Origin of the sequence: Thermaurantiacus tibetensis, assembly GCF_015354055.1 — a bacterium.
Classification (GTDB): domain Bacteria; phylum Pseudomonadota; class Alphaproteobacteria; order Sphingomonadales; family Sphingomonadaceae; genus Thermaurantiacus; species Thermaurantiacus tibetensis.
In genome coordinates this window covers 1-885,436 of sequence record NZ_JACHTM010000001.1, presented here as the reverse complement: position 1 = coordinate 885,436, position 885,436 = coordinate 1, and the positions used below count along the sequence as shown (strand labels likewise).

850 protein-coding genes, 10 tRNA genes, 1 other RNA gene, 23 pseudogenes and 3 riboswitches (1 of these 887 cut by a window edge) are annotated in these 885,436 nt (G+C 71.7%); of the genes and pseudogenes, 417 read left to right on the top strand and 467 right to left on the bottom strand.

What is annotated here, in order from left to right:
• The 7 genes from urtA to H3H34_RS04355 all read left to right on the top strand — a co-directional run.
• Positions 1-775: the 3' portion of an urea ABC transporter substrate-binding protein gene (gene urtA / locus H3H34_RS04385; protein ID WP_194743983.1), read on the top strand. 494 nt of this gene lie to the left of the window's left edge; 775 of the gene's 1,269 nt are visible here — the last part of the coding sequence; the start codon falls outside the window, past its left edge; it ends in the stop codon at positions 773-775.
• 9 nt (positions 776-784) lie between these two features.
• On the top strand, positions 785-1,690 hold the full coding sequence (gene urtB, locus H3H34_RS04380) for an urea ABC transporter permease subunit UrtB (protein WP_194743982.1): 906 nt from the start codon (positions 785-787) through the stop codon (positions 1,688-1,690).
• A 34-nt stretch (positions 1,691-1,724) separates the two neighbouring features.
• Positions 1,725-2,732: an urea ABC transporter permease subunit UrtC gene (urtC, locus tag H3H34_RS04375; RefSeq protein ID WP_194744124.1), complete on the top strand. Its 1,008-nt coding sequence runs from the start codon at positions 1,725-1,727 to the stop codon at positions 2,730-2,732.
• Positions 2,729-3,478: an ABC transporter ATP-binding protein gene (locus H3H34_RS04370; RefSeq protein WP_328831203.1), complete on the top strand. Its 750-nt coding sequence runs from the start codon at positions 2,729-2,731 to the stop codon at positions 3,476-3,478. Before urtC ends, H3H34_RS04370 begins: the two co-directional genes overlap by 4 nt.
• Positions 3,475-4,176 carry an ABC transporter ATP-binding protein gene (locus H3H34_RS04365; RefSeq protein WP_194743981.1) on the top strand — a complete coding sequence of 234 codons (702 nt, stop codon included), beginning with the start codon at positions 3,475-3,477 and terminating at the stop codon, positions 4,174-4,176. The genes H3H34_RS04370 and H3H34_RS04365 overlap by 4 nt, the downstream gene beginning before the upstream one ends.
• A gap of 228 nt (positions 4,177-4,404) precedes the next feature.
• Positions 4,405-6,951, top strand: a complete 2,547-nt coding sequence (locus tag H3H34_RS04360) for a TonB-dependent receptor (RefSeq protein ID WP_194743980.1) — start codon at positions 4,405-4,407, stop codon at positions 6,949-6,951.
• Complete coding sequence (locus H3H34_RS04355) at positions 6,948-8,741, top strand: phosphodiester glycosidase family protein (RefSeq protein ID WP_194743979.1); 1,794 nt, start codon at positions 6,948-6,950, stop codon at positions 8,739-8,741. The genes H3H34_RS04360 and H3H34_RS04355 overlap by 4 nt, the downstream gene beginning before the upstream one ends.
• A gap of 22 nt (positions 8,742-8,763) precedes the next feature.
• Here H3H34_RS04355 and ftsH read toward each other — a convergent pair whose 3' ends face one another.
• The gene (ftsH, locus tag H3H34_RS04350; protein WP_194743978.1) at positions 8,764-10,596 is read right to left on the bottom strand and encodes an ATP-dependent zinc metalloprotease FtsH; all 1,833 of its coding nucleotides are present in this window, start codon (positions 10,594-10,596) and stop codon (positions 8,764-8,766) included.
• Between the two features lie 145 nt (positions 10,597-10,741).
• Between ftsH and H3H34_RS04345 the strand changes: the two genes are divergently transcribed.
• Positions 10,742-11,734, top strand: a complete 993-nt coding sequence (locus tag H3H34_RS04345) for a phosphate acetyltransferase (RefSeq protein ID WP_194743977.1) — start codon at positions 10,742-10,744, stop codon at positions 11,732-11,734.
• A gap of 107 nt (positions 11,735-11,841) precedes the next feature.
• On the opposite strand, the gene H3H34_RS04340 is transcribed toward H3H34_RS04345, so the two are convergent.
• Both H3H34_RS04340 and H3H34_RS04335 read right to left on the bottom strand, forming a co-directional pair.
• Positions 11,842-13,530, bottom strand: coding sequence for an MFS transporter (locus tag H3H34_RS04340; protein ID WP_194743976.1), 1,689 nt, complete (start codon positions 13,528-13,530; stop codon positions 11,842-11,844).
• 22 nt (positions 13,531-13,552) lie between these two features.
• Positions 13,553-14,956 (bottom strand): porin, encoded by a 1,404-nt coding sequence (locus H3H34_RS04335; RefSeq protein ID WP_194743975.1) that lies wholly within the window; start codon positions 14,954-14,956, stop codon positions 13,553-13,555.
• Positions 14,957-15,198: 242 nt separating this feature from the next.
• Here H3H34_RS04335 and acs point away from each other — a divergent pair, with 242 nt between their 5' ends.
• Together acs and H3H34_RS04325 are read left to right on the top strand one after the other, a co-directional pair.
• Positions 15,199-17,157 carry an acetate--CoA ligase gene (acs, locus tag H3H34_RS04330; protein WP_194743974.1) on the top strand — a complete coding sequence of 653 codons (1,959 nt, stop codon included), beginning with the start codon at positions 15,199-15,201 and terminating at the stop codon, positions 17,155-17,157.
• Between the two features lie 35 nt (positions 17,158-17,192).
• Positions 17,193-17,813 carry a response regulator transcription factor gene (locus H3H34_RS04325; RefSeq protein WP_194743973.1) on the top strand — a complete coding sequence of 207 codons (621 nt, stop codon included), beginning with the start codon at positions 17,193-17,195 and terminating at the stop codon, positions 17,811-17,813.
• Between the two features lie 28 nt (positions 17,814-17,841).
• Here H3H34_RS04325 and H3H34_RS04320 read toward each other — a convergent pair whose 3' ends face one another.
• Positions 17,842-21,222 (bottom strand): hybrid sensor histidine kinase/response regulator, encoded by a 3,381-nt coding sequence (locus H3H34_RS04320; protein WP_235945267.1) that lies wholly within the window; start codon positions 21,220-21,222, stop codon positions 17,842-17,844.
• A gap of 213 nt (positions 21,223-21,435) precedes the next feature.
• On the opposite strand from H3H34_RS04320, the gene H3H34_RS04315 reads away from it, so the two are divergent.
• The 12 genes and pseudogenes from H3H34_RS04315 to H3H34_RS04265 all read left to right on the top strand — a co-directional run.
• Complete coding sequence (locus H3H34_RS04315; protein WP_194743972.1) at positions 21,436-22,194, top strand: MotA/TolQ/ExbB proton channel family protein; 759 nt, start codon at positions 21,436-21,438, stop codon at positions 22,192-22,194.
• 31 nt (positions 22,195-22,225) lie between these two features.
• Positions 22,226-22,636 (top strand): ExbD/TolR family protein, encoded by a 411-nt coding sequence (locus H3H34_RS04310; protein WP_194743971.1) that lies wholly within the window; start codon positions 22,226-22,228, stop codon positions 22,634-22,636.
• Positions 22,633-23,049: an ExbD/TolR family protein gene (locus tag H3H34_RS04305; protein WP_194743970.1), complete on the top strand. Its 417-nt coding sequence runs from the start codon at positions 22,633-22,635 to the stop codon at positions 23,047-23,049. The genes H3H34_RS04310 and H3H34_RS04305 overlap by 4 nt, the downstream gene beginning before the upstream one ends.
• Positions 23,046-23,798, top strand: a complete 753-nt coding sequence (locus tag H3H34_RS04300; protein ID WP_194743969.1) for a TonB family protein — start codon at positions 23,046-23,048, stop codon at positions 23,796-23,798. Before H3H34_RS04305 ends, H3H34_RS04300 begins: the two co-directional genes overlap by 4 nt.
• Before the next feature lie 20 nt (positions 23,799-23,818).
• Positions 23,819-25,231 carry a V-type ATP synthase subunit B gene (locus H3H34_RS04295; RefSeq protein WP_194744121.1) on the top strand — a complete coding sequence of 471 codons (1,413 nt, stop codon included), beginning with the start codon at positions 23,819-23,821 and terminating at the stop codon, positions 25,229-25,231.
• On the top strand, positions 25,231-25,857 hold the full coding sequence (locus H3H34_RS04290; RefSeq protein WP_194743968.1) for a V-type ATP synthase subunit D: 627 nt from the start codon (positions 25,231-25,233) through the stop codon (positions 25,855-25,857). Before H3H34_RS04295 ends, H3H34_RS04290 begins: the two co-directional genes overlap by 1 nt.
• Positions 25,854-27,632 (top strand): V-type ATP synthase subunit I, encoded by a 1,779-nt coding sequence (locus tag H3H34_RS04285; RefSeq protein WP_194743967.1) that lies wholly within the window; start codon positions 25,854-25,856, stop codon positions 27,630-27,632. The genes H3H34_RS04290 and H3H34_RS04285 overlap by 4 nt, the downstream gene beginning before the upstream one ends.
• Entirely contained in the window at positions 27,629-28,069 is a 441-nt protein-coding gene (locus H3H34_RS04280) for an ATP synthase subunit C (RefSeq protein WP_194743966.1), read from the top strand. The genes H3H34_RS04285 and H3H34_RS04280 overlap by 4 nt, the downstream gene beginning before the upstream one ends.
• A gap of 10 nt (positions 28,070-28,079) precedes the next feature.
• A complete protein-coding gene (locus tag H3H34_RS04275) occupies positions 28,080-28,850 on the top strand; it encodes an ATPase (RefSeq protein WP_194743965.1) in 771 nt (256 codons plus the stop codon).
• 29 nt (positions 28,851-28,879) lie between these two features.
• Positions 28,880-29,548, top strand: a complete 669-nt coding sequence (locus H3H34_RS04270; protein WP_194751851.1) for a hypothetical protein — start codon at positions 28,880-28,882, stop codon at positions 29,546-29,548.
• Positions 29,549-29,554: 6 nt separating this feature from the next.
• The gene (locus H3H34_RS14225) at positions 29,555-29,941 is read left to right on the top strand and encodes a hypothetical protein (RefSeq protein ID WP_207790732.1); all 387 of its coding nucleotides are present in this window, start codon (positions 29,555-29,557) and stop codon (positions 29,939-29,941) included.
• A gap of 15 nt (positions 29,942-29,956) precedes the next feature.
• Positions 29,957-31,387: pseudogene (locus tag H3H34_RS04265) on the top strand (V-type ATP synthase subunit A); the annotation flags it as partial.
• Here the strand turns inward: H3H34_RS04265 and H3H34_RS04260 are convergent.
• Complete coding sequence (locus H3H34_RS04260) at positions 31,276-32,361, bottom strand: 2-hydroxyacid dehydrogenase (protein WP_194743963.1); 1,086 nt, start codon at positions 32,359-32,361, stop codon at positions 31,276-31,278. The pseudogene H3H34_RS04265 and the gene H3H34_RS04260 overlap by 112 nt on opposite strands.
• A 434-nt stretch (positions 32,362-32,795) precedes the next feature.
• Here H3H34_RS04260 and H3H34_RS04255 point away from each other — a divergent pair, with 434 nt between their 5' ends.
• Positions 32,796-33,815 carry a universal stress protein gene (locus H3H34_RS04255; protein WP_194743962.1) on the top strand — a complete coding sequence of 340 codons (1,020 nt, stop codon included), beginning with the start codon at positions 32,796-32,798 and terminating at the stop codon, positions 33,813-33,815.
• On the top strand, positions 33,812-42,298 hold the full coding sequence (locus H3H34_RS13960) for a GH36-type glycosyl hydrolase domain-containing protein (RefSeq protein ID WP_194743961.1): 8,487 nt from the start codon (positions 33,812-33,814) through the stop codon (positions 42,296-42,298). Before H3H34_RS04255 ends, H3H34_RS13960 begins: the two co-directional genes overlap by 4 nt.
• A gap of 22 nt (positions 42,299-42,320) precedes the next feature.
• On the opposite strand, the gene sppA is transcribed toward H3H34_RS13960, so the two are convergent.
• From sppA to H3H34_RS04220, 6 genes are all read right to left on the bottom strand, one after another.
• Entirely contained in the window at positions 42,321-44,192 is a 1,872-nt protein-coding gene (gene sppA / locus H3H34_RS04245) for a signal peptide peptidase SppA (RefSeq protein WP_194743960.1), read from the bottom strand.
• Between the two features lie 56 nt (positions 44,193-44,248).
• Positions 44,249-45,391, bottom strand: a complete 1,143-nt coding sequence (locus H3H34_RS04240) for an acyl-CoA dehydrogenase family protein (RefSeq protein WP_194743959.1) — start codon at positions 45,389-45,391, stop codon at positions 44,249-44,251.
• A gap of 77 nt (positions 45,392-45,468) precedes the next feature.
• Entirely contained in the window at positions 45,469-46,542 is a 1,074-nt protein-coding gene (locus H3H34_RS04235) for a CaiB/BaiF CoA transferase family protein (RefSeq protein ID WP_194743958.1), read from the bottom strand.
• Positions 46,539-47,726, bottom strand: a complete 1,188-nt coding sequence (locus H3H34_RS04230) for a CaiB/BaiF CoA transferase family protein (RefSeq protein WP_194743957.1) — start codon at positions 47,724-47,726, stop codon at positions 46,539-46,541. Before H3H34_RS04230 ends, H3H34_RS04235 begins: the two co-directional genes overlap by 4 nt.
• A 40-nt stretch (positions 47,727-47,766) precedes the next feature.
• Positions 47,767-48,942, bottom strand: a complete 1,176-nt coding sequence (locus H3H34_RS04225) for an acyl-CoA dehydrogenase family protein (protein WP_194743956.1) — start codon at positions 48,940-48,942, stop codon at positions 47,767-47,769.
• A 12-nt stretch (positions 48,943-48,954) separates the two neighbouring features.
• On the bottom strand, positions 48,955-49,452 hold the full coding sequence (locus H3H34_RS04220) for a MaoC family dehydratase (RefSeq protein ID WP_328831189.1): 498 nt from the start codon (positions 49,450-49,452) through the stop codon (positions 48,955-48,957).
• 89 nt (positions 49,453-49,541) lie between these two features.
• Here H3H34_RS04220 and H3H34_RS04215 point away from each other — a divergent pair, with 89 nt between their 5' ends.
• A complete protein-coding gene (locus H3H34_RS04215; protein WP_194743954.1) occupies positions 49,542-50,426 on the top strand; it encodes a DUF1838 family protein in 885 nt (294 codons plus the stop codon).
• The gene (locus tag H3H34_RS04210) at positions 50,423-50,980 is read left to right on the top strand and encodes a pseudouridine synthase family protein (RefSeq protein ID WP_194743953.1); all 558 of its coding nucleotides are present in this window, start codon (positions 50,423-50,425) and stop codon (positions 50,978-50,980) included. The genes H3H34_RS04215 and H3H34_RS04210 overlap by 4 nt, the downstream gene beginning before the upstream one ends.
• Before the next feature lie 4 nt (positions 50,981-50,984).
• Here the strand turns inward: H3H34_RS04210 and H3H34_RS04205 are convergent, their stop codons facing one another.
• The 10 genes from H3H34_RS04205 to H3H34_RS04160 all read right to left on the bottom strand — a co-directional run bounded on the left by H3H34_RS04205 (position 50,985) and on the right by H3H34_RS04160 (position 60,665).
• Positions 50,985-52,298, bottom strand: coding sequence for an alginate export family protein (locus H3H34_RS04205; protein ID WP_194743952.1), 1,314 nt, complete (start codon positions 52,296-52,298; stop codon positions 50,985-50,987).
• Complete coding sequence (gene arsB, locus H3H34_RS04200; protein ID WP_194743951.1) at positions 52,291-53,352, bottom strand: ACR3 family arsenite efflux transporter; 1,062 nt, start codon at positions 53,350-53,352, stop codon at positions 52,291-52,293. The genes H3H34_RS04205 and arsB overlap by 8 nt, the downstream gene beginning before the upstream one ends.
• Before the next feature lie 53 nt (positions 53,353-53,405).
• Positions 53,406-53,672, bottom strand: a complete 267-nt coding sequence (locus H3H34_RS04195) for an ATP synthase F1 subunit epsilon (protein WP_194743950.1) — start codon at positions 53,670-53,672, stop codon at positions 53,406-53,408.
• Positions 53,672-55,117: a F0F1 ATP synthase subunit beta gene (gene atpD / locus H3H34_RS04190; RefSeq protein WP_194743949.1), complete on the bottom strand. Its 1,446-nt coding sequence runs from the start codon at positions 55,115-55,117 to the stop codon at positions 53,672-53,674. The genes H3H34_RS04195 and atpD overlap by 1 nt, the downstream gene beginning before the upstream one ends.
• Before the next feature lie 23 nt (positions 55,118-55,140).
• Positions 55,141-56,016: a F0F1 ATP synthase subunit gamma gene (locus tag H3H34_RS04185; RefSeq protein ID WP_194743948.1), complete on the bottom strand. Its 876-nt coding sequence runs from the start codon at positions 56,014-56,016 to the stop codon at positions 55,141-55,143.
• Positions 56,017-56,034: 18 nt separating this feature from the next.
• The gene (gene atpA / locus H3H34_RS04180) at positions 56,035-57,567 is read right to left on the bottom strand and encodes a F0F1 ATP synthase subunit alpha (protein WP_194743947.1); all 1,533 of its coding nucleotides are present in this window, start codon (positions 57,565-57,567) and stop codon (positions 56,035-56,037) included.
• The gene (locus H3H34_RS04175) at positions 57,567-58,121 is read right to left on the bottom strand and encodes a F0F1 ATP synthase subunit delta (protein WP_328831185.1); all 555 of its coding nucleotides are present in this window, start codon (positions 58,119-58,121) and stop codon (positions 57,567-57,569) included. The genes atpA and H3H34_RS04175 overlap by 1 nt, the downstream gene beginning before the upstream one ends.
• A 269-nt stretch (positions 58,122-58,390) precedes the next feature.
• Positions 58,391-58,975, bottom strand: coding sequence for a Smr/MutS family protein (locus H3H34_RS04170; protein ID WP_194743945.1), 585 nt, complete (start codon positions 58,973-58,975; stop codon positions 58,391-58,393).
• Positions 58,972-59,919 (bottom strand): MltA domain-containing protein, encoded by a 948-nt coding sequence (locus H3H34_RS04165; RefSeq protein ID WP_194751848.1) that lies wholly within the window; start codon positions 59,917-59,919, stop codon positions 58,972-58,974. The genes H3H34_RS04170 and H3H34_RS04165 overlap by 4 nt, the downstream gene beginning before the upstream one ends.
• 74 nt (positions 59,920-59,993) lie before the next feature.
• Positions 59,994-60,665, bottom strand: coding sequence for a Tim44/TimA family putative adaptor protein (locus H3H34_RS04160; RefSeq protein ID WP_194743943.1), 672 nt, complete (start codon positions 60,663-60,665; stop codon positions 59,994-59,996).
• Between the two features lie 204 nt (positions 60,666-60,869).
• Between H3H34_RS04160 and secB the strand changes: the two genes are divergently transcribed.
• The 15 genes from secB to H3H34_RS04085 all read left to right on the top strand — a co-directional run bounded on the left by secB (position 60,870) and on the right by H3H34_RS04085 (position 73,022).
• A complete protein-coding gene (secB, locus tag H3H34_RS04155) occupies positions 60,870-61,376 on the top strand; it encodes a protein-export chaperone SecB (protein ID WP_194743942.1) in 507 nt (168 codons plus the stop codon).
• Between the two features lie 28 nt (positions 61,377-61,404).
• Positions 61,405-62,973, top strand: a complete 1,569-nt coding sequence (gene murJ, locus H3H34_RS04150; RefSeq protein ID WP_194743941.1) for a murein biosynthesis integral membrane protein MurJ — start codon at positions 61,405-61,407, stop codon at positions 62,971-62,973.
• 34 nt (positions 62,974-63,007) lie between these two features.
• Positions 63,008-64,015, top strand: coding sequence for a tryptophan--tRNA ligase (gene trpS / locus H3H34_RS04145; protein ID WP_194743940.1), 1,008 nt, complete (start codon positions 63,008-63,010; stop codon positions 64,013-64,015).
• On the top strand, positions 64,012-64,926 hold the full coding sequence (locus H3H34_RS04140; protein ID WP_194743939.1) for a P1 family peptidase: 915 nt from the start codon (positions 64,012-64,014) through the stop codon (positions 64,924-64,926). Before trpS ends, H3H34_RS04140 begins: the two co-directional genes overlap by 4 nt.
• A gap of 51 nt (positions 64,927-64,977) precedes the next feature.
• Positions 64,978-65,532: a NifU family protein gene (locus H3H34_RS04135; protein ID WP_194743938.1), complete on the top strand. Its 555-nt coding sequence runs from the start codon at positions 64,978-64,980 to the stop codon at positions 65,530-65,532.
• Between the two features lie 2 nt (positions 65,533-65,534).
• On the top strand, positions 65,535-66,125 hold the full coding sequence (locus H3H34_RS04130; RefSeq protein WP_194743937.1) for a malonic semialdehyde reductase: 591 nt from the start codon (positions 65,535-65,537) through the stop codon (positions 66,123-66,125).
• Positions 66,110-66,745, top strand: a complete 636-nt coding sequence (gene tsaB / locus H3H34_RS04125; protein WP_194743936.1) for a tRNA (adenosine(37)-N6)-threonylcarbamoyltransferase complex dimerization subunit type 1 TsaB — start codon at positions 66,110-66,112, stop codon at positions 66,743-66,745. Before H3H34_RS04130 ends, tsaB begins: the two co-directional genes overlap by 16 nt.
• The gene (locus tag H3H34_RS04120; RefSeq protein WP_194743935.1) at positions 66,745-67,230 is read left to right on the top strand and encodes a GNAT family N-acetyltransferase; all 486 of its coding nucleotides are present in this window, start codon (positions 66,745-66,747) and stop codon (positions 67,228-67,230) included. The genes tsaB and H3H34_RS04120 overlap by 1 nt, the downstream gene beginning before the upstream one ends.
• Positions 67,231-67,405: 175 nt before the next feature.
• A complete protein-coding gene (locus H3H34_RS04115; protein ID WP_194743934.1) occupies positions 67,406-67,825 on the top strand; it encodes a MucR family transcriptional regulator in 420 nt (139 codons plus the stop codon).
• A 139-nt stretch (positions 67,826-67,964) separates the two neighbouring features.
• Positions 67,965-68,387 carry a Fur family transcriptional regulator gene (locus H3H34_RS04110; protein ID WP_194744120.1) on the top strand — a complete coding sequence of 141 codons (423 nt, stop codon included), beginning with the start codon at positions 67,965-67,967 and terminating at the stop codon, positions 68,385-68,387.
• A gap of 160 nt (positions 68,388-68,547) precedes the next feature.
• A complete protein-coding gene (locus tag H3H34_RS04105; protein ID WP_207790731.1) occupies positions 68,548-69,267 on the top strand; it encodes a lysophospholipid acyltransferase family protein in 720 nt (239 codons plus the stop codon).
• Positions 69,264-70,595 (top strand): tRNA (N6-isopentenyl adenosine(37)-C2)-methylthiotransferase MiaB, encoded by a 1,332-nt coding sequence (miaB, locus tag H3H34_RS04100; protein ID WP_328831179.1) that lies wholly within the window; start codon positions 69,264-69,266, stop codon positions 70,593-70,595. The genes H3H34_RS04105 and miaB overlap by 4 nt, the downstream gene beginning before the upstream one ends.
• The gene (locus H3H34_RS04095; RefSeq protein WP_194743932.1) at positions 70,592-71,602 is read left to right on the top strand and encodes a PhoH family protein; all 1,011 of its coding nucleotides are present in this window, start codon (positions 70,592-70,594) and stop codon (positions 71,600-71,602) included. Before miaB ends, H3H34_RS04095 begins: the two co-directional genes overlap by 4 nt.
• A gap of 8 nt (positions 71,603-71,610) precedes the next feature.
• Positions 71,611-72,132: an rRNA maturation RNase YbeY gene (gene ybeY / locus H3H34_RS04090; protein WP_194743931.1), complete on the top strand. Its 522-nt coding sequence runs from the start codon at positions 71,611-71,613 to the stop codon at positions 72,130-72,132.
• A complete protein-coding gene (locus H3H34_RS04085; protein ID WP_194743930.1) occupies positions 72,132-73,022 on the top strand; it encodes a hemolysin family protein in 891 nt (296 codons plus the stop codon). The genes ybeY and H3H34_RS04085 overlap by 1 nt, the downstream gene beginning before the upstream one ends.
• Positions 73,023-73,071: 49 nt before the next feature.
• On the opposite strand, the gene pspF is transcribed toward H3H34_RS04085, so the two are convergent.
• Entirely contained in the window at positions 73,072-74,091 is a 1,020-nt protein-coding gene (pspF, locus tag H3H34_RS04080; RefSeq protein WP_194743929.1) for a phage shock protein operon transcriptional activator, read from the bottom strand.
• Between the two features lie 292 nt (positions 74,092-74,383).
• On the opposite strand from pspF, the gene pspA reads away from it, so the two are divergent.
• The 8 genes from pspA (at position 74,384) to H3H34_RS04040 (ending at position 78,942) form a co-directional block, all read left to right on the top strand.
• Entirely contained in the window at positions 74,384-75,058 is a 675-nt protein-coding gene (gene pspA, locus H3H34_RS04075; protein ID WP_194744118.1) for a phage shock protein PspA, read from the top strand.
• Between the two features lie 3 nt (positions 75,059-75,061).
• Entirely contained in the window at positions 75,062-75,343 is a 282-nt protein-coding gene (gene pspB, locus H3H34_RS04070; protein ID WP_194743928.1) for an envelope stress response membrane protein PspB, read from the top strand.
• A 1-nt stretch (position 75,344) separates the two neighbouring features.
• Positions 75,345-75,734 (top strand): envelope stress response membrane protein PspC, encoded by a 390-nt coding sequence (gene pspC / locus H3H34_RS04065; RefSeq protein ID WP_194743927.1) that lies wholly within the window; start codon positions 75,345-75,347, stop codon positions 75,732-75,734.
• Positions 75,735-75,772: 38 nt separating this feature from the next.
• Entirely contained in the window at positions 75,773-76,054 is a 282-nt protein-coding gene (locus H3H34_RS04060; protein ID WP_194743926.1) for a hypothetical protein, read from the top strand.
• 65 nt (positions 76,055-76,119) lie between these two features.
• Positions 76,120-76,524 (top strand): SufE family protein, encoded by a 405-nt coding sequence (locus H3H34_RS04055; protein ID WP_194743925.1) that lies wholly within the window; start codon positions 76,120-76,122, stop codon positions 76,522-76,524.
• Positions 76,521-76,964 carry a PaaI family thioesterase gene (locus H3H34_RS04050; protein WP_194743924.1) on the top strand — a complete coding sequence of 148 codons (444 nt, stop codon included), beginning with the start codon at positions 76,521-76,523 and terminating at the stop codon, positions 76,962-76,964. Before H3H34_RS04055 ends, H3H34_RS04050 begins: the two co-directional genes overlap by 4 nt.
• Positions 76,961-77,353: a PaaI family thioesterase gene (locus tag H3H34_RS04045; RefSeq protein WP_328831173.1), complete on the top strand. Its 393-nt coding sequence runs from the start codon at positions 76,961-76,963 to the stop codon at positions 77,351-77,353. The genes H3H34_RS04050 and H3H34_RS04045 overlap by 4 nt, the downstream gene beginning before the upstream one ends.
• 44 nt (positions 77,354-77,397) lie before the next feature.
• Entirely contained in the window at positions 77,398-78,942 is a 1,545-nt protein-coding gene (locus H3H34_RS04040) for a CYTH and CHAD domain-containing protein (protein WP_194743923.1), read from the top strand.
• Here the strand turns inward: H3H34_RS04040 and H3H34_RS04035 are convergent.
• The 19 genes from H3H34_RS04035 to flgB form a co-directional block, all read right to left on the bottom strand.
• On the bottom strand, positions 78,875-79,972 hold the full coding sequence (locus tag H3H34_RS04035) for a glycerophosphodiester phosphodiesterase (RefSeq protein WP_194743922.1): 1,098 nt from the start codon (positions 79,970-79,972) through the stop codon (positions 78,875-78,877). The genes H3H34_RS04040 and H3H34_RS04035 overlap by 68 nt on opposite strands.
• Complete coding sequence (locus tag H3H34_RS04030; protein WP_235945266.1) at positions 79,972-82,284, bottom strand: TonB-dependent receptor; 2,313 nt, start codon at positions 82,282-82,284, stop codon at positions 79,972-79,974. Before H3H34_RS04030 ends, H3H34_RS04035 begins: the two co-directional genes overlap by 1 nt.
• Before the next feature lie 114 nt (positions 82,285-82,398).
• Positions 82,399-83,091 carry a glutathione S-transferase family protein gene (locus H3H34_RS04025; protein WP_194743921.1) on the bottom strand — a complete coding sequence of 231 codons (693 nt, stop codon included), beginning with the start codon at positions 83,089-83,091 and terminating at the stop codon, positions 82,399-82,401.
• 99 nt (positions 83,092-83,190) lie between these two features.
• Positions 83,191-83,793, bottom strand: a complete 603-nt coding sequence (locus tag H3H34_RS04020) for a PEPxxWA-CTERM sorting domain-containing protein (RefSeq protein WP_194743920.1) — start codon at positions 83,791-83,793, stop codon at positions 83,191-83,193.
• A gap of 59 nt (positions 83,794-83,852) precedes the next feature.
• Positions 83,853-85,439, bottom strand: coding sequence for an alkaline phosphatase PhoX (locus tag H3H34_RS04015; RefSeq protein WP_194743919.1), 1,587 nt, complete (start codon positions 85,437-85,439; stop codon positions 83,853-83,855).
• A 186-nt stretch (positions 85,440-85,625) separates the two neighbouring features.
• Positions 85,626-87,572, bottom strand: a complete 1,947-nt coding sequence (uvrC, locus tag H3H34_RS04010; protein ID WP_328831169.1) for an excinuclease ABC subunit UvrC — start codon at positions 87,570-87,572, stop codon at positions 85,626-85,628.
• 91 nt (positions 87,573-87,663) lie between these two features.
• The gene (locus H3H34_RS04005; protein WP_207790792.1) at positions 87,664-88,512 is read right to left on the bottom strand and encodes a flagellar motor protein MotB; all 849 of its coding nucleotides are present in this window, start codon (positions 88,510-88,512) and stop codon (positions 87,664-87,666) included.
• A 5-nt stretch (positions 88,513-88,517) separates the two neighbouring features.
• Positions 88,518-89,381 (bottom strand): flagellar motor stator protein MotA, encoded by an 864-nt coding sequence (gene motA / locus H3H34_RS04000; RefSeq protein ID WP_194743916.1) that lies wholly within the window; start codon positions 89,379-89,381, stop codon positions 88,518-88,520.
• A 90-nt stretch (positions 89,382-89,471) separates the two neighbouring features.
• A complete protein-coding gene (locus H3H34_RS03995; protein WP_194743915.1) occupies positions 89,472-90,380 on the bottom strand; it encodes a flagellin N-terminal helical domain-containing protein in 909 nt (302 codons plus the stop codon).
• 30 nt (positions 90,381-90,410) lie between these two features.
• Entirely contained in the window at positions 90,411-92,288 is a 1,878-nt protein-coding gene (locus H3H34_RS13270) for a flagellar hook-associated protein FlgK (RefSeq protein WP_194743914.1), read from the bottom strand.
• Complete coding sequence (locus tag H3H34_RS03985) at positions 92,281-92,586, bottom strand: hypothetical protein (protein WP_194743913.1); 306 nt, start codon at positions 92,584-92,586, stop codon at positions 92,281-92,283. Before H3H34_RS03985 ends, H3H34_RS13270 begins: the two co-directional genes overlap by 8 nt.
• Complete coding sequence (locus H3H34_RS03980; protein WP_194743912.1) at positions 92,586-93,695, bottom strand: flagellar basal body P-ring protein FlgI; 1,110 nt, start codon at positions 93,693-93,695, stop codon at positions 92,586-92,588. The genes H3H34_RS03985 and H3H34_RS03980 overlap by 1 nt, the downstream gene beginning before the upstream one ends.
• Positions 93,695-94,336, bottom strand: a complete 642-nt coding sequence (locus tag H3H34_RS03975) for a flagellar basal body L-ring protein FlgH (RefSeq protein ID WP_194743911.1) — start codon at positions 94,334-94,336, stop codon at positions 93,695-93,697. Before H3H34_RS03975 ends, H3H34_RS03980 begins: the two co-directional genes overlap by 1 nt.
• Positions 94,337-94,343: 7 nt before the next feature.
• Positions 94,344-95,129, bottom strand: coding sequence for a flagellar basal-body rod protein FlgG (gene flgG, locus H3H34_RS03970; RefSeq protein WP_194743910.1), 786 nt, complete (start codon positions 95,127-95,129; stop codon positions 94,344-94,346).
• 10 nt (positions 95,130-95,139) lie between these two features.
• On the bottom strand, positions 95,140-95,889 hold the full coding sequence (locus H3H34_RS03965; RefSeq protein ID WP_194743909.1) for a flagellar basal body rod protein FlgF: 750 nt from the start codon (positions 95,887-95,889) through the stop codon (positions 95,140-95,142).
• Positions 95,889-97,124, bottom strand: a complete 1,236-nt coding sequence (locus H3H34_RS03960) for a flagellar hook protein FlgE (protein ID WP_194743908.1) — start codon at positions 97,122-97,124, stop codon at positions 95,889-95,891. The genes H3H34_RS03965 and H3H34_RS03960 overlap by 1 nt, the downstream gene beginning before the upstream one ends.
• A gap of 16 nt (positions 97,125-97,140) precedes the next feature.
• A complete protein-coding gene (locus H3H34_RS03955; protein ID WP_194743907.1) occupies positions 97,141-97,548 on the bottom strand; it encodes a flagellar hook assembly protein FlgD in 408 nt (135 codons plus the stop codon).
• On the bottom strand, positions 97,545-97,952 hold the full coding sequence (gene flgC, locus H3H34_RS03950; RefSeq protein ID WP_194743906.1) for a flagellar basal body rod protein FlgC: 408 nt from the start codon (positions 97,950-97,952) through the stop codon (positions 97,545-97,547). Before flgC ends, H3H34_RS03955 begins: the two co-directional genes overlap by 4 nt.
• A 16-nt stretch (positions 97,953-97,968) precedes the next feature.
• Complete coding sequence (gene flgB / locus H3H34_RS03945) at positions 97,969-98,361, bottom strand: flagellar basal body rod protein FlgB (RefSeq protein ID WP_194743905.1); 393 nt, start codon at positions 98,359-98,361, stop codon at positions 97,969-97,971.
• 335 nt (positions 98,362-98,696) lie between these two features.
• Between flgB and H3H34_RS03940 the strand changes: the two genes are divergently transcribed.
• Both H3H34_RS03940 and H3H34_RS03935 read left to right on the top strand, forming a co-directional pair.
• Positions 98,697-99,227: a flagella basal body P-ring formation protein FlgA gene (locus H3H34_RS03940; RefSeq protein ID WP_194743904.1), complete on the top strand. Its 531-nt coding sequence runs from the start codon at positions 98,697-98,699 to the stop codon at positions 99,225-99,227.
• Positions 99,228-99,304: 77 nt separating this feature from the next.
• On the top strand, positions 99,305-99,640 hold the full coding sequence (locus H3H34_RS03935; RefSeq protein ID WP_194743903.1) for a flagellar biosynthesis anti-sigma factor FlgM: 336 nt from the start codon (positions 99,305-99,307) through the stop codon (positions 99,638-99,640).
• A gap of 115 nt (positions 99,641-99,755) precedes the next feature.
• Here the strand turns inward: H3H34_RS03935 and H3H34_RS03930 are convergent, their stop codons facing one another.
• Positions 99,756-100,415, bottom strand: coding sequence for an RluA family pseudouridine synthase (locus H3H34_RS03930; protein ID WP_194743902.1), 660 nt, complete (start codon positions 100,413-100,415; stop codon positions 99,756-99,758).
• 95 nt (positions 100,416-100,510) lie between these two features.
• Between H3H34_RS03930 and H3H34_RS13500 the strand changes: the two genes are divergently transcribed.
• The 5 genes from H3H34_RS13500 (at position 100,511) to H3H34_RS03905 (ending at position 106,442) form a co-directional block, all read left to right on the top strand.
• The gene (locus H3H34_RS13500; protein WP_194743901.1) at positions 100,511-102,682 is read left to right on the top strand and encodes a flagellin N-terminal helical domain-containing protein; all 2,172 of its coding nucleotides are present in this window, start codon (positions 100,511-100,513) and stop codon (positions 102,680-102,682) included.
• Positions 102,683-102,832: 150 nt separating this feature from the next.
• Positions 102,833-104,083, top strand: coding sequence for an ATP-dependent Clp protease ATP-binding subunit ClpX (gene clpX, locus H3H34_RS03920; RefSeq protein WP_194743900.1), 1,251 nt, complete (start codon positions 102,833-102,835; stop codon positions 104,081-104,083).
• A 196-nt stretch (positions 104,084-104,279) separates the two neighbouring features.
• Positions 104,280-105,620 carry an aromatic ring-hydroxylating oxygenase subunit alpha gene (locus H3H34_RS03915; protein WP_194743899.1) on the top strand — a complete coding sequence of 447 codons (1,341 nt, stop codon included), beginning with the start codon at positions 104,280-104,282 and terminating at the stop codon, positions 105,618-105,620.
• A 64-nt stretch (positions 105,621-105,684) separates the two neighbouring features.
• Entirely contained in the window at positions 105,685-106,035 is a 351-nt protein-coding gene (locus tag H3H34_RS03910; protein ID WP_194743898.1) for a putative quinol monooxygenase, read from the top strand.
• Positions 106,032-106,442: a nuclear transport factor 2 family protein gene (locus tag H3H34_RS03905; RefSeq protein ID WP_194743897.1), complete on the top strand. Its 411-nt coding sequence runs from the start codon at positions 106,032-106,034 to the stop codon at positions 106,440-106,442. The genes H3H34_RS03910 and H3H34_RS03905 overlap by 4 nt, the downstream gene beginning before the upstream one ends.
• Positions 106,443-106,476: 34 nt before the next feature.
• On the opposite strand, the gene H3H34_RS03900 is transcribed toward H3H34_RS03905, so the two are convergent.
• The 7 genes from H3H34_RS03900 to H3H34_RS03870 form a co-directional block, all read right to left on the bottom strand.
• A complete protein-coding gene (locus tag H3H34_RS03900; RefSeq protein WP_194743896.1) occupies positions 106,477-107,001 on the bottom strand; it encodes a nuclear transport factor 2 family protein in 525 nt (174 codons plus the stop codon).
• Between the two features lies 1 nt (position 107,002).
• Positions 107,003-107,506 (bottom strand): nuclear transport factor 2 family protein, encoded by a 504-nt coding sequence (locus H3H34_RS03895; protein WP_194743895.1) that lies wholly within the window; start codon positions 107,504-107,506, stop codon positions 107,003-107,005.
• A complete protein-coding gene (locus H3H34_RS03890) occupies positions 107,503-108,033 on the bottom strand; it encodes a nuclear transport factor 2 family protein (RefSeq protein WP_194743894.1) in 531 nt (176 codons plus the stop codon). The genes H3H34_RS03895 and H3H34_RS03890 overlap by 4 nt, the downstream gene beginning before the upstream one ends.
• Complete coding sequence (locus H3H34_RS03885) at positions 108,026-109,405, bottom strand: aromatic ring-hydroxylating oxygenase subunit alpha (RefSeq protein ID WP_194743893.1); 1,380 nt, start codon at positions 109,403-109,405, stop codon at positions 108,026-108,028. The genes H3H34_RS03890 and H3H34_RS03885 overlap by 8 nt, the downstream gene beginning before the upstream one ends.
• A gap of 24 nt (positions 109,406-109,429) precedes the next feature.
• Positions 109,430-111,883, bottom strand: coding sequence for a TonB-dependent receptor (locus H3H34_RS03880; protein WP_235945265.1), 2,454 nt, complete (start codon positions 111,881-111,883; stop codon positions 109,430-109,432).
• Between the two features lie 137 nt (positions 111,884-112,020).
• Entirely contained in the window at positions 112,021-113,601 is a 1,581-nt protein-coding gene (locus H3H34_RS03875) for a TIGR00341 family protein (RefSeq protein ID WP_194743892.1), read from the bottom strand.
• 24 nt (positions 113,602-113,625) lie between these two features.
• Positions 113,626-114,909 (bottom strand): hypothetical protein, encoded by a 1,284-nt coding sequence (locus H3H34_RS03870; RefSeq protein WP_194743891.1) that lies wholly within the window; start codon positions 114,907-114,909, stop codon positions 113,626-113,628.
• Positions 114,910-114,997: 88 nt separating this feature from the next.
• Here H3H34_RS03870 and H3H34_RS13955 point away from each other — a divergent pair, with 88 nt between their 5' ends.
• Entirely contained in the window at positions 114,998-115,432 is a 435-nt protein-coding gene (locus H3H34_RS13955) for a two pore domain potassium channel family protein (protein ID WP_194743890.1), read from the top strand.
• Positions 115,429-115,860 (top strand): cupin domain-containing protein, encoded by a 432-nt coding sequence (locus H3H34_RS03860; RefSeq protein ID WP_194743889.1) that lies wholly within the window; start codon positions 115,429-115,431, stop codon positions 115,858-115,860. The genes H3H34_RS13955 and H3H34_RS03860 overlap by 4 nt, the downstream gene beginning before the upstream one ends.
• On the opposite strand, the gene thiC is transcribed toward H3H34_RS03860, so the two are convergent.
• Complete coding sequence (thiC, locus tag H3H34_RS03855) at positions 115,861-117,714, bottom strand: phosphomethylpyrimidine synthase ThiC (protein WP_194751846.1); 1,854 nt, start codon at positions 117,712-117,714, stop codon at positions 115,861-115,863.
• A 34-nt stretch (positions 117,715-117,748) separates the two neighbouring features.
• Positions 117,749-117,860: riboswitch (TPP riboswitch) on the bottom strand.
• 70 nt (positions 117,861-117,930) lie between these two features.
• On the opposite strand from thiC, the gene H3H34_RS03850 reads away from it, so the two are divergent.
• Positions 117,931-118,806 (top strand): DNA polymerase III subunit delta', encoded by an 876-nt coding sequence (locus H3H34_RS03850; protein ID WP_194743887.1) that lies wholly within the window; start codon positions 117,931-117,933, stop codon positions 118,804-118,806.
• On the top strand, positions 118,803-120,350 hold the full coding sequence (metG, locus tag H3H34_RS03845) for a methionine--tRNA ligase (RefSeq protein ID WP_194743886.1): 1,548 nt from the start codon (positions 118,803-118,805) through the stop codon (positions 120,348-120,350). Before H3H34_RS03850 ends, metG begins: the two co-directional genes overlap by 4 nt.
• Here the strand turns inward: metG and H3H34_RS03840 are convergent.
• Positions 120,317-121,324, bottom strand: a complete 1,008-nt coding sequence (locus H3H34_RS03840) for a calcium/sodium antiporter (RefSeq protein WP_194743885.1) — start codon at positions 121,322-121,324, stop codon at positions 120,317-120,319. The genes metG and H3H34_RS03840 overlap by 34 nt on opposite strands.
• Positions 121,325-121,438: 114 nt before the next feature.
• On the opposite strand from H3H34_RS03840, the gene H3H34_RS03835 reads away from it, so the two are divergent.
• The 5 genes from H3H34_RS03835 (at position 121,439) to mazG (ending at position 125,265) form a co-directional block, all read left to right on the top strand.
• Positions 121,439-122,215 carry a TatD family hydrolase gene (locus tag H3H34_RS03835; protein ID WP_194743884.1) on the top strand — a complete coding sequence of 259 codons (777 nt, stop codon included), beginning with the start codon at positions 121,439-121,441 and terminating at the stop codon, positions 122,213-122,215.
• The gene (locus H3H34_RS03830; protein WP_194743883.1) at positions 122,215-122,982 is read left to right on the top strand and encodes an MBL fold metallo-hydrolase; all 768 of its coding nucleotides are present in this window, start codon (positions 122,215-122,217) and stop codon (positions 122,980-122,982) included. The genes H3H34_RS03835 and H3H34_RS03830 overlap by 1 nt, the downstream gene beginning before the upstream one ends.
• On the top strand, positions 122,982-123,149 hold the full coding sequence (locus H3H34_RS03825) for a hypothetical protein (RefSeq protein ID WP_194743882.1): 168 nt from the start codon (positions 122,982-122,984) through the stop codon (positions 123,147-123,149). Before H3H34_RS03830 ends, H3H34_RS03825 begins: the two co-directional genes overlap by 1 nt.
• Positions 123,150-123,283: 134 nt before the next feature.
• Positions 123,284-124,486: a cation:proton antiporter domain-containing protein gene (locus H3H34_RS03820; RefSeq protein WP_207790730.1), complete on the top strand. Its 1,203-nt coding sequence runs from the start codon at positions 123,284-123,286 to the stop codon at positions 124,484-124,486.
• Entirely contained in the window at positions 124,483-125,265 is a 783-nt protein-coding gene (mazG, locus tag H3H34_RS03815) for a nucleoside triphosphate pyrophosphohydrolase (RefSeq protein WP_194743881.1), read from the top strand. Before H3H34_RS03820 ends, mazG begins: the two co-directional genes overlap by 4 nt.
• Here mazG and hflX read toward each other — a convergent pair.
• The 7 genes and pseudogenes from hflX to dusB form a co-directional block, all read right to left on the bottom strand.
• Positions 125,250-126,587 (bottom strand): GTPase HflX, encoded by a 1,338-nt coding sequence (gene hflX, locus H3H34_RS03810; protein ID WP_194743880.1) that lies wholly within the window; start codon positions 126,585-126,587, stop codon positions 125,250-125,252. The two genes, mazG and hflX, sit on opposite strands and share 16 nt — an antisense overlap.
• A gap of 25 nt (positions 126,588-126,612) precedes the next feature.
• Positions 126,613-126,852: pseudogene (gene hfq, locus H3H34_RS03805) on the bottom strand (RNA chaperone Hfq); the annotation flags it as partial.
• 105 nt (positions 126,853-126,957) lie between these two features.
• Entirely contained in the window at positions 126,958-128,382 is a 1,425-nt protein-coding gene (ntrX, locus tag H3H34_RS03800) for a nitrogen assimilation response regulator NtrX (protein ID WP_194743879.1), read from the bottom strand.
• A complete protein-coding gene (locus H3H34_RS03795) occupies positions 128,382-130,661 on the bottom strand; it encodes a sensor histidine kinase NtrY-like (protein WP_194743878.1) in 2,280 nt (759 codons plus the stop codon). Before H3H34_RS03795 ends, ntrX begins: the two co-directional genes overlap by 1 nt.
• A 78-nt stretch (positions 130,662-130,739) precedes the next feature.
• Positions 130,740-132,233: a nitrogen regulation protein NR(I) gene (gene ntrC, locus H3H34_RS03790; protein WP_194743877.1), complete on the bottom strand. Its 1,494-nt coding sequence runs from the start codon at positions 132,231-132,233 to the stop codon at positions 130,740-130,742.
• Entirely contained in the window at positions 132,233-133,348 is a 1,116-nt protein-coding gene (locus tag H3H34_RS03785) for a two-component system sensor histidine kinase NtrB (RefSeq protein WP_194743876.1), read from the bottom strand. Before H3H34_RS03785 ends, ntrC begins: the two co-directional genes overlap by 1 nt.
• 3 nt (positions 133,349-133,351) lie before the next feature.
• A complete protein-coding gene (gene dusB / locus H3H34_RS03780; RefSeq protein WP_194743875.1) occupies positions 133,352-134,383 on the bottom strand; it encodes a tRNA dihydrouridine synthase DusB in 1,032 nt (343 codons plus the stop codon).
• 86 nt (positions 134,384-134,469) lie between these two features.
• On the opposite strand from dusB, the gene H3H34_RS03775 reads away from it, so the two are divergent.
• Both H3H34_RS03775 and H3H34_RS03770 read left to right on the top strand, forming a co-directional pair.
• Positions 134,470-135,672 carry a bifunctional 2-C-methyl-D-erythritol 4-phosphate cytidylyltransferase/2-C-methyl-D-erythritol 2,4-cyclodiphosphate synthase gene (locus tag H3H34_RS03775; RefSeq protein ID WP_194744112.1) on the top strand — a complete coding sequence of 401 codons (1,203 nt, stop codon included), beginning with the start codon at positions 134,470-134,472 and terminating at the stop codon, positions 135,670-135,672.
• A complete protein-coding gene (locus H3H34_RS03770) occupies positions 135,669-136,172 on the top strand; it encodes a CinA family protein (RefSeq protein WP_194743874.1) in 504 nt (167 codons plus the stop codon). The genes H3H34_RS03775 and H3H34_RS03770 overlap by 4 nt, the downstream gene beginning before the upstream one ends.
• Here H3H34_RS03770 and H3H34_RS03765 read toward each other — a convergent pair.
• The 3 genes from H3H34_RS03765 to H3H34_RS03755 all read right to left on the bottom strand — a co-directional run bounded on the left by H3H34_RS03765 (position 136,144) and on the right by H3H34_RS03755 (position 138,280).
• Entirely contained in the window at positions 136,144-136,605 is a 462-nt protein-coding gene (locus H3H34_RS03765) for a type II toxin-antitoxin system RatA family toxin (RefSeq protein ID WP_194743873.1), read from the bottom strand. The genes H3H34_RS03770 and H3H34_RS03765 overlap by 29 nt on opposite strands.
• On the bottom strand, positions 136,598-137,521 hold the full coding sequence (lipA, locus tag H3H34_RS03760; RefSeq protein ID WP_194743872.1) for a lipoyl synthase: 924 nt from the start codon (positions 137,519-137,521) through the stop codon (positions 136,598-136,600). The genes H3H34_RS03765 and lipA overlap by 8 nt, the downstream gene beginning before the upstream one ends.
• Positions 137,522-137,608: 87 nt before the next feature.
• Positions 137,609-138,280 carry a nitroreductase gene (locus H3H34_RS03755; RefSeq protein WP_194743871.1) on the bottom strand — a complete coding sequence of 224 codons (672 nt, stop codon included), beginning with the start codon at positions 138,278-138,280 and terminating at the stop codon, positions 137,609-137,611.
• A 54-nt stretch (positions 138,281-138,334) separates the two neighbouring features.
• Between H3H34_RS03755 and pgsA the strand changes: the two genes are divergently transcribed.
• The 4 genes from pgsA to H3H34_RS03735 are packed head-to-tail and all read left to right on the top strand — an operon-like array spanning position 138,335 to position 140,300.
• Complete coding sequence (gene pgsA, locus H3H34_RS03750; RefSeq protein WP_194744111.1) at positions 138,335-138,892, top strand: CDP-diacylglycerol--glycerol-3-phosphate 3-phosphatidyltransferase; 558 nt, start codon at positions 138,335-138,337, stop codon at positions 138,890-138,892.
• Between the two features lie 3 nt (positions 138,893-138,895).
• Positions 138,896-139,150 carry a molybdopterin converting factor subunit 1 gene (gene moaD, locus H3H34_RS03745; protein WP_194743870.1) on the top strand — a complete coding sequence of 85 codons (255 nt, stop codon included), beginning with the start codon at positions 138,896-138,898 and terminating at the stop codon, positions 139,148-139,150.
• Positions 139,150-139,587 carry a molybdenum cofactor biosynthesis protein MoaE gene (locus tag H3H34_RS03740; RefSeq protein WP_194743869.1) on the top strand — a complete coding sequence of 146 codons (438 nt, stop codon included), beginning with the start codon at positions 139,150-139,152 and terminating at the stop codon, positions 139,585-139,587. Before moaD ends, H3H34_RS03740 begins: the two co-directional genes overlap by 1 nt.
• A complete protein-coding gene (locus tag H3H34_RS03735; RefSeq protein WP_194743868.1) occupies positions 139,587-140,300 on the top strand; it encodes a glutathione S-transferase family protein in 714 nt (237 codons plus the stop codon). The genes H3H34_RS03740 and H3H34_RS03735 overlap by 1 nt, the downstream gene beginning before the upstream one ends.
• Here H3H34_RS03735 and H3H34_RS03730 read toward each other — a convergent pair.
• Positions 140,284-141,258, bottom strand: coding sequence for an NADPH:quinone oxidoreductase family protein (locus H3H34_RS03730; RefSeq protein ID WP_194743867.1), 975 nt, complete (start codon positions 141,256-141,258; stop codon positions 140,284-140,286). The genes H3H34_RS03735 and H3H34_RS03730 overlap by 17 nt on opposite strands.
• A 60-nt stretch (positions 141,259-141,318) precedes the next feature.
• Here H3H34_RS03730 and H3H34_RS03725 point away from each other — a divergent pair, with 60 nt between their 5' ends.
• Entirely contained in the window at positions 141,319-142,344 is a 1,026-nt protein-coding gene (locus tag H3H34_RS03725) for a 2-dehydropantoate 2-reductase (RefSeq protein ID WP_194743866.1), read from the top strand.
• A 9-nt stretch (positions 142,345-142,353) separates the two neighbouring features.
• Here H3H34_RS03725 and H3H34_RS03720 read toward each other — a convergent pair whose 3' ends face one another.
• The 11 genes from H3H34_RS03720 to H3H34_RS03670 form a co-directional block, all read right to left on the bottom strand.
• Entirely contained in the window at positions 142,354-144,432 is a 2,079-nt protein-coding gene (locus H3H34_RS03720; RefSeq protein ID WP_328831143.1) for an NADPH-dependent 2,4-dienoyl-CoA reductase, read from the bottom strand.
• Between the two features lie 136 nt (positions 144,433-144,568).
• A complete protein-coding gene (gene lpdA, locus H3H34_RS03715; protein ID WP_408033945.1) occupies positions 144,569-145,984 on the bottom strand; it encodes a dihydrolipoyl dehydrogenase in 1,416 nt (471 codons plus the stop codon).
• Positions 145,971-147,236 (bottom strand): 2-oxoglutarate dehydrogenase complex dihydrolipoyllysine-residue succinyltransferase, encoded by a 1,266-nt coding sequence (odhB, locus tag H3H34_RS03710; protein WP_194743865.1) that lies wholly within the window; start codon positions 147,234-147,236, stop codon positions 145,971-145,973. The genes lpdA (H3H34_RS03715) and odhB overlap by 14 nt, the downstream gene beginning before the upstream one ends.
• A 13-nt stretch (positions 147,237-147,249) precedes the next feature.
• Positions 147,250-150,105: a 2-oxoglutarate dehydrogenase E1 component gene (locus H3H34_RS03705; protein ID WP_194743864.1), complete on the bottom strand. Its 2,856-nt coding sequence runs from the start codon at positions 150,103-150,105 to the stop codon at positions 147,250-147,252.
• 89 nt (positions 150,106-150,194) lie between these two features.
• Positions 150,195-151,079: a succinate--CoA ligase subunit alpha gene (sucD, locus tag H3H34_RS03700; protein WP_194743863.1), complete on the bottom strand. Its 885-nt coding sequence runs from the start codon at positions 151,077-151,079 to the stop codon at positions 150,195-150,197.
• A gap of 3 nt (positions 151,080-151,082) precedes the next feature.
• The gene (gene sucC, locus H3H34_RS03695; protein WP_194743862.1) at positions 151,083-152,276 is read right to left on the bottom strand and encodes an ADP-forming succinate--CoA ligase subunit beta; all 1,194 of its coding nucleotides are present in this window, start codon (positions 152,274-152,276) and stop codon (positions 151,083-151,085) included.
• Between the two features lie 10 nt (positions 152,277-152,286).
• Entirely contained in the window at positions 152,287-153,249 is a 963-nt protein-coding gene (mdh, locus tag H3H34_RS03690) for a malate dehydrogenase (protein WP_194743861.1), read from the bottom strand.
• Between the two features lie 38 nt (positions 153,250-153,287).
• A complete protein-coding gene (locus H3H34_RS03685) occupies positions 153,288-154,847 on the bottom strand; it encodes a DHA2 family efflux MFS transporter permease subunit (protein ID WP_194743860.1) in 1,560 nt (519 codons plus the stop codon).
• The gene (locus H3H34_RS03680) at positions 154,844-155,881 is read right to left on the bottom strand and encodes an HlyD family secretion protein (protein ID WP_194743859.1); all 1,038 of its coding nucleotides are present in this window, start codon (positions 155,879-155,881) and stop codon (positions 154,844-154,846) included. The genes H3H34_RS03685 and H3H34_RS03680 overlap by 4 nt, the downstream gene beginning before the upstream one ends.
• A 57-nt stretch (positions 155,882-155,938) precedes the next feature.
• Positions 155,939-157,054 carry a cell division protein ZapE gene (gene zapE / locus H3H34_RS03675; protein ID WP_194743858.1) on the bottom strand — a complete coding sequence of 372 codons (1,116 nt, stop codon included), beginning with the start codon at positions 157,052-157,054 and terminating at the stop codon, positions 155,939-155,941.
• The gene (locus tag H3H34_RS03670; protein ID WP_194743857.1) at positions 157,051-157,494 is read right to left on the bottom strand and encodes a PaaI family thioesterase; all 444 of its coding nucleotides are present in this window, start codon (positions 157,492-157,494) and stop codon (positions 157,051-157,053) included. Before H3H34_RS03670 ends, zapE begins: the two co-directional genes overlap by 4 nt.
• Before the next feature lie 48 nt (positions 157,495-157,542).
• On the opposite strand from H3H34_RS03670, the gene H3H34_RS03665 reads away from it, so the two are divergent.
• Positions 157,543-158,298 (top strand): crotonase/enoyl-CoA hydratase family protein, encoded by a 756-nt coding sequence (locus tag H3H34_RS03665; RefSeq protein WP_194743856.1) that lies wholly within the window; start codon positions 157,543-157,545, stop codon positions 158,296-158,298.
• A gap of 190 nt (positions 158,299-158,488) precedes the next feature.
• Here H3H34_RS03665 and H3H34_RS03660 read toward each other — a convergent pair whose 3' ends face one another.
• The 7 genes from H3H34_RS03660 to H3H34_RS03630 form a co-directional block, all read right to left on the bottom strand.
• Positions 158,489-159,271, bottom strand: a complete 783-nt coding sequence (locus tag H3H34_RS03660; RefSeq protein WP_194743855.1) for a succinate dehydrogenase iron-sulfur subunit — start codon at positions 159,269-159,271, stop codon at positions 158,489-158,491.
• 11 nt (positions 159,272-159,282) lie between these two features.
• The gene (sdhA, locus tag H3H34_RS03655) at positions 159,283-161,070 is read right to left on the bottom strand and encodes a succinate dehydrogenase flavoprotein subunit (protein ID WP_194743854.1); all 1,788 of its coding nucleotides are present in this window, start codon (positions 161,068-161,070) and stop codon (positions 159,283-159,285) included.
• Entirely contained in the window at positions 161,063-161,464 is a 402-nt protein-coding gene (gene sdhD / locus H3H34_RS03650) for a succinate dehydrogenase, hydrophobic membrane anchor protein (protein WP_194743853.1), read from the bottom strand. Before sdhD ends, sdhA begins: the two co-directional genes overlap by 8 nt.
• Positions 161,464-161,856, bottom strand: a complete 393-nt coding sequence (gene sdhC, locus H3H34_RS03645) for a succinate dehydrogenase, cytochrome b556 subunit (RefSeq protein ID WP_194743852.1) — start codon at positions 161,854-161,856, stop codon at positions 161,464-161,466. Before sdhC ends, sdhD begins: the two co-directional genes overlap by 1 nt.
• Before the next feature lie 93 nt (positions 161,857-161,949).
• Positions 161,950-162,381, bottom strand: a complete 432-nt coding sequence (locus H3H34_RS03640) for a DUF1330 domain-containing protein (RefSeq protein WP_207790728.1) — start codon at positions 162,379-162,381, stop codon at positions 161,950-161,952.
• Positions 162,378-162,725: a DUF6285 domain-containing protein gene (locus H3H34_RS03635; RefSeq protein WP_194743851.1), complete on the bottom strand. Its 348-nt coding sequence runs from the start codon at positions 162,723-162,725 to the stop codon at positions 162,378-162,380. The genes H3H34_RS03640 and H3H34_RS03635 overlap by 4 nt, the downstream gene beginning before the upstream one ends.
• Positions 162,722-163,780, bottom strand: a complete 1,059-nt coding sequence (locus H3H34_RS03630) for a phosphotransferase family protein (RefSeq protein ID WP_207790727.1) — start codon at positions 163,778-163,780, stop codon at positions 162,722-162,724. Before H3H34_RS03630 ends, H3H34_RS03635 begins: the two co-directional genes overlap by 4 nt.
• Before the next feature lie 55 nt (positions 163,781-163,835).
• Between H3H34_RS03630 and H3H34_RS03625 the strand changes: the two genes are divergently transcribed.
• Both H3H34_RS03625 and H3H34_RS03620 read left to right on the top strand, forming a co-directional pair.
• Entirely contained in the window at positions 163,836-164,366 is a 531-nt protein-coding gene (locus H3H34_RS03625; protein WP_194743849.1) for an AAA family ATPase, read from the top strand.
• Positions 164,363-165,301 carry a 50S ribosomal protein L11 methyltransferase gene (locus H3H34_RS03620; RefSeq protein ID WP_194743848.1) on the top strand — a complete coding sequence of 313 codons (939 nt, stop codon included), beginning with the start codon at positions 164,363-164,365 and terminating at the stop codon, positions 165,299-165,301. The genes H3H34_RS03625 and H3H34_RS03620 overlap by 4 nt, the downstream gene beginning before the upstream one ends.
• Here H3H34_RS03620 and H3H34_RS03615 read toward each other — a convergent pair.
• The 3 genes from H3H34_RS03615 to H3H34_RS13490 form a co-directional block, all read right to left on the bottom strand.
• Complete coding sequence (locus tag H3H34_RS03615) at positions 165,246-165,392, bottom strand: hypothetical protein (protein WP_194743847.1); 147 nt, start codon at positions 165,390-165,392, stop codon at positions 165,246-165,248. The two genes, H3H34_RS03620 and H3H34_RS03615, sit on opposite strands and share 56 nt — an antisense overlap.
• Before the next feature lie 92 nt (positions 165,393-165,484).
• Positions 165,485-167,626, bottom strand: coding sequence for an NAD-dependent DNA ligase LigA (ligA, locus tag H3H34_RS03610; protein WP_194743846.1), 2,142 nt, complete (start codon positions 167,624-167,626; stop codon positions 165,485-165,487).
• The gene (locus H3H34_RS13490) at positions 167,602-169,782 is read right to left on the bottom strand and encodes a ComEC/Rec2 family competence protein (RefSeq protein ID WP_194743845.1); all 2,181 of its coding nucleotides are present in this window, start codon (positions 169,780-169,782) and stop codon (positions 167,602-167,604) included. Before H3H34_RS13490 ends, ligA begins: the two co-directional genes overlap by 25 nt.
• A 53-nt stretch (positions 169,783-169,835) precedes the next feature.
• Here H3H34_RS13490 and gltX point away from each other — a divergent pair, with 53 nt between their 5' ends.
• The 4 genes from gltX to H3H34_RS03585 are packed head-to-tail and all read left to right on the top strand — an operon-like array spanning position 169,836 to position 173,730.
• Positions 169,836-171,281, top strand: a complete 1,446-nt coding sequence (gene gltX / locus H3H34_RS03600) for a glutamate--tRNA ligase (protein WP_194743844.1) — start codon at positions 169,836-169,838, stop codon at positions 171,279-171,281.
• 28 nt (positions 171,282-171,309) lie between these two features.
• Entirely contained in the window at positions 171,310-172,593 is a 1,284-nt protein-coding gene (locus H3H34_RS03595) for a citrate synthase (RefSeq protein ID WP_194744107.1), read from the top strand.
• Positions 172,594-172,633: 40 nt separating this feature from the next.
• The gene (locus H3H34_RS03590; protein WP_194743843.1) at positions 172,634-172,963 is read left to right on the top strand and encodes a HesB/IscA family protein; all 330 of its coding nucleotides are present in this window, start codon (positions 172,634-172,636) and stop codon (positions 172,961-172,963) included.
• Entirely contained in the window at positions 172,960-173,730 is a 771-nt protein-coding gene (locus H3H34_RS03585) for an exodeoxyribonuclease III (RefSeq protein WP_194744106.1), read from the top strand. Before H3H34_RS03590 ends, H3H34_RS03585 begins: the two co-directional genes overlap by 4 nt.
• Positions 173,731-173,738: 8 nt before the next feature.
• On the opposite strand, the gene H3H34_RS03580 is transcribed toward H3H34_RS03585, so the two are convergent.
• The 15 genes from H3H34_RS03580 to H3H34_RS03510 all read right to left on the bottom strand — a co-directional run bounded on the left by H3H34_RS03580 (position 173,739) and on the right by H3H34_RS03510 (position 190,610).
• Complete coding sequence (locus tag H3H34_RS03580; protein ID WP_207790787.1) at positions 173,739-174,887, bottom strand: N-acetyltransferase; 1,149 nt, start codon at positions 174,885-174,887, stop codon at positions 173,739-173,741.
• A complete protein-coding gene (locus H3H34_RS03575; protein ID WP_194744105.1) occupies positions 174,884-175,633 on the bottom strand; it encodes a sterol desaturase family protein in 750 nt (249 codons plus the stop codon). The genes H3H34_RS03580 and H3H34_RS03575 overlap by 4 nt, the downstream gene beginning before the upstream one ends.
• Before the next feature lie 163 nt (positions 175,634-175,796).
• Complete coding sequence (lptG, locus tag H3H34_RS03570) at positions 175,797-176,915, bottom strand: LPS export ABC transporter permease LptG (RefSeq protein WP_194743841.1); 1,119 nt, start codon at positions 176,913-176,915, stop codon at positions 175,797-175,799.
• A complete protein-coding gene (locus tag H3H34_RS03565) occupies positions 176,915-178,135 on the bottom strand; it encodes an LptF/LptG family permease (RefSeq protein ID WP_194743840.1) in 1,221 nt (406 codons plus the stop codon). The genes lptG and H3H34_RS03565 overlap by 1 nt, the downstream gene beginning before the upstream one ends.
• Before the next feature lie 10 nt (positions 178,136-178,145).
• The gene (gene rsmA / locus H3H34_RS03560) at positions 178,146-179,030 is read right to left on the bottom strand and encodes a 16S rRNA (adenine(1518)-N(6)/adenine(1519)-N(6))-dimethyltransferase RsmA (protein ID WP_235945262.1); all 885 of its coding nucleotides are present in this window, start codon (positions 179,028-179,030) and stop codon (positions 178,146-178,148) included.
• Positions 179,027-180,091, bottom strand: a complete 1,065-nt coding sequence (gene pdxA / locus H3H34_RS03555) for a 4-hydroxythreonine-4-phosphate dehydrogenase PdxA (RefSeq protein WP_235945260.1) — start codon at positions 180,089-180,091, stop codon at positions 179,027-179,029. The genes rsmA and pdxA overlap by 4 nt, the downstream gene beginning before the upstream one ends.
• Positions 180,088-181,437: a peptidylprolyl isomerase gene (locus tag H3H34_RS03550; protein ID WP_194744102.1), complete on the bottom strand. Its 1,350-nt coding sequence runs from the start codon at positions 181,435-181,437 to the stop codon at positions 180,088-180,090. The genes pdxA and H3H34_RS03550 overlap by 4 nt, the downstream gene beginning before the upstream one ends.
• 177 nt (positions 181,438-181,614) lie before the next feature.
• Positions 181,615-183,849, bottom strand: coding sequence for an LPS-assembly protein LptD (locus tag H3H34_RS03545; RefSeq protein ID WP_194743839.1), 2,235 nt, complete (start codon positions 183,847-183,849; stop codon positions 181,615-181,617).
• Positions 183,850-183,902: 53 nt separating this feature from the next.
• On the bottom strand, positions 183,903-184,484 hold the full coding sequence (locus H3H34_RS03540) for a DUF1134 domain-containing protein (protein ID WP_194743838.1): 582 nt from the start codon (positions 184,482-184,484) through the stop codon (positions 183,903-183,905).
• Positions 184,485-184,542: 58 nt separating this feature from the next.
• Positions 184,543-185,202, bottom strand: coding sequence for a fumarylacetoacetate hydrolase family protein (locus H3H34_RS03535; RefSeq protein WP_194743837.1), 660 nt, complete (start codon positions 185,200-185,202; stop codon positions 184,543-184,545).
• Complete coding sequence (pdeM, locus tag H3H34_RS03530; protein ID WP_194743836.1) at positions 185,199-185,861, bottom strand: ligase-associated DNA damage response endonuclease PdeM; 663 nt, start codon at positions 185,859-185,861, stop codon at positions 185,199-185,201. Before pdeM ends, H3H34_RS03535 begins: the two co-directional genes overlap by 4 nt.
• A 39-nt stretch (positions 185,862-185,900) precedes the next feature.
• Positions 185,901-187,373 (bottom strand): capsule assembly Wzi family protein, encoded by a 1,473-nt coding sequence (locus H3H34_RS03525; RefSeq protein WP_194743835.1) that lies wholly within the window; start codon positions 187,371-187,373, stop codon positions 185,901-185,903.
• Positions 187,373-188,074 (bottom strand): phosphocholine cytidylyltransferase family protein, encoded by a 702-nt coding sequence (locus H3H34_RS03520; RefSeq protein ID WP_328831126.1) that lies wholly within the window; start codon positions 188,072-188,074, stop codon positions 187,373-187,375. Before H3H34_RS03520 ends, H3H34_RS03525 begins: the two co-directional genes overlap by 1 nt.
• A 7-nt stretch (positions 188,075-188,081) precedes the next feature.
• The gene (locus tag H3H34_RS03515) at positions 188,082-189,191 is read right to left on the bottom strand and encodes an inositol-3-phosphate synthase (RefSeq protein ID WP_408033944.1); all 1,110 of its coding nucleotides are present in this window, start codon (positions 189,189-189,191) and stop codon (positions 188,082-188,084) included.
• A gap of 63 nt (positions 189,192-189,254) precedes the next feature.
• Complete coding sequence (locus tag H3H34_RS03510) at positions 189,255-190,610, bottom strand: CDP-alcohol phosphatidyltransferase family protein (protein ID WP_194743834.1); 1,356 nt, start codon at positions 190,608-190,610, stop codon at positions 189,255-189,257.
• Positions 190,611-190,675: 65 nt separating this feature from the next.
• Between H3H34_RS03510 and H3H34_RS03505 the strand changes: the two genes are divergently transcribed.
• Both H3H34_RS03505 and H3H34_RS03500 read left to right on the top strand, forming a co-directional pair.
• Positions 190,676-191,557, top strand: coding sequence for a CDP-alcohol phosphatidyltransferase family protein (locus H3H34_RS03505; protein ID WP_194743833.1), 882 nt, complete (start codon positions 190,676-190,678; stop codon positions 191,555-191,557).
• A gap of 31 nt (positions 191,558-191,588) precedes the next feature.
• Positions 191,589-193,655 (top strand): coiled-coil domain-containing protein, encoded by a 2,067-nt coding sequence (locus H3H34_RS03500; protein WP_194743832.1) that lies wholly within the window; start codon positions 191,589-191,591, stop codon positions 193,653-193,655.
• Here the strand turns inward: H3H34_RS03500 and H3H34_RS03495 are convergent.
• The 20 genes from H3H34_RS03495 to efp all read right to left on the bottom strand — a co-directional run bounded on the left by H3H34_RS03495 (position 193,652) and on the right by efp (position 212,806).
• Complete coding sequence (locus H3H34_RS03495; protein ID WP_194743831.1) at positions 193,652-193,936, bottom strand: DUF1467 family protein; 285 nt, start codon at positions 193,934-193,936, stop codon at positions 193,652-193,654. The genes H3H34_RS03500 and H3H34_RS03495 overlap by 4 nt on opposite strands.
• Positions 193,933-195,525, bottom strand: a complete 1,593-nt coding sequence (locus H3H34_RS03490) for a ribonuclease J (protein ID WP_194744099.1) — start codon at positions 195,523-195,525, stop codon at positions 193,933-193,935. Before H3H34_RS03490 ends, H3H34_RS03495 begins: the two co-directional genes overlap by 4 nt.
• 56 nt (positions 195,526-195,581) lie before the next feature.
• Positions 195,582-196,367 (bottom strand): type III pantothenate kinase, encoded by a 786-nt coding sequence (locus H3H34_RS03485; RefSeq protein ID WP_194743830.1) that lies wholly within the window; start codon positions 196,365-196,367, stop codon positions 195,582-195,584.
• On the bottom strand, positions 196,367-197,062 hold the full coding sequence (locus H3H34_RS03480) for a biotin--[acetyl-CoA-carboxylase] ligase (protein ID WP_194743829.1): 696 nt from the start codon (positions 197,060-197,062) through the stop codon (positions 196,367-196,369). Before H3H34_RS03480 ends, H3H34_RS03485 begins: the two co-directional genes overlap by 1 nt.
• Positions 197,059-198,507, bottom strand: coding sequence for an NADH-quinone oxidoreductase subunit NuoN (gene nuoN, locus H3H34_RS03475; protein ID WP_194743828.1), 1,449 nt, complete (start codon positions 198,505-198,507; stop codon positions 197,059-197,061). The genes H3H34_RS03480 and nuoN overlap by 4 nt, the downstream gene beginning before the upstream one ends.
• Complete coding sequence (locus tag H3H34_RS03470; RefSeq protein WP_194743827.1) at positions 198,504-200,012, bottom strand: NADH-quinone oxidoreductase subunit M; 1,509 nt, start codon at positions 200,010-200,012, stop codon at positions 198,504-198,506. The genes nuoN and H3H34_RS03470 overlap by 4 nt, the downstream gene beginning before the upstream one ends.
• 1 nt (position 200,013) lies before the next feature.
• Positions 200,014-202,011 (bottom strand): NADH-quinone oxidoreductase subunit L, encoded by a 1,998-nt coding sequence (nuoL, locus tag H3H34_RS03465; protein WP_194743826.1) that lies wholly within the window; start codon positions 202,009-202,011, stop codon positions 200,014-200,016.
• Positions 202,011-202,316: an NADH-quinone oxidoreductase subunit NuoK gene (nuoK, locus tag H3H34_RS03460; RefSeq protein ID WP_194743825.1), complete on the bottom strand. Its 306-nt coding sequence runs from the start codon at positions 202,314-202,316 to the stop codon at positions 202,011-202,013. The genes nuoL and nuoK overlap by 1 nt, the downstream gene beginning before the upstream one ends.
• Positions 202,313-202,930, bottom strand: a complete 618-nt coding sequence (locus H3H34_RS03455) for an NADH-quinone oxidoreductase subunit J (RefSeq protein ID WP_194743824.1) — start codon at positions 202,928-202,930, stop codon at positions 202,313-202,315. The genes nuoK and H3H34_RS03455 overlap by 4 nt, the downstream gene beginning before the upstream one ends.
• A gap of 144 nt (positions 202,931-203,074) precedes the next feature.
• A complete protein-coding gene (gene nuoI, locus H3H34_RS03450) occupies positions 203,075-203,560 on the bottom strand; it encodes an NADH-quinone oxidoreductase subunit NuoI (RefSeq protein WP_194743823.1) in 486 nt (161 codons plus the stop codon).
• Positions 203,557-204,612 (bottom strand): NADH-quinone oxidoreductase subunit NuoH, encoded by a 1,056-nt coding sequence (gene nuoH / locus H3H34_RS03445; RefSeq protein ID WP_194743822.1) that lies wholly within the window; start codon positions 204,610-204,612, stop codon positions 203,557-203,559. Before nuoH ends, nuoI begins: the two co-directional genes overlap by 4 nt.
• Positions 204,612-206,621 (bottom strand): NADH-quinone oxidoreductase subunit NuoG, encoded by a 2,010-nt coding sequence (gene nuoG, locus H3H34_RS03440; RefSeq protein ID WP_194743821.1) that lies wholly within the window; start codon positions 206,619-206,621, stop codon positions 204,612-204,614. Before nuoG ends, nuoH begins: the two co-directional genes overlap by 1 nt.
• Positions 206,622-206,625: 4 nt before the next feature.
• On the bottom strand, positions 206,626-207,936 hold the full coding sequence (gene nuoF, locus H3H34_RS03435) for an NADH-quinone oxidoreductase subunit NuoF (RefSeq protein WP_194743820.1): 1,311 nt from the start codon (positions 207,934-207,936) through the stop codon (positions 206,626-206,628).
• Positions 207,936-208,529 (bottom strand): complex I 24 kDa subunit family protein, encoded by a 594-nt coding sequence (locus H3H34_RS03430; RefSeq protein ID WP_194743819.1) that lies wholly within the window; start codon positions 208,527-208,529, stop codon positions 207,936-207,938. Before H3H34_RS03430 ends, nuoF begins: the two co-directional genes overlap by 1 nt.
• Positions 208,526-209,686, bottom strand: a complete 1,161-nt coding sequence (locus H3H34_RS03425) for an NADH-quinone oxidoreductase subunit D (protein WP_194744098.1) — start codon at positions 209,684-209,686, stop codon at positions 208,526-208,528. The genes H3H34_RS03430 and H3H34_RS03425 overlap by 4 nt, the downstream gene beginning before the upstream one ends.
• Positions 209,687-209,766: 80 nt before the next feature.
• Positions 209,767-210,378 (bottom strand): NADH-quinone oxidoreductase subunit C, encoded by a 612-nt coding sequence (locus tag H3H34_RS03420; RefSeq protein ID WP_194743818.1) that lies wholly within the window; start codon positions 210,376-210,378, stop codon positions 209,767-209,769.
• A 3-nt stretch (positions 210,379-210,381) separates the two neighbouring features.
• A complete protein-coding gene (locus tag H3H34_RS03415) occupies positions 210,382-210,933 on the bottom strand; it encodes a NuoB/complex I 20 kDa subunit family protein (protein ID WP_408033947.1) in 552 nt (183 codons plus the stop codon).
• Complete coding sequence (gene ndhC / locus H3H34_RS03410; protein ID WP_207790725.1) at positions 210,924-211,319, bottom strand: NADH-quinone oxidoreductase subunit A; 396 nt, start codon at positions 211,317-211,319, stop codon at positions 210,924-210,926. Before ndhC ends, H3H34_RS03415 begins: the two co-directional genes overlap by 10 nt.
• Positions 211,320-211,411: 92 nt before the next feature.
• Positions 211,412-212,209: an inositol monophosphatase family protein gene (locus H3H34_RS03405; protein WP_194743816.1), complete on the bottom strand. Its 798-nt coding sequence runs from the start codon at positions 212,207-212,209 to the stop codon at positions 211,412-211,414.
• Positions 212,210-212,242: 33 nt separating this feature from the next.
• Positions 212,243-212,806 (bottom strand): elongation factor P, encoded by a 564-nt coding sequence (efp, locus tag H3H34_RS03400; RefSeq protein WP_194743815.1) that lies wholly within the window; start codon positions 212,804-212,806, stop codon positions 212,243-212,245.
• A 640-nt stretch (positions 212,807-213,446) separates the two neighbouring features.
• On the opposite strand from efp, the pseudogene H3H34_RS14110 reads away from it, so the two are divergent.
• Positions 213,447-213,539 (top strand): annotated as a pseudogene (locus H3H34_RS14110) (PEPxxWA-CTERM sorting domain-containing protein); the annotation flags it as partial.
• Between the two features lie 10 nt (positions 213,540-213,549).
• On the opposite strand, the gene thiE reads toward H3H34_RS14110, so the two are convergent.
• Genes thiE through tkt form a run of 5 tightly spaced genes read right to left on the bottom strand, consistent with a single transcriptional unit; the run spans position 213,550 to position 219,316 of the window.
• On the bottom strand, positions 213,550-214,209 hold the full coding sequence (thiE, locus tag H3H34_RS03390) for a thiamine phosphate synthase (RefSeq protein WP_194743814.1): 660 nt from the start codon (positions 214,207-214,209) through the stop codon (positions 213,550-213,552).
• Complete coding sequence (locus H3H34_RS03385) at positions 214,206-215,120, bottom strand: class I fructose-bisphosphate aldolase (protein WP_194743813.1); 915 nt, start codon at positions 215,118-215,120, stop codon at positions 214,206-214,208. Before H3H34_RS03385 ends, thiE begins: the two co-directional genes overlap by 4 nt.
• Positions 215,117-216,331 carry a phosphoglycerate kinase gene (locus H3H34_RS03380; protein ID WP_328831113.1) on the bottom strand — a complete coding sequence of 405 codons (1,215 nt, stop codon included), beginning with the start codon at positions 216,329-216,331 and terminating at the stop codon, positions 215,117-215,119. Before H3H34_RS03380 ends, H3H34_RS03385 begins: the two co-directional genes overlap by 4 nt.
• Positions 216,328-217,332: a type I glyceraldehyde-3-phosphate dehydrogenase gene (gene gap, locus H3H34_RS03375; RefSeq protein WP_194743811.1), complete on the bottom strand. Its 1,005-nt coding sequence runs from the start codon at positions 217,330-217,332 to the stop codon at positions 216,328-216,330. The genes H3H34_RS03380 and gap overlap by 4 nt, the downstream gene beginning before the upstream one ends.
• Before the next feature lie 25 nt (positions 217,333-217,357).
• Positions 217,358-219,316 carry a transketolase gene (tkt, locus tag H3H34_RS03370; RefSeq protein WP_328831111.1) on the bottom strand — a complete coding sequence of 653 codons (1,959 nt, stop codon included), beginning with the start codon at positions 219,314-219,316 and terminating at the stop codon, positions 217,358-217,360.
• A 348-nt stretch (positions 219,317-219,664) separates the two neighbouring features.
• On the opposite strand from tkt, the gene H3H34_RS03365 reads away from it, so the two are divergent.
• The 5 genes and pseudogenes from H3H34_RS03365 to H3H34_RS03345 all read left to right on the top strand — a co-directional run.
• Positions 219,665-219,838 carry a hypothetical protein gene (locus H3H34_RS03365; protein WP_194743809.1) on the top strand — a complete coding sequence of 58 codons (174 nt, stop codon included), beginning with the start codon at positions 219,665-219,667 and terminating at the stop codon, positions 219,836-219,838.
• Entirely contained in the window at positions 219,831-220,157 is a 327-nt protein-coding gene (locus H3H34_RS03360; protein ID WP_194743808.1) for a cell division protein ZapA, read from the top strand. The genes H3H34_RS03365 and H3H34_RS03360 overlap by 8 nt, the downstream gene beginning before the upstream one ends.
• Positions 220,158-220,358: 201 nt before the next feature.
• On the top strand, positions 220,359-220,961 hold the full coding sequence (locus H3H34_RS03355; protein ID WP_194743807.1) for a 5-formyltetrahydrofolate cyclo-ligase: 603 nt from the start codon (positions 220,359-220,361) through the stop codon (positions 220,959-220,961).
• A gap of 24 nt (positions 220,962-220,985) precedes the next feature.
• Positions 220,986-221,198, top strand: coding sequence for a DUF2842 domain-containing protein (locus H3H34_RS03350; protein ID WP_194743806.1), 213 nt, complete (start codon positions 220,986-220,988; stop codon positions 221,196-221,198).
• Positions 221,180-221,458: pseudogene (locus H3H34_RS03345) on the top strand (chorismate mutase); the annotation flags it as partial. The gene H3H34_RS03350 and the pseudogene H3H34_RS03345, both read left to right, overlap by 19 nt.
• A gap of 74 nt (positions 221,459-221,532) precedes the next feature.
• On the opposite strand, the gene H3H34_RS03340 reads toward H3H34_RS03345, so the two are convergent.
• Positions 221,533-221,609: transfer RNA gene (locus H3H34_RS03340), tRNA-Asp, on the bottom strand.
• Between the two features lie 68 nt (positions 221,610-221,677).
• Positions 221,678-222,598, bottom strand: coding sequence for a haloalkane dehalogenase (locus H3H34_RS03335; protein WP_194743805.1), 921 nt, complete (start codon positions 222,596-222,598; stop codon positions 221,678-221,680).
• Positions 222,599-222,733: 135 nt separating this feature from the next.
• On the opposite strand from H3H34_RS03335, the gene hemF reads away from it, so the two are divergent.
• Positions 222,734-223,615, top strand: coding sequence for an oxygen-dependent coproporphyrinogen oxidase (hemF, locus tag H3H34_RS03330; RefSeq protein ID WP_194743804.1), 882 nt, complete (start codon positions 222,734-222,736; stop codon positions 223,613-223,615).
• 31 nt (positions 223,616-223,646) lie between these two features.
• Here hemF and H3H34_RS13950 read toward each other — a convergent pair whose 3' ends face one another.
• Genes H3H34_RS13950 through H3H34_RS03315 form a run of 3 tightly spaced genes read right to left on the bottom strand, consistent with a single transcriptional unit; the run spans position 223,647 to position 225,022 of the window.
• Complete coding sequence (locus H3H34_RS13950; RefSeq protein ID WP_194743803.1) at positions 223,647-224,420, bottom strand: glycerophosphoryl diester phosphodiesterase membrane domain-containing protein; 774 nt, start codon at positions 224,418-224,420, stop codon at positions 223,647-223,649.
• Positions 224,421-224,428: 8 nt separating this feature from the next.
• Positions 224,429-224,758: a Grx4 family monothiol glutaredoxin gene (gene grxD / locus H3H34_RS03320; protein ID WP_194743802.1), complete on the bottom strand. Its 330-nt coding sequence runs from the start codon at positions 224,756-224,758 to the stop codon at positions 224,429-224,431.
• 33 nt (positions 224,759-224,791) lie between these two features.
• On the bottom strand, positions 224,792-225,022 hold the full coding sequence (locus tag H3H34_RS03315) for a BolA/IbaG family iron-sulfur metabolism protein (protein ID WP_408033943.1): 231 nt from the start codon (positions 225,020-225,022) through the stop codon (positions 224,792-224,794).
• Between the two features lie 186 nt (positions 225,023-225,208).
• Here H3H34_RS03315 and H3H34_RS03310 point away from each other — a divergent pair, with 186 nt between their 5' ends.
• Entirely contained in the window at positions 225,209-225,379 is a 171-nt protein-coding gene (locus H3H34_RS03310) for a YegP family protein (RefSeq protein WP_194743800.1), read from the top strand.
• Between the two features lie 27 nt (positions 225,380-225,406).
• Here the strand turns inward: H3H34_RS03310 and H3H34_RS03305 are convergent, their stop codons facing one another.
• Positions 225,407-225,940: a DUF721 domain-containing protein gene (locus tag H3H34_RS03305; protein WP_194743799.1), complete on the bottom strand. Its 534-nt coding sequence runs from the start codon at positions 225,938-225,940 to the stop codon at positions 225,407-225,409.
• Between the two features lie 27 nt (positions 225,941-225,967).
• Between H3H34_RS03305 and H3H34_RS03300 the strand changes: the two genes are divergently transcribed.
• Positions 225,968-227,026 (top strand): A/G-specific adenine glycosylase, encoded by a 1,059-nt coding sequence (locus H3H34_RS03300; protein WP_194743798.1) that lies wholly within the window; start codon positions 225,968-225,970, stop codon positions 227,024-227,026.
• Between the two features lie 11 nt (positions 227,027-227,037).
• Positions 227,038-227,910, top strand: a complete 873-nt coding sequence (nudC, locus tag H3H34_RS03295; RefSeq protein ID WP_194743797.1) for an NAD(+) diphosphatase — start codon at positions 227,038-227,040, stop codon at positions 227,908-227,910.
• Here the strand turns inward: nudC and H3H34_RS03290 are convergent.
• Complete coding sequence (locus H3H34_RS03290; RefSeq protein ID WP_194751844.1) at positions 227,831-230,296, bottom strand: putative bifunctional diguanylate cyclase/phosphodiesterase; 2,466 nt, start codon at positions 230,294-230,296, stop codon at positions 227,831-227,833. The genes nudC and H3H34_RS03290 overlap by 80 nt on opposite strands.
• A 144-nt stretch (positions 230,297-230,440) precedes the next feature.
• Positions 230,441-231,334, bottom strand: a complete 894-nt coding sequence (locus tag H3H34_RS03285) for a prephenate dehydratase (protein ID WP_194743795.1) — start codon at positions 231,332-231,334, stop codon at positions 230,441-230,443.
• Between the two features lie 223 nt (positions 231,335-231,557).
• On the opposite strand from H3H34_RS03285, the gene H3H34_RS03280 reads away from it, so the two are divergent.
• Positions 231,558-232,184 (top strand): c-type cytochrome, encoded by a 627-nt coding sequence (locus H3H34_RS03280; protein ID WP_194743794.1) that lies wholly within the window; start codon positions 231,558-231,560, stop codon positions 232,182-232,184.
• A 3-nt stretch (positions 232,185-232,187) separates the two neighbouring features.
• On the opposite strand, the gene H3H34_RS03275 is transcribed toward H3H34_RS03280, so the two are convergent.
• Positions 232,188-233,057, bottom strand: coding sequence for an LOG family protein (locus H3H34_RS03275; RefSeq protein WP_194743793.1), 870 nt, complete (start codon positions 233,055-233,057; stop codon positions 232,188-232,190).
• Between the two features lie 130 nt (positions 233,058-233,187).
• On the opposite strand from H3H34_RS03275, the gene H3H34_RS03270 reads away from it, so the two are divergent.
• The 4 genes from H3H34_RS03270 to H3H34_RS03255 are packed head-to-tail and all read left to right on the top strand — an operon-like array spanning position 233,188 to position 238,344.
• Positions 233,188-234,348 carry a phosphoserine transaminase gene (locus H3H34_RS03270; RefSeq protein WP_194743792.1) on the top strand — a complete coding sequence of 387 codons (1,161 nt, stop codon included), beginning with the start codon at positions 233,188-233,190 and terminating at the stop codon, positions 234,346-234,348.
• Between the two features lie 6 nt (positions 234,349-234,354).
• Entirely contained in the window at positions 234,355-235,932 is a 1,578-nt protein-coding gene (gene serA / locus H3H34_RS03265; protein WP_194743791.1) for a phosphoglycerate dehydrogenase, read from the top strand.
• 10 nt (positions 235,933-235,942) lie between these two features.
• On the top strand, positions 235,943-237,055 hold the full coding sequence (locus H3H34_RS03260; protein WP_194743790.1) for an ATP phosphoribosyltransferase regulatory subunit: 1,113 nt from the start codon (positions 235,943-235,945) through the stop codon (positions 237,053-237,055).
• The gene (locus H3H34_RS03255; RefSeq protein WP_194743789.1) at positions 237,055-238,344 is read left to right on the top strand and encodes an adenylosuccinate synthase; all 1,290 of its coding nucleotides are present in this window, start codon (positions 237,055-237,057) and stop codon (positions 238,342-238,344) included. Before H3H34_RS03260 ends, H3H34_RS03255 begins: the two co-directional genes overlap by 1 nt.
• Before the next feature lie 35 nt (positions 238,345-238,379).
• On the opposite strand, the gene H3H34_RS03250 is transcribed toward H3H34_RS03255, so the two are convergent.
• A complete protein-coding gene (locus tag H3H34_RS03250) occupies positions 238,380-239,456 on the bottom strand; it encodes an anhydro-N-acetylmuramic acid kinase (protein WP_194743788.1) in 1,077 nt (358 codons plus the stop codon).
• 30 nt (positions 239,457-239,486) lie between these two features.
• On the opposite strand from H3H34_RS03250, the gene tyrS reads away from it, so the two are divergent.
• Entirely contained in the window at positions 239,487-240,698 is a 1,212-nt protein-coding gene (gene tyrS / locus H3H34_RS03245; protein WP_194743787.1) for a tyrosine--tRNA ligase, read from the top strand.
• 3 nt (positions 240,699-240,701) lie between these two features.
• Here tyrS and H3H34_RS03240 read toward each other — a convergent pair whose 3' ends face one another.
• Positions 240,702-241,085, bottom strand: a complete 384-nt coding sequence (locus tag H3H34_RS03240) for a tetratricopeptide repeat protein (RefSeq protein ID WP_194743786.1) — start codon at positions 241,083-241,085, stop codon at positions 240,702-240,704.
• 22 nt (positions 241,086-241,107) lie between these two features.
• Positions 241,108-243,210, bottom strand: coding sequence for an ATP-dependent DNA helicase RecG (gene recG, locus H3H34_RS03235; RefSeq protein WP_194743785.1), 2,103 nt, complete (start codon positions 243,208-243,210; stop codon positions 241,108-241,110).
• A 70-nt stretch (positions 243,211-243,280) separates the two neighbouring features.
• On the opposite strand from recG, the gene H3H34_RS03230 reads away from it, so the two are divergent.
• From H3H34_RS03230 to H3H34_RS03200, 7 genes are read left to right on the top strand one after another with little or no spacing between them, the layout of a single operon-like run.
• On the top strand, positions 243,281-243,556 hold the full coding sequence (locus tag H3H34_RS03230; RefSeq protein WP_194743784.1) for an FAD assembly factor SdhE: 276 nt from the start codon (positions 243,281-243,283) through the stop codon (positions 243,554-243,556).
• Positions 243,553-247,179, top strand: a complete 3,627-nt coding sequence (gene mfd, locus H3H34_RS03225; RefSeq protein ID WP_194743783.1) for a transcription-repair coupling factor — start codon at positions 243,553-243,555, stop codon at positions 247,177-247,179. The genes H3H34_RS03230 and mfd overlap by 4 nt, the downstream gene beginning before the upstream one ends.
• Positions 247,176-247,751, top strand: coding sequence for a cation transporter (locus H3H34_RS03220; protein WP_194743782.1), 576 nt, complete (start codon positions 247,176-247,178; stop codon positions 247,749-247,751). The genes mfd and H3H34_RS03220 overlap by 4 nt, the downstream gene beginning before the upstream one ends.
• Before the next feature lie 54 nt (positions 247,752-247,805).
• Positions 247,806-248,813: a GTP 3',8-cyclase MoaA gene (moaA, locus tag H3H34_RS03215; protein WP_194743781.1), complete on the top strand. Its 1,008-nt coding sequence runs from the start codon at positions 247,806-247,808 to the stop codon at positions 248,811-248,813.
• Positions 248,814-248,822: 9 nt separating this feature from the next.
• Positions 248,823-249,587 carry an NAD kinase gene (locus tag H3H34_RS03210; RefSeq protein WP_194743780.1) on the top strand — a complete coding sequence of 255 codons (765 nt, stop codon included), beginning with the start codon at positions 248,823-248,825 and terminating at the stop codon, positions 249,585-249,587.
• A gap of 12 nt (positions 249,588-249,599) precedes the next feature.
• Positions 249,600-250,523 carry an alpha/beta hydrolase gene (locus H3H34_RS03205; protein ID WP_328831095.1) on the top strand — a complete coding sequence of 308 codons (924 nt, stop codon included), beginning with the start codon at positions 249,600-249,602 and terminating at the stop codon, positions 250,521-250,523.
• Positions 250,520-251,008 carry an RNA pyrophosphohydrolase gene (locus H3H34_RS03200; RefSeq protein ID WP_194743778.1) on the top strand — a complete coding sequence of 163 codons (489 nt, stop codon included), beginning with the start codon at positions 250,520-250,522 and terminating at the stop codon, positions 251,006-251,008. Before H3H34_RS03205 ends, H3H34_RS03200 begins: the two co-directional genes overlap by 4 nt.
• Here H3H34_RS03200 and thiS read toward each other — a convergent pair.
• Entirely contained in the window at positions 251,005-251,997 is a 993-nt protein-coding gene (thiS, locus tag H3H34_RS03195; RefSeq protein ID WP_194743777.1) for a sulfur carrier protein ThiS, read from the bottom strand. The two genes, H3H34_RS03200 and thiS, sit on opposite strands and share 4 nt — an antisense overlap.
• Positions 251,998-252,054: 57 nt before the next feature.
• Here thiS and aroQ point away from each other — a divergent pair, with 57 nt between their 5' ends.
• Genes aroQ through accC form a run of 3 tightly spaced genes read left to right on the top strand, consistent with a single transcriptional unit; the run spans position 252,055 to position 254,350 of the window.
• Positions 252,055-252,501, top strand: a complete 447-nt coding sequence (gene aroQ, locus H3H34_RS03190) for a type II 3-dehydroquinate dehydratase (protein ID WP_194743776.1) — start codon at positions 252,055-252,057, stop codon at positions 252,499-252,501.
• Entirely contained in the window at positions 252,501-252,983 is a 483-nt protein-coding gene (accB, locus tag H3H34_RS03185) for an acetyl-CoA carboxylase biotin carboxyl carrier protein (protein ID WP_235945255.1), read from the top strand. The genes aroQ and accB overlap by 1 nt, the downstream gene beginning before the upstream one ends.
• 14 nt (positions 252,984-252,997) lie before the next feature.
• Complete coding sequence (gene accC / locus H3H34_RS03180) at positions 252,998-254,350, top strand: acetyl-CoA carboxylase biotin carboxylase subunit (protein WP_194743775.1); 1,353 nt, start codon at positions 252,998-253,000, stop codon at positions 254,348-254,350.
• Here accC and mnmA read toward each other — a convergent pair.
• Positions 254,304-255,437 (bottom strand): tRNA 2-thiouridine(34) synthase MnmA, encoded by a 1,134-nt coding sequence (gene mnmA / locus H3H34_RS03175; protein WP_194744095.1) that lies wholly within the window; start codon positions 255,435-255,437, stop codon positions 254,304-254,306. The two genes, accC and mnmA, sit on opposite strands and share 47 nt — an antisense overlap.
• A gap of 403 nt (positions 255,438-255,840) precedes the next feature.
• On the opposite strand from mnmA, the pseudogene sciP reads away from it, so the two are divergent.
• Positions 255,841-256,152: pseudogene (gene sciP / locus H3H34_RS03170) on the top strand (CtrA inhibitor SciP); the annotation flags it as partial.
• Positions 256,153-256,399: 247 nt separating this feature from the next.
• A complete protein-coding gene (locus H3H34_RS03165) occupies positions 256,400-257,074 on the top strand; it encodes a response regulator transcription factor (RefSeq protein ID WP_268978279.1) in 675 nt (224 codons plus the stop codon).
• A 192-nt stretch (positions 257,075-257,266) separates the two neighbouring features.
• On the opposite strand, the gene H3H34_RS03160 is transcribed toward H3H34_RS03165, so the two are convergent.
• On the bottom strand, positions 257,267-257,974 hold the full coding sequence (locus H3H34_RS03160; RefSeq protein WP_194743773.1) for an RNA methyltransferase: 708 nt from the start codon (positions 257,972-257,974) through the stop codon (positions 257,267-257,269).
• 80 nt (positions 257,975-258,054) lie between these two features.
• Between H3H34_RS03160 and lnt the strand changes: the two genes are divergently transcribed.
• A complete protein-coding gene (gene lnt, locus H3H34_RS03155) occupies positions 258,055-259,614 on the top strand; it encodes an apolipoprotein N-acyltransferase (RefSeq protein WP_328831091.1) in 1,560 nt (519 codons plus the stop codon).
• A 54-nt stretch (positions 259,615-259,668) separates the two neighbouring features.
• Positions 259,669-260,856 (top strand): methionine adenosyltransferase, encoded by a 1,188-nt coding sequence (gene metK / locus H3H34_RS03150; RefSeq protein WP_194743772.1) that lies wholly within the window; start codon positions 259,669-259,671, stop codon positions 260,854-260,856.
• A gap of 3 nt (positions 260,857-260,859) precedes the next feature.
• Here metK and H3H34_RS03145 read toward each other — a convergent pair whose 3' ends face one another.
• Both H3H34_RS03145 and argB read right to left on the bottom strand, forming a co-directional pair.
• Positions 260,860-261,288, bottom strand: a complete 429-nt coding sequence (locus H3H34_RS03145) for a hypothetical protein (RefSeq protein WP_194743771.1) — start codon at positions 261,286-261,288, stop codon at positions 260,860-260,862.
• On the bottom strand, positions 261,285-262,205 hold the full coding sequence (gene argB, locus H3H34_RS03140) for an acetylglutamate kinase (RefSeq protein ID WP_235945254.1): 921 nt from the start codon (positions 262,203-262,205) through the stop codon (positions 261,285-261,287). The genes H3H34_RS03145 and argB overlap by 4 nt, the downstream gene beginning before the upstream one ends.
• Positions 262,206-262,321: 116 nt before the next feature.
• On the opposite strand from argB, the gene H3H34_RS03135 reads away from it, so the two are divergent.
• The 3 genes from H3H34_RS03135 to H3H34_RS03125 all read left to right on the top strand — a co-directional run bounded on the left by H3H34_RS03135 (position 262,322) and on the right by H3H34_RS03125 (position 265,315).
• Positions 262,322-262,891, top strand: coding sequence for a DUF937 domain-containing protein (locus tag H3H34_RS03135; protein ID WP_194743770.1), 570 nt, complete (start codon positions 262,322-262,324; stop codon positions 262,889-262,891).
• A 4-nt stretch (positions 262,892-262,895) separates the two neighbouring features.
• Entirely contained in the window at positions 262,896-264,278 is a 1,383-nt protein-coding gene (locus H3H34_RS03130; RefSeq protein WP_194743769.1) for a GH1 family beta-glucosidase, read from the top strand.
• Between the two features lie 146 nt (positions 264,279-264,424).
• A complete protein-coding gene (locus H3H34_RS03125; protein ID WP_194743768.1) occupies positions 264,425-265,315 on the top strand; it encodes a DUF481 domain-containing protein in 891 nt (296 codons plus the stop codon).
• A 98-nt stretch (positions 265,316-265,413) separates the two neighbouring features.
• Here H3H34_RS03125 and H3H34_RS03120 read toward each other — a convergent pair whose 3' ends face one another.
• From H3H34_RS03120 to H3H34_RS03110, 3 genes are all read right to left on the bottom strand, one after another.
• On the bottom strand, positions 265,414-267,060 hold the full coding sequence (locus H3H34_RS03120) for a long-chain fatty acid--CoA ligase (RefSeq protein ID WP_235945253.1): 1,647 nt from the start codon (positions 267,058-267,060) through the stop codon (positions 265,414-265,416).
• Positions 267,061-267,337: 277 nt separating this feature from the next.
• A complete protein-coding gene (locus H3H34_RS03115; RefSeq protein WP_235945252.1) occupies positions 267,338-268,168 on the bottom strand; it encodes a CDP-alcohol phosphatidyltransferase family protein in 831 nt (276 codons plus the stop codon).
• Positions 268,169-268,220: 52 nt separating this feature from the next.
• Complete coding sequence (locus tag H3H34_RS03110; RefSeq protein ID WP_194743767.1) at positions 268,221-269,042, bottom strand: phosphatidylserine decarboxylase; 822 nt, start codon at positions 269,040-269,042, stop codon at positions 268,221-268,223.
• A gap of 117 nt (positions 269,043-269,159) precedes the next feature.
• Between H3H34_RS03110 and H3H34_RS03105 the strand changes: the two genes are divergently transcribed.
• The 8 genes from H3H34_RS03105 (at position 269,160) to H3H34_RS03070 (ending at position 275,205) form a co-directional block, all read left to right on the top strand.
• Positions 269,160-270,209 (top strand): COX15/CtaA family protein, encoded by a 1,050-nt coding sequence (locus H3H34_RS03105; protein WP_194743766.1) that lies wholly within the window; start codon positions 269,160-269,162, stop codon positions 270,207-270,209.
• A 10-nt stretch (positions 270,210-270,219) separates the two neighbouring features.
• On the top strand, positions 270,220-270,549 hold the full coding sequence (cutA, locus tag H3H34_RS03100) for a divalent-cation tolerance protein CutA (RefSeq protein WP_194743765.1): 330 nt from the start codon (positions 270,220-270,222) through the stop codon (positions 270,547-270,549).
• Entirely contained in the window at positions 270,546-270,917 is a 372-nt protein-coding gene (locus H3H34_RS03095) for a DUF2237 family protein (RefSeq protein ID WP_194743764.1), read from the top strand. Before cutA ends, H3H34_RS03095 begins: the two co-directional genes overlap by 4 nt.
• Positions 270,918-271,008: 91 nt before the next feature.
• Complete coding sequence (gene rplM / locus H3H34_RS03090) at positions 271,009-271,482, top strand: 50S ribosomal protein L13 (RefSeq protein WP_194743763.1); 474 nt, start codon at positions 271,009-271,011, stop codon at positions 271,480-271,482.
• Positions 271,479-271,964, top strand: coding sequence for a 30S ribosomal protein S9 (gene rpsI, locus H3H34_RS03085; protein ID WP_194743762.1), 486 nt, complete (start codon positions 271,479-271,481; stop codon positions 271,962-271,964). The genes rplM and rpsI overlap by 4 nt, the downstream gene beginning before the upstream one ends.
• A gap of 101 nt (positions 271,965-272,065) precedes the next feature.
• Entirely contained in the window at positions 272,066-274,165 is a 2,100-nt protein-coding gene (locus tag H3H34_RS03080) for a protein-disulfide reductase DsbD family protein (RefSeq protein WP_194743761.1), read from the top strand.
• 4 nt (positions 274,166-274,169) lie between these two features.
• Positions 274,170-274,781 (top strand): thioredoxin family protein, encoded by a 612-nt coding sequence (locus tag H3H34_RS03075; RefSeq protein WP_235983257.1) that lies wholly within the window; start codon positions 274,170-274,172, stop codon positions 274,779-274,781.
• Positions 274,759-275,205 carry a nuclear transport factor 2 family protein gene (locus tag H3H34_RS03070; RefSeq protein WP_235945251.1) on the top strand — a complete coding sequence of 149 codons (447 nt, stop codon included), beginning with the start codon at positions 274,759-274,761 and terminating at the stop codon, positions 275,203-275,205. Before H3H34_RS03075 ends, H3H34_RS03070 begins: the two co-directional genes overlap by 23 nt.
• Before the next feature lie 160 nt (positions 275,206-275,365).
• On the opposite strand, the gene aspS is transcribed toward H3H34_RS03070, so the two are convergent.
• Complete coding sequence (aspS, locus tag H3H34_RS03065) at positions 275,366-277,180, bottom strand: aspartate--tRNA ligase (RefSeq protein ID WP_194743759.1); 1,815 nt, start codon at positions 277,178-277,180, stop codon at positions 275,366-275,368.
• 66 nt (positions 277,181-277,246) lie between these two features.
• Here aspS and rnd point away from each other — a divergent pair, with 66 nt between their 5' ends.
• Positions 277,247-278,512, top strand: a complete 1,266-nt coding sequence (gene rnd, locus H3H34_RS03060; protein WP_194743758.1) for a ribonuclease D — start codon at positions 277,247-277,249, stop codon at positions 278,510-278,512.
• On the opposite strand, the gene H3H34_RS03055 is transcribed toward rnd, so the two are convergent.
• Together H3H34_RS03055 and alaS are read right to left on the bottom strand one after the other, a co-directional pair.
• Complete coding sequence (locus H3H34_RS03055) at positions 278,406-279,950, bottom strand: Ppx/GppA family phosphatase (RefSeq protein WP_194743757.1); 1,545 nt, start codon at positions 279,948-279,950, stop codon at positions 278,406-278,408. The two genes, rnd and H3H34_RS03055, sit on opposite strands and share 107 nt — an antisense overlap.
• 4 nt (positions 279,951-279,954) lie before the next feature.
• Entirely contained in the window at positions 279,955-282,624 is a 2,670-nt protein-coding gene (gene alaS / locus H3H34_RS03050; protein WP_194743756.1) for an alanine--tRNA ligase, read from the bottom strand.
• A gap of 196 nt (positions 282,625-282,820) precedes the next feature.
• On the opposite strand from alaS, the gene H3H34_RS03045 reads away from it, so the two are divergent.
• Positions 282,821-283,288 carry an Hsp20 family protein gene (locus tag H3H34_RS03045; RefSeq protein WP_194743755.1) on the top strand — a complete coding sequence of 156 codons (468 nt, stop codon included), beginning with the start codon at positions 282,821-282,823 and terminating at the stop codon, positions 283,286-283,288.
• 103 nt (positions 283,289-283,391) lie between these two features.
• Positions 283,392-284,456: a DUF2855 family protein gene (locus tag H3H34_RS03040; protein WP_194743754.1), complete on the top strand. Its 1,065-nt coding sequence runs from the start codon at positions 283,392-283,394 to the stop codon at positions 284,454-284,456.
• Positions 284,457-284,521: 65 nt separating this feature from the next.
• Here the strand turns inward: H3H34_RS03040 and H3H34_RS03035 are convergent, their stop codons facing one another.
• From H3H34_RS03035 to H3H34_RS03005, 7 genes are all read right to left on the bottom strand, one after another.
• On the bottom strand, positions 284,522-284,866 hold the full coding sequence (locus H3H34_RS03035; RefSeq protein WP_194743753.1) for a SnoaL-like domain-containing protein: 345 nt from the start codon (positions 284,864-284,866) through the stop codon (positions 284,522-284,524).
• Between the two features lie 67 nt (positions 284,867-284,933).
• On the bottom strand, positions 284,934-285,500 hold the full coding sequence (locus H3H34_RS03030; RefSeq protein ID WP_194743752.1) for a tetratricopeptide repeat protein: 567 nt from the start codon (positions 285,498-285,500) through the stop codon (positions 284,934-284,936).
• A gap of 56 nt (positions 285,501-285,556) precedes the next feature.
• Positions 285,557-286,621: a 5-(carboxyamino)imidazole ribonucleotide synthase gene (locus H3H34_RS03025; RefSeq protein WP_194743751.1), complete on the bottom strand. Its 1,065-nt coding sequence runs from the start codon at positions 286,619-286,621 to the stop codon at positions 285,557-285,559.
• Positions 286,618-287,091 (bottom strand): 5-(carboxyamino)imidazole ribonucleotide mutase, encoded by a 474-nt coding sequence (gene purE / locus H3H34_RS03020; RefSeq protein ID WP_194743750.1) that lies wholly within the window; start codon positions 287,089-287,091, stop codon positions 286,618-286,620. Before purE ends, H3H34_RS03025 begins: the two co-directional genes overlap by 4 nt.
• 62 nt (positions 287,092-287,153) lie before the next feature.
• Positions 287,154-287,840, bottom strand: coding sequence for a 2,3-diphosphoglycerate-dependent phosphoglycerate mutase (gene gpmA / locus H3H34_RS03015; protein ID WP_194743749.1), 687 nt, complete (start codon positions 287,838-287,840; stop codon positions 287,154-287,156).
• A 26-nt stretch (positions 287,841-287,866) separates the two neighbouring features.
• Complete coding sequence (locus H3H34_RS03010; RefSeq protein ID WP_194743748.1) at positions 287,867-289,000, bottom strand: M14 family metallopeptidase; 1,134 nt, start codon at positions 288,998-289,000, stop codon at positions 287,867-287,869.
• A gap of 24 nt (positions 289,001-289,024) precedes the next feature.
• The gene (locus tag H3H34_RS03005) at positions 289,025-289,591 is read right to left on the bottom strand and encodes a DUF4136 domain-containing protein (protein ID WP_194743747.1); all 567 of its coding nucleotides are present in this window, start codon (positions 289,589-289,591) and stop codon (positions 289,025-289,027) included.
• A gap of 115 nt (positions 289,592-289,706) precedes the next feature.
• On the opposite strand from H3H34_RS03005, the gene ykgO reads away from it, so the two are divergent.
• A complete protein-coding gene (ykgO, locus tag H3H34_RS03000) occupies positions 289,707-289,832 on the top strand; it encodes a type B 50S ribosomal protein L36 (protein ID WP_194743746.1) in 126 nt (41 codons plus the stop codon).
• Positions 289,833-289,868: 36 nt separating this feature from the next.
• The gene (locus H3H34_RS02995; protein ID WP_194743745.1) at positions 289,869-290,513 is read left to right on the top strand and encodes an HAD family hydrolase; all 645 of its coding nucleotides are present in this window, start codon (positions 289,869-289,871) and stop codon (positions 290,511-290,513) included.
• Here H3H34_RS02995 and H3H34_RS02990 read toward each other — a convergent pair.
• Positions 290,461-290,763 (bottom strand): YciI family protein, encoded by a 303-nt coding sequence (locus tag H3H34_RS02990; RefSeq protein WP_194743744.1) that lies wholly within the window; start codon positions 290,761-290,763, stop codon positions 290,461-290,463. The two genes, H3H34_RS02995 and H3H34_RS02990, sit on opposite strands and share 53 nt — an antisense overlap.
• 157 nt (positions 290,764-290,920) lie before the next feature.
• Here H3H34_RS02990 and rpmB point away from each other — a divergent pair, with 157 nt between their 5' ends.
• Complete coding sequence (gene rpmB, locus H3H34_RS02985; RefSeq protein WP_194744088.1) at positions 290,921-291,217, top strand: 50S ribosomal protein L28; 297 nt, start codon at positions 290,921-290,923, stop codon at positions 291,215-291,217.
• Here rpmB and H3H34_RS02980 read toward each other — a convergent pair.
• The 4 genes from H3H34_RS02980 to H3H34_RS02965 form a co-directional block, all read right to left on the bottom strand.
• Positions 291,214-292,260, bottom strand: coding sequence for an esterase-like activity of phytase family protein (locus H3H34_RS02980; RefSeq protein WP_194743743.1), 1,047 nt, complete (start codon positions 292,258-292,260; stop codon positions 291,214-291,216). The two genes, rpmB and H3H34_RS02980, sit on opposite strands and share 4 nt — an antisense overlap.
• Complete coding sequence (locus H3H34_RS02975; RefSeq protein ID WP_235945250.1) at positions 292,257-293,441, bottom strand: RsmB/NOP family class I SAM-dependent RNA methyltransferase; 1,185 nt, start codon at positions 293,439-293,441, stop codon at positions 292,257-292,259. Before H3H34_RS02975 ends, H3H34_RS02980 begins: the two co-directional genes overlap by 4 nt.
• Positions 293,442-293,513: 72 nt before the next feature.
• Complete coding sequence (locus H3H34_RS02970) at positions 293,514-294,422, bottom strand: M48 family metalloprotease (protein ID WP_194743741.1); 909 nt, start codon at positions 294,420-294,422, stop codon at positions 293,514-293,516.
• 31 nt (positions 294,423-294,453) lie between these two features.
• Positions 294,454-295,281 carry an SDR family NAD(P)-dependent oxidoreductase gene (locus H3H34_RS02965; RefSeq protein WP_194743740.1) on the bottom strand — a complete coding sequence of 276 codons (828 nt, stop codon included), beginning with the start codon at positions 295,279-295,281 and terminating at the stop codon, positions 294,454-294,456.
• A 63-nt stretch (positions 295,282-295,344) separates the two neighbouring features.
• Between H3H34_RS02965 and H3H34_RS02960 the strand changes: the two genes are divergently transcribed.
• A complete protein-coding gene (locus H3H34_RS02960) occupies positions 295,345-295,509 on the top strand; it encodes a succinate dehydrogenase assembly factor 4 (RefSeq protein WP_194743739.1) in 165 nt (54 codons plus the stop codon).
• Positions 295,510-295,555: 46 nt separating this feature from the next.
• Here the strand turns inward: H3H34_RS02960 and H3H34_RS02955 are convergent, their stop codons facing one another.
• Genes H3H34_RS02955 through H3H34_RS02945 form a run of 3 tightly spaced genes read right to left on the bottom strand, consistent with a single transcriptional unit; the run spans position 295,556 to position 297,776 of the window.
• Complete coding sequence (locus H3H34_RS02955; protein WP_328831069.1) at positions 295,556-296,746, bottom strand: aminotransferase; 1,191 nt, start codon at positions 296,744-296,746, stop codon at positions 295,556-295,558.
• Entirely contained in the window at positions 296,743-297,270 is a 528-nt protein-coding gene (locus H3H34_RS13945) for a YceD family protein (protein WP_194743738.1), read from the bottom strand. Before H3H34_RS13945 ends, H3H34_RS02955 begins: the two co-directional genes overlap by 4 nt.
• Positions 297,267-297,776, bottom strand: coding sequence for a ubiquinol-cytochrome C chaperone family protein (locus H3H34_RS02945; protein ID WP_194743737.1), 510 nt, complete (start codon positions 297,774-297,776; stop codon positions 297,267-297,269). Before H3H34_RS02945 ends, H3H34_RS13945 begins: the two co-directional genes overlap by 4 nt.
• Before the next feature lie 80 nt (positions 297,777-297,856).
• Here H3H34_RS02945 and H3H34_RS02940 point away from each other — a divergent pair, with 80 nt between their 5' ends.
• Positions 297,857-298,306 (top strand): outer membrane protein assembly factor BamE, encoded by a 450-nt coding sequence (locus H3H34_RS02940; protein WP_194743736.1) that lies wholly within the window; start codon positions 297,857-297,859, stop codon positions 298,304-298,306.
• Positions 298,307-298,351: 45 nt separating this feature from the next.
• Here H3H34_RS02940 and H3H34_RS02935 read toward each other — a convergent pair whose 3' ends face one another.
• The 3 genes from H3H34_RS02935 to nusB form a co-directional block, all read right to left on the bottom strand.
• Positions 298,352-300,448 (bottom strand): sodium-translocating pyrophosphatase, encoded by a 2,097-nt coding sequence (locus H3H34_RS02935; protein WP_194743735.1) that lies wholly within the window; start codon positions 300,446-300,448, stop codon positions 298,352-298,354.
• A gap of 167 nt (positions 300,449-300,615) precedes the next feature.
• Entirely contained in the window at positions 300,616-301,569 is a 954-nt protein-coding gene (gene thiL, locus H3H34_RS02930; protein WP_328831066.1) for a thiamine-phosphate kinase, read from the bottom strand.
• Positions 301,570-301,575: 6 nt separating this feature from the next.
• Positions 301,576-302,109: a transcription antitermination factor NusB gene (gene nusB, locus H3H34_RS02925; RefSeq protein WP_194743734.1), complete on the bottom strand. Its 534-nt coding sequence runs from the start codon at positions 302,107-302,109 to the stop codon at positions 301,576-301,578.
• A gap of 175 nt (positions 302,110-302,284) precedes the next feature.
• On the opposite strand from nusB, the gene H3H34_RS02920 reads away from it, so the two are divergent.
• The 10 genes from H3H34_RS02920 (at position 302,285) to H3H34_RS02875 (ending at position 312,840) form a co-directional block, all read left to right on the top strand.
• The gene (locus H3H34_RS02920; RefSeq protein ID WP_194743733.1) at positions 302,285-303,379 is read left to right on the top strand and encodes a hypothetical protein; all 1,095 of its coding nucleotides are present in this window, start codon (positions 302,285-302,287) and stop codon (positions 303,377-303,379) included.
• Positions 303,372-304,394, top strand: coding sequence for a phosphotransferase family protein (locus H3H34_RS02915; RefSeq protein ID WP_194743732.1), 1,023 nt, complete (start codon positions 303,372-303,374; stop codon positions 304,392-304,394). The genes H3H34_RS02920 and H3H34_RS02915 overlap by 8 nt, the downstream gene beginning before the upstream one ends.
• A complete protein-coding gene (locus H3H34_RS02910) occupies positions 304,391-304,813 on the top strand; it encodes a hypothetical protein (RefSeq protein ID WP_194743731.1) in 423 nt (140 codons plus the stop codon). Before H3H34_RS02915 ends, H3H34_RS02910 begins: the two co-directional genes overlap by 4 nt.
• A 109-nt stretch (positions 304,814-304,922) precedes the next feature.
• Entirely contained in the window at positions 304,923-306,173 is a 1,251-nt protein-coding gene (locus H3H34_RS02905) for a tetratricopeptide repeat protein (RefSeq protein WP_194743730.1), read from the top strand.
• A 2-nt stretch (positions 306,174-306,175) separates the two neighbouring features.
• On the top strand, positions 306,176-307,669 hold the full coding sequence (guaB, locus tag H3H34_RS02900; RefSeq protein ID WP_207790724.1) for an IMP dehydrogenase: 1,494 nt from the start codon (positions 306,176-306,178) through the stop codon (positions 307,667-307,669).
• A 32-nt stretch (positions 307,670-307,701) separates the two neighbouring features.
• Entirely contained in the window at positions 307,702-308,883 is a 1,182-nt protein-coding gene (locus H3H34_RS02895) for an RsmB/NOP family class I SAM-dependent RNA methyltransferase (protein WP_194743729.1), read from the top strand.
• A 25-nt stretch (positions 308,884-308,908) separates the two neighbouring features.
• Positions 308,909-309,445: a tetratricopeptide repeat protein gene (locus H3H34_RS02890; RefSeq protein WP_194743728.1), complete on the top strand. Its 537-nt coding sequence runs from the start codon at positions 308,909-308,911 to the stop codon at positions 309,443-309,445.
• A 13-nt stretch (positions 309,446-309,458) separates the two neighbouring features.
• Positions 309,459-309,929 carry a Fur family transcriptional regulator gene (locus tag H3H34_RS02885; RefSeq protein WP_194744084.1) on the top strand — a complete coding sequence of 157 codons (471 nt, stop codon included), beginning with the start codon at positions 309,459-309,461 and terminating at the stop codon, positions 309,927-309,929.
• A gap of 65 nt (positions 309,930-309,994) precedes the next feature.
• A complete protein-coding gene (gene dxs, locus H3H34_RS02880) occupies positions 309,995-311,965 on the top strand; it encodes a 1-deoxy-D-xylulose-5-phosphate synthase (protein WP_194743727.1) in 1,971 nt (656 codons plus the stop codon).
• Positions 311,966-312,063: 98 nt separating this feature from the next.
• Positions 312,064-312,840: a TlyA family RNA methyltransferase gene (locus H3H34_RS02875; RefSeq protein ID WP_194743726.1), complete on the top strand. Its 777-nt coding sequence runs from the start codon at positions 312,064-312,066 to the stop codon at positions 312,838-312,840.
• Between the two features lie 33 nt (positions 312,841-312,873).
• Here H3H34_RS02875 and H3H34_RS02870 read toward each other — a convergent pair whose 3' ends face one another.
• The 4 genes from H3H34_RS02870 to H3H34_RS02855 all read right to left on the bottom strand — a co-directional run bounded on the left by H3H34_RS02870 (position 312,874) and on the right by H3H34_RS02855 (position 316,088).
• The gene (locus H3H34_RS02870) at positions 312,874-313,368 is read right to left on the bottom strand and encodes a phasin family protein (protein WP_194743725.1); all 495 of its coding nucleotides are present in this window, start codon (positions 313,366-313,368) and stop codon (positions 312,874-312,876) included.
• A gap of 286 nt (positions 313,369-313,654) precedes the next feature.
• Entirely contained in the window at positions 313,655-315,037 is a 1,383-nt protein-coding gene (gene pgmG / locus H3H34_RS02865) for a phosphoglucomutase/phosphomannomutase PgmG (protein ID WP_194744083.1), read from the bottom strand.
• Positions 315,037-315,324, bottom strand: coding sequence for a J domain-containing protein (locus tag H3H34_RS02860; protein WP_194743724.1), 288 nt, complete (start codon positions 315,322-315,324; stop codon positions 315,037-315,039). Before H3H34_RS02860 ends, pgmG begins: the two co-directional genes overlap by 1 nt.
• Entirely contained in the window at positions 315,318-316,088 is a 771-nt protein-coding gene (locus tag H3H34_RS02855) for a division plane positioning ATPase MipZ (RefSeq protein ID WP_194743723.1), read from the bottom strand. The genes H3H34_RS02860 and H3H34_RS02855 overlap by 7 nt, the downstream gene beginning before the upstream one ends.
• Before the next feature lie 135 nt (positions 316,089-316,223).
• Here H3H34_RS02855 and panC point away from each other — a divergent pair, with 135 nt between their 5' ends.
• The 5 genes from panC to H3H34_RS02830 all read left to right on the top strand — a co-directional run bounded on the left by panC (position 316,224) and on the right by H3H34_RS02830 (position 322,417).
• A complete protein-coding gene (gene panC, locus H3H34_RS02850) occupies positions 316,224-317,090 on the top strand; it encodes a pantoate--beta-alanine ligase (protein ID WP_194743722.1) in 867 nt (288 codons plus the stop codon).
• Positions 317,087-319,825: a bifunctional [glutamate--ammonia ligase]-adenylyl-L-tyrosine phosphorylase/[glutamate--ammonia-ligase] adenylyltransferase gene (gene glnE, locus H3H34_RS02845; RefSeq protein WP_194743721.1), complete on the top strand. Its 2,739-nt coding sequence runs from the start codon at positions 317,087-317,089 to the stop codon at positions 319,823-319,825. The genes panC and glnE overlap by 4 nt, the downstream gene beginning before the upstream one ends.
• Positions 319,826-319,864: 39 nt before the next feature.
• Positions 319,865-320,326, top strand: coding sequence for a peroxiredoxin (locus H3H34_RS02840; protein WP_194743720.1), 462 nt, complete (start codon positions 319,865-319,867; stop codon positions 320,324-320,326).
• Positions 320,327-320,352: 26 nt separating this feature from the next.
• The gene (locus H3H34_RS02835) at positions 320,353-321,165 is read left to right on the top strand and encodes a ferritin-like domain-containing protein (protein ID WP_194743719.1); all 813 of its coding nucleotides are present in this window, start codon (positions 320,353-320,355) and stop codon (positions 321,163-321,165) included.
• A 100-nt stretch (positions 321,166-321,265) separates the two neighbouring features.
• Entirely contained in the window at positions 321,266-322,417 is a 1,152-nt protein-coding gene (locus H3H34_RS02830; RefSeq protein WP_194743718.1) for a M23 family metallopeptidase, read from the top strand.
• A 141-nt stretch (positions 322,418-322,558) separates the two neighbouring features.
• Here the strand turns inward: H3H34_RS02830 and H3H34_RS02825 are convergent, their stop codons facing one another.
• Positions 322,559-323,644: a sigma 54-interacting transcriptional regulator gene (locus tag H3H34_RS02825; RefSeq protein WP_194743717.1), complete on the bottom strand. Its 1,086-nt coding sequence runs from the start codon at positions 323,642-323,644 to the stop codon at positions 322,559-322,561.
• A 401-nt stretch (positions 323,645-324,045) separates the two neighbouring features.
• Here H3H34_RS02825 and H3H34_RS02820 point away from each other — a divergent pair, with 401 nt between their 5' ends.
• The 5 genes from H3H34_RS02820 (at position 324,046) to H3H34_RS02800 (ending at position 327,534) form a co-directional block, all read left to right on the top strand.
• Positions 324,046-324,879, top strand: a complete 834-nt coding sequence (locus tag H3H34_RS02820) for a helix-turn-helix domain-containing protein (protein ID WP_194743716.1) — start codon at positions 324,046-324,048, stop codon at positions 324,877-324,879.
• Positions 324,880-324,940: 61 nt separating this feature from the next.
• Positions 324,941-326,251 carry an FAD-dependent oxidoreductase gene (locus H3H34_RS02815; RefSeq protein ID WP_194743715.1) on the top strand — a complete coding sequence of 437 codons (1,311 nt, stop codon included), beginning with the start codon at positions 324,941-324,943 and terminating at the stop codon, positions 326,249-326,251.
• Between the two features lie 66 nt (positions 326,252-326,317).
• Positions 326,318-326,394, top strand: a tRNA-Pro gene (locus H3H34_RS02810).
• 520 nt (positions 326,395-326,914) lie between these two features.
• The gene (locus H3H34_RS13940) at positions 326,915-327,286 is read left to right on the top strand and encodes a VIT1/CCC1 transporter family protein (RefSeq protein ID WP_328831053.1); all 372 of its coding nucleotides are present in this window, start codon (positions 326,915-326,917) and stop codon (positions 327,284-327,286) included.
• Positions 327,286-327,534: a hypothetical protein gene (locus tag H3H34_RS02800; RefSeq protein ID WP_194743713.1), complete on the top strand. Its 249-nt coding sequence runs from the start codon at positions 327,286-327,288 to the stop codon at positions 327,532-327,534. The genes H3H34_RS13940 and H3H34_RS02800 overlap by 1 nt, the downstream gene beginning before the upstream one ends.
• 89 nt (positions 327,535-327,623) lie before the next feature.
• Here H3H34_RS02800 and H3H34_RS02795 read toward each other — a convergent pair.
• From H3H34_RS02795 to H3H34_RS02785, 3 genes and pseudogenes are all read right to left on the bottom strand, one after another.
• Positions 327,624-328,385 (bottom strand): annotated as a pseudogene (locus H3H34_RS02795) (IS5 family transposase).
• Positions 328,386-329,167: 782 nt separating this feature from the next.
• Entirely contained in the window at positions 329,168-330,214 is a 1,047-nt protein-coding gene (locus H3H34_RS02790; protein WP_194743712.1) for a ribonucleotide-diphosphate reductase subunit beta, read from the bottom strand.
• A gap of 152 nt (positions 330,215-330,366) precedes the next feature.
• A complete protein-coding gene (locus tag H3H34_RS02785; RefSeq protein WP_235945356.1) occupies positions 330,367-332,214 on the bottom strand; it encodes a ribonucleoside-diphosphate reductase subunit alpha in 1,848 nt (615 codons plus the stop codon).
• 572 nt (positions 332,215-332,786) lie between these two features.
• On the opposite strand from H3H34_RS02785, the gene H3H34_RS02780 reads away from it, so the two are divergent.
• The 3 genes from H3H34_RS02780 to H3H34_RS02770 all read left to right on the top strand — a co-directional run bounded on the left by H3H34_RS02780 (position 332,787) and on the right by H3H34_RS02770 (position 336,196).
• Positions 332,787-334,301: a fumarate hydratase gene (locus H3H34_RS02780; RefSeq protein ID WP_194743710.1), complete on the top strand. Its 1,515-nt coding sequence runs from the start codon at positions 332,787-332,789 to the stop codon at positions 334,299-334,301.
• A gap of 272 nt (positions 334,302-334,573) precedes the next feature.
• Positions 334,574-335,206 carry a glutathione S-transferase family protein gene (locus tag H3H34_RS02775; RefSeq protein ID WP_194743709.1) on the top strand — a complete coding sequence of 211 codons (633 nt, stop codon included), beginning with the start codon at positions 334,574-334,576 and terminating at the stop codon, positions 335,204-335,206.
• A 90-nt stretch (positions 335,207-335,296) separates the two neighbouring features.
• Complete coding sequence (locus H3H34_RS02770; RefSeq protein ID WP_194743708.1) at positions 335,297-336,196, top strand: aspartyl protease family protein; 900 nt, start codon at positions 335,297-335,299, stop codon at positions 336,194-336,196.
• Between the two features lie 998 nt (positions 336,197-337,194).
• Here the strand turns inward: H3H34_RS02770 and H3H34_RS02765 are convergent.
• The 8 genes and pseudogenes from H3H34_RS02765 to H3H34_RS02730 form a co-directional block, all read right to left on the bottom strand.
• Positions 337,195-337,463: pseudogene (locus H3H34_RS02765) on the bottom strand (elongation factor 4); the annotation flags it as partial.
• A 4-nt stretch (positions 337,464-337,467) separates the two neighbouring features.
• On the bottom strand, positions 337,468-337,674 hold the full coding sequence (locus H3H34_RS02760; RefSeq protein ID WP_194743707.1) for a DUF2283 domain-containing protein: 207 nt from the start codon (positions 337,672-337,674) through the stop codon (positions 337,468-337,470).
• Positions 337,671-337,922, bottom strand: a complete 252-nt coding sequence (locus H3H34_RS02755; RefSeq protein ID WP_194743706.1) for a hypothetical protein — start codon at positions 337,920-337,922, stop codon at positions 337,671-337,673. The genes H3H34_RS02760 and H3H34_RS02755 overlap by 4 nt, the downstream gene beginning before the upstream one ends.
• A gap of 6 nt (positions 337,923-337,928) precedes the next feature.
• Positions 337,929-339,749 (bottom strand): translation elongation factor 4, encoded by a 1,821-nt coding sequence (gene lepA / locus H3H34_RS02750; RefSeq protein WP_194743705.1) that lies wholly within the window; start codon positions 339,747-339,749, stop codon positions 337,929-337,931.
• Between the two features lie 99 nt (positions 339,750-339,848).
• Entirely contained in the window at positions 339,849-340,190 is a 342-nt protein-coding gene (locus H3H34_RS02745; RefSeq protein WP_235945249.1) for a carboxymuconolactone decarboxylase family protein, read from the bottom strand.
• On the bottom strand, positions 340,187-340,624 hold the full coding sequence (trxC, locus tag H3H34_RS02740; protein ID WP_194743704.1) for a thioredoxin TrxC: 438 nt from the start codon (positions 340,622-340,624) through the stop codon (positions 340,187-340,189). Before trxC ends, H3H34_RS02745 begins: the two co-directional genes overlap by 4 nt.
• A gap of 116 nt (positions 340,625-340,740) precedes the next feature.
• Positions 340,741-341,847: a phytase gene (locus H3H34_RS02735; RefSeq protein WP_194743703.1), complete on the bottom strand. Its 1,107-nt coding sequence runs from the start codon at positions 341,845-341,847 to the stop codon at positions 340,741-340,743.
• Positions 341,844-343,268, bottom strand: a complete 1,425-nt coding sequence (locus H3H34_RS02730) for a metallophosphoesterase family protein (RefSeq protein WP_328831048.1) — start codon at positions 343,266-343,268, stop codon at positions 341,844-341,846. Before H3H34_RS02730 ends, H3H34_RS02735 begins: the two co-directional genes overlap by 4 nt.
• 170 nt (positions 343,269-343,438) lie before the next feature.
• On the opposite strand from H3H34_RS02730, the gene H3H34_RS02725 reads away from it, so the two are divergent.
• Positions 343,439-346,207, top strand: a complete 2,769-nt coding sequence (locus H3H34_RS02725) for a TonB-dependent receptor (RefSeq protein ID WP_194743702.1) — start codon at positions 343,439-343,441, stop codon at positions 346,205-346,207.
• 29 nt (positions 346,208-346,236) lie between these two features.
• Here H3H34_RS02725 and H3H34_RS02720 read toward each other — a convergent pair whose 3' ends face one another.
• A complete protein-coding gene (locus H3H34_RS02720) occupies positions 346,237-347,478 on the bottom strand; it encodes an acyl-CoA reductase (protein WP_194743701.1) in 1,242 nt (413 codons plus the stop codon).
• A pseudogene (locus H3H34_RS02715) lies at positions 347,471-348,667 on the bottom strand (LuxE/PaaK family acyltransferase). Before H3H34_RS02715 ends, H3H34_RS02720 begins: the two are co-directional and overlap by 8 nt.
• Before the next feature lie 116 nt (positions 348,668-348,783).
• On the opposite strand from H3H34_RS02715, the pseudogene H3H34_RS02710 reads away from it, so the two are divergent.
• The 7 genes and pseudogenes from H3H34_RS02710 to H3H34_RS13820 form a co-directional block, all read left to right on the top strand.
• A pseudogene (locus H3H34_RS02710) lies at positions 348,784-349,827 on the top strand (IS256 family transposase); the annotation flags it as partial.
• Between the two features lie 240 nt (positions 349,828-350,067).
• Positions 350,068-350,445 (top strand): acyltransferase, encoded by a 378-nt coding sequence (locus H3H34_RS13825; RefSeq protein WP_328831045.1) that lies wholly within the window; start codon positions 350,068-350,070, stop codon positions 350,443-350,445.
• Positions 350,446-350,606: 161 nt separating this feature from the next.
• A complete protein-coding gene (locus H3H34_RS02700) occupies positions 350,607-351,209 on the top strand; it encodes an SGNH/GDSL hydrolase family protein (protein ID WP_194743699.1) in 603 nt (200 codons plus the stop codon).
• A gap of 10 nt (positions 351,210-351,219) precedes the next feature.
• Positions 351,220-352,236, top strand: a complete 1,017-nt coding sequence (gene bchI / locus H3H34_RS02695) for a magnesium chelatase ATPase subunit I (RefSeq protein WP_194743698.1) — start codon at positions 351,220-351,222, stop codon at positions 352,234-352,236.
• Between the two features lie 14 nt (positions 352,237-352,250).
• On the top strand, positions 352,251-353,984 hold the full coding sequence (locus H3H34_RS02690) for a magnesium chelatase subunit D (RefSeq protein WP_194743697.1): 1,734 nt from the start codon (positions 352,251-352,253) through the stop codon (positions 353,982-353,984).
• Entirely contained in the window at positions 353,981-354,877 is an 897-nt protein-coding gene (gene bchO / locus H3H34_RS02685; RefSeq protein ID WP_194743696.1) for an alpha/beta fold hydrolase BchO, read from the top strand. The genes H3H34_RS02690 and bchO overlap by 4 nt, the downstream gene beginning before the upstream one ends.
• The gene (locus tag H3H34_RS13820; RefSeq protein WP_268978269.1) at positions 354,874-354,999 is read left to right on the top strand and encodes a hypothetical protein; all 126 of its coding nucleotides are present in this window, start codon (positions 354,874-354,876) and stop codon (positions 354,997-354,999) included. Before bchO ends, H3H34_RS13820 begins: the two co-directional genes overlap by 4 nt.
• 20 nt (positions 355,000-355,019) lie before the next feature.
• Here the strand turns inward: H3H34_RS13820 and H3H34_RS02680 are convergent, their stop codons facing one another.
• Together H3H34_RS02680 and crtD are read right to left on the bottom strand one after the other, a co-directional pair.
• Positions 355,020-355,739, bottom strand: coding sequence for a hydratase (locus tag H3H34_RS02680; protein ID WP_207790769.1), 720 nt, complete (start codon positions 355,737-355,739; stop codon positions 355,020-355,022).
• Entirely contained in the window at positions 355,736-357,451 is a 1,716-nt protein-coding gene (gene crtD / locus H3H34_RS02675) for a 1-hydroxycarotenoid 3,4-desaturase CrtD (RefSeq protein ID WP_194743695.1), read from the bottom strand. The genes H3H34_RS02680 and crtD overlap by 4 nt, the downstream gene beginning before the upstream one ends.
• 70 nt (positions 357,452-357,521) lie before the next feature.
• On the opposite strand from crtD, the gene H3H34_RS02670 reads away from it, so the two are divergent.
• The 10 genes from H3H34_RS02670 (at position 357,522) to pufC (ending at position 367,183) form a co-directional block, all read left to right on the top strand.
• Positions 357,522-358,592: a methyltransferase gene (locus H3H34_RS02670; RefSeq protein WP_194743694.1), complete on the top strand. Its 1,071-nt coding sequence runs from the start codon at positions 357,522-357,524 to the stop codon at positions 358,590-358,592.
• Positions 358,593-358,735: 143 nt separating this feature from the next.
• Positions 358,736-359,665 carry a chlorophyll synthesis pathway protein BchC gene (gene bchC / locus H3H34_RS02665; protein WP_194744079.1) on the top strand — a complete coding sequence of 310 codons (930 nt, stop codon included), beginning with the start codon at positions 358,736-358,738 and terminating at the stop codon, positions 359,663-359,665.
• Positions 359,666-359,667: 2 nt separating this feature from the next.
• Positions 359,668-360,657 (top strand): chlorophyllide a reductase iron protein subunit X, encoded by a 990-nt coding sequence (locus H3H34_RS02660; protein WP_194751842.1) that lies wholly within the window; start codon positions 359,668-359,670, stop codon positions 360,655-360,657.
• Positions 360,654-362,171, top strand: coding sequence for a chlorophyllide a reductase subunit Y (gene bchY / locus H3H34_RS02655; protein ID WP_194743692.1), 1,518 nt, complete (start codon positions 360,654-360,656; stop codon positions 362,169-362,171). The genes H3H34_RS02660 and bchY overlap by 4 nt, the downstream gene beginning before the upstream one ends.
• Positions 362,168-363,619, top strand: a complete 1,452-nt coding sequence (gene bchZ, locus H3H34_RS02650; RefSeq protein ID WP_194743691.1) for a chlorophyllide a reductase subunit Z — start codon at positions 362,168-362,170, stop codon at positions 363,617-363,619. Before bchY ends, bchZ begins: the two co-directional genes overlap by 4 nt.
• Positions 363,620-363,755: 136 nt before the next feature.
• Positions 363,756-363,992, top strand: coding sequence for a light-harvesting antenna LH1, beta subunit (pufB, locus tag H3H34_RS02645; protein ID WP_194743690.1), 237 nt, complete (start codon positions 363,756-363,758; stop codon positions 363,990-363,992).
• A 12-nt stretch (positions 363,993-364,004) separates the two neighbouring features.
• A complete protein-coding gene (gene pufA, locus H3H34_RS02640) occupies positions 364,005-364,190 on the top strand; it encodes a light-harvesting antenna LH1, alpha subunit (RefSeq protein ID WP_194743689.1) in 186 nt (61 codons plus the stop codon).
• Positions 364,191-364,292: 102 nt separating this feature from the next.
• Positions 364,293-365,117, top strand: coding sequence for a photosynthetic reaction center subunit L (pufL, locus tag H3H34_RS02635; RefSeq protein ID WP_194743688.1), 825 nt, complete (start codon positions 364,293-364,295; stop codon positions 365,115-365,117).
• Between the two features lie 12 nt (positions 365,118-365,129).
• Positions 365,130-366,098, top strand: a complete 969-nt coding sequence (pufM, locus tag H3H34_RS02630; protein ID WP_194743687.1) for a photosynthetic reaction center subunit M — start codon at positions 365,130-365,132, stop codon at positions 366,096-366,098.
• A complete protein-coding gene (gene pufC / locus H3H34_RS02625) occupies positions 366,095-367,183 on the top strand; it encodes a photosynthetic reaction center cytochrome PufC (protein ID WP_194743686.1) in 1,089 nt (362 codons plus the stop codon). The genes pufM and pufC overlap by 4 nt, the downstream gene beginning before the upstream one ends.
• A 62-nt stretch (positions 367,184-367,245) precedes the next feature.
• Here the strand turns inward: pufC and H3H34_RS02620 are convergent, their stop codons facing one another.
• The 15 genes from H3H34_RS02620 to bchF form a co-directional block, all read right to left on the bottom strand.
• Entirely contained in the window at positions 367,246-369,060 is a 1,815-nt protein-coding gene (locus tag H3H34_RS02620; RefSeq protein ID WP_328831035.1) for an SLC13 family permease, read from the bottom strand.
• Positions 369,061-369,125: 65 nt separating this feature from the next.
• Positions 369,126-370,346: a 5-aminolevulinate synthase gene (gene hemA / locus H3H34_RS02615; protein ID WP_194743685.1), complete on the bottom strand. Its 1,221-nt coding sequence runs from the start codon at positions 370,344-370,346 to the stop codon at positions 369,126-369,128.
• 2 nt (positions 370,347-370,348) lie between these two features.
• Positions 370,349-371,107 (bottom strand): putative photosynthetic complex assembly protein PuhE, encoded by a 759-nt coding sequence (puhE, locus tag H3H34_RS02610; protein ID WP_194743684.1) that lies wholly within the window; start codon positions 371,105-371,107, stop codon positions 370,349-370,351.
• Between the two features lie 4 nt (positions 371,108-371,111).
• The gene (gene acsF, locus H3H34_RS02605) at positions 371,112-372,176 is read right to left on the bottom strand and encodes a magnesium-protoporphyrin IX monomethyl ester (oxidative) cyclase (RefSeq protein WP_194743683.1); all 1,065 of its coding nucleotides are present in this window, start codon (positions 372,174-372,176) and stop codon (positions 371,112-371,114) included.
• The gene (locus H3H34_RS02600; RefSeq protein WP_194743682.1) at positions 372,173-372,469 is read right to left on the bottom strand and encodes a hypothetical protein; all 297 of its coding nucleotides are present in this window, start codon (positions 372,467-372,469) and stop codon (positions 372,173-372,175) included. Before H3H34_RS02600 ends, acsF begins: the two co-directional genes overlap by 4 nt.
• Entirely contained in the window at positions 372,466-372,957 is a 492-nt protein-coding gene (gene puhC, locus H3H34_RS02595; protein ID WP_194743681.1) for a photosynthetic complex assembly protein PuhC, read from the bottom strand. The genes H3H34_RS02600 and puhC overlap by 4 nt, the downstream gene beginning before the upstream one ends.
• Positions 372,954-373,583 (bottom strand): photosynthetic complex putative assembly protein PuhB, encoded by a 630-nt coding sequence (gene puhB, locus H3H34_RS02590; RefSeq protein WP_194743680.1) that lies wholly within the window; start codon positions 373,581-373,583, stop codon positions 372,954-372,956. Before puhB ends, puhC begins: the two co-directional genes overlap by 4 nt.
• Positions 373,574-374,362 carry a photosynthetic reaction center subunit H gene (gene puhA / locus H3H34_RS02585; protein ID WP_194743679.1) on the bottom strand — a complete coding sequence of 263 codons (789 nt, stop codon included), beginning with the start codon at positions 374,360-374,362 and terminating at the stop codon, positions 373,574-373,576. The genes puhB and puhA overlap by 10 nt, the downstream gene beginning before the upstream one ends.
• A gap of 38 nt (positions 374,363-374,400) precedes the next feature.
• A complete protein-coding gene (locus H3H34_RS02580) occupies positions 374,401-375,828 on the bottom strand; it encodes a BCD family MFS transporter (protein ID WP_207790722.1) in 1,428 nt (475 codons plus the stop codon).
• Positions 375,828-376,532 (bottom strand): magnesium protoporphyrin IX methyltransferase, encoded by a 705-nt coding sequence (bchM, locus tag H3H34_RS02575; RefSeq protein ID WP_194743677.1) that lies wholly within the window; start codon positions 376,530-376,532, stop codon positions 375,828-375,830. Before bchM ends, H3H34_RS02580 begins: the two co-directional genes overlap by 1 nt.
• Positions 376,532-377,425 (bottom strand): ferredoxin:protochlorophyllide reductase (ATP-dependent) iron-sulfur ATP-binding protein, encoded by an 894-nt coding sequence (gene bchL / locus H3H34_RS02570; RefSeq protein ID WP_194743676.1) that lies wholly within the window; start codon positions 377,423-377,425, stop codon positions 376,532-376,534. Before bchL ends, bchM begins: the two co-directional genes overlap by 1 nt.
• A 16-nt stretch (positions 377,426-377,441) precedes the next feature.
• A complete protein-coding gene (locus H3H34_RS02565; RefSeq protein ID WP_194743675.1) occupies positions 377,442-380,963 on the bottom strand; it encodes a magnesium chelatase subunit H in 3,522 nt (1,173 codons plus the stop codon).
• Complete coding sequence (gene bchB, locus H3H34_RS02560) at positions 380,935-382,500, bottom strand: ferredoxin:protochlorophyllide reductase (ATP-dependent) subunit B (protein ID WP_194743674.1); 1,566 nt, start codon at positions 382,498-382,500, stop codon at positions 380,935-380,937. Before bchB ends, H3H34_RS02565 begins: the two co-directional genes overlap by 29 nt.
• On the bottom strand, positions 382,497-383,795 hold the full coding sequence (locus H3H34_RS02555; RefSeq protein ID WP_194743673.1) for a ferredoxin:protochlorophyllide reductase (ATP-dependent) subunit N: 1,299 nt from the start codon (positions 383,793-383,795) through the stop codon (positions 382,497-382,499). Before H3H34_RS02555 ends, bchB begins: the two co-directional genes overlap by 4 nt.
• A complete protein-coding gene (gene bchF / locus H3H34_RS02550; RefSeq protein WP_194743672.1) occupies positions 383,792-384,385 on the bottom strand; it encodes a 2-vinyl bacteriochlorophyllide hydratase in 594 nt (197 codons plus the stop codon). Before bchF ends, H3H34_RS02555 begins: the two co-directional genes overlap by 4 nt.
• 300 nt (positions 384,386-384,685) lie before the next feature.
• On the opposite strand from bchF, the gene H3H34_RS02545 reads away from it, so the two are divergent.
• From H3H34_RS02545 to H3H34_RS02515, 7 genes are all read left to right on the top strand, one after another.
• Positions 384,686-385,651 (top strand): cobalamin B12-binding domain-containing protein, encoded by a 966-nt coding sequence (locus H3H34_RS02545; protein ID WP_194743671.1) that lies wholly within the window; start codon positions 384,686-384,688, stop codon positions 385,649-385,651.
• Between the two features lie 101 nt (positions 385,652-385,752).
• On the top strand, positions 385,753-387,099 hold the full coding sequence (ppsR, locus tag H3H34_RS02540; RefSeq protein WP_235945248.1) for a transcriptional regulator PpsR: 1,347 nt from the start codon (positions 385,753-385,755) through the stop codon (positions 387,097-387,099).
• A 107-nt stretch (positions 387,100-387,206) separates the two neighbouring features.
• On the top strand, positions 387,207-388,121 hold the full coding sequence (gene chlG, locus H3H34_RS02535) for a chlorophyll synthase ChlG (RefSeq protein ID WP_194743669.1): 915 nt from the start codon (positions 387,207-387,209) through the stop codon (positions 388,119-388,121).
• Positions 388,118-389,440, top strand: coding sequence for a BCD family MFS transporter (locus tag H3H34_RS02530; RefSeq protein WP_194743668.1), 1,323 nt, complete (start codon positions 388,118-388,120; stop codon positions 389,438-389,440). The genes chlG and H3H34_RS02530 overlap by 4 nt, the downstream gene beginning before the upstream one ends.
• A complete protein-coding gene (locus tag H3H34_RS02525; protein ID WP_194743667.1) occupies positions 389,437-390,642 on the top strand; it encodes a geranylgeranyl diphosphate reductase in 1,206 nt (401 codons plus the stop codon). The genes H3H34_RS02530 and H3H34_RS02525 overlap by 4 nt, the downstream gene beginning before the upstream one ends.
• A complete protein-coding gene (locus tag H3H34_RS02520) occupies positions 390,639-391,163 on the top strand; it encodes a TspO/MBR family protein (RefSeq protein WP_328831024.1) in 525 nt (174 codons plus the stop codon). Before H3H34_RS02525 ends, H3H34_RS02520 begins: the two co-directional genes overlap by 4 nt.
• Positions 391,160-391,456: a hypothetical protein gene (locus H3H34_RS02515; RefSeq protein WP_235945247.1), complete on the top strand. Its 297-nt coding sequence runs from the start codon at positions 391,160-391,162 to the stop codon at positions 391,454-391,456. The genes H3H34_RS02520 and H3H34_RS02515 overlap by 4 nt, the downstream gene beginning before the upstream one ends.
• 13 nt (positions 391,457-391,469) lie before the next feature.
• Here the strand turns inward: H3H34_RS02515 and H3H34_RS02510 are convergent, their stop codons facing one another.
• Both H3H34_RS02510 and H3H34_RS02505 read right to left on the bottom strand, forming a co-directional pair.
• Positions 391,470-391,883, bottom strand: coding sequence for a c-type cytochrome (locus H3H34_RS02510; RefSeq protein WP_207790721.1), 414 nt, complete (start codon positions 391,881-391,883; stop codon positions 391,470-391,472).
• A gap of 250 nt (positions 391,884-392,133) precedes the next feature.
• A tRNA-Gly gene (locus H3H34_RS02505) sits at positions 392,134-392,208 on the bottom strand.
• Between the two features lie 105 nt (positions 392,209-392,313).
• On the opposite strand from H3H34_RS02505, the gene H3H34_RS02500 reads away from it, so the two are divergent.
• The 3 genes from H3H34_RS02500 to H3H34_RS02490 are packed head-to-tail and all read left to right on the top strand — an operon-like array spanning position 392,314 to position 394,128.
• Positions 392,314-393,210 carry a tetratricopeptide repeat protein gene (locus H3H34_RS02500; RefSeq protein ID WP_194743665.1) on the top strand — a complete coding sequence of 299 codons (897 nt, stop codon included), beginning with the start codon at positions 392,314-392,316 and terminating at the stop codon, positions 393,208-393,210.
• 19 nt (positions 393,211-393,229) lie between these two features.
• On the top strand, positions 393,230-393,883 hold the full coding sequence (locus tag H3H34_RS02495; RefSeq protein WP_194743664.1) for an LON peptidase substrate-binding domain-containing protein: 654 nt from the start codon (positions 393,230-393,232) through the stop codon (positions 393,881-393,883).
• On the top strand, positions 393,880-394,128 hold the full coding sequence (locus H3H34_RS02490; protein ID WP_328831019.1) for a Trm112 family protein: 249 nt from the start codon (positions 393,880-393,882) through the stop codon (positions 394,126-394,128). Before H3H34_RS02495 ends, H3H34_RS02490 begins: the two co-directional genes overlap by 4 nt.
• Here H3H34_RS02490 and H3H34_RS02485 read toward each other — a convergent pair.
• The gene (locus H3H34_RS02485) at positions 394,109-395,353 is read right to left on the bottom strand and encodes a UbiH/UbiF/VisC/COQ6 family ubiquinone biosynthesis hydroxylase (protein WP_194743663.1); all 1,245 of its coding nucleotides are present in this window, start codon (positions 395,351-395,353) and stop codon (positions 394,109-394,111) included. The genes H3H34_RS02490 and H3H34_RS02485 overlap by 20 nt on opposite strands.
• A 334-nt stretch (positions 395,354-395,687) precedes the next feature.
• Here H3H34_RS02485 and H3H34_RS02480 point away from each other — a divergent pair, with 334 nt between their 5' ends.
• Together H3H34_RS02480 and H3H34_RS02475 are read left to right on the top strand one after the other, a co-directional pair.
• Positions 395,688-398,057, top strand: coding sequence for an FtsK/SpoIIIE family DNA translocase (locus H3H34_RS02480; RefSeq protein ID WP_194743662.1), 2,370 nt, complete (start codon positions 395,688-395,690; stop codon positions 398,055-398,057).
• Between the two features lie 40 nt (positions 398,058-398,097).
• Positions 398,098-398,994 (top strand): oxygenase MpaB family protein, encoded by an 897-nt coding sequence (locus tag H3H34_RS02475; protein WP_328831016.1) that lies wholly within the window; start codon positions 398,098-398,100, stop codon positions 398,992-398,994.
• A 14-nt stretch (positions 398,995-399,008) separates the two neighbouring features.
• On the opposite strand, the gene H3H34_RS02470 is transcribed toward H3H34_RS02475, so the two are convergent.
• On the bottom strand, positions 399,009-400,640 hold the full coding sequence (locus H3H34_RS02470) for an electron transfer flavoprotein-ubiquinone oxidoreductase (protein ID WP_194744073.1): 1,632 nt from the start codon (positions 400,638-400,640) through the stop codon (positions 399,009-399,011).
• Between the two features lie 143 nt (positions 400,641-400,783).
• On the opposite strand from H3H34_RS02470, the gene H3H34_RS02465 reads away from it, so the two are divergent.
• The 7 genes from H3H34_RS02465 (at position 400,784) to H3H34_RS02435 (ending at position 407,316) form a co-directional block, all read left to right on the top strand.
• Positions 400,784-401,599 carry a uracil-DNA glycosylase gene (locus H3H34_RS02465; protein ID WP_194743661.1) on the top strand — a complete coding sequence of 272 codons (816 nt, stop codon included), beginning with the start codon at positions 400,784-400,786 and terminating at the stop codon, positions 401,597-401,599.
• Positions 401,599-403,410: a lytic transglycosylase domain-containing protein gene (locus tag H3H34_RS02460; RefSeq protein ID WP_194743660.1), complete on the top strand. Its 1,812-nt coding sequence runs from the start codon at positions 401,599-401,601 to the stop codon at positions 403,408-403,410. Before H3H34_RS02465 ends, H3H34_RS02460 begins: the two co-directional genes overlap by 1 nt.
• Before the next feature lie 9 nt (positions 403,411-403,419).
• Positions 403,420-403,950: a molybdenum cofactor biosynthesis protein B gene (gene moaB / locus H3H34_RS02455; protein ID WP_194743659.1), complete on the top strand. Its 531-nt coding sequence runs from the start codon at positions 403,420-403,422 to the stop codon at positions 403,948-403,950.
• On the top strand, positions 403,947-404,333 hold the full coding sequence (locus tag H3H34_RS02450) for a hypothetical protein (RefSeq protein WP_194743658.1): 387 nt from the start codon (positions 403,947-403,949) through the stop codon (positions 404,331-404,333). Before moaB ends, H3H34_RS02450 begins: the two co-directional genes overlap by 4 nt.
• Before the next feature lie 41 nt (positions 404,334-404,374).
• Entirely contained in the window at positions 404,375-405,361 is a 987-nt protein-coding gene (locus H3H34_RS02445; RefSeq protein ID WP_194743657.1) for a magnesium transporter CorA family protein, read from the top strand.
• Positions 405,362-405,401: 40 nt separating this feature from the next.
• Positions 405,402-406,460, top strand: coding sequence for a PA0069 family radical SAM protein (locus tag H3H34_RS02440; RefSeq protein WP_194743656.1), 1,059 nt, complete (start codon positions 405,402-405,404; stop codon positions 406,458-406,460).
• A 97-nt stretch (positions 406,461-406,557) separates the two neighbouring features.
• Positions 406,558-407,316: a PEPxxWA-CTERM sorting domain-containing protein gene (locus tag H3H34_RS02435; protein ID WP_235945245.1), complete on the top strand. Its 759-nt coding sequence runs from the start codon at positions 406,558-406,560 to the stop codon at positions 407,314-407,316.
• Here H3H34_RS02435 and H3H34_RS02430 read toward each other — a convergent pair.
• Complete coding sequence (locus H3H34_RS02430; protein ID WP_194743655.1) at positions 407,313-407,969, bottom strand: MBL fold metallo-hydrolase; 657 nt, start codon at positions 407,967-407,969, stop codon at positions 407,313-407,315. The two genes, H3H34_RS02435 and H3H34_RS02430, sit on opposite strands and share 4 nt — an antisense overlap.
• Before the next feature lie 77 nt (positions 407,970-408,046).
• Between H3H34_RS02430 and H3H34_RS02425 the strand changes: the two genes are divergently transcribed.
• Positions 408,047-409,870 carry an ABCB family ABC transporter ATP-binding protein/permease gene (locus tag H3H34_RS02425; RefSeq protein ID WP_194751840.1) on the top strand — a complete coding sequence of 608 codons (1,824 nt, stop codon included), beginning with the start codon at positions 408,047-408,049 and terminating at the stop codon, positions 409,868-409,870.
• Between the two features lie 385 nt (positions 409,871-410,255).
• Here the strand turns inward: H3H34_RS02425 and H3H34_RS02420 are convergent, their stop codons facing one another.
• From H3H34_RS02420 to H3H34_RS02395, 6 genes are read right to left on the bottom strand one after another with little or no spacing between them, the layout of a single operon-like run.
• On the bottom strand, positions 410,256-411,029 hold the full coding sequence (locus H3H34_RS02420) for an ABC transporter ATP-binding protein (protein ID WP_194743653.1): 774 nt from the start codon (positions 411,027-411,029) through the stop codon (positions 410,256-410,258).
• The gene (locus tag H3H34_RS02415) at positions 411,026-411,811 is read right to left on the bottom strand and encodes an MlaE family ABC transporter permease (RefSeq protein WP_194743652.1); all 786 of its coding nucleotides are present in this window, start codon (positions 411,809-411,811) and stop codon (positions 411,026-411,028) included. Before H3H34_RS02415 ends, H3H34_RS02420 begins: the two co-directional genes overlap by 4 nt.
• Positions 411,808-412,833, bottom strand: coding sequence for an alanine racemase (alr, locus tag H3H34_RS02410; protein ID WP_194743651.1), 1,026 nt, complete (start codon positions 412,831-412,833; stop codon positions 411,808-411,810). The genes H3H34_RS02415 and alr overlap by 4 nt, the downstream gene beginning before the upstream one ends.
• Positions 412,834-412,874: 41 nt before the next feature.
• The gene (locus H3H34_RS02405; RefSeq protein ID WP_194743650.1) at positions 412,875-413,492 is read right to left on the bottom strand and encodes a VOC family protein; all 618 of its coding nucleotides are present in this window, start codon (positions 413,490-413,492) and stop codon (positions 412,875-412,877) included.
• Positions 413,489-414,037 carry a SixA phosphatase family protein gene (locus H3H34_RS02400; protein ID WP_194743649.1) on the bottom strand — a complete coding sequence of 183 codons (549 nt, stop codon included), beginning with the start codon at positions 414,035-414,037 and terminating at the stop codon, positions 413,489-413,491. The genes H3H34_RS02405 and H3H34_RS02400 overlap by 4 nt, the downstream gene beginning before the upstream one ends.
• A gap of 6 nt (positions 414,038-414,043) precedes the next feature.
• Complete coding sequence (locus H3H34_RS02395; protein ID WP_194743648.1) at positions 414,044-416,782, bottom strand: ATP-dependent DNA helicase; 2,739 nt, start codon at positions 416,780-416,782, stop codon at positions 414,044-414,046.
• Between H3H34_RS02395 and H3H34_RS02390 the strand changes: the two genes are divergently transcribed.
• The gene (locus H3H34_RS02390; RefSeq protein ID WP_194743647.1) at positions 416,781-418,391 is read left to right on the top strand and encodes a lysine--tRNA ligase; all 1,611 of its coding nucleotides are present in this window, start codon (positions 416,781-416,783) and stop codon (positions 418,389-418,391) included. The genes H3H34_RS02395 and H3H34_RS02390 overlap by 2 nt on opposite strands.
• Positions 418,388-419,152: a hypothetical protein gene (locus tag H3H34_RS02385; RefSeq protein ID WP_194743646.1), complete on the top strand. Its 765-nt coding sequence runs from the start codon at positions 418,388-418,390 to the stop codon at positions 419,150-419,152. The genes H3H34_RS02390 and H3H34_RS02385 overlap by 4 nt, the downstream gene beginning before the upstream one ends.
• 73 nt (positions 419,153-419,225) lie before the next feature.
• Here H3H34_RS02385 and H3H34_RS02380 read toward each other — a convergent pair whose 3' ends face one another.
• Positions 419,226-420,494 (bottom strand): metal-dependent hydrolase family protein, encoded by a 1,269-nt coding sequence (locus H3H34_RS02380; protein WP_194743645.1) that lies wholly within the window; start codon positions 420,492-420,494, stop codon positions 419,226-419,228.
• Between the two features lie 196 nt (positions 420,495-420,690).
• Between H3H34_RS02380 and rplU the strand changes: the two genes are divergently transcribed.
• The 12 genes from rplU (at position 420,691) to H3H34_RS02320 (ending at position 429,001) form a co-directional block, all read left to right on the top strand.
• The gene (gene rplU, locus H3H34_RS02375) at positions 420,691-420,984 is read left to right on the top strand and encodes a 50S ribosomal protein L21 (protein ID WP_194743644.1); all 294 of its coding nucleotides are present in this window, start codon (positions 420,691-420,693) and stop codon (positions 420,982-420,984) included.
• 154 nt (positions 420,985-421,138) lie between these two features.
• Positions 421,139-421,411 carry a 50S ribosomal protein L27 gene (gene rpmA, locus H3H34_RS02370; protein WP_194743643.1) on the top strand — a complete coding sequence of 91 codons (273 nt, stop codon included), beginning with the start codon at positions 421,139-421,141 and terminating at the stop codon, positions 421,409-421,411.
• Positions 421,412-421,480: 69 nt separating this feature from the next.
• On the top strand, positions 421,481-422,536 hold the full coding sequence (gene obgE / locus H3H34_RS02365; RefSeq protein ID WP_194743642.1) for a GTPase ObgE: 1,056 nt from the start codon (positions 421,481-421,483) through the stop codon (positions 422,534-422,536).
• Positions 422,521-423,675 carry a glutamate 5-kinase gene (proB, locus tag H3H34_RS02360; RefSeq protein ID WP_408033942.1) on the top strand — a complete coding sequence of 385 codons (1,155 nt, stop codon included), beginning with the start codon at positions 422,521-422,523 and terminating at the stop codon, positions 423,673-423,675. Before obgE ends, proB begins: the two co-directional genes overlap by 16 nt.
• A complete protein-coding gene (locus tag H3H34_RS02355) occupies positions 423,672-424,940 on the top strand; it encodes a glutamate-5-semialdehyde dehydrogenase (protein ID WP_194743641.1) in 1,269 nt (422 codons plus the stop codon). Before proB ends, H3H34_RS02355 begins: the two co-directional genes overlap by 4 nt.
• Complete coding sequence (locus H3H34_RS02350; protein WP_194743640.1) at positions 424,937-425,551, top strand: nicotinate-nucleotide adenylyltransferase; 615 nt, start codon at positions 424,937-424,939, stop codon at positions 425,549-425,551. Before H3H34_RS02355 ends, H3H34_RS02350 begins: the two co-directional genes overlap by 4 nt.
• Positions 425,548-425,919 (top strand): ribosome silencing factor, encoded by a 372-nt coding sequence (gene rsfS, locus H3H34_RS02345; RefSeq protein ID WP_194751838.1) that lies wholly within the window; start codon positions 425,548-425,550, stop codon positions 425,917-425,919. The genes H3H34_RS02350 and rsfS overlap by 4 nt, the downstream gene beginning before the upstream one ends.
• Before the next feature lie 3 nt (positions 425,920-425,922).
• Entirely contained in the window at positions 425,923-426,333 is a 411-nt protein-coding gene (locus H3H34_RS02340) for a 23S rRNA (pseudouridine(1915)-N(3))-methyltransferase RlmH (RefSeq protein WP_235945244.1), read from the top strand.
• Between the two features lie 64 nt (positions 426,334-426,397).
• The gene (locus H3H34_RS02335) at positions 426,398-427,735 is read left to right on the top strand and encodes a S41 family peptidase (RefSeq protein WP_194743638.1); all 1,338 of its coding nucleotides are present in this window, start codon (positions 426,398-426,400) and stop codon (positions 427,733-427,735) included.
• 5 nt (positions 427,736-427,740) lie between these two features.
• Complete coding sequence (locus H3H34_RS02330) at positions 427,741-428,202, top strand: disulfide bond formation protein B (RefSeq protein ID WP_194743637.1); 462 nt, start codon at positions 427,741-427,743, stop codon at positions 428,200-428,202.
• Positions 428,184-428,690 (top strand): demethoxyubiquinone hydroxylase family protein, encoded by a 507-nt coding sequence (locus H3H34_RS02325; RefSeq protein ID WP_207790720.1) that lies wholly within the window; start codon positions 428,184-428,186, stop codon positions 428,688-428,690. Before H3H34_RS02330 ends, H3H34_RS02325 begins: the two co-directional genes overlap by 19 nt.
• On the top strand, positions 428,690-429,001 hold the full coding sequence (locus H3H34_RS02320; protein ID WP_194743635.1) for a hypothetical protein: 312 nt from the start codon (positions 428,690-428,692) through the stop codon (positions 428,999-429,001). The genes H3H34_RS02325 and H3H34_RS02320 overlap by 1 nt, the downstream gene beginning before the upstream one ends.
• Here the strand turns inward: H3H34_RS02320 and H3H34_RS02315 are convergent.
• The 6 genes from H3H34_RS02315 to miaA all read right to left on the bottom strand — a co-directional run bounded on the left by H3H34_RS02315 (position 428,967) and on the right by miaA (position 434,955).
• On the bottom strand, positions 428,967-430,064 hold the full coding sequence (locus tag H3H34_RS02315) for a glycosyltransferase (RefSeq protein ID WP_194743634.1): 1,098 nt from the start codon (positions 430,062-430,064) through the stop codon (positions 428,967-428,969). The genes H3H34_RS02320 and H3H34_RS02315 overlap by 35 nt on opposite strands.
• Before the next feature lie 52 nt (positions 430,065-430,116).
• A complete protein-coding gene (gene ilvC, locus H3H34_RS02310; protein ID WP_194743633.1) occupies positions 430,117-431,136 on the bottom strand; it encodes a ketol-acid reductoisomerase in 1,020 nt (339 codons plus the stop codon).
• A 43-nt stretch (positions 431,137-431,179) separates the two neighbouring features.
• Positions 431,180-431,491, bottom strand: coding sequence for a DUF6804 family protein (locus tag H3H34_RS02305; protein ID WP_328831244.1), 312 nt, complete (start codon positions 431,489-431,491; stop codon positions 431,180-431,182).
• Positions 431,492-431,555: 64 nt separating this feature from the next.
• A complete protein-coding gene (gene ilvN / locus H3H34_RS02300) occupies positions 431,556-432,113 on the bottom strand; it encodes an acetolactate synthase small subunit (RefSeq protein ID WP_194743631.1) in 558 nt (185 codons plus the stop codon).
• Entirely contained in the window at positions 432,113-433,864 is a 1,752-nt protein-coding gene (locus H3H34_RS02295) for an acetolactate synthase 3 large subunit (protein WP_194743630.1), read from the bottom strand. The genes ilvN and H3H34_RS02295 overlap by 1 nt, the downstream gene beginning before the upstream one ends.
• Before the next feature lie 200 nt (positions 433,865-434,064).
• Positions 434,065-434,955, bottom strand: coding sequence for a tRNA (adenosine(37)-N6)-dimethylallyltransferase MiaA (gene miaA, locus H3H34_RS02290; protein ID WP_235945243.1), 891 nt, complete (start codon positions 434,953-434,955; stop codon positions 434,065-434,067).
• Between miaA and serB the strand changes: the two genes are divergently transcribed.
• Positions 434,954-435,844, top strand: a complete 891-nt coding sequence (gene serB / locus H3H34_RS02285) for a phosphoserine phosphatase SerB (protein ID WP_194743628.1) — start codon at positions 434,954-434,956, stop codon at positions 435,842-435,844. The two genes, miaA and serB, sit on opposite strands and share 2 nt — an antisense overlap.
• A gap of 28 nt (positions 435,845-435,872) precedes the next feature.
• Here the strand turns inward: serB and gatB are convergent, their stop codons facing one another.
• The gene (gene gatB / locus H3H34_RS02280; protein ID WP_194743627.1) at positions 435,873-437,360 is read right to left on the bottom strand and encodes an Asp-tRNA(Asn)/Glu-tRNA(Gln) amidotransferase subunit GatB; all 1,488 of its coding nucleotides are present in this window, start codon (positions 437,358-437,360) and stop codon (positions 435,873-435,875) included.
• A gap of 84 nt (positions 437,361-437,444) precedes the next feature.
• Between gatB and H3H34_RS02275 the strand changes: the two genes are divergently transcribed.
• Complete coding sequence (locus H3H34_RS02275) at positions 437,445-438,725, top strand: lipopolysaccharide biosynthesis protein (RefSeq protein WP_194743626.1); 1,281 nt, start codon at positions 437,445-437,447, stop codon at positions 438,723-438,725.
• A gap of 18 nt (positions 438,726-438,743) precedes the next feature.
• On the opposite strand, the gene gatA is transcribed toward H3H34_RS02275, so the two are convergent.
• From gatA to H3H34_RS02245, 6 genes are all read right to left on the bottom strand, one after another.
• Positions 438,744-440,225: an Asp-tRNA(Asn)/Glu-tRNA(Gln) amidotransferase subunit GatA gene (gatA, locus tag H3H34_RS02270; RefSeq protein WP_194743625.1), complete on the bottom strand. Its 1,482-nt coding sequence runs from the start codon at positions 440,223-440,225 to the stop codon at positions 438,744-438,746.
• Positions 440,222-440,509, bottom strand: a complete 288-nt coding sequence (gatC, locus tag H3H34_RS02265) for an Asp-tRNA(Asn)/Glu-tRNA(Gln) amidotransferase subunit GatC (protein WP_194743624.1) — start codon at positions 440,507-440,509, stop codon at positions 440,222-440,224. Before gatC ends, gatA begins: the two co-directional genes overlap by 4 nt.
• Before the next feature lie 62 nt (positions 440,510-440,571).
• Positions 440,572-441,681 carry a glycosyltransferase family 2 protein gene (locus H3H34_RS02260; RefSeq protein WP_194743623.1) on the bottom strand — a complete coding sequence of 370 codons (1,110 nt, stop codon included), beginning with the start codon at positions 441,679-441,681 and terminating at the stop codon, positions 440,572-440,574.
• A gap of 70 nt (positions 441,682-441,751) precedes the next feature.
• Entirely contained in the window at positions 441,752-442,900 is a 1,149-nt protein-coding gene (locus tag H3H34_RS02255; protein WP_194743622.1) for an acyl-CoA dehydrogenase family protein, read from the bottom strand.
• Positions 442,897-444,099, bottom strand: coding sequence for an acyl-CoA dehydrogenase family protein (locus H3H34_RS02250; RefSeq protein WP_194743621.1), 1,203 nt, complete (start codon positions 444,097-444,099; stop codon positions 442,897-442,899). Before H3H34_RS02250 ends, H3H34_RS02255 begins: the two co-directional genes overlap by 4 nt.
• Complete coding sequence (locus tag H3H34_RS02245) at positions 444,096-444,890, bottom strand: enoyl-CoA hydratase/isomerase family protein (RefSeq protein WP_194743620.1); 795 nt, start codon at positions 444,888-444,890, stop codon at positions 444,096-444,098. The genes H3H34_RS02250 and H3H34_RS02245 overlap by 4 nt, the downstream gene beginning before the upstream one ends.
• Positions 444,891-444,982: 92 nt before the next feature.
• Between H3H34_RS02245 and H3H34_RS02240 the strand changes: the two genes are divergently transcribed.
• From H3H34_RS02240 to H3H34_RS02225, 4 genes are all read left to right on the top strand, one after another.
• Entirely contained in the window at positions 444,983-446,134 is a 1,152-nt protein-coding gene (locus H3H34_RS02240) for an acyl-CoA dehydrogenase family protein (protein WP_194743619.1), read from the top strand.
• Entirely contained in the window at positions 446,134-447,078 is a 945-nt protein-coding gene (locus tag H3H34_RS02235) for an acyl-CoA dehydrogenase family protein (RefSeq protein WP_194743618.1), read from the top strand. Before H3H34_RS02240 ends, H3H34_RS02235 begins: the two co-directional genes overlap by 1 nt.
• On the top strand, positions 447,075-447,608 hold the full coding sequence (locus tag H3H34_RS02230; RefSeq protein WP_194743617.1) for a MaoC family dehydratase: 534 nt from the start codon (positions 447,075-447,077) through the stop codon (positions 447,606-447,608). The genes H3H34_RS02235 and H3H34_RS02230 overlap by 4 nt, the downstream gene beginning before the upstream one ends.
• 65 nt (positions 447,609-447,673) lie before the next feature.
• Positions 447,674-448,483, top strand: coding sequence for an SDR family NAD(P)-dependent oxidoreductase (locus tag H3H34_RS02225; RefSeq protein WP_194743616.1), 810 nt, complete (start codon positions 447,674-447,676; stop codon positions 448,481-448,483).
• 12 nt (positions 448,484-448,495) lie between these two features.
• On the opposite strand, the gene mtgA is transcribed toward H3H34_RS02225, so the two are convergent.
• From mtgA to H3H34_RS02185, 8 genes are all read right to left on the bottom strand, one after another.
• On the bottom strand, positions 448,496-449,185 hold the full coding sequence (gene mtgA, locus H3H34_RS02220; RefSeq protein ID WP_194743615.1) for a monofunctional biosynthetic peptidoglycan transglycosylase: 690 nt from the start codon (positions 449,183-449,185) through the stop codon (positions 448,496-448,498).
• Positions 449,186-449,905, bottom strand: a complete 720-nt coding sequence (locus H3H34_RS02215) for an N-formylglutamate amidohydrolase (protein WP_194743614.1) — start codon at positions 449,903-449,905, stop codon at positions 449,186-449,188.
• Positions 449,905-450,675, bottom strand: a complete 771-nt coding sequence (locus tag H3H34_RS02210; protein ID WP_194743613.1) for an enoyl-CoA hydratase/isomerase family protein — start codon at positions 450,673-450,675, stop codon at positions 449,905-449,907. Before H3H34_RS02210 ends, H3H34_RS02215 begins: the two co-directional genes overlap by 1 nt.
• Before the next feature lie 121 nt (positions 450,676-450,796).
• A complete protein-coding gene (locus H3H34_RS02205) occupies positions 450,797-451,090 on the bottom strand; it encodes a hypothetical protein (protein WP_194743612.1) in 294 nt (97 codons plus the stop codon).
• 342 nt (positions 451,091-451,432) lie between these two features.
• On the bottom strand, positions 451,433-451,948 hold the full coding sequence (locus H3H34_RS02200; RefSeq protein WP_194743611.1) for a type III secretion system chaperone family protein: 516 nt from the start codon (positions 451,946-451,948) through the stop codon (positions 451,433-451,435).
• Positions 451,949-452,078: 130 nt separating this feature from the next.
• Positions 452,079-452,348, bottom strand: a complete 270-nt coding sequence (locus H3H34_RS02195; protein WP_194743610.1) for an accessory factor UbiK family protein — start codon at positions 452,346-452,348, stop codon at positions 452,079-452,081.
• 104 nt (positions 452,349-452,452) lie between these two features.
• Positions 452,453-455,572 carry an efflux RND transporter permease subunit gene (locus H3H34_RS02190; RefSeq protein ID WP_194743609.1) on the bottom strand — a complete coding sequence of 1,040 codons (3,120 nt, stop codon included), beginning with the start codon at positions 455,570-455,572 and terminating at the stop codon, positions 452,453-452,455.
• A complete protein-coding gene (locus H3H34_RS02185; protein ID WP_194743608.1) occupies positions 455,569-456,705 on the bottom strand; it encodes an efflux RND transporter periplasmic adaptor subunit in 1,137 nt (378 codons plus the stop codon). The genes H3H34_RS02190 and H3H34_RS02185 overlap by 4 nt, the downstream gene beginning before the upstream one ends.
• A 268-nt stretch (positions 456,706-456,973) precedes the next feature.
• Here H3H34_RS02185 and clpS point away from each other — a divergent pair, with 268 nt between their 5' ends.
• The 3 genes from clpS (at position 456,974) to H3H34_RS13250 (ending at position 460,399) form a co-directional block, all read left to right on the top strand.
• Entirely contained in the window at positions 456,974-457,306 is a 333-nt protein-coding gene (gene clpS / locus H3H34_RS02180) for an ATP-dependent Clp protease adapter ClpS (protein WP_194743607.1), read from the top strand.
• A 249-nt stretch (positions 457,307-457,555) separates the two neighbouring features.
• The gene (locus tag H3H34_RS02175) at positions 457,556-459,571 is read left to right on the top strand and encodes an acetyl/propionyl/methylcrotonyl-CoA carboxylase subunit alpha (RefSeq protein ID WP_328830994.1); all 2,016 of its coding nucleotides are present in this window, start codon (positions 457,556-457,558) and stop codon (positions 459,569-459,571) included.
• Between the two features lie 183 nt (positions 459,572-459,754).
• Positions 459,755-460,399: a PEPxxWA-CTERM sorting domain-containing protein gene (locus tag H3H34_RS13250; protein WP_207790719.1), complete on the top strand. Its 645-nt coding sequence runs from the start codon at positions 459,755-459,757 to the stop codon at positions 460,397-460,399.
• 31 nt (positions 460,400-460,430) lie between these two features.
• On the opposite strand, the gene H3H34_RS02165 is transcribed toward H3H34_RS13250, so the two are convergent.
• The gene (locus H3H34_RS02165; RefSeq protein ID WP_235945242.1) at positions 460,431-461,969 is read right to left on the bottom strand and encodes a Do family serine endopeptidase; all 1,539 of its coding nucleotides are present in this window, start codon (positions 461,967-461,969) and stop codon (positions 460,431-460,433) included.
• A 297-nt stretch (positions 461,970-462,266) separates the two neighbouring features.
• Between H3H34_RS02165 and aat the strand changes: the two genes are divergently transcribed.
• Positions 462,267-462,938: a leucyl/phenylalanyl-tRNA--protein transferase gene (gene aat / locus H3H34_RS02160; RefSeq protein ID WP_194744067.1), complete on the top strand. Its 672-nt coding sequence runs from the start codon at positions 462,267-462,269 to the stop codon at positions 462,936-462,938.
• 35 nt (positions 462,939-462,973) lie between these two features.
• Here the strand turns inward: aat and H3H34_RS13465 are convergent.
• The 4 genes and pseudogenes from H3H34_RS13465 to H3H34_RS02145 form a co-directional block, all read right to left on the bottom strand.
• Positions 462,974-463,162 (bottom strand): annotated as a pseudogene (locus H3H34_RS13465) (DUF2155 domain-containing protein); the annotation flags it as partial.
• Between the two features lie 218 nt (positions 463,163-463,380).
• Positions 463,381-463,875, bottom strand: coding sequence for an outer membrane lipid asymmetry maintenance protein MlaD (gene mlaD, locus H3H34_RS02155; RefSeq protein WP_268978277.1), 495 nt, complete (start codon positions 463,873-463,875; stop codon positions 463,381-463,383).
• A 22-nt stretch (positions 463,876-463,897) separates the two neighbouring features.
• Positions 463,898-464,281, bottom strand: coding sequence for an NADH:ubiquinone oxidoreductase subunit NDUFA12 (locus tag H3H34_RS02150; RefSeq protein ID WP_194743606.1), 384 nt, complete (start codon positions 464,279-464,281; stop codon positions 463,898-463,900).
• A gap of 9 nt (positions 464,282-464,290) precedes the next feature.
• Positions 464,291-464,818, bottom strand: coding sequence for a DUF192 domain-containing protein (locus tag H3H34_RS02145; RefSeq protein ID WP_235945241.1), 528 nt, complete (start codon positions 464,816-464,818; stop codon positions 464,291-464,293).
• Between the two features lie 64 nt (positions 464,819-464,882).
• Between H3H34_RS02145 and H3H34_RS02140 the strand changes: the two genes are divergently transcribed.
• Genes H3H34_RS02140 through H3H34_RS02125 form a run of 4 tightly spaced genes read left to right on the top strand, consistent with a single transcriptional unit; the run spans position 464,883 to position 468,001 of the window.
• On the top strand, positions 464,883-465,488 hold the full coding sequence (locus H3H34_RS02140) for a CoxG family protein (protein ID WP_194743604.1): 606 nt from the start codon (positions 464,883-464,885) through the stop codon (positions 465,486-465,488).
• Positions 465,488-466,408 (top strand): XdhC family protein, encoded by a 921-nt coding sequence (locus tag H3H34_RS02135; RefSeq protein WP_194743603.1) that lies wholly within the window; start codon positions 465,488-465,490, stop codon positions 466,406-466,408. The genes H3H34_RS02140 and H3H34_RS02135 overlap by 1 nt, the downstream gene beginning before the upstream one ends.
• Positions 466,409-466,412: 4 nt before the next feature.
• Entirely contained in the window at positions 466,413-467,411 is a 999-nt protein-coding gene (locus H3H34_RS02130; protein ID WP_194743602.1) for a molybdopterin-binding protein, read from the top strand.
• Complete coding sequence (locus H3H34_RS02125) at positions 467,408-468,001, top strand: nucleotidyltransferase family protein (RefSeq protein ID WP_194743601.1); 594 nt, start codon at positions 467,408-467,410, stop codon at positions 467,999-468,001. The genes H3H34_RS02130 and H3H34_RS02125 overlap by 4 nt, the downstream gene beginning before the upstream one ends.
• A gap of 13 nt (positions 468,002-468,014) precedes the next feature.
• Here the strand turns inward: H3H34_RS02125 and H3H34_RS02120 are convergent, their stop codons facing one another.
• From H3H34_RS02120 to H3H34_RS02110, 3 genes are read right to left on the bottom strand one after another with little or no spacing between them, the layout of a single operon-like run.
• Complete coding sequence (locus H3H34_RS02120) at positions 468,015-468,350, bottom strand: 2Fe-2S iron-sulfur cluster-binding protein (protein WP_194743600.1); 336 nt, start codon at positions 468,348-468,350, stop codon at positions 468,015-468,017.
• Positions 468,347-469,519 carry a cysteine desulfurase family protein gene (locus H3H34_RS02115; RefSeq protein WP_235945240.1) on the bottom strand — a complete coding sequence of 391 codons (1,173 nt, stop codon included), beginning with the start codon at positions 469,517-469,519 and terminating at the stop codon, positions 468,347-468,349. The genes H3H34_RS02120 and H3H34_RS02115 overlap by 4 nt, the downstream gene beginning before the upstream one ends.
• Entirely contained in the window at positions 469,516-470,628 is a 1,113-nt protein-coding gene (locus tag H3H34_RS02110) for a cysteine desulfurase family protein (protein ID WP_194743599.1), read from the bottom strand. Before H3H34_RS02110 ends, H3H34_RS02115 begins: the two co-directional genes overlap by 4 nt.
• Before the next feature lie 91 nt (positions 470,629-470,719).
• Here H3H34_RS02110 and H3H34_RS02105 point away from each other — a divergent pair, with 91 nt between their 5' ends.
• Together H3H34_RS02105 and H3H34_RS02100 are read left to right on the top strand one after the other, a co-directional pair.
• A complete protein-coding gene (locus tag H3H34_RS02105) occupies positions 470,720-471,373 on the top strand; it encodes an alpha/beta hydrolase (protein ID WP_194743598.1) in 654 nt (217 codons plus the stop codon).
• Between the two features lie 117 nt (positions 471,374-471,490).
• Positions 471,491-471,862, top strand: coding sequence for a UrcA family protein (locus H3H34_RS02100; RefSeq protein WP_194743597.1), 372 nt, complete (start codon positions 471,491-471,493; stop codon positions 471,860-471,862).
• Between the two features lie 80 nt (positions 471,863-471,942).
• Here the strand turns inward: H3H34_RS02100 and H3H34_RS02095 are convergent, their stop codons facing one another.
• Positions 471,943-472,860: a hydrogen peroxide-inducible genes activator gene (locus H3H34_RS02095; protein WP_328831241.1), complete on the bottom strand. Its 918-nt coding sequence runs from the start codon at positions 472,858-472,860 to the stop codon at positions 471,943-471,945.
• 151 nt (positions 472,861-473,011) lie between these two features.
• Here H3H34_RS02095 and H3H34_RS02090 point away from each other — a divergent pair, with 151 nt between their 5' ends.
• The 3 genes from H3H34_RS02090 (at position 473,012) to H3H34_RS02080 (ending at position 475,080) form a co-directional block, all read left to right on the top strand.
• The gene (locus tag H3H34_RS02090) at positions 473,012-473,554 is read left to right on the top strand and encodes a peroxiredoxin (RefSeq protein WP_194743595.1); all 543 of its coding nucleotides are present in this window, start codon (positions 473,012-473,014) and stop codon (positions 473,552-473,554) included.
• A gap of 105 nt (positions 473,555-473,659) precedes the next feature.
• The gene (locus H3H34_RS02085; RefSeq protein WP_194743594.1) at positions 473,660-474,178 is read left to right on the top strand and encodes a carboxymuconolactone decarboxylase family protein; all 519 of its coding nucleotides are present in this window, start codon (positions 473,660-473,662) and stop codon (positions 474,176-474,178) included.
• 32 nt (positions 474,179-474,210) lie between these two features.
• Positions 474,211-475,080, top strand: a complete 870-nt coding sequence (locus tag H3H34_RS02080; RefSeq protein ID WP_194743593.1) for a peptidylprolyl isomerase — start codon at positions 474,211-474,213, stop codon at positions 475,078-475,080.
• Here the strand turns inward: H3H34_RS02080 and H3H34_RS02075 are convergent.
• On the bottom strand, positions 475,070-475,819 hold the full coding sequence (locus H3H34_RS02075) for a sulfite exporter TauE/SafE family protein (protein ID WP_194743592.1): 750 nt from the start codon (positions 475,817-475,819) through the stop codon (positions 475,070-475,072). The genes H3H34_RS02080 and H3H34_RS02075 overlap by 11 nt on opposite strands.
• A gap of 150 nt (positions 475,820-475,969) precedes the next feature.
• Here H3H34_RS02075 and epsC point away from each other — a divergent pair, with 150 nt between their 5' ends.
• A complete protein-coding gene (epsC, locus tag H3H34_RS02070; protein ID WP_194743591.1) occupies positions 475,970-476,641 on the top strand; it encodes a serine O-acetyltransferase EpsC in 672 nt (223 codons plus the stop codon).
• Positions 476,638-476,973 (top strand): DUF2794 domain-containing protein, encoded by a 336-nt coding sequence (locus H3H34_RS02065; protein WP_194743590.1) that lies wholly within the window; start codon positions 476,638-476,640, stop codon positions 476,971-476,973. Before epsC ends, H3H34_RS02065 begins: the two co-directional genes overlap by 4 nt.
• On the opposite strand, the gene H3H34_RS02060 is transcribed toward H3H34_RS02065, so the two are convergent.
• The 8 genes from H3H34_RS02060 to hisI form a co-directional block, all read right to left on the bottom strand.
• Entirely contained in the window at positions 476,970-477,749 is a 780-nt protein-coding gene (locus H3H34_RS02060) for an SDR family NAD(P)-dependent oxidoreductase (protein ID WP_194743589.1), read from the bottom strand. The genes H3H34_RS02065 and H3H34_RS02060 overlap by 4 nt on opposite strands.
• Entirely contained in the window at positions 477,746-478,705 is a 960-nt protein-coding gene (locus tag H3H34_RS02055; RefSeq protein ID WP_194743588.1) for an NAD(P)H-dependent flavin oxidoreductase, read from the bottom strand. Before H3H34_RS02055 ends, H3H34_RS02060 begins: the two co-directional genes overlap by 4 nt.
• A gap of 116 nt (positions 478,706-478,821) precedes the next feature.
• The gene (locus H3H34_RS13460; protein WP_194743587.1) at positions 478,822-479,583 is read right to left on the bottom strand and encodes a PEPxxWA-CTERM sorting domain-containing protein; all 762 of its coding nucleotides are present in this window, start codon (positions 479,581-479,583) and stop codon (positions 478,822-478,824) included.
• A gap of 131 nt (positions 479,584-479,714) precedes the next feature.
• Positions 479,715-481,907, bottom strand: a complete 2,193-nt coding sequence (locus tag H3H34_RS02045; RefSeq protein ID WP_194743586.1) for a 3-hydroxyacyl-CoA dehydrogenase NAD-binding domain-containing protein — start codon at positions 481,905-481,907, stop codon at positions 479,715-479,717.
• Between the two features lie 53 nt (positions 481,908-481,960).
• Entirely contained in the window at positions 481,961-483,172 is a 1,212-nt protein-coding gene (locus H3H34_RS02040) for an acetyl-CoA C-acetyltransferase (protein WP_194743585.1), read from the bottom strand.
• A gap of 61 nt (positions 483,173-483,233) precedes the next feature.
• Complete coding sequence (locus H3H34_RS02035) at positions 483,234-485,024, bottom strand: acyl-CoA dehydrogenase C-terminal domain-containing protein (RefSeq protein ID WP_194743584.1); 1,791 nt, start codon at positions 485,022-485,024, stop codon at positions 483,234-483,236.
• Positions 485,024-485,410, bottom strand: a complete 387-nt coding sequence (locus H3H34_RS02030; protein ID WP_194743583.1) for a MerR family transcriptional regulator — start codon at positions 485,408-485,410, stop codon at positions 485,024-485,026. Before H3H34_RS02030 ends, H3H34_RS02035 begins: the two co-directional genes overlap by 1 nt.
• A 332-nt stretch (positions 485,411-485,742) precedes the next feature.
• Positions 485,743-486,090, bottom strand: a complete 348-nt coding sequence (gene hisI / locus H3H34_RS02025; RefSeq protein ID WP_194743582.1) for a phosphoribosyl-AMP cyclohydrolase — start codon at positions 486,088-486,090, stop codon at positions 485,743-485,745.
• 92 nt (positions 486,091-486,182) lie between these two features.
• Here hisI and purF point away from each other — a divergent pair, with 92 nt between their 5' ends.
• Both purF and H3H34_RS02015 read left to right on the top strand, forming a co-directional pair.
• Entirely contained in the window at positions 486,183-487,667 is a 1,485-nt protein-coding gene (gene purF, locus H3H34_RS02020) for an amidophosphoribosyltransferase (protein WP_194743581.1), read from the top strand.
• A 10-nt stretch (positions 487,668-487,677) separates the two neighbouring features.
• Positions 487,678-488,445: an SDR family NAD(P)-dependent oxidoreductase gene (locus tag H3H34_RS02015; RefSeq protein ID WP_328830982.1), complete on the top strand. Its 768-nt coding sequence runs from the start codon at positions 487,678-487,680 to the stop codon at positions 488,443-488,445.
• A gap of 246 nt (positions 488,446-488,691) precedes the next feature.
• Here the strand turns inward: H3H34_RS02015 and H3H34_RS02010 are convergent, their stop codons facing one another.
• Positions 488,692-490,365, bottom strand: coding sequence for an amidohydrolase (locus H3H34_RS02010; RefSeq protein ID WP_194744064.1), 1,674 nt, complete (start codon positions 490,363-490,365; stop codon positions 488,692-488,694).
• On the opposite strand from H3H34_RS02010, the gene H3H34_RS02005 reads away from it, so the two are divergent.
• From H3H34_RS02005 to H3H34_RS01985, 5 genes are all read left to right on the top strand, one after another.
• Positions 490,364-491,608 carry a threonine ammonia-lyase gene (locus tag H3H34_RS02005; RefSeq protein WP_194743579.1) on the top strand — a complete coding sequence of 415 codons (1,245 nt, stop codon included), beginning with the start codon at positions 490,364-490,366 and terminating at the stop codon, positions 491,606-491,608. The two genes, H3H34_RS02010 and H3H34_RS02005, sit on opposite strands and share 2 nt — an antisense overlap.
• Before the next feature lie 456 nt (positions 491,609-492,064).
• Positions 492,065-492,865 carry an arginyltransferase gene (locus H3H34_RS02000; RefSeq protein WP_194743578.1) on the top strand — a complete coding sequence of 267 codons (801 nt, stop codon included), beginning with the start codon at positions 492,065-492,067 and terminating at the stop codon, positions 492,863-492,865.
• Complete coding sequence (ubiG, locus tag H3H34_RS01995) at positions 492,862-493,647, top strand: bifunctional 2-polyprenyl-6-hydroxyphenol methylase/3-demethylubiquinol 3-O-methyltransferase UbiG (protein ID WP_194743577.1); 786 nt, start codon at positions 492,862-492,864, stop codon at positions 493,645-493,647. Before H3H34_RS02000 ends, ubiG begins: the two co-directional genes overlap by 4 nt.
• Before the next feature lie 51 nt (positions 493,648-493,698).
• Complete coding sequence (locus H3H34_RS01990) at positions 493,699-494,292, top strand: VOC family protein (RefSeq protein ID WP_235945239.1); 594 nt, start codon at positions 493,699-493,701, stop codon at positions 494,290-494,292.
• A complete protein-coding gene (locus H3H34_RS01985; RefSeq protein ID WP_194743576.1) occupies positions 494,289-495,434 on the top strand; it encodes an alpha/beta hydrolase in 1,146 nt (381 codons plus the stop codon). The genes H3H34_RS01990 and H3H34_RS01985 overlap by 4 nt, the downstream gene beginning before the upstream one ends.
• A 33-nt stretch (positions 495,435-495,467) precedes the next feature.
• Here the strand turns inward: H3H34_RS01985 and H3H34_RS01980 are convergent, their stop codons facing one another.
• Genes H3H34_RS01980 through H3H34_RS01970 form a run of 3 tightly spaced genes read right to left on the bottom strand, consistent with a single transcriptional unit; the run spans position 495,468 to position 497,294 of the window.
• Positions 495,468-495,998: an LptA/OstA family protein gene (locus H3H34_RS01980; RefSeq protein WP_194743575.1), complete on the bottom strand. Its 531-nt coding sequence runs from the start codon at positions 495,996-495,998 to the stop codon at positions 495,468-495,470.
• Positions 495,995-496,690 carry an LPS export ABC transporter periplasmic protein LptC gene (gene lptC / locus H3H34_RS01975; protein ID WP_194743574.1) on the bottom strand — a complete coding sequence of 232 codons (696 nt, stop codon included), beginning with the start codon at positions 496,688-496,690 and terminating at the stop codon, positions 495,995-495,997. Before lptC ends, H3H34_RS01980 begins: the two co-directional genes overlap by 4 nt.
• A complete protein-coding gene (locus H3H34_RS01970; RefSeq protein WP_194743573.1) occupies positions 496,683-497,294 on the bottom strand; it encodes a ribonuclease D in 612 nt (203 codons plus the stop codon). Before H3H34_RS01970 ends, lptC begins: the two co-directional genes overlap by 8 nt.
• Positions 497,295-497,390: 96 nt before the next feature.
• Here H3H34_RS01970 and H3H34_RS01965 point away from each other — a divergent pair, with 96 nt between their 5' ends.
• Together H3H34_RS01965 and H3H34_RS01960 are read left to right on the top strand one after the other, a co-directional pair.
• Positions 497,391-498,053: an NUDIX hydrolase gene (locus H3H34_RS01965; protein ID WP_194743572.1), complete on the top strand. Its 663-nt coding sequence runs from the start codon at positions 497,391-497,393 to the stop codon at positions 498,051-498,053.
• Between the two features lie 161 nt (positions 498,054-498,214).
• The gene (locus tag H3H34_RS01960) at positions 498,215-498,475 is read left to right on the top strand and encodes a hypothetical protein (protein ID WP_194743571.1); all 261 of its coding nucleotides are present in this window, start codon (positions 498,215-498,217) and stop codon (positions 498,473-498,475) included.
• A 73-nt stretch (positions 498,476-498,548) separates the two neighbouring features.
• Here H3H34_RS01960 and metH read toward each other — a convergent pair whose 3' ends face one another.
• From metH to H3H34_RS01940, 4 genes are all read right to left on the bottom strand, one after another.
• A complete protein-coding gene (gene metH / locus H3H34_RS01955) occupies positions 498,549-501,215 on the bottom strand; it encodes a methionine synthase (protein WP_194743570.1) in 2,667 nt (888 codons plus the stop codon).
• Complete coding sequence (locus H3H34_RS01950; protein ID WP_194744062.1) at positions 501,212-502,210, bottom strand: homocysteine S-methyltransferase family protein; 999 nt, start codon at positions 502,208-502,210, stop codon at positions 501,212-501,214. The genes metH and H3H34_RS01950 overlap by 4 nt, the downstream gene beginning before the upstream one ends.
• 101 nt (positions 502,211-502,311) lie before the next feature.
• Positions 502,312-503,223: a methylenetetrahydrofolate reductase [NAD(P)H] gene (gene metF, locus H3H34_RS01945; RefSeq protein ID WP_194743569.1), complete on the bottom strand. Its 912-nt coding sequence runs from the start codon at positions 503,221-503,223 to the stop codon at positions 502,312-502,314.
• The gene (locus H3H34_RS01940; RefSeq protein WP_194743568.1) at positions 503,220-504,143 is read right to left on the bottom strand and encodes an ArsR/SmtB family transcription factor; all 924 of its coding nucleotides are present in this window, start codon (positions 504,141-504,143) and stop codon (positions 503,220-503,222) included. Before H3H34_RS01940 ends, metF begins: the two co-directional genes overlap by 4 nt.
• A gap of 122 nt (positions 504,144-504,265) precedes the next feature.
• Between H3H34_RS01940 and H3H34_RS01935 the strand changes: the two genes are divergently transcribed.
• Positions 504,266-505,066, top strand: coding sequence for an MlaA family lipoprotein (locus H3H34_RS01935; RefSeq protein ID WP_194743567.1), 801 nt, complete (start codon positions 504,266-504,268; stop codon positions 505,064-505,066).
• The gene (locus tag H3H34_RS01930; RefSeq protein WP_194743566.1) at positions 505,063-505,248 is read left to right on the top strand and encodes a hypothetical protein; all 186 of its coding nucleotides are present in this window, start codon (positions 505,063-505,065) and stop codon (positions 505,246-505,248) included. The genes H3H34_RS01935 and H3H34_RS01930 overlap by 4 nt, the downstream gene beginning before the upstream one ends.
• On the opposite strand, the gene H3H34_RS01925 is transcribed toward H3H34_RS01930, so the two are convergent.
• A complete protein-coding gene (locus H3H34_RS01925; protein WP_194743565.1) occupies positions 505,245-505,970 on the bottom strand; it encodes an SDR family NAD(P)-dependent oxidoreductase in 726 nt (241 codons plus the stop codon). The two genes, H3H34_RS01930 and H3H34_RS01925, sit on opposite strands and share 4 nt — an antisense overlap.
• A gap of 106 nt (positions 505,971-506,076) precedes the next feature.
• Here H3H34_RS01925 and H3H34_RS01920 point away from each other — a divergent pair, with 106 nt between their 5' ends.
• The 3 genes from H3H34_RS01920 to H3H34_RS01910 all read left to right on the top strand — a co-directional run bounded on the left by H3H34_RS01920 (position 506,077) and on the right by H3H34_RS01910 (position 508,465).
• Entirely contained in the window at positions 506,077-506,706 is a 630-nt protein-coding gene (locus tag H3H34_RS01920) for a hypothetical protein (RefSeq protein ID WP_194743564.1), read from the top strand.
• Entirely contained in the window at positions 506,706-507,887 is a 1,182-nt protein-coding gene (locus H3H34_RS01915) for a vWA domain-containing protein (RefSeq protein WP_194743563.1), read from the top strand. The genes H3H34_RS01920 and H3H34_RS01915 overlap by 1 nt, the downstream gene beginning before the upstream one ends.
• 77 nt (positions 507,888-507,964) lie before the next feature.
• Positions 507,965-508,465 (top strand): DUF2306 domain-containing protein, encoded by a 501-nt coding sequence (locus tag H3H34_RS01910; protein ID WP_194743562.1) that lies wholly within the window; start codon positions 507,965-507,967, stop codon positions 508,463-508,465.
• Positions 508,466-508,489: 24 nt separating this feature from the next.
• Here the strand turns inward: H3H34_RS01910 and H3H34_RS01905 are convergent, their stop codons facing one another.
• A complete protein-coding gene (locus tag H3H34_RS01905) occupies positions 508,490-509,650 on the bottom strand; it encodes a CaiB/BaiF CoA transferase family protein (protein ID WP_194743561.1) in 1,161 nt (386 codons plus the stop codon).
• A gap of 64 nt (positions 509,651-509,714) precedes the next feature.
• Here H3H34_RS01905 and H3H34_RS01900 point away from each other — a divergent pair, with 64 nt between their 5' ends.
• Both H3H34_RS01900 and H3H34_RS01895 read left to right on the top strand, forming a co-directional pair.
• Entirely contained in the window at positions 509,715-510,659 is a 945-nt protein-coding gene (locus tag H3H34_RS01900; RefSeq protein WP_235945238.1) for a hydroxymethylglutaryl-CoA lyase, read from the top strand.
• 62 nt (positions 510,660-510,721) lie between these two features.
• Positions 510,722-511,099 carry a DUF3597 domain-containing protein gene (locus tag H3H34_RS01895; RefSeq protein WP_194743560.1) on the top strand — a complete coding sequence of 126 codons (378 nt, stop codon included), beginning with the start codon at positions 510,722-510,724 and terminating at the stop codon, positions 511,097-511,099.
• A 4-nt stretch (positions 511,100-511,103) separates the two neighbouring features.
• On the opposite strand, the gene metW is transcribed toward H3H34_RS01895, so the two are convergent.
• Positions 511,104-511,706 (bottom strand): methionine biosynthesis protein MetW, encoded by a 603-nt coding sequence (gene metW / locus H3H34_RS01890; RefSeq protein WP_194743559.1) that lies wholly within the window; start codon positions 511,704-511,706, stop codon positions 511,104-511,106.
• Entirely contained in the window at positions 511,703-512,818 is a 1,116-nt protein-coding gene (metX, locus tag H3H34_RS01885) for a homoserine O-acetyltransferase MetX (RefSeq protein ID WP_194743558.1), read from the bottom strand. Before metX ends, metW begins: the two co-directional genes overlap by 4 nt.
• 79 nt (positions 512,819-512,897) lie before the next feature.
• Between metX and hisC the strand changes: the two genes are divergently transcribed.
• Complete coding sequence (hisC, locus tag H3H34_RS01880) at positions 512,898-514,004, top strand: histidinol-phosphate transaminase (RefSeq protein WP_194743557.1); 1,107 nt, start codon at positions 512,898-512,900, stop codon at positions 514,002-514,004.
• A complete protein-coding gene (locus H3H34_RS01875; protein ID WP_194743556.1) occupies positions 514,004-514,912 on the top strand; it encodes a prephenate/arogenate dehydrogenase family protein in 909 nt (302 codons plus the stop codon). Before hisC ends, H3H34_RS01875 begins: the two co-directional genes overlap by 1 nt.
• Before the next feature lie 20 nt (positions 514,913-514,932).
• Here H3H34_RS01875 and H3H34_RS01870 read toward each other — a convergent pair whose 3' ends face one another.
• Positions 514,933-515,484, bottom strand: a complete 552-nt coding sequence (locus H3H34_RS01870) for a RecX family transcriptional regulator (protein ID WP_194743555.1) — start codon at positions 515,482-515,484, stop codon at positions 514,933-514,935.
• 138 nt (positions 515,485-515,622) lie between these two features.
• Here H3H34_RS01870 and H3H34_RS01865 point away from each other — a divergent pair, with 138 nt between their 5' ends.
• From H3H34_RS01865 to H3H34_RS01845, 5 genes are all read left to right on the top strand, one after another.
• Positions 515,623-517,389: a fatty acyl-AMP ligase gene (locus H3H34_RS01865; protein WP_408033946.1), complete on the top strand. Its 1,767-nt coding sequence runs from the start codon at positions 515,623-515,625 to the stop codon at positions 517,387-517,389.
• 72 nt (positions 517,390-517,461) lie between these two features.
• Positions 517,462-517,692 (top strand): hypothetical protein, encoded by a 231-nt coding sequence (locus H3H34_RS01860; RefSeq protein ID WP_194743554.1) that lies wholly within the window; start codon positions 517,462-517,464, stop codon positions 517,690-517,692.
• Positions 517,693-518,035: 343 nt separating this feature from the next.
• Positions 518,036-518,941: a 4-hydroxybenzoate octaprenyltransferase gene (gene ubiA / locus H3H34_RS01855; RefSeq protein WP_194743553.1), complete on the top strand. Its 906-nt coding sequence runs from the start codon at positions 518,036-518,038 to the stop codon at positions 518,939-518,941.
• Between the two features lie 19 nt (positions 518,942-518,960).
• The gene (locus tag H3H34_RS01850; protein WP_194743552.1) at positions 518,961-520,313 is read left to right on the top strand and encodes a TldD/PmbA family protein; all 1,353 of its coding nucleotides are present in this window, start codon (positions 518,961-518,963) and stop codon (positions 520,311-520,313) included.
• Positions 520,306-521,166 carry an inositol monophosphatase family protein gene (locus tag H3H34_RS01845; protein WP_328830967.1) on the top strand — a complete coding sequence of 287 codons (861 nt, stop codon included), beginning with the start codon at positions 520,306-520,308 and terminating at the stop codon, positions 521,164-521,166. The genes H3H34_RS01850 and H3H34_RS01845 overlap by 8 nt, the downstream gene beginning before the upstream one ends.
• Here H3H34_RS01845 and H3H34_RS01840 read toward each other — a convergent pair.
• The 4 genes from H3H34_RS01840 to hflK form a co-directional block, all read right to left on the bottom strand.
• Positions 521,163-522,686: a helicase HerA-like domain-containing protein gene (locus H3H34_RS01840; RefSeq protein ID WP_194743551.1), complete on the bottom strand. Its 1,524-nt coding sequence runs from the start codon at positions 522,684-522,686 to the stop codon at positions 521,163-521,165. The two genes, H3H34_RS01845 and H3H34_RS01840, sit on opposite strands and share 4 nt — an antisense overlap.
• Positions 522,687-522,728: 42 nt before the next feature.
• Positions 522,729-524,252: a Do family serine endopeptidase gene (locus H3H34_RS01835; protein ID WP_194744058.1), complete on the bottom strand. Its 1,524-nt coding sequence runs from the start codon at positions 524,250-524,252 to the stop codon at positions 522,729-522,731.
• A gap of 65 nt (positions 524,253-524,317) precedes the next feature.
• Positions 524,318-525,166: a protease modulator HflC gene (hflC, locus tag H3H34_RS01830; protein ID WP_194743550.1), complete on the bottom strand. Its 849-nt coding sequence runs from the start codon at positions 525,164-525,166 to the stop codon at positions 524,318-524,320.
• On the bottom strand, positions 525,163-526,284 hold the full coding sequence (hflK, locus tag H3H34_RS01825) for an FtsH protease activity modulator HflK (protein ID WP_194744057.1): 1,122 nt from the start codon (positions 526,282-526,284) through the stop codon (positions 525,163-525,165). Before hflK ends, hflC begins: the two co-directional genes overlap by 4 nt.
• A 104-nt stretch (positions 526,285-526,388) precedes the next feature.
• Here hflK and H3H34_RS01820 point away from each other — a divergent pair, with 104 nt between their 5' ends.
• On the top strand, positions 526,389-527,429 hold the full coding sequence (locus H3H34_RS01820) for a P-loop NTPase (protein WP_194743549.1): 1,041 nt from the start codon (positions 526,389-526,391) through the stop codon (positions 527,427-527,429).
• Here H3H34_RS01820 and H3H34_RS01815 read toward each other — a convergent pair.
• The 3 genes from H3H34_RS01815 to ileS are packed head-to-tail and all read right to left on the bottom strand — an operon-like array spanning position 527,426 to position 531,116.
• Positions 527,426-527,860, bottom strand: a complete 435-nt coding sequence (locus tag H3H34_RS01815; RefSeq protein WP_194743548.1) for a DUF3035 domain-containing protein — start codon at positions 527,858-527,860, stop codon at positions 527,426-527,428. The genes H3H34_RS01820 and H3H34_RS01815 overlap by 4 nt on opposite strands.
• Positions 527,860-528,342 carry a signal peptidase II gene (gene lspA / locus H3H34_RS01810; RefSeq protein WP_194743547.1) on the bottom strand — a complete coding sequence of 161 codons (483 nt, stop codon included), beginning with the start codon at positions 528,340-528,342 and terminating at the stop codon, positions 527,860-527,862. Before lspA ends, H3H34_RS01815 begins: the two co-directional genes overlap by 1 nt.
• The gene (ileS, locus tag H3H34_RS01805) at positions 528,339-531,116 is read right to left on the bottom strand and encodes an isoleucine--tRNA ligase (RefSeq protein WP_194743546.1); all 2,778 of its coding nucleotides are present in this window, start codon (positions 531,114-531,116) and stop codon (positions 528,339-528,341) included. The genes lspA and ileS overlap by 4 nt, the downstream gene beginning before the upstream one ends.
• A gap of 160 nt (positions 531,117-531,276) precedes the next feature.
• Between ileS and bfr the strand changes: the two genes are divergently transcribed.
• The gene (gene bfr, locus H3H34_RS01800; RefSeq protein WP_194743545.1) at positions 531,277-531,756 is read left to right on the top strand and encodes a bacterioferritin; all 480 of its coding nucleotides are present in this window, start codon (positions 531,277-531,279) and stop codon (positions 531,754-531,756) included.
• On the opposite strand, the gene H3H34_RS01795 is transcribed toward bfr, so the two are convergent.
• The 6 genes from H3H34_RS01795 to H3H34_RS01770 are packed head-to-tail and all read right to left on the bottom strand — an operon-like array spanning position 531,753 to position 536,212.
• A complete protein-coding gene (locus tag H3H34_RS01795; protein WP_194743544.1) occupies positions 531,753-532,028 on the bottom strand; it encodes an HPr family phosphocarrier protein in 276 nt (91 codons plus the stop codon). The two genes, bfr and H3H34_RS01795, sit on opposite strands and share 4 nt — an antisense overlap.
• 2 nt (positions 532,029-532,030) lie before the next feature.
• Complete coding sequence (locus H3H34_RS01790) at positions 532,031-532,435, bottom strand: PTS sugar transporter subunit IIA (RefSeq protein WP_194743543.1); 405 nt, start codon at positions 532,433-532,435, stop codon at positions 532,031-532,033.
• Positions 532,432-533,394, bottom strand: a complete 963-nt coding sequence (gene rapZ, locus H3H34_RS01785) for an RNase adapter RapZ (protein WP_235945237.1) — start codon at positions 533,392-533,394, stop codon at positions 532,432-532,434. Before rapZ ends, H3H34_RS01790 begins: the two co-directional genes overlap by 4 nt.
• Positions 533,369-533,833 carry an HPr kinase/phosphorylase gene (locus H3H34_RS01780; protein ID WP_194743542.1) on the bottom strand — a complete coding sequence of 155 codons (465 nt, stop codon included), beginning with the start codon at positions 533,831-533,833 and terminating at the stop codon, positions 533,369-533,371. Before H3H34_RS01780 ends, rapZ begins: the two co-directional genes overlap by 26 nt.
• The gene (locus H3H34_RS01775) at positions 533,830-535,491 is read right to left on the bottom strand and encodes a sensor histidine kinase (protein ID WP_194743541.1); all 1,662 of its coding nucleotides are present in this window, start codon (positions 535,489-535,491) and stop codon (positions 533,830-533,832) included. Before H3H34_RS01775 ends, H3H34_RS01780 begins: the two co-directional genes overlap by 4 nt.
• A complete protein-coding gene (locus H3H34_RS01770; RefSeq protein WP_194743540.1) occupies positions 535,484-536,212 on the bottom strand; it encodes a response regulator transcription factor in 729 nt (242 codons plus the stop codon). Before H3H34_RS01770 ends, H3H34_RS01775 begins: the two co-directional genes overlap by 8 nt.
• 189 nt (positions 536,213-536,401) lie before the next feature.
• Between H3H34_RS01770 and H3H34_RS01765 the strand changes: the two genes are divergently transcribed.
• From H3H34_RS01765 to H3H34_RS01735, 9 genes and pseudogenes are all read left to right on the top strand, one after another.
• Positions 536,402-538,003 carry a phosphoenolpyruvate carboxykinase gene (locus tag H3H34_RS01765; RefSeq protein ID WP_194744055.1) on the top strand — a complete coding sequence of 534 codons (1,602 nt, stop codon included), beginning with the start codon at positions 536,402-536,404 and terminating at the stop codon, positions 538,001-538,003.
• A gap of 178 nt (positions 538,004-538,181) precedes the next feature.
• Entirely contained in the window at positions 538,182-539,216 is a 1,035-nt protein-coding gene (locus tag H3H34_RS01760; RefSeq protein ID WP_194743539.1) for an IS110 family RNA-guided transposase, read from the top strand.
• A gap of 422 nt (positions 539,217-539,638) precedes the next feature.
• The gene (locus H3H34_RS13240) at positions 539,639-540,037 is read left to right on the top strand and encodes a nidogen-like domain-containing protein (RefSeq protein ID WP_207790716.1); all 399 of its coding nucleotides are present in this window, start codon (positions 539,639-539,641) and stop codon (positions 540,035-540,037) included.
• A gap of 85 nt (positions 540,038-540,122) precedes the next feature.
• Positions 540,123-540,329 (top strand): annotated as a pseudogene (locus H3H34_RS14105) (hypothetical protein); the annotation flags it as partial.
• Positions 540,330-540,365: 36 nt separating this feature from the next.
• Positions 540,366-540,464: pseudogene (locus H3H34_RS14100) on the top strand (PEPxxWA-CTERM sorting domain-containing protein); the annotation flags it as partial.
• A gap of 148 nt (positions 540,465-540,612) precedes the next feature.
• On the top strand, positions 540,613-541,143 hold the full coding sequence (locus tag H3H34_RS01750; protein WP_194743538.1) for a J domain-containing protein: 531 nt from the start codon (positions 540,613-540,615) through the stop codon (positions 541,141-541,143).
• 130 nt (positions 541,144-541,273) lie between these two features.
• Positions 541,274-541,978, top strand: coding sequence for a PEPxxWA-CTERM sorting domain-containing protein (locus H3H34_RS13450; RefSeq protein ID WP_235945236.1), 705 nt, complete (start codon positions 541,274-541,276; stop codon positions 541,976-541,978).
• Between the two features lie 45 nt (positions 541,979-542,023).
• Positions 542,024-543,004, top strand: a complete 981-nt coding sequence (locus tag H3H34_RS01740) for a sodium-dependent bicarbonate transport family permease (protein ID WP_328830956.1) — start codon at positions 542,024-542,026, stop codon at positions 543,002-543,004.
• Entirely contained in the window at positions 543,004-543,648 is a 645-nt protein-coding gene (locus tag H3H34_RS01735; RefSeq protein WP_194743537.1) for a carbonic anhydrase, read from the top strand. Before H3H34_RS01740 ends, H3H34_RS01735 begins: the two co-directional genes overlap by 1 nt.
• A 41-nt stretch (positions 543,649-543,689) precedes the next feature.
• Here the strand turns inward: H3H34_RS01735 and H3H34_RS01730 are convergent, their stop codons facing one another.
• The 7 genes from H3H34_RS01730 to H3H34_RS01700 are packed head-to-tail and all read right to left on the bottom strand — an operon-like array spanning position 543,690 to position 550,329.
• Positions 543,690-544,196 (bottom strand): GNAT family N-acetyltransferase, encoded by a 507-nt coding sequence (locus H3H34_RS01730; protein WP_194743536.1) that lies wholly within the window; start codon positions 544,194-544,196, stop codon positions 543,690-543,692.
• Positions 544,180-545,550 carry a dihydrolipoyl dehydrogenase gene (gene lpdA, locus H3H34_RS01725; protein ID WP_194743535.1) on the bottom strand — a complete coding sequence of 457 codons (1,371 nt, stop codon included), beginning with the start codon at positions 545,548-545,550 and terminating at the stop codon, positions 544,180-544,182. The genes H3H34_RS01730 and lpdA (H3H34_RS01725) overlap by 17 nt, the downstream gene beginning before the upstream one ends.
• The gene (locus tag H3H34_RS01720) at positions 545,547-546,824 is read right to left on the bottom strand and encodes a pyruvate dehydrogenase complex dihydrolipoamide acetyltransferase (RefSeq protein ID WP_194743534.1); all 1,278 of its coding nucleotides are present in this window, start codon (positions 546,822-546,824) and stop codon (positions 545,547-545,549) included. Before H3H34_RS01720 ends, lpdA (H3H34_RS01725) begins: the two co-directional genes overlap by 4 nt.
• Before the next feature lie 10 nt (positions 546,825-546,834).
• Positions 546,835-547,488: an NYN domain-containing protein gene (locus H3H34_RS01715; RefSeq protein WP_194743533.1), complete on the bottom strand. Its 654-nt coding sequence runs from the start codon at positions 547,486-547,488 to the stop codon at positions 546,835-546,837.
• Positions 547,485-548,834, bottom strand: a complete 1,350-nt coding sequence (locus H3H34_RS01710; RefSeq protein WP_194743532.1) for a pyruvate dehydrogenase complex E1 component subunit beta — start codon at positions 548,832-548,834, stop codon at positions 547,485-547,487. The genes H3H34_RS01715 and H3H34_RS01710 overlap by 4 nt, the downstream gene beginning before the upstream one ends.
• Positions 548,834-549,916, bottom strand: a complete 1,083-nt coding sequence (gene pdhA, locus H3H34_RS01705; protein ID WP_408033941.1) for a pyruvate dehydrogenase (acetyl-transferring) E1 component subunit alpha — start codon at positions 549,914-549,916, stop codon at positions 548,834-548,836. The genes H3H34_RS01710 and pdhA overlap by 1 nt, the downstream gene beginning before the upstream one ends.
• 50 nt (positions 549,917-549,966) lie before the next feature.
• Positions 549,967-550,329, bottom strand: coding sequence for an FtsB family cell division protein (locus H3H34_RS01700; protein WP_194743531.1), 363 nt, complete (start codon positions 550,327-550,329; stop codon positions 549,967-549,969).
• Between the two features lie 205 nt (positions 550,330-550,534).
• Between H3H34_RS01700 and H3H34_RS13445 the strand changes: the two genes are divergently transcribed.
• On the top strand, positions 550,535-551,206 hold the full coding sequence (locus H3H34_RS13445) for a PEPxxWA-CTERM sorting domain-containing protein (protein ID WP_235945235.1): 672 nt from the start codon (positions 550,535-550,537) through the stop codon (positions 551,204-551,206).
• 26 nt (positions 551,207-551,232) lie between these two features.
• Here the strand turns inward: H3H34_RS13445 and eno are convergent, their stop codons facing one another.
• Positions 551,233-552,507, bottom strand: a complete 1,275-nt coding sequence (gene eno / locus H3H34_RS01690; RefSeq protein ID WP_194743530.1) for a phosphopyruvate hydratase — start codon at positions 552,505-552,507, stop codon at positions 551,233-551,235.
• A gap of 20 nt (positions 552,508-552,527) precedes the next feature.
• Positions 552,528-553,508: an N-acetyl-D-Glu racemase DgcA gene (gene dgcA / locus H3H34_RS01685; protein ID WP_194743529.1), complete on the bottom strand. Its 981-nt coding sequence runs from the start codon at positions 553,506-553,508 to the stop codon at positions 552,528-552,530.
• A gap of 46 nt (positions 553,509-553,554) precedes the next feature.
• On the opposite strand from dgcA, the gene H3H34_RS01680 reads away from it, so the two are divergent.
• From H3H34_RS01680 to H3H34_RS01670, 3 genes are all read left to right on the top strand, one after another.
• Complete coding sequence (locus tag H3H34_RS01680) at positions 553,555-553,935, top strand: YkvA family protein (RefSeq protein WP_194743528.1); 381 nt, start codon at positions 553,555-553,557, stop codon at positions 553,933-553,935.
• A gap of 9 nt (positions 553,936-553,944) precedes the next feature.
• On the top strand, positions 553,945-554,244 hold the full coding sequence (locus tag H3H34_RS01675) for a hypothetical protein (protein WP_194743527.1): 300 nt from the start codon (positions 553,945-553,947) through the stop codon (positions 554,242-554,244).
• 57 nt (positions 554,245-554,301) lie between these two features.
• Positions 554,302-554,375 (top strand) — tRNA-Cys (locus tag H3H34_RS01670).
• Between the two features lie 76 nt (positions 554,376-554,451).
• On the opposite strand, the gene H3H34_RS01665 is transcribed toward H3H34_RS01670, so the two are convergent.
• Positions 554,452-555,054 (bottom strand): sugar phosphate isomerase family, encoded by a 603-nt coding sequence (locus H3H34_RS01665; protein ID WP_194743526.1) that lies wholly within the window; start codon positions 555,052-555,054, stop codon positions 554,452-554,454.
• A 120-nt stretch (positions 555,055-555,174) separates the two neighbouring features.
• Here H3H34_RS01665 and H3H34_RS01660 point away from each other — a divergent pair, with 120 nt between their 5' ends.
• From H3H34_RS01660 to H3H34_RS01640, 5 genes are read left to right on the top strand one after another with little or no spacing between them, the layout of a single operon-like run.
• Complete coding sequence (locus tag H3H34_RS01660; protein ID WP_194743525.1) at positions 555,175-555,870, top strand: protein-L-isoaspartate O-methyltransferase family protein; 696 nt, start codon at positions 555,175-555,177, stop codon at positions 555,868-555,870.
• Between the two features lie 9 nt (positions 555,871-555,879).
• The gene (locus tag H3H34_RS01655; RefSeq protein ID WP_194743524.1) at positions 555,880-557,316 is read left to right on the top strand and encodes a TolC family outer membrane protein; all 1,437 of its coding nucleotides are present in this window, start codon (positions 555,880-555,882) and stop codon (positions 557,314-557,316) included.
• Complete coding sequence (locus H3H34_RS01650) at positions 557,313-557,648, top strand: DUF2497 domain-containing protein (protein ID WP_194743523.1); 336 nt, start codon at positions 557,313-557,315, stop codon at positions 557,646-557,648. Before H3H34_RS01655 ends, H3H34_RS01650 begins: the two co-directional genes overlap by 4 nt.
• Positions 557,645-558,007 carry a DMT family protein gene (locus H3H34_RS01645; RefSeq protein WP_328830946.1) on the top strand — a complete coding sequence of 121 codons (363 nt, stop codon included), beginning with the start codon at positions 557,645-557,647 and terminating at the stop codon, positions 558,005-558,007. Before H3H34_RS01650 ends, H3H34_RS01645 begins: the two co-directional genes overlap by 4 nt.
• A 43-nt stretch (positions 558,008-558,050) precedes the next feature.
• Positions 558,051-560,654: a valine--tRNA ligase gene (locus tag H3H34_RS01640; RefSeq protein WP_194743522.1), complete on the top strand. Its 2,604-nt coding sequence runs from the start codon at positions 558,051-558,053 to the stop codon at positions 560,652-560,654.
• A 1-nt stretch (position 560,655) separates the two neighbouring features.
• On the opposite strand, the gene H3H34_RS01635 is transcribed toward H3H34_RS01640, so the two are convergent.
• The 3 genes from H3H34_RS01635 to H3H34_RS01625 form a co-directional block, all read right to left on the bottom strand.
• Positions 560,656-563,748 carry an efflux RND transporter permease subunit gene (locus H3H34_RS01635; RefSeq protein WP_194743521.1) on the bottom strand — a complete coding sequence of 1,031 codons (3,093 nt, stop codon included), beginning with the start codon at positions 563,746-563,748 and terminating at the stop codon, positions 560,656-560,658.
• Positions 563,745-564,863 (bottom strand): efflux RND transporter periplasmic adaptor subunit, encoded by a 1,119-nt coding sequence (locus H3H34_RS01630; protein ID WP_194743520.1) that lies wholly within the window; start codon positions 564,861-564,863, stop codon positions 563,745-563,747. The genes H3H34_RS01635 and H3H34_RS01630 overlap by 4 nt, the downstream gene beginning before the upstream one ends.
• Positions 564,864-565,004: 141 nt before the next feature.
• Positions 565,005-565,385, bottom strand: a complete 381-nt coding sequence (locus tag H3H34_RS01625; RefSeq protein ID WP_194743519.1) for a hypothetical protein — start codon at positions 565,383-565,385, stop codon at positions 565,005-565,007.
• A gap of 437 nt (positions 565,386-565,822) precedes the next feature.
• On the opposite strand from H3H34_RS01625, the gene H3H34_RS01620 reads away from it, so the two are divergent.
• On the top strand, positions 565,823-566,542 hold the full coding sequence (locus H3H34_RS01620; RefSeq protein ID WP_194743518.1) for a S24 family peptidase: 720 nt from the start codon (positions 565,823-565,825) through the stop codon (positions 566,540-566,542).
• A 42-nt stretch (positions 566,543-566,584) separates the two neighbouring features.
• Here the strand turns inward: H3H34_RS01620 and H3H34_RS01615 are convergent, their stop codons facing one another.
• The 7 genes from H3H34_RS01615 to ispH all read right to left on the bottom strand — a co-directional run bounded on the left by H3H34_RS01615 (position 566,585) and on the right by ispH (position 571,370).
• Positions 566,585-566,731: a hypothetical protein gene (locus H3H34_RS01615; protein WP_194743517.1), complete on the bottom strand. Its 147-nt coding sequence runs from the start codon at positions 566,729-566,731 to the stop codon at positions 566,585-566,587.
• Between the two features lie 85 nt (positions 566,732-566,816).
• Positions 566,817-566,893, bottom strand: a tRNA-His gene (locus tag H3H34_RS01610).
• Between the two features lie 95 nt (positions 566,894-566,988).
• Entirely contained in the window at positions 566,989-567,987 is a 999-nt protein-coding gene (locus H3H34_RS01605; protein WP_194743516.1) for an NADP-dependent oxidoreductase, read from the bottom strand.
• Between the two features lie 56 nt (positions 567,988-568,043).
• Positions 568,044-569,000 (bottom strand): DUF808 family protein, encoded by a 957-nt coding sequence (locus H3H34_RS01600; RefSeq protein ID WP_194743515.1) that lies wholly within the window; start codon positions 568,998-569,000, stop codon positions 568,044-568,046.
• Positions 569,000-569,476: a ribonuclease HI gene (gene rnhA, locus H3H34_RS01595; protein ID WP_194743514.1), complete on the bottom strand. Its 477-nt coding sequence runs from the start codon at positions 569,474-569,476 to the stop codon at positions 569,000-569,002. Before rnhA ends, H3H34_RS01600 begins: the two co-directional genes overlap by 1 nt.
• Positions 569,469-570,410 carry a homoserine kinase gene (gene thrB, locus H3H34_RS01590; RefSeq protein ID WP_194743513.1) on the bottom strand — a complete coding sequence of 314 codons (942 nt, stop codon included), beginning with the start codon at positions 570,408-570,410 and terminating at the stop codon, positions 569,469-569,471. Before thrB ends, rnhA begins: the two co-directional genes overlap by 8 nt.
• Before the next feature lie 24 nt (positions 570,411-570,434).
• Positions 570,435-571,370 carry a 4-hydroxy-3-methylbut-2-enyl diphosphate reductase gene (gene ispH / locus H3H34_RS01585; RefSeq protein WP_235945233.1) on the bottom strand — a complete coding sequence of 312 codons (936 nt, stop codon included), beginning with the start codon at positions 571,368-571,370 and terminating at the stop codon, positions 570,435-570,437.
• Positions 571,371-571,484: 114 nt separating this feature from the next.
• On the opposite strand from ispH, the gene H3H34_RS01580 reads away from it, so the two are divergent.
• The 3 genes from H3H34_RS01580 to H3H34_RS01570 all read left to right on the top strand — a co-directional run bounded on the left by H3H34_RS01580 (position 571,485) and on the right by H3H34_RS01570 (position 573,910).
• On the top strand, positions 571,485-572,111 hold the full coding sequence (locus tag H3H34_RS01580; RefSeq protein WP_194743511.1) for a hypothetical protein: 627 nt from the start codon (positions 571,485-571,487) through the stop codon (positions 572,109-572,111).
• Positions 572,112-572,204: 93 nt separating this feature from the next.
• Positions 572,205-572,987, top strand: a complete 783-nt coding sequence (purC, locus tag H3H34_RS01575) for a phosphoribosylaminoimidazolesuccinocarboxamide synthase (RefSeq protein WP_194744050.1) — start codon at positions 572,205-572,207, stop codon at positions 572,985-572,987.
• 2 nt (positions 572,988-572,989) lie between these two features.
• Positions 572,990-573,910, top strand: coding sequence for an alpha/beta hydrolase (locus tag H3H34_RS01570; protein ID WP_194743510.1), 921 nt, complete (start codon positions 572,990-572,992; stop codon positions 573,908-573,910).
• A 5-nt stretch (positions 573,911-573,915) separates the two neighbouring features.
• Here the strand turns inward: H3H34_RS01570 and H3H34_RS01565 are convergent, their stop codons facing one another.
• Positions 573,916-574,218 (bottom strand): VOC family protein, encoded by a 303-nt coding sequence (locus H3H34_RS01565; RefSeq protein WP_235945330.1) that lies wholly within the window; start codon positions 574,216-574,218, stop codon positions 573,916-573,918.
• Positions 574,219-574,520: 302 nt separating this feature from the next.
• Here H3H34_RS01565 and purS point away from each other — a divergent pair, with 302 nt between their 5' ends.
• On the top strand, positions 574,521-574,772 hold the full coding sequence (gene purS, locus H3H34_RS01560; RefSeq protein WP_194743509.1) for a phosphoribosylformylglycinamidine synthase subunit PurS: 252 nt from the start codon (positions 574,521-574,523) through the stop codon (positions 574,770-574,772).
• On the top strand, positions 574,769-575,434 hold the full coding sequence (purQ, locus tag H3H34_RS01555) for a phosphoribosylformylglycinamidine synthase subunit PurQ (protein ID WP_194743508.1): 666 nt from the start codon (positions 574,769-574,771) through the stop codon (positions 575,432-575,434). The genes purS and purQ overlap by 4 nt, the downstream gene beginning before the upstream one ends.
• On the opposite strand, the gene H3H34_RS01550 is transcribed toward purQ, so the two are convergent.
• A complete protein-coding gene (locus tag H3H34_RS01550; RefSeq protein ID WP_328830936.1) occupies positions 575,431-576,192 on the bottom strand; it encodes a queuosine precursor transporter in 762 nt (253 codons plus the stop codon). The two genes, purQ and H3H34_RS01550, sit on opposite strands and share 4 nt — an antisense overlap.
• Entirely contained in the window at positions 576,189-578,555 is a 2,367-nt protein-coding gene (locus H3H34_RS01545; RefSeq protein ID WP_194743507.1) for a penicillin acylase family protein, read from the bottom strand. Before H3H34_RS01545 ends, H3H34_RS01550 begins: the two co-directional genes overlap by 4 nt.
• Before the next feature lie 143 nt (positions 578,556-578,698).
• On the opposite strand from H3H34_RS01545, the gene cobT reads away from it, so the two are divergent.
• Both cobT and H3H34_RS13440 read left to right on the top strand, forming a co-directional pair.
• On the top strand, positions 578,699-580,546 hold the full coding sequence (cobT, locus tag H3H34_RS01540; protein ID WP_194743506.1) for a cobaltochelatase subunit CobT: 1,848 nt from the start codon (positions 578,699-578,701) through the stop codon (positions 580,544-580,546).
• Positions 580,547-580,736: 190 nt separating this feature from the next.
• Positions 580,737-581,729, top strand: coding sequence for a PEPxxWA-CTERM sorting domain-containing protein (locus H3H34_RS13440; RefSeq protein WP_235945232.1), 993 nt, complete (start codon positions 580,737-580,739; stop codon positions 581,727-581,729).
• Positions 581,730-581,884: 155 nt separating this feature from the next.
• Here H3H34_RS13440 and recQ read toward each other — a convergent pair.
• The 5 genes and pseudogenes from recQ to H3H34_RS01510 form a co-directional block, all read right to left on the bottom strand.
• A pseudogene (gene recQ, locus H3H34_RS01530) lies at positions 581,885-583,582 on the bottom strand (DNA helicase RecQ); the annotation flags it as partial.
• Positions 583,583-583,591: 9 nt separating this feature from the next.
• Positions 583,592-583,981: a hypothetical protein gene (locus H3H34_RS01525; protein WP_194743505.1), complete on the bottom strand. Its 390-nt coding sequence runs from the start codon at positions 583,979-583,981 to the stop codon at positions 583,592-583,594.
• Positions 583,978-584,274 carry a heavy-metal-associated domain-containing protein gene (locus H3H34_RS01520; RefSeq protein ID WP_194743504.1) on the bottom strand — a complete coding sequence of 99 codons (297 nt, stop codon included), beginning with the start codon at positions 584,272-584,274 and terminating at the stop codon, positions 583,978-583,980. The genes H3H34_RS01525 and H3H34_RS01520 overlap by 4 nt, the downstream gene beginning before the upstream one ends.
• 11 nt (positions 584,275-584,285) lie before the next feature.
• Positions 584,286-584,918 (bottom strand): hypothetical protein, encoded by a 633-nt coding sequence (locus H3H34_RS01515; RefSeq protein ID WP_194743503.1) that lies wholly within the window; start codon positions 584,916-584,918, stop codon positions 584,286-584,288.
• 54 nt (positions 584,919-584,972) lie between these two features.
• Entirely contained in the window at positions 584,973-585,311 is a 339-nt protein-coding gene (locus H3H34_RS01510; protein ID WP_194743502.1) for a hypothetical protein, read from the bottom strand.
• A gap of 82 nt (positions 585,312-585,393) precedes the next feature.
• Here H3H34_RS01510 and H3H34_RS01505 point away from each other — a divergent pair, with 82 nt between their 5' ends.
• Positions 585,394-586,128 (top strand): alpha/beta fold hydrolase, encoded by a 735-nt coding sequence (locus H3H34_RS01505; protein WP_194743501.1) that lies wholly within the window; start codon positions 585,394-585,396, stop codon positions 586,126-586,128.
• Positions 586,125-586,889, top strand: coding sequence for a tetratricopeptide repeat protein (locus H3H34_RS01500; protein ID WP_194743500.1), 765 nt, complete (start codon positions 586,125-586,127; stop codon positions 586,887-586,889). Before H3H34_RS01505 ends, H3H34_RS01500 begins: the two co-directional genes overlap by 4 nt.
• A gap of 10 nt (positions 586,890-586,899) precedes the next feature.
• On the opposite strand, the gene H3H34_RS01495 is transcribed toward H3H34_RS01500, so the two are convergent.
• Entirely contained in the window at positions 586,900-588,960 is a 2,061-nt protein-coding gene (locus H3H34_RS01495) for a S9 family peptidase (protein ID WP_194744047.1), read from the bottom strand.
• Between the two features lie 200 nt (positions 588,961-589,160).
• Between H3H34_RS01495 and H3H34_RS01490 the strand changes: the two genes are divergently transcribed.
• Positions 589,161-589,994, top strand: coding sequence for a 2OG-Fe(II) oxygenase (locus H3H34_RS01490; RefSeq protein ID WP_194743499.1), 834 nt, complete (start codon positions 589,161-589,163; stop codon positions 589,992-589,994).
• A gap of 11 nt (positions 589,995-590,005) precedes the next feature.
• Here the strand turns inward: H3H34_RS01490 and H3H34_RS14095 are convergent.
• The 3 genes and pseudogenes from H3H34_RS14095 to H3H34_RS01475 all read right to left on the bottom strand — a co-directional run.
• Positions 590,006-590,812 (bottom strand): annotated as a pseudogene (locus H3H34_RS14095) (DMT family transporter); the annotation flags it as partial.
• Positions 590,813-590,866: 54 nt separating this feature from the next.
• Positions 590,867-591,997, bottom strand: a complete 1,131-nt coding sequence (locus H3H34_RS01480) for an epoxide hydrolase family protein (RefSeq protein ID WP_194743498.1) — start codon at positions 591,995-591,997, stop codon at positions 590,867-590,869.
• On the bottom strand, positions 591,994-593,610 hold the full coding sequence (locus H3H34_RS01475) for a GMC family oxidoreductase (RefSeq protein WP_194743497.1): 1,617 nt from the start codon (positions 593,608-593,610) through the stop codon (positions 591,994-591,996). The genes H3H34_RS01480 and H3H34_RS01475 overlap by 4 nt, the downstream gene beginning before the upstream one ends.
• 89 nt (positions 593,611-593,699) lie before the next feature.
• On the opposite strand from H3H34_RS01475, the gene H3H34_RS01470 reads away from it, so the two are divergent.
• The gene (locus H3H34_RS01470; protein ID WP_194743496.1) at positions 593,700-594,665 is read left to right on the top strand and encodes a quinone oxidoreductase family protein; all 966 of its coding nucleotides are present in this window, start codon (positions 593,700-593,702) and stop codon (positions 594,663-594,665) included.
• Between the two features lie 13 nt (positions 594,666-594,678).
• Here the strand turns inward: H3H34_RS01470 and H3H34_RS01465 are convergent, their stop codons facing one another.
• The 9 genes from H3H34_RS01465 to H3H34_RS01425 all read right to left on the bottom strand — a co-directional run bounded on the left by H3H34_RS01465 (position 594,679) and on the right by H3H34_RS01425 (position 603,218).
• On the bottom strand, positions 594,679-595,317 hold the full coding sequence (locus H3H34_RS01465; RefSeq protein WP_194743495.1) for a YjbE family putative metal transport protein: 639 nt from the start codon (positions 595,315-595,317) through the stop codon (positions 594,679-594,681).
• Between the two features lie 76 nt (positions 595,318-595,393).
• A tRNA-Leu gene (locus tag H3H34_RS01460) sits at positions 595,394-595,484 on the bottom strand.
• 96 nt (positions 595,485-595,580) lie between these two features.
• Positions 595,581-595,865, bottom strand: coding sequence for an integration host factor subunit beta (locus tag H3H34_RS01455; RefSeq protein ID WP_194743494.1), 285 nt, complete (start codon positions 595,863-595,865; stop codon positions 595,581-595,583).
• Positions 595,866-595,984: 119 nt separating this feature from the next.
• Positions 595,985-597,670 carry a 30S ribosomal protein S1 gene (rpsA, locus tag H3H34_RS01450; RefSeq protein WP_194743493.1) on the bottom strand — a complete coding sequence of 562 codons (1,686 nt, stop codon included), beginning with the start codon at positions 597,668-597,670 and terminating at the stop codon, positions 595,985-595,987.
• Between the two features lie 162 nt (positions 597,671-597,832).
• The gene (cmk, locus tag H3H34_RS01445; RefSeq protein ID WP_194744045.1) at positions 597,833-598,465 is read right to left on the bottom strand and encodes a (d)CMP kinase; all 633 of its coding nucleotides are present in this window, start codon (positions 598,463-598,465) and stop codon (positions 597,833-597,835) included.
• A gap of 10 nt (positions 598,466-598,475) precedes the next feature.
• Complete coding sequence (locus H3H34_RS01440; RefSeq protein ID WP_194743492.1) at positions 598,476-598,955, bottom strand: glutathione peroxidase; 480 nt, start codon at positions 598,953-598,955, stop codon at positions 598,476-598,478.
• 106 nt (positions 598,956-599,061) lie between these two features.
• Positions 599,062-599,805, bottom strand: coding sequence for a Bax inhibitor-1/YccA family protein (locus tag H3H34_RS01435; protein ID WP_194743491.1), 744 nt, complete (start codon positions 599,803-599,805; stop codon positions 599,062-599,064).
• A gap of 111 nt (positions 599,806-599,916) precedes the next feature.
• Positions 599,917-602,493, bottom strand: coding sequence for an ABC transporter permease (locus H3H34_RS01430; protein ID WP_194743490.1), 2,577 nt, complete (start codon positions 602,491-602,493; stop codon positions 599,917-599,919).
• Complete coding sequence (locus tag H3H34_RS01425; RefSeq protein WP_194751835.1) at positions 602,490-603,218, bottom strand: ABC transporter ATP-binding protein; 729 nt, start codon at positions 603,216-603,218, stop codon at positions 602,490-602,492. Before H3H34_RS01425 ends, H3H34_RS01430 begins: the two co-directional genes overlap by 4 nt.
• Positions 603,219-603,337: 119 nt before the next feature.
• On the opposite strand from H3H34_RS01425, the gene H3H34_RS01420 reads away from it, so the two are divergent.
• Together H3H34_RS01420 and thpR are read left to right on the top strand one after the other, a co-directional pair.
• Positions 603,338-603,922, top strand: a complete 585-nt coding sequence (locus H3H34_RS01420; protein WP_194743488.1) for an arylesterase — start codon at positions 603,338-603,340, stop codon at positions 603,920-603,922.
• Positions 603,919-604,476: an RNA 2',3'-cyclic phosphodiesterase gene (gene thpR, locus H3H34_RS01415; protein WP_194743487.1), complete on the top strand. Its 558-nt coding sequence runs from the start codon at positions 603,919-603,921 to the stop codon at positions 604,474-604,476. The genes H3H34_RS01420 and thpR overlap by 4 nt, the downstream gene beginning before the upstream one ends.
• A 7-nt stretch (positions 604,477-604,483) precedes the next feature.
• Here thpR and H3H34_RS01410 read toward each other — a convergent pair whose 3' ends face one another.
• On the bottom strand, positions 604,484-606,655 hold the full coding sequence (locus H3H34_RS01410; RefSeq protein WP_194743486.1) for a primosomal protein N': 2,172 nt from the start codon (positions 606,653-606,655) through the stop codon (positions 604,484-604,486).
• A 61-nt stretch (positions 606,656-606,716) separates the two neighbouring features.
• Here H3H34_RS01410 and fsa point away from each other — a divergent pair, with 61 nt between their 5' ends.
• Positions 606,717-607,370, top strand: a complete 654-nt coding sequence (gene fsa, locus H3H34_RS01405) for a fructose-6-phosphate aldolase (protein WP_194743485.1) — start codon at positions 606,717-606,719, stop codon at positions 607,368-607,370.
• 43 nt (positions 607,371-607,413) lie between these two features.
• On the top strand, positions 607,414-608,334 hold the full coding sequence (locus H3H34_RS01400) for a tyrosine recombinase XerC (protein ID WP_194743484.1): 921 nt from the start codon (positions 607,414-607,416) through the stop codon (positions 608,332-608,334).
• Between the two features lie 168 nt (positions 608,335-608,502).
• On the opposite strand, the gene rpmE is transcribed toward H3H34_RS01400, so the two are convergent.
• Positions 608,503-608,742, bottom strand: coding sequence for a 50S ribosomal protein L31 (rpmE, locus tag H3H34_RS01395; protein ID WP_194743483.1), 240 nt, complete (start codon positions 608,740-608,742; stop codon positions 608,503-608,505).
• 128 nt (positions 608,743-608,870) lie between these two features.
• Here rpmE and H3H34_RS01390 point away from each other — a divergent pair, with 128 nt between their 5' ends.
• Genes H3H34_RS01390 through H3H34_RS01365 form a run of 6 tightly spaced genes read left to right on the top strand, consistent with a single transcriptional unit; the run spans position 608,871 to position 615,131 of the window.
• Positions 608,871-610,451: a carboxyl transferase domain-containing protein gene (locus tag H3H34_RS01390; RefSeq protein ID WP_194743482.1), complete on the top strand. Its 1,581-nt coding sequence runs from the start codon at positions 608,871-608,873 to the stop codon at positions 610,449-610,451.
• Positions 610,451-611,227 carry an enoyl-CoA hydratase-related protein gene (locus H3H34_RS01385; RefSeq protein WP_194743481.1) on the top strand — a complete coding sequence of 259 codons (777 nt, stop codon included), beginning with the start codon at positions 610,451-610,453 and terminating at the stop codon, positions 611,225-611,227. The genes H3H34_RS01390 and H3H34_RS01385 overlap by 1 nt, the downstream gene beginning before the upstream one ends.
• Positions 611,224-613,140, top strand: a complete 1,917-nt coding sequence (locus H3H34_RS01380; RefSeq protein ID WP_194743480.1) for an acetyl/propionyl/methylcrotonyl-CoA carboxylase subunit alpha — start codon at positions 611,224-611,226, stop codon at positions 613,138-613,140. Before H3H34_RS01385 ends, H3H34_RS01380 begins: the two co-directional genes overlap by 4 nt.
• A 60-nt stretch (positions 613,141-613,200) precedes the next feature.
• Complete coding sequence (locus H3H34_RS01375; protein WP_194743479.1) at positions 613,201-614,358, top strand: isovaleryl-CoA dehydrogenase; 1,158 nt, start codon at positions 613,201-613,203, stop codon at positions 614,356-614,358.
• Positions 614,355-614,945 carry a molybdenum cofactor guanylyltransferase gene (gene mobA, locus H3H34_RS01370; protein ID WP_194743478.1) on the top strand — a complete coding sequence of 197 codons (591 nt, stop codon included), beginning with the start codon at positions 614,355-614,357 and terminating at the stop codon, positions 614,943-614,945. Before H3H34_RS01375 ends, mobA begins: the two co-directional genes overlap by 4 nt.
• 42 nt (positions 614,946-614,987) lie before the next feature.
• Positions 614,988-615,131: a hypothetical protein gene (locus H3H34_RS01365; RefSeq protein ID WP_194743477.1), complete on the top strand. Its 144-nt coding sequence runs from the start codon at positions 614,988-614,990 to the stop codon at positions 615,129-615,131.
• A 52-nt stretch (positions 615,132-615,183) separates the two neighbouring features.
• Here the strand turns inward: H3H34_RS01365 and fabZ are convergent, their stop codons facing one another.
• The 15 genes from fabZ to proS all read right to left on the bottom strand — a co-directional run bounded on the left by fabZ (position 615,184) and on the right by proS (position 632,899).
• Entirely contained in the window at positions 615,184-615,636 is a 453-nt protein-coding gene (gene fabZ / locus H3H34_RS01360) for a 3-hydroxyacyl-ACP dehydratase FabZ (protein ID WP_194743476.1), read from the bottom strand.
• 5 nt (positions 615,637-615,641) lie between these two features.
• Positions 615,642-616,226, bottom strand: a complete 585-nt coding sequence (locus tag H3H34_RS01355) for an OmpH family outer membrane protein (protein ID WP_194743475.1) — start codon at positions 616,224-616,226, stop codon at positions 615,642-615,644.
• Positions 616,226-618,760 carry an outer membrane protein assembly factor BamA gene (gene bamA, locus H3H34_RS01350; RefSeq protein WP_194743474.1) on the bottom strand — a complete coding sequence of 845 codons (2,535 nt, stop codon included), beginning with the start codon at positions 618,758-618,760 and terminating at the stop codon, positions 616,226-616,228. The genes H3H34_RS01355 and bamA overlap by 1 nt, the downstream gene beginning before the upstream one ends.
• A complete protein-coding gene (rseP, locus tag H3H34_RS01345; RefSeq protein ID WP_194743473.1) occupies positions 618,760-619,899 on the bottom strand; it encodes an RIP metalloprotease RseP in 1,140 nt (379 codons plus the stop codon). The genes bamA and rseP overlap by 1 nt, the downstream gene beginning before the upstream one ends.
• A gap of 9 nt (positions 619,900-619,908) precedes the next feature.
• Entirely contained in the window at positions 619,909-621,063 is a 1,155-nt protein-coding gene (dxr, locus tag H3H34_RS01340; RefSeq protein ID WP_194743472.1) for a 1-deoxy-D-xylulose-5-phosphate reductoisomerase, read from the bottom strand.
• A complete protein-coding gene (locus H3H34_RS01335; protein WP_194743471.1) occupies positions 621,063-621,869 on the bottom strand; it encodes a phosphatidate cytidylyltransferase in 807 nt (268 codons plus the stop codon). Before H3H34_RS01335 ends, dxr begins: the two co-directional genes overlap by 1 nt.
• Before the next feature lie 4 nt (positions 621,870-621,873).
• The gene (locus tag H3H34_RS01330; protein WP_194743470.1) at positions 621,874-622,653 is read right to left on the bottom strand and encodes an isoprenyl transferase; all 780 of its coding nucleotides are present in this window, start codon (positions 622,651-622,653) and stop codon (positions 621,874-621,876) included.
• Positions 622,654-622,726: 73 nt separating this feature from the next.
• A complete protein-coding gene (frr, locus tag H3H34_RS01325) occupies positions 622,727-623,296 on the bottom strand; it encodes a ribosome recycling factor (RefSeq protein WP_194743469.1) in 570 nt (189 codons plus the stop codon).
• Between the two features lie 82 nt (positions 623,297-623,378).
• Positions 623,379-624,104 carry a UMP kinase gene (pyrH, locus tag H3H34_RS01320; RefSeq protein WP_194743468.1) on the bottom strand — a complete coding sequence of 242 codons (726 nt, stop codon included), beginning with the start codon at positions 624,102-624,104 and terminating at the stop codon, positions 623,379-623,381.
• A 123-nt stretch (positions 624,105-624,227) separates the two neighbouring features.
• On the bottom strand, positions 624,228-625,157 hold the full coding sequence (tsf, locus tag H3H34_RS01315; protein ID WP_194743467.1) for a translation elongation factor Ts: 930 nt from the start codon (positions 625,155-625,157) through the stop codon (positions 624,228-624,230).
• Between the two features lie 49 nt (positions 625,158-625,206).
• The gene (gene rpsB, locus H3H34_RS01310) at positions 625,207-625,962 is read right to left on the bottom strand and encodes a 30S ribosomal protein S2 (RefSeq protein ID WP_194744044.1); all 756 of its coding nucleotides are present in this window, start codon (positions 625,960-625,962) and stop codon (positions 625,207-625,209) included.
• Positions 625,963-626,092: 130 nt separating this feature from the next.
• On the bottom strand, positions 626,093-629,572 hold the full coding sequence (gene dnaE, locus H3H34_RS01305) for a DNA polymerase III subunit alpha (protein ID WP_194743466.1): 3,480 nt from the start codon (positions 629,570-629,572) through the stop codon (positions 626,093-626,095).
• Positions 629,573-629,637: 65 nt separating this feature from the next.
• Positions 629,638-630,330, bottom strand: coding sequence for an ABC transporter ATP-binding protein (locus H3H34_RS01300; RefSeq protein WP_194743465.1), 693 nt, complete (start codon positions 630,328-630,330; stop codon positions 629,638-629,640).
• Complete coding sequence (locus tag H3H34_RS01295; protein ID WP_194743464.1) at positions 630,323-631,570, bottom strand: lipoprotein-releasing ABC transporter permease subunit; 1,248 nt, start codon at positions 631,568-631,570, stop codon at positions 630,323-630,325. The genes H3H34_RS01300 and H3H34_RS01295 overlap by 8 nt, the downstream gene beginning before the upstream one ends.
• A 24-nt stretch (positions 631,571-631,594) precedes the next feature.
• Positions 631,595-632,899 (bottom strand): proline--tRNA ligase, encoded by a 1,305-nt coding sequence (gene proS, locus H3H34_RS01290; protein ID WP_194743463.1) that lies wholly within the window; start codon positions 632,897-632,899, stop codon positions 631,595-631,597.
• Positions 632,900-633,358: 459 nt separating this feature from the next.
• Here proS and H3H34_RS01285 point away from each other — a divergent pair, with 459 nt between their 5' ends.
• On the top strand, positions 633,359-633,763 hold the full coding sequence (locus tag H3H34_RS01285) for a hypothetical protein (protein ID WP_207790713.1): 405 nt from the start codon (positions 633,359-633,361) through the stop codon (positions 633,761-633,763).
• Positions 633,764-633,770: 7 nt separating this feature from the next.
• Here the strand turns inward: H3H34_RS01285 and H3H34_RS01280 are convergent, their stop codons facing one another.
• From H3H34_RS01280 to H3H34_RS01265, 4 genes are all read right to left on the bottom strand, one after another.
• Positions 633,771-635,405 carry a CTP synthase gene (locus H3H34_RS01280; protein ID WP_194743461.1) on the bottom strand — a complete coding sequence of 545 codons (1,635 nt, stop codon included), beginning with the start codon at positions 635,403-635,405 and terminating at the stop codon, positions 633,771-633,773.
• Between the two features lie 73 nt (positions 635,406-635,478).
• Positions 635,479-635,838 (bottom strand): preprotein translocase subunit SecG, encoded by a 360-nt coding sequence (gene secG / locus H3H34_RS01275; RefSeq protein WP_194743460.1) that lies wholly within the window; start codon positions 635,836-635,838, stop codon positions 635,479-635,481.
• Between the two features lie 80 nt (positions 635,839-635,918).
• On the bottom strand, positions 635,919-637,403 hold the full coding sequence (locus H3H34_RS01270) for an anthranilate synthase component I family protein (RefSeq protein ID WP_194743459.1): 1,485 nt from the start codon (positions 637,401-637,403) through the stop codon (positions 635,919-635,921).
• Positions 637,400-639,337, bottom strand: a complete 1,938-nt coding sequence (locus tag H3H34_RS01265) for a peptidylprolyl isomerase (RefSeq protein ID WP_194743458.1) — start codon at positions 639,335-639,337, stop codon at positions 637,400-637,402. Before H3H34_RS01265 ends, H3H34_RS01270 begins: the two co-directional genes overlap by 4 nt.
• 76 nt (positions 639,338-639,413) lie before the next feature.
• Between H3H34_RS01265 and H3H34_RS01260 the strand changes: the two genes are divergently transcribed.
• Genes H3H34_RS01260 through recN form a run of 3 tightly spaced genes read left to right on the top strand, consistent with a single transcriptional unit; the run spans position 639,414 to position 642,430 of the window.
• On the top strand, positions 639,414-639,962 hold the full coding sequence (locus H3H34_RS01260; RefSeq protein ID WP_194743457.1) for a 2'-5' RNA ligase family protein: 549 nt from the start codon (positions 639,414-639,416) through the stop codon (positions 639,960-639,962).
• Positions 639,963-639,971: 9 nt separating this feature from the next.
• Complete coding sequence (locus H3H34_RS01255) at positions 639,972-640,757, top strand: outer membrane protein assembly factor BamD (RefSeq protein WP_194743456.1); 786 nt, start codon at positions 639,972-639,974, stop codon at positions 640,755-640,757.
• Positions 640,758-640,759: 2 nt separating this feature from the next.
• Positions 640,760-642,430, top strand: a complete 1,671-nt coding sequence (recN, locus tag H3H34_RS01250) for a DNA repair protein RecN (RefSeq protein ID WP_194743455.1) — start codon at positions 640,760-640,762, stop codon at positions 642,428-642,430.
• 63 nt (positions 642,431-642,493) lie between these two features.
• Here recN and H3H34_RS01245 read toward each other — a convergent pair whose 3' ends face one another.
• On the bottom strand, positions 642,494-645,571 hold the full coding sequence (locus tag H3H34_RS01245; RefSeq protein ID WP_194743454.1) for a DUF748 domain-containing protein: 3,078 nt from the start codon (positions 645,569-645,571) through the stop codon (positions 642,494-642,496).
• Positions 645,572-645,680: 109 nt separating this feature from the next.
• Between H3H34_RS01245 and H3H34_RS01240 the strand changes: the two genes are divergently transcribed.
• Entirely contained in the window at positions 645,681-646,241 is a 561-nt protein-coding gene (locus H3H34_RS01240; protein ID WP_194743453.1) for a beta/gamma crystallin-related protein, read from the top strand.
• A gap of 9 nt (positions 646,242-646,250) precedes the next feature.
• Here the strand turns inward: H3H34_RS01240 and H3H34_RS01235 are convergent, their stop codons facing one another.
• Complete coding sequence (locus tag H3H34_RS01235; RefSeq protein WP_194743452.1) at positions 646,251-647,117, bottom strand: polysaccharide deacetylase family protein; 867 nt, start codon at positions 647,115-647,117, stop codon at positions 646,251-646,253.
• Between the two features lie 66 nt (positions 647,118-647,183).
• Here H3H34_RS01235 and H3H34_RS01230 point away from each other — a divergent pair, with 66 nt between their 5' ends.
• From H3H34_RS01230 to queE, 3 genes are read left to right on the top strand one after another with little or no spacing between them, the layout of a single operon-like run.
• Positions 647,184-647,639 carry a DUF3429 domain-containing protein gene (locus H3H34_RS01230; RefSeq protein WP_194743451.1) on the top strand — a complete coding sequence of 152 codons (456 nt, stop codon included), beginning with the start codon at positions 647,184-647,186 and terminating at the stop codon, positions 647,637-647,639.
• Positions 647,636-648,343, top strand: coding sequence for a 7-cyano-7-deazaguanine synthase QueC (gene queC, locus H3H34_RS01225; RefSeq protein ID WP_194743450.1), 708 nt, complete (start codon positions 647,636-647,638; stop codon positions 648,341-648,343). The genes H3H34_RS01230 and queC overlap by 4 nt, the downstream gene beginning before the upstream one ends.
• Positions 648,331-648,960: a 7-carboxy-7-deazaguanine synthase gene (gene queE, locus H3H34_RS01220; protein ID WP_194743449.1), complete on the top strand. Its 630-nt coding sequence runs from the start codon at positions 648,331-648,333 to the stop codon at positions 648,958-648,960. The genes queC and queE overlap by 13 nt, the downstream gene beginning before the upstream one ends.
• A gap of 166 nt (positions 648,961-649,126) precedes the next feature.
• Here the strand turns inward: queE and rpoH are convergent, their stop codons facing one another.
• On the bottom strand, positions 649,127-650,023 hold the full coding sequence (gene rpoH, locus H3H34_RS01215) for an RNA polymerase sigma factor RpoH (protein WP_194743448.1): 897 nt from the start codon (positions 650,021-650,023) through the stop codon (positions 649,127-649,129).
• Entirely contained in the window at positions 650,020-650,985 is a 966-nt protein-coding gene (locus tag H3H34_RS01210; protein WP_194743447.1) for an RluA family pseudouridine synthase, read from the bottom strand. Before H3H34_RS01210 ends, rpoH begins: the two co-directional genes overlap by 4 nt.
• 21 nt (positions 650,986-651,006) lie before the next feature.
• On the opposite strand from H3H34_RS01210, the gene H3H34_RS01205 reads away from it, so the two are divergent.
• Genes H3H34_RS01205 through H3H34_RS01185 form a run of 5 tightly spaced genes read left to right on the top strand, consistent with a single transcriptional unit; the run spans position 651,007 to position 653,850 of the window.
• A complete protein-coding gene (locus H3H34_RS01205) occupies positions 651,007-651,423 on the top strand; it encodes a Mov34/MPN/PAD-1 family protein (RefSeq protein WP_235945229.1) in 417 nt (138 codons plus the stop codon).
• 10 nt (positions 651,424-651,433) lie between these two features.
• Complete coding sequence (locus tag H3H34_RS01200) at positions 651,434-651,682, top strand: cold-shock protein (protein WP_194743446.1); 249 nt, start codon at positions 651,434-651,436, stop codon at positions 651,680-651,682.
• Between the two features lie 4 nt (positions 651,683-651,686).
• A complete protein-coding gene (locus tag H3H34_RS01195) occupies positions 651,687-652,259 on the top strand; it encodes a hypothetical protein (protein WP_194743445.1) in 573 nt (190 codons plus the stop codon).
• Positions 652,260-652,282: 23 nt separating this feature from the next.
• Entirely contained in the window at positions 652,283-653,155 is an 873-nt protein-coding gene (locus H3H34_RS01190; protein WP_235945228.1) for a DMT family transporter, read from the top strand.
• Complete coding sequence (locus H3H34_RS01185) at positions 653,152-653,850, top strand: N-acetylmuramoyl-L-alanine amidase (protein ID WP_194743443.1); 699 nt, start codon at positions 653,152-653,154, stop codon at positions 653,848-653,850. Before H3H34_RS01190 ends, H3H34_RS01185 begins: the two co-directional genes overlap by 4 nt.
• Here H3H34_RS01185 and H3H34_RS01180 read toward each other — a convergent pair.
• The 6 genes from H3H34_RS01180 to H3H34_RS01155 all read right to left on the bottom strand — a co-directional run bounded on the left by H3H34_RS01180 (position 653,840) and on the right by H3H34_RS01155 (position 658,291).
• The gene (locus H3H34_RS01180) at positions 653,840-654,157 is read right to left on the bottom strand and encodes a YbaB/EbfC family nucleoid-associated protein (RefSeq protein ID WP_194743442.1); all 318 of its coding nucleotides are present in this window, start codon (positions 654,155-654,157) and stop codon (positions 653,840-653,842) included. The two genes, H3H34_RS01185 and H3H34_RS01180, sit on opposite strands and share 11 nt — an antisense overlap.
• The gene (locus H3H34_RS01175; protein ID WP_194743441.1) at positions 654,154-655,875 is read right to left on the bottom strand and encodes a DNA polymerase III subunit gamma/tau; all 1,722 of its coding nucleotides are present in this window, start codon (positions 655,873-655,875) and stop codon (positions 654,154-654,156) included. Before H3H34_RS01175 ends, H3H34_RS01180 begins: the two co-directional genes overlap by 4 nt.
• 36 nt (positions 655,876-655,911) lie before the next feature.
• Positions 655,912-656,007: signal recognition particle sRNA small type (ffs, locus tag H3H34_RS01170), an RNA gene on the bottom strand.
• A 42-nt stretch (positions 656,008-656,049) separates the two neighbouring features.
• Entirely contained in the window at positions 656,050-657,030 is a 981-nt protein-coding gene (locus H3H34_RS01165) for a hypothetical protein (protein ID WP_194743440.1), read from the bottom strand.
• Complete coding sequence (locus tag H3H34_RS01160; RefSeq protein ID WP_194743439.1) at positions 657,027-657,731, bottom strand: lysophospholipid acyltransferase family protein; 705 nt, start codon at positions 657,729-657,731, stop codon at positions 657,027-657,029. Before H3H34_RS01160 ends, H3H34_RS01165 begins: the two co-directional genes overlap by 4 nt.
• Positions 657,728-658,291, bottom strand: coding sequence for a YdcF family protein (locus H3H34_RS01155; protein WP_328830906.1), 564 nt, complete (start codon positions 658,289-658,291; stop codon positions 657,728-657,730). Before H3H34_RS01155 ends, H3H34_RS01160 begins: the two co-directional genes overlap by 4 nt.
• Here H3H34_RS01155 and H3H34_RS14090 point away from each other — a divergent pair.
• From H3H34_RS14090 to H3H34_RS01145, 3 genes and pseudogenes are all read left to right on the top strand, one after another.
• Positions 658,224-658,523: pseudogene (locus tag H3H34_RS14090) on the top strand (MJ0042-type zinc finger domain-containing protein); the annotation flags it as partial. The gene H3H34_RS01155 and the pseudogene H3H34_RS14090 overlap by 68 nt on opposite strands.
• A 126-nt stretch (positions 658,524-658,649) precedes the next feature.
• Positions 658,650-659,057: a DUF3426 domain-containing protein gene (locus H3H34_RS13435; protein ID WP_235945227.1), complete on the top strand. Its 408-nt coding sequence runs from the start codon at positions 658,650-658,652 to the stop codon at positions 659,055-659,057.
• A gap of 90 nt (positions 659,058-659,147) precedes the next feature.
• Positions 659,148-660,383, top strand: coding sequence for an acyl-CoA dehydrogenase family protein (locus H3H34_RS01145; RefSeq protein WP_194743436.1), 1,236 nt, complete (start codon positions 659,148-659,150; stop codon positions 660,381-660,383).
• Positions 660,384-660,446: 63 nt separating this feature from the next.
• On the opposite strand, the pseudogene H3H34_RS13430 reads toward H3H34_RS01145, so the two are convergent.
• Positions 660,447-660,548, bottom strand: a pseudogene (locus tag H3H34_RS13430) (PEPxxWA-CTERM sorting domain-containing protein); the annotation flags it as partial.
• A 378-nt stretch (positions 660,549-660,926) separates the two neighbouring features.
• Here H3H34_RS13430 and H3H34_RS01135 point away from each other — a divergent pair.
• Positions 660,927-661,577, top strand: coding sequence for an MOSC domain-containing protein (locus H3H34_RS01135; RefSeq protein ID WP_194743434.1), 651 nt, complete (start codon positions 660,927-660,929; stop codon positions 661,575-661,577).
• A 34-nt stretch (positions 661,578-661,611) separates the two neighbouring features.
• On the opposite strand, the gene H3H34_RS01130 is transcribed toward H3H34_RS01135, so the two are convergent.
• From H3H34_RS01130 to trxB, 3 genes are all read right to left on the bottom strand, one after another.
• Positions 661,612-661,684: transfer RNA gene (locus H3H34_RS01130), tRNA-Ile, on the bottom strand.
• A gap of 257 nt (positions 661,685-661,941) precedes the next feature.
• Complete coding sequence (locus tag H3H34_RS01125) at positions 661,942-662,844, bottom strand: LysR family transcriptional regulator (RefSeq protein WP_194743433.1); 903 nt, start codon at positions 662,842-662,844, stop codon at positions 661,942-661,944.
• Entirely contained in the window at positions 662,844-663,818 is a 975-nt protein-coding gene (trxB, locus tag H3H34_RS01120) for a thioredoxin-disulfide reductase (protein WP_194743432.1), read from the bottom strand. Before trxB ends, H3H34_RS01125 begins: the two co-directional genes overlap by 1 nt.
• A gap of 100 nt (positions 663,819-663,918) precedes the next feature.
• On the opposite strand from trxB, the gene H3H34_RS01115 reads away from it, so the two are divergent.
• The 4 genes from H3H34_RS01115 to H3H34_RS01100 are packed head-to-tail and all read left to right on the top strand — an operon-like array spanning position 663,919 to position 668,184.
• A complete protein-coding gene (locus H3H34_RS01115; RefSeq protein WP_194743431.1) occupies positions 663,919-664,404 on the top strand; it encodes an Lrp/AsnC family transcriptional regulator in 486 nt (161 codons plus the stop codon).
• Positions 664,404-665,330: a pseudouridine synthase gene (locus tag H3H34_RS01110; RefSeq protein WP_194743430.1), complete on the top strand. Its 927-nt coding sequence runs from the start codon at positions 664,404-664,406 to the stop codon at positions 665,328-665,330. Before H3H34_RS01115 ends, H3H34_RS01110 begins: the two co-directional genes overlap by 1 nt.
• A complete protein-coding gene (gene rsmD, locus H3H34_RS01105; protein WP_207790712.1) occupies positions 665,327-665,878 on the top strand; it encodes a 16S rRNA (guanine(966)-N(2))-methyltransferase RsmD in 552 nt (183 codons plus the stop codon). Before H3H34_RS01110 ends, rsmD begins: the two co-directional genes overlap by 4 nt.
• A 23-nt stretch (positions 665,879-665,901) precedes the next feature.
• Positions 665,902-668,184: an ATP-dependent helicase gene (locus tag H3H34_RS01100; RefSeq protein ID WP_194743429.1), complete on the top strand. Its 2,283-nt coding sequence runs from the start codon at positions 665,902-665,904 to the stop codon at positions 668,182-668,184.
• On the opposite strand, the gene H3H34_RS01095 is transcribed toward H3H34_RS01100, so the two are convergent.
• The gene (locus tag H3H34_RS01095) at positions 668,181-668,936 is read right to left on the bottom strand and encodes a hypothetical protein (protein WP_194743428.1); all 756 of its coding nucleotides are present in this window, start codon (positions 668,934-668,936) and stop codon (positions 668,181-668,183) included. The two genes, H3H34_RS01100 and H3H34_RS01095, sit on opposite strands and share 4 nt — an antisense overlap.
• Before the next feature lie 118 nt (positions 668,937-669,054).
• Here H3H34_RS01095 and H3H34_RS01090 point away from each other — a divergent pair, with 118 nt between their 5' ends.
• Positions 669,055-669,813, top strand: coding sequence for an SDR family NAD(P)-dependent oxidoreductase (locus H3H34_RS01090; protein WP_194743427.1), 759 nt, complete (start codon positions 669,055-669,057; stop codon positions 669,811-669,813).
• Positions 669,814-669,963: 150 nt separating this feature from the next.
• Here H3H34_RS01090 and cobS read toward each other — a convergent pair whose 3' ends face one another.
• Entirely contained in the window at positions 669,964-670,980 is a 1,017-nt protein-coding gene (gene cobS, locus H3H34_RS01085; RefSeq protein ID WP_194743426.1) for a cobaltochelatase subunit CobS, read from the bottom strand.
• 110 nt (positions 670,981-671,090) lie between these two features.
• Between cobS and H3H34_RS01080 the strand changes: the two genes are divergently transcribed.
• On the top strand, positions 671,091-671,780 hold the full coding sequence (locus tag H3H34_RS01080; RefSeq protein ID WP_194743425.1) for a hypothetical protein: 690 nt from the start codon (positions 671,091-671,093) through the stop codon (positions 671,778-671,780).
• A gap of 25 nt (positions 671,781-671,805) precedes the next feature.
• Positions 671,806-673,083, top strand: coding sequence for a metal-dependent hydrolase family protein (locus H3H34_RS01075; protein WP_194743424.1), 1,278 nt, complete (start codon positions 671,806-671,808; stop codon positions 673,081-673,083).
• Here H3H34_RS01075 and H3H34_RS01070 read toward each other — a convergent pair.
• Genes H3H34_RS01070 through H3H34_RS01060 form a run of 3 tightly spaced genes read right to left on the bottom strand, consistent with a single transcriptional unit; the run spans position 673,080 to position 678,619 of the window.
• Positions 673,080-674,369, bottom strand: coding sequence for an MFS transporter (locus H3H34_RS01070; protein WP_194743423.1), 1,290 nt, complete (start codon positions 674,367-674,369; stop codon positions 673,080-673,082). The genes H3H34_RS01075 and H3H34_RS01070 overlap by 4 nt on opposite strands.
• The gene (locus H3H34_RS01065) at positions 674,366-675,976 is read right to left on the bottom strand and encodes a ferrochelatase (protein ID WP_194743422.1); all 1,611 of its coding nucleotides are present in this window, start codon (positions 675,974-675,976) and stop codon (positions 674,366-674,368) included. The genes H3H34_RS01070 and H3H34_RS01065 overlap by 4 nt, the downstream gene beginning before the upstream one ends.
• Before the next feature lie 12 nt (positions 675,977-675,988).
• Positions 675,989-678,619 (bottom strand): TonB-dependent receptor, encoded by a 2,631-nt coding sequence (locus tag H3H34_RS01060; RefSeq protein WP_194743421.1) that lies wholly within the window; start codon positions 678,617-678,619, stop codon positions 675,989-675,991.
• Positions 678,620-678,845: 226 nt separating this feature from the next.
• Between H3H34_RS01060 and H3H34_RS01055 the strand changes: the two genes are divergently transcribed.
• The 5 genes from H3H34_RS01055 to H3H34_RS01035 are packed head-to-tail and all read left to right on the top strand — an operon-like array spanning position 678,846 to position 684,045.
• Positions 678,846-679,532, top strand: a complete 687-nt coding sequence (locus H3H34_RS01055) for a TetR/AcrR family transcriptional regulator (protein WP_194743420.1) — start codon at positions 678,846-678,848, stop codon at positions 679,530-679,532.
• Positions 679,525-680,418, top strand: coding sequence for an SMP-30/gluconolactonase/LRE family protein (locus tag H3H34_RS01050; RefSeq protein WP_194743419.1), 894 nt, complete (start codon positions 679,525-679,527; stop codon positions 680,416-680,418). Before H3H34_RS01055 ends, H3H34_RS01050 begins: the two co-directional genes overlap by 8 nt.
• Positions 680,415-681,563: an aromatic ring-hydroxylating dioxygenase subunit alpha gene (locus H3H34_RS01045; protein WP_194743418.1), complete on the top strand. Its 1,149-nt coding sequence runs from the start codon at positions 680,415-680,417 to the stop codon at positions 681,561-681,563. The genes H3H34_RS01050 and H3H34_RS01045 overlap by 4 nt, the downstream gene beginning before the upstream one ends.
• A gap of 14 nt (positions 681,564-681,577) precedes the next feature.
• Entirely contained in the window at positions 681,578-682,792 is a 1,215-nt protein-coding gene (locus H3H34_RS01040) for an MFS transporter (RefSeq protein ID WP_194743417.1), read from the top strand.
• Positions 682,789-684,045 (top strand): serine hydrolase domain-containing protein, encoded by a 1,257-nt coding sequence (locus H3H34_RS01035; RefSeq protein WP_194743416.1) that lies wholly within the window; start codon positions 682,789-682,791, stop codon positions 684,043-684,045. Before H3H34_RS01040 ends, H3H34_RS01035 begins: the two co-directional genes overlap by 4 nt.
• Here H3H34_RS01035 and H3H34_RS01030 read toward each other — a convergent pair.
• The 6 genes from H3H34_RS01030 to H3H34_RS01005 form a co-directional block, all read right to left on the bottom strand.
• The gene (locus H3H34_RS01030) at positions 684,042-685,235 is read right to left on the bottom strand and encodes a serine hydrolase domain-containing protein (RefSeq protein ID WP_194743415.1); all 1,194 of its coding nucleotides are present in this window, start codon (positions 685,233-685,235) and stop codon (positions 684,042-684,044) included. The genes H3H34_RS01035 and H3H34_RS01030 overlap by 4 nt on opposite strands.
• The gene (locus tag H3H34_RS01025) at positions 685,232-685,519 is read right to left on the bottom strand and encodes a hypothetical protein (RefSeq protein WP_194743414.1); all 288 of its coding nucleotides are present in this window, start codon (positions 685,517-685,519) and stop codon (positions 685,232-685,234) included. Before H3H34_RS01025 ends, H3H34_RS01030 begins: the two co-directional genes overlap by 4 nt.
• Positions 685,516-686,565, bottom strand: a complete 1,050-nt coding sequence (locus H3H34_RS01020) for a class I SAM-dependent methyltransferase (RefSeq protein ID WP_194743413.1) — start codon at positions 686,563-686,565, stop codon at positions 685,516-685,518. The genes H3H34_RS01025 and H3H34_RS01020 overlap by 4 nt, the downstream gene beginning before the upstream one ends.
• Positions 686,565-687,956, bottom strand: coding sequence for an MFS transporter (locus H3H34_RS01015; RefSeq protein WP_194743412.1), 1,392 nt, complete (start codon positions 687,954-687,956; stop codon positions 686,565-686,567). The genes H3H34_RS01020 and H3H34_RS01015 overlap by 1 nt, the downstream gene beginning before the upstream one ends.
• A 106-nt stretch (positions 687,957-688,062) precedes the next feature.
• Entirely contained in the window at positions 688,063-688,551 is a 489-nt protein-coding gene (locus tag H3H34_RS01010; RefSeq protein WP_194743411.1) for a DUF3598 domain-containing protein, read from the bottom strand.
• A 57-nt stretch (positions 688,552-688,608) separates the two neighbouring features.
• Positions 688,609-689,844: an FAD-dependent oxidoreductase gene (locus H3H34_RS01005; RefSeq protein WP_194743410.1), complete on the bottom strand. Its 1,236-nt coding sequence runs from the start codon at positions 689,842-689,844 to the stop codon at positions 688,609-688,611.
• 121 nt (positions 689,845-689,965) lie between these two features.
• Between H3H34_RS01005 and H3H34_RS01000 the strand changes: the two genes are divergently transcribed.
• The 5 genes from H3H34_RS01000 to H3H34_RS00980 are packed head-to-tail and all read left to right on the top strand — an operon-like array spanning position 689,966 to position 694,792.
• Positions 689,966-690,736: a maleate cis-trans isomerase family protein gene (locus H3H34_RS01000; RefSeq protein ID WP_194743409.1), complete on the top strand. Its 771-nt coding sequence runs from the start codon at positions 689,966-689,968 to the stop codon at positions 690,734-690,736.
• Positions 690,736-691,653, top strand: a complete 918-nt coding sequence (locus H3H34_RS00995) for a polysaccharide deacetylase family protein (protein ID WP_194743408.1) — start codon at positions 690,736-690,738, stop codon at positions 691,651-691,653. The genes H3H34_RS01000 and H3H34_RS00995 overlap by 1 nt, the downstream gene beginning before the upstream one ends.
• The gene (locus H3H34_RS00990; protein ID WP_235945226.1) at positions 691,650-692,861 is read left to right on the top strand and encodes a class I SAM-dependent methyltransferase; all 1,212 of its coding nucleotides are present in this window, start codon (positions 691,650-691,652) and stop codon (positions 692,859-692,861) included. Before H3H34_RS00995 ends, H3H34_RS00990 begins: the two co-directional genes overlap by 4 nt.
• A complete protein-coding gene (locus H3H34_RS00985) occupies positions 692,858-693,229 on the top strand; it encodes a hypothetical protein (protein WP_194743407.1) in 372 nt (123 codons plus the stop codon). The genes H3H34_RS00990 and H3H34_RS00985 overlap by 4 nt, the downstream gene beginning before the upstream one ends.
• A gap of 3 nt (positions 693,230-693,232) precedes the next feature.
• Positions 693,233-694,792, top strand: coding sequence for an FAD-binding oxidoreductase (locus H3H34_RS00980; protein WP_194743406.1), 1,560 nt, complete (start codon positions 693,233-693,235; stop codon positions 694,790-694,792).
• Here H3H34_RS00980 and H3H34_RS00975 read toward each other — a convergent pair.
• Positions 694,789-695,547, bottom strand: coding sequence for an alpha/beta fold hydrolase (locus tag H3H34_RS00975; RefSeq protein ID WP_194743405.1), 759 nt, complete (start codon positions 695,545-695,547; stop codon positions 694,789-694,791). The genes H3H34_RS00980 and H3H34_RS00975 overlap by 4 nt on opposite strands.
• 118 nt (positions 695,548-695,665) lie before the next feature.
• Here H3H34_RS00975 and H3H34_RS00970 point away from each other — a divergent pair, with 118 nt between their 5' ends.
• The gene (locus tag H3H34_RS00970; protein WP_194743404.1) at positions 695,666-696,214 is read left to right on the top strand and encodes a hypothetical protein; all 549 of its coding nucleotides are present in this window, start codon (positions 695,666-695,668) and stop codon (positions 696,212-696,214) included.
• Positions 696,214-697,065, top strand: coding sequence for a phytanoyl-CoA dioxygenase family protein (locus H3H34_RS00965; RefSeq protein WP_194743403.1), 852 nt, complete (start codon positions 696,214-696,216; stop codon positions 697,063-697,065). Before H3H34_RS00970 ends, H3H34_RS00965 begins: the two co-directional genes overlap by 1 nt.
• On the opposite strand, the gene H3H34_RS00960 is transcribed toward H3H34_RS00965, so the two are convergent.
• The 4 genes from H3H34_RS00960 to H3H34_RS00945 form a co-directional block, all read right to left on the bottom strand.
• Complete coding sequence (locus tag H3H34_RS00960; protein WP_194743402.1) at positions 697,062-697,946, bottom strand: alpha/beta hydrolase family protein; 885 nt, start codon at positions 697,944-697,946, stop codon at positions 697,062-697,064. The two genes, H3H34_RS00965 and H3H34_RS00960, sit on opposite strands and share 4 nt — an antisense overlap.
• Positions 697,943-698,533 carry a PAP/fibrillin family protein gene (locus tag H3H34_RS00955; protein ID WP_194743401.1) on the bottom strand — a complete coding sequence of 197 codons (591 nt, stop codon included), beginning with the start codon at positions 698,531-698,533 and terminating at the stop codon, positions 697,943-697,945. The genes H3H34_RS00960 and H3H34_RS00955 overlap by 4 nt, the downstream gene beginning before the upstream one ends.
• On the bottom strand, positions 698,533-700,989 hold the full coding sequence (locus tag H3H34_RS00950; RefSeq protein WP_194743400.1) for a TonB-dependent receptor: 2,457 nt from the start codon (positions 700,987-700,989) through the stop codon (positions 698,533-698,535). The genes H3H34_RS00955 and H3H34_RS00950 overlap by 1 nt, the downstream gene beginning before the upstream one ends.
• Positions 700,990-701,098: 109 nt before the next feature.
• The gene (locus H3H34_RS00945) at positions 701,099-701,959 is read right to left on the bottom strand and encodes an IclR family transcriptional regulator domain-containing protein (RefSeq protein ID WP_194743399.1); all 861 of its coding nucleotides are present in this window, start codon (positions 701,957-701,959) and stop codon (positions 701,099-701,101) included.
• 89 nt (positions 701,960-702,048) lie between these two features.
• On the opposite strand from H3H34_RS00945, the gene H3H34_RS00940 reads away from it, so the two are divergent.
• Positions 702,049-703,095, top strand: a complete 1,047-nt coding sequence (locus tag H3H34_RS00940) for a DUF1838 family protein (RefSeq protein ID WP_194743398.1) — start codon at positions 702,049-702,051, stop codon at positions 703,093-703,095.
• A 4-nt stretch (positions 703,096-703,099) separates the two neighbouring features.
• Here H3H34_RS00940 and H3H34_RS00935 read toward each other — a convergent pair whose 3' ends face one another.
• Both H3H34_RS00935 and H3H34_RS00930 read right to left on the bottom strand, forming a co-directional pair.
• On the bottom strand, positions 703,100-704,248 hold the full coding sequence (locus H3H34_RS00935) for an FAD-dependent monooxygenase (protein ID WP_194743397.1): 1,149 nt from the start codon (positions 704,246-704,248) through the stop codon (positions 703,100-703,102).
• A 10-nt stretch (positions 704,249-704,258) separates the two neighbouring features.
• Positions 704,259-705,488: an MFS transporter gene (locus H3H34_RS00930; RefSeq protein ID WP_194743396.1), complete on the bottom strand. Its 1,230-nt coding sequence runs from the start codon at positions 705,486-705,488 to the stop codon at positions 704,259-704,261.
• Positions 705,489-705,606: 118 nt separating this feature from the next.
• On the opposite strand from H3H34_RS00930, the gene H3H34_RS00925 reads away from it, so the two are divergent.
• Genes H3H34_RS00925 through H3H34_RS00915 form a run of 3 tightly spaced genes read left to right on the top strand, consistent with a single transcriptional unit; the run spans position 705,607 to position 708,478 of the window.
• Entirely contained in the window at positions 705,607-706,986 is a 1,380-nt protein-coding gene (locus H3H34_RS00925; protein ID WP_194743395.1) for an FAD-dependent oxidoreductase, read from the top strand.
• Positions 706,983-708,122, top strand: a complete 1,140-nt coding sequence (locus H3H34_RS00920) for a class I SAM-dependent methyltransferase (RefSeq protein ID WP_194743394.1) — start codon at positions 706,983-706,985, stop codon at positions 708,120-708,122. Before H3H34_RS00925 ends, H3H34_RS00920 begins: the two co-directional genes overlap by 4 nt.
• Entirely contained in the window at positions 708,119-708,478 is a 360-nt protein-coding gene (locus tag H3H34_RS00915) for a hypothetical protein (protein ID WP_194743393.1), read from the top strand. The genes H3H34_RS00920 and H3H34_RS00915 overlap by 4 nt, the downstream gene beginning before the upstream one ends.
• Here the strand turns inward: H3H34_RS00915 and H3H34_RS00910 are convergent.
• Positions 708,475-709,773, bottom strand: coding sequence for a c-type cytochrome (locus H3H34_RS00910; RefSeq protein ID WP_194743392.1), 1,299 nt, complete (start codon positions 709,771-709,773; stop codon positions 708,475-708,477). The two genes, H3H34_RS00915 and H3H34_RS00910, sit on opposite strands and share 4 nt — an antisense overlap.
• 102 nt (positions 709,774-709,875) lie before the next feature.
• On the opposite strand from H3H34_RS00910, the gene H3H34_RS00905 reads away from it, so the two are divergent.
• The gene (locus H3H34_RS00905) at positions 709,876-711,162 is read left to right on the top strand and encodes a serine hydrolase domain-containing protein (protein WP_194743391.1); all 1,287 of its coding nucleotides are present in this window, start codon (positions 709,876-709,878) and stop codon (positions 711,160-711,162) included.
• Between the two features lie 25 nt (positions 711,163-711,187).
• The gene (gene purL, locus H3H34_RS00900; RefSeq protein ID WP_194743390.1) at positions 711,188-713,383 is read left to right on the top strand and encodes a phosphoribosylformylglycinamidine synthase subunit PurL; all 2,196 of its coding nucleotides are present in this window, start codon (positions 711,188-711,190) and stop codon (positions 713,381-713,383) included.
• Positions 713,384-713,428: 45 nt separating this feature from the next.
• Here purL and H3H34_RS00895 read toward each other — a convergent pair whose 3' ends face one another.
• The 8 genes from H3H34_RS00895 to tpiA form a co-directional block, all read right to left on the bottom strand.
• Positions 713,429-714,742: a serine hydrolase gene (locus tag H3H34_RS00895; RefSeq protein WP_194743389.1), complete on the bottom strand. Its 1,314-nt coding sequence runs from the start codon at positions 714,740-714,742 to the stop codon at positions 713,429-713,431.
• 142 nt (positions 714,743-714,884) lie between these two features.
• Positions 714,885-715,568 carry a transcriptional repressor LexA gene (gene lexA, locus H3H34_RS00890; protein WP_194743388.1) on the bottom strand — a complete coding sequence of 228 codons (684 nt, stop codon included), beginning with the start codon at positions 715,566-715,568 and terminating at the stop codon, positions 714,885-714,887.
• A gap of 86 nt (positions 715,569-715,654) precedes the next feature.
• Positions 715,655-716,857, bottom strand: a complete 1,203-nt coding sequence (locus H3H34_RS00885) for a molybdopterin molybdotransferase MoeA (RefSeq protein ID WP_194743387.1) — start codon at positions 716,855-716,857, stop codon at positions 715,655-715,657.
• Positions 716,847-717,335 carry a cyclic pyranopterin monophosphate synthase MoaC gene (moaC, locus tag H3H34_RS00880; protein ID WP_194743386.1) on the bottom strand — a complete coding sequence of 163 codons (489 nt, stop codon included), beginning with the start codon at positions 717,333-717,335 and terminating at the stop codon, positions 716,847-716,849. Before moaC ends, H3H34_RS00885 begins: the two co-directional genes overlap by 11 nt.
• Positions 717,332-718,123, bottom strand: a complete 792-nt coding sequence (gene trpC, locus H3H34_RS00875; RefSeq protein WP_194743385.1) for an indole-3-glycerol phosphate synthase TrpC — start codon at positions 718,121-718,123, stop codon at positions 717,332-717,334. Before trpC ends, moaC begins: the two co-directional genes overlap by 4 nt.
• Positions 718,124-718,132: 9 nt before the next feature.
• The gene (gene trpD / locus H3H34_RS00870) at positions 718,133-719,134 is read right to left on the bottom strand and encodes an anthranilate phosphoribosyltransferase (protein ID WP_194743384.1); all 1,002 of its coding nucleotides are present in this window, start codon (positions 719,132-719,134) and stop codon (positions 718,133-718,135) included.
• Complete coding sequence (locus tag H3H34_RS00865) at positions 719,131-719,760, bottom strand: anthranilate synthase component II (protein ID WP_194743383.1); 630 nt, start codon at positions 719,758-719,760, stop codon at positions 719,131-719,133. The genes trpD and H3H34_RS00865 overlap by 4 nt, the downstream gene beginning before the upstream one ends.
• Positions 719,757-720,473, bottom strand: a complete 717-nt coding sequence (gene tpiA, locus H3H34_RS00860) for a triose-phosphate isomerase (RefSeq protein ID WP_194743382.1) — start codon at positions 720,471-720,473, stop codon at positions 719,757-719,759. Before tpiA ends, H3H34_RS00865 begins: the two co-directional genes overlap by 4 nt.
• Before the next feature lie 128 nt (positions 720,474-720,601).
• Between tpiA and H3H34_RS00855 the strand changes: the two genes are divergently transcribed.
• The 4 genes from H3H34_RS00855 to H3H34_RS00840 are packed head-to-tail and all read left to right on the top strand — an operon-like array spanning position 720,602 to position 723,622.
• The gene (locus tag H3H34_RS00855) at positions 720,602-722,023 is read left to right on the top strand and encodes a M48 family metalloprotease (protein WP_194743381.1); all 1,422 of its coding nucleotides are present in this window, start codon (positions 720,602-720,604) and stop codon (positions 722,021-722,023) included.
• A complete protein-coding gene (locus tag H3H34_RS00850) occupies positions 722,020-722,853 on the top strand; it encodes a DsbA family protein (protein WP_194743380.1) in 834 nt (277 codons plus the stop codon). The genes H3H34_RS00855 and H3H34_RS00850 overlap by 4 nt, the downstream gene beginning before the upstream one ends.
• Positions 722,854-722,895: 42 nt before the next feature.
• Positions 722,896-723,297: a hypothetical protein gene (locus H3H34_RS00845; protein WP_194743379.1), complete on the top strand. Its 402-nt coding sequence runs from the start codon at positions 722,896-722,898 to the stop codon at positions 723,295-723,297.
• Positions 723,284-723,622 (top strand): hypothetical protein, encoded by a 339-nt coding sequence (locus H3H34_RS00840; RefSeq protein WP_194743378.1) that lies wholly within the window; start codon positions 723,284-723,286, stop codon positions 723,620-723,622. The genes H3H34_RS00845 and H3H34_RS00840 overlap by 14 nt, the downstream gene beginning before the upstream one ends.
• Here the strand turns inward: H3H34_RS00840 and rpsD are convergent.
• Positions 723,610-724,221, bottom strand: coding sequence for a 30S ribosomal protein S4 (rpsD, locus tag H3H34_RS00835; RefSeq protein ID WP_194743377.1), 612 nt, complete (start codon positions 724,219-724,221; stop codon positions 723,610-723,612). The two genes, H3H34_RS00840 and rpsD, sit on opposite strands and share 13 nt — an antisense overlap.
• A 233-nt stretch (positions 724,222-724,454) precedes the next feature.
• Here rpsD and rpoZ point away from each other — a divergent pair, with 233 nt between their 5' ends.
• From rpoZ to lepB, 6 genes are all read left to right on the top strand, one after another.
• Complete coding sequence (gene rpoZ / locus H3H34_RS00830; RefSeq protein WP_194743376.1) at positions 724,455-724,793, top strand: DNA-directed RNA polymerase subunit omega; 339 nt, start codon at positions 724,455-724,457, stop codon at positions 724,791-724,793.
• A 166-nt stretch (positions 724,794-724,959) separates the two neighbouring features.
• Complete coding sequence (locus H3H34_RS00825; RefSeq protein ID WP_194743375.1) at positions 724,960-727,065, top strand: RelA/SpoT family protein; 2,106 nt, start codon at positions 724,960-724,962, stop codon at positions 727,063-727,065.
• Between the two features lie 54 nt (positions 727,066-727,119).
• Entirely contained in the window at positions 727,120-727,701 is a 582-nt protein-coding gene (gene pyrE, locus H3H34_RS00820; RefSeq protein ID WP_194743374.1) for an orotate phosphoribosyltransferase, read from the top strand.
• Positions 727,698-728,447, top strand: a complete 750-nt coding sequence (locus H3H34_RS00815; protein WP_194743373.1) for a pyridoxine 5'-phosphate synthase — start codon at positions 727,698-727,700, stop codon at positions 728,445-728,447. Before pyrE ends, H3H34_RS00815 begins: the two co-directional genes overlap by 4 nt.
• On the top strand, positions 728,447-728,848 hold the full coding sequence (gene acpS / locus H3H34_RS00810; protein ID WP_194744040.1) for a holo-ACP synthase: 402 nt from the start codon (positions 728,447-728,449) through the stop codon (positions 728,846-728,848). The genes H3H34_RS00815 and acpS overlap by 1 nt, the downstream gene beginning before the upstream one ends.
• A complete protein-coding gene (lepB, locus tag H3H34_RS00805) occupies positions 728,845-729,675 on the top strand; it encodes a signal peptidase I (RefSeq protein ID WP_194743372.1) in 831 nt (276 codons plus the stop codon). The genes acpS and lepB overlap by 4 nt, the downstream gene beginning before the upstream one ends.
• Before the next feature lie 132 nt (positions 729,676-729,807).
• Here lepB and H3H34_RS00800 read toward each other — a convergent pair whose 3' ends face one another.
• The 4 genes from H3H34_RS00800 to rpsU are packed head-to-tail and all read right to left on the bottom strand — an operon-like array spanning position 729,808 to position 731,884.
• Positions 729,808-730,719, bottom strand: a complete 912-nt coding sequence (locus H3H34_RS00800) for a hypothetical protein (protein WP_194743371.1) — start codon at positions 730,717-730,719, stop codon at positions 729,808-729,810.
• Between the two features lie 41 nt (positions 730,720-730,760).
• Positions 730,761-731,117 (bottom strand): DUF805 domain-containing protein, encoded by a 357-nt coding sequence (locus H3H34_RS00795; protein ID WP_194743370.1) that lies wholly within the window; start codon positions 731,115-731,117, stop codon positions 730,761-730,763.
• Between the two features lie 37 nt (positions 731,118-731,154).
• Positions 731,155-731,673, bottom strand: a complete 519-nt coding sequence (locus H3H34_RS00790; RefSeq protein ID WP_328830870.1) for an FKBP-type peptidyl-prolyl cis-trans isomerase — start codon at positions 731,671-731,673, stop codon at positions 731,155-731,157.
• A gap of 4 nt (positions 731,674-731,677) precedes the next feature.
• The gene (rpsU, locus tag H3H34_RS00785; RefSeq protein ID WP_194743369.1) at positions 731,678-731,884 is read right to left on the bottom strand and encodes a 30S ribosomal protein S21; all 207 of its coding nucleotides are present in this window, start codon (positions 731,882-731,884) and stop codon (positions 731,678-731,680) included.
• Between the two features lie 174 nt (positions 731,885-732,058).
• Between rpsU and H3H34_RS00780 the strand changes: the two genes are divergently transcribed.
• The 3 genes from H3H34_RS00780 (at position 732,059) to feoB (ending at position 734,904) form a co-directional block, all read left to right on the top strand.
• On the top strand, positions 732,059-732,715 hold the full coding sequence (locus H3H34_RS00780; RefSeq protein WP_194743368.1) for a COQ9 family protein: 657 nt from the start codon (positions 732,059-732,061) through the stop codon (positions 732,713-732,715).
• A gap of 105 nt (positions 732,716-732,820) precedes the next feature.
• On the top strand, positions 732,821-733,045 hold the full coding sequence (locus H3H34_RS00775) for a FeoA family protein (RefSeq protein ID WP_194743367.1): 225 nt from the start codon (positions 732,821-732,823) through the stop codon (positions 733,043-733,045).
• Positions 733,042-734,904 carry a ferrous iron transporter B gene (gene feoB / locus H3H34_RS00770; RefSeq protein ID WP_194743366.1) on the top strand — a complete coding sequence of 621 codons (1,863 nt, stop codon included), beginning with the start codon at positions 733,042-733,044 and terminating at the stop codon, positions 734,902-734,904. The genes H3H34_RS00775 and feoB overlap by 4 nt, the downstream gene beginning before the upstream one ends.
• A 26-nt stretch (positions 734,905-734,930) precedes the next feature.
• Here feoB and H3H34_RS00765 read toward each other — a convergent pair whose 3' ends face one another.
• Positions 734,931-735,527, bottom strand: a complete 597-nt coding sequence (locus tag H3H34_RS00765; RefSeq protein ID WP_194743365.1) for a protein-tyrosine phosphatase family protein — start codon at positions 735,525-735,527, stop codon at positions 734,931-734,933.
• Between the two features lie 56 nt (positions 735,528-735,583).
• Positions 735,584-736,726 carry a DUF3667 domain-containing protein gene (locus tag H3H34_RS00760; protein ID WP_194743364.1) on the bottom strand — a complete coding sequence of 381 codons (1,143 nt, stop codon included), beginning with the start codon at positions 736,724-736,726 and terminating at the stop codon, positions 735,584-735,586.
• 70 nt (positions 736,727-736,796) lie between these two features.
• Here H3H34_RS00760 and ssb point away from each other — a divergent pair, with 70 nt between their 5' ends.
• On the top strand, positions 736,797-737,264 hold the full coding sequence (ssb, locus tag H3H34_RS00755; protein ID WP_194743363.1) for a single-stranded DNA-binding protein: 468 nt from the start codon (positions 736,797-736,799) through the stop codon (positions 737,262-737,264).
• A gap of 168 nt (positions 737,265-737,432) precedes the next feature.
• On the opposite strand, the gene H3H34_RS13230 is transcribed toward ssb, so the two are convergent.
• Positions 737,433-738,545, bottom strand: a complete 1,113-nt coding sequence (locus H3H34_RS13230; protein ID WP_207790709.1) for a DUF2853 family protein — start codon at positions 738,543-738,545, stop codon at positions 737,433-737,435.
• Positions 738,546-738,668: 123 nt separating this feature from the next.
• Between H3H34_RS13230 and mce the strand changes: the two genes are divergently transcribed.
• From mce to H3H34_RS00735, 3 genes are all read left to right on the top strand, one after another.
• A complete protein-coding gene (mce, locus tag H3H34_RS00745; RefSeq protein WP_194743362.1) occupies positions 738,669-739,097 on the top strand; it encodes a methylmalonyl-CoA epimerase in 429 nt (142 codons plus the stop codon).
• Positions 739,098-739,286: 189 nt separating this feature from the next.
• Positions 739,287-740,711 carry an AMP nucleosidase gene (locus H3H34_RS00740; RefSeq protein ID WP_194743361.1) on the top strand — a complete coding sequence of 475 codons (1,425 nt, stop codon included), beginning with the start codon at positions 739,287-739,289 and terminating at the stop codon, positions 740,709-740,711.
• Between the two features lie 8 nt (positions 740,712-740,719).
• The gene (locus H3H34_RS00735) at positions 740,720-741,202 is read left to right on the top strand and encodes a YpsA SLOG family protein (RefSeq protein ID WP_194743360.1); all 483 of its coding nucleotides are present in this window, start codon (positions 740,720-740,722) and stop codon (positions 741,200-741,202) included.
• Positions 741,203-741,302: 100 nt separating this feature from the next.
• Here H3H34_RS00735 and H3H34_RS00730 read toward each other — a convergent pair whose 3' ends face one another.
• On the bottom strand, positions 741,303-741,713 hold the full coding sequence (locus H3H34_RS00730; RefSeq protein WP_194743359.1) for a pentapeptide repeat-containing protein: 411 nt from the start codon (positions 741,711-741,713) through the stop codon (positions 741,303-741,305).
• Between the two features lie 239 nt (positions 741,714-741,952).
• The gene (locus tag H3H34_RS00725; protein ID WP_194743358.1) at positions 741,953-742,153 is read right to left on the bottom strand and encodes a hypothetical protein; all 201 of its coding nucleotides are present in this window, start codon (positions 742,151-742,153) and stop codon (positions 741,953-741,955) included.
• 138 nt (positions 742,154-742,291) lie between these two features.
• Between H3H34_RS00725 and H3H34_RS00720 the strand changes: the two genes are divergently transcribed.
• Positions 742,292-742,849 carry a RidA family protein gene (locus H3H34_RS00720; protein ID WP_194743357.1) on the top strand — a complete coding sequence of 186 codons (558 nt, stop codon included), beginning with the start codon at positions 742,292-742,294 and terminating at the stop codon, positions 742,847-742,849.
• Here H3H34_RS00720 and H3H34_RS00715 read toward each other — a convergent pair.
• The 3 genes from H3H34_RS00715 to H3H34_RS00705 form a co-directional block, all read right to left on the bottom strand.
• A complete protein-coding gene (locus H3H34_RS00715) occupies positions 742,839-743,609 on the bottom strand; it encodes a THxN family PEP-CTERM protein (protein ID WP_194743356.1) in 771 nt (256 codons plus the stop codon). The two genes, H3H34_RS00720 and H3H34_RS00715, sit on opposite strands and share 11 nt — an antisense overlap.
• A gap of 113 nt (positions 743,610-743,722) precedes the next feature.
• Complete coding sequence (locus H3H34_RS00710) at positions 743,723-744,979, bottom strand: serine hydrolase domain-containing protein (RefSeq protein WP_194743355.1); 1,257 nt, start codon at positions 744,977-744,979, stop codon at positions 743,723-743,725.
• Positions 744,980-744,989: 10 nt separating this feature from the next.
• Positions 744,990-746,255, bottom strand: a complete 1,266-nt coding sequence (locus H3H34_RS00705) for a sulfotransferase family protein (protein ID WP_194743354.1) — start codon at positions 746,253-746,255, stop codon at positions 744,990-744,992.
• 88 nt (positions 746,256-746,343) lie between these two features.
• On the opposite strand from H3H34_RS00705, the gene H3H34_RS00700 reads away from it, so the two are divergent.
• Positions 746,344-746,604 carry a hypothetical protein gene (locus H3H34_RS00700; RefSeq protein WP_194743353.1) on the top strand — a complete coding sequence of 87 codons (261 nt, stop codon included), beginning with the start codon at positions 746,344-746,346 and terminating at the stop codon, positions 746,602-746,604.
• 132 nt (positions 746,605-746,736) lie between these two features.
• Here the strand turns inward: H3H34_RS00700 and H3H34_RS00695 are convergent, their stop codons facing one another.
• The 9 genes from H3H34_RS00695 to folP form a co-directional block, all read right to left on the bottom strand.
• Positions 746,737-748,239 (bottom strand): flavin-containing monooxygenase, encoded by a 1,503-nt coding sequence (locus H3H34_RS00695; RefSeq protein WP_235945222.1) that lies wholly within the window; start codon positions 748,237-748,239, stop codon positions 746,737-746,739.
• An 83-nt stretch (positions 748,240-748,322) separates the two neighbouring features.
• The gene (locus H3H34_RS00690) at positions 748,323-750,401 is read right to left on the bottom strand and encodes a twin-arginine translocation signal domain-containing protein (protein ID WP_194743352.1); all 2,079 of its coding nucleotides are present in this window, start codon (positions 750,399-750,401) and stop codon (positions 748,323-748,325) included.
• 289 nt (positions 750,402-750,690) lie between these two features.
• Positions 750,691-752,094, bottom strand: coding sequence for an NAD(P)(+) transhydrogenase (Re/Si-specific) subunit beta (locus H3H34_RS00685; RefSeq protein WP_194743351.1), 1,404 nt, complete (start codon positions 752,092-752,094; stop codon positions 750,691-750,693).
• Between the two features lie 29 nt (positions 752,095-752,123).
• Positions 752,124-752,405 carry a proton-translocating transhydrogenase family protein gene (locus H3H34_RS00680; protein ID WP_194743350.1) on the bottom strand — a complete coding sequence of 94 codons (282 nt, stop codon included), beginning with the start codon at positions 752,403-752,405 and terminating at the stop codon, positions 752,124-752,126.
• A 12-nt stretch (positions 752,406-752,417) separates the two neighbouring features.
• Positions 752,418-753,539 (bottom strand): Re/Si-specific NAD(P)(+) transhydrogenase subunit alpha, encoded by a 1,122-nt coding sequence (locus H3H34_RS00675; RefSeq protein ID WP_194743349.1) that lies wholly within the window; start codon positions 753,537-753,539, stop codon positions 752,418-752,420.
• Positions 753,540-753,546: 7 nt separating this feature from the next.
• Entirely contained in the window at positions 753,547-753,672 is a 126-nt protein-coding gene (locus H3H34_RS00670; RefSeq protein WP_194743348.1) for an aa3-type cytochrome c oxidase subunit IV, read from the bottom strand.
• 57 nt (positions 753,673-753,729) lie between these two features.
• Complete coding sequence (locus H3H34_RS00665) at positions 753,730-755,097, bottom strand: ABC1 kinase family protein (protein ID WP_207790708.1); 1,368 nt, start codon at positions 755,095-755,097, stop codon at positions 753,730-753,732.
• Positions 755,098-755,234: 137 nt separating this feature from the next.
• Complete coding sequence (locus H3H34_RS00660) at positions 755,235-755,750, bottom strand: hypothetical protein (RefSeq protein ID WP_194743346.1); 516 nt, start codon at positions 755,748-755,750, stop codon at positions 755,235-755,237.
• Between the two features lie 41 nt (positions 755,751-755,791).
• Complete coding sequence (folP, locus tag H3H34_RS00655; RefSeq protein WP_194743345.1) at positions 755,792-756,574, bottom strand: dihydropteroate synthase; 783 nt, start codon at positions 756,572-756,574, stop codon at positions 755,792-755,794.
• 65 nt (positions 756,575-756,639) lie between these two features.
• Between folP and H3H34_RS00650 the strand changes: the two genes are divergently transcribed.
• Both H3H34_RS00650 and H3H34_RS00645 read left to right on the top strand, forming a co-directional pair.
• Positions 756,640-757,110 carry a MaoC/PaaZ C-terminal domain-containing protein gene (locus tag H3H34_RS00650; RefSeq protein ID WP_194743344.1) on the top strand — a complete coding sequence of 157 codons (471 nt, stop codon included), beginning with the start codon at positions 756,640-756,642 and terminating at the stop codon, positions 757,108-757,110.
• A gap of 75 nt (positions 757,111-757,185) precedes the next feature.
• Entirely contained in the window at positions 757,186-757,665 is a 480-nt protein-coding gene (locus H3H34_RS00645) for a MaoC/PaaZ C-terminal domain-containing protein (RefSeq protein WP_194743343.1), read from the top strand.
• Positions 757,666-757,768: 103 nt separating this feature from the next.
• Here H3H34_RS00645 and H3H34_RS00640 read toward each other — a convergent pair whose 3' ends face one another.
• The 5 genes from H3H34_RS00640 to petA form a co-directional block, all read right to left on the bottom strand.
• Positions 757,769-758,278, bottom strand: a complete 510-nt coding sequence (locus H3H34_RS00640; protein WP_328830852.1) for an adenine phosphoribosyltransferase — start codon at positions 758,276-758,278, stop codon at positions 757,769-757,771.
• Positions 758,275-759,135 (bottom strand): S-methyl-5'-thioadenosine phosphorylase, encoded by an 861-nt coding sequence (gene mtnP / locus H3H34_RS00635; RefSeq protein WP_328830847.1) that lies wholly within the window; start codon positions 759,133-759,135, stop codon positions 758,275-758,277. The genes H3H34_RS00640 and mtnP overlap by 4 nt, the downstream gene beginning before the upstream one ends.
• 75 nt (positions 759,136-759,210) lie before the next feature.
• Positions 759,211-760,011, bottom strand: coding sequence for a cytochrome c1 (locus tag H3H34_RS00630; protein WP_194743341.1), 801 nt, complete (start codon positions 760,009-760,011; stop codon positions 759,211-759,213).
• Between the two features lie 9 nt (positions 760,012-760,020).
• Positions 760,021-761,334, bottom strand: coding sequence for a cytochrome b (locus H3H34_RS00625; protein ID WP_194743340.1), 1,314 nt, complete (start codon positions 761,332-761,334; stop codon positions 760,021-760,023).
• A 4-nt stretch (positions 761,335-761,338) separates the two neighbouring features.
• Entirely contained in the window at positions 761,339-761,890 is a 552-nt protein-coding gene (gene petA, locus H3H34_RS00620; RefSeq protein ID WP_194743339.1) for a ubiquinol-cytochrome c reductase iron-sulfur subunit, read from the bottom strand.
• 114 nt (positions 761,891-762,004) lie between these two features.
• Between petA and H3H34_RS00615 the strand changes: the two genes are divergently transcribed.
• The 3 genes from H3H34_RS00615 (at position 762,005) to H3H34_RS00605 (ending at position 765,114) form a co-directional block, all read left to right on the top strand.
• Positions 762,005-762,640, top strand: a complete 636-nt coding sequence (locus tag H3H34_RS00615; protein WP_235945221.1) for an LOG family protein — start codon at positions 762,005-762,007, stop codon at positions 762,638-762,640.
• Positions 762,641-762,670: 30 nt separating this feature from the next.
• The gene (locus H3H34_RS00610) at positions 762,671-763,900 is read left to right on the top strand and encodes an NADP-dependent isocitrate dehydrogenase (RefSeq protein ID WP_194743338.1); all 1,230 of its coding nucleotides are present in this window, start codon (positions 762,671-762,673) and stop codon (positions 763,898-763,900) included.
• 122 nt (positions 763,901-764,022) lie between these two features.
• The gene (locus H3H34_RS00605) at positions 764,023-765,114 is read left to right on the top strand and encodes a 6-phosphofructokinase (RefSeq protein ID WP_194743337.1); all 1,092 of its coding nucleotides are present in this window, start codon (positions 764,023-764,025) and stop codon (positions 765,112-765,114) included.
• On the opposite strand, the gene leuD is transcribed toward H3H34_RS00605, so the two are convergent.
• Together leuD and H3H34_RS00595 are read right to left on the bottom strand one after the other, a co-directional pair.
• Positions 765,077-765,724, bottom strand: coding sequence for a 3-isopropylmalate dehydratase small subunit (leuD, locus tag H3H34_RS00600; protein ID WP_194743336.1), 648 nt, complete (start codon positions 765,722-765,724; stop codon positions 765,077-765,079). The genes H3H34_RS00605 and leuD overlap by 38 nt on opposite strands.
• Positions 765,724-767,106 carry a 3-isopropylmalate dehydratase large subunit gene (locus H3H34_RS00595; RefSeq protein WP_194743335.1) on the bottom strand — a complete coding sequence of 461 codons (1,383 nt, stop codon included), beginning with the start codon at positions 767,104-767,106 and terminating at the stop codon, positions 765,724-765,726. Before H3H34_RS00595 ends, leuD begins: the two co-directional genes overlap by 1 nt.
• Positions 767,107-767,174: 68 nt before the next feature.
• On the opposite strand from H3H34_RS00595, the gene H3H34_RS00590 reads away from it, so the two are divergent.
• Complete coding sequence (locus tag H3H34_RS00590) at positions 767,175-768,962, top strand: ABC transporter transmembrane domain-containing protein (RefSeq protein ID WP_194743334.1); 1,788 nt, start codon at positions 767,175-767,177, stop codon at positions 768,960-768,962.
• A 66-nt stretch (positions 768,963-769,028) separates the two neighbouring features.
• Here the strand turns inward: H3H34_RS00590 and H3H34_RS00585 are convergent, their stop codons facing one another.
• The 6 genes from H3H34_RS00585 to H3H34_RS00560 all read right to left on the bottom strand — a co-directional run bounded on the left by H3H34_RS00585 (position 769,029) and on the right by H3H34_RS00560 (position 773,095).
• A complete protein-coding gene (locus H3H34_RS00585) occupies positions 769,029-769,535 on the bottom strand; it encodes a PEPxxWA-CTERM sorting domain-containing protein (protein ID WP_194743333.1) in 507 nt (168 codons plus the stop codon).
• A gap of 703 nt (positions 769,536-770,238) precedes the next feature.
• Complete coding sequence (locus tag H3H34_RS00580) at positions 770,239-770,415, bottom strand: hypothetical protein (RefSeq protein WP_194743332.1); 177 nt, start codon at positions 770,413-770,415, stop codon at positions 770,239-770,241.
• 128 nt (positions 770,416-770,543) lie between these two features.
• The gene (locus H3H34_RS00575; protein ID WP_194743331.1) at positions 770,544-770,969 is read right to left on the bottom strand and encodes an ExbD/TolR family protein; all 426 of its coding nucleotides are present in this window, start codon (positions 770,967-770,969) and stop codon (positions 770,544-770,546) included.
• Between the two features lie 54 nt (positions 770,970-771,023).
• Complete coding sequence (locus H3H34_RS00570) at positions 771,024-771,491, bottom strand: ExbD/TolR family protein (RefSeq protein WP_194743330.1); 468 nt, start codon at positions 771,489-771,491, stop codon at positions 771,024-771,026.
• A gap of 33 nt (positions 771,492-771,524) precedes the next feature.
• On the bottom strand, positions 771,525-772,358 hold the full coding sequence (locus H3H34_RS00565; protein ID WP_328830840.1) for a MotA/TolQ/ExbB proton channel family protein: 834 nt from the start codon (positions 772,356-772,358) through the stop codon (positions 771,525-771,527).
• A 65-nt stretch (positions 772,359-772,423) separates the two neighbouring features.
• On the bottom strand, positions 772,424-773,095 hold the full coding sequence (locus H3H34_RS00560) for an energy transducer TonB (protein ID WP_194743329.1): 672 nt from the start codon (positions 773,093-773,095) through the stop codon (positions 772,424-772,426).
• Positions 773,096-773,378: 283 nt separating this feature from the next.
• On the opposite strand from H3H34_RS00560, the gene H3H34_RS00555 reads away from it, so the two are divergent.
• Positions 773,379-774,185, top strand: coding sequence for a hypothetical protein (locus H3H34_RS00555; RefSeq protein WP_194743328.1), 807 nt, complete (start codon positions 773,379-773,381; stop codon positions 774,183-774,185).
• A gap of 19 nt (positions 774,186-774,204) precedes the next feature.
• Here H3H34_RS00555 and H3H34_RS00550 read toward each other — a convergent pair whose 3' ends face one another.
• On the bottom strand, positions 774,205-774,567 hold the full coding sequence (locus H3H34_RS00550; protein WP_194743327.1) for a dihydroneopterin aldolase: 363 nt from the start codon (positions 774,565-774,567) through the stop codon (positions 774,205-774,207).
• Complete coding sequence (locus H3H34_RS00545) at positions 774,564-775,355, bottom strand: SDR family oxidoreductase (RefSeq protein WP_194743326.1); 792 nt, start codon at positions 775,353-775,355, stop codon at positions 774,564-774,566. The genes H3H34_RS00550 and H3H34_RS00545 overlap by 4 nt, the downstream gene beginning before the upstream one ends.
• Before the next feature lie 115 nt (positions 775,356-775,470).
• On the opposite strand from H3H34_RS00545, the gene H3H34_RS00540 reads away from it, so the two are divergent.
• From H3H34_RS00540 to H3H34_RS00495, 10 genes are all read left to right on the top strand, one after another.
• Positions 775,471-776,637: a mechanosensitive ion channel family protein gene (locus H3H34_RS00540; protein ID WP_194743325.1), complete on the top strand. Its 1,167-nt coding sequence runs from the start codon at positions 775,471-775,473 to the stop codon at positions 776,635-776,637.
• Positions 776,638-776,725: 88 nt separating this feature from the next.
• Positions 776,726-777,184 carry a MaoC family dehydratase gene (locus H3H34_RS00535; protein ID WP_194743324.1) on the top strand — a complete coding sequence of 153 codons (459 nt, stop codon included), beginning with the start codon at positions 776,726-776,728 and terminating at the stop codon, positions 777,182-777,184.
• Between the two features lie 61 nt (positions 777,185-777,245).
• Positions 777,246-778,424 (top strand): acetyl-CoA C-acyltransferase, encoded by a 1,179-nt coding sequence (locus H3H34_RS00530; RefSeq protein ID WP_194743323.1) that lies wholly within the window; start codon positions 777,246-777,248, stop codon positions 778,422-778,424.
• Between the two features lie 98 nt (positions 778,425-778,522).
• Positions 778,523-779,017, top strand: coding sequence for a hypothetical protein (locus H3H34_RS00525; RefSeq protein WP_194743322.1), 495 nt, complete (start codon positions 778,523-778,525; stop codon positions 779,015-779,017).
• Entirely contained in the window at positions 779,001-779,474 is a 474-nt protein-coding gene (locus H3H34_RS00520) for a phage holin family protein (protein WP_194743321.1), read from the top strand. Before H3H34_RS00525 ends, H3H34_RS00520 begins: the two co-directional genes overlap by 17 nt.
• A complete protein-coding gene (locus H3H34_RS00515; protein ID WP_194743320.1) occupies positions 779,471-780,088 on the top strand; it encodes a DUF883 family protein in 618 nt (205 codons plus the stop codon). The genes H3H34_RS00520 and H3H34_RS00515 overlap by 4 nt, the downstream gene beginning before the upstream one ends.
• Positions 780,089-780,117: 29 nt before the next feature.
• Positions 780,118-780,732 carry an MlaC/ttg2D family ABC transporter substrate-binding protein gene (locus H3H34_RS00510; protein WP_194743319.1) on the top strand — a complete coding sequence of 205 codons (615 nt, stop codon included), beginning with the start codon at positions 780,118-780,120 and terminating at the stop codon, positions 780,730-780,732.
• A gap of 10 nt (positions 780,733-780,742) precedes the next feature.
• Positions 780,743-781,321 carry a gamma carbonic anhydrase family protein gene (locus H3H34_RS00505; protein WP_194743318.1) on the top strand — a complete coding sequence of 193 codons (579 nt, stop codon included), beginning with the start codon at positions 780,743-780,745 and terminating at the stop codon, positions 781,319-781,321.
• Positions 781,318-781,575: a DUF4170 domain-containing protein gene (locus H3H34_RS00500; protein WP_328830831.1), complete on the top strand. Its 258-nt coding sequence runs from the start codon at positions 781,318-781,320 to the stop codon at positions 781,573-781,575. The genes H3H34_RS00505 and H3H34_RS00500 overlap by 4 nt, the downstream gene beginning before the upstream one ends.
• A gap of 81 nt (positions 781,576-781,656) precedes the next feature.
• Complete coding sequence (locus tag H3H34_RS00495) at positions 781,657-782,919, top strand: SulP family inorganic anion transporter (protein ID WP_194743317.1); 1,263 nt, start codon at positions 781,657-781,659, stop codon at positions 782,917-782,919.
• 7 nt (positions 782,920-782,926) lie between these two features.
• Here H3H34_RS00495 and H3H34_RS13425 read toward each other — a convergent pair whose 3' ends face one another.
• The 4 genes from H3H34_RS13425 to carA all read right to left on the bottom strand — a co-directional run bounded on the left by H3H34_RS13425 (position 782,927) and on the right by carA (position 788,667).
• On the bottom strand, positions 782,927-783,595 hold the full coding sequence (locus tag H3H34_RS13425; RefSeq protein ID WP_194743316.1) for a rhomboid family intramembrane serine protease: 669 nt from the start codon (positions 783,593-783,595) through the stop codon (positions 782,927-782,929).
• 20 nt (positions 783,596-783,615) lie between these two features.
• Complete coding sequence (greA, locus tag H3H34_RS00485; protein ID WP_194743315.1) at positions 783,616-784,095, bottom strand: transcription elongation factor GreA; 480 nt, start codon at positions 784,093-784,095, stop codon at positions 783,616-783,618.
• 157 nt (positions 784,096-784,252) lie between these two features.
• Complete coding sequence (carB, locus tag H3H34_RS00480; RefSeq protein ID WP_194743314.1) at positions 784,253-787,498, bottom strand: carbamoyl-phosphate synthase large subunit; 3,246 nt, start codon at positions 787,496-787,498, stop codon at positions 784,253-784,255.
• 5 nt (positions 787,499-787,503) lie between these two features.
• Positions 787,504-788,667: a glutamine-hydrolyzing carbamoyl-phosphate synthase small subunit gene (gene carA, locus H3H34_RS00475; RefSeq protein ID WP_194743313.1), complete on the bottom strand. Its 1,164-nt coding sequence runs from the start codon at positions 788,665-788,667 to the stop codon at positions 787,504-787,506.
• 93 nt (positions 788,668-788,760) lie between these two features.
• On the opposite strand from carA, the gene H3H34_RS00470 reads away from it, so the two are divergent.
• From H3H34_RS00470 to H3H34_RS00450, 5 genes are read left to right on the top strand one after another with little or no spacing between them, the layout of a single operon-like run.
• Entirely contained in the window at positions 788,761-789,228 is a 468-nt protein-coding gene (locus tag H3H34_RS00470) for a GatB/YqeY domain-containing protein (protein ID WP_194743312.1), read from the top strand.
• Positions 789,229-789,245: 17 nt separating this feature from the next.
• Positions 789,246-789,962: a class I SAM-dependent methyltransferase gene (locus H3H34_RS00465; protein WP_194743311.1), complete on the top strand. Its 717-nt coding sequence runs from the start codon at positions 789,246-789,248 to the stop codon at positions 789,960-789,962.
• Between the two features lie 42 nt (positions 789,963-790,004).
• Positions 790,005-791,816 carry a DNA primase gene (gene dnaG, locus H3H34_RS00460; protein ID WP_194743310.1) on the top strand — a complete coding sequence of 604 codons (1,812 nt, stop codon included), beginning with the start codon at positions 790,005-790,007 and terminating at the stop codon, positions 791,814-791,816.
• 9 nt (positions 791,817-791,825) lie between these two features.
• A complete protein-coding gene (gene rpoD / locus H3H34_RS00455; RefSeq protein ID WP_194743309.1) occupies positions 791,826-793,850 on the top strand; it encodes an RNA polymerase sigma factor RpoD in 2,025 nt (674 codons plus the stop codon).
• A gap of 5 nt (positions 793,851-793,855) precedes the next feature.
• Entirely contained in the window at positions 793,856-794,536 is a 681-nt protein-coding gene (locus tag H3H34_RS00450; RefSeq protein WP_194743308.1) for a hypothetical protein, read from the top strand.
• On the opposite strand, the gene H3H34_RS00445 is transcribed toward H3H34_RS00450, so the two are convergent.
• On the bottom strand, positions 794,464-796,527 hold the full coding sequence (locus tag H3H34_RS00445) for a TonB-dependent receptor (RefSeq protein WP_194743307.1): 2,064 nt from the start codon (positions 796,525-796,527) through the stop codon (positions 794,464-794,466). The genes H3H34_RS00450 and H3H34_RS00445 overlap by 73 nt on opposite strands.
• Positions 796,528-796,986: 459 nt before the next feature.
• On the opposite strand from H3H34_RS00445, the gene H3H34_RS00440 reads away from it, so the two are divergent.
• A complete protein-coding gene (locus tag H3H34_RS00440; RefSeq protein ID WP_194743306.1) occupies positions 796,987-797,769 on the top strand; it encodes a hypothetical protein in 783 nt (260 codons plus the stop codon).
• An 82-nt stretch (positions 797,770-797,851) separates the two neighbouring features.
• The gene (locus tag H3H34_RS00435) at positions 797,852-798,415 is read left to right on the top strand and encodes a nitroreductase family protein (protein WP_194751833.1); all 564 of its coding nucleotides are present in this window, start codon (positions 797,852-797,854) and stop codon (positions 798,413-798,415) included.
• Here H3H34_RS00435 and H3H34_RS00430 read toward each other — a convergent pair.
• Positions 798,412-798,978: a hypothetical protein gene (locus H3H34_RS00430; RefSeq protein ID WP_194743304.1), complete on the bottom strand. Its 567-nt coding sequence runs from the start codon at positions 798,976-798,978 to the stop codon at positions 798,412-798,414. The two genes, H3H34_RS00435 and H3H34_RS00430, sit on opposite strands and share 4 nt — an antisense overlap.
• Before the next feature lie 36 nt (positions 798,979-799,014).
• Between H3H34_RS00430 and H3H34_RS00425 the strand changes: the two genes are divergently transcribed.
• Positions 799,015-799,818 carry a 3'(2'),5'-bisphosphate nucleotidase CysQ family protein gene (locus H3H34_RS00425; RefSeq protein ID WP_194743303.1) on the top strand — a complete coding sequence of 268 codons (804 nt, stop codon included), beginning with the start codon at positions 799,015-799,017 and terminating at the stop codon, positions 799,816-799,818.
• Between the two features lie 164 nt (positions 799,819-799,982).
• Positions 799,983-800,678 (top strand): PEPxxWA-CTERM sorting domain-containing protein, encoded by a 696-nt coding sequence (locus H3H34_RS13420; protein WP_194743302.1) that lies wholly within the window; start codon positions 799,983-799,985, stop codon positions 800,676-800,678.
• 69 nt (positions 800,679-800,747) lie between these two features.
• Here H3H34_RS13420 and H3H34_RS00415 read toward each other — a convergent pair whose 3' ends face one another.
• Complete coding sequence (locus tag H3H34_RS00415; RefSeq protein WP_194743301.1) at positions 800,748-802,541, bottom strand: acyl-CoA dehydrogenase C-terminal domain-containing protein; 1,794 nt, start codon at positions 802,539-802,541, stop codon at positions 800,748-800,750.
• Between the two features lie 49 nt (positions 802,542-802,590).
• Here H3H34_RS00415 and H3H34_RS00410 point away from each other — a divergent pair, with 49 nt between their 5' ends.
• Positions 802,591-803,553, top strand: coding sequence for an L-threonylcarbamoyladenylate synthase (locus tag H3H34_RS00410; protein WP_194743300.1), 963 nt, complete (start codon positions 802,591-802,593; stop codon positions 803,551-803,553).
• A gap of 44 nt (positions 803,554-803,597) precedes the next feature.
• Positions 803,598-804,185, top strand: a complete 588-nt coding sequence (locus H3H34_RS00405) for a YqaA family protein (protein WP_194743299.1) — start codon at positions 803,598-803,600, stop codon at positions 804,183-804,185.
• Positions 804,186-804,188: 3 nt separating this feature from the next.
• Here H3H34_RS00405 and H3H34_RS00400 read toward each other — a convergent pair whose 3' ends face one another.
• Positions 804,189-805,364: an acyl-CoA dehydrogenase family protein gene (locus H3H34_RS00400; RefSeq protein ID WP_194743298.1), complete on the bottom strand. Its 1,176-nt coding sequence runs from the start codon at positions 805,362-805,364 to the stop codon at positions 804,189-804,191.
• A 53-nt stretch (positions 805,365-805,417) separates the two neighbouring features.
• Between H3H34_RS00400 and H3H34_RS00395 the strand changes: the two genes are divergently transcribed.
• A complete protein-coding gene (locus tag H3H34_RS00395; RefSeq protein WP_194743297.1) occupies positions 805,418-807,463 on the top strand; it encodes a S9 family peptidase in 2,046 nt (681 codons plus the stop codon).
• On the opposite strand, the gene msrA is transcribed toward H3H34_RS00395, so the two are convergent.
• Positions 807,441-808,034, bottom strand: a complete 594-nt coding sequence (msrA, locus tag H3H34_RS00390; RefSeq protein ID WP_194743296.1) for a peptide-methionine (S)-S-oxide reductase MsrA — start codon at positions 808,032-808,034, stop codon at positions 807,441-807,443. The genes H3H34_RS00395 and msrA overlap by 23 nt on opposite strands.
• A gap of 244 nt (positions 808,035-808,278) precedes the next feature.
• Here msrA and H3H34_RS00385 point away from each other — a divergent pair, with 244 nt between their 5' ends.
• Complete coding sequence (locus tag H3H34_RS00385; RefSeq protein ID WP_194751831.1) at positions 808,279-809,034, top strand: LuxR family transcriptional regulator; 756 nt, start codon at positions 808,279-808,281, stop codon at positions 809,032-809,034.
• A gap of 1,198 nt (positions 809,035-810,232) precedes the next feature.
• Positions 810,233-810,325 (top strand): annotated as a pseudogene (locus tag H3H34_RS14085) (PEPxxWA-CTERM sorting domain-containing protein); the annotation flags it as partial.
• A 135-nt stretch (positions 810,326-810,460) separates the two neighbouring features.
• Here H3H34_RS14085 and H3H34_RS14080 read toward each other — a convergent pair.
• The 8 genes and pseudogenes from H3H34_RS14080 to H3H34_RS00345 form a co-directional block, all read right to left on the bottom strand.
• Positions 810,461-810,568, bottom strand: a pseudogene (locus tag H3H34_RS14080) (PEPxxWA-CTERM sorting domain-containing protein); the annotation flags it as partial.
• A gap of 492 nt (positions 810,569-811,060) precedes the next feature.
• Positions 811,061-811,426 (bottom strand): annotated as a pseudogene (locus tag H3H34_RS14075) (trypsin-like serine peptidase); the annotation flags it as partial.
• 365 nt (positions 811,427-811,791) lie between these two features.
• Entirely contained in the window at positions 811,792-813,378 is a 1,587-nt protein-coding gene (gcvPB, locus tag H3H34_RS00370) for an aminomethyl-transferring glycine dehydrogenase subunit GcvPB (protein ID WP_194743293.1), read from the bottom strand.
• Entirely contained in the window at positions 813,375-814,760 is a 1,386-nt protein-coding gene (gene gcvPA / locus H3H34_RS00365; protein ID WP_194743292.1) for an aminomethyl-transferring glycine dehydrogenase subunit GcvPA, read from the bottom strand. The genes gcvPB and gcvPA overlap by 4 nt, the downstream gene beginning before the upstream one ends.
• Positions 814,760-815,515, bottom strand: a complete 756-nt coding sequence (locus tag H3H34_RS00360; RefSeq protein WP_194743291.1) for a class I SAM-dependent methyltransferase — start codon at positions 815,513-815,515, stop codon at positions 814,760-814,762. The genes gcvPA and H3H34_RS00360 overlap by 1 nt, the downstream gene beginning before the upstream one ends.
• Positions 815,515-815,883 (bottom strand): glycine cleavage system protein GcvH, encoded by a 369-nt coding sequence (gene gcvH, locus H3H34_RS00355; RefSeq protein WP_194743290.1) that lies wholly within the window; start codon positions 815,881-815,883, stop codon positions 815,515-815,517. The genes H3H34_RS00360 and gcvH overlap by 1 nt, the downstream gene beginning before the upstream one ends.
• A gap of 11 nt (positions 815,884-815,894) precedes the next feature.
• Positions 815,895-817,115, bottom strand: a complete 1,221-nt coding sequence (gene gcvT, locus H3H34_RS00350) for a glycine cleavage system aminomethyltransferase GcvT (protein WP_194743289.1) — start codon at positions 817,113-817,115, stop codon at positions 815,895-815,897.
• 45 nt (positions 817,116-817,160) lie between these two features.
• Positions 817,161-817,277, bottom strand: a riboswitch (glycine riboswitch).
• 8 nt (positions 817,278-817,285) lie between these two features.
• Positions 817,286-817,381, bottom strand: a riboswitch (glycine riboswitch).
• 93 nt (positions 817,382-817,474) lie between these two features.
• Entirely contained in the window at positions 817,475-818,446 is a 972-nt protein-coding gene (locus H3H34_RS00345) for a zinc-binding dehydrogenase (RefSeq protein ID WP_194743288.1), read from the bottom strand.
• Between the two features lie 105 nt (positions 818,447-818,551).
• Between H3H34_RS00345 and H3H34_RS00340 the strand changes: the two genes are divergently transcribed.
• Complete coding sequence (locus H3H34_RS00340; RefSeq protein WP_194743287.1) at positions 818,552-820,144, top strand: AMP-binding protein; 1,593 nt, start codon at positions 818,552-818,554, stop codon at positions 820,142-820,144.
• A gap of 54 nt (positions 820,145-820,198) precedes the next feature.
• Here the strand turns inward: H3H34_RS00340 and H3H34_RS00335 are convergent, their stop codons facing one another.
• The 4 genes and pseudogenes from H3H34_RS00335 to H3H34_RS00325 form a co-directional block, all read right to left on the bottom strand.
• On the bottom strand, positions 820,199-822,490 hold the full coding sequence (locus tag H3H34_RS00335; protein ID WP_194743286.1) for a CHASE2 domain-containing protein: 2,292 nt from the start codon (positions 822,488-822,490) through the stop codon (positions 820,199-820,201).
• Between the two features lie 91 nt (positions 822,491-822,581).
• A pseudogene (locus H3H34_RS14070) lies at positions 822,582-822,701 on the bottom strand (PEPxxWA-CTERM sorting domain-containing protein); the annotation flags it as partial.
• A gap of 951 nt (positions 822,702-823,652) precedes the next feature.
• Positions 823,653-824,342 (bottom strand): annotated as a pseudogene (locus H3H34_RS14065) (FecR family protein); the annotation flags it as partial.
• A 10-nt stretch (positions 824,343-824,352) separates the two neighbouring features.
• A complete protein-coding gene (locus tag H3H34_RS00325) occupies positions 824,353-825,114 on the bottom strand; it encodes a response regulator transcription factor (RefSeq protein WP_194743285.1) in 762 nt (253 codons plus the stop codon).
• A 249-nt stretch (positions 825,115-825,363) separates the two neighbouring features.
• On the opposite strand from H3H34_RS00325, the gene H3H34_RS00320 reads away from it, so the two are divergent.
• Complete coding sequence (locus tag H3H34_RS00320) at positions 825,364-825,618, top strand: SWIB/MDM2 domain-containing protein (protein ID WP_194743284.1); 255 nt, start codon at positions 825,364-825,366, stop codon at positions 825,616-825,618.
• 7 nt (positions 825,619-825,625) lie between these two features.
• On the opposite strand, the gene H3H34_RS00315 is transcribed toward H3H34_RS00320, so the two are convergent.
• Genes H3H34_RS00315 through H3H34_RS00295 form a run of 5 tightly spaced genes read right to left on the bottom strand, consistent with a single transcriptional unit; the run spans position 825,626 to position 830,578 of the window.
• Positions 825,626-826,795: an NAD(P)/FAD-dependent oxidoreductase gene (locus H3H34_RS00315; protein WP_194743283.1), complete on the bottom strand. Its 1,170-nt coding sequence runs from the start codon at positions 826,793-826,795 to the stop codon at positions 825,626-825,628.
• Positions 826,796-826,808: 13 nt separating this feature from the next.
• Positions 826,809-827,591: a methyltransferase domain-containing protein gene (locus H3H34_RS00310; protein WP_328830810.1), complete on the bottom strand. Its 783-nt coding sequence runs from the start codon at positions 827,589-827,591 to the stop codon at positions 826,809-826,811.
• Entirely contained in the window at positions 827,563-828,693 is a 1,131-nt protein-coding gene (locus H3H34_RS00305) for a type III polyketide synthase (protein WP_194743282.1), read from the bottom strand. Before H3H34_RS00305 ends, H3H34_RS00310 begins: the two co-directional genes overlap by 29 nt.
• Before the next feature lie 54 nt (positions 828,694-828,747).
• Positions 828,748-829,671 (bottom strand): tyrosine-type recombinase/integrase, encoded by a 924-nt coding sequence (locus H3H34_RS00300; RefSeq protein WP_328830807.1) that lies wholly within the window; start codon positions 829,669-829,671, stop codon positions 828,748-828,750.
• Complete coding sequence (locus tag H3H34_RS00295) at positions 829,664-830,578, bottom strand: SMP-30/gluconolactonase/LRE family protein (RefSeq protein ID WP_194743280.1); 915 nt, start codon at positions 830,576-830,578, stop codon at positions 829,664-829,666. Before H3H34_RS00295 ends, H3H34_RS00300 begins: the two co-directional genes overlap by 8 nt.
• Positions 830,579-830,661: 83 nt before the next feature.
• On the opposite strand from H3H34_RS00295, the gene H3H34_RS00290 reads away from it, so the two are divergent.
• The 9 genes from H3H34_RS00290 to H3H34_RS00250 all read left to right on the top strand — a co-directional run bounded on the left by H3H34_RS00290 (position 830,662) and on the right by H3H34_RS00250 (position 838,541).
• A complete protein-coding gene (locus H3H34_RS00290; RefSeq protein WP_194743279.1) occupies positions 830,662-832,026 on the top strand; it encodes a DNA recombination protein RmuC in 1,365 nt (454 codons plus the stop codon).
• A 73-nt stretch (positions 832,027-832,099) separates the two neighbouring features.
• The gene (hisB, locus tag H3H34_RS00285) at positions 832,100-832,741 is read left to right on the top strand and encodes an imidazoleglycerol-phosphate dehydratase HisB (RefSeq protein WP_194743278.1); all 642 of its coding nucleotides are present in this window, start codon (positions 832,100-832,102) and stop codon (positions 832,739-832,741) included.
• An 8-nt stretch (positions 832,742-832,749) separates the two neighbouring features.
• Positions 832,750-833,361 carry an imidazole glycerol phosphate synthase subunit HisH gene (gene hisH, locus H3H34_RS00280; RefSeq protein WP_194743277.1) on the top strand — a complete coding sequence of 204 codons (612 nt, stop codon included), beginning with the start codon at positions 832,750-832,752 and terminating at the stop codon, positions 833,359-833,361.
• The gene (gene hisA, locus H3H34_RS00275) at positions 833,361-834,077 is read left to right on the top strand and encodes a 1-(5-phosphoribosyl)-5-[(5-phosphoribosylamino)methylideneamino]imidazole-4-carboxamide isomerase (RefSeq protein WP_235945219.1); all 717 of its coding nucleotides are present in this window, start codon (positions 833,361-833,363) and stop codon (positions 834,075-834,077) included. Before hisH ends, hisA begins: the two co-directional genes overlap by 1 nt.
• A gap of 7 nt (positions 834,078-834,084) precedes the next feature.
• Positions 834,085-834,846, top strand: a complete 762-nt coding sequence (gene hisF / locus H3H34_RS00270; RefSeq protein ID WP_194743275.1) for an imidazole glycerol phosphate synthase subunit HisF — start codon at positions 834,085-834,087, stop codon at positions 834,844-834,846.
• A gap of 10 nt (positions 834,847-834,856) precedes the next feature.
• Positions 834,857-835,192, top strand: coding sequence for a phosphoribosyl-ATP diphosphatase (gene hisE, locus H3H34_RS00265; protein WP_194743274.1), 336 nt, complete (start codon positions 834,857-834,859; stop codon positions 835,190-835,192).
• Complete coding sequence (locus H3H34_RS00260) at positions 835,189-835,593, top strand: histidine triad nucleotide-binding protein (RefSeq protein ID WP_194743273.1); 405 nt, start codon at positions 835,189-835,191, stop codon at positions 835,591-835,593. The genes hisE and H3H34_RS00260 overlap by 4 nt, the downstream gene beginning before the upstream one ends.
• Positions 835,594-835,657: 64 nt before the next feature.
• Positions 835,658-837,118: an amino acid permease gene (locus H3H34_RS00255; protein WP_194743272.1), complete on the top strand. Its 1,461-nt coding sequence runs from the start codon at positions 835,658-835,660 to the stop codon at positions 837,116-837,118.
• Positions 837,119-837,266: 148 nt separating this feature from the next.
• Positions 837,267-838,541, top strand: coding sequence for a DEAD/DEAH box helicase (locus tag H3H34_RS00250; protein ID WP_194743271.1), 1,275 nt, complete (start codon positions 837,267-837,269; stop codon positions 838,539-838,541).
• 4 nt (positions 838,542-838,545) lie between these two features.
• Here H3H34_RS00250 and H3H34_RS00245 read toward each other — a convergent pair whose 3' ends face one another.
• Positions 838,546-839,556, bottom strand: a complete 1,011-nt coding sequence (locus H3H34_RS00245; protein WP_194743270.1) for an adenosine kinase — start codon at positions 839,554-839,556, stop codon at positions 838,546-838,548.
• Positions 839,557-839,624: 68 nt separating this feature from the next.
• Between H3H34_RS00245 and H3H34_RS00240 the strand changes: the two genes are divergently transcribed.
• The gene (locus H3H34_RS00240) at positions 839,625-840,014 is read left to right on the top strand and encodes a hypothetical protein (protein ID WP_194743269.1); all 390 of its coding nucleotides are present in this window, start codon (positions 839,625-839,627) and stop codon (positions 840,012-840,014) included.
• Here the strand turns inward: H3H34_RS00240 and queG are convergent.
• Positions 839,983-841,053 carry a tRNA epoxyqueuosine(34) reductase QueG gene (gene queG, locus H3H34_RS00235; RefSeq protein WP_194743268.1) on the bottom strand — a complete coding sequence of 357 codons (1,071 nt, stop codon included), beginning with the start codon at positions 841,051-841,053 and terminating at the stop codon, positions 839,983-839,985. The two genes, H3H34_RS00240 and queG, sit on opposite strands and share 32 nt — an antisense overlap.
• Complete coding sequence (locus H3H34_RS00230; RefSeq protein ID WP_194743267.1) at positions 841,034-841,699, bottom strand: glutathione S-transferase family protein; 666 nt, start codon at positions 841,697-841,699, stop codon at positions 841,034-841,036. The genes queG and H3H34_RS00230 overlap by 20 nt, the downstream gene beginning before the upstream one ends.
• A 98-nt stretch (positions 841,700-841,797) precedes the next feature.
• On the opposite strand from H3H34_RS00230, the gene H3H34_RS00225 reads away from it, so the two are divergent.
• The 3 genes from H3H34_RS00225 to H3H34_RS00215 all read left to right on the top strand — a co-directional run bounded on the left by H3H34_RS00225 (position 841,798) and on the right by H3H34_RS00215 (position 846,269).
• On the top strand, positions 841,798-842,994 hold the full coding sequence (locus tag H3H34_RS00225) for an acyl-CoA dehydrogenase family protein (protein ID WP_194743266.1): 1,197 nt from the start codon (positions 841,798-841,800) through the stop codon (positions 842,992-842,994).
• A 116-nt stretch (positions 842,995-843,110) separates the two neighbouring features.
• Positions 843,111-844,256 (top strand): acyl-CoA dehydrogenase family protein, encoded by a 1,146-nt coding sequence (locus H3H34_RS00220; protein WP_194743265.1) that lies wholly within the window; start codon positions 843,111-843,113, stop codon positions 844,254-844,256.
• Between the two features lie 390 nt (positions 844,257-844,646).
• The gene (locus tag H3H34_RS00215; protein WP_328830798.1) at positions 844,647-846,269 is read left to right on the top strand and encodes a DUF2075 domain-containing protein; all 1,623 of its coding nucleotides are present in this window, start codon (positions 844,647-844,649) and stop codon (positions 846,267-846,269) included.
• Here H3H34_RS00215 and H3H34_RS00210 read toward each other — a convergent pair.
• From H3H34_RS00210 to H3H34_RS00195, 4 genes are read right to left on the bottom strand one after another with little or no spacing between them, the layout of a single operon-like run.
• Positions 846,206-847,741 carry an NAD(P)H-hydrate dehydratase gene (locus H3H34_RS00210; RefSeq protein ID WP_328830796.1) on the bottom strand — a complete coding sequence of 512 codons (1,536 nt, stop codon included), beginning with the start codon at positions 847,739-847,741 and terminating at the stop codon, positions 846,206-846,208. The genes H3H34_RS00215 and H3H34_RS00210 overlap by 64 nt on opposite strands.
• The gene (locus H3H34_RS00205) at positions 847,738-848,235 is read right to left on the bottom strand and encodes a DUF3598 domain-containing protein (RefSeq protein WP_194743264.1); all 498 of its coding nucleotides are present in this window, start codon (positions 848,233-848,235) and stop codon (positions 847,738-847,740) included. The genes H3H34_RS00210 and H3H34_RS00205 overlap by 4 nt, the downstream gene beginning before the upstream one ends.
• Positions 848,236-848,264: 29 nt before the next feature.
• Positions 848,265-849,719 (bottom strand): alpha/beta fold hydrolase, encoded by a 1,455-nt coding sequence (locus H3H34_RS00200; protein ID WP_194743263.1) that lies wholly within the window; start codon positions 849,717-849,719, stop codon positions 848,265-848,267.
• Entirely contained in the window at positions 849,710-850,618 is a 909-nt protein-coding gene (locus H3H34_RS00195; protein WP_194743262.1) for a hypothetical protein, read from the bottom strand. Before H3H34_RS00195 ends, H3H34_RS00200 begins: the two co-directional genes overlap by 10 nt.
• A gap of 49 nt (positions 850,619-850,667) precedes the next feature.
• Here H3H34_RS00195 and H3H34_RS00190 point away from each other — a divergent pair, with 49 nt between their 5' ends.
• The 5 genes from H3H34_RS00190 to H3H34_RS00170 all read left to right on the top strand — a co-directional run bounded on the left by H3H34_RS00190 (position 850,668) and on the right by H3H34_RS00170 (position 856,104).
• Positions 850,668-851,360, top strand: coding sequence for an isochorismatase family protein (locus H3H34_RS00190; RefSeq protein WP_194743261.1), 693 nt, complete (start codon positions 850,668-850,670; stop codon positions 851,358-851,360).
• 50 nt (positions 851,361-851,410) lie between these two features.
• Complete coding sequence (locus H3H34_RS00185; protein ID WP_194743260.1) at positions 851,411-852,634, top strand: aminotransferase class V-fold PLP-dependent enzyme; 1,224 nt, start codon at positions 851,411-851,413, stop codon at positions 852,632-852,634.
• Positions 852,635-852,646: 12 nt separating this feature from the next.
• Positions 852,647-854,194 carry an acyl-CoA carboxylase subunit beta gene (locus H3H34_RS00180; RefSeq protein WP_194743259.1) on the top strand — a complete coding sequence of 516 codons (1,548 nt, stop codon included), beginning with the start codon at positions 852,647-852,649 and terminating at the stop codon, positions 854,192-854,194.
• A 68-nt stretch (positions 854,195-854,262) separates the two neighbouring features.
• Entirely contained in the window at positions 854,263-854,925 is a 663-nt protein-coding gene (locus H3H34_RS00175) for an O-methyltransferase (protein ID WP_194743258.1), read from the top strand.
• 81 nt (positions 854,926-855,006) lie between these two features.
• Entirely contained in the window at positions 855,007-856,104 is a 1,098-nt protein-coding gene (locus H3H34_RS00170; RefSeq protein ID WP_194743257.1) for a PEPxxWA-CTERM sorting domain-containing protein, read from the top strand.
• A 24-nt stretch (positions 856,105-856,128) separates the two neighbouring features.
• Here H3H34_RS00170 and H3H34_RS00165 read toward each other — a convergent pair whose 3' ends face one another.
• Entirely contained in the window at positions 856,129-856,893 is a 765-nt protein-coding gene (locus H3H34_RS00165; RefSeq protein ID WP_194743256.1) for an NUDIX hydrolase, read from the bottom strand.
• 50 nt (positions 856,894-856,943) lie between these two features.
• Here H3H34_RS00165 and H3H34_RS00160 point away from each other — a divergent pair, with 50 nt between their 5' ends.
• The 7 genes from H3H34_RS00160 (at position 856,944) to H3H34_RS13920 (ending at position 862,961) form a co-directional block, all read left to right on the top strand.
• Positions 856,944-857,831: an acyl-CoA thioesterase gene (locus H3H34_RS00160; protein ID WP_194743255.1), complete on the top strand. Its 888-nt coding sequence runs from the start codon at positions 856,944-856,946 to the stop codon at positions 857,829-857,831.
• A 178-nt stretch (positions 857,832-858,009) separates the two neighbouring features.
• Positions 858,010-858,085 (top strand) — tRNA-Ala (locus tag H3H34_RS00155).
• Positions 858,086-858,221: 136 nt separating this feature from the next.
• Positions 858,222-859,319, top strand: coding sequence for a Ppx/GppA phosphatase family protein (locus H3H34_RS00150; protein ID WP_328830788.1), 1,098 nt, complete (start codon positions 858,222-858,224; stop codon positions 859,317-859,319).
• Complete coding sequence (locus tag H3H34_RS00145; RefSeq protein ID WP_194743254.1) at positions 859,319-859,984, top strand: RlmE family RNA methyltransferase; 666 nt, start codon at positions 859,319-859,321, stop codon at positions 859,982-859,984. Before H3H34_RS00150 ends, H3H34_RS00145 begins: the two co-directional genes overlap by 1 nt.
• A gap of 78 nt (positions 859,985-860,062) precedes the next feature.
• Complete coding sequence (locus tag H3H34_RS00140; protein ID WP_194743253.1) at positions 860,063-861,049, top strand: agmatine deiminase family protein; 987 nt, start codon at positions 860,063-860,065, stop codon at positions 861,047-861,049.
• Positions 861,046-861,897, top strand: coding sequence for an N-carbamoylputrescine amidase (gene aguB / locus H3H34_RS00135; protein WP_194743252.1), 852 nt, complete (start codon positions 861,046-861,048; stop codon positions 861,895-861,897). The genes H3H34_RS00140 and aguB overlap by 4 nt, the downstream gene beginning before the upstream one ends.
• Entirely contained in the window at positions 861,894-862,961 is a 1,068-nt protein-coding gene (locus H3H34_RS13920; protein ID WP_194743251.1) for a Kelch repeat-containing protein, read from the top strand. The genes aguB and H3H34_RS13920 overlap by 4 nt, the downstream gene beginning before the upstream one ends.
• A 62-nt stretch (positions 862,962-863,023) precedes the next feature.
• Here H3H34_RS13920 and H3H34_RS00125 read toward each other — a convergent pair whose 3' ends face one another.
• Positions 863,024-863,812, bottom strand: a complete 789-nt coding sequence (locus H3H34_RS00125; protein WP_194743250.1) for an enoyl-CoA hydratase/isomerase family protein — start codon at positions 863,810-863,812, stop codon at positions 863,024-863,026.
• On the bottom strand, positions 863,809-864,444 hold the full coding sequence (locus H3H34_RS00120; RefSeq protein WP_194743249.1) for a uracil-DNA glycosylase: 636 nt from the start codon (positions 864,442-864,444) through the stop codon (positions 863,809-863,811). Before H3H34_RS00120 ends, H3H34_RS00125 begins: the two co-directional genes overlap by 4 nt.
• A gap of 49 nt (positions 864,445-864,493) precedes the next feature.
• On the opposite strand from H3H34_RS00120, the gene folK reads away from it, so the two are divergent.
• Both folK and H3H34_RS00110 read left to right on the top strand, forming a co-directional pair.
• Complete coding sequence (gene folK / locus H3H34_RS00115; protein ID WP_328830784.1) at positions 864,494-864,988, top strand: 2-amino-4-hydroxy-6-hydroxymethyldihydropteridine diphosphokinase; 495 nt, start codon at positions 864,494-864,496, stop codon at positions 864,986-864,988.
• 14 nt (positions 864,989-865,002) lie between these two features.
• Positions 865,003-865,078 (top strand) — tRNA-Lys (locus tag H3H34_RS00110).
• 382 nt (positions 865,079-865,460) lie between these two features.
• On the opposite strand, the pseudogene H3H34_RS00105 reads toward H3H34_RS00110, so the two are convergent.
• Positions 865,461-866,588: pseudogene (locus H3H34_RS00105) on the bottom strand (transposase).
• A gap of 105 nt (positions 866,589-866,693) precedes the next feature.
• Between H3H34_RS00105 and H3H34_RS00100 the strand changes: the two are divergent.
• Both H3H34_RS00100 and H3H34_RS00095 read left to right on the top strand, forming a co-directional pair.
• Positions 866,694-866,933 carry an integrase core domain-containing protein gene (locus H3H34_RS00100; protein WP_194743247.1) on the top strand — a complete coding sequence of 80 codons (240 nt, stop codon included), beginning with the start codon at positions 866,694-866,696 and terminating at the stop codon, positions 866,931-866,933.
• Between the two features lie 380 nt (positions 866,934-867,313).
• Positions 867,314-867,765: pseudogene (locus H3H34_RS00095) on the top strand (transposase); the annotation flags it as partial.
• Positions 867,766-868,502: 737 nt separating this feature from the next.
• Here the strand turns inward: H3H34_RS00095 and H3H34_RS00090 are convergent.
• From H3H34_RS00090 to crtY, 3 genes are read right to left on the bottom strand one after another with little or no spacing between them, the layout of a single operon-like run.
• A complete protein-coding gene (locus H3H34_RS00090) occupies positions 868,503-869,441 on the bottom strand; it encodes a phytoene/squalene synthase family protein (protein WP_194743246.1) in 939 nt (312 codons plus the stop codon).
• A gap of 10 nt (positions 869,442-869,451) precedes the next feature.
• Positions 869,452-871,011, bottom strand: coding sequence for a phytoene desaturase (locus H3H34_RS00085; RefSeq protein ID WP_194743245.1), 1,560 nt, complete (start codon positions 871,009-871,011; stop codon positions 869,452-869,454).
• A gap of 2 nt (positions 871,012-871,013) precedes the next feature.
• Complete coding sequence (gene crtY, locus H3H34_RS00080) at positions 871,014-872,171, bottom strand: lycopene beta-cyclase CrtY (RefSeq protein ID WP_194743244.1); 1,158 nt, start codon at positions 872,169-872,171, stop codon at positions 871,014-871,016.
• 46 nt (positions 872,172-872,217) lie between these two features.
• Here crtY and H3H34_RS00075 point away from each other — a divergent pair, with 46 nt between their 5' ends.
• A complete protein-coding gene (locus tag H3H34_RS00075) occupies positions 872,218-873,012 on the top strand; it encodes a sterol desaturase family protein (RefSeq protein WP_194743243.1) in 795 nt (264 codons plus the stop codon).
• A gap of 178 nt (positions 873,013-873,190) precedes the next feature.
• On the opposite strand, the gene ccoS is transcribed toward H3H34_RS00075, so the two are convergent.
• From ccoS to H3H34_RS00020, 11 genes are all read right to left on the bottom strand, one after another.
• Positions 873,191-873,385 (bottom strand): cbb3-type cytochrome oxidase assembly protein CcoS, encoded by a 195-nt coding sequence (ccoS, locus tag H3H34_RS00070; RefSeq protein ID WP_194743242.1) that lies wholly within the window; start codon positions 873,383-873,385, stop codon positions 873,191-873,193.
• Complete coding sequence (locus tag H3H34_RS00065; RefSeq protein ID WP_194743241.1) at positions 873,382-875,577, bottom strand: heavy metal translocating P-type ATPase; 2,196 nt, start codon at positions 875,575-875,577, stop codon at positions 873,382-873,384. Before H3H34_RS00065 ends, ccoS begins: the two co-directional genes overlap by 4 nt.
• A complete protein-coding gene (locus tag H3H34_RS00060) occupies positions 875,577-876,056 on the bottom strand; it encodes a FixH family protein (protein WP_194743240.1) in 480 nt (159 codons plus the stop codon). The genes H3H34_RS00065 and H3H34_RS00060 overlap by 1 nt, the downstream gene beginning before the upstream one ends.
• Positions 876,053-877,528: a cytochrome c oxidase accessory protein CcoG gene (gene ccoG, locus H3H34_RS00055; protein WP_328830777.1), complete on the bottom strand. Its 1,476-nt coding sequence runs from the start codon at positions 877,526-877,528 to the stop codon at positions 876,053-876,055. The genes H3H34_RS00060 and ccoG overlap by 4 nt, the downstream gene beginning before the upstream one ends.
• 2 nt (positions 877,529-877,530) lie before the next feature.
• On the bottom strand, positions 877,531-878,403 hold the full coding sequence (gene ccoP, locus H3H34_RS00050) for a cytochrome-c oxidase, cbb3-type subunit III (protein ID WP_194744127.1): 873 nt from the start codon (positions 878,401-878,403) through the stop codon (positions 877,531-877,533).
• Positions 878,400-878,591 (bottom strand): cbb3-type cytochrome c oxidase subunit 3, encoded by a 192-nt coding sequence (locus H3H34_RS00045; RefSeq protein WP_194743239.1) that lies wholly within the window; start codon positions 878,589-878,591, stop codon positions 878,400-878,402. Before H3H34_RS00045 ends, ccoP begins: the two co-directional genes overlap by 4 nt.
• Positions 878,588-879,328 carry a cytochrome-c oxidase, cbb3-type subunit II gene (gene ccoO, locus H3H34_RS00040; RefSeq protein ID WP_194743238.1) on the bottom strand — a complete coding sequence of 247 codons (741 nt, stop codon included), beginning with the start codon at positions 879,326-879,328 and terminating at the stop codon, positions 878,588-878,590. Before ccoO ends, H3H34_RS00045 begins: the two co-directional genes overlap by 4 nt.
• 27 nt (positions 879,329-879,355) lie before the next feature.
• Positions 879,356-880,993 carry a cytochrome-c oxidase, cbb3-type subunit I gene (gene ccoN / locus H3H34_RS00035; protein ID WP_194744027.1) on the bottom strand — a complete coding sequence of 546 codons (1,638 nt, stop codon included), beginning with the start codon at positions 880,991-880,993 and terminating at the stop codon, positions 879,356-879,358.
• Positions 880,994-881,240: 247 nt separating this feature from the next.
• Positions 881,241-881,858, bottom strand: a complete 618-nt coding sequence (gene tmk, locus H3H34_RS00030) for a dTMP kinase (RefSeq protein ID WP_194743237.1) — start codon at positions 881,856-881,858, stop codon at positions 881,241-881,243.
• The gene (locus tag H3H34_RS00025; RefSeq protein ID WP_194743236.1) at positions 881,858-882,652 is read right to left on the bottom strand and encodes a septal ring lytic transglycosylase RlpA family protein; all 795 of its coding nucleotides are present in this window, start codon (positions 882,650-882,652) and stop codon (positions 881,858-881,860) included. Before H3H34_RS00025 ends, tmk begins: the two co-directional genes overlap by 1 nt.
• On the bottom strand, positions 882,636-883,652 hold the full coding sequence (locus H3H34_RS00020; RefSeq protein WP_194743235.1) for a lytic murein transglycosylase: 1,017 nt from the start codon (positions 883,650-883,652) through the stop codon (positions 882,636-882,638). Before H3H34_RS00020 ends, H3H34_RS00025 begins: the two co-directional genes overlap by 17 nt.
• A 76-nt stretch (positions 883,653-883,728) precedes the next feature.
• On the opposite strand from H3H34_RS00020, the gene H3H34_RS00015 reads away from it, so the two are divergent.
• Both H3H34_RS00015 and H3H34_RS00010 read left to right on the top strand, forming a co-directional pair.
• A tRNA-Ser gene (locus tag H3H34_RS00015) sits at positions 883,729-883,818 on the top strand.
• A 153-nt stretch (positions 883,819-883,971) separates the two neighbouring features.
• On the top strand, positions 883,972-885,144 hold the full coding sequence (locus H3H34_RS00010; RefSeq protein ID WP_194743234.1) for a tyrosine-type recombinase/integrase: 1,173 nt from the start codon (positions 883,972-883,974) through the stop codon (positions 885,142-885,144).
• The last annotated feature ends 292 nt before the right edge of the window (positions 885,145-885,436 follow it).

Below are 885,436 nucleotides of genomic sequence, written 5' to 3'. Positions count from 1 at the left end.
GGGCGCGCAGCCCAACCAGCAGATCCTGCCCGCGCTGGCCTGGGCAAGGGAACAGGGCCACCGGCGCTTCTTTCTCGTCGGCTCCGACTATGTGTTTCCGCGCACGGCGAACCTCATCCTGCGGCGCCACATCGAGGCAGCCGGGCTCGAGGTGGTGGGCGAGGCCTATGTTCCGCTCGGCGGCACGGACTTTTCGGGAGTCGTGAGCCGGATCCGGGCGTCGGGGGCGGACATCGTCTTCAATACGGTGAACGGCGACAGCAACGTGGCGCTGTTCAAGCAGCTGTCAGGCGCCGGTCTGCCGCCGACGAAGCTGCCCGTCATGTCCTTCTCCATTGCCGAGCAGGAAGCCCAGGCCATGGGACCGGCCGTCGCTGCGGGGAGCTACGCGGCGTGGAACTACTTCCAGAGCCTTGACACCCCTGAGAATGCCGCCTTCATCAAGGCCTATCGCGCGCGTCACGGCGAGAAGGCGACCCTTTCCGACCCCATGGCCCACGGCTACCTGAACGTGTGGGCGTGGAAGGCGGCGGTCGAGGCCGCAGGCAGCTTCGAGCCCGATGTCGTGCGCAAGGCCGCCGTCGGAATCGAGAGCATCAGCAGCCCTCTGGGCACGGTCCGCTTCGCTGCCAACCAGAGCCTCGTCCAGCCCGCGCATGTCGGCAGGCTCCGGCAGGATGGCCAGTTCGAGATCCTCTGGTCGTCGCCCGGCCCCATCATGCCCGAGCCGTTCGACCCGCTCGCCTTTCCCGGGCAGAGCTGCAACCCGGGCTGAGCGCCGCACGTGGACGCCCTCATCGGAGCGCAGCTGTTCAACGGCCTTTCGGTCGCGTCCATCAACCTGATGGCCGCGCTCGGGCTCGCGCTTGTCTTCGGCCTCATGCGCGTCATCAACATGGCCCATGGCGAGTTCCTGATGCTCGGCGGCTACCTCGCCTTCCTTTCGACCTCGCTCCTCGGGCCAGCCGCCGGGGTTCTCGTGTCCCTGCTCGTTGCCTCCGTCGGCGCAGCCGTAGCCGGGGCGATCGTGCATCTGCTCGTGGTTCGCCATCTCCTGGCGCGCCCGCTTGACACGCTGCTTGCGACATGGGGGCTGGCCCTCATCCTCCAGCAGCTCGCCCGCGACCTGTTCGGGCCGATCGGCGTGGAGGTGGCCCTGCCGGCCTGGCTTTCGGGAACGGCAGGCGAGAGCCTCGCCGCCGACGGGGATGGGCTGGCGCTGCCGGCAAGCCGACTGTTCATCCTGGCAGCCGCCGCAGCCGTGCTCGGAGTCCTCCACCTTGCCCTGCGGCACACGCGGCTCGGGCTTGCCATTCGCGCCGTCAGCCAGGACCGCATGATGGCGGCAGCGCTCGGGATCGACGTCCGACGCGTGGAGCTTGCCGTCTTCGCGCTCGGGGCGGGGCTTGCCGGCCTCGGCGGCGTGCTTCTCGCCCTGCTCGGTCCGGTCACGCCGACCGTCGGACAGGCCTATGTGGTGCCTGCCTTTCTCGTCGTCATCCTGGGCGGCATCGGCAGCCTCGGTGGCACGGCGGCAGCGGCGCTCCTACTCGGCCTCGTCTCGGCGCTTGCCCAGGTCGTCGTGGATGTCGCCATCGCCCAGCTCGTGATGCTCCTCTTCGTCATCCTGTTCCTGCAGCTGCGGCCGGAGGGTCTGGTCGTCACGCGGAGCCGGGCACTCGATGCGTGAGCCGGCGCGGCTTTTCGTGCCCGAACACGGGGGGATGCCGCGCGCGGCCATCCTCGTCGGGGCCGGTGCGCTTGCCCTCATGCCCGCCGTCCTCGGCCCCTATGACCTCGCACTCCTGGGGCGTTTCCTGTCGCTCGCGATCGCCGCGCTCGGCCTGGTGCTCCTCTGGGGCCATGGCGGCCTTCTCAGCCTGGGGCAGGGGCTGTTCTTCGGCCTCGGGGGCTATGCGCTCGCCATGCACCTGAAGCTCGCGGGAACCGACGGCGCGGCCTTGCCGGACTTCATGGTCTGGAGCGGTCTTGAACGTCTCCCATGGTGGTGGCGGCCGTTCGAAAGCCCGGTCTTTGCGCTTGCGGCCGTGGTGGTGCTTCCGGCGCTCGTCGCGCTCCTGCTCGGCTGGTCGCTTCTGCGCCGCCGAGTGACCGGACCCTATTTCGCCATCCTCACGCAGGCGCTCGCGCTCGCCTTCGTGACGCTGATCATCGGCCGGCAGGCCGTAACCGGCGGGTTCAACGGCCTCACCGACTTCCGCACCTTCCTCGGCGTCGACCTCCCCACGCGCGAGGCGCGTACGGCCCTGCACTTCGTCACAGTCCTCCTCCTGCTGGCGGCTTGGCTGGCCGTCCGCCACGCACTTCAGTCCCGCTACGGCCTTGCGCTGCGCGCGCTGCGGGACGGCGAGAACCGCATGCGCTTCCTCGGCTACGACCCCCTGCCGTGGCGTCTCGCCGCCTTCGTCGCGGCGGCCGTGCTGGCCGGCGTGGGCGGCGCGCTCCACACGCTCCATGCCGGCGTCATCTCGCCGGCGCAGGCGGGGATCATCTTCTCGATCGAACTCGTGGTGCTGGTGGCCGTCGGCGGGCGGCTGTCGCCCACCGGGGCCATCGCCGGCGCCCTTCTCGTCAACTTCGCCCGCGACCGGATCTCGAGCGCCTTTCCCGACCTCTGGCTCTACGTCCTTGGCGGCCTCTTCATCCTGAGCGTCCTCGTCCTGCCCGAGGGGCTGGCCGGCCTCGGCCAGCGGCTGCGGCGCCGGCCGTGAGTCCGCTCGAGCCTCTCCTCGCGGTCGACGGCCTCGTCGTCTCCTACGCAGGCTTCCGTGCCATCGACGGCTTCAGCATGACGCTCGGCCCCGGCGAGACCCGAGTCCTCATCGGCCCCAATGGTGCCGGCAAGTCGACGCTCTGCGACGCCATCATCGGCCGTGTGCGGCCGACCGAAGGCCGGATCCTCTGGAAGGGCAGGGATATCGTCCGCCTTGATGAGGCCGGGCGCGTGGCGCTCGGCATCTGCCGCAAGTTCCAGGCGCCTGGCGTGCTTGCCGGGCTCACGGTTGCGGAGAACATCGGGCTTGCCGCCTGCCGCACCCGGAGCTGGTGGAAGGCGCTGCGTTCCCGCCGGCCGACCGACCGGCCCCAGATTGTGGACGAGGTGCTCGAGATGATCGGGCTCGAGCTCCAGCGCGACGTGCCGGCAGGCGCCCTCTCGCACGGCGAGAAGCAGTGGCTCGAGATCGGGATGGTGGTGGCAACCGGCGGCGAGCTTCTCCTCCTTGACGAACCGACTGCGGGCATGGGCCCTCAGGAAACGCGTCGCACTGCCGAGCTCCTGCGCTTCCTTGGCCGGGAGCGCGCCATCCTCGTCATCGACCACGACATGGCGTTCGTCGAGCAGCTCGACTGCCCCGTCACGGTCATGCACCAGGGCCGCTTCCTCGCCCAGGGCACGCTCGCCCAGATGCGGGCGGATCCGGCTGTGGCCGAGGTCTATCTCGGGCAGGCCGCATGAGCGGCGCGGGCCTCGAGGTCGTCGATCTGCGCGCAGCGCGTGGCGAGACGGACGTGCTGCACGGCGTCTCTTTTGCCGTGCCGCCGGGCGGTGCCGTGGCCATCGTCGGCCGCAACGGGGCGGGCAAGTCCACGCTCATCGGCGCGATTGCCGGCAGCTGCCCCATCGTGGCAGGCCGAGTGTGGCTGGGGGACACCGACATCACGGCACTCGGCTCCCATCGCCGGGCCCGCCTTGGCATTGGTCTCGTTCCCCAGGGGCGGCATGTCTTCCCGCATCTGACCGTCAGGGAGAATCTCGAGACCGGGCGCTTCGCGGGCCGGGCGGGGCTCGGGCCGAAGGATGTGTTCGGCCTGTTCCCTCGCCTCGAAGCGATCGCCGGCCGCAAGGCGGGCCTTCTCTCCGGCGGCGAGCAGCAGCAGCTGGCGATCGGCCGGGCGCTCATGGGCAACCCCTCCGTCCTCCTCCTCGACGAGCCGACCGAGGGCATCCAGCCGAGCATCGTGGCCGAGATCGGGGCTGCCCTCGGCAGGATCAGGGCCGAACTCGGAGTCACGCTGGTGGTGGTGGAGCAGGTGATCGCGTTCGCCTGGCGCCTCTGCGAGGAGTTCGTTGCGCTCGAGAGCGGCCGTCAGGCGATGGCTGGCCGGACGGACCCGGAAACCAGCGAACAGGCGCTTTCCGTGCTCCGCATCTGACGGCGCGCGCGGTCTGCCCGGTGCGTCTGCGGTGGCGGCCTGCCCGGCAGCGGCAGCGCAGCTTCTGCCGCTGCTCTCTGGCTACGGCGTTTCAGGCCGAGGCGATGGCCCGGCGGTTCCGGCCGGCGGGCTGAAGCGGCCGCCTGTCACGGAATAGTCAGCGCGTGGAAAGCAAAGCGTCACGCCCGCGTCCTATCGGCCCCCCGCAACGCTCGAACGGGGGCCCGCATGTCCGCACGTCTTCCCATCCTGTCCGCTGCCTCGCTTGTCGCCACGGCGCTTCCGGCGGGGGCGCAGCCAGCCGCCCGCCCGGCCGATGCTGCGGTCGAGGCCGCCGAGATCGTCGTCACCGGCTTCCGCGCCCAGAACGAGCGCGCGATCGACGCCAAGCGCCGCTCCGAAATCGTCGCCGAGTTCCTGAAGTCCGACGACATCGGCCAGCAGCCGGACTACAACATCGCCGACAGCTTCCGGCGGCTTCCGGGGGTGCAGACCGTCTTCGACGAGGACGAGGGCCGCTATGTCTCGATCCGGGGCCTCAACCCGAGCTTCACCATCGGCAGCTTCGATGGCGCGACCATGGCGACCGCCGAGCGCGGCAACCGCCAGCTCAACATGGAGGCGATTCCCTCGACGGCGGTCGCGGGCCTCGAGGTGCTGAAGTCCCGCACGCCGGACATGGAAGGCAATGCCATCGGCGGCAGCGTGAATCTCGTCAGCCGCTCCGCCTTCGACCGGCCGGGCCTTTTCGTCATCGGTAACGTCTTCATCGGCGTTTCCGACAGCCAGGCGGTGCCCGGCAAGGGCTTCGGCCGGCGGAGCGACGATGGCCCCAACGTCCGCTTCGACGGGACGCTCACCACCCGCTTCGGCCGCGACGACTTGTTCGGCCTGGCGCTCTCGGGCAGCTTCAGCCGCAAGCGGCGCGACCAGGAGCGGCTGCTGCCGCAGGCCGTGCCGCCCGCGACCGGCCCGACGCCCGCGCCGCCGCTCGGCACCACCAACCTGCTCTGGTCCACCTACCCCAATTCGGTGGACCGCTACGGCGGAACCGCGAAGCTCGAGGCCCGTCCTTCGCCCGAGCTCGCGCTCGAGGCGAGCTACACCTACTTCAGCCAGGATGACAACGAGCTCCGGCATTCGCAGCAGCTTCTCAACACCTCGGGCGGAAGCTTCGTCCGGTTCAACGACTTCCCCATCCGCAAGCCGCTCCACGTCGCCCAGGCCCGGATGTCCTGGGAGAGCGAGAGCCGGCACCGCGTTGCCGGGCGCCTCTCCTATTCGCGGGCATCGTTCCTCGAGCCCTCGAACGAGGTGGCCTTCAACCTCCTCGCACCGGCCGCCACCTTCGACCTTGCGCTCGTGGGCGGCGTGCCCATCGCGTCGAACATCACGCCGCGCTTCGACGACCCGGCCCAGTACCGCTTCACCCAGTATCGCCCCTACAAGGACGACTCGACCGACGAGGTCCTGGAAGGGCAGCTCGACTGGAGCTGGAACACCGGCGGCAGCGACGAGGGCTTCGGGCTCGGGGCCGGGCTCAAGTATCGCGACACGACGCGCGACAACGCACGCACCCAGGAGTTCTACAACCCGGCGACGGGAACCAACCTCCTCCTCTCGCAGTTCCTCCTGACCGACCGCTACCGGCCCATCTTCGGCAACTTCCGCCAGCTCTTCGTGGACTTCGACGGCTTCCTTGCCTTCTTCCGCGCCAACCCGGGTCTGTTCCGCTTCGACCCGGTCGCGAGCGACCGCCAGAGCATCGGCGGCGACTGGGTCTTCAAGGAAGAGGTGACGGCGGCCTACGGGCTCGTGCGGCACCGGGGCCCGCGGCACGCGATCATCGCCGGGCTTCGCTTCGAGGACACGGCGACCCGCTCCTCAGGCTTCACCCGCCGCACCGTCGCCGGGCGGGACGAATTCACGCCCTTCACCCGCCGCTCGGGCTATGACGATCTCCTGCCCTCGGTGACCGGCTTCTTCGACGTGACCGACCGGTTCCGGGTGCGCGCGGCCTTCTTCCAGGCCGTGGGCCGGCCCAACCCGAACCAGGTTGCCGGGCCAGAACTCCTCAATGCCGACGGTTCCATCAGCCGTTCCAACCCCGACCTCAGGCGCCGCCGGGGAGGCAGCTACGAGGCGAGCCTCGAATATTACCTCCCCGAGAGCCGCGGCCTTCTTGCCGCCGCCGTCTTCCACAAGAAGATCCGGGACGAGATCTTCACCTTCACTGCCCCCGAGGTGATCGATGGCGCCACCGTCAGCGTCAACCAGCCGCGCAACGCCGAGGACGCGAAGGTCACCGGCGTCGAGCTCAACGCCATCGTGAACCGGCTCTGGTTCCTCCCCGGTTTCCTTGCCGACTTCGGCGCGCAGGGGAACCTGACGGTGCTCGACGGCAGCATCACCATCCGCGACACGGTCAACCGCCGCCGGCTCGACCAGCTGCCCGGCCAGGCGGACTTTCTTGCGAATGCCGCGATCTTCTACGAGTCCGGCCCGGTCCAGGCCCGGGTGAGCTACGCCCACATCGGCGCCTACAAGACCGCGGTGAACGCCTCGAACCCGGCGGCCGACCGGACCGAGGCGCCGTTCGACCAGGTGGATGCGCAGGCGCGCATCCGCGTCTCGCCGCGGATCGAGGTGATCGGCGAGATCCGCAACCTCACCAACGCAGAGCGGCTGAACCTGACCGGCCCCAACCAGGACATCGCCCGCGACATCAACCGGTTCGGACGCCAGTTCTGGATCGGCGCCGCGTTCGGGCTGTGAGCGTCACCCGGCTCTGCCTCGGCGCGGTCGCGCTTGGCCTTGGCGCCGCGCCGCTCGCGGCGAGCGGCGGCGGCACCGTCTCGGGGCCGGTCGGCGCCGAGGCCTGCGTCGGTGCGACCATGCCCTGCGCCATCGCGCCCGGCGTCACCTACCGCCTGTTTCGCCGGGCGCAGCCCCGGCCGATGGCCATCCACGTGGCCGAGGTCGACCTCGGGGCTCCGGGACTTGCCGTGCGCGTCACGCCCGCCGACCGCTCGGGCGGGATGGAGTATCGGGCGAAGACGGTCAGCCGCTACCTCCTCGAGAGCGGGTCGGTGCTGGCCGTCAACGCAAGCTACTTCCTGCCCTTCGTCGGCGGATCGCCCGGCGGCTCGGATTTCGTGCCCCAGCCGGGCCAGGCGGCGGATGCGTCGGGCGCGGTGCGTGCGGGAGGCGCCGAGGTCTCGCCTCCGGACGAGGTTGATGCGCGGGTCGACTCGATGGCGTGCTTCGCGCCCGGCCGCGCGGCGATCGTGGCGGGCCAGGCCTGCCCGCCCGACTTCCCCGAGGGAGTGGCCGCCGGCCCCCGCCTGCTCGCCGGCGGGCAGGCGGTGCCCCGGCCGGTGCTGGGGCGCGACGGCAGGTTCCACGGCGCCACCCGCCTCGCCGAGCCGCCGCGGGAGCCGCCGGCGCCCGGCGCCGGGCCGCGCACCGCGCTCGGGCTCTCGGCCGATGGCCGGCGGCTGTGGCTGGTGGTGGTCGATGGCCGCCAGCCCGGCTGGAGCGAGGGCGCGAGCCACGACGATCTCGTGGCGCTCTTCCGGGAGCTCGGCGCGGCCGAGGCCATGAGCCTCGACGGCGGCGGCTCGGCGGCCATGGTGGCGCGCGGGCCGGGCGGGCCGGTGGCACTGGGGCGGCCCATCCACACCGGCGTGCCGGGGCGCGAGCGGCCGGTCGCCAACCACATCGGGGTCTTCGTGAGCCCGCCTCCGGCATCCTCCGACCCGGCGCCTCCTGCAGCGGAGCGCGCCGTGCCGCGCCTTTCCGCCACGCTCGAACGGGTCTATGCCGCAGCCGAGGCCCGCCAGGGCGTCGCCGTCGACCGCGACCACTTCTACGCTGTCGTCAATAGCGCCATCGGCAAGTATCGCCGCAGCGACGGCGGGCTCGTCGCCCGCTGGGCCGGCCCGCGCGGGGGCCTCGTCCGGCATCTCAACAGCTGCACCGTCACCGGCGCGGAGCTGGTGTGCGCCAACTCCAACCACCCCGAGGTGCCCATGGGAAGCTCGGTCGAGTGGTTCTCGGCGGCGACGCTTGCCCACCTGCGGAGCCATTCGCTGGGGCTCATGGAGGAGGGCTCGCTCACCTTCGCCGAGCCGTTCGGCGCGGGCTGGCTTCTCGGCTTCGCCCACTACTCGGATGCGACCGGCGTGCCCCTCAGGTCCTCGGACTACGGCGCGATCGTCACGACCGATGCCGCCTTCCGCCGGACCGGCGGCTGGCTCATTCCGCGCGCCGTGCGGGCGCGGATGGCGCCGCAGGCGGCCTCGGGAGGTGCCATCGGGCCCGACGGGCTCCTCTACCTCTTCGGCCACTCCAGGCCCGAGCTCTACGTGCTGGCCCGCCCCGTCGCCGGGCCCGAGCTTGTCCACGTGGCGACGATCGACATCGATGCCGCGGGCCAGGCCTTCGCCTTCGCGCCCGGGGAGGGCCGGCGGATCTTCGCCATCGACCGGCCGACCGCCACCGTCCGAGTGTTCGCGCTGCCCGAGGTGGGGCCGCTGCCGGAGGGGGTGGCGCGCTTCCGCTAGCGTTGCCGACGCCGGGGCCCCTTCACGCCGCCTGCGGCTCCGCGGCAGGTGCCTGCTCGGCGCGGCGGAGCGGCGGGAAGTCCTCGGGCGTGATGGTCTCCCGTTCGAGGAGCAGCCGGGCCCCGGCCTCGAGGTCGGCGCGGCGCGCGGCGAGGAGGGTCTTGGCGCGCTCGTAGGCCGTCGCGATGAGGTCGCGGACCGCCAGGTCCACCTCGCGCGCGGTCGCTTCCGAATGGTCGCGCGGCAGAAGCCCCGGCGGGCCTTCGCCGAGGAAGCTCTGCCGCTCGTGCTCGAGCACCGCCTGGCCAAGCGCCGGGTGCATGCCGAAGCGGGTGACGATCTGGCGGGCGATGTCGGTCACGCGGGCGAGGTCGTCGGCGGCGCCGGTCGAGATCTCGCCGAAGACGAGTTCTTCCGCGGCGCGGCCGGCGAGCAGCACCACCATGCGGTCCTCGAGGTCGGCGCGGGTGATGAGGAAGCGGTCCTCGGTGGGGCGCTGCATCGTGTAGCCGAGCGCGCCGATCGAGCGGGGGATGATCGAGACCTTGTGCACCGGGTCGGCACCGGGGAGCGACGCGGCCGCGAGCGCGTGGCCCATCTCGTGGTAGGCCACCGTCTCGCGCTCGCGGCGGTTGAGAAGCCGACCCGGCCGCTCGAGGCCGGCGACAATCCGCTCAAGCGCTGCGGTCACGTCCTCCATGGTGACGGCCTCCGCACCGCGGCGGGTGGCGCGGATGGCGGCCTCGTTCACGAGGTTGGCGAGCTCCGCGCCGGAAAAGCCGGGGGTAAGCCCGGCGATCGCGTCGACGTCGAGCCCGGCGTGGCGCACCTTCTTCAGGTGCACCTCGAGGATGGCCGCGCGGCCGCGGCGGTCGGGCCGGTCGATGACCACCTGCCGGTCGAACCGGCCGGCGCGCAGCAGCGCCGGGTCGAGGATCTCGGGGCGGTTGGTTGCGGCAAGGAGCACGATGCCCTCGCGCGGGTCGAAGCCGTCGAGCTCGGTCAGGAGCTGGTTGAGCGTCTGCTCCTTCTCGTCGTGGCCGCCGCCGGCGATCCCGATTCCGCGGCGCTTGCCGAGCGCGTCGAGCTCGTCGATGAAGATGATGCAGGGCGCGGCCTTGCGGGCCTGCTCGAAGAGGTCGCGCACGCGGGCCGCCCCCACGCCCACGAACATCTCGACGAACTCCGAGCCCGAGATGGAGAAGAAGGGCACGCCCGCCTCGCCGGCGATGGCGCGGGCGACCAGCGTCTTGCCCGTGCCGGGTGGCCCGACGAGGAGGATGCCCTTCGGGATGCGCGCGCCGAGCCGGCCGTAGCGCTGGGGCTCCTTCAGGAAGGAGACGATTTCCTGAAGCTCGGCCTTGGCCTCGTCGATCCCGGCGACGTCGGCGAAGGTGACGCCCGTGTCCTTCTCCACATAGACGCGCGCCTTCGACTTGCCGACCGACATGAGGCCGCCCAGCCCCTGCCGCTCGGCGAAGCCCCGGAACACCCAGCTCCAGAGCGCGAAGAACAGGATGACCGGCAGCACCCAGGAGAGGATGTTGGTGAGGAAGCCGCTCTGGATGGTGCCGTCGAACTCGGCCGAGCTTTTTTCGAGCCGCTGCGCGAGCGGCTCTGGCACGATGGTCGTCACGAAGACCTGCTTGCCGTCGGTCGGCTCCTTGTAGCGGCCGATGATGCGGTCCGGCTCGATCTGGACAGCTGCCACCCGGTCCTTCTCGAGGAGCTCGAGGAAGCGGGAGTAGGGAATGCGCTCGGTGGTGGTCGCCGCCTGCCACCAGCCCTGGAAGAGGAGGAGGAGAAGCCCCGCCCCGATCCAGTACCAGATGTGGAACTGCTGCCGCCTGTCCATCCGCACCCCCGTGCTCGCCTACACGCCGGCTCCGCAAGGCCTTCCGCTGCCACCTGAGCCACCCATGCACCTAGGCGCCGGAGGCCGGGAGGCAAGACCCCGCGGGCAGCGGGACGTACGGCGTGCGACGGCCTAGGGTCGCGTCATGGGCGCAGATGATTCGGAAGGCCTCGAGGGCCAGCAGGCGCAGGGTCAGGAGGCGCGAAGCCAGCACCAGCGGCTTCTGGAGGCCGCGCGCCGCCTTCCCCCCGTCGAGACGGCAGTCGTCCACCCGTGTGACACGGTCTCGATGGCCGCCGCCATGGCGGCGGCGCATCTCGGGCTCATCCGCCCCATCCTTGTCGGGCCGCCGGCGCGGCTCCGCGCCGCGGCAGAGGCGGCTGGCGTCGACATCTCCGCCGTGCCGCAGGTGGCCTCCGCGCACAGCCACGACAGCGCCGACCGGGCGGTCGCGCTCGTGCGCGAGGGCAGGGCGGAGGCGCTCATGAAGGGCAGCCTCCACACCGACGAGCTCATGGGCGCGGTCGTCGCCCGCGACTCCGGCCTGCGCACCGAACGGCGGGTCAGCCACTGCTTCGTGATGGACGTGCGGGGCCATGCCGAGCCGCTGGTCATCACCGATGCCGCGGTCAACATCGCCCCCGATCTGCGCGCCAAGCGCGACATCGTCCAGAACGCGATCGACCTTGCCCGCGCGCTCCGCTTCCCCGAGGTGCGCGTGGCCATCCTCTCGGCGATGGAGACGGTGAACCCCGACGTGCCTTCCACCATCGAGGCGGCGGCGCTCTGCAAGATGGCCGACCGCGGACAGATCGGCGGTGGCCTTCTCGACGGCCCGCTTGCGCTCGACAACGCGATCGACCCGGAGGCGGCGCGGATCAAGGGCATCGCCTCGCCCGTTGCGGGCCGGGCCAACGTGCTCGTGGTTCCCGACCTCGAGGCAGGCAACATGCTGGCCAAGAGCCTGTCCTTCCTTGCCGGCGCGGATGCTGCCGGCATCGTGCTCGGCGCGCGCGTGCCCGTCATCCTGACCAGCCGGGCCGACAGTGAGCAGACCCGGCTGGCGAGCTGCGCGGTGGCCGTGCTCCTCGTCGACTGGCGCCGGCGGGAGCAGGCGCGGGCCGTGAAGCCGGCCTGACGGCTCAACGGCAGGGGCCCTGAACGGGATGGGGGCAGTGGCCGTCCACCGCCCCCCCCCCGCCCCTCGCCCCCCGCCCCCCTTGGGATTGGGCGTCTCCGCCGGCGCTACTGGTCGATGTTGCGGCGGAAGGTCTCCGGCAGGAACAGGAGGCCAACGACCACGGTCAGGCCGGCGACGATGATCGGGTACCAGAGGCCGGAGGTGATGTCACCGCTCGCCGCCACGATCGCGAAGGCGATGGTCGGGAGGAAGCCGCCGAACCAGCCGTTGCCGATGTGGTAGGGGAGCGACATGGCCGTGTAGCGGATCTTCGTCGGGAACAGCTCGACGAGGAGCGCCGCGATTGGGCCATACACCATCGTCACGTAGAGGACGAGGATGAACAGGATGGCGATGACCGTCGGTTTCTGGATCGCCGACGGGTCCGCCTTGTCGGGATAGCCGGCTGCCGCAAGCGCGGCCTTCGCCTCCTCCTGGAAGCCGGAGACGAGGGCCTTGCGCGCATCCCCGCTGAGCGGCGCCGGGTCCGCCACCGCGATTGTCCTGTCGCCGATGGTGACCGTGGCGGTGGAGCCAGTCGCGGCGACGTTGCGGTAGTTGATGCCGGACCTGGCGAGGAACGCCTTGGCGATGTCGCAGGCACTGCCGTCGAACCGGTTCTTGCCGATGGGGTCGAACTGGGTCGAGCAGGTCGCAGGGTCGGCCGCGACGGTGACCGGCGCTGCCGCCTGTGCCGCGTAGAGGGCGGGGTTGGCGGCCTTCTGGAGCGCATCGAACAGCGGGAAGTAGGTGGCCGCCGCCAGCAGGCACCCGGCAAGGATGATCGGCTTGCGTCCCACCCGGTCGGAGAGCCAGCCGAAGACGATGAAGAAGGGCGTGGCAAGAAGGAGGGCGATGGCGATCAGCGTGTTGGTGGTCGCGCCGTCCACCTTCATCATCTTCTCGAGGAAGAACAGGGCGTAGAACTGGCCCGTGTACCAGACGACCGCCTGGCCCGCGACTGCCCCGAGCAGGGCAACGAGGACGAGGCGCAGGTTCCTCCAGTGGCCAAAGGCCTCGGTGAGCGGCGCCTTCGACTGCCTGCCCTCCGCCTTCATCCGCTGGAAGACCGGGCTTTCCTCGAGCTGCATGCGGATCCACAGCGAGACCCCGAGAAGCAGCACCGAGACGAGGAAGGGAATGCGCCAGCCCCATTCCTTGAAGGCGTCCTCACCGACCAGCGTGCGCACGCCGAGCACCACGAGGAGCGCCGCGAACAGGCCGAGCGTGGCCGTCGTCTGGATGAAGCTGGTGAAGAAGCCGCGCTTGCTGTCGGGCGCGTGCTCGGCGACGTAGGTGGCGGCCCCGCCATATTCCCCGCCCAGCGCAAGGCCCTGGAGCATGCGCAGGATGACGAGGATGACGGGGGCTGCGACGCCGATGGTGGCATAGCCTGGAAGCACGCCGACCATGAAGGTGGCAAAGCCCATGAGGCCCATGGTGATGAGGAAGGTGTACTTCCGGCCGACGAGGTCGCCCAGCCGGCCGAAGACGAGGGCGCCGAAGGGCCTGACGGCGAAGCCGGCGGCGAATGCGCCGAGGGCCAGGATGAACCCCGTCGTCTCGTTGACGCCGGAGAAGAACTGGCTCGAGATGATGATGGCGAGCAACCCGTAGAGGTAGAAGTCATACCACTCGAAGATGGTCCCGAGCGACGAGGCCAGGATGACCTTCTTCTCGCTCTGGGTCGGTGCGTGATGCTTGGGAAGGGCGCCGACGTCGTCGACGGTGGCGCCAAGGCTCGGGGGTGTCATGGCATCTCTCCTCTCGCGTCCCTCAGAAGTTGAACCTGGTCATGAACTCGAAGCGGTCGAGCGCCCCGCTTGCCCCGGAGGCGACTTGCCTGCTGCCGTGGCGAACCTCGACACCGACATCGAGACGGTCGAGCGGGGTGGCGAAGACGTTGCCGGCGATGCTCCAGGCGCTCGTGCTGGCGCCGGCCGGGATGGCGACGTCAGGGAAGTCTACCTTCTGCACTCCGCCCATGATCGTGGTTCGTACCCGCGACGAGAGCGCGAAACGGAGTGCGCCGAACCCGGCAACCACCCCCACCGGGTGGACCCGTCCGCCGCTGAACACGCCGTCGGGGGCGAAGTTGAGGCCGATATAGTGGCCGATTCCCTCGCCGCCGGTGAGCATGAAGCGGAGATCGTGCCGGTTGCCGGGGCCGAACGGCACCCTGCCGCCAAGCGAGAGCCCCCAGCCGAAGGCGCTGTCCTTGGTGATGCCGTCGTTGACGGTGACGTCGTGGGCAAGGGCGGCGAGCGAGAGCTCGGCGGCACCTTCCTTTCGCGTAACCCTCGCGACAAAGTCCGGCACCACTGCCTCGTCTGTCTCCTTGAGCTGGAGGGAGTCGGACGTGATGGTGGCCGTGATCGGGTTCTCGACGGCAAGCGCGAGGCCCGTGCGGCTCCCGAGCGGCAACGTCCATCGCACCAGCGGCTGGCGGACGAAGACCGTGCCTTCGGTCGGGCCGATGAAGTCGGTCGTCTCGGGCAGGGCGGCGACGTTCTGGAAGGTGGACCAGTCCTGCCCGGCCGTCAGCCCCTTCCAGCTGATCGTCGCGCGGCGGACGGCGAGGTTGTAGCCGTTGGTGGTGCGCGCCGTGCCCTGGGTTCCGGGCGCGGTCTGAAAGTCCACCTCGACATAGCCGGTAAGAGGCGAGCCGCCGGCCGTGGTCGTGCCCGACATCCACAGCCGGGTCTGCTTCAGGTGCGCGCCGAAGTGCGTGCTGCGCTCGCCGCCGACCGGCACCTGCTGCGGCAGCCAGAAGTCCCGGATGAGGGCGCCGGAAGGCACGGTGCCGTCCCGGTAGAGCGAGTAGGCGGCCCACAGCTTCACATAGCCGCCGACCCGGAAGGTCGTGCCGCCGACCCGGAAGCCCTCCCGGGATTCCACCGTCTCCAGCCGCCGTTCGAGCGCTGCCAGCTGCTCGGCCCCCGCTGTCGTGCTGCCCTCGCGCCCGGCAGCGGGGCCTGAAGGCACAAGTGTGCTCGCACTTGCCCCCGAACTGACGGTTGCAGGGGCGGAGGCCGCGCGGGCGGCTGCAAGTTCGGCGCGCAGGCTCGCCAGTTCCGCTTCCAGCGCGGAAAGCCGTCGCTCGATTGCGGCCGGGTCCTGCGCGGGCGCCGGCGTGGCAACGCCCGCAAGCAGCAGGGCAAGGCCAGAGCGGATTGGCATGCGTCTCTCTCCCTCGCCGGTCCCGGGCTGTTGCCGCCGGGTTCCGGACACCGCTCACCCTGCGTGGGAAGGTCGGGTGGGGAACAGCCCGACCTTGGTCGGGTGCGACCAAAGTCGGGGGTTCGCCTTTCCCGCTGCCGCTCCTAATATCGCCGCGTGGAGCCCGGCGGTGACCGGGGCCGAGGGAGTTTCCGGCGCGCCCGGGCTGGCGCTGTCGGGGAGAATGAGGCGGAGGACGAGCGATGACCGAGACCGTGCACCCCGTACCGCCCGCGTGGGCCGCAACCGCAAGGGTTGGCCCCGGAGACTATGCCCGTCTCTACCGGGAGTCGCTCGAGGACCCGGACAGGTTCTGGCGGCGCGAGGCGCAGCGCATCGACTGGATCAGGCCCTTCACCCGGGTTTCCCAGTGGAGCTTCGCCGAGGCCGACTTCGGCATCCGCTGGTTCGAGGATGGCACGCTCAATGTCGCCGCCAACTGCCTCGACCGCCACGTGGCCGCCGGGCACGGCGAGCGGGTCGCCATCATCTGGGAGCCTGATGATCCGGCAACGCCGGGGCGAACCCTCACCTATGCCGAGCTCCTGGAAGCCGTGTGCCGGCTGGCCAACGGGCTCGAGTCGCTTGGCGTGCGCCGCGGCGACCGCGTCACCATCTACCTGCCCATGATCCCCGAGGCGGCGGTCGCCATGCTCGCCTGCGCGCGGATCGGCGCCATCCATTCGGTCGTCTTCGCCGGCTTCTCGCCCGAGGCGCTCGCCGGCCGGATCCAGGACTGCGATTCCACCCTTGTCATCACGGCCGACGAGGGCCTGCGCGGCGGGCGCACCATTCCGCTCAAGGCCAACGTGGACCAGGCGCTCGCGAACTGCCCGAGCGTGCGGCAGGTCGTGGTCGTCGGCCGCACGGGAGCACCGGTCCAGTGGGTGGAGGGGCGTGACGTCGCATATGAAGCGCTGGTCGCCGCCCAGTCGCCCGCGCATGCTCCTGCCGAGATGGGGGCGGAGGACCCGCTCTTCATCCTCTACACCTCGGGCTCGACGGGCAAGCCCAAGGGCGTGCTCCACACCAGCGGCGGCTACCTCGTCTGGGCCTCGCTCACCCACGAGCTCGTCTTCGACTACCGCCCGGGGCAGGTCTACTGGTGCGCGGCCGACGTCGGCTGGGTCACCGGCCATTCCTACGTGGTCTACGGCCCGCTCGCCAATGGCGCGACGCAGGTCATGTTCGAGGGTGTCCCCAACTGGCCCGATCATGGCCGGTTCTGGGAGGTGGTGGACAAGCACCGGGTCGAGATCTTCTACACGGCGCCAACCGCCATCCGTGCGCTGATGCGCGAAGGCGACGACTGGGTGCGCCGCCACAGCCGCGCCTCGCTCCGGCTGCTCGGCACGGTGGGCGAGCCGATCAACCCCGAGGCGTGGGACTGGTATCACCGGGTGGTGGGCGAGCGGCGCTGCCCCATCGTCGACACCTGGTGGCAGACCGAGACGGGCGGCGCCATGATCGCGCCGCTCCCCGGCGCCACGCCGCTCAAGCCCGGCTCGGCGACGCGGCCGCTGTTCGGCGTGGAACCCGCGATCGTCGATGCCGAGGGCCGCGTGCTCGAGGGCTCCTGCGAGGGGAACCTCTGCCTCGTCCGCTCCTGGCCGGGCCAGATGCGCACCGTCTGGGGAGACCACCGGCGCTTCTTCGAGACCTACTTCACCACCTACCCGGGCAAGTATTTCACCGGCGACGGCTGCCGCCGCGATGCCGACGGCTATTACTGGATCACCGGCCGGGTGGATGACGTCATCAACGTCTCGGGCCACCGGCTGGGCACGGCCGAGATCGAGAGCGCCCTTGTTGCCCACCCCAGGGTGGCAGAGGCCGCAGTGGTCGGCATGCCCCACGATCTCAAGGGCCAGGGCATCCATGCCTACGTGACCCTGAATGCCAACGAGGAGCCTTCGGAAGCGCTGCGGGCCGAGCTCGTGCAGTGGGTCAGGCGCGAGATCGGGCCCATCGCCACGCCGGACGTGATCCAGTTCGCCCCCGCGCTGCCGAAGACGCGCTCGGGCAAGATCATGCGGCGGATCCTGCGCAAGATCGCCGAAAACGAGCTCGGGAACCTCGGCGATACCTCGACGCTTGCCGACCCGACGGTCGTCGACACGCTGATTGCCGGCCGGGCCGAGGCGACCGCGCGGGCGGCCTGAAGGGCGGAGCCGGGGCAGCCCGCGGACGCTCCCGGATGGCCGCCACCATCCTCGTCGCCGATGACCACCCGGCATTCCGCGCGGCGCTCGTGCTTGCCGTGCGCGGGGCTGCGCCCGATGCCGCTGTCGTGGAGGCGGGCACGCTTGCCGAGGCGGTGGCGGCGGCCCGGGGGGCACCCGGGCTCGTCCTCGTGCTCCTCGACCTCGGGCTTCCGGGGGCCCAGGGGGTGTCGGGGGTCGCTGCCCTTCGCGCCGAATGCCCGGACGTGCCGATCCTCGTCGTCTCCGCCGCCGACCCGGGGGCGGCAGGCCCCGCACGGGCCCTCGGAGCCGTGGGCTTCGTGTCGAAGAGCGCCGAGCTCGCCGATATCGAAAGCGCGATCGCCCGGGCGCTGGCTGGCGATCCCGAGCCCGTGGCCTGGCCTGCCACCGAGCTTTCCATGGCCGAGACCATCGGCACACTCACGCCCACCGAGCGGAGGGTGCTCTCAGGCGTGCTGAGAGGACAGCTCAACAAGCAGATCGCGCACGAGCTCGGGATCAGCGAGGCAACGGTGAAGGGGCACATGACGGCGCTGATGCGCAAGCTTGGAGTTCACAACCGCACCCAGGCCGTGCTGGCCGCCCGCGCCCTGGGCCTCGCGCTTCCCGGCTGAGCGCGGCGCGCCGCTGCCGCAGCAGCGCCTATTCCGCAGCAGCGCGGACGTCTGCCGGGGCGAGGGCTGCCAGAAGCGTGGCAGGGTCCGCCGGCTTCGAGACCAGCGCCACCCCGAGTGCTCGAAGGCGGGCGCCGTTGGCCTTGTCGGGGCTGGCGGTCACGAGGGCGATCGGCATGGCGGGCGACCGCTGCCGGAGTCGCTGCGCCACGTCGAGCCCTGTCGGCCCGGGGCCAAGGTCGAGATCGAGGATGGCGGCGTCAGGCGGGGTTGCGGCCGCGGTCTCGAGAGCCTGCGCTGCGGTCGTTGCCGGCCATGCGACGAGGCCTTCGCGGGCGAGAAGGGCTACGAGCGCGTCGAGCGCGGCGGCGTCATCGTCGAGGCAGAGGATGTGCGCACCGCCGGGCGGACGCCGCCCGGGCTCTGGGGCGGTTCCTGCGTCCTGCCACTCGGCTTCCTGCCGTGCCTTCGCCAGCGGCACGGTGATGGCGAAGGTCGAGCCGCGCCCCGGGGCCGAGCGCAGACGCACCGGAGCCGAGAGAAGGCGGGCGATGCGGTCCACGATGGCGAGGCCGAGCCCCGCCCCCGCCGTGCCGCCGGTGGTCGGAAGGCGCTCGAACTCCTCGAAAATCCGTTTCTGGTCCGCCTCAGCGATGCCTGGCCCCGAGTCGCGGACTTCGATTCGTACCCCCCTGCCTTCGGGCCGGGCGCACAGCAGGACCCGCCCCGAAGGCGTGTAGCGGATGGCGTTCGAGAGGAGGTTGCGGAGCACCGAGGCCAGGAGCCCCCGGTCGGTCTCGACCATCGCCGGCCGCACCCGAACGACGAGCGAAAGGCCCTTTTCCGTGGCGAGCGGCAGGAACTCCCGCTCGAGGTCGGCCATGAGGTCGCCGAGTGGAACAGCCGAAATCTGGGGGCGGATGCCGCCGGCATCCAGTCGCGAGACGTCGAGCAGGGCCCGGAGCAGCTGCTGGGCCGAGGCCAGTGCGCCGGCGATGCCGGAGACGAGAGCCTGCATGCCCTCGGCCGGCCTCCCGGCGGCAAGATCGCGCTCGAGGGCTGCCGCGAACAGGCGGGCGGCGTGGAGCGGCTGCTGGAGATCGTGGCTTGCGGCGGCAAGGAACCGGGTCTTGTCGCGGGTGGCGGCCTCGGCGGCAGCCTTGGCTGCGGCGAGCGCCCGGTTGGCGGCGGCCAGGTCTGAGGTGCGGTCGGCGACCTGCCGTTCGAGCTCGGCCTGCGCCTGCTTCTCGACCGTGATGTCGGTGAAGCTCATGACATAGCCGCCGCCCGGGATCGGGGCCCCGGCCGTGCGGATCCAGCGTCCGGATGGCCGCTGCCGCTCGAAGGCGTGGGGAAGGCCGCGCGAGAGATGCCAGAGCCGGCGCGCGACATGCGCCTCCACTTCTCCCGGGCCGCATTCCCCACGCTCGGCGTTGAAACGGATGAGATCGGCAACCGGCCGGCCGATGACCACCATGCCGGGAGGGTAATCGAACAGCTCCAGGTAGCGACGGTTCCAGGCGACGAGCCGGAGGCTGGAGTCGATGACCGAGACCCCCTGGTCGATTGCCTCGAGGGTTGCCGCAAGCAGCGTCCGCGACAGCGTGACCGACTGGCCGCTTCGGTCGAGGAGCCGCACGACCTCGGTCATGTCGAGGCTGCCGCCGGCAAGCGCGGAGCCGATGAGGAGCCGCGCCGACGGAGTGCCGATCACCCTGGCGAGCAGCTGCTCCGCTCGGCGGGCCGCAGCCGGCACGATGGCACCGCTGGCCGGCCCGAACTCGGGCCCGAGCGCCGCGTTCGCTTCGGCCTCGCCCACGAACCGGGCAGCGAGCGCGCGGAGGTCACCAAGTGTCCGGATGCCGGCTGGGCCGGTCCCGCCGGCGAGCGCGCGCCGAACCCGCCAGCGGTCCCGGGCGAACACTGCTCCCATTGCGAGGAGGTTGAGCCCGAGGCTCCAGAAGAGCCCATGGGCCAGCGGGTCCCCGAACGACAGGCCGAACAGGGCATGGGGATGGAGCAGTCCTGCCGTGGCATTGCCGAGCCGGTCGGCGACGGCCGGGCCCGCGAAGGAGGGAAGGAAAAGGGTGAAGAGCCAGGCAAGACCGCCCGCGCCCAGCCCGGCCGCGGTCGCAGGCCCGTTCGAGACCCGGAAGGCGGAGGCGAGCACGAGCCCTGGCGCGAACTGGGCGACACCGGCAAAGGCCACGAGGCCGATCGTGGCCAGCGAGCGGCTGCCCTCGAGCGTTTCGGCGTAGAGGAATGCGGCCGCGATGATGGCGACGATCACGGCACGCCGGGCGCGGCGCATCCGCCGCCCGAGGTCGGCACCGCGTCGGTCGAGATCCCTTTGCAGGAGCAGCGGGGCGAGAAGGTCGTTCGTCGCCATGGTGGCAAGCGCGAGCGTCTCGGCGATGATCATCGCGGTTGCCGCCGAAAAGCCGCCGAGGAAGGCGATGTGGGCAAGTGCAGTGGCGCCGGTCTCGAGCGGCAGCGCCAGCACGTAGAGATCGGGCGGGACAGCGGGGCCGAGGATCGCGAGGCCGGCAGCGGCCAGCGGAAGGGCGAGGAGCGAGACGGCGCCGAGGTAGAGCAGGAAGGGGACGCGTGCGTCTCTGACGGCCTCCGGCGAGGGCGCCTCGACGAAGCCGAGATAGAACTGCCGCGGCAGGCAAAGGATGGCGAGGCCCGCGGCAAGGGTGGCGGCGAAGAAGCCGGCGCCCGGTCCTTCGGCAAATTGCTCGGCAAGCATGGCTTGGGCGGCCAAGGCCTGCGGGGTGCTGCCGGAAACGAGCACGAGAGCGTAGAGCCCCAGCGCGAGGAGCGCGGCCAGCTTCACGAGGGACTCGAGCGCGAGCGCAGCCACGAGGCCGCGGTTGTGCCGAGCGACCTCTACCGTGCGCGCACCGAACAGGATGGCGAAGGCCGCAAGCGCCAGGGCCGTGATCAGGCCCGCCACACCGGATCGCTCGAGCCCGGCAAGGACGGCAAAGGTCGAGGCGACGGCGCGCAGCTGCAGTGCGATGTAGGGGACGGAGGCAACGAGAGCGATGAGTGCCACCAGCACGGCCACCTTCCGGCTGCGGTCGTGCTGCTGGGCGAGGAAGTCGCCGATCGAGAGTGCCCGGCGCTCGCGGACCTGGCCGGCAAGTCGTACGAAGAAGCCCGGGGCAAACAGCAGCGCGAGCGCCGGCCCGAGATAGATGGCAAGATAGGGCCAGCCGTCGGCGGCGGCGGTGCCCACCGCCCCGAAGAACGACCAGGAGGTGAAGTAGACCGCGATCGAAAGCGGATAGACAAGCGACAGGGCCGGCCGGGGCAGGCCGGAGCGGTCGACCCGGCGGGCCACGGCCACGAGCATCAGCCCGTAGGCAAGAACGACGATGGCGGACACCAGCCCCGCCGGCATCGGGCCCCGCTCCTCCCCGTTTCCTCGCGTCTTCCCTCAACGCCACGCTGGCCGAAGACCCCGCCTCCGGTCAATGCCGGAGCAAGGCGACACGCGGGGCCGCGGACGGCCTGGCCGAAGACCCGCGCCACCGGTCAAGGCGTCACCACAGTGTCACATGGCTTTTCCATAACTGTTGCCGAGGCGAACGGCATGAACGGTCGGGGGTGTGGCATGGAAAAGCTGGCCGGGGCAGCGCTTGTTGCTGGCTGGGCAACTGCTGCCACGGCGGCAGAGGATGGCGCTTCGGGCCCGCTCGGCGGCATTGCCCGCCTTATCGAGCTCGGCGGCCCGGTGGTGCCCGTGCAGCTGGCCCTCTCGGTCATCGCGCTCGCCATCATCGTGGCGAAGCTCGTCCAGTTCGTGCGGGCCCGGGCGTGGTCTCACGGCTTCGTCGACCCGGTCGCGCGGATGATGCACGGCGGCGACTTTGCCGGGGCGGATGCGGCGCTCGCCAGGGAGACGGGCCCGGTCGCGGCCGTCATGAAGGCCGCTGCTGCCGGCCGCGCAACGGGTGCGGCCGATGCGACGGTGCGCGAGGAAGTGGAACGGATCGCCCAGGCGCAGCTCGACTCGCTCGAGCGGGGGCTGCCGCAGCTCGGCCTGATCGCGACCATCAGCCCGCTCCTCGGGCTGCTTGGCACTGTCACCGGGCTCGTCGGTGCGTTCCAGCAGCTGGCCAGGGCCGGCGACCGCGTCGACCCCGCCATCCTCTCGAGCGGCATCTGGGAGGCGCTGCTCACCACCGTCATCGGGCTCGTCATCGCCATTCCGGCGGCCACCTGCTACGGCCTGTTCCAGCGCACCGTCGACCAGGTGGGGCGGCGCGCGGAAGATGCAGCAACCCGGGTCTTCACGGTCGACCTCTACCGCAGGTTCGGCCTGCGGGAGGACCCGGAACGGCCGCTGGCCGAACTCCAGGCCGCCGAGTGAGGGGCGGAAGCCGGACGCAGGGGTCGCGCCGATGCGCCTGAGGGTACGGCACAGGCTTGGCGGAGGTGCCCTCAACATCACCCCGCTCATCGACATGGTCTTCATTCTCCTCGTCTTCTTCATGCTGGCGACCAACCTGGCGCGGTTCCGGCTGATCGGGGTGGACTCGCCGGAGGACCGGGAGGTGGCGCGCACGGCCGAAGGGGCCGTCGTCATCGAGCTGCTGGAGCCCGGGTCGATCCGCGTCGACGGCCGGCCCTATCCGCGCGCGGCGCTTGCGGAGGCGGTTGCTGCCATCACCCGGATCGACCCCAACCGCGTCTTCCTCATCCGCCCGGCGCCCGGTACCACGCTGCAGGAGACGGTGAGCGCCCATGACGATGCGCGCGCAGGCGGCGCCCGGCAGCTCTCCTTCTCGCGCCACCGGGAGGCCGGGCGATGAGGTTCCGCCCCGAGCGGCCCAAGGAAGCGCTCATCGACCTCACGCCGCTCATCGACATGGTCTTCATCCTGCTCGTTTTCTTCATGCTGGCGGGCACCTTCCGGGCGACCGACGCCTTCCCGGTGACCCCGCCGGCCTCGGCAAGCCGGATCTTCGGCGACGAACGCGAGGCGGTGATCCTCGTCCGCGCCGATGGGCTCGTGGGCCTCAATGGCCGGGTGCTGAGCCACCCCGAGATGATCCGCACCATCCGCGCCCTCCTGCAGGAGAACCCGGCGGCGCTCGTTCAGGTGAAGGCGGACGGCGCGACCGAGGCCAATGTCGTCATCGAAGTGCTGGAGAAGCTTCGCGAGGCGGGCGCCGGCTACGTGGTGCTGCTGACTAAGGGCGCGGGGCTGGTGGAGACCCCATGAGCCGGACGGTCGAAAGCGCCCTTGGCGACGTCGAGCTCGAGACGCTGACGAGTCGCGCGTGGGGGGCGGCGCTCGCCGTCGCGCTTGGCGCGCACCTCGGACTTGCCGAAACCTATGCTGCCTGGGAGCGGGCGCGGGCGCTGGCCGAGGCTGCCGAGACCGAGACGCGAATCGACGTGCGGCTCGGCCCGCCCGGCGGGCGGATCGAGACGGCTCCGCCGCCTCCGCTGCCCCCCGGCCTGCCGCCCGACCAGGTGGCCCAGCCCTCGCGCACCGAGCGGGCGGCCGATGCGCCGCCCATCACGCCGACCGCTCCGCCGCCCCCCGCGCCAGAGGGCGCTCCGCTGTCCAGCGCTATCGGCGAGGGTGGCGGGGGGCTGCCGGCCCCGCCCGTCGTGGAACCGGAGGTGCCCCCGGCGCCGCCGACTCCGCCCGCGGCTCCGCCGATCGCCCCCGCCGAGCTCAAGGCCTATGCCAACCGGGCCGTCGGGCTCATCCACGAACGCATCGTCTACCCGCCGTCGGCGCTCCGGAACCAGCTTGAAGGACGGGCGGTGCTGGTGCTCACGGTCGATCGCCGCGGCCGGCTCGTCCGCGTGCGGGTGGCCGAGGGCACTGGCCACGAGCCACTCGACGAGGCGATCCTGAAGGCGACCAACGGCGTGCCGAACTTCGGGCGGCTGCCCGACGGCTACACGGAGCCGACGCTGAGCTTCAGCGCCGCCATCCGCTTCATGCTGGTCGAGTGACGGCCGCTCCCGTGACCAAGATGGGCGCGCGCTCCCACCTGGCAGCGGAGGCAGCAGCCGGTTCGGTGGCCGGTCTGCTCCGGTTCCGGAAGATCGCCGCGATCGTCGGCGACACGCTCGTCGTCGAGGGGCCGGGTGCGGAGGCGGGGGCTCATGCGCCCCGACTCCACGACCTCGCCCTCGTGCTCGACGGGCACTCCTCCGGAAGCCGGGAGCGCCGCGCGCTCGCCCGCATCGTCCGCATCGACGGCCCCCTCGTCCATCTCCAGCTCTTCGACAGCGCCGCGGGCCTCTCGACGGCAGCGGCCGTCAGCTTCCTCGCCACCCCGCCCGAGGTGCTCTACACCCCGCATGCGCTGGGCCGCGTCTTCGACGGGCTGGGGCGGCTCATCGATGGCGGCCCGCCGCTCGACCTCGAGCCCTCGATTCCGGTACTTGGGGCGCCGGCCAACCCGGTGAGGAGGGAACTCGGGCACCGGCTGATCCGCACCGCCATTCCCATGATCGACCTCTTCAACTGCCTGGTCGAAAGCCAGAAGATCCCGATCTTCTCGGTCGCTGGCGAGCCTTACGAGGCCCTGCTGCTTCGCATCGGCGCGCAGGCCGATGCGGACATCGTGGTCTTCGCTGGCATCGCGATGATGTTCGACGACTTCCTTGCCGCCCGCGAGAGCTTCGAGCAGTCCGGCCAGGCGGGCCGTACCATCATGTTCGTCAACCTCGCCTCCGACCCGGTGGTCGAGCGGCTGCTCCTGCCCGACCTCGCGCTGGCCGTCGCCGAGCGCTTCGCCGTCGAGCAGAAGAAGCGGGTGCTGGTGCTCATGACCGACATGACCGCGTTTGCCGATGCCCTGACCGAAGTGGGGCTGGCGCAGGACCGGGTGCCGGCCAACCGCGGCTACCTCGGCGACCTCTACTCCGAGCTTGCCCGCCGCTACGAGCGCGCCTGCCTGTTCCGGGACGGCGGCTCGGTCACCATCGTGACCGTGTGCACCATGCCGGGCAACGACGTGACCCACCCGAGCCCCGACAACACGGGCTACATCACCGAGGGGCAGATCTCCCTCCACGATGGCATGATCGATCCGTTCGGTTCGCTTTCGCGGCTGAAGCAGCACGTCATCGGCCGGGAGACGAGGGAGGATCACGGGCCCGTCACCAACCTGATGATCGGGCTTTACGCCGCCGCCCAGGATGCCCGCCAGAAGCAGGCGATGGCCTTCGAGCTCTCCGACCATGACTTACGGCTTCTCGCGTTCGACCGGCTGTTCCGCGCGCGGTTCATGGACATCCGCGTGGCGTGCCCGCTCGAGCGCGCGCTCGACCTCTGCTGGCAGACGCTCGCCGAGTGCTTTGCGCCCGAGGAACTGGCCATCAGACGAAGCCTGGTCGAGACCTACTGGCCGCGCGCCGTGGCGGAAAGGCAGTGCTGATGCGTCTTCCGGCCAACCGCGCAGCCCTCGCCGTGGCTCGGCGCGCACTCGAGGCCTATCGAAAGGTCCTGCCGGCGCTCGACCTCAAGCACCGCACGCTCCTTGCCGCCCGCGCCTTCGCTGCGCGGCGGGTCGCGGCGCTCGCCGCCGGCCACGAGGCGACGCTGCGCCGACTCGGCACGGCCTTTCCGATGCTCGAGGGACAGGAGGGGGATCTTGCCGGCCGACTTTCTGCAACGCTTGCCGGAACCGCGGGGCCGCCGGTCGCCGGGGTGGCCACGGTGGCGGCCGAGGGGCTTCGCGTCACCCCGGTGCAGGCCGGGCGCCTCTCCGACCCGCCGGTGATCGCGGCGTTGGACCGCGCGCTGGCCGACGCGCTCGCCGAGCGGGTCACCCTTGCTGCGGCGCGGGTCACGCACGACCGTCTCGAGGCTGCCACGAAACAGGCGGCCCGCCGCCTCAACGTCGTCGAGAAGGTGCTGATCCCGGAGCACGTGGCCGAGATCCGGCGCGTCGCGCTCGCGCTGGCCGACAGACGGCGGGCCGCCGTGGTGACGGCACGCCTCGCCAAGGCGCGGCGGGCCGCGCTGCGTCGGCCTGGTGCGCCTGACGGGGGCCGCGCGTGAGCATCGCGCCGATGCGCCGGGTGGTCCTGGCCGGGCCGGCGGATGCGCTTGCCGACACGCTCGCAGCCCTCCAGGCGCTTGGCACCGTCGAGCTCGACCCGCTGGCGCCGGCACCGGCGGAGCCCGCGCCCGCCGCTCCCGCAGGCGATGCCGCGCGTCGGGCGCTCCGGCACCTCTTGCGCACGCCCGGCAGGCGCCGGCAGCGGACCAGCGACCCGGGCTTCGATGTGTCCGCCTTCGTGGCCGACGTGGTGGCCAACGCGCGCGCCATTCGCCGGCTCGAGGAGCGGCGCGAGGCGCTTGCCGCGCGGATTGCCGATGTCGCGCACTGGGGCGACTTCGCCTTCCCAGATAGCCCGGAGGTGCTCGGCGGCAACCGGCTCTGGTTCTACATCGTCCCCAACCGGCGGATGGCCGAAATGCCGCGCGAGGGGTTTGCGTGGCGCTGCGTGAGCCGGACGGCGACCATGAGCTACGTCGTGGTCGTGAGCCCCGAGGAGCCCGATCCGTCGCTCGTTCCCGCGCCACGGGTCCATGTGGGTTCGCGGCGGCTGGCCGACCTCGTCCGCGAGCTCGAGACGGTGGAAGCGGATCTCGACGAGGCGCGGCTCGCCCGCCAGGCGTTCACCGCGCGGATCGGGCTTCTTGCCCGTTCGCTCGCCGAGGCGGCCGACGCCGACGCCCGCGCCGACGCCGCGCGCCGTGCCCTTGCCGATGCGCATGTCTTCGTGCTGGTCGGCTGGACCGCAGCCGCGGACCTGCCCGCGCTCGAGGCGCTCGCCGACGCGCGCGGTCTTGCGCTTCTTGCCCGGCCGCCGCTTGAGGATGAGGTGCCGCCCACCCGGCTCGACCCGCCGCCGCCGTTTGCCGCCGGGGCCGACCTCGTCACCTTCTACCAGGCACCGCCCAGCCGCGGCTGGGACCCGTCGGTTCCGGTGTTCCTAAGCTTTGCCCTCTTCTTCGCGATCATCGTCTCGGATGCAGGCTATGCCCTCGTGCTCGGGGCGGTCCTGGCCTTCGCATGGCGGCGGCTGGGTCGCGGCCGTGCGCGCCGGTTCCGGCCCCTCCTGCTTGCCGTCGTTGGTCTTTCCCTGGCCTGGGGGGTCGCGGCCGGCTCCTGGTTCGGCTTGCCGCCCCCGGCCCCGTGGCTCGCGCGGCTCCAGCTTCTCGAGCTCACCGACTTCCGGGCCATGCTCGGGTTGAGCCTCTGGATCGGCATCGGCCACCTGGGCCTTGCGATCGCTGGCCGCTTCTGGTCGCTGCGCGGCCGGCCGGAGGCGCTTGCCCAGGTCGGCTGGCTCCTGCTGCTCGCCGGCGCAGTCGCCCTGTGGCAGGAGGCGCCGGCCGCCGTCTCGCTCGTGTCGCTCGCCGCTGCTACCCTCCTGCTGCTTCTCCATTCCGACCCAAGGCGGGTCCGGTCGGTTGCGGATCTGCTGCGCCGGCTGGGGGCGGGGCTTGCCGCCCTCTCCGGGGTCTCGCGGCTGTTCGCGGATGTCCTCTCCTACCTCCGGCTGTTCGCGCTCGGGCTTGCCAGCGCGTCGCTGGCGCTGGCCTTCAACGGGCTGGCCGCGGACCTCCGCGCGGCCATCCCGGGCTTCGGGCTGCTTGCGGCCAGCCTCGTTCTTCTGGCCGGCCATGGGCTCAACCTCGCGCTCGCCATCGTCGGCGGCACGGTCCACGGCCTGCGGCTCAACTACATCGAGTTCGGTAGCTGGGCGGAAGCAGGCGAGGGGCGCCCGTTCCGGCCCTTTGCCCGCCACGGGGTGCCCTCATGACCGAAGTGCTGCTCGTGCTCGGCTGGATCGGCCTGTTCGCGCCGCTGGCGCTGGCCGGGATCGGCTCCGTCATCGGCTGCGCAACCGCCGGCCAGGCCGCCATCGGCGCGATGCTGGAGAGCGACGGCGGCTACGGCCGGTTCGTCGGCGTCTCCGCACTGCCGTCGTCGCAGTCCATCTACGGCATCGTCGCGATGCTCACCCTTGCGCGCCCCGTGACGGCCGCGAATGCGCCGGCCCTGTTCGCGATCGGCACGCTCACGGGGCTTGCGCTGTTCCTCTCCGCCGTCCGCCAGGGCGAGGCCTGCGCCTCCGCCATCACCGTCATCCGCGACAAGCCCGAGGTGCTGGGCCTTGCGCTCGCGCCGGCTGCCATCATCGAGGGCTTTGCGGTCTTCGTGTTCGTCTTCGCCCTCTATCTCGCCGGAACGCTCTGAGGGGGGCGCCGTGGCGGAGGCAGATCCCGGCACCGACGACCCGCTCGACGACAGGGTGCGCGTGGCACGACCGGCCCGCACGGCGCCGGGGTCGCCGCCGCCCGAGGTTCCCGAGATCGCGCGCGGGGTGGAGCGGCTGATTGCCGACCTGCGCGAACGAGGAGTCGAGGCCGGCCGCCGCGAGGCGGAGGCCCGCGTGGCGGAAGCCCGTGCCGAGGCCGAGCGGATCCGCGCAGACGCGGAGGCCGAGGCGGCCGGGCTCGTGGCGCGCGCGCGGGACGAGGCGAGCCGTCTGCGCGCGAGCGGCGAGGAGGCCCTGCGGACCGCCGCACGGGATGCCATGCTCGCGCTCCGCGCCGACTTCCTCGAGCGCTTTTCCGACAGCGTGCGGCGCATGGTGCACGAGGCGCTCGACAGCCGGGAGCTTCTCGCGGCCATGATCCTCGCGCTCGTCAGGCGCACGGGGGAGGCTGCCGGCACCGCGCACGCGGACCGGCTGGAGATCGATCTTCCCGACCGGCCGCAGACCCTCGAGGACCTGCGCGCTGACCTCGAGGAGGCCCGCCGGAGCCCGCTCACGCGCCTGGTGCTGGCCGGGGTTGCCGAGACCCTGCGCGAGGGCTTGGAGCTGCGTGCGGGCGCGCACGACCGGGCCGGCATTCGGGTCCGGCTCGCCGACGGCGGCATCGAGATCGACCTCTCGGACGAGGCGATCGCCGCAGCGCTGCTCGCCCATCTGCGCCCGCGCTTCCGCGCGCTGTTCGAGGGGATCATCACCTGATCCGGGCCTTGCCACCAGAGGGGCGCCTCGTGCGGGTGGTGGCGGGCCTGCCGCGCCTGCCGGGGCCGTTCGACCCGCGGGTGGAGCCGGTGGGAAGCGTCCGCCTCCAGCGCCGGCTGGAAGCGCTCACACCCGCCGAGCGCGGAACCCTCGAGACGGTCGTCGCCGGGTTCGACCGTGGCCGGCTGGCCGGGCTCGACGATGCGGCGGTCATCGCCCGCGTGCGCGCGGCCGCGGCGGTCGCCCCGCCGCGTGTGCGGAGCGCGCTCGAGGCCGTGTGGCAGCAGCGCGGTGCTGCGGCGCTTGCGCTTCGGCGCGCAGCCGGCGCGCCAGCGCCTGACCCTGCGCTCTTCGCGCTTCCGGGCCTTGTCCCGCTGGCGGTGCGGATCGTGCGCGCGTGGCACCGCCCGGGCTTTGCCCTGGGAGGGCCAGCGGGAGAGGCCGCGCGGGAGGCGGTGGCCGAAGCCCCCCCGCCGTTCGAGCGCTGGCGCGCCGCCATCCTGCGCGAAGCCCAAGCGCTCCGCGCGGCCGCATTCCCGCCAGCGTTCGATCTCGCTGCCGTCATCCTCTACGTCCTCCAGTGGAGTCTCGTGCGCGAGGCACGCGCGGTCTCCGCGGACGCAGCCGAACGGCGCATCCGCGCGGCGCTCGAGGCGGCCGCAGCGCCGCTCGAGGCCCGGCTCTCGGCGGCGGGCTGACGGGCGATGAGCGGTCGCGCCAGGATCGTCGCGGTGCAGGATGGAGTCGTGACCGTCGCGGCCGAGGCGGGCGCCCGGCTGGTGCGGAACCAGGCCGCGCGCATCCTGCCCGCCCGGCCCGGTCCCGATGGGCGGCAGGAACGGCTGATGGCCGAGGTGCTGCGCATCCGCGGCCGCGAGGCCGACCTCCAGGTCTTCGAAAGCACCGCCGGCGTCGCCGTCGGCGATGTCGTGGAGCTTGGCGATCGGCCACTGTCGGCCCGGCTCGGCCCGGGGCTGCTCGGCGGCCTGTTCGACGGCCTCCAGCGCCCGCTCGAGGCGCTCGCGGCTTGCCACGGCACCTTCCTTCCGCGCGGCGCCGAGGTGCCCCCGCTCGACCCGGCCGCGCGCTAGGCCTTTGCGCCGGCGCGCCGCAGCGGCGAGCCCGTGCGGGCTGGAGACGTGCTGGGGGTCGTGGAAGAGCGGCGCATCCGCCACCGGATCATGGCCCCGTTCGACCTTCAGGGTACCTGGAGGCTGCTCTGGATCGAGGCGGGGCCGGCAACCGTCGAGGACGTCTTGGCCGAGCTTGCAGGCCCCGGCGGCGAGCGCCTGGCCATCAGGCTCGCGCAGGACTGGCCGGTCCGCCGCCGCCTGCCCGAGGCCCTGCTGGCACAGGGGCTTGCCACGCGCCTTGCACCTTCCGGGCCGATCGTGACGACCATCCGCATCATCGACACGCTCTTTCCCGTGGCGCGCGGCGGAACGGCCGCCATTCCCGGGCCCTTCGGTGCGGGCAAGACCGTGCTGCAGGGGCTGCTCGCCCGCTACAGCGACGTCGACGTGGTGGTCTATGTCGCCTGCGGCGAACGTGCGGGCGAAGTGGTGGAGACCATCCGCGACTTCCAGCGGATGGAGGATCCGCGCCGGGGCGGAGCGCTCCTCGACCGGACCGTCATCGTCTGCAACACGTCCTCGATGCCCGTCGCGGCCCGCGAGGCGTCGATCTACACCGGCGTGACCATCGGCGAATATTACCGGCAGATGGGGCTCGACGTGCTGCTCATTGCCGACTCCACCTCGCGCTGGGCCCAGGCGCTCAGGGAAACCTCGGGGCGGCTCGAGGAGATCCCAGGCGAGGAGGGCTACCCGGCCTATCTCGACTCGACCATCCGCGCCTTCTACGACCGCAGCGGCCGCATCCGCGCTGCGGACGGCGCCGTCGGCTCGCTCACCATCATTGGCGCGGTGAGCCCTGCCGGCGGCGACTTCGACGAGCCCGTCACGCGCTCCACGCTGGCGGCGGTCAAGACCTTCCTCGGCCTCTCCGCCGAGCGGGCCTACCGGCGGGCCTATCCCGCGATCGACCCGCTCATCTCCTGGTCGCGCTCCGCCGGGGCCCTTGCCGCCCGCGCCGAAGACCCGGCCGACCGGGCGCGCGCGGACCAGGCCGCCGCCATCCGGGCGCTGCTGCGCCGCGGGGAGGAGGTTGCCCAGACCCTGCGCGTGACGGGCGAAGACGGGATCGCGCTTCAGGACCTCGTGCTTCTCGAGAAGGCGCGGTTCGTCGACTCGGTGTTCCTCCAGCAGGATGCCTTCGACCCCGTGGACGTCTCCGCGCCGCCTGCGCGCCAGCAGGCGCTCCTTGCACTCGTGATGCAGGTGGTCGAGCGGCCGCTTGCGCTTGCCAGCCGCGACGCCGTGCGGCGGCTGTTCCAGGAGCTGACCCGGCTCGGGCGGAACCTCAACTATGCGGCAGATGGCTCGCCCGAACGGGCGCGGCTCGCGTCCGAACTCCTCGCCGCGCTCGATGCGGCGTCGTCCCCCGCTCCGGCCAGCCGTTCCACCGAGACCTCGTGAACCGGCGCGCCCGTGGCCTCGTAACGGTCGAGGTTGGCGATGGTCGTTTCGGCAATCACGGAAAGCGCTTCGCGCGTGAAGAAGCCCTGGTGGCCGGTGATGAGGACGTTGGGAAAGGTGAGGAGGCGCGCGAAGACGTCGTCGGTGATCACCTGGTCGGAAAGGTCCCGGAAGAAGAGGTGGCTCTCCTCCTCGTAGACGTCGAGGCCGAGGCTGCCGATCCGCCCGCTCTTGAGGGCGGCAATCACGGCGCGCGTGTCGATGACCGCGCCGCGGCTGGTGTTGATGAGCATGACCCCAGGCTTCATGCGGGCAAGTGCCGCGGCGTCCACGAGGTGGTGCGTCTCGGGTGTCAGCGGGCAGTGGAGCGTGACGATGTCTGCCTGCGCGGCGAGGTCCTCGAACGGGAGGTAGGTCACCCCCGCGGCAACGAGCTCGGCATTGGGCAAGGGGTCCGTCGCAAGGACGCGGCAGCCGAAGCCGAGGAGGATGCGTGCCACGGCCCGGCCAATGGCGCCGGTGCCGACGACGCCCACGGTCTTGCCCGCCATGTCGAAGCCGAGCAGGCCATCGAGCGCGAAATTGCCTTCCCGCACTCGACCATAGGCCCGGCAGAGGTGCCGGTTGAGCGCGAGCATGAGCGCGATGGCGTGCTCGGCAACGGCCGCGGGGCTGTAGGCCGGCACCCGGCCGACGCGGATGCCCGTCTCCCGCGCGGCGGCAAGATCCACCTGGTTGAAGCCGGTGCAGCGCAGCGCGACGAGGCCCACGCCGAGCCCAGCCAACTGGCGCAGCACCTCGGCATCGAGCCGGTCGTTCACGAACGCCACGACCGCGCGCGAACCGGCGGCGAGTCGCGCCGTGTCGCAATCGAGCCGGGCCTCAAGATAGCGGAGCCGGTGGCGCCCGCCCACATTCGCGGCGTCGAGGAACTGGCGGTCGTAGGTGCGGCTGCTGAAGACCGTGGCGTCCATCCGTTCCGCCCCCTCTCTTCGTCCTGGCGGCAATCTGTCACAGGCCTGTCACGGTTGCATGACATGCGGATTTCAGGGTGGGAAGCAAGCCGGGGAAGGATGGGCCAGGGTGCGCAAGGCGTGCAAGGCGCCGGGAGCCGGACACCGGGTCGGTCCGGCCGGGCCGCGGCAGTGACTTGCGATGCTTGACGCTTCCTGTCACCTTCTGGAATTGTTACACCACCCCCGGTCTGATACCGGTTTGCTGCGGGTTCGCACCATGCCCGACGTTGCGATGACCGTGCTTCCGTCAGCGACCCTCGCGCCAGAGGTGACCTCTTGGCGCGGGCTCTCGGGCTGAGCAGGTGATGGCGGGCGCCCCCTTCCGCTCGGCCGTTCGCCCGGGGCCAGGCGCGCGGGAGGCGGCCGCGCCGCGTCCGCGGCCGGCTGGGCGCATGGCCGGCCCGGGACCACACGAGGTGGAGGCCTCCGAGCGCGACGTTCCGGAAGGTGCCGTGCTGGCCTGCATCGAGCGCCCGTCGGAAGGCCTGGTGCTCCTGCAGCATGGGCAGGCGCTGGCGCGGGCGCTGGACGCACCCCTCGTCCTCCTCCAGGTGCTCGACCCGGGTGTCGCCCTCTCCCGCCCCGCCGATCCGCTGGCGTCGGCGGTGCGGCGCAGGGAGGCGCGGCTCGCGCTCGACCGGCTTGCGGCAAGCGGCCGGGGGGCAGGAGACGCCGAGGCTCCGCCGCTTGCCCTCGTTGTCGAGGGCAATCCGGCACGCGAGATCTGCCGCATCGCCCATGACCGCCGCAGCCGGGTGATCGTCCTCGCCCGGCACCGAGGTCCTGCCGCCGCCGGCCTCCTGGGCTCGACGGCGCGCGAAGTGCTCGACCATCCCGAGACGAGCCTCCTGCTGCTCCCCCCCGAGCCGGTGCAGCCCTTCTCCCGGGGGCGCTCGCCCCTGATTGCCGTGCCGCTCGACGGCTCCGAGTGGGCGGAGAGCGCGCTGCCGACGGCCGCCGCGATTGCGCGCCGGGAGGGTGCCGAGATCCGGCTTCTCCATGTTCTCGAGCCGCTGCGGTTCAACGGCAAGTTCCCGCCCGAGCTGTGCGACCTCGCCCTGCGCCGCCAGCTTGCCGAGCGCGCCACGGCCCTTGCCGAGCGCCACCTCGAGCATGTGCGCCGCATGCTCGCGGCGCAGGGTGTGGCAGTTTCCACCCGCATTCTCGACGGCGATGACCCGCGGACCGCGCTTCTCTCCTGCTTCGACCGCGACCCGGTCGATCTGATGGTGCTGTCGGCCCGCGGCCACAGCCGCAGCCAGCTGGCCGACCTGCCGCTCGGCGGTGTCGCGAGCTATCTTGCCGCGCGCGCGGCCGTGCCGCTTCTGATCGTCGTTGCGGAAGGCGCCGGCTGCGTCGCCTCGCGTGCGCCTCCGGAAAGTCCGCCAGGGTCCCAGCGGCTTCCTGCGTGAACGCGGCGGACGTTCCCGAACACGGTCCGGCGCTCGATGCGGCTGCGGCAGCGACGGCAGCGGCGCATCGCGGCCGACTCCTTGCCGCGCGGGCTCCGCGCCCGGCGTGGCTTGCGCCCGGTGCCGGGGAGACCTTTCTCGACGCCGCCGCCCGTGCCGCCCGAAGCCCTGGCGGAGACGCGACAGCAGCGGCCGCCTGGCTTCTTGACAACCTCTATGTCGCGCGTCGCGTCGTCGCGGGCCTCCGAACCGACCTTTCGCGCGCCTTCCGCAGCCAGCTTCCCTGCCTTCCGGCGGGCCTTGCGGCACCTGAGGGCGCCGGACCGCCCGTGCTCGGAGACGCGCCGGTTCCGCGCATCGTCGCAGTTGCCGAGGCTTTTCTGGCCGCCAGCGGGCTCCAGCTCTCGGCACCGCTGCTTGCGGGCTTTCTCGAGCGCTACCAGGCCGACGTCCCGCTCCGGACGGCCGAGCTCTGGGCGCTGCCGATTGCCCTGCGCCTCCGCCTCCTCGACCATCTGGCGCACGCGCTGCGGGCGCTGTTTCCCGGGCTGCCGTCCTCGCCCGCCCCCCTCTTTCCGGTGCCGGAGCAGCTCGGCGACCCGAACGAGGTGGTGGCGCGGAGCCTGACGGCGCTCGCGGTTGCCGCCCGGCTCTCGTGGCAGGATCTGTTCGAGGCGCTGAGCCCCGTGGAGCGGGTGCTCGCCGAGGACCCGGCGGGGGTTCATGCGCGCATGACGTTCGACAGCCGCGACCGCTACCGGCGTGCCGTCGAGGAGATCGCGGTCTGGTCGGGACGCGAGGAGCCGGACGTGGCCCGCGCAGCGATCGTCCATGCCCGCGCTGCACCCGCCGGCGCTGTCGAGGGCCATGTCGGGCACTGGCTGACCGGCGCAGGCCGGCGCGCGCTCGAGGCCGAGCTCGGGGCGCGGCCGCCGCTTCGCATCCGGGTGGCGCGGTGGTTCGCTGACCGGGCCCTCCCTGCGTATCTCGCCGCGCTCGCGGCTGCGATGCTCCTGGCGCTGTCCCCGCCGGCGCTCCTGCTCGCCATGCACGGGGCCACCCCGTGGCAATGGGTGGTTGGGCTTCTCCTTGCGCTGCTTCCGGCGACCATGGTGGCAACCGCGCTCGTCAACTGGGCGGTGACCCAGGTCGTCCCTCCGCGCACCCTGCCGCGGCTCGCCCTGCGCGACGGGCTGCCTGAGGGCTCCGAGACGGCCATCCTCGTGCCCGCCCTGGTGCGCGACCCCCGGGATGCCGTGCGCCTCGCCGAGCGGCTCGAGCAGCACTTCCTGGCCTCGCGGGACCCGCGTTTCGCCTTCGTACTGCTTTCCGACCTGCCGGATGCGCCGACACCCGAAATGCCCGACGACGCGGCGATCGAGGCAGCCCTCGTAGCCGCTGTCGAGGAGCTGAACCGCCGCCATGCCGGGCGCGACGGCGTTGGCCCCTTCCACCTCCTCCACCGCCGGCGGAGCTGGTGCGAGACGCAGCAGGCATGGCTGGGGTGGGAGCGCAAGCGCGGCAAGATCGAGGCATTCAACCGGCTGGTCCTTGACGGCGCGGTCGAACCGTTCCCGTTGCGGGTCGGTGCGACCGACCGGCTCCGGCGCTGCCGGATGGCGCTCACCCTCGATGCCGACACGCGCCTTGCGCCCGGTGCGGCCCTGCGCCTCGTCGGCACCATGATGCACCCGGTCAACCGGCCGCTGGTCGACCCCGGCACGGGCCGCGTCGTCCGCGGTCACGCGATCCTGCAGCCACGGGTGGAACCCCTGCCGGGGGTCGAGGGCCAGTCGCTCTACGGCCGGCTGCAGGCCGGTGATGCCACCATCGACGTCTATTCCCGCGCGGTGTCCGACGTCTACCAGGACCTGTTCGGAGCCGGCATCTTCGCCGGCAAGGGGCTCTACGACATCGCGGCCTTCGACGCCTGTCTTGCCGGCCGCGTGCCGCCAGGGCGGATCCTCTCTCACGATCTCTTCGAGGGCCTCCACGCACGGGCCGCGCTCGTGAGCGACGTTGTCGTCTTCGAGCAGTGGCCGGAGAGCCATGCCGAACAGGCCGCCCGCGTCCACCGCTGGATCCGCGGGGACTGGCAGCTCCTGCCCTGGCTGGCGCCTCGGGTGCCGCGCGCCGACGGCAGCCGGGTGCCCACCTCCTTCTCCCTGCTCGACCGGCTGAAGATCGCCGACAACCTGCGCCGCAGTCTCGTGCCGCCCTCGCTCGTCGCACTTGGGGTGGCAGGCTGGCTGTGGCTTCCGGGACCGCCGCTGGCGTGGACGGCGCTGGTCCTCCTCGCGCCCGGCCTTGCCATGCTGACGGACTTCCTGACCGGCCTTGCCCGCGGCCGGCTGCTTCTCAGCCTGCGGAGCCCGTGGCGGCCATTCGGGGAGAGCTTCGGCCGCTACCTCCTTGGCGTCACCTTCCTGCTCGACGAGGCGCGGATCGCCCTCGACGCCATCCTGCGCACCCTCGCCCGGCTGAAGAGTGGCCGGCGCCTTCTGGAATGGCGCACCGCCGACGAGGTCCGCAGCCGCACGGCCGCAGAGCCTCCGGCGCGCGCACAGCTTTCAGCCCTTCGCGCGAGCCTCGTGGCTGCGGTCGCGCTCGGGGGGCTTCTGGCGCTGCTGCGCCCCTCCGCGCTCGCCTCAGCCCTCCCTCTCCTCCTGCCGTGGCTTGCGGCCCCTGCCGTGGCTGCCCTCACCGCACGCCCCCGTGTCGTCGCGCGGCCGCGCCTCGAGGAGGGGGACGTCCGCTTTCTCCGCGAGGTCGCCCGGCGGACCTGGTATTTCTTCGAGGCGTTCGTCCGGCCCGAGCACAACTGGCTTCCGCCCGACAATTTCCACGAGGTTGGCCTCGAGGAGGAGGTGACGCGCACGTCGCCGACCAACATCGGCATGATGTTCCTCGCCTCGCTCGCAGCGGTTCGCTTCGGCCACCTCTCGCTGCCGGCGCTCGTCGAGCGGACGCGCCTCGCCCTCGAGGCCCTCGAGCGTCTCGAGCGGCATCGCGGCCATGTCCTCAACTGGATCGACATTCGCACGCTGAAGCCGCTCGAGCCGCGTTACGTCTCGACCGTCGACAGCGGCAATCTCGCCGTGAGCCTGGTCGCGCTTGCTGCCGGGCTTCGGGCGCTACGCGAGGAGCCCGTGGTGACCGCCGCGCGCTTCGACGGTCTCGTGGACCTGCTCTCGATCCTCGCCGGCAGCTGCGGGAAGATCGCAGACGCACGCGATGGCAGCGCGGCGCGCGCCGAGGCGGCTGCGGCGCGCGAGGCGCTTTTCAACCTCGCCGAAACGGTCGCCGAGGTGCGGAACGAGCCGCGGCGCTGGGCGGGCTTCGCCGAGCAGGTGCACGCGCAGCTCCTGCCCCGGATCGGCGAGTCGCTCGCCGAGGCAGTTGCCGGCTGGGCCGATGCCTCGCCCGAGGTGCTGGCCGACGTGGAGGCCTGGTACGAGCGCGCGACCGCCCACGTCGAGGAGCTCGCGCGGGATCTTGCGCTCTGGCCCGAGCCGGAGGCGCTTGCGGCAGGCCTCCCGCCGGAGCTTGGCGTGCCCGTGGCCGAGATCTTCGCCCGGGCCGGCGCGAGGACGCTCGCGGGGCGGGCCGCCTGCTTCGATGCGGCGGCGGCGCTGCTCGAGGACGCGGAAGGGCAGGGCGGTGCCGCCAAGGCCGGGCCGCTTGCCGCGCGGCTGCGCGCCGCTGCCGAGGCCGGGCGCGATCTCGATGTCCGGCTTGAAGCCCTTGCAGGGCGCGCGCGGGCGCTTGCGGCGGAAATGGACTTCGCCTTCCTCTACGACGAGTCCGCCCGCCTGTTCCGGATCGGCTACAATCTTTCCGTCGGCCAGCCCGACCGCAACGTCTACGATCTCCTCGCCTCCGAGGCCCGGCTCGCCAGCTACTTTGCGATCGCCAAGGGCGACGTGCCCGAGGAACACTGGGCGCAGCTTGGCCGCCCGGTGATCCGGTCCCGGGAGGGGCTCGTGCTCGCCTCCTGGCAGGGCTCGATGTTTGAGTATCTGATGCCGCGGCTCCTCCTGCGCCCCCCGCCCGAGTCACTTCTTGCCGGGGCGGAGCGGACCGCGGTCCGCGTCCAGATCGCGCACGGCCGGCGGCACGGCCTGCCCTGGGGGGTCTCGGAGTCCGGCTTTGCCGCCCGCGACGTCTCAGGCCACCATCACTACCAGGGGTTCGGCGTTCCGGGCCTCGGCATCCGCCGCGGCCTCGATGACGACCGGGTCGTCGCGCCCTATGCCACCCTCCTCGCCTTTCCGGTCCTGCCCGGCCCGGCCCTTGCCAACCTCCGCGCCCTCGCCGGCATGGGGCTCCTGCGCCGCTACGGATTTCTCGAAGCAGCCGACTTCACGCCAGGCCGCGTGCCGGTCGGCCAGCGGTTCCTGCCGGTCCGGGAGTACATGGCCCATCACCAGGGCATGGGGCTGGCAGCGCTCGCGAACGGCCTGTTCGACGACTGGCTGGTGACGCTCTTCACGAGCGATCCGGAGATGGCGGTGTTCGACCTTCTGCTTGCCGAGCGCACGCCCTGGAGCGCGCCCGCGGACCCGGGCGCAGTCGCCGAAGTCGCGGCTGCCGTCGAGGCGCCAGCGGAGCCGGGTTTTCCCTCCTGGGTGCCGGTCCCCGAGCCGGAGGTTTCACCGCTTCACATCTTCGGCAACGGCCGCATGCGCGTGCAGCTCGCCTCACGCGGGGGGCTCGCGCTGTTCCACGAGGGCGTGCTCATGGCCCGCACGCCCGGCATCGGGACCGGCGCGGAGCAGTTCCTGCCCTTCCTCCTCGTCGACCGGGTGCAGGGCGAAGCGTGGCGGCCCGGGGTCGGCAGCGCGCGGGCGGAGGAGTCGGACGCGTGGTCCCTCACGTGCACGCCTCACGGCGCCGTCATCCGCGATCGCGGCCTCGGCCTCGGCTTCGCGCTTGAGACGACCGTTGCTGCGAACGACGATCTCGAGTGCCTCCGAGTCGGGCTCACCAACGAGGAGCTGGTGCCGCGCGAGATCGATCTCGTGATGTTCCGCGAGCTCGTGATCGACGCGCCCGCCGACCATGCCCGGCATCCGGCCTTCAGCCGGATGTTCGTCGAGACGGACTGGCTCGCCGACCGCGAGGCACTGGTCGCAAGGCGCCGCGCCCGCCGCAGCGAGGAGAGCGAGCCGCTCCTCCTCATGCGGGTGATCGCCGACGATCCGGCGGTCCGCACCATCGGTCACGAAACCGACCGCGCGCGACTCTTCGGGCAAGGCGCGGACCCGTTCCTGCCGGCGTTCGGCCCGTTCTCGGGAACCACCGGCTTCACGCTCGATCCCGTTGCTGCGATCGCCGTGAAACTGCGCCTGCCGCCGAACGGCCATGTGGATCTCGCCGTGCTGACGGCTGTCGCCTCCACAAGGGCGGCGGCCGAGGCCGTTCTCGACCGCTACCAGACGCTCGCTGCCATCGACTGGGCGATCGACTCCGCCCGCAAGACGACCGCGCGCGAGCTCGCCCGGCTCGGTTTCCGGTCAGGCGACCCGGAGGCAATGCAGCAGCTCCTCTCCCGTGTGCTGCAGCCGCTGCGCCTCGCGGCCCCGCCGATGCTTCTCCCGAAGCCAGGACCCGGCCAGCCAGACCTCTGGGCCGGCGGGATTTCGGGGGATCACCCGCTGGTGGTGCTCCGCTGCGGCGACGGCAGGGGCCTGCCGCTGCTTCCCGTCATGCTCCGGCTATACCGGCGCTGGAGCGCGCTCGGCGTCACCGTGGACATTGTGCTCCTCCATGGCGGCGAACAGGGCTACAGCGAACCCGTGCGCGACCGGCTCCTCCAGCAGCTGCGCGCCGGTGGCGTGCTCGATCGCCTGGGCCATCGCGGAGGCATCCACATCGTCTCGAGCGAATTTGCCACACTGGCCGAGGCCGTGCTGGCCGCCGCAGTCCTCGTGCTGGACGCCGCCGAAGAGCGCCTCTCCGAGGCGCTGCCGCCGGTCCCGCGGGCGCCCGAGCTGCCGCCCTTCACCCCCCTGGGCGAGCCCGCCCCGGAGATGCCGCGGCCGCCGGAGGAGGAGCCGCCGCTCGTGCTTGCGAACGGCCACGGCGGCTTCCTCGCGCCATCGGGCGATTATATTATCAAGGGCATACCGCCGCCGGCCCCCTGGTCGAACGTGATCGCCAACGCCCGGTTCGGCACCCTCGTCGACCACCGCGGGCTGGGCTTCTCCTGGGCCGGCAACAGCGGCGAGTTCCGCCTGACCGCCTGGGTCCAGGACCCGGTGCTCGCGCCGGCGGGCGAGGCCCTCTACCTCCGCGACGAAGTGACGGCCGAGGTCTGGTCCCCCATTCCGGCGCCCGGCACCGGCTCGGTCTGCCACCGCCCTGGCGAGACGATCTTCGCCCGCGAGGACCACGGGCTTTCGCAGCAGCTCACGGTGGCGGTTGCACCCGAGGAGCCGGTCAAGATCCTGCGCCTGCGGCTTGCGAACCGGACCGAGAGCCCCCGCCGCCTCACGGCCACCTTCTTCGCCGACTGGCTTCTCGGGCCTGCCACGGCCGATGCCTCTCCCTGGCTCGAGGCGGCGTGGGATCCGGACTGTTCGGCCATCCTCGCCCGCAACCGGCGGATGCCCGACTTCGCCGAGGCCGTCGCGTTCGTGACCAGCGACCGCCCGCCGCATGGGCTCACGACCTCGCGCAGCGCCTTCCTCGGGCCGCGGGGAGACCGCGCCATGCCCGACGCGCTCCGGCGCTGGGGGCTGGCCACCGTGCTTGGCAACCGCGGCGGTGACTGCGCGGCGGCCTACCAGATCCACCTGGACCTCGGCCCCGGCGAGGAAGGGGAAGCGATCTTCCTGCTCGGCTGCGGGGACACGGTCGCAGAGGCGCAGGCGCTCGCCCGGGCCTGGAGAGCTTCGGACCATGCGCCCCGCGCGCTCGCGCGCGCCCGGGACGCCTGGGACCGGCTGCTTGCCGCGGTCGAGGTCCGCACGCCCGACCCGGCCTTCGACCTCATGGTCAATCGCTGGCTGCCGACCCAGGCGCTCGCGGCGCGCGTTCACGCCCGTGCAGGCCCCTCCCAGGCAAGCGGCGCCTTCGGCTTCCGTGACCAGCTCCAGGATGTCCTCGCACTCGCCTGGCACGACCCCAGCCTTGCCCGCCGCCACATTCTGGAGGCTGCGGCGCATCAGTTCACCGAGGGCGACGTGCTGCACTGGTGGCACCCGCCAGGAGGGCAGGGCGTGCGGACGCGCTGCTCGGATGACCTGCTCTGGCTGCCCTACGCGGCGGCAAGCTACGTCGAGATGACGGGAGATACGGGCATCCTTTCGGAGCCGGTGCCGTTTCTCGTGGGGTCCCCGCTCGCGGCGGGCGAGCGCGAACGCTACGGCACCTGGGCTGCCGGGCCATCGGCACCCCTTCTCGAGCATCTGGTGCGTGCGCTCGCGCGCGGCTGGCAGATCGGCCCCGACGGACTTCCGCTCATCGGCACCGGGGACTGGAATGACGGTCTCGACCGGGTGGGCGCGCGCGGCCGCGGCACGAGCGTCTGGCTCGGCTGGTTCCTCATCGCGACCGCCGACGCCTTCTGCCGGCTGGCGGAGCGGATCGATCGGCCCGACTTGGCCGCGCCCTGGCCGGCGCGGCGCGCGGCGCTCCGCCAGGCCCTCGAGAGCGCAGGCTGGGACGGGGCGTGGTATCTCCGCGCGATCGACGACGACGGCATCGCCTGGGGCTCGAGCCGGAGCGAGGCCTGCCGGATCGACCTCATCGCCCAGGCCTGGGCGGTTCTCTCCGGCGCGGCGGAGCCCGAGCGCGCCGCCCGGGCGATGGCAGCCGCCCGTGCCCAGCTCGCGCGCGACGACGACGATCTCGTGCTGCTGCTCACCCCGCCGTTCGGGCGTGGCCGGCGGGACCCGGGCTATATCGCCGCCTACCCGCCCGGAATCCGCGAGAACGGCGGGCAGTATTCCCACGCGGCTGCCTGGTTCGGCATGGCGCTTGCCCGCATGGGGGACGGGGCCGGCGCCAAGGCCGTGTTCGACCGGATCAACCCCATCGTTCGCAGCCGCAACCGCGAGGCAGCCGCGCGCTACCGGACCGAGCCCTACGCCTGCGCCGCGGACATCGGCGGGGTTGCCCCCCACCATGGCCGGGGCGGCTGGACCTGGTACACGGGCGCGGCCGGCTGGACCTTTCGCCTTGGGGTCGAATCGATCCTCGGCCTTCGCCTCGTCGAGGAGCGGCTTGCGATCGCCCCCTGCCTCCCCCCGGAATGGCCGGGCGCCGAGGCCGTGGTCCGCCGCGGGAGCGGAGCCATCCGCGTCGAGATCACGGGCGGCGGTTCAGGCCCGTGGGTGATCGAGGCGGAGGGCCGCCGGGTGGAGGGACCGGTCGCTTTTCCGGCGGAAGGAGAGCGGCGAGTCCACGTTCGTCGCGCCCGCGCGGAACCGGCGATCCCCCGGCCGGCGGCGCAGGCCGAGGAGGGGCTCGCGCGCTAAGCGGGGGCGGGGGCGCTGCCCGTCAGCCTGAAAGGCCGAGCGCTGCGAGCGCCCGGTCAAGACGCCGCTGCTCGGCTGCGGCCAGCGGGCGAAACCCGGCGCAGGCGAGGCAGGCGGCCTGCACCGTGGGGCCGCGAACGGCCTCGAGGCTGGCGGCAAGCGCGCCTGCCGCCTTCAGCCGCTGGGCGAGGACGAGCCGCCCGAGCGCATCGCCGCCGGCCTTGGCGCGAACGAACTGCCGCTGCTCCAGCAGGGTCTCGAACCAGGGGCGGGGCTGGCGGAAGGGCTTCACCGCCACCTCGCCCTTGATGCCGGCCAGGCGACCGGCTTCGGCGACGGCAGCATCGAGCCCGCCGAGCGCGTCCACGAGCCTGAGTTCGACCGCGCGGCTCCCCGACCAGACCCGGCCTTCGGCGATGGGCGCAACTTCGGACACGTCCATCTTGCGGGCCTCGGCCACCACGCCGAGGAAGCGGCGATACACGTCCTCGACGCTGGTCTGCACCAGGTCGCGCGCGGGCTCGTTCAGCCCATCGATGAGGTTGGGCTGGCGCGAATAGGGGGTGGTGCCGACACCGTCGGACGTGATGCCAAGGTCCTTCAGCGTCCGGCCGAAGGTGGGGATAAGCCCGAACACGCCGATCGAGCCGGTGATGGTCGAGGGCTCGGCGTAGATCCGCTCGGCGCCGGTCGCGATCCAGTAGCCGCCCGAGGCCGCCACGGGCCCCATGCTGGCCACCACCGGCTTGCCCCTGGCCCGGGCTGCCATGAGCGCGTCGCGGATGACGTCGGAGGCGGTTGCCGAACCGCCGGGCGAGTCGATCCGGAGCACCAGCGCCTTGACCCGCTCGTCGGCCACCGCCTGCTCGATGAGGTCGGCCACGCTCTCGCTTCCCGCCTGGCCTTCGGGCGCCTCGCCGTCGGTGATCGGGCCCGCTGCCTGGACGAGCGCGACGACATCGCCCTTCGCCCCTTCCGGCCCTGCGGTGGCGAGATAGGCGGCCTGGCCGATCCCGTTCAGCGTGTCGGCCCGGTCCGGCTCGTCGCCGGCGCCGACCGTCTCGCGCACCCGCGCCACGAAGGCGAGCTTCGTGCCGACCCGGTCCACGAACCCCATGTCCTTCGCAAGCGTTGCAAGATCACCATTCAACCCCTTGATCCGGGCCGGCATCGACTCGACGGCGGCCTTCACGTCGAAGGCCGGCCGGGCGCGGCGGATGCCGGCCTGGTAGGCCGCCCAGAGGTCGTCTGCCAGCATCTGGTCGGCGGCGCGCGCCTCGGGCGAGGCGTTCTCCCGCGTGAACGGCTCGATCGCGCTCTTGAAGGTGCCGACGCGGAACACCTCCACATCCACCTTGAGCTTATCGAGCGCGCCCTTGAGATAGAGGCCGGTGCCGCCGGGGCCAGTCAGCAGCACGGCGCCGTTGGGGTTGAGCCAGGCCTCGTCGGCGTGCGCGGCGAGGAACCAGCCGTCGTCACCATAGGCCGTGGCATAGGCATAGACCGGCTTCTTCTCGGCCTTGAAGCGCAGGATCGCCTTCCCCACGCCCTCGAGGTTCGCGAGGCCGCCACCCAGGAAAGTGTCGAGATCGAGCACCAGCGCCTTGATGCGCCGGTCCTTCGCCGCGAGGTCGATGGCGCGGATGACGTCGCGGGCCTCGGTTTCCGAGAGCCGCCCGCCGTCAAGCGCAGCGAGCGCCGAGACGGGTGTTGCCTGGTCGACCAGCGTGCCATCGAGGGTGATGACGAGCGCGGCGCCATCCGGCACCTTCACCGCCGGCCCGCGGAACGCGACCGCCGCCCAGAGGAGGCCGAAGAAGAGCAGCAGGAAGAGGAGGGCGAGCGCGTCCTTCACGCCCATGAGGAACCGCCAGACGCCGCGAAGACCCGCCATCGCCTCAACCCTTCCGGCCAGACGTCCGCGTTCCTACCGGGAGGCCGACCTCCCGGCTAGAGGCTGCGGCCGATCAGCTCCTTCATGATCTCGCTGGTGCCGCCGTAGATGCGCTGCACGCGCGCATCCCGCCACAGCCGGGCGATGGGATACTCGTTCATGTAGCCGGCGCCGCCGTGGAGCTGGAGGCAGGCGTCAACCACCTCCCACTGCAGCTCGGTCGAATAGAGCTTGGCGGCTGCCCCCTCGTAGGGGTCAAGCTTGCCGGCCATGTGGCGCTTCAGCGCCCAGTCGAGGTGCGCCCAGCCCGCCTGCAGCTTGGCCTTGAGGTCGGCCAGCACGAAGCGGGTGTTCTGGAAGTCGAACACGGTCTTGCCGAAGGCCTTGCGTTCCTTGGTGAAGCGTACCGCCTCGTCGAAGGCGCGCTGGGCACCGCCCATCGCCGAGCAGGCGATCGACAGCCGCTCCTGGGGCAGCTGGCTCATGAGGTAGATGAACCCCTTGTTCTCCTCGCCGAGGCAGTTGGTGATCGGCACGCGGCAGTCCTCGAAGAAGAGCTCCGAGGTGTCGGCCGAATTCTGGCCGATCTTGTCGAGGTTGCGCCCGCGCGAAAAACCCGGCGTGTCGGCGTCAACCAGGATCAGGCTCGTGCCCTTGGCCCCCTTGTCGGGATCGGTCTTGGCCACCACGATCACCACGTCGGCGTTCTGGCCGTTGGTGATGTAGGTCTTCGAGCCGTTGATCACATAGTGGTTGCCGTCGCGCCGTGCCGTGGTGCGGATGCCCTGCAGGTCGGAGCCGGCGCCAGGCTCGGTCATGGCGATCGCGGTGATGCACTCGCCGGAGATCATCTTCGGCAGATACTTTGCCTTCTGCTCGTCCGAGCCGTAGGCGACGAAATATTCCGCCGTGATGTCGTTCTGGAGCGTGATGCCCGCCGAGGACCCGAGATAGGCCAGCTCCTCGTCGATCACGCTGTTGTAGCCGAAGTCGAGGCCGAGGCCGCCATAGGCTTCGGGCACGTTCGGGCAGAGGATGCCGGCCTCGCCGCACTTCCGCCAGAAGGCGCGGTCGACGATGCCCTCCGCCTCGAAGCGGTCGAGCTGGGGCACGAGCTCCTTCTGGAAGAACTTCCGCACCTGTTCGCGGAAGGCCTCGTGGCTTTCGTCGAACGCGGTCCGGCGGCTGGTGTCGAGCATGGGTGAACCTCCTTGCTCGCCCGTTGCCCTTGGCCGCGCGGCTTAGCAAGCCTGCCGGATGTGGGCGGTTTGCCGCGTCAGGCGGCGGCCTCGCCCCTTGCGAACCGGATGGGGGAGGCGAACAGGTGGGCCCCGTCTGCCTCGACGAGCAGCCCGGCTTCCCGCACGGCCGGCTGGCGCATCGCCTCGGCGAAGTCGAGCACGGGCGCGAAGGCGACGTCCCGGCCGTGGAACCATGCGACCCATTCGTCCCGTGTGCGCGTGGCGAACGTCTCGGCGAGGAAGGCCCGGAGCGGCGCGTGGGCCGGGCCGGCCTCCTGTTCCGCAACGGCGAGGAGGTCTGGCCGGCCCAGCGCCTCGAGAAGGGTCCTCGCGAACTTGGGCTCCCGCCCGCACAGCGCGATGTGCCGGCCATCGGCGCAGCGATAGACGCTGTAGAAGGCGTGCCCGCCGAGCGAGCGCTGGCAATCCGCCCTGACCGGCCGGCCCTCGACCACCGCCTCGCCGGCGATGTGCGCCGTCCACGGCAGCAGGCAGCCGAACATGGAGAGATCGATGAAGTCGCCGCGGCCGGTGTGTGCCCGGCCGAGGAGCGCCATCAGCACCGCCGCGCAGCCGGTAAGCCCGGCAGCCATGTCGGAGGCCGGCAGTCCCGGGACGACGGGCGTGCCGTCGGCCGCGACGTTGACGGAAAGCGCGCCAGAGAGCGCCCAGGCGCCGAGGTCATGCGCCGGGTGGTCGGCGAGCGGCCCCTCCTGCCCGAACGCCGAGATGGAGCAGTAGACGATGCCGGGATTGCGCTGAGCGACGGCCGCGTAGCCGAACCCGAGCCGCGCCATGACCCCCGGGCGGAAGCCTTCGACGAGCACGTCGGCCTCCTCGAGCAGGCGCCACAGTTCGGCCTTTCCGGCCTCGGTCTTGAGGTCGAGCCGGACGCAGCGCTTGCCGTGGTTGAGGTTCCGGAACCAGAAGCTCTCGCCGGCTTCGAAGGGGCCCATGGCACGCGCCGGGTCCCCGCCCGGGGGCTCCACCTTCACGACCTCCGCGCCATGGTCCGCGAGGAGCCGGGTCAGCATCGGGCCCGGAAGAAAGAGGGACAGGTCGACCACCCGGATGCCGGCGAGCTTGGCGCTCGCGCCTGGTCCGCTCACACGACGCCCCGCGCGCGCAGGTCGGCGACGTCGGCTGCTGTGTAGCCGAGCTCCACGAGAAGGGCCTCCGTGTCGGCGCCCAGCTTCGGCGCATGGCGGGCGGGGAGCCGCTCGCCGTTGACCATGATGGGGCTTGCAAGCGCCTTCATGTCGGGCCGGTCGGGGTGCGGCACGGCCTGCACCATGCCGCGGGCGCGGATGAAGGCGCTGTCGAGCGCCTGGGCAAGATCATGGACCGGGGCGACGGGGCAGAGGCCGCCGAGGCGCTCCACCCAGGCGGCGGTCGGCTTCGTCATGAAAACGCCGTCGAGGATGTCCGTCAGCTGCGGGCGGTGCTTCAGGCGCGCTTCCATGGTGGCAAAGCGCGGGTCCGTCTTCAGCTCGGGGACACCGAGCGCGTCGGTCAGCCGCTCCCAGAACTTGGGCAGCTGCGCCATCACGAAGATCCAGCCGTCGGCGGTGCGGAAGAGCTGGGAGGGGGTGACGGAGGGGTGAGCCGAGCGCGGCGCCCGGCCGGTCTCGTAGCCCTCGTTCAGGTACCAGGTGGCGGGGTAGCTGGTCTGGTGGAGCGCAGCCTCGAGCAGGGCCACGTCATAGTCCCCGCCGCGGCCGGTCGCGCGTGCGCCGAGGATTCCGGCAAGCGTGGCGGTGGCCAGCATCTGGCCGGTCATGAAGTCCACCATCGAGAGGCCGAAGCGGGTGGGCGGCGCATCCGGCTCGCCGGTCATGGCAAGGAAGCCCGCTTCCGCCTGCATGAGATAGTCATAGCCGGGCCAGCTCTCGCGCGCGTTGCCGCGTCCGTAGGCAGACGCGTGGACGCACACGATCTCCGGCTTCACCTTGCCGAGCGCGGCATAGTCGAGGCCCAGCTTCGCCGGCTGGTCGCCGCGCGCATTGTTGGTGACGGCATCGGCAGTTGCGACCAGCCGGTGCAGGATCTCCTGGCCCTCGGCCGTCTTGAGGTCGAGCGTGAGCGAGCGCTTGGAGAGGTTGAAGGTCTGGTAGAAGAGGCTGTCGTCGGGCCCGAGGAAGAAGGGGCCGGTCGCGCGGCTCGAGTCCCCGCCCTTGGGCGGCTCGAGCTTGATGACCTCCGCGCCCATCTGGGCAAGGCACATGGTGCCATAGGGCCCGGCCCCATACTGCTCGAGGGAGAGGATGCGCAGGCCCGCAAGAGGCAGGGTCACGCGTGCCCCTCCGCCAGACCTTGTGCCAGCGGCCCACCCGTCACGCCGGGTTCCGCTTCAGCCACTGGCGGGCCACGATCATCCGCTGCATCTCGTTGGTGCCCTCGCCGATGCACATGAGAAGCGCATCGCGGTAGTAGCGCTCGATCTCATATTCCTTGGAATAGGAGTAGCCGCCGAAGATCCGCATCGCCTCCTCGGCGTTGCGGACTGCCGCTTCGCTTGCGAAATACTTGGCCATGCCGGCCTCCATGTCGCAGCGCTCGCCGCGGTCGTAGGCCTCGGCCGCGTCGAAGGTGAGGAGGCGGGCGGCCCTGGCGCGCGTGACCATCTCGCCGAGTTTCAGCTGGATCGCCTGGTGCTCGGCGATGGGCTTGCCGAAGGTCCGCCGCACCTGGGCATATTCGGTCGCGAGGCGCAGCGCGCCCTCGGCGAGCCCCACGCCGCGCGCGGCCACGTTGATTCGCCCGAGCTCGAGGCCCCCGGTCGCCTGGTAGAAGCCCTGGCCTTCCACCTCGCCGATGAGCTGGTCGGCCGGGATGCGGCAGTCCTCGAAGATGAGCTCGGCCGAGTCGATCGCCTTGTAGCCAAGCTTCTCGATCTTCTTGCCCACCCGGAAGCCGGGGAGCGACTTGTCGGCGATGAACAGGCTCATGCCCCGGTGGCGCGGCTCCGCCTCCGGGTCGGTCTTGACGAGGAGGGCGAACACCGAGCCGTGGATCCCGTTCGAGATCCAGGTCTTGGTGCCATTGACCACATAGTGGTCGCCGTCGCGGCGGGCGGTCATGCGGATGCCCTGGAGATCGGTGCCGGCGTCGGGCTCGGTGAGCGCAAGGCCCCCGCGCAGCTCGCCGGAGGCCATCTTCGGCAACCACTTCGCCTTCTGCGCGGGCGTTCCGAACTTCTCGATCGCCATCGCGCAGATGAGGTGGGAGTTGAAGATGCCGGTGGGCGCCATCCAGAAGGAGGCGATGCGCGCGACGATCTTCGCGTAGGTGGTGGCCGGGAGGCCGAGCCCGCCCCATTCCTGGCCGATGGTCGCGCCAAAGAGACCAAGCTCGGTCATCTGGCGGACCGTCTCCTCCGGCCAGATGTCGCCGTGGTCATGGTGCATCACCACCGGCTTCAGGTCGCGCGCGATCCACTTGTCGATCGAGTCCATGAGCTGGGTCTCGAACGCGGGGTCGACGGTGCGCAGGTCGTGGGCGGTTGCCATGGGCCGTCCTCCTCAGCTGTCGGCGGGGCCATGACCCCGCTTCCAGACCAGCATGGTGCGCAGGAAGTCGCAGACCACGACGCCGTTCTGGTTCCGGCCGGTCGTCCTGATGGTCACGATACCCTGCTCGGGCCGCTTCGCGCTCTCCCGCTTCTCGATGACCTCGCTCTCGGCGTAGAGCGTGTCGCCCGCGAACACGGGGGCGGTGAGCCTGATCTCCTTCCAGCCGAGGTTGGCAACGGCCTTCTGGCTGACATCCGAGACGCTCATGCCGACGAGAATCGCAACCGTCAGCGGAGAGGCGACGAGCGGCTTTCCGAACTCGGTCTTCTTCGCATACTCGGCGTCGAAGTGCGCCGGGTGGGTGTTCATGGTCAGCAGGGTGAACCAGATGTTGTCCGTCTCGGTGATGGTCCGCCCCGGCCGGTGCTCGTACACGTCCCCCACCACGAAGTCCTCGTAGTAGCGCCCGAACACCTCCCGGTAGCGCTGCGGTCCTACCTCGATCACGCCTGGGCGCATCGTCCTTCCTTTCCCGCTTGACCTCCCGGCTATTTGTCCGGACATTTTGGCTGTCAAGCCAGAGCGGGAGCGCGCGCATGCGGATGTGGGTGGTGGCAGCCATGCTGGGCCTCTGGGCGGGGGGTGCTGCGGCACAACGCCTCGCCTTCGACAGGCCCGACGACCAGATCGCGATGTTCCGCAAGATCCAGTGCTCCACGCGCGACCTTGAGCCGGTGGTCTACCACTGGTCCGGCCGGGTCTGGTCGCGCGTGCCGGGCGAGCCCGACCGGCACCTCTGGAACGTGGAAGGCATGAATATCCGCCAGTGCGTGACGGTGGAGGATCCGGCGCGGGGCCGCGGCGTCCGCATGGTCAGCCGCGAGCTCATGTTCTACCTCGATCCGAAGACCGGCGCCGTCCTTGACGAGTGGCAGAACCCCTGGACGGGCAAGGTGAACCGCATCTTCCACGTGGCGAACGATCCGGTGAACCAGCGCCCCATCTTCCCGCGCGGGGCCGATGGCACGCCCTACCGCCTGCCGCTCCGGGTCGAGGATGGCCGCGCCTTCTGGAACATCGAGGTGCCGCTCTTCTACGAGAACCCGCTCGGCGGCGATTTCCAGGCCTATGCCGGCAACCAGTATCACGCGATGGAGATCTTCAACTTCGTCATCGACGAGAAGGCGCTGACCGATCCCCGGACCCGCAACGCCAGGGCTGCCGTCTCCTGGGTGCGGCTGTCGGGCTGGATGCCCTTCATGGAGATGGGCTCGCGCCCTGGCTCCCTCGTCTTCAACGCGACCGGCCAGGTGGTCGGCGGGATCGAGGCCCTGCCGAAGGTCATCCAGGACCAGATCGCCCGCCGCTATCCCGAGTATCGCGTGCCGCCCCCGGCCGATGACGCGCGCCCCAACGCCACGACCTGGACCGAGTTCCGCAAGTTCATCGAGGCCGAGCGGGCGGCGAAGCGGCCGCAATGAGCGCCGCCCTGGCTGCCCTTGCGGCAGGCGCAGTGCTCGCCGGAGTGTGGACCAACGAGGAGCAGGTACGGTTCGCCGAGGAGGAGGGCCGGCCCGCCCCGGCCTGGGTGGGCCTGCGCGTGGAGGCGGGCCGGGTCACGCCGGTCGACGCCTTCGGCGCTCCGCTCGGAGAGGGCAGGGCGCTGACGCCGCAGGAGACCGAGGCCGGCGCACCGCTGGTCCCTGGCACCGAGCTTCGCCGGGGCCGTCCCTTCGCCTGCTGGGCCGCCATTCCGAAGGCCGCAGGCGGCTGGTGGGGCCGGCGCGACATCCCCCTCCACGACCAGGGCGGCATGGCGCGCCTCGAGACCGACGAGCCCGCACCGCAGCGCTTCGACCTGAGGCTCAGGAACGTGGTCTGGCCCTCGGGGCCGAACCGCCCCAGCCTCGTGCTCTACGTCCACGCGCCCGGAAATCCGCGCGCGCTGGCCTATGCCTGGGCCAATCCGGAGGCGACGCGGGTGGGCCTCAACCTGCGCAGCGTGCAGGCGAGCTGCACGCTCGCCGAACCCTGAGGCATCAGAAGAAGGCCTCGAGCGCGCTTGCGACATAGACGCTCGACCGGCCGGGTGCTGCCGCTTCGAGCACGCCGCGCCGGGCGAGGCCAGTCACGTTCAAGTCGGCACGCAGCGTCCGCGGCACCAGCCACAGCCGGGCGCGGGCATCCACCTGCACGCCAGCGAACCGGCCCGCCGCGCCGCTCGGGTCGCGCACTCCGGTCGTCGAAAAAAAGTCGGTGGCGCTGGCTGCCCACAGCCCCCGGGCGATGATCCAGCCATCGGCCCCGCTCCGCTCCTCGATGGTGAAGCGCAGGCCTGGAGAGGTCAGGTTGGCGCGGCCGAGCACGCCGTAGACGGACGATGGGCCATATTCGAACCGCCGCGCACCGAACAGCTGGTCGAACCGGCCGTAGCGCCCCCCGGGCACGTCGCCCGAGACATGGTCGAACTCGAGCGCCAGCCGGGGCGCCAGCGCGCCCTGCCAGCTGTAGCCGACGAGGGCCCTCACCATGCCGGCCCTGACCGGGACGGCGGCGTCGCGGGGCCGGTCCACGGGTGCCGCCCTGCCACCCTGCAGATAGGCCTCGACGTCGAAATCGAGCGCGCCCGGCGCCGGCAGCCTCACGAGGCGGGGCCCGAGCGTCCAGAGCTGCCGGTCGCGCGTCTCGAAACCCGGGCGGTCCCGCTCGCGCAGGCCGATCGCGGTGAAGCCGAGCTCGATGCCGCGGCTGCCGACGGGCGCCAGCACGGAGGCGCCGAAGACCTGCTGCGCCAATCGCTCCCGGTCCAGCGCCGGGCGGTTCGCCAGCACCGCCTCGCGGGCGTCAGGCTTGCGCGTCTGCGGCATCGCCCAGAAGAGTTCGAGATCGGCGCCACCACGCGTCTCGAGCGTCGCGTCGACGCCGGTGAAGAAGTCGGCCGCATTGCGGTAGTCACCGAGGGCCACGAGCCGGCGCGCCCCGAGATCGATCCCGGTCCGACCGAGCGTCAGCCGGAGCTTGGTGCCCGGCCCGGCAAGATCGCCGAAGTCGAGCATGGCCTTGAGCTGCACGGGCTCGAGGGCGTTCACGTCGGCTGCCGAAAGGCGCGTGTCGTCCGGCTTGCCATGGGCCCGGGAGTCCCTGAGTTCGGCGAACCAGGTGACGGCGCCGGTCGAGAGGGCGGCGTTGACGATGGTGCGCAGCTCGACGAGGCTTTCCGATGTCGCTGCCCCGGGCCTCACCTGCCCGTCGACGAGGGCTGGCCTGACCCGGATGGCGCCGCTCACGTCCACGCCGGCGGAGGCGGGCGCGGCCAGCGCAAGGAGCAGCGTGCCGGCAGCCGCCCTAGCCATGCGCGCGCGCGTCGAAGGCCGGGCGCGCCCGGTTGGCGAGCGCCACCAGGCTCAGCATGACCGGCACTTCGACGAGCACGCCGACGACCGTTGCAAGCGCCGCCGCCGAGCCCAGCCCGAAGAGCGAGATGGCCACCGCCACGGCGAGCTCGAAGAAGTTGGACGTGCCGATGAGGGCGCAGGGCGCTGCCACCCGGTGCGGCACGCGCAGCGCAAAGGCCGCGCCCCAGGCAAGGCCGAAGATGCCGTAGCTCTGGATCAGGATGGGAACCGCGACGAGGGCGATGAGCAACGGCTGGGCAAGGATGGTCTCCGCCTGGAAGCCGAACAGCAGAAGCACTGTCAGCAGCAGACCCATGATCGAGAGCGGGCGGACCGCAGCCTGGAACCGCTCCACTGCAGCAGGTCCGCCAGTGGCCAGCAGTCGCCGGCGGGTCCAGATTCCGGCGAGCAGGGGTGCCACCACGTAGAGCAGCACGGACAGAAGGAGGGTCTCCCACGGCACCTCGATGTCGGTCACGCCGAGAAGGAAGGCGACGATGGGCGCAAACGCGAAGACCATCACCAGATCGTTCACGCCCACCTGCGCGAGCGTGTAGTTGGGGTCGCCGCGCACCAGCTGGGACCAGACGAAGACCATCGCCGTGCAGGGGGCGGCACCCAGCAGGATGAGGCCGGCAATGATCTGGTCGTGCTGGGCCGCCGGGATGAGGGTGCCGAACAGGTGGCGGATGAACAGGATGCCGAGTGCGGCCATCGTGAAGGGCTTCACCAGCCAGTTGACGACGAGCGTGATGACGAGCCCCGTCGGCTGGGCGAAGGCCCGGCGGATGCCGTCGAACGCGACCCCCACCATCATCGGGTAGATCATCGCCCAGATGAGAAGCGCGACGGGCAGGTTGACCCTGGCGACCTCGAGCCCGGCGAGCGTCCGGAACGGGCCTGGAAGGGCGGTGCCGAGCCCGATGCCAAGGCCGAGGGCAAGCAGGACCCAGAGCGAGAGAAACCGCTCGAAGCGGGGGAGGGCGGAAACCCGTTCGGCTGCCTCTGCCATGCCTGCCCTCCCTGCTCGCGCTGCCGCGGCATGCCGGGCCGCGGACCGCCGGGTCAATCGGTCAGAGACAGGTCTCCGGTGAGGATGGTGAGCCCCGCCTCGTTCACCTCGGCAAGGCCGCCATCCACTTCGATCCGCTGCGGCTCGGCGCCGGGCTCGCGGTAGACCTCGATGACGCCGGGACGAATGGTCGAGAGCACCGGTGCATGGCCCGCGAGCACGCCGAAGTCCCCCTCGGTGCCAGGCACCACCACCATGTGGACCTGGCCCGAGTCGATCCGCTTCACTGGCGTCACGATGTCGAGGTGGAACTTCGCCATCAGGCCGTTTCCATCAGCTTGCGGCCCTTCTCGACCGCGTCCTCGATGGTGCCGACCATGTAGAAGGCGGCCTCGGGCAGGTGATCGTACTCGCCCTCCACGATCGCCTTGAAGCCCTTGATGGTGTCGGCCAGCTGGACGAACACGCCCGGCGTGCCGGTGAACACCTCGGCGACATGGAAGGGCTGGGAGAGGAAGCGCTGGATCTTGCGCGCGCGGGCCACCACCAGCTTGTCGTCTTCCGAAAGCTCGTCCATGCCGAGGATGGCAATGATGTCCTGCAGCGACTTGTAGCGCTGCAGCGTCTTCTGGACTGCGCGCGCCGTCTCGTAGTGCTCCTTGCCGACCACGCCGGGCTCGAGCACGCGCGAGGTCGAGTCGAGCGGGTCGACCGCCGGGTAGATGCCGAGCTCGGCGATCTGCCGGCTGAGCACGGTGGTGGCATCAAGGTGGGCGAAGGAAGTGGCCGGCGCCGGGTCGGTCAGGTCGTCGGCCGGCACGTAGATGGCCTGCACCGAAGTGATCGAGCCCTTCTTGGTGGAGGTGATGCGCTCCTGGAGCGCGCCCATGTCGGTGGCGAGCGTCGGCTGGTAGCCGACGGCGGAGGGGATGCGGCCGAGGAGCGCCGAGACCTCGGAGCCTGCCTGGGTGAAGCGGAAGATGTTGTCGATGAAGAAGAGCACGTCCTGCCCTTCGACATCGCGGAAATATTCGGCGATGGTGAGGCCGGAAAGCGCGACGCGCGCGCGCGCGCCGGGTGGCTCGTTCATCTGCCCGAAGACGAGCGCGACCTTCGAGCCTTCGGAGATGGCGTTGCCGTCCGCATCCGAGGCGATGACGCCGGCTTCGAGGAACTCGTGGTAGAGGTCATTGCCTTCGCGCGTCCGCTCGCCGACGCCGGCGAACACCGAGTAGCCGCCGTGGCCCTTGGCGATGTTGTTGATGAGCTCCTGGATGAGGACGGTCTTGCCGACGCCTGCGCCCCCGAACAGGCCGATCTTGCCGCCGCGCGCGTAAGGGGCGAGGAGATCGATCACCTTGATGCCGGTGACGAGGATCGAGGTCTCGGTCGACTGGTCGACGAAGGCGGGCGCCGGCGCGTGGATGGGGGCGGTCGTCGTCGCGTTGATGGGCCCGCGCTCGTCGATGGGCTCGCCCACCACGTTCATGATGCGGCCCAGCGTCTCGCGCCCGACCGGCATGCGGATCTGGCCGCCGGTGTCCACCACCTCCTGCCCGCGGACGAGGCCGTCGGTCGAGTCCATGGCGATGGTGCGGACGACGTTCTCGCCGATGTGCTGGGCGACTTCGAGGACGAGCCGGCGGTCCTCCACCCGCGTCTCGAGCGCCGAGAGGATCTCGGGAAGCTCGGTCTCGAAGGCGACGTCGACGACGGCGCCGATCACCTGCGTCACGCGGCCGATGTTGTTGGTGGTGGTTGCCATGACCTGTCCTTCCTGGGGAGCGCCTAAAGGGCTTCCGCGCCCGAGATGATCTCGATGAGTTCCTTGGTGATCGCCGCCTGGCGGGTGCGGTTGTAGGTGAGGGTCAGCCGGCCGATCATCTCCCCGGCGTTGCGGCTGGCGGCATCCATCGCCGTCATCCGCGCGCCTTCCTCGGAGGCCCGGCTCTCGAGAAGCGACTGGTAGACATGAACCGCAACCGAGCGCGGCAGGAGCTCGGTCAGGATCGCCTCGGGCGAGGGCTCGAACTCGATGGAGGCCGGAAGCCGGGCCGTGTCGGTCACCTCCGGCCGGCGGACCGGGATCAGCCGCTCGTCGGTCGGGATCTGGGTCAGCGCCGACTGGTAGCGGGCGAAGAGGATGTGGGCGACATCGAACTCGCCGGCGTGGAAGCGGGCCACCACGTCATCCGAGAGCGTCCTCGCTTCCTCGAAGGTGAGCATCTTCCGCCCCTCGAGCGAGCGCGTGGCGACGATGTGGCGCCCGTGGGTGCGCACGAGCTGGGCGCGGCCCTTGCGCCCCACCACGTAGAGCTTGACCGTCTTCCCCTCGGCGAGGAGGGCGTCGGCCTTGCGGCGGGCGAGACGGACGATGTTCGAGTTGTAGGCCCCGCAGAGGCCGCGCTCGGAGGTGATGACGAGGAGGAGGTGGGTCTGCTCGCGGCCCGTGCCGGCGAGCAGCTTCGGCGCCTCGGGCCCCACCATGTTGAGCGCGAGGTTGCCGATGACGCGCGCTGCCCCTTCGGCAAACGGCCGGCCCGCGAGCGCGGCCGCCTGCGCGCCGCGCAGCTTCGCGGTTGCCACCAGGTTCATGGCCTTGGTGATCTTCTGGGTCGACCTGACCGAGGCGATCCGCGTCTTCAGCGACTTGAGCGAGGGCATGGCGCAGCCGTCCGGGTGTCAGGCAACGAACGTGCGGGCGTAGCCCTCGATCGCGGCCTTCACCTTCTCGCGCGTGGCGTCGCCAAGGTCGCGGGTCTCGCGGATCTCGGCGAGAATGTCGGCGTGCTTCGAGCGGAAGGTCTCGAGGAGACCCGCCTCGAACCGGGTCACCTCGGAGACGGGGATGGGGTCGAGGAAGCCATTGACCCCTGCGAAGATGGCGACGACCTGCTCCTCGAACGGCAGCGGCTGGTACTGCGGCTGCTTCAGGAGCTCGGTCAACCGCTGGCCGCGGGCGAGCAGCTTCTGGGTGGCAGGATCAAGGTCGGAGCCGAACTGGGCGAAGGCCGCCATCTCCCGGTACTGGGCAAGCTCGAGCTTGATGGAGCCCGCCACCTTCTTCATCGCCTTGGTCTGCGCCGCCGAGCCGACCCGGCTGACCGAGAGGCCCACGTTGATGGCCGGGCGGATGCCCTGGTAGAAGAGGTCGCTCTCGAGGAAGATCTGGCCGTCGGTGATGGAGATCACGTTGGTCGGGATGTAGGCCGAGACGTCGCCGGCCTGCGTCTCGATGACGGGAAGCGCGGTCAGCGAGCCCCCGCCGTTCGCGTCGTTCATCTTGGCGGCCCGCTCGAGCAGGCGCGAATGGAGGTAGAAGACGTCGCCCGGATAGGCCTCGCGGCCCGGCGGGCGGCGCAGCAGGAGCGACATCTGCCGGTAGGCCACCGCCTGCTTCGAGAGGTCGTCGTAGGCGATGACGGCGTGCATGCCGTTGTCGCGGAAATACTCGCCCATGGTGCAGCCGGTGTAGGGGGCGAGATACTGGAGAGGCGCCGGGTCCGACGCGGTGGCCGCCACCACGATCGAATATTCCATGGCGCCGGTTTCCTCGAGCTTGCGCACGAGCTGCGCGACCGTCGAGCGCTTCTGGCCGATCGCGACATAGATGCAGTAGAGCTTCCGCGTCTCGTCGCCGGTCGCGTTCACCGCCTTCTGGTTGATGAAGGTGTCGAGGATGACCGCGGTCTTCCCCGTCTGGCGGTCGCCGATGATGAGCTCGCGCTGGCCCCGGCCGATGGGAACGAGCGCGTCCAAGGCCTTGAGGCCCGTCTGCATCGGCTCGCTCACGGACTTCCTCGGAATGATGCCCGGCGCCTTGACATCGACCCGGCGCCGCTCGGTTGCCGGAATCGGCCCCTTGCCGTCGAGCGGGTTGCCGAGCGCGTCGACCACCCGGCCGAGGAGGCCCTTGCCCACCGGCACGTCGACGATGGCGTTGGTGCGCCGCACCGTGTCGCCTTCGCGCACCGCGGTATCGTCGCCGAAGATGACGATGCCGACGTTGTCCACCTCGAGGTTCAAGGCCATCCCCTTGAGGCCGCCGGCAAACTCCACCATTTCGCCGGCCTGGACACGGTCAAGGCCATGGACGCGGGCGATGCCGTCGCCGACCGAGAGCACCTGGCCCACTTCCGAGACTTCCGCCTCGGTGCCGAAGCCCGCGATCTGCTCGCGGATGACGCGGGAGATCTCGGCTGCGCGAATGTCCATCAGTTGAGGCCTTTCATCCTGGTGCCCAGCCGTTCCAGCCGGGTCCTGACCGAAGCGTCGATCTGCTCGGAGCCGATGCGCACGACGAGCCCGCCGAGGATCGCGGGATCGACCGTTACCTCGAGCGCCATGTCCTTGCCAGTGCGCGCCTTGAGCTTGGCGGCGAGCGCCTTCTTCTGCGCTGCCGTGAGCGCATGGGCAGCGATCACCTGCGCCGTCTCCTCGCCCCGGTGCGCGGCAAGGCGCGCCCGGTAGGCGCGGATGACCTCGGGAAGGAGGGCGGCGCGGCCGTTGGCCGCCAGCACGCCGAGGAACTTCCTGACGAGCTCCGGGAGCTTGAGCCGCTCCGCCACGGCGGCAAGACCCGCGCCCACCTCGGCCCGGCTCAGCAGCCGGTCGCGGACCAGTGCGGCAAGCTCGGGCGCCTCCGCCAGGGCCTGTTCCAGCGTGCCAAGGGCGCCGGCCACCTCGTCGAGCGCCCGGGCGCTCTCGGCAAGGTCGAACAGCGCCGCCGCGTAACGCCCGGCCAGGCTGTTGGCTGTACCCACGCGCACCTCGACTGCCCTGCCGGCGGCACTTCCGGGCGACGGCCCGTGCGCAGCATGCCGGCACATTGCGGAAACGCACGGCGGGGAGCCCGCCGGCATCTACGGCGCGCTAGCACGCGACCGAGGGTGTCGCAAGCGCTGGCGCAGGCCTTGACGACCGTCGCATGGCGTAGGCGCCCGCCACCCCTGCCATGCGCTGCCGGAATATGCGGACCGGCCGGCTGGCCGAAGCGTGAACGCCCCACCTCTGCGATGCTTGCGGCAGCTCCGTTCCGTCACCGCCCGCCGGCGTCGCTTCGCGCCCGCGCGCGCCTGAGCACCAGCCAGACAGCCCCCGGGCCGCCCTGCCGGCCCGGGGCCTGCCTGACCGCCGCAATCCGCGCGGAAAGTTCGGGCGCGCCGAGCCAGCGCGGCAGTTCCGCACGAATGGCCCCGCGCCCGGGGCGGTCTCCCATCAGGTCCGCCGGCGCCGGGCCGGGCGTGCCGCCCTTGCCGGTGATGACAAGGAGGAGCCGTTCGCCCCGATCGGCGGCGGCGCGCACGGTCCGCTCAAGGCGCAGCCTGGCCTCCTCCCGCGTATGACCATGAAGGTCGATCACCCGGTCGGGCCGGGCCTTCCCGGAGGCGAGCTTCCGGTCCCAGCTTGCGTCCAGAGTCTCGGTGGGTCGCTGCGGCCTTGCCGGCGCCAGCCCGGCCGGGCCGGCCCGCGCCTTTCTTGCCCCCACGCCGGCGCGGTCGGGCCGGGCAGGCGGGCGCGGTTCCGGTGGGTCGAGCACCTCCGGCAGCGGCTTCCATGCCCTGACCGTCGCTGCCACCTGCCGCCACAGCGCGAGCTCCTCTGCCGTCAGCCGCCGGCTCATGGCACGCTTCTCGGCAGCAGGAGCGTTGCCGTCGCCTCCGCCTGCTGGGCCCCGGCCCGCCGCCCGGCGGCCTCGCCCTCGCCGAAGTAGATGTCGAACCGGTTTGCGCCCCGGATGGCAGCACCCGTGTCGGCGGCGACCAGCAGCCGCCGGAACGGCGTGCCATCGGCAAGCCGCGTCTCGAGCCGGACGAGCGCGCCGAGGGGCACCTGCGCCGGGTCGACGGCGACGCTCGCTTCGGCCACCAGCTGGCTCCCCAGCGTGCCCACGGGGAAGGGCGCGTCCTCCGGCAGGCGGCGGAAGAAGACGTAGCGCGGGTTCATGGCCAGCAGCGCGTCGCGCGCGGCCGGGTTGGCGGCGAGCCAGGCGCGGATCCCGGCCATGCCGCTTCCCGGCGGGATGGCGCCGCGCTCTCTCAGCACCTGCCCGATGGCGACATAGGGGTGGCCGTTGTGGCCCGCAAAGCCGAGCTTTACCTGGCGCCCGTCCGGCAGCCGGGCGAGGCCCGAGCCCTGGACCTGCAGAAAAAAGAGGTCGACCGGGTCCATCCACAGCAGCGGCTCGGCCCGGCCGGCGAGCGCGCCGGCCATGATCCCGGCCCGGGTGGGGCAGGGGCTTTTCGTGCAGTCGAGGCCCGCAGGGGGTGCCAGCACCGGAGCGAGACCCGGTCGCGGCCGTTCACGGGCGGGGAAGACCGGGGCGTAGTAGCCGGTTGCAAGGCCGCGCCCTTCGCCGAGCCGCACTTCGCGGAAACGCTCCGCGAGAAACCGGTCGAAGCTGGCAGGCGTGACGGTTGCGGCCTCGCGGCAGGGGTCAAGCCAGTCGGCCGGCCGGGTCAGGCCCGAGGGGTCTCGCCAGGAGGGCAGGCGGGCACAGGCGGCGCGGAAGGCCTCGAGTGCCCCGGCCGCGCCCGCGTCCGCGAAGGAAGTCGCGGGCGCCGGCATCTTCCGGCTGGCACAGGCTGCAAGCACAAGCGCGCAGCCGAGCGCCACTGCCAGCCCGCGCCGCATGGGCGCGTCTATTCGGCGATGTCGGTGCCGACGACGAGCCAGACAGGGTCGGGCGACGCCACATGCCGGCTGAAGGTCCAGACATCGTGCGTCTCGACGCTTGCATCCGGGTTGCCGTCGACGATGGCGCCCGTGGCGTCTCGCGTGACCGCCACGATCTCCGCGTCGAACTGGACGGTGACCTCCGCCATGGAGCCGTTCATCCGGGCATCGACGATCCGCACCTGGTCCACCTCGAGCAGGCGGTTCTCGAGGGTGAGCCCTGCCGCACGCCGCTCGGCGAGCGCATGGCGGAAGTTCTCCAAGACGTCGTCGGAGACGAGTTCGGCGAGCTCCGCTTCGTCGCCGCGCCAGAAGGCCTCGAGGATCATCTGGTAGGCCCCGCGAGCGCCGGCGATGAACTGCTCCACGTCGAAGCTGCGATCCGCACGCCGAATCGCATCGAGACCGGCGCGCACCTTCGGGTCGAGGTCGGCTGGCAGCTCGGGGAGCTGCAGCGGCTCGGGCTCACGCGCCGAGCCGGCGGCCGACGGGTGCGCGACTTCGGCCGTGCCGGCGCGGAACGGGTCGGCCACCGGGCGCTCGTGACCGGTGCGACGGCCGAGCACCTGGTAGAGCCGGAGGCCGATGAAGCCCGCCAGCATGGCCAGGAAGATGATCTCGATGAGCCCGCTTTGCATCTCGCCCTGTGCCCTGCCATCCGTCTCCACGCTTCGCGCGCCGCGTGCGCGACCCGCCCGCGCTCGGTGGCCCGACGGGTTGCAACACCTTGGCACAAGATAGGGCGGGGGGACAGGGAGAAAAGGGCGAGGGGGCCGCTTGCCGCAGCGGGACCCTGCTGCTAGCGCCGCCAGCGATCGAGGAACGCGAGGACGGGAGGCCGCATGGCCAGCATCACGCCAGAAGACGCCGAGGCGCTTGCGAACGGCGCGGACCTGACGCCGCAGGCCGGGATTCTCGCGCAATATGTGAAGGACCTCTCGTTCGAGAACCCCAATGCGCCGGCCTCGCTCCAGGGGCAGGGCCAGCCCAAGCTCGAGGTCTCGGTGAACGTCAATGCCCGGGCGGGCGAGAACGACATGTACGAGGTGGAGCTCCGGATCTCGGCCAGTGCCAGGGGTCAGGGCGACCAGGCCCTGTTCGCGGTCGAGCTGCTCTACGCCGGCCTGTTCCGGCTTGCCGGCGCGCCGCGCGAGGCGATCGAGCCCTTCCTTCTCGTCGAGGCGCCGCGGATCCTCTTTCCCTTCGCCCGCCGGGTGATCGCGGATGCCGTGCGCGACGGTGGCTTCCCCCCGCTCATGCTCGACCCGATCGACTTCGGCGGCCTCTACATCCAGCAGCTCGAGGCCCGGCGCAGCGCCGGCGAAGGCGGCGTCGTCGGCAACGCCTGACCTGCGCGGGCCACGGGAGCGGCCGGCGATGGCGCTGATCCGCGCGGCCTCGATGGTCGGCGCGCTCACCCTCGTCTCGCGGATCCTGGGCTTCACCCGCGACCTTCTCATGGCGCGTTTCCTCGGCGCCGGGCTTGCGGCCGACGCCTTCCTCGTCGCCTTCCGGCTGCCCAACCTGTTCCGTTCGCTCTTTGCCGAGGGCGCCTTTTCCGCCGCCTTCGTGCCCATGGCGGCCGAGCGGCTCGGACGGGAGGATGGCGGCCGCGCGGCCCGCGCCTTCGCCGAGCAGGCGCTTGCCTTCCTGCTGCCGATCCTCCTCGGATTCACCGCCCTCATGCTGGCGGCCGCCGGCCCGGTCGTCTGGGCCATGACCGGCGGCTTCCGCGATGCCGGGCCGGAAAAGCTTGCGCTGACCGTCGAGTTCACCCGCCTCACCTTCCCCTACCTGATGCTCGTGTCCCTCGTGGCGCTGCTCGGCGGCATCCTGAACGCGGTCGGCCGGTTCGCGGCCATGGCGGCGGCGCCCATCCTTCTCAACCTCACCCTGATTGCCACGCTCGCCCTGTTCCGCGGGGAAACGAGCGTCGCAACCGCCCGCGCGCTTGCCGCAGGCGTGACGGTTGCCGGGGTGCTCCAGTTCCTCTGGCTTCTCCACTTCGCCCGCCGCGCCGGCATGGCGCCACGGCTCGTCCTGCCCCGGCTCTCGCCGGAGGTGCGCACCCTCCTGCGCCGGATCGGGCCTGCCGCCCTCGGGGCTGGCGCCACCCAGCTCAACCTCCTCGTCTCGACCATGCTGGCCGCCCGGCTGCTCGCGGAAGGCTCGGTCAGCTACCTCTACTATGCCGACCGGCTGAACCAGCTGCCGCTCGGTCTCATCGGGGTTGGCATGGGGGTGGCGCTGCTACCCACGCTCGCCCGCCTCATCGGCGCCGGCCGCGAGGAGGCCGCGCTCCACCAGCAGAACCGGGCGCTCGAGTTCGCGCTGTTTCTCGCGCTCCCGGCGGCAACCGCCCTCGTGGTGGCCGCCCACCCGATCATCACTGCGCTCTTCCAGCACGGCCGCTTCACGGCCGAGAACGCGCAGATGGCGGCACGCGCGCTTGCCGCCTTCTCGCTCGGCCTTCCGGCCTACATCCTGGTCAAGGTGCTCACCCCCGGCTACCACGCCCGCGGCGACACGCGCACGCCGATGCGCTTCGCTCTCGTCGCCATCGCCGCCAACCTGGTCGGCAACCTCGTCCTCATCTGGCCGTTCCAGCACGTCGGCATCGCGCTTGCGACCGCGCTTTCGGCATGGCTGAACGTGGCGCTCCTTGCCCGCGGGCTTGCCCGGAAGGGTCGCCTCGTGCCCGACGCCGCGTTTCGCCGGGCGTTGCCGCGCATGCTCGTCGCCGCCGCCGCAGTCGCAGCCCTGCTTCTGCTCGCCGCGCCTGCGCTCATGCCGCTTGCCGCCGGCACGGCGCCCGAGCGCGCGGCAGCGATGCTCGCCCTCGTCGGTGGCGGCGCCATCGTCTACCTCGGTCTCGGCAGCGCGATCGGCGCCTGGCAGCCGCGCGCGCTTCTCGCCGCGCTCCGCCGCCCGGCCGCCACCGGCTGAGGCCGCCACCAGGGAAGGTCACCAAGGAAGGTCCATGCGCATCGTCTCGGGTATCCAGCCCACCGGCCGGCTCCATCTCGGCAACTGGCTGGGCGCCATCCGCAACTGGGTGCGGATGCAGAATGCACTGGAGCCCGGCGGCCAGGCCTTCTTCTTCATCGCCGACCTCCACGCCATCACCGTGCCGCACGACCCGGCCGAGCTCCGCCGCGCCACCCGCGAGATCGCCGCCGCCCTCATCGCCGCCGGGATCGACCCCCAGCGTTCCGTCCTCTTCAACCAGGCGCAGGTGGCCGAGCATGCCGAGCTGGCCTGGGTTCTCTCCTGCACGGCGCGCATGGGCTGGCTGAACCGCATGACCCAGTTCAAGGAGAAGTCGGGGAAGGACCGCGAGGGGGCATCCGTCGGCCTCTTCACCTACCCGGTGCTCCAGGCCGCCGACGTGCTCGTCTACAAGGCAACGCACGTCCCCGTCGGCGAGGACCAGAAGCAGCATCTGGAGCTTGCCCGCGACATCGCCATCAAGTTCAATACCGACATGGGGGTGGAGCTTTTCGTTCCGCCCGAGCCGATCATCCCGCCCGAGACGCCGCGGATCCGCTCGCTCCGCGATGGCACGGCCAAGATGTCGAAGTCCGACCCGTCGGACCAGTCGCGGATCAATCTCACTGACACGCCGGACGCGATCCGCCAGAAGATCCGCCGGGCGAAGACGGACCCGGAGCCACTGCCCGCCGCCGCCGCCGGGCTCGAGGGCCGGCCCGAGGCGCAGAACCTCGTCGGCATTCTTGCTGCGCTGACCGGCCGTTCGGCCGACTCGGTGTGCGCCGAGTTCGCCGGCCAGGGTTTTGCGGCCCTGAAGCCGGTGCTGGCCGACGCCCTGGTCGCGGAGCTCGCGCCGGTCTCGGAGCGCCTGCGCATGCTTCTTGCGGAGCCCGAGCGGATCGATGCCGTGCTGGCCGAAGGTGCCGCACGCGCGCGGGCGGTGGCTGCGCGGACGCTGGCCGAGGTGCATGCCGCCGTCGGCTTCCTGAAGCCGTGACCGACGCCTGGCTCGAGGGGCTCGCCGTCGGGCACGCCCACTGCCCGGAGGCGCGCACCGGTGTCACCGTGATCCTGCCCGACCGGCCCGCGGTGATGGCCGTCGACGTGCGCGGCGGCGGCCCGGGAACCCGCGAGACCGACGCGCTTAGCCCTGAAAACCTTGTCGAGCGCGCCCACGCGCTGGTGCTCGCGGGCGGAAGCGTGTTTGGCCTTGCCGCTGCCGACGAGGTGGCGCTTGCGCTGGCGCGGCAGGGCAGGGGGCTTGCGCTGGGGGAGGGCGCAGCCGCGCTTCACGTGCCCGTGGTGCCGGCCGCCATCCTGTTCGATCTCCTGAACGGCGGCGACAAGGCCTTCGCCCGGGCCGAGGGGCCGGAGCCCCCCTACCGCCGGCTTGCCCGCGCGGCGCTTGTTGCCGCCGGTCCGGAGCCCGCGATCGGCCGGGTGGGCGCCGGCTTCGGCGCCACCGCCGGAAGCCGCCCGGGCGGTTTCGGCTGGGCCTCCGCCCCCCTCGATGCGGGGGGGCAGGTGGTGGCGCTGGTCGCGGTCAACAGCTTCGGCGAGGTCTGCGCCGGGGCGCCGCCCGATGCCGGGCCGGTGCCCATGCCAAAGGGCCGGCCCATGGCGGCGCTCGAGGCCGGCGCTGCCCCTGCCAACACGACGCTTGCCGTGGTGGCGACCGACCGGCCCCTCACGCGGGCAGCAGCGCGGCGCCTGGCGCTCATGGCGCATGACGGGCTTGCCCGGGCGATCCGGCCCATCCACACGCCCTTCGACGGCGACACGGTCTTCGCCCTCTCGACGGCGGCCGAGACGCCGGCTGCCGTTCCGCCCGTCCTCGTGGCCGAGCTCGGGACGCGGGCCGCTGACTGTCTTGCCCGCGCCATCAGACGCGCAGTCGGCGAGGCTTGAAGCGCGCGTCGCGCTCCGCCACATGACACGCTCACGCAGAGGACGCCGCCCATGCTGATCCAGACCGAGACCACGCCCAACCCGGCAACGCTCAAGTTCCTGCCCGGCCGACTGGTGGCCGGCAGCCGCACGCTGGACTTTGCCTCGCCCGAGGCCGCCGAGGTCTCGCCCCTTGCCCGCGCGCTCTTCGCGCTTGGTGATATCGAGCGCGTGTTCTTCGGCGAGGACTTCGTGACGGTGACGAAGGCGCCCGGCGGCGCCGACTGGGCGGCCCTCAAGCCCGAGGTGCTGGGCATTCTCGCCGATCACTTCGCCAGCGGCGCGCCGCTCGTGGTGGGCGAGACGGCGGAGGCCGAGACCTTCGACAACCCCGAGGATGCGGAGATCGTGGCCCAGATCCGCGAGCTCCTCGACACGCGCATCCGGCCCGTGGTCGCCGGCGACGGCGGCGACATCATCTACCGCGGCTTCGACCGGGGTGTCGTCTACCTCCACATGCAGGGCAGCTGCGCCGGCTGCCCCTCGTCGACCGCCACGCTCAAGGGCGGAATCGAGAACCTGCTCCGGCACTATGTGCCGGAAGTGGTCGAAGTGAGGGCGGTCTGAGCGTGGCGGCGCCGCTTGCAGACGAGGCGCTCGACCAGCTGTTCCGGGAGGCGCGGACCCAGTATGTCTGGCGGCCGGAGCCGCTGCCCGAGGGCACGCTCGAGGCGCTCTACGATCTCCTGAAGCTCGGCCCCACGTCTGCGAACTGCTCGCCGGCCCGCTTCCTCTTCTGCCAGAGTCCGGAGGCGAAGGCGCGCCTTGCCGCCTGCGCGCTGGACGCCAACCGGCCGAAGATCCTCGGTGCGCCGGTCACCGTCATCATCGGCATGGACCTCGCGTTCCACGAACGGCTTCCCGAGCTGTTTCCGCATACCGATGCGCGCAGCTGGTTCGCAGGCAACCCCGAGCTCATCCGCGAGACCGCGTTCCGGAACGCCTCCCTCCAGGGCGCCTACCTCATCATGGCGGCACGCGCGCTCGGGCTCGACTGCGGGCCGATGTCGGGCTTCGACAAGGCAGCGGTCGATGCCGCCTTCTGGGCCGGCACCACGGTCGAGACCAACTTCCTCTGCGCGATCGGCCACGGCACCGGCGAGAACGTCTTCCCGCGCGCACCGCGCCTCCCCTTCGCCGAGGCATGCCGGATCCTCTGACGGCATCGGCACCAGGAGGTGCGGGGCCGGTTCTCGTCATCGCCACCGGCCACGCCCTCTCGTTGGCGCTGGTCGATGGCGCGGACGTGCTTGGCGAGCACCATGAGCCGCTGGCGCGCGGCCACGCCGAGGCGCTGGTCCCGGCCCTGCAGGACCTTCTCGCAGGCGAGCGCCGGCCAGCGGAGGTGCGGGTCGAGACAGGGCCGGGCAGCTTCACTGGCCTCCGGGTGGGGATTGCGGCAGCGCGCGCGCTCGGGCTTGCCTGGGGTGTGCCGGTGCGGGGGGTCTCCTCGAGCCAGCTCGTGGCCGCCGAGGCCGAGGCAAGCGGGATGACGGAGCCCCTCCTCGTGGTCCTTGCTGCCCCCCGCGGGCAGATCTGGCTCGAGCCGCTTCGTGACTTCGTGCCGCTTGCTCCTGCCGAGGCGCTGCCGGCCGAGGCGGCGCGGGCGCGGGTTGTCGCCTGGCCGCATGCGATGACCGGCTCCGGTCTCGAAGTGCTGGGGGTGCCGGCGCTGCAGCGGGAGCCGCGGGCCCGCTTCGGCGGCCTTGTACCGGAGGGCCGGCTCGGCCCGCCACTGCCGCGCTACGTCCGCGCGCACGAGGCACGGGAGGTTGCATGATGGCAACCGCCCGTGACCAGCAGGCGGCCGTGGAGCCTGGCACGGCAGCGGACGCCGCGGCCGTCGAGCGGCTGTCCCGGGCATCGTTCGACCCGCGCTTCCGCGAGGCGTGGAGTGCTGGCCAGATCGCCCGCGCGCTTGCCGACCCCGGCGTGTTCCTGCTGGTGGTTCGCGGCGGGCCAGGAGAGCTGCTGGGCTTTGCCCTGACCCGCGCGCTCGCCGGGGAGGCCGAGCTGCTGCTCTGTGCCGTGCTTCCGGCACACCGCCGCTCCGGGCTTGCCTCGGCGCTGGTGGCCGCAGCGATGGCCGAGGCCCGGAGGATGGGCGCGCGGCGGATGTTCCTCGAGGTGCGGGAGTCGAACGGCGCCGCGCGCAGCCTCTACCGGTCGCTCGGCTTCGAACCTGTCGGGACAAGGCCATTCTATTACAGGTCGGTAGCAGGAGAGGTTGCCAACGCCATCACCCTCAGTCGATCGCTTGCATGACCGCAGAATAGGCTCTGACTTCTCTGCATGGCTACAGTCAGCGATTGCGAAAGGACTTGCAATCCGGCGTCAATGATGCGCAGGAGCAAGGACGGGGCGGGTCTGCGGTGCGAGTCTGCCCCGTGGAACGCTCCGTTCCCAGCGCATGACGCGCGGTCTCGATGGAAAGCAGCAAATGTCCGAAGCGATCGGTGAAAACGACCTCCTCGCCCTGACGTCCGACATCGTGTCGAGTCACGTGGCCAACAACAGCGTGTCCGTCGGCGACGTGCCGCAGCTCATTCAGAGCGTTTACAACACGCTGGCAGCACTTGCCCGGCCGCAGGCCGCGCCGGAGCCGAAGGCCGAACCCGCCGTTCCGATCCGCCAGTCCGTCAAGCCGGACTACATCGTCTGTCTGGAAGACGGGAAGAAGCTCAAGATGCTGAAGCGGCATCTCAAGACCGCCTACGGCATGACGCCTGAGCAGTACCGGGCGAAGTGGGGCCTGCCGCCCGACTACCCCATGGTGGCTCCCAACTACGCCGAGGCGCGGCGCGCGCTCGCCAAGCAGATCGGTCTCGGGACCAGCCGCACGTCGGGCCGCCGGAAGTAGGGGGCGGCTGAAAGCATGGGCGGCCGGCCCTGGCGGTCGGTCGCGCCTTGCCGCCGCCGTGTCGCGAGGCTATCAAGACGCCTGCCGCGAACGGCGCGGCAGGGGCGTTGCCCCTTCTCTGGAACGGGTGCGGCTCGTCTTGCCGGGAACGATCGACATCGAGGCCCTGTGCCAAGCCAAGGGGCTCCGGATCACCGAACAGCGCCGGGTGATCGCGCGGGTTCTGTCGGAGTCGCAGGACCATCCGGACGTGGAGGAGCTCCACCGCCGGGCCTCGGCCATCGACAAGGGCATCTCGATCGCCACCGTCTATCGCACCGTTCGGCTGTTCGAAGATGCCGGGATCCTTGAGCGCCACGACTTCCGCGACGGCCGATCGCGCTACGAGCCAACTCCCGAAGAGCACCACGACCACCTGATCGACATCGAATCGGGAGAGGTGATCGAGTTCACCGACCAGCGGATCGAGGCGCTGCAGGCCGAGATTGCCGAGCGGCTCGGCTATCGCCTGGTGGACCATCGGCTCGAGCTCTACGGCGTGAAGCGGAAGGAGCAGGGCTGAGCTGCGCATGCCGCCCGCCATGCTGTCGGCGCGCCTCAGGCAACGGCCGGCTGTGATGCCCGGAGCGTCGCCGCCCCGTAGGCCTCGGCGGGCACCCCCCTTTCGCCCCTCCGGGCCGGTCAAGACGCTCGCAGGTGCGATTGCAGCAACCGGCACGCTCGTGCCCGCCTATGTCGCGCTGCGGAACTTCGTGCCGGGCGCTCGTTCGCGGATCCCGAGCCTCTACTGCGGCGTGCTCGCCCGTGCGCTCGGGGTCGAGGTTCTGATGCGCGGCGAGCCTGCCTCCGGCGGTGTCCTCTACGTGGCCAACCACCTCTCCTGGCTCGACATCCTCGTGCTCGGCTCGCGTCTCGACGGCGCCTTCGTGGCCAAGCACGAGGTGGGGCGGATGGCGCTCGTCAATCTGCTCGCCGGCCTGCGCGAGACCATCTACGTCGAGCGCGAGCGCCGCTCGCGCGCAGCCGTTCAGGCCGGGGTCGTCGCGGAACGCTTGCGCGCCGGCGGCAACGTCATCCTTTTTCCCGAAGGCACGTCGAACGACGGGGTGCGCATCTATCCCTTCAAGTCGACCCTGTTCGCGGGCCTCGAACTCGCGGGCGAGGCGAGGGTCCAGCCCGTCACCATCGCCTACACGGCCTTGAACGGCCTGCCGCTCACCCGCAACCGCCTCCTCGAGCTCGCCTGGATCGGCGACATGGAGCTTGCCCCGCATGCGCTCGACGTGAGCCGGCTCGGCCGGGTCCGCGCCGAGATCCTGTGCCATCCCCCCGTCCGGCCGGCCGACTTCCCCGACCGCAAGGCCCTCGCCCGCCACTGCGAGGCCGTGATCGGTGCGAGCTACCGCCGCCTCGTTCGCGGCGACGCGGAGGGGCGCGCGTGAGCCCCCGCACCTTCGCCATTCGCAGCTACGGCTGCCAGATGAACGTCTACGACTCCGAGCGCATGGCCGAGCTGCTTGCCGCCTCCGGCCTTGCTCCGGCCAGCGAAGGAGCGCCTGCCGACGTCGAGATCCTGAACACGTGCCACATCCGCGAAAAGGCAACCGAGAAGCTCTACTCGGACATCGGGAGGATCCGCGCCGCAGCCGAAGCCGAAGGACGGGCGCGCCCAACGGTCGTCGTTGCAGGCTGCGTTGCCCAGGCGGAAGGCGAGGAGGTGCGCGCCCGGGCGCCCGCGGTCGACGTGGTCGTCGGCCCGCAGGCCTATCACCGCCTGCCCGAGCTGCTGGCCCGCGCCCGATCGGGCCCTGCTATCGACACCGACATGCCGGAGGTGGCGAAGTTCGCGCACCTGCCGGCCCGCACGCCGCGCCGCCGCGCCTCCGCCTTCCTCACCATCCAGGAAGGCTGCGACAAGTTCTGCACCTTCTGCGTGGTGCCCTACACCCGGGGGGCGGAGGCCTCGCGGCCGGCCGCCGACATCCTCACCGAGGCGCGCGCCCTTATCGCCAGCGGAGCGGTCGAGCTCACTCTGCTCGGACAGAATGTGAACGCGTGGGCAGAACCCTTTGACCAAGGCCGGGACTTTGCCTGGCTCCTGGCGGAGGTTGCGGCGCTTCCCGGGCTCCGGCGGCTGCGCTACACGACGAGCCACCCGCGCGACGTGACCCCCGCTCTCGTTGCCGCCCATGGGCGCGTTCCCGCGCTCATGCCCTTCCTGCACCTGCCGGTGCAGTCCGGCTCCGACCGCATCCTCGCGGCCATGAACCGGAAGCACGGCCGGCAATTCTACCTCGACCTCGTCGCAGCCTTCCGCCGCGCCCGGCCCGATCTCGCGCTCTCCTCCGATTTCATCACCGGCTTTCCGGGCGAGACCGAGGAGGACTTCGCGGAGACCCTCGCGCTCGTGGAGGAGGTGGGGTTCGCCCAGGCCTACAGCTTCCGCTACTCGCCCCGACCGGGCACGCCGGCCGCCGAGCGCCCGGGCCAGGTGCCCGCCGGCGTTGCCGCCGAACGGCTCGAGCGGCTCCAGAAGCTGCTTGCCAGCCAGCAGCTTGCCTTCAACCGTTCGCATGTCGGCTCGGAGACGGAGATCCTCGTCGAGAAACCCGGCCGCCACCCCGGGCAGTGGATCGGCAAATCGCCGTGGATGCAGTCGGTGGTGGTGGAGGACTCCTCCCTTGCGCCCGGGGCCCTCGTGCCGGTGGCCATCACTGCGGCCGGCCCGAACAGCCTTTCGGGGCGCACGCTGGCCCGCCGGGCGGCATGAAGCGCCCGCCCGGCAGGCCGGCTCTTCCGCAGCGGAGCGAAGAGGTCGCCCCCCGCGCACGGGTCGAGCTCGAGTTCGAGCGGGCGAACCTGCTCGGGGCGCTCTTCGGCCAGTTCGACCAGAACCTCATCACGCTCGAGAACCGGCTCGGAGTCTACATCGCTGCCCGCGGGAGCCGGGTGGCAGTCGAGGGCGAGCCCGCCGCGATTGCCCGCGCGCGCGACGTGCTGCTCGCGCTGTACGGCCGGCTCGAGCGGGGCCAGCAGGTCGAGCCCGCCGACGTGGAGGCTGCGATCGCCGCCACGGATTCCCCCTCCCTCGAGGGCCTGCTTCCCGGCTCGACGGGCGAGACACCTGCGATCCGCACGCGGCGCAAGACCATCTTCGCGCGGAACGCCGCCCAGGCCCGCTACGTCGAGGCGCTCGCCAGCACCGACATCATCTTCGCGCTCGGGCCCGCGGGTACCGGCAAGACCTACCTTGCCGTCGCCCAGGCCGTCTCCCAGCTCGTCTCCGGCTCGGTCGACCGGCTCATCCTCTCGCGGCCGGCCGTCGAGGCCGGCGAGCGGCTGGGCTTCCTCCCCGGCGACATGCGCGAGAAGGTCGATCCCTATCTCCGCCCGCTCTACGATGCCCTCTACGACATGCTGCCGTCCGAGCAGGTGGAGCGGCGGATTGCCTCGGGCGAGATCGAGATTGCGCCGCTTGCCTTCATGCGCGGGCGCACGCTCTCGCATGCCTTCATCATCCTCGACGAGGCGCAGAACACCACGCCGCTCCAGATGAAGATGTTCCTGACCCGGTTCGGCGAAGGCAGCCGCATGGTCATCTGCGGGGACCCGAACCAGGTCGACCTGCCCGATCCTTCGGGCAGCGGCCTTGCCGATGCCGTGCGCCGGCTCGAGGCAGTGAAGGGAATCGGCACGGTCAGGTTCGGCGCGAAGGACGTGGTCCGCCACCCGCTCGTCGGGCGGATCGTCGAGGCCTACGAGGGCCCCGGTGCCTGAGGCCCCCTGTGCTTGACGTCGCCGTCGAGGTGCTCGGGGGCAACTGGGACGCCGAGGTCGCGCCCGAGGCGATTGCCCGGCGCGCGGTTGCGGCCGCGCTCGAGGGCGCGGGCCTCGGCGATCTGCTTTCGGCACCTGCGCTCGATCTCGAGGTCTCGGTGCTCTTCACCGACGATTCCGAGGTGCGCGCCCTCAACCGGGACTGGCGGGGGAAGGACCGGCCCACGAACGTGCTCTCCTTCCCGATGCTCTCCGCACAGATGCTCCGCGCCCTCGTCAAGGCGCCCGAGGGAACCCATCTGCTTGGCGACCTTGCGCTCGCCTTCGAGACCTGCGCGGCTGAGGCGACCGCGGCCGGCATCCCTCTTGCCGACCACGTCACCCACCTCCTCGTTCATGGCACGCTCCATCTTCTCGGCCATGATCACGAGGCCGAGGACCGGGCGGAGACGATGGAGGCGATCGAGCGGCGGGTGCTTGCCGGCCTGGGCATCGCCGACCCCTACGCTCGCGCGGAGGCGCGCGGCTGATGGGAGACCCTTCGAGTCCGCCCGCGCCGCCGCGCCTGTGGCAGGCGCTGAAGGCCCTGCTGCCGTCGCGCGGGCGCGAGGCGAGTCTGCGCGAGAGTCTCGAGGAAGCAATCGAGGAGCATGTCGAGGAGACGGCGGCCGCCGACGACCTCGATGCCGGCGAGCGCGAGATGCTCCGCAACATGCTCGACGCCGGGGACCGCACCGCCGCCGACATCGCCACTCCCCGCTCCGACATTGACGCGCTGGCCGAAGGGACCGGCTTTGCCGAGGCGGTCGCCTTCTTCCGCGAGACGGGCCACACCCGGGTGCCGCTCTACCGCGGCTCGCTCGACGACGTGACCGGCATGGTCCACCTGAAGGATCTCTTCGCCATCCTCGCCGGCGCCGGCCCGCCGCCGGCAACCGTCGACCCGCTCAGGCGGCCGGTGCTGTTCGTGCCGCCCGGCAAGCCCGCGCTCGACCTCCTCTCCGACATGCGACGCACGCGGACTCACATGGCAATCGTCGTCGATGAGTTCGGCGGCACCGACGGGCTCGTCACCATCGAGGACATCGTCGAGGAGATCGTCGGCGACATCGAGGACGAGCACGACGAGGCCGAGCCCGAGCCGCTCCGGGAGGTGGCGGGCGGGTTCGAGGCCGACGCGCGCCTTCCGCTGGACGAGCTCGAGGAGCGGCTCGGCGTGACCTTCACTGCCGAAGAGCTGGCCGACGAGGTGGACACGCTTGGCGGGCTTGCGGTGCTGGTTGCCGGCCGCGTGCCGGCGGTCGGGGAGCGGATCGCGCTTCCCAACGGCTGGGTCCTCGAGATCCTCGCGGGCGACGACCGCAGGCTCGAGCGGCTTCGGCTCCACCCACCCGCTGCGGAGGAGGACGCGGAGGCCTGAGCGCTGGCGCCGGGCCCCGTTCGGGCGGAGGCCGGGTGCGGCCGTTCCGTCAGGCCGGCGGCGCCGCCCCGCCGCTCAGAAGCTCATGCCGCCGGAGCGCGTGCCGGAGCTGATCGTAGGAAAGCCCAAGGAGCGCGGCGGCCTTGCGCTGGTTGTGCCGCGCCTCGGTCATCGCCGCCTCGAGGAGGCGCCGCTCGTGCGCGGCGACCGAGGCGCGGAAGTCGGCGGGAAGCCGCACCGCCCCGTCCTCGTTTCCGGCGGCTGGCGCTTCCCGGAGGCTCGACTGCGGGCGCCAGGGGCTGGCGAAGGGGTCGAGCGCGATCGCGCCCACGGGGCGGTCGGGTTCGGCCCAGCGGTAGACGGCGCGTTCCACCACGTTGCGCAGCTCGCGCACATTGCCCGGCCAGTCGTGGGCAAGCAGCGCATCCATCGCCGCCCGGGTGAAGCCGGGAAAGCCGCTCCAGCCGATCTCGCTTGCCATGCGCCGCCCGAAGGCGTCGGCGAGCAGCGGAATGTCCTCGCGCCGGTGGCGCAGGGGGGGGAGGGTGATGACCTCGAAGCTGAGCCGGTCGAGAAGGTCGGCCCGGAACCGGCCGCGCGCGGCAAGCGCGGGCAGGTCCTCGTTGGTGGCGGCCACCACCCGAACGTCGACCGAAAGCGGCCGGCTGCTGCCAAGGCGCATGAGCTCGCCATATTCGATGACGCGCAGCAGCCGCTCCTGGCCGGCCGGAGTCAGCGTGCCGATCTCGTCGAGGAACAGGGTGCCGCCGTCGGCCTCCTCGAACTTGCCGCCGCGCGCCCGGGTGGCCCCCGTGAAGGCGCCTGCCTCATAGCCGAACAGCTCGGCGTCGATGAGGCTTTCGGGCAGCGCCGCGCAGTTGAGGGCGACGAGCGGCTCCTCCCAGCGCGGCGAGAGGCGGTGGAGACGCTCGGCGATCATCTCCTTGCCGGTCCCGCGCTCGCCGACGACGAGCACCGGGCGATCGAGCTGGGCGACGGCGCTCGCGCGCTCGAGGGCGTCCAGGAAGGCCGAGGACTGGCCGACGAGCTGGGTGGGCTTGGCAGGCACGGACGACCTTTACCCGGGTTGGCGAAAATTCCCAAGCCTTGGCGCGTTCCACGGGTCTGTGTCGCGAGCCCGATGACCAACTGCGTGATTCCGAACGCTATTCCCGCTTGGCACGGTGCTTGCATTCCGCGGACTGCCACAGGAGCGAACGACCATGACCCACGCCGCCGACGCGCCTCTTGCCTTGCCCCCGCCCACGATCGCGCCGCGGATTGCCTCCCCGGCGCCGCCCTGCCCCTTTTCATCGCCCGCGCGGCAGTCCACGCTCGCCGCCATCCAGGAGACCTTGCCCATGGGAATCTTCTCCCGCGCCCGCGACATCATCCAGGCCAATGTGTCGGACCTGCTCGACCGCGCCGAGGATCCGGCCAAGACCATCCGCCTTGCCATCATGGAGATGGAGGAGACCCTGGTCGAGGTGAGGGCGTCGGCCGCGCGCACCATCGCCGACCAGAAGGAGATGCGCCGTACCATCGTGAAGCTCGAGCAGGCGGCCGCCGGCTGGGCCGAGAAGGCCGAGCTTGCCCTTTCCAAGGGCCGGGAGGATCTGGCCGCGGCCGCGCTCACCGAGAAGCAGAAGGTGACGGCGATGGCCGGGCAGCTTGCCCAGGAGCTGGAGGTGCTGGCCGAGCAGCTCGCCGCCTACGAGGACGATATCCAGAAGCTCGAGGCCAAGCTCCGCGAGGCCCGCGCGCGCCAGACCTCGCTCATGGCGCGGCTGGAGACGGCGCAGAACCGGGCGCGGGTGCGAGCCATGACCCGCGGCCAGCGCGTGGAGGAAGCCTTCTCGCGCTTCGAGATCCTCGAGCGCCGCGTGGATCTCGCCGAGGGCCGGGCCGAGAGCTACGACCTCGGCGCACCGCGCAAGTCGCTCGACGACGAGATTGCCGAACTTCGGGCGGCAGATGCGGTAAAGGCCGAGCTCGAGGCGATGAAACGCCGGCTTGCCGCCGGAAGGGAGAGCTGAGCCATGACGGAGCTCGAGCTTCTCATCCCGCTTGCGGCCGTCCTCGCGCTGTTCGTCGGCCTGCCGTGGCTTGTCCTCCACTATGTCACCAAATGGAAGCAGGCGAAGAGCCTCACCCTCGAGGACGAGAAGCTCCTCGACGAGCTGCATGAGCTCGCCCGCCGGCTCGATGAGCGTCTGACGACCATCGAGCGCATCCACGCTGCCGACCGGGCGCTCGCCGCGCCCGTGGACACCCCGCGCGTTACCCCGCTCCGGCCGCGCGCCCCGTCACGGGAGATCTGACATGCTGCGTCGTACCGGCTTCTACCTCGACACCCGCAACCGCAAGCTCATGGGCGTGTGCGCGGGCATTGCCGACTACACCGGAATCGACGTGCTCTGGGTGCGCGTGGCCATGGTGATGGGCACGCTGCTTGGCGCAGGGTTCCTCGTTCTCCTCTACATCGTCATCGGGCTGATGGCGGATGCCAAGCCCGACGCGCTCTACGCCGGCGAGGTGGACCCCGAGGATCGCGCCTTCTGGCAGAAGACGCGCGCGGCCCCCTCGCGGACCATCCGCGAGGTGCGCTCCACCTTCCGCGACATCGACCGGCGCCTGCGCGACATCGAGGCGAGCATCACGTCGGGCAACAGCCGGCTCGCCCGCGAGATCGACGAGCTCCGCCACTCCTGAGCCCAGACCATCCGGCAACCCTGGAAGAGGGGAAACACATGCTCCGTGAACTCGGCGTGCTCATCCCGATCATCGCGCTTCTCATCCCGATCGTGGCCATCGTCATGCGCCACTGGCGGAGCGTGAAGATGCGCGAGCTCGATCTCCTCGAGAAGTCCCGCGACACGCTCGACGGCGAGGCGCGCCAGCGGCTCGAGCGACTCGAGGAGCGCGTGCGCGTGCTGGAACGCATCGCGACCGACCGGCCGCTCGAACTCGCCCGCGAGATCGACCGGCTCCAGGAAGGCGAGAAGCCGGGGCGGCGCATCGCCGAAGGCTGAGCCCTCCTTCACATGACACCGGCGGCCCCTTGGCCGGAGCCGTCCGGAGACGCTAGGGCAGGCCCATGACCTTCGAGGACTTCGAAGCCGAATGGGACGCCGCCCTCGACACCGAGGACCGCTACCGCGCCCTCATCGCCTTCGGCGAGACGCTTCCGCCGATGGACCCGGCGCTCAAGACACCGGCCACGAAGGTGCCGGGCTGCTCGGCGAACGTCTGGGTCTATCCGCTTGCCGAGGGCGGCCGGCTCGTCTTCCAGGCTGACAGCGACGCCGCCATCACCAAGGGGATCGTCGCGGTGGTCGTCGCGCTCGCGCAGGGCAAGCGGGCCGAAGAGGTGCTGGCCACCGACTTCGAGGGCGTGATCGGCCGCCTCGGCCTCCGCCAGCACCTCTCCTCCAACCGCACCCAGGGGCTTCCCAACATGATCGCCCGGGTGCGCGAGGCGGCCACGCGACTCGCGGCATGAGCGGGGCCGACGCTGCCGATCAGCGGCAGAAGGCGTTCATCGGCCGCTTTCTCGCCCATGTGCCGCATCTGGCGGCGCTCGGCATCCGTTACCGGGCGCACGGGCCCGACTGGGCGGAACTCGAGATGCCCTATGCCCCGCACCTCGTCGCCTACCCCGAGACGGGGGTGATCGCCTCGGGTGCCATCTTCTCCCTCATGGACACGGCCTCGGGTCTTGCCGTCGTGATGCGCATGGCCGAGCTGCAGCCGCACGCCACGCTTGATCTGCGCTGCGACTATCTGCGGCCAGCCGAACCCGGCCGGACGGTGGTGGGCCGCGCGGAGTGCCTGAAGCTCACCCGCCGAATCGCCTTCGTCCGTGGCATCGCCCACGATGGCGACCCGGACCATCCGGTCGCCCATGTCGCGGGCACATTCATGCTGACGGCCGCGGCGTGACCGTGCTTTCCGACCTGCCGCCCTATGCCGCGACGTTAGGGATCGTCCCGAACCCGGACGGCAGCCTCACCATGCCGTTCGCACCCTCGCTCATCGGCGCGCCGGGGCGAATCCATGGCGGCGCTCTCGCTGGCCTGCTCGAGCTTGCCGCGCTCCGGGCGGTGCTCGAGGCGCTCGAGCCCGGCGCCACCGCCAAGCCCATCAACGTCACCGTCGACTATCTGCGCGAGGGCCGGATGGAAGATACCCACGCCCGGGCCACCATCACGCGGCTCGGCCGGCGCGTCGCCAACGTCCGCGCCGAGGCCTGGCAGGACAGCCCGGACCGCCTCGTCGTCGCTGCCCGGCTCAATATCCTCGTTGACCGGCCGGCCCCTGCCGTCCCCTGAGGCCGGGTTGTGACACTTCTGTTTCAACCCTACTTCTGCGGCCGATGGACGGGGTGGAACTCGAGCTGAAGGCCGGGCTCGCGGCGGCCGATCTGCGCCGCCTGCGGCGTCTGCTTGCCGCGCGCGGGGCCGCGCCGGAGCGCGGCCACCTTGTCGTCACCCGCTACCTCGACACGGCAGACGGGCGGCTGGCCAGCGCCGGCCTTGCCGTGAGGCTCCGCAGCCTCGGCGGGCGGCATCTTCTTTCGGTCAAGTCGGCCCGCACCACCGTGGGTGGATTCCAGCAGGCCCGCGAGACCGAGCTGCCGCTCCGGCACCCGCGCTTCGACCTCGCCTCGCTCCCGCCAGGGCTTGCAACCGCCATCGCCGGCCATGCCGGCGATGCGCCGCTCGAGACGCGGTTCGAGACCCGGGTGCGGCGGGCCGAGGTCGCGCTCGAGGCGCTCCACGGCCGCGTGCGCCTCGCGCTTGACGAGGGCGAGATCCGCGCGGGCGCGCTCTCCGAGCCGATCTCGGAAGCGGAGTTCGAGCTGGCCGAAGGCTCTCCCGAAGCCGTCTTCGCAAGCGCCGAAGCGCTTCTCGCGTCCCTCCCCGCGCGCCTCGATCTCCCGAGCAAGGCCGCCCGCGGCGAGGCGCTGGCCCGCGGCGCGCCGCTGGCGGTGGGGCCCCTGGCGCGCAGGCCCGAGCCGCCCGCGCCCGGCACGTCCGCCCGCGACGCCTTCGAGCGGCTCCTTGCCGCGCTCGCTTCGACCATCGCCCGGAACCTCCACGCGACGCTCGTAAGCGAGGAGCCCGAGGGGCCCCACCAGCTGCGGGTGGCGCTGCGGCGCCTGCGGGTGGCGCTGCGGCTGTTCCGCCCGATCCTCGACCCTGCGGAGGCCCGCGCGCTCGCCGAGACCGCGCGCGACCTCGGCCGCCTCGTCTCCCCGCTGCGCGATGCCGACGTGCTGGTGCCGCAGATCCTCGCGCTGGCCGAGGAGGAGGGGCAGGCAAGCCTCGCGGAGGCGCTCCGGGCATCGCACGCAGCAACGCGCGCGGCCGTCCGCCGCCGCCTGCTCGCGGCCCGCGCCACCGGGTTCGCCATCCGGCTGCTGCGGCTTGCCGCGCTCGGCGGGTGGCAGCGGCCGGGCGCCCGCGAGCGGCTTTCGCTTCCCTTCGAGGCGGTGGTCGCCCCCGGCCTCGACCGGCTGTGGAAGGACGTCCGCCACCGCGGCAACCGCCTTGCCGTGCTCGACCCGGAGGAGCGGCACGAGCTCCGGAAGGATCTGAAGAAGCTGCGCTACGGCACGGAACTTGCAGGCGATAGGGCGAGCGCGCGGCCCTTCCTTGCGGCCCTCAAGCGGCTCCAGGAGGATCTCGGGGAGATCAACGACCTCGCCGTGCTGGAAGCCTTCGCGCCGGACCTTCCGCCCGACCAGCAGGCCGCCTTCCGGGCGCTCAAGGCCCGTCTCGGCAAGGCAGGCAAGGGGAGGGCGGACACGCTGCTCGGCCGCGCCTGCCGGCACTGGCGGGCGCTTGCCGCTACCGACCCCTGGTGGCGGGCGGACGCGCTGCAACCGCTTCCCGCGCTGGCGGAACCGAGTCCGTGAAGAGGCCGTCGATGCCGGCCGCGAGGAAGGCCCGAATCTCGCCGGCCGCATCGCCGCGCCCGGCAGGCCCGCCCGGCCCCTTCAGCCCCTCGGGCAGGAAGACGTTTTCCGGCCGGAAGGTCCAGGCATGGACCGCAAGCCCGGCCGCATGGGCACGGGCCACGAGGTCGGTCGGCGGGCCGAGTCGGCCGTCGGCCCCGCGCGGCACCACGAGCGGCTTCTCGACCCCGATCGCATCGGCATAGGCGTTCATGGCCTTGAGCCCGGCATCGGTCAGCATCGCGGCGTAGGTCTGACCCGGCCGGTCGGCCGGCCCGCCGCGCGCGGCGACGAGCTGCACGAGCGGCAGCCGCGTCAGCGTCCGCAGGCGCTCGAGGTTCCCCACCTCGAAGCTCTGGATGAAGACGCGGTCGCGGGCGTCGGCCCAGCCGGCCTCGGCCAGCACCCGGAGCAGCGCCTCCTCCATCGGAAGCCCGAGGTTCCGGAAGTAGCTCGGATGCTTGGTCTCGGGATAGACGCCCACGGGCCGGGGCGCAGCCTTCGCCAGCGCCACCACCTCGGCGAAGGTCGGGATGGTCTCCTGGCCGTCGAAGCGGGTGTTGGCGGGCCGCAGCTGCGGCAGGCGTTCGCGGGCCCGAAGGCTCTTCAGTTCCGCCAGCGTGAAGTCCTCGGTGAACCAGCCGGTGACCGTCTCGCCGTCGATGGTCTTCGTCGTCCGCCGGGCCGCGAACTCGGGCCGGCGCGCGACATCGGTGGTTTCCGAGATCTCGTTCTCGTGCCGGGCCACCAGCACCCCGTCCTTCGTCATCACGAGGTCAGGCTCGATGAAGTCGGCACCCTGCTCGATCGCGAGCGCATAGGCGGCGAGCGTGTGCTCCGGCCGCTCGGCAGAGGCGCCACGATGGGCGATGACGAGCGGCCGCGTTTCGACCGGGCGATGGCGGGCGGGGGCGGCGGCCATGGCCCCCGATGCCAGCGGCAGGAGCCCGAGGCCAGCGGCAAGCGTCCGGCGGTCGAGCCCCTTGCCCATCACCGCGCGAACCGCTTGCGGACCGAGAGGAACCACTGCCGCGGCGCGCCGGCCAGCAGCGTCTGGTTGTCGCCGCGGTTGCCGAAGCCGTTCGAGCCGATCGTCGCCACATAGTCCTTGTCGAAAAGGTTGGTGACGGCGATCATCGCCTCGAAGCCCTCGAGGGCGCCGGCCTCCGGCCCGAAGCGCCAGCCGGCAGACGCGTCGACCAGCGCGCGGCCCGGCACCGACTGGTCGTTGGTGAAGGTGAAGAAGCGCCGGGACGTGTAGTTGAGCCCGATCAGGCCGAACGGCCCCTGGGGCGCATCCCACGCCACGTCCAGCCGGAACAGGTGCTTGGGCGTGTCGACGGTCTGCCTGCCGGCGATCTCCGCCAGCACCGTTCCGGCCGCGTTCACCACGTCGTCGCGGTAGGTCGAGCGGTTGAAGGCGTAGCTGCCGTAGACCTGGAGGTCGCCGAGCGGGTTCCACGCCGCCCCGGTCTCGAAGCCGGTCGAGCGCACCCGGCCGACGTTCTGGAGCACCACCGGGTTGCCGACGATGCCGGCGCCCGTCGTGATTCCAAGCAGCCGGTCGCGGAAGTTGACCAGATAGGCCGCCATCACGCCCTCAACATCACCGAAGCCGAAGCGCCAGCCGCCCTCGAGCGTCTTCGACGTCTCGGGCTTCAGCGTGTTGCGGATCGCGTCGAACCCGGCCTGGGTGGTGGCGAAAGGGGAGACGCCGGTTGCCGCCGAAGTGAAGGCGCGGCGGTTCTCGGTGTAGCTCAGGAACAGCTCCTGCCGTTCCGCCGGCTTCCAGAGCAGGCCCGCCTGCGGCAGGAACCAGTCGGCGCTCTCGATCTCGCCTGCCGCCGGAGACGTGCCGGGCACCAGCCGCTCCGAGCGGTTCCTGACGCGGTTGCCCTTGAAGCCGGCCGTCAGCGACAGCTGCTCGTCAAGCTCCCACCGGTCCTGCAGATAGACCTGCACCGTCTTGGTGTTGAAGTCGAAGCGCCACTGGGTGAAGAAGGGATCGCGCTTGAACTTGAGGCTCTGCCGCGACGGCCGGCCGGTGGTGTTGGCAAGGCCGTAGAAGCGCCGCCCCTGCGTGAAGTCATTGTCCTCGACCCATAGGCCGGCCGAGACTTGGTGGTCGCCGAGATCGAGGCCGAGGTCGGTGAGAAGCCCGAAGCGCTGGATGTCGTATTCGGTCGTGCGCACCGAGATGGGTGCGCCGCCCGGCGTGCGGACATAGGGGGTGTACCAGATGCCCTGGCCGTCGTTCTGGTGCCAGTAGGGCCGAAGCGTCAGCGTCGCCGGCGCGAGGTCGAAGGCAAGTGCGACGCTCGCGAGCCAGTCGCGCCGCAGGCCGGCCGCGTCATAATAGCTGTCGTCGACCGAAGTGATGGGCGCCGGATAGACGGTGCCGGCCGCCGGGTTCGACGGCCCGCCGCCGACATCGCCGCGGTTCTGGGCGATCTGGGCAACCCGGACGGCGAGATCCCAGTTGGGCGCGAAATTGTCCCAGCGGTAGCCGAGCCGGCGGATCATCTCGAGCGAGAGGTCCTGATAGTCATTCTCCCGCCGGTCGGAGAAGTGGAGGAAACCCGAGGCGGTCAGCCGCTCCCCAAGGTCGGCCACCAGCTTGAGGTTCGCCTGGTGGTGGCGCTGGGCGCCATCGCCCTTCCACTTGCCGGCGTCGAGCACTGCGTAGGAGAGCGCGGCGCGGAACGGGCCGACCGCACCGGTGTCCAGCCGGGCGAACAGGCGCAGCGTGTTCGACGCGCCGTAGGCAGCGTTGGCATCGAGCGCGAGAGTCTCGCCGGGGTCGCGGGAGACGAACTCGATGGTGCCGCCGAGGTTGGAGGTGCTGGCCGTCGCCAGCGCTCCGGCCCCCTGCGAGACGCGGGTGACCGCAATGTTGTCGGCGATGATCGCCCGGCTGATGTGGAGCCCGTTGGTGTTTCCGTAGCTCATGTCGCCGAGCGGCACGCCGTCGAGCGTGAAGCCGAGCTGGTTCTGGCTGAAGCCCCTGAGCGTGATGCGGGTGGACCATTCGTAGGTTCCGAAGGGGTCGGCGGAGTGGAAGTTGACTCCCGGGAGCCGCTCGATGGCCTTGAAGGGCGAAGCGCCGGGCACCTCGAGCCGCATCACCTCCTGCCCCACTTCCGTCACCTGCCGGACTTCGCCGGCGCCGAAGACGATGATCTCGCCCGGTGCCGCGGCGGGCGCTGCGGCCGACTCGGCAGCGCGGGCGGGCACTGCGGCAAGCTGGAGGAGCGGCAGAAGCCCGGCAGCCGCGAACATCGCGGAACGGCAGAAGTTTGTCATTGAGATCCCCTTGGCCACCTGTTCGTTGTGGCCAGCGCGCTGCCACCGCAAGATGACTGCGGAATGACGGCAGCGTGAACCTGTCGTGACGAAAGGGGGGCGCTGGCGGGCGCCTCAGGCAGACCCCTCGGCCCGGCCGGTCTCGACGAGGCGGCGCGCCGCCCGGCTGAAGGCTTCCGCCTCCTCCTCGCTCATGGTCTCGCGCACCGGCTCGGGCACGGCCAGGCCGCGCTGCACCGCCGGCCGCGCCTTGATGGCCTCGTGCCAGCGGGTCATGTGGACGAAGGGCTCGGGGTCCACGCCCGACCAGCGCGCCGTCCGCGTCCAGCACCAGGTCGCGATGTCGGCAATCGAATAGTCCCCGGCCAGATATTCATGGTCTGCCAGCTGGCGGTCAAGGACGCCGAACAGCCGCCGGACTTCGCCCTGGTAGCGGTCAATCGCCGGCTTGATCTTCTCGGGGAAGTAGCGGAAGAAGACGTTGGCTTGGCCCATCATGGGGCCGATGCCGCTCATCTGGAACATGAGCCACTGGAGGACGCGCGAGCGGCCCTTGACATCCGTGGGCAGGAGCATGCCCGTCTTCTCGGCGAGGTAGACGAGGATGGCGCCGCTCTCAAACACCGGGAAGCCGTCATCCTCGATGGCGGGGATCCGCCCGTTGGGGCAGATCTTCAGGAACCATTCCTGCTTCTGCTCGCCCTTCATGAGGTCGAGCGCGCGCACCTCGTAAGAGAGGCCCATCTCCTCGAGCGCGACCGAGACCTTGTGACCGTTGGGTGTGGCGGCGGTGTAGAGCGTGATCATCGCGACTCCGGCTTTGGCGCCTGCGTCTAGCGCAAGCCAGGGGGCCCGCCACCCCTCGGGGAGGGGAGGGCGGGCCCGGAGGAGCCGCTGGCGGGGCCGTCAGGCGCGGGCGAGACCCGGACGACGGCGCAGGGCGAAGCCGACGAGCCCGAAGCCGGTCACGAGCAGCGCCCAGGTGCCCGGCTCGGGAACGGCGCCCGGCGTCAGCACGAGCTGGAAGCTGCTGCCCGGGCCGAGCTGCCCCGGTGCGATCACGAAGTCGCTCGTGGTGCCAAGGAGCCCACCCAGCAGCACGCCGACCGCTTCGCCCGACGGACGGAACAGCGCGCGAAACCCGGTGCGGTCCGGCGCCACGCCGACGGCGGCATTCGAGAAGAAGCCCTGGACGTTGCCAATGGTGGAGAAGGTCGGCCCGCCGAGAAGGGTCACCTCGAGCGCGTTCAGGTTCTGCCCGAGGGTGACCCCAGTGAAGACGTCGACGATCGAGTCGAAGAAGATGCCGCCTTCGTCCCCGGCCTCGAGCAGGAGGTCGACCGCGATGGGCTGGAAGGCGTTGAGCGCGAAGTCGATCGAGAGCGTGCCGGGGGTTGCTTCGAATACCGTGCCACCATTGCCGCCGGGCGCCGTGATGCCAGCGACCTGCACGGCCGAAGCCGGCGCGGCAAGCGCCGCGGCGGCGAGAAGGACGGAGAGTCTGGTCATGATCATGTCCCCTTGTTGGAAGGGGCGGAGCAGCGTGTCGCCGCCCCGCCCGGAAGGCGTCAGAGGTTGCCGAGACCCCAGGGCCCGGTGATCGCGAAGGTGATGCCCGGCGTGTAGTTGTTGACGTAGAGCACCCGGCCCGTCGGGTCGAAGGTCGCACCCGCGAACTCGGCCCCGCGATAGTCGCCGGCGGCGAACTGGCCAGTGCGGCCGATCGCGGCGATGTCCGCGTTCGAGAAGACGACGTTCGACTTCGCGAAGATGTAGGCCAGGCCCTGGGCGGTATAGCCCATGAGCCGCTGGCCAGGGCCGAAGGCGTCCACCACGGCGGAGCCGTCGTCGCAGGTGAGGAGACCGCCGCGCGGGCTGATGCAGATGTTGTCGACGTTGTTGCCGGCCACGCGCGCGGCTGCCGCATAGACCAGGGTGAGGGTGCCGCGGTCAGGGTTGCTGCGGCTCGGCGTGTAGCGCCAGATGCAGCCGAGGCCCCGGCCGGCACGACGGGCACCGCCGCTCTCGTAGCCGAAGCTCGTGTCGGTGATGAAGAAGGACTGGGTGCGATTGTCCCACCAGATGCCCTCGCCACGGCTCATGCGGAGCGCTCCGGCCTCCCGCGCCTGGCGGAACGGGCCGGAGACGTTGCGGGTGCCGGTGTCGGGGTTGTCGGGCCCGACCTCGGTGTAGTCGGCCGGGCTTGCGTCGGGGTCGGCGATGTCCACCCATTCGATCTGGAGCGTCTGGCCCACCCGCTCGACCTGGCTCGGGCGGATGCCGGCAAGCGCGAGCAGGTTGGCCCGCTCGACGCCGACCACCTTGGCCGCCTGCAGCCGGCCGCCGGCGAAGAGCGCACCATAGCGGCGCGACCGGTCGTTCGGGATGAAGCGGTAGAAGCCCGCCTCGTTCCGGGCATCCTCGGTCTGGTAGATGTAGCCCGTCACGGGGTCGAAGGCGACGGCCTCGTGGGCGAAGCGGCCCATGTCGCGGATCGGTTCGGCCACCGTCTGGAGCGGATCGGCATGGACGTCGAACACATAGCCGTGGCGCCGCCCGCCCGAGCCGGTGAGGTTGGTCTCGGTCTCCTCGCAGGTGAGCCAGCTCCCCCAGGGGCTCGCGCCGCCAGCGCAGTTGACAAGCGTGCCGCCGATGTTGGCCTTGTGCTCGACGAGCTGGCCGTTGCGCACGCGCAGCACGGTGCAGCCGCCCGCGGGCCGACCCGCCGGGATCGTCACGTCGTCATAGACACCGCCCGGGTTGCCCGGAACCGTGAGCAGCGAGCCCGCACCCAGCTCGTGGTTGCGGATGAGGACATGCTCGACCGTGCGGCCCGTCGCCACGGTGGACACGACCGCCATGCCGTCGTGGCTCGTGGGCACCCGCTGGCCGTCGTCCATGCGGTCGCCGCGGAACGAGAAGCTGTGGTAGCTGAAGCCCCGAGGAAGCTGGAGCAGGAAGAGACCGGTCGAAAGACAGCGGACCGGGGCGATCGGTCCATAGGGGCTGGCCGCAGGCGCCGTCTGCTCGCCAAGGCCGTTGGTCGTTGCATGCGCCTCGTTGGCGATGAAGGCCGCGAACGGCCCGGCCATGGCGGCGGTCACGGCGCTGCCCTTCAGCAGCCCGCGGCGATTGAGCGACACCATCTCGTTCATCCGTGCATCTCCGAGCAAGGCGGGAGCGGCCCATACCGCTCGCCGGCCGCGGCCGGTTAATCGCCATTGGTGACGGCACGGCGAATGACAGGTGACGGACAGGTGAAGGAACCGTGACAGCCTGGGGATAAACGAAGGTGCGGACTGTCACACACGCGGAAATTCAAGTATTGAGAGTGACTCGCATTACTGGGAGAGGTCGGCAGCAGATGCAGCGGGGTGGAAATGCTGCCACACCGCCTCGGCGGTCGCCCGGTTGATCCCCGGCACCTTCAGGAGATCCTCGAGGCTGGCCCCCTTCACCGCCCGGGCGGTGCCGAAGTGCATGAGGAGCGCCTTCTTCCTTGCCGGGCCCACGCCAGGGACCTCGTCGAGCGTCGAGACCGTCATCGCCTTCGTCCGCCGCGCCCGGTGGGCACCGATCGCGAACCGGTGGGCCTCGTCGCGCAGCCGCTCGAGGAAGAAGAGGAGAGGGTCGCCGGGCGGCAGCGTCAGCTCGCGCCCGTCGGCAAGGTGGAAGACCTCGCGGCCCGCGTTCCGGTCAGGCCCCTTGGCGATGCCGACCACCGGCACGTCCTCCAGCCCCAGATCGGCAAGCGCCGCCAGCGCCGCCGAGACCTGCCCCCGGCCTCCGTCGATCAGGAGAAGGTCGGGCCACGCATCGCCGGAGCGGGCCGGGTCCTCCTCCAGCGCCCGCCGGAAGCGCCGAGTGAGAAGGCTGCGCATCATCCCGAAGTCGTCGCCGGGAGTCACCTCGCCGGGCTTCATGTTGAACTTGCGGTAGCCGGACTTCACGAACCCTTCGGGCCCGGCCACGATCATGGCCCCCAAGGCATGGGTGCCCATGACGTGGCTGTTGTCGTAGACCTCGATCCGCCGCGGCGGCTCAGGCAGGCCGAAGGCCTCGGCAAGACGTGCAAGGTTCGCCTCGGCAGTGCCGCGTTCGGCAAGGCGTCGCGCGACCGCCTCGGCAGCGTTCCGGCGCGCCTGCTCGACGAGCGCGCGGAGCCGGCCGCGCTGCGGCGCGACGAGCGTGACCCGGTGGCCCGCCCGGGCGGACAGAGCCTCGGCCAGAAGCTCGGCATCGGGGAGCGGGCGGTCGAGGAGGATGCGGGGCGGCGGTGGAAGTTCCTCGTAGAACTGGCCGAGGAAGGCCGAGAGGACCTCCTCCTCGCCGACGTCGCCGGCGTGCGCCGGGAAGAGGGCCCGGTGCCCCCAGTTCTGCCCGGACCGGATGAAGAAGACCTGGACGCTGGTGACGCCCCGGTCCCGCGCCAGCGCGACCACATCGGCATCGAGCCGGGTATCGCCGGCATGGATGGCCTGGCTTCCCTGAATGGTGGCGAGCGCCTTCAGCCGGTCGCGGTAGACCGCCGCGCGCTCGTAATCGCGGACTGCGGCCGCGTCCTGCATGGCTGTCTTGAGCCGCTCCTGGACTCCGTTCGCACGGCCGGCAAGGAAGGCCTTCGCGTCGGCCACAAGCGCCGCATAGGCGTCCGTGTCGATCCGCCCGACGCAGGGGGCAGCGCAGCGCCGGATCTGGTAGAGGAGGCAGGGCCGGCTGCGGTTGGCCATGAAGCTGTCGGTGCAGGAGCGCAGAAGGAAGAGCTTCTGGAGCGCGTTGAGCGTGGCGTTCACGGCGCCCGCGCTGGCGAACGGCCCGTAGTAGACCACGCCCTCCTTCCGCGCGCCGCGGTGCTTGGCGAGCCGGGGGAAGGCGTGGCGCTCGTCGAGCGCGATGAATGGGAAGCTCTTGTCGTCGCGCAGCACCACGTTGAAGGGCGGACGGTGGCGCTTGATGAGCTGGCTCTCGAGAAGGAGAGCCTCGGCCTCGGAACCGGTGGTCACCACCACCATGCCCCGGGTGAGCGCCACCATGCGCTTCAGGCGCTGCGGCAGCCGCTCGACCTGGGTGTAGGTGGCCACCCGGTTCCGCAGCGCCCGCGCCTTGCCGATGTAGAGGATGTCACCGGCCGCATCGACCATGCGGTAGACGCCGGGCTGGCGGCCGAGCGTGCGGCAGGTCTCGCGGATGGCGGCAAGACCTGCCTCGAGGTCGGGCTGACCGCGGGCGACGACGGCCGTCTGCGCGGCCTCGAGGAAGCGGTCGGAGCTATCGGGCGTCTCGGGCACGCGCCTCATCTGGCGCGCGGCAAACCACCCCTCAAGCCCCGGCCGCGCTCCGCGGTCCGCTTCGTCGCCCTCCCCCCCCCGCGCGCGTCCGCTATTTCCCCGGGCCGGAGGGGGCAGCGGACGCCTCGCGAAGCACGGTGACCGACATGCGCCGGTTGCGGGGATCGGCCGGGTTCTCCGGGATCAGCGGCTCGGTATCGGCAAGCCCTTCGAGCCGGCTGAACCGCTCCTCGCCGAGGCCGTTCCTGGCCAGCACGGCCCGCGTCGCCTCGGCCCGGTAGGTGGAAAGCGTCCAGTTGTTCATGCCGTTCGCGCCCGAAAAGGGCACGCTGTCGGTATGGCCGCGGACGGCAAGCCGGTTCGGCACGTCGCGCACGGCCTCCGCCACCACCCCAAGGAGTGCCCGGGCGCGCGGGTCCATCTCGGCCGTGCCCGAGCGGAACATGGAATAGTCCTCCTTGTCGATGAGCTCGATCCGCAGGCCCTCGTCGGTGACCGTCATCCGCAGCTGGTCGCCGAGATCCCTGAGGCCCGGGTCAGACTCGACCCGGCGGCGGATCGCTTCCGCCACCTCGCGCATGCGGTCGAGCTCCGACGGTGTGCTCTGCGTGTTCCTCGACTGGAAGGGGGTGGCCGGACGCAGGCCTGACAGCTGCGGGTGGGGGGCATTTCCTTCCGGCTCCTCGAGCGAGCGCCCCCCCATCACGCCGTTCGACCCGCCGGAGCGCTCCATGGGAAGGATGGTGGGGGCGAAATAGTCGGCGATGCCCTTGCGCTTCTCCTCGTCGGTGGCGCCGAGAAGCCACATCAGGAGGAAGAAGGCCATCATCGCCGTCACGAAGTCGGCATAGGCAACCTTCCACGCACCGCCGTGGTGGTGCGCGTGCTTGCGGCCCCGGACCTTCTTGACGAGGATCTCCGGCTCGGGCGCCGGGCCCATGGCGTTCACTTGCCCCGTGCCCCTTCGAACACCTCGGTGAAGCTCGGCTGATACTCGGGCGCGATGGCGGTGCGCGCCTGCTCGAGCACGATGGGCTGCGGCTGGTTACGGAGCGAGGCGAGGATGACGCGGCGGACAACCTGGTAAATCTGGGAGTCGGTTTCCTCGATCTGCCGAAGCCGGTTCGAGAGCGGGCCGACAAGGCCATAGGCCAGGAACACGCCGAGAAAGGTGCCAACGAGGGCCGAGCCAATCATCGCGCCCAGCACCGGAGGCGGCTGGTCGATTGCGCCCATCGTCTTGATGACGCCGAGGACGGCGGCAACGATCCCGAGGGCGGGCAGGGCGTCGGCGAGCGTCTGCAGCGCCTCGGCGGGCTTGGAGGCGTGGTGGTGGTGCGTCTCGATCGCGGTGTCGAGCACGTCCTCGATGGCAACGCTCGAGACCGTACCCGTCGAGACCACGAGGAGCCGCAGCGTGTCGGTGACCAGGTGAACGAAGAAGTGGTCTGCCCTGAGCTTCGGATACTCGCCCCAGATCGACGAGGACTCGGGCGTCTCGACGTGCGGCTCGACCGCAACCGCCCCTTCCGTCTTCAAGAGCCGCATGAGCTTGACCGTGAGCGCGATCGCGCCGAGATAGTCGGCCTTCGTGAAGCGCGGCCCTTTGAGCACCCGCGCCACCCCCTTGCCCACCTCCTTGATGAGCGACATCGAGTTGCCGATGATGAGTGCGCCCGTCGCGGCTCCGCCGATGATCATCATCTCTGCCGGAAGCGCGGCGAGCACGGGCACGATGTTGCCGCCGGCGAGCAGGAACCCGCCGAACACCATCACCAGCAGCACGACCAGTCCGACGATGGCCATCATGCGGCCGGCACTCCCGATGTCGCGAAGGGGCTGCCGACATTTACGCGCCGCCCGGTTCGCCGTTTAGCCGGGCAGCGGCCGAGGGACGCCTCAGCCGAGGCGGTCGAACAGGCTGGTGCCGTGCACGCGCTGGAAGATCTCCTGGGCGGCGCCGAGCGTCAGCCGCAGGGCCTCGAGCTCGGAGAAGGCGGCGGCAAGGTCCAGCCCCTTCACGCTGGCGAGCCCCCGTGCCACCTCGAGCCGCCCAGCCGCGACACGCTCGGTCTCGCTCTCGAGCCGCGCCATGGCGGTGCCGATGAGGGCCTGCGCCGTCGCCAGCCGGTCCTGGTCTTCGACGAGGGCGGCGAGCGCTGCCTCGAGGCCCTGCTGGCGGAGGACGTCGTCCGGCTCGGTGAGGGCCTCGAGAAGGTCATCGAGCGTGGCGAACGCGCCTGTCTCGTCGGTGCCGAAGAGTTCGGGGCCCGTAGGCGGGGCGAGGCCCTCGATCCCGGCCGCTTCCGCGCCGTGGGCGGTGCCGAACCCCTCGTAGCGGACCACCCCTTCCTCGTCCTCGGCATAGGCGGGCAGACCGTCCCGCGCGCCGGCGAAGAGGAAGCGGCCGGCCTCATCGCGCGCATTGGCGAGCGCCAGCAGCTGGTCCCGGAGCCCGCGCACCTCGGCGGCGATCACCGGCCGATCGGCTGGCCCGGTTGTGCCGTTCGCGGCAAGGAGCGCGAGCTCGCGGGCGCGGACGAGCAGCCGGCCGGCGTCGGCGACTGCGGTCTCTGCCAGCGCGAGCCGGCTGCTCGCGCGGTCGATGCCGCGCTGCTCGGCGACCAGCCGCGCATCCAGCCGGGCGAGGGCGGCGGCACGCAGCTGGCCGGCCGGGTCCTCCGCAGGCTCGGTGAAGCGTTCCCCGCGGGCAATCCTGCCCTCCAGCCGCTCGATCCGGTTGTCGATCGCCACCATCCGCTCGGCTGCCGTCGAGGCCACCTGCCGTCCGCTGACCAGCACGAACATCGCCCGTCTCCCTTCCTCGCGCCGGCGGTCTCAGGTGCCCACCGACTGGAGCAGCGCGGCGAAGGTCTCGCGCGCCGTCTGGATGATCCGCGCGTTGGCCTGGTAGGCCTGCTGGAAGAGCAGCATCTCGGCCGCCTCGCGGTTGAGGTCAACGCCGCTCGCCTGCGCCAGCGCTTCTGCGGCGGCGTCGCGGTTGGCACGTGCCGCCTCCTCCCGGACCCGGGTCTCGGACAGCGGCACGGCGATGCCCGAGACGAGCCGGTCATGGCTGTCCTCGAGCGTGCCTAGCGGCCCGCGGGCTTCCCGCAGTGCGAGGAGCGCCACGGCGTTGGCGTTGCCGCCCTGGCCCGGCTCGGTCATCCGGATGCGAAAGGAGTCGCCTTCGGCGGGGCGGCCGGAAATGCGGATCTCGAAACCGTCGCCGGCGAGCCAGTCGCCGACCGCGCCGCTTGTCACCACCACGCCGTCGGCGTCGCGCAGTTCGAGAAGACCGCCGGGGAGCACCTCGACCGCGAGCGGCAGAACGAGCGGCGGCGCTGGCGGCGGGTCGAGCGGAGGACCGCGACGAATCTCGGCGCGCGCGACGCCGGCATTGCCCGGGGCGGCATCCGCAAGCCAGCGCGGCGCTGCCGCCACCTGGGCGGGCGCAAGCGGGCGAAGCGCGATCCCGGCTGCACCCGTGCGCGGCGAGAGCAGGAACAGGTCACCGCCGCGCGGGGTCCCTGCCGCCTCGACCGTCACGCCGTCGAGGGAAAGCGGCATGGTGCCGGTGACGGAGGCGCTGAGGTCGGCCCGGGCGAGCGTCCATTCGCCCGACGTGGCATTGAAGGCGAGCCGCATCGGCCCGGGCGCCGCGCCATCGGCCAGCGACACGGCGATGCGGGCATCACCGCCGTTGCCGGCCGCTGCGTCGACCACCATGCGCGTGGTTGCGAACAGCGGCTCCCCGTCCGCGCCCGTCGCATCGGCGCCTGCCATGTGGGCGGCGTTCATGTCCGCAGCCACCCGGTCTGCCAGTGCGTCGAGCCGGTTCCCGGCCTCGACGAGCAGGGTCCGGGCGAGGGAGAGGCCGGCGAGTGCCCCGCTAAGCAGCGGCGCCGGCTCGTCGCTGCCAGCGGCGCCGATGCGCAGCACGAAGCCGCCGTCGGGCGCCCGCACCACGCGCGCAGCTTCGCTCCTGGGACCATCGACCAGGAGCGGGCCGCCAGCATCGCCCAGTCTGACCTGCGCCATGCCGCGGGCATCGAGCCGCACGTCGATGGTCGCCACCTGCGCAATCTCGCCAAGGAGCTTGTCCCGCCGGTCGGCAAGCCCTGCCGCGGCGCCGCTTCCCGGCGTGGTCCGCCGGAGCTGGAGGTTCACTTCCGCGAGCGCCCGGCCGAGCGAGACGAGCCGCGCTGCTTCGCCGTCGGCATCGGCCTTGAGGTCGCGCTCGAGGCGGCCGAGGTCGGCGGCGCTGGCGTTGAAGCGGTCGGCGAGCGCATCCGCCCGGGAGAGGAAGGTGGCCCGGACGGCGATGGACGACGGGTCCGCCGCCAGGTCGGAAAGGCTTGCGAACAGCTCGGAGAGCGGCTGGGCGAGCGAGGCCGGGCCAGTCAGACTCGCCTGGACGAGCGAGAGCCAGCGCTCTGCCGCCTCCAGCATGGCGACGTCCCCCTCGGTGCGGCGAAGACTGTCCTGGCGGATGAGGTCCGCCGCGCGCACGATGCCCCGCACCTCGACGCCGCCGGCGCCGACGGGGTCGCGCTCGAACGGCGAGAGGGCGGCCGGAGGCAGGAGCGAACCCACCTGGACGCTGCGGCGCACGTGCCCGGGCGTGGCCGCGTTCGCGACGTTGTCGGCGATCTGCTCGAGCGCCATCCGCGTGGCGCGCACGCCGGAGAGCGAGAGGCCGAGGAGGTCACTCACGGCCGGCCTCCGGGGCGTTGGCGGCCAGGGTCGCGCCGAGCTCGCGGGCAAGCCCGAAGGGCTGGCCCGCGGCGATCAGCCGGGCGAGGTGCCGGTCGACGAGGTCCTGCCAGTCTCCGGCTCCGCCTGCGAGCGCGCCGGCGAGCCCATCCGCCCGCAGCGCCTCGGGCCGCGCGGCCCTGAGCATGTGCTGCACCACCAGCGCCTCGAAGCCGAGCATGGCCTCGCGCGCGCTGCGCGGCAACGGCTCGGCGGCTGCGGCCGCTCCGGGCGGGGGCAGGGAGACGGGCCCGGGCATCAGATGACCACCAGCTCGGCGCGCAGCGCGCCGGCCTCGCGCAGCGCCTCGAGGATGGCGACGAGATCTCCCGGAGCAGCGCCCAGCGCGTTGATGGCGTCCACGAGGTCCTGCAGGCGCGGGCCGGGCGCCAGCACCGCCATGCGCACCTGCTCCTCCTCGGCCGCGACGTCGGACTGGGGGGTCACCACCGTGCGGCCGCCGCGCGCAAATGGTGCCGGCTGGGAGACGTTGAGGGTCTCCGTCACGCGGACGGTCAGGTTGCCGTGGGCAACCGCGGCCGGGAGCAGCCGGACGTTGCCACCGATGACGACGGTGCCGGTGCGGGCATTCACCACCACCCGCGCCGGCGGCGCGCTGCCCGAGACCTCGAGCGCCTCGATCCGGGCGGCAAGCCGCACGCGCGCCGCCGGGTCAGCCGGAGCCCGCACCGCGACCGAGACGGCATCGAGCGCCTCGGCCACGGGCGCACCTTCGGCAGCGTTGATGGCCTCGGCAATCGCCTGGGCGAGCGAGAAGCTCGGCGACAGAAGGTCGAGCACGAGCGGCGCCGGCCCGCCGGCCGGCCCCGGGCCGGCAAAGGGCAGGGGGACCGCCCGCTCGACGATCGCGCCGCCCGGGATCCGCCCGGAGGTCGGCGTGTTGACGACGATCCGGGAGCCATCGGCCCCCTCGGCGCCGAAGCCGCCGACGGTCAGCGGCCCCTGCGCCAGCGCGTAGGTCTCCCCATCCGGCCCCTTGAGCTCGGCCAGCAGCAGCGTGCCACCGCGCAGCGACTTCGCCCGCCCCAGCGCCGCGACCGAAACGTCGATCCGCTGGCCCGGCTTGGCGAAGGGCGGCAGCTCGGCCGTCAGCATCACGGCGGCGCTGTTCTTCAGCTGGGCGTTGGCGTTGGGCGGCACCCGCACGCCAAGCGCGGCGGCGGCCGAGCGCATCGACTGGAGGGTGAAGACGAGGTTGTCGTCGCCCGTGCCCGGGAGCCCGACGACAAGCCCGTAGCCCACGAGCGCGTTGCCGCGCACGCCCTGGAAACGGGCGACATCCTTCACTCGCTCGGCCAGCGCCGGAAGCGCAAGGATGAGCGCGGCAAGAAAGACGAGCGCGCGCATCAGTAGGGGGTGATCCGGTCGAAGAAGCGGGCAAACCAGCCCTGCCGGGCCTGGGCGGCCACTTCGCCCGTGCCGGAGTAGCGGATGCGCGCGTCGGCCACGCGGGTGGAGGGCACGCGGTTGTCGGGCCCGATATCCTCGGGCCGCACGAGGCCGGTCAGCTGCACCTGCTCCTCGCCGCGGGTGAGGAGGAGGCGCCGGTCACCCGCAACCCGGAGCGTGCCGTTGGGGAGCACGTCGGTCACCGTCACGGTGAACTCGCCCGACAGGCGGTTCGACTGCTGGGTCGCGCCGCGGCCATTGAAGCTCGTGTCGCTGCCGCCCGAGAGCGCCCGCTCCGCCGCATCGGTCACGGGCAAGCCCGAGATGTCGATGGCCCGCTGCGACTGGCGCTGCGCCGTCTGCGCGGCCGCCTTCTCGGCCACAGTGCGCTCGACGAGAAGGATGGTGAGGAGATCGCCCACGCGCGCGGCCTTGCGGTCCGTGCCGAGACCAGCGCGGTGGACGGCGCCCGCCCAGATGCTGCCCGTCGCCGCCCGCGCCTCGGGCGGCGGCTGCGGTGCCGGCGGGGCAGGGGGGATGTAGGCCACCTGCTCGCGAAAGCGGTCCGCCTTGCACGCCCCGAGCAGGACAAGCAGCACGAGGGCCCTAGACCGACTGGTTGACATAGCGCATCATCTCGTCGGCGGCCTGGATGACCTTGGCGTTGATCTCGTAGGCCCGCTGCGTCTCGATCATGTCGACGAGTTCCTGCACGGTCGAAACGTTCGAGGCCTCGAGCGCGCCCTGGCGGATCCGCCCAACACCGGCCTCGCCGGGGTTGCCGACGGTCGGAGCGCCGGAGGCGACCGTCTCGCGGAACAGATTCTCCCCCACCGGCTCGAGCCCGGCCGGGTTGATGAAGGTGGCAAGCGTGATCCGCCCGAGCTCGGCCGGCTCGGTCTCGCCCGGGTTCAGGGCCGACACCGTGCCGTCGGGCGCGATGGTGATGCCGGTTGCGCCTTCGGGGATCTGGATCTCGGGGACGATCCGGTAGCCCTGCGGAGTCACGATCCGGCCCTCGCCGTCGCGGGTGAAGGCGCCGGCACGCGTGTAGGCCGAGGTGCCGTCCGGAAGCTGCACCTCGAACAGCCCCTCGCCGTCGATCGCGAGGTCGAGCGCGTTCCCGGTGAGGGTGAAGCCGCCCTGGGCGTGGACGCGCTCGGAGCCGGCCACGCGCACGCCGGCCCCCGTCGCGAGGCCCATGCCGAAGCGGTTGTCGGCGCCCGCCGGTGCGCCGGCCGGCCGCTCGGTCTGGTAGAGCAGGGTCTCGAAGGCCGCGCGGTCGCGCTTGAAGCCGACCGTGTTGGCGTTCGCGAGGTTGTTCGAGATGGTCCGGAGGCGGGCGTCGAGCGCCTCGAGCCCCGACCGCGCGATGTGCAGTGCCCCTGGCATGTTGTGCCTCCTATCCTTCCACCCGCATCAGGCGGGCGGCGCTCTCGTCCATCTCCTTCGCGGCCGCGAGGAGTTTGGTCTGGATCTCGAAGCCGCGCGACTGCTCGACGAGTTCCACGAGCACGCTCGCGGCCTCGACGTTGCTCATCTCGAGCGCGCCGGTCCGGAGCCGGGCGAGCGGGTCCGCCTCGAGCGGGGGGTCGGTGCGGAACAGCCCATCCTTCCCGCGGGCGAGCGCGCCCGGCTCGGGCGACACCAGCTTCAGGCGCGCCACCTCCACCCAGGGCTGGTCATCGGCCAGCCGCGTCTCGACGGCGCCATCGGCCGCGATGCGCACCGCGCCGGCGCCTGCCGCCACCACCACCGGCGCGCCATCGGCGCCGAGCACCTGCTCTCCGCTGCCGGTGAGCAGGCGACCCTCGGCATCGAAGCGCAGGTCACCGCGCCGCGTGTAGGCTTCCGCACCGCGGGCGTCGGCCACGGCGAGCCAGGCCCCGCCTTCCATGACGAGGTCGAGCGGCTGGTCGGTCACCACCACACGGCCGGTGCGCATGAGATCGTGGAGCATCTCGCCGCCGGCCTGCACCCGGGTCGAGAGCGCGGCGCCGTCGGCGGGCGAGACGAGGTAGCCCTGCTGCATCGCCGTCATCTCGCGGCGGAAGCCCGGAGTCTCGATGTTGGCGAGGTTGTGCGCGGTCACCGCCTGCCGCTCGCTCGCGCGCTGCATGGCGGTGAGCGCGGTGTAGATCAGCCGGTCCATCAGCTGTTCCGCAGGTTGACGATGGTCTGGAGGAGGGACGAGGCCGTGTCGATCGCCTTGGCGTTGGCCTGGAAGGTGCGCTGGGCGTTGATGAGGCCGACGAGCTCTTCGGTCAGGTCGACGTTCGAGCGCTCGAGCGACCCGGCGGCAATGGTGCCGAAGCCGTCCTGACCGCCCTGGCCCACTTCGAGCGGGCCGGAGGACTGCGAGAGCGTCCAGCTCGAGTTGCCGTTCTGCTTCAGTCCCTGCGGGTTGGGTACGTTGCCGAGCGCCAGCTTGCCGATGGCGATGACCTCGCCGTTCGAGAAGCTCGCGCGCACCACGCCACGAAGGTCGACGCCCACGCCCTCGAGCCGCCCGGGCGCGTAGCCGTTCTGCTCGGTGAAGCTCACGTTGAACGGCTCGGCGAGCTGGGTGGAGCCCGCATGGTCGATGGTGAAGCCCCCCGACATCGCGATCGGCCCGGCCGGCGAGACCAGCACGCCGTCGGCGTCGAACACGAGCTGGAAGGGCGGCGTGTCGGGCACCAGCTCCGCATCGCCGCGGAAGGCGCGCACCTCCCAGATCTTGTCGGTCGAGTCCGGGTCGGGATTCTCGATGCGCCGGTAGTAGAGGGTGACCGGGCTCGCCCGGCCGGCCGCATCGTAGACGGTGGTCGAGGTGGCGGCGTTGAAGCTCGCGGGATTGTCGCGGTTGAAACTGGGCACCGGCACGGTCGCAGCTGCCGGCAGGTTGGCGATGAAGCGGACGGCCGTGGTCGCGACCGGCAGGCCCGAGGTGGTGGGGATGCGGAGCGGCTGGAGGGCGGAGAGGCCGATCGCCGTCGGCGACCCGTCGGGCGTGACGGGCAGCACCTGGAGCCGCCGCCCCTCGTTGTCGACGACGTAGCGTTCGGCGTCCACCTGGAAGGCGCCGTTGCGCGAGAGCGCGAGCGAGTCCGCCTGGTCCCCGCCGCCTTTCACGAGGAAGAAGCCGGGGCCGCCGATCGCGAGGTCGAGCGCGGAGCTGGTGGTCTGGATGCCCCCTTGGGCGAACTGCTGGGTGACGGCGCCGATGGCGACGCCCGCGCCATTCACCCGGTTCGCCGCCTGGGTGGGCGAGCGATTCACGATGTCGGCGAACTCCACGCGCGAGCGCTTGAAGCCCGTCGTGTTCACGTTGGCGATGTTGTTCGAGAGCGCCGCGAGCTCGGTCTGGGCCGCGTTGAGGCCGGTGAGCGAGATGAAGAAGGACATGGAGTCTCCCTTCCGGTCAGGCGATGAGGCGCGCGTCGCGCATGGGAAGCTGGCGTCCGTCCGCCATCACGAGCACATGGTTTCCGGCCGGATCGAGATTGACCTGGGCGACGACGCCCTCGGCGCCGTCGACGCCTGCGACGACGCGCCCGAGCCACAGCGGCGCCGAGCTCCGGGTGTCTCCGGCGAGCGTGGCTGCCAGCCGGTTGAGCCCGACCGACATCTCTGTCACCCCCGAGACGGTCGCGAACTGGGCGAGCTGGGCCACGAACTGGCTGTTGTCCATGGGCGAGAGCGGGTCCTGGTTCTTGAGCTGGGTCGTGAGCAGAAGGAGGAAGTCCTCCTGGCCGAGCTGGCGCGGACCGGTACGCCCGGCCGGCTCCGGCGCAGGCGCGGTCAGGCCCGGGATGGCGAGCGCGGTCATCGGCCGAGCCGCAGCGTCTCGAGGGTGAGCGCCTTGCCGGTCTCGAGCACCTCGATGTTGTTCTGGTACTGCCGGGCCGTCTCGACCAGCTCGACGAGCTCGGCGTTCGTGTCGACCGCAGCGACGTGGACATAGCCTTCGGCGTCCGCAAGCGGATGGCCGGGCTCGTGGCGGCGCCCCGGTTCGAGCGCGGCCGTCACCACGCCGGCGATCCCCACCGTCGCCCGGCCGGTCGCGCCGTCGTAGAGCGTCTGGAACACCGGCTTCAGCGCCCGGAACGCGCCCTCGCGGGTGGCGGAGACGGACCCTGCGTTGGCGAGGTTGGAGGCGGTCGTATTCATCCGCACGAGAAGCGCGCTCATCGAGCGCCCGGCGATGTCGAACAGGCTGAGGGGCTGGCTCATGTCCGTCTCCTCCGGCTCATTCGATCCGCATGGCGGCCTTGAGCGCGCCGATGCGGGAGTCGAGGAAAGCAAGGCTGGTGCGGTAGCGCAGCGCCGTCTCCGCGAACTGCACCTGCTCGACCGCAAGCTCGACGCTGTTGCCGTCCATGGCGCCCTGCACGGGCCTGCGGTAGCGGAGCGCCGGCTCGGCCGGCCGCGCGCCGGGGTCGATGTGAGCTGCTGCGGTGCGCACCAGCGGCAGCCGGCCATCTGCCTCACGGTCGGCGAGCACGGCGGCAAAGTCGAGGTCACGCGCGCGGTAGCCGGGGGTTGCCGCGTTCGCGATGTTCGAGGCGAGCACGGCGAGGCGCTGGCTGCGCACCTCGAGCGCCTGGCCCGAAACACCGAAGAAGCGGTCGAGGCGATCCATGGTCGGCCCCTCGCGTCGTTCCCCTGCGGCGACAAGCCGTGCCCGGCTGCCGTCTCGCGGTTTCGGCGACAGGCCCCGGCCCGGATGACCGGCGGCCCCGCCGCTCCGCTTACCGGCAAGAAGCGTGCCAACCGCGGCGGCAGGACGCGCAGCAAGGCATGGCGGCCCGTTTCCGGCGCAGAGGCGGCACGAACATGCCGGTGCCGGCGGCACGCCCGTGCCGAACTCCGTCCCGGTGCGCAGCGTCGGCCGCGGCCCCCCGCCAGTGACGGCCGCATGGCACGAAGCTTGCTGGGTTGATGGCATCCGCAACCCGAGCCTTGCCGAGGACCTGCATGCCCGCTTCGCCTCTCGCCGTCCCGCCGCACCGCCGCGCCGCCGAGGCCGGCCTGCTGCCTGCTGCCGCGCTCCTCCTGCTTCTCCCCGCGCTTCCGGGCCTGGCCGCCGCTGGCAACGGCGCCGCCGCGCTGCGGGCCGAGGCCGAGGCCGCGGCGGGAGCGCCGGTCGCCATCGATCCCCGCCTGCGCGTCCCCGACTGCCCCGGCGGCTTCCGCTTTGCCCCCGGCGCCGAGGGCCGCACGCTCCGCATCGCCTGCCCGGCCAACGGCTGGCAGGCGGTTGCGCCCGTGGCGAGCAGCTCGGCATCTGCGGCATCCCCGGCCGGAGCGCGACCGGCGCCGTCCGTGCGCCGGGGCGACGTCGTCACCGTCGGCTTCGACGGCCCGGGCTTCCGCGTGACCGTGGAGGCCGTGGCTGAAGCCAGCGCCGGCCCGGGCGAGCGCGTGATGCTTCGGAACCGGCTCACGGGCCAGCGCTTCCCGGCGACCGTGGGCACCGATGGCGAAATGGTGGCGCTTCGTCGCTAAACGCCAAGCCTCGCCTGCCGTTCAATGGGCTGCCGGAGTCCGCGGTCGGCCTCCGGCTTCTGGCACAGAGACGGACGATGGTCGAAGGTATCAAGGGTTCCAAGGGCTTCAGCCAGCTTGGCGGCACCGACACCGCGCGGGCCGCCACCGGCGGCGGGCCGGCACCGGTTGCGAAGCCTGGCGCGGTCGGGCGGCCGCAGGTCTCCGGCCCACGCGAACCGTTCGACCTTTCCGCCGTCTCCGGCGCCAGGGGCATTGCCCGCGATCTCGCCATCCGCCCGCCCGTCGACGCCCCGCGGGTGGCGGCCCTCCGGCTTGCCATCGAGGCGGGCAGCTACCGGCCCGACGCCGACGCCATCGCCGGCGCCATGATCGCCCAGGAACTCCAGGCCCTCGCCGCGCGCCGCGGCTGACAGCGAGGGCGGCCAGCGAGGAGGGGGAGGCGAGGAGGGGGAGGCGAGGAGGGGGAGCCGAGGCCGGGCACCTTGGGGCGCGCCGGGAAGAGGGGTGGACCGGGGCCGGGCCCCTTCAGGAAAGCGCGAAGCCTCGCGCGCGAAAGCGCTCCGGTAGCGGCGCGACCACCTCGCGCCACTGTCCATCCGCACCGGCGAACCCGAGCGCGTGGGCGTGCAGCATCAGCCCGCCCGGCTCGCCCCGGCCATAGCGGGCGTCCCCCACGATCGCGCACCCCGCGCCAAGCCGCGTCGCGTGCACGCGGAGCTGGTGCGTCCGCCCCGTCTCGGGCCGGAACCGCACGAGGGCCACGCCGTCGCGCCTTGCCAGCACTTCCCAGCGCGTGACTGCCGGCAGGCCGCCTTCCGCCACGTCCATGCGCCAGCCGGTACCGGGCCGCGAGCGCTTGACGAGCGGTGCCTTCACCACCCCGCTCGCCGCCTCCGGTGCGGGCGCCACCAGCGCGAGATAGACCTTCTCCACCTGGCGCGCGGCAAAGGCCCCCATCAGCCGCCGGAGCGAGGCCGGCCGCTTCGCAAGGAGGAGGCAGCCGCTCGTGTCCGTATCGAGCCGGTGCACCGGCTTCCAGACAAGGCCTGCGCCCGCGAGCCGGGTCTCGAGCGAGTCGCACGTGCGCGGCCCCGGGTGGACGGCAAGGCCGGCCGGCTTGTCCACAACGAGGCACTCCCGGTCCTCGTGGAGAATCGCAGGCAGCGACAGGCGCGCACGGGGCATGTCAAGACCCGAACTTAAGCGAATCCCCGTCAAGCCGTGAAGGGCGCCGAGGCTTCGCGTCCAGCGGGCCCGACCACGGACAAGGGAACGGGAACATGAGCGTCATCAACACCAATCTCGGTGCGCTGAAGGCCCAGAACGGTGGCCGGATGGCCCAGCTGGATCTGAGCCGGGCCATGGAAAGGCTTTCGACGGGCCTCCGGATCAACAGCGCGAAGGACGATGCGGCCGGCCTCGCCATCGCCCAGCGGATGACCGCCGACGTACGCGGTCTTGCGATGGCGATGCGCAACGCCGGTGACGGCATCAGCCTTGCCCAGACGGCGGAAACGGCGATGGGCGAGATCACCAACATGCTCCAGCGGATGCGCGAGCTGGCGGTGCAGTCGTCGAACGCGACCTTCTCGAACCAGGACCGCGCTGCGCTCCAGGCTGAGGTTCGACAGCTCGTCGGCGAGATCGAGAATGTCGCCACGCGGACCAGCTTCAACGGCATCCGCCTGCTCGACGGCTCGTCGCGTTCGCTCACCCTGCAGACCGGCGCGCGCGCCGGCGAGACGGTGCGCCTTGGCATCAACTCGACCCGCACGTCCGACCTCGGCACCGGCGAGGCCCCGGGCCTGACGGCCACGGGGCGCTTCGAGGTCTTCGCGACGGACGTCGCCACCACCCGCGACAATGCTGTCACCAATGGCCGGCTCCGAGCTGGCGACCTCATCATCAACGGGGTGGTGATCGGCCAGTCGCTGGCTTCCGACGACACCGTGTCGGCCGGGGCGAAGGAGGCTTCGGCCGTTGCGAAGGCGGCCGCCATCAACCGGCTGAGCGGACAGACCGGCGTGCGCGCGGTGGTGAACAGCACCGTGATGGAAGGCTCGGCCATGACCGCTGCGACCGGCGAGGGCACCATCACGGTGAACGGCGTCACGACTGGGACGGTGGCCGTCACCGCCGACGCTGCCGAATCCCGGGCACGGGTCATCGCTGCGATCAACGCCATCTCCGGCCAGACCGGGGTGACCGCCGTCGAGACGGGCGCCGACAACCTCGGCGTCCGCTTGGTTGCGGCCGACGGCCGGAACATCGAGGTGTCACTGACCCAGACCAGCGGCAGCTTCACTGCTGCCACCACCGGCCTCAGGCCCGGGCTGCAGACCGGCACCTACAGTCTTCTTTCGGAAAATGGCCGTCCGATCGTGATCTCCGGCCCGCCCAACCCGCAGGCGGCCTCTCCGGGTCAGCTGTCCCGCGCCGGGCTGCAGGCGGGCACCTTCGTCGCCGGTGTCTCGCAGGCCTCCAGCGACACCCGGGCGGTCAATGCCGGCGCAGCGCTTGCGCTTGGCGACCTCGTCATCAACGGCGTGACCATCCGTGCCAGCCGCGCTGAGGATGACACGGTTTCGAACACGGTGGCGACCAACAGCGCCAAGAACCGCAGCGCGATCGCGATTGCTGCTGCCATCAATGCCTCCTCGGCCGAAACCGGGGTGACTGCGCGGGCGAACGCCGTCGCAATCGACGGCGCTGCCTACACGGCGAACACGTCGGCCTGGACGCTCACGATCAACGGTATCGACATCAACATCCTCGCGGACGCAACCCGCGACGTCTTCATCCAGACCGTGAACCAGTACACGGGTCTCACGGGGGTGCGCGTGGAGGACAATGGACAGGGCCTGTCGTACGTCGCCCAGGACGGCCGGAACGTTGCGATCTCGGTCGGGACCGGCGTCGCTGCAGCCGCAGCTGGCCTTGGCACGTCTGCCCTGATCCGGGGGTCGAGCGAGACCTACACCGTGACGGCGGGTGCTCACACGGGCGCAGCGGTCGCCTATGGCACCGTGACGCTGGAGAGCACCAAGTCCTTCACCGTGAACGCCGGGAGCCAAGGCTACACCAACTTCCGTAACCTTGGGTTTGAGGCCGGAACCTTCGGTGCAGAGTCCGGTGGGCTGCGGATCAAGGACGTGGACATCTCCACCCAGTCTGGCGCGCAGGAGGCTCTGAACTCGATCGACGCCGCGCTCCAGGCGGTGGCCATCAACCGCGCCGAGCTCGGCGCCGTCCAGAACCGGCTCGAGGCGACCATCAGCAACCTCACTTCCACCAGCACCAACACGGTGGCGAGCCGCAGCCGGATCCAGGATGCCGACTTCGCGGTCGAGACCACCAACCTCGCCCGCAGCCAGATCCTCCAGCAGGCGGCGCAGGCGATGCTGGCCCAGGCCAACCAGCAGCAGCAGTCGGTGCTCCAGCTGCTCCGCTAGGCCGCGCGCGCCAGCGGCGGCAAGGGAAGGGCGAGGGGACCACCCCTCGCCCTTCTTCCGTTGCGGGTAGCGCAACCGCACGCGTCCGCGCTCCGCGCCCCCTTGCGGCAGGGGCTCACGGCGCTAACATGGGACGGTGAAAGGATGTCCATGAGCAAGCCCGGCGGCGGCGACGCCAAGAGCACCCTCTACTGTTCCTTCTGCGGCAAGAGCCAGCACGAGGTGAAGAAGCTGATCGCAGGACCGACGGTCTTCATCTGCGACGAATGCGTCGAGCTGTGCAACGACATCATCCGCGAGGAATCGAAGTCCGCGCTTGTCAAGACGCGCGACGGCGTGCCGACGCCGAAGGAAATCTGCAGCGTTCTTGACGACTATGTCATCGGCCAGTCGGTCGCCAAGCGCGTCCTCTCGGTCGCCGTCCACAACCACTACAAGCGCCTTGCCCATGGGGCGAAGGGCGCCGACGTCGAGCTGGCCAAGTCGAACATCCTTCTCGTCGGCCCAACGGGCTGCGGCAAGACGCTGCTCGCCCAGACGCTGGCCCGCATCCTCGACGTCCCCTTCACCATGGCAGATGCGACCACGCTGACCGAGGCCGGCTACGTGGGTGAGGATGTCGAGAACATCATCCTGAAGCTGCTCCAGGCCTCGGACTACAACGTCGAGCGCGCTCAACGCGGCATCGTCTACATCGACGAGATCGACAAGATCAGCCGCAAGTCCGACAACCCGTCGATCACCCGCGACGTTTCGGGGGAGGGGGTGCAGCAGGCGCTCCTCAAGATCATGGAGGGAACGACGGCGAGCGTGCCGCCGCAGGGCGGGCGCAAGCACCCGCAGCAGGAGTTCCTCCAGGTCGACACCACCAACATCCTCTTCATCTGCGGCGGGGCCTTCGCCGGGCTCGACCGGATCATCTCCGATCGGCTCCAGGGCAAGTCGATCGGCTTCGGCGCCCATGTCGCCGCCCCCGAGGAACGGCGGGTGGGCGAGGTGCTGCGCGCCTGCGAACCGGAGGACCTGCTCCGCTTCGGGCTCATCCCCGAGTTCGTGGGCCGGCTTCCGGTCATCGCCACGCTCGAGGATCTCGACGAGGAGGCGCTCGTGCGCATCCTCACCGAGCCGAAGAACGCGCTCTGCAAGCAGTATGCGAAGCTCTTCGACATGGAGGGCGTGCGCCTGCGCTTCACCGATGACGCCCTTGGCGCGATCGCCCGCAAGGCGATCGACCGAAAGACCGGCGCCAGGGGCCTCCGCTCGATCATGGAGGGCATCCTCCTCGACACCATGTTCGAGCTGCCAAGCCTCGAGAACGTCGAGGAAATCGTGGTGGATGCCGAGGTGGTGGCCGGGCGCAAGGCCCCCGTGCAGGTGCTGCGGACCGACAAGGCCGCCTGAGCGCCGGCTGGCGGCGTCCGTCAGGCCCGGGCGTGCGGGCCGGAAGGACAGGGGCGGGGCGGGAGGGCCGCTTGCAGGGAGCAGACGGCACGCCGGGGGGGATGCAAGGCGGCCTTCTTGCGAACTATCACCGGTGTCAGATGACGGAGCGTTGCCCAGGACCTAGTCTCCGCAAGAGGGAAGACGGGAGCAGCGCATGGCAACCATCGCATGGCAGCCTGACGTCGCGCGGCCGCTGGCCGACATGTCCAAGTTGCGGGAGCCCGAGTTCCGCAACACGCCGATCACGCCCGAACGCTACTTCTCGAAGGAGTGGGCAGACCGGGAGTGGGAGAAGCTGTGGACCCGCACCTGGCAGATCGCCGGCATGGTCGCCCAGCTGCCGAACCGGGGCGACTGGCTGACAGCCGACTTCGGCCCGGAGACCATCCTCTGCGTCCGCGGTGACGATGGCGAGGTGCGCGCCTTCTACAACGTCTGCCAGCACCGCGGCATGCCCGTGGTCTCGGGCGAGCAGGGCAACGCCCGCCGCCTCGTGTGCCCCTATCACGGCTGGGCCTATGACCTGGCCGGCAAGCTCCGGACCGTGCCCGACGAGGCGGACTTCCTCCAGGGCTCGCCCTGCGGCAGGCTCAACCTCGTCGAGATTCCCTGCGAACTCTGGGCCGGGTTCGTCTGGATCAACATGGACCCGAACGCCGTGCCGCTTCGCACCTATCTTGGGCCGATCGTGCCGCAGATCGAGACCTACCCCATGGAGAAGATGGTGCGTACCCACTGGGTCACCATCGAGGGCAACTTCAACTGGAAGCTCGTCCAGGACAATTTCAACGAGAGCTACCACGTTCCCTTCGTCCATCCGCAAACCAAGTTCGTGATGGAATATTCCCATCACTACTGCCAGTTCGACCTCTACCCCGAGGGCCATGCGCGGATGTTCATGCCCGGCGCCGGGCCCACCCGCCAGCTCCAGGGCGGCGAGAACGAGACGCTCGCCTATCTCGCCGAGGAACTCGCCTTCTGGGGGCTCGACCCCGAGCAGTTCCGGGGCGGGAAGACGCGCGAGATCCGCGCTGCGCTCCAGAAGGCCAAGCGCGAGAAGGGTGCCGAGAAGGGCTTCGACTTCTCGACCTACCGCGACGAGCAGCTGACCGACCACTGGCACTACACCATCTTCCCCAACCTTTCCTTCAGCCTGAAGCCCGACGGGAACATCTGGCTTCGCGCCCGGCCGCACGAGCGCGACCCGGAGAAATGCTACTTCGACATGTGGTACCTGACGCTCTTCCCCGAGGGGACCGAGCGCTACTACTCGCAGAGCATGGCGGAGTGGGTCGATCTTTCGGTGCCCGCGCCCCACGTGCAGGGCAAGGCCGGCGAGGTCTCGTGCGGCCCCGGGATCGACCAGGACGTGGCGATCTGGGAAGCACAGCAGCGCGGCCTGAAGTCCCGCGGCTACCGGCGCGACTATCTCGCCTGGCAGGAGCGGCGGGTCCGCTACTTCCACGAGAACCTCGAGAAGTGGCTGGCGGACTGAGGCGCGGGAGCGACGGACCGAAGGACCGAGAGGGCGGCAAGGGGCCGCAAGGGGAGGGGAGGGCATGCCGGTTCTCATCACGGCCGTGATCGATCTCGATCCGGCAGGCGCGGAGCAGGCGCTCCTCGACGCCCAGCCCTTGATCGCCGCCTCGCGGGCCGAGGCCGGGTGCCGCGCCTACGACTGGGCGCTGGACCCGGCGACGCCGGGGCGCATCCACGTCTTCGAGGAGTGGGAGAGCGAGGAGGCGCTTGCCGCCCATTTCCGCGACCCGAGCTATGCCGCCATGCGCGACCACATCGGGCGGTCCGGCCTCCGGGCAGCGCAGTCGCGGAAGTATCGCTGCGATCTGGTCGAGCCGGTCTATGATGCCGCCGGCGTGCCGCAGGCGCACTTCGGGAGGATGGGCGGGTGATCAGCGGGTTCACGGGCGAGCTTGCCGATCGCCTCGCCATCCGCGAGCGGATCGAGGCCTACAACGATGCCGTGTTCCGCCGCGATGCGGAGGACTGGGCGGCCTGCTGGGCCGAGGATGCCGTCTGGGAAGTGGCAGGCCAGCGGGCCGAGGGCAGGGCGGCCATCAAGGCGCTGTGGCTCCAGCTCATGGCCGGCTTCGAGGCCGTCGGCATGTACGTGAACCATGGCGCCGTCGCGGTTGAGGGCGATGCCGCCACCTCCCGCTCCTACATGCTCGAGGTGATGAAGGAGGTGGGTGGCACCGAGCGGCTCGTGGTGGGCCGCTACGACGATCACCTCCGCCGCGACCCGGACGGCGCCTGGCGGTTCACCTCCCGCGCCTATTCGGTGCTGCAGGTCCGCTGAGTCTCCGCGCCGCCACCGGGCAGGGCCGGCGCCTTCAGCCGGCCCCGAAGTGGGCGTAAGAGGGGTCGGCCGGGCCGCGGGCGCCGAAGGCGTGGTCGGCAAGGCGCGCGCGGTCCCAGATGTCGGTGGAGGGGGCGCTGCTGCTCCAGTCGTAGACGGCGTGGCGGTGCGCGATCTTCCACGTGCCGTTGCGGCGCGTGAATCGATCGAGGTAGCGGCCCGCCGCGACCATGAAGGTCTCGCCCGCCTCGCCGGGGAGGACATGGTGAGCGACGAAGTAGCTCTCGCCGCGCGCCACGTCGCCGTCCAGCTCGATGAGGATGTTGCCGATGACGTGCTGGGTGCGGACCATTCCGGCAAGCACCTCCATCACCCACGGCACGAAGGCGGCGGCCGTTCCCCGGAAGAGCCCGTGATCGTCGGTCGCATCCGGGTGGAACACGCTTCGCACCAGCTCCGCGTCGCACCGGTCGATGCCGCGCGCGAGGCGGTGAACGAGGTCGCGGCAGGCCTCCCGGTCGAGAAGCGCCTGCACGCGGGGGTCGAGCGGCTCGGCCATGTCAGGCTCCGGTGTGGAGGGGGTCGTCGGGCGCGCGCGCGCCGCGCCGGGTGAGCGTGCCGTAGAGCGGCCCATCCCACCGGCAGGTGGACGGGCCGTTCCGGTTCCAGTCCATGACGTAGCGGCGGTGGAGGATCCGCCACGCGCCCTCGCGCTTCTCGAGGCGGTCAAGGTAGCGCCCGCCCACTTCCATCTCCTGGGCACCCTCCGGCCCGGGCACCTCGTGGTAGGCGCGGCAGTAGGTCTCGGCCGTGGCGCCGTCGCCCTCGATCTCGACCAGCATGTTGCCGAGGAAGTGCTGGGTGCGCAGCATCTGCCGGAGCGCGGCGATGGTCGCCTCGGACCAGTCGCCGGCCGGCATCGGCCCGCTGCCATAATCGCAGAGGGCCTCGGGCCACCAGACGCTCTGGAGGAGCGGGAGGTCGCAGCGGTCGATCGCCCGGGCGTAGCGGGCGAGCACGTCGGCGATCGCGAGCCGGTCGGCAAGCAGCTCGCGCGCGCTCATCGCGTCCTGAGCTCCGCGCGGCGGCAGCTGAGATCCTGAGGCGCGCGCGTGCCCATCGGAAAGCCGGGCTGGCGGGAGAGGATCTCGTCTGCCGCCGGCTCGGTGCGCACCCAGTCCACGAGCTCGCTGCGGTGGGCAATCTTCCAGACGCCCGAGCGCCGCTCGTAGCGGTCGACGTAGCGGCCGGCGACGAAGAAATCCTTGGGCTCGCCCTCTTCCTCGACCCGGTGGAAGGCCTGGAAATAGACTTCGCCGAAGGCGAGGTCATCGCCTTCGAACTCGATCCGAACCTGGCCGATCATGTGGTGGTTGGCGGCGTGGCGCGAGAGCACCTCGTGGGCAAAGGCGATGAAGCCGTCGACGTCGCCGCGCCAGCCCTCGCCATAGTCGGTGGTCGCGTCGTCATGGAACACCGAGCGGGTGAGCGAGAGATCGAGCCGGTCGAGCCCGCGCATGTAGGTGCTGGCCAAGTCATGGATGGCGTTTCGGCTTTCCAGCCGGTCGAGGCGGGCGGCAAGGTCAGTCACCGGAAAGGATCCTGTCGAGGGTCATGTGGAACTGGCGGATGCGGGCCTCCTGGTAGTTGCCCAGCGTCTGCCCGCGCTTGCGCGAGGCCTGGAAGCCCCGCCACTGGGCGGCGAGGTTGTCGGTGTCCTGGTCGTAGACCGCGCCGAGTCCGGGATCCATGCCGGGCGCGCTGGCGTAGGACTCGCCGGCGGGCACGAAATGCGGTTCGGGCGGGTAGGAAAGGCCGGTGCCCTCGGGCACGAGCTTCAGGAAGACGAGGTCGAAGAGGGTGCGTGCCGGGTCCATGCCGATCGGCCGGAACCGGTAGATCATGGGGAGCGACACGCCGGGGAACAGGCACATGTTCGGGAAGAGGTGATACTCGATCGAGTCGATCATCTCGCTGTCGGACCATTCGGAGAGATCGACTCCCCAGGCCGCGCCGAGCTCGGCCCTGAGCTTCTCGGCCGCAACCGCGCGCGCGGTGCGCCCTTCCGGCACGACGGCGCCATCAAGGCGCATGCGGTCGAGGATCTCCTGCTCGGTGAGCTGCCCCTCGAAGTGCGGGCTCGGCGTGCCGATGGTGTGGACGAAGCGCGTCACGTAGTCGGAGAAGATGTCGTAGCAGGCGTTGGCATCGCCCGCAGTCGCGAGCGCCTGCGCGTGCGTCTCGACCACGTGGTAGGCCTCGAGGAAGGCTTCCTGCGCGGCCTTCCAGTTGGTGGGAAGCTCCTTCTGGATGTGGAGCGCGATGCGGCGCTTCGAGAGATCCCAGCGGCCCGAGAAATGGTCCAGAAGGGGCCCGAGCTGCTCGGCGAGCGGGCGCGCGTTCGGGTCCATGTTGATGAAGACGAAGCCGCCCCAGAGCTCCACCTTCACCTGCGGGAGCGCGAAGGCCTCGTCCGTCACGTGCGGGAAGTCCCAGCGGCAGGGCACGTGCGCAAGCGCACCCTCAAGCGTCCAGCGCCAGCCATGGAAGGGGCAGCGCAGCTCCTGCGCGCAGCCGCTCGCGCCCGGCGGCTTCAGCTGCGTGCCCCGGTGGAGGCAGGCGTTGACGAAGCCCCGGATCACGCCGTCCGCCCCACGCACGAGGAGGACCGAGTGGCGGCCGACGTCGTAGACCAGCCAGTCCCCTGCCTCGGGGAGATGCTCCTCGCGGCAGGCCCATTGCCACACCCGCGGCCAGAGGTGCGTCATTTCCCGCTCGAAGACGGCCGGCGAGGTGTAGCGGTCGTAAGAGATGTCGGAGTCGCCGAGGAAGACGTAGCGCTCGGCGACGAGCGCGTCGGGCACCTCGCAGCCGTCGGCCCGGATGATGTCGCGGGCGGAGGGGCCAGGGCAGCGCGCCTCGCCCGGCGCTGCGGCAGGGAGGGCTGGGTCATCAAGGGCCATCGGGCTGCTCCCCACAGCGCGGCATCAGAAGCGGACCCCGGCGCGCAGCTGAACCGTCCGCGGCGCCGAACCATAGCCGAGGATATCACCCGGAATGGCGGTGGGAAGGCCGGTGTTGGCACCCGTGAGCGGTGCCGGGCCGCCGCCCAGCGCGTAGAACTGGTTGCCGAGGTTCTTGCCGATGAGCGCCAGCTCCCACCGGTCATCGATGGTGGCCACGCGGACGCCGGCGTCGATGACCATGTAGGCCGGCTGGCGCGTGCGCTCGTCGCCGAAGGTCGACGTGATGTAGGAGTCGCTGAAGCGCCAGTCGAAGTTGGCGCCGAGCTTGAGCGTGCGGGAAACCTCGGTGTCATAGGCAATGCCGAGGTTGGCGGTGACCCGCGGCGCCATGGCGGTCGGCCGGCCGCTGAGATCCTGGAACGGCACCCCTCCGACGAAGCGCGTGCAGCCTTCCGCCGGGCTCTGGCCAGCAAAGCAGGGGGCCTCGAAGTTCTCGTAGCGCGCGACATTGTAGTTGACCGAGCCGCTGAAGAGGAGGCCGGGCGCCGAGGCGGGGGCGAAACTCACTTCCGTCTCCACCCCCTTCGAGCGCGCCTGGCCGGCGTTGTAGGTCACGAAGGCGAACACCTCGGGGTTGAAATAGTCCACCTGAAGGTCGGTGAAGCGGAAATTGTAGCCGGTGATGTTCACGCGCAGGGTGCGGTCAAGGAACTCTGTGCGCACGCCGAGCTCCCAGCCCTTGCCCTTCTCGGGGTCGAACAGCATGTCACCGGCTGGGTCGTTCGACAGCGCGGAGTTGATCGCGCTGTTCGAGAACCCGCCCGACTTGTAGGCCGAGCGGTAGGCGCCATAGACGAGGAAGCCCTCCTTCGGCTTCCAGCTTGCCGTGAACTCGGGCGACCAGTCGTTGAAGGTCTGGTCCCCGAAGACGGTTCCGTTGACGGCTGCCGACTGGGGCCGGAAGATGCCAGTCAAGAAGGCGTTGACGTAGGGCTGGGTGAAGAAGCTTACCTTCGTCTCGTGGATGTAACGCACTCCTGCGGTGAGCTCGACGGCGGGGATGACGTTCCAGATGAGCTGTCCGTAGGCCGAGACCGTCTCGCCGTCGGTCTCGGACAGCTTCGAGTAGGAGATGAAGCGGTTCTCGGGGGCAGCGCGCGAGTCCTCAGAGCCGGCGAAGACCACGGCCTGATAGAAGTCCCGGCCGGACTTCTGGTAGAGCCCGCCCAGCATCAGGTTGAGAGGGCCCTCGAATGTCGTCAGCCCCCGCACCTCCTGGCTGAAGGACCAGAAGCTCGAGTCCTCCGTCGCCCAGACGCCGGCGCCGAGAAAGTCGCAGTCGCAGCCGAACCGGTTGTTGTTCCAGTTGTAGTTGGTGATGGAGGTGAGGGTGAGGCGCTCGGCTGCCCAGGTCACGCCGCCGGTTACCTGCCATGACTTGTAGCGGTTGTAGAGCTGCCCGTCGGGCCGGGCGAACGGCAGGCTGTTCGCCAGCGCCTGCGGAAAGTCGTTCTGGAAGATCACGAAGTCCCTTTGGCAGGGGTAGGCGGGGTTGTTGGTCTGGAAGCCACCAACGCAGTTGACGGCGGCATAGTTCCAGCCGTTGCCGATGGTGAAGTTGTTGGCGCCAGACCCCTTGACCGTGATCGCGAGCTGCTCCGTGGGCTCCCACTTCAGCGTCGCGCGGCCGATCAGCTCCTCCTCCTGGGGCTGTTCGCGCGCGGCGGCCGGCGCGACGTGGGTCGTCGCCTGGAAGGTTGCAGCGTCAATGGTGGTGTAGACCGAGTCCTCGGCGCGGTTCTCGTAGTAGCCGCCCCACATCTTCGAGCCGCGGAAGGCGAGGCGGATACCGAACCGGTCGGTCACGGGCAGGGAGACGATGGTCTCGCCGACGACCTGCCGCGCCGCGAACTCGTAGCCCATGCGGGCAATGATCTCCCGCTCCGGGCCCGGATCGGCCGTGGTGAGGGACACGACGCCGGCGGTCGCGTTCTTGCCGTAAAAGAGCGACTGTGGGCCTTTCAGCACCTCGACTCGCGCCAGGTCGAAGAAGCCTTCGTTGATGATGCGCCCCTGGCCGTAATAGACGTTGTCGACGACGATCGCGACCGACTGCTCGATCCCGATCGAGGTGGCCGACGACCCCACCCCGCGCATGGTGAGCTGCGCGCCGGCGCCGTTCGATGCCCGGCCCACGGTAAACTGCGGCGTGGCGGCGGCAATCCGCTCGAGCGAGGTGAGGTTGCGGCGGTCGATGAGGTCGCTCCCGAAGGCCTGGATTGCGACCGGAATGTCCTGGAGGGTCTCCTCGCGCCGGCGGGCCGTCACCACGATGTCGGCAAGGCCGGCCGTCTCGGCAGCAGCCGTCTGCGGCCCCGGTGCGGCGCCGCCCCCCTGCGCTGCAACCGGCGCGGCCGTTGCAAGCGTCGCCGCGCAACCGAGCAGGCGCGCCACCTCCATGGCACGTGGAGCCATTCCATCCTCCCTCGCTTGTCGCCCGGGTTGGTTCCCGGCCGTCATCGGGTTCCCGCCACCGCAGCCGGCGGGACCCCTCCCTCATGCGGAATGTACCGACGGGAGGGGCGCAGGGCGCCTGACCTTTTGGGCGGGGGTCAGGCGCCGGCGATGACGGTTGCGGTGCGCAGGGCAGCTCGGCCCCGCTCGCGCTCGAGCGCACCTGAGGCGGCATCGCGCAGCGCGGCGTCGCCCGTTGCGGAGACGCCGCTGCGGGCCAGCCCTTCCGCAACCGCCTCCGCCCGTGCACGGGCGAGATCGGCGGGCTCGTCGGAAGCCGCGCGCCCCTCGACACGGACTTCGGGGATGCGCCAGCGCGCAAGCGTCCAGCCGATCGTGTCGACCGCCTCCGCATCCGGCTCTGCGCTGCCTGCGGCAAAGCCAAGGGGGGGAAGCGGGCCGAAGGGTGGCACGAGCCGCACCTCCCAGTCGGGGTAGCGGGCGGCGAGCCGGCGTTCGAGGTTGCGGACTTCGGCGAGCGGGAGCGTCTGACCGACCGGCAGGCGGACGAGCGCCCTGCGGCTGTCGCGGTCGATGGTGATGTCGGTTGCGCCCGTGGCCAGCGCGAGCTGGTCCCTGAGGGCCGCAGCGGCCAGCTCGACCGGCCCGGGCCGGCCGGCCTCGGCCAGTGCTGGCCGAAGCGTGCGCGGATCCTGGTCGAGGACCACCTGGTGCAGGCTGAGCGCGAACGGCATGCCGACCCGGCCCTCCAGCTGCTGCGTGATCTTCTGCACCGCGTCGGCCCGGAAGGCGGGGGTGAGAACGACGGCGCGGACCTCGACGGGCGTCGTGCCGAACTCCGGGTCGAGCGACTCGATGCGGACCTCCCTGCCGAACTCGGACAGGATGGCGTCGCGCACGGTGCGCGTGAACAGGGTCTCCTCGGCGATCTGCCGGAGCGAGACGCCGAGCGGGATCGCGAGCAGGAGGAAGACGGCCAGGATGCCCCAGCCCTGACGGCGGCTCTGCTCGGGCGACAGCCGCGAGCCGAAGCCGTAGAACTTGGCCATGATGGTGGCCGAGAGCGCGATGGCGACGAAGTTGGTCACGAACAGGGCGAGCGCTCCTGTGAAGACCGGCCAGTCGGCCGTGGCGAGGCCGAAGCCCACCACCGCGAGCGGGGGCATGAGGGCGGTCGCGATGGCAACGCCCACGATGGTCTCGCCGCGGCCGCGGATGGTGGCGTAGCCGCCGGCCAGCGCCGAGAAGATGGCGACCAGGAGGTCGAACAGGCTCGGCCGCGTGCGGGCCATGATCTCGCTGGTGCGATCGGTCAGCGGCGAGAGGAACACGATGAGGGAAGCGAAGGCCACGGCCAGCAGCGCACCGGCCGCCAGCGCGAGGAGACTTTTCCGCACCTGCGCCCAGTCGAAGACGGCAATCGCGAAGCCGAGGCCGATGATGGGGCCCATGAGCGGCGAGACCAGCATGGCCCCGATGATGACGGCCGGCGAGGAGAGGAGCAGCCCGAGGATGGCGATCCCGGCCGACATGAGCACCATGAAGGCGTAGCGCGGGGTCCAGCCGGCATCTGCCTCGACGCGGGCGAGGATGGAGGGGTGGTCGATCTCGTCGAGGAGATGCGGCGGGCGGAGCGCAAGGAACGCGCGCTCGAGGCCGCGCTGGGCGCGTGCGGCCAGCGAGTTGGGCGGCTGGCGCGGCGCCGTCTCGACGTTCACGGGCGCGTGATCATGCCAGCCAGGTCACGGCTCGCAGTCCTCCCGCGGCTTCGACCTGCCGAGTGCCCGGCCGAGACCGCGGCCAAGGCTGCCGGCAATCGCGCCACCCACGCCGGCCGCCACGTCCTGCGCGGCGTCGGGCTTGCACTTCGGCTTGCCTGACGACGACGCGCTGCCAGCGACGGCGCCCCCCGGCGTGTCCATGCCGGAAATGGCGCCGGTGCGGGCGACGAACCGCGCCTTGACCGCCCATTCCTGCACCCAGGGGATCTTGGGATCCTCAGGGCGGGGCGGGTGGATGATGTTGACCTCAGGGCCGTGGGACACGAGGGTCAGAAGCGCGCCTTCGGCGGCCGCCATCACCTCCCGGGGCACGGTGCAGGTGGTCGTGGCCGGGGCGAGGAGCTGGCGGCGCTGGACGAGGCGCGCGGCCTCGGCAGGCGCCACGAAGTCGGCAAGGCCGGAAAGGAAGGTCTGCACCTCCGAGGAGGACCAGAAGACGACGGTGCCCTCGTCCCGCTCGCTGCCGCCGAACAGCTGGGCGAAGTGACCGGTGGCCCCGGCCTGCGTGTTCCAGTCGAGCCGGAGCGCCCCGTTCGGAAGCGGGGTCTGGCGAAGGACCAGCGGCGCCATCCAGTCCTGCTGCAGGCTGAACGCGATCTCGGGCGTGGACGGGCCGACCACCCGGTGGTCCCCGACCAGGGAGGCGTTCGCGGGGATGCCCTTCCGGCTCGGCGGGTCGTCGTTGGGCCAGCCGCCGTAGGTGGGGTAACGCGAGGCCGAGGGCGGGTTGGCGATCCGCACCGTCTCGGCGGTGAAGAGGTTGGGGGGCATCTGCCCTTCCGCGATCTTCGCGAAGTCGAAGACGACGGGCTGGCCCGGACGCGCCGTCTCGCCGCAGCCCCAGAAGAGGAGGAGGCGGCCCTTCGGCCGCTCGAACGGCGGAATGTCCTCAGGGACGCCGGGCTGCGGCGGCGGCGCCTTCGGCGGGGCCTTCAGAAGAAGCGAGGGGCCCATCTGCATGCCCGACGGGATCATGTGCGTGCCCGTCGGCGCCCCCTTCGGCGGCAGCCGCGAGCCGAGATCGAGCGACAGGATCTTGACGGCGCCGCCGCCGCCCAAGGCCATGCGCATCATCTGGCCCATGTCGGCTGCGGCACCCGGAGACATGGAGAAGCCCGACTGGGTGGCGGCCGAGAGCCAGTAGTGGGTGGGCGGAGGCACCACCTTCTGCGGCGGCGGCTTCTGCTGCGCCACCACCGGCGCGGCCAAGAGGGAAGCGACGAGCACAAGGGGGACGTTTCGCATGGGCCTCTCCTCCGCACTCGTCCCTATGGCGCTCGCCTGCCGCGGGCAAGCTCTTGACCGGGCCCGTGGCGCAGCGGAGAGGCCGACAGTGACCGAAAACCTGCCGCTCCAGCTCCTCGTCTCGGGCGTGCTGGTGCTGGCGACGGTCGCCATCCATGCCGTGGGTCTCATCCTCCTTTCCCGCCTGCTCCGCCGCGAGGCCCGCGAGGAAGTGGAGCGGCACATCCGGCCGCTCTCGCTCGAGGGGGTGACGATGGTGGTCGCGCTCGTCGCGGGCCTGTTCCTCGTGCACGGGCTCGAGATCCTGCTCTACGCGCTTCTGTTCCTGGGCGCGGGCGCCGTGCCGACCCTGGCGGACGCGATCTTCTTCTCGGCGATGACCTACGGCACCGTCGGCTATTCGGACGCGCTGCTCGACCCCGCCTTGCGACTGGTCGCCGCGGTCGAAGGCATCAACGGCCTGCTCCTCATCGGCTGGTCGACGGCCTTCTTCGTGACGCTCATGGGGCGTCTCATCCGATGACGGGAAGGGCGAAGGAGCTCATTGCCGCGCTCGGCCTTGCGCCGCACCCGGAGGGCGGCTGGTACCGCGAGACGCTGCGCGTGCCGGCAGCAGACGGCGGGCGGGACGTGGTGACCGCCATCCACTTCCTCCTCGAGGAGGGCCAGCGCTCGCACTGGCACCGGGTGGATGCGACCGAAATCTGGTGCTGGCACGGCGGCAGCCCGCTCGAACTGCGCATGGCCGAAGGGGAGGGGGGCCCAGTGCGCGCCATCCGCCTCGGTGGCGACGTGCTGGCCGGCGAGGCGGTGCAAGCGGTGGTGCCCGCCGGCTGGTGGCAGGCAGGCCGTCCGCTCGGGGGCTGGGCGCTCGTTTCCTGCATCGTGGCCCCAGGCTTCCGCTTCGAGGGCTTCGCGCTGGCGCCGCCAGGCTTCGAACCGGGCAGCTGATCAGGCCGTCGCTGCCGGAGGTTCGCCCGGGACGTAAAGCTCGCCGCCCATCTCGCGGAACTCGCGCGACTTCTCGGCCATGCCTTCCATCGCCAGCATCTCCTCGGCGTTGAGGCGGGCGGCGTGGTCGCGCACGTCCTGCGTGATCTTCATGGAGCAGAACTTCGGCCCGCACATGGAGCAGAAGTGCGCCGTCTTGGCACCCTCGGCGGGCAGCGTCTCGTCGTGGAAGGCCTCGGCCGTTTCGGGGTCGAGCGAAAGGTTGAACTGGTCGCGCCAGCGGAACTCGAAGCGGGCCTTCGACAGCGCATCGTCCCGGAGCTGGGCGGCGGGGTGCCCCTTCGCGAGGTCGGCCGCGTGGGCGGCCAGCTTGTAGGTGATGACACCCACCTTCACGTCGTCGCGGTCGGGAAGGCCGAGATGCTCCTTGGGCGTCACGTAGCAGAGCATGGCGGTGCCGAACCAGCCGATCATCGCCGCGCCAATCCCGCTCGTGATGTGGTCATAGCCCGGCGCGATGTCGGTGGTGAGCGGCCCCAGCGTGTAGAAGGGTGCCTCGCCGCACGCTTCGAGCTGCTTTTCCATGTTCACCCTGATCTTGTGCATCGGCACGTGGCCCGGGCCCTCGATCATCACCTGGCAGTCCATCTCCCAGGCCACCCTCGTCAGCTCGCCCAGCGTCTCGAGCTCGGCGAACTGCGCGCGGTCATTGGCATCGGCGATCGAGCCGGGGCGCAGGCCGTCGCCCAGCGAGAAGGAGACGTCGTAGGCCCGCATGATCTCGCAGATCTCGCGGAAGTGGGTGTAGAGGAAATTCTCCTTGTGGTGGGCGAGGCACCACTTCGCCATGATCGAGCCGCCACGGCTGACGATGCCCGTCACCCGGTTGGCAGTCAGGTGGATGTAGGGGAGCCTGACGCCTGCGTGGATCGTGAAATAGTCCACGCCCTGCTCGGCCTGCTCGATGAGCGTGTCGCGGAAGATCTCCCAGGTGAGCTCCTCGGCAACGCCGCCCACCTTCTCGAGTGCCTGGTAGATGGGCACGGTGCCGATGGGGACGGGCGAGTTCCTGAGGATCCATTCGCGCGTGTCGTGGATGTTCCGGCCCGTCGAGAGATCCATGACCGTGTCGGCCCCCCAGCGGATGGCCCAGACCATCTTGTCCACTTCCTCGGCAACCGAGGAGGCAACCGCCGAGTTGCCGATATTGGCGTTGATCTTGACGAGGAAGTTGCGGCCGATTGCCATCGGCTCCAGCTCGGGGTGGTTGATGTTGGCCGGGATGATGGCGCGGCCGCGCGCCACTTCGTCGCGCACGAACTCGGGCGTGACATGGGCCGGGATGGAGGCCCCGAAGCTCTCGCCGTCCGCCACCCGTTCGAGTGCTGCCTCGCGGCCGAGGTTCTCGCGGATGGCGACGAACTCCATCTCGGGCGTGATGATGCCGCGGCGGGCGTAGGCCATCTGCGTCACCGCGCCCGCCTTCGCGCGGCGCGGCCGGCGGTTGGGGTGGGCGAACGGGCGGCTCTCGCCGCGGGCCGCCGCGCCGGGGCGCAGGCCATTGTCCTCGGGGCGGACCTGCCGGCCCTCGTAGCGCTCGGTGTCCCCGCGGGCGTCGATCCACGCATCGCGGATGCGCGGGAGGCCGGCGTGGATGTCGATCATCGCGGCGGGGTCGGTGTAGGGGCCCGACGTGTCATAGACACGGAACGGCGGTTCGCCGCCCGAGAGCGCGATCTCGCGCAGCGGCACGCGGATGTCGGGGAACAGGCGCCCGGGCACATGGACCTTGGTCGACGCCGGCAGCGGGCCGGTCGTCACGCCGATTTCGGACAGGGCAGGGCGGTCAGCCATTCGTTCCTCCAGCTGGCTGGCCCGGATTCGCGCTGACAGCTGGTGGAGCCCTCCCTCCGCCGGCGCGACCCGGATCAGGTTCGACGGGTCGCAGGCCTGCCGCCTGCCTCTCAGCCGCGCCTGCGGCGGCTCCCCGGGGGCGATCAGGCTAGGGCAGCAGCCGACCGGGCGCAAGCGGGATTGCGGAGACGAGGCAAGGCAGGCACCAGCCCCGCCATGGAGCTTCTCGGGCACGAGGCGGCGTGGGCGGCGTTCTCGCAGGCAGAGGCCGGCGGGCGCCTCCACCACGCCTGGCTGCTCGCCGGCCCGCGCGGCATGGGCAAGCGCGCCTTCGCCGACCGCGTGGCGCAACGCCTTCTCGGCGAGGGCAGTGGCGCGGCGCTGGTCGCGGCCGGGTCGCACCCCGATCTCCGCGTGCTCGCGCCCGACCCCGAGAAGCCCGCAAGCGGCATCCTTGTCGACCAGGTGCGGGCGCTCGGCCCCTTCCTGCGCAGCCACCCGGCGCTCGGCCGGCACCGGGTGGTCATCTTGGATGCCGCCGACGACCTCAACCTCAGCGCTGCCAATGCGCTGTTGAAGAGCCTCGAGGAGCCGGGCGAGGGTCTCGTCTTCCTGCTGGTCGCGCATGCTCCCGGGCGCCTGCCGGCGACCATCCGCTCCCGCTGCCGCCTGCTCCGCTTCCCTCCGCTGCCGGAACCCGCCGTGCGGTCGCTCCTGGCGATGCGCGCGCCCGAGCTGGCCGAGGCGGACCGGGCACGGCTTGCTGCCCTGAGCGGGGGGGCTCCCGGCGAGGCGCTGCGGCTTGCCGAGGCCGGCGCCGGTGCACTCCTCTCCGCGCTCGAGACCGAACCGCCCGAGCGCTTCGCCGAACGCTTCGCCGGCAAGGGCGGCGCGGAGGCCTTCGCGCTTCTCTGCGCGCTGGCACCGCGGGTTGCCGCCCTTGCGGCCCGGAGGCAGCCGGACCCGGAGCGGATCGCGCGCCATGCCGAGGTGGTCGCCCTCGCGCGGGACGCCATGCGCCCGGGCGAGGACCGGGTGATGATGGCCTGGGCGCTTGCGCTGGCCCTCGGTTCGGGCAAGGCGGCCGCATGAGCCGCTACTACGTCACCACCGCCATCAACTATCCCAACGGTGCGCCGCACATCGGCCACGCCTACGAGGCGGTCGCGACCGACTGGCTCGCCCGTTTCGCGCGGCTGGACGGCCGCGACGTCCGCTTCCTCACCGGGACCGACGAGCACGGGCTCAAGATCGCCCAGGCCGCCCGCGCCGCCGGCATCGACCCCCGCCGCTACGTGGACGGCATGGTGGAGCGCTTCGTCGCCATGGCCGACCGCCTCGCCATCTCGCGTGACCGCTTCATCCGCACGACCGACCCCGACCATGTGCGCGCGGCACAGGCGCTGTGGCAGCGCATGGCCGACGCCGGCGACCTCTACCTCGACCGCTACGCCGGCTGGTACTCGGTGCGCGACGAGGCCTTCTACGCCGAGGAGGAGACGATCGTTCAGCCAGACGGCACGCGCGTCGGCCCGACGGGCACGCCGGTTGCCTGGATGGAAGAGGAGAGCTGGTTCTTCCGCCTCTCGCGCTTCACGGAGCCCTTGCTCGATCTCTACGCGCGCCAGCCGGAATTCGTGCAGCCGGCAAGCCGCCTCAACGAGATGCGGGCGTTCGTCGAGAGGGGTCTCAAGGATCTCTCGGTCAGCCGGACGAGCTTCGACTGGGGGGTGCCAGTGCCGGGCGCGCCGGGGCATGTGATGTACGTGTGGGTGGATGCGCTCTCGAACTACCTCACCGGCGCTGGCTTTCCGGAGAGCGGCTACGAGCGCTGGTGGCCGGCCGACCTTCATGTCATCGGCAAGGACATCGTGCGGTTCCACGCCGTCTACTGGCCGGCCTTCCTCATGTCGGCGGGGCTGCCGCTCCCGGCGCGCATCTTCGGCCATGGCTTCGTGCTCTACCGGGGCGAGAAGATGTCGAAGTCGGCGGGCAACGTCGTCGAGCCGCTGGCGCTTGCCGAGCACTATGGGGTGGATCCGTTCCGCTTCTTCCTCCTGCGCGCCATCGCCTTCGGCCAGGACGGGGAGTGGAGCCACGAGGCCATTGTCGCGCGCGTGAACGCCGAGCTCGCCAACGATCTCGGCAACCTCGCCCAGCGCACGCTGTCGATGATCGCGAAGGCCGGAGGGCGCGTGCCGGCGCACGGAGAGGCCGGTCCGCAGGAGAAGGCGCTCGCCGAGAGGGCAGGGGCCCTGCTTTCCACCTGCCGCGCCGCGCACGCAGCCGTGCGCCCCGACCTCGCGCTCGAGGCGATCATGGACATGGTCGGCCATCTGAACCTCTACCTCTCCGAGCGGGCACCGTGGAGCCTGCGAAAGACCGACCCGGCCGCCGCCGACGGCGTGCTGCGGCACGCGGCGGAAGGGATCCGCCGCTGCGCCATCCTGCTCCAGCCGGCCATGCCCGAGCGCATGGCGCGCCTCCTCGACCTTCTCGGCGTGCCGGAAGACAGGCGCGAGTTCAAGGACCTGGACACGGACCTTCAGACAGGTGCGGAGCTTCCGGCACCGGTCGGGCTGTTCCCGCGGGTCGAGCCGCCTCAGCCCGAACGCGAGACGAGCCAGGCCGTGTAGCCGATGTAGGCGCCAAGCATCAGCGCACCTTCCCAGCGGACCACCTTGCGGTCGAGCGCGAGGAGGAACAGGAGCACGGCCGCGCCCACCATGACCGCGAGGTCGACTCCGAGCATCTCGGGCGGGAAGGGCGTGGGCGCGATAAGCCCGGTCAGCCCGCCGATCCCGAGGATGTTGTAGATGTTCGAGCCGAGCACGTTGCCGACGGCAATGTCGGTCTGGCGGCGGACGGCAGCGACGACCGAGGTGACGAGCTCCGGAAGCGAGGTGCCGACGGCCACCACGGTAAGGCCGATGACCGACTCCGACATCCCGAGCAGCCGCGCAAGGTCGACGGCAGCGGCCACCAGCACCCGCCCGCCGAGGATGATGATGGCGAGCCCGCCGACCGCCACGGCAGCTGCGAGAAGCGAGGCGAGAAGCCCCGCCGTGCGCGCCTGCCTGGGGGCGAGCCCCGGGTCGAGGCGGGCGACCGCTTCCTCCTTGTCGTAGGCGGCGGTGTGGCCTGAGGCCTCCACGCGCGCGACGTTGCGCTCCTGCGCATAGGCCCAGGCCATGTAGCCGACGAGGCCGATCACGAAGACAAGGCCGACCGGGCGGCTGAGGCCGAAGGTGTAGCCGGCTGCCGCGAACAGGAGCGACAGCGCGATCACCATGGAGCCGTCGCGCCGGAGCGCGGCCGACGAGACGGCAAGCGGCGCAAGCAGAGCGGAGAGACCCAGGATGAGCAGCACGTTCGCGATGTTGGAGCCGACGATGTTGCCAAGCGCGATGCCGGGCGCGCCCACCCGGGCGGCCTCGACCGAGGTCACGAGCTCGGGCGTCGAGGTGCCGAAGCCGACGAGGGTGAGGCCGATGAGGAGCGGCGAGACCCCAAGCCGCTCGGCGATGCGAACACTGCCCCGCACGAGAAGTTCCCCGCCAACGACGAGGAGGACGAGGCCTCCGGCAAGCGAGAGCAGGGCGGGAAGCATGCGAGGGTCCTTTCGCGGCCGCCTCCCTTGCCACGGGGCGCCCGCAGTGCAAGCGAAACCGGACAGGCGAGGTCGGCGATTGCAACCCGCGCGCCTTCCGCCCAGATGGGGGCCATGCTGATCGACAGCCACTGCCACCTGAACTACCCTGGCCTCGCCGAAGACGAGGCGGGCGTGGTCGCCCGCGCGCGGGCGGCGGGCGTGACGGCCATGATTTCCATCTCCACCCGCGAGGCCGAGTGGGCGGATGTCATCGCCGGCGCGGAACGCCACGCCGACGTGTTTGCAACCGTCGGCATCCACCCGCACGAGGCGGATGCGCACCCCGACACCGACACCGCCCGGCTGATCGCGGCGGCTGCCCACCCCCGCGTGATCGGGATCGGCGAGACGGGCCTCGACTACCACTACGACCGCTCGGACCGGGCGCGGCAGCGGGCGAGCTTCCGCGCCCATATCGCCGCCGCGCGCGAGACGGGCCTTCCGCTCGTCATCCACAGCCGCGAGGCCGAGGCCGACACGGTCGAAATGCTCGAAGAGGAAGCGGGGAAGGGGGCCTTTCCCTTCCTCCTCCATTGCTTCACAGGTTCGGCCTGGCTCGCGGGCCGAGCGCTCGCGCTCGGCGGCTTCATCTCCCTGTCCGGCATCGTCACCTTCCGCTCGGCCGGAAAGCTGCAGGACATCGCCCGCGAACTCCCGGCCGGGCGGCTGCTTGTCGAGACCGATGCGCCCTTCCTCGCGCCCGTTCCCTTCCGGGGGAAGGTCTGCGAGCCGGCGCATGTCGCGACCACCGCCCGGTTCGTGGCCGGCCTGCGCGACGAGACCAGCGACGAGCTGATGGCAAGAACCGCAGAGAACACACTCAAACTCTTCCGGAAGATGGCGGTCTGATGCGGGTGATCATGCTCGGCTGCGGCACGTCCTCGGGCGTGCCGCGCATCGGCGGCAACTGGGGTGCCTGCGATCCGACCAATCCTCGGAACCGGCGGCGGCGCGTCTCCATTCTCGTCGAGCACGGCGAGGAGCGCGTGCTCGTCGACACAAGCCCGGACCTGCGCGAGCAGCTTCTCGACGCCGGGGTCTCGCGACTGTCGGCCGTGTTCTACAGCCACGACCACGCCGACCACAGCCACGGCATCGACGATCTTCGGGGGGTGTTCCACGTCCAGCGCGCCCGCGTGGACTGCTACATGGACGAGGCGACCGCCGCCACGCTGACCCGCCGGTTCGACTATGTCTTCCACGGCCACGACGGCTACCCGGCAGTCGCAAGAGCCTGCGCGATGGGAGAGGCGCACCGCTTCGGCGCGCTCGTGGTGCGGCCGTTCCGGCAGCTGCACGGGCCGATCGAGAGCAACGGCTTCCGCTTCGAGGCCAGTGGCCATGCGATCGCCTATTCCACGGACATCTCGGGGATTCCCGAGGAAAGCTGGCCGCTCCTCAAGGGCCTTGACCTCTGGATCGTCGATGCGCTGCGGCGCGAGCCGCACCCCACCCACAGCCACCTGGCGCAGACGCTCTCCTGGATCGCGCGGGCCCGGCCGAAGGCCGCCTGGCTCACCCACATGGACCAGTCGATGGACCATGACGCGCTGCTTGCCGAGCTTCCCGAAGGCGTGACGCCGGGGTACGACGGGCGCGTGTGGGAGCCCGCGTGATGGCCTTCGCGCTTGTCTACCTCGTCCTCGTGCTGCTGCTCGTGGTGGGGCTCAACCGGGGATTCTTCGCCCGGCTCGGGTTCACGCGGACGCTCCAGCTGCTGCTCGTCTGGGGGGTGGTGTTCGCGGGCGGAGTGCTGGTGGTGCGGCTGCTGGGGCTGGCCTGACCCATAGGAGTACTTGACATAATGTAGATTATCAGACTTGCCGTGGCGCCAAGGGCAGGCCGCCTCGCCATGTCCCTTCGCCCCACCCCGCGCCCCCGCGTGACAAGCCCGCGCCCGACCCCCATAAGCAGCATGTGGACGCCCACGCCCTCATCGACATGCTGGTCGCGGCAACCGTGCTCGCCTTCCTGCTCGGCTTCGCCGCCCAGCGCCTGAGGCTTCCTCCCCTCGTCGGCTACATGCTCGCAGGCGTCGCCGTCGGCCCCCACACCCCCGGCTATGTGGGAGACATCGCGCTCGCCCAGCAGATGGCCGAGATCGGGGTCATCCTCCTCATGTTCGGGGTCGGCCTCAAGATCTCGCTTGCCGATCTCTGGGAGACGCGGCGCGTCGCGCTGCCCGGCGCCATCGTCCAGATGGCGACCGCCACCCTTCTGGGCCTTGCGGCCGGGCGGCTTCTCCTCGGCTTCGGCCTCAGGGAAAGCCTCGTCCTCGGAGTCTCGCTCTCGGTGGCGAGCACCGTCGTGCTGCTGCGCGCGCTCGAGGCCCGGCGGATGGTCGACTCATCTGCCGGCCGCCTCGTGATCGGCTGGCTCGTCGTCGAGGACATCGCCATCGTGCTCGCCATCGTCGCGCTGCCGGCGCTCGTCGCCTCCTTCGATGCCGAAGGCGCGATCCAGGGCCAGCTCGGGCTGACGCTTGCGCTCACCTTCCTCAAGATCGGCGCCTTCGTCGGCCTGATGGCGCTGGTCGGCTCGCGCGTCTTTCCCTGGCTCATCGTCCGCGTCGCCCATTCGCGCAGCCGCGAGCTGCTCTCGCTCGGCACGCTTGCGCTCTCGCTCGGGGTGGCCTGGGTTGCCTACACGGTGTTCGATGCCTCGTTCGCGCTCGGCGCCTTCCTCGCCGGTGTCGCGCTCAACGGCACCCGCCTTTCGGCAAGCGTGGCCGAGAACTCACTGCCGCTGCGGGACACCTTCGCCGTCCTCTTCTTCGTTGCCGTCGGCATGCTCTTCGACTGGCGGATCCTCCTCGACCGGCCCGGCGGCGTGCTCCTCGTGGTGGGCATCATCGTCATCGGCAAGGGGCTTGCCGCCTTCCTCATCGCCCGCGCGCTCGGCACCTCGCGCTCCGACTCCTTCTACGCCGCCGCCGCGCTGGCCCAGATCGGCGAATTCTCTTTCGTTCTCGCCGGCATGGGGCTTGCGCTCGGCGTGTTGTCCGCCGAGGCGCACGGCCTCGTGCTGGCGGCGGCCCTTCTCTCGATCCTCCTCAACCCCCTGCTCTTCCACCTCGCGGGCCGCGCCGCCCGGCGGGAAGAGGCCGCGGTGCCGGCATGAGCGCGCGCAAGGCAGGCGACATCGGGCGGCTGCTTGCCATCATTGCGCGGCTGCGCGCGCCCGGCGGCTGCCCGTGGGACAGGGCGCAGACCTTCGCCACCATCGCCCCCTACACCATCGAGGAGGCCTACGAGGTGGCCGACGCGATCGCCCGGGAGGACATGGCCGACCTCCGCGACGAGCTCGGCGACCTGCTCCTCCAGGTCGTCTTTCATGCGCGCATGGCCGAGGAGGCCGGGGCCTTCGCCTTCGCCGACGTGGTCGAGGCGATCTGCGCCAAGATGGAGCGCCGCCACCCGCACGTCTTCGGCAATGCCGCCGCCGCCACGCCCGAGGCCGTCGTGACTGCCTGGGAGGCCATCAAGGCGGCGGAACGGCCCCGCGCCTCGGCGCTCGATGGCGTGGCGAAAGCGCTTCCCGCGCTGCTCCGCGCCGACAAGCTCTCGCGCCGCGCCGCGCGGACCGGCTTCGACTGGCCCGATGCCGAAGGCGCAAAGGCCAAGCTCCTCGAGGAAATGGCCGAGCTCGAGGCCGCGGCCGACCCGGCCGCGCGCGCCGAGGAAGCCGGCGATCTCCTGTTCGCGGCGGTCAACTGGCTCCGGAAGCTCGGCGTGGAGCCCGAGGCAGCGCTGCGCGCGGCCTGCGACAAGTTCGAGGCGCGCTTCCGGGCAATCGAGACGGCGTCGGGCTTTGCCAGGCTTCCGCTTGCCGAGAAGGAACGGCTCTGGCAGGCAGCGAAGGGCGCCGGGGCGGCCGACGAGGATCAGAGCGCGCGGTAGCGGGCGCGCGCGCCCTCCCCCATCCGGACCGAGAGCTCGAGCATGCCGTCGGCCTCCGCCTCGGCCAGAACCTCGGCATGCGCGTGCAGCCAGGCGCGCCGCCGGCCATCGGAGGGGTGGAGCCTGATGGTCTCGGTGCGGGCGCCAGACGCAAGCGCGGCAGCGACGGCAGCGACGAGCCGGTCCACGCCCTCCCCCGTCGTGGCCGAGACGAGCAGCCGGTCCGGCCGCCCGGCAAGCGCGGATCGGGCCGCCTCGTCGAGGAGATCGGCCTTGTTGAGCACCTCGAGAAGGGGCGTGCCACCGTCGAGAACCCCGAGCGAGCGGAGCACGGCGCGCACGTCGTCGGCCTGCGCCTCGCTCTCGGGGTGGGCGACATCCCGCACATGAACCACGAGGTCCGCCTCGGTCACTTCCTCGAGCGTCGCCCGGAAGGCCGCGACCAGCTCGGTCGGGAGATCGGACACGAAGCCGACGGTGTCGGAGAGCACGGCCTCGCCCAACCCCGGCAGGCGAAGGCGCCGCATGGTGGGGTCGAGGGTGGCGAAGAGCAGATCCTCGGCAAGCACCGATGCGCCTGTCAGCCGGTTGAACAGGGTGGACTTGCCGGCGTTGGTGTAGCCGACGAGGGCGACGACCGGCACGGGCGCCTTCTTCCGCCGCGCCCGGTGCAGCCCGCGCGTGCGGCGCACTTCCTCCAGTTCCCGGCGGATCCGGGCGATCCGGTCCCGGAGGAGGCGGCGGTCCGCCTCGATCTGGGTCTCGCCCGGGCCGCCGAGGAAGCCGAAGCCGCCGCGCTGCCGCTCGAGGTGGGTCCAGGTGCGGACCAGCCGGCCCGCCTGGTACTCGAGGTGGGCAAGCTCCACCTGGAGCCGCCCCTCGGCGGTTGCCGCGCGCTCGCCGAAGATCTCGAGGATGAGTGTCGTCCGGTCGATGACCTTGGCACCCAGCGCTTCCTCGAGGTTCTTCTGCTGGACCGGAGTCACGCGCGCGTCGATGACCACGACTTCGGCGCCGTGCAGGCCAACGAGGGTGGCCAGCCGCTCGACCTGCCCCTTGCCGAGCAGGAGACCGGGACTTGCCGCGCGAAGCGGAACGACAAGGGCCTCGCGGATGTCGAGGCGGATGGCAGCGGCAAGGCCCGCGATCTCGGCCAGCCGCGCCTCCGGCGATCGGCCGGCAGGAGAAGCCTGGCGCCCCCTGAAGGCAGGGTGCACGACGATCGCGGGCGCACCGAAGCTGGTGCCGCGATCGGAGTCGAAGCCGCGCAGGATCCGGTTGCGGCGCCCCTCGAGCGCGCGGGCACCCTCCACGTCGGTCATGGCTGCGGCGGGAGGCTCAGTCCTCGTCGTCGGACTTCTCCGGCTCGAAGAGCTGCACCGGGACAGCGGGCATCACGGTCGAGATGGCGTGCTTGTAGACCAGCTGGGAATGGCCGTCGCGCCTGAGCAGCACCGAGAAGTTGTCGAACCAGGTGACCACGCCCTGCAGCTTCACGCCGTTGATCAGGAACATGGTGACGGGCGCCTTCTGCTTGCGGATGGCGTTCAGGAACACGTCCTGGAGGTTGTTGGCGCGGTCGGCCATGGGCACGTCCTCGTTCTTGGCGCCGGGCTGAATGGCCCGCCGCGGCTGCAACTTAGGGTGTGGTCGCCGCGGAGACAAGAAAGCCGGCGGGCTGCCGCCAGCAGGTCAGTCGCGAGCTGCGGACCCGCGCGCGCCCGAGACGGGCTCTTCCGTGGCCTCGCCCGGATCGGTCAGCCCGAGGGCCTTCAGCTTGCGGTGCAGCGCCGAGCGCTCCATGCCGATGAAGGCGGCCGTGCGCGAGATGTTGCCCGAGAATCGGCGGATCTGGACCCGCAGATACTCGCGCTCGAAGGCCTCGCGCGCCTCCCGGAGCGGCGTGCCCATGATCGACCGCGCCGCCTCGCCCGGCACGAGGCGCGCCGGCTCGGCGGTAATCTCGGGCGGCAGCATCGACAGGTCGAGCCGTTCCGCCGCCTGGACCGGGGCCATGATGAGCGTGCGCTCAATGACGTTGCGAAGCTGGCGCACGTTGCCCGGCCAGTCGTAGGCTTGGAGTGCAGCCACCGCGTCCTCGGCCAGCACCGGGGGCCGGATCCGCCGCTCGGCCGCGAGCCGGGCGAGGAAATACTCGGCAAGCACCGGGATGTCGGCGCGCCGCTCGGCGAGCGGCGGCATCCTGACCGGGACGACGTTGAGGCGGTAGTAGAGATCCTCGCGGAATCGCCCGGCGGCGATCTCCTTCGAGAGGTCGCGCGCGGTGGCCGAGACCACGCGGACATCGACGCGAATGTGCCGGGAGCCACCGACGCGCTGGAAGCTCTGGTCGGTCAGCACGCGCAGGATCTTGGCCTGGGTGGTCGCCGGCATGTCGGCCACCTCGTCGATGAAGAGAGTGCCGCCGTCGGCCTGCTCGAGGAGACCGGTCCGCACCAGTGCCCCGCCCTCCTCCCGGCCGAACAGCTCCTCCTCCACCCGCTCGGGGGCCATGCTGGCGGCGGCCACCACCACGAACGGCCGCGACGCGCGCGGCGACCACTGGTGGAGGAGGCGCGCGGCCGTCTCCTTGCCGCTGCCCGAGGGCCCGGTCACAAGCACGCGGCTTCCGGTCGCGGCGACGCGGCGGATGGTTGCGCGCACGGCGTTGATCGCCTGGCTGACCCCGGTGAGCTCGGTGTCGATCGGCGCGATCTGCCGGAGCTCGGCAAGCTCGCGCCGCAGCCGCTCGGTCTCGGTCGCCCGGGCGACGGCCTGGAGCAGCGTGTCGGCCTGGAACGGCTTCTCGAGAAAGTCCCAGGCGCCGCGCTTGATGGCTGCCACCGCCGTGTCGAGGTTCCCGTGGCCCGAGATGATGAGGACCGGGAGCGACGGGTCGAGCCGCTTCACCTCGTCGAGAAGCTCGAGGCCATCGAGCCGCGAGCCCTGCAGCCAGATGTCGAGCACGATAAGCGCCGGTCGCCGCTCGGCGATGAGGGCGAGCGCCTCGTCGCTGTTGCCGGCCACGCGCGGGCGGTAACCCTCGTCCTCCAGGATCCCGGAGACGAGGGCGCGGATGTCGGCCTCGTCATCGACCACCAGAACATCAAGCGACATCAGACGACTGGCTCCCTGGAAGCGGAAGAGGCCGTGGCTGGGGCCGGGGCCTCCCCGCCCGGACCGCGCCGCGCGGCCAGGGCGGCAAGATCGAACTCCATGCGCGCGACCGCACCCGGGCGGCCCGGCCGGGTTCCCGTACCCGAGACGAGTTCGAGCCGCCCGTGATGATCCTCGACGATGCGCTTGACGATCGCGAGACCGAGCCCCGTGCCCCTCCTGCGGGTGGTGACATAGGGCTCGAACAGGCGGTCGCGCAGCGCTTCCGGCACGCCGCAGCCGGTATCGGCGATCGTGACGGTCAGCCACCCGTCCCGCGCGGAGATGCTGACCCGGATCTCCTCCTCGCTCTCGCCTGCCCCGCCCGCGCCGGTGCCGATCGCCTCGATTGCGTTCTTGAGCAGGTTGGTGAAGGCCTGGCCGAGCTGGCGTCGGTCGCACACCACCGGCGGAAGGTCGGGCGCGACGTCGAGCCGGAAGCGGATCGCGGGTGCCGCCACCTCGGCAAGGAAGATCGCCTGCCGCGCGATCTCGGCGAGGTTCTCCTCGCGGAAGGTGGGGCCCGGCATGCGGGCGAACGCCGAGAACTCGTCGACCATCCGCCGGAGATCCTCGACCTGGCGGATGATCGTCGCCGTCAGTGCATCGAAGGTCTCGCGGCCGTCGTTCACCTGCGGGGCGAACCGGCGCTGGAGCCGCTCGGCCGACAGCACGATGGGGGTGAGCGGGTTCTTGATCTCGTGGGCGATCCGGCGCGCGACATCCGCCCAGGCGGCGCGGCGCTGGTCGGCGAGCTGCTGGGTGATGTCGTCGAAGGTGAGGATGTAGCCGCTTTCCTCCCCCGGGTCGGCGGTAAGCCTCACGGCCAGCGTCTGCGTCTGCTGGCCGGCGGTCTCGCGCGTCACCTCGCCGTCGACAGTGCCGTCGCTGCGCGCCCGCTCAAGGAGATGGGCGAAGGCCGGAACCGCCTCGGCCAGCGGCCGGCCGACGAGCGCGTCGCTGTCGAGCAAGAGCTGCGCCGAGCGGTTCGCAAGCCGGATCAGGCTGTCGGCATCGATCGCCAGCACGCCGGCCGAGACGCCGGACAGGATGGCCTCGAGCACCCGCCGTCGGCTCTCCGCATCTTCCGAGGCCGCGCGCAGCGCCGTCTGCTGCGCCTTGATCTGGGCCGTCATCCGGTTGAACGCGCGCGCGAGCATCCGCATCTCCTCGCCGCCGCCCGCGGGTTCCACCCTGGCGTCGAAGTCGCCTTTGCCGATCCGCTCGGCGGCCTCGGCCATCCTGACAAGGGGGGCGACCAGCCGGGTCGCAAGCCACAGCGCCAGCCAGATGGCGATGGCGACGATGAGGAGCGAGACGAAGACGAGGATGAGGTTGAAGCGCCACTGGAGGATTCGGCTGCGCTCGGTCAGCTCGGTGTAGTCGCTGAGCGCGCTTTGGGTGCGCGCCACCTGCTCCAGCACCCGGGCCTCCACCTTCCGGCTCACGTAGACGAACCGCGGCGCCGGCCCCGGGATCCGGACCACGGCCTCCACCCGGTCGCGCGGGGCCCCGATCACCTGCGCACGGCCTGGCCCCAGCCCGGCCAGATCGAGGCCCTTCAGCCGCTCGGCAAGCGGCGGGCCGGCGAGCGCGGTCTCGGCGAGGATGCGCGGGCTGCCATTGGCCAGTTCGAAGACGACCGCCTCCGAAAGGTCGCGGGCCGCAACCTGGAAGGCGAGCCCCTCGGCAAAGCGCGCGGACGGGAGGCCGAACTCCGCCGCATAGCCGCCGACGTCGTTCGCCATGGCGAGGATGTCGTCGAGGATGCGGGCCTTGTTCTCCTGGACATAGGCCTGGGCGACCTGGTCGGCGTTGTCGAGGACGGTGCGCGCCCGCTCGGAGAACCAGAACTGGACGCCATACTGGAAGAGGAGCGAGGCGAAGACCACGACCAGCACGGTGGGTACCGCCGCCAGCGCCGCGAACAGGGCCACGAGGCGGACATGGAGGTTGGCGCCCGCAATGCCGGCCCGCCGGTTCGCGAGCAGCAGCGCCACCCGGCGGGCAATGAGCACCAGAAGCCCGATGAGCGGTACGAGGTTGATGACGAGAAGCGCCGTCACGGCCGGCGGCGAGAGCCCGGTTGCTGGCACCTGCCCGCCTGTGAGCAGCGCGTAGGACCCCACCCCGATCGCCAGCACCAGGGCAGCCAGCAGCAGCTCGAGCAGCGCCACGCGCCGCGGGTTCGCGAACAGCCGCGCAAGCGGCCCCCGCCGGTCTGGCTCGACGATGGTCACGCGCACCGCCTAGCAGAGCGACGTGGCGGATGGAACACAGGAACCTTCCACAGCGTTGCAGGAGAGCGACAAGGGGCGTCAGGGCCGCAGCGGCTTGGGGTCAACGCCCCGGTCGGTCAGCATCCTGCGCAGCGTGTTGCGGTTGACCCCGAGAAGGCGCGCGGCGCGGAGCTGGTTCCCGCCGGTCAGCAGCAGGGCCGCCTCGAGAAGCGGCCGTTCGAACTCCGCGAGCAGCCGGTCATAGAGGCCATCCGGCGGCAGCTCGCCCCGCCCGACGACGTGCGCCTCGAGCCAGCGCGCCACCACGCTCTCGAACGACGCGCCGGCCAGACGCGCCGAGTCGGGCACAATCTCGGCGGAAGCGGCGGGTTCCGCGCCCGAAGCCCGGTCCCACGCGCTATCGAGGTAGAGCGTGCAGGCCGCCGCCGTCACCACGTCCTCGCGGACCAGCGCGGCAAGGCGGCGCATCGCGTTCTCGAGTTCGCGGACGTTGCCGGGCCACGGCCGCTCCTTGAGCCAGGCGATGGCGGAGGGGTCGAGGGTCTTCGCCGGCAGCCCCTCGCGTGCCGCCCGGTCGAGGAAGTGGGCGGCAAGCTCCGGAATGTCCTCCACGCGGGCGCGAAGCGGCGGCAGGCGGATGGGCACGACGTTCAGCCGGTAGAAGAGGTCCTCGCGGAAGAGGCCCGCCTCGATCAGCCGCCGCAGGTCCTTGTGGGTGGCGGCCACGATCCGGACGTCGGTCCGGATGGGGCGCGTGCCGCCAACGGTCGTGAACTCGCCCGACTGGAGCACGCGCAGGAGCCGGGTCTGGGCGTCGGCAGGCATGTCGCCGATTTCGTCAAGAAAGAGGGTACCGCCCTGGGCCTGCTCGAACCGCCCGGACATCCGGGTCTGGGCGCCGGTGAAGGCGCCGCGCTCGTGGCCGAACAGCTCGGTCTCGATAAGCTCGCGCGGGATCGCCGCCATGTTGATGGCGACGAACGGCCCGGCCCGGCGCGGCCCCAGCTCGTGGAGCGCGCGCGCGACCAGCTCCTTGCCGGTGCCCGACTCGCCCAGCACCATCACCGTAAGGTCGGTCGGGACCACCCGGGCAATGGTGCGATAGACCTCCTGCATTGCCGGCGACCGCCCGATCATCGGCAGGGTCTCGGCGGGAAGCACGGGCCGGACAGCTGCGCCGCTGCGCTTGCGCCCCTCGAGCGCGCTCTTCACCGCCCGCGCCAGCTCATTGAGATCGAAGGGCTTCGGGAGATACTCGAACGCCCCCTTCTCGGTTGCCTTCACGGCGGTCGAGAGGGTGTTCTGCGCGCTCATCACGATGACGGGAAGGTCCGGCCGCCGCTCGGCCACCAGCGGCAGGAGGTCGAGCCCGTCGGCGTCGGGCAGGAGGACGTCGGTCACCATCACGTCACCCACCCCTGCCTCCACGAGCTTCCAGAGCCCCGCCGCCGAATCGGCGGTGCGGACGGAGAGCCCGGCGCGAACCAGGGCCTGGCGCACCACGGTGCGGATGCCGGCATCGTCATCGACGACGATGACCGTGCCGGCGGGGGCGGACTCGGGCGGTGTCATCACGCGGTCTCGGCTGCGAGCGGAGGAACCGCCGCCGGCTCCTGCACCACGGGCAGCCGCACCCGGAAGATGGTGCGCCCGTCGCGGCGCTCGAACTCGACGACCCCGCCATGGTCACCGACCACCTTGGCAACCAGCGCAAGCCCGAGCCCCGTGCCGCCGCGCTTGCCGGTGACGAACGGCTCGAAGAGATGGTCCGCGACGTGCGGCGGCGGGCCGTCGCCCTCGTCGATGACGGCGATTTCGAGCGGCAGCGAGACCCGGCCGCTGCTGCCGGCCGGCCGCACGCGGATTCCCGTGCGGTAGGCGGTGCGCAGCGTGATGGTGCCGCCCGGCGGCGAGGCCTCGACCGCATTCTTGACGAGGTTCAGCATGGCCTGGACCAGCCGGTCCCGGTCTCCGAGCACCGGGGGAAGCGACGGGTCGTAGGTCTCGGCGAAGACATGGTCGCGGCCGAAGCCTGTCTCGGCCAGGCGGCGCACATGCGAGAGGATGGCGTGGATGTTCTCCGGCGCGAACCGGCGGGGGCGCTCGTCGGTGAAGCCCTCCATGCGGTCGATGAGCGCGCGCACCCGGTCCGCCTCGGTCACGATGAGGTCGGCAAGCTCGCGGGCCTCGGGGTCATCGGTCTCCTGGAGCAGCTGGGCCGCCCCGCGGATGCCCGAGAGCGGGTTCTTGATCTCGTGCGCGAGCATTGCCGCGGCGCCGACCGCCGTGCGGGCCGCTGCCGACTGGCCCATCTGCCGCTCGACGAGCGCGGTGACCGCCCGCGGCTGGAAGCTGACCGTCAGCCACCGGCCGGGGAGCTGTGCCTGGCCGACGAGGAGGTCGCACGAGACCTCCCGCCCGATCGCGAACGCGACCGGCACGTCATAGGCCTGCACGCCCTGGCCGGTGCGGCGTGCCTCGTCGATGAGCGTGACGACCGGGCTTCCTTCCGCGAACAGCCCGCGCCAGCCCCGCTCCACGAGATGGGCCTGGGAGAGGTTGAGGAAGGCCTCGGCGGCTGCGTTGGCGAGAAGGACGCCGCCCTCGCCGTCGAGGAGCAGGGTCGGCGACGGGAGCGCGTTCAGAAGCTCGACCGCGGACGGCACCGGTGGTCCGGCATCGCCCATGGCTCAGGCCGCGAGCGGAAGCGACGCGCCTTCGCCGCGCGCGAGCTGCGCGTCGAAGAAGCGGCGCACTTCCGAGACGACCTCCGCGGGCTCGCCGATCTGGTTCACCCGGTTGCGGAAGTCCGCAGAGCCGGGCAGGCCCTTCGTATACCAGCCGAGGTGCTTCCTCGCGATTCCCACACCGGCCGCAGCGCCATAGTGGCAGAGCATGGCATCATAATGCGCGAGCACGAGGTCGCGAAGACCGGCGAGGTCGGGTGCGAATGTCTGCGGGGACCCGGCGAGGTCGGCCATCACCTCGGCAAGCAGCCAGGGCCGGCCGTATGCGCCGCGGCCGATCATCACCCCGTCCGCGCCGGAGGCGGCAAGCGCCGCGCGCGCCGCCGCCGGCGAGGTGATGTCGCCGTTCACGATGACCGGCACCGAGACGGCGGCCTTGACGCGGGCCACGAACGCCCAGTCGGCCGCGCCCGCGTACATCTGGTTGCGCGTGCGGCCGTGGACGGTGATCATCCGCACTCCGAGATCCTCGGCAATCCGGGCAAGCTCGGGCGCGTTCAGGCTGTCGTGGCACCAGCCCATGCGCATCTTGAGCGTGACGGGCACCGAAACGGCACGGACCGTTGCTTCGATGATCCGCGCGGCAAGCCGCAGGTCGCGCATGAGGTGCGAGCCGGCGTGGCCGTTCACCACCTTCTTCACCGGGCAGCCCATGTTGATGTCGATGATGGCGGCGCCCCGCGCCTCGTTGAGCTTCGCGGCCTCGGCCATCACCCGCGGTTCGCAGCCGGCGAGCTGCATGGAGACCGGCTCTTCCGAGGGGTCCCAGTCCGCCTTGGCAAGCGACTGGCGCGTCGCGCGCACCATCGCTTCCGAGGCGATCATCTCGGTGACGGTGAGGCCGGCACCGAAGCGCTTCACCAGCGTGCGGAAGGGCCGGTCGGTCACGCCGGTCATCGGCGCGAGGATGACCGGCGAGGCGAGCGTCACCGGGCCGACGCGGAGCGGGCCACGGAGGGGAGAGGGTGCGTGCATCGACCTGCCCAAAAAACGGGCACTCCGCTTACGGTGTTTCGGGCTTTGCGGCAAGCGCTGGCGCTCCTATGGGCGGGCCCATGGAGATGGGTCGGACGCCCGAGCGAGGCGGGAGCGGAGCGCACGGGCCCGCTCTGCGCGCGGCGGCGGTGATCGTGGCCGCCGGCCAGGGGCTCCGCGCCGGTGGCGGCGTGCCCAAGCAGTACCGGCCGCTTCTCGGCCGGCCGATGCTCGCCCATGCGGTCTCCGCCTTCCGCCAGCACCCGGCCGTGGACCGGGTGCTCGTGGCGATCGCGCCCGGCGAGGAGGAACGGGCGCGGGCAGCGATCGGCGCGACAGATGTCGAGACGGCGGTGGGCGGAGCCACGCGGCAGGAGTCGGTCAGGGCCGGGCTGGAGCGGCTCGCCGAGGCCCAGGCGCCGGACCATGTGCTCATCCACGATGCCGCTCGCCCCTTCGCGCCGCCTGCCGTGATCGACCGCGTGCTCGCAGCACTCGCCGACTGGCCGGGCGCCTGCCCCGCCCTGCCCGTCGTCGACAGCCTCCGCACCGGCGACCGGCTGGTCGACGGCGAGGTGGACCGCGCGCGGCTCCACCGGGTCCAGACGCCGCAGGGCTTCCGCTTCCGCGAGATCCTTGCCGCTCACCGCGCCGCCGCCGCCCAAGGGCTTGCGGCAACCGACGACGTGGCCATCGCCCGGGCGGCAGGGCTTGACGTGGCGCTGGTCGAAGGGGACGAGCGGGCCATGAAGGTGACGGACGCCGCCGATTTCGCCCGCGCCGAGGCGCTCGTCGCCCGCATCCCGGCCACGGGCACGGGGTTCGACGTGCACCGCTTCGGCCCCGGCGACCACGTCTGGCTCTGCGGGGTGAAGGTGCCGCACGCGGCCGGCCTCGTCGGCCATTCGGATGCCGACGTCGGGCTCCATGCCTTGACCGACGCGGTGCTGGGGGCAATCGGCGCGGGCGACATCGGCCAGCACTTCCCGCCGTCGGACCCGCAGTGGAAGGGCGCCTCCTCCGACCGGTTCCTCGCCCACGCCGCCGCGCTGGTTGCGGCGCGCGGCGGGCGCATCGCCCATGTGGACGTGACCCTCATTGCCGAGGCGCCGAAGGTCGGGCCGCACCGGGCGGCGATGGTCGCGCGCATCGGCGAGATCCTGGCCGCGCACGCGCCGCTGGTCTCGGTCAAGGCCACCACCACCGAAGGCCTCGGCTTTGCCGGCCGCCGGGAAGGCATCGCGGCGCAGGCTTCGGCGACCGTCCTTTTGCCGCAGGAGCCCGCATGATCGACTCCGAGGTCCGGGCGCTCGCCGAGCGCGTGGTGGCCGAGAACCGGGCGGCCGGCAGGCGGATCGCGCTTGCCGAAAGCTGCACGGGCGGCCTTGCCGCCGGCGCAATCACTGCGGTGCCCGGTGCCTCCGACGTGTTCGACCGCGCCTTCGTCACCTATTCGAACGAGGCCAAGGTCGAGATGCTCGGCGTCTCGGAGGAGATCCTCGCAACGCTCGGCGCCGTCTCGGAAGCGACCGCCTGGGCGATGGCAGCCGGCGCCATCGAGCGCAGCCGGGCCGATATCGCCGTCTCCATCTCCGGCATTGCCGGGCCGGGCGGGGGGAGCGAGAAGAAGCCGGTGGGGACGGTCGTCTTCGCCCGCGCCCGGCGGGGGCCGGGGGGAGGCGTGGCCGAAGGCGAGCATCTCGCCGACGTCCACGAGATGGGTGACCTCGGCCGCGACGAGATCCGCCGCCAGGCGGTGCTCATTGCGCTGCGGCTGCTGCTCCCGTGAGGGGCGCGCCGTAGAGCTTGCGCGCGCGGGCCTCGAAGGCGGCCACCATGTGGCGGAAGGCCTCGTGGAACACGGCGCCCGCCAGCCGCTCGAACAGCCGCGAGCGGAAGCTGAAGTCGACCGCGAACCGGACCCGCGTGCCCTCCCCTTCCGGCTCGAAGATCCAGTCGTTCGAGAGGTGCCGGAGAGGTCCGCTCACATAGTCCACGTGGATGGCGCGGGGGCGGTCGAGCGTGACCCGGCTCGTGAACGTCTCGCGGATGGCGCGGAAGCCGACCGACATGTCGGCCACCATCAGCGTCTCGCTCCGCTCGCGGATGCGGGTCGCCGCCACCCATGGCAGGAACTGCGGGTAGGCACCGACGTCGGCGACGAGGTCGAACAGCTGCGCGGGCGTGTAGGGGAGGAAGCGCTCCTCCCGGTGGCTAGGCAAGGGCTTTGGCCCGGGCCAGCCGGGCCTCCCGGGCGGCCTTCAGGCGCGCGAAGTCCTCCCCGGCATGGTGGCTCGAGCGCGTGAGCGGGCTTGCCGCGACCAGCAGGAAGCCCTTGGCCTCGGCGACCGTGCGGTAGGCCGCAAAGGTGGCCGGAGGCACGAACTCCACGACCGGCGCATGGCGCGGGGTGGGCTGGAGATACTGGCCGATGGTCAGGAAATCCACTCCGGCCGAACGCATGTCGTCCATCACCTGGTGCATCTCGAGGCGCTGCTCGCCGAGCCCCACCATCAGCCCCGACTTGGTGAAGAGCGACGGGTCGAGCGTCTTCACCCGCTCGAGAAGCCGCAGCGAGTGGTAGTAGCGCGCGCCGGGGCGTATGGTGGGATAGAGCCGCGGCACCGTCTCGAGGTTGTGGTTGTAGACGTCGGGCCGGGCGGCGACGATCGCCTCGACGGCGGCGTCCGCCTTGTTGCGGAAGTCGGGAGTCAAAATCTCGATGGTGGTCGAAGGGCTCCGCGCGCGGATGGCCTCGATCACCTTCACGAACTGCGAGGCGCCGCCGTCGGGCAGGTCGTCCCGGTCGACCGAAGTCACGACGATGTGGGACAGGCCGAGCTCGGCAGCCGCTTCCGCCACGTGCACCGGCTCCAGCGGGTCGACTGGACCGGGCATCCCCGTCTTCACGTTGCAGAAGGCGCAGGCCCGGGTGCAGGTGTCCCCGAGGATCATGACGGTTGCGTGCCGCTGCTGCCAGCACTCCCCGATGTTGGGGCAGGCGGCTTCCTCGCACACGGTGTGGAGCCCGAGCCGGCGCATGAGGGCCTTCGTCTCCCGGAAGGCGGAGGACGTGGGCGCCCGGACCCGCAGCCACTCGGGCTTGCGGGCAATGCGGAGCGGCGTGGACTCGTTCATGCCCCGCACTTAGGCCCGGCCGCGCTTACGCACAATTGCGACTCCGTGGCACGCGCGGGAGGGCACCGGCCGAGCGCCCCCCTGCCCTCAGAGGCCGTGGAAGGTCGCGAACGCCTCGAGCGGCGCGCGCTCCGAGCGGAAGCCGTTCGCCGGGTCGTCCGGGTCCCGGTGGCCGATGGCCATGCCGCAGAAGAGCATCCGCTCCTCCGGCAGCTTCAGGAAGGCGCGGATGGTCTCGGGGTAGAGCGCCCAGCATTCCTGCGGGCAGGAGTCGAGCCCTTCCTCGCGCAGGAGCAGCATCACCGTCTGAAGATACATGCCAAGGTCCGACCACTGCGGAGGGCCCATGGTCTTCGCAACCGAGCAGAAGAGCGCGACGGGCGCGCCGAAGAACTGGAAGTTCCGCGCGAACCACATGAGGCGCTTGGCCTTCTCCTCGCGTGGAATGCCGAGCGCGCCGTAGAGCGCTTCGCCCACCTGGAAGCGGTAGTCGCGGTACGGGCTCGGCAGCACCTTCGGGTAGATGTCATACTCGGTCGGCTCGCCCGCCGGGGCCTCCATCACCCGCTTCGCCATGATCGCCTTGAGCTCGGCGAGCGGCTCGCCCGCCACCACGTCGATGTGCCAGGGCTGGAGGTTGCCGCCCGAGGGCGCCCGCGCGGCGGCTTCGACCACCCGGCGGATGACCGCCGGGTCGACCGGCGTGGGCAGGAACCCGCGCACCGACTGGCGCGTTGCGACCGCTTCGCTCACCTTCATCGAATTCTCCCGCAGGTTGTGAGGCGGGGGGCGATTGCCTAGAAGGCCCCCGTGCTGTCCAGCCTCCCCAATCTGCTGACGCTCTCGCGAATCCTTGCCGTCCCGCTCTTCGTGCTGCTCATGTGGGAAGGCAACTGGATCACCTATCTCCTTGCTTTCCTTCTCTTCTGCGTGGCCGGAGTGACCGACTACATCGACGGCTACCTGGCCCGGGCCCGCGGCACGGTCTCGAAGCTCGGCATCTTCCTCGACCCCATTGCCGACAAGATCATGGTGGCAAGCGTCATCGTGATGCTCATCCACAACGACGCCATCAAGGGCTGGACCATGCTGCCCGCGCTCGTCATCATCCTGCGCGAGATCGCCGTCTCGGGCCTGCGCGAGTTCCTGGCCGGGCTCTCGGTCTCGCTCCCTGTCTCGAAGCTCGCCAAGTGGAAGACAGCCATCCAGATGGTGGCGCTCGGTGCGCTGCTCCTCGGCCAGTTCAGCCCGCGCTTCCTCCCCTGGCTTCCGGTCCACGAGGTGGGCGTTGCCGCCCTGTTCCTGGCCGCCGGCCTCACCCTCGTCACCGGCTGGGACTATCTCCGCGCCGGCCTCCGGCACATGGACTAGGGCATGACCGTCCGCCTGCTCTACTTCGCCTGGGTCCGGGAGATGGTGGGGGCCGAGGCCGAGCAGCTGCCGCTTGCCGAACCCTTGCCTCTGGGCGAGCTCGTCGCGCGGTTGCGGGCGCGAAGCGAAGGCCACGCGCGCGCGCTTGCCGAGCCGGCGCGGCTGCGCGCCGCCGTCAACCAGGACTTCGCCGGCTGGGACGCGCTGGTCCGCCCCGGGGACGAGGTGGCGCTCTTCCCGCCAGTCACGGGGGGCTGATGTTCGAGGCCGAGGTCCGCCGCGCGCCCTTCGACGTGGCCGCCGCCCATGCCCGCCTCTCGGCGCTCGGGCCGGGCGTGGGCGCGGTCGTGCTCTTCACCGGCCAGGTGCGCGACGAGCCGCTGTTCCTCGAGCACTATCCGGGCATGGCCGAGCGGCAGATGGCCGCCCGCATCGCCGAGGCCCGCGCCCGCTGGCCGCTTCTGGGGGCGCTTGCCATCCACCGCTTCGGCGCGCTTGACGTCGGCGAGCTCATCGTCCTCGTCGGTACCGCGAGCGCGCACCGCGCTGCCGCCTTCGAGTCGGCAGCCTTCCTCATGGACTGGCTCAAGACGTCCGCCCCCTTCTGGAAGCGCGGGCGGGCCGGCTGGGTGGAGGCCAGGGCGAGCGACGACGCGGCCGCCCGGCGCTGGCTTCCGAGCAAAGGCGAAGGCTGATGGCCATCACCCTCTACCAGTTCGAGATCTCGCCCTTTGCCGACAAGGTCCGCCGGGCGCTCCGGTGGAAGGGGCTGGCCTTCGAGGTCGTCGAGGTCCTCGTCTCGAAGCGCAACGCCCACCGCCGCGTCTCGCCCACCGGCAAGTTCCCGGCGCTGGTGCACGACGGGCGCACCATCGTCGATTCGACCGACATCCTCCGCTACCTCGACGAAGCCTTCCCCCAGCCGCGGCTCCAGCCCGACGCGCCGCGGGACCGGGCGCTCGCCACGCTCCTCGAGGACTGGGCCGACGAAAGCCTCTACTTCTACGACCTCACCATGCGCCCCTGGCCGCAGAACCGGCAGTGGTTCGTGGACGACCTGCTTGCCCACGAGACGGGCCTCGCGCGCGGCCTTCTTGCCCGTGCGATTCCCGGCGCGATCGCCAGGGTCGCCCGCGCCCAGGGGCTCGGGCGGAAGGCCGAGGCGACCGTGGTGGCCGACCTCGCCGCGCTCTACGATGCGCTCGAGGCATGGCTCGAGGGTGCGGACTGGCTCGCCGGCCCGCGGCTGTCGAACGCTGACCTCGCTGTCCGCGTGATGGTGAACGTGCTTGACCGCACCCGCGAGGGCCGGGCGCTGCGCGCCGCGCGCCCGCGGCTCGACGCCTGGTGCCGGCGCGTCGATGCTGCGGCACCTCCGGAGGGCGTCTCCGTCACGCCAGAAGGATGACCTTCCCCATCGCCTTGCGGTCCATCAGCATCCGGATCGCCCTGCCGCCCTCGGCCAGCGGCAGCCGGGCGCAGATGTGGGGCCGGAGCTTCCCTTCCGCGAACCAGCGCACCAGCTCCGCCATGTTGGCGGCGTGCACGTCGGGCTCGTGCATGGTGAACGCGCCCCAGAAGACCCCCACGATCGCCGCGCCCTTGATGAGGGGCAGGTTGAGCGGAAGCTTCGGGATCTCCCCCGCCGCGAACCCGACCACGAGGTAGCGCCCGTTCCAGGGAATGGAGCGGAAGGCCGGCTCGGCGTAGCGGTCGCCCACCGGGTCGTAGATGACGTCCGCGCCCCGGCCGCCGGTCAGCGCCTTCACCCGCTCCTTCAGATCCTCGGTGTCGTAGTTGATGCCCTCATCAGCGCCGTGGGCGCGGGCAAGCTCCAGCTTCTCGGCAGTCGAGGCGGCGGCGATGACGCGCGCGCCCATCAGCTTGCCGAGCTCGACCGCAGCAAGCCCCACGCCCCCCGCCGCTCCCAGCACGAGGAGGGTCTCCCCGGCCTTCAGCTGCGCCCGCTGCTTCAGCGCGTGGTGCGAGGTGCCGTAGGTCATGGTGACGCCGGCCGCGAGATCCATCGGCATCCCCTCGGGCACGGGCACGCACTGGTGCTCGGCGGCCAGGAGCTTCTCGGCGAAGGCGCCCGTGCCCGTCATCGCGATCACGCGGTCGCCGGGGCGGACGCGCGACACCCCCTCCCCCACCGCCTCGACCACTCCGGCCGCCTCCCCGCCCGGCACGAACGGCAGCGCCGGCTTGAACTGGTAAAGGTTGCGGATGATGAGGGTCTCCGGAAAGTTGACCCCCGCCGCCTCGACCCTGAGCAGAACCTGCCCCTTGCCGGGCACGGGGTCGGGCAGCTCCTGCCATTCGAGGAGCTCGGGCTCACCGTGACGCGTGCAGACCAGGGCTTTCATGCGTGCCTCCCTTCGCTATGGGGATAGGCAAGCGGGAGAGTGTGGGCAATGGGCAGCGGATTGCCGGGGATCGCGGTGTTCGGGGCGGGGCTCGTCGGAGCCTATGTCGGCGCTCGGCTTGCGCCCCACGCCCGGGTCACGCTCGTCGGCCGGCCGGCGCTGGTCGGGAAGGCGGCCGAGGGCCTGCGCGTCTCCGACGTGGACGGCTTCGATCTCATCGTGACGCCCGGCGACATCGAGGCGACGACCGACCCGGCGGGCCTCGCCGAGGCCGACCTCGTGCTCGTCACCGTCAAGTCCGCGGCAACCGAGGAGGCCGCCGCGGCGATCGCCGCCCATGCCCCGGCGCGCGCGGTCGTCGTCTCGCTCCAGAACGGGGTCTCCAACGCCGAGGTGCTCCGCGCGGCCCTGCCCGGGCGCACCGTCCTTGCCGGCATGGTGCCGTTCAACGTCGCCGAGCCGGAGCCGGGACGCTTCCACCGCGGCACCGGCGTCGGCGGGCTCACGGTCGAGGCCCACCCCGACCTCGAGCCCTTCCTCGAGCGGTTCGCGGCCGCGGGCGTGCCCATCGGCGAGACCGACAACATCCTCGGCGTGCTGTGGGGCAAGCTCCTCGTCAACCTCAACAACGCGGTCAACGCGCTCTCGGGCGCGAGCCTCATGGAGGAGCTGCGCCAGCGCGGCTACCGGCAGGCCTGGGCCATGGCCATGCGCGAGGCGATGGCGCTTGCGAAGCGTGCCGGGATCCGGCTGGTTGATCCGCTACCCATGCCGCTCGAGCTCATGCCGGCCATCATGAGCCTGCCCGACCGGCTCTATTTCTACGTCGCCGCCCAGGCCGGCGGCGGCAGGACGCGCGTCGACCCGCACGCCCGCTCGTCGATGGCCGACGATCTCGCGAAGGGCCGGCGGACGGAAGTGGACTATCTGAACGGCGAGGTGGTCCGGCTGGCTGCAAGGCTCGGCCGGCGGGCGCCGGTCAATGCCCGCATGGTGGAGCTGGTGCGGGCAGCCGAGGCGGGCGCTGCGCCGCTGTCTGCCGCCGCGCTCCTCGCCACGCTCAAGGAAGCGGCGCGGGCGCGCTGAGTCGCCCGCTCAGGCGGCAAGCGCGAGTTCGGTCGCCTCGAGGATGGCGCGCTTGGCGTCGAGCTCGGCCGCCTCGTGGGCGCCGCCGATCACGCGCGAGGGGATGCCGCGGGCGAGCAGCGCCTCGTGCAGGCTGCGCTCGGGCAACTGGCCGGCGCAGACGATGACCGTGTCCACGTCGAACAGCACCGGCTCGCCGTTGACGAGGGTGTGGAGCCCCGCGTCGTCGATGCGGACGTAGGTGACGCCCCCCAGCATCTTCACGCCACGACGGGCAAGGGTCAGCCGGTGGGTCCAGCCGGTCGTCCGGCCGAGCGAGCGGCCGAGCGGCCCCTCCTTGCGCTGGAGCATCACGACCTCGCGGTCGGCCTTCGCCACCTGCGGCTGGAGGCCGGTGACGCCGCCCGGCGGGTGGTTGGCGAAGTCGAGCCCCCATTCCTTCTGGAAGGTGGCGACGTCGAGCGCAGCCGAAGGCCCGGCGTGGGTGATGAACTCGGCAACGTCGAAGCCGATGCCGCCAGCCCCCATGATGGCGATCTTCCGGCCCACCGGCTTCCGGCCGAGGAGGACGTCGATGTAGCCGACCACCTTGGGGTGATCGATGCCGGGAACGTCCGGCACGCGCGGGGTGATGCCGGTGGCCACCACCACCTCGTCGAAGCCCTCTTCCGCCAGCATGTCGGCCGTGGCGCGCGTGCGGAGGCGGAGGTCGATGCCGAGAAGGTCGATCCGGCGGCGGAAGTAGCGCAGGGTCTCCTCGAACTCCTCCTTGCCGGGGATGCGCTTGGCCAGGTTGAACTGGCCGCCGATCTCGCCCGCGGCCTCGAAGAGGGTCACCCTGTGGCCGCGCGCGGCAAGCTCGGTCGCGCAGGCGAGGCCCGCCGGACCGGCGCCCACGACGGCAAGACGGCGTGGCCGCTCGGCCGGCCTGGGCACCAGGAGGGTCTCGTGGCAGGCGCGCGGGTTGACGAGGCAGCTCGTCAGCTTGCCCATGAAGGTGTGGTCGAGGCAGGCCTGGTTGCAGGCGATGCAGGTGTTGATCTCGTCCTCGCGGCCGTCGCGCGCCTTAAGGACGAGCTCGGGGTCGGCGAGCATGGGCCGCGCCATCGAGACGAGGTCGGCGTGGCCGGCCGCGAGCACCGCTTCGGCGACCTCGGGCATGTTGATGCGGTTCGAGGTGATCATCGGCACGCCGACATGGCGGCGGATGCGCCCCGTGACCTCGGCGAAGGCCGCGCGCGGCACCATGGTGGCGATGGTGGGCACCTGCGCCTCGTGCCAGGTGAAGTGGGTGCTGATGATGTTGGCGCCCGCCTTCTCCACCTCCTGCGCCAGGCGGATCACCTCGTCGCCCGAGAGCCCGCCTTCCAGCATGTCCATGGCCGGGATGCGGAAGATGAGGAGGAAGCGTTCGCCGACTGCCGCGCGCACCCGGCGCACCACCTCGAGGGGAAAGCGCATCCGGTTCTCGAAGCTGCCGCCCCAGCGGTCGGTACGAAGGTTGGTCTTCTCGACAAGGAAGGTCGAGAGGAGATAGCCGGCCGAGCCGATGATCTCGACTCCGTCATAGCCGGCGAGCTTCGCCATGGCCGCGCAATTGGCGAAGTCGGCCAGCTGTTTCTCGATTCCCGCCTCGTCGAGTTCGTTCGGCACGTAGCGCCCGATCCGCGATCTGACGGGCGAGGGGGCAACGCAGGCCGGCGTGCCGGCGAGCGGCCCGGCGTGGAGGATCTGGAGGCAGATCTTCACCTCCGGGTCGGCGGCGTGGACGGCCTCCGTCACGATCCGGTGGTTCGCGGCCTCCTCGGGCGTCGAGAGCTTGGCGCCCCCGCCGGTCGCCTCTTCATTGGGGCCGATCCCTCCGGTGATGATCATGCCGACGCCACCTTTCGCGCGCTCGGCGAAATAGGCCGCCATGCGGGGGAAGCCGTTGGGGATGTCCTCGAGGCCGGTGTGCATGGAGCCCATGAGGATCCGGTTCCTGAGGCGCATGAAGCCAAGATCGAGCGGCGTGAAGATGTGCGGGTAGCGGGGGTGAGCCATGGCGCGCGCGGTGGCAGCCGGCCGGCTGCCTGTCATCCTCCCCATTTCCGGCGGCTGCGGCAGCGCGCCGCGGATCCCGCAAGCCCGCCTCCGCCCTCCGCCTGCGCGGGCTGCCTCCCGGAGTCCCGACCGGCGGCCCCCTGCCCTGCCTGCTGCCCCCTTGCGCGCGCGGCCGCCCGGTTCAGATGTGGAGCGCCGGGCCCCGGACCGCGATCGCTGCTTCCTTCATCGCCTCGCTGTGCGTGGGGTGGGCATGGCAGGTGAGCGCGATATCCTCGGACGAGGCGCCGAACTCCATGGCCTGGGCCGCCTGGGCGATCATGGTGCCGGCCATCGAGCCCAGGATGTGGACCCCGAGCACCCGGTCGGTCGCGGCATCGGCGATGATCTTCACGAAGCCCGCCGTGTCGCGGTTGGTCTTGGCCCGGCTGTTGGCGAGGAAGGGGAAGGTGCCGATGCGGAGCTCATGACCAGCGGCGCGGGCCTCGGCCTCGGTCAGCCCGACGCTCGCTGCCTCGGGCATGGTGTAGACGACGGCCGGGATCACGGCGGGGTTCACATGGCCGACCCGGCCGGCGATCCACTCCGCCACTGCATGGCCCTCGTCCATCGCCTTGTGGGCGAGCATCGGCCCGGGGATGACGTCGCCGATGGCGCGGATGTGCGGCACGGCCGTGCGGAACTGGCCGTCGACCTCGATCTGGCCGCGCGCGTTGGTGACAAGGCCCGCCTTCTCGAGCGCGAGTCCGTCGGTGTTGGGGCGTCGGCCCACGGCCAGGAGCACCCGGTCCACTTCGACCGTGTCGGCCGGGCCGCCCGCGGCCGGCTCGAGGGTGACGCGCGCCCTGCCGCCCTCGCGCGCGATCTCCGCAACCTTGGTTCCGGTGCGAAGATCGAGCCCCTGCTTCTTCAGGATCTTCGCGAATTCCGTCGCAATGTCCGCATCCATCGCCGGCACGATCGAGGGCATATACTCGACGACCGTGACGTCTGCGCCGAGCCGCTTCCACACCGATCCCATCTCAAGCCCGATGTAGCCTCCCCCCACCACGAGGAGGCGGCGCGGCACCTCGGGAAAGTCGAGCGCCTCGGTCGAGGTGACGACGACCTCGCCGTCGGGCGCAAGACCCGGCGGGAAGGTGGGCTCCGAGCCAGTCGCGATGACGATGTGGTCGGCAGTGACCGTCTCGTCCCCGATCCGCACCGCGTTCGGCCCCTCGAAGGCGGCCGCACCCTTGAGCCACGTCACCCTGTTCTTGCGGAACAGGAACGCGATCCCGTCGGTCAGTTCGCGGACGGCCTTGGCCTTCTCCTTCATCATCGTGCCAAGATCGAGCTCCACCCCCTTGAAGGAGATACCGAACTTGGAGAGCGCACCACCTGCTGCCTCGGCGTAGAGCTCGGAGGCATGGAGAAGGGCCTTGGAGGGAATGCAGCCGACGTTGAGGCAGGTGCCTCCCAGCGTCGTGCGCTTCTCGGCGCAGGCCACCTTAAGGCCGAGCTGGGCGGCGCGGATGGCGGCAACATAGCCGCCAGGCCCGCCGCCGATCACGAGCACGTCATAGTCGGCCACGGGCAGCTCCTCAGAGATCGACAAGAAGGCGGGTCGGGTCCTCGAGCGCCTCCTTCACGCGGACCAGGAAGGTCACGGCCTCGCGCCCGTCGATGAGCCGGTGGTCGTAGCTGAGCGCGAGATACATCATCGGCCGGATGACGACCTGTCCGTTGCGCGCGACCGGCCGCTCCTCGATCCGGTGCATGCCAAGCACCCCCGATTGCGGCGGGTTGAGGATGGGCGTGGACAGGAGCGAGCCGAACACGCCCCCATTCGAGATGGTGAAGGTGCCGCCCTGCAGCTCCTCGAGGCGGAGCGTGCCGTCGCGGGCGCGCGCCCCGAAGTCGGCGATGGCCTTCTCGATCTCGGCGAAGCCCAGCCGGTCGGCATCGCGGAGCACCGGGACGACGAGCCCGTTGGGCCCCGAGACGGCGACGCCGACATCCATGTAGTTGTGGAAGACGATCTCGTCGCCGTCGATCCGCGCGTTGACGGCGGGCACGTCGCGCGCGGCGAGCACGCACGCCTTCACGAAGAAGGACATGAAGCCGAGGCGCACCCCGTGCTTCTTCTCGAACAGGTCCCGGTAGCGGGCGCGCGCCTCCATCACCGCCGTCATGTCGACGTCGTTGAAGGTGGTGAGCATCGCCGCCGTGTTCTGCGCTTCCTTCAGCCGCTTGGCGATCGTCTGGCGCAGGCGCGACATGCGCACCCGCTCCTCGGTGCGGGCCCCGGCGGCGGGCGCGGCCACAGCGGGCGCCGCGGGCGTTGCTCCCGCCGGGCGCACCCCGTCGGCACGCCGGCGCGCGGTGCCGGCCTCGATCGCGGCGAGCACGTCCGCCTTCGTGACCTGCCCGCCCTTGCCCGAGCCCGAAATCGAGGCCGGGTCGAGCGCATACTGGGCAATGAGCCGCTCGGCCGCCGGCGCGAGGCGCGGTTCAGCAGGCGCTGCGGGCGCGTCCGCCTCGGCAGGCGCGGGCGCGGCAGCCGGAGCGGCGTCCGGGCCGGGGGCAGGCGGCGCGGCCTCCGCGGCGTCGGCGGCCTTCGCCGCGCCCTCCGCTTCGGCAATGCGGGCGATGAGGGCGCCGACCTCGACCGTCTCGCCCACCTTGGCCAGCTGCTCGACGAGCACGCCGGCAACGGGCGCCGGCACTTCCACTGCCACCTTGTCGGTCTCGAGGCTGACGATCGGCTCGTCGGCCGCCACGCGGTCGCCCACCTGCTTCAGCCACTGGCCGACGCTCGCCTCGGTCACGCTCTCCCCGAGCGCCGGGATCCGCACATCGGTTGCCATCGCTCGTCCCCCTTCAGGCGGCCTTCACGCCGTCGCTGCCCTTCGCCCCGCCGCGGAGCGCCGAGCGGATGGCCGAGCGCACCTCGGCGCGGCTATGGCCGAGCGCTTCCGCGATGAGCTTGGTCTGCTCGGCGGCGTGGCGGCGGGCAAGCCCGGTCGCGGTGGCGGCGGATGCGGCCCGGCCCGCATAGACCGGCCGGCGGCCGAGCGCGACCTCGACGAGCGGGGCAACGAAGCTCCAGGCGCCGGCGTTCTGCGGCTCCTCCTGGGCCCAGACCACCGTCTCGAGCTTCGGGAAGCGGCGGGCGTAGTCGGCCACGATGTCGCCAGGGAAGGGGTAGAGCTGCTCGATCCGCAGGATGTAGAGGTCGTCGCGGCCCTCGGCGTCGCGCGCCTCGGCGAGGTCGTAGAAGACCTTGCCCGAGCAGAGGATGAGCCGGCGGACGCGGTCCGGATCGGGCGTGGCGAGGTCGTCGAGCACGCGGTGGAAGCTGGTGCCCTCCCCCAGCTCGTCGAGCCGCGAGACGGCGCGCTTGTGCCGCAGCAGCGACTTCGGCGTCATGAGGACGAGGGGTTTCCGGAAGTCGCGCAGCATCTGCCGCCGGAGGATGTGGAAGTAGTTGGCAGGGGTCGTGCAGTTGGCCACCTGCAGGTTGTCCTCGGCGCAGAGCTGGAGGAAGCGCTCGAGCCGAGCCGAGCTGTGCTCCGGCCCCTGGCCCTCGAACCCGTGCGGCAGCAGGAGCACGAGGCCGTTGGCGCGCAGCCACTTCGCCTCGCCGCTGGCGATGAACTGGTCGATCATCACCTGCGCGCCGTTGGCGAAGTCCCCGAACTGCGCTTCCCACATCACGAGGCAGCGCGGGTCGGCCAGCGCATAGCCATATTCGAAGCCGAGGACACCGAACTCGGAGAGCGGGCTGTCGAGGATCTCGCAGAAGCCGCCCAGCGTCTTCAGCGGCACGTGCTTCGCGCCGGTGCGCTGGTCCACCCACACGGCGTGGCGCTGGCTGAAGGTGCCACGGCCCGAATCCTGGCCCGAAAGCCGCACCCGGTGGACCGGGGGCACGGCAAGCAGGCTTGCGAAGGCCAGCTCCTCGGCGGTGGCCCAGTCGAGCCCCTCGCCCGCCTCGATCGCCCTGTCGCGCGCCTGGATGATGCGTGCGAGCGTCGGGTGGATGGCAAAGCCCTCGGGGACGACGTGGAGCCGGCGGGCGAGATCGCGCAGCGTCTCGACGGGCACGCCCGTCTCGGCGCCGCGCCGCGCCGTCACCGGGTCTCCGGGCTGGTGAATGCCTGCCCAGCGGCCGCCGAACCACTCTGCCTTGCCAGGCACGAAGGTCTTCGCCGCCTCGAACTCGCGCTCGAGCACCGCGACGTAGCGGTCGATCATGTCCTTCACGTCCTCCGGCGTCACCAGCCCTTCCGCGATCAGCCGCTCGGCATAAAGTTCCGAGACGGGGCGGTGGTTGCGGATGCGCGCGTACATGAGCGGCTGGGTGAAGGCCGGTTCGTCGGTCTCGTTGTGGCCGAAGCGCCGGTAGCACCACATGTCGATGACGACGTCGCGGTTGAACCGCTGGCGGAACTCGGTGGCCACCTTGGTGCAGAAGGTGACTGCCTCCGGGTCGTCGCCGTTCACATGGAAAATGGGGGCCTGCACGATCTTGGCCACGTCCGACGGATAGGGCGAGGAGCGGGCGAAGGCCGGCGAGGTGGTGAAGCCCACCTGGTTGTTGATGATGAAGTGGATCGCCCCGCCCGAGGAATAGCCCGGCACGCCCGAGAAGGAGAGGCACTCGGCAACGATCCCCTGCCCGGCGAAGGCGGCATCGCCGTGGAGCAGCACGGGAAGCACCGAGTCCTGCGCGGCATCGTCCCGGTCGGTGCCGGCCGCGCTGGCGACGAGGTCCTGCACGGCACGGGCCTTGCCGAGCACCACCGGGTTGACGGCCTCGAGGTGCGAGGGGTTGGGGGTGAGGGACAGGTGCACCCGGTTGCCGTCGAACGCGCGGTCGGTCGAGGTGCCGAGGTGGTACTTGACGTCGCCCGAGCCACCCACCTCGTCCTCGTGGGCAGAGCCGCCTGAGAACTCGTGGAAGATCGTCTGGAACGGCTTCTTCATCACGTTGGCAAGCACATTGAGGCGGCCACGGTGCGGCATGCCGATGACCATTTCGGTCACACCGTGGGCACCACCCACCTTGATGATCGATTCGAGCGCAGGGATCGCCGCCTCGCCGCCCTCCAGACCGAAGCGCTTGGTGCCCACGTACTTGCGGGCCAGGAACTTCTCGAACTGCTCGGCCTCGATGAGCTTGTTGAGGATCGCCTTCTTGCCCTCCGGCGTGAAATGGATCTCCTTGTCGCGGCCTTCGAACTTCTCCTGGAGGAAGCGGCGCTCCTCGACATCGTTGATGTGCATGTACTCGAGGCCGATGTTGCCGCAGTAGTTGCGCCGCAGCACCTCGACCAGCTCGCGGACCGTGATGGTCTCGATCCCGCCGAACATGCCACCGAGGTAGACGACGCGGTCGGGGTCGGTCAGCCCATGGAACTCGGGCGTGAGGTCGGCCGGCAGGGGCCGCTCGGCAAGCCCCAGCGGGTCAAGATGGGCGGCAAGGTGGCCCCGCACCCGGTAGGTGCGGATGAGCATCACCGCCCTGATGGAGTCGGCTGCCGCCTCGTGCGCCGAGAGCGGAGGCGCTGAAGGCGCAGCGCGGGCGACGGCAGCCGCCGCCTTCGCACCGTCGACGAGGGCGCCGAGCCCGGCATCGAGCGCAAGGGTCAGCTCGTCGGCGGGAAGCGGCGGCCAGTCGTGCCGCGCCCAGCTCGGCCGCGGCGGGGACTCGAACATCGCGTCGTCAGACATCGGAGGGACCTCGGCAGGGGCCTAGAAGCCTAGCCGCTCGCCCCGACGGGCTCAACCGAACCTCGGCGCGAATGCCTCCATCATGGCAGTCATGCCGCAAGCAGGTCCTTGAGCGTCCGGCCGAGGTCGGACGGGCTCGGCGAGATGCGGATGCCGGCCGCTTCCATGGCGGCCACCTTGTCTTCGGCCCTGCCCTGCCCGCCCGAGACGATGGCCCCCGCGTGGCCCATGCGCCGGCCCGGCGGGGCCGTCATCCCGGCGATGAAGCCCACCATCGGCTTGCTGCGGCCGCGCCGGCGCTCGTCGGCGATGAAGGCGGCCGCTTCCTCCTCGGCCGAGCCGCCGATCTCGCCGATCATGATGATGCTCTCGGTCTCGGGGTCGGCGAGGAACATCTCCAGCACGTCGATGAAGTTGGTGCCGTTGACCGGGTCGCCGCCGATGCCGACGGCGGTCGTCTGGCCGAGGCCGACCGCGCTCGTCTGGAACACCGCCTCGTAGGTGAGCGTGCCCGAGCGGGAGACGATGCCGACCGAGCCCTTACGGAAGATGGAGCCCGGCATGATCCCGATCTTGCAGGCCTCGGGCGTCAGCACGCCAGGGCAGTTGGGGCCGATGAGGCGCGACTTCGAGCCCTGGAGCGCGCGCTTGACCGGCACCATATCGAGCACCGGGATCCCCTCGGTGATGCAGACGATGAGCGGGATCTCGGCAGCGATCGCCTCGAGGATGGCATCGGCCGCGCCCATGGGCGGCACGTAGATGGCGGTTGCCGTTGCACCGGTTGCCGCCTTGGCTTCGGCCACGGTCTCGAAGACGGGAAGGCCGAGGTGCGTGGTGCCTCCCTTCCCCGGCGCGACGCCGCCGACGAGCTTCGTGCCGTAGGCGAGCGCCTGCTCGGAGTGGAAGGTGCCCTGCCGGCCGGTGAAGCCCTGGGTGATGACGCGGGTTTCGGAATCGACGAGGATCGCCATCGCTCAGGCTCCCTTCACGGCCGCGACAATCTTGCGCGCGGCATCGCCGAGATCGTCGGCCGGGATGATGTCGAGCTCCGAGGCGGCGAGGATCTCCTTGCCGAGCTCGACGTTGGTGCCCTCGAGCCGGACCACCAGCGGCACCTTGAGGTCGACCTCGCGGGCCGCCGCGATGATCCCTTCCGCAATGGTGTCGCAGCGCATGATCCCGCCGAAGATGTTGACGAGGATGCCGCGCACGGCCGGGTCGGCGAGGATGAGCTTGAAGGCCGCCGTCACCTTCTCCTTCGACGCCCCGCCGCCGACGTCGAGGAAGTTCGCCGGCTCGCCCCCTGAGAGCTTGATGATGTCCATGGTCGCCATCGCCAGGCCCGCGCCGTTCACGAGGCAGCCGATGTTGCCGTCGAGCTTGATGAAGGCGAGGTCGTGCTTCGAGGCCTCGATCTCGGCCGGCTCCTCCTCGTTGAGGTCGCGCAGCGCCACGATCTCGGGGTGGCGCGGCAGCGCGTTCGAATCGAAGTTCATCTTGGCGTCGAGCACGAGCAGGCGGTCGCCCGAGATGGCGAGCGGGTTGACCTCGATCTGGCTCGCGTCGAGCGCGACGAAGGCCTCGTAGAGCTTGGCCGCGAGGTCGGCCGCCTGCGCGGCGAGGTCTCCGCCAAGCCCAAGGGCCGCGGCGACCCGCCGGCCGTGGTGCGGCCGCCAGCCGGTCGCCGGGTCGACCGTCAGCGTCACGATCTTCTCCGGCGTCTCGTGGGCCACCTTCTCGATGTCCATGCCGCCCTCGGTCGAGACGACGGCGGCGATCCGGCCCGATGCCCGGTCGACGAGGAAGGCAAGGTAGAACTCGCGGTCGATGTCGACGCCGTCGGTCACGTAGAGCCGCTGGACGCGGCGCCCTGCGGGCCCGGTCTGGACGGTGATGAGCGTGTTGCCCAGCATCTCGGCGGCATGGGCGCGCACCTCGTCCTTCGACCGCGCGAGCCTCACCCCGCCCTTCGCGCCCTCGGGCAACTCGAGGAAGCGCCCCTTGCCGCGCCCGCCGGCGTGGATCTGCGCCTTGACGACGTAGAGCGGGCCGGGGAGCGAATCGACCGCCGCGACCGCTTCCTCGACCGAGAAGGCCGCCACGCCCTTCGGCACCGGCACGCCGAAGCGCGCGAGCAGATCCTTTGCCTGATGCTCATGGATGTTCATGCGTGCCCCCTCAGGCCAGCGCCGGCTCGAGCGCCCGGCAGGCGGCCACCAGTTCCTTCACGGCTTTGACCGAGACGTCGAAGTTGGCCCGGGCCTCGGCGTCGAGGTCGATCTCGACCACGCGCTCCACGCCGCCCGCGCCGATGATGACCGGCACCCCGACGTAGAGATCGTCCACGCCATATTGGCCGGTGAGGTGGGCCGCGCAGGGAAGCAGCCGCTTCTGGTCCTTGAGGTAGCTCTCGGCCATGGCGATCGCGCTGGCGGCGGGCGCATAATAGGCCGAGCCGGTCTTCAGGAGCCCCACGATCTCGCCACCGCCGCCCCGCGTGCGCTCAACGATGGCAGCGATCCGCTCCTCGGTCGACCAGCCCATCCGCACGAGATCGGGGACGGGGATTCCGGCTACGGTCGAGTATTTCACGACCGGCACCATGGTGTCACCGTGGCCGCCGAGCACGAAGGCGGTCACGTCCTTCACCGAAACCCCGAACTCCTCGGCGAGGAAGTGGCGGAAGCGGGCCGAATCGAGCACGCCGGCCATGCCGACCACCTTCGCGTGGGGGAAGCCCGTGAACTCGCGGAGCGCCCACACCATGGCGTCGAGCGGGTTGGTAACGACAATCACGAAGGCGTCGGGCGCGTGCGTCCTCAGGCCCTCGCCGACCGCCTTCATCACCTTCAGGTTGATTCCGAGCAGGTCGTCGCGGCTCATGCCGGGCTTTCTCGGCACGCCCGCCGTCACGATGGCGACGTCGGCGCCGGCGATGTCGGCATAGTCCTGGGTGCCGCGCAGCGTTGCGTCGAAGCCGTCGACGGGGGCGGACTGGGCGATGTCGAGCGCCTTGCCCTGCGGGGTGCCCTCGGCGATGTCGAAGAGGATCGCGTCCCCCAGTTCCTTCAGGCCCACGAGGTGGGCGAGCGTGCCGCCGATCATGCCGGCGCCGATGAGCGCGATCTTCGCTCGTGCCATGATGTCCCCTTCTTGCTGTCGGGCGGGCGACTAGCCCCTCACGCCGGCTCCGGCAACGGGTCGGCGAAGGTGCCGGGCCGGGCCAGGAACAGGGGCACGAAGGCGGCTGCGAGAAACATGAGGGCGAGCAGGTGGAAGGCATCGGCATAGGCCATGGTGAGCGCCTGCCGGCGCACCTCGCGGGCGAGCGCGCGCACGGCGAAGTTCTCCGGGTCGGCAAGCCCGCGGCTGGCGGCAAAGCCGGCCATCTGCTCGAGCCTCGCCAGGATCTCGGGCCGGGCAGCGTTCGTGGCCGATTCGGCAAGCCAGGCCTGGTGGTCGTTGAAGCGGGCCGCCGTCACCGAGTTGATGAGAGCGATCCCGACGGCCCCGCCGACGTTGCGGAACAGGGTGAAGAAGCCGGTCGAGTCCTTGATCTGCGCCTGCGGCAGGGTGGCGAAGGCGATGATGGAAATGGGGAGGATGCAGAACATGATCCCCATGCCGCGGAGCAGCTGCGGCCAGAACAGCTCGGCAAAGCGCCACTCGACGGTCACGAAGCTCGTCATCCAGGTGGACGCGGCAAGCAGGAGGAAGCCGCAGGAGGCGACCACCCGCGGATCGAGCCGGTTGGCGAGGACGGCGGAGACGGGCGCGGTCAGCGCCATGGCGAGCCCCGAGACCCAGACGGTGGTGCCGATCTGCCCCGACGTCATGCCGGCGATCCGGCCGAGGAACATGGGGTAGAGATAGACGAGGCCGTAGAGGCCGATCCCGAAGATGGCGCCAAGCGTGACGCCAGCGGTGAAGTTGAGGTTCGCAAACGCCTCGACCCGGATGATGGGCTCCTCCGCCGTCATCACCCGGTGCCAGAGCAGCAGGGCCGCAGCGATGACGACCCCGGTCATGGTGCGGATCCAGAAATCCTCGAACCACTGTGCCCGCGTGCCTTCTTCCAGCACATAGACGAGGCCGCCGCACACGAGGCTGAGCGCCAGGAGCCCCGGCAGGTCGATCCGGCGCAGGAGCGCGAAGGCCGGCCGGTCGATGTCGACGAGAAGGACAACCGCCAGCGTGATGACGAGGCCAGGAACGATGTTGACGAGGAAGAGCCAGTGCCAGGAGAAGAGGCTCGTGATCCAGCCGCCGAGCACCGGCCCCACGATCGGCGCGAGGGTGACGATGAACGAGGTCATGGCGGTCACCGCCGTCTGGCGGGAGCGGCCGAACATCATGAACGAGGCGGCGTAGACGGTCGGGATCATGGCGCCGCCGAGGAAACCCTGCGCCGCGCGGGCAACCACCATGGCCTCGATGGTGGTGGCGAGCGCGCAGGCGAGGCTCGCCAGCGTGAAGCCGGCGCAGGAAAGGGCGAAGAGCCAGCGGATGGAGAGCGCGCGGGCGAGGAAGCCCGAGAGCGGGATCATGATGACCTCGGCGACGAGGTAGCTCGTCTGCACCCAGGCGATCTCGTCGGCCGAGGCCGCAAGCCCGGCCTGGATCTCGCCGAGCGAGGCCGCGACGATCTGGATGTCGAGGATGGCGAGGAACATGCCGAACGCCATGAGCATGAAGGCGAACAGGAGCCGCGGCGGCGGCAGGCCCTCGCCCGCGGTCATGGCCGGCGTGCGGCCCGGCGCATGTCCACCCTGACCCGCGCGGAAAGCCCTGGGATCAGGCGCACCCCCTCTGGCAGGGGCCGGGCGATCGCGATCTTGACGGGCACGCGCTGGACCACCCGCGTGAAGTTGCCCGTCGCGTTCTCAGGGGGAATGATCGAGAAGCGCGAGCCGGCGGCCGGCGCGAAGGAGAGGATCCGCCCTTCGAGCGGCACGCCGGGCCAGGCGTCGAGCCGCACCTCGACCGGCTGGCCGGGCACCATGCCCGCCACCTGCGTCTCCTTGAAGTTGGCCACCAGATAGGCCTCCTCCACCGGCACCAGCACCAGGAGCTGCTGGCCGGTGCGGGCGTAGGCGCCGACGCGCGCCGAGAGGTTCCCGACCACGCCGTCGCGCGGCGCCCGCAGAACCGTGTTGGCAAGATCGACCCGCGCCGCCTCGAGCGCGGCAACCGCCGCGGCAAGCCCGGCCGCCTCGCCGCCGGCGGTGCCGGTTGCGGCCGTGCGGCTGGCCCTGGCGGCGGCAAGCGCGGCCCGCCGCTCGGCGACCCGCGCTTCGGCAGCCCCCAGCTCCGCACGCCTGGCATCCACCTGGGCGCGGGTGGCAAAGCCGCGCTTCAGCAGCTCCTCGGCGCGCGCCATGTCGGCCCGGGCGCGCACGACTTCGGCTTCGGCCGCGCGCAGCTCCGCCTCCGCCTCGCCGATGCGCGACCGGACGGCGCTGGCGCTTGCGCGCGCTGCGCCCGTCAGCCGCTCCATCCGCGCGACCTCCGCCTCCGCCCGGGCCACCGCCGCCCGCCAGTCCGCATCCTCAAGGCGAACAAGCACGTCCCCTTTGCGCACCGGCTGGTTGTCGGTGACGGCCACCTCGGCGATGTAGCCCGGCACCCTTGGCGCAATGACGGCGATGTCTGCCTCGACATAGGCGTTGTCGGTGGTGCGGACGTGGCGGCCCTCGAGCCACCACCAGAGCCCTCCGGCCGCTGCCAGCAGGAGAACGAGGCCGACGACCGCCGGGAACAGGAGACGCTGCATCGCGCTTCCGCCTGCGCCGAGGCGAAGGCCCGGGCAAGCCTCGCAAAACCGGAAGGCTCAGGCGAAGGCGCGGAGGCCGTGGCCTTCGGCGAGATAGGCGGCGGACTGCATCTCGTGGAGCCGCGAGACGGTGCGGGCGAACTCGAAGGCGCCGTCTCCGGCCGGGTAGAGCCCCTCGGGCGGTGCATCGGCCCCGATCACCAGCTTCACGCGCCAGTCGTAGAGCGCGTCCACGAAGGCGACGAAGCGCGCGGCGGCGTTGCGCATCTCGGGGCCCATCACCGGCACGCCGACCAGGAACACCGTGTGATAGGCCTGCGCGATCGCGAGATACTCCTCAGGTCCATGCGGCCCCTCGATCAGCTTCCGGAACGAGAAGACCGCCACGCCCTTGAGCGACTTCGGCACGTGGAGCGTCCGCCCCGAGGGCAACGCAAGCGTGGCCGAGGGCACCCGGGCGCGATCCTCGACCGGAAAGTCGGTCAGGCGGAAGAAGAGCTCGGCCATGGCGGCCGTGGTCTCCGGCCCGTTCGGCACGTGGTAGACGGGAAGCCCGCCCATCCGCTCCAGCCGGTAGTCGACGGGGCCGTCGAGGCGCAGGACGTCGAGCCGGGTCTCGAGAAGCGCGATGAAGGGGAGGAAGAGCTCGCGGTTGAGCCCGTCGCGGTAGAGATCCGCCGGCGCGCGGTTGGAGGTTGTCACCACGGTGACGCCGGCGGCGAGCAGCCCCTCGAACAGGCGCGAGAGGATCATGGCGTCGGCCACGTTCGTCACCTGCATCTCGTCGAGGCAGAGGAGCCGCGCCTCGCGGCCGAGGACACGGGCAAGCGGCGGGATGGGGTCGCCGGGGTCATCCCGGCGCTGCGCGGCGATCCGGGCATGGACCTCCAGCATGAAGGCGTGGAAGTGGACCCGGCGCTTCGTGACCCCTTCGACGTTGCGGAAGAAGAGGTCCATCAGCATCGACTTGCCGCGCCCCACCCCGCCCCAGATGTAGGCGCCGCGCACGGCCTCGGCCTTCGCGCCGAACAGGCGGGCGAGCCGGCCCGGAGGCGGCGCGGCAAGCGCGGAGGCAAGCCGGTCGAGGTGGTTGGCAACTGCCTCCTGATCCGCATCCGGCCGAAGCTCGCCGCTCTCGCGCAGCGCCCGGTAGGCGGCGAGCAGGCCCGTCACCGGTCGGCCCGGGGCACCTTTCTCAGGATGCCGTGCCACTGCGCCACCAGGTGCGCGCCCTCGTCCTGGGTGAGGGTGCCGGCCACCCAGACGAGCTTCCCCGTTTCCTTGACGATGTGGCCGCGGCCCTCGAGCACCCGGCCCACATGGCCTGCACCCAGAAAGTCGGTCGAGGACTGGAGGGTGACGGCCGCCTGGGTCTCGAGCATGTGGCGGATGGTCGCGAACATGGCGACGTCGACGAAGGCCATGAGGAAGCCGCCGTGGAGAAAGCCGAGGCCGTTGGCGTGGCGCCGCGCGGTCTCGATGGCTGAGATCACCTCGCCATCCGCCTCGCGGTAGTAGACGTCTCCGAGGTGGTCGACGAAGCGACCCTCGGGCCGGGCGTGCCAGCACTTCCAGCCCGCCCAGGGCCCTTCTTCCACCAGTTTCGCGGGCATGGCGCCTGCGCTAGCCGTGGCCGCCGGCAAGCGCAAGGAACTGGGACCATGACGATCAGGACGGAACGCGACGGGCCCGTGCTCACGGTCATGATCGACCGGCCCGAGGTGCGCAACGCCGTGGACCCTTCAACGGCTGACGCCCTGCGAGACGCCTTCTCGGCCTTCGAGGCCGACGGCGAGCTCGCAGTCGCGGTGCTCGCCGGCGCCGGCGGCACCTTCTGTGCAGGGTTCGATCTGCGTGCGGTGGCCGCCACGGTGCCGGACCCGGCCGGCCCCGGCCCGATGGGGCCGACGCGGATGCTGCTGTCGAAGCCCGTCATCGCGGCCGTCGAGGGCCATGCGGTGGCCGGCGGCCTCGAGCTCGCCCTCTGGTGCGATCTCAGGATCGTCTCGGAAACCGCTGTCTTCGGGGTGTTCTGCCGGCGCTGGGGGGTGCCGCTCATCGACGGCGGCACGGTACGTCTGCCGCGCATCGTCGGCCAGGGCCGCGCGCTCGACATGATTCTCACCGGCCGGGCGGTCGAGGCGCGGGAAGCGCTCTCCTGGGGCCTTGCCGACCGGCTGGTGCCGGCGGGCGCGGCGCTTGCCGAAGCGCAGGAGCTGGCAGCGGCGATCGCCCGCTTCCCGCAGGCCTGCCTGCGCGCGGACCGGCTATCGGCCCACCGGCAGTGGGAGCTTTCGCTCGATGCAGCGCTCCTCGCCGAGGCCGAAGGGGGCATGGCGCCGCTTGCTGATGAGGCCGTGGCGGGGGCTGCGCGGTTCGTGGCCGGCGCGGGGCGCGGCGGCGCGTTCGACGGCTGAGCCGTCCCCTCTTGCCCGGCCTTGACCCGGGAGGCCGCTTGCCAAGGGGCCTGCGCCCCGCACCCCTCCCCGCCCGCGTCCTCCAGCCGCCGGGGGCCGCCGCGCCCGCTCGCCTTCGCCCCCTGCCGCTCGCGCCCTGCCCTGCCCTTCGGCATCCCCGCCCGCGGCCAGCCCCGCGCGGGCTGCGCGCTCAGGCGCGCTCCAGCATCATCTTCTTGATCTCGGCGATCGCCTTCGCGGGGTTGAGGCCCTTGGGGCACACCGTCGCGCAGTTCATGATGGTGTGGCAGCGGTAGAGCCGGAACGGGTCTTCCAGCGCGTCGAGCCGTTCGCCGGTTGCCTCGTCGCGGCTGTCGGCAAGCCAGCGGTAGGCCTGGAGAAGGATGGCCGGGCCGAGGAACCGGTCGCCGTTCCACCAGTAGCTGGGGCAGGAGGTGGAGCAGCAGGCGCACAGGATGCACTCGTAGAGGCCGTCGAGCTTCGCCCGGTCTTCAGGGGCCTGCAGCCGTTCCTTCATGTTGGGGGTCGGCGTCGAGGTCTGCAGCCACGGCTTGATGGACGCATACTGCGCGTAGAAGTGGGTCATGTCGGGCACGAGATCCTTCACCACTTCCATGTGCGGGAGCGGCGTGATGGTGACCTCGCCCTTCACGTCCTCGATGGCCTTGGTGCAGGCGAGCGTGTTCGACCCGTCGATGTTCATGGCGCAGGAGCCGCAGATGCCTTCCCGGCACGAGCGGCGGAAGGTGAGCGTCGAGTCCACCTCGCCCTTGATCTTGATGAGGGCGTCGAGGACCATCGGCCCGCAGTCGTCGAGGTCGATGGTGTAGCGGTCGAACCGCGGGTTCTCGCCCGAATCCGGCGACCAGCGGTAGATGCGGAACGTCTTGGTGCGCTTGGCACCCGCAGGCGCCGGGTAGGTCCTGCCTTGGCCGGAGATGCGGCTGTTCGCGGGAAGGGTCAGCTTTGCCATTCTCGTGCCCCTCAGTAGACCCGCGCCTTGGGCTTGATGTAGGCCACCTCGTCGGTGAGCGTCCGCGTGTGGACGGGGCGGTAGTCGAGCGTGACCCGCCCGTCGCGGAACCAGGCGACGGTGTGCTTCATCCAGTTCTCGTCGTCGCGGTGCGGATGGTCCTCGTGCATGTGGGCGCCGCGGCTCTCCTTGCGATTGGCTGCCGAGTGCATGGTGACGACCGCCTGGCCGATCATGTTGTCGAGCTCGAGCGCCTCGATGAGGTCGGTGTTGAAGACCAGGCTGCGGTCGGAGATGCCGATGTCGGCCATCTGCTGGTAGACGGCATCGATCTTGCGGCAGCCCTCGTCGAGCACCTCCGTCGTGCGGAACACGCCGCAGTTGGCCTGCATGGTCTTCTGCATGGCAAGGCGCACCTGCGCGGTCGGGCTTCCCCCCTTGGCGTGGCGGAGCGCGTCCAGCCGGGCGATCGCGAAGTCCGCGGCGTCCTTGGGCAGCGGCGGCAGCGGCGTCATGGGGGCAACCGTGGCGCCGATCCGCTTGGCGGCTGCCCGGCCGAACACGACGAGGTCGATGAGCGAGTTGGAGCCAAGCCGATTCGCCCCGTGGACGGAGACGCAGGCCGCCTCGCCGACGGCGTAGAGGCCCGGCACCACCGTATCAGGGTCGCCGTCCTTCAGCGTCACCACCTCGCCCCAGTAGTTGGTGGGGATGCCGCCCATGTTGTAGTGGACCGTCGGCACGACCGGGATGGGCTGGCGGGTGACGTCGACGCCCGCGAAGATCCTGGCGGTCTCCGAGATGCCGGGCAGGCGCTCGGCCAGGATCTTCGGGTCGATGTGGTCGAGGTGGAGGTAGATGTGGTCGCCCTCCTTCCCCACGCCGCGGCCCTCGCGGATTTCCTGGGCCATGGAGCGGGAGACGACGTCGCGGCTGGCGAGATCCTTGGCGGATGGCGCATAGCGCTCCATGAACCGCTCGCCGGCGGAGTTGGTGAGGTAGCCCCCCTCGCCGCGCGCGCCCTCGGTGATGAGCACGCCGGCGCCATAGATGCCCGTGGGGTGGAACTGGACGAACTCCATGTCCTGAAGCGGCAGGCCTGCGCGCAGCACCATTCCGCCGCCGTCGCCCGTCGAGGTGTGGGCCGAGGTGGCGGAGAAATAGGCCCGGCCGTAGCCGCCGGTCGCCAGCACCACGGCGTGGGCGCGGAAGCGGTGGATCGAACCATCTTCCATGCAGAGCGCGACCACGCCGCGGCACTCGCCGTTCACCATGATGAGGTCGATGGCGAAATACTCGATGAAGAAGTCGGCGTCGTGCTTCAGGCTCTGCTGGTAGAGCGCGTGAAGCATCGCATGGCCGGTGCGGTCGGCAGCCGCGCAGGTCCGCTGGGCGGGGGGGCCTTCACCCATGTTCTGCGTCATCCCGCCGAAGGCACGCTGGTAGATCCGCCCGTCAGGCGTGCGGCTGAACGGCACGCCGTAGTGCTCCAGCTCGTAGACGGCGGCCGGCGCCTCGCGGCAGAGATATTCGATCGCGTCCTGGTCCCCCAGCCAGTCCGAGCCCTTGACGGTGTCGTACATGTGCCAGGTCCAATGGTCCGGGCCCATGTTGCCGAGCGCGGCCGCGATGCCGCCCTGGGCCGCCACCGTGTGGCTGCGGGTCGGGAACACCTTGGTGATGCAGGCGGTCTTCAGCCCCTGCTCGGCAAGCCCCATGGTGGCGCGCAGGCCCGAGCCGCCGGCCCCCACGACGACGGCATCATAGGCATGGTCGATGACCTTGTAGGCGTCAGCCATTCGCTGCTCCGAAGGCGATCTTCAGGATCGCGAAGAGGGAGGTGGCGGCAATCGCCACCGCGTAGAGATCAAGCAGGAGGAGGAGGAGCCGCCGGCGCCCGGGAACGGACACATAGTCCTCCACCATCACCTGCACGCCGAGCCGCATGTGCCAAACGGTCGAGAGCACGAGGAGCAGCATCGGGATGGCATTGACCGGCTCCGCGAGCCAGCCGGTGACCGTGGCGCGCGAGAGGTCCGGGAGGAAGACCAGGCTCGCGACGAACCAGAGGCCAAGCAGAAGGTTGCCGGCCGCGGTTGCGCGCTGGAGCCACCAGTGATGGACACCCGCATGCGCCGCACCCAGCCCGCGCACGCGCTTGAGCCCCGTGGCCGAGACGAAGCGCGTCGCCATCAGCGGTAGCTCGGCCCGAAGAAGAAGATCGCCCAGAAGCCCCCGGCGAGCAGGAGGGCGCCCACGAACACGGCGATCGCCGTCGCCCGCGCGGTGCCGAGATCATAGCCCCAGCCGGCGTCGAGCAGGAGGTGCCGGAGGCCCGAGAGCAGGTGCTGCGCTGCCATCCACGAAAGCCCGATCCAGACCAGCCAGCCGACGGGCGAGGAGGCGACGCGGACGAAGACCTCGTAAGCGGCATCGGACGAGGCCGCGGCAATCAGCCACCAGGCCAGCCCGAGAAGCCCGGCAAGTGCCAGCGCGTGGCCAGAGATGCGGTGGAAGATCGAAACGGCCATGGTGGGCCGCCATTTCCAGATCGAGAGATGCGGCGAGAGCGGTCGGTTCGTCATGCCCTGTCCCGAAAGCGGAATCCCTGCCGGCTATGGCCCCGGCTGGCAGCTAGCGCAAGGAAGTGCCCGGCAGGAGCGTCCGCTTCGTCGCAGCTAGCTCCCATGCATCTGGAGAAGAAGTGTCCGCTCGAGCGCCGCGTAGCGGTGGACGAGGGCATCGCGGTAGGCGGGGTCTGCCATCATCGCGAGGAAGTGGTGGCGCGAGGGGTAGCGCACGATGAGGCACTTGTCCCACCGGTCGGCCTCGGGGTCGCCAATGAACACCTGATCGACCGGCCCCTCGAACAGCACCTCGGCCTGGCTCGTGGCCCCGACGGTCACGGTGAAGGCGTGCTGGTAGCGGGCATAGGCCTCGGCTCCCGACGAGCCGGCGTCGGGATGGCCTTCCGGATAGGCGGCCTGCGCGCGGAACTTCAGGAGGTTCAGCATCACGATCGGGCCGTCCGGACCGCGGTCGCGCAGCATGCGGACCTGCGCAGCGGTCGGGTCGATCGAGGGGTCGTGGTTGGCGGGCGGAAAGCTCATGAGGAGTCCTCCGGCGCCCTGAGGCGCGCGAGCGTCGGGTAGCGGGGGTTGTCCACCGCCAGCCGGGCAATGACGGCCTCGGCGAGCGCGGCAAGGAGCGCGGGATCGTCAGGCGCAAGCTCCCCCGACCTGAGCCCGGCCGACACCGCCGCCGGGCCGCCAAAGGCTGCCAGCGCCCGCGCTTCCGCCGAGTCAGGGTCCTGGGCAAGCTCGCGGCAGACGATGGCCACCACATTGCGGGCCACCTTGGCGTGGAAGCCGAGCCGGCCGGGAAGCGCGGCTTCCGCTTCCCTCAGGAACAGGCCCACCGCCTCGAGGAGCTGGACTGCCGTCGGGTGGCTCACAGGTCCCCCTTCGCAATCGCGTGGACGAGGTCGGCTGCCACTTCCGAGACCCGCCGGCCGATCGCGGCCCGCTCCACGCTCGGCACCCGGCCCGAGACATGGTCGTCGGCAAGCTGAAGGCAGCTCATCCCCCACTTGAGGTTGCCGAACACCTCCCAGGTCCAGAGCCGGTCGGCCTCCACCGTGCCGCCGGCCGCGCGATAGGCAGCCAGCAGCGCGTCGCGCGTCGCGAACCCGCCCACCGGCTTCTGCCAGTGGCCGAAGCGCCAGGCCTGAACACAGAGCCAGCCGAGATCCTCCTCCGGCACCGAGAGGTGCGGAAGCTCCCAGTCGAGGACGGCGGCAAGGCCGCCCTCGTCGACGAGGAAGTTCCCGGCGCGGAAATCGCCGTGGACGAGGCAGGTGGGCGGCGTCTCCGGCATGCGTGGCCGAAGCCAGGCGAAGGCGAGGTCGAAGGCGGGCACGTCCACCCCGATTCGCCGGTAGGTCGCGAACATGCCCTCGAGCAGCTCGGCGCCGCTGCCGCCGCCGAGCGGCAGATCGGCCCAGGCCGAAAGCGGCACGGCGTGGAGCTTCGCAAGCGCTGCCCCGCACTGGGCGGCAAGCGCGCCCCGGGCCTCTGCAAACCGCTCGTCCCGCAGCCAGCGCGGCGCCAGCGCCTCGCCCGCGACGAAGCCGGTCACGACCGAATCGCCAAGGCCCGACGCATCATCCGGAATGGCAAGCACCGGCGGCACGGGCACGCCCGCCCGCCCGGCCCGCTGCATCACCTCCGCCTGTACCCGCCGGGGGAGCCCCTGCGCGCCCCGGCCCGCGGAGCGCTGGAAGATGACGCAGCGCACCTCGGGCGCCGCGCCTCCCCTCGTGACCTCCGCCTCCACCCGCCAGGTCGCGCTGTTGGCGCCGCCCGAAAGCGCGACGACCTCGCGCACCGTCACGGCGCCGCCGAGGGCCGGGGCCAGAAGCCTGGCAAGCGCCGCGCGCCCCTCGGGCCCGGCCGGGTCAAGGATTGACAGGGGCTCGCTTCCCTCCCGAGAGGCCGGCCGTGTCGCCATGCACCTCCCCTAGCCCCGCCAGGCGCCGCCGCAACCTCCGCAAGGCGCGGGGGGCGTGCCAGGGGCAGCGCGCGTGCTGAGAGTGGTGCTCTCGGGCGTGGAGTCGGTGGGCAAGTCGACGCTCGCGGCCCGGCTGGCAGACCGCTTCGGCGGCGCGCTCGTGCCGGAGTTCGGCCGCACCTATACCGAAGGCCTCGACCGGCCGCTGACGCTCGCTGACCACCACGCCATCGCCGAGGGGCACCGCCGGGCTGCCGCCGCAGCCGCCTCGCAGCGCCCTCCCCTCCTTGTCGAGGATACCGACATCGTCATGACGACGGCCTGGGCCACCATGCTGTTCGGCACGCGCGACCCCCCGCTTGCCGCCGTCCCGTCGCAGGCCGACCTCCACCTCCTCCTGCTTCCCGACGTGCCGTTCGTGGCCGATCCGGTGCGGATGTTCGGTACCCTGGACGCACGAGCCCGCTTTCACGCCGTCATCGAGGCCGAGTTCGCGGCACGCGGGCTCGCGCCCCTCCGAATCGGCGGCGACTTCGCCGCGCGGGAGCGCGCCGCCGTGGCCGCCGTCGCGGAGCGCCTGGCATGACCGGGCATCGCGCCCGCGTCTCCTGCTCCCGGGCTGCAGCCGAGGCGGCGATCGCCATCGACGAGCCCTTCGCCGGCATCGAGCCCGCCCCCGTGCTCGTGGCGGCCGAGACGGAGGCCGGCTGGGAACTCCAGCTCTACACCGACGCTCCGCCGGATGCGGCGCTGCTTGCACGGCTGGAAGCGCTTGCCGGGGCAGCGCCGGAGGTGGAGGCGGTGCCGGAGGCGGACTGGGTCACCCTCTCCCAGGCCGGGCTCCGGCCGGTCGAGGCCGGGAGGTTCCACGTCAGCCCCGACGCTGCCTCCTCGGCGAAGCCGGGGCGCCTGGTGCTGAAGATCGGCGCCGGCCTCGCCTTCGGCACCGGCCAGCACGACACGACGCGCGGCTGCCTTCTTCTCCTCGATAGGCTCCGCCGCCGCAGGCCCCTGGGGACCGTGCTCGATCTTGGCACCGGCACCGGAATCCTTGCGATCGCCGCCGCGCGCGCCGACCGGCGCGCGCGCGTCTTTGCAAGCGACATCGACCCGGTCGCAGTGCGCGTGGCCAGGGCCAACGCGCGCGCCAACCGGGGGCAGGGGGTGAGGTTCAAGGTTGCGGCGGGCGTCTCGCCCGCGCAGCTTCGCGCCGGCGCGCCCTTCGATCTCGTGCTGGCCAACATCCTCGCGCCGACGCTCGCGGCACTCGCCCCCACCCTCTCTGCAGCCGTGCGCCCCGGCGGGCGCGTGGTGCTCGCCGGATTGCTCGGCCCGCAGCGCCAGGCGGTGGAGGCCGCCTACCGCATGCAGGGCTTCAGGGTGGAGCGCCGCCTGGCCGGCGAATGGCCGGTGCTGTGCCTCGCCCGCCGGGGCAGCGCCCGGCGGGCAGGGCCGGCGGCCGCCGTCAGGGCCGCCAGGCGTGGAAGGGCGGCAGCACGCCGCTCGGCAGCGTCAGTCTGACGCGGCGCTGGCGGCGCAGCCGCCGTTCGAGGCCGTTCGGGTCCCACACCCGAAGATCGGGCTGGGCGATGGCTTGGGTCTGTGGCGTCATGGTCTCGCTCCTTTCGTTGACCGCAATATGGGAGCGAGAAAGTCAGGTTTTAGTGCATCGGCTTTGATAGGTTTGATGCATTGAGAGAATAGCTAGGCTTGCGCGAGGATCGCCCGCCATTCGGCCTCGTCGATGACCCTGACGCCAAGCTCGGCCGCCTTGCGCAGCTTCGAGCCGGCGTCGCGGCCCGCCACCACCAGATCGGTCTTCGCCGAGACGCTCCCGGCCACGCGGGCGCCGAGCCGCTCGGCGGCCGCCTTCGCTTCGTCGCGCGTCATCGTCTCGAGCGTGCCGGTGAAGACCAGCGTCTTCCCGGCAACGGGCGACTCCCGGGTCTCGAGCCGCACGGGCAGCGGGGTCACGAAGCCGAGCAGGTCGGAGACCGTGTCCCGGTTGTGCGGCTCGGCCCAGAAGTCCCTGAGGGCGCTTGCCACTTCCGGCCCCACGCCGGCCACGCCGACAAGTGCTGCGCGCTCGGCGGCCACGCGGCGCGCGTGGCGCTCGGCGCTCTCGCCGTCTGCCGGGGGCGGATCGTGGGCGACGAGCGCGTCAAGAAGCGCTGCCACCCGGGGCCAGTCGCCGAGCGCGCGGGCGAGATCGCGCGCCGTCACCTCGCCGACATGGCGGATCCCGAGCGCGAACAGGAACCTGTCGAGCGGCACTTCCCGGCGCGCGGCGATGGCCGCAACAAGGTTTGCGGCCGACTGCGCGCCCCAGCCCTCGAGCTTTGCAATCTCGGCTTCGCGCGCGGGCAGGCGGTAGATGTCGGCCGGGCTCAGAAGCCAGCCGAGCGCCGCGAAGCGGGCGATGCGCTCGCCGCCGAGGCCCTCGATATCCATCGCCCGGCGCGAGACGAAGTGGCGCAGCCGCTCCAGCCGCTGCGCCGGGCAGGTGAGCCCCCCCGTGCAGCGCCGGACGGCCTCGCCCGGCTCGCGGGTCGCAAGGCTGCCACACTCGGGGCAGCGATCGGGGAAGGCGAAGGGCGGCAGCGCCGCATGTTCAGCCTCCGGCGTGGCATGGCCGAGGATCTGGGGGATGACGTCGCCCGCGCGCTGCACCCGCACGAGGTCACCGACGCGAAGGTCCTTCCGGGCGATCTCGTCCTCGTTGTGGAGGGTGGCGTTGGTCACCACCACGCCGCCGACCGAGACCGGGGCGAGGCGGGCCACGGGGGTCAGCGCGCCCGTGCGGCCCACCTGGATGTCGATGGCAAGAAGGCGGGTCAGCGCCTGCTCGGGCGGGAACTTGTGGGCGATCGCCCAGCGCGGGCTGCGGGAGACGGCACCGAGCCGCTCCTGCCAGTCGAGCCTGTCCACCTTGTGGACCACGCCGTCGATGTCGAAGCCGAGCGAGGCGCGCCGCTCGAGGAGCAGCTGCCAGTGGGCGATCGCCCCCTCTTCGCCGTCCACCCGGACGAGGGTGTCGGAGACGGGAAAGCCGAGCGCGGCCAGGGCCTGCATCGTCTCGAACTGGGTGGCGGCAAGCGGTGCGGAGAGCTCGCCCCAGCCGTGCGCGAAGAAGCGAAGCGGGCGGACGGCGGTGACGGCCGGGTCGAGCTGGCGGAGCGAGCCCGCGGCCGCGTTGCGCGGGTTGGCGAAGGGCTTCTGCCCCGCCTGCTCCTGCGCGGCGTTGAGCGCGGCGAAGTCGTCCCAGCGCATGTAGACCTCACCGCGGACCTCGAGGATGGCAGGTGCCCGGGGGGGAAGCTCGCGAGGAATGTCGGCGATGGTCCGGGCGTTTGCCGTCACGTCCTCGCCGCGCGTGCCGTCGCCGCGGGTCGCGGCCGAGACGAGCGTCCCTTCCTCGTAGCGCAACGAGAGCGACAGGCCGTCGATCTTCGCCTCGCTGGTGAGCGCCAGCGACGCATCGGGCGCGAGCCCGAGGAAGCGGCGGACGCGCGCGGCAAACTCGCGGACCTCGGCCTCTGACATGGCGTTGTCGAGGCTGAGCATCGGCCGGGCGTGGACGATCTCGCGGAAGCCCGCGGCGGGCGCGGCGCCCACCCGACGGGTCGGGCTGTCGGGGGAGGCAAGCTCCGGAAAGCGCGCCTCGATGGCGGCGAGCCGCGCCATCATCGCATCATAGGCGGCGTCCGAAATCTCGGGCGCATCTTCCTGATAATAGGCGCGGTTCGCGCGCTCGATCGCCTCGGCAAGGCGGCGCACCTCGCGCGCTGCGGCCTCCGCATCGAGCGACTCGACCGGGAGGTCTACTCGGCCAGCGGCTCCGTCCATCGGCTGCCCCCTATCAGCCTTTCCTGCCGGCCGGGAAGGGCGGCGGGGCTCCACGGGTGGTCCCCGGCGATGTCCGCCTGCGCGCGGATGCGGCGCGTGGCAAGCGTGATGGCGAGCGGGCCCTTCCGGACGAGCCAGTCGCGGTCGAGCGCCTGCCAGCGCGGCCGGCAGGAACGCGGGAGGGAGGGGCCGATGACGAGGTCGGCGCGGGCGCAGAGCGCGGCGAGCGCGGGTTCGTCGGTCACCTCTTCGGCGCGGACGAAGAGCAGCACGGTGCCGGGCCGCGCCTCGACAAGGCAGCCGAGCGCACCGCAGCGGGCGCCGGGCCATTCGCGCAAGGGGCGGACTGCGGGCGCCGCGGCGGCCTCGGCCCAGCTGCGCGCCGTGAAGCTGCGCCCGGTGCCGCGGCCGAGGAAGAGGGTGCCATCAGGCGAAACGAGGCCGATCTGCCGGGCGTCAGCCGCGACAAAGAGGTCGGGCCGGGGGGCGACAAGGTGCACGACTGGCGCCGCCAGCAGAAGCGGAAGCCCGAGCCATCGGAGCGGCCCGGCGAGGAGGCCAAGGAGGATCGCGCCGGAGATCCCGAGCGCGAACGGCAGGAGGCCCACTCTCGCCACCTCGACGCTGCTTGCGGGAAGCGCCGCCACGCGCGTGGCGATGCCGGCAAGCGCGTCGATCGCCGCGCCGGCAAGCGGGGCCGTCAGGGCCTCGAGGCCGAGGAGCCCGGCCAAGAGATGGAGGGCGACGAGCGGCATGACGAGAAGGCTGGTGAGCGGGATGGCCGCCATGTTCGCTGCCACGCCGTAGACCCCGGCGCGGCCGAAGTGCGCGGCGGCGATCGGCGAGAGCACCAGCTCGGCCACGAGGGAGGAGACGAAGAGCGCGCCCACGCGCTTTGCCCAGCGGACCGGCCAGTCGTCATCGGCAGGCGCGAGCCAGCGCCGGAACCAGGCCGAGCTGGCGAGAAGCACGAGGGCGGTCACGGCCGCGAAGCTCAGCTGGAAGCTGGCCGAGACGAGCGACTCGGGCCGGATCAGGAGCACGAGCGTCGCGGCAAGGGCCACGAGCCGAAGCGAGAAGGGGTCCCGCCCGAGGGCCAGGGCGAGAAGGACGAAGCTCGCGGTGATCCCGGCCCGGACCGCCGGGACCTGCGCACCCGACAGGAGCACATAGGCCCAGGCCGCGACGATGCCGGCAAGCGCGGCCTCGGCGCGGAGCGAGCGCCGCCGGGCGGCCGGCGTGAGCGCGAGAAGCCTGCGCGCAAGAAGGAAAGCCGCGCCGGCCGCCACCCCGATGTGGAAGCCGGAGACGGTGAGGAGGTGCGCCAGCCCTGCCAGCTGCATGGCCGACCGCAGCGCTTCCGGAATGCCGCCCTGGCCTCCCGTGACGAGGGCCGAGGCCACGCCGCCCCGCTCCGGCCCGAGCGTCGAGAGCAGGTAGCGGTCGATGGCCGTGCGCAAGCCCCCGAGCCACAGGGCGGGGGCCGGCGCTTCCGGCGGTTCGAGAACCCGAACGGGCCCGCGGGCACGGCCGGTGGCGCTCACCCCCTCGAACCAGGCGCGGCGCCCCGAATCGAACCCGCCCGGGAGAATCGGCAGGCGCCGAGGCTCAAGGGTCGCGACAAGGGCCACCCGCGCGCCGGGGGCCACGTCTGCCGCAGACGCCGCGGGTGCCGAGATGTCGAACCGGGCGCCATCGCCGTCGCGGCGAAGCCGAATCCTCACCTCCGCGCTGCCGCGCCGCGGCGCGACGGCCTCGACGAGGCCGGTGAGCTCGGCCGAGACGACCCGGTGGTGGAGGACGGGGGCTGCGACCGACAGGCTGCGCCATTCGGCAACGGCAAGCCCCGTGGCGAAGAGCAGGCCGGCGCCGACGAGCCATGCCCGGGCCTGCCCCCCCGCCGCGAGCCCGAGGAGCGCCATGCCGAGCCCAGCCGCGAGCGCCGCCTGGCGCTGGGCGACGAAGGGCAGGAGGAACCAGGCAGCGACCCCGGCGCCAAGGGCCACGGGCACGAGAAGCGGCCACTGGTCCCGCTCCGCGGCCAGCAGCCGGCCGAGCCCGGCCAGCACCCCCTGCCCGGCTTTCCCCTCCTCGCGCGTCGCGGCGCTTGGCGCTCCGGCGCTTTTCTGCAACAGGCGGTCGGCGACGGTCGCCACGAGCCCTCACCCGCGGTTGGCCGACCCTTCGGACGTCATCGGACGGATTGGCCATGGTTGCAAGCGAGGCGCCGCTCTACACGGATCTTCGCCCCCCCGTCGTGCGGTTCGCGCCCTCCCCCACGGGCTACCTCCACATCGGCGGCGCGCGCACGGCGCTCTTCAACTACCTCTTCGCCCGCCACCACGGCGGCACCTTCCTGCTCCGCATCGAGGACACCGACCGCGCCCGCTCGACCCAGGCGGCGATCGACGCCATCCTCGACAGCCTCGCCTGGCTCCGCCTCGAGCCCGACCGGCCGGTCGTGTTCCAGTCGGCCCGCGCGGCCCGCCATGTCGAGGTGGCAGAGGCGCTGCTCGCCGCCGGCCGGGCCTACCGCTGCTACGCGACACCCGAGGAGCTCGAGGCGATGCGCGAGAAGGCGCGCGCCGAGGGCCGCCCGCCGCACTATGACCGGCGCTGGCGGGACCGGACCGACTGGCCCGAGGGCAAGCCCTTCGCCGTGCGGCTCAAGGCCCCGCTCCACGGCCACATCACCGTCGACGACCGGGTGCAGGGGCCGGTCACGGTCGCGGCCTCCGAGCTCGACGACTTCATCCTGCTCCGCTCGGATGGCACGCCCACCTACATGCTCTCCGTCGTCGTCGACGATCACGACATGGGCGTCACCCACGTGATCCGCGGCGACGACCATCTCTCGAACACCCACCGCCAGCTCGCCCTCATCCGCGCGCTCGGCTGGCCCGAGCCGGTCTATGCCCATGTGCCGATGATCCACGGGCCCGATGGTGCCAAGCTCTCCAAGCGCCACGGCGCGGTCGGGGTCGAGACCTGGCGGGACGAGAAGGGCATCCTGCCCGAGGCGCTGGAGAATTACCTGCTCCGCCTCGGCTGGGGCCATGGGGATGCCGAGCTCCTCACCCGCGAGGAGGCGATCCGGCTGTTCGATCTCGAGGGCATCGGCCGCTCGCCGGCGCGCTTCGATCTCGCCAAGCTCGAGAGCGTCAACGCCCACTACATGAGGCAGGCCGACGACGCCCGCCTGGTCGCGCTGGTCCTGCCCCGGATTGCCGCCCGACTCGGCCGCGAGCCCGATGCCCGGGAGCGGGAACTGCTGCTTCGCAGCATGCCCGAGCTCAAGACCCGGGCCAAGGACCTCAACGGCTTGGCCGAGTCGTCGCTCTATCTCTTCGCCCGCCGGCCCATTTCCATGGACGCAGCCGCAGCAGCCTTGCTAGACGACGAGGCGCGCTCGCTCCTCGGGCGCGTGCGGGAGTCGCTTGCCGGCCTCGCCGCGTGGGACCGCGCCGGGCTAGAGGCTGCCGTCAAGGCGGTTGCCACGAAGGCCGGAGTCGGTCTCGGCAAGGTCGCAGCGCCGATCCGCGCGGCGCTCACCGGCACCACGGTCTCGCCGTCGGTGTTCGGCATCCTCGAGGTTCTGGGGCGCGACGAAAGCCTGGCGCGCATCGACGATGCGTGCGCGACGCGGAAAGGATGAAGCGATGCACAAGGTGGCGGAGGGCGGCATGACGAGGATGGCACGTCTGGAACTTCCGAACGGCACGCACGAGCTGCCGATCCTCTCCGGCTCGATCGGCCCCGACGTGATCGACATCCGCAGGCTCTACGGCGAGGCGGACGTCTTCACCTACGATCCGGGCTTCACCTCGACAGCGTCCTGCGCGAGCGCCATCACCTACATCGACGGCGACGCCGGCACTCTCCTCTACCGCGGCTACCCCATCGAGCAGCTCGCCGAGCATTCGAGCTTCATGGAAGTGGCCTATCTCCTGACCGAGGGCGAACTGCCGACGCAGGAGGAGCTCGACCGCTTCGTCTACACCATCACCCGCCACACGATGGTGCACGAACAGCTCATGAATTTCTACCGCGGGTTCCGGCGCGATGCCCACCCCATGGCGATCATGTGCGGCGTCGTTGGCGCACTCTCGGCCTTCTACCACGACTCGACCGACATCGAGGACCCGAAGCAGCGCATGATTGCGAGCCACAGGCTCATCGCCAAGATGCCGACGATTGCGGCCATGGCCTACAAATATTCGGTTGGCCAGCCCTTCGTCTACCCGGACAATTCGCTCTCCTACACGGGGAACTTCCTCCGCATGACCTTCGCGGTCCCGGCCGAACCCTATGTCGTGGACCCGGTGATCGAGCGCGCCCTCGACCGCATCTTCACGCTGCACGCCGACCACGAGCAGAACGCGTCCACCTCGACCGTCCGGCTCGCCTCCTCGTCCGGGGCGAATCCCTTCGCGTGCATCGCGGCCGGCATCGCCTGCCTCTGGGGGCCCGCCCATGGTGGGGCCAACGAGGCCGCGCTCAACATGCTGCGCGAGATCGGCCGGCCCGAACGCATCCCCCACTATATCGCCCGCGCCAAAGACAAGAACGATCCCTTCCGGCTGATGGGCTTCGGCCACAGGGTCTACAAGAACTATGACCCGCGGGCGAAGGTGATGATGGCAACGGCCAAGGAGGTCCTCGACAAGCTCAACGTCCAGGACCCCATCTTCGACGTCGCGCGCGAGCTGGAGCGGATTGCGCTTTCGGATGAGTATTTCATCGAGAAGAAGCTCTACCCGAACGTCGACTTCTACTCCGGCATCATCCTTTCGGCCATCGGGTTCCCGACCTCGATGTTCACTGCGCTCTTCGCGCTTGCGCGCACCGTCGGCTGGGTCGCGCAGTGGAACGAGATGATCGGCGACCCGGAGCAGAAGATCGGCCGGCCCCGCCAGCTCTACGTCGGCTCGCCCCGGCGCGACTATGTGCCGATCGACCAGCGCTGAGGCGCGGGCGGGCCTTCCGCCCCGGCGCGCCTGCGCCTAGATGGAAGTCATGATCACGCTCTCCTCATCTGCAGCGGCGCGCGTCCGGGCGATTGCCGAGCGCCAGGGCAAGCCCCCTGCCCTTCGCCTCTCGGTCGAGGGCGGCGGCTGCGCGGGCTTCCAGTATCGCTTCGGCCTCGCCGAGACCCGGGCGGAGGATGACTTCGTCGCCGAGACCGACGGCGTTGCCCTCGTCATCGACCAGACCTCGCTCCCCTTCGTCGAGGGAAGCGTCGTCGACTATGTCGAGTCGCTCGGCAGCGCCGCCTTCGCCGTCCGCAACCCGAACGCCGCCTCGTCTTGCGGGTGCGGCACCAGCTTCTCGGTGTGAGGCTCGCCACCTTCAACGTCAACGGCATCGCTGCACGGCTTGCCGGCCTCCTCCAGTGGCTCGAGGAGGCGAAACCGGACGTCGTGGCGCTGCAGGAAATCAAGTGCGAGGACGCCCGCTTCCCGCGGGACGCGTTCGAGGCGCGCGGCTGGCACGTCGAGACCCACGGCCAGAAGGGCTTCAACGGCGTGGCGCTCCTGTCGCGCCTGCCGCTCGGTGAGCTGAGCCGCGGCCTGCCCGGAGACCCCGAGGACGAACAGGCGCGGTTCATCGAGGCCAGCATCGGCGGGCTGCGCATCGCCAACCTCTATCTCCCCAACGGCAACCCCCAGCCCGGCCCCAAGTTCGCCTACAAGCTGGCGTGGATGCAACGGCTCGAACGCCACGCCCGCGACCTCCTTGCCACCGAGCAGGCGGTGGTGCTGCTCGGGGACTGGAACGTCTGCCCGACCGACGCCGACGTCGCGCGACCGGCCGAGATGGCGGACGACGCGCTCTGCCGCCCCGAGTCGCGGGCGGCGTTCCGCCGCATCCTCGTCCAGGGCTGGACGGATGCCATCCGCGCCCGCTTCCTCAACGAGACGGTCTACACCTACTGGGACTATCAGGCCGGCGCCTGGGCGAAGAACTGGGGCCTGCGGATCGATCACCTGCTCCTCTCGCCGGCGGCAGCCGACCGGATGCTGGACGCCGGGATCGACCGCGACGTCCGCGCCCGGGACAAGGCGTCGGACCACGTGCCCGTCTGGGTCGACCTCGCCGACTGAGCCCGGCCCTAGAGGTCCTTCTCGTAGATCCGGTAGGTGCGGGTGATCTCGGCGTCGATGGCCCTGGCGATGGCGCGCATGGGCTCATTGTCCTCGAGGATCCAGCCGATCTCGCCGCGCGTTGCGCCATAGTTCGCGACCGAAGCCCGGCGCGTGTACTCGATCATCATGAAGGCCAGAAGCGAGGCCATGCGCGTGCCCTGGAGACGCTTCCGCACCCCCATGAGCGGCACCCGCATCCGCCTTACCTTCGGCTTCCTCAGCCGCCAGAGCAGCTTCGCCCAGCCGAAGGGAAAGAGCCTGCCGTCAAGATCGCGGGTGAGCTCGTTCACGTCCGGAAGCGTGAACATGAAGGCGACCGGCTCGCCTTCCACCTCGGCGATCCGGATGAGGTCGGGGAACATGACCGGCCGCAGCTTCCGGGCGGCAAAGGCGATCTCGGCGTCGGTCAGCGGCACGAAGCCCCAGTTCTCCGACCAGGCCTCGTTCAGGATCCCGAGCACGAGCTTCGCCTCGGCGTCGATGCGGCGCGGATCGGCCTCGCGCACCCGGATCTTCGGGTTGCGCTCGCCGGCCGCGATGATCCGCTGCACGAGCTCGGGGAACGGCTTGGCGATGTCGAGCTCCCAGGCGTGGAGGTCCTTCACCCCCGCGTAGCCGGCGGCCGTGACCATCTGCGCGTAGGACGGGCGGTGATGGCCCATCATCACCGCGGGCGCAGAGTCGAAACCGTCGACAAGGAGGCCGGGCTCGTCCCAGATGGACAGGCTCATCGGCCCCTGGGCGCGCGTCATGCCCTTGGCGCGCAGCCACTCCTCCGCCGTGGCGATGAGCGCGGCACCCACATCGGCATCGTCGCCTGCGACCTCGAAAAGGCCCCAGAGGCCAAGACCGGGCCGGCGCTCGAGCACGAGCCGATCCACGTGCGCGGCAATCCGGCCCACCACTTCCCCGCCGCGGCGGGCGAGGAAGCACTGCACCTCGGCATGGGCGAAATAGGGGTTGCGGGCCGGGCCCGAGACCAGGGCGAGCGCATCCCCGCGGAGGGGCGGAACCCAGTGCGGGTCATCGGCATAGACCCGCCAGAGAAGCTCGACGAAGGCCCGGAGGTCGGCCCGGCTGGTCGCCGGCGCGATGGACAAAGACACGTCGGTCAGGCGGCGTCCGCGCGTGCCCGGTCATCGTTCGCGGCAGCGGCGACCGGGTTGCGCCGACGCGGATGGCCCTTCGCAACCCCTCCGGAGAGCTGCGCGACCCACGGGTAGCGGGCGGCCACTTCCTCGGTGTAGCCGAGGTTGAACACCGTCGGCGACTTCGCTGGCCGGTCCTCGCGTTCGTAGAAGGTGCCGAACAGCCGGTCGGGCCAGAAGCTCACGATTCCGAAGTTGCCGGTCTCGTCATGGAAGTGGTGGGCCATGTGCCGCCGCTTCATCGCCGCAAGCCACGGGTGGCGCGGCTTGTAGGAGAGGTGCTGGATGCAGTGCGCGAACTCGTAGGCGCAGGTCATGAGGAGCCCGGCTGCGAACGCGACGAGCGCGCCGCCCGCCCCGCCGATGAGATAGCCGACCGGCGCGGTCGCAAGCGCGATGGTCGGCAGCGTGGTGTGGAGCGCGCCGAACAGCACCTCGAGGTGGTTGGGGTCCTGGTGGTGGTCGTAGTGGATGCGCTTCCACGTGCGCGCAAGCATCGGCACCCGGAACATCCAGGTGCCGTGCAGGATGAAGCGGTGGATGAGATACCAGGCGAGCGGGTAGATGAGCACGGCCGCCAGCGCTGCGGCCAAGGCCGCGCCAGCGGAGGGGCGCAAGACCCACGCCACCCCGAGAGCTGCCACGGCCAGGACGAGATAGGCCTGGATCGCGTAGTACTGGAAGTAGGCGACCACGAGCTCGCGCAGGCTCATCCGGTCAAGGTAGTGGGCACGGCTCCAGATCCCGGGGCGCCCAAGGCTTGGAATCTTCACGACTTCGGTTCCTCGTTCCACGGGTTGCGCTCATGGCGCTGCAATGCGGCGGATTTGGGGACGCGCGGCGGCATTTCCAGCAGGGCATGGCGCCCCGCGACGATCATTCCTCGGTGCGGAACAGCACGCTCTCGCCGACAAGGAAGAAGAGGAGGAACGGCGCCCAGGCCGCCGCGACCGGCGGCAGGTTGCCGAAGTCGGCCATGGCCATGGCGAAATTGTCGGCAACGAAGTAGGCGAACCCCAGCGCCAGGCCGATGACCGCGCGCAGGAAGAGCCGGCCCGAGCGGGCAAGACCGAAGGCGGCGACGGCTCCGAGCAGCGGCATGAGCGCGGCCGACAGCGGGCCTGCCACCTTGTGATGGAGCTCCGCGCGCAGCCGGTCGGTCGGCTTGCCCGCTGCCTCCAGCGCACCGATGGCCGGAAGGAGGTCCCAGAAGGCGGTGTGCTTCGGGTTGACGTCGCGGGTGGTGAACTGGTCGGGGCTTGCCGCAAGCGGCAGGACGAGCGTGTCATGCCGGGCCTCGCCAGCCGTCCGCACGTCGAACACGCGAACTTCGTCGAGACGCCAGCCGCCCTGGACCGGCACCGCGCGCGCGGCCTCGATCCGCGCGACGAGCCGGTCCTCCTCGCGGTCGAACACGACAAGATCCTCGAGGCGGGTCGCCGCGCCCGCGCCCGACACCCGGCCGGCGCGGACGAGGTCGGGGCCGCTTCGCACCCAGACCTCGCCGGAGCCGGTTCCGCGCGCATCGACCGGGCGATACTCAGCCGCCTTCCAGCGGTCGAAGCTTGCCTGCGCGCGGGTGAGGATGCGCTCGTTGAAGAGGAAGCTGACCCCGGCGACGGCGAGCCCTGCGAGCATGAGCGGGGCGAGAATCTGGTGGGCCGAGAGGCCGGCCGCCTTGAAGATCACGATCTCGCTGTTCTGGTTGAGGGTGATGAAGGTGAGGAGAGTGGCGAGCAGCACCGAAAACGGCAGGAACAGCGCGACGAGCTGCGGCAGGCGGAGCGAGACGTAGCGCCAGAGCTCGGCCTCGCCATTGCCCTCGACGGCGAGGATCCGGCTCGATTCGCCGAGGAGGTCAAGGGTCTGGAGGATGATGACCAGGCCTGCGAGGAAGGCGAGCGTGCGCAGGAGGAACATGCGCGCGGTATAGCGGGCAAGAGTCGGCGCCGGGAAAAGCCGGTCGGGCGCGGCACGGTGCAGGCGCGTGGCCATCAGCCGGCAGGAACCGCGACATCGGCGAACAGGCGGCGGCGCCGGCCGAACAGGTTCGCGACGCGCCGCTGGAGGGCTGCGAAGCCGCGCTCGAGCGCGCCGATGGGCTGGCCTCCGGGCCGGTGGGCAAGCACGTGATAGACCCACAGACAGAAGGCGGCGAAGGCCGCGAACGGGACCCACTGGGCCAGCACGGGATCGATCCGGCCGATGCCCGCCATCCGCTCGCCATATTCGGTGAGCTTGTGGTAGCTGACCAGGATCACGACGGAGAGGAACACGCCAAGCGCCGAGGTGCTGCGCTTGGGCGGCACGGCAAGCGCGACCGCCAGGAGCGGCAGCACGAACATGACGACGCACTGGATGATGCGCCGGTGCAGGGTGGCGGCCGCCTGCCGGCGTGCCTCGGGCGTGGCGGACGCGTCGGCCGCGGTTGCCGCAAGCTCGGGGATGGAGAGCTCGATGCTGCCGTCGCCCCGGGCGCGGAACCGCTCGATGGCCGGGAGGCTGATGGGAATGTCGTGCTGGGCGAAGGAAAGGGCGCGCGGCGTTGACCCGTCGGGGTCGTGCACCAGGGTGCCATTCTGCAGGCGCAGGAGGATGACGTCGGGGTCGTCGGAGCGCAGGAAGCGCCCGGTCGCAGCCGTTGCCGCCAGTTCGCCGCCCTTTGAGTCCACCGTGCGCAGGAAAATGCCACGCAGGTTCCGGCCACCCTCGAGGCTCTCTTCCACGCGCAGCGTGAAGCGCTTGCCGAAGGTCGCGAACTCGCCGACGCGGATGCTCGCGCCGAGCGCGCCGCTCCTCAGCTCGTAGCGCAGGCCCTCGTAGTTGTAGCGCGCGAAGGGCTGGAGAAAGCCGACGATGCCGAAGTTGATGACGGCGAAGAGGCTGGCAATGGCGAACGGTACCCGGAGCATCCGGCCGTAGGAAAGGCCGACTGCGCGCATGGCGTCGAGCTCGGAGGAGAGCGCAAGCCGCCGGAAGGCGAGCAGGATGCCGAGCATCACCCCGATCGGGATGCCGAGCCCGAGATACTCGGGGACCAGGTTGCCGAGCATCCGCCAAACGACCGAGACGGGCCCGCCCTCGTTGATGACGAAGTTGAAGAGGTTCAGCATCTTCTCGAGAAGGAGCAGCATCGCGGCGAGCACGAGCGTGCCGAACAGCGGCGCGAGGATGAGCCGCAGCAGGTAGCGGTCGAGCACGAGAAGCCGAGGCACCCTCGCGCCCCTAGCAGCCGCCTTCGGATGCCGGAAGGCCGGCCCCCGCAGGCTCCAGATGCGCCGCGATGGCCGCGAACTCGGCAACGCCGAGCGTCTCCGCCCTTCGGGTGGGATCGATCCCCGCTGCCGCAACCGCTGGCAGGTAGCCCCGGAGCGACTGCCGGAGCATCTTGCGGCGCTGGCCGAAGGCGCGGGCGGTGAGGTCGGCCACGCGTGCCACGGCCACGTCGGCGACCGGCGCCTGCGGCAGCAGCTGCACCACGGCGCTCTCGACCTTCGGAGCGGGCACGAAGGCCCGTGCCGGAAGCCGCACCAGGATGCGCGCCCGGGTGCGGAAGGCCGCCAGCACCGAGAGGCGGCCATAGGCCGGGTCGCCCGGGCGCGCCACGATCCGCTCGGCCACCTCGCGCTGGAACATGAGCGTGGCCGAGCGCCACCAGGGCGGCCAGGGTTCAGAAAGGAGCCAGCCGACCAGAAGGGGCGTGGCGATGTTGTAGGGAAGGTTGGCGGCGATATGGGCGCCCTCCCCCGCCAGCGCCCGCGCGTCGACCGCCAGCGCATCGCCCTCGACGAGGTGGAGCTGCCCTCCGGCCGCCTCGACGAGCGGGGCAAGCGCGGCGACGGCGCGCCGGTCGCGCTCGACGGCGACGACGCGGGCCCCGCGCTTCAGGAGCGCCCGGGTGAGCCCGCCCGGCCCCGGGCCCACCTCGTAGACCGTGTCGCCGGCAGCAAGCGGCACGAGTGCGGCAATGCGGTCGAGGAGATTGGTGTCGAGCAGGAAGTTCTGCCCGAGCGCCCGGTCGGCCCGGAGCCCGGCGGCGGCGATGACGTCACGCAGAGGCGGCAGCCCGTCGAGCCGGGAGGCAGGCCCGGAGGCCTCGGCCAGCGTCAAGACGCGGAGGCCAGGCGTGCCCGGGCGCACGCGCCGGCGAGACGGATGGCCGCAATCATCGCGCGCGGCGAGGCGAGGTTGCGGCCGGCAAGGTCAAAGGCGGTGCCGTGGTCCGGCGCCGTCCGCAGGATCGGCAGCCCGAGCGTCATGTTCACGCCCTCGTCGAAGTGGAGCGTCTTGAGCGGGATGAGCGCCTGGTCGTGATACATGCAGATGGCAGCGTCGTAGCGGCTGCGCGCTGCCGCATGGAACAGCGAGTCCGCGGCGAACGGGCCGGAGACGTCAAGGCCTTCCTCCCGCAGAAGGGCAATGGCAGGGGCGATCACGGCCTCCTCCTCGCCGCCCATGGCCCCTCCCTCGCCGGCATGAGGGTTGAGCCCGGCAATTGCGAGCCGCGGCCGCGCGATGCCGAAGTCCCGGGCAAGGCCGCGCGCAGCCGTCCGCGCGCGGGCGGCGATGAGGTCCGTGGACAGCAGGCCCGGCACCTCGGCCAGCGGCACGTGGATGGTGACCGGCACCGTCCGCAGGTCGGGCCCCACCATCATCATGGCGACATTGGTGGCCGCGACCCCGCAGCGTTCGGCGATGAACTCGGTCTGGCCCGGATGCCGGAAACCGATGGCGTAAAGCTGGCTCTTGGCGACCGGTGCGGTCACGACCCCCGCGACCGTCCCGGCGCGGGCGAGCCCGACCGCGAGCTCGACCGAATCGAGGGCGCAGCGCGCACCGGCGAGGCTGGGCTCGCCCGGCACGACGGGCCCCGGGTCGTCCACCTGGAGGAGCGGCAGGCCCTGGTCGAAGACGGCCGGGGCCTCCCGAGGGTGGCCGATGCCGATGACCGGCCCTGGCCACACGGCCTCAAGCGCCCGCCGGTCGCCGATCGCAAGGAACGGAGAGAGGCCATGGGCATGACGCATGGCCCAGGCCTTGGCGGTCACCTCCGGCCCGATTCCGGCCGGGTCGCCGAGCGCCACTGCAAGGGGAGCGAGAGGCTCGCCGGGCGCCACGCTTCCCGCCCGCGTGGCGCCTCGTGCAGCCCCGGCGAGAAGCTCGTCCATCATCGGTAGTCCACGACCGCGTCGCGCCGCAGATCCCGGAGATAGCGGCGAGCGGCACTGTTGACCCGCTCGTCCGTGATCTGCGCGTAGATGGCATCGAACGAGGGCATGCCGGCGTTCGCGGGAGGATCATCCCGGCCGCACAGCACCAGCACTCGCAGACCATCGCGCTGGGAGCCGAAGGCGGGCGTTGCGCCGCCGACGGGCAGGCGGGCGACGATGTCCTGGAGCGGTCCGGGGAGGTCCCCCAGGCGGATGCTGTCGTTGGCGACGACGGTGCCGCCGAGCTCCGCGGCAACCGCCTCGGCGCGGCCGCAGCCGCCCATGGTGCGGGTGCGCGCCTGGATCTGCTCGGCAATCTGCCGCGCCTTCGCCTCGGTGGTGCCCTCCGGCAAGGCCACCGTGATCTGCTTCATCGAGAGGATGGCGTCAGCGGGATTGGCGGCAAGCACCTGGCGCTGGTCGATCAGGGCGACGATGGCGACCCCGCCCGGCACCACGACCGGGTCCGAGACCGTGCCGCGCGGCATCTTCACGATGACCTCGGCAAGCTGCGGCGAGAGCTGCTCGGCGCGCACCCACCCAAGATCGCCGCCGACTGCCGCAGTCGAGGCCTCGGAGAACTGGCGCGCATAGGCAACGAAGCTCGCACCCGAGCGGATCGCCTGGACCATGCGCGCGGCATCAGCGAGCACCCGCGGCAGCTGGTCGGGCGTGGCAGACAGGAAGATCTCGCCCACCCGATACTCGTCCTTGCCCTTGGACTCCTCGAGCTTGCGGATGATCGCGGCAACCTCCTCCTCGCCGACGTTGACGAAGGGCTCGATCCGCTTGCGCAGCAGCCGCGACCAGGCGAGCTCGGCACGGATCTGCTGCTTGATCGAGGCCGGCGACGAGCCTGCCTGGCGGAGGAAGCGGGCGAACTCCTCGGGGCTCTGGCGGAAGTTGGCCGCGACCCTCGCATAGGCCTGCTCGACCTCGGCTTCGGGCACGCTCACCTCGTTCTCGCTTGCCGCCTGGATCTGGAGCTTCTCGTCGATAAGGTTGCGCAGCACCTGCACGCGCAGGATGTCCCTTTCCTGCTCGGAGACGCGGCCCTCACTGGCGGCAAGCACGAGGGCGAGACGCTGGTCGACGTCGGTGTCGGTGATGATGTCGCCGTTGACGATGGCCGTCGCCTTGCGGACGTTGGGCTCGAGCGAGCCGAGCACCGTGAGTTCGGGAAGGTCGGCGAACAGGCCCTGGCCGGGCGCACGCAGGCCGACGGTCTGCTGGGCCTGGGCGACCGGAACGGCGGCAACGGCGAGGGCGAGAAGTGCGGAAGCGATGACAGCTGTTCGGAACGGCATCGGCAGGAACGGACTCACCTTGGGCGCGGGGCGTTGGCGCCCGGCTCTGCGGGTATCACCTAACCTTAGATCGCCACCGATGCCATAGCCGGGCGGCGGTGAACGCCGGCTGACCCCGGCGTCACCGGGCGGGCGTCACCGGGCGGGCGTCACCGGGCGGGCGTCACCGGGCGGGCGTCACCGGCCGAGGTTCGTGAGCCGGAACGACACGGAGAAGCTGTTGCCCCGGGGCGCGTTGAGGTTGTCGACATAGTTGCGCCGCCACGTGAACCGGAAGTCGAAACACTCGTCCTGATACATCACCCCCACCCGGTGGCGGATCGGCTGGAAGCCGTCGTTGACGGTTGCCGGGTCCTCGCCCGTCGAGGTGAGGTCGATGATCATGGATGCGAAGGCCGACCAGTAGCGGAACAGGGCAACCTGCGCTCCGAAGCGGAGCTCCTCCTGGTCGACGAGATCCTCGAGGGCGCTGTCGCGGTTGAAGCGAAGATAGCCGACGGTCGCGAAGGTCGAATCGGTGCCGAAGCTGAGATCCAGCTCGCTACGGCGGACGGTCAAGTCGTCCTTGTCGAGCCGCACCCGCTGCGTGAGCGAGCCGAACCTGCCGGCCCTCAGCGTCACCCGGCCGACGATGTCGGAGAGCCTGTCCTCGAGGCCTGATCCTTCCGGAAACAGCCCCGGATGGTCGGTGAAGCGATAGCTCTGGCCGATGTCGGCAGACAGCGCGATCCCCGGCCGCGCCCAGTCCCACGACAGGCCATAGGCCATCCGCACCCCGCCTTCCCAGCGGTCGAAGCCGGGGAAGCGGTTGAAGGCGAACAGGCCAAGGTCGTCGAGCTCGACGGCGCGGCTGTCCTCGTTCGGGATTCCCCGGTTGGCGCCGCGCGTGGAGGCCACGAACTGCAGCCGCGGGGTCAGGTTCTGGGTGCCGCGGCCGAGAGGGCCCACGAGCGGCCACTGGAGATCGACCGCGACGAGCGGCACGATGCGGCCCCGGAAGCCGTCCTCGCCGGCGTAGGCCGGGTCATCGGCGAAGGCTGCGTCGGCGACATGGTAGCCGTCGGCGCGCACCAGGCCCGAGACGGTGATTCGCTGCCCCATGGGCGTGGTGAACAGCCGGTCCCACTGGAGCTGCGCGAGAAGGCGGTTCATGTCCTGCCCATCCTCCCGGAACAGGCTGAGGGCATTGGTGTCGAAGCGGAGCCGGCCGCCGAGCGGGCGCATGGCTGGCCGCCAGGTCACGTCGAAGAGGGGGAGCGCGATGGGCGTGCGCGCCGGCGCGGCACCGGGCGCAAGATCCTGAAAGTACCAGCCGCGCCCGCCGAGGTAGAGGCTCTCCGTCTGCCGCTCGATGGCGTAGACCGTCCGCAGGCGGACATCGTAGGTCAGTTCGTAACGGCCCGGAAAGGTGCGGTCGTTGGTGAGCCGGGCGGAGAAGGTCGAGGTCCAGCCGCCCGCATGGCGCACACGGCCGTTGGCCTCGAAAAGGCCCCTGGCGGCCTCGCGCCCGGTCGTGACGATCCCGCCGCCGGTGTCGAACCGCCGGCCTTCCGACCAGGTGGCGGCCAGACGCGCCCGCACCGGGCCTCCTGCCAGCAGGTGGCGATATTCCACGTCCAGGAGCGGGTTCTCGCGCGTGTAGAGGCGGGCCGTGGCAGTCAGGTCCCGGTCGGGGCCAATCGCCCAGTACCACGGGATGGCCAGCTCGAAGCCGAGCACGTTCGAGACCGTGACATCCGGCGAGAGCAGGCCGGACTGGTTGCGGAGCGCGCTGTCCGGGTGCGAGAAGGACGGAAGCCCGAGGACGGGGCGCCCCAGCACCTCGAAGCGGACACGGCGGTAGAAGACGCGGCCCTCCGCCGGGTCGTGGCGGACCCGGACCGCCCTGACGGCCCACAGCGGCGCCTGCGGGCAGCCCGCGTCGTCGAGCACGTTGCAGGGCGAGTAGATCGCCCGGTCGAGCTGCGACACGCGGTCCTGCCGCCGGGCGGCCCGCGCGGCCAGCCTTCCGCCATCCTCGAGCACGAGGAGGAGATTCTCGATGGCGCCGTCACGAAGGTCGTCGGAGAGCAGGATCAGGTCGGCCACGAGCACGTTCCCGCGCGCATCGCCGATGCGGACCGCGCCCGCGGCCTCGACGGTGCCGGCCCGCCGGTCCCAGGTGACGCGATCGGCCGTCAGCACCTGGTCGGCCCGGCGCAGGATCACGTTGCCGGTTGCGATGACCTGGTCCTCGCGCTCGAGGTAGACGAGCTCGTCGGCGGCGAGGGCCACGAGCTCCTCGGCCTCCGGGTCCTCCTGCGGCGACGCGTCGGTCGCCGACGCACCCTCCGCCGGCACCCCTGCCTCAGCCGACGCGGCGAGGACGGCCGCAGCGCAGCAGACCGGCAGCAGGTGGCGCGCCATCGGCATGCGGCGGCGCTTAGGGGGAGGCGGCCAGCGCTCGCAAGCCGCGAGGTCTGCCGTCAGATCGGAATCACGCGGCGACGCTTGGAGAAGTGGAGGTAGCCGACGTTGGCACCGATCCGCCAGCCGGCGCCGAGGCGCACCGGCACAAGGCGGACCCGGTCGAGCTGGTGATACCCCACCGAGACGCCGCCGACGAGATAGGCCCGTCCTTCGATGGCCGGGTAGCGGCGGAAGATCTCCTCGCTGTCGTGAAGGTCGTAGACGAGGATGAACACGGTGGACGCATCGCCGCCGACGTCGGGGCCGAAGGAGGGGCCCTGCCAGTAGACCCGCCGGTTGCCCTCGACCTTGGAATGGAGCGTGCCCTTGCCGTAGCGGAGGCCGACGCCGAAGGCGCCGCCGCCTTCCCGGCCGACGATGTAGGCGTTGGGCCGGCCGTTTTCGGCGAAGGCGCGCTCGATCGCCTTGGCGAGACCCTGCGTCCCCTTGCCGAAGGCGCCATCGGCCGCGGCCAGGATCTCCTCGAAGCTGTAGCCCGAGGACTCGGTCTTTTCAGCTGACGCTTGGGGTCCGCGGGTCTGGGCAAGGGCTGGAACCGCAGCGAGCGTCGCGGCAATCAGGACAGCGCGGATCCACATGCCCACCCCCTTGCCGCCCGGGCGTGAATCGCCGGTGAATCGGAACGAAGGCACGCCGTCAGCCCTCGGCCACCACCCGGTTCCTCAGCACCGGAATGCCGCTCACCTCCACTTCCACCAGGTCCCCCGGAAACAGGAAGAGCGGCGGCGTGCGCTTCTCGCCCACCCCGGCGCAGGTGCCCGTCGCGATCACGTCCCCCGGCTTCAGCTCCGTAAAGCCGCTGATGTAGCCGATGAGCGTCTCGATGTCGAAGAGCATGAGCGCCGTCTCGGTCTCCTGCACCACCCGCCCGTTGACGCGGGTGGTCAGCCGGTGCGCGCGCCAGTCACCGAAGTCCTCGGGCGGCACCAGCTCCGGGCCGATGCTGCCCGAGCGGTCGAAGTTCTTGCCGGGCGTGAACTGGGCGGTGTGGCGCTGCCAGTCCCTCACCGAGCCATCCATGAAGCAGGTGTAGCCGGCCACGTGGGAGAGCGCATCCGCGCGGCCGATCCGCCGGCCCGGCCGCCCGATGACGACCGCGAGCTCGCCCTCGAAGTCGAGGCAGTCGGAAGTGGCCGGCTTCACGATGCCCTCCCCCGCCGGCACCAGCGAGGCCGGCGTGCGCAGGAAGAGCATCGGGTGCGCGTCGCGTTCGCCGCGGCCCATCTCCTCGCGATGGGCCGCGTAGTTGACGGCCGCGCAGAAGATCCGCGCCTCGGGTGCCGGAAACCAGCTCATGCGGCGCACCGTTCGGGGACGATCCGGACGATCCCGCGTGCGCTTGGCAGCAGCGCGACCGGCGGTTCCCCGAGGGCCTCGGCAAGCTCGGGGCTCGCGATGTCGAGGCCGCCGGCGTAGCTGCCATAGGCGGGAAGGACGAGCCGCTCCCCGGCGAGCGCGAAGCAGCGGCGCGCCGGGCCGCGCACACCGGGGAGGCGGACTTTGGGGTGGAAGTGGCCCGAGACCTCCGGACCGGCTCCGCCGGCCTCGTGGCGGAAGCGGAGGCCCTCCACCTCCCATTCCCGGACCACCCGCCCGCCCAGGGTTCCTGGGGCGTGGCCGTCATGGTTGCCGACGATCCAGGTCCAGTCCACCCGGGCAATCAGGGCGGCGAGGCGTTGGCGCTCGGCATCCGGCAGGCGGCACGGCCCGGCGGCGTCATGGAAGCTGTCGCCGAGCGCCAGCACCGCGGTGGCCCCCGTCGTGGCGATGGCGCGCTCGAGCCGGGCGAGCGTATCGCGACTGTCGTACGGAGGCACCAGCCACCCCTGGCGTGCGAGCGCACTTCCCTTCTCAAGATGGAGGTCGGCGACGATCAGCAACCGCCGCGCTGGCCAGAAGAGCGCCCCGCAGGGCAGGGGTGCGAGCGCGTGCCCGCCAAGCCGCAAGGTTTCCATGGCGGAACGGATAGCGAACATCGCGGTCGCCGAAAAGGGTCAGAAGCGGGTCATCCAGCCGGCCTCGACCTGCACCTCGGGGTCCTTCCGGCCTGGTGTGTCGGGCCGGTCCCCCTGGGCCCGGAGCTCGAGCCGGAGGTCGCCGAACCGGCTCGGCACGTCGGCGCCGACGGTGCCGATGAGGAAGCGCTCGTTCGTCCGCGAGATGCGATGGAGCGGGGTGGACGAAACGTTGATGTTCGCATCCCGCAGCGAGGCGTGGAAGCGGCGGTTGCGCGTGTCGATGACGGCCACGTCAAACGAGAGCATGCGGGTATCGCCGTCGAGCGAGAAGCCGATCGGCCGGCGGTCGTAGGTGAAGCCGTCGGTGTAGATGAAGTGGTTGTAGAGCGAGCCTGGGAACTTGGTGCCGCCGAAGAAGTGGGAGGCCAGCGTGTCGACATATTCGATGCCGGCCGACCAGCTGGCGCCTGAGCGCCCGAGCGGGCCGGCGATGCGGCCGCCGCCGCGGCGAGCGAACTGCTCGATGATGATGTTGTCCGCGTCTTCCGCCACCGTCTCGAAGAACAGGCGGCCGGCATGCCCGCCGCTGCCGATCGGGAAGTTCCAGGCAAGGTCGAAACCGGCGATCTGGTTCCCGGGCTCGTCGAAGGAGCCCGTGTTGTCGAAGTCGCCGAGGCCAAGGAGCGCCCGGGCGAACGTGTCGAGGTCGCAGGGGCGGCCCTTGCCGCACTGCTGCATGGCCCGCTGGAAGCTGACGGTCAGGCCGGGCACGGGCTCAGCCTCGAAGCGCATCGCGACCACGACCGCGTTGCGGTAGTCGCGCTCCTCGTCGAGCACGCCGCCGAACATCTCGAACCGCACGGGCCCAAGCCAGCGGAGCACCGGCAGCTTGATCTGCTTCGGCTCGAGCATCCTGAAACCGACCTTCGGGAAGGGCCGGGCGGAGGTGGAGAAGAGGAGGCCACCCTCCTCGCTCGGCCCCCAGTCGGTCTCGACATGGCCGCCATAGAGCGCGAGGTTGCCAAGCCGCACTGCGGCCGTGATCGGCCGGAGCTGGGCGCCGCCAGTCACTTCGGTGGCCGGCCGGTCGCCGCGGCGGATGAAGCTGGCACCCCAGCCGAACGTGAAGCGGCCCACGTCGTGCGAGGCGCCGACCATCAAGTCGACGTCCCCGCGCGCAGTGCGCTGAAAGCCCCTGACCAGCGCCGGCTCGTTCGTGACCCGCGCCTCGGCCCGGAACCGGGTCGGGCGGCGGTTCCAGTCCGCAAGCAGGCGCACGCGCCGAAGGGCGGCCTCGACATTGGGCGGCAGCGCCATGCCCTCCGCGCGGAGAAGGCCGCGCTCGATCTGCGCCCAGGGCAGCGGCCAGCTCTCGGCCGGGCCGGTGATGATCCGGTGGGCGCGAAGCAGCTCGATGTCGGCCCTGAGGCGTGCGTCGCCCGGCTCGGCCCAGGGCCCGGCCAGCGCCGGAGATGCCACCAGCGCCATCAGCACAAGCGCCGGCCGCATCAGGCCCGCGCCAGGTGCCGCTCGGCGAGCGCGAGCGCCCGCGGGTCGTCGACGTCGAGCCAGAAGGCGTCCCCGATGTCGCGCGCCAGCGCCCGCCCCGCACGGGCGAGCCGCCGGACGCCGTCGGAAAGGGAGGGCGAGTCGAGCTGCTCCAGCGCCGCGACCAGCGCCGGGCTCACGACGAAGGCCCCGGTGTCGTGGGCGTCGTAGATTCGGAGGTCCTTGCCGAGATCCACGATCCGCTCCTCCCGCGTCCGCACCCGAGTCACGTCCGCCTCGTCGACGGCCGGATGCCCGAGCCTCCGGTCGACCGCAAGCACAACCCCGTCACGAACCGGACCCTGGGCGACCAGCCGCTGGAGAAGCTGCGGCGAGACGAGATGATCCCCCATCACGAGGAGCGTCCCCTCGCGGATATGGACACGTGCCGCCAGCACCGAGACGCCGTTGGGTGCCCTGCCCCACGCCGGGTTCTCGACCGTCAGGGTGTCGGGGACCTGCGCGACAACCGCCGCGACCTCGGCAGCCGCATGCCCCACGACGACCGTGACCCGGCCCACACCCGCCGCGCGCAGCGCATCGATCACGCGGAGGAGGAGCGGCCGGCCAGCGACCGGCACCAGCGGCTTGACCGGGGCCACGGAGCGCAACCGCGAGCCGGCGCCCGCTGCGAGCACCACGGCGCCCGGCCTGCCGGTCACGTCCGGCCTAGTGACGGCAGGAGCCGGTATCGCCGCGCAGGAAGGCCTCGACGGCGGCCTCGGCTTCCTCGTCGCGCATCTGCCGCGGCGGATGCTTGCACCAGGCAGCCGAAGGGCCCTCGAGCACACCGCCGACGCCGCGGTCGAGCGCGATGCGCGCGGCGCGGATCATGTCGATGGCAACCCCTGCGCTGTTGGGGCTGTCCTCGACCGAAAGCCGAAGCTCGAGGTTCATCGGCACCCCGCCGAAGAGGCGGCCCTCGAGCCGGAGAAAGGCGACCTTGTTGTCCTTCTGCCAGGCCACATAGTCCGAGGGCCCGACGTGGATGTTCTCGGGGTCGAGCCGCCGCTCGGTCGCCGCCTGCACCGCCTCGGTCTTGGAGCGCTTCTTGCTGGACAGCCGGTCGCGGTTCAGCATGTTGAGGAAGTCGGTGTTGCCGCCGGTGTTGAGCTGGTAGGTGCGGTCGAGGCGGACACCGCGGCGGGCGAAGAGGTCGGCGAGCGTGCGGTGGACGATCGTCGCTCCCAGCTGGGCCTTGATGTCGTCGCCGATGAGCGGAAGCCCGGCCTCGGCGAAGCGCCGCGCCCAGGCGGGGTCGCTGGCGATGAAGACCGGCATGGCATTCACGAACGCGGCTCCCGCGCGCAGCGCGGCCTCGGCGTAGAAGGCCGTCGCCCGCTCGCTGCCGACCGGCAGGTAGTTCACGAGCACCTCGGTTCCGGCGCGCTTCAGATGCTCCGCAGCCTCGTCGACGCTGGGCTGCGGCAGGTCGGCGATGCGGAAGCTGCGCTCGGCGGGGGCCTCCAGCATGTGCGGCGAGACGCCGTCGAGCACGGCCCCCATGGCGACGATCGCACCCGTCGGCGGCACATGGTCACAGAAGGTGGCGGTGCAGTTGGGCGGCGCGAAGATGGCCTCGGCCACATCCCGGCCCACCTTCCGCGGATCGACGTCGAACGCCGCCACGATGCGCAGGTCCTTCGGCCGGTAACCGCCCATGTCCCAGTGCGAGAGGCCGATCGCCTCGTTGGCGCCGCCATTGCTGTAATGGGCGATCCCCTGCACCAGCGAGCTGGCGCAATTCCCGACCCCGGCAAGCGCGACGTTGATGGACAAGAGCAGATCCCCATGCTGATGTCAGCGGCAGACGGCTGACATGGAACTGACATGTTTGGCCGCTCAGCTACCCTGCTCGCCCCGGCCGGGCAAGAAAGCATAGCGGGTGGCGGCGAGATTTCGGCGGATGGCGGGCGCCTCCTGGCAGGCGTAGGCTTCGAGGTGCACGAGGAAGCGCGCGTGGGAGACGGCGAAGGTGAGCCCGGCGTAGGCAAGCAGCACCAGGAAGCCCTCCCACCAGAGCCCGGCCAGTCCGAAGGGCAGCAGGGTCCAGAAGAAGGTGTTGCGGCGGCCGGCCACCAGGCGGAAGCCGCGCTCGAACGGCCCCCAGTCGTCGAGCTGGCGCCCCGTCAGCCGGCGGAAATATTCCCCGTGGATGGCCTCGAGCAGCGCGAAAAGGATGATCCCGCCCGCGGCCAGCCAGGCGGCAAGACCATGGCCCTGCCCTGCGAACCAGCCGCCGAGCGCTGCAAACCAGCCATATTCGAGGATCTTGTCGAGGACATGCTCGAGATCGCCCCAGCGGGAATATTCGACTCGCGTGCGGGCGAGCTTGCCGTCCACCCCGTCGAGCGGCCCGACGGCGAGCACCAGGAGGAGGCCGGGAAGCAGCAGGCCGTTCGCGAAGCAGAGGAGGGCCACGAGGCCGAGCACCGCGGTGGCGAGCGTCACCATGTTGGGCGTGACCGCGGTCGGCCACAGCCAGCGGACCAGCGCATTCTCGACCGGCGGGTGAAGAAACCGGGCAGGCCAGTCGAGACAGCCCTTCTGCGCGGCATCGAGCAGCGCCCGCTCGGCTTCCGCCCGCCCCGAGTCCCCGCGGGGGCGGACCCAGACGAAGGGCACCTCCCGGCGCCGGCCCTCGGCATAGCGGGGCAACGCCGAGACGGGCAGCAGCCGCGCGCCTTCGGCCAGCGCGACTCGCAGCAGGGTCGACGCCGGCTCCCACTCGGCGTGGGCCTCCAGCGCCTCGCGGGCAACACTTGCGGGAAGGCGCGCAACGGAGGCCCAGTGCACGTCACCCGCCACCCGTTCCGCCCCGGCCGGCGGCTCCCGGTCGAACACGAGCACGCTCGGTCCCGGCTCGGCGCGCGCAACCGCCTCGACCAGCCGCTCGTCGAGCACCACCCCCGGCTCGAGCACGAGCATCTCGCCCGCCTCCCCGGCGAGCCGTTGCGCCAGACACGCCGCGTCCGGAACGGTCTCCACTGGCCCCAGGGCGAGGAGCCGCCGCGCGACATCGGCGGGAAGGCGCGGCGCCAGCACCCACAGGCGCCGCGCGCCGGCGCGCAGCGCCTGGCGCACCTGGCGCTCGAGGACCGTACGCCCGGCGACTTCGACGAGGCCCGCCCGCAGGTCTCCAGCCGCTGCGTCCCCTGCCGAGACGAGCGCCGTCAGCGTCGAGCCGGTCCCGGTCATGGCACACGGCTTAGGGGGGCAGCGCTGCCCTTGCCAAGGGCGCAGGGCTCGGGGAAGGCCCTCGCGTGACCGTGTCGCCTGCCGACCCTGCACCTGCCGCCCCGCCGCTCCCCGACCCTCGCGCGATCGACGTCCCCTCCAACCGCTTCCTCCTCCATCCCATCGCCGAGCGGTTGCTCCCCCTCGCGCTCCGCCTCGGCATCCCGGCCAATGCCGTGAGCCTCGCCGGCCTCGGTCTCGGCCTGCTCGCCGCCGTCTGCTACCACCACTGGCAGGACTGGCGGCTGGTGCTCGCCGGCTGGGGGCTGATGCTCGGCTGGCACGTGCTCGACGGGCTCGACGGCCGGATCGCCCGGGCGACCGGCACGGCCACCGCGCTCGGCCGGTTCATCGACGGCTTTGCCGACTATGGCGTGTTCGTCCTCGTACATGTGGCGCTTGCCCTCTCGCTCCCCGACCCGGTGGCCGCGCTGGCGCTGGCGCTCGCGGCAGGGGCCGCGCATGCGCTCCAGTCCGCCTTCTACGAGGCCCGGCGCGCGACCTTCCTGCGCCGGCTTGCCGGCTCGTTCGCCGTCGCCCCCCGCGTGGCCGCGGGCGGGCGGGTCGAACGGCTCTACAATGCACTGGAGTCGCGCCTCGGCCACCGCGCGACGGCGCTCGACGCCGCCCTCGCCGCCGCAGGCCCGGCCGAGCGGCAGGCGCGCCTCGCCCGCTGGGCAGCGGCAGCGCTGCCGCCCCTGCGCCTTGCCTGGCTGCTCAGCGCCAACGCCCGGACCCACGCGATCGCGCTGGCCTGCCTGCTCGGCGACCCGCGGCTTGCCTGGTGGTGGGAGCTCCTTGTCCTGACCGCCCTCGCGCTTCTCATAGCGGCACTCCTCGGACGCGCCGAAGCACGGGCAGCAGTCACCTCGCGCCGCGCGGTTGCAGCGATGCCGCCCGCGCCCTAAGCCCGTTGCCGCAGGGCGAAGGGCAGGACTCATGGGGAACGAGACGCGGCACCCTCCGGTCGCGGCGCTGGCGGCAGCGGTGCTCAGCATCGGCTGGCTGGCCTTCGCGCTGACCATCCCCGAAACCGCTGAAGGGCTGCGGAGCGGAGAGCCGGGGCGGCTGCTCGAGCTTGCCGCCAAGGTGCTGGTGGTCCCGGCGCTCCTGTTCGCGATCGCCGCGGCCTGGCGGCGCCCGCAGGTGACGGTCCGGCAGGATCTCCTCGCCGCCTCGGAGGCGACCGAGAGCGGAGCGGTCGCGGCGGCCGGGTCGCTCGCGGGCCGCCTTGCCGCCACCCGGGAGATGCTCGAGCTCGACGTTGCAGCCGTGGAGGCGCTGACGGAGCGCCTCGGTCAGGCGGCCGGCGCCGCCGCTGCCACCCTGCGCGAGGCGACCGCCACGGCCGGCGGGGTCGCCAACGCCGGTTCGGCCCTCGAGGCGGCCGCCGCGCGCGGCCTTGCTGAAGGCGAACGGCTGCGGGCCATGCTGGAAGGCCTTGCCGGCGAGCTCGAGGCCCGCCGCGCCGGGCTTGCCGCCGAGGCCGACCGCCTCGCCGAGGAACGCGCCCGCCTCGAGGCAGCGCACGAGGCGCTGGCTGAGGCCGCCGCGCGAAGCAGCGCCGCCATTTCCCAGCAGACCGGCCTGGCCGGCGGCGAGGCCCGCGAGGCGCTTTCGCTCGTCGAGTCGGCGGCGGCGACGCTGGCCGAGACGGTCGCCGCCCAGAAGGCCGCGCTCGAGGCCGCGACCGCCGAGGCGCGAGCCACGCTTGCCGCCATCGGTTCGGAAGCTGCCCGCGCGCTCGGGCGCCACCTCGAGGCGCTCGTCGCCCAGGCGCGAGAGCTCGAGAGCCGCATTTCGGCCCAGACCGGCGTGACCGAGGAGCTGGTCCGAACGGCCGACCAGGGCTTCCAGATCCTCGACAAGCGCCTCGAGCACGCCGCGCGGACCACCGGCCAGACGCTCGACGGTCTCCAGGCCCGGCTCGCGGCTACCGCACAGGCGATCGACGGCCTCGCCGAGCCCATTCGTGGCGGGCGGGCGGCCGTCGCCGAGGTCGAGCAGGCGGTGGCCGCGCTCGACGGCGCCGTCCGGGCGCTTGCCGAGCTGCTCTCCGCCACCTTGCCGGAGAGGGCGGCCGCGGCAACGGGCACGGCCGAGTCGCTCGCAACCGAAGTCACGCGGCTCGCCGGCGCGCTCGCCGACGCGCAGGCGCGCGCCACGGCGCTCGCCGAGCCGGTCGCGGCGAGCCGCGCCACCCTCGACGAGGCGACGGCCCGGTTCGAGGCCCAGCGGGAGGCGGTGCGGATCGCTGGCGAGGCTCTCGTCGTCGAGCTGGAGCAGGCGCGCCAGCTCATCGCCGAGGTGGAGCGCGCAACCGAGGCCACTTCGCTTGCCGCCGCGACCCGCCTCGTCGATGCCCTGACCCGGGTGCGCGACGTCTCGCAGCAGGCCACCGGCACGATGCGCGAGATGCTGGAAGGCCTGGTTGCCGAGGCCCGGCAGGCGCTGGGCGAGGCCGCGCAGTCCGCGCTTCGTGCCGGCTTCGTTGAAGCCGTTGCCGAGCAGACCGCGGCGGCCGAGGCGCGCGCGAAGGCTGCGGCCGAGCGCTCGGCACAGTCGCTCGCCGCGCTCGCCGAGGCGCTTCGCCTCGTCGACTCGCGGGCCGAGGAGCGGCTGCGCGAGCTTTCCGACCTCGGCGCGCGGGAGCTGGCGAGCGCGGCCCAGCTGCTGACCGATCGCCTCGCCGCGGAGTCCGTCACCATCGCCTCGGCACTCGGCCGGGAGATGGACGCGGAGGACTGGGCGAAGTGGCGCGCGGGCGAGCGCGGCCTCTTCAAGCGGCGGGCGCTCGCGCTGCTCGAGAAGCAGGAGGCGAAGGCGCTGAAGGCGCTCCTCGAGCGCGATTCGGAGTTCGCCGGCGCCGCCCGGCGCTTCACTGCGGGCTTCGAGGCGCTGGTGGCGCGGCTCGAGAGCGGCTTGGGCGCAGGCCTTGCCGCAATCATCCGCAATTCCGAGACGGGCCGGCTGGCCGCCGCACTCGTCGAGGTGCTCGAGGACTAGGGCCGGGGCTTCGCCGGGTCGAAGAAGAGCGCGAAGAACTGCTCCCGGGTGATCCACCCGAGCTCCCAGTTAGCCCAGAAGAGCAGGAAGAAGACGGCCGAAAGCAGCGTGGTCACGACGACCTTGCGCTTCAGCATGGGCGCGTGCGGCGCGCTCGGTGCCTGGCCCGGCACGAGCGGCTCGCCGGCCTCCGCGCTCGTCTTCACCCCCCATGGCAGCACGAGGAAGAAGGTGAAGGTCCAGAACAGGAGGTAGAGGGCGAGGAGCGAATACCACTTCATGCCAGGTCGAGGATCTGGACTTCGGTTAAGGGCTTCTTGCCCGTCCACTTGCGCGCGACCCGGCGGACGGCGAGCTTCACCTCGTCCTCGAGCCGGCGCCGGTCGGCAAGCGGCACCTTGCGCGCGGCTTCTTCCGCAGCCTCGGCGCAGTCGGCGAGGAAGGCCTCCTCCTCGTCCTCGACCGGCACGCCGCGGGCAAGTACGCCGACGTCACCTGCAAGCCTGCCGCGCCGGTCGTAGACGAGGGTGACGACGATGAGCCCGCCCCAGGCGAGCTTCCGGCGCATTGCCATGGTGGTGCTGTCGGCGGGCAGGATCACCTCGCCGTCGAGCACCAGCCGCCCCGCCGGCACGTGGCCGACGATGGCAGCCTCGCCGGGCGCCAGGCGGATGACGGCGCCGTTCACCGGCACCACCGCCTGCGGCACCCCGCAGGCCCGCGCCAGCCGCGCATGCTCCTCCATGTGGCGCCGCTCGCCGTGCACGGGCACCGCCACCTGCGGGCGGATCCACGCATACATGGCCTCGAGCTCAGGACGCCCGGGGTGCCCCGAGACATGGACATGGGCCTGCCGGTCGGTCACGATCTCGACGCCAAGCGCCGCAAGCGCGTTCTGCACCCGGCCGATGGCCAGCTCGTTGCCGGGGATCTGGCGCGAGGAATAGACGACGAGATCGCCCGGCTCGAGCCGGATCTGCGGGTGGGTGCCCTCCGCCATGCGGGCCAGCGCCGCCTGGGGCTCGCCCTGGGTTCCGGTCGAGGCGATGAGGAGGGTTTCGGGCCGCGCCGTCGCCGCGGCATCGAGCGGCATGAGGCCAGGAAGGTCGCGCAGGTAGCCCGCCTCGCGGGCAACCTCGACGATCCGCTCGAGCGACCGGCCCGCCAGCACCAGCCGCCGGCCCGTGGCGCGGGCCACCTCGCCCAGCGTCTGGATGCGCATCGCGTTGGAGGCGAAGGTGGTGACGACGACTCGGCCCGCCCGCCGGCCGGCGATGAGCCGCATCAGCCCTTCGCGCACGTCGCTCTCCGAACCGCTCGCCTCCGGGTTGAAGACGTTGGTCGAGTCGCCGACCATGGCCAGCACGCCCGCCTCGCCGATCGCGCGCAGCTCCGCCTCGTTCACCGGGTCGCCGATGAGCGGGCGGTCATCGAGCTTCCAGTCCCCGGTGTGGAAGATGCGCCCGTGGGGCGTCTCGATGACGAGGGCGTTGCCTTCGGGGATGGAGTGGGTGAGCGCCACGTAGCGGCAGGCGAAGGGGCCGAGCGCGAGCTTGCCTCCAAGCGGCACCACGTGGAGCGGCACGTCGCGGTGAAGCCCCTCCTCCTCGAGCTTCCGCCGCACGAGCCCGGCCGTGAACGGCGTGGCATAAAGCGGCACGCCGAGGTCGGCGGCGAGGTAGGGCACGGCCCCGATGTGGTCTTCGTGCCCGTGGGTGAGGACGACACCCAGGAGGTCGGCGCGCCGCTCCTCGATGAACGCGAGGTCCGGCAGCACCAGATCGACGCCGGGCATGTCCGGGCCGGCAAAGGTCATGCCGAGATCCACCATGATCCACTTGCCGCGGCAGCCATAGAGATTGACGTTCATGCCGATCTCGCCCGAGCCGCCGAGCGGCAGGAACAGGAGCTCGTCGCCCGGGGTCGTCACGCGGCGACCCTGTTCGCGGCGTCGAGGCGGATGAGCCCCTTGATGGTGAGGTCAGGGTCGACCGCGTGGATCGCGCCTGTGTGCCGGCCGAACAGCGGCGCAAGGCCGCCGGTTGCGATCACCGTTGCCGGCGCGCCGATCTCGCGCGTGATCCGCTCGACGAGCCCCTCGATGAGGCCCACATAGCCCCAGAACACGCCCGACTGCATGGCGTGCACCGTGCCCTTGCCGATGGCGCCCTGCCCTTCCGGAGGCGGCTCGACGGCGATCCGCGGCAGGCGGGCGGCGGCGCGGTAGAGCGCATCCATCGAGAGGTTGATGCCGGGCGCGATCACCCCGCCCTCGTAGCCGCCGTCGGCCGCCACCACGTCGAAGGTGGTCGCGGTGCCGAAGTCGATGACGACGAGCGGCCCGTCGTGCTCGGCGTGGGCGGCCACCGCGTTGACCAGCCGGTCCGCCCCCACTTCCGCCGGGTTGGGCAGACGGATCGGCAGGCCCCAGGCGAAGCCCGGCGCGCCTGCCACCAGCGGCTCCACCCCGAAATACTTCCGCGCCAGCCCGCGGAGGTTGAACAGCGTCTGCGGCACCACGGAGGCGATGATCGCGTGCGTGACCGTGGCCCGGGGCACGTCGTTCATGGCCATCAGCTGGTGGAGCCAGACCCCATATTCGTCGGCCGTGCGGGCCGCGTCGGTCGAGATCCGCCAGCGGTGACGGATCTCCGCGCCCTCGCACAGCGCGAAGACGATGTTGGTGTTGCCGACGTCGATCGCGAGCAGCATCAGGCGGCACTCGGCTCCGGCGCGCCGAGGAAGATGTCGCCTGCGCGCAGGGACTCGACGCCCTCGGCCGTCCGCACGCGGAGCGCCCCGTCGTCGGCGAGATCCTCGAGGGTCGCCCGCCGGCCGTCGCCGAGACGGATCGGCGTGCCCGGCGGCAGGCTGCGTGCGCGCCACGCGGCGGCAATCGGCGCAAAGCCTTCCACCCGCCAGAGCCCGAGCGAATCGGCGAAGGCCTCCGCCAGCTCGGCGAGGAAGCGGTCCGGATCGGGCGGGGGCGGCGGGAACGCGGCAGTGGCGCGGCCGGACACGTCGGGCGCCTGCGCGAGGTTGACGCCAATGCCCACGACCACGTGGTCGCCCGCGCGGTCGAGCAGGATGCCGGCGAGCTTCGCGCCACGAAGCAGCAGATCATTGGGCCACTTGAGGAGGATGCCGGCCTCGGGCGCGTGGGCGGACGCGACCCGGTGAAGGGCAACGCCGGCCACGAAGCCGAGCTGCTCGGCCGGCGGGTCGCCGGGGCGGAGCCTGACCAGCCCGGAGGCCGCCAGGTTGCCTTCCGCCATCTGCCAGGGCCGGCCCTGCCGCCCGCGGCCTGCCGTCTGCCGGCGGGCGCGCACCCAGGTGCCGTCGGGCAGCTCCGCCACGCGGGCGAGAAGCCAGTCGCTCGTGCTCGGCGTCTCGTCGAGGACGATCACGCGAGCGCCCGCGCGGCCTCGGCGCCCCAGGCCGCAAGCGGGCCGAGCAGCAGGTAGCCGAGCGGCGAGGAGAAGGCCGCAGCCGCCCCCACGACGGCCGGGTTGACCCCCTGCTCGCCCGGAAGCACGACCACCCCGGCCGGCGGGTCGATGAACATGATCTTGACCACGCGGAGGTAGTAGTAGGCCGCCACCACGCTTGCGAGCACGCCGAGCACGGCAAGCGGCCAGAGACCAGCTTCCACGGCCGCCGAGAAGACGGCGAGCTTCGGCATGAAGCCGAACATGGGCGGGATTCCGGCAAGCGAAAACATGAAGATGGCAAGCGCAGACGCGATGCCCGGCCGGGTGCGGGCAAGCCCGGCCAGGTCGGCCAGGTCCTCGAGCTGGCGGCCGTCGGCATCGACGAGCATGAGAAGCGCGACGAAGGCGCCGAGCGTCATCACCAGATAGACGAGAAGGTAGAGGAGCACGGCCTCCACCCCGGCTGCGGTGCCGGCGGCGAGCCCGATGAGGGCGAAGCCGATGTTGGCGATGGCCGAGTAGGCGAGCAGGCGCTTCATGCTGGTCTGGGCGATGGCCGCAACCGAGCCGAGCAGCATGGAGGCGATGCTCATCACGAGCACGATCTGCTGCCAGTCGGCCTTCATGCCGCCGAACGCCTCGTAGAGCAGCCGGAGCATGAGCCCCATCGCCGCGACCTTGGGCGCGGTGGCGAAGAAGGCGACGACCGGGGTCGGCGCGCCCTCGTAGACGTCCGGCGTCCACATGTGGAACGGCACGGCCGAGACCTTGAAGGCGAGCGCCGCGAGCAGGAAGACGAGGCCGAAGAGGGCGCCGAGGTTCCGGACCTCGCCGGCCACGAAGGCCTTGGCGATATCGGCAAAGCTCGTGGAACCCGCGAAGCCGTAGACGAGGCTCGCGCCGTAGAGCATGAGGCCGGACGCCAGCGCGCCGAGCGCAAAATACTTGAGGCCCGCTTCCGAGGAGCGCGACTCGTCACGGTGGAAGGCCGCGAGGACATAGGCCGACAGCGACATGAGCTCGAGCCCGACGTAGAGGCTGAGCAGGTTCTGCGCCGAGACCATGATCGCCATCCCGAGCGTCGCGAGAAGCACGAGGAGCGGGTACTCGAACCGGGCGGTCGCAAGCCGCCGCAGGTAGGGCACGGCAACGAGGATCGCTGCGGCGCTTCCGAGGAAGACCAGAAGCTTGAGGTGGCGGGAGAAGGCGTCGGCCACGTAGAGACCGTTCCAGGCGGCAAGCCGCCCCGGCGCCTGATCGAAGAGGGGGACGGCGGCAAGGGCCAGCAGCAGCACCGACGCCCAGGAAAGCCCCTCGAGCGCCCGGTCCCCGCGGAAGGCGCCGACGAGAAGGAGCACGCAGATGCCGGCGGCCAGCACCACTTCAGGAGCGCCGACGGAAAGCGACTGGAGGAGCGTCACGAGGCCGGTCCTTCGGCGGCAACGGCCGCGACCTGCGGCCGAATGACGGGCGTCTTCGGCGCCTCCGCACGCTCGAGCCTGGCGACCAGCCCGGCCACAGGAGCCTTGAGCGGCGCCATGACGGGCGCCGGGTGGACGCCGATCGCGAGCACGCCGGCAGCGAGCGGCAGCATGACGGCCCACTCGCGGGGCCTGAGATCGGGCATGGCCGCGACGTCGGGCTTGTCGAGCTCGCCGAAGGCGACCCGGGCGTAGAGCCAGAGCATGTAGGCAGCGCCCAGGATGATGCCCGTCGTCATCACGACGCCAAGCCAGCTCGAGGCACTGTACATTCCGAGGAGTGCCAGGAACTCGCCCACGAAGCCGGAGGTGCCGGGCAGCGCGATCGAGGCCATGGTGAACAGCATGAAGAAGACAGCATAGCGCGGCATGTTCGTGGTGAGACCGCCGTAGCGGTCGATCTCGCGCGTGTGCAGCCGGTCGTAGATCACGCCCACGCAGAAGAAGAGCGCCGCCGAGACGAGCCCATGCGAGAGCATCACCACCATCGCGCCCTCGATCCCCTGCGGGTTGAAGGCGAACAGGCCGCCCGTCACGAAGGCCATGTGGGCGACCGAGGAATAGGCAATGAGCTTCTTCATGTCGGCCTGCGCGAGCGCGACGAGCGAGGTATAGACCACCGCCACCATCGAGAGCGCAAAGACGAGCCACATGAGCTCGACCGACGCCTCGGGGAACATGGGCAGCGAGAAGCGGACGAAGCCGTAGCCGCCCATCTTGAGAAGGACGCCGGCGAGGATCATCGAGCCCGCGGTCGGGGCCTCGACGTGGGCGTCGGGAAGCCAGGTGTGGACCGGCCACATCGGCATCTTGACTGCGAAGCTCGCGAAGAAGGCGAGCCACAGCCAGGTCTGCGCGCTCTTCGGGAAGTCGAAGGCCATGAGCGCCGGAATGTCGGTGGTGCCCGCCTCGCGGATCATCCAGAGGATGGCAAGCAGCATCAGCACCGAGCCGAGGAGCGTGTAAAGGAAGAACTTGTAGCTGGCGTAGATGCGCCGCTTGCCGCCCCAGATGCCGATGATGAGATACATCGGGATGAGGCCCGCCTCGAAGAACAGATAGAAAAGAAGGATGTCCATTGCCGCGAAGACGCCGATCATCAGCGCCTCCATGACGAGGAAGGCCGCGAGATATTCCTGCACCCGCTCCTTCACCGACTCCCAGCCGGCAAGGATACAGAGCGGCATCAGGAAGACGGAGAGGAGGAGGAGGACGAGGCTGATCCCGTCGATGCCGAGGTGCCAGCTGAACAGCCCGCCGAAGATCTCGTGGCGCTCGGTGAACTGGAAGGCTGCCGTCGACGAGTCGAAACCGGCCCACAGCCACAGGCCCATCACGAGGAGCAGGAGCGTGGTGCCGAGCGTGACAAGGCGGGCCTCTGCGGCCTCGAGCCGGAGGACGAGAAGCGCCGCCGCCAGCGGCAGGAGGATCATCGCCGAGAGCATCTCAGCCCTTGAGCGCCAGCCACGTCATCGCCGCCGCAAGGCCGACGAGCATCATCATGGCATAGAAGTAGAGGTAGCCGGACTGGAAGCGGCGCGCGACCGCGGCGCCCGCCCCGACGAGCCCGGCAAGGCCATCGGGCCCCAACCGGTCGATGAGCCCCTGGTCGCCACCGGTCCAAAGCAGGCGGCCGATCCGCTTCGCCGGGCGCACGAAGAGCCAGTCGTAGAGCTCGTCGAAATACCACTTGCGGTAGAGAAAGCGGTGGAGCGTGGGCAGGGTGCGCACGAAATCCTCGGCCGCGCCCGGCTTCAGCACATACTGCCGCAGCGCCAGCAGAAGCCCGAGACCCATGGCGATGGCAGGCGCCCAGTGGACAAGTGCAGGCACCTCGTGGAGCTTCGCGTAGAAGGCGGGATCATGGACGAGCGACCCCGCCCAGAAGGCCTCCCCGGCCCCGATGAAGGCCTGATGGAAGAGCAGGCCGGCGAACAGCGCGCCCGCCGAGAGCAGGACGAGGGGCACCAGCATCGAGGGCGGGCTCTCGTGCGGGTGGTAGCCGGCCGTCGGGTCGGCGCCGTGGCCGTGGGCGCCATGGCCCGCCTCGGCATGGGCGTCGTGCGCGTGCGCGTGGGCGATGTGGGGTGAGCCCGCCCAGCGGGGCTCGCCGAAGAAGGTAAGGAAGACGAGCCGCCAGGAGTAGAAGCTCGTCAGGAAGGCCGCGAAGAGACCGACTGAGAAGGCGACGAGCGCGGGTTCGGTGCTGCGGGCGTAGGCCGCGAACAGCACGCCGTCCTTGGAATAGTAGCCCGCGGTGTAGAACACGCCGGTGATGGCGAGCGTGCCGATCGTCATGGCGGCGAAGGTGAGCGGGATGTGCCGGCGCAGCCCGCCGTAGAAGCGCATGTCCTGCTCATGGTGCATCGCGTGGATGACCGAGCCCGCGCCGAGGAACAGCAGCGCCTTGAAGAAGGCGTGGGTGAAGAGGTGGAACATCGCCGCGCCATAGGCCCCGACGCCAGCGGCGAAGAACATGTAGCCAAGCTGCGAGCAGGTGGAATAGGCGATGACCCGCTTGATGTCGTGCTGGGTGGTGGCGACGGTGGCGGCGAAGAGCGCGGTCGCAGCACCCACGAAGGTGACGAGGGCGAGCGCGGCAGGCGCGGCCTCGAACAGCGGCGACATGCGGCAGACGAGGAAGACGCCGGCCGTCACCATCGTGGCGGCGTGGATGAGGGCGGAGACCGGGGTGGGGCCCTCCATCGCGTCGGGCAGCCAGGTGTGAAGCCCGAGCTGCGCCGACTTCCCCATGGCGCCGATGAAGAGGAGGATGGCGATCGTCGTCAGCGCATCGACCTCCGACCCGAGGAAGTCGAAGGTCGTGCCCTTGTGCGCCGGCACGGCCGCGAGGATCGCGCCGATGTCGAGCGTGCCGAAGACCAGGAAGAGACCGAAGATGCCGAGCGAGAAGCCGAAGTCGCCTACACGGTTGACGACGAACGCCTTGATGGCCGCGTTCCAGGCCGACGGCTTCCGGTACCAGAAGCCGATGAGGAGATAGGAGGCGAGCCCCACGCCCTCCCAGCCGAAGAACATCTGGACGATGGAATCGGCCGTCACCAGCATCAGCATCGCGAAGGTGAAGAGCGAGAGGTAGGCGAAGAAGCGCGGCTGCGACGGGTCGTCGGCCATGTAGGCCCAGGAATAGAGGTGGACGAGTGCCGAGACCGTGGTGATGACGACCAGCATCACCGCCACCAGCATGTCGACGTGGAGCGCCCAGGAGACGGAGAGCGTGCCGCTCGTGAACCACTCGGCGAGCGTGACCGTGTAGGCGCCCTCCCCGCCCCACTGGCGGAAGAAGATGACCCAGGCGAGCAGTGCCGACACGAACAGGAAGCCGGTGGTGACGAGCTTCGCGGCGAAGTCGCCGATGGCGCGGTTGCCGATGCCGGCAGCCAGGAAGCCGAGAAGCGGCAGGAAGACGAGAGCCTCGAGCATCAGCCGCGCATCTGCCTTGCGTCATCGACCGCGATGGTGCCGCGGTTGCGGAAGTAGGTGACGAGGATGGCAAGGCCGATCGCGGCCTCGGCGGCCGCAACCGTCAGCACGAACATGGCGAAGATCTGGCCCACCATGTCCTCGAGGAACACCGAGAAGGCGACGAAGTTGATGTTGACGGCGAGCAGCATCAGCTCGATCGACATGAGGATCACGATGATGTTGCGCCGGTTGAGGGCGATGCCGAGCACGCCGAGCGTGAACAGGATCGCGCTCACGCCGAGATAGTGGCCGATGCCGATCACCGGACGCCGCCCTCCGTCTCGACACCGGCACCCACGGCCGGCCGCGCAAGCGCGATGGTCTCGGCCGGAGTCCGCGAGGCCTGGCGGAACGGGTCCTGACGCTTCACGCCCGCGCGCTCGCGGTGGGTGAGCACGATGGCCCCGACCATGGCGGTCAGCAGGATGAGGCCGGCTGCCTGGAACACGAAGACATAGTCCGTGTAGAGGAGCGTGCCGAGCGCCTGGGTGTTGGAGAGGCCCGAACGCGGCGGCGCAGAAGGGGCGATTGCGCCAGCCTCCCAGGCGGAGGCGACGAGCAAGAGCTCGACGCTGAGCGCAGCGCCGAGGAGCAGGCCGAGCGGCAGGTAGCGCATGGCGCCCGCGCGCAGCGTCGCGAAATCGATGTCGAGCATCATCACGACGAACAGGAACAGGACGGCGACGGCGCCCACGTAGACGATGACGAGCAGCATCGCGAGGAACTCGGCGCCGATCACGAGGAACAGCCCCGCGGCGTTCACGAAGGCGAAGATGAGCCACAGCACGGAGTGCACCGGGTTGCGCGCCGAGATGACCATGATGCCGGCAAGCACGGTCGCGCCGGCAAGAAGGTAGAAGATGGCGGCCTGGATCACCGGGTCTCGACGGGGTCGGTCTCGTGACGAACGCGCGGTGCAGGATGCACCCTGACGGGGCGCATACCCGCCGCTGCCCGAGGCGGCAAGCGCAGGAAGGAGGCTCGCCCGTGCATGGCGCCGATGCGCGCAGTCATGCGCCTGCTAGCGGTAGCGCGCGTCGGCCTGGATGTTGGCCGCGATCGCCCGCTCCCAGCGCTCGCCGTTCGCCAGCAGCTTTTCCTTGTCGTACATGAGCTCCTCGCGGGTCTCGGCGGCGAACTCGAAGTTGGGGCCCTCGACGATGGCATCGACCGGGCAGGCCTCCTGGCACAGCCCGCAGTAGATGCACTTCGTCATGTCGATGTCGTAACGGGTGGTGCGCCGCGAGCCATCGGCCCGCACCTCGGCCTCGATGGTGATGGCCTGCGCCGGGCAGACCGCCTCGCACAGCTTGCAGGCGATGCAGCGCTCCTCGCCGTTGGGGTAGCGCCTGAGCGCATGCTCGCCGCGGAACCGGGGCGACAGCGGCCCCTTCTCGAACGGGTAGTTGACCGTTTCCTTCGGCTTGAAGGCGTAGCGGAGCGTGAGCGCCATGCCCTTCAGGAACTCAAGGAGGAGAAGCGCCTTCGCGCGGTCGACGAGTCTCATGCGCCACCTCCGGAGAAATGGCCGGTGAAGACGAGCCAGCCCGAGACGAGCGCGACCCAGACGAGCGAGATGGGCAGGAACACCTTCCAGCCCAGCCGCATCAGCTGGTCGTAGCGGTAGCGCGGCACCAGCGCCTTCACCCAGGCGAAGAGGAAGAAGACAAGGACGATCTTGAGGAAGAGCCAGACGATGCCCGGCACGGCATAGAGCGGCGCCCAGTCGACCGGCGGGAGATAGCCGCCGAGGAACAGGATCGAGGCGAGCGCGCACATGAGGAGGATGTTCATGTACTCGCCGAGCATGAGAAGCGCGAAGGCCATCGACGAATATTCGGTCTGATAGCCGGCGACGAGCTCGGCTTCCGCCTCCGGCAGGTCGAAGGGCGGACGGTTGGTCTCGGCAAGCGCGGAGATGAAGAACATGACCGCCATCGGCAGCAGCAGGGGGTTCAGGATGTTCATGCTGAAGACGCCGAGGATCGCGCCCTTCTGCGCCTCGACGATCTCGGTCAGGTTGAACGAGGAGGCGTAGAGCACCACGCAGATGAGGATGAAGCCGATCGAGACCTCGTAGGAGACCATCTGCGCCGCCGAGCGAAGGCCGCCCAGGAAGGGGTAGCGCGAGTTGGACGCCCAGCCCGCCATGATGATGCCGTAGACGCCGAGCGAGGAGACGGCGAAGAGGTAGAGGAGGCCGACATTGATGTCGGCAAGGACGAGGCCGGCATCGAAGGGGATGACGGCCCAGGCGACGAGCGCGAGCACGAAGCTGATCATGGGGGCAAGCAGGAACACCCCCCGCGACGCACCGGTCGGGATGATCGTTTCCTTCAGGAACAGCTTGATGCCGTCGGCAAAGGGCTGGGCGAGGCCGAAGGCGCCGACCACGTTGGGGCCTTTGCGCAGCTGCATCAGGGCCCAGACCTTGCGGTCGACCCAGGTCGACATGGCCATGACCGCCATCACGGGGAGCGCGATCGCCAGTGCGAAGAGAAGATGGGCCACGAACCAGCCGAGGCCGGTGCCGAGCTCAGACTGGAACCAGGCGACCATCAGGCGGCGGCCTCGAGAAGCTGGGGCTTCCGGCCCTCCACGATCTCGGCAACGCAGGCGGCCATGGTGGGGCTGGCACGGAGGATCGGGGTGGCCGTGTAGAAGCCGGCCGAGCGCCTGACCGTCGGGCCAGACGGCGCGCCGAAGCCGGCCACGTCGGGCGCGACCCACGGGGCGGGCGCGAGGCCTTCTGCCCCGAGCTGCGGCCATTCGTGGGCGATGCGGCGGCGCAGCGTCGCGAGGTCGTCGTAGGGCAGGCGCACGCCGAGCCGGTCGGCCAGCGCGCGCAGGATCGTCCAGTCCTCGCGGGCATCGCCTGGGGGGAAGACGGCGCGCAGCGACCGCTGCACCCGGCCTTCCATGTTGACGAAGGTGCCCGGCTTCTCGAGCCACGCCGCCGCCGGCAGGATGACGTCCGCTGCTGCCGCGCCGCGGTCGCCGTGGGAGCCGAGGTAGACCTTGAATGCCCCGGCGAAGGGCGCAAGGTCGATCTCGTCCACGCCGAGCAGGAACAGAAGCTCGGGCGGGTCGGCGGCAAGCGCGGAGAGCCCGCCCGGCACCACCAGCCCGAGCTCGAGCGCACCCACCCGGCTGGCGTCGGTGTGAAGAAGGTTGAACCCGTTCCAGCCCTCGCGGACGAGCGGCAGGGCGGCGACGGCTGCCAGCACCTCGGCGCGCGCGTTGCGGCTCTCGACGAGCGCCGCCGGGCGCTCGGCCCTGAGGAAGGCCTCCGGCAGCGCGGCAAGCGCCGAAAGATCGTCGCCGAGGAAGGTGGCGGGCGCGCCGAGCTCGCGCTCCTCGCCGATGACGAAGAGCTCGGCGCCCGCACGGACCGCCTTCCTGATCCGCGTCATCACGAGCGGGGCATCGTGACGGATGGCGCTGCCCACAAGGAGGATCGAATCGGCCTGCTCGAGGCCGGCAAGCGTCGTGTTGAACCGCCAGTGCGAGCGGTCGGCAAACGGTGCCTCGCCGACCGCTGACCCATCGAGCCGGCACTCGATCCGGCTCGCCCCGAGGCCGGTGAGGAGGTCGCGGAGCGCCACCATCTCCTCGAGCGCCGCCATCGGCCCGACGAGTGCCGCGACCCGCTCGCCGGGCACGCCCTCTGCCCTCGCGGCGATCGAGGCGAACGCCGCGGCCCAGCTTGCCTCGCGCAGGCGCCCGTCCACCCGCACCCACGGCCGGTCGAGCCGCCGCTCCCTGAGGCCGTCCACGCCGAAGCGGGCAATGTCGGAAATCCACTCCTCGTTCACGTCGTCATTGACGCGCGGGGTGATGCGGATGACGGTTCCCGACCGGCTGTGCGCGACGGTGTTGGAGCCGACAGCGTCCATTGCGTCGATCGTGTCGGTGCGGGTGAGCTCCCAGGGCCGGGCGGTGAAGGCGGTCGGTTTGGCGGTGAGCGCGCCCACCGGGCAGAGGTCGATGATGTTGCCCGAGACCTCCGAGGTGACGGCCTGCTCGAGGTAGCTCGTGATCTGCATGTTCTCGCCGCGGAAGAGGGCACCGATCTCCTCAACCCCGGCCACTTCCTCGGCGAAGCGGACGCAGCGCGTGCAGTGGATGCAGCGCGTCATCACCGTCTTGACGAGCGGCCCCATGTACTTCTCGGTGACTGCCCGCTTGTTCTCGGCGAAGCGCGAGTAGCCGCGGCCATAGGCCATGGCCTGGTCCTGGAGGTCGCACTCCCCGCCCTGGTCGCAGATGGGGCAGTCGAGCGGGTGATTGATGAGAAGGAATTCCATCACCCCTTCCCGCGCCTTCCGCACCTTCTCGCTCGTCGTGGTAATCACCTGGCCCTCGGCCGCCGGCAGCGCACAGCTTGCCTGCGGCTTGGGCGGCCCGGGCGAGACCTCGACGAGGCACATGCGGCAGTTGCCGGCGATCGACAGCCGCTCGTGGTAGCAGAAGCGCGGGATCTCCTTCCCCGCCATCTCGCAGGCCTGCATGACGGTGGCGCCGGCCGGCACCTCCACCTCGATCCCGTCAACGGTCACCTTCGGCATCGGTTCACTCCGCCGCCTGCGGCAGGGCCTCGGGCATGGCCACGAAACCCTTCCGTCGCGCGATCCGCCGCTCGATCTCGGGCCGGAAGTGGCGGATGAGGCCCTGGATCGGCCAGGCCGCGGCATCGCCCAGCGCGCAGATGGTGTGGCCCTCCACCTGAGTCGTGACGTCGAGGAGAAGGTCGATCTCGTGCGGCTCGGCATCGCCCGTGACCAGCCGCTCCATCACCCGCCACATCCACCCCGTCCCTTCGCGGCAGGGCGTGCACTGGCCGCAGCTCTCGTGCTTGTAGAAGTAGGAGAGCCGCGCGATCGCCTTCACGATGTCGGTCGACTTGTCCATGACGATGACGGCGGCGGTGCCCAGCCCCGATTTCAGCTCCTTCAGCGCATCGAAGTCCATGGGACAATCGATGATCTGCTCGGCGGGCACCAGAGGCACCGAGGAGCCGCCGGGAATGACGGCCAGCAGATTGTCCCACCCGCCGCGGATCCCGCCGCAATGCTCCTCGATGAGGGTGCGGAAGGGGATGCTCATCGCCTCCTCCACCACGCACGGGCGGTTCACGTGGCCGGAGATCTGGAAGAGCTTGGTGCCGCTGTTGTTGGGCCGGCCGATGCCGGCAAACCAGTCCGCGCCCCGCCGGAGGATGGTGGGGACGACCGCGATCGACTCGACGTTGTTGACCGTGGTGGGGCAGCCGTAGAGGCCCGCGCCCGCCGGGAAGGGCGGCTTGAGGCGAGGCTGGCCCTTCTTGCCCTCCAGGCTCTCGATCATCGCGGTTTCCTCGCCGCAGATGTAGGCCCCGGCGCCGCGGTGGACGAAGACGTCGAACTCGTAGCCCGAGCCGCAGGCGTTCCGGCCGAGAAAGCCCTTCGCATAGGCTTCCTCGACGGCGGCGAACAGCACCTCCGCCTCGCGGATGTACTCGCCGCGGATGTAGATGTAGGCCGCGCGCGCCCGCATGGCGTAGCCGGCAAGCAGCGCACCCTCGATGAGCTTGTGCGGCTCGTGGCGGATGATCTCCCGGTCCTTGCAGCTCCCCGGCTCGCTCTCGTCGGCATTGACCACGAGGAAGGACGGCCGGTCGGGCTTGGGTTCCTTCGGCATGAAGCTCCACTTCATGCCCGTCGGGAAGCCTGCCCCGCCGCGGCCGCGCAGGCCCGACTCCTTGACGGCCGCGATGATCGCGTCCTGCCCCATCGCCATCAGCGCGCGCGTATCCACCCAGTCGCCCCGCTGCATGGCATGGGTGATGCCCCACGGCTGGAAGCCGTAGAGGTTGGTGAAGATGCGGTCGCGGTCGGCGAGCATCAGGCCAGCTCCTTGAGCGTCGTCGGCCCGCCCTCCGGGCAGGAGGCCGTGCGGCCGATCTGGCTGCCCGGCTTCGGCGTGCGGCCGGCAGCCAGCGCGTCGAGCACGGCGAGCGTCGTCTCGTAGCTCAGATCCTCATAGTTGTCGTCGTTCACCTGCATCACCGGCGCGTTGGCGCAGGCGCCGAGGCACTCCACCTCGGAGAGGGTGAAGAGCCCGTCGGGCGTCGTCTCGCCTTTCTTCAGGCCCCGGTCGAAGCAGGCGCGGAACACCTCGTCGGAGCCCCGGAGCCAGCAGGGGGTGGTGCCGCAGACCTGCACGTGGAACCGGCCGATCGGCTTCAGGTTGTACATGGTGTAGAAGGTGGCGACTTCGAGTGCGCGGATCTTGGGCATGCCGATTTGCGCTGCGACATACTCGATGACCGGCAGTGGCAGCCAGGCAATCCCGGTCTCGTCGCGCATCTGGTTCTGCGCGAGCCACAGGAGCGGCATGATGGCAGACGCCTCGCGGCCCTTCGGATAGCGGGCGATGATCCGCTCCGCCTCGCGGGCATTTTCGGGCGTCCAGCGGAAGTCGCGGAAGTCGCTCACCTGTCCACCTCGCCAAAGACGATGTCGAGGCTGCCGAGAATGGCTGGGGCATCGGCCAGCATGTGGCCGCGGCAGAGGAAGTCCATCGCCTGAAGATGCGCCATGCCGGTTGCCCGGATGTGACAGCGGTAGGGCCGGTTGGTGCCGTCGGCGACAAGGTGGATCCCGAACTCGCCCTTCGGGCTCTCGGTCGCCACATAGACCTCGCCGGCCGGCACGTGGAAGCCTTCGGTGTAGAGCTTGAAGTGCTGGATGAGCGCTTCCATCGACCGCTTCATCTCGCCCCGCCGCGGCGGCACCACCTTCGGGTCGAAGGCCGCCACGGGCTCCCCTTTCAGCCGCTCCAGCCGGTCGAGCGCCTGGTGGATGATCTTCACCGACTGGCGCATCTCCTCGACGCGGACGAGGAAGCGGTCGTAGCAGTCCCCGTTCCTGCCCACTGGAACCTCGAAGTCGACGTCCGCGTAGGTCTCGTAGGGCTGGGCCTTGCGCAGGTCCCACGGCACGCCGGAGGCGCGCAGACACGGCCCCGAGAAGCCCCAGGCAATGGCATCGGCTGCCGAGATCACGCCGATGTCGACGTTGCGCTGGCGGAAGATGCGGTTGCCGCCGACAAGGTCCATCATGTCGTCGAGCGCCTTCGGCAGGCGCTCGGCGAATGCCCGGATGTCGTCGGCAAGCCCTTCCGGCATGTCCTGGTGGACTCCGCCGGGGCGGAACCAGGCGGCGTGCATCCGCGCGCCCGACACGCGTTCGGAGAAGTCGTAGATGCGCTCGCGCTCGGCGAACAGCCAGAGGATGGGGGTGAGCGCGCCCACGTCCATCGCGTGGGTCGTCGTGTTGAGGATGTGGTTCGAGATCCGCATGATCTCGGCCCAGAGCAGGCGCAGCCACTGCGCGCGGGGCGGCACCTCGAGCCCGAGCAGCTTCTCGATGGCGAGCACGTAGGAGTGCTCCATCGACATCGGCGAGCAGTAGTCGAGGCGGTCCATGTAGGGGAGCGCCTGCAGGTAGGTCTTGTACTCGCAGAGCTTCTCGGTCCCCCGGTGGAGGAGGCCGATGTGGGGGTCGACCCGCTCGATCACCTCGCCGTCGAGCTCGAGCACCAGCCGCAGCACCCCGTGCGCGGCAGGGTGCTGCGGCCCGAAGTTGATCATGTAGTTCTGGTGCACGCTCCCGGGCGCATCGCCGAGCGCCTGCGGGTCCGGGGTGCCGAGGGTGACGGTGCGCCGCTCGCTCACGTGCCTGCCTTCTCGTCGCCGGGCAGCATGCCCTCCCAGGGAGAGAGGAAGTCGAAGCTGCGGAAATCCTGCCGGAGCTGCACCGGTTCCTGGACGATCCGCTGCTCCGTCTCGGAGTAGCGGATCTCGACATGGCCGGTGAGCGGGAAGTCCTTGCGGAAGGGGTGGCCCTCGAACCCGTAGTCGGTGAGGATCCGCCGCAGGTCGGGGTGCCCCTCGAACAGCACGCCGAACATGTCGAACACCTCGCGCTCGTACCAGCCCGCGTTCGGGAACAGGGGAACGACCGAGGGCACAGGCGTCGTCTCGTCCGTCGAAACCTTCACCCTGAGCCTCAGATTATGCCGCAGCGAAAGCAGGTGGTAGTTCACCTCGAAGCGTTCAGGGCGCTCCGGCCAGTCCACGCCCGAGATGTCGACGAGCTGGGCAAACGCGAGGTCGGGCGCATCGCGCAGCCGCTCCAGCACCTCGCGCACGCCCTCGCGGGCCACCACGAGGGAAAGCTCGCCGGCGCGCTCGCGCGTCTCGAGGAGGTGGGGCGCGAGCAGCGCCGTCGCCCGGTCGGCAAGCCCGTCAAGAGGGCGAAGGGCAGGAACCTGCGATGCCACGGCCTAGCGCTCGAACGTGCCGGTGCGGCGGATCTTCCGCTGCAGCGCCATGATGCCGTAGAGGAGCGCCTCGGCCGTCGGCGGGCAGCCGGGCACGTAGATGTCGACGGGCACGATCCGGTCGCAGCCGCGGACCACCGAATAGCTGTAGTGGTAGTAGCCGCCGCCGTTGGCGCAGCTTCCCATGGAGATCACGTAGCGCGGCTCCGGCATCTGGTCGTAGACCCGCCGGAGCGCGGGCGCCATCTTGTTGCACAGCGTGCCGGCCACGATCATGAGGTCCGACTGGCGCGGGGAAGCCCGCGGCGCCACGCCGAACCGCTCCATGTCGAAGCGCGGCATGTTGGTGTGCATCATCTCGACCGCACAGCAGGCCAGCCCGAAGGTCATCCACCAGAGCGAGCCGGTGCGCGCCCACTTCGCGACATCCTCGAGGCTCGAGAGCACGAAGCCCTGGTTCGAGAACTCGTGGGCCATCGGCCGGAAGACCTGCGCTTCCAACGCCTCGTCCCGGCGCGCGGCGGGGGGAGAAACCAGATCGCCGCTCATTCCCAGTCGAGCGCTCCCTTCTTCCACTCGTAGATGAAGCCGACGGTCAGCAGGGCCAGGAACACCATCATCGAGCCCCAGGCAAACACGAGGTCCTCTCCCATGTGGGCAAGGCTGACCGCCCACGGAAAGAGGAAGGCGACCTCGAGGTCGAAGATGATGAAGAGGATGGAGACGAGGTAGAAGCGGACGTCGAAGCGGCCGCGTGCAGAGGCGAAGGCCGGAAAGCCGCTCTCGTATTCGGCCAGCTTGTCGGCATAGGGCTTTGCCGTGCCTGTAAGGCGGGCGACGAGGATCGGCGCGCCGACGAAGAGAAGCGCAAACGCCACCGCCAGCCCGAAGAAGATCATGATGGGCAGGTATTCGAGCGCGATCGCGTTCACGTCAGCCATCGGCAGTCTCCACCGGGGTTCCTACGCCCCGCCGCCGGCGCCAGCAAGCGCGGGCGTGTCGCGGCAGCCATGCGCCCCGCGCCAAGGCCGCCTCAGCCGCGCAGCGCCGCCGCGACCAGCCGGTGCAGCCGCGAGTGCGTCATGTCGGTGCCGGCGACGATCTCGCGCCGCTCGACCATGCGGTCCCCGCCGCGAAAGTCGGAGACGAAGCCGCCGGCCTCGCGCACCAGAAGGATGCCCGCCGCGACATCCCATTCGGAAAGCCCCTGCTCCCAGAAGCCGTCGAATCGCCCGGCCGCCACCCAGGCAAGGTCGAGGCTGGCGGCGCCGAACCGGCGGATTCCCGCCACCTCGGGCATGACGCGGGCGAGGATGGCCTCGAACTGCGCCTGGTCGCCGTGGCCGCGGTAGGGAATGCCGGTCGCGATCAGGCAGTCGGCAAGCTCGCGCCGGCCCGAGACGCGCAGCCGCGCATTGTGCAGCCACGCCCCCCTCCCCTGCTCGGCCCAGAAGCTCTCGTCGGTCAGGGGCTGGTAGACGAGCGCGGCCTTCACCACGCCCTCGTGCTCGGCGGCGATCGAGATCGCGAAGTGGGGAATGCCGTGGAGGAAGTTGGAGGTGCCGTCCAGCGGGTCGATGATGAATCGCGGCGCGCCCGGTTCGCCGGGGATCTCGCCCTCTTCCTCGAGAAGGAAGCCCCAGCCCGGGCGCGCCCTGCGCAGCTCCTCGAGAAGCGTCTGCTCGGCGGCCCGGTCGGCGTTCGAGACGAAGTCCGCCGGCCCCTTCCGGGAGACCTGGAGCTGGCTCACCTCACCGAAGTCGCGGCGCAGGCGGGGGGCGGCCTTGCGGGCCGCGCGCTCCATGACGGTGATGATCGCGGACTGGGACAAGAGGGGCCTTTCCCCGGGGCCTCGAGCCGGCGCTCAGTCCGCGCGGCGGACGTAGGCCTGCTCGTAGACGTCGACGACGATGCGGGTGCCCGCCTCGATGTGCGGCGGCACCATGATGCGGACCCCGTTCTCGAGCAGCGCCGGCTTGTAGCTGGAGCTTGCCGTCTGCCCCTTCACCACCGCATCCGCCTCGACGACGGTTGCCTCCACCTGCTCGGGCAGCTGCACGGAGATGGGCTTGTCCTCGTGGAGCTCCATCACCACGTCCATGCCGTCGGTCAGGAAGGCGGCGGCATCGCCGAGGAGGTCGCGTGGCAGCTGCACCTGTTCGTAGGTCTCCTTGTCCATGAAGACGAGGCTGTCGCCTTCCGGGTAGAGGAAGGTGAAGTCCTTGGTGTCGAGCCGGACGCGCTCCACCGTCTCGGCGGAGCGGAAGCGGACGTTCGTCTTGCGGCCGTCCACCAGGTTCTTCATCTCGACCTGCATGTACGCGCCGCCCTTGCCCGGCTGGGTGTGCTGGGTCTTCACCACCCGCCAGATTCCGCCTTCATATTCGATGATGTTTCCCGGACGGATGTCCACGCCGCTGATCTTCATGGGGGTCGAGCCAACGCTTTGAGGATGATGGAGGCGACGCCCTAGCCCGGCGCGCCGGCCGGGTCAAAGCCGGCCACCCGAAGATGCGCGCTCCATCCCCGAGGATTGTCTGTCCTTCGCCCTGTCGTTGCAGTGCCGTCGTCAACAGGGGAAATCTGTCATGCGCGCGTTGCTGTCTTTCACCGTCGCAGGGCTGGTGGCGACCGGCGCCCAGGCTGCTGTCGTCACCGTCAACGGATCCTTCTCCGCCTCCGGCTGGAGCGTCTCCTCCGATCCGCCGGAATGGCCCGACGCGGCCAGGGAGGATCCGATCGATCCCCTGTTCCTCGAGTTGTCGCTTACCCTCGGTGACTCGCTTCCCTGTGAGGCCGATGGCTCGGTGCTGCAGATCCGGCGCCCCAACATTCCCGACCCCATCTTCTTCTCCTTCGCGCCGGACATCGGGTACCTCGTGCTGGCGACAGTCAGTTTTCCCAACCGCTGCAGGCATCCCTTCCCGAGCTTCTGCGCCTTCATCCCCTACGGCGTTGAAGTGGTCTCCGCCTCGCTTGCCGGCCCCATGTCGGCCAGCCTTCCCGTGTTCGTGAACCAGACCACGCCGAACGGCACCGGCTGGGTCGCGAACCGGGTCGTGCCCGGCGGCGTGATCCCCGAGCCGGGCACTTGGGCGCTGATGATCGCGGGCTTCGGCCTCGTCGGAGTGGCGGCCCGCCGGCGGCCGGCGTTCGCCTGAGCCGCAGCTCTCAGGCGAGGACGGGCGCGAAGGCCCGCACCGCCTCGGCCGGGTCGGGTGCGTTCCAGATGGCGCCCGAGACGGCGAGGAAGTCTGCGCCCGCCTCGACGAGCGGCCGGCAGTTGGCCGGCGTGATGCCGCCGATCGCCACGCAGGGAATGGGCGAGAGCGCCGTCCACCAGCGCAGGATCGCGGGCTCGGCCCGGTGGCGGACCTCCTTGGTGCCGGTCTCGAAGAAGGCCCCGAACGCCACGTAGTTTGCGCCCGCCTCGCCCGCTTCCATGGCGAGGTGGCGCGAGCCGTGGCAGGTGACGCCGATCTGCGCCTCGTGGCCAATGAGCACCCGCGCCGCGGCGACGCTCCCGTCCTCCTGGCCAAGGTGCACGCCATCGGCACCCGCGGCCTTCGCGAGATCCGCCCGGTCGTTCACGATGAAGGCCACGTCGTGCGCCCGGCAGAGGGGCGCGAGCCGGGCGGCGGCAGCCAGCACTTCGGCGTCGGCCACGCCCTTCAGCCGCAGCTGGTAGGCGGCCACCGGGCCCCCGGCGGCAAGCGCCCGCTCCAGCGCCCGCGCATGTGCCTCGAGGTCGAACGTCGGCGGGGAAACGAGATAGAGCTGGCAGGCGGGGCGCGCCTCGCGGCCGAAGTCCCCTTCGAAGGGGTCGCTCATTCCCTGCCGAGGTAGATGCGGATGATGCGGTCGAGGAGCGCGAGCGCTTCGTCCCGCGGGCGCTGGAAGCTGTTGCGGCCGATGATCGAGCCGTTGCCGCCGCCGTCGCGGATGGCGCGCGCGTCCTCGAACACGGCATCCGCGCCCTTGGTCGCTCCCCCTGAGAAGACCACGAGCCGCCGCCCCTCGAAGCAGCTTTGCACGACATGGGCGACCCGTTTCGCCTGGGTCGACCAGTCCCCGCCCTCGTAGGCCTTCCTCGCGTCCGCCTGCTCGATGTGGTCGGTCGGCAGCTTCACCTTCACGATGTGGGCGCCGATGAGACAGGCGAGGTGCGCAGCATAGGCGCCAACGTCGAGCGCCAGTTCGCCCTCCTTCGAGAGCTTGCCGCCGCGCGGATAGCTCCAGACGACGGCGGCAAGCCCCACCGCCTTCGCCTCGGCGATGAGCTCGCGGGCTTCCTCGACCATCTCGTCGAACTGCTCCGAGCCGGGGTAGATGGTGAGCCCGATCGCTGCGCAGCCGAGCCTCAGCGCATCGTCCACGCTGGCCGTCACCGCCTGGTCCTTGGCGGTTGCCCAGCTGTTGGAGCTGTTGACCTTGAGGATGGTCGGGATCTGGCCGGCGAAGGTGTCGGCGCCCGCCTCCAGCATGCCGAGCGGGGCCGCGTAGGCGTTGAGGCCCGCATCGATCGCGAGGCGGAAGTGGTAGTGCGGGTCATAGGCCGGCGGATTGACCGCGAAGCTGCGCGCCGGGCCATGTTCGAACCCCTGGTCCACGGGGAGGATCACCATCTTCCCCGTGCCACCCAGCCGGCCTGCCATCAGCATGCGGGCAAGGTTCGCCTTGGTGCCGGGGTTGTCGCTCTCGTAGCCGTCGAGGATCCGCCGGACGGTCCTGGTCATCTTCATGAGACGGTCTCCCGCATGAGGGCCGCAACACCGGGCAGCGTGCGGCCTTCCATCCACTCGAGGAAGGCGCCGCCCGCCGTCGAGACGAAGGTGAAGCGCTCGGCAACGCCGGCCGCGTGCAGCGCTGCCACCGTATCCCCGCCGCCCGCGACCGAGACGAGGTGCCCTTCCTCCGTGAGCGCGGCCGCGATGCGGGCAAGGGCGAGCGTGCCGGTATCGAAGGGGGGAAGCTCGAAGGCGCCGAGCGGCCCGTTCCAGACGAGCGTCGCACAGGTCTTGAGAAGGTCGGCCAGGGCCTCGATCGCGTGAGGGCCCACGTCGACGATCATCTCGTCGGGCTCGACATGGTGGACGTTCACGATCCGGTGGTCGGCGTGCGCCCGGAACTCGCGGGCGACCACCACGTCGAAGGGCAGGTGCACGGTACAGCCGGCCGAGTCTGCTGCCGCGAGGACCGCCCGCGCGGTCTCCAGCTGGTCGGGCTCGTGGAGCGAACGGCCCACGGGGAGGCCCTTCGCAGCGAGGAAGGTGTTCGCCATGCCGCCGCCGATGACGAGATGCTCGACCTGGCGGACCAGATGTTCGAGCACGGCGATCTTGGTCGAGACCTTGGCGCCGCCCACCACGGCGCAGACCGGGTGGCGCGGCGCGCCGAGCGCCTGCTCGAGCGCCTTGAGCTCCGCTTCCATCTGCCGGCCGGCGTAGGCGGGCAGCAGGCGGGCCAGCCCCTCGGTCGAGGCGTGCGCGCGGTGGGCGGCGGAGAAGGCGTCGTTCACGTAGATGTCGCCGAGCTTCGCCATCTCGGCCGCGAACGCCGGATCATTGGCTTCCTCGCCGGGGTGGAAGCGGGTGTTCTCGAGCACCGTCACGCTGCCGTCGGCAAGCTTCCGGGTCTCGGCGACCATGTCGTCGCCGGCGCAGTCGGCGAGGAAGCCGACCGGGCGCCCCAGAACCTCGGCAAGCGCCGGGACGACGTGCGCCAGCGTGCACTCCGGGTCAGGCCCCTTCGGCCGGCCGAAGTGGGAGAGGAGCAGCACCCGCGCCCCGCGCCCGGCGAGCTCGGCGATGGTGGGCCGGGCAGCCTCGAGCCGCGTGCGGTCGGTCACCGTGCCATCGGCCATCGGCACGTTCAGATCGACGCGGACAAGAACCCGCCTGCCGGAGAGGTCCTGCGGCAGGTCGTCGAGGGTTGCGAACCTGCCTGCGCTCACAGCAGCCGCCCCATGGCCGCCGCGGTGTCGAGCATCCGGCAGGAGAAGCCCCATTCGTTGTCATACCAGGAGACCACCCGCACCAGCTCGCCCTCGATGACCGCGGTCTCGAGCGCATCGACGGTCGACGAGGCCGGGTCGTGGTTGAAGTCGACCGACACCAGCGGCTCCTCGGTGTAGGCCAGAATGCCCTTGAGCGGGCCTTCGGCCGCGGCCCTGAGCAGCGCGTTCACTTCCTCGCGCGAGGTAGGCCGCGCCGGCACGAAGCTGAGGTCGACGAGGCTCACGTTGGCGGTCGGCACCCGGACGGCCGAGCCGTCGAGCTTGCCCTTGAGCTCGGGCAGCACCTCGCCGACCGCACGCGCCGCCCCCGTGGTGGTCGGGATCATCGACATCGCCGCCGCCCGCGCCCGTCGCGGGTCCTTGTGGACCTGGTCGAGGATCTTCTGGTCGTTGGTGTAGGCGTGGATGGTGGTCATGAGGCCACGGACGATGCCGATGCCCTCGTGGCAGACCTTCGCGACCGGCGCGAGGCAGTTGGTGGTGCAGGAGGCGTTGGAGACGATCACGTGGTCGGCGGTCAGCCGCTCGTGGTTGACCCCGTAGACCACGGTGAGGTCCGCGCCCTTGGCGGGGGCGGAGACGAGCACCCGCCGGGCGCCGGCCTCGAGGTGGGCGCGGGCCTTCTCCGCATCGGTGAAGAGGCCGGTGCACTCGAGCGCGATGTCAACTCCGAGCGCGCGGTGCGGGAGCTTCGCCGGGTCCCGCTCGGCCGTCACCCGGATGCGCCGGCCCTCGACGACGATCGCGTCGCCATCGGCCGCAACGGCGCCTGGAAAGGGGCCGTGGACCGAATCGCGGGCAAGCAGCCGGGCGTTCGTGGCCGGATCGGCAAGGTCGTTGATGGCCACCACCTCGATGTCCGAGCGCCCGGTCTCGACAAGGGCGCGCAGCACCAGCCGCCCGATCCGCCCGAACCCGTTGATGGCCACCTTCACCATGACATGCGCTCCCTTTGTCCTGTCGTCAGCCTGCCAGCCGCGCGCGCACGCGCGCCGCAACCGCCTCTGCCGTGAAGCCGAAGTGCCGGAAGAGAATTTCGCCAGGCGCCGAGGCGCCGAACCGGTCGAGCCCGATCATGAGCCCGTCCGTCCCCACGATCCGCTCCCAGCCGAGGGTGACGCCCGCCTCGACCGACACCTTGAGCACGCCCTCGGGCAGGAGCGCCGCGCGCTCGGGGGCCGGCCGCGCGAGGAAGAGCGCCCAGGCGGGAAGCGAGATCACGTCGCAGCCGATGCCATCGGCCTCGAGGAGCGCTGCCGCGTCGCGGGCGAGCGCCACCTCCGAGCCGGTGGCCACGAACACCACGCGCCGGGGCGCGCGCGCGGCCACCAGCCGGTAGCCGCCCTCGGCCGAACGGTTGGGGCCGCCCGCCTCGCGCAACGCCGGCAGCGTCTGGCGCGAGAGCGCAAGCACCGACGGCCGCTTCCGGTCGGCAAGCGCGAGTGCCCAGCACTCGGCCGTTTCGACGGCATCGGCCGGCCGGTAGACGACGAGGTCGGGGATCGCGCGGAGCGCCATCAGGTGCTCGACGGGCTGGTGGGTGGGGCCGTCCTCGCCGAGGCCGATCGAGTCGTGCGTCATCACGTGGATGACGCCGAGCCGCTGCAGCGCGGCGAGCCTCAAGGCCGGCCGGCAGTAGTCGGAGAAGACGAGGAACGTGCCGCCGTAGGGAATGATGCCGCCGTGGAGGGCCATGCCGTTCATGGCGGCGGCCATGCCGAACTCGCGCACGCCATAGTGGATGTAGCGCCCGCCGTAGCTGGTGCGGTCGAGCACGGGGAGCCCGGCGCTGCGCGTGTTGTTGGAGCCGGTGAGGTCCGCCGAGCCGCCGATCGTCTCGGGGAGCGCAGCGTTCACCCGCTCGAGCACCAGCTCCGAGGCCTTGCGGCTCGCCACCGGCGCGGGCGCGATGGAAAGGTCGAGCGGCGGCAGCCGGCCGTCCATGCGGCGCAGGAACTCCTCGCGCTCGGGGTGCGCGGCAAGCCGTGCCTCCCACGCGGAGCGCACGGCCCGGCCACGGCTGCCCGCCGCGCGCCAGTCAGCGAGGATGGCGGGCGGAATCTCGAAGGGCGGCGCGGTCCAGCCGAGCGCGGCCTTGGCCCCGGCAACCTCGGCAGCGCCCAGCGGGCTGCCGTGGGTCTTCTCGCTGCCCGCCTTGGTGGGCGCGCCGAAGCCGATGACGGTGCGGCAGCGCACCAGGCTGGGACGCGGGTCGGCGAGCGCGGCGTCGAGCGCCCGGCCGATGTCGGCGACGTCATGGCCGTCGCACGCTTCGACGTGCCAGCCGGCAGCCAGGAACCGGCCCGTGACGTCCTCGGAGGTCGCAAGGCTCGTCGGCCCGTCGATCGAGATCCCGTTGTCGTCGAACAGGACCACGAGGCGGCCCAGGCCGAGGTGGCCGGCGAGCGTGATGGCCTCCTGGCTCACCCCCTCCATGAGGCAGCCGTCGCCGGCAATCACGAAGGTGCGGTGGTCGACGAGCGCGTCGCCGAACACGGCGTTCAGGTGCCGCTCGGCGATCGCCATGCCGACGGCCGTCGCCAGCCCCTGGCCGAGCGGGCCAGTCGTGGTCTCCACGCCCTCGAGCTCGGTCGCCTCGGGGTGGCCGGCGCACGGGCTCCCGAGCTGCCGGAACCGGCGGATATCGTCCATCGTCGGCCGCGCGTAGCCGCTCAGGTGGAGCGCCGCGTAAAGCAGCATCGACCCGTGGCCGGCGGACAGCACGAACCGGTCCCGGTCAGGCCAGCGAGGCGCTTCCGGGTCGAACTTCAGATAGCGTGAGAACAGGACCGTGGCGACGTCTGCCATGCCCATCGGCATACCGGGGTGGCCCGAGTTCGCGGCCTCGATGGCATCCATGGCAAGCGCGCGCACGGCGTTTGCCATCGAAGCCAAACGCCCGGCATCGCTCGCTGCAGTCACCCCAATCCCCTTGATGCGGCGCCGGCGCGCGAACGGCAGGCGGCGCCGGGCGGCCGATTCGGCCGCGGCGGCTCCCCCTTGCAAAGGCCACCCCCGAAATCAACCGGCGCCCTCGACCCGCCCTGCGGCATCTGCACCGATCCCGGTTGACCGGCTGCGAGAAGGCGTCTTATCCGGAGCGCTCAACCTCTTGGCGCAAAAGGATTGCCTCAGGCACCGGCGTCGACGCATGCGGGGAGTGGGCTGCACGCGGGCCGAAGAGAGCGCCCGAAAGGCAAGCCGGGGGTCCAGGCGGAGGGAACGGGGGCTCGCATGGAAGATTCGCGAGATGGAAGGGTGACAGCGGCCATGGCTGGCGAGGGCGTCGAGGGCCTGATGCAGCGCATCGAGGCCGCGCTCGACCGGTGCCAGCGCGCGACGGCGCGGATCGAACCGATGATGCGCCGCCGGGCGCACCTCGTCTCGGAAGTGCGTGCAGCGCTTGCCGAACTGGATGCCCTGCTCGGAGCGTCGCGTGGCTGACGTGCTCGTCGAGGTGGGCGGGCGCAGCTACCGGCTCGCCTGCCGGGACGGCGAGGAGCGGTCGCTGCTAGCAGCGGCGCGCGAGCTCGACCGCCGCGCCAAGGGCCTCGAGCAGGCACTGGGCGCGCTCACCGAAGCCCGGCTCCTGCTCATGGCGGGGCTGCAGGCAACGGGCGACCTGCTCGAGTCAGGCGCGGCAGGCCCGGAAGGAGCGCCGCACGCCGAGGCGCGCCTCGCACGGCTCGCCGACGGCCTCGAGGCGCTTGCCGAACGCCTCGAGACGCTTGCCAGGCTTGAGCACGGGCCGTCGAGGCCCTAGGTTGACGAATGGCGGGGTCTGGTCGATGCGCGCCGTCGAACATCCCTGAGGCGATATGATCCGAAACGGGGGCTGTCCCTCGCCGGATCCTGGTCCGGCGATCACGGTTCCCACCTGGCGTTCCTGGCGTCAGCGGATTTCCAGGCAAACGGTCGCACCGGTCCCGCCACGGAACGGCCGTCGCCGCGCACGGGCTGACGCGTGAACGACCCGCCCGGCCTCTCCGAACGGGAGCGGCTGCGCCGGGCCGCCCGCCGCGCCCGGCGCGCGTTCGTCGCCGCGCTTGCTGCCCCGGTGCGCCGCGCGCTCGAAGACGCGCTTGCCGCGCGCGCCGCGCCACTCCTCTCGTCCGGCGCGACGGTCGCCAGCTATTGGCCTGTCGGCGCGGAAGTCGATCCCTCGGGCCTCGATGCGCGCATCGGCCGGCTCTGCTTCCCGCGGATCACCCACGACGGGACCCTCGCCTTCCACGCCTGCCCGCGCGCGAGGCTGGCAGCCGGCAGCAGCGGCATCCCCGAGCCGCCGCCCGAGGCGCCCGAGGTCACACCGGACGTCCTCCTCGTGCCGCTTCTCCTGTTCGACGCAGCGGGCGGCCGGCTCGGGCAGGGCGGCGGCCATTACGACCGGGCGCTCGCCCGCCTCCGGGCCGCAGGCACGCCGCTTGCCATCGGCCTTGCGTGGGACATGCAGGAGGCCCCCGCGCTGCCGCTGGAGCCCTGGGATGCGCCGCTCGACCTCGTCGTCACGCCGACCCGGCTGCTCGACTTCCGCCGCGCGCGACCCCGTGCCGGCTGGCCCCGGTGACGGCCAGAGGCTATTCGGCGGGCCATGCCCAGCCTCCGCCGGCCGCTCGGGATCATCGGCCTCGTCCTGTTCCTGTTCGTCTATGCGCTCGGGGTCGTGCGGCTGGCGGAGCCGGTGGCGACGCTTCACCCGCTCGTCCAGCTTCCCATCTGGCTGGTGCTGGGGCTCGCCTGGGTCATCCCGTTCCGCCCCGTTCTCGTCTGGATGGAGACCGGCCGATGGCGTACCCCACGGTGACTCGGATCGCGCCTGACGCGGCGCGGACCATGGCCGAGGTGCGCGCCGCAGTCGACGCGATCGACTCGGCCCTCGTTGGCCTGCTGGCCGAGCGGATGCGCTTCATGGATGCGGCTGCACGGATCAAGCAGGCGCGAAGCGAGGTGCGCGATGAGGTGCGCAAGGCCGCCGTCATCGCCCATGTCCGGCAGTGCGCCCGCGCCCATGGTCTCGACCCGGATCTCGTCGCCCGCCTGTGGGAGGAGCTGGTCGAGGCCTCGATCGCCCACGAGTTCGCCGCATGGGACCGGCTGCACGGCGGCGCCGACCAGGGGGCCGCGGGCGAAGGAGATCCTGGCGCGAGTGACGGGGCTCGAACCCGCGACCTCCGGCGTGACAGGCCGGCGCTCTAACCGACTGAGCTACACCCGCGCGAGGATGGCGGGGCTTATGGCCGGTCCCCCCCGGTGTCAAGCGGGGTGGCGGCGTGCGCGGCCCGGTCAGGCGGGCGAGCCGACCGCAAGCCCCATGAAGGCGAGCGTGCGCCGGGCCAGTTCCGGCCCGGCGTCTTCCTGCACGAAGTGCCCGGCGTTGGCGATGACTGCGTGCGGCTGGCCCTCCGCGCCCGGGACCCGCAGCTGGAACTCGCGCGCGTAGGGCGCGGTCACCGGGTCCCGGTCGGAGAAGAGCGTGAGGAACGGCCGGTCGAACCGTTCGAGCACCTCCCAGGCAAGCTGGTTCATCTCCGCGGAAGGATCGCTCGGGGCAATCGGCACCAGCAGGGGCAGCCGGCGCGGGGCAGCCTTCAGCCGCTCGTCCGGGAAGGGGGCGTTGTAGGCGACGGCCGCTTCCGGCGAGATGCCGTGGATGGTGCCCTGGTGGACGACCGCGCCGCAGTCGAAGGGCTCGAGCCGCTGGCTGTAGGCGCGCCAGCGCAGGAAGGCTTCGGTCGGCGGCATCCGGCCGTCGGGCAGCATGGTGTTGGCGACGACCACCCGGGCGAACCGCTCCGGCCGGGCCGCCACCAGCCTGAGGCCCAGAAGCCCACCCCAGTCCTGGCAGAACAGGGTCACGTCGTTCAGATTCTGCCGGTCGAACCAGAGCAGGAGCCAGGTGACGAGAAGCTCGTAGCTGATCTGGTCACCACTGGCGATCTTGTCCGACTGGCCGAAGCCGAGAAGGTCGGGTGCGACGACTCGGGCGCCGGCCGCGGCGAGGACGGGCATCATGTGGCGGTAGAGATAGGCCCAGGTCGGCTCGCCGTGCAGACAGAGGACAACGGGCCCATCGGCCGGGCCGTCGACATAGTGCGCCGTGCGCACGGAGCCGAAGGGATGGAAGGTGAACTCCGTGAAGAGGGGGCGGTAGGACCACCCGTTGAGCCGCAGGAACTGTGTGTCAGGCGTGCGCAGGATGTTCATGATGGCCCGACCCCGGCGAGGATTCGGGCGCGGCATGCCGCGCCCGCAGCCGTTCGGCAAGTGGCTGACGCCGCTGCGGGCCGCACGCGCGGCAAGGCCATTGCAACCGGCGCGGCGCCCCCGCAAGGCGGGCGCATGACGATGGACGAACGCAAGACCGCCGCCGAAGCCTGGTTCCGGAACCTGCGGGACCGCATCTTCGCCGCCTTCGAGGCGCTCGAGGACGAGGGACGGGACCTTCCCGCGCTGCCGAACGCGCCGGCCGAACCCGGGCGGTTCGCGACCCGTACCTGGACCCGGACCGACCCGACCGGCGCGCCCGGCGGCGGCGGCACCATGGGCCTCATGAAGGGGCGGGTGTTCGAGAAGGTCGGAGTGAACATCTCGACCGTCCATGGCACCTTCCCGCCGGACTTTGCCGCGACCATTCCCGGTGCGGCCGAGGATCCACGCTTCTTCGCAACCGGCATCAGCCTTGTCGCCCACATGGCGAACCCCAACGTGCCGGCGGTCCACATGAACACGCGCTTCCTCGTGACGACGAAGTGCTGGTTCGGCGGCGGCGCGGACCTCAACCCGGCGCTGCCCCGCCAGGAGGACACCCGTGACTTCCACGCAGCCCTCAAGGCCGCGTGCGATGCGCACCACCCGGAGCACTGGGACCGCTTCTCGCGCTGGTGCGAGAGCTACTTCTTCATCCCCCACCGCAACCGGCAGCGAGGCGTGGGCGGCATCTTCTACGATTATCTCGAATGCCCGGATGACGCGGCGTTCGAAGCCAACTTCGCCTTCACGCGCGCGGTCGGCGAGGCGTTCCTCGGCATCTTCCCCACGATCGTCCGCCGCCGCATGGCCGAGCCCTGGGACGATGCCGCGCGGCTCACCCTCCTACGCTATCGCGGCCTCTACGCCGAGTTCAACCTCGTCTACGACCGCGGCACCGTCTTCGGCCTGAAGACCGGAGGCAATGCAGACGCAATCCTGATGAGCCTGCCCCCCGAGGCCCGCTGGGACTGACGGACGCCGTCCCCGCGCCTCGCCAGCGCGTCTAGCCCGCGAGCGCGCGGTAGACGCGGCCGGCAACCAGCGCGACGAGCACGCTCAGCATTGCCTGGAGGGCGGCGAGTGCCAGCACGTTGATCCATTGCCCGGGGCCCCAGCCTCGGCCGGCGTCACCGAGGAGCAGCGTGGCGATCGCGGCAACCGGCGCGGCCAGCGCAAGCAGCACGACCGCGAGAAGGAAGAAGCCGACGAGAAGGGCGCCGAGGAGGGCAAGCAGGGCAAGGGTGCGGCCGCGCGTCAGCTCCCAGCTGCGGGCGACGGCCGCGCGGACCCCGAGGGTCTCGCGCACGAGCGCGGGAACCGCGAGGATGAGCCGGACGAAGAGGTAGATCCCCACGCCGAGCGCAAAGGCGCCGAGGAAGGCGACGGCCGGGTCGGGCGCGACCATCAGGCTGAGCCCGGGTGACATGACGAGGGCCTGGAGCAGGCCGATCGCAAGGGCCCTCGGCAGCAGCCGGAGCCCCCGGAGGAGAAGCGCGCCGACCGTCGCGCCGCCCGAGCCGACGGCAAGCGCCGTTACGAACAGCTGGGCAAGCTGGTTGAGCCCGACCACGACCAGCAGCAGGAGATTGGCGGCAAGGCCGGGCTCCTTGGGCGTGCGCGACGGATCGAGCACGTCGATGCCGAGCACGCGGAACAGGAGGAGGAGCGGCAGGATGACGAGCGCGCCCGCAACGGGCGCGATGGCCCAACCGTCACGGCGGAGACAGTCGCGGACTTCGGGAAGGATCTCGAAGAGCTGCCCGCCTGCCGACCGCACTGCCCCGCTCAGTCGGCGGAGCCGATGCGCGCCTCTTCGAGCAGCGCCTGAAGCTCGCCGCCCTCGAACATCTCCATCATGATGTCGGAGCCGCCGACGAACTCCCCCTTGACATAGAGCTGCGGGATGGTCGGCCAGTTGCTGTAGGCCTTGATACCCTGCCGGATCTCGGGGTCCTGGAGCACGTCCACCTCGCGGAAGGGAACGCCGAGATGCTCGAGGATGGCAACCGCCCGGCTCGAGAAGCCGCACTGGGGAAAGAAGCGGGTGCCCTTCATGAAGAGCACGACGTCATCTCCGGCGATGATGTCCGCGATCCGCTTCGCAACCTCGTCCATGGCGTCTGCCTTTCCCTGCCTTGCCGGCGCGCGTCAACCCTCCCGCGGCCGGGTGATGAGCCTCAGCGCGTGGAGCGTCCCGCCCATATCGGCGCCGATCGCCTCGTAGACCAGCCGGTGCTGCCGCACCCGGGGAAGCCCCGCGAAGGCTGCCGAGGTGACGGTCGCCTCCCAGTGGTCGTCATCGTCGGCCAGCGCCACCAGCGTCACCTCCGCATCGGGCAGCGCCGTCCGGATCCGGCGCGTGATTTCCTCGGCGCTCATCGGCATCGGCCCGGCTCCCCGAACCGCACCGGCCACTCCGCCACGTTGAATGACGCCCGGTGCGCGAAACTCTGATGAAATCCATCACCTTTCTAGCGGTGCCCGGCCTGCAGCGCAAGACGGCTGGCGCCGCTTGCCACGCACCCGCCCAACATGCAGATTGCCGTGGCTGGGAAGGGAGATGCGATGACGTTCGAACTCTACCGGGATCGCCGCGGCGAATGGCGCTGGCGGCTGAAGCACGCCAACGGGAACATCCTTGCCACGTCTTCGGAAGGGTACAGGGCGAAGGCGGATGCCGCGAAATCGATCGAGAACGTGAAGGCGAGCGCGTCTGCACCCGTCAGGGAAGTGTGAGAGCGGACCGCCGGAGCGGGCCAGGGTTCAGCGGACCCGCGGCGGGCCGCTCGTGGTGGCAACCGCGCGTGCCAGCGCATCGAGCGCCGCGCGCAGATCCGGGTCGGCGATCGACCGGAGCGACGGCGGCGCAGGGCCGGCGGAGTCCGGGCTCTCCTCCTGGCCGTGTTCCTCCGCCTCGCCCGCCGGTGCCGCGCGCGCGATGCGGCCCTGCACGAGCCTGAGCCGGCCCACCACGCTGCCGCCAAGCAGGCGGTTGCAGCGCTCGAGGATCACCGGCGCGGCGTGCTGGAGCTGAAGCGCGAACGGCCCCTCGACGCGCACCACCAGCGTCGCGCCCTCCCCGCTCCCCTTTCCCCGCTGGGCTCGGAGCGACTCGGGCGCCGACCAGCGCGCGTAGACCGGCCCCACGATCTCGCGCCAGCGCGCAACCAGCTGCCCCTCGGCGAAGCCGAAGCGGCGAAAGGCGCGGGCACCGGCGCCGCTGATGAGCTCGCCGATCGCCTTCGGCCGCCCGCGACGCGGCGCAGGCTCCGGCTCGGCAGGCGGGCGTCTTGCCATGGCCGGACGATCTGCCAGAGGGAGGTCGTGCCCGTCGAGAGCGAAGCGCCTGCCCCCCTCGGCCTCGCGGCACCGCTCCTCGCCTGGTACGACCGGAATGCGAGGGACCTTCCCTGGCGTCTGCCGCCCGGAACGCCCGCCGTTCCAGACCCCTACCGCGTCTGGCTGGCCGAGGTCATGCTCCAGCAGACCACGGTGGAGGCAGCCCGAGAGCCCTATGCCCGCTTCCTCGCGCGGTGGCCGACCGTCGCGGCACTGGCCGCCGCGGACGATGCGGAGGTGATGGCCGCCTGGGCCGGGCTCGGCTACTACGCCCGCGCCCGCAACCTCCTCCGCTGCGCGCGCACCGTTGCCGCAGCCGGAGGGGCGTTTCCCCGGAGCGAGGGGGAGCTGCGCCGGCTGCCGGGTTTGGGCCCCTACACGGCTGCGGCCGTTGCCGCGCTGGCGTTCGGCGCGCGCACCCTGCCGGTCGACGCGAACGTGGCGCGGGTAGGCGCGCGGCTGTTTGCGCTCCAGCCCGAGGGCCCGGCGCTGCTCCGCGCCGTTGGCGAGCGGCTGCGGCCGGAGGTGCCGGCGGACCGGGCGGGAGACTTTGCCCAGGCGCTGATGGATCTCGGGGCCGTCGTCTGCCGGCCGCGCGCGCCCGACTGCCCACGCTGCCCGCTGGCCGCCCGCTGCCACGCCCGCGCGCTGGGACTCGCCGAGGCGTTCCCAAGGCGGACGCCGCGCCGTGCGCGGCCCACCCGGCGCGGCTCCGTCTGGTGGGTCGAGGCCGACGGCCGGGTGGCGCTCGTCCGCCGGCCGCCACGCGGCCTCCTCGCCGGAATGCTGGCCCTGCCGGGGACGGGCTGGAGCGCGGAGCAGCCGCGCGCCCTTCCCTTCCCAGGGGACTGGCGCTGGGCGGCCGAGCCCGTCCGCCACGGCTTCACCCACTTCGACCTGGTGCTCGAGGTGGCCGGCATCCGGCTGGCGGTGCCGCCTGCCTTCGCCGAAGGGCTCATCTGGACCAGCCGCGATTCGCTTGCCGGGCTGCCGACGGTCTTCCGCAAGGCCGCGGCCGTCGGCAGGGAGCTTGCGCGCGCGTGACGGAGGGAAGGATGGGGGACTGGATCCGGACGGGCTTCACCGGCGGCCGGCTCGACCGGGCCGACCATCTCCGCCGGGACGAGGCCGCCATGCGCGTGGCCCGGATGCACCCGACGGCGCGTTTCCTCGTGCTCGACCGGCTGAAGCCGGTTCTGGTCCCTGAAGGCGACCGGCTGCTCTGGGTGCGACGGAGCGAAGCGCCGGAGGGTGCCAGCGTCTTCCTCGGCCTCGATGAGGAGGGGCGCCCGCACTTCGCGCTCGACGGCCCGGCCGACGGGCTCCCGGGGATAGCGACCGACGCACGGACGGCAGGTGCCAGGCTTCCCGCCGCCGAGGCGGCGATCGTTGCCCAGGCGCGCTCGCTTCTCGACTGGCACCGGCGGCATGGCTTCTGCGCCAACTGTGGCGCGCCGACGGCAATGGCCAAGGCCGGGTACGCACGGGCCTGCGGGGCATGCGGCGCGGAGCATTTTCCGCGCGTCGACCCGGTCGTCATCATGCTGGCCGAGCGGCAGGGGATGGTGCTGGTCGGGCGCCAGCCCATGTTCCCGGCTGGCTTCTATTCGGCGCTCGCGGGCTTCGTGGAGGCAGGGGAGAGCCTGGAGGAAGCGGTGGCCCGCGAACTCAGGGAGGAGGCGGGCATCACCGTCCGCGGGGTGCGCTATGTCGCGAGCCAGCCCTGGCCCTTCCCGTCGAGCCTGATGATCGGGGCCATCGCCGAGGCCGAGAGCTTCGAACTGAGGCTGGACGAGACCGAGCTCGAGGCGGCGCGCTGGGCCGACCGCGAGGAGGTGGCGGCCGTGCTCAGGGGAGAGGGACCGTGGGCGGCACCCCCGCCGCTGGCGATCGCCCATACGCTTCTGCGCCACTTCGTGGAGGGCTGACGGCGTCAGTCGGCTCCAGGTCTGCGAGGTCGAAGTCGAGTTCGCCGATCTCCTGCGGGTCGATGGCGATGAGCGGTTCCGAGCGGGCAAGGTGGCGCATGGCATCCTCCGCCGACATCGGCCGGCCGAAGTAGAAGCCCTGAACCTGGGCGCAGCCGAGCCTGCGCATCGCCTCGAACTCGGCGCGGGTCTCGGTGCCTTCGGCCGTCGTTTCCATGCCGAGCCGGTCGGCGAGGGCGATGATCGCCTGGATGATCGCTGTCGACTCGTTGCCGTCCTGGACGGAGGCGCGGACGAAGCTCTGGTCGATCTTGATCCGGTTGAACTCGACCTTCTGCAGGTAGCCGAGCGAAGAGTAGCCGGTGCCGAAGTCGTCGAGCGCGAAGCCGACGCCCAGCTCGCGCAACCGTGCGAGCGTCCGCACCGTGCTGTCGCGCTGGTCGAGGAAGACGCTCTCGGTCAGCTCGAGCTCGAGACGGCGGGGCTCGACCCCGTGGCGCCGGAGCGCGGCGGCGATGTCCTCGACAAGGCCGGGCTGGTCGAACTGGAGCGACGAGAGGTTCACCGAGATCTTGATGTGCCGCGGCCAGCGCGCCGCCGTGCGCAGCGCCTCGTCGATGGCGAAGAGGCCGAGCTGGCCGATGATGCCGATGTCCTCGGCGATCGGGATGAAGACGCTCGGCGAGATTTCGCCGTGGACGGGGTGGCGCCAGCGCATGAGCGCCTCGAAGCCGACGACCCGCTCATCCAGCGCATCCACGATGGGCTGGTAGACGAGCGCGATCTGCCCCTGCTCGAGCGCCGAGCGCAGGTCGAGCTCGAGGGCCCGACGCGCCTCGGCCCGCGCGTGCATCTCGCGGTCGTAGCGGCGGACGGTGCCGCGGCCCTTGCCCTTGACGTCGTAGAGGGCGAGATCGGCGGCGCGCATCAGGGCCTCGACGCTCGTTCCGTCCTCGGGGCCGAGCGCAAGGCCGACGCTGGCGCCGATCCGGGCGTCGGTGCCGCCGAGCGCGAAGGGGCGGCTGAGCTCGGCGATCACCTGTTCGCCCAGTTCCGTCGCTGCCGCCGCGTCGGCCGCGCGCAGCACAATTGCGAACTCGTCGCCGCCAAGGCGTCCCACCTGCCCGGCTGCCCCGACGACCGCGCGCAGGCGCCCCGCAACCTCGACGAGAAGCTGGTCTCCGGCCGAGTGGCCGAGGCTGTCGTTGATCGCCTTGAACCGGTCGAGATCGACGAAGAGCAGCGCCACGCCCGTGGGGCCGTGCAGCCCGTCGGCGATCGCGGTGTGGATGACGCGGCGGTTGACGAGCCCCGTCAGCGAATCGAAGGTCGCGAGCTCGGCAATGCGCTCGGCGCTCTTCTGCCGGTCGGTGATGTCGGAGCCCACGCCGCGGTAGCCGGCAAGGCGTCCGTCGGCATCATACTTGGGCGTGCCAGAGACCGACCACCAGCGCAGCTCGCCGTTGACGGTGCTGCGGATCAACAGGTCGCGGAACGGCTGGCCGTTGCGGGCGATCTCGCGGAGTTCGCCGAGCGACTCGGGGTCCGCGACGAACCGGGTCCACGGCTGGCCAATGATCTCCTCGATCGGCCGGCCAACGGCGTCGGCGAACTTCGAGGTGGCAAAGGTGATGCAGCCGTCGCGGCCCAGCTCGAACAGCCACTCGTTGCCGTTCGCGTCGAACTCCTTGAGAAGAAGGCGCACCACCTCCTCCTGCTCGAGCAGCCGGTCCTGGGTCTTGAGGCGCGCGAGGAACGCGAAGGTGGTGAGCACGTTGCCTCGCACGATGACCATGAGGAAGGCACCGAGGATGATGAGCACATAGGTGCCGTGCGGCCAGTCCGCCTCGAGGATGCCCGCGATGGTGCCAAGCGCGATGGGGCCAGAAAGCGCGAGCGCGCCGACGGGAAAGACGGCCGTCGAATAGGCGGTCGTGCCGATACCGACGAGGGTCATGCCCACGACAAGGGCCAGCTGCGAGGGCTCGAGCGCAGGAATCATGAAGGCGAACATCAGCCCCCAGCAGGCCCCGACGAGCCCCATCTCGAGGACGACCTGGCGGGTGTAGCGCCGGGTTGCCGGCGTCGGCTTGCCTGAGCGCGCCTCGCGGATCAGGCGGCGGACGAAGTGGACGGCCATGGCGGTCTGGATGACCATCCAGGCAACGAGGATGCCCGGCGGCGCCTTGTGGGCGAGCGCGGCCAGCACCACGCTCGCGTTGCCGACGGCGACCGCCAGCGTGAAGGGGAAGTAGCGGGCGAGGAAGTCGAGCTGGGTGGCGCGCACGCGGTACCAGAAGGGGTCGGCCTCGGGCCCGAGGCGGAAGAGATCGCGCCACGTGATCTCGCTCTCGGCGGCAACGGACGGCTTGAACTGGAAGCTCATGCGCCGCCCTCCCGTCGCGTGCGCCCGCCGGCGCGGCGCGCCGCCGGAGCGTTCGGCGCGCCTGCCAGGAGGCGCCAGGAGTTCGGAAACTGCGTGCGCACGCCCGGCTGAACGGCCGGAAAACTGCCCGGTTAAGTCCGGGGCTCAGGCCGGCGAGGCCATGGGGTAGCTGCCGAGCACGCGCACGGAGCGCGAATGGAACTGGAGCTCCTCGAGCGCCCGTGCCACCTGCGGAAGATCGGGCGTGCCCTCGATGTCGATGAGGAATTGTGCCGCGGTGAAGGAACCGCCGGAGAGATGGCTCTCCAGCCGGGTGAGGTTCACCCCGTTTGTCGCGAACCCGCCCAGCGCCTTGTAGAGCGCGGCCGGGATATTCTTCACCTCGAAGGCGAGGGTCGTCTTCGCCGGGCCCATGATGGGAAGGGGCAGCGGGCTCCGCGCCAGCAGGAGAAACCGGGTCCGGTTATGGTCGGCGTCCTCGAGGCCGGAGGCGAGGATGGCGCACCCGTAGAGCTCCGCCGCGAGCGCCGAGGCGATGGCGGCAAGCGCGGGTTCGCCGCGCGCGCGCACCTCGGCCGCGGCGGCAGCCGTGTCCGCAAAGGCAACCGGCCGCAGCCCCAGCGTCTTCAGCCGCCGCCGGCACTGGCCGAGCGCCTGCGGGTGGGAGATGACCTCACGAACCTCCGCAAGGGTCGCACCCGGAAGCCCGACGAGGCAGTGCTCGACCTTGACATAGGTCTCGCCCACGATGGCCAGTCCACTTTCCGGCAGCAGGAAGTGGACGTCGGCCACCCGGCCGTGCAGGCTGTTCTCGACGGGGATGGCAGCGTAGAGGGCCTCGCCGTCCGTCACTGCCTGCAGCGCTTCCTCGAAGCTGAAGCAGGGAAGCGGCAGCGCCTCGGCATCGAACTGCCGCACCGCCTGATGGGAGTAGGCGCCCGGCGCGCCCTGGAAGGCGATGGCCCGGGCTGCATCGCGGGCAGCCGCCGCACGCATGGCAGCCACGAGATCGCGGGCCGGGGGCGGGTAGCTCTCCATTGCCGCGCGCGCATGGCGACCGCCCGACGTCCGGTCAATCGCCTGCCCAACGGAAAGGACCACGGCCGGTGCCACGCTGCGGCAACCAGCGCTTCGGCCGCGGTCCTGTTTCGGTTGCCAACCGCGGGCGCGAACTCTAGGGACGCGCCCGCGGCCGATCGCGCGGCCGTTTTCTTGTGCGCGCGCATGCCCGGTTCGGGCGCGCATGTCATGGGAGCAGGTCTTGGACAGCTACGAGTGGACCCGGATTGCCGGCGCGGTGCTGACCGCCCTCATCGCCGTGCTGGGGCTCAGCATCATCACCGGCTACATCTACCGCCCGGCGCCCGTGGAGAAGCCCGGGTTCATCGTCGAGGGGGTGGTTGCCGAGGCCGAGAGCGCGGCCCCGGCCGCAGCTTCGGACGAGCCGCCGCTCGCGCTGCTGCTCGCCTCGGCCGACGCGAGCCGCGGCGAGGCCGCCTTCAAGAAGTGCGCCGCGTGCCACTCGATCGAGAAGGGCGGGCCCAACGGCGTCGGGCCCAATCTCTACGGCGTCGTGGGGGCGAGGCACGCCCACATCTCCGGGTTCGCCTACTCTGCCGCCCTTCAGGCCCTTGCCGACAAGCCGTGGGACTGGGAGGCGCTCGACGCCTGGATCAAGAACCCCAAGGCCGCGATTCCGGGCAATAAGATGGCCTTTGCGGGGGTTAGCCGCCCGCAGGAGCGGGCCGATCTTCTCGTCTATCTCAACAGCAAGAGCGACCGGCCGCTGCCGCTGCCCGAACCGCCGGCAGCCGCCGCTGCGACCGAGGCTCCCGCAGGCGAACCGCCCGCCGCGGAGGCGCCCGCCGCAGAGCCCGCCGCGACCTGAGCCTCAGGCCGCCGGCGGCGGATCGGCCGTTGCGCAGATGTGGGCCCAGGCCTCGTCGGCAGTCTCGACCATGCGGAAGAGATCGAGGTCGGCCGGATCGATGACGCCTTCCTCGGCGAGCGCCTCGAAGCAGATGACCCGCCGCCAGTAGTCGCGCCCGAACAGCACCAGCGGCACCCGCTGCATCTTGCCGGTCTGCATGAGGGTGAGGAGCTCGAACAGCTCATCGAGCGTGCCATAGCCGCCCGGAAACACCGCAACCGCCCGCGCCCGCATGAGAAAGTGCATCTTGCGGATCGCGAAATAGTGGAACTGGAAGCTGAGCGACGGCGTGACATAGGGGTTGGGCCGCTGCTCGTGGGGCAGCACCACGTTGAGCCCGATCGAGGGCGCGCCAGCGTCGGCTGCGCCCCGGTTGGCGGCCTCCATGATGGACGGGCCGCCGCCGGAACAGACCACGAAGTCGCGCACGCCATCCGGCCTGCAGCCGCAGGAGGAGGCAAGGAAGGCGAGCCGGCGGGCCTCCTCATAGTAGCGCGCCTTGGCCGCCAGCCGCTCGGCCACCGCCCGGCGTTCGGGCGGAGCGCCCGCAACCAGTGCCTCGGCCGCCTCGGGCGAGGGAATCCGCGCCGACCCGTAGACCACCAGCGTCGAGGCAATGCGCGCCTCGCCCAGCAGCAGCTCCGGCTTCAAGAGCTCGAGCTGCAGCCGGACGGGGCGAAGATCCTCGCGCAGCAGGAAGTCGAGGTCCTGGAAGGCGAGGCGATAGGCCGGGTGCTCGGTCTGCGGGCTGCGGCCCACCTCGGTTGAGCGCAGGGCATCGACGGCGGCAGGTCGGAGGGTGTGGACCTCCCGGTGAGGCTGTTCGGTCATCGCATCTCCCTTGGACGAGTTCCGGGGCCTTCGCAAAGCCGCATGGCTTGACACGGCCACGCCCGCCCGGCCATGCGGCGCCCGGGCCACGCCGCCCCAACGCGGCGCGCGCTCTCTGGAAGGAGAGACCATGACGACTGGAACCGCCGCGCCGCTCGCGCGGACCCTCCCCCGCCCCGCTGTCCGCCCCGCCCGGCCGCACTTCTCCTCCGGCCCCTGCGCCAAGCGCCCGGGCTATGCGCTCTCGGCGCTTCCCACCGACAGCCTGGGCCGCTCGCACCGGGCGAAGATCGGCAGGAGCCGGCTCGCCGAGGCGATCGACCGCACGCGGCAGCTCCTCGAGGTGCCGGCCGACTACCGGATCGGCATCGTCCCCGCCTCCGACACGGGGGCCTTCGAGATGGCGATGTGGAGCCTGCTCGGCGCGCGCGGCGTGACGGCGCTCGCCTGGGAGAGCTTCGGCGAAGGGTGGGTCACCGACGTGGCGAAGCAGCTGAAGCTCGCGCCCACCATCCTCCGCGCCGACTACGGCCATCTGCCCGACCTCGCGGCGGTCGACTTCGCAACCGACGTGATCTTCACCTGGAACGGAACCACCTCGGGCGTCCGCGTGCCCGACGGAGACTGGATCCCCGACGACCGCGAGGGGCTCACCCTCTGCGACGCCACGTCCGCCGCCTTCGCCCAGGACCTGCCCTTCGCCAAGCTCGATGTCACCACCTTCTCCTGGCAGAAGGTGCTTGGCGGCGAGGGCGCCCATGGCGTCCTCATCCTGTCGCCGCGCGCGGTCGCGCGCCTCGAGAGCTACCAGCCCGCCTGGCCGCTGCCGAAGATCTTCCGCCTGACGAAGGGCGGCAAGCTCATCGAGGGCATCTTCGCCGGCGAGACCATCAACACCCCCTCGATGCTCTGCGTGGAGGACTATCTCGATGCGCTGCGCTGGGGCGAAGCGGTCGGCGGCCTTGCGGCGCTCCGCGCCCGGGCGGATGCGAATGCCGCTGCTCTCCAGGCCTGGATCGACCGCACGCCCTGGGCCTCGAACCTCGCGGCCGATCCGCGCACGCGCTCCAACACCTCGGTCTGCATCGCCGTCGACGGGCCTGCCGAGCTCCCCAGGGCGATCGCTGCGCTGCTCGAGAAGGAGGGCGTGGCCTTCGACATCAACGGCTACCGCGACGCGCCGCCATCACTGCGGATCTGGTGCGGCGCGACCGTCGAGACGGCAGACATCGAGGCGCTTGGCCCCTGGCTCGACTGGGCGCGCGCGACGATCACTTCGGGCGAGGGCTGAGGAACGATGGTCAAGGTTCTGATTTCGGACAGGATGTCGCCGAAAGCGGCCGAGATCTTCCGCTCCCGCGGGATCGAGGTGGACGAGAAGCCCGGCCTTACGAAGGACGAGCTCAAGGCCATCATCGGCGACTATGACGGGCTCGCCATTCGCTCCTCCACCAAGGTGACAGCCGACCTGCTCGCCGCGGCGACCCGGCTCAAGGTGGTGGGGCGCGCCGGCATCGGCGTGGACAATGTCGACGTGCCGGCCGCCTCGGCGCGCGGCGTCGTCGTCATGAACACGCCGTTCGGCAACTCGATCACGACCGCCGAGCACGCGATCGCGCTCATGTTCGCGCTCGCCCGCCAGCTGCCCGAGGCCGACGCCTCGACCCAGGCCGGCAAGTGGGAGAAGAACCGCTTCATGGGCGTCGAGCTGACCGGCAAGACGCTCGGGCTCATCGGCTGCGGCAACATCGGCTCGATCGTCGCCGACCGCGCCCATGGCCTGAAGATGAAGGTGATTGCCTACGACCCGTTCCTCACGCCCGACCGGGCGCAGGACCTCGGCGTCGAGAAGGTCACGCTCGACGAGCTTCTGGCGCGCGCCGACTTCATCTCCCTTCACACCCCGCTCACCGAGAGCACCCGCAACATCCTCAGCCGCGAGAATCTGCAGAAGACCAGGAAGGGCGTGCGGATCATCAACTGTGCCCGCGGCGGGCTCATCGACGAGGCCGCGCTGAAGGAGCTTCTCGACTCGGGCCACATCGCCGGGGCGGCGCTCGACGTGTTCGCCGAGGAGCCGGCGACTGCCTCGCCGCTCTTCGGCACCCCGAACTTCATCTCGACCCCTCACCTCGGCGCCTCGACCGAGGAGGCGCAGGTCAACGTGGCCATCCAGGTTGCCGAGCAGATGGCCGACTTCCTGCTGACCGGCGCCGTCCAGAACGCGCTCAACATGCCTTCGGTGTCGGCCGAGGACGCGCCGCGTCTCAGGCCCTACATGACGCTTGCCGAGAAGCTCGGCGCGCTTGCCGGCCAGCTCGAGCCAGGCGAGATCCGCTCGATCACCATCGAGGCGGAAGGGGCCGCCGCCGAACTCAACATCAAGCCCATTACGGCCGCGGCGGTTGCGGGCGTGATGCGCCAGTTCTCCGACACGGTGAACATGGTGAACGCGCCGTTCATCGCCCGCGACCGGAACATCGAGATCGCCGAAGTCCGCCACGAGCGGGACACCGACTACCAGACGCTGCTTCGCGTCACCCTGCGGACGCCGGAGGGCGAGCGGCAGGTGGCCGGCACCCTCTTCGCCGGGTCCACCCCGCGCCTCGTCGAGATCGACGGGATCAAGGTCGAGGCCGACTTCGCGCCCCGGATGCTCTTCATCGTCAACGAGGACAAGCCGGGCTTCATCGGCCGCCTCGGCTCCCTCCTCGGCGACGCAGGCGTCAACATCGGCACCTTCCATCTCGGCCGCCGCGCCGCCGGCGGCGAGGCAGTGCTCCTGCTCTCGGTCGACCAGCCCATCCCCGAACCGCTCATGTGGGAAGTCTGCCGTCTGCCCGGCGTGCGCACGGCGAAGGCACTCGGCTTCTGAGACGCGGGTGATGCCTCGCCCTGCCCTGCTCCCGGAGGGGTTCCGCGACCGGCTCCCTCCGGAGGCCGAGGCCGTCGCCAGCCTCCTGCGCACCGTGCTCGACACGGTGCGGATGCACGGGTACCTCCGGGTCCAGCCGCCGATCGCCGAGTTCGAGGCGGAGCTCGGCCGCTGGCTCGGCAAGCCCGGCGGCGCGAGGCTCTTCCGCTCGACCGACCCGGCGACCGGCGAGGGCCTGGCGCTCCGGCCGGACATGACGGGCCAGGTGGCCCGCATTGCCGCCACCCGGCTTGGCAGCGAGCCCCGCCCGCTGCGCCTCGCCTATGGCGGGACGACCGTCCGCGCCCGCGGCACCGAGATCGACCCCGCGCGCGAGCGGACCCAGGCCGGTGCCGAACTCATCGGCAGCGACGGGGTGGCCGCCTGCGTGGAGGTGATCGGGGTGGCCGTCGAGGCGCTCACGGCCTGCGGCGTCGAGGCCATCACCGTCGAACTCGTGCTGCCCGGCCTCGTCGAGGCGCTCGCGCGCGAGACCTGGCCGGTGGCGGATGCCGAGGCGGTTGCCGCCGCTCTCGACGGCAAGGACCGCGCGGCGCTCGCATCTCTCGGTGCCGATCGCTACGCGGCGCTGCTCGACGCCGCCGGGCCGGCCGCCCGCGCGCTCGACGCGCTCGAGGCCCTGGGGCTCGGCGGCGAGCCGGCGGACCAGATCGCACGCGCGCGCGAGGTCTGCCGCGGCCTTGAGGACGTGGCGCTCCGCCTCGACCCGACCGAGCGGCACGGCTTCGCCTTCCAGTCCTGGCTCGGCTTCGCCCTGTTCGGGAAGGCCGGGGAGACCACGCTCGGGCAGGAGGTGGGGCGGGGCGGCACCTATGCCGTGGTGCGGAACGACGGCTCGGCCGAGCCCGCCGTCGGCTTCTCGCTCTACGTCGACCCGCTCGCCGAGGCCGGCCTCGCCGGCGCGGCGCCCCGGCGGGTGTTCCTGCCGCTCGGCACGCCGCCGGAGGTGGGACGGCGGCTTCGCGCCGAGGGCCTCGCGACGGTCGCCGCGCTTTCGCCCGAGGACCGGGCCGACCGGCTTGACTGCCCCCTGGTCTGGGACGGCGCACAGGTGGTCGGCTGATGGCGAACGTGGTGGTGATCGGCGCCCAGTGGGGCGACGAGGGCAAGGGCAAGATCGTCGACTGGCTGGCGGCGCGCGCCGACGTGGTGGTCCGCTTCCAGGGCGGCCACAATGCCGGCCACACCCTTGTCGTGGGCAACGAGACCTACAGGCTCTCGCTGCTTCCCTCCGGCGTCGTTCGCGGCACGCTCTCCGTCATCGGCAACGGCGTCGTGCTCGACCCCTGGGCGCTTGCCGAGGAGATCGGCCGGCTCGCCGGGCAGGGCATCGCCATCACGCCCGAGAAGCTCCAGATTTCCGAGACCTGCCCGCTCATCCTGCCGTTCCATCGCGATCTTGATGCGCTGCGCGAGGACGCGAGCGGCGCCGGCCGGATCGGGACGACCCGGCGGGGCATCGGCCCGGCCTACGAGGACAAGGTGGGGCGCCGGGCGCTCCGGGTGTGCGACCTTGCCGACCTTGCTGCTGCCGGGCCGCAGATCGACCGGCTGCTTGCGCACCACAATGCGCTGCGCGCCGGGTTCGGCGTTGCCCCGATCGACCGCGACGCCCTCGTCGCCGAGCTCGCGGCAATCGCCCCCGCCATCCTGCCGTTTGCCGCGCCGGTCTGGCAGACGCTCGCCACCAAGCGGCGGCAGCGCGCGCGCATCCTCTTCGAGGGCGCTCAGGGCGTGCTGCTTGACGTGGACCACGGCACCTACCCGTTCGTGACCTCGTCGAACACGGTCGCCGGCGCTGCTGCATCGGGCGCGGGGCTGGGCCCGGGCGCGCTCTCCTACACGCTCGGGATCGTGAAGGCCTACACGACGCGCGTGGGCTCGGGCCCCTTCCCGACCGAACTCCTCGATGCGACGGGCGAGCGGCTCGGCGCGCGCGGCCGCGAGTTCGGCACCGTCACGGGCCGCAAGCGCCGCTGCGGCTGGTTCGATGCCGCGCTCGTCCGCCAGACGGTGCAGGTGGCAGGCATCGACGGCATCGCGCTCACCAAGCTCGACGTGCTTGACGGCTTCGACGAGCTCCTCGTGTGCACCGGCTACCGGGTGAAGGGCCGCGAGATGGCCCATCTTCCAGCGCGGCTCGACGAGGCGATGGCCGCCGAGCCCGTCTACGAGCGGTTCGAGGGCTGGCCCGAGTCGACCGCCGGCGCCCGCAGCTGGGCCGACCTGCCGGCCGCCGCCATCAAGTACATCCGCCGGATCGAGGAGCTGATCGACTGCCCCGTCGCCCTCGTCTCGACGAGCCCCGAGCGCGACGACACCATTCTGGTGCGCGACCCGTTCCGGGACTAGGCCGCACCAGGGCGGGCCGGCCCCGTCCGGTTCCGTCAGGGACGCGCCAGCCGCCCGCCGGAGACCGGGTTCGCGACGCCGGTCGTCTCCGGCCAGCTCGTCGGCCGCCCGTCGACGACGCGCGCGGCAAGCCAGGCGAAGGCCTGGGCCTCGAGCGAATCGCCGTCGAGCCCCTCGGCCTCGACCGGCGCCACCGGAACGCCCGTTCGGGCGGCCAGCGCCTGCATGAGCGCGGGGTTCCGCCGGCCGCCGCCGCACACGAGGAGCCGCGCCGGCGGCTCGGCCAGCCCCCGAAGCGCAATCGCCACCGCCTCGGCCGTGAAGGCGGCAAGCGTCGCGGCGCCGTCGGCAAGCCCGAGGCCGTGGAGGGGGCGGATCGAGAAATCGTCGCGGTCGAGCGACTTGGGGCCCGGCAGGTCGAACCAGGGGTTGTCCAGAAGCGCGGTCAGCACCGACTCCTGCACCCGGCCCGCGGCTGCGAGCGCGCCGCCGGCGTCGTGGGTTCCGGCGCCATGTGCTGCCACCCAGTCGTCGAGGAGGGCATTGCCGGGGCCGGTGTCGAACGCGCCCCAGGCGCCGTCCCCGAACCAGGTGAGGTTGGCGACCCCGCCAATGTTGAGGACGCCAAGCGGGCGCGGGAGGTGGGCGGTCACCGCGCGGTGGAAGCCGGGGGCGAGCGGCGCGCCCTGCCCGCCGGCCGCCACGTCGGCGCTGCGGAAATCGTGGACAACGGGCCGCCCGAGCGCGCGGGCGAGGCGCTCCGCGTCACCGATCTGCCAGGTCCAGCCCCGGTCGGGCCGGTGGGCGACGGTTGCGCCGTGGAAGCCCACGAGCTCCGCGCGCTCCCAGCCGTCGAGCATCCGCACCGCCTCGGCATGTGCGTCGGTCAGCACCCGTTCGGCCTCCGCGATCGCCGGGTCGGGCCCGGGCCCCGGGAGCGCGAGCGCCCGGCGCGCCGCATTGCGGACGAGCGCCCGCTCCTCCGGCGCGTAGGGCCGCTCCGCGGCGGCCAGCAGCCGCACATGGCCCTCGCCATCGGTCTCGACGAGCGCGGCATCCACGCCATCGGCCGAGGTGCCGGACATGAGGCCCACCACCAGCCGCTTTCCCATGGCCCGTTTCCCTCCTAAGGCGCCCGCGCCATGTACCGGTCCGAGTTCCTTCAGACGCTCGCCGCGCGCGGGCATATCCACCAGCTGACGGATGCGGAAGCCCTCGACGCGGCAGCGGCTGCGCCCGGCCTCGTCGCCTATGTCGGGTACGACTGCACGGCGCCCTCGCTCCATGTCGGCAATCTCGCAACCATCATGCTCCTGCGCCGCCTCCAGCAGTGCGGCGGCCGGCCGATCGTGCTCTTGGGCGGCGGGACCACGAAGATCGGCGACCCCTCGGGCAAGGACAGCGCGCGCCGGCTGCTCGACGATACCGAGATCGCGGCCAACAAGGCCTCGATCCGCACCGTCTTCGAGCGCTTTCTCGCCTTCGGCGACGGGCCGTCGGGGGCCTTGATGGTGGACAACGCCGAGTGGCTCGACGGGCTCGCCTACATTCCCTTCCTGCGCGACTATGGCCGCCACCTCTCGGTCAACCGGATGCTGGCGCAGGATTCGGTGCGCCTGCGGCTCGAGCGCGAGCAGCCGCTCTCCTTCCTCGAGTTCAACTACATGGTGCTCCAGGCCTACGACTTCGTCGAGCTCGCCCGGCGCCACGGCTGCCGGCTGCAGATGGGCGGCTCGGACCAGTGGGGGAACATCGTCCAGGGGATCGACCTCGGCCGCCGCGTCGGCTGCCCCGACCTCCTCGGCCTCACCACCCCGCTCATCACCACGGCCGATGGCGCGAAGATGGGCAAGACGGCCGCAGGCGCCGTGTGGCTCAACCCCGACCAGCTCTCCGACTGGGACTACTGGCAGTTCTGGCGCAACACCGATGACCGCGACGTCGGCCGCTTCCTGCGCCTGTTCACCGACCTTCCGCTCGACGAGATCGCCCGGCTGGAGGCGCTCGAGGGCGCCGAGCGCAACGTCGCCAAGGTGGCGCTGGCCAATGCCGCCACCGCGCTCTGCCGGGGGCCGGAGGCCGCCGCCCGCGCCGAAGCGACAGCGCGTGCCACCTTCGGCGAGGGCGGTGCCGGGGAGGGTCTCCCCGAGGCGCGAGTCGTCTTTCCCGTTGGCGTCATCGACGCGCTGACGGCGACGGGGCTTGCCGCCTCGCGCGGCGAGGCCCGGCGCAAGCTTGCCGAAGGGGCGGTCCGGTTCGAGGGGCAGGTGGTGACCGATGCCGAGGCGCGCCTCCCCCACCCCGGCCGCCTCAGCCTCGGCCGCAAGCGGCACGCGCGCCTGGTTCCGGCCTGAGCCTCAGCGGCGGCCGGGCGCCAGCGCCTTCTCGATGGCGGCAGCCCGCGCCGGGTCCCTCGGCACCCCCTCGCCGCGCCTGTAGGCATCGGCAAGCGCAAGCCGGGCTGGGGCGTGCCCGCGCCGGGCTGCGCGGAGATACCAGGCGGCGGCCACCGCCGGGTCGGGCGGCACGCCGAGGCCGCGGGCGGCCATCACCCCGAGGAGCGTCTCGGCATCCGGGTCTTGTCTCAGGGCCAGCGGCCGAAGCAGCGCCTGCGCCCGCGGCCAGTCCTTCGCTTCCCACGCCGCAACCACTGCGGCCTTCGCCGCCGGGTCGGGCTGCGCCATGCCGGCACCGGCCGGGCCGGCGAGAAGGAGCAGCGCGAGCGGCACCAGAGATCGCATCGTCGCGCGCCTAGTCGCCCCCTCAGCCGCTGTGCAAGGTGCGTACGGCCGAATCCCGGTCGAAGAGATAGAGGAGGAGGCGCGCCGCTTCGCCCCGCGGGCTCCTGAGCGCGGGATCCTCGGCCAGCAGCAGCCGCGCATCGGCATCGGCGGCGGCAATCAGCCGCGCCGCCTGCTCGTCGGTTGCGATGCGGAAGCCGGGCTCGCCGGCCTGCCGGGTTCCGAGCAGCTCGCCGGGCCCGCGGAGCTTCAGATCCGCCTCGGCAATCGCGAAGCCGTCGTCGGTCGCGCGCAGCATCCGCAGCCGTTCCTTCGCGGTCTCGGAGAGATTGGCGCCTGCCAGCAGGAGGCAGACCGACTTCTCGCCCCCGCGGCCCACGCGGCCGCGCAGCTGGTGAAGCTGGGCAAGGCCGAAGCGCTCCGCGGCCTCGATGACGATGAGGGTCGCTTCCGGCACGTCCACCCCCACCTCGATGACCGTCGTGGCAACCAGGAGCTGCGCCTCGCCTGCCACGAACCGGGCGAGCGCGGCCTCGCGCGCCGGGCCCGGCATCCGCCCGTGGACCAGCTCCACCGCCTCGCCGAAGCGGGCGCGCAGCATCGCTGCCCGGCTGACGGCCGCTGCCTGCTCGCCGTCCGGCTCGGCGCCCTCCCCGCCGTCATCCACCAGCGGGCACACCCAGTAGGCGCGGCGGCCGGCTGCCAGGTGCCGGCCGAGGCCGGCCAGCACCTCCTCCAGCCGCGCCATGGCGATGACCCGCGTGTCGATGGGCTGGCGGCCGGGCGGGCGCTCGTCGAGCACCGAGACATCCATCGCCCCGTGGCGGGCGAGCGCCAGGGTCCGCGGGATGGGGGTGGCTGTCATCACGAGGAGGTGCGGCGGCTGCGCGGCCTTCCGCTGGAGGAGGAGCCGCTGCGCCACGCCGAAGCGGTGCTGCTCGTCGATGACGGCCAGCCCGAGGTCGCGATAGGCGACGCCCTCCTGGAAGAGGGCATGGGTGCCGACGAGCACGTCGATGGCGCCGGCGGCGAGATCGGCGCGCAGCGCCTCGCGGGCGCGCCCCTTCTCCCGGCCCGAGAGGAAGCCGATCCGGACGGGCAGGCCCGCGAACAGCCGCTCAAGGGTGGCGAGATGCTGGCGGGCGAGGAGCTCGGTCGGCGCAAGAAAGGCGCCCTGCACCCCGGCCTCGACCGCCTCGGCAAGCGCAAGCGCCGCAACCAGCGTCTTGCCCGAGCCGACGTCGCCCTGGAGGAGGCGGAGCATGGCCTCGGGTCTTGCCATGTCGGCGAGGATCTCGGCGACCGCGCGCTCCTGGGCGGCAGTCGGCGCGAAGCCGAGGCGGGCGAGCACTTCCCGGCGGAGCCGGCCTGCGCTCCGGAGCGCCCGGCTCGGCCGCCGCCGCATGCGGGCGCGCACCAGGCCCCAGGCGAGCTGGCCAGCGAAAAGCTCGTCGTGCGCCAGCCGGTCGCGGGCAAGGACGGCCCCGGGGTTCGCATGGGCGGCCCGCAGGGCCGCGGCAAAGCCGGGCCAGCCGCGGTCGGCGAGAAGGCCCGGGGCAATCCACTCGGGGATCGGCGGCAGTGCGGCAAGCGCCGCCCGTGCGGCTTCCGCGCGCATCCGGCGGGTCAGGCCCTCGGTCAGCGGATAGACGGGCTCCACGCCATCGGCGTCTCCCAGAGGGGCGTCGAGCGGGGCGCCGGGCGGAAGGGGTGCCACCTGGTCGGGGTGGGCCATCTGGAGCATGCCGTTCCAGCTCTCGAGCTGGCCGTCGATGCGATACCTGCCGCCCACCCGCAGCCGCGCGAGCAGGCGGTTCGCCTGGCCGCCGAAGAAGAGGATGGCGAGCGGCTGGCCGGCGGCATCGAGCGCGGCCGCGCGCGCCGGCGCCCGCCCGTGGGCCTCGCGGCGCTGGACCACCTCGACGGCAACCGCAATCCGCTCGCCAGGCGCAGCCTCGGCAAGCGTTGCGACGCATCGCGTCCGCCGGAAGCCGGTCGGCAGCGCAAGGAGAACATCGACGACCCGCTCGAGGCCGAGCTTCGCAAGCCGCTGGGCCACGCGCGGGCCCACCCCGGGCAATCTCGTCACATCAGCGAACAGGGGATTGAGGAGCTCCGGGCGCACGCCTATGGCCTAGCCGGGTTGGCGGCGGCCGGGCAAACGGCTGGCCGCCGTTTCGTCTTGGACCTGGCCGATGGATGCAGCCCTTCGCGAGTTCCGCCTCAAGCGCGCGCGCTGGCGCGCCACCCACCGCGGCACCAAGGAGGCCGACCTTCTCGTCGGCGGATTTGCCGAGCGCTACCTCGAGGGCATGAGCGAGGCCGAGCTCGGCTGGTTCGAGACGCTGCTCGAGGAGCAGGACGTGGACATCCTCGCCTGGGCCTTCGGCACGGCCGCCCCGCCGCCCGACCTCGACGGGCCGATGATGGCGCGGCTGCGCGCCCGCGACTACATCGCCCTTCCCGGATGAGCTCCCCCGACCCGCTGCAGGGCCTTGCACGGGCCCGGGCGCCGCTGACCGTCTCGGGCCTGCCGCGCGGCCTTCTTCCCTGGGCCCTTGCCGACCTGGCCCGCACGGCGCACGCGGGCGGCGGCCGGGCGGTGTTCGTGGCCGCGGACGAGGCCGGCGCCCGCGCGATTGCCGATGCCGCGCCCGTCTTCGCCCCCGAGCTTCGCATCCACGTGCTGCCGGGCTGGGACTGTCTCCCCTACGACCGCGCCTCGCCCGGCCATGCGGTCGTCGCCGAGCGGATGGCCGCGCTCGCCGCCCTCCTCGCCCCGCCGGCCGGGCCCGAACTGCTGGTCGCGACCGTCTCGGCGGCAACCCAGCGCCTGCTCCCGCGCCCGGTGCTGGCCGGCCTGGTGCGGGAGATCCGCACCGGCGACCGCCTGCCGCTCGAGGCGCTCGTCGCCGACCTCGGGCGTCTCGGCTTCGTCCGCACCGACACGGTGGCGGACCACGGGGAGTTCGCGGTGCGCGGCGGCCTCGTCGACCTGATGCCGCCGGGATGCGACCGGGTGCTCCGGCTCGACTTCTTCGGCGACGAGGTGGAGGCCATCCGCGAGGTGGACCCGGCGAGCCAGCGCACCACCGGCCGGCGCAGCGGGTTCCGCCTGCTGCCGGTCTCGGAGCTGCTGCTCGATGCCGAGCGGATCCGCCGGTTCCGCCAGCGCTGGCTCGAGCGGTTCGGGGCCGCGGCAAGCCACGACCCGCTCTACCAGGCGCTGAGCGAGGGCCGGCGGATCGCCGGCGCCGACCATGTGCTGCCGCTTGCCGAGGAGCGGCTGGAGACGCTGTTCGACTGGCTCGGCGCGTCGGACCTGGTGCTGGCCGACTCCGGCGCCGAGGCGGCAGCAGCCGAGCGCTTCGAGGCGATTGCCGACTATCACCAGAACCGGGTGGCGGCCCTTGCCGCGCCCCCGGGCCGCACGCTCGGCAAGGGGGCGGTCTACCGGCCGCTCCCGCCCGAGGCCCTCTACCTCACGCCCGGGGAATGGGCCGAGCGGCAGGCCGCCCACCCCGTCCACCGCGCAAGCGCCTTCGAGGGCGAGGCGCCCGACTTCGGCGGCCTGCCGGCGCGCGACTTCGCGGCCGACCGGGTCGCGGCCGAGGCTTCGGGCACGAGCCTCTACGCGGCGCTGGCTGCCCGCCTTGCCCGGGCGCGCGCGGAAGGGGCCCGCGTGGTGCTTGCGGCCTTCTCGGAAGGAAGCCGGGAGCGGCTTCTCGGCCTGCTCGCGGAAGCCGGCGTGCCCGGGCTCGCGCCGGCCGCGGGCTGGCAGGAAGCACTCGGTGCGGCCGCGCAAGGTCAGACGCCGGCGCTCGTGCTGCCGCTCGAGCACGGCTTCCGGAGGACTCTTGCGGATGGCAGCCGCCTCGAGCTCTGGACCGAGGCGGACATGCTGGGCGACCGGCTGGTGCCCCGCCGGCGCAGGGCGAAGGCAGCCGATGCCTTCCTGAAGGAGCTCCGGGTGCTGAGCCCGGGCGAGCTCGTCGTCCACGAGGAGCACGGGATCGGCCGCTACCTCGGGCTGCAGACGATCACCGCGGCCGGCAACCCGCACGATACGGTGGCGCTGGAGTATGCCGGAGGCGACCGGCTCTACGTGCCGGTCGAGAACCTCGACGTGCTCTCGCGCTACGGCGCCGACTCCGAAGGCGTTGCGCTCGACCGGCTGGGGGGCACCGCCTGGGCCAGCCGCAAGGCGCGGATGAAGGAGCGGATCCGCGAAATCGCCCAAGACCTGCTGCGCGTGGCCGCCGCGCGCGCAACCCGCCCCGCCGACGTGCTGGTGGCCGACCAGGGCGCCTATGCCGCCTTCGTCGACCGCTTCCCCTGGGCCGAGACGGACGATCAGCTCCGGGCAACCGCCGACGTGCTCGCCGACCTCGCCGCCGGCCGGCCGATGGACCGGCTGGTGTGCGGCGACGTGGGCTTCGGGAAGACCGAGGTGGCGCTGCGGGCCGCCTTCGCAGCCGCCATCGCCGGTGCGCAGGTCGCTGTCGTCTGTCCGACGACGCTGCTCGCGCGGCAGCATTACGAGACCTTCCGCGAGCGGTTCCGCGGCTTTCCGCTCAAGGTGGGCCGGCTCTCGCGCCTCGTTGGCGCAGCCGAGGCGAAGGCCACGCGCGACGGGCTTGCCGACGGCACGATCGACGTGGTGGTCGGCACCCACGCGCTGCTGGCCAAGGGCGTCACCTTCCGGCGGCTCGGCCTCGTGGTGGTGGACGAGGAGCAGCGCTTCGGCGTGGCCCACAAGGAGCGGCTGAAGGCGCTCCGGCACGACGTCCACGTGCTGACGCTGACGGCGACCCCCATCCCGCGCACGCTGCAGATGGCGCTCTCGGGCCTGCGCGAGCTTTCGGTCATCGCCACGCCGCCCGTCGACCGGCTCGCGGTGCGCACGACGGTCGGCCCGTTCGATCCCGTCGTCCTGCGCGAGGCGCTGCTGCGCGAACACCACCGCGGCGGGCAGAGCTTCGTCGTGGTCCCGCGGATCGCCGACCTTCCCGAGATGGAGGCGCTGCTCCGCGAGGCCGTGCCCGAGGTCAGGTTCGTCACCGCCCATGGCCAGATGGCGGCCGGCGAGATCGAGGAGCGGATGACCGCCTTCTACGAGCACCGCTACGACGTGCTCCTTGCCACCACCATCGTCGAGAGCGGGCTCGACATTCCGAACGCCAACACGCTCGTGGTGGTGCGCGCCGACATGTTCGGGCTGGCCCAGCTCTACCAGCTGCGCGGCCGGGTGGGGCGTGCCAAGCGGCGCGCCTTCGCGCTCTTCATGACGCCCGCCGACGGCACGCTGACGCCTGCCGCCGAGAAGCGGCTGCAGGTGCTCTCGGGGCTCGATTCGCTCGGCGCCGGCTTCGAGCTCGCCAGCCACGACCTCGACCAGCGCGGGGCGGGCAACCTGCTCGGCGACGAGCAGTCGGGCCACATCCGCGAGGTGGGCTTCGAACTCTACCAGGCGATGCTGGAGGACGCGATCGTCGCCGCCAAGGCGGAGGCGAGCGGCCTCAAGCCCCCGGAAGACCCGCTCTCGCCCGCCATCACGACGGATGCGCCGGTCCTCATCCCCGAGAGCTACGTGCCAGACCTTGCCGTGCGCATGGCGCTCTACCGGCGCGCAGCGGAGCTTGCCGATGCCGCGGCCATCGAGGCCTTCGCCGCCGAGCTCATCGACCGGTTCGGCAAGCTCCCGCCCGAGACCGCGAACCTCCTGAAGGCGGTGGAAGCGAAGCAGGCCGCGCGCCGGGCCGGGGTCGTGAGGCTCGAGGCGGGGCCGAAGGGCCTGCTCGTGACCTTCGCGCCCACCGGCTTTCCGGCGCCCGACCGGCTGGTCCGCTGGATCGAGGCGCAGAAGGGAGCAGCGCGCCTGCGGCCCGACCAGAAGCTGTTCCTTGCCCGCGAACTTCCCACCCCCGGCCATCGCCTGGCCGGCGCGCTTGCCATGGCGCGGGCGCTTGCGAAGCTGGCCGAAGCGTCTGCCAACCCGGCGGCTGCGCCCTCCCCTCCTTCCCGGCCCGCCTCGCCTCCACCCGCTTCCGCCCGGCCGCCGCTCAAGGTGGGGAGCTTCCGGGCCCGGCGATGACCGGCTTCCGCCGCACCGTCCTTACCGTCGCGCTGCTCAACCTTGCCTGGTTCGCCGTCGAGCTGGTTGCGGCGCTCCGCATCGGCTCGGTCTCGCTGCTTGCCGACAGCGCCGACTTCCTCGAGGACGCGAGCGTCAACCTCCTGATCGCGGTGGCGGCCGGCTGGTCGGCGCGGGCACGGGCGCGCGTGGGCATGGGCCTCGCGCTCCTCATGCTCGTGCCTGCCGCCGGCTTCCTCTGGACTCTCGTCGGCCAGCTGCGCGCGCCCCAGGTGCCCCACGCCGTCACCCTCTCGGCCGTCGGCGCAGGGGCCCTTCTCGTCAACCTCGGCTGCGCCTTCCTGCTCGCCCGCTGGCGCCGGGCCGAGGGAAGCCTCGCGCGCGCGGCCTTCCTCTCCGCCCGCAACGACGCGCTCGCCAACCTCGCCATCATCGCCGCAGCCGGCCTGACGGCACTTCGCCCCTCCATCTGGCCCGACATCGTGGTCGGGGTCGGCATCGCGATCCTCAACCTCGATGCCGCGCGCCAGGTCCTGGCCGCCGCGCGCGCCGAGGCGAAGGCCGCGCCCTGACCTTCCCCAAATTGCCGACTGGCGTTCGCCGACGAGGCAACTAGAAGGAGCGGCATGACGGCTTCCGCGGAGCGCCCGCTCGTCGACGGCTTCGGCCGGCGCATCACCTACGTGCGCCTGTCGGTCACCGACCGCTGCGACTTCCGCTGCACCTACTGCATGCCGCTCGACCAGAGCTTCTCGCCCCGAAGCGAGGTGCTCACGCTCGAGGAGCTGCAGGCGGTGGCCGAGGCCTTCATCGCCCGCGGCGTCACCCGGATCCGCCTGACCGGCGGCGAGCCGCTGGTCCGGCGGGACGTGATGACGCTGGTCCGCGCCATCGGCCGCCACCTCGGCCGCGGCCTCGGGGAGCTCACCCTCACCACCAACGGCAGCCAGCTTGCCCGCTTCGCCCAGGGCCTGTTCGAAGCCGGCATCCGCCGGGTGAACGTGAGCCTCGACAGCCTCGACCCCGAGCGGTTCGCAGCGATCACGCGGCGGGGACGTCTTGCTCCCGTGCTCGAGGGCATCGCTGCCGCGGCCGCCGCCGGCCTCCGGGTCAAGATCAACATGGTGGCACTCAAGGGCCTCAACGAAGACGAAATCCTGCCGATGGCCGCCTGGTGCGCGGAACGCGGGTTCGACCTCACCTTCATCGAGACCATGCCGCTCGGGCTTGTGGAGGAGGACCGGACCGACCGCTACCTGCCCCTGACGGAGGTGCGGCGCCTTCTCGAGACGCGCTACACGCTCGTGCCGACCCCGGAGCGCACCGGCGGGCCCGCGCGCTACGTGCGGGTGGCCGAGACGGGCCAGAAGCTCGGCTTCATCACGCCGCTCACCCACAACTTCTGCGAAAGCTGCAACCGCGTGCGCGTCACGGCCACCGGAACGCTCTTCATGTGCCTCGGCCAGGAAGACCGGGTGGAGCTCCGCGACCTGCTCCGGAGCGGCGGCCCGGCCGCGCTCGATGCCGCGCTCGACCGCGCCATGGCACTGAAGCCGCGCGGCCACGACTTCGTGATCGAGCGCCGGAACGCGCCGCCGGCGGTCTCACGCACCATGTCGGTCACCGGCGGCTGAGCGAAACGCTTGCGCGCCGCGCTTGCCGTCTCCGACACGCCGCTCGCGCGCGCGGCCGAGGCCGAGCTCCGCGCGCGCCACGCCTTCGTGCCGCTCGCGCAGGCCGAGGTCATCGTCGCGCTCGGCGGCGACGGGTTCCTGCTCGCCCTTCTCCACCGCCTGCTCGATGACGGCGTCTCGCTTCCGGTCTACGGGATGAACCGCGGCACCGTCGGCTTCCTCATGAACCACTGGTCGCCCGAGCGGCTGCCCGAGCGGCTCGCCGAAGCGCGCGGCTTTGCGCTGCGGCCGCTCACGATGACGGCCACGACCCAGGCCGGCGAGACCGTCGTCTCGCCCGCGTTCAACGAGGTCTCGCTGCTGCGCGAGACGCGGCAGGCCGCCCGCATCGAAATCGCGATCGACGGCAAGGTGCGCATGGAGGAGCTCGCCTGCGACGGCGTGCTGGTGGCCACCCCGGCCGGCTCGACCGCCTACAACCTCTCCGTCAACGGGCCGATCCTCCCGCTCGAGTCGGACCTTCTTGCGCTCACGGCCATCTCGCCCTTCCGGCCGCGCCGCTGGCACGGCGCGCTCATCCCGAACCGCGCGGTCGTCGAGTTCCGGATCCTCGAGGCCGAGCGCCGCCCCGTCTCGGCGGTTGCCGACCAGGTCGAGGTGCGCGACGTGACCCACGTGCGCGTGGCGACCGACTTCGGCCGGTCGCTCGAACTCCTGTTCGACCCCGACTATGCGCTCGACGACAGGATCTTTGCCGAGCAGTTCCTGACCTGAGGGAGGATGAGAATGGTCTACGTGCGCGAGGATGTGGCGAACTTCCTGAACCTTCTTGCCGCCAACCCGCAGCCGCAGATGCACGAGGTGGACCCGCCGACGGCGCGCGAGATGTACCGGCAGATGACGGCGGTGGCCGAGCGGCCGGCACCCCCGCTCGCGCGCCGGGAGGACATCTCCGTCCCCGGCCCGGCCGGGCCGGTCCCGGCGCGACTCTACCAGGCCGAGGCCCCCTCCGCCCCGGCACCGGCGCTTGTCTACTTCCACGGCGGCGGCTGGGTCATCGGCGACCTCGAGACCCACGACTCGCTCTGCGCCGAGATCGCGCTCCGGCTTGGCATGACGGTGGTGGCCGTCGACTACCGCCTCGCGCCCGAGACGCGCTTTCCCGGCGCCACGGAAGACTGCCTTGCCGCCGCGCGCTGGGTGGCCGGCTCGCCGCCGGTCCTCGGCCATGCCGTGACCGGCCTCGTGCTCGCCGGCGACTCGGCGGGCGGCAACCTCGCCGCGGCCGTCGCGCGCGAGACCGCCCGCGAGCTGCCGCTCCTTGCCCAGTGGCTCATCTACCCGGGCGTGGACATGGCGGCCTCGGGCGGCAGCCTCGAGGCATTCGCCGAGGGCTATCTGCTCACGGCCGAGGGCATGCTCTGGTTCATGAGCCACTACCAGCCGGTGCCCGACCACCCCTGGGCGAGCCCGCTGCGCGCGGCCGAATGGGACGGCCTGCCCCCGGCCCTCGTCTTCACCTGCGGTCTCGATCCCTTGCGCGACCAGGGCCGGGCCTATGCCGCCCGCCTCATCGAGACCGGCCACCGCGTGTTCTACCGCGAGGCCGCCGGCCAGATCCACGGCGCCATGACGCTCCGCGGCGGCATCCCCTCGGCGCAGGCCGACCTCGAGGGCCAGATCGCCGACCTCAGGGCCCTCATCGCATGAACCTGCCCTACCGGCCCGGCGTGGGGGTGATGCTGCTCGACCCGGCGAACCGCGTGTTCGTCGGCCAGCGGCTCGATTCGGTGGTCGAGGCCTGGCAGATGCCCCAGGGAGGCATCGACGACGGCGAGGACCCCTATGCCGCGGCGCTGCGCGAGCTCGAGGAGGAGACCGGGATCAGCCCTCCCCTCACCCGCCTCCTTGCCGAGACGCCCGGCTGGCTCACCTACGATCTCCCGCCCGAGCTCATGGGCCGGATCTGGGGCGGCAGGTATCGCGGCCAGCGGCAGAAGTGGTTCGCCCTCCGCTTCCTCGGCACCGACGCCGACGTGAACATCGCAACAGCCCACCCCGAGTTCCGCGCATGGCAGTGGGTGGAGCCCCAGCGGCTGCCAGAGCTCATCGTGCCCTTCAAGCGCGCGCTCTACGCCGACCTCGTGCGCCATTTCGCGCCCGTCCTCGGGCTATCGGCCCGCGCGGGCCCCTAGATGAGACCGGCGAGCGGGCTCGAGGGGTCGGCGTAGCGGCGCGGCTGCATCCGCCCCGCGAGATAGGCATCGCGCCCCGCCTCGACGGCGGCCTTCATGGCCCGCGCCATCCTGACCGGGTCCTTCGCCTCGGCAATCGCCGTGTTCATGAGTACGCCGTCGCAGCCGAGCTCCATGGCGATCGCGGCGTCCGAGGCGGTGCCGACGCCGGCGTCGACCAGCACCGGCACCTTTGCCTGCTCGACGATGAGGCGGATGTTGACCCGGTTCTGGATGCCGAGGCCCGAGCCGATCGGGGCGCCGAGCGGCATCACCGCGCAAGCCCCCGCCTCTTCCAGGCGCCTGGCGACCACCGGGTCGTCGGAGGTGTAGACCATCACGTCGAACCCTTCCTTCACCAGCACTTCGGTTGCGCGGAGGGTCTCGATGACGTCGGGAAAGAGCGTCTTCGGGTCGGCCAGCACCTCGAGCTTGACGAGCGTCCACCCCCCCGCCTCGCGCGCGAGCCGAAGCGTGCGCAGCGCTTCCTCGGCAGTGAAGCAGCCCGCCGTGTTGGGGAGGTAGGTCACGCGCGCCGGGTCGATGAAGTCGGTGAGGCGCGGCTGGGCGGGGTCGGAGAGGTTCACCCGCCGCACCGCGACCGTGACGATCTCGGCGCCCGAGGCCTCGACGGCCGCCGCGTTCAGCGCATAGTCCCGGTACTTGCCGGTGCCGACGATGAGCCGCGAGCGGAAACGCCTGCCGGCCACCTCCCAGCCCTCGTCCGCCGCCGGCGCCCCGCCCGCCCCGCCGCCGACGAAGTGGACGATCTCGACCCTGTCGCCCGCCTCGAGGGTGACGTCGGCCCAGCGGCTCTGCGGCACGATCTCGAGGTTGCGCTCGACGGCAACCCGGCCCGGCGCCAGCGCGAGGAGATCGACGAGCGCGGCGACCGTCGAGCCGGCCGGAACCCGCCGCGGTGCGCCATTGACTTCGATGGTGATTTCCATGGGTGGCGTCTGTAAGGGCGCGCGGGGTGCGCCTCAACGCTTCAAAGGGGAGGTCCGGTGTCCCTCGTCTTCGTCCTCAACGGCCCGAACCTGAACCGCCTCGGCCGGCGCGAGCCCGGGATCTACGGGACGGAGACGCTCGATTCCCTCATGGCGCGGCTTCATGCGCGCGCCGAGGCGCTGGGCCTTGCGCTCGATGCCCGGCAGTCGAACCACGAGGGCCATCTCGTCGACTGGCTGCACGAGGCGGACGACCGGGGCGCGCTCGCCGTGCTGCTCAACGCGGGCGCCTTCACCCACAGCTCGATCGCGATCCGCGACGCGATCCTCGCCATCTCGACGCCCGTCATCGAGGTGCATCTCTCGAACCCGGCCGCGCGCGAGCCCTTCCGCCATGTGAGCCATGTCGCGCCGGTCGCCCGCGGGGTCATCCAGGGGTTCGGCGCGCTCTCCTACCTGCTTGCGCTGGACGCGGCTGCGGCAATGCGGCAAGGACAGCCGTGATGACCGAGACAGCGAAGCCCGCGACGGGGGGCGGCATGCGGGTCGAGCTCGAGCTGGTGCGCGAACTCGCCCGGCTCCTCGACGAGACCAACCTGACCGAGATCGAGGTGCACGACGGCGACCGGGCCATCCGCGTGGCGCGCGGCGGCACGCTTGCCGTGACTGCCGGCCCCGCGCCCGCCACCCCTGCCCCGCCCGCGCCCCCCCCCGCACCGGCCGAGACCTCTGCACCACCGCCCTCCGACCACCCCGGCCTCGTCCGCTCGCCGATGGTGGGCACTGCCTACCTCTCCCCCGAGCCCGGCGCGCCGCCGTTCGTCACCGTCGGCAAGACCGTTGCCAAGGGGGACACGCTCCTCATCGTCGAGGCGATGAAGGTGATGAACCCCATCACCGCCCCGCGCGCCGGAACGGTGAAGGCCGTCCTCGTCGAGAACGAGCAGCCCGTCGAGTATGACCAGCCGCTCGTGATCGTCGAGTAGGCGTTCGCGCGCACATGTTCGGGAAGATCCTGATCGCCAACCGGGGCGAGATCGCGCTCAGGGTGCACCGGGCCGCGCACGACCTCGGCATCCGCACGGTGGCCGTCCACTCCACGGCAGACGCCAGCGCCAAGCACGTGAAGCTTGCCGACGAGGCGATCTGCATCGGCCCGCCGCCCGCGCGCGACAGCTACCTCAACATCCCGAACATCATCGCGGCGGCCGAGATCTCGAACGCGGATGCCATCCACCCGGGCTACGGCTTCCTCTCGGAGAACGCGCGGTTTGCCGAGATCGTCGCCGAGCACCGGATCGGCTGGATCGGCCCCGAGCCTGCCCACATCCGCATGATGGGCGACAAGGTGGAGGCCAAGCGCGCCGCCGCCCGGCTCGGGCTGCCGCTCGTGCCCGGCTCCGATGGCCCGGTCACCAGCCTTGCCGAGGCGCGCCGGGTGGCGGCCGACATCGGCTACCCCGTGCTGGTCAAGGCAGCCGCCGGCGGGGGCGGCCGGGGCATGAAGGTGGTGCCGACGGCCGATGACCTCGAGACGGCGCTGGCCCAGGCGCGCAGCGAAGCAAAGGCCGCCTTCGGCGACGACACGGTCTATCTCGAGAAATATCTGCTGAACCCCCGCCATATCGAGTTCCAGATCTTCGGCGACGGCCGGGGCAACGCCATCCACCTCGGCGAGCGCGACTGCTCGCTCCAGCGCCGGCACCAGAAGGTGCTGGAGGAAGCGCCCTCCCCGGTCCTCTCCGAGGCAGACCGGCAGGCCATGGGCGCGCGCTGCGCAACCGCCATGGCCGAGCTTGGCTACCGGGGCGCCGGCACGATCGAGTTCCTCTGGGAGGATGGCGCCTTCTACTTCATCGAGATGAACACCCGCCTCCAGGTCGAGCACCCGGTGACCGAGATGGTGACGGGGCTTGACCTCGTGCGCGAGCAGATCCGCGTGGCGGCCGGCCTCCCGCTCTCGATGCGGCAGGAGGAGGTCCGCATGAACGGCCACGCCATCGAGTGCCGGATCAACGCCGAGGACCCCGAGACCTTCGCGCCCGCGCCCGGCCTCGTCACCGAATTCCACGCCCCGGGCGGCATGGGGGTGCGGATCGACAGCGCGCTCTACAGCGGCTACCGCGTGCCACCGCACTACGACAGCCTGGTCGCCAAGCTCATCGTCTGGGGCGCAACGCGCGAGGAAGCGCGCATGCGGATGCGCCGGGCGCTCGAGGAGACGGTCATCAGCGGCATCCGGACGACGATCCCGCTCCACCAGCGGCTGATGGCCGAGCCCGACTTCATCGCCGGGGACTACTCGATCAAGTGGCTGGAGGCCTGGCTGCGGGAGGGGCCGTCCGCGTCATGAACCCGCCGCCCAGCAGGCGCGTGCCGGCGTAGCAGACCGCGGCCTGCCCCGGCGCCACGCCGAACTGCGGTTCGGGAAAGACGAGGCGGGCGGGCTCTCCGGTGGATCCGGGCGGCACGAGCCGTGCAGGCACCAGCGGCGCGAGCGAACGCAGCTTGACGTCCACCTCAAGCCCTTCGGGTGGGATGGGCGGGCCCAGCCAGTTGAGGGCCTCGAGCCACACATCGCCCACGGCGAGCGCGGCCCGGGGCCCGACGACCACGCGGTTCGCCTCCGGCTCGAGGCGGACGACGTAGAGCGGCTCGGCACGACCGCCGATGGCAAGCCCGCGCCGCTGGCCCACGGTAAAGCCGACGATGCCCTCGTGGCGGCCCACGACGCGCCCCTCGAGGTCGACGATGTCGCCCGGCCGGTCGGCTGCGGGCCGGAGCTTGCGCACCACCGCCCGGTAGTCGCCGCCGGGGACGAAGCAGATGTCCTGGCTGTCGGGCTTGGCTGCAACCCGCAGGCCGAAGTGGTGGGCGAGCGCCCGGGTCTCGGCCTTGGCCAGGCCACCCAGCGGAAAGCCGAGCCGGTCGAGCTGCGCGGCCGTCGTGGAGACGAGGAAGTAGCTCTGGTCCTTCGCGAGGTCAGCCCCGCGATGCAGCTCCGGGCCGTCCGGGCCCTCCACGCGCGCGACATAATGGCCGGTGAGCAGCCGATCGGCCCCGAGGTCGTCGGCCACGGCGACGAGATCGCGAAACTTCACCGTCTGGTTGCAGCTGATGCAGGGCACCGGGGTTCGGCCGGCCAGATAGGAGTCGGCAAAGGCCTCCATCACCTCGGCGCGGAAGGCCGACTGGTAGTCGAGCACATAGTGGGGGATGCCGAGCCGGTCGGCGACGGCGCGGGCATCGGCAATGTCGGTGCCGGCGCAGCAGGCGCCTTCCCGGCTGGGCGCGTCGGGCGCGTCGGACAGGCGCATGGTGACGCCGATCGTTTCGCAGCCGCGCGCAACCGCAAGCGCTGCCACGACGCTCGAGTCGACTCCGCCCGACATGGCGACGACGACGCGCGCGCCCGGCGGCGGAAGGACCGCGAGGGCCATCGCCAGTGCCCGCTCCGGCCTTTCGTCGCGGTCGCGCGCAACAACGGGCATGACAGAAGTTTGCAGTTCGTTCACGCTGAATGGGCTAACCTTCAGAGCAGGTCGGCTCAAGACCGGCACAACTGTGCCGTTCCTGCGACCGACGGCGTCGCGTTCGGGCGAGTCGGAACGCTCGGCGGCTGGCGGAGCAGATGGGGAGGCGGACTCGTGCCGACAACCCCTTGCCGCGATGCAGCTGGGCACCCCGGCCACTCCCGCCCGGGCGCAGGCTGAAACCGACTGCGCGGAGGTACGCGACATGACGACACATCATCGTGGCGAGGTGAAGGACTGGCAGGCGATTCGACGCCCCGTTGCAGACAGGGACGCAGGAGCCCGCGACGACGCCCCCCATGATGGCGGCCGGCCGGCCTGGGTTCCAGGACCGGGGGGCTCGCGGATCACGCTCGCCGACCTGCCGCCGCCCAACACCACGCGCTGGGTGGTTCGCCGCAAGGCCGAGGTGCTGGCAGCCGTGAACGGCGGCCTTCTCACGGCGAGCGAGGCCTGCGCCCGCTACGGGCTCTCGCCCGAGGAGCTCGAACTCTGGCAGCAGGCGGTGGACCGCGCTGGCGTTCCCGGCCTGCGGGTCACGCGAATCCAGCTCTACCGCGAACTCGACCGGGTCAAGCCGAAGCTGAACGGATCCGCGCCGCGGCCGTCTCTACAGGCGTAACGCCGGACCCCCCGGAGACGACCCGGAGACGACGACCCGGAGACATGGCATGATGGGACGCATCGGCGGCAACGACCCCGCCACCCCCACTGTCGGGCAGCTCGCCGACACCGCGCCGCAGCTGAGCGCGCCAGAGGCCGGTCACCGGATGCTGGCGCCTGACATGCTGTCAGCGCCCGCCCCGACGCGTCCTACGGCCCTTCCCCAGGCCGGCAGCACCGACGGCGAGAGCCCGCGCACGTCGCGCCTGCTCCTCATCGAGGACGACCGGCTGCTCGCCGACGTGCTCGCCCGCATGCTCGAGGGCGCCGGTTTCACCGTCTACGTGACCGCGCTCGGCGAGGATGCGCTCGAGCTTGCGCGCGCCTACCGCTTCGACGCGGTCCTCCTCGACCTCACGCTCCCCGACCTCCCGGGCCAGACGGTGCTGAAGGGCCTGCGCGCGGGCCGGATCGACATGCCCGTCATCATCCTCTCCGGCGAAAGCTCGCTGGCGGTCAAGCTCGAGGGCTTCCAGGAAGGCGCCGACGACTATGTCGTGAAGCCCTTCCACCCCGACGAGCTCCTCGCCCGAGTCAACGCCGCCATCCGCCGCTCGCGCGCAGCCGCCCCGTCCACGATCGAGGTGGGCCCGCTTTCGATCGACCTCGCCGCCCGGCGCGCGAGCATCGCCGGCACCCCCGTGCCGCTCACCGGCAAGGAATTCCAGTGCCTCGCCTTCCTCGCCATGCGCCGGGGCACCACCGTCACCAAGGAAATGTTCCTCGCCCACCTCTACGGCGGCCAGGACGAGCCGGAGATGAAGATCATCGACGTCTTCATCTGCAAGCTCCGGCGCAAGCTCTCGGAGGCCGGCTGCCCGCCGATCATCGAGACGGTCTGGGGCCGCGGCTACACCATCCCCAACGAGACCAGGGCCTGAGACCGATCGGCCATCGGTCGGGCCACTCCGGCCGCGCGAGGCTCCGCGAGACGCCCCGGGGCAGTCCGCGGGAAGGAGGCGGCGGGGCAGAGGCGGCGGGGCGGAAGCGGCAGGGCGGAGGCGGCAGGGCGGAGGCGGCAGGGCGGAGGCGGCGGGACGGGACGACGGACGCTGGCGGGAAGGTCGGACGTCTCAGCCGGAAGGCGCGCGCTGGAGCGCCTTGATGACCCCGCGCAGGGTCCGGACCTCGTCGGAAGTGAACCGCGCGGCCGAGAGGATCCCGGCCAGCGTCCTCTGCGTGGCCCGCGTGCGGTGCGGGGGAAAGAAGTAGCCACGCGCAGCCAGCGCCTCGTTCAGCTGGTCGATGAGCCCGCAGAGCTCGCCATGGGGCGCCGGCACCCGCTCCGGTCCCGAAGGCACGGCCGGCTCCCCGGCCAGGAACCACTCGTAGGCCAGCACCAGCACCGCCTGCGCAAGATTCAGCGAGGCAAAGGCCGGGTCGGCAGGTATGGTGACAAGCGTCTGCACCGCCACGATGTCATCGGTGAGAAGACCCGACCGCTCCGGCCCGAAGAGGATGCCGGCCTTCGCTCCCGAGGCCCGGATCTCCGCCGCCGCCGCCCGCGGCGCAACGACCGGCTTCACGAGGTCGCGCGGGCGAAAGGCGGTCGCAAAGGTCAGCGCGCAGTCGGCAAGCGCCGCGTCGACTGACGGGAACAGCCGCGCCGCATCGAGCACATGGTCGGCCCCCGCCGCCGGCGGGCCGGCGTCCGGGTTGGGCCAGCCGTCGCGCGGGGCCACGAGGCGCAGGTCGGAGAGGCCGAAGTTCGCCATCGCCCGCGCCACCATGCCGATGTTCATGCCGAGCTGCGGGCGCACGAGGATGATCGCGGGTTCCATGGAACACCCCTGCCCGCCCCCGCCGCCGCGCTTCAACCCCGCAGTGGCAGCCGCCGGGGCCCGGCGCTAGGGCCGTGGCCGTGCACCGTCCCGCCGCCACGCCCGCGCGCTCGCCCGACCGGCTCCTCATACGCGGCCGCTGGCTTCTCGCTCCCATGGCCGGCGCCGTCTCGGCCCTCGGCTTCCCGCCGTGGGAGGCCTGGCCGGCCGCCCTCCTTGGCCAGGCGGTTCTCGTTGCGCTTCTCGTTCGCCTGCCCTCCTCACGGGCGTTCGGCGCGGGGTTCCTCTTTGGCCTCGGCCACTTCCTCGTCGGCCTTGGCTGGCTGGCCAAGGCCTTCACCTACCAGTCGGCCATGCCGGCCTGGTTCGGGCACCTCGCCCATGCCGGTCTCGCGCTGTTCCTCGCCCTGTTCCCGGCCGTGGCTGCCCTTGCGGCCCGGACGCTCGGCCGGACGCCGGTGGCGCTCGCACTCGCCTGGGCCGGCGCCCTTGTCCTCGCCGAGATCGCCCGCGGCTGGCTCTTCACCGGCTTCCCGTGGAACCCGCCGGGCCTTGCCCTCCTGCCCATCCCCGGCGTCCGCGACGCCGCCGCCGCGATCGGCGCCGACGGCCTCTCCGCCCTCCTTGCCCTCGCCGCCGGCGCGCTGGCCCTCGCTGCGCTCGGCGACCGGCGCGGCGCAGCGGCTGTCGGCGGACTTGCGCTCCTCCTCGCATCTCCCGGCCTGCTGCGTCTCGGCCTCGAGCCGCAGACCCCGGGGCCGGCGCACATCCTGCTCGTTCAGCCCAACAGCAGCCAGGCGGAGAAACACGCCGAGAATGGGACGGAGCGCCACCTGCTTGCGCATGTCGAGACGACCGAACGGGCGCTCGCCCGCCTTTCGAGCGAGGAACGCGCGCAGCTTGCTGCCGTCGTCTGGCCCGAAGGCGCCATCGAGTTCCCGCCTGACGAGAACCCCTGGGTGGCCCGCCTCGTCACCCGCGCTCTTCCGCCGGGCGCGATGCTGCTCGCAGGCGGCATCAAGGCCGAACGCGACCCCCGCGGCGAGGCCGTCGGCATCCGCAACAGCCTGTTCGCGCTCGACGCGGCCGGGCGAATCCTCCACCGCTACGACAAGGCGCACCTGGTGCCAGGCGGCGAGTATCTCCCGCTCCGCGCGATTGCCGAGCCCCTCGGCCTTGCCCGCCTCGTGCCCGGCACGCTCGACTTCTGGCCGGGCCCGGGCCCCGAGACGGTCCGGCTGCCGGGCTTCCCCGCCTATGCCGCCGCCATCTGCTACGAGATCATCTTCCCCGGCCGCGTCGTCGACCGGCGCAAACGGCCCGAGCTGATCCTCACGGTCTCGTCCGACGCCTGGTTCGGCCCCACCGGGCCGCCGCAGCACTTCGCGCTGGCCCGGCTGCGGGCGATCGAGGAAGGCCTTCCCGTCGTGCGGGTCACGCCCACGGGCGTCACCGGCGTCATCGACGCGCGCGGCCGCGTGACCGCTGCGCTGCCTCCCGACACCGCTGGCACCCTCCTCGAACCGCTGGCGAAGCCCCTGCCGCCGACGCCCTTCGCCCGGTTCGGCCAGGCCATCCCGGCCGCCCTCGCGCTGCTGCTCCTCGCCCTCGCCGCGGTGAACGGCCGCAAAAGGACATAAACGAAACTTTAACTCCCTTGCGCTCCCGTGCCGGAGAGGCTAGCGGGCCGGCCCATGCCGCGCTCGCACTTCACCTTCACGTCCGAGTCCGTGTCCGAAGGTCACCCCGACAAGGTGGCCGACCAGATCTCGGACGCGGTCGTCGACCTCTTCCTCTCGCGCGACCCGGTTGCGCGCGTCGCCTGCGAGACGCTGGTGACCACCCAGCGGATCGTGCTGGCCGGCGAGGTGCGCTGCAACCCGGATGTCTTCCCCACGCTCGACGAGATCGAGAAGGTGGCCCGCGCCACCGTGCGGCGCATCGGCTACGAGCAGCACGGCTTCCACTGGCAGACGGCCGACTTCGCCTGCCACCTCCACGGCCAGTCGGCGCACATCGCGATGGGCGTCGACGAGAGCGGCAACAAGGACGAGGGCGCGGGCGACCAGGGGATCATGTTCGGCTACGCGACCGACGAGACCCCGGAGTTCATGCCGGCCACCCTCTACTACGCGCACCGGATCCTCGAGCGGCTCGCGCAGGACCGGCACAACCGGGTGGTCGACTTCCTCGAGCCCGACGCCAAGAGCCAGGTCACGCTCGCCTACGAGAACGAAGTGCCCGTGGGCGCGACCGCGCTCGTCGTGTCGACCCAGCACACCCGCGAGCTTTCGAACGACGCCGGGCAGAAGCGGCTGCGCGACTATGTGATGACGGTGCTCGAGGATGTGCTGCCGAAGGGCTGGGTGCCGAACGACAGCTCGCGGATCTTCGTGAACCCGACCGGCCTGTTCGAGATCGGCGGCCCCGACGGCGATGCCGGGCTCACCGGGCGCAAGATCATCGTCGACACCTATGGCGGGGCCTCGCCCCACGGCGGCGGCGCCTTCTCGGGCAAGGACCCGACCAAGGTGGACCGCTCGGCGGCCTATGTCGCCCGTTACCTCGCCAAGAACATCGTCGCAGCAGGCCTTGCCCGGCGAGTCACCATCCAGCTCTCCTACGCCATCGGCGTTGCCGAGCCGCTGTCGATCCTCGTCGACACCCACGGCACCGGCACCGTTCCCGAGGACCGGATCGAGGCGGCCCTGCCCCGTCTCGTTCGCCTGACGCCCAAGGGAATCCGCACCCACCTCGGGCTCAACCGGCCCATCTACGAACGGACGGCCGCCTACGGCCACTTCGGCCGCACGCCCGATGCCGAGGGCGGCTTCACCTGGGAGCGGACCGACCTCGTCGACGCGCTGCGCGACGCGCTCTGACGCTCAGTCGGTCACGCGGAGCATGATCCGCGGGATCCGGAACCAGCCGTCCCCGTCCGAGTCGGCGCGGGGCTCGGCAAATTCCGGGATGGCGCCCGCCATGAAGCGGGACACCTCGGCATCGAGCGGGGCGCAGCCGGAGGGGTTCACCACGCGAAGCTCCGTCACCTCGACTCGCCGGTTGCTGACTCCGCGCACCCGGAACCGCGCCTCGAGCGCGTAGCTGTGGAGCACCCCGTCCGGCCCCGGCGCCAGGCCCGGGCACAGGCCCTCGCGGACCGCCCGGGCACCGATGCCGGCAAGCGGCGCAAGCGCCTGGCCGAAGAGCTCGGGCCAGACCCAGAGCTCGCCCATCGCCCGCCGAGCGGCCTCGCCCGGCGCCGCGTGGGCAAGCGCGATCGCCGCCACACCCGCTGCAAGGGTGCGCCTCACGCCCGCCGCACCAGCGTGCCCGCGCCCTCGCGGGTGAAGATCTCGAGCAGCATGGCATGCGGCACCCGGCCGTCGAGGATGACGGCGGCATCGACACCGCCCTCCACGGCGGCCACGCAAGTCTCGAGCTTCGGGATCATCCCGCCCGAGATGGTGCCATCCGCAACAAGGGCGGCAACCCGGTCGGGGGTGAGGTCGGTCAGCAGCGCGCCCTCCTTCGACAGCACGCCGGGAACATCGGTCAGCAGGAAGAGGCGCGCCGCGCCCACGGCGGCCGCGAGCGCGCCTGCCATGGTGTCGGCGTTGATGTTGTAGGTGGCACCGTCCGCGCCGGCCGCAATCGGGGCAACCACCGGGATGAGGTCGGCCGCGGTCAGCACGTCGAGGAGCGTGCGGTCGACCCGCGCCGGCTCGCCGACAAAGCCGAGATCGACCACCTGCTCGATCATCGATTCGGGGTCGCGGCGGGTGCGGGCGAGCTTTTCGGCCACGACCAGCCCGGAGTCCTTCCCCGAGACGCCGACGGCCCGCCCGCCGGCCTCGGCGATCCACGTCACCAGCTCCTTGTTGATGGCAGACAGCACCATCTCGGCAACTTCCGCGGTGGCCGAATCGGTCACGCGCAAGCCATCGACGAACCGGCTTTCGTGGCCGAGACGCTTCAGCATGGCGCCGATCTGCGGGCCACCCCCGTGGACCACGATCGGGCGGATTCCGACCGCCTCGAGGAGCACGATGTCCTCGGCGAAGTCCCGCGCAAGCGCCGGGTCGCCCATCGCATGCCCGCCGTACTTCACGACGAAGCACTTGCCCCGGTAGCGCTGGAGGTAGGGCAGCGCCTCGACCAGCGTTTCCGCCTTGGCGAGCATCGCCGGGTCGGGCGCAGCCGTGGGTCGCACGTGGGTCTTGCCGGACATCGGCCGCCGCCTTGGCAGGCTGCGGAGCAAAGCGGAAGGGCCATGACGGCGGCCGCCTTCGGGGTTGTTCGGACCTCCCGGAACGGCTAGGTCGCGAGGGTCGCGGGAGGGCTTTCATGCAACGGACGATCGAGGTGCTGGGCGGTGCCGACGGCATCGCCGCCATGGCGCGCGAACTCGGGGTCGATGCCGGGGTGGTCGAAAAGGGTGCGGCAGCGCTGCTCCCGGCCGTTCTCGGCGGGTTCAAGCAGCAGGCAGCAGCCCAGCCCGATGGCCTCGCCGGCCTCGTCGGCATGCTGGGCCAGATGGGAGGCGGAGGCCTGCTCGATGCCGTGCTCGGGAAGGATCCCACGCCGGTCCAGCAGGGCGATGCCGTGCTCGGCCAGATCTTCGGCTCGAAGGACGTGTCGCGGACCGTCGCCCAGCAGGCGGCAGGCCAGACCGGGATCGGCGCCGATCTCCTGAAGCAGATGCTGCCCATGGTGGCGATGGCGGCAGCCGGCTTCATGGCCAAGCAGGCCTCGGCGTCCCCGGCGGGCGGCGGCGGCGGCCTCCTCGGCGCGGTCATCGGCGCGCTCACGGGCGGCGGGCAGTCAGGCGGCGGGCTGGGCAACGTCGCCCGCCTCCTCGACATGGACGGCGACGGCAACCCGCTCGACGACATCCTGCGGATGGTCGGCCGCTGAGGGCATGCGCACGCGCCTGCCCGAGGGCTTTCTCTGGGGGCTTGCGACCTCGGCCTACCAGATCGAGGGCGCGCCCGACGCCGACGGCAAGGGCCCCTCGATCTGGGACAGCTTCTGCAAGGTTCCGGGCAACATCCGCAACGGCGAGAGCGGCGAGGTCGCGATCGACCACTACCGCCGCTACCGCTCCGACGTGGCGCTCATGCGCGACCTCGGTGCGCAGGCCTACCGCTTCTCCATCTCCTGGCCGCGGATCTTCCCGCAAGGGGACGGCCCCCCGAATCCCGCCGGGCTCGACTTCTACACCCGCCTCGTCGACGAACTCCTCGCAGCCGGAATCCGCCCCCTTGCCACCCTCTACCACTGGGACCTGCCGCAGAGCCTTGAGGACCGGTTTGGCGGCTGGCAGGCCCGGGAGACTGCGGAAGCCTTCGCGCGCTACGCCGGGTTCGTTGCCCGCCATCTGTCGGACCGGGTGACGGACTTCTTCACCATCAACGAGTTCCGCTCGTTCGTGGACATGGGGTATCAGGGCCTCGAGGTGGCGGTCGGTGGCCGCACGGTCCGGATCCGCCTCGCCCCCGGCCTCGCGCTCGACCGCAAGGGGCTGGCGCAGGTCCGCCACAATGCCCTTCTCGGCCACGGGCTTGCCGTCCAGGCCATTCGCGCCGAGGGCCGGCGGGACGTGCAGGTGGGGCCGGCCGAGAATGTCGAGGTGCCGGTGCCGGCGGTCGCCACCCCGGCCAACATTGTGGCCGCACGGCGCGCGCTCCGGCATCTCAATGCCCCCTATCTGACGGCGATGCTCGAGGGCGCCTACGATGCCGAGTGGCTGAAGAGCGAGGGCGAGGCGGCACCGCAGGTAGAGCCCGGCGACATGGCCGCGATCGGCGCACCGGTCGACATCGTCGGCCTCAACATCTACCGTCCCTCGGCCTATGTCGTGGCGGACGACTCCCCGCGCGGCTGGCGCGCCCTCAGGCTCAACCCCTCCCACCCGCGGATGGACTCGGCCTGGCACCTCCTTGACCCGGAGGCGCTCCACTGGGGCCCGCGGCTCGTCCACGAGGTCTGGCAGCCGAAGTCCTTGCTGATCACGGAGCATGGCTGCGCGGCCAAGGATGCGCCCGGCCCCGACGGCGAAGTGCACGACACCGACCGGGTGATGTACCTGCGCGCCGGCATGGCAGCGCTGGCCCGCGCCATCGAGGCGGGAGCTCCGGTTCATGGCTGCTTCTTCTGGTCGGCGTTCGACAACTTCGAGTGGACCGACGGTCTCCAGCGGCGGTTCGGCCTCGTCCACGTGGACTTTGCAACCCAGCTGCGCACGCCGAAGCTGAGTGCCCGCTGGTTCGGCGCCAGCGCCGCCGCCAACGCCATTCTCTGACATTCGCGGAGCAACTGCGCCGTCGCACGGGGTTTCTGGAGAGGCCCGGCTGCAACGCCCGACGCACGCTGGCCAGGACGCTTGCATGTTCGAAGCACGTGCTCCAACGGCCGGCCGGGTGGGGTCCTGACAGGGGGAGATTGCCGATGCGAACCATAGCCGGCGTCGCGCTAGCGGTCGTCGCGCAACCTCTTGCCGCCCAGGCCCCGCTTCCCGAGCCGGTACGGGCGATGGTCGCGCGCGCGGCCGAAAGCGGAGACACGGCGAAGATCGACGCCGTCGTCGCCGTCGCCAAGGAGACGCACCCCGAGGCAGCGGGCGAGATCGACCGGATCGTGGCGGAGATCGCCGCCCGCCGCGCGGCCGAGCGGACGGCTGCCCTGAGGCAGGCGGGCTTCCTCGAGAACTGGAGCGGACGGATCGACATCGGCGGCTCGCTCCAGACCGGCAACGCCGACACCAGGAACCTGGCGCTCGGTCTCAACCTCGTGAAGGACGGGCTCCGCTGGCGCCACCGGCTGGAAGCCTCGGCCGACATCCAGCGGTCGAACGGGGTGACCGACCAGGAGCGGATCCTGGCTGCCTGGCAGAGCGACTGGCAGGTGACCGACCGCCTCTACCTCTTCGGCCGGTTCGGCTTCGAGCGAAACTTCGATGCCGGAATCCGCCGGCGGTTCGTGGAGTCGGCAGGTCTCGGCTGGCGCGTGGTGCGGCGCGAGACGCTCAGCTGGGACCTCGAGGGCGGCCCGGCCCTCCAGCAGACGCGCTACTTCGACGGCACCCGCGACGACGGCTTCGCATTCCGCGGCGCCAGCCGCTTCGGCTGGACGTTCGCACCCGAGACCCGCCTCACCAACGACAGCTTCCTGCTCGTGACCAGCGCAAGCTCGGTCATCAACACGCTCGCGGTCTCGACCAGGCTCTGGAAGGCGCTCTCGGCGGGCGTCTCCTTCACTGTGCAGTGGGAGGAGGAGCCGGCGCCCGGTCTCCAGTCCACCAGCACGGTCACGCGCGTCACGCTCGGCTGGGACTTCTGACCGGCGAGGGGGCCGCCGCCCGGCCTCGATCCCTTCGACCTGCCGCCCCACCGCCCCCCTGCCGCCCAACGGCCGCCCCCCCTGCCGCCCCACCGCCGTCAGGCGCGGGCGGGCTCGGCGGTCGGCAGCACGAAGTCGCGGAACTGCTCGCGCAGCGCCACCTTCTTGATCTTGCCGGTGGCGGTGTGCGGGATCTCGTCCACGAACACGATCGCGTCCGGCATCCACCATTTCGCGATCTTGTCCGCAAGATAGGCCCTGACGTCGGCCTCGGTCACGGCCGCCCCCTCCTTGCGGACGAGGACGAGAAGCGGCCGCTCGTCCCACTTCGGGTGCGGCAGGCCGATGACCGCGGCCTCGGCGATGCCGGGGCAGCCGACGGCGATGTTCTCGAGATCGATGGAGGAAATCCACTCCCCGCCGGATTTGATGACGTCCTTGGCGCGGTCGACGATCTGCATGTAGCCGAGCGGGTCGATGGTGGCGACGTCGCCGGTGTCGAACCAGCCGTCGGCATCGAGGATCTCGCCGCCGTCGCCCTTGAAGTAGCGGCCCACCACCCAGGGCCCGCGCACCATCAGCCGGCCGAAGGTCTTGCCGTCGCGCGGCAGCACCCGGCCCTCGTCGTCCTTCAGGCACATTTCCACCCCGAAGATGGGCCGGCCCTGCTTCACGCGATAGGCCATCTCCTCCTCGTAAGGCAGCGCGGCCACCTCGGGGAGCGGCGTGCCGACGGTGCCGAGCGGGGACATCTCGGTCATGCCCCAGAGCTGGATCACGCGGACGTTGTAGAGCCGGTCGTAGGTCTCGATCATGCTCTGCGGCACGGCCGAACCGCCGACACCGGTGCGGGTGAGCGACCCGAGGTTGCCGCCGGTCTTCTCGAGGTGCTGCATCATCGAGAGCCAGATGGTCGGCACCGCAAGCGCAAGGTCGACCTTCTCGTCGACGATGAGCCGCTGGAGCGTGGGCGCGTCGAAGTTGGGCCCGCCCATCACCAGCTTCGCCCCGCACGCTGCCGCCGTGTAGGGGATCGACCAGGCGTTGGCGTGGTACATGGGCGCGATGGGCATGATGACCGAGCGCGCGCCGACCGCGAAGGTGTCCGTCATGCACGCGGCCATGGCGTGGAGCACGTTGGAGCGGTGCGTATATTCCACGCCCTTGGGGTTGCCGGTGGTGCCGGACGTGTAGCAGAGGCCGGCAGGCGCCGTCTCTTCCACCTCCGTCCACGGCGCATCGTCGGGCACGCCCGCAATCCAGTCCTCGTAGCAGAGGAAGTCGAGCGAAGTCTTGTCCGGCATGTGCTCGCGGTCGGTGAGGAGCACATAGGTCTCGATCGTCTCGAAGCGGGGCGCGAGCCGCTCGACGAGCTTCACGAAGGTGAGGTCGAGGAACAGCACCCGGTCCTCGGCGTGGTTGGCGATGTAGACGATCTGGTCTTCGAACAGGCGCGGGTTGATGGTGTGGGCAACGCCCCCCATGCCCGAGATGCCGTACCAGCTCTCGACGTGCCGGTGGGTGTTCCAGGCGAGCGTTGCCACCCGGTCCCCGGGGCGGATGCCAAGCCGGCGCAGCGCCTCGGCCACGCGCTTCGCCCGGCCGTGCACGCTGCGCCAGGTGGAGCGGTCGAGCCGGCCCTCGCAGGTGAGGCTCACCACCTCGCGCTGGCCGTGGTTCTCGGCCGCGTGGTCGATGAGCTTCCACACCAGGAGCGGCCAATCCTGCATCTTCCCGTGGATCATGCGAAACCTCCCGGGCCGCGGGCTACCAGAAGCCTGCGCCCCAAGCCAAGCGCCTTGACAGGAAGAGAACAGAACAGGAACATATCTCGGCGATTCGGTCCGGCGCCGCAGCCGGGAGGAGGACGGATGGCCCTGGTTTCAATCACCGCCCTGCTGCTGCTCGCCGGCCTTGCCGCGGGGATGCTCGGGCGCCGGCGGGCGCTCCTCCTCAGCGTGCTTGAGGGCCGGGGCTGAGGGGAGCAGCCTCGCCGTCCCGCCGGCGCCCGTCGCTCCGGCGTCACCGGCCTTTCGAGGAGGAGTCGCCGGGTGGCGCTGCTCCGAACGGTTCCGGCGGTCCGGACGGGCCCGGCGGCCCAGGGGCGGCGGAGGCGGGTGATCCATCCCCGGCGGAAAGGGCGGCCCGGCGGCGGCGGTAGCTTGCCCAGGCGAAAGGAAGCGAGAGGGCGTAGAGCAGCGCCAGCACGAAGAGCGTGCCCCACGGCGAGAGCGCGAGGAACGCGGCCGCAAGCCCGACCGCGGCCAGCACCGGCACCCGCGCCTCGGGCGGCAGACGAAGTGACGTTGTGCTCCACGTGGGCAGCGTCGAGACCATGAGGCCGGCGGCAAGCAGCGTGACGACGCCGGCAACCGCGCCGCGCAGCTCGGGTACGTCATCGAGCGGCCCGTCGAGCGCCAGGCTCAGGAACAGGGGCGAGAGCGCAAGGCCGGCACCGGCAGGCGCCGGCACGCCCGTGAGAAAGCCCAGCCGCCGGCGCGGCTCGTCCTCGACGTCAAGCGCGGCGTTGAAGCGGGCAAGGCGCAGCGCGCAGCAGATGGCAAGGGCCAGCGCGACCACCCAGCCGAAGCGGCCGACATCGTCGAGCGCCCAGAGATAGAGGATGAGCGCCGGGGCAACCCCGAAGGCCGTTACGTCGGAGAGCGAGTCGAGCTCCGCGCCAAACCGGCTGGTGCCCCGGAGCAGCCGCGCCACCCGCCCGTCGAGCCCGTCGAGGACGGCCGCGACCACGATGGCGGCGGCCGCCTTGTCGAACTCGGCGCCGATCGCGAAGCGTACGCCCGTGGCCCCCGCGGCAAGCGCGAGCATGGTGATCGCGTTCGGCAAGAGCATGCGCAAGGGCATGGCGCCAAGGCGCGCTGGTGGCGCCCAGCGGTCGGGGCGCTCATCCACGCCGAGCCTCCCGCCGCGCGAGCACCGTCTCGCCGCCGACCGCGCGCTGGCCCTTGCGGACGGTCACCGCCCAGCCGGCGGGCACGTAGAGATCGGTCCGGCTGCCGAAGCGGATGAGGCCGTAGCGCTGGCCGGCTGCCAGCATCGCGCCCTCATGTACGAAGGTCACGATCCGCCGCGCCACAAGGCCGGCGATCTGGACGACGCCGACGCGCGTGCCGTCGAACCCCTCGATCACCATCAGGCTCCGTTCGTTGTCCTCGCTCGCCTTGTCGATGTTCGCATTGAGGAACAGGCCCGGAACATAGACGATCCGCCGCACGGTTCCGGCCAGCGGCGCGCGGTTCACGTGGACATCGAAGACGGAGAGGAAGATCGAGATGCGGGTGCAGCGCCCGGCCGCGAGCCCGTCGGGGCCGACGAGCTGGCGCGGCACCTCCACTTCGGCGATCTGGCTGACGAGGCCGTCTGCCGGGGCGACGAGAAGGTCGTCGCCATCCGGGGTCACGCGCTCGGGGTCGCGGAAGAAGGCAGCGATGGCCACGCTTGCCGCAAGCGCAGCCCAGGCAAGGCCGCTCCAGCCCAGGAGGGCCGACATGGCGGCGACGGCAGCAGCGCCGCCCACGAACCGCCAGCCCTCGCGGTGGATGGAAGGCCAGCGCCACTCCGCGGGCCGGGACGGCCCCCCGTCTGGGTCCGTGCGCCCGGCCACCGGCCGCTCGGGCGACAGGCTCGCGCCGGAAGGCGGGCTTACGCCATTGGCCGCCGGCAGCCCTGTCTCGGCGGCAGGCCCGCGCGGCTCCTCGTTGGTCATGGGCCAACCCTAGGCGCTCGAGGCCGGAAAGCGAAGCCCTGCCGACGATCGGGCGACGTCGGGCGTGCGGCCGGCGTGCCCCTTCCCCGCCCGGCGCAGGCAAGCTAGGGCCGCGCCATGGCCACGCTTGCCGCCTCGTCGCAGCTGTCCGCCTTGCCGCGCGCCCGCCCGGCCGCGCTTGCCGCCTGGCTTCTCGGCGTTGCCGCCCTCGTCTGGGTCATGGTGGTGGTGGGCGGCATCACCCGTCTCACCGAATCCGGCCTCTCGATCACCGAGTGGAAGCCGGTGACGGGCGCGCTCCCGCCTCTGTCGGACGCCGCCTGGGAAGCGGAGTTCGCGAAGTATCGCGAGACCTACCAGTATGCGGCGCAGAATGCCGGCATGACGCTCTCGGCCTTCAAGGTCATCTACTTCTGGGAATGGTTTCACCGCCTGCTCGGGCGGCTCATCGGCCTTGCCTTCGCCCTGCCGCTCGCCTGGTTCTGGTGGAAGCGGGCCATACCGGCTGGCTATCACGCGCGCCTTCTCGCCCTCCTTGCCCTCGGTGGCCTCCAGGGCGCGATCGGCTGGTGGATGGTGACCTCGGGCCTGTGGACCGGCACCGAGGTGAGCCACGTGCGGCTTTCGGTCCACCTGCTGACCGCGCTCCTCATTCTCGGCGGTCTCGTCTGGACCGCGCTCGACCTCGCCGCGCTTGCGCGTGACCCTGGCGCGCGCCCTGCCCGCCTCACCCCGACTGCGGTTCTCGTGCTCTCGGTCCTTTTCCTCCAGCTGCTGTTCGGCGCCTGGGTCGCGGGGCTCAACGCAGGCTACGTTTCCTCCACCTGGCCGCTCATGAACGGCGACCTGTTCCCGCGCGGCGTCACCTGGGTGGGCTCGCGGACCTTCGTCGACGATCCGTTCCTCACCCACTTCATCCACCGCTGGTGGGCGTTCGTGACCGTCGTCGCGCTGGTGGTGCTCGCCCGGCGCGCCCGCGCCGCCGGCGACCGCGCGGCCTCGGTCGCGCTCCACACGGCGTTCGGCGTGCAGATCCTCCTCGGCATCGCAACGGTCGTCCTCGCCATGCCGCTCTGGGCCGCGGCCTCCCACCAGGCGGTGGGCGCGCTCGTCGTGGCGGCGTCCGCTTGGGCGGCCCATGTCGCCGGCCGGGCGCGCCCTGCCTGACGCGCCTGCGATGACCGCGCTCGTCTCGGTCTACGTCGTGTTCGCCGACCGGGCGGAGGCCGAGCGCATCGCCCGCGAGATGGTCGAGGCGCGCCTCGCCGCCTGCGCCAACCTGCTCGGGCCCTGCCGCTCGATCTACCGCTGGCAGGGCCGGGTCGAGGAGGCCGACGAGGTGCCGGCAATCTTCAAGACCCGCGCCGACCGGGCCGAGGCGCTGATTGCCGCGATCGCCGGGCGCCACGGCTACGAGGTGCCGGCCATCACCGTCTGGCCGGTCGACAGGGCGCTCGAGGCCTATGCCGAATGGGTCAGGCTGGAAGCCGAGGGCACGCCCGCATGAGCGCCGACCGCAACGTGCTGGGCGGCCCGCTCCAGCCCTGCTCGCTCGAGCCTCTGACCGGCTGGCTCAGGGATGGCTGCTGCCGGGCGCTTCCCGGCGACGTTGGCCGCCACCATGTCTGCGCCGAGGTGACGGCCGCATTCCTCGCCTTCTCCGCCGCGCGCGGCAACGATCTCGTGACACCACGGCCCGAGTTCGCCTTCCCGGGGCTGAAGCCGGGGGACCGCTGGTGCCTCTGCAGCGCCCGCTGGGAGGAAGCGCGGCGCGCCGGGGTTGCCCCGCCGGTCGTGCTGGAGGCGACCCATGCGCAGGCCCTCGAGGTGGTGCGGTTGGCCGACCTGCGTGCGCACGCCGCGGAGCCGAGGTAGCATAATACCACAGTCGGAAACGCGCGTCAGGGCTTGCGGTTGCAGCGCGTCAGGACTATGGCGCCGCCCTCGCACGGACGAGAGAGATGCCATGCTGACGCGAAGCACGGCCGCGGTGAAGCCCGCCGAGGTCAACAAGAAGTGGATCCTGATCGATGCCGACGGCCTCGTCGTCGGCCGTCTGGCATCCATCATCGCCAACCGCCTGCGCGGCAAGCACAAGGCCCAGTACAGCCCGCACGTGGACTGCGGCGACAATGTCATCGTGATCAACGCCGAGAAAGTCCGCTTCACCGGCCGCAAGGCCAGCCAGAAGGTCTACTACCGGCACACGGGCTACCCCGGCGGCATCAAGGAGGTGCGGGCCGACAAGCTCCTCGCGGGCCGCTTCCCGGAACGGGTGATCGAGAAGGCTGTCGAGCGGATGATCCCGCGCGGGCCGCTCGGCCGCCGGCAGATGCGCAACCTCCGGGTCTTCCGGGGCCCCGAGCACCCGCACGCCGCGCAGAACCCCGAAGTGCTCGATGTGGCGGCAATGAACCGCAAGAACAAGGTGACGGCATGAGCGAGACCCTCGATACGCTTGCGGCACTTGGCCCTGCCGCTGCCGAGCCGCCCGCTGCCGAGCCGGTGGCGCTCCGGCCGCAGATCCTTGACAAGTTCGGCCGCGCCTACGCGACCGGCCGCCGGAAGGACGCCGTGGCGCGCGTCTGGCTGAAGCCGGGCACGGGGAAGATCGAGGTGAATGGCCGCGACCAGGCGGTCTACTTCGCCCGGCCGACGCTTCGTCTCATCATCAACCAGCCGTTCGACGTGGCCGAGCGGCGCGGGCAGTATGACGTGGTGGCCACCGTCTCCGGTGGCGGCCTTTCCGGCCAGGCCGGGGCCGTCAAGCACGGCATCGCCCAGGCGCTCACCCGCTACGAACCGGCGCTGCGCACCGTCGTGAAGCAGGCCGGCCTCCTTACCCGCGACAGCCGCGTCGTCGAGCGCAAGAAGTACGGCAAGCGCAAGGCCCGCCGCAGCTTCCAGTTCTCGAAGCGCTAGGCGGCCGGAGGCGAGGGCCGCGCCGGAGCGGGCGCGAAGGGCTCTAGGCCGCGGCGGCACCGCTTGGCCTCGGGCCCTCGCGCGCCTATGTCGCTCGCGCGATGCTCGCGCGCCTGGTCCTCCTCCTTGGGCTGATGCTCTCCTGCTGGCATGGCAGGGCCATGGCCGCGAGCGTCTCCGAGCAGCCGAACACCCGGGTCGAGCTCCTCTCGGAGACCCGGACGCCTGCGGCGGGCAGGACCTTCACCGTCGCCGTCTCCATGACCGCGCGCCCGGGCTGGCACACCTACTGGGTCAACCCCGGCGAGGCGGGAATCGAGACGCGGGCCGAATGGCGCCTGCCCGAGGGCGCGCGCGTCTCCGCCTTCCGCTACCCGGTGCCGAAGACCTACCTGGTCGGCGGCATCATGAACCACGTCTTCGAGGGCGAGGCCGTCCTCCTTGCCGACGTGACCCTTCCGGACGAGCTCTCCGGCTCCTTCCCGCTCGGCGTGAAGCTCGACTGGCTGGTCTGCGACGACAGCGTCTGCGTGCCCGAGTCGGCCGAGCTGTCGCTTCCCCTTGCCGTGGGCGACGGCACGCCCGATCCTGCGGTTGCGCCCCGGTTCGCGGCCGCTCGCGCGGCCCTGCCGCTGCCGCCTCCCGACCGGGCGGGGGCGCCATTCACGCTCGCCGACGGCCGGTTCCGCCTGAAGACACCGGTTCCCGCCGCAGACGTGACGGCCGCGCACTTCTTCCCCTACGCGCACGACCTTCTCGTGATGTCCGCCCCGCAGCGGCTTCTCGCGCACGAGGGTACGCTCCTCATCGAGACCGCGGCGGCGGCCAAGCCGGGCCCGGGCGCGTCACCGGCCGGCGGCGTCCTCAGGGTCGAGCGGGCCGACGGTTCGGTCATCGGCTTCGAGCTGGCGCTCGTCGAAGCCGCAGTACCTCCGGGGCAGCCGCTTGCGCCGCCCACAGCGAAGACGGCCGGGGCCGGCTTCTGGAGCGCCTTCGGCCTTGCCCTTCTCGGCGGCCTCCTCCTCAACCTCATGCCCTGCGTCTTCCCGATCCTGTCTCTCAAGGCGATGAGCCTCGCCAAGGCGGGCACCTCACCCGCGGCGGCCCGCACCGAGGGCCTTGCCTATACCGCCGGCGTGGTGCTCGCCTGCCTCGCGCTGGGCGCTGCGGCGATTGCGCTCGCGCGCGCCGGCGCGGGCGCGGGCTGGGCCTTCCAGCTGCAGGACCCGCGCGTCATCCTGCTCCTGATGCTGCTGTGCCTCGCGATCGGCCTCAACTTCGCCGGGCTGTTCGAGCTCAACCTGGGCAGTCTTGCCAGCGCCGGGCCCGCCTCTGCGCGGCCGGGCGCGCGCGGCGCCTTCGGCACCGGCCTGCTGGCCGCCTTCATCGCCACGCCCTGCACGGGCCCGTTCATGGCCGGCGCGCTCGGCGCAGCACTGGTGCTGCCGACGGCAGCCGGGCTTGCGGTGTTCGCAGGCCTGGGGCTGGGGCTTGCCCTCCCCTTCCTGCTCGTCGGCTTCGTTCCCGCGCTCCGCCGGGCCCTGCCCCGGCCGGGCCCCTGGATGCAGAGCTTCCGCCGGCTTCTCGCCATTCCGATGCTCATGACGGCCGTCGCGCTCGCCTGGGTGCTCGGCCGCCAGGCGGGCGTGAACGCGCTGGCCTTCGGCCTGGTCGCAGCCCTTCTCGTCGCGCTGGCGCTCTGGTGGACGGGCCTCCGCCAGGCGCGCCTCGCGTCGGCTGCCGTGCCCGCCCTTCTCTCCCTCGTGGCTGCCCTTGCCGCGCCTGCCCTGCTCCCGCGCCTTCCAGGCGATGGCGCCGCCCACGCGGCGGCGGCAGCGCCGGAGGGCCTGGAGGGCGTGGCCTTCTCGCCGGCTGCGCTTGCCGAACTGACTGCGCGCGGCACGCCCACCTTCCTCTACTTCACCGCCGACTGGTGCATCACCTGCAAGGTGAACGAGCGCGGGGCGCTGGCGAGCCCGCGCGTCGCCGAGGCATTCCGGAAGGCCGGAATCACCGTGATGGTGGGGGACTGGACCCGGCCCGACCCGGAGATCGCCCGCTTCCTCGAATCGCGCGGGCGCGCCGGGATTCCGCTCTATCTCTTCTACGGCGCCAACGGGCAGGTGACGGAGCTTCCCCAGCTTCTTACCGTCGAGATGCTCACAAGCCTTGCAACCTCCGGTTCATCCGCTTCGACCTAGGGAGATGCCCATGACCCGAGTCCTGATGGCTGCCGCCACCGCCGCCGCGCTCGCTGCCTGCGGGCCGTCCGTTGCCGCCCCCACCGTCGGCCAGCCGGCGCCGGCCTTCTCCGCCACCGACAGCAAGGGCAAGACCGTGAGCCTTTCCGACTTCCGCGGGCGCACCGTGGTGCTGGAGTGGTTCAACCCCGAGTGCCCGTTCGTCAAGAAGTTCTACGAGCCGGGCGCCATGCAGAAGCTCCAGGCCGATGCCCGCCGGGACGGGGTGGTCTGGCTGGTGGTCAACAGCGGCGCGCCCGGAAAGCAGGGCCACCTCACGCCCGAGCAGGCCAACGCCTTCATCCGCGCGAACGGGGTTGCCGCGACCGCCTACATCCCCGACCCGAGCGGCACCATCGGCCGCGCGTATGACGCGCGCACCACGCCGCACATGTTCGTGATCGACCCGGCTGGCACGCTGGTCTACGCCGGAGGCATCGACGACATCCAGTCGGCGAACAGCGCCGACATCGCCAAGGCGCGCAACTTCGTGACGCTTGCGCTCGCCGACCTCAAGGCCGGCCGTCCCGTCGCCAACCCCACCAGCCGGCCCTATGGCTGCTCCGTCAAATACTGAGCAGGCCCTGGCCGAGACCGGCCCCGACCTCGACTCGCTCGTTGCCCGCTGGCGGGCCTATGTGCAGTCGCACGACCGGCAGGCGCTGTGGGACTGGCTCCACCCGGAAGCCGTGTTCGAAAGCCCGGTGGTCCACACGCCCCAGCGCGGTCGCGACATCGTCTTCCGCTACCTGACGAGCGCGGACCAGGTGCTTGGCGGGCCGGGCTTCCGCTACGTCGGCGAGTGGCGGGGGCCACGGAGCGTCGTGCTCGAGTTCGAGCAGGAGGTGGAGGGCCTCCACGTCAACGGCATCGACATGATCACCTGGGATGCGGCGGGGCGCATCACCCACTTCACGGTGATGGTGCGGCCGCTCAAGGCCATCAACCTCCTCCACCGGCTGATGGGCGAACAGCTCCAGAAGGCGGCGGCCCAGGCCTGACCGCGGGCCTCCCGCGCGCGCCGGGGCGGGCTAGGGCAGGCGCCGTAGCGGGCCGGCGAGGGCAGCGGAGCGGGATTGGAGGGAGTGCGCCCGCCGACTGCGCCGGCTCCTCGCCCTCGCCCGTGCCGCAGCCGAGCCGCCCGGCCCCGCGGGGGCGCACTCAGCCCCGCGGAGGCGCCACCACGCGGATCGAGAGTTCCCGGAGCTGCCGCTCGCTCACTTCCGAGGGTGCGCCCATCATCAGGTCCTCGGCCTTCTGGTTCATCGGAAAGACCACCACTTCCCTAAGGTTCGGCTCGTCGGCAAGCAGCATCACGATCCGGTCCACGCCGGGCGCCGAGCCGCCGTGCGGCGGCGCGCCGTATTTCAGCGCGTTGATCATGCCGGAGAAGCGCCGGTCCACTTCGTCCGGCCCGTAGCCGGCAATCGCGAAGGCCTTGTACATGATGTCGGGCCGGTGGTTGCGGATGGCGCCCGACGACAGTTCGACCCCGTTGCACACGATGTCGTACTGGTAGGCGAGGATCTCGAGCGGATCCCTGGTCTCGAGCGCCTCGAGGCCGCCCTGCGGCATCGAGAAGGGGTTGTGGCTGAACGCGATCTTCCCGGTCTCGGGATCCCGCTCGTACATCGGGAAGTCGACGATCCAGCAGAAGCGGAAGGCGTCGCGCTCGACGAGGGCGAGCGCCTCGCCGACGCGCGTGCGGGCAAGGCCGGCGAGCTTCGCCGCGGCGGCCTCCTCGCCGGCGGCGAAGAAGCAGCCATCGTCCGGCCCGAGGCCGAGCGCCTCCCAGAGCGCCCGCGTCGCCTCCTCGCCGTGGTTCTTCGCAATGGGGCCGCCGAAGACACCGCCCTTGGCCGTGACATAGCCGAGGCCGGGGAAGCCCTCGTCGCGCGCCCAGGCGTTCATGTCATCGAAGAAGCTGCGCGGCCGGTCGGCGGTTCCCGGCGCGGGGATGGCCCGCACCACGCCACCGCCGTCCACGACCCGGGCGAAGAGGGAGAAGCCGGACCCGCGGAACGCATCGGTCGCGTCACGGATGACGAGCGGGTTCCGAAGGTCGGGCTTGTCGGTGCCGTAGCGCAGCATCGCCTCGGCATAGGGGATGCGCGGGAACGGCGGCTGCGTCACCGCCCAGGGCGCCGCTCGGCGGAAGCCGGCGAACTCCTCGAACACCCCGGCCAGCACCGGCTCGATCGCGGCGAAGACGTCCTCCTGGGTGACGAAGCTCATCTCGAAGTCGAGCTGGTAGAATTCGCCAGGCGAGCGGTCGGCGCGGGCGTCCTCGTCACGGAAGCAGGGCGCGATCTGGAAGTAGCGGTCGAAGCCCGCCACCATCAGCAGCTGCTTGAACATCTGCGGTGCCTGCGGAAGCGCGTAGAACTTCCCCGGGTGCAGCCGGGAGGGCACGAGGAAGTCCCGCGCGCCTTCAGGGCTCGAGGCGGTCAGGATGGGCGTCTGGAACTCGGTGAAGCCCGCCTCCATCATCCGCCGCCGGAGCGAGGCAATGACGGCCGAGCGCAGCATGATGTTCTGGTGCAGCCGCTCGCGCCGGAGGTCGAGGAAGCGGTAGCGCAGCCGGATCTCCTCGGGGTAGTCGGCTTCGGTCGCGACCGGCATGGGGAGCTCGGCGGCTTCCGACTGCACGACCACCTCACGGACCCTCACCTCGACCGCGCCGGTGGGAAGCGCTGCGTTCACCGTCTCGGGCGTGCGGGCGACCACCTCGCCTGTCACGGTGATGACCGATTCGAGCCGCACGTGCTCAAGCAGCCGCAGCGCCTCGGAGCCGGCAGTGGCAACGAGCTGGGTGATGCCGAAGTGATCGCGCAGGTCGACGAAGAGCAGGCCGCCGTGGTCGCGGCGGCGGTGGACCCAGCCGGACAGCCTGACGGTCTGGCCGACATGATCGGTGCGGAGCGCCGCGCAGTGGTGCGTGCGGTAAGGCGGGAGCGGGCCTAAGGGAGATGACATGCGCCGCGCTTCAACGGGGCCGGGGGGCGCTTTGTCAAGGCAGCGGCAGCGGGCTAGGAGTGCCCCGTGCGCATCCACCCCCCCATCGCCGACCAGGAGCGGCTTGCTGACCTCATGGCGCGGATGGGCCAGGCGGAGTTCATCGCGGTCGACACCGAGTTCATCCGCGAGAACAGCTACTGGCCCGAGCTCTGTCTCATCCAGGTGGCGACCGCCGAGGAGGCGGCCGTCATCGATCCGTTGGCCGAGGGACTCGACCTCGCGCCCTTCCTCGACCTTCTGGGCAAGGACGATCTCCTCAAGGTCATGCATGCGGGCAGCCAGGACATCGAGATCTTCTTCAACCTGACCGGGCGCGTGCCGCAGCCGCTCTTCGACACCCAGGTGGCCGCCATGGCGCTCGGCCTCGGCGAACAGGCCTCCTATGCGCACCTTGTCGCGCACTTCACCGGCCACGCCATCGACAAGGGCGCCCGCTTCACCGACTGGGCGCGCCGGCCGCTGAGCGACCGGCAGCTCCAGTACGCCATCGGCGACGTGACGCATCTCGCCGAGCTCTTCCCGCGGATGCTGGATGCGCTCCGGAAGAGCGGCCGGGGCGCCTGGCTCGACGAGGAGATGGCGCGCCTCGTCGACCCGGCGAACTACCGGGTGGACCCCGAGACCGCGTGGCAGCGCCTGAAGCTTCCCGGCCGCAAGCCCGAGGTGCTCGGCCGCCTCAAGGCCCTTGCCGCCTGGCGCGAGCGGGAGGCGATGGACAAGAACGTGCCCCGCGGCCGGATCGCCAAGGACGAGACGCTGCTCGACCTCGCCGCCCACCCGCCCGCAACCCAGGCCGAGCTCGCGCGCGTGCGCGGGCTCTCGCCGGCGTGGCAGACCAACGCGATCGGCCAGCGGCTGATGGCGGCGCTTGCCGCAGCCGCACCCTTCGTGCCGGAGGAGCCGGTGCGCGAGCCGCGCCCCGGGCTTTCGACCAACGCCGCGCTGGTGGCCGACCTGCTCAAGCTTTTGCTCAAGATCCGGGCGAAGGAGGCCGGCGTGGCCCCGCGTCTCCTTGCGCGCAGCGAGGAAATGGAGGCGCTTGCCGCTGGCGTGCGCGAAGGGCTTCCCATCCTCGAGGGGTGGCGGCGCGAACTCTTCGGCGAGGATGCGCTCGCCCTCGTCGAAGGCCGGCTCGGCTTCGTCATCGAGAACGGGCGCGTGCGGATGCTGCCGGCAGCCGACCTCAGGCCAGCCGCAGCACCGGCTCCAGCTGAAGCGCCTCGGCGAGGAGACGATGGCGCCGCGCGACCGCCTCGCCGTAGAGCGCGGCCGACGCGCGCGGAAGGCTGAGGCGCAGCTCGCGCCCGGCAACGCCGATTGCGGAGCCGGCCAGCGCCTCCGCCGTGCCGCCGCCAAGCCGCTGGGCGAGCCGGAGCGCAAGGCCCCACAGGCGCGCCCGGGCAAGCGCCTCGGGTGAGGCCAGCCGCGCCAGTGGCTCGAGGAGCGGGTGGGGCACCGCGCCTCCGTTCGCCACGAACAGCGCGAGCGCGAGCATGGCCCGCTCGCCGGCCTCGATCCCGACCCAGTTGCCGTGGAGCGCGATGTCGAACCCGCGCTCCGCCCGCAGGTCGGGGTGCGCGCGCCAGGCGACGTCGGCAAGGAGGCAGGCCGCCTGCCGGATGCGCCGCAGCGGCGCAGGCTCGCTGCCGAGGAGACCATCGGTCCAGGCGAGGAGGACATCGCCCACGGCAGAGTCGCGTCCGTCGGAAAAGCGTCCGGCGCGGTGCGCTTCGGCGCGCGCCGCCGCCAGCAGCGGATCCTCCGCCTTCGCCGCCTCGGGCAGGGAAAGGTAGAGCAGGCCCTCCCTGAGGCCGTAGGCCGAGGCGATGATCGCAGAGGAGGAGAGGCGCTCGGTGACGGCGCGCAAAAGGTGCGCCGCCCCGGGAAGCTGGGGCACGCGCGCGGAGGAGATGCTGGGCACGTCGCGCAGCGACTTGAGCGAGATCCGCGCCAGCGTGCGCACCAGGCGGGAGGCAGCGTCGGGCTCCATGACGTGATGGTGGACGACGGGCAGTGGCCAGTCGGTCAGGTGCATGTGGAGCTGGGCGAGCGCGCGCCAGCTTCCGCCGACCATGTAGAAGGGGCGCCCCGTGCCCAGCCGCTGCCAGTCCACGGCCTCGAGGGCCTCGGTCACGAACCGTGCCAGCGCCCGCGCGCCCCCCTTCCTCCGCGCAGCATCGAGGCGCAGCGCCCCGAGCTTCAGCGAGACCCGCTCATGCGCCTCCCCTCCGGCCACGCGCACGAGCTCGAGCGAGCCGCCGCCGAGATCTCCCACCACGCCGTTGGCGTCGGGAATGCCGGCAATCACGCCGAAGGCCGCCGCGCGCGCCTCGGTCTCGCCGTCGATCACTTCCACCTCGAGGCCCGTCTCCGCACGCACCCGGGCGACGAACTCCGCGCCGTTCACGGCCTCCCGCACGGCGGCCGTCGCCACCGCCCGCAGGCTGTCGACCTGCATGGCGCGCGCAAGCAGCGCGAAGCGGGCGAGCGCGGCAACCGCCACCTCCACCGTGTCGGGCGCGAGCACGCCGGTCGCCGCCACCCCGCGCCCGAGGCCGGCCATCACCTTCTCGTTGAAGAGGATCGGGGCCGCCCGGGACAGGCCATGGTAGACGACAAGCCTGACCGAGTTGGAGCCGATGTCGATGATGGCAATCCGCGGCGAGGCAGGGTCGGCACGAAGGCCGCGCTCCGGCTCGTCGACCGCGGCAGCCAGGCGGGCGTCCATGGCTTCAGGCAGGGACGCCGAGCGCCGCGCGCACCTGCGCGCGCATGGCCTCGAGCGCCTCGGCCGCGCGGGCGCCGTCTGGGCCACCGGCCTGGGCCATGTCGGGTCGGCCGCCGCCGCCCTGGCCACCGAGTGCAGCGGCCGCCGTGCGCACGAGGTCGACCGCCGAGACCGTGCCGACGAGATCGTCGGTGACACCGGCCACCACGCTCGCGCGCCCGTCGTTGACGGCCACATAGGCCACCACGCCGGAGCCGAGCTTGGCCTTGGCTTCGTCCACCAGCCCCTTCAGCGCGCGCGGCTCGACCCCCTGGACGCAGCGGCCGAGGAAGTCGACGGCTCCGATGCGCTCGACCGGATCGCCCTGGGCCGGGCCGGCCAGCGCAAGCGCCTTGCGCGCCTCGGCCAGCTCCCGCTCGAGCCGCCGGACCGTCTCGGCAAGTGCCGCAGCGCGCGCTTCCGCTTCCTCCGGCGCCACCTTGAGGCTGGCGGCGATGCGCTTCAGCGCCTCCTCGCGGGCCAGCAGGTGCCGGCGCGCGCCCTCGCCCGTCATCGCCTCGATCCGGCGCACGCCTGCGGCCACCGCGGACTCCGAGACGATGCGGAACAGGCCGATGTCACCGGTCGCCGAGACGTGGGTACCCCCGCACAGCTCGACCGAGAAGGGCCTGCCGCCCTCGGCGCGAGGCCGGCCGAGCCCAAGCACCCGCACTTCCTCGCCATATTTCTCGCCGAAGAGGGCGAGCGCGCCAGCCTCGATCGCCGCCTCGGGCGTCATGAGCCGGGTGGTGGCGGGCACGTTCGCCCGGATCTCGGCGTTGACCAGGTCCTCGATGGCCGCCAGTTCCTCGGGCGTCAGGGCCTTCGGGTGCGAGAAGTCGAACCGAAGCCGGTCTGGCGCCACCAGCGAGCCCTTCTGGGTGACGTGCGGCCCGAGAACGTCGCGGAGCGCGGCATGCAGCAGGTGCGTGGCCGAATGGTTGGCGCGAATGGCAGCCCGCCGCTCGGCATCGACCGCAAGCCGCACCGGCTGTCCCACGCGCACGATGCCGCTTTCGACAACGCCTTCATGGGCGTGGAGGCGGCCGAGCGGCTTCTGCGTGTCGGCCACCCGGATCACGAGACCGCCCTCGCCGGTGATGGTGCCGCTGTCGCCCACCTGGCCGCCGGACTCGGCGTAGAAGGGCGTCTGGTTGGCGAGCAGGATCACCCGGTCACCGGCCCTGGCCTCGGTCACCTCGGCGCCGTCGCGGACCAGCGCCGTCACCACGCCCTCGGCCTCGGTGGTGGCGTAGCCGACGAAGTCGGTGGCACCCAGCCGCTCGGCGAGGTCGAACCAGAGCGCCTCCGCGCCCCGCTCGCCCGAGCCTGCCCAGGCCGCCCGCGCCCGCGCGCGCTGCTCGGCCATCGCCGCCTCGAAGCCGGCGCGGTCCACGCCCAGGCCTTGGGCGCGCAGCGCATCCTCGGTGAGGTCGAGCGGGAAGCCGTAGGTGTCGTAGAGCCGGAAGGCGAGCTCGCCCGGCAGCACCGCGCCCGGCGCAAGGCCGGCAGTTGCCTCCTCAAGGAGCTTCAGGCCCTTCTCGAGCGTCTGGCGGAAGCGCGTCTCCTCGAGCTTGAGCGTCTCCTCGACGAGCGGCTGGGCGCGGGCGAGCTCCGGGTAGGCCGCTCCCATGGCGCGGACGAGCGCCGGCACCAGCCGGTGCATGAGCGGCTCCTTCGCGCCGAGCAGATGGGCGTGGCGCATGGCCCGGCGCATGATGCGCCGGAGCACGTAGCCGCGCCCCTCGTTGGCCGGGAGCACGCCGTCGGCAATCAGGAAGCCGCTTGCCCTGAGATGGTCGGCGATCACCCGGTGCGAAGCGGCATGGGGCGGCGTGTCGACCCTCGTGCCCGTCAGCTCGCCGGAGGCCTCGATCAGCGTGCGGAAGGTGTCGGTCGCGAAGTTGTCGTGCGTGCCCTGGAGCACGGCGGCGATGCGCTCGAGGCCCATGCCGGTGTCGATCGAGGGCTTCGGCAGCGGCACGCGGCGGCCGTCGGCCTGCTGGTCGAACTGCATGAACACGAGGTTCCAGATCTCGACGAAGCGGTCGCCGTCGGCATCGGGGCTCCCCGGAGGCCCGCCGGGGATGCCAGGCCCATGGTCGTAGAAGATCTCCGAGCAGGGGCCGCACGGGCCGGTGTCGCCCATGGACCAGAAGTTGTCGGACGAGGCGATGCGGACGATCCGCTCCTCGGGCAGCCCCGAGATGCGGCGCCAGAGCGCATGGGCCTCGTCATCGTCGTGATAGACGGTGACGGTCAGCCGCTCGGCGGGAATGCCCCAGGTGCCGGTGAGCAGCTCCCAGGCAAGCCGGATGGCTTCTTCCTTGAAGTAGTCGCCGAAGGAGAAGTTCCCCAGCATCTCGAAGAAGGTGTGGTGCCGGGCGGTGAAGCCGACGTTGTCGAGATCGTTGTGCTTGCCGCCGGCGCGCACGCACTTCTGGGCGGAGGCGGCGGTCAGGTAGGGCCGCGTCTCGAGGCCGGTGAAGACGTTCTTGAACGGCACCATCCCGGCGTTCACGAACATGAGCGTCGGGTCGTTGCGCGGCACGAGAGGCGCCGAGGGCACGATCGCGTGGCCATGGCGCGCGAAGTGGGCGAGGAATTCTCGCCGGATCTCGTCGGTCGATGTCATGCCTCGTCCAGCGCTGGCGTCGGTCGCCGTTCCATAGGGCCGCCAGGGAAGCGCGCGCAAGGCGGCCCCTTGAAGCCCGGCCCTCCTCTCCTATCTGACAGGTGTCGGACGCCGGTGCCCGGATGGGGCCGGCAGCCGATGCCCCGGCCCGGAACGGGCGGGACAAACGCAACCATTGCTTGGGAAAGGATGGATCATGCGCACTGCCTTCGACTTCACGCCCCTGCTCCGGTCGTCGATCGGGTTTGAGAACCTCAATCGGCTTCTCGACATCGCGACCCGGATGACCGACGCCGACGCGGCGTTTCCGCCCTACAACATCGAGAAGCTCGGCGAGGACCGCTACCGCATCACCATGGCGGTGGCCGGCTTCGACCGCTCGGAACTCGACATCACCGTCCAGGAGAACAGCCTGGTGGTCTCGGGCCGCGCGGCCGAGGATGACAAGGCCGAGGGCCGCACCTTCCTGCACCGCGGCATCGCCAAGCGCGCGTTCGAGCGCCGCTTCCAGCTTGCCGACGTGATCAAGGTGACGGGTGCGACCTACGAGAACGGCCTGCTCAACATCGAGCTGGTCCGCGAGGTGCCCGAGCACAAGAAGCCGCGCAAGGTCGAGATCGGCGCTGCCGCGCCCGCCCTCGAGGGCGAGAAGGCCGCGGCCTGACGCGGGATCTTCCGGGCGCACGCCTGAGGCAGGGGCCGGCCTGAGCGCCGGCCCCTTTCGTTCGCAGCCCACGCCCGCTAGGCCTGTGCACCGGGAGGGCGCGATGGGCTACCGGATCGAGACGGCGAAGGCGGACCTTACCCGCCACCGCGTGCGGGAGGAACGGCTGGAGCCGGCCGAGGGCGAGGCGATCGCCCGGGTCGACCTCGCGGCGGTCACCGCCAACAACGTCACCTACGCCGTCCACCACGGCCCGCCGCTTTTCTACGGCGCCTTCTTCCCGGCCGCGGAGCCGGACTGGCTCGTCGTGCCGCTCTGGGGCTTCGGAACGGTGGTCGCCTCGCGCGCACCGGGCGTCGAGGAAGGCACGCGCGTCTACGGCTACTGGCCCTCGGCCTCGCACCTTCGGCTGGTGCCGAGGGCGCGCGACGGCGGCGGCTTCACCGACATGGCCGCGCACCGCCAGCCCATGGCCGCCGTCTACAACGGCTACGTGCCGGCCGCGGCCGCGGCGCCAACCCCCGCCGACGAGCCGATGGCGGCGCTGTTCCGGCCGCTGTTCGGAACCGCCTTTGCCCTCGACGCAGCGCTGGCCGGCGGCGCCGAGGCCGGGCCAGACACCTTCATCTTCACGAGCGCCTCGTCCAAGACCGCGCTCGGCACCGCCTGGTGCCTGCGCAAGCGCGGCGGGCATCAGGTCATCGGCCTCACCTCGCCCCGCGCCCGCGCCTTCGTCGAGGGCACCGGGCTCTACGACTCCGTGCTCACCTACGAGGCCCTGGACGAGCTTCCGGCCGATCTCCCGGCCACGCTCGTCGACTTCGCCGGGAATGGCGCCATCGTCCAGCGCCTCCACCGCCATCTCCGAAGACTTGCCGCCAGCCACATCGTCGGCGACACGCACTGGCAGGCGCCGCCCGCCGCCGACCTTCCCGGGCCGAAGCCGGCGCTCTTCTTCGCGCCCGCCGTCATGGCGGAGATGTCAGGCCGCATGGGCCCGGGCGGCTTCCAGGCGGCGCTTGCCGAGCGGATGGCGGCCTTCCTGGCCGACGCCAGCCGGTGGCTCGAAGTCCGCACGTTCGAGGGGCCGGACGGGTTCGCCGCCGCCTTCGACCTGCTGGTCGAAGGACGCGCCGACCCGGCCGTCGGCGCCGTCTGGCAGCCCTGACCCGCCCGCGCCCGCTCCCCCCGCCTTCCCCGGGGCGAGCAGCGCGGGGAGCCCGCCCTACGGGGTCAGCAGAAGTCGCGTTGCTCGACGGTCTTCCCGTCGCGCACGGTCTGGAGGATGGTCTCCTCCATCCCGATGCGCGCCCCGCCCCTGGGCGTGACCTCGATCTCCCGGGAGAGGATGAACTGGTTGCCGTTCACGAACGGGCCGTCGATCCCCGAGTCGTGAACCTCGTGGTTCTCCGCCCACCAGCGCGCCGTTTCCCGCCTCCCTCCCTTCCCGTGGGTCTCGGCGTCGTCTCCGGGCGCTGCCTCGTCGGTCGCGATGTCACCGGCCCAGTCGGTCTCGGCAGCGTCCTCGAGCCGCCCTTCGGCGCAGAGGTCCGTGAAGTGCTCGGCGATCTCGAGCACGTCCAGCCCGCCCTTCCCGTGCAGCGGGGGTTGCGCAGCAGGCCTCCGCGCCAGGCCGATGAGGGAGTCAGCCGCGGCCGACCGGCCGCCGCTCCACCGAAAAGCGCTTCAGCTGCTCGATCGGCTCCTCCCAGCCGGGCTTTGCAGCCGCCGCGGCCTGATAGTCCTCGTAGGCCGCGCGGATGTTCCCCAGCATCTCGTGGACGATCGCGCGCGTGTAGTAGGCAACCTCTGGCCGCGCGGGCTTGAGCGAGAGGCCGGTCGAGAGGGCCTCGAGGGCCTCGCGGTCCGCCCCGCCGCGGTAGAGGAGCGCGATCCCGCGGTTGACGTGCGCCTCGGCGAGCTTCGGGTCGATCCGGAGCGCCGCGTCATAGTCGGCGAGCGCGCGGTCCATGTCGCGCGCCTGCATGTGGATGATGCCCCGGTTGACGAGGGTGGCCGCCCGGTCCCGGCGGCTCAGCGTCTCCTGCTGCAACGCCCGCGTGCAGACGTCGAGGCTCATCCCCGTCTCACGCCGGAACTCCGCGGCGAGATAGCATTCCCGGCCGAGGCCGCCGCCGATGACGGTGACCGACGCCTCCGCCGCAATCGCCGTGGCTGCCAGCAGCACCGCGCCTGCCAGATGCCCGCGCATTCCCGCCTCCACTCTCCTTCCGCGTGTCCGGAACCTAGCACGGCACCCCGTCGCGATTAAGCGGGAAGGATGGTCACATGCCCCATCTTGCGCCCCGGGAGGGCCGCGCGCTTGCCGTAGAGGTGCAGGTGGGCGTGGGGGTCGCAGAGGTGCCGGTGCGCGTCGCTCGCCGCATCACCCAGGAGGTTGTGCATGATGGCGACGGAGGCGAGCATGCGCGGCGAGCCGAGCGGCAGGCCGGCAATCGCGCGGATGTGCTGCTCGAACTGGCAGGTTTCCGCCCCCTCGATCGTCCAGTGGCCGCTGTTGTGCACCCTTGGGGCCATCTCGTTGAAGACTGCACCCCCATCCGTGGCGAAGAACTCGCAGGCGAGCACGCCGACGTAGCCGAGCGCATCGGCGACGCGGACGACGAGGCCGGTCGCCTCGGCGACGAGTGCAGGGGACAGGTCGGGCGCCGGCGCCCGGCTTTCGGCCAGGATCCCGCCCTCGTGGCGGTTGGCGATCGGCACATAGTGCGCCTCGCCGCCGTCGATGCCCCGGGCAAGGATGATCGAGAACTCCGAGCGGAAGGGCACCACCTCCTCGAGGACGAGCTCCCGCCTGCCCAGCGCGGTCAAGGCGCGCTCCGCATCGTCTGGACAGTCGATGCGCTCTTGCCCCTTGCCATCATAGCCCAGACGGCGAGTCTTGAGGATCGCCGGCACCCCCAGCCGCGCGAGCGCGGCGGCCAGCGACGCCTCGTCGTCGACCGGCGCGTAACGGGCCGGCGTACCGCCGAGCCCCTCGACGAACCGCTTCTCCAGCAGCCGGTCCTGGGCAACCGCGAAGGCGCGCGCACCAGGGCGGACGGGAACCAGCGTCTCGAGCAGTTCAAGCGCCTGCGCAGGGACGTTCTCGAACTCGCAGGTGACGACATCGACGGCGCCCGCGAAGCGCCGGAGTGCGGCCTCGTCAGCGTAAGAGGCGGTCGTCGCCTCGGTCGCGACCTCCGCGGCCGGCTGCTCCGCGTCAGGGGCGAAGATGTGGGTGCGGTAGCCCATCTGCGCTGCCGCGATGGCGAGCATCCGGCCGAGCTGGCCCCCGCCGAGGATGCCGATCGTGCGCCCCGGCGGAATCACGGCAGCTCGGGCACCGCGGCCGTCTGCGCAGCGCGGAAGGCCTCAAGCCTGTCGGCGAGCGCGGGGTCGGAAAGCGCGAGGATGGCGGCCGCAAGCAGCGCCGCGTTCCGGGCACCCGCCTCGCCGATCGCGAGCGTGCCGACCGGCACCCCGCCCGGCATCTGGACGATCGAGAGGAGCGAATCGACTCCGCCGAGCGCTGCCGAGCGGACCGGCACGCCAAGCACGGGAAGCCGGGTGAGACTTGCGACCATGCCCGGGAGGTGCGCCGCCCCCCCTGCCCCGGCAATCAGAACCTTGAGCCCGCGCGCCGCCGCCCCCTCGGCATAGGCCAGCATCCGCCGCGGCGTGCGGTGGGCCGAGACCACGCGCACCTCGTGGGGCACCTCGAGCGCCGCGAGCGTTTCGGCGGCGTGCCGCATGGTCTCCCAGTCGGAGACCGAACCCATGATGACGCCCACGTCGGCCATGAAGCCGAGGGGCCTAGCGGCAAGCGGCGCGCAAGGGAAGGCGCCGCCCTGCGGCCGGAGGCTCAGTCGTGCGAGAGGAACCGCCGCGCGCGGGCGGCAAGCGTCTCGTCGAGCTCGTAGACGATCGGGGTTCCGGTCGGGATCTCGAACGCCACGATCTCCTCGTCGGAAAGGCGGGAGAGATGCTTGACGAGCCCGCGCAGCGAATTGCCGTGGGCCGTCACCAGCACCCGCTCGCCGCTCCTGAGCGCAGGGGCAATCGCCTCCTCGAACCACGGCAGAGTGCGGGCGATGGTGTCCTTGAGGCTCTCGGCCCGCGGCACCGCGACCCCGGCGTAGCGCCGGTCGGCCGAGACATCCCAGGGGCTTCCCGGCTCCATCGGCGGCGGCGGCACCGCGTAGGACCGGCGCCAGATCCGTACCTGCTCCTCGCCATGGCGCGCGGCGGTCTCCGCCTTGTCGAGCCCGGTCAGCGCCCCATAGTGGCGCTCGTTGAGGCGCCAGTGCTTCTGGACCGGAAGCCACAGCCGGCCCATTTCCTCGAGCGCGAGGTGGAGCGTCTTGATCGCGCGGGTCTGGACGCTGGTGAAGCAGCGGTCGAAGTCGAGCCCTGCGCGAAGCATCGCCTGCCCCGCGGCACGCGCTTCGGCCACGCCCTGCCCGGTCAGGTCCACGTCCCACCAGCCGGTGAAGCGGTTCTCGAGGTTCCAGGCGCTCTGGCCGTGGCGCAGCAGCACGAGCGTGGGCATGGGCGGTCTCCGGCTTGCCTTCGGGATCAGGGAGTGACGAACAGGTCGGCGAGCGCGGCAAGACAGGCACGTGCCAGCGCCTTCGACCGCTCGGGCGACCATTGCGTCGCGGGCGTCGGGCGGTCGGCGCAGTCCTTGAAGGGCATCTCGAGCGTGGCGGCCACGCAGCCGAAGCGGGCGGCGAGCTGGTTCGTCGACATGGCAAGGTTGGCCTTGCCCGGCGCCGAGGGCGGATAGCCCACCCGGGTCTGGAAGTCCGGGCTGTGGGCGAGGAGCAGGGTCTTGAAGCGTTCGAGGCCGTCGAGCTGCGCGCCCGTCACGCCGGGCACGCCCTCGAACCCGGCGATGAACACGTGCGGCAGCGCCTCATCTCCATGCACGTCGAGCGCGAAGTCGACGCCCGTTGCATCCATGGCGTTGCGGACGGCGAGCACCTCGGGCGAGCGCGTGGCCGTCGGCTCGGCCCATTCGCGGTTGAGGTTGGCCCCTGCCGCGTTGGTGCGCAGATAGCCGCGAAACGCACCGTCGGGGTTCATGTTGGGCACGAGGTGGAGCCGCGCGGCAGCCCTGAGCCGCTCTCCGGGCGCGAAGACAGGGTCGGCAAGCGCGTCGAGCGCACCTTCCATCCACCAGGCGGCCATGGTCTCGCCGGGGTGCTGGCGGGCGTAGATCCAGACCTGGCGCGGCCCCTCGCCGACTTCGAGGCAGTCGATGGGTCGGCCCTCGACGCTGGTGCCCAGCACCTGCGCACGGAACCCGGGCGCAAGGGCCATCCGGGAAACGAGATCATGCTGACGCTCGAGCGGATAGGGGGCGAAATAGGCCACCCAGAGATGGTCCGAGGCGGGGATCACGCGGATGGTGAGCGTGCCCTCCTCCTCCTCGGGGTCGAACCGGGTGTCGGCCGCCCGCCACGCCACCCGGTCTTCCGAAACGCGGGCCGCGTAGCCCGGCCAGCCCAGCGGATAGGCCGAACGGTTGAGACCGGTGATCCGGAGCACGGCCTCCGCGCCCCGCGCGCCGGACAGCCGGAAATGGAACCACTGGAAGAACTCGCCCCCCGCATCACGGGCGATGCCGAGGGTGAACGCGGCGGGGCCATCCTGCCGGATGACGCGGATGTTCCCCGAATCGAACGCGCTCGAGATCGTCGCCGGCATGGCGCGCGGCTAGCAGCAGCGCGCCTACTTCGCCACCCAGCGCACCGTCCGGCCCGACTGGCCAGGGTAGCCGGAGAGCAGCGCGCGGGCGAGAAGCGCCGCGGCAGACCCGGCATCCGGTCCCGACTGGGTCGCGCGGGCCCGTCCCTCCCAGAGCACCTGGCCATCGGCCCGCCGGCGCAGCACCAGCTGCATTTCCGAGTCCCGTATCTGGCTGGTGCCGCCGCCCACGGGGAAGCTGACCCCGCCTCCCACCGAGACGTTGCCGCCGGTTGCCCCGCCGATCCCGACCGAGATCGGCGAGCGCCGACGCCGCTCGCTCACCTGGCTTTCCACCTTCACGTAGGCGAGGACCTCGGCCGTCTCCGCCGGGGCCGGGCGGAAGCCCGCGGCAGCCAGTTCCTTCAGCACCGCATCCGCCTGCGCGCGGAAGGCAAGCGTCTGCTCCTCGGCCGGGTCGAGCGCCCTCACCGCCACCGTCGTCGCCGACGGCGCCGCACCGAGGTGGAATCGGGTGACGTTCGCCTCGAAGCGGTTCGAGGCACAGGCCGCGACGAGGAGGGCGAGGAGGAGCGGGACGAGCCGGATCATGGCCCGCCCCTAGCCGGTTCGGAGGGTCCCGTCACCCGCCGGCGTTGACTTGGCGCCCCCCGCCCGCTAACGGGCCGCGCTTCCCGGCGCGGCCGGCATCCAAAGGTCCAGGCTCATGAAGATTCGCAACAGCCTCAAGTCGCTGAAGGCGCGGCACCGCGACAACCGCGTCATCCGCCGGCGCGGCCGCACCTACGTCATCAACAAGACGAACAAGCGCTTCAAGGCCCGCCAGGGCTGACTTTTCGCCCCTGGTCGAGCCGCGGAGGACCAGGCCATGGAGCGAGGCCGCCTGCGGGCTGTCGTCTTCGACGTCGGCCACGTCCTCTACGAATGGGACATCCGCCACCTCTACGCCAGGCTCATTCCAGATCCGGCCCGGCTCGAGTGGTTCCTCGCCAACGTCGTCACGCGCGCCTGGCACTTCCAGCATGACGCCGGCCGCCCCTTCGCCGAGACCAGCGCCGAGCTCATCGCCCGCTTCCCCGACGAGGCCGACCTGATCCGCGCCTACGGGCCGCGCTGGCTCGAGACCATTCCGGGCCCCGTGCCCGGCAGCCTGGAGCTGGTTGCCCGCCTTGCCGACCAGGGCGTGCCGCTGTTCGCCATTACCAACTTCGCGGCCGAATTCTGGGCCATGTTCCGGCCGACGGCACCGGTCTTCGACCGCTTCACCGACATCATCGTCTCGGGCGAGGAGCGGCTCATGAAGCCGGACCCGGCCATCTTCGCGCTCGCCCGCAAGCGCTTCGGCCTTGGCGATGGCGAGGCCCTGTTCGTCGATGACCAGCCGGCCAACGTGGCAGCGGCAGAAGCCGCAGGCTGGCTCGGCCACCGCTTCGAGAGCGCCGAACGCCTGGCCGCCGACCTCAGCCGTCTCGGTCTTCTGGCAGAGGAGGGAGCACCTGCCGCCACGCGGTGACGGCAACGCTCTGGAACAGCCCGGCCTTGGCGTAAGGGTCCTCGGCGGCGAAGGCCACCGCCGAGCGATAGTCCGGAAACTCCATGAGGAGCATCGAGCCGATGGGCTCGCCCGCCTCGTCGAGCAGCGGGCCCGCGACCACCACCTGCGAGAGCTTCGCCTTCACGTAGGCAAGGTGCTCCGGCCGGGTCTTGGCCCGCAGCGCCTGCTGCATGGGCTTGTCGATGCAGTGAATCGCGTAGGTCGGCACGAAGCGACCCTAGACTGGCGCGGAGGGCCGGTCCAGCAGCGGCATGCAGAGCCCATCACGGGCAAGGCCGCTTGACCTTCCCCCGGCGCACCGCTACCGGCGCGTGCTCGCCCGGGCGGCCAGCGCCGCGCCGGCCCACCCGTTTCGAGGATCGAACATGTCGCGCATCTGCGAACTGACCGGCAAGGGCCGCCAGATCGGCCACAACGTCAGCCACGCCAACAACAAGACCAAGCGCACGTTCCTGCCGAACCTCCAGAACGTCAGCCTGATGTCGGAGACGCTCGGTCGGCGCATCCGCTTCCGCGTGTCGATGAACGGGCTGCGCTCGGTGGAGCATGTCGGCGGGCTCGATGCCTGGCTGCTCAAGACCCGCGATTCCGACCTCTCGCTCAAGGCCCGCCGGCTGAAGCGCGAGCTGCAGAAGAAGGCGGCCGAGCGCGCGAACGCCTAGCCCGGCCCCGCCTCCTCGGCGGGCAGCAGCTCGAACTTGAGAAAAAGCGTCCGCTGCGCGGGCAGGAAATTGTCGTCCGACACGAGGTAGAGGAAGGTCCGGCCGCCTTCGTTCCGGAGGGCAAGCCCCTCGAAGTTCTCAACCAGGAGCGGCGGCGCGAAGCGGGCAATCTCGGTGCGCGCAAGGCTGCCGTCGCCGGCATCGGTGAGCAGGCTCACGGTCACGAGCAGCCCGCGCGGCCAGGGCGGGCGGCGCTGCAGCACGAGGTGCTTGCCCGGCGCAAGCTCGGCACTGGCGGTGGCAAGCAGCCCTTCCGGCGCCGGATAGCGCAGCGGGGCTGCCGCCCCGCCCCGCAGCCGGAGCGCCGCCATCTCCCCCTTGGCCCCCTCTTCCGCCGGCGTGCCTTCGGCGAGGAGCAGGATGCCATTCCCGTCGGGCGCCGCGGCCTCAACCCCCTTGTTCGAGGTCCAGCGCCGGATGCCCTCCGGCCGGTCGACGCCATGGGCGGGCGTCTCGAGGCTTTCGGGTGCGCAGGCCGACACGCCCCGGTAGCGCTGGGCGCGGTGGTCGAGCTCGAACCAGACCATGGTCTCGCCTGTCGCCGGATCGCGCATGACCGCCTCGGCGTCGGCATGATACTTGCGGTCCGCCCGCCGGCCGTATGCGTCGCGGATGGGCGCGATCCAGCCCTGACGCACGCCCACCAGCCTGTCGCCCGCCTCCTCGGGCACGAGGATGACCCAGCTTGCAGCATCGGTCACGGCCAGCAGGCGGCCGCACGCTGGCTCCCAGAGCAGGCTCGAGAGGCCGCCGAAGCCCTTGTCGGGCGCGCTGAGCGCAAGGCCGCCCAGGAAGCGCAGCCGGCCCACCCGGTCCCGGGCCGGTTCGGCCGCGTCGAGCAGGACTGGCGCGGACGCAATGGCAAGCGGGCGCAGCGCACCGGGGCCGATCGGCGGACCGACGAGATAGGTGGCATAGGCCGCGCCTGCGGCGAACGCGGCAAGACTCGCTGCCGCCGCAAGAAGCTTCAGGCCGAACGTCACCCGAGCGGTCTTGAAAGCGTCGCCACGAAGAAGCCGTCGCCGGGGCCGGAGCCGGGGAGCAGCCGCTCGACCCGCTCGATCTCCACGCCGAGTTCGGGCGCGATGGCGACCACCTCTTCCCCTTCCTCCGGCTCGAGCGAGCAGACCGCATAGACGAGTCGCCCGCCGGGCGCGAGCCAGCCGCATGCGCGGGCAAGGAGGCGGCGCTGCAGCTCGGCCAGCGCCGGAAGGTCGCGCGGGTGGCGGCGCGCCAGCACCTCCGGGTTGCGGCGGAAGGTGCCGGTTGCCGAGCAGGGCGCATCGAGGAGGATGCGCGCAAACGGGGCCTCCGGTTCCCAGTCGAGCAGGTCGGCCACCACCGTCGCAGCGGCAAGGCCGGTGCGGGCGAGGTGGCCGGCAAGCCGCTCCATGCGCGGCGCGGAGCGGTCGACCGCGGTGACCGCTGCGCCCGCCGCCGCCAGCTGAAGCGTCTTCCCGCCCGGTGCCGCGCAGAGGTCGAGCACCCGTTCGCCCTTCACCGGCCCGAGCCGGGCCGCGACCTGCCGCGAGGCGAGATCCTGCACCCAGAAACGGCCCTCCCCAAAGCCCGGGAGCAACTCGACCCGGTGCGAGCCGGCAAGCCGCACGTGCCCGGGCTCGGCCGACGCGCCTCCGAGCCGCTCGCAGACTTCTGCCGTCTCTGCCGGGTCGCGCAGCGACAGATCGAGCGGCGGAATCTCGCCGAGGGCGGCACGGAAGGCCTCGACCGTCTCGGCCCCGAACACGGACTGCCAACGGGACGCCCAGGGTTCGGGCAGTTTCGGCAGGGCGGGCAGCGCTGCCCGCTCCCGGTCCAGCCGGGCAAGCACGGCATGGACGAGCCGGCGCGGCCCGCGCTCGAGGAGCGGCAGCGCAGTGGCCACCGTGGCGTGCATCGGCGTGCCGAGGCACAGGCGGCCGGCAAGCGCCACCCGCAGCACCTGGCGTGCGCGGGCATCGCCCGGGAGCGGGCGTGGCGAGGCGGAGTCGATCAGCCGGTCGAGATCGACCCGCCAGCGCAGCGCCTGGGAAACGAGGGCGTGCGCCAGCGCCCGATCGGAGGCTTCAAGCCCCTCCGCCCGCCGCGGGAACGCGTCATCGAGGCTGCGGCCGAGCGTCAGCACCTCATGCAGGAGATGGACGGCAACGGCGCGGGGGGCCAAGCCGGGCGTGGCAAGGCGTGCATCGGGTCTCGCCGCGCCGGCCCGGGCCGGCTCGCTCGGCGCCAAGCGCCCTCAGGAGCCCGAGCGGGGAATGCCGAGCGCGCTCGGCGGCCGGCGGCGCGGCCAAGGCTCTGCCTGCGCGCCCAGGCCCGAACCGCCCGCGTTCGCCATGGCCTCGAGCGCGGCGATCCGGTTCTCGGGCGCCGGGTGGGTCGAGAACAGGCTGTCCGCCACCCCGCCGATGCCGGGCTTCACGATGTAGAGGTGCGCGGTCGCCGGGTTGCGGGCCGCCACCGGGTTGGGGATGCGCGCGGCCGCCTGCGAGAGCTTGGCCAGGGCGCTCGCGAGCTTCAACGGCTTGCCAGAGATCTCGGCGGCTGCGGCATCCGCGCCATATTCGCGCGTGCGGCTGATTGCCATCTGCACCAGCGCTGCGGCAATCGGCGCCAGCACAAGCGCGGCGATGGCCACGATGGGGTTCCGGTTCTGGTCGTTGCCGGAGAAGAGCGCCATGTTGCCCAGCATCGAGATGGCCCCCGCAATCGTCGCCGTCACCGTCATGATGAGCGTGTCGCGGTTGCGGATGTGGCCGAGCTCGTGCGCCATCACCGCCTCGATCTCGTCCCGGTCGAGCATCTGGAGAAGGCCGGTGGTCGCAGCCACCGCGGCATTCTCGGGGTTGCGCCCCGTGGCGAAGGCGTTGGGCTGCGCCTGATCGACGAGATAGACCTTCGGCACCGGCATCCCGGCGTTACGGGCCAGCGCAGCCACCATGCGGTGGAGCGGGTGGTCAGGACCCACTTCGCGCGCACCGTGCATGCGCAGCACGAGCTTGTCGGCGTTCCAGTAGGCAAACGCGTTCATGGCGGCCGCGATCACGAGCGCAACGAGCGCGCCGCTCCGGCCGCCGACGAGGAAGCCGAGGCCCATGAAGAGCGCAACGAGCGCTGCCATCAGCATGAAGGTGCGGGTGCGGTTCATGGCCCCGAAGGTAGGCCGCAGGAGCCGGATTTCAACGGCGTTGCCCTCCGCCCAGGAACAGGCCGATGCGGCGGAAGTGCGTCTCGGGAAAGAGCCGGACCATCCAGTCGATGAACCGCGCGTCAGGGCCGATGAGGATCCGGTGGCGCCGCTCTTCCATCCCGCGGACGATGGCTTCGGCCGCTGCCTCGGGCGTGGTGCGGGCAGCCTTCTCGAACTCGGCCGCCGCGTCGAGGTCCGCCGGCGTTCCGGGAAGGCGGGCGATCTGCTTGGCGTTGCGCGCCACCCGGGTCTTCACCCCGCCGGGGTGCACGCGGATGACGGCGATGCCCGGGTCGGTCACTGCGAGCTCGAGGGCGAGCGCCTCGGTAAAGCCGCGCACCGCGAACTTGGACGCGTTGTAGGCGCTCTGGGTGGGGTAGCCCATCATGCCGAAGACGGAGGAGATGTTGACGATCCAGCCGCTGCCCCGGGCCCGCAGGTGGGGGAGCGCGAGCCGCGTGCCTTCCACCACGGCCGTGAAGTTGACGGCCATCACCCGGTCGAAGTCCTCCCGCGGGCAGTCCGCGAAGGGTGCCACCACCGAAAGCCCCGCATTGTTGATGATGCCGTCGAGCCCGTTCCACTCGGCCGCTGCCGCCTCGACGAAGGCGGCGAGCGCCGCGTGGTCGGTCACGTCGAAGGCGCGGGTGATGGCGGGGAAGTTGCCGAGCAGCCGCGCCGTCTCGGCGAGGCCCTCCGCGTCCCGGTCGGCGAGCGCGAGCCGCGCGCCGCGCCGGGCGAGCGCAAGCGCAAGCGCGCGGCCGATGCCGCTTGCCGCGCCGGTGACCGCGATCACCCTGCCGTCGAGATCCGCCATTCCCCCTCGCGCCTCCCCGGAGCGCCGCTTGCGCCTCTTGCCCATGCTTCCTAGGTGGGGCGCATGACCGAATGCAACCCGGCACCGAAGCCAGAGCCGGAGGGCGGGCCTGCGCCGGACACCCCGGCCGGCGGGCAGGCGCCCGTGCCGGAAGTGGGCGGCCGCGGCGGGCCTGAGCCCACCCGCTACGGGGACTGGGAGGTCGGCGGCATCTGCACCGACTTCTGAGCCAGACCGGCTCTCCGGCAAGCGGGGCCGCGCCCCGCGCCGGTCTTTATCCCGACTTGGGCCGCTCCGACTCCCGGGCAAGCGTGGACCGCGCCCGGGCAAGGCGCGCGAGGGCCGCGTCGATGGTGGCCGGCGCCTTGGCATGACAGAAGCGCAGCACATGGCCCGGCGGCTCCGGGCCAGTGAAGAAGGCGGAGACCGGCACGCTCGCCACCCCATGCGCCTCGACGAGCAGGCGGGCGGCCGCGCGGTCGTCGAGCGCAATCCCGGAGGCCCGGAGGTCGACGCAGAGGAACCATGTGGCGTCCGACGGCAGCACGGCCCAGCCCGCCGCAGCAAGACCTTCCGCGAGCCGCGCCCGGCCGTCTGCCGTCTCGCGCCGCATCGCCTCGAGCCACGCCCGCTCGCGCACGAGCCCCTCGGCGACGGCAAGCTGGAGCGCCGGAGGAGTCGTGAAGGTGAGATACTGGTGGGTGGCGGCAAGCCGGTCGGCGAGCGGCGCGTCGGCGAGCATCCAGCCCACCTTCCAGCCCGTCAGCTGGAAGATCTTGCCGGCCGAGCCGATCTTGACGGTCCGCGCGCGCATGCCGGGAAGACTGGCGACCGAGACATGGGCGGAGCCGACCGGCCGCACCTCCTCCCAAACCTCGTCGGCGATGACGAGAAGGTCGTGCGCGCGGGCGACGGCCGCGATGGCTTCGCGCTCCGCAGCCCCGAGGCGGCGCCCGGTGGGGTTGACGGGATCGTTGAGGACGAGCGCGCGGGTTGCCCCCGAGACGGCACGGCGCAGGGCCTCGGCCGTGACCGTCCAGCCCGGCGGCGCGAGCTGCACCTCGACTGGCCGGCCGCCCGCCCGGCGCACCAGCGGCGCATAGGCATCATAGGCCGGCGCCAGCAGGATCACCTCGTCACCGGGCGCAACCAGGGCGAGGATGGCGGCCGCCAGCGCCTCGGTTGCCCCGCTTGTGACCACGATCTCGGTCTCGGGGTCGAAGGCGAGGCCCTGGGTTTCCGCGTAGAAGCGCGCGAGCGCCTGCCGGAGCTCGGGCACGCCCCGCATCCGCGGGTAGTGGTGCGGCCCGTCTGCCACGAAGCGCGCGGCTGCCTGCCGCACCGAGTCCGGCCCGGCGGCGTCCGGGAAGCCCTGGCCGAGGTTGATCGCGCCGTGGCGGGCGGCGAGCGCCGACATCTCCTCGAAGATGGTGGTCCCGGGCGGGACCGGCCCGCCGGCCGTCACCCCTTGGCAAGCCGCGCGAAGGGCCCCGCTGCGCGCGCCATGGCCGCCGCCTCCTCCTCGCTCATGAGCCGGCGCCGCGCCTCGGCAAGCACCTCGGGCGCAGCGCGCGGGTAGGGATCGAGCGCAAGTCCCAGCGACTGCGCCACCGCCTCGCCCACATCGATCTCCCCGCCCTCGATCGGCAGCACATCGAGCGCCTCGGCCGAGAGCTCGACCTCGGCGTCCGGCTCGGTCGGTGCGGGCACCTCGAAGCGCAGGGCCAGCCGCTCCTCGACGCGCACCGGAACGGGCTCGAGCGAGACGACGCAGCTCTGCACCGCCTCGGCGGCAAGCATTCCGGAGAGGGCCACCCCGCGCGCGTCGCGGGTGAGGAGGAGGTCGGCGGAGAGGCTCTCGAGCGAGAGAAGCCCGAATCGCGCAGCGAGCCGCGCCCGCGCATCCTCCCCGGCCACGAGGAGCAGGGGCGTGCCGGTACGCGCCACCTTCTCGACGGCAACCCGGTGGGAGAATTCGGGCGCGCTCACAGGCCGCGGGCCGCCACCAGGTCGGAAAGCGGCAGACCCCGCAGCCGGGCGACGAGCGCGAGCGCCCAGTCCGCCACGGCCTCGGGGTCCCCGGTGCCGGTGCCGCGGAACAGGTTGCGCGCAAGCGCTGCGGCCAGCGCCTCGCGCGGCTGGTCTGCCGCCAGCGCCTGGCGGTAGGCGCCAAGCCGGCCGCCGAGCGCGCCGATCATGTTGCCCACGTGCTTTCCCACCACCAGGTCGCCGATGCCGAGTTCGCGGACCGAGGCGTCCATGTCGTCGACGAAGCGCTCGGTCAGCCACACGCCTTCCTGCCGCGCGCCCAGCTCCTCGAAGCGGAGCATCACGAGCGAGGCGACGAGGGCCACCATGTCGAACCGGCCGTCGACCGTGTCGGGCACGCCGTGGCGGGCGTAGAGCTCGGGGGTGCGGGCAAGTGCGGTCACCCGCCGCCACAGCGCGGCAAGCGGCGGCTCGCTTGGTCTCAGGAGGCGGGAGAGAAGCGACATCCTTGCCTCGGTCCGTCCGCCGCCGCATATGGCGCCCGACCCTTCCGCCCGCAAGCGGAAGGCACGACGGAGTCCCGCCCATGCCCCGCTGGATTGCACTCGGCCTCGCGACGTTCGCGCTTGCCACCGCCGGATGCAGCCGGATTGCGAACACCCAGGGCTACATCGTGGACGAGGAGCTTTTCGCCGCGGTGCAGCCGGGCGTGGACAACCGGGCCTCGGTCGCCAAGGCCCTGGGCCGCCCCACCACGGTGACCCAGTGGGGCGACGACGTCTGGTACTATATCTCGCGGAACACCGGCCAGCGGGCCTTCCTGCGGCCCAGGCCGACGGCGCAGAGCATCCTCGTCGTCCGGTTCGACGAACGTGGGACCGTGGCCTCGGTCGAGCGGCGGGGCCTCGAGAAGGTGGCCGACATCCGCCCCAACGCCAACAAGACCCCGACGCTGGGCCGCGACCGCACCCTCATCGAGGACATCTTCGGCAACATCGGCAGCTTCGGCGGCGTGCCGAGCGGCCCCCCGCAGTAGGGGGCAGCCCCGGCGCGCCTCGTGGCGCCGGGGCCGGGGCTCCGGTCAGTGGGCGGCGAGTGCGGCGAGCAGCAGCAGCGCCACGATATTGGTGATCTTGATCATCGGGTTGACCGCCGGACCGGCGGTGTCCTTGTAAGGGTCTCCCACGGTGTCCCCGGTGACGGCGGCCTTGTGCGCGTCGGAGCCCTTGCCGCCGTGGTTGCCGTCCTCGATGAACTTCTTCGCATTGTCCCACGCGCCGCCGCCCGACGTCATCGAGATGGCAACGAAGAGCCCGCCCACGATCACGCCAAGGAGAAGCGCGCCGACGGCAGCGAAGGCATTGGCCTGGCCTGCAACGGCGGCGACGACGAAGTAGACCAGGATGGGGGCCAAGACCGGCAGCAGCGAGGGCAGGATCATCTCGCGGATCGCAGCGCCCGTGACAAGGCCGACGGTGCGGCCATAGTCGGGCCGTGACGTCCCCTCCATGATGCCGGGGTTGTTGCGGAACTGGCTCCGCACTTCCTCGACGACCGAGCCCGCCGCGCGGCCGACGGCGGTCATGCCGAGCGCGCCGAAGAGGTTGGGGAGGAGCGCACCCAGCAGCAGCCCGATGACGACATAGGGGTTGGCCAGCGTGAAGTCGACGTCGACGTCGCCGAAGAAGGTGGTGAGGTCGGTCGTGTAGGCGCCGAACAGCACCAGCGCACCGAGGCCCGCCGAGCCGATGGCATAGCCCTTGGTCACCGCCTTGGTGGTGTTGCCGACCGCGTCCAGCGCGTCCGTCCGGTTCCTGACCTCGCCCTCGAGCCCCGACATCTCGGCGATGCCGCCGGCATTGTCGGTGACGGGGCCGTAGGCGTCGAGCGCGACCACCATGCCGGCCAGCGCCAGCATCGCGGTGGCGGCAAAGCCGATGCCGATGAGACCGGCAAGCCCATAGGCAACGGCGATGCCGATGCAGATGACGAGGGTGGGCAGCGCGGTCGCCTCGAGCCCCACGGCGAGGCCCTGGATGATGTTGGTGGCATGGCCAGTGACCGAGGCCTTCGCGATGGAGCGGACCGGCCGGTAGGCGGTGCCCGTGTAATATTCGGTGATCCAGACGATCACGCCCGTCACCACCAGCCCGACGACCATCGAGAGAAAGAGGTCCATCGCCGAGAAGGCGACCCCGCCGGCCTCGCCGAGCGTTGCCCGCATGTCGGGGAAGAGGAGCGCGGTCGCGACGTAGAGGAGGGGCAGCGAGACCAGCGCGGTCACGATGAAGCCGCGGTAGAGCGCCCCCATGATGCTGTTCGAGCTGCCGAGGCGCACGAAGAAGGTACCGATGATGGAGGCGAGGATGCAGAAGCCGCCGGCGAGGAGCGGCAGCGCCATGAGGCTCTGGAGCTGTTCCCCGCCGACGAGAAGGGCGGTCAGCACCATTGTCGCCCCCACCGTGACCACGTAGGTCTCGAAGAGGTCGGCGGCCATGCCGGCGCAGTCGCCCACGTTGTCGCCCACGTTGTCGGCGATGACGGCAGGGTTGCGCGGGTCATCCTCGGGGATGCCCGCCTCCACCTTGCCGACGAGGTCGGCGCCAACGTCGGCCGCCTTGGTGAAGATACCGCCGCCAAGGCGCGCGAAGATCGAGATGAGCGACGCGCCGAAGGCAAGGCCGACGAGGCTGTCGATGATGACGCGGTCCTCGCCGTCGGGCGCGAAGCCGGCGCGAGTCAGGAAGAAGTAGAAGCCGGCAATGGCGAGGAGCGCCAGGCCGGCGACGAGAAGCCCGGTGACGGCACCAGCGCGGAAGGCGAGCGACAGGCCGGACTGCAGGCTCTGGCGCGCGGCCTCGGCGGTGCGGACGTTGGCGCGGACCGAGATGGTCATGCCGATGAAACCGGTGACGCCCGAGAGCAGCGCGCCCACGACGAAGGCGAGCGCGGGCCACATGCCGAGGAAGGCCCAGACGAGCGCGGCGACGACCACGCCGACGAGGGCAATCGTCGTATACTGCTTGGCGAGATAGGCCTGTGCCCCCTCCTGGATGGCCGCTGCGATTTCCTGCATGCGCTGGTTGCCGGGCGAGGCCCTGAGAACGGCCCCTGACGTCACGATCCCATAGGCGACAGCCGCGAGGCCGCAGGCGATGGCCACCAGCACATAGTCCATGAGCACCCCTCTTGATGGCTTGCGCGCGGATGAATGCGCGAACGGCGCGGGCCTTTGGCAAAGGCGTCTGGCGAGTGCAAGCCCCGCGGGCGCTGGGGCCAACGGTCAGAGCCCGTACATCGCGAGTCCTCCCACCTGCCCGCCCGGGGCATGGAAGCCCCCCGCCGTCAGGCGTGGACGTAGCCCGCGCCTGCCGGAACCGGCATCTCGCTGCCGTCCGCGCCGCGGAGGCTGAGGCCCGCGCCTTCGCGGACATCGCCGATCCGGGTGACGGGCGTGCGCGCCGCCGTCGCCGCTTCCTTGACCCTGCTGCGGGCATGGGGCGGGGCGGTGAAGAGCAGCTCGTAGTCGTCGCCCAGCGTCGCCAGCCGCTCGGGCGGAACGCCCGCTGCTGCCGCCTGTGCCGAGCGCGGGAGCGCGCCGAGCCGGATTTCGAGCGCAACGCCCGAAGCCTGGGCGAGGCGCGCGGCGTCGAGGATGAGGCCGTCGGAGACATCCATGCAGGCGCTCGCCACCCCCCGAAGGCCGAGCCCGAGCGCCACGCGCGGAGTCGGGCGGCGGTAGCGCCCGAGGAGGAAGGGATCGGCTGCGCGTCGGCCGAGCGCGACCTCGAGCCCGAGGCCCGCATCGCCGATGGTGCCCGAGACCCAGAGTTCGTCGCCGGCTCTTGCACCCGCCCGGCCGAGCGCCCCACCCTGCGGCACCGAGCCGAGCGCGGAGAGCGCCAGCACGCTCGCCGGGCCACTGCGGATGGTGTCTCCCCCTACGAGTGCTCCGCCGAACCGGTCGAGCGCCTGGCGGACGCCTGCGAGAAGCCCGAGAGCCCAGACCGGGTCGCGCCTGGCACCCACTCCGGCGCCCAGCAGCACCGCGACCGGCTTTGCGCCCATGGCGGCAAGGTCGGAGAAGTTCACGGCCGCGAGCTTCCAGCCGACGTCGGCGGGCGGGCAGCCGGCGGTGAAGTGCACGCCCTCGGCCATCATGTCGTGGGTGGCCACCAGGTCGAGGCCGAGCGGCCAGGCGAGGACGGCGGCATCGTCGGCAAAGCCGCGGGCGGCCCCTGGCACATCGGCGGCACGCAGCGCTGCGAGGAGCCCGTCCTCGAGGCCCCGGCCCGTCACGCCGGCTCAGACGGCGCCGCGCGCCGACCCGCCGCGCACCGCATGTCCCACCCGGTCGAGGAGCGCGTTCACGAAGCCCGTCTGCTCACGCGGAAAGAAGGCGTGCGCCACATCGACATAGGCGGCGATCACGGCGGCAAGCGGCACGTCGGGCCGCGCGACCAGCTCGTAGGTGCCTGCCCGCAGCAGCTGAAGCAGGAGGGGGTCGAGCCGGGCAAGCGTCCAGCCTTCCGCGAGGTATCCGGCAATCAGCCGGTCGAGCTCGGCCTCGCGGGCGGCGACTCCGGCGACCAGGTCGTCGAAGAAGCTGGACTCCGGCGGCGGAAGCGCGGCCTCCTCCTCGTCATGGGCGCCGGCTTCGAGGCGATGGGCATGGAACTCGGCCAGCAGCGCCTCGACCGCAGCCCCGGTCATGGCCCGCTGGTAGAGCGCCTGGACCGCGCGGAGCCGTGCGGCAGCCCGGCGCTGGCGCAGCGGAGCTGCACCCCTGCCGGCGCCGGTTCCGTCATCGGTAGCCACGTGCGGAGCGTCGTGCGTCATCGCTGGCGGCCATAGGGCGGGGGCCGGCAGGCCACAAGCCGCCCGCGCCCCGGCGCCGCCAGCACTGGCCCAAGCCCTTGCGCAGCCGGAAAGGCTCCGCCATGAGCAGGACGGGTCACGCCGGGGTCGGAGCCGGCGCGGGAGGGCGCGTGAGATCGCGACGGGAGCGTGTGCCGTGCTGACGGCCGGGGATGACTATCCGCTTCACCAGCGAAGCGAGCCGATCGCATTCGCCGGCACAGACCGGAACTTCTACGATCGCTACTTCTTCCAGGGCCAGAGCCCGGACGGCCGGCTGGTCTTCGCCGCGGCCCTTGGCGTCTACCCCCACCTCGATATCCTCGATGCCGCCTTCAGCGTGCTGGCCGAGGGGGTGCAGCGCTCGGTCTTCGCCTCGCGCATTCTCCGCCACGAGCGGATGGCGACCCACGTCGGGCCCATTGCCGTCGAGGTGCGGCTGCCGCTTCGCGAGCTCGCCGTCCGCGTGGCCGAGACCGACGGCATCGGCGCGGAACTCGTCATGACCGGCCTGCACCCGCCCATCGAGGAGCCGCGCTTCCTCCGCCGGTTGGGCGCGCGGACGCTCATGGACGTGACGCGGATGACCCAGAACGTCCGCTGGTCGGGGCACGTCACGCTCGACGGCCGGACTGTGGATATCGAAGGCTTCCGGGGTACGCGCGACCGGAGCTGGGGCGTCCGCCCCATCGGCGCGGCCGATCCGCAGCCGCTCGCGCCCGGCTCGGTTCCGCAGTTCTTCTGGCTCTGGGCGCCCCTCGTCTTCGAGGGCCTCTCGCTCTTCGCCCACACCAACGACGATGCCGAGGGCGAGCCGTGGAACCGCTCGGCGGTGCTCGTGGACCACGCGACGGGCCGGGAAACGCGGCTTCGGGACCCGTCCTTCGCGCTTGCGCTTGCCCCCGGCACGCGCCGGGCCGCCGCCTGCACGCTGGCCGCGCGGCTGCCCGACGGCACGGCGCTCGAGGCGCGGCTCGTTCCCGAGCCGCCCTTCCTCATGTCGGGCCTGGGCTACGGCCACCCCACGCGCGGCCACGGGCTCTTCCAGGGCGAGCTGTCGGTCGCAACGGAACGGGTCGAGGTGGCGACGATCGACCCCGCGATACCGCTTCATGCGCACGTGCAGGCACCGGTGGCCGCCGAGCTCCGCCGCGAGGGCCAGCCGCCGCTCGCAGGCCGTGGCGTCCTCGAGCAGCTGGTCATCGGGCCCCACCGGCCGTCGGGCCTTGCGGAGCTGTTCGACCTTGCTTGACGGGCTCGAGGGTCTGGAAGGCCGGCTCGCGAGCCTCGTCTCCGAGCTGTGGGACGAACATGTTGTCATCCGCAACCTGTTCCGCTTCCACGGCGGCGCGGGCCGCGAGACCTGGCGCTTCTGTGCCGAGGGGGTCCGCCGCTCGGCGTGGCTCGTCATGCGGCGCGACCCCGTCTCGAGCCTCATCCGCACCTCGCGCACGGCCGAGTTCCACGCCCTCGCCCGCGCGCACGCGGCCGGCCTCCCGGTACCCGAGCCCCTGTTCCTCGACGCGGCCGGCGAGCGGCTCGGCTCGCCTGGGTTCCTGATGCGCTGCGTCGACGGCGGCCGCGCCGCGGGTCTCTTCGAGGCCGACCCCTATGGCGTAAACGCCCGCCCGCTCGGTACCGAGGTCTTCGGCGCGCTTGGCCGACTCCACGCGCTCGCGCCTGCCGAGGACGACCGGGCCGCCTTGCCCTTTCAGCCGCCTGCCGAGCGGCTGGCCCACTGGGCCGCCGAGCTCGATGTCCATGCACGGCACCCCCAGCCGATCGCCCGCGCGGCGCTGCGCTGGCTCATCGCCCACTGCCCCGACCCCTCGGGGCCGCCCGCCCTCGTCCACGGCGACTTCCGCTCGGGCAACTTCCTGTTCTCGCCCGAAGGGCGGCTCCTTGCTCTCCTCGACTGGGAGATGGCGCACCTCGGGGACCCGATGGAGGACCTGGCCTGGGCGGCGGACCCGCTGTGGAGCCACGGCGAGCGCGATCTCCACGGCCAGGGCCGGGTCGGGGCGCTCCTGCCGCTGCCCGAGGCCGTGGCGGCCTGGGAAGCCGCCTCGGGCCGGCGGTTCGACGAGGCCTCCTGGACCTGGTGGCGGCTGTTCGCCGGCTTCCAGGGGCTCGTCATCTGGCTGACGAGCGGATTCGAGGTGGCCAGCATGCGCGCGGTCGACCCGGTTCTCGTCTTCTCCGCCTACTACCCTTACCGCTTCCACAACCATCAGGTGGCGGCCATGCTCGACTCGCTTGGCGCATGAACATTCCCCCTGAGGACCTGCTCCGCACGCTCGCGCTCGGCCAGGCCCTGGTGGTTTCGCCGGCGCTCGGGGAGAGCTATGCCGGCAAGACGGCCCAGACCATCGCCGCCATCCTGCTGCTTGCCGCCAGCGACGTGGTCACCCTGGCCGAACGCCGCATGGCGGCCGGCGCGCGGCTTGCCGCGCTGCTTGCCGCCGCCGACCCCGACGACATCACCCTGCGCGCCGACCTTGCCGAACTCCTCGCGCGTGCCAGCGCCATGACGCTCGACGAGCGCCTCGAGCATCTCTTCTCGGGGCTCGAAGCGCTGCATGCCTGGGCGGATGCCCATGACCCGGCGCTCGCGAAGGCATGCCGGGCGTTCCTGAAGGACTACGCCGCCGCGGAGCGGCTGGACCCGCCGACGCTCGCCACCTGATCCGCGTCTCCGCGGCTTGCCCGCTTGACGGGCGCGGACGGCGGTGGGAAGGGCGCGGGCAGCGCGGACGGAGAGCCGCGCGACGGGCAGCAGGAGCATGGGAGCAGGCATGATGACGCGCTGGACGGGCCTCACCGCAATCGCGCTCCTGCTGGCGGCGGGAAGCGTCGTGGTCACTGCACCGGCAGACGCCCAGCGCCAGCAGAAGACGGCGGCGCCGAAGTTCAAGTTCTCGAAGGAGGTCCAGCCGCTTCTCGCGCAGGCGCAGCAGGCGCAGCAGGCGAACGACCACGCCACCGCCATCGGCCTCCTGAACCAGGCCGACGCGATCCCGACGAAGAATGCCGATGACAGCTACATGATCGGCATGCTCCGCATCAACTCGGGCCTTGGCACACAGGACAACGCGCTCATCGAGGCCGGCATCGAGCAGGCACTGGCCTCCGGCCGGGTCGCGCCCGAGGACCAGCCCAAGTTCATCCGCAACCTCGGCAGCCTCGCCCTCCAGCGCGGCGACATGGCGAAGGCCGCCCAACAGTTCGAGCGCTACCTCGCCATCAACCCCAACGACGCCGACGTGATGGCCGAAATCGCCGAGCTCCACCGGCGGGCCAATGACAACCGCCGCGCGGTCGCGACGCTCCAGCAGGCGATCGCGACCAAGGAGCGCACTTCGGGCACCAAGGCCGACGAGACCTGGTACCGCCGTGCGCTGGCCATCGCCTACGATGCGAACATGCCGGCGGAGATCGCTTCTGCCAGCGAGGCGCTGGTCAAGGCCTACCCCAACAGCACCAACTGGCGCGACGTGCTCCTCATCTTCCGCGAGACGTCGAAGCTCGACGACCAGACCAACCTTGACGCGCTCCGCCTCGCCCGCGCCGCCTCTGCGCTTGCCGGCGAGCGGGACTTCTTCGAATATGCCGAGACGGCGGTCATGCGCGGTCTGCCCGGCGAGGCGAAGGCGGTCATCGACGAGGGCGTGGCAGCTGGCGCGCTCCAGCTCTCGAAGCCGGTCATCAGGGAACTGAACACGGCGGCAAACAGCCGGCTTCCGGCCGACAAGGCCAGCCTTCCGGCCTCGGAGAAGGAAGCGCGCACCGCCAAGAACGGGCGCGTGGCGCTCGGCACTGGCGACGCCTTCCTCGGCTACAGCCAGTATGACAAGGCGGTCGAGATGTATCGGCTGGCGCTCGAGAAGGGCGGCGTGGATGCGGACGTGGTCAACACCCGCATCGGCATCGCGCTCGCGCGGAAGGGCGACAAGGCCGGAGCCGAGGCGGCGCTGGCGGCGGTGAAGGGCGCGCCGCGCGCGCAGCTCGCGCGCTACTGGCAGATCTGGTCGAGCCAGCGCGGCTGACCTTGGCGCTCCTCGAGGACAGTCCGCCGATCCGGCTCGGCCTGACGTTCGACGACGTTCTCCTGGTTCCCGCCGAGTCCTCCGTGCTGCCCTCGGAGGCAGTCACGGCCACGCGCCTCACCCGGCAGATCCAGCTCGCCATCCCGCTGCTGTCGGCGGCGATGGACACGGTGACGGAGGCGCAGATGGCCATCGTCATGGCGCAGATGGGCGGGCTCGGCGTGCTCCACCGCAACCTCTCGATCGCCGAGCAGGTCGAGGCGGTGCGGCAGGTGAAGCGCTTTGAATCGGGCATGGTGGTCAATCCCATCACCATGACTGCCGACCAGACGCTCGGCGAAGCGCTGCACCTCATGCGCACGCATGCCATCTCGGGCATCCCCATTGTCGAGCCCTCGCCGCCCGGGCAGCCGGGGCGGCTCGTCGGCATCCTCACCAACCGCGACGTCCGCTTCGCCGAGAACCTGAACCAGCCCGTCGCCGAGCTGATGACGTCGCAGAACCTGGCGACCGTGGGCCCCGGGGTCACCCAGGAGGAAGCGAAGCGCATCTTCCACCAGCGGCGGATCGAGAAGCTGCTGGTGGTCGACGAGGCGAACCGCCTCATCGGGCTCATCACCGTCAAGGACATGGAGAAGGCCGTCACCTACCCGGATGCCACGAAGGACGCGGCCGGCCGGCTGCGGGTGGCGGCCGCCACCACCGTGGGCGAGGCAGGCTACGAGCGCTCGAGCGCGCTCATCGACGCCGAGTGCGATCTCCTCGTGGTCGACACGGCACACGGCCACGCGCGCCACGTGAGCGAGGCCGTGAGACGGATCAAGGCGCGCTCGAATGCCGTCGAAGTGGTGGCCGGTAACGTCGCGACCGCCGAGGCGACGCGCGCCCTCATCGACGCCGGGGCCGACGCCATCAAGGTCGGCATCGGCCCGGGGAGCATCTGCACCACCCGGATCGTGGCCGGCGTCGGCGTGCCGCAGCTGACCGCCATTCTCGACTGCGCCGAGGAGGCAGCGAAGGCCGGCATTCCCGTCATCGCCGACGGTGGCATCCGCACCTCGGGCGACATCGCGAAGGCGCTCGCCGCGGGCGCGAGCGCGGTCATGGTCGGCTCGCTGCTTGCCGGCACCGAGGAAGCGCCCGGCGAGACCTTCCTCTACCAGGGCCGGGCCTACAAGAGCTACCGGGGGATGGGCTCGGTGGGTGCCATGGCGCGCGGCTCGGCCGACCGCTACTTCCAGCAGGACATCAAGGACCAGCTGAAGCTCGTGCCCGAGGGGATCGAAGGCCAGGTGCCGTTCAAGGGGCCAGCGAAGGACGTGCTCCACCAGCTGGTGGGGGGCCTCAAGGCGGCCATGGGCTACACGGGTGCAGCGACGCTTGCCGACCTGAGGGCGCGGGCGCGCTTCATTCGCATCACCAACGCCGGCCTCCGGGAAAGCCACGTCCATGACGTGACCATCACCCGCGAGGCGCCCAACTACCCCACGCGCTAGGGACCGGCGCGGGCAGGCCGAGGGAGGGCGGGTTGCGCGGACCCGCGCGGCTTCAGGAGGTGATCGAGATCCTCGAGGACATCCGCGTGGCCGCGCGCGACGAGGGCGCTGCGGCCGACGCGATCGTCCGCCGCCACTTCCGCGGCCGGCGCTACATCGGCGCGAAGGACCGCGCCGCCATCCGCGACCTCGTCTGGCGCGCCATCCGCCATGCCGGCGAGCGGCCGGTCTCGGGCCGGGCTGCGCTCCTCGGCCTGCTCGAGGCCGAGGACCCGAAGGCGCTCGCCCTGTTCGACGGCTCGGAGCGCGCGCCCGCGCCCCCCGCCCCCGAGGAGCCCCGGGCCCCGCCTTCGCGCGCGCCGGCCTGGCTCATGCCGGAGCTCGCCGAACGCTTTGGCCCCGCGCTCGAGGGCGAGCTCGCCGCGCTGCTCGGCCGCGCGCCGCTTGACATCCGGGTCAACCGGCTCGCCGGCCGCCCGGTCGCCGAAGTGGCCGCTGCCCTGCCCTGCCCTTCCGAGCCGGTCCGCATTGCCGGAATCCCGCTTCCCGATGCGCTCCGGCTCCCGGCCGGCGCGCTCGGCGAGACCCATCCGCTCTTCGCGACCGGGGTCATTGCCGTCCAGGACGCCGGCTCCCAGCTGGTCGCCGCGCTTGCGGCCGCCCGCCCGGGTACGGAGGTCGTCGACCTCTGCGCGGGCGCCGGAGGCAAGACGCTCGCGCTTGCGGCCGCGATGGAGGGCCGCGGCCGCATTCTCGCCACCGACACCGACCGGAAGCGGCTGGCAGCACTCGGCCCCCGTGCGGTCCGGGCCGGCTGCCTTTCCATGATCGAAACCCGGCTCCTCGACCCGGGCCGCGAGCCGGAGCAGCTTGCCGACTGGCGGAGCCGGGCCGACCTCGTGCTGGTGGACGCTCCCTGCTCCGGCTCGGGCACCTGGCGCCGGCACCCCGAGCTGCGCTGGCGGCTGACGCCGGAGCGCCTCGACCGGCTGGTGGCGCTTCAGGCGCGGCTGCTGCGGCTCGGTCACCGGCTGGTGCGGCCGGGCGGCCGGCTCGTCTATGCCGTCTGCTCGGTACTTCCCCGCGAGGGACAAGGCGTCGTGACGGCCTTCGCCGCCGAGACCGGCGTGCCGCCCGCGGCAACGCTCGCGCTCAGCCCCGGGAGCCACGGCTGCGACGGCTTTTTCATCGCCAGTTTCGACCCGCCGTGCTAGACGGGCGTCTCGCGGGAGGTTTCCGATGGCCGACATCCGACATGTCCTGTCTGCGCTGCTGACCCTTGCCCTCGTCTCGGCGAGCGCGGCGCCAGTCGCGGCGCGCACCCCCCAGCTGCAGCGCGGCGAGGCGGATTCGCAGCTGGCGCCGCTGTCGGTCTCGCTCGTGGCCAAGGGCGAGGCACTGCTCGCCCAGAAGCAGCTCGACGCCGCGCAGGACCGGTTCGAAACGGCACTCGCGGTCGATCCGCGCAACGTTGCCGCCTACCTCGGGCTCGCGGCCGTCGCCCGGGCGCAGGGGCTTCCCGGCAAGGCCGCCCGCTTCTACCGCGAGGCCCTCGCGATCGACCCGACCAACATCGCCGCCCTCGAGGGCCAGGCGCACGCCTTCATCGAGCGCGGCGCCCGGGCCCGCGCCGAGGCGAACCTCGAGCGCATCCGCCAGCTCTGCCCGGCCCCCTGCGCAGCGGCCGGGCGGATCCAGTCCGCGCTGGCCGCACCGGCGCCGCGCAGCGAGAGCGTCGTCGAGGCCCGTGCCGAGCCGGCGCCGCGCAAGCCCTGACCGCGTGGACACGATGGAACGGCTGGCGGAACACCATCACCCGCACCCGGGCGAGGCCGGCCTCCGCGATGCCGCGGAAGCGCGGCTCGCGGCCGGCGGGGTTGCCTGGACCGAGCTGCGCGCCCGGGTGTTCGAGAGCCTCGCGAGCGCCGAGCGGCCGGTTTCGGCCTATGACGTGAGCGAGGACGTCTCGCGCCGCATGGGGCGCCGGATTGCGGCGAACAGCGTCTACCGCATCCTCGACCTTTTCGTGGCGAACAACCTCGCCAAGCGCGTCGAGAGCCGGAACGCCTATGTGGCGAACATCCACCCCGACTGTTCCCACGACTGCATCTTCCTTGTGTGCACCCGCTGCGGGCAGATCGACCACCTGGATGACGACCGGCTGGCCGTGGAGATGCGCAGGCACGCCGCAGCGCGGGGGTTCGTACCCGCCCGCTCGGTCCTCGAACTCGAGGGGCTGTGCCATCGCTGCAACGGCTGACGCCCCCGACGCACCCCTCCGGTTTGCAGCTTTTCACCTCCGGTCCGGATGGCTAGACAGGCAACATGACAGCAACGAGCCACGGCGCGGACGCGCCCGGAACCCCAGCCGGTCGCCCCGTGACGCCGCTTCTCGACCAGGTCCGCCTGCCGTCCGACCTCCGGCGCCTTCGCCCCGACCAGCTCCCCCAGCTGGCCGACGAGCTCCGGGCGGAGCTCATCGATGCGGTCAGCGTGACGGGCGGGCACCTCGGGGCAGGGCTCGGCGTGGTCGAGCTGACGGTTGCCCTCCACTATGTCTTCAACACGCCCGAGGACAGGCTGGTGTGGGACGTGGGCCACCAGGCCTACCCGCACAAGATCCTGACCGGCCGGCGCGACCGCATCCGCACGCTGCGCCAGGGCGGCGGCCTGTCCGGCTTCACCAAGCGCTCCGAGAGCGAGTACGACCCCTTCGGGGCGGCCCATTCGTCCACCTCGATTTCCGCCGCGCTCGGCTTTGCCATCGCCAACAAGCTCTCCGGCGCGCCGGGCAAGGCCATCGCGGTCATCGGCGACGGCGCGATGTCGGCGGGCATGGCCTACGAGGCCATGAACAACGCGCGCGAGGCCGGGAACCGGCTGGTGGTGGTGCTGAACGACAACGACATGTCGATCGCGCCTCCGGTTGGCGCGCTTTCGGCCTATCTTGCGCGGATCTATTCGTCGAACACCTTCCTCGAGTTCCGCGATGCGGTGCGGCAGCTGGCGAAGAAGACGCTGCCGCGGCAGCTGAAGGAGCCGGCCCGGCGTGCCGACGAGTTCTTCCGCACGCTCGGCACCGGCGGCACCCTCTTCGAGGAGCTCGGCTTCTACTATGTGGGGCCCATCGACGGGCATGACCTCACCCACCTCGTGCCCATCCTCGAGAACATCCGCGACGCCGCCGAGGGCCCGTGCCTCGTCCACGTCGTGACCAAGAAAGGAAAGGGCTACGCCCCGGCCGAGGCAGCGGCCGACAAGTATCACGGCGTCGTCAAGTTCGACGTGGTGACGGGCAAGCAGCACAAGCCCGCCCCGGGCGGCCCGCCCTCCTACACCTCGGTCTTCGCCAGGGCACTGATTGCCGAGGCGGAGCGGGACCCCACGATCGTCGCCATCACCGCCGCGATGCCGTCGGGCACGGGGGTCGACAAGTTCGCGGAGCGCTTCCCCGACCGCGCGTTCGACGTCGGCATCGCCGAGCAGCACGCCGTCACCTTCGCTGCCGGGCTCGCCGCGCAGGGCATGCGGCCGTTTGCGGCCATCTACTCCACCTTCCTGCAGCGCGCCTACGACCAGGTGGTCCACGACGTCGCCATCCAGAACCTGCCCGTGCGGTTCGCAATCGACCGCGCCGGGCTCGTGGGGGCCGACGGCTCCACCCACGCCGGCTCGTTCGACATCACCTACCTTGCCACTTTGCCCAACTTCGTGGTGATGGCAGCGGCCGACGAGGCCGAGCTCGTCCACATGGTGCACACGGCCGCCCTCCATGACAGCGGGCCCATCGCCTTCCGTTACCCGCGCGGCGAGGGTGTGGGCGTACCGCTTCCCGAGACGCCCCAGCGTCTTGAAATCGGCAAGGGCCGCGTCGTCCGCGAGGGCAAGACGGTGGCAATCCTCTCGCTCGGCACCCGCCTCCACGAGGCGCTGAAGGCCGCCGACGAGCTCGAGGCCCGTGGGCTGTCGACGACGGTTGCCGACATGCGCTTCGCCAAGCCGCTCGACGTCGAACTCATCCGCCGCCTGTGCGCGACGCACGAGGTGGTCGTCACCATCGAGGAAGGCGCAATCGGCGGCTTCGGCGCCCATGTGCTGACGCTCGCCTCCGACGAGGGCTGGGTCGACGCCGGACTCCGGATCCGCACCATGCGGCTTCCCGACGTCTTCCAGGACCATGACAAGCCCGAGCGGCAGTATGCCGAGGCCGGGCTTGACGCCGCCGGCATCGTCCGCACGGTGCTGACCGCGCTCCGCCACAACAACGTCGAGGTCAGCGAGGGCGCTCGGGCCTGAGGCCGTGGGGCAGCGCCTCGAGGGCTGGGGTCGATCTGCCCGGGCCGGCCGTGCAGCGGCAGCCGAGGACGCCCGGGAGTGACGGCGCCGCACCAGCCATGACCCGGCTGCGGGCAGACCAGCTGCTCCTGGCCCGGGGTCTGGTCGAGAGCCGGGCGCGCGCCCAGGCGCTCGTCATGGCGGGTCTGGTCTTCGCCGGTGGCCGGAAGGTCGAGAAGCCCGGCACCATGCTGCCAGCGGAGACGCCGCTCGAGGTGCGCGGGCGCGACCACCCCTGGGTTTCGCGCGGCGGCGTGAAGCTCGCCCACGCCCTCGACCATTTCGGTCTCTCGGCCGAAGGCCTGGTCTGCCTCGACATCGGCGCGTCGACCGGCGGGTTCACCGACGTGCTGCTGAGCCGTGGGGCCGCGCGCGTCTATGCCGTCGACGTCGGCACGGGCCAGCTCGCCTGGAAGCTCCGCACCGATCCGCGAGTCGTGGTGCTGGAACAGGTGAACGCCCGCGAGCTCACCACCGGCCACGTGCCCGAGCCGGTTGACCTCGTCACCTGCGACGCCAGCTTCATTTCGCTTGCGAAGGTGCTCGCGCGCCCGCTCGCCTTCGCACGGCCCGGTGCCCTGCTCGTGGTGCTCGTCAAGCCGCAGTTCGAGGCGGAGCGCCACGAGGTGGGCAAGGGGGGCGTGGTGCGCGACCCGGAGGTCCACGCGCGCATCTGCGAGGCCGCAGCGGCATGGGTGGACTCGCAGGGGTGGCAGCCGCTCGGGCTCGTGCCCTCCCCCATCACCGGGCCGGAGGGCAACGTCGAGTTCCTGCTGGCCGCGCGCAAACGGAAGGAGGCGGCGGAGAGCCCTCCACCGCCTCCTCAACGCATCTAGGGCGGCCGGGGCAAGCCGGCCGCAGCCCGGGCCTCAGCGGGCCGCGAACATGCCCTTCATCGTCTCGCCGGCAAGGGCGATGCGCGAGGACATCGGCTGCGCGATTTCGCCCGCGACCTTCAGCATCGTCTCCGACATCGCCGACCACATGGCGACCGCATGGTCAAAGCGGGTCTTCGCGAACTCGTTCTGAAGCTGGAAGAGTTCGGCCGGCGACTTGGCGGCCGCCATCGACTTCATGGCGGTGGTGGCGTCCTCGAAGCTCTTCTTCGAGTGCTCGACGATCATGTTGGCGAGCGTTTCGAAGCCGGTGGTCGCGGCCTTGGCCGACACCATCATGGCGTCCACATTGCCCTTGGCGAACTCCGACATCTCGCCGACGGTCTTGACGGCGGTGCCCATCATTTCCTGGCCCTTCTCGACCACGGTCTCGAGATTGGCCTTGCCCTGGGCGATCGCATCCGCCGTCACCTTCTCGACGGCAGGGGTGATGGCTTCGAGCGACTTCAGCACGGTCTCGGCATTCATCGTCAGTTCCTTTCGAATCGTCTCGGGGATGGTCGAGGCGAGGTCCGCGCCTTGCGGGGCTGCAGGACGAGGCGATCGCGGGGAGGGGGCCCGCGAACGACGCGGGAACACAGCCCCGCCCGTCCCACCGTTCACTCCTGCAGAGCCAGTCAAGAGCGTCTCCTCCGGCGGCACGGCAATCTGGTGGCGCCCCACCGGGGGCAGAACCAACCCTCTTGCTGCATCGCAGCATAGCGACTCCCGCGGTGCCGGGCAAGGGAAAAATGCTGCGGCCGCGAAGCTGGCGTCAGTGCCCGCCTTCCGCCCTCGCGACGCCGGAGGCCGCGAGCTGCCGATCGATCTCGGCAACAAGCCGGGCGAGGCCGGCCTCGTCACGCGCCTCGGCCCGCGCGACGAGCACGGCCTGGGTGTTCGACGCGCGCAGGAGCCACCAGCCGTCTTCGGTCGTCACCCGCGCGCCGTCGGTTGAATCGACGTCGGCCCCCGCCGCGCGCAGGCGCTCCAAGACCTCCTCGACCACGCGGAACTTGCGATCCTCGCTGCAGGGAAAGCGCAGTTCGGGGGTGTTGACGACGGCCGGCATCGCGTCGCGCAGCGCGGCCAGCGGCTGGCCCAGCGTGCCGATGGCCTCGAGCAGGCGGAGCCCGGCATAGACCGCGTCGTCGAAGCCGTACCAGCGGTGGGCGAAGAAGATGTGCCCCGACATCTCGCCGGCAAGTGGCGCACCGGTCTCGAGCATCTTGGCCTTGATGAGGGAGTGCCCGGTCTTCCACATGATCGGCCGGCCGCCGAGCGCGGCGACGCCGTCGAAAAGGATCCGGCTTGCCTTCACGTCGGCGATGATGGGAGAGCCGGGAAGCTCGCGCAGCAGCGCCGTGGCCAGCACGAGGAGAAGCTGGTCTCCCCAGACCACGCGGCCCTGCGAATCGACCGCACCAATCCGGTCGCCATCGCCATCGAAGGCGAGACCGAGGTCGAGCTGCTCGCGCGCGACGAGTGCCTTCAGATCCGCAAGATTGGCCTCGACCGTCGGGTCGGGGTGGTGGTTGGGAAAATGCCCGTCGACCTCGGCGAAGAGGACGTGGTGCGCGCCCGGAAGCCGGGCGACCAGCCGGCGGACGATCTCGCCGGTTGCGCCGTTGCCGCAATCCCACCCCACTTTCAGCGCCGGCAGGCGCACGTCCTCAAGGAGCCGGGCGACATAGCGGTCGCGCAGGTCCTCGTCGCGCACGGTGCCGGCCCCCGTCTCCCAGTCGCCATCGGCCGCGGCCGCGCCGAGCGCGCGGATGTCCGCACCCCAGAAGGGCCGGTCCTTCAGCGTCATCTTGAAGCCGTTGTAGTCGGGCGGGTTGTGGCTTCCGGTCACCATCACCCCGGCGTCCGCAGGAAGCGCCTTCACGGCATAGTAGAGCATGGGGGTGGGGCCGAGGCCGACGCGGACCACGTCGCAGCCGGAGGCCCGGAGGCCCTCGACAAGCGCCGCCTCGAGCTCGGGCGAGGAGAGCCGCCCGTCGCGGCCCACGGCCACGCGCCTGCCGCCGCCACGGCGGACGACCGAGCCGAAGCTCCGCCCCACCGCCTCGGCATCGGCGGCCGCGAGCGTCTCCCCCACGATGCCGCGGATGTCATACTCGCGCAGGATCGTCGGGGAAAGGCGGTGGCGCTCCATCATGTCGGTCGGTCCTCCGATGGCCGGCGCGCGGCGGCGGCGAGCGCCACGTCGCGGGCCAGGTTGATGCGCCGGGCCAGCTCCTCGGTGCCGCCGGCGTCGGGGTGCACCTGGGCGATGAGGCGGCGATGGGCAAGCCGGATCGCCTCGGCATCCGCTCCGGGGGCAACACCGAGCAGCGCCCGCGCCTCCTCCAGCCGCATCGGCTCGCCCGCCGCCCGGCGCGGGCGGAGCAGGAGCCAAGCGCCGAGCGCCAGCACGGCGAGGAGAAGCAGGAACTTCAGCATGCCGCCCGGCGCGTCTCGGCGGGAAACAGGGCGGCGAGAAGCTCGCGCAGCTCGGCGCGGGCTGCGACATGGCTCATCGACGGCTCGCCGAGATGGGTCAGGTCGAGGAGGGTGAGGCCGCTTGGGAAGAGTTCCCGGTAGATGACGCGCTCGGCAAGCCCCGGCACCACGCGGAACCCCACGCGCGGCGCCAGCTCGAGGAGCGCGTTGCCCACCCGGCGGCGGTTTCGCGCCTCGAGCGTGGACAGCCGGTTGCGGAGCACGACCCAGTCGACCGTGGTGCCGTCGGCACGGGCGCGCGCCTGCCGGGCCTTCCAGACGGTCTCGGCGTAGAAGGAGGGCCGCTCGACGCGGAAGGTCTCGGGATTGACCCGGCCGATGAGGTCGAAGTCGACGAAGCTGTCGTTGATGGGGGTCACCAGCGTGTCGGCGAGCGCGAGCGCGCGCCGGCCCTCCTCCGAATCCCGGCCCGGCGTGTCGAAGACGAGGATGTCGGCACCGCCCTCGGCAACGGCGGCGGCGGGATCCGCCCCGGCCTCGACCACCGCCGCCTCGGGCATGGCAAGCGACAGGCCGTGACGCCGGGCATGGGCCATGCGGTTCTCGATGTAGCGGGCCGAGGTGCGCTGGCGCTGGTCGAGATCGAGCAGGCGCACGCGCTTGCCCTCTGCCGCGAGCGCCACGGCGAGATGCACGGCCACCGTCGACTTGCCGGTGCCCCCCTTCTCGTTGGCAAGCACGATGACCGTCGGGCGCGTTGACATCCTGCCCCCGTTGCGGGTGTTGGGCTCCCTTGGCGCGGCCGTTCGGGATTCGCAATCGCTCCCGCGAGCGGGCGGCGGGGAAGCGGAGGGGGAGGGGAACCGACGGCAAGACGGGAGGAAGGCGGGCGTGACGACATGAGCGGTCTCGAGCTGGTGCGTGACGTGGCCGGGCTGCGCGCCCGCGTGGCGGTGGCGCGGGCGGCCGGGCAGCGGGTCGCGCTCGTGCCGACCATGGGGGCGCTCCACGCCGGGCACCTCTCGCTCGTGGAGCTCGCCCGGCGCCACGCCGGGTTCGTGGTGGCCTCGGTGTTCGTGAACCCGCTGCAGTTCGGCGCCAACGAGGATTTCGGCCGCTACCCGCGCGACGAGGCGGGAGACCGCGCGCAGCTTGCCCGCGCTGGCTGCGACCTCCTCTTCGCCCCCGAGGTGACGACCGTCTACCCCCCCGGCTTTGCCACCCGGGTGGAGGTGGCCGGGCTGTCGGAGCCGTTCGAGGGCGCCGTTCGGCCAGGCCACTTCGGCGGGGTCGCCACCGTCGTCACCAAGCTCCTCGTCATGGCCGCGCCCGATGTCGCGGTCTTCGGCGAGAAGGACTGGCAGCAGCTTGCCGTCATCCGCCGGCTGGTCGCCGACCTCGATCTCCCCGTCGAGATCGTCGCCGGCCCCGTCTGTCGCGATGCCGACGGCCTCGCCCTCTCCTCCCGCAATGCCTATCTCACGGCCGACGAGCGCGCCCGTGCGGCTGCCCTTCCGGCCGCACTTCGGGCTGCAGCCACGGCGCTTGCGGGCGGCGCGCCGGTCGAGCCGACCCTTGGTGCCGCGCGCGCGGCGCTGCTCGAGGCCGGCTTCGCCAGCGTTGACTACATCACCCTCGTCGACCCCGACACGCTTGCCCCGCTCGCCACGCTCGACGGCCCGGCGCGGCTGCTTGCCGCCGCGCGCCTGGGGACGACCCGCCTCCTCGACACGCTCGCCGTGGCGCCAGGAACGCCACCTGCATGACGCCTTCCGCTTCCCTTCCGGTCCCCCCTGCGCCCCTCGCGTCCGAGCCGGGCTCCCCGGCTGCCTTTGCCGAGGCGCTGGCGCGCGCCGAGCGGCACTCCCCCTTCCTGCGCGGCCTCATCCGGCGCGAGGAGGCGCTCGTCGCGCAGCTGCACGCCGGGGATGCGGCCGGCGCGCTGGCCGCGAGCGAAGCCCGCCTTGCCGAGCCGGACGCGGCCCGCGCGCTCCGGCAGGCGCGCGCCGGCGTGGCGCTCGTTGTCGCCGTCGCCGACCTGGCAGGCGCCTGGCCGCTCGAGACCGTCACCGCCGCCCTGTCGGGCTTTGCCGACCGCGCCATCGCGCGGGCGCTCGCGGCCGCCTTCGAGGCCGTCGGCATCCCGGCCGGGGAGGCGCGGGGCCTCACGGTGCTCGGCCTCGGCAAGCTCGGCAGCCGGGAGCTCAACTACTCGTCCGACGTGGACCTCATCGTGCTCCACGACCCGGCCGTCGTGCCGGGCCTGCGGTCTGGCGACCCGGATGACACCGCCGTCCGCATCGTCCGGCGGATGGGCGCGCTGCTTTCGGAGCGGACGGCCGATGGCTATGCGCTGCGCGTCGACCTGCGGCTCCGCCCCGACCCGGACTCGACGCCACCCTCGCTCCGGCTTGCCGCAGCCGAGAGCTACTACCAGAGCGAGGCCCTCACCTGGGAGCGCTCCGCCTTCATCCGGGCGCGTCCGGTGGCGGGCGATCTCGGGATGGGTGCCGCGTTCCTCGCGACCATCGCCCCGTTCGTCTGGCGGCGCAGCCTTGACTACTCGGCGATCGCGGAGATCCGCGACGTCTCGCACCGCATCCGCGACCATTTCGCCGAGCGGCAGGCCTTCGGCCCGGGCTATGACCTGAAGCGGGGGCGCGGCGGCATTCGCGAGGTGGAGTTCTACGCCCAGCTGCACCAGATGATCTTCGGCGGGCGCGAGCCGGCGCTGCGCGCGCCTGCCACGCTCGACGCGCTTGCCGCCCTTGCCGCGGCCGGCCGCATTCCCGAGCCGGCTGCAGCCACCCTGGCCGATGCCTACCGCGCCTTCCGGACGCTGGAGCACCGGCTGCAGATGCTGGCCGACCAGCAGACCCACATGATCCCGAAGGGCGCGGCCGAGCGCGCTGAGGTGGCAGGGCTCATGGGTGAGCCGGGCTGGGCCGCCGTCGCCCGGGCGATCGAGCCCAGGACGCGGGCGGTCGCCCGGCTCTACGACGGGCTTCTGACGACGGGCCACGGCAGGGCGCGCCCGCGCCTGCCCGACGATCCCGAGGACGTCCGCCGCTGGGCGAAGGCCGCGCGCATCTCCGACCCGGAGCTGCTCGTCCAGACCCTCGGCCACTGGCGGAGCAGCCGGCCGCGCTCGCTGCGTGCTCCTGAAGCGCGGAGCGCCTTCGAATCGCTCGCCCCCGCCCTCGTCCGCACCGTCGGCACCGGGCGGAACGGCCGCACCGGTCTCGTCCGGCTCGACCAGTTCATCGCTGCCCTGCCCTCGGGCGTCCAGTTCTGGCGGCTGCTCGAGGCCCACCCGCCGCTTGCCACGCTCCTTGGCCGGCTGCTGACCGAAACGCCGCTTCTCGCCGAGTCGCTCGCCGCCCGGCCCGAGCTGTTCGACGTCGTGATCGACCCGCCGCCGCCGCTTGCCGGCGTGGCAGAAGCCGAGGCCGAGCTGCGGGCCTTCGCCGGCGCGGGCAGGGCCGATCTCGAGACCTGTCTCGACCGCACCCGCCGCTGGACGGCCGAGCGCCGCTTCCGCATCGCCGTCGACATCCTCGAGGGCCGGCGCGACGCGCTGGCTGCGGCGGCCGAGCTCTCCGACATGGCGGAGGCCGCCATCCTGGTGCTCGGCGAGGCGGTGCAGGCGGAGTTCCGGGCGCGGCACGGGGTGGTCCCGGGGCAGGATCTCGTGGTCCTCGCCATGGGCCGGTTCGGCGGGCGGGCGCTCACCGCCCAGTCGGACCTCGATCTCGTGCTCCTCTTCTCCGGCCACCACGAGGCCCGCTCCGACGGGCCCACGCCGCTCGGCGCCAGCACCTACTTCAACCGCCTCGGGCAGCGCCTCATCGGTGCGCTGACGGCGCCGACGGCCTCGGGGCCGCTCTACGAGGTGGACACGCGCCTCCGGCCCTCCGGGTCCCAGGGGCTGCTCGTCGTCAGCATCGACAGCTTCGCGCGCTACCAGGCGGAGGAAGCGGAGATGTGGGAGACGATGGCGCTCACCCGCGCCCGCGCCATCGCCGGGCCACAAGAGGCGCGGGCCTCCGCCCAGGCCGCCATCGACCGGCTTCTCGCGCGCCCGAGGGCACCAGACGCCGTGCGGGCGGGCGCGTTGGCCATGCGGCGGCTCATGGAAGCGCACAAGCCCGCGCGCGGCCCCTGGGACGTGAAGCTCATGAAGGGTGGCCTCGTCGATCTCGAGTTCGTGCTCGCCGCCCGGGCGCTGATCGCCGGCGAGCGGGTGCCGACCGCGCTCGAGGGCGCCGCGCTCCGGCTCGCGCCCGAGCTCGTCGAGCCGCACCGCCTCCTCATGGCGATACTGATGGCGCTGCGCCTCATCCTGCCGGCGAAGACCGCCGCCGAGCCCGATTCGGCCGCGACCGCGCTCCTCGCCCGGACCTGCGGCCGGCGCAGCGTTGCCGACCTCAGGCGCGACGTGGGGGTGGCGAAGGCGGCCATCCTTGCGGCATGGGAAGAGACGTTCGGCCAGAAGCGCTGAACGGTGAGGCGAGCCGCACCCCGCGGCCAAGGAGGACAGATGGCAGACGTTGGCGACAAGGCCCCGCCCTTCACGGTCGAGACCGCGGATGGCCCCGTGAGCCTCGGCGACTTCGCGGGGCGCAAGCTCGTGCTCTACTTCTACCCCAAGGACGACACGCCCGGCTGCACCACGGAGGCGCTCGACTTCACGGCGCTTGCCGACCGCTTCGCGGCGGCCGACACGGTGGTGCTCGGGGTCTCCAAGGACAGCGTGAAGAGCCACGAGCGATTCGCCGCCAAGCACAACCTCGCCATCCGCCTCGGGAGCGACCCCGACGGCGCGGCACTCGAGGCCTATGGCGCGTGGGTGGAAAAGAGCATGTACGGCAAGACCTACATGGGGATCGACCGCTCCACCTTCCTCATCGACCGGAACGGCACGATCGCGGCCGTCTGGCGCAAGGTGAAGGTGAAGGGCCATGCTCAGGAGGTGCTGGCCCGCGCGGAGGCCCTGGCCTGAGCAGCCCCTGCGGGCCGGCGCGCAGAGTGGAAAGCGTTCGGGCGGCCGCGGCGCGGGTGCTCTTGGCGGCCTCGCCGGCGGAGAAGCAGGCGGCGGCCCGTGCCGCGCATGAAGCGGCCGCGGCCGGCCGGCTCGACCACCGGGCCCCCGGGCCGCTTATGCCCGAGCGGCCCGCGCGGCCGGTGCGGCCCGTCCTCCTGCCGCCGTCTGCCATGCCGAAGCGCGGCCGGGCGGGAAGCCCGCGCGCCCGCTTCGCACTCCTCCACGCGCTCGCCCACATCGAGCTCAACGCGATCGACCTTGCCGCCGACATCGCCGGGCGGTTCGGCCACCTGATGCCGCCAGCCTTTGCCGCCGAGTGGCTGCGGATTGCCGCCGAGGAAGCGACTCACTTCGGGCTCCTCCAGGCCCTGCTGGAGGAGAGCGGGGGCAGCTACGGCGACCTGCCGGCGCACGACGGGCTGTGGCAGGCGGCGTCGGCCACGGCGCATGACCTCGCGGCCCGGCTCGCCGTCGTCCCGCAGGTGCTCGAGGCGCGGGGGCTTGATGTGACTCCGGCGATGATTGCCCGCTTCGAGGCGGCGGGAGACGGGCGGGCGGCTGCCGTGCTTGCACGGATTCTGGAGGACGAGGTCGGCCACGTCGCGGCAGGCAATCGCTGGTTCAGACATGTGGTCGGCGAATCGGGTGCCGATCCCGCTGCCCGCTTTCGTGACCTGGTGCGTGCCCATTTCCGCGGCGCCCTGAAGCCGCCCTTCAACGGCTCGGCGCGCGCCGAAGCCGGTCTGGCGACGGACTGGTATCTCCCCCTTTGCCCCCCTCAGCGCCCTCCCGCATGAGGCCGAGGTGACAAGGTTAAGGAGTGTTGCGGCGGCAGCCGCACGTCCTCCCGAGGGTCAGGGAATGCACGAGAAGAGGGCGCGAGCCCCGGGCGAGTGGATGGCGCGACTGACGCAGCGGCTGCCGGAGTGGCAGGTCGAGATCCGCACGGCAGACCGCCATCTCCAGTTGAGGGTCGGAACGGGGACGCAGCTCATGGCACTTTCCTTCGCGGCGCTCGCGGCAGCCTTCGTCGGGCTCGGAGTCACGGGCGCCATTTCCGAGGGGGCCCGAGAGGAGGAGCAGGCCCGCGCCGAAATGGCGCGGATGGCCGCCCAGGTGGAGGCGCTCAAGGCCGACGCCGCCCGGCTCAAGGGGCAGGTCCAGACCACGGCGGAGCGGATCGAGGCCCGGCAGCGTTTTCTCGATGCGCTGCTGACCGGCAAGGCACGCGGGCCAGAGCTTGCCGGCCTGGTGCCACCTGCGGGCCGGGCGCGGCTCACGGGTGCTGCGGCACAGGAGGCAGGCGTGCTTGCTCCGTTCGCGGAGCTCGAGGCGCAGCAGTTCGCGCTGCTCGAGCGCGCGTCGGCCACCGCCGAAAGCCGGCTGAGGGATGCGCAGGCGCTGCTCCGCCGGCTCGGGCTCGACCAGTCGCGCTTCCTGCCCCAGAGCAGCAACCGACTCGGCCTCGGCGGTCCGTTCGTGCCGGCCGGCCCGGCGCTTGCGGGCGGTACCGCCCAGGGCGCCGACCCGCGCTTTGCCGACCTCTACATGAGCTGGCAGCGCGTGGAACTGCTCGAGCAGGCCATGGCCTCGATCCCGGTGTTTGCGCCGGCGGCCAACACGAGCTTCACCTCGGGCTTCGGCTTCCGCTACGATCCCTTCTCGGGACGGGGCGCGATGCACGCGGGGATCGACCTCGCCGGTGCCCATGGCGAGCCGGTCCGCGCCAGTGCCGCGGGGCGCGTGGTCCGCGCCGAACGGTTCGGTGCCTATGGGCTGACGGTTGACGTCGACCACGGGCACGGCATCATGACCCGTTATGCCCACCTCTCCCGCATCGACGTGAGCGTGGGCGAGCGGGTCCGGATGGGCCAGCGCCTCGGCGGCATGGGCTCGACCGGCCGCTCGACAGGCACGCACCTCCACTTCGAGGTCCGCATCGACGGCCAGCCGGTCAACCCGCGGCCGTTCCTCGACTCCGCCCGTTATGTGCTGGCCATGCAGCCGGGCCGCCCCGACGCCGTGGCGACCGCGCAAGCGGCGAACTAGCGGCCCTCTCCGCCCAGCCGGCAGAACGGCAGGGCTGGCGGGCTGATGCACCCGCGGGGTCACGCACCCGACGGCTGATGCGCGTGGCCGCCCTCCCCAGGCCACCCCTGCCGCGGCGGCCTGGCCGCTTCGAGCCCACGGTCAGGCCCGGCCTTGCGCCGGCGCCGCGAGGCCCATCCGCTTCATCTTCTCGACCAGCGTCGTCCGCTTGAGGCCGAGCATCCGGGCCGACTGCGCCACGGTGCCGCCGCTCGCCTCCAGCGCCTGGCGAATGATGGCCGCCTCCGCCTCGGCGAGGAGCGCCTTCAACACGAGCGGCCGGAGCTCCTCCTCCGCGACGAGCGGGAGTGTGGCGGGCTCGCAGCGCCTCAGCCGCGCGGAAGCCAGCGGCTCGGACCCGTGGAGCCACGCCTCCACGCTTCGCCGGCGGGGGCCGAGCAGGCGGCCGATGGTCTCCGTGTCGAGCAGGTGTTCCTCAAACGCGATGGCACGTTCGACGAGGTTGCGAAGCTCCCGGACGTTGCCGGGCCAGCCGTGCCGGGCGAGCGCCGCCGCGCCATCTTCCGTCAGCCGGAGGGACGCGCCCCGCGTGCGCGCGAAGTGGTCGACGAGAAGCGGAATGTCCTCGGCGTGGTGGACGAGCGGCGGCACCTCGAGCGTCACCACGGCAAGCCGCCAGTAGAGGTCGGCGCGGAACCGCCCGTCGGCCACCATGGCCTCGAGGTCGCGGTTGGTGGCCGCGATGATGCGGACGTCGACGGGAACGGGAGCGCGGCCGCCCAGCGGCTCGACTTCCCGGCATTCCAGAACGCGCAGAAGCTTCACCTGAAGCTCGAGCGACAGTTCGCCGATCTCGTCGAGGAGAAGCGTGCCGCCGTTCGCCGCGGCGATGCGGCCGCGGCGTGCGCGCACCGCGCCAGTGTAGGCCCCGGCCTCGGCGCCGAACAGCTCGCTCTCGGCCAGATGCGCAGGGATCGCGCCGCAGTTGACGGCCTCGAACGGGCCGGGGGCGCGAGCCGACATGGCGTGGAGCGCGCGGGCGACATTCTCCTTGCCGGCGCCGGTCGGCCCCGTGACCAGGACCGTTGCGTCCGACCGGGCGAGCTGCCGCACCCGGCTGCGGAGCTCCTGCATGGTGCTGCTGCCGCCCACCAGGAGAGCCGCGAGTGCTGCCTCCGGCTGGTCGGGCTGGACCGGTGCCGGGCGCAGGCGCCGCGGGGCAGGCATGGCCGCCGCATTCTCGCCGGGCCGTGTCCGTTCCGCTCGCTGCCGCATGTGCCTCCTCTCTGTCCCTGCCCCGCCTCTTGACCCGGCCCCGATTCCTGCGCCCACCCGATCCGCCCTCGGCCCGCGCCCGAGCCTCGGCCGCTGCCCGCGTCCGCGCCGCGCCTTCGCGCCCGGGCATCCACCGCCTGCCGTCGTCCCCCCAGGGTCCGGCCCACCGTTGACCCAACGCCGGAAACCGCGCATCTTCGCCGCTGGGGTCGGACCCGCGATTTACCAACATCTGTTCGGAAGGTTGCGGGAATTGCCGCCGGACCGGTGGTGAAGGAGGGTCCGCGCACGTGCGGAAGGCGTGCCGGCGTCCGGAAAACCATCGGTTCGCCAACAGGTTGGACGAGGACCCCATGTCGCTTCCGCTTGCCTCCAAACCGGACCGGATTGACCTCAACCATCTTCCCGTCGTGGGGGTGGTGGGGGAGATCCCGCTTGCCGAGGCGCTCGGGTTCCGGTTCCGCTTCCGCCGGCTCGATGCAGCCCAGCCGCCGGCAGGAGCGAACGTGCTGCTCGTGCAGGCCGAGGCCGTCGACGACGCCACCCTGGCCGCCCTTCAGGCCCCGGCATTCACCGGGGTGCCGCTCCTCGTGCTCGCCGACGCCGACACCGCCGACGCAGCGGGCGCCCTCATGGGCCTTGCGGTCACGGCTTTTCTCGAGCCCTCCTGCAGCCCCGAGGAGCTCGAAGCGGCGATTGCGCGGGCGCTCCGCGCGCCGCAGGCCGGCGTCGCCGACACCCGCACGCCCTTCGACCCGCGGCTCGAACGGCTGCGCGAGGAGGCGGAGCGGATCGCGGCCGCGATCCGGGCCATGGCAGCGGAGCGGGAGGCGGACGCGCCGCGCCCGGTCGACGCCCCGCGGATCCGCGCGCACATCAAGGCCCGCCGGCTGCGTGAGACCTTCTTTCCGCAGGGGCTGTTCGCCGACCCGGCATGGGACATCCTCCTCGATCTCGCGGCCGCCCGGCGCGAGGGCCGCGCCGTCTCGGTCTCCTCGCTCTGCATTGCCGCCGCCGTCCCCACCACCACGGCGCTGCGCTGGATCAAGCACATGGTGGATGATGGCCTGCTCGTCCGCCGGGCGGACCAGGAGGATGCCCGCCGCGCGTTCATCGAGCTTGCGCCCGCCACTGCCGAGACGCTCGACCGCTGCCTCGAGGCCTGCTTCAATCTCCCCGGGCTCTGACGCCCGGCGTTGACCGCCCGACCGAAGGCGCTAAGCCCGCGCCACGGCAACGGAGGTGCGGGTGCGGCAGATCGCGATCATCGGCTCGGGGCCAAGCGGCTTCTATGCCGCCGAAGCGGCGCTCAAGGCGTTCGGCGAGGACGTCGCCGTCGACATCCTTGACCGCCTGCCCACGCCCTACGGCCTCATCCGCGCCGGCGTCGCCCCCGATCACCAGTCGATCAAGGCGGTCTCCCGCCGCTATGAGGCGGTCGCGAAGGACCCTCGGGTCCGCTTCATCGGCAATGTCGAGGTGGGGCGCGACATCGCGCTCGCCGAGCTTCTCGGCTTCTACGATGACGTGGTCCTCGCGGTCGGCGCACCTGAAGACCGCCGGCTCGGCATCCCGGGCGAGGATCTGCCCGGCGTGTTCGGATCGGGCGCCTTCGTGGGCTGGTACAACGGCCACCCCGACTTCGCCGGCCTCGCCCCGCCGCTCGACCGCCCGGGCGTCGCCGTCATCGGCAACGGCAATGTTGCCATCGACTGCGCCCGGGTGCTCGCCAAGACGACCGGCGAACTCGCGGGCAGCGACATCGCCGCCCATGCACTGGCGGCGCTCGAACGCTCGGCAGTGCGTGACGTGCATATCCTCGGCCGCCGCGGCCCCTACCAGGCGAGCTTCACGCTGAAGGAGGTGGGCGAGCTCGGTGAGCTTGCGCGCGCAACCCCGGTGGTGCGCCCGGAGGACCTGCCCGACCCTGCGGGCGACGCCACGCTCGAGACCGGCCAGCGGCGGGTCGTCGAGGTGCTGCGCCGGTTCGCGGCCGCCGGGCCCGACCCGGCCAAGCCGGTGCGCATCCACTTCGCCTTCTTCCACCGCCCTTCGCGCATTCTGGGCTCCGAGCGGGTGGAAGGCATCGAGGTGGCGCTCACCCGGGTGGACGAGGCCGGGAACGCCATCGACACGGGCGAGACCCGCATCATCCCCTGCGGGCTGGTGATTGCCGCGATTGGCTACCGCTCGCTGCCGCTCGAGGGCGCTGCCTTCGACGCGCGCGGCGGCCGCTTCGCCAACGACGACGGGCGGATTGCCGAGCGGCTGTGGTGCGTCGGCTGGGCCAAGCGCGGGCCTTCGGGCACCATCGGCACCAACCGGCCGGATGGCTTTGCCGTCATCGAGCGGATCCGGGCGGAAGGCGCCCCGCCGGCCGGCCGCCCGGGGCGCGCGGGCCTGCTGGCGGTGCTTGCCGAACGGAGGGTGAGGCCGTCGAGCTTCGCCGACTGGGAGGCGATCGATCGCGCCGAGGTGGCCGCTGCCCGGCCCGGCGCTCCGCGGGAGAAGATCGTGGACATTGAGGCCCTTCGGGCGCTCTGCGGAGCGTCCGTCTGAGCCGGGCGCAACGCGCCCCCAGGGGTTGACGCACCCCGCCTCGCCCTCCTATCTCGCCTGACGGTCCGGGGAATAGCTCAGCCTGGTAGAGCACCGTCTTCGGGAGGCGGGGGCCGGAGGTTCGAATCCTCTTTCCCCGACCATCTTTTCCGAGGGCCGCGGCCGGCGCTCCGCCGGTCCGCAGCCCCATCGGCTGCATTGTCCGTCTTGCCGCACAGCGTGCCGGGCAAGCGAAGGCCAAGAGCCTTGCCCTCGCACCGCGATCCGCCTTCCCTCGCGTCCGTGTGCATGCGGCCGGGGCGGCATTCGGCGTCGACCAGGCAGTTTTGCAATGATCGACTGCCACAGGTCCGGTTGCGGGTCTCGATGCCCGATCGGGTACGGGTGAGCCGAGCGCCTGCCGACATTCGGCAAGGCCCGGAGCACGGCATGGCGCCGCCGGGCGAAGACGGCCTGCACCGGGTCAACATCTCCCCCATTTCTCCTTGGGCGTGACGCCGCTGTCGCTCAGGCAGCAACGCCGACCCGCGAAGTTGCGGAACGCGTTCACGGTCGGCCGGAGTGCTCGCGCCACATCGCCGAAGGCAACTTGTCGCCGGCTTGTCGCCGGCCTGTCCCCGGCGCGACCGTGGCGATAGCAGGCGGCTGGACGGAAGGAGAAGCATGGCGGCGCGTTCCTTCGGATCTGACCTCGCGCATCATCTCGGCCAGCGGCAGTCACGCCGGGCCTGGGCGCCTGCGGCGCAGGACAGGATCATCAGCCCGGCGGGCCTTCTCCTCGGGTTTAGCGGCGCAGGAGCAAGCAAGCGGACGCCGCTGATTGCCGGGAGCTCGGCAATCGTCGCGGAAATGCCGACCCCAGGCGAAGCCAAGTGGGCCGAGACGGCAGCGGAGCGGGACGGGCAGATCGCCGCGACTGCCGAGGAGCGGCAGGAACCGAAGGCCGGGCGGGAGGCCGAACGGGCCGAGATCGTTGCCGTCTACGTGGCGAAGGAGCCGGCGCCGGAGCTTGCCGGGGAGGTGGTGGATGGCTGATGCGGCGCTCGCCGCTGAAGGCAGCGCTGGAGCGCGAGCACGGGATCGTGCGGCTGGTGTCGGCGGCGCACGTCGCGACTGCAGGCACCGGCGCGGCGCTCGCCTTCGGGCTGGGCGCCGCCATTGCCTTCCTGCTCGCATGGTATCCGCCGGCGCGGATCGAGCTGCCGCTCATCACTGTCTCGGTGCTGGTGTCGCTGGTGGCGATTTCGGTGGCCGGGGTCCGGGCGGGGGGGGGATCCATGTGAAGCGAACTCTGGTCCGGACGCTGATCGTGGCCGCCTTCACCATCCTCGTCAGCTACACCGTGGGAGACGTGGCGTTCTAGGCTCAGGACTCATTGACCACGCCAGAAGATGACGGTGGCTGCGATGCAGACGGCTGAGAAGAAGGCGTGTGCGCAGCGGTCGTAGCGGATGGGGATGCGGCGACAGGCTTTCAGGCGGCCGAACATGATCTCGATCTTGTGGCGCTGGCGGTAGAGGACGGGGGCATGCGGAATGGCGGTCGTGCGGCTGGATTTGGAAGGGATGCAGGCGGCGGTGCCGCGCTCGGCCAAGGCGTTGCGGAAGCCGTTGCCGACATAGCCCTTGTCGGCGATCGGCTCCCTGGCTGGCGGTAAGGCATTGCGCAGCAACGCAGCGCCCCGGTGACGCTGGCCTGGCCTTCGGTCAGGAGCATGACCAAGGGCCGCCCCTGGCCGACGGTGACAGCATGCAGCCTGGAGTTCGGTCCGCCACAGGTCGCGCCCGATATTTCGGGGAAGAGCCCCTGTTGAACAGACTGGCAGCGGTTCGATGGGCCTTCAGCTGCGTCGCGTCGATCATCAGCCTGTCGGGCTTGCCGGCCCTGGCCGCCAGCTCGGCGAAGATCGAGTTGAACACGCCCAGGCGGCTCCAGCGGATGAACCGGTTGTGTGACAGGTCTTGTGCGGCCCCTGGGCCGGCAGCGCACCCCGCCAGCGCAGGCCGTTCCTGAGCACGAAGACGATCCCGGAGATCACCCGCCGATCATCCACTCGCGGAACCCCATGAGAAAGCGGGAAAAACGGCTCAATGCGCCGCATCTGCGCCTCGCTCAGCAACCACACGCCCGACATCAGCAGCACCTCCCAGATGCCGCCATCGAATCAACGCATCGCCGCCAACACCAGGGATTGAATAGGTGCTGAGCCTAGGAAAGGCGGTCAGGCTTCAACGACATCGAGGCAGCGTTCGACGCGCGCGAACACGTGCGAGAGGCGGCCAATCCCGCTCCGCCCGAAAAATTGCGATCGACCCAGCGGAGACGTCCTATTTGCTTCGTGTCAGAAGCCCCTTGGCCGATACGGTCGATATCCCGGGGATGATGGAAATCTTGGTGCAAATGGGTCTACAGTTCCCTGTTTTCCGGTATAGGGGTTGAAGTTCGCCTCCGATGACCAATTGTTCATCCTGCTGGAATCTGGCGCCGACCTGTAGTGGGGCGCCACATAAGTGCCATCAGACCGGATATACCCACGCACATGCACTGATGACTGCGCAAAGGCTGGAGTCGATGCGAGGAAAACCAGAACTCCGACTACCTTCCGCATAACAAGATCCTCCCGCACAAAATGTAGCGAACCGGAAACGAAGCTGCAAGAAGGGGTGTCGAGAAGTCTGCAGTTGCGGCACGGCATGACCTGGACGCGAGGAGTGTGCGACCCCAAGCAAGGGATGAGCGGCCCCGACACTCGTGAACGTGAGCGGTTCCTGTCAATCAGGGACGCAATCCGGTGCGTGAAGGCGATGCAGGACTGGAAGCGGACGTGGAACGTCTGGCGCTCCAGTTTCCGCCGGGCGCTCGGGATATCGGTATTGGCCGGGTGCAGGGGCGGCTCGCCCCTGCCCGCCGGAGGCGTCATTCCGCCGCGACGCCGGAGAGAAGATCTGCCCCCTGATCCGCGTCGTTGGCGGCGGCGGCGGTCTTGGCAGCCTGGCGGCGGTCGAAGATCTCCCACACTTCCTGCCAGTTCCCGCGCGTGGCCGCCTTCGAATACTCCGTCGCCCGGGTCTCGAAGAAGTTGGCGTGCTCCACACCCGAGAGCAGTGGCTGGAGCCAGGGGAGCGGGTGCTCCTCGATCATGTAGATGGGCGGAAGCCCCAGCTGCTTCAGCCGCCAGTCGGCCGTGAAACGGATGTACTTCTTGATCTCCTTCGGGTGCATGCCGTGGACTGGGCCCATCTCGAAGGCAAGGTCGATGAAGGCGTCCTCGAGGCGCACCGTCTTCTGGCACATGTCGAGGATATCGTCCCTGACTGCCGGCGTCAGGCACTGCCGCTCTGCGCAGAAGGCATGGAACAGGCGGATGATGCCCTCGCAGTGGAGGCTCTCGTCCCGCACCGACCAGGAGACGATCTGGCCCATGCCCTTCATCTTGTTGAAGCGCGGGAAGTTCATGAGCATCGCGAAGCTCGCGAAGAGCTGGAGCCCCTCGGTGAACGCGCCGAACATGGCGAGCGTGCGGGCGATGTCGGCATCGGTCTCGACACCGAAGCTCGCGAGATAGTCGTGCTTGTCCCGCATCTCCTTGTAGTTGAGGAAGGCGGCATACTCGGTCTCGGGCATGCCGATGGTGTCGAGGAGGTGCGAGTAGGCCGCGATGTGGACCGTCTCCATGTTGGAGAAGGCGGTCAGCATCATCTTGATCTCGGTCGGCTTGAACACCCGGCCATAGCGGTCGTGGTAGCAGTCCTGCACCTCGACGTCGGCCTGGGTGAAGAAGCGGAAGATCTGGGTGAGCAGGTTCCGCTCGTGGTCGGTCAGCTTCTGCGCCCAGTCTCGGCAGTCCTCGCCGAGCGGGACTTCCTCGGGCATCCAGTGAATCTGCTGCTGGCGCTTCCAGTACTCGTAGGCCCAGGGGTATTCGAAGGGCTTGTAGGTGCGGCTGGCTTCGAGGAGGGGCATGGGTCACTCCACAGGCGGAGAACAGAGATAGAACGAGGTCGCGCGCCGGGCAAGGGCTTGCCGGAAAGTTTCGGGCACGACGGGTCGGACAGGCTGAGACCCGCCGACGGCCAGGCCGCCGGAGCGGCCCGCCCCGCCGGCCGAACGCTTTGCTACTGGCACGCCAGGCACTCGTCGTACTTGTTGGCGTCGAGCTCGATCCGGCGCGGCTCGGGCGTGTTGTCCGCCTCCACTCCGCCGAAAAGGCCACCCGCTTCCCCGCCGACGAAGCCGGCGCGCTGCACCGACTTGGAGCGGAGATAGTAGAGCGACTTGATGCCCAGCTCCCAGGCGCGGAAGTGGAGCATGAGAAGATCCCACTTCTCGACATCGGCCGGGATGAACAGATTCAGGGACTGCGCCTGGTCAATGTAGGGCGTGCGATCGCCGGCAAGCTCGAGGAGCCAGCGCTGGTCGATCTCGAAGGCGGTACGGAAAACGGCCTTCTCGTCGGCGGTGAGGAAGTCAAGGTGCTGGACCGAGCCGTCATGCTCGAGGATCGAGTTCCACACCGCATCCGAGTTCTTGGCCTTTTCGATGAGCAGCTTCTCGAGATGGGGGTTCCGGATCACGAAGCTGCCCGAGAGCGTCTTGTGGGTGTAGATGTTGGCCGGAATGGGCTCGATGCAGGCCGAGGTGCCGCCGCAGATGATGGAGATGCTGGCGGTCGGCGCGATCGCCATCTTGCACGAGAAGCGCTCCATCACGCCCATCTCCTCGGCGTCCGGGCAGGGCCCGCGCTCGACGGCAAGCAGCATCGAGGCTGCGTCCACCCGCTCGCGGATGTGCCGGAACATCTTCAGGTTCCACGACTTGGCAAGCGCGCTCTCGAACGGGATGCGGCGCGCCTGGAGGAAGCTGTGGAACCCCATGACGCCGAGGCCCACCGAGCGCTCGCGCATGGCGGCATATTTCGCGCGGCGCATCTCGTCGGGCGCGCGGGCGATGTAGTCGGAAAGCACGTTGTCGAGGAAGCGCATGACGTCCTCGAGGAAGCGCGGGTCGGCGTGCCACTGGTCCCAGGTCTCGAGGTTGAGCGAGGAGAGGCAGCAGACGGCGGTGCGGTCGTTCCCCAGATGATCGGGCCCGGTGGGCAGCGTGATCTCGGAGCAGAGGTTGGACGTCGTGACCTTGAGCCCCAGGTCGCGCTGATGCTTCGGCATCGCGCGGTTCACGTGGTCGATGAAGATGATGTAGGGCTCGCCCGTTGCGAGGCGCGTCTCGACCAGCTTCTGGAACAGCGTGCGGGCATCCACCTCGCCGCGCTTCGAGCCATCGCGCGGGGAGACGAGGACGAAGCGCTCGCCCTTCCTGACCGCCTCCATAAAGGCGTCGGTGACGAGAACGCCATGATGGAGGTTCAAGGCCTTGCGGTTGAAGTCCCCGGCGGGCTTGCGGATTTCCAGGAACTCCTCGATCTCGGGGTGGGAGATGTCGAGGTAGACGGCGGCCGAGCCGCGCCGGAGCGAACCCTGCGAGATGGCGAGGGTGAGCGAATCCATCACCCGGACGAAGGGGATGATGCCCGACGTCTTGCCGTTGAGGCCGACCGGCTCGCCGATGCCGCGCACGCGCCCCCAGTAGGTGCCGATCCCTCCGCCCCGCGCTGCCAGCCAGACATTCTCGTTCCAGGTGCCGACGATGCCCTCGAGGCTGTCGTCGACCGAGTTCAGGTAGCAGGAGATGGGCAGCCCGCGCCCGGTGCCGCCGTTGGAAAGCACGGGCGTTGCCGGCATGAACCAGAGCTTCGAGATATAGTCGTAGAGGCGCTGGGCATGCGCGGCATCGTCGGCATAGGCCGCGGCCACGCGGGCGAAGATGTCCTGGCAACCCTCCCCGGGCAGGAGGTAGCGGTCCTTCAGCGTCTCCTTGCCGAAGGCGGTCAAGAGATTGTCGCGGTCGGGATCGATCTTCACCGGAAAGCGCGGCGCATGGACGGCGCGCGAGGCCGACTCGGGCATCGGCACGGCTGCAGACGTGGTCTCGGTACGTGCGAACTCCATGCTCTTCCCTGCCTTCTCCCCTCGGGCCCTCGCGGGCTCCATGAAACTCCAGTGCTTACCAGACCGGCACCCCCTCCACCAGCCCCGGATGCCCGTGCACCCACTTTCGGACACAAGAGATAGAGGCCACAGGCGCCAGCAACAACAAGGGATAGTGCCAGACCGGCACCAAGACGCAAGCGGCAACTGCACCCCTTCCGGCCCGCCGCGTGCAGCAGTCAGGCGCAGACCCCTCGCGGTTCAAAGCGTAAGCGCTGCGCGCTCACATGCGGGCGCACCGGAGGGTCGCGGTGCCGCAGGCTTTCGTCGCGCGCAGCACGCAGGCCCCCGCCTTCGCGGAACGGGAGGCGCGTGAACGGCTTGGGCGCGTGCGCTGCGACCTCGTGCCGGGGCAGGTCTCCTCGGCCCACGCGGCCGACTCGGCGCCGCCGCTGCCCGAGAGGCGCTGGGAGAAGCAACCGGCGTCCGCCGCGGCCTTGCGCGACCGGCCCCCCGCGCTAACGGAGCGGCCACCAGTCCGGAGACAGGCCATGGCCCTCATTCGTGCCGAAGACGTGATCGAGAGCGTGCGCGCCGCGCTCCAGCACATCAGCTTCTACCACCCCGTCGACTACATCGAGGCGCTCGCCGCAGCCTATGCAGCGGAGGAGAGCCCGGCGGCGAAGGATGCGATCGCCCAGATCCTCGCGAACAGCCGCCTGTCGGCCGAGGGGCACCGGCCGATCTGCCAAGACACGGGCATCGTCGTCTGCTTCGCCAAGGTCGGCATGGACGTGCGCTGGGAGGGGGGCATGACCCTCCAGCAGATGGTCGACGAAGGGGTCCGCCGCGCCTACCGCGACCCGGACAACCCGCTGCGCGCGTCGGTCGTGGCCGACCCGGCCTTCGCCCGCGTCAACACCCGCGACAACACGCCGGCCGTGCTCCATGTCGAGCTCGTGGAGGGGGGAGAGCTCGAGCTCGTGCTTGCCGCCAAGGGCGGGGGCTCGGAGAACAAGGCGAAGTTCGTGATGCTGAACCCGTCGGACTCGATTCCCGACTGGGTCGAGCGGACGGTGCCGACCATGGGCGCGGGCTGGTGCCCGCCCGGCATGCTCGGCATCGGCATCGGCGGGACGCCGGAGAAGGCGCTCCTGCTGGCGAAGGAGGCGCTGATGGCGCCCATCGACATGGCGCAGCTGAAGGCCCGGGGGCCGGCGAACCGGATCGAGGAGCTGCGGATCGAGATCTTCGACCGGGTCAACGCGCTTGGCATCGGCGCCCAGGGTCTCGGCGGGCTTTCGACGATTCTGGATGTCAAGATCCTCGACTATCCCACGCACGCAGCGTCGAAACCGGTGGGCATGATCCCCAACTGCGCGGCCACGCGCCACGCCCATGTCCACCTCGACGGCTCGGGGCCCGCCTATCTGCCGCTGCCGGATCTCGCGCGCTGGCCGAAGGTGGACTGGGCGCCTTCCCCCGAAGCCCGGCGGGTCAACCTTGATACGCTCACGAAGGCGGAGGTGGCGAGCTGGCAGCCGGGCGAGCGTCTGCTGCTTACGGGAAAGATGCTGACCGGGCGCGACGCCGCCCACAAGCGGATTGCCGACATGCTGGCGAGGGGCGAACCGCTGCCCGTCTCGTTCGCGGGCCGGGTCATCTACTATGTGGGGCCGGTCGACCCGGTCAGGGACGAGGTGGTGGGCCCGGCCGGGCCGACAACAGCCACCCGCATGGACAAGTTCACGAAGCTGATGCTGGACCAGGGCCTGCTTGCCATGGTGGGCAAGGCCGAGCGCGGGCCGGAGGCGATCGCCGCCATCCGCAAGGCGGGCGCGGCCTACATGATCGCGGTGGGGGGGGCAGCCTATCTCGTCGCCCGGGCGATCCGGAGCGCGCGGGTGGTGGCCTTCGAGGACCTCGGCATGGAGGCCATCTACGAGTTCGAGGTGAGGGACATGCCGGTGACGGTGGCCGTTGATGCGCGCGGCGTCAGCGTGCACCAGAGCGGCCCCGAGGAATGGCGGCGGCGGATCGCCGAGCGCGCGCGGGAGATGGCGTGAGGCGCGGGGCTGCCCCGCCGCGCGGTCAGTCGTCGGCTGCCCGGGGCCCGGGAGCGGCCGGACGCTCTCCGGTCCGGCTGATGATGTGCCAGTTCTCCAGGCCATCGTAGACGCGGGTGATGGCCTCGAGGTAGCGGATGTCCACCGGACGCCTGCGGTCCTGATAGTCGATGGTTGCCCACAGGGGATTGATGGTCGGGCAGCAGCGGCGCCCGCCGGCCGGTTGACAGGGAATGACGTTCGTGTTCTGTTCTTCCTGCCACGGGAGAAGGATGATGCTCGAATTCTACACCAACCCGCAGTCGCGCGGGACGACGGTGAGGTGGATGCTCGAGGAAGTCGGCTGCCCCTACGAGGTGGTGCCGCTGGCCTATGGGCCGGCGATGAAGGCGGCCGACTATCTGGCGATCAACCCGATGGGAAAGGTGCCGGCGATCGTGCACGAGGGGCCGGCGGGCCGGCAGGTGGTGACGGAATGCGCGGCAATCTGCGCCTGGCTGGCCGACGCCTTTCCCGGGGCGGGGCTGGCACCGCCGCCGGCCGAGCGGGGGAGCTATTATCGCTGGCTGTTCTTTGCTGCCGGGCCGGTCGAGGCAACGATGATGAACGGGCACCTGGGTGTCCGGCTTTCGCCCGAGCAGCAGGCGATGGCGGGCTATGGCAGCCGCGAAGCCGTGGTTGCAGCGCTGCGGGAAGCCGTTCCGCGAGGTGACGGCTGGATTGCCGGGGCAGCCTTTTCCGCGGCCGATGTGTATGCGGGCGGTATGGTGGACTGGGGCCTGGCCTTTGGAATGCTGCCCGAGGAGCCGGATTTCCTCGCCTATCGCGACAGGCTGACCAGCCGGCCCGCCTTCCAGCGCGCCCATGCGCTGGATCTGGAGCTTCAGGCGGCAATGGAGGGGTGAGGCGGGGCGCGGTGCCCGCACGCCCTTGCCCCGGAGACGGCCCGGCTGGCCGTTCACGGACCTGTAACGGCCAGATGGGAGATTTCGGCCATGCTGGGCCTGCTGCTCATCGGCCTCCTGGCGGAAACGGGCGCGGGACCGGCACGCCCGTGCCCGGCCCCGGTCGCGGCGCACCTTGCAGCCGAGGCAGCGATCCCGTTCGAGCTGAACGACGGACGGCGCATCCTGCTTTCCGGCACCCTGAACGGAGCGGCGGTCATGCTGCTGCTCGACAGTGGGGCCGAGGCTAGCGTGGTGGACGCGGGCGTGGCGCGCCGGCTCGCCCTTCCTGCCGAAGGCACGGAAGTGGCGCGCGGGGCGGTCACCTCGAGCGAAGTCACGCGGCACCCCGGCGCGCTGCTCGGGATCGGCGCGGCGACGCTTGCCGGCGTGACCCTGTACGCGGCCGACCTGGCGCCCCTTTCGGCGGCCGCCGGAAAGCCGGTGGACCTGATCCTCGGGACCGAGCTGTTCCAGAGCTTCGCGGTTGACCTCGACTTCGCGGAACAGCTGCTGCGCCTGACGCCGGCTGCGACCTTCGTGGCGCCGGCAGGGATGCCTTCGGTGCCGCTGGTGCCAACCGCGGACGGCATCCGGGCCGTGCCGCTGGGGATCGAGGGCCGGACGACAATCCTTGCCACCTTCGACACCGGATCGACTGCGCCGGTTGCCCTGCGGCCGGAGGCGTGGCGGCGGCTGGGACTGGACCGTGACCGGCCCTCCCGGCCGACTCCGGCCGCGGGGGTCGGCGGCACGCAGGACGCGCGTGTCGTGCGCCTGCGGGAGGTTGCCGTCGGCCCCATTGTCATGCACGACGTGCCGGCAATGCTGCTGCCCGACCGGCCGGACGGGACGCGCGACGCGGCGGATGCGAACGTCGGCCTGCCGCTCTTCACGCGGGCGCGCGTCATCGTCGATTTCTGCGGCGAGAGGCTGTTCCTGAGGCCGTAGGCGGCTGCGGCCGGCGACGCGCTGCCCCGCAGTCTCGCCGGCGGCCGCGATTGTTTCCGGATTGACGAGTTTTCACACATTTCTCGCTCATGCGGAGAAGTGAGGGCCTCCGCTCGCGCGATTGACCAGTGCTGAGAAAGAGCGGGCTGAAATGTGGCATGGGCGGGAGGTGTAGGACAGGCCGGAGGCGCACGGCGTCAGCGCGGAGCGCTGATCGCCGAGACGCCGCAGGCCCGGCCGGCGGGTCGGCCAAAGGCCGAACCCGACCGACGGCGCGGCTTGGCCGCGCCCTTCCCTTCTGCTCATTTTTTGCAAAGGACGAAGCGGATTCGGCGGCCTTGCCGCCGGCCGCGGCTTCATCACCAAACTCTGACCCGCCAGAGAATGCGTCTGAAAGAAAGAGCCGAGCCGCTTAACGGCGGCCTCCCGGCAACTATCTCCAGTTTATTCCGTGTTCTGAACATAAGTCTTTCTGGAACTTCACCTGAAGCTCATCGCAAACCAGATTTGCACCAGCCTCAAAGTCCCTTTCTATGTACGGGGGATGTCCCGGCCGAAAGGTCTTAGGATAATGTTGCGACATGAGACCGTTATCAATAATACGACCATCTAATTCTGCATTTCTAGCATGCCTTACCAATTCCGATTCGCCACATCCTGAACAAAAAAAGATTGAGCACAATGAGAATATTCTAGCAAGATCTGCTTGCATAAGACATCCTCTGAACCGAAGAATCAGATCTTTTCTACTGATCTATCTGCCACATGGCATAGCGTTGGGCAAGTACGGCAGGAGGCCAGTGACTCGACTGCCCAACAATTGTTGCCGCTCTGTGAGGCGGCCTGGGCCTCCACCTTCATGACGATCAGTCAAACTCGTACCTCTGCACTGGATCGGGCCCCGTACGCTCGGCGGCGAGGCCGCGCGGCGTGGCCTGCCCCGCCGGCTGGAGGCTCCGCGAGTCTCCGGGCCAGTGCTCTCGAGCTCGCCGCAGCCGCTACGCCTCGCCCATCCTCAGTGCGGCGATGAAGGCTTCCTGGGGGATGTCGACGCTGCCGTACTGGCGCATGCGCTTCTTCCCTTCCTTCTGCTTTTCGAGGAGCTTGCGCTTTCTTGTGATGTCGCCGCCGCAGCATTTGGCGGTCACGTCCTTGCGGAGGGCGGCGATCGTCTCGCGGGTGATGATGCGGCCGCCGATGGCGGCCTAGGTCGGGATCCGGAAGAGATGGCGGGGATGAGATCCTTCACCCGTTCGCGCATGTGGCGTGGTTCAGGCGGCTTTCAGGGGCAGGGCGATGGCTTCCACGCTGGCGAGATCGAGGCGGCCTGAGGCATGATCGATATCGAAGCCGATGATGTTGCCGGCATCGTCGAAATCGGCGTTCAGGCCGTCAGCGAGTTCGCGGGTGTCGAGCGCGGGGGCTTTGCGCAGCTCGATATAGAGGCTGTCGGTTTCGGGGTAGTAGTGGAGCTTCATGGCTGTTCGTCCCGATAACTGCGGTCGATGAAGGCGTTGTGCAGGGTGCTGCCATCCTCGAGCGTCACGACCCGCAGGATGCGCTTTTCGGTTTCGCCGGGCAAGATCACGGCGCCCCAAAAGCGCACGCGGCCGTCAGGTTGGACGCTGCGGCGGAGCGGCTGCGCGACGACGGCGCGGCAGAGTTCGACGGTGAGATAGGGGCGGCGCGCGAGGATCTGTTCGGTGAAATAGCGCGTTTGGGTCATCACCCCTCACCCATCATCCCCCATCCTCAGCGCGGCGATGAAGGCTTCCTGGGGGATATCCACGCTGCCGTACTGGCGCATGCGCTTCTTCCCTTCCTTCTGCTTTTCGAGGAGCTTGCGCTTTCTGGTGATGTCGCCGCCGTAGCACTTCGCCGTCACGTCCTTCCGCAGCGCGGCGATCGTCTCGCGGGCGATGATCCGGCCGCCGATGGCGGCCTGGATGGGGATCTTGAACAGGTGGCGGGGGATGAGATCCTTCAGCCGCTCGCACATGTGGCGGCCGCGGGCTTCAGCCGCGTCGCGGTGGACGATCATCGAGAGCGCATCGACCGTCTCGCCGTTGACCAGGATCGACATCTTCACGAGATCGCCTTCGCGGTGGCCGATCTGGTGATAGTCGAAACTCGCGTAGCCGCGGGAAACCGACTTCAGCCGGTCATAGAAGTCGAACACCACTTCGTTGAGCGGAAGCTCATAGACCAGCATGGCGCGGTTGCCCACGTACGTCATCTGCTTCTGGATTCCGCGCCGGTCCTGGCAGAGCTTGAGGATCGGGCCGAGATAGGCATCGGGGACGTAGATGGTCGCCTCGATCCACGGCTCCTCGATGTGGGCGATGCGAACCGGATCGGGCATGTCGGCGGGGTTGTGGAGCTCCTTCACCGTACCGTCCGTCAGGTGCACCTTGTAGACAACGGAGGGGGCGGTCGTGATGAGGTCGAGATCATACTCGCGCGACAGGCGCTCCTGGATGATCTCGAGGTGAAGGAGGCCCAGGAAGCCGCAGCGGAAGCCAAAGCCGAGCGCCGCACTCGTCTCCATCTCGAAGGTGAAGCTTGCGTCATTGAGGCGGAGCTTCTGGATCGAGTCCCGAAGCTTCTCGAAGTCCGCTGCATCCACCGGGAAGAGGCCGCAGAAGACGACCGGCTGGACTTCGCGAAAACCGGGGAGCGGTTCGTTGGCCGGGCGCTTCGCATCCGTGATGGTGTCCCCCACCCGGGCTTCGGCCACTTCCTTGATCTGGGCAGTGAGGAAGCCGACCTCGCCCGGGCCGAGCTCGGCGAGCTGCTCGATCCGCGGGCGGAAGGCCCCGACCCGGTCCACGACGTGGGTGGTGCCCGAGGCCATGAACCTGATCTGCATGCCCTTGCGGACCACCCCGTCCATCACCCGGACGAGGACGACGACGCCGAGATAGGGGTCGTACCAGCTGTCGACGAGGAGGGCCTTCAGGGGCGCATCGCGGTCCCCCTTCGGCGGCGGAATCCGGGTGACGACGGCCTCGAGGACGTCGTCGATGCCCTGGCCGGTCTTGGCGCTGGCGAGGATGGCGCCCGAGGCATCGAGCCCGATGATCTCCTCGATCTCGGCCTTGACCTTCTCGGGGTCGGCCGAGGGCAGGTCGATCTTGTTGATGACGGGGACGATCTCGTGGTCGTGCTCGATCGACTGGTAGACGTTGGCAAGCGTCTGCGCCTCCACCCCCTGGGCTGCGTCGACGACGAGGAGCGCGCCCTCGCAGGCGGCAAGCGAGCGGCTCACCTCGTAGGCGAAGTCCACGTGGCCGGGCGTGTCCATGAGGTTGAGGACATAGGCCTGCCCATCCCTTGCAGTGTAGTCGAGCCGCACCGTCTGCGCCTTGATCGTGATGCCGCGCTCGCGCTCGATGTCCATGCTGTCGAGCACCTGCTCGGTCATCTCGCGCTCGGAAAGCCCGCCGCAGCGCTGGATGAGGCGATCGGCAAGGGTCGACTTGCCGTGGTCGATGTGGGCGATGATCGAGAAGTTGCGGATGTGCGACGGATCGACCGCGGGAAGGCTCGCCATGGGCGCGCCTTGGCAGGGGGCCGCCGCTTCCGCAAGCGAGGGCGATGGTCGCGGGGGGCCGGGGAGCGGATGCCGACGAGGCCCGGTCGCCCGGGCAGTTCAGCCCTGGTTCCAGCTGCGCGCCGCCTCCAGCGCCTTGGCGGCATACATGACGCTCGGGCCCGCCCCCATGTAGACGGCCATGCCGAGCGTCTCGGCGATCTCGGCCTCGGTAGCGCCGGCCTTGACCGCCGCACGCGTGTGGTACGCGATGCACGGATCGCAGCGGACGGCGACGGAAATGCCGAGCGCGACGAGCTCTTTCGTCCTGGTGTCGAGCGCTGCCGGGCCGGTGGCGGCCTTCGCCATGTCGGCAAAGGCCTTCATCACCTCGCCCTGAAGCCCCCGGAGCTCCCGGGTGAGCCCGTTCATCTCGGTCACCATCTGCTGCCAGTCGGTCATTGCCCCTCTCCTCTTGCGAAGGCCTCGATGTGGGCGGCAGGAAGCATGCCCGAAACGCGGTTCGTCTCCCGGCCGCCGGCGAACCGCACGACCGTCGGCACCGAGCGGATCCCCAGGCGCGACGCCAGCGCAGGGGCCTGGTCAATGTCGACCTTGGCGAGGCGTACCTTCCCTGAAAGGCGCCGGCAGGCCTCTTTGAAGGCCGGCGCCATCGCCCGGCACGGCCCGCACCACGGAGCCCAGAAATCGACGACAACGGGCAGGCCGGAGCGCGCGACGAAGGGCTCGAAGCCCGCCTCGTCGAGGGCGACCGGCTCGGTGGGCCACAGCGGCGCCCCGCAGCGCCCGCACTTCCCGCCCTCGGCCAGGCGTGCTCGCGGCACCCGGTTCATGGCCCCGCATGCCGCGCAGGGAAGGAGGACGGCGTCAGTCACGGCGCGCTCCGCGAGCCGTCGGGGGCGGAGGGGACAGGGACCACGCGCATGGCTTCCTCCCGACACGTCTGACCGGACCCTAGCGCGCCAGGCGGTGTCCGCAAGGGCGACCGAGTCTAGCGAAGGCCGAGCGCCGCCTTCACGTCGCGCCAGTCGATGAGCTTGTAGTTCTGCTGCTTTTCGTCGCTGTCGCAGACTTCGGATGCGGGGTCGCTGGCGGCCGGGCTGTCGCAATGGTCGTGGACAGCGATGGCCCCTTGCGGGAAGGGGCCGATGGGGCCGGACCAGGCGTCGAGCCCGTCGGTCTGGGTGACCGGGTCGATGGCGCCCCCGCCGATGCGGAACCGCCCGACATAGCGGTCGGCACCTGGGGCAAGCTCCCACACGGCGTAGGCGCTGTCCCCTTGCGAGGAGGCGACGAGGAAGGTGCGGCCGGCATCGCGCATGAGGGTGAGGCCCTCGACATCGGCGACGAGCCGGGTGCCGTCGACGGGGGCGAGGAGCACGGGCGACGCTTCCGGGTAGGCAAGCGACAGGCGCCAGATGCCGACATCCTCCTCGCCGACGAGGAGGGTGCCGGTCGCGTCATCGACAACGCAGCCCTCGGTCTGCGAGCCGAGCTTCCAGCGGTGGGCGAGCGCCATGCCCGGGCCCGACCGGCCGTCGGTGACGCGGAAGGCAAGCACCTCGCCCTCCTTGCTGTTGGGAATGAGGAAGGTCTCGCCGGCCCATTGCCCCATGCAGAAGCCGTAGGGCTCGCCGAAGGTGCTGGGCGTTGCGAGGAAGCCGGCCAGCGTGAGGCGGAGCGCGGCCGGATCGAGCGTCCAGAGGGCAATGCCGAAGCGGTCGCGCTCGGCCGCAGCGACGAGGATGCGCGGGACGCCGCCGAGCATCACGCCGGAGCGCAGATCGACGTTGTTCAAGGGGCCTGCGGGGAAGAACTGGAGCATCCGCCCGTCAAGCGCGTGGACATAGAGGCCCTTCGACTTGTCGGTGCCGATGAGGAGCGCGCGGGACGGATCTTCCAGGTCGGCCCAGAGCACGGGGTCGTCGGCGTCAACGGCCGGATTGTCGGGCACGAAGGTTTCGGCGCGCGCCGGAACCGCGCGCGTGGCCGGCGGGCCCTTGGCCTCCTCGAACCGTTCGGCCGCATCGCGCCGGTCGGGCCCGCAGGCGGCAAGAAGGCAGACGACGAGAACGGTGGGCAGGAGGGTGCGGTTCATCGGGGCCTCGCGGTGCAGGGGAAGCCGTCGGCATTGCGGCCGGCGGCGCAGCGGCGGGTGGCAGGCAGACCGGCCGCCTCGACGAGGCGGTTGGTGCCGTCGCGCTGGCGCACGAGGTCGAAGCCATCGTAGAGCCGGCCGTCGGCGGTGAAGCTGCGGACCTGGAGGCGCGCCGGGGTCACGTCGACGGTCTGGAACAGCATCGTGTCCTCGGCGACGCGGTCGGGCTGGGTGTCGGCACGATCGTTCAGGCCATACATCTTCGAGCCCGTGACCGAGACCATGTAGACCGGCCCCTGCGCCCGGCCGGTACGGCGGGCGGCAACCGAGGCCGCCTTCCCTTCCGCCGAGGTCAGGCGGGAATAGCAGTGGTCGTGGCCCTGGAGGACGAGGTCGACGCGGAAGCGCTCGAAGAGCGGCACCCAGGCCGCACCGAGGCGCGGCGTGTCGCGGGGCCTCGCGCAGGTGAAGATGGGCTGGTGGACGACGACGACGGTCCAGTCGGCCTTGGGCCGGCGGAGCTGGAGCTCGAGCCAGGCGGTCTGGGCGTCGAGCGTGTCGAGATCGAGCGCGGAGGTGCCGTCGAGAACGAGGAAGCGGACGCCCTGCCAGTCGACCGCGTAGGTCGTCGCCCTGGCGCCGAGGGCGCCGTTCGCTGGCACCGGAAACATGAGCGGCCAATGGGGCCCGAGCACGCGCGTCTCGCGGCCGTCGGGGCCGGTGCGGTCCATATATTCGTGGTTGCCGGCGGCCGGGAGCTGGGGGATCGCAGCCAGCGCCCAGCCGAAGGCGGCGGCCCATTCGCCCCACTCATCATCGGTGACCTTCGTCTCGCGGCCGTTCACGAGGTCGCCGGCGTGGACGATGAGCGCCGGATCGCCGCCCTGGAGGAGGGCGCGGCGCACCGCGAGCGAGCCCAGCGCCAGGATGTCGGTCTGGAGGTCGCCCAGATAGAGGAATCGGAAGGGCCGCGACGGGGTGGCGGGCGCGGCTGCAGTCGTGAACTGGTGCCATTCCGACCAGCCGGCGCTCCCCTTCGCGCGCCAGGCGTAGCGGGTGGCGGGCGCAAGGCCTTCGAGGCGGACCTGGTGGTGGCGGGCCGGGCCATTCTCGCTGATGGTGGCCGTCGAGGCGCCCGCGACCCGCCGGGCGGAGAGGCCGAAGTTGGGAGCAGGCTTCAGTTCGACCAGTTCGACGAGGGTTTCGGCCTGGGCGGCATCGGTGCGGAAGCTGACCGCCATCTCGCGCGACGGGTCGGCGCCGGGAAGGAGGAGGAGCCGGTCAGGGAGACCGGTGGCGCGGAACGGGGTGCCGGGGGCCGCAGGCGCGCCGGCGGGCCCGCGGAGATCGAGCGGAGCCTCGGCCTGCACGGGGGCGGCAAGGGCCAACAGGAGGATGGCAAGAGGCGGAAGCCGATACACGCACTGCCGCTAGGACGGGGACATGTCAGACTTGTGGCAGGCCTGTTGCCGGAACGCCACGCTCCGCCCCCAATCCGGCGCTGTCATCGTGGCGTCACCTGCCCGTCACGGAAGCGTCTCCGGCGCCGTCGATGCGCGCCCCTGCACCAGCTTTGGCGAAAGGGGTTCGCATGGGTCACGCTCGGTTTCTCGGCGCGGTGGCGCCGCTCGCGCTGCTTCTCGCAGGCGCGCCCGCGCACGCGCAGCAACCGGCCGGGCCAGCGGCGGAGCCGGACCCTGCGGAACGGCCGCGCGTCGAGGCGGACGACATCGTCGTCGTCGGCTCGCGGCCGATCGCCGAATCCGAGGAAGCGGCGCTCCGCTTCCAGCGCGAATCGATCAGCCTGGTCTCGGTGGTGGCCGCAGACGCCATCGGCCGCCTGCCGGACCAGAACGTTGCCCAGGCCATCAGCCGGCTGCCCGGGGTCGGCATCCAGCGCGACCAGGGCCAGGCGCGCTACGTCAACATCCGCGGACTTCCGCTCAACTGGACGACGCTCGCGTTCGACGGGATCCAGATCGTAAGCCCCGAGGGCCGCGACGCGCGGTTCGACTCCATCCCTTCGGCGCTCGCCTCGAAGATCGTGGTGGAGAAGGCCATCACGCCCGAGCTCTCCGGCGAGACGATTGCCGGCAACATCAACATCATCACCCGCTCGGCCTTCGACTACAAGGACAGCCATGTCGCCGCGCGCGGGGGCGTGGGCTACATCGACCTTGGCGGCGGGGTCGAGATCGAGGGCTCGCTGGTGGCGTCGAAGCGCTGGAGAACCGGCATCGGCGACCTCGGGGTCCTCTTCTCCGGCAGCTACTACAGCCGCGAGATGCGGACCGACAATTTCGAGATCGACTGGGAAGTGGTGGACCAGGACAAGCGGCCCGGCGGCAGCGAGCGGGTCTGGCCGCGCGAGATCGAGAACAAGTTCTACCGGCTGACGCGCCGCAACTGGTCGCTCTCCGGCCGGCTCGACTGGTCCCCTTCGGAAGGGCACCGGCTGTTCGGAACCTCCATCTACACCATCTTCATGGACGATGAGTATCGGGACAATTACCGGCTCGACACCGACGACCAGCAGAACTCGGCCGCGACCGTCGCGGCGCTCGCCCAGCCCTGCGCCGGGCCCATCCCCCAGCCGCTGCCCCCCTTCACGACGGGCTATGCCGACGTCTGCATCGGCAACACGCCATTCGTCGGCACCATCTTCGGCATCGACTATGACGCGCGGTTCCGCGAGACGGCCTACCGCCAGTCGGTCTTCACCAACACGATCGGCGGCGATCATGACTTCGACGGCTGGCGGCTCTCGTGGCGCGGCAACTACACCCGCTCGAAGGATGACCGCTCGCAGCCCTTCCTCTTGACCTACGTCCAGCCAGGGTTCGGCACCAATGGCACCGGGGCCGTCAACCGCACCACCGTCGACTACGACCTCTCCGACCGGAAGGTCCAGCGGTTCCAGATCTTCCGAACGCTCCGAAGCCCGACCGGGGTGCTCTCGAAAGGCGAGCGGGTGATGCGCTTCGACATGCTGCCGCACAACCTCTCGTCCATCACCTCGCTCGATGCCGTCGACACGACCAACGCGTGGACCGGGCGCGTCACGCTGGCCCACGACACGCAGGTCCTCGGCAACACCGAGTTCCGCGTCGGCCTCCAGTTCGACCGGCGCACCAAGGAGGCCGTCGAGAACCAGCTCGCCCTTTCCGGCACGGCCAACCTGACCGCAGCGGGCATCCCGCTCTCCTTGAACGACCTCCTCGGCCTCGGCGAGCAGTACCGGGGCAAGCTGCCGCTCGGCTACACCTTCAACCACTTCAACGAGGCGACGGCCAGCGACTTCCTGCGCCGGGCGCAGGCACGGGCCAGCTACAACCCGCTCCGTGCCAACAGCTACCGGGTCACGGAGGAGGTCTGGTCGGGCTGGGCCATGGCCATTACCCGGCCGGAGTGGGGCTCGATCGTCTACGGCGCGCGCGTCGAGAAGATCACCAACACCGGCGAGGCCTTCGCCCAGATCGGCGGCAGCTTCCAGCCCACCGCGTCCCGCTCGTCCGACACCAACGTCTTCCCGAGCGTCCACGTCAACTGGGACATCGACGAGGCGAGAAAGGCCCGCCTCTCCTTCACGACCGGCGCGGCCCGCCCCGACTATACGGTGCTGCGGCCGAGCTTCGTCGTGAACGATGCCAACGAGATCATCACTGGCGGCAACCCCTTTGCCCGCCCCGAGAAGAGCTGGGGGCTCGACGCCTATCTCGAATGGTATCTGCTGCCGCGCGGCCTCGTCTCGGCCGGCGTCTTCTACAAGAACACGAAGGACACGCTGTTCGAGGAGACGACCGTGTTCGGCTCCGACATCATCAACAGCCTGCCGCCGCCGCGTGACCGCTCGGGCTACGTCTTCACCACCACGGTCAATGGCGGCAAGGGCTGGCTCGTCGGCTTCGAGGGGAACTTCCAGGCGCAGCTGTCTAACTTCGTGGGCGACGAGCCCTGGTGGTCGGGCTTCGGCATCCAGACCAACGTGACGGTGGTGACCAGCCGGGCCACCACGCCAGACGGCGAGAAGATCCGCTTTCCCGGCGCCTCCGACTTCACCGTCAACGTGGGGCCCTATTACGAGAAGTACGGCTTCTCGGCGCGGCTGTCCTACCAGTTCCGCACCTACTTCCTCTCCGAGCTGGGCGGGCCCGACACCGGCGGCGACATCTACTGGGACAACGACGGCGAGCTCGATGCCTCGCTGCGCTACGGCGTTACCCGCAACCTCGAGCTGTTCTTCGACGGTGCCAACCTGCTGAACGGCCCGGGCATCCGCTGGGCAGGCGACCGCTCGCGCACGATCGAGTTCGAGAAGTTCGGCCGGCGCTTCATGGGCGGTTTCCGCGCGACCTTCTGACCCGGCGCCGGGACAGGAGCAATGGCGGGCTAGACCCGGAGGTCGACAAGCCGGGTGAGGGCGGAGAGCAGGTCCACTCCGTCCCAAAGGGCGTCGAAGTCGAGCGCGGTGCCGGCGGGCACGATGCGGTCGATGCCGTGCGGCATGTGGCTGGCGAGGAAGCTGCGCCAGGCTTGCGCCGGGATGCCGTGGGAGACGACCGTCTGCCAGTTGCGGGCAACATGCGGGGCGAGCTGGGCCAGCGTCTCCGCGTGATACTCAAGGAAGAAGCCGTCGCCCGCCGGCGCGGCATGGCCGAGGCCAGAGAGCCCGTCGGCGCGGAGCACGGTGATCCGGTTGCTCGGCGTAGGCAGCTGCACCACCCGGCCGCCGAGGGCTTCGACGCAGGCGCCGACCAGCTTGGCAACGGCATGGGCATCGGCCCATTCGATTCCGGCGGCTTCGCTCGCGGTCTCGAGTGCCGGCCAGAAGGCAGCGCTCGCGCTCTCGCGCGCGGCTTCGGTGCCCACCCAGACCAGGGCGCGCGGCGAGGAGCAGGCGTTCTGGCCGAACCAGAGCGAGTCGTTCACGAACCGGCGCGCAAGGCCAGGAAGGTCGGGCTCGGCGGCAACCGCCCCGGCATCGAACACCGCGAGCGACCAGCGGTCGGGGAAGACGAGCTCGGTGCCGAAGGGGCCGAGCGGCGCGCGGCGGACGGCCGCGACGCTTGCATCCCCGCCCCAGACGACGCGCACGTCGACGGCGGCGGAGAGCGCGGCGGTGATGGCGTCATCGTGCGGGTAGCGGATGATGGCGAAGCTCGCGCCGACCTCGGGCGCGGCCGCTTCCACTGCGGCAGCCAGCCGGGCGAGGAGCTGGTCCGCCTGGGGCCGGGCGCGGCTCGAGATGCGCACGATGTTGCGGTTGCCGGCCAGCATCGAGAGGAGGAGCGAATAGACGAAGATGGTGTCGACATTGGCGGGGGCGACGTGGAAGGCGAGCCCGCGCGGCATGCGCACCGCTTCCGGCCAGGCGCCCTCGAAGCGGGCGCGCAGCCGCTCGACGTTCGCGCGCCGGGCCCAGAAGCCGAGCGCGACGAGCTCGGGGAAGGGGCGGAGCGCCGGGTCGGTGCGCAGCCGCCGGCCGAGATCGTCGATGAAGCCGAGCACCTCCGGGCTGAACGGCCGCAGCGGGCGCGCGGCCAGGACCGGCGCAAGCGAGCCCATGCGCGGCAGTACGACTTCGACGGCGCCGAGGGGGTCGCAGCGCAGCGGATCGGGCTGGTCAGCCATCGGCGAGCGCCGGGGCGGGAGCAGGCGACGCGAAGGTGTCGGAGCAGCCGCGCACCTCGGCCTTCGGGATCCGGCCGAGGATGCGGAAGGTGCGCCCGAGCCGCCCGCAGGGGCAGTCGTCCTCGCCGGTGATGACGCCCATGTCCTCCGTCAGCAGCGAGTGGCCGGGGTAGCTGCGGGGAAGGACGGAGAGCACCTGAACGATGCCCGGCGTGCCGTGGGGCACCTCTGCCTAGGTGCGGCTGTCGCGGATGCGGACGTCGGCGAACAGCGGAGCATGGAGCCGGCCCGCCTCGCACTCGACGAAGACCGAGCCGGTCTGCTCGACCATGCCGTAGAAGTTGTGGACCCGGGCGAAGCCTGCGCGCTCGAGGGCCACGGCCCGGAACCGTTCGTTCGAGACCGCCTCGGCCTCGAGCTTCTTCCAGCCGCCGGATTGGACGAGGATGGCATCCGCGAACGGCAGGCGGCGGCCAGCGCGCGCCAGCGGCTCGAGAAAATGCTTCCAGACCATGAAGGTGAAGCCGAAGGCGAGGATGGGCTGGCCCTGGTTGGCCTCGGCGAAGGCGTCGAGCGCCTCCCAGTCGATCGCCATCGTCTCGTCGGCAAGGGCGAAGTGGTGGGCCCGGCCGAAGGTCATCATGCCGAGAATGCCGGCCCCGCGCGCCGAGAAGCTGCGCCGGTCCTTGACCACGGAGGGGTGGTCGATGACGAGCATCGGCAGGCGCTTGGTGCCGATGAAGTCGGCCATGATGCGGGCGAGCACGCGGGTCTGGAGTGCTGCGGTGGGCGCATCGAGGAAGATGCGCGAGGGGGCCTGGCCGGTGGTGCCCGAGGAGGTCATGGTCTTGAACACCGCCGCGCGCGGCACCGAGAGCAGGTCATGGAGCTTGAAGAGCGAGACCGGCAGGAAGGGGGCGCTCGCCGTGTCGGCAGGCGCGAGGTGGCCGATGGTCGCGAGGATCGCGGCATAGTCCGGGCAGTTCGCGCGATGGTGGGCCGTGAGCGCAGCGAGCTCGGAATCGAGGAGGGCGCGCTTCTCGGCGGCCGGAACGCCGAAGACGGGCGCCTCGAGGAAGGCCTCGATCCGCGAGCCGGGAATGGCGGCAGGCTCGCTTATGCCGCCCCCTTCGCACGCGATCGAGGTGGCGCCTGCCTCCGCCAGGCCCTCCCAGTAGGCCGGCTCCATCACGCTCAGGCGGCTGAGCGCCACCTTGCTGTCCGCCTCACGCTTCTGAACCTCGCCACCGCTCCCACCACCTCCCATGGCCAAACCCTCCTCCCCCCCCCCAAAAAAAGCACGGTAAGAAGGTTAGGAGAACAGATCATGACCGGGGCTGGGAGACCCGTGCCGGCACGGTGGAACTGCGCATCCCGAAGCTGCGCAAGGGGAGCTACTTCCCCGGTTTCCTTGCGCCGCGCCGCATGGCCGAGAAAGCGCTGACGGCGGTGATCCAGGAAGCCTGCATCCACGGCATCTCCACGCGATCCGTCGATGACTTGGTGAAGGCGCTCGGCATGACGGGCGTGTCCAAGAGCCAGGTGAGCCGGCTGTGCAAGGAGATCGACGAGCAGGTGGAGGCGTTCCTGAACCGCCCGATTGAGGGCGACTATCCCTATCTCTGGATCGACGCGACCTGTGTGAAGGTCCCCGAGGGCGGCCGGATCGTCTCGGTCGCCGTCATCATCGCGGTCGGCGTCAACAGCGACGGCCGGCGCGAGCTGCTCGGCATGGACATCGGCCACTCGGAGGCCCAGCCGTTCTGGACGGAGTTCCTCCGCAAACTCGCCCGCCGAGGAATGCGCGGCGTAAAGCTGATGATCTCGGACGCGCACGAGGGCCTGAAGGCCGTCATCACCCGCGTGCTCTGCGCGACCTGGCAACGCTGTCGCGTGCATTTTATACGTAACGCGCTGGCACACGCCGACAGGAGTGGGCGGCGCGTCGTGTCGGCCGTCATGGCCACGGCCTTCGCCCAGAAGGACGGCGAAGCCGTCCGTCAGCAATGGCGCCGCGTCGCTGACCGGCTCCGCCCCAAGCTGCCGAAACTCGCGGTCCTGATGGACGAAGCCGAGGCCGACGTGCTCGCCGACATGAGCTTCCCGGCCCAGCACCAGGCGAAGCTGCACAGCACGAATCCACTTGAGCGCGTCGACGGCGAGGTGAAGCGCAGGACCGAGGTCGTCGGCATCTTTCCCAACGAGGCCGCCATCCGACGCCTCGTCGGCGCCGTCCTGCTCGAGCAGAACGACGAATGGGCCGTCCAACGCGTCCGCTCCATGACGCTTGAACGCGTCGCCGGCGTCAGCGACACTCCCATCGTCAGCATCCCTCACGTAGACGGCTGACCCCGGCCCCGCGGCAGATCACGCTGGCCTCCGACCAGCTACACCATCCCATGGGACACGACCAGGTATAGACGCCCGCGCCTGTCTGACCTATGATCTGAGTATGCGTGGTGCAAAGCGGGTGCAGCTGTAGTGAGACCCCCCTGGCTGTCGCGCTTGCGGACCCGGCTCTACCGTATCTCGAGCGCCCTTCAGCGCATTCGATATCGGAAGCTGTGGGGGATGGACATCGGCAAAGACGTGCAAATTTCACGGTCGGCCAAGCTCGACCTAACCAACCCACGCGGCATCCACATTGGCGACCGAACGCTGGTGTCCTTCGATGCCGCCATCCTCAGCCATGACTTCGTCGGCAACCGCCATCTCGACACGTGGATCGGCGCCAACTGCTTTATTGGCGCGCGGGTGGTAATAATGCCCGGAGTCCGGGTAGGGGACCATTCGGTCATCGGGGCCGGCAGCGTAGTCACGCGCGACATTCCGGCCCACAGCCTTGCCATGGGCAACCCGGCGCGGGTAGTGCGCGAGGGGATCATGACTGCACGGTGGGGCATCATGGACCCCCGGGTGCTTGCGCGCGAGGGCCTCGTCCTACCGGGCACAGCCCAGCCGTCGTGACGCGTGGGGCGTTGGGCGGTCTCCCTACCGCGGGGGGGCTGGTCGCGGCGGGGCTCTTTTTGGCCGCCGATGGCAAATTCACACCGGCAGGCTCCCTTCCGAACCGTATGCCCGCGCGTCCGCCGGAACTTGTGGATGGCGGGGCACCTTTTCGGGTTCTGTTGGTCGGGACGAGCCTGACCGCCCGGGGCGATTGGCCCTTCCAGCTGGGCGAGGCTCTTGCGGCCTGCAGGGGAGGGCCGGTGGTGGTCGAGCGGCTGGCGCGTCCCGGCGCCACGAGCGCCTGGGGCCGGGACGCGCTCGCTGCCCGGCTCGCAGCCCCCGGCCCGCCACCGACACTCGCCCTCATCGAATTCACGGTCAACGATGCGCGGCTTCATGCTGGCGTGCCGCTGGCGCGGTCGCGGGCGCACGCCGGCAAGATGACCGCCCTGGTGCGCGGGCGCGGAGGCCTGCCGGTGCTCGTCACCATGAGCCCAGTGCACGGCCTTGCCCTGTTGCGCCGGCCGGCCGTGGCAGCCTACAGACGGGCTTGGGCCGGAGTTGCGGCTGCGGCCGGGGCTGGCCATGTCGATACCGTCCCGGCTTTCGCCGTTGCGGAGCGGCGCGAACTGCGCGAGGCCATTCCCGACGGTATTCATCCGACGGATGCCGCGATGCGGGCGCGGCTGGTGCCTGCGTTGACTGCCGTCCTCGAGCCACTCGTCCGCCTTTCTCCGGGAACGGCGGCGTCGCAGCTGCCGCTGCCGTCGCGGCGCCACTAAGAAGAGCAAGATGTTGTCTCACTTTCCCTTCGCTGCGATCGTAGGTCAGGACGAGATGAAGCGGGCGCTCCTCGTCGTCGCGGTCGACCCCGGCATCGGTGGCGTCATGGTGTTCGGCGACCGCGGGACCGGCAAGTCGACGGCCGTGCGCGCGCTTGCCGCGCTGCTGCCCGAGATCAAGGTGGTGGCGGGCTGCCGCTACGGTTGCGAGCCGGGGGTCGACAGCGGGCCCTGCCCGCCGGGCTGCGGCGGCGATCGCACCCGCTCCGCGAAGGCCCCTGTGCCCTTCGTCGACCTGCCGCTCGGCGCGACCGAGGACCGGGTGGTTGGCGCGCTCGACATCGAGCGGGCGCTCGCGCGGGGCGAGAAGGCGTTCGAGCCGGGCCTTCTCGCGCGCGCCCACCGCGGCTTCCTCTACGTCGACGAGATCAACCTGCTCGAGGACCACATCGTCGATCTCCTTCTCGACGTCGCCCAGTCGGGAGAGAACATCGTCGAACGCGAGGGCCTGTCGGTGCGCCACCCGGCCCGCTTCGTCCTCATCGGCTCCGGGAACCCCGAGGAAGGCGAGCTCCGGCCCCAGCTCCTCGACCGCTTCGGCCTTTCGGTCGAGGTGCGTACGCCCGAGGATCTCGACGAGCGGATCGAGGTGGTGCGCCGGCGCGACGCCTTCGAGCGGGACCGCGCCGGCTTCGTCGCAGCCTGGGCGGCGGCAGACGCGAAGGTGGCGCGCGCCATCGGCGCGGCCCGGCGGCGGCTCGGTGAGGTGGAGGTGCCCGAGACGGCGCTGCGGCTGGCGGCGCGCCTGTCGATCGCCGTCGGCGCGGATGGCCTGCGCGGCGAGCTCGCCATGATCCGCGCGGCCCGCGCGCTCGCCGCGCTCGAGAAGCGCGCCCGCGTGCAGGACGCGGACGTCATTGCCGTCGCGCCGCTGGCGCTGCGCCACCGGCTCCGGAAGGACCCGCTCGACGAGACCGGGTCGACGGCCCGGATCGCCCGCGCAATCGCCGAGCTGCAGGCGGCGTGAGCGCGGGTTCCGCAATGACGCCGGGGGATGCCCAGCCGGAGGGCCGGGCGCGCTGGGCCGACGCGCTCCTCGCCGCCGCCCTCTTCGCCTCCGACCCCGACCGGTTCGGCGGCATCGCCATCCGCGCCCGCGCCGGCCCGGTCAGGGACCGGCTGCTGGCCTTCCTCAAGAGCCGGCTCGACCCGGCACGCCCGTGGCGGCGGCTTCCCCCGGGGACGGACTTCGAACGGCTCGCGGGCGGGCTCGACCTCGAGGCGACGCTTGCCGCCGGCCGGCCGGTGGCCCGCCCGGGGCTTTTGGCCGAGGCCGATGGCGGCGTGCTCCTCGTGCCCATGGCCGAGCGCCTGCCGCTCGACGTGGTCGGCCTGCTCGCCGCCATGCGCGACCGCGGCGAGGTGACCGGGATGCGCGATGGCGTGACGGTGACGGCCCCGGCCCGGGTCGGGCTCGTGCTCCTTGACGAGGGGCTTGGCGCCGGCGACGGCGCGGCCGAGCAGGCGGACCCGGCTCTCCTCGACCGGCTGGCCTTCCGCGTCGATCTCGAGGGGCTCGCCCTTGCCGATCTCGCCGGAGGCCCGGCGGCCGTCACCCCGGCCGACCCCGTCGAGGACGAGGCGGCCATGGCGGCGCTCTGCCTGGCTGCGGCCCGCCTTGGCGTCGCCTCGCCGCGCCCGGTGCTGATGGCGCTCGCAGCTGCGCGGGCGCTGGGCGGCGGGCGCTGCGACGCGGCCGGCCTCGCTGCCGCGGCGCGGCTGGTGCTGGCGCCCCGCGCCACCCGGCTGCCGGAGGCTGCGCCGGCCGAGCCCCCGCCCCCGCCGGCGCCGCCGCCCGAACGGCCGGAGGAGCAGACGACCGGGGAGACGCGGCAGGAAGGGGAGCCCGCAAGCGGGCAGACCAGCGGACCGCTTCCCGACCTCCTCATCGAGGCGGCGCGGACCGCGCTGCCGCCGGGCCTTCTGGCCGCGCTCGCAGCCGGCGCGGGCATGGCAGGTGGCGGACGGCGTGGCGCGGAGCGCGGCGAGGCCCGGCGCGGGCGTCCGGCCGGCACCCGGCCGGGCCGCCCGGGCAGCGGACGGCGCCTCGCGCTCGTGGCGACGCTCCGTGCGGCAGCGCCCTGGCAGCGGCTGCGGGGAGCCGGCGACGGTCGGCTTGCCATCCGCCGGGAGGATCTGCGCATCTGCCGCTTCCGCGACCGGCCGACGACGCTCGCCCTCTTCCTCGTCGATGCCTCGGGCTCGGCTGCAGCCGAGCGGCTCGCCGAGGCCAAGGGCGCCGTCGAGCTGCTGCTGGCCGACGCCTACGTGACCCGCGCGGAAGTGGCGCTCGTCAGCTTCCGCGGCGCTGGCGCGGAGCTGCTCCTCCCCCCGACCCGTTCGCTCGCCCGGGCGCGGCGGCTGCTCGCAGGGCTTCCTGGCGGCGGCGGCACGCCGCTTTCGGCCGCGCTCCTGCTCGGCCGCGAGCTGGCGCTGCGCGCCCGCGCCGCCGGCAAGGCCGTGCAGCTGGTGCTGCTCACCGACGGGCGCGCCAACGTGGCGCTCGACGGCAACGGCGGCCGCGAGGCGGCAACCGCAGAGTCCGCGCGGCTTGCCCGCCAGGTCCGTGCCGCCGGGATCCCGGCGACCGTCATCGACATCTCGGCGCGGCCGCGACCCGAGGCACGGGACCTTGCCGCAGCACTCGGAGCCCGGCTCGTCGCCCTCCCGCGGGGACCGGCCGAGGCCATCTCGCGGGCGGTCAGGGCAGCATGAGCGCACCCGACTGGAACCGCGACGGCGCCGACTGGCCCAACCGTGAGGCCTCGCGCTTCGTCGAGGCCGCCGGAATCCCCTGGCACGTGCAGGTGATGGGCGAGGGCCCGCCGCTCCTCCTGCTCCACGGCACGGGAGCTGCGACCCACAGCTGGCGCGACCTGCTGCCCATCCTCGCCCGCGACTTCCAGGTGGTCGCCCCCGACCTTCCCGGCCATGGCTTCACGGCACCGCTCCGGGAGCTTGCCACCATCCCGAACATGGCCCGGGCGGTCGAGGCACTGCTCGAGCGGCTCGGCATCGTGCCGCGCCTCATGGCCGCCCATTCGGCCGGTGCCGCGATCGCCGCGCGGATGCTGATCGACCGGCCCGGCGAGACGGCCGGTCTCGTCAGCTTCAACGGGGCGCTGCGGCCCTTCCCCGGCCTTGCCCGGGAGCTGTTCCCCGGGCTTGCCAAGGCGCTGTTCCTGAACCCGCTCACCCCGCGCCTGTTCGCGCTGCAGGCAGGTCTCATGGGTGCGCCGGAGCGCTTCCTCGCGCGCGCGACGGGCTCCAGGGTCGACGCGCGCGGGGCCGAGCTCTACGGGCGGCTGTTCGCAAAGCCGCGCCACGTGGCGGGCGCGCTCGAGATGATGGCGAACTGGGATCTTGACGCGCTCGACCGCGACCTGCCCCGGCTCGCCATTCCGGTCATGCTGGTCGCTGGCTCCAACGACCTTGCCATTCCGCCTGCGACCGCGCGGGAAGTTGCTGCGCGCATCCCCGAAGGCGAGGTCAGGATCCTGACGGGGCTCGGCCACCTGGCGCATGAGGAGAAGCCGCATCTGGCCGCCGAACTCGTGCGCGAGGCGGCGCGGGCGACGGGCGCGGCACCGCAGGAGACCGTCACATGATCGACCCGAAATACTACGGGCTCGTCGAGCTCCTGATCTTCGGCGCGGTGGTGGTGGGGTTTGCCGGCTGGCAGCTCTGGAGCGTGCGCGACAGCCTGCCGTGGCGGCGGCGCAAGGACTGAGCCCCCGACGCCCCCGCGCCTCAGGCGGCGGGCCCGATCACCCGCGGCATGCGGAACGGCAGCATGAGCTTCACCACCGGCCGGCGGAGCCGGTCGAGCGAGAGGCTCTCGTGGACTGCATCTCCGGTCTCGCCGAAGAGTTGCGTCTCGAGCGCCGAGCGCGCGTAGAAGGGGGTGTCCTCCCAGGTGCGGCGGACCCTGACGGCGGCACCGGCATCGGCGCGGGTCACGCGCGGCATGCGCCAGAGGGTACGCGGCAGCACGACTTCCGGCGGCAGCGGCACCTCGTGCACGCCGCCGGCGCGGTCGAAGCCGAGCCCGAGCGCGAAGCGGCTGCCGTCACGCCGGGTGCCCTCGTAGAGGACCACCTCGCTGCGGGCGAGGTGCGCGCGCGACCAGTGCCAGAGGGCGAAGGCCTCCTCGAGCGGCTCGACGCCGAAGTTGCTGTCGAAGTAGCCCTCGCCCCGCCAGGCGAGCTCGGGGCGCGCCATGCGGACCTCGACGTCCGCGCGGGTGGCGACCGGCTGCCAGAGGTGGCGCCGCTCCCGGTCGAGCGCGAAGGGGACCATGACGAGGGCGCGCGGCCGGACGGTGACCCGGCCGCGGAAGCGGGAGGGGAGCGGGAAGCTGGTCTCGCGGATGTCGACGGCAAGCGCCTCGCCATCCCACGCGAGGGTCGACCGGCCGATCGCAAGCCAGTCCGCGCCGCGCGCGAGCGCCGAGCGGCTGCGCTCGGTCATCGCCCAGCCGGGGCGGACTCCGTAGAGGGCGACGTTGAGGGCAACGTGGTTCTCGGGGTCGGTCCGGCCGGACCAGTGGTAGTAGGGCGAGAAGACGCTGCCGATGAAGGCGATGAGGGTGAGGCCGAAGCGGCGGTCGGCGGAGATGGCATCCACGTACCACCAGGCGTAGCCACCCGGCGGAACCGCGGCATCGAAGCCCGGTCCTTGAGCAGGGCTTCCGCTGCCAGCCGTCCCGAGAGCGCCGCCATCGGCACGCCGGCGCCCGGATGAGCCCCCCCGCCCGCGAGATAGAGGCCGGGGATTCGCGTCCGCGCCCCCGGGCGGAGGAAACTCGCCGCCCAGCCGTGCGAGGCCCGGCCGTAGATCGCTCCCCCCGAGCCCGGGAAGCGGGCCGCGAAGTCCGCCGGCGAGGTCACCCGGAGCGAACCCGGCGGAATGGCGAAGCTCAGCCCCTGGGCCGCGAGGGCCGGAAACACGGTCTCGAGACATCGGTTGACCTCCTCAGGCGAGGGCCGGCCGCGATCGCCATCGGCCGGAGCGTTGATGATGGCAAGACAGCGCTCCGGACCGCCGCCCTCGCTTCCTTCCGCCCGGCCGAAGGCCCCGCGATCCTGCGCACAGATGTAGACGGTGGGGTCGTGGGGAAGCCGCCCGGCTGCAAGATCGGCGAACTCGCGCGCATAGTCGGCCGAAAAGAAGACGTTGTGGTGGGCAAGCGGAAAGCCCCGCGCCTCGGCGTGAAGGCAGAGGGTGAGGGCCGAGAGCGAGCGGGCACGGCGCGGGATGGCGCGGACGGCCGCGCGGACATCCGCGCCGAGAAGACCTTCGGCGAGCGCGGCCGGATCGCCGTTGAAGACGACATGGGTGGCCTCGAGGCGCTCGCCGCTGCCGAGCCGCACGCCGCGGACCCTGCCGCGGGCGGTCTCGACCGCAGTGACGGCCGTGCCGTAGCGGAAGGCGACGCCGTGGCGCCGCGCGAGCGCCTCGACGGCGGCCGCAAGCGCCGACATGCCGCCGTCGACGATCCAGACGCCGGCCGCCTCGACATGGGCGATAAGCATGAGGGTGGCGGGCGCCCGCCAGGGATTGCTGCCGGCGTAGGTGGCGTAACGGCCGAAGAGCTGCACGAGGCGCGGGTCGCGGAAGTGGCCGGCAAGCGCCCGCATGAGGGAGGTATAGGGCCTGAGGGCGAAGAGATCACCGAGCCGGCCTGCCCCCAGCCGAAGCGACAGGCCGAGCGGAGACGTCTTCTGCCGGCGCAGGAAGCTCCGGTCGAGCGTGCGGTGGATGCGCCCGGCCTCGGCCATGAAGGCGCAGAAGGCCCGTGCCTCGGCGGCGCCCGCGAAGCGGCCCACGGCGTCTGCCGACTGGTCGAGATCGGCGAAGAGGTCGAGGCGGCTGCCATCGGGCCAGGCGTGCCGCGCAAGGAGGGTTGCGGGCGCGAGCCGGACGGCCGCCTCGAGGCTGCTGCCGGCGTCCTCGAAGAGCTGGTCGAAGACGTGGCGCAGGGTGAAGACGGTAGGGCCGGCGTCGACTCCGACCGCCGCGGTGCCCAAGCCGCAGGAGAGTCGGCGGATCTTGCCGCCCGGCGCATCGGCCGCCTCGACGACGGTGACGGCAAGCCCGCGCGCGGCAAGGGGCACGGCAGCGGCGAGGCCGCCGATTCCGGCCCCGACGACGACGACGGACTCGCGCTGCGCGCCTGCCATGGCGGACCCCTCACCCTGTCAACATGATTGGACACCAGAAACTGTCAAGCTCTATGGACGGGACGGTACGATGCGCGAACCCTGGGCCCGCCTCCGCAACCGCCTGCTTGGCAGCCGCCGGTTCCAGGCCCTTGCCCTCAGCCTCCCCGTCTTCCGCGCCGTGGGCCGGGCGCGTGCCCGGCGCCTGTTCGAGCTGACCGCCGGCTTCGTCAACAGCCAGGCGCTGGCTGCGGCACTGGCGACCGGCCTGCTCGGCCGGCTCGCGGCGGGCCCGGCCGCAGACGCCGATCTCGCGGAGGCGACCGGCCTCGACGCCGAGGGGCTCGCCTGCCTCCTCGTCGCGGCAGAAGGCGTCGGGCTCGTCGAACGCCTGCCCGATGGGCGGGCCATGCTGGGGGCCGTTGGCGCCGAGCTGCTCGCCAACCCCGGCATCGCCGCGATGGTCGCCCACCACCGGCTGCTCTGGGACGACCTCGCGGACCCCGAGGGCTTCCTCCGCCGCGCGCCCGGCGGCGGGGCGCTGGCCCGCTTCTGGCCCTATGCCGGCGCCAGGGAGGGCGAGGCCGCGCCCTACTCGCGCCTCATGGCCGCCTCGCAGCCGCTGGTCGCAGCCCAGGCGCTCGCGGCCCACGACTTCTCCCGCCACCGCGCGCTCCTCGACGTTGGCGGCGGAGAGGGGGCCTTCCTCGAGGCGGTGGGCGCCCGCCACCCGCGGCTCCGGCGCATATTGTTCGACCTGCCCGAGGTCGCCGCACGTGCCCGCGCACGGCTGGGGGAGGCCGTCGCGGTGGTTGCCGGCGACTTCCGCACCGACCCCTTGCCCATGGGCGCCGATGCGATCAGCCTGGTGCGGATCCTCCACGACCATGACGATGCGACCGTGCGCGACCTGCTCGGCCGGGTGCGCGCCGCGCTGCCGCCGGGGGGCACCCTCCTCATCGTCGAGCCCATGGCCGGCACCCGCTCGGCGCCTTCGGTTGCCACCTACTTCGCCTTCTACCTGCGGGCGATGGGGTCAGGCCGGCCGCGCACGGCCGACGAGCTTGCGCGCATGTGCCGGGAAGCCGGCTTCGCCCAGGTGCGCGAGCGGCCGGTGCCGCTGCCGCTCGCGGCGCGCGTGCTGGTTGCGCAGACGCCCTGACATGCTGGCGGGCGCGAGTGTAAATCGCGCTTGACAGCAGGGGGCGTGAAGTTAAGGTGACATCCACAGGATTCGCCAACCCGCCGGAAAAAAGAAGCGGGACAAGCGTCTGGAGGTGGAGACGGGTGCAGCGTCCCGGTCGCATGGAGACCCTTGCCGTGGTCATGGAGCGGCCGCGCGAGCTGACGCTCCGGCGTCTGGGCCTGGTGGCACCCACGTCGTCCGACCTCGTTGTCGAAATCGCCTGGAGCGGGATCTCGACGGGCACCGAGCGCCTGCTCTGGCAGGGCACCATGCCGCCCTTCCCCGGGCTCGCCTACCCGCTCGTCCCCGGCTACGAATCCGTCGGCCGCGTCGTCGAGGCGGGAGCGGCGGTCAGGGACCTTCTCGGCCGCCTCGTGTTCGTGCCGGGCGCGGTCTGCTACGAGGGCGCGCGCGGGCTGTTCGGCGGGGCCGCACGGCGCCTGGTGGTGCCGGCTGCGCGGGTGGTGCCGCTTCCTGAAAGCGTGGGCGAGCACGGCGTGCTCCTTGCGCTTGCCGCAACCGCCCTGCACGCCCGCGGCACGGGTCCGCTGCCCGATCTCATCGTGGGCCACGGGGCGCTGGGCCGGCTGCTTGCCCGGCTCGCGGTGCTGGAAGGCGGTCGCCCCACCGTGTGGGAGACCAACCCGGCGCGCGCCGCCGGCGCCCGGGGCTATGACGTCATCCACCCCGATGCGGATGCGCGCCGCGACTATGCGCGGATCGTCGACATGTCGGGCGCGCCCGACCTTGTCGATGCGCTGGTCGGCCGGCTCGCCCGGGGCGGCGAGATCGTGCTCGCCGGCTTCTACGACCGCGTCGCCTTCGCCTTCCCGCCCGCCTTCATGAAGGAGGTGCGCTTCTCCATCGCCGCCGAGTTCGCGCCTGCCGATCTCGCCCGGGTGGCGGCGCTGGTGGCCGAGGGCGTGCTCGCGCTCGACGGCCTCATCACCCACCGCAGGGCCGCAGCCGATGCGCCGGAGGCCTATGAAACCGCCTTCGGCGATCCGGACTGCATCAAGATGGTTCTCGACTGGAGGGAGGCTGCCTGAGCATGCTCGACACCTTGCCCACGCCTGATGCGCTGCGCGCGGAGGCGGCGATCAAGCCGGATCCGGTGCACACGGGCCCGGTCACCAAGGAGACGCAGATCATCGCCATCTATGGCAAGGGCGGGTCGGGCAAGTCGTTCACCCTTTCCAACCTCAGCTACATGATGGCGCAGCAGGGCAAGCGGGTGCTCCTCATCGGCTGCGACCCCAAGTCCGACACCACCTCGCTCCTCTTCGGCGGCAAGTCCTGCCCGACCATCATCGAGACCTCGGCGCGCAAGAAGCTTGCCGGCGAGGAGGTCAGGATCGAGGATGTCTGCTTCCAGCGCGACGGGGTGTTCGCGATGGAGCTGGGCGGGCCCGAGGTGGGCCGGGGCTGCGGCGGCCGCGGCATCATCCACGGCTTCGAGCTCCTCGAGAAGCTCGGCTTCCACGAGTGGGGCTTTGACTATGTCCTGCTCGACTTCCTGGGCGACGTGGTGTGCGGCGGCTTCGGCCTGCCGATCGCGCGGGACATGTGCCAGAAGGTCATCGTCGTCGGCGCGAACGACCTGCAGTCGCTCTATGTCGCCAACAATGTCTGCAAGGCGGTGCAGTATTTCCGCAAGCTCGGCGGCAACGTCGGCGTGGCGGGCATGGTCATCAACAAGGATGACGGCACCGGCGAGGCGCAGGCGTTTGCAAGGGCCGTCGGCATCCCGGTACTGGCGGCCATCCCCGCCAACGAGGACCTCCGGCGCAAGTCGGCCAACTACCAGATCGTCGGCCGGCCCGACGGCCCCTGGGGCCCGCTGTTTGCCGAGCTCGCCGAGAATGCGGCCAAGGCGCCGCCGGTGCTGCCCACCCCGCTCGACCACGACGGGCTCCTCGGCCTGTTCAAGCCCGAGGACACGGGCGGCAACGTGACGCTCGTCCCCGCGACCCAGGCCGACATGCGCGGCGGCAGCTGGGCGCCGAAGCCCAGCCTCGAAGTGATCTACGACAACGTATGACGAGCTTCGACCCCTCCTTCGAGGCCCCCGAGCCGCCCACCGCTGCCGACGGCGGCTGCCACGGCGGGCGCGCCACCATGGTCGAGGCGGCCGCCAAGGCCGGCAAGCGCGAGCTGCTCGCGCGCTATGCCGCCGACTATCCGAAGGGCCCGCACGACCAGCCGCAGTCGATGTGCCCGGCCTTCGGCTCGCTGCGCGTGGGCTTGCGGATGCGGCGCACGGCGACCGTGCTGTCGGGCTCGGCCTGCTGCGTCTACGGCCTCACCTTCACCAGCCACTTCTACGGCGCGCGCCGCACCGTCGGCTACGTGCCGTTCAACTCCGAGACCCTGGTCACCGGCAAGCTCTTCGAGGACATCCGCGAGGCCGTCTTCCAGCTCGCCGACCCCGAGACGTACGACGCCATCGTCGTCACCAACCTCTGCGTGCCGGCCGCGTCCGGCGTGCCCCTCCAGCTCCTCCCCAAGGAGATCAACGGAGTCAGGATCATCGGCATCGACGTGCCCGGCTTCGGCGTGCCCACCCACGCCGAAGCGAAGGACGTCCTTGCTGGCGCCATGCTCGCCTATGCGCGGGCCGAGGCCGAGGCGGGGCCGGTTGCGGCACCCCGCGAGCGCGCCGAGGCGCCGACCGTGACACTCCTTGGCGAAATGTTCCCCGCCGACCCGGTGATGATCGGCCAGATGCTCGCCCCGCTCGGGCTTGCCGCCGGCCCGGTGGTGCCCACGCGCGAATGGCGCGAGCTCTATGCCGCGCTCGCCTCGCCGGTCGTGGCCGCCATCCACCCCTTCTACACGGCAAGCGTGCGTGAGTTCGAGGCGGCGGGGCGCACCGTCGTCGGCTCCGCGCCCGTCGGCGTCGACGGCACGGCGGCCTGGCTTGAGGCGATCGGGGATGCCTTCGGAGTCGCGGCCGAGAAAGTGGGGGCGGCCAAGGACCGGTTCCTGCCTGCGATCCGCGGGGCGCTTGCCGCGAAGCCCATCCGCGGGCGCATCACGGTCTCGGGCTACGAGGGCTCGGAGCTGCTGGTCGCGCGCCTCCTCGTCGAGAGCGGGGCGGACGTGCTCTACGTCGGCTCCGCCTGCCCACGGACCCGCTGGTCAGACCCGGACCGCGAGTGGCTCGAGGCGCGCGGCGTGCCGGTGAAGTTCCGCGCGAGCCTCGAGGACGACAAGGCGGCGGTGGATGCCTTCCAGCCCGATCTCGCCATCGGCACCACGCCGGTGGTCCAGCACGCCAAGACGAAGGCCATTCCGGCACTCTATTTCACCAACCTCATCTCCGCGCGGCCGCTGATGGGCCCGGCGGGTGCCGGCTCGCTTGCCGAGGTGATCAACGCCGCGCTCGGCAACGGCGCACGGTTCGCGCGGATGCGCGCCTTCTTCGAGGGCGTGGGCGAGGGCCATGCGGCGGGCGTCTGGGAAGACACGCCCAGGGACCGGCCGCAGTTCAAGGCGAAATATGCTGCCCAGCGCGCGGCGCGGGCGAAGGCCGAGGAGGCGGTCGGCACATGACCCTCGTCCTCGATCACGACCGGGCCGGCGGCTACTGGGGCGCCGTCTACGTCTTCACCGCCGTCAAGGGCCTGCAGGTGGTGATCGACGGGCCGGTCGGGTGCGAGAACCTGCCGGTCACCTCCGTCCTCCACTATACCGATGCGCTGCCCCCGCATGAGCTCCCCATCGTCGTCACGGGCCTTGGCGAGGAGGAGCTCGGCAAGACCGGCACCGAGGCGGCGATGAAGCGGGCGTGGGAGACGCTCGACCCCGACCTCCCGTCGGTCGTCGTCACCGGCTCGATCGCCGAGATGATCGGCGGCGGGGTCACGCCCGAGGGCACGAGCATCCAGCGTTTTCTGCCGCGCACCATCGACGAGGACCAGTGGCAGTCGGCCGACCGGGCGATGGTGTGGCTCTTCGACCAGTTCGGGCCGAAGAAGGTGCCGGCGCGCAAGCCCCGCGGGCCGGGCGAGCGGCCGAAGGTGAACATCATCGGCCCGATCTACGGCACCTTCAACATGCCCTCCGACCTCGCCGAGATCCGCCGCCTCCTCGAAGGGCTGGGCTGCGAGGTGAACATGGTGTTCCCGCTTGGCGCCCACCTCGCCGACATCCGCAGGCTCGCCGACGCCGAAGTGAACGTCTGCATGTACCGCGAGTTCGGGCGGGCGCTGTGCGAGCGGCTCGAGCGGCCCTGGCTCCAGGCGCCCATCGGCCTGCACTCCACGACCGCCTTCCTGCGCACGCTCGGCGAACTCCTCGGCATCGACCCCGAGCCCTTCATTACCCGCGAGAAGCACACGACGGTGAAGCCGCTCTGGGATCTGTGGCGCTCGGTCACGCAGGACTTCTTCGGCACCGCAAGCTTCGGGATCGTGGCGACCGAGACCTATGTGCGGGGCATCCGCAACTTCCTCGAAGAAGAGATGGGACTGCCCTGCCGCTTCGCGTTCCGCCGCAGCGCGGGCGTCAAGCCCGACAATGCGGCGGTGCGCGAGGCGATCGCCACCTCGCCGCCGCTCGTCGTGTTCGGCTCCTACAACGAACGGATGTACATGGCCGAGACCGGCTGCCGGGGGGTCTACATCCCGGCGTCCTTCCCCGGCGCGGTCGTCCGCCGGCACACCGGCACACCGTTCATGGGCTATGCGGGCGCCAGCTACCTCGTGCAGGAGGTGGTGAACGCGCTGTTCGACGCTTTGTTCCACATCCTCCCGCTCGCAACCGACCTTGACCGCATCGAGGCTACCCCGAGCCGGCTTCACGCCGAGCTCGCCTGGGAGCCTGCGGCGCGCGAGGCGCTCGATGCCCTGGTCGAGGCCGAGCCTGTGCTCGTGCGGATCTCGGCGGCCAAGCGGCTGCGCGACGCGGCGGAGGCCGCTGCCCGCGCCGAGGGGGCGCAGCGCGTCACCGCGCACCACGTCACGCGGGCCAGCGGCCGCGCGGAAAGGCTCGCGGCATGAGGCCGGCGAGCCCGAGCTTCCCGCCCCCGGGCGGAACGGAACCGCGCCCATGTGCGGGCGCCAGGAGATCAGTCCGGCATGCCGGGCTGATGACGGGGGCGGCGTGCCCCTCATCGCGTGTTGAAGGAGAAGAGTGATGGCAAACATGGATGGGCCCGACCGGGCCCGGACCTCGAGCTACCTCACCGACCAGGAGGCCAGGGAGTTCCACGGGATCTTCATGACCAGCTTCCTGATCTTCACGGCTATCGCTGTCATCGCCCACTTCCTGGTGTGGCAGTGGCGTCCGTGGCTGCCGGGCCCGCAGGGTTACACGGCGGTCAAGGTGGAACAGCAACTGGCGGGCACTGCGACGCCCGCGCCCAAGGCGTAGGAGGCTTCAGACATGTGGAAGATCTGGCAACTCTTTCCGCCGCAGCGGACGCTCACGGCCCTGTTCGTGTTCCTGTTCGTCCTCGCGCTCCTCATCCACTTCATCCTGCTGAGCACCAGCCGGTTCAACTGGCTCGAGGGACCGCGGACGACGACGGCCGCCGTGACCACGTCGGCCCCGGACACGCGACTGGGGTAACGGGCGCGCGGGCAGGGCTCGAGGGCACGCCCGCACACCCCCGAACCACATGAACGACTGGCCGGCTGCCGAGGCAGCCGGCCAGCTCGGAGGAACTTTACCATGGCGCTCCTCAGCTTCGAACGGAAATACCGGGTGCGCGGCGGCACGCTGATCGGCGGCGACCTGTTCGACTTCTGGGTCGGACCCTTCTACGTCGGCTTCTTCGGCGTCACCACGCTGTTCTTCGCTTCGCTCGGGACCGCGCTTATCCTCTACGGCGCCGCCATCGGCCCGACGTGGAACCCCTGGCTCATCTCCATCGAGCCACCGGATCTCAAATACGGGCTCGGCCTTGCGCCGCTCCAGGAAGGGGGCCTGTGGCAGATCATCACGATCTGCGCCATCGGCGCCTTCGTCTCCTGGGCCCTCCGGGAAGTCGAGATCTGCCGAAAGCTGGGCATGGGCTACCATGTGCCTTTCGCCTTCGGAGTCGCCATCTTCGCCTACGTCACCCTCGTGGTCTTTCGCCCGCTGCTCTTGGGCGCCTGGGGTCACGGCTTTCCCTACGGCATCTTCAGTCACCTCGACTGGGTGTCGAACGTCGGCTACCAGTATCTCCACTTCCACTACAACCCGGCGCACATGATCGCGGTGTCGTTCTTCTTCACGACGACGCTCGCGCTGTCGCTCCACGGCTCGCTTATCCTGTCGGCCGCCAACCCGGCCAAGGGCGAGACGGTGAAGGGGTCCGAGCACGAGGACATGTTCTTCCAGGACATGATCGGTTACTCGGTTGGCACGCTCGGCATCCATCGCCTCGGGCTCATCCTCGCGCTCAACGCCGGCTTCTGGAGCGCGGTGTGCATCATCATCAGCGGCCCGTTCTGGACCCGCGGCTGGCCCGAGTGGTGGTCGTGGTGGCTCGACCTGCCGATCTGGAACTGAGGAGGGACTTCGATGGGCTACCAGAACATCTTCACCCAGATCCAGGTGGTGGGGCCGGGCCACGTCGTCCCGCTTCCGCCGGGCGATGACGAGCGGATCGGCAGCGGCGCCGTCCACAACACGCTCATGGGCAAGCTGGGCAACGCCCAGATCGGCCCCTTCTACCTCGGCCGGCTCGGGCTTGCCTCCATCGTCTGCGGCTTCATCGCCTTCGAGATCATCGGCCTCAACATGTGGGCCTCGGTCAACTGGGACCCGGTCCAGTTCGTCCGCCAGCTCTTCTGGCTGTCGCTTGAGCCGCCCGGGCCGGAATACGGCCTCTCCATCCCGCCGCTCGACAAGGGCGGCTGGTGGCTGATCGCCGGGTTCTTCCTCACCGCCTCGATCCTCCTCTGGTGGGCCCGCACCTATGTCCGCGCCCGCCGCCTCGGCATGGGCACCCACGTCGCCTGGGCCTTCGCATCCGCCATCTTCCTCTACCTCTCCCTCGGCTTCTTCCGGCCGATCCTCATGGGAAGCTGGTCGGAAGCGGTGCCGTTCGGCATCTTCCCCCACCTCGACTGGACCGCAGCGCTCTCCATTCGCTACGGGAACTTCTTCTACAACCCGTTCCACGCCCTCTCGATCGTCTTCCTCTACGGCTCCACGCTTCTGTTCGCGATGCACGGGGCAACCATCCTCGCCGTCACCCGCTATGGCGGCGACCGCGAGATCGAGCAGATCATGGACCGGGGCACGGCGAGCGAACGTGCCGCATTGTTCTGGCGCTGGACCATGGGCTTCAACGCCAGCATGGAATCGATCCATCGCTGGGCCTGGTGGTTTGCGGTGCTGACGACACTGACGGGCGGGATCGGCATCCTCTTGACCGGCACGGTCGTCGACAACTGGTATCTCTGGGCCGTCGACCACAAGTTCGCGCCCGCCTACCCGCCGACCGGCACGGTCGATCCGCTCCTTGCGCAGGGGACTGCCCAATGACACCCAGTACGCTCGCGAAGGCCGGCCTGCTCACCGGCCTCCCCCTCCTCCTCGCCGCCTGCGAGGTCGGCCCGAAGAAGATCGAGCAGAGCGGCTACCGCGGGACTGGCATGGTGCAGATCGCTGAGAAGGCGAGCCTGCCCGGCCCCTACGTCATCCCCGACGAAGGCTACCGCGACTGGGAGCCGGACCGGAGCCCGGATGCCGAGAAGGCGGGCGACTTCTACGAGAATGTGCAGGTGCTCGGCGACCTCACGACGGACGAGTTCAACCGGCTGATGGTGGCCATCACGGCCTGGGTCTCGCCCGAGGGCTCGGTCGAGAACGGCGGCTGCAACTACTGCCACAACCCCGAGAACATGGCCTCCGACGAGGTCTACACCAAGGTCGTGGCCCGCAAGATGCTCCAGATGAACCGGGCCATCAACGTCAACTGGACCGGGCACGTCCAGAAGACCGGGGTGACCTGCTACACCTGCCACCGCGGCCGTCCGGTGCCGGCAAACTACTGGACGATCGACCCGGACGCCAAGGTCAGGATGGGCATCACGGGCAACACGTTCGGGCAGAACAACCCCGACAAGATGGCGGTCGTGTACTCGTCCCTCCCCTACGACCCCTTCACCACCTATCTGAAGCAGGCCGATCCCACCGAGCGGACCATCCGTGTCGGCGGCCTTTCCGCCTACCCGCCGGCCGGCAGGCAGGGGGCAAGCCTCGCCGCCACCGAGCAGACCTATGGCCTCATGATGCACATGTCCGACTCCCTCGGGGTCAACTGCACCTTCTGCCACAACACGCACAACTTCGCGGACTGGACGAACTCGAGCGCACAGCGGGCGATCTCCTGGTACGGGATCCGCATGGTCCGCGACATCAACGAGAACTACATTACGCCGCTGACGTCGGTGTTTCCGGCGAATCGCTTGGGGCCCGAGGGCGATCCCTTCAAGGTGAACTGCACGACCTGCCACGCCGGCCAGAACAAGCCGCTCGGCGGAATCCGGATGATCGACACCTTCCCCGAACTCGCCCGCATTCCAGCGCCGGTCTTGGCATCGGCACCCGCACAGCCGGCGGGCTGACACCCGGACGCGCCATCCTTCGCTTCACGGGGCGCCCCTCGGGCGCCCCCTTCGTTTCGAGGTCAGAAGAAGCGCGTGATGGCCCAGCAGGTGGCAAGACCCACGATCACGTTCATGGGGATGCCGATCCGCAGGAAGTCGTTGAACCGGTAGTCGGCGGCTGCGTAGACGATGGTGTTGGTCTGGTAGCCGATGGGCGTCGCGAAGCTTGCCGAGGCCCCGAACATCACGGCGACGATGAGCGGGCGGGCGTCGAGGCCCAGGGCGTCGGCCAGCCCGACGACGAGCGGCGGCATGAGCACGGCCACCGCGTTGTTGGTGACGAGCTCGGTCAAGAGCGAAGTCAGCGCATAGACTCCGACGAGCACGAGGAAGGGCGAGGCGTGCTCGAGGAGCGGCATGACGAGGCTGACGAGCAGGCGAATGCTGCCCGCCTCGGCAAGCGCCGAGCCGATGGCGAGCATGGCGAAGATGAGCACGAGCACGTTGCCATCGAGCGAGGACCAGGCTTCCTCCGGGCCGAGGCAGCGGGTGGCGAGCACGATGCCGACGGCAAGGATCGCGGCCGTCGTGATGTCGGTGACGCCGGTTGCCGCGAGCAAGATGGCGCCCGCGAAGGCCGCGATCGCGATCGGCGCCTTGGCGCGGCGGAAGGGCTGCGGCCGGGCGGCTGTCAGGCCAAGAAGGTTGGGGTTGGCGCGAAGTTCGCGCTGGGCATCCTGCCCGGCGAGCACCAGGAGCCGGTCCCCGGGCCGGATGCGGACCGAAGGAAGGTCTGGCCCCGGCTCGTGGCCGTCGCGCTCCACTCCGACGAGGCGGACGTTGAGCCGGTTGAGGAACGGGATCTGCTGCAGGGGTTGGCCGATCGAGGGATGGGCAGGGCCAACCGTCACTTCGACAAGGTGGCCATCGCTCTCGCCGCGCTGGACGAGCGAAAGACCCGCGTCTCCCACGCCCTTGAGGCCAACGGTCGTGCCCTTCTGGCGCAGCAGGCCGGCAAGCTCCTGGGGCGCGGCACGGATGACCAGCCGATCGCCGGGCTGGATGATCTCATGGCCGAGATCGGAACGGAGGAGCTGGCCGCCGCGCTTCAGCCCCACCAGCCTCACCTCGGAGCGGTTGAGACCCGGGATCCCCCCTGCCCTCCGCCCGATCCACTCGCAGGTCTCGCCGACCTCGATCTCCGACAGCATGACCTGGCTTGACGCGGCCTCGAGCACCGAGCCGGCCCGCGCGGGCAGGAGCAGGGGCCCCAGGACCACGAGCCCGAGGGCGCCCGCGGCCAGCGCGATGAGGCCAACCCCCGTGATCTCGAAGATGCCGAAGGCCGGCTGGCCGAGATCGCGTGCTACGCCATCGACGAGGAGATTGGTCGAGGTGCCGATGAGCGTGACCGTGCCGCCCAGGATCGAGATGTAGGAAAGCGGAATGAGGAGGCGGGTCACCGGAATGTCCCGTGCGGCGGCAAGGCGCCGGAGGATCGGGACTCCGAGAATGACGATGGGAGTGTTGTTGAGGAAGGCGCTCGCGGCGGCGGTCCCGCCATAGACTTCCGCCAGCGCCCGGCGCGGATGCGCCCTGGCGCGGCCGAGGATCCGGGTGGTGACGGCCTCGATCGCGCCGGTGCGGATGAGGGCCGCCGAGAGGATGAACATGGCGGCGATGGTGATGGGCGCCGGGTTGCCGAAGGCAGCAAGCGCCGTCCGCGTGTCAAGGAAGCCGAGGAGGATGAAGAGCGCGACGCCCGTCACGGCGATGACGACGGGGGGCAGGCGCTCGGCTGCGAAGGCGGCGAGAAGCCCCACCATGAGCAGGAGCCCGACGACATCGCCGTGCTCGGCGAGAAAGCCCGTCCAGAGCTCGACGATCGTCCCCACGACCCGGCCTCTGCCTGCCCCGCCAGGTCAGGACAAGTGCGGTTGCGGCTTGCCCGGAGTGAAGCTCAGGCTGCGGCGGGCACCCGGGCGAGCGCGCAGCGCGACCAGATTTCGGACAGCGCGTCGACCAGCTGGTCGATGTCCTCGTCGGTGTGGACCGGAGAGGGCGTGATCCGCAGCCGTTCGGTGCCCTTCGGCACCGTCGGGTAGTTGATCGGCTGGATGTAGATGCCGTGGGTGTCGAGCAGCCAGTCGGAGATCATCTTGGTGTGGCGCGGGTCCCCGACCATGACGGGAATGATGTGGCTCGGGTTGTCGAGCATGGGGATGCCGATGGCCTTGAGGCGGGCGCGCACCTTGGCCACCCGGGCCTGGTGCGCTTCGCGCTCGGCGTTGCTGCGCTTCAGGTGGCGGATCGAGGCGATGGCCCCGGCAGCCACGGCCGGCGGAAGGGCCGTCGTGAAGATGAAGCCCGAGGCGAAGCTGCGCACGAAATCGCACATCGCCGCCGAGCCGGCGATGTAGCCGCCGACCACGCCGAAGGCCTTGCCGAGCGTGCCCTCGATGACCGTGATGCGGTGCATGAGCCCCTCGCGCTCGGCGATGCCGCCGCCCCGCGGCCCGTAGAGGCCGACGGCGTGCACCTCGTCGATGTAGGACATGGCGCCGTATGCTTCGCACACGTCGAGGATCTCGGCGATGGGGGCGATGTCGCCGTCCATCGAGTAGACGCTCTCGAAGGCGACGAGCTTGGGTCGGGCCGGATCGGCAGCGGCAAGGCGGCGGGCGAGGTCTTCCGGGTCATTGTGCCGGAAGACCTGGCATTCGGCGCGGCTGTGGCGGATGCCCTCGATCATCGAGGCGTGGTTGCCGGCGTCGGAGAGCACGAGGCAGTTGGGCAGCTTCGAGGCAAGCGTCGAGAGCGCAGCCCAGTTCGAGACATAGCCGGAGGTGAAGAGGAGCGCGGCCTCCTTGCCGTGGAGGTCGGCCAGTTCCTGCTCGAGGAGCACGTGATAGTGGTTGGTGCCCGAGATGTTCCGGGTGCCGCCGGCGCCGGCGCCGCAGCGGTCGATCGCCTCGTGCATGGCGGCAAGCACGTCCGGGTGCTGGCCCATGCCAAGATAGTCGTTCGAGCACCACACGGTCACCTTCTGCGGCCCGGCGCCGGTGTGGCGGGTGGCGCGAGGGAAGGCGCCGCGATGCCGCTCGAGGTCGGCGAAGACGCGGTAGCGCCCCTCTTCCTTCAGGCCCGCGATCCCGGCCGCGAAGAAGGCTTCGTAGTCCATGTTCAACGTCCTTCCCGTTCAGTCTCTCCGAGGCGGGGGACCGCCCATCTCCAGAGGTCGGCGTCGCGAACCGGCAGCATCATGAACAGATGCTCGACGAGGCCGAGACACGCGAGGGTGAACAAGAGCGCAGCCCCGGTCTCCTCGGCCTTGGCTCCCAGATGGAGAAGGAGGGCGACCGACGCAAGCACCGAGACGGGAAACAGGGGGTTCATGGGAGCCACGCGGAAATGGCTCCGGAGATAGCCGAGGTGCGGGGGGAGCAGCTCGGCCGAGAGGTTCGACACCCCGAGGAAGATGTTGAGCTTGGTGGAGAGGCGCATCGCGAACAGGAGCGCGAAGGTGAGCGTGCCAACCTGGTTGGGCGCCCCCCAGGTCATCGCCGCCATGGCGGCCAAGGTGAGCGCGAGCGCGATCTCGTGGTGGATGAGGGTGCCGGCCGAGGCGAGGAAGCGCCGGAAGCCGGTCTCGTCGGCGCGGAGCGGCCGGCGGACCGGCCCGGTCACGAAGCCCATGAGGAAGCTCATCTCGTGCCAGCCCCAGATGACGATGGCGGATGCGAAGGCGAGATAGGCGGCGGCCGGGCCGGTCTCCGAGGCTGCGACGAGATGCCCGCAGAAGGCGGCGGCCGCGGCCGGGATGGCCGCAACGATCGCGCCCTGGTGCAGCTCGCGGGGGAGGCGGTTGAGCCACAGGATTCCGCCGGTCGAGAAGAACCAGACCAGCGTCACGAACAGGGCTGCGAGGAGAAATTCCACCATGGGGCTACCAGGCCGGCTGGAGCCTCGTGGTCGCGGGAAGCGCGTGCCGCTTCACCGGCAGAAGGTAGAGGCGAAGGAACGCGGCCCCGGCCCGGAGGGCGTGCCATTTGCGGCCCAGCCAGCCCAAGAGGCCGCCGCGCCGTTCCGCCTCCTGCATGGCGAAGACTGCCGCCCGCAGGCGCTCCATGCCGGCGCGGAAGGCAGGCGAGTCGATGTCGAGCTCCACGGGGAACACCTGGCGCGAGATTTCGGAACAGATGCGGAAAACGCGGTAGTCGTAGTCCGTGGGGTCGAGCCCAAGGGCGGCATGGAAGACCGGGCGACCGTGGTCGCGGACATACATGGTCGCGTAGACCGAGAGCAGGAAGAAGCGGATCCAGAGCTTGTTGTGGCCGGAGAGCAGCTTCGGGTCGGACCGCATGAGGAGCGCGAAGGCCTCGCCGTGGCGGAACTCGTCGTTGCACCACTGCTCGAACCAGTCGAAGATGGGGTGGAACCGCAGCTCCGGGTGCTTCTGCAGCTGGCGGAAGATGGTGATGTAGCGCGAATAGCCGATCTTTTCCGAAAGATAGACGGCGTAGAAGATGAACTTGGGCGCGAAGTGCGTGTACTTCTTCGACTTGGTGAGGAAGGAGAGGTCCACGCCGATGCCTGCGTCCTTGAGCGTGTGGTTGATGAACCCGGCGTGGCGGCTCTCGTCGCGCGAGAGTAGCCGGAACAGCGTGCGAACGTCGGGGTTCTTCGTCCGCCGGGCGATCTCGGCGTAGAGCACGCAGCCCGAGAACTCGGCGGTGAGCGAGGAGACGAGGAAGTCGATGAACTCGCGCCGGAGATCAGGCGGGAGGCCGTCGAGGATGCCCTCGAAGCCGGCGTCGCGGCGGAAGTGCCGCCGGTTCGGGTCGCTCTCCATCTCGGCAATGAGGGCATCCCACTCGCGGCGGACCGGGCTCACGTCGATGCGGTCGAGAGCCTCGAAGTCGGTGGTGTAGAAGCGCGGCGACAGCACGGTATCGGCCTTCGCCATCTCGAGCGTTTCCTCGGGCGTCTGCGGGATCGCGTGGACGTTCATGACAGTCTCCCGGGCGTGAAGCTCACCTCGTAGAGCTCGGTGAGGTCGAAATGGGCGGCGAGCCGGGTCCAGGCGCGGACCACGGCCGACGCGCGGTCGATGACGGCCGGCCGCTCGAGCACGATGCGGCTGTCGAGGGGCACGGTGATGGGCTCGCCCTCGACGCGCACCCGGTCGCCGGGGTTGATCTCGAGGCCGTCGGCAAGCTCGACATGCGCATGGAACGCCTGGTCGGACTGCTCGATCTCGATCCGCGCCATGGACCGGATGCGCCGGGGGTAGAGGAGGCTCATGCGCCCTTCCCTGCCAGCTCGGCGGCGCCGGGCAGCAGGCGCCAGAAGGCGCGGCGATTGTCCGCCCCGAAGCTGTCGAGCTCGACGGTGCGGCCGGTCGCCACGTCCTCGAGGCTGAGGCGGCCGTCCCCCCACAGCCGCAGGCGGTAGGGCGCCTCGGGCCCCACGCCCTTCATCCGCCGTTCGCGCGCCATGGAGCGGATGACGCCGCGGACGAAGCCCTCGTTCGAGCCGGCGGCGACCGAAGCGAAGGGCGCGCTCGCCGCGCCCTCGAAGATGCCGAGCGTGCCGTCGGGCAGGTCGCGGAAGACGAGCAGCCGCTCGGCAACGACCGGCACCCCGGCCTCGGCGCGCACCTGGCTTGCCGGCTTGGGCCGGTCGAGCAGGCCGAGGGCAACCGCTCCCGTGAGGGCGAAGACCGCCGCGACCATGGCCGCGATGCCCCAGAGCACGGGCTTGGGGATGGGCTTCTCGACATGCGCGCTCATGCCGGCACTCCGGTGGGCAGAGGCCGCGCATCGGCCGTCGGCCGGTCGAACGGCAGCCGGCGGCCCTGCGGCAGCGCCTCGGCCATGGCACGCGCGAGGATTTCCGCCGGTCCGCGGGCGTCGGCGAGCGCGCGCAGCATCGGCTCGGGCCGGGCGAAGCGCCACGGGCGCACATGGGGCCAGAGCAGGAAGTAGCCGACGCGCTCGGCCGGGACGGGGGCGAGCGCGATGTCGCCCGAACCATCGCGGGCGGCATTGAGCCGGGCGGTCTCGATGGCCACGAGGGGCAGGTTCACGCACATGGGCACGGCCACGCCGAAGCGTATGACCACCCGGCGGCTGGTGATGGTGTAGAGGGTGGAGCGCGCCATGAGCCAGGCGAAGAGGAGGAGGAGGCCGCAGGCGGCAAGCCCCGCGGCCACCGTCATGCCCACGCCGAACGCCGAGCCGGAGACGAGCGCGAAGGCCAAGAGCACGGCGAAGTAGAGCGCCACCTTGCGCACATGGTAGGCGGAGACGGCCAGCCGCTTCCAGTCGGGCGCGCCCTGCCAGAGGATCCGCTCGCCGGCAGGCAGCCGGCCCGGAAGGCCCGGAACCGGCTCGCCCTCATACTCCGTCACAGCCATGGCTCGACCCGATCCGGCGTGGCGTAGAGGTAGCCGGCGCCGAGGTAGGCGGTGATCCGGTCTTCCTCGTTGCGGGTGACCTGGGTGGGGCTCTGAGGCCGCGGCACGCCGGCGAACTGCGCTGCGGTGACCGCCTCCATCTCGATCTCGCCACGGCCCTTGCGGACCAGCGCCATCGTCATCGGCAGCAGCGCCGGGTTGGTGCCGACCTCGCCGGGAATGGCGACGGCGAGGTAGCGCACGAGGTGGTCGGTAGTGTCGACCCAGAGGTCGCTGACGGTGCCGGCCACCTTGCCGTCGGCCGCGACCACGGGCCAGCCGATGACGTCGGGCTCGCCATCGGCAACGCGGAAGCCCTCGGCAAGGCCAATGGGCACGATCTTCGGCCGGCCATGCATGTCGAGCTCGGGCTCATGCGCCCGGGCCGACTGGAAGGCTCCGGCGCCCACCCCGGCCGTCAGCGGGTTGCCGACGGGGTCGAGGGGCGAACCGCCCCAGTGGGCCCGCACCGTCTCGGGGATCTCGACCGGCTCCCGCCGGGGCTCGGCGTCGGGGCTGATCACCCCCTTGCCGTGGGGCAGGAAGAAGCTCTTGGGCCGGGCGCTCTGGAGGAAGCCGCCGGTCGGGATGATGGCGCCGGTTGCCTCTTCCTCGAGCGGATAGCCTTCCCGCCGGTCCTCTCGGCGCAGGTAGATGACCAGCCCGAGGAAGAAGAGGAAGAAGGCGTAGAAGACGAGTTCCGCGACGTCGAGACCGCCGACGATGAAGACCTGGGACATGGGGGTTCTCCTGGGGTGCCTCCTGGGGGATTCCGGGTTCAGGTGGGGAATTCGCTGAGGCCGAAGCGGCCGGGGCGGGCGGGGGGCCGGTCCTCGCGGACCCAGCGGGCGAGCGGTCCGAGCGCGGCGAGCGCCGCGAACAGGAGCGCGATCTCGAGATGCCAGACGAAACTGTAGCCGGTGCCGGAATCGGTCAGCGCCGGGCCGAGCCGGCCGGAGACGGCGAGCGCGGAGACGATGTCCCGAAGGACGCCGCCGAGAGCGACGGCGAGGCCCGAGGCCGTGGCCTGGACGGCACCCCAGGCACCCAGCGCGATGCCGGCGGCGCTGCCGCGGCCGAGCGCCATTGCCGCCGTCAGCGTGCCGACGGAGAAGAGGCCGCCGCCAAGGCCGATGCCCATGGCGCCGAGGCCGAACAGGGTGACCGACTGGAGCGGCTCTGAAATGATGACGGCCGCAAAGGCCCCGATCCCGATGAGGAGCCCGAGACCGGCGAGCCGGTGCGGATCGGCACCGAGGCCGAGGCGCTGGGCGGCAAGGCCGAAACCGAGCAGCGCGCCGGCCGCCCAGAGCGCGGTCAGCATGGTGGTCTGGCCGACCGCGAGGCCCAGCACTTCGCCGCCATAGGGCTCGAGCAGGACATCCTGCATCGAGAAGGCAGCAGCACCCAGGCCGACCGCCCAGAGGAGGCGGCCGACGCGCCCGCCGGCAAGGAGCGCCCGCCAGCTCTCGCGGAACGGCGGGCGCTCGCCGGAAGGAGACGTGGCCGCCGGGTTGCGCGCCTCCTGCTTCCAGAGCGCGGCGAGGTTGAGCGCGAGGGTGAGCGCGGCAACCCCCTGGATCACCTGGATGAGGCGGATGGGCGAGAAGGGCTGGAGCAGCTGGCCGATGACGAGGGCAGCCAGCATCATGCCAAGGAGCAGCATGACGTAGAGGAGCGCCACGAGGCGCGGCCGGGTCTCCTCGGTTGCGAGGTCGGTCGCGAGCGCGAGGCCCGCGGTCTGCGTGGTGTGCATGCCCGCCCCGACCAGCAGGAAGGCCAGGGCGGCCGCCGCCTCGCCGATGATGACGGGGCCGTGGGTATCGCCGCTCATGACGAGAAGCGCGAAGGGCAGGATGGCGAACCCGCCGAACTGCAGAAGCGTACCGAACCAGATGTAGGGCACGCGCTTCCAGCCGAGGATCGAGCGGTGGGTATCGGACTTGTGGCCGATGAGCGCACGCGCCGGCGCGAACAGCAGCGGTATCGCCACCATCAGGGCGACGAGCGCCGCCGGCAGGCCAAGCTCGACGATCATCACCCGGTTGAGCGTGCCGGTCAGCAGCACGGCCGCCATGCCGACCGAGACCTGGAAGAGCGACAGCCGGAGGATCCGCGGCAACGGCAGCTCGGGTGTTGCGACATCCGCAAACGGCAGGAAGCGGGTGGCAACCGCGGTCCAGTCGAAGAGGCGGGTTCCTGCCATCAGCCGCGCACCCATTCGAGCGCCTGGCTCGTGTAGAAGCCCCGGGCGACAAGGCGCGTGCGTGCCGTGCGCCAGCCGGGGTGACGCGCGAGCGCGCGCAGAATCCGCTCCTTCCCGACCGGCGCGATCATCGGCGACCGGTCGGACCGCGGAAACAGCCTGCCCACCGCGTGCATGGCGGCGAGAAGCGGAGTCCGGGGCGCGAAGGTGAAGAGGATGGAGGCGCGGGTCCGCTCGGCAAGCGCGGCAAGCGCGCGTGCGATGTCGGCCAGGGGGTAGTGGATGAGCGAATCCATGGCGACGACATGGTCGAAGCTGCCGAAGTCGCCCACCAGCATGTCACCCGCCTCGAAGCGCAGCCGCCCGGCAAGCGCTGCCGGCGCGCGCGCGCGGGCGATGGCCACGAGCCCGGGCGAGAGGTCCACGCCCACCACCTCCGCTCCCCGGCGCGCGGCCTCGACGGCGAGCGCGCCCGTTCCGCAGCCGGCATCGAGGAGGCGAAGGCCGTTCATGTCCTGCGGCAACCAGGAGAGAAGCGTCGCGCGCATCTCGTCGCGGCCGGCGCGGACAGTGGCGCGGATGCGCGAGACCGGCGCATCCGAGGTCAGGTCCACCCACTGGCGGTGCGCGGTGCGGTCGAAATAGTCGTGCAGCCGGTCGCGGACCGCGAGGTAGCTCGGCGCGATGTCGGCGCGGCTCGCCATCACTCGAACCCCAGGAAGTCGAAGATCTCGCGGTCCCGCATCGGCCGGACGGCGAGCGGCTCCACCCCCCGCCACAGCCGGTCGGCGAGCGCGAGATAGGCCTGGCGCGCTTCCTCGACCTCGGGCGAGTCCTCCATCTCGAAGAGGGTGCATTTCTTCAGGCGCGAGCGGCGAATGGCGTCCACGTCCTTGAGATGCGCGAGCCGCTGCATGCCGGTTGCCGCGCAGAAGCGGTCGATCTCGTCGGTGGCCGCCGAGCGGTTGGCAATCACGCCGGCGATCCGGACATCGTAGTTCCGCGCCTTGGCGTTGATGGCCGCGATGATGCGGTTCATCGCGAAGATGCTGTCGAAATCGTTGGCGGCCACGACCAGCGCGCGCTCGGCATGCTGAAGCGGCGAGGCGAAGCCGCCGCAGACCACGTCGCCCAGCACGTCGAAGATGACGACGTCGGTCTCCTCGAGCAGGTGGTGCTGCTTGAGCAGCTTTACCGTCTGGCCGACGACATAGCCTCCGCAGCCCGTGCCCGCGGGCGGACCGCCGGCCTCCACGCACATCACGCCGTTGAAGCCCTCGAACATGTAGTCTTCGGGCCGCAGCTCCTCGACGTGAAACTCCACCTGTTCGAGGACGTCGATGACCGTCGGCATCAGCTTCTTGGTGAGCGTGAAGGTGGAGTCGTGCTTCGGGTCGCAGCCGATCTGCAGCACCCGGTGGCCAAGGAGCGAGAAGGCGGCCGAGAGGTTGGACGAGGTGGTGGACTTGCCGATGCCGCCCTTGCCGTAGACCGCGAAGACCTTGGCGGTGCCGATGCGGTCCTTCGGGTCGAGGTGGACCTGGAGGCTTCCTTCGCCATCCGGGCGGCGGGGGCGGATCGGGTCGTCGAGGGCCATCTCCGTCTCCTTGGTCTCAGGCGGCTTCCGCGACTCCCTCGAGGCGGTCCTCGAGGGCATCGGCAGCAGCACGCAGGGCGACAAGCGTTGCAGGGTCGGGGCTCCAGAGCTGCCGGTCGACCGCCTCGAGAAGCCGGTCGGCCAGGCGCTGCGAGGCCCTGGGGTTGAGTTCCGCGAGGCGGTTGCGCATCGCCGCATCGAGGAGGAAGGTCTCCGCCGTCTCCTGGAAGACCCAGGGGGCGACCTGGCCCGTCGTGGCCGACCAGCCGAGCGTAACCGTCACCTGCGCCTCGATGTTGCGGACGCCCTCGTGGCCATGCTCCAGCATCGCCTCCACCCAGAGCGGGTTGACCGTGCGCGTGCGGGTCTCGAGCGCGATCTGCTCGGCAAGGCTCCGCACCCGGGGTGCGGCCGACGTGCCGTCGAGGATGTAGACGCTGGCCTCCTCGCCCCGCGCGCGGGCGACCGAGCGGGCGATTCCGCCCAGCGTGTCGACATAGTGGTCGATGGTGGTGACCCCGAGCTCGGCGGACTCGAGGTTCTGGAAGGCCAGGTCCACGCCTGCGAGCGCCGAGCGCATGAGCGCAGGCTGGCGCGTCGGCCGGCCGCTGCGGCCGTAGGCGAAGCCCTTCTGCCGCTCGAAGCTGTCGGCAAGATCGTCGGGCGACGTCCAGTTGCCGCTGTCGATCATCAGGTTGACGTTGGCGCCATAGGCGCCCTCGGCGTTGGAGAAGACGCGAAGCGCCGCCGTCTCGAGGTCGCAGCCATGCGCCGCCATGTGCGCAAGCGCGTGCTTCCTCACGAAGTTCATCTCCTCCGGCTCGTCGGCGCTGGCGGCAAGGAAGGCCGCCTCGGCGAGCGCGCGCGTCTGCATGGGAAGGAGATCGCGGAAGATGCCGGAAAGGGTGGCCACCACGTCAATCCGCGGGCGGCCGAGCTCGGCAAGCGGCACCAGCTCCGCACCTGCAAGGCGGCCGTAGCCGTCGCGGCGCGGGCGCGCGCCGATCAGCGCGAAGGCCTGGGCAAGCGCCGCGCCTTCCGACTTCAGGTTGTCGGTGCCCCAGAGCACCATCGCCACCGTCTCGGGCAGCCGGCCCTTCTCCGCGACATGGCGGGCAAGGAGCCGCTCGGCCATGGCATGCCCTTCGGAAACCGCGAAGGTGGAGGGCAGGCGGAACGGGTCGAAGCCGTGGAGGTTGCGGCCCGTCGGCAGCACGTCGGGGTTGCGGCCGATGTCGCCGCCGGGCGCCGGGGGGATGTAGCCGCCCGAGAGCGCGCGGACGAGCGCCTCGACTTCGTGCGCGTCCGCGACATGGAGGCCGAGCGGGATTTGGGCCGTCTCGATCTCGTAGAGGCGGTCGGGAAGCGCGTCGGTCGGCACGTCGCCAAGACCGGCCGCCTCGGCCTGGGCGCGCACCAGCGCCTCGAGCCGTGCGCGCTCGGGGGCTTCCGGGTCGGTCGCCCGCCAGCGGTCGAGCGAGGCCCTGAGGTCGGCGAGCCCCTTGTGGAGGCCGGCCTCGGCGAGCGGCGGCGTTGCGTAGGAGACGAGGGTCGCCGCCGCCCGGCGCTTGGCAATGGTGCCTTCCGACGGGTTGTTGGCAGCATAGAAGTAGATGTTGGGCAGGTCGCCCAGCAGGCGCTCGGGCCAGCAGTCGGCCGAGAGCCCGGCCTGCTTGCCCGGCATGAACTCGAGCGCGCCGTGGGTGCCGAAGTGAAGCACTGCATGCGCGCCGAAGTCCTCGCGAAGGAAGCGGTAGTAGGCGGCGAACGCATGGGTGGGCGCGAAGCGGCCCTCGAACAGCAGCCGCATCGGGTCCCCCTCGTAGCCGAAGCCCGGCTGAAGGCCCACGAAGACGTTGCCGAAGCAGGCACCCTGGATGAGGATGTGGCGGCCGTCGGAAAGCTGGCGGCCGGGCGCCGGGCCCCACTGGGCCTCGATGGCGGCAAGATGGGGCTCGCGGCGGACGTGCTGGTCGACAGGCACCCGGTGGAAGACGTTGGCATCCGTCCCGTAGCGGTCGCGGTTGCCCTCAAGCAGGGCGGCCTTCAGCGCCTCGACCGATGACGGCACCTCGACCCGGTATCCGGCCCCGGCCAGGGCCACGAGCGTGCGGTGCAGGCTCTCGAAGACGGAGAGCCAGGCCGCGGTGCCTGCCGCACCGGCGTTGGGCGGGAAGTTGAAGAGGGTGATGGCGACCCGCCGCTCCGCCGGCGGAGTCCGCCGGAGCGCGACCAGCCGCGCGACCTTGGCGGCGAGCGCCTCGGCACGCTCGGGGCAGGAGAGCATCTCGCGGGCAAGCCCCGAGGCGGCGTGGACGCAGCGCCGCGCGCAGCCCGTGCACGGCTCGGCCGAACCGTCGGAGCGGCCGCCGAACACCGTCGGCACGGTGGCACCGTCAAGTTCGGGGATGGCGACCATCATGGTCGCCTCGACCGGCGTGAGGCCCGCCGTTCCCCGGCCCCACGCCTGCAGCGACTGGAACTCGAGCGGGTGCGCGGCGATGTAGGGCACGTCGAGCCGCGCCAGGATCTCCTCGGCGGCGCGGGCATCGTTGTAGGCGGGCCCGCCCACCAGGCTGAAGCCAGTGAGCGAGACCAGCGCGTCGATCGTCGGCCGGCCGCGCTCCATGAAGAAGCGCTCGATGGCGGGCCGCTGGTCGAGCCCGCTTGCGAACGCCGGGATGACGCGAAGGCCCCGCGCTTCGAGCGCGCGGATGACGCCATCATAGTGGCCCGAGTCGCGCCCGAGCACGTAGGAGCGCAGCAGCAGCAGGCCGACCGTGCCCGCCTTCCCGCCCCGCTGCGGCAGCAGGCGCAGCGACTCGGACATCCGCCCCCGCATGTCGGGGTGGTAGACGCCGACCTCCGGATACTCGGCCGGAAGCGCCGCGGGCGTCGCGCCGCGCAAGGGAGCGCGCGGACCATCGGCGTAACGGTCGACCAGCGCGCGAATCATCGCGACGACGTTGTCGTCGGAGCCGGCGAGCCAGTACTGGAGGGTGAGGAAGTAGGCGCGCACGTCCTGCGCCGAGCCGGGAAGCCACTTCAGAAGCTTCGGCAGCGTGCGGAGGATCTTCATCTGCCCCGCGCCGGACGACTGGCCTGGCTTGGCCGTGCCACGCAGCTTCTTCAGGAGCGCCAGCGGGCCCGAGGGCGCCGCATCCATCCGGTACTGGCCCATGCGGGTGAGCCGCACGATCTCGGCGCCGGAGAGCAGCCCCAGCATGGCATCGCAGCTGTCGCGCCGGGCCTCGAGCGCCGGCAGCACGGCGCGGATGTGCTCCTCGAGGAAGAGCATGGCGGCAATCACGATGTCGCCGCGGGCAATGTCGGCCCGCGCGGCCTCGAGCCGGTCGGGCGCTCCATCCCAGTCGGAGGCGGCATGGAAGCCGATCTCGATCGGCAGGCCCTCGGCGCGGAACCGCGCCTGGGCCCGCTCCGCAGCGCCGGCCAGGTGGTTGTCGAGCGTGACGATGACCACGCGCAGCGGGCGCTCCAGCCGCGGCGGCTCAGCGGGAGAAGTGCGATTTCGCGTCATAGAGCGTCTCGACGGTGATCGCGGAAATGCCGCGCGCGGCAGCATAGGCCTCGGTGTTGCGGCGGGCCTTGCCGCGCACGAAGAAAGGGATCTTGCGAAGCTCGCGCTCGGCATCGGGCGTCCAGGCGACAAGCCCGTCCGCCGCCGCCTGGGCGGCCACGGGCTCCGGCCGGATCTGCGGCTGAGCGGCCGCATGCTGCGCAGCATGGCTCGCAGCAAGATGGGAGGGTCCGGCCTCGTCCGAGAACTCGAAGTCCTCCCGGAACATGGTCAGCAGATGTTCCTCGAGACCCATGACGAGCGGGTGGACGAGGGTGTCGAAGAGGACGTTGGCGCCCTCGAACCCCATCACCGGCGAGTAGCGCGCCGGGAAGTCCTGGACGTGGACAGGCGCGGAGATCACCGCGCAGGGCAGGCGCACGCGCTTGGCGATCATCCGCTCCATCTGCGTGCCGAGCACCAGCTCCGGCTGGAGCGCCGCGATCCGCGCCTCGACCTCGAGATAGTCGTCTGTGACGAGCGGCTCGATGCCGTGCTCCGCCGCCGCAGCGCGCAGCTCGCGGGCGAACTCGCGGTTGTAGCAGCCGAGGCCCACCACCTCGAAGCCGAGCTCGTCGCGCGCCACCCGGGCGATCGCGATCGCGTGCGTGGCATCGCCGAAGACGAACACGCGCTTGCCCGTGAGATAGGTCGAGTCGACCGAGCGCGACCACCACGGCAGGCGCGCGTGCGCCGCGGCAAGCGCGGGCGCCGGGTCGAGGCCGAGATGGCCTGCGACCTCGCGGACGAAGTCGCAGGTCGCGAGATGGCCGATGGGGACGGTGCGAATGGTCGGCCGGCCGAAGCTCTTCTCAAGGAAGCGGCAGGCGCTGTCGGCAATCTCGGGGTAGAGGCAGATGTCGAGGTCGGCCTCGCCGAGGGCGGCGATGTCGGCAACCGTGGCGCCGAGCGGCGCCACGACATGGACATCGACCCCCAGCGTATCGAGAAGGCGCGTCACCTCGGTCACGTCGTCGCGGTGGCGGAAGCCGAGCGCCGTGGGCCCCAGAAGGTTGACGCGCGGCCTTCGGCCTTCGCGTGGGGAGGGCCGGCGGCTGCGGTCCACGAGCGCGCGCACCAGCGCGAGGAAGGTCTCGGCCGCGCCCCAGTTCTCCTTGCGGCTGTAGCTCGGAAGCTCGAGCGGAATGACCGGAACGGGAAGGCCCATGGTGGCGGCAAGGCCCCCGGGATCGTCCTGGATGAGCTCGGCGGTGCAGGAGGCCCCGACCAGCATCGCCTCGGGACGGAAGCGGGCGTGGGCGTCGCGAAGGGCGGCCTTGAACAGCTCGGCGGTGTCGGCGCCGAGATCGCGCGCCTGGAAGGTGGTCCAGGTGACGGGCGGGCGATGGTCCCGCCGCTCGATCATGGTGAAGAGGAGATCGGCGTAGGTGTCGCCCTGCGGCGCGTGGAGGACATAGTGGACGCCCCGCATGGCCGTTGCCACCCGCATGGCGCCCACATGCGGCGGGCCCTCGTAGGTCCAGGCGGCGAGCTTCACGTGGCCGCCTCCGGGGCAAGGGCCGCGAGCTTCTGACGGCGGACGAGCGGGCGGGCGAACAGTTCGGCAAGATCGCCGGCCTGGTCGAACCCGTGGACAGGCGAGAAGACGAGCTCGATCGACCACTTGGTGGTGAGCCCCTCGGCCTCGAGCGGGTTGGCAAGCCCGAGGCCGCAGACGACGAGGTCGGGCCGGTCGGCGCGGACGCGGTCGAGCTGGCGCTCGACGTCCTGCCCCTCGGCCAGGCGCACGCCTTCTGGAAGGCGCGCAAGATCGGGGCCGTGGTAGCGCTGGTGAAGGTAGGGCGTGCCCACTTCCACCGGCACCATGCCGCATTCCTCGGCGAGAAAGCGGGCCAGCGGCACCTCGAGCTGGCTGTCGGGAAGGAAGCTGATGCGCCGCCCCTCGAGGAGGGGGCGATGCCGGGCAAGCGCGCGCTCGGCCCGCGCGCGCGGTGCCGCGACCACCGCCTCGAACCGGTCGAAAGACACGCCGAAGGCGCGGGCCGCAACCGCAAGCCACGCCTCCGTGCCCCTGGCACCGAAGGGGAAGGGAGCGGGAAGGACGGTTGCGCCCCGGCGCTCGAGGGCGGCCGCGGTCGCGCCGAGGAAGGGCTGGGCAAGCAGCACCCGGGTGCCCGGCCCGACCGGCGGCAGCTGACCGGCCCGGCGCGGCGGCAGGACATCCGCCGGAATTCCGAGGTCGGCGAAGAGCCGCGCGAACTGGTCCTCGACAACGTCGGCCAGGCTGCCCGCAACCAGCAGGCGCTGGCCAAGGTTTCCCGCCTGCGGCATCTCCGGCACGAGCGCAGCGAGGCAGGCGTCCTCGCCCTCGGTGAAGGTCGTCTCGATGCCCGAGCCGGAATAGGCGAGCACGCGCACGCCGCGCGGCCGCATTCCGGCGTCGAGGCGGGCCGCAGCCTTGGCAAGGTCGAGCTTGATCACCTCAGACGGGCAGGAGCCCACGAGGAAGAGGAGACGGATGTCGGGCCGGCGGGCGAGGAGTCGGGCAACCACCTGGTCGAGCTCCTCGTGGACGTCGGCAAGGCCGGCGAGGTCCTTTTCCTCGATGATGGCGGTGGCGAAGCGGGGCTCGGCGAAGATCATGACGCCGGCTGCCGACTGGAGCAGGTGAGCGCAGGTGCGCGAGCCGACCACCAGGAAGAAGGCATCCTGGATCTTGCGGTGGAGCCAGACGATGCCGGTGAGGCCGCAGAAGACCTCGCGCTGGCCGCGCTCGCGCAGGACCGGCCGGGGCGCCCCCGCCGCCAGCGCCGCGACGGCCGGGGCGTTCACGCTGCTGCTCCTCCGGCCGGGGCATCAATCCGCGCCTGCCGGAGCTTCCAGACGAACTGGCCGGCATTGATGACATAGGCGGCATAGGCCGCGAGGGCGACCGCCATCTGCTGCCCGACGCTGCCAATGCCGGCCAGCAGCATCACGACATAGGCCGTGTGGAGCGCAAGGACGAGCATCGAGAAGAGATCTTCCCAGAAGAAGGCGGGCGCGAAGAGGTAGCGGCCGAAGACGACCTTCTCCCAGATCGCCCCGGTGACCATGATGAGGTAGAGCACCCCGGTCTTGACGAGGATCGAGACGGTTGCAGCGCCCTCCCCTTCGCCGGTCAGGAGGAAGCGGACGACGAGCGCCAGGCTGACCAGGAAGACGAGGAACTGGAGCGGCGCGAGGATGCCCTGGACGATGGTCCAGGGGCTCTCGTCACGGCGGCGGCGCTCCTCCGGCGTGTAGAGCGGCGGCCGCTGGGGGCGGCGGAGAACGCCAGCTGCCCCGGAAGCCGCCTTGTCCCGCGCGGACGCGCCAGCGGCTGCACGTGCGTGCCGAAGGTCTGCCGAATCCAGCCCAAGCCGTTGCGGGAGCGCGACCATTTCCCTTCCCGGGCCCTCCATTCCTCGCTGGAGCCTAAGGACCGGAATCCCGATTGTCAACGAAACTTGACGCTCATATAAGTTGACGCTGTGGCGAGATGACGCGGGCGGGCGCATCGCCTCGCCGCACCATCGCAAGGGGGCGGGAGGTGGGCCAGCAGGCCGGGAGAGCGGAGCGCGCGATTGAAATCCGTCCTGACGGTGAATAGGCTCGAATGTGGTGGGGAGTCGCCGCGGGAGAACGGCGCGCCACCCGCGGGCGGGGGAGTGCCCGTGCCCAGCTCTGACGGGAGGACCGTGATGACGACGGTCGGGATCAGCCTGGCGCTCAGCCTCGAGGGTCTGCTGCAGCGCTTTCCGACACTTCGGGACTTCGGCTTGCGACGGCTTCGGCGCACGCATGGCGAGATCCAGCCGGCGAACCTCGCCACCATCATCGAGTCGGAGATCATCCCGCGGCTCCTCGTCACGCATCTCGCCGACGCTGCAGCGGCGGCATCCCCGGCCCGCGACCCGCAGGCCATCGCGGGCGGCACGGCCGCGAGGGGTGGAGACGCGGGCGATGCCACCGCGGCAGTCGAGCCGATCGCTGCGGAGGAGGTGGCCCGCTTCGCGCTGGCTGCGATCGACCGCGATGTCGTCGATCTCCTCGCTGACGTCGAGTCGGTCCTGGCTCGGGGCGTCCCGGCCGGTGCCGTCCTCGTCGACCTGCTCGCGCCTGCCGCGCGAGAGCTCGGCAGCCTCTGGGAACGGGACCGCTGCGACTTCGTGGACGTGACGATGGGCCTGTGGCGCCTGCAGGAGCTGACCCACGAGATCGCCGGCCGCCTCATGACCCGCGCCCGCGCGACGGCCGGGCGCCGGCGTGCGCTGTTCGCAGCGCTGCCGGGGGATGACCACCGTTTCGGTGCCCTCCTTGTCACCGAATATTTCCGTGCCTCGGGGTGGGACGCCTGCTGCTGCCTCGACTCGGAGCGCGACACGCTGTGCGCGGACGTGGCGGCGACTGCCTATGACCTCGTTGGCCTGACGGTCACGCAGGACCGTCAGGTCGAGATGCTGCCCGACCTCATCGAGGCGCTGCGCGACGCCTCGCGCAATCCCGCCCTCCTCGTCATGGTGGGGGGCGTTCTGCTTGCCGAGCGGCCGGAGCTTGCGTTTCTCGTCGGTGCCGATGCGACGGCTCCCGACGCGCGAGCGGCAGTCGCAAAGGCGGAGGCCCTTGTCGGCGCAGGCAATTTTGCAGCAGGAGCAGGTACCGCCTGAAGCGGCTGCGGCCGCGGGAGATAAGACAGATTCGGATGGATGCCCAGACCCCCTCGCCGGAACCCGTTCCCTTCCGCGCGCCCGACGGGTCGTTCGGTGGCATGCCCTCGCATCTGGTCGCCTCGGTCATTGCCGCGGCAAGCGACGTTGCCCTCGTCGTCGACGAGGCCGGCGTCATCCGCGACATGGCGATCGGCTCGCCCGAGCTTGCGGAGGACGGCGCTGCCGAGTGGCTCGGCCGGCGCTGGGAGGAGACGGTGCTGCCCGACAGCCGGCACAAGGTGGCCGAACTCCTGGCAGACCCGGCCCCCGGCCCGGCGGGGCCGTGGCGCCAGCTGAACCAGAAGACCGCGCGCGGCGAGATCCCCATGCGCTTCCTCGCGGTCTCCGCGGGGCCCGGGCGGGGCACCATCGCCGTCGGCCGCGACGACCGCGCGGCCGCCGCGCTCCAGCAGCGGCTGATCCAGGCTCAGCAGGCGATCGAGCGGGAGCGGCTCCGCGCCCGGCAGACCGAGTCCCGCTACCGCCTGCTCTTCGGCCTCTCGCGCGAGCCGGTCCTCGTTCTCGACGCCAGCGCACGCACCATCCTCGAGGCCAACCCGGCAGCCGAGCGGCTGCTCGGCCGCAGCGACCTCGTCGGCCGGCAGATCGCCTCCCTCGTCGAGCCCGGCGACCGCGAGACGCTGCTCGGCTTCCTTGGCGCACTCGGTGCGACCGACGATGCACCCCCGGCCAGGGTCCGGATCGCCGGCAGCAACGCGGAGGTCCGGATCTCGGGTACGCTGTTCCGCCAGGGCGGCACCGCCTACCTGCTGCTCCGCTTCGGGGACGTCGGTTCGAGCGAGGCCGACCTCGAGACGGTGCTCGAGCGGGTGCCCGACCCCTTTGTCGTGACCGACGGCGCGCTCCGCATCGTCGACGCCAACGGCGCCTTCCTCGAACTCGTCGGCCACGCCCGGCGCGAGGACGTGGCAGGCCTCCCGCTCGCCCGCTTCGTCGGGCGCCCGGGGATCGACGCGAACGTCCTCGCCTCCCAGCTCGCCGAGCACGGCGCCGTGCGCAACCTCGCCACCATCGTTCGCCCGCGGTTCGGCGAGCCGGTGGACGTCGAGATCTCGGCCGTCCTCGTCGACGAGCACCGGGGCAAGGTGGGCGGCTTCACGCTCCGCCCCCGCATCACCGACCGAGCGCGAATCACCGCCGAGATGGCCTCGCCGCGCTCGGTCGAGGAGCTCACCGAGCTCGTCGGGCGCATGACGCTCAAGGACATCGTCCGCGAATCGACCGATCTCATCGAGCGGCTGTGCATCGAGGCGGCGCTCAAGTGCGCCGACAACAACCGCGCCTCGGCCGCGGAAATCCTCGGCCTGTCGCGGCAGGGCCTCTACCTCAAGCTGCACCGCCACGGCCTCGCCCGCGACCCGGACGGCGAGGGCCCGAAGAGCTGAGCGGGGTGCCGCGAAGAGGCAGGGACGGGTTCCGTCTGCGCCCCGCGACATCTTCCACTGTCAACAAAGGTTGACGCTGGCGCGCCGCCCCGCCTAGTCTCCGCGCCATGGCACGAGCGGGAGATGCGGGCCTCGGAGTGGTGCGGCGGGGAGCGGTCCCGCGCCCGCGCGACGTCCTCGAGCTGCTGAAGCCGGTCACCTGGTTTCCGCCCATGTGGGCGTTCATGTGCGGGGTGCTCTCCTCAGGCGTTCCGCTTGCCGAGCGCTGGCCGTTCCTCGTCGCCGGCGTGCTCCTTGCCGGGCCCCTCGTCTGCGGCACCAGCCAGGCCATCAACGACTGGTTCGACCGCGAGGTGGACGCCATCAACGAGCCCGGCCGGCCCATTCCCTCCGGCCGCATTCCCGGCCGGTGGGGCCTCTGGATCGCGATTGCCGGGTCGTTCGTCTCGCTCGCCGTCGCCGCCCTCATCGCGCCGGTGGTGCTGGCGGCCACCTGCCTCGGGCTGCTGCTTGCCTGGATCTACTCCACGCCCTGGCCGCGGCTGAAGGCGAGCGGCCTCTGGGGCCCTGCGGCCTGCGGCTTCGCCTACGAGGGGCTCACCTGGTTCACGGGCGCCGCCGTCATGGTGGGGGGCATGCCCGATTCGAAGGTGCTGCTCCTCGTGCTGCTCTGGAGCCTGGGGGCGCACGGCATCATGGTGCTCAACGACTTCAAGGCGATCGAGGGCGACCGGCAGATGGGCCTGCGGACCCTTCCGGTCATGCTGGGGCCCGCGCGCGCGGCCCGGGTTGCGTGCCTCACCATGGCGGTGCCGCAGGTGCCGGTCACCCTGCTGCTGTGGAGCTGGGGCCTGCCGGTCCACGCCGCGCTCGTCGGAGGCGGCCTTCTCCTCCAGCTCGCCTTCATGCGCCGCCTGCTTGCCGACCCGGCCGGCAGGGCGCCCTGGTACAACGGGACGGGAATCATGACCTACGTGCTCGGCATGCTGGTCTCGGCGATCGGCGTCGGGAGCCTCGCATGAGCCGGCCGCGCCCGCCGCTGCCGCCGCTCGGCCTTCCCGGGATCCTGCGTCTCGGCCTCGTCCAGGCGGCGCTCGGCGGGATCGTCATGCTCGTCACCTCCATGCTCAACCGCATCATGGTGGTGGAATATGCGCTTCCCGCGGTGCTGCCGGCGGCGCTCATCGCCTGGCACTATGCCGTGCAGCTCTCGCGGCCGGGCTTCGGCCATGCCTCCGACCAGGGCGGAAGCCGCAAGCGCTTCATCCTGGGCGGCATGGCGCTCTTGGCGCTGGGTGCGCTGACGGCAACCAACGCCGTCTTCGTGATGGAGGCCTATCGCGTGGCGGGCCTCCTCGCAGCCGGCCTCGGCTTCGCCATGATCGGCGCCGGGGTGGGCGCGGCGGGCACCTCGCTCCTCGCGCTGCTCGCCAGCCGGGTGGAGCCGGGCCGCCGGCCGCTCGCGGCGGCCACCTGCTGGATCATGATGGTGGCCGGCATCGCGGTCACGGCAGGGGTCGCCGGCGGCTTCATCGACCCGTTTTCGCCCGAGCGGCTGGCGATGGTGGCCGGCACCATCTGCGCGGTTGCGCTTGGCGTGACCGTCCTTGCCACCCGGGGCGTAGCCGAGGGGCCCCCGGTGGCGCCCGAGCGCGGGCCGGAATCCTTCGCCGAGGGGCTCCAGGCCATCTGGGGAGATGCCCGCGTGCGCGGCTTCACCCTGTTCGTCCTCGTCTCGATGCTCGCCTACGCGATGCAGGATGTCATCCTCGAGCCCTTCGCAGGCCTCGTCTTCGGCTTCTCGCCGGGCGAGTCGACCCGGCTCTCCTCAATCCAGCACGGGGCGACGCTCGCCGGCATGCTGACGGTGGGGCTCGCCGGGCGCTGGCTCGCCGCCCGCCTTCCCGGCGGCAGCCGGGCGCTCGTGGTGGCGGGCTGCCTCCTCTCGGCGGGCGCGCTGGCGCTCCTCGCACTCGGCGCGCGCATGGGCGAGGGCTTTCCGCTCCGCGCCACCGCCGCCCTCCTCGGCTTCGGCAATGGCATGTTCGCGGTGGCCGCCATCGCTGCGATGATGGATCTCGCCGGAATCGAGGGGCCCGGCCGCGAGGGAATCCGCATGGGCCTCTGGGGGGCGGCCCAGGCGGTCGCCTTCGCGCTCGGCGGGCTGGTCGGCGCAGCCGGCGTTGACGCCGGGCGCACCCTGCTTGGCGACGATGCCGCGGCCTTCGCCATCGTCTTCGCGGGCGAGGCCCTGCTCTTCATGGGCGCAGCCGGGCTTGCGCTCAAGGTCCACATGAGCCGCAGCGACGTGCCGGCGGCTGCAGCAGGAGTGGCGACGTGACCGGACGGGAGCACGACGACCTCTACGATGCCGTGGTGGTGGGTGGAGGCCCTGCGGGCGCCACGGCAGCAACCACCCTCGCGCGCGCCGGGCGGCGGGTGCTGCTGCTCGACCGCGCCGGGCGGATCAAGCCGTGCGGCGGCGCAATTCCGCCACGCCTCATCCGCGACTACGCCATTCCCGACCACCTCATCGTCGGCCGCGCGACCGCCGCGCGGATGATCGCCCCCTCTGCGAGGACGGTCGACATGCCGGTCGGCGGCAACTACGTCGGCATGGTCGATCGCGAGCATTTCGACGAGTGGTTGCGCGCGCGAGCGGCGCGGGAAGGCGCGGAGCGCCAGGCCGGCACCTTCGAGGGCTTCAGCCGCGACGCCGAGGGCGTGGCGCGGATCCATTACCGGCCCAAGGGGGCCGGCCGGGACGCACCGCTCGCGTCGGTCCGGGCGCGGGCCGTCGTTGGCTGCGACGGTGCCCGCTCCCAGCTCGCCCGCCAGACGCTCCCGGGCGCCGACCGCGTGCCCTGCGTGTTCGCCTACCACGAGGTGGTGAAGTCGCCCGAGCGCGACAGCGACGCCTTCGACCGTTCGCGCTGCGACGTCTTCTACCAGGGCAAGCTTTCGCCCGACTTCTACGCCTGGGTGTTCCCCCACGGGGACACCGCCTCGATCGGCGTGGGAAGCGCGAACAAGGGCTTTCCCCTGCGCGAGGCGGTCGCCGAACTTCGCCGCGACACCGGGCTCGACTCCTGCGAGACGATCCGGGTGGAGGGGGCGCCCATTCCGCTGAAGCCGCTGAAGCGCTGGGACAATGGCCGCGACGTGGTCGTCGCGGGCGACGCGGCCGGGGTTGTCGCGCCTGCGTCGGGCGAAGGCATCTACTATGCGATGACGAGCGGCCAGTATGCGGCCGAAGGGGTGGACCGCTTCCTCGCCACGGGCAATCCCAAGGCGCTCGCCGAGCCGAGGCGCCGGTTCATGCGCGAGCACGGAACCGTCTTCTGGGTGCTCGGCATCATGCAGCACTTCTGGTATTCCTCCGACAAGCGCAGGGAACGCTTCGTCAAGATCTGCGAGGACCCTGACGTCCAGTATCTCACCTGGCAGGCCTATACCGAGAAGAAGCTGGTGCGAGCCCGGCCGATGGCCCACGCTCGGATCTTCTTCAAGGATCTCGGCCACCTCGTCGGGTCGCTGCGGTGATCCGCGAGGCGGCCCATCCGCGTGGGCGGGCCCCGCGCGTCTCCGGGGCGGCGCTGGTGCCGGCGCTGGTGGGCGGCGGCGCCGCGCTTCTCATCGCCATCCTCGGCTCCACCCTGACCGACACGGGGCCGTGGTACCGGGCTCTTGCCAAGCCGTCATGGACTCCGCCGGATGCGGCGTTCGGCGCCATCTGGACGGTCATTCTCGCGCTCTGGGGGGCGGCAGCCGTCGCCGCGTGGCGGGCCGCGCCCGACAGCCGGCGGGCGGACTGGCTGGTCGGCCTCTTCGCCCTGAACGGCTTCCTCAACATCCTGTGGAGCCTCTTGTTCTTCCGGCTCCAGCGGCCCGACCTCGCGCTCCTCGAGGTCGGCCTGCTGTTGGCCTCGATCCTGTGGCTGATTGTGGCAAGCGCGCGCCATTCGCGCGCTGCACCGCTGATGCTCCTGCCTTACCTTGCCTGGGTGAGCGTTGCCGCGCTGCTCAACTGGGAGATCGTGCGCCTCAACGTGCCAGGCGCGTGACGGAGCTCGTGGCCGGAGCCTTCACGAGCGGGCGGGCCGTTGACCTCGTGCTCGCGGTGCTCGCGCTCGAGGCCCTGCTCCTCCTTGCGTTTGCCGGCAGGCGGCGCGCCGACCTTCTGCTCGCTCTGCTGCCCGGCCTGTTCCTGCTCCTTGCCGTGCGGGCCGCGCTTGCCGGAGCAGGGTGGCAGGTGGTCGCCGCGTGCCTTGCCGCGGCATTGCCCGCGCACCTCGCGGACCTGTGGCGGCGGCTCCGCCGAGCTGCCGCCGAAGGTTCCGGCCGGCGCCCTGCTTGAACCGGCCGGCGCCCTACTTGAACTGGCGGAGATAGGCGATGACGTCGGCGCGCTGCTGCGGGTTCCTGAGGCCAGCGAACGCCATGGTCGTGCCCGGAATGAACTTCCGCGGGTTCTCCAGATACTTGTAGAGGTTCTCCTCGGTCCAGACGACGTTGGCCGACTGGTTGGCCTTGGAATATTTGAAGCCCGGGACCGAGCCGCTCTTGCGGCCGATGATGCCGTGGAGCGAGGGGCCGACACGGTTCACGCCCTTGTCGGTCACGTGGCAGGCGCGGCACTGGGCGAACACCTTCTCGCCCGCGGCGGGGTTGCCCTTGAGGGTGGCGTAGGGCGGCGCGGCTGCCGGGGCGGCCGCCTGTGCGAACGCAGGGGCGGTGAGGGCGAAAGCGCCCGCCGAGACCAGAGCCTTGAGAAGTGTCGACATAGACCCACCTCCAATGCTGGCGGGTGTCCCCGCCTCGTGCGCCCCGTGCGTCGGGATCCGCATGGCGTCAAGCCATAGGCGCGCGCAGCTTGCCGCAGCCTTGCCGGTTTGTGGCGAAATCGCGGAGCCTCGCCGCACCGTGCCGCCGCTTCCGGGGTTGCCCCTTCGGACCCTCGCCCTTCCGCGTCCGCCGCTCGGGGCCGGCGTCTCCCGTGCCTGCCCCGCGCACGGCCTCTCGGGCCCGGGGATCTGGAGCGGGCGAAGGGATTCGAACCCTCGACCCCAACCTTGGCAAGGTTGTGCTCTACCCCTGAGCTACGCCCGCGTCCGTGGGTGGCCGCGCGTAGCGGAGCGGGGAGCGGGGCGCAAGCCCCTTCCATCGCGTCGCGCCGAGGCCCATATGCCAAGTGCACAACTGCGAGGATGCGAAATGGCTAGCCTGTCCCTGACCGAGAAGGAGCGCGCATCGGTGGACCGTTTCCGCCGCGACGTGCTGGAAGCGTCGCTTTCGGGTGTTGTCCTGGTGCGCTTCACGGCCAGCTGGTGCGGGCCCTGCCGGCAGCTTGCGCCCCTCATGGAGAAGGCAATCGCGGCGGTGGGTGATCGCCGGGTCTCGCAGGTGGTCATCGACATCGACGAGAACCGGCTGATTGCCGAGGAATTCCGCATCCAGTCGGTGCCGACGGTCTATGCCGTGGTGGGGGGGCGGCCGGTCGATGCGTTCGTGGGCGTGCTGCCCGAGCGGGAACTCAAGGCCTTCATCGAGAAGCAGATCGCGCGGCTTCCGCCGGACATGGCGGAAGCCGACCTCGAGGCGCGGACGGAAGCGGCGCTGGCGCGGCTTGCCGAAGGCCGGGCCAGCGAGGCAGCCGACGCGCTTGCCGGGCTGGTGCGCGAGCATCCGGACCGGCCGGAACTCGCCGCCCACTACGCCCGGACTCTCGTCGCGCTGGGGCGGCTCGATGCCGCAAGGGCGGCGCTGGCGGCGGTGCCGGCGAGCGCGACCGACCCCGCCGTCCAGCAGGCGCGCGCAGCGCTCGCGTTGGCCGAGAGTGCGCCGGCCGCCGGCGACACCGCGGCGCTCGAGGCGCGGCTCGCCGCCGATCCTTCGGACCATGGCGCGCGGCACGACCTTGCGGTTGCGCGGTTCGCCCGCGGCGACCGGGACGGGGCGGCCGACCTGCTGCTTGCAATCATCGCCGCCCAGCGGGACTGGGAGGGCGGCAAGGCCCGCGAGACGCTGCTCAAGCTCATCGAGACGGTGGGCCTGTCCGACCCTTGGTCGATCGCGACCCGCCGGCGCCTGCGCCAGCTCTGGTTCGCGTGAGCCGGAGCCGGAGGCCGCGATGGAGCCTTTCGCGACCGTCGCCGACCTCCCGACAGTCATCCCCGTGTTCCCGCTCGCGGGCGCGATCCTGCTGCCCCGCGCGGTCCTGCCCCTCAACATCTTCGAGCCGCGCTACCTCGCGATGACTCGCGACGCGATGGCGACGCAGCGGCTCATCGGCATCATCCAGCCGCGCGGGCGTAGCGACCCCCCGGAGCTGTTCCTGACCGGCGGCCTCGGGCGGATCACCCGCTTCTCCGAAACCGGCGACGGGCGCTTCCTCATTGCACTCACCGGTCTCGTCCGCTTCCGGGTGGTCCATGAGCTTGCCGTCACCACGCCCTACCGACAGGTCTCCGTCGACTACGGCCCCTTCGCCGCCGACTGGGACCCGCCGGCCCCGCTCGCCCCATCGGCGCGGGCGGCGCTCGAGGAGGCGCTCCGGGACTATCTCGAGACGCAGCAGCTCTCGGCCGACTGGGAGGCGGTCAAGGGCGCCGACGACGAAAGCCTCGTTGCGACCCTGTCCACCGTCTGCCCGTTCGAGATCCTCGAACGGCAGGCGCTGCTCGAGGCACCGGACCTTGCCGCCCGGGCCGAGATGCTGACGGCGCTCATGGCCTTTGCCGGCTCGGTCCCGGGCAGCGCCCGCTCGCCCGATACGCTGCAGTGACGCCGGCAGAGGTCGAGCAGGGGACGGCCGTCGCGTTGGAAGCGCCGCCGGCGGCCCTGCTTGCCCTTCTCTGCTGCCCGGTCACGCGGGGGCCCCTTGCCCTCGATGCCGAAGCCGGAGTCCTCGTTTCCACGCGGGCAGGGCTCGCCTTCCCGGTGGTTGCGGGCGTTCCTGTGCTGCTGGCCGACGCCGGGCGGCCATGGCCCACGGCGGGAGAGAAGAGTCTCAGCCGAGCTCGCCCCTGAGGAGCGGCGGCAGGTCGCCTGCCGTGCCACGCGCGATCGCGGCGAAGGTGCGCTTGGCGGGCGGGATGCGCTCGACCAGCCCGAGCCCGAAGCGCCGGAGGCGCTCGACCGGCCGCCCGGGGATCCCGAAGAAGCGGGCGAGCGTGTCGGTCGCGAACGCGGTCAGGCTGTTGTCGGCGCGCCGCCAGCGCTCGTAGCGGCGGGCGAGCGCCGGGTCGCCGAGGTCGATCCCGGTTCGCGCGCCGGTCGCGAGCACCTCGGCGAGCACGGCGGCGTCCCTGAGGCCGAGGTTGAGCCCCTGGCCGGCGATGGGGTGGATGCCGTGGGCGGCATCGCCGACGAGAACGAGCCGCTCGGCGCGGTAGCGCTCCGCGTGATGGAAGCCGAGCGGCCAGGAGACGGGCGGCGCAATGGTCTCGAGCGCGCCAAGGCGGCCGCCGAGACGCTTGTCCACCTCGGCTGCGAAGGCGCGCGGCCCAAGCCGGGACACGCCCGCGGCGTCGCGTCGCGAGACGGTCCAGACGAGGGCGGAGCGGTGCCGGCCATCGGGGAGGTCGCGCATCGGGAGAAGCGCGAAGGGACCGGAGGGGTAGAAGAGCTCGAGCGCCACTTGGCCGTGCGGCCGGGCGTGCGCGAGCATCGAGACGACGGCCGCCGCCGGGTAGGACCAGCGCGCGATCCGAATCCCTGCCTCCTCGCGGGTGCGGCTCTGGCGCCCATCGGCGGCAACGGCGAGTGCCGCCCGCAGCTGCCGCCCGTCGGCGAGCCGGGCCTCGACGGCCGCAGGGCCGCGCACCAGCGTCCCGATGGCCGCGGGCGCCACCAGCCGCACGAGCGGTGTCTGGCGGACCCGCTCGAGAAGCGCCCGGCGCAGCGCCCGGTTCTCGACCATGATGCCGAGCGGCTCGGCAGCGGCCTCCCCCTGCTCCGCCACGGCATCGAAGCGCAGGATCTCGGGATGAAGCCCCTCGGCCACCTCGATCCGGGCGATGGGGCAGCCCTCGCCATCGAGCAGGTCGCCAAGACCGAGGGCGCGGAGCATGCGCGCGCTCGCGCTGGCAATCGCCGACGCCCGGCCGTCGAACCCTTCGGCAAGATGCGCCTCGGGGTCCGCGCGTTCCACGACGAGCGTGGAGATGTCATGCGCTGCAAGCGCCAGCGCCAGCGTCTGGCCAACGAGACCGCCGCCGATGATGAGGACGTCCGCTTCGCTGGCCTCGGGCATGGGCGCCTCCTAGCGGCGACCCTTGTGACGGGGAAGCCCCGCGGCCTGCTGCCGCGTGCATGGGCAGTTCCCGGCATTGGCGCCCATCGCTGCCCGATTTCTAGGCAATCAGCCGCGCGGACACCCGCGCGCGCCGAGCACGAGAGATTGGCACGCTTCTTGCATAAACGGTCTCGGGTGCCTTCGGGCTCCTGTGCTCGCTTCGGGACTTTGGTCCTCCCCTTCCGGCCCGGGCTTCGGCCCGGGCCCTTTTTCGTGAAGGAAGTGGAGCGCCTGCGGCACAAAGCGCGAACGGAATCTTGACCGCCCCTCTCCCGCGCGGCATTGTCAGCCCATGGCAGCCCTCGCCGCCGGCCTTCTTGATGCGGCGCCCTGGAGAAGGCGGCGGCGGGGCCCCTCGCCTCTCGCCAAAAGGCGCGCGCGACTGGCAGCTGTTGGCGGCTGGCTGCGTCGGCTCGCCGCCGGGCTCCTGTTCCTCGGGCTCGCCACCGGCCTTGCACTGGCGCTGTGGAGCCACACGCCCGCCGACCCGTCGCTCAACACCGCGACCAGCCGCGCTGCCGTGAACCTTCTCGGCCGGCCAGGGGCGCTCGTCTCCGACCTGCTGCTCCAGGGCTTCGGCCTTGCCGCCGTGCTGCCGGTCGCGCTGCTCCTGGCGCGCGCGGTCCACGCCTTCTCCGGCCGGGCGGCGCGCCGGAGCGGGGCCTCCGCCGCTGCCCTCGGGGTTCTCGCCCTCCTTCTCGTGGCGGCGGGCGCCGGGCTGCTTCGCCAGGCGCCGATCCCCGGGACCGAAGCCAGCGCGGGCGGTCTCGTCGGCCTGCTTGCGCACCGCGGCGGTCTCGCGCTTGCGGAGCTTGCGGGGCTCGCGCCCCTGGCCGTCACCATGCTCGCGGGGCTGGCATTCGCCGCGGGCGGACTGGCGCTGGCGCTTGCCGCCGGCGAGATCCGGCTCCTCGGCTGGCTCGGGGCTCTCGTTGCGGCCCTTCGCGTGCGGCGAGCCCAGGGATCGCGGGCAGGAAGCAAGCCCGCCCGTCCGGAACAGGCCAGAGAGGAGCCGGACGAGGAACCGATGTTGGCGGAACCGCCCGCGCGGCCCGCCGTCGTGCGCCCGCGGGCCGCCGAACCGTCGCGGAGGGCCGAGCGCGAGCGCCAGCCAAGCCTGATGCTTGGCGACCGGTTCCAGCTTCCGCCCCTTGCCCTGCTCCGGCCGCCGCCCCCCGCCGCCGACGGAGCGGACGAGGCGGCCCTCACCCAGAACGCCCGGCTGCTCGAGGCCGTGCTCGAGGACTATGGCGTGAAGGGCAGCATCGTCGGCATCGCCCAGGGCCCCGTCGTCACTCTCTACGAGCTCGAGCCCGCGCCCGGCATCAAGGCAAGCCGGGTCATCGGCCTTGCCGACGACATCGCCCGGTCGATGAGCGCGGTCTCGGCGCGCGTTGCGACCATCCCGGGCCGCAACGTCATCGGCATCGAGCTCCCGAACCGCCGGCGGGAGGTGGTGGCGCTGTCCGAACTTATCGCGAGCGACGCCTTCGAGCACAGCCGGGCGGCCCTGCCGCTGGTGCTCGGCAAGGACATCGCCGGCGCCCCCGTCGTTGCCGACCTCGCGCCCATGCCCCATCTCCTCATCGCCGGCACCACGGGCTCGGGCAAGTCGGTGGGGCTCAACGCGATGATCCTCTCGCTCCTCTACCGGCTGCCGCCGGAGGCGTGTCGGCTCATCCTCATCGACCCGAAGATGCTCGAGCTCTCGGTCTATGACGGGATTCCCCACCTGCTGGCCCCCGTCGTGACGGAGCCGGCCAAGGCCATCCGCGCGCTGAAATGGGCGGTCGAGCAGATGGAAGACCGCTACCGCAACATGGCGCACATCAACGTGCGCGGGCTTGCCGCTTACAACGAGCGGGTGCGCGAGGCGCTCCGGCGGGGCGAGAGCTTCACCCGCCGGGTGCAGACGGGCTTCGACGCGGAAGGGAACCCGGAGTTCGAGGAAGTCACGCTCCGGCTCGAGCCGCTGCCGCGCATCGTCATCGTCGTCGACGAGATGGCCGACCTCATGATGACGGCGGGCAAGGAGGTCGAGTTCCTGATCCAGCGCCTCGCGCAGAAGGCGCGTGCGGCAGGCATCCATCTCATCATGGCCACGCAGCGCCCCTCGGTCGACGTCATCACCGGTGTGATCAAGGCGAACCTGCCGACGCGCATCAGCTTCCAGGTGACGTCCAAGATCGACAGCCGTACCATCCTCGGCGAGCAGGGCGCGGAAGCCCTGCTCGGCAAGGGCGACATGCTCTACATGCCGGGCTCGAACCGGATCGTCCGCCTGCATGGCCCCTTCGTGTCGGACGACGAGGTCGAGAAGGTGGCCGCGCACTGGCGCGCCCAGGGCACGCCCGCCTATGTCGAGAGCGTCACCGAGGAGCCGGACGGGCCGGACGGCCTCGAGGAACCGCGCGGCCAGGGGAGCGGGCGGCAGGGAGCGATGGCCGTCGCAGGCGAGGGCGATCTCCTGTCGCAGGCGATCCAGGTCGTCGCCGTGTCGCGCAAGGCGACCATCTCCTACCTGCAGCGGACGCTCCGCGTGGGCTACAATTCCGCCGCCCGGCTCATCGAGCAGATGGAGGACATGGGGCTCGTCTCTGCGCCTGACCATGTCGGCCGCCGCGAGGTGCTGATGGACGAAGCCGGGAACCGTCTCGGCTGACCCCTTCCCGAGGCTCCCGCCCTGCCCCATCTTTCTGCCCGTGCCTCTGCGTGACGCCCTCGCTGCCCGGATTCGCGCGCCCTTCCTCGAGCCCGGCGCGGCGCGCCCAGCCGTGGTGCCGGCGCCCGTCGACCGCCGGCTGCTTGGCGCCGGCTCCCCGGCCTTCGACATCCACGCCGATGTCACCGTCATGATGATCGGAGGGATCACCTCGCTTCTCGTGCAGATGCTCCACCCAAGGGCGCTGGCCGGCGTCTGGGACCATTCGAACTTCCGCACCGACATGGGCGGACGCCTCCGGCGCACGGCCGCCTTCATTGCCGTCACCACCTTCGGCCCGAGGGAACAGGCGGAAGCCGCGATCGCCCGCGTGCGCCGAATCCACGCGAGCCTTGGCGGCACCTTGCCCGACGGCACGCCCTACCGCGCCGACGAGCCGGAAACGCTTGCGTTCGTGGGCGCGGTCGAGGCGTTGAGCTTCCTCAAGGCCTGGCGGCGCTACCGGGAGCCGCTGATGAGCCGGGCCCGGCAGGACCGCTACATGGCCGACATGGCAGAGGTGGCCCGCCGCCTCGGCGCCGACTGCATGCCGGCGACACGGGCGGGGGCGGAAGCGCTGGTCCGGCGGATGCGGCCCCAGCTCCGGGCGGACGGCCGCACGCGGGAGGTGTGCGGCCTGCTCCTTGCAGCCCCCCCGCCCTCGCCCGCGCTTGGGCCCGCACACCGGCTGATGATGGAGGCTGCGATCGACCTCCTGCCGGCCTGGGCCCGGGCGATGCAGGGGCTTGCAGGCCCGGGGCCGGCAGCCCCCCTCGTGCGCGCGGGCGCAAGCGGCATGGGTGCCCTCGTCCGCTGGGCGCTCGCACCCGCGCCGAAGCGGGGCGCGTCGGTCACGGGGCGCGGCACCGCCGCCGCGCCGCCGCAGCGCCCGGCCTGAGGGCCGCCCGCGCCTCACATGTTCGGGTAGTTGGGCCCGCCGCCGCCCTCGGGGGCCACCCAGGTGATGTTCTGGGTGGGATCCTTGATATCGCACGTCTTGCAGTGCACGCAGTTCTGCGCGTTGATCTGGAAGCGGGGGCCCTCTTCGGTCGTCACGATCTCGTAGACTCCGGCCGGACAGTAGCGCTGTGCCGGCTCGTCGTAGAGCGGCAGGTTGTAGGTGATCGGCCGGTCGGGGTCGGCAAGCTTCAGGTGGACCGGCTGGTCCTCCTCATGGTTGGTGTTCGACAGGAACACGCTCGAGAGCTTGTCGAAGCTGTAGACACCATCGGGCTTCGGATAGTCCTTCGGCACGAAGTAGCTCTTGGGCAGCAGCTGCTCGTGGTCGGGCTCGTGCTGGAGCGTGAAGGGCATGCGGATGCCCCAGTGCTCGAGCCACATGGTGGCGCCCGCGAACAGCGTGCCGAGCGCGTTGCCGAACTTGGCGACGAACGGCTCGGTGTTGCGGACGAGACGGAGCTCCTTCTCGACCCAGCTTGCCTGGTAGGCGGCCTCGTAGGCCTCGAGCACATCACCCTGCCGCTGGCTGGCGATCGCCTCGACGGCGGCCTCGGCGGCCATCATGCCCGTCTTCATCGCGGTGTGGGTGCCCTTGATTCGCGGCACGTTCACGAAGCCCGCGGCACAGCCGATGAGCGCGCCGCCGGGAAACACGAGCCGGGGCACGGCCTGCCAGCCGCCCTCGTTGATGGCCCGGGCACCATAGGCGACGCGCCGCCCGCCCTTCAGCATCGCCTTGATGGCGGGGTGCGTCTTCCAGCGCTGGAACTCGTCGAACGGGGAGAGATAGGGGTTGCGGTAGTTGAGCGCGACGACGAAGCCGAGCGCGATCTGGCTGTTGGCCTGGTGGTAGATGAAGCCGCCGCCCCAGGCATCGGAGAGCGGCCAGCCCTGCGTGTGGATCACGGTGCCCGGCACGTGGTTCTCGGCCGGCACGTCCCAGAGCTCCTTGAAGCCGATGCCGTAGACCTGCGGGCTCTTGCCCTCGCGCAGGCCGTAGCGGGCGATGAGCTGCTTGGAGAGGTGGCCGCGCGCGCCCTCGGCGAAGAAGGTGTACTTGGCATGGAGCTCGAGGCCGGGCTGGTAGTTGGGCCCGCGGGTGCCGTCGCGGCGGACGCCCATGTCCCCGGTCGCGACGCCCTTGACCCCGCCGGCCTCGTCGAACAGCACCTCGGCCGCCGCAAAGCCGGGGAAGATCTCGACACCGAGCGCCTCGGCCTTCTGCGCGAGCCACCGGCAGAGGTTGCCGAGCGAGCCGGTGTAGGTGCCCTTGTTCCGCATGAACGGCGGAATGAGGGCGTGGGGGAACTCGGTCTTGCCCGACTTGGTCAGGATCCAGTGGTGGTTGGAGGTGACGGGGCACTCGGCCAGCGGGCAGCCGTCGTCGCGCCAGTCGGGCAAGAGCTCGTCGAGCGCCTTCGGGTCGATGACGGCGCCGGAGAGGATGTGGGCGCCGATCTCCGAACCCTTCTCGAGCACGCAGACGGAAAGGTCGAGGCCGCTGGCCGCCGCCGCCTGCTTCGCCCGGATCGCGGCAGACAGACCCGCCGGGCCACCGCCGACGATGACGAGATCATAGGGCATCGCCTCTCGAGACACCTGCACTTCTCCTCAAGCCCCGCGCCCGCCGGCCGTTCACCGCCATTCGTCGCAGCCAAGCCGACATCCGGCGCAGGCGCCCTAGGAGCCCATTGACCCGCCGCGCAAGCCTCGAAACTGTCACAGCGGTGGTCGGGACCGGGATCCTCGCGCGGCCGGATGGGCCTGTCGCCCGGGCGGAAGCCGCGCGGGCGCTTCTTGGCTGGTGGGTGCTTGCCGGCGTGGACACGGCCGTCCGCGCGCGCCCCGTGCCATGGCTCGACCTCGGGGAGGAGGCGCCGACGGAGGCCGCCGCGCCTCCGGAGCGGGCGAACGCCGGTAGCGCGCGCGAGCGGCCCGCGGTGCCGCTGCCGCCACGAGCAGGCAGGCCGGCAGAACCGGCCACCCGCAGCGCGTGGCAGGGCCTCGACCGGTTCGACACGCTCGAGGCGCTCCACGCCCATGTGCGCAGGCTGGTGCCCAATGCGCCGCTCCTTGACGGCGCGGCCACGTCCGGCGTGCTCGTCATCGGCGATTCGCCGAGTGCTGCCGACCTCGAGACCGGCCGGCCCTTCAGCGGGCCCGCCGGCCAGCTCCTCGACCGGATGCTCGCGGCCATCGGGCTCGACCGGAGCTGCTGCGGCATCACCCTTCTCACCCCCTGCCGCCCGCTGCCGGGGCCCGCTTCGCCCGAAGACATCGCCGCCGACCTGCCGCTGACGCTCGCCCACCTCCGGCTGCTGCGCCCGCGGCGCATGCTGCTCCTCGGCGCGACCGCCACGCAGGCGCTGGCACGCACGGACGAGGCCATCTCCCGGGTGCGTGGCCGTCCGCTCGAGGTGGCAGCCGAAGGCCTGCGCGTGCCCGCCCTTGCCACCTTCAACCCCGGCTACCTGCTGCGCCGCCCGGAGGACAAGGCGCTGGCCTGGGCCGACCTCCTCGCCTTCCGGCGGATGCTCGGCTGATGCGGCACCTGCTCGCGATCGCGCTTGTCCTCGCCGCAGCCGCGGTGCGCGCGCAGGAGGCCGAGGACGGCGAATCCCTTGTCGCGGCCGACGACGGCATCCCCACCCTCGTCGTCACCGGGCTCCGGCCGCAGGACATGCGGGTGCCCCCCCAGCTCAGCCCGGCGCAGCGCGCGGCCTACCGGCAGGTCTTCCGCGACATCGCCGCCGGCCGGCTCGCCCAGGCGTCCGCGGGGCTCGCGGCCATGCCGCGCGGCCTCCTGCATGCCACGGCGGAATCGCAGATCCTTCTCCGCCGCGGCACCTCGGCCGGCCGCGCGGCGCTCGTTTCGTGGCTCGAGGCCAACCCCGATGCCCCGCAGGCGCGCGACATCCTCGCACTCGCCCGCCGCACGGGAGCCGCCGACCTGCCGCCGATCGCGAGCGAGCGGGCGCTCGTGCCGGTGCGGCTCACCCCCTCCATGGGGCCGCGCGGCAGCCGGCTCGAAACACCCGTCGACACCGAGTTCGCAGGCCGCGCCCGCGCGCTCATCGCGCAGGGGCGCGCCGAGGAGGTGAACGGGCTCCTCGACCGCTTCGCACCCGAGCTCACGACGAGCGTCAGGAGCGAGTGGGCGGCGCGCGCCGCATGGGACCGATACCTCGCCCTCGATGACCCGGGGGCGAAGGCGCTTGCTGCCCGCGCGGCGGACGGCTCGGGCGACTGGGCCGCGTTCGGCAACTGGGTGGGTGGTCTTGCCGCATTCCGGCTAGGGGACTGCGAGGCGGCAGCCCGCCACTTCGACGGCATCGGCCGCCAGTTCGCCAACGATGAGCTGCGCTCCTCGGGCGCCTTCTGGGCCGCGCGCGCCCACGTACGCTGCGGCCGGCCCGAGCAGGCGGAGAGCCGGCTCAAGGTGGCGCGTGACGCTGACCCGACCGGCTTCTACGGGCTTCTCGCCGCGCGCGTGCTGGGGCTCGAGCCCGCGTTCGACTGGCGCGAACCCGACTTCATCACCGCCGACTGGACCACGCTTTCTGGCCTTGCGGGCGCGCGCCGCTCGGTCGCACTCATGGAAGTGGGCGAGATCGGCCTTGCCGACCGCGAGCTGCGCCACCTCGCCCGAACCGCCGACCCCCAGTTCTACGAGCCGATCCTGCGGCTTGCCGCCCGGCTCGACCTGCCGGCGACGCAATACTGGCTGGCTGCCAACCCGCCGCCCGGCATGCGCGCGCCCATGGCCGCACGCTTTCCCACGCCCAACTGGCGGCCGGTGAACGGCTGGCGCGTGGACCGCAACCTCGTCTTCGCCCACGCCATGCAGGAAAGCCGGTTCATCACCACGGCCCGCTCCCCGGCCGGCGCCCGAGGCGTGATGCAGCTGATGCCGGGAACTGCGCGCGAGCTCTCGCGCGTGCTGGTGCTCCCCGCTTCCGATGCGCACCTCGCCGACCCGAGCTTCAACGTCGAGTTCGGCCAGGCCTATCTCGAGATGCTGCGCGACAGCCCGGCAACGCTCGGGCTCCTGCCCAAGGTGATCGCGGCGTACAATGCCGGGCCGGGCTCGGTCGGCCGCTGGAACACCGGCGAGATGCGCTACAACAACGACGTGCTGCTCTTCATCGAGTCCATTCCCTTTCGCGAGACGCGCCACTATGTGGAGGTGGTGCTCAGGAACTACTGGCTCTACGAGATGAAGGCCGCTGCCGAGGGTGCGCCGGCTGCCTCCTCGAGCCTCTCGGCCATCGCCGCCAACCTCTGGCCGCGCTTCCCCGGCCTTCCGGGGGCCGCAGCGGTGCCCTTCCCCGGTGCGCCGGCGATCGACCGCTAGGCGCGACCCATGCCGATCGACCCGGCGCTTCCCTTCCTGCCGGTGCGGATTGCGGTTCTCACCGTCTCCGACAGCCGCGATGCTGCATCGGACCGGAGCGGTGACCTCCTCGTCGAGCGGCTGACGGCGGCCGGCCACGTGCTCGCGGCGCGACAGATCGTGAAGGACGAGGTGCCGGCGATCGTCGCGGCGCTCGAGGCGTGGATCGCGGACCCGGAGGTCGATTGCATCATCTCGACCGGCGGCACTGGCGTGACCGGGCGCGACGTGACCCCCGAGGCGCTCGAGGCCGTGTGCGACAAGACCATCCCGGGCTTCGGCGAGCTCTTCCGCTGGCTCTCCTTCCAGTCGATCGGCACCTCGACCATCCAGTCGCGCGCCTGCGCCGGCGTCGCCCGCGGCACCTACATCTTCGCCCTGCCCGGCTCGACCGGCGCGGTGAGGGACGGCTGGGACGGCATCCTCGCCCACCAGCTCGACAGCCGCCACCGGCCCTGCAACTTCGTCGAGCTGATGCCGCGCCTTCGCGAAGGCGCATGATCTACATCCTCCTCAACGCCGGCCCGATCCTCTTGGGCACGCTGGCCGGGCTTGCGGCCGGGCTTCTCTTCCTGCGCCTCTTCGGCACGCCCCTGCCCCGGGCGCCCGTGCTTGCCGTGCTCGCCTTGGCCGAGGCGTGGCTTGCGGCCATCCTGGCGGGCGCCCTGATCCTCGCGCCCGACGAGGCGCCGCCCCTCGTCATGGCGCTGCTCACCCCCGTCGTCATCTGGGCGGGCTTCGTGCTGCCGGCAGTGGCTGCCACCCACGCGCTGCGCGGCGCCCGCACGCGCCTTGCCCTTCTCGACCCCCTCCACTGGCTCGTCGTGATGCTGGTCCAGGCCGCTGTGTTCGTGTCCGTCGGGCTGGTGCCGCCGCCACGCTGAGCCATCTGGCGCCCCTTGCGCGGGGCGGCTAGGCGGCCCCCATGCTCCGGGCGTTCCGTGCAGGCGAGAAGGGGTGGACGTCGGTGGGTCCGGCCGACGGGCCCGAGGTGCTCGAGGGCGCGGTCTGGATCGATGTCGCCGACCCGCTCGCCTGGGAAGGCCCGCTCGTGCGCCGGGCCACGGGAATCGAGCTCCCCACCCATGCCGACATGGTGGAGATCGAGGCCTCGAGCCGGACATACCGGGAGGGCAACGCGAACTTCATGACGGCCCTCCTCGTCGTCGGCCTCGACAGCGACAGCCCCCGCTCGGTGCCGGTGACGTTCATCCTCGGGCCGGAGCGGCTGGTGACGGTGCGCTACTCGGACCCGCAGCCGTTCCGCAGCTTCGCCGCGCAGTGCGCGCGGCAGGGCGTGCCGGCCACGCCGCTCGGCGTGCTCGTGGGCCTGCTCGACGGCATCGTCGACCGGACCGCCGACATCCTCGAGCGCATGGGCACCGAGCTCGACAGCCTTACCGGCACGGTCTTCGCGCTGCGCACCCCCTCGGGCCGGCGGCTGTCGACCGACGACCTCACCCGCATCCTGCGGCGGATCGGGGGAGTGAACGTGGTCCTCAACAAGGTCCACGACTCGATCCAGACCATGCTCCGGATGACGAGCTTCCTCACCGCCCGGATGCGCGACGGGGAGCTGGGCCAGGGCAAGCAGCTGCGGGACGAGCTGCGCTCGGTGGCGCGCGACCTCGCCTCGCTGGACCAGAACGCATCCTATCTGTCGGCGAACGTGAGCTTCCTCCTCGATGCCGCGCTGGGGCGGATCTCGATCGAGCAGAACGCGATCATCAAGATCTTCTCGGTGGCGGCGGTCGTGTTCCTGCCGCCCACGCTCGTTGCCTCGATCTACGGGATGAACTTCGACTTCATGCCCGAGCTCAACTGGGAGTATGGCTACGCCTGGGCGCTCGGGCTCATGGTGCTGGCAGCCGTGGTGCCCTACCTCTGGTTCAAGAAGAAGGGGTGGCTCTAGGGGCTCGCTCTGGCAGCCATGTTCGTGCTATGTTCCGGGCATGGCACGGCGCGGGGCAACGGAGAACCCAGTCTCGACCCGGTTCGACGACCTCGCGCGGGAGGCAGACGGCGACTTCCGCGACTGGCTGCAGGCAAGCGGAGAGGGGCGCCCGCTGCGCACCGAGGTGACGGTCGAGCGGCCGCGGACGGCCATGACCCGCAACGACAGCCCTGACATTCCGTTCGAGGCCAGCTTCAACGCCTACCGCGGCTGCGAGCACGGCTGCATCTACTGCTTCGCCCGGCCCACCCACGCCTGGCATGGCCTTTCCCCCGGCCTCGACTTCGAGAGCCGGCTCTTCGCCAAGCCCGACGGGCCGGCGCTGCTGCGCGAGGCCTTCGCGAAGCCGGGCTACCGTCCCTCCCCGCTGGCGCTCGGAACCAACACAGACCCCTACCAGCCGATCGAGGCGCGGTTCCGCATTACCCGGGCCGTGCTCGAGCTCTGCCTCGAGGCCCGCCACCCGGTCTCGGTCACCACCAAGTCGGCCCGCGTGCTCGACGACCTCGCCCTTCTGGCGGCGCTCGCAAAGGACGGGCTGGCCGCAGTGATGGTCTCGGTGACAACGCTCGACCCAGCGCTTGCGCGGGCGATGGAGCCGCGGGCGGCAGCACCGCACCGTCGGCTTGCCGCCATCCGTGCGCTCGCCGAGGCCGGCGTGCCCGTCGCCGTCTCGGCCTCGCCCATGATCCCCGGCCTCAACGACCATGAGCTGGAAGCCATCGTGGCCGCCGCTGCCGCAGCCGGCGCCTCGGCGGCGGCGGCCATGCCCATCCGCCTGCCGCACGAGGTGGCGCCGCTGTTCGCCGCCTGGCTCCGGCACCACCGGCCGGACCGGGCCGAGCGGGTGCTGAACGGCATCCGGGCGATGCGTGGCGGCCGGCTCAACGACCCGCGCTTCGGCCACCGCCAGCGGGGCGAGGGCCCCTGGGCCGCGCTGCTGGCTGCCCGGCTCGAGCGGCTGCGCCGGGCTCATGGCCTCGGCCGGCGGGCGTGGACGCTCCGGACCGACCTGTTCCGCCCGCCGGAGGAGGCCGGGCAGCTGTCGCTGTTCTGAACCGCCCCGTCGCGCGGGGCCGACTCTGGCTGCCGTAGCGCATCGGCCGCCATCGTGGTAAACAGTCGCTCTGGCACGGTTGGAGGGGCTCCGGGCGATGTCTCACGGGAAGCGGGCACTGCTCGGGGCAGTGCTGGTCATGGCGTCGCCGGAGGCCGCCTGGGGCAACCGGGTGCTCGAGGGGAGCCAGGTTCTGTCGCTCAGCCATCGCTACGCGGGTGTGGCCGACAATTCGGCGTTCGACTCAAGCGAGGACAGGTTCGCGTTCGTCGACCTGTCCGATTTCTTCGCCACCCTCCTCCCGTTCGCGCCGTTCGATTTCCTGACCGGCGAGCTGCTCGAGGCGACGCTTGCCGTAAGCCTCGACTACCGGGACCTCGTCTCGGTCGGCGTATCGGGCGGCATCGGGCTCGCCGGGATCAGCGAGCGGTTCCTGTCCTTCGCCGCCTATCAGGGCGATGATCTGCTGGCGCTGAGGGACGGCTTCTACCGCAGTCCCCTGATCTGCAGGACGGAGGGCCCGGTCTGCCTCCAGCTCTCGGAGGCGCGCGGGCGATGGGACTTCGCCTTCGACGTGACCCGAAGTTACGGGCGAACCGATTTCGACGGGCTGACCGTCGCCCTTGCGACCGACGCGGAGGCACAGTTCGTCTGGGCCACGCCGCCGCGCCCGAACTTCGTCGCCACCCGGAACACCGCCTGGGACGCGACCTTCACCTTGAGCTGGCGCTACTATGAGGTGGCGCCCGGAAGCCCGCTGCCTGCCGTGCCCGAGCCCGCGACCTGGGCGCTGATGCTGGCCGGCTTCGGTCTCACCGGCGGCACGCTGCGGCGCGCCCGGCGGGTGCCGGCCTAGAGGACGGCGTCTCCCACGAAGGGGTTCGACTGCCGCTCGCGGCCGAAGGTGGACACCGGCCCGTGGCCAGGCACGAAGACCGTGTCGTTCCCCAGCGGCCAGAGCTTCTCCGTGATGCTGCGGACGAGCGTGGCGAAGTCCCCCTTCGGAAAGTCGGTCCGGCCGACCGAGCCCTGGAACAGCACGTCACCGACGATCGCCAGCTTCGAGGGCGCGTGGTGGAAGACGACATGGCCCGGCGTGTGGCCGGGGCAGTGGTAGACGTCGAGCACGAGGTTGCCGACGGTCACGCGGTCGCCGTCGAAGAGCCAGCGGTCGGGCTCGAAGGCCTCGGCGCCGGGCACGCCATACTGGGCGCCCACCATGGGGTTCATCTCGATCCAGAACCGGTCGTCGGGGTGCGGGCCCTCGATGGGGACGCCAAGCCGGCGGGCGAGCACGCCGGTCTGGCCGCAGTGGTCGATGTGGCCGTGGGTGACGAGCAGCTTCTCGATGGTGACGCCCTTCTCCTGCGCCACCGCAAGCAGCCGGTCGAGATCGCCGCCCGGGTCGGTGAAGGCGCCCCGCATGGTCTCCGTGCACCAGAGGAGCGTGGCGTTCTGCTGGAGCGGTGTCACGGGGATGATGACGGCCTGGAGCGGCGGCTTCGACATGGACGTCATGTGGGGTCACGCAGCGCGCGCGTCCACCCCGCCTTTTCGCGCGCGGCGCGCTCGGGCATGGAGGAGGCATGAGCCCTCCGCACGCGGCGCCGCTGCCCGAGGCCGGCGCGGGCGACGCCGACCTCCGCACCATCCGGCGGTTCCTGCCCTATCTCTGGCCGGCCGGCCGGCCGGATCTGAAGGCGCGCGTTGTCGTCGCGCTCGTGCTCGTGCTCGCGGCGAAGGCCGTGCTCCTCGCCATGCCCTTCGCGCTCAAGGCCATCGTCGACGGCATGGGCAGCGCCGAGAAGGCGCGGGACGAGGCTGCCGCGCTCGTGCTCGGTATGGTTGCGGCCTATGCGCTGGCACGCCTCGGGGCGACCGCGTTCGACAACCTGCGCAACGTCGTCTTCGAGCGCGTCGGGCAGCAGGCCTGGCTCGCGCTCGCGCTCGAGGTCTTCCGCCATCTCCATGCGCTGTCGCTCCGCTTCCACCTGGAGCGGCGCACGGGCTCGCTCGCCAAGGTGATCGAGCGCGGCACCAAGTCGATCGACACCATGCTCTACCTCCTGCTGTTCAGCCTGGCGCCGGTCATCATCGAGCTTGTGGCGGTGACCGCCATCTTCGCCTTGAGAATCGGGCCGGGTCTTGCGCTTGCCACGCTTGCCATGGTCGCGGTCTATGCCCTCTTCACCTGGCGGGTGACGGCGTGGCGCACGGCGCTCCGGCGCCGCTCGGTCGAGCTCGACAGCGAGACCTCGGCGCGGGCGGTCGACAGCCTCCTCAACTTCGAGACGGTCAAGTACTTCAACGCCGAGGCGCGGGAGGCCGCGGCCTATGCGAAGGTGAGCCGGGCCTACGCCGAGGCCGCGCTCAGGACCGAGAATTCGCTGGCCGTGCTCAACATCGGCCAGGCGCTCATCACCAGCCTCATGCTGGGCGGCGCCATGGCCTGGACCGTGCTCGGCTGGCGCGACGGCCGCTTCACCGCCGGCGACGTCATCCTCGTGCAGGCGCTCCTCCTGCAGCTGTTCCGCCCCCTCGACATCCTCGGGATGGTCTACCGCGAAGTGAAGCAGGGGCTCGTGGACATGGGCGCCATGTTCAAGCTCCTCGACACGCCCGCCGAGATCGTCGATGCGCCTGGCGCGCGGCCGCTGGTCGTCACCCGGGGCGAGCTGGTCTTCGATGCCGTGCGCTTTGCCTATGACCCGGCGCGGGAGATCCTGAAGGGGGTTTCGTTCAGGGCGCCGCCGGGCAGCCGGATCGCGATCGTCGGGCCTTCGGGCGCGGGGAAATCCACGCTCGCACGGCTGCTGTTCCGCTTCTACGACGTGACGGCGGGGGCCATCCGCATCGACGGCCAGGACATCCGCTGGGTCACGCAGGAGTCGCTTCGGCGGGCAATCGGCATCGTTCCTCAGGATGCCGTGCTCTTCAACGACACGCTCCTCTGGAACATCGCCTACGGCCGGGAGGGGGCAAGCGAGGCGGAGATCCGCGCGGCCATTCGCATCGCCCGGCTCGACGCGCTGGTCGCTCGCCTGCCCGAGGGTCTTGCGACTCGCGTGGGGGAGCGGGGCCTCAAGCTTTCGGGCGGGGAGAAGCAGCGGGTGGCGATCGCGCGGGCGGTCCTCAAGGACCCGCCGATCCTGGTGCTCGACGAGGCCACGAGCGCGCTCGACAGCGCGACCGAGGCGGAGATTGGCGAGGCGCTCGTGGCAGCGGGTGCCGGGCGAACGACGCTGGTGATCGCCCACCGGCTGTCGACCGTGGTGGATGCCGACCGGATCCTCGTGATGGAGGACGGGCGGATCGTCGAGGAAGGGACCCACGCGGAGCTCATCGCGCGGGACGGGATCTACCGGGCGATGTGGGACCTCCAGGCAGTGGAAGCGCAGGCGGTAGGCTGACGGGCGCGCGCTCCCCTGAAGCGCCCCACCCCGGCAGCCTTTCCCGCAGGACGCCCGCCACGGCAGTCGCTCATGGCTCCGCCGTTCCGGCGGCTCCGGCGCCGGTCCGCGGGCATCCCGCGGTCCGAGAGCCGGCCTGTGGCCGCCCCTCCGTCAGAGAATGGCATTCCAGACGAGGAAAAAGCCCGCGGCGAACCCGACGGCGACCGACACCACGATCGGCTTCCAGCCCACATGAACCGACATGACCGACCCTTCGCTCGCGGAGGGGGAAGACCCTCCGCTCAACCAGCTGTCCGTTATCATGCGACCTTGGCGAGGTTATGACACGGCGCAGCATCGGCTTCAACCCCTTGAAGTCGAAGCGTTGATTAACGCTGCCGGGTCAGGCCGGCGCCTCCGCGCCGACCGGCGAGTCGCCGGCGCGACCGCGCACGAACCGCTCGACCAGCGGATGGCCCGAGCAATCGAGCACCCCGACCGGCCCTTCCCACACGATCCTGCCGCCGGCGAGCATCGCCACCCGGTCCGCCACGCGGCGGACGGACTCGAGGTCGTGGGTGATCGAGAGCGCCGTCGCGCCAAGGGCCGAGACCTGTTCGCGGATCAGCCGGTCGATCTGGCCGGCCATCACCGGGTCAAGCCCGGTCGTCGGCTCGTCGAAGAAGAGGATGTCCGGCCGGGCGCAGATGGCGCGGGCCAGGGCCACCCGCTTCTGCATGCCGCCCGAGAGCGCCGCCGGCCGCAGGTCGGCGACTTCCGGGGCGAGCCCCACCCGCGCCAGCTCGGCGATCGCGCGGGCCTTCATCTCGCGGCCGCGCACCGAGCGACCGGAGGTGAGGGCGAAGGTGACGTTCCGCCAGACCGGGAGCGAGTCGAAGAGGGCGCTCCCCTGGAACAGCATGCCGATGCGGGCGCGCGCCGCCTCCAGCCGGGGGCCCGAAAGGCCCACGAGCTCCTCGCCGTCGAGCCGGATCGAGCCGGAATCGGGCCGCAGCAGCCCGAGGATGCACTTGAGGAGAACGGACTTCCCCGTGCCGGAGGCGCCGATGACCACGAGCGATTCGCCGGCCCGCACGTCGAGATCGACGCCCGCGAGGACCTCCCGCCGGCCGAACGCCTTCCTCAAGCCCCGGAGCGCAAGCCGCGGCGTGGTCATTGCCCGAAGACCAGCACGGTGATGACGAGGTTGGCGAGCAGGATGAGGATGAAGGCGACGACGACGGCGTTGGTGGTGGCGCGGCCCACGCCGGCAGCCCCGCCGGTCGAGCGGAAGCCGTTGTAGCAGCCGGCAAGCGCCAGGATGAAGCCGAAGACGGCCGCCTTCACGAGCGACGAGCGCACGTCCTCCCACTCGAGGTAGCGGGCGGTGGTGACGAGGTAGGTCGCGCCGTTGAAGCCGAGGCGGGTGGTGGCGATGAGGTAGCCGCCGAGCACGCCGATCGCGTTGGCGACAATGACGAGAAGCGGCAGCACGAGCGTGGCGGCAACGAGCCGGGGGGCGATGAGGTAGCGGAACGGGTCGGTCCGCAGGGTGACGAGGGCGTCGAGCTGCTCGGTCACGCGCATGGTCGCGATCTCGGCCGCCATCGCCGAGGAGACACGTCCGGCAACCATGAGCCCGGCCAGCACCGGCCCGAGCTCGCGCACCACGGCAATCACGGTGATGGCCGGCACGGTCGACTCGGCGTTGAAGCGGCTGCCGCCCACGAACACCTGCTGGGCAAGCGCCGCGCCGGTGAAGAGCGCGGTGAGCCCCACGACCGGCAGCGAGAACCAGCCGACGAGGGCCATCTGCTCGAGGAGCCGCGCCGGGTACCAGGGCGGGCGCACGGCACGGCCGAGCGCCGTTGCCGCGAACAGCGCCATGCCGCCGAGCGCGGCAAGCCCCTGGAGCACGAAGGCACCCAGGGTCACCAGTGCGCGCGCTGCAAGCCTCATGCCGCCACCCTCTCGAAGCGTCGGCCGAGCGAGACGAGGAGCTCATACTGCGAGAGCCCGGAGACGGCGGCAAGCCGGGGCACGTCGAACCCCAGTTCGAGCCAGTCGCCCTCGGCGACGTCCGTGCCCGTCACGTCGACGGCCAGCATGTCCATCGAGACCCGGCCGACCGCCGGGCAGCGCCGGTCCCCGGCGCGGAACAGGAGCGCGGGGCCGAGCGCGCGGAAGATGCCGTCGGCATAGCCGAGGTTGACCGTCGCGACCCTGGCCGGGCCGGGCGCGCGCCAGGCAGCGCCGTAGCCGACCGGGTCGCCCTGGGCGAGCGGCTTTACCTGGAGGACGCGCGCGGCGAGGGTGACGACCGGTACCACGTCCGCGGCCGGGTGGGGCACGCCGCCGTAGAGCCCGAGGCCCGGCCGCACGAGGTCGAGCGCAAACGCCGGGCCGCGGCAGACGGCGGCCGAGTTGGCGATGCTGAAGCGGGGCCCCGGGCAGGCGGCGGCAATCTCCCGGAAGCGGGCGAGCTGCGCCTCGGCCATGGGGTTCGCGGGTTCATCGGCAGTCGCGAGGTGGCTATGGACCGTCTCGACCGGAACGGCCACGAGCGCGGAGGCGGCGTCGGCAGGGGCCAGGCCAAGGCGGTTCATGCCGGTCTCGACCATGAGGTCGGCCGGCCGCCCGGGGAAGGCAGACGCCCAGGCCCGGACCTGCCGGCCGGTGTTGAGGACCGGTCGTGCCCAGGGGAGGCTTGCTGCAAGGGGGGCTTCCTCGGCCGCGAAGCCGTGAAGGACGACGACGTCGGCGCCCTCGCCGGGCGGGCCGAGGGCGGCGGCCTCGGCAAAGGTCGAGACGAGGAAGCTCCGCGCGCCGGCCGCGAACAGCGCATCGACGACGAGGCGCGCGCCGAGGCCGTAGCCGTCGGCCTTGACTGCCGCTGCCGCGGGCACGCCGGCGCGGTCGCGGAACCAGCGCCAGTTGCGCGCGAGCGCGGCGCGGTCGACCGTGAGACGGAGCGGAACCACGCGGAGCCCCTAGGACATCCCCGGGCGAAGTCCCAGCCGCCTCAGTCGGCGAGGATCTGGTTGATCTCGACGAACGTGCCGTCGGGGTCGAAGACGTTGCAGCCCATCACCCGGATGGGCGGGCCGCCGTTGCGCCCTTCGTAGACCTGGAGGCGTGGTTCCGCCGTCATGGTGACGCCGGGGAGCGCCTTCGCCATGGCGCAGCGCTTTGCCGCATCGTCCACGTTCACGACGAGCACGTGGCCGCCCGCGCCCAGCCGGGTGGGATACGGAGCCCCTGCGTCGGGCAGCGGCGGGTCGGTGAACTGCATGAGGCCGATCCAGCCGATCCAGGGGTCGTTGCCGTTGAGGAGCACAAGCCGGGTCTCGTTGCCGGGCACGCCGGCCGGAAGCGCCACGCCCGAGACGCGGATTCGCGCATCGTAGTTCACGCGAAGGCCGAGCACGTCGCGCCAGAAGGCAAGGCTCCGGTCCATGTCGCGCACGAGGATGGTGAGGCGGCGGATGTCGGTCGGCACGCGCTCGGCGGGCACCTCGACACCGGCCGCGCGCGGACCTTCGGCCTTCGGCGGCGCGGCCGCCGCAAGTCCGCCGGCGAGAAGGAGCGCCCCCGCTGCAGCCGCCCGCAGAGCCCCGCCCTTCGTCATGGCTGTCCTCATCGCGCCTCCTCTCGGGCATCGGGCCCAAGCGACGGGTCAAGGTCGCGGGGCCGAGTGAAGCGGGTCAGGTGCCCCTGCCCTTCACGGACTGCCGCAAGCGAATCGACCGCGAAGGCAAGGGTGGCAAGCGCGGCCGTGGGATATTTCTCGGCAACCGCGGCGCGGAGCGGGCTCGCGTCGTCGGGGGTCAGCAGCAGCACCAGATCCTCGAGCCCCGGGTTGTGGCCCACGAGCAGCAGGTGCGGCACGTCGTGGGCTCCCTGGACGAGATCGAGCAGGCTTGCCGCCGAGGCCATGTAGATGCGCCGGTCGTGGGTTGCCCCAAGGCTCCGGCCGAGCCCCTCCTCCACGCCCTCGAGCGTCTCGAGCACCCGGACTGCGGGCGAGGCGATCACGGCATCGAAGTGAAGGCCCTCGTCGCGCAGATACTGGCCCATGCGCACGGCCGCCCGGCGGCCGCGGGCATTGAGCGGCCGGTCGAAGTCCCGCTGCACCGGGTCATCCCAGCTCGACTTCGCATGGCGCAGCAGGCTCAGCAACCGCAAGCCCCGTCACTCCTCCGCGCCAGCCCCGGCGCCGGCGCGTCCTAGGAAGACGCCTTCAGACTGGCAAGCGCTGCCGAGGAAGGCTCGAGTCTCGGCCACGACGTCTGCGAGCGGCAGGCGGCGGATCGGAACGTCGGGCGGGAAGGCCGACAGAAGCCGGCTCGGCACCTGCGGGCCGAGGAGGACGAACACGCCCCGGTCATCCGCGCGCCGGATGAGCCGGCCGAAGGCCTGGGCGAGTCGCCTTCGCACCTGCCGGTCCTCGTGCGCCTGGCCGCCGAAGGCCGCGCGCCGCGCCGTCTCGAGGATCGTCGGGCGCGACCAGGGCACGCCCTCGAACACGATGAGGCGCAGCGACTCGCCCGGCACGTCGACTCCGTCGCGCAGCGCATCGGTGCCGAACAGCGAAGCGCGCCGGTCGGCACGGAAGAGCTCGACGAGCGTGCCCGGGTCCATGGGGTCCACATGCTGGGCGTAGAGCGGCAGGCCGTGGGCGGCCAGCTCCGCGGCAATCCGGGCGTGGACCGAGCGCAGCCGCGCGATGGCGGTGAAGAGGCCGAGCGCCCCGCCGTCGGCCGCCCGGATGAGGCGCGCAAAGGCGAGCGCCAGCATGGCCGGGTCCTTCGGAGTCACGTCGGTTGCGATGAACACCCGAGCGTTCGCGGCATAGTCGAACGGGCTCGGCGCGCGGAACAGGCGCGGAGCGGTTGCCAGGTGGGCCGCGCCGACGGCGTCCCCCAGCCGCTCCTCCGGCTCCTCAGGCCCGGCGAGCGTGGCCGAGGTGACGGCAACGCCGTGCGCGCGGGAGAGGACGGCGCCTGCCAGCGGGACGAGCGGGTCGAGCCAGTGGCGGAACATGCCGGCATCGCGCTCGTCTCCCTGCACGCGGACGAGCGCGAACCAGTCCACGAAGCGGGGGTCGGCCGCGCCGCCGATCCGGGCGAGCATCGCCTCCCAGGCGCCAAGGCGCTCCGCCCGCTCGGCAAGCCCGGCGGCTGCCGCCTCGAGGCGCGCGAGGCCGGGCGCATCGAGCCAGTCCGGCCGGGCCTGGGCGACCTGCGCAAGGCGCACGCCCAGCACACCCATGGCCTGCCGCAGCCTGGCGAGCGCCCGGCGGGCGGCCTCTGCCGCCTCGACGAGGCCGGGCAGCAGATCGGCCACGGCGGTCTCGAGGCTGTGGCCCTCGTCGCGCTCCGCAGCGCAAGTCAGCACCTGCGTGCGCACGGCCGCGAGGAAGGCCTCGACTGGCCCCTCGGGTTCGCCCGCGCCGATCTGGTCGAGCCACTGGTCCGCGGGCAGCAGGCGCGCTGCCTCGAGCACGGCATCGAGGGCGGCAGCGCCGCCTTCGTCATGGGCGGAGAGGTCGAGGAGCCGGGCGGCGAGCCCCCGCCGGCGGCCGACGCGCCGCCCGCTGCCCTCGGGTCCGAGGAGCCAGCGGCGAAGCTCGATCGCCTCGGCGCCAGTGAGCGCGAGGGCAAAGGCGCTGTCGGCCGCGTCGGCGAGATGGTGCCCCTCGTCGAAGAGGAGCCGCTGCGGCACCTCTCCGCCGCCTCGGGCCACCACCGCCATGGTGAGCGCGTGGTTCGCAATCACGAGCGATGCTTCGCCTGCCGCGCGCACGCCCCGCTCGATGAAGCAGGCGCGGTAGTGGGGGCAGGCCGCGCGGATGCACTCGCCGCGCCGGTCGGAAAGGCCGGCAAGGCCGGCGCGCGCGCGGAACAGTGCGGGAAGCCAGCCCGGCAGGTCGCCGCCCGCCATGTCGCCATCGGCGGTGTAGCGCGCCCAGCGGGCGACCAGCTCGGCCAGGATCCCCGAGCGGCCCGAGAAGCCCGCCTGCAGCGCATCCTCGAGGTTGAGGAGGCAGAGATAGTTCTCGCGCCCCTTGCGCACCACGATGGGCCGCCCCCCGAGGTGCGGCGGAAGGCTTGCCCGCGTCTCTGCCCGGAGCTGGCGCTGGAGCGCGCGGGTGTAGGTGGAGAGCCAGACCGCACCGCCCGTACGCTCGGCGTGGAGCGCAGCCGGCGCGAGGTAGCCGAGCGTCTTGCCAATGCCCGTCCCGGCCTCGGCGACAACCAGGTTGGGGCCGTCCCGGGTCTCGCGCGGCTGGAAGGCGTGGAGGAGCGCGCGGGCGTAGGCGCGCTGGAGGGGGCGCGGCTCGCGCCGGCTTCCGCGCAGGGCCGCGAGCCGGGCCTCGACTTCCTCCTCGGCGAGCCGGACGACGGCCGGCTCGGGCCTGGGCGGTGCCTCCTCGAAGCGGGGAAGCGCCGCGAAGAGCGACGGCTCGGGGCGGGCAGGCGCAGCAAGCCGGGAGCGGACCTCCGCCGCCCAGCCCCACCCCCGCCGCTCGAGCCGCAGGGCCGACTCGAAGGCCCCGGCCCGCGCGGGCCAGAGCGGGTCGCCAAGGGTGGCAAGCAGCCGGGCGGCAAGCGCGCCGAGGAGGCGGGCCTCGGCGGCAAGCGTGTCCGGCAGCGGCAGGCCGAGGAAGGCCGAAAGGCCCGCCGCGCTCGGCACGACGAAGCGCGCCGGGTGGACGAAGGCGAAGAGCTCGAGAAGGTCGAGGCCCGGGCATTCGGGCAGGCCGAGGCGGCTCGCAACCAGCGGCGCGTTGACGAGGAGGTGCGGCGTGTCGGCGAGGCGGCGGGCCGCCGCGCGCGGGTCGACCGCCTCGGCCTCGCCGCCGGGCGCGGCGAGCCACGCCGCGCCGTGGCTTGCGACGCACGCCGGATATGGCAAGGGAGCCGCCATGGAGACCGGGCTTGCCGCATTGCGCGAGGAAGAGCTAGCCGCGCTGCGGGCCGAGGCGCCAACCAACAAGGCCTGGCCGTTCGAGGAAGCGCGCAAGCTCGTCGCCCGCTACCCGGAAGGGTTCCCCGCCGAGGGGGTGGTCTTCGAGACGGGCTACGGCCCCTCCGGCCTGCCGCACATCGGCACCTTCGGCGAGGTGGTGCGCACCACCATGGTCCGCCGCGCCTTCGAGCTCCTCTGCCCCGGCGTGCCGACCCGGCTCATCGCCTTCTCCGACGACATGGACGGCATGCGCAAGGTGCCGCCCGGCCTGCCCAACCAGGAGCTGCTCGCCGCGCACCTCGACCGGCCGCTGACCGACGTGCCAGACCCGTTCGGAACGCACGCGAGCTTCGGCGCCCACAACAACGCACGGCTCCGGGCCTTCCTCGACCGGTTCGGCTTCGACTACCAGTTCCTCTCGGCGACCGACTGCTACCGCTCCGGCCGGTTCGATGCCGTGCTCCTCAGGATCCTCGCGGCCTACGACGAGGTGCGCGAGGTGGTGCTGCCCACCCTTGGGCCGGAACGGCGGGCCACCTACGCGCCCTTCCTGCCGCTCTGCCCGCGCACGGGCCGCGTGCTGCAGGTGCCCCTCCTCGACCGCGACCCGGAAGCCGGCACCGTCACCTGGGCCGACCCCGAGACGGGCGAGCGCGTCACCCGCCCGGTCACCGGCGGCAACGTCAAGTGCCAGTGGAAGGTGGACTGGGCGATGCGGTGGGTGGCGCTCGGTGTCGACTACGAGATGGCGGGGAAGGACCTCATCGACTCCGTCACCCTCTCGTCGCGAATTGCCCGCATCCTCGGCGGCCGGCCGCCCGAGGGCTTCACCTACGAACTGTTCCTCGACGAGCATGGCGCCAAGATCTCCAAGACCAAAGGCAATGGCCTCACCATCGAGGAGTGGCTGGCCTATGCGCCGCCGGAAAGCCTGGCGCTCTACATGTACCAGCAGCCGCGCGCGGCGAAGAAGCTGCACGCGGGCGTCATCCCCCGGGCCATGGATGACTATTTCCAGTTCGCGAGCGTCTGGGCCACCCAGCCGGCGAAGGAGCGGCTCGGCAACCCGGTGTTCCACGTGCACCACGGCCCGCCGCCGCCGCTGCCGCCGGTCAGCTTCTCGCTGCTCCTCAACCTCGTCTCCGTTGCCGGCCAGGCCAACCCCCACCTCATCGGCGAGTATCTCCAGCGCTACGCGCCGGAATGCGACCCGGTGGGGGACCCGAAGCTCGCCGCGATGATCGAGCATGCGCTCGCCTTCCATCGCGACCACGTGGCCCCCACGCTCCGCCGGCGCGCGCCTGACCGGCGCGAGGCAGAGGCGCTCGCCGAGCTCGACCGCTGGCTCGAGGCGAACCCCGAGGCACCCGCCGAGGCCATCCAGAACGAGATCTACGAGATCGGCAAGCGCCACGGCTTCCAGCCGCTCCGCGCCTGGTTCCAGGCGCTTTACGAGGTGCTGCTCGGCCGCTCCGAGGGCCCGCGCATGGGCACCTTCATCGCCCTCTTCGGCACGGCCAACATCCGCCGCCTGATTGCCGAGGCGCTGCCGGAACCGGCGGCATGATCCGCACGCTTGCACTCGCGCTGCTCGTCGGCGGCCCGGTGCTCGCGACGCCAGCTGCCGACGCCTTCGCCGCCGGCCGCTTCCCGGACGCGGTCGCGCTCGGCCGGGCAGGAGCGACAGCCGAGGACCGCATCGCCGCCGCCCGCGCCGCCTCGGTCATCGCCACCTACGAGACGCGCGACCGGGCCGAGGCGCGGCGCCTCCTCGAGGCAGCCGTGGCCGATGCGGATGCCGCCGTCCGCCTCGCGCCGGGAAGCAGCCGCGCGCTCCTCGAGCGCGCCATCGTGACCGGCTATCTCGGCAAGCTGAAGGGCTCGGCCGGCAATGCCCGGGCCTCGCGCCGCGACGTCGAGACGGTGCTCGCGAGGGAGCCCGACAATGCGCTCGCCCATGCCGTGCTTGGCGGCTGGCACGGCGAGACGGTGGCGACCGTCGGCCCGCTCGTCGCCCGCACCGCCGTCGGCGCGCGCAAGGAGGAGAGCCTCCGCCACTTCGAGCGCGCGCTTGCGCTCGACGGCGCCTCGGTGCTCTACCCGGTCTTCTACGCCTTCACCCTGCTTGCGCTCGACCCGCGGGCGAACGCCCAGAAGGCCGAGGCGCTGCTGGCCCGGGCCGACCGCAACCGCCCGGCGGATGCCTACGAGCGGCTGGTGCAGGCGAACGGCCGGCAGGTGCTGGCCGCGCTCCGCGCGCAGGACGTCGCCCGTGCCGCCACCCTTGCGCGGCGACTCTCGCCGCTCGGGCAGATCGCTGCCGGGTGACGGCCCGGGGCGACCCACGCCCGCCGAGGGCTGGCCCGCCTGCGCGGTGCAGGCACCCTGCGCCGGCGGCTGCTCACTCGAGCGGGATGGTGCGGCCGGCGGCCATCACGAATCGCACGCGCGTGAGCGCGCGGGGGTCTGCGAGCGGGTCGCCATCGACGGCCACCAGGTCGGCGAACTTGCCGGGCGCGAGCGTGCCGATCTCGCGCTCCAGCCCGAGCATCGTCGCCGCGCCCACGGTGGCCGAGACGAGGGCCGCGCGCGGGCTCATGCCCCCCTTCTCCACCATGAGCGCGAACTCCTCGCCGTTGCGCCCGTGCTCGAACACGCCCGCATCCGTGCCGAACGCAATCGGCACCCCGGCCTTGACCGCCTCGGCGAGCGCCTTGCCCCAGGCTTCGATGGCCTGCCGCGCCTTTACCTCGACGACCGGGGTGTAGACCGACTTGCCCACCCGGTCGACAAGGCCCTGGGTTGCCATGAGCGTGGGCACGAACCAGATGCCCCGCGCGCGGAGCAGCCGCATGCTCTCGGGGCTCATGAAGGTGCCGTGCTCGATCGAGGTGACGCCCGCCGCGGCGGCACCCGCAATCCCGGAATCGCCGTGGGCATGGGCGGCGACCCTGAGGCCGAGGCTCGCAGCCGTCTCGACGATCGCCTTCATCTCGGCATCGGAGAAATGCTTCTCGAGTCCGCGCGCCTGCTGCGAGAGCACGCCGCCCGTCGCCGTGATCTTGATGACGTCGACACCGCGCTGCGCGGCCTCGCGCACGCGCCGCGCGCATTCCTCGGGGCCAGTGCAGGTGTTGCCCTGGGAGAGGGCTTCCACCACCTCGGGCCGGAAGCCGGAGACGTCGCCGTGCCCGCCGATGATCGAGATGGCCGGGCCCGAGGCGAGGATCCTGGGCCCGGGCACGTCGCCGTCGCGGATGGCATCGCGGAGCGCCATGGCGGTGAGCCGCGCCGAGCCGAGGTCGCGCACCGTGGTGAAGCCGGCGCGCACCGTGCGCAGGGCATTGCGGGCGCCGATCGCCACGTGCCGCTCGGGCGGCACCGTCACGGCATAGAGCGGCCCGCGCCCCGGATCCCCGGTGATGTGGACATGGGAATCGATGAGGCCCGGCACCACCGTCGCGCTGCCGAGATCGACCACCCGCGCGCCGGCCGGCAGCGGCGCATCGGCCGAAAGGACCGCCGCAATCCGCTCCCCCTCGACGATGACGGTACCTGGAACCGGCGTACCGGTGCGCGGGTCGGCCAAAAGCCGCGTGGTGCGGATGGCGGTGACCTCCGCAGCCGCGGCGGGCACGGCCGCGCCGACGAGCCCTGCGAGAGCCAGCATGATGAGACGCCTGTGCAACCCCTTCCCTTCCTTTCCCCGAGCCCTGCTGCGCCAGACTTGCCGGGGCCGGGCGCGGTTGACAAGCGCGCGACTTCTCGCGTAACGCCCCCGCTCCCGCGCGAGGGGTGGCTCTCGCGCGCTTCCTTCATTCGGGTGCCTGCCGCACGCGGTGGCTCCCGTTGTGCCGAGGTCGAGGATGTTCGCGGTCGTTCGCACGGGTGGCAAGCAGTATCGGGTGGCGCCCGAAGATCGGATCACGGTGGAGCGCCTCCCCGGCGAGGCGGGCGACACGGTCTCGCTCGACGTGCTGCTCGTGGCCGAAAATGGCGCCCTGAAGGCGGCCGACGGCATGAAGGCGACCGCCGAGATCGTCGCCCAGAACAAGGGCGAGAAGGTCATCATCTTCAAGAAGCGGCGGCGCCACAACTATCGCCGCAAGAACGGCCACCGCCAGCTGCAGACGGTGCTCCGCATCGTCTCGATCGGCTGACGGCAGGCGGCAGGCGGCGGGCAACGGTCAGCGGGCGGCAGGCGGCAGGCGGCGGGCGACAGGCGGCAGGCGGCAGGCGGCAGGCGGCAGGCGGCAGGCGGCAGGCGGCGGGCAACGGTCAGCGGGCGGCAGGCAGCACGGAGAGGCGGAAGGCATGGCACACAAGAAGGCAGGCGGCTCGTCGCGCAACGGCCGGGACTCGGCCGGCCGGCGGCTCGGGGTCAAGAAGTTCGGCGGCGAGGCGGTCGTCGCCGGCAACATCATCGTCCGCCAGCGGGGCACGAAGTTCTGGCCCGGCGCCAACGTCGGCATCGGCCGCGATCACACGCTCTTCGCCACCGCCGACGGCGCGGTCCGCTTCCACGACGGCAAGCTCGGCCGGAAATATGTCTCGGTCGTGGTCGCCGAGGCGGCTCCCGCCGAGTAGGCCAAGCCCCCGGGCGGCGCACGGAAGGCCGGGCGCCCGCCCGGCCTTTTCGCATGGGGCCCCCGCCAGATGATGTTCCTCGACCAGGCCAAGATCCACCTGCGCTCCGGCTGGGGCGGGGACGGCTGCGTCTCGTTCCGGCGGGAGAAGTTCCTCGAGTTCGGCGGCCCCGACGGCGGCGACGGCGGCAAGGGGGGCGACATCGTCTTCGAGGCGGTCCCCGGCCTCAACACGCTCATCGACTTCCGCTACCGGCAGCATTTCCGCGCCGAGCGGGGCCACCACGGCATGGGCGCCAACCGGACCGGCGCAGGCGGCGCCGACCTCGTGATCCCCGTGCCGGTCGGCACCCAGATCCTCGCCGATGACGCCGCGCGCACCCTCCTTGCCGATCTCACGGCGCCCGGGCAGCGGGTGGTGCTGCTCCGCGGCGGCGACGGCGGCAAGGGCAACGCCCATTTCCGCTCGTCCACCAATCGCGCCCCGCGCCAGTTCCAGAAGGGGTTCCCGGGGCAGGAGCTGTCGGTCTGGCTGAGGCTCAAGCTCCTCGCCGACGTCGGCCTCGTCGGCCTGCCCAACGCTGGCAAGTCGAGCCTTCTGAACGCCATCACCCGGGCGAAGGCCCGCGTCGGCGACTATGCCTTCACGACGCTCAAGCCCCAGCTTGGCGTCGCCGCGCACCGCGGCCGCGAGGTGGTCGTGGCCGACATCCCGGGCCTCATCGAAGGGGCGGCGGAAGGGGCGGGAATCGGCGACCGCTTCCTCGGCCACATCGAGCGCTGCCGGCTTCTCCTCCACCTCGTCGATGCGACCGGGCCGTCGCCGGTCGGCGCGTGGCGCACCGTCCGCGCCGAGCTCGCCGCCTATGGCGCCGGGCTTGCCGAGAAGCCCGAGATCCTTCTCCTCACCAAGGCGGACGCAGCCGACGCCCGCCGCCTCGGCCAGGCCCGCCGCAACCTCGCGCGCGCAGCCGGCCAGGAGCCGCTCGTCATCTCCTCGGCAACCGGCGCAGGGCTCGAGGCCATGCTCGACCGCGTGATCGAGGGTCTGGGGCCTCCTGCCGCGAACGTGCGAACCGCAGAGGCCGCCGACGCCCGCACGGAGGGTGGATGGACTCCGCTCTGAACGCCGCCCCGCCTGCCCCCGAAGCGCGGATGGCGCCGTTCCGCGCGGCGACGCGCCTCGTCGTCAAGGTGGGGTCCTCGCTCCTCGTGGCCGCCGACGGCAGCGCGCGGCGCGCCTGGCTCGAGACGCTGGCAGCCGACGTCGCCGCCTCTGCCGCCCGGGGCCAGCGGGTGGTGCTCGTCTCCTCCGGCGCGATCGCGCTCGGCGCGCGGCGGCTGGGCCTCAAGGGCGGCGGCCGGGCGAGCCTCGAGGATGCACAGGCGGCAGCCGCTGTCGGCCAGATCCTGCTCGCCGGCCTCTGGGCCGAGGCGCTCGGCGGCCACGGCCTCACCGCCGCGCAGATGCTGGTGACCCTCGGCGACTTCGAGGACCGGCGCCGCTGGCTCAACGCCTCGGCCACGCTCGACCGGCTGGTCTCGCTCGGGGTCGTGCCCGTGCTGAACGAGAACGATTCGGTGGCCACCGAGGAAATCCGCTTCGGCGACAACGACCGGCTGGCCGCACGGGTCGCCCAGGCCGCGCGCGCCGAGGCGGTGCTCCTGCTCTCCGACGTGGACGGGCTCTACACCGCCAACCCCGACAGCTGCCCCGATGCACGGCGGATCGACTGGGTGGACGATCTCGAGTCAGTCACGGGCCTTGCCGATGCGCGCTCGCGCTCCGGCATGGGTTCGGGCGGCATGGCCGCGAAGCTCGAGGCGGCGCGGATTGCCCACGCCGCCGGGATCCCGCTCGCCATCGCGACCGGCGCGGCAGACCATCCGCTTGCCCGCTTCCTCGAGACGGGCGAGGGCACCCTCTTCCCCGCCCCGGCCGGCCAGCGGGCACGCAAGGCCTGGCTGTCCGGCCGGCTCCGCGTTGCCGGGCGGCTTCTCGTCGATGCCGGCGCGGTTGCCGCGCTGCGCGCGGGCGGCAGCCTGCTTGCCGCCGGGGTGACGGGCGTCGAGGGCGCCTTCGCCCGGGGAGATGCCGTGGATGTCGCCGGCCCTGACGGCAGGGTGGTGGCGCGCGGGCTTGTCGCCTATGATTCGCAGGAGGTGGAGCGGATCCGCGGGCGCAGGCGCGAGGACATCGCCGGCATTCTCGGCTATGCGCCCCGCTCCGCGGTCATCCACCGCGACCAGATGGTGATGCGATGAACCTGGCCCTCTCCCCCGATGCCCTGATGGCCGAGCTCGGCGCCCGGGCGCGCGCGGCTGCCCGCGTGCTCGCCGCCACGCCGACCGAACGCAAGGCGGCCGCCCTGCGCGCGGCGGCACGCGCCGTCCGCAGCGCGGCGCCTGCGATCCTTGCCGCCAACGCCGAGGACATGGCGGCCGGACGGGCCGCGGGCCTGTCGTCGGCCATGCTCGACCGGCTCCTCCTCGATGACCGGAGGCTCGAGGGCATCGCCGCCGGCCTCGAGGCGGTGGCCGCGCTCCCCGACCCGGTGGGTGAAACCATCGCCGAGTGGACCCGGCCCAATGGCCTGCGCATCTCCCGCGTGCGCGTACCCATCGGCGTCGTCGGGATCATCTTCGAGAGCCGCCCCAACGTTACGGCCGATGCCGGCGCGCTCTGCCTGATGGCGGGCAACGCCGCCATCCTGCGGCCCGGCTCGGAGGCGATGCGCTCGGCGGCCGCAATCCACGCCGCCCTTGTCGAGGGCATCGTGGGCGAGGGGCTTCCGGCCGACGCCGTCCAGCTCGTCCCCTCGGCTGACCGGGCGCTCGTCGGCGCGCTCCTGCGGGCGGAAGGCCTCGTCGATCTTGTGGTGCCGCGCGGCGGCAAGGGCCTCGTGGCGCGGGTGCAGCAGGAGGCCCGCGTACCCGTGCTCGCCCACCTCGACGGCATCTGCCACGTCTACGTGGACCGCGCGGCCGACCTCGCCATGGCCTCGGAGATCGCGTTCAACGCCAAGATGCGCCGCACCGGCATCTGCGGGGCGATGGAAACGCTCCTCCTCGACCGGCCCATCGCCCGCGCTTGCGCCCCCATGCTTGCCCGCCTGCTGGATGCCGGCTGCGAGGTCCGGGTGACCGAGGATCTCCTCGCGCTCGACCCGCGGCTCGTGCCGGCGACTCCGCAAGACTGGGACACCGAGTATCTCGATGCCATCCTGTCGGTGGCGACGGTCGACGGCGTCGAAGGCGCGATCGCCCACATCGCCGCGCACGGCTCGGCCCACACCGACTCGATCGTGACCGAGGACGCGGCCACCGCCGAGCGCTTCCTCGACGCGGTCGACTCGGCCATCGTGCTCTGGAACGCCTCCACCCAGTTCGCCGACGGCGGCGAGTTCGGCTTCGGCGCCGAGATCGGGATCTCGACCGGCCGGCTCCATGCGCGCGGGCCCGTCGCACTCGAGGGGCTCACCACCTACAAGTACAAGGTGCGCGGGTCAGGCCAGGTGCGCCCCGGTTGAGGAAGGGCGCGGCGATCGGCCTCTTCGGCGGCTCCTTCAACCCCGCCCATGGCGGGCACAGGCTCGTGAGCCTCGAGGTCATGCGGCGGTTCGGCCTCGACGAGGTCTGGTGGCTGGTCTCGCCGCAGAACCCGCTGAAGCCGGTGGCCGGCATGGCGCCGCTTGCCGCAAGGCTTGCCTCGGCGCGGGCCGTCGCGCGCCACCCCCGCATCCGCGTGACCGACCTCGAGGCGCGCCTCGGCACGCAGCTCACGGCCGACACCATTGCCGCGCTGCGGGCGCTCCATCCCAAGGCGCGGTTCCTCTGGATCATGGGGGCGGACAACCTGTTGCAGTTCCACCGCTGGCACGACTGGCGGGGCATCGCCCGGATGGTCCCGATTGTCGTCGTCGCCCGGCCGGGCTATGGTGGGCGCAGCCAGTTCGCGCCGGCGATGGGCTGGCTCCGGCGCTTCCGCCGGCGGTCGCCGGCAGGATGGAGAGACCGCACGCTGCCTTCGCTCTACGTGCTGCCCCAGGCGCTCGATCCCCGGTCCGCGACCGAGATCCGCCGCGCCGATCCCCGCTGGGCCGAGTCCCTCCTTCCGTCTTCCGACCGGGGCGCGTCTTGACCGGCACCGACCGGGCCGAGGCGCTTCACGCGCTGGTGCTTCGCGCCCTCGACGACGACCAGGCAATCGACATCGTCTCCATCCCGCTTGCCGGCAAGTCGACCATTGCCGATCACATGGTCGTGGCGAGCGGCCGCTCCACCCGCCAGGTGGCCGCCATGGCGGAGAAGCTCGCTGAGCGTATCCGCGAGACCTTCGCGCTTCCGGTGCGAATCGAGGGCCTCCCGGCCGCCGACTGGGTGCTCCTCGATGCCGGGGACGTCGTCATCCACATCTTCCGGCCCGAGGTGCGGCAGTTCTACGCGCTCGAGAAGATGTGGGCGTTCGACTCGGACGGCGCCCCGGTCCGGATCGCCTCGGGCCGCTGAGGCTTGCGGATCACCATCCTCGCCGGCGGCCGGGGCGCAGGGCACGAGGAACAGGCGATCGCCGAGCGCTACCTCGGCCGGCTGCCGGTCGCAGCGCGGCTCGTCGAGTTCGGCGCGCGGGGCATGCCGGCACTTGCGGCCGATGTCACGGTCGCGCTCGACGAGACGGGCACGAGCCTCCCCTCCCCCGGCCTTGCTGCGCGGATTGCCGCCTGGCGCGACGCGGGGGCGCGCCACCTCCTCTTCCTCATCGGCGGCGCCGAAGGCCTGCCGCCCGCAGCCCGCGACCAGGCCGACCTCGTGCTCGCCTTCGGCCCCGCCACCTGGCCGCACCTCCTCGTGCGCGCCATGCTCGCCGAGCAGCTCTACCGGGCCTTCACCATCCTCTCCGGCCACCCCTATCACCGCGGCTGAAGACCCCCTTTTCCGCCTGCAAGGGCATGCTAGGATGCAGGCCGTTCGGGAGCCGAGGAGCCGGATGACGAACCGTCTGCCCACCGTCCTTCTTGCTGCGACAGCAGCGCTGGCCGTCGGCATGCCGATCGGCTCGGCGGTGTCGGCGTCCAGGCAGAACGAGACCTACCGCCAGCTCGACGCCTTCGTTGAGGTGTTCCTGCGCGTCCGCGAGAACTACGTCGACCAGGTCGATGACCAGACGCTCATCAAGGGCGCGATCGACGGCATGCTCGCCAGCCTCGACCCGCACTCCTCCTATCTCACGGCGCGCGACAGCGCGCAGATGCGCTCGCAGACCGACGGGGAATATGGCGGGTTGGGGCTGACCGTCACGACCGAGGACGGGGCGGTGAAGGTGGTCGCCCCGACCGACGACACGCCGGCAGCCCGCGCCGGCATCCGTGCCGGGGACTTCATCACCCATCTCGACGGCGAGCTCATCTTCGGCTCGACGATCGACGATGCGGTCGACCGGATGCGCGGGCGGCCGGGCACCTCGATCCGGCTCACGGTCGTGCGGCCGGGCGTGCAGAAGCCGCTCGAATTCACGCTGAAGCGCGAGATCATCAAGATCCGGCCGGTCCGCTGGGAGGCCCGCGGCGACGTCGGCGTCATCCGCATCGCCTCGTTCAACCGGCAGACGGGCGAGGCGGTGCGGCTGGCCATCACTTCGCTCGAGCGGCAGATCGGGCCCGGGCTGAAGGGCTTCGTCATCGACCTGCGGTCGAACCCGGGGGGCCTGCTCGACCAGGCGATCGAGGTGACCGATGCCTTCCTGCCGCGCGGCGAAATCGTCTCGCAGCGGGGGCGCACCAGGGAGTCGATCGAGCGCTACTATGCCCGAACGCCCGACCTGACGGGCGGGCGTCCGCTCGTGGTCCTCGTGGACGAGGGCTCGGCGTCGGCTGCGGAAATCGTGGCGGGCGCGCTCCAGGACAGCCGCCGCGCCCTCGTCGTCGGTCAGCGCACCTTCGGCAAGGGCTCGGTGCAGACCCTCATTCCCCTGTCTGCCGACACCGGCCTCCGGCTCACGACCGCGCGCTACTACACGCCCTCCGGGCGCTCGGTGCAGGAGGAGGGCATCGACCCCGACATCCTCGTGCCCCAGCTGACAGACCCGCAGCGGCTCGAGCGCCCGCGCGTGCGCGAGGCGGATCTCCGCAACCATCTCGTCGCCGAGCGGCGCGCCGACGACCGGCTGGTCGAGGAGGACGGCAAGACCGACCCGCGCTTCGCGTTCACGGCCGACGAGCTGCGGGCCCGGGGCATCACCGACTTCCAGCTCGACTACGCGACGCGCATCATCGCCCGGCTTGGCGGCGGGGTGCAGTACGCGGCGCTCGACCGCCGCGGCAACTGACGCGCATGGCCCCTGCCGCGCGCCAGGCGGCGTGGCTCCTGCTTGCCGTTTCCGGAAGCCTCGTGCTCGGGGCGCTCGCCTTCCAGTTCGTCGGCGGCCTCGTCCCGTGCCAGCTGTGCCACTGGCAGCGCTGGGCGCACCTCGGCGTGATCGCTGCGGCAGCGCTCGCGCTCGCCCTTCCCCGCCTGCTGCCGCTGGCCCTTCTCGCCATGCTCGGCGCTGGCGCGCTCGGGCTCTTCCATGCCGGCGTGGAGCAGCGCTGGTGGGACGGCCCGGGCTGCGCCGCGCCGCCTGCCGCCGGCGGCGACCTGCTCGGCACCCTCATCGCCGCGCCCGTCGTCCGGTGCGACCAGATCCCCTGGTCCTTCCTCGGCCTGTCCATGGCAGGATGGAACGTGGTGATCTCGGTGGTTGCTGCGCTTGGCGGCCTCTGGCTCTGGAGGAACGGATGGACACGGAACGCATGATCCGCGTGGACCACGCCGGCGAATATGGCGCCGCGCGGATCTACGCCGGGCAGCTCGCGGTGATGGGCGACCGTGCGGCCGTCTCGGGCGAGATCGCGCGCATGGCGAACCAGGAGCAGCGGCACCTTGCCGCGTTCGATGCGCTCCTCGTGCGGCGCCGGGTCCGCCCCACCCTCCTCCACCCGCTCTGGCACATCGCCGGCTATGCGCTCGGAGTCGCCTCGGCGCTCGCCGGGCCGAAGACGGCGATGGCGGTGACGGCCGCGGTCGAGACGGAGATCGACCGCCATTACCAGAGCCAGCGCGACCAGCTTGCCGGCGCCGACCCCGAGCTCGAGTCCCTCATCGCCGACTTCCAGGCCGACGAAGTGGAGCACCGCGACGAGGCGGTGGCGCACGGCGCCGAGGAGGTGCCCTTCTACCCGCTGCTTTCGGCGGCAATCCGCGCCGGCTGCCGGATCGCCATCCGCCTGTCGGAGCGGATCTGATGCCGGGGCGCCTCCTCGCGCTTGCCGCGCTGCTGCTCCCGTCACCCGGCCTCGCCTGCCCCTTCCACGACGCGCTCGGGCTTGGGTTCGGTGCGCTGCACCATGGCGTGGAGGATTGGGCGCCCGCACCGCCTCCCCTGCCCCCTCCTGCCCTGCCCGCCGCCGTGCCGTCCGCGGCTGCCGCGGCCCTTCCCGAGCTGTCGGCCACGGCCCGGATGGAGCGGCAGCGGGCCCTCATGCTTGCACGCTACCCGGCGTTGCGGCCGGAGGCGTCCGTCACTCCGCCGCCCGCCGCGCCGGCTGCACCGTGAGCTCCGTGAAGAGTTCAAGGTAGCGGCGGGCGATCGCCCCGGGTGCGTGCGGCGCGAGCAGGGCGTCCACGTCGCCCACGCCCTCCGGCTCCGCGAGCTGGGCGAGGATGGCGCGTGCCAGGGCTCGCGGATCGGCCGTCTCCACGATCCGGCCCCGGCCCGGGCGATCGAGGAGAAGCGGCAGCACCGGGGAACAGGCGGTCGCAACGACCGGAACGCCGGCCGCGAGCGCCTCGAACACGACCGCGGGCGTGCCCTCGAACCGGGAGGACAGCAGCAGCAGGTCGGCGCCAGCAAGCGGTGCCGCCAGGTCCGGCACGTGGCCGAGGAAGCGAACCCGGTCGGCAAGGCCGAGGCGCTCCACCTGCGCCTCGAGCGCCGCGCGCTCCGGCCCGTCGCCGGCGATGTCAAGCCGCAGCTCGCGGGCGCCGGCGGCCAGCGCGAAGGCGTCGAGGGCAAGGCCCAGGTTCTTCTGCGGAACGAGGCGCCCGGCGACGAGCAGGGTGCGCCGATGCGCGGGCGGCAGGGGAGCGCGCGGCCGCACGGGGAGCGCGAGCGGCGGGTTGGGCACGGCGGCAAGCGGCGTGGCCGGCACCAGACGTCGCAGCTCGGGCGCAAGCGCCGGCGGCCAGAAGGCAAGCGCATCGAGCGGTGCCGCGAGCGCCCGGAAGACCCGCACGGCAAACGGCCCCGCCCCGGGGAAGAGATCCGGGAGCGGCGGGTTCGAGAGCTTGGCGACGATCCGCGGGCGTGGTCGGGCCAGCGCCGCGCCGCGAGCGAGCGGCAGGTGCCAGTTGCCGGGCAGGAACACGATCTCCGGCCGGAGCGCCTCGACCGCCGCACGGATCGGGCGGGCGAGGCGGAACCGCGAGGTGAGCGAGCGGGGCGTGCCGCCTTCGAGCACCGTCACGGGGAGTCCATCCGGCACCGCGGCCGGCCCCTCCGCCGCTGCCAGCAGCAGCCGCGAGTCGGCGCCGAGTGCGCGCCATTCCGCCGCAAGGCTCAGGGCCGCCCGCTCGCTCCCCCCGGCCGCAAGGTCGTGGAGGAGGGTCAGGATGCGCATCGGCTGCCGGTTCCGCTGGCCTCCCTAGCGCGCGGGTTGTCCCCGACAAGGGCTAGTTGCGCGCCCGGTCGACCAGGCGGTTCCGGGCAATCCACGGCATCATGGCCCGGAGCCGCTCGCCCACCTCCTCGATGGGGTGGGCGCCCTGCAGCCGCCGCGCGGCCTTGAGGCGCGGGTTGCCTGCGCGGTTGTCGGCGATGAAGTCGGCGACGAAGCGGCCCTTCTGGATGTCCTCGAGCACCCGCTTCATTTCGGCCTTGGTCTCCTCGGTGATGATGCGGGGGCCCGTCGAATAGTCCCCATACTCGGCAGTATTCGAGATGGAGTAGCGCATGTTGGCAATGCCGCCCTCGTACATGAGGTCGACAATGAGCTTCACTTCGTGAAGGCACTCGAAATAGGCCATCTCCGGCGCATAGCCTGCCTCGACGAGCGTCTCGAACCCGGCCATGATGAGGTGCGAGAGCCCGCCGCAGAGCACCACCTGCTCGCCGAAGAGGTCGGTCTCGCACTCCTCGCGGAAGCTCGTCTCGATGATGCCCGAACGCCCAGCCCCAAGCGCCGAGGCATAGGAAAGGGCGAGGTCCATGGCGTTGCCCGAGGAGTCCCGGGCGATGGCGACGAGGGCCGGCACCCCGCCGCCCTTCTGGTACTCGGCGCGGACCGTGTGGCCCGGCCCCTTGGGCGCCACCATGAAGACGTCGAGGTCTCCCCGCGGCTCGATGAGCCCGAAGTGGATGTTGAGCCCGTGGGCGAAGGCAAGCGCGGCCCCCTCGCGCAGGTTGGGGGCAAGATCCTCGGCGTAGATGGCGGCCTGGTGCTCGTCGGGCGCGAGCACCATGACGACATCCGCCCAGCGCGCGGCCTCGGCGCCGGTCATCACCGGGAAGCCGGCGGCCGCGGCCTTGGCGGCGCTCGCCGAGCCGGGGCGGAGCGCAACCGCAACCTCGGCGACGCCCGAATCGCGCAGGTTGGCGGCGTGGGCGTGGCCCTGGCTGCCGTAGCCGAGGATGGCGACCTTCCTCTCCCGGATGAGCGCGAGGTCGGCATCGGAGTCATAGTAGACGCGCATTCAGATCCCTTTCGTTTGCAGCGAATGATAGCCGGCTGGACGGTCAGCGAGGCGCCCGGCCATACCGAAGCCAGTGGACGCCGAACAACGCGAACGTGAGGAGGTTCACCGCCTCCCATGTCTCGCGGTCAAGCCGAATGCGCAGGACCGGGTTGTAGATCACGGCCACGACAGCCAGCGCCACGACCCAGGAATCGACGCGGCCGGCGCGGGCATGCTGCGCCCACGCGAGCCAACCGGCCGCCCCGCACACGAGGAAGCGGAGGAGGGTGTAGAAGCCATAGGGCATGTCCGTCAGGGCGACGAGCAACCCGGCGCACGGAATGAACCAGACGGCGTTCGGAACCACGGCCATCACCGCGTGTCGAATGCGACCGTGGCTCGATCCGACACCCGGATTCGCCAGATTGCCCGCGCGCTCAGGCCGGGTCCTTGCCGCGGGCCATGGCGGCAACGCCGGTGCGGGCCACCTCGACAAGGCCGACCTCGCGCATGAGGGCGATGAACTGGTCGACCTTCGACGTGGAGCCCGAGACCTCGAAGATGAAGGAGGAGGTGGTGGTGTCGACCGGCCGGGCGCGGAAGATGTCGGCGAGGCGAAGTGCCTCCACCCGCTTCTCGCCCGTGCCCGCCACCTTGACCAGCGCAAGCTCGCGCTCGACGTGCGGGCCGGCTTCCGTCAGGTCGGTCACGGAGTGCACCGGCACCAGCCGCTCGAGCTGGGCGTGGATCTGGTCGATGACGCGGCGCGGGCCGGTCGTCACGATGGTGATCCGGCTGACGGCATGATCGGGCGAGACGTCGGCCACCGTCAGGGACTCGATGTTGTAGCCGCGCGCCGAGAAGAGGCCGACGATGCGGCCGAGCACGCCCGCCTCGTTGTCGACCGTGACGGAGAGCGTGTGCCGCTCGGCCGGCTCCTCGGGGAAGAGCGGCTTCGCCGGCCGCGGCGCGGGCGGAGGCGCGGGCGCGTTCATCAGACCAGCGCCTCGGCAGAGGCATCCAGCTCGCCCGAGACGTCGGCCTGGGAGAGGATCATCTCGGAGTGCGCCGCGCCACTCGGGATCATGGGGAAGCAGTTGGCGTGCTTCTTCACCCGGCAGTCGACGAACACGGGGCCGGGGTGCGCCAGCATCTCGGCGATGCCCGCGTCGAGCTGGTCTTCCGTGTCGATCCGGATGCCTTTCCAGCCGAAGGCCTCGGCGAGGGTCACAAAGTCGGGAAGGGCCGCGGTGTAGCTCTCGGCATGGCGCCCCTCGTAGGTGAGGTCCTGCCACTGCCGCACCATGCCCATGTACTCGTTGTTGAGCACGAACACCTTGACCGGCAGGCGATACTGCACCGCGGTCGACATCTCCTGGATGTTCATGAGGATCGAGGCCTCGCCGGCGATGTCGATGACGAGCTTGTTGGGGAAGGCCACCTGGGCGCCGATCGCGGCCGGAAGGCCGTAGCCCATGGTGCCGAGGCCGCCGCTCGTCAGCCACCGGTTGGGCTTCTCGAAGGGGAAGTGCTGGGCGGCCCACATCTGGTGCTGGCCCACTTCGGTCGTGATGATGGGGTCCAGGTGCGCCACCGCCTCGCGCAGCCGGGCGATTGCGTGCTGCGGCTCGATCTCGGGGCCCTTCTGCTCGTAGGCAAGGCAGCGCACCGCGCGCCAGCCGCGGATCCGGTTCCACCACTCTTCGGAAACGGACGGCCGGAGCCCCCGGCTCTTCCATACCTTCACCAGGTCATCGAGCACGTGGCCGACGTCGCCCTCGATCGCAAGATCGACACGCACCGTCTTGTTGAAGGAGGAGGGGTCGATGTCGACGTGAATCTTGGCGGAGCGCGGCGAGAAACCGTCGAGCCGGCCGGTCACGCGGTCGTCGAAGCGGGCACCTAGGCAGACCATGAGATCGCACTGGTTCATGGCCATGTTGGCCTCGTAGGTGCCGTGCATGCCGAGCATGCCGAGCCACTGCGGCGAGGAAGCCGGGAAGGCCCCGAGGCCCATGAGAGTCGAGGTGACGGGGGCGCCGGTGAGGCCCGCCAGCTCGCGCAGCTTCTGGGAGGCCATGGGCCCGGAGTTGATGATGCCGCCGCCGGTGTAGAGGATCGGCCGCTCGGCCGAGGCAAGCATCTCGGCCGCAGCGGAAATGGCGGCCAGATCCCCCTTGATCCGCGGCCGGTAGCTTCGGTGCATGATGGTCCCGGGCCGCTGGTAGCGGGCGCGCGCCACCTGCACGTCCTTCGGCAGGTCGATGACGACAGGGCCCGGCCGGCCGGTGGTGGCGATGTGGAAGGCCTCGTGCACCACCTCGGCCAGCCGCGCCGTCTCCTTCACGAGATAGTTGTGCTTGGAGCAGTGGCGGGTGATGCCGACGGTGTCGCATTCCTGGAAGGCGTCGGTGCCGATGAGATGGGTGGCCACCTGCCCGGTGATGACGACGACCGGGATCGAATCCATGAGTGCATCGGTGATGCCGGTGACCGCATTGGTGGCGCCGGGACCCGAGGTCACGAGGACCACGCCCGGCTTCCCCGAGGCCCGGGCATAGCCCTCGGCCGCGTGCACCGCGCCCTGCTCGTGGCGCACGAGCACGTGGCGGATGCGCCGCTGCTTGTGGAGCGCGTCGTAGATGGGGAGCACCGCGCCGCCCGGATAGCCGAAGATCACTTCCACCCCGAGGTCGGAGAGGGCCTCGAGCAGGATCTCGGCACCGGTCAGGTCGCGGCCGGACATGGAACACCCTTTCGCACATGCGGCAACTGCCGCGGAAGCGCGGTGGCTAGGGAGCGAATCGGTGCATGTCAACGCACGCAGAGTCGCTTCCTGTCATGCCGTTGTCCTGCAGCGCAACTCCATTTCGCATTTCGGCAGGCTCGTGTCGCAAGCCGTTGCACGAACGCCACGGCGCCCGCCGAAATCCCGGAAGGCCCGGCTCACCCGGCCGGCACCAGCGCGAGGCGCTGCGCGCGCGGCCAGCCGGGCGCCTGGGTGCGGAACCAGGTGGCCTGCCGCTTGGCGTAGCGCCGCGTGTCGAGCGTCCAGCGGGCGATCGCCTCGGCCTCGGCCAACGTGCCGCCGGCGAGCGCGAGCAGGGGGGGCACGCCGATGGCACGGAGGATGGGCCGGTCGGGCGGAAGGTTCCGCGCGGCGAGCCGGGCCGCCTCCTCGCGCGCGCCGGCGCGGAGCATGGCGATGATCCGGCTGCGGATACGGGCCTCGACGAGCTCGCGCGGCGGGTCGAGGACGAGCGCCGAGACCTCGGCCACGGTCGCCAGCCCGCCCGTGCGCGGCGCTCTCTGCCATTCCGCGAGCGAGCGGCCCGTCGCGCGGATGACCTCGAGCGCACGGGCGTTGCGCTGCGGGTCGTTGCGGTGGAGGCGCGCGGCCATCTCCGGATCCTCGGCCTCGAGCGCGCGGCGCACCTCGGCAGGGGGCAGGCCGCGCACGCTCTTTCGCACCTCGGCCGGAATGTCCGGCACCGGCGCGATCCCGTCGAGGAGGGTGCGGAGGTAAAGGCCGGTGCCGCCGACGAGGATGGGGAGCTGCCCTGATGCCCACGCCGCCGCGATCTCGGCCCGCGCGAGCTCGGCCCAGCGCGCGGCCGAGGCCACGTCCGCCGCATCGAGGATCCCGTAGAGGCGGTGCGGCACGCGCGCCCGCTCGTCGGCGCCAGGCTGGGCGGAGAGGATGGGAATGTCCGCGTAGAGCTGGCTTGCATCGGCGTTGATGATGACGCCGCCGCGAGCCTCCGCCTCGGCGAGCGCGAGCGCCGACTTGCCCGAGGCCGTCGGCCCTGCAATCACCCGGACGAAAGGCCTCGTCATGTCCCTCGTCGTGACCGTCATCTCGCCCGCCGGCAAGTCGCACGAGGCCGGGGCCATGGCGCGCGCCGCGCTCGACCGGGCTGGCGGCAAGGTCGAGGGCTCGGTCCCGTTCGACCGGCCGTTCGCAGAGGACATCCTCGTCTCCGGGCTCGACCGGGCGGCCGCGCGCGCCGCCCTCGAGGCCGACGCGCGCGACTTCGACGTGGTGGTGCAGCCGGAGGGGTCTCCGCGCGTGAAGCGGCTGCTGGTGGCCGACATGGATTCGACCATCATCGGTCAGGAATGCATCGACGAGCTTGCCGACTTCGCCGGGCGGAAGGTCGAGATTGCCGCCATCACCGAGGCCGCGATGCGCGGCGAGCTCGACTTTGGCCAGGCGCTCCGCGCGCGGGTCGCAGCGCTCGCGGGGCTCTCGGAGGAGGCGATCGACCGGACGCTTGCCGAGCGGGTGCGGCTGAACCCGGGGGCGCGCACCCTCGTTGCCACGATGAAGGCGCATGGGGCGCGCTGCGTGCTGGTCTCGGGCGGCTTCACGCGCTTCACCGCACCCGTCGCCGCACGGGCCGGCTTCGATCGGCAGGTGGCCAACAGGCTCGTCATCGCCGATGGCCGGCTGTCGGGCGAGGTCGCAGAGCCGATCGTCGATTCCGCCACCAAGCGGGAGACGCTGCTTGCCGAATGCGCGGCGCTCGGGATCGGCCCCGAGGAGGCGCTGGCCGTGGGCGACGGCGCCAACGACATCCCCATGCTGGAGGCCGCAGGCCTCGGGGTCGCCTTCCGGGCCAAGCCGCGCGCCGCCGCTGCCGCAGATGCCCACATCCGCCACGGCGACCTTTCCGCCATCCTCTGGGCGCAGGGCATCCCGCGCGAACGCTGGGGCGAGGGCTGAGGGCGAAGCGCGTTCGGAACGGCGCCAGTCAGCCGAGCGCGCGCTTCAGGAGGTCGTTGACGAGCGCCGGGCTCGCCTTGCCGCCGCTTGCCTTCATGACCTGGCCGACGAAGAAGCCGAAGAGCTTCTCCTTGCCGGCGCGATACTCGGCAACCTTGTCGGCGTTCGCCTGAAGCACAGCGGCAACGGCCGCCTCGAGCGCGGCGGTGTCGGTCACCTGCTTCAGGCCGCGCGCCTCGGCAATCACGCCCGGGTTCTCGCCCGTCTCGAGCATGATCTCGAACACCTGCTTTGCGAGCGGGCCCGAAAGCGTGCCGTCGGCCAGAAGCGCGAGAAGTTCCGCTCCTTGCGCCGGCGTCACGGGCGAGTCGGCGATGGTGCGGTCGAGCCGCTTCAGCGCCGCGAACAGGTCCCCCGTCATCCAGTTGGCGGCGCGCTCGGCCACCTCGCGCGGCGGCTTTCCCTGGCGCTTCGCGCTCTCGGCCAGGAGAAGCTCGAACCAGAGCGATTCCTCGATGTCGGCCGTCAGCACGCCGGCGACATAGGGGGAGAGGCCGAGCTCGGTCTCGTAGCGGCGGCGGCGGGCATGGGGCAGCTCGGGAAGGCTTGCCCGGCACGCCTCGATGAAGGCCTCGTCAAGCACGAGCGGCAGGAGATCGGGCTCGGGGAAGTAGCGGTAGTCGTGCGCGTCCTCCTTCGACCGCAGCGGCCGCGTCTCGCCGCGTTCCGGGTCGAAGAGGCGGGTTTCCTGCACGACGGCCTCGCCCGCCTCGATGAGGTCCACCTGGCGCCGGGCCTCGAACGCGATCGCCTGCTGGATGAAGCGGATCGAGTTGACGTTCTTGATCTCGCAGCGGGTGCCGAACGGCGCGCCCGGCCGGCGCACCGAGACGTTGACGTCGGCCCGGAGCGAGCCCTCCTGCATGTTGCCGTCGCAGCTGCCGATGGCGCGCAGGATGGCGCGCAGCGTGGTGACATAGGCACCCGCCTCTGCGGGGGAGCGCAGGTCGGGCTTGGAGACGATCTCCATGAGCGCGACGCCCGCCCGGTTCAGGTCCACGTAGCTGAGCTCGGGGTGGAGATCGTGAATCGACTTTCCCGCATCCTGCTCGAGGTGGATGCGCTCGATCCCGACCGCCTTCCGGGTGCCGTCCTCGAGCTCGATCTCGACGGCCCCTTCCCCCACGATGGGCGCCTCGTACTGGCTGATTTGGTAGCCGGCCGGCAGGTCGGCGTAGAAGTAGTTCTTGCGGTCGAAGCGGGAGCGGCGGTTGATGGTGCAGCCGAGCGCAAGGCCGGTGCGCACCGCCTGGCGAACGCATTCGCCGTTCAGGACCGGCAGCATGCCGGGCATCGCCGCATCGACGAGGCTGACCCGGGTGTTCGGCGCGCCGCCGAAGGCGGTCGAGGCGCCCGAGAACAGCTTCGACTTCGAGATGACCTGGGCGTGGACCTCGAGACCGATCACCACCTCGAAGGGGCCGGTTTCGCCGTTGACGAGATAGGGGGGCGCCATGACGGGCTTCTGGCTGCGCCGCGCGGCCATTGCAAGCGGACGGGTGGCGCCCGTCGGCACGCGCGGCTATGTGCCGGCTGACGCATGTCCGCCGCTTCCGCCCTGGGCCGCCTGAAGGGCCTGCTGTCTTCACCGGCGGTTCCTGCCTTCGTGATCAAGGGCGGCAACGCCGCGAGCGCCTTCCTCGCCGCCGTGGTGCTGGCCCGCCTCACGGGCGCGGAAACGGTCGGCCACTATGCGCTGGCAACGGCGACGGCCACGCTGGTGGGCATCGGCGCGGTCGCCGGGCTCGACCAGGTGCTGGTGCGGGGCGTGGCGGGCGACCTCCGGGTCGGCCACTCCGGCCGGGCGCGCGCCACCTTCGACCGGATCGTGCGGACGGTGGGCCGCAACGGCCTGCTGCTTGCACTGCTGTTCCTGGTCCTCGTGCTGTCCGGCCTTGTTGCCGAGCCACTTGGCGGGCAGCGCTCAGCCTTCCTCGCAGCCGTGCCGGGCGTGGTGGCGGCCGCCTTCTTCCGCCTCGGGCTCGGCGCAGTGCGCGCAGCCGGACGAGCACTCGCCGCGCAGGCGCTGGAGGCCCTGCCGAGCGCTTTGCTCCTCCTGTCCTTCGCAGCCCTCTGGCTCGCCGGAAGGCCGCCGAGCGCGCCCGTCGCCGTGCTCCTCTTCTACGGCACCTGGGGGCTCACCTCGGCCGCCTGCTTTGCGCTCGTCGGCCGCGACCGTCGTGGCTGGGGGGCAAGCGAACCCGTTGCTCTCGGCCCGCTCCAGCGGGCCGGGCTGCCGCTCATGGCCGCGGGGCTGCTCCAGGCCTTCGCCGACTGGTTCGTGCTGGCCGCTGTCGGCCGCGAGGTGGGCGCCGCCGAGGCGGGCGCCTTCCGGGTGGTCGCCCAGATCATGCTGCTGTTCGGCATGCTGGTCGCGGTCTCGGAAGGCTGGATCAGCGCGCGCGTGGCCGGGGACCTTCGCACCGGCAACGTGGGGGCGGCCTGGCGCCGGCATCGCCGGGCCGCGCTTGCGACGACGGCCGCCGCGCTGCCGCTGCTCCTCGTCACCACCCTCGCGCCCGGCTGGCTGCTCGGCAGCTTCTTCGGCCCCGAGTTCCGGGTGGCGGCCAGCGCGCTCGTCATCATGTCGTTCGGCCAGCTTGCCAACGTGGCGCTCGGGCCCAATGGCACGATGCTCGCCATGAACGGCAACGGACGCGAGGTTCTCATCATCTCGTCGACGAGCACGGCGATGCTCGCCGTTTTCGCCCTGCTCCTCATGCCCCGCCTCGGGCTCGAGGGCGCAGCGCTCGCCTATTCCAGCTCCATCCTGCTCCGGAAGGTGCTGATGGCGATCGCCGCGCGAAGGGCCGTCCGCTGACTTCCGGCCGGCGGCGCCTCAGCGCCACCAGGACGCGGGCGCTGGAAGCTTCGGCGCGCGCGCCTCGAGCGCGTATGCGGCATCGAGCACGAGGCCCTCGTCGAGCGGGCGGCCGATGAGCTGGAGGCCGAGCGGAAGACCTGCCGAGTCCGCGCCGGCCGGCACCGACATGGCGGGAAGCCCGGCGAGCGACGAGGGCACCGTGAACACGTCGTTGAGGTACATGGCGATCGGGTCGGCATTGCGCGCACCGAGCGGGAAGGCGCCGGTCGGGGCCGTGGGGGTGAGCAGAACGTCGCAGGCCGCGAAGGCCTCGGCGAAGTCGCGGGCGATCAGCGCCCGCACCTTCTGCGCCTTGCGGTAATAGGCGTCATAGTAGCCGGCCGAGAGCACGTAGGTGCCGATCATGATCCGGCGGCGGACCTCGGCGCCGAAGCCTGCCGCCCGGGTGGCCTCGTACATGTCGGCAAGGCCGCCGCCTTCCGGCACCACGCGCAGGCCATAGCGCACGCCGTCGTAGCGGGCGAGGTTGGACGACGCTTCGGCGGGCGCGAGGATGTAGTAGGTGGGAAGCGCCTGCGCCGTGTGCGGCAGGCTCACCTCGACAATCTCGGCGCCGGCATCCCGAAGCCAGGCCGCGCCCTGCTCCCACAGCGCCTCGAGCCCCGGGTCCATACCCTCCACCCGGTATTCGCGCGGGATGCCGACCCGCCGCCCGCGCAGGTCGCCCGAGAGCTGCTGCGCCCAGCGGGGCACCGGCGCGTCGATCGAGGTCGAGTCCCTGGGGTCGAAGCCGGCCATTGCTTCGAGGAGAAGGGCGCAGTCGCGCACGCTCCGCGCGAACACGCCGGCCTGGTCGAGCGAGGAGGCAAAGGCGATGATGCCCCAGCGCGAGCAGCGCCCATATGTGGGCTTGATGCCTGCCACGCCGCAGAAGGCGGCGGGCTGGCGGATCGAGCCGCCCGTGTCGGTGCCGGTGGCGGCCGCGACCACCCGGGCGGCAACCGCCGCCGCCGAGCCGCCCGACGAGCCGCCCGGCACCAGCGGCGCTTCCGAGCCCTGCGCCCGCACCGGCGAGACGACGGGGCCGAAGGCCGAGGTCTCGTTGGATGAGCCCATGGCGAACTCGTCGAGGTTGAGCTTGCCGAGCGAGACCGCGCCGGCAGCCTGGAGCTTCGCCGTCACCGTGCTCTCGTAGGGCGGGGTGAAGTCGCCGAGGATCCGGCTTGCGGCCGTGGTGCGCACGCCCTTCGTCGCGAACAGGTCCTTGATGCCAATGGGGATGCCCGAAAGCGGCCCGGCCGTGCCGGCGGCGAGGGCGGCATCTGCCGCGCGCGCCGCGTCCATCGCCCGGTCGAAGGTCTCGGTGATGAAGAGGTTGAGCGGCCGCGCCGCCTCGGCAGCCGCGACATGGGCCGAGACGAGCTCGGCCGCGCTGAAGGCGCGCGCGGCAAGGCCTTCGCGCATCTCCGCGACCGAAAGCGCGGTCAGGTCGCTCATTCGATGACCTTGGGCACGGCGAAGAAGCCGTGGGCCGCAGCCGGGGCATTGGCGAGAAGATCGGCCTGGCAGTCGCCCTCGGTCACCACGTCCTCCCGCCAGGCCCGGGTGATCGGGATCACCGTCTCGAGCGGGGCCACCCCTTCGGTGTCCACGGCCTGGAGCTGGTCGATCCAGCCGAGGATCCGGTTGAGTTCGGCTGCGAGCGGGGCGACCTCTGCGGGCGCGAGCCGGAGCCGGGCAAGCCGCGCCACCCGCGCGACCATCTCGTGATCGACTGCCATCTTGAGGCGCCTAGCAGCGGCCTTGGCGAGCGGCAACGGCGCCCCGCGCAGGGCCGGAGGCTTCAGACCGACGGGTCGAGCGGGCGGCTCAGCAGGGCGCGGACCATGGGCCCGAGCTTCGCCGTGCGGCCATGGACGCCCTGCCACAGCGTCTGGCCGAGGCCGTAGAGCCACTGGAAGGGCCAGAGCGCCGGGTAGTGGGTGGCGTAGAAGCGCAGCCGCGAGCGCAGCATCCAGTACTCTGCGCGGGGCGAGCGCAGCGCGCGGACCGGCGCCGAGCCGATGGTGCCGCCGTGGCGGTGGTAGACAGTGGCGCCGCGGGCGTAGCCCAGCCGGAAGCGGTCCTTCCCCCGGGTCGCCCAGTCGATCTCCTCGTAATAGAGGAAATAGGCTTCCGACATCTCGCCGACGGCCTCCCAGAAGTCGCGCGTGATGGCGAGCGAGGCACCGGTGACGAAGCCGGTCTCGTCGACGACGCGCTTCGAATTGAACGGTGCCCGCGCAGGCTCGCCGTTGCCGATGAGCCGGCCGTTGCCGGTGAGAAGCGAAAACCGGGCGCCGTTGCGGGCCTGGATGATCCCGGGCCGGTCGTAGTAGCGGACGGTGGTTCCCGCCATGCCGATCTTCGGGTCGCCTGCGAAGGTGCCGAGCAGCGCTTCGACGGCGCCGGGCGCCACGATGGCGTCGTTGTTCACGTACCAGATGCGGTCGATCCGCGGGTCCGAAAGGAGGTAGCGGGTGCCGAGGTTGTTGCCGCCGGCAAAGCCGAGGTTTTCAGGGGACTCGAGGAGGGTGAGGCGGGGTGCGGCGGCCCCGGGGCGGATTCGTGTTGCCGGGCCTGCGCGGACGAGCGCGACGGGCTTGCGCACGGGCGGGGTGGTCAGGCGGGCGAGCGGCCCCGCGGGCGCCGCATAGGGCGCCTCGCCTGACGCCCAGGCGCGAAGTGCCTCGAGCGAGCCGTCCTCCGAGCCATTGTCGACGACGACGATCCGCACCTCCGGAGGCAGGCGCAGAAGGGATTCGAGGCACTCGATGGTGTAGACGGGCTGGCGGAAGTTGACGACCACGATCCCGAGCCGGGCGGGATCGGTGGCACGCCGCGGGGCGAGAAGCGGCGAGGGCTGCACCCTGGGCGGCAGCGGCGCGCGGGGGGGCAGCACGATCCGGTCCATTGGCCGGGCCTATGGCCGCCGGCCCCCCGGGGCGCAACCGGCCTCCGGCCCCGTTCCGGAGCGGGTTCTCTCAGAGCATGCCGGTCTCGGCCGGAAGGCCAAGGAGGACCCTTCCGGCAAGCTCGTAGGTCGCGCCCTGCACCATGACATGCTGGGTCATCGCGTGGGCATCGCGGAAGCGGCGCTGGAGCGGGCTCTCGAGGTAGAGCGCGCTGCCGCCGCCGAGGTCGTAGGCCGTGCGGGTGACATCGGCTGCGGTGCGCGTCATGTGGGTGGCGGCGAGACGCAGCCGGGCGCGCGTTGCAAGCCGGATGCCGCCGCCGAGCGCCTCGTCCCAGGCGAGCGCGACCGCTGCGAGCACGCCCGCGCGCGCCGCCATCCACTGCGCCTCGGCACGGGCGAGATCGGCCTGGACGGTCGCCCGTTCGGCCGCCGCGCGGCTGCTCCCCATCGGCCGGCGCTGGGCGACCACCCCCGCGGCGGCATCGAGCGCAGCACGGGCATTGCCGCTGGCGACCGCCGCGATTCCGAGCGCGAGAAGCCCGAAGGCCGGGAAGCGGTAGAGCGGCCCCGGCTCGGTCGGCCGGTCCTCGAGGAGGGAGACGCTACGATCTGCGGGCACCTCCACATCCTGCGCGACCATGTCGCCCGAGCCCGTGCCCTTGAGGCCGGCGGCATGCCAGGTGTCGGGCAGCTCGACGGCCGCGCGCGGCATCAGCATCATGCGGTGGCGCGGACGGCCCTCGGCGTCGCAGACGGGCTTGCCGCCCTCCACGAGCACCGCCCCACCCACCAGCCAGTGGCAATTGGCCGAGCCCGAGGCCCAGGACCAGCGCCCCGACACCCGGTAGTGGCCGTTGGCACGGACCGCCCGGCCCATGGGCGCGAACACGCCCCCGGTGATCACGTCCCGTGGCCCCAGCACCGCCTCGGCATGCGCGCGCGGCAGGTAGGCGGCCACGAGCGCCGTCGTCGCCCCGATCATCAGGCACCAGCCGGCCGAAGCGTCGCCTTCGGCCACGGCCTCGAGCACGGCGAACATCTCGTCCGGCGGCAGCTCGTGGCCGGCAAGACTCTTCGGGATGGCAAGGCGGTAGAGGCCCGCCTCGGCCAGCTTGGCGGCAATGTCGGCCGGCAGCCGGCGCGCCGCCTCGATCTCGTCGGCGCGGGCGGCAAGCGCCGGCGCGAGCTCGCGGGCAACCGAGACCAGCCGGCTCACAGCCCGAGCAGCCCGGCGAGGTTGTTCCGCTGCATGTCCGACGAGCCGCCGACGATCGGCATGCCGAGGAGATCGCGCACGTTCCGTTCCATCTCGCTTCCCTCCGCCAGCGCATAGGCGCCCATCACCTGCTGGCAGGCCAGCGCCACCTCGACGCAGGTGTCGGCCACGAAGAGCTTGGCCATCGAGGTCTCGACCGCGCACGGGCAGCCGGCCTGCGCGAGATGGGCAGCGTGGTAGAGCATGTGGCGGCAGGCCTGAAGCCGGGTGCGGGCGGTCACCAGCCGGTGGCGGATGGCCTGGTGCTGGGCGATCGGCCGGCCGAACTGCACGCGCGACTTGGCATAGGCCCAGGCCTCGTCGAGCGCGGCCCGGGCGATGCCGAAGGCCACCGCCGAGATCTCGAGCTTCTCGACGTCGAGCGCGCGGCCGGCAAGCTGCTCCCAGCCGCGGTTCCACATCGCCTCGCCGCCGACGATCGCCGAGACCGGCAGGCGGACCGAATCGAACCACACGTCCTGGCTTTCGGTGTAGCGGAGGTTGACGTGGCCAATGGGGCGCATGGTGACGCCCGGCGTGCCGCGCGGGATGAGGAGGAAGCTCAGGTTCCGGTGGCGCGCCTCCGGCGGCCCCGAGCGGACAAGGCAGTAGATGGCATCCGCCCAGTCGGCCCCGGTGCACCAGCGCTTGGCGCCGTTGACCACGATGGTGTCGCCGTCGCGCTCGGCGCGCGTCGTCACGCTCGCGAGATCGCCGCCGACGTCGGGCTCGGAGAGGCCATAGGCGAGGAAGGCCTCGCCGCGGGCAAGCCGCGGCAGCCATTCGGCCTTCTGCTCCGGGCTGCCGTTCTCGGCGAGGTTCATGCCGCCGTAGAAGGCGGTGTGGATGTAGGGCCCGGCAAGGAAGGGGCCGGCCCGCGCCAGCTCCTCGACGACCGCGATCGCCGCCACCAGATCCTGCCCCGCCCCGCCCCATTCCTCGGGCACCGTGAGCGCGGCAAGCCCCAGGGCATTGAAGCGGGCGTAGACGTCGCGCGGCCAGGTCCGCGCGCGGTCCCAGCGGGCGCGGGCCTCGGGCGGGGCGTGCTCGGCCACGAACCGCGCGACCTGGGCGCGGATGGCGGCGACATGCGCCGGCTCGTCGAACCAGCCGGCGGCAGCGGGGGCGGGAGCCGGGGCGGGAGGCGGCGGCGCGTTCATTCGCCGGTGAACCTCGGCGCGCGCTTCTCGCGCAGCGCAGCGACCGCCTCGGCGCGGTCGGCCGTCATGTTCGAAAGGAGCTCATGGGCGAGGCTCGAGTCCATCATCTGCGCAGCCAGGGCCTTCAGCGGCTGGTTCACCACCGTCTTGGTCCAGCGGACCGCCCAGCGCGGGTTGGCGAGGATCTTCCCCGCAACCTCGGCGACCTTCTCGTCCAGCGCCTCGGCCGGCACCGCGTGGTTGACGAGGCCGATGCGCGCGGCCTCGGCAGCCGTCAGCATCTCGCCGGTCAGAAGCAGCTCCTTCGCCCGGGCGAAGCCGACGAGCTGCGGCCAGATGACCGCGCCACCGTCCCCGGCGACAAGGCCCACCTTCACGTGCGGATCGCCGATGACCGCGCGCTCGTCGGCCACGATCACGTCGCACAGCAGCGCGACGGTCGCGCCAAGGCCCGCCGCTGCGCCATTGAGGCGGCAGACGATGGGCTTCTCGAGGTCGAGGAGCGAAGTCACGATCCGCCGCGCCTCGTGGGCGATCGCCCGGAACCGGCGCGGGTCGGCGATCTGCTCCTCGAACCAGGCGAAGTCCCCGCCGGCGCAGAAGGCCCGGCCCTCGCCGGTGAGGATCACGAGGTCCGACTCGGGGTCGTGCTGGAGGTCGGTGAAGAGGGTGGCAAGCTCGGCGTGGAGCCGGCCGTCGACCGCGTTCACCGGGCCGGGCGCGGCGATCGCGGCCGTCACGATCCGCCCCTCCCGGCGGAAGCGGAAGCGTTCGTACCCCTCGAGCCCCATCGTTTCCCCTTCCCTTCCCGCGCGTCCCTGCCGCATCGGCGCGCGCACGAAAAGCCTTGAAGCGCAGGGCGACGCGGGCGAGAGGGCGTGGCATGTCGCTTGCCGCCCTTGCCGCCGACTTCGCGCCCGCCCGGCTGCCGCCGGAGACCGAGGCCTTCCGCCGGGAGGTGCGGGGCTTTCTCAACGAGGCGCTGGCAGGCCGCGCCCCCCGCGACCGGGCGAAGACCTGGACGGGCTGGGACGCGGACTTCAGCCGGGCGCTTGCCGCACGCGGCTGGGTCGGCCTCACGCTACCCGAGCGCTACGGCGGTGGGGGCAAGGACCAGTTCCACCGCTTCGTCCTCGTCGAGGAGCTGCTCGCGAACGGCGCGCCCTGCGCCGCCCACTGGATCGGCGACCGCCAGTCGGCCCCGCTGCTCCTGAAGTTCGGCAGCGAGGAGCAGCGCCGGCGCTGGATCCCGGCCATCTGCCGCGCCGAGACCTTCTTCTGCATCGGCATGTCGGAGCCCGGCTCCGGTTCCGACCTCGCCTCGGTGCGGACGCGGGCAGTCCGCGACGGGAACGGCTGGCGCCTCAACGGCGGCAAGGTGTGGACCACCTGGGGCCACCGGGCAGACATGATGATTGCGCTTGTCCGCACCTCGGGGACGCCCGAGGACCGGCACAACGGCCTTTCCCAGTTCCTCGTCGACCTCAGGGCGCCCGGTGTCACCACCCGGCCCATCCGCCTCTCCTACGGCGAGAGCGAATTCTCCGAGACGCGGTTCGACGACGTGTTCCTGCCCGCCGACTCGCTCGTGGGCGAGGAGGGCCAGGGCTGGGCGCAGGTGAACGCCGAGCTTGCCTTCGAGCGCTCCGGTCCCGAGCGCATCTACTCGGCGCTCGTCCTCCTCGACCTCTGGACGCGGCACCTCGAGGCCGAGTCCGGCGCGCGGGCCGAGGTGCTGCTCGGGCGGCATCTTTCGAACCTCGCGACCCTTCGCGCCATGTCGGTCGCGCTGACGGCCCGACTCGAGGCGGGTCTTTCGCCGGTGGTCGCAGCCGCGCTCCTGAAGGATCTCGGCACCGCGACCGAGCAGGCCATTCCCGCCGACATCGCCGACATGGTGGAGCCCGGCGCGCCCGACCCGGAGCTCATGGCCACGCTCGCCTTCCTTCACCAGCTCTCGGCCGTCTTCTCCATCCGCGGCGGCACGCGCGAGATCCTGCGCGGAATGATCGCCCGCGGCCTCGGCCTGCGCTGATGCTGGAGGAGGCCTTCGCCCGTCTGCTCGAGGCGCACGGCCCGCCCGCGGTGGTGCGAGGGGCCGAGGCAGGCGAGGCACCCGCCGCGCTCGCCGCCGAGCTCCGCGCCTCGGGCTTCCTCGACCTCCTCGTTCCCGAGGCATCGGGCGGCGCCGGGCTGCCCTTGCCCGAGCTCCTGCCCCTTGCCGTCGAGGCCGGGCGGCGCGCCTGCCCCCTGCCCTTTGCCGAGACGGCACTCGCCCGCGGCGTTCTCGCGCGCGCCGGGGCCTCCCCGCCGGAGGACGCCTGGATCCTGCTTGCGCCGCCCTCCCCCCTCCACCCCATGGCGCGCCACGCCACCCACGCGCTCGTGCCCGATGGCGAGGCGACCGCCTTCGTCGCGGCACGGGCCACCGGCGACGACCCCTGGGCAACCGGCGCGGCCACCGGGCTCGCGGCAGGGCCGGCGCTTGTGCGAATCGACGGCTTCGATCTTGCCGCTGCCGCGGCCGCCCTCACGGCGGCCCGGATCGCCGGGCTGATCCGTGCGGCTGCCGACCTGACGCTCGTGCACGTGGCCACGCGCCAGCAGTTTGGCCGGCCGCTCGCCGCCTTCCAGGCCATCCAGCAGGCGATGGCGCAGCTCGCAGAGGAAGCGATCGCCGCGCACACGGCAGCCGGCCTTGCGTTCGCTGGCGAGCGCATCCCCCGCTTCGCGGCGGCCGTCGCCAAGGCCCGCGCTTCCGAGGCCGCCCGCACGGTCCAGGCCATCGTCCACCAGGCCCATGGCGCGATCGGGATGACCGCCGAATATGACCTTGGCCTCTTCACCCGGCGGCTGCAGGAAGCGCGCGTTGCCTACGGCAGCGAGAGCCACTGGCACCGGGAGATCGGGGCGGCGCGCCTTGCCGACCGCAGCGGCACGGCGGCCGATTTCCTCCGCCGAACGCTGGAGATGGCATGACCGAGCCCGCCGCCCCGCAACCCGCCCCCGAGCCTGCCGCTGCCCCGGAACCCGCGGAGGCTCTCGCCCTCTTCGAAACGCTCCCCGTGCTGGGCAAGGGGCCCTACTGGCAGGATCTTGCCCCCGGCCTCGTCGGCCGGACGCTCCGGCGCACCATCACCGAGGCCGACCTCGTCGGCTTCATCGGCGTCACCGGCATGACGGAGGCGATCTTCATCGACGCTGCCTACCCCGGCGCGGCCATTCCCGGCCGGCTCGTGCCGGCAGCACTCACCCAGTGCCTCATCGAGGGCATGCTGTTCCAGACGCTCATCCAGGGCGTGGGGCTCGCCCTTCTCGAGATCCACACGCGCGCGCACGCGCCCGTCCGCGTGGGCGACAGCATCTGGGCCACCGTCGCCATCGCCGACATCCGCCCGACCTCGAAGCTGAACCGCGCCATCGTCACCCAGGAGGTGACGGTGTTCAACCAGGAGGGCACGCGCGTCCTCTCCTACACGGTGAAGCGCCTCGCCGCCGGCCGCCCTTAAGGCCTTCCCCTCGCCCGCCCGGCCCGGCATGGAGGGGGCGGGAGGAGAGGCACGGGAGGAGCGGCATGAGACGACTCGACGGGCGGGTGGCACTCGTGACGGGTGCAGCGAGCGGGATCGGCCGGGCAACAGCCGAGGTTCTGGCCGCCGAGGGCGCATGGGTGGTGGCGACCGACATCGACGTGGCCGGCGGGGAGGAGACGCACGGGCGGATCGTCGCGGCCGGCGGCCATGCCCGCTTCCTCGCCCATGACGTGACCGACGAGGACCGCTGGGCGGACGTGGTGGCCGAGACCATGGCCGCGCACGGGCGGCTCGACATCCTCGTCAACAACGCCGGAATCGGCATCGGCGTGGCCCTGACCGAGATGACGCTCGCCGACTGGAACCGGCAGCTGGCGGTCAACCTCACCGGCACCTTCCTGGGCTGCAAGCATGGCGTGCCGGCGATGCGCGCCGGCGGCCGGGGCGGTTCCATCATCAATGTCTCGAGCGTGGCCGGCCTCGAGGGGGCGGCCGGCCTTGCCGGCTACTGCGCGACCAAGGGCGGGGTGCGGCTCTTGACCAAGGCTCTGGCCAAGGAATGCGCGATGGCGAAGGACGGCATCCGGGTGAACAGCGTCCACCCCGGGATCATCGACACGCCGATCTGGGCGAAGATCGACCAGGGCGGGCTCGATGCGGTGGCCGAGACCTTCGCGGCACGGCCGGGAGCGAACGCGCTCGCGCCCGACCTCATCGCCGCCGCAGGCGCGCCACTCGGCTTCGCCGGTCAGCCCGAGGACATCGCGCGCGGCATCGCCTTCCTCGCCAGCGACGAGAGCCGCTACATGACGGGGGCCGAACTTGTCATCGACGGCGGCTGGACTGCCTGACGAAGGCCCGAATCAGCGGCGGAGGCAGGAGTCGAGCCCGTCCGTCTCGACAACCCGCATCCGCTTTTCGATCGCCCGGGCGTAGCGCGCGGTGAAGTGGCCAGGCCGCGCGGCATTGCGGGCGATGGGCGAGGGAAGGATGGCGGCAAGACGCGCCGCCTCGCTTCTGGTCAGGCGCGCGGCCGACTTGCCGAAGTAGCGCTGCGCAGCCGCTTCGGCGCCATAGACTCCCCGGTCCCATTCGGCGAGGTTGAGGTAGACCTCCATCACCCGCGCCTTGGGCCAGAGCAGCTCGAGCCAGATGGTGAACCAGGCCTCGAGGCCCTTCCGGAGCCAGGTGCGGCCCGGCCAGAGGAAGGCGTTCTTGGCCACCTGCTGCGAGATGGTGGAGGCGCCCCTGAGCCGCCTTCCCTCGCGGTTCGACTCGATGGCCGCCTCGATCGCCTCGACGTCGAAGCCGCGGTGCGCGCAGAATCGGCTGTCCTCCGCGGCGATGACCGCGCGGGCAAGTGCAGGGGACATGGCAGCGAGCGGCACCGGCTGGCGCATGACCGGGATGCCCTGCAGCCGGTCGCGAAGCGTGAGAGAGGTCGCGGGCGGATCGACGAAGCGGTAAGCGGCCACCCAGGCGACGGAAAGGAGGGCCAGGGCAAGCGCCAGCCGCACAAGCGCAAGGGCAAGGCGCCGAAGGCCGCCGGCCATTCACGGGAGCCCGGCGAGCGCCGCGCGAAACGCGTCGGCCAGAATGGCCGCCCACGCTGCCATGCCGGGCGCGCTGCCGAGCAGGTCCTGCCTCACCTCGAAGCCGATGTAGGCAATGCCGTTCGCCTCGGCGTGGCGGTCCATCGTGTAGTTGAGGACCCTGCCCGAATAGGGCTCGTTGGCGCCGATGGGGCCGGGCACCCGCGAATCGGCCCGAAGCGCGGCAAGGGCGAGTTCCGCCCCGCGCGCGTCGCGGTTCCACAGCACGGCAACCGGCCAGGGGCGTGGCGACGGGTCGGTCGCGAGCGCGGGCGTGAAACTGTGGACCGAGACGAGGAGCCGCGGCTGCCGCGCGGCCACCTCGCGGGCGAGCGCCTCGTGAAAGGCGGCGTGAAGGGCGAGCCGGAAGCGACGTTCGGCGGCCGCAAGGGCCTGGTTGCCGGGAATGGCATGGCCGTCGCTGGAAGCCGGGATGGCGAGATCGGGTGGACGGTTGCAGTCGACGACGAGGCGCGACCAGGCGCCGAGGCAGGCCGGCGCGTCGAGCAGGCGCGCAAGCGCCTCGGTCAGCGCGCCCGCACCGATGTCCCAGGCGACATGGTCGAGGAGGAGGCTCGGCGGAACGCCGAGGTCCACGCCTGGCGGCACGGCATTCGCGGCATGGTCGCAGACGAGGAGGAGATCGCGCCGCGCGCCCTGGACGAGCCGGTGGGCCTCCATCAGCGGAACCGCGCGGGCCGCTTCCCGAGAAAGGCGGCGACGCCTTCGGCGAAGTCCGGCCCGTCGCGCGCCGAGTCGAAGAGCGCTTCCGATTCGGCGTCGTCGTCGCGCACGCCGGCGAGGATGCGCGCCACCGTCGCCTTGGCCCAGCGCTGGCTGTCGCCGGAGACGGCGCAGATGTCGGCGGCAAGCGCCCGGGCCGCGGCCTCGACGTCCTCCGCAAGCTCGGTCACGAGCCCGATCGCCGCCGCTTCGGCAGCGGGGAGCAGGCGCGCGGTGTAGAGCATGCGCTTCGCCTGCGCCGGCCCCACGAGATCGACGAGGAGCCGCGTGTCGTGGAGCGGGTAGACGAGGCCGAGCCGCGCCGGCGTGATACCGAAGCGGCTGCGCGGGCTGGCAAGACGCAGGTCGCAGGCCAGCGCAAGCCCGCAGCCGCCGCCCACGCAGTCGCCGTCGATCACGGCAACGGTGGGCAGAGGCGCGCCAACGAGGGCCTGCTGGGCAGCGCGGATGGCACGCCGGTTGGCAGCCCACCAGGCCCGGTCGGTGGCGCGGCCGGCGAACTCGGCAATGTCGGCCCCGGCACAGAAGATGCCGGGCGTGGACGAGGCCAGGAGCAGGACCCGGACGCCCGGACGCGCGCAGGCCTCGGCCACGAGCGGCGGCAGGGCCTCCCACATGGCCTGGTCCATGGCGTTCTTCTTGTCGGGGCGGGCGAGGAGGAGGGTCGCCACCTGACCGGCGACCTCGAGACGCAGGCGAGGATCCATGGGGACAGCCCTTGGCACCCTGCCGGGGAAAAGGAAACGGGCCGGCAGCGCAGAGCTGCCGGCCCGCCGGGTCAGGAACAGGCGTCGAGGGGAGGGGAGGAGCGCCTGTCCGGAGGGAGGGTTACTGGACCGCGGCCGTCTTGGTGACGCCGGCCATGGCCGTCTGCAGGTCGGTGCCGAGCGCCGCGGCGGCAGCGCGGAACTTGCGGGCCGCCTCGGGGCGGTTGCGGGCCTCGCAGAGCGCTTCGCCGAGCTGGATGTCGCGCAGCGCCTTGCGCTGGACGCTGGCGTCCGCGGTTGCGGCGATGGCGCGCAGCGCCTCGGGGGCCGAGGCGCAGATCTCGCTCGGGGTGGGGTTGGCGAAGGCGGGGGCGGCCGCGACGGCGGCGAGAGCGGTGAGGACGGTCAGACGCATTGCCAGTCTCCTGCGGTTTTCGGCTCGGGGGGCCGGTGTTCCTTCGAGCGGACCCAGGGACCGAGTCGCACTCAAAACAACTGAGTAGCGCTCTAAAGGCCGGGCGGCGGAGGCGTCAAGCGAAAAGTTGAGCGGCACGCAAATTGTTGCGGAAAAATCTTGTGCAACGCAGCACCCAGCGGCTTCCGCTCTGAATAGACCCAAGGCGAGTCAATGGGTTGGGAGATGGCCTCCCATTTTTGCCATGCACAATCGAAGGCCCCAGCCATGCGCTGCATGCAGGGCCCGGCGCGCGCCGCAAGACGATCGGCGAACCTCGAGAGCCGGCGGCGATGGCCTCGATCAGGCCTCGCCCACCGTCTCGATCATCGCCGCGCGAAGCGCCTCTTCGGGCGACTTCCCGCCCCAGATCGCGAACTGGAGCGCCGGGTAGTGCCGCTCGCATTCGTCAATCGCGGCGTCGACCAGCACCCGGGCCTGGTCGAGCGACAGCGACTCGTCCGAGTCGAGCAGCACGGCATGGCGAAACAGGATGGAGCCGTCGGCCGACCACCATTCGAAGTGGCCGAGCCAGAGCTGCTCGTTGATGAGGCCGAGCGTCTCGAAGAGGGCGCTCTTCACCTCGGCGGCAGCGACGTCGCGCGGCAGCGTGATGCCCGTCTGGGCGATGAACTGCAGCACGCGGTCGTCCTCGCGCCAGAGGGCGCGAAGCTCGTAGTCCGACCAGCTGCCCTTGACGGCGGCGACGATCTCCTCGTCGCCGTCCCGCTCGAAGGACCAGTTGTGGCTCTGGAAATACTGTTCGAGCATGTCGATCGGCGGCGCGGCGGCGCCAGGCTCCTCGGTGAGATGGTGCATCAATCTCTAGTACCCCCTCTCGCGCCGGACCTCGACATGTTGCGCCGGAGTCCGGCCGGATGCAATCCGGTCGTGGGGCGGCCCTGGCAGAAAGCTGTGGACATCCGGGGCGGGGACCCCTTCCCTTCCGTCAGCCTGCCGGCGACCGGCCGTCAGCGTCGTTCTGCGCGCGCAGCGCCGCGATTTCGGCCTTCAGACGCTCGACCTCTGCCCGCGTCGCGGCCGCAAGCTCCTTCACCGCCTCGAACTCCTCGCGGCTGACCGCATCCGGGCCGTCCACGAAGGCCCGCAACCGTTCGCGCATCCGCGCCTCGGCCTCGCGACCGGCTCCCGCCATGGTTCCGGCTAGCGACGAGAGCAGCCGCGCGAAATCCTCGAACAGCTGGTTTTCCTTCTGCATCGCGCCTTCATAGCGGGTGCGCGCGGCGAAGGAAATCGCGGTCGCTTGCCGTTCACCCTTCCCGCCTCGCGGGCAGCCCCCGGCGCGTGTCCTGCCCGGCCGCGCTACTCCGCCGGCTGGCGCTGCGACGCGAGCTCGGCCTCGAGCTCCCGCTCGACGGCGGAGGTCGCCTTCGTGCGCCGTGCGAGGAGCGCGTAGAAGGCGGGGATGACGAACAGGGTGAGCAGCGTGGCGAGGCTGACCCCCCAGACGATCACGATCCCGATCGCCTGACGGGAGCCGGCGCCTGCGCCCTCGGCGAGCATGAGCGGCGTGGCGCCTGCCACGGTTGCAATCGAGGTCATGAGCACCGGGCGCAGCCGGCGCTCGGCGGCATCGAGGATGGCCTCGCGGACGGATTCGCCAGCGTCGCGCAGCTGGTTTGCGAACTCGACGATGAGGATGCCGTTCTTGGCGGCAAGGCCCACCAGCATCACCACGCCTACCTGGGAGTAGAGGTTGAGAGTGCCGCCCATGAGCCAGAGGCCGAGAAGGCCTCCACCGACGGCCAGCGGAACCGTCAGGATGATGACCGCAGGGTGGATCCAGCTCTCGAACTGCGCCGCGAGCACGAGGAACACGAGGATCACGGTGAAGCCGAGGATGAGGGCGAGGCTCGACCCCGTCTGCCGCAGCGCGAGGCTCTCCCCCTTGTAGCCGATGGCGGCGATCTCCGGATGCTTCTTCGCCTCGGCCTCGAGAAAGTCGAGCGCCTCGCCGAGCGTTGCGCCCGGCGCGAGGTTGCCCTGAAGCGTGATGGCGCGGAGCTTGTTGAAGCGGCCGAGCTCGCCCGCGCGCGCCTCCTCGCGCAGCGTGACGAGGCTCGAGAGCGGAACCAGCCGGCCCGAGGTGGTCGAGCGGACGTAGATGTTGCCGAGGTTGCCCGGCGTTGCGCGGTCGCGGTCCTCGGCCTGGAGGATGACGTTATACTCCTCGCCGCGGTCGATGAAGGTGGTCACCCGGCGCGAGCCCATCATGGTCTCGAGCGTGGTGCCGATGTCGGCGACCGACACGCCGAGGTCGCCGGCGCGCGTCGTGTCGATGTCGACGATGAGCTGCGGCTTGGTTTCCCGATAGTCCGAGTCGAGGTCGACGATTGCCGGGTTGGCGGCGGCCGCCTCGAAGATGGCATCGCGCGCCCGGGCGAGTTCCTCGAAGCTCGAGCCCGCAATCACGAACTGGATCGGCCGCCCGCGTCCGCGGGACAGGCTGGTGCCGGTCGTCACATTGCCCCGGACACGGGGGTCTGCGGAGATGATCCGCTGCACCTCGTTGACGACGTCGCGGGTGGTGAAGGTCCGCTCCTCCCAGGGGTGGAGAAAGCCGGTCATGCCGCCGGAAGAGAATTCCTCACTCTGCCCCCAGCTGCCGGGCGCGCGGACGATGAGACGCCGGAGCTTCCCCTCCTCGACGAGCGGCAGGATCCTGTCCTGGAGATCGAGCATGTAGCGCGCCATGGTCTCGAACCCGGTGCCTTCGGGCGCCGTCACGTTCACGAGGAAGCTGCCGATGTCTTCCTCGGGCGCGAGCTCAGAGTTGAGCCGCGAGGCAAGGGCGAGGCAGACGCCGACGAAGGCCAGGGCGGCAAGGCCGACGAGGACGGGCCGGCCGACCACGGCCTCGAGCGCCCGCCGGTAGGCCGCGGCCAGTCGGGCGAACTGGCGGTCGAACCAGCGGTTGAAGGCGTTGTGCTCCCCGCCGGCGGCCTCGCTGCGCAGCAGCTTCGAGCAGAGCATGGGGGTGAGCGAAAGCGCCACGAAGCCGGAGAAGGCGACCGCGCCGATCATCGCGCCCGCAAGCTCGCGGAACAGCGCGCCGATGTTGCCCGAGATGAAGTAGAGCGGGACGAACACCGCGCACACGACGATGGTGGTCGCGACCACCGCGAAGCCCACCTGGCGGGCACCGAGATAGGCAGCGGCAAGCGGCGGCTCGCCCTGCTCGATCCGGTGGAAGATGTTCTCGAGCACGACGATCGCGTCATCGACGACGAGACCGATCGCCAGCACGAAGGCAAGAAGGGTGAGGAGGTTGAGCGAGTAGCCGAGCGCGTAGAGAACGGCGAAGGTGGCAATCAGGCAGATGGGGACGGTGATTGCCGGAATGAGGGTCGCCCGGGCGCTGCCGAGGAACAGGAAGATGACGAGGACGACGAGGAGAGCCGCTTCGCCAAGCGTCACCCAGACGTTGCGGATGGCCCGGTCGATGAAGAGCGAGCTGTCGAAGCCCACGGCCATTTCCATGCCGGGCGGCAGCATGGGCCGGAGGCTCTCCATCTCGGCCTTGACCGCCTCGGCGACCGCGAGCGTGTTCGCCCCCGACTGGCGGACGATGCCAAGGCCGATCGCCACGTCCCCGTTCGAGCGGAAGAGCGTGTAGCGGTTCTCGGGCTCAAGGCTCACGCGGGCGACGTCCCCGAGGCGCACGAGGTAGCCGTCGTCGCCGCGGGAGACGACAAGGCGCCGGAAGGCATCGGGCGTTGTGAACTGGCGGGCGACGCGGACGGTGAGGTTCGCCTGCTCGCCCTCGACCCGGCCGGCCGGAAGCTCGACGTTCTGCGCGCGGAGCGCCCGCTCGATATCCTGCGCAGTGAGCCCGTAGGCGGCGAGCTGCTGGCGCGAGAGCCAGATCCGCATCGCCGGCCGGGCATCGCCGCCGATGTTCACCCGCGAGACGCCGTCGATCGACGCGAAGCGGTCGACCAAGACCCGGTCGGCATAGTCGGCCAGCTGCATCATGCTCCACTGCGGGTGGATGAGGTTCAGCCACATGATGGGCTGGGCATCGACGTCGACCTTGGACACTTCCGGCGGGTCGGCGTCGGGGGGCAGGTTGTCGAGGATGCCCGAGACGCGGTCGCGGACGTCGTTGGCGGCGGCGTCGAGGTTGCGACCGGTCGAGAATTCGACGGTGATGTCGGACCGGCCGTCGCGCGACCGCGACGTGATCGACTCGACGCCCTCGATCCCCGAGAGCCGGTCCTCGATGATCTGGGTGATCCGGTTCTCGACCACCTCGGCGTTCGCCCCGCGGTAGATGGTCTCGACCGAGATGATCGGCGGCTCGACCGCCGGAAGATCGCGCACCGGCAGGCGGAAGAAGGCGATGGCACCCGCAAGCACCAGGACGAGGCTCAGCACGGCGGCGAAGACCGGCCGCTTCACCGAGACGTCGGAGAGGATCACGCGGCCCGCTCCTCGGGTTCGGCCGGCCCGCCCGGCGGCTGGCGCTCGATGGCGCGCACGACCATGCCGTCACGCACCTTGACGGTGCCCTCGACGACGATGCGCTGGCCAGGCGCAAGACCCTCGCGGATCTCGACCTGGCCCTCGCGCCTGACGCCCGTGCGCACCTCGGTGCGGCTGACCCGGTCGCCCTCGCCCACCAGGAAGACGAAGCTCCGGTCGCCCTGGCCGACGAGGGCAAGCTCCGGCACCACAGGTGCAGTGCGCGGCGCGGCTTCCACCTCGACCGTCATCAGCATGCCCGGCCTCAGGCGAAGGTCGCGGTTGGGGATGAGCGCGCGCACGGTTGCCGCCCGCGTCACCGGGTCGACGAGAGGGTCGATCGAGCTGACAGTCCCTCGGAACGTCTCGCCGGGCCACGCCGCGGCCTTCGCGACCACGGGGTCGCCGACGCGGATGGCCGGCAGGAACGTCTCCGGTACCGGAAAGTCGAGCTTGATCCGCGAATGATCGACGATGGTGGCAATCGTCGTCCCGGCGTTCACGACCGTGCCGGGCGAGACGCGCCGCAGCGACAGCCAGCCGGAGAAGGGCGCGCGAATGACGCGATCGCCGATCTGCGAGCCCGCGGCCGCCACCTGCCCGCGCGCAACGTCGACGGCGGCCTGCGCGGCGTCGATCTGCGCGCGAGTTGCGAACCCCTGCTTCTGGAGCGCCTGCAGCCGCTGGAGCTGGGCTTCCGCCTCCCGGAGCCGGGCCTGGAACTGGGCGAGCTGCGCGCCCTGCTCCGAGCGCACGAGCTCGGCGATGACCGCGCCCTTCGGCACATAGGCCCCGTCGGCGAAGTTCACCCGCGCGATCCGTTCGGTAACGGTTGAGGTAAGGTCGGCCTGCTCGTTGGCAAAGGCGGTGCCCACCGCCTCGATGCGGTCGACGATCTGGCGGGTCTCGACCCTGCCGACCACCACGGCCGGCGCCTGCGGCCCGCCCCCCGGGCCGCCGCCGCGGCCCCCGGCGGGGCCGCCCTGCCGCTCCGCGCCGCGCTCCCCGCCCGGCCCCCGCGCGGGCGCATCGCCGTTGCCAAGGAGCGAGCAGGCACTGAGCCCCAGCGACAGGCCGAGCGCCACGGCCATGCGGAACGTCAGGCTTCGAGGCCGGCGGCTGGTCAAGAACAGGTCTCCGTGGTCGTCTCTACGCCGGCGAGGCACCAGATCACCCGTGGACCCGACATTCCCCGCCTTCGGCACTTCGCACCCCGCCTCATGGGGCGCGCGCGGGACGTGCGCAACCCCCGGGTTTCCGCCCCGGCGTTGCGCCCGGTCGTCGCACCCGAAACGCCGCCCGAAAACCCCGCCCGGTCTTGCAGACCGGCGGCCGCATCCGGTATTTTCAGCGTCCGCGATGGCCAATGATCCGGGGTTCGAGGACGAGGGCGGAGGCACCGGGACCGGGGTCGTCACCCGCACGCGCCCGAAGACGCGCAAGCCCTCGCTCTACAAGGTCCTCATGCTGAACGACGACTACACGCCCATGGAGTTCGTCGTTCACGTGCTGCAGCGGTTCTTCCGCATGAGCCTCGAGGAGGCGACTCGGGTGATGCTCCACGTCCACCAGAAGGGCGTGGGCGTGTGCGGCATCTTCACCTACGAGGTGGCCGAGACCAAGGTCACCCAGGTGATGGACTTCGCCAAGCAGCACCAGCACCCTCTCCAGTGCACGCTCGAGAAGGCCTGAGCGGGCGAAGGGGCGGGCGGGCCGGGGGCCAGCAGGCGGACAGCCAGACGGCGGGGACGGCGGGGACGGCGGGGACGGCGGGGGACGGCGGCGGACGGCGGGCCGGCCTCCCGCGGGGGCAGCAGGAGGCGGGCGCGCCGGGCGCTTCGGGCGGAAGTGCCGGATGCCCTCCCAAAGCCGGGGGGCTGGGAAAGCCTTGACGGCCAGCCGAGGCCGCTTCCAGAGGCGGCGCCCGAAGGGGAGACGCGGGTGTCAGCCAAGCCATTCTCGAAGATCCTGATCGCCAACCGAGGCGAGATCGCCTGCCGGATCATCCGGACCGCCCGGCGCATGGGAATCCGGACGGTCGCGGTCTACTCCGACGCCGACGCTGCGGCGCTCCACGTCGAGATGGCCGACGAGGCCGTCCACCTCGGCCCGCCCCCCGCAGCGCAGTCCTACCTGCTTGGCGAGAAGATCATCGAGGCCTGCCGGCAGACCGGCGCCGAGGCCGTCCACCCCGGCTACGGCTTCCTCTCCGAGCGGGAATGGTTCGCAACCGCGCTCGCGGATGCCGGCATCGCCTTCATCGGCCCGCCGGCCAGCGCGATCGCTGCCATGGGCGACAAGATCGAATCGAAGCGGCTGGCCAAGGCCGCGGGCGTCAGCGTGGTGCCCGGGTTCGTCGGCGAGATCGCCGACACCGACCACGCCGTCGCCATCGCCCGGGAGATCGGCTTCCCGGTCATGATGAAGGCCTCGGCCGGAGGCGGCGGCAAGGGCATGCGGCTTGCCTATTCCGAAACCGACGTGCGCGAGACCTTCGACGCTGTCCGCCGCGAAGCGAAGGCAAGCTTCGGCGATGACCGCGTCTTCATCGAGAAGTTCGTCGAGCAGCCGCGCCACATCGAGATCCAGGTGCTCGGCGACCGCCACGGCACCATCCTGCACCTGAACGAGCGCGACTGCTCGATCCAGCGCCGCCACCAGAAGGTGGTGGAGGAAAGCCCCTCCCCCTTCGTCACGCCGGAGATGCGCCGGGCCATGGGCGCACAGGCGGTCGAGCTTGCCAGGGCCGTCGGCTACCACTCGGCCGGCACGGTCGAATTCATCGCCGGCGCCGACCGCAGCTTCTACTTCCTCGAGATGAACACCCGGCTCCAGGTGGAGCACCCGGTGACCGAGCTGGTGACCGGCCTTGACCTCGTCGAGTGGATGATCCGCATCGCTGCCGGCGAGAAGCTGCCGTTCGCGCAGGAAGACATCCGCCTCGACGGCCACGCGATCGAGACCCGTCTCTATGCCGAGGATCCCTACCGCGGCTTCCTGCCCTCCACCGGAAGGCTTACCCGCTACGTCGAGCCGCCGCCGGCCGAAGGCGTCCGGATCGATTCGGGCGTGGTGGAGGGCAGCGAGATCTCGATGTTCTACGACCCGATGATCGCCAAGCTCATCACCCACGGGACCACGCGCGACGAGGCGGCCGACCGCCAGGTCGCCGCGCTCGACCGCTTCCTCGTGCGCGGCATCAGCCACAACGCGGACTTCCTCTCCGCGCTCATGCAGCACCCGCGCTTCCGCGCCGGCACGGCCGTCACCACCGCCTTCATCGCCGAGGAGTATCCGCAAGGGTTTGCCGGTGCCCCGGCCAGCGCCGAGACGACGCGGCGGATGCTCGCGCTCGCCGCCGTGGAGGCCGATGCGCGGGCACGGCGCGCTGCGGGCGTCGACCACCGGCTGAACGGCTTGCCCACCGACGGCCCGCGCGACTGGGTGGCCGAGCTCGACGGCGAGCAGCATCGCCTTGCCATCTCTCCCACCCCCGAGGGGATTGCCGTGCTCCTCGACGGCACGGCGCTGTCGCTGACGGCCGTGCAGCTTCCGCGCGGTGCGTCCGGCGTGATGGTGGCCGAAGTGGATGGCGTGCCGGTGGCCGCCCAGATCGACCGCCTGCCCGGCGCCACGCGCGTCACCCACGCCGGCCGCCAGGCCCGCTTCCGGCTTCTCACCCCGCGCGCGGCCGAACTTGCGCGCTTCATGCTCCCCAAGGCCCCGCCCGACCTCTCGCGCTTCCTGCTCTGCCCGATGCCGGGCCTTGTCGTCTCGATCGCGGTGGCCGAGGGCGACCGGGTCGAGCCCGGCCAGCCGCTTGCAGTGGTCGAGGCGATGAAGATGGAGAACATCCTGCGCGCGGAGAAGGCGGCGGTGGTGGCGAAGCTGCACGCACGGCCGGGCGAGAGCCTGGCCGTCGACCAGGTCATCCTCGAGTTCGCCGAGGATGACTGACGGCGGGCATCTGCGCGAGATTTACCTTAATTTGCGATCCACCTGTCGGAATTTCTTACAGCCGAGCGTAGAACAGGCCGGTCCCATCACGGGATCTCCGCCTGTTCCGGGCAGGCACTGCCGGTTGGCATGGCGCTTGCAGGGACATCGGTAGCAGGGACCGAACCCAACAGGAGCTGAACCATGACCGTTCGCACGCTTGCCACCACCGTCCTCGGCGCTGCAGCCGCAACGCTCCTCGCCACGGCCGCCTCGGCTGCCGTCACCGGCGGGGCCATCACCGGGGGCACCGCCAGTCCGGGCACCTTCGTGATCCTCACGCCCCCGTTCGCGGTCGGCAACAACAACCAGCAGGTGAACAACCGGCTCTTCGCCTGGAACGAGAAGCAGAACGTGCTTCTCACCGCGCCGCTCGTCACCGATCTCGGGGGCACCATCCTCGCCGGCACGCGCGTGGCAAGCCACGGCGTCGTCTTTGACCCGGTTGCGACCCGCACGGTCAAGGGCTTCGTCACCTTCGACCGGCCGATCCTCGGCGTCATCTGGCAGACGAGCCGTCTCGTCGCGACCGACGGCCTGCTCGGCCTGCCGACCATCACCTACAACAGCCCGTCCGCCCGCGGCCTCGAGGCGCGCGACATCCCCGGCACGAGCTTCGCGGGCAACACGCTCCTCATCAACGACTGGCAGGCCTCGAGCCCCGGCGACAACATCCGGGTGATCACGGCGGCCGTGCCCGAGCCCGCCACCTGGGCGATGCTGATCACCGGCTTCGGCATGGTCGGCTTCGCGCTGCGGCGGCGCCAGCGCGCGCTCTCCGCCGCCTGATCGCTGCCTGATCGCCGCCTGAGGGAGCGTCTCAGGCGGTGCGGCAGCCCCAGCGCGCCGGCGCCTGGAACAGGCAGTCGGCGCGCTGGCCGCCGCGGTTGAGACGCAGGAGGGTTTCGCGGGGCGAGGCCTCGACGAGCCGGGCCACGTCCCCCACGCTTGCCACCCGCTCGCCGTTGACGGCCTCGACCACGTCTCCCGGCCGCGGGAAGCCGGTCACCCGCGCCGGGGCGTCGGGTGGCACCTCGACCACCACCACCCCGCGCTCGGGCAGGCCCGCCCCCAGCTCCTGCGCAAGGGCCGGCGACAGGTTGGCAATCACGATGCCGGCGAGGATCGAGCCCGAGGGAAGGCGCGTGAGCTGCCGAGGCGGCACCTCGGGCGGTGGGGCGAGCCTGAGCGGCACGCTGATCGTCTTCCGGTCCCGCACCACCGAAAGCGAGACCGTCTGGTCGATGCCGAGCGTCGCGATGCGGTAGCGGAGCGCTGCCGGGTCGCTCACTTCCTTGCCGTCGATGGCGACCACGATGTCCCCAGGCCGGAGCCCGGCGCGGGCCGCCGGCGAGCCGGGCGAGACGGACGTGACGAGCACGCCGAGCGGCCGGTCGAGCCCGGCGGCCGCGGCCGTGCGGGCGGTGAGTGGTTCGCCCTCGGCGCCGAGCCAGGCGGTGACCACCCGCCCTGTCTCGGCGGCGCGCAGGAACACGCGCACCATGTTGGCGGGAATGGCGAAGCCGAGCCCGATCGAGCCCCCCTCCCGCCCCGCCGTCAGGATCGCCGTGTTGACACCGATGAGCTCGCCGTCGAGGTTGACGAGCGCGCCGCCGCTGTTGCCCTGGTTGATGGCGGCATCGGTCTGGATGAAGAACTGGGTGTCGGAAATGCCGAGCCCCGAGCGCGCGACCGCCGAGACGATGCCCTGCGTCACCGTCTGCCCCACGCCGAAGGGGTTGCCGATGGCGAGCACCAGATCCCCCACCTCGACCCGGTCGCTGTCACCGAGGCGCAGCGACGGCAGGGGATCGGCGCCCGGCTCGACCTTGAGGAGGGCAAGGTCCAGCCGCGGGTCCGCGAAGACGAGGCGTGCCGGATACTCGCGCCGGTCGGCGAGCGCGACGACGATCTGGTCGGCGCCCGAGACCACGTGGTTGTTGGTGATGATGAAGCCCTTGGGGTCGATGATGACGCCCGACCCGAGCGAGTTCTCGACCCGCGGCTGGCTCTCGTAGAGGGCGAAGAAGGGGCCCATCCGCGCCCGTTCACGCACCACCTTCGCCGTATAGATGTTGACGACCGCCGGCTGTGCCGCCCGGGCCACCGGCGCGAACGAGATCCGCATCTCGGCGGCCGAGCGAGGGGGCCGGGTCTCGCGGGGAGGGGCTGCGGCGGGCTCGGCGACGACGTCAGGCGAGAGCGCAGGCGCCTCGGGCTCGGGCCGCACGGCAAGCGCAAGCGCCACCCCCCCCGCGAGCGCGGCCGCTGCAATGGCTGCCGTGCGCAGCGCCGTCATGACGGCTGCCGCCAGCGTCTGCCACTCCGGCCAGTTCCGCCCATGCCGTTCCGCTCCCATGCCCCGGTCGCCGCTAGCAGCCGCAACTGACGGGCAGGTGAATGCCTTACCCGCCTCCGCCCCCGCTTTACAACGGCGAGGCAGGCGCGCAGCATGGAGCACCAGCGGAAGGGGAGTCCGCGGGATGACAGGGCGGTTGGATTCGCCGAGGCCGCGGGCGGTCCGGGGTGCGGGGCCTGGCGCAGCGGGCAGGGCGACGTCGGGTGGACCGGCGGCGGGCGGTGCGACGGCAGCCGGGGCAGGCGAAGGGGCGGCGCCCAGCACCTCAGCCGGCGTGCGCCAGGCATGACGCGGCCGATCCGGCGGCTCGAGACCGGCCTGCTGCTGCGCGCCTACGCGGCCGGTCTCTTCCCCATGGCCGACACCCGCGATTCGCCGGATGTCTTCTGGGTCGAGCCGCGGCGACGCGGCATCATCCCCATCGACCGGTTCCACGTGTCGCGCTCGCTGGCGCGGACCCTGAAGCGCGAGACCTTCCGCCACAGCGCCGATGTCGCCTTCGAGCGCGTCATCATGGCCTGCGCCGAACCCGCCAAGGGCCGCGAGCAGAGCTGGATCAACCACTCGATCGAGGATGCCTACATCCGCCTCCACCACGAGGGGCACGCCCATTCGGTCGAAACCTGGGACGCGGAGGGCAACCTCGTCGGCGGGCTCTACGGCGTGCGCATGGGAGCCGCCTTCTTCGGCGAGAGCATGTTCAGCCGCCGGACCGACGCCAGCAAGGCGGCACTCTCGCACCTCATCGCCCGGCTCCGCGCCGGCGGCTTCCGCCTGCTCGACACCCAGTTCTGGACCCCGCACCTCGCCCGATTCGGCGCGATCGAGGTGAAGCGGGCGCGCTACCTCGGGCTTCTCGCCGAAGCGCTCGCCGCCGACGCGGACTGGGCCGCCTTCGGCCCGGTCGGCACGGCCGCCGAAGGCCCGACCGGCGCGCGGATCGTACAGGCTCTGAGCCAGACATCGTAGACCGGGTCGGCAAGCGGGTTGAGGGAGGGCGATTCCGCGAACATCCAGCCGGCGAACAGTGGCCGAACCCGAGGCGCCTGCCGGCCGGCGCGCGCCGGCTCTTCGAGGGCGAGCTCGAGATATGCGGCCTGCTCCCGCCGGAGATGGGGCGGGGTCACGTCGCAGGATCTCAGCGTGCCGACGAGCCGGCCGACGCGGAAGCCCCCGCCGGGCGCGACCGTCATGTCGGTCACCTCGCCGCTGCGCTTGTCGAGGATGGCGATGGTGGCGGTGCGGTCCGCCTGCGCTGGCACCGCCTTCACCGACGCCGTGGGGGCCGGGGCGGCTGGGGCAGGCCTGGCGGGCCGCGAGGGTCCTCCGGGCGCCGCCTGCTGGGCCGCGACGGGCGCGCCGACGAGAAGCGCGGCGGCAAGGCCAGCCCCGGCGCCGCGGACCGCCCGGCTCATCGCTCCGCCTCGGCCGCCGCTTCCCCGCCGCGAGCGCCTCCTCCGGCCCCGCCCCCGCCGCCTCCGCCCGTGCGGTTGATGACCGCGCCAACAAGGCCCATGAGGTCGGTTGCCCCTTGCGTATCGACGATCTCGTCGCCCGGCGCCAGCTTCTCCTCCTCGCCGCCGGGCATGAGGGCGATGAAGCTGCCGCCAAGCAGGCCCTCGCTCGTGATCGCGGCCGAGCTGTCAACGGGAAGCGAGACCCGCCGGTCGATCGCCATCCGCACCACCGCCTGCCAGGTCTTCGGGTCGAGCTCCTGGGCGACCACCCGCCCCACCTTCATCCCCGACACGCGCACGTCGGTGCCGACGCTCACCCCCGTCACGTTGGGAAAGCGCGCGACAAGCTCGTAGCTGTCGGCCACCGCCGAACCGCTGCGGTTCCAGGCGAACACGAGGAACCAGCCCGCCACGAGCAGCACGACGAGGCCGGCCAGCGCCTCGGCCAGATGCTCGCGGATGACGCCCAGCTCAGCCCTCCGGAGTCCAGGCGCGGTAGTCGGCCTTGGCCGGCGCCCGGCGGCCGCCGGCCTCCAGCGCTCCGGCCGGCCGCTCGGCAAACGGCGTGCCGGTCGGGTTGGGCCGCCACGCCCGTTCCCATGGGCGCACCGTGAGCGGCGCCGTCGTCGGCGGGTCGCGGCGCGTCCGGTGGAGCCAGAGGTGCCATTCGGGCGGCACCTGGCTCGAATCATTCTCGCCCGCGTAGATCACCCAGCGCCGGCTTCCGTCGGCGGTCTCGTAATAGACGTTGCCGAACCCGTCGCGGCCGACTTCCCGGCCCTTGCTGCGCGTGAACATGGCCGTGCCGAGGGTCGGCCCGCGCCACCAGGTGAAGAGCATCGAAAGCAGGCCCATGCCCGCCCCCTAGCTCCCCTTGCGCAAGGCGCCAAGCGCCGCGGCCAGCTCCTGCGGGTTCCACCGCACCCGGTCGCCCGGGCGCAGGCCGATGCGCGCGGCCTCGCCGCCAGCAAGCTCGAGCACCGCAGCAACCGGCCCGTCCGACGCCCGGAGCTCGCGGGACATGGGCACCGCGCTGGCGGCGATGTTCCGGACCCGCCCGTCGGTGCCGATGAAGATGATGTCGAGCGGCACGAACGTGTTGTGCATCCAGAAGGCCGCCTCGCGCGGCGGATCCATGGGGAAGAGCATGCCGGTGCCCGCCGGAACCTCGGTGCGGAACATCATGCCCGTCTGCTGGGCAGCCGGCGTGCCCGCCACTTCCACCCGGTAGGGAAAGCGCCCCCGGGCCGTCTCGACCCGGACCATGATGCGCGGAAGCCCGGCGTTGGGGAGGCCCGGGCGGTCGGGCACCGGCTCGCGCGCGGCAAGGGGGGCCACGGGCACCATGAGCAGGAGCATGGCCAGAAGCAGCACCCATGCCCGGCTTGCCAAGCCGCATCGCACGAAGGATAGCATGCTGCCTCCCTAGTCGAGGCGGCAGGCAAGGAACAGGTGGATGGAACTCAAGGGCGAGTCCCGGATTGCAGCGTCGCGGGAGAAGGTGTGGGCAGCGCTTGTCGATCCCGAAGTGCTGGCGCGCTGCATCGACGGAGTGGAATCGCTCGAGGCCGACGGCGAGAACCGCTACCGTGGCCGGCTGGACGCGAAGGTGGGCCCGGTGAGAGCCAAGTTCAGCGGCACGGTCGAGATGACCGAGCTCGACCCGCCCAGCCGCTACGTGCTGGTGGGCGAGGGCAAGGGCGGGGTGGCCGGGTTCGCCAGGGGCTCCGCCGTCGTCACCCTCGTCGAGACCGAGGATGGCGCGACGCTCCTCTCCTACACCGCGACCTCGCAGGTGGGCGGCAAGCTCGCCCAGCTCGGCGCGCGGCTGGTGGAGGGGGCCGCGCGCGGCTACGCGGAATCCTTCTTCGCGAAGTTCAAGGAAATCGTGGAAGACGCAAGCCCGGGCGGCGAGACGGCTCCGGCGCCCGCCAAGGCCGAGGCGCCCGCACTCCCCGCAGCTGCAGCGGAGGAGCGCGAGGCGCGCGGCGTGCCGCCGCTCGTCTGGGCGCTCCTCCTCGTCGCAGCCGTCGGCCTGCTCCTCTTCCTGCTGCTGCGCTGATGGACGAGCTCGCCCAGCTCATCGCCACCGCCCGGAGCTGGCAGGCGGAAGACCGGCGCGCAGCGATCGCCACCGTCATCCGCACCTGGGGCTCGGCGCCGCGGCGCGTCGGGAGCCACCTTCTCGTCCGGGAGGACGGGCTGTTCGAGGGCTCCGTCTCGGGCGGCTGCGTCGAGGGCGAGGTCATCGCGACCGGCCAGGCCCTTGCGCGGGAGGGCGGCTTCCGCCGGCTGGTCTTCGGCGTGGCGAGCGAGACGGCCTGGCAGGTGGGCCTTGCCTGCGGCGGGGAGATCGAGGTGCTGGTCCAGGCGCTTGACGACGGCGCCTTCCCCCCTGCCCTTCTCGAGGCCATCGCGGGCGCGCGCGCGGCCGGCCGCGCCATCAGCCTTGCCACCGATCTTGCGACGGGGCGCACGACGCAGGGCGACACGGGCGACTTCGTCCGCCGCTACGATCCGCCGCTCCGGCTGATGCTGGTGGGTGCGGTCCACATCGCCCAGGCGCTGGTGCCCATCGCCCGGGAGCTGGGCCATGCGGTCTCAATCGTCGATCCGCGCGGCCTGTTCGCCGCCGAGCCGCGCTTCGCCGGCCTTGCCGTCGACTCCCGCTGGCCCGATGAGGCGCTTGCCGACTGGCGGCCCGACTCGGCCTCGGCCGTCGTCACCCTCACCCACGACCCAAAGCTCGACGACCCGGCGCTTGCGACGGCGCTCCGGAGCGAGGCCTATTACATCGCGGCCCTCGGCTCCCGGAAGACGCACGCCGCCCGTCTCGAGCGGCTGGCCGCCCAGGGCTTCGACGCGGCCGCCCTCGCCCGCATCCGCGGCCCGGCGGGCCTCCCCATCGGCGCTGCCACCCCGGCCGAGATCGCGCTCGCAATCGCGGCCGAGATGGTCCAGGCCTTCCGCACCCGCGGCTAGCGCCGTGGAGTTCGGCGAACGCCCCCTCGGAGACGCCGAAGGCGCGCTTCTTGCACACGCCGTCACGCTCGGCGGCCGGCGGGTGGCCAAGGGGACGCGCATCGACCGGACGCTCGTCGAGGCCGCCCGCGCCGAAGGGCTTGAGCGGCTCTGGGTGGCGCGCCCGGGCCCGCATGACGTGCCGGAAGCGGAGGCTGCAGCAGAGCTGGGGGCGGCGCTCGCCGGCCCGGGGGTCGAGGCACGGCCGCCAGTTCACGGCCGGGTGAACATCCACGCCACGGCGGACGGCCTCCTCCTCTTCGATCCGGGCCGGCTCGATGCTGCCAACCGCGCGACCGAGGCGGTCGGCATCGCCACGCGCCCGCCGTTCGCGCCGGTCGCCACCGGCGAGCTTGTCGCGACCGTCAAGGTCATCCCCTATGCGGTGGAGCCCGAGGCCCTGGCCGCGGTTGCCGCTGCCGGCGCCCGGCTGGAGGTGCGGCCCTGGCGCACCGGGCAGCGCGCGTGCCTCGTCACCACCATCCGCGCCGGCGAGCACACGGGAGGCGGAAAGCTGGAAGCCAAGACGGCTGCCGTCACGCGCGAGCGGCTGGCGCGGCTGGGCATGGCGCTCGACGTGGCCGCGCCCGTCCCCCACGCGATCGCGCCGCTCGCCGCCGCGCTTGCCGCCGCCGAGGTGGACCTCGTGCTGGTGGCGGGCGCAACCGCGACGGCCGACCGGGCAGACGTGATCCCGGCCGCGATCACCACGGCCGGCGGCGTGGTGGAGCGGGTGGGCATGCCCGTCGACCCGGGCAATCTCCTGGTGCTGGGGCGGATTGCGGAGCGGCCAGTCGTGGGGCTTCCCGGCTGCGCGCGGAGCCCCAAGCGCAACGGGCTCGACCTCGTGCTCGAGCGGCTGGCAGCGGGGCTGCCCGTCACCTCCGAGCTGATCGCCGGCATGGGGGTGGGCGGCCTCCTCGAGGAGTCGGGACGGCCGGTGCCCTGGGGCTGGAACGGGTGACGCCAGCGCCGCTGGTCGGGGCTCTCGTGCTTGCGGCAGGCGCGGCGCGGCGGATGGGCGCGGCGAAGCTCGCGCTGCCGCTGGGAGAGGCGACCGTGCTCGAGACGACGCTCGCTCAGGTGGCGCGCGCGGGCCTGCCGGCCCTCGTGGTGCTGGGCGCGCATGCCGGGCGGCTGCGGCCGCTCCTGAAGGACGTTCCGGCAGTCGAAGCGGCAGACCATCACCGCGGCCTTGCCCACTCGCTGAAGGCGGGTCTCCAAGCCGCCCCGGCCGACTGGCAGGGGGTGCTCGTGGTGCTCGGCGACATGCCCTTCGTCCGCCCCGAGACCTACGCCCGCCTCACCCGGCGGCTCGCGGCAGGGGCCGAGGCCGTGCGCCCGGCCTTCGGCGGCGTGCCCGGCAACCCGGTGGGGCTTGCCCGAAGCCTCTTCCCGCGGCTCATGGCGCTCGAGGGCGACCGGGGGGCGGCGGCGCTTCTCCCCGGACTTGCCGTCGAGGAGGTGGCGGTGGATGACCCGGGCGTGCTCCGGGACATCGACACGCCTGCCGACCTGGCCGCAGCCGCGGCGATGCCCGCCCCGGCGCGCTGACACGCCGGCGCGGCTAGAGGCCCCGCATGTCGGCGTGGGCGGGCGGCAGCCGCACCTCGAGCGAACCCAGGCCCGCCTCGAGCAGGATCTGGCACGACAGGCGCGAGGTCGCCGTCACGTGCGGGGTGAAGTCGAGCATGTCCTCCTCGTGAACCGACAGCGGCCCGAGGCGGGGAAAGTCGGCCGGCGCGACGATGACGTGGCAGGTGGAGCAGGCCATCGCGCCCTCGCAGGTGCCCTCGAGCGGGAGGCCGAGGCGCTGCGCCACCTCGAGGAGGCGCGTGCCCGGCGCCGCCTCGGTCTCGGCGGCAAGCGAGCCATCGGGGTTGAGGAAACGCAGGCGGATCATGCCGCGAGGTTTTGCATCCGCGCTGCCGCCTTCGCAACTGCGGAAATTGCAGCAGAGAGGTCGTCGGCGCCGGTCTCGCGGGTCCAGCCGAGGCGCACCGTCTGGGCAACGGCGGTGCGGTCGAGCCCGAGCGCGGCGAGCACGTGGCTCGGCCGCCCGGCGCCCGACGAGCAGGCCGCGCCCGACGAGAAGAGGACGCCCGGCACCGCGGCGATGAGGCGGGCGGCAGGCACGCCGGGGAAGGTCACGGAGAGGTTGGTCGGGATCCGCTCCGGCCCCTCCGGATCCGGCCCGTTGATCCGGTAGCGCACGCCGGCAGCGGCCAGGGTCTCAAGCGCCAGCGCCATGAGCGCGCGGGCGTGGGCAGCGTGGGCGGCCATCCCCTCGCGGGCGAGCCGGGCCGCTGCGCCGAAGCCGGCAGCCAGCGCCGGGCTCTGGGTGCCCGAGCGGAACCGCTCCTGCCCGCCGCCGTGAAACAGCGGCTCGAGCGTGACGTCGGGCGCCACCACCAGCGCACCGATGCCCTTGGGCCCGTGGATCTTGTGGGCCGAAAGGCTCACCATGTCGGCGCCGCCGAGGTCCGCGCCGACGGCGCAGGGCAGCTTGCCGAAGGCCTGCGCGGCATCGCAATGGAAGCGGGCGCCGTGGGCGTGGGCCAGGGCGGCAAGCGCGGCCGTCGGCCAGATCGCTCCCACCTCGTTGTTGACCCGCATGGCCGAGACGAGCGCGACGCCCCCGGCCGCGAGCGCGGCGCGGTAGGCGGCCATGTCCGGCATGCCCTCGGGCGTGACCGGCAGGATGGTGACGGCGACGCCGCGGCGGGCGAGCGCGCGGGCCGTCTCGAGCACGCAGCTGTGCTCGGTGGCGAAGGTGAGAAGCCCGCCCTGCGCCTCCCCGCCGAGGAAATAGCCCTTCAGCGCAAGGTTGTTCGCCTCCGTCGCCCCCGAAGTCAGGATGACATGGGCCGGAGGCACGTCGAGCAGGGCCGCGATCTCGGCGCGCGCGGCCTCGAGCGCCGCCCTGGCAGCGCGGGCGGCGCGGTGGGCGCTGTGCGGATTGGCGTGGTTGGTCTCGAGGAAGGGGCGCATGGCCGCGAGCGCCTCGGCCGCAAGCGGCGTGGTCGCCTGGCCGTCGAGGTCGATCAAGCGATCGCGCGCGAGCCCTGTCATGCGGCGCGGCGACGGGCGGCAAGCGCGGTCCAGGCCGCGAGGAACCGGTCGATGTCGTCGGCGCGCGTGGACCAGCCGATCGAGACGCGGAGCGATTCGCGGGCCGCCTCGGGCTCGCCCATCGCTGCGAGCACGGCCGAGGGACGCAGCGTGCCCGACGAGCAGGCCGGGCCCTGGCTGACCGCGAGTCCGGCAAGGTCCATCGCCATCAGCTGGTTGGCGGCGGGAACGCCTGGCAGGTGGATGCACGAAATGGTCGGAAGCCGCGGGGCGCGCTCGCCGAGGATCCGCCCGCCCGCGGCGCACACGCCGGCCTCGAGCCGCGCCTGCAGCGCGCGCGCACCAGTCGGGAAGGCGCGGTCGAAGGCGGCCACGGCAGCTGCGAAACCGACGATCCCGACGAGATTCTCGGTGCCGCCGCGCAGGCCCTGCTCCTGGCCGCCGCCGCGCTGGAGCGGCCGCAGCCCCTCCCGGCAGCGCACCACGAGCGCGCCGATTCCGGGCGGACCGCCGAGCTTGTGCGCCGAGACGGCGACGTAGTCGGCGCCGGCCGGCAGCGGGAGCTTGCCGGCGGACTGCACGCAGTCCGCAAGAAGCCGGCCGCCCCGGGCATGCACGAGGCCCGCGACCGTGCCGAGGTCCTGGATCACCCCGGTCTCGTTGTTCGCCTGCTGGACGGCAACGAGCGTGCCCTCGGGCAGGGCCTCGAGGGCCTCGAGGATGAGGCGGCCGTCGCGGTCGACGGGCAGGACCTGCGCTTGCGGCACCGCCTCGCGCACCGCCGCGTGCTCGGTGGCGAGCACGGCGCGCCGGGGCAGCCCGTCGCCGCCGAGCGCCAGCGCCAGCGCCTCGGTACCGCCGCTCGTGAAGACGAGGGCATCGGCCGGCACGCCGAGGAAGGCAGCGATCGAGGCCCTCGCGTCCTCGAGCGCGCGCCGGGCCGCCCGCCCGGGCCCGTGCTGGGACGAGGGGTTCGCCCAGGAGCCCTCGGCAAGCCGCGCCGCGGCCTCGGCCATGGCCGCGGCCGCCTCGGCGCGAAGCGGGGCCGTCGCCGCCCAGTCGAGGTAGGTCGGGCGCTGGCCAAGGCTTGAGGTTGGCGATCCGGTCACCCACCTAGTATAGGCCCACCCGACGGGCGGGCGACAGGGTTCCGTTTTCCGGCGCCCGAGACGCCGGGGCGGACACGCAACAAGGGGACCTATGCCGGAAGTGATCTTTCCCGGCCCGGAGGGCCGCCTCCATGGCCGCTACCAGCCGTCGCCGCACCCGCGGCCCATGCTCGCCATCATCCTCCACCCCCACCCGCAGGGCGGGGGGACGATGAACAACCCCATCACGCTCGCGCTCTACAACATCTTCGTGAAGCGCGGATTTGCCACGCTGCGCTTCAACTTCCGCGGTGTCGGCCGCTCGGAAGGCGAGTTCGACAACGGCGTGGGAGAGCTTTCGGATGCCGCCTCGGCGCTCGACTGGCTGCAGGCGATCAACCCGGAAAGCTCGGGCACCTGGGTGGCCGGCTTCTCCTTCGGAGCCTTGATCGGCATGCAGCTCCTCATGCGCCGGCCGGAAGTGAAGGGCTTCATCTCGATCGCGCCGCCGGCCAATCTCTACGACTTCGGGTTCCTCGCGCCCTGCCCCTCCTCGGGGCTTATCGTCCAGGGCACGGCCGACGAGGTGGTGGCCGAGCCCGCGGTCGCCAAGCTCGTCGAAAAGCTCAAGACGCAGAAGCACATCACCATCGACTATGCGACGATCGAGGGGGCCAACCACTTCTTCCAGGCGGAGATGGACGAGCTGACGCGGGTGGTGGAGGCCTATCTCGACCGGCGGCTTGCCGCGCCTGGCGGGAGGTGATTCGCACATCCGGCTTGCAGATTTCCGTTACAGGATGATGACGGCGGTTTGACATCTGCGTGACAGGTGATAGGCTCCCCCTCGTGCCGGCAACTCCCGGCCACGAGGGAGACCATCATGATCCGACTTCTCGCCACCTCCTGCCTTGTCACAGCGGCCATCGGCGCCCTGCCGGTGGCCGCGTCCGAACCCGGGGCGCCTGCCGCGGTCCGCCCCGCCCGTGCCGCCTTCGACCCGGCCATCGTCGTCATCCGCGCCGACGGCCTCGATCTTGCGACCGTCGATGGCCGCGCCCGGCTCGATGCCCGCATCGCCCGCGCTGCCGCCCAGGTCTGCGATCCGGAGCCCGAGGCACGTTCGCCCCGCCTGGATGAGGCCCGCCGCAGCTGCATCGAGGCCACCATCGCCGCGAGCCAGCCGGCCCGCGCCCGCGCCATCGCCGAGCATCGCGCCCGCGGCCAGGCAATGGCCGCCCTGCGCGCCGACTGAGCCAGCGCCCGGCCGGCCCATTTCCAGGGACGCAGGCTGCCGGCCCGGCTGGCCGGCAGCCGCCCCGGGCGCGACGCAGCTCAGGCGTCCGACGCCGTGTCTCCGGCAGCCGCCTTCCGGAATTCGGCCGCAAGCAGCCGGAACTCGGGCGCGCGCGGCGAGGTCGCCCGCCAGACGAGCGCGATCTCGCGGCTGGCGCGCGGGGAGCGCAGCGGGCGGGTCTCGACCGAGGTGCCGGCAAGGATCCCCGAATCGACCGCAAGCTGCGGCAGGAAGGTGCAGCCGATGCGGTTCTCCACCATCTGCACCAGCGTGTGGAGCGACGTGCCGAGCACGGCCGACTCTGCCCGAAGGCCGGCGCGGCCGCAGGCGGCAAGCGCATGGTCCTTCAGGCAATGGCCATCCTCGAGCAGGAGGAGCCGGTCCTGTGGTAGCGTCTCGGGGTCGATCTCCGCCGGGGCGGCCGGCAGGTCGTCGGGGTGGAAGGCGAGGCGAATCGGGTCCGCGAACAGCGTCTCGGACTCGACGTCGCCGCAGGCCCAGGGAAGCGCGAGGAGCACGCAGTCGAGCTCGCCGCGGGCAAGCAGGGCGCAGGCCTGGTCCGACTGCTCCTCGCGCAGGTAGAGGCGCAGCTCCGGCCAGGCTGCGCGCAGGCGGGGAAGAAGCCGCGGCAGCAGGAAGGGGGCGATCGTCGGGATCACCCCGAGGCGGAGCTCGCCAGCCAGCGGCCGCCCGGCGGCGCGGGCAAGCTCGGCGATGGCCTCGGCCTCGGCCAGCAGGTGCCAGGCGCGCTCCACCACCCGCTCGCCAAGCGGCGTGAAGCGCACCACGCGCCGGTTGCGCTCGACGAGGACGGAATCGAGGAGCGTCTCGAGCTCGCGGATTCCGGCAGACAGCGTCGACTGGCTGACGTGGCAGGCCTCTGCCGCGCGGCCGAAGTGGCCGGTGCGGTGGAGGGCGACAAGATACTGAAGCTGCTTGATGGTGGGGAGGTAGATCACGAGGACTGCGTAATCGCCTATCTCGATTGGTTCAATCGTTTTCTTCGACTTGAACGATTGGGAGGCCCCTCCTATGTGCGGTGCAGCACGAGGCCCCCCTCGCGCTCCAGTTTCGCGTTTCAACCCAATCGGATGGAAAGGTGTGCACATGCTCACGATCGGCGACAAGCTGCCCGAGTTCAAGGTCTCCGTGCAGCAGGGCGTGGACAAGCTCCCGGCCGGCGAGGTGCTGACCGACAAGGACCTGCTCGGCAAGTGGACGGTGCTCTTCTGGTGGCCGAAGGACTTCACCTTCATCTGCCCGACCGAGATCATCGGCTACGGCGAGCTGAAGAAGGAGTTCGAGGACCGCGACGCGGTCTTGATCGGCGCCTCGACCGACACCGACTTCGTCCACTACGCGTGGCGCAAGTCGGATGAGCGGCTGGCCAAGTGCGACTTCCCCTGGATTGCCGACAACAAGCAGGAGCTCGCCAAGGCGCTTGGCATCCTCGACAAGGAGGCGGGCGTCGCGCTCCGGGCCACCTTCATCATCGACCCGCACAACGTGATCCGCCACGTGACGGTGAACGGCCTCAACCAGGGCCGCTCGCCGCAGGAGACGCTCCGGAACCTCGACGCGCTCCAGACCGACGAGCTCTGCCCGTGCAACTGGCAGCCGGGCCAGGAGACGCTGAAGCCGGCGGCCTGAGCCGTCTGTCCGCGCGAGGGGCCGGGCGGCAGGGCTGCCCGGCCCCTTTCCGTTCCAGCCGAACCCCTGCCGCCGCCGACGCGGCTGCCTCGTGGAGATGTGCTCATGGCGCTTGCCGACCTTGCCCAGACCCTTCCCGATCACGCGAAGGACCTGCGGCTCAACCTGTCCTCCCTCCTGGCCGATGCCAGTCTCAGCGACCAGCAGAAGTACGGGGCGCTGCTGGCCTGTGCGCATGCGACCGGCGTGGCGCCCCTCGTGCGCGCCGCCGAGGCCGAGGCGGCGGCGAAGCTTTCGCCCGCGGCGCTTCATGCCGCCAGGGCCGCTGCGGCCATCATGGCCATGAACAACGTCTACTACCGGTTCACGCACCTCGCCTCTAACCCCGAGTACCGGACGCTTCCGGCGCGCCTCAGGATGAACGTGATCGGCGCGCCCGGAATCGAAAAGGCGGATTTCGAGCTCTTCTGCCTCGCCGTCTCGGCGATCAACGGCTGCGGCGCATGCATCGACAGCCACGAGAAGGTGCTGCAGCAGCACGGCGTCAAGACCGAGACGATCCAGACGGCGGTGCGGCTGGCGAGCGTCGTCAACGCCGTGGGCGCGGTGCTGCGCACGCTCTAGCAGGAGGCGGGCGCCCCGTGGCAGGGTGGGGCATGGCTTTCCTTGCCGCGCTCCTCCTCGCTGCCGCACCGGCGGTCGCCCCCTCGCCTGCCGAAATCGTCGCCGCCGCACCTGCCGAGGCGTGGCAGGCGGTCCCGGCGGAGGAGCTGCTCGTCCTCGACTTCGCTGGAGCGCGCCGACTGGTGGTGCAGCTCGCGCCTGCCTTCGCGCCGACGCACGTCGCCAACGTCCGTACGCTGGTGCGCGACGGCTGGTACGCGCGCCACGCCGCGATCGTCCGCGTCCAGGACAATTATGTCGTCCAGTGGGGCGACCCGACGGGGAAGGTGCCGCTGCCGCAAGGGGTCGCGCACCGACCGAACGACGGCTACGAGCGACCTGGCCTGCCGCCCGGCTTCCGGGCCCTTCCCTTCGCCGATTCCTACGGGGCGCGCGTGGGCCATGCCGGCGGCTGGGCGGTCGCGACCGACGGCACGGCCCACTGGCTGCCGCACTGCCCCGGCATGGTGGGGGTGGGCCGGGAGATGCCCCCCGACACCGGCTCGGGCGCCGAGCTCTACCTCGTCATCGGCCACGGGCCGCGCCAGCTCGACCGCAACATCGCGCTCGTCGGCCGGGTTCTGGAAGGCGCGGAGGCGCTCGCGGCGCTGCCCCGCGGCACCGGCGCACTCGGCTTTTACGAAAGCGCCGACCAGCATGTGAAGCTCGTCTCGGCGCGGCTTGGCGCCGACATGCCCCAGGCCGAACGGCCGCGGTTCGAAGTGATGCGGACGGACGGCGCGGCCTTCGCCGCCTGGGTGGACGCGCGGGCGAACCGGCGCGACCCCTTCTTCGTGCGGCCTGCCGGGGGTGCGGACATCTGCAACCTCCTGCCCCCGATCCGGCCGGCGCTCAGCCGGTGAGCGCGCGGACGATGCCGAAGAGGCTTGTCGCCGTCAGCACGAGGCCGACGAGGATCATGAGGGTGTCGGCCGCAAGCCGGCGGGCCAGGAAGGCGCCGAGGGGCGCGGCGAGTACGCCGCCGACGAGGAGCCCCAGCATTGCCCTTGACACCAGCCCCGGCCCGAGGACGGCAAGGAACGTCCCCGTCGGAGCCGCGGTCACGAAGAACTCGGCGGCATTGACCGTTCCCACCACGGTCCGGGGAGTGCCGCCCTGGATGAGCAGGTTGGACGTCACGATCGGGCCCCAGCCGCCTCCTCCCGCGGCATCGAGGAACCCGCCCGCAAGCCCGAGGGGCGCGACGAACCGCGGCGGCCGCTCGACGTGCAGGTGGCGCAGGCCCCGCCAGAAGATCCAGAGGCCGACGACGGCCAGATAGGCCTGCACCAGCGGCCGCGCCTTCTCGGCCGGAATGGTCGCCAGGAGACAGGCCCCGAGAATCGCGCCGCCCACGCCCGGCACGACGATCCGCAGGAAGAGCGGCCACGCGATGTTCCGAAGGAGGAGGTGCGAAAGCCCCGAGACACCGGTCGTCACCGTCTCGACGGCGTAGACCCCGGCCGAGGCAGCCGCTGGCGGAACGCCAAGGGCGATGAGGGCCGTCGTCGAGACGACGCCGAACGCCATGCCAAGTGCACCGTCGACCAGCTGGGCGGCAAAGCCGACCGCCACGAAGTGCAGGAAGCCGGGGTCCAACATGTCGGTCCGGCCCTCTCCGTGGCTTCCGGGCCCGAAGCGAGGAAGCATTTCGACGCCCGGGGAGAGACCGCCTTGGCGCGGGGCGCGGGACGGGACTGGCGCGCGCTGCCGTCAGGGCTTATGGGGAGCGGCTGGACGACGGGAGCGGGCATGGGCCTCGGAACCTATCTGGCAAGCGTCAAGGCGCGGGACCCCGCGCCCCGCTCGCGCCTCGAGATCCTGACCTACCCGGGCGTCTGGGCGCTCGGCTTCCACCGCATCGCCCACGCGCTCTACCGCGCGCGGCTCTTCTTCCTGGCGCGCGTCGTCAACCACCTCAGCCGGTTCCTGACCGCGATCGACATCCACCCCGGCGCGCGGATTGGCCGCAACCTCTTCATCGACCATGGCTTCGTCGTCATCGGCGAGACTGCCGAGATCGGCGACGACGTCACCATCTACCAGGGGGCGACGCTCGGCGGCACCAACCCCGCAAGCGGCATCGGCGGCAAGCGCCACCCGACCATCGGCAACGGCGTGGTCATCTCGCTGGGGGCTGCCATCCTCGGGCCCATCCGCGTGGGCGACGGCGCGCGGATCGGTGCCAATGCCGTCGTCACCAAGGACGTGCCGGCGGGTGCCACCATGGTCGGAATCCCGGCCCGGCCGATCCCCGTGGTGGTGAAGGAGGAGCCGGCGTTCGTGCCCTATGGCACGCCCTGCTCGGAGGTGTTCGACCCCGTGACCCAGCGCCACGAGCTCATGAAGTGCGAGCTCGAGGCGCTGAAGGCCCGGGTGGCGCAGCTCGAGCGGCTGCTCGCGAAGGCGTCGGACGCGGCGTGACCCACGTCGTCCCGCTGCCGGCGCGCGGACGGCAGGTGGTGTTCGAACGCCAGGAGCTCGACCAGATCATGCGGCTCTACGGGCAGATGGTGGCGGCGGGCGTGTGGCGCGACTATGCGATCGACCACGCGCCGACGGCCGCCACCTTCTCCGCCTTCCGCCGCGCCGCCGAGCGACCCGAGTACCGGATCGTCAAGGATCCGCGCGCCCGGCAGGGGCCCTATGCGCTCGTCTCGGAGGCGGGCGCCGTGCTGAAGCGCGGGCATGATCTTGCCGCCGTGCTCGCGCCGCTGAAGCGCCGGCTTCTGAAGCTTGTCGAGGCCGGGGCCTAGGCGCCGAACAGCTCGGCCGACGTCGGGTTGCGCCGGAGCGTGAGCCCGCCGTTCACCTGGAGGGCCTGGCCGGTCATGAAGCATTCGTCGGACGCCGCGAAGACGGCCGCTGCGGCGAGATCCTCGACCGTGCCGATGCGGCCCAGGGGATATTCCTTCGCGAACCTGGCCTCGAGCCCCGGCACCTGCATCGCGTCGGCCGTCATGGGCGTGGCCATGAGGCCGGGCACGAGGGAGTTGGCGCGGATCCCCTTCGCGCCATACTGGTTGGCGATGCAGCGGATGAGCGCGTCGCCCGCGGCCTTGGTCGCGATGTAGGCGGCGTGGTTGTCGATGACCCGATCGGTCGTCGCCGAGGAGACTTGCAGGATCGCGCCCCCGCCCTGCGCGGCCATGACGGGCACGAAGGCCTGGAGCAGGTGGTGCACGCCCTTGAACTGGAGGGCGGACATGAGCTCGAGGTCCTCCTCCGTCACCTCCTCGAGCGGCCGGAGCAGGCCGATCCCGGCGCAGTTGACGAGGATGTCGACTCGGCCCCCGAGCTTGGCGAGCGCCGTGTCGCGGAGCGCCTCCACCTCAGGCCGGTGGCGGATGTCGACGAGGGCGAAGTGGCCGCCGATCTCCTCGGCAAGGGCCTTGAGCGGCTCTTCCTTCCGGCCCGCAACGAGCACGGTCGCGCCTTCCCTGGCGAAGCGGCGGGCGATCGCCTGGCCGGCATTGTTCGTGCCGGCCGCGCCGACGACGACGGCGGTCTTGCCCTCGAGGCGCCCGGTCACGCCGCGAGCTTTCCGAGCCGGCCGAGCACCGCCTGCGCCTCGGCCACCGTCCGCTCGACGATGGTGCGGCAGGGCAGGATCTCGCGGACCCCGCCCCCGCCCTGGCCGGCGGCGAAGCACTGGGTTTCGGGGTCGAGGTTCTCGGTGATGCCGGCAATCGGCCCGAGCCGGTTCTCCTGGGCCGACTCCATCACCTGGAGCGGGAAGGGCTTCACCGGCTCCTTCTCGAACCGCTCGGTCGTCCGGTTGCGGATGGCCCGCAGCGTTTTGCCGGTGAAGCCGCGGGAAATGACCGTGTCGGCCTCGGTCATCTTCACGATCGCGTCCTTGTAGACCTGCCCCGCGTGCGCTTCCTCGCTTGCGATGAAGCGGGTCCCCATCCACACGCCCACGCAGCCGAGCGCCAGTGCTGCGGCGAGGCCCCTGCCATCGTACAGGCCGCCGGCCGCCACCACCGGGATCTTCACCGCATCGACCACCTGCGGCCAGAGCGCCACCGAAGCGACGGCCCCCGTGTGGCCCCCGCCCTCGGTGCCCTGGGCGATCACGAAGTCGCAGCCGGCAGCTTCCGCCTTCACCGCGTGCTCCACCTTGCCAACCATGGCGGCGACAAGAATGCCCGCATCCTTCAGCTGCTTGACGATCGGGTAGGGAACGCCGAGCCCGGCGATGAAGGCCTTCGCGCCGTGGGCGATGATGACCTCGACCGAGGCGGTGAGCGTCTCGGGCTGGGCAGCGAGCAGGTCAACTCCGAACGGCCGATCGGTCAGCTCGCGCACCCGCTTCATCTGGCTTTCGATGAACTTTGGGCTGGTGCCGGCCATGCCGAGCGAGCCGAAGCCGCCGGCCGCGGAGACGGCCGCGCACACCTCGGCGTAGGAGACTCCGCCCATGCCGGCGAGCATCACCGGGTGCTCGACTTCAAGCAGGTCACACAGCGGGGTATGTATCGTCATGGGTGCCTCTTGGAGCCGAAAGCTTCCGGGCCGGAAGCCGCCATTTCGCATAGGAGCGTTCGCCCGGGGGGCGGGCGCGCGGGCGCCGCCGCTGGCCCGGCAATCGGCTGCTTCATTCAGGCGTGCATCGGACGCGTGCGGCGTGCGGCAAAACCAACCAGGCCGAAGCCGGCAATCAGCATGGCCCAGATGCCGGGTTCGGGCACGACGGCATAGGTCGCCGATATGTCGAGCGACGCACCGGTCGAGTGCCGGTCGGCATAAAACAGGTTGAACGGCGTCGTGCCGGGCTTGACGAGAACTGTCCCCATCGGCGCGGCGGTATGCGGGTGCACACCACCAATTCCCGTCACCAGCTTGCTGTTCACGAACAGGAAGGCGTCATCGTCGGCTGCCAGGCTGAAGGTCAAGAGGATCGGCTTGGGCGTGAAGATGAGCCCGCTCAGAACGAGGGTCTGGAAGCCGCTGGCGTTCGAGGATCCGCCACCGTTGGGCGGAAACAGGCTGAAGTCGCTGAACGGGAAGCTCACGATGCTGGTCCCGGTGGCGGTCACGATGTCGCCGCCGGCCGTGGTGCCGGGCGACCACCATTGCAGCTCGCCGGTGACCGGGTCGACGCCGGTGAAGTTCTGCGGGCCGACCGAAGCCGGGTTCAGGACCGGCTTGCCGTTGGGGCCGAGCGTCGTCCTGACCATGTCGAGGCGGACATCGCTGCAGCAATAGGTCTCGAAGTCGCCGGCTCCGCTCGCCGTCACCGTGAACCACTCGATCAGAACCGAGCCGGTAAGCGGCTTCGCCGCCCGCGCCGGGCCAGCGGCTGACAGCGTGGCTGCAGCAGAGACGGCAAGGCCCACGCTTGCGGAAAGGGAGGCGCGCATGAGACCCTCCTGATGCGGGGCAGGGTCAGCCTACGGTTCCGGCAGCGATTCGGCAAGGAGCAGGGGCGACCGGAACCCCCCGGCGCGAGGGTTGCGCCGGGGCGCCTTGGTCTCACCCGCCTCGTCCGCGATCAGGCGGCCTTCCGGGCCGCGGCGCGGCCGTAGAAGGTCTCGCCCTTTTCCGCCATCTCGCGCAGGAGCGGCGGCGGCGCGAAGCGCTCGCCATGGGCTGCTGCCAGGCGGTCGAGCGTGGCGACGACATGGGCAAGCCCCAGCGTGTCCATGTGGCTGAAGGGGCCGCCGGTGAAGGGCGCGAAGCCCCAGCCGAAGATGGCCCCCAGGTCGCCGTCCTCGGGCGTCTCGAGCACCCCTTCGGCAAAGCAGCGGGCGCATTCGACCAGCTGGCGGAACAGGAGGCGCTCCTTCACCGCCTCGGGCGCCGGCTGGGTGGCGGCCAGCGGGAAGTGGGCGGAGAGCTCGGGCCAGAGGAACTTGGGCGAGCCATCCTCGGGATAGACGTAGAAGCCCTTGCCGTTCTTGCGGCCATGGCGGCCGAGCCCGACCATGGTTTCGATCACCGCTTCGCCCGGGCCGGGCCGGTAGGCGTCGCCGAGGTCCTTCTTCGTCTGCTGGGCGACCTTGTAGCCGAGGTCGAGCCCGACCTCGTCGTTGACTGCAAGCGGCCCCACCGGCATCCCCATGTGCCGGGCGACGTTCTCGATGAGCGCGGGCTTCACCCCCTCGCCGAGGAGGGCGAGACCCTCCTGGACGAAGGTGCCGAAGCAGCGGCTGGTGTAGAAGCCGCGGCTGTCATTGACGACGATCGGGGTCTTGCGGATCTGGGCGACATAGTCGAGCGCCTTGGCGATCGCCCGCGCTCCGGTCTTGCGCCCCACGATGATCTCGACCAGCGGCATCTTCTCGACGGGGGAGAAGAAGTGGATGCCGATGAAGTTCTCGGGCCTGCTCCACGCCTCGGCAAGCCCGGTGATGGGAAGGGTGGAGGTGTTGGAGCCGAAGATGGTGTCGGCGCCCACGACGGCCTCGGTCGCCTCTGTCACCTGGCGCTTGATCTCGCGGTCCTCGAACACGGCCTCGATGACAAGATCGCAGCCCTCGAGGTCCCTGTAGTCGGTCGTCGGGTGGATCCGGCCGAGGATCTCGGCCATCTTGTCAGGCGAGGTGTTGCGCTTCTTGAGGCGCTCCTCGGTGTAGCGCTTGCCCTTTTCGGCCGATTCCATGTCGCGGTCGAGGAGGACGACCTCGATTCCCGCCTGGGCCGAGACCATGGCGATGCCCGCGCCCATGAGGCCGGCGCCCAGCATGGCAAGCTTGCGCGTGGGGGCAGGCGGCTCATCCTTCGGCCGGCGCGCGCCCTTCTCGGCCGCCTGCTTCGAGACGAAGAGCGACCGGATCATGTTGCCCGCCTGCGGGTCGGCCACCACTTTCGCGAAATACTTGCTCTCGACCCGGATGGCGGTGTCCATCGGCAGCTGGCTGCCCTCGTAGACGGCAGAGAGGATGGCCTTCACCTGGTTCATGTTCCCGTAGCTCTGCCGGTGGGCCATGGCGGTGCCGGCGATGAAGGTCTGGGCGAAGGCCGGGTTCATGTGGCCGACGCCGCCGGGGAACCTGAAGTCCTTGCGGTCCCACGGCTGGACGTGGGCACTGGGGTTCGCCTTCACCCAGGCCTTGGCCCTTGCCACCACCTCGTCGCGCGGCGCGAGCTCCTGCACCACGCCGAAGCCGAGGGCCTCCTGCGGGCTCATGTTCTTGCCCTGGAGGAGGTAGATGAGGGCGGGCTGCACGCCCATCAGGCGCGGCAGGCGCTGGGTGCCGCCCGCGCCGGGGAAGAGGCCCACGAGCACTTCGGGAAGGCCGAGCTGGATCTTCGGGTCGTCGGCGACGACGCGGTGGTGGCAGGCGAGCACGATCTCGAGCCCGCCACCGAGCGCGAGGCCGTTGACGGCGGCTGCGACCGGCTTGCCGGCCGTCTCGAGGTCGCGGAGCAGCCGGTTCAGGGCAAAGACGCCCTCGAACAGGCGCGCCATGCGCGATTTGCCCGCCGCGCCTTCCGGGCCTGCAGAGCCGTCGCCCGAGAAGTTCATGCCCTTGAGGTCCGCGCCGGCCAGGAAGCCCGAGGGCTTGCCCGAGGTGATGACGGCACCCTTGACGCTTTCGTCGGTGCGGATGCGCTCGACCGCGGCGGCGAGATCGCGCGCCACGGCCTCGTTGATGACGTTCATCGAGAGGCCGGGGCAGTCGATGGTGAGGAGGAGGATGCCGTCGGCATCGAGCTCCTGGCGGATGGCGGTGTCGGTCATTCAGGGTCTCCGGAGATCTGGTCGTCTGGGGGCGGCACGGCGCAAGAGCGCGCTCAGACCCGCTCGATGACGGCGGCGGTGCCCATGCCGGCGCCGACGCACAGGGTGACGAGCGCGGTCGACAGGTCGCGCCGCTCCAGCTCGTCGAGCACGGTGCCGAGGATCATGCCCCCCGTCGCACCCAGCGGATGGCCCATGGCGATCGCGCCTCCGTTCACGTTCATCTTCTCGTGCGGGATGTCCATGTGCTTCATCATCCGCAGCACGACGCTCGCAAACGCCTCGTTGAGCTCGAAGAGATCGATGTCGTCCTTGGTCATGCCGAGCCGCTTCAGCAGCTTCTGCGTCACATAGGTGGGGCCGGTCAGCATGATGGCCGGCTCAGAGCCGATCGAGGCCATGCCGCGGATGCGGGCGCGGGGCTTGAGACCCGCCTTCTCGCCCGCCGCCTTCGAGCCGATGAGGACGGCCGACGCTCCGTCGACGATGCCGCTCGAGTTGCCGGCGTGGTGGACATGGTTCACCCGCTCCACCTCGGGGTAGCGGATTTTCGCGATCTCGTCGAAGCCCGGCATCTGCTCGCCGATGCCGGCGAACGAGGGCTGGAGCGAGGCGAGCGACTGCATGTCGGTGCCGGGGCGCATGTGCTCGTCATGGTCGAGCACCACCTCGCCGATCACGTCCTTCACCGGCACGATCGACTTCGCGAACCGGCCCTCCTTCCAGGCGATGGCGGCACGGCGCTGGGACTCCACCGCATAGGCATCGACGTCGTCGCGGGAGAAGCCATCGATGGTGGCGATAAGGTCGGCGCCGATGCCCTGGGGCATGAAGTAGGTCCGGAAGGCGACCGCCGGGTCCATGGCCCAGGCGCCGCCATCCGAGCCCATGGGCACGCGCGACATGCTCTCCACCCCGCCGCCGATGGCGAAGTCGGCTTCGCCGGCGATCACCTTGGCGGCGGCGATGTTGCAGGCTTCGAGGCCCGAGGCGCAGAAGCGGTTCACCTGCACGCCAGCCGTCGTCTGGGCGTAGCCGGCGTTCAGGACGGCGATGCGGGCGATGTCGGCGCCCTGTTCGCCGACGGGTGCGACGCAGCCGAGGATCACGTCGTCGACAAGCGCGGTGTCGAGCCCGTTGCGGTCGCGGATGGCCTCGAGCACCTGGGTGGCGAGCTGGATGGGGGTGATCTCGTGGAGCGCGCCGTCCTTGCGGCCCTTGCCCCGGGGCGTGCGCACGGCGTCGTAGATGTAGGCCTCGGTCATGTCATCCTCCGTTCCTGTCGCGCTGCGCCCGCCGGACATGCGGGGCAAGCTCTGCTTGTTGTCAGAATGCGGCCTCCGGCATGGCCATCAGCGTGTCGGCGCCGGCCTTCACCTTGCGGACAAGCGCCGGGGCATCGACGAGGTGGCGCTCGAAGAAGTGGCGGCCGACGAGGCGCTTGGCCGTACAGAAGGCCGGATCCTCGCCCTCGGCCTCGGCGGCATCGGCCGCGCGCAGCAGCTTCAGCCACAGCATGCCGAAGGTGACGAGGGCCACGAGCTCGAGATAGGCCGTGGCGCCAGCGCCGGCGTGGTCGGGGTTGGCGAAGGCCTTCTCCATGAGCCAGAGGGTGGCCCCCTCGAGATCGGCCTTGGCCGCGGCGAGTTCGCCGGCGAAGGGGGCGAGGGCGTCGTGCCGCTTCGCCTCCTCGATCTCGGCATCGACGAGGGCGAGGAAGCTCCGCAGGGCGCGGCCGCCGTTGGCGGCGAGCTTGCGGCCGACGAGATCGAGCGCCTGGATGCCGTTGGTGCCCTCGTAGATCATGGCGATGCGGGCGTCGCGGACGAACTGCTCCATGCCCCACTCGGCGATGTAGCCGTGGCCGCCGAAGACCTGCTGCGCCATGGTGGCGTGGTGATAGCCCTTGTCGGTGAGATAGGCCTTGATGACCGGGGTGAGGAGCGAGAGGAGATCCTCGGCCTGCTCGCGCTCGGCGGGCGTCTCGGCGTGGCGGGCGAGGTCCGCCTGGAGCGCGGCCCAGAGGCAGAGCGCGCGGCCGCCCTCGGTGAAGGCGCGTGCGTCGAGGAGCATCCGGCGGACGTCGGGGTGGACGAGGATCGGGTCGGCCTTGCCATCCGGGTTCTTCGGGCCGGAGAGGGCGCGGCCCTGGAGCCGCTCCTTCGCGTAGGCGGCCGCATTCTGGCAGGCGACCTCGGCCTGGGCGAGGCCCTGCAGGCCGACGCCGAGGCGGGCCACGTTCATCATCACGAACATGGCCTTGAGGCCCTTCATCTCCTCGCCGATGAGGAAGCCGGTCGCGCCGTCATAGTTCATGACGCAGGTGGCGTTGCCGTGGATCCCCATCTTGTGCTCGATCGCACCGCAGGAGACGGCGTTGCGGGCGCCGAGCGAGCCATCCGGGTTCACGAGGAACTTCGGCACGAGGAAGAGGGAGATGCCCTTGACGCTGTCGGGCGCGCCGGGGGTCTTGGCCAGCACGAGGTGGATGATGTTCTCGGCAAGGTCATGCTCGCCGCTCGAGATGAAGATCTTGGTGCCCGAGATCTTCCAGCTGCCATCGGCCTGGGGCTCGGCGCGGGTGCGGATGAGGCCGAGGTCGGTGCCGGCGTGCGGCTCGGTCAGGTTCATGGTGCCGGTCCAGCGGCCTTCCACCATGGGCGGCACGTAGAGCGCCTTCTGCTCCTCGGAAGCGGCGACGAGGAGCGCCGAGACCGCGCCCTGGGTGAGCCCGGGGTACATGGCGAAGGCCATGTTGGCCGAGGAGAGAAATTCCTCGAAGGCCGAGCCGACGACGTGGGGGAGGCCCTGGCCGCCGTATTCGGGCGGGGCCATGAGCGTGCCCCAGCCGCCGGCGCGGAACGCCTCGTAGGCCTCGCGGAAGCCGGTCGGCGTGGTGACCGAGCCGTCGGCGTGGCGGGTGCAGCCCTCGCGATCCCCCACCTGATTGAGGGGCGCCAGCACGCCTTCCACGAACTTCGCGCCCTCGGCGAGGATGGCGTCGACGAGCTCCGGGCTTGCATCGGCGAAGCCCGGGAGGTTGCGGTAGCGCTCGAGACCGAGGACGTGGCGGAGGATGAAGCGCGTGTCGGCGAGCGGCGCGCGGTAAGTGGGCATCAGGCGTCTCCCTCGAGGCGGCTGCGGAGCGTGGCGGCGAACTGTTCCAGTTCCGTGACGGTGGCGTCGATGGCGTCGCGCTGGGCGCGAAGCGCCGCGAGGCGTTCGACGGTCTTGGCGAGCGCGGCCTCGAGCTGGGGCCGCCGGGCCTCGCCGGGGGCGTAGAGGTCGAGGAGCTCGCGGATCTCGGCGAGGCTGAAGCCGACCGCGCGGCCGCGCAGCACCCAGGCGAGCCGGGCGCGATCGGCCCTCGAGTAGAGACGGGTTCGGCCGCGGCGGACGGGGTGGAGCAGGCCTTCGGCCTCGTAGAAGCGGAGCGTGCGGGCAGTGACGCCGAAGGCGCGGGAGAGATCGGTGATGGTGTAGGTCTCGCCAGCTCCCTCCATGTGGCAACGGCTATATGACCTTTACGTTCGCGTCAACAACAGCTGAGGCCTTTGCGCGGCATTGCTCTGCCGCACGGCCTCACGCCGGGTGGACGGGCGGCGCTCCGGAGGCTGACATGCCTGGCGGCCGGCGTGTTCGCGGTGCTGGCGGGGAGCCGGGGGCGCAGGCTGGGAGACGGGGTTTGCCGCCCCGCGCGGCCGTCGGAGGAGGAACGGCGGCGCGGGGCGGCGGGCCCATGACCCTGCGTCAGGACGGGAGCGAGGGGGGTGGTCGCTGCCGTCCGCCGTGGTGAACGGCCGGCGAGGTGGAGGGTTGCGTCCCGGCGGGAGGGTTATGGTTCGATTCGGATGAGACCGTCGGGACCCAGCCTGCGGAAGAAGCAGCTGCGCGCGCCGGTGTGGCAGGCAGGCCCGCGCGGCCGGGCGAGCAGCCAGAGCGCATCCTGGTCGCAGTCGACCCGGATCTCGACGACCTCGAGCACATGGCCCGAGGTCTCCCCCTTCCGCCACAGCCGCCCGCGCGAGCGCGACCAGAAGTGCGCCTCTCCCGTCTCCCGGGTCCGCGCGAGCGCCTCGGCGTTCATGTGGGCGACCATGAGGAGCTCGCCCGACCCCGAGTCGGTGACGACCGCAGTCACGAGCCCCTGGGAATCGAAGCGGGGGGCGAAGGGTTCGGCCATGCAGCTTCTCTGACGCTTCCATGACGCTTTGCCTAGCGACAAGCGGGCGCCGAGGCTCTAGGAGGTGCGCCAAGGCAGTGACGGGCAGGCACATGGCGAGCCCCGAGAGGGCCGGAGACCCCTTTGGTCCCGGCCCGTTCGACGACGGTTCCGACCGCTTCCACGAGGAATGCGGCGTCTTCGGCGTCTATGGCCTCGAGCAGGCCGCGGCCGCCGTGGCGCTGGGCCTGCACGCACTCCAGCACCGCGGCCAGGAAGCCGCCGGCATCGTGAGCTTCGACGGCCAGGAGTTCCACGCCCACCGGGCGATGGGGCATGTCGCCGGCAACTTCGACCGGCCGGACGTGATGGCGGAGCTGCCGGGCCGGGTCGCCATCGGCCACAACCGCTACGCGACGACGGGGGCCTCGGCGCTCCGGAACGTCCAGCCGCTGTTCGCCGAGCTTGCCGTCGGCGGCTTCGCCGTTGCCCACAACGGCAACCTCTCGAACGCGATGACGCTGCGCGACATGCTCATCCGCCGCGGCGCCATCTTCCAGTCGACGAGCGACACCGAGGTCATCATCCATCTCCTCGCGACCTCGCGGCAGCCGACGCTGCTTGACCGGTTCATCGATGCGCTGAAGGCGCTGGAGGGGGCCTGGTCGCTCGTCTGCCTCACGCGCGAGGGCCTGATCGCCTGCCGCGACCCGCTCGGCTTCCGCCCGCTCGTCATGGGCGCGCTGGGCAAGGCCGTCATCTTCGCTTCCGAGACGGTCGCGCTCGACGTGGTCGGCGCGCGCTTCCTGCGCGAGGTGGAGCCGGGCGAGCTTGTCGTGGTCGATGCGCGCGGCGTCCGCTCGATGGCGCCCCTGCCCCGCCAGCGGCCCCGGCCCTGCATCTTCGAGCATGTCTACTTCTCGCGCCCCGATTCGCAGGCGGACGGGCTCTCGATCTATGAGGTCAGGAAGCGGATCGGCGCCGAGCTCGCCCGCGAGGCGCCCGTCGCGGCCGACATGGTGGTGCCGGTGCCCGACTCCGGGACGCCGGCTGCGCTCGGCTATGCGCAGGCCTCCGGCATCCCCTTCGAGCTGGGCATCATCCGCAGCCATTATGTGGGGCGCACCTTCATCCAGCCCGGCGAGGCGGTCCGGCACCTCGGGGTCAAGCTCAAGCACAATGCCAACCGCGCGCTGATCGCCGGCAAGCGCCTCGTTCTCATCGACGATTCGGTCGTGCGCGGCACCACCTCGGTCAAGATCGTCCACATGCTGCGCGAAGCCGGCGCGCGCGAGGTGCACCTGCGCGTGGCCTCGCCGCCCACCACCCACAGCTGCTTCTATGGCGTCGACACGCCGGTCCGCTCGAAGCTGCTGGCCGCGCAGATGGACCTCGAGGCGATGCGGGGCTTCATCGGCGCCGACAGCCTCGCCTTCCTGTCCATCGACGGGCTCTACCGCGCGCTGGGCGAACCCGGGCGCAACGCCCGGGCCCCCAGCCACTGCGATGCCTGCTTCACCGGCGACTACCCCACGCGCCTCACCGACCAGGAGGCGCAGGAGGCCGCCGGGCAGCTCGCGCTCGTCGCGGCCCAGTGACGGCCTGGCCGTGACGGACGAGACCGGAGAGACGGCGCAGGCCGCAACCGGAACGGCGGCGCCCGGCGCTGCTTCGCGCCTTGCGCTGGTGACGGGGGCAAGCCGCGGCATCGGCGCGGCACTTGCCCGCGCGCTTGCCGGCGCTGGGCACCATGTCGTGCTGACGGCGCGCGACGAGAAGGGCCTGCTTGCCACCGAAGAGGCCATCCATGCCGCCGGCGGCACGGCGACCATCGCGCCTCTCGACCTCCTTCAGCTCGACGACATTGACCGGCTTGCGGCTGCCGTCGGCGCCCGCTGGGAGGGGCTCGACCTCCTCGTCCTCAACGCGGCAATGCTCGGCACCCTCTCGCCGCTCGGCCACGTAGCGCCGGCCGAGTTCGAGAAGGTGATGCGCCTCAACGTGGCCGCCCCCTGGCGCCTCATCCGCGCGTTCGACCCGATGCTGCGGCGCGCGCGCGGCAGCGTCGTCGGCCTCACGTCGAGCGTCGCGCCGGGGCGGGCCTACTGGGGGCCCTATGCCGCCTCCAAGGCGGCGCTCGAGTCGCTCCTTGCGACCTACGCCGACGAGATGACGGCGCTCGGCGTGAAGGTGCTCGTGGTGGACCCGGGAGGCACGGCCACCCGGATGCGCCGGCAGGCCTACCCGGGTGAGGACCCCGCCTCGCTGAAAGCGCCGGAGGTGGTGGCGGAGCGCGTGGTCGAGCGGCTGCAGGCGGGTCTGCCGCGCGGTCTCTCCCGCCTCGTCCTCGACCGCGCCGGCGCGGTGGTCGGCTAGGGCAGCCCGCCGCCGCGACAAACCTCCGCGCTGCGGCGGCAGGCAACACCGGCCTCATCCTCCGCACCGGAGGGATCGGCGAGCCCTTCCGGCGCGCAATGGCGCGCCCCGTTGCCCTGCCTCGCGGCATCCCTTCCCCAGCCGGAAGCCCCGACGCCCTGACCGGAGACGGGCTTTTCGCCTTGGGCGCGAACGGCACCGCCCTGCGGCGCTGCGCAGGCGGCATGCGGTCGAGGCCTGGCGGCCCTAGCGGTCAGCCGCGAAGACTCGCCGGCCGCCCACCCAGGTCTCGCGCACCCGGATCTTCCCCAGGTCGTCGAGCGGCGTGCGGAACGGGTCGGCATCGACCAGGATGAAGTCGGCCATGAGCCCGGGCGCCAGCCGGCCCACCCTGCCCTCGGCGAGCCCGGCGCGCGCCGCCCACACGGTGAAGCCGGCCAGCGCCGCCTCGAGCGGAAGCGCCTCTTCGGTGCGCCAGCCCCCCCGCGTGGTCGCGGCGCGAAGCCCGAGGAAGGGGTTGACCGGCTCGACCGGCGCATCGCTGCCGAAGGCGAGCGCCACGCCGGCATCGCGCAGGCTCTTCCAGGCATAGGCGCCCTTCAGCCGCTCGGGGTCGAGCCGGGCCTCGGCCATCGTCCGGTCGGAGGTGGCGTGGATGGGCTGCATGGAGGCGGTGACGCCGAGCGTGCGAAAGCGGGGGATGTCTGCGCGGTCGAGCACCTGGGCATGTTCGATCCGGTTGCGCAAGCCCATGCCATAGGCCGGCAGGATCTCGGCATAGGCATCGAGCACCTCGGCGTTGGCGGCATCGCCGATGGCATGGACGGCCAGCTGATAGCCGGCGAAGTTCGCACGGCTCATCAGGTTGCGCAGGCGCGTCGCGGGCAGGAGCTGGAGGCCGCGGTTGCCGGGGTCGTCCGCGTAAGGGGCCTTGAGCCAGGCGCCGCGCGAGCCGAGCGCGCCATCGGCGTAGAGCTTCACGCCCTGGAGCCGGAGCCGTCCGTCGTAGAGCCAGGGCGTGGGGGCGAGCGGGGCGATGGCATCCACCGCCTCCATGCCCGCGGCATAGGCCGTGATGCGGACGGTGAGGCGGCCGGCATCGCCGAAGGCACGGTAGAGGTTCCAGTCCTCCACGCTCACCCCCATGTCGTGGACCGAGGTGATGCCGTGCGCGGCGAGGTGGGCGAGTGCTGCGGCCAGCGCGCGGTCGCGCTCGAGCGCGCCCGGCGGCGGGAGCTTCACCAGCTCCATCGCGGCATCGACGAGAATTCCGGTCGGGTTGCCGGCCGAATCGCGGAGGATGCGGCCGCCAGGCGGATCCTTCGTGGCGCGAGTGATGCCCGCAGCCCTGAGTGCGGCCGTGTTGACCCACAGGGCATGACCGTCGGTGCGGAGCAGCGCAGCCGGCCGGTCGGGAACGGCCCGGTCCAGGTCCGCGGCCGTCGGGAAGCCGGTGCCCCAGCGGACCTGGTTCCAGCCGCCACCGGTGACCCAGGCGCCCGGCGCCAGGGTTGCCGCGTGGCGGCGGACGCGCTCGAGCGCGTCATCCAGCGAGGCGGCGGTGCCGAGGTCGAGCGAGAGGAGCCGCAGGCCAAGGCCCATGAGATGCAGGTGGGAATCGATGAAGCCGGGCAGCAGCGTCGCGCCCCTGGCATCGAGGCGGAAGTCCCCGGGCTTCAGGGCCGGCTCGCGCGCGCCCGGGGGCAGCACCGCCTCGATCCGGCCGTCGTCGCCGACGAGGAGCATGGCGTAGCGCTCGATCCCGCCCTCCTCGGTGGGGGAGAGGATGTTGGCGTTGACGACGAGCGTGCGGGCCCCCGCCGGGAGGGCGGCGGCGAGCAGCAGCGCGCCGAGGATCGCCGCGCGGGCAAGCTTTCCTTTGCGAAGGTGAGCCCCTTGCGCTAGCCGCGCCGGCGCCATGGCCACGCAGACGATCGCCTCCGCGCCCGAGCTTCCCGTCTCCTTCGCCGATGTCGAGGCCGCGGCTGCTGCGATTGCCGGCCAGGTGGTCCGCACGCCCACCTTCCTGTCGCAGACGCTGTCGGACATGATGGGCGCGCGGGTGTTCCTCAAGTTCGAGAACCTCCAGTTCACCGCCGCCTACAAGGAGCGCGGCGCCCTCAACAAGCTGCTGTCTCTCTCCGAAGAGGAGCGCCGCCGCGGCGTCATCGCCATGTCGGCCGGCAACCATGCGCAGGGCCTTGCCTACCACGCGCGGCGGCTCGGCATTCCCGCGACCATCGTGATGCCCCGGCACACGCCGCTCATCAAGGTGCAGCAGACCGAGGGCCACGATGCGCTGGTGGTGCTCCATGGCGAGAAGCTCGAGGAGAGCTACGCCCACGCGATCGAGCTTGCCGAGAAGCGGGGCCTCGTCTTCGTCCACCCCTATGATGACCCGAAGATCATCGCCGGCCAGGGCACGGCCGCGCTCGAGCTCCTCGAGGACGCGCCCGAGGTGGACACGCTCGTCGTGCCGGTCGGCGGGGGCGGGCTCATTGCCGGGACGGCGGTGGTTGCCCGCCACCTCGACCCGCGGATCGAGGTGATCGGGGTGCAGGCCGAGCTTTATCCTTCGATGAAGGCGACGCTTGCCGGCGAGCCGGTGGTGGCCGATGGCGACACGCTGGCAGAGGGCATTGCCGTCAAGGTGCCCGGCGCGCTCACGGTGCCCATCGTGCGCGCGCTGGTCTCCGACATTCTGCTCGTCGGCGAGCGCGACCTCGAGCGGGCCGTGGCGCTCCTGCTTGCCATCGAGAAGACGGTGGTGGAAGGCGCAGGCGCAGCGGGCCTTGCCGCGCTCATCGCCCACCCGCGCCGGTTCCGCGGGCGCAACGTCGGTCTCATCCTGTGCGGGGGCAACATCGACACGCGGCTTCTCGCCAACGTGCTCCTTCGCGATCTCGCCCGCTCGGGGCGGCTCGCGCGTCTCCGGATCCGGCTCAAGGACCGGCCGGGCCAGCTCTATGCGGTTGCCCGGATCTTCGACCAGCAGCAGGTGAACATTCTCGAGGTCTCCCACCACCGGATCTTCACCACGCTTCCGGCGAAGGGCCTCATCACCGAGATCGAGTGCGAGACTCGGGGGCCCGAGCACCTCGAGCGGCTGATCGAATCGCTGCAGGGCGCAGGCTTCGACGTGAGCCGAATCGAGCTCGGCTGAGCCGGCAGGCGCGCGACGACAGGGTCGAGGGCGGCGGGCTCCGCGGGTGGAGGGCAGCATCCGCGCATCCGTTCCGGACCGAACGGCGCGGGGGTTTTCGGCTGCCGGTGCTAGCTTTTGGCGCCGTCCGGCCGTCCTCTTGGCGGAGGCGTGGGTCGGCCTTGCCCCTCCCCGATGCGTGCGGTCGCACGGGCCCGAGGGTGATTGCGCCTGCCCCCGTCGCCGTGCAAAGTATCGGGGTCGCGCGCCCGCGGGCGCGTCCGCGGGAGGTCGGGCAGACGTGACCTGGTCATTCGGGGCTCGGGGAGAGAGCGTGCGGTCAGCCGGAGGTTCGGCCGCCAGCATCCACCCGGGTGATCTTGAGGGGGGTCGGGCGGCAGGCGTTGGCACGCCGCTGCAGGCGGGCGCACGAGCGAGAGGGGCAGTGGCCAGCCTGGCGGAGGCGGTGGCCGGCCGATGACCGACCAGCCCACCCGCTTCCCCCGCTTCTTCATCACCGCCCGCGCCCCCTGCCCCTATCTGCCCGGGCGCATGGAGCGGAAGGTCTTCGCCGAGCTCAAGGGCGCCGATGCCGCCCGCATGTCGGAAAGCCTCGGTCGCATCGGCTTCCGCCGCAGCCAGAACGTCGTCTACCGGCCGAGCTGCGAGGGCTGCGCTGCCTGCATCTCGGTCCGCATCGTGGCCTCGGCCTTCACGCCGTCCGCCTCGCAGCGCCGGCTCATCCGACGCAACGCCGACCTCGAGGTCGCCGCCTGCGACCCCTGGGCCACCGAGGAACAGTTCGCGCTGCTGAAACGCTACCTCGCCGCCCGCCACCCCGACGGCGGCATGGCCAGCATGGACGCCTACGACTTCGCCGACATGATCGAGACCTCGCCCGTCGACACCGTCGTCGTCGAGTATCGCGAACCCTCGGTCGACGGCCGGCCGGGGCGGCTGGTGGGCGCCTGCCTCACCGACAAGCAGAGCGACGGCCTCTCGATGGTCTACAGCTTCTTCGAGCCCGACCTCCCCGGCCGCTCGGGCCTCGGCACCTTCATGATCCTCGATCATGTGCTCCGCGCGGCCTCGGTCGGCATGGACTATGTCTACCTCGGCTACTGGGTGAAGGGCTCGCCAAGCATGGACTACAAGCGCCGCTTCCACCCGCTGGAAGCCCTCGGCCCGGAGGGCTGGCGCCTCCTGCCGCCCGAGCCGACCCCGCCGCCGCCCGGCCGGCGCTCGGGCATGCCGTCGAAGACCCAGCCGGTCCGGTGAGCCGTCGCACCAGGGCCGCGGGGGCGGCGCCGGAGCAGCCGGCACCGGAGGCAGGGGGCACCGCCGACCCCGCCAACGTCGCCCTGTTCGACCAGCTCGCAGCGGAATGGTGGGACCAGAGCGGCCCCAACCGCCTGCTCCATGCCATGAACCCGGCGCGCATGGCGTTCGTCCGCGAGGCGGCCATCGCCCATCTCGGCTGCGATCCCCGCGCGCGCCGGCCGCTCGCCGGGCTCGCCGCGCTCGACGTGGGCTGCGGCGGCGGGATCGCGACCGAGGCGCTCGCCCGCATGGGCGCGGCGACCACCGGCCTCGATGCCGCCCATGGGGCCATCGCTGCCGCCCGCGACCATGCCGCGGCCGCGGGGCTTGCCATCCGCTACCTCGCCGGCGAGGTCACGGAGCTGGCCGCACGAGAGCCCGGCGCCTTCGACCTCGTCACCGCCTTCGAGGTGGTGGAGCATGTCGCCGACGTGCACGCCTTCCTCGCCGCGCTGCGGACCCTGCTGCGCCCGGGCGGCCTCCTCGTCTTCTCGACTCCCAACCGGACGCTCGCGAGCCTCGCGATCGTGAAGCTGGCCGCGGAGTATGTGACGGGCGACATCCCGAAGGGTGCTCATGACTGGCGCCGGTTCCTGAAGCCGGAGGAGATGCGCGAAAGGCTTGCCGCCGCCGGGTTCCGCGTGGAGCGGCTCGAGGGGCTCGGATGGTCTCCGGCATCCGGGTTCCGGGTGGGCGGACGCACCGATCTCGACTACATCGGGGCAGCCGTCGCCGTCTGAGCGAAGCGGCGGGCGGAGCGGGGCGCGCCGGGACGTGTGGGAGAGGAGAGCATGGACGAGGACAGGATGGCCGGGGCAGGAGCGAACCTGGCGGCGCCGGGCGAGGCCGGCCTCAAGGGGATCCACCACAGCGCCTTCCGCTGCCGCGACGCGGAGGAGACGCGGGCGTTCTACGAGGACATCCTCGGCCTGCCGCTGGCCGCCGCGCTCGCCTTCGAGGAGGAGCCCGGCTCGGGCAAGCCGCACCCTTATGTCCACATCTTCTTCGCGCTGCCCGACGGCAACTTCATCGCCTTCTTCGACGCGCCCGACAGCGCCACCGAACGGCACTTCCGCCCCGCGCACGGGTTCGACCGGCACATCGCCTTCGAGGCCGGGTCGGAAGCGGAGCTGATGGCGTGGAAGGCGAAGCTCGATGCCGCCGGCGTGCCCTGCTTCGGGCCCATCGACCACCATTTCGTGCGCTCCATCTACATGTGGGACCCGAACGGCCTCCAGGTCGAGATCACCGCCCGCGTCCGCGAGCATGACGCCATCCTCGCCAAGGAGGCCGCGAACGCCCGCGCGGTGCTGGCCGAATGGACGGAGCGCACTGCCGGCCGAAAGGCTGCGCTCAAGGCACCGGCCGCCTCGGCTGCGGCATGACCTACGCGCGCGTCCCCCTTCACCTCGTGTTCGAGGAGAAGGTGACGGTGAGGGACAGCTACGGCGGGATCGGCGGCCTCGTTGCGCTCCAGGGCCATCTGCTCAAGCCCGAGACGCCGTCGGAGACGCTTCTCGTCTTCATGCACCCCATGGGGATCATGCACTATCTGCCGCTCCCCATGGGTCTGGCCGAGGCCGGCATCCACTGCCTCTCGGCCGTCTCGCGCTACCCGAACAATGATTCCGCGCTCATCATGGAGAAGGTGCTCGTCGACCTCGGCTCCTGGGTCCGCCACGCCCGCGAGACGCTCGGCTACCGGCGGATCGTGCTTGCCGGCTGGTCGGGCGGGGGCTCGCTCTCGCTCTTCTACCAGCGCCAGGCGGTCGCTCCCTTCGTCACCGACACGCCGGCCGGAGACCCGGTCGAGATCCCGGAGCTTGTTCCCGCCGACGCGATGCTCCTCCTTGCCGCCCACGTCAGCCGCGCCGGCACGCTGACCGAATGGCTCGACCCGTCGGTCACCGACGAGGGAGACCCGCTCGCCCGCGACCCGGCGTGGAACCTCTATGCCGACCCGCCGCCGGCCGCGCCGCCCTACCCCGCCGCGTGGCTTGCCGAATTCCGGGAGCGGCAGGTGGCGCGCAACCGGCGCATCACCGCCTGGGCCCGCGAGCGGCTGGCGGTCCTCAAGGACCGCGAGGGGCCGCACGCCGAGCAGGCCTTCGTCGTCCATGGCACCATGGCCGACCCGCGCTGGCTCGACCCCACGCTCGACCCCAACGACCGGGTGCCGGGGCGCTGCTACCTCGGCGACCCGCGGGCGATCAACGATGCGCCGGGTGGCCTTGGCCGCTTCTCGACGCTCCGCTCCTGGCTCTCGCAGTGGGGCCTCGAGACCTCGCGTGCCGATGGCCTTGCCTGCGGGCCCTTCTGCACCGTGCCGACCCTCGTCCTCGACAATTCGGCCGACGACGCCTGCACGCCGAGCCACGCGGACCGGCTGTTCGCCGCGGTCGGCGCAGCCGACAAGGCACGCGTGACCATCAAGGGCGCAACCCACTACTATGCCTTCCAGCCGAAGGAGCGGGCCGAGGCAGTGGCGGCCATCCGCGCCTTCCTCGCCGCGCGCGACCTTCTCTAGGAGGCTCGAGGAGGCCCCGCGCGCCGGCGGGCGTCAGGGCCTGCCGGTCTTGCTGGGCACCGCGAACCGCCCCGTGACCCGGCCCGGCGCCCCGCCGTCAGAGGCGCGGCCGTCGAGCGTCGAGCGCCCCGTCTCGAGGTTGATCGTGAGCCGGTTGCCGGAGAGGCGCTCCTTCCCGCGCGCAAGCTCCACCCCGCCGATGAGCGTCAGGATCCGGTTCTCGACATCGTAGATGGCGAAGCGGGCGCGCGCCTCCTCGGAGGGCGAGCGGAGGCGGACGTCGCCATCGGCATCGAGCCGGCGGATGACGGGGTCCCCGCCCTTCGGCCGATCGTAGGCGACGCGGATGCGCGCGGCGTCGATCGCGAGGCTGCCCTGCCGCACCTTGACGTTGCCGCTGAAGATGGCCTCGCTCGCGGCCTCGAGCACTTCGATCCGGTCGGCATCGACGTCGATCGGCGCGCGGCTGTCATGCCCGCGCAGCGCCGAGGCGGCAAGGCTCTGGGCGGCAGCGGGGCTGGCGGCCAGCAGCGCAAGCGCAGCAAGAACCGGCGCGCGCCTCATGCCTGCATCCGCAGCCGGTCGGGGAAGAGGCGCATCCTGACCCCTCCGGTGAGGAGTACGCGCTCGCCCGGCAGATCCGCCTCGAAGCCGCCGGCAGTGAAGCTACCCATCGGCAGCTCGCCCGACACCGGCCGCGCCGAGGTCACCCGGTTGCGCTCGAGGTCCACCCGGATCGCCTCGCCATCCAGCCGGTAGCCGCTTCCGCTTCGCGCCTCGATCGGCCCTTCCACTTCGATCAGGCCGCTTTCGAGGAAGTAGAAGCCGCGCGGCGCGGTGACGACCGCCGGGCCGTCGGCGCGGTCGAGCCGAGCCGAAAGCCCCTCGAGCACCACCACGGGCACATCGCTCGTCTTCTGGACGGCGCTGTCGGCGTCGATCTCGAAGCGCTCGCCGGACGCCGTGGTGCCCCGGTAGCTCGCCTTCGTCACCCGCAGCCGCTCGCCGGCGGCGTCCGCCGCCTCCTTCGAGAGCAGGAACGACAGTTCCTGCACCCCCCGCAAGGGGAGCAGCACCAGCCCGGCGAGGAGGAGAAGCGATGCCGCCGGGAAGGCCAGCTTGGCCAGGGCAACGACGCGGTCGCGCGCCCCGCCCGGTGCAGCCGCCCGCCGTCGCGCCGCCCGAAGGGCGACGGCGGCAGGCGACTCGGCGACCGGTGACTGAACACCATGCGCGGAAGCGGCGGCCTCAGCCATGGGCGAAGATGTCAACCTCCGGCCAGCCGGCAAGGTCAAGCCGCGCGCGCCAGGGCAGGAAGGTGAAACAGGCCTCGGCCAGCTCGGTGCGGCCCTCGCGGGCGAGGCGCACCTCGAGGATGTCCTTCAGGCGGTGGAGGTAGCGGACGTCGGAGGCGGCATAGTCCTTCTGCGCCTCGGTCAGCTCGTCGGCGCCCCAGTCGGACGACTGCTGGGCCTTGGAGATGTCCACGCCGAGGAGCTCCTTCGCGAGGTCTTTCAGCCCATGCCGGTCGGTGTAGGTGCGCACGAGCCGGCTTGCGGTGCGGGTGCACCAGACGGGCGCGGCGGTCACGCCGAGCCAGTGGGCGATGACGGCAAGGTCGAACCGGGCAAAGTGAAAGATCTTGAGCCGGGCCGGGTCGCCGAGGACAGCGCGGAGATTGGGCGCGGCATAGTCGCGCCCGAAGCGCACCAGATGCTCGTCGCCCCGGCCGTCGGCGATCTGGAGCAGGCACAGCCGATCGCGGAGCGGATTGAGCCCCAGCGTCTCGGTGTCGACAGCGACGGGCCCGTCGGCAAGCACGCCCGCGGGCAGGTCGGCTTCGTGGAGGAAGATGGCCATCAGCGGGGCCATAGGGTCTCCGGCAGGGCCGGGCAACGGCCGCCCCTCGCCGCATGACGAGCTTTGCGGACCTCGCGCGGGCCGGCAGGAAGAGTCATGCCCGCACGCCAGCGGCCGCGCGATGCCGCAACGCTCGTCCTTGTCCGCCGTGACGGCGGCACCCCTGCGGTGCTCATGGGCCGCCGGGCGGGAGGCCACGCCTTCATGCCCGACAAGTGGGTGTTCCCCGGCGGCCGCCTCGACCGGGCCGACTGGCACATGGCCGTCCTGCGCGATCTCGACGCCGCGGTCGCGGACGCCGCAGGGCGAGCGCCGCGAAGGCCCACGGCCTCGCCGCGGCGGCTGGCCCGGGCGCTGGCGCTCGCCGCCGTCCGCGAGACGTTCGAGGAGGCAGGGCTCCTCCTCGGGCAGCCGGCCCCGACGCCACGGCGCGTGCCGGCCGCATGGGCGCCCTTCGTCGCGCGCGGGCTTCTCCCCGACCTCGGCGGGGTCGCCTACCTCGCGCGCGCGATCACCCCGCCGGGACGCAGCCGCCGGTTCGACGCGCGCTTCTTCCTCGCAGACGCCAGCGGCCTCGCCGCCGGCGAGGCGTCGTCCAGCCCCGAACTCGAGGAGACGCGCTGGTTCCCGCTCGCAGAGGCGCGCAGCCTCGATCTCCCCACCGTCACCCGCGCCGTCCTCGATCTCGTCGAGGCGCACGTGGCCGGTCGCCCGGTTCCCCCGCCCTTCTGGGCCTGGCACCGCCGAGTCGCGGACTAGGCCGCCACGGCCCGTCGCGCGCCCGCAACGCATCATCCCGGGCCCTCTCGGGCAATCGCAGCGGGGGAACGGCCCGTCCCCCCAGGGCTCGGCCCTCCGATCGAGGCGCAGTAGAAGGAGCCGGGACCGGTCCTCCGGGGGCAATCCGGAGGAGACACAGCATGTGGAAGACGATGGTGAGCGCCGCCCTGGCGCTCGTGTGGACGGGTGCGGCCGCAGCGCAGGCGGTGCCGCCCGAGCCCGGCGCCCCGCAGGCGCCGCCTGCGGACACGGCGGTCAGGTCGGAGCCGGTGCAGGAGCCGGCGGAACCGGAGCGGAAGCCGGCCGAAGGTCGCGAGGCCGCGCCCGGCGAAGAGGGCGGCAAGACCACGGATGAGACGCGGCCGGACGCACCCCGCCCGGCGCCACCGCCGAACCGCTAGCGGCCAGGATCCTTCCGCAGAGGCCCCTGCCGCCGCCCGCGGTGCGGCCGGCGGCAGCCCCGGCCTCGCCTCTTCAGTCGAGGTTGGGCCGGAGCCACTGGCGGGCCTGGTCGAGGCTCACCCCGCGGCGCGCCGCATAGTCGGCAAGCTGGTCCTCGCCCACCCGGGCCACCCCGAAATAGTGGCTGCGCGGGTGGGCGAAGTAGAAGCCCGAGACCGCGGCCGTCGGCAGCATGGCGAAGCTTTCGGTCAGCGTGATTCCGGTAGCCTCGGTGGCGCCGAGCAGGTCGAACAGCAGCGGCTTCAGGCTGTGGTCCGGGCAGGCGGGATAGCCGGGCGCCGGGCGGATGCCCTGGTATTCCTCGCGGATGAGCGCCTCGTAGTCAGGCTCGGCCTTCGGCTCGTAGCCCCAGAGCTCGGTGCGCAGGTGGAAGTGGAGCGCCTCGGCGAAGGCTTCCGCGAAGCGGTCGGCAAGCGCCTTCAGGAGAATGTCGGAATAGTCGTCGTGGGCCTCGCGGAACGCGGCGAGCTTCGGCTCGATGCCGTGCCCGGCGGTCACCGCGAAGCCGCCGATCCAGTCCGCCTCGGGCGAGACGAAGTCGGCAAGGCAGTCGTTGGCCCGGCCGGCGCGCTTCTTCACCTGCTGGCGGAGCATCGGAAGCCGGGCGATCGGAACGGTCCGGCTCTCGTCGGCGAAGACGAGGATGTCGTCGCCCTCGCGCCGGGCCGGCCAGATCGCAGCCACGCCCTTCGCCGTCAGCCACTTCTCGGCGACGAGGCGGGCGAGCATGGCCTGCGCGTCGCGCCAGAGGTTGCGCGCTGCCTCGCCCACCACCGGGTCGTCGAGGATGGCAGGGAAGGTGCCGTGCAGCTCCCAGGCGCGGAAGAAGGGGGTCCAGTCGATGAAGGGGACGAGCGCGTCGAGCGGCCAGTCGTCCCACACCCAGCGGCCAGTCGCCCGCGGAGGCACGGGCGGCTCGGCCGCAAAGTCGATGGCGAGCGCATTGGCCCGGGCCTCGGCGAGCGTGGCCAGCTCCGACTGGCCGCCGCTGCGCTGGGCGCGGATGGCGGCGTAGTCGTTGGCAACTTCGGCGACGTAGCGGTCGCGCAGCGACTCCGAGACGAGGCTCGAGCAGACGCCGACCGCGCGCGACGCGTCGAGGACGTGAATGACCGGCCCCGAATAGGCCGGCGCGATCCGGAGCGCCGTGTGCACCTTGGATGTGGTTGCCCCGCCGATGAGGAGCGGCACGGACATGCCGGCGCGCTCCATTTCGGTTGCCACCGTCACCATCTCGTCGAGCGAGGGCGTGATGAGGCCCGAGAGCCCGATCATGTCCGCCTTCGCCTCGCGCGCCGTCTCGAGGATCTTCGGCCAGGGCACCATGACGCCAAGGTCGATCACCTCGAAGTTGTTGCACTGGAGCACGACGCCGACGATGTTCTTGCCGATGTCGTGCACGTCGCCCTTCACGGTGGCGAGAACGATCCGGGCCTTGGGTGCGGCGCCCTCCTCCTTCTCCGCCTCGATGTAGGGCACGAGGTGGGCCACCGCCTTCTTCATGACGCGGGCCGACTTCACCACCTGCGGCAGGAACATGCGGCCCGTGGCGAACAGGTCGCCGACGATGTTCATGCCGGCCATCAGCGGGCCCTCGATCACGTCGATCGGCCGGGCGGCCGCAAGGCGCGCCTCCTCGGTGTCGGCGACGATGTGGGCGTCGATGCCGTGGACGAGCGCGTGGGCCAGCCGCTCGGCGACCGGCAGGCTCCGCCAACTCTCGTCCGCCTTCTCCGCGGCGCCCGCCCGGTTGCTGAAGCGGCCGGCGAGCGCGATGAGCCGCTCGGTCGCATCCTCGCGACGCATCAGGATCACGTCCTCGCAGGCTTCGCGCAGCTCCGGGTCGATGCTGTCGTAGACGTCGAGCTGGCCGGCGTTCACGATCGCCATGTCGAGCCCGGCGGGGATGGCGTGGGCGAGGAACACGGCGTGCATCGCCCGGCGCACGGTCTCGTTGCCCCGGAACGCGAAGGAGAGGTTGGAAAGGCCGCCCGAGATCCGCGCGCCCGGGCAGCGGGCCTTGATGCGGGTGCAGGCCTCGATGAAGTCGAGCGCGTAGCGGTCGTGCTCGGGAATGCCGGTGGCCACCGCGAAGATGTTGGGGTCGAAGATGATGTCCTCGGGCGGGAAGCCGTCGGCGACGAGGAGGTCGTAGGCGCGCGCGCAGATCTCGACCTTGCGGTCGGCGGTGTCGGCCTGGCCGACCTCGTCGAAGGCCATGACGACGACGGCAGCACCATAGCGCCGGCAGGCGCGGGCCTGGGCGAGGAACGGCCCCTCCCCTTCCTTGAGGCTGATCGAGTTCACGATCGCCTTGCCGGCCACGCACTTGAGGCCCGCCTCGATGACCGACCACTTCGACGAGTCGATCATGACCGGAACGCGGGCGATGTCTGGCTCGGCGGCAAGGAGGCGGAGGAAGGTGACCATGGCCGCCTCGCTGTCGAGGAGGCCCTCGTCCATGTTGACGTCGATGATCTGGGCGCCGTTCAGCACCTGCTCGCGCGCGATCTCGAGCGCGGCCGCATAGTCGCCGGCGGCGATCAGCTTGCGGAAGCGGGCCGAGCCGGTGACGTTGGTGCGCTCGCCGATGTTGATGAAGCGGCGGGCGGCCGTGGCATCGGCAGGCACGGCGGCCGGTGCAGGAAGCGGCCGGAGCGCGGGGGCGGGCGCGCTCATGCGAACGCGAACGCCTCGAGCCCGGCGAGCCGGAGCGCCGGCGCAGGCGCCGGAATGGCGCGGGGCGGCAGCCCCGCGACGGCCGCGCGGATCGCGGCGATGTGGGCCGGCGTGGTGCCGCAGCAGCCGCCGAGCAGGTTGACGAGCCCGGTTTCGGCCCACTGGCGCACCAGCGCGGCGGTGGTCTCGGGGGCCTCGTCATAGCCGCCGAAGGCGTTGGGCAGCCCGGCGTTGGGATAGACCATGAGGGGCACGTCGGCGATGGCGGCCAAGGCGGCCACGTGCGGGCGAAGCTCGGTTGCGCCGAAGGAGCAGTTGAGCCCGACGGCCAGCGGCCGGGTGTGGGCCACCGAGACCCAGAAGGCCTCGACCGTCTGGCCCGAGAGGTTGCGGCCGGCAAGGTCGGTGAGCGTCATCGAGAGCAGGAGCGGGACGCGCGCGCCCCGCGCTTCCTCCGCCTCCATCGCCGCCATGGCGGCGGCCTTGGCGTTCAGCGTGTCGAACACCGTCTCGATGAGGATGAAATCCACCCCGCCCTCAAGCAGCGCGTCGATCTGCTCGCGGTAGACCGCCTTCACCTGGTCGAAATCCACCTCGCGGAAGCCCGGATCCTCAACGCGGGGGCTCAGCGAGAGCGTCTTGTTGGTGGGGCCGAGCGCGCCGGCCACGAAGCGGCGCCGGCCGTCGGCAGCGGCGGCCGCGTCGGCGACGGCGCGGACGATCCGCGCGGCTGCGCGGTTGATGTCGGGGACGAGATGCTCGGTGCCATAGTCTCCCTGCGAGATGGCGTTGGCATTGAAGGTGTTGGTGGCGAGAAGATCGGCGCCCGCCTCGGCATAGGCACGGGCGATGCCGGCGACGGCCTCGGGCTGCGTCAGGTTCAGGAGATCGTTGTTGCCCTTCTGATCGCGGGAGAGGGAAAGCGCGCCGCGATAGTCGGCCTCCGTCAGGCCGAGGGCCTGGATGGCGGTGCCGTAGGGGCCGTCCTTGATCAGGATCCGCTCGGCAAGCGCGGCACGGAACGCCGCCTCGGCTTCCGACGGCGCAGGGCGCGAGGGGGCGGGGCCGCGAGGCGGAGCGGGCGAGGGCTTGGCGGTCACTGGGGGCGCTTTCCGAGAAGGTGGCAGATGGCGTAGCTGAGGCCGGCGCGATTGAGCGTGTAAAAGTGGAAGTGCCGCACGCCTTCGGCAACCAGCCGGCGGACCTGTTCGGCCGCAACCGTCGCGGCGACAAGGGCGCGCGCCTCGGGGCGGTCATCGAGACCCTCGAACAGGTCGGGAAGCCAGGGCGGGATGGACGTGCCGGTCATGGTGGCCATGCGCACGGTCGCAGCCCAGCTGCCGACGGGGAGGATGCCGGGCACGATCTCGCCGGTGATGCCGGCGGCCACCGCCCGGTCGCGGAAGCGCAGGAAGACCTCGGGCTCGAAGAAGAACTGGGTGATGGCCCGGGTCGCACCGCAGTCGAACTTGCGCTTGAGGTGGGCAAGGTCCGCCTCGGCGCTCGCCGCCTCGGGGTGCACCTCTGGGTAGGCGCCGACCGAAAGCTCGAAGGGCGCGACCTTGAGAAGCCCGGCCACCAGCTCGGCGGCATCGTTGTAGCCGTCCTCGCGGGGGACGAAGCGGGGCTTGCCGCCGTCGGGCGCGGGCGGCGGGTCGCCGCGCAGCGCCACGATGTGGCGCACCCCCTGCGCCCAGTAGCGGCGGGCGATCGCGTCGATCTCGTCGCGGCTCGCGTTGACGCAGGTGAGGTGCGCGGCAACGGGCACCTTCGTCTCGGCCTGGATCCGGGCGACCGTCGCGTGGGTGCGCTCCCGGGTCGAGCCGCCGGCGCCGTAGGTGACCGAGACGAAGCGGGGGCCGAGCGGCGCAAGCTCGGCGACCGAAGCCCAGAGCGTCTCGGCCATCGCCTCGGTCCTGGGCGGGAAGAACTCGAAGCTGACCTCGATGGCGTCGGACGGGAACGGCAGCTCGAGCAGGGGGCGCGCGTGGGGAAACGGCAGGGTCATGGCTTGGCCCCCTTCCAGAGCTCGACGGTAAGGCGCGGGCCGGCAATTCGGGCCACGTGCGCAAAGCCGAGGCCGGCATCGGCGAACAGGCGTTCCACCGCCTCGCAGGCGAAGCCGAGCCGGGCGTGGCGGTAGCGGCTGCGCAGCTCCTCCTCGGCATGCGGCGCATAATCGGCAACGAGAAGCTTCCCCCCTGGCGCGAGCACCCGGGCCGCCTCGCGCACGGCCGCGGCCGGATCCTCGCTGAAATGCAGCACCTGGTGGATGACGACCGTGTCGAAGGCGCCTTCAGGGAAGGGCAGCGCGGCCATGTCGGCCTGGCGGATCTCCACGCCCGAAAGCCCGGCAACATCGAGCCGCGTGCGGGCGATGCGCAGCATCTCGGGCGAGCGGTCCACGCCGGTTGCGCTCGCGGCCAGGGGCGCAAGAAGCTCGAGCATGCGCCCGGTGCCGGTCCCGATGTCGAGCAGCCGGCCCACGCCGCCCTCCCGGCTTGCTGCCACGACCGCCTGCTCCACCGCCTCGGCCGGAGCTTCGAGGTTGCGCATGAGGTCCCATTCCTCGGCATGGTCCGCGAACCAGCGGTCGAGCGCCTTCTGCCGCGCCGCGCGGACATCGGCGAGATGCGCGCGCTCGGGAGCGATGGGATCGGCGCCGTCGAGGAGCCGGTCGATCATGGCGTGCGCGGCGTCCGCCTCCGGCGTGCGGGCACGGCCCACGAAGGCGTAGGCGCCCTCCTTCTGCCGCCGGACGAGACCGGCCTCGGCCAGGATGCGCACGTGGCGCGACACCCGCGGCTGGCTCTGGCGCAGCACCTCGGCCAGCTCGCCCATGGCGAGATCGACGTCGCGCACGAGGAGCAGGATCCGCAGGCGCGAGGGGTCTGCAAGCGCGGCGAAGGAGGCCAGCAGGCGGTCCATGGCAGCGCAGGATTTAAAGAAACCTTTAAGTCGGGTCAATCCCGGGTGCCGGTCCGGAATGGCGCTCCTCCGGGCAAGGCCGGGGTTGAGACCTTGGCCTGCCTTGCCTAGGGGCTTCGCCCATGCGGCTTGCCGTCTGTCTCGCCTTTCTCGCCGCGGCGGGCTGCGCATCCACGGCCGAGGAGCGGTTCCGCCGCGGCGCCGACCTGACCCGCGCGAGCGAAGACCGTTACGAGGCCATCAACCGCAGGGTGCACGCCTTCAACAACGAGGTGGACAGGCTGATCGTTCGCCCCCCTGCCGTTGCCTACCGCGCCGTCGTGCCGCAGCCGATGAGAAGGGCGGTCAACAACTTCTACCGCAACCTCGGCGAGCCGCTGAACGGCCTCAACGCCGCCGCCCAGGGGAAGCCGAAGAGCGCCTTCCGCGCGCTCGACCGCTTCCTCATCAACATCGTCCTCGGCGGCGCCGGCTTCGCCGACGAGGCAAGCCGGCTTGGCCTCGACGAACAGCCCCACGACATCGGCCAGACGCTGGCGGTCTGGGGGGTTCGCTCGGGCCCCTTCGTGATGCTTCCCGTCTTCGGGCCCTCGACGCTGCGCGACGGGATCGCGCTCATGGTCGAGTTCGCGATCGACCCCGTGGGCCTCGGGTCGGGCATCCTTCTCAACCGCACGCAATCCACCATCCAGATCCTGACCCGGGTGGTGGACCAGCGGGCGGAGCTCATCGAGCGCGGCGAGCAGATCCGCCGCGGCTCGGCCGATGACTATGCGACCATCCGCTCGGCCTGGCTGCAGCTCCGGCTTGCCGAGCTGTGGGATGGCAATCCGCCGCTCATCGAGGAGGAATGGGACGACGAACCCGACGCGACCGCGCCGGCACCGGAGGCCGAGTCCAAACCGCCGGAGGAGCCGGAATGAGCCGCGCTCTTCTTGCGGCGGGCCTGCTGGCGCTCGCCGCCTGCAGCCGGGAAAATGGGGAGACGCCCGCGCGGCCCGAGGGGCGCGAGGCCGCGATGGTGGCACGCGCCGTCGAAGACGTGGAGGCGGCCCGCGCCGAGGCGGCACAGCCCCCGCCCGCCGCCGAGGACGCCCCGCGCTAGCGGAGCATCAGCCCCCCGTCGATCGCGATCGACTGGCCGGTGACGTAGGGCGCGCGCGGGCTGGCAAGGAAGAGCACGCACTGGGCCACTTCCTCCGGCTCGCCCCAGCGGCGCTGGGGCACGGCGCGCAGCAGCCGCGTCTCATAGTCTGGGTCGGCGCGCTGCATCTCGGTCATCCGCGTGCGGATGAACCCGGGGGCAACCATGTTCACCCGGATGCCATCCGGCGCCCACTTGTCGGCAAGCGCCCGGGTGAGGCCGAGCAGGCCCGCCTTGGAAGCGGTGTAGGCCGGCGTCTCGCGCAGCGCGAGGAAGCTCGAGAGCGAGCCCATGTTGACGATGGCCCCGCCGCGCGCCTTCAGCCCGGCGTGGGCGGCGAGGCACATGTCCATGACACTGGCGAGGTTCACCTCGAGGACGGCGCGGAAGCCTTCGGGGGTGTATTCGTCTCCGCGCCCGGTGCCGGCGTTGTTGACGAGCACGTCGAGCGGCCCGGTGGCTGCGACCAGCGCGGCGGCCGTCCCGGGCTTCAGGAAGTCCGCCTGGTGGTAGGCAAGGCCTGCAAGATCGTCGGCATAGTCGGCGGAAGAGGGCCGCGTGCCGGTGATGGCAACCTCCGCGCCGGCGGCGGCGAAGGCGCGCGCGCACGCAAGGCCGATGCCCTGGCTCCCGCCCGTCACCAGCACCCGCTTGCCCGCAAACTCCGGCCAGCTGAACGTCATCCCTGCGTCCCTTCCCCTTGCTGCCGCCCCGTGCTTGCGCCATGCAGCGGGTAGAGGGGAAGTTGCGCCGGCGGAGCGCTGGAAAGTGAGAGGAGCGGCAACCCGAATGCAGATGTGCCTCGCCTTCTCCTCAAGGGCGGCGGCCGGGTGGGCGGTCGCCAGCGCGGCCCTGCTGGCCGGCTGCGACTCGCCTGGCACCGTCACGGTCAAGGCGGAACACGGGGATGGCGTGGCCATCGTCGCTTCGGAAGACGGCCGCACCCTCACGGCAACGGGAGACGGCGTGACGGCCACCGTCGCCGACGCGCTTCCGGCCTTCGCGCCCGCCTACCCCGGCGCCCGCATCGTCAGCCGGGTGACCAGCCTGCCCATGGGCGGAGGCGCGCGCGGCAGCGTGACCGTGATGGAGGCCGACGCACCGCTCGGCGAGGTGGCCGCCTTCTACGATCAAGCGGCCCGCAGGGCCGGGATTGCACCCTCCACGCGGGTCGACTCGCCCGGCAGGGCAGTGCGCATCTACCAAGGGCACGGCGACGGCGACCGCAGCACGGTCGTCGCCATGGACCGTCCGAACGGCGCCGAGGTGACCCGCGTGGTGGTGACGACCGAAGCCGAAGACCCGGGCGGCAAGGCGCCGCGGGTGGCGGCCGTCGACGCGCCGGCCGGTGCCGCCGCGGCTTCCGGGGATCGCACGGCCGAGCGCAGGGCGCCGGTCTCTGACGTGAGGCTCCAGTAATGTTCCTGGCCTTTCTCGACGAGCTGCGCGCAGCGCGCATCCCGGTCTCGCTCAAGGAGCATCTGCTCCTGCTCGAGGCGCTGAGGAGCGGCGTCATCGAAATGCGGGTGGAGGAATTCTACTATCTGTCGCGCAGCATCTACGTGAAGGATGAGGCGCTTCTCGACCGCTTCGACCAGGTGTTCGGCAAGGTCTTCAAGGGGATCGAGACCCTGGTCGAGACCGGCGCGGTCGAGATCCCCGAGGAATGGCTGCGCAAGCTCGCCGAGCTTCACCTCAGCGAGGAGGAGATGGCGAAGATCCGCGCGCTCGGCTCCTGGGAGGAGATCATGGCGACGCTGAAGAAGCGCCTCGAGGAGCAGAAGGGGCGGCACCAGGGCGGCAGCAAGTGGATCGGAACCGCCGGCACCTCCCCCTACGGCGCCCACGGCTACAACCCGGAGGGCGTCCGCATCGGCCAGGAGGAGAACCGCAACAACCGTGCCATCAAGGTGTGGGACCGGCGCGAGTTCCGGAACCTCGACTCCTCGGTCGAGCTCGGCACGCGCAACATCAAGCTGGCGCTCCGGCGTCTCAGGAAATTCGCCCGCGAGGGCGCGGCAGACGAGCTTGACCTCGATGCCACCATCCGTGGCACCGCGAAGCAGGGCTTCCTCGACATCGTGATGCGCCCCGAGCGGCACAATGCCGTCAAGCTGCTCCTCTTCCTCGACGTCGGCGGCTCGATGGACCCGCACGTCAAGGTCTGCGAGGAACTCTTCTCGGCCGCGCGCTCGGAGTTCAAGCACCTCGAGTATTTCTACTTCCACAACTGCCCCTACGAGGCGGTGTGGAAGGACAACCGGCGGCGCTGGTCGGAGCGGACGCCCACCCTCGAGGTGATGCACACCTACCCCCACGACTACAAGCTCGTGTTCGTGGGCGATGCCTCGATGTCGCCTTACGAGATCACCTACCCCGGCGGCTCGGTCGAGCACTGGAACGAGGAGGCCGGCCAGGTCTGGATGGAGCGGCTGACAAGCGTCTACCACTCCGCCGTGTGGCTGAACCCGATCCCTGAGCAGCACTGGGCCCACTCCCAGTCGATCCAGATCATGAAGACGCTGATGGGGGACCGGATGTTCCCCCTGACGCTCGAGGGGCTCGACCGGGCGATGCGGGCGCTCTCGCGCACGCACTAGGGAGCGGGCGAACCGGTCGTCTTGCCGATCGCGCCAGGGCATTGCATGCTCGCAACCGGTCGGTCCGGAGGCGCGCGATGACGGTGCTCATGTGGCTTCACACCCTGCTTGCGGCCATCGCCCTGCCGCTCGGCTTCACCGTCCTGTGGCGGCCCAAGGGCACGCGCGCGCACCGCTTCAGCGGCTGGCTGTTCGCAACGCTGATGCTGGCCGTCGCCATCACCGGCGTGGCCATCAGTGTCGAGCAGGGGCGGCCTTCCCCGTTCCTGGTCTTCAGCGCCATCACGCTCCTTGGCGTGCCGGCCGGGCTGTTCGCGATCTGGAAGCTGGTCGCGACCGGCGACCGCTCCTGGCTCGAGGGCCATTACTACGCGATGTCCTGGGCCTATGGCGGCCTCCTGCTCGCGCTCACCTCGCAGGCCTTCCTCACCGCCGCCAAGGCAGGCGCGCTCCGGCTCGAGGGCGCCGGCGGGTGGCTGTTCCTCGCAACGCTGGTGGCGGCCAACATCCTGGCCTGGCGAACGATCGAGCGGAGCAAACCGGGCGTGCTTGCCCGCTACCGCGGCCGCGCTGGCTGAACGGCCGGGCCCGCGGCTGGCCGCTCAGCCGACTGCACCCGCGGCGCGGAGCGGCGCCGGGTCGAGCCCGAGGCGGGCGAGGATCGCATCCGTGTGCTCGCCGGGCCGAGGGAGCGCGCCAGACGATGCCGGCCGCGCGCCATCGAGGCTGACCGGCACCAGCGGCAGGAGGGTCAGCGTGCCGTCCTCGAGCGTGACCGGCTGTAGCCCGCCCGAGGCGAGGAGGTGCGGGTCCTCGAACAGGTCTTCCGGCCTGCCGATGGGTGCGAAGGGCAGCCCCGAGCCCTCGAGCCTCGCGACGAGCTCGGCGCGGGTGAACTGCTTCAGCCGGGCACGGACCACCGGCAGAATCTCGTCGCGCGCCTTCACCCGCGCGTTGTTGGTGCGCCACTCCTCCCGCGCCCAGAGCTCAGGGAGATCGAACAGGGCGCAGAACTTCTCCCAGAGCGCATCGGTCACGACACCGAGGAACAGCGGCTCGTCGGCCGTCTCGAACACGTCGTAGATGGCCCAGGCGGAGATGCGCGCCGGCATGGGGGCGGCGGGCACGCCCGTCACCGCCTTCTGGGCCATATGCTGGCCGACGAGGAAGACGGTCGTCTCGAAGAGGGCGGCCGTCACCTTCCGGCCGCGGCCGGTGCGGGCCCGCTCGTGGAGTGCCGCCAGCGCGCCGATCACCGAGAACATGCCGCCTGCCACGTCGATGACCGAGGCCCCCGCCCGGAGCGGGCGACCGGGCGGCCCGGTCATGTAGGCAAGGCCGCCCATCATCTGCGCCACCTCGTCGAGCGCGGTGCGCTCGGCGTAGGGGCCTTCGAGGAAGCCCTTCTCGGAGACGTGGATGAGGCCCGGGTTGAGCGGGGCCAAGGCCTCCCAACCGAGGCCCAGCCGGTCGATCGCGCCAGGGCGGTAGTTCTCGACGAGGATGTCGGAGGCAACTGCCAGCCGGCGCGCGACATCGAGCCCCGCGGGGTGCTTGAGGTCGAGGCAGATCGACTGCTTGCCGCGGTTGTACATGGGGAAATAGCCGGCGCCCGAACCCAGCAGGCGGCGGGTGGCATCCCCGCCAAGGGGCTCCACCTTGACCACCTCGGCGCCGAGGTCGGCGAGGATCTGCCCCGCTGCCGGCCCCATCACCATGTGGGTAAACTCGACGACCCGGATCCCCTCGAGCGGTCCGCCCATTCTTGCTCCTTGATGCCTGAGCCGCCAATATGTCCGGACAAACCGGCGTTGGAAAGGGCAGCGGATGGGCATGATGGACGGGATCGACGTGCTGGTCTCGGAAGTCGGCCCGCGCGACGGGCTGCAGTCGATCAAGCCGGTCATGCCGACGGCCGCGAAGCTCGCCTGGATCGACGCGCTGGTCGAGGCCGGCGTTCGGGAGATCGAGGTGGGGAGCTTCGTGCCGGCGCATCTCCTGCCCCAGCTTGCCGACACGCCCGAGGTGGTGCGGGCGGTCAAGGCGAAGCACCCCGGCCTTCATGTCGCCGTGCTGGTGCCCAACGCCAAGGGGGCCGAAGCGGCGATCGCGGCCGGGGCCGACAAGCTCACCCTGCCGCTCTCGGCTTCCGAGACGCACAGCCTCAAGAACCTCCGCCGCACCCACGAGCAGGTGTTCGGGGAAGTGGCGCGGATCGTCGAGCTCCTCTCCGCCCTGCCCGCCGAGCGTCGCCCGCAGTTCGAGGGCGCGGTCTCGACCGCCTTCGGCTGCACGCTCGAAGGCGAGGTGCCCGAGGCGAAGGTGGTGGCCCTTGCCGAACGGCTCATCGCGCTCGGCTGCGACGAGGTGGGGCTCTCCGACACCTCGGGCTATGCCAACCCGGCGCAGGTCCGGCGGCTGGTGAAGGCGGTCCATGCCGCCATCGGCCCCGAGCGGATGACCGGGCTTCACCTCCACAACACCCGCGGCCTTGGCCTTGCCAACGTGGTGGCCGGGCTTGATGTGGGGGTGACCACCTTCGATTCGAGCCAGGGCGGGCTCGGCGGCTGCCCGTTCGCGCCCGGCGCTTCGGGCAACATCGTGACCGAGGATCTCGTCTTCATGCTGGAAGCCATGGGGCTCAGGACCGGGATCGACCCGGAGGGCCTCGCCCGCGCGCGCGCCGTGCTGGCCGAGGCGCTTCCCGGCGAGCCGCTCTACGGCTTCGTGCCGGACGCCGGCCTGCCGCTCGGGTTCCGCCGCGCCGCCTGAGGCCTTGCAACGCGCCTGTCATACGCCCAAGGCAAGGCGCGGGGAGAGCAAGGAGACCGCCGATGGGACTGTTCTCGAAGCTGAAGGATGCGATCTTCGGCAGCGCCGAGGCGAAGGAGATCGCCCCGCCACCATCCCCGCCGCCGCCTCCCGCGGCGGCTGCGCCCGCGGCCGTGCCTGCGGCGCCGCCGGCGCCCGAGCCGCAGCCGATCGATGTCGAGAAGGTGCTCGACTACATGGCCGAGAAGCGGGGCCAGCCCAACAACTGGCGGACCTCGATCGTCGATCTCATGAAGCTGGTCGGCATGGACTCCTCGCTCGCCGCGCGCAAGGAACTGGCGCAGGATCTCGGCTACACCGGCGCGCTCGACGGCTCGGCCGAGATGAACCTGTGGCTCCACCGCAAGGTGATGGAGCGGCTCGCGCAGGAGCGGGTCTGAGCCGTCAGCCAGGCGCCTCGGCCCGCCCCAGGAGCAGGATGGCGTGGTCCGCCATGAGGTTGGGGTGGAGGCGAACCCGCCGGTCGCCGGCAAGATAGGTCTCGGAGAGGATTCGGGCGCCGCGCGCCTCGGCCAGCGCGCGGAAGTCGCGGATGGTGCACAGGTGGATGTTCTCCGTCTCGTGCCAGCTCTCCGGCAGCGCCGGAGTCACGGGCATCCGCCCGCCGAGCAGCAGGGCAAGCCTTGCGCGCCAGTGGCCGAAGTTGGGGAAGCTCACGATGGCCCGCCGGCCGATGCGGAGCAGCTGGTCAAGCACCAGGTGCGGCGCGCGGGTGGCCTGCAGCGTCTCGGAGAGGATGGCGCAGTCGACCGACTGGGTCGGGAAGTCGGCAAGGTCGCGGTCGGCATCGCCCTGGACGACCGAGAGGCCATGGGCGAGCGCCGCCGAGACCCGTTCGGGATCGAGCTCGATGCCGCGGCCGTCCACCCCCTTGGCGTCGCGCAGGTAGCGCAGCAGGCGCCCGTCCGCGCAGCCGACGTCGAGCACGGTGGCACCTTCCGGCACGAGCCCGGCCACGACCGCAAGCCGGGGCGGAAGGGGCGTCATGCCGTCTCGACGGCGCGGAGGAAGCCGTCGACGAGGCGGGCAAGCTCGGGCGCCTCGAGCAGAAAGCTGTCGTGGCCGTGTGGGCTCTTGAGCTCGACGAAGCTCGCATGCGCGCCGGCGGCCACGAGCGCCTGGACGATGCGCTTCGATTCGCTCGTGGGATAGAGCCAGTCGCTGTCGAAGGAGACGAGCGCAAAGCGGGCAGTTGCGCCCCGGAAGGCGTCCGCAAGCGAACCGCCGTGGGCGTGGGCGAGGTCGAAATAGTCCATCGCCCGGGTGATGATGAGGTAGGAATTGGCATCGAACCGGCGCGTGAAGCTCAGCCCCTGGTGGCGGAGGTAGGACTCGACCTGGAAGTCCGCGTCGAAGCCGAAGGTGACGGAGTCGCGCTCCTGCAGCCGCCGGCCGAAGCGTTCGGTGAGCCCCGCCTCGGAGAGATAGGTGATGTGGGCGGCCATGCGGGCAACGGCGAGGCCGGCCACCGGAGTCCGGCCGGCCTCGAGGAAGCGACCGCCGCACCAGTCGGGGTCGGCCATGATCGCCTGCCGGCCGACCTCGTGGAACGCGATGTTCTGGGCGCTGTGGCGCGCCGTCGTGGCGATGGCGATGACCGCGCGCGCGCGGTCCGGGTAGGCGCTCGCGAACTGGAGGGCCTGCATCCCCCCCATCGAGCCGCCGATGACGGCGAGCAGCCGGCCGATGCCGAGCGCATCGAGAAGGGCCACCTGGGCGCGAACCATGTCGGCAATGGTGATGACGGGGAAGTCGATGGCCCACGGCCGCCCGGTTGCCGGGTTGGGGCTGGCCGGCCCCTCGCTTCCCATGCAGCCGCCGATGACGTTGGCGCAGATCACGAAGTGGCGTGCCGGGTCGATCGGCTTCTCCGGCCCCACCATGTTCGCCCACCAGCCGGGCTTGCCGGTCAAAGGATGGACCTGGGCGACATACTGGTCGCCGGTCAGCGCATGGAAGACGAGAATGGCATTGCCGCCATCGGGCGCGAGCGTGCCGAGCGTTTCGTAGGCGATGACCGGGCGCGGCAGGATGCGGCCGCTGTCGAGCGGCAGATCGTGCGGCAGCCGGAGCGTGCGGTGGGCGAGCGGCGCGTTCATGGAACGGGCGTGGCGCCTAGCAGGCATGCCCGGCCCCGCAAAGCTTGCGTTTCCGGCGCTGGCGGGGAAAGGCCGGGCCATGACCGGCACCCCGGCCCCCAAGGCCAACCCCTGGATCGAGGCGATCGCCCCCTACACGCCCGGCGAGGCGAAGCTCAGGGGGGTGGGCGAGCCGCTCAAGCTTTCGGCGAACGAGAACCCCTGGGGGCCCTCTCCCGTTGCGGTCGCGGCCGTCCGCGCCCATGCCCACGGCGTCCACCGCTACCCGGACGGCGCGGCGACGCGGCTTCGCGAGCGCATCGGCTTCGTCCACCGGCTCGACCCGGCGCGCATCGTGGTGGGCACCGGCTCCGACGAGATCCTCCAGCTGCTGCCGCTCATCTACTGCCGCGCCGGCGACAGCGTGGTCCACGTGCGCCACGGCTTCATGGTCTACCCCATCGCCGCCCGCCGCGCAGGCGCCGAGCCGCTCGCCGCGCCCGACCGCGACTACACTGCCGACGTGGACGCGATCCTCGCGACCGTCCGCGACGACACCCGGATCGTCTATCTCGCCAACCCCAACAACCCGACGGGCACCATGATCCCGCGCGCCGAGCTCTTGCGCCTCCACGGCCAGCTCCGGCCCGACATCCTCCTTGTCGTCGACCAGGCCTATGCCGAGTATCTCGACGACCCCGACCCGGACGGCGCGCTCGACCTCGCCCGCACGGCGCCCAACGTCGTCGTCACCCGCACATTTTCCAAGATCTACGGCCTGGGCGGCCTTCGCGTCGGCTGGGGCACCGGGCCGGCGGCGGTGGTGGCCGCACTCAACCGGGTGCGAACCCCCTTCCCCGTCTCGACCGTGGGGCTGGCGGCGGCCGAGGCCGCGATTGCCGACCAGGAGTGGGTGGTGCGCTGCCGGGAGTCCAACCGCGCCGAGCGGGCGCGGCTCGAGGCGGCCATCGCCGCGCTCGGCAACCGCGGCCTCCGCGCAGTGCCGAGCCACGCCAACTTCGTCCTCCTGATGTGCCCCGAGGAGGGGCCGCTCGCCGCGCCGGCGCTCAAGGCCGGGCTCGAGGCCGATGGCATCCTCGTGCGGCATCTTCCCGGGCAGGGCCTGCCGCACGCGCTCCGGATCAGCGTCGGCACGCACGCGGAGACGGGCCGCGTGATCGCAAGCCTCGAAAGGCTCGCAGCCTGATGCCGCCGTTCCGTCGGGTTGCGCTCATCGGCCTCGGCCTCATCGGCTCGTCGATCGCGCGTGCGGTCCGCGCCCGCATGCCCGGCGTGGCGCTCGCCGGCCACGACCGGGACGCCGACGTGTGCGAGACGGTGCGGCGGCTCGGGCTCGTGGACGAGGTGGCCGAGACCGCCGCCGCGGCCGCGCGCGGCGCCGACCTGGTGGTGCTCGCGGTGCCGCTCGGCGCGATGCGGGCGGTCGGCGAGGCGGTCCGCGAGGCGCTCGCGCCGGGCGCGGTGCTGACCGACGTCGGCTCGTCGAAGCAGGCGGTGATCGACGCGCTCGGAGACCTCGTGCCGGCGGGCGTCCACTTCGTGCCCGGCCACCCGGTTGCCGGCACCGAGCGCTCGGGGCCCGAGGCAGGCTTCGCCAGCCTCTTCGAGGGGCGCTGGTGCATCCTCACGCCGCCCGACGGCACCGACCCGGAGGTGCTCGGACGGCTGGAGGCCTTCTGGACCGGGCTCGGCGCCAGGGTCGAGCGGATGGATGCCCGCCACCATGACCTGGTGCTCGCCATCACCAGCCACCTGCCGCACCTCATCGCCTACTCCATCGTCGGCACCGCATCCGACCTCGAGGAGGTGACCAAGGCGGAAGTCATCAAATATTCCGCCGGGGGCTTCCGCGACTTCACCCGGATTGCCGCCTCCGACCCGACCATGTGGCGCGACGTGTTCCTGATGAACCGCGACGCCGTGCTCGAGATGCTGGCGCGCTTCTCGGAGGATCTCGCCGCGCTCCAGCGCGCCATCCGCTGGGGCGACGGCGAGACGCTCTACCGCCGCTTCGAGGCGAGCCGGGCGATCCGCCGGGCCATCGTGGACGCAGGCCAGGACACGCCCGCCCCCGACTTCGGCCGAAGCCACTGAGCCGGCGCCGCGGCGGCGCCTCAGGAGTCCCCCAGCAGCCGCTCGGCCTCCTCGGCCGGAAGGGCGAGGATGCGGACGGCAAGGTCGGGGGCATGGCCGGCGCGCAGCATCGCCGCCATCTGCCGGGCCCGCGCGCGCGGGTCGGCCGCGGGCGGTCCGAAGGGGCCGAGCCTGCGGCGGCGCGCGAAGGCGAGCGCCAGCCGCTCGGCCTCGTCCGGGTGTTCGGCAGCCTCGCCGGCGTCCAGCCCGGGAGGCTCCGCCACGGCGACGCCATCGGCCCGCAGGCGCGCGGCGATGCGCCTTGGCCCAAGCCCGCGTGCCTTCATGCCGCGTGCCCGCGCCTCCGCATAGGCCGCCTCGTCGATGAAGCCGCGGGCCGCCAGCCGGTCGGCCAGCCCCTCGAGGTCGGGCGGGGCCGCCCCTTCCCAGCCGCGCAGACGCAGTTTCGCAGCCAGGTGCCGAACCAGCCGGGCGCGCGTCGTCTGGAAGCGTTCGACATAGCGCAGGGCTGCGCGTTCGAGGGCCTCGGAGTCGAAGGGCGGCGGGGGCTTGCGCACGCGCGGTTGCGTCATGGCCACCTTGCTGCCACAGTTGTGACGCCTTTTGAACGACGACCCGCGGCAGAAGACGGCGGGTCTTGCGCGGCCGGCCTCGCACCGCCGGGCCGCGTTTCAGGGACGGACAGGACGGCGGGGGTGCAGTTTCCGACGATGGATCCGATGACGAGCGACCTTGCAACGATTCCCGGGCCAACGCCGCTTGCGAGCGGCATTCCCCCCATCCGCGGCGATTTCCCGACGCTCTGCCACGCGCTCGACTATGCCGCGACCGGGCGGACCGGCTTCAACTTCCATGACGCGCGCGCCAACCTCGTGCGTGCCTACCCCTACCGCGAGATGCGCGAGGATGCGCTGGCCGTCGCCCGCCGGCTCCGCGGGCTCGGCATCGCGCCGGGTGCGCGCGTGGCGCTTCTCGCCGAGACCGGGCCGGACTTTGCCGCCCACTTCTTCGGTGCGCTCTACGCCGGCGTGCTCCCGGTGCCGCTGCCGCTTCCCACCTCGTTCGGCGGGCGCGCGAGCTTCATCGACCAGCTGCGCCAGCAGATGGCGAGCGCCGAGCCGGCGCTCGCGGTCTCGCCCGAGGGGCTGCTCGAGATGGTCGCCGAAGCGGCCGCCGGCCTCTGCCCGGCCCTGTCGTGGCGGCAGTTCGAAGCCCTTGCCCAGAGCGACGCGCCGCTTCCCGCGCCCGACCCGGATGCGGTGGCCTATCTCCAGTATTCGAGCGGCTCGACCCGCTTCCCCCACGGGGTTGCCGTGACCCATCGGGCGGTGCTCGCCAACCTGCGCGGACAGGACTCCGCCATCCGCGTGCGCGAGGGCGACCGCTGCGTCTCGTGGCTGCCCTGGTACCATGACATGGGCCTCGTCGGCTGCATGCTCGCCCCCATGGCCGGCCAGCTTTCGGTCGACTACATCTCGACCGAGGATTTCGCGCGCCGGCCGCTCTCCTGGCTCACCCTCATCAGCCGCAACCCGGGCACCACCATCAGCTACTCGCCGAGCTTCGGCTACGACATCTGCGCACGCCGCATCTCGACCCAGTCCGACGTCAAGGCCAAGTTCGACCTGTCGCGCTGGCGCCTTGCCGGCAACGGCGCCGACATGATCCGCCCCGACATCTGCCAGGCCTTCGTCGATGCCTTCGCCGATGCCGGCTTCGACGCCAAGGCCTTCACGCCCAGCTACGGCCTGGCCGAGGCGACTCTTGCCGTCACCATCGCGCCCGAAGGCCAGGGCATCGTCTGCGACCTCGTGGACGAGCGCCGGCTTTCGGGCGCAACCGGGGAACCTGCCGCCTCCAGCCCCGACCGGCCGGTGCGCTACCGGGCGATCGTCGACTGCGGCGTGCCGATCGCCGGGCACCGGGTCGAGATCCGCGATGACGAAGGCCGGCGGCTTCCCGACCGGGAGATCGGCAAGGTGTTCGTCTCCGGCCCCAGCCTGATGGTGGGCTACTTCCGCAACGAGGAGGCGACGCGGGCCTGCCTCGGTGCGGACGGCTGGCTCGACACCGGCGACATGGGCTACATGATCGGCGACCACCTGTTCATCGTCGGCCGGGCCAAGGACATGATCATCCTGAACGGCCGGAACCACTGGCCGCAGGACATCGAGTGGGCGATCGAGCAGCTCGAGGGCTTCAAGCCGGGCGACATCGCCGCCTTCGCCATCACCCTGCCGAGCGGCGAGGAAGCGCCCGCCGTCCTCGTCCAGTGCCGCGCCTCCGACCCGGCCGAGCGCACCCGCCTGAAGGAGGTCATCCGCGCCAAGGTCCGGCAGCTGACCGGCATGCGCTGCATCGTCGAGCTCGTGCCGCCGAAGACGCTCCCGCGCACGACCTCGGGCAAGCTCAGCCGCTCCAAGGCCCGCGCGCTCTACCTCGCCGGCGAGATCGTGCCCCTCGACCGCGCCGCCTGAGCGCGCCGGGCAAGGGGGCCATGCAGGCGGCGGCGCGCGGCCGGTTCCCGGTCCGCAGGCTGGCCTCGCTCCGTGCCGCGCTCCCCGCGCGCCTGGCTACGCCGGCTGCGGCGGCTGCCGCTCGACGAGGCGGCGTGGCAGGCGCATCGCGCTCCCCGCGCGGCGCGTGCACCCGCCCCGCAGCCCCGGCGCGCCTTCGTCGAGATCGACGACCGCGGGGCCGTCCCCGCCCGGCAGATCGCCGCGCGCCTGACCGGTCGGCGGGCCACCCGCCTGACCCGAAGCGGCGGGCCACCCGCCTGACCCGAAGCGCCTGCCCCGCGACCGGGGACCCAGCCGAGGCAACCGTCTTCCACTTCGGCCGCACCCTTGCCAGCGGCTCCGGCTGGCACGACGCGTCCGGCGGGGGGCGCGCCGACCCCGACCGGACCCTCCCCGGCACCGGGATCGCGTGGCGCACCGACGTCGGGATCGGCGAGACCATGCGTGCCGCCGCGCTCCCTCCCGCGTGTTCCGCCGCGGGTTCGCCGAGGTCGGGCCCTTCCGGTCGCAGGCAGGCGCTCTCCCTCATCCTCGGCCGGCTGTTCTGACGCCAGCGCCACGGGCCGCGTTGCCGGCGGCGGGCTGCGCCACTAGGGCAGCGGCGATGACTCCTGATGCGGTCAGAAGCTGGGTGGACTGGCTGCCGGCGCGGGCGCGCCTCTACGCCCGTCTTGCCCGGTTCGACCGCCCCGCTGGCTTCTGGCTCCTGTTCTGGCCCTGCGCCATGGGCCTGGCGCTCGCCCAGGACTGGAAGGCGATGGCCCTGCTGCCCTGGTTCCTCGTCGGCGCGGTCGCGATGCGGTCGGCCGGCTGCGTCTACAACGACATCGTCGACCGCGACCTCGACTCGCGCGTCGCCCGCACGGCAGCGCGCCCGGTGGCAAGCGGCGCCATTTCCGTGCCCGCGGCATGGGCCTTCCTCGTGGGCCTCGCGCTCGTCGGCCTCCTCGTGCTTCTCCGCCTGCCCGAGCGGGCGCAGCTCGTCGCGCTCGCGTCGCTCGGGCCCGTTGCAGCCTATCCCTTCATGAAGCGCATCACCTGGTGGCCGCAGGCGTGGCTTGGCCTCACCTTCAACTGGGGCCTCCTCGTCGGCTGGGCCTGCGGCACCGACCCGGCGCCGCCCCTGGCCCTGGCGGCCGCCTATGCCGGCCTCGTCTTCTGGACGCTCGGCTACGACAGCATCTACGCCGCGCAGGACCGGGAGGACGATGCGCTCGCCGGCATCCGCTCGAGCGCGCGGCGGCTGGGCAGGCAGCTGCGGCCGGCGGTCGCTCTCTTCTACGCCGCCTGCATCGCTTTCGTCGGCCTTGCCCTCTGGCTCGTCCGGCCTGACCCGCTGGTGCTCGTGGCGCTCGTGCCCGCCGCGCTTCACCTCGGCTGGCAGGCGGCCACCTTCTCCCCCGACTCGGTCGAGAACGCGCTCGCGCGCTTCCGCAGCAACGTGACGACGGGCTTCCTGCTCGCTGGCGCCTTCGCCGTCGCCCTGCCCATGCCCGCGCGCCCGTGGTGACGGAGGCGGAGAAGTCACCGTGCTGAGCGAGGCCGAAGCGCTCGACGCCGTGGCCCGCGCGGTTGCGGCCGCCCGCGCAGCCGGCGCGGATGCGGCCGACGCCGTCGTCATCGGCGAGGCGTCGCAGTCGGTCACCATCCGCATGGGCGTGCTCGAGGACGCGACCCGCTCCGAGGGCACCGAGCTCGGCCTCCGGGTGTTCGTGGGCGCCCGTTCGGCGCAGGTCTCCACCTCCGACTTCACGGCGCGCGCGCTGGCCGAGGCAGCGGAGCGGGCGCTCGCGATGGCGCGGCTTGCCCCCGAGGACCCCTACGCGGGGCTTGCGCCCGCACAGCTGCTTGCCCGCCCGCCCTTCCCCCAACTCGACCTCTTCGATCCGGACGCGGAGATGCTGTCGGCCGAATCGCTCCGCGCACTGGCCGAGGCCGCGGAGGCTGCCGCGCGTGCCGTGCCCGGCGTCTCCTCGACCGAGGGCGCAACCGCCTCGGCCGGGGTCAGCGTGGCCGCGCTGGCGACGAGCCACGGCTTTGCCGGCGCCCAGCGCGCCAGCGCCTGCTCGGTCTCGGCGGTTGCCATCGCCGGCGAGGGCGAGGGGCGGCAGCGCGACTATGACTGGACCGACGCGCACCACCTCGCCGATCTCGCCGCGCCCGGGGCGGTGGGCCGCTCGGCGGGCGAGCGCGCCGTGGCCCGGCTCGGGGCCACGCGCCTGCCGACCGGGCCCATGCCCGTCGTCCTCGACCGGCGGGTGGCCTCAAGCCTCCTCGGCCATCTGGCAGGCGCCATGGCAGGCCCCGCGATCGCGCGGAGGACGAGCTTCCTCCTCGACCGCGAGGGCGAGCGCCTGTTCCGGCCCGGCATCCGCATCATCGATGACCCACTGCTCCCGCGCGGGCGGCGGTCCCGCCCCTTCGATGGCGAGGGCCTCCCCACCCGCCGGACCCTGCTCGTGGACGACGGCGTGCTTGGCGCCTTCCTCTGCGACTCGGCCTCCGCCCGCCAGCTCGGCCGGGACCCGACCGGCCATGCCAGCCGCGGCGTCGGCGGCCCGCCCGGGGTGGCCACGACCAACCTCTGGCTCGAAGCCGGAAGGCGCAGCGTCGCTGACCTCATCGCCGACATTCGGCTCGGCTTCCTCGTCACCGAGCTCATCGGCATGGGCGTCAACGGCCTCACCGGCGACTACAGCCGGGGCGCTGCGGGCTTCGCCATCCGCGACGGCCGCGTGGCCGAGCCGGTCACCGAGATGACGATCGCCGGCAACCTCCTCGACATGTTCCAAGCGCTCGAGCCGGCCGACGACCTCCTGCTCGAGCGGGCAGTCAACAGCCCTACGGTCAGGATCGACGGGATGATGGTGGCCGGTGCCTGAACCCTTCTGCTTCGACCCCATGGCGGACCTGCTCCTCGCCGAGAGCGCAGCGCGCGAGGCCGCCGACCATGCGCTGTGGCTTTCGACCCGCGGCTTCGAGACCTGGGCGAAGGGCGCGAGCGACCCGGTGACGACCGCCGACCTCGAGGTGGATGCCCTGCTGCGCGAGCGGCTCCTGGGGGCGCGGCCCGGCTACGGCTGGCTTTCGGAGGAGACGGCGGACTCGCTCGCCCGTCTCGAGGCTCGGGCCCTCTGGGTGGTGGACCCGATCGACGGCACGCGGGACTATGCCCGCGGCCGCGACGGCTGGGCCGTCTCGGTCGCCCTTGCCGTCGATGGCGAGGTGGTGCTGGGCGTGCTGGCTGCCCCGGCGCTCGGCCATGTCTATGTCGCAACACGCGACGGTGCGACGCTCAACGGCGCGCCCATCCGCGTCTCGGGCCGCGAGGACGAGTCGGGCATGCGGCTGCCGGTGGACCCGCAGTTCGTCGCGGCCCGGCTGTGGGAGCGCCCCTGGCCAGCGGAAGCCGTGCCGAAGCCCAACAGCATGGCGCTCCGGATCGCGATGGTGGCAAGCGGCGCTGCCGACGGGCTGGTCGATGCGCGGATGACGAACGAGTGGGACGTGGCGGCTGCAAGCCTTGTCCTCGAGGCGGCCGGCGGCCGCATCACCGACCGCGAGGGCGCGCCCTTCGCCTTCAACAAGCCGGAGCCCGAGATGCTGGGGATCGTCGCGGCAACGCCGGCGCTCCACGCGCCGCTCCTCGACCGGCTGACCGAGGCGCGCGCGGCGCTGAAGCGGATGGAGGTGAGGATCGAGCGCGACGGCCCGGCAGAACGGCAGGAGGGCTAGCGCCGGCCGCCGAACAGGCCGCCGAGCAACCCCCTGACCAGGCTGCGGCCGACCTGGTTCGCCATGCTCCGCCCGACCGAAGTGGCGACCCGGGCGAGCTCTGCCTCGGCACGACCCCTCGGCGACTGGCGGTGGGCGCGCGCCGCGGCCGCCTCGGCTCTCGCCCGCTCGCGGGCGGCCCGTTCGGCCTCCTTCGCGGCCTTCGCGGCCTCCGCCTCGGCATTGCGGGCCTCGGCGCGCGCCAGGAGGATCTCGTACGCCGACTCGCGATCCACGACTTCTTCGTAGCGGCCGGCAACCGGAGAAGAGGCCAAGAGCACCTTGCGCTCGGCCTCGGTGAGCGGTCCCACGCGGCCCACCGGCGGGGCGACGAGCGTGCGCTCGACGGGCGTGGGCGCACCCTTCGCGTCGAGCACGGAGACCAAGGCCTCGCCCACCCGAAGCTCGGTGATCGCCTGGCGCACGTCCACCTTCGGGTTCGGGCGGAAGGTCTCGGCGGCCGCGCGCACCGCCTTCTGGTCCTTCGGCGTGAAGGCGCGGAGCGCATGCTGGATCCGGTTGCCGAGCTGGCCTGCAACCGAATCCGGAATGTCGACGGGGTTCTGCGTGCAGAAGTAGACGCCAACCCCCTTCGAGCGGATGAGGCGCACCACCTGCTCCACTCGCTCGAGGAGGGCCTTGGGCGCCTCGTCGAAGAGAAGGTGCGCCTCGTCGAAGAAGAAGACGAGGCGCGGCTTCTCCGGGTCCCCCACCTCGGGCAGCTCCTCGAAAAGCTCGGAAAGCAGCCACAGCAGGAAGGTGGAATAGAGGCGTGGCGCCTGCATCAGCCGGTCGGCGGCCAGGATGTTGATGCGCCCGCGCCCGTCCGGCTCGACGGCCATCATGTCGGCGATGTCGAGCGCAGGCTCCCCGAAGAAGTTGGCGCCGCCCTGCGCCTCGAGGGTGAGGAGCTGCCGCTGGATCGCCCCCACCGTCGGCCGGGTCACGTTGCCGTAGCGCGCGGCAAGCTCCGCGGCATTGTCGGCGCAGTGGGCCAGAAGCTGCTGCAGATCCTTGAGGTCGAGGACGAGGAGGCCCTGCTCGTCGGCGTAGCGGAAGGCGACGTTCAGCACGCCCTCCTGGGTGTCGTTCAGGCCCATGAGCCGGGCGAGCAGGAGCGGCCCCATTTCCGAAACCGTGGTACGGACGGGGTGGCCCTGCTGCCCGAACAGGTCCCAGAGCACGACCGGGTTGTCGGCATAGGCGTAAGACGCGAGGCCAAGCTCGGCGGCGCGCTTCGTAAAGGCCTCGTGAGTCTTCGCCTGCGGCGAGCCGGGAAGCGCCATGCCCGCCACATCGCCCTTCATGTCGGGAAAGAAGACGGGCACCCCGGCGCGGCTGAACCCCTCGGCCAGCACCTGGAGCGTGACGGTCTTGCCGGTGCCGGTCGCGCCCGCGACGAGCCCGTGGCGGTTGGCCCGGGCGAGGAGCAGGTGCTGCGGATGCTCCTCGCCCCTGCCGATGAAGATGCCGTCTGTCATCGCCGCCCCCGGTCGTGCCCGCCCGCCTTCGTCCCTGCGCGTCTAGCGCATCTTCACGCCGACGAAACGGGCAGGGCCCGGCCCCCGCTGGACGAGGAGCAGCACGGTGTCGCGCCCGGCCTTGCGGGCCTCGGCGACGATCGCCGCGGCCTCCTGGGGCGTGCGCACCGGCCGCTGGTTGATCGAGAGCACCACGTCGCCGCGCTGCAGACCCTGCTCGGCGGCATTCGACGAGGGGTTCACGCGGGCAATGACGAGCCCCTCGACCGACTCGGGCAGGCGCAGCTGCTGGCGGATCTCGGGCGTGATCGACTGGAGGGTGAGCCCCAGCTGCTGGCGGGCGGCCTCGGCTCCGGGCTCGCCCCTGCCACCCCGCTCCTCGGGCTCGTCGGCCTGCCCGCCCTGAAGCACCGCTTCGCTCGGCCGCTCGCCGATGGTGGCGGTCACCGTGATCCTCTGGCCGTCGCGGATGAGCTGCACGGGCACCCGCGTACCGATCGGCGTGTTGGCGACGATGAAGGAGAGGGTGTTGTCAGGCGTCACCTCCTGCCCGGCAACCGCGACGATGACGTCACCCTGGCGGATGCCCGCCTTCTGCGCCGGCCCGTTCGGCTCGACTCCGGCGACGATCTCGCCGCGGTCCTTCGGCAGGCCGAGCGAGGCAGCGATCGGCGCCGAGAGCGGCTGGATCTGGACACCGAGGTAGCCCCGGCGCACGCGCCCCGCGGTGCGCAGCTGCTCGATGACCGGCTGGGCGAGCTCGGCCGGAATGGCGAAGCCCACGCCCACGTTGCCGCCGGTCGGCGAGAAGATCGCGGTGTTGACGCCGACGACGTTGCCCGAGAGGTCGAACAGCGGGCCACCGCTGTTCCCCTGGTTGATCGACGCATCCGTCTGGATGTAGCGGTCATAGGCCCCGCCACCGGTGATGTTGCGGTGGAGCGCCGAGACGATGCCGGCCGTCACCGTGCCGCCAAGCCCGAACGGGTTACCGATGGCGAGCACCCAGTCGCCGACGCGCAGGCTCCGCGAGTTGCCGAAGCGAACGAAGGGCAGGTCACGCCCGTCGATCTTGAGGAGGGCGAGGTCGGACAAGGGGTCGCGGCCAATGACGCGCGCCTTGAACTCGCGCCGGTCGGAGAGCGTGACGGTGATCGAATCCACAAGGCTGCGCCCGTCGCGCCCCGAGATCACGTGGTTGTTGGTGACGATGTAGCCATCGGGCGAGATGAGGAAGCCCGAGCCAAGCGAGGTGGCCTCGCGGGTCACCGGTTCGCCGCCCTCGCCCTGCTGCTCCTGGAAACGCCGGAACAGCTCCTCGATGCTCATGCCAGGACCGAAGCGGGGGAAGGCCCGGCCGATCTCGACCCTCTGGGTGGTGGAGATGTTGACCACGGCGGGCTGAAGGCGGGCGGCGAGGTCGGCGAAGCTTCGCGGCGCGCCATTGGGCGGCTCTGCCGGGGAAAGTGCCGGCGCAGGCGACGGAAGTGGGGACGACGCCTGGCCGAGCGCAGGAGCAGCCAGGCCCGCGATGAAGACAAGACCGGAAACGACGAGAGTGCGAATGGCTGGGGTCCTTTCCTTTCGGCGGGCGGCCCTTCGCGCGAAGGCTGTTGCCGCTGCCTGAACGGCTAGCGGCGTCCGCTCCGGCCGTTGAACTCCCGGAGGAACTCCATGTCGGGCGAGAGCACCACCGAGGCGTTGCCGTCGTTGAACGTCGTCCGGTAGGCCTGCATGGCCCGCCAGAAGGCGTAGAACTCAGGGTCCTTGCCGAAGCTCTCGGCGTAGGTGCGGGCGGCCGCCGCGTCCGCCTCGGCGCGGATGATCTGCGCATCGCGGGCGCCCTGGGCGCGGATGGTGAGCGCCTCCTCCTGCCGGGCCGTGCGCATCCGCTCGTAGGCGGCTTCGAGAGGCGTGCCCGGCGGCAGGTCGGCGCGCTTGATCCTGACATCGACGATCTCGGCGCCATAGGCCGCCGCCGACCGGTTCACCGCCGCCTGGATCGTCTCCATCATCTGCCCCCGCTCAGGCGAGAGGAGCACGTCGAAGCGCTGCTTGCCGAGCTCGTTCCTGAGGCGCGAGGTGAGGATGCGCGACAGCTCGTCGGCCAGCCGCTCCTCGGTGCCGACCGTCTGGAACATGCGCACCGGGTCCACCACGCGGAAGCGGGCGAAGGCATCGACCACGAGCCGCAGCTGGTCGGTCGAGAGCACCGTCTGGGGCGCGATGTCGAGCGGGAGCACGCGCTTGTCGACGAACCGGACCTCCTGGACGAACGGCAGCTTCAAGACGAGGCCGGCCCCGGTCTGGCCGAAGCGCTCCTCAGGCCTGTAGGTGTTGACCGTCCACACCGGCCGGCCGAGCTGGATGCCGATCGCCTGCCGGTCCTCCGGCACGCGGACGACGGCGTTCGCGAGCAGGAAGAGGAGGACGAGGAGAACCACCCCGCCTAGCATCACGCCACGCGGCAGGGCGGTCATTGCCCGCCTCCGGCGCGGGCGGCCTGGGCGCGACGCTGCAGCTCGGAGAGCGGCAGATAGGTCTGCACCCCGGGCGCCTCGATGATCGTCTTGTCCACCTTGCCGAGCACCTGTTCCATCGTCTCGAGATACATGCGCTTTCGCGTCACCTCTGGCGCGAGGCGATACTCCTCGTAGACCTTGTCGAAGGCCGCAGTCGCGCCCTGGGCCTGCGCCTGCACCTGCTGGGCATAGGCGCGGGCCTGGTTCAGGAACTGCTGCGCATCCTGCTGGGCGGCCGAAACGTCCTTGAACGCCTCGTCGACGGCCGCCGGCGGATCCGCCTGGCGGATGTCGACGCCCTGGATGCGGATGCCCGCGCGGTAGCTGTCGAGGATCTCCTGGGTACGCTGCGCCACTTCCTCGGCGATCGCCGCCCGCTCCGGACCGATCGCGTTGTCGAGCGTCGCGCGCCCGATCATCTCGCGCATGGCCGCTTCGGTCACGTCCCGCACGGTCGCGTCCGGGTCCTTGATCTGGAAGAGAAACTGCTCGGCGTTCGAGAGCCGCCACCGCACGGCATAGGCGATGTCGATGATGTTCTGGTCGCCGGTGATCATCAGGTTCTCGGACGTGCCCTGCGGCGAGCCGATCTCCGTCGTCCGGATGTTCTCGAACTGCACCTTGGTGACCATGTCGATCGGCGCGGGGAGCTTGAGGTGGAAGCCGGGCCCCGAGGTCTTGTGATACTGGCCGAAGCGGGTGACGACGCCGCGCTCGCCGGCGTTGATCCGGTAGGCCGAGGTCGAGCCGATGGCGAGGAGGAGGATGCCGCCCGCCACCCAGGCCCAGGGGATGCCGGGAAGCGGCCCGCCGCGCCTGCCGCCGCCGAAGCGCGTGCCCGGCCGGCCGCCGCCGGCCATCTCGCGGAGCCGCTCCTGGCTGCGGCGGATGAACTCGTCGAAGTCGGGAGTCGAGGCGCCGCGGGGCGGGCCGTCGTCGCCGCGCGGGCCGGGCGAGGGCCGGCCTCCGGGCGCGCCCCAGGGGCTGCGCCCGCCGCCGTCACCCCCCGTTCCCCAGGGGTTCCGCTTGCGGCCGCTGCCCTTGTCGCCGCTGTCCTCGTTGTTCTCCCAGGGCATCCACCACTCCCGAGTCGCCGCGTGCGGCGCCGCGCGCGGCGCCTCCCATTGCGGCCGGTTCACGGCGGGATATAGGCGGAGGCTCCGGCGATTGCGAGGCCCACGTGACCACACCCCCGGACAGCACTGCACTCGGCGCGACGCTGGCCGCCGTTCCCGACCCGCTGGGCGGCGGCTCGGTCGTCGCGACCGGCCGGGTCACCGGAGTCAAGCTTGCGCCCGACGGCACCGCGAGCGCCATCCTCGCGATCGACGGCCTCCCCGGCCGGGCGGCCCAGGCGCTCGAGGCCGAGATCACCCGGCGGATGCGGGCAGTGCCCGGCGTCGCCCGGGTCCGCGTGATCCAGACGTCGGAGCGGCACCAGGCGGGCCCTGCGCCCGAAGTGGACGGGCTCGCGCAGGTCCGCCATGTCGTCGCCGTCGCCTCCGGCAAGGGCGGGGTCGGCAAGTCGACGGTTGCCGCCAACCTCGCGCTGGCACTTCGCCGGCAGGGCTGGGCGGTCGGCCTGCTCGACGCCGACATCCACGGCCCCTCCGCCCACATCCTGCTTGGCATCGGCACGCGGGCGGCCGCGACGCCGGAGCGAAGGCTGCTTCCGGTCGAGGCACACGGCCTCAAGGTGCTCGGCATGGGGCTGATGGCCGACCCCGACCGCGCGGTCGCCTGGCGCGGGCCGATGATTGCCGGCGCGCTCGTCCAGATGGCTGAGGGCGCCGACTGGGGCCCGCTCGACGCCCTCGTCGTCGACATGCCTCCGGGCACCGGCGACATCCAGATCACGCTTGCCCAGAAGCTGCGGCCGGCCGGGGTGGTGCTTGTCTCCACCCCCCAGGCGCTGGCCGTGGCCGATGCGAGGCGTGCTGCGGCGCTCTTCCGCCAGCTCGACGTCCCCATCCTCGGCACGGTTGCCAACATGGCCAGGATCGACGGCGCCGGCGGCACGGCGTTCCACCCCTTCGGCAGGGCAGATCCTGCCGCCCTCGAAGCGGCCCTCGGCGCGCCGGTGCTGGCCGAACTGCCGCTCGACCCGGCGGTGACCGCCGCCTCGGATGCAGGCACGCCGCTCGCGACCGGGCCAGTGGCCGACGCGCTCGGCATCGTCGCCGCCCGGCTGCGGGAGCTGCTGGACGCCCGCCCGGCCTAGGCGCCGGGAATGCTGAGCCGCGCCACCTCGGGGTTGCGGGTGAAGGGCGGCGCGTCGAGGATCTCGCGCAGGAACGCCCCCTTGTCGACCGCCTGGGTCCGGTTGGCCATCCCCTTCATCTCGCCGGCATAGTTGCGGATCATCGGATCCGGGTTCGGGAGCCGGGCGCCCTCGAGGAGGCTGAGTTCGCCGGGCGACTTCGGCGGCAGCCGCACGCCCGGGCCGAACAGGGCCTCGAGCGCCTGCTGCTGGCTGTCCGTCGCGAGCGGCCGGGGCGCGCCGGGCTGCGGCGGCACCAGCGAGAAGTCGGGCGGGATGACGAGCGGCGCCTGCCGGCCGACGGCAAACTCGTCGGGCCGCTTGCGATCGAGGAGCCCGCCGCTGCACCCGGCAACGGCCAGCCCGGCAAGAGCGAGAACGACAGCGCGCATCAGCTTTCCTTCCTCACGGCCGGGCGCGCGCGGAGTGCCGTGACGAGCAGCACGAACACCCCGACGCTGATTGCCGCATCGGCCACGTTGAACACATAGAAGGACCAGCGCCCGACATGCAAATGGACGAAGTCGATGACGAAGCCGAGGCGCACCCGATCGACGATGTTGCCGAGCGCGCCGCCGAGCACGAGCGCGAGCGCCGCCTGCTCGGGCAGCTGCTTCTCGCGCTGGATCCAGAGCGCGACCACCACGGCAATGGTGACCGTGAGCAGCACCAGGAGCCAGCGGCCCACCTCGCTGTCGGCCGCAAGCAGGCCCATGGAGACCCCGCGGTTCTCGACCCAGGTGAGCGAGAAGACCGGAAGCACCGGGATCGTCAGGCGTTCCTCGAGGCGCACGACGGCGACGATCCACCACTTGGCGAGCTGGTCGAGCCCGAAGACGAGCGCGGCCAGCGCGTAGGCGCCGCGCGGCGTCACGCCACGGCCTCCGCGCACCGCGTGCAGAGACCCGACTGCGGGTCCACGTCCGGCAGGTGGCGCCAGCAGCGGTCGCAGCGGGCGTGGTGCGTCCGGGAGGCCGAGACCGCGAACCGCTCGCCCTCCCCTTCCGTGACGCGGACGTCGGCGACGAGCAGCAGCTCTGCAAGATCGAGGCTGGCGAAGGCGGCGCGGTCGGCCGGGTCGGCCGCAGCGACGTCGAGCTCGGCCTGGAGGAAGCTTCCGATCGCCTTGTCGCGCCGGAGCGCTTCCAGCGCATCGAAGGCGGCCGCGCGCAGCGCCAGCACGCGCTCCATCGCAGCCTCGAGGGCCGGATCGCGCCAGGCCGGGTCGACCAGCGCATAGGTCCGGTGGTGGACCGAGCCGGCCTCGGGCCCGTGGCGGTGGCCCCAGGCTTCCTCGGCGGTGAAGACGAGGACGGGCGCAAGCCAGGTGACGAGCCAGTCGAAGAGGGTTGCAACCGTGGTGCGCCAGGCCCGGCGGCGCAGGCTCGCCGGTGGGTCGCAATAGAGGCTGTCCTTGCAGACATCGAAGGCGAAGGCGGAGAGATCCTCGTTCACGAAGCGGGCGAGCGCGGCCACCATCCGCCCGTAGGCGTGGGCTTCGACATGGGCGCGCAGCTCGGCATCGAGCGCGGCGAGGCGCGCGTGGATCCAGCGCTCGAGCGGCGGCATGTCGGGAACCGCGACCCGCTCGGCCTCGGTGAAGCCGGCGAGCGCGCCGAGGAGGTAGCGCAGCGTGTTGCGGAACTTCCGGTAGCTGTCGGCCGTCGTCTTCAGCGCGGTCGGGCCGAAGCGGGTGTCCTCGGTGAAGTCGACGGTTGCGCACCACAGCCGCAGCACGTCGGCACCGTTCTCGGCGATGACCTTCAGGGGATCGATGACGTTGCCGAGCGACTTCGACATCTTCCGGCCCTGCTCGTCCAGCGTCATCCCGTGGGTGAGCACCGCCCTGTAGGGCGCGCGGCCGCGCGTGCCGCAGGCCTCGAGCAGCGAGGACTGGAACCAGCCCCGATGCTGGTCGGAGCCCTCGAGGTAGAGGTCCGCCTGGTCGGCCTTTAGGCGGGTCTCGGTCACGAAGGCGTGGGTGCAGCCCGAGTCGAACCAGACATCGACGACATCCGTCACCTGCTCGAAGTCGGCGGCGGCATGGGCATGGCCGAGGAAGGTCTGCGGATCGGCGGTCCACCAGATGTCCACGCCATGCGCCTCGAAGGCGGCGAGGATCCGGGCGTTGACCTCGGGGTCGCGGAGATAGTCCCCGGTTGCGCGGTTGACGAACAGCGGCAGCGGCACCCCCCAGGCGCGCTGGCGCGAGAGCACCCAGTCGGGCCGGCCCTCGACCATGGCGCGGATGCGGGTCTCGGCCTTGGGCGGGATCCAGCGGGTCTCGCCGATGGCCCTCAGCGCGCGCTGCCTGAGCGTCGTGCCGTCGCCGAGGTCCTTGTCCATGTGGACGAACCACTGCGGCGTGCAGCGGTAGATGAGCTTCTTCTTCGACCGCCAGGAGTGGGGGTAGCTGTGGCGGTAGTCGGCCGAGGCCGCGAGCAGCGCGCCGGCCTCGCTGAGCGCTGAACAGATGGGGCCGTCCGGATCGTTCACCCTGTAGACGTGGGCCCCGCCGACGACCGGCCAGTCGGCGCGGTAGGTGCCATCGGGGCCGACGACAAAGAGCGGGTCGATGCCGTGGGCCCTGCACAGCGCGAAGTCGTCCTCGCCATGGTCGGGCGCGAGGTGGACGAGACCGGTGCCCTGATCGGTGGTGACGAAGGCGCCGGGGAGGAGCGGCCGGGGTTCCGCAAGGACGCCGCCCAGATGGTGCCAGGGGTGGCGGGCGACGGCCCCGGCGAGCGCCGTGCCAGGCAGGCGGGCGAGGACGGGGAGCGGCACCCCGAGCCGTCCGCGCACCGCCTCGAGAAGCGCCTCGGCAACGACGAGCCGCCGGCCCTGCGTCTCGACGAGCGCGTAGGCGAGCTCGGGCCCGTAGGCGAGCGCGCGGTTGACCGGCAGCGTCCAGGGCGTCGTCGTCCAGATGACGGCGTGCGCGCCAACCAGCTCGGGGGCGTTGGGCGCCTCGACGATCTCGAAGGCCACATCCACCTGGGTCGAGACGATGTCTTCATACTCGACCTCGGCCTCGGCGAGCGCGGTCTGCTCGACGGGCGACCACATCACCGGCTTGGCACCGCGGTAGATCTGGCCGGTCTCGGCGAACTTGAGAAGCTCGCGCGCGATCGCGGCCTCGGCGTCGAAGCTCATGGTGAGGTAGGGGTTGTCCCACTCGCCCCACATGCCGAGCCGCCTGAGCTGGCTGCGCTGCACGTCCACCCAGTGGGCGGCATAGGCCCGGCACTGGGCGCGGAACTCGGCGAGGGGAATCTCGCCTTTCTCAATCCCCTTGGCGCGGTTCAGCTCCTCGACGCGCCATTCGATGGGAAGGCCGTGGCAATCGAAGCCGGGAACATAGGGCGCGTCGAAGCCGAGCATCGAGCGGGTGCGGATGACCAGATCCTTCCAGATGTGGTTCATCGCGTGCCCGAGGTGCATGTCGCCGTTGGCGTAGGGCGGGCCGTCGTGGAGGATGTAGCGCGGCGCCCCGCCGCGCGCCGCCCGGAGCGCGGCATAGGCACCCTCTGCCTCCCAGCGGGCGAGCAGCCTCGGCTCGGTCTCCGGCAGGCCGGCCTTCATCGGAAAGTCGGTCTTCGGCAGGAAGACGGTGGCCCGCCAGTCGCCTGCCTGTCGCGTCGCGTCCATGATGGAAGCGCCTTCTAGAAGCCTTGCCCGGGGATTCCAGCGCGATTTTTGCGAACGCGACTGCGAAACGCTAGAAAATAAAGACTTTTCAGCCCCTTAGGCTTGCGCTCGAGCCATGGGCGCGATATCTGACGGTGGAAGTCCGAGAAGGAGACAGGCCGTGAAGGGCGACCCGAAGGTCATCGAGTATCTGAATGCGGTGCTGAAAGGCGAGCTCACCGCCATCAACCAGTATTTCCTGCACTACCGGATGCTCGACAACTGGGGCATCCGCAAGCTGGCGAAGTACGAGTATCACGAGTCTCTCGATGAGATGAAGCATGCCGACCGTCTCATCGAGCGCATCCTGTTCCTCGAGGGCCTGCCCAACCTGCAGGCACTCAATCGCCTGCGAATCGGCGAGAACGTGCCAGAGATCCTGAACGCCGATCTCGAGCTTGAGCACGAGGCGATCGCGCTTCTCAAGGACGCCATCCTCCACTGCGAGAGCGTGCGCGACTTCGTCTCGCGCGAGCTCTTCGTCTCGATTCTGGATGCTGAGGAAGAGCATGTCGACTTCATCGAGACGCAGCAGGAGATGATCGCGCAGATGGGCCTGCAGAACTACCTGCAGCTCCAGTCGGAGCCGGCCGGCAGCTAGTCCTCGCCGAAGCGGCTCTCGACGAGCGCGCGCAGGGCCTCGACCGCGGCCTCGGCATCCTCGCCCTCGGCGCGGATGACGATCGCTTCGCCCATGGCGGCCCCCAGCATGAGGAGGCCCATGATCGAGGTGCCGAGCACCTCCTGGCCGTCCTTCGCGACATGGACGGTCGCACCGAACTGGCTTGCGAGCCTGACGAACCGGGCGCTTGCCCGGGCATGGAGCCCGCGCCGGTTGCGGATGACGACCTCGACCGGCCCTGCGGCGCTCAAGCTCAGGCAGCCTCCCCGAGGAGGCGGCTTGCCACCGAGATGTATTTGCGGCCCGCCTCCTGGGCGAGATCGGCCGCCTCGGACACGCCCTTCGTCTTCCGCACGCTCGCGAGCTTGATGAGCATGGGGAGGTTGACGCCGGCGATCACTTCCAGCCGGTCGCGGCCGAGCAGCGAAATGGCGAGATTTGAGGGCGTGCCGCCGAAGGTATCGGTAAGCAGGATGACGCCCTCGCCGCTGTCGACCTCGGCCGCCGCCGCCGCGATCTCGGCGCGCTTGGCCTCCATGTCGTCGGAGGCGTCGATCGTGATTGCCCGGCACTGCGGCTGGGCGCCCACGATATGCTCGAGCGCGGCGAGGAACTCCGCGCCGATCCGGCCGTGGGTCACCAGAACGAGACCGATCATCCCATGCCCTTCCCTGCCGCCGGAGCGGGCGCCACCTCGGTCGCACTGAGCCCGCGGTCGCGGTGCACCACCAGGTTGGGCCAGCCCGACCGGCCGAGCGCCTCTCCGACCAACTCCGCCACGGCGACCGAGCGATGCCGCCCGCCGGTGCAGCCGAACGCGATGGTCAGGTAGGCGCGTCCCTCGCGCCTGTAGCCGGGAAGCAGCTCCGAAAGCAAAGCCATCAGGCGTTCGAAGGCCGGCGCGAAGAGCGGGTCGGCGCGGACATGGGCGACAACCGCCGGGTCGAGACCGTCCAAGGGCCGGAGCTCCGGATCCCAGTGCGGGTTCTTCAGGAACCGCATGTCGAAGACGAGGTCGGCGTCGCGCGGGAGCCCTCGGGAATAGCCGAAGCTCGTGATGGTGAGGGTGAGAGGACCGGGCGCATCCGAGACCAGTCGCTCGCGGACCAGCCGGCGCAAGTCGTGCGGGCTCGAGTCCGACGTATCCAGCACCAGGTCGGCGGCCAGCCGCAGCGGCGCCAGCACCTCGCGCTCGCGGGCAATGCCGTCGGCAACCGGCCGGTCGGGCGCCAGCGGGTGCGGCCGCCGCGTCTCGCCGAAGCGGCGGACGAGCTCGGCATCCGCGCAGTCGAGGAAAAGAAGCCGGATCGGCCGGCCGCCCGCCGCCTGCTCGGCAATCCGGGCAAGGAGCGCCTCGGGCGCGAAGGCGCGCGTGCGGCTGTCGACGCCGACGGCCACCGGGTGCGGGTCCTCGACGGCGAGGAGGGCGGGCAGGAGCGAGAGGGGGAGGTTGTCGACCGCCTCGTAGCCCGCGTCCTCCAGTGCCCTGAGCGCCGTGGACTTGCCGGCCCCCGAAAGCCCCGTCACGACCACGTGCGGCGCGCCGGCAAGCGCCATCCGCCCGGGCCCCCGCCCGTCCTCCTGCTGCGGGTCATCGGGGGTCACGGGCCGGTCCATGCCTGTCCATGTCGGTTGCGCGTGCAAGCGCGGCAAGGGCCTTGGCCGGAGCCGAGGCCTCGAACGGCCGGAAGCCGAGCACCGGCAAGGAAGCAGGGCCGAACGCCAGGCGGGGCCATTCGGCCGGTGGCGGCGGCAGCCGCTCAGGCTCCCGGTCGAGGTCGAGCGCAAGCCTGAGCGCCGCCGGCGCCCGCCAGGGCAGCCGCAGGATGCCCACCCCGCGCAGCTCGAGGAGACCGGCAAGGCGCGGGGGCGGCGCCGCCTCGATCCCGCCGTCGCCATGGACCCGAAGCTCCACCCGGTCGTCGGCCACCAGCATGGCGCCCTGCTCAACCAGGCGAAAGGCGAGGTCCGACTTGCCCGCCCCCGGCCGCCCCAGGAGGAGGAGGCCGCCCGCGGGCAGGAGGACGGCGGTTGCGTGCAGATCGAGCCGGGTCACGCCGCAACGCCAAGGCCGGACGCGGCAGCGCGCGCGCCCTTTCCGGGCGGCCCGGCAGCGGCGCGGGACGCGTGCGGCAGCTCGACGACGAAGCAGGCGCCGCGACGCCCGTCGGGGCGTGCGGTCACGAACAGCCGGCCGTCGAACGCCTCGACGATCGAGCGCGCGATCGAGAGCCCGAGCCCGCTGTGCGTCCCGTAGGATTCGCCCTCGGGCCGCTCGGTGTAGAATCGCTCGAAGATGGTCTCGGCATAGCGCGGATCGACCCCCGGCCCCTCGTCCTCGACCGACAGGCGCACGCGCCCGGCGCTGCAGGCCAGCGTGATCCGGACCGTCCCGCCCTCGGGGGAGAAGCTGGCGGCATTGTCGAGAAGGTTCGCGAGCACCTGCTCCAGCCTCCCGCGCTCGGCCATGGCCAGCGCCTCCCCTTCCAGCGGCGCGTCGACGACAAGGCGCAGCCGACCCGACCAGGGCGGTACGAGCATGAGCGCCCGCGCCATGTCGCGCACGAAGACCCCGAGATCGACCAGGGCCGGCTCGATCCGGGTCAGCTCCGCGTCGAGCCGCGAGGCGGCCGAGATGTCGAGGATGAGCCGGTCGATCCGCTCGACATCGGCGGCGATGAGGGCGAAAAGCCGGTCGCGATCCTCGCTGCGCCTGACCGAGCCCAGGGCCTCGACCGCGCTTCTGAGACTCGCGAGCGGGTTCTTGAGCTCGTGGGCGACATCGGCCGCGAAGCTCTCGGTCGCATCGATTCGCTGGCGCAGCGCCGCCGTCATGTCGGCGAGCGCCCGGGCCAGGCGGCCGATCTCGTCGCGGCGCCCGGGGTAGCGCGGGATCTCGACGTCCCGGTCGCGGCCGCGACGGACCCGGCTTGCGGCCAGCGCCAGCTCGCCGAGCGGGCGCACGATGGTGCGGGCGAGATAGACGGAGAGGAGCAGGCTCGCGGCCAGCAGCGCGAGGAACAGCTTGAACGTCTGCTCCCGCTCCTGCCGGACCTGCTCGACGAGGTCGCCCGCATTGGCCATGAGCAGGATCGCGCCGGACGCCGAGGGGATCTCCGCTTGCGGCGACCGCTGCGGCACGGCGGCGAACAGCACGACCGCGCCGTCGGCCGTCCGCCGGGCCGAGGACTGCGGCTCGCCGGAGCGCGCGGCCGCGCGCGCCTCCGGCCAGCTTTCGAGCCTGTCGACGGCCGGCTCCTCCCACAGCGGCAGCCGGGCGCCGAAGCTTGCGATCTCGATGAAGCGGTCGAGCGTGCGCGCGCTCTGGCGGCGAAAGCCGGCCGTGGTGGGGTCCTCGAGCACGAACCGCGGCATGGCCGGGTCGCGCCAGTTGTCGGCGAGAAGCGCGCCGTCGGGTCCGTAGAGGCGCACGCGCGTGCCGCGCGGAAGCGCGAGCCGCGCGATCCGCTCCGCCTCCCGCCCCGGCTCGCCGGCAAGCAGGTGGGCGATAATCTGCCCCTGCGCCACCATCTCGGCCTGCCGGGTGGCGAGCAGCCGCTCGCGGTAGCTGTCGAGGTAGAAGACGCCGATGGCGAAGCCGACGAGCGCTACGAGGTTGACGAGGAGGATCCGGAGCGCGAGCGACCGGCGCCCCGAGGCACCCCCCGCCTTCGGCCCCGGCGGAGCGGGGGGCGCATCGGCTCGCTCACGCATCCTGGTCGAACCGGTAGCCGACGCCGTAGAGGGTCTCGATCGCCGCGAAACCCGGGTCCACCGCCCGGAACTTCTTCCTGAGGCGCTTGATGTGGCTGTCGATCGTGCGGTCGTCGACATAGGTCTCGTCCGGGTAGGCGACCGCAATGAGCGCCTCGCGCGACTTCACGAAGCCGGGGCGCTGGGCGAGCGCATCGAGAATCAGAAACTCGGTGACAGTGAGCGCAATCTCGTGACCGTCCCACGTCACCCGGTGCCGCGCGGCCTCCATGGTCAGCCGCCCGCGCACCATCGGCGCCGGCGTCTCGGCCGCCGCACCGGCCGGGTGCGCGCGCTGCTGCGTGCGGCGCAGCACGGCGCGGATGCGCTCGACGAGGAGCCGGTGGGAGAAGGGCTTGCCGATGTAGTCGTCGGCGCCCATGGCAAGGCCGAGCGCCTCGTCGATCTCGGTGTCCTTCGAGGTGAGGAAGATCACCGGCAGCGCAGAGCGCTCGCGCAGCCGGCGCAGCAGCTCGGTTCCGTCCATGCGCGGCATCTTGATGTCGACGACGGCAAGGTCGGGCGGGTTGTCGAGGAGCGAGCGCAGCGCCGTCTCGCCGTCGGCATAGACGCGGGTGGTGAAGCCTTCGGCCTGGAGCGCGAGGCTGACCGAGGCGAGGATGTGGCGATCGTCGTCGACGAGGGCGATGACAGGAAGGGCGTCCTCGCTTGGATTCCTCATGGCAGGACGGTCGAGCCATGAATGGCGCACATGGCTGTCTGCTCCCGAATTGACGAGGAATCCGCACGGACTCCCGCGCCGGACCCTTGCAACCCCTCGGCAAAGCCCGCAAGAGGCGCGGGGGCGTGCCCAGGAAGGGTGGGCACGCCTGTTCGCGCTATCGGGCGTGGTGGCGAAAGGGCTGACGTGATGGGAGCAGGCGTGACGGATCGGCTTGGCCTTGGCGTCGCCACGCGGGCGACGGTGCACCGGAACATGATCGTCGCGCCGCTGCTCGAGCACGCCGTCCGGCGGGGCGAGGGGCTGTTCTCGAAGGACGGCGCCTTCGTCGTCGAGACCGGGCGCCACACCGGCCGCTCGGCGGCAGACAAGTTCATCGTGCGCGACGCGGAGACGGCCGAGACGGTCTGGTGGGGCAAGACCAACCGGCCGATGGACCCTGAGCATTTTGCAGCACTCAAGGCCGACTTCCTGGCCGCGCTGGCGGAGAAGGACACGCTCTTCGTCCAGGACCTGTTCGGCGGCTCGCAGCCCGAGCACCGCGTGAACGTCAGGGTCATCACCGAGCTCGCGTGGCACTCGGCCTTCATTCGCACCCTTCTCGTGAGGCCCAAGCCGGGCGAACTCGACGGCTACGTCCCCGAGTACACCATCATCGACCTCCCTTCCTTCATCGCCGACCCGGCTCGGCACGGCTGCCGCTCCGAGACCGTGATTGCCGTCAGCTATTCCGAGAAGCTCGTCCTCATCGGCGGCACCCGCTACGCGGGCGAGATGAAGAAGTCGGTGTTCGGGATCCTGAACTACCTGTTGCCGGCGCGCGGGGTCATGCCGATGCACTGCTCGGCGAACATCGGCAAGGCCGGCGACACGGCGATCTTCTTCGGCCTCTCCGGCACCGGCAAGACCACGCTCTCCGCAGACTCCAGCCGGACGCTCATCGGCGACGACGAACACGGCTGGTCCGACACGGCGGTCTTCAACTTCGAGGGCGGCTGCTACGCCAAGATGATCCGTCTGTCGCCCGAGGCCGAGCCCGAGATCTACGCCACCACCAGGCGGTTCGGCACCATCCTCGAGAACGTGGTGATCGACCCCGAGACGCGCGAGATCGACCTCAACGACAATCGCCTCGCCGAGAACAGCCGCGGCAGCTACCCGCTCGAGTTCATCCCGAACGCCAGCCCCGACAACATGGGCCCGCCGCCGCGCAACATCATCATGCTGACGGCAGATGCCTTCGGCATCTTCCCGCCGATCGCCATGCTCACCCCCGATCAGGCCATGTACCACTTCCTCTCGGGCTACACGGCGCGCGTGGCCGGCACCGAGATCGGGGTGACCGAGCCCGAGGCCACCTTCTCCACCTGTTTCGGCGCGCCCTTCATGCCGCGCCACCCGGCCGTCTACGGCAATCTCCTGAAGGAGCGGATCGCCAGGGGCCAGGTGGACTGCTGGCTGGTCAACACGGGCTGGACCGGCGGCGGCGCCGGCACCGGCGGCACCGGCAGCCGCATGCCCATCCGCGTCACCCGCGCGCTGCTCAACGCCGCGCTCGACGGCAGCCTCAAGTCCGCCGAGTTCCGCCGCGACCCCTATTTCGGCTTCCTGGTGCCGATGGCGGTGCCGGGCGTCGACAGCCGGATCCTCGACCCTCGCGCGACCTGGCCGGACCCAGCCGCCTATGATGCGACCGCGCGGCGGCTGGTGCAGATGTTCGTCAGCAACTTCGCCCAGTTCGAGGACCATGTCGAACCGGGCGTCCGCGAGGCCGCTCCACGCGCAGCCTGAGCGGACCACTTCAGGAGGGAAGCCGCCGGCACGCGGGTCACTTTCCCCTCCCCGGCCAGGAACGGTCCCGTCTCGCCCGGGCCGTCCGGCCCTTGTTGGTCAATTTTATGGGATGGCCCGCCCCTCCGGCCGGCTCCGAGTTATGGTGCCGGTGTGTTTGGGAGGAAGGAGCGGACCTATGACTATCGTGACCCTTGGCATCGATCTGGGCAAGAACCTGAACAGCGTTGTGGGGCTGGACGCTGAGGGGCGGGTCGTTCTGCGCCGGCGCGTCAGGCGGTCGACGCTTGCGGAACTCGCCGGCAGTCTTGCACCTTGCACCGTCGCCATGGAGGCGTGCTGCGGTGCCCATCATGTCGGTCGTCTCTTTGCCGCGAAAGGGCATGATGTCCGACTGATGTCTCCCGAATATGTCCGGCCTTACGTCCGTGCGCAAAAGAACGACGACAACGATGCGGCGGGGATCGCCGAGGCCGCGACGCGGCCGACCATGCGCTTCGTGGAGTTGAAGAGCCAGGACCGGCTCGACCTGCAGACCCTGCACCGGTCACGCTCTCGCCTTGTGGCGGCGCGCAAGTCGCTCGTGAACCAGCTCCGGGCGATCCTGCTCGAGCGTGGGCATACGTTCCGGCAGGGACGCAAGGTCCTTGAGCGGGAACTCGATCCATTCCTTGCCGGGCCGCCTTCGGAGCTTTCGACCCGCATCGTGACGCTCATCGCGGACATGCGCGCCGAGTGGCGATCCCTCGATGAGCGGATTGATGCCTTGAACGACGACCTGGCCGCGCATGTGCGCGCCGACGATGCGGCGAGCCGGCTGACCTCGATACCCGGCATCGGCGTCCTTGGCGCAACCGCGCTGGTTGCGGCCGTTGGAGACGGCGAAGCGTTCGGTCGGGCGCGCGATGTGCCAGCCTGGCTTGGCCTCGTGCCGAAGCAGATGACCACCGGCGGCAAGCCGCGACTTCTCGGCATCACCAAGCGCGGGAACATCTACCTGCGCATGCTGCTGATCCATGGGGCGCGTGCGGCGCTGCCGAGCCTCTCCAAACAGGCGACGCCCTTGGGCGATTGGCTTCGAGGTCTTCTATCGCGGGCGCACCGCAATGTCGTCATCGTGGCGCTGGCGGCCAAACTCGCCCGTATCGCCTGGGCGAGCCTGCGGCGCGGCGTCGGCTTCGAACGTGGATGGGGACAGGCCATGGCGGTCTGAAACGAAGGGATCGACTGCGGCGGATTGAGAACGAAAGCCGCTGTTCGACGAGGTTGGCGGAAGGAGGCTGATGGCCGGAAGGGTCGAACACCCGCGTCCCTGGAAGCCTGGTTCAAAAAACGGCGCATCGACGCCGAGCCTTTTATGCGGACCAGGACGCGCGGATCTCCATCATGGCGAGGACAAACGCGCCACTACGCCGGATACGTTTGTGCACGACCGAAAAAAGCCTGATGCAACCGACTTGCCAACGGGGCGGGCCATACGTTTTTGACAGATCGGCGACCGCATCCCAGCCTAACCTGCTGATGTTTCAGTATCGAGAGACTGGCGTGGTTTTTGCAGGAAGTGGGAAGGGGGGTGTTCTCAGGTACGAAGCCTGTGCCTCCCCGTGAAGGAGGAGGAACAGGACCAGAAACGTTGTGAGCTTCGCGATCGTCGCCGCGGTCGCGCTCGCGGCGCCGGCGGCCGCCGACCCCGTCGTGTCAGGATTCAACAAGCAGGGCGGGTTGCCGGCCTGCGCCGACTGCTTCTCGGGGGCCATCGCGCCCGGGTTCGACACGAACGTCTTCGGCACCACCCGCAATGTTCGCTTCGTGTCGAACAACGGCTACGCCACCTTCGAAGCGGGCCTAGGATCGTTCACGCCGACCGGCCTCGGCGCAGGCTACGTCGGCCGGCCGATCATCGCGCCTGTCTTTGCCGACGCGGACACGCGGGGCGGTCCCGGGTCCGTGACCTTCGGCACCGGCACCTTCGCCGGCTGGCCGGCCTGGGGCGCCAGCTGGCTCGACACCGGCTACGTCAGCGTGCGGGGGTGAAAAGCGGAACAGCTTCCAGCTGATCCTGACCGACCGCTCCGACGTCGGCGCAGGCGACTTCGACATCGATTTCAACTAGCGCCAGATCCAGTGGGAGACGGGGAGCGCATCCGGCGGCGTGAACGGGCTTGGCGGCACCTCGGCCGCCGTCGGTTTCAACGCGGCCGTTGGCGGCGCGCCCGGCACCTTCTTCGAGCTCCCGGGATCGCTCATGCCGGGCACCTTCCTCGACACCGGGACAGCGCCGCTCATCACCACCACCAACATCGGCATGCCCGGCCGGCTCCTGTTCCAGGTGCGCAACGGCAGGGTCGTCGTGCCGCCGCCCGGAGGCGTCATCCCCGAGCCGGCGACCTGGGCTCTGCTGATTGCCGGCTTCGGTCTCGTGGGCGCGTTCGCCCGCCGGCGCCGCCTCGTGAGCGCCTGAGCCACGGCCCGGGGGCCAGGCTTCCGGGCCGGGCGCGGCACACCGCCGCGCCCGGTCTTCGCTTGCCAGCGACGCGGCTTGCAGGCGGATGTGCGGGGCGTCACGCTGCCGCCATGCGATTCGCCGGCGAGCATGCGGGACAGGTCCGTTGACCCGGGGGCGACGCTCAAACGACTGGGGGTTCCCGCGCTGGCGGAGCTACGAGGGCGCAACAGGCGCGCCCAAGGCGCTGCGGCGCTGTGACCGCGACGGCTGCGACCGGCCCGGCACCTGCCCCGCGCCCAAGGCGCCGGACCGGCCGGAGCGCTGGTGGTTCTGCGAGGTGCATGCGGCCGAGTACAACCGCGGCTGGAACTACTTCGCGGCGCTCGACGCCGCCGGAGCCGAGGCTGCCGAGGCCGAGGCCGCGCGCGCGGCCGGCAGCTACCGGCGCGCGGCCCACTGGGCCTGGAGCGAGGGCGACGGCACGCGCAGCCGGGCGGAGATGGATGCGCTTCGCGTGCTCGAGCTTCCGCCGGATGCGGACGAGGAGACCGTCAAGGCGGCGTTCCGGCGGCTGGCCAAGATCCACCACCCGGATCTCAACCCCGGCGATCCCGAGGCCGAGGCACGGTTTCGGGCGGCGCAGGCGGCTTATGCCGTCCTGACCGAGGCGGTGGCGGCGCGACGCAGGGGCTGAGCACGACCGTGTCACTTCTTGGTTAATGGCGACGAGCTTAACCAGCTTTTATCTTGCAGAATCGCAACCCCCTGGTAGAACCACGTCAGGTTCCCACAAGGGTCGGGAGCTGAACAGTGGGAGATATTTCATGAAGCTCTCTTCGGTGCTCGTGGCCGCAGTCGCCTTCTCGGTGGCGCTTCCGGCCTCTGCCACGGTGACGCTCAACGTCACCAAGGGCGGCTACTTCAACAACGCAACCGTCACGGTTGCCGGCCCCGGGCCGGGCAACGGCAACCAGATTGCTGCGAACTTCCGCCTCCAGGGCACCTGGGGCGGGGCCTTCTCGGGCAGCTTCGACCTGCTCGCCTTCTGCGTTGACCTCGCGCACACCATCGGCCTTGGCAACAACACTCTGGCAACGCTGAGCCCCTCGCTCAACTACCAGATCGGCACACTGACGACCGCGCCGGGCGGCGGTGCGCTCACGCCATCGCAGATCCAGCAGATGCAAGGGCTCGCCTCGCTTGGCTTCCAGCTCATCAAGACCGGCGCGCCGAACCTGTCGCTGGAGATCCCGGCGATCCAGAGCGCCATCTGGTCGATCGAGTATGGCAAGACGATCACGTCCAGCAATCCGCTCATCAATACCAAGATCGCCAACTACATCGCGATCGCCCCGACGCTGACCGGCAAGGCGACCTACATCTTCTCGACCGACAGCCCGGTTCGCCAGGGGCTCTTCATCTCCTACGTGCCTGAGCCCGGCACCTGGGCGATGCTCATCGCCGGCTTCGGCCTGCTCGGCGTCGCAGCGCGGCGCCGGCGTGCGGAAGTGGCCCGCGCCGCCGCCTGAGGCGCGATTGCCAAGGGAAGGAGTGGCGGCTAACGGCCACGCGCCGTGACCGTCATCGCCGTCACCCTTCTCTCCCCGGTCATCCTCTTCTTCGTCCTCGGAGCGCTCGCCGCCTTCGCGCGCTCCGACCTCGAGATCCCCGACCAGGTCGCCAAGGGGATGTCGCTCTATCTCATGGCCTCGATCGGCCTCAAAGGCGGCATCGAAGTCTCGGCCGCCGGGTTCGACCCCCAGATGCTGACCGCCGGCCTCGCTGGCACCGCCCTCAGCTTCGGGCTTCCCTTCATCGGCTTCGCCCTGTTGCGCAGCATCGGCCAGCTCTCGGCCCTCGATGCCGGCGCGGTCGCCGCCCACTACGGATCGGTCTCGGTCGTCACCTTCGTCACCGGAGCGGCCGTCCTCGACGCGAACGGCGACCGGGCGGCCGGCTGGATGGTCGCCGTCCTCGCCCTCATGGAAACGCCGGCCATCATCGCCGGGCTCATGCTCGCCCGGGGCTCGCTCGCCGGCCTCGGCCGCACGCGCAACATCGAAGGCTTCGGTGACCACAGCATCTGGCGCGAGGTGCTCCTGAACGGGCCGGTGGTGCTGCTCGTCGGCGCCTTCCTCATCGGCATCATCGCCGGCAAGGACGGCTACGCACCCGTCTCGCTCTTCTTCACCGACATGTTCCGTGGCGTGCTTTGCCTCTTCCTCCTCTCGATGGGCCTGCTCGCCGCACGCCGTCTGCGCGAGGCGCGCAACCTCACGTCGCGCCTCGCCGCGCTTGCCATCCTGCTCCCGCTCCTCAACGCCGGAATCGGCCTCGGCGTGGCCGCCGCCATCGGGCTTTCCGGGGGCACCGCTGCAGCCTTCATCATCCTCTGCGCGTCGGCCTCCTACATCGCCGCGCCGGCAGCCATGAGCCTCGCATTGCCGAAGGCCGACGCCGGCCTCTACCTTGCGATGAGCCTTGCCATCACCTTCCCGTTCAACATCATCGTCGGCATCCCGCTCTACATGCGGATGGCAGCACTCCTCGGCTGATGCCGGAGTTCCGCGCGCTCATCGAGGGCTTCCGCCGCTTCCGCTCCGGGCAGTGGCGGGAGCAGCGCCTGCGCTATGACGCGCTCGCGCTCGGCCAGGCGCCCAAGGTGATGGTGATCGCCTGCTCCGACAGCCGGGTAGACCCGACGCGCGTGTTCGACACCGCGCCGGGCCAGATGTTCGTGGTGCGCAACATCGCCAACCTCGTGCCGCCGGCTTCCGCAATCCAGGGCCAGTCGAGCGTCGCCGCCGCCCTCGAATATGCCGTCGAGGTGCTGAAGGTGGACTATGTCGTGGTCTTCGGCCACGCCCGCTGCGGTGGAATCGCGGCCGCCCTCCAGCCGCTTCCCGAGAACCGCTACATCGCCTCCTGGGTCGAGCTCATTGCGCCTGCGCGCGAGAAGGTGCTGGCTGCAGCGGCCATCGCGCCCGACATCGACTGCCAGGCCGCGCTCGAGCAGGCCAATGTGCGGCTCGGTCTAGCCAACCTCCGCACCTACCCCTTCGTTGCAGCTGCCGAGCGCGAGGGTCGGCTGAAGCTCGCCGGCGCCCTTTTCGACATCGCCAACGGCGAACTCCGGATCCTCGACGCCGCAACCGACCGGTTCGAGCCGGTGCCAGTCGCCCTCGCCGCCGAGACGTAGCCCCGCGTCCGGCCGCCGAGGCGCGGCGCGGGGCCAGGCCGTCAGAGCTCCCGCTGCATGAGGACCACGTCGAGCCGGCGCCCGAACTTCTCCCCCACCCCTTCGAGAAGCCCCGCCTGCCGGAACCCGAGCCCGCGATGGAGCGCGATGGAGGCTGCGTTGCCGCTATCGCCGATGACGGCGAGCAGGGTGCGGAAGCCCGCCGCAGCCGCCGCCGGCAGGAGCGCCTCGAGAAGCGCGCGGCCGTGGCCACGGCCGGTCTCGCCCTCGGCCACGTAGATGCTCGTCTCGCCGGTTCGCGCGTAGGCGGCACGGTCGCGGAACTGGCTGACGTAGGCATAACCGAGGAGCTTTCCATCCGGCTGCTCGAGGAGAAGCCAGGGCCAGCCGCGGGCCAGCACGTGCGCGATGCGCGCGGCCATCTCGCGCGCCTCGGGCGGGTCGATCTCGAAGGTGCCGGTGCCGCGCAGCACGTGCGGCGCGTAGAGCGCAGCGCACGCAGCTCCGTCGGCGATGGTCGCAGGCCTGAGACTAGAGGTGGAGGACACGGCCCTCGGCGTCGAGCACCGCCTCGTGCATCATCTCGGAAAGGGTCGGGTGGGGGAAGATGGTGGCGGCGAGCGTCTCGTGGGTCGCCTCGCACTGGCGGGCGATGGCGAAGCCCTGGATGAGCTCGGTCACCTCGGCACCCGCCATGTGGGCGCCAAGAAGCGCCCCCGTCTCGGCATCGAACACGGTCTTGACCAGCCCCTCGGGCTCGCCGAGGGCAATGGCCTTGCCATTGCCGATGGCCTGGAAGCGCCCCACGCGCACCGCATAGCCCGCTTCCCTCGCCTGCGCCTCGGTCAGCCCCACCGAGGCGACCTGCGGCCGCGAATAGGTGCAGCCCGGAATGTTGCTCCTGTCCATCGGGTGGGCATGGGCGTGGCCGGCGATGGCCTCGGCCGCCACCACGCCCTCATGGCTCGCCTTGTGGGCGAGCCAGGGCGGCCCCGTCACGTCGCCGATCGCCCAGAGACCGGCAACGCTGGTGCGGCCGAAAGAGTCGGTTGCGATGTGGCCGCGGTCCATCGCGACGCCAAGCGCCTCGAGCCCGAGGCCTTCCGTGTTGGGCACGATGCCAATCGCGATGATGGCGTGGCTGAAGCGTTCCGCCCGTCCGCCGATGGTGGCCGTCACCCCCTCGGCATCCGCCACAAGGGCCTCGACGCTCGCCGAGGTGAGAAGGCGCAGGCCCCGCTTGCCGAACGCCTTCGCCATGAAGGCGGAGATCTCCTCGTCCTCGACGGGAAGGATCCGGTCCATCATCTCGACGACCGTCACCTGCGCGCCGAGGTCGGCGTAGAAGCTCGCGAACTCGATGCCGATGGCGCCCGAACCGATGACCAGAAGCCGGGTCGGCATGGCCGGCGGCACCATGGCGTGGCGATAGGTCCAGATGCGCACGCCATCCGCCTTGAGGTGCGGCAGTTCGCGGGCACGCGCGCCGGTTGCCACAATGACGTTCGCCGCCTCCAGGCGCCGCTCGCCCACCTTGACGCTGGTCGGCCCGGCAAGCGCCGCCTCGCCTTCCACCACCGTCACCCGGTTCTTCTTCATCAGGTGGGCGACGCCGGCGTTGAGCTGGGCGGCCACCCGGCGCGACCGCTGGGTCACCGCCACAAGGTCGAACCCGACTCCCTCGGCCGAAAGCCCGTAGCTTGCCGCATGGTCAAGGTAGTGCTTGATCTCGGCCGAGCGAAGCAGCGCCTTGGTTGGAATGCAGCCCCAGTTGAGGCAGATGCCCCCCAGCCGCTCGCGCTCGACGATGGCGACCTTCTGGCCGAGCTGCGCGGCGCGGATGGCGGCGACATAGCCCCCCGGACCCGAGCCGATGATGACAAGATCGAAGCGGTCGCTCACGCCAGCATCCCGAGCGGCGCCTCGACGAGCCCGCGGAAGGCGGCCAGCAGCTCGGCGCCGACCGCCCCGTCGATCGCGCGGTGGTCGAAGCTGCCCGTGACCGTCATGACGGTCGCAACCGTAAGCGCGTCGCCCTCGACCCAGGGCCGCTTCTCGCCCGCCCCGACTGCCAGGATGAGCCCCTCCGGCGGGTTGATGATGGCCGCGAACTCACGGATGCCATACATGCCGAGGTTGGAGAGCGAGGCGGTACCGCCCGTGTACTCCTCGGGCTTCAGCTTGCCCTCCCGCGCGCGGGCGGCCAGGTCCTTCATCTCGGCGGCGATGGCGGACAGCCGCTTTCCCCCGGCGTCGCGGACGACGGGGGTCAGGAGCCCGCCGGGCACCGCCACGGCCACCGAGACATCGGCGCGGGCGAACTTCCGCAGGCTGTCGCCGGCAAAGCTCACGTTCGCATCGGGCACCGCCTCGAGCGCGAGGCCGAGCGCCTTCACCAGCATGTCGTTCACCGAGATCTTCACCCCGCGCGGCGCAAGCGCGGCGTTGAGCTCGGTGCGCAGCGCGAGCAGCGCATCCAGCCGACAGTCGACCGAAAGATAGAAGTGGGGAATGCTGCTCTTCGCCTCGGCGAGCCGCCGGGCGATGGTCTTCCGCATGCCCGAGAGCCGGACCGTCTCGAACGGCGGGGCCGCCTCGGGAAGCGGCACGGGAGCGGCGGGAGCGGGGGCGGGCGCCGCCGCCTCGGCCGGGGGGCTCGGCAGCACGCCCGGCTGCGGGGCGCGGCCGGCCGCGGCCTCGACGTCGGCGCGGACGATCCGGCCGCCCGGCCCGGTGCCGGAGACGGCCGCGAGATCGACTCCGAGCTTCGCTGCCACGCGGCGGGCGAGCGGCGAGGCTTTCACCCGCCCCGCGGCAGGACCCGGGGCTGGCACCGAAGCCGGAGAGGGGGGCGGCGGAGTGACCTGCGGGGCTGCTGGCGGTGCGGGGGTCGGCGCGGCTGGCGCAACCGGAGCGGGCCTTTCGGCCGGCTCGCCGTCGCCCTTGAGGCGGGCGATGACGGCGTTCACCTTCACCCCCTCCGTCCCCTCGGGCACGAGCAGCTCCAGCACTTCGCCCTCGTCCACCGCCTCCATCTCCATCGTCGCCTTGTCGGTCTCGATCTCGGCGATGACGTCTCCGGGCCGCACGCGGTCGCCGGGCTTCACCAGCCACCGCGCGAGCGTGCCCGCCTCCATGGTGGGCGAGAGCGCCGGCATGGTGATGTCGATCGGCACGGGCGGCTCCTCAGTCGGGCAGGAAGATCTCGTCGATGTCGAAGCCCGGGATGCCCTCGTCGACGAGCCGGTTGAGGGGGATCCACTCGGTCGCCTCGGCAATCAGCCCCTTCGAGACCACCGTCCTGCCGGCCAGTTCCCAGGCGAGCAGCAGCGTGCGCGTGCCGATGGCGGCGAGCTTCCTGAGCAGCGGCACGAAATCGGCATCGGGCGAGACCAGCACCGCCCAGTCGAGCCGGCGGTGGATGGCGGTGTCGAACGCCTCGAGCGAGAGCGCGACATCCACCCCCTTCTCGCGCGGCCGGTCCTGGCTCATGTCCACCCGCAGATGGTGGGCGCGGATGCCGTTGGCCGCGAGCACCTGGTCGAACATGCGTTCGCCGCGCAGCGTGTCCTCGACGAAGCCGGGGTTGCCGTCGCGCGCGGCCTTGTCGTCGAGGTCGGAGAGGGCAAAGCGGCCGCGAAAATAGTGCGCCTCGACGATGCGGCAGGCCTTCACGTCGGTCTTCTCGATCCGCGCGACGCACCAGGCGAGAAAGCGGTGCAGCCCGCCGAGATCGACCCGCCGGCCCACCTCGTGACTGTAGCGATAGTGGTTGGTGATCTGCTGGAAATAGCTGCCGTCGTAGAACACGCCGATCCGGACGAGGCCGCGGTCGCTCACCGGAAGAGGCTCCGCGCGGCCGCCACCACCTGCTCCGCCTGCACGAGCGCGGCCTTCTCGAGATTGGCGGCGTAGGGGAGCGGAACGTCGGCGTCCGTCACCCGGAGCACGGGGGCGTCGAGCTCGTCGAAGCCCTTCTCCATGGCCACCGCGATCACCTCGGAGGCAATCGAGCAGCGCGGCCAGCCCTCCTCCACCACCACCATGCGGTGGGTGCGCGAAAGGCTCTCGAGGATTGCCGCCTCGTCGAGCGGGCGAAGCGTGCGCAGGTCGAGCACCTCGGCCGAGATGCCCTCCCCGGCAAGCGTCTCAGCGGCGGCGAGCGCCACCTCCACCCCGATCGAGTAGGAAACGAGCGTGAGGTCGGTGCCCTCGCGGTGCCGGCGGGCACGGCCGATGGGCACGAGGTGCTCGCCCTCCGGGACCTCGAAGCTGCGGCCGTAGAGGAGCTCGTTTTCGAGAAACACGACCGGGTCAGGCGAGCGGATCGCGGCCTTGAGCAGGCCCTTGGCGTCAGCGGCGTCGTAAGGGGCGATGACCACGAGGCCAGGGACGCTCGCGTACCAGGGGGCGAAGTTCTGGCTGTGCTGGGCAGCCACGCGCGCGGCCGCCCCGTTCGGCCCGCGGAAGACGATGGGGCAGGCCATCTGTCCGCCCGACATGTAGCGGGTCTTGGCGGCCGAGTTCACGATGTGGTCGATCGCCTGCATCGCGAAGTTCATCGTCATGAACTCGACGATGGGGCGAAGCCCTCCCATCGCCGCGCCAACCCCGAGCCCGGCGAAGCCATATTCGGTGATGGGCGTGTCGACGACCCGGCGGTCGCCGAACTCGTCGAGGAGCCCCTGTGTCACCTTGTAGGCGCCCTGGTAGTGGCCGACTTCCTCGCCCATCACGAAGACGCGGCGGTCGGCGCGCATCTCCTCGGCCATGGCGTCGCGCAGCGCCTCGCGCACGGTCTGCCGGCGGGTCGCAGCCTTGGCCGGTGCCGGCGGCGGCGGGGCCACGACCCGGGCCGGAGCAGGGGCGGGAGCGGGGGTCGGCGCGGGCGCGGGGGTCGGCGCGGGCGCGGCTGCCCAGGCCGCGGGCGGGGGCGGGGCGGGAGCCTCGCCGTCGGCGGCAAGCACCGCGATCACGGTGCCCACCTTCACGCCCTCGGCACCCTCGGGCACGGCCAGCGCAACCACGGTGCCGCCCTCGTCGGCCTCGAGCTCCATCGTCGCCTTGTCGGTCTCGATCTCGGCAATCACCTGCCCCGGCTTCACCACGTCACCCGGCTTCACCAGCCAGCGGGCAAGCGTGCCCTCCTCCATCGTGGGCGACATGGCGGGAAGGCGAATGTCCATCAGCCCTCGCCCGCCAGCACGTCGGTGAAGAGCTCGGCGAGCTCGGGCTCGGGTGCCTGCTCGGCGAAGTCGGCCGCTTCGGTCACCTCGGCGCGCACCTCCCGCTCGATGCCCTTGAGGTCGGCCTCGGTCGCGAAGCCAAGCGCGACGATCTCCTTCGCCGCCCGGTCGATCGGGTCCTGCTGCTCGCGCACCGCCGAGACCTCGTCGCGGGTGCGGTACTTGGCAGGATCCGACATGGAGTGGCCGCGATAGCGGTAGGTCTTCATCTCGAGAAGGATGGGCCCCCGGGTGCGGGCCCACTCGACGGCAAGCGTGGCGGCGCCGCGCACGGCGAGCACGTCCATGCCATCCACCTGCAGCCCCTCGATCCGGAAGCTCTCGCCGCGGCGGTAGAGCTGGTCCTCGGCCGACGCCCGGTTGACCGAGGTGCCCATGGCATACTGGTTGTTCTCGATCACGAACACGACCGGCAGCTTCCACAGCTCGGCCATGTTGAAGGCCTCGTAGACCTGGCCCTGGTTGGCCGCGCCATCGCCGAAGTAGGTGAGGCAGACGCCCCCCTCCTCGCCAAGCAGGTCCTCCCTGTACTTGTGCGCGAAGGCGAGGCCGGCGCCGAGCGGGACCTGGGCGCCGACGATGCCGTGGCCACCGTAGAAGCCGTGCGCCACCGAGAACATGTGCATCGAGCCGCCCTTGCCCTTCGAGATGCCGGCGGCACGGCCCGTGAGCTCGGCCATCACCGCCTTCGCCGGGATCCCGCAGGCGAGCATGTGGCCGTGGTCCCGGTAGCCGGTAATGACGGAGTCCCGCCCGGGCGAGATGGCCGCCTGGAGGCCGGTCACCACCGCCTCCTGGCCGATGTAGAGGTGGCAGAAGCCGCCGATGAGCCCCATGCCGTAGAGCTGGCCGGCCTTCTCCTCGAACCGGCGGATGAGGAGCATCATGCGGTAGAAGGCGAGATATTCCTCTGCCGTCGGCGCGTGGCGGGCCAGCTCCGGCAGGGGGTCGAACCTGCCTGGCACCGCCGGCGTGGCGCGTTGCGGGCCGCCCGCGGCCCGGCCCTTCGGCGCTTTCTCCAAGGCCCGCTCCTTGCTGGTCTCAAGCGCTTCTAGCCGCTCCTCCCCGCGTTTCAACCGCCGGGCGATGGCTCTCCCACCCCGCCCGCGCCGCCGTCCGCGGGGGCGGGCGGCAGCGGGACGACGAGCTCGTCGGGCCGAACGACGCCAAGGTGCCGCCGCACGAGCTCATCGGCCAGATCCGGGTCCGCGCCACTGGGGTCAAGGAGGGCAATCCGGCCCGCGAGCGCGTCCCGCTCCGCCTCGAGCCGGGCCTGCTCGGCCTCGAGCCTCGCCCGCTCCGCGCGAAGACCCTCCAGCGCCAGGACGCCAGACGGGCCGGTGAAGGCATGGGCGAGGAAATAGCTGCCGACGGCCAGGCAGAGGACGGGGACGAGCGCGCGACGCGCAAGCCTGCCGATGACCGTGCCGTCCATGACGGTTCCGAATCAGACGAAACGCCCGGCGTCAAGTGGGAGGGCGCGCCCCGGATTCGGCTTCCAGCCAGATTGGCGCTTGCATTCATCTGAATTCTCTGAAAGCCTCCGGCAGTTGCGCTCGGGTGAACCGGGCTGCAACGGGGTGCAAACGGGGGCGTTCCGGCCGTGGCAGGTCGCAGCCCCAAACAGTGAGGGGAACATCATGATGTCGTCCGTTCTTGTCCGCCACGGTCTTGCCGCGGGGCTCGCCGCCGCGGCCCTGTTCGCGGCACCAGCCAGCGCCGCGATCACGCCCGCCAAGGGCTTCGTGGCCGCGAACCTGCCGGCCGCGGAACCGGCCAGCACCGTCATCACCGTCACCAACTTCAACGTGGCGGGCATCTACAGCATGGAGCTGCTCGGGGATCCGCTGAACGAGGTCTACACCATCCTGCTCGCGCCGAACGCCAGCGTCATCGGCATCGGCTGGGACGTGACGCTCTTTGCCGACTCACCGAGCTGGCTTTCCGAAATGGTCGTCTCCTTCGGCGGCACCAGCTCGGTCTATGACGTCTTCCTGACGCCCGGCTTTCTCGACAACTTCCCCGGCCTCGAGACCTATTCGAGCGGCGGCATCGTCGATCTCGTCGGCCTCGGCCTCAACTTCAATGTCGATGCCGATGGCCTGCTGCGGCTCGAGTTCTTCGAGACCTTCAACGACTATTTCGCGGACTGGGACGGCATCTGGCAGTCCGGCTTCCTCTCGATCCAGTGGAGCGTGCCCGGCGGCGGCGGCGGCGTCATCCCCGAGCCCGGCACCTGGGCAATGATGATCGCCGGCTTCGGCCTCGTCGGCGCCATGGCCCGGCGCCGGCGCGAGACCGCAACCGCCTGACCGCGATCTCCCGGCCTGCGGGCGGCTCAGGCCGCCCGCAGCGCCTGCCGGCCGGCATAGCGCGCCACTGGCCCCAGCTCCTGCTCGATCCGGAGCAGCTGGTTGTACTTCGCCAGCCGGTCCGAGCGCGACAGCGATCCCGTCTTGATCTGCCCGCAGCCGGTCGCGACCGCGAGGTCGGCAATGGTGGCATCCTCGGTCTCGCCCGAGCGGTGGGACATGACCGCGCGATAGCTCGCCATGTGCGCCATCCGCACGGCCTCCAGCGTCTCCGAAAGCGTCCCGATCTGGTTCACCTTGACGAGGATCGCGTTCGCCACGCCCTTCGCGATCCCGTCCGCAAGCCGGGCCGGGTTGGTGACGAAGAGGTCGTCCCCCACCAGCTGCACCCGGCCGCCGAGCGCTTCGGTCAGGGCCTTCCAGCCGGCCCAGTCATCCTCGGCCATGCCATCCTCGATCGAGACGATGGGATAGTCGGCGACAAGCCCGGCGAGGAAGGCAGCCATGCTCTCGGGCGTCCGCGCCTCCCCGTCGCAGTGATAGGCGCCATCGCGGTGGAACTCGGTTGCCGCGCAGTCGAGCGCGAGCGCCACCTCCTCCCCGGCGCGGAATCCGGCTGCTGCGATTGCCTCCATGACGAGGTCGAGTGCCGCGCGCGCGCCAGCGACGGGCGGCGCGAAGCCGCCCTCGTCCCCCACCGCGGTCGAAAGCTGCCGGCCGTGGAGGATGGCCTTCAGCGCATGGAAGATCTCCGCACCCCAGCGCAGCCCTTCGGCGAAGCTCGGCGCGCCCACCGGCATCACCATGAATTCCTGGAAATCGAGCCCGTTGTTGGCATGCGCGCCGCCGTTGATGATGTTCATCATCGGCACCGGCAGGATCCGCGCCGACGTGCCGCCTACGTAGCGGTAGAGCGGCAGCCCGCGCGCTTCCGCTGCAGCCTTGGCGACCGCGAGGCTGACGCCGAGGATGGCGTTCGCGCCGAGCCGCGCCTTGTTGGGCGTGCCATCCAGCGCGACGAGCGCCGAGTCCACCTCCTCCTGGTCCTCGGCGTCGAGGCCGGTCACGGCGTCCGAGATCTCGCCGTGCACGGCCTCGACGGCCTTCCTCACCCCCTTGCCAAGGTAACGTCCCCTGTCGCCGTCGCGCCGCTCCACGGCTTCGTGGGCGCCGGTGGAGGCGCCCGAGGGCACGGCGGCGCGGCCCATGGAGCCATCCTCGAGATGGCAGTCAACCTCGATCGTGGGGTTGCCGCGACTGTCGAGGATCTCGCGTGCCACCAGGTCGACGATTGCCGTCATCCCGCCTCCCGTTCGGTTGGTCAGCCCCAGAGGGCGCGGTCGGGCGGGTGAACGTCGGAGCCCGAGAATGCAAGGGGGTGGGCGCGGTCCTCGGCGAGTAGCAGGGGGCCGTCCAGGTCGGCATGGGAGGCATGCATGGCGGCGAGGAAGGCCGGCGCGATGCCGAGCGAGGTCGAGAGCATGCAGCCCACCATCACGCCAAGCCCGCGCTGCTGCGCTGCGTGGATGAGCGCCAGCCCCTCGGTGAGCCCGCCGGCCTTGTCGAGCTTGACGTTGACCATGCGGTAGCGGCCGACGATGGCGTCGAGAGAGGCGCAGTCGTGGACGCTCTCGTCGGCGGCCAGCGGCACCGGGCTCCGCACATGGGCGAGCTCCGCATCCTGGCCGGCGGGCAGCGGCTGCTCGACGAGCTCGACCCCGAGCGCGTGAAGGCCATGGCAGAGCGCCTCGACGTCAAGACCTGCCCAGCTCTGGTTCGCATCCGCGATAAGCCGGGCGGCCGGCGCCGCCTGGCGCACGGCACGGACGCGGTCGAGATCCCCCTCGCCGCCGAGCTTCAGCTTCAGCAGCTCCCGCCCGGCAACGGCCCGGGCGGCCTCGGCCATGGCAGCCGGCTCGCCAAGGCTGATGGTGAAGGCCGTGAGAAGCGGCCGCGGCGGCGGCAGGCCGATGCGCTGCCAGACGGCCACGCCGCTCGCCTTGGCCTCGAGATCCCAGAGCGCGGCATCGAGCGCGTTGCGCGCAGCGCCAGGGCCCAGGAGGTCGAGGAGGTCGGCCCGGCCCGCGCCGGCCTCGACCTCGCCGCGCACCGCCTCGATCGCCGCGAGCGCTGAGGCGCAATCCTCGCCCCGATAGTCGATCGGCGTGCCCTCGCCGCGCCCGGCGTGCGGCCCGTCACGAAGCGTGACCGTCACCACGTCGACATGCGTCTTCGTGGCCCGGGCGATGACGAACGGCCGGCGCGTGGGGAAGCGTTCGACCTGGGCGAGGAGCTGGCGCACCCGGGCGGCCTAGCCGCTGGCCGCGGATGCCGCTAGGGTGCCGCCCATGCCGGACGAGGGATGGCTCGCGCGCGTCCGCAGGCGCCTTGCCCGCGATGCGCACCTCCTGTGGCTTGCCGCGCGCGATCCGCGCACGCCGGTTGCAGCGAAGCTTCTCGGCGGACTCGCGGCCGCCTATGCGCTTTCGCCTGTGGACCTCATTCCCGACGTGGTGCCCGTGCTGGGCCTTCTTGACGACCTCGTCATCGTCCCCCTCGGGCTCGGGCTTGCGCTCCGGCTCGTGCCAAGGCCGCTTGCAGCGGAGTTCCGCGCCGCGGCGGATGCGGCAGCGGCAAGGCCCGTCAGCCGGGCCGGCGCCTGGATCGTCGGCGGCCTGTGGCTCGGGGGCCTCGTCATCCTGCAGCTCGTTCTGCTGCGCTACTGGTAGGAGCCGCCGATGCCCGAGGAACAGATCGAGCTCGACCCGGTGGTGGTGGTGGCGCGCATCACCACGCTCGAGATGCTGGTCCGGCAGATGATGGTGGTGCAGCTGCGCATGCTGGCCGAACGCGGCCACATCGAGCTCACCCCTGCCTATGTGCAGAGCCTGGCCAACGCCTATTCGGAGAAGGTGGACGAGTCGACCATCATCGACTCGAACTCGGCAGACGTGAACTACGCGTTCAAGGCCAACGTGCTGCACCAGCTGGAGCGATTCTTCGACGAGATCGCCGCGCACATCCGCGCCCACCCGTGAGACCTGGCGCTTGCACGCGCGTGCCCGCGCCGCTAGGCGGTGACCTCCGCAGCGGGCGGCCCGATGGCGGAGTGGTGACGCAGCGGACTGCAAATCCGTATACGCCGGTTCGATTCCGGCTCGGGCCTCCACCGCGGCGCAGGTGGGGCGCGGAGCCTCCGCCGGCCTGAAAGCGGAACGCCTCCGACCCCGGCCCGGGCAGCCGCGTCAGGGGCACCAGTGGAGATCGATTGCCTGATCGGCCTCGGCGAGGAACCGGCCGGCCGGAAAGCGCGAGCCGGCGCCGTCGGCGATCGCCTCCTCAAGCATCTTCCGCTCTGCATGACCCACGGCCGAGACGATGAGCGCCCGCGCCGAATGGAGCGCGGAAGCCGAAAGGCATGCGCCCTGCGGGCCATGAACCACCGGGTGCGGAGACGTCAGCGCCTCGCGCAGGCCGGCGCCGGGCGCGATCCCGCCAATGTCCCCCCGCGGCGAGACCGCAAGCCATGCGAGGTCGAGGGGCAGCGCCGGCGGGCTCGCTGCATCGAGCAACAACGCGGTCGCTCCGGCGCGGGCTGCAAGCCTTGTCGTCTCGGCCACGAAGGTGCCGTGCGTGGGCACGAGCGTCACCCGATCCCACGGGGCATGTTCCTGGAAGAGGGCGGCGAGCAGCGGCACGGCACCCTCCCCCGGCGGCAGGGCAAGGAGCGCCCGCCCATGCCCCTCGACCGCCTGGCCGACGAGGAACGCCACATCTCCGGCAATCTCGCCGGCCATGGCGACAGGATCAGGATGCTCCCACCACTCGATGTCGTCCGCGGTTGCCATCGCCCCTCCCGCCCCGCGGTGCCTCCCGGTCCGGCCCGACCGGCGGCTTGGCACCCGCGCAGGGCGGCGCTACTAGGCCGCCGGCGTGCGTGCAAGCGCGCCCCGAACGAAGGATGAACCTTGGCATCCGTTGCAGCCGAGCCCCTGGCGCGCGCCCGTCTCGCCATGATCGAAAGCCAGCTCATGCCGTGCGGGATCGTCGATCACCGGCTGGTGGAGGCGTTCCGCAGGGTGCCGCGCGAGGCCTTTGTCACCTCGGGGCGCCAGTCCATGGCCTATGCGGAGACCGTCCAGCCCATGGGTGCAGGGCGCTGGATGCCAACCCCGCTCGCAACCGCACGCCTGCTCGCTGCGGCAGACGTGCCCGAGGGGGCTTCCGTGCTGCTGGTCGGCGCCGGCACCGGCTACACGGCGGCGCTCTTGGCCGAGCTTGGCGCGCGCGTCGTCGCGCTCGAGTCCGAGCCGACGCTGGCAGCCCGCGCGCGGTCCCTCCTTGGCGCCTGGCCAAACGTCTCGGTGGCGGAGGGCCCTCTTCCCCAGGGCTGGCCGGAGGCCGCGCCCTATGACCGGGTGCTGTTCGACGGCGCCGTCGAGCATGTGCCCGACGCGATCGCGGGCCAGCTCGCGCCGGCAGGTCGGGTGGCGGCAATCCTCGCCGGGCAGGACGGAGTCCACCGAGTGGCCCGGGGGGTGGCGGTGCGGCCCGAGGCCTCGGACCCCGAGGGCGCACGGCCCTATATCTCGTGGGACTATGTTGCCGAATGTCCGGCGCCCATCCTCCCGGGCTTCACCCTCCCCCGGACATTCCGCTTCTGAAAGGTCGTGATGCGCTTCCTCCCCCTCGCCCTTGCCAGCCTTGCCGCCGCGCACACGCCGGTCCACGCCGAGACGCTCGCCGACGCGATCGCCGCCGCCTACGCGACCAACCCGGAGCTTGCCGCGGCACGGGCCTCGCTGCGCCAGGTGGACGAGGCGCTCCCCATTGCGCGCGTGGGCATGCGGCCGCGCGTCGATGGCACGATCAACTTCTCGCAGGATCTCGACGACCAGCTGAACGACTTCGGCCGGTCGACGACCGCCGGCGTCCGGATCACCCAGCCGGTCTGGGCCGGCGGCCGTGTACAGGCGGAAATCCGCGCGGCCGACGCGCGGGTCGCGGCGGCCCGGCAGCGCCTCGCGGCGCTCGAGAACCGCATCATCGCCGATACGGTGGCCGCCTATGCCGATGTGCTCGCCACGCGCGCCGAGGTGGAGCTCAACCGGAACCAGGTGCGCGTGCTGAGCGAGCAGCTCCGCGCTTCGTCAGACCGGTTCGAGGTTGGCGACCTCACCCGGACCGACGTGGCGCAGAGCCAGGCAAGGCTTGAGAATGCGCGGGCGGCGCTCGCCGCCGCCGAGGGCGAGGCGCAGCGCGCCGAGCAGGCCTACCGCCGCCTCGTGGGCCAGCTCCCCGGCACGCTCGCGCCGCTCCCCGAGCTTCCGGAGATGCCGAAAACCGCAGAGGCTGCGCGGGAGACGGCGCTCGACCGCAACCCCGATCTCCTTGCCGCCCGTTTCGACGAAGCGGCCGGCGAAGCGAGCGTCACCGCGGCGCGGCGCGAGCGGTTCGGCCAGGCCTCCGTCACCTCGACCATCGCCTACCAGGCGATCAACGGCGGGCCGCTTGCCCCCTTCCAGGTCGATGGCCTCACCGGCCGCATCGGCGTCACCATGTCGATCCCGCTCATGACCTCGGGCCTCATCTCGGCCCGGACGCGGCAGGCCGAGGCCGCGCAGAGCCAGGCCCTCGAGACGATCGAGGCGACGACGCGCGCGGTCGTGGAGGGCGCGACCAACGCCTTCGTGGTGCTGAGCGTGGCCGAATCCGTGATCCGCTCGGCCCGGGTGGCGATTGACGCCAACGCGCTCGCCGCAGAGGGGGTCAGGCAGGAGAATCTGGTGGGCAGCCGCGACATCATCGAGGTGCTGAACGCCGAGCAGGAACTGCTCAACGCGCGGGTGGCGCTGGTCCGCGCCGAGCGCGACCGCTATGTCGCCGGCTACCGCCTGCTGCAGGTGACCGGGCAGGCCAAGCTCGTGGCACCCGGGCTCGACGGCCCCGCCTATGATCCGGCGGCGAACTTCCGGCGCGTCGACCGCAGCTGGCGCGAGTTCCGCGCCGACCCCGACCCGCGGCGCGACCGCGCCCGCAACCGGCCCCCGGGTGCACCCGAGCCGGAACCGCTGCCGCCACCTCCGCCCGGCATCCGGAGCGCAAGATGACGGCGGGAGGCGGCAAGGGGGGCGGCCAGGGGCTCGACCCCAACCTCGCCGCCATCCTCGAGTCGATCCGCGCGAGCGTCTCCGGCGCGGCGCCCGCACCTGGCACGGAGGCCGCCGAAGACGCTCCAGCCCAGCCGGTCGCGCCGCCGCTCCCCGCTCAGCCCGCGCCCCGGCCGCTGCGCGCCAACCTGCCCCCCTCGGACAAGACGGTCGAGGAGTTCCTCGCCGACCTCATCCGCCCGCAGGTCGAGGCCTGGCTGGCCGCCCACCTGCCCGAGATCGTCCAGAAGCTCGCCGCGGACGAGATCCGCCGGCTGACGGGCGGCAAGTGAACGCCCTTCCGGCCCTGCCGCCGCAGCTCGTCGCCGTGCTGCTGCTGACGGGCTCCAACATCATCATGAACATCGCCTGGTACGGCCACCTCCGCTTCGCTTCGGCGCCGCTCGCCCTCGTGGTGGTCGCCGCCTGGGGCCTCGCCTTCTTCGAATATGCGCTCCAGGTGCCGGCCAACCGCATCGGCCACCAGGTCTTCACCGCGCCGCAGCTGAAGGGCATCCAGGAAACACTCTCGATCACCACCTTCTTCCTTGTCTCCACGCTCTGGCTCGGGGAGGGCATCAGCCTGCGGCAGCTCGCCGGCTTCGCGCTCATGGTGGTGGCCGCCGTCCTCATCGTGGGCAAAGGCTCCTAGCCTGCTTCCGCGCTCGGTGCGCAGCCGCTAGGGCGCTGCCGCAATGCTCGAGAAGACGTTCGACCCCGGCCCGATCGAGGCCCGCTGGTATGCCCACTGGGAGCGGACAGGCGCTTTCCGTCCGGCCCGCCCCGAAGCCCGCCCGTTCACCATCGTGCTGCCGCCGCCCAACGTCACCGGCACGCTCCACATCGGCCACGCCCTCAACCAGACGCTCCAGGACATCCTCGTCCGCTGGAAGCGGATGCAGGGCCATGATGCGCGCTGGGTGGTCGGCACCGACCACGCCGGGATCGCGACGCAGATGGTCGTCGAGCGCACGCTCGCCGGCCAAGGCCTCAGCCGCGAAGGGCTCGGGCGCGAGGCGTTCCTTGCCCGCGTCTGGGCGTGGAAGGCGGAGTCGGGCGGGGCCATCACCCGGCAGATGCGGCGGCTGGGAGCCAGCTGCGACTGGGCGAACGAACGCTTCACCATGGACGAGGCCTATGCCCGGGCCGTCACCCGCGTGTTCGTGCAGCTCCACGCCGAGGGCCTCCTCTACCGCGACAAGCGGCTGGTGAACTGGGATCCGCAGTTCCAGTCCGCCATTTCCGACCTGGAGGTCGAGAACCGCGAGGTGAACGGCCACTTCTGGCACCTGCGCTATCCGCTCGCCGATGGCTCCGGTCACCTCGTCGTTGCCACCACTCGGCCCGAGACCATGCTGGGTGACACCGCAGTCGCCGTCCACCCCGAGGACGACCGCTTCCGCCACCTCGTCGGACGGCGCGTCGCCCACCCGCTGACCGGCCGGCAGCTCCCGGTCATCGCGGACGACTGGGCCGATCCCGAGCTCGGCACCGGTGCCGTCAAGATCACGCCCGCCCACGACTTCAACGACTGGGCCGTCTACGAGCGCCACCGCGAGATCGGCTGGATCAACATCCTGAACCCCGACGGCACGCTGAACGATTCCGTTCCCGAGCCCTACCGCGGGCTCGACCGGTTCGAGGCGCGGCGGCGGGTGGTCGCCGACCTGGAAGCGCTCGGCCTCCTCGAGCGGGTGGAGGAGAAGCGCGTGCAGGTGCCGCACGGCGACCGCTCGGGTGCCGTCATCGAACCCTTCCTCACCGACCAGTGGTTCGTGGACGCGAGCAGGCTTGCGAAGGCCGCGCGCGAGGCCGTGGCCACGGGGCGGACCCGCTTCGTGCCGGCAAGCTGGGAGAAGACCTACTTCCAGTGGCTCGACTCCATCCAGCCCTGGTGCGTCTCGCGCCAGCTCTGGTGGGGCCACCGCATCCCGGCCTGGTACACGCCCGACGGCACGGTGATCGTGGCCGAGAGCGAGGCCGAGGCGCAGGCGAAGGCCGGGCCGGGCGTTCCGCTCCGGCAGGACGAGGACGTGCTCGACACCTGGTTCTCCTCGGCGCTGTGGCCATTCGCGACACTCGGCTGGCCGGAGGCCACCCCCGATCTTGCCCGCCACTATCCCGGCGACGTGCTGGTGACCGCCTTCGACATCATCTTCTTCTGGGTGGCCCGCATGATGATGCAGGGCCTGCACTTCACCGGCGACGTCCCGTTCCGCACCGTCTACTGCCATGGCCTGGTGCGCGACGCCGCGGGCGCCAAGATGTCGAAGTCGAAGGGCAACGCCATCGACCCCCTCGTCCTCGTCGACCGCTACGGGGCCGATGCCGTGCGCTTCACCCTGGCCGCGCTCGAGAGCCAGGGCCGGGACGTGAAGCTCGACGAGAAGCGGGTGGAAGGCTACCGCAACTTCGCGACCAAGCTGTGGAACGCGGTGCGGTTCGCCCAAGCCCAGGGCATCGGCGCGGGCAGCGAGGCGCCGCCGGCGGCCGCCCACCCGGTCAACCGCTGGATCCTCGGCGAGGCCGCCGCCATGGTCCGCGCGGTCACCGCAAGCCTCGAGGCCTTCCGCTTCGACCAGGCCGCCGACGCCCTCTACCACTTCACCTGGAGCCGCTTCTGCGACTGGTACCTCGAGCTCGCGAAGCCCCTGCTCGCCGATGGCAGCGCCGCGGCGGCCGAGACGCGGGCGACCGCGGGCTTCGTGCTCGACCAGCTTCTGAAGGCGCTCCACCCCTTCATGCCCTTCCTGACCGAGGAGCTCTGGCACGCGCAAGGGCAGCGGCACACCGATCTCATCCTCGCCCCCTGGCCCGCGTTCGCCGTCGCGCCGTCGGATGCGGCCGACGAGATCACCTGGCTCATCGAGCTCGTCTCGGCGATCCGCTCGGCGCGGACCGAGCTCAACGTGCCCCCTGCCGCCCGGCTGCCGCTCCACGCGCCGCCTGCAATCGAAGCGCGCCTTGCCCGCCATCTGCCGGCGCTCGAGCGGCTGGCGCGGGTCTCGGCGCTCGCCTTCGCGCCGCCGGCGGGGCCCGGCATCGCCCAGCTCGTCGTCGCCGGCGAGACCTACGCCCTGCCCCTTGGCGAGGTGATCGACCTGGCGGCCGAGCGGGCCCGCCTTGCCCGCGCGGCCGAAGCCGCCGAGCGCGAGGCAGAGGGGCTCGCCGGCCGGCTCGCGAACCCCGGCTTCCTCGCCCGCGCGAAGCCCGAGGCGGTCGAGAAGGCGCGGGCGGACCATGCCGCCCGCCTGGCCGAGGCGGAACGGCTGCGCGCCGCCCTCGCCCGGCTCGGCTGAGCTATTCGGCGGGCGCCGGAAGCGGCTGCGGCCGCGCCTCAGGGTGGCCGCGCACGATCAGGAGATACATGACCGGTGTCACCACCCGCGAGAGCAGGGTGGAAGAGACGAGCCCGCCGATGATGACCCAGGCGAGCGGCGCGTAGAGGGCAATGCCGGAAAGCGCGAGCGGCATGAGCCCGCCGATCGCCGTGACCGAGGTGAGCAGCACCGGCAGGAAGCGGACCTCCCCTGCTCGCTCCACCGCCTCGCGGAGCTCCACCCCCTGCGCGCGCAGCTGGGTGGTGAAGTCGACAAGGAGGATCGAGTTCTTGATCTCGATCCCGATGAGGGCGACGAAGCCGATGACGGCGGTGTAGGATAGCGAATTGCCGGTGAGGAACAGGGCGATGAGCCCGCCGAACATGCCAAGCGGAATGACGCCCGCCACCACCAGCGTCTCGCGGAACCGGCCGAACTCGATGACGAGCACGGCGAACACGCCGAAGACGGCAAGCAGCGCAAGCCCGTAGAGCCCGCCGAAGCTCTCGGCGGCGGCACGCGCCTCGCCGCCGGGCACGATCCGGTAGCCGGGCGGCAGCGCGATCCGGCCGAGCGCCTCGGCGATGGCGGCGTTGACCCGCGTGCTGAGCGCGCCCGGCTCGACATTGGCCGTGACGACCGCGCTCCGCTCCTTCCGGTAGCGGCTGATCGACGGCGGGCCGGAGGTGAGCTTCGGCGTGGCAACGGCGGTCAGCGGCACGGCGGCGCCGGCGAGCGTCGGCACCTGGACCTGCTGCAGGACATCCACGGCGTGGAGCGCGCCTGGCACCCCGCTTCCCGCACCCGGCACGCGGACCACCACATCGAAGCTGTCGCCCTCCTCGTCGCGGAAGCGGCCCGCCACTTCGCCCGCGAGCGCCAGCCGGGTCACGCGGCGCGCAGCGGCCGGCGCAACCCCAAGCAGCGCCGCCCGGTCGGAATCGAGCCCGAGGTCGAGGTCGAGCCGGTCGAAGCCGAAGGGGTTGCGCACGTCGCGCGCGCCAGGCGTCGCCCGGATGGCCTGCTCCACCTCGCGCGACAGGCGCTTAAGCACGTCGAGGTCTGGCCCGGTCACGAACCACTCGATGGGCGCATTGACGGGCGCGCCGTTCTGGAACGGGCGCACCGAGATCCGGGCGTCGGGATAGGCCTCGAACGCGGCGCGCAGCCGCGCAATAAGCGCCGGCCCCTCCTCCGGGTCCCAGCGCTCGAGCGTGGCGGCCACGACCCCGATCGACGCGCGCTGCTCGACCTCGCGGACGTTGTAGAAGATCTGCGGGTTGCCGCGGCCGGCGTTCAGCATCCGGTTGACGATGGCCGGCTCGGCCGCGAGCAGGCGGTCCACATGCTCGGCAGCGCGGAGCGTCTGCACCGTGTCCGCGCCCTCGGCCGCCTCGATCTCGACGAGGAAATAGGGCGCGTCCGCCGGCGGGAACAGGCTGGTGCCCAGCAGCGGCACGAGGCCGAAGGCGGCAAGGCAGAGCGCCATGGCGGCGGCGAGCGTGGTGCGGGGCCAGGCCAGCGCGCGGTGGAGGATGGGCCGGTAGAAACGGTGGATCCCGGCCTGCACCGCGCGGAGCACCGCATTGCCTTCCGGGTCGGAATCGCGGGCCAGAAGGCGCGAGGCAAGGAAGGGGATGATCGTGAGCGACACGAGGAGCGAGGCGGCAACGGTCGCGATGACGGCAACGGGAAGCCCGCGGGTGAACTTGCCGGCGCCTTCGGGCAGCGCGGTCAGCGGCAGGAAGGCGAAGATGAGCACCGCCGTCGCGCCGATCACGGCCACCGTGATCTGCTGGGTGCCGGCAAGCGCCGCTGCCGCCCGGCTGTAGCCCATGCGCAGGTGGCGGGCGATGTTCTCGACGACGACGATCGAGTCGTCGACCAGCAGGCCGAGCGCGACGATGAAGCCGGTGATGACGATCTGGTTCAGCGTGTAGCCGAGCAGCGAGACGACGAGCACGCCGATCGCCAGGCTGAGCGGAATCGAGACCATCACGATGAGCGAGGCGCGCGGGCCGAGCGGCAGCAGCGTGAGCAGCACGAGGAAGAGCGCGATCGAGAAGTCGCGCGCGAGGATCCCGAGCTTGGCGCGGACATCCTGGCTCTGGTCGAAGGCGCGCGCCAGCGCGACGTCGGGTGGCAACTGGCTCCGGTAGCGCCCGGCCGCCTCGGCCAGCCCGCGCTCGACGTCGAGCACGTTCACATTGTCCTTCTGGGTCGCCGTCACCCAGATGGCGCGCTCGCCGTTGAAGCGCGTCACGTGGGCACGCTCGTCGGCAGCCCAGGCCACCTCCGCCACGTCGCCCACGGTCACGGCCCGCCCGTCCTCGGCGCGGATCGGAACCGCAGCCACCTCGGCGAGCGAGCGGAAGGCGCCGCCCGCCTTCAGGTTGAACCGCTGCTCGCCGGAGCGGACGGCCCCGGGCGGGAGATCGGCGCCCGATGAGGCGAGCGCGTCGGTCACTGCCGTCACCGGGATGCCGAGCTCCCTGAGGCGGCCGAGATCGACCGTCACCCGGACTTCCGGGCGCGCCAGACCCCAGACGGTCGCGGTGCGCACGCCGGGCACCCGCTGGAAGGCCTCGCGCAGGTCCCGGCCAATCTTCTCGAGGCGGCGGTCCGAGGCGGTCCCGGAGACGAGCGCATACTGGGCGACGACGGCCTCGGTGGTGCGGAAGCGCCGGAACTCGAGGGAGCGGATCCCCGCCGGCAGGGAGGCGCGGATGGCGTTCACCTCGCGGACGGCCTCGTCATAGTTGCGGTCAGGGTCGCTGTCCCAGCCGAACTCGGCGTTGATGACCGCCTGCCCGTCGGTCGCGCGCGAGAGGATCTCGTCCACGTTGTCCAGCCCCGAGAGCACGTCCTCGATGGGCTTCACCACCGCCTGCTCCATGTCGGCGGCATCCGCGCCGGGCTGGATCACGACGATGGAGACCACCGGCACCTTGAAGTGCGGGTCAACCGAACGGGGGATGGCGAGGAAGGCCTGGATGCCGAGCGCAGCCAGCAGCGCGAAGGCAACGAGCGTCACCTGCCATCGCTCGATCGCGAAGGCCACGAGCCGGTTCATGCGCGCGGCCCGGCGGAAACCCTCACCCGCGCCCCCTCGGTCAGCCGGTCGACCCCGGTCAGGACGATGCGGTCGCCAGGCGCGAGGCCGGCCTCGATGACGACCCCGTCGGCCGTGACCGCGCCGACGCGGACGAGCGTCGCCCGGACAGTGCCGCTCGCCGGGTCGAGCCGCCAGACAAAGCCCTCCCCCGCACGGGCGGCGAAGAGCGCGGTCGCCGGCACGACGAGGGGCGCGCGCGCCGAGGCCGCAGCGGGCCGGGGGATCTCGACCTCGCCGAGCTGGCCCGAGCGCAGCGCCGGGTGATCGGGGAGCGACACCTCGATCCGGAAGGTGCCAGTCCGCGGGTCGGCCCGGCCGCCGATCTCGAGGATGCGGCCAGCCATCGCCGGCGCGACGCCGTCGGCAAACGTGATGCTGACCGGCGTGCCCACTGCCAGCCCCGCTGCCTCGGCGGGCGCGAGCGCCACCTGCATGACGAAGCCCGATCGGCGCTCGCCGAGCACGAGAACCGGTTCGCCCGCGGCCACCGTCTGGCCGGGCTCGGCCCGGCGGGCGAGGATGATGCCCTCGGCGGGTGCCACGATCGTCGCGTTGCGCCGCGCGAACCGCGCGCGCTCGAGGGCGGCCGCGGCCACCCCCTCCGCCGCCTCCGCGGCCTCGACCCGGGCGCGCGGCACCCACCCCTGGGCAAGCAGCGCCCGCATCCGCTCGCGCTCGGCGCGGGCGCGCGCGAGGTCGGCCCCGGCTGCTGCGACCTCGGCGTCGAGCGTCCGCGTGTCGAGCGCGGCGAGCAGCGTGCCGCGCGCCACCCGGTCGCCCTCGCGCGGGTCGAGCCGGGCAACCACGCCGGCCGTCCAGAAGGCCAGCGGAGTCTCGCGGCGGATGCGGACCGTTCCCGCCGCGCGCACCGGCTGCGGTGCGGCAGGAGCGCCAACCTCGAACAGGCGCACGCTCACACCCTCCGCGCCGGCGGCGGCGCGCGCGCCTTCGCCCGGTGCATGCGGGGCAGAGGCCTCGGGCTCGGCGCCACAGGCCGCGAGCGCCGCGAGCAGCAGGGCAAGGGCAGGGCGGGCAGCGGACAGGCCCCCTGCCCCGCCGCGTCGTGCCTCCACGCCCCGCGCCTTCCGTGCCGGCATCGGCACCTCCCGTCCGGATGCCGTTGCCTAGCGCGGTCGGGCGCGCGCTTCCAGCGGACTCTGAGTCAGCCTCAGTTCCTGCGGACGAAGCCTGGCTTCAACCAGAATCATCCAGAATCATTCGGCGATGGTCAGCGCCTCCAGCTCGACCGAAAGCGTCATCGTGCCGTCGGGGTGGATTTCTCCCTGCTTCTCGCCGATGGCGAAGTCGGCCAGGAAGTGGCCTGCAAGCGCAAAGTCCGCAGCGACGAGCAGCGCCTCTATGCGGTCCCAGGCCGCCTCCACCTTCTCGACCGGTCCGGCAAGCCTGAGAGCAAGGCTGTGGCGCACGCCGGTGAAGGTCAGGCTTGCCCACGGCTCGCTGTCGAAGCCGCGGATCGCGAAGAAGGGCTGGGCGCCTTCCTCGCGGCCCCACCGGTCGAACCACTGGTCCTCGCCGATCGCGCCACGGATGGCGGCGATGAGCGCACGCTGCGGTGCAGACGAAACGCCCCCCACGGCCTCACCTCCCCCTCGGGCCGAACCGCAGGGGGCCGCCCGCGCCGCCTCGACGCGGCGGGTGCGTCCGCGCCCCGGGCCTGATGGGCCGCGAGCACCCGCGTCATGTGCGCCCGCAGACGGCGTTCCATCCGCTCGCCGGGCTGGCGACCCCGCCGCAGGTCATGCACGATTCGGGGGTCCGATACGGCATCCCGCCCGAATCGCGACGGCGGCAGACGGGTCAGCTTCAGGCAGGCCTCGATCTGGCTCAGCAACGACATGGCGCGTGCACTCCCTTTGTCGACCCCATGCCGTTTCGGGCTGGCCCCGCGACCAGGGCCCTCCGCGCCATCCCGAATCGATAGGAAGACTTTGATAGGCTATTTCCTACTAGTCTAGGGGGAAAATGATGGTAGACAGGGGTTCGCGCGGATCAGGAGAGGAGGTCCCGGCGATTGACGGGAGACGAGGTTCGCCGGCGCCTGGACGAGCTGATCCGCGCGAGGGGCACGGACTATCTGGCCGTCTCCCGCCTGCTCGGCCGCAATCCGGCCTATATCCAGCAGTTCATCAAGCGCGGCGTTCCGCGCGCGCTGGGCGAGCGCGACCGCCGTCTGCTCGCCCAGTATTTCGGCGTGAGCGAGGAAGAGCTGGGTGGTCCGCCCGGCGGCCCTGCCCCCGATGTCGGCGCGAACGAGGCGCGCAACCGGCGCGTTCTGCTCTCGGCGGCCGCGGAAGCGAGAGGAAGCGGCGAGGACGAGGCCGCGGCGTTGCGCGACTATGTCCTCATTCCCTATCTGGCCCCACGCCGGCAAAAGGACTCTCCTATAGGAAGTGCCGCGCTCGCGTTCGAAACAGGGTTCGCCCGCCAGATCGGCTCGGGCCGGCTCGGCGCGCTTTCGGCACTCCGGGTCGAAGGGGATGCGATGAGCCCGAGCCTGCTGCCTGGCGACCAGCTCCTCGTCGACACGGATGACGTAGCCCCCTTGCGCGACGGCATCTACGCCTTCGCGTGCGACGGCGGGTTCAGCATCCGCCGGGTCACGGTCCACCCCGTCACGCGGCGTCTCTCGCTGCTCGCCGACAACCCGGCCTATGCAAGCTACCCGGATTGCGACGCGGCGTCGCTCAAGGTGCTGGGGCGGATCGTCTGGATCGGCCGGAAGCTCCCGTGAGCCGCGCACGCCGCGCGGTCGGCGACCCCGCCTGTCTTGCCGTCACCCCCGCGCGCGGAGCGCGACCGCAAGGAGAGCTCCGGAGCCAAGGCCGATCACGGCGCCCGCCGAAGGCTCCCCAAGCGCAATGCCCGCCGCCACGCCGAGGAGAAGGCCGACGAGAAGCAGCACCCCATAGCCCCGATCCACCCGCTTCGCTTCCTCCGTGCCGTTCCACGCGGCTCCCGCCGCCTGGCGCTCTTCGGCACGAACCCTCCGAGGATCGCGCCGGGGGTGGGGCGATCGACGGGACTCGAACCCGCAACCCCTGGTACCACAAACCAGTGCTCTAACCGATTGAGCTACGATCGCCACGGCCGCTGCCGGCAGCTCTGGCCCTGGCACCCCATGCGCCAGCGGCCCGAGGGCGTCAAGGCACGGCCGACCCGCCGGCCGCTCCGCGTCCGTCAGAGCCGGATGAGCATCTTCCCCATGTTGGCACCGGTAAACAGGCCGAGGAAGGCCGAAGGCGCGCTGGCAAGGCCGTCGACGATGGTCTCCTGCCAGCGGATCGAGCCGTCGGCGAGGCGGGCGACCATCTCGGCGCGGAAGGCCTCGGCCAGATGCTGGAACTGGGTCACGATGAAGCCCTGCATCTTGAGAGACTTGCCGATCAGCAGGATGAGGTTGCGCGGCCCCGGCGGAGGCTCGGTCGCGTTGTAGGCTGCAATCATGCCGCACTCGACGAAGCGGGCGAAGGGATTGGCGAGGTCGAGCGCCACCTCGAGGTGCTCGCCGCCGACATTGTCGAAGTAGATGTCGATCCCGCGCGGGGCCGCTGCCTTCACCGCCTCGCGCAGGCTGCCGCAGCTGCGGTAGTTGATGGCAGCATCGACGCCGGCTTCGCGCAGCCAGGCGCACTTCGCGTCGCTTCCGGCAGTGGCCACCACGTGGCAGCCGCGCGTCTTGCCGAGCTGGGCAACGAGGGAGCCGACGGCCCCCGCGCCGCCCGAAACGAAGAGCGTCTCGCCGGGCCTCGGCTGGCCGATCTCGAGAAGGCCGGCCCAGGCGGTCAGCCCCGGCATGCCGAGGACGCCGAGAAACGCCTGCGGAGGCACGCCGGGCGGCACCTCGAGCCGGGTCAGGGAGCGGGCGGGTGCCGTGAAGGCCTCGCGCCAGCCCCACATGGACTGCACCATGTCCCCGGGAGCGAAGGCCGGGTCGCCGCTGTCGACGACCTCGCCGATGGCGCCCCCCTCGAGCGCACGACCGAGCGCGAACGGCGGGATGTAGCTGGCGCGGTCCACCATGCGCCCGCGCATGTAGGGGTCAACCGAGAGGAAGCGATTGCGCACCCGCACCTCGCCCGGCCCGGGCGCCGGCACCTCCACCTCCGCGAGCTCGAAGTCTTCCTCCACCGGCAGGCCCTGCGGCCGGCGCCGCAGCCGGATCTCGCGTGCGCGCATCGTCTCCTCCCCTCTCACCCCGATAGGCACGGCCGCAGGAAAGGCAAGCGTGCCGCTCAGTGCGACGCCGCCGCCGGCCGCAACGCCCGCACGCCGAAAAGGACGCCGACAATCGCAAGCCCCAGCGCAAGCCCGAGGAGACCCGAGAGCGCGGCCCCAGCCAGCCATTCGACCGCTCCGGCAAGCGCGCCGGCGGCTTCTCCAGCGGCATGGGCGAGCCCATGGACCAGGTGCGGAAGCACAACCAGCACGCCGGTCGCTTCGAGCCCGTGGAGGATGATCCCGCCGCCCACCCAGGCCATGGCAGCGATGCCGAGGACGGAGAGAAGACCGAGAAGCGCGGGCATTCCACGCACGAGGAGCTGCCCGGCCCCGGCGCCGAGGGGGTGGCCGGTCGCCGCAAGCCGCAGGCCAACATCGTCCATCTTCACGAGCAGCGCGACGAAGCCGTAGACGCCGGCCGTGACGGCAAGGCTCACGACGGCGAGGCTGGCCGCCTTGGTGGCCAGCGAGACCTGCTCGAGCGTGCCAAGCGCGATCGCGAGGATTTCGGCCGACAGGATGAGGTCGGTGCGGACTGCGCCTGCCACCATCGCGTTCTCCTGCGCGGCGCGGTCGACCGCGGTCGGCCGCGAGACTTCCCCCTCATGATGGCCGAGCCCCAGCTTCTCGAGCATCTTCTCGGCGGCCTCGAAGCAGAGATAGGCGCCGCCCAGCATGAGAAGCGGAGCCAGCGCCCACGGCAGCACGGCCGCCAGGAGCAGGAAGCCGGGCATGAGGAAGAGGAGCTTGTTCCTGAGCGAGCCCTTCGCGATCCGCCAGATGAGGGGGAGCTCGCGCTCGGGTGCAAACCCCGAGACGTAGCGCGGCGTGACGGCGGCATCGTCGACGACCACGCCGGCGGCCTTGCCGGTCGCGCGGGCGGCCGCGGCTGCCACGTCGTCGACCGAGGCCGCCGCCATCCGGGCGATCATGGCGACATCATCGAGGAGGGCGAGGAGGCCCGAGGCCATCAGGCCGCCTCGCGGGCGAGCATGGCATCGATCGCAGCGTTGGCCAGCCGGTCGGCGCGCTCGTTGAGCGGGTGGCCCGCATGGCCCCGCACCCACACCCAGCGAACGCAGTGCGGGGCGGCCGTCGCGGCGAGCGCCTGCCAGAGATCGGCGTTCCTGACCGGCTTGCGGTCGGCCGTCTTCCAGCCGTTGCGCTGCCAGCCCTGGAGCCAGCGGGTCATGCCGTCGACGAGGTAGCGGCTGTCGGTCTCGAGCAGGACCTCGGCCGGGCGCGTGAGCGCCCGCAGCGCCTCGAGCGCCGCCGTCAGTTCCATGCGGTTGTTGGTGGTGAGCCGCTCGGCGCCGCTCAGCTCGCGCTCCACCTCCCCCGCGCGCAGGATGGCTGCCCAGCCGCCCGGACCCGGATTGCCCCGGCAGGCGCCATCCGTCGCGATGAGCACGCGCGGGCGCGGTGGCGGGGCGCTCGGTTCAGCCATTTGCAAGGACGTGAGCGAGCCGCCGCGCGAAGGCGAGCGGGTCCTTCCGTGCCACGAGCGGGCCGGGGTCAACCTCGAACCAGTCGAGCGCACGGGTGAGAAGGAAGCGGAGCGCCGCGAGTGCCGAAAGCGCCGGCAGCGCCTGCGCCTCCGCCGGCGCAAGCGGCCGCATGCGTGCATAGCCCTCAACCAGCGCCCGATCGCGGTCGGGGAGGAAGCGGGCGCCATCTGCCGAGAAGCTCCAGGCGACGCGCAGCACGGCGAGATCATAGGCGAGCCGGTCGGCGCAGGCGAAGTAGAAATCGATGAGACCGGAGACCCGCTCGCCGAGGAAGAGCACGTTGTCAGGGAAGAGATCGGCGTGCACGATGCCGACCGGAAGGTCAGGGGGCACGCCGGCCTCCACGGCGGAAAGCGCCTCCTGCACGGTCGCGCCAAGACCGGCGTCCAGCGAATCGAGCCGTGCCCCAAGCGCGGCCGCCGCCTCGCGGGCGAAGCCGAGCCCGAGGCGGTTCGGCCGCGTCGGCGGATAGCCTTCGGCGGCAAGGTGGAGCCGGGCAAGCGCCTCGCCCGCGGCCCGGCACTGGGCGACGGTCGGCTCGGTCACCGAGACTCCGGGCAGGAACTCGACGAGGGCTGCGCACCTGCCGGCCAGGCGATGGAGCACCCGTCCCTCCCGGTCGGGCACGGGGCGCGGCACGGGGAGGCCCCGCGCGGCGAGATGCCCCATGAGCCCGAGGAACCACGGGAGGTCGGCCGGATCGATCCGCCGCTCGTAGAGCGTCAGGATGAAGCGGCCGCCCGTGGTCTCGACGAGGAAGTTGGAGTTGGAGACGCCCTCGGCAATGCCCTTGGCCACGACAAGCCTTCCGACGTCGAAGCCCGAGAGGAAGGCCGCGAGCGTCTCGGCCGGAACCTCGGTGTAGACGGCCACCCGGCGCGCCCTTGGACCGGGCGCTCAGGCGGCGAGTTCGCGCGGCAGCTTGAAGGTGACTTCCTCGACCGCGGTCGTCACTTCCTCGATCTCGAGATCGAAGCGCGCCCGCATCGCCTCGAGCACCTCCTGGACGAGGATCTCCGGCGCCGAGGCGCCGGCGGTCAGGCCGACGGTGCGGACGCCGTCGAACCAGCCCCAGTCGATCGCGCCCGCGGTCTGGATGAGGTAGGCGCGGGCGCCCTCGCGCTCGGCCACCTCGCGCAGCCGCTGCGAGTTCGAGCTGTATTCCGCACCGATCACCAGCATGAGGTCGCAGTCGGCGGCGATGGCCTTGACCGCCGCCTGGCGGTTGGAGGTGGCGTAGCAGATGTCCTCGCCGCGGGGTCCCACGATGTCGGGAAAGCGGCGGCGCAGCACGGCGACGATCTCGGCCGTGTCGTCGACCGAAAGCGTGGTCTGGGTGAGGAAGCCGAGGTTGGTGGGATCCGCCGGCTGGACGGCTTCGGCATCCTCGACCGTCTCGACGAGGGTCATCACGCCTTCGGGCACCTGGCCGAAGGTGCCGATCACCTCCGGATGGCCGGCATGGCCGACGAAGAGGATGTGGCGCCCGGCCTGCACCATGCGTTCAGCCTGGCGATGGACCTTCGAGACGAGCGGGCAGGTGGCATCGAGCCAGGAGAGGCCCCGCTCGGTCGCACGCGCTGGGATGGTCTTGGGCACGCCGTGCGCGGAGAAGATGACGGTCGCGCCGTCCGGCACCTCGTCGAGCTCCTTCACGAAGATCGCCCCCTTGGCGCGCAGGCTGTCCACCACGTGCTTGTTGTGCACGATCTCGTGGCGGACGTAGACTGGGACGCCATAGCGCTCGAGTGCGAGCTCGACGATGTGGATCGCCCGGTCGACTCCGGCGCAGAATCCCCGCGGGGCCGCGACAAGGACTTTGAGACTGGCCATGGGCCTGCCATAGCCCATCGGGCCGGGAAAACAAGGACGGGCGCGGTCAGGTTTGCCGCCCGGGTGCCGGCACGACCCGCAGGAACGCCTGCGGGAAAGGGTGGAGAAACGGACGTGCGGCTTGCCCCTCTGCTGATCCTCGTGTTGCTCGCGCTCGCCGCCTGCCAGCGGAACCCGCTCCAGGTCACACGGTCGCCCTGCCCGGCCGTCGCCATCCCCAACCACGTGGGCCAGCTGACCCGCTTCAACCCGCCGGAGAGCCGGGACGCCGATGCGATCGACTTCGTGGCGCAGATCGTCGACGTCGAGGCGCGCTGCACGCCCTCGGACGCGCTGGTCACGGCCGATGTCGGCTTCACCGTCACGGCGGTGCGCCGTGCTGGCTCTGCCGGCGAGCTTCCGGCGCGCAGCGTCGACCTGCCCCTGTTCGTGAGCCTCGTCCAGGGCGGCAACGTGCTGGTTGCCAAGCAGGCAACCGCCGTCCGGGTCACGTTCGCCGAAGGGTCGCTCCGGGGCGCGGGGCGCGGCGCGGCCCGCGCCGAGATCGCGCGCGCTGCCGTCACGCCTCCGCCCGAGGTGGTCGAGCGGCTCACCCGCCAGCGCAGGCCGAGCGACCCGGACGCGCTCGTCGACCCGATGTCTGACCCGCTGGTCCGTGCCGCCCTCCGCGCGACGACCTTCGAGTTCCTCGTCGGCTTCCAGCTCGATGACGCGAGCCTTGCCTACAATGTCGCGCGCTGACGGCGGCTGCGGCCGCCCCGGGCCAGTGCGTTGTGCCCGACGCGCGAACGGGCTATTTCCCCACCCTGCTGTTTCATGACGGGATACCGCCGCATGTCGCGCCGCCGCCAGATCTACGAAGGCAAGGCCAAGATCCTCTACGAGGGTCCGGAACCGGGCACGCTCATCCAGTATTTCAAGGATGACGCAACCGCCTTCAACGCCCAGAAGAAGGGTACCATCTCGGGCAAGGGCGTGCTCAACAACCGGATCTCGGAACACCTGTTCACCCTGCTCGGCGGGATCGGCGTGCCGCACCACTTCATCCGCCGGCTCAACATGCGCGAACAGCTGGTCCGGCAGGTGGAGATCATCCCGCTCGAGGTGGTGGTCCGGAACGTGGCCGCGGGCTCGCTCTCGAAGCGACTCGGCATCGAGGAGGGCACCCCGCTGCCACGCACCATCCTCGAATATTATCTGAAGGACGATGCGCTCGGGGACCCGATGGTGACGGAAGAGCACATCGCCTGCTTCGGCTGGGCAAGCCAGGACGAGCTTGCCGACATGCAGGACATGGCCATCCGCATCAACGACTTCCTGGCCGGCCTGTTTGCCGGCATCGGCATCCGCCTCGTCGACTTCAAGCTCGAGTTCGGGCGCCTCTGGGAGGACGACTACAGCCGCGTGATCCTCGCCGACGAGATCAGCCCCGACGGCTGCCGGCTGTGGGACATGAAGACCGGCGAGAAGATGGACAAGGACCGGTTCCGCCGCGATCTTGGCGGCGAAGTGGAAGCCTATCAGGAAGTCGCCCGCCGGCTCGGCCTTCTCCCCGAGGGCCAGGAAAGCGCGGTGCTCGACTTCGGCGAGGCGAGGAAGGCGCGCGAGAGCCGCTGAGGATGCCGATCTCGCCCGGCCGCCTCGCGGCGGCGCTTCTCGCGCTCCCGCTCGCGGCACTCCCGGCGGCCTCGCAGCTGCCGCCGCCCACCCTGCCGCAGACGATGACCCAGCGGAGTCTTGCGGCGCTCCCGCAACCGAAGCCGGCCGAGACCATCCGCTACGGCGAGGCCGAGGCGCAGGTCGTCGAGCTCTTCCTGCCGCGCAACCGGCCCGATGGGCTGCTCCCGGCCGTCGTCCTCGTGCATGGCGGCTGCTGGCAGGCAAAGGTTGCGGGCCGCGAGCTGGTGCGCCCGGCAGCCGGCGCGCTTGCCGAGCAGGGCTTTGCCGTGTGGTCGGTGGGCTACCGGCGGGTGGACGAGGAGGGCGGCGGCTTCCCGGGCACCTTCGCGGACGTGGCAGCCGCCATCGACCTCCTCGCCGCGCAGGCCGCCGAGCGCGGGATCGACCGCAGCCGCGTCGCCTTCCTGGGTCATTCGGCCGGGGGCCATCTTGCGCTCTGGGGGGCCGCGCGTCACCGCCTGCCGAAGGGAAGCGTGCTCGCGGCAGAGGCACCGCTGCGGCCCCGCGGGGTGGTGGCGGCCGGAGGCCTGCCCGACCTCGAGGCAGACGCCCGGGTCATCCGGGCGGCGTGCGGGCTCGACCCGGCCGCAACGCTTGGAGACCCGGACGCGAAGAGCCCGTTTGCCGAGACGTCGCCTGCCGCCCTCCTGCCTTCTGGCGTGCCCGTCACGCTCGTCCACGGCATCTACGATGGCGTCGCCTTCCCCGAGATCGGCCTGCGCTACGCCCAGCGGGCGCGCCGCGCCGGGGATCGCGCCGACCTCTTCGTCGTGCCGAACGCCGGGCACTTCGAGGTGATCGCGCCTGGCACGCGGGGCTTCGACATCGTCCTCGGCGCGCTCGAACAGATGCTGCGCTGACCGGTTCACCTCACGAGGCGACCTGGGTCACCACCCCGCCGGCTGCGTCCCATTCGGCTGGCGTCATGGCGCGGACCGTGACCTCCGACGGTCCACACATGGCCCTCGGGATCACGGGCACGATACACTCGATCGCCGTAGAACTGGTCTGCTGGCTCTTCCAGGATCTCGGCACCCGCAGCGCGGGCTTGCGCACAGTGCGCATCGAGGTCGGCTCCATGCGCCAGCTGGATGTGAACCGCCTGGGTGTTGCATCCGCCCAGACCGGCCGGGCTGCGGTGGACCTGGCTCCATTCGTTGCCCACCATGAGGATCGACGGTCCGAACCGCATTTCGGAATGGATTCGGAATGGAGAAGCCGGCCCTCCGGGTCTCGGACCACGAACACCGGCTGGAACCCGAAGGCCGTCGCCAGAAACCTGAGCGCAGCGTCAGGGTCGCGATAAACGATCGCGCTTGCCAGACCCATGTCCTTCGCGATCGCGCTCATGGGTGCCTCTCCCTTCCCCGCCGCACGCCCGCGCTCTGCCGAACGGCCTGCCTGACAGCTCCGCAGCCTCTGCGAAGCGGCTCTCGCCAAGTCAATGGCCATCCCCTAGGAGGCGTGGCCATGAAGGCCCGCGTCACCGTTTCCCTGAAGCCCGGCGTGCTCGACCCGCAGGGGCGCGCCATCCGCCACGCGCTCGAGTCGCTCGGCTTTGCCGGCGTGGGGGAGGTGCGCGTCGGCAAGGTCATCGAGCTCGAGCTGGCGCCAGACACCCCGCGCGAGACGGTCGAGGAGATGGCGCGCCGACTCCTTGCCAACCCCGTCATCGAGAGCTTCCGCGTGGACATGGCGGACGCACCCGCGGAGGCCCCGTGAAGACGGGCGTCGTCGTCTTTCCCGGCTCCAACTGCGACCGGGATCTCATGGTCGCGCTCGAGCTCGTCACGGGGGTCAGGCCGGTCGCGCTCTGGCATGCCGACCCGGAGATCCCGGCCGGCCTCGACCTCGTCGCCCTTCCCGGCGGCTTCTCGCACGGGGACTATCTCCGCTCCGGCGCGATCGCCGCGCGCGCCCCCGTCATGCGCGCGGTCGCTACCCATGCGGCAAGGGGCGGGCTCGTGCTCGGCATCTGCAACGGCTTCCAGGTGCTGACCGAGGCCGGGCTGCTTCCGGGTGCGCTCATCCGCAACGCGGGCCTCGACTTCCTCTGCCGCGATGTCGCGCTCGAGGTGGTGACGGCCGACAGCCCCTTCACCCGCGCCTACGCCGCCGGCGCGACGATCACCGTGCCGATCGCCCACCATGACGGCAACTACCAGGCCGATGCGGCAACGCTCGACCGGCTGGAGCAGGAGGGCCAGGTCGCCTTCCGCTACGCCGAGGACGTGAACGGCTCGGCGCGCCGCATCGCCGGAATCCTGAACGAGGGGCGCAACGTGCTGGGGATGATGCCGCACCCCGAGCGGTGCGTCGAGGAGGCGCATGGCAACCAGGACGGCCGCCGCCTGTTCGAGGGGCTGCTCAAGGTCCTCGCCTAGACCCGCGTGCGGAAGGGGGTGAAGTCGGTCTCGACATCATAGACGTCGAGGCCCTCCTGCCGCTTCATGAAGTTGACGACGGCATAGGTGACGGGGGTGAGCGCTGCCTCCCAGCCCACCTTCAGGAGATAGTTGGTGAGCATCACCGTCAGCACGAGGTGGGTCTCCCACACGCCCCAGAAGGCGAGCGGGTAGAAGATCAGGCTGTCCACGCCCTGCCCCACCGCGGTCGAGCCGATGGTCCGCGTCCACAGCCAGCGGCCCTTGGTCCACACCTTCATCCGGGCCAGCACATAGGCGTTGGCGATCTCGCCCGCCCAGAAGGCGAGGATCGAGGCAGCGAAGATGCGGGGCACCTGCCCGAACACCTGCGCCATCGCCTCCTGCCCCTGCCATCCCGGCGCAGGCGGGATCCAGACGATGAAGGCCGCCATGCCGGCGGCAAAGGCCGAGGCGACGAAGCCCACCCACACCACCCGCCGGGCGCGGGCATAGCCATAGACTTCGGTCAGCACGTCGCCGAGCACGTAGGAGAGCGGGAAGAAGAGGATGCCGGCGCCGAACACCGTCGCGCCGAGGACCGGCAGCTCGACTTCGGCCACCTTGCCCGCACCGATGAGGTTGGCGCAGATGAGGATGACGGCAAAGGCCGCCATGCAATAGTCGTAGTAGCGCAGGCGCCGGCCTGCGATCTCGGACGCCTCGACGGCGCGCACGCCCTCGGGCTCAGTGACGGCAACCTCGAGCGGCACGCTCACCGCGCGGCACCTGCAGGCCGGAGGGTGAGGCTCCAGCGCGGCGGGCCTGGCAGGAAGGGCGTCGGGCGCCCCTCCACCCAGGCCTGGTGACCGGCGAGGTAATAGGGCGCGAGGGGGTTTCCGGCCTGGCTTCCGGGCATGTGGAAGATGCCCTCCGCCTCGTGGGCGGGCGAAACCGCGAAGCGCTCCGAGGCGCCGAAGCCGGGCGCCTGGGCGCGCACCGTCGAGCGGTCGCCGGGCACCGCCACCTCGGGCGGGTCGGTCACGCGGCCAAGGAAGGGCAGCACGCGGGCGAGCGGGTGCCTGACCCCTGCCACGCCATAGGCGCCCCAGGCGAAGCGGGCCGGGTCAGGCCCGACCTCCTCGACAAGATCGGCGAGCTTGGCATCGAGAAAGGCGTCCCAGTCGGCGAAGCCGGGCGGTACCAGCCCGGGCGGCCGGGCACCCAGCACCCGCCGGACCGTCCCTTCCGCCTGGCTCGGTGCATAGGTCTTGCGGAATCCGCCCTCCGGCACGCCGCCGAGCCACGCTTCGTAGAGCCCTTCGAGCACCAGCCGGCGGAACCGGTCCACGAGGCGGAACGAGACCGACTCCGGAACCGCCCGCCCGTCCCATGTCGCGAGATGGGGCGCGAGCGCCTGCAGCCTTTGGTCGCCCGGCCGCCTCGCGACCTCTGCCACCAGCAGAGCGTGCCACCAGGCGTTGCGGGGCGAGACATCGTCGAGCTGGATCGCCAGCATGTCGGCGGGCGCGAACCGCTCCTTCGCGAACAGACGGTCGCGGATGCGCATCGCCCGCCCGCCCGTGTCGTAACCGCCATCGCCGAGGAGCGCGTAGGCATTGCCCCCGATGACGCGGGCATTCGCCGTCCAGATCCGCCCCGAGGGCGGGTTCATCACCGCCGGCACCTCGTCGGCGGCAAGCATTCCCGCCCAGCCGGCCCGGCCGTCGGCAAACGAGACGGCATCGCGCCCGTCGAAGCCGAAGCGCTTCGGCACCTGGCCGATGATGGTCCAGGCGATGTTCCCCTCGCGGTCGCCCACCACGAGGTTCTGCTGCGGCAGCGCCGCCGCATGGGCGATGGCGACCGCCTCGGCCACGCTTCCCGCCTGCTCGAGGGCGAGGAAGGGCGCGAGCCGGACGGCATCCGGCTCGTGCGCCGTCCAGCGCATGGCAATCAGCCGCCCGAGCGCATCCCGGCCCACCACCGGGCCCCAGATGGTCTCGCGCACCTCGAGCCGCTCGGCCCCGGTGCGGTGGGCAAGCGTCTCCTGGTGCACGGCAAAGGGCCGCTCACCTTCCGCCGTGCGGTAGAAGCCGGGCCGCGTCTCCTCGACGATGACGGCATCCGCCGTGTCGATGTAGCTGTTGGTGAAGCCCCAGGCGATCCTCCCCGTGGAGCCCGCCACCACGAACATCGTGCCCGGAAGCGTCACGCCGGTGGCGTCGAGCCGGCCCGGCACCACGAGCCGCGCGCGATACCAGGTGCCCGGCACCGAAAGCCCGAGGTGCATGTCGTTCGCAACCAGCGCTGCGCCCGAGGAAGAGAGCGCACCGGAGACCGTCCAGTTGTTGCTGCCGGGAGCCGGGGCCTCGCGCACCGCGCCGCGCGCGGCAGCCGGGGCGGGGACAAGCCGGTCGGGCAGCGGCGGCTCCGGCAGGCGGCTGCCGTCGAGCGGCGCGTCGAGCGGAGTCGTCTCGGGGAAGAGGAAGTCGGCGAACGCCCGGCCGCCGCGCGCCTCCGCCCGTGCGCGGTCCATCTCCCGCTGCGGCACCGCCGGCTGGAGGTTGAGATACATGGCGATGACAGCGAGCACCGTATCCTCAGGCCGCCAGGGTTCGGGCGCGCGCAGCAGGGCCATGTGCTCGAACGGCCGGCTGCCGAGGTCGGCAAGCCCGGCGTTGACGCCCTCGACATAGGCGTCGAGGATCTCGCGCTCCTCCGGGCGCATCCGCTTGACCATCTCCCGCGCCCGCGCACGGAAGCGGTGCAGCCGTACCTGCCGGTCGAGGGCGAGCGCGGGCGGCCCGAGGAAGCTCGCAAGCTCGCCGGCTGCTGCCCGCCGAAGCGTCTCCATCTGGAAGAAGCGCTCCTGCGCGTGGAGGAAGCCGAGCGCCCGGGCGACGTCGGCGCGGGTTTCCCCCGTGATGGTGGGCACGCCTTCGGAATCGCGGGCGATGGTGACGGAGGCGGAGAGGCCGGCAACCGCCAGCTCGCCCTCGAGCCGCGGCTTCGAGCCCTCCATCGCCCGCCAGATCGCGAACGCCCAGGCCAGCGCAAGGAGCAGGAGGAGCAGGAGGAACCCGCCGAGCAGGCGAAGGCCGGTCTTCCATAAGGGGCGGCGCGCCCGCGGCTGATGCATGGGCCGCCGTTAGCGGCGCCCGGGCGCGCGCGCCAGCCTCCAGCCGGTCGCGCTGCGGCTCGAGGGCGCAGCGAGCGACCCGTCTTCGTCTGAGCAAAGCGCGGCTTGCCCGGCGCCGCGCTGCCGCTATGTCTCGGCGCGCAATGGCCGACGACAACCCGATCGAGCAGTTCCGCATCGCGCTCGAGGCCTGCGCGCGCGCGCTCGGCAGGCGGCCGGAACTGCAGCTCTCCTATACGGCCGACAAGCCGACGCTCTCCGGCGACAGCGCCCGCGTGCCGCAGCCCGGCCGCGCGTTCGCTCCCGAGCAGGTGGCCGAGGCCCGCGGCTGGGCCGACAGCTTCGCGCTTCGCCAGCGCCTGCACGACCCGCGCGCGCACGCCGCAGTCCCGGTGCCGCCGGGACTCGCCCGGGACCTTCTGAATGCCGCCGAGCAGGCCCGGATCGAGGCGGTCGGCGGGCGGGAGATGGCCGGCGTCCGGCAGAACCTCGAGCGGATGACCGAAACCCGGTTCCGCACCGACCCCATCGCCCGCGCCCGCACGGCGGAGGAGGTCCCCATGGCCTCGGCCATGCAGCTGATCGTTCGCGAGCGGCTCACTGGCGCTGCGCCGCCGCAAGCCGCGGCAGCCGCCGTCGCGCTGGTCCGCAGCCGCCTCGAGGAGCTGGCCGGGCCGCACCTCGACGCGCTTGCGGCCTGCCAGAACGACCAGGCCGCGTTTGCCGAGGCGTTCCTGAAGGTGCTCCACGACCTCGGGCTCGCCGACGACCCGGAGGCCGAGGTCGAGGAGCAGCCGCAGGAGGAGCAGGCGGCCGAGGGCGAGGAGGGTGCGCAGGAGGAGCAGCAGGCCGACGAGCAGGGCGCGGACTCGGGCGACTCCTCGATCGAGACGCGGAGCGAGGCAGACGCCGGCGACGAGGAACACGACGCCCGCGAGGTCGACCTCAACATGGACGACCTTGCCGACGCCGAGATGGGCGAGGAAGGCGAGGAGGGCATGATGCCCTGGCGGCCCAACCTGCCTGCGGAGAAGCTCCCGCCGGACTTCGACTACCGGGTCTTCACGCGCGAGTTCGACGAGGAGGTGGCGGCCGAGAGCCTGTGCGATGCCGAGGAGCTGACCCGGCTCAGGGGCTATCTCGACCAGCAGCTCGTCTCGCTCCAGGGCGCAGTCACCAAGCTTGCCAACCGGCTCCAGCGACGCCTGCTCGCCCAGCAGAACCGCGCCTGGGACTTCGACCAGGAGGAAGGCCTTCTTGATACCGCGCGGCTCACGCGCGTCGTCGTCAGCCCCGAGCACCCCCTCTCCTACAAGGTGGAGCGCGACACCGACTTCCGCGACACGGTGGTGACGCTTCTCATCGACAACTCGGGCTCGATGCGCGGCCGGCCCATCTCGATCGCCGCCATCTCCGCCGACATCCTCGCCCGCACGCTCGAACGCTGCGGGGTGAAGACCGAGATCCTCGGCTTCACCACCCGCGCCTGGAAGGGCGGCCAGAGCCGCGAGAAGTGGCTGGCCGCCGGCCGGCCCGGCAAGCCCGGCCGCCTCAACGATCTCCGCCACATCATCTACAAGGCCGCCGATGCGCCCTGGCGCCGGGCGCGACGCAACCTCGGGCTCATGATGCGCGAGGGGTTGCTCAAGGAGAACATCGACGGCGAGGCACTGCTCTGGGCCCACGAGCGGCTTCTCGCCCGCCCCGAGGACCGGCGGATCCTCATGGTCATCTCCGACGGCGCGCCCGTCGACGACTCGACGCTCTCGGTCAACTCCGGCAACTATCTCGAGCGCCACCTCCGGCAGGTGATCGGCTGGATCGAGAGCCGCTCGCCGGTCGAACTCATCGCCATCGGCATCGGCCACGACGTCACCCGCTACTACCGCCGCGCCGTCACCATCATGGATGCCGAGCAGCTGGGCGGCGCCATGGTGGACCAGCTTGCCCAGCTGTTCGAGGAAGACCGCCCGCCGCGCAGCCGGCGCTGACCGGTCCGGCGGCACCGACCAGCCGGGTTGCGCCGAGGATATTTCCAGGCACCGTGTAAGAATTTCTTACAACGCAGCGGCCCTCTCGCGGAAAGAGTCAAATGTCGTCAGATGGTTGCCAGCTTGCCATTCTTGGCACGCTTCTTGCACACTCATAGGTGGTCCCGCTTCGGGGACGAGGAGGAACCACATGAACCTGAAGCTTCTCGCGGCAGCCGGTGTGCTCGCGCTCGGCACTGCCGGCGCCAATGCCGCTGCCATCATCACCAACGGTACGATCGGCCTTGGTGTGAACAACGAAGGCCATCTCAACCTGTTCGGCGGCCCCGGCATCCCGCCGAGCGCCGGCGGCACTGCGGCCTATGGTCTCCGTGACCTGCGCACCGGCTTCGAGGCGACTGCGCCCGGCTGCCTGTGCGAGGGCTGGGGCATCTCGAACGGGCTTGCGGGCTGGACGGCCTCGGTCGACACCGGTGGCGTCTCGGTCACTCTCGTCAGCTTCGGCTCGACCGCCTCGACCGCGACCAGCGTCGTCACTGCGGGCAGCGTGTTCGAAGTGACCCACGCCTTCCAGCCATCGGCCTCGCCCGACCTCATGGAAGTCATCGTCACCATCAGGAACATCTCGGGCGGTGCGATTGCCAACACCCTCTATCGCCGCGGGATGGACTGGGACATCGAGCCGACCCCGTTCAGAGAGTATGTGACCATCGGCGGCACGGCGGCCGCGACGGCCGTCACCAGCGCCGTGAACAACGGCTTCTGCAACGTGAACCCGCTGTTCGGCTGCTTCCCGATCCTCCCCGGTGGAACGGGAGACTTCGTCGACCTCGGCCCGTCTGACCATGGCGCCAACTTCGACTTCAACTTCGGCCCGCTCGCCGATGGCGCCTCGGTCTCCTTCTCAATCTTCTACGGCGCCTCGCCGACGCAGGTCGCCGCGTTCAACGCCCTCAATGCCGTGGGCGCGGAAGTCTTCTCGCTCGGCAAGTCGAGCGACAACCTCGCCGGAACGCTCGCCGGCCGGTCGATCTTCATCTTCGGCTTCAAGGGCGTCGGTGGCACCGTGGTGCCTCCGGGGGGCGTCATCCCCGAGCCGGGCACCTGGGCGATGCTGATCGCCGGCTTCGGCATGGTGGGCTTCGCTGCCCGCCGCCGCCGGGCCGCGGTCGCCACGGCCTGACCTTTCGTCACGCGCGTCATGCAGGGGCGGGGCCGCGATCCCTCGGGATCGCGGCCCCTTTCCCGTTCAGGGCGTGCGCGCCACCACGGCAAGGATCCCTCCCCGAACCGCTCCAGCTTCGCCTGGCCAATGCCGGGAACCTGGAGAAGCAGGGCGCGTGATGTCGGCCGAAGCTCGGCGATTGCCCACAGCGTCCGGTCGGACAGGATCATGAACGCCGGCACATCATCGGCCTCGGCCTGGGCACGCCGCCACGCCCTGAGCGCCTCGAACAGGACGCTGCCCCCTGCCATGACGCGCGCCGGCGGCCGAAGCTGGTGCGCCCGCCTGGCCGGCGTCCAGTCGCGCGTCGGCAGCCGCACCCGCTCCTCGCCCTTCAGGATGCGCCGAGCCGGCCCGGCCAGGCGCAGCCCGCCATGTCCGGTGGCGCGCAACAGCGCGCCCCTCCCCTCGAGGGCCCGGCCGAGGCGAACCCATTGCGCTTCGTCGAGATCCCTGCCGATCCCGAACACCGACAGCCGGTCATGCCCCAGTCGCACCACCCGCTCGTCGGTCTCGCCGCGCAGCACCCTCGCCAGATGGACCAGACCGTACCGCTGCCCGGTGCGATACGCGGCAGAAAGAAGCTTCCGCGCGGCCTGCGTCACATCGACAAGCTCGGGCGGCGCGCAGCAGTTGTCGCAGTTGCCGCAGGGCGCGCGCGTCGGCTCCCCGAAATGGGCAAGGAGCAGGGAGCGCCGGCAGGTCGTGACCTCGGCGAGCGCCGCCATCTTCCTGACCTGCGCGATTTCGTGGCTCTTGCGGAAATGGTCCGCCTCGCCCTGCTCGATCCGGCGGATGGCGAGCGAAACGTCGGCCGGGCTCCAGAACAGCCGCGCAACCGCCGGCTCGCCGTCGCGCCCGGCCCGGCCGGTTTCCTGGTAATAGGCCTCGATCGACTTCGGCAGGCCCATGTGGGCGACGAAGCGGATGTCGGGCTTGTCGATCCCCATGCCGAACGCGATGGTCGCGCACATGACGGCCGCCTCGGCCCGCTGAAAGTCCCGCTGGTTTGCGGCCCGCACGTCAGCCGGCAACCCGGCATGATAGACGAGCACCTTGACCCCGGCCTCGCCCAGGCTCGCAGCGGCCTCCTCTGCACCCATGCGGGTCTGGCAGTAGACGATGCCCGGCACCGGACCCTGCGCCTTCACGAAGGCCAGAAGCTGCTCGGCCGGCCGGCGCTTCGCCTCGGCCTCGTAGCGGATGTTCGACCGGTCGAAGCCGGCCACCAGCAGACGGTCCGGCGCGATTCCAAGCTGCTCGCAGATGTCGGCGCGGGTGGTCGAATCCGCCGTTGCCGTGAGCGCCATGCGCGGCACGCCAGGCAGCAAGTCGAGGAAGGCGCGGAGCTTCCGGTAGTCGGGCCGGAAGTCATGCCCCCACTGGCTGACGCAGTGCGCCTCGTCGATCGCGACAAGGCTGACCGGGGCCTGCTGCACCAGCGCCCGGAAGCCGTCCGTCGCAGCGCGCTCGGGGGCGACATAGAGGAGATCGAGCTGGCCCGCGCGGAAGGCGCGGACCGTCGCGGCGCCATCTTCCGCCTGGCTGTTGAGCGCGCCGGCCCGCACGCCGGCCAGCTCGAGCGCGCGCACCTGGTCTGCCATCAGCGCGATGAGCGGGCTGACAACGATTCCGCAACCCGGCCGGCAGATGGCAGGAACCTGGTAGCAGAGCGACTTCCCGGCGCCGGTCGGCATGACGAGCGCAACATCCCGCCCCGCGATCACCTCGCCGATGACCTTCGCCTGGGGTCCGCGGAAATTCTCGAAGCCGAACACCGTGCGCAGGACTTCGAGGGGGTCGCGAACCATCGCGCACTTCTAGAGCAGGAAATCGGCGGCGAGGAAGGCGAAGAAGAAGCCGACGGCCCAGACCAGCGCGGAGAGCGCGAGCGTCGCCGCCGACAACCGCCGCAACCGGGCGCAGGCCCCGGCCTTCGCAGGGTCCGCCGGGCACGGCAGCCGCGCGGCGCGCCGGTGCGCGAGCAAGGCGGCGGCGAGCAGCAGCCCGGAGCCGGCGAACAGCCACGCCTTCCAGCGGCTGAGCGCCACCAGCCAAGGCGCTGCCGAGACGAGCCCGGCAAGCGCTGCCCCCAGCCCCAGCGTCACAAGGAGCGCCGGCAGCGCGCAGCAGAGAAGCGTCGATGCCGAGGCGAACAGGCTGAGCGCGGGCGCCAGCGTGTCGCGCCAGCCGAGCGCGCGCCCGGTCACGGCCGGGCCTCGCGGGTGATCGCGGCGACGGCATAGCCGGAGTCGGTGATGAGCCTGGCCAGCTGCGGGTCGGTCAGTGTCGCGCCGGGCCGAAGGGTGAGATGCACCTCGCCCCGGTCGAGATCGACATGCACCCGCTCCACGTCGGTGCGGCGCTTCATCATCGCTTCGATCGAGCGGGCGCAGAAGTCGCAGACAAGCCCGTTGACCTTCACGGTCACGAGCTGGGCCGGCGCGGCAGCGAGCGGGACGGAGAGTGCGGCAAGCACCGCGGCAACGAGGATGGCACGCATGGAATGACCTTTCAGAAGCGGAAGGTGGAATTGAGGATGAGCCCGCCGCTACCGGTCACGCCGGCCTCGAGCATGACGGTGCGATGGAAGACGCGGGCGACGAAGGCCGGCTCGACCCTGTTCCCGGCCGCGCTGTCGCGGCGAACCTGGCCGAACAGCCAGAGATGGACTCTGCCATAGCCGGCGAGCCAGGGCGCGAAGCCGGCGCGCAGCATCTCGATGTCGACGGTGGCGATGCCGTCGCCATGGCTCACCTCTGCCATGCCCATCAGCATGAGGCGGCGGGTCTCCCAGTCGCCCTGCACGCGGGCGAAGCCGCCGGGCCGCACCGCGCCCCCATCCCGCCAGGCGGCACCCCCGCCGCCCGTGAGATAGAGATTGGCCTGCGCCGCCGGCAGGTTCCAGCGCTGAACGAGCCAGGTCGCCTGGGCACCCGTCAGGGTCCAGTCGCCCTCGCGCATCCGGCGCGCGAAAAGCCCCGCCGACCAGTGCCGGCTGGGCGTGTAGTGGAGGAGGACGGAGCCCATGTCCGGGTTCCATTCCTGGATCGCCGTCCAGCCTCCGGGCCAGGAGACGGGGCGGGCGGGTGCCGGGCCCGAACCCAGCACCAGCGCGGCCGCAAGCGCGGCCGTTGCGGTTCGCATGTCATGTCCTTTCGCTGACGGAAACGGGGCCGCGCGGGGGCGCGGCCGGCTGCGTCAGGCGAAGGCGCGTGGCGGGTGAAAGGGGCCGGAGGCGTCGGTCCGTGCCAGTCGGGCCCCCGGGGGACGGCGCTGGGCCGTGCAGCTGGCAATCCGCTCCGCCAGCCCGCGCCCGGGCATCATGACACCGGGCAGGAGGCAGCCGCCGCTGCAGCCGTCGGGGCAGCAGGACGGACGCTCCGCCGCGTCGGCTGCTGCACTGGCGCCGTCGTCGTGGCAGCCGGCATCGGCAGTCATGGCTGGCGCGACCGGTTCGGCCAGCGCTATCGCCGGCGCGTGCAGGCTCGCCGCCGCAAGGCCAAGCAGCACGAGTAGGCTGACCAGAAGGCGCCGCATGAAGCAAGCTTATACCCAACCGGCGCTGCCGCGCAAACCGACGCTTCTGGCGCGCGGACCGGGCCGCGACTAGGAGCAGACGATGGATCTGCGCTTCCTCGACCGCGGCGACGGCGTGCGCCTCGCCCATGTGCTCACCCCGGGGCGCGGGCCGACCCTGGTGTTCCTGCCCGGCTACATGTCCGACATGGCCGGCACCAAGGCGCTCCACCTCGAGGCCTGGGCGAAGGCCTCGGGCCGGGCCTTCCTCCGGCTCGACTATTCGGGCTGCGGCGCCTCCGGGGGCGATTTCGCCCAAGGCACCATCCGCCGCTGGGCCGCAGACGCGCGCGCGGTCATCACCGCAGCCGTGCAGGGTCCGGTGGTGCTCGTCGGCTCGTCGATGGGCGGCTGGATCATGCTCCACCTCGCGCTCGCGCTGCCCGGCCGGGTGGCAGCGCTGGTCGGCATCGCTGCCGCGCCCGATTTCGTCCGCTGGGGCCTTGCGCTCTCCGAGGCCGAGCGGGCCGAGCTTGCCCGCGCCGGGGAAATCCGCCGCCCCTCGGCCTATGGCCCGGAGCCCTACCGCTACACTCGCGCGCTCATCGAGGACGGCGAGGCCGCCTGCCTGCTCGATCGCCCCATCCGCTTCGACGGCCCGGTCCGGCTGCTCCACGGCATGGCGGATGCGGACGTGCCCTTCGCCATCTCGCTTCGGCTGGCCGAAGCCCTCACCTCGACCGACGTGCGGGTCCATCTTGTGAAGGCGGGCGACCACCGCCTCTCCACCCCGGCCGATCTCGCCCTGCTCACCGCCACGCTCGAGGCCCTGCCATGATCCGCCCTGCCCTCCTCCTCGCCCTCGCTGCGGCCGCCCCGGCACAGGCGGAGGCGCCCGAGCGTACCTCCGCCGACCCCGAGATGGCCGCGCTCTACGAGGGCTGCGTCAATGCCATCGGCTCCAACCCGCAGCTTTCGGAGCAGTTCGCGCGTGCCTGGGCGGCCGAGCGCAATGGCGGGATTCCGGCGCGCCAGTGCCTCGGCCTCGCCCTCGTCGCCCAGGGCAGGCATGCGGAGGCTGCCCGCACGCTGGCCGACGCGGCACGCCTTGCCGAGCAGCTGAAGAACCCGCTGGTGCCCGAACTCTGGGGCCAGGCGGGGAATGCGCTGCTGCTGGCCGGCGATGCAGCAGGCGCCATCCAGCACTTCACGAGCGCCATTGCTGCCGCCGGGGACTTCGCTCCGCGCCTCGCCGCCGGCCTCCACCTCGATCGCGCCCGGGCGGCCGTCGAGGCGGGGGATCGCGCACTTGCCCGGCGCGACCTCGACCGCGCGCTGGCGCTCGTCCCCGACGACCTCCTTACCCTGCTCCTTTCGGCCGCGCTTGCCCGCCGCGAGGGCGATCTCGCCCGCGCCCAGCGCGAGATCGCCGCAGCCTCGGCGCGCGCCCCGTCCGACCCGGACGTGATGTTCGAGCAGGGGAACATCGCTGCTGCCAGCGGGGACGCAGCGACCGCGCGGCGGGTGTGGGAGATGGTCGTGAAGGCGGCGCCGGCAAGCGAGGCCGCGCGCCTCGCCCGGCAGCGCCTCGGCGACTAGCCCGGCCGCCTCAGAGCCTGCCGTCCATCACCATGAAGATGAAGGCGAGTTCCTCCGCCACCTCGCGCAGCCGCTCGAACCGGCCGGACTTGCCGCCATGGCCTGCGCCCATGTTGGTCTTGAGAAATATGGGGTTGCGGCTGCCGCTCTCGGCCCGGAGGCGCGCCACCCACTTGGCCGGCTCCCAGTAGGTGACGCGGGGGTCGTTGAGCCCGGCCGTCACCAGCAGCGCCGGATAGTCCTGCCGCTTCACCTGGTCATAGGGGGAAAGGGCAAGCAGGCGGTCGAAGGCGGCCGGGTCCTCGATGGGGTTGCCCCACTCGGGGAACTCGCCCGGGGTGAGCGGAAGCGTCGGGTCGAGCATGGTGTTGAGCACGTCGACGAACGGCACATGGGCGACGATGGCACGGAAGGTCTCCGGCGCCTGGGTCGCGACCACGCCCATCAGCCAGCCGCCCGCCGAGCCTCCGCTCGCCGAGGTCCGCTCGGGCGCGCCGAAGCCGGCCGCGTGCAGCGCCCGCGTGGCATCGACGAAGTCGTTGAACGTGTTGGCCTTCCGCTCGAGCTTGCCATCCAGGTACCAGGTGTAGCCCATGTCGTCGCCGCCGCGGGCATGGATGATGGCGTAGGCGAAGCCGCGGTCCACCATCGAGAGGCGCGAGGCAGAGAAGGCCGGCGGCGTGCCGATGCCATAGGCGCCGTAGCCGTACACGTGGAGCAGCCCGGAGCCATCCTTCCGATAGTCCTTCCTGTAGAGGACGGACACGGGCACCTTCACGCCGTCGCGCGCCGTCACCATCAGCCGCTCGCTCGCGTAGCGGGAGGGATCGTAGCCCGAGGGGATCTCCTGCACCTTGCGCACCGTCAGCCGGTCGGCGGCCACGTCATAGTCGTAGACCGTCTCCGGCGTGACCATCGAAGAATAGCCGAGGCGGAGCACCGGGGCGTCGGGCTCGGCATTGGTCCCGAGCGAGGCGGTGCGCACGGCTTCGGGGAATTCCACCCGGCGCACGCCGCCATCCGGGAAGAGGAGGGTCACCTGGTCGATCCCGTTCTCCCGTTCCTCGAGCGCGACATAGGATGTGAAGGCGACGAGCCCGCGGAGATACCGCGTCTGCGATCCCTCGATCATCGTGGTCCAGCGGCCGGGCTCGGCGACAGGCGCGGTCGCAAGGCGGAAGTTGGGGTGCGTGTCGTTGGCGAGGATGAACAGCGTATCGCCCCGGCTGTCCACCGAATAGCGCAGGCCCGGCTGAAACGGCCGCACCAGCCGCGCCGGGCCTTCGGGGTTGGCAGCATCCAGCAGGCGCACGTCGTTCGCGCCCGACTCGCTCGTCACGATCAGGAGGAAGCGCCGGTCCTGGGTGGAGTCGACCGAGACCCAGCGCGTCGTCTCTTCCCTGTGAAGGACTGGGTCATTGCCCGGCGCGCTGCCCAGCCGGTAGAGCCGCACGCGGTCGGGCCGCCATTCGGCGCTCGCCTGCGTCCAAACCAGGCCCTTCGAGTCGGCGGTCCACACCGGCTGGCCCAGGCTGTCGGGCGCGACCGTCACGATGTCCCGCCCCGAGGCGAGGTCGCGGATCCTGAGCTCGAAGCGCTCGTCGCCGCTGGTATCAGCCGACCAGGCCAGCAGCCGGCCATCCGGAGAGACCGCGAAGGCTCCGAGGCGGAAGTAGGCCTTGCCGTCCGCAAGCGCGGGTTCCGAGAGGATGCGCACGGCCTCGCCGCCTTCCCGCGGCCGCCGGTACCAGTCGCGGTACTGGGCGCCGGGCTCGAACTTCCACCAGTAGAGGAAATCGCCGTCCGGGTAGGGAACGCTCTCGTCGTCCTCCCTGATGCGGCCCTTCAGTTCCTCGAACAGCGCCTCCTCGAGCATGGAGGAGCCGGCCATGCGGGCCTCGCGATAGGCATTCTCGGCCTCGAGATAGGCGAGGATCTCCGGGTCCGTCACCTTCGGGTAGCCGGGGTCGCGCAGCCAGCGATAGGGGTCGGGCACGCTGCGACCGTGCATCCGGGTCACGTGATCGACGCGGCGGGCGAGCGGGGCGGTCGGCGTGGCGCGCTGGTCCATGGCAAATCCCGGCGAGGGCGGAAGAAGGCCAAGCGGAGCGACGGCGGCCGCAACGAGAAGGTCGCGCCGGCGCGTGACGGGCGTTTCAGGCATGGGACGTCCATGCCGCTCCACGCGCCCGGCGGCAAGGTCGCACCCGCGCCGCGCCTCTTTCAACGGTAACATGTTTCGGCTATGAAGAAGTCGGTTTGGAGGGGGGCATGCTCCAGATCAGCCGGTCGGATGTCCGTTCGTCGCCGTTTCCGCACCTGGTCACGTCCAGGCTGCTGCCCGACGGTCTCTACGAAGCGCTCAAGGCGGACTGGCCGGACGGCGGAGACTTCGAGGCGGCCGCCAGCGAGACCGGAAGCGTCGGCAGCCGCGCGGGCAAGGGCACCGGCTTCGACATCTACCGCGGCGATACCGCCTACGACGCGCTCATCGCCCGCTCGGAGGCCTGGGCAGCGTTTGACGGCTGGATCAACTCGCCGGCCTTCGTCGAGACATATCTGGAGCTGTTCGGCGCCGACAGCGAGGCGATGGGCCTTGCGGCCGAGATCGACCCCGCCCGCTACGACCGCAGCTACATCGAGCCGCGCGCAACGCTCACCGAGCACGCGACGCTGGGCGAGAAGCTCGGCACGCTGACACGAAGGCTGACCCGGGGCCTGCGGTCCAAGGGCCCGGTCGACCTCTTCACCCGGCTCGACATCACCCGCTCGCTCGGCGGCTACGCCAAGCCGCCCCACTGCGACCGGCCCAACCGCCTCTGCTCGCTCATCGTCTACTTCAGCGACGCCGAGGCGACCGGGCTCGAGGGTGGAGAGCTGCTCATTTACAAGGCGAAGCGCGAGGTGCCGATCGTCGATGCCCCCCGTCACCCGCGCCCGGAGGAGGTGGAGGTGGTCGCTCGCCTCAAGCCGCGGGAAAACCAGGCCGTCTTCTTTCCCTGCTGCAACACGAGCTACCATGGGGTGGCCGCCGTGACCAGCCAGGGGGTGGCGCGCGACTTCCTCTACATCAACATTTCTGCCCGCACCGGCAGCCTCTGGTAGGGAGCCTCAGATCAGCGGCGGACGAGGACGAGCGCCGCCAGCACGAGGGCAGCGCCAGCGAGTTCAACGGGGCCCAGCCGCTCGCCGAAGGCGGCCATGCCGGCCAGCGCCGAGACGACCGGCTGGACGAGAAGCCCGAGTCCGACCACCGAGGCCGGAAGCCGGCCCGAGGCAAACACCATCAGCCCCTGCCCCAGGAGCTGCGAGGAGACGGCAAGCGCCACGACCGGCCGCCAGTCCCGGGGCCAGAAGGGGCCGCCCGCCACAAGGGCCGCCGGCAGCAGGAACAGGGCGGAGGCGAGCGTCGCGAGCGCGATGACGGTCGCGGTCGGGAACCGGTCGCGCATCCGCATCACGGCGAGCAGGTAGCCGGTGTAGAAGACGGCGGCGGCAAGGCTGAGAAGGTCTCCGAGCAGGTTCTCAGGCGAAAGGCCGGCGGAGCGCCCGAGGAGAAGCGCCGTGCCGAGACCGGCCATGAGGAGAGGCCCCAGCCGGCGCGGGTCTGCCCGCTCACGCCCGGCAAGAATGCCCCAGCCTGCGAGCATGAAGGCCGTGGTGTTGGCAAGGAGGGTGGCGTTGGCCGTCGTCGTCCGCACGATGCCGAGGTGCCAGACGGCAAGGTCGGCGGCGAAGAAGGCGCCCGCCGCCAGCCCTAGCCCCCAGGGCAGCGCGCCGGGCGCGCCTCGCCCGAGCCGAACGGCCAGGGCAAGGAGCACCGGGGCGGCAAGCGCCATCCGCCAGAAGGCCGAGGCAACCGGCGCCACGTCGGCAAGCCGCACGAGAAGCGGCCCGAAGGCAAGCAGGGTCGAGCCGAGGAGGAGGGCCGCAAGCGGCCACGCCGCCGGCTTGACGCGAGGCGCGCAGGCGACGGCTCAGACTCCGAGACGGCGGGCGAAGGCGCGCAGGTCGGCGAGCAGCAGGTCCGGCTCCTCGAGGCCAGCGAAATGGCCGCCGCGCGGCATGTCGGTCCAGTGGACCACGTGGTAGCCGCGCTCGACCATCGTGCGCGGCGGAAAGGCGAGGAGATCGCGCGGGAAGGCGGCAACCCCGGTCGGCACCTCGATCCGCCGGCCTTCGGGGATCGTGAAGCCGCCCTCGAGGAACATGCCGCGGTAGAGCCAGGTCGCGGTCGCGAAGCTCCGTGTCGTGAGGTAGATCATGATGGTGGCAAGCAGCGTGTCGAGCGGGAACGGCGGCTCGACGATGGTGCCGCGCCTGTCCGACCAGCCGCAGTATTTCTCGGCGAGCCAGGCAGCCACACCCATGGGGCTGTCCATCATGGCAAAGCCGAGGCTCTGCGGCTTCGTCGCCTGGAGCTGGAGATAGCCGGTCTCGGTCGCACGGATGGTCCGCGCCCAGCGCAGCCATTCGCGCTCCTCGTCCGTCCGGGCCGCCATGTCGGCGGCGCGCAGGCCATAGCCGTTGAGGTGGAGGCCGATGAGGCGGGGCGAATCGAGCCCCAGCCAGCCGCCGATGACCGACCCCCAGTCCCCGCCCTGGTAGAGGTAGCGCTCGTAGCCCAGCGCCGCCATCAGCCGGTCGTAGAGGCCGGCAACCGCGCGCGGACCGATGGGGGCCGGCGGCGCGTCGGACCAGGCGTAGCCGGGAAGCGAGGGGGCCACCACATGGAACGCGGGCGCCGCCGGGTCTTCCGGCTCTGCCAGCCGCTCGTAGAGCGCGTCGAACTCGAGGATGCTGCCGGGCCAGCCATGGGCAATCAGGAGCGGGATGGCATCGGCCCGCGATGAGCGCAGATGGACGCAGTGAAGCGTGGGGGCGCCTTCGAGCGGCACGCGCAGCTGCGGCAGGCGATTGAGATGGGCGACGGCCGCGGGCCAGTCGAAGCGGTGGAGCCAGTGGTCGCGCAGGCGCGCCATGTAGGCCATGTTCGCGCCATGCTCCCACCCATGGCCCTCCGGCTCCGGAAAGGGGCGCCACGCCTCGACGCGCGCGCGGACCCACGCCGCCTCCGCCTCGTTCACCGGGATCGCAAACGGCGTCATGCCGCCGCCCGCAGCAGCCGCTCGGCCCGGATGGCGGCCGCCGTCTTCTCGGCAATCATGATGGTGGGCGCGTTGGTGTTGCCGGAGACCAGCGTCGGCATGATCGACGCGTCAACCACCATCAGGCCCTCGACGCCGTTGACGTGGAGCGCGGGCGTGCAGACGGCATCGGGGTCCGCCCCCATCCGGCAGGTGCCGACCGGGTGATAGATGGTCTCCGCCCAGGCGCGGACTTTCGCGACCAGCGCGTCGCCCTCCACCCCCTCGCCCGGCCAGGCCTCGCCGGCATTGTAGCGGGCAAGCGCAGGCTGGCGCCCGATCGTCCGGGCGATGTCGATGCCTGCGAGAAGCGTGCGCAGATCCTCCGGCGCGTCGAGATAGTTGGGGTCGATCAAGGGGTGCGCAGCCGGGTCGGCCGAGGCAAGGCGGATGGTGCCGCGGCTCTCGGGCCGCAGCTGGCATACGTGCACCTGGTAACCATGCTCCGGCTGCACCCCGCCAACACCATGCGGATTCCCCATCACCGGCATGAAGTGCATCTGGATGTCGGGCGCGGCGAGGCCCTCGCGGGTCGCGACGAAGGCGCCCGCCGCGGTCGGCATGTAGCTGGCATTCCCCGACTTGGCGACGATCCACTTCAGCGCCGAGACGATCTTCGTGACCGGATTGGCATTGCCGTTCAAGGTGATGGGCTCGCGGCACCGCCACTGGACGATGACGTCCAGATGGTCCTGGAGGTTCGCGCCCACGTCGCGCCGGTCGGCGACCACGGGAATGCCGAGTGCCGCGAGATGGGCGGCGGGTCCCACGCCGGAGAGCATGAGGAGCTGCGGCGAGTTGACTGCCCCGCCGGCCAGGATCACGCGCCGCGCCGGAATGTCGCGCGCGCCGTCCGGCAGGCGCACCCGCACCCCCGTCGCGCGCCGGCCATCGAACAGCACCCGCTCGGCGAGCGCTCCGGTCAGGATGGCAAGGTTGGGCCGCCGGCGCACCGCGGGCGTGAGGTAGGCGCGCGCCGCCGAGCAGCGCTGACCGTTGCGGATGGTCGAATCATAGCTTCCCGCACCCTCGAGCCGGGGGCCGTTGAAGTCGTCGTTCGGCGGAATGCCGGCCTCGATCGCGGCGGCGATGAAGGCGTGGTTGAGCGGGTGCGGCAGCATCCGCCGGGTCACCGCAAGCGGGCCGCCGGTGCCATGCCATTCGGAGGCGCCGCGGTCGCTGTCCTCGGCAGCGCGGAAGAAGGGGAGCACGTCCGCCCAGCCCCAGCCGGTGCAGCCGAGCTGCGCCCAGCGGTCGTAGTCTGAGGCGTGGCCGCGGATATAGACCATGCCGTTGATCGCCGACGAGCCGCCGAGCGCGCGGCCGCGCGGCCAGAACAGGCGGCGCCCGTCGAGATGGCGCTGCGGCACCGTCCAGTAGCCCCAGTTGAACTCGGACCTGTGCTCGGGCGGCAGGATCTGGGCGATCCCGGCCGGCATGTTGATGAGCATCGAGCGGTCGCTGCCGCCGGCCTCGATAAGCGTCACGCGCGTGCCCGGGTCCTCCGACAGGCGCGCGGCAAGCGCACACCCTGCCGAGCCGGCGCCGACGATCAGGAAGTCGCAAGGATCCATGTAAACTCCTCCCGCAGCCGTCCTACCGGCTTGCCTCGGCGAGGCAAGCCTCGCAGAGGAAGGCCGAAGGCAGGAAACGGAGCGGGGCCATGGACACGCGCGCAATCCAGTTCGCGAGAACCGGCGGGCCGGAGGTCCTCGAGGAGGTCCGGCTCGCGGTGCCGCCCCCCGGGCCCGGCGAGGCGCTGGTGCGCCACCGCGCGATCGGCGTGAACTTCATCGACACCTACCACCGCAGCGGAGTTTACCCGGCGGCCCTGCCGTGCGTGCCCGGCGTGGAGGCGGCGGGCGTGGTGGAGGCGGTGGGCGCGGGTGTCACCCATGTGGCGCCGGGCGATCGGGTCGTCTATTTCTGCTCCTCGCCCGGCGCCTACTGCGACGCGCGCACCCTCGAGGCCCGCTGGCTGGTGAAGCTGCCGGACGCCATCGGCGACGAGGAAGCCGCCGCCGGCTGGCTGAAGGCGTGCACCACCGAGTTTCTGGTGGAGCGCTGTGCGAAGGTCCAGCCGGGAGACGCCGTCGTGGTGACGGCGGCAGCGGGCGGCATGGGTCTCCTCCTCTGCCGCTGGCTCGCCGAGGTCGGCGCAACGGTGATTGCCGTCACCAGCAGCCCGGAGAAGGGGGCAATGGCCGCGGCCGCCGGCGCGCATCATCTCCTCGGCTATGCCGACATGCCGGCGCGCGTGAAGGAGCTGACCGGCGGGCGCGGTGCTGACGTGGTGTTCGACGGAGTTGGCAAGGCGACGTTCGACGCCGCGCTCGACAGCCTGCGCCGGCGGGGGCTTCTGGTGAGCTTCGGCAACGCGTCGGGCAAGGTCGGGCCGGTCGACTTCGGGATCCTGGCCGCAAAGGGTTCGCTCTTCACCACGCGGCCCACCCTCTTCGACTATTACGCGACGCCCGAGGACTTCGCGCTGGGCACCGCCCGGGTCTTCGCCATGTGGCCGAAGCTCGCGGTCGCGGCCGGGCGGCGCTACCCGCTGGCCGAGGCCGCGCAGTGCCACCGGGACCTTGAGTCCCGGGCAACGACCGGCTCGTCGCTGCTGCTGCCCTGAGGCGCGCGCGGGCTCAGGCGCCGAGCGTTTCGACGAGTGGCACCACCTCGAGCCCGCCCTCCCAGACCATCCTGAGGGCGACATAGAGCACCACGAGAACGCCAAGCCAGCCCACCCAGCGATGGCGCTCCATGAGCTTCGCGATGAGGTTGGCGGCCACGCCCATCAGGATAACGGCCAGCGCGATGCCGATGGCCATCACCTCGGGGTGGTCGCGTGCGGCGGAGGCAACCGCGAGCACGTTGTCGAGGCTCATCGACACGTCGGCGAGCGCCACCGCCCAGGCCGCGCCCCAGAAGCTCTTCGGAGCAGGCGGCGCATCATGCACCACCACGCCGCTCTCGAGGACCACGCGCGTGTCGGGCCGGAGTTCGCGGTACATCTTCCACGTCACCCACAGCAGCAGCAGGCCGCCTGCCAGCCTGACCCCGATCACATCGAGCAGCTGGTTGACGACAAGGGCGAAGCCGATGCGAAGCACCAGGGCCGCGGCAACGCCCAGCATGATGACCCGGCGCCGCTGCTCCGGCGGGAGCCCGGCTGCCAGCGCCCCGACCACGACCGCATTATCGCCGGCAAGCGCGATGTCGATCAGGATGACGAGCGCAAGCGCCCGCAGCGCTGCTGGGTCGGCAAGGAACGCGGGGTCCATTCGCCCTTCCGCTAGCGCCGCCCTCGGGCGCGCGCCAGCGGGGACCGACCGCGCGAGGTGTCAGGAGCGTGTCGGATGGTGCGGGCGGCGGGGTTCGAACCCGCACTGTCCTCATCTGGACAAGCGGATTTTAAGTCCGCTGCGTCTGCCAGTTCCGCCACGCCCGCCTCCCGCCACGCCCGGCGACGTCTCTGGCGGCATCGACTGGCCCTGCCGCCCGCCGGCCCGCGACGCCCCCCCGCGCCTTCCCCCCGGCGTGGCTGTCAGCCCTTGGCGTTCAGCCGCTCGCGCAGCTCCTTGCCCGGCTTGAAGTGCGGCACGCGCTTTGCCTCCACCGCCACCGGAACGCCGGTGCGCGGGTTTCGGCCGGTCCGCGACTCCCGCGCCCGGGTCGAGAAGGCGCCGAAGCCGCGCAGCTCGACACGGCCGCCGGCCGCAAGCGTCTCGGCGATGGAATCGAGCACCGTCGCGACCACCCGCTCGGCGTCCTTGAGGGTCAGGTGCGGATTGAGGTCGGCAATCTTCTGGATGAGCTCGGATCGGATCACGCGCCAGCCCTCCCCGCGTCGCAGCCATCCTGCCGCGTTTCGCATCCGCAGTCCATGGCCCGCATCACCCGGACGGTCAAGCGCCGGCCGCCCTCCGACACGGGTTCCGGCCGCGCCGGTCAGCCGTTCTCGCGCGCCCGGTTGAGCGCGGCGCCGAGGATGTCGCCGAGCGATGCCCCGGAGTCCGACGAGCCGTACTGCGCCACCTGCTGCTTCTCCTCGGCGATCTGCATCGCCTTCACCGAGAAGGTCGGCCGCCGGCCGCGCTCGAAGCCGATCACCATGGCGTCGAGCTTCTGGCCCACCTGGTAGCGTTCCGGCCGCTGCTCGTCGCGGTCGCGCGAGAGGTCCGAGCGCTTGATGAACCCGGTCGGGCCATCCTCGCCGACCTGCACCTCGAGCCCGCCGTCCTTCACCTCGCGGACGGTCACGGTCACGATCTCGTTCTTGCGCAGTTCCTTCGCGCCGCCCTCCGCAGCCTGCTTGATGCCGAGCGAGATGCGCTCGCGGTCGACATCGACCTCGAGCACGCGCGCGGTCACCCGGTCGCCCTTGCGGTAGAGGGAGAGGGCGGCCTCGCCGGTCATGCCCCAGGCGATGTCCGACATGTGGACCATGCCGTCGACATCGCCGTCGAGGCCGATGAACAGACCGAACTCGGTCGCGTTCTTGACCTCGCCCTCGACCAGCGTGCCCACGGGGTGATCCTCGGCGAACTTCTCCCACGGGTTGCGGGTGGCCTGCTTGATGCCGAGCGAGATGCGGCGCTTCTCGGCGTCGACCTCGAGCACCATCACGTCCACTTCCTGGCTGGTCGAGACGATCTTGCCCGGGTGGACGTTCTTCTTGGTCCAGCTCATTTCCGAGACGTGGACGAGGCCCTCGATTCCGGGCTCGAGCTCGACGAAGGCGCCGTATTCGGTGATGTTGGTCACCCGGCCGCGCATCTTCGCGCCCACCGGATACTTGGCAGCCGCGCCTTCCCACGGATCGCTCTCGAGCTGCTTCATGCCGAGCGAGATCCGCTGCGTCTCGCGGTTGATGCGGATGATCTGCACCCGGACGGTGTCGCCGATCGCGATCACCTCGCTCGGATGCTGGATCCGCTTGTAGCTCATGTCGGTGACGTGGAGCAGGCCGTCGATCCCGCCAAGGTCGACGAAGGCGCCGTAGTCGGTGATGTTCTTGACCACCCCGTCGATGATCTGGCCTTCGGTCAAAGACTGGATGAGGCCGGAACGGGCCTCGGCGCGGCTCTCCTCGAGAATCGCGCGCCGCGAGACGACGATGTTGCCCCGCTTGCGGTCCATCTTGAGGATCTGGAAGGGCTGCGGAATGCCCATGAGGGGCCCGACGTCGCGCACCGGCCGGATGTCCACCTGGCTTCCGGGAAGGAAGGCGACGACGCCGCCGAGGTCGACGGTGAACCCGCCCTTGACCCGGCCGAAGATGGTGCCCTCGACTCGCTCGCCGGCCGCGAACTGGCGCTCGAGCCGGTCCCAGGCGGCCTCGCGGCGGGCGCGGTCGCGCGAGAGGACGGCCTCGCCCAGCGCATTCTCCACCCGGTCGACGTAGACGTCGACCTCGTCGCCAACGGCAACCTCGACAGCACCCCCCGGCCCCGTGAACTCGCGCAGCGGCACCCGCCCTTCGGACTTCAGCCCCACGTCGATCACGACGAGGTCGTTCTCGATCGCGGTCACCCGGCCCTTCACCACCCGGCCCTCGAACGACCGGCTGTTCCCGAGCGACTGGTCGAGAAGCGCCGCGAAATCCTCGCGGCTGGGCATTGCCATGGTTGCCATCAACTGCCTTTCCTTGCCTGCCGGCCGGTTGGGTCCGGCGGTCTCTTCGGCCCTGCGGGCCCCATTGCCCGCACGGCCGGCCCGCAGACCGGAACCCGGCCCTCACCCGACGGCCACAACACAAAAAAGGCGCGGGCAGGCATGTTGCCTGCCGGCGCGGCGTCAGAGTGCCGGGTTCAGACGGCCGACCACAAGGTCGACGGCCCGCTGAACGGCGGCCTCCTTATCAAGCCCGGTGGTGTCGAGCAAGATGGCGTCGTCGGCCATCCGGAGCGGGGCCGCTGCGCGGTCCCGGTCGCGCGCGTCGCGGGCGCGGATCCCTGCCTCCACTTCGGCAAGCCCCGCTTCGCCCCCCGGGCAGCCGAGTTCGCGCCAGCGCCGCCGCGCGCGCTCCTCTGGCGAGGCCGTCACGAAGAGCTTGACCGGCGCCTCGGGCGCGATGACGGTGCCGATGTCGCGCCCATCGAGCACGGCGCCTGAAGGCTGGCCAGCGAAGGCGCGCTGGAAGGCAAGAAGGGCGTCACGCACCTCCGGATGGGCCGAAACCCGCGAGGCGGCCTCGGCGACATGCGCCGTGCGCAGCTCCGGGTCGGCAAGGAGCGCCGAGTCGAGCTGGGCGGCCGCCCTGCCGAGCGCTGCGCCGTCGGCGAGGTCAAGGCCCTGTCGCAACGCCTCGAGCGCCACCGCCCGGTAGAGCGCGCCGGTGTCGAGATGCGGAAGACCGAACCGCTCGGCGAGCGCTCGGGCGATGGTCCCCTTGCCCGAAGCTGCCGGGCCATCGACGGCGATGACCAGGCCCACGAGGCTACAGCAGCTTCGCGATCTTCGGCGCGATGTCCTCGGGCCGCACGGTAGGAGCGAACCGCTCGACCGGCTGGCCCTGCCGGTTGACCAGGAACTTGGTGAAGTTCCACTTGACCGCGCGCGAGCCGAGCAGCCCGGGCGCCTCCTCCTTCAGCTGGGCCCAGAGCGGGTGCGTGCCCGGCCCGTTCACCTCGATCTTGGCGAACATCGGGAAGCTCACGGGGTAGCTCGTCTGGCAGAAGCGGGCGATCCCGGCCTCATCGAGCGGCTCCTGGTTGGCGAACTGGTTGCACGGAAAGCCGAGCACGGCGAAGCCCTTGTCCGCGAACTGGCGGTGGAGCGCCTCGAGCCCGGTGAACTGTGGCGTGAACCCGCAGCGCGACGCCGTGTTGACGATGAGGAGGACCTTGCCGCGGTAGTCCTCGAGGCTGACCTCGCGGCCGTCAAGGGTGCGCGCGCGATGATGGTAGATGTCGCCCAAGGCTGCCTCTCCTCCCGCCCCCGAGCCGGAGCCTTGCCGCAAGGCGGACCGAAAGGAAAGGCCCGCCGGATCGCCCCGGCGGGCCCGAACCCGATGCGCCCTTGCGCTACTCGCGCTGGCCGAGGAAGTTCAGGAGGAAGCTGAACATGTTGACGAAGTCGAGGTAGAGGGTGAGCGCCCCCATGATGGCCGACTTGCCCGCCATCTCGGTGCCCGCCACGTAGTCGTACATCTCCTTGATCTTCTGGGTGTCGTAGGCCGTCAGCCCCGCGAAGATGAGCACGCCGACGGCCGAGATCACGAACGCGAGCGCCGGGGACCCCAGGAACAGGTTGAGGAGCATGGCAACCAGGAGGCCGACCACCCCCATGATGAGGAAGGTCCCCATGCCCGAGAGATCCCGCTTCGTCGTGTAGCCCCAGAGGCTGAGGCCGGCGAAGGCAGCGGCGGTCGCGAAGAAGGTCGTCGCGATCGAGGTGCCGGTGTAGCGCAGGAAGATGGTCGAGAGCGATAGGCCCATGACGGTGGCGAACGCCCAGAACATGGCCTGCGCCTTGCCTTCCGACATGCCCTGGATGCGGAAGCCCAGCAGGAACACGAAGGCGAGCGGCGAGAGCATCACCACCCAGCCGAGGAGCGACGGCGCGCCGGTTGCCGGGTTGAACAGCGCCGCAACCGCCCCCGTGTAGGCCATGGCGAGCGCCACCATGCCCGTCAGCAGCACGCCCGAAAGCATGTAGTTGTAGACGGAGAGCATGTAGGCCCTGAGGCCCGCGTCATACTCCGCCGCAACGCTCCGGCTCCGCCCGAGCGACGGGGCAGCGAGCCGGTGATCGACCCGATTGTTCATCTCCACTCTCCACCACGCCGGCCCCAGCCGGCCACGGCCCATATATCGCCGCGGCAATCGGCCGATTCAAGGAAAAGCGGACGGCCGGGGACCGATTTTTGGTCGCGGCGCTCAGAGCTCGCGCAGCGTCGCGGCCACCGGGGCACCGAGCGCCCGCGCGGCCCCGACGAGGCCGAGCACGAGGGTGACGAGCGCGCCCGCCACCACTGTCAGGCCGACCACCCGCCAGTCGGGCTGGAACGAGAGCCTGAGCACGCCCTCGAGCACCGCCCAGGCAAGGAGGGAACCAAGAAGGAGGGCAAGGACCGCGACGATGCCGCCCAGGATGGCATATTCGATGCCGGCCGCAGCGAGGAGCTGACGGCGCGTTGCGCCCAGCGTCTTCATGATGACGCCATCGTAGATGCGTGCCCGCGCCTGCGCCGCAATCGCCCCGATGAGCACGGCAAGCCCGGCCAGGATGGCGACGCTGGCCGCCGACCGCACCGCGATCCCGACCTGCGACAGAAGCGCCCCCACCTGCGCAACCACGTCCTTCACCCGCACGACCGAGGCTGTCGGCAGCGCCTCGGCGATACGGCGGGTGAAGGCGGACTCGTCGGCCGGCGGCGGCGTGACGGTTGCCATCCAGGTGAAGGGTGCGTCGGCCAGCGTCGCCGGGTCGAACACGAGCACGAAGTTGAAGCCGAGCGAATCCCACTCGATGGCACGGAGGCTCGCGATCGTCGCGGTGAGCTCCACGCCGAGCACCGAGACGCCGATGGTGTCGCCCACGGCCAGCCCGAGAAGCCCCGCCTGCTCGGCATCCATCGAGACGAGCGGCGGCCCGCGGTAGTCGGCCGGCCACCAGCGCCCGGCGGTGAGGCGGTTTCCCTCCGGCACCTCGGCCGAGAAGGTGAGCCCGCGATCCCCGCGCAGCACCCATGCGCCCTCGGGGGGCGGCGGCAGCGCGGAGACGGGCACGCCGTTCAGCGCGGTGATGGGCCCGCGCAGGCTCGGCACCATCCGCACCTCGCTGCCGGCCGGCAGCAGGCGCCGGAACCGCTCCGCCTCCTCCTTCGGGATGTCGAGCACGAAGAAGCCGGGCGCGCGCGCAGGCACGGTCTTCCTGAGCTCGGCCGCGAAGCTCGTCTCGACGGCGGCGAGTGCTGCGAACAGGCTGAGCCCGAGACCAAGGGCCACCACCAGCTGGCCGGTCATCGCCCCGGGGCGGTGAAGGTTGGCGATGGCCAGGCGCCACAGGGCGGATCGCGGCCGCGGTGCCCGGGCGGCCAGCCGGCGGACCAGCCAGCCGACCGCGGAGAGAAGGCCGAAGATGGCCGCCGCGGCGGCCAGGAACGCGAGCGCGAACAGCGGCTCGGGCGCCTGCCAGACGGCGAGCGCCGCCACCAGCGCGCCAGCGAGGGCGGAGACGGCAAGCGCCCTGCGCCCGGGCCAGGGCCAGGGCTCGGCGCGCGCCCGGAACATGCGCTGCGCCGGCAGCGCGCCAGCGCGCGCCAGTGGCGGGACCGCGAAGGCCACTGCGACCAGAAGCCCGAAGACGATGGCGGCGAGGAGCGGAGCGGGGTAGAGCCCGAGCGCGGGCGGCACCGGCATCGCATCTGCCGCGAGCTGCACCACGAGCCAGGGCACCAGCGCGCCGACACCGGCACCCGCGGCCGCCGCGAGGCCGCCCACCGCCACCAACAGAAGCAGGTAGGTGCGCAGGACGAGCCCGGAGGACGCCCCCAGGGCCTTCAGGCTGGCGATGGTGCCGCTGCGGGCATCGAGGTAGCTCCGCACACCATCCGCCACGCCAATGCCGGCCACGGCAAGAGCGATGAGGCTCACGAGCGAGAGGAACTGCGCCAGCCGTTCGACGAAGCGGCGGATGCCGGGCGCACCGTCGCGCCGGTCGGCGATGCGCCAGCCGGCGTCGGGAAAGGCGCGCTCGAGCGCCGTGCGCACCCGCGCCGGATCCTCGCCGTCGGCAAGCTTCAGCCGGCCGTGGAAGCGGTAGAGGCTCCCGGGCTGGACAAGGCTGGTCGCCGCGACGCGATCGAGGGCGACCAGCACCGTCGGCCCGAAGGCAAAGCCCTCGCCGGCGCGGTCGGGCTCGGCTGCGAGCACCCCGGTCACGGGGAGGACCGCCTCGCCAAGCCCGATGCGGTCGCCCACCTTGAGGCCCATCTGCTCGGCATAGGCCGCGGCGACGACGGCGCCCTTCGCAAGGGCCGCCTGGACGGCCGCATTGCCGCCGCCGTCGGCAAGCCGCGCCTCGCCGTAGAGCGGCCAGCGCCCGTCGACCGCCTTGAGCTCGCCGAGGAGCTGCCGGCCTTCCGCCTCGCCCGAGAGGCCGCGCACCATCGCACGCATCCGCAGGCCCTCCGAGAGGGTGCCGGCTGCAGCGAGCGCCGCGCGCTCGGCAGCCGTCGGCAGCCGCTGGGTGAGCCGCACCTCGAGGTCGCCGCCGAGGATGGTCTGGCCCTCGCGCGCAAGGCCAGCGGAAATGGCCGCGGCGAGCGAGCCCACGCCGGCGAGCGCCAGCACGCCGAGGAACAGGCAGGCGAGGAGAAGCCGGAGGGCGCCAAGCCCTCCCCTCAGCTCGCGCCGCGCCAGGCGCGCGGCGAGCGGCCATGCCGCCACGCGCGGCCGCGGGGCCTCGATGCCCACCGCGCCGCCGAAGCCGGGCGAAAGCCCGAGGTTCATGCCGGAGCGGCCGCGGCCGGCGCCGGCGCGGCGCTGTCCGCCACGATCCGCCCGTCGCGCATGGTGATGATGCGGTCGCAGCGTGCTGCCAGCTCCGCATCGTGGGTGATGAGCACGAGGGTCGCCCCGGTCTCGTCGAGCCGGCGGAACAGGAGCGAGACGACCGCCTCGCCGGTCGCGGCATCGAGGTTGCCGGTCGGCTCGTCGGCGAAGAGGATCCGCGGCCGGGGCCCGAGGGCACGCGCAAGCGCCACGCGCTGCTGCTCGCCGCCCGAAAGCTGGGCGGGATAGTGGCCGGTGCGCGCGGCAAGGCCCACGGCGGCCAGCTCGCGCCCTGCCTCCGCGAACGGGTCGGGGTGGCCGGCGAGCTCGAGGGGCACGGCGACATTCTCGAGCGCCGTCATGGTCGGTATCAGGTGGAAGGCCTGGAGCACGATGCCAATCCGGCCGCGCCGGGCCTCGGCCAGGCCATCCTCGTCGAGCCCGCCGAAGTCACACCCGGCAACCCGGATGCGCCCGCTGCTCGCCCGCTCGAGCCCGGCAAGAACCGCCATCAGCGACGATTTGCCGCTGCCCGAAGGCCCGAGGATGGCGAGCCGCTCCCCGGCCCGGACGACGAGATCGATGCCCCGCAGGATCTCGACCCGGCTTTCGCCCGACCCGAGCGTGAGGGTGACATTCGCCGCGTCGATCACGATATCGCGGGAGGACTCGGAGGAACCCATTGGCAGACAGCAACTCCCGGGGCGCGCGCTCCGCCCCATATGGCAGCCGGCGGGGCTTTTTGAAGGCAGGCGCAGCACTCGCCCTGCTGCCGCAGCCGCTCAGGGCGGCAGGGGCGGGGATGCCGCTCGTCCTCGCGCTCGGCGACAGCCTGACTGCAGGCTACCAGCTCCGGCCGGCCGAGAGCTTCCCGGCCCAGCTCGAGGCGGCCCTTGCCCGCGCCGGCACGCCGGCACGGGTCCACAACGCCGGTGTCTCGGGCGACACGTCGGCCGCCGGCAGGGCCCGGCTCGGCTGGGTGCTGAAGGGCCTTCCCGCGCCGCCTGCGGTCAGCATCGTCGCGCTGGGCGCCAACGACATGCTCCGCGGCCAGCCGGTCGCGCCGATGCGCGACAATCTCGACGCCATCATCACGACGCTGAAGGCCGGGGGAAGCGTGGTGGTGCTGGCCGGCATGCGCGCAGCGCCCAACCTCGGCCAGGCCTATGCGCGCGAATACGAGGCGGTGTTCCCGGCGCTTGCGAAGCAGCATGGCCTCCGCCTCTACCCCTTCTTCCTCGAGGGGGTCGCGGCCAACCCGCGCCTGCTGCTGGCCGACGGCATGCATCCCAACGCGGCTGGCGTTGCCGTCATGGTGCGCGGGATCCTGCCGCTCGTGCAGGCAGCGCTCGCCGAGGCCGCCCGCACCCGGCCGCGGGCCGCATGACCCACCGGCTGTTCGTCGCCCTTCGCCCGCCGCCCGAGGCACGGGCGGCGCTGCTTGCCCTGATGGGCGGCGTGCCTGAGGCGCGCTGGCAGACCGATGCACAGCTCCACGCAACGCTCGCCTTCATCGGCGAGGTGGAACGCCACCAGGCCGAGGCAGTGGCGGCCGCGCTCGCGCGGCTGTCGGCCCCGCCCCTTGCGCTGCGCTTCGGCAGCTTCGGCACCTTCGAGACGCGCGGCCGGGTCTCGGCGCTGTGGATCGGGCTCGAGCCGGCGGAGCCGATCGCCGCGCTCGCTGCCCGTGTGTCCAGTGCCTTGCTCCCCGCAGGAGTGCCGCTGCCCACCCGCCGCTTCGTCGCCCATGTCACGCTTGCCCGCTTTCCGGCCCGCGGCGTGCCCGCTGCGGCCCTGCTGCGCTTCCTCGCCGACCGGCAGCCGCCCGCGCTGCCCTTCCGCATGGACGAGGCAATCCTGTTCGAGAGCCGGCTCGGGCGCAGCGGCGCCCACTACGAGCCACTTCTCGCGGTACCGCTCCGCGCCCGCGCCGCCGCCTGACAGGCGGTCAGAGGAAGCTCTGCGGATCGACGTCGACCGTGACCCGCACACCCGCGGGCAGGTCCGCGTCGCTGAGCCAGGCGCGCAGCCGGTCCTGAAGCCGCACCTCCCGCCGCGCCTGCACCAGGAAGCGCATGCGGTGGCGGCCGCGCAGCATGGCAAGCGGCGCAGGCGCCGGCCCGAAGGTCTCGATGCCCTCACCCCGTGGCGCGCGGGCGCGCAGCTGCCGGGCCACAGTCGCAAGGCGCGCCTCGTCTTCCGCTGAGAGGATGACCGCGGCCAGCCGGCCGAAGGGCGGCATGCCGGCAGCCCGGCGCGCGGCGCGCTCGGCCGAGAGGAAGGCGTCGCGGTCGTGGGCTGCGAGCGCCTGCATGAGCGGGGCCTCGGGCTGGTGGGTCTGGACGAATACCCTGCCCAGGCGCTGGGCCCGGCCCGCGCGGCCCGCCACCTGCTGGAGCTGGGCGAAGCAGCGCTCGCCCGCCCGGAGATCCCCGCCGTCGAGCCCGAGGTCGGCATCCACCACCCCCACCACGGTGAGATGCGGGAAGTCGTGGCCCTTGGCCAGAATCTGGGTGCCGACGAGGATGTCGAGCTCTCCCTCCTCCACGCGGCCGAAGAGGGCCGCGGCCTCGGCGGCGCTCCTCACCGTGTCGGACGTGACGATGGCGGTCCGCGCCTGCGGCCAGCGCTGTGCCACCTCCTCGGCCACGCGCTCGACCCCGGGCCCGCAGGCAACGAGGCTCCCCTCCGCGCCGCAGGCCGGGCAGGCCTCTGGCACCGGCTCGGCCCGCCCGCAGTGGTGGCAGCGCAGCTGGCGGGCGAGCCGGTGCTCCACCATCCAGGCCGCGCAGTCGGGACAGCGGATCCGCGCACCGCAGGCCCGGCACAGCGTGAGCGGCGCATAGCCGCGGCGGTTCAGGAAGAGGAGCGCCTGCTCGCCCTGGCCGAGCGCCGCCTCGATCGCGGCAACCAGCGGCGGCGCGAGCCAGCGGCCGCGCTCGGGCGGCGCGCGGCGAAGATCGACGAGCGTCACCTCCGGCAGGCCGGCCGCACCATGGCGGTCGGGCAGCGCGAGGCGCCGGTAGCGGCCGCGGGCGACGTTCTCGAGCGTCTCGAGGCTGGGCGTGGCCGACGCCAGCACCAGCGGCACGCCCTCGAGCCGCGCGCGCACGGCCGCCACGTCGCGGCCGTGGTAGTGCACGCCCTCCTCCTGCTTGAAGGCGCCATCGTGCGCCTCGTCCACCACGACGAGGCCGAGGCGCGGCAGGGGCAGGAAGAGCGCCGAGCGCGCGCCCACCACCACCTGCGCCGCACCGGCGGCGAGCGCCCGCCAGGCCCGCCGCCGCGCCCCCTCGCCGAGGCCCGAGTGCCAGGCGAGCGGCGGCGCGCCGAACCGCTCGGCGAAGCGGCGCAGGAACGGCTCGGTGAGCGCGATCTCAGGGAGCAGCACCAGCGCCTGCCGCCCGGCCGCGAGCGCGGCGGCCACGGCCTCGAGATAGACCAGCGTCTTGCCCGAGCCGGTCACGCCATCGAGGAGGAAGGGCTGGAACCCGCCCGCGGCCACGGCAGCGCTAAGTTCGGCGGCAGCCTCCGCCTGCGCCGGCGAGAGGCGGGGCGGGCAGGCAGGCGGGGGCGCGAGCGCCGGAAGGGGTGCCGGGGCTTCGGACGCAGGCGCGAGGAGGCCGGCGCGCACCAGCGGCTGGAGCCGCGCCCGGCTGACCCCGAGCCGGCGCGCCCAGGTGCCGAGGTCGGCCGGCGTCTCGCCTGCCCGGGCAGCAAGGGCCTCGGCCAGCGCCCGCTGCCGGGCGAGGCGCAGGCCGGCCGCGGGCTCCGGCACGGCCCGGTAGCGCGGCGGCGCTGCCGGAGGTGGTGCGAGGGCCGCGCGCGGCAGCAGCAGGCGCGCCACTTCGCCGGCTGCTGCGACATAATAGTCGGCCATCCAGTCCGCGAGCCGCCGCAGCGGGCCTGCGACTGGCGGCACGTCGAGCCGGCGCGCCACGGGCCGGAGCCGCGCCGGGTCCACGCTGCCTGCCGGCGCGTCCCAGACGATGCCGACGGCCCGCCGCCGGCCGAGCGGCACTTCGACCACGTCGCCAGGGGCGAGCGCCATGCCGGCGGGCAGCGCATAGTCGAGCGGCCCGAGCTTCAGCCCGACGGGAAGGACGGAGACGCGCGCCATTGACCTCGCCTAGGCCGGGCGCGAAAGGGGCGCAAACCGGAGCAACCCGGAGAAGCACCCCATGAAGTTCTTCCTCGACACCGCCGACGTGGCCGAGATCGAGGCGCTCGCGGCCTCGGGACTTGTCGATGGCGTGACCACCAACCCGAGCCTCGTCCACAAGGCGGGGCGGAACTTCCTCGAGGTGGTCAAGGAGATCTGCGCCATCGTGCCCGGGCCGGTCTCGGCCGAAGTGGTCGCAACCGACTACGAGGGCATGCTGCGCGAGGCCGCGGTGGTCCGCGCGATCGCGCCCAACGTCTGCGTGAAGCTGCCGCTCACCCTCGACGGGCTTCGCGCCTGCCGCACCCTGACAGCCGACGGCGCGATGGTGAACGTGACGCTGTGCTTCTCCGCGCCCCAGGCTCTGCTCGCCGCCAAGGCCGGTGCCACCTTCGTCTCGCCCTTCGTCGGCCGGCACGACGATGCCGGGTTCGACGGCATGGCCCTCATCGAGGACATCCGCCTCATCTACGACAACTACGAGTTCGCAACCGAGATTCTCGTCGCCTCGGTGCGGCACCCGGTGCACGTGCTCGCCGCGGCGAAGATCGGCGCGGATGTCGCCACCATGCCGCCAGCCGTGCTGCGCCAGCTCGCCGGCCACCCGCTGACGGAGAAGGGGCTCGCCGCCTTCCTCGCCGACTGGGCGAAGACCGGCCAGACGATCGGCTGACGGTGGGAAAGCCCTGCGCGGCGATGGATCTCGTCCTGAAAGCATGAGCGGCGGGCCCGACGGCGCTGCGCTCGTCGCCGACTGGCTCGCGAGCCTCACCCACGTCCGCCGGCTCTCGCCCCACACGGAGCGCGCCTATGCCGCAACCGCCCGGCGCTTCCTCGCCCATGTCGAGGGGGCTACGGGCCGGCCCGCGGACCTCGCGCTTCTGGCCGACCTCACCCCTGCCGACCTCCGCGGCTACCTCGCGGCACGGCGGGCCGGCGGCCTTTCCGCGCGCTCGGCAGCGCGCGAGCTCTCGGCCTTGCGCACCTTCTTCCGCCACCTCGCCCGCCACCGCGGGCTCGACTCCACCGCCCTTGGCCGGATCGAGGCCCCGAAGGTACCGAAGGGCGTGCCGCGCCCGCTGCCGCCGGACGATGCGATCGCGCTTGCCGCGGCCGCCGGCGAGGCCGCGCGCCTGCCGTGGATTGCCGCGCGCGATACGGCCGTCCTTCTCCTGCTCTACGGCGCCGGCCTCCGGATTTCCGAGGCGCTCGCGCTCGACGGCAGCGTCCTGCCGCTCGGCGAGACGCTCCAGCTTTCCGGCAAGGGCGGGAAGGTACGGACCGTGGTGCTCCTGCCGCAGGTGCGCGAGGCGGTCGAGGCCTACGCCCGGCTCTGCCCGTGGCCGCCGTCCGCGGGCGCGCCGCTGTTCCGCGGCGCGAGGGGCGGGCCGCTGTCGCCCGACGTGCTGCGCCGGTCCGCGCGGGCCGCGCGCGTGGCGCTGGGGCTGCCGGAGACCGCCACGCCGCACGCGCTCCGGCACAGCTTCGCGACCCACCTGCTGGCCGGCGGGGCCGATCTGCGGACGATCCAGGAGCTGCTCGGCCACGCCTCGCTCGCCTCGACGCAGGTCTACACTGCCGTCGATGCCGCGCAGCTCATGGACGTCTATCGCGCGAGCCACCCCAGGGGCGGCTGAACCGCGCCCCCCAGCGCCCCCCAAGGTGGCGCAGGGGCGAAGGGTCAGTGCGCAGCGGGCGCGTCAGGCCGAGGAAAGAGACGGACGCGCGCCCGACCGCACCCGACCGCAGCCGCCGCGAGCCTAATCCCCTGGAAGGTGCGAGGTCCGGTTGCCGGTCCGCCCGCCTCAGGACTTCCGGCCGAGACCGGCGAGCCCGCCGAAGCGCTTGTTGAACTTGGCCACCTGCCCGGCCTTCTCGTTGGCGCGCTGCTGGCCGCCCACCCAGGCCGGATGGCTCTTGGGATCGATGTCGAGCGCCAGCGTGTCCCCTTCCTTGCCCCAGGTGGAGCGCGTCTCGAACACGGTGCCGTCGGTCATCTGCACCTTGATGACGTGGTAGTCGGGGTGGATCCCGGGCTTGGGCATGGGCGGAACCTTTCGCGTGCGGGCCGATGCTGACCGGCCCCGTCTGCTCACAGGGCGGCGCCGATAGCGGAGGGCGCCTCGCGGCGCAACCACTTCCCCCCGGGCAACCGAGCTCCTAGGGACGGGCCATGGGGAGGATCGGCACGCCCGTCACCGACGACGCCGACGCGCGCGCCAACCGCGCGGCGATGCAGGCGCTGGTCGCCGAACTCAGGGCGCGGGCCGCCGAGGTCGCGCTCGGCGGGCCGGAGCAGGCGCGCGCGCGCCATGTCGCGCGCGGCAAGCTGCTGCCGCGCGAGCGCGTCGAGCGGCTGCTCGACCCCGGCACGGCCTTCCTCGAGATCGGCCAGTTCGCAGCGTGGGACGTCTACGAGGACGAGGTGCCGGCCGCTGGCCTCATCGCCGGAGTCGGCCAGGTGGAAGGCCGGCTCGTCATGATCGTCGCCAACGACGCCACCGTGAAGGGCGGCACCTACTATCCGCTCACCGTCAAGAAGCACCTGCGCGCGCAGGAGATCGCGCGGGAGAACCGCCTGCCCTGCATCTACCTCGTCGACTCGGGCGGCGCCTTCCTCCCCCGACAGGACGAGGTCTTCCCCGACCGCGATCATTTTGGCCGGATCTTCTACAACCAGGCCACCCTGTCGGCGGCCGGCATCCCCCAGATCGCCGCGGTGATGGGCAGCTGCACCGCCGGCGGGGCCTATGTGCCTGCCATGGCGGACGAGGCGGTCATCGTCCGGAACCAGGGCACCATCTTTCTTGGCGGGCCACCGCTGGTGAAAGCGGCCACCGGCGAGGAGGTCTCCGCCGAGGAGCTGGGCGGCGGCGACGTTCACGCGCGCGTCTCGGGCGTCGTCGACCATCTCGCGGCAGATGATGTCCACGCACTCGAGCTGGTCCGCCGGATCGTCGCCACCTGTCCCAGAGGCGAGACTCCGGACCGCGCGCCTCCCCGCCCGCCGCGCTTCCCGGCCGAGGATCTCCACGCGCTGACCCCCGTCGACACGCGCCACCCGGTCGATGTCCACGAGGTGATCGCCCGGATCGTCGACGACAGCGCGTTCGACACGTTCAAGCCGCTCTACGGCCCCACACTCGTCTGCGGCTTCGCCCACATCGAGGGGCTTAGGGTCGGCATCCTCGCCAACAACGGCATCCTCTTCTCGGAGTCGGCGCAGAAGGGCGCGCACTTCATCGAGCTCTGCTGCCAGCGGAAGATCCCGCTCCTCTTCCTCCAGAACATCTCCGGGTTCATGGTCGGCCGCAGTTACGAGAACGAGGGCATTGCCAAGCACGGGGCGAAGCTGGTGACGGCTGTCGCCACGGCCGCCGTGCCCAAGGTGACGGTCGTGATCGGCGGCAGCTTCGGTGCCGGCAACTACGGCATGTGCGGCCGGGCCTACAGCCCACGCTTCCTGTGGATGTGGCCGAATGCGCGGATCTCGGTGATGGGCGGCGAGCAGGCTGCCCGCGTGCTGGCGACGGTCAAGTCGGGCGGCTTTGCCAGCGCGGATGAGGAGGAGGCGTTCATGGCCCCCATCCGCGCCCAGTATGAGCGGCAGGGCAACCCCTTCTACGCCAGCGCCCGCCTGTGGGACGACGGCATCATCGCGCCCGAGGACACGCGCCGGGTCGTGGCCCTCAGCCTCGCGGTGGCGCTGAACCAGCCCATCCCCGACACCCGCTTCGGCCTGTTCCGGATGTGATGATGCTCGAGGTCTCGACCGACCCGCGCGGCATCGCCCGCGTCACGCTCAACCGGCCCCAGAAGCACAACGCCTTCGACGAGGCGCTGATCGCCGCGCTCCACGCTGCCTTCACGAGCCTTGCCGCCACGCCCCCGCGCGCGGTCATCCTGTCCGGAACCGGCAGGAGCTTCTGCGCCGGGGCGGACGCCGACTGGATGCGGCGCGCGGCCGGCTGGAGCGAGGCGGAGAACCGGGCCGACGCGCAGAAGCTCTCCGACATGCTGGCGGCCATCGACGGCTGCCCCGCCCCCGTCATTGCCATTGCCCACGGCGCGGCCTTCGGCGGCGGGGCGGGCCTCGTCGCCTGTGCCGACCTTGCCGTCGCCCACCCCGAGACCCTCTTCGCCTTCTCCGAGGTGCGCCTCGGCATCACGCCGGCCACCATCTCGCCCTTCGTGCTGGCGGCCATCGGGCCGCGCGCCGCGCGCCGCTGGTTCCTGACCGGCGAGCGCTTCGACGCGCTGGAAGCGCAGCGCATCGGCCTCGTCCATGCCGTGAGCGAGACGCCCGAGGCCGTGGTAGACGCGTGGCTCGAGGCCCTCCTCGCGTCCGCCCCCGGCGCGGTTGCCGAGGCCAAGCGGCTGGTGCGGGATCTGGCCGGCCGCCCGATCGACGAGGGCCTGCGCGCCGAGACCGCCGCCAGGATTGCCGCCCGCCGCGCGACCGGGGAGGCGAAGGAAGGCATGGCCGCCTTCCTCGACAAGCGCCCCCCGGCCTGGGTCACGCGCGCATGAAAACCCTGCTGGTTGCCAACCGGGGCGAGATCGCCTGCCGGATCATCCGCACCGCCCGCGCCATGGGCATCCGCACGGTTGCCGTCTTCTCCGAGGCCGACGCGGGCGCCATGCACGTCGGGATGGCCGACGCGGCGGTCCCCATCGGCCCGGCGCCGGCGCGCGAGTCCTATCTCGTCATTGACCGGATCCTGGAAGCAGCGCGCGAGACGGGCGCCGATGCCGTCCACCCCGGCTACGGCTTCCTCTCCGAGAACGCCGACTTCGCCCGAGCCGTCGAAGACGCCGGCCTCTGCTGGGTAGGCCCTCCCCCCGAGGCCATCCGCATCATGGGCCTGAAGGATGCTGCCAAGGCGACAATGCGCTCGGCAGGCCTCCCCATCGTGCCGGGCTATCAGGGGGACGACCAGTCGCTGCCCCGGCTCGAGCGGATGGCCGCCACCGTCGGCTTCCCGCTCCTCGTCAAGGCGGTCGCCGGCGGCGGCGGCAAGGGCATGCGCCCCGTCTTCTCGGCCGGGGAGTTCACCGAGGCGCTGCTTGCGGCCAAGCGCGAGGCCGCCGCCGCCTTCGGGAACGACTCGGTGATGCTCGAGAAGCTCATCCGGCGGCCCCGCCATGTCGAGGTGCAGATCTTCGGCGACCGCTATGGCAACATCGTCCACCTGTTCGAGCGCGACTGCTCGCTCCAGCGCCGGCACCAGAAGGTGATCGAGGAAGCGCCCGCGCCCGGCCTCTCCGAGCGGCTGCGCCACATCCTCGGAGTCGCGGCCGTCACCGCCGGCACCGCCATCGGCTATGTCAATGCCGGCACGGTCGAGTTCCTCCTCGACATGGACGACCGCGACGAGGCCGGGGATCCGAAATTCTACTTCATGGAGATGAACACCCGGCTCCAGGTGGAGCACCCGGTGACCGAGGCCATCACCGGCCTCGACCTCGTCGAGTGGCAGCTGCGCGTGGCGCGGGGCGAGATGCTGCCGCTCATGCAGGAGGCGATCGAGGCCAGCGGCTGGGCGATGGAGGCCAGGCTCTGCGCCGAGAACCCGGAGGCCGGATTCCTGCCGGCCACCGGCACGCTCACCCGCTTCGAGGTGCCAGCCCTCGCCCGCACCGACACCGGCGTCCGCGCTGGCGACTCCGTCACCGTTCACTATGACCCGCTGCTTGCCAAGATCGTCGTCCACGGCCCCACCCGGGAGGCGGCTGCCGCAGCCCTCGTCGCCGCGCTCGACCGGACGGTAGTGGAAGGTATCACGACCAACCGCGCCTTCCTCGCCCGCCTCGCCGCCCACCCGGCCTTCGTCGCCGGGGACGTCTCGACCGGCTTCATCGCCGAGCACGAGGCCGCGCTCTTCGCCCCGCCACCGGACGACCCGGCCATCGTCGCTGCCGTGGCGCTCGCCGAGGCGCCGCTCCAGCCCGGGGCGACCGGCTTTGCCGCCCCCTTCCGCCTCAACCTGCCGATGACGGTTCATGGTGCCCTGTTCGCGCCGGATGGGCGGGCGTGGAAAACGGTGGTCGAAGGCACGGGCGCCAACCGGCGCGTGCTGGTCGATGGAGTCGAAGTCGCCCCCTGCCCACATGCCGTGCTCGTGGCAGGTGAGGAGGCCGTGGAGGCGCGCCGCGGCGGCGAGACCTGGCGCTTCCTCCGCCACCATCCGCGGCGCGGAACCGAAGGCGAGTCCGCGGGCGACGGGCGCATCCTCGCGCCCATGCCCGGCCGGGTGCTCAGCCTTGACGTGGCACCCGGCGACCGGGTCGAGGCCGGAGACCGGCTGCTCGTGCTCGAGGCGATGAAGATGGAGCACCGGCTGACCGCCCCCTTTGCCGGCACGGTCGAACGGGTGGCGGTGTCGGCTGGCCAGCAGGTGAGCGAAGGGGCGACGCTGGTGACCCTCTCCGCCAGCGGGTAGACGGCGGAGCGAACGGCCGCCCCCCTGTCCCGGCGCTCCGGCGGCCGCTAGAGGGGGCACATGCACGCCCTCCGCTTCGCCCATGGCGAGACCATCGACATGCTGCGCGAAAGCGTGGCCGCCTTCGCAGCCGCCGAAATCGCGCCGCGCGCGGCCGAGATCGACGCCACCAACAGCTTCCCGCGCGACCTCTGGCCGAAGCTCGGCGAACTCGGCCTTCTCGGCATCACCGTGCCGGAGGCGGATGGCGGAGCCGGGCTCGGCTACCTCGCCCACGTGATTGCGGTCGAGGAATTGAGCCGCGCCTCGGCCTCCGTCGGCCTCTCCTACGGTGCCCACTCCAACCTCTGCGTGAACCAGCTCGCCCGCTGGGGCACGGCGGAGCAGAAGGCGCGCTACCTGCCGAAGCTCATCTCGGGCGAGCATGTCGGCGCGCTCGCCATGTCGGAACCCGGCGCCGGTTCCGACGTGGTCTCGATGCGCCTCAGGGCCGAGAAGCGCGGCGACCGTTACGTGCTCAACGGCAGCAAGTTCTGGATCACCAACGGCCCGCACGCCGACACCCTCATCGTCTACGGCAAGACCGACCCGGAGGCCGGCCCGCGCGGCATCACCGCCTTCCTGATCGAACGGGGCATGAAGGGCTTCTCGACCGCGCAGAAGCTCGACAAGCTTGGCATGCGCGGCTCGGACACCTGCGAGCTCGTCTTCGAGGATTGCGAGGTTCCCTTCGAGAATCTGCTTGGCGCGGAAGGCAGGGGGGTCGAGGTGCTGATGTCGGGCCTCGACTATGAGCGCGTCGTGCTCGCCGGCGGGCCGCTCGGCATCATGCAGGCCTGCCTCGACGTGGTCCTTCCCTATGTCCACGAGCGCCGGCAGTTCGGGCGGCCCATCGGCACCTTCCAGCTGATGCAGGGCAAGCTCGCCGACATGTATGTCGCGCTCTCGACCGCGCGCGCCTATGTCTACGCGGTGGCGCAGGCCTGCGACCGCGGCGAGACGGCCCGCAAGGACGCCGCCGGCGCCATCCTCTACGCGGCCGAGAAGGCGACCTGGATGGCGCTCGAGGCCATCCAGGCGCTCGGCGGCAACGGCTACATCAACGACTACCCGACGGGCCGGCTGCTGCGCGACGCCAAGCTCTACGAGATCGGCGCCGGCACCTCGGAAATCCGCCGCTTCCTCATCGGCCGGGAGCTGTTCGAGGAGACGGCGTGAGCGAAGCGAAACCCCTCGGCGCGGTGCTCGCCGGGGGGCGCTCGCTGCGGTTCGGCAGCGACAAGGCGCTGGCTCTGCTCGCCGGCCGGCCGCTTCTTGCGCACGTGGTCGAGGCGCTCCTGCCGCAGTGCGCGGAGGTGGTGGTGGTCGGCCGCTCCTGGCCGGGCCTTCGCAGCGTGGCCGACTGGCCGGGTCCCGGCCTCGGGCCGCTTGGCGGTCTCTGCGGGGCGCTGCGCGGGGCGCGCCAGCTCGGGCACCCTTCGGTGCTGGCTGCCCCCTGCGACATGCCGGGGCTTCCCGCCGACCTCGTCGAGAAGCTGGCGCCGGCGCCGGCCGTGGCAGAGGGGCACTGGACGGTGGGCCTCTGGCCGGCAGCCCTCGCCTCGTCGCTCGAAGCCTGGCTCGCGGCATCTCGGCCGCGTGCGCTCCGGGCCTTTGCCGAAGCCGTCGGCGCGCGCGCCGTGCCCATCGAGGGGCTCCGCAACGTCAACCGCCCGGACGACCTGCCCGACGACCTGTCGGACGTCGCCAACGGCTCGCCGCAGGTGCCTGGCCAGCGTCATGACGCAGACACGCAACTGCGTTAAGGATTGTGCGATGCAGCGGGGACGCTGGTCAGGAGCTTCTCCATGGATCGGTTCGTCGACTGGCTCGGAAGGCTTGCGGAGCTGCCCGCCGGGGCTGCGGAACTCCTTTTCGGCGGCGTGTTTCTGATGGCACTTGTCGGCGTGCGCCGCTGCCTTGGCGGCGGCCGCAGGCGCCACCTCTCCTGAGGCCGCAGGCGCCACGCCGCCCACCGCGCCACACGGGCATGGCAGGGGCGCGTCAGGCCGGCGGGTCGGCCACCATCGCCGTGAATCGGGCCTCGGCTGCCACCGTGTCACCCAGAAGCGCCTTGCCCTCGAAGCGCGAGACGTTCGACCGGCGCTGGAGATAGGCGACCTCCAGGGTGACGAGGCAGCCAGGCTCGACGGGCTTCCTGAACTTCGCCTCCTCGACCGCCATGAAGTAGAGGAGCTTGCCCGTACCCGCGAGGCCGAGCGAGTCGATGGCAAGAATCCCCGCCGCCTGTGCCATGGCCTCGACGAGGAGGACTCCCGGCATCACCGGCCGGGCGGGAAAGTGGCCGGCGAAGAAGGGCTCGTTGACGCTCACCGCCTTCACCGCCCGGATGCGCTCGAACGGAACGAGCGTCTCCACCCGGTCGACGAGCAGCATGGGGAAACGGTGCGGCAGCATGGCGAGGATCGCCACGATGTCCCGGGCCCCCTCCCCCATCGGCGCTACTTCCGCGGCTGGGCTGCCGGCTGCTGCTGCGGCGGCGGCGGGGTGGTCGAGACCTTCGGCAGCGCCGCGTTGAGGCGGGCCAGCACGTCGTTCGTCACGTTGAGCGAGCCCGAATGCTGGATCGTCGCCCGCTCGGCGAGCGCGATCGAGGCCCCCTTCTCGCGCATGATCTGGGTGATGATCGGCTGCGCCGCGTTGTTGATCTGCTGCAGGACATACTGCTGCGCGCGCGCGAGGTCCTCCTGGCCCCGCTGGAGCTCGGCGTTCGCCGCATTCTCCTTTTCCTGAAAGGCCTTGACGCGCGCCTCGAAGGCCGGGCCGGCGAGCGTCTTGTTCTGCTGGCCCTGCTGGATCGCGTCCGCTTCCGTCTGCAGCTGCTGGGCAAGCGTGTTGCGGCGGGCATTGAGCGCCGCGGCCTTCGCCTGGAGCTCGGCAGCGGCCGCCTTGCCGGCCGCGCTTTCGTTCACCACCCGGTCGAGGTCGACAATGATGATGACGGCGGGCGAGAGCTGCTGGGCTGCCACGCCGGCCGGGGTCGCAAGCAGGAGGCCGGCCGCAACGGCCACGGGAAGGTATCGCATCAGAACTGGGTCCCCACGTTGAACTGGAAGAGCTGGTCGCGGTCGCCTTCGGCCTTCTTGATGGCCTTGGCAATATCGATGCGGAACGGCCCGAAGGGCGAGTTCCAGTTGACGCCGGCGCCGACCGAGATCCGGGGCTTGGCCGTGTCGCCAGCATAGAATTCCTGGAAGCCCGGCGTGCCCCGCTCGGTGGGGCAGCCGGCCGGGATCGTCGGGAGATCCCCTTCCGCAGGAATGTTGGGGCAGAAGATGAGCTTCCCCGGGTTCGACCGCCACAGCGAGCCGACATCCACGTAGACCGAGGGCCGCAACCCGAGCTCGTCGCCGGTCGCGCCCAGCGGCACGATGACCTCTGCACGCGCAAGATAATAGAGGCGCCCGCCGACCGAATCGTCGGCCCAGGTGTCGGGGTCGGGGCTCGGGGTTCCGTCGGCAAGCAGCGGCTTGCGGATGACGCGGGGGCCGACGCCGCGGATCTCGAAGCCGCGGAACCGGGGCTCGCCCAGGAAGAAGCGGTCGGTCAGCCGGATGTCCTCGGAATCGAGGCTCATGATGTGGCCCGCCTCGCCACCCAGGTTGAGCACCAGCCCGGTTCCGAACAGCCGCCGGTAGCGGTCGTAGTTCACCCGGCTGCGCAGATAGTTGACCGTCCCGCCAAGGCCCGCGAGGTCCTGACTGACGACAAGCCGCTGGCCGCGCGTCGGCCGCAGCCGGTTGTCGAGCGAGTCGAAGGCGATGCTGTAGCCGAGGAGCGAGGTGGAATATTTGCCAAGCGCATCGCAGATGAAGCGCCCCGCCTTGATCGGGTCGCACTGCCCGTCGGTGAAGAACAGTGTCTCGTCCACGGTCACGTTGTCGAAGGTGAGACCATAGCGGAGCGAGGCGGACCAGTATTCCGTGATCGGAAAGCCGGTGCGGACCTGGAACCCGGTCGTCAGCTGGTTGTAGGTGTCGATCCGGCGGCCGTCGTTGCCGAAGCGGAAGCTCGAGAAGTCCCGGCGGAACACGTCCGCCCCGAGCGCGAGGTTGCGGCCGAACAGATAGGGCTCGGTGAAGCCGAGATCGATCCCGCGCGAGAACTGGGACCAGTTGACACCGAATCGAAGGTTCTGCGCGCGGCCGCGGAAGTTCCTCTGCTCCACCGCAAAGTTCAGGATAAGGCCTTCGAGCGAGGAGTAGCCGGCCGAGACCTGGATCGAGCCCGTGGGGCGCTCCTCCACGTCGAGCTGGAGTGCGATCTTGTCCGGCGCACTCCCCGGCTTCTGCTGCACCTCGAGCTTCTCCTGGAAGAAGCCGAGCGACTGGATCCGGTCCCGCGAGCGCTTGACCTTGAGGCTGTTGAACGCGTCGCCTTCGGCGAGGCGGAACTCGCGCCGGATCACGTCGTCAGCGGTGATGGTGTTGCCGTTGATCGTGACCGACTCGACGTAAACCCGCGGCACCTCGTTGATGACGAAGGTCACGTTCATCCGGAGATCGTCGCGGTCCCGACGGAACTGGGGGCGCACGTCGGCAAAGGCATAGCCGAGGAGCCCGACGGTCTCGGTGATCGAGTCGATCGTGTCTTCGATCAGCTTGGCGTTGTACCAGTCCCCCTCCTTCATCGGCAGGAGCGACTTGAACGCCTCTGCGTCGATGTCGCGGATCTGGCTCACCAGCCCCACCTCGCCGAACCTGTAGCGCTCACCTTCCTCGACGACATAGGTCACGATGAAGTCGCGCCGGTCGGGCGTGAGTTCGGCAATCGCCGAGACCACCCGGAAGTCCGCATAGCCCTGCGTCAGGTAGAACTGGCGTAGCTTCTGCTGGTCGAACGCGAGCCGGTCGGGGTCGTAGGTGTCGCGCGAGGTGAAGATGCGCAAGGGGCGAGCCTGGCGCGAGGCCATCTCGCTTCTGAGCTTCCCGTCGTCGAAGCGCTGGTTGCCGATGATATTGATCTGGCGGATCTTCGACTTCGGCCCTTCCGAGATCTCGAAGACCAAATCCACCCGGTTCTGCTCGAGCTGGACGATCTTCGGCTCCACCTGGGCGGCGAACCGCCCGGAGCGACGGTAGAGTTCGAGGATCCGCGCCACATCCGCGCGCGCCTTCGACCGCGTGAAGATCTGCCGGGGCGCCACCCGGATCTCCTCGCGGATCTTGTCCTCCTTCACCCGTTTCGCGCCCTCGATGATCACCCGGTTGATGACCGGGTTCTCGCGCACCTCGATGACCAGGTTGCCGTCGCCGTCGTCGCGGATGCGGACGTCGGCGAAGAGCTCCGAGGCGAACAGGTCCTTGAGCGCGCGGTCGAGCTCCTCCCGGTCATAGGGCTGGCCGGCGGCAAGATCGGTGTAGGAGAGCACGGTTTCCGGTTCGAGGCGCTCGTTGCCGATGACGCGGAGCGAGCGCACCACGCCGGACGACGCGACGATCCCCGACGGCTGCGGCGCCTGGGCGCCGAGCGGAGCCGCCGAGGCGAGAAGGGCGGCAGCAAGCGGCAGCCAGCGACCAGCGCTCCGGCCCCCGCGAGGTCCGCATGCGCGCGTCACCATCAGCCCGCCCAGCTCTTCAGCCCCTCCCACAGGCCGAAGGAGGCAAGGTCGTTCATGGTGAGCAGCAGCATGAGCGAGAGGATGAGGATGAACCCCGAGAGGAAGGCGAGTTCCTGGAGCCTCGGCTCCAGGGGCCGCCGACGGACGGCCTCGGCGGCGTAGAGGAGAAGGTGGCCCCCGTCCAGCGCCGGGATGGGCAGGAGATTCACGAACCCGAGGTTGATCGAGACGAGAGCGACGAAGCTGATGAAGCTGGCGAGCCCAAGCGAGGCGCTCTGGCCGGCGAACTGGGCGATCTTGAGCGGCCCGCCGAGCTCGTCGAGCGCACGCCGGCCGGTCACCACCTGCACCAGGGTCTCGCCCATGAGGCGGGTGATCTGGACGGTCTCGTCCACCGCCCACACCAGCGCCGAGACCGGGCCGCGCCGCTCGACGACCGGCGGTCCGCTTTCGATCCCGAGACGGCCTTTCACGTAGCGGTTGCCGAACCGGTCGACCTCGGTCCGCGTCCCCGGGGTGGCGACGAGGCGCAGGGTCTCAGCCCCGCGCTCGACGACGAGCGTGATGGGCTCGCCGGGGCGGAGCGCAACAATCCGCACCATGTCCTCGAAGCGGTCCACGCGGCGGCCGTCGATCTCGCGCACGCGGTCTCCGGCGCGCAGCCCCGCGGCGGCAGCCGGGCTGCCTTCCATGACCCTGCCGGCGACAGGCGGCGTGAACTGGTGACCGAAGGTCATGAAGAAGCCTGCGAAGAGCAGGATGGCGAAGAGGAAGTTGATGCCGGGGCCGGCCGCCACGACGAGCGCCCGCTGCCAGACCGGGCGGAACTGGAACAGGGCCGCTCGCTCCTCGGGCGGCAGGGCGACGAGTGCCGGATCGGGCTGGCTCGCCGCGTTGAGATCGCCCGCGAACTTGGCGTAGCCGCCAAGCGGGATCCAGCCGATCTTCCAGCGGGTGCCGCGCCGGTCGGTGAAGCCCAGGATCTCCCGCCCGAAGCCGACCGAGAAGACCTCCACCCTGATGCCGAAGAGCCGGGCCATGCCGTAATGGCCGAACTCGTGCACGAACACGAGGATGCCGAGCACCAGGATGAAGGCGAGCGCCGACACGGCGATGCCCGGCTCTGCGACCGCGTCCATCCCGGGCTCCTAGCGACGCGCGCGCTGAGCCGCAAATGAACGGGCGCGCGCGCGCGCCTCGGCATCGGCCGCCGCCACTTCGGCAAGCGTCGTCACCGGCGCCGCCGGGAGCGACTCGAGCGTGTCGGCCACCACCTCGGCAATCTCGAGGAAGCCGATCCGCTCCTCGAGGAACGCGCCCACCGCCACCTCGTTCGCCGCCGAGAGAACGCAGGGGCGGCAGCCACCCGCCGCGAGCGCGGCCTCGGCAAGCGCGAGGGCCGGGAACCGCTCCCGGTCGGGTTCCTCGAAGTCGAGCCGGGAGGCCGCAGCAAGGTCGAGCCGCCGGACGGGGGTTGCGATCCGCTCGGGCCAGGCGAGCGCATGGGCAATCGGCACGCGCATGTCGGCCGGGCCGAGCTGGGCCAGGACCGAGCCGTCCACATACTCGACAAGCCCGTGCACCAGGCTCTGCGGGTGGACGAGCACGCCGAGCCGCTCGGGGCCGACGCCGAAGAGGTGGTGCGCCTCGATGAGCTCGAGGCCCTTGTTCATGAGCGTCGCCGAGTCGACCGAGATCTTCGCCCCCATCGACCAGTTGGGGTGCTTGACCGCCTCGGCCGGGGTGACGGCCGCCATCTCCGCCCGGCTGCGGCAGCGGAACGGCCCGCCGCTTGCGGTCAGCACGATCCGGCTGATCCGCGCCACATCCTCGAGCACCTGGAAGATGGCGTTGTGCTCGCTGTCGATGGGCAGGATCCGCGCGCCGGAGGCCCTGGCAGCTGCCGTCATGACATCGCCCGCGCAAATGAGCGCCTCCTTGTTGGCGAGCGCGACGGTGGTTCCCGCCTCGAGCGCGGCGAGGGTCGGCGCGAGGCCGGCCGCGCCCACGATCGCGGCCACGACGAGGTCGACCGGCTCGGCCGCGGTCTCGACCATCGCGGCCTCGCCGGCGCGCACCTCGGTCGCCGTTCCGGCAAGCGCCTCCCGGAGCGGCGCATAGCCCGCCTCGTCGGCAATCACCGCCACCCGCGCGCCGGATGCGCGGGCCACGTCCGCAAGCTTCGCCCAGTCGCGGCCAGAGGCCACGGCATGGATCCGGAAGCGCTCTGGGTTGCGGGCGACGAGGTCAAGGGTCGAGCTGCCGATCGACCCCGTGGCACCCAGGAGGGTCACGGTGCGCATCAGCCGAGCTCCGCGGCAAGCGCGACGAGGCAGGCGACGGGGACGAGCCCGTCGACCCGGTCGAGCACTCCCCCGTGACCGGGGATGAGGGAGCCGGAGTCCTTGACCCCTGCCCGGCGCTTCATCCAGCTTTCGAAGAGGTCGCCGGCCTGGGCGGCCACGGCCAGCGCCGCGCCCGCAGGCACGAACGCGAGCGGCGCGCCGCCCCAGGCCTGGTGGGCGACGGCGGCCCCCGCAGCTCCGGCACCGGCCATGCCGCCGAGCAGGCCGGCCCAGGTCTTGGACGGGCTGATCGCCGGCGCAAGCTTCGGCCCGCCGAGCGCGCGGCCGGCGAAATAGGCGGCGATGTCGGTCGCCCACACCACGCCGAAGACGAAGGCGACGAGCGCAAGCCCGTCGGGCCGCTCCCGTAAGCCGACGAGCGCGACCGCCGGCAGACCGAGATAGAGGGTGCCGGCCAGCGTCGCGCGCCAGCCGGCGCGCACCTGCGGTACCTGGCCGAGACGCCAGGCGGCGCTCATCGCCAGCACCACGCCAAGAGCGGCAACGCCATGGAGCACATCGCGCGCAAGAGTGACGCCCACCACGCCGGCAAGGCCTGCGATCTGGCTTGCGCGATGGACCCGGGACTCGCCGACGAGCCCGCCCCACTCCCACCGGCCGACGGCAACGGCCACCGCCACCAGCGCCGCGAAGGCGGGGCCGCCAGCCCAGGCGGCCGCGATGGCGACGGCAGCAAGAAGAGCGCCGGAGCCGATCCGCGCCGGAAGGTCCCCCGGCCGTCGCCCGGGCGTCGGTGCCGCCATGGCCTCAGCGCCCACCGAAGCGCCGCTCCCGCCGGGCGAAGGCCTCGGCCGCCTCCTTGAGGACCGCCTCGTCGAAGTCGGGCCAGAGCACGGGCGTGAACCAGAGTTCGGCGTAGGCCGCCTGCCAGAGCAGGAAGTTCGACAGCCGCACCTCGCCCGAGGAGCGGATGATGAGGTCGACGGGGGCGAAGGCGGCAGTATCGAGCATCGCCTCGATGTCGGCTGCCTCAAGCTTTTCCGGATCGAGCCGGCCAGCGGCGGCCTCGGCGGCCAGCCGGCGCACGGCCCGCACCAGCTCGTCCTGCGCGCCGTAGTTGAGCGCGACGACGAGGTCGAGCGCGGTGTTGCCTGCCGTCAGGGCCTTCGCCCGCTCGAGCTCCCGGACGATGTCGGCCCGAAGCGCCCGCCACTGGCCGATGAAGCCGAGCCGGACTCCGTTCGCGTGCAGCTCGTCAAGCTCGGAGCGGATGTGCTGGAGGAGGAGGCCCATCAGGTCCGAGACTTCCTCGGGCGGGCGCCGCCAGTTCTCGGACGAGAAGGCGTAGAGGGTGAGCGTCTGGATGCCGAGCTCGGGCGCGGCGCGCACCACCCGCCGCACCGCCTCGACACCCGCGCGATGCCCGGCAAGCCGCGGCAGCCGCCGGGCCTTCGCCCATCGGCCGTTGCCATCCATGATGATGGCGACGTGCCGGGGGCCGCCCGGCACCGCCCGCAGCGCCGGTTGCGGCGCGTCCGCCGGCCGCAGGGCGCCGGCGCCGGGAACGGTGGCGACCGGCTCAGCCATGGGGGCCCTGCTGGCGGGCGGCCACCACTTCACCACGCGCGCAGCACCGGCTGCTGGAGCTCGAGCGCCCGCCTCACCTGCCGAGGATCTCCTTCTCCTTCGCCTCGGCAGCCTTGTCGGCCTCGGCGATGTGCCGGTCGGTGAGCTTCTGGACCTCGCCCTCGAGGCGCTTCTGCTCGTCCTGCGAGATCTGCCCCTTCTTCTCCGCGGCCTTCAGCGCCTCCATCCCGTCGCGGCGCACGTTGCGAATGGCCACCCGCGCCTTCTCGGCATATTGCGCGGCAAGCTTCGCGAGCTCCTTGCGCCGCTCCTCGGTGAGGTCGGGGATGGGCAGCCGCAGCGTCTGGCCCTCGACGATGGGGTTGAGCCCGAGCCCGGCCGAGCGGATGGCCTTCTCGACCGGCTGGACGTTCGAGCGGTCCCAGACCTGCACCGACAGCATCCGCGGCTCGGGCGCTGTCACGGTCGCGACCTGGTTCAGGGGCATGGTGCTGCCGTAGACCTCCACGGTCACCGGGTCCAGCAGCGAGGCGGAGGCGCGGCCGGTCCTGAGGCCCCCGAGATCGTGCTTCAGCGTCTCGACCGCGCCCTTCATGCGCCGCTCGAGGTCGGCCGTCAGTTTCGCCGTGTCGAACTCCGCCATCTCTGTCCCTTCTTCCCTGCCCTGCTCGTCCCGGCCCTGCCGCCCCGACCCTGCCGGCCCGACCCTGCCGGCCCGAGGCCGCTCAGGCCGCCTGCGAGACGACCGTCGCCCGCCCCTCGCCCGCCAGCACCCGCCTGAGGTTTCCAGGCTCGCGGATGTTGAAGACGACGATCGGGATGCCGTTGTCCCGGCACAGCGCAACCGCCGCCGAGTCCATCACCTTCAGATTGTCATTCAGCACCTTGTCGAAGCTGATCACGGGGTAGCGCGTGGCCTTGGGGTCGAGCTTCGGGTCGCTCGTGTAGATGCCGTCGACCGACGTCCCCTTGAACAGCGCATCGCAGCCCATCTCGGCCGCCCGGAGCGCGGCCGCCGTGTCGGTCGTGAAGAAGGGGTTGCCGGTGCCGGCGGCGAAGATGACGATCCGCCCCTTCTCCATGTGCCGCACGGCCCGGCGGCGGATGTAGGGCTCACACACGCTCGCCATGGGGATGGCGGACTGCACGCGCGTCGCCACGCCCTGCTGCTCGAGCGCGTTCTGGAGCGCAAGCGCGTTCATGACGGTGGCCAGCATCCCCATGTAGTCGGCCGAGGCCCGGTCGAAGCCGCGGGCCGCGGCCGCAAGCCCGCGGAAGATGTTGCCGCCCCCCACCACCAGGCAGAGCTCGTGGCCATCGGCGCGGGCGGCCGCGATCTCGGCGGCGATCCGCGCAGTCGCCTCGGGGTTGATGCCGAAGGGCGCGTCGCCCATCAGCGCCTCGCCGGAGAGCTTGAGGAGGATGCGCCGGTAGGCCGGCGTTCGCGTCATCGCTCGCTCCTCCTGTCCCTGCCCGGCACCCGCCACGCTACCCGCTGCCCGGCACCCGCGGGCCATCGCCCCTTGCACCGCCGGCAGCGGGGGTTGCAAGGCCCGGCGCGGCCGGCAGTCCCGTCAGGCGCCCGCGGCGGCGGCCGCCACCTCCGCTGCGAAGTCGGTCTCCGCCCGCTCGATTCCCTCGCCCAGCTGGAAGCGGACGAAGCCCTTGACCGCGACCGGCGCGCCGGCGTCCTTGGCCGCCTTCTGGACGACGTCGGCCACCTTCACCTTGCTGTCACCCAGGAACCCCTGGGTCATGAGCGCGTTCTCGCTTGCGAACTTGCGCACCGCGCCTTCCACCATCCGGGCGACGATGTCGGCCGGCTTGCCGCTCTCGGCTGCCTTGGCTTCGGCGACCGCCCGCTCGCGCGCGACGAGCGCGGGGTCCACCTCCTCGGGCGAAAGCGCCATGGGGTTGGCCCAGGCGATGTGGAGCGCAAGCTGCTTGCCAAGCTCCGCAAGCGCGGCCTCGGCAGCGCCGCTCTCGAGCGCGACAAGCACCCCGATCTTCCCCAGCCCCTCGGCAAGCGCGTTGTGAACATAGGGAAAGACGAGCCCCTCGCCCACCTCGAGGCTTGCCGCCCGCCGCAGCGTCTGGTTCTCGCCGATGGTCGCCACATTGTTCGCCAGCGCCTCGGCCACCGTGCCCTGGCCGCCGGGCATGGGGGCGGCAAGGATCGTCTCCACGTCAGCCCCGCGCTCAAGCGCGATGGCGAGGCAGGCCCGCACGAAATCCTGGAAGCGGTCGATCTTGGCAACGAAGTCGGTCTCGGAGTTCACTTCCACCATTACCCCGCGCCGGCCCTCGACCCTGACCCCCACGAGCCCCTCGGCGGCCGTGCGCCCGGCCTTCTTGGCAGCCGCAGCAAGGCCCTTGGAGCGCAGCCAGTCGATCGCCTTCTCGACGTCGCCGCCGGTCTCGGCCAGCGCCTTCTTGCAGTCCATCATGCCCGCGCCGGTGCGGTCGCGCAGGCCCTTCACCATCGCGGCAGTGATCTCGGCCATGGGTCGTCTCCAGACAGTCTCGGATGGTCCGGCCGGGCGGCCGGGGGGTTCAGCCCTGGACGGCAGGCTCGGGCAGCGGGTCGGCCGCCTCGCCGATGTCGTAGCCGGAGGCCACCATGTAGCCCTCCCGGCCGGCGAGCACGGCATCCGCCACGGCGTCGCAGTAGAGCTTGATCGCCCGCGAGGCATCGTCGTTGCCGGGCACGGGGAAGGCGATGTTCGACGGATCGACGTTCGAATCGAGGATGGCGATGACCGGAATGCCCAGCGCGTTCGCCTCCTTGATGGCAAGATCCTCCTTGTTGACGTCGATCACGAACATCACGTCGGGAAGGCCGTTCATGTCGCGGATGCCGCCGAGCGACGCCTCGAACTTGTCGCGCTCGCGTGTCATCTTCAGCACTTCCTTCTTGGTGAAGCCATGAAGATCGCCTGCGAGCTGCTCCTCGAGCTGCCGGAACCGCTTGATGGAGGCTGAAATGGTCTTCCAGTTGGTAAGCGTGCCCCCCAGCCAGCGGTGGTTCACGTAATGCTGGCCGCAGCGCCGGGCCGCCTCGGCAATCGGCTCCTGCGCCTGGCGCTTGGTGCCAACGAAGAGCACCTTGCCGCCGGCCGCGGCGGTCGCCCGCACGAAGTCGAGCGCGCGCGCGAACAGCGGCACGGTCTGCGACAGATCGAGGATGTGCACCCCATTGCGCTCGCCGAAGATGTAGGGCTTCATCTTCGGGTTCCAGCGGTGGGTCTGGTGGCCGAAATGGGCGCCGGCCTCAAGCAGCGCCTGCATCGACACCACGGGCGTCGTCATCATCGCAGTCTCCGGTTCGAACGTGCGCCGCAGGAGGGGATGCAGGCCGCGCCCGCACACCGGATATGGCTCCCGCGACTGGGATGCCGCGGCCGCTAGCCCCCGCTCCGCCGCAAGTCAACCGCCGCGCTCAGGCGACGAGCCGGAGCGGCGGGGCAAGGGGGCCGGCGTCGAGCTCGGCGACCGCCGGGTCGAGCCGCAGGGCCTCGATGGCGGCGGCATCGCAGCGGAACCGCCGTCCGAGCGCGACCCGGGCCAGCCCGCCTGCCGTCGGCACGACCACCGCGATCTCGACATGGCCGTCGCGCGGCAGGCTGCGCAGAAGGTCGAGGAGCGGACCGTGCGCGACACCGGCCACGAGGCGCAGCTCGAGCCGGGCCCGCACGAGGCCCGCAAGCGAGGCCAGCGGCGTGGCCGAGACGATCCGGAGCCGCGGCTCGGAGTCGGCGTCGCGCCAGGCAAGCTCCACGCCGAGGAGCTGGGGCTCGCCCGCCTCGGCGGCCGCGCGAAGGGCAGCCACCACCGGCTCGTCGTAGCAGCTGGCCTGGAAGCTCCCGTCCCCGTCGGAGAGGTTGACGCCATAGGCCGGCCGGTCGGGGCCTGACGACGCGCGCGGCCTCAGGAACAGCTCCTCGACGAGACCGGCCATGGTCACCGTCTCGCGCGCGCCCGGCTGGCTGGCGGAGCGCTCGCGGACGGCCCTGGAGCCGAGCACCCGGTGCCCGGCAAGCACCAGGGCATGCCGCTCGACCGGGTGGCCGGAGAGAAAGAAGCCGAAGGCGGTGCGCTCGCGGGCGAGCCGCTCGCCGAGCGTCCACGGCGCTGCCTCCGGAAGCCTCACGCCCAGGCCCTCCGCGCCCGCCCCGGCTCCGAACAGCCCGCCCTGGCCCGTCTCGCGCTCCCGCGCGGCGGTCTGGGCAGCGGCCAGAAGCACTTCGGCACCGGCGAACACCCGTTCGCGGCGGGGCTCGAGGCGGTCGAAGGCCCCGGCGCTCGCCAGCGCCTCCACCTGCCGGCGGTTGAGCGCCCGCGGGTCGACCCGGGCAGCCCAGTCGTCGAGCGAGCGGAACGGCCCGCTCGTGTCGCGCTCGGCGACCATGGCCTCCATCGCCGCCACGCCCACGCCCTTCAGCGCACCGAGCCCGTAGCGCACCGCGGGGACGCCCCGATGGTCCTCGATCGTGAAGTCGGCACCGCTTGCGTTCACGTCCGGCGGCAGGAGCGCCACGCCGTTCCGGCGCATGTCGTCCACCAGAAGGCGGATCTTGTCGGTGTCGGCGATCTCGAAGGCAAGCGAGGCGGCGAAGAAGGCAGCCGGGTGATGCGCCTTCAGCCAGGCGGTCTGGTAGGCGACGAGCGCGTAGGCGGCGGCGTGGCTCTTGTTGAAGCCATAGCCGGCGAACTTCTCGACCAGGCGGAAGATGTGGGCGGCCTGCTCGCGGTCGACGCCGCGCGCCACCGCGCCCTCGACGAAGCGCTCGAGCTGGGCGTCCATCACCGCCCTGTCCTTCTTGCCCATCGCCCGGCGCAGGAGGTCGGCCTCGCCGAGCGAGTAGCCGGCGAGCGCCTGGGCGATCTGCATCACCTGTTCCTGGTAGACGATGATGCCGTAGGTGGGCTTCAGGATCGCCTCGAGCGCGGGATGGAGCCAGTCGACCGGCTCGCGGCCCCACTTGCGCGCTGCGAACAGCGGGATGTTGTCCATGGGGCCCGGCCGGAACAGGGCGCCAAGCGCGATGATGTCCTCGAAGACGGTGGGGCGGACGAGCGCGAGCGACCGCCGCATGCCTGCGCTTTCGAACTGGAACACGCCGACCGTGTTGCCCTGGGTGAGCAGCCGGTAGACGGCCGGGTCGTCGAGCGGGAGCGCGGCGAGGTCGACCGCGATGCCCCGGGCGCGGAGCAGCTTCACCGCCCGGTCGATGACCGAGAGGGTCTTCAGGCCCAGGAAGTCGAACTTGACGAGACCCGCCTGCTCGGCGCTCTTCAGGTCGAACTGCGTCACCGGCATGTCCGAGCGCGGGTCGCGCAAGAGCGGCACGAGCTCGGCGAGCGGCCGGTCGCCGATTACCACGCCGGCTGCATGGGTCGAGGTGTGGCGCGGCCGGCCTTCCAGCCGCCGGGCGATCGCGATCAGCCGCTCGACCCGGGGGTCGGCGGCGACCGCTGCCTGGAGCTCGGGAGAATCGCGAAGCGCACGCTCGAGATCCCACGGGTCCGCCGGCGGGTTGGGGATGAGCTTGGCGATCCGGTCCCCCTCGGAATAGGGCATCTGCAGCACGCGTGCGACGTCCTTCACGACGGCGCGGGCCTTCAGGGTCCCGAAGGTGACGATCTGGGCCACCCGGTCGGCCCCATATTTGCGCTGCACGTAACGGATCACCTCGTCGCGCCGGGTCTCGCAGAAGTCGATGTCGAAGTCGGGCATCGACCGCCGCTCGGGGTTGAGGAAGCGCTCGAAAAGCAGGTCGAGCGGCAGCGGGTCGAGATCGGTGATGGCGAGTGCGAAGGCCACGAGCGAGCCCGCGCCCGAGCCGCGCCCCGGCCCCACGGGAATGCCTTCCGCCTTCGCCCAGCGGATGAAGTCGGCAACGATCAGGAAGTAGCCGGAAAAGCCGGCCTCGTGGATGATGGCGAGCTCGTGGGCGAGCCGGGCATCATAGGGTGCGCGGTCGAAACCCGGCTCGGCAAGCCGGGGCGCAAGCCGAATCTCGAGCCCGGCGCGTGCCAGCCGTTCGAGTTCGGCACGCTCGGCGGCCGGGTCGGAGACCAGCTTGGGCAGCACCGGCTCGCGCGGGGCAAGGGCGAAGGCCGAGCGGCGGGCGACGAGAAGCGTGTTGGCCACCGCCTCGGGCAGATCGGCGAAGCGCTCCGCGAACTGCGCGGGCGAAAGCAGGAACTGCGCCGGGTTGGACCGCGGCCGCTCCGCGCTCTCGAGATAGGTGCCATGCGCGATGCACAGCATCACGTCATGCGCCAGATGGTCGTCGGGCGAGAGGAAGCAAGCCGGGGCGGTGCCGACGATGGGCAGCCCGCGGGCGTGCGCCCATGCGAGGAGCGGCCCTTCGGCCCGCGCCTCGGCCGCCTCGCCCGAGCGGCTGATCTCGACGAAGAGGCGATCGCCGAAGAGGGACAGGAGCGCCTCGCCGAAGGCCTCGAACGGCTGGCCCTCGGCGGCGCGGCGGGCGAGCGGGCCGTCGGCCCCGCCGGTCAGCGCAAGGAGGCCCGCGGTTCTTCCGGCAAGCCGCGCAAGCGGCAACCCCTCGCCCGGCGCGCAGCCAAGCTCGGCCTCGCTGATGAGGCCGATGAGGTTGGCATAGCCGTCCGCATCCTGGCAGATGAGCGGAAGCCAGTCGGGCGCCGGCCGGGGCGCGCCCGGCCGGTGCGGGCGCGCATCCTCGCGGACGAGCGGCAGCAGCGCCCCCACCAGCGGCTGGACGCCGGCCGCGAGCGCCGCGCCCGAGAAGGTCATCGCCGCGAAGAGGTTGCCGCGGTCGAGCAGGGCAACGGCCGGCATCCCCGCCGCCGCGGCCGCCTTCACGAGCGCCTTTACCTCGATGGTCGATTCGAGGATCGAGTAGCAGGACTGGACCCGGAGCGGGACGTGCATGCCCCCATGGTGCGGGGTGGCGGCGGAGCCCGCAAGCACCCGGCGCGCAAAAGCCGTGGATAAGCTCAGGCCGGCACCAGCCGGCCGTGGTCGAGGCGGACGATCCGGTCCATCCGCGCCGCGAGCGCGCGGTTGTGGGTGGCAACCAGCGCCGCCGCCCCTGCGCCGCGCACCTGCGCAAGGAACGCGGCCAGCACCCGGTCGGCCGTGTCCTCGTCGAGGTTGCCGGTCGGCTCGTCGGCCAGCACCAGGACCGGCCGGTTGGCAAGCGCACGGGCGACCGCCACGCGCTGCTGCTCGCCGCCCGAGAGCTGGCTCGGCCGGTGGGAGAGGCGGCTGCCGAGACCGAGCGGCACAAGAAGCGCGCGGGCCCGCGCCAGCGCCTCGCGGCGCGGCGCACCGGCAATCATGCAGGCCAGCGCCACGTTCTCCTCGGCCGAGAAGTCGGGGAGCAGATGGTGGAACTGGTAGACGAAGCCGAGCCGCTGCCGCCGCAGGAGCGTGCGCGCCCCGTCATCAAGGCCGCGCGCCGGCGTGCCGTCGATGGCGATGTCGCCGTCCCAGCCGCCCTCGAGGAGCCCGACCGCCTGGAGCAGCGTCGACTTGCCCGAGCCCGACGGCCCCAGGAGCGCGACGATCTCGCCCCTCGCCACCGCGAGGTCGACGCCCCGCAGCACCTCGATCACCGCGCCTCCCTGGACGAACCGGCGGGTGAGGCCGCGCACCAGAAGCGCCGGGATCTCGCCTGCGTCACTCATGGCGGAGCACGGTCACGGGGTCGGTCGAGGCGGCCTTCCACGCCGGGTAGAGGGTGGCGACGAACGAGAGGCCGAGGGCGAGCGCGACGATGCCTGCCACCTCGAGCGGGTCGGTCCGGCTCGGCAGCTCGGTGAGATAGCGGATCGAGGGGTCCCACAGCTCGATGCCGGTGAGCCTGGCGGCCCCCACCACGATCTCCTGCCGGAACCGGAGCACCAGGAACCCGAGCGCGAGGCCAAGCAGCACGCCGAGCCCGCCGATCAGCGTGCCGACGCTCATGAAGATCCGCATCATCGCCGCGCGCGAGGCCCCCATGGTCCTGAGGATCGCGATGTCGCGCCGCTTCGCCCGGACCAGCATGATGAGCGAGGAGAGGATGTTGAAGACGGCCACGAGGATGATGATCGAGAGCACCCAGAACATGACGGCGCGCTCGACGACGAGGGCCTCGAACAGCGCCGCGTTCATCTGCCGCCAGTCAAGGATCCGGCCGACGGGGGCCACCTTCTCGGCAAGCGGCGCGAGGATCCGGTCCACCCGGTCGGGGTCTTCGGTCGTCACCTCGACGAGGCCGACGGCGTCGCCCAGCCGGAGCAGGGTCTGCGCCTGGGGCATGGGCATGAGCACGAAGGCGCGGTCGAAGTCGAACAGGCCGATCTCGAAGAGGGCCACCACCTCGTAGGCCACGATCCGCGGCACCGCGCCGAAGGGGGTGACTTCGCCATCAGGCGAGACGAGCGAGATCGTGTCGCCCACCCTGACCCCCAGGTTCTCGGCCAGCCGCACGCCAAGCGCAACCCGCGGCGCATCATCGGCCAGTCGGTCGAGCGAGCCCGAGACGACATTGCCGGCAATCACCGGGTTGGCGCGGATGTCCGCGATCCGCATGCCGCGCACGAGCGCGCCCTCCACGCGCGACCGGGCGGTCGCCATGAGGGGCTGCTCGATGAGCGGCGTGGCCGAGACCACCCCCGGCGTCGCCCGCGCTTCGGCCAGCACCTTCTCCCACCCGTCGAGGCGGCCGCCGTAGCCCTGCACCACGGCATGGCCGTTCAGGCCCTGCATGCGGTCGAACATCTCGGCACGGAAGCCGTTCATCACGCTCATGACCGCAATCAGGGCAGCGACGCCGAGCGCGACGGCGAGGAGCGAGATGGCGGCGACGAGGAAGATGAACCGCTCGCTGCGCCCCGGCAGGAGGTAGCGGCCGGCGATGAAGCGCTCGGTGGCCGAGATCATGCGGCGGGGGTCTTGCCGTCCCAGTCAGCCGGCAAGCCGCGCCAGCGCCGACTCGGGGCTCAGCTCCGCCTTCTCGCCGGTGGCCCGGCGCTTGAGCTCGACGGTGCCGGCTGCCAGCCCCTTCGGCCCCACCGTCACCGCCCAGGGCAGGCCGATGAGGTCCATTGTCGCGAACTTCTCGCCCGGCCGGGCGTCGCGGTCGTCGTGCAGCACCGAGAGCCCGGCCGCCGCCAGGCGCGCCTCGAGCGCGGCGCAGGCGGCATCGGTCGCCGCATCGTCGGGCCGGAGATTGACGAGACCGACATCGAAGGGTGCGACGCTGTCGGGCCAGATGATGCCCGCCGGATCGTGGCTTGCCTCGATAATGGCCCCAACGAGACGCGAGACGCCGATGCCGTAGCTGCCGCACAGCGGCGTCACCATTTGGCCGTCGCGGGCCTGCACCTGCATGCCCATCGCGGCCGTGTACTTGGTGCCGAAGAAGAAGATATGGCCCACCTCGATCCCGCGCCGCCGCGCCAGCCGCTCGGCCGGCACCGGGCAGTCGGCCACCCTGGCATGCTCCTCGGCCTCCATGGCATAAAGCGCGCGCAGCCGCTCCGGCGCGGCGGGGTCGGCAAGATCGACGGCATCGAGGGCGGAGTCGTAGAAGAGCTCGCTCTCGCCCGTGTCGGCAAGGATGTGGAACTCGTGGGAAAGGTCCCCGCCGATCGGGCCCGAGGGGGCCTTGACCGGCACTGCGCGCAGACCAAGTGCGGCGAAGGTCCGCAGATAGGCGATGAACATCGCGTCGTAGCTGGCGCGCGCGCCTTCCATGTCCATGTCGAAGCTGTAGGCGTCCTTCATCAGGAACTCGCGGCCGCGCATCACCCCGAAACGCGGGCGGATCTCGTCGCGGAACTTCCACTGGATATGGTAGAGGGTGCGCGGCAGGTCCCGGTAGCTCTTCACGCAGTCGCGGAAGATCGCCGTCACCATCTCCTCGTTGGTGGGGCCGTAGAGCATCTCGCGCCCGTGCCGGTCGGCGATGCGCAGCATCTCGGGGCCATAGGCGTCGTAGCGGCCCGATTCGCGCCAGAGATCGGCGGGCTGGATGGTCGGCATCAGCATCTCGATCGCGCCGGCCCGGTCCTGCTCGCGCCGCACGATGGCCGCGATGCGGTCGAGCACCCGCAAGCCCAGCGGCAGCCAGGCGTAGATGCCGGCCGCGGTCTGCCGGATCAGCCCGGCGCGCAGCATCAGCTGGTGGGAGACGATCTCGGCGCCCGCCGGCGTCTCCTTCATGACGGGCAAGAGATAGCGGGACAGGCGCTGGGTGCGGGCGTGCATCGGACCTCGGGCTCGGACGGGAAGGCTGGCGGGTAGCGAAGCTGTGGCCCGGCCGCAACATCGCGGCGCGAAGCTGGCAGCGCCGATGAACCTTCCATGACAGAGAGGCGGCGGAACGGTAGAGGCGCATGCGCTGGCGGATGCCGGACGCGCGCGCGACGCCAGGGTTCAGGGAAGAGGCGAAGGGACGGCCGCAGGGCCGCCGGGGCGCCGGGTCGGGCCGACCCGGCGCCCTCGCCGTGCGCCATCGCGCCGCAAGCGCCCCCGCCATCCTGACACGAATTTGCAACCGTCACGGCTTACCCTCTGCGTATTCAGGGAAATTCCGTTTCAAGGGGGTGGAGGATGGCCATGCGCATTCGCGCCTTGAAACCCCTTGCTGCGGTTCTCCTTCTGGCAGTTTCGGCGCCCGGGCACGCGTCGGGCGACCGCTCTTGGGATCCCGCATCGCTCCAGGCGTTGCGCCTGCGCGAAACGCAGATCCTGCTGCAGGTGGGCGCGCTGCGCTGCCGCGCGACCAACCCGGAGATCGTGCGCGCCTACAACCGCTTCGTCGAGCGCGCGCGGGAGCGGCTGGTGCGCGCCGAGGAGCAGCTCGTCCGCCACTTCGGGCTGGAGACGGGCCGGGCGGCCTACGACCGCTTCATCACCGAGGTCGCGAATCGCCATTCGGAAGGGATGCAGGCGGCCGGACGCTGCCTCGTCATCGCCCGGATGCTCGAGACGGACGATGCGTCCGGCGGCGGGTTTGCCGAGGTGCTCGCTGCGCTGCCCGTGCTCCCGATGGCGGCGAGCGCCCCCTGCCGGAGCGAGCGCGCCGAGACGGTTGCTGCCCGGTCGCCGTTCGACCCGCTCCCCGAGTAGGCGCGCCTCAGACCAGCCGGCTCTGGCGGATGGCCGCAGCGATGAAGCTCGCGAACAGCGGGTGGGGCGCGAACGGCTTCGACTTCAGCTCCGGGTGGAACTGGACGCCGATGAACCAGGGGTGGTCGGGGCGCTCCACGATCTCCGGAAGGCGGCCGTCGGGCGACATCCCGGTGAACGCGAGCCCGGCCGCCTCGAGGCGCTCGCGGTAGGCGGTGTTCACCTCGTAGCGGTGGCGGTGGCGCTCGGAGATCTCCGTCGTGCCGTAGATGGCGGCGGCATGGCTGTTGCCGGCGAGCACCGCGGGGTAGGCGCCGAGCCGCATGGTGCCGCCGAGGTCGCCGCCCTCCTCGCGCTGCTGCAACCCTTCGGCCGACATCCACTCGTGGATCATTCCGACCACCGGCTCGGAGGTGGGACCAAACTCGGTCGAGGAGGCGGCCGGAATGCCGGCCAGGTTCCGCGCCGTCTCCACGCAGGCCATCTGCATCCCGAAGCAGATGCCAAGATAGGGCACGCGCCGCTCGCGGGCGAAGCGGATGGCGGCGATCTTCCCCTCGGCACCGCGCTCACCGAAGGCGCCGGGCACCAGGATGGCGTGGAGCGGCTCGAGCCTTGGCACGATCTCGCTTGCATCCCCCTCGAAGAGCTCGGCGTCGATCCAGCGGATGTCGACCCGCACGCGGTTGGCGATCCCGCCGTGGATGAGGGCCTCATTCAGGGATTTGTAGGCATCCGGCAGGCCGACATATTTGCCGACCACGCCGACCGTCACCGACCCTTCCGGGCTCTTCAGCCGGTCGACGATGTCGACCCAGCGCGCAAGATCGGGCTCGCGCCCCGGCGGCAGGCCGAAGGCGTGGATGACCTGCGCGTCCAGCCCCTCGGCATGATACTGGAGCGGCACGGCGTAGATGGAGGGCGCATCGAGCGCCGGGATCACCGCCTCCTTCGGCACGTTGCAGAAGAGCGCGATCTTGCGCCGTTCGCTCTCGGGCAGGGGGTGCTCGCAGCGGCAGACGAGGACATCGGGCTGCACGCCGAGCGAGGCCAGCTCGCGCACCGAATGCTGGGTGGGTTTGGTCTTCAGCTCGCCGGCCGCGGCAATGTAGGGCACGAGCGTCACGTGGATCGAGACCGACATGCCGCGGCCGAGGTCGTTCCGGAGCTGGCGCACCGCCTCGATGAAGGGGAGCGATTCGATGTCGCCGACCGTGCCGCCGATCTCGCACAGCACGAAGTCGACGTCATCGGTGTCGGCGGTCGCGAACGCCTTGATCGCGTCGGTCACGTGCGGGATCACCTGGACGGTGGCGCCGAGATAGTCCCCGCGCCGCTCGCGCGCGATGATCGACTGGTAGATCCGGCCGGCCGTCACATTGTCCGATCGGCGCGAGGCCACGCCCGTGAACCGCTCGTAGTGGCCGAGGTCGAGGTCGGTCTCGGCACCGTCGTCGGTCACGTAGACCTCGCCGTGCTGGTAGGGGCTCATCGTGCCCGGGTCGACGTTGAGATAGGGGTCGAACTTGCGGATCCGCACGCGATAGCCGCGCGCCTGGAGGAGCGCCCCGAGCGCCGCCGCCATCAGGCCCTTGCCAAGCGAGGAGACCACGCCGCCGGTGATGAAGATGAACCGCGCCATGGGAGGCAAGCCCTAGCCGAGCCCGCCGCGCGCCGCCACCTCAGGGAGGCGCACCGGCCGGACTTGTCCACAGCTACTTCTGGATCGGCGGCAGGTCGAGCGGGGCCGGATCGGCTGCGGGTGCCGCCCCGGGCGCAGGCGCGGGCGCAGCCGGAGGCTGGCCGGCTGCCGGCCGGGCGAGCGTCGTGTCGATCGGCTTGTCGGCGCGGGTGGCCCCGGCGAGGATCGCAAAGCCGAGCGAGGCAGCGATGAAGAGGGCGGCGAGGATCGCCGTGGTGCGGGTCAAGAGGTCGGCCGCGCCGCGGGCCGAGACCAGCCCGCCGGCCGAGCCGCTGCCAGTCAGCCCGCCGCCTTCCGAGCGCTGCATGAGAATGACGCCGACCAGCGCCAGCGCCAGCAGGCCCTGCACCACGAGGAGGAAGGTCATGAGCATGCGGAGATCCTCTCGGCAGGCCGCTCCGGCCCGACGCGGGCGCAGATAGGGCGCGGGCGAGGGCCGCGCAAGCGCCGGGCCTACCGGCCGAAGCGCGGTGCCAGGGCCTGCCGTTCGGCCTCGTCCGCCGCCGCCCCGAGCGCGCCGGCCTTGGCGCGGCACTCCGCGGCCTCGGCCTCGGGCACGGAGTCGGCCACGATTCCGGCGCCTGCCGTCACGTGCATGACGCCATCCTTCACGATCGCCGTCCTGAGCACGATGCAGCTGTCCATGCCGCCGTCGGCACCGAAGTAGCCCACGCCGCCCGCATAGACTCCGCGCCGCTCGGGCTCGAGCTCGGCAACGATCTCCATCGCCCGGACCTTGGGCGCGCCCGAGACGGTGCCGGCGGGGAAGCCGGCGAGAAGCGCATCGATTGCATCGCGCCCGGGGCTGAGCCGCCCCGTCACGTTCGAGACGATGTGCATGACGTGGCTGTAGGTCTCGATTGCGAACCGCTCGGTGACCTGGACGCTGCCGGCAGCGGCCACTCGGCCGACGTCGTTGCGGCCGAGGTCGAGCAGCATCAGGTGCTCGGCCCGCTCCTTCGGGTCGGCCAGAAGCTCCGCGCGCCGCCGCGCGTCCTCGGCATCGTCCGCCCCGCGCGGCCGGGTGCCGGCGATGGGGCGGATGGTGACCTCGCCGTTGCGCACGCGCACCAGGATCTCGGGACTCGAGCCGGAGACGGTGAAGCCGGGCAGGTCGAGGTGGTAGAGGAACGGCGAGGGGTTCACGCGCCTCAGCGCCCGGTAGAGGGCGAAGGGCGGCAGCGCGAAGGCCCGCGTGAAGCGCTGGGCGAGCACCACCTGGAAGATGTCTCCGGCGGCGATGTAGGCCTTGGCCCGCTCGACCATCGCCCGGTAACGCTCGGGCGGCACCACGGGAGCCAGCGCCGCCGGAGCGAGTGCCCGGGCGTCGACGCGGACCGGGGGCGGAAGCCCCTGCGCCAGCCGTTCGGCCGCCGCCTCGAGGCGCGCGCAGGCCGCGGCATCGGCTGCCGCCGGGTCTCCGCCCTCGTCCCAGGCCGGGGCCATGAGCAGCAGCTCGTCCTTGAGGCGGTCGAAGACGAGGACGAGGCCGGCGCGCACGAACAGCATGTCGGGAAGGCCGAGCGGGTCGGCAGGCGGCGTCGGCAGGCGCTCGACGAGCCCCGCCGTCTCGTAGCCGAAGTAGCCCGCAAGGAAGGGCGTGGCGGCCGGGGTTCCGGGCGGAAGCGGCATCGCAACCCCGGCAACGAGCGCGCGGAGCGCGGCAAGCGGGTCGGACCCCAGCTCCTCGAAGGCGCTGCGGTCTTCCCGCCAGCGGCGGTTGCAGCGCGCCCGCCGCCCGCGCACCTCGAACAGGAGGTCGGGGTCGAGCCCCAGCATCGACCAGCGGCCGCGCGTCCGCCCCCCCTCGACCGATTCGAGCAGCCAGTCGCCCCGCCCCGGCTCCGCAAGCTTGAGCCAGGCCGAGACCGGGGTCTCGACATCGGCCGGCAGCCGGAGGACGTGCAGGCGATGACCCCCGCCGCGAAGGAGCGTCACGGAGCCTGCTCGGCCTCGGCCGCGCCGGCGAGGCGCGCCTTGACCGCCTCGACCGCGGCGGGGAGGCGCGTCGCCCCTTCCGCGCGCTGCACGGCGCGCGCGAAGGTCTCGGCAAGCTCGAGAGGGGCCGCCTCCGCGATGCTCTGCCGCATGGGCGCAACCAGCGGCGCAGCCTCGGCCGCGGTACCGCGCCGGGTCTCCTCGGTGCGCACCACGTAGAAGCCCTGCCCGCCGGGTGCGGGTGCCACCTTCGCCCTGCCCGCCGGAAGGTTGAGCAGCAGGCGCACGGGCAGCGGGATCTCCTCGCCCGCCTGGGCCGCGCGGGTGAGTTCGAGCCGGCGGACGACGAGCTGCTGCGGCGGCGGAAGCCCTCGCGCCTTTGCTGCCGCCGCGAGGTCGCCGCCCGCCTTCGCCATCTCCTCGGCGAACGCCTGCGCCGCCCGCAGGCGCGCGTCGGCAAGGAAGCTCGCGCGGACCCGGTCACGGACCGCCTCGAACGGGATGGGCGCTGGCGGAAGAACATCGGTGACCTCGATGACAAGGAAGCCGCCCTGACCATCCGCCACCACCGTGGCGCCATCCGCCGGGTCCGCGGCGAAGGCGCGGGCCACGTGCGGCGCGGCCCGGGGGACGAGCACATTGCCTTCGCCAAGAACGTGGCCGTCGGCAGTGGTCGGCGGCACCTCCACAAGGGACAGCCCGAGGGTGCGCGCAATCTCGCCGAGCGGCTCGCCGGCCGCAATCCGGTCCTCGACAGCGGCGACTCGCTCGGAGAGGAGCTTCTCCGCGCGCTCAGCCGCGAGCTTCGCCGCGATGGCCTCGCGGACCTCGGCAAGCGGCCGGACCTGGGCAGGGAGCACCCGTTCGGCCAGCACCACGTGCCAGCCGATCGGCCCCTTGACGGGCGCCGAGACGGCACCCTCTCGAAGGGCAAAGGCAGCCTTGGCGACATCCGCGCCGATCTGGCTCGCAAAGCCCGCCTCGGTGTCGGTGCCAAGCCGGGTGTCGACGTCCGAAAATCCTGCGGCCGCCGCGGCCGCAGCGAAGCCTTCGCCCTGGCGCACCCGCTCGGCGAAGGCGACCGCCTCCTTCTCCGAGGGCAGCACCACCTGGCGCAGCTCCCGCCGCTCCACGCCGCCGAACTCGGCCGGGTTGGCACGCCAGTAGGCCGCGATCTCCGCCTCGCTCGGCGCCGCCTCGCGCGCCACCTGCGCCCGGTCGATCACGGCCTCGCGCCAGGCGCGGCGTTCCGGTACCGTCCAGGCGGCGCGGTTCCGCTGCCAGAAGGCCCGGAGCGCGGCCTCGTCGGGCTCCGCCGGCTGCGGCATCAGGGCCGCCGGCACGGCCAGGATGGTACCCCGCCGCTGCTCGAGAAGGAGCGTCGCATAGGGCTCTGCCAGCATCTGGGGCACAGTGGTGCCGAGCCGCGCCGGCAGCAGGAGGAGACCCTGGGCGATCGCCGTCGCAATGTCCTCTCGGAGCGCGGCCTCGGAGAGGCGCTGCTGGGCAAGGAAGCGGCGGAAGGCGGCCTCGTCGAACTTGCCGGCCACCTGCAGGGCGGGAATGCTCGCGATCTCGCCATCGACGAGGCGCCGGCCGACCGGAATACCGGCGCCCTCGGCGAACTGGCCGAGCGCGCGGGCGAGCAGCAGCTGCTCAAGGGCAAGGTCGACACCCCCCATCCGGACGAACGCGGGCATCGTGAGCGAGGGCTGGGTTTCCCGCTCGCGGTCCAGAAGGCGGTTGACAGCCTCGACGAGGTCGGTCTCGCCGATGCCCAGCTTGCCCACGCGCGCCACCTCCCGGCCGCGCGCACCGGTCACCGGCGCTGCCGTCTGGCCGTAGAAAAGGGTGACCACGAGGGCGAGGAGCGCCAGCCCGAGGATCGCCATCCCGACCCAGGATCTGACCGACTTGCGGATGGCGCCGAGCATGCTCGCCCCTTGAGGTTCCTTCTGTCGAACCGGCGCTCCTAGCCTTGAGGCCGCCGCCTGGCTAGGGCCGGTCTCCGTGCCCGCCCTGCCCCTGCCCGTGCCCGGCGTGCTCGCGCTCACCCTCGGCCTCGATGCCGGGGCGCTGGCACGGCTCGAGGTGCTCCGCCGCGCGGCGTGGCCGGAGGCCGCGCCCGGGGTTCCGGCGCATCTTTCGCTCCTCCGGCACCTTCCGGGCACGCAGGCCCCGGCAATCGCGTCGGAGATGCGGATGGAAGCGCGGCAGTGCCGGCCCTTTCCGCTCCGGTTCCTCGGCCCCCGCGCGCGTGGCGACGCCGTCTTCCTGCCGGCGCGGGCCACGCCGCTCGAGGCGCTCCATGCCGCGCTCGTCGAGCGGCTGTGGCCGCTGCTTCGCCCCCAGGACCGGGCGCCGCCCGACCTGCACGTCACGCTGGCGGCCGGCCGCACAGCGGCCGAGGCGCGCCGTCTCGCTGCCGCACTTGCCGGGTGCACGCCGACGGCAGCGCGGGCCGACCGCCTGCTCCTCTGGCGGCTCGGCAGCGGCGGCCCCGGAAGCGGGACGCAGCCCGGCTGGTCCTTGCTTGTGAGCGTGGCGCTCGGCCGGTAAGGACCGGCCATGCCCGCATCCCGAGGCGTCCTTCGCGCCGTCACGCTCCTCGTCGTTGCCGCAAGCCTCGCCCTGACCGCCGGCTGCGCCCGCAACCGTGGCAAGAAGCCCGACACCGCCTACGTCGCCCGCGACGCCGAGACACTCTACACGCTTGCCAAGACCACGCTCGACCAGGGCAATTACAAGACTGCGGCCGGGCTTTTCGACGAGGTGGAGCGGCAGCATCCCTATTCCATCTGGGCCCGCCGCGCCCAGCTCATGTCGGCCTTCAGCCACTATGCCGCGCGGGACTATTCGGCGGCCATCCTCTCCGCCCAGCGGTTCCTCTCGCTGCACCCCGGCAACCGGGACGCGCCCTACGCGCAGTACATCATCGCGATGAGCTACTACGAGCAGATCGCCGACGTCGCCCGCGACCAGCGGGTGACGCAACAGGCGAAGGACGCGATGACCGAGCTGGTCCGCCGCTACCCCAACTCGCCCTATGCGGCCGACGCCCGGCTCAAGATCGACCTCATCAACGACCATCTCGCCGGCAAGGAAATGGAGATCGGCCGCTTCTATGCGCGCAACCGGCAATGGATCGCCGCCTCCATCCGGTTCCGCCGGGTGGTCGACGAGTATCAGACGACGAGCCATGTGCCGGAAGCGCTCTACCGCCTGGTCGAGGCCTATCTCGCCCTCGGCATCCCGGAGGAAGCGCAACGGTCGGCGGCCGTGCTTGGCGCCAACTTCCCCGGCTCGGTCTGGTACGAGCGCGGCTACCGGCTGATGCGCCAGCACGCGGGCTGACCTTGCTCGTCCAGCTGGCGATCCGCGACCTCGTCCTCATCGACCACGCGCTCATCGAGCCCGGCCCGGGGCTCACCGTGCTGACCGGCGAGACGGGCGCGGGCAAGTCGATCCTGCTCGACGGCTTCGGCCTTGCGCTCGGCGACCGGGCCGATGCAGGGCTCGTGCGCAGAGGTGCCGCGCAGGCGAGCGTGACCGCCAGCTTCGCGGTCGACTCCGGGCACCCGGCGCAGGCACTCCTTGCCGCAAGCGACGTCGAGGCAGCCGACCCGATCGTCGTCCGCCGGGTCGTCCGCGCCGACGGCGGCAGCCGGGCCTATGTCAACGACACGCCGGTCTCCGCCGGGCTGCTCCGCCAGCTCGGCCAGCTCCTCGTCGAGATCCACGGCCAGCATGACGACCGGGGCCTCCTTGCCCCGCGCGGCCATCTCGACCTGCTCGATGCCTTCGCCGGCACCGACCGGACGCAGGTGGCAGACGCCTGGGCCCGGCTCGAGGCCGCGCGGGCGGCGGAAGAGGCAGCGCGCAGGCAGCTTGCGAAGGACTCCGCCGAGCGCGACTTCCTGGTCGCGGCCGTCGGCGAACTGCGCGCCCTCGCCCCGGTTCCGGGCGAGGAAGCGGAGCTCGCCGACCGCAGGCGGCGGATGCAGGAGGGCGCGCGGCTCGCCGAATCGCTCGATGCGCTCGACCGGCAGGTCTCGGGCGCCGACGGGGCGCTCGCCCTGCTGCGACAGGCAGCCCGGCGGCTGGAGCGGCTGGCCGAGACCGACGCGGCGCTCGCGGAGGCGGTGGCGGCCATCGACCGCATGCTCGCCGAAGGCGATGCGGTCGAGGCCGCGCTTGCCTCGGCCCGGCGGCGCTGGCTCCTCTCGCCCGAGGAGCTGGAGGCCGCCGAGGCCCGGCTGTTCGAGCTCCGCGCCCAGGCCCGCAAGCACCGGGTGACGCCCGACGAGCTTCCGGGCCTTGCCGAGACGCTGGCGGCCCGGCTTGCCGCGCTCGAGTCGGGCGAGGAGCGGCTCGGCGCGCTCGAGGCCGAGACACGGGCCGCCGCGGCCGCCCACGCGGTGGCCTGCCGCGCCCTCTCGGCTGCCCGCGCGGCCGCTGCCGCCCGGCTCGACGCGGCGGTCAATGCCGAGCTTCCGGCGCTCCGGCTGGAGGCCGCCCGCTTCCGCACCCGCCTCGAGCCGGCCGAGCCGGGCGCCACGGGGGCAGATCGCGCCGCCTTCGAGGTGGCAACCAACCCGGGCGCCGGCTTCGGCCCGCTCACCCGGATCGCCTCGGGCGGCGAGCTTTCCCGCTTCATCCTCGCCCTCAAGGTGGCGCTCGCCAGCACCGGCACGGCCGGCACGCTGGTGTTCGACGAGATCGACCGCGGCATGGGCGGCGCGACTGCAAGCGCCATCGGCAGCCGGCTCGCGCGCGTGGCCGAAGGCGCGCAGGTGCTGGTCGTCACCCACAGCCCGCAGGTTGCCGCCGCAGGCCGCGCCCATGTCCGCATCCGCAAGGACGGGGACCGCACGCGGATCGAGCCGCTCGATCGGGAGGCGCGGGTCGAGGAGATCGCGCGGATGCTCTCGGGCGCCGAGGTGACGCCGGAGGCCCGCGCCCAGGCACGGCGGCTGCTGGCCGGCCACGGCGCGGCGGACCTCGCAGAGGCGGGAACGGCAGGCTGACCGCCGCCTCCGCCGTCCGCGCAGCAGGGCCGACCCGACCCACCGCCAGCCACGCCGCCGGGCTCAGCGGAGCCTGAGCTCCATCGCCACCCGACTGTCGCGGAGCTCCAGGCGGTCGTTGCCGTCGAGGAACACCCGGGCAGGGTCCACGTCGGGAACGGCAAGCACGGCAGCCCTGACGGCCGTCGCCCGTGCCTCGCCCAGCGCCCGCAGCGCCGCTGCATCCGGCCGGAAGCCGGGCAGGAGCGCTGCACGCATCGCCTCGACCCGCGCCGCGCGCCGGGCCTCGCGGTCCCCCTCGGCCTCGGGCAGCTCCGGCCTGGCGCCAAGCCGCGCCCGATGGAGGTCGCGCAGCAGCTCCTCCTGGCGCTCGAGCGGAATCTCGGCGAGCGCGCTTGCCTTGCGGCCGGCGCGCGCAAGAAGGGCCGCATCAAGCGCGGCCGCGGCCATGGCATCGGCATCGGCGGCAAGCCCGGGCGAGGCAGGGATGTCGAGCCGCAGCGCGGGCCGCTCCGCGAGCGCCCGGCCAAGCTCGGCAAGGGTGGCCGCGGCGCCATCGGGCAGGTCTGCGGAGCCCGGCGCGAAGAAGAGGACGTGCGCGTCCTCGCGGTCGGCGAAAAGGCCGCCGAGCGCGCGGAAGGGGGCCGTCACCAGCTTGCCCAGGAACTGGCCGAGCGCCTTCCAGATGAGCGGCCCGAGCCGGAACTCGGGGTCGTCAACCGTGCCCGAGACCGGCAGCTCGAGGGTGATCACCCCGCGCCGGTCCTTGAGGATGGCGGTCGCAAGGCGCACCGGCAGGCCCACCTTCTGCCGGCTCTCGGTCGCCTCGCCCCACTCCAGCTGGTCGATGACCACCCGGTGGTTGGCGGCAAGGGCCGCGTTCGCGACGCGGTAGTCGAGCTCGGCCGAGAGCTTCCCCTTGGCAATGGCATAGCCCGCGTAGGTGCCCGAATAGGGGTTGAAGACGGGAAGATCGATGTTGCGGAAGACGAGGCGCATGTCCGTCGCTTCCGCATAGTCGAACAGGTTCATCCGCCCGCGGATCTCGACCGGGGAAAAGCGGTCGACGACATGGCCCTTGAGATCGACCTCGGCGACCCGGCCGGGCCGGTTGGTCACGCCGGTCATCGTGCCGTTGACGGCAAGGATCTCGGCGCGGAAGTCCGGCTCGACCACGAGGTCGGCAAAGGCGAAGGTGCCGTCGGCAATGCGGAGCCTCCGGATGACGAGCGGCAGCGCGGGCTCGGCCGGCGGCGGCCTGGGCTGCGCCCGTGCGGCAGCCCTTGCGGCCCGCTCCGCCTCGGCCCGGGCGCGCGCCTCGCGCCGCTCGGGGCGGGTGAGCTTGCGCGCCGGCTGCTGCCGGGCGGCAAGACGCGCGCGTGCCGCCTCGACCGACGTGCCCTCGTCCAGCAGGAAGCCGTAGTTGAACTGGCCGTCATCGAGGAGCGCCACCTGGCCCACGGGCCGTACCAGCAGGGCGTCGGCAATGGAGAGCTCGCGCCCGTCATAGCCGATCCCGCGCATGCTGAGCGCCGCGAAGCGGACGAGGTCGCTGTTGCGGACCAGTTCGCGCAGGCGGAAGCCGGTCACCTCCACGGCCCCGTCGAAGCCGAGCTGGGGCGCGCCACGCCGTCCGGCGGCGTAGCGGATGCGCCCGTCGATCCCGAGCGTGCCGGAGATGAGCTCGAGCGCCGGGAAGTCGGGCAGGTAGGGGAGCGCCATGGTCAGCGGCAGGGCGGAGAGGCGGACGGCGAGATCGGCACGGCTGCCGTCGGCCGCAACCGTGCCCGACACCCGGAGCGGCCGGCCATCGAGCCCGCCGGAGAGGCTCACCTCGAGCGGCGCGGCGGCTTCGGTCGCAAAGCCGGTCACGACGGCGTCGAGCGGCGCAAGCGTGTAGCGGGCCTTGCGCGGCGTCGAGCGCTCGTCGAAGCGGATGCGGGCGCCAGCGAGCTCGATCCGCCCGATCGCGACCGGCGGTGCCCCTTCCCCGCCGCCGGCCGGGCGCTCGGGCAGGAGCTTCCGCAGCCGGATGGCGCCGCCGGGCGCGCGCACGAGGTCGGCCTCCAGCCCCTCCACCCGCACCCGGCCGATGGCAAGCGGGGCATCGTGCCCGGCGCGGAGGTCGGCAAGGGCGATGCGCGCCACGCCGAAGCCCTCGCCCGCCGCGGGGCCGGTGCCCGCCACCTTCACCTCGCGGACCTCGATGGCGGGTGCCGCAAGCGACCAGGCAAGGCCGGCGCCGGGCGCCTGCGTCAGCTCCAGCCGGTCCGCTTCGAGCGCGACTCCGCCGGCCGCGATGGTCGCGCGGAGGGTCTCGGGCCGGGCGGCAAGGGCGAGGCCGGAGACGGTCGCCCGCGGTCGCACCAGCGTGAGGCCCAGGCGTTCGCCCGAGAGCGCCACGCGGTAGGGAAGGACGATGTCGGCCCGGCCGGCGCGAACGTCGGCCGGGAGATCGTCCCCCAGGAATGCCGCGGCCCGCGCGCCATCGAGGCCGCGGATGGCGACCGCGCCGGTCGAGGCGAGCGGCGTCAGCGCAACCGTCCCCTCCCAGGCCAGGCCCTCGCCGGCCGGCGTGGTGCCGGCAAGGCGGAAGCGGCCGCCGGCGTCGCGGGTGGTGTGGAGATCGGAGAGCACGAAGGCGAAGGGCAGCAGGCGCACGCGCGCCTCGGCCCCGCGCCGGCGGTCGGCAAAGCCAAGCTGCCCGCGCTCGACCCGAAGGTCGGCAATGAAGAGCGAGGGCACGGGCTCGCCATCGTCGGGCGGAAGAAGCCGGGCGAGGTTCAGGCGGCCGTCGGTGTCGAGCTCTGCCTCGATCCGGGGCGAGTCGATCCGCACCGCATCGAGGCGCGGCGTGCCGGACAGGAGGGAGCGCCACGAGAGGTCGACGTGGAGCGCGCGCGCGGACACCATGGGCGCAGCGGCCGGAAGCGCGAGGCCCTCGAGATCGAGCGCCAAGCGCAGCGGATCGAAGCGCACGGCGCCAAGCGCCAGCTCCATGCCGAGCCGGTCGCGAGTCCAGGCCTCGGCGCGGTCGCGGACGAGGCTGGGGACGAGGGTCCGCGCGCCCCACCAGAGGCCGACGAGACCAAGGGCCAGCGCGAGCGGCAGCCAGACCCACCAGCGTCGCGCCAGTCCCACGCGCTCCTCCTCCGTCCGCCCGCATAGGGGCGCGCGGGCGCCGCGGCGTCAAGCCGTTTACCCTTGCACGCGGCTGCCGCTCGGCTAGGGCGGGGGCGGGAGGATTTTCATGCACGCGAAGCCCGCCCTGCTCGCCCTCGCCGCGGCCGCTGCCGCGCCGCTCGCGGCAAACGAGGTCACCGTCTATCGCGATCGCGGCTTCAGCGGGCCGGCCGTCGCCGTCTCGGAGGCAAACCCCGACCTCCGGCTGGCATGGCCAGTCAACAGCATCCGGGTCGCCTCCGGCACCTGGGAGCTCTGCCCGGAGCGCAACTTCCGCGGCCGCTGCCTCACCCTCTCGTCCTCGAGCCCCAACCTCGCCATGACCCATGGCTGGCGCGGCCGGCTGCAGTCGATCCGCCCCGTGGGCGATTCGGGCTGGGGCGGCTGGGGCCAGGTCCCCTCCGACAACCGCAGCATGCGGGGCATGATGTCCGAATATTTCCCGCAGCCCGCCAGCCGGGGCTACCGGGTCGAGGCCTGCCCCGGCGGCCTTGCCTCGGCGGCCTGCGTCCAGCGCAGTGCCGACAGCTTCTGCCGCTCGGGCGGGTGGAACCGCTCGGCCTTCCAGCGGACGGAGACGATCCGCGGGCGCAACTATCTCGCCGACGTGCTCTGCACGCGGAGCTGACGCGGACGTTCAGGCCGGGTGGGTCGCCGCGAAGTGGCGGGCGATCTCGCCGCGCGTTGCAATCCACACGCCGGGCTTGGCGGTGACGTGGCGGAGGAACTCCTCGAAGGCCCAGATCCGCCCCGGCCGGCCGATGATCCTGAGATGCAGGCCAAGGCTCATCATTTTCGGGAAGCCTGCCTCGCCTTCCCGCCACAGCTGGTCGAAGCTGTGGCGCGCATAGGCAAGCCACGCGTCGGGCGTGTAGGCCGGGTCGGTCCACATCTTCATGTCGTTGGTGTCGAGCGCATAGGGCATGATGACCATCGGACGCCCGGGCACCGTCTCCCGGTCCCAGAAGGGCACGTCGCCCGAATAGTCGTCCATGTGATAGGCAAAGCCCTCCTCGACGAGGAGCCGGCGGGTGTTCGGCGTGAGGAGGTAGCGCGACAGCCAGCCCATGGGCCGCGTGCCGGTCGAGGCCTCGATGCTGTCGGCCGCACGGCGGATGAAGTCGCGCTCGGCCGCCTCGTCCATGCGGAACTGGTGGATCCAGCGCCACCCGTGCGCGACGGGCTCGTGGCCGAGCTCGCGGATGGCGGCGGCCACCTCGGGGTGGGTCTCGAGGCTCATGGCTGCCACCGTCCACGAGGCTGCCACCCGGTAGCGGCGCAGCAGCTCCACCACTCTGGGCGCACCCGCCTTGATGCCGTAGAGATAGTTGGATTCGTTTGCGAAGTTGCGGATGGGCGCCTTCACGAAGACGCCGAGCTCGTCGACCGGCTCCATGCCCCTGTCGCCGCGGGCCACCGTCATCTCCGAGCCTTCCTCGACGTTGACGACGATCGAGAGCGCCACCTTCGCGCCCCCAGGCCATGCCATCCGTTCCTGCTCCATGCGCATCTCCCCGAACCGTCTGCCCGCCCTTGGCACATCGGCCGGCAAGGCTCTAGGCACCACGCCATGCTGCCCCGCCCCGCCATGCTTCTCGGCTGGTCCGGCCTCCTGCCCGCCGCCGCGGCGCTCGGTGCCGCCGTGCTCGCCCCGCCGCCGGTGCCCGAATTCGCCTTCCGCGCCGGCGCGCTCTACTCCGGGCTCATCCTCTCCTTCCTCGGCGGCGCCTGGTGGGGGCTCGCCACCCGCGCCGGCCCGGAACGGGCCTGGCCGCTCTACCTCGTTGCCGTGGCCCCGAGCCTCGCTGCGCTGGCCTTGCTGCTGGCGATGACGCCGGGCCGGCTCATCGTCCTCGGCCTCGTCATCATGGCAACCCTTCCCGTCGATCGCGCCCTCGTCCGGCTCGGCCTCGCGCCTGCAGGCTGGATGCGCCTGCGCGTGCCGCTGTCTGTTGCGCTCGGCGTCCTCACCGTCGCCCTCGGGCTGGTCGCCCTGCTGCCGGCCGCCGGCGCCCTCGGGCCATGAGCGCGGCGCTCAAGGAGCTCGCCGGGCGGACGGCCGTCGTCCTCCTCTCGGGCGGGCTCGACAGCGCCACCTGCCTCGCGCTGGCGGCCCGGGCCGGCGCACGCACCGTCGCGCTCACCCTCGACTATGGCCAGCGCCACCGCCTCGAGCTCGAGGCCGCCCGCCGCCTGGCCGAGGCATGGCGGGTCGCGCGCCACGTCGTCCTCCCCCTCGACCTCAGGGCCTTCGGCGGCTCGGCGCTGACGGCCGACATCCCGGTCCCCAAGGCGGGCGTCGCACCCGGAATCCCCGTCACCTATGTCCCGGCGCGCAACACCATCTTCCTCTCGCTCGCCCTCGCCCTTGCCGAGGCCGAGGGCGCAAGCGACCTCGTGATCGGCGTCAACGCGCTCGACTACTCCGGCTACCCCGACTGCCGGCCCGCGTTCATTTCGGCCTTCGAGGCGCTTGCCAACCTCGCCACCCGCGCGGGCGTCGAGGGTGCGGCCCGGTTCCGCGTGCACGCCCCCCTCGTCCACCTCACCAAGGCCGGCATCGTGAAGGCAGCCGCCGAGGCCGGGCTCGACGCGCGCCTCACCTGGTCCTGCTACGACCCGGCACCCGGCGGCCGCCACTGCGGCCTCTGCGACAGCTGCCGGCTGCGCCGGAAGGGCTTCGCCGAGGCCGGCGTCCCCGACCCGACGGACTACGCATGTACGCCGTGAAGGAGCTCTACGTGACCCTCCAGGGCGAGGGTGCGCAGACGGGGATGCGCGCCGTCTTCTGCCGCTTTGCGGGCTGCAATCTCTGGTCGGGCCGCGAGGCCGACCGGGCGCGGGCCACCTGCCGCTTCTGCGACACCGACTTCGTCGGCACCGACGGGCCCGGTGGCGGCCGGTTCGCGGACGCAGAGAGCCTGGCGCATGCGATCGCTGCCGCGTGGGGGCCCGAACCGGCGCACCGCCTCGTGGTGATGACGGGCGGCGAGCCGCTCCTCCAGCTCGACACCCCGCTCGTCGACGCGCTCCACGCCCGCGGCTTCCGCGTCGCAATCGAGACCAACGGGACGCTGCCGGCCCCGCCGGGGCTGGACTGGATCTGTGTCTCCCCCAAGGCGGGCGCCGAGACGGTGCTCCGCGCGGGCGACGAGCTGAAGCTGGTCTTTCCCCAGCCCGGGCTCCCGCCCGAGGCGGTCGAGGGCTGGGCGTTCCGCCACTTCTTCCTCCAGCCGATGGACGGGCCCGAGCGGGAGGCCAACACGCGGGCGGCCATCCGCCACTGCCTTGCCCACCCGCGCTGGCGGCTCTCGCTCCAGACCCACAAGCTGACCGGCCTGCCCTAGGGGCCGGGGCCCACAGCTTTGCCGCATCGAGATGGGGGAGGCCGGGATGGGTCATGGTGCGCCGCGGCCGCCGCGCAGGCGAGGGCCGGTCCGCCCATCCCCGGCCCGGCGCATGGGGCTGCCGACGCGGCCTGACCCCGGTCAGGGGTGGCCGGCGAGGCCTGCGTCAGGCCTCGATCAGCTTCCGCTCCCGCGAGAGGCGCACCATCTCCTTCTGCAGCTTCTCGAAGGCGCGGACCTCGATCTGGCGGATCCGCTCGCGTGAGACGCCATACTGGGCCGAAAGCTCCTCGAGCGTCTGCGGCTCATCCACCAGCCGCCGCTGGGTGAGGATGTGGCGCTCGCGCTCGTTCAGCGTCATGAGCGCCTCGCGAAGGAGCTCGTGGCGGATGTCGGCCTCCTCGGCCTCGGCCAGCACCTCGTCCTGCGCCGGGCCCTCATCGGTCAGCCAGTCCTGCCACTCGCCCTCGCCATCGTCGCGCAAGGGCGCGTTGAGGCTCGTGTCCCCACCCTTGGCCATCCGCCGGTTCATCGAGATGACGTCCTCTTCCGAGACGCCGAGGTCCTGGGCGATCTTCCGCACGTCGTCCGGGTGGAGGTCGCCATCATCGATCGCCTCGAGCTTCCCCTTCATCCGGCGGAGGTTGAAGAAGAGCTTCTTCTGCGCGGCCGTGGTGCCGATCTTCACCAGGCTCCAGGAGCGCAGGATGTATTCCTGGATGGCGGCCTTGATCCACCACATGGCATAGGTGGCGAGCCGGAAGCCGCGGTCGGGCTCGAACTTCTTCACCCCCTGCATGAGGCCGATGTTGCCCTCCGAGATGAGCTCGGAGAGCGGAAGGCCGTAGCCGCGGTAGCCCATCGCGATCTTGGCCACGAGCCGGAGATGGGAGGTGACGAGCTTCTTCGCCGCCTCAGGGTCCTGGTGCTCCTGCCAGCGCTTGGCCAGCATATACTCCTCTTCGGGCGAGAGGATGGGAAACTTGCGGATCTCGGCCAGATAGCGGTTGAGCGAGACGTCCGGGCCGAGGGCAGGAATCGACTGTGGCAGATTGGTCGTCATGTGCGCCCTTTCGACGAGGCTTGGGACCCTTCAACGCGAAGCCGGCTGACCAACGCCTGAATATCCTCCGAAACCGGACTTTCGAATTCAAGATTTACCTGCGTCACCGGGTGCCGGAAGGCAAGGCTCCGTGCATGAAGCGCCTGGCGCGCGATGCCGCAGCCCATGACCCGCCGTCCGCCGTAGAGCTGGTCGCCGAGCAGCGGGTGGCCGATGTGGGCCATGTGGGCCCGCACCTGGTGCGTCCGCCCCGTCTCGAGCCGGCACTCGACGACGGCCGCGCCCTTGAGCGGCTCGATCACGCGATAGTGGGTGACGGCAGGCTTTCCACGCGGCGGGTCCACGGCTGCCATGCGGTGGCGGTTGCGCTCCGACCGGGCGAGATGGGTGGCGATTCGCCCGGCGGGCGGCAGCGGAAGGCCGAGGACCACGGCAAGGTAACGCCGCCCGACGCAGTGGGCCGCGAACTGGCGGGCAAGCCCGCGATGGGCCGGATCGGTCTTGGCGACGACGAGAAGGCCCGAGGTGTCCTTGTCGATGCGATGGACGATGCCGGGGCGCGCCACGCCGCCGATGCCCGAGAGCCGGCCCCCGCAGTGGTGGAGCAGGGCATTGACGAGCGTGCCGTCCGGGTTGCCGGCAGCCGGGTGGACGACGAGGCCGGCCGGCTTGTCGACGACGAGAAGATGCTCGTCCTCGTACACCACGGCAAGCGGGATCGGCTGGGGGAGCGCCGCCGCCGGCGCCGGCTCCGGCAGCCGCACCTGCACGGCCTCGCCACCTGCCACGCGCCGTGCCGGGTCGCGCGCCGTCACGCCGTCCACCTCGACCTCGCCTGCGGCAATCAGCGCCTTCAGCCGCTCGCGCGACCACGCGGGCAGTGCGAGCGCGAGCGCGCGGTCGAGGCGGAGGCCCGCCGCCTCCGGCCCCAGCACCCGCCGTTCGGCTTGACGCCCGCTCATCGCCGGCCTCGAAATGGGACCATGCGCGTGCGTCTGGCAAGCCCGGCCCGGGAGACGATGGAGCGGGCGTGGCGCGCAGCCCGGCCGCACGAGGCTTGCGGGCTCCTGTTCGGCGAGGCGGCCGGGGGAGACGTCTGGGTCAGGAGCGCGAGCGTCGCCGCCAACGTCGCGGCAACGCCCGCGCAGGCGTTCGAGGTGGACCCGCGGCATCTCCTCGAGGTGCAGCGGGCCGCGCGGGCCGGGGGCCCCGCAGCCGTGGGCGTCTGGCACAGCCACCCATCAGGCCCGCTCGCGCCCAGTGCCGCCGACCGCGCCGGCGTGACTGACCCGACGTGGGTGTGGATCATCGTCGGCCCCGGGGGGCTTGCCGCCTGGCTTCCGGACCGGGAGGCGGCCCTTGGCTTCCGCCCCCTTCCGGTCGAACCGCCGCTCCTGTAGCAGGCCGGGCATGGCAACGGGCACGGTCCTCTGGTTCGACCCGGCGCGCGGCTTCGGCTTCGTCCGGCCGCACTACGGCCCGCGCGATGCGTTCGTGCACGCCTCGGCCGTGGTGGGAGACCGGGGCGTTGCGCTGGCGCCGGGCACGGAGGTCGAGTTCGAGCTGGTCCAGACGGGCGATGGCCGGGTGATCGCCCGCGCCGTCACGCCGAGGGAGAGCCGGGGGCGAAGGCGCAACGACCCTCCCGCGGGCGCCTGAGGGCGTGACGGGCCGACCGGAAGCGAAGGCGCGGGCGGGTGGGGCAGCCCTCGATACCCTCCTCGTGCGCCGGCTCGCCCATGACCTGGCCACCCCGCTCGGGGCGCTCGGCATCGCGCTCGAGATGGGCCCGGAGCCAGACCCGGTCGCGCGCGCGGCGCTGGGGCAGGCCGAGGCACGGCTCGCCCTGTTCCGGGCGCTGTTCGGCGCAGGCTTGGACGAGCCGTTCGACCTCGGCCTGCTCGCGCCCGCGGTCGCGCCGCATGGGGTCACCGCCGTGCCGGACGGGCTTCTCCCCCCCGCCGTCCGCGGACTTGCCGCGCTCGCGCTCGACACCGCGGCCCTCCTCTCCGCGCCGGGGCGCATGGTGCTCGGGCGCGAACAGGGGCCGGCGGGGCGGCCGCAGCTGCAGCTCGAGGGCAGGGTCCGCCCCCCCGGTGCGGCGCTCGCCGCGGTGCTTGCCGGCGCTCCTGCCGAGGAGCCCGCAGCGGTGGGGGCAGCGTTCGCGGTCGCTTTGCTCGGGCCCCTTGACGTGACGCCCAGCTCCGACGGGCTCGTTTTCCGGCCGCGCGGCTGAGCGCCCCGATGCGCCCGCTCCACATGGCGTTGATGCTCGGCATCTGCCTGCTCTGGGCCGGCAACATCATCGCCATCAAGGAATCGGTGACGGCCGTGCCGCCGCTCGCCTCGGTCGCCTTGCGCTACGCCATCATGCTCCCCGTCTGCCTGCCCTTCGTGCAGTGGGTCGCAGGGCTGCCGGCGGACGGCCGCCCGCCGCCGCGGATGGCGCTCGTGCTTGGCTCGGGCCTGCTCCTTGGCGGCTCGTTCGGGCTTGGCGCGCTTTCCTTCCACCTTGCGACCAGCGTCTCGGCGCTTGCCATCGCCGGCCAGCTCGGGGTGCCCTTCAGCCTCCTCCTCGCCGTCGCCTTCGCCGGCGAGCGGATCCAGTGGCGGCGCACGCTCGGCATCGTCCTCAGCTTCGCAGGCGTTGCCATCCTCGTGTTCGACCCGCGCGTGTTCGACGAACGGCTGGCGCTTCTCCTCACCGTGCTGGCCGCCTTCCTCTGGGCCGCCTCCACCCTGCTGCTGCGGCGGGCGACGGGAATCCACGTGCTCAACCTCATGGGCTGGCAGGCGCTCGCCTCGCTTCCGCTCCTCGTGCTGGCAAGCATGGTCGTCGAGCCGGGCGCGCTCGCCCGGCTGCCCGCCATGCCGCTTTCGGCCCTGGGCTGGATCGTCTACTCGGGCCTCATGTCCTCGCTCGTCGGGCATGCAGGCATGGCGTGGATGCTCCAGCGCTACCCGGTCTCGACCATCACGCCCCTGACACTCCCGACCCCCCTCCTCGCCATCGTGCTCGCGACCCTCTGGTACCGGACGCCGGTGACGCTCCCCATGCTGCTCGGCGCAGCCGTGACGCTCACCGGGGTTGCCATCATTGCCTTGAGGACCGCCCGGAAGGGGGCGGCATGAGCCGGATGATCGGCTTCCGCCCCTCGCCCAACCATGACGAGCGCCGGGCGCCCGTGCGCTTCCTCATGCTCCACTACACCGGCATGCCGCGGGCGGCAGAGGCGCTCGACTGGCTGTGCAACCCGGAGTCGCGCGTCTCCGCCCACTGGTTCGTCGACGAGGACGGCACGCTCACCCAGCTGGTCGCGGAAGACCGGCGCGCCTGGCACGCCGGGCGCGGCAGCTTCCGCGGCGTCACCGACATGAACAGTGCCTCGGTCGGGGTGGAGATCCACAACCCCGGGCACCAGTGGGGCTACCGGCCCTTCCCGCGCCGGCAGATGGAGGCGGTGGTCTGGCTCACCCGCGAGATCGTCACCCGCCACGGGATCGACCGCGCCGACGTCATCGGCCACTCCGACCACGCGCCGACCCGCAAGGAGGACCCAGGCGAACTGTTCGACTGGGGCCTGCTCGCCGCCCATGGCCTCGCGCTCGCGCGGCCGAGACACCTGCTCGCTGACCCGGGCTGGGACGAGGCCGGCTTCGCTGCGGCGCTTGCCGGCTTCGGCTACGACGTGACCGACCTTGCGGCTGCCACCCGCGCCTTCCAGCGGCGCTTCCGCCAGGCCCGCGTGGACGGCGCGATCGATCCCGAGACGCGCGCGGTGCTGGCGACGCTGCTTGCCGAGGAAGCGGCCCGCCTCAGAGCCTGAAGCCGGGGGGCAGCGGCAACCCGGCGGTCATCTCCCGCATCATCGCCTGGGCGGCCTGGTCGGCCTTCGCCCGCGCGTCGTTGAAGGCGGCGACCACGAGATCCTCGGTCATCTCCTTGCTCTCGGGCGCAAGCAGCGACGGGTCGATCTCGAGCCGCACGATCCGGCCCTTCGCGCTCGCCACCACCCTGACCAGCCCGCCGCCCGAGACGCCCTCCACCTCCACGCGGTCAAGCGCGGCCTGCGCCTTCTCGAGCTCGGCCTGCACGTTGCCGGCCATCTTCAGGATCTCCTCGATCGTGGTCACGCCGCATCCTCCGTTACGTCGTCATCCTGCCCATTCGCCCCGGCCTCGCTGGCCTCGTCCTCCGCCGGAACCACCTCGACGAGGCGGGCCTCCGGAAAGCCCTCGAGGAGTGCCCTCACCGTCGGGTCGGCCAGCGCGAGGTCCCGCTGGGCGGCGGCCCGGGCCTCCGCTTCCTGAAGCAGGCTCATGCCATCGCGCGCGCCCGCGTCCAGCCGGATGTCCCAGCCAACGCCGGTCCATGCCTCGAGCTGCCGCGCGAGGCCCGAGGCCACGTCGCGCGGGAGCTCGGCCAGCGGCCGGAGCACGAGGCGGGCGGGAACCGTGCCGGATTCGAAGGCGAGGCAGGCCACCTTGTCCGTGAGCAGGCGGGCAAGCTGGGGGTCGTTGCGATCGGCGACGAGGGCGACGAGGGCGCGGAAGTCGGCCGGCACGGCGGCAGGCGGAGCGGCAGGCGGGGAGGCGGCGGCCGGAGGCGGCGAAGCGGGGGCCGGCGGGGCCGGTGGTGGGCTGGCGGGAGCCCTGGCGCCAGGAGCGAGGTCGGCACCGGCGAGAAGGGCCGCCAGCTCCTCTGGCCCCGGCAGTCCGGCGGCATGCACCGCGCGGAGCACCGCCATCGCTGCCGCCGCAGCCGGGTCGGGGGCAGCTGCCACCTCCTGGTGGCCCTTGAGCAGCAGCTGCCACAGCCGGTGGAGCGCGGGGAAGCCCAGCCGGTCGAGAAGCGGCGCCAGGGTGGCGCGGTCGGCCTCGGAGAGGGTCACGTCAAGCGCGCCGCCGAGCCGCGCCCGGGTCAGCTGGTGGACAAGGTCGAGAAGGTCGCGCAGCAGGGCAAGCGGATCGGCGCCCGCCGCGTGGGCCGAGTCGAGCTCGGCAAGCGCGGCCGGTGCCTCGCCTGCGACGATCGCGGCAAGCAGGCGCGTCACCCGCCCCCGCCCGGCAAGCCCGAGGAGCGCGCGCACTGGCTCGGCCTCGAGCCGGCCCCCGCCCATGGCGATCGCCTGGTCGAGGATCGAGAGCCCGTCGCGCACCGAACCTTCGGCCGCCCGGGCGATGAGGCGGAGCGCCTCAGGCTCGGCCGCCACGCCCTCTGCCCGCGCGATCTGCGCGAAATGGGCCTCGAGCTGGGCGACCGGCACGCGCCGGAGATCGAAGCGCTGGCAGCGGGAGAGAATGGTGGCCGGCACCTTGTCCACCTCGGTCGTTGCCAGCACGAACTTCACGTGCGGCGGCGGCTCCTCGAGCGTCTTCAGGAGCGCGTTGAACGCGCCCTTCGAAAGCATGTGGACTTCGTCGATGATGTAGACGCGGTAGCGCGCCGAGACGGTGGCGTAGCGCACTGCCTCGATGATCTCGCGCACATTGTCGACGCCCGTGTTGGAGGCGGCGTCCATCTCGATCACGTCGATGTGGGTGCCGGCCGCGATCTGGACGCAGGCATCGCAGGTGCCGCAGGGCGTGATGGTGGGGCCCCCGGTGCCGTCGGGCCCCGTGCAGTTGAGGCAGCGGGCGATGATCCGCGCCGTGGAGGTCTTGCCCACGCCGCGCACGCCCGTGAGAAGCCAGGCCTGCGCCAGGCGATTGCTGCGGATGGCGTTGGCCAGAGTCTGGACCATCGCCTCCTGGCCGATGAGGGACGCGAAGTCGGAAGGACGATACTTGCGCGCGAGCACCCGGTAGGCGGGGGGCCCAGCCGGCGCGGCATCCTCGGGAAACAGGCTCATGGCCGACCTCGGTCTCCGCCGCTGCCCGGGGGAAGGGGGTGGAGACCAGCGCGACCCGCGCCGGAACTCGTTACGGCTGCTTCCTTCCGGACCTGACCGGGTTGGCGAACGGCCCGTCCGCGCTGGCCTCCGGCAGAAGACATAGGGCTGCGGCCGAGGGAGCGCAAGCGCGGCTCAACGCAGGCGCGGGCAGTCGGGCGCCTGGGCACGCACCGGCGGCGGCACGGCGCCCGCAGGCGGCGGCGCCACCTCGGCAAGCGCCCCGAGAACGCCGGTCAGCGCGAGGCGCACGGGCTTTCGCGTCCGCTTCTCGGTGACGGGCGGCAAGCCCGCGAGTGCGGCGCGCACGGTTGCCGGGCACACGGTCTCGACGGTGCCGGCAAGGAGCACCCGGCCGTCGGCGCCCGGCGAAAGCGTGGCCTCAAGGCGCGCGACCTCGCCCGTTCCGTCAGCGATCACCAGCTCCCGCACCTCGGCGGTGCCGCCGGCCGCCCAGGCCGCGACCGACCGCACCGGGCCGGAGGCAGCAAGGTCGATCGCGGCCGAGACGGAAACGGGGTCGCCGCGGCCCATGCGCACGTCGCGGCCGGAAAGGACGAGCTGCGCCTGGACGGGCAGCGCCGCGCCGGCGCCCGCCGCCGCGGCCGGCGTCTCGCGCACATGCGCCTCGAAGGCGGCTGCGCGCACGGGCACCGGCACGAAGCCGAGACGTAGCACGGCATCCTCGAACACCGCCGAGGCGCGCGCCACGCGCCCGTCGGCGAACCGGAGGCTCGCTTGCGCCGACGGCGCCTCGACCTCGGCGCCGAGGCCCGCAAGCCGCGGAATGGCCAGCCGAAGCCGCGGCGACGCGAGGTTCAGCACCTGCCGGTCGACGCGCCAGGGCTGGCGGTTGACGACGAGCGAGTCGACGGCAAGCGCAGCTTCGGTCGCGACATCGCGGTAGGCGAGTGCCACCGGCCCCGTTCGCGCCTCGAGCCGGTAGGGGAAGCCGCCGACGTGCACCAGGGTGCCGGGCGGAAGCACGCCGCGCACGGCCGCCTCGAGCCGGTCGCGCCACTCGCTCCAGGCAAGATACCAGGCGCCGATGCCGAGAAGGAGCGGCACGAGCGTCGCCCACAGCGGAATCCGGCGGGAGGGCCGCGGGCCGGTCATGCCGTGCGCACCGTGGCAGTCACCGGGTCGGCGTTGATCGCAGCATGCACGCGCGCCTCCATTTCGTCCTTCGACAGGCCCGGCGGCACCTCGGGCAGGAAGGCAAGCGTGACCGTGCCGGGCCGCTTCACGAGCCCCTTCGGCCACAGCCGGCCGGAATCGAGGGCGACAGGCACCACGGCAAGGTTGGTCGCCTGGTAGAGGCCGGCCAGCCCGGCCTTGAGGGGAGGGGCAGACCCCACGGGAACCCGCGTGCCCTCGGGGAAGATCAGGATGGGCCGGCCCTCCGCGATCCGCGCGCGCGCCTCGCGCAGCAGCCGCTTCATTGCCGCCGTGCCGCGGCTGCGGTCCACGCCGATCGAGCCATGGCGGCGGGCAATGAAGCCCCAGACGGGGATCTCGAGCAGCTCCTTCTTCATGACCACCGCCGGCGCCTCGAACAGGTAGAGCGTGAGATAGGTCTCGAACGCCGACTGGTGCTTGAACGCGACGAGGCAGGGATGCTGCGGCACCGCGCCCCTCACGACGAGGCGCACGCCGGCCAGCACCCGCGCGCACCAGACGAACCAGACCGCCCAGAGATGCGCGCCCCGGCGCAGCAGCCGGGCGGAGACGGGTGCCATCGCGGCCGTCGCCAGCGCGAGCGGGACCGTGCCGCCAAGGAAGACCAGTGCGAAGAGGAGCGAGCGGAGCCGCGTCATGCCGCAAGCAGGAGCAGCCGGCCGCGGGCTGCCAGATACTTGAGATACTCCCGCCACAGCCGGGGAAGATCGGGGTTGGAGGGCACGGCATCGATGACGAGCGTCACGCCCTCGGGCAGGCGGGCGGCGATCTCGAGCCGGGCCCGGCGGGCATGGAAGTCCGACGTGACGAGCCGGACCGAGCGGAACCGGTGCGCTGCGACCCATTCGGCAACCTCTTCCGCGTTTGCCCGCGTGTTCTCGGCGGCAAAGCCGAGATCGACCCGGCGGAACCGCTCCGGCGAAAGGCCCATTGCGCGGCGCAGTTCCTCCGCCCGGACCCGGCGGTCCACCCCGGAGACGAGCAGCCGGCCTGCTAGGCCCGCCCGCAGCACCTCGGCCCCCCGTGCCAGGCGGCCGGTGCCGCCCGTCAGCACCACTGCGCCATCGGTCACGAGGCCCGCCGGCGCAGGGCCGGGCAGCACGGCGGCAAAGAGCAGGAAGCCGACGCCGATGCCGGCGAGCGGCACGAGGATGAGCAGCGCCACCGCGCGCCAGCCCAGCCGGATGCGCCGAAGCACGCGACGACGGGATGCTGCGCGACCCACGCGGCCATGCCCTAGCTCCCGGCCTGGACCCGCGCAATGCAGGCACCCGGCTTGCCCTTGCCCAACCACAACATGTGGGGTATTCATTCGCCGGATGCGGCTCGAATGCCCCAGTTGTGGGAGCGGCTACGAGGTGCCAGACGCGCTTCTGGCCCCTGTCGGGGAGGCCGGGTCAAGGCGGGTGCGCTGCCGGGTGTGCCGGTCCGTGTTCGCCGCGCCGACCAGCGAGGTCCAGAGCCCGGCCTGGCCGCGGCGTTGGCGCGCCGTCGTCCGTCCCGCCGTTGTTGGAGGTCTCGCTGCTGGCTTCGTCGTCGGCGCAGTTTCGGCTCTGGTGCTCGATCCGGCGGGCACGGCGCGGCTCGCCGCGCGTGCCGACATGCCGCAGCCGGCTGCGGCTGCCCTCCTGGCGCTTGCCGACATTCCCCTGCCGTGGACGGCGGGAACGCCGCTCCGCTTCGCCGTCTCGAGCCGTGCCGACGCCCTGCCCGACGGCGGCCGGGTGATCGAGGTCTCGGGCGAAATCCTGAACCCCACGGCACGGACCGAGCGGATCCCGGCCCTGGAACTGCGTCTCGTCGACCGCACCGGGCTCACCTTGGAGCGTCGGCCGCTCCGCCCGGGCGCTGCCGAGATTCCGCCCGGCGGCCGGCTTGCCTTCTCCACCGTCGCCCTCGCCCCGCCCCCCGGGGCGACTGGCGCGAAGGTTGCGATCGGCGGCGCCTTCCTCGACCGGCTCTAGGCGCCCTCCTCGCGCGGGCTCGTCAATGCGGCGGTTGCCGCGGCTCGCGCGTCGGCTAAGGAGGTGCCGACCAACGGAGGAGGACGATCCATGGAGTTCGAATATTCGCCGCGAACCAAGGAGATGCTCGAGCGGCTGCGGGCCTTCATGGACGAGCACATCTATCCCAACGAAGCCCGCTACGAACAGGAGGTCATGAGCGGCGAGCGCTGGAAGGTGATCAACCTCATCGAGGAGCTGAAGCCGAAGGCGCGAGCCGCGGGCCTCTGGAACATGTTCGTGCCGCCCGTCCACGCCGGAGCGCCCGCCGTCCACGAATTCCACTTCGAGGGCACGCCGCTTACCAACCTCGAATATGCCCCGCTTGCCGAGGAGATGGGCCGGGTCGGCTGGTGTTCCGAGGTGTTCAACTGCTCGGCGCCCGACACCGGCAACATGGAGGTGCTCGCCCGCTACGGAACGAAGGAACAGCAGGAGCAGTGGCTGAAGCCGCTCGCCGCCGGCGAGATCCGCTCGGCCTTCCTCATGACCGAGCCGGCGGTCGCCTCGTCGGACGCGACCAACATCGAGACGTCGATCGTCCGCGACGGCGACCACTATGTCATCAACGGGCGGAAGTGGTGGTCCTCGGGCGTGGGGGACCCCCGCTGCAAGATCGCGATCGTGATGGGCAAGACCGACCCCACCGCGCCCCGCCATCTCCAGCAGTCGCAGATCCTCGTGCCGCTCGACACGCCGGGGATCACCAAGGTCCGGCCGCTCCACGTCTTCGGCTACGACGATGCGCCCCACGGGCACTTCGAGGTGCTGCTCGAGAATGTGCGCGTGCCGGCGGAGAACATCATCCTCGGACCCGGCAGGGGGTTCGAGATCGCGCAAGGGCGCCTCGGCCCTGGCCGGATCCATCACTGCATGCGCTCGATCGGGGCGGCCGAGCGCGCGCTCGAGAAGATGGTGAAGCGGCTCAAGTCCCGGGTCGCGTTCGGCAAGCCCGTCGCCGAGCAGGGAGTGTGGCACGAGCGGATTGCCGAGGCGCGGATCGCCATCGAGCAGGCGCGCCTGCTGACCCTCAAGGCCGCCTGGATGATGGACACGGTGGGCAACAAGGACGCGAAGACGCTGATTGCCATGATCAAGGTCGTCGCGCCCAACGTCTCGACCCGGATCATCGACCTGGCGATCCAGGCCCATGGCGGCGGCGGCGTCTGCCAGGACTTCGGCCTCGCCTCGAGCTATGCGGGGCAACGCACCCTGCGGCTTGCCGACGGGCCCGACGAAGTCCACCGTCAGGCGATCGCGAAGGACGAGCTCCGCCGCTACAACTGACGGGCGGAGCGCGAGGGAGGGGCCGGCGAGCGGACGCCGGCCCTCATCCCTTGCCCCGCGGGGTCAGGCGGCGCGCAGCCGGCGGCGGCGGACGATGACGCCGACGAGGCCGAAGCCGGCGAGCATCATGGCCCAGGTGCCCGGCTCGGGCACGGCGGCAGTGACGGCCGGCCGGCTGTCGATCCGCTCGGGAAGGTTGGCCACCTCGATCCCGCCGATCTTCCACGGGTCGGAATGCAGGACAGGGGTCGCGGACGAGAGCGCCTCAACCGCGAGCGCGGGCGAGGTGGCAGCAAGGGCAAGGGCGGCGACGGCGAACGGCTTCAGCATGATGCGACTCCTCTCCTGTACGCACCGGACAGCCGCTAACCATGAACTGTCGCCCCGGTCAACCCGGACGCAGCCAATTCCTGTTCCTTTCACAAGAGTTTAACGCAACGCCGCAGTGCAGCACGGCTGGTCGGCCCTAGGGCACGGTTCGTCGCTCGGAAGGGCGCACAAGCTGGACTGGCGATCGCCTCGGCCGCGGGCTAGGAGCTCCCGATGGCGCACCTCGTCGAGGTCCGCACCGGGCGAGTCGAGACTCGCAACGGTCACCGCACGGCCTATGCCAAGGCCCCGCGCGACGGGCCCATCGCCGTCACGTCGTTCGGGCTTGACGGCGACGAGGTCGGCAACCGCCGGGTCCACGGCGGGCCGGACAAGGCGGTCTATGTCTACGCGGCTGCCAACTACCCGCGCTGGCGCGCGGACCATCCGCACCATGCGGCACGTCTCGTCCCCGGCGCGTTCGGCGAAAACCTGCTGGTGGACGGGCTCGACGAGGCGGAGGCGCATGTCGGCGATCGCTGGCGGGCCGGGACGGCGCTTCTCGAGATCTGCCAGCCGCGCCAGCCGTGCAGCACGCTCGCCCGCTGGTTCGGCGATCCCGCGATGGTTGAGGCCATGGTCAGGAACGGGCGCTCGGGCTGGTACTGCCGGGTGGTGGAGGAAGGGGTGCTTGCCGCCGGCGACTCGCTGATGCTCGAGCATCGGCCGCAAGGGGCCTGGTCGATCGCCGCGGTCCTCAAGGCGAGCTACGCGCCCGCAGGCGCGGACGAGCTCCGGGCGCTCGCGGGCGCGCCCGGCCTTGCCGCGAGCTGGGCGGCATGGGCTGGGCGCGCGGCACGCGCGCCGGCGCCGAAGCCGCTTTGATCCCTCCGGCCGGCGCTTGCGAGAACGGGGGGCGTAGGCCCGGCAGGACTCGAACCTGCAACCAGACCGTTATGAGCGGTCGGCTCTGACCATTGAGCTACGGGCCCGCGCGGTCCATGCGCGAGCCTGCAACGGGTGGCAAGAAAAAGGGCCGGGGGAGCGTCGCTCGACCCCGGCCCGAAGTCTGGTCGGTTCCCCAGGGAGGGAGGGAGGGAGGATGGGACCCGACCGCTCCGGGTGCCTCGGGGAGGAGGAGGCCCGGAGTGCGCTGCATCGCAGCAACGGCCCCTATCTAAGTCCGGACTTTTCGTTGTGCAAGTGCGAAAACGGCGCGCCACCCATGCGCTGAGAGAATGGCTTGGCGCTAGCCATCGCCAAGATTGGCAGGGGTCATCCGCTCGAGGAGGAAATCGCGGAGCACGCCTACCCGGACCGAGCCCTTCAGTTCGGAGGGATAGACGAAATAGGTCTGGAACACGGCGCCCACCTGCTCGGGCAGCAGCACCTTCACCCGCCGCGACGGCGTGATGAGATAGGAGGGCAGCGCGGCGATCCCGGCGCCAGCCTCGACGGCCTGCAGGATGCCGGCAGACGAGTTGACGGTGAGCGCCGGCTCGCGCGGCGGGCCGTCGTGCCCCAGTTCGAGCACCCAGTTGATGCCCCGCAGATAGGCGGGCGCCGAGGGGCCGTAAGCGATCAGCCGGTGGCCGGCGAGATCCTCGGCCGACTTCGGCTCGCCCCACTTCGCGAGATAGTCGGGCGAGGCGCACAGCCGATGGCGGATGGGGGCGAGCGGGCGCTGGATGAGGTCCGCCTGGGTCGGCTTCTGGAAGCGGATGGCGCAGTCGGCCTCGCGCCTGGCAAGGTCGATCTCGTTGTCGGAGAGGATGAGGTGGATGCGGATGTCGGGGTAGAGGTCGAGGAACTCGGCGAGCTTGCCCGGAAGCCAGGAGGAGCCGAAGCTGACCGTGGTGGTCAGCCGGATCTCGCCCGTCGGCCGGTTGCGGGTCTGCTCGATTCCGCCCTTGGCCCGCTCGATGGCCGACGCGATCTCCTGGGTGGTGCGGTAGAGCTGCTCGCCCTCGTGGGTGAGGGCGAGACCGCGCGCATGGCGGTGGAACAGCTTCGCCCCCAGCTGCTCCTCGAGCGCGATGATCTGCCGCGAGAGCGCAGGCTGCGAGAGCTTCATCCGCCGCGCACCCTCGGTGAAGCTGCCGGCCACCGCGACGGCGTGGAAGAGGCGCAGCTTGTCCCAGTCGAGCGGCATCAGGCGGCAACACCGAGGTCGCGGGTCTCCGCGTGCCCGGCGAGGAAGCGCTCGGCCTCGAGGGCGGCCATGCAGCCCATCCCGGCCGAGGTCACCGCCTGGCGGAAGACCTTGTCTCTCACGTCTCCGGCCGCGAACACGCCCGGCACGCTGGTGGCGGTGCTGTCGGGGCGGGTCAGGATGTAGCCGGCATCGTCCATCTCCAGCTGGCCGCGGAACAGGCTGGTCGCGGGATCATGACCGATCGCGACGAACAGCCCGTCGGCAGCGAGGCGGCGGACCTCTCCGGTCCGGACGTCCCGGAGGTGGACGGCCGCAAGCGCAAGACCATCCGCGGTCGCCTCGAGCCGGTCGACGACCGCGTTCCAGACGACCTCGATCTTCGGGTTGGCGAAGAGACGGGCCTGGTTGGTCTTGTCGGCGCGCAGGCTGTCACGGCGGTGGACGAGGGTGACGCGTGCGGCAAAGTTGGTGAGGAACAGGGCTTCCTCCACAGCCGAGTTGCCGCCGCCGACCACCACCACCTCCTTGCCCCGGAAGAAGAAGCCGTCGCAGGTGGCGCAGGCCGAGACGCCGCGGCCGCGGAGCTGGTCCTCTTCGGGCAGGCCGAGCCAGCGCGCCGTCGCGCCCGTGGCGATGACGAGCGAGTCGGCGAGGAGTCGCCCGCCGCTGTCGAGCTCGACGGCGAACGGCCGGCGCGACAGATCAACGCGGACGACCACGTCGGCCACGAGATCGACACCGAGCGCCCTGGCATGGGCTTCCATGCGCGCCATGAGATCCGGCCCCTGCACATGGGTGTCACCGGGCCAGTTCTCGACGTCGGTCGTGATGGTCAGCTGGCCGCCCGGCTGCAGACCCTGCACGAGAACCGGCGCAAGCGCGGCCCGCGCGGCGTAGATGCCGGCCGTGTAGCCGGCCGGGCCGGAGCCGATGATGACCAACCGCGCATGGCGGGGTTCCGACAGAGACATGCCCGTTCTCCTTCCAGAGCGCGGCGCGTGACGCAAGCGGCCCGGCTTGCGCAACCCTTGTTCATGTTGCGCAAATGTCGTCCCCGACATAAGCAGTGGCATGCATGCTGCAGTGCCACAGGTCTCGCTCGACACCATTGACCGGCTGATTCTCGCCAACCTGCAGGAAAACGGCCGGATGACGAACGTGGAGCTGGCGCGCCGCGCCGGGCTCACGCCACCGCCGTGCCTGCGCCGGCTGCGCGCGCTCGAGGAGGCCGGCGTGATCGAGGGCTACCATGCGCGGCTGTCCGCCACCGCCCTTGGCTGGCCGATCACCGTGTTCGCCATGGTCTCTCTGAAGAGCCAGGCGGAAGCCGACCTGCGCGCCTTCGAGGCCCACGTGGCAGAGCTGCCCGAGGTCCGCGAGTGTCACATGCTGAACGGCGGGATCGACTTCATCCTGAAGATCGTGGCGACCGACCTGCCCGCCTTCCAGACCTTCCTCACCACCCACCTCACCTCGGCGCCGAACGTCGAGAGCGTCCGCACCTCGCTCACCATCCGGACGTCGAAGTCCGTCCCCGGCATCCCCGTCCTGGTCTGATGGCGCGCCCCCCGCGCCGCACGCGGCCCGGGCGCGGAGGCTCCGCCCGAGGTGCCGCGCAGCCACCCGCGAAGGCCCGTGCGGCAGGGCCGTCGAGGCCGCCTCAGCGCACCGAGGCAGGGCCCCGCCAGCGCAGCACGGGGGCGAAGGCTCCCGCGCGGAACGCGGAGCCGGCTCCGCCGGAGCGGATCGCCAAGGTCCTCGCGCGCGCCGGGGTCGGCTCGCGGCGCGACGTCGAGCGGCTGATCGCCGCCGGGCGGGTCGCGCTTACCGGTGCGCCCGTCACGACTCCAGCAACCCTCGTCACCTCCCTCGAAGGGCTGACGGTGGACGGCCGGCCGGTGCGCGCCGCGGAGCGGACCCGGCTCTTCCTGTTCCACAAGCCGGCCGGATTCCTGACGGCCGCGCGCGACCCGGCCGGCCGGCCGACCATCCACGACATCCTGCCGCCCGACCTTCCCCGGCTCATGCCGGTCGGCCGGCTCGACCTCGCGACGGAGGGCCTCCTCCTTCTCACCAACGACGGCGCGCTGAAGCGGCGGCTCGAGCTTCCGGCCAGCGGCGTGCCCAGGGTCTACCGGGTACGGGCGCTCGGGCAGGTGACGCAGGCCGCGCTCGATGCGCTCGCGCACGGCCTCGAGGTGGACGGCGTGCGCTATGGCCCCGTCGTCGCCGAGATCGACCGCAGGGCCTCTGCCGGCTCGGCGAACGTCTGGCTCACGATGCGGCTTGCCGAAGGCAAGAACCGGGAAGTGCGCCGGCTCTGCGAGGCGCTCGGCCTCAAGGTGAGCCGCCTCATCCGCACGGAGTTCGGGCCCTTCCGGCTGGAGGGCCTGGCACCCCGGGCCGTTGTCGAGGTCCCGGCCGCGGAGATCGCCCGGCTGTTCCCGCCGCGCGCCCGCGGGCTCGCCCGCCCGGAGCCATGATCCGCATCATCGCCGGCCGCTGGCGCTCGCGGCCGCTCGAGAGCCCACCCGGCCTTGCCACCCGCCCCACGGCCAGCCGCGCGCGCGAGACCCTCTTCTCCATGCTCGTCTCGCGCCTCGGCAGCCTCGAGGGCCTCGCCGTCCTCGACCTCTTCGCCGGCGCGGGTGCGCTCGCGCTCGAGGCGCTGTCCAGAGGCGCTGCCGAGGCGGTGCTCGTCGAGACCGCGCCGGCTGCGGCGCGCGCGGCGGAAGCCAACATCCGCCGGCTGGGTGCCGAGGCGCGGCTGCTGCGGCTCGATGCCACGCGCCTGCCGGCCGCCCCCCGCGCCTTCGACCTCGTGCTCCTCGACCCGCCCTACGGCCAGGGCCTTGCGGGTGCCGCCCTGGCCTCGGCCCTCGCGCGCGGCTGGGTGGCGCCCCACGCGCTCGTCGCCTGCGAGACGGCGCGCCACGAGGCGCTTGCCGTCCCCGGCCTTGCGCCGCTCGCCGCCCGGCCGGTGGGCAAGGCGATGCTCCATCTCCTCCAGCCCCTTCCGGTCACTCCTTGAGTTCGCTATCCGTTCGCGGGCGCATGGCGAGCCTCCCCGAGCCCGATCGGCCCTGGCTTCAGGGCCTCAACCCGCCCCAGCGCGCGGCCGCGACCCTGCTCGAGGGGCCCATGCTGCTGCTTGCCGGCGCCGGCACGGGCAAGACCCGCGCGCTCACCGCGCGGCTCGCCCACATGCTTGCCACGCGCGCAGCCTGGCCGAGCCAGATCCTTGCCGTCACCTTCACGAACAAGGCCGCACGCGAAATGCGCGAGCGGCTGCGCGAGCTCGTCGGCGACGCGGTCGAGGGCATGCCCTTCCTCGGCACCTTCCACGCAACGGCCGCCCGGATCCTCCGCCGCCACGCCGGTCTCGTCGGGCTCACGCCCAACTTCACCATCCTCGACCCCGACGACGTCGAGCGCCTCCTGAAGCGCGTCATCGCCGAGGCGGGGCTCGACGAGCGGCGCTGGCCGGCGAAGGGCCTCGCGAGCCTCCTCGACCGGTTCAAGAACGCCGGCAAGCTCCCCGCCGACCTCGACGCAGCCGACCTCCACGCCTTCGCCGACGGTCGCGCCGGAGACCTCTACGCCCGCTATCAGGCGGAGCTCCGCGCGCTCGACGCCTGCGACTTCGGCGACCTGATCCTTCACCTGCTCGCCATCTTGCGCACCCACCCGGACGTGAAGGCCGAGTGGCAGGCGCGCTTCCGCCACATCCTCGTCGACGAGTTCCAGGACACGAACGCGGCCCAGTACCAGTGGCTGCGCGCGCTCGCGGCGCCATCCGAAGGCGGCACCGCCACGCTCTGCTGCGTGGGCGACGACGACCAGTCCATCTACTCGTGGCGGGGCGCAGACATCGCAAACATCCTCCGCTTCGAGCGGGACTTTCCCGGCACCCGGGTGATCAGGCTCGAGCAGAACTACCGCTCGACCGGCCACATCCTCGGCGCCGCCGGCGGCGTCATCGCCCGCAACCGCGGCCGCCTCGGCAAGACGCTCTGGACCGAGGCCCGTGACGGCGAGCCGGTCGAGGTCGTGGCGGTGTGGGACGGGCCCGAGGAAGCGCGCCTCGTGGCTGAGCGAATCGAACGGCTCCAGCGCGAGGGCGCGGCGCTGTCCGACATTGCCATCCTGGTGCGCGCCATCTTCCAGACCCGCGAGTTCGAGGACCGCTTCATCCAGATCGGGCTGCCCTACCGCATCGTCGGCGGCTTCCGCTTCTATGAGCGCGCCGAGGTGCGCGAAGCGCTCGCCTACCTGCGCGCCACCCTGTCCCCTGCCGACGGCCTTGCCTTCGAGCGCATCGCCAACACCCCGCGCCGGGGGCTGGGCGAGAAGTCGCTCGCCCGCCTTGCCGCCTTCGCCCGCGCCTCCGGCCTTTCCCTCCAGGCGGCGGCCGCAGCGCTTGCCGAGACCGACGAGCTCCCCGGGCCGGCGCGCAGCGGGCTGCGCGGCCTCGTTGCAGGCCTCCGGCGCTGGCGCGAGCTTGCCCCCTCGCTTCGCCCGCCTGCGCTTCTCGACCTCGTGCTCGACGAGAGCGGCTATCGGGCCATGCTCGAGGCCGACCGTTCGGTCGAGGCTGCCGGGCGGCTCGAGAACCTGAGAGAGCTGGCCCGCGCCATGGAGGAGTGGCCGGACGCGGAGAGCTTCCTCGAGCATGTGGCGCTCGTGATGGACAATGAGCGGGACGAGGCCGGCGAGAAGGTCACGCTGATGACGCTGCACGCCGCCAAGGGGCTCGAGTTCGGCCACGTCTTTCTGCCCGGATGGGAAGAAGGGCTCTTCCCCTCGCAGCGGGCGCTCGACGAGGGCGGCGAGGCAAGCCTCGAGGAGGAGCGCCGGCTTGCCTATGTCGGCATCACCCGTGCCCGCCGGCGGGTGACCATCCTCCACGCTGCCAACCGCCGCGTCTACGGCCAGTGGACCTCCTCCCTCCCCAGCCGGTTCGTCGCCGAGCTTCCCAACGAGCATGTGACCCGCGTGACGACGATGACCGGGGGCGCGAGCCTATGGCGCGCGGCCGTCATGGGCGAGGACGACCCGTTCGCGCATCTGGCACGGAGCACCGGCCGCGGCCCCGGCTGGAGCCGCGCCGCAGCGCAGCCCCGGCACGACCGCACCATCGAGGGCCGGGTGCTCGCATCGACGGTCGGCCGCGCGCCCCGCGCCGACATCGCGGTCGGAGGGCGCGTCTTCCACCAGAAGTTCGGCCCCGGCACCGTCACTGCGAAGGACGGCAGCAGGCTCGAAGTCGCCTTCGACCACGCGGGCACGAAGATGGTGATGGACGACTTCGTCGAGCCGGCCGGCGGCGCGGCCTAGCGCGGCGGGAGCGACGCGAGCGAGGGGTCGAGGAGGCGCACCGTCAGCCGATACTCCCCGCCGTTGCCGTTGTTGTCGCCGATCTCGATGATCCGCGTGCCCGAATCGCGCGCGCTGAACAGCAGGATGGAATTGAGGCCGTCCCAGCCGTCGTCATTCTCCCCGTAGGTCCGGCCGCCTGCATCCGCGTTCTGGTCCCGCACCCAGAGGATGGTGTCGAACGAATCGCTCCGGGCGGCCACGAGGTAGGTGGCGCCCCCCTCCACCTGGAGCGCCCAGCGGTCCTTGACCGTCACGCCCCTGTCGGGCTCCGGCCGGAGGCGTCCGGTGACCGTCTGGCCCACGCTGATCCGGCGCACCGGGATGGGCCGGGGCGCCTCCGTCTGCCGGACAAGCAGGGTGAAGGGGCCGGAGCCCGATTCCGCGCGCACGACGACGAAGCTTCGCCCGGCGGGAACGACGGTCTCGAGGCGCGGGTCGAGGTCCCGCGGACCGTCGAGATTCTCGGCCACCCGCACCAGCCGGCCGCCCTCCTGCCGGCACAGTTCGACTGCGGGATCGAAGCCGCTCCCCTCCACGTCGATCCGCAGGCCCGTTGCCGCCCGCGTGTCGATGGCGAAGAGCAGCATCTCGCGCGAGGACGCGAGCGCCCCGCGCCGGCCTTCCACCCGGTCCCGCGCCTGTGGGTCGAGCCGGATCACGCGCTCGGCCGCAACCCGGGCCTCCCCCACCGAACAGGGCTCGGAGGCCATGGCCGGGCCCGCCACGACAAGCAGAACACAGGACAGAAGCCGCATCCCGTCTACTCCCCTTTCGACCCTCCCAAGGCTAATCCACCAGCCAGCGAGGGTCAAAGACCGGGAGCGGGCGATGGCGGGAGCGCAGTCGGTGGAGGGTCTGGTCGCGCTGGTGACGGGTGCTGCCTCGGGCATGGGGGCGGCAACGGCGCGGCTGTTCGCCGAAGGCGGGGCCTTCGTGGCCCTTGCCGACATCAACGCCGATGGCATCTCCGAACTCGCCTGGCAGCTCGGCGAACGCGTGCTCGCCTTCCCGCTCGATGTCGCCGACGCGGATGCCATCGCCCGGGTCGTCGCCGAGATCGGCCAGTGGCGTGGGCGCATCGATGCCCTCGTCAACAACGCCGGGATTGCGGGCTTCATGGCCCTAGACGCTCCCGATTATGACGCCTTCTTCGCCCGGATGCTCGCCGTCAACCTCGTCGCCCACCAGCGCATCATCCGTGCCGCCCTGCCCTATCTCCGCAAGTCGGCGCACCCGCGCATCGTCAACATCGCCTCGACCGAGGCGCTGGGTGCGACCGCGCTCGACAGCGCCTATTGCGCCGCCAAGGCGGGCGTCACGGGCCTCACCCGCGCGCTCGCAGTCGAGCTCGGCAGGGAGGGGATCACGGTCAACGCCATCTGCCCCGGCCCGATCGAGACGGCCATGACCGCCGCCATCCCCGAGGAGGACAAGGCGACCTACGCCAGGCGCCGCACCGCGCTCCGCCGCTACGGCCGGCCGGAGGAAGTGGCGCACCTGACGGTGGCGCTCTGCCAGCCCGGCGCGTCTTACATCACCGGGGCGACCATCCCGGTCGACGGCGGCCTCATGGCCCGGAACGCCTGAGCGCCGGCGCTTTCCCGCCTCGGCTGCCGGTCTCGGCCCCGGCCCTTTCCCCGTCTCTGCCCCCGTCGGGCCCCGCGCCCGCGCCTCGCCCGCGCCTCGCCCTCGCCCCCGTCGCCGGCCGGCCGGCCGGCCCCCCGCGGCCGGGCCGGGCTACTGGCGCCGGGCCTTCGCCACGACGCTCTCCGGGAGATCCTCCCCGAAGACGCGCTGGTAATATTCGGCAATGAGGGGCCGTTCGGCCTCGTCGCAGCGGTTGAGGAAGGAGACACGGAAGGCGAAGCCGACATTGCCGAAGATCTCGGCGTTCTGCGCCCAGGTGATGACCGTGCGCGGGCTCATCACCGTCGAGATGTCGCCGGCGATGAAGCCGGCGCGCGTCATGTCGGCAACCTTCACCATGTTGGCGATGGTGCGCCGCCCCTCCGGCGTGTCCATGGCGGGCATCTTGGCAAGGACGATCTTCGCCTCGGTCTCGGGGGGAAGGTAGTTGAGCGTCACGACGATCGACCAGCGGTCCATCTGGCCCTGGTTGATCTGCTGGGTGCCGTGGTAGAGGCCGGAGGTGTCGCCGAGGCCGACGGTGTTGGCGGTGGCGAACAGGCGGAACCACTTGTGCGGGCGGATCACCCGGTTCTGGTCGAGGAGGGTGAGCTTTCCCTCCACCTCGAGGACCCGCTGGATCACGAACATCACGTCGGGCCGGCCGGCGTCATACTCGTCGAAGACGAGCGCGGTGGGCGTCTGGAGCGCCCAGGGCAGGAGACCCTCGCGGAACTCGGTCACCTGCTTGCCGTCGCGAAGCACGATCGCGTCCTTGCCGACGAGGTCGATGCGGCTGATGTGGGAGTCGAGGTTGATGCGGATGCAGGGCCAGTTGAGCCGGGCCGCCACCTGCTCGATGTGGGTGGACTTGCCGGTGCCGTGATAGCCCTGGATCATCACCCGCCGGTTGAAGGCGAAACCGGCGAGGATCGCCATCGTCGTTTCGGGGTCGAACACATAGGCCGGGTCGAGGTCGGGGACGCGCTCGTCGGCCTCGGAGAAGGCGGGCACCTTGAGGTCGAGATCGACTCCGAAGGTCTCGCGCGCATCGACGAACGTGTCGGGCGCATCGAGCCGGGTGCGGCCGTGGCGCTCGGTGTCGGCGGAGAGGTTGAGGACGGTCATGGCCCCCTGCCGCGTAGGCCCAAGCCTCCGGCCATGCAAGCGGCAGGGTGCCACCCTCGCGATTGCGCAAGGTCAAGGACTGCGGCGGCGCGCACCGCGAATCGTGCGACATGGAGTTTCTTCAGACCCACGAACTCGCCATCCTCCGCTGGCTCCACATCGTCGCCATGGTCTACTGGCTCGGCGGCGAATGGGGCGTGTTCCAGACCAGCTACAAGGTGGTGAACCCGCGCCTGCCGCTCGACGAGCGGCTGCGCCACATGGACACTGCCTACCGCATCGACATCATGGCCCGCACCGGCATCATCACCCTGCTGCCGCTGGGGTTGCACATGGGCCACATCTGGGGGCTCCAGCCGCTCGGCGGGCCGTGGCTCGTTCTCATGTGGATCCTCTGGGCGGCGTGGATGGCGCTCACCTGGAGCGCCTTCCTCGCCCGCGGCACGCCGCGCTTCAAGCCGCTCTCCGACCTCGAGGACTGGACGCGCTACCTCCTCATCCCGACGCTCCTCGTCGTCGCCGTCTCCTCGCTCTTGGGCCACGGGCCGCTCGCCGCCGGCGAGGGCGAGCGCTGGTATGCAGCCAAGATGCTGACCTACGCGCTCGCGCTCGTCATCGGTGTCATCCTGCGCCTCGTCATGCACGAATGGCAGAAGCTCTTCCCGAAGCTCGCCGAAGGGCCGAACCCCGCGCTCGAAGCGCAGCTCGGCCGCTCGATCGCGATCGGCCGCAGCGTCGCCTACCTCTACTGGGTCCTCATCCTGACGACGGCCTTTTTCGGTGCAGTCAAACCCTTCTAGGGTCGGCCGCGAAGGGAGTTCGTTCATGAAGCCTTTGATGCTGCTCGCCGCGCTTCTCGCACTTCCGGCCGCAGCCGAGACCCTTGTCATCCAGGCCGATCAGGTGCTCGCCGAGCCGGGCAAGGCCCCGCGCGGCCCCACCTCGATCGTCGTCGAGAACGGGCGCATCACTGCCCTGCTCGATGGCCGCCAGGCGCCCGCCGGCGCCCGGGTGCTCGATCTCGGCAGCCGCTTCGTCCTGCCGGGCCTCATCGACTCGCACGTCCATCTCGCGTCCGATGCCGGCGGCACCGCTGCCTTCGTCGAGGCGCTGACCGAATCGCCGGGCCATGCTGCGCTGCGCGCGCAGTGGAACGGCATGAAGACGCTCCACGCCGGCTTCACGACGGTCAGGAACCTCGGCGACCGCACGGGGGCCACGCTGGCGCTCAGGGACGCGATCAATGCCGGGTGGGTCAAGGGCCCGCGCATCGTCGATGCCGGCCGCGCCATCTCGGTCACCTCCGGCCACATGGACGCGACGCTCGCCATCGCCGAGCTGCTCCACGGCAGCATCCCGCAGGACAATCTCTGCAACTCGCCCGAACAGTGCCGCGAGGCGGTCCGCCGGCAGATCCGCCGCGGAGTCGACGTCATCAAGATCGCAACCACCGGCGGCGTCAACAGCCGGATCGGCGCCGGGCTCGAGCAGCAGATGTTCGAGGACGAGGCGCGGGCGGTGATGGAAACCGCCCGGCTGCACGGCAAGCGGGTCGCCGTCCACGCCCATGGCACCGGCGGCGTCAACCTGGCGCTCGCCCATGGCGCGGCCTCGATCGAGCATGGCACCATGCTCGATTCCCGCTCGCTCGAGCTGTTCCGGAAAGGCGGCGCCTTCTACGTGCCGACGCTCTCCACCGTGAACGGCTACCGCGAGCGGCTCGCTGCCGACCCCAATGCCTATCCGCCCGAAGTGCTCGAGAAGGTGAAGTGGCGAATCGCCATCACGGGGAAGAGCCTCGAGCAGGCGGTGCCGGCCGGTGTCAGGATCGCCTTCGGCACCGATGCCGGCGTCTCCAAGCACGGCCGCAACGCCGACGAATTCGAACTCATGGTCGCCCACGGCATGACGCCGGCGACCGCGATTGCGGCTGCAACCGTCAACGCCGCGGAACTGCTCGGGCTTGCGGGCGAGATCGGCGCGCTCCGCCCGGGCATGGCCGCCGACATCATCGCCGTCGACGGCGACCCGCTGGCCGACGTCAGGGCGCTGAAGCAGGTCCGCTTCGTGATGAAGGGGGGCGAGGTGATCCGGGCCGACTAGCCCGCCGCGCGGGCGGGCACCCGGCGGTGGACGGCCAGCGCCGCCAGCGCCACGAGGCCGTTCAGCACCCCCACCAGCACGAAGGGCGCGGCCGGCCCCACGGCATCGAAGGCCCAGCCGGCAACCACGCCAAGAACGAGGATGCCGACCGCGCCGGAGAAGTTGAAGAGGCCGATGACGGCGCCCCGCGCATCTGTAGGCGCTGACTTGCCGATGAGCGTCTGCGCGCCGAGCACCGCCGAGATCTGGCCGATGCCGAGCGCGGCGAAGAAGGGAATGGCGCCCGCGCCGAGCGGGTCGGAGACGAGCCCCATGCCGAGGTAGCCGGCCGCGCCGATCGCCATGGCAAGGGCCAGCATGAGAGCGCGCGGCAGGCGGTCGATGACGGCCAGCAGCGCGAGCGGCCAGACGAGCGCGGCCGACTGGGCGATGATGAAGGGAAGCCGCCCGGCCTCAAGCGCCTCGGCCGGAGCCATGCCGGCGGCGAGTGCCGCCTGCTTGCCCCAGGCCACCGTGAAGATGCCGACGATCGCAAGGTCGCCGCGGGCCACGAAGGCGGCGGCATAGCCGACCGCAATCTCGGGGCTCGCGCGGGCGGCGGCGAGGCCGCGGCGGAGCATCGCCGCGAGCGGCAGACGCTCCGTCGCGGCCGGGGCGCCCGGCTTCAGCCCCAGCCAGAGCAGGAGTGCCGTGACGAAGCAGGCAAGCGCGCCTGCCGCCCCGGTTGCGAGCGCGGCGTCGGCCCCGGCGAGGCCGCGGCCTGCGAACCAGGCGGGAAGGGCGCCAAGCGCAAGCGCCAGGAGAACCACCCCAAGCCCGTTCAGGATGCCGCCGATTGCCGCGAGCTTGCCCCGGTCGCGCTCGACGGCATAGTCGGCAAGGAGCGTGCCATACATGCCGGTCGCGGCACCGATCCCCAGCGCATAGAGCAGGCGGACGGCCGCGAAGGCCTCGAAGCTCCCGGCAAGCGGGAAGAGGAGATAGGCGGTCGCCATGGCGAGGAAGCCCGCGACGTAGACGATACGCCGGCCGTACCGGTCGGAGAGCGCGCCGAGCGGGCCATAGGCGAGGATCAGCACCAGCTCGTTGACGACGGTCAGCGTGCCGAGCGCCCGGCCCTGCCGGCCCTCGTCGAGCCCCAGCGTCTCGGTGAGGAGATAGGGGGTGAGCACGGCCATGCCGGTGACGAGCCCGATCGTCACGAACGCGGCGTAGAGGAGCGCCCAGCCGTTGGTGCGCGAGACGCCCGCCTCGAGCGTGACAGGGCCGAGCCGGGCGAGGCTCACGGGGCCGCTCCGGCGGTCTCGGCCCGGGGTGCGGGAGCCGGTTCGGCAGCTGCAGCGGGCGCCAGCGCACTCACCTTCCCGGTTGCCGGGAGCACGCGGAAGACCGCTTCGGCAAGCACCCGGCCCGCCTCCGCCTGGGCTGCGCCACCTGGCGTGCCGGCGAAGACGACCTCGGTGTTCCGCAGGCGGAAGCGCCGCAGCCAGGGCTGCTGCCAGTCGATGCCCTCCGGCGGGCCCATGAAGCGGCGGTAGCCGGCAAGGCCGTCGAACATGAGGAAGCTGTGGAGGAAGACGGTGTCGGTGTTCTCGGCGAGGAACTCGACTGGCACCGCGATCGCGAGCGAATCCCCCCGTGTGGCGGCCGCCTCGAACACCTCCCTGACCGAAAGCAGCCGGTCGGCCGGGTCCTCGGCCGAGTCGGCGAAGGCTTCCTGTGCGGCAACGGTCGTCACCCGCTGCCAGCCGCGGGCGAGGAGCGCCTGCTCGAGCGGGCCCCGCAGCAGCGCGACCGCCCGGTCGCTGTTCGCGACCCACGGGTCGCGCCGGCGCTGCGCGACGGGCAGGCCGTGGAGCGTGACGATGAGGGTGGCAGCCGCGTCGGGCGCGGGCGGTGGGGGCGCGACGCGGGCGAGGTGCGCGGCCCAGAAGTTGGCATAGGCTGGAAGATCGGCCATCTGCGGCGCGAAGACGAGGCGGGGGGCGGGCCTGCCGGTGCGCGCGGCCCAGCGGTCCACCTGGCGCTTGAGCTTGGGATAGGCCCCCCGATACTCCTCGAAGGCCGAATGGATGGGAAGCGCCGAGGCCACCACCAGCGTGTCGAGACCCTGGTCGAGGAGCGCTTCGAGCGCCCGCTCGCGGGCAAGGGGCGCGAAGGCATCGTAGACCACCGTGTCGACGACCTGCGGGTGCCGGGCGAGCTGGCCGCGGGCCGTCGCGATCATCGCGAGCGTCTGGTCCCGCTGCGGGAGATAGCCGCCGGGCAGCCGGGCGTAGTAGAGCGCGCGGGCCTTGAGCATCGCCCGCTGCGCCGTGTTCGAGGTGCCGCCGCGGCGGCCCCGGTAGAGGAAGGTGCCGATGTCGCCGGCAACCGAGGACGAGGGCGGCACCCACTCCACCATCCCGCGCCGGTGCTTCTCGACGAAGGGAATGCCGTCCCAGTCGACGGTGCGGCCGTCGAAGGCCATGAGAACCCGGGGCTCGAAGGGGGAGGTCGCGTCCGGCCGGGTCGGGTCGATGAGCGCGACGCCCCGGTCGCGCGCGGCCAGCAGGTTGACCGGCCAGGGCACGGCCACCTCGAGCAGCTTGGCGATGAAGTTCTCGGTGAACGCCGTCTCGAAGCCGGACGGCTGGAGGAGGGCGACCACGACGACGCCGGTCCGGCCCTTCGCCACCGTGCCGGCGGGCTGGGCGAGGACAGCGCGGTGGGCGTCCCAGTGGAAGGGCCAGCCGCGCGGCTGGTTCATGAGAAAGATGAGGAAGGCGACGAACCCGGCGCCGAGCAGGGCGCCAGAAATCCAGGCGAGGCGCCGGCGGCTACGGTCGAGGCCGGCGCGCTGGCGCTCGGGCGGCGGGCCGGCCCGCGTGCGTCCTCGAAGCTCGCGCAGCACGCGGGCGGCGCGTCAGTAGCGCCAGGCCGCGCGCACGCCGAAGGTGCGCGGGTTGGGCAGGTAGGCGAGGAAGCCGCGGCCGGGCGCGAAGCCCTCGGGCCGGCCGAAGTCGACGTTGCGCTGGGCGTTCTGGATCTTGTCGGTATCGAGCAGGTTGTCGACGAAGAAGACGAGGCTCAGGCGCTTCCAGTCCACCCCGGCGCGCAGCTCCATCAGCCACACCTCGGGCAGGAAGGCGAGGTTCGATTCGTCGGTGAAGCGCTTCGAGCGGTAGCGCCCGGCAAGGCCCAGGAACCAGCTGTCGTCGCTTGCGAAGAGCGAGGTGCGATACTCGCCCGAGAGGTTCAGGATGTGACGCGGACTCTTGCCCACCTGGTTTCCGGAGAAGTCGGCGCAGATGTTGCCCGCCTCGGCGCGGTTCTGGTCGGAGCTGGTCTGCCCGGCCGGCACGCCGCACTGCTGGAAGAGCGCAGCGGATGCCCCCGGCGGCGGCCCCTGGATGTAGGACTTGAAGTCGGAGTGGGTGAAGGCGTAGCCCACGTTGAACCGCAACCGCTCGGTTGCCCGCCACTCGATGTCGGCCTCCACCCCGTAGATCTCCACCTTGCCGGCGTTCACGATGCCCGCCGTCGTCACCACCTGTCCGGTCGGGGTCACGTTGGTGTTCTGCACGCCGATCTGCTGGTCGGTATAGTCGTTGAAGTAGGCGCTGGCGTTGAACACGATGCCGCGCTCGGGGAAGGCGGACTTCACCCCGAGCTCGTAGGCGGTGACGCGCTCGGGCCGGTAGCGCTGGCCTTCGAGCTCGACGATCTCGTTGGTGTTGAAGCCCCCCGGCTTGAAGCCCTTGGCCCAGGTGGCAAACAGGAGGAGGTCGCTCGCCGGCCGCCATTCGGCGGTGATCCGGGGCGTCAGCTTCTCGGACTTGAGCGTCGCCTCGCGCGGGCAGGCGGCCACCACGCCAGGCGGAGGGGTGCCGGCCGGGTTGGTCGGGCTGAAGGTGGCGCCGTTCGGGAACTGCGGCAGGCAGACAGGCCGGAGGTTCGAGAGGGTCACGTCCTGCGAGCGCCAGCCCGAGATCGTGTATGCGATGCGGTCGTAGTTCCAGCGGATGTCGCCCGAGAGCCGCAGCCGCTCGGTGACGTCGAGGCCGAGGCTCGCGAACGCGCCATAGTAGTTGGTGTCGCGGGTGTTGACGACCGGGAAGGCGAAGTCCGCCCGCGGCGCGGTGGCGAGGCGGAACGGCGGGCCGGCAAGGGGCGAATCGGGGTTCCGGAGCCAGAACTGCGCAGCGTTGACCAGCGACGACTTCTCCGAGAAGATCTGCGCGCCGAGGAGCACGTCGACCCGGCCGAAGCTCCGGAACAGGCGCAGCTCATGATCCCAGGCGCGGTTGGCGTAGGTCAGGTCCTGCAGCGCGGAGATGGCGAGCACGAGGCCCGGCGGAGCGCGGAAGTTGGCGTAGTCCCCGTCCTGGACGATGGTCGAATGGTTGTCGAGGTAGCCGAGCCGGTAGGAAAGCGTGCCCCAGTCGCTGTCCCAGGTCGCGTTGACCGAAACGAGATCCTGGCTGAAGCGAAGCCCGGCGAAGGGGCGGCCGGTGAAGGGGTCCGCAGAGAGCTGAAGGTCGGCCTCGGTTGCCCGAAGCTCGCCGACGAAGGTGCCCCGCGTGCACTGCGCCTGCGCCGGCGGCGGCAGCGTGCCGATGTTGTCGGGGCAGGGAATGGTGGCCGGCGCACCGGGTGCGGCCGAGTAGCGGGCGCCGGGCGCTGGCAGGCGCACGTTCGAGCCGATGAAGGCGGTCGCCATCTCGGGCGCCCGCTCCTCCGAGCGGGTCCAGCGCGCGACCACCTTGAGCTCCTCGACCGGCTGCACCCGCAGCGCAACCGTGACCCCTTCGGACTCGCCGCCGCCCACCTTCGCGCCCGTGACCGGGTTGGTGTAGAAGCCCTTGCGCTCGAGCCAGGCGCCGCCGGCCTGGACCGAGAGGCGCTCGCCGAGGATGGGCACGTCGACTCCGCCTTCGACCGCCTTCAGGCCGCCGCTTGCGAACTCGGTCGCGACCCGGGCGCGAAACTGGCTAGCGGGCTCGCGCGTCACGTAGTTGATGGCGCCGGCGAAGGCGTTGCGGCCGTAGAGCACGGCCTGGGGCCCGCGCACCACTTCCACCCGGGCGAGATCGAACAGGCGGACGTTGAGGCTGGCGCCGCCGCCGGCGATCGCGAGGTTCTCGCCCGAAAGGTCCTGGCCGTCGAGCAGCACCGCGACCGAGGGCCGCCCGCGCTCGGCCTGCATGCCCCGGAGCGCCGGGCGGGTGTCGTTCAGGAACCCGCCCATGTCGAAGGTGAGGCCGGCGACCAGCCGGGTGACGTCGGCCACGCTGCGCACCCCCTCGGTGAAGATGGCCGACTCGTCGAGCGCGGAGATGGCGAGCGGCACATCCTGGAGCGCCTCGGCGCGCTTGCGCGCGGTGACGATGATGTCGGCGAAGCCGGGGAGCGGCTGGGCCTCGGGCGCAGCCGACTCGGACGCCGACCCGGGTTCGGCGCGCGCCGGCCCCGCGAAGGCCAAGAGCCCTGCGCCCGCGAGCAGGGCCGCCACCGCCTGCCGCCCCGCACCCCGCGCTCCGTCCCGTTCCGTCATGTCTCGTCCCCTCTTGTCCCTTGTTCCTGTCCCTGCTCGCGTTCGCCCTGCTGCCCGCGCCGGACCGTGGCTGCCGCCCCTTCTCCTGCCGGACCCTGCCGGGTGGGGGCTTGAAAAGTTGACCGACCGGTCTATTTCTGCGCGCGACTCGATGCCGCGTCAAGGGGTATCGTGCAGGAGGGCCGGCTTCGCGGGCACCGCGGACGGCACGAGGTGGCGGAGGCGGATGAACAAGCCACTGGCAAGGCTGGCGAGCGACGCAGCGGAGCCCGCCGCCGGGCAGCCCACGGGGCGGCAGGCGGCCCGCCGGCTCGCGACCCGTGCGGCGATCCTCGACGGGTTCGAGCGCCTCCTCGAGCAGGGCGGCGTGGCCGCCCTCGGAGTGAATGCGCTCGTCAAGGAAGCCGGGGTCGGCAAGAAGCAGCTCTACGACCAGTTCGGCGGGCTGGCCGGCGTGGCCGGCGCCTGGGTGCGCGAGCGCACCGTCTGGCAGAGCCTCGAGAGCATCATCGGCGAGCCGTGGGAGGCGTTCCTTGCCCGTCCGCCCGCCGACAAGCTCATCCACGTCAACCGCTGCTACGCGGAAAGCCTGCGCCGCAACCCAAGGCTCTGCGAGCTGCTTGCCGGCGAGTTCCTGCGCTCGGCGGAAGTGAAGGACGCCGTCGAGCATGTCCGCCAGCTGGTGCGCGCGGACTTCGAGCGCGTCCTCGCGTCCGACCCGGCGCTCCGCCGCCCGGCGCTCGCGGCGCTCAACCTCGTCGCCTACGCGGTTGCAACCTACCTCGGCCTGCGCGCCCACCACCAGCCGAGCTTCTTCGGCTTCGACCTCTCGGCCGAGACTCCGTGGCTTGCCGTCATGGAAATGGTCGAGCGGGTTCTCGTTGCCGCCGGGCGGGCGAGCGAAGGTGACTGACCGGTCCCTTCTGCCGCTCGCCTCGGGCGACCTGGTGGTCACCGCCACCCGGCTCGAGGCCGGCGCCCGCTACCCGACCGGGCGCTCGGCGCTGCGCCTGCTCGGGCCCGACCTTGCCCTGAAGGCCGAATGCGAGACCGGCGGCACCGGGCTCGTCGCCGGCCTCGGGCTGCTTGCCGACGGCTCGCTCCTCGCGCTTGACCCGCAGGCCCGCCAGGTCGCGCGGTTCGGGGCCGACGGCCGGCGCCTGCCCGACCCCGACCTCGGCGGCCACCCCTTCGGCTCGGTCGTGGCGCTCCCCTCGGGTGAGCTGCTCCTGGGGGAGCATCTCTGCGGCGCCGCCGGTCCGTTCGCCGGGACCGGCCGGGTGCATCGCGTGACCTCGGGTTTCCGGCCGCTGCGCACCTACGCGACCGCGTGGAACGGCGGGGTGAGCGGCTTCCTCGGCGTGACCCACATGGCGCTCGCGCCCGACGGCGTGACGCTGTGGCACCTCTCCGAGACCGGCCCGCTCCTCTATGCCCATGACCTTGAGGAGGACCGCCGTCTCGGAGCCGTGTTCACCGCGACCGACCCGCCCGCGATGCTGTTCGGCCTGGCCGCCATTCCCGGCGGCGACCTCCTCGTCGCGAACGGGAGCGGGCTCCTCCGCCTGTCCGGGCCGCCGGATGCGCTCCGCCTTCTCGACCGCATTCCGCTGCCCGCTCCGGCCTCCGGCCGCCCGGGCTGGGCGAACGTTGTCCTCAGGCCCTCCGGCACGTCGGTGTTCGCCCTCGATTTCCTCGGCGGACGCCTGGCCGAGGTCGCGCTGGCCACGCACGAGGTCACGCGGCTTCTTGACCTCGGCCTCGGCTCCTCGCTCGCCTCGCTCGTGGAGGTTCCATGATCATCAACCAGTGGTATGTCGCAGCCGAATCCGCCGAGGTGACCCGGGCCGCGCCGCGCAAGGTCCGGATCTGCGGGCTGGACTTCGCGCTGTTCCGCGACGCCGAGGGCCGCGCCCACTGCGTCTCCGACGTCTGCGTCCACCGCGGCGCCTCGCTCGGCGAGGGCCGGGTCGAGAAGGGCTGCCTCGAGTGCCCCTACCATGGCTGGCTGTTCGACGGGGCGGGCAACGTCCGCCGGATCCCCTCCCTTCCCGCCGAGACCCCGATTCCGAAGCGCGCCCGGGTGGACAGCTACCCGGTGGTCGAACGCTACGGCTGGGTCTGGGTGTTCCTCGGCGACCTTCCCGAGGCCGAACGGCCGCCGCTCCCCGACTTCCCGGAGTATGACGACCACGCGAACTGGCGCACCATCCGCGGCGACTGGCACTGGAAGGCCAACTATGCCCGGATCGTCGAGAACGGGCTCGACTTCAGCCACGCCCCCTTCGTCCACCCGAGCTTCGGGGACCGCAACCGGGCCGAGATCCACGACTTCGAGGTGGAGCAGGACGAATGGTCCGCCCGGGCGAAGGTCACCTATATTCCGCCGCTGCCCAAGGGCATCTGGAAGCTGATGCGCAAGGAACGCACGCCCGTGCAGGCCCAGCCCGGCTTCCACCTTTCGGGTGCCACCATGCGGCTCGACGTCTGGCTCACCAGCAGCTGGCACATGGTCATCTTCGACGTGAACACCCCCGTCGACGAGACCACCACCGTGACCCGCTGGATCATGGCGCGGAACTTCTTCCGCTCCCCGCTGTTCGACGGCGATTCGCGCCGGCGGGTGCTCAGGATCTTCCAGCAGGACACGGTGATCGTCGAGAAGATCTGCCCCGAGATCGTGCCGACCGACCTGCGCGAGGAGCTCTCCGTCAAGTCCGACGGGCTCATGAACGCCTTCCGCCAGCGCCGGCGCGCGCTCATCGAGCGCGGCTGGGCGATCGACGTCGACACGCTGAAGCACCACATCGACGGCAAGCGCGCGCTCGTCATCCCCTCGCCGGCCCGGCGCGAGTCGCAGGGGCGGAACTTCGTGCTGAAGACGGTGCCGCTCATCCCGGCGAAGGCGCCCGCGGCGGCACCGCTTGCGACCGCGGCCGAGTGACGGATGGCGCCCGCATGACGGAGGTGCCTCGGGCGACGGGCAGCGGCCAGCTCCTGCCGCTCTTCCTTGTCGTCTTCGTGAGCCTCATGGGCTTCGGCGTGGTCCTCCCGGTCTTCCCCTTCTGGGGCCGGGCGCTGGGGGCCGAACCCGCGGTCATCACGCTCGCACTCGGCGCCTATTCGCTCGGCCAGTTCCTGGGCGCACCGCTCTGGGGCCGGCTTTCCGACCGGGTGGGGCGGCGCCCGGCGCTCCTCTTCTCGCTGGCCGGGGGCGTGGTCTCCTACGTCTGGATGGCGTTTGCGACCGACATCGTCGCCCTCGGCCTCGCCCGCCTCGCCGGCGGGCTCATGGCCGGCAACATCGCGGTCGCCTTCGCCTATGTGGGCGACGTGACGGACGAGGCGGCACGCCCCCGCGCGATGGGCCTGCTTGGCGCCGCCTTCGGCCTCGGCTTCATCTTCGGCCCCGCCGTCGGCGGCCTCGTGGCGGGCAATGCGCCTGCCGCCGCCGACTTCGCGCGCGTGGCCTGGGTGGCAGCCGGCATCACCGCGGCGGCCGTGCTCCTCGTGCTGCTGCGGCTGCCGGAGAGCCTTCGGCCCGGCGGGCGCGCCGGGCCTGGCGCAGCCGGTGCCGCCCCCTCGGCCCGCAACGTTCTGGCCGGCAAGCCCGCGGTTGCGGCGCTCATGCTGGTCGCGCTCCTCGTCATCGGCTCGGCCGCCATGATGGAGACCACCTTTGCGCTCTTCGCCGGCGACGTGCTCGCCTGGTCCCCGCGCGACGTGGGGCTCGCCTTCGGCTTCATCGGCACCATCTCGGCGGCGCTCCAGGGGGCGGGCGCTGCTCCGCTTGCCCGCCGCTTCGGGCCGCAGCGGGTGGCGCTCGGCGGCATCCTCCTCTATGCCATGGGCCTGTTCGGCATGGGGCTCGCCGGCGGCACGGTCGCCATGCTCGCTGCCCTCGCCGTCACTGCCTCCGGGGTCGGCGTGTTCAACCCCGCCTACCAGACGCTGGTTGCCGCCGTCACCGACGATGCCGACCGCGGCCTCGTCAACGGGCTGACGCAGGGGGCCTCGGCCATGGGGCGGATCCTGGGGCCCGCGGTCTCGGGCAGCTTCTACGAGGCGCTGGGGCCGGCAAGCCCCTTCCTCATCGGCGCGGCGCTCATGGCCGTGGCGCTCGTCGTCGCCGCGGGCGCCGGCAGGGCCATCCGCGCGGGACGCCCGGCATGATGCGCCGGCTCCTCCGCGGGGCAGGGCTCGCGCTTCTCGCCCTCCTCCTGCTGGCCGGCGGTCTCTGGCTCGCCAACCTCGCGTACATGGAGCGCTACATGCGCATGGCGGTCTCGCAGTTCCGCGGCGAGAGCCAGCGGGCCGACTGGTACGACCCCGTCGACCCCGTGCCCGGCGCCCCCTTCACCCCGCTTCCCGTCGCCACGACGCCGTCCGTCGCGCCCGCCTTCCTCGAAGAGGCGCGGCGCTACGCCGAGGAGACGAAGGCCGAGGGCTTCCTCGTCTGGCAGGGCGGCGCCCTCCAGCACGCGAGCTACTTCCGCGGCCACCGGCCGCAGGATCTCATCGCGTCGAAGTCGATGGCGAAGATGGTGGTGGGCATCCTCATCGGCCGGGCGATCGCGCTGGGCCATATCCGGAGCCTCGACCAGCCGGTCTCGGACTTCGTGACCGAGTGGAAGGGCACCGACAAGGAGGGCCCCACCATCCGCCACTTCCTGCAGAACTCGAGCGGGATCAGCAGGTTCAAGTACAACGACTTCGCGCCATGGTCGCTCACCATGCGCGAGTATCTCTCGCCCCACCACGAGCGGATCCTCCTCTACGAGACCCGCCGCGACTATGAGCCGGGCACCGAGTATGACTATTCGATGATCACGAGCGACGTGCTCGCGATCGTGATCGAGCGGGCGACGGGCAGGCGCTACGCCGACTTTCTCGGGGAGGAGCTGCTGAAGCCGATCGGCGCTGCCGGCGGCACCGTCTATGTGAACCGCCCCGGCGGCCTTGCGCATGCCGGCTGCTGCCTGATGCTGCCGGCCGAAAGCTTCGTCCGCCTCGGCATCCTGCTTGCGCACGACGGCGTCTGGGACGGCAAGCGGCTCCTGCCCGAGGGCTGGGTGGCCGAAACCGTGACCCCCTCGCCCGCCAACCCCCACTGGGGCCTTCACATGTGGATCGGCCGGCCCTGCGTCGAGCGGCTGCGCTGGTTCCCGGAGCGTTCGCAAAAGGTCGGCGTGCTCCACTCGGAATGCTATCTCGCCGACGATCTCTTCCTGTTCGACGGCTCGGGCAACCAGGCGATGTGGATCGTGCCAAGCCGCGATCTCGTCGTGCTTCGCTTCGGCCCGCCGCCCACCCGCCGGCCGGGCATGCCCGGCGAGTTCGACAACAGCCGGCTTCCCAACACCATCATCCGCGGGCTCGATGCCCGGGCGGCGGCCGCCGAGGCGGTCGGCGGGCGGGCGGGCTAGCGGCGAAGCGCCGCAAGCACGAGGTTGGGCAGCGCGCTGTCGTCCCAGTCGGGCGCGGCACGGCCGATGCGGACGATGGTGAGCCGCTCGGACGGGATGACGTAGACGCGCTGGCCGCCGGCGCCGTCGATGAAGACGACGTCGTCGCGGGCGAAGGGCTCGGCCGCCGGAACGGTGAGCGCGATGGTGGCGGAATAGCGGCGCACCGGCGCGTGGGGGCTGCCGCGCCAGAGCTGCAGGCCGAAATTGGGGTTGGTGGAGGCGGGTGCCGTCATCGCCTCCACGTGGGCGGCGGGCACGAGCTGGCGGCCCCTCACGCGCCCACGGGTGCGGATGAGCTCGCCCACGCGCACCCAGTCCATGGCACGGGCCTGGAGGCAGCAGAAATAGTGGGGCGAGCCGCCTTCGCGGTCGAGGAAAAGGCTGGCGTCGGCGGCATCCAGCGGCTTCCAGATGCGGCGCGAGAGGAAGTCGGCAAAGCGCTCGGGCGCGACGGCGGCCGCCAGCGCCTCGCCGGCGAGCTGGCTGTCATAGTTGGAATAGGCGAAGCGGGTGCCGGGCGGCGCGTCCTGCGGCACGCCGAGCGCAACCGCGCGGATGTCGGGCGCGAACATGATCCTGAGCGTCGGCGAGGCCGGCGAGGGCGGCCCCGGCGGCTGCGGCGGGAAGGCAAGCCCCGACTCCATGGCGAGCAGTCGGCGGATGGGGATCTGCCCGCGGGGGTCCTCGCGCCACTCCGGCAGGTGCCGGCCGACGGGATCGTCGAGGCCGATCCGCCCCTCGGCGACTGCCGGGCCATAGGCGAGCGCCATCACCGCCTTCATCATCGAGGCGGTCGAGAAGCGCGAGTCGCGGCCGAAGCCGTTCCAGTAGCGCTCGAGCACGAGGCGGCCGTCGCGGGCGACGAGGAGGGCATGGCTCTGCCGCGCCTCTGCCCAGAGCGCCGCCTTCTCGAGCGCCGCAGGGTCGAAGCCGGCGCGCTCGGGCCCCCGGGCCGGAAGCGGCCGGCCGCTGCCGCCCCTGACCGTCTCGGCGGGCACATAGGCCTCGACCGCCTCCACCCCGCGCTCGAGCGGAAGCGCCCTCGCCCGGGCCATGATGATGGCGGCTTCGTCGGCGGGCGCCTGGCCTGCAGCCGGCGGGTGAGCCAGAAGACCCGCGGCGGCGAGGAGCGCCGCCCACGCCCTCATGCGCCGGTCTCGGGCGCGAGCGTCTCGACGATGGCGCGGGCCAGCGCGTCGCGCTCGGCGGCAAGCCGGGCTGCCAGCGCTGCGTCGGGCTGGAAGTCGGCGATTGCCTGGGAGACGGGAATGTCGCGCGCCTCGAGCACGGCTTCGAGCACCATCAGCCGGTCGCGCGTGACCCAGAGCTCGCGTGCGAGCGCAAGCAGCGCCTTGCCCAGATGGTCGAGCTGGCCCGGGTGGAGCGACGCGCCGGCGCTTGCCGCGCGGCTCGCAGCAGCAGCGTCGGTCATGCCGCCGGCCGGGTGCCCATCGTGACCCAGGGGTAGGGGGCGCCGCCCGGGCCGCCCTCGACGACGTCGACGAAGCCGGCGGCGCGCGCGGCCTCGGCATTGTCGAGGGTGGCGGCCTCGCGCCACCAGGGCTCGCCGCCGCGCTGCGCCAGCCAGTCGGCGCGCCAGGACCCCATCCGCCCGAGTACGCGATAGGGCGTGACGTCGGCCATCAGCACCTGCCCGCCGGGCCGCAGCAGGCGGAAGGCCTCGCGCCAGACGGCGCGGGTGGCATCGGCCGGAAGCTCGTGGAGAAGGATGTAGGAGGTGACGAGATCGAAGCTCCGGTCGGGAAGGCCGGTCGCCTCGGCTGCGGCCTGGCGCAGGTCCCAGGCCCAGCCGTTCTCGTTGGCCACGCGCAGCGCCTGCCGCAGCATGGGAAGCGAGAGTTCGATGCCCGTGATCCGGGCGGTCGGGAAGGTGCGCTGGAGGGCGACGGTGTAATGGCCCGAGGAGGTGCCGAGCTCGCAGATGTCGGCATAGTCGGCGCGCGGCAGAAGCGCGAGCACGCTTGCGCGCTGGGCGAAGATGTCGCCGGGGAAGGTCTTCGCCACATAGTGGCGGTGGATGAGCTCGCCGTGGATGAAGCCCATCTCGGGGTGGCCGTTCCAGCCGCCGGTCGTGCGGTGGAACCACACGCCGTCCCAGTAGGCCGGCGGCACGAGATCCGGATCGGGCCGGAGGGTCGCGGGGCCCGCCGCCTCGAGCCGGGCAAGCTCGGGCGCAAGAAGGTCGGCCGATTCGGCAAAGGCCGCAGCCGCCGCGCGGCCATGGGCGACGCTTGCGAAGTCGCCGATGAGCGCTGCGGTTGCGAAGGCGTCCGAACCGGCAAGCGCGTCGGCCACCATGGCGTGGGCGGAGTCGAGATCGTCCGGCAGCGTCTCCTCGGTGACGCCGGCGGCGGCAAGCTCGGCCTGCCAGCGCGGCCCGAGCGGCCGGGTGGCCTGCGCAAGGCTCACGAGGAACTCCATCTCCGCCCTGCCTCGCTGGCGCAGCACGAACTCCATCAGCCCTCCTTCGCGGCCGCTTCGAGGGCCGCCTCGTCGATCCGGTAAAAGAGAAGCGGGACCGTGCTTGCCGCATAGAGGAGCGCGGGCAGGAGCGCAGCCCCGAGATAGACTCCGGCGATCGCCACCTCCCCCTGCGCCACGCCGGCGCGCGCCGCCTGCGGATCGAAGCCGAAGCCGGAGAGGATGAGCCCGACGAGAAGCGGCCCCAGCGCCATGCTCGCCTTCTCGACCAGGCTGTAGGCGCCGGCGTAGAGGCCCTCGCGGCGGATGCCGGACCGCCGGCAGTCCCAGTCGATCGCATCCGGCAGGAGCGACTGGCCCATGAGAAGCACCCCGCCCGTCAGCACGCCGCCGGCCACGCCGCGCAGGTGGAGGAGGAGCGCCGGCTCCCCGGGCACGGCGAGAAGGAAGGAGAGCTTGACGAGCGCGTAGCCGAGGCAGGCGAGGATGAAGAGCGTCTTCTTGGGCCAGCGCCGGCCGAGCCCGACCCAGACCGGCATCGAGGCCAGCATCGCAACCGTGGTAAGGCCCACGTAGATCCCGACCACGCCCTCGCTCGCCTTCAGCACCTGCACCATGAAGAAGAGGATCGAGGCCTGCATGGCCGCCAGGCCCACGAGCTGGAGCACCTTGGCGGCCAGGAGCAGCAGGAACGGGCGGTTCGCGAGCACCACGGCAAGCCCGCCGCCGTCCTGGCCGGGAACGGGCGCCGTCGCGCGGGCGTTGCGCGAGCCGACGAAGGCCGCGCCCATGGCGAGGAACACGATCGCGCCGAGACCGGCGCCGGTCAGCGCCCAGGCGGCCCGGTCACCGCCGAGGGCGGCTGCGACCTTCGGCGCGAAGCCGACGAGCGCGCTCCCCAGCGCGACGAAGGCCACGCGGAAGGAGAGAAGCGCCGTCCGCTCCTTGGGCGAGGCGGTCATCTCCGCCGGCATGGCGAGATAGGGCACGTTGAAGAGCGTGTAGCCGAGCGCGAGCAGCAGGAGCCCGCCCACCATCCACGCGGCCTCGACCGCGCCGTCGAGCGGGAGAGGCGCGAAAAGCAGCAGGAAGGCGGCCGCCGAGACGACCGCCCCGGCAAGCAGGAAGGGCCGGCGACGGCCCCATCGGCTGGCGAACCGGTCCGAGACGCGGCCCATCCACGGCGCGATGACCGCGTCGAACAGCTTGGCGCCGAACAGAAGCGCCCCTGCGAGCGCCGGCGCCATGCCGAGCAGGCCGGTCATGTAGAACAGGAGAAGGAGCGAGGTGGTGGAAAGGATGGTGACGGTGCCGATCGAGCCCGTCGCCCAGCCGAGGCGGACGCCAAGCGGGATCCGCTGGTCGTCGGGCGCGACGCCTGCCCGAGGAGCGGCCGCATCGAGGAGCGGAGCGGAGGCCGTGGCCATGCCCAACCGATGCCCGCCTTCCCCCGGATTTCGCGCCTGCACCGCAATCTCTCCGCAGTGCGGAGAAACCCGCCCCGTGACCCCCTGGCGCGAGGCGCGCCGCGGCTCAGGCGCGCTCTTCCTCGATGAGCGTCCGCAGCACGAGCCGACCCGAATCCAGCCACTGCCACACCCGGGAGCGGTAGCGCCCGCAGCGCGAGAGCTGGATCATCTCGAACATCTCGATCGCGTCTGCCGGGAAGGGAATGAAGCTCGGGTCGGTCCAGACCCAGTGGCCGAGGATGGTGCTTGCTGTGGGGTCGCCCCCCGTCTCCCAGAAGCGGCCGCGGATGATCGGCGTGTCGAAGGCGATGCCCTGCCCGTCGAAGCGGGCCGGATATTCCATGTCGAGCCGCGGCCGGTCGGGCCAGATGCTGGCATTGGTCTGGAAGTAGGGAAAGTCCGGGTCGTCGCGAAAGCTGCACACCAGCTCGCTGGCGTGCCGGTCGATGAGCGTGCCGTCGGGCGTCACGTAGCGGTAGGTGCCGGTCCAGCGGCCCTCGTGGCGGGCAAGGAGCGGCATGGCGGCACGCAGGGCATCGGCAGGAGTCGTCATGGCAGGGCCTCCGGCAGTCGTGGCGGGCGACGCAGCGCACGGGCAGGCCAGGCGGCATCAGACAATGGCGGCCGCCTCCTCAAGGCTCGCGAACATGGCCTGCCGGAGCATGTAGGCCCGGCGCTTCTCCGGGTCGGCAAGCGTGCGCGCCATCTCGTCGAAGACCGGGCGGCGGGCCTCCTCCTCGGCTTCGATCATGGCCTTGTTGCGCCGGGTCTGCTCCTGGATGAAGGTCTGCGTGACCTGCCGGCGCTGGCGGCCGTAGCGGGGCAGCAGCTCCTCAGGGTCGGCACCCTCCTTCAGGATCGCGACGAGCTTCTCGGCGAGGTTCATCGCATCGTGGATGCCGCTGTTCATGCCAAGGCCGCCGAGCGGGTTGTTGAGGTGCGCGGCGTCGCCAGCGAGCAGCACCCGGCCATGGTCGAACCGGGTCGCGACCCGCTGGTGGACGCGGTAGATGGTGCGGTGCCGGGTCTCGACATCGGCCTTGCCGATCAGCCGGTCGAACACCCGCTCCTTGGTGCGGTCGGCGAGAAGCTCGGAGTCGGGCATGTCCTCGTCGGCCACCACGAGCACCCGCCACAGCTCGGGCACGCGGAGCATCACGTGCCACCAGCGCGGGTCGGAGACGTAGTTCACGTAGGCCAGACCCTCGAAATGCTGCTCGAGCGGCTCGGGCGTGGACAGCGTCAGGAACTTCTCGGGGTAGGTAAAGCCGTCGAAGTGGACGTCGAGCCACTTGCGGATGAGGCTGTTGGCCCCGTCGGCCGCCACGAGGAAGCGCGTGCGCACCGTCTCGATCGCGGTCGGGCCCTCGAGATGCACGGTGACCCCTTCGCGGTCCTGGGTGAAGTGCACCACCCGCCGGTTCATGACCACGCGGTCCGGAAAGCGGGACCGGACGAGGCGGGTCAGCTTCCACTGCTCGCACTGGAGGCGGAAGGGGAAGGGCGTGACGTCGGCCAGTTCGGAGAGGTCGAAGGCGAGCACCTCGCCGGTTGCACGCACGCGATACTGGTAGACCGGCGCCTTGAGGCCCTGCGGCAGAAGTTCGGCAAGAAGGCCGAGCCGGTCGAGCATCTCGAGCGTCGGCGGGTGGAAGGTGGAGGCGCGAAGATCCTCCGGCAGCTGGGGCGCTGCCTCGACGACGAGCGCATCCACGCCAGCCTCGCGAAGGGCAGCGAGCGCGACCGCCCCGACAGGCCCGCCGCCTGCCACCAGCACCTCGCAGTCGCGCGCGCGGGCCTCCACGGGAAGGTCGGGGGACAGGACGGAGGCGCAGGCGGACGTCATGGGCGCATGCCTCTCGCGCAGGTCGCCAGGGATGCCCCCTGCGCGGCGGAAAGTCTCCGGCAGGCGGAGAGCGCTTCCGCCGCCCTGACGCAGGCGACGTGGCTGCTGCACTCCCCGCGCCATGCCCGAGACCGTGCCCGCACAGACCCGCGACAGCCTGGGGTGGCGCAAGCTCTTCGCTGTCGTCGCTCCGTCCACCAACACCAGCGTGCAGCCCGAGTACGACTCGATGCGGCCGCGCGGCGTCACCAACCATTTCGCCCGCATCTCCATTCCCGACACGCGGGTGACGGATGATGCGAGCTTCATGGCGATGCTCGAGAACATCCGCGCGGCCACGCTCGAGGCGGTCGACGTGGCGATGTCGATGGCGCCCGACGACCTCATCATGGGCATGTCGGCCGAGACCTTCTGGGATGGCGCGGAAGGTGCGGCGCGGATGCACGCGAACCTGCGCCAGCGCACCGGGCTCAACGTGGTGATGGGAAGCGAGGCCGTCCACGAGGCGCTCAAGGCCTATGGCGGCGTGAAGCGCATCGCCGTGATCACGCCCTACATGCCGGTGGGCGATGCGCAGGTGCGCCGCTACTTCGAGGACTGCGGCTACGACGTCGTCGCGCTCGAGGGGCTGAAGTGCGCCTCGCCCCGGCTCATCGCCCATGTCTCAGAGACCGAGCTCAAGCGCGCCGTCGAGCGCGTGAACGGGCCGGACGTGGACGCGATCGTCCAGTGCGGCACCAACCTCGCCTTCGCCCGGGTGGCGGCGATGGCGGAATTCTGGCTCGAGAAGCCTGTGGTCGCCATCAACACCGCCACTTACTGGTGGGCGCTGCGGTCCAACGGCATCCCGGACAAGGTGGCCGGCTTCGGCCGCCTGCTCGAGGACTTCTGATGGACTACCCCTATGTCCCGCTGCCGGCGCGCGGGCCACTGCGCTGGCCCGACGGCAAGCGGGTCGCCCTCATCCTGACACTCAACCTCGAGACCTGGGACCTCGTGAAGGACACCGACCGGCCCTACTACGCCGGTGGGCCTGCAGTGCTGCCCGATCTCCTGCCCGGCCGCGTGCCCGACTTCCCGAACTACAGCTGGCGCGAATATGGCCAGCGGGTCGGCATCTGGCGGCTGTTCCGCCTGTTCGACGAGATGGGCGTGCCGGCAAGCTGCACGGCCAATGCCGTCACCTTCGAGCGCCGCGCCGCCATGACGGAGGCAGTCAAGGCGCGCGGCTGGGAGCTTCTTGCCCACAACTGGGAGCAGGGCGAGCTTCTGACCGACCTGGCCGGAGACCCCGAGCGCGAGCGCGCGGTCATCCGCCGGACGCTCGAGGTCTACCGCGCGCACATGGGCCGACCGGCGATGGGCTGGCTTTCCTCCTCGCTTCGCGGCACACTGGCAACGGCGGAGATCCTGGCGGAGGAGGGGCTCCTGTTCTGGTGCGACCTCATGAACGATGACCAGCCCTATCTGGTGAGCACGGCCAAGGGGCCGATCGTCTCCGTGCCCTATTCGAACGAAATCAACGACTTCACCCTGCTGACCCGGCGCGGCCACACGACGGATGAGTTCCGCGACATCCTCGTCGAGGAGCTTGAGGTGCTCCATGCCGAGGGCGAGGAGACGGCCCGGATCATGAACGTCGGCCTTCACCCGCATGTCTCGGGGCGAGCCTACCGGATCCGGGCGCTGCGCGAGTTCCTGGCCCACGCGAAGCGCCTGCCCGGCGTCTGGTGGACGACGCGCGAGGCAATCGCGCGCCACTATCTCGCCGTCGCCGCCGACCATATCCTTGAGGAGACCCGGCAATGACGGTCCAGATGCTCAACATCTTCCAGCAGGCCGAGCACCCCGTGCTGCCCCGGCCCACGCACGACGAGCGGGCGCGGCAGGACTTCGCCAAGGCCATGAAGACCTTCGTGCAGCAGGGCCTCTTGCCCGGCCTCGACCCGGTGTTCCGCAACCGCGCCGCACCCCGCTTCGCGCGCGAGACCGGCCGCCCGCCCGAGACCCGCCACGACATCCGCAAGGCCATGCTGGCCGACCCCTATTTCCAGCTCTACGCCGGGGCCAACCGGATCGCCCAGGAACTGCTCTGGGACAGCGTGATCGATTCGATCGAGCGGCAGCACGAAGCACTGAACGAAACCGCCGCGCGCCTGTCCGCGTCAGCCCGGGCGCCGCTCGAGACCGACCCCGCCTTCCCCACGCCGCGCTACGTGACGGCGCTCGACATCCACTGCATGCCGGGCGGCTATGCCGGGGAGACGGGCCCGGGGGACGTCGCGGCCGGCGCCCTCTACGACCGCGGCGTCTACCTCTACGCCATGGGCTACATGGGCCCCATGAACGATGACATGGGCCGGTCGGTCGCCAACTACATCCGCCGGCGGCTGCCGGACTTCCGGCCGACGAAGATCCTCGACATGGGCTGCACCGTCGGCCACTCCACTCTCCCCTACAAGGAACTGTTCCCGGATGCGGAGGTGACGGGGATCGACGTCGCCGCCCCGTGCGTCCGCTACGCCCACGCCCGCGCGGCGGGCCTCGGGCTCGACGTTGCCTTCCTCCAGCGCAACGCCGAGTCGACCGGCTTTCCGGACGCGAGCTTCGACCTCGTCGTCAGCCACATCCTGCTCCACGAGACGAGCGGGAAGGCCATGCCGCGGATCTTCGCCGAATGCTTCCGGCTGCTGAAGCCCGGCGGCTACATGATCCACGCCGACCTGCCGCCCTTCGACCGGATGGACCCGTTCGCCCAGTTCATCCTCGACAACGAGACCTGGTACAACAACGAGCCCTTCTGGGGGGCGATGCGCGAGGTGGACCAGATCGCGCTCGCCAAGGCGGCGGGCTTCCCCGACGCCCGGTTCGACACCGCACCGATGGCGGTGATGGAGTTCGCGGCGGCAGATTCGCACTATGCCGGCGCCGAGGCGCTGGTCGAGCGCGAGTTCACCGCCGGCGAATATGCACCGGGCGGCGGCTGGGAAGTGCTGGTCGCAAGGAAGCCCCAATGAACGCGCCCGCCACACCTCACGCCGCCGCGAAGCCGCCACGCGACGCGCGCGGCAAGCGGCCGCAGTTCCACGCCGACCCCGGCCTCGACCATGCCATGAGCATGATCCTCGTGCTTGCGACCGAACTTGCGGCGCTCAAGGAACGGCAGGACACGCTGGAACAGGTGCTCGCCCGCCACGGCATCGACGCCGAGGCCGAGATCGAGGCCTTCGCGCCGACCGAGGCCGATCTTGCCCGCCGCGAGGCGTGGCGGCAGGCCTTCCTCGCCCGCCTCTACTATCTCGCGCGAAAGGACGCGGCCGACGCCGCCCGCGGCGACACCGAGGCCGCGTTCCGCGAGACCCTCGACTCCATCGCGAAAGGCTGACCCATGGCGACTGCCGCCCGCCCCCTCCCCGACCTCCTCGAGCGGCTCGCCGCGATCCTCGGCGCCGACCTCCTGACCGACGAGGCCGACCGCCGCTTCGCCGGCACCGACGTGTTCGCAGCCGGCGAGATCCCGCTTGCGGTCGCGCGGCCGCGCTCGGTCGAGGCGCTCCAGGCGGTGGTCGCCGCCTGCGCCGAGACCGGGACGCCGGTGGCCGTGCGCGGCGGCGGCGCCTCCTACACCGACGGCTACACCCACGCGCGCGCCGGCGGGATCACGCTCGACATGTCGGGCCTGAAGCGGATCGAGGTGAACGCAACCAACGGCGTGGTGACGGCCGAGGCTGGAGTCACCTGGGCCGAGCTGCGCGACGCCCTGCTTCCCCACGGGCTGCGCACCCCCTTCTTCGGGCCCTTCTCAGGCCTTGCCGCCACCGTCGGCGGCTCGATGAGCCAGCACAGCATCAGCCACGGCACCGGGATCTGGGGCGTCTCGGCCGACAGTCTGGTCGGGCTCGACGTGGTCACCGGCACGGGCGCGCTGCTCTCGACGGGCGCGCCGCACTTCCGCCACTACGGGCCCGATCTCGCCGGCCTCTTCACCGGCGACTGCGGCGCCCTCGGCGTCAAGGCGCGCGTGCGTCTCCGGCTCCTGCGCCGGCGCGAGCATTTCGCGGCAGCGAGCTTCAGCCTCGGCGATTTCGCGGCCATGCACGCGGCCATGCGCGAGGTCGGGCTCGAAGCGCTCGATGACGAGAACTTCGGCCTCGACGCCACCCTCCAGCAGGGCCAGATCGGCCGCAACGCCGGCGTCGCGCAGAAGGCCGAGATCGCGCGGCAGGTGATGAAGGGCGCAGGCTCGCTCGGCGCGGGCGTCAAGGCGCTCGCCAAGATGGCGGCTGCCGGCGACCGGGCGCTGCGCCAGGCCAGCTTCGCCGTCCACTACATCGCCGAAGGCGTCTCGCCGCGCGAGGCCGAGGACCGGGTGGCGCGAATCGCCGCCATCTTCGCCGCCCACGGGGCCGAACGCATTCCCGAGACGGTGCCGACCGTCGTGCGCTCCATGCCGTTTGCGCCGCTCACCAACGTGGTGGGGCCGGGCGGCGAGCGCTGGGTGCCGTTCCACGCGATCCTCGCGCATGATGCGGTCGGGCCCTTCCACGCAGCGCTCGAGGCCTATTTCGCGGCGAATGCTGCCGTGATGGAAGAGCACCGCATCACCTCGGGGCGGATGTTCATGGCCATCCAGGGCCACGGGTTCGTCTACGAGCCCACCTTCTACTGGCCCGACTGCCAGACCATCTACCACGAGCGCACGCTCCCGCCCGAGCACCAGAAGACAATCGCCCACTTCCCCGAGAACCTCGCCGCCCGCGCCGAGGTGAAGCGGATGAAGGCGGAGATCATCGACCTGATGGCCGCGCACGGCGCCGCCCACTTCCAGGTGGGGCGGGTGTACCCCTGGGCAGCCTCGCGCGATGCGGCAAGCCTCGCCCTCGTGCGCGCGCTGAAGCGCGAGCTCGACCCGCACGGCATCCTCTCGCCGGGCGCGCTCGGCCTCTAGCCGGCATCCCCGAGAAAGCGACGGACAGGGGCAGCGAATTCCTCCGCACGCGCCCGGTCGTGGAGCGGGTGCGTGCCGGGCCAGCGGTGGGCTTTGGCCTCGGGGCGGAGCGCCCGCGTCGCCGCGAAGCTGGCCGCCTGGCTGTCACCCTCGGCGCCGAGCGCGAGGAGCGGCGCCCGTACCGCGGCAAGGAGCGGCGCTGCGTCCCACGCAGCCATCACGGGAGCCGACGAGACGAAGCCGGTTGCCAGATAGTCCGCCATGGCGGCGAACGGGTCGCCGGCGCCATATTCGCCGAGCAGCGCCTCGACTCGCCCCACCACCTCGCCGAGCGTAGCAGGCCGGGGCGCGCTGCCGATCGCCGCGAAGGCGGCCCTGAGCTCGGGCGTGAGGAAGGGCAGGCCGTCGAGCAGCAGCCGGGAGACGCGCGCCGGGTGGCGGACGGCAAGCTCGAGGGCGACGGCCGCGCCGACATGCGCGCCGTAGACGGCCGCGCGCTCCACGCCGGCGGCATCGAGGACGCTCACAAGCGAGGCGGCCCAGTCCGCCACCTGCCACGGGTCGCCGCGCGGGTCGGAGCGGCCGTAGCCGAGGAGATCGGGCGCGAGGAGGCGAACGCCCGGGAAGGCCGGCCCGAGGTGGGCGAACATCGCCCCGGAGAGCGGGGTCATGTGGAGAAGGAGAAGCGGCGGGCCCGCGCCTTCCTCCCGCAGATGGACCTGGCCGGCAGGCGTGTCGACGTAGCGCTTGCGCATGGCCCTCCCTTGCGGGCTTCCGCGCCACGCCGAGGCCCTTCAGCCGCTCTTGCCGCAGGGCGGAGAGGCAGGGCAGCGCCTGCTGCAGCGCAGCGCCGGGCCGGGCTAGCGGGAGGCAATGCTGGAGCGATTCGCCCTCCTGAACCTCGTCTTCCTTGCCGTGGCGGCCGCCATCCTCGCCTGGGCGCAGTGGCGCACCCGGCCGGGGCCGCGCTTTCCGGGCCCTCGCCCCGTGGGGCCGCTGTTCAAGGCGTGGCTCGTCGTGATCTGGCTTGTCGGGATGGTGCTGCCGCTGGCCGCGCTCGGGATCGACGGCTTTGCCGGCGGCTCGGCGGGCACGCGCACGGTGCTCGGCTGGTATCTCGCCACCTTCGTCGCCCAGCTGGCGTTCGAGATCTTCGCCTGGAAGCGCTGGCGCTCGCCGGTCTGGGTGATCGTGCCCTGCCTCTTCCTGCCGTGGCGGCTGTTCCAGGTGGCGCTCGGGCTCATGTGGCTCGACGGCCCTGCCCTCACCCTCTGGACGCTCTGGGCGCTCCTCGTCCTCTGGGTCATCAACGTCGGCGTGCACTATTCGAACATCCCGAACACGCTGCGCTGGGACGCGCACCCCCAAGATGCGGACTTCGCCGCGCTCGCCCACCCCAACCCGTTCCGCAAAGGCGCCTGATGCCGGTCGAGCCACGTCACGTCGCGCAATATGCCGAGGAGGGATGCACCCTGGTCGAAGGCGCCTTCTCGCCTGAGTGGGTCGAGCGGCTGCTCGGCGCCGTCGAGCGCTGCCGCGCGCTGCTCGCCCGCGGCGAGGTGCCGCCAGCCGTCGGCAGCGTCGGCCCGCGCAACCCGCCCTCGATCCACCTGACGGGCGAGGGCGGAATCCAGCTCCGCAACTGCATGGCCGCCGACCGCGCCTTCCTCGACTGGCTCGTCGAAAGCCCGGCAGCCGCGCTGGTCGGGCAGCTCACCGGGGCGCGTTCCGTGCGCTTCTGGATGGATGCCACCTTCATCAAGGAGGCGAGCGACGCCGCGACCGCCACCCCCTGGCACAATGACGTCTGCACCTTCCCCTTCACCGGCGAGCAGCAGCCGAGCCTCTGGGTGGCGCTGACCGACGTGGACGAGGGCAATGCGCCGCTCGTCACGCTGGCCGGCTCCAACCGGGACCCGTTCCGCTACCATTCCCCGCTCTCCCGGCAGGACGTGACGCTGCCGGGCTACCGGCCCTGGGCGGAGCTTCTGGCGCGTGTCGCGGCGCCTGATGCCGACATCCGCGTCTGGCCGGCGCGCGCGGGCGATGCCCTCCTCATCCACCCGCGCACCATCCACGCAAGCCTTGCCCAGGCGCCCGGCCGGCGCGACCGGCGGATTGCCTTCACCACCCGCTGGCTCGGCTCGGACGTGATCTGGGCGCCCGACGCGCTCTCGGTGACGGTGGCCGGCCTCTCCGACCACCCGGCGATGCGCCACGGCGCGCCGCCGCCCGACGATCTCTTCCCGGTGCTCTGGCGGGCGCCCGCCTAGGCCATGGTCAGCGTCGCGCCCGAGGGCTGGGGCGGCGGCGCGCGCTCCTCGAGAAAGGCGAGCGCCGTCTCGACCGCCGCCTCGAAGAGCGCGGCCTGGTCGGCATCGTCGGCGCGCTCGGGCCGCCCGATCCGGTTGCCGAAATAATGGTCCACGCCGTCGCCCACCCAGAGCCAGCGCGGCGAGACGGTCGCGGCCTCGAAGCTCGCCCGGTGTGCCTCCCAGGTGGGGGCGATCACGGGCAGCACGTCGGCCGTGCCGGTTACCACCAGCATGGGTCGGGCGATGCGCGCGAAGCCGCCGGCCGTCACGAACCCCGGAAGCGGCCCGGGCGGCGAGAAGGCGAGGATTCGCGCCACGCGCGGGTCGGGCACCGGCCCGCCATCGTCCGCCCACTCGGTGCGCGCGCCGCCAAGCGCCTGGGCGACGAGCGCGCCGTAGCTGTGGCCGGCGGCGACCATCGGCCGGCCGGGGACACGCCGCTCGAGATGGGCGAGTGCCGCGCGCATCTCGGCGAGCCGCAGCCGCCAGCCCTCCTCGCGCGCGGGTGCGGTGCCCGACGGGTGGTCCGGGCTGTCGCGGTGGAGCACGGCCGCCACCGCATGGCCCTCGGCGGCAAGGCGCACCGAAAGCTCGTCATATTTCCGCGCGTTGGCATTCGCCCCGTGGGAGAAGGCGACTGCGCGGGAACGCTCGTGAAGGCTGGCCGGCAGCCACAGGCGAAGCGGCACGCCCGCCTCCGTGACCTCCGCAACCGTCGGGTCGGGCAGGGGCCGTGGCATCGGCCCGGCAGGCGGCAGGCGCCGCGGCCGCGCGGCCGCACTTCCCGCAGCCAGCGCCGCTGCCAGCCCGGCGAGCAGGCGGCGGCGGGCGAGCCTCACGCGTCGCGCGCCCAGCCGGCCGGCGCGCGCTCGGCGAGGCGCAGCACGTAGAGGCTGCCGAAGCTGCCGCGGTTCAGGCGGAAGTCGTCGTCGAGGTAGACGACGTCGGACCAGAGCGGCGGGATCTTCGCGTTGTCGATCACCGCCCGCCCATGGCCGCTTGCCTGGACGTGGGTGAAGGCGACATCGAGCCGCGTGCCGTCGGCGGGCGCGAACCGGCCGAGGGTAACGCACAGGCCCTCGCGGCCAGCCGCGTCGCGATAGGTGACGCCGTTGTCGTAGAGGCCCGAATCGGGGTCGACATCCTGGAACAGCCGCTCCACCCGGATGGGCTCCTTCGGCAGCAGGTTGAAGCTGAGGCGGGCGAGCGTTGCCTCGCGCTGGAGCCCGAAGGAGGACCAGAGGAGCTCCCAGCGCCCGCGCAGCAGGGCCGCCGCCCGCGCCGGCTCGGGCGTGGGGTTCAAGGCCTCGAGCGCGGCGGCAAGCTCGGCAATGCGCTCGACGTCGCGCCCGCCCTCGGCGAAGCCCGCCTCGGTCGCGGCGCCGAGCGCCGAGAGCTCCGCCTTCAGTGCCTCACGGTCCGCCATCAGAAGCTGAAGCCGGCGGTGAGGCCGAAGGTCCGCCGCTCGCCGAAGGTTGGCACGTAGGAGGCGGAGAGCGCGCCGTTGGTGCCGATGAGGAAGAGGGCGGTCGACACATACTCCTTGTCGAGGAGGTTGCGCGCCCAGAGGGTGAGCTCGAGACCGCCGATGTCGGCGCCGAGCGAGCCGTTCATGAGCACGCGCGACGGCACGAAGGCGAGATTGGCCTCGTCCATGTACTGCCGACCCTTGAACGTGCCCTCGAGCGAGACGAAGAGGTCGGCGCGGTCGCCGAGGCGGAAGTCGTAGCGGCCGCCGGCCACCGCGTCGATCCGCGGCACGCGCTCGAGCCAGTTGCCGCCGATGGGCAGCACGGCGGTCGGCGTGCCGGGAATGGTGCGGCAGACGGTGCCGTCGCAGTTGCCCGAGGCGCCGAACCGCTGCGAGGTGGTGCCGTCCTTGTAGGTGGAATTGTTGTAGGCGGCATTGCCGTAGAAGCGGAGCGACTCGGTGGCCTGCCAGAGAAGCTCGGCCTCGAAGCCCCACACCTTCGCGCCACCGTCGATGTTGCCGATGGTGGACGGCACGATCGCGAAGAAGGAGGGCGCGGTGCCGTCGGCCTGGAGGCGCACCACGCTTGTCTGGAGCGCGTTCCAGTCGGTGTAGAAGGCGGCCACGTTGGCCGTGAGGTTCCCGAAGCGGTTCTTCGAGCCGATCTCGTAGGTCCAGTTCGTCTCGTTGCCGTAGGTGCGCTGGGGCACGAAGGGCACGTTGCCGTTGATACCGCCGGCCTTCACCCCGCGCGCGACCGAGGCGTAGATATTGTTGTCGTCCGTCAGGCGGTAGGTGCCGGTGAAGCGGGGCGCGAAGTAGGTGATCGACTGCGAGAAGCGCGGCGGCGAGAAGGCCTGGACCGCCGGGTTGGTCGGCTCGCGGGTGAGGAAGTCGGTCGCCTCCTGGTCCTCGATCGAAAGCCGCCCCTCGAGCGTGAGCGCGAACCGTTCGATGGGCCGCACCTCGGCGAAGTAGTAGAGGGCGAAGATGCTCTCCCGCCGCTCGAGGTAGCCGGTGCGCTGGAAGAGCGCGTTGGGGAAGGGGAGCCCCGGCCCGATCGGGAACAGGTACGTGGCCGGGTTCGGTTCGACGAGCGAGTTGGTGGGTGCGTTCGACGTGGCGTTCGAGGCGATGTCCTTGGTGCGCGAATGGTGCACGCCGACGAAGCCGTTCCACCGCTCGTTGCCGCGGAACAGGAAGCGCAGATCGTGGGCGGTCCCGCGGAAGAAGGAGTCCGTGCCCGATTCGTCGAAGATCGTGCCAATGGTGAACGGCGGGAAGGGCACGGTCACCGGAAGCAGCGGGTTGGGGCTGGGCGAGCCCCGGCCGAGCACCTCGCCGCGGGCGTAGCCGAAGAGATACTCGACACCGATGGGGCCATCGGGCGACCACTCGAGGCGCGCGGTCGCAAATTCGGTGGGCCCGCGCAGGCCGAAGGCGCGCGGGTCGATCACGACCCCGGCGGGACGGGCGCTGTCCTGCGGGGCCACCACGGGGGTAGACGGGAACGCCCCCACCCACAGGCGGTTCTGGACGGTGAAAGGTGGCGTGAGGCCGGGGCGCGGGCTCGCGTTCAGCGTGTTGAAGGGGTAGAGGATGGTCTGGGTGCCAACGGTGTAGGAGGGCACCGTTTCCTCATCCCGCTCGGTGCGGATGTAGCTGCCCTCGATCCGCAGCGTCTCGGTGGCCTGGGCGGTCACGCGGCCCTGGATCATCCAGTTGCGGTAGCCGCCGATCCGCCCCCGGGTGTTGGCTCCTTCCGCGTCGGCGAGCGGGTGAGCGTTGGGCCAGGTGCCGTCGAAGGTGGACCAGGCGCCCGCGACCGAGACGGCAAGCCGGTCGCGCACGATCGGCACCGAGACGAAGCCCCTGCCCTCGAAGCGATCATGGTTGCCGACGGTGCCGGAGACGCGGCCGGTCGGGGCCGAGAGGTCCGGCGCCTGGGTCGAGATGGCGACCGCGCCGGCAAAGGCGTTGCGGCCATAGAGCGCGGACTGGGGCCCCTTGATGACCTCGAAGCGGGAGATCTCGAGCAGCCGCTGGTCGACCAGGAACGGGCGCTGGAGGTAGACGCCGTCGACGAAGTAGGCGACGTTAGTGACCGGGCTGTCGACCCGGAGGTTGGTCTGGCCGCGGATGACCGTCTGCGGCACGAGCGGCTGCAGCGTCTCGAAGGAGTAGCCGGGCACGATCGAGGCCACGTCGCGCAGCGAGAACATGCCCTGCCGGCGGATCTCCTCGCCAGTCACGACGGAAATGGCGATGGGCACGTCCTGCAGCCGCTCCTCGGCCCGGCGGGCCGTCACCAGGATGTCACCCTCTTCGCGCACCACCGTGGCGGTGTCCTGGGCCGCGGCCGGAAACGCCGCAGCCGCAACGCATCCCAGAAGGATCGCCCGAAGCTTCATCTCTCTGTCCCCTTGTCCTGCAGTTCAGGCCTTCTTCGGGCCGAGATCCCGTGCTCGCGATCGCGACCCGTGCCGCGTGCCATGCCGGAGGCGGGCGCCCGTGACGAGATTATCCGCCCTGCGGAGAAGGACCGGGCAGTGCCGCAAGGGCCGCGCCAATCCGCGCCGCGGTCTCCTTCAGCGCATCGGCGAATCGCGCCTCCGCCTCGCGCATCTTCATGGCTGAGGCGAAGAAGATGAGGGCGAGCGCCCCCACCACCCGCCCCTCGCGGAACAGGGGCACCGCGATCGACGACGTCTTGCCTGGGTTGGCGGTGTAGCTGTTGCGCGCCTGGGTGGCGTAGCCGTCGGCGCGGATGCGTCTCAGAAGCGACGGGTCGGCCAGGAGCAGCCGGCCCATGCGCTCGGCCGGGCCGTCGGAGGCGAACAGTCCCGAGAGGATCATCTGCCGCTCCTCCTCGTCGCAGAAGGCGAGATACGCCTTGCCCGAGGCGCACTCGACGATGGGCAGGGTGAAGCCCGGCGCGTAGTTGTGGAGGGTCAGCGTGGTCAGCTGGTGGGTGCTGTCGCGCACCATCATGTAGCTGCCCACGCGCGTCGAGATGGAGATGGGCCAGAGGAAGCGGCGGGTGAGCTCGACGATGAGCGGGCGGGCCGCGCGCACCAGCTCGGCTTCCGCGCTGTAGCCCTGCGAGAGGGTCAGCACGAGGGGCGTGGGCCGGTAACGCTTGCGCGCCGGCTCGCGCTCCACCATGCCCTCCTCGATGAGCGTCTGCACGATCCGCACCGCCGTCGGGTAGGGAATGCGTGCGCCGCGGCTGATCTGCATCATCGAAACCGACCCGCCGCGGTTGATCACCTGGAGAACCGCCAGCCCACGGGACAGCGCCCGCACCGCCTCCGAGCGGGCGGCGCCCGCCTCCCTGTCCTCCGCTCCCGTCCCCGCGCCTTCCTCCGGCCTCTCAAGCATCACCCGTTCTCCGCCCTGCGGAGACTTCCAGACGCCGAGGCCTCCTGTCAAAGGCTTTCGTGAGAGCGCGGGGGGTGCCAAGGGAAAGGATGGACTGGATGATCGAGCGGCGCGAACTCCTCATGGCCTCGGCCGTGCTCGCAGGCGTCGGCATGGCGGGGGCCGCGGCCCGGGCGCAGGCGCCCGACCGCTCACCTGCCGCGCTGCGCGGCCGGGCGGTCGACCTCACGACGCCGCGCGGCAACATGGAGGCCTGGGCGCGGCTGCTCGGCAACACCGACATGAAGAGCACCAAATATGGCTGGGCGCAGGGGATCGTGCAGGGCGTGCGCCCCGGCGAGGCGGTGCGCGACCTCGTCGGCTTCACCATGCTCTCCTGCGCCCGGCTCCTGCCGCACGAGGATGGGGTGGGGTACCGCAAGGTGCTGCGCGAGATCGGCCTCTATACCGACCTCGGGACGGGCGAGGTGCTCGAGACCTGGCGCAACCCCTGGCTCGACGAGGAGGTCGAGGTCGTCCACATCATGAACGACCCGTTCAACCACACCATCACCGAGTATCGCCCGGCGCCGCCAAGCTACGGCGGGCTCAACCGCGAGGCGCCCAAGCCGCAGCCCCTCCAGCTCGACTGGACCCGCCGCGGCAACCGGCTCAACATGATGAGCCACATCAACCTCTTCTACCCCTCGGCGCTGCAGCCGGCGAAGTGGCCCCGCGAGAGCGCGCACCCCTTCGCCCAGGTGACGGAGATGTTCCTCTACCAGATCTCCTGGGCCGACATGCAGAACCCGAGGAAGACGAGCGTGACCTACGACGGGAGCTGGTCGCGGACCACGCCGTGGCTGCCGTGGATGCTGATGGGCCCCACCCCCGGCCACTGCCAGTACCACACCTTCATGGGCGCCGTGGACGATCTCTCCCAGATCGACCGCCGGACGGTGGCGTGGATCGAGAAGCACCAGCCGAAGTTCCTCGAGGCCCCGGAGAAGTGGGAAGAGCCCTCGCTCTCGAGCCTCGAATGGTATGCGCGCACCCGCCAGCCCGCAGCCGTGCCTGCCGGCCAGCCGGTGCCGCGGGCGCCCGAGCCGGAGCTTCCCGCCTGGTTCCGCGCCGCGCAGGCGAAGGCCGGCGCCTGACGGCTCAGAGCGGAACGGTCACGGCGTCATAGACGAAGAGGCCGAGCTCCTCCTCGTTGCGCAGGGGTCCACGGCCGAGGGACTCCGGGTCACGGCCCTGGAAGCGCAGGCCGAGCAGGCGGGACTGGAGCTGGACCATGGCCGTCCGCTCCCGGCGCGCCGCTTCGTAGCGGGCGAGTGCCTCGGCGAGCGGGAAGTCCGCCAGCGCCCGCGCGAGCACCATCGCATCCTCGATCGCGGTCGCTGCCCCCTGCCCCATGAAGGGGAGCATGGCATGCGCGGCATCCCCGAGGAGCGTCACCCGGCCGGCAACCCAGGTGGCGAGCGGCTCGCGGGCGAACAGCGCCCACTTGAACAGCCACGGCTCCGGCGTCGCCTCGACGAGCCCGCGCACGCCCTCGCAGGCATCGGGCAGGTGGGCGAGAAGCTCCTCGCGCGTGGAGGGCGTCGACCAGCTTTCCTCCGTCCACGCGTCGGTCTCGACGAAGATGGCGTAGTTGGTGAGCGTGCCGCCGCGCACCGGGTAGCGAAGCACGAGCCGGCCGGGGCCGACGTGGATGCCCGGCGGGTCGGCCGCCGCGGCGCCGGCGAGCGCCGCCGTCGGCACCAGCCCGCGCCACGCGACCTGGCCGGTGAACTGCGGCGGCGCGGACGCGAAGAGGCCCTGCCGCACCACCGAGCGGACGCCATCGGCCCCGACCACCGCGTCGGCCGAAAGCCGCGTGCCTCCTTCGAGCCGGACCTCGCCGTCGGCGGTCACCGCCGTCACGCGGCTGCCGGTGCGGATCGCGCCGGGCGCGCGCGCCCCAAGCGCGTCGGCCAGAATGGCGACGAGGTCGGCGCGGTGGAGGTGCCGGTAGGGCGCGCCGTGACGCGCCTCGAGGTCGGAATCGCGCGCGAGCGTGCGCAGCGTCCGGCCGGTCGCAAGGTCGCGGATGTGCTGGGTGCCGGGCAGCACGCCCGCTGCCCTGACAGCGTCGCCGAGGCCGAGCCAGTCGAGCACGCGGCCCGCATTGGGGCTGATGGTGATGCCTGCCCCCACCTCGCCGAGCGCCGGCGCCTGCTCGAGGACCAGCGGCTCGAGCCCATGGGCGGCGAGCGCGAGCGCGGCGGTGAGCCCGCCGATGCCGCCGCCGATGATCGCGACCCGCACCGCCCGGGCCTCAGGCGCGCGCGGGCGCGAAGCTGGGGTAGCGGCCCATGGCGAACAGGAGCCAGGGGACGGTGGCGAAGATCGCCGCAGCAGCAAGCAGGATGGGCGTGTAGCTTCCGGTCTGGTCGAACACCCGGCCGAACACCGGCGGCCCGAAGCCCCCGCCGACCAGCATGCCCATCATGAGCTGCGAATAGATGAGCCCGTAGTTGGCAAGGCCGAAGTAGCGCGTGACCATGTAGGCGACGATGTCGAACTCGGCGCCGGCCGCAAGGCCGACGAGCACCACGGCAAGGGCGATGAGCGGCGGGCTCGAGAGCGCCCCGGACGCGAGCAGGAGGCAGGAGGCGGCCGGGAGCAGCAGGAAGACGGCGGCAACCGCAGGGGCCCAGAAGCGGTCGAGGAGCACGCCCGCGACGATCCGCCCGGCAATCACGGCAGCACCTGCAAGGCTTGCGTAGAGCGCGGCATCGGCGGCGGCGAAGCCCCGGTCCATGAGGAGCGGTACCAGGGTCGGGATGAGCCCCGAGACGGCGAAGGTGACGAGGAAAAAGACGAGAAGCATGATCCAGAAGCCGCGGTCGGCGAAGGCCTCGCGCCGGCTCATGCCCGGAAGCGCCCGCCCCGCCGCCCCGCCTGCGCCCGGCGGGTCGCGGAAGAGCAGCGCCGTCAGCGGCATCGCAAGCAGGATGACTCCGCCGGCAAGCGCAAGGTAGCCCGCCCGCCACCCGTGCGCGGCGACGATGCCGGTGACGAGCGGCGGTGCGATCACCGCGGTGAGCCCCGTGCCTGCCAGCATGACGCCAAGCGCCGTGCCGCGCGCCGAATCGAACCAGCCGGCAACCCCCCGCGTCCAGGCGATGGGGGAGGTGCCGGCCCCAAGCAGCGCAAGGACGAACCACGCCGCATACCACTGCGGGAGCGAGCCGACCGCAGCGATCCCGAGGAAGCCGAGCCCGAGCCCCGCCTGCGACAGGAGCGCAACCCGCCGCGCGCCCCAGCGGTCGGTCAGGAGCCCCAGCGCCCAGGCGACGCACAGCATGCCCAGCATCTGCACCGTGAAGCCCCACTGGATCGCCTCGCGCGACCAGCCGAAGGCTTCCTCGAGCGGCCGGACGAACACGCCGAGCGTGTAGAAGGGCAGCGCGGAAATCCCGAACATCACCCCGACGAGGCCGGCGAGGACCACCTGCCAGCCCCGGCGGACTTCCGCCCATGCGCCCGTTGCCTGCCGCTCCATCCGGCCATCGGCCGCGATGCGGCGCGCCCATGCGACGGACGGAGCACGACTGTCCGCCTGGCGAAGAGTTGTTCGGTCGCCGCCGACTGAGGCGGCGCCGCTCCTGCCTTTGGAGGCCATGGCTTCCGGTCCCGATTTCGACGTGGTGGTCGCGGGCGGCGGCGCCTGCGGGCTTGTCGCCGCGCTCGCGGCTGCCTCCGCCGGAGCCTCGGTCCTGCTCGTCGAGCGGGACCCGACGCTTCGCGGCACCACCGCCATGTCGACCGGGCTCATCCCGGCCGCCGGAACGCCCGACCAGGCGGCCGCCGGGATCGTCGACAGCCCGGAGCAGCTTGCCGGCGACATCCTCGCCAAGTCAGGGGGACGGACGGATGCCGCGATCGTGCGCGCGCTCGCCGAAGGCTCGGCTGAAACCGTGGCCTTCCTCCGCGCCCGCGGCGTGCCGCTCTCGCTCGTTACCGGCTTCCTCTACCCCGGCCATTCGGTGATGCGGATGATGGGAACGCCGAACCGCACCGGCGAGGAGCTGATGGCAGCCCTCGCCGCGGCAGCCGAGGCTGCCGACGTCACCGTCCTTTCGCGCGCGCGCCTCGCCGAGCCGCTGGCTGACGCAGACGGCCGGGTGGAGGCCGCGGCCGTCGAGCGGCCCGACGGCAGCCTCGAGGAGGTGCGCTGCGGCGCGCTGGTGCTCGCCTGCGGCGGCTTTGCCGGCAGCCCTGCCGCAATCGCCCGGCACATCCCGGAGATGGCGGGCGCCACCATGCACGGCCACCCCGGCAACCGGGGGGACTGGATCGGCTGGGCGGAGCGGCTGGGCGCGCGCCTTGCCGACATGGGCAGCTACCAGGGCCACGCCGGGCTTGCCGCCGGCCATGGCGTGCCCATCCTGTGGCCCACCATCACCGAGGGCGGCATCCAGGTGAACCGCGCCGGGGTCCGCTTTGCCGACGAATCGCGCGGCTATTCCGAGCAGGCGGCGCGCGTGAACGCTCAGCCCGGCGGGGTGGCCTTCTCGATCTGGGACGCGCGGATCGAGCAGGTGATGGCCCAGTTCGACGACCACCGCGACGCCCACCGCGCCGGCGCGATCGTGACTGCGGACAGCGTCGAGGCGCTGGCAGAGCGGCTCGGCCTGCCCGCGGCCGCGCTCGCTGCGACGCTCGCCGACGTGGCAGAGCGCACGCGCACCGGCACCCCCTGCCCCTTCGGCCGCACCTTCGCCAGCCGGCCGCCGCTGACGCCGCCCTACTTCGCCGCCCGCGTGACGGGCGCGCTCTTCCACACCCAGGGCGGGCTCGCGGTCGACACCTCTGCCCGGGTGCTCCGCGCCGACGGCACGCCCTTCCCCAACCTGTTCGCAGGCGGCGGGGCGGCGCGCGGCATTTCCGGCCCCGGCGCCGACGGCTACATTGCGGGCAACGGCCTGCTTGCCGCCACCGGCCTCGGCCGGATCGCGGGGCTGGCTGCGGCCGCATGCGCAACGGAGGCTGCCCGATGAAGTCGCTCGTTCCCATGACGGAGCATGCCGCGCTCCTCCCGCTGGATCATGACGCGCGCGCCCGCTCGGCCTTCGCCTTCACGCTGCGCAACCTCGTGACCTCGCGGCTCATGCCCGGCACCCGCATCGTCTACGACCGGCGCGCGGCCGCCCGCTTCACCGCGGAGAAGGGCCGCGCCCCGCAGTCGCCCGACGACATCCGCGCGGCCATGGACGCGGACCCCTGGTACCGCTTCTACCTCTCCGCCCGCCGCGCAAGCCAGGAGCTCATCTGGCAGGGCCTCGTGGCTGCTGCCGAGGCGGCGCCGCCCCCCTCCCCCCCGCCGCCGGCCGGGGGCAGCCTCGTGCTCGACCCCGAGGTCGAAGCGCCCGCCTATGTCGATGCCATCGACATCCACTGCATGCCCGGCGGCTACCTGCAGGACCGCGGGCCGGACGACCTTGGCGCTGGCCGGATCTACGACCGCGGCGTCCATGTCTACATGTCGGGGCTCATGGGCCCGGCGAACGACGCAGTCGGCCGGCTTGCCGCGCGCTTCCTCGCCACGCGCCTGCCGCACTTTCGCCCCGGCCGGATCCTCGACATGGGCTGCGGCGTGGGCCACGCCACCCTGCCGTGGGCGGAGGTCTGGCCGGATGCGGAGCTCCACGGCATCGACGTCGGGGCGGCCCTGCTCCGCTACGCCCACCTCCGCGCCGAGAGCCTTGGCGTTCCCGTCCACTTCCGCCAGGCGAACGCCGAGGCCACGCCCTACCCCGACGGGCACTTCGACCTCGTCACCTCCTCGATCGTGCTGCACGAGACCTCGAGCCGCGGCCTGCCGCGCATCCTCGCCGAAAGCCGTCGGCTGCTGGCACCCGGCGGAGTGATGCTCCACGTCGACCAGCCGCGCTTCGAGGACGACGACCCCTGGGCCACCTTCCTCCAGGAGAACGAGACTCACTACAACAACGAGCCCTTCTGGCGCCGCTACCGCCGCGCCGACCTCGAGGCCCTTGCGCGCGACGCGGGGTTCACCGAGGTGGAGCTCGCCACGCTTTCGGCCGACGTCGTGCGCCAGAGCCAGAACAATGCGCCCGACGACCCGCGCGCGAAGAGCCGCGGCTTCCTCGCGCTCCTGGCGGTTGCGCCATGAGCGGGGCCGATGCGCCGCTGCCGCCGCTTCAGCGCCACGTGAGGGGCGGGCGGCCGGGCTTCCACGCCGACCCCGCGATCGACCGGCTGATCCGCATGGTGCTGACGCTCGCGGGCGAGGTCTCGGTGCTTGCCGACCGGCTGGCAACCGTCGAGGCGCTCGCCGGGCTCGACCCCGGGGCCATCGACGCCCACCGGCCGGACGCGGCGGAGACCGCGCGGCGCGAGGCGCGGCGCGAGGCACTGCTCGAGCGGGTGCTCGCGGCGCTGACCGAGGAGCTCGACGAGCTTGCCGCCGGCGAGGACCGGGCGCGCTACTGGGAGACCATCCGCCGGATCGAGGAGGGCGAGGTCTAGCGCGCCTCGCCTGCCGGCCGCTCCTCCCCGGCCGGCGCGGCGCTCGGGTCCGCCTGGCGCCCGTGCCCGCCCCGCGGCGCGGTCTCGCGCTTCAGGATGTTGATGATGGCCGCCTGCACCTTCGGGTCGGGGATGGGGCCCGACGAGACGATCATCGTCGTGCCCGGCATGTTCCGCTGCGGGTCGGCGATGTAGGCGGCAAGGGCCTCCTCGGTCCACACGAGCCCCGCCTCGCGCGCCCGGCGCATCGCCTCCGAATAGGCGAAGCCCGGCACCGTGCCGGCCCGCTGGCCCACGATGTTGTAGAGGTTGGGGCCCACCTTGTGCTGGTCGCCGCCGGGCTGGAGGTTGTGGCAGAAGCGGCACCATTTGAACGTCTCGGCCTCGACCTGCCGTTCGAAGGCGTCGGGCGGGCGGATCGAAAGCTCGGCCACGGCCGGCGTGACGTGCCAGTCCACCCCGTCGACGACGGCAACGTCGGCCGGGCCGGAAAAGGGAGAGACGCGGAACAGGAGCCACGGTCCGGCAGCGCCGAACAGGAGGAGCGCGGCCGCGCCAAGGCCGGCCGCCACCCGCGCGGCGGGCGAGACGCGGCGGCTGACCGCACGCGGCGCCCGGCGGCGTCCCAGCCACCAAGCGAGCGCGGCCACTCCGGCGGCCAGTGCCCAGAAGACGCCGACCGCGACCGGCCCCGGCTCGGGCGACCGGAAGGTGGCAAAGGCGTAGACGGTGGAGGAAAGGCCGAGAAAGGCGAAGAGCCCGTGCCCGGGCGGGAAGGCCGAGACCAGGCCGTGGCCGAAGCGCAGCAGCAGGAGACCGGCGCTCAGGACCGTCGCGAGGTTGAGCACGACCAGCATGAAGCCGAGGCCGGAGTGGAAGTAGCCCGCAGCCTGCCAGAGCGCGCGGTCCCGCTCGAGGAGCTGCGGCAGCGCAAGCGGCCCGAAGCGGACGGGAAGCCCATCCGCCCAGGCGTAGACGAGGCCGAGGAGCGGCGCGGCAAGCAGGAGGAGGAGCGTCGCCAGCGCGAGCGCGCGGCCCCAGGCGAAGGCGGAAGCGGGAAGGCCCGGAGGCGGCGCCGGGCGCTCCCTGGTCCAGGCCCACAGCCGCAGCACCACGGCCACCAGGATGAGGCCGCCCACGAGGTAGTGCACGCCGCGCAGCTCCTCCCTGAGCGGCAGCAGCCGGTCGGTCCGCGCCAGCATGATGGTGACGGCCGAGTGGGCGACGTAGAGGAACGGCAGCGTCCAGCCCGAGACGATCCCGAGGCGCGAATAGCCGGGCGGGGGCGAGGCCATGGGCTGCGGCTAGGCGAGGCGGCGGCGCGCGGGTGGGGCGGCTGGCGCAAATCTCCGCCAAGCGGAGAAACGGGCGGGGCAGCGGACGGAGGCGCGGGGACCGTGGAACATGGATGGGCCATGCTGCGCCTGCTTGCCATGCTTCGCGCCGCCCTCGTGCTCGCTGCCGCGCCGGCCGCGGCCGCGCCGCCCGCCTATCCGCCGATGTCGGCCGAGGAGGCCGAGCGGATCTACCTTGAGCGCTTCCGCGCGCAGATGGCCGGCAGCGGCGAGACGGCGGCGAGCTACGACCCGCTCGAGGCCGTGCCGGGCGCCAGGCGGCCCGCCCGCCTGCCTGTCGCTCCGCCGCAGGCCAAGGGCCTCGACCCGGGGGCACTTGCCGAGGCCGCGCGCGTCGCCGAGGCTGCGCGCTCCTCCGCCTTCCTCGTCTGGCGCGATGGCGCGCTGGTGGCCGAGCGCTACTTCGGCGGCGCCACGGCCGAGACGCCGCTCGTCGCGAAATCGCTTGCCAAGCCGCTGACCGCCATCGCCGTCGGCCGCGCGATCGCGCTCGGCCGCATCCGCTCGCTCGACCAGCCGGTCGCCGATTTCCTGCCCGAGTGGCGGGGCACGCCGAAGGCCGAGATGCGGGTGCGCCACCTCCTCGACATGCGCTCTGGGCTTCTCGCACAGGGCTTCTCGACCGATCCTTCGAACATCTGGTCGCGTGCCTACCTCTCGCCGGTGCACGAGCGGGTGATCCTCGAGGAGTATCCACTGACCGACCCGCCCGGCAGTGTCTACGAATATGCCAACGTGACCTCCGAGCTCGTCGCGCTCGTGATCGAGCGGGCGACCGGCATGCGCTACGCCCGCTTCCTCTCCGAGGAAGTGCTGAAGCCCGCGGGGCTTGCCGGGGGCCAGGTCTGGGTGAACCGGCCCGGCGGGCTTGCCCATTCGGGCTGCTGCATCCTCTTGCCGGCGCGCACCTTCCTCGGCCTTGCCCGGCTGCTCATGGACGACGGCGTCGCGAACGGCCGCCGGCTGCTGCCGGAGGGCTATGTCGGGGAGATGCGGCGTGCCACCCCCCAGAATCCCCACTATGGCCTCGGCGTCTGGGTTGCCGGCCCCTATGTCGAGCGGCGCGGTTTCGCCAACCCGAACCGGCCGGCGCCCAAGGTTCTCCACTCGGAGCCCTATCTGGCAGCCGACACCTTCCTCTTTGACGGCAACGCGAACCAGGTGGTCTTCATCGTGCCGTCTGCCCGGCTCATCGTGCTGCGGATGGGCGAGAGCCCGCCGAAGAGCCCCGAGTGGGACAATGCCGCCTTCCTCAACCGGATCCTGCGCGGTCTCGCACCCGGCGCGGCCACGCTCGTGCCCCAGCCGCGGGAGGCCGCTGGCGGCTAGCCGGCCGCACCGCTAAGGCCGGGCCATGACCGCCGTGACTCCCGAGATCGTCGCCGACCATGGCCTCTCGCCCGACGAATATGCCCTGATCCTCGAGCACCTCGGCCGCGCGCCGAACCTGCTCGAGCTCGGGATCTTCTCGGTCATGTGGTCGGAGCACTGCTCCTACAAGTCGTCGCGGCTTCACCTCGCGCGGCTCCCGACCGAGGCGCCCTGGGTCATCCAGGGCCCGGGGGAGAATGCCGGCGCCGTCGCCATTGGCACCGACCCGGAAGGCAACCCCCTTGCCGCCGTGTTCAAGATGGAGAGCCACAACCACCCGAGCTTCATCGAGCCCTACCAGGGCGCGGCAACCGGTGTGGGTGGGATCCTCCGCGACGTCTTCACCATGGGGGCGCGCCCGGTCGCGCTCCTCGACGCGCTCAGCTTCGGCGCGCCCGACCACCCGCGCACCCGGCACCTCGTCAGGGGCGTGGTGGCCGGCATCGGCGGCTACGGCAACTGCGTCGGCGTGCCGACGGTCGGCGGCGAGGTGCGGTTCCACCCCAGCTACAACGGGAACATCCTCGTGAATGCCATGTGCGTCGGCGTGGCCCGCGCCGACCGCCTCTTCCGCTCGGCTGCCGCAGGCGTCGGCAACCCCGTCGTCTACGTCGGCTCGGCGACCGGCCGCGACGGCATCCACGGCGCGACCATGGCCTCGGCCGAGTTCGACGCGAGCTCCGAGGAGAAGCGCCCGACCGTGCAGGTGGGGGACCCGTTCCTCGAGAAGCTCCTCATCGAGGCCTGTCTCGAGCTGATGGCGACCGATGCCGTCATCGCCATCCAGGACATGGGGGCAGCCGGGCTCACCTCCTCGTCGGTCGAGATGGCGAGCAAGGGCGGAGTGGGTATCCGCCTCGACCTCGAGCGGGTGCCGGCGCGCGAGACGGGCATGACTCCTTACGAGTTCATGCTCTCCGAAAGCCAGGAGCGGATGCTGATGGTGCTGAAACCCGGCCGGGAGGCCGAGGCGGAAGCCATCTTCCGCAAGTGGGGCCTGGCCTTCGCCGTCATCGGCGAGATCACCTCGACCGGCCGGCTCCAGCTCTTCTTCCACGGCGAGCAGGTGGCCAACCTTCCGCTCGGCCCGCTCTCGGAAGGAGCGCCGAAGTACGACCGGCCCTGGGTGCGGACGCCCCCGCCGCCGCCGCTTGCCGACGCGCCCGCGTCTGCGGACCTCCTGCGTGACCTCGTGCAGCTCATGGGCTCGCCTGACCTCGCCTCGCGCCGCTGGGTGTGGGAGCAGTATGACCACATGGTCGGCGCCGACACGGTGGTGCGGCCCGGGGGAGACGCTGCCGTCGTCCGCGTCCATGGCACGCGCATGGCGCTGGCCCTCACCGCCGACTGCACGCCCCGCTACTGCGCCGCGGATCCGGTGGCAGGCGGCGCCCAGGCGGTGGCCGAGGCGTGGCGCAACCTGACCGCCGCCGGCGCGACACCGCTTGCCATCACCGACTGCATGAACTTCGCCGCCCCCACCGACCCGGTCGTCATGGGCCAGTTCGTCGGCTGCATCGAAGGCATGCGCGCGGCCTGCCTCGCGCTCGACTTTCCCGTCGTCTCCGGCAACGTCAGCCTCTACAACGAGACCGAGGGGCGGAAGATCCAGCCCACCCCGTCGATCGGCGGCGTCGGCCTGCTGGCCGACTGGGCCGAGGCGGCCACCCCGGCGTTCAAGGCCGCGGGCGAGACGATCTGGCTCGTGGGAGAGACGCGCGGCCATCTCGGCCAGTCGCTGTGGCTGCGCGAATGCCGGGGCCGCGAGGACGGCCCGCCGCCGCCGGTGGATCTTGCCGCCGAGCGCGCGGCCGGCGACTGGGTGCGCCGCATGATCGCGGAGCGCCGGGTGACGGCGGTGCACGACCTCTCCGACGGCGGGCTCCTCGTGGCGCTCGCCGAGATGGCGCTTGGCGGTGGCATCGGCGCTGCGATCGCGCTGCCGGAGGGGGCGGCGACGGCCATGGCCTTTGGCGAGGACCAGGGGCGCTACCTCGCCACCACGCCTGCCGGCACCGAGCTGCCGCCCTGCCCCGTGCCGCTCGTGCGGCTGGGGGAAACGGGCGGCGCGGCGCTTGCGGTCGAGGGTCACGGCGCCATCCCGCTCGAGGCGCTGCGGGCGGCCCACGAGCGCTTCTTCCCGGCCCTCATGGGGAGCGCGGCCAAAGCGATGGGCTGACCCCCGCGGGCCCTGGCAGCCGGCGCGGCGCGGGCGGAGGCCCCGTCAGCCCCGCGGGCCCGACGGGTCGGCCAGGCGGTCGGCGCGCGCGGCCTCGGCCCCTTCGCCGATGAGGAGCGCCTCGACCCTTTCACCGTCGTGGTGCACCGCGACCGAGAGTGGCAGGGCGCGCAGGAAGAAGCGGCCCGGCCCCTCGGCATAGAGACCGGTTCGGCCGCCCTCCGGGCCGGCGACGAACAGCTGTTCGCCCTCGCGCAGCACCCGCAGCTTTGAACCATCGGGCAGGCGGTAGCGGCCGGGGAGGCCGGCGAGATCGGCGGGATCGGCGGACCGATGGGCCCGCGGCACCGGCAGGGGCCGCGCGGCATCGAGCAGGTGGAAGCCGATGGCGTCGGGCGCACCTTCGCCATTGGCAAGCAGGACGACGCCCGACCCCGTGGCCGGCACGAAGCCGACGAAGCTGCGGTGCCCTCCCGTGCCGCCATTGTGCCACCAGATGGCCGGATGCCCGGGCGTCTCGCGGACATGCCAGGCGAGCGCCACCCGGCTGCCCGCGATGGGCGTTGGCCCCTGCGGCACATGCGTTGCCCGGATGGCAGCGCCCAGAGGCCCGGCGGGCGGCCGCAGCTGAAGCGCGAGCCAGCGCAGCATCGCCGCGGAATCGGCCCTGAGCGCGCCGGCGCCAGCGATCGCCGGCAGCTCCCAGTGGGGAACGCGCGCGGCCCCCACATGGGCCGGAACCAGGCCAGACGCGCCGGTGCCAATCTGGCCGAGCGCCAGCGGACGCAGCAGGCGGCGGCGCAGAAGCCCTTCCCATGGCATGCCGGCCTGCCGCGCCAGCGCTTCCCCCAGAACCCCCATGCCGAGATTGGAATAGAGATAGGCCGACGCGACGGGCGGCGGCTCGAACCCGGCCAGCGCGGCCACGAGATCGGACCAGCGGAGCCGGGCGTAGGGATTGGCCGGATCGGTCGCGGGCGGCTGCGGCGGCTGGGCCGGAAGGCCGGATCGGTGGCTGGCCAGCTGCCCGAGCGTCACGCCGGCAGCCCCTCCCGCCTCGGCGCCGAGGAGGTCGCCGAGCCTGGTGTCGAGGCCGACGGCACCCGCCCCGGCGCGCTCGGCCAGAAGCAGGGCGGTGAAGGTCTTGGTGATGGAGCCGATCTCGAAGCGGTCGGAGACCCGGAGCCGGCGGTTGCCCGCCGAGCCGAAGGCCTCGGCGCAGGCGCCCGCGGGGCCAATCAGGCCGACGACAAGGCCGGGGCTGGCGCCGCTTGCCAGATGGCCGGCGATCGCCGCGCGCACCGGCGCGCCGAGGCGATCCCCGCACGGCGGCAGGCCCGCTTCGGCAGGTGCCGTCATGGCGAGCAGCCACAGGGCGAGCGGGACGGCAGACGCAAGGCACGATTGGCGCAACTCGCGCCATCCGCAAGGCCTGCCCGGCCCGAGACGACGCAGCGCGGACTGCGCTGCCCACCCGCTCGACATGGGCCTGCGCTGCCCCTCAGTAGCGGCGGAGCAGGCCGGCGAGCCGCCCCTGGATCTTCACCCGCGACGGCAGGTAGAACTGCGGCTGATAGGCGGCATTGGCCGGGTCGAGGCGGATCATGCCCTTCTCCCGGTGGAAATACTTGAGGGTGGCCTCGGTATCGTCGATGAGCGCGACGACGATGTCGCCGGGGCGGGCCTCCTCGCACTTGCGGATGAGCGCGAAGTCCCCGTCGAGAATGCCGGCCTCGACCATCGAGTCGCCCACGACCTGGAGCGCGTAGTGCTCGCCTGCACCGAGAAGGTCGGCGGGGACCTCGAGCGTCTCCCGGTCTTCCACCGCCTCGATCGGGCGGCCTGCCGCGATGCGGCCGGCGAACGGCAGCGCCCGGACGGCCGGTGCCGCCCGCGCAGCGGCCCGGGCGCGGGCCTCGGCAATGTCCGTCACCGTCGCGGTGCGGCCACCGGCAGGCCGCGCACCCACGTCGCCGGGAAGCCGCAGAACCTCGAGCGCGCGCGCGCGGTTGGGCAGCCGCCGCAGGAACCCTCGCTCGACCAGCGCCTCGACCAGCCGATGCACGCCCGACTTCGAGCGAAGATCGAGCGCCGCCTTCATCTCCTCGAACGAGGGCGACACACCCGTCTCCTCGAGCCGGGCGGCAATGAAGCTCAGGAGCGCGTGCTGCTTTGCCGTCAGCATCGCCGGACCGCCTGCCGAGTCATGCCATGCTCCTGCCGAACATGGCAGGAACATTAGGCGAACTCAGGCGAGACGGTCAAGCCTGTTCAGAGCCTTATCACCGGAACGACCGTGCCCGCCGGCGCCGGAGGCCCGTGCTCGGGGCGCACCAGAAGTGCATCTGCCTCGGCAAGCACCGAAAGCAGCGAGCTGTCCTGCCGGTCGAACGGGCGGACGGCAGGCAGCCCCTCGGCGGGCACGAGGCGGGCGCGCAGATAGTGGCGGCGGGGGCCGTTGGCGGGGAGATCGACGGCAGCCAGGGCCGAGGTCTCGACGGGAAGGCAGGACTCCTCGCCCTGAAGGCGCCGGACGAGCGGCTGCAGGAAGAGCGTGGCGCACACGAAGGCCGAGACAGGGTTGCCCGGCAGCCCGAGGACGCGCGCCGGCCCCAGCCACCCGGCAAGCAAAGGTTTGCCCGGGCGGAGCGCGAGACGCCAGAAGTCGAGCGTGCCGCCAGCCTCGCGCAGGACGGGTGCGACGAGGTCATGGTCCCCAACGGACGCGCCGCCGAGCGTCACGACGACGTCGGCCGCGGCGGCCGCGCGCGCGAAGGCTGCGCTGAGCGCGGCGCGGGAGTCGGGCACGATCCCGCAGTCGATGACCTCGGCACCGGACCGGGCGAGAAGGGCTGCGAGCATCACGCCGTTCGACGAGACGATCTGGCCGGGCCCCGGTTCGGCTCCGGGCGGCACCAGCTCGTCGCCAGTGGCAAGCAGCGCCACCCGGGGCCGGCGGTGGACCAAGACCTCGGCCAGACCGCCCGCGGCCAGAAGCCCGAGATGCGCCGGCCCGAGCCGGACCCCGGCAGCGACGAGACGTTCGCCCGCGCGACAGTCCTGTCCCGCCCGACGGATATTGGCGCCAGGCCCGGCCGGGCCTTCACCGGCGAGACGGACGGCGCGTCCCGCCGCCGCCATCTCCTCCTGGACGACCACCGTGTCCGCCCCCGCCGGCACGACCGCGCCGGTGAAGATGCGGACCGCCTGCCCTCTCCCGACCTCGCCGGAACAGGGCCGGCCCGCGGCCGACTCGCCCACCACCTCGAGCGGGCCGGGCAGGTCGGCGAAGCGGCAGGCCCAGCCGTCCATCGCCGAGACATCGGCGGGAGGCTGGGCCAGCCGGGCCGCGTGCGGTGCGGCCGTCACCCGGCCGCAGGCCGCGCCAAGCGGAACCGTCTCGGGCGGGAGCGGCGCAGCCGCCTCGACGAGGCGCGCCTGCGCGGCCGCCACCGGCAGCAGGTCAGCCGCCACCCGGCGCGCCCGCGGTCCAGTCCCCGGACCTGCCGCCCTGTTTGGCAAGCAGGCGCACGCCCTCGATGACCATGGCCCGGTCGAGGCTCTTGGCCATGTCGTACACGGCAAGCAGCGCCACCGAGACCGCAGTCAGCGCCTCCATCTCGACCCCCGTGCGCCCCGTGACCTCGACGGTGGCGCGCGCGATCACGCCGTCGTCGGCGAGCGCAAGGTCAAGCGAAACCGAGTCGAGCGGCAGCGGATGGCACAGCGGCACGAGCTCCGCGGTCTTCTTCGCCGCCATGATCCCGGCGATTCGGGCAACGGCGAGCACGTCGCCCTTGGCCACCGCGCCGGCCGCGATCGCGGCCCGCGCGGCGTCTCCCATGCGGATCCGCCCTTCGGCCACGGCCACCCGCCGCGTCTCGGGCTTGGCGCCAACGTCGACCATGCGCGCCGCGCCGCGCGCATCAAGGTGGGTGAGCCCGCCCGTCACGGGGATCCGAGGAGCGCGCGGGTGGCGGCGGCCACGTCCTTCTCGCGCATCAGGCTCTCGCCCACGAGGAACGCTGGCACGCCGGCAGCGTGGAGCCGGGCGAGATCCGCATGGCCGCGGATGCCGCTCTCGGCGACGAGGAGCCGGTCGGGCGGAACCAGGGCCGCGAGCCGGAGAGTCGTGCCGAGGTCCACCGTCATGGTGCGCAGGTCGCGGTTGTTGACGCCGATGAGCGGCGTGTCGAGGGCAAGCGCCCGCTCGAGCTCGGCTTCGTCGTGCACCTCGACCAGCACGTCGAGGCCAAGCGCCCGCGCCTCGGCCGCGAAATCGGCGAGCCGGGCATCGTCGAGGGCCGCGACGATGAGGAGAAGGCAGTCGGCACCGAGCGCGCGGGTCTCGGCCACCTGGTAGCTGTCGACGATGAAGTCCTTGCGCAGGATGGGGAGGTTGGTGGCGGCATGCGCGAGGCCGACGTTGCGGTCGGCACCCTGGAAGAAGGGCTCGTCCGTGAGCACGGACAGGCAGGTCGCCCCGCCCTCGGCAAAGGCGCGCGCCAGGGCGGCAACGTCGAAGTCGGCGCGGATGAGCCCCTGGCTCGGGCTTGCCTTCTTGATCTCGGCCACGAGCCCGGGCCGGCCCGCCTCGCGGGCGCGGGCAAGTGCCGCCGCAAAGCCCCGCGGCGGCGGCGCGCCGGCGAGGTCGAGGCTCTCGCGCGGCCGCACCGCCTTGCGGGCGGTTACATGGTCGCGCTTGGCCTGAAGGATGGGCCCGAGCCGGTCCGCTGGCATGGCTGCCTCCTAGCGGAAGGCGGCAAGCCGCGCGAGCCTGTCGGCGGCGCTGCCGTCGTCGATCTTGGCCCGGGCCAGGCCGATGGCCTCAGGCCAGCCTTGCGCGCGCCCGGCCAGCCGCAGCGCGGCGGCCGCGTTGGCAATGACGATCGCGCGATAGGCCCGCAGTTCGGGCGTGTCCGCCCGGCCGGCCAGCACGGCCTCCAGCATGCGCGCGTTGTGGGCGGCGTCCCCGCCGGCGATCGCGGCCCGGGGATGGAGGGCAAGACCCTCCGCCTCGGGGGAGAAGCGCTCGCTCACAAGGCCTGCGGGCGTCGCCCACAGGAGCTCGGAGGGGGCGTGGACGGCGATCTCGTCAAGGCCCGCCCCGTGGACCGCCAGCACCCGCTCGAGCCCGAGGGCCACGCCTGCCTCGGCCATGGGCGCAAGCCAGGCGGGGGCGAACACGCCCACCAGCTGGCGGGTGACGCGCGCCGGGCTCGCGAGCGGCCCGAGCAGGTTGAAGATGGTGCGGATGCCAAGCGCACGGCGGACGGGCGCGAGCCGGGCGAGTGCGGGGTGGTGCCGCTGGGCGAACAGGAAGGCGACCCCCAGCTCGGCGAGGCAGGCCTCGAGCCGGTCCGGCGCGAGATCGAGGGCGATGCCGAGCGCCTCGAGCACGTCGGCAGCGCCGCAGCGCGAGGAGGCCGCGCGGTTGCCGTGCTTGGCGACCGGCACGCCTGCGGCGGCCACCACGAAGGCCGCGGCCGTCGAGACATTGAGGCTGTGGCTGCCGTCGCCGCCGGTGCCGCAGAGGTCGATGGCGCCCGCAGGGGCGGCGATCGCCAGCATCCGCGCCCGCAGCTCCGCGGCCGCTGCGGCGATCTCGGTGGCCGTCTCGCCGCGCGCGGCGAGCGCCCGGAGGAAGCCGGCGATGTCCGCGTCGTCGACGTCGCCGTCGAGCATGGCGGCGAAGGCCGCGTGCGCGGCATCTGCAGCGAGCGGGCGCGAAGGATCGGGCAGGCGGGTCACGCGACGAGGCCGGCAGCGTGGGCAGCCGCGATCGGCCCGACGTCGGCGTGCGGGATGCCGGCGAGGTCCAGGAAGTTCGCCAGCAGCCGGTGGCCGTGTTCGGTCGCGATCGACTCGGGGTGGAACTGCACGCCGTGAAGCGGCAGGGTCGCGTGGCGAAGGCCCATCACGACGCCGTCCTCGGTCCAGGCATTCACCACGAGGAGGGGCGGCAGGCTGGCGCGCTCGGCCACCAGGCTGTGGTAGCGCGTGGCGGTGAACGGCGAGGGCAGACCGGCGAAGACCCCGCTGCCGTCATGCTGCACGGGGGAGGTCTTGCCGTGCATGAGGGTGGGTGCCCGCACGACCCGGCCGCCGAAGGCCTGGGCAAGCGCCTGGTGGCCGAGGCACACGCCAAGCAGCGGAACGCGCGCCTCGGCAGCACGCTGCACGAGCTCGAGGCAGATCCCGGCCTCGTCGGGCGTGCAGGGCCCCGGGGACAGCAGCAGGGCGTCGGGTGCCATGGCGAGCGCGTCACGCGCGGAGAGCGCGTCGTTGCGCCGGACCTCGACCTCGGCCCCCAGCTCGAGGAGATAGTGGACGAGGTTGAAGGTGAAGCTGTCGTAGTTGTCGATGACGAGGATCACGCGATTGCTCCCGGGGCCGCTGCGGCAATCGCGAGGAAGTCCCGCGGCGTGAGGCTTGCACCGCCAACGAGCGCGCCCCCGACATGGGGAACGGCCAGCAGCCCCCGTGCATTCTCGGGCTTGACCGAGCCGCCGTAGAGCACCGGGGTGCCTTCGGGAAGGCGGGCGGCGACGAAGGCGTGGACCTCGGCCACCTGTTCGGGGGTGGGGGTGCGGCCCGTGCCGATCGCCCAGACCGGCTCGTAGGCGACGACGAACCGGCCTGTTTCCGGCAGCGAGCCCGCAAGCTGGCGCGCGACGACGGAGAGGGTTTCGCCCGCCTCCCGCTCGGCCAGCGTCTCGCCGATGCACACGATGGGAACGAGGCCGGCGCGCTGGGCTGCGGAGGCCTTGTCGCGGACGAGCGCATCGGTCTCGGCATGGCCGATACGCCGCTCGGAATGGCCGACGATCACGTGGGTCGCTCCGGCATCGGCCAGCATCTCGGCGGCGATGTCACCCGTGAACGGGCCCTCGGGCGCAGGGTGGCAATCCTGCGCGCCGATCGCGACATGGCTGCCGCGGGCCGCCTCGGCCAGGCGGGCCACCAGCGTGGCGGGCGGACAGACGAGGAGCTCGACCCCTTCGACGGGACCGGCACGCACCAGCGCCTCGACGATGGCGACGCTGGCGAGCCGCCCGTGCATCTTCCAGTTGCCCACGATGAGCTGCATGCGCGAAGATCCCGTGCCCCGTTCTCCGTGCGTTCAGGTGGCACCCGCCACGGCAGGTCTGCCCACTAGACAGGCGGCACGCCCGGCGGCAAGCCGGACGCGCCGCGATGGAACGAGCGATGCCCCGCATGCCTGCCCCCCGCCTCCGGCTCGGGAACGGGATCGTCGGCCTCCTCGCGGCCCTGCTCCTCGTGCTGGCGCAGCTGGCCGCCGCGCCGGCGCGCGCCCAGAGCATCCTCCGCGACGCCGAGACCGAAGCCCTGCTGCGGGACATCGCCGCCCCGCTCATCGCCGCCGCCGAGCTCGACCCCCGTTCGGTCCAGATCCTTCTCGTTGGCGACAGCAGCATCAACGCCTTCGTGGCCGGCGGCCAGAACGTCTTCTTCCACTCGGGCCTGCTCGTCGCCGCCAAGGACGTGAACCAGGTGCAGGGCGTGATGGCGCACGAGCTCGGCCACATCGCCGGAGGCCATGCGGTGCGGTGGGGCGAGGGAGCAGGCCCTGCCTCCACCATCTCGCTCCTCTCGCTCATCCTCGGCGCGGCGGCGATGGCGGCCGGCGCGGGCGACGCGGGCCTCGCGGCGATCATGGCCGGCCAGCAGGCCGCGCAGGCGAAGATCCTCTCCTTCAACCGCGAGCAGGAAAGCCGGGCCGACCAGGCCGGCGCCGCCTACCTCAACCGCGCCGGCATCAGCGGCCGGGGCATGATCAGCTTCTTCGAGCAGCTCCAGGGCGAGGAGTATCGGCTCGCGATCCCCCAGACCAACAGCTACAATCGCACCCACCCCCTCTCCGGCGAGAGGATCCGCGCGCTCGACAACGTCCTGCGCGCCTCCCCCAGCTGGAACGCGCCGGTAGACGCCGAGCTGCAGCGCCGCTACGACCGCGTGCGCGGCAAGCTCATCGGCTTCCTCTACCCGCTCGAGACCGTGCTCGAAGCCTATCCCGAGACCGACACGTCGGAGGCCGCGCGCTTCGCCCGCGCCTACGCCTTTCACAAGGCGGCCTTCCCCGAGAAGGCGCTTGCGGAAGTGAAGGCCGTCGTCGCCCGCCGGCCGGATGACCCCTATGCCCGCGAACTCGAGGGACAGATCCTGCTCGAATCCGGGCGAGTTGAAGAGGCGATCGCCCCGCTGCGGCGGGCGGTCGAGCTTTCCCGCGGGGAGCCGCTGATCGCCGGGATGCTGGGTCACGCGCTCCTCCAGGCCAGCAACGACGGCGCAGATGCCGCGAAGCTCGCCGAGGCCGAGCAGGTGCTGCGCGCCGTCGTCCAGCGCGACGGACGCAACCCCTTCGCCTGGCGTCAGCTTGGCACCATCTACGAGCTCAAGGGCGACGCGCCGCGGGCCGCGCTCGCGTCTGCCGAGCGGATCAGCCTGTCCGGTGGTGACCCGCGCGTCGCCCGGCAGGCAGCCCGCACCGCCATGGCCGGCCTGCCGCGCGGCACGCCCGATTTCCTCCGCGCCGAGGACATCGCGCTCGCCAGCCAGGGCGAGATCGAGCGGCTGCGCCTCAGGGACCGCGACCGGCAGGAGCCTCAGCGCCGATGACCGAAGCCTCCGGCCCCGCCCGGCGCGGGGTGCCCCTGTGGATCGCGCTCACGCTCGCGGTCGCGCTTGGCGCGGCGCTCGGCGCGCTGGGGTTGCACGCGTTCGACCCGCAACCCGACCCGCCCGCAGGCGACAGGGCCTTTGCCGAGAAGGTGCGCGCGGCCATCCTGGCCGACCCGCAGGTGATCCCCGACGCCATCACGAAGCTGCAGGACCGCGAGGTGGCACGGCTCCTTGCCAGCAACCGGCAGGCGATCGAAACCCCCTTCGCCGGCGCCTGGGCCGGCGCGGAAGACGCGGATGTCGTGCTCGTCGAGTTCTTCGACTTCGCCTGCCCCTACTGCCGGCAGGGCAAGGCGGACGTGGACCGGCTTCTCGCCGAGGACCCGAAGCTCAAGGTGGTCTGGCGCGACTTCCCGGTGCTCGGCGAGACGAGCGAGAAGTTTGCCCGCGCGAGCCTCTCGGCCGCCCGCCAGGGCCGCTACCGCGCCTTCCTGGATGCCGCCTTCGCCCGCGAAGGCCGCCTGAGCGACGCCGCCTTCATCCCCGCGGTCCGCAAGGCCGGGCTCGACGAGCGCCGGCTCGTCGCCGATCTCGCCGACCCCGACATCCGCGCCGAGATCGACTCGAACCTGGCACTCGCCCGCGCGCTCGGGCTGACCGGCACGCCGAGCTACATCGTCGGCGACCGCATCATCGCCGGGGCCGTCGGGATCGAGGAGCTGCGCAAGGCAATCGCCGAGGCGCGCAGGCGGCCGCCGGCGGCAGCAGACCCGGCCATCGCAGCGCCCGCAGGCAACGGCGTGGCCTCCGGCAAGCCAGCAGCCTGACAAGCCTGTCCTACATTAACCGTTTCGGTCATTTCTGGGGGCATGACGAATCGCCCCCTATCCGCCCCTGCCCGCCTCGCCGCCCTCGCCGCTGCGCTTGTCCTCGCGGCCTGCGCCTCCGGCCCGCTCCCGCCGCCCGATCCGGCGCTGGCCCGCCACCTCGCTGCCGTCGAGCGGGCGCTTGCCGCGGCGCCGCCCGACCTTGCGGAGGCAGACAGGCAGGCCGCACAGGCGGCCGCGCGGGCTGTCGCCCGGCAGGCCGCCGGCCAGCCGCTCGGGACCATCGCTGCCTCGGTCACCGCCTGCCGTGACGGGGTGGCAGCGGTTGCGCATCGGGCCGTTGACGAGCGGCTGCTTGCGCTTTCGGCCGTGCGCGAGACCTGCCGGCTGGCGGCTGCCACCCATGCCCTGCTCGGCGGGGAGCCAGCCCATGCCCACCGCTGAGCGCCTGCTGCCATCTGCCGCCGCGATCGCCGAGACGCTCAAGGACGCGGCTGCACGCGTCGCCGGCGAGAGCTGGGAGGTGGCCCGGGCCGAGATCCTGCCCCACCTCGAGGCACTGGCCGGGATCGCGCACGCAACCGCGGACTCGCTCCGCAAGGGCCACATCGGCGCTGCCGACGCGCGCTTCGCCCTCGAATGCCAAAAGCTCTACCTCGCCAACATCCTCCGCCACGTCCGCGTCCTCGGCCGGGTTCGCGGCCAGCGGCTGCTCACGAGCGTGTTCGCCGCGCTTGCGCCGCTCGTGGCCAGGGATCAGCGCGAGTAGAACTCGACGACGAGGTTGGGCTCCATCTTGACCGGATAGGGCACCTCGTCGAGCGCCGGCACCCGCACGTAGGTGGCCTCGAAGCCGTCGACCGTGAGGTAATCGGGCACGTCGCGCTCGGCCGACTCGCGCGCTTCGAGCACCAGCGCCATCTCCCGGGCCTTGTCGGAGAGCGAGATCACGTCGCCCGGCGCCACCCGCGCGGAGGCGATGTTGCACCGCCTGCCGTTCACCCGCACGTGGCCGTGGTTCACGATCTGGCGCGCGGCGAAGATGGTGGGGGCGAACTTGGCCCGGTAGACCACCATGTCGAGCCGGCGCTCGAGCAGGCCGATCAGGTTCTGCGAGGTGTCGCCCTTCATGCGGACGGCCTCGGCGTAGACCTTGCGGAACTGCTTCTCGGTCACGTCGCCGTAGTAGCCCTTGAGCTTCTGCTTCGCCTTCAGCTGCTGGCCGAAGTCGGAGAGCTTGCCCTTGCGCCGCTGGCCGTGCTGGCCCGGGCCATATTCGCGGCGGTTGATGGGAGACTTCGGACGACCCCAGATGTTCTCGCCCATCCGGCGGTCGAGCTTGTACTTAGCGCTCGTGCGCTTCGACATGGTCCATCCTTCGCTTGCCGGCCGCAGGCGTGCGGCACGGCGCCTCGTGAGAGAGGATACCCGGAACCGCGCGGAAGCCCTCGGGAGCCACCGGGCCGCCGCTTCACCGGGCGTGCGGGGCCGAATGCGAGGCGCGCCGCCTAGGCGACTGCGGGCCCGAGGTCAAGCCATTGTTGACGCCCCTCCTCCGCTCGGCTAGGCGCCGGTGGTTTCCCGCATCTCCGGAGTTGTCTGTGGCGCGCGTCACCGTCGAGGACTGCATCGAGAAGGTTCCCAACCGGTTCGACCTGGTACTGCTGGCCGCCCAGCGCGCCCGGCAGATCTCGGGCGGAGCCGAACTCACGGTCGACCGGGACCGGGACAAGAACCCGGTGGTGGCGCTGCGCGAGATCGCCGAGGCGACAGTCAAGCCCGAGGACCTGCGCGAGCGTATCATCCAGGGCCTGATGAAGGTGCAGATCGAGGAGGACGAGGAGGCCGACGACTTCGGCAGCCTCGCGGCGTCGGCCGAGGCTCTGCGGATCACTGCCGCAATTCCGCCCAAGAACCAGAACCTCGGGCCCGACGAATAGGCTGGCCTGCCGCGGTCTGCGGGACCGCCGCCGCCCGGTGCGGTCGCGGGGCGCGGCCGACGGGCGAGAGCGGAAGCGGCTGACGCATCGCGGAAAGGTCGGGTTGGGACGGCCCGGGCCTGCGCCCCACTGGCGCGGGCCCGCTCTTGCGCCATATTGAGCCGCAATGCTTCGCCAGTACGAACTCGTCGAGAAGGTCAAGGCCTACGACCCGGACGCGGACGAGGACCTGCTGAACCGTGCCTACGTCTTCTCGATGAAGGCGCACGGCAGCCAGCTGCGGGCGAGCGGCGACCCCTATTTCTCGCACCCCATCGAGGTGGCCGGCATCCTGACCGACCTCCGGCTCGACCACGAGACCATCGCGACCGCGATCCTCCACGACACCATCGAGGACACGATGGCAACGCCGGAGGACATCAGCCGGCTTTTCGGCGACGGCATCGCCCGGCTGGTGGATGGCGTGACCAAGCTCTCGCGCATCGAAGCGCAGTCGGAGAGCGAGCGGGCCGCCGAGAACCTCCGCCGCTTCGTGCTGGCCATGTCGGACGACATCCGGGTGCTCCTCGTGAAGCTCGCCGACCGGCTGCACAACATGCGCACCCTCCACTTCCTGAAGAGCCCTGAAAAGCGGCGGCGGATCGCCAAGGAGACGTGGGACATCTACGCCCCGCTCGCCGAGCGGATCGGCCTCTACGGCTTCATGGACGAGCTCAAGGATCTTGCCTTCCGCGAGCTCGAGCCGGAGGCGTGGGAAGGGATCACCGCGCGGCTCGCGGCGCTGCGCGCGGGCAACCAGGACACGATCGGCCGGATCGAGAGCGGGATCCGGCTCGCGCTGGCCCAGGCCGGCGTGCCGGCGGACGACGTGCGCGGCCGCGAGAAGCGGCCCTGGTCGATCTTCGCCAAGATGAAGGAACGCGACATCGCCTTCGAGCAGCTCTCGGACGTGGTGGCCTTCCGCGTCATCACCCGCTCGCCGGACGACTGCTACCGGGCGCTCGGCGCGCTCCACCAGCGCTGGAAGATGGTGCCGGGCCGGTTCAAGGACTATATCTCGACGCCCAAGGCGAACGGCTACCGCTCGCTTCACACGACACTCATCGACCGCGACCGGCTGCGGATCGAGGTGCAGATCCGCGACGCCGAGATGCACGCCGAGGCCGAGTTCGGCATGGCCGCCCACTGGGCCTACAAGCAGAAGCAGGGCGCCGACGTCCACTACCCCTGGCTTCGCGACCTGATCGAGATCCTCGAGCAGGCCCAGTCGCCCGAGGAAGTGCTCGAGCACACCCGCATGGCGATGTTCACCGATCGCCTGTTCTGCTTCACGCCCAAGGGCGAGCTCATCCAGCTGCCGATGGGGGCAACGCCTGTCGACTTCGCCTATGCCGTCCACACGACGCTCGGCGATACCTGCGTCGGCGCGCGGGTGAACGGCAAGACGGTCCCCCTGCGCACCCCGCTCAAGAACGGCGACCAGGTCGAGATCCTGACCCGCGCGAACCGCACGCCCGACCCGGCCTGGGAGAAGTTCGTCGTGACGGCCAAGGCCCGCGCAGCCGTCAGGCGCCACGTGCGCGCGCGCGAGCGCGCCGGGCTGCAGCGCACCGGCCGCGCGCTCTTCGAGCGGATCGTTCGCGAGCTCAAGGTCACCATCAGCCCGGAGGCGGTGACGGAAGCCCTCGCCCGGCTGCGGCTGCCCGATGAGGCAGCGCTCCACATCGCGCTGGCCAGAGGCACGCTCTCGGATGCGCAGGTGATGGACGCGCTCATCCCCGGCGCAGGCGCGAGGCGCCGGCGGCGCCGGCGGCGCGGGGCGGCAGGCACGGGGAGCATTCTCGTCGACGGCCACGCAACCGAGGCCGGAATGGCGCTTGCCGGCTGCTGCATGCCGGTGCCGGGCGACCGCATCATCGGCGTGCGCGTGCCCGACCGGGGGGTGGTCGTGCACCGGCTGGCCTGCCCGCACCTCGATGACGCTGCCCACGAGGACTGGCTCGACCTTGCCTGGGCGCCCGATGCCGGCACGGGGACCGGGCGGATCGACGTCGTCGTCATCAACGAGCCTGGAGCACTCGCCCAGGTCACGCAGGTGCTGGCGCGGCAGGGCGCCAACATCGTCAACCTGACACTCGACGAGCGGGACCGCGCCCACCACCACTATGTGCTCGACGTCGAGGTGGAGGATGCCCGGCACCTCGAGGACATCGTGACGGGGCTGAAGGCGCTCGAGGCGGTGGTGGCTGCGGAGCGCGCCCCGCCGGCCTGAGGGGGGCATGCCGGGGCTTCCCCGCGCGTCCCGTCGCTGCCATGACGCCCGGCGATGACCGACGCCGACGTGCTCGACGAGTTCCGCGCGGCAGGAGCGCTCCTCGAGGGGCACTTCCTGCTCTCCTCGGGGCTGCACTCGCCGCTGTATCTGCAGTGTGCCCGCGTGCTCATGGACCCGGCGCGCGCCGAGCGCCTCGCGCAAGCGCTTGCGGCGAAGCTGCCCGCGGCGGTCCAGCGCGAGGCGCAAGCCGTCGTCGCCCCGGCGATGGGGGGCGTCATCATCGGCCACGAGCTCGCCCGCGCGCTCGGCTGTCTCTCGATGTTCGTCGAGCGCCCGTCAGGCACTTTCGAGCTGCGCCGCGGGTTCGCGCTCGCGCCGGGCACGCCGGTTCTCCTCTGCGAGGACGTGGTGACGACCGGCCTTTCCTCGCGCGAGGCCATTGCCGCGGTCGAAGCAGCCGGGGGCCGCGTCATCCACGCCGCCGCCCTCGTCGACCGCTCCGACGGCACGGCCGAACTCGGCGTGCCGCTGACTGCGCTCCTCCGCCTCGCCGTGCCGGCCTACCGCCCTGAGGAGCTTCCGCCCGCGCTCGCCGCCCTCCCCGCCGTCAAGCCCGGGAGCCGCCGGGCATGAGCGGGCCCCGGCATCTGCGCCTTGGGGTCAACATCGACCATGTGGCGACCATCCGCAACGCGCGCGGCGGCGACCACCCCTGCCCCATCCGCGCTGCGCACGTCGCCGCCGCAGCCGGGGCCGACGGGATCACCGCCCATCTGCGCGAGGACCGGCGGCACATGACCGATGCCGACATCGCGCGCCTGGTCGCGGAGGTTGCCCTGCCGCTCAACCTCGAGATGGCGGCAACCCCGGAAATGCTGGCGATCGCGCTCGCCAACCGCCCGCATGCGGCCTGCATCGTCCCCGAGCGGCGCGCGGAGCGCACGACCGAAGGCGGGCTCGACGTGGCCGGCCAGGAGGCGAGCCTGCGCCCCTTCGTCGCGCGGCTGGGCGAGGCCGGAATCCGCGTCTCCCTCTTCATTGCGCCCGAAGCCCGGCAGGTGGAAGCGGCGGCACGGCTTGGCGTGCCGGTCATCGAGCTGCACACAGGGCCCTACGCCCACGCGGCCGAGCCGGGCGTGGAGCTGGCACGGCTGGAAGAAGCAGCGCGACTTGCGGCAGCCGCCGGGCTCGAGGTTCACGCCGGCCACGGCCTGTCCTACGCCAACGTCGGGCCGGTCGCCGCCATCCCCGAACTCGCCGAGCTCAACATCGGCCATTTCCTCATCGGCGAGGCAGTGTTCTGCGGCCTGGCCGAGGCCGTCAGCGGCATGCGCGCGCGCATGGACGCCGCCCGGAGAAGCGCGAACGCACGGCCATGATTCTCCTCGGCCTCGGCTCCGACATCTGCAACATCGAGCGCATCGCCCGCGCGATCGAGCGGCACGGCGACCGCTTCCTCGACCGGATCTTCACCGCCCAGGAGCGGGCGAAGGCCGACCGGCGGCCGATGACGCGCGCGGCCACCTACGCCAAGCGCTTCGCCGCCAAGGAAGCCTGCGCCAAGGCGCTTGGGACCGGCATCCGCCAGGGTGTCTTCTTCCGCGACATGGGGGTGGTCAACCTGCCCTCGGGCGCGCCCACCATGGCGCTCACCGGCGGCGCGCGCGCGCGGCTTGAAGCCCTCACCCCCGTGGGGCATAAGGCCGCAATCCACGTGACGCTCTCCGACGATCACCCGTTCGCCCAGGCCTTCGTCCTCATCACCGCGAGCCCCGCATGAACCGACTGGACCAAGGGGCCGCCAAGCCCGCGAAGGCCAAGGCCCCCTTCTCCTGGCGGCGGGAGGCGCAGCAGTGGGCGCTTCTCATCCTGGCCGTGCTCGGCATCCACAGCTTCATCGCCAAGCCCTTCTATATCCCTTCGGAATCGATGATGCCGGGCCTCCTCGTCGGCGACCGGCTCATCGTCTCCAAGTTCCCCTACGGCTACAGCTACCTCTCGCCCTCCGTGCCGATCCTGCCGAAGATCCCGGGGCGGCTGTTCGGCCGGCTGCCGCAGCGGGGGGACATCATCGTGGTCAAGTCTCCATCCGACGGCGCGGACTGGATCAAGCGGGTGGTGGGGCTGCCGGGCGACACGGTCGAGCTGCGCGGCGGCATCGTCTGGCTGAACGGCAAGCCCGTGCCGCATGAGCGGATCGCCGACGTCGAGATCCCCGTCTCGCCCAACACCGACTGCCTGTATCTGCCATCGCTCAGGGGCACGCGCGCGGACGGCACGCCGGTGTGTCGCTTTCCTGCCTTCCGGGAAGAGCTCGACGGGCGCTCCTACGTGGTGCTCGACCTCGCCGCCACCGAGCGCGACGACCGGCCGCCGGTGAAGGTGCCGGAAGGCTACCTCTTCCTCCTTGGCGACAATCGCGACAACTCGTCCGACAGCCGGGTGCCCCCCGAGATCGGCGGCCTCGGCCTCGTGCCGATCGAGAACATCGTTGGCCGCGCCGAGTTCACCACGTTCAGCCTCGACGGCTCGGCAACGCTCAACCCGCTCACCTGGCTGGGCTCGCTGCGCGGCGACCGGGCCTTTCTCAGCCTCCGGAAGAACTGACGCCCCCGGGGGCGCGACGGCGGGGGGCCGCAGGCTGGCTGGTGTCCGCGTCCCGGTACCGGGGGCGGCCTTGCGGCGGGCGGGGCGGATGTTGGGCTTGCTGACTGACGGGGCAGGCTCGAGACCCGCGCGTCAGAAGGCGCAGGTGAGAAGCCAGCGCTTCCCCGGCCGGTCGAGCTCGATCCGGCTGCAGCTGCCAAGCACGTCGGCGCCCACCAGCACCCAGGGGGCCCGGCTGCGGCGGCCCTCCCGCTCGCCCCTGACCAGGATGGTGTCGGCATCGTCCTCCTCAGTCGAGGTGCCCGCCTCGGCGCGGGCGTCGATCGCTTTCGCTTCCGCCTCGCTCACGCGCGCGGCCGGGCGGACGAGCGGCAGGCCGGCAAGCGTCGCCCCCGGCCTTGGCACCAGCGCCTGCCAGGGCAGGCGCGCGCGGGGGATGGGCTCCCACAGGCCCACGCGGTTGCCGCGGCGCACGAGCCCCTCGCGCTCGAGCGCCGCGGCGGCGCGGGCGTTCATGATGGTGACCGGGCTGTCGGGGGCGAGGGTGAGGCGGATCTTCTCGCCGCCGAGGCGGAGCATGACGTCGGGGTCGTTGGTGCCATCGCGGGCAAGCGCGTAGGTCTGCCCGCCGGCCGGCGCCCGGGGGTTCGCCCAGACGATGCGGTCGCCCTCGAGCGCGAAGATCGAAAGCACGCCGGCGGTGCGGGCGGTGACCTCGGGCTCGATCCAGGCAGTGGGCAGCTTGCGCTTGGGCGCGCCTTCGATCCCGACGCCGATGCGGTTGAAGCGAACGAGCGCCGAGCCTCCGGGGAGCAGCGCGTTCGAAAAGCGAAGCTTGCCGATGACCGGGAAGGGCCGGATGCCGGTCTCGATGGCGGGGGCAGCGTTGAGCAGAAGCACGGGGGGCACGCCGAGCGCGACGCGGACCGGGAGTTCGCTCGCGCGGATGCGGACGGTGACCACCGGCTCCGGGTCGGCCACGAGGACGCGCGGCTCGGCCGCGACGACCGGCGCCGCGATCAGGAAGGCAAGCGCGATACGCATGCTTCGCTCCTTCGCACGGCACTGGGCCGCGGGCCAGCGGGTCAGGCAGCGCGCGGGTCGGGACCGAAACGGTTGGGGCCGGGCGTACCGGGCTTGAGATACCACCAAAGCAGGATCAGACTGCCGATGAGTGGCACGAAGACAAGAAGGATGAACCAGCCGCTGCGGTCGGTATCGTGGAGGCGGCGGATCGCCACCGCGAGGCTGGGCAGGAACAGCAGGAGGCCGAGGAGCCCTGCGGACTGCGCGAACGGATTGGTGCTGTAGCCGACGCCACCGACGAGGAGGGCGACGAGGACCATGACAAGCTGCCACCACCAATATTCGGCGCGGGGCGCGCGGCCCTCGAAGTTGACATAGTTGCCGAGCACCGATCGGATTGCGCCCGCGAACGTCATTCTGCCCTCCCCGACCGAGGACACGAGCCTAGCAGCCTCAGCCGCCGGCCGCCACCTGCAGCAGTTCGACCTCGAAGACGAGCACGCTGTTCGGCGGGATCACGCCGTTGCCCGCCCCTTCCCTGCCGTAGGCAAGCGCCGGCGGAATGGTGATTCGGTGCTTCTCGCCCGGCTTCATGCGCTGCAGCGCCTCGGCAAGGCCCGGAATCACGTCGCCGACACCGAACGCGGCGGGCTGGCCGCGCGCGTAGCTCGAGTCGAAGACGGTCCCGTCGGTCAGCCGGCCCTCATACTGGACGAGCACGAAGTCCTGAGCACCCGGCGCCGTGCCCGATCCACCCCCCTTCAGCACCTCGACCTGGACGCCCGAGGGCAGCACGGTGACGCCCGCCTTGCGCGCATTCTCGGCCAGATAGCCCTGGATCGCGGCAGCGGGTCCAGCGACACCACGGGTGCCGAACCAGGCGAGGCCGATCATGGCCGCCACGCCCAAGATGCCGGCGGCAATCCAGCCGCCGAGGCCGGAGGGCGCCGGCCCGGGCAGGTTGGCGCTCACGGGATCAGCGGATGCCGTCGCGCTCGGCGCGCTTGCGGTCGAGCTTGCGGGCGCGGCGGATGGCCGCCGCGCGCTCGCGGGCCCGCTTCTCCGACGGCTTCTCGTAATGGCGACGCAGCTTCATCTCCCGGTAGATCCCCTCGCGCTGGAGCTTCTTCTTGAGCGCCCGAAGGGCCTGATCGACATTGTTGTCCCGAACGATGATCTGCACGCGCCACCCACTCCTTCTCGCTGATGCGGGGCCGACCCCGCGCCAAAAACAGGGCGCCACCGACCTTCGCCGGCAGCGCCAACGCAAAAGATATAGCAAACGCGGGGCGGTGCGGCAAGGAGGCTGGGCGCGGGGCGGTTCCCCGGAGCGCGCGCAGAGGCTAGGAGTGCGCGCATGAGCCTGCCCGAAGACCCGACGCTCGACGAGCTGAGGCCGGCGCTCGCGCGCGCGATGCTCCCGCATGTCCCCTTCGATGGCTGGAGCGAGACGGCGCTGGCAGCGGCCGCCAGGGACCTGGGCGTGGACCCGGCGGTGGCCCGCCTCGCCTTCCCCGGCGGCGCGCCCGACATGGTCGCCGCCTCGATCGCCGCAGCCGATGCGGACATGCTGGCCGCCTGCGACACGCCCGAGTTCCGCGCGCTCAAGGTGCGCGAGAAGGTGACGAAGGCCATCCGCACCCGGTTCGAGCTGATGGCGCCCCACAAGGAGGCGGTACGCCGCGCCGCGGCCATCCTCGCCTGGCCGGCCAACGCCCCGCTTGCCGCGCGCCTTACCTGGGGGACGGCGGATGCCATCTGGCGCGCCGCCGGCGACACGGCGACGGACTTCAACTACTACTCCAAGCGGGCGATCGCGAGCGCCGTCTATGCCGCCACGCTCTTCTACTGGCTGGGCGACGAGAGCGAAGACCATGTCGAGACCTGGGCCTTCCTCGACCGCCGCATCGCCGACGTGATGCGGATCGAGGGCCTCAAGGCGCGGCTGCGGCCGGAAGGAGAGGGCCCGAGCCTCGTGCGCTTCCTCGGCCGGCTGCGTTACCCGCCCGCCTGATCCGCCCGCGCCAGCCCTTGCGCCAGACCCGCCCATGTTTGCCGCGCCGGCGAGCTCCCGTTCCTGCGTGACATTCGCAACATGAGCGCCTAGGCGGCGGGAACCGTGCCCCGCCTCGATCAGCTGCCGCTCCGCCAGCCCCGCGTCATCACCGGCTTTCCCGATGCCGACCCCCCGCTTGTCGCCCGCCTCCTCGAGATGGGCTTCGACGAGGGCGTGACGGTCGAGGTGACCGACCGGGCGGCGGGCGGCGATCCGCTGGCAGTCAGGATCGGCGCCACCAAGGTCGCGCTCCGCCGCGCGATCGCCCGGCGGATCGAGACGCAGTGACTTCGCCCCGCCTGCCCTTCGTCGCCGTCGTCGGCCACCCCAATGCCGGGAAGACGTCGCTCTTCAATGCGCTCACGGGTGCCCGGCAGAAGGTCGCCAACTATCCGGGCGTGACGGTCGAGCGCAAATCGGCCCGGCTCCCGCTTCCGGGCGGAGAGACGGTGGATGTCGTCGACCTGCCCGGCGCCTACAGCCTCGACCCCCGCTCTCCCGACGAGGAAGTGACCCGCGACACGCTCCTCGGCCGGGTGCCGGGCGATCCCCGGCCCGATCTCCTGATCGCCGTCCTTGATGCCACCAATCTCGAGATCCACCTGCGCTTCCTTCTCGAGCTGAAGGAACTCGGCCTGCCCATGGTGGTGGCGCTCAACCGGGTGGACATGGCGCTGCGCGACGGCACGACGATCGATTCGGCCAGGCTTGCCGCCCGCGTCGGCTGCCCCGTCGTCGAAACGGTCGCCGTGCGCCGCCAGGGCCTTGGCGAACTGCTGGCAGCGGTCGAAGGTGCGCTCCACCACGCTGCCTCAGGCCCAGCCGGCCGCGACGTCCCGAGCGCCGCTGATCCCGTTCGCCACATGCGCGCGCTGGCGCGAGAGGCGCGCGCGCTCGCCGCCGACGTCACGCTGGCGCGCGGCGCGGCGCGGCAGGTCACCGACCGGATCGACCGCCTCGTCCTTCACCCCGTCGCCGGCCCGGCGCTCCTTGCCCTTCTACTCTTCCTCGTCTTCCAGGCCGTCTTCACCCTTGCCGAAACCCCGATGGGCTGGATCGAGGCGGGAATCGCGGCGCTGCAGCGGGCGGTCACGTCCGCCCTTCCCCCCGGCCTCCTCGCCTCCCTCCTTGCCGACGGGATCCTCGCCGGGGTGGGCTCGGTCCTCGTCTTCCTGCCGCAGATCCTGATCCTCTTCACCTTCATCCTGGCGCTCGAGGCCTCAGGCTATCTCGGCCGCGCCGCCTTCCTCGTCGATCGGCTGATGGCGCGCGCCGGGCTTTCGGGCAGCAGCTTCATCCCGCTCCTCTCCTCCTTCGCCTGCGCCATCCCGGGAATCATGGCTGCGCGCACCATCGCCGATCCAAGGGCGAGGCTCGCCACCATCCTCGTCGCCCCGCTGATGACCTGCTCGGCCCGCCTGCCCGTCTATTCCGTCCTCATCGCTGCCTTCATCCCCGCCCGGCGCGTGCTCGGGCCGGTCGGCCTGCAGGGCCTCGTCCTCTTCCTCCTCTACGCCGCCGGCGCGCTCGCAGGCCTCGCTGCTGCCCTCCTCCTGCGCCACACGGTGGCACGCGGCCCCTCGCTGCCGCTCATGATGGAGCTTCCCGCCTACCAGCTTCCCCGGTTGCGCGACCTTGCGCTGGGGCTCTGGCTGCGCGCGCTCGCCTTCCTGACGCGCGCCGGCACCATCATCCTCGCCGCCGCGCTGCTGCTCTGGGCGCTCGCCAGCTTCCCCCGCCACAACGGCCACCCTCCAGACCTTACGGAAAGTTTTGCGGGCCAGGTCGGGGCCGCCCTCCACCCCCTCGTCGCCCCCGTCGGCTTCGGCCCCGACATCGCGCTCGCCCTCGTGCCCGCCATGGCCGCGCGCGAAGTCGCCATCTCGGCGCTCGGCACCGTCCATGCGATCAAGGGTGACGATCCGTCGGCCGGCCTCGTCGAACGGCTTCGGATTGCCTGGTCGCTTCCCACCGCGCTTGCCCTGCTCGCATGGTTCGTGTTCGCCCCGCAGTGCATCTCGACCCTGGCGGTCGCGCGGCGCGAAACCGGCAGCTGGCGCTGGCCGATCTTCATGCTCGTCTACCTCTTCGCACTCGCCTGGATCGCCGCCTTCCTCACCTACCGGGCGGCGCTTGCCCTGCTCTAGCCCGCCCCCCGCGGCGGGAGACAGCCCTAGTTGGCGGCCGCTGCGGGCGCCTCGGGAAGCCCCAGCGCCTTGCGCACCAGCGCCTCGCCGCGCGCCGTGAGCCCGGCAGCGCGCCCCTCCTCGATGGCGACGAGGGGCGGCACCCCGCGCTTCGCCCGGTAGAGCGCCCAAGCCGCCGAGGTGCGGTTGGCCGAGCCGCAGACCATGAGGAGGGGATAGCCGCCGCTCCCCTCCAGCAGCGGCGCCAGCCGCTCGAGGAAGGCGGGAATGGCGGCCGGGTCCATCGGCATGGGGAGAGAGGTGCGGCGAAGCCCCAGTTCGGCGGCGCGCCGCGCCTCGTCCTGCACCCCCGGCTCGCTGTCGGAACGCAGGTCGACGAGGTGGCGGAACCCCAGCGCCGCCGCCTTCTCCACTCCGGCTACTCCCGGCGCAGCGGCCGTCGCGATCGCCGGCGCCACCCGGCTGTAGTTGGTGAAGGCGCCGCCCACGGCGCTGCCAAAGGGCGCCGCCTGCCCCTCGCCCCGCGGCTCGAAGGGGGCATCGATCCCGGGCTTCGCTTCCCCGGCCGCCGCCCACAGCAGCGCCGCCACCAGCCCGGCCACGCGCAACCTCTCCATGCTCATCCGCCGGCTCCCGCTCCTCCTTCTCATCTCGGCACGGCCGGCGCCCTTTGCAAGCCTCAGTCCACGAGCCCGAGGAAGAGGATCCCCACGAAATAGAGGAGAAGGGTGGCCACCGCTCCCGTCGCCAGCACGCCGGTGCGCCACGCCGCCGCCGCCACGCCCAGGAGATAGCCTTCCTTCAGCTGCAGGAACATGTGAACGATGGGCACGACAGCGAACAGCGACAGGTAGACTCCATTGTTCCGCATACCGGACGCAATCAGCACTGCCGAAAGGATGAAGACGAGCGACATGAAGCTGATGGAGTAGAGCAGAAAGACGACATGGTCGTAGGAGGTGACATCCTTCCGCCCAGCGAAGATCAGCCACATCCACGGGAGGGAAAGGGGAACAAGAAGGAAGGAGAGCTTGTAGCCTTTCTGCTTCATTTTGTAGAAGACCAGCTCTGGATTGCGCGCGGCCTCGGCGATCCGGGCGTCGAGCGCGGGATTGCCGGTGTCGATGACGAGCTGGCCCGATTCGGCCGCCAGCCGGGCGCTCGCCGGCAGGTCGAGGGGCACTTCGGCCGCAGCCGTCGCCATCTGCTGCCCGACGCGCGCCTTCAGCGCCACCGCCGCCTGGCGCGACGCCTCGAGCGCAGCCAGCGCCTCCCTGTTCCCCGCCTTCCCCTGCCGCGCGGCGATCTCCCGGTCCAGCCCGGCGATCCGCTCATCGGTCTCGGCGATCAGCCGTTCCGCCGCCGCCCGGTCCAGCTTGACCGCATCGGGGGGCACCCGTTCGCCCCCGATCAGGCCAAGGACCAGGAACATCAGAAAGATGGTGAGCAGGAACAGCGCAATGGGGGAAATGTAGCGCGCGCGCTTCCCCTCCACATAGTCGCGGGTCAGCTTCCCCGGCCGCACGACCAGCAGTGGCAGCGTGTTCCACAGCTTGCCGTCGAAGTGCAGCACCCCGTGCAGCAGTTCGTGGATGGCATGGGACAGCGACCGCTCGACATGCGCCCGCTGTCCGCACTGGCTGCAGAAGGGCCCGGACAGTGCCGCGGCGCAGTTGCCGCAGGCACCCGCACCAGGGGACGCAGCTTCGCCACTGGCCCCGCCTGACGACCTGCCGCCCGCCACCCCCGCCGGGCCGTCCACCACCCGCGCCGCCGCCACCGCGGTCACGAGCTTCCCTGCCGCCTCCGCCTCGCCCGCCACCGGCCATCCTCCGCTTGGCAAGAGCGTCCAGCCTCGCCTATCGCGCTCGCACAGGCAAGGGAGAGAGGCCATGGCCGGTTCCGTCAACAAGGTGATCCTGGTGGGCAATCTCGGCGCCGACCCGGAGGTGAAGACCTTCCAGAACGGCGGGCGCATCGCCAACCTTCGGCTTGCCACCTCCGAAAGCTGGACCGACCGCAACACGGGCCAGCGCCAGGAGCGGACCGAGTGGCACAACGTGGTCATCGATAACGACAACCTGGTGAAGGTTGCCGAACAGTATCTGCGCAAGGGCTCGAAAGTCTACGTCGAGGGCCAGCTCCGGACGCGCAAGTGGCAGGACCGGGACGGGAACGACCGCTACACCACGGAAGTCTATGTCGGCCGCTTCCGCGGCGAGCTCACCCTCCTTGACCGGCGCGAGGGCGGCATGGGCGGCGGCGGAAGCTGGGACGAGGAGCGCACCTCCCGCGCGCCCGCCCCGCGACAGGGGGCCGACCCGCTTGACGAGCTCGGCGACGACGACGTGCCCTTCTAGGCACGCCGCTCCGCCAGCCTGCCAGACCTGCGTGGCCCCCGAGGGGCCGAGCGTCCTGCGTTCCCATGCTGGCCGTTCGCGCGTGACCTTCGGGCGTCCCCGCCGCGCCGCTCCGTCGCTGCTTTCGGCCGGCGCCCGGCGGGGCGCGGCCGCGGCACCAGCCGGAGGTCAGGGAACCGCCTGGGTCTTCTCGACGGCTGCCGGCTCCTGGACGACGCCCTGCGCCGACTTGACCCGGATGGTCACCCGCCGGTCTTCGGCGAGGCTCGCGTCGCCGCCGACGATGTCGGCCGGCTTGTCGAGGTCGATCCGGTCTTCGGGGATCCCGGCGGCGACCAGGGCAGCCTTGGCGTTGACCGCCCGGTCGCGTGCGAGCTGCTCGTTGAAGGCGCGGTCGCCGCGCGGATCGACGTAGCCGGAAACCGACAGGCGATCGTCCGGGTTCGAGTCGATGTAGGCCTTGAGGGCCGCGGCATCGTCACCAAGGGGGGCCACCTCGCGCTCGGCAGTGCCGAAATAGATGTTGAGCGCGGGCTTCCCGTCGATGATCTCGGCCATGACGCCGTAGCCGGCCGGCACGGCGCGGACCGGGCCATCCATCCGCGGCGAGACCGGGGGTGGGCCGGCGTCCTCGCGCGTGCCGATGAGCGAGCCGATGGTGGCCGTGCCGAGGATGATGGCGCCAAGCGCGCCGGCGGCCAGCAGGCCGAAGCCGATGAGGCCGCCGTCGTCGTCCTGCTTCGGCCGCGGGCGGGCGGCAGCCGGCACGGCGGCCGCGACCGGAGCAGCCGCGACCGCGAGCGGCGCGGCGACCGGCGCCGGCTCGGGGGCGACGGCGCGGACGGGTTCGACGACCGGTTCGGGTTCCGGGGCCGCCACCACCGGCTCGGGCTCTGTCTCGACAACAAGGGGCGCGGCCTCCGGTTCGGCAGGAGCCGCGGCCGCGGTTGCCGTGGCTGCACCGCCGAACAGGGCCAGCTTCCCGAACATCTCGGCGAGCAGATAGTAGACCGTGACGCGGTTCTTGGTCGCGTCCGCCTTCATGCGCTCGCCCACGCGGGCGATGGCGGCATTCAGCACGTCGTCCGGGTCGGTCAGGCCGAGCTTCTTGCGGAGGAAGCTCTCGCGCACCCGGTCGAGTTCGTCCTGGTCGGTAAAGGAAACGAGCGAGGCGTCGCGCGATCGGAGCGCGATGCCACAGTGCCGCACGATCCCCTGAATGACGCTCTCGTCGGCGTCCGGCGCATATTTCCGGACGTCGATGCTCCAGTCCTCGGCCATGATCCCCTCTCCCCCGCCTCCGGGCCTGCCCGGGTAACGGGCACGACACCTAGCGGTGCGGCGACCCTCCGTAAAGGGGGAGGCACTGGCGCCGGCGGGCGGGTTCGGGCTATGGCGCAACCCATGCGGATCGGCCGGCTGAACCATGTGGGGGTCGCCACCCCCTCCATCGAGGCGAGCGTTGCCCTCTATCGCGACCTGCTCGGGGCAACGCGCATCCATGCGCCCTTCGATCTCCCGGAGCAGGGGGTCCGGGTCTGCTTCGTTGACGTGGACAATTCGCAGATCGAGCTCATCGAGCCGCTGGGCGCGGATTCCCCCATTCATGGATTTCTCGCGAAGAACCCGAAGGGCGGGCAGCACCATGTCTGCTTCGAGGTGCCCGACATCCTCGCCGCGCGCGACGAGCTGGTGGCCAAGGGCGCAACCGTGCTCCGGGGCGGCGAGCCGCGGATCGGCGCGCATGGCGTGCCGGTCATCTTCGTCCACCCGAAGGACATGGGCGGCGTGCTCATCGAGCTGATGGCGGAGCCCGCAGGCGGCGGCCATTGAGGCGGAGCCGAAATGGGCCGACTCGCCGCAGGGCCGGCCGGCGGGCCGCTTCGGCGGCTTTGCCGCCGAACGCGGTCCCGTTCGACGCGCCCGCAGGCAGCGGCCGTTGACGCGGGCCGGGGGGCGGGCCGGCAGGCCGGCAGCGCCCGAGCGGAAGGAGGGTGAGGGGCAAGCGCAGGAGCAGAGGCGATGATCGTCGAGGCGCTCGCCGACCTCCATGACTCCGCGGTCGAGGGTCTGAGGGCCGCCCTGCGGCGGGTGCTTGCCGGCGGCCCTCCGCCCGATGCCGAGGAGCGCCGGCGCTTCGTCTACCCCGAGCTGCGCGTCGTCTGGGCCGGGGACGGCGCGGCGCCGCGCCAGGGCCGCGCCTTCGCGCGGCTCACGGTCCCCGGCACCTACGCCGTCACCGTCACCCAGCCGCGGCTGTTCCGCCGCTACCTCGAGGAACAGATCGACCTTCTCGCCCGGGACTACGAGATCGAGCTCGCGGTCGGCCCGTCGGAAGTCGAGATCCCCTTCGCCTACGTGCTTGATGGCGCGACCGACCTTGCGCTCGATGCCACCGCCGCGCGGACGCTCGGCCGGCACTTCGCCACAACCGAGCTTGCCCACATCGGCGACGAGCTGGCGGATGGCCTCTGGCGGCAGGACGCCGACGCGCCGCGGCCGCTTGCCCTGTTCGACGCGCCGCGCACCGACTTCTCTCTGGCCCGGATCCGGCACTACACCGGGACGCCACCGGCCGATGTGCAGAGCTACATCCTCTTCACCAACTACCATCGCTACATCGACCAGTTCCTGATCTTCGCCTGCGAGGCGCTGCGCGCGCCTGGCACGCGCTTCGCCCGGCTTTCCTGCCCGGGCGGCGTGACGCTCGATGGTGCCCACGCCACGCCCGAGGCGGCGCTGGCGGATGGCGCCTGGCGACGGCACCAGATGCCTGCCTGGCACCTCGTGGCCGAGGACGGCCACGGCATCAGCTTCGTGAACATCGGGGTGGGGCCCTCGAACGCCAAGACGATCTGCGACCACCTTGCCGTCATGCGCCCCGAGGCGTGGATCATGATCGGCCACTGCGGAGGCCTCAGGCCGAGCCAGACGATCGGCGACTATGTGCTCGCCCACGCCTATCTCCGCGACGACCATGTGCTCGACGACGTTCTGCCGCCCGAGATCCCCATCCCTCCCATTGCCGAAGTGCAGCAGGCGCTGGCCCGGGCCGCAGAGGAGGTGACCGGCCTCGACTCCGACCGGCTGAAGCCGCGGCTGCGCACCGGCACCGTCGTCACGACCGACGACCGCAACTGGGAGCTGCGCTACGGGCTTTCGGCGCGGCGGTTCAACCAGTCGCGCGCCGTTGCCGTCGACATGGAGTCGGCGACCATCGCAGCCCAGGGCTACCGGTTCCGCGTGCCCTACGGCACGCTGCTCTGCGTCTCGGACAAGCCGCTCCATGGCGAGATCAAGCTGCCCGGCCAGGCCAACCGCTTCTACGACGGCGCGATTTCCGAGCACCTCCAGATCGGGATCACGGCGATCGAGAAGATGCGGGAACAGGGCAGGCGGCTCCATTCCCGCAAGCTCCGCGCCTTCGACGAGCCACCGTTCCGCTGAACACGGCCATGCCGGCGCTCGTCATGGTCTCGGGCGGGCAGACGGGGGTGGACCGTGCCGCGCTCGTCTTCGCAAGGAGGCACGGCATCGCCCTTGCCGGCTGGTGCCCGCGCGGGGGCTGGGCCGAGGACCTCCCCGACCCGCCGGGCATCCGCCGCCACTTTCCCGAGCTGCACGAGACCGAGACCGCCGACCCCGCCGAGCGGACCCGGCGGAACGTGGCGCTCGCCGAGCGGCTGCTCGTGCTCGGCCGCGACGGCGCTAGCTCTCCGGGCACCGCGCTCGCCGTCGCCCACGCGCAGGCGCTGGGCCGGCCGGTGATCGCCGTCCGCCTCGGCTCCCCGGGGGCCGAAGCGGAGGTCGCGGACGCGCTTGCGGCCGGCGGCTCCCTCAACGTCGCCGGGCCGCGCGAGAGCGAGGCGCCCGGCATCTTCGCCGAGGCCCTCGCCCTTCTCGAGGCCGCGAGGCGCCGCAAGGCCCCGGGGGCCTGAGCCTCCTCCACGCGCCACGCGGCGAGGACGCGCGGCACGGCAGCAGCGGCAGGCACGGCGAGGCTGCGCCGCGGCCCCTTCCCGGAAAGCCCTCCGCCCCTCAGCGGCAGCGGCCGATCGAGCCCGGCGCGCAGGTCCGGCCGTTCAGCCAGACCGCACCGGAGAAGTCGGCCCCGTCCCAGTCCACGTTGACGAAGCTCGCGCCCTTGAGGTTCGCGCCGCGGAAGTCGGCTCCCGAGAGATTGGCATTCACGAACGACGCGCCACCCAGCCGGGCCCGGCGGAAGTCGGCCTTCGAGAGGTCGACGTTCACGAACTCGTGGCCCGCAAGATCGAGGCTGGCGAAGCTGTGGCCGGAAAGGTCGGCATTCACGTGGCTCCTGGCCTCGTTCACGGCCGTGCCGCGGGCCACGTTCACGCCGAGACCGCGACCGATGTTCACGGCCTGCGCCGACGCAGCCGTCGCCGCGATGACCGCTGCCAAACCCGCCAGGCTCCTGATGCTGCGCATGTTTCTCGTCTCCTGTTGCTGCTGCCGTCCGGCGCTGACCGAGGGGGCTCGAGGCCGCCCGAAGCACGCGCCGCCTGACCCGACCCGCCTCCGCGAGTCAATCGCTTATCTGCATATGATATGTTACGAATGTTCAATCGCGCGCCGTGGCACTCGGGAGATCTGACGAGCCCGAGCGCAAGGCGGGGCGGGAGAGCCGGAGCATGACTCCGGGCCCGAGGAGCTGCCGCGCGGCCGCCTCAGCGGGCAGACAGGTGCGACGCGATCGCGTCCGAGGCGGGGAGCGAGGTGGGGTGAAGGTTGCGGTTGCCCGCCAGGGGTTGCGAGGCGAAGCGGGGGATGACCAGCTCGGCCTTCGGGTCGATGAGGATCGTGTCGACATTCCGTCGCGCGCCGGGCACGGCGCCACGGGTCTCGTCATCGTCGAGCGCGGTCCGCATGTCGGCGCGACGGGCGCGCCGCGGGCGGGGCGACGCTCGCGAGCGCCGATGCAAGCCCGAACCCGTTCAAGAGGCCTCCCCTTCCGTTTCCCACGAGGCTAGGCGCGGCGCTGGGCGAACCGCTAGCAGGAGGCGGGGATGCGGCACATGATGGCGGCGGCGGCACTCGTGCTGGCCGCACCGGCGGCAGCGAATACGCCGGAGGAGCGGCTGGCGGCGGCCGGGCACGTGCTGCCCGCGCCAGTGCGCCCCGTGGCGGTTTATGCGACCCGGGTGCAGGCAGGCGACCTGCTGTTCCTCTCCGGCCATGGCGAGTGCGACGCGAAGCGGCAGGCGCGCGGCAAGCTGGGACGGGACTTGACGGTCGAGGAGGGCCGGGCCTCGGCCGAGCGGGTGGCACTCTGCATGCTTGCCACCATCAGGGATGCCGTCGGCGGGCTCGACCGGGTGGAACGGGTGGTCAGGATCCTCGGCTTCGTGAATGCGAGCCAGGATTTCACCCAGCATCCGCAGGTGATGAACGGATTCTCGGAGCTGTTCGTGACGGCCTTCGGCGAGGCCGGCAAGGGCGCGCGATCGGCAGTCGGCGCGCCGAGCCTGCCGGGGAACATCGCCGTCGAGGTGGAGGCGGTGGTGCAGCTGAAGCCGCCCCCCGGCCCGGAGGCCAGGGGGCGGGACAGCCAGATCAGGCGCTGACGCGGGCAGGAGCCGCGGTGCGGCGGCGGGCAGCGGCGCCGATCATGCCGAATCCGGCAATCAGCATCGCCCAGGTGCCCGGCTCGGGGATGACGCCGGCATTGTCGCGCAGGACCACCTGGCCGCGGATGAAGGCCTCGTTGGAGGCGTTCTCGACGGTCCAGAACTGGCTGGCCGGGCTGCCGCCGATGAGGAAGCCGCGGACATCGAGCGCATAGTCCACCGTGCCGATGGTGAAGAAGCCCGAGGCCTGGTTGAAGTTGACCGCGACGCGATCGGCGCAGCCGTTCTGGTTGGGCGGCGTGCCGTTGGGATTGCCGTCGGCGCAGGGGTTGGCGCCGTTCGGAGTCTCGAAATGGTCGAAGGCGTAGATGAAATCGACCGTGCCGAAGGGCAGGCCGTTGACGAGCACGTCGGTGGTGAACCTGAGCTTGACCGCCGAGATGGCCGTGCCGGCGCTGATCGGGAAGTTGAGGTGCGTGAACCGGCCGATGCTGGTGACGGCGCTGGTGTCGGTCAGGGGATCGACGACAAGCGTCGGGATGCCGATCGCCTCGAAGCGATAGCCCGACTGGGATCCGCCCGTCCCCCAGCGGACTTCGGCGGTTCCGGTGCCATTTCCGGTGAAGTTGACGGCGGCACCGCCGACGGTGTCGAACCAGGTGGCCCGGATGTTGGTGAAGTCGATGGTGGTCGAGGCCATGGCCGGAAGCGCGGCAAAGCCGAGCGCGGCCGCGGCAAGCGCGGTTGCAAGACGCATTGTGGTGGTCCTTCCCTTGCGGGCCGCGCCGTTCGCAGCCCCCTGGGAACCGGAGTGGATCAAGTGGCAGCAGATATGAAGGTAATTTCGTTGTTAACCGCCGCTGATCTCGGTTACTCGAACGCCAGCGCAGCGAGGGCCTCCTCGAGGGCGTTGAAGCGCGAGCGCTGGCCCGGCGGGGGCTTCTCCGCGCTGCCGGTCAAGGCCCAGGCGTGGACCGTGCCAGAGGCTGGGTCGATCACGAGGGCGGAGAAGAGGCCATAGGCTTCGCCGAGGTGGCCGCAGCCGGCCATCGGGCGGGGGCTGAGCGGCTGGTCTGCCCCTGCCTCGCCGGTGCCGGAGAAGCAGTGGAGCCCGCCTTCCGACCAGAAGCGCATCAGCTTCGGGTCGGTCTCGTCGCCGGTACCGCTTCGGGCCACGGCCCGCGCGCGGAACAGGGCGGCGTGGGTTTCGGCCTTCAGGAAGCCGCCGCGGTTGGCGAGCAGCGCCTGGCCGAGTCGGGCGAGTTCGGTGACGGAGATGCGCAGGCCCCCCTGCGGCGCGAACAGGCCGCCGTTGGTGCCGGGACGGTAGGTGTCGAGCGCGCACGGGGCACCGGGCGCCAGGCGTACCGGGCAGCCGCCGGCAGGGCGCTCGGAATCCACCTGCGGAACCCAGGGGCCATCGGGCTGCCAGGTGGCGCCGAAGTCGGCGGACTTGCGGTAGAGCACTGCGCCGGACGCGGCGAAGCCTTCGGGGCAGGCCGACCAGTTGAAGCAGCCCTGGACGCCGAGCGGGCCGAGGACGAGCGCCTGCGCCGCCTGGTCGAAGCGCAGCCCGGTCTGCATCTCGACGATGGTCGCGAGCATGACCGAGTTGAGGTTGGCATAGTCGAAGGCGGTGCCCGGCGCCGCCGCGCTCCACGCCTTCGGCCCCAGCAGGTCCTCGAGGCGGGTGCCGAGCGTTGCCGCATAGCCGCCCGCATCGGAGAGGCTGCTCTCGTGGCGCAGCAGCATGCGGATGGTGACGGGCACCTGCGGGTGGGCGGGGTTGCGAAGCGGGCGGCCGAGCGCGCGGCTGGCATCGGCATCGAGGTCGATCTGGCCGCGATCGGCGAGCCGCAGGATGGCGAGCGCGACGACGACCTTGGAGACGGAGGCGACGCGCATCGGGGTTTCGGGCAAGAGCGGGCGCAGGATGGTGCCGTCGGGTGCAAGCTCGGCTCCGCCCTCGGCGCGGGCGACCAGCCGGCCATTGGCAGTAACGGTGGCGAGCGCGAAGCCTGCGACCGGCACGCCGGCGAGCCGCGGCAGCGCCGCATCCGAAGCGCGGCCGGCCGACGCCCCGACCGCCAACGCAAGGCAGACCAACCCGCAGACGATGCGACGCACGGGCGCGGGCCTAGGCCGCGCGGGCCTCCGCGAGCGCGGAGTCCGCCACATGGTCGGCGAGCACCTCCAGGACCTCGCCCCGCGTCAGGCCGAAGTCCTCGAGCGTGTAGCGGTGGTGTGCGAAGGGGTGCTCGCGTGCCGCGCGGGCGACATAGGCCCGCATGGCGGCGCGGGCCTGCGGGCTGAGCTCGAGGCCGAAGTGCGCATAGATGCGCTGCACCGCCTGCGGCCAGCCGGCATTCACTTCCTCGAAGCCGACGTCGATCTGCCGGTCGGGCGCGATCCGGGGGCGGATGGCTGCCGTGCGGTCCATGCGGTGGCGGGTCTTCCACAGCCATTCGCGGCCGACCCAGTGCGGGTCGACCTCGTCGGACTGGACCACCATCTGGTTCCAGGCGAGGCTGGCCGAGGAGGCCACGACCGAGACCGGGTCGCGGTGGGTGAAGACGAACCGGGCGTCCGGAAACTCGGCCAGGAGCAGGTCGAGATCGGCCATGTACTGCGGCGTCTTGAGGACCAGGGGCCGGCGGTCGCCGGTGAACCACTGGCGCAGCTTCATGAGGCGCTTCATGCGGGCATAGGCTGGGGCCATGTCCGCCGTCTCGCAGTGGCGGGCGAAGGAGGGGATCCGCCGCTGCGCCTCGATGAGGGCGCCGTGGAGGGAGTGCTCAAGGAGGCCGAGCTCCTCGTCCACCTCGAGCGGACCGGTCGGGTGGACCTCGGCAGTCGCCGGGTTGATCCAGGTGATGACGCGCAAGCCGAAGCGCGTGCGCGAGATTCGCGGATCCTCGCGGCGCGTGAAGCTGTTCGGCCAGGGCACCGGGCAGGTCGATTCGTAAAGTCGGAAGGCGGAGAAGGCGGGGTCAGCGGCGATCAGGCGCTGGAGGCGGGTGGTGCCAGAGCGCATCGGGCCGACGATGACGAGTGGAGGAGCGATCTCCTCGGCGTCGATCTCAGGGTGGCGGCGGAAGAGCTCCTCGGCCCACAGCCGTTCCTTGACGATCTTGAGCAGCGAGCCGTGGGCGATGACCCGGCCCAGCGTGTTCAATCGGGCCTCCTCCCGAAGCGCGGGAAGGAGAACCGCGAGCTGCGAGTCGAGGAAGCGCGTGTCGCCGAGATCGGCCAAGCCGGTCTCGCGCATGGCACGGGTGACGATCCGTTCCCACGAAAGGTCCGCGGGCGGCTGGAGGCCGCGCTCCCACAGGCGCTCGAGCCCGCGCATCAGGCCGTTCAGCGGAAAGGGGCGGAAGCGGGTGGCAGGCGGCAGGCTGGACATGGACCCCGCCGCTGATACAGCCGTGTTCGTGGCATTTGCATGGCGCATCGGGCTGCTTGGCGGGTCGCTTCTTCTTTGCGGCTGCGCTGTGTCGAAGGAGGCACGCATCCGCGCAGTGCTGACCGACGCCGGCGTGCCGAGGCCGATCGCCAACTGCATGGCCAAGCCGATGGCCGATGACCTGACGGTCGAGCAGCTGCGTGCCATGGCCGATGCCGCGTCGATGATGCGGCGCCCGCCGGGTGAGGTGACGCTCGAGCAGGCGCTCAGGGCGCTTCGGACGGTGGGCGACCCGGCGATCGTGGGGACGCTCGCGCTGGCGACCGCCGGCTGCATCGGCAGGAACTGAAAGGGCGCACGGCGGAGCCACCCGGCGGGCCTGCTCCGCCGGCCGGGGGGTTCCCGCGACGCCTGCGTCGCGGGGTGGGGCCGGCCGGCCGCCGGCGTCTCGGCGTCAGGCGGCGCCTGACGCCGTGCGCCTTCAGGCGTAGCGGAAGGCCGCGTCGTCGAGATCGATCGCGGGAAGCTCCCGGAGCTCGCGCGGATAGTCCTGGTTGTGCTGCCACTCCGGCTTGTTGCCGCGCTTGGGCAGACGGTGGAGGTCCCGCTTCAGGTAGTTGGGATTGAAGTTCTCCTCGTCGATGAAGGGGAGGATCGGCATGTTGTGATCCTCCGGCCGGAGCGCCACCTCCACCCGCTTCGCGCCCTTCGCGTCCATGTGATTGAGGAGCCGGCAGACGAAGTCAGCGACGAGATCGACCCTGAGCGTCCAGGAATAGCGGAAGTAGCCGAAGATCCACACCATGTTCGGCACACCGGTGAACATCATGCCGCGATAGGTCACGGTGCTTCCGAAATCGAGCGGCTTGCCGTCGATCTCGAAGGCGATGTCGCCAAGGATGCAGAGATTGAAGCCGGTCGCGGCAATCACGATGTCCGCCTCGACCAGCGTGCCGTCCTTCATGCGGATGCCCGTCTCCTCGAAGCGGGCGATCTCGCCCGTCACCATGCTCGCCTTGCCCGAGGCGATGCCGAGGAACATGTCGCCGTCGGGGATGTAGGCAAGGCGCTGCTGCCAGGGCCGGTAGCGCGGCGTGAAGTGCGGGTCGATGGGATAGTCGGGCCCGAGGAACAGGCGGGCAGCGGCGAGCAGCTCGGCCTTCACCTGCTCCGGCTCCTCCTGGCAGCGCTCGGTGATTTCGTGCTGGTCGTGAAGGATCTTGCGCCGGGTCACCTCGTGCACCGTCATCTCGGGAACGCCCAGCGCGCGCATGGTGTCGGCGGCATCCTGCCGGTTGGGCGCCGGGTAGAAATAGGTGGGCGAGCGCTGGATGACGGTGATGTGCGCGGCCTCGGGCATGTTGGGGACGATGGTGGCGGTGGTGGCACCCGAGCCGATGACGGCCACGCGCTTGCCCGCATAGTCGAGCCCGCCCTCGGGCCAGTCCATCGAGTGGAGGAAGGTGCCGCGGTAGGTCTCGAGCCCCTCCCAGTCGGGCACATAGCCCTTGAGGTGCCGGTAGTAGCCCTGGCACATCCAAAGGAACGTGGCCGAGATGGCGAACGGGCCTTGAGGCCCCTCGCCCCGCAGCGTCCAGCGGTTCGCCGCACTGTCCCAGCTGGCGTGGGTGATGCGGTGGCGGTAGCGGATGTGGGGCGCAAGGTCATTCTCGGAAATCACCTCGCCCAGATATTTCAGGATCTCGTCGCGGGTGGCGATCGGCGGGCCGACCCAGGGCTTGAAGCGGTAGCCGAAGGTGTAGAGATCGCTGTCGGAGCGGATTCCGGGATAGCGGTGGGACCACCAGGTGCCCCCGAAGCTCTCGAACGCCTCGAGGATGACATAGGACTTGCCCGGGCACTGGTCCTGGAGATGCTTGGCGGCGCCAATGCCGGAGATGCCGGCGCCGACGATGAGCACGTCGAAATGCTCGGTGGCCTCCAGCGCCTCGCGGGCCGCGCCCTCGACCGTCATCACGTTCATGGCAAGCCTCCCTCACTGCCCGCTCCACCCTGACATGGGACGAAGCGGGCAGCGGGTCAACTGCCGAACGGCGCAGGCTGGCCTCAGCCGATCCGGAACTCGTCGAACTTCCTGACGGGCGCGGCAAGGTTGCGCGTGTCGTAGACATGGCTCGACACGAGGCCGGTCGCGCTCTCGAAGATGGTGAAGGCGGTCAGCAGGTTGGAGGCGATGAACGGCACGGCCTGGGAAGCGGGTCCGGCCTCCCGCATGGGATTGAAGATGCTGGGCTGGGCCATCGGCCGGCCGTGGGGGTCCCCGGTGACCGGGTCATCGGCCGGGTTCCAGGTCAGCGTGGTGCGCGGCGGGCTGGCAGCGACCGTCGCGCTGCGCCAGGCGGCATTGCCCGGCTGGGTCGGCCGCGGCCCCTGCGACGGGCTCACCCCCGGCTGGGCTGTCTCGAAGAACATCGCGCCGAAGCTGTTCCCGACGTTCGCCGTCTCGAGATAGTGGAGGTTGCCCACCCGGCTGCGGTTCCACAGGTGCGAGTGGCCGCAGTGGACGAGATGGACGTTGGCGGCGAGCAGCAGCGGCTCGATGTCGTTGCGCCAGATGTCGTCGGCGAGCGGATATTCATAGCGCACGTAGCGCAGCTCGCCGGCGCGCAGCCGCTCCTCCACCTCGGGCCAGCGCTGCGGCCATTCCGAGGCCGGGACGGGGCCGATGAGGCCGCCGCCGACGAGCTCGACGGTGACTCGCTGCATCGCCTGGACCGGCACGGCATTGTCGCCAAGGCCGAAGGGCGTCTGGTGGGTGAGGACGATGCGGTAGCGGGCGGTGCGGCACGCCTCGGAGGCGAGCACGCCCTGCAGCCACTCGAACTGGCGCGAACCGCGGCCGAAGGGGCGGAAGGTGAAGTCGCCGAAGCCCCAGTCGGAGGGATTGTCGAACACGCGCTGGGTCGTGTTGTTGAAGTTCTCGGTGAACTTGCCGCGCTGGTTGGCGTTCCATGTCCGCCAGATGCGGTTGGCATCGAGCGAGATGAGGAAGACGTCGCCGTAGCGCTGGGCCCAGTAGGCCTTGCCCTCGGGGCCCTCGGGCAGCGACCACATCTCCTGATAGGTGATGAACTCGAAGCTGTTGTCGGTGATCCAGCGCTCGCGGAAGGCCGGGTCTCCGGAGGGGTTGATGGTGGCCTTCAGCCGCTCGTAGCGCAGCTCGGCGTACCAGCGCGGCTGCGGGTCATTGTCCATGTTGTTGATGGTGACCGGCAGCGTGTTGGCCGGGTCGTTGGTCTCTCGGTCGAGCCGCCAGCGCCCCGGATACTCATGGTTGCCGAGGCAGCCGTAGAGCGCGGCATTCTGGAGGATGGTGCCGCCACGGAAGGGGGAGCCTGGGTTCCAGCGCTGCATCGTGCCCTGGAGCGACTGGAAGAAGGAGGGGTTGGCAATCGACACCCGGTCGAACCATTCCGACGCACGATTGGGCTGGCTCACGAAATCGCCCGGGAAGAGGACCGCATCGACCGCCCCCACCGTCTCCTCGACCTTCTGGTAATTGGCCGCGGTCATGCGGTTGTTCTGCTGGTCGGAGGTGAGCAGGATCTTGAGCGCCTGGCCGGTGCGCGGCAGGGGCTGGAGGGTCGCATTGAAGGTGGAGCGGAACGCCCGGCCGCCGAACTCGCTGACCGCGACATAGGGCACGCGCTGGCCCGGGGTGAGCCCAGTGACGCGGGCCTCGTGCCGGAACACCCGCCGCCGCTGCGGCTCGGCAAGCTCCGAGGTGATCTGCTGGAAGACCTGGCTGTCGCGGTCCTCGAGCAGGCGGGTCATCGGCGTGGTGGTGACCGGGAAGGCCCGCTCGTTGCGCTCGCCGACGAACACCTGGTGGTTGCCGTTCTCCACCATCGAGAACCAGACCACGCGAACACTGTCGGGGCCCGGGTTCTGCAGCATCGGCTCGGAGAGGATTTCCCGGCTCTGCGCAAAGGTCGCGGCCGGAAGCGGGCGCGGCGCGGGCGCCGGTTCCGGCAGCGCCCCTGGCCTTGCCGCCGGCTCGTTCCGGCAGGCACCGGGAAGGCCGCTGCCGGCAGCAAGTGCACCAAACTTCAGGAAATCACGGCGCGCCCTGTTGGCAGCGTCATCCGTATCGGGGGATTGCGGACCGAAGCTCAGGTCTTCCACGGCATGTCTTCTTCCTGCCAGCTGGCGACGCGCGCCGGCGCTCAGCGGCGCGCGCCTCTGGCCGGAAGGCGAAACGAGGGTGACAGAGTCATTTCAGGTCGGTGACAATTTCCAAGTCGTCCGGCCATGTCGGCCATGACGCCCGGTGCGACAACGCACCGCGCGCCCGCGCAACGGGGCCGGGGGGTCACCGTTCGGACCCGGCTCCGGCCGACTTGGGAGCGCTACGGGGTCTGGGGCCGAGCCTGCGGCAAACCGGGCAGAGACGTCGCGCCTTGCGCCCGCCGTCTCAGGCCAGAGCTTTCACGATCTCGTCAGTCATCTTCTTGGCGTCGCCGAGCAGCATCATCGTGTTCTCGCGGTAGAACACGTCGTTGTCGATGCCTGCATAGCCGGCGCCGCCCATCGAGCGCTTGACGAACAGAACGGTCTTGGCCTTGTCCACGTCGAGGATGGGCATGCCGTAGATGGGCGAGCCGGGCTCGCGCGCGGCCGGGTTGGTCACGTCGTTGGCGCCGATCACGAAGGCGACATCGGCCTGGGCGAACTCGCCGTTGATGTCCTCGAGCTCGAACACCTCGTCGTAAGGCACGTTCGCTTCGGCCAGAAGGACGTTCATGTGGCCGGGCATGCGGCCCGCCACGGGGTGGATGGCGTATTTCACCTCCACCCCTTCCTTCTTGAGCAGGTCGGCCATCTCGCGCAGCGCATGCTGGGCCTGCGAGACGGCCATGCCGTAGCCGGGGACGATGATGACCTTCTGGGCGTTCTTCATGATGAAGGCGGCATCGTCGGCCGAGCCGCGCTTCCACGGCCGGTCGGTCTTGGCGGCGCCCGCCACCACTGTATCCCCGCCGAAGCCGCCGGCGATGACCGAGAGGAACTTCCGGTTCATCGCCTTGCACATGATGTAGCTGAGAATTGCCCCCGAGGAGCCGACGAGCGCGCCGGTGATGATCATCGCCGTGTTCTGGAGCGTGAAGCCCATCGCTGCGGCAGCCCAGCCCGAATAGCTGTTCAACATGGAGACGACGACCGGCATGTCGGCCCCGCCGATCGGGATGATGAGGAGGAAGCCCACGACGAAGGCAAGGAGGGTGATGGTCCAGAAGATCCAGGGCGACTGGTCGGTCATGAAGAAGCCGACGAGGCCGAGGATGACGGCGAGCGTGCCGAGGTTGATGACGTGGCGCGCCGGCAGAAGGATGGGCGCGCCCGACATGTTGCCGTTGAGCTTGAGGAAGGCGATGACGGAGCCGGAGAAGGTGATGGCGCCGATGGCGGCACCGAGGCCCATCTCGAGGCGGGAGACCGGGAAGATCTGGCCGGCGTCGTTCAGGAGGCCGAAGGCGGACGGGTTCAGGAAGGCGGCCGCCGCGACGAGAACGGCGGCAAGGCCGACGAGCGAGTGGAAGGCGGCGACAAGCTGGGGCATCGCCGTCATGGCGATGCGCCGGGCGACCAGCCAGCCGATGGCGCCGCCGATCGCGACCGCGCCGACGATCTCGGGCAGCGAGGCGACCTCGTGGGTAAGCAGCGTCGCGGTGACGGCAATCGCCATGCCGACCATGCCGAAGCGGTTGCCGGCGCGGCTGGTCTCGGGGCTGGAGAGGCCGCGGAGTGCCAGAATGAAGAAGACGCCCGCGACGAGATAGGCGAACAGCGCCCAGGCGGGGATGGCGGCTTCGTGCATGGGTCAGAGCCTCGCGGCGAGCAGGAGGGTCACTTGGTCTTCTTCTTGTACATGGCGAGCATCCGCTCGGTGACGGCAAAGCCGCCGAAGATGTTGACGCTGGCCAGCACCACGGCGGCAAGGCCGAGCCACTTCGCGACCGCCGAGCCGGCCGAGGCGGCAGCGATGAGCGCGCCGACCACGATGACGGACGAGATGGCGTTGGTAACCGACATGAGCGGCGTGTGAAGCGCCGGTGTCACCGACCAGACGACATAGTAGCCGACGAAGCAGGCCAGCACGAAGATCGAGAGGATGGAAAGGAAGTCCATGGGCGTTCTCCGTCAGCCTTGGAGTGCCGGGTGGATGATGGCGCCGCCCTTCACGACGAGCGCGCCCTTCACGATCTCGTCGTCCTCGGGAAGTTTCAGCGTCTTCGTCTCCCTGTCCCAGAAGGTCTGGACGAAGTTCAGGAGGTTGCGCGCGAAGAGCGAGCTGGCCGTCGAGGCCATGCGGCTCGGATAGTTGGAAAAGCCGAGGATGGTGACGCCGTTCGGGGTGACCACCCGCTCGTCGGCCTTCGAGCCCTCGACATTGCCCCCCTGCACCACCGACATGTCGACGATGACCGAGCCGGGCCGCATGGTCGCGATCTGCTCTGCGGTGACGAGGCGCGGCGCCGGCCGCCCGGGGATGAGCGCGGTCGTGATGACGACGTCCTGCTTGGCGATGGTCTCGCTGATGAGGGCGGCCTGCTTGGCCTTGTAGGCGTCGCTCATTTCCTTCGCATAGCCGCCGGCCGTCTCGGCCGCCTTCGTCTCCTCGTCCTCGACGAAGATCGGCTTGCCGCCGAGCGAAAGGATCTGCTCCTTGGTGGCGAGGCGCACGTCGGTTGCCGAGACGATGGCGCCCAGGCGCTTGGCGGTGGCGATCGCCTGCAGGCCGGCCACACCCACCCCCATCACGAAGACGCGCGCGGCCGGCACCGTGCCGGCCGCCGTCATCATCATCGGGAAGGCCCGGCCATAGGCTTCCGCCGCGTCGATGACGGCCTTGTAGCCGGCGAGGTTGGCCTGGGAGGAGAGCATGTCCATGCTCTGTGCCCGGGTGATGCGCGGCACGAACTCGAGCGCGAAGGCATCGACTCCGGCCGCGGCATAGGCCTGGAGGCGGTCCTTGGCCTGGTAGGGGTTGAGGCTGGCAGCGAGAAGCGCACCTTTCGGCAGGCCTTCGGGTTCGGGGCCCTGGATCGCCAGCACGAGACCGGCACCCGCCAGCACTTCGGAGCGGAGCGCCACCTTCGCGCCCGCCGCCTCGAACTCGGCATCGGGAATGTCCGCGCCGACGCCGGCGCCGGCTTCCACCGCCACCTCGGCGCCGAGTGCTGCCAGCTTCTTCACCGTCTCGGGCGTGGCGGCCACGCGCCGCTCGCCGGCGGCCGTCTCCTTCAGAACAGCGATCTTCATGCGCCCCCTAGGTGAGAAAGATGGCCATGCCGATGAGCACGATGGCGATGAGGATGGTTGCCCACTTGGTCAAGCCAAGGAAACGTTCCCATGTGGCAAGCGCCTGTTTTGGGAGCTTGTCGAGTTCCGCCATCGGTCGATCCGGTTGCAAGAATTGGTCCGGCCGGCCCCTTGCACCAGCCGGGGCCGGTCAGGCAATGCCACTCTTGGGAGGGAGGGCGAAACCCGCCGCGGCAAGCGCCGCCTGCTGGCGGGCCTCGAGTGCCTCCACCGTGAAGCCTTCGATGAGCCCCTGGAACATCCGCGCCCAGTTGAGCCGCGCGCCGAGCTGGATGAAGACGCCGCCAAGGCCGATGGCGGCGCGGTCCATGAAGACGAACTCGGCCGGGATCCTGACCGTGCCGGTCTTCCGAAGCTCGGCATGGACCTTCTGCGCCGTCGCCCGGCCATATTCGCCGGGCTTCGCATTCTCGTCGATCAGGCGGACCCGGTCGTCGAGGAGGGGCCCGTAGAGGAACTTCGCCCAGACGAGGAGGATGCGCATCAGCTCCTTCGTGAGCCCGCGGAAGCCCCAGAGGCCGAAGGCGTGGAAGGCGCGGTCCTCGTCGTTCGTCTCGATCGCGCGGTAGAGCTCGTTCACGCCCTCGAGGAAGCTGGGCGGAAAGATGCGGACGCAGCCGAAGTCGAGGAGGTTGATGACGGCACGCTCCGCGCTCGCGTCGGCCACCGTGTAGTTGCCCAAGTGCGGGTCGCCGTGGATGACGCCCACCTGGTAGAAGGGCTTGTACCAGGCCTTGAAGAGGGCTTCGGCAAGGCGGTTCCTCACCGCCTCGGGCGCGTCGCGGAAGCCGAGAAGCTTCCGGCCCTCGAGCCATTCCATGACGAGCAGGCGGGGGGTGGAAAGCGGCTCGAACACGGCCGGGACACGCACCTCGGCAACGCCCTCGAGCATCCCGCGGTAGAGGCGGATGTGCTTCGCCTCTCGCGCATAGTCGAGCTCCTCGCGCAGGCGCGCGGCGAGCTCGTCGCGGATCTCGGCGGTGTCGATCGAGCTGTCGATCCGGCGGAACAGTGCGAGCAGGAGGTCGAGCTGACCGAGATCGGCTTCGACCGCGCTGCCCATGTCGGGGTACTGGAGCTTGACTGCCACCGTCTCGCCGGACGTGAGCCGGGCCTTGTGGACCTGGCCGAGCGAGGCAGCGGCAGCGGCCTCGAGCGGGAAGTCGGCGAAGTGGCGCTGCCAGTCGGGGCCGAGCTCGCCGGCCATGCGGCGGCGAACGAAGCCGGGGCCCATGGGCGGCGCATCGGCCTGGAGCTTGGCAAGTTCCGTCGCGTATTCAGGCGGAACCGCGTCCGGGATGTTGCCGAGGACCTGGGCGATCTTCATCACCGGGCCCTTGAGCTCGCCGAGCACACGGCGGAGCTCGCGGGCATTCCTGGCATCGGCAAAGTCGCGGCCGCCGGCGCGGGCGACGGCTGCGCCGGCGGCAAAGCCGCCGAGGTTGGCGCCGACGCGCGCAAAGCGGGCGAGCCGGCCGGTCAGGGTCGCTTCCGTCATGCCCTGCGACATAGGGCCGGGTGCGGCGGAACGCGAGTGCGACCGATTGGGCGGGCGTCAGGGCAGGCGGGTGAGCCAGAGGGTGTCGCGGCGCTCGGCAGTGCCGGAAGGGGCCGGGGCACGGATGGCGCGCACCTTCAGCGGTCGCGCCTCGCCTGGGCCCGCTTGCCCTGGGCGCTGGTCGAGCCGACGCGCCGGCCGCTCACATGGCCGCGGGGCGGAGCGCCGGCGCGGGCGGGCTTGCCCAGGCGGGCGGTGGGGAGGTTGGCGGGGCGGCGGGCGGCGGCGCTGCGCCGGCCGGCGAGAACCGCCTTCTGCGCTTCGAGCGAGGCAGCCCAGGCGGCGTCGGCGGCGCGGCGCTCGACCTCGCGGTTCACGCGCCTGAGCGCCTGGGCGAAGATCTGCTTCCGGAAGCGGGGGCGTTCGACCGTGCCGGGGAAGCTCCCGCCCCGCGGCTCGGCAGTGCCGCGGGCGACGCGGCCCTTGTGGGCCGTGAAGTCGCGTTCCTTCGCGTGCATCTCGCGCAGGCGGGTTCGGGCAGCGGAAAGGTCTCCGTCGGACAGCTGGCCGAGCTCGGGGTGGTGGGTGGTCGCAATGAAGCTCCACTCCTCGAAGGAAAGCGCGGCCTTCTCCTGCTTGCGGCAGATCGACATGGGAGGGTCCTTCCGGGGCTGGCGGGGCAGCGTGGCGACGATCAGCCGGGATTGCAAGCCGCCCAGACCCGGAGCGCCTGGACGGTCTCTGCGACATCGTGGACGCGCACGTAGGCGCAGCCCATGCGGGCCGCGTGGAGGGCAAGCGCCAGGCTCCCGGGCAGGCGGGAATGGACGTCGGCCCCCGTCAGCCGGCCGATGAGCGCCTTGCGGCTGGCGCCCAGCAGGAGGGGCGACCCAAGCGCAGGGAGGTTGCGCAGAAGCGCGAGGTTGTGCTCGAGCGTCTTGCCGAAGCCGATGCCGGGGTCGCGCACCAGCCGATCCTCCGGAATGCCGGCGGCGACGCAGGCGGCGACGCGGCCGTCGAGGAAGGCACGGACCTCGGCGACGACATCCGCATAGTCTGGCGCCTGCTGCATCGTCTCGGGCGTGCCCTGCATGTGCATGAGGACGATCGTGGCGGACGAGGCGGCGGCGACCGCGAGGCTGTCCGGATCGTGGGTGAGCGCCGAGACGTCGTTGACCATGGTGGCGCCGGCGGCCAGCGCCTCTGCCATCACCCGGGCCTTCCGCGTGTCGATCGAGACGGGAACGCCGCGGCAGACGAGGCCCTCGACCACGGGCATGACGCGGCGAAGCTCCTCGCCGAGCGGGACGGGAGCGGCACCAGGGCGCGTCGACTCCCCGCCGACATCGACGATGGCAGCCCCCGCCTCGGCCATGCGGAGCCCTGCCTCCACGGCTTCTGCGGCGGTGGCGTGGCGGCCGCCGTCGGAGAAGCTGTCCGGGGTCACGTTCAGGATCCCCATGATCTTCGGCAGCATGGCCGTTCGCTGCCAGCCGCCGCCGACCCCGTCAAATCCGCGCCCGCCCCGCCGTTAACGCACCCATGAAGCTCTACCACCACTTCATGATCGGCGACCGGCTCAAGCTCGGGCCCATTCTCGTCAACGGCGCGGATGCCAAGACCTTCGCCCAGAAGCACGATCCGCTCGCGCTGGTGCCTGGCGCGGCGGGCCCGCAGTCGACCATGAAGTTCGGCCGGATCGCAAGCCCGATGTACGTGCTTGCCCTGTCGCTCCAGCCGCTCCATGCGGACATGCTCTCGGCCCAGGCGGCCCTCGGCGGCCCGCCCATGTGGGACGAGGTGCGCTTCCCGAGCCCCGTCTATCCCATGGACCGGCTGTTCCTCGAGGCCGAGGTGGTGGACAAGAAGCTGGGCACCAACGGCGGCAGCGTCACCCAGGCGCTCGAGGTGCGCAACCAGAACGGCCTCGTGGTTCTCTCCGCACGGGTCACCTGGCCGGTCGTGGCGGCGCCGCGAATCTCGGTGGTGAAGCGCGAGGTCTCGCCGGCCTGAGGGGAGGAGGTCGGAGGAGGGGGAAGGCACGAGGAGGGGAAGAGGCAGGAGAAGGCGAGGAGGCAGGAGGGCAGCGTGCGCAGCTTCGACGACTTCGCGGTCGGCGACATGGTGCGGATGGGCCCCTCGACGGTCGGCCACCTCGAGGCCCAGGATTTCGCCCGTCGCTACGACCCGCAGCCCTATCTCCTCTCCGAGGAGGGCGCGCGCGACCACCCCATCTTCGCGCGCATGGCCGTCTCAGGCTGGCTCGTCTCGGCCATCGTCAATCGCCTCATCGTCGACGACCTGCGGGCGAACCCGGCCGCCGTCCTCGCCATGCCGGGCGTCGAACGGCTGCGCTGGGTGCGCCCGGTCTATCCCGGCGACCATCTCATGGTCGAGGCCGAGGTGGTGAGCATGCGGCGGCTCGCCAGCTGGCCCGGGATCGGCCTCGTCCGCCAGAAACTCCGCGCGCGCAACGGGGATGGGAAGCTGGTGCTTACCGCTGTCCTCGCCCTGCTCGTCTCAGCGCCCGAGCGCACCACCGTCCTCCACCGGATGATCGACGACTGATCCGCAGCGGAGCGGGAGCCGAGCGCGGCGGGACGAGGGCGCGACGCGAGAGGGGCACCGCGGGACGGCGACGCGGCAGAGCAGGAGCGAGAGGGAACGCGGCTCAGTAGCGGACGAGCGCGTCGTGCGGCACGCCGAGCCGGGCCGCACCGCCAAGATCGGCAAGCTCGATCACGAAGATGGCCCGCGTCACCGTCGCGCCGGCCGCGACCAGCAGGCGGATGGCAGCCTCCGCCGTGCCGCCGGTTGCGAGCACATCATCGACGAGAAGCACCCGCGCGCCTTTCGGCAGGTCATGCCGGTGCACTTCGAGCCGGTCCCGCCCATATTCGAGGCCATAGTCGAAACCGATCGTCTCGCCCGGCAGCTTGCCGGGCTTCCGGAGGAGGATGAGCCCCTTTCCCAGCTTTTGGGCAAGCGCGGCGCCGAACACGAAACCCCGCGCCTCGATCCCGGCAATGAGGTGGAAGTCCCCGGCGATTCGGGCGAGCGCGTCCACGGTCGCCGCGAACGCCTGGCCGTCGGCAAGGAGCGGGGTCAGGTCGCGGAACAGGATGCCGGGCTTCGGGAAATCCGGGATGGCGCGGATCCGGCTTTCGATGAGCGCAGTCACGCCAGCACCCGCCCGGCGATCGGCAGAAGCCGCTGGCGCGTGGCCTCGGGCCAGCATGCCCGCGCCGTGATGATGGCGCCGTCGAGCGCGCGTTCCCACCCTTGCGCCGAGGGGACGGGGAGCGGGTTCGCTGCCAGCGCGGCCGCCGTCGCCCGGACCAGCTCCTGCGCCTTCGCCCGGTTCGCGGCCATGACCTCGACGACGGCCGACGTCGTGACGTGGCTTTCGGCCCAGGCGTCGAAATCGGTGACCATGGCGACGAGGGCGTAGGCGAGTTCGGCCTCGCGCGCCAGATGCGCCTCGGGCAGCGCGGTCATGCCCACCACGTCCCAGCCGGCGGCGCGGCGGGCAAGGCTCTCGGCGCGGGTGGCGAAGCGGGGCCCCTCGATGCAGCCGTAGGTGCCGCCCCGCGTGGCGGGAACCCCGGCGGCCCGCGCCGCGGCCTCGACCCGGTCGAGGAGATCGTGCGCGACCGGCTCGGCGAGGCTCACGTGCGCCACGATCCCGTCGCCAAAGAAGCTCGACGGGCGGCCGCGGGTCTCGTCGACGAACTGGTCAGGCAGGACGAAGTGGCCCGGAGGCAGTTCCTCGCGGAAGGAGCCGACCGCGCCGACGGCAAGCACGGCCGTGCAGCCGAGCATCTTCAAGGCCGCGACGTTGGCCCGGAACGGCAGCTCGGACGGGGCCAGGCGATGCCCCCGACCGTGGCGGGGGAGGAAGGCCACAGGAAGACCTTCGAGCTCGCCATCGAGGACCGCGTCCGACGGCAGCCCCCAGGGAGTCTCCACCTCCCGCCAGCGGCCCTCGAGGCCGGGCATGGCGTAGAGGCCGGAGCCGCCGACAATACCGAGCTTCACCTGGCCCCGATGGCTCGCCGACCCAGGATCACGGTGCGCCTGCTCCCCGCTCCTCGCCGGCAGCCCCGCCCGCGCTCAGTGCTGCACGCCCGCCCAGACCCGGCGGTAGCTCAGCCACGCCAGCACCGTCAGGATGGCGAGGAAGATGAGCGTCGCGATACCCGCCTGGCGGCGGCGTTCGAGCTCGGGCTCGGCGGCCCAGCGGAGGAACGCGGTCACATCCTTCGCCATCTGGTCGACGGTCGCCTTCGTGCCATCGGCATACTCGATCTGGTCGACCATGAGCGGCTGCGCCATGGCGATGTTCACCGAGTGGAAATAGGGGTTGTAGTTGAGCCCGTCGGGAACCTCGAAGCCCGCAGGCGGCTCCTCCCCGTAGCCGGTGAGCAGCGAGTACACATAGGCCTCGCCGTTCTTCCGCGCCTTGATGATGAGCGAGAGGTCGGGCGGATAGGCATTGTTGTTCGCGGCCCGCGCGGCGGTCTCGTTGGGGAACGGCCGCGGCCACTTGTCGGAGGGAATGGCGGGACGGGTGATCGCCTCTCCCGTGTTCGGGTCGATTGCCGGGACCTCGTATTCGGCCGCGATCGCCTTCACTTCCGCCTCGGAGAAGCCGATGTCCTCAAGGTTCCGGAAATGGATGTGGTAGAGCCCGTGGCAGGCGGAGCACACCTGCTTGTACACGGCGAAGCCGCGCTGCAGCTGTGCGCGATCGAAGGTGCCGAAAGGCCCGGAGTGGGCAAAACTCACCTCGCGCGGCTCTTTGTGGAGGAGCTTCACCGGGTCGGGCGCGGCCGCCTCGCGCGGGACAAGCGCTGCCCAGGCCAGCACGAACACGAAGATGGCACCGATCGCCATGCCAATCAGACGAACCATGAGAGCCCCCTATTCCGCCGGCTGGGCCACGGCGCTGCCCGGCGCAGGCGTCGCCTGCGGCGCGAGCTTCTGCGCCTTCGCAAGCACCGCCTCCGCAATGCTGTTCGGCAGTGGCAGCGGCTTCTCGATGGCCGAGACGATGGGCAGGATGATGAGGAAGTGCGCGAAGTAATACATCGTCGCGATCTGGCCGATCCGGACATAGGGCTCTTCCGCCGGCATCGCGCCGACATAGCCGAGGACAAGCACGTCGACGACGAGGATCCAGAAGAAGGTCCGGTAGAGCGGCCGGTAGGCGTTCGACCGCACCTTGCTCGTGTCGAGCCAGGGGAGGAAGAGCAGCAGCAGGATCGACGAGAACATGGCGATCACGCCCCAGAGCTTCGCCTCGATGAAGAGGAGGTCGACGGTGAAGGCGCGGAGGATCGCGTAGAAAGGCAGGAGGTACCACTCGGGCACGATGTGCGCCGGCGTGGAGAGCGGGTTCGCGGGGATGTAGTTGTCGGGGTGCCCAAGGGCGTTGGGCAGGAAGAAGGTGACGGTCGCGAAGGCGAGGAGATAGATGCACAGGCTCACGAAGTCCTTCGCGGTGAAATAGGGGTGGAAGGGAAGCGTGTCCTGAGGCCCCTTCACGTCCACGCCGGTCGGGTTGGTCGAGCCCGGAATGTGCAGCGCCCAGATCTTGAGGATCACGACGCCGAGGATGACGAATGGCAGAATGTAGTGGAGCGAGAAGAAGCGGGTGATCGTCGCGTTGTCCGGCGCGAAGCCGCCCACGAGCCACTGGCGAATCGGCTCGCCGACGAGCGGGATGGCCGAGAAGAGGGAGGTGATGACCTGCGCGCCCCAGAAGCTCATCTGGCCCCAGGGAAGCACGTAGCCCATGAACGCGGTCGCCATCATGAGAAGGAGGATGACGACCCCCAGCATCCAGACGACCTCGCGCGGCGCCTTGTAGGAGCCGTAGTAGAGCCCGCGGAAGATGTGAATGTAGACCACGATGAAGAAAAAGCTGGCCCCGTTCATGTGGAGGTAGCGGATGAGCCAGCCCGAGTTCACGTCGCGCATGATGTGCTCGATCGAGTTGAACGCGGTCGACACGTGCGCGGAATAGTGCATGGCGAGCACGATGCCGGTGATGATCTGGATCATCAGCGCCACGCCGGCCAGCACGCCGAAATTGTACCAGATGTTGATGTTGCGCGGGACCGGGTAGCCCGCGCCGACCGCGTTGAACACGAGCCGGGGTAGGGGCAGCCGGCTGTCGATCCACTTCATCAGCGGAGACTTGGGTTCATACTGTTCGGCCCAGGGAAAGCTCATGGTCTCACCCGATCTCGATGACGGTGTCGGACGTGAATTCGTAAGGTGGCACTTCGAGGTTGAGCGGTGCCGGTCCTTTGCGGATGCGGCCGGCGGTGTCGTAGTGCGAGCCGTGGCAGGGGCAGAAGTAGCCGTTGTAGTCCCCCTTGCTCTCTCCCTGGCCGGCCCCGAGCGGCACGCAGCCGAGGTGGGTGCACACCCCGAGCGTCACCAGCCACTCGAGCTTGCCAGGCTTGGTGCGCTCGGCAAGCGTCTCTGGGTCGCGGAGCGTCTTGACATCGACGCTGTTCGCCTCGGCGATCTCGGCGGCGGTGAGGCGCTTCACGAACACCGGCTTCGACTGCCAGATGGTCTTGATCGCCATCCCGGGCTCGACCGCGGAGATGTCGACTTCTGTCGTGGCCATGGCGCGCACGTCGGCCGAGGGATTCATCTGGTTGATGAATGGCACTGCGACGACGCCGGCCCCGACGGCCGCAAAGGCCCCGGTCGCGATGTAAATGAAGTCCCGGCGGCGGACGTCGCCGCCTTCGATCTCGTCGGGCGTGGTGGCCATGCCCACCTCCTCGCGTGGAAAGCGCCGCCCCTTAGCCATCGGGACGGCACCGTTTCAACGGGCAAATGGGCGCAGCCCCTCGCCTTCCAAGCTCGCCAATGTCATGGGGCAGCCATGCACGGGATGAAGGACGAGCCGAGGCGGTCGGCAGCCGGCGCGGCCGCGCCGCACCCCTTCGAGGCGCCGCCGGCAGCTTCCGCGCCCGGACCGATCCGCCGTCTGCTCCTGTTCTGCGGCTCGCGGGCAGGTGCGGACCCGCGGCACGCGGCAACCGCACGCGCGGTCGGCGCACTCCTCGCCCGGCACGGCGTCACCCTCGTCTACGGCGGCGGCGCGCTCGGGCTCATGGGCGAAGCCGCGCGTGCCGCCCGCGCGGCTGGCGGGCGCGTGGAAGGCGTGATCCCGGCCTTCCTCCGCGATCTCGAGGTGGCGCTCGACGGCCTCGACCGCCTCGAAGTGGTAGACAGCCTCCACACGCGCAAGGCGCGCATGTTCGAGAACGCCGATGCAGTGCTGGCGCTTCCCGGCGGCATGGGCACCCTCGACGAGCTGGTCGAGCTCCTCTCCTGGCGCAGCCTCCGGCTCCACGACCGGCCGATCCTGCTTCTCGGCGATGGCGGCTTCTGGGAGCCGTTCCTTGCCCTTCTCGCCCACCTCGAGGCCTGCGGCTTTGCCGGCCCCGCCGTCCGCGCGCATGTCTGCCATTTGCCGTCGGTCGCGGCGCTTGAAGCCCTGCTGCCCCCCGTTTAGGGACCGAAGGTCAGCGGGCAGAGGAGCGACATGGCGAAGATCAGGGTGAAGGGTCCGGTCGTCGAGCTGGACGGCGACGAGATGACCCGGATCATCTGGGCGTGGATCCGCGAACGCCTCATCAAGCCCTACCTCGACATCGACCTCATCTACTTCGACCTCGGGATCGAGGAGCGCGACCGCACCGAGGACAGGGTGACGGTGGAGGCCGCGCACGCGATCGCAAGGCATGGCGTGGGCGTGAAGTGCGCCACCATCACGCCCGACGAGGCCCGCGTCGCCGAGTTCGGCCTCAAGAAGATGTGGAAGTCTCCCAACGGGACGATCCGCAACATCCTGGGCGGCGTGGTGTTCCGCGAGCCCATCGTCATCCGCAACGTCCCCCGCCTGGTGCCGGGCTGGACGAGCCCGATCGTCGTTGGCCGCCACGCCTTCGGGGACCAGTACAAGGCAACCGACTTCCGCGTGCCTGGGGCCGGCCGGCTCACCATCCGCTGGGAGCCGGAAGGCGGCGGGGAGCCGATCGAGCACGAGGTCTTCCACTTCCCCTCGGCGGGCGTCGCCATGGGCATGTACAACCTCGACGATTCCATCCGCGACTTCGCCCGCGCCTGCATGAACTACGGCCTGGCGCGGCAGTGGCCGGTCTATCTCTCGACCAAGAACACCATCCTGAAAGCCTATGACGGCCGCTTCAAGGACCTGTTCCAGGAAGTGTTCGACACCGAGTTCAAGGCTGCCTTCACCAGGGCCGGCATCACCTACGAGCACCGGCTCATCGACGATCTCGTCGCCTCGGCGCTCAAGTGGTCAGGCCAGTTCGTCTGGGCCTGCAAGAACTACGACGGCGACGTGCAATCCGACATGGTTGCGCAGGGCTTCGGCTCACTCGGCCTGATGACGAGCGTCCTGATGACGCCCGACGGAAAGACGGTCGAGGCCGAGGCCGCGCACGGCACGGTGACCCGCCACTACCGCCAGCACCAGCAGGGCAAGGCCACCTCGACCAACCCCATCGCCTCGATCTTCGCCTGGACCCGCGGCCTCATGCACCGCGGCAAGCTCGACGACACGCCCGAGGTGGTCCGCTTCGCCGAAACGCTCGAGCGGGTGTGCATCGAGACGGTGGAAGGCGGGCAGATGACGAAGGATCTCGCGCTTCTCATCGGGCCCGACCAGCCGTGGATGACGACCGAGGCCTTCTTCGACGCGATCGTCGCCAACCTCGAGGCGGCGATGGCGGCCGAACCCACGGCCTGACTGCCGGGCCCTGCAGCTCCGGCGGGCGGCGGGCGCGGGCGGCGGGCACGGGCGGCAGGCACGGGCGGCAGGCACGGGCGGCAGGCACGGGCGGGAGGCACGGGCGGGAGGCAGGCGGGGCCATGCGTATCGGGGTGCTGACGGGGGGTGGCGACGTGCCGGGCCTCAACCCCTGCCTCCGCTCGATCGTGCTCGCCGCGGACGACGCCGGCCACGAGGTGGTGGGCCTGAAGCGCGGCTGGCAGGGCGTGGTGGCGGCAGCCCACAGCGACGACCCCTTCGCGCAAGGCCACGCGGTGCGCCTCGGCAGGGCAGAGGTGCGCGGCATCGACCGGCAGGGCGGCACCATCCTCCACACCTCCCGCTTCGACCCGACCGAAGATGCCGGCGACCACACGGCCGCCATCCTCGCGCTCTTCGACCGCCTCGGGCTCGGCGCCCTCGTCGTCGTCGGCGGCGACGGCTCGCTCCGCTCGGCGGTCCACTTCCATCGCCTCGGCGTGCCGGTCGTCGCCGTGCCGAAGACCATGGACAACGACGTCTTCGGCACCGACTACGCGCTCGGCTTCTCGACCGCGGTGTCCCGCTCGGTCGAGGCCATCAACGCGCTCCGGACCACGGCGGCAAGCCACGAGCGGGTGGCCATCGTCGAGCTCTTCGGCCGGCGCTCGGGCGAGACGGCGCTGCTCGCTGGCTTCCTCGCCCAGGTGGACCGCACCGCGATCGCCGAGGTGCCGGTGGAGCCGGACCGGCTCTTCCCGCTCCTGCTTGCCGACCGGGCCGGAAACCCCGAGGGCTATGCCGTGCTCGTCGTCTCCGAAGGCGCGCATCTTGCCGAGGAGGCCGCGCCCGACATGGACCTCTCGGCCTCCGAGCGGCTCTCCCTCGGCGTCGGCCGCCGTCTGGCCCGGCGGTTCCGGGCGGCGACGGGCGTGGACACCATCGTTCAGGAACTTGCCTACCTCATGCGCGCGGGCGCGCCGGATGCGCTCGACCGCATGGTGGGCTTCGCCTTCGGTGCGCTTGCCGTGCAGCTCGTCTCCGAGCGCCGGTTCGGCCGCCTCGTCGCTCTCCTCGACGGCAATTACGCCACGTCCGAGATCGGCGTCGTCATGGAGGGCGCCCGGCGCGTGGACGTCGACCGGCTTTACGACCCCCTCTGCTACCGCCCGCGTCTCAGCCGCGTCGAGGGCCTCCCGATGTTCGTTTACTGATGTTCGGCTGGGGGGCGAGCCAGGCCCAGGGGCGCCGCTCGCGGTCGGCCGCCTGCCAGGCGGCGATGGCGTCGGCGTCCTTCAGCGTGAGGGCGATGGGGTCGAGCCCTTCCATCAGCATGGCCCGCGCTTCGGCCGGCAGGGTGAAGGGGTGGGCGCGGCCATCGGCGCCCGTCACCGTCATCGCCTCGAGATCGACCGTGACCGGCGAGCCCAGCCCCTCCACCACCTCGCGCGGGAGCACCACCGGCACGATCCCGTTCCGCACGCAGTTCCCGAAGAAGATGGGATTGAAGCTCGGCGCGATGACGGCCCGGAAGCCATGTTCGGCCAGCGCCCAGGCGGCGTGCTCGCGGCTGGAGCCGCAGCCGACGTTGGCCCCCGCAAGCCAGATCCGCGCGGCCCGATACTCGGGGCGGTTCAGCGGAAAGTCCGGGTCTTCCTCGCGGGTCTCCGGGTTGCGATAGCGGCGGTTGGCGAAGAGGCCGGCGGCAAGCCCGGTCTTGCCCGTGCCCTTCATCTCGCGGCTCGGGATGATGACGTCGGTGTCGATGTTGTCGGCCCAGAAGGGGAGCGCGGGCGCAGTCAGGCGGCGGAAGGGCTCGGGCATCAGCCAAGCTCCCAGGGCGCGGCGATGCGGCCCGCGACGGCACTTGCCGCCACCACCTCGGGGCTGGTGATGTGCGTGCGCGTGCCCGGGCCCTGCCGGCTCTCGAAGTTGCGGTTGGTCGAAGAGACGACGCGCTCGCCGGCGCCGAAGCTCTCGCCGCCGGCGAAGAAGCAGAGCGAGCAGCCGCTCTCGCGCCACTCGAAGCCGGCGTCGCGGAACACCCGGTCGAGCCGCTCCGCCTCGGCCTCGCGCTTCACCCGCTGGCTTCCCGGCACCACGAGCGCCTTGCCGAGCCCGGGCGCAATACGCCGTCCTCTGAGCACGGCGGCAGCCCGCCGGAGGTCGGAGAGCCGGCTGTTGGTGCAGCTGCCGATGAACGCGCCGTCGATGGGAAGCCCCAGGAGCGGCCGGCCGGGCTCGAGCCCCATGTAGGCAAGCGCGCGGGCGTGGGTCTCGGGCGCGAGGCCCGCCTCGGCAGCCGTCGGCACGCGCCCGGTCAGGGGCACGCTGTGCTGCGGGCTGGTGCCCCAGCTGATCATCGGCGCGACCAACGCCGCATCCACCGCGATCTCGCGGTCGAAGACGGCATCTGCGCTGGAGCGGAGCCCCCGCCAGGCGGCCAGCGCCTGCCCCCAGAGTTCGCCCCGGGGCGCGAAGCGCCGCCCCTCGAGCCAGGCGAAGGTGACCTCGTCGGGCGCGACGAGGGCCGAGAAGGCGCCGAACTCGGTCGCCATGTTGCAGAGCGTCATCCGCCCTTCCATGTCGAGCGCGGTCACGCCCTCGCCAGCGAACTCGACCGCCATGCCCTCCCCGCCGCGCGCGCCATGGGTGGCGATGAGGTGGAGCGCGAGATCCTTCGCCGTCACGCCCGGGCGCAGCCGGCCCGAGACGGTGACGCGCATGGCGCCCGGCTTCGCCACCCGGAGCGTGCCGGTGGCGAGCGCATGTTCGGCCTCCGAGCTGCCGATGCCCCAGGCGAGCGCGCCGAAGGCGCCCTGGGTTCCGGTGTGGCTGTCGGGCGCAACCAGCGTGAGGCCGGGGAGTACGATCCCGAGCTCGGGCGAGATGACGTGGGTGATGCCCTGCTCGGCGTCGGTCACGTCGAAGAGGGTCAGGCCGAAGGCCTTGGCCGCTGCCCGGGTCTCGGCGATGAAGGCCTGGCCGCCGGGCATCAGCGTCTGGTCGTCGCGCCCCGGGCGGGTGTCGACGATGTGGTCCATCACCACGAAGACGTGCGCCGGGGTGGCAACCGTGCGCCCGGCTGCCGCGAGGGAGCGCAATGCCGCAGCGCCGGTGCGCTCGTGGAGCATGATGCGGTCGATGGCGACGAGGCCGGGGCGGATCTCGTGGGCCTGCCACAGTGTCTCGAAGAGCGAAGCCATGGAACCGCCCCCATAGAGGCGGGCGCGGCCGCGCGGCAATTGCCGCTGGAGAGGCCCGCGGCTAGGACATGGGCGTGACTGCCTCGGTTCCGCCGCCCCGCACGCCCCGGACGAAGCTCTCGAACCTCGGGCTCCTGTGGGAGCATGCCCGGCGCTACCCGCTGCAGCTCGGCGTCGCCTTCGCCGCACTGGTGGTGGCGGCCGCCGCCACGCTTGCCATCCCGCAGGGGTTCAAGCTCATCGTCGATCGCGGCTTCGGCGCGGGCGCCGGCGCCGACATCTCGCGCTGGTTCCTGATCCTGCTTGGCATCGTCGCCGTGCTGGGGGTGGCCACGGCCGTGCGCTTCTACTTCGTCTCCTGGCTGGGCGAGCGCATCGTGCGTGACTTGCGCACCCGGGTCCAGACGCACCTGCTCGGGCTCGACCCGGGGTTCTTCGAACTCAACCGTCCGTCCGAGATCGCCTCGCGCCTCACGGCAGACACCGCCATCATCGAGCAGGTGGTCGCCACCTCGACCTCGATGGCGCTGCGGAACCTGTTCATGGGGGTGGGCGGCTTCGTCTATCTCTTCTGGCTGAGCCCCAAGCTCACCGGGCTCATGCTCCTCGTGATCCCGGTGGTGATGGCACCCATCATCGTCATGGGGCGGATGGTTCGCCGCCTCTCGCAGAAAAGCCAGGATCGCGTCGCCGACGTGGGCGCGCTGGTCTCGGAGACGCTCAGGGCAATCAAGACCGTGCAGGCCTTCGGCGCGGTCGCGCGGGAGAGCGCGCGCTTTGCCGCGACCGCCGAGCGTGCCTTCGAAACCGCCCGCCGGCGCATCCGCATCCGGGCCATCCTGACCGCGCTCGTCATCATGCTCGCCTTTGGGGCCATCACGCTAGTTCTGTGGGAGGGCGCGCGCGACGTCATCGCCGGGCGCATGACCGGCGGCACCATCGCCGCCTTCGTGCTGGCGAGCGCGATCGTCGCCGGCGCAGTCGGAGCGCTCTCCGAAGTCTACGGCGACGTGATGCGCGCGGCCGGCGCCTCGGCCCGGATCCGCGAGCTCCTCGCCGAGCAGTCCCGCATCCGCGCACCCGCCGCACCGGTGCCGCTTCCCGTTCCGCCGCAGGGGCGGCTGGCGTTCGAGCGGGTCACCTTCCGCTATCCGAGCAGGCCGGAGGTGGCAGCCCTTGCCGGGGTGGACTTCGCAGTCGAGCCGGGCGAGCGGGTCGCAATTGTCGGGCCGTCGGGCGCGGGCAAGTCCACCCTGTTCCAGCTTGCGCTGCGCTTCCACGACCCGGACGAAGGCTGTGTCCGGCTCGATGGCGTCGACCTGCGCGATGCGGACCCCGAGGCGGTGCGGGCCCGCATTGCGGTCGTGCCGCAGGAGCCGGTCATCTTCTCCGGAACCGTGCGGGACAACATCGCCTACGGCCGCTGGGAGGCAAGCGACGCTGACGTCTGGGCGGCCGCCGAGGCGGCGCATGCAGCCGAGTTCCTGCGGGCGCTGCCGGAGGGCCTGTCGAGCGAGGTGGGCGAAGGCGGCGTGCGCCTCTCGGGCGGCCAGCGCCAGCGGATCGCGATTGCCCGGGCCATCCTGAAGGATGCACCGATCCTTCTCCTCGACGAAGCCACCTCCGCCCTCGATTCCGAAAGCGAGGCGCTGGTGGCCGACGCGCTCGAGACGCTGATGGCGGGGCGGACGACTCTCGTCATCGCCCACCGGCTGGCGACCGTGCGGAACGCGGACCGGATCCTCGTGATGGACGGCGGGCGGCTGGTCGAGGCCGGACGGCACGCCGACCTCGTCACCCGAGGCGGCCTTTACGCCCGCCTCGCCCGCCTGCAGTTCACCGCCGAGGCCGCCTGAACGGCCGGAGACGCCTCGGGCCGGGGCAGTTCCGAACCCGCCGGCAGTTCTCCGGAGGGACCGCGGTCAGGCCGGCACGGCCGCCGCGCGACGGCGAAGCGCGCGGCCCACGAGGCCGAAGCCCAGGATCATCGTCGCCCAGGTCGCGGGCTCGGGAAGGAAGGTGTCGGCGCGGAGATAGAAGCCTCCCGGAACCCCGCCCACGAGGTCGCCCGTGACCGTGAAGACATAGGTTCCCGCGGCGAGATAGGTCGTGAACTTGCCGTAGGTCGCGCCAAGCCAGCCGGTGACGGCGAAGGGTGCGCCGGTCGCGCGGATGTCGTTGGGTCCGGCGAAGACGGTCGTCTTGGCGAAGATCCCGCCCGTGAGGCTGTATGTGTCGCCCGGCACGAAGGCGTCGGTCAGGCTGAAATGCGCCGGGGCGCCGAGCACCAGGATCCAGAGCGAGTTGTCGCTCGGCACAAGGGGCATCCAGACCTGGTCATAGTGCCAGCCGGTGTCGACGGCGAGCGTTGCCGCCCCGGCCGGAACGGCGGCGAGGGTCGCGGCGACGACGCAAGGGAGTGGTTTCAAGATCGGCCTCCAGGCAAGGAACGCTTATGAACCCAGCGCCCAGTGTTGCAAGAATGCGGCCAACTTCATGATTCCAGGAGTCTCAAGGGTTTAGGGGCACGGCGAGGCGAACGATTGTAAAGCCGGCCGACACTTCGAGGGCCAAGACCTCATCCCCGGTGCGCAACCCGAGGCGAGCCGCGGTTCAGCCCGCGAAGGCCTGGTTGTCCACGAAGCCCATGACGCTGATGCCGCGGTTGCGGACGCGCACGAGAGGCTGAGGGCCGGGCAGAAGACCCTCGTCATCGCCACTGGCCCGCGACCGCGCGGAACGCGGACCGGATCCTCACGATGGTGACGGCCCGTCTCTCTCCGCGACGGCCGCGGTCAGGCTGTCGCGGCGACCGCGCGAGGGCGAAGCACGCGGCCCACAAGGCCTTAGCCGACGATCAGCATCGCCCAGGTGCCGGGTTCGGGGATCGCGGCGGGCGTGTCGGCCCGCAGGACAGCGGCCGGGAAGCCGCCGACACCGTTCGCCGGTAATGGTGAAGCTGTAGCTTCCGGGGCCCCGGACGGTCGTGAACCTGCCGTAGCTGGGGCGCAGCCAGCCAGCGACCGCGATTGGATGGCCCAACGCGCGGCAATCGTTCGCGCCAGCGAACGGGGTGGTGACACCGTCAATGTCCCCCGAGGTGAAAACCGTCTCCCGGACGGAACGCGGCGGTCAAGCTGAAGATGCCCGGGCGGTGAGCCTGAGCGTCTCGATCGAGCCGCCCAAACGCTCTGATCTCCTCAGACTCACGTCGATCGTCCAGCCGGCGTTCACGACGAGGACGCTGGCCGAAGCCGGCCTGGCAACCAGAATGGCGGAGGCGTGCGCATCCGCCGAGACGAAAGGCAACAGCCAACTCCGCTAGCGGAGCAATTTCAAGGGGTTGGGAGCCTAGCGCCAGGAGCAGCTGTCAGATGTTCCGACACGCGTGCGGCCAATGCCCCACCGCTCACCCGCGCCCCGACCTGAGGCGCGCCTCAGCCCGCGTAGGCCTCGTTGCCGACGAAGCCCATCTTCTTGATGCCGCTCATCTGGGCGATGGCCATCACCTGGTTGACGACCTCGTACCGGGCAAGCGCGTCCGGCCGCAGGCGAAGCTCGGGCTGCTGTTCAACCGGCAAGCGGCCCACCTGCTCCATGTAGGTGCGGAGCTGGTCGAGGGTGACCTCCTGGTCGTTCCAGTAGATGGTATTGAGGAAGTCGATGTTCACCTGGTTGAAGGTGGGCTCGATGTTGGATGGGTTGGGGTTTGGCGGCGGAAGGTCAAGCTTCACCGCGTGGGTCTGGATGGGGATGGTGATAATGAACATGATGAGGAGCACGAGCATGACGTCGATGAGCGGCGTCGTGTTCATGTCGCCCATGGGCTCGCCTTCGCCGCCACTTCCCATCGAGATTGCCATGAACTTCTCTCGCTCCTGCTAGCTGTGCAACGCCGGAATGGGGCTGTCCTGCGGTCAGCGCGTGACGGCCCCGACCGGAGGCTCGGAAATGAACCCGATCTTCTGGTAGCCTGCCCGCTGCAGGGCGAAGATGGCCCCGCCCACGCAGCGATACTCGGTGTTCGCGTCCGCGCGGATGTGCGCCTCCGGGAGCTCGATCTTGGCGCCGCGAGCCTTCTGCTTCTCCACCTCGGCGAGGAGGTAGGCGCCGCCACGCTCCCGGAGCGCCTCCGGCCCGTCAAGCCGGGTCAGACCCCAGAAGATGTCGCAGTTGGCATCGACCGAAAGCGGCACGTTTTCCGGCTTGGTCGTCGTCGGCACGCTCGAGACCTTGGGAAGCTGGACGGGGACCACCTGGATGACGACCGGAACCGTGATGAGGAAGATGATGAGAAGGACCAGCATCACGTCGACGAGCGGCGTGGTGTTGATCTCCGCCATCATGGCGCCTTCCTCGGCCTCGGTTCCGACCGTCATGCCCATCGCAACGTTCTCCCGCCCTTCGTGCCTCGGGACCTACTTCTTCGGCGCAGCCGCGGCCGCTGCCGGCGCAGCAACCGCCGCGCTCGGCCGCGCGACCCGGGCACCGGAGAGAAGATACCCGTGCACGTCAGCCGCGAAGGTGTTGATCTTCTCCATGACCAGCTTGTTGCGGCCGTTGAGGTAATTGTAGATGAGCACCGCGGGCACCGCGACGGCCAGGCCGAGCGCGGTCATGATGAGTGCCTCGCCCACCGGACCGGCCACCTTATCGATCGACGCCTGGCCGGCAATTCCGATGTTGATGAGCGCGCGGTAGATGCCGACCACGGTGCCGAGGAGGCCAATGAACGGTGCAGTGGCACCCGTCGACGCGAGGAAGGAGAGGCCCGACTGCAGCCGCGACCCGATGAGGCCGGCGGTGCGGTTGAGCGTCATCGTCACCCACTCGTGCTGGTCGATCTGGTCCGTGAGCCGTCCCTCGTGATGGTCGAAGGCGCGCAGCCCATCTTCGGCAATCTGGCGGAACGCCGAGTCCTTATCGAGCTTGGCAGCTCCATCCTTCAGCGTGGCCGCCGACCACACCTTCTTCTCGACGTCAATGGCCTCGTCGAGAAGCTTCTTCTGCTGCCACCACTTGGTGAAGAAGATGTACCAGGTGATGACCGACATGATGATCAGAACCGCAAAGAGAAACCTCGCGATGGGGCCACCCTGCTTGAGGGCCGGGATCAGGCCGTAGGGGCTCTCGCCGTCGACCGCTTCGGCCGCCATCGCCGCCGCCGGCAGCAGCGCGAGGATGGCGACCGCCCCCGTGCGGGCGAGCAACCTGGCCGCGCCCCGCTGTCCGATGATCCGTTCCCGTTCCATGCTCTCCATCCTCACGCTTGAAGGTTGCAACCCAGGGCGCGGCCCCCGCCACGCCCGTTCCCGCCTCAGCAGCCTCGCTCGACGACCCAGCGGACGCGCTGGACCAGGGCCATCTCGACGGGCTGACCATTCTCCTTGCCCGGGTTGTAGCGCCAGCGGCGCTGCGCGACCTCGCAGGTGCGCTCGTCGAGCCGGCTGTAGCCGCTCGACTGGGCGATGCTGCACGACTTCACCCGCCCGTCGGTCCCCACGACGACCTGCACCGCGACCGCACCCTGTTCGCAGGCCCGAAGGGACGCAGCCGGATAATCCTCCGTCCCCACCGTCACCGTTCCGCCCCGCGGCGTCGGGTTCACCCGTTCCACCTTCGGCGGAGCCGGCGGCGGTGGCGCAGGGGCCGGCGGCGCAGGCGGCGCGACGCGCACGGGTTCGGGCGCCGCCACCTGCGACTGGGTGGTGATGGTGGGCGGCGGCGGCGCGGTCGTCTCGATCACCACGTCAGGCGGCGGGACGTAGGGCGGGATGTCCTCGAGCTTGGGCGGCGGCGGCGGCGGTTCGTCGGGCGGCGGCGCCTGGTCCTCGATGTTGACGGTCTCGAGAGGCCCCGTGATCGACTTCACGACCCTGACCGCAAGACCCGAGACGAGGACGTAGCCGAAGAAGACGTGGAGCAGTCCCACGATGAGCCACGAACGAAGCTTGTTCTTGCCCTCGTTCTCAGGCGCCAGGAAAGACACGCAGCCACTCCCCTCCGCTTGACCGCACCGGCAAAGCCGGCGCGGAACCCACCCCGCCCTCGCCGGAACCGGAAACCGGCGCCGCCGCAGGACGCGACCGACTCTGCACCCCCAGACACCCGCAGGCAACCCTGCCCGCGCGGGCCAGCCCCGAGCCCGAATCAGCCCACCGGCCCCTAGCTTCATTGCGATGCGGGATGCAACCGGCACGAGCCCGCACGGACTCGCAGCCGCCTTTGCGCACGCCTTTGCGCATGCCCGGCCCGTCGGGTAACGGGCAGCCATGCGACGCCTCCTGGCCGCCTGCCTGATGCTGCTTGCCGCCCCGGCCGCCGGTCAGGCGATGCCGCCGGCGCGCGAGGCCCCCGGCTACACCGATCTTGCCGACCTCGCGCTTGCGAGCCCCGTCATCCTCAGGGCCGGCGTGGTCCGGGCAAACCGCCTGTCGAAACGGCTGGCACCCGACGTGCCGGCCGGGCAAGCGCGCGTGCTCGTCGAGGCGCGGCTGACCGCCGTGCTGAAGGGCGAGGGAATGCTGCCGGCCGCGGCCGAGTGGCTGTGGCAGGGGCCAGCTTCGGCTATGCCGCGCAAGGGCGACGATCTCCTCACCTTCCTCGCTCCTGCGCCCACGCGCCGGCCCGAGGTGGGCGTCTACCGGCTGGTCGCGGGCACGGGCCAGTTCCGGCACGACCCCGCGCTCGAGGCGCGGGTGCGCGCCATCCTCGCCGAGGCGCGGGCACCGGGCAGGGTGCCGCGCGTGACGGGCGTGAAGTCGGGCTTCCACGTGCCCGGCACCGTCGCCGGCGAATCCGAGAGCCAGTTCTTCCTCTCGGCCGCCACCGGTGGGCCGTTCACGCTGCTCGTGCTGCGTCGCCCGAACGCGGCTCCGGTCATCAAGGTGGCGACGGGGGACCTCATCGACGAATCGGCGGAGCCGGTCAGGCCCGAGACCCTCCTGTGGCGGACGCTCGCCTGCGACCTCCCCCCGTCGCTTCCGGCCGAACTTGCCGCCGACCCCGGCCTCGCCGCCGACTGGGCGACCGCGCGCCAGGCGATCGGACCGTGCGGCCGCACCGCGCCCGCGGGCTGACGCGGCGCCTCGCGAGGGCTCAGGGGCTCGACAGCACCACGCCGACCGCGCCGGCATCGGGGTAGACGTCGGGCTTGCGGGTGATGACGGTGAGCGCCCGGACCCCGGGGCGCGCGGCCACCATGGCGAAGATCTCGCGTGCCAGCGTTTCCTGCAGGTTGAACCGGCGGCCGGCAACGAGCGCGTGGATGCCGGCGCGGATGCAGTCATAGTCCCACGCGGCTTCACGGCTGTCCTCCTCCGGGAAGGCGGCCGGGTCGAGCGTCACCTCGACGGTGACGAGGAGCCGCTGGGGCACGCCCACCTCGAAGTCGTGGAAGCCGATGTCGACGTCGAGCGCGAGATCCTCGAGCAGGATCCGGTGCGAAGCGATCGGGATCACGGGCGCTCCACCATGTAGGCGACATCTCGCGGCAGGCCGAGGAAGCGCTGGCCGGAATCCAGAGTCAGCGTCTCGCCGGTCACGCTCGGCGTGTGGAGGAGGTAGCGGAGCGCCGCGACGAGGTGGGCCACCTCCACGCCACGCCCCAGCGGGTTCAGCACGTGCGCGGCAGCGAAGTTCTCGCGGCTCTGCGGGCCCGAGACCAGGGTGACGGCAGGGGCGATGGCGTTGACCCGGATCCGCGGCGCAAGGGCGCGGGCGGCAAGCTCGGTCACGCCGGCAAGCGCGACCTTCGAGACGGTGTAGGAGAAAAAGTCGGGATTGAGGCTCCTGAGCTTCGCGTCCGAGAGGTTGACGACGAGGCCGCGCGCGGGCGCGGGGAGGGCCGCGGCGAAGGCCCGGATGAGGAGCGCAGGCGCGCGGGCGTTGACGGCCAGATGCGTCTCCCATTCGCCGAGATCGAGCGCTTCCAGCCGGTCCTCGACGAAGCGCGACGCGTTGTTGACGAGCACGACGGGAGGTTCGGGAAGCTGGGCGAAGAGGTGCTCCGCAATGTCGGAGGCGGCGAGGTCACCCTGGACGACGAGCGGCGCCGGCGCCCCGGCAGCGGCGAGCCTGGCTGCGAGCGCGTCCGCCTCGCCGCGCGAGCGATGGCAGTGAATGGCAAGGCGGAACCCCTCTTCCGCAAGCGCGGTCGCGAGGGCTTCGCCGATCCGTTTCGCCCCGCCGGTGACGAGCGCGAGCGGCGGGGCGCCTTGGGCAGTCCGGAACTCCGCGGGAATGGGCATGGCCCGGCGCGCATAGGGCCCCCGGCAGCGATTGCAACGGCGCCGGTCGCGCGAGCGACCTCTGCGCCCAAGGCACGGGTTCATTTGTCGCGCCCGAACGCCTAGGGGCAGCGCGATGGTCGCCCCCGCTCCCGCCCCCGCCCCCGTGAACGGCACCGAGTTCCTCGATGACCGGGTCGCTCCCGCCGTGCGATCGGTCGCTGGCTGGCTTGCGGAAGATACCGGCCAGGCGGCCACGCTTCTCGCCGTCGCCGCCGGCCTGTTCCTCGCCCTCCTCCTGCTCCGCCGGGGGGTGCAGGGCCTGGTGCGCAGGGCCATACCCAGTCCGGTCTGGCGCGAGCACCTGGCCGAAGCGGTCGGCCGCACCGGGGGCTGGTTCCTCGCGCTCGCGAGCCTCAGGATCGTGGCCGGCACTGGCTCCATGCCCCCGGTGCTCGCCCGGCTGGTGCTGTTCCTGTTCACGGTGGCCGCCGTCGTCCAGGTCGCGCTCTGGGTGCAGAGCCTCCTAATGGGCCTGCTGCGCGCCCGCTCCGAGCGCGCCGACGACGACACCGCGCTCGCCCTCATGCGCGGGCTCCTCACCGCTGCCGTCTGGATCGTGGCGGCCCTCACCCTGCTCGCCAACCTCGGCGTCAACATCACGGGGCTCATCGCCGGGCTCGGGATCGGCGGCATTGCCATCGGCCTGGCTGCGCAGGGCGTGCTCTCCGACCTGTTCGCCGCCTTCGCCATCGTCTTCGACAAGCCGTTCCGGCGCGGCGACTCCATTGCCTACGAGCCGGGCGCGATCGGCGTCGTCGAGGAGATCGGCATCAAGTCCACCCGGATCCGGGCGATCTCGGGCGAGCTCGTCATCATGTCGAACGCCAAGCTGCTCGGCGCCACGGTCGCCAATTACGCCGCCTTCGAGCGGCGGCGGGTGATGCTCCGCTTCGGCGTCATCTACGAAACGCCCCCGGAGCGGCTCGAGGCCATCCCGGCGCTGGTCCGCGAGGCGGTCGAGGCCGCACCCAAGGCCGTCTTCGACCGCTGCCATCTGACCGGCTTCGGGGCCTCCTCGCTCGACTTCGAGCTGGTCTTCTTTGTGGAGGACCCGGCGCTCGTGACCATGATGGACTCGCGCCAGGAGGTGATCCTCGGCATCATCCGCGCGTTTGCCGACCACGACATCGCCTTCGCCTACCCGGTGCAGGTGGAGATGCTGGCCGGCCCCGACGGCCGGATCATCGACCCGCGCGAGACGGCACCCGCCAGCCCCAAACGCGCGGCGCGCGGCGCCTGAGCGCGGCTTGCACCCGCCGGGCGCGGCGCCTAGGGCAGCCGCCGACGACAGCCCCGGAACCCACCCGGGGACGAGACCGGGGGATGGAATGCGGCAGGCAGTCACGCTCGACGAACTGAAGGGGATGGTGGGCCAGACGGTCGGGACGTCGGACTGGATCCTCGTCGACCAGGAGCGGATCGACCGGTTCGCCGACGTGACAGGCGACCACCAGTTCATCCACGTGAACCCGGAGCTCGCAAGGCAGACGCCGTTCGGCACCACCATCGCCCACGGCTTCCTCACCCTCTCGCTCATGTCGCTCATGGGCTACCAGGCGATGCCGGTGGTGGAGGGGGTGAAGATGGGGGTGAACTATGGGCTCAACCGCGTCCGCTTCCTCGCCCCCGTGAAGTCGGGCAAGCGGATCCGCGGGCACTTCCGGCTGGCCGACGTCGCCGAGCGCGCGGGCGGTGCCGTCCAGACCACCTACGAGGTCACGGTCGAGATCGAGGACGAGGAGAAGCCGGCGCTCCACGCCGAGTGGCTGACGGTCGTCTACCTCTGAGCTGGCGGCGGGCGCAGGAACAGGCAGGCAAGACGGAAAGCGAAGAAGCGAAGGAGTGAGCATGCGCGACGCGGTGATCGTCTCGACGGCCAGAACCCCCATCGGCAAGGCCCATCGCGGCGCCTTCAACGCCACGCTGACGCCGACGCTTGCCGCCCATGCACTGAAGGCGGCCGTCGCCCGCGCGGAGCTCGACGGCCCCGAGATCGACGACGTGGTGATGGGCTGCGTGCTGACCCAGGGCTCGGCGGCCCCCAACATCGGCCGCCTCGCGCTGCTGAGGGCCGGGCTTCCGGTGAGCGTTCCAGGCCAGACGATCGACCGGCAGTGCTCCTCGGGCCTGATGGCGATCGCAACGGCCGCCAAGCAGATCATCGTCGATGGCATGGAGATCGTGGTCGGCGCCGGGGTCGACTCGATCTCGACGGTGCAGAACGACCGGTTCCGGGTGGAGGGAGACCCGGAGCTCGTTGCCATGGTGCCCGACATCTACATGCCCATGATCGACACGGCCGAGGTGGTCGCCGCGCGCTACGGCATCAGCCGCGACCGGCAGGACGAATATGCCCTCCTCTCGCAGCAGCGCACGGCGGCCGCCCAGCAGGCGGGCCTGTTCGACGCCGAGATCGTGCCCGTGACCGCGACCATGCGGATGGTCAACAAGGAGACGAAGGAGGTCTCCGAGCAGGTCGTGACGCTCACAAAGGACGAAGGCAACCGGCCGGAGACGACATTGGAGGCGCTCAAGGGCCTGCAGCCAGTGCGGGGGCCGGGCAAGTGCATCACCGCCGGCAATGCGAGCCAGCTCTCGGACGGCGCTGCCGCCTGCGTGCTCATGGAAGCGAAGGAGGCAGCGCGCCGCAACCTCGCGCCGCTCGGCCGCTATGTCGGCATGGCGGTCGCCGGGCTCGCGCCCGACGAGATGGGCATCGGCCCCATCTACGCGGTGCCGAAGCTTCTCAAGCAGCACGGCCTCACCATGGACGATATCGGCCTCGTCGAGCTCAACGAGGCCTTTGCCGTCCAGGTGCTCCACTGCGCCGACGTGCTCGAGATTCCGCTGGAGAAGCTCAACGTGAACGGCGGGGCCATCTCGATCGGCCACCCGTTCGGCATGTCGGGCGCGCGGCTGGTGGGCCATGCGCTGCTCGAAGGCCGGCGGCGCGGGGTGCGCCACGTGCTCGTCACCATGTGCGTCGGCGGCGGCATGGGCGCGGCCGGGCTGTTCGAGGTGCTCTAGAGGCTGCGCGCGGCAGCGGGGGGTTGGCGGCGGGGGGATCGCACCCTAGCTAGGGCGCGAGGGGTTTCGCGGCACGCCGCACGGCGAGGAGGACAGCCATGACGGGCAGGACGGACGAGGTCGAGGTGGGCGAGGTGGCGGCGGAGGCCAAGGACGCGGCCGGAGCCGCGGCCGAGCGCGCCGAGGAGCTCATCCGCGACGTGACCGACAAGGCGTCGCGCCGGTTCGAGGAGATCCGCAGCGAGGCAGGCCACTACGCCGGGAAGGCTGGCGAGGCGGTGCGCGAGGCAGCCGATGCAGGCAAGGGCAAGGCGGCCGACCTGCTCCACGGCATCGCCGAGACGGTGCGCAACCTCGCCGGCAAGGCCGAGGGCGAGACGGCGGAAACGGCTGCCGGCTATGCGCGCCGCGCCGCCGACGGCATGGACCGGCTGTCCGACGCCCTCAAGGACAAGTCGCTCGACGAACTGGGAGCGGACATCCGCGCCTTCGTGAAGGAGAAGCCAGCCCTGGCCATCGGCGTGGCCGCCGTGCTCGGCTTCGCGCTCGCCCGCGTGCTGAAGTCGGGCGGGGACGATGGACGCGAGGCCTGACGGGCGGGCTGGCGCGGAGGCCAGGGCAGAGCCGGAGCCGCTCTCGGCGACTGCCCGGCGGGTCGTCGCCGAGACCTCGACCCTCATCCGCACCGAGGCGGAGCTGGCCCGCCTCGAGACGAGCGCCAATGTGCGCGAGGCAGGCGGTGTTGCCATGCGCGCCCTGGTGGGCCTGCTGTTCCTCGGGCTTGCGCTCGTCTTCCTCGTGCTGGCGGCGCTCGTCGCGCTTGCCGCGACGCTCGGCTGGCCCCAGGCCCTGCTTGGCTCTGCCGGCCTGCTCGGGGCTGGGGGCGCACTTCTGCTGGCCTCCGCGCGCCGCGGCGCCGGGCGCCTGAGCCTGCTCCCCGAGCGCACGCTGGCGCGGATCGCCGGCGACCTTCGCGCGCTCTCCGAGCGTCTCCACCCGGGGCGGCTTCATGCTGCCGAAAGCGAGGCCGCGGCAGGAGACCGAGGATGACCCGCATGGCCGAACTCGAGGCCGAAGCCGCCCGCGCCCGCCGCTCGATCGCCGAGGGCGTCACCGACATCGCCCAGCGGCTCGAGCCTCGGCACCTCCTCGCGAGCGCCACCAGCCGGGCCCGGCATGCCGTTGGCGAGGCTCTCCGGAGCGAGGCCGAGACGCTGGCCGCCGAGGCGGGCGCGTTCGTCCGGGCAAACGGCCTGGCGCTTGCTGCCGGAGCGGCCCTCCTCGGGGTGGTTGCCGCGCTCGGTGTTCGCCGGCAGAGGCGGGTCGTGCCCGTCTACCGCGCCTACGACATGGAGGATCCTGCCATGCACGACGAGGACCCCGAGACCGCCCGCCGCTGGGACCGGGTGCGCGAGAGCGCCGAGGAGCTCGGCGAGAAGGCTGGCCAGGCCTATTACCGCGCCCGCTCGCGCGCAGCGCAGCTGACCGACGCCGCCCGGGACCGCGCAGCTTACGCGGCCGACGCCGCCGAGGACGCGGCGCGCCACGCCGTCGAATGGACGGGCCGGCAGAGCCGCGAGCACCCGATGACCTCGGTCATCATCGGCTTCGCGCTCGGCGCAATCCTCGCCGCGCTGCTGCCCAAGGGCGGCCGCCAGTCCTGAACCCTCTGCCCGTTCTTGCCGGAGCATCGATGCTGCACGCCGCCGCCCGTGCGCTTGCCCTCGCCGCGCTTGTCGGTGCCGGGCCTGCGCCCCCGGCAGCGGCCGCGCCCGCCACTGCCGAACAGCAGGCCGAGGCCGCCCGTTTCATCGAGAAGCTCGCCAACGACGCGTTCGCCGTGCTGCGCGACCGGTCGCTCACCCGCGACCAGGCCAAGGCCCGCTTCAAGGCGATGCTGCGCGAGAACTTCGCCATCGAGCAGACCGGCATGCGCATCATCCGGAAGCACCGCGCCGGCCTCACCCCCGCCCAGCTCGAGGCCTATCGCGCCGCCCTTCCCGACTTCATCGTCAACACCTACGCCGACCGGCTCTTCGACTTCGCCAACGCCCGCCTCACCGTGGTGCGGCAGGTGCCGCGCGGCAGCCGCGGCGACGTCGACGTCTATGCCCGCGTGACCGACCCGGCGGGCGGGCGGCCCTTCGAGACCATCTGGGCCACCTCGAACGCCTCGGGGCGCTGGCTCGTCACCAACCTCACGGTGAACGGAGTCAACATCGCGCTCACCCAGGAAGCCGACTTCGACGCCTACATCCAGCGGAACGGCTTCGACGCCCTCGTGGACTTCATGCGCAAGGCGAAGTAGCGGCCGCGCCATGCCCGGAGTCGATCTTTCACGCGCTGCCTTCGTCCACCCGTCTGCCCTCGTCTACGGAGAGGTCACCGCAGGCGAGGGCGCCTCCATCTGGTGCAACGCCGTCATCCGCTCGGAAGCCGCGCACGTCGCGATCGGTGCCTTCACCAACATCCAGGACTTCGTGATGATCCACACCGACCCGGGCCGGCCGGTGGTGATCGGCGACTACTGCTCCATCACCCATCACGCGACGATCCACGGCTCCACGATCGGCAACAACGTGCTCGTCGGCATCAACGCCACCATCTACGGCGGCGCGCACATCGGTGACAACTCGATCGTGGGCCAGCACGCCTATGTGAAGGACGGCACCATCGTCCCGCCCAACTCGATCGTCGTCGGCAGCCCGGCGAAGGTGATCCGCATGGCCAACAACTGGGTGGCAAACCGGATGAACGCGCTCTTCTACCACCGGAACGCGCTGGCCTACGCACGGGGCGACCACCGCGCCTGGGAAGGGCCGGAGTTCGAGGACTGGCTGAAGGAGACGCTGGCCCGCCTCACCGAGGAATTCGCGGCGATGGAGCGGGCAGCGTGAGCGCCGAGGGCGCTGGCGCGGGGGGCGGCTCGAAGCTCCACCTCGTGTTCGGCGGGCGCGTGCGCGACCCCATGGGCTTCGACTTCGTCGAGCCCGACAAGCTCCATGTGGTCGGCATCTTCCCCGACTATGCCTCGGCCGAGAGGGCGTGGCGGGCCGAGGCCCAGCGCACCGTTGACGACGCCGAGATGAAGTATGTGGTGGTCCACCTCCACCGCCTGCTCGAGCCGGAGCAGCTGAAGCGGCCCGGCTGACGCAGCGGCCAGGTCATCATTCGCAAAACGCATGGCTAAGGCCTATTGACATAGCCTCACGGCAGGCCTTTCTCTCCTGGCGTGAAGCCCAAGCTCCTTTCGACCCTGCCGGGCTACAGCTGGTCTGCCTTCCTCGCCGACCTGTTCGCCGGCGTGACGGTGGCGATGGTGGCGCTGCCGCTCAGCCTCGCGATCGCCATTGCCTCGGGCGCACCGCCGGCAACCGGGCTCGTCACCGCCATCGTCGGCGGGTTCCTCATTTCGGCGCTGGGCGGCAGCCGGGTGCAGATCGGCGGGCCGACGGGCGCCTTCATCGTGGTGGTCTACGGGGTCATCGAGGCCCATGGGTATGACGGCCTGGTGCTGGCAACCGCCATGGCCGGCGTCATCCTGCTGCTGGCCGCCTTTCTGCGTGCGGGCAGCCTCATCGAGCATGTGCCCGAAGCCGTCATCAACGGCTTCACGATCGGCATCGGGATCATCATCGCGACCTCGCAGGTGAAGGACTTCCTCGGGCTCGACACGGGGACCCTGCCGGCGGACTTCCTCGACAAGCTGCCGGTGCTGTGGGCGGCACGCGACACGGCAAGCCCCGCCGCCTTCGGCGTGGCGCTGGCGTCGCTCTTCCTCATCGTGATCGCCCGGCGCGCCGCCCCCCGTCTGCCCGGCCTCATCCTCGTCATGGCGCTGGCCTCGGCGGCCGTGGCGCTCTGGGATGTACCGTTGGACACGATCGAGAGCCGGTTCGGCGCACTGCCGCAGGGCCTGCCGGCCCCGCACCTGCCCGAGATCAGCCGGGCGCGCCTCATCGAGCTGCTCCCCTCGGCGCTCGTCATCGCCTTCCTGGCCGGCATCGAATCGCTCCTGTCGGCGGTGGTCGCCGACCGGATGATCGGCGGCAGCCACCGCCCGAATGCCGAGATCGCGGCGCAGGGCTGGGCCAACTTGGGCTCGGCGCTGTTCGGCGGGCTGCCGGCCACGGGCGCGATCGCGCGGACGGCGACCAACGTGAAGGCCGGCGGCCGCACCCCCGTCGCCGGGATGGTCCATGCGCTCGTCATCCTTCTCGTGGTGCTGGTGGCAGCACCGCTCGCGGGGAAGATCGCTCTGCCGGCGCTCGCTGCGCTTCTCGTGCTGACGGCGTGGAACATGACCGAGCCGCACCGCTGGGGGGAATGGCTGCGTGGCCGCCCCTCGGATCGGTTCCTGCTGCTGCTCACTCTCGTGCTGACCGTGGTGGCCGACCTCACCATCGCGATCGGGGTGGGCGTGGCGGTCGGGCTGGCGATCCGGCTGCGGCGCCGCGAGGTGCCGCCCGCCCCGTGGCACCCGCCCGAGCACTAGCGCAGGCCTAGCGGAAGTCGCGCTCGTCCCGGCTCCAGACGTAGGGAAGACCGAACAGCAGCCCGGCAAGGAAGCCGCCGATGTGGGCCCAGATGGCGATGCCCGGCCCGCCCGCGCTGTTGAAGGCGACGGCGACGAGGAGCTGGAGGCCGACGAAGAGCGCGGCGTAGCGCAGCGCGCGGACCAGCTCGCCCGAAAGCCTGAGGCCCAGCACGGTGGCAGGCGCCTCGCCGACGCGGGCGTAGAGGAGCGCGTAGGTGCCGAACACGGCCGAGACCCCGCCCGAGGCACCGACGACGGGCACGACCGAGGCCGGGTCGGCGATGACCTGGAACAGCCCGCCGACCACGCCGCCGGCGAGGAAGAGGAGGAGGAGCCTCGCCGGGCCGATCAGCCACTCCGAGTGCCGCCCTACCCAGGCGAGGAACAGGAGGTTCATGAAGAGGTGGAACAGGCCGCCGTGGACGAACATGTGGCTGACGAGCGTGAGCCACGGCGGGAGCGCGCCCTCGGGCACGGCCACATGGCCGGTGAGGCGGGCGGGAACCAGACCAGCGGCAAACGCGAGGCTGGGGCCTGCTTCGGGCCCGATGAGCCACGCCATGAGCTGCGGCAGGGCGCAGAGCAGGAGCAGCGCGCTCGTCGCCCGGGCGGCAGGGGGCTTCCAGGGCCGCACCTTGGCGCCGCTCCGCTCCGTCAGATGAACCGGACCCGCTCGATCACGTAACTGCGATCGCCCGAGGGGGTCACCACCTCGACCTCGTCGTCGACCTTGCGGCCGATGAGGGCACGGCCGAGCGGCGAGTTGTAGCTGATGCGGCCGCGCTTGGCGTCAGCCTCGGTCTCGCCCACGATCTGGTAGGTGATCTTGCGATCCTCCTCGTCGAGCAGGTCGACGGTTGCGCCAAACACCACCCGATCGCCCGAAAGCGTCTTCGGGTCGATGACATGGGCCCGGGCCAGCTTGTCCTCGATCTCGGCAATCTGCGCCTCGATCTGGCCCTGCCGCTCCTTGGCGGCATGATACTCGGCGTTCTCGGAGAGGTCGCCATGGGCGCGCGCCTCCTCGATCGCCTCGACGTTCTCGGGGCGCTCGACTTCCTTCAGATGCTTCAGCTGCCGCTGCAGCTCGGCATAGCCTTCCGCCAGCATCGGGAATTTCTCGATCGTTGCCATCCTCGGTTCCTTGTCCCGATCGTGCCAGCAGGGGAGTCAAGCCGGAAGCGGCCGGCCACGGGGCCGGGAACGAAACGTCTGGGCTTCCGGAATGACTGTCCTCGCTGGGCCCATAACTCTAGGGCGGCGGGGGCGCCTCTGCAAGGGCGCCCGTGGGTCAGGCGGCCGCCATGCCGTCAAGCCCGGCGTGCAGCGCCTGAAGCGAGGCGACATCGGGGGTGCGTGCCCGGATCGCGGCGATCGCCTCGACCGAGGCGAGGCTTGCGGCGGCCGTCGTGTAGATGGGCACGCGCGACGCCCATGCCGCCGCACGGATGGCCTGGCTGTCCTTCAAGGACTGGGCGCCCTCGGTGGTGTTGAACACAAGGTCGACGCCGCGGTCGAGGATCCGGTCGACGATGTGGGGCCGGCCTTCGAGCACCTTGTTGACGACCTCGACCTCGAGGCCCTCGGCAGCGAGATAGGCGGCGGTGCCGCGGGTTGCGATCACCCGGAAGCCCATGCCGAGGAGATCGCGCACGGCGGAGAGGATGAGCGGCTTGTCGCTGTCCTTCACCGAGACGAAGACCGTCCCCTCCTGCGGCAGGCGGGTGCCGGCGGCGAGCTGGCTCTTCCAGAAGGCCATGGCGAAGTCGGCATCGACTCCCATGACCTCCCCGGTCGACTTCATCTCCGGCGAGAGCACCGGGTCGCTCCCGGGGAAGCGGGCGAAGGGGAAGACCGCTTCCTTGACCGAGGTGTAGCCCGGGCGGCGGCGCGGCGGCCGAAGCTCGGCAAGCCGGGCGCCCGCCATCACCCGCGCGGCAAGCGCGGCGTAGGGCACGCCGGTCGCCTTGGCGACGAAGGGCACGGTGCGGCTTGCCCGCGGGTTGACCTCGATCAGGTGGACGAGACCATCCTTCACCGCGAACTGGACATTCATGAGGCCGCGCACGGCAAGCGCCCGGGCCAGCGCCTCGGTCTGGCGCTCGATCTCGGCGATGATGGCGGGATCAAGGCTGTGCGGCGGAAGCGTGCAGGCGCTGTCGCCCGAGTGCACGCCCGCCTCCTCGATGTGCTGCATGACGCCGGCCACATGCACCGTCTCGCCGTCGGCGAGCGCGTCCACGTCCACCTCGATCGCGTCCCTGAGGTAGCGGTCGATGAGGACGGGCGAGTCCCCGGACACGCGGACCGCGGTGCCGATGTAGGCCTCGAGCTGGGCGGGCGAGGCGACAATCTCCATCGCCCGGCCGCCGAGCACGTAGGAAGGACGGATGAGCACGGGATAGCCGATGCGGTCGGCCACCTCGGCTGCCTCGGCCGGCGAGCGGGCCACGCCGCCCTCGGGCTGGCGGAGGCCGAGCCTGCCGACGAGCGCGGCGAACCGCTCGCGGTCCTCGGCGAGGTCGATCGAGTCGACGGGGGTGCCGAGGATCGGCACGCCGGCGGCCTCGAGCGCATGGGCGAGCTTCAGCGGAGTCTGGCCGCCGAGCTGGACGATGACGCCCGCGAGCGTGCCCGCCTGCTGCTCGACGTGGAGGATCTCAAGCACGTCCTCCGCCGTCAGCGGCTCGAAGTAGAGCCGGTCGGAGGTGTCGTAGTCGGTCGAGACCGTCTCGGGGTTGCAATTGACCATGATGGTCTCGAGCCCCTCGGCGGAAAGCGCGAAGCAGGCGTGGCAGCAGCAGTAGTCGAACTCGATCCCCTGGCCGATGCGGTTGGGGCCGCCGCCGAGGATGACCACCTTGCGCCGGTCTGAGGGGGCGGCCTCGCACTCCACCCCGGCGTAGGTGGAATACATGTAGGGGGTGGCGGCCTCGAACTCGGCAGCGCAGGTGTCGATCCGCTTCATCACCGGGCGGACGCCGAGCGCGTGCCGGCGTGCCCGCACCTCGGCCTCGGCGAGGCCGGCGAGGGCGGCGAGGCGACGGTCGGAGAAGCCCATGGCCTTGAGGCGCCGGAGCCCGGCCGCATCGGCGGGAAGTCCGCGTTCCTCCACCTCGCGCTCGGCCGCGACGATCTCGGCCAGCCGGTCGACGAACCAGGGGTCGTAGGCCGAGACGCGGACCACCTCCGAGGGCGGAATTCCGGCCCGGAGCGCGTGGGCCGCAACGAGGAGCCGGTCTGGCGTGCGGGTGGCCAGCGCCGCCAGGATCTCGCCCTTGCCGGCACCGGCCAGCCGCTCGGGCGGATCGAGGCCGGCGAGCCCCGTCTCGAGCCCCCGCAGCGCCTTCTGGAGCGATTCGGCGAAGCTGCGGCCGATGGCCATCACCTCGCCCACCGACTTCATCGCCGTGCCGAGCGTCGCGTCGCTGCCGCGGAACTTCTCGAAGGCGAAGCGCGGGATCTTGGTGACAACGTAATCGATGGTGGGCTCGAAGCTCGCGGGCGTCGCCCCGCCGGTAATCGCGTTCGGGATCTCGTCGAGCGTGTAGCCGACGGCAAGGAGCGCGGCGACCTTGGCGATCGGAAAGCCGGTCGCCTTGGAGGCGAGGGCGGACGAGCGCGAGACGCGCGGGTTCATCTCGATGACGACGAGCCGGCCATCCGCCGGGTTGACCGCGAACTGCACGTTCGACCCGCCGGTCTCCACCCCGATCGCCCGCAGGCAGGCGATCGCGGCGTTGCGCATCACCTGGTACTCCTTGTCGGTGAGGGTGAGGGCGGGCGCGACGGTGATCGAGTCGCCCGTGTGGGTGCCCATCGGGTCGACGTTCTCGATGGCGCAGACGATGATGGCGTTGTCGGCGCGGTCGCGCACGACCTCCATCTCGTACTCCTTCCAGCCGAGAACCGACTCCTCGATGAGCACTTCGCCGACCGGGCTCGCGTCGAGCCCGCCGAGCACGATCCGCTGGAACTCCTCGCGGTTGTAGGCGATTCCGCCACCGGTGCCGCCGAGGGTGAAGCTGGGGCGGATGATGGCGGGCAGCCCCACCGTCTCGAGCGCGGCCAGCGCCTCCTCGAGGCTGCGGACGAGCGCCGAGCGCGGCGATTCAAGCCCGATCGCCTCCATCGCCTCGCGGAACTTGAGCCGGTCCTCGGCCTTCTCGATCGCCTCGGCCTTCGCACCGATGAGCTCGACCCCGAAGCGCGCCAGCGTGCCGTCCTTGGCCAGCGCGAGCGCGGTATTGAGCGCAGTCTGCCCGCCCATGGTGGGAAGGAGCGCATCGGGCCGCTCCTTCGCGATGACCTTCGCGACCATCTCGGGCGTGATCGGCTCGACATAGGTCGCGTCCGCCAGTTCCGGGTCGGTCATGATGGTGGCGGGGTTCGAGTTGACCAGGATGATGCGGTAGCCCTCGGCCTTGAGCGCCTTGATGGCCTGGGTGCCGGAATAGTCGAACTCGCAGGCCTGGCCGATGACGATGGGGCCGGCGCCGATGACGAGAATGGAGGCGATGTCGCGGCGGGCGGGCATCGGGCTTAGCGCAGCATGCCGACGAAGCGGCGGAACAGGTGGGCGCTGTCCTGCGGGCCGGGCGAGGCCTCGGGGTGGTGCTGCACCGAAAACACGGGCCGGCCGACGAGCTCGATCCCGCAGTTGGAGCCGTCGAACAGGCTGACGTGGGTCTCGCGCACGCCCCCGGGAAGGGTCGCTGCGTCCACCGCGAAGCCATGGTTCATGCTGGTGATCTCGACGCGGCCGTCGGCCAGCCGCTTGACGGGGTGGTTGGCGCCGCGGTGGCCCTGGTGCATCTTGACCGTCCGCGCCCCCACCGCAAGCGCCAGCATCTGATGGCCGAGGCAGATGCCGAACAAGGGTCTTCCGGTCTCGAGCCAGGCGCGGATGACGGGCACGGCGTGCACGCCGGTCGCGGCCGGATCGCCCGGGCCGTTCGAGAGGAAGAGGCCCTGCGGAGCATGCGCCATGATCTCGTCGAAGCTGGCGGTGGCCGGCACCACCGTCACGCGCGCCCCGGCGCCGACGAGCTGGCGCAGAATCGCGCGCTTGACGCCATAGTCGATGGCAACCACGTGCGGCGCGTCGGCCGGAAGCTCGGGGCGCGCATAGCCCTGCCCCGGCACCCAGGGGCCCTCCTCCCAGCGGAAGCTCTGGGTGGTCGAGACTTCGGTTGCGAGATCGAGCCCCTCGAGGCCGGACCAGGCGCGCGCCCGGGCGACAAGGGCCTCCACGTCGAAGCGACCGTCCCTGCGATGCGCGATGACGGCGTTCGGCGCGCCCTCGAGCCGGATGCGGCGGGTGAGCGCGCGCGTGTCGATGCCGGCAACGCCGATCCGCCCCCAGGCGGCGAGCCAGTCGTCGAAGCGCTGCACCGCCCGGTGGTTCGACGGGGCCGTCACCGGCCAGGCGACGACGCAGCCCACCGCGTGGGGGTTGGTGGCCTCCACGTCCTCGGGATTGGCACCGACGTTGCCGATGTGGGGGAAGGTGAAGGTGATGATCTGGGCGGCGTAGGAGGGATCGGTCATCACCTCTTGGTAGCCCGTCATCGCCGTGTTGAAGCAGAGCTCGCCAAGCCCCTCCCCTTCGGCGCCGAAGCCCTGCCCCCACAGCAGCGTGCCGTCGGCAAGCGCCACAACTCCCGTCGCGCCGGGGGGCTGGCGCGAAGGGAAGTCGTCGGCCATGGGGGCTCCTTGCGGCTCGCGGATTGTCGGGCTGGGGTGGCGCGTTAGGGTCCGCACTGGACCGCGTCAACCGGCCTCTGGCAGGGGAGCGGGGTGATTCGGCAGTCCATCTCGGCGGCGCTGACGGCGGCGATGAAGGCACGCGATGCCGAGCGGGTGGCGGCGCTGCGGCTCGTGCAGGCGGCGCTCAAGAACCGCGACATCGAAGCCCGCACCGGGGACGCTCCAGCCGATGACGACGCCCTCGTCATCGAGGTGCTGCAGAAGATGGCGAAGCAGCGGCGCGAATCGATCGAGATGTACCGCGCGGGCGGCCGCGACGACCTGGCGGCCCGCGAGGCGTTCGAGCTCGCCGTCATCGAGGGCTTCCTTCCCGCCCAGCTCGACGACGCGGCGGCGGAGGCAGCGATCGCGGCCATCGCCGCGCGGGTCGGCGCCACGGGCCCGAAGGACATGGGCGCGCTGATGACGGCGGTGAAGGCAGAGCTAGCAGGCCAGGTGGACATGAGCCGGGCAAGCCGGCTCGCCCGGGCAGTCCTCGAAGCCCGGGCCACCGGCTGAGCAAAAGGGGCGTGGACGTGGCAAGCCTGAAGCAGCGGATGGATGCCTGGACCACGCGGACGCTCGCCTACCTTCACCGCCGCTTCCTCGTCGATGACCGCCGGCACTGGCCGCTGCGGCGAGTCTACGAAAGGGCGGCGGAAAGCTCGGCGAGCTTCATCGAGGCCAACATGGACGATGCGGTGCTCTTCGATTACCGCACCGACTACTGGGCCTGGCTCGTCACCCGGCTGCCGAAGGAGGGCCTGCTGCTCGAGGCCGGCGTGTTCGAGGGCAAGTCGATCAACTTCATCGCCGACCGGCTGAAGGCGCGCGGAGACGGTCGCCTCATCCACGGGTTCGACAGCTTCGAGGGCCTCGAGGAGGACTGGGCCGGCGAAGCGCTTGCCGCGGGGCACTTCGATCAGGGCGGACGGCTGCCGCCGGTGCGCGCGAACGTGCGCCTGCACAAGGGCTGGGTGCAGGACACGGTTGCCCCCTTTCTTGCGGAGCATCCGGACGAGCCGATCGCCCTCCTCCACATCGACACCGACACCTACACGCCGGCGCGCTACCTGCTCGAGACCTGCGCCCCGCGCCTCGTGCCCGGCAGCATCATCGCCTTCGACGAGCTGATCGGCTACCCGAACTGGCCGGCGCACGAGGCGAAGGCGCTCTCCGAGGTGCTGCCGCGCGAGCGCTACCGCTTCATCGCCTTTACCAGCCGGCAGGCAGCCATCCGCATCCTCGCCTGACGCCCATGGCGCCCGGCCGCGGGCTCGGCTAGCCTTCGCCCGATGGCGCTCGGCGAAGCCTTCCTCGAGGAGCTGAAGACCCGGGTGTCGCTTGCCGACATTGTCGGCAGGCGGGTGCGGCTCCTGCGCGCCGGGCGCGACCTCAAGGGCTGCTGCCCCTTCCACGGCGAGAAGACCCCGAGCTTCCACGTCTATGCCGACCACTACCACTGCTTCGGCTGCGGCGCCCATGGGGATGCCATCCGCTTCCTGATGGAGGCGGACGGCCTCGATTTCATGGGTGCGGTGCGCGCGCTCGCCGCCGAGGCCGGCATGGAGGTGCCCGAGACCCGCGCATCCCCGGCCCAGGCGCGCGCGTCGGGGCTCCACCGCGTGCTCGAGGCAGCCGCCGGCTGGTTCGCCGAGCGCCTCGCGGCAGCCGAGGGGGCGGAGGCGCGGGCCTATCTCGCCCGGCGCGGCGTGGATGAGGGGCTAGCCCGGGCCTTCGGGCTCGGCTGGGCGCCGGCCAGCGGTCTCGAGGCGGCGCTGAAGGCGCGCCTGCCCGATGCCGACCGGGCCCTGCTGGCCGAGGCGGGACTGCTGACCGAGGAGGGCCGGCAGCGCTTCCGCGCGCGCCTCATGTTCCCCATCCGCGACGGCCGGGGCCGCACCGTCGGCTTCGGGGGCCGTCTCCTCGGGGTGGGCGAGCCGAAGTATCTGAACTCCGCCGATGGCCCGGTCTTCCACAAGGGCAGGCTGCTCTTCAACCTCGACCGGGCGGCGGCCCCGGCGCGCAAGGCGGGCCGGCTTGTCCTCGTCGAGGGCTACATGGACGTGATCGGCCTCGCCCGCGTGGGGCTTGCCGAGACAGTCGCTCCGCTCGGCACCGCGCTCACCGAAGCGCAGCTCGCGCTGGCCTGGCGGGTGGTGCCCGAGCCCGTGCTCGCCTTCGACGGCGACGCCGCCGGCCTGCGAGCTGCCGCCCGGGCAGCCCAGCTGGCCCTCGCCGGAATCGGCCCGGGGCGGAGCCTCAGGATCGCGCTGCTTGCCGCCGGCGAGGACCCTGACGACCTTGCCCGCCGCGGCGGACGCGAGGCCGTGGAGGCGCTGCTGGCCGGCGCCCGGCCGCTGGAGCGGTTCCTGTTCGACGTGGAGGCAGCGGTCGCCCCGCTCGACACGCCCGAGCGCCGCGCCGACCTCCGACGCCGGCTGGACGCGCTCGCCGCCACCATCCCGGATGCGGGGCTCGCCCGCGACTACCGCGAGAGCTGGCGCGCGCGGGCCGATGCCCTGTTCGCCCCCCGCGGCGAGGGACGCCGGCAGCGCAGGGGCTCCCCGCCACCGGGCAGCCGCCTGCCGCCGGCACGCGCCGAGACTCGCGCGGCCCGGTCCACCACCGAGACGATGCAGGCGACGCTGCTTGCCGCGCTCGCGGCCCGCCCCCGAGCGATCGAGCGCCACCGCGAGGCGCTCGCCGAACTCCGCTTCGCAAGCCCTGCGCTCGATGCCGCGCGCGACGCCCTCCTCTCGGGCACGACCCCCGATCTCCCCCCCGGCCTTGACCCGAAGGGACTTGCCGCGCTTGACGACGCCGCGTTCGACGCCCGAGTCGCAGCGGCCCTTGCGTCCTACCTTGTCCGTGCCCACATGCCGGTGCTGCGCCGCGGGGCTCTGCCCGGCGACCCGGTCGGCGCAGGGGCCGGCGGCTCCGGAGCGCGCGTCGGTGCAGCTCTGGCAGAGGCCCGGGCACGGCTGATTGCGCCCGTCCTCGAGGTGGCCGGTCCGGGCCGCTTACGGGAGCCGGGCGCGGGCGGGCAGATGCAGGGTGGCGGCAGCGTCGGAGCAGGCGACGCAGGCAGGCGGGAACGGGACTGACGAGGCGGCATGGCAACCAAGAGCTACCAGGCGACGGACGAAACGGGCGAAGCGGCGGAGACCGAGGGCGCTCCCGTCATCGACCTCAACGGCGCGGAGCTGAAGCGGCTGATCGCTCGCGCCAAGAAGCGCGGCTGGCTCACCTATGATGAGCTCAACAAGGCGCTGCCGCAGGGCGAGATGCCCTCCGAGCAGATCGAGGACGTGATGGCCGCACTCTCGGAGATGGGCATCAACCTCGTCGAGCGGGAGGATTCGGTCGAGGAAGCGGAAGAGGAGGACGAGGAGGAGATCCTCGAGGACGCCGCGAGCGAGGCGATCGGCCCGGCGGTGATCACCGCCCAGCCCAAGGAGAAGATCGACCGCACCGACGACCCGGTCCGGATGTATCTGCGCGAGATGGGGGCCGTCGAGCTGCTCTCGCGCGAAGGCGAGATCGCGATCGCCAAGCGCATCGAGGCGGGGCGCGACACCATGATTGCCGGGCTGTGCGAGAGCCCGATGACCTTCGCGGCCATCATCGAATGGTCCCGCGCGCTCAACGAGGGCCGCATGCACCTGCGCGAGATCCTCGATCTCGAGGCGATGCTGGCCAAGCCGCCGACCGAGGACAATCCCGACGCCGAGGCGAGCGACACCCCGCTCGCGTTCAAGGAAGATCGCGACGAGGACGAGGAGGCATCGCCCGCGCCGGCAGAAGACGAGGAGGACATGGTCGAGCGGCGCGTCGCCCCGCCGCCCAGCTTCGACGACGATGACGACGAGGGCGGGCTCAGCCTCGCGGCGATGGAGGAGAAGCTGAAGCCCGAGGCGCTCGAGCGCTTCGCGCGGATCGAGGCCATCTACGAACGCTTCGCCAAGCTCCAGGCCGAGCGCATGGCGGCGATCCACGCGGGCAGCAGCCTGCCGCCGGCCGACGAGCGCCGCTACCAGAAGCTTCGGGGGGAGCTCACCCAGGAGATCGCCGCGGTCCAGTTCACCAATGCCAAGATCGAGGGCCTCGTCGAGCAGCTCTACAGCTACAATGAGCGGCTGACTGCGCTCGGCTCGCAGATGATGAAGCTGGTCGACAAGCACAGGATCCCGCGAAAGGACTTCCTCGACGTCTACCTCGGCCGGGAGCTCGACGAGGGCTGGCTCGAGGCCAACGCCGGCCGCGACCGCCGCTGGGCGGCCTTCGCCGCCGCCGAAGCCGGCGAGGTGGCGCGCATCCGCCAGGAACTTGCAAACATCGCCCGCGACGTCGGGATGGAGCTCGGCGAGTATCGCCGCATCGTCAACATGGTGAAGAAGGGCGAGCGGGAGGCCCGCATCGCCAAGAAGGAGATGGTCGAGGCCAACCTCCGGCTCGTCATCTCGATCGCCAAGAAATACACCAACCGTGGGCTCCAGTTCCTCGACCTCATCCAGGAGGGGAACATCGGTCTCATGAAGGCCGTGGACAAGTTCGAGTACCGGCGCGGCTACAAGTTCTCGACCTACGCCACCTGGTGGATCCGGCAGGCCATCACCCGCTCGATTGCCGACCAGGCGCGCACGATCCGCATTCCGGTCCACATGATCGAGACGATCAACAAGCTGGTCCGCGCAAGCCGCCAGTATCTCCACGAGACCGGCCGCGAGGCAACGCCCGAGGAGCTTGCCGAGCGCCTTTCCATGCCGCTCGACAAGGTCCGGAAGGTGCTCAAGATCGCCAAGGAGCCGATCAGCCTCGAGACTCCCATCGGCGACGAGGAGGACAGCCACCTCGGCGACTTCATCGAGGACAAGAACGCCGTCATCCCCGTGGACGCCGCGATCCACGCCAATCTCAAGGAGACGGTCACGCGGGTGCTCGCCAGCCTCACCCCGCGCGAGGAGCGGGTGCTGCGCATGCGCTTCGGCATCGGCATGAACACCGACCACACGCTCGAGGAAGTGGGCCAGCAGTTCTCGGTGACCCGCGAGCGGATCCGCCAGATCGAGGCCAAGGCGCTCCGCAAGCTGAAGCACCCCAGCCGCTCGCGCAAGATGCGCAGCTTCCTCGAGAACTGACGCCCGTGCGCGCCGCGCTCCTCGCCGCTGCGGCGCTCGCTGCCGCCCCGGCCGCAGCCGCGCCGGAGATCGAGGCCATCCGCGCCGAGGTGCGCGCTGCCGGCGTCTACCCCTTCGAGCGCACCCGGACCATCACCGACACGCGCAACGGCGGCACCCGGCGCGTGGAGGTGGACCGCTACGACCCGGCAAAACCGGAAGGCCAGCGCTGGACGCTCGTCTCGGTCGACGGCCGCGCGCCGACCGAGGCGGACCGGCGCGCCCACGCCCGGGCCGTTGCCGACCAGCCCATCGCGCCGGGCCCCTGGCGGCTTGACCCGCTGCTCGCCGGCCCGGCCCCCAAGGTGACCCGCAGCGGCGCCGAGACCGTCTACGCCTGGCCCCGGCTGCCGAAGGGCTCGCTGCCGACCGGACGCTTCGACGTGACCGGCAACCTCGCCGCCGAAGTCTTCGTGACCGAGGCCGGAGGTCGCCCGACCGTCACGCGGATGCGAGTGTTCGCGCCCGAGCCCTTCCGCGTGCTCGCAATCGCGAAGTTCGACACGCTGACCGTGACGAGCGACTATGCCCGGGACGCCAGCGGGCGCCTGGTGCTCACCCGGCAGGAGACGGTTCAGGATGCCAACTTCCCCGGCCGCGGCCGCGGCGTGATGCGGGTCGACATGCGGTTCCGCCCGCTCTCCTGAGCGGCCCGGTCCCGCCCGAGCCGCAGCCCGACGAGAAGCGTGCGCGGGTCGGCCCGCTCGAGGAGTGCGCCCGAGAAGCCCGTCTCGACCGTGGCGTCGAGAAGGTTCTGCGCGTCGAACGTGAAGGCCAGCCACGGCCCGAGACGCACGGCCAGCTGCAGGTCGACCGTCGTGGCCGGCGCGAGCCGCCGCGCGTTCAGATCATCCTCGAACCGCGCACCCTCGTGGCGCAGGTCAAGGCGCGCTGCGACCGGCCCCCGCGCGTAGCCGGCGTGCGCCGAGAGCCAGAGCTGCGGCGTCTGCGCGGGCCGCAGCCCGTCGAGCGCGGGGGCGACCGCCCCGCCCCCGACTTCCGCGGCAACCGCCGCAAGCCCGCCGCCGAGCTCCAGCGCCCCGAGCGCCACCGCGCCGTCCGCCTCGACGCCCCTCGCGCGGATGGCGGGAAGGTTGAGGCGCTGGCGAAAGGTGCCGCCGGCCGGCACGAACCCCACGCCCGGGAAACTTCCGGGCCCGCGCCCGCGCGTCACGTTGGCGATGGCGCCCTCGAGCCGGTTCGCAAACAGGGTGACGGCAAGGCGGGCATTGGTGTCGGTGATGTCAAGGCCAGCCTCGACGCCCCGCAGCCGCTCGGGGTCGAGCAGGGGGTTGGCGGCGGTTGCATCGAGGCCTGCCCGGAACGGGCGGTGCAGCTCGTTGAGCGTGGGCAGCCGCCACCCGGAATAGCCGGCGAGCCGGACCGCGACCGGACTCCCGACCCATGGCGCCCAGCGCGCGCCGGCGCGCCAGCTTGCCTCCGTGCCGCGCCGGTCAGCCGCCGTCGCGTCCAGAAGCGGACGGCCGGTCGCGATCTCCGTCTCGCGCAGGATGCCGCCCCGAAGCGCCCAGCCGTCCACCCGCCCGCCGGCAAGGAGGGTGACCGAGGGCAGCGGGCGCGCCTCGACCTCGACGAAGCCGCCCGCCGTGCGGCTCCGGCCGCCGGCCACCCGCACCGCGGTCGGCGCGCGTGCGACGAAGCGGAACCGCTCGCGCGTCTCGCCCTCCGCCAGCCGCCAGTCCCCGCCCAGCCTGAGCCAGGAGGCGGGCCGCAGTTCGGCCCGGCCGCCGGCGCCGCGCGCAGGTGTCGCCACCTGGTCGAGGGCGAGGGTCGCAGCCGTCCGTTCCGGGTTCAGCGTCAGCGTGCGGGCGCGGAAGTCGCGGAGCTGGCCGAAGAGGAGGAGCTCGGCCGGCAAGGCGCCGCGGTGGACGAGGCGGAGCGAAAGGTCGCCGCCGCGGGTGCCGGTCTCGGCGCCCTCGACGCCGCGCAGGCGCAGGTCGTCGAAGGCGGCGAAGCTGGCCTGCAGCTCGGTTGCCGCACCCACGGGGGCGAGTGCCCGGGCGCGCAGGCCCGCCTGCCGGAAGCGGGCGGGAGCATCGACCGGCCCAGCGCGATCGGAGTCGACGAGGAGGAAGCCGGCGCTCCGCCGGAACCGGCCGGCGATGCCCAAGGCCCCGCCGCCTTCGACGGGAAGCCCGACGGCGGCGGCCGCATCGAGGCTGGCGAAGCTGCCGCCGCGCAGCGCCGCGAAGGTGGCGGGCAGGGCGGAGTCGAGCGCGATGGCACCGGCAAGCGCCCCGGGCCCGTCTGCCACGCTCCCGCCGCCGCGCGTGACCCGCGCCGCGGCGAGCGGGCCGGCGTCAAGCGCGGCGGTCGCGACCCAGCCGGCGAAGAGGTCGGCCTGGGGCACGCCGTCGAGCGTGACGGCGGTGCGGCTGGCCGCATTGCCGCCGAGCGCGCGGAGCGTCACCCCCTGCGCGGTGGGGCTGGCGCTTGCGGACGAGGCGCGGCGGAAGGCGGAGAGGCCCGGCACGCGGGCGAGCGCCGCCTCGATCCGCCCGGCTGCCGTGGCAAGGTCGGCCGGCCCCAGCGCCACCGTGCCGAGCGGAAGGGCCGGAGCCTCGAGCGCCCGCCCGGTCACCACGATGTCGGCGGGGGCTGCCGCAGGCAGATCCATGGCGCGGGCCTAGCCAGATAGGGCATCCGCAGGCAAGGCATTGACCCTGCAGCCCTATGGAGACCGCGACGGGCACATCGGCCCGTCTCTCCGCGTGACCGGCTCGTCTCACGCCAGCGGGTCGAGGCCGCTGCGCGTCCGCTGCGGTTGGCCCGCGGGGGTTACACCTCGCGCCTTCCGCCCTCCGCAGCGGAACGCAACGGTCGAACTTGGCACCGGCAAGCCAGAGAAACAACCCGGCTCAGGCCAATGCAGAATTCATTCCAAATATAGCATAGAGGAGAATGTCAAATCCTCCGTGTCAGAAGCCCAGAATATTGAGTACCCCATGTTCATTCAGTGTTCATATGATTCTATTCTGGATTGCAAAGCATTTATTCACAACCTGTTCATTGGGTTACATTCCTATATGGAGGAGTTTATGAAGGCCTTGGGTTGCCTTCGCTTCAGGAGACCATCATGAGAAAGATCCTGTTCCTGCTCACTTCCAGCGCACTTGTCGGCGGGACATCCATGGCGGCCCCGGAACGCGGACAATGGAGCGTGCGTGTAATGGGAGGGCTGGACCTGCCCGCTGGCGGTCGCCTGCATGACGGCACGCAGGCGGCAGTCCCCAATCTCGGCGCGCTGGACCCCTCGCTCGCGGGCCTTTCCGGCAGGCTCGACATCAGCGGGCGCGGCAACCAGCGCTTCTTCAACGGCGGTGCGGCAGGCGCTGTGGAGATTGGCTACGCGATCCGCCAGGGCGGGGAGATTTTCGGCGGCTTCCGCTACCAGGGCAATGGCCCTGGGGAGGCCGTCGTCGGCACCGCCGTGGTCCCGGACCTCGGTGCGGAACTGCCGGTCTTCGGTCGGTTCGGGCGGCTGCGCGCCTACACCGGGGAACTGGGCTACCGGCACTATTTCATGCGTGACTCCGTCGTCCGGCCCTATGTTGCCGGCCGCGCCGGCGTGACCTTCACCGAGAGCATCGACGCGACCTTCCGCGTGCCGGGCACGGCGATCGTCCTCCCCGACACCCCCTTCTATCGAAACTCCGTCTCGGCGACCGTTGGCGGCGACATCGGTGCTGCTCTCCAGCTGACCAAGGGGCTCGACCTCAACATCGAGACGGGGTTGCGCTGGACCAGCGGACTTCGGACCAACGATGAGGTTCTGCCGGCACTCGGCCTGCAGGAAGTGAACCAGGCAGGGGGTCGGGTGGACGTGCCCATCCGCGCCGGTTTCACGGTCCGCTTCTGACCCCTGCGGCCGCGCCGCCCGTGCGACCTGACGCGGGCGGACCCACTGGTCGGGCGCCTTGCCTCGTGGCAAGGCGCCCGCCATGTTGAACGACAGTTCGAGCCCGCTCCGCCTGCTCCTCACCCGCCGGTCGGCCAAGGCGCGCGACCTCGGGGCCCCCGGCCCCGACCCCGCCACGCTCGACACCCTCCTCGCGGCGGCAATGCGCGTGCCCGACCATGGCAAGCTCGCGCCCTGGCGGCTCGTGGTGGTGGAGGACCGGGAGCGGCTGGCCGACGCCATCCTTCGCCTCTACCGCGCCGAGAGGCCCGAGGCCGGGCGGCTCGAGCTCAAGGCGCTCAGCGATTTCGCCCACCAGGCCCCCTGCCTCGTGGCGGTGGTGAGTTTGGTGAAGGACAGCCACATCCCGGCGTGGGAGCAGCAGCTTTCGGCCGGCGCGGCGACCGCCCACCTCATGCTCGCCGCCCATGCCGCCGGGTTCGCCGCCAACTGGCTGACCGGGCCCGCCGCCTATCTTCCCGGCATGGCCGAGGCCCTTGGCGTGCCGGGCGGCCGGATCGCCGGCTTCGTCTTCATCGGCACGCCCTCGAGGCCGCTCGAGGAGCGGCCGCGGCCCGACCCGGCGGAGGTGGTGCTGCGCCTCTAGCGGACCCGCACCACCGGCACGTTCCGGTTGAGGCTTTCGATCCTGAGCGTGAACCCGCCGAGCGCCGCCCGACGGATGACAACCGGCGTCCCCGGCCTCACCATGGGCAGGAACACCCCGTCGGTCTGCCGCCACATCTGGCCGTTGTCGAGCAGGAACACGCGCTTGCGCTGGGAGTCGGTGAAGGTCTCGGCGACCGCGGCCTCGAGCCGGTCGATTCGCGCCTCGCGCTCGGCCGGCCCGCCGCCGCGCGCGCCGAAGCCCTCGACCTGGGCTGCCTTCGCCCGTTCGGCGGCCTCCGCGGCCGCGCGTGCCTCGGCCTCGGCGCGGGCCTTCGCGGCGGCCTCCGCCTCGCGCGCCCGCTCTTCGGCAAGCCGCTGCCCTTCCGCCGAGGCGGCCGCGATGGCGCGGTCGTAGCAGGCCAGCCGCTCGGAGTCGGCAGGGATCCGGGCACAGGCAAGGAACGGGTCGAGCGCGCCGGCCGGCGCGCGCTGGCCGGGCGCCGACTGAGCCGCGAGCACGAGGGCCGATGCGAAGAGGGACCCGAGAACGGCTTTGCGCATCTTCCGCTTTCCTCCCGTTGCCGCCATGGACCGCCGATGACCCATGCTGCAACCCCCGACGGCGCCGCCCGCCGCCAGCTCGAGGCCGCCATGCGCGCGGCCGGCCACGCCATCGAGGCCATGAAGGCCGCCGGGCTCGAGGCCCGCGACAAGGCCGACAGAAGCCCCGTGACCGAGGCCGACGAAGCCGCCGAGCGCATCCTCGAGGCCGCGGTGCGCGCGCTCGAGCCCGATGCGACCATCGTCGGCGAGGAGGCGGCGAGCGCGGGGCGCATGCCGCCACCCTCGGGCCGCTTCTGGCTCATCGACCCGCTCGACGGCACCCGCGACTTCCTCGCCGGGCGCGACGGCTACACCGTCAACCTCGGGCTGGTGGTCGCCGGCGCGCCGGTCTTCGGCCTCGTGCTGCACCCGCCAAGCGGCCGGCTCTGGGGCGGCGCGCAAGGCGAGGGCGCCTGGCGGCTTGACCGCGACGGCACCCGCACGCCCATCCGCACCCGGCCGCTGCCCGACGCGCCGGCCCTTCTCGTCTCCCACGCCCACCTCGATGCGCGCACCCGCGCCTGGGTCGAGTCGGTGCCCGGCGCGACCCGCACGGATGCCGGCTCATCCATCAAGTTCTGCCTGCTCGCGGAAGGCGCGGCCGATGCCTATCCGCGCTTCGGCCCCACCATGGAGTGGGACACGGCGGCAGGCGATGCCGTGCTGCGCGCGGCCGGCGGGCTGACGCTCGGGGAGGACGGCCAGCCATTCCGCTACGGCAAGCCCGGCTACCGCAACGGGCCGTTCCTGGCGCTCGCCGACCCGCGGGCGACCGGGCGGCTGCCGGCCTTCGGCTGAGCCTTCCGCTGGGCCGAGATTATGGTTAACATCTTGCGTAGCTGTTAAAAAATCTTACAGCTTTCATCGAAACGTCATCGCCCCGCCCTGTCGCCGACAGTTGGCACGGGTCTTGCATGCCAGGGCGCGCAGGGGTCATGGAGGCCCCGCCAAAGGAGTTGTCAATGCGTCTTCCTCTGCTTGTTGCCGCGGCGCTGATCGCCAGCCCGGCTGCCGCCGTCAACCTCGTCACCAACGGCAGCTTCGAATCGGGCCTTGCCGGCTGGACCATCGGCGGCGTCGATACCCAGGGATTCCCGCCGGTCGCCATCTTCTATGGCGCCGGGGCTCCCTATCCCACCGGGGCCTTCGGCGAGGCGGTGCCCGCCGACAACGCGCCGGGCTCGCTTTCGCCCGACGCGGCGGGTGAACGCGGCCTCTATTTCGTGAGCGACTTCACGGTCGACCAGTCGGTCAGCCAGTCGGTGTTCCTCACCCCCGGCAGCTACCAGATCGGCTTCTCGGTCTACGCGCCTGCGAACGGCTACAACAATGCCGGCGAAGCCTTCTTTTCCGGCTCCATCGCGGGCGTGACGCTTGCCAGCTACGCGGTCTCGTCCGGTCCCGTCACCACCTGGCAGCATTTCGGCGGCGCCGCCACGATCGTGACGCCCGGCTTCTACACCGTCTCCTTCATGTTCAACACCAACCTGTTCCCGTCGAAGGACGTGGTGGTGGACCGGGTCTACATCATCCCCGGCGGCGGCGGCGGCCCGGTCATCCCGGGCATCCCCGAGCCCGCCACCTGGGCGATGCTGATTGCCGGCTTCGGCCTCGTCGGCGCGGCCATCCGCCGGCGTCGGCAACTGGTTTCGGCCTAGCGCCGAGCGTCAGGCGGGCCGGCGTTACGGGGGCAGCCGGCCCGCCACTTTGCGGCCCGCCGCGCGGGCTCAGGCGGCGAGCGCTTCCTCCGGGATCGCGTAGAGCATCTCGGCCCCGCGGGTGATGGGGCCGAGGAGCGCAGGCGCCGCCGGCAGGATCTGCTCGGCGTAGAAGCGCGCGGTTGCCACCTTGGCCCGCAGGAACGCCGGGTCGCCCTCCCCTGCCTCCAGCCGCCGGAGCGCCTCGGCCGCCTGCCGGGCAAGCAGGGTTCCCCCGATCGTCAGCCCGAACATGCGCAGGAAGGGCGTGGCACCCGCTGCCGTATCGGCAAGCTTCTCGCCCTCGTTCCCGGCCATCCACACGGCTGCCGTCTGCAGGGCCTCCAGCGCGTCTTCGGCATAGGGGCGGATGGCCCCCAGATCGCCGGACGAGGGCAGCCCCTTCAGGAACAGGCGCTCGCGCTGGAGCAGCGCCCGCCAGTGCCGGCCGCCGTCTTGCCCGAGCTTGCGGCCGACGAGGTCGAGCGCCTGGATTCCGTTGGTGCCCTCGTAGATGGGCGCGATCCGGCTGTCGCGGTAGTGCTGGGCTGCACCCGTCTCCTCGACATAGCCCATGCCGCCGAAGACCTGGAGCGCAAGGCTCGCCGCTTCGACCCCGATGTCGGTCGCAAACGCCTTGGTGACGGGCGTCAGGAGGTCGGCGAGGCCCTGGGCGTCTGCCCGGCGCTGGGGGTCAGGCTCGGCATGGGCGCGGTCCACCGCGGCAGCGTTGAGATAGGCGATGGCGCGCGCGGCTTCCGAGAGCGCCTTCACCGTCATCAGCATGCGGCGGACATCGGCATGCTCGATGATGCGGACCGGCGCGCGGGAGGGAGAGCCGAACTTCGCCGACTGCACCCGCTCTCGCGCGTGGGCAAGCGCCGCCTGGAAGGCGCGCGAGGCGATGCCGATGCCCTGCAGGCCAACGTTGATCCGGGCGTGGTTCATCATGGTGAACATGGCCCGCATGCCGGCATTCTCCGCGCCGACGAGGTAGCCGACGCAGGCATCCCGGTCGCCGAAGGCCATGGTGCAGGTTGGCGAGGCATGGATTCCGAGCTTGTGCTCGAGGCTGACGGCGCGGACATCGTTGCGCGCACCGAGGCTGCCGTCCGGGTTCACGAGGAGCTTGGGCACGAGGAAGAGCGAGATGCCCCTGGTGCCCGCCGGCGCGCCCGGCGTGCGGGCGAGCACGAGATGGACGATGTTCTCGGCCAGATCATGCTCGCCCCAGGTGATGTAGATCTTGCTCCCCTTGATCCGCCAGCTGCCGTCCCCCGCCGGAGTCGCGCTGGTGCGCAGCGCGCCCACGTCCGAGCCGGCCTGCGGCTCGGTCAGGTTCATCGTCCCGGTCCAGCGGCCCTCGACAAGGGGCTTGAGATAGAGCCGCTTCTGCTCGTCGCTGGCGTGGGCCTGGAGCGCCTCGATCGCGCCAAGCGTCAGCATCGGGCAGAGCGAGAAGGCCATGTTGGCGGCCGTCACCTGCTCCTGGACAGCGCAGGCGAGCGCGAAGGGAAGCCCCTGGCCGCCCCAGTCGGGGGCGGCGTTGAGGCCGACCCAGCCGCCCTCGGCATAGGCCCGGAAGGCCTCGCGGAACCCTTCCGGCAGGGTCACGACGCCGTCGGCAATCCGCGCGCCTTCGCGGTCTCCGACCGCGTTCAGCGGTGCGAACACGCCCGAGGCGAGCTTCCCCGCCTCTTCCAGCACGGCGTCGACGAGATCGGGGGTGGCCGCCTCGAACCCGGGAAGCGCCGCGAGCCCCCCGATGTCGGCCACCGTCTCGAGGACGAAGCGCTGCTCGCTGATCGGTGCCCGGTAGTCCATTCTGCCAACCCTTTGCCCTGTGGCCTCGGGGCTGCCTATAGCGGCCGGCGTGGGCGGGACCAGACCCCAGCGCCGGATCGCGGCGGACGACCGCGGCATCGCCGAGGTGGTGCGCCAGCTGAAGGCGGGCGGGATCGCCGCTGTGCCCACCGAGACGGTGTACGGGCTCGCCGCCGATGCTGCCAACCCGGCCGCAGTCGCCCGCGTGTTCCGCGCCAAGGGCCGGCCGGCGGCCAACCCGCTCATCGTCCATGTGGCCAACCGGGAGATGGCGGCGCGCTACGCGGAGATCCCGCCGCTGGCCGACCGGCTGATGGCCCGCTTCTGGCCCGGCCCGCTCACCCTGGTGCTGCCGCGGCGCGCGGATGCGCCGCTCACCGGCGCGGTGACCGCAGGCCTTCCGACCGTGGCACTGCGCGCCCCCGACCACCCGGTCATGCAGGCCGTCATTCGCGGGCTGGGGCGCGGAGTCGCGGCCCCCTCGGCCAATGTCTCGGGCCGCCTCTCCCCCACGAGGCCTGAGCATGTGGCGGAGCTTGCCGTGCCGCTGGTGCTCGACGCCGGCCCCTGCCGCCTCGGGCTCGAGAGCAGCGTGGTGAAGGTGGAGGAGGACCGGCTCGTCCTGCTCCGGCCCGGAAGCCTCGATTCCGCGACGCTGGCCGAGGCGGCCGGCGTGCCGGTCGAGCTCGCCGGAGCGGGAGCGAAGGAGGCCCCCGAGGCGCCCGGCACGGCCTTCCGCCACTATGCGCCGCGCCTTCCGCTCGACCTCGACGTGACCGAGGCCGCAGCCGGCCGCTTCCTGCTGGGCTTCGGCCCGGTCCCGGGCGATCTCAACCTCTCGCCCGCCGGCGACGTGGCCGAGGCGGCGGCCAACCTGTTCGCGGCGCTCTACCGGGCCGAGACAAGCGGTGCGGAGCGGATCGGCGTGGCGCCGATCCCGGCCGAAGGCGCTGGCATCGCCATCCGCGACCGGCTGCAGCGCGCTGCAGCCGCCAGCCGCGACCGGCCCTGACCCCGCTCGCCAGCGCCACCGCCCGCTGCTAGGCGCAGCCTTCCATGCTGCGCCGCCTCTACGACTGGACGCTTGCCAAGTGCGGCCACCCCCAGGCCGAACGCTGGCTTGCCGTCATCAGCTTCGTCGAGGCGAGCGTCTTCCCCATCCCGCCGGACGCGCTGCTCGCCCCCATGTGCCTCGCCCGGCCCGAGCGGGCGCTGCGCTATGCCGCCATCTGCACCCTCGCCTCGGTCGCCGGGGCCCTTCTCGGCTACGCGATCGGCATGTTCCTGTTCGAGACGGTGGGGCGCGCGGTGCTCGACTTTTACGGCGCCATGGGCAAGTTCGAGGCGCTTGCCGCCGAGTTCAACGCGCAAGGGGCGCTCATCGTCTTCCTCGCCGGCTTCACCCCGCTGCCGTTCAAGGTCATCACCATCGCGGCCGGAGCGACCGCCCTTCCCCTCCCGGTGCTCGTGATTGCAAGCCTTGTCTCGCGCGCGGCCCGCTTCTTCCTCCTGGCGGGCCTCCTGTGGAAGTTCGGCGCGCCCATGAAGATCTTCATCGACCGCCACTTCGCCCTGCTCACCACGGCCTTCGGCGTGCTGCTGGTGGGCGGCTTCGTCGTGGTGGGCTGGCTCGGCGCCCGCTAGCGCTCAGTGCCGGCCGCCGAAGAGCTGCCGCCCGGCAAGGTCGAGCATGATCTCCTCCGAGCCGCCGCCGATGGCGTTCACGCGCACTTCCCGGTAGATCCGCTCCACCTTGGAGCCCCGGATGTAGCTCGCACCGCCCAGCACCTGCGCGGCCTCGCGCGCGACATTTTCAAGCGTGCGCGTCGCCTGCACCTTCAGCATGGCGTAGCTCGCCGGCTGGCCGGTGCCCTTGCGGTGCTGGTCGGCGAGCAGATCGATCCAGGCCTGGGTCGCCTCGATCTGGCGGACGAGATCGGCGAGCTTGATGCGGATGGCCTGGTGCTGGACCAGCGGCCGGCCGAAGGTCTCGCGCCCCTGCGCCCATTCGACTGCCTCGGCGAGCGCGACCCGGGCCATGGCCATGCAGCCGTGCGCCATGCCGAGCCGCTCGGAGTTGAAGTTGCGCATGATGCCGAGGAAGCCGCCATTCTCGGGGCCGATGAGGTTCTCGGGCGGCACCTCGACATCCTGGAAATGGATGGCGGCCGTGTCCGAGCAGTGCCAGCCCATCTTCTCGAGCCGGGTGCGCGAGACACCCGGACGGTCGGCCTCGATGAGCATGAGGGAGATTCCGCCCATGCCCGGCCCGCCGGTGCGGACCGCCACCGTGAACCAGTCGGCGCGCATGCCGGACGTGATGAACATCTTGGCGCCGTTCACCACATAGTGGTTGCCGCGCCGCTCGGCCCGCGTGCGGATGGCGGCCACGTCCGAGCCGCCCGAAGGCTCGGTGATGGCAAGCGCGATGATCTTCTCGCCGGCCAGCACCGGAGGGGCCACCCGGCGCTTCATCTCCTCCGAGCCGAGCGCAAGGATGGGCGGCAGGCCGATGCCGTGGGTCATGAGGCTCGCTCCGAGCCCGCCGGCGCCCGGCGCCGCCAGCTCCTCCGACTGGGTCAGGTTGTGGAAGATGTCGAAGCCCTCTGACGTTCCGCCATATTCCTCCGGGTAGCCGAGGCCGAGGATGCCGGCTTGCGCTGCCTTGCGGTGGAGGTCGCGCGGCAGCTCGCCTTCGCGCTCCCACTGGTCGATGTGGGGCGCGACTTCGCGCTCGACGAAGCGGCGCACCGATTGCGCCACCGCCTCGTGGGTCTCGTCGTAGAAGGGCGAGCGCGCCCGCCAGGCCTCGAACATCCGCATTTGCCTCTCCTCTCGAGCCCGCCTAGCAGGGCCCGGAGAGGGACCGGAAGCCCATGAAATTCGCCTGCTCCGCCGCGCTTGTCTGCTTCCTTGCCGCCGCCAGCCCTGCCGTTGCGCAGACGCCGTTCGAGGCGGCCGATCTCTGGCGGCTGCAGCAGGTGGAAAGCCCCGTGCTCGCCGCCGACGGCCGCCGCGTGCTCTTCACCCGCGTGCGCTTCGACGAAAGCGCGGACCGGCGCCTTGCCGAGCTCTGGCTTGCCCACCTCGACGAGGCCGGCCGGGTGGTGGACCAGCGCCTCCTCGTGCCCTCGGGCCTTGCCCCGCGCGAGGCAAGCTTCTCGCCCGACGGCAGCCGCGTCGCCTTCGTCGGCCAGCAGGGCGGAAAGGCCCGCCTGTTCCTCCTCACGCTCGCCGACCCGGTGCCGGAGCCGGTGACGAGCGCCGAGCTCGCACCTCAGGGGCCCGCCTGGTGCCGCGACGGGCAGCGGCTCGCCTTCGTGGCCCGGGTGCCGGCCCTGCCGCCTGCGATCCCGGGCATGCCGCCACGACCCCAGGGCGCCGACCGCGCCCCCGAGCCGAAGATCGTCTCCGACCCCTTCTGGCGCACCGACGCCGGCGGCGAGCAGAAGCCCGGCAGCCTCCACCTCTTCGTGCACGATCTCCGCTCGGGCGCGACCACCCGGCTCACCACCGGCAGCCGCGACGCCCTCGACCCGACCGGGATCGCCTGGACGGCCGACTGCCGCTTCCTCATCGGCTCGGTCAGCCCGAATCGCGTGCGGGCGCCTTCCGAGAGCGACCTCTGGCGCTTCGACGCCGCACGGCCGGGCGCTCCCCCGGTCAGGCTCACCAGCCGGCCGGGAAGCGAGGCCGGTCCCGTCGTCTCGCCCGACGGGCGGATGCTCGCCTTCACCGGGGCCGAGGCGACGCGCGCCTTCTACCCCATGCCCGAGGTCTGGCTGATGCCGCTGGTGCCGGGTGCGCCGGTCCGCAAGGCCGCGCCCGGGCTCGACCGGCCGATCGCGGCACCCCCGGTCTGGCGCGAGGATTCGGGCGCCCTCTATCTCCTGTTCCACGATGCGGGCGTAACCCGGGTGGCCGAGGTGGACGCGGGCTCCGGCGCTGTTGCCGTGAAGGTGCCTGTGGTCGGCGGCACCCGCCTCTACCTGCCGTCCGCAGGCGGACAATTCGCCGCCGCGGCCAGCACCTTCGCCTGGACGACCGCGCACCCCGACCGGCCGGCGGGGCTCGGCATCTCGAAGGGTGGCGACCAGACCGGCAGCCTTGACCCCAACGCCCGCTGGGCCGAGGAAAAGCTCGCTGGCCGGATGGAGGAGGTGCGGGCCAAGGCGCCCGACGGCCGTGAGATCCAGGGCTGGCTCCTGTTCCCGCCCGATTTCGACGCCCGCCGCCGCTACCCGGTCATCCTCGACATCCACGGCGGCCCCAACACCGACTACGGCCCGTTCTTCTCGGTGACCCACGCGCTCTACGCCGCCGCCGGCTACCTCGTGCTCTTCACCAACCCGCGCGGCAGCATCGGCTACGGGGCGGAGTTCGCGAATCTCATCACCGATGCCTACCCCGGCGACGACCATGGCGATCTCATGGCGATGGTCGATGCGGTGGCCGCAAGGCCCTATGCGGACGGCCGCAACCTCTTCATCGGCGGTGGTTCGGGCGGCGGCGTGCTCACACTGAACGCCATCGGCCGCGAGCCGGGCAAGTTCCGCGCTGCAGTCGCGCTGCGGCCGGTGACCGACTGGACGAACCAGGTGACGACTGCCGATCTTGCGCCCTTCTTCCTCCACCAGTGGATGGGCGCGACGCCGTGGGACGCGCCCGAGCGCTACCGCGCCCGATCGCCCCTGTTCCTTGCGGGGCGCATCACCACGCCGACCATGCTGGTGACCGGCGAGGCCGACTTCCGCACCCCCATCTCGCAGACGGAGATGATGTTCGGCGCGCTCAAGCAGCAGGGCGTCGAGACAGTGATGGTGCGCCTGCCCGAGGCGAACCACGGCATGGGCCGGCCGTCGCAGTGGCTGCAGTCGATCCTCGCGCCGATCGACTGGTTCAACCGCCACCGGGCGAAGTGAGCGTCTCCGCGACCCACCCGGCATGGGTCTTCAGGAACTTCCTGACCTTGGGCGCGATGACGGCGGTGCAGTAGGGGTTCCGGTCGCCGACCCGGTCGAAGTAGCCCACATGCTCCGTCTCGGCCGGGAAGAAGGGGCCGGCGGGCTCGACGGTGGTGACGACAGGTGCGCTCCAGTCCTTCTGCGCGCGGGCGATCGCGGCCTTCGCCTCGGCCTCCTGCTCTGGCGACTGGGGGAAGATGGCCGAGCGATACTGCGGGCCGACATCGTTGCCCTGGCGGTTGAGCTGGGTCGGGTCGTGGGTCGCGAAGAAGATGTCGAGGATGTCCCCGTAGCCGATGACCGAAGGATCGAAACGGATCCTGACCGCCTCGGCATGGCCCGTGGTGCCCGTGCAGACCGCCTTGTAGCCCGGATTGTCGACATGGCCGCCGGTATAGCCCGGCACCACCTCCTCCACGCCCCGCACGCGGCGGAAGATGGCCTCGGTGCACCAGAAGCAGCCCCCGGCCACCACGGCGGTCTCGAGGCTCGCGGTGCCGGGTTCGCGGCCCGTGTCCGTTGCGGTCATTGGCGTCTCCCTGCTTCGGCTGCTGACCTCAAGTTCTGGCACATGTGTGCCACCGGCAACGGTCGCGCAAGCATCTGCCCGCCATGCCCGCCCGAATGTTGACAAACGGCAGTGCCGTGCGCCAAATCCTTCTACGCGAGGGTCGAAGTCAGAGGTCGGGACCGAGGACGGCGGTCGTGGCCGAAGGCGGGGGACCGGCCATGAGTGGCTGTCCGTGCGTGCGCTGCCCGGGGGTTCTCGGGCGGTGATCGGCTACGCGGAGGAAACACAGGCCTTCGAGCGCGTTCAGACGTTCGTGGCCGATGTCATGCGGGCCGCCCGGGTCGAGGAGATCGGCGAGCTCCTGTCCGAAGCCACGCGTGCGTTCGCCTTCGATCATTTCGCCATGACCCAGCGCTACGGGCTCAGGATCGACAATGTGCCCGTCCAGCTCACCGACTATCCGGAGCACTGGGTGGAGCTGCTCCGCTCCGGCCAGTTCTGGGCCGATGACCCGGTTCTTGCCGCCTGCCAGCGCACGGTCGCTCCCTTCGCGTGGGACGATCTTCCCCGCCTCGTTGAGCTCACCCCCCGGCAGCAGGCCTACATGGACGCCGCCGCGCGCGAGGGCCTCGCCCGCGGCTGGACCGTTCCCATCCATATCCCAGGCGAGGCCAGCGGCCTTTGCTCCTTCGTTCTTTCCGACCGGCGCGAACTGCCGCGCCACAGCCTGCCCGCCGCCCAGTATCTCGCCTGCTTCAGCTTCGAAGCCGCACGCCGGCTGGCGCGCCGCGGCAACCCGCCGCTGCCGCGCCTCACGCGGCGCCAGCTCGAGTGCGTGGTGCTCGCCGCGCGCGGCAAGAGCGACTGGGTGGCCGGCCAGATCCTTGGCCTCGCGCCCGACACGGTGCACAAGTATCTTGAGCAGGCGAAGGCGCGTTTCGGCGTCTCGAGCCGCACCGAGCTCGTGGTCCGCGCGCTTTATGATGGGCAGATCAGCCTCGGGGATCTGCTCGGCTGAGCCGCACGGGGTGGCCTGCTGCCCCCGACACCCAACCCTTGCGTTCCCTGCCGAGTCGACGCATGCTGCCGTAGCCGGGGTTCGCGAGGCGCAATCCCGGGATGGGGCGTTTTTGACGGGGGTATCCATGCGCATCGCGTTTCTCGCATCCATGTCCTTGCTCGCCGCCGGGCCGGCGCTTGCTGCCGCTGCCGCACCGGGTCTTGCGGCCACGCCGGTCGAGCGGCGGGTGTCCGGCACCTTCGCCGGCGGCACCTGGGAGGCGCGCAGCCTCATCGTCGGCCAGACCTCGACTGCCGTGGTTCCGCCCGGAGATCCGATCTACCTCCCGGCCCGGCCGGACAAGAATGGCGTCGCCTTCCTCGAGATCTTCGGCGGCGGCTACTGCTCGGGGAGCCTCATCGGCGGCGGCACGGCAATCCTGACCGCCGCCCACTGCGTGACCAACGCCTCCGGCACCATCACCGCGACCGGCGGCTGGGCCTATTTCTACCCCGGCCCGGCGGACCCCTTCTACGACCTCGACTTCGGGTTCGTGCCGGGGATCCAGCGGGTGGCGCTGGGGGCCGTGCATGTGGCGCCGGGCTACACCGGCGACGTGATCGACCACAACGACCTCGCCATCATCTTCCTCGCCGGTGCAGCGCCGGCCTTCGCCACCTCCTATCTGCTCGACGCGCTCGTCGATCCGACCGGAGTGGTCTTCAACGTGGCGGGCTTCGGCAACCGCGGGGTGGGAGCCACCGTCGGCGCCAGCCCCGGCTCGTTCGGGCGGCTGCGCGAGGGCGACAACATGTTCGAATATGCGCTCGGCAACCCGATCTTCGGCGGCGGCTGGGCCGGACTTCTCGGCCGACCCCTGGGGCAGATCTCGGACAGCTGGGTCTCCGACTTCGACCGGGTCGGCTTCGCGGCGAACGACACCTCGTGCCTCGTGACCGGTGGTCTGCTCGGCACGGGGGCCACCTTCTGCAACACCGGCCTCGGCCCTCGCGAAGTGGGAGTTGCCGGCGGCGACTCCGGCGGCCCGCAGTTCGTGAACGGCAGGATCGTCTCGGTCACCTCCTATGGCCTCACCTTCGGCACCGCCTGGGGTGACTGCCGGGCCGGCCTCCAGTCGAGCTGCGGCGAATTCTCGGGCTTCGCGCCGGTGTTCCGCAACCGGGCGTGGATCGAGCGGCTGGTGCCCGGCGCCTTCGTGCCCGAGCCCGGCACCTGGGGGATGCTCATCGCCGGCTTCGGCCTGGTGGGCATGGCGGCGCGCCGCCGGAAGGCGGCGGCTGCAGCCTGACCCGACGTTCTCGGGAACATGGAAGGGCCGGGAGGCAACTCCCGGCCCTTTCCTTTGCTGCGGCTGATGATGCCAGGACAAAGGGGCCGGTGGATCGCTCCACCGGCCCCTGTGGCTGCCCGAAGGCGGGTCGGGTCAGGCGCTGACGGCCAATTCCGATTCCCGGCGGCGGCGCGCCATGGCGCCCACGAGGCCGAAGCCGGCGATGAGCATCGCCCAGGTGCCGGGCTCGGGGATGACGCCGGGGTTGAGCACTGCCCGGATCCAGTCGCGGCTGGCGTAGAGCGGGGCGAACCCGTTGAACTCGCCGCAGCTCGACTGGAGGCCGGAGCGGCAGTCCCCGAAGGCGGTGCCGAAGCTGAGCCCATAGGAGGTGACCGACACGATCTTGCCGTTCACGAACTGCGGGCCACCCGAGTCGCCGCCGGCCACGCCCACTTCCGTCCGGCCCCGCCCGAGGTCGCAGAAGGTGGTCACGCCGGGCCCGAGGATGTTCGTCGCCTGCGTGGTGCGGCAGGCCGTGTCGTTGAGGGCAAGGCCATTGTCGAAGTCCGACACGTAGGAGAAGGCCGTCCGCGAGAAGGGGCCGATGATCGGCTCCCAGGCAGTACCGAAGATCGGGTCGCCGAAGCGGAAGTCGAACATGTTGTCGCCCTGGCGGATGAAGCCGGTGGTGCCGCCGGTGGCGCCGCCCGACCCGCAGCCCGGAAGCGGGCCGCAGCCGCCGTTGAGCGAGCGGTTGCCGAAGCCGGCGACGTTGAAGCCGACTCCGCGCAGGCTGGTCGCATCGAGATCGATGTCATAGATCTGCGCCCATGACGGCGCATCGGCCGAAAGGGTCAGGATCGCGATGTCGTTGTAGTCGATGACGAAGCCCGTGTAGAGCGGGTTCACATGGTAGGTCTCGACGGTGATCGCTGTCGCCGTCGGGTTGAACGGCGAGCGCACGTCAGGCGCGAGGTTCTGGTTGAAGTAGGCCGTCGTGACGTTCGGGTTGGGGGTGCCGGCGCCATCCGAGACGCAGTGCGCCGCCGTCAGGATGGTCCGCACCCCGATGAGGCTGCCCGAGCAGATGAAGAGACCGCCGGGGCCATAGTCCATGATGAGCGAGACGACGCCGCTGTAGAGCGCGGGCGAGGCATGGAAGATGGGATCGTCGCCCGGCCCGGGGTAGCGCGGCGGGGCGCCCGCCGCCGTCGGCGTCATGCCGACGATGTAGCTCTGCGCGGTCCACACCAGGTCGCCATAGCTGCCCGACATGGCCTTGGTCGCAGCGGCCTGCGCCGCCGATGCCATTGCGAGAGGCGCAGCCGCGAGCAGCGCCAGTCCAAGTCCCTTCATTTCAGAAGCCCTCCTGCTTGCCCCAGCCGGCAGACCCCCCGCCGGCCAACGCGCACAAGCCTAATCTCCCTTCAAGGAAATGCAACGAAAATACGGCAACTCGCGTGCAATAGTGGTTGATGCTGTCACGCGGCTTCGGACCGCGGGGGGATGGGCGCACGGTACGCGAGTACCGGCTGGCGCGCCGCCCGTGTCTCGTCGAGCCGTGCACGCGGCGCGAAGCGCGGCGCCGCGCGGAACCGCTCCACGTCGCCGGCCTTCGCGGCCTCCGCAAGCGCCCGCATGGTGGCGATGAAGGCATCGAGCCTGGCCTTCGACTCGGTTTCGGTGGGCTCCACCAGCATCGCGCCATGGACCACCAGCGGGAAATACATGGTCATGGGGTGGTAGCCCTCGTCGACGAGGGCCTTGGCGAAGTCGAGCGTGGTCACCCCCGTGCCCTCGAGGAAGCGGTCGTCGAAGAGGGCCTCGTGCATGCAGGGGCCCGAGGATGCGAAGGGTGCCGACATGACGTCCGCGAGGCCGCGCAGCACATAGTTCGCGTTGAGCACCGCGTCTTCCGCCACCTGACGGAGACCATCGGCGCCATGGCTCATGATGTAGGCGAGCGCGCGCACGAACATGCCCATCTGGCCGTGGAAGGCGGCCATGCGGCCGAAGCTTGCCCCATGGCCCTCGGCTTCCGCCGTCTCCTCCTCGACGAGGTGGAAGCGGCCGTCCTTCTCGACGACGACGGGAAGCGGCGCGAAGGGGGCGAGTGCCTCCGAGAGGACGACCGGCCCCGAGCCCGGCCCCCCGCCGCCGTGGGGTGTGGAGAAGGTCTTGTGGAGGTTGATGTGCATCGCATCGACCCCGAGGTCGCCGGGGCGCACGCGGCCGACGATCGCGTTGAAGTTGGCGCCGTCGCAGTAGACATAGCCGCCGGCGGCATGGACGGCATCGGCGATGCGGCGCATGTCGGGCTCGAACAGGCCGCAGGTGTTGGGGTTGGTGATCATGACTGCGGCGACGTCCGGCCCGAGCCGCGCTGCAAGCGCCGCGAAGTCGACGCGGCCGCGGGCGTCCGCCGGAATGCTCTCGACCGCATAGCCGCAGAAGGCGGCGGTCGCCGGGTTGGTGCCATGGGCGCTCTCGGGCACCAGCACCACGCGCCGCGCGTCGCCGCGGGCCTCGTGCGCCGCGCGGATCGCGAGCATCCCGCACAGCTCGCCATGGGCGCCGGCCTTCGGCACCATGGCAACTGCCGGCATGCCGGTCAGCGCCATGAGCCAGTGGGCAAGCCGGTGGATGAGCTCGAGCGCGCCCTGCACCGTGTCCTGGGGCTGGAGCGGGTGGATGTCGGCGAAGCCGGGCAGCCGGGCCAGCTTCTCGTTGAGCCGCGGGTTGTGCTTCATGGTGCACGACCCCAGCGGAAACAGGCCGAGGTCGATCCCGTAGTTCTGCCGCGACAGGCGCGTGTAGTGGCGCACCGTCTCGCCCTCGGCGAGGCCGGGAAGGCCGATGGGCGCCTGCCGCTCCAGCCCGGCAAGCCGCGAGGCATGCGCCGGGACGGCCTCGAGATCGACGCCGCTGGTGCTGCTGTCGCCCAGCTCGAAGATGAGCGGCTCCTCGAGCATCAGGGCGCGGTTGCCGGTGAAGGTCCCGGCCACGGGTCCGGCGGTGGTGGCCGGCGCGGCAGGGGAAGTGGGACGGGGGGAGCCGAGGATGCTCATGCGCCGGCATACTCCGTGGCAAGGGTTTCGGTCAGGGCACGCGCCAGCGCGTCGATGTCGGCTGCACTCACGCACTCGGTCGCGGCAACGAGAAGGACATTGGCAAGGCCGGGAACCTCGGGCCACAGCCGCGCGGCGCTGACCCCGCCGAGCACGCCCATCTCCGCCATGTCGCGCAGCGCCTGGCGTGCGGGCACGGGGATGCGGATGGCGAACTCGTTGAAGAAGCGCGGTGTGAGCAGCTTGACACCGGGAATGGCGGCAAGACGGTCGGCCGTCTGGCAGGCCCGGGCGTGGTTGAGGGCGGCAAGGTGCCTCAGACCCTTCTCGCCGAGCAGCGTCAGGTGGATCGAGAAGGCAAGGCTCATCAGCCCTGAGTTGGTGCAGATGTTGGAGGTGGCCTTCTCGCGGCGGATGTGCTGCTCGCGGGTCGAGAGGGTGAGCACATAGCCTCGCCGGCCCTCGGCATCGACGGTCTCGCCGCACAGCCGGCCGGGCATCTGCCGGACATGCCGCTCCCGCGCGGCGAAGAGGCCGAGGTGCGGACCGCCGAACTGGAGCCCGACTCCGAGCGACTGGCCTTCGCCCACCACGATGTCGGCCCCCATCTCGCCGGGCGCGCGGATCGCGCCGAGTGCGACCACCTCGGTCACGACGACGACGAGGAGCGCGCCCTTCGCGTGCGCTGCGGCGGCAAGCCCGGAGAGGTCGGCGACATGGCCGAAGACGTCGGGATACTGCACCACCACCGCGCTCGTCTCGCCGTCGATCCGGGCCATGAGGTCGGCAAGGTCGTCGCCCGGGGGCACGGCATCCGGGCGGGGCGCGCCCACCTCGAGCCGGTCGCCGGTGAAGCGGGCGAGCGTCTGCGCGGCGCGCACATAGTGGGGGTGAACGCCGGCCGAGACGAGCGTCTTCGCCCGCCTGGTGATCCGCCGGGCCATGAAGATGGCCTCGGTCATCGCGGTCGAGCCGTCGTACATCGAGGCGTTCGCCACATCCATCGCGAAGAGGCGGGCGACCTGGGTCTGGAACTCGAAGAGATACTGGAGCGTGCCCTGGGCGATCTCGGGCTGGTAGGGCGTGTAGCTGGTCAGGAACTCGCCGCGCTGGATGAGATGGTCGACGCTCGCCGGCACATGGTGGCGGTAGGCGCCGGCGCCGAGGAAGAAGGGGTGGTCGCCGGCGGCCATGTTCTTCGCGGCAAGCCGCCGGAGCTCGCGCTCGACGAGCATCTCGGGGCTGTGGTGCGGCAGCCCCTCGATGGGGCCGTCGAGGCGGGCCTCCTCGGGCACGTCGACGAAAAGGTCGTCGATCGAGGCCGCACCCACCGCCTTCAGCATGGCGGCGCGGTCGTCGGGGGTGAGCGGCAGGTAGCGCATCAGGAGTCTCCGGGCTTTCGCGCCTGCCAGCGCAGGCGGACATAGTCGGCCATCCAGCAGCCGGTCTCGTCGGTGAGGACGGGGGCAAGCACCGCCTCGATCTCGGCAACCACGGCCTTCTCCGCGTCGGGCGGAACGCCGGCCGCGGCGAGGAAGCCGGCACGGAAGGTGGCAAGCCAGCCGCGGATCCCGCTCGGAAGCGGGGTGGGCCGGGGAATGAGGCGGGCCTCGATGTCGGTGAAGCCGGCCGCCTGGTGGCGGGCGACGAAGGCCTCCGGCGTCTGGTAGACCTGGCGGCCGAGCGCGCCGGCATCGAACCCGTGCGCCGCGAGCACCGCGCGCACCCCGGCGCGGATGGCAGCGATGTTGAGAAAGCCGCCGCATTCGCCGACATAGCGGCCGCCGGGCTTCAGCGCACGGAAGACGCCGCGGGCGACGGCGTCCTGATCGGGCATCCAGTGGAGCGCGGCGTTCGAGAAGACGGCGTCGAAGGCCGCCTCGAAAGCGAGCTGCTGGCCGTCGCCCCCTTCCACGCGGAGACCTCGCGCCTGCGCCGCCGCCAGCATCGACGGGTCGGGATCGAGCCCGAGCACCTCGGCGCCAGCTTCGGCGATGCGGGCGGTGAGCGCGCCGTCGCCGCAGCCGAGATCGAGGATGCGCTCGCCCGGCCGCGGCGCGAGCAGCTCGAGCGCGGCCGCGCCCAGCGCCGGCACGAAGGCCGCGTGCTGCTGGTAGGTGGCCGCGTCCCAGCCCATCAGCGCGTGCCGAGGAAGGCCTCGTAGGCGGCCTTGTCCATCAGGCCCTCGAGCTCGGCCGGGTCGGCAAGGGTCAGGCGGAAGAACCAGCCCTCCCCTTCGGCCGATTCGTTGACGAGCGCGGGGTTGTCGGCGAGCGCGGCATTCACTTCGGTGACGGTGCCGGAGACCGGGGCGTAGACGTCGGCTGCGGTCTTGACCGATTCGACGACGGCCGCCTCCTTGCCGCGCTCGACCACGCGGCCGGGCTCGGGAAGCTCGACGAACACGATGTCGCCGAGCTGCCCCTGCGCATAGTCGGTGATGCCGACGGTCGCGGTTTCGCCCTCCACCTCGATCCATTCGTCCTGCTCGGTGTAGTAGCGCATGCGTCTCTCCCTCAGCGCGCGTAGCTCTTCTGCCAGAAGGGGAGCGGCACCACGCGGGCGGGAAGCCGCCTGCCCCTCACCTCGATCTCGAGCGCGGTGCCGTCGGCGGCGTGGGCGGCCGCGACATAGCCCATGGCAATCGGCCCACCGACCGAGGGGCCGTAGCCGCCCGAAGTGACGACGCCCACCGCGGCGTCGCCGGCATGGATGGTGGCCCCCTCGCGCACCGGCTGGCGGCCTTCGGGCTTCAGCCCCACCCGCCGGCGGGCAGGCCCGTCGAGGAGGGCCTTCAGGATGCGCTCCGCGCCCGGGAACCCCCCCTCCACCTTGCGCCGCTTGGAAATGGCGAAGGCAAGCCCCGCTTCGACCGGCTCGGTCTCGGGCGAAAGGTCGTGGCCATAGAGCGGCAGCCCGGCCTCGAGCCGGAGCGAGTCGCGCGCGCCAAGGCCCACGGGCTTCACCTCGGGCATCGCCAGCAGGGCCTCGGCGAGCGCTTCGGCGGCCTCCGCCGGCACCGAGATCTCGAAGCCGTCTTCCCCGGTGTAGCCCGAGCGGGACACCCACAGCGGCGTGCCGCGCCAGGTGAAGGCCCCCGCTTCCATGAACTTCAGCGCCTCGACAGGCACCCCGCCAGGTGCGGCCGCGATGCCGAGCCGGCCGAGTGCCGTGGCCGCCTCCGGCCCCTGGAGGGCGAGGAGGGCCAGATCGGCCAGGTGGCGGAGCTCGAGGCCCGGCGCCAGCCGTGCGCCCATGTAGGCGAGATCCGAGGCCCGGGTCGCACCATTCACCACCAGCGCAAGGTGATCGCCGGCGTTGGTGACCATGAGGTCGTCGAGGATCCCGCCATCCTCGGCGAGCAGAAGCGAGTAGCGCATCCGGCCCGGGCGGAGGCCAAGGATATCCCCGGGGCAGAGCCGCTCGAGCCAGGCCGCGGCTCCCTGACCCGAGATCGTCAGCTGGCCCATGTGGGAGACGTCGAACAGGCCGGCGTGGGCACGCGTCCACAGATGCTCGGCAATCACGCCCTTGGCGTAGTGGAGCGGCATGGCGTGGCCGGCGAAGGGGACCATGCGGGCGCCAAGGCGCCGGTGCAGCGCATCGAGCGGCAGGGTGGCCAGCGCCGCCTTGGCGATCGTGCCAGCCGCGGCACCGCCCGACCCGTCACCTCCTCCCCACTCGCCTCGCGCCCCCACGCCTTCCGCGGCGGGGCCGGTCGATGCCTGTGCGCCCATCGGTCGAGCCTTCCGGACAGCCGGACGGCGGCTTGCGCCGCCCGTCCGCCCCCGCCTGTCCCAGGGCCTGAGAGCTTTCGCGGGCCTGCTCCGCACGGGCGGAGACGGCCGCTTACCCCTTCGGCGGCCCCGGGTCCCGGGGCGCTTTCCAGACTGTCGTCACCATGGCGGGCGCGCGGTCCTTCTGCCTGAGAGATTCCGGGGGCGGTTGCTCCTTCGGCGGCGGGGCCCCCCGCCGGCGCCCCGCTCTCTCCCGCGCGTCCGCTCGCGGGACACCCCGCGACCGACGAGTCGCCCCTGCCCGAGGGCGCGCCAGCGGTCAATCGGGGGCATGGTGAAGGCGGGACGGAAGGGGGCGGTCAGCCGTCGCAGGAGATGACGGCCTTGCCCACGAGCCGGCCCGCCGCCATTGCCGCGAAGGCCTGCGGCGCCGCGGCGAACGGCACCTCAAGACCGACGTGGGGGCGGAACCGCCCGGCCTCAGCCAGCGCGTCGATGGCGCGGAGGTGACGCCGGCCGGCCTCGGGATCCTGCCGGCCGGCCTCGCCGGCGCGCACGCCGAGGACGGATGCGCCCTTGATCAGCACCCGGTTGAGCGGGATGGCAACCGGAGGGCCGGCGACGAACCCGACCACGAGGTAGCGTCCGCCCCAGGCGAGCGCTGCGAGGGCCGGCATGACGAACGGGCCGCCCACCGGGTCGAACACCACGTCCACCTGCCCCTTCACGGACGAGAGATCCGGCGCTGCACGGTCGACGAGGAGGGTCTCGTGCGCGCCCGCTGCCCGCGCGGCCGCAAGCTTCTCCGGAGTCGAGGCCGCCGCGACCACCCGGGCGCCGAGCGCCGCGCCCATCGCCACCGCGGCAAGCCCCATGCCGCCGCCGGCGCCCAGCACCAGCAGCCGCTCGCCGGGTGCAAGGCCGCCGCGCGCCACGAGCGCCACATGGGCGGTGAGCGCGCCGGTGGTGAAGCCGGCGGCCTCGCGGTCGCAGAGCGTCTCGGGCGCCGGGCGGAGCTGCGCCAGCGGCACGGTGACCCGCTCGGCGAGGAGCCCGGTGCGCGCGCCGACCAGCACACGCGCGCCAAGAAGATCGGCCGCCACCCCCTCCCCCACCGCCACCACGCGCCCCACGCCCTCCATGCCCGGCGTGAACGGGAGCGGCGGGCGATGCTGGTAGCCGCCCGAAAGCATGAGGAGATCGGGGTAGTTGAGGCCGACCGCGACCATCTCGACCGTCGCCTCGGCCGGCCCCGGCGGTGGCGCCTCTGCCACTTCGGCAAGCCTGAGCGCACCGATGCCGGCCAGCTCGTCGACCACCCACGCGCGCATCCCGCCACCCCTTTCTCTCCCGCCACCCTCGCGAATAGCAGGGGCTGGCGACGGGCTTCCACCCTCGCCAGATAACGCGCGTGCAAGAGATGCGGGAGGCGAGGCATGTGGACGTTCGGCCAGGTCTATGATGCGCTGGGAAGCCGGCTGGGAGAGGCGCCGGCGCTGATCCACGGCGACACCGTCGTCGACTGGGCCAGCTTCGACCGCATGACGAACGCGCTCGCCCGCGCCTTCATGGCCGCCGGCGCCGGGCCCGACAGCAAGGTCGCGCACCTCATGCGCAACTCGCCCGCCTATCTCCTCACGACGGCGGCCGCGTTCAAGGCGCGGATGGTGCACGTGAACGTGAACTACCGCTACGCGCCGGCCGAGCTCCACTACATCCTCGACAACTCGGATGCCCATGTCGTGGTGTTCGACGCCGAGTTCGCGGACGCGATGGAGGAGATCCGCCACGCGCTGCCCCTGGTCAAGCTGTGGCTGCAGGTGGGCGGCGAGACCCGCCCCTGGGCGTCTGCCTTCGACGCCGCCTGCGCCGGCCCGGCCGAGCCCATCGGCGCCGACCACCGCTATGGCGACCTCTTCTTCATCTACACCGGCGGCACCACCGGCATGCCGAAAGGGGTGATGTGGGAGCAGGGCGCGATCTTCACCCTGCTCGGCGGCGGCGCCCCCAACTTCTTCGCCGAACCCCCGAAGACGCTGGAAGCGCACATCGAGGCGGTTCTGGCCAACCCGACCCGCCGCAAGGCGCTGGTGCTGCCGCCGCTCATGCACGGCACCGGCCTCCTCATGGCCATCTATGCGCTGGCGCTGGGCGGCACGGTCATCACCCAGGCGACCCGCAGCTTCGATGCGGAGGATGCGCTCCGGCTGTGCGCTCTCTACAATCCGGATCTTGCCGTCATCGTCGGCGATGCCTTCGCCCGGCCGATCCTGCGCGCGCTCGAGGCGGGGAAAGGCACGCTTGGCGGCCTTCGGAACATGATCTCGTCGGGCACCATGTGGTCCCCGGAGGTGAAGGCCGGGCTCATCCGCCACGCCCCCGAGCTCACCTGCGTCGATGCCTATGGCTCGTCGGAGGGCCTCGGCTACGGCACGTCGGTCTCGACCGCGGCAGCGCCCGACGCACCCACCCGCTTCCAGCACGACCCCAACACCATCGTGCTCGGCGAGGACATGCGCCCGATCGAACCCGGCTCGGGGAAGATCGGCCGGATCGCCCGCACCGGGCTCGTGCCGCTCGGCTACTGGAAGGACCCGGAGAAGAGCGCGAAGACCTTCGTCGAGATCGACGGCCGCCGCTACACCATCCCCGGGGACTTCGCGACGCTCGAGGCCGACGGCTCGATCGTGCTCCTCGGCCGCGGCTCGCAGTGCATCAACACCGGCGGCGAGAAGGTCTTCCCCGAGGAAGTGGAGGAAGCGCTCAAGACCCACCCGGCCGTGGAAGACGCGCTCGTCTTCGGCGTGCCCGACGAGAAGTGGGGCCAGGCGGTGACGGCGGTGGTCGAGACCCGCGCGCCCGTGACCGAGGCCGAGCTCATCGCCCACGTCAAGGCCGGCCACGCCCACTACAAGGCGCCCAAGCGGGTGGTTGTCGTTCAGAAGGTGCCGCGGGCGCCCAACGGAAAGCCAGATTATGCGCGCGCCCGCGAGCTCGCTGCCGAAGCCGGGATCGCCGCCGCCGCCTGACCCGGGGGCGCTCCTGCCAGCGGCCCTGTCCCGCCTGCCAGCCCGGGACCGCCGTTACGCCTCGCCGAGGTGAGGCAGCTCGAAGCCGAAGGTGGCGCCCTTGCCGGGTGCCGAGCGGGCGAACACCCGGCCGCCGTGGCGCTCGACCACTCGCTTCACGAACGAGAGGCCAAGCCCTGCGCCCGACTCGGCCGGCTGCCCCTCGGCCGGGGCGAGGCGGCGGAACGGCTCCCAGAGCGTCTCCAGCTCCGCTTCGGGCACGCCCGGCCCGCGGTCGCTGACCGACAGCCGGACCCGGCCGTCTGCCACCTCGACCGCGGCATCCACCCGGCCGCCCCCGGCGCCATATTTCAGGGCATTGCCGACGAGGTTGTGGATCGCCCGGGTGAGGAGCGCCCGGTCGCCGAGGACCAGCGCCTCGGTCTCGGGCAGGTGCGTCTCGACCCGAAGGCCGCGCGCGCGGGCCTGGGGCCAGAGGTCGTCCACCGCATCGACCAGCGCGTCGGCAAGGTCCATGGGCGAGAGCGCCGGCGCTGCCGTTTCGGCGCGCGCGAACTGGACATACTGGTCGGCGAGCTCGAGCGTCTGCCGGGCGTAGCGGGCCAGCCGCTCGGCAAGCCCGGGCGGGATGTCGCGGCCCTCGGTGCCGAGCAGCGCCAGGATCGAGGCCTGGGGGGAGCGCATGTCGTGGGTAAGGAGGCGCAGCGCCTCCTCGCGCTGGCGCTCCGTCTCGCGCAGCCGGGTGATGTCGGCCAGCCGCAGGATCCAGCCGAGCGGCCGGCGCTGGTCATCCGAGAAGAAGGCGAGCCGCACGTCGAGCACGCGGCCGTCGAGAAGCTGCCACTCGCGCGGCTCGAGCGGCGGCAGGAGGCCGCGGCCCACCCGGGCGGCAAGGTCGATGACCTCGGGTTCGCCGCCGCGGATGGCAGGCGCGAGCGCACCGAGCACGGCCGCAACCGGGCGCCCCTCGGGGCTGCCGCCCACATGGGGCGCAAGAAGTGCGCGCGCGGCCTCGTTGGCGATGAGGACGGTGCCCTCGAGATCGGTCACCAGCGCGGCGTCGGGCAGGCTGTCGAGCGATTCGGCGATGAACCGCTTGAGGTTGCGCACGTCCTCGATGGCCCCGTGCATGAGCGCCACCTGGCGGGCGACCGGGTCTCCCACTGGCACTTCCCGCTCGGCGCGGAGGAAGCCGCCCTCGCCGGCGAGGGTCTCGAGCTCGGCGGCCATGTAGCGGTTGGCGAAGTCGAGCCGCCGCCAGCCCCACAGCGGGAAGAGGAGTACGAGCGCGACGAGCGCGTTGGCAGGCGGCACCCACCAGCCGGCTGCCACCAGAGCCGCCGACGCTGCGAGCAACAGCACGGCCATGAGCGCGCCGATCCAGAGGTTCGGCCGCGGCTTCAAGAGCAGGAGACCGGCCATCAGCACGAGCACGGGGACAAGGCCGAAGGCGAGGCGGGCGGGATAGGGCGCCTCGCGGATCACGTCGCCCGCGCGCTGGCCGTCGAGCGCGTTGGCGAGGAGCTCCACACCCGCCATGGTCTCCGCCTTGCCCGAGACCGGCGTGGCGAACCGGTCGCCGAGGCCCGCCCCGGTCGCCCCTACGAGCACGATCCGGCCCTTGAGGAACGCATCCGGCGTCCGCCCCTCGAGCACGTCGACGAAGGCGGCGTGGCGGAAGCCCCCAGGCAAGGGGGCAAATCGGATCCGCGCCTCCCGGCTCCCGAACAGGCGGGTGCCGGAGGGGGGCGGGGGCGCAAGGGTTCTGGCGGTGCCGTCGGCGAGCGCGCGGACCGAATCGAGGAAGTGGGGCACGGGCGCGCCGTCCGGGCGCGCGAGACGCTCGATGGCGCGCAGCACGCCGTCGCGGTCGGGGCGCAGGCTCGCGTGGCCGACGGCGGCCGCTGCGGCAGCGAGCGGCGGGATGGGCAGCCGCACATCCGATGCCCGACCGTCCGCGCCCGGCACCTCGATCTGGTAGGGGAGCACCACGTTGCCCGCGCGAACAAGCGCCGCCGCCAGCAGCCGGTCGTCCTCGGGGTCGGGCGCGGGCTCGAGGAACAGCACGTCGTAGCCGATGACGGCGGCGCCCGCCGCGCGGAGCCGGTCGATGAGCTCGGCATGCCGCCGGCGCGGCCACGGCCATTCCCCGAGCGCCCGAAGACTGCGGTCGTCGATCGCGACGATCTGGATGTCCGCCGACGGGCGCCTCGGACTGAGCCGCACGGCAGCGTCATAGAGGAGGTTGTCGAGCCGGCTGAGCGGCTCCGTCCAGGTGGCGAGCGCGAGCACTCCCACCGCAACCATCAGCAGCGCAAGCCATTCGCCCAGAAGGCCGCGCCGCATGCCGGAAAAGCCCCCCGGCCTGCGCACAGCCCGCCCTTCGACGGCCGCCTGGCCCTCCGACCCGGCTTCGGGAGCGCTCCGGGGCGGAGCGTCAGCCCGCACGCGCCCCGGGGACGCCCTCGGCTCGCGCGCGCGCCCGCCGGAGCGCGAGCCCGACGAGCCCGAAGCCAGCCAGCAGCATCGCCCACACCTTCGGCTCGGGCACCAAGGCTGCCCGCGCACCCGTCGCGCTGGGCGCCGGCTGGAGCGTCACCACGGGCGCGGCCTCGGGTGGCACGCTGGTCGCGACGGCCGGCGCAAGCTCTCCGAGCGCCATGGGGTGCGCCGCAACGGAAGCGCGCGAAGGAAAGGCTGCCGCGAACGGCCTGACAGCGGGGGGCAGGGCCCAGTCACGCGCGCCGCTGCCCCAGGGCACGATGCCTCCGAAGCCGTCGGGCGACACTGCAAGGACACCGGCTCCGCCAGCACCGGCCCGGCCAATCCCCAACTCCACGCCCCACGCGGCAGGCCACCGGCCCGCGCCCAGCGACCACCGCGCGGGCGGGCTTGTGGAACCCATATCGGCAAGCGCGGTCACATCCGCCGCCTCGCCCCCGTCACCTTCCTCGACCTCCCGGCCGCCGAGCGTCTCGGCATAGAGCTTCGCGACCGGGCGGGCGACGGCAGCGAGCCCTTCGCCGAGATCTCCGGAACGCGCCGCGCCGGCAGGCGGCTCCGCCCCCCCGTCTCCGCCCGCGGTGCCGGCGGCTCCGCCAGCTGCCGGGCCGGACGCGGCAACGGCCGCGCCCTCCCTCGGGCGATCGAAGCTGAAGCGCGCGGGAAGACCCTCGAGGCCGTCGGGGGTCACCGCCGTCACCATCAGATGGTAGCGCCCGGCCGGAAGTCCCTCGAGGGCAAAGCGGCCGTCGGCCGACTCCGCCTCGGCCACGGGGTTGCGGAAGTCCGGGTCGGTCGCGATCACGGCGCGGAAGGCGAGGCCCGGGAGCGGCCGCACGGCAAAGCGGGCTTCCGGGCCCGCCTGCACGGCCGGCATGGCGAGCGCGACCGGCGGAGCCGGCAGCCGCACCACCGCGCCGGGGCCAGCGGGGCCAAAGACAACGCCCGTGCCCGCGCCCAGCATCCGTTCCGCCGCTGCGCCGGCGGTGACCCCCACGCGGCCCTCGAGGACGCCGGCGGTCGCGCGCTGGCCCTGAGGCGTGAAGCTCACGCGGAACTCCGTGCCGCGGACGGCGGCCACCCCCACCGGGGTTGTCACCTCGTGGCGGCTGGTCGGGTCGGGCAGCGGGACCACGCGCGAGGTCACCCGCCCCTCGAGGATCCGGATCCGCCGGTCGAGCGCACCGTTCAGGCTGTAACGGCGCAGCCGGTCGAAGCGGACGGCGGTGGCCGTGGGGAGGGCAACCTCGGTGCCGTCGGGCAGGCGCAGCGTCACGAACCCGACCGGCCCGGTCGCGATCGCCTCGCCCTCGTGAACGCGAAGGCCAAGCCGCGCCGGACGGCTTTGACCGGCGGATTCCACCCGGACGTCGCCGCGGAAGGCGACGATCTCGGCGGATGCCGGCGCATGGCGCAGCCAGCCGGTATCGAGCCTGAGCCTGAGGCCGGCAGGAAGCGGGGCGCGCGGCCCGACGCCGCCCAGCAGGGCCGCGTTGAGGGCCCGCGCACGCTGCCAGTCCTCCGGCGCCCGGAAGTGGGCTTCGGCAAGGCCAGCCAGCGTGTCGCCGGCGGCCGTCTCGTAGATCACCTGGTCGCCGCTGTCCTGCGCGCGCGCGGGCAGCGCCGGGCCGCCCGCGCGGGGGCCGACCGATGCCCCCGCCAGGAGCAGCAGGGCAGGCGCAAGCCAGGGGATCATGGCGACGACCTCATGGGCGGGCGGCTGGCACCTCCGTCATCTCTGGCGACGCGCGGGCGGCGGACGCCTCCCCATCGTTTTCCTCCGGCATCGCCCGCTCGAGCCGATACCCGTAGGAGTAGACAGGAAGCAACCTGTAGCCGGATTCGGCGCGAAGGTTGAGCTTCGCCCTCACCTTCGAGACATGCGCATCGAGCGTGCGCGACTCGAGGTCGGCGGCGGTGCCCCAGACGGTCTCGAGCAACCAGGAGCGCGCGAGCGGCCGGGCGAGGTTCTCGAAGAAGGTCAGCGCAAGCGCGAACTCCTTGGCGGTGAGCTTCACCACCCTGTCGCCGAAGCTGACCGTCTCGTTCGCGCGGTCGAACGTGTAGGTGCCGAACCGCACGACGGGCGCGACCGGCTTCTGCATCGCTGCCCGCCTCAGGATCGCGTCGACGCGCGCCAGGAACACTTCCGGCACCAGCGGCTTCACGATGTAGTCGTCGGCGCCGGCCTCGAGCCCCGTCACCACGTCGGAATGATCGGCGCGCGCGGTGAGCATCAGCACGGGGGTCGCGGCAAAGGGGCCCTGGCGCATCAGGCGCAGCACCTCGACTCCGTCGAGCCCTGGCATGCTCCAGTCGAGCACGACGAGATCGTAGGTCTCGTGCCGCAGGCGCGCCACTAGTGCGCGGCCGGAATGCAGCACGTCACAGCTGTGGCCGGCCCCCTCGAGCAGGGACCGCACGAGGTCCGCCTGGGCGCGGTCGTCATCCACCACGGCGCAGCGCATGGCTCACTCCAGTCTCGCATTTAGTGCGGCGCCGTGTGTAGCACGATGGCCGGGCGACGATTGTTAACGATCTTTTCCGTGGCCCCACGCCAGCCGCAGCGGGCCGGACGCGCGCACGAGCGCGGAAATCTGCGGATGGCGCGTCTCCCCCCATTGTGTTTCGCATTTGTTTCGGCTCATGGCAGCGCCAGTCCTGCGGAGGGTGGGCTCCGCGGTTGGGGTCACGATCTTGGGGAAAGGGGAAATCGGATGGCAACGAAGAAGCCGAACGCGCTCCAGACGCCGCTCACGCCGTCGGCCGAGCTGGCCGCGATCGTCGGCAAGGACGCGATCGCCCGGGGCGAGGCGGTGAAGCGGGTGTGGGACTACATCAAGAAGCACAACCTCCAGGATTCGAAGGACAAGCGGCGGATCAACGCCGATGCGGCGCTGAAGCGGGTGTTCGGCCGCGACAGCTGCACCATGTTCGAGATGAACAAGTATCTGGCCCAGCACCTGAAGTAGGGGCCGGTCAGGCGAAGCGGCCGGGTCCGCTCGCGGGCGGACCCGCTGCCGCCGCGAGCGCCCGGGGCGGGAGCCGGGTGAGCCGCGCCGAAAGCGTGAGGAGCGAAGGCACGAGGCTGGCCAGGAGCGCAAGGCGCGCCTGCCGCGCGGGTCCTTCGCCCACCAGGCGCTGCAGGCGCGTGGCACGGCGCAGCGCTGGCCCTGCGTCGGCAGCCAGTCGCGCGGCATAGCCCTGCGCGCCGCTCCCCTCGAGCAGGGCGGTAGCGGCCAGGCGGGCTCCGTGCAGCGCAAGGCCCATGCCGTCGCCCGTGAAGCTCGGAATGACGGTGGCCTGGTCGCCCACCGGCAGCCGCGTCGGCGGCGCGCCCGGCTCCGGCTGCCAGAGGTAGCCGTAGGGCACCCGGCCGATGGCGAGCGGCCGGTCGAGGAGCGGCACGGCATCGGCCAGCCGGCGTGCGAGGTGCGGAGTCTCGGCCAGGAGGCTCGCAAGCAGCGACTCGAACCGGCCGCCCGCGGCCTGGTAGCGGTTGGCCGAGACAAGGAGGCAGAGGTTCGCCATCTGCCGCTCGACGAGCTGCAGCCCGGCATAGCCGCCCTCGAACAGGATGAGCTCGACGTGATCCGCCAGCGCCTCGCGCATGTCCGGGCGCAGCCGGAAGTAGGTCTTGAACCCGAGCTGGTGGTCGAGCGTGCCCGACCGGTCGCGGAAGGCACCGCGCAGCGCGTGCTTGCCGGTGGCCACCAGCGTGACGGGTGCCGAGAGCGGGCCGAAGCTGGTGGCGAGCGTTCCGTCCGGCTCCAGCGCCCGCACGTGGCAGCCGCGGATGACCCGCGCGCCCGCCGCTGCCGCACGGTCGAGGAGCGCGGCATCGAGCCGGAGGCGGCTCAGGGAGAGGCCGGTGAAGCCGAGGGGGGCCGAAACCACGCGCTGGCCGGCCACCAGCCGCACGTGGCGGATGGGGACGGCGCCGAGCGCGACGAGGTCCACCCCGAGATCGGCGAGCCAGGCCTGCGCCTCCCAGGAGAGGAACTCGCCGCAGATGCGGTGGCGGGGGTGGAGGTCGCGCTCCAGCACGGTGACGGCGAGGCCCGCCCGGGCAAGCCAGGTGGCGACCGCCGAACCGGCAAGCCCGCCGCCGGCGACGAGGGCATCGGGCGGGCGCCGGCCCCCCGTCACGGCCCGCCCTGCGTCACGGCTTCACCCGGCCGACGCACAGCCGGAACGGGACGTGCCAGGAGACCTTGGCGCCAGCAATGCCGGCCTCGGCGAGGAGGCGCCGCCAGTCGGCGGGAACGAACGCCCGGGCCACCGACAGCGGCCCGTCATGGCGGACGAACCGGTGCCAGCGCATCGCCGCCGCCAGCAGCGCGAACCCGTGGTGAGCAAGCAGGTGGCGGTGAAGATCGTTCACGAACCAGCCGTGGCTTGCCGTGCCCTCCATCCAGCGCAGGAAGCGGACCACCCCGGCATCGTCGAGATGGTGGGCGAAGAGCGCGCTCGTCACGACATGCGGCCGAGGGTCGGGGGCGGCCGCGAAGATGTCGGCCGTGATCCACGTGACCCCCATGGCGGGCGGGGTCGCGGCGCGCGCAGCGGCGATGGCCTGAGGGTTGAGATCGACGCCGACGAGGCGCGGGCTCAGCCCCCGCCGCACCGCCCAGCGGTGGATCGCCCGCAGCATCCCGCCCTGGCCGGCGCCGGCGTCGAGGAGGCGGAGCTCGGCGCCCGCAGGCCAGCCCGCCGTCAGCCGGGCGAGGAAGCCAAGGGTCGGGCGCGCGGCCAGCGTCAGCCGGTTCACCGTATCGAGGTCGGCAAGGCAGGCGGCGAAGTCGGCGTCGGAGATGGCGAGCGTGTCCATCCACTCCGGCTCCACCGAGCGGCGGGAGAGGTCGCGGCGGACGAGAAGGCGCGGCGCCGGCGGCCCGGCCCCGCCCTCCGCCCCTTCAGAGGCGCCGGAAGCGGAACGACTCACAGGCGAGCCCGGGGCCGAAGGCCATGGCCAGGCCGGACTCGGGGCCGTCGGCGCTGCGCGGCGCCGCCATCAGCCGCTCGAGGATGAACATGATGGTGGCCGACGACATGTTGCCGAAGTCCCTCAGCACCGAACGCGAGACACGCAGCCGGTCGGAGGCGAGCTTGAGCCCAGCCTCGACCGCATCGAGGATCGCGCGGCCGCCGGCGTGGACGGCGTAGAGCGCATAGTCCTCTGGCCGCCGCCCGCGCAGCAGGCCGTCGGGGGCGTTGCGGATCTCCTCCTCGGCCATGGCCGCCTGGATCCGCCGCGGCACCTCGCCCGAAAGACCGATGTCGAAGCCGGTGTCGCCGATGTCCCAGGTGATGAGGCCGCCGCTGTCGGGGATGGCGATCGAGAGGAAGTCCTCGAGCGCAAGCCCCTTCGGCTCGGCGGTCACCAGCGCTGCGCTCGCGCCGTCGCCGAAAAGCATCATCGAGAGCAGGCTCTCGAGGTTGCGCGTGTCCTGGAAGTGAAGCGTGCACATCTCGAGGTTGACGACGACCACCCGCGCGTCCCGATCGGACCGGACGATGTGGTGGGCAAGCCGCAGCGAATTGACGGCGGCGTAGCAGCCCATGAAGCCGACGACGGTGCGCTCCACGTCGGGCCGCATCCCGGTCCGGGCGATGAGCACCTGGTCGAGGCCGGGGGCCATGAAGCCGGTGCAGGAGGCCACGACGAGATGGGTCACCTCCTGCGGGTCGACTCCGAGCTTCGTCACCACCTCGGCGGCGAGATCGGGCGCCGTCGCGCCGAAGCGCTTCATCCGTTCGGCCGTCGTCGGGAACCGGTTGGGGAAGTAGAAGCCGCCCGCTTCGGTCACGAACCCGGCCGGGTCGAACACGGGCTCGACGGTCGAGAAACGGTGCTCGATACCCGAGCGGCCGGCGAGCCTCCTGAACAGGATGCGCTCGCGGCTCTCGCCGAGCAGGTCCTCGACGAAGCGCTCGAAGGCGCGATGCACGTCATAAGGGGGGACGGCGGTCGCGATGCGGTTGACATGGGCCACCGTGGCCGGGGCCGAGATGACGGATGGAGCGGAAGCGGCGGCGCGCGTCATGCAATGCCCTTCTCGCACGGCCGCGCGGCGCGGTCGAGGCGGCCGGGGCGCGGCTCAACGGCGCGCCAGCGGGTGGCGCGCCGCGACGGTCTCGACCAGGTGCTTCGTTGCGACATGCGTGTAGCGCTCCGTCGTCGAGATGTCGGCGTGGCCGAGCAGGGTCTGCAGGGTCCTCAGATCGGCGCCGCTCTCGAGCATGTGCGTGGCAAAAGCGTGGCGCAGCACGTGCGGCGAGACCCGCTCCGGCGGCACCCCGGCAGCGGCGGCAAGCTCCCGCACCAGGTTGAAGAGCTGCGCCCGCGAGAGATGCCCGCGGCCGGAGGGAAAGAGATAGGGACTCTCCTTCGGGACATGGGCAAGCCAGCGGGCAACCGCCGCAAGCGCCGGCCGCGAGATCGGGATCATCCGCTCGCGCCCGCCCTTGCCGCGGACGATGGCGACCGGCTCGCCGGGGCGGATGGCGTTGCGCGGCAGGCCCACGAGCTCGCTTGCCCGCAAGCCCGAGCCGTAGAGCAGCTCGAGGAGCGCGACCAGCCGGTCGGCGCGCGGGCCGGGCTCGTCGCGCGCGCGGCGCCCGGCCTCGGCGAGCATCGCCTCCACTTCGTGGCGCGCCAGCGTCCGCGGCAGCGACCGGCCGGCCTTCACCGGGTCGAGCCGGGCCATCGGGTCGTCGCGGCGGATGCCTTCCTTCAGGAGGAAGCCGAAGAAGCGCCGAAGCGCCGAGCGCCGGCGCGCGACGGTCGCCGCCGAGAGCCCGGCGAAGCCCTCGAAGAGCCGCGCCATCTCGGCCTCGCCCGCTGCCAGGAGGCGGCCGCCGACCGCTGCGGAGGCCAGCGCCAGATCCCGCCCGTAGGCAAGCCGGGTGTTCGCCGCCGCGCCCTTCTCGGCCGCGAGGAAGTCGAGGAAGAGCGCGATCGCCCGAGCATCGGGTAGCGCGGCGCCAGCCGCCTCCGCGCTGCCCGGCTCCGGCTCAGGCACCGAAGGCGAGCCGGAGGCCCGGCTCCGGCCAGCGGGCGACGACGAGCCGGCCGGAGGTCGAGAGGCAGATCGCGGCATCGCGCATGTCCGCCCCACCGAAGGCGATGTTGGTGGTGAGGAGGTCGGGGAACGGCGTGATCTCGACCGCGCCGGTCGCCGGGTCCACCGTCGCGATGCCGGCGTTCTCGACGAGCGTTGCCTGGGCGATCTTCCCCGAGGCGAGCACGGCCATCGAATCGAGGAGCGTCCGGCCCGGGAAGCTCGCCACCACCCGGCCCGGCAGCGCGCCAAGGAAGGGCGGCGCCACCTCGCCCGGCCCGGTCACGTCGAAGGCGAGGATCAGCCGCTCCTCGGTCAGCGCACCATAGACGGTGCGCCCGTCGGGCGAGAGGCCGACCCCGTTGATGAGCGGGCCATATTGCGCGCAGCGGATGGTCTTGCCGTCCGGCGTTGCCCAGTAGAGGCCGCCATGGTCGCGGTGGTGGGCGAAGGCCTTGCCGAGGTCGGAGAACCAGAAGCTGCCGTCGGCGGCGAAGACGAGATCGTTCGGCCCCGACAGCCGGTGGCCGTCGACTTCGGCATAGACCCGCTCGACCCGGCCGGTCGCAAGATCGACCCGCTCGATCCGGCCCGTCTCGTAGTCGTCGGCGGCACCTCCCGGAATCAGCATGCCGTCGACGTTGGCCCAGCGGAAGCCGCCGTTGTTGGTGACCCAGACGGCGCCATCGGGGCCGATGGCCGCACCGTTCGGCCCGCCGCCGGTCTCGGCGACCACCTGCCTGCGGCCGTCGCGGGTCACGCGCGTGAGCCGGCCGGCGGCAATTTCGGTCACGAGGATCGAGCCGTCGTCGAGCCAGACCGGCCCCTCGGGGAAGGCAAGGCCCTCGGCGACCAGCTTGAACTCCATTTCTCCCTCCGCGTTCCGGTTCCCGTGCGCGTTCCTGACGAAAGGGCGTGACAGGCGCAACCCCGTTCGCCTAATGTTCCGCCATGGACGCTTCTCCCGCCCTCCTGCTCCTCGTCGGCCTTGCTGCCCTTTTGGCCGGGCTGGTTGCGGCCTGGTTTGCCTGGGGCCGGCCGCTTGCCAGCGCCCGGAGCGCGCTCGCCGGCCGCACCGCCGAGGCCGAGGGGCTGCGCGAGCGGCTCCTGCGGGCGGAGCCGGCGCTTGCGCGGCTTGCCGAGCTCGAGGCTGAGCTTGCCGCCCGCAACGCCGCTGCCGCCGAGCGGGACCGCGCGCACGCGGAGCAGCTTGCCCAGCTCCGCGGCGAGTTCGAGCGGCTGGCGGGCGCTGCGCTTGCGAGCGCGCAGGAGCGGTTCGCCCAGCAGGCGGCCGAGACGCTGAAGGCGCACCGCGCCGAGGCCGAGAAGGGGCTTGCCGAGCAGAAGCAGGCCCTGGCCGAGCTCGTCCAGCCGGTCCGCGAGACGCTCGGCCGCTACGAAGAGGGCCTGAAGGCGCTCGAGCAGAAGCGCGAGCAGGCCTATGGCTCGCTCTCCGAGCAGCTGCGGTCGCTCGTCCAGGCCGAGGAGGCCATGCGCGCCGAGGCGGGCCGGATCGTCGCCGCGCTCAAGGGTTCGGCGCGGACCGCCGGCGCGTGGGGCGAGGCCCAGCTCCGCCGCGTGCTCGAGGTGGGAGGTCTCGCCGAAGGCATCGACTTCACCCTCCAGCCCAGCGCCGAGACGGCGGAGGGCGGGCGCAGCCGGCCGGATGCCATCATCCACCTGCCCGGCGGCCGCCAGCTCATCGTCGATGCGAAGTGCGCTCTCGACGACCATGTCGCAGCCCAGGAGGCAACGACCGACCGCGAGCGGGCCGAGGCGCGCGCCCGCCACGCCGCGCGCGTGCGCGCGCACGCCAGGACGCTCTCCGAAAAGGCCTACTGGGACCAGTTCGAGGACACGCCCGACTTCGTCCTCATGTTCGTGCCGGGCGAGAACTTCCTGACCGCCGCGCTCGAGGAGGACCCCGGCCTCCACCTCTGGGCCATGGAACGCAAGGTGCTGCTCGTCGGGCCCACCAACCTGCTCGCCATCGCCCGGGTGGTGGCCATGGTCTGGCGGCAGGAGAAGATGGCCAAGGAAGCCCGCGCCATCGGGGACCTCGGCGCCGAGCTCTACGAGCGGCTGACGGTGATGGCCGGGCACATGAACCGGGTGGGCAGGAACCTCGACGAGACCGCGCGGGCGTGGAATGCCTTCGTCGGATCGGTCGAGGGGCGCGTGCTGGTGACGGGGCGGAAGCTCGGCGAGCTCGGCGCCAACCGCAAGGGCGAGCCGCTGCCCGAGGCCCGCGGGGTGGAGACGACGCTGCGTCTCGTGCAGGCCGAGGAGGCCCGGCGGCTGGCCGAGGGCGGGTGAGCGGGAGGGTGACGCGCGGCGCGGTGGGAAGGGGAGTTGAAGGCCGCGCCCGGCGCGCCTAGGCGGCTTCGCCATGCCGGAGACCCTGCCCCCCCGCTCGGCCAGCCTCGTGCGCGAGACCCGCGAAACCCGCATTGCTGTCAACCTCGGCCTCGACGGCACGGGCGCACGGCGCATCTCGACCGGCATCGGCTTCTTCGATCACATGCTCGACCAGCTGGCCAAGCACGCCCTCCTCGATCTCGACCTCGAGGCGAAGGGCGATCTCCACATCGACGCCCACCACACGGTGGAGGATACTGGCCTTGCGCTCGGCCAGGCGATCGCCCGGGCGCTCGGGGACCGGGCCGGGATCCGCCGCTACGGCCATGCCCTTATCCCCATGGACGAGACCCTGACCCGGGTTGCCATCGACATCTCGGGCCGGCCCTACCTCGTCTGGAAGGTGGCGTTCAGCCAGCCGCGCCTCGGCGACATGGACACCGAGCTCTTCCGCGAGTTCTTCCAGGCGCTCGCGCAGGAAGGCGGCCTCACCCTCCACGTCGAGACCGTCTACGGCACCAACAACCACCACATCATCGAAAGCGCGTTCAAGGGCCTCGCCCGCGCGTTGCGCGATGCCGCCGCGCCCGACCCGCGCATGGCGGGGCAGATCCCCTCGACCAAGGGCGTGCTCGGGCGCCCGCCCGCCAGCGGCGCCGGCACCGCTGCCTGAGGGGCGCCATGACGGTCGCCCTTGTCGACTACGGCGCCGGCAACCTGCGCTCGGCAGCGAACGCGCTGCGCGCGGCGGGCGCGGAAGACCTCGTGGTGACGGCAGAGCCGGAGACGATCGCCCGGGCCGAGCGGATCGTGCTCCCTGGCGTCGGCGCCTTCGGCCAGTGCATCGGCGCGATCCGCGCCCGCGCGGGCCTCGAGGAGGCGCTTGCCGAGGCCGTGCTCCAGCGCGGCCGCCCATTCCTCGGCATCTGCGTCGGGATGCAGCTGCTTGCCACCACCGGTCACGAGCATGGCACCCACGCCGGCCTCGGCTGGATCCCGGGCGAGGTCCGCCCGCTCGCCCCGCAGGATCCGCGCCTTCGCGTGCCGCACATGGGCTGGAACGCGGTTGCCGTGGTCCGGCCGGGCCTCGTCGCGCCCGGCTGGGCCTATTTCGTCCACGGCTATGCCTTCCACCCGGCCGAGCCCGCCGACCTTGTCGCCACCACCGACCACGGCGGCCCGGTGACGGCAGCCGTGGCCCGCGGGCCGATCCTCGGAGTCCAGTTCCACCCGGAGAAGAGCCAGGCCTGGGGCCTTGCGCTCCTCGCCCGCTTCCTCGCATGGCGGCCCTGATGGAGATCTGGCCCGCGATCGACCTCAAGGCCGGGCAGGTGGTGCGGCTTGCCGAAGGCGACATGGCGCGCGCCACCGTCTATGCCGAGGACCCGGCGGAGGTGGCGCGCGCCTTCGCCGCCCAGGGCGCAGGCAACCTCCACGTGGTCGACCTCGACGGCGCAACCGCCGGGTCCGCGCGCAACCGCGAGTCGGTCATGGCGATCCTGGCCGCCACCGGCGCGCGCGTGCAGGTGGGGGGCGGAATCCGCAGCATGGCGGCCATCGAGGGGTGGCTCGCCGCCGGCGCGGCCCGGGTGGTGCTCGGCACCGCAGCGCTCGAGGACCCGGCGCTCGTCCGCCTTGCCGCCCGGCGCTTTCCCGGCGCCATCGTGGTTGCGGTCGACGCGCGCGACGGCCTGGTTGCCACGCGCGGCTGGGCCGAGGTCTCGACCGTGCCGGCGGTCGAGCTTGGCCGCCGCTTCGCCGATGCCGGCGTTGCCGCGCTCCTCTTCACCGACATCGGCCGCGACGGGCTCATGGCGGGGGTGAACGTCGCGGCGACGGCGGCACTCGCCGCGGCCGTGCCGCTGCCCGTCCTCGCCTCCGGCGGCATCGCCTCGCTGGCCGATCTTGCCGCGCTCCGGGCGCAGCCCGGGATTGCCGGCGCAGTCGTGGGCCGCGCGCTCTACGAGGGCCGCTTCACCCTCGCCGAGGCGCTGGACGCAGCGGCCTGAGGGCGGGATGACGCTGGCGGTCCGCATCATCCCCTGCCTCGACGTGACGGGCGGCCGGGTGGTGAAGGGCGTCCGCTTCCTGGACCTCGCCGACGCCGGGGACCCGGTGGAGGCAGCGCGCCGCTACGACGCGCAAGGGGCCGACGAACTGGTCTTCCTCGACATCACTGCCACCCACGAGGAGCGCGGCATCCTCCTCGACATCGTCGAGAAGACGGCCGCCTGCTGCTTCACGCCGCTGACCGTCGGCGGCGGCGTGCGCTCGGCCGACGACGTGCGGGCGCTGCTCCGCGCCGGGGCGGACAAGGTGTCGGTCAACTCGGCGGCGGTCGCCCGGCCGGAACTTGTCCCGGAGCTTGCCGAGGCCTTCGGCCAGCAGTGCATCACCGTTGCCATCGACGCGCGCGCGGCTGGCCCCGGGCGCTGGGAAGTGGTGACCCACGGCGGCCGGCGCGGCACCGGTCTCGACGCCGTCGCCCACGCCGCCCGCATGGCCGCGACGGGCGCGGGCGAGATCCTCCTCACCTCCATGGACCGCGACGGTACGCGCGACGGCTATGATCTGGCACTTCTCGCCGCGGTCTCGGCGGCCGTGCGCGTGCCGGTGGTGGCCTCCGGCGGCGTGGGCAGCCTCCAGCATCTCGTCGAGGGCGTGACGAAGGGCGGCGCATCTGCGGTGCTCGCGGCGAGCATCTTCCACTTCGGCGAGGCAACCATTGCCGAGGCGCGCGCCGCGCTCGGCGCTGCAGGCGTGACCGTCAGGCCATGAGGGGACGGAGATGAGCGACATCCTCCTCCGGCTCGAGGCCGTGATCGCCGCGCGGCGCCATGCGCTGGCCCGCGAGCCCGCACTTGCCGAGGCGAGCTACGTCGCCCGCCAGCTCGCGAAGGGGCCGGCGCGGCTGGCGCAGAAGCTCGGCGAGGAGGCGGTCGAGACCGTGGTTGCCGCGCTCGCCGAGGACGACGCGGCGCTCGCCGCCGAGGCGGCGGACCTGCTGTTCCACCTCCTCCTCCTGCTCGGCGGGCGCGGGGTGCCGCTTGGGGCGGTGCTGGCCGAACTCGAGCGGCGCGAGGGCACATCCGGCATCGACGAGAGGAAGGCGCGAGAGGCATGAGCGTGAAGGCAACTGAGCCCTACGACGAGGGCAACATCTTCGCCCGGATCCTGCGCGGCGAGGTGCCGTGCCGGAAGGTGCACGAAACGGCGCACGCGCTCGCCTTCCACGACATCAACCCGCAGGCGCCGGTGCACGTGCTCGTCATCCCCAAGGGGCCCTATGTCTCGATGGCGGACTTCACGGCGAACGCGCCGGCCGAGCTCGTGGCCGGCTTCTTCCGGGCGGTCGGCGAGACGGCGCGGGTCCTCGGGCTCGAGGAGACGGGCTACCGCATCCTTGCGAACGCCGGCCCCCACAGCCACCAGGAGGTGCCGCACCTCCATGTCCACATCTTCGGCGGCGCGCCGCTGGGGCCGATGCTCGCGCGTCGCGCGGGCAGCCGGGAGACGGGCGCCTGACCGGGGCCGGCTTGACATCCGGGTTCAAGGGCATTGAGGCGCGCCAGCTTCCGGGAGGGACCGCATGCTGTTCTGGCGCGTCAAGCCGCTCGACCTCATCCTCGAAACCGCCGAGCAGAAGGCGCTGACCCGCACGCTCGGCGCCTTCCAGCTGACGATGCTGGGCATCGGCGCCATCATCGGTACCGGCATCTTCGTGCTGACGGCGGAAGCCGCGACCAGGGCCGGGCCGGCGATGATGATCAGCTTCGTCATCGCCGCCTTCGTCTGCGCAGTGGCGGCGCTCTGCTACGCCGAGATGGCGGCCATGGTGCCCGTCTCGGGCTCGGCCTACACCTACTCCTACGCGACCATGGGCGAGCTGGTCGCCTGGGTGGTCGGCTGGGCCCTGGTGCTCGAATATGCCGTGGCTGCGTCCGCCGTCTCGGTCGGCTGGTCAGGCTACATGGTCGGCCTGGTGCGCGAGGTGCTCGGGGTGGAGCTGCCCCATGCGCTTGTCGCCGGCCCGTTCGACCGCAACCCGGGCCTCGTCAACCTGCCGGCCATGGGAATCGCGCTCCTCATCACCTGGCTTCTGGTGCTCGGCACGCGCGAGAGCGCGCGCTTCAATGCGGTGCTGGTCGCCGTCAAGCTCTCCGCACTGGGTCTCTTTATCGTGCTCGCCGCGCCGGCCATCCAGGCGGAGAATTTCGAGCCCTTCATGCCCAACGGATTCTTCGCCCGCACCGTCATCGACCCCATTTCCGGGAACCTCGTCACGGTGGGCGTCGCAGCCGCTGCGGCTTCGATCTTCTTCGCCTATGTCGGGTTCGACGCCGTCTCGACGGCCGCCGAGGAAACGGTCAACCCCCAGCGCAACCTGCCGATCGGCCTCATCGGCTCGCTCGCCATCTGCACCCTCATCTACCTGGGGGTGGCAGCGGCTGCGACCGGCTCGGTCGGGGCGCAGCCGGGGGGCGCGCTGGCGCAGTCGCGCGAAGCGCTGGCCTTCGTGCTTCGCGAGGTGGGCCATGGCTGGGCCGGCGATCTCGTGGCCATCGCCGCCGGGCTTGCACTGCCGTCGGTCATCCTGATGATGATGTTCGGCCAGACCCGCATCTTCTTCGTGATGAGCCGCGACGGCCTGCTGCCGCCCGTCTTCGCGCGGCTCCATCCCCGCTACGGCACGCCGCACGTGGTCACGCTGACGACGGGCGTGTTCGTCGCCCTGTTTGCCGCGCTGTTCCCCGTCGGCCAGCTTGCCGACATCTCGAACTCGGGCACGCTGTTCGCCTTCTTCACCGTTGCCGTGGGCGTGATGATCCTGCGCCGCACCCAGCCGGAACGCACGCGCCACTTCCGCACCCCTGCGGTGTGGGTCATCGCCCCGCTTGCCGCGGCGGGCTGCGTCTTCCTCTTCTTCCAGCTCTCCGGCGCAACCGAGCTCATGTTCCTCGGCTGGGCGGCATTCGGGCTCCTCGTCTATTATGCCTATGGCCGGAACCGAAGCCACATGGCGACCGTACTGCGGACACGCACCGGCTGACCAGGCGGCCGCAGTTGCCTTCTGCTGCAGCGCACCCTATAGGCGTGGCTCCGGGCGCGTGATCGCGGCCGCGCCCTGAAGGCGCGCTGCAGGCCCCCCTCCCCCGGCTGCCGCCATCATGCGCGGCGCCGCTGCTTGAAGGTTTCCCTTGACCAGCTTCGACTTGCTCGGCCTCGCCGAGCCCCTCCGCCCTGCCCTGCGGCAGGCGGGCTACGTCCACCCCACCCCCATCCAGAAGGCGGCCATTCCGCCGGCGCTCGCCGGCCGCGACCTCATCGGCATCGCCAGGACCGGCACCGGCAAGACGGCGGCCTTCGCGCTTCCCATCCTTGACCGGCTGGCCCGCCACCCGGCGCACCGGCGCAGGCTCTCGACCCGGGTGCTCGTGCTCTCCCCCACCCGCGAGCTCGCGAGCCAGATTGCCGAAAGCTTCCGCGCCCTGGGGAGCGCCCTCAGGCTCCGAACCGAGACCGTGTTCGGGGGCGTCCCCATCGCCCGCCAGATCCGGATGACGGAGGCCGGCCTCGACATCCTGGTCGCGACCCCCGGCCGCCTCCTCGACCTCGTCGACCGCGGCGCCCTCCTCCTCGACCATGTGGAGCTGCTCGTGCTCGACGAAGCCGACCAGATGCTCGATCTCGGCTTCATCCATGCGCTGAAGAAGCTCCACGGCCTCCTGCCGCGCCGGCGCCAGTCGCTCTTCTTCTCGGCAACCATGCCGCCGGCCATCCGCGAACTCGCCGAGCGCTTCCTCCAGGACCCCGTGGAAGTGGCCGTGACCCCGGCCGCGACCACCGCCGAGCGGGTCACCCAGCGGATCATTCTCGTGAACCAGGCCGAGAAGCAGGCGCTGCTGACCCTCATGCTCCGCGACCCGGCCTATGCGCGCACGCTGGTCTTCACCCGCACGAAGCACGGCGCGGACCGGGTGGTGCGCCACCTCGCGGCCGCCGGCGTCCGCGCGGCTGCCATCCATGGCAACAAGTCCCAGCCGCAGCGCGAGCGCGCGCTGGCTGCCTTCCGCGACGGCGCACTCCAGGCCCTGGTCGCCACCGACATCGCCGCCCGTGGAATCGATGTCGAGGGCGTCTCGCACGTCATCAACTTCGAGCTGCCGAACGTGCCCGAACAATATGTCCACCGGATCGGCCGCACGGCGCGGGCCGGCCGGGCCGGGGAGGCCTTGAGCTTCTGCGCACCCGAGGAGCGCGCGTTTCTCAGGGACATCGAGCGGCTCATCCGGCAGGAGCTTCCGCGCGCGCCGCTGCCGCCGGACTTCGTGGCGACGGCCGCCCGCCTGCCGAAGCCTTCGCCCAACCCGCGCCCTTCCCTCCCGGCACCCGCAAGAGCGGCCAGCGGCGAGGCCTCACGCCCCTCCCGCCCCGGGCAACGGCGCCGGAACCCCCGGACGCGCGCGGCCTGACCCGTCAGCCTCCAGGCGCGAGCGCGTCGGCGCCGAGGACGGCAGCGACGCGCGCCCGCAGATCGGATTCGGGCCGGGCGCCATAGTGCTCGATGATCTCGGCGGCCGCGATCGTGCCCATCACCGCGCATTCGGCCAGCGGCCGCCCGCGGGTGTAGCCGACGAGGAAGCCGGCAGCGAACAGGTCGCCGGCACCGGTGGTATCGAGCACGCGCGCGACCTTCTGCGCCGGCACGGCGTGCCGCTCAGCCCCCTGCACCACCACCGCCCCCTTCTCGCTCCGGGTCACGACGGCGAGCCGCGCGGCCTTCCCCATCTCGGCGATGGCAACATCCGCGTCGTCGGTCCGGAACAGGGCCTTTGCCTCGTTCTCGTTGGCGAAGACGAGATCGACGGGCCCGGCCATCAGCTGCAGGAAGTCCTCCCGATGGCCTTCCACGCAGAACACGTCGGAGAGCGTCAAGGCGACCGTCCGGCCCGCCGCCTTCGCAATCTCCATCGCCCGGGTGCAGGCGCGGATGGGGGCTGGCGGGTCCCAGAGATAGCCTTCGAGGTAGGTGACGCGCGCGGCCCGCACCCGCTCCGCGTCCACGTCATCGGCGTCCACTTCCTGGCAGCTGCCGAGATAGGTGTTCATGGTGCGCTGGCCGTCGGCCGTGACCAGGATGAGGCACTGGCCGGTGGGCGGGCCGCCGACCGCGGGCGGCGTGCGATAGTCGACTCCGGCGGCGCGGATGTCGTGGGCGAAGACGGCACCCAGCTGGTCGTCGGAGACGCGGCCGATGAAAGCGGCGCGCCCCCCGAGCGCGGCGATCCCGGCGCAGCTGTTGGCTGCCGACCCGCCCGAGATCTCGCGGCCCGGCCCCATCTTGGCGTAGAGAGCCCGCGCTTCCTCGGCCGGGATGAGCCGCATCGAGCCCTTGGCGATCCCCTCGGCCGCGAGGAAGGCCTCGTCGGCCTGCGCGATCACGTCGACGATGGCGTTGCCGACGGCGAGAACGTCGAACTCCTGCATCTCATCCCCTCATCCGACCGGAGCTGCGGCGCTAGCATCGGGGCTCCGGGCTGGCTAGGTTCCCGGCCATGCGCTTTCGCCCCGGTGCCGCCCGCCCGGCTTCTGCAACGCTCCTCGGCCCGCTCCTCGGCCCGCTTGCGCTTCTTGCCTGCGCGACGCCCGAGCGCCCCGCCCCGCCGGCCGCCAAGCCCCCGCCCGACCCAGGGCTGGCCGCGCTCCTCGGGCGTGGGCCCGAGGCCGCAATCGCGCTTGTCGGCCCGGTCCGGCTCGACCGCCGCGAGGGCGAGGCACGCCACCTCCAGTTCGGCGGCAGCCCCTGCATCCTCGACCTCTACTACTACCGCCCCGAGGCGGGTGCCGCGCCGGTCGCCCGCCATGCCGACGCCCGCCGGCCGGATGGCAGCGCCATCGCGCCCGGAGACTGCCTCAGGCTGCTGCAGGCCGCGCGCGCGTCCTGAGCCGCTGGGCGGCCCAGCGCGCGGCGTCTGCCACGGCCGGGTCCGGGTCATCGGCGAGCCGTTCGACCGCCGGCAGCAGGTCAGGCTCGCCGCTGTTGCCCGCGGCATAGAGGCAGTTGCGCGCGAAACGGTCGCGCCCCGTGCGGCGCACGGGGGTGCCGGCGAAGCGGGCGCGGAAGCCCGCCTCGTCGAGCGCGAGGAGCTCGGCGAGCGCCGGGGCGACGCTGCCCTCCCGCAGGGCCAGCGCCGGGTCCGCAGGTGCTCGCGCGAAGCGGTTCCACGGGCAGACGGCAAGGCAGTCGTCGCAGCCGTGGATTCGGTTGCCGAGCATGGGCCGGAGCGCTTCCTCGACCGGCCCGCGGTGCTCGACGGTCAGGTAGGAGATGCAGCGCCGGGCATCGACGACGTAGGGCGCAACGATGGCGCCGGTCGGGCAGGCGGCGATGCAGCGGCTGCAGCTGCCGCAGGCGCCGACCGCACCGGGCTCGCCACCGGGCGCGAGGGGCAGCGTGGTGAGGATCGTGGCGAGGAACAGCCAGCTGCCGTGGCAGCGCGAGACGAGGTTCGAATGCTTGCCCTGCCAGCCGATGCCGGCGGCCTCGGCCAGCGGCTTTTCCATGAGCGGGGCGGTGTCCACGAAGACGCGGGCGTCGCCGCCACCGGCTTCGGCCAGCAGCCAGCGCGCGAGGCGCTTCAGGCGCGGCTTGATCACCTCGTGGTAATCGCGGCCCAGCGCATAGACCGAAATGGTGCCGCGGTCCGGCCGACGCGCGTTGCGAAACGGGTCGACGGACGGCGTGTAGGGAAGGCCGAGCACCACGGCCGTCCGCGCGTCCGCCCACATGTCACGCGGCTGGCCGCGGCGCGAGCCCTCCATCCAGGCCATTCCGCCGTGCATCCCGGCCGCCAGCCAGGCCTTCAGGCGCCGCACCGCCTCGGGCGCCACCTCCGCCGGCGCAATCCCGCAGGCGACGAAGCCGAGCGCCCGCGCCTGCCGGCGCAGCCGGCTTTCGAGCGGCTCAGAAGTCGGGATCGTCATAGTGGGCCGGCGGGCGGATGCCCTCCATCCGCTCGCCGAGGATGACACGGAAGGCGGGCCTGGACTTCAGCGCCTGGTACCACTGCTTCACCTGGCCATGGCCGGCCCAGTCCACGCCCGCCAGATAGTCGGCGACCGAAAGCTGGGCGGCAGCATGGATGTCGGCGAGGCCGAAGGTGGGCCCGGCAAGCCAGCGCCGCTCCATGAGGAGCGTCTCGGCATACTGAAGGTGCGCCTCGCAGGCGCGCGCCGCCTCGCGGATGACGCGGCCGTCGGGCATGTCGCGCACCACGAGGCGCTTCCACATCCGCTCGCGCATGAGGGGCGCCGTCACCTCGGCGTAGAACTTCTCGCGGAACCATTGGGCCACCCGACGCGCCTCGGCGCGCTCGGCCGCGCCGGCGCCGACGAGCGGCGCCTTCTCCACCGTCTCGTCGAAATACTCGAGGATGGTGGTCGAATCCGCGAGCACGAGGCTCCCGTTCTCGAGCACCGGCGTCTGGGCGGCGGGGTTGAGCCGGGTCAGCGTCTCGCCGCGCTCCCAGGGCAGGCAGTCCACCAGCTCGAACACCACGCCCTTCTCGAGCAGGCCGAAGCGCACGGCGCGCGAGAAGGGGCAGAGCGTGAACTGGTGGAGGCGCCACATCGCCGCAGCTCCATAGCGCGCCAGGGGCAAACTGGAAGCTTGGCCGGGCGCGGGCACGCTGCTACCGCCTGCCTTGAGGGACATACGGGAGCAGCAGCATGGATCTTGCCTTTTCGCCCGCGGAACGCGCCTTCCAGGAGGAGGTGCGGGCCTTCATCGCCGAGAACTACCCGGCCGAGCTCCGGGGCAAGCAGGAGGAGGGCGAGGAGCTGGCCAAGGAGGATTACCTCAAGTGGCACCGAATCCTCCACGCCAAGGGGTGGGTGGCACCGGCCTGGCCCAAGGAATATGGCGGGCCGGGGTGGACCGCGACCCAGCGCTACATCTTCTCCGAGGAACTGGCGCGCGCCGACACCCTTCCCATCCTGCCCTTCGGCATCAACATGGTGGGGCCCGTCATCTACACCTTCGGCACGGCGGAGCAGAAAGCGCGCTTCCTGCCGCGGATCCTCTCGGGCGAGGACTGGTGGTGCCAGGGCTATTCCGAGCCCGGCGCCGGCTCGGATCTTGCGAGCCTTCGTACGCGCGCCGAGCGCGTGGGCGACCATTACATCGTCAACGGCCAGAAGACCTGGACGACGCTCGCCCAGCACGCCGACTGGGGATTCTTCCTCGTCCGCACCGACCCGGCCGCCAAGCCGCAGGAGGGCATTTCCTTCCTCCTCATCGACATGAAGTCGCCGGGTATTACCGTCAGGCCCATCATCACGCTCGGCGGCGAGCATGAAGTGAACGAGGTCTGGCTCGAGAACGTGAAGGTGCCGGTCGAGAACCGCGTGTTCGAGGAGAACAGGGGCTGGACCTGCGCCAAGTTCCTCCTCGCCCACGAGCGCACCGGAATTGCCGGCGTCGCCCGCTCCAAGCGCGGCATCGAGCGGCTGAAGTCCATCGCCCGGATCGAGACCGACGATGACGGCCGGCCGCTGCTTCACAATCCCTTCTTCCGGCGGAAGGTGGCCGACCTCGAGTGCGACCTGACCGCGCTCGAGTTCACCGAGCTCCGGACGCTCGCCGGCGAGGCGGCGGGGCGGGGGCCGGGCCCGGAGAGCTCGCTCCTCAAGGTCAAGGGCACCGAAATCCAGCAGCGGATCACCGAGCTCGTGCTCGAGGCCGTCGGCCACTATGCCGCACCCTATTTCCGCGCCTTCCCGGAGGGCTCGAACGAATATCCCATCGGCCCGGCCCATGCCCACCGCGCCGCGCCCACCTACTTCAACATGCGCAAGACCTCGATCTACGGCGGCTCCAACGAGATCCAGCGCAACATCATCGCGAAGATGGTGCTGGGGCTCTGAAGAGGGCGCCGGGGCCCTGAGGGCCCGCCCGGCGCTGGCGGACCCTCGGAGCAGGCACGGGGGCAGCGCAGGACACGCCGGGCGGCTATCGGCGGAAGAGACAAAGGGGAGGAGACATGGACTTCGGCTTCACCGAAACCCAGACGATGCTGCGCGAGCAGCTCGCGCGCTTCTTTCGCGAGCGTTACGACTTCGACACAAGGCAGAAGATGCTCGCGAGGGAGGGCGGGCGCGACCCTGCCGTCTGGAAGGCGTTTGCCGAGGAGCTCGGCATCCTCGGCGCCGGCTTTCCCGAGTCGCTCGGCGGGCTGGGGGGCGGTGCAGTCGAGCACATGGTCATCATGGAGGAGCTCGGCCGGGCGATCGCCATCGAGCCCTATCTCGACACCTGCGTGATCGGCGGCCATGCCCTCCTTGCAGCCAGCGGGCCCCTCGCCGAGTCGCTCGTGCCCGGCATCATCGCGGGCGACGTGATCATGGCCTTCGCCTGGGCGGAGCCTAAGAGCCGCTACAACCCCGCGCGGATCGCGACGCGCGCCTCGGCCGATGGCGCGGGCTGGACGCTCGACGGGCACAAGGCCGTCGTGCTTGCCGCCCCCTGGGCCACCCACTGGCTGGTGACCGCCCGCACTTCCGGCAGCCCGGGAGACCGGGACGGGGTCTCGCTCTTCCTGGTCGAGGCCGGCGTCCCCGGCGTGACCCGCCGCGACTACCCCACGGTCGACGGCATCATGGCCTCGGAACTCTATTTCGAGCGCAGCCGGGTAGGCCCGCACGCCCTGCTGGGCCGCGAGGGAGAGGCCCTGCCGCTCGTCGAGGAGCTGCTCGACCGCGCGGCAGCCGCCACCTGCGCGGAGGCTGCCGGCACGATGCGCCGGCTCCACGAGCTCACCCTCGACTATGCGAAGCAGCGGGTCCAGTTCGGCCAGCCGATCAGCCGCTTCCAGGTCATCCAGCACCGCCTCGTCGACATGCTGATGGAAGTCGAGCAGGCGGTCTCGATGGCCTATCAGGCGACGCTCAGGCTCGATCTCCCCGCGCCCGAGCGGGCGCGCGCCGTCTCCCAGGCCAAGGCCAAGATCGCCAAGGGCGCCCGCTTCCTCGGCCAGGCCGCGGTTCAGACCCATGGCGGCATCGGCATCACCAACGAGCTGGCCGCCGGCCACTATTTCAAGCGCCTCACCATGCTCGAGAGCCGCTACGGGGACCAGGACCACCATCTCGCCCGGCTCGAGGCGCTGATGATGGCGGAGGCGGCCTGAAGGGGCGGACGACCAGCCCGTGATCCGGGCCTGGTGGCAGGGCTCGGGCCGGGAGCTGGCCGCGGCCGATCCGGATGCGGTCTGCGGCGCGCTGGCCAGCTGCTCGCCCTTCCCGGTCGAGCCGGCGCAGCTGGCGGCCTGGCAGGGGACCGTCCGCCACCTCCAGCCCGTCGCCGCGGCACTTCCCGACGCGGCCGTCTTCCTCGAGTTCGCAATCCCGCGCATGGGTCGGCGGGCCGATGCCGTCATCGTCCACCGCGGCCACGTCTTCGTGGTCGAGATGAAGGTCGGCGCCCGGGACTTCCCGCGCCACGCCCGCGCCCAGGTGGAGGGCTATGCGCTCGACCTTGCCCATTTTCACGAAACGAGCCGGGACCGCCGCTCATTCCGGTGCTGGTCGCAACCGGAGCGCCGGCGCAGGGCGTGCCGCTTCTGCCGGCCGCGACCGGCTCGCCACGGCCGGTCCTCTGCCTCGCGCCCGGCGACCTGCTGGCCGCCATCCGCCAGACGGTCGCAGCCAGCCCCGCCCCGCCGCTTGACCCCTTCGCCTGGGCGCAAGGGGCCTACCGCCCCACGCCCACCATCATCGAGGCAGCGCAGGCCCTGTTCGGCGGGCACCAGGTCGGGGAGATTGCCCGCGCCGGTGCCGACAACCTGGCGGCGGCAACCGAGGCGATCCGCGCCATCGTCGCCGCGGATGCAGCAGCCGGCACCAAGTCGCTCGTCTTCCTGACCGGCGTGCCGGGCTCGGGCAAGACGCTCGCCGGGCTCAACCTCGCGACCGCGCACATGGACGGACGCTCGGCCACCGCGGCCACCGACCTCTCCGGCAACGGGCCGCTGGTTGCCGTGCTGCAGGAGGCGCTGCTGCCCGACGAGCGCCGGCGGCGACGGACGTGCGAGCCTGGCGAACGGCCGCCCGACCCGACCGGCCGGCGCAGGGCCGACGCCTTCATCCAGAACCTCCACAAGTGGCGCGGACATCACGTGGACGACCCGCGCGCGCCGGCCGAGCGCGTCGTCATCTTCGACGAGGCCCAGCGCGCCTGGACCGCCGAGGAAACCGCGAGGTTCATGACCAGGCGCGGCCATCCCGGCTGGACCGACAGCGAGCCTGCGTTCCTGCTCTCGGTCATGAACCGGCACGAAGGCGCGGCCACCGTCGTCTGCCTCGTCGGTGAGGGGCAGGAGATCAACCGCGGCGAGGCCGGCATCGGCGCCTGGGTCGAGGCGCTGGGAAAGCCCGCCTTCGCGCGCTGGCATGTGCACGCCTCACCGCACCTCATGGGCCGGGACGGCGGGCTTGACGAGACCCTCCGACGCGACCTCGCGCATCGGGCAGGAGGCGGGAACCTTCACCTCCACCTCACCGTCTCGATGCGCAGCTTCCGCGCCGCGCGTGTGTCTGCCTTCGTCGCTGCGCTTCTCGGCGAGGATGCGGAAGCCGCCCGCGCGCTCCTGCCACCGCCGGAGACCTTCCCGATCCTCCGCACCCGCTCGCTTGCGGCAGCGCGGGTGTGGCTCCGGCGGCAGCGCCGGGGCACCGAGCGCGCCGGGATCGTCGCCTCGGCCAGTGCGCTCAGGCTCAAGCCCGAGGGGCTGTTCGTGAAGGCGAAGGTGGACCCGCCCAACTGGTTCCTGAACGAGGCGGACGACATCCGCAGCTCCGACATGCTCGAAGACGCTGCAACCGAGTTCGACGTACAGGGACTCGAGCTCGACTGGGTGTGCGTCGCGTGGGATCTTGACCTCCTGCGCGGCCCGCAGGGCTGGGTCGCGCGCGGCTTCTCGGGCACCCGCTGGCAGCCTTCCGACCCGGCCGGCCTGCGCGACTCCCGCCGCGCCTACCGGCTCAACAGCTACCGCGTGCTGCTGACCCGCGCCCGGCAGGGGATGGTGATCTTCGTGCCGCGGGGCGACCCGGAGGACGCGACCCGCCCGCCTGCCGCCTATGACGCGATCGACGCCTGGCTCGGCGCCTGCGGCATTCCTGCGCTCTGCACCGCGGGCTGAGCAGGCGGAGGCCCGATCGGGTCGGCCTCGCGCAGCGCCGCCTGGAAGGGGCCGAGCGCGAGCAGATCCTCCGCAGTGAGGCCACGTCCGGCGTGGCGGGCGACGGCGCCGTGCAGCCACACGGCTGCGGCGGCTGCTTCGAACGCCGCCATGCCCTGGGCGAGCAGCGCAGTCACGAAGCCGGCGAGCACGTCACCGCTTCCCGCGGTCGCAAGGTGGGCGGGCGCATCGGCCTCGATGATCGCGCGGCCATCGGGCGCGGCGATGACCGTGTCCGGCCCCTTGAGCACGACGACCGCGCCGGACCCTGCCGCAGCGGCCCGCGCGCGGGCGAGCCTGCTTCCACGAAGGTGGGGGAACAGCCGGGCGAACTCGCCCTCGTGCGGGGTGAGCACCACCGGGCGGTCGTGCCGGGCGACGAGGCGCGCGAGATCGCCGTCTGCACCCGCAAACGCGGTCAGCGCATCCGCATCGAGCACCACCGCCCTGCCAGACTGGAGCGCCGCACCTGCCGCGCAGCGGGCGCCCGGCCCCGCCCCGGGGCCGACACAGGCGGCCCGCCAGCGCGGGTCGGCGAGCAGGCGGGCGAAGCCCTGCGCATCGCCTTCGCGCAGCATGATGGCTGTCACCTGCGCAGCATGAACCCTGAGGGCCGCAGCATCGCCGACCAGGGCAACCGCACCCGCGCCACCGCGCAGGGCAGCGGACGCGGCGAGCCGCGCCGCGCCGGTCGCAAGCTCGGGGCCCGACCACACCAGCGCTCCGCCCCGGGCATATTTGTGCGCCATGGGCTCGGGTTCGGGAAGCCGCCACGGGCCGTTGCGCCAGGTGCGAGACGGGCTGGGCGGGAGACCGATGTCGGCCACGTGTAGCGCGCCCGCACAAAGCCGTCCGGGCAGCAGCAGGTGCCCTGGCTTGGCGCAATGGAACGTGACCGTAGCAGTGGCGCGGATGGCGGGGCCCGGCACGGCGCCGGTATCGGAATCGACGCCGGACGGGATGTCGACGGCCAGCACCGGCGCTGCACCGGCATTCGCCGCCTCGGCAAGAGCCGCAGCGGCGCCATCGAGCGGCCGGGCGAGGCCGATTCCGAACAGCGCGTCGATGACGAGATCCGCCTCCGGCAGGACCGCGTCGGGCGGGTGAACCGGACCGGCCCACAGGGCCCGCGCGCGCGCCGCATCGCCCTTCCAGCCGGCGTCGGGGGACAGAGCGACGACCTCGACCCGATGACCCGCCTGTGCGAGCAGGTGCGCGGCGACCATGCCGTCGCCGCCGTTGTTCCCCGGCCCGGCAAGCACGCGCACGCTGCCCCCGCCGGGGAGCATGGCCCGCGCATGCTGCGCCACGGCCGCGGCGGCCACCTGCATCAGGGCAAAGCTGTCGTGCCCGGCCGCGAACCAGGCCGCTTCCACGGCGCGCATCTCGGCCGCCGCGAGCAGCGGCGCAAGCCCGGGGGCCGGCGCCGTCACGCGGCCGTCTTGAGCTCCGCGTCGGCAGCGCGCCAGTCGCGCGAGACGAGCACTTCCTCGATCGCGGTGCGCTGCTCGAGCTGGCCGTTCCGGATCCAGTGCCAGGTGCGGCAGCGCTTCGTGCCGTCGTCCGAAAGCTGGATCATCTCGTAGAGGTAGAGATCGGGGTCGCCGGTGCGCTGCCAGTAGAGAACGACGGTGCGGGCCTTGTCATCGAGGCCGAGTTCCGCCGCCCAGCCCTGGATGAGCTCGTTGTTCCACCAGATCCGGCCGTCGCGGTAGCTCGCCGGGAAGTCCCGCACCTCGCGCTTGCCGCTCGCCCACTCGTAGATGTTGGTCTGGTGGTAGGGCCAGGGCCCCTCGTCGGGGAAGCGGCAGAGAAGGCGCGACCGGTGCTCGTCGACCAGCCTGCCGGTTGCGTCGTAGTAGCGGTAGGTGCCCTCCCACACCCCCTCGTGGCGGGCGAGAAGCGGCATGTCCTCGCGAATTCCCATGGTCTCTCTCCTTCGGTGGTGGAGCGCATTCACTCCGGCCCTGCAGCGTCAAGACAGGCCGAAAGCAGCGGCCGTGCCGCGCTCGCCCGCATGAGGGCGAGGTGGCGCACGGCAAGCCGCTCGGGCGCGAGATCGGCCGGATCGAACGCTCGCGCCGTCGCCGGCGACGCGGCGAACCAGGGGGCAAAGCAGGTCTCGGCTCTCAGCATCCGCCAGGCCTTGAGAAGATGCGTGCCCGCCCAGTCGGGTGTGATGTCGGGAAGGCCGTGGACGCGCCACGCCGCCCGGTCGCCGGGCGGAAGCGCCGCCTCGCTGGCCGGCACGCCAAGCCTTTGCGCCACCTCGCGCGCGAGTACGCCGCTCCAGCCGGCGCCGTGGACCCGCGTGGGTGCCGCATCGAGCGCCCGCAGCGCGGCGACCACCGCATCCGCCCATGGCCCGAGTACATCCGGCGCCTCGGGCCAGGGGTCGGAGAGGCCATGGCCCGGAAGATCAAGGGCAAGCGTGCCGGGAGGCGCTGCCGAGAGCGCCGAGCCCGGCGCGTGGAGGAAGGGGTCGCCCGCGCCCTTCCAGTGGAGGAGGCCGTCGAAGCCCCCGGCTGCGACGGCCACGAAGCCCTCGCCCACATCGGGCGTCCGGGGCGTCGCGGCCGGCGCCGGGTGGGCACGGAGCCAGGCGAGCGCTTCGGCCTCGAGCTCGGCCGGGGTCGAGACCGGCTTCACCTTCCAGTTCGGCGGCACCTCGCCCAGCCGGTCGAGATGGGCCTTGAGCGGGTCGCCGTCATAGGCCGAGATCAGGACCGGCGGGGTGGGCTGGCCAGGGCCAGGCACGTCGCGCTTCGCGCGGAGCACGGCACCATAGCCCAGCGAGAAGCTGTTTCCCGCTGCCAGGCACTCCATCACGATGGGCTGGGCCTGGGCGGGGTCGAGGGTCGCCATCGGCAGGCGGTTGGCGTTGCCCGGCCGGTACCAGGGGAAGAACCAGCTCTGCTCCTGCACCCGGCCCCACAGCCAGGCGAGGTGCTCCCCGAAGGGCATGGGCAGGAAATCGGGCGTGTAGGCAGCGCCGAAGTCGGCCTTCTCGGCCTCGGTCCACACGGCATAGCCCCCGCAGGCGAGGCAGGAGAAGCGCGCGGGGTGCCGCTTCGCCGCCGTCACGAGGATGATGGCGCCCGAATGGAAGCCGTAGGCCCCAACCTGCGGCAGGCCGAGCGCATCGAGAAGGGCGACGACGGCATCGGCATAGTCCTCGCACTCGGGGCGGGCGAGCGGCAGGGGCTCGGAGTCGCCGAAGCCGGGCGTGTCGGGCGCGATCACGGTGAAATGCTCGGCCCAGCGGCCGATGAGCGGCACATATTCGGCCGACGAGCGCGGCGACTGGTGGACGAGGAGGAGCGGCGGGCCGCTTCCGGCGCGGCGATAATGCACCCGGCGGGTGGAGCCGTCGGGGTTTGGCACGTCGATGAAGGCGCGGGTCAGCCGCATTCCACGAGCTCCATGCGTTCCTCCGCGGGGCCGATGACGGTGGCAACCCGCCGCCCGCGGTAGAGGGGGCCCTGGCGCACCTGCGGCGGCTCGACGAAGGGGGCCTTCACGGCGTCGAGGCTGCGCAGAGCGAAGGTGACGAGCGCGTTCCCCGGCGGCAGCTCGCCGGGCGCGCGCGGGCGGAAGACGGCGGCTTGCGGATACTGGTCGATCTCGGAGGCCGGCATCTCGCCGACCTTCGTCATGGTGAGGGTGGTGGGGTGGTCCTCGGGCAGGCCGAAGCTCTGGTTGATCATCGAATAGGGGAAGGTGAAGGTCTCGCCCTCCTCGAAGCCGAGCGCCTCCACGTGGAAGGCAAGGGTGGCCGCGCGGTCCTCGGCTGCCAGGACGGCGATGAACATCCGGTCGACCTCGGCTTCGGCCACGGGAAGGACGAGCCCGCCGGTGCGGCGCTCGAGCACGGTGTTGAGGTAGAGCACCTCGCCGGCCCGACCCTCGACCTGGAAGGGGACGAAGGTGGTGAAGCCGGGCACGAGCTTCGGTGCGCCAAGCACGCGGAACGCCGCCTGGTCGATCCGGGCATGGAGGGCGAAGGCGTCGCGCACCGTCATCTCGAAGGCCGCCCAGCCATGGCTCGCGAGCGCGCGGTAGCCCTCCACCGCCGTCCCCTCCACCAGCCGGAGAAAGCCGCCGCTGCCGCCCTCGGCTGGCGCAAGCAGGGCGAAGCGGCGGCCGACCTGCGCGGGAGCCCCCCAGCTCCGGGCGAGGTCGGGCGAGACACGGCCCTCCTCCACCACCCGCATGGCAAGCTCGGCGCAATAGTCGGCGAGCGAGGCCTCGAAGACGGGCGTGTTGACCGTGCCGCAGAGGATGGCGCCGTGGGAGAAGAGCTCGGGCATTTGTCCGGACATTTGCACGCCGCCGCGCGGCGCGCTAGCCGCTTGTGGCATGACCCAGATCCTCGGCACCCGCATGGTCGACGACGGCCGCACCGCGAAGGCAATCTTCGAGGAGGTGCTGGCCAACCCCGCCCGCGCCCGCTTCGGCTACGGGCGGAAGCTCGCGGTCGTGAACGTCGACCTCCAGCGCGCCTACACCGACCTTGCCGCCTTCCGCACCGCCTACGAGACCGACCCGGACCAGATCGGCCACGTCAACCGGCTTTCGGCCGCTGCACGCGCAGCCGGCATGCCGGTCGTGTGGACCCGGGTGGGCTACCGGCCCGATGGCGCGGATGCCGGTGTCTGGGGCACGCGCACCAACACGCCCGATTCGCTCCAGAACATCGCGATCGGCAGCGAGCGCCACCAGTTCGACCCGCGCTGCGACGTGCGCCCCGAGGACCTCGAGTTCACCAAGCGCATGCCCTCTGCCTTCTTCGAGACCCCCTTGCGCTCCTGGCTCCAGTGGCACGGTGTGGACACGGTGGTGGTGACCGGCGGCTCCACCTCTGGCTGCGTGCGGGCAACCGCGGTCGACTCGCTCTCCCACGGCTTCCGCACCATCGTGCCGCTCGAGACCTGCGCCGACAAGCACGCGAGCTTCCACTACGCGAACCTGACCGATCTCGCGCTGAAATATGCCGATGTCGTGCCCGTGGCGGAGGTGATCGCCTGGCTCGAGGCTCGCGCCCGGGCCTGAGCCGCCGGGGCGTGGCGTGCGCCCCGCGCCGCCGCTAGGGATGGCCTGCGATGCCGCTTGCCGACCTCATGGCCGAAGCCCGCGCGCGCGACGCGGCCGACCCGCTCGCGCCCTTCCGAGCCCGCGTCATCCGCCCCGAGGGCCGGATCCCGCTCGACGGCCACTCGCTCGGCCTCCTGCCGCGAACCACCCCGGCACGGCTTGCCCGGGTGGCGGAGGAGGAGTGGGGCCAGGGCCTCATCGCCTCGTGGAACAGGGCCGGCTGGATCGAGGCGCCCGCGCGCATCGGCGCCCGCATCGCCCCGCTCATCGGCGCCGCGCCGGAGGAGGTCACCGTCTGCGACTCGGTCTCGGTCAACCTCTTCAAGCTGGCCGTGGCGGCGCTCCGGCTCCGGCCCGGGCGAAGGGTGCTGCTCCTCGAGGCCGGCGACTTCCCGACCGACCATCACGTGGCCGAGAGCGCCGCGCGGCTCATGGGCGCGGAGGTCCGCGCGGTCGCTCGAGACGGCATCGCGGACGCCCTCGGGCCCGAGGTCGCGCTCCTCCTCCTCTCGCACGTCAGCTACCGCACGGCCGCCGTGCACGACATGGCCGCCCTGACCGCCGCGGCCCACGCGGCAGGCGCGCTCATCCTCTGGGACCTCTCGCACAGCACCGGCGCGGTCGAGGTGGACCTTGGGGACGCGGACATGGCCGTCGGCTGCGGCTACAAGCATTTGCTCGGCGGCCCAGGCGCGCCCGCCTTCGCCTTCGTGGCCTGGCGACACCAGGCCGCGCTCGACCAGCCCATCGCCGGCTGGATGGGCCATGCCGAGCCCTTCGCCTTTGAGGCCGACTACGCGCCCGCGCCCGGCGTCCGCCGCCTGCTCGCCGGCACGCCGCCCATCCTCGCGCTCGCGGCGCTCGAGGAAGGCGTGGCGCTGGTGGCCGAGGCCGGGCCCGCGCGGCTCGCCGCCAAGGCCCGCGCGCTCGGCGACGTCCTCATCGCCGGTCTCGAAGCGATCGGCTGCCCCGACCTCCGCCTCGTCTCGCCGCGCACGGGCCGTGGCGCGCACGTGACCTTCGCCCACCGCCATGCCTGGCCACTGGTTCGCGCGCTTGATGCCGCCGGCGTGACCGGGGACTTCCGCGCACCCGACTGCGTGCGCCTCGGCGTCTCGCCGCTCGGCCTCTCGTTCATGGACGTGGTGCGCGCGGCGGAAATCCTCGAAGAGGTGCTGGCCAGCGGCGCCCATCTCCGCCCGGAGTACCGGGCGGTGCGTGCCGTGACCTGAGGGAGGAGGGACATGGGCTGGGAGAAGGAGGTGGAGGAGCTGCGCCAGCGCCAGCGGCTTGCCCACGCCATGGGCGGGCCGGAGAAGCTGGCGCGGCAGAAGGCGGCCGGCAGGCTTGACGCCCGCGCCCGCATCGCCGCCGTCGCCGACCCGGGCAGCTTCCGCGAGGTGGGCGAGCTTGCCGGCTTTGCGACCTACGGCGAGGATGGCACGCTCGAGGCCTTCCGCCCGGCGAACTTCCTCTTCGGCCGCGCCACCATCGACGGACGCCCCGTCGTGCTCACCGCCGACGACTTCACCGTGCGCGGCGGCGCGGCGGATGCCAGCCTGCACCGGAAGCTCATCGCCGCCGAGCAGCTTGCCCACGACTACCGCATGCCGCTCATCCGCATGATCGAGGGCACCGGCGGCGGCGGCTCGGTCAGGAGCCTCGAGGAGATGGGCCACACCTACATCCCCGAGATCCCCGGCTGGGAGCTGATGACGGCGAACCTTTCCCACGTGCCGGTGGTGGCGCTGGGGCTCGGGCCGGTGGCGGGCCTCGGCGCCGGGCGGATGGTGATGGCCCACTTCAGCCTTCTCGTCGACGGCCTTGCCCAGATGTTCGTGGCCGGCCCGCCGGTGGTTGCCGCCGCGGGCGAGCGCCGCACCAAGGAGGAGCTGGGGGGTGCCGCCATCCATGCCGGCAACGGCGCCGTCGACGACCGGGTGGCAAGCGAGGCCGAGGCCTTCGCGAGGCTCAAGCGCTTCCTCTCCTACCTGCCCTCCTCGGTACACGAACTGCCTGCGCGTGCCGACACCAACGACCGGCCCGACCGGGCGGAGGACTGGCTCCTCCGCGCCGTGCCGCGCGACAGCCGCCGGCTCTACCCCATCCGCCCCATCCTCGAGGCGGTCTTCGACCGCGGCTCGCTGTTCGAGATCGGCGCCGAGTGGGGCCACGGCATCGTGACCGCGCTTGCCCGGCTCGACGGCTGGCCGGTTGCCGTGCTGGCCTCGAACCCCGAGGCGCTGGGCGGCCTGTGGACGGCTGCGACCGCGCGCAAGGTGGAGCGCATGGTCGACCTTGCCGACACCTTCCACCTGCCCATCGTCCACCTCGTCGACAACCCCGGCTTCATGATCGGCCGCCGCGCCGAGGAGGACGCGACGATCCGCTGGGGCAGCCGGGCGCTTGCTGCCATCCACCAGGCCAGCGTGCCCTGGGCGACCGTCATCCTCCGCAAGGCCTACGGCATGGCGGGCTCCGCCCACGCGCCCGCCGACCGCTTCCGCTGGCGCATGGCCTGGCCCTCGGGCGACTGGGGCTCGCTGCCGATCGCCGGCGGGCTCGAGGCGGCCTACCGGGCCGAACTGGAGGCGGCCGAAGACCCGGCAGCGAAGCTTGCCGAGATCCGCGCCCGGCTCGAGCGCGTGCGCTCGCCCTTCCGCACCGCCGAGCGGTTCGGAGTCGAGGCCATCATCGACCCGCGCGAAACTCGCGCCGAGCTCTGCGCCTTTGCCCATGCCGCCCAGCGGGCGCTCGCGCCTGGGCCGAAGGCGCGGGGTCTCAGGCCCTGACCGCGGAGGCTTTGCTTCCCGGGGAAAGCCGCTAGGCTCGGACCAGACGAGGAGGAGCAGAGCACCCCATGACTTCGGAACGCTTCGCCGAGGTGGACCACTGGATCGCCCGTCACCTGCTTCCCCCCGACCCGGTCCTCGACGAGGTGCTGAAGGCCAATGCCGCAGCCGGTCTTGCCGCGATCGATGTCTCGCGCGTCATCGGCAGCCTGCTGGCGCTGCTGTGCGGGCTGGTGCGGGCCCATCGCGTGCTCGAGATCGGCACGCTGGGCGGCTACTCGGCGATCCACATGGCCCGCGCGCTTCCCGCGGACGGGCGGCTCGTCACCATCGAGGCGAACCCGCGCACCGCCGAAGTGGCGCGCGCGAACTTCGCCCGCGCCGATCTGGTGAAGCGCATCGACCTCAGGGTCGGCAAGGCGCTCGACGTCCTCCCCGGCCTTGTCGACGAGGGCCACGCCTTCGACCTTGCCTTCATCGACGCCGACAAGGAGAACAACGCCGCCTACGCCGACTGGGCAGCGACGCTGGTGCGGCCCGGTGGCCTCGTCGTCATCGACAATGTGGTGCGCGAGGGGCGGATCACCGACGATCTTTCGACCGACCCGCAGATCCTCGGCACCCGCAGCCTCTATGCCGCCATGCGCATGGACGCGCGCTTCGAGGCGACCGCCTTCCAGATCGTCGGCACCAAGGGCTGGGACGGGCTGATGCTGGCCCGCCGGCGCTGAGCCGCGACAGTCCGCCGCACCAGCGCTGCCGGCACTCATGCTAGTTCTCAGGGCAGGTGGGGATTGTGGGAGGGCAGCAACATGAGAGCGTTGAAGTTTGCCACCGCGGGTGCGCTTCTGGCAGGGGCGAGCGCCGCGTCCGCCAGCCTTTCCACCCATGCGGTGAGCGAAATCGTCGGCCAGACCTCGACGGCAACCGTGGCGGCCGGAGGAGACCCGATCTACATCCCGCCCAAGCCCCAGTACAGCGGCGTCGTCGGGATCCTCATGAACTACGGCGCCAGCGGGGCCTTCGTCTGCTCGGGCAGCCTGCTCAACGCGCGGAGCGTGCTGACGGCCGCGCACTGCGTCACCATCTTCGGCCGCGCGCCGGATTCAACCACCGTGTTCTTCTACGGCGGGCCGGATGACATCAGCGTCTACGCCGGCCCGCCCGCCATTGGGGTGGGGGTGAGCTTCTACCACGTCCACCCGCTCTACACCGGGCAGGTGGTCGACCAGAACGACATCGCCGTCCTGCGCCTGGGCACCGATGCGCCCGCCTTCGCGCCGGTCTACGCGCTTTCGGATCTCACCGACCTGACGGGCGCCTTCCACACCATCGCCGGCTACGGCACGCGCTCGCTGACCGGCGGCGACAACGGCACGCTCCCCGGCTTCGCGCTCGGCGCAGGCCGGCTGCGCTACGCCGACAACCGGTTCGACTTCCGCCTTGGGGACCCGGACTTCGGCGGCTTCTTCGACACCTTCTTCGGCACGGCCGCCAACCAGCATGTCTGGATCTCGGACTTCGACGACGGCACGCCGGACAAGGACGCCTCCTGCACGCTTGCCGCCGCTTTGAGCCTGCCGCTGACGGGGAAATACTGCGACCTCGGCGTCGGCAGGCGCGAGGGAATCGGCGCGGGCGGCGACTCCGGCGCGCCCTACTTCGTGGATGGGCGGATCGCGGCAGTCCACAGCTTCGCCTGGTTCCCCTTCCCCAACACGTCGGCCAACCGGTTCGGCCAGTTCAAGGGTGCGGTGCCCGTCTACATCCACCGCGCCTTCATCGCCGCGGCCATCCCGGAGCCCGGCACCTGGGCCATGCTGATCGCCGGCTTCGGCCTCATCGGCGCAGCAGCGCGGCGGCGCGCCGCAACGGGCGCGACCATGCCCAGGAGCGGGCGGCCGGCCTGAGGCATCGTCCTCCGCCCGGGCGGGTCAGCTCCGCCGCACCGCTTCCCAGCGCTCGGCCCGCCACGGGTAGCCGATGCCCTCGGGGATGGTGAGCCACTCCCCCTCGATCCGCGGCTGGATCACGGGGGCCGGCGTAGGGTCGGCGAGGAGCGCGGCAACGCTTTCGAACTGCGCCAGCCGGGCGATGTTGCAGCGGGTCGGGAACAGGAGGGAGATGGCCCCCGCCTCCGCCTCGGCGACGAGGTCGGCAGGCCGGGCGAAGCGGGCGTGGACCGCCTCCCCGCCGTCCGCGAGGTGCGCCTCGCCCTCGGGCAGCCGGGCAAGGTAGAAGCGGGTGTCGAACCGCTTGTGAAGCCCGACGGGCGGGATCCAGCGCGCGAACGGCCGCAGCGCCTCTGCCGAAAGCCAGTGCCCGACCTCTTCCAGCAGGCGGCCGAAGGGAAGTTCGTGGCCGTCCGACAGCGGCCTCAGGCGCGCCCGCTCGGCCTCGGGCACCGGCGGGCCGACCGAGAGCAGCACGCCCGTCTCCTCGAAGGCCTCGCGCGCGGCGGTCACCCGCGCCGCCGCGTCCGCCTCGGCAAGGCCAGAGAAGCCGGCGAAGGCCGGGCCCTCCGGCCGGTCGGTCGGGTCCACCTTGCCGCCGGGGAAGGCGACCGCCCCGCCGGCAAAGCCCATGCCCTTCGCCCGCTCGATCACCAGCACCTCGAGGCCGTCGGGTCCGTCGCGGGCGATGATGACGGTGGCGGCCGGAACCGCGCCCGCCGTGTCGATGCCTTCGATGCGTTCCATGCGCCACCCATGCCTTGCCGCGCGCCTGACGTGAAGCTAGCGGCCGCGCCATGCCAGCCATCGCGCAGTGGGACGGCCGTTCGGTGCCCGAGCTCGTGGCGCTCGAGGCGCTCGACCTCGACCTCTTCATGAACCGCCTCAACCAGCGCAACGCCAACGGCGCGCTGTTCGGAGGCCAGGTGCTGGCCCAGGCGCTCGCGGCCGCCACGCTGACCGCCCCCGAGGACCGGCAGGTCCATTCGCTCCACGGCTATTTCCTGCGGGCAGGCAGGAGCGAGCGCCCGGTCATCTACCAGGTGGAGCGCACGCGCGACGGCGGCCGCTTCTCGACCCGCCGGGTCACCGCGATCCAGGCCGGCGAGCCCATCTTCCACATGGAGCTCGGCTTCCACGCGCCGGAGGAGGGCTATGACCACGAGCGCGCCATGCCCGAGGGCGTGCCGCCGCCGGAAGAGCTGCTCGACCTTGCCGGGCTCGCCGAGGCCATGGGCGAGCGGCTTCCTGAGTTCGTGCGCCGCCGCTGGGCCGAGCGGGAGCGGCCGGTCGAGGTCCGGCCGGTGGACGCGGAGGCCTTCCTCGATGGCCGCGGCCGCGAGCCCCGCCGGCGGCTGTGGCTCCGGATGCCAAGTGCTTCGGAAGCCCCCGACTCGGCGCAGCCGGTGCTCCTCACCTACGTCTCGGACTACTGGCTCGCCGGCACGGCGGTGCTGCCCCATGCCGTCCCCATGCCCTCGCCGGCCGTGTTCCTCGCCAGCCTCGACCACGCCATGTGGTTCCACCGGCCGGCCCGGGTCGACTCCTGGCTGTTCCTCGAGACGGTGAGCCCCTCGGCCCAGAACGGGCGCGGGCTTTCGCTCGGCTTCGTCCACGACCGGGCGGGCCGGCTGGTGGCCACCATGGTGCAGGAAGCGCTGATGCGGCCCCGCCGGCCCGCCTGACCGCCCTGCCCATCCTGCTCCGCTGCCCCCGGCTGCCCCCGCCCCGGGCTCGGCCTCGCCGGGTCGCGCCACAAGGCCCAACCGCGCTGCCTCACCGCAACCGGCCCCCGGATGCCGTCCGCACGCTTGCCAACCTCCGGACGCTTGGCTATGCGGCGCGCTCCCACGGGTGGGCCACGGGGACGTAGCTCAGATGGGAGAGCGCAGCAATCGCACTGCTGAGGTCAGGGGTTCGATCCCCCTCGTCTCCACCACCCCGGCCCCTTCCCCCTGCCCCCTTCCCCCCGCCCCCGCCCCCGCCCCCGCCTATCAAATCTTGAGATTTCGTGACAGTCTGCTAGCCTGACGCCCAAGTGCCCGGGTTGCCGGGCGATTTCGGAATGTTGCGGCGTGGCAGACCTCGATCCCGGCAACGCCGGCCATGTCCTCTCCGAGCCTCCGGTGCCCGCGGCGCCGGCCGGTCCCGCCCCCCGCCGCGATCGGCCCCGGCACTATGGCGCGATCGACCTCGGCACCAACAACTGCCGCCTCCTGATCGCCCGCCCGGCGCCCGGCGGCTTCCAGGTGGTGGATGCCTTCTCGCGCGTCGTCCGGCTTGGCGAGGGCCTGATCGAGACCGGCCGCCTCTCCGAGGCCGCCATGGCGCGGACCATCGCCGCGCTCGCCATCTGCGCCGAGAAGCTGGCCCGCCGACACGTCTGCGAGGTGCGCTCGGTTGCCACCGAGGCGTGCCGCAGCGCCGCGAACGGCGCTGCGTTCGTCGCCCGCGTCTACCAGGAAACGGGCATCGCGCTCGACGTCATCTCGCCCGCCGAGGAGGTGCGCCTGGCCGTCCTCGGCTGCCAGACCCTCATCGACCACGATGCCGAGAAGACCCTGGTCTTCGACATCGGCGGCGGCTCGACCGAGCTTGCGCTTCTCGAGCGGGTGGAGGGCAGCCCCGGCCCGCGGCGGCGGCTCGTCGACTGTGGCCTCGGCGAGGATCTTGCCATGCGCGGCTGGGCAAGCATCCCCTGGGGGGTGGTGAGCCTCGCCGAGACCGAGCCCGAGGAAGCCGCCACCCCCACCGGCCGGCTCGAGGCCTTCTTCCGCATGAAGGCGCGGGTGAGCCGCCATCTGGCCGAGCTCCGCCGGGTGGCGGGCCGCGAGGTAGCGCTCCTCGGCGCGTCGGGCACGGTGACCACGCTCGCGAGCCTCCTCATGGGCCAGACGAGCTATGACCGCCGCGCCGTCGACGGCTGCTGGTCGGAATCGACCGGCCTCCGGGCGCTTGGCCGCCGGCTGGCCGCCATGCCCGCGGCCGAGCGCGCGCGGATCCCGGGGGTGGGCGCCGACCGTGCCGAACTCGTGGTCGCGGGCGCCGCCATCCTGGAGGCGCTGCTCGATCTCTCGCGAAACGACCGCATCCGCGTGGCGGACCGCGGGCTCCGGGAGGGCATCCTCCGCGCCATGATGGCGCGCGACGGCCAGCCCGCCGCCCAGGGCTGATGCCCGGATCCGGCAGCGGCCGCGGCGCCGGGCGCCGCCTCGTCTCGCGGCGCGGCCGCTCCGCCTCGTCCGCCCGCTGGCTCGAGCGCCAGCTCGCCGACCCCTATGTCCGCCGCGCCAAGGCCGAGGGCTACCGGGCGCGCGCGGCCTACAAGCTGATCGAGCTCGACGAGCGCTTCGGCCTGCTCGTGGGCGTGGCCCGCGTGGTGGACCTCGGCGCCGCGCCGGGCAGCTGGGCGCAGGTGGTGCGCCAGCGGGCGCCCGGGGCGACCGTGGTCGGCATCGACCTCCTGCCGGTCGACCCGCTCCCAGGGGCGACCTTCCTGCGCGGAGACGTCCTTGCCCCCGAGGCTCCCGCCGCGATCGCGGAGGCGCTCGGCGGCCCTGCCGACCTCGTGCTCTCCGACATGGCCGCCAACACCGTCGGCCACCCGCCCACCGACCACCTGCGCACGCTCGCGCTCGTCGAGGCCGCGGCCGCGCTCGCCGGCGAGATCCTCCGCCCGGGCGGCGCCTTCGTCGCCAAGGTGCTCGCCGGCGGCACCGAAGCGACGCTGCTGGCCGACCTGAAGCGGCGCTTCGCCTCGGTGCGGCACGCGAAGCCTCCGGCCAGCCGCAGGGAGAGCCGCGAGACCTACGTCGTCGCCCAGGGATTCCGCGGCTGAGCCGCGGCACCGGCCGCATCGGGTCGCACCGCGGCGCCCGCGGTGGATTCGGGCGGCGCCCGCCTCTAGGAAGGCGCCATGCCGCTTCCCGCCGCATGGGCCCCGCTAACGGCGGTCTGGACCGCCTTTCCCTCCCACCCCGAGCTGTGGGAGGCCGACCTTGCGCCCGCACGCGACGAGGTCGCCGCGTTCGTCCGGGCGCTGGCGGCGACGGTGCCGGTCCGTCTGCTGGCTGCCACGGCCGAGGCGGCAGCGGCCGCCCGGGCTGCTGTTGGCGACGCAGCCGACGTGCGCGAGGAGCCCTTCGGCGACATCTGGCTGCGCGACACCGGGCCCATCTTCCTGACCCGGCGCGAGGCCTGCGCCTTCCGCTTCAACGGCTGGGGGGGCAAGTATGAGCTTGCCGGAGACTCCGACCTCGCCGACCGGCTGGCAGCGGCCGCGGGCGCGGGCCTCGCCCGCTTCGACCTCGTGCTCGAGGGCGGCGCCATCGACACCGACGGCCACGGGCTCCTCCTCACCACCGAGCAGTGCCTCCTGAACCCCAACCGCAACCCCGGGCTCGAGCGGCGCGACATCGAGGCCGTGCTTCGCGCCGCGCTTGGCATCCGCCGCGTCGTCTGGCTTGGCGAGGGCCTCGCGAACGACCATACCGACGGCCATGTGGACAATCTGGCCCGCTTCGTGGCCCCTGGCACGGTCGCCATCCCGGTGGCCGCCGACGCCGACGACCCGAACGCCGCCGTCTTCGCCGACGCCCGCGCCCGGGCCCAGGCGGCGGGCCTTCTCGTCCTCGACATGCCGTCGGTCGGCCGGTTCGAGCGCGACGGCGCGCTCCTGCCGGCAAGCCACATGAACTTCGTGGTTGCCAACGGCCAGGTGGTGGTGCCGCTCTACGGCACCGGCTCGGACGCGGCGGCGGTCAGGGCGCTCGAGCGCATCTTCCCCCGCCACCGCGTGACCGGCCTCCCCTCCGCCCATCTCCTCTCCGGCGGCGGCAGCTTCCACTGCATCACCCAGGAGCAGCCGGCCGCCGGCGCCGCCGCGGCGGGAGCGCGGCCATGAGCCGGGAAATCCGCGTCGCGGCCATCCAGATGGCCTTCACTGGCGACCGCGTGACCGACATCGGCCGCACGGCCGAGCGCGTGCGCGAGGCCGCTGCCATGGGGGCGCAGCTCGTGCTGCCGTCCGAGCTGTTCGAGGGCCACTATTTCTGCGTAAGGCAGGACGAGGCGCGCTTTGCGGATGCGGCCCCCGTCGACGCGCACCCGGCCGTGCGGGCCATGCAGGCGCTCGCCCGCGAGCTCGGCCTCCACATCCCGACGAGCTTCTTCGAGCGCGACGGGCCCCACTACTACAATTCGCTCGCCTTCATCGGCCCCTCGGGCGAGGTGGAGGGTGTCTACCGCAAGTCGCACATCCCCGACGGCCCGGGCTACATGGAGAAATTCTACTTCCGGCCCGGCAACACCGGGTTCCGCCCCTGGAAGACGGCGCTCGGCACCATCGGCGTCGGCATCTGCTGGGACCAGTGGTATCCCGAGACGGCGCGCGCGCTGATGCTCGAGGGCGCCGAGATCCTCCTCTTCCCGACCGCGATCGGGAGCGAACCGCACGATCCCTCGCTCGACACGCGCCGCCTCTGGGTGCGCGCCATGGTGGGCCATGCGGTCTCGAACGTCGTCCCCGTGGTTGCGGCCAACCGGGTCGGCACCGAGGGCGGCCAGAGCTTCTACGGCAACAGCTTCATCACCGACGAGCGCGGCGACATGCTCGCCGAGATGGGGACGGACGAAGAAGGTGTGATCGTGGCCACCGTCGACCTCGACCGGGCCGCCCGCCACCGTGCCGCCTTCGGCTTCTTCCGGGACCGCCGGCCCGAACTCTACCGGCGGCTCGCGGAGGACCGGTGAGGCGGCGCACCCTTCTGCTCGGCCTCCTCGCCGGGGCGGCGCTGCCCGGCAGAGCAGGGCGCGCGCAGTGGACGCCCGAACCCAGGGAGCGGGTGGCCCGCCCGCCGGCCGCCCCGCCGCGCTTCCGTGCCCAGCCGCCGCTCCCGCGGCCGGTGCAGGAGATCTACCCCGCCTTCTTCGACGCCCGCATCATCGTCGGCGGCGGCTTCGAGGCGCGGGCCCCCCGGGTGGCGAGCCTGGCCGACCTCGCCCCCACCGCCGCCGTCCACGCCTTCCGCCCCGGCGCGCGCGCCTGGGAGCGGCTGCCCGACCTGCCCGTCCCCCTCCACCACCCGCTTCTCGTCGGCCACCTCGGCCGGCTCTGGTGCATCGGCGGCTTCACGTCTTCGCCCGGCGCGCAGTGGCGCATGGAGCGCCGGGTGTGGACGCTCGCGCGCGGCGCGTCGCGCTGGGAAGAGGGCCCGCCGCTGCCCCGGCCGCAGGCGGAGGCGGTGGCCGGCGTGGTGGGCGGGCGCCTGCTCGTGGCGGCTGGCCGCACGCCGATGGAGGCAGCCAACGCCAACTATGCCGACCATGGCGACACCCAGGACTGCTGGCTGCTCTCGGCCGACGGCCGGCGCTGGGAGCCGGGGCCCCGCGTGCCGCGCGGAGTCAACAGCGCCGCCTTCGCCGTGCTCGACGGCCGGCTCCACATGGTGGGCGGCCGCTACGCGACCGGCGGGCAGATCCTGAACGTGGCCGACCATCAGGTCTACGACCCTGCAGGCAGCGCCTGGACCAGCCGGGCGCCGCTCCCGGCCCCGCGCGGCGGGCATGCCGCCGCTGTCGCGCTCGGCCGCCTTTACGCCTTCGGCGGCGAGAGCTTCGGCCGCAACCCGGCCGTGCATCCCGAGGTGTTCGTCTATGATCCGCGCGCCGACCGCTGGCAGGAGGTCGCACGAATGCCCGAGGGCCGGCACGGTCTCGGCGCCGTTGGCGTGGCCGGGCGCATTCACCTGCTCGGCGGCGCAGCCGAGCCGGGCGGCCGGGCGACGCGGGCCACCCACGAGCTTTTCACGCCCTGACGCGCCCGGGCCGGGCCAGGGCCTGGCGGGTGGGTCGTGCCGGGCGTCAGTCGGGCCGGGGGTCAGTCGGGCCGGTAGCGGGGCGGGCGCTTCTCGAGGAAGGCGGCGACCCCTTCGGCGAAATTCGCGTCGCGCGCGGTCAGCACCTGGTTCCGGTCTTCCATCGCGATCACCGCCTCGAGGCTTCCCATGTCGATCGCGTGGTTGAGCGCGTCCTTCGTGAGTCTCAGGCCGAGCGGCGTGGCGGCGAGCATCTGGCCCACGAACCGGTCGCCCGCGGCGCGAATCTCCTCGGGCGTCACCACCTCCGAGACGAGGCCGAGGCGAAGGGCGGTCTGCGCATCCATGAAGCGGCCGGTGAGCATGTAGTCGGCGGCAACGCTCGCTCCGACCATGCGGGGCAGGAAGTAGGAGACGCCGATGTCGCAGGCCGACAGGCCGATCCGGATGAAGGCGGCGTTCATGCGCGTGCGGGGTGTCGCGATGCGGATGTCGGAGGCAAGCGCCAGCGCGAAGCCGCCGCCGGCGGCCGGGCCATCGACGAGCGCGACGATCGGCTGCGGAGAGCGGCGCATCGCGATCACGATCTCGGAGATGCGCCGCTGGCTGGCCAGCGCCTCGGTGACGGATGCGTCGGGAAGCGCGGTGCCGCCCTTGAGATCGAGCCCGGCCGAGAAGGCCCGCCCCGCGCCCTCGAGCACCACCACGCGGATGTCGCGGCGCCAGTAGAGCCCGACGAAGAGCTCGCGCAGCGCCTCGATGAGCCCGGGGGAGAGGGCGTTGAGCCGCTCCGGGCGGTTCATGGTGGCCCGAAGCACCGGGCCCTCCTCGGCAAGCAGAAGCTCGGTCATGCATGCCCCCTCAACCGCGCCGCCTGCTCGACGACGGCGCGGAACATGTCCGCCGTCAGCACGCCCGTGCTGGTGTTGAGCCTTGAGCAGTGATAGCTGTCAACGAGATGCAGGCCCGAGGGCAGCCGGTGGACCGCGCCATGGGCGAACCGGGCCTTGGGAAGCTTGCCGCCCAGCGCCTTCACCGCCGACTGGTGCGCGATCTGGCCGAGAGCGAGCACCACCTGCAGGTTGGGCAGGCTTGCAAGGCTGGCGGCAAGAAACGGCCGGCACGCATGGATCTCGGCCGTGGTCGGGCGGTTGCCGGGCGGCGCGCAGCGCACCGCATTGGTGATGAACACGTCCTCCAGCACCAGCCCGTCGCCTGCGTGTTCGGCATAGTGGCCAGTGGCAAGCCCCAGCGTCAGCAGCGTGTCGTAGAGGAGGAGCCCGGCATGGTCGCCGGTGAAGGGCCGGCCGGTGCGGTTCGCACCCGCAAGCCCCGGGGCGAGGCCGACGATGGCCATGCGGGCGAGCGGGTCCCCGAAGCCGGGGACGGGCGCGTTGAACCACTCCGGCTGCCGGCGCCGGTTCTCCGCGCGATAGGCGGCAAGCCGCGGGCAGAGCGGGCAATCCGGGGCGGGGTCGCGCATGGGCGGCAAGGCTAGCAGCGCCGTCTGCAGGGACAAGGCTGCGGTGCCCGTGGTGATCGGGCTCGGCGGCAACCGCTGGCACGGCCGCCACGGCAGGCCTGAGGCGGTCTTGCGGGCGGCAGCCGAGGCGCTGGCGGACGCCGGCCTCGAGGCGGTGCGCCTGTCGCGCATCCGCACCACCGCGCCGCTCGGGCCCCGGCAGCGGCGCTTCGCCAATGCGGCGGCGCTCGGGGTCTGGCGCGGCGAGCCGCTTGCGCTCCTTGTCCGGCTGAAGGCGATCGAGCGGGCCTTCGGCCGGAGGCGCAACCGCCGCTGGGGCCCCCGCGTGCTTGACCTCGATCTCCTCGCCTTCGCCGAAGAGGTGGTGCGCGCACCGGGCCTTGCGGTGCCGCACCCGGGGCTTTCCCTCCGGCCCTTCGCGCTGCAGCCGCTCGCCGAGCTCTGGCCCGGCTGGCGGCATCCGGTCTTGAACCTTCCGGCCCGGGCGCTTCTCATTCGGCTCATGAAGCGCCGCGCGATTGACCCTCTGCCCCCCGGCTCCTAGGGCACGCCTGCTCAGGGCTCGTAGCTCAGTCGGTAGAGCAACGGACTTTTAATCTGTAGGTCCCGGGTTCGAATCCCGGCGAGCCCACCATGAAGTCAAGGGGGGGGGTGAAGGCCTCAGACCGCTAAAGCCGCGCGTAGGGGAAACCGTGCAAGGACGGGCCAGTCGCGCGGCATAGCTCGGTCTTTGCTATCGTGTCATCCGCAGCCCACTTTGCCTCTTCCTGAAAGCGTGGGCAGGCCGGCAGTGCGCAAGCGGATTCTGCCGCCGGGTGCCGTTCGGACCCGCCGCCGCGTGATGGTCCCGCCATGCACGATCCCCTCGCTTTGGGGATCGACCCGGGGGCCTCATGCTGGCGGAGTCGCGGGATCCACGCCAAGGAAAGGTCTGACGACCGCCGCGACCAACCTTCTAAAGGGACGTCGCGCGCGCATGGCCGCAGAGAGGCGGTTTGCTGACCTGCTCCCCGTTTTCAGGCCGGCGACGAGGTAGGCTGGGCTTTTGGTTGCCCCTGACGGGAACGGTTGACGTAGACGGTGGGTGGCAGGCCGCCAAGGCAGCGGCCCGGCCACACGTGGTTGCAGTCTGTCCGCCGCGCCTCGATGGTCCGCCGCGCAGCCCCCAGCAACGGGAAAACGTGCTCATTGAAGCACTCGCGGCACAAGCGATCATGCAAGCTTTCGACAAACCATTCTGCGCCGGTTTGCCAGGCACGATGTCGTACCATTCGACGCCCGCCTTCCGGCACCAGCCCGGCACGGCATGGCTCTTCAGCTCGGTGCCATTGTCGCTCACCACCATGAGCGGCGGTCTGCGCACCGCCGCGATCACCGGTAGCTTGCGCGCGACACGCCGGCCAGAGGGCGATGCGTCCACCAGCGACGTCAGGCCCTCCCGGCTCGAGCCGTCGACGACGTTCGGCACACGAAAGCACCGGCCGCAGGCCAACGCATCCGACCCAAAGTCGAGGCTCCGGCACTGGCTTGCAGCCTGTGGCAGCGCCATCGGCGCTCGCGTGCCCAGCGCACGCTCGGGGCAGCAGCGACGGCGCACCGACAGCTTCTCCTCGCGATAGAGTCTTCAGACCTTCTTCAGGTGCATCCGCACGCCTTCGCGACCGAGCATGATCGCCAGGGCGCCGGTCGCCAAAGCGACACCGCGCGTTCGCGACCGCGCGCAGGCCGCTCACGAGCGTGGATCTCGCCGTCACCCTTCGGCTCTTCTTGCCATGCCGCGCGGTTGGCCCCGCCCAGCCTGCAGGCGCGTCGCGCGGAGCAGCCTTGGTCGGCAATCAGAGTCCCCACCGCAGCGTAGCGCTTCGCAAGAGGGGTCAATGTGTTCCCAGCAGATCCTTCAGCGCCTCGGTGCCGGGCGTCGTGTCCGCCAGCAGATGCTTGAGCTTGCCATTCTTCCCCTCCAGCGCCCAAAGCCGCTTTGCCTCCGACACCAGCATTCCGCCATAGGTGGCCTCCCAAGTGTAGAAGGTCGCATCGCTGATCCCGTGCCGGCAGCACAGGCCCGCCTTCCGCACGCTCGCGTTGTGCTGTCGTAGCACCGCGATGATCTGCTTTACCGAAAAGCGGCTCGGCGAATGGCTCATCCCGTCCCGATGAGCCCAACTGACCAATGGCCTCTTTCCGTGAGAGGAGGTCACCGGCTTGCATCGTCAGTGACATGGGGGCCGATTTTCACATCCGGGCGACCCGTGGAATGGTCCGGCAACGACCAGACGGAATGGGACCATGTAGCTTCGGGAAAATCCCAGCAGAAGGGGTTCATCAAGATCTTGCAAGAGTCGCTGCGCGATGGAGTTCTGAATGAAGAAGTGTTTGACAGCCTGGCCGATGTCCGACGCAAACTGGCCGTCGGGCGCTACGATGACCATAACGTCCGGCAGCACTCATGGCTGGGGAACCGAACACCGGCACAAGCGCGTCGGGCGTGACGCTCACATCATGCAGGAACGCCGGACGCGCTTGTGCCGGTGTAGGGACCGTCGCGTTGAACCGATGGACTCGCGTTGCGAGTGAGAGACGATCGGGGGGCAGGTCAGGGGCGTAGGCAGGCTTCTGTCAAGGGGCGGCCACTGTCGATCTTGTGGTCGGGTGCGGATGTGAACGCGAACCTCGGGAAGAAGACGATGACCGACGACAGAAGGGCCCTTGCTGCGCCGATCAAGGAAGGGGCTGACAGCGGCTTGGTGCGGATTGGTTGGCGCGATGCCGGCTTTTGCTGCTGAGCGCATGATGGTCATGGAGATTGAGGCGAAGGTTGCGGTTCCTGCCGGTGCTCGCACGGCGGCCCGGCTCAAACACCGTGACGGCTCGCGCGCACTGGATGCGCAACGCGCCTGCCCCTGCCGCGCCTAGGCAGCGGCCTGCCGTCATCGCCGTGAACAAGACGATCTTCGCGCAGGCGACGCGCGAGGCCGCGCATCGGCAATGGGAGCAGGTCGCCGATGCCCTGCTCGAGACCTTCTCGAGGCTCGCCGACATGATGGGCGCATCGCGCGAGGACGTGCTCGCATGCCTGGCGTTCCCGAGGGAGCACCGGGCGCAGATCGCGTCCACCAACCGGCTGGAAGGGGTCAACAAGCAGATCAAGCGAAGGGCCAACGTCATCGGCACCTCCCCCAACAGCGCCGCCATCATGCGCCTCGTCTGCACGCCGATGCTGGAGCAGAATGACGAATGGTCGGTCTCCCGCCGCCACATGACGCTGGCAACGATTGGCTCGGCAAGCCCTCCATCGCCATCCTGCCAGCCATGGCCGCCTGACCCCAACCCGATCCTGCCGGGGATCAACGGGTCCTGCACCACCCCGCGGGGCAACACCCCGGCGAGCCCACCGTGAAATCAAGAGGTGGTGGCGCTGCGGCCTACGGAGCCGCGCAGCTGCAGCCGTTGGCGCACGATGGAAGCACAGCCTTGCCGCGGTGCCTCAGCCTGTGGCGAATGTGCTGGGGACGGCTGGAGCGCCTCCAGCCGGCGGCTCGGAAATTTGAAGGGGGCCGACCTGCACAGACCTCAGGTGACACCACCCCGCCAGTTCCCGCTGCTGCCCCCCGCCCTCGCCCCCCCATGAGGCCGCTCCTCGATCATCAGGAGCCGCCCATGAACCACCTGGGAGCCGCAGGGGAAACCCCGAGCACATTCCACTCAGCCGGAAGGCGGTCTGGGTTGGGTTGTGTCGACATCGTCGTCACGGACGGCGCGTCGGGGCACAAGGCGTCAGCGGCGCGGAAAGGCCTTCGAGGCCGCGGGGGCGGAGCCCTATGCTTCCTCCCGCGCCTTCTGCCCCGAGGTCAACCCCATCGAGAACGCCTTCTCGAAGCCGAAGGCGCACCTCCGCAAAGCCGCCGAACGCACCATCCACGGCCCCTGGTGCGCCATCGGCCGCATCCTCGGCCTCCATGGCCCTGAGCAACGCCCCCACGACTACGCCACCCCGTCCGCCCCCAAGAATGTGAGCCGGGAGGACAGAAGACAGCTCTCGGGATCCTTCTGTCGACTCCTCAGGCGAAGGCGGGCGTGAACAGCCCGGTCCGGTCGGCCGGAGTCGAGGCGCCGAACCGCCGCTTCCACAGCGCTTCCGGCAAGGCGGCGATCACTGCGAACAGCTTCTCCCGCCGGCGGGTGAAGGCGCGGCCCTCGAGCGCCTCCGGCCCGCGCCCGCGCACCTTCCGGCCGATGTCGCCGTAGATGTGGGCGGCCGAGAGCACCGCCCAGGCCTGGCGGTTGCGGAGCGCCGGGACGCCATGGGCCGCGCTTGCCTCGTAGCGCTCGGCAAGGTCGACGAGCCGCGAGACCACCCGGTGGAGTGCCTCCCGGTTCTCGGGCGCGGTGTGGGTGCCCGGCCTCAGGCCCTCCGCGGCCAGCCAGTCGGACGGAAGGTAGCAGCGCCCGCGCGCCGCATCCTCGGCGACGTCGCGGGCGATGTTGTTGAGCTGGAACGAGAGGCCGAGGTCCGACGCGCGCGCAAGCACCGCATGGTCGTCGGCCGGCACCCCCATGACGAGCGCCATCATCACGCCGACACAGCCCGCCACATGGTAGCAGTAGCGCAGCAGCTGCTCGCAATCGCGCACCTCCTGCCATTCCACGTCCATGCGGAACCCCTCGAGGAGGTCGTGCGGGTAGCGCGCCGGCATGGCGACCTCGGCGGCGACGCGGGCGAGCGCCTCGAACGCCGGGTCGCCGGTCGGTTCGCCCGCCAGCGCACGGTCGGTGAGGGCGGTGAGCCGCGCCAGCCGCTCGGCAGGCGTTCCGCCCCAGTCATGGCGCCCCTCGCCCATCAGCTGGCCGTCAATCACGTCGTCGCAGTGGCGGCACCAGGCGTAGAGCAGGGTGGCGCGGGCGCGCGTGCCGCCGTCGAACAGGCGGGAGGCGAGCGCAAAGCTCTTCGAGCCCTGGCGGATGGCCTCGCGCGCGGCTTCAAGCACCGGGTCGGCCACCTGCGCCCCCTTACTGCGCTGCCGCCAGCGCCGGACCGGCGTTCGAGGGCCAGCCGCGCGCCTCGGGGTAGCGGGCGCCAAGGTCGGCCAGCATGAGCTTCGCGGTCGCCTTGGCCGAGCCGACCACGCCCGGAATTCCGGCGCCGGGGTGGGTGCCGGCGCCGACGAAGTAGAGGTTGCGAAGCGCGTCGTCGCGGTTGTGGGTGCGGAAATAGGCCGACTGCCAGAGCACCGGCTCGAGGCTGAAGGCCGAGCCGAGGTGGGCGTTGAGCTCGGTCCTGAAGTTGGCCGGCGTGAACAGCCGCTTGGTGACGAGGCGCGCCTTCAGGTCGGGGACGATGCCGCGCCGCTCGAGGTAGTCGAGGATCCGCTCGGCGTAGACGGGGCCCACCCGGTCCCAGTCGGCCGCGAACTTGCCAAGGTGCGGCACAGGCGAGAGGACGTAGAAGGTGGAGCAGCCCTCCGGCGCCATCGCCGGATCGGAGGCGGTCGGGTGGTGGAGGTAGAGCGAGAAGTCGTCGGCGAGGATGCCGTTTGCGTAGATGTCGTCGAGGAGCTCGCGGTAGCGCGGCCCGAAGATGATCGAGTGGTGGGCGATGTCGGGCGAGGTGCCGTGCAAGCCGAAGTAGACGACGAAGAGCGAGGGCGAGAAGCTCTTGCGCGTGAGAGCCCGCACCATCTTCTCCCCGCGCGGGTGCCCGCGCAGGAGATCGCCATAGGTGTGGACCACGTCGCCATTGGAGGCGACGGCGTCGGCCATGATGGTGGTGCCGTCGGCGAGCGTCACGCCGGTCACGTGGCTGGACAGGGCCTCGATCCGGGCGACCGGCACGCCGAGCCGGAAGGTGCCGCCGAGGTCGGTGAAGAGCCTGAGCAGCCCGCGCACGAGCGCGTGCGTCCCCCCGCGCGGGAACCACACCCCGCCCTTGCGCTCGAGCGCGTGGATCAGGGCGTAGACGCTGCTCGTCTTGAACGGGTTGCCGCCGACAAGGAGGGTGTGAAAGCTGAACGCCTCGCGCAGCTGCGGATCGCGAATGTAGCGCGAGACAATGGCGTGGACCGAGCGGTAGGCCTCGTAGCGGATGAGCGACGGCGCGGCCTCGAGCATCGAGCGGAAGTCGCAGAAGCTCTCGGTGCCGAGCTTCAGATAGCCTTCGCGGTAGACGTTCTCGGAAAAGGCGAGGAACTTGCGGTAGCCCTCGGCATCCGCAGGGTTCTTGGCCGAGATCTGGCGGAACAGGGCCTCCTCGTCGTTGGCATAGTCGAAGGTGTAGCCGTCTTCCCAGATGAGCCGGTAGAAGGGGGTGACTGGCATGAGGTCGACATAATCGGCGATGTCGCGGCCGGTCAGGCGGAAGAGCTCGGCGAGGCTCTCGGGGTCGGTGACGACGGTAGGGCCGGCGTCGAAGACGAACCCCTCATCCTCGAACACATAGGCCCGGCCGCCGGGCTTGTCCCGCCCCTCGACGAGCGTCGTCTCGATCCCTGCCGACTGCAGGCGAACGGCAAGCGCGAGCCCGCCGAACCCGCTCCCGATCACCACCGCGCGCCGCGCCGTTTCTGCCGCCATGCTCAGCCTCGCATCACTTCCCGGACCGCGCGAAAGAAGGGCACCGGGGGCTTCCCGGTCAGGATCCGCACCTTGTCGAACACGGTCGAATGGCTGGCGTAGAAGCGCGCGACCAGCTTCGCGTCCAGCCCGTAGAAGCGCTGCAGCACCCGCCAGCGCTTGGCGGGCTCCGCCACGCGGAACAGCATCTTGTTGAGCATGCGGTAGAATCCGCGCTCGTCCCAGCGGTCCGTGGCATAGGCGCGCACGGCCCGGTCGATCGCCGGGCCGGACAGATCGGGAAGCTTCGCGATGAAGAGCGCAAGCCGCACCGCATCGGGAAAGCTGTAGCCGGTGACGGGGTGGAAGAGCGCGGCGGCCATGCCGACCGGGGCCACCCCTTCCGGGAGGCAGGCGAGATGGGCGCGGATATCGCCGTCGATGGCGATGGGCAGGACGCCGTCTTCCTCGCGCAGCACCCGCACGATGCGCCAGCCCTGTGCCGCGGCATAGGCCTCGACCCGGCGGACGATGGCCGCCCGGTCGAGCGCCGGCCCGTCCGCATAGTAGGTGTCCTCGATGAGGGCTGTCCGCTCCGAGAAGGGCAGCGTGTAGACGAAGCGGTAGCCGTCGTGCTGGTCGACGGTGGCGTCCATGATGATGGGGCCCGAGAGGCCGTGCGGGGCGGCCAGCTCCACCTCGAGGCCGACGAACTTCTGGAAGCCGAGGTCAAGATGCGGGGACGGCCGCTGGCCGCGGGCGTCGAGCACGGCGCCGGCCGTCAGCACGCGCTGATCGGCGAGCAGCACCCGGTCGGGCGCCACATGCTCGACCGGAACGCCGAGGAAGCGGCGCTCGGGCGGGATGGCAGCGACGAGCGCCGCATGCAGCCGCTCGGAGGTGGCCGACTGGTAGCCGGCGGCGAAGTGCCGCTCATAGGCCGGGAAGCGGATGGCATTGTCCGCCCAGCGGTGGGCGATGAGGGTGCGCGCGAGCTCGGCGCCCTCGGGGCTGAGGTCGGTCTCGAAGCTCGACCAGGTGTGGTTGCCGCCGAACCGCTCGCCCGCCTCGACGATCGCCACGCGCACCTCGGGCCGGTGGCGGGCAAGGGCGAGGGCAATGAGCCCGGCCGAGAGCCCTCCGCCAACGAGGAGGATGTCGCAGTCCGCTTGCACGCCCATGCCGCCCTCTAGCGAGCCGCCGGCCCGCTGGCTAGGAGCGGCGCACATGGCCGAACCCGTCGCCCTTGCCCTGATCGCCCTGCAGCTGACGCTGGTCGTCGCGCTGCGCTATCTCGGCGTCTCGGCACTCTTCGCCTGGATCGCGGCCCGCCTCAGGCCGGAGGTCTACCGCCCGGCCGACCCGGCCCGCCGCGCCCGCCTGCGCATCCAGGTCCGCCGCGAGGTCGGCTGGTCGCTGCTCTCCGCGGGGCTCTACGCCGCGCCCGCCGCCCTCGCCTTCGCTGCCTTTGAACGCGGCGGGACCAGGCTCTACACCGACGTCTCGGCCCTGCCGCTGTGGTGGCTGCCGGTCTCGGTTCTCGTCTATCTCCTTGCGCATGACGCCTGGTTCTACTGGAGCCACCGGGCGATGCACCACTGGCCGGCCCTGTTCCGCGCCATGCACGCCGTTCACCACGAGAGCCGGCCGCCCACCGCGTTCGCCTCCATGTCGTTCCACCCGTGGGAGGCGCTGTCGGCGGCCTGGCTCTACCCGGCCATGGTCTTCCTCGTGCCGATCCACGTCGGCGCGCTTCTCGTCGTGCTGCTCATCGCGACCGTCATGGCGGTCACCAATCACATGGGGGTGGAGCTGTTCCCGAAGGCCTGGGTGAACGGCCGGTTCGGCCGCCACGTCATCACGGCGTCCCACCACGACCTTCACCACAGCCGCTACACCGCCAACTACGGCCTCTACTTCCGCTTCTGGGACCGGCTGTTCGGCACGGATGCCGGCCTGTCCACCCGGGTCCAGCCGCCGTTCGGCGCGGATCACCCGGGCCCGGAAGGGGTGGGCCGCTAGCCGCCGGCCTCGTCGCGCCGGGGGCAGAGGGCGTGGGCGCACCCCGGCGCGCTATCCGCCGGGGCAGGCTGCGCGGGCGCCGGGCCGTCCTTTGTGCAGAGCACCGCAGCGCCGCCCGCCGACGGGGCGGCGGCGCCGTGAAGCAGGCCGGCAAGCGCCAGGGCAAGGAGGAACGCCCTCATGGCCGCCGGGGCTCCCCGCCCGTCGTCTCCGCCCCCGGCCCCGCCTCCGCCTCCGCCTCGTCGTCGAGGATGCGCAGCGCCGCGCCGTCAAGATCCTCGTACTGGCCCGAGCGGACCGACCAGAGGAAGGCGACGAGCCCGACGAAGCCGGCGCCAAGGGCGAGCGGGATGAGGAAGACAAGCCCCGTCATGCCGCGGCCCCCCGCGCCGGCCGGAGCCGCAGCGCGTTGCCCACCACGATGAGCGACGAAGTGGACATGGCGAGCGCGGCAATGAGCGGAGTCGCGAGCCCTGCGATCGCGATGGGCACCGCGAGCGCGTTGTAGCCAATCGCCAGCGCGAAGTTCTGAAGCGCCCCTCGGTCTGCCGCGCGGGCGATGGCGATTGCCTCGGGCACCGCGTCGAGCCCGTCGCCGAGGAACAGGAGGTCGGCCGCCGTCTGGCCCACGTCGCTTGCCGAGGCCGGCGCGATCGAGGCGTGGCCCGCGGCAAGGGCCGGCGCATCGTTGAGCCCGTCGCCCACCACCAGCACCCGCCGGCCGGCGGCGGCCAGCGCCCGGATGGCCGCGAGCTTGTCGGCCGGGGTCTGGGCCGCCGCCCAGGTGGCGATGCCGAGCGTCGTTGCCGCGGCCTCCACCGCCTCCGCCCGGTCGCCGGAGAGGATGCGCACGTCGAGCCCCATGGCGCCAAGGCGCGCGACCGCTTCGCGCGCGGCGGGCCGGAGCGGGTCGGCAAAGCGGAGCAGCCGGCCCGGCCGCTCGCCCGAGCGGAAGGCAAGCACCAGCTCGTCGCGCATCGCCGCGACCGGCAGCGCCGGGTCCACCCAGTCGGGCCGGCCGAGCCGGACGGGGCCGTCCGGCCCCTCGGCCTCGAGGCCAAGGCCGGGCCGCTCGCGGATGTGGAGGAGGGAGGGGGCCGGCGCGACCCCGCCGCGCGCCAGGGCCGAGGCAAGCGCGCGGGCCAGCGGGTGGCGGCTGGCCCGGGCGAGCGCCAGAGCCTCCCCCGCTTCGGCGCCTGCAAGCGGGAACGTGCCGACGGGCTCCGGCCGGCCGAGCGTCAGCGTGCCCGTCTTGTCGAACACCACCGTGTCCACCCGGGCGAGGCGTTCGAGCGCGCCGCCGTCCTTGAGGAGGATCCCGCGGCGCATGAGGAGGGTCGCGGCCCGGACCTGGACGGCCGGGACGGCGAGCCCCAGCGCACAGGGGCAGGTGATGATGAGGACGACGATGGCGGTGGTGATCGCCATGTGCCAGCCCGCTCCGGCAATCAGCCAGCCTGCGGCGGTGGCGATTGCGAGGAGGTGGACGACGGGGGCATAGAGCCGCGAGGCCCGGTCGGCGATCCGCACGTGCCGTGCCCGGCCGCCTTCGGCTGCCTCCATCATGCGGATGACCTCGCCGAGGAAGCTGCGTTCGCCTACCGCCGTCACCTTCACCACGAGCGGCGCCTCAAGGTTGAGCGTGCCAGCCACCACCGTTGTGCCGGGCCCGGCCGGCTCGGGCCGGCTCTCGCCAGTGACGAGCGAACGGTCGATGGCCGAGCGCCCGTCCTCGACGATGCCATCCGCCGGGAGCCGCTCGCCGGCCGCCACGAGGACCCGCATCGCCGGCGCAAGTTCGTCGATGGCGCGCCACTCGGTCGCCCCGTCGGCCGTCACCACCATGGCGCCGCGCGGCAGCGCCTTCATGAGTTGCGCCACGCCGGCGCGGGCGCGGTCGCGCATCATGCTGTCGAGGAAGCGGCCGACAAGCAGGAAGAAGAGCAGCATGACCACGCCGTCGAACCAGGCGTGCGGCCCCGAGGTCAGCGTCTCGTGGAGGCTCATGCCGGTGGCGAGCAGCACGCCGATCGAAATCGGCACGTCCATGTTGGTGCGGCCGCGGCGGAGCGCGGCCGCCGCCGAGCGGAAGAAGGGCTGGCCGGAATAGGCCAGCGTCGGGATCGCGATGAGCGCGGAAATCGCGTGGAAGAGATCGCGCGTGGCGGCCTCCGCGCCCGACCAGACCGAGACGGAGAGCAGCATGATGTTCATCATGGCAAAGCCGGCGACCGCCATGGCCTTCAGAAGCCGCTTCGACTCCGGGTCGGCAGCGGTCGCTGCCGCGTCCTCGGGCGCGAAGGGGCGGGCAGCGAAGCCCGCGCGCTCGACCGCGTCGATCACCGCCTCGGGCGTCGTCTGCGAGCCCTGCCACTCGACGGTGAGGCGCCGCGTGGAGAAGTTCACGCGCCCGCGCGTCACGCCCGGAAGGGCTGCGACCGCCCGCTCCACCTTGCCGATGCAGCCGGCGCACCGCAGGTCGGGCACGTGGAGGTCGAGCCGCCGGCGCCCGCCTTCGAGCGGCACGGCGAAGGCCTCGAGCGCGGGCGGCGCGGCGCTTGCCATCACCGCACGACCAGCCGCTCGGTGCGGACGAAGCGGCGGTTGCCGCCACCGGCGGCACCCGCATCCAGCGCGAAAGCGAGGTCCCAGGCGCCGGGCGGCAGCCGTTCGGCCGCCACGTGTCGGCCGGGGGCCACCTCGCGGAAGCCGAGCGCGACCGTTCGGCCTGCGTCCATCGGGTGGCGGGCGGTTCCAGTCGCGGCAAGGCCGGTGACGGCCGCTCCGTCGGCGCCGGTCACCACGAGGACGACCCGGCCGTCGGCTGCGTCCACGGCGACGGTCCAGCCGAGAGCCTGCTGCGCCCGGCCGGCGGCGAGCCAGCGGTTGAAGTCCTGGCTGGCGACATAGCCGTTCCTCACCACGGTGCCGGTGAAGGTGCCGGCCGCCAGCACCGCCATCGCGAGGTTGACGGCGATGACGATGAGGAAGCCGCCGCCGATGACGACGGCAGCATGCCGGCCGGTGAAGGGGCGCGCGCTCACCGGCGGACCACCGTGAAGCGCGCGTCCGCCTCCGCCACCTCCGGGCGGCCTCCGGGGTCCTCGACCGACGTCACGCGGAAGGTGAACGGGGTGTGCTCGGCCGCCAGCCGGCCGGCAGGCACGCGGACGAAGATGCGGTAGGTCTCCACCCCGTCGGGGCGGACGGTCGCTCTGAAGGCGGTTGAGGGCGCGCCGGCGCCGAGCGATTCCCACAGGCGCGCCTCGGGCAGGCCCTCGAGGGTCACGACCACGTCGCGCGGGCGGGCGGCCTTGTTCAGGATCTTGACCGTGTAGCCGTTGCGGAGCGAGCCATCGGCCATGGTCACCATGAGCGGGTTGCGGTCTTGTGCCACGGTGATGCCGAGGCTCTGGCGGCCGGCGAGCACCACCAGCATGGCGATGCCGATGCCGGCCCAGAGCGCGAAGTAGAGGAGCGTGCGCGGGCGCACGAAGGTCTTCCACATCGGCTCCAGCGGCTCGCCGCGCGACTCCTTCCCGTCCCGCCGGAGCGTCGAGTAGCCGATGAGGTCGGCCGGCCGGCCGAGCTTTCCCATCACCTCGTTGCAGGCGTCGATGCAGAGCGCGCAGGTGATGCACTCGAGCTGCGGCCCGTCGCGGATGTCGATTCCGGTCGGGCAGACGGCAACGCAGGCGCGGCAGTCCACGCAGTCGCCGATGGCGGGGTCTGCCGCCTTCGCCTTGGCCGAGCCGCGCGGCTCGCCACGCCAGGCCTTGTAGGTGACGATGAAGCTGTCCTCATCCAGCATGGCCGACTGGATGCGCGGCCAGGGACACATGTAGGTGCACACCTGCTCGCGCATGAGGCCGGCGAGCGTATAGGTGGTGAAGGTGAGGATGCCGATTGCGGCATAGGCCGCGGCAGGCGCGGTGCCGTCGAGGAGGCGGGCAAGAAGGGTGGGAGCGTCGGTGAAGTAGAAGACCCAGGCCCCGCCGGTGAGAAGCGCGATGACGAGCCAGAGGAAATGGACCGTGCCGCGCTTCGCGATCTTGGAGAACGTCCAGGGCGCGCGGTCGAGCTTCATGCGCGCGTTGCGGTCGCCCTCGATCGCCCGCTCGACGGCCATGTAGAGGTCGGTCCACACCGTCTGCGGGCAGGCGTAGCCGCACCAGGCGCGCCCGACCGTCGAGGTGATGAGGAAGAGGCCGATGCCTGCCATCACGAGAAGGCCGGCCACGTAATAGAACTCCTGCGGCCAGATCTCGATCGGGCCCATGAAGAAGCGCCGCCCGGCAAGATCGACGAGAACGGCCTGGTCGGGCGCGTGCGGGCCCCGGTCCCAGCGGAGCCAGGGCGTGATGTAGTAGATGGCAAGCGTGACGACGAGGATCGCCCACTTGAGCCGCCGGAACGGCCCGGAGACCTTGCGCGGATAGACCTTCCGCCGCTTCTCGAAGAAGCGGATGGGGGCTCCGCGCACCGGTGCGTCCGGCGGGGTGAGGGGGGCGTTCACGGTCAAGCGCCTCCGCCGAGGCTATGGACGTAGGCCGCGAGCTTGCGGATGGTCACGTCGTCGAGCCGCTGGCTCCATCCGGGCATCACGCCGTTGCGCGCGTTCCAGATGGTCTGGAACAGGCTCGCGCGGTCCCCGCCGTAGAGCCAGATGGCATCCGTCAGGTTCGGCGCGCCGAGCTCCCGGTTCCCTTTGCCCTCGGGCCCGTGGCAGGAGGCGCACTGCTCGGCGAATATGGCTGCACCCGCGGCGGCCTTGCGCGCGTCATGCTCCTGGCCGGAGAGCGCGCGCACATGCTCGACCACCTGCGCCACCTGCGCCTTGTCGAGCAGGCCGTCGCGGCCGAAGGCCGGCATCTGGCTGATGCGGGTCTCGTCGTAGCCGGGCGCGCGGATCCCGTGGGCGATCGTCTGGTAGAGGGACTCGATGTCCCCGCCCCAGAGCCAGTCGTCATCGTTGAGGTTGGGGTAGCCCGGGCCGCCCGCGCCACCGCTGCCGTGGCACTGCACGCAGTGGACCTTGAACGCCGAAGCGCCGCCGGCCACCGCGAGCCGCATCAGCTCCGGGTTCTGCGGCAGCTCGGCCAGAGGCAGCGCGGCAATCCGCTGCCAGGCCTCGGCCCGCGCGGCCTCGACGGCTGCCATCTGCGCCTCGAGCCGCCCGCGGCTCGACCAGCCGAGAAGCCCGCCGTTCGACGCGTTGAAGCCCGGCCAGGCGGGGTAGGCGATCGAGAAGGCGATGCCCCAGACGATGGTGGCCATGAGGATCACCAGCCACCAGCGCGGCAGCGGGTTGTTGTATTCCTCGATGCCGTCCCACTCGTGGCCAGTGGTCTCCACCCCGCCGGGCGGGACCGAAGGGTCCCTGTCGCTCACCTCTCGTCTCCCCTGCCGCCGGGCCCCGGCGCCTCGGCCTCCCCGTCCCGGAACGGGATCATGCGGGCCGCCTCGTGGTGGGCGCGCGCGCCAGGCCGGAAGGTCCATGCAACCGCCGTCACGAAGATGGCCACCAGGAGAAGGAGCCCCCAGCTGTCGGCGAAGTGGCGCAGCGCCTCGTGGGTCATCGCCGGTTCTCCTCGGGCACGTAGCTCGAGAAGTCGACGAGGGTGCCCAGCATCTGCAGGTAGGCGACGAGCGCGTCCATCTCGGTGAGCTTTCCCGGGTTCCCGTCGAAGTCGCGCACGTTCACCCGCTCGCCGTAGCGCGCGAGAAGGCCGCTCGTGTCGGCATCGGGGTCGGCCTGCGCCCGGAGGTCGGCCAGGGCGTTGGCGACTGCGTCGTCGCCGTAGGGCACGCCGAGCCGGGCAAGCGCCTTCAGGTGATCCGCGATGTCCCGGGCGTCGAGCTCGCGCTCGAGGAGGAAGGCATAGGCCGGCATGATCGACTCCGGCACCACGCTCTTGGGCGAGACCAGGTGCTGGACGTGCCACTCGTCGGAATAGCGGCCGCCCACCCGGGCAAGGTCGGGCCCGGTCCGCTTCGAGCCCCACTGGAACGGGTGGTCGTACATGCTCTCGGCCGCGAGGCTGTAGTGGCCGTAGCGCTCGATCTCGTCGCGGAACGGGCGCACCATCTGCGAGTGGCAGTTGTAGCAGCCCTCGCGGATGTAGATGTTGCGCCCGGCGAGCTCGAGCGGCGTGTAGGGCCGCATCCCCTCCACCTTCTCCAGCGTGTTCTGCATGAAGAAGAGCGGCACCAGCTCGACGATGCCGCCGATGGTGACGGTGACGAGCGCCAGCACCGCGAGCAGGGTGACGTTGCGCTCGATCCGGCCGTGAAACCCGCCCGTTGCACTTGCCATCGCCGTCTCCTGCCCTGCTGCCGCCCGCTATTCCGCTGCCACCGGCCGCGCACCGCCCGCCGGCAGCGGCACGTCGTGCGCGGGCGCATGCACCGGCCCGGCATCGAGCGGCGCCTCGGCCCTGACCCGGCCGCGGATGGTCTGGACCACGTTGACGACGAGAATGAGCGCCCCGCCGAGGTAGAGGAGGCCGCCGGCGAGCCGGATGAGGTAGTAGGGGTGCATCGCGGCGACCACCTCGGCGAACGACCACACGAGGAAGCCTTCGGCATTGTACTCGCGCCACATGAGCCCCTGCATGATGCCGGCGACCCACATCGAGGCGGCGTAGAGGGCGATCCCCGCCATCGCGAGCCAGAAGTGCCAGTTCACCATCCGCAGCGAATAGAGCCGCTCCCGGCCCCACAGGCGCGGGACCATGAAGTAGATGGCCGCGAAGCTGATCATTCCCACCCAGCCGAGCGCGCCCGAATGCACGTGGCCCACCGTCCAGTCGGTGTAGTGGGAGAGCGAGTTGACCGCCTTGATCGACATCATCGGCCCCTCGAAGGTGGACATGCCGTAGAAGGCAACCGCGGCCACCATCATGCGCACCAGGGGGTCGGTGCGGATCTTGTCCCACGCCCCCTCGAGCGTCATGAGGCCGTTGATCATGCCGCCCCAGCTCGGCATCCACAGGATGACCGAGAAGACCATGCCCAGCGTCTGCGCCCAGTCAGGCAGCGCAGTATAGTGGAGGTGGTGGGGCCCCGCCCAGATGTAGAGGAAGATGAGGCTCCAGAAGTGGACGATCGAGAGCCGGTAGGAATAGACCGGCCGGTTCGCCTGCTTCGGCACGAAGTAGTACATCATGCCGAGGAAGCCGGCGGTGAGGAAGAAGCCGACTGCGTTGTGCCCGTACCACCATTGCGTCAGCGCATCCTGGACGCCGGCGAAGACGGGGTAGCTCTTGGACGAGAGCCCCACGGGCAGCGCCAGGTTGTTGACGATGTGGAGCATCGCGATCGTCAGGATGAAGGCCAGGTAGAACCAGTTGGCCACGTAGATGTGGGGCTCGCGCCGGCGGGTGATGGTGCCGGCGAAGACGACGAGATAGGCCACCCAGACGATGGTGAGCCAGAGGTCCACGTACCATTCGGGCTCGGCATATTCCTTGGACTGGGTGATGCCGAGCACGTAGCCCGAGGCCGCGAGCACGATGAACAGCTGGTAGCCCCAGAAGACGAACCAGGCGAGGCCGGGGGCGAAGAGCCGGGCCCGGCAGGTCCGCTGCACCACCCAGAAGCTGGTGGCAATCAGCGCGTTCCCGCCGAAGGCGAAGATGACGGCCGAGGTGTGGAGCGGCCGCAGCCGGCCGAAGCTCGTATATTCCAGCCCCAGGTTCAAGACCGGGAAGGCGAGCTGGGCGGCAATGAAGACTCCGGCGAACAGGCCGACGACTGCCCAGAAGACGGTGGCGATCGCGCCCGCCCGGATCACGTCATCGGCGTAGCCGGTGCCGCCGTCGGGCAAGACGAAGCTGCCGTCGGGCAGGTCCTCGAAGCGCGCCAGCCACCACAGGCCGCCGGCGAAGAAGGCGACGAGCATGATCCCCATGTGGATGGCAAAGCCGCGGTCCTCGGTGAGCGCGAGCGCGAGGAAGGCGAGGAACGCGAGCGCGAACATGAGAAGGGCGGGCAGGTAGCGGGCGGCCTTCGCCCCCCTGGACTGGCTGATCGCGGCCGTCATGCGAATCTCCCCCGGATACGCCTGACCCCTGCCAGCGCTCCGGCACCGCGACCCTGCCCGTCGCAGCCAAGCCCGCCCTTGACCCCGGTCAAACGCCGGGGCCCCGTGCCCCGGCCTTGCCGCATGGAAGACCGGCGTTGGCCGCATGTGCGGCGCCATGCCGCAGCGGTGCAGTAGCGTCGGCTCAGCCGCGGGCGAGAGCGGAGTCCACCTCGGCTGCCACGGCGGCTGCCACGCGCGCGGCATCTGGCGCGGCATCCACCCGGCGGATCCGCGGGTCCGCGGCGGCAAGCGCCGCGAAGCCGGCCCGCACCCGCTCGTGGAAGGCCCGGTCGTGGCGTTCGAACCGGTCGGCCGCACCGATGCGGAAGCCGGCGCGCCGCAGCCCCTCCTCGACGGGGAGGTCGAGCCAGAGCACGAGGTCGGGCCAGAGGCCGCCGGTGGCGAAGTCGTGGATGGCCTTCAGCATGGCGACGTCGAGCCCCTTGCCGAAGCCCTGGTAGGCAAGCGTCGAGTGGACGAAGCGGTCGCACAGCACGATGCGGCCCGCCTCGAGGGCGGGGCGGATGCGCCGCGCCACATGGTCGGCGCGCGCCGCGCAAATGAGGAGCGCATCGGTCTCCGGCAGCCAGCGGTCGGCCTCTCCGGTTGCGAACAGCGTGCGGATGGCCTCGGCCCCCGGCGTTCCGCCCGGCTCGCGCGTGGTCTCGACTGCATGGCCGCGGGCGACCAGCCGCTCGGCGAGGCGCGCGACCTGGGTGGACTTCCCCACCCCCTCCCCGCCCTCGAAGGCGATCAGCATCAGCCGACGACCAGCGCCGCGTCGGCGAAGCCGCGCGCCCGCGCTGCCTCCCGGGCGGCGGCGGCAGCGGCCTCGTCGGGGAAGGGGCCGAGCCGCACCCGCCACAGCCCCGAGGGCGCGCGGCTCATCGCCCCCGGTGCCAGATCGGCGAGATCGGCCAGCAGGAACTCGGCCCGTCCCTGGTCGGAAAGCGCGGCCACCTGGACCCAGAGCGGCCGCGCCAGCGCGGGGCCCGGGGCTGGCGCGGGAGGCCGCGCGGCCGCGGTTCGGACAGGCGCTGCGCCCGGCGCGAGCGGCGGAGTGGTGCGCGCCCAGTCGCCTTCCGGAAACACGCGGCGCACGCGCACCCGCGCAAGCCCGGGCCCGTCCACGCCAAGCAGCTGGGCCGAGCGGCGCGACAGATCGATGATCCGTCCGTCCACGAACGGCCCGCGGTCGTTGATGCGCACCACCAGCCGCCGGCCGTTGTCGAGGTTGGTCACTTCCACCCAGCTCGGCATCGGCAGCGTCCGGTGCGCGGCCGTCAGCGCATCCTGGTCGTAGGTCTCGCCGTTGGCCGTCGTGAGGCGATGGAAGCCGGGGCCATACCAGCTGGCGATGCCCACTTCCTCGTAGGCCCGGTCGTCGACCGGCACGTAGGTCCGGCCGAACACGGTGTAGGGCCGGCCGAGCTTCACGCCCGCCGGCGCCGTCGAGGCCGGCGGCGGGGGCGGCGGGGAGGCCAGCCGGTCGCGCGCGCAGGCAGCGAGGAACAGGAGCAGCGCGACGGCCCCCAGCCTAGCGGGCGACCGCATCGGCAAGCAGCGCCACCGAGAGCGCGTAGAAGTTGGAGCAGTTGTAGGCGAGGAGCGCGCGGTAGCTCGCGGTCGTGAGGTAGGCGGCGCCCTCGGGCCCGTCGGGCTCGACGAGCGTCATCGGCACGTCGTCGGCCGGCCAGCGCCCGCCCGCGGCCGGAGCGAAGCCGAGCGCGCGCCATTCCCCCGCGGCGAGGGGCCGACTGTGGCGCGAGAGCGGCCGCACGCAGCTCGTCGGCACATCGGGGTTGGCAACGCGCGCGCGGTCGAAGCCGGCTGGCACGCGCACCTCGAGGCCCCAGGGCACGGCCGCCTGCCAGCCGGCCGCCTTCAGGTAGTTGGCGATCGAGGCCAGCGTGTCGGGCACGGAAGTCCAGATGTCGGCGCGCCCGTCGCCGTCGCCATCGACCGCATGGGCCAGATAGGATGAGGGCAGGAACTGCGGCTGGCCCATGGCGCCGGCCCAGGAGCCGCGCATCTCGGCTGCGCTTGCCCGGCCTTCGCCAACCATGCGGATGGCAGCGTCGAGCTCGCGCGTGAAGAGGTCGGCACGGCGGCCGTCGAAGGCGAGCGTGGCAAGCGCCGAGAGCACGTCGAAGCTGCCAGTGAAGCGGCCGAAGTCGCTCTCCATGCCCCAGATCCCAAGCAGGATCGCGGCGGGCACGCCATGGGCCTGCTCGGCAGCACGCGCCGCGGCCTCCCAGCGGGCGAGCATCCGCTGGCCTTCCGCAATGCGTGCGGCCGTCAGCCGGCGGGCGAGATAGTCGGCAAAGACGTTCCTGCGGCCGCTGTCGTCGGGCTGGGCGCGGTCAAGCGCGATGACGCGCGGCGTGAAGCGCACGTCGGCGAGCGCGCGCTCCTGCCATGCGGGAGGGATTCCGCGCGCCTCGGCTTCGCTCCGGTAGCGCGCGAGCCAGGCGTCGAAAGCGGCCGCGTCCTGCGCCGGCGCGGGGGAGGCAAGAAGCGCAAGGGCGACGGCGGCGAGCAGGGCCCGGACCATGGCCGGCGTCTGCCACAGCCAGCCTCCGGGGTGAATCCCCTTTCGTTGTGACAGGGCGGGGGCTAGAGCGGCTGCCGGAGCGGTGGCCGAGGGGTTGAAGGCAGCGGTCTTGAAAACCGCCAGCGGTTCGTGCCGCTCGTGGGTTCGAATCCCACCCGCTCCGCCACCGACCTGTTCCACAGCGTGTCACCGCGTTCCAACTTATCAAGTCTCTTCAGAATGATGGATGCATGACGCGTCTCACGCGCGCTCTTGCCATGGCGCCCGTTCCCGCGGATGATGTGGGGCAGGACGTGGGTCGGATTGCGGGCTGGCAGACATGGGCGAAACACGCGGGCGGGGCAGGCTCTCGGCCCGCTTCGTCGAGACGGTCACGAGGGCAGGCAGGCACCCCGACGGCCTCGGCCTCTACCTCCACGTCCGCCCCTCGGGCTCGAAGTCGTGGGTCGTGCGCGTCCAGTCCGGCGGGCGCAGGCGGGACATCGGCCTCGGCGGCTATCCCAAGGTCGGGCTTGCCACCGCGCGCGAGCTGACCCTTGCCATCCACGACCGCATCGCCCGCGGCATCGACCCGGTCGCCGAGCGCCGGCGGGCCCGCGGCATCCCCACCTTCGCCGAGGCCGCGCGCCGCCGCTTCGCCGAGCTTGCCCCGACGTTCCGCAACGCCAAGCACCGCGCGCAGTGGATCGCGACGCTTGCGGCCCATGCCTTCCCGCACGTCGGCGACCTTCCCGTTGACGCGGTGACGGAAGCCGACGTCCGGCGCCTCCTTGCGCCCATCTGGACGGCGACCCCGGAGACCGCCCGCCGGGTGCGGCAGCGGGTGGCAGACGTGCTTGCCTGGGCGCGGGCCGAGGGCTGGCGCCCCGACGTTCCCGACCTGTCGCCTCGGACGCTCAAGCTTCCGGCACAGCCGAAGGCCGTGCGCCATCACGCGGCCATGCCCTTCGATGCGGTGCCGGCGTTCATGGCCCGGCTTGCTGCGCGGGACGGGGTGGCGGCGCTCGCCCTGCGCTTCCTCGTCCTCACCGCTGCCCGCTCCGGCGAGGTGCGCGGCATGACGTGGGACGAGGTGGACGAGGCCGCCCGGCTCTGGACCGTGCCCGCGGCGCGCATGAAGGCGGGGCGCGCGCACGTCGTGCCGCTCGCCGGTGCCGCACTCCTGGTGCTGGCCGATGCCCGCAGGCTTGCGAAGGCCGGAAGTGCGCTCGTCTTCCCCTCGCCCGGCCGTGGCGTCCCCCTCTCCGACATGGCGCTGACGAAGCTCCTGCGCGACATGGGAGAGACGGTCACCGCCCACGGCTTCCGCTCCTCCTTCCGCGACTGGGTCGCCGAGCGCACCGCCTTTCCGCCGGAGGTCGCGGAGATGGCGCTCGCCCACGCCATCCCCGACCGCGTCGAGGCCGCCTACCGCCGCGGCCAGCTGCTCGAGAAGCGCCGGGAGCTCATGGCCGCATGGGCCGCGTTCGCGTGCGGAGGCGGCCCGGCGTGACAGGCCGGAGCCCGAAGCGGATGACTGGGTCCGTTGGAGCCGAGGCGCAGGGTCGAGCTGCGTTCGGAGCGTTGGCGCGCCGGAAGCCCCTGGTAGCCTTGCTGCACGCGAACATCTCGTGGCGCAGTGCAGGGAGGGGTCGAGGTGCTCGCGCCCCTCTGGCTCGCGCGGCCCGAGACGGCGCGGCGGGTCCTGGAGCGGATGCGCGCCGTCATCAGCTGGGCGGTGGGGCAGGAGATCCGGGCGGAGGGGATCGACTTCGAGATCGTGCGCCGGGCGCTGCCGCGGCAGC

What these genes read in the sequence shown, in the direction of transcription:
- ppsR (WP_235945248.1), top strand. Translation starts at nt 385,753, where the DNA reads ATGCCCTCGCATCTGGTCGCCTCGGTCATTGCCGCGGCAAGCGACGTT.
- pufA (WP_194743689.1), top strand. Translation starts at nt 364,005, where the DNA reads ATGTGGAAGATCTGGCAACTCTTTCCGCCGCAGCGGACGCTCACGGCC.
- rpoD (WP_194743309.1), top strand. Translation starts at nt 791,826, where the DNA reads ATGGCAACCAAGAGCTACCAGGCGACGGACGAAACGGGCGAAGCGGCG.
- H3H34_RS01135 (WP_194743434.1), top strand. Translation starts at nt 660,927, where the DNA reads ATGGCGCACCTCGTCGAGGTCCGCACCGGGCGAGTCGAGACTCGCAAC.
- gcvH (WP_194743290.1), bottom strand. Translation starts at nt 815,883, where the DNA reads ATGCGCTACTACACCGAGCAGGACGAATGGATCGAGGTGGAGGGCGAA.
- H3H34_RS01480 (WP_194743498.1), bottom strand. Translation starts at nt 591,997, where the DNA reads ATGACGCCGTTTGCGATCCCGGTGAACGAGGCGGAGGCGGCGTGGGTC.
- H3H34_RS02745 (WP_235945249.1), bottom strand. Translation starts at nt 340,190, where the DNA reads ATGACCGACTGGCAGCAGATGGTGACCGAGATGAACGGGCTCACCCGG.
- H3H34_RS00995 (WP_194743408.1), top strand. Translation starts at nt 690,736, where the DNA reads ATGGACTACCCCTATGTCCCGCTGCCGGCGCGCGGGCCACTGCGCTGG.
- H3H34_RS00430 (WP_194743304.1), bottom strand. Translation starts at nt 798,978, where the DNA reads ATGCGCAAAGCCGTTCTCGGGTCCCTCTTCGCATCGGCCCTCGTGCTC.
- H3H34_RS00845 (WP_194743379.1), top strand. Translation starts at nt 722,896, where the DNA reads ATGACGAATCGCCCCCTATCCGCCCCTGCCCGCCTCGCCGCCCTCGCC.
- H3H34_RS03960 (WP_194743908.1), bottom strand. Translation starts at nt 97,124, where the DNA reads ATGTCCTTCTTCATCTCGCTCACCGGCCTCAACGCGGCCCAGACCGAG.
- H3H34_RS00305 (WP_194743282.1), bottom strand. Translation starts at nt 828,693, where the DNA reads ATGACGCGCGCCGCCGCTTCCGCTCCATCCGTCATCTCGGCCCCGGCC.
- nudC (WP_194743797.1), top strand. Translation starts at nt 227,038, where the DNA reads ATGGGGGACTGGATCCGGACGGGCTTCACCGGCGGCCGGCTCGACCGG.
- H3H34_RS02425 (WP_194751840.1), top strand. Translation starts at nt 408,047, where the DNA reads ATGAGCCCTCCGCACGCGGCGCCGCTGCCCGAGGCCGGCGCGGGCGAC.
- flgC (WP_194743906.1), bottom strand. Translation starts at nt 97,952, where the DNA reads ATGAGCCAGCCCCTCAGCCTGTTCGACATCGCCGGGCGCTCGATGAGC.
- H3H34_RS03275 (WP_194743793.1), bottom strand. Translation starts at nt 233,057, where the DNA reads ATGACCGAACAGCCTCACCGGGAGGTCCACACCCTCCGACCTGCCGCC.
- H3H34_RS04085 (WP_194743930.1), top strand. Translation starts at nt 72,132, where the DNA reads ATGGGAGACCCTTCGAGTCCGCCCGCGCCGCCGCGCCTGTGGCAGGCG.
- H3H34_RS00160 (WP_194743255.1), top strand. Translation starts at nt 856,944, where the DNA reads ATGCCAGCCATCGCGCAGTGGGACGGCCGTTCGGTGCCCGAGCTCGTG.
- H3H34_RS01870 (WP_194743555.1), bottom strand. Translation starts at nt 515,484, where the DNA reads ATGACGCAACCGCGCGTGCGCAAGCCCCCGCCGCCCTTCGACTCCGAG.
- ykgO (WP_194743746.1), top strand. Translation starts at nt 289,707, where the DNA reads ATGAAGATTCGCAACAGCCTCAAGTCGCTGAAGGCGCGGCACCGCGAC.
- H3H34_RS00915 (WP_194743393.1), top strand. Translation starts at nt 708,119, where the DNA reads ATGAGCGGGGCCGATGCGCCGCTGCCGCCGCTTCAGCGCCACGTGAGG.
- H3H34_RS01875 (WP_194743556.1), top strand. Translation starts at nt 514,004, where the DNA reads ATGCCGCCGTTCCGTCGGGTTGCGCTCATCGGCCTCGGCCTCATCGGC.
- H3H34_RS03125 (WP_194743768.1), top strand. Translation starts at nt 264,425, where the DNA reads ATGCGAACCATAGCCGGCGTCGCGCTAGCGGTCGTCGCGCAACCTCTT.
- H3H34_RS00910 (WP_194743392.1), bottom strand. Translation starts at nt 709,773, where the DNA reads ATGGCCTCGCCCCCGCCCGGCTATTCGCGCCTCGGGATCGTCTCGGGC.
- H3H34_RS04300 (WP_194743969.1), top strand. Translation starts at nt 23,046, where the DNA reads ATGAGCCGGACGGTCGAAAGCGCCCTTGGCGACGTCGAGCTCGAGACG.
- H3H34_RS01425 (WP_194751835.1), bottom strand. Translation starts at nt 603,218, where the DNA reads ATGGGTTCCTCCGAGTCCTCCCGCGATATCGTGATCGACGCGGCGAAT.
- lptC (WP_194743574.1), bottom strand. Translation starts at nt 496,690, where the DNA reads ATGGCTGAGGCCGCCGCTTCCGCGCATGGTGTTCAGTCACCGGTCGCC.
- pdxA (WP_235945260.1), bottom strand. Translation starts at nt 180,091, where the DNA reads ATGATGGACGAGCTTCTCGCCGGGGCTGCACGAGGCGCCACGCGGGCG.
- ubiA (WP_194743553.1), top strand. Translation starts at nt 518,036, where the DNA reads ATGACTCCTGATGCGGTCAGAAGCTGGGTGGACTGGCTGCCGGCGCGG.
- H3H34_RS04095 (WP_194743932.1), top strand. Translation starts at nt 70,592, where the DNA reads ATGAAGCGCCCGCCCGGCAGGCCGGCTCTTCCGCAGCGGAGCGAAGAG.
- H3H34_RS03010 (WP_194743748.1), bottom strand. Translation starts at nt 289,000, where the DNA reads ATGCCGGCGACGATCTCGAGCGCGTTCGATTCGGGGAACATCCGCGTC.
- H3H34_RS00895 (WP_194743389.1), bottom strand. Translation starts at nt 714,742, where the DNA reads ATGACGGCACCTGCCGAAGCGGGCCTGCCGCCGTGCGGGGATCGCCTC.
- H3H34_RS03310 (WP_194743800.1), top strand. Translation starts at nt 225,209, where the DNA reads ATGACGTTCGAACTCTACCGGGATCGCCGCGGCGAATGGCGCTGGCGG.
- H3H34_RS04030 (WP_235945266.1), bottom strand. Translation starts at nt 82,284, where the DNA reads ATGACAAACTTCTGCCGTTCCGCGATGTTCGCGGCTGCCGGGCTTCTG.
- H3H34_RS02380 (WP_194743645.1), bottom strand. Translation starts at nt 420,494, where the DNA reads ATGCTGGCTCTCGCAGGGCTCGTCGGCGCGGCCGTGCCCGCCGCGGCT.
- H3H34_RS02735 (WP_194743703.1), bottom strand. Translation starts at nt 341,847, where the DNA reads ATGAACCGCACCCTCCTGCCCACCGTTCTCGTCGTCTGCCTTCTTGCC.
- alaS (WP_194743756.1), bottom strand. Translation starts at nt 282,624, where the DNA reads ATGACATCGACCGACGAGATCCGGCGAGAATTCCTCGCCCACTTCGCG.
- H3H34_RS03335 (WP_194743805.1), bottom strand. Translation starts at nt 222,598, where the DNA reads ATGAACATCCTGCGCACGCCTGACACACAGTTCCTGCGGCTCAACGGG.
- aspS (WP_194743759.1), bottom strand. Translation starts at nt 277,180, where the DNA reads ATGTCATCTCCCTTAGGCCCGCTCCCGCCTTACCGCACGCACCACTGC.
- H3H34_RS00535 (WP_194743324.1), top strand. Translation starts at nt 776,726, where the DNA reads ATGCGGCAGGCAGTCACGCTCGACGAACTGAAGGGGATGGTGGGCCAG.
- H3H34_RS00990 (WP_235945226.1), top strand. Translation starts at nt 691,650, where the DNA reads ATGACGGTCCAGATGCTCAACATCTTCCAGCAGGCCGAGCACCCCGTG.
- H3H34_RS00985 (WP_194743407.1), top strand. Translation starts at nt 692,858, where the DNA reads ATGAACGCGCCCGCCACACCTCACGCCGCCGCGAAGCCGCCACGCGAC.
- H3H34_RS01545 (WP_194743507.1), bottom strand. Translation starts at nt 578,555, where the DNA reads ATGCATCAGCCGCGGGCGCGCCGCCCCTTATGGAAGACCGGCCTTCGC.
- H3H34_RS01735 (WP_194743537.1), top strand. Translation starts at nt 543,004, where the DNA reads ATGCCGGAGTTCCGCGCGCTCATCGAGGGCTTCCGCCGCTTCCGCTCC.
- glnE (WP_194743721.1), top strand. Translation starts at nt 317,087, where the DNA reads ATGACGCCTTCCGCTTCCCTTCCGGTCCCCCCTGCGCCCCTCGCGTCC.
- gatA (WP_194743625.1), bottom strand. Translation starts at nt 440,225, where the DNA reads ATGAGCGACCTGACCGCGCTTTCGGTCGCGGAGATGCGCGAAGGCCTT.
- proB (WP_408033942.1), top strand. Translation starts at nt 422,521, where the DNA reads ATGGACTCCGCTCTGAACGCCGCCCCGCCTGCCCCCGAAGCGCGGATG.
- H3H34_RS02100 (WP_194743597.1), top strand. Translation starts at nt 471,491, where the DNA reads ATGATCCGACTTCTCGCCACCTCCTGCCTTGTCACAGCGGCCATCGGC.
- bamA (WP_194743474.1), bottom strand. Translation starts at nt 618,760, where the DNA reads ATGGTGACGCGCGCATGCGGACCTCGCGGGGGCCGGAGCGCTGGTCGC.
- H3H34_RS00650 (WP_194743344.1), top strand. Translation starts at nt 756,640, where the DNA reads ATGAAGCTCTACCACCACTTCATGATCGGCGACCGGCTCAAGCTCGGG.
- H3H34_RS01475 (WP_194743497.1), bottom strand. Translation starts at nt 593,610, where the DNA reads ATGGATCCTTGCGACTTCCTGATCGTCGGCGCCGGCTCGGCAGGGTGT.
- H3H34_RS00435 (WP_194751833.1), top strand. Translation starts at nt 797,852, where the DNA reads ATGTTGAACGACAGTTCGAGCCCGCTCCGCCTGCTCCTCACCCGCCGG.
- H3H34_RS01710 (WP_194743532.1), bottom strand. Translation starts at nt 548,834, where the DNA reads ATGGACATTCGCCTTCCCGCCATGTCGCCCACGATGGAGGAGGGCACG.
- H3H34_RS02905 (WP_194743730.1), top strand. Translation starts at nt 304,923, where the DNA reads ATGATGACGCGCTGGACGGGCCTCACCGCAATCGCGCTCCTGCTGGCG.
- H3H34_RS01365 (WP_194743477.1), top strand. Translation starts at nt 614,988, where the DNA reads ATGGATCGGTTCGTCGACTGGCTCGGAAGGCTTGCGGAGCTGCCCGCC.
- H3H34_RS01335 (WP_194743471.1), bottom strand. Translation starts at nt 621,869, where the DNA reads ATGGCGGCACCGACGCCCGGGCGACGGCCGGGGGACCTTCCGGCGCGG.
- H3H34_RS01090 (WP_194743427.1), top strand. Translation starts at nt 669,055, where the DNA reads ATGGCGGGAGCGCAGTCGGTGGAGGGTCTGGTCGCGCTGGTGACGGGT.
- hflK (WP_194744057.1), bottom strand. Translation starts at nt 526,284, where the DNA reads ATGCCCTGGGAGAACAACGAGGACAGCGGCGACAAGGGCAGCGGCCGC.
- ilvC (WP_194743633.1), bottom strand. Translation starts at nt 431,136, where the DNA reads ATGCGCGTCTACTATGACTCCGATGCCGACCTCGCGCTCATCCGGGAG.
- H3H34_RS01905 (WP_194743561.1), bottom strand. Translation starts at nt 509,650, where the DNA reads ATGGGCGGACCGCTCGAGGGGATCCGGGTCGTCGAGTTTACCCACATG.
- H3H34_RS13460 (WP_194743587.1), bottom strand. Translation starts at nt 479,583, where the DNA reads ATGCGCGCCTCCCTTTCCGCAAGCGTGGGCCTTGCCGTCTCTGCTGCA.
- bchM (WP_194743677.1), bottom strand. Translation starts at nt 376,532, where the DNA reads ATGGCGAGCCGCGCCGACATCGCGCCGAGCTACCTCGCGGTCCGCGAC.
- H3H34_RS02115 (WP_235945240.1), bottom strand. Translation starts at nt 469,519, where the DNA reads ATGACAGGGCTCGCGCGCGATCGCTTGATCGACCTCGACGGCCAGGCG.
- H3H34_RS00425 (WP_194743303.1), top strand. Translation starts at nt 799,015, where the DNA reads ATGACCCATGCTGCAACCCCCGACGGCGCCGCCCGCCGCCAGCTCGAG.
- H3H34_RS00245 (WP_194743270.1), bottom strand. Translation starts at nt 839,556, where the DNA reads ATGCAGGAGTTCGACGTTCTCGCCGTCGGCAACGCCATCGTCGACGTG.
- pufM (WP_194743687.1), top strand. Translation starts at nt 365,130, where the DNA reads ATGGGCTACCAGAACATCTTCACCCAGATCCAGGTGGTGGGGCCGGGC.
- ileS (WP_194743546.1), bottom strand. Translation starts at nt 531,116, where the DNA reads ATGGACGCGACGCGACAGGCAGGCGACTGGCGGGCCACCGTCTTCCTG.
- H3H34_RS03005 (WP_194743747.1), bottom strand. Translation starts at nt 289,591, where the DNA reads ATGATCCGGCTCGTCCCGCTCCTCCTCGCCCTCCTCGTCGCGGCCTGT.
- tsf (WP_194743467.1), bottom strand. Translation starts at nt 625,157, where the DNA reads ATGGCCGAGATCACTGCCGCGATGGTGAAGGGCCTGCGCGACCGCACC.
- H3H34_RS03040 (WP_194743754.1), top strand. Translation starts at nt 283,392, where the DNA reads ATGGGCTACCGGATCGAGACGGCGAAGGCGGACCTTACCCGCCACCGC.
- puhC (WP_194743681.1), bottom strand. Translation starts at nt 372,957, where the DNA reads ATGAGCGCGCATGTCGAGAAGCCCATCCCCAAGCCCGTGCTCTGGGGC.
- H3H34_RS03630 (WP_207790727.1), bottom strand. Translation starts at nt 163,780, where the DNA reads ATGGCGACACGGCCGGCCTCTCGGGAGGGAAGCGAGCCCCTGTCAATC.
- H3H34_RS04255 (WP_194743962.1), top strand. Translation starts at nt 32,796, where the DNA reads ATGGCCGGCCCGGGACCACACGAGGTGGAGGCCTCCGAGCGCGACGTT.
- rapZ (WP_235945237.1), bottom strand. Translation starts at nt 533,394, where the DNA reads ATGGACCGGCCCGTGACCCCCGATGACCCGCAGCAGGAGGACGGGCGG.
- H3H34_RS00395 (WP_194743297.1), top strand. Translation starts at nt 805,418, where the DNA reads ATGAAATTCGCCTGCTCCGCCGCGCTTGTCTGCTTCCTTGCCGCCGCC.
- epsC (WP_194743591.1), top strand. Translation starts at nt 475,970, where the DNA reads ATGGGCCTCGGAACCTATCTGGCAAGCGTCAAGGCGCGGGACCCCGCG.
- pspA (WP_194744118.1), top strand. Translation starts at nt 74,384, where the DNA reads ATGGGAATCTTCTCCCGCGCCCGCGACATCATCCAGGCCAATGTGTCG.
- H3H34_RS00065 (WP_194743241.1), bottom strand. Translation starts at nt 875,577, where the DNA reads ATGGCAAGCGCCGCGCCGCCCGCGCTCGAGGCCTTCGCCGTGCCGCTC.
- aguB (WP_194743252.1), top strand. Translation starts at nt 861,046, where the DNA reads ATGAGCCGGGAAATCCGCGTCGCGGCCATCCAGATGGCCTTCACTGGC.
- moaD (WP_194743870.1), top strand. Translation starts at nt 138,896, where the DNA reads ATGACCGTCCGCCTGCTCTACTTCGCCTGGGTCCGGGAGATGGTGGGG.
- lepA (WP_194743705.1), bottom strand. Translation starts at nt 339,749, where the DNA reads ATGGCGAGCCTTCCCGCGGTCGATCCGTCGCACATCCGCAACTTCTCG.
- ftsH (WP_194743978.1), bottom strand. Translation starts at nt 10,596, where the DNA reads ATGGACAGGCGGCAGCAGTTCCACATCTGGTACTGGATCGGGGCGGGG.
- greA (WP_194743315.1), bottom strand. Translation starts at nt 784,095, where the DNA reads ATGGCAACGATCGAGAAATTCCCGATGCTGGCGGAAGGCTATGCCGAG.
- H3H34_RS03290 (WP_194751844.1), bottom strand. Translation starts at nt 230,296, where the DNA reads ATGAGCTTCCAGTTCAAGCCGTCCGTTGCCGCCGAGAGCGAGATCACG.
- pspB (WP_194743928.1), top strand. Translation starts at nt 75,062, where the DNA reads ATGACGGAGCTCGAGCTTCTCATCCCGCTTGCGGCCGTCCTCGCGCTG.
- rpsI (WP_194743762.1), top strand. Translation starts at nt 271,479, where the DNA reads ATGAGCGAGACCCTCGATACGCTTGCGGCACTTGGCCCTGCCGCTGCC.
- H3H34_RS02210 (WP_194743613.1), bottom strand. Translation starts at nt 450,675, where the DNA reads ATGGATCCTCGCCTGCGTCTCGAGGTCGCCGGTCAGGTGGCGACCCTC.
- crtD (WP_194743695.1), bottom strand. Translation starts at nt 357,451, where the DNA reads ATGGCAGGCGCGCAGCGCGAGTCCGTCGTCGTCGTCGGGGCCGGAATC.
- H3H34_RS01235 (WP_194743452.1), bottom strand. Translation starts at nt 647,117, where the DNA reads ATGGAGCAGGAACGGATGGCATGGCCTGGGGGCGCGAAGGTGGCGCTC.
- mnmA (WP_194744095.1), bottom strand. Translation starts at nt 255,437, where the DNA reads ATGGCCCTCGCGGTCCTTCCGCCGCCGGGCGCGCGCGTCGTCGTCGCC.
- H3H34_RS01005 (WP_194743410.1), bottom strand. Translation starts at nt 689,844, where the DNA reads ATGACGTCCGCCTGCGCCTCCGTCCTGTCCCCCGACCTTCCCGTGGAG.
- mtgA (WP_194743615.1), bottom strand. Translation starts at nt 449,185, where the DNA reads ATGGCCGGCGGCCTTCGGCGCCTTGCCCTTGCGCTTGTGCGGCTGGCG.
- H3H34_RS00575 (WP_194743331.1), bottom strand. Translation starts at nt 770,969, where the DNA reads ATGGCAATCTCGATGGGAAGTGGCGGCGAAGGCGAGCCCATGGGCGAC.
- H3H34_RS01865 (WP_408033946.1), top strand. Translation starts at nt 515,623, where the DNA reads ATGGATCCGATGACGAGCGACCTTGCAACGATTCCCGGGCCAACGCCG.
- H3H34_RS01025 (WP_194743414.1), bottom strand. Translation starts at nt 685,519, where the DNA reads ATGACCGACGCTGCTGCTGCGAGCCGCGCGGCAAGCGCCGGCGCGTCG.
- motA (WP_194743916.1), bottom strand. Translation starts at nt 89,381, where the DNA reads ATGATGGCCATCGTCGGACTGGTCGTGCTGCTGGTGATGGTGTTCGGC.
- H3H34_RS00010 (WP_194743234.1), top strand. Translation starts at nt 883,972, where the DNA reads ATGGGCGAAACACGCGGGCGGGGCAGGCTCTCGGCCCGCTTCGTCGAG.
- bchC (WP_194744079.1), top strand. Translation starts at nt 358,736, where the DNA reads ATGGAGACCCTTGCCGTGGTCATGGAGCGGCCGCGCGAGCTGACGCTC.
- H3H34_RS04225 (WP_194743956.1), bottom strand. Translation starts at nt 48,942, where the DNA reads ATGGCAACCGCCCACGACCTGCGCACCGTCGACCCCGCGTTCGAGACC.
- H3H34_RS01940 (WP_194743568.1), bottom strand. Translation starts at nt 504,143, where the DNA reads ATGGACCGCCTGCTGGCCTCCTTCGCCGCGCTTGCAGACCCCTCGCGC.
- H3H34_RS03500 (WP_194743832.1), top strand. Translation starts at nt 191,589, where the DNA reads ATGGGGAACGAGACGCGGCACCCTCCGGTCGCGGCGCTGGCGGCAGCG.
- gatC (WP_194743624.1), bottom strand. Translation starts at nt 440,509, where the DNA reads ATGGCAGTCGATCACGAGATGGTCGCGCGGGTGGCGCGGCTTGCCCGG.
- H3H34_RS03850 (WP_194743887.1), top strand. Translation starts at nt 117,931, where the DNA reads ATGGAGCTTCTCGGGCACGAGGCGGCGTGGGCGGCGTTCTCGCAGGCA.
- H3H34_RS02760 (WP_194743707.1), bottom strand. Translation starts at nt 337,674, where the DNA reads ATGAAGCTCCACTACTACCCCGAAACCGACAGCCTCTATATCGAGCTG.
- H3H34_RS03930 (WP_194743902.1), bottom strand. Translation starts at nt 100,415, where the DNA reads ATGCCCCGTGCGCGCCTGTCGCTGCCTGCGATTCTCCACGAGGACCGG.
- purF (WP_194743581.1), top strand. Translation starts at nt 486,183, where the DNA reads ATGGCGAGCCCCGAGAGGGCCGGAGACCCCTTTGGTCCCGGCCCGTTC.
- gcvPB (WP_194743293.1), bottom strand. Translation starts at nt 813,378, where the DNA reads ATGAGCATCCTCGGCTCCCCCCGTCCCACTTCCCCTGCCGCGCCGGCC.
- H3H34_RS03105 (WP_194743766.1), top strand. Translation starts at nt 269,160, where the DNA reads ATGGCCACGCTTGCCGCCTCGTCGCAGCTGTCCGCCTTGCCGCGCGCC.
- H3H34_RS01035 (WP_194743416.1), top strand. Translation starts at nt 682,789, where the DNA reads ATGATGCGCCGGCTCCTCCGCGGGGCAGGGCTCGCGCTTCTCGCCCTC.
- H3H34_RS02120 (WP_194743600.1), bottom strand. Translation starts at nt 468,350, where the DNA reads ATGATCCGCCTGCGTTTCCTCAACCCCGATGGCTCGCTTGCCGCCGAG.
- H3H34_RS04165 (WP_194751848.1), bottom strand. Translation starts at nt 59,919, where the DNA reads ATGCCGGCGCCCGCGACTTCCTTCGCGGACGCGGGCGCGGCCGGGGCA.
- flgB (WP_194743905.1), bottom strand. Translation starts at nt 98,361, where the DNA reads ATGGATCGCCTCGACCGCTTCTTCGGTGTTTCGGGCCAGGCGCTCGAG.
- H3H34_RS02330 (WP_194743637.1), top strand. Translation starts at nt 427,741, where the DNA reads ATGGCCCCTGCCGCGCGCCAGGCGGCGTGGCTCCTGCTTGCCGTTTCC.
- H3H34_RS02790 (WP_194743712.1), bottom strand. Translation starts at nt 330,214, where the DNA reads ATGCCCCTCCTCGAAGCCAGCCGCACCTACAAGCCCTTCGAATACCCC.
- H3H34_RS03590 (WP_194743843.1), top strand. Translation starts at nt 172,634, where the DNA reads ATGGAAGTCATGATCACGCTCTCCTCATCTGCAGCGGCGCGCGTCCGG.
- panC (WP_194743722.1), top strand. Translation starts at nt 316,224, where the DNA reads ATGAGCGGTCTCGAGCTGGTGCGTGACGTGGCCGGGCTGCGCGCCCGC.
- H3H34_RS00085 (WP_194743245.1), bottom strand. Translation starts at nt 871,011, where the DNA reads ATGGCGGCAGAAACGGCGCGGCGCGCGGTGGTGATCGGGAGCGGGTTC.
- fabZ (WP_194743476.1), bottom strand. Translation starts at nt 615,636, where the DNA reads ATGGGGGAGGGGGCCCGGGACATCGTGGCGATCCTCGCCATGCTGCCG.
- H3H34_RS00025 (WP_194743236.1), bottom strand. Translation starts at nt 882,652, where the DNA reads ATGCGGTCGCCCGCTAGGCTGGGGGCCGTCGCGCTGCTCCTGTTCCTC.
- H3H34_RS04340 (WP_194743976.1), bottom strand. Translation starts at nt 13,530, where the DNA reads ATGACACCCCCGAGCCTTGGCGCCACCGTCGACGACGTCGGCGCCCTT.
- accB (WP_235945255.1), top strand. Translation starts at nt 252,501, where the DNA reads ATGACCGAGACAGCGAAGCCCGCGACGGGGGGCGGCATGCGGGTCGAG.
- bchO (WP_194743696.1), top strand. Translation starts at nt 353,981, where the DNA reads ATGAGCGCACCCGACTGGAACCGCGACGGCGCCGACTGGCCCAACCGT.
- folP (WP_194743345.1), bottom strand. Translation starts at nt 756,574, where the DNA reads ATGCTGCCGAAGATCATGGGGATCCTGAACGTGACCCCGGACAGCTTC.
- pufC (WP_194743686.1), top strand. Translation starts at nt 366,095, where the DNA reads ATGACACCCAGTACGCTCGCGAAGGCCGGCCTGCTCACCGGCCTCCCC.
- H3H34_RS00685 (WP_194743351.1), bottom strand. Translation starts at nt 752,094, where the DNA reads ATGCACGAAGCCGCCATCCCCGCCTGGGCGCTGTTCGCCTATCTCGTC.
- msrA (WP_194743296.1), bottom strand. Translation starts at nt 808,034, where the DNA reads ATGACCGCAACGGACACGGGCCGCGAACCCGGCACCGCGAGCCTCGAG.
- H3H34_RS00605 (WP_194743337.1), top strand. Translation starts at nt 764,023, where the DNA reads ATGCGTATCGGGGTGCTGACGGGGGGTGGCGACGTGCCGGGCCTCAAC.
- H3H34_RS00445 (WP_194743307.1), bottom strand. Translation starts at nt 796,527, where the DNA reads ATGGATCTGCCTGCGGCAGCCCCCGCCGACATCGTGGTGACCGGGCGG.
- trxB (WP_194743432.1), bottom strand. Translation starts at nt 663,818, where the DNA reads ATGTCTCTGTCGGAACCCCGCCATGCGCGGTTGGTCATCATCGGCTCC.
- H3H34_RS01030 (WP_194743415.1), bottom strand. Translation starts at nt 685,235, where the DNA reads ATGAGGGCGTGGGCGGCGCTCCTCGCCGCCGCGGGTCTTCTGGCTCAC.
- H3H34_RS13445 (WP_235945235.1), top strand. Translation starts at nt 550,535, where the DNA reads ATGATGTCGTCCGTTCTTGTCCGCCACGGTCTTGCCGCGGGGCTCGCC.
- H3H34_RS00145 (WP_194743254.1), top strand. Translation starts at nt 859,319, where the DNA reads ATGCCCGGATCCGGCAGCGGCCGCGGCGCCGGGCGCCGCCTCGTCTCG.
- H3H34_RS02965 (WP_194743740.1), bottom strand. Translation starts at nt 295,281, where the DNA reads ATGGCGGATCTCGACGGCAGGGTGATCGCGGTCACCGGCGCGGCAAGC.
- H3H34_RS02825 (WP_194743717.1), bottom strand. Translation starts at nt 323,644, where the DNA reads ATGCCTGCCCCGCGGCGCCTGCGCCCGGCACCGGTCCAGCCCGACCAG.
- H3H34_RS02185 (WP_194743608.1), bottom strand. Translation starts at nt 456,705, where the DNA reads ATGGCCGTGGCGCTCGGCCTGTCGCTGGGGCTCAGTGCCTGCTCGCTC.
- H3H34_RS02415 (WP_194743652.1), bottom strand. Translation starts at nt 411,811, where the DNA reads ATGAGGCTTGCAGCGCGCGCACTGGTGACCCTGGGTGCCTTCGTGCTC.
- H3H34_RS01495 (WP_194744047.1), bottom strand. Translation starts at nt 588,960, where the DNA reads ATGGACCAGCGCGCCACGCCGACCGCCCCGCTCGCCCGCCGCGTCGAT.
- H3H34_RS01060 (WP_194743421.1), bottom strand. Translation starts at nt 678,619, where the DNA reads ATGACGGAACGGGACGGAGCGCGGGGTGCGGGGCGGCAGGCGGTGGCG.
- H3H34_RS02315 (WP_194743634.1), bottom strand. Translation starts at nt 430,064, where the DNA reads ATGCGCATCCTGACCCTCCTCCACGACCTTGCGGCCGGGGGGAGCGAG.
- H3H34_RS00530 (WP_194743323.1), top strand. Translation starts at nt 777,246, where the DNA reads ATGCGCGACGCGGTGATCGTCTCGACGGCCAGAACCCCCATCGGCAAG.
- H3H34_RS01790 (WP_194743543.1), bottom strand. Translation starts at nt 532,435, where the DNA reads ATGATCGGTCTCGTTCTGGTGACCCACGGCCGGATCGGCGCGGAGTTC.
- H3H34_RS03940 (WP_194743904.1), top strand. Translation starts at nt 98,697, where the DNA reads ATGCCCGCTTCGCCTCTCGCCGTCCCGCCGCACCGCCGCGCCGCCGAG.
- trpC (WP_194743385.1), bottom strand. Translation starts at nt 718,123, where the DNA reads ATGCCAGCGGACCGGCTCGGGCCCATCCTTCAGGCCAAGCGCGACCAT.
- argB (WP_235945254.1), bottom strand. Translation starts at nt 262,205, where the DNA reads ATGTCCGGCAAGACCCACGTGCGACCCACGGCTGCGCCCGACCCGGCG.
- rpsA (WP_194743493.1), bottom strand. Translation starts at nt 597,670, where the DNA reads ATGGCAACCATGGCAATGCCCAGCCGCGAGGATTTCGCGGCGCTTCTC.
- H3H34_RS04335 (WP_194743975.1), bottom strand. Translation starts at nt 14,956, where the DNA reads ATGCCAATCCGCTCTGGCCTTGCCCTGCTGCTTGCGGGCGTTGCCACG.
- H3H34_RS04240 (WP_194743959.1), bottom strand. Translation starts at nt 45,391, where the DNA reads ATGCTCGACACCAGCCGCCGGACCGCGTTCGACGAAAGCCACGAGGCC.
- H3H34_RS00440 (WP_194743306.1), top strand. Translation starts at nt 796,987, where the DNA reads ATGAGAAAGATCCTGTTCCTGCTCACTTCCAGCGCACTTGTCGGCGGG.
- H3H34_RS01570 (WP_194743510.1), top strand. Translation starts at nt 572,990, where the DNA reads ATGCCGATCTCGCCCGGCCGCCTCGCGGCGGCGCTTCTCGCGCTCCCG.
- ccoN (WP_194744027.1), bottom strand. Translation starts at nt 880,993, where the DNA reads ATGTTCGCGCTCGCGTTCCTCGCCTTCCTCGCGCTCGCGCTCACCGAG.
- H3H34_RS00290 (WP_194743279.1), top strand. Translation starts at nt 830,662, where the DNA reads ATGGACGCTTCTCCCGCCCTCCTGCTCCTCGTCGGCCTTGCTGCCCTT.
- H3H34_RS03660 (WP_194743855.1), bottom strand. Translation starts at nt 159,271, where the DNA reads ATGGCAAAGCTGACCCTTCCCGCGAACAGCCGCATCTCCGGCCAAGGC.
- pdeM (WP_194743836.1), bottom strand. Translation starts at nt 185,861, where the DNA reads ATGGAAACCTTGCGGCTTGGCGGGCACGCGCTCGCACCCCTGCCCTGC.
- H3H34_RS03120 (WP_235945253.1), bottom strand. Translation starts at nt 267,060, where the DNA reads ATGATCCACGGGAAGATGCAGGATTGGCCGCTCCTGGTGTGGAAGCTC.
- H3H34_RS00970 (WP_194743404.1), top strand. Translation starts at nt 695,666, where the DNA reads ATGCTGGAGCGATTCGCCCTCCTGAACCTCGTCTTCCTTGCCGTGGCG.
- secB (WP_194743942.1), top strand. Translation starts at nt 60,870, where the DNA reads ATGGCCAGCATCACGCCAGAAGACGCCGAGGCGCTTGCGAACGGCGCG.
- H3H34_RS00945 (WP_194743399.1), bottom strand. Translation starts at nt 701,959, where the DNA reads ATGCTTGAGAGGCCGGAGGAAGGCGCGGGGACGGGAGCGGAGGACAGG.
- H3H34_RS02430 (WP_194743655.1), bottom strand. Translation starts at nt 407,969, where the DNA reads ATGTCGAAGCCGCCGCTCCAGGCCGTCATCATCCCCGTGACACCGCTC.
- purC (WP_194744050.1), top strand. Translation starts at nt 572,205, where the DNA reads ATGTCGCGCCGCCGCCAGATCTACGAAGGCAAGGCCAAGATCCTCTAC.
- H3H34_RS03470 (WP_194743827.1), bottom strand. Translation starts at nt 200,012, where the DNA reads ATGCTCTCGGCGATGATCCTCCTGCCGCTGGCGGCGGCGCTTCTCGTC.
- H3H34_RS00200 (WP_194743263.1), bottom strand. Translation starts at nt 849,719, where the DNA reads ATGCGGCTGACCCGCGCCTTCATCGACGTGCCAAACCCCGACGGCTCC.
- H3H34_RS01680 (WP_194743528.1), top strand. Translation starts at nt 553,555, where the DNA reads ATGCCGGACGAGGGATGGCTCGCGCGCGTCCGCAGGCGCCTTGCCCGC.
- H3H34_RS00590 (WP_194743334.1), top strand. Translation starts at nt 767,175, where the DNA reads ATGGGCGTGACTGCCTCGGTTCCGCCGCCCCGCACGCCCCGGACGAAG.
- H3H34_RS04305 (WP_194743970.1), top strand. Translation starts at nt 22,633, where the DNA reads ATGAGGTTCCGCCCCGAGCGGCCCAAGGAAGCGCTCATCGACCTCACG.
- puhB (WP_194743680.1), bottom strand. Translation starts at nt 373,583, where the DNA reads ATGGCTGTGACGGAGTATGAGGGCGAGCCGGTTCCGGGCCTTCCGGGC.
- H3H34_RS02305 (WP_328831244.1), bottom strand. Translation starts at nt 431,491, where the DNA reads ATGGCCGTGGTTCCGAACGCCGTCTGGTTCATTCCGTGCGCCGGGTTG.
- bchZ (WP_194743691.1), top strand. Translation starts at nt 362,168, where the DNA reads ATGACCCTCGTCCTCGATCACGACCGGGCCGGCGGCTACTGGGGCGCC.
- H3H34_RS00255 (WP_194743272.1), top strand. Translation starts at nt 835,658, where the DNA reads ATGCTGTTCTGGCGCGTCAAGCCGCTCGACCTCATCCTCGAAACCGCC.
- rpoH (WP_194743448.1), bottom strand. Translation starts at nt 650,023, where the DNA reads ATGACGACCAATCTGCCACAGTCGATTCCTGCCCTCGGCCCGGACGTC.
- hisC (WP_194743557.1), top strand. Translation starts at nt 512,898, where the DNA reads ATGACCGGCACCCCGGCCCCCAAGGCCAACCCCTGGATCGAGGCGATC.
- dusB (WP_194743875.1), bottom strand. Translation starts at nt 134,383, where the DNA reads ATGCACGCACCCTCTCCCCTCCGTGGCCCGCTCCGCGTCGGCCCGGTG.
- H3H34_RS02495 (WP_194743664.1), top strand. Translation starts at nt 393,230, where the DNA reads ATGGAGCCTTTCGCGACCGTCGCCGACCTCCCGACAGTCATCCCCGTG.
- H3H34_RS04260 (WP_194743963.1), bottom strand. Translation starts at nt 32,361, where the DNA reads ATGGACGCCACGGTCTTCAGCAGCCGCACCTACGACCGCCAGTTCCTC.
- H3H34_RS02235 (WP_194743618.1), top strand. Translation starts at nt 446,134, where the DNA reads ATGCTGGAGGAGGCCTTCGCCCGTCTGCTCGAGGCGCACGGCCCGCCC.
- H3H34_RS04135 (WP_194743938.1), top strand. Translation starts at nt 64,978, where the DNA reads ATGCTGATCCAGACCGAGACCACGCCCAACCCGGCAACGCTCAAGTTC.
- H3H34_RS00185 (WP_194743260.1), top strand. Translation starts at nt 851,411, where the DNA reads ATGCCGCTTGCCGACCTCATGGCCGAAGCCCGCGCGCGCGACGCGGCC.
- H3H34_RS00615 (WP_235945221.1), top strand. Translation starts at nt 762,005, where the DNA reads ATGCACGGGATGAAGGACGAGCCGAGGCGGTCGGCAGCCGGCGCGGCC.
- rseP (WP_194743473.1), bottom strand. Translation starts at nt 619,899, where the DNA reads ATGGACGCGGTCGCAGAGCCGGGCATCGCCGTGTCGGCGCTCGCCTTC.
- hisI (WP_194743582.1), bottom strand. Translation starts at nt 486,090, where the DNA reads ATGGCCGAACCCTTCGCCCCCCGCTTCGATTCCCAGGGGCTCGTGACT.
- H3H34_RS01355 (WP_194743475.1), bottom strand. Translation starts at nt 616,226, where the DNA reads ATGCGATACCTTCCCGTGGCCGTTGCGGCCGGCCTCCTGCTTGCGACC.
- H3H34_RS02485 (WP_194743663.1), bottom strand. Translation starts at nt 395,353, where the DNA reads ATGCCCGAGGCCAGCGAAGCGGACGTCCTCATCATCGGCGGCGGTCTC.
- H3H34_RS13820 (WP_268978269.1), top strand. Translation starts at nt 354,874, where the DNA reads ATGATCGACCCGAAATACTACGGGCTCGTCGAGCTCCTGATCTTCGGC.
- thiS (WP_194743777.1), bottom strand. Translation starts at nt 251,997, where the DNA reads ATGGAAATCACCATCGAAGTCAATGGCGCACCGCGGCGGGTTCCGGCC.
- H3H34_RS01265 (WP_194743458.1), bottom strand. Translation starts at nt 639,337, where the DNA reads ATGCTCGGCGCCATCCGCAAGTCGGTCAGATCCTGGGTCGGGATGGCG.
- H3H34_RS13940 (WP_328831053.1), top strand. Translation starts at nt 326,915, where the DNA reads ATGGCGGCGCGTTCCTTCGGATCTGACCTCGCGCATCATCTCGGCCAG.
- H3H34_RS01470 (WP_194743496.1), top strand. Translation starts at nt 593,700, where the DNA reads ATGGACACGCGCGCAATCCAGTTCGCGAGAACCGGCGGGCCGGAGGTC.
- moaB (WP_194743659.1), top strand. Translation starts at nt 403,420, where the DNA reads ATGCCGATCGACCCGGCGCTTCCCTTCCTGCCGGTGCGGATTGCGGTT.
- pgmG (WP_194744083.1), bottom strand. Translation starts at nt 315,037, where the DNA reads ATGGAGCGCCACCGCCTTTCCCCGACGATCCTGCGCGAGTATGACATC.
- H3H34_RS03705 (WP_194743864.1), bottom strand. Translation starts at nt 150,105, where the DNA reads ATGTCTGACGACGCGATGTTCGAGTCCCCGCCGCGGCCGAGCTGGGCG.
- H3H34_RS03550 (WP_194744102.1), bottom strand. Translation starts at nt 181,437, where the DNA reads ATGCCGTTCCGAACAGCTGTCATCGCTTCCGCACTTCTCGCCCTCGCC.
- H3H34_RS13230 (WP_207790709.1), bottom strand. Translation starts at nt 738,545, where the DNA reads ATGGCCGAGGACTGGAGCATCGACGTCCGGAAATATGCGCCGGACGCC.
- hflX (WP_194743880.1), bottom strand. Translation starts at nt 126,587, where the DNA reads ATGACCGACGTGGAGGGTGCCCGCGCGCTCGAGGGGCGCCGCAACCGG.
- tpiA (WP_194743382.1), bottom strand. Translation starts at nt 720,473, where the DNA reads ATGCAGCTCATCGTGGGCAACTGGAAGATGCACGGGCGGCTCGCCAGC.
- H3H34_RS02090 (WP_194743595.1), top strand. Translation starts at nt 473,012, where the DNA reads ATGCTCACGATCGGCGACAAGCTGCCCGAGTTCAAGGTCTCCGTGCAG.
- H3H34_RS02260 (WP_194743623.1), bottom strand. Translation starts at nt 441,681, where the DNA reads ATGGACCGGATCGTGCTGCCCCCCCGCGCGCCGCTGCCGCCCAGGGTG.
- dxr (WP_194743472.1), bottom strand. Translation starts at nt 621,063, where the DNA reads ATGCGCACCGTGACCCTCCTGGGTGCCACGGGGTCGATCGGCAGCTCG.
- H3H34_RS00840 (WP_194743378.1), top strand. Translation starts at nt 723,284, where the DNA reads ATGCCCACCGCTGAGCGCCTGCTGCCATCTGCCGCCGCGATCGCCGAG.
- H3H34_RS02545 (WP_194743671.1), top strand. Translation starts at nt 384,686, where the DNA reads ATGACGACGGTCGGGATCAGCCTGGCGCTCAGCCTCGAGGGTCTGCTG.
- H3H34_RS00665 (WP_207790708.1), bottom strand. Translation starts at nt 755,097, where the DNA reads ATGACGGAAGCGACCCTGACCGGCCGGCTCGCCCGCTTTGCGCGCGTC.
- leuD (WP_194743336.1), bottom strand. Translation starts at nt 765,724, where the DNA reads ATGCCCGAGCCCTTCCGCCGCCTGACTGCGCCCGCGCTCCCCTTCTGG.
- H3H34_RS03785 (WP_194743876.1), bottom strand. Translation starts at nt 133,348, where the DNA reads ATGGGCGATGCCGGACCACCGGTGCCGTCCGCGGTCGAGCTTCTGAAC.
- H3H34_RS02775 (WP_194743709.1), top strand. Translation starts at nt 334,574, where the DNA reads ATGATGCTCGAATTCTACACCAACCCGCAGTCGCGCGGGACGACGGTG.
- H3H34_RS01375 (WP_194743479.1), top strand. Translation starts at nt 613,201, where the DNA reads ATGCACGCCCTCCGCTTCGCCCATGGCGAGACCATCGACATGCTGCGC.
- H3H34_RS01635 (WP_194743521.1), bottom strand. Translation starts at nt 563,748, where the DNA reads ATGAACCGGCTCGTGGCCTTCGCGATCGAGCGATGGCAGGTGACGCTC.
- metW (WP_194743559.1), bottom strand. Translation starts at nt 511,706, where the DNA reads ATGACGCCCCTTCCGCCCCGGCTTGCGGTCGTGGCCGGGCTCGTGCCG.
- rnhA (WP_194743514.1), bottom strand. Translation starts at nt 569,476, where the DNA reads ATGGCTGAACCGAGCGCCCCGCCACCGCGCCCGCGCGTGCTCATCGCG.
- H3H34_RS00955 (WP_194743401.1), bottom strand. Translation starts at nt 698,533, where the DNA reads ATGGCGGACCGTGAGGCACTGAAGGCGGAGCTCTCGGCGCTCGGCGCC.
- metG (WP_194743886.1), top strand. Translation starts at nt 118,803, where the DNA reads ATGAGCCGCTACTACGTCACCACCGCCATCAACTATCCCAACGGTGCG.
- H3H34_RS04290 (WP_194743968.1), top strand. Translation starts at nt 25,231, where the DNA reads ATGCGTCTTCCGGCCAACCGCGCAGCCCTCGCCGTGGCTCGGCGCGCA.
- puhE (WP_194743684.1), bottom strand. Translation starts at nt 371,107, where the DNA reads ATGGTGGAATTTCTCCTCGCAGCCCTGTTCGTGACGCTGGTCTGGTTC.
- bchY (WP_194743692.1), top strand. Translation starts at nt 360,654, where the DNA reads ATGACGAGCTTCGACCCCTCCTTCGAGGCCCCCGAGCCGCCCACCGCT.
- H3H34_RS00325 (WP_194743285.1), bottom strand. Translation starts at nt 825,114, where the DNA reads ATGCGCTGCGCCGTGGTGGATGACGACCGCGCCCAGGCGGACCTCGTG.
- H3H34_RS02780 (WP_194743710.1), top strand. Translation starts at nt 332,787, where the DNA reads ATGGCCCTCATTCGTGCCGAAGACGTGATCGAGAGCGTGCGCGCCGCG.
- H3H34_RS00120 (WP_194743249.1), bottom strand. Translation starts at nt 864,444, where the DNA reads ATGCGCGACCCCGCCCCGGATTGCCCGCTCTGCCCGCGGCTTGCCGCC.
- H3H34_RS03540 (WP_194743838.1), bottom strand. Translation starts at nt 184,484, where the DNA reads ATGTGGATCCGCGCTGTCCTGATTGCCGCGACGCTCGCTGCGGTTCCA.
- H3H34_RS00190 (WP_194743261.1), top strand. Translation starts at nt 850,668, where the DNA reads ATGACCCAGATCCTCGGCACCCGCATGGTCGACGACGGCCGCACCGCG.
- H3H34_RS00680 (WP_194743350.1), bottom strand. Translation starts at nt 752,405, where the DNA reads ATGGACTTCCTTTCCATCCTCTCGATCTTCGTGCTGGCCTGCTTCGTC.
- mdh (WP_194743861.1), bottom strand. Translation starts at nt 153,249, where the DNA reads ATGGCACGAGCGAAGATCGCGCTCATCGGCGCCGGCATGATCGGCGGC.
- H3H34_RS03255 (WP_194743789.1), top strand. Translation starts at nt 237,055, where the DNA reads ATGGCGAACGTGGTGGTGATCGGCGCCCAGTGGGGCGACGAGGGCAAG.
- H3H34_RS00730 (WP_194743359.1), bottom strand. Translation starts at nt 741,713, where the DNA reads ATGCGCAGCATCAGGAGCCTGGCGGGTTTGGCAGCGGTCATCGCGGCG.
- H3H34_RS02080 (WP_194743593.1), top strand. Translation starts at nt 474,211, where the DNA reads ATGGCTTTCCTTGCCGCGCTCCTCCTCGCTGCCGCACCGGCGGTCGCC.
- H3H34_RS03665 (WP_194743856.1), top strand. Translation starts at nt 157,543, where the DNA reads ATGACGATCAGGACGGAACGCGACGGGCCCGTGCTCACGGTCATGATC.
- nuoL (WP_194743826.1), bottom strand. Translation starts at nt 202,011, where the DNA reads ATGCTCGAGGCTCTCGTCTTCCTGCCGCTTCTCGGCTTCCTGGCTGCC.
- H3H34_RS03115 (WP_235945252.1), bottom strand. Translation starts at nt 268,168, where the DNA reads ATGCTCTTGCCGAACGCGATCACCATGCTCGCGCTTGCCGCGGGGGCC.
- H3H34_RS01600 (WP_194743515.1), bottom strand. Translation starts at nt 569,000, where the DNA reads ATGGCCTCGGGCCTCCTCGCCCTCCTCGATGATGTCGCCATGATCGCC.
- H3H34_RS01280 (WP_194743461.1), bottom strand. Translation starts at nt 635,405, where the DNA reads ATGGCGCGGTTCATCTTCATCACCGGCGGCGTGGTCTCCTCGCTTGGC.
- H3H34_RS03880 (WP_235945265.1), bottom strand. Translation starts at nt 111,883, where the DNA reads ATGGCTCCACGTGCCATGGAGGTGGCGCGCCTGCTCGGTTGCGCGGCG.
- rplU (WP_194743644.1), top strand. Translation starts at nt 420,691, where the DNA reads ATGTTCGCGGTCGTTCGCACGGGTGGCAAGCAGTATCGGGTGGCGCCC.
- H3H34_RS04025 (WP_194743921.1), bottom strand. Translation starts at nt 83,091, where the DNA reads ATGATCACGCTCTACACCGCCGCCACACCCAACGGTCACAAGGTCTCG.
- rpmA (WP_194743643.1), top strand. Translation starts at nt 421,139, where the DNA reads ATGGCACACAAGAAGGCAGGCGGCTCGTCGCGCAACGGCCGGGACTCG.
- H3H34_RS03770 (WP_194743874.1), top strand. Translation starts at nt 135,669, where the DNA reads ATGATCGACTCCGAGGTCCGGGCGCTCGCCGAGCGCGTGGTGGCCGAG.
- H3H34_RS00980 (WP_194743406.1), top strand. Translation starts at nt 693,233, where the DNA reads ATGGCGACTGCCGCCCGCCCCCTCCCCGACCTCCTCGAGCGGCTCGCC.
- H3H34_RS01040 (WP_194743417.1), top strand. Translation starts at nt 681,578, where the DNA reads ATGACGGAGGTGCCTCGGGCGACGGGCAGCGGCCAGCTCCTGCCGCTC.
- chlG (WP_194743669.1), top strand. Translation starts at nt 387,207, where the DNA reads ATGGCACGAGCGGGAGATGCGGGCCTCGGAGTGGTGCGGCGGGGAGCG.
- H3H34_RS00405 (WP_194743299.1), top strand. Translation starts at nt 803,598, where the DNA reads ATGCTGCGCCGCCTCTACGACTGGACGCTTGCCAAGTGCGGCCACCCC.
- H3H34_RS01500 (WP_194743500.1), top strand. Translation starts at nt 586,125, where the DNA reads ATGATCCGCCCTGCCCTCCTCCTCGCCCTCGCTGCGGCCGCCCCGGCA.
- H3H34_RS03490 (WP_194744099.1), bottom strand. Translation starts at nt 195,525, where the DNA reads ATGAACGTCAATCTCTATGGCTGCCGCGGCAAGTGGATCATGGTGGAT.
- H3H34_RS03545 (WP_194743839.1), bottom strand. Translation starts at nt 183,849, where the DNA reads ATGCCGATGGCGCGCCACCTGCTGCCGGTCTGCTGCGCTGCGGCCGTC.
- H3H34_RS00505 (WP_194743318.1), top strand. Translation starts at nt 780,743, where the DNA reads ATGCCCGGAGTCGATCTTTCACGCGCTGCCTTCGTCCACCCGTCTGCC.
- H3H34_RS03285 (WP_194743795.1), bottom strand. Translation starts at nt 231,334, where the DNA reads ATGGAGAGCTACCCGCCCCCGGCCCGCGATCTCGTGGCTGCCATGCGT.
- H3H34_RS01980 (WP_194743575.1), bottom strand. Translation starts at nt 495,998, where the DNA reads ATGAGGCGCGCGCCGGTTCTTGCTGCGCTTGCGCTGCTGGCCGCCAGC.
- hisB (WP_194743278.1), top strand. Translation starts at nt 832,100, where the DNA reads ATGCCGGAGACCCTGCCCCCCCGCTCGGCCAGCCTCGTGCGCGAGACC.
- H3H34_RS03830 (WP_194743883.1), top strand. Translation starts at nt 122,215, where the DNA reads ATGCGGGTGATCATGCTCGGCTGCGGCACGTCCTCGGGCGTGCCGCGC.
- gap (WP_194743811.1), bottom strand. Translation starts at nt 217,332, where the DNA reads ATGGTGAAGGTGGCCATCAACGGGTTCGGGCGGATCGGGCGGCTGGTG.
- ccoO (WP_194743238.1), bottom strand. Translation starts at nt 879,328, where the DNA reads ATGGCAAGTGCAACGGGCGGGTTTCACGGCCGGATCGAGCGCAACGTC.
- lptG (WP_194743841.1), bottom strand. Translation starts at nt 176,915, where the DNA reads ATGGCCACGCGCCTGCACCGTGCCGCGCCCGACCGGCTTTTCCCGGCG.
- purE (WP_194743750.1), bottom strand. Translation starts at nt 287,091, where the DNA reads ATGGCCGACGTGGGCGTCATCATGGGTTCGGTCTCCGACTGGGAGACC.
- tmk (WP_194743237.1), bottom strand. Translation starts at nt 881,858, where the DNA reads ATGCTGATCGCCTTCGAGGGCGGGGAGGGGGTGGGGAAGTCCACCCAG.
- H3H34_RS03485 (WP_194743830.1), bottom strand. Translation starts at nt 196,367, where the DNA reads ATGCTGCTCGCGATCGACGTCGGCAACACCAACATCGTCTTCGCGCTG.
- H3H34_RS01505 (WP_194743501.1), top strand. Translation starts at nt 585,394, where the DNA reads ATGGATCTGCGCTTCCTCGACCGCGGCGACGGCGTGCGCCTCGCCCAT.
- H3H34_RS01935 (WP_194743567.1), top strand. Translation starts at nt 504,266, where the DNA reads ATGCGGCTTGCCGTCTGTCTCGCCTTTCTCGCCGCGGCGGGCTGCGCA.
- H3H34_RS13500 (WP_194743901.1), top strand. Translation starts at nt 100,511, where the DNA reads ATGAGCGTCATCAACACCAATCTCGGTGCGCTGAAGGCCCAGAACGGT.
- H3H34_RS02770 (WP_194743708.1), top strand. Translation starts at nt 335,297, where the DNA reads ATGCTGGGCCTGCTGCTCATCGGCCTCCTGGCGGAAACGGGCGCGGGA.
- H3H34_RS03425 (WP_194744098.1), bottom strand. Translation starts at nt 209,686, where the DNA reads ATGATCAACTTCGGGCCGCAGCACCCTGCCGCGCACGGGGTGCTGCGG.
- proS (WP_194743463.1), bottom strand. Translation starts at nt 632,899, where the DNA reads ATGCACGCCCGCACCCAGCGCCTGTCCCGCTATCTCTTGCCCGTCATG.
- H3H34_RS03315 (WP_408033943.1), bottom strand. Translation starts at nt 225,022, where the DNA reads ATGAGCGCCGAGGAAATCACGCGCCGGATCCGGACGGCGCTGCCCGAT.
- H3H34_RS01430 (WP_194743490.1), bottom strand. Translation starts at nt 602,493, where the DNA reads ATGAACCTCGGGCTTTCGCCCGGCTTCGGCGGCGCGGTGGGCATCGAG.
- H3H34_RS04345 (WP_194743977.1), top strand. Translation starts at nt 10,742, where the DNA reads ATGGGCGCAGATGATTCGGAAGGCCTCGAGGGCCAGCAGGCGCAGGGT.
- H3H34_RS03620 (WP_194743848.1), top strand. Translation starts at nt 164,363, where the DNA reads ATGACCGGGCATCGCGCCCGCGTCTCCTGCTCCCGGGCTGCAGCCGAG.
- H3H34_RS04060 (WP_194743926.1), top strand. Translation starts at nt 75,773, where the DNA reads ATGCTCCGTGAACTCGGCGTGCTCATCCCGATCATCGCGCTTCTCATC.
- H3H34_RS02045 (WP_194743586.1), bottom strand. Translation starts at nt 481,907, where the DNA reads ATGACCGACACCGCCATCCGCCAGGAGCTCGATGCCGACGGCATCCTC.
- H3H34_RS02690 (WP_194743697.1), top strand. Translation starts at nt 352,251, where the DNA reads ATGACGCCGGGGGATGCCCAGCCGGAGGGCCGGGCGCGCTGGGCCGAC.
- H3H34_RS01565 (WP_235945330.1), bottom strand. Translation starts at nt 574,218, where the DNA reads ATGGTGGGCAACGAATGGAGCCAGGTCCACCGCAGCCCGGCCGGTCTG.
- H3H34_RS04120 (WP_194743935.1), top strand. Translation starts at nt 66,745, where the DNA reads ATGGCAACCGCCCGTGACCAGCAGGCGGCCGTGGAGCCTGGCACGGCA.
- H3H34_RS00725 (WP_194743358.1), bottom strand. Translation starts at nt 742,153, where the DNA reads ATGCGGACCGCGCTCGACGATGACGAGACCCGTGGCGCCGTGCCCGGC.
- H3H34_RS14225 (WP_207790732.1), top strand. Translation starts at nt 29,555, where the DNA reads ATGAGCGGTCGCGCCAGGATCGTCGCGGTGCAGGATGGAGTCGTGACC.
- H3H34_RS00260 (WP_194743273.1), top strand. Translation starts at nt 835,189, where the DNA reads ATGAGCGTGAAGGCAACTGAGCCCTACGACGAGGGCAACATCTTCGCC.
- H3H34_RS03220 (WP_194743782.1), top strand. Translation starts at nt 247,176, where the DNA reads ATGACCGGCTTCCGCCGCACCGTCCTTACCGTCGCGCTGCTCAACCTT.
- H3H34_RS00705 (WP_194743354.1), bottom strand. Translation starts at nt 746,255, where the DNA reads ATGTCCAGCCTGCCGCCTGCCACCCGCTTCCGCCCCTTTCCGCTGAAC.
- pyrE (WP_194743374.1), top strand. Translation starts at nt 727,120, where the DNA reads ATGACCGACGCCGACGTGCTCGACGAGTTCCGCGCGGCAGGAGCGCTC.
- H3H34_RS01420 (WP_194743488.1), top strand. Translation starts at nt 603,338, where the DNA reads ATGCCGCTCGTCCTCGCGCTCGGCGACAGCCTGACTGCAGGCTACCAG.
- H3H34_RS03135 (WP_194743770.1), top strand. Translation starts at nt 262,322, where the DNA reads ATGCAACGGACGATCGAGGTGCTGGGCGGTGCCGACGGCATCGCCGCC.
- H3H34_RS01205 (WP_235945229.1), top strand. Translation starts at nt 651,007, where the DNA reads ATGCGCGTGCGTCTGGCAAGCCCGGCCCGGGAGACGATGGAGCGGGCG.
- sdhC (WP_194743852.1), bottom strand. Translation starts at nt 161,856, where the DNA reads ATGACGAACCGACCGCTCTCGCCGCATCTCTCGATCTGGAAATGGCGG.
- H3H34_RS01400 (WP_194743484.1), top strand. Translation starts at nt 607,414, where the DNA reads ATGAGCGGCGGGCCCGACGGCGCTGCGCTCGTCGCCGACTGGCTCGCG.
- H3H34_RS04015 (WP_194743919.1), bottom strand. Translation starts at nt 85,439, where the DNA reads ATGAACGAGATGGTGTCGCTCAATCGCCGCGGGCTGCTGAAGGGCAGC.
- H3H34_RS02335 (WP_194743638.1), top strand. Translation starts at nt 426,398, where the DNA reads ATGACGAACCGTCTGCCCACCGTCCTTCTTGCTGCGACAGCAGCGCTG.
- mfd (WP_194743783.1), top strand. Translation starts at nt 243,553, where the DNA reads ATGAGCTCCCCCGACCCGCTGCAGGGCCTTGCACGGGCCCGGGCGCCG.
- moaA (WP_194743781.1), top strand. Translation starts at nt 247,806, where the DNA reads ATGACGGCTTCCGCGGAGCGCCCGCTCGTCGACGGCTTCGGCCGGCGC.
- nuoI (WP_194743823.1), bottom strand. Translation starts at nt 203,560, where the DNA reads ATGAGACTCGTCGACCGCGCGAAGGCGCTTCTCCTCCTTGAGTTCCTG.
- H3H34_RS02800 (WP_194743713.1), top strand. Translation starts at nt 327,286, where the DNA reads ATGCGGCGCTCGCCGCTGAAGGCAGCGCTGGAGCGCGAGCACGGGATC.
- H3H34_RS01765 (WP_194744055.1), top strand. Translation starts at nt 536,402, where the DNA reads ATGGGAGCAGGCGTGACGGATCGGCTTGGCCTTGGCGTCGCCACGCGG.
- odhB (WP_194743865.1), bottom strand. Translation starts at nt 147,236, where the DNA reads ATGGCAACCGATGTGCGGATCCCGGCGCTCGGGGAGAGCGTGACCGAG.
- H3H34_RS02225 (WP_194743616.1), top strand. Translation starts at nt 447,674, where the DNA reads ATGAGACGACTCGACGGGCGGGTGGCACTCGTGACGGGTGCAGCGAGC.
- H3H34_RS02855 (WP_194743723.1), bottom strand. Translation starts at nt 316,088, where the DNA reads ATGTCAACGCGCCCGACGGTCATCGTGCTTGCCAACGAGAAGGGGGGC.
- pspC (WP_194743927.1), top strand. Translation starts at nt 75,345, where the DNA reads ATGCTGCGTCGTACCGGCTTCTACCTCGACACCCGCAACCGCAAGCTC.
- H3H34_RS01990 (WP_235945239.1), top strand. Translation starts at nt 493,699, where the DNA reads ATGGACGAGGACAGGATGGCCGGGGCAGGAGCGAACCTGGCGGCGCCG.
- gltX (WP_194743844.1), top strand. Translation starts at nt 169,836, where the DNA reads ATGGTTGCAAGCGAGGCGCCGCTCTACACGGATCTTCGCCCCCCCGTC.
- H3H34_RS03755 (WP_194743871.1), bottom strand. Translation starts at nt 138,280, where the DNA reads ATGAAGGTGAGCGAAGCGGTCGCAACGCGCCAGTCGGTGCGCGGGTTC.
- H3H34_RS04005 (WP_207790792.1), bottom strand. Translation starts at nt 88,512, where the DNA reads ATGGGCCCGGCGCCCGAGCCGGAGATCCTCGTCAAGAAGGTCCGGGGC.
- H3H34_RS04280 (WP_194743966.1), top strand. Translation starts at nt 27,629, where the DNA reads ATGACCGAAGTGCTGCTCGTGCTCGGCTGGATCGGCCTGTTCGCGCCG.
- H3H34_RS01255 (WP_194743456.1), top strand. Translation starts at nt 639,972, where the DNA reads ATGCCCGCATCCCGAGGCGTCCTTCGCGCCGTCACGCTCCTCGTCGTT.
- miaA (WP_235945243.1), bottom strand. Translation starts at nt 434,955, where the DNA reads ATGACGAGGCCTTTCGTCCGGGTGATTGCAGGGCCGACGGCCTCGGGC.
- H3H34_RS03860 (WP_194743889.1), top strand. Translation starts at nt 115,429, where the DNA reads ATGACGGGAAGGGCGAAGGAGCTCATTGCCGCGCTCGGCCTTGCGCCG.
- H3H34_RS04050 (WP_194743924.1), top strand. Translation starts at nt 76,521, where the DNA reads ATGAGCGGGGCCGACGCTGCCGATCAGCGGCAGAAGGCGTTCATCGGC.
- H3H34_RS00195 (WP_194743262.1), bottom strand. Translation starts at nt 850,618, where the DNA reads ATGCCCGAGCTCTTCTCCCACGGCGCCATCCTCTGCGGCACGGTCAAC.
- H3H34_RS02945 (WP_194743737.1), bottom strand. Translation starts at nt 297,776, where the DNA reads ATGTCGCTTCTCTCCCGCCTCCTGAGACCAAGCGAGCCGCCGCTTGCC.
- H3H34_RS02755 (WP_194743706.1), bottom strand. Translation starts at nt 337,922, where the DNA reads ATGACCCAAACGCGCTATTTCACCGAACAGATCCTCGCGCGCCGCCCC.
- H3H34_RS00800 (WP_194743371.1), bottom strand. Translation starts at nt 730,719, where the DNA reads ATGCGTATCGCGCTTGCCTTCCTGATCGCGGCGCCGGTCGTCGCGGCC.
- H3H34_RS03900 (WP_194743896.1), bottom strand. Translation starts at nt 107,001, where the DNA reads ATGGCCGAGCCGCTCGACCCCCGCGTGCAGGCGCTTCTCGACCGGGAG.
- H3H34_RS00045 (WP_194743239.1), bottom strand. Translation starts at nt 878,591, where the DNA reads ATGACCCACGAGGCGCTGCGCCACTTCGCCGACAGCTGGGGGCTCCTT.
- H3H34_RS02075 (WP_194743592.1), bottom strand. Translation starts at nt 475,819, where the DNA reads ATGTTGGACCCCGGCTTCCTGCACTTCGTGGCGGTCGGCTTTGCCGCC.
- H3H34_RS00075 (WP_194743243.1), top strand. Translation starts at nt 872,218, where the DNA reads ATGGCCGAACCCGTCGCCCTTGCCCTGATCGCCCTGCAGCTGACGCTG.
- H3H34_RS01240 (WP_194743453.1), top strand. Translation starts at nt 645,681, where the DNA reads ATGCACGCGAAGCCCGCCCTGCTCGCCCTCGCCGCGGCCGCTGCCGCG.
- H3H34_RS04365 (WP_194743981.1), top strand. Translation starts at nt 3,475, where the DNA reads ATGAGCGGCGCGGGCCTCGAGGTCGTCGATCTGCGCGCAGCGCGTGGC.
- H3H34_RS01295 (WP_194743464.1), bottom strand. Translation starts at nt 631,570, where the DNA reads ATGATCTCGGCCACCGAGCGCTTCATCGCCGGCCGCTACCTCCTGCCG.
- H3H34_RS00020 (WP_194743235.1), bottom strand. Translation starts at nt 883,652, where the DNA reads ATGGTCCGGGCCCTGCTCGCCGCCGTCGCCCTTGCGCTTCTTGCCTCC.
- H3H34_RS13450 (WP_235945236.1), top strand. Translation starts at nt 541,274, where the DNA reads ATGAAGCTCTCTTCGGTGCTCGTGGCCGCAGTCGCCTTCTCGGTGGCG.
- H3H34_RS03575 (WP_194744105.1), bottom strand. Translation starts at nt 175,633, where the DNA reads ATGAGCCTGCGCGAGCTCGTGGTCGCCTACTTCCAGTACTACGCGATC.
- H3H34_RS02470 (WP_194744073.1), bottom strand. Translation starts at nt 400,640, where the DNA reads ATGCCCTATGATCTCGTCATCGTCGGCGGTGGCCCGGCGGGTCTGTCT.
- H3H34_RS01930 (WP_194743566.1), top strand. Translation starts at nt 505,063, where the DNA reads ATGAGCCGCGCTCTTCTTGCGGCGGGCCTGCTGGCGCTCGCCGCCTGC.
- H3H34_RS02680 (WP_207790769.1), bottom strand. Translation starts at nt 355,739, where the DNA reads ATGACCGAGCGCAGCCGCTCGGCGCTCGCGCGCGGCGCGGACTGGCTT.
- H3H34_RS00950 (WP_194743400.1), bottom strand. Translation starts at nt 700,989, where the DNA reads ATGAAGCTTCGGGCGATCCTTCTGGGATGCGTTGCGGCTGCGGCGTTT.
- hisA (WP_235945219.1), top strand. Translation starts at nt 833,361, where the DNA reads ATGGAGATCTGGCCCGCGATCGACCTCAAGGCCGGGCAGGTGGTGCGG.
- H3H34_RS00360 (WP_194743291.1), bottom strand. Translation starts at nt 815,515, where the DNA reads ATGGGCTGGGACGCGGCCACCTACCAGCAGCACGCGGCCTTCGTGCCG.
- H3H34_RS04115 (WP_194743934.1), top strand. Translation starts at nt 67,406, where the DNA reads ATGTCCGAAGCGATCGGTGAAAACGACCTCCTCGCCCTGACGTCCGAC.
- H3H34_RS01520 (WP_194743504.1), bottom strand. Translation starts at nt 584,274, where the DNA reads ATGCGTGCCATCCTCGTTGCCGCGGTGCTTGCCGCACTCTCCGTCCCG.
- H3H34_RS03995 (WP_194743915.1), bottom strand. Translation starts at nt 90,380, where the DNA reads ATGTTCGTGCTGGTCAGCGGACGGCAGGTGGCCTCGACGGCAGCCGAG.
- pyrH (WP_194743468.1), bottom strand. Translation starts at nt 624,104, where the DNA reads ATGACGCGAACGCCGGCCTACCGGCGCATCCTCCTCAAGCTCTCCGGC.
- H3H34_RS00545 (WP_194743326.1), bottom strand. Translation starts at nt 775,355, where the DNA reads ATGCCCATTCCCGCGGAGTTCCGGACTGCCCAAGGCGCCCCGCCGCTC.
- H3H34_RS13440 (WP_235945232.1), top strand. Translation starts at nt 580,737, where the DNA reads ATGAACCTGAAGCTTCTCGCGGCAGCCGGTGTGCTCGCGCTCGGCACT.
- H3H34_RS03825 (WP_194743882.1), top strand. Translation starts at nt 122,982, where the DNA reads ATGGCCTTCGCGCTTGTCTACCTCGTCCTCGTGCTGCTGCTCGTGGTG.
- H3H34_RS03070 (WP_235945251.1), top strand. Translation starts at nt 274,759, where the DNA reads ATGGCTGCTCCGTCAAATACTGAGCAGGCCCTGGCCGAGACCGGCCCC.
- H3H34_RS04055 (WP_194743925.1), top strand. Translation starts at nt 76,120, where the DNA reads ATGACCTTCGAGGACTTCGAAGCCGAATGGGACGCCGCCCTCGACACC.
- H3H34_RS03095 (WP_194743764.1), top strand. Translation starts at nt 270,546, where the DNA reads ATGAGCGCCGACCGCAACGTGCTGGGCGGCCCGCTCCAGCCCTGCTCG.
- H3H34_RS01900 (WP_235945238.1), top strand. Translation starts at nt 509,715, where the DNA reads ATGGGCATGATGGACGGGATCGACGTGCTGGTCTCGGAAGTCGGCCCG.
- H3H34_RS02870 (WP_194743725.1), bottom strand. Translation starts at nt 313,368, where the DNA reads ATGAATGCCGAGACCGTGCTGAAGTCGCTCGAAGCCATCACCCCTGCC.
- eno (WP_194743530.1), bottom strand. Translation starts at nt 552,507, where the DNA reads ATGACGGCAATCGTCGACCTGGTGGCACGCGAGATCCTCGACAGTCGC.
- H3H34_RS02195 (WP_194743610.1), bottom strand. Translation starts at nt 452,348, where the DNA reads ATGCAGAAGGAAAACCAGCTGTTCGAGGATTTCGCGCGGCTGCTCTCG.
- H3H34_RS01100 (WP_194743429.1), top strand. Translation starts at nt 665,902, where the DNA reads ATGGCGAGCCTCCCCGAGCCCGATCGGCCCTGGCTTCAGGGCCTCAAC.
- H3H34_RS00660 (WP_194743346.1), bottom strand. Translation starts at nt 755,750, where the DNA reads ATGTCGATCTGCCGCAAGCAGGAGAAGGCCGCGCTTTCCTTCGAGGAG.
- rpsB (WP_194744044.1), bottom strand. Translation starts at nt 625,962, where the DNA reads ATGACGACGCCCGTGGTGTCGATGCAGGCGCTGCTTGAGGCCGGCGCC.
- H3H34_RS03980 (WP_194743912.1), bottom strand. Translation starts at nt 93,695, where the DNA reads ATGCGCGCGCTCGTCTTTCTTGCCGCGCTCATCCTTGCGCTTCCGGCG.
- H3H34_RS02135 (WP_194743603.1), top strand. Translation starts at nt 465,488, where the DNA reads ATGGACGAGCTCGCCCAGCTCATCGCCACCGCCCGGAGCTGGCAGGCG.
- H3H34_RS00340 (WP_194743287.1), top strand. Translation starts at nt 818,552, where the DNA reads ATGTGGACGTTCGGCCAGGTCTATGATGCGCTGGGAAGCCGGCTGGGA.
- H3H34_RS00850 (WP_194743380.1), top strand. Translation starts at nt 722,020, where the DNA reads ATGACCGAAGCCTCCGGCCCCGCCCGGCGCGGGGTGCCCCTGTGGATC.
- H3H34_RS01055 (WP_194743420.1), top strand. Translation starts at nt 678,846, where the DNA reads ATGAACAAGCCACTGGCAAGGCTGGCGAGCGACGCAGCGGAGCCCGCC.
- H3H34_RS01410 (WP_194743486.1), bottom strand. Translation starts at nt 606,655, where the DNA reads ATGGCGCGCGTCTCCGTCCTTCCCGTCGGGCTGAAGCTCGGGCCGCTC.
- sppA (WP_194743960.1), bottom strand. Translation starts at nt 44,192, where the DNA reads ATGGCGGGTCTTCGCGGCGTCTGGCGGTTCCTCATGGGCGTGAAGGAC.
- H3H34_RS03885 (WP_194743893.1), bottom strand. Translation starts at nt 109,405, where the DNA reads ATGGCCCTTGATGACCCAGCCCTCCCTGCCGCAGCGCCGGGCGAGGCG.
- H3H34_RS04170 (WP_194743945.1), bottom strand. Translation starts at nt 58,975, where the DNA reads ATGAGCCGGCGGCTGACGGCAGAGGAGCTCGCGCTGTGGCGGCAGGTG.
- H3H34_RS03365 (WP_194743809.1), top strand. Translation starts at nt 219,665, where the DNA reads ATGGCTGGCGAGGGCGTCGAGGGCCTGATGCAGCGCATCGAGGCCGCG.
- H3H34_RS02530 (WP_194743668.1), top strand. Translation starts at nt 388,118, where the DNA reads ATGAGCCGGCCGCGCCCGCCGCTGCCGCCGCTCGGCCTTCCCGGGATC.
- H3H34_RS02935 (WP_194743735.1), bottom strand. Translation starts at nt 300,448, where the DNA reads ATGGACTATGTGCTGGTGGCCATCGCCTGCGGCCTCGCGGCTGTCGCC.
- ntrX (WP_194743879.1), bottom strand. Translation starts at nt 128,382, where the DNA reads ATGTCGCTTGATGTTCTGGTGGTCGATGACGAGGCCGACATCCGCGCC.
- H3H34_RS03045 (WP_194743755.1), top strand. Translation starts at nt 282,821, where the DNA reads ATGCGCACTGCCTTCGACTTCACGCCCCTGCTCCGGTCGTCGATCGGG.
- H3H34_RS02165 (WP_235945242.1), bottom strand. Translation starts at nt 461,969, where the DNA reads ATGGGAGCGGAACGGCATGGGCGGAACTGGCCGGAGTGGCAGACGCTG.
- H3H34_RS03230 (WP_194743784.1), top strand. Translation starts at nt 243,281, where the DNA reads ATGGATGCAGCCCTTCGCGAGTTCCGCCTCAAGCGCGCGCGCTGGCGC.
- H3H34_RS03250 (WP_194743788.1), bottom strand. Translation starts at nt 239,456, where the DNA reads ATGGGAAAGCGGCTGGTGGTGGGCCTCATGTCCGGCACCTCGGCCGAT.
- H3H34_RS02995 (WP_194743745.1), top strand. Translation starts at nt 289,869, where the DNA reads ATGGAGCGAGGCCGCCTGCGGGCTGTCGTCTTCGACGTCGGCCACGTC.
- H3H34_RS00335 (WP_194743286.1), bottom strand. Translation starts at nt 822,490, where the DNA reads ATGCGGCGCGGCCTTCTGGGCGAATGGCTTGCGCTGCTGATGGTTGCG.
- H3H34_RS02725 (WP_194743702.1), top strand. Translation starts at nt 343,439, where the DNA reads ATGGGTCACGCTCGGTTTCTCGGCGCGGTGGCGCCGCTCGCGCTGCTT.
- hisE (WP_194743274.1), top strand. Translation starts at nt 834,857, where the DNA reads ATGAGCGACATCCTCCTCCGGCTCGAGGCCGTGATCGCCGCGCGGCGC.
- H3H34_RS01925 (WP_194743565.1), bottom strand. Translation starts at nt 505,970, where the DNA reads ATGACGTTCAGCTGGCCGGAGTTTGCGGGCAAGCGGGTGCTGGTGACG.
- H3H34_RS02355 (WP_194743641.1), top strand. Translation starts at nt 423,672, where the DNA reads ATGAACCTGGCCCTCTCCCCCGATGCCCTGATGGCCGAGCTCGGCGCC.
- H3H34_RS03640 (WP_207790728.1), bottom strand. Translation starts at nt 162,381, where the DNA reads ATGAGCTTTCCGCCCGCCAACCACGACCCCTCGATCGACCCGACCGCT.
- ispH (WP_235945233.1), bottom strand. Translation starts at nt 571,370, where the DNA reads ATGGCCAGTCTCAAAGTCCTTGTCGCGGCCCCGCGGGGATTCTGCGCC.
- H3H34_RS01385 (WP_194743481.1), top strand. Translation starts at nt 610,451, where the DNA reads ATGATGCTCGAGGTCTCGACCGACCCGCGCGGCATCGCCCGCGTCACG.
- rsmD (WP_207790712.1), top strand. Translation starts at nt 665,327, where the DNA reads ATGATCCGCATCATCGCCGGCCGCTGGCGCTCGCGGCCGCTCGAGAGC.
- H3H34_RS00320 (WP_194743284.1), top strand. Translation starts at nt 825,364, where the DNA reads ATGGCAACGAAGAAGCCGAACGCGCTCCAGACGCCGCTCACGCCGTCG.
- H3H34_RS00695 (WP_235945222.1), bottom strand. Translation starts at nt 748,239, where the DNA reads ATGAACGTGATGACGGTCGAGGGCGCGGCCCGCGAGGCGCTGGAGGCC.
- H3H34_RS02960 (WP_194743739.1), top strand. Translation starts at nt 295,345, where the DNA reads ATGACCGAATGCAACCCGGCACCGAAGCCAGAGCCGGAGGGCGGGCCT.
- hflC (WP_194743550.1), bottom strand. Translation starts at nt 525,166, where the DNA reads ATGACCGCCCTGCCGCGTGGCGTGATGCTAGGCGGGGTGGTTCTCCTC.
- cobS (WP_194743426.1), bottom strand. Translation starts at nt 670,980, where the DNA reads ATGACCGTCCTCAACCTCTCCGCCGACACCGAGCGCCACGGCCGCACC.
- H3H34_RS01095 (WP_194743428.1), bottom strand. Translation starts at nt 668,936, where the DNA reads ATGGCCTCCGAGCCCTGTTCGGTGGGGGAGGCCCGGGTTGCGGCCGAG.
- H3H34_RS03200 (WP_194743778.1), top strand. Translation starts at nt 250,520, where the DNA reads ATGAACCTGCCCTACCGGCCCGGCGTGGGGGTGATGCTGCTCGACCCG.
- H3H34_RS00630 (WP_194743341.1), bottom strand. Translation starts at nt 760,011, where the DNA reads ATGGTTCGTCTGATTGGCATGGCGATCGGTGCCATCTTCGTGTTCGTG.
- sucD (WP_194743863.1), bottom strand. Translation starts at nt 151,079, where the DNA reads ATGGCGATCCTCGTCGATTCCGAAACCCGCGTCATCACCCAGGGCTTC.
- H3H34_RS01380 (WP_194743480.1), top strand. Translation starts at nt 611,224, where the DNA reads ATGAAAACCCTGCTGGTTGCCAACCGGGGCGAGATCGCCTGCCGGATC.
- H3H34_RS01010 (WP_194743411.1), bottom strand. Translation starts at nt 688,551, where the DNA reads ATGACGACTCCTGCCGATGCCCTGCGTGCCGCCATGCCGCTCCTTGCC.
- H3H34_RS00220 (WP_194743265.1), top strand. Translation starts at nt 843,111, where the DNA reads ATGGACTTCGGCTTCACCGAAACCCAGACGATGCTGCGCGAGCAGCTC.
- clpX (WP_194743900.1), top strand. Translation starts at nt 102,833, where the DNA reads ATGAGCAAGCCCGGCGGCGGCGACGCCAAGAGCACCCTCTACTGTTCC.
- H3H34_RS03270 (WP_194743792.1), top strand. Translation starts at nt 233,188, where the DNA reads ATGACGACTGGAACCGCCGCGCCGCTCGCGCGGACCCTCCCCCGCCCC.
- H3H34_RS01390 (WP_194743482.1), top strand. Translation starts at nt 608,871, where the DNA reads ATGGGGAGGATCGGCACGCCCGTCACCGACGACGCCGACGCGCGCGCC.
- H3H34_RS00930 (WP_194743396.1), bottom strand. Translation starts at nt 705,488, where the DNA reads ATGGAGCGGCAGGCAACGGGCGCATGGGCGGAAGTCCGCCGGGGCTGG.
- H3H34_RS01115 (WP_194743431.1), top strand. Translation starts at nt 663,919, where the DNA reads ATGCATGCTGCAGTGCCACAGGTCTCGCTCGACACCATTGACCGGCTG.
- purS (WP_194743509.1), top strand. Translation starts at nt 574,521, where the DNA reads ATGAAGGCCCGCGTCACCGTTTCCCTGAAGCCCGGCGTGCTCGACCCG.
- H3H34_RS04020 (WP_194743920.1), bottom strand. Translation starts at nt 83,793, where the DNA reads ATGACCAGACTCTCCGTCCTTCTCGCCGCCGCGGCGCTTGCCGCGCCG.
- H3H34_RS02390 (WP_194743647.1), top strand. Translation starts at nt 416,781, where the DNA reads ATGGAGACCGGGCTTGCCGCATTGCGCGAGGAAGAGCTAGCCGCGCTG.
- H3H34_RS02325 (WP_207790720.1), top strand. Translation starts at nt 428,184, where the DNA reads ATGGACACGGAACGCATGATCCGCGTGGACCACGCCGGCGAATATGGC.
- H3H34_RS00175 (WP_194743258.1), top strand. Translation starts at nt 854,263, where the DNA reads ATGACTTCGGAACGCTTCGCCGAGGTGGACCACTGGATCGCCCGTCAC.
- H3H34_RS04325 (WP_194743973.1), top strand. Translation starts at nt 17,193, where the DNA reads ATGGCCGCCACCATCCTCGTCGCCGATGACCACCCGGCATTCCGCGCG.
- H3H34_RS00510 (WP_194743319.1), top strand. Translation starts at nt 780,118, where the DNA reads ATGCTGCACGCCGCCGCCCGTGCGCTTGCCCTCGCCGCGCTTGTCGGT.
- H3H34_RS02000 (WP_194743578.1), top strand. Translation starts at nt 492,065, where the DNA reads ATGACCGACCAGCCCACCCGCTTCCCCCGCTTCTTCATCACCGCCCGC.
- H3H34_RS04320 (WP_235945267.1), bottom strand. Translation starts at nt 21,222, where the DNA reads ATGCCGGCGGGGCTGGTGTCCGCCATCGTCGTTCTTGCCTACGGGCTG.
- H3H34_RS02150 (WP_194743606.1), bottom strand. Translation starts at nt 464,281, where the DNA reads ATGGGCCTGCTTTCGATGCTCTTCACCTGGTGGCGCGGGCCGACCCTC.
- H3H34_RS00965 (WP_194743403.1), top strand. Translation starts at nt 696,214, where the DNA reads ATGCCGGTCGAGCCACGTCACGTCGCGCAATATGCCGAGGAGGGATGC.
- H3H34_RS01605 (WP_194743516.1), bottom strand. Translation starts at nt 567,987, where the DNA reads ATGCGCGCACGCGAGATCCGGCTGCGGCGCCGGCCGCAGGGCCTGCCG.
- H3H34_RS00780 (WP_194743368.1), top strand. Translation starts at nt 732,059, where the DNA reads ATGAGCCTGCCCGAAGACCCGACGCTCGACGAGCTGAGGCCGGCGCTC.
- H3H34_RS03525 (WP_194743835.1), bottom strand. Translation starts at nt 187,373, where the DNA reads ATGCGGCCGGCGCTTGTGCTGATGGCGCTGGTGGCATCTCCGGCGCTG.
- H3H34_RS02320 (WP_194743635.1), top strand. Translation starts at nt 428,690, where the DNA reads ATGCCGGGGCGCCTCCTCGCGCTTGCCGCGCTGCTGCTCCCGTCACCC.
- H3H34_RS03510 (WP_194743834.1), bottom strand. Translation starts at nt 190,610, where the DNA reads ATGACCGGGACCGGCTCGACGCTGACGGCGCTCGTCTCGGCAGGGGAC.
- atpD (WP_194743949.1), bottom strand. Translation starts at nt 55,117, where the DNA reads ATGGCAACCACCACCAACAACATCGGCCGCGTGACGCAGGTGATCGGC.
- H3H34_RS02035 (WP_194743584.1), bottom strand. Translation starts at nt 485,024, where the DNA reads ATGCCCACTTACCGCGCGCCGCTCGCCGACACGCGCTTCATCCTCCGC.
- H3H34_RS03535 (WP_194743837.1), bottom strand. Translation starts at nt 185,202, where the DNA reads ATGAGCTGGTTTCCGGCACCCGAGGCGCGGATCTTCTGCGCGGCCGTC.
- H3H34_RS00565 (WP_328830840.1), bottom strand. Translation starts at nt 772,358, where the DNA reads ATGGAACGGGAACGGATCATCGGACAGCGGGGCGCGGCCAGGTTGCTC.
- gpmA (WP_194743749.1), bottom strand. Translation starts at nt 287,840, where the DNA reads ATGCCCACGCTCGTGCTGCTGCGCCACGGCCAGAGCGCCTGGAACCTC.
- carB (WP_194743314.1), bottom strand. Translation starts at nt 787,498, where the DNA reads ATGCCCGCCCGCCGCGACATCGCCTCCATTCTCGTCATCGGCGCCGGC.
- H3H34_RS02500 (WP_194743665.1), top strand. Translation starts at nt 392,314, where the DNA reads ATGGCTAGCCTGTCCCTGACCGAGAAGGAGCGCGCATCGGTGGACCGT.
- H3H34_RS00240 (WP_194743269.1), top strand. Translation starts at nt 839,625, where the DNA reads ATGCGCTTTCGCCCCGGTGCCGCCCGCCCGGCTTCTGCAACGCTCCTC.
- H3H34_RS03735 (WP_194743868.1), top strand. Translation starts at nt 139,587, where the DNA reads ATGGCCATCACCCTCTACCAGTTCGAGATCTCGCCCTTTGCCGACAAG.
- queE (WP_194743449.1), top strand. Translation starts at nt 648,331, where the DNA reads ATGTACGCCGTGAAGGAGCTCTACGTGACCCTCCAGGGCGAGGGTGCG.
- H3H34_RS00595 (WP_194743335.1), bottom strand. Translation starts at nt 767,106, where the DNA reads ATGGCTTCGCTCTTCGAGACACTGTGGCAGGCCCACGAGATCCGCCCC.
- urtC (WP_194744124.1), top strand. Translation starts at nt 1,725, where the DNA reads ATGCCGCGCGCGGCCATCCTCGTCGGGGCCGGTGCGCTTGCCCTCATG.
- nusB (WP_194743734.1), bottom strand. Translation starts at nt 302,109, where the DNA reads ATGACGCACGACGCTCCGCACGTGGCTACCGATGACGGAACCGGCGCC.
- H3H34_RS02040 (WP_194743585.1), bottom strand. Translation starts at nt 483,172, where the DNA reads ATGACCGAGGCCTACATCTACGACGCCGTGCGCACGCCCCGGGGCAAG.
- trpS (WP_194743940.1), top strand. Translation starts at nt 63,008, where the DNA reads ATGCGCATCGTCTCGGGTATCCAGCCCACCGGCCGGCTCCATCTCGGC.
- accC (WP_194743775.1), top strand. Translation starts at nt 252,998, where the DNA reads ATGTTCGGGAAGATCCTGATCGCCAACCGGGGCGAGATCGCGCTCAGG.
- H3H34_RS02890 (WP_194743728.1), top strand. Translation starts at nt 308,909, where the DNA reads ATGGCCGACATCCGACATGTCCTGTCTGCGCTGCTGACCCTTGCCCTC.
- H3H34_RS04040 (WP_194743923.1), top strand. Translation starts at nt 77,398, where the DNA reads ATGGACGGGGTGGAACTCGAGCTGAAGGCCGGGCTCGCGGCGGCCGAT.
- H3H34_RS02785 (WP_235945356.1), bottom strand. Translation starts at nt 332,214, where the DNA reads ATGCCCGAGTCGGCCTCGCGCGCCGTCCATGCGCCGCGCTTTCCGGTG.
- H3H34_RS03240 (WP_194743786.1), bottom strand. Translation starts at nt 241,085, where the DNA reads ATGCGATCTCTGGTGCCGCTCGCGCTGCTCCTTCTCGCCGGCCCGGCC.
- H3H34_RS03055 (WP_194743757.1), bottom strand. Translation starts at nt 279,950, where the DNA reads ATGGACGCCCGCCTGGCTGCCGCGGTCGACGAGCCGGAGCGCGGCCTT.
- H3H34_RS00570 (WP_194743330.1), bottom strand. Translation starts at nt 771,491, where the DNA reads ATGGGCATGACGGTCGGAACCGAGGCCGAGGAAGGCGCCATGATGGCG.
- H3H34_RS02910 (WP_194743731.1), top strand. Translation starts at nt 304,391, where the DNA reads ATGAACATTCCCCCTGAGGACCTGCTCCGCACGCTCGCGCTCGGCCAG.
- H3H34_RS02565 (WP_194743675.1), bottom strand. Translation starts at nt 380,963, where the DNA reads ATGACGCGAAATCGCACTTCTCCCGCTGAGCCGCCGCGGCTGGAGCGC.
- hisH (WP_194743277.1), top strand. Translation starts at nt 832,750, where the DNA reads ATGACGGTCGCCCTTGTCGACTACGGCGCCGGCAACCTGCGCTCGGCA.
- tyrS (WP_194743787.1), top strand. Translation starts at nt 239,487, where the DNA reads ATGTACCGGTCCGAGTTCCTTCAGACGCTCGCCGCGCGCGGGCATATC.
- H3H34_RS02445 (WP_194743657.1), top strand. Translation starts at nt 404,375, where the DNA reads ATGCTCCGGGCGTTCCGTGCAGGCGAGAAGGGGTGGACGTCGGTGGGT.
- H3H34_RS03080 (WP_194743761.1), top strand. Translation starts at nt 272,066, where the DNA reads ATGCTCGCGCGCCTGGTCCTCCTCCTTGGGCTGATGCTCTCCTGCTGG.
- H3H34_RS04315 (WP_194743972.1), top strand. Translation starts at nt 21,436, where the DNA reads ATGGAAAAGCTGGCCGGGGCAGCGCTTGTTGCTGGCTGGGCAACTGCT.
- H3H34_RS00715 (WP_194743356.1), bottom strand. Translation starts at nt 743,609, where the DNA reads ATGCGTCTTGCAACCGCGCTTGCCGCGGCCGCGCTCGGCTTTGCCGCG.
- H3H34_RS00225 (WP_194743266.1), top strand. Translation starts at nt 841,798, where the DNA reads ATGGATCTTGCCTTTTCGCCCGCGGAACGCGCCTTCCAGGAGGAGGTG.
- rpsD (WP_194743377.1), bottom strand. Translation starts at nt 724,221, where the DNA reads ATGTCGAAGCGCACGAGCGCTAAGTACAAGCTCGACCGCCGGATGGGC.
- H3H34_RS03350 (WP_194743806.1), top strand. Translation starts at nt 220,986, where the DNA reads ATGCCCAGCCTCCGCCGGCCGCTCGGGATCATCGGCCTCGTCCTGTTC.
- H3H34_RS00815 (WP_194743373.1), top strand. Translation starts at nt 727,698, where the DNA reads ATGAGCGGGCCCCGGCATCTGCGCCTTGGGGTCAACATCGACCATGTG.
- H3H34_RS04035 (WP_194743922.1), bottom strand. Translation starts at nt 79,972, where the DNA reads ATGGGCAAGGGGCTCGACCGCCGGACGCTTGCCGCTGGCCTCGGGCTC.
- puhA (WP_194743679.1), bottom strand. Translation starts at nt 374,362, where the DNA reads ATGTCCCAGGTCTTCATCGTCGGCGGTCTCGACGTCGCGGAACTCGTC.
- mazG (WP_194743881.1), top strand. Translation starts at nt 124,483, where the DNA reads ATGAGCGCGCGCAAGGCAGGCGACATCGGGCGGCTGCTTGCCATCATT.
- H3H34_RS03595 (WP_194744107.1), top strand. Translation starts at nt 171,310, where the DNA reads ATGACGAGGATGGCACGTCTGGAACTTCCGAACGGCACGCACGAGCTG.
- frr (WP_194743469.1), bottom strand. Translation starts at nt 623,296, where the DNA reads ATGGCGGAGTTCGACACGGCGAAACTGACGGCCGACCTCGAGCGGCGC.
- H3H34_RS01045 (WP_194743418.1), top strand. Translation starts at nt 680,415, where the DNA reads ATGATCATCAACCAGTGGTATGTCGCAGCCGAATCCGCCGAGGTGACC.
- H3H34_RS02660 (WP_194751842.1), top strand. Translation starts at nt 359,668, where the DNA reads ATGCTCGACACCTTGCCCACGCCTGATGCGCTGCGCGCGGAGGCGGCG.
- H3H34_RS03730 (WP_194743867.1), bottom strand. Translation starts at nt 141,258, where the DNA reads ATGAAAGCCCTGGTCTGCACGCGTCACGGTGAGCCCGAGCTCCTCGAA.
- nuoF (WP_194743820.1), bottom strand. Translation starts at nt 207,936, where the DNA reads ATGCTCGCCGACCGCGACCGCATCTTCACCAACCTCTACGGCTTCCAG.
- H3H34_RS04185 (WP_194743948.1), bottom strand. Translation starts at nt 56,016, where the DNA reads ATGCCCTCGCTCAAGTCGCTGAAGACGCGGATCGCCTCGGTCAGGTCG.
- H3H34_RS01020 (WP_194743413.1), bottom strand. Translation starts at nt 686,565, where the DNA reads ATGGAGTTCGTGCTGCGCCAGCGAGGCAGGGCGGAGATGGAGTTCCTC.
- H3H34_RS00515 (WP_194743320.1), top strand. Translation starts at nt 779,471, where the DNA reads ATGACCCGCATGGCCGAACTCGAGGCCGAAGCCGCCCGCGCCCGCCGC.
- H3H34_RS01675 (WP_194743527.1), top strand. Translation starts at nt 553,945, where the DNA reads ATGCCCGAGGAACAGATCGAGCTCGACCCGGTGGTGGTGGTGGCGCGC.
- H3H34_RS03740 (WP_194743869.1), top strand. Translation starts at nt 139,150, where the DNA reads ATGTTCGAGGCCGAGGTCCGCCGCGCGCCCTTCGACGTGGCCGCCGCC.
- H3H34_RS00925 (WP_194743395.1), top strand. Translation starts at nt 705,607, where the DNA reads ATGGCTTCCGGTCCCGATTTCGACGTGGTGGTCGCGGGCGGCGGCGCC.
- H3H34_RS00675 (WP_194743349.1), bottom strand. Translation starts at nt 753,539, where the DNA reads ATGAAGATCGCTGTTCTGAAGGAGACGGCCGCCGGCGAGCGGCGCGTG.
- H3H34_RS02085 (WP_194743594.1), top strand. Translation starts at nt 473,660, where the DNA reads ATGGCGCTTGCCGACCTTGCCCAGACCCTTCCCGATCACGCGAAGGAC.
- H3H34_RS02460 (WP_194743660.1), top strand. Translation starts at nt 401,599, where the DNA reads ATGCGGCACCTGCTCGCGATCGCGCTTGTCCTCGCCGCAGCCGCGGTG.
- H3H34_RS04360 (WP_194743980.1), top strand. Translation starts at nt 4,405, where the DNA reads ATGTCCGCACGTCTTCCCATCCTGTCCGCTGCCTCGCTTGTCGCCACG.
- H3H34_RS04210 (WP_194743953.1), top strand. Translation starts at nt 50,423, where the DNA reads ATGAGCGCCGCCCTGGCTGCCCTTGCGGCAGGCGCAGTGCTCGCCGGA.
- H3H34_RS03985 (WP_194743913.1), bottom strand. Translation starts at nt 92,586, where the DNA reads ATGCCCGGGCCCGTCTCCCTGCCCCCGCCCGGAGCGGCCGCAGCCGCC.
- metF (WP_194743569.1), bottom strand. Translation starts at nt 503,223, where the DNA reads ATGACCCTGCCGTTTCCCCACGCGCGCCCCCTGCTCGAGCTGCCGTTC.
- purL (WP_194743390.1), top strand. Translation starts at nt 711,188, where the DNA reads ATGACCGCCGTGACTCCCGAGATCGTCGCCGACCATGGCCTCTCGCCC.
- flgG (WP_194743910.1), bottom strand. Translation starts at nt 95,129, where the DNA reads ATGCCAGGGGCACTGCACATCGCGCGGTCGGGGCTCGAGGCGCTCGAC.
- H3H34_RS01970 (WP_194743573.1), bottom strand. Translation starts at nt 497,294, where the DNA reads ATGGCCATCTTCCTCCACGAAGCCGACCTGCCCGCGGGCGTGCTTGCC.
- H3H34_RS01165 (WP_194743440.1), bottom strand. Translation starts at nt 657,030, where the DNA reads ATGACCGGCCCGCGGCCCTCCCGCCGGATTCCGCTGTGGGCGACGCTC.
- H3H34_RS01910 (WP_194743562.1), top strand. Translation starts at nt 507,965, where the DNA reads ATGACGGTGCTCATGTGGCTTCACACCCTGCTTGCGGCCATCGCCCTG.
- H3H34_RS01965 (WP_194743572.1), top strand. Translation starts at nt 497,391, where the DNA reads ATGCCCGCACGCCAGCGGCCGCGCGATGCCGCAACGCTCGTCCTTGTC.
- H3H34_RS01650 (WP_194743523.1), top strand. Translation starts at nt 557,313, where the DNA reads ATGACGGCGGGAGGCGGCAAGGGGGGCGGCCAGGGGCTCGACCCCAAC.
- H3H34_RS00740 (WP_194743361.1), top strand. Translation starts at nt 739,287, where the DNA reads ATGATCGTCGAGGCGCTCGCCGACCTCCATGACTCCGCGGTCGAGGGT.
- H3H34_RS01185 (WP_194743443.1), top strand. Translation starts at nt 653,152, where the DNA reads ATGAGCCGGATGATCGGCTTCCGCCCCTCGCCCAACCATGACGAGCGC.
- H3H34_RS00125 (WP_194743250.1), bottom strand. Translation starts at nt 863,812, where the DNA reads ATGACCGAGCTTCTGCTTGCCGAGGAGGGCCCGGTGCTTCGGGCCACC.
- H3H34_RS02720 (WP_194743701.1), bottom strand. Translation starts at nt 347,478, where the DNA reads ATGGCTGACCAGCCCGATCCGCTGCGCTGCGACCCCCTCGGCGCCGTC.
- H3H34_RS02435 (WP_235945245.1), top strand. Translation starts at nt 406,558, where the DNA reads ATGTCTCACGGGAAGCGGGCACTGCTCGGGGCAGTGCTGGTCATGGCG.
- H3H34_RS02830 (WP_194743718.1), top strand. Translation starts at nt 321,266, where the DNA reads ATGGCGCGACTGACGCAGCGGCTGCCGGAGTGGCAGGTCGAGATCCGC.
- H3H34_RS04310 (WP_194743971.1), top strand. Translation starts at nt 22,226, where the DNA reads ATGCGCCTGAGGGTACGGCACAGGCTTGGCGGAGGTGCCCTCAACATC.
- dxs (WP_194743727.1), top strand. Translation starts at nt 309,995, where the DNA reads ATGACAGCAACGAGCCACGGCGCGGACGCGCCCGGAACCCCAGCCGGT.
- thiC (WP_194751846.1), bottom strand. Translation starts at nt 117,714, where the DNA reads ATGGCTGACCGCCCTGCCCTGTCCGAAATCGGCGTGACGACCGGCCCG.
- H3H34_RS00525 (WP_194743322.1), top strand. Translation starts at nt 778,523, where the DNA reads ATGACGGGCAGGACGGACGAGGTCGAGGTGGGCGAGGTGGCGGCGGAG.
- H3H34_RS03870 (WP_194743891.1), bottom strand. Translation starts at nt 114,909, where the DNA reads ATGCGAAACGTCCCCCTTGTGCTCGTCGCTTCCCTCTTGGCCGCGCCG.
- H3H34_RS00520 (WP_194743321.1), top strand. Translation starts at nt 779,001, where the DNA reads ATGGACGCGAGGCCTGACGGGCGGGCTGGCGCGGAGGCCAGGGCAGAG.
- H3H34_RS01300 (WP_194743465.1), bottom strand. Translation starts at nt 630,330, where the DNA reads ATGAGTGACGCAGGCGAGATCCCGGCGCTTCTGGTGCGCGGCCTCACC.
- H3H34_RS03110 (WP_194743767.1), bottom strand. Translation starts at nt 269,042, where the DNA reads ATGACCAACGAGGAGCCGCGCGGGCCTGCCGCCGAGACAGGGCTGCCG.
- H3H34_RS02420 (WP_194743653.1), bottom strand. Translation starts at nt 411,029, where the DNA reads ATGACCACGCCGCGGCTTGCGCTCCGGGGCTTGAGGAAGGCGTTCGGC.
- H3H34_RS02405 (WP_194743650.1), bottom strand. Translation starts at nt 413,492, where the DNA reads ATGAGGACAGCCATGACGAAGGGCGGGGCTCTGCGGGCGGCTGCAGCG.
- H3H34_RS01760 (WP_194743539.1), top strand. Translation starts at nt 538,182, where the DNA reads ATGACTATCGTGACCCTTGGCATCGATCTGGGCAAGAACCTGAACAGC.
- H3H34_RS02875 (WP_194743726.1), top strand. Translation starts at nt 312,064, where the DNA reads ATGACCCGGCTGCGGGCAGACCAGCTGCTCCTGGCCCGGGGTCTGGTC.
- H3H34_RS01920 (WP_194743564.1), top strand. Translation starts at nt 506,077, where the DNA reads ATGCAGATGTGCCTCGCCTTCTCCTCAAGGGCGGCGGCCGGGTGGGCG.
- atpA (WP_194743947.1), bottom strand. Translation starts at nt 57,567, where the DNA reads ATGGACATTCGCGCAGCCGAGATCTCCCGCGTCATCCGCGAGCAGATC.
- H3H34_RS00555 (WP_194743328.1), top strand. Translation starts at nt 773,379, where the DNA reads ATGCGACGCCTCCTGGCCGCCTGCCTGATGCTGCTTGCCGCCCCGGCC.
- efp (WP_194743815.1), bottom strand. Translation starts at nt 212,806, where the DNA reads ATGAAGATCAGCGGCGTGGACATCCGTCCGGGAAACATCATCGAATAT.
- H3H34_RS04295 (WP_194744121.1), top strand. Translation starts at nt 23,819, where the DNA reads ATGGGCGCGCGCTCCCACCTGGCAGCGGAGGCAGCAGCCGGTTCGGTG.
- H3H34_RS02510 (WP_207790721.1), bottom strand. Translation starts at nt 391,883, where the DNA reads ATGTCGACACTTCTCAAGGCTCTGGTCTCGGCGGGCGCTTTCGCCCTC.
- H3H34_RS01960 (WP_194743571.1), top strand. Translation starts at nt 498,215, where the DNA reads ATGTGGAAGACGATGGTGAGCGCCGCCCTGGCGCTCGTGTGGACGGGT.
- H3H34_RS01915 (WP_194743563.1), top strand. Translation starts at nt 506,706, where the DNA reads ATGTTCCTGGCCTTTCTCGACGAGCTGCGCGCAGCGCGCATCCCGGTC.
- H3H34_RS00735 (WP_194743360.1), top strand. Translation starts at nt 740,720, where the DNA reads ATGCCGGCGCTCGTCATGGTCTCGGGCGGGCAGACGGGGGTGGACCGT.
- nuoH (WP_194743822.1), bottom strand. Translation starts at nt 204,612, where the DNA reads ATGGTCGCCTGGTTCCAGTCTGAGCTCGGCACCGGCCTCGGCTGGTTC.
- serA (WP_194743791.1), top strand. Translation starts at nt 234,355, where the DNA reads ATGGTCAAGGTTCTGATTTCGGACAGGATGTCGCCGAAAGCGGCCGAG.
- H3H34_RS00415 (WP_194743301.1), bottom strand. Translation starts at nt 802,541, where the DNA reads ATGGACTACCGGGCACCGATCAGCGAGCAGCGCTTCGTCCTCGAGACG.
- H3H34_RS01200 (WP_194743446.1), top strand. Translation starts at nt 651,434, where the DNA reads ATGGCAACGGGCACGGTCCTCTGGTTCGACCCGGCGCGCGGCTTCGGC.
- H3H34_RS03840 (WP_194743885.1), bottom strand. Translation starts at nt 121,324, where the DNA reads ATGCTTCCCGCCCTGCTCTCGCTTGCCGGAGGCCTCGTCCTCCTCGTC.
- pufL (WP_194743688.1), top strand. Translation starts at nt 364,293, where the DNA reads ATGGCGCTCCTCAGCTTCGAACGGAAATACCGGGTGCGCGGCGGCACG.
- H3H34_RS01435 (WP_194743491.1), bottom strand. Translation starts at nt 599,805, where the DNA reads ATGAACAATCGGGTCGATCACCGGCTCGCTGCCCCGTCGCTCGGGCGG.
- H3H34_RS01640 (WP_194743522.1), top strand. Translation starts at nt 558,051, where the DNA reads ATGCTCGAGAAGACGTTCGACCCCGGCCCGATCGAGGCCCGCTGGTAT.
- H3H34_RS03130 (WP_194743769.1), top strand. Translation starts at nt 262,896, where the DNA reads ATGCGCACGCGCCTGCCCGAGGGCTTTCTCTGGGGGCTTGCGACCTCG.
- H3H34_RS03910 (WP_194743898.1), top strand. Translation starts at nt 105,685, where the DNA reads ATGCCGGTTCTCATCACGGCCGTGATCGATCTCGATCCGGCAGGCGCG.
- rplM (WP_194743763.1), top strand. Translation starts at nt 271,009, where the DNA reads ATGCTGACGCGAAGCACGGCCGCGGTGAAGCCCGCCGAGGTCAACAAG.
- H3H34_RS02005 (WP_194743579.1), top strand. Translation starts at nt 490,364, where the DNA reads ATGGCCACGCAGACGATCGCCTCCGCGCCCGAGCTTCCCGTCTCCTTC.
- H3H34_RS01230 (WP_194743451.1), top strand. Translation starts at nt 647,184, where the DNA reads ATGCTGCCCCGCCCCGCCATGCTTCTCGGCTGGTCCGGCCTCCTGCCC.
- H3H34_RS02885 (WP_194744084.1), top strand. Translation starts at nt 309,459, where the DNA reads ATGGAACGGCTGGCGGAACACCATCACCCGCACCCGGGCGAGGCCGGC.
- H3H34_RS00625 (WP_194743340.1), bottom strand. Translation starts at nt 761,334, where the DNA reads ATGAGCTTTCCCTGGGCCGAACAGTATGAACCCAAGTCTCCGCTGATG.
- hemF (WP_194743804.1), top strand. Translation starts at nt 222,734, where the DNA reads ATGACGATGGACGAACGCAAGACCGCCGCCGAAGCCTGGTTCCGGAAC.
- H3H34_RS01840 (WP_194743551.1), bottom strand. Translation starts at nt 522,686, where the DNA reads ATGACAGACGGCATCTTCATCGGCAGGGGCGAGGAGCATCCGCAGCAC.
- H3H34_RS01985 (WP_194743576.1), top strand. Translation starts at nt 494,289, where the DNA reads ATGACCTACGCGCGCGTCCCCCTTCACCTCGTGTTCGAGGAGAAGGTG.
- H3H34_RS02140 (WP_194743604.1), top strand. Translation starts at nt 464,883, where the DNA reads ATGGAACTCAAGGGCGAGTCCCGGATTGCAGCGTCGCGGGAGAAGGTG.
- H3H34_RS02385 (WP_194743646.1), top strand. Translation starts at nt 418,388, where the DNA reads ATGATCCGCACGCTTGCACTCGCGCTGCTCGTCGGCGGCCCGGTGCTC.
- crtY (WP_194743244.1), bottom strand. Translation starts at nt 872,171, where the DNA reads ATGGGCGTGCAAGCGGACTGCGACATCCTCCTCGTTGGCGGAGGGCTC.
- H3H34_RS02245 (WP_194743620.1), bottom strand. Translation starts at nt 444,890, where the DNA reads ATGGGGCTCGAGGGGTACGAACGCTTCCGCTTCCGCCGGGAGGGGCGG.
- H3H34_RS01210 (WP_194743447.1), bottom strand. Translation starts at nt 650,985, where the DNA reads ATGAGCGGGCGTCAAGCCGAACGGCGGGTGCTGGGGCCGGAGGCGGCG.
- arsB (WP_194743951.1), bottom strand. Translation starts at nt 53,352, where the DNA reads ATGGCAGAGGCAGCCGAACGGGTTTCCGCCCTCCCCCGCTTCGAGCGG.
- ccoS (WP_194743242.1), bottom strand. Translation starts at nt 873,385, where the DNA reads ATGACGGGGCTTGTCTTCCTCATCCCGCTCGCCCTTGGCGCCGGCTTC.
- H3H34_RS00170 (WP_194743257.1), top strand. Translation starts at nt 855,007, where the DNA reads ATGAGAGCGTTGAAGTTTGCCACCGCGGGTGCGCTTCTGGCAGGGGCG.
- H3H34_RS02840 (WP_194743720.1), top strand. Translation starts at nt 319,865, where the DNA reads ATGGCAGACGTTGGCGACAAGGCCCCGCCCTTCACGGTCGAGACCGCG.
- carA (WP_194743313.1), bottom strand. Translation starts at nt 788,667, where the DNA reads ATGGCCGACGACTTCCCTTCGCGCCAGCCCCCCGGCGCGACGGGAGTT.
- gatB (WP_194743627.1), bottom strand. Translation starts at nt 437,360, where the DNA reads ATGGCGCCCCCCTATCTCGTCAACGGCGAAACCGGCCCCTTCGAGGTG.
- H3H34_RS00230 (WP_194743267.1), bottom strand. Translation starts at nt 841,699, where the DNA reads ATGTGGCGCCTCCACCAGTTCACGCTCTGCCCCTTCTCGCGCGCCGTG.
- H3H34_RS03205 (WP_328831095.1), top strand. Translation starts at nt 249,600, where the DNA reads ATGGTCTACGTGCGCGAGGATGTGGCGAACTTCCTGAACCTTCTTGCC.
- H3H34_RS03030 (WP_194743752.1), bottom strand. Translation starts at nt 285,500, where the DNA reads ATGCGCGGGCATCTGGCAGGCGCGGTGCTGCTGGCAGCCACGGCGATT.
- ntrC (WP_194743877.1), bottom strand. Translation starts at nt 132,233, where the DNA reads ATGACACCGCCCGAGTCCGCCCCCGCCGGCACGGTCATCGTCGTCGAT.
- cutA (WP_194743765.1), top strand. Translation starts at nt 270,220, where the DNA reads ATGACCGCGCTCGTCTCGGTCTACGTCGTGTTCGCCGACCGGGCGGAG.
- H3H34_RS01330 (WP_194743470.1), bottom strand. Translation starts at nt 622,653, where the DNA reads ATGGCTGAGCCGGTCGCCACCGTTCCCGGCGCCGGCGCCCTGCGGCCG.
- metH (WP_194743570.1), bottom strand. Translation starts at nt 501,215, where the DNA reads ATGAGCGCGCCCGCCCCCGCGCTCCGGCCGCTTCCTGCACCGGCCGCC.
- H3H34_RS01770 (WP_194743540.1), bottom strand. Translation starts at nt 536,212, where the DNA reads ATGAGGAATCCAAGCGAGGACGCCCTTCCTGTCATCGCCCTCGTCGAC.
- H3H34_RS01160 (WP_194743439.1), bottom strand. Translation starts at nt 657,731, where the DNA reads ATGACGCGGCTCCGCTCGCTCCTCTTCGCACTGGTCTTCCTTGGCGGC.
- cobT (WP_194743506.1), top strand. Translation starts at nt 578,699, where the DNA reads ATGGCCGACGACAACCCGATCGAGCAGTTCCGCATCGCGCTCGAGGCC.
- H3H34_RS13420 (WP_194743302.1), top strand. Translation starts at nt 799,983, where the DNA reads ATGCGTCTTCCTCTGCTTGTTGCCGCGGCGCTGATCGCCAGCCCGGCT.
- H3H34_RS02010 (WP_194744064.1), bottom strand. Translation starts at nt 490,365, where the DNA reads ATGGCGCCGGCGCGGCTAGCGCAAGGGGCTCACCTTCGCAAAGGAAAG.
- H3H34_RS01175 (WP_194743441.1), bottom strand. Translation starts at nt 655,875, where the DNA reads ATGAGCCTGTTTCCCGAGGATGCCGCGCCGGCTGGGCCCCCCGCCTAC.
- H3H34_RS03305 (WP_194743799.1), bottom strand. Translation starts at nt 225,940, where the DNA reads ATGGCAAGACGCCCGCCTGCCGAGCCGGAGCCTGCGCCGCGTCGCGGG.
- fsa (WP_194743485.1), top strand. Translation starts at nt 606,717, where the DNA reads ATGAAGTTCTTCCTCGACACCGCCGACGTGGCCGAGATCGAGGCGCTC.
- H3H34_RS02395 (WP_194743648.1), bottom strand. Translation starts at nt 416,782, where the DNA reads ATGGCGGCTCCCTTGCCATATCCGGCGTGCGTCGCAAGCCACGGCGCG.
- H3H34_RS02105 (WP_194743598.1), top strand. Translation starts at nt 470,720, where the DNA reads ATGCCGGAAGTGATCTTTCCCGGCCCGGAGGGCCGCCTCCATGGCCGC.
- ligA (WP_194743846.1), bottom strand. Translation starts at nt 167,626, where the DNA reads ATGGACGGAGCCGCTGGCCGAGTAGACCTCCCGGTCGAGTCGCTCGAT.
- H3H34_RS00180 (WP_194743259.1), top strand. Translation starts at nt 852,647, where the DNA reads ATGGGCTGGGAGAAGGAGGTGGAGGAGCTGCGCCAGCGCCAGCGGCTT.
- H3H34_RS00610 (WP_194743338.1), top strand. Translation starts at nt 762,671, where the DNA reads ATGGCGAAGATCAGGGTGAAGGGTCCGGTCGTCGAGCTGGACGGCGAC.
- lexA (WP_194743388.1), bottom strand. Translation starts at nt 715,568, where the DNA reads ATGCTGACGGCAAAGCAGCACGCGCTCCTGAGCTTCATTGCCGCCCGG.
- H3H34_RS00540 (WP_194743325.1), top strand. Translation starts at nt 775,471, where the DNA reads ATGGTCGCCCCCGCTCCCGCCCCCGCCCCCGTGAACGGCACCGAGTTC.
- H3H34_RS02580 (WP_207790722.1), bottom strand. Translation starts at nt 375,828, where the DNA reads ATGGCAGGAACCCGCCTCTTCGACTGGACCGCGGTTGCCACCCGCTTC.
- gcvT (WP_194743289.1), bottom strand. Translation starts at nt 817,115, where the DNA reads ATGGGCGCACAGGCATCGACCGGCCCCGCCGCGGAAGGCGTGGGGGCG.
- H3H34_RS02205 (WP_194743612.1), bottom strand. Translation starts at nt 451,090, where the DNA reads ATGCGTCTGACCGTCCTCACCGCTCTCGCCGCCGTCGCGGCCGCCCCC.
- serB (WP_194743628.1), top strand. Translation starts at nt 434,954, where the DNA reads ATGTCCCTCGTCGTGACCGTCATCTCGCCCGCCGGCAAGTCGCACGAG.
- dnaE (WP_194743466.1), bottom strand. Translation starts at nt 629,572, where the DNA reads ATGCACGTCCCGCTCCGGGTCCAGTCCTGCTACTCGATCCTCGAATCG.
- acsF (WP_194743683.1), bottom strand. Translation starts at nt 372,176, where the DNA reads ATGAACGTCCACGCGATCCCGCAGACGCCCGAGGAAACGCTCGAGATG.
- H3H34_RS01665 (WP_194743526.1), bottom strand. Translation starts at nt 555,054, where the DNA reads ATGGCAACCGCGGACGACATCGAGTGGTGGGAGCATCCTGATCCTGTC.
- H3H34_RS01145 (WP_194743436.1), top strand. Translation starts at nt 659,148, where the DNA reads ATGGAGTTCGAATATTCGCCGCGAACCAAGGAGATGCTCGAGCGGCTG.
- ilvN (WP_194743631.1), bottom strand. Translation starts at nt 432,113, where the DNA reads ATGAACGCGCCCGCGCCTCCGCCCGCGCCGCGGCCGGCGAAGCCGCTC.
- H3H34_RS02440 (WP_194743656.1), top strand. Translation starts at nt 405,402, where the DNA reads ATGGCACGGCGCGGGGCAACGGAGAACCCAGTCTCGACCCGGTTCGAC.
- H3H34_RS02240 (WP_194743619.1), top strand. Translation starts at nt 444,983, where the DNA reads ATGTCGCTTGCCGCCCTTGCCGCCGACTTCGCGCCCGCCCGGCTGCCG.
- H3H34_RS02275 (WP_194743626.1), top strand. Translation starts at nt 437,445, where the DNA reads ATGTCCGCCGCTTCCGCCCTGGGCCGCCTGAAGGGCCTGCTGTCTTCA.
- H3H34_RS00720 (WP_194743357.1), top strand. Translation starts at nt 742,292, where the DNA reads ATGCGGCACATGATGGCGGCGGCGGCACTCGTGCTGGCCGCACCGGCG.
- H3H34_RS02030 (WP_194743583.1), bottom strand. Translation starts at nt 485,410, where the DNA reads ATGGAGGGAGCTGGCGAGACCTACACCATCACCGATCTCTCCCGCGCC.
- dnaG (WP_194743310.1), top strand. Translation starts at nt 790,005, where the DNA reads ATGGCGCTCGGCGAAGCCTTCCTCGAGGAGCTGAAGACCCGGGTGTCG.
- H3H34_RS03835 (WP_194743884.1), top strand. Translation starts at nt 121,439, where the DNA reads ATGCTGATCGACAGCCACTGCCACCTGAACTACCCTGGCCTCGCCGAA.
- murJ (WP_194743941.1), top strand. Translation starts at nt 61,405, where the DNA reads ATGGCGCTGATCCGCGCGGCCTCGATGGTCGGCGCGCTCACCCTCGTC.
- H3H34_RS03915 (WP_194743899.1), top strand. Translation starts at nt 104,280, where the DNA reads ATGGCAACCATCGCATGGCAGCCTGACGTCGCGCGGCCGCTGGCCGAC.
- H3H34_RS03680 (WP_194743859.1), bottom strand. Translation starts at nt 155,881, where the DNA reads ATGCAGCGTCTCCTGTTCCCGGCGGTCGTCGGCCTCGTTCTCCTGCTG.
- H3H34_RS02480 (WP_194743662.1), top strand. Translation starts at nt 395,688, where the DNA reads ATGGCAGCCCTCGCCGCCGGCCTTCTTGATGCGGCGCCCTGGAGAAGG.
- H3H34_RS03965 (WP_194743909.1), bottom strand. Translation starts at nt 95,889, where the DNA reads ATGGACCGGCTGATCTACACCGCGCTCACCGCCATGCAGCGCGCGAGC.
- H3H34_RS01510 (WP_194743502.1), bottom strand. Translation starts at nt 585,311, where the DNA reads ATGCGGCGCCTTCTGGTCAGCCTACTCGTGCTGCTTGGCCTTGCGGCG.
- H3H34_RS01015 (WP_194743412.1), bottom strand. Translation starts at nt 687,956, where the DNA reads ATGGCCACGGCCTCCGCTCCGCTCCTCGATGCGGCCGCTCCTCGGGCA.
- H3H34_RS01080 (WP_194743425.1), top strand. Translation starts at nt 671,091, where the DNA reads ATGGAGTTTCTTCAGACCCACGAACTCGCCATCCTCCGCTGGCTCCAC.
- H3H34_RS00795 (WP_194743370.1), bottom strand. Translation starts at nt 731,117, where the DNA reads ATGACGTTCGCGGGCGCAATCCGATCGGTGCTCGGCAACTATGTCAAC.
- ndhC (WP_207790725.1), bottom strand. Translation starts at nt 211,319, where the DNA reads ATGGCTGACGTGAACGCGATCGCGCTCGAATACCTGCCCATCATGATC.
- lipA (WP_194743872.1), bottom strand. Translation starts at nt 137,521, where the DNA reads ATGAACGAGTCCACGCCGCTCCGCATTGCCCGCAAGCCCGAGTGGCTG.
- H3H34_RS02450 (WP_194743658.1), top strand. Translation starts at nt 403,947, where the DNA reads ATGATCTACATCCTCCTCAACGCCGGCCCGATCCTCTTGGGCACGCTG.
- queG (WP_194743268.1), bottom strand. Translation starts at nt 841,053, where the DNA reads ATGACGATCCCGACTTCTGAGCCGCTCGAAAGCCGGCTGCGCCGGCAG.
- H3H34_RS00345 (WP_194743288.1), bottom strand. Translation starts at nt 818,446, where the DNA reads ATGCGCGCGTGGGTGGTCGACGAGCTGGCCGGCATCGGTGCGCTCAGG.
- H3H34_RS01490 (WP_194743499.1), top strand. Translation starts at nt 589,161, where the DNA reads ATGCTCCAGATCAGCCGGTCGGATGTCCGTTCGTCGCCGTTTCCGCAC.
- H3H34_RS01815 (WP_194743548.1), bottom strand. Translation starts at nt 527,860, where the DNA reads ATGCGCGCTGTCGTTCTCGCTCTTGCCGGGCTGGCCGTTGCCGGGTGC.
- H3H34_RS00140 (WP_194743253.1), top strand. Translation starts at nt 860,063, where the DNA reads ATGCCGCTTCCCGCCGCATGGGCCCCGCTAACGGCGGTCTGGACCGCC.
- H3H34_RS03670 (WP_194743857.1), bottom strand. Translation starts at nt 157,494, where the DNA reads ATGCCCGCGAAACTGGTGGAAGAAGGGCCCTGGGCGGGCTGGAAGTGC.
- rpmE (WP_194743483.1), bottom strand. Translation starts at nt 608,742, where the DNA reads ATGCCCAAGCCCGGGATCCACCCCGACTACCACGTCATCAAGGTGCAG.
- H3H34_RS04160 (WP_194743943.1), bottom strand. Translation starts at nt 60,665, where the DNA reads ATGCAAAGCGGGCTCATCGAGATCATCTTCCTGGCCATGCTGGCGGGC.
- H3H34_RS02215 (WP_194743614.1), bottom strand. Translation starts at nt 449,905, where the DNA reads ATGGAGGCCCACCGGCTCGTCCAGGGCGCGCGGCGCGATCTCCTCCTC.
- H3H34_RS02250 (WP_194743621.1), bottom strand. Translation starts at nt 444,099, where the DNA reads ATGAACGCGCCGCCGCCTCCCGCCCCGGCTCCCGCCCCCGCTGCCGCC.
- H3H34_RS01700 (WP_194743531.1), bottom strand. Translation starts at nt 550,329, where the DNA reads ATGGACGGCACGGTCATCGGCAGGCTTGCGCGTCGCGCGCTCGTCCCC.
- sdhA (WP_194743854.1), bottom strand. Translation starts at nt 161,070, where the DNA reads ATGGCTGACGCCTACAAGGTCATCGACCATGCCTATGATGCCGTCGTC.
- H3H34_RS01075 (WP_194743424.1), top strand. Translation starts at nt 671,806, where the DNA reads ATGAAGCCTTTGATGCTGCTCGCCGCGCTTCTCGCACTTCCGGCCGCA.
- H3H34_RS02970 (WP_194743741.1), bottom strand. Translation starts at nt 294,422, where the DNA reads ATGAACCGCACCCGCACCTTCATGCTGATGGCAGCGCTCGTTGCGCTC.
- H3H34_RS01465 (WP_194743495.1), bottom strand. Translation starts at nt 595,317, where the DNA reads ATGGACCCCGCGTTCCTTGCCGACCCAGCAGCGCTGCGGGCGCTTGCG.
- secG (WP_194743460.1), bottom strand. Translation starts at nt 635,838, where the DNA reads ATGCTCATGACCTTCCTCCTCGTGGTGCAGGGCCTGCTGGCGCTGGCG.
- petA (WP_194743339.1), bottom strand. Translation starts at nt 761,890, where the DNA reads ATGGCCACCACGCCCGACGAGATCGAAGGCGGCGACGTCCGCCGCCGG.
- H3H34_RS03895 (WP_194743895.1), bottom strand. Translation starts at nt 107,506, where the DNA reads ATGAGCGCGCGCGAGCTGCTTGCCGACCGGCTCGCGATCGCCGACGTG.
- queC (WP_194743450.1), top strand. Translation starts at nt 647,636, where the DNA reads ATGAGCGCGGCGCTCAAGGAGCTCGCCGGGCGGACGGCCGTCGTCCTC.
- lepB (WP_194743372.1), top strand. Translation starts at nt 728,845, where the DNA reads ATGAACCGACTGGACCAAGGGGCCGCCAAGCCCGCGAAGGCCAAGGCC.
- H3H34_RS02860 (WP_194743724.1), bottom strand. Translation starts at nt 315,324, where the DNA reads ATGCTGAAGTTCCTGCTTCTCCTCGCCGTGCTGGCGCTCGGCGCTTGG.
- H3H34_RS00400 (WP_194743298.1), bottom strand. Translation starts at nt 805,364, where the DNA reads ATGCGGATGTTCGAGGCCTGGCGGGCGCGCTCGCCCTTCTACGACGAG.
- H3H34_RS00975 (WP_194743405.1), bottom strand. Translation starts at nt 695,547, where the DNA reads ATGCGCAAGCGCTACGTCGACACGCCTGCCGGCCAGGTCCATCTGCGG.
- ssb (WP_194743363.1), top strand. Translation starts at nt 736,797, where the DNA reads ATGGCCGGTTCCGTCAACAAGGTGATCCTGGTGGGCAATCTCGGCGCC.
- mce (WP_194743362.1), top strand. Translation starts at nt 738,669, where the DNA reads ATGCGGATCGGCCGGCTGAACCATGTGGGGGTCGCCACCCCCTCCATC.
- hemA (WP_194743685.1), bottom strand. Translation starts at nt 370,346, where the DNA reads ATGGACTACGAAGCCTTCTTCGCGGCCGGGATCGCGGGCCTGAAGGAA.
- H3H34_RS03260 (WP_194743790.1), top strand. Translation starts at nt 235,943, where the DNA reads ATGCCTCGCCCTGCCCTGCTCCCGGAGGGGTTCCGCGACCGGCTCCCT.
- thiE (WP_194743814.1), bottom strand. Translation starts at nt 214,209, where the DNA reads ATGAGCGACCCCTTCGAAGGGGACTTCGGCCGCGAGGCGCGCCCCGCC.
- H3H34_RS00920 (WP_194743394.1), top strand. Translation starts at nt 706,983, where the DNA reads ATGAAGTCGCTCGTTCCCATGACGGAGCATGCCGCGCTCCTCCCGCTG.
- clpS (WP_194743607.1), top strand. Translation starts at nt 456,974, where the DNA reads ATGGCCAATGATCCGGGGTTCGAGGACGAGGGCGGAGGCACCGGGACC.
- H3H34_RS00165 (WP_194743256.1), bottom strand. Translation starts at nt 856,893, where the DNA reads ATGGAACGCATCGAAGGCATCGACACGGCGGGCGCGGTTCCGGCCGCC.
- H3H34_RS03720 (WP_328831143.1), bottom strand. Translation starts at nt 144,432, where the DNA reads ATGGGGAGGATGACAGGCAGCCGGCCGGCTGCCACCGCGCGCGCCATG.
- obgE (WP_194743642.1), top strand. Translation starts at nt 421,481, where the DNA reads ATGATGTTCCTCGACCAGGCCAAGATCCACCTGCGCTCCGGCTGGGGC.
- H3H34_RS02820 (WP_194743716.1), top strand. Translation starts at nt 324,046, where the DNA reads ATGTCGCTTCCGCTTGCCTCCAAACCGGACCGGATTGACCTCAACCAT.
- H3H34_RS01655 (WP_194743524.1), top strand. Translation starts at nt 555,880, where the DNA reads ATGCGCTTCCTCCCCCTCGCCCTTGCCAGCCTTGCCGCCGCGCACACG.
- sdhD (WP_194743853.1), bottom strand. Translation starts at nt 161,464, where the DNA reads ATGGCGACGCGCTTCGTCTCGGCCACGGGGCTCAAGCGCGTGCGCGGG.
- H3H34_RS02200 (WP_194743611.1), bottom strand. Translation starts at nt 451,948, where the DNA reads ATGCACCATCTCACCGAGGAGCCTGGCGCCGCCGCGCCGCCGATCGAC.
- H3H34_RS01110 (WP_194743430.1), top strand. Translation starts at nt 664,404, where the DNA reads ATGGCGCGCCCCCCGCGCCGCACGCGGCCCGGGCGCGGAGGCTCCGCC.
- H3H34_RS00670 (WP_194743348.1), bottom strand. Translation starts at nt 753,672, where the DNA reads ATGGCGGAACTCGACAAGCTCCCAAAACAGGCGCTTGCCACATGGGAA.
- bchL (WP_194743676.1), bottom strand. Translation starts at nt 377,425, where the DNA reads ATGGCCCTCGACGACCCGATCCGCCCCCGCCGCCCGGATGGCGAAGGA.
- H3H34_RS03160 (WP_194743773.1), bottom strand. Translation starts at nt 257,974, where the DNA reads ATGGAACCCGCGATCATCCTCGTGCGCCCGCAGCTCGGCATGAACATC.
- bchI (WP_194743698.1), top strand. Translation starts at nt 351,220, where the DNA reads ATGTTGTCTCACTTTCCCTTCGCTGCGATCGTAGGTCAGGACGAGATG.
- H3H34_RS04195 (WP_194743950.1), bottom strand. Translation starts at nt 53,672, where the DNA reads ATGGCGAAGTTCCACCTCGACATCGTGACGCCAGTGAAGCGGATCGAC.
- bchF (WP_194743672.1), bottom strand. Translation starts at nt 384,385, where the DNA reads ATGGTCGCGCTCCCGCAACGGCTTGGGCTGGATTCGGCAGACCTTCGG.
- H3H34_RS03075 (WP_235983257.1), top strand. Translation starts at nt 274,170, where the DNA reads ATGCCCATGACCCGAGTCCTGATGGCTGCCGCCACCGCCGCCGCGCTC.
- H3H34_RS03775 (WP_194744112.1), top strand. Translation starts at nt 134,470, where the DNA reads ATGGGTCGGACGCCCGAGCGAGGCGGGAGCGGAGCGCACGGGCCCGCT.
- H3H34_RS03615 (WP_194743847.1), bottom strand. Translation starts at nt 165,392, where the DNA reads ATGACGCCACAGACCCAAGCCATCGCCCAGCCCGATCTTCGGGTGTGG.
- H3H34_RS00205 (WP_194743264.1), bottom strand. Translation starts at nt 848,235, where the DNA reads ATGGGAATTCGCGAGGACATGCCGCTTCTCGCCCGCCACGAGGGGGTG.
- H3H34_RS01000 (WP_194743409.1), top strand. Translation starts at nt 689,966, where the DNA reads ATGCCCGAGACCGTGCCCGCACAGACCCGCGACAGCCTGGGGTGGCGC.
- H3H34_RS00825 (WP_194743375.1), top strand. Translation starts at nt 724,960, where the DNA reads ATGCTTCGCCAGTACGAACTCGTCGAGAAGGTCAAGGCCTACGACCCG.
- H3H34_RS02670 (WP_194743694.1), top strand. Translation starts at nt 357,522, where the DNA reads ATGCGCGAACCCTGGGCCCGCCTCCGCAACCGCCTGCTTGGCAGCCGC.
- H3H34_RS02600 (WP_194743682.1), bottom strand. Translation starts at nt 372,469, where the DNA reads ATGAGCCTCCTCTACCCCCGGCGCATCCGGTCCATGGCGCGGATCGAG.
- H3H34_RS01125 (WP_194743433.1), bottom strand. Translation starts at nt 662,844, where the DNA reads ATGCCGCTCGACTGGGACAAGCTGCGCCTCTTCCACGCCGTCGCGGTG.
- H3H34_RS00295 (WP_194743280.1), bottom strand. Translation starts at nt 830,578, where the DNA reads ATGGAGTTCAAGCTGGTCGCCGAGGGCCTTGCCTTCCCCGAGGGGCCG.
- H3H34_RS03385 (WP_194743813.1), bottom strand. Translation starts at nt 215,120, where the DNA reads ATGAAGATGACCAGGACCGTCCGGCGGATCCTCGACGGCTACGAGAGC.
- H3H34_RS02055 (WP_194743588.1), bottom strand. Translation starts at nt 478,705, where the DNA reads ATGACGATACATACCCCGCTGTGTGACCTGCTTGAAGTCGAGCACCCG.
- H3H34_RS03935 (WP_194743903.1), top strand. Translation starts at nt 99,305, where the DNA reads ATGGTCGAAGGTATCAAGGGTTCCAAGGGCTTCAGCCAGCTTGGCGGC.
- H3H34_RS00855 (WP_194743381.1), top strand. Translation starts at nt 720,602, where the DNA reads ATGCCTGCCCCCCGCCTCCGGCTCGGGAACGGGATCGTCGGCCTCCTC.
- grxD (WP_194743802.1), bottom strand. Translation starts at nt 224,758, where the DNA reads ATGGACGAGGTTGCGAAGCGGATCGCGGACATCATCGCCGGAGATGAC.
- rpmB (WP_194744088.1), top strand. Translation starts at nt 290,921, where the DNA reads ATGTCGCGCATCTGCGAACTGACCGGCAAGGGCCGCCAGATCGGCCAC.
- H3H34_RS03495 (WP_194743831.1), bottom strand. Translation starts at nt 193,936, where the DNA reads ATGAAGTGGTATTCGCTCCTCGCCCTCTACCTCCTGTTCTGGACCTTC.
- H3H34_RS01190 (WP_235945228.1), top strand. Translation starts at nt 652,283, where the DNA reads ATGGCGTTGATGCTCGGCATCTGCCTGCTCTGGGCCGGCAACATCATC.
- H3H34_RS02295 (WP_194743630.1), bottom strand. Translation starts at nt 433,864, where the DNA reads ATGTCCGGCCGCGACCTGACCGGTGCCGAGATCCTGCTCGAGGCCCTC.
- H3H34_RS02230 (WP_194743617.1), top strand. Translation starts at nt 447,075, where the DNA reads ATGACCGAGCCCGCCGCCCCGCAACCCGCCCCCGAGCCTGCCGCTGCC.
- H3H34_RS01515 (WP_194743503.1), bottom strand. Translation starts at nt 584,918, where the DNA reads ATGCGAACCGCAACGGCCGCGCTTGCGGCCGCGCTGGTGCTGGGTTCG.
- H3H34_RS01775 (WP_194743541.1), bottom strand. Translation starts at nt 535,491, where the DNA reads ATGCGTGAGCGAGCCGATGCGCCCCCCGCTCCGCCGGGGCCGAAGGCG.
- H3H34_RS00940 (WP_194743398.1), top strand. Translation starts at nt 702,049, where the DNA reads ATGGACTGGATGATCGAGCGGCGCGAACTCCTCATGGCCTCGGCCGTG.
- metK (WP_194743772.1), top strand. Translation starts at nt 259,669, where the DNA reads ATGCCGCGCTCGCACTTCACCTTCACGTCCGAGTCCGTGTCCGAAGGT.
- H3H34_RS04215 (WP_194743954.1), top strand. Translation starts at nt 49,542, where the DNA reads ATGCGGATGTGGGTGGTGGCAGCCATGCTGGGCCTCTGGGCGGGGGGT.
- H3H34_RS13250 (WP_207790719.1), top strand. Translation starts at nt 459,755, where the DNA reads ATGACCGTTCGCACGCTTGCCACCACCGTCCTCGGCGCTGCAGCCGCA.
- thpR (WP_194743487.1), top strand. Translation starts at nt 603,919, where the DNA reads ATGACCCACCGGCTGTTCGTCGCCCTTCGCCCGCCGCCCGAGGCACGG.
- gcvPA (WP_194743292.1), bottom strand. Translation starts at nt 814,760, where the DNA reads ATGCGCTACCTGCCGCTCACCCCCGACGACCGCGCCGCCATGCTGAAG.
- pufB (WP_194743690.1), top strand. Translation starts at nt 363,756, where the DNA reads ATGGCAAACATGGATGGGCCCGACCGGGCCCGGACCTCGAGCTACCTC.
- hisF (WP_194743275.1), top strand. Translation starts at nt 834,085, where the DNA reads ATGACGCTGGCGGTCCGCATCATCCCCTGCCTCGACGTGACGGGCGGC.
- H3H34_RS04205 (WP_194743952.1), bottom strand. Translation starts at nt 52,298, where the DNA reads ATGGCTAGGGCGGCTGCCGGCACGCTGCTCCTTGCGCTGGCCGCGCCC.
- H3H34_RS03685 (WP_194743860.1), bottom strand. Translation starts at nt 154,847, where the DNA reads ATGACCGCGGGCGAGGGCCTGCCGCCGCCGCGGCTCCTGTTCGCCTTC.
- nuoG (WP_194743821.1), bottom strand. Translation starts at nt 206,621, where the DNA reads ATGCCGAAGGTGACCGTTGACGGGATCGAGGTGGAGGTGCCGGCCGGC.
- H3H34_RS00765 (WP_194743365.1), bottom strand. Translation starts at nt 735,527, where the DNA reads ATGAGCATGGAGAGGTTGCGCGTGGCCGGGCTGGTGGCGGCGCTGCTG.
- tsaB (WP_194743936.1), top strand. Translation starts at nt 66,110, where the DNA reads ATGCCGGATCCTCTGACGGCATCGGCACCAGGAGGTGCGGGGCCGGTT.
- H3H34_RS01895 (WP_194743560.1), top strand. Translation starts at nt 510,722, where the DNA reads ATGGGACTGTTCTCGAAGCTGAAGGATGCGATCTTCGGCAGCGCCGAG.
- sucC (WP_194743862.1), bottom strand. Translation starts at nt 152,276, where the DNA reads ATGAACATCCATGAGCATCAGGCAAAGGATCTGCTCGCGCGCTTCGGC.
- H3H34_RS03955 (WP_194743907.1), bottom strand. Translation starts at nt 97,548, where the DNA reads ATGACCGCGCTCGCCATCCCGGGCCTGACCGCGCCTGCGCCGGAGCCG.
- metX (WP_194743558.1), bottom strand. Translation starts at nt 512,818, where the DNA reads ATGAACGCGCCGCTCGCCCACCGCACGCTCCGGCTGCCGCACGATCTG.
- acs (WP_194743974.1), top strand. Translation starts at nt 15,199, where the DNA reads ATGACCGAGACCGTGCACCCCGTACCGCCCGCGTGGGCCGCAACCGCA.
- H3H34_RS02940 (WP_194743736.1), top strand. Translation starts at nt 297,857, where the DNA reads ATGCCCCGCTGGATTGCACTCGGCCTCGCGACGTTCGCGCTTGCCACC.